At 62.8% G+C, this 922746-nt stretch carries 881 protein-coding genes, 11 tRNA genes, 1 other RNA gene, 5 pseudogenes and 2 riboswitches (2 of these 900 running past the window's edge); of the genes and pseudogenes, 520 read left to right on the forward strand and 378 right to left on the reverse strand.

Annotation, left to right across the window (positions count from 1 at the left end; all coding sequences use genetic code 11):
• The 9 genes from eccCa to GJB56_RS02430 all read left to right on the forward strand — a co-directional run.
• Positions 1 to 127 carry the 3' portion of a type VII secretion protein EccCa gene (eccCa, locus tag GJB56_RS02390; protein WP_230091203.1) on the forward strand. It extends 3893 nt beyond the left edge of the window, so the window shows 127 of its 4020 coding nt (coding positions 3894-4020); its start codon lies beyond the left edge, outside the window; it ends in the stop codon at positions 125 to 127.
• Entirely contained in the window at positions 124 to 1626 is a 1503-nt protein-coding gene (locus GJB56_RS02395) for a type VII secretion-associated protein (RefSeq protein ID WP_113683118.1), read from the forward strand. The genes eccCa and GJB56_RS02395 overlap by 4 nt, the downstream gene beginning before the upstream one ends.
• Positions 1627 to 1808: 182 nt before the next feature.
• Positions 1809 to 2114 (forward strand): WXG100 family type VII secretion target, encoded by a 306-nt coding sequence (locus tag GJB56_RS02400; protein WP_003940986.1) that lies wholly within the window; start codon positions 1809 to 1811, stop codon positions 2112 to 2114.
• A gap of 87 nt (positions 2115 to 2201) precedes the next feature.
• Positions 2202 to 2495: a WXG100 family type VII secretion target gene (locus tag GJB56_RS02405; protein ID WP_003940975.1), complete on the forward strand. Its 294-nt coding sequence runs from the start codon at positions 2202 to 2204 to the stop codon at positions 2493 to 2495.
• 289 nt (positions 2496 to 2784) lie between these two features.
• Entirely contained in the window at positions 2785 to 3228 is a 444-nt protein-coding gene (gene rplM, locus GJB56_RS02410; RefSeq protein ID WP_019747566.1) for a 50S ribosomal protein L13, read from the forward strand.
• Positions 3225 to 3737, forward strand: coding sequence for a 30S ribosomal protein S9 (gene rpsI, locus GJB56_RS02415; RefSeq protein ID WP_019747567.1), 513 nt, complete (start codon positions 3225 to 3227; stop codon positions 3735 to 3737). Before rplM ends, rpsI begins: the two co-directional genes overlap by 4 nt.
• Positions 3738 to 3891: 154 nt before the next feature.
• Positions 3892 to 5229 carry a phosphoglucosamine mutase gene (gene glmM / locus GJB56_RS02420; protein ID WP_113683083.1) on the forward strand — a complete coding sequence of 446 codons (1338 nt, stop codon included), beginning with the start codon at positions 3892 to 3894 and terminating at the stop codon, positions 5227 to 5229.
• 111 nt (positions 5230 to 5340) lie between these two features.
• A complete protein-coding gene (locus GJB56_RS02425; protein ID WP_019747569.1) occupies positions 5341 to 5646 on the forward strand; it encodes a hypothetical protein in 306 nt (101 codons plus the stop codon).
• A 176-nt stretch (positions 5647 to 5822) separates the two neighbouring features.
• Complete coding sequence (locus GJB56_RS02430) at positions 5823 to 6791, forward strand: hypothetical protein (protein WP_230091119.1); 969 nt, start codon at positions 5823 to 5825, stop codon at positions 6789 to 6791.
• 46 nt (positions 6792 to 6837) lie between these two features.
• On the opposite strand, the gene GJB56_RS02435 is transcribed toward GJB56_RS02430, so the two are convergent.
• Entirely contained in the window at positions 6838 to 7032 is a 195-nt protein-coding gene (locus GJB56_RS02435; RefSeq protein WP_154606640.1) for a hypothetical protein, read from the reverse strand.
• 6 nt (positions 7033 to 7038) lie between these two features.
• Positions 7039 to 7878, reverse strand: coding sequence for a poly(ethylene terephthalate) hydrolase family protein (locus tag GJB56_RS02440; protein WP_113683080.1), 840 nt, complete (start codon positions 7876 to 7878; stop codon positions 7039 to 7041).
• 122 nt (positions 7879 to 8000) lie between these two features.
• On the opposite strand from GJB56_RS02440, the gene glmS reads away from it, so the two are divergent.
• On the forward strand, positions 8001 to 9863 hold the full coding sequence (glmS, locus tag GJB56_RS02445) for a glutamine--fructose-6-phosphate transaminase (isomerizing) (RefSeq protein ID WP_003940837.1): 1863 nt from the start codon (positions 8001 to 8003) through the stop codon (positions 9861 to 9863).
• A 54-nt stretch (positions 9864 to 9917) separates the two neighbouring features.
• On the opposite strand, the gene GJB56_RS02450 is transcribed toward glmS, so the two are convergent.
• Entirely contained in the window at positions 9918 to 10289 is a 372-nt protein-coding gene (locus GJB56_RS02450) for a cupredoxin domain-containing protein (protein WP_019747573.1), read from the reverse strand.
• 38 nt (positions 10290 to 10327) lie between these two features.
• Between GJB56_RS02450 and GJB56_RS02455 the strand changes: the two genes are divergently transcribed.
• The 7 genes from GJB56_RS02455 to tsaD all read left to right on the forward strand — a co-directional run bounded on the left by GJB56_RS02455 (position 10328) and on the right by tsaD (position 16952).
• Complete coding sequence (locus tag GJB56_RS02455; protein WP_113683079.1) at positions 10328 to 11761, forward strand: NAD(P)H-hydrate dehydratase; 1434 nt, start codon at positions 10328 to 10330, stop codon at positions 11759 to 11761.
• A gap of 55 nt (positions 11762 to 11816) precedes the next feature.
• A complete protein-coding gene (gene alr / locus GJB56_RS02460) occupies positions 11817 to 13019 on the forward strand; it encodes an alanine racemase (protein WP_060938805.1) in 1203 nt (400 codons plus the stop codon).
• Positions 13016 to 14068 carry an alpha/beta fold hydrolase gene (locus GJB56_RS02465; protein ID WP_003940782.1) on the forward strand — a complete coding sequence of 351 codons (1053 nt, stop codon included), beginning with the start codon at positions 13016 to 13018 and terminating at the stop codon, positions 14066 to 14068. The genes alr and GJB56_RS02465 overlap by 4 nt, the downstream gene beginning before the upstream one ends.
• Positions 14058 to 14549: a tRNA (adenosine(37)-N6)-threonylcarbamoyltransferase complex ATPase subunit type 1 TsaE gene (gene tsaE / locus GJB56_RS02470; protein WP_019747576.1), complete on the forward strand. Its 492-nt coding sequence runs from the start codon at positions 14058 to 14060 to the stop codon at positions 14547 to 14549. The genes GJB56_RS02465 and tsaE overlap by 11 nt, the downstream gene beginning before the upstream one ends.
• Before the next feature lie 165 nt (positions 14550 to 14714).
• Positions 14715 to 15413, forward strand: coding sequence for a tRNA (adenosine(37)-N6)-threonylcarbamoyltransferase complex dimerization subunit type 1 TsaB (tsaB, locus tag GJB56_RS02475; RefSeq protein ID WP_020906926.1), 699 nt, complete (start codon positions 14715 to 14717; stop codon positions 15411 to 15413).
• A 10-nt stretch (positions 15414 to 15423) separates the two neighbouring features.
• A complete protein-coding gene (gene rimI, locus GJB56_RS02480) occupies positions 15424 to 15918 on the forward strand; it encodes a ribosomal protein S18-alanine N-acetyltransferase (protein ID WP_020906927.1) in 495 nt (164 codons plus the stop codon).
• Entirely contained in the window at positions 15915 to 16952 is a 1038-nt protein-coding gene (tsaD, locus tag GJB56_RS02485; protein ID WP_029254929.1) for a tRNA (adenosine(37)-N6)-threonylcarbamoyltransferase complex transferase subunit TsaD, read from the forward strand. The genes rimI and tsaD overlap by 4 nt, the downstream gene beginning before the upstream one ends.
• Before the next feature lie 18 nt (positions 16953 to 16970).
• Here the strand turns inward: tsaD and GJB56_RS02490 are convergent, their stop codons facing one another.
• Positions 16971 to 18557 (reverse strand): Hsp70 family protein, encoded by a 1587-nt coding sequence (locus GJB56_RS02490; protein ID WP_113683078.1) that lies wholly within the window; start codon positions 18555 to 18557, stop codon positions 16971 to 16973.
• Between the two features lie 161 nt (positions 18558 to 18718).
• Between GJB56_RS02490 and GJB56_RS02495 the strand changes: the two genes are divergently transcribed.
• Entirely contained in the window at positions 18719 to 19279 is a 561-nt protein-coding gene (locus tag GJB56_RS02495; protein ID WP_020906930.1) for a potassium channel family protein, read from the forward strand.
• Positions 19280 to 19298: 19 nt separating this feature from the next.
• Here GJB56_RS02495 and GJB56_RS02500 read toward each other — a convergent pair whose 3' ends face one another.
• A complete protein-coding gene (locus tag GJB56_RS02500; RefSeq protein WP_019747582.1) occupies positions 19299 to 21014 on the reverse strand; it encodes a TIGR03767 family metallophosphoesterase in 1716 nt (571 codons plus the stop codon).
• 233 nt (positions 21015 to 21247) lie between these two features.
• Between GJB56_RS02500 and groES the strand changes: the two genes are divergently transcribed.
• Both groES and groL read left to right on the forward strand, forming a co-directional pair.
• Positions 21248 to 21547, forward strand: a complete 300-nt coding sequence (gene groES, locus GJB56_RS02505) for a co-chaperone GroES (protein WP_003940763.1) — start codon at positions 21248 to 21250, stop codon at positions 21545 to 21547.
• 86 nt (positions 21548 to 21633) lie between these two features.
• On the forward strand, positions 21634 to 23244 hold the full coding sequence (gene groL / locus GJB56_RS02510) for a chaperonin GroEL (RefSeq protein ID WP_019747583.1): 1611 nt from the start codon (positions 21634 to 21636) through the stop codon (positions 23242 to 23244).
• A 76-nt stretch (positions 23245 to 23320) separates the two neighbouring features.
• Here the strand turns inward: groL and GJB56_RS02515 are convergent, their stop codons facing one another.
• From GJB56_RS02515 to GJB56_RS02530, 4 genes are all read right to left on the reverse strand, one after another.
• Positions 23321 to 24058: an anti-sigma factor gene (locus GJB56_RS02515; RefSeq protein WP_019747584.1), complete on the reverse strand. Its 738-nt coding sequence runs from the start codon at positions 24056 to 24058 to the stop codon at positions 23321 to 23323.
• Between the two features lies 1 nt (position 24059).
• Complete coding sequence (locus GJB56_RS02520) at positions 24060 to 24728, reverse strand: sigma-70 family RNA polymerase sigma factor (RefSeq protein WP_019747585.1); 669 nt, start codon at positions 24726 to 24728, stop codon at positions 24060 to 24062.
• Positions 24729 to 24816: 88 nt separating this feature from the next.
• Positions 24817 to 25482: a fasciclin domain-containing protein gene (locus tag GJB56_RS02525; RefSeq protein WP_007728616.1), complete on the reverse strand. Its 666-nt coding sequence runs from the start codon at positions 25480 to 25482 to the stop codon at positions 24817 to 24819.
• Between the two features lie 165 nt (positions 25483 to 25647).
• On the reverse strand, positions 25648 to 25944 hold the full coding sequence (locus tag GJB56_RS02530; protein WP_003940939.1) for a WhiB family transcriptional regulator: 297 nt from the start codon (positions 25942 to 25944) through the stop codon (positions 25648 to 25650).
• A gap of 755 nt (positions 25945 to 26699) precedes the next feature.
• Between GJB56_RS02530 and GJB56_RS02535 the strand changes: the two genes are divergently transcribed.
• The 3 genes from GJB56_RS02535 to GJB56_RS02545 all read left to right on the forward strand — a co-directional run bounded on the left by GJB56_RS02535 (position 26700) and on the right by GJB56_RS02545 (position 29072).
• Complete coding sequence (locus tag GJB56_RS02535) at positions 26700 to 27398, forward strand: hypothetical protein (protein ID WP_113683117.1); 699 nt, start codon at positions 26700 to 26702, stop codon at positions 27396 to 27398.
• 176 nt (positions 27399 to 27574) lie between these two features.
• Positions 27575 to 28153 carry a sigma-70 family RNA polymerase sigma factor gene (locus tag GJB56_RS02540; protein ID WP_003940953.1) on the forward strand — a complete coding sequence of 193 codons (579 nt, stop codon included), beginning with the start codon at positions 27575 to 27577 and terminating at the stop codon, positions 28151 to 28153.
• Entirely contained in the window at positions 28137 to 29072 is a 936-nt protein-coding gene (locus GJB56_RS02545) for an anti-sigma-D factor RsdA (RefSeq protein ID WP_230091121.1), read from the forward strand. The genes GJB56_RS02540 and GJB56_RS02545 overlap by 17 nt, the downstream gene beginning before the upstream one ends.
• Before the next feature lie 102 nt (positions 29073 to 29174).
• Here the strand turns inward: GJB56_RS02545 and GJB56_RS02550 are convergent, their stop codons facing one another.
• Positions 29175 to 29579, reverse strand: coding sequence for a DUF5319 domain-containing protein (locus GJB56_RS02550; protein WP_003940777.1), 405 nt, complete (start codon positions 29577 to 29579; stop codon positions 29175 to 29177).
• Positions 29580 to 29822: 243 nt separating this feature from the next.
• Here GJB56_RS02550 and guaB point away from each other — a divergent pair, with 243 nt between their 5' ends.
• The 3 genes from guaB (at position 29823) to GJB56_RS02565 (ending at position 34441) form a co-directional block, all read left to right on the forward strand.
• Positions 29823 to 31346 (forward strand): IMP dehydrogenase, encoded by a 1524-nt coding sequence (guaB, locus tag GJB56_RS02555; RefSeq protein WP_020723641.1) that lies wholly within the window; start codon positions 29823 to 29825, stop codon positions 31344 to 31346.
• Positions 31347 to 31373: 27 nt separating this feature from the next.
• Positions 31374 to 32513: a GuaB3 family IMP dehydrogenase-related protein gene (locus GJB56_RS02560; RefSeq protein WP_003940976.1), complete on the forward strand. Its 1140-nt coding sequence runs from the start codon at positions 31374 to 31376 to the stop codon at positions 32511 to 32513.
• 173 nt (positions 32514 to 32686) lie between these two features.
• Complete coding sequence (locus tag GJB56_RS02565) at positions 32687 to 34441, forward strand: GMC oxidoreductase (RefSeq protein WP_020906934.1); 1755 nt, start codon at positions 32687 to 32689, stop codon at positions 34439 to 34441.
• An 83-nt stretch (positions 34442 to 34524) separates the two neighbouring features.
• Here the strand turns inward: GJB56_RS02565 and GJB56_RS02570 are convergent, their stop codons facing one another.
• Together GJB56_RS02570 and GJB56_RS02575 are read right to left on the reverse strand one after the other, a co-directional pair.
• Complete coding sequence (locus tag GJB56_RS02570) at positions 34525 to 36282, reverse strand: Ig-like domain-containing protein (protein WP_113683076.1); 1758 nt, start codon at positions 36280 to 36282, stop codon at positions 34525 to 34527.
• 51 nt (positions 36283 to 36333) lie between these two features.
• A complete protein-coding gene (locus GJB56_RS02575; RefSeq protein WP_113683075.1) occupies positions 36334 to 38103 on the reverse strand; it encodes an Ig-like domain-containing protein in 1770 nt (589 codons plus the stop codon).
• Positions 38104 to 38470: 367 nt separating this feature from the next.
• Here GJB56_RS02575 and guaA point away from each other — a divergent pair, with 367 nt between their 5' ends.
• Entirely contained in the window at positions 38471 to 40042 is a 1572-nt protein-coding gene (guaA, locus tag GJB56_RS02580) for a glutamine-hydrolyzing GMP synthase (RefSeq protein ID WP_020969072.1), read from the forward strand.
• A 56-nt stretch (positions 40043 to 40098) separates the two neighbouring features.
• On the opposite strand, the gene GJB56_RS02585 is transcribed toward guaA, so the two are convergent.
• Both GJB56_RS02585 and GJB56_RS02590 read right to left on the reverse strand, forming a co-directional pair.
• Complete coding sequence (locus tag GJB56_RS02585; RefSeq protein ID WP_020906937.1) at positions 40099 to 40332, reverse strand: hypothetical protein; 234 nt, start codon at positions 40330 to 40332, stop codon at positions 40099 to 40101.
• Entirely contained in the window at positions 40329 to 41723 is a 1395-nt protein-coding gene (locus GJB56_RS02590) for a PspC domain-containing protein (RefSeq protein ID WP_113683074.1), read from the reverse strand. Before GJB56_RS02590 ends, GJB56_RS02585 begins: the two co-directional genes overlap by 4 nt.
• A 236-nt stretch (positions 41724 to 41959) precedes the next feature.
• Here GJB56_RS02590 and GJB56_RS02595 point away from each other — a divergent pair, with 236 nt between their 5' ends.
• Genes GJB56_RS02595 through GJB56_RS02605 form a run of 3 tightly spaced genes read left to right on the forward strand, consistent with a single transcriptional unit; the run spans position 41960 to position 45400 of the window.
• Positions 41960 to 43240, forward strand: coding sequence for an ATP-binding protein (locus tag GJB56_RS02595; RefSeq protein ID WP_037136870.1), 1281 nt, complete (start codon positions 41960 to 41962; stop codon positions 43238 to 43240).
• Entirely contained in the window at positions 43237 to 43896 is a 660-nt protein-coding gene (locus GJB56_RS02600; protein WP_020969075.1) for a response regulator, read from the forward strand. The genes GJB56_RS02595 and GJB56_RS02600 overlap by 4 nt, the downstream gene beginning before the upstream one ends.
• A 49-nt stretch (positions 43897 to 43945) precedes the next feature.
• Positions 43946 to 45400 carry an MFS transporter gene (locus GJB56_RS02605; RefSeq protein ID WP_029254936.1) on the forward strand — a complete coding sequence of 485 codons (1455 nt, stop codon included), beginning with the start codon at positions 43946 to 43948 and terminating at the stop codon, positions 45398 to 45400.
• Here the strand turns inward: GJB56_RS02605 and GJB56_RS02610 are convergent.
• The 6 genes from GJB56_RS02610 to GJB56_RS02635 form a co-directional block, all read right to left on the reverse strand.
• Positions 45397 to 46605 (reverse strand): MFS transporter, encoded by a 1209-nt coding sequence (locus tag GJB56_RS02610; RefSeq protein ID WP_029254937.1) that lies wholly within the window; start codon positions 46603 to 46605, stop codon positions 45397 to 45399. The two genes, GJB56_RS02605 and GJB56_RS02610, sit on opposite strands and share 4 nt — an antisense overlap.
• Before the next feature lie 188 nt (positions 46606 to 46793).
• Positions 46794 to 48137 carry a sensor histidine kinase gene (locus tag GJB56_RS02615; protein ID WP_230091122.1) on the reverse strand — a complete coding sequence of 448 codons (1344 nt, stop codon included), beginning with the start codon at positions 48135 to 48137 and terminating at the stop codon, positions 46794 to 46796.
• A gap of 47 nt (positions 48138 to 48184) precedes the next feature.
• Positions 48185 to 48883, reverse strand: coding sequence for a response regulator transcription factor (locus GJB56_RS02620; protein ID WP_020906944.1), 699 nt, complete (start codon positions 48881 to 48883; stop codon positions 48185 to 48187).
• Positions 48884 to 48958: 75 nt separating this feature from the next.
• On the reverse strand, positions 48959 to 49600 hold the full coding sequence (locus GJB56_RS02625) for a phosphatase PAP2 family protein (RefSeq protein ID WP_019747602.1): 642 nt from the start codon (positions 49598 to 49600) through the stop codon (positions 48959 to 48961).
• 2 nt (positions 49601 to 49602) lie between these two features.
• A complete protein-coding gene (locus GJB56_RS02630) occupies positions 49603 to 50187 on the reverse strand; it encodes a M15 family metallopeptidase (protein ID WP_019747603.1) in 585 nt (194 codons plus the stop codon).
• 110 nt (positions 50188 to 50297) lie between these two features.
• Entirely contained in the window at positions 50298 to 50975 is a 678-nt protein-coding gene (locus GJB56_RS02635) for a winged helix-turn-helix transcriptional regulator (RefSeq protein ID WP_070796127.1), read from the reverse strand.
• Positions 50976 to 51126: 151 nt separating this feature from the next.
• Here GJB56_RS02635 and GJB56_RS02640 point away from each other — a divergent pair, with 151 nt between their 5' ends.
• Entirely contained in the window at positions 51127 to 51963 is an 837-nt protein-coding gene (locus tag GJB56_RS02640; protein ID WP_113683072.1) for a class I SAM-dependent methyltransferase, read from the forward strand.
• Positions 51963 to 53351, forward strand: coding sequence for an FAD-binding oxidoreductase (locus GJB56_RS02645; protein WP_195849576.1), 1389 nt, complete (start codon positions 51963 to 51965; stop codon positions 53349 to 53351). The genes GJB56_RS02640 and GJB56_RS02645 overlap by 1 nt, the downstream gene beginning before the upstream one ends.
• Positions 53352 to 53378: 27 nt before the next feature.
• Here the strand turns inward: GJB56_RS02645 and GJB56_RS02650 are convergent, their stop codons facing one another.
• Positions 53379 to 54578 carry a serine/threonine-protein kinase gene (locus GJB56_RS02650; RefSeq protein WP_020906948.1) on the reverse strand — a complete coding sequence of 400 codons (1200 nt, stop codon included), beginning with the start codon at positions 54576 to 54578 and terminating at the stop codon, positions 53379 to 53381.
• A 227-nt stretch (positions 54579 to 54805) separates the two neighbouring features.
• On the opposite strand from GJB56_RS02650, the gene GJB56_RS02655 reads away from it, so the two are divergent.
• The 7 genes from GJB56_RS02655 to GJB56_RS02685 all read left to right on the forward strand — a co-directional run bounded on the left by GJB56_RS02655 (position 54806) and on the right by GJB56_RS02685 (position 62119).
• On the forward strand, positions 54806 to 55681 hold the full coding sequence (locus tag GJB56_RS02655) for a hypothetical protein (RefSeq protein ID WP_070796128.1): 876 nt from the start codon (positions 54806 to 54808) through the stop codon (positions 55679 to 55681).
• Positions 55678 to 57231, forward strand: coding sequence for a DNA polymerase Y family protein (locus GJB56_RS02660; protein ID WP_029254945.1), 1554 nt, complete (start codon positions 55678 to 55680; stop codon positions 57229 to 57231). Before GJB56_RS02655 ends, GJB56_RS02660 begins: the two co-directional genes overlap by 4 nt.
• Before the next feature lie 164 nt (positions 57232 to 57395).
• A complete protein-coding gene (locus tag GJB56_RS02665) occupies positions 57396 to 58241 on the forward strand; it encodes an alpha/beta hydrolase (protein ID WP_070386830.1) in 846 nt (281 codons plus the stop codon).
• Positions 58228 to 58983, forward strand: a complete 756-nt coding sequence (locus tag GJB56_RS02670) for an alpha/beta fold hydrolase (protein ID WP_019747611.1) — start codon at positions 58228 to 58230, stop codon at positions 58981 to 58983. Before GJB56_RS02665 ends, GJB56_RS02670 begins: the two co-directional genes overlap by 14 nt.
• A 67-nt stretch (positions 58984 to 59050) precedes the next feature.
• Positions 59051 to 59392 (forward strand): DUF6292 family protein, encoded by a 342-nt coding sequence (locus tag GJB56_RS02675; protein ID WP_020906953.1) that lies wholly within the window; start codon positions 59051 to 59053, stop codon positions 59390 to 59392.
• Positions 59393 to 59437: 45 nt separating this feature from the next.
• Positions 59438 to 61075 (forward strand): sulfatase-like hydrolase/transferase, encoded by a 1638-nt coding sequence (locus GJB56_RS02680; RefSeq protein WP_113683070.1) that lies wholly within the window; start codon positions 59438 to 59440, stop codon positions 61073 to 61075.
• 87 nt (positions 61076 to 61162) lie between these two features.
• Positions 61163 to 62119, forward strand: coding sequence for a R2-like ligand-binding oxidase (locus GJB56_RS02685; protein ID WP_019747614.1), 957 nt, complete (start codon positions 61163 to 61165; stop codon positions 62117 to 62119).
• Between the two features lie 9 nt (positions 62120 to 62128).
• Here the strand turns inward: GJB56_RS02685 and GJB56_RS02690 are convergent, their stop codons facing one another.
• Entirely contained in the window at positions 62129 to 62767 is a 639-nt protein-coding gene (locus GJB56_RS02690) for an HD domain-containing protein (protein ID WP_113683069.1), read from the reverse strand.
• Between the two features lie 125 nt (positions 62768 to 62892).
• On the opposite strand from GJB56_RS02690, the gene GJB56_RS02695 reads away from it, so the two are divergent.
• Complete coding sequence (locus tag GJB56_RS02695) at positions 62893 to 63849, forward strand: GlxA family transcriptional regulator (protein ID WP_029254948.1); 957 nt, start codon at positions 62893 to 62895, stop codon at positions 63847 to 63849.
• Here the strand turns inward: GJB56_RS02695 and GJB56_RS02700 are convergent.
• Complete coding sequence (locus tag GJB56_RS02700; RefSeq protein ID WP_019747617.1) at positions 63846 to 64679, reverse strand: alpha/beta hydrolase; 834 nt, start codon at positions 64677 to 64679, stop codon at positions 63846 to 63848. The genes GJB56_RS02695 and GJB56_RS02700 overlap by 4 nt on opposite strands.
• Before the next feature lie 127 nt (positions 64680 to 64806).
• Between GJB56_RS02700 and GJB56_RS02705 the strand changes: the two genes are divergently transcribed.
• The 4 genes from GJB56_RS02705 (at position 64807) to GJB56_RS02720 (ending at position 67591) form a co-directional block, all read left to right on the forward strand.
• Positions 64807 to 65310, forward strand: coding sequence for a hypothetical protein (locus GJB56_RS02705; protein WP_019747618.1), 504 nt, complete (start codon positions 64807 to 64809; stop codon positions 65308 to 65310).
• 9 nt (positions 65311 to 65319) lie between these two features.
• Complete coding sequence (locus tag GJB56_RS02710; RefSeq protein WP_113683068.1) at positions 65320 to 65892, forward strand: YdeI/OmpD-associated family protein; 573 nt, start codon at positions 65320 to 65322, stop codon at positions 65890 to 65892.
• Positions 65893 to 65922: 30 nt separating this feature from the next.
• Complete coding sequence (locus GJB56_RS02715) at positions 65923 to 66825, forward strand: sucrase ferredoxin (RefSeq protein WP_442792703.1); 903 nt, start codon at positions 65923 to 65925, stop codon at positions 66823 to 66825.
• A gap of 184 nt (positions 66826 to 67009) precedes the next feature.
• Positions 67010 to 67591, forward strand: coding sequence for a GNAT family N-acetyltransferase (locus GJB56_RS02720; protein WP_070386833.1), 582 nt, complete (start codon positions 67010 to 67012; stop codon positions 67589 to 67591).
• A 14-nt stretch (positions 67592 to 67605) separates the two neighbouring features.
• Here GJB56_RS02720 and GJB56_RS02725 read toward each other — a convergent pair whose 3' ends face one another.
• Complete coding sequence (locus GJB56_RS02725; RefSeq protein ID WP_020906960.1) at positions 67606 to 68220, reverse strand: NAD(P)H-dependent oxidoreductase; 615 nt, start codon at positions 68218 to 68220, stop codon at positions 67606 to 67608.
• A 77-nt stretch (positions 68221 to 68297) separates the two neighbouring features.
• On the opposite strand from GJB56_RS02725, the gene GJB56_RS02730 reads away from it, so the two are divergent.
• A complete protein-coding gene (locus GJB56_RS02730) occupies positions 68298 to 68882 on the forward strand; it encodes a TetR/AcrR family transcriptional regulator (protein WP_020969094.1) in 585 nt (194 codons plus the stop codon).
• A 25-nt stretch (positions 68883 to 68907) separates the two neighbouring features.
• On the opposite strand, the gene GJB56_RS02735 is transcribed toward GJB56_RS02730, so the two are convergent.
• A complete protein-coding gene (locus GJB56_RS02735; RefSeq protein ID WP_230091123.1) occupies positions 68908 to 69768 on the reverse strand; it encodes a LysR family transcriptional regulator in 861 nt (286 codons plus the stop codon).
• Between the two features lie 135 nt (positions 69769 to 69903).
• Between GJB56_RS02735 and GJB56_RS02740 the strand changes: the two genes are divergently transcribed.
• Together GJB56_RS02740 and GJB56_RS02745 are read left to right on the forward strand one after the other, a co-directional pair.
• On the forward strand, positions 69904 to 70893 hold the full coding sequence (locus GJB56_RS02740; protein WP_195849577.1) for a threonine ammonia-lyase: 990 nt from the start codon (positions 69904 to 69906) through the stop codon (positions 70891 to 70893).
• A gap of 156 nt (positions 70894 to 71049) precedes the next feature.
• The gene (locus GJB56_RS02745) at positions 71050 to 72168 is read left to right on the forward strand and encodes a transposase (RefSeq protein WP_113683066.1); all 1119 of its coding nucleotides are present in this window, start codon (positions 71050 to 71052) and stop codon (positions 72166 to 72168) included.
• Positions 72169 to 72345: 177 nt separating this feature from the next.
• Here GJB56_RS02745 and GJB56_RS02750 read toward each other — a convergent pair whose 3' ends face one another.
• The 4 genes from GJB56_RS02750 to GJB56_RS02760 form a co-directional block, all read right to left on the reverse strand.
• Positions 72346 to 72795, reverse strand: coding sequence for a hypothetical protein (locus GJB56_RS02750; RefSeq protein ID WP_230091124.1), 450 nt, complete (start codon positions 72793 to 72795; stop codon positions 72346 to 72348).
• A 52-nt stretch (positions 72796 to 72847) separates the two neighbouring features.
• A complete protein-coding gene (locus GJB56_RS02755) occupies positions 72848 to 74842 on the reverse strand; it encodes an SDR family oxidoreductase (protein WP_113683064.1) in 1995 nt (664 codons plus the stop codon).
• Between the two features lie 50 nt (positions 74843 to 74892).
• Positions 74893 to 75015 (reverse strand): hypothetical protein, encoded by a 123-nt coding sequence (locus GJB56_RS31895; protein WP_019747629.1) that lies wholly within the window; start codon positions 75013 to 75015, stop codon positions 74893 to 74895.
• 129 nt (positions 75016 to 75144) lie between these two features.
• Entirely contained in the window at positions 75145 to 77265 is a 2121-nt protein-coding gene (locus GJB56_RS02760) for an MMPL family transporter (RefSeq protein WP_113683063.1), read from the reverse strand.
• Between the two features lie 69 nt (positions 77266 to 77334).
• Positions 77335 to 77482, forward strand: a riboswitch (cobalamin riboswitch).
• Positions 77483 to 77598: 116 nt separating this feature from the next.
• On the opposite strand from GJB56_RS02760, the gene GJB56_RS02765 reads away from it, so the two are divergent.
• Genes GJB56_RS02765 through GJB56_RS02780 form a run of 4 tightly spaced genes read left to right on the forward strand, consistent with a single transcriptional unit; the run spans position 77599 to position 81228 of the window.
• Positions 77599 to 78594: an ABC transporter substrate-binding protein gene (locus GJB56_RS02765; protein WP_113683114.1), complete on the forward strand. Its 996-nt coding sequence runs from the start codon at positions 77599 to 77601 to the stop codon at positions 78592 to 78594.
• Entirely contained in the window at positions 78591 to 79631 is a 1041-nt protein-coding gene (locus GJB56_RS02770; RefSeq protein ID WP_113683062.1) for a FecCD family ABC transporter permease, read from the forward strand. Before GJB56_RS02765 ends, GJB56_RS02770 begins: the two co-directional genes overlap by 4 nt.
• A complete protein-coding gene (locus GJB56_RS02775; RefSeq protein ID WP_113683061.1) occupies positions 79628 to 80461 on the forward strand; it encodes an ABC transporter ATP-binding protein in 834 nt (277 codons plus the stop codon). The genes GJB56_RS02770 and GJB56_RS02775 overlap by 4 nt, the downstream gene beginning before the upstream one ends.
• Positions 80458 to 81228, forward strand: a complete 771-nt coding sequence (locus GJB56_RS02780; RefSeq protein WP_113683060.1) for a (2Fe-2S)-binding protein — start codon at positions 80458 to 80460, stop codon at positions 81226 to 81228. The genes GJB56_RS02775 and GJB56_RS02780 overlap by 4 nt, the downstream gene beginning before the upstream one ends.
• A gap of 37 nt (positions 81229 to 81265) precedes the next feature.
• Here the strand turns inward: GJB56_RS02780 and phoA are convergent, their stop codons facing one another.
• The gene (phoA, locus tag GJB56_RS02785) at positions 81266 to 82798 is read right to left on the reverse strand and encodes an alkaline phosphatase (protein ID WP_113683059.1); all 1533 of its coding nucleotides are present in this window, start codon (positions 82796 to 82798) and stop codon (positions 81266 to 81268) included.
• 269 nt (positions 82799 to 83067) lie between these two features.
• Here phoA and GJB56_RS02790 point away from each other — a divergent pair, with 269 nt between their 5' ends.
• The 4 genes from GJB56_RS02790 (at position 83068) to GJB56_RS02805 (ending at position 88770) form a co-directional block, all read left to right on the forward strand.
• Positions 83068 to 86355: an error-prone DNA polymerase gene (locus tag GJB56_RS02790; RefSeq protein ID WP_070386977.1), complete on the forward strand. Its 3288-nt coding sequence runs from the start codon at positions 83068 to 83070 to the stop codon at positions 86353 to 86355.
• 216 nt (positions 86356 to 86571) lie between these two features.
• Positions 86572 to 86919, forward strand: coding sequence for a hypothetical protein (locus GJB56_RS02795; RefSeq protein WP_113683058.1), 348 nt, complete (start codon positions 86572 to 86574; stop codon positions 86917 to 86919).
• Positions 86920 to 86933: 14 nt separating this feature from the next.
• Positions 86934 to 87704: an SDR family oxidoreductase gene (locus GJB56_RS02800; RefSeq protein ID WP_113683057.1), complete on the forward strand. Its 771-nt coding sequence runs from the start codon at positions 86934 to 86936 to the stop codon at positions 87702 to 87704.
• A gap of 58 nt (positions 87705 to 87762) precedes the next feature.
• Entirely contained in the window at positions 87763 to 88770 is a 1008-nt protein-coding gene (locus GJB56_RS02805) for a zinc-dependent alcohol dehydrogenase family protein (RefSeq protein ID WP_029254964.1), read from the forward strand.
• On the opposite strand, the gene GJB56_RS02810 is transcribed toward GJB56_RS02805, so the two are convergent.
• Together GJB56_RS02810 and GJB56_RS02815 are read right to left on the reverse strand one after the other, a co-directional pair.
• A complete protein-coding gene (locus GJB56_RS02810; protein ID WP_060938826.1) occupies positions 88757 to 89647 on the reverse strand; it encodes a poly(ethylene terephthalate) hydrolase family protein in 891 nt (296 codons plus the stop codon). The genes GJB56_RS02805 and GJB56_RS02810 overlap by 14 nt on opposite strands.
• A gap of 33 nt (positions 89648 to 89680) precedes the next feature.
• The gene (locus tag GJB56_RS02815; RefSeq protein WP_031330946.1) at positions 89681 to 90520 is read right to left on the reverse strand and encodes a CPBP family intramembrane glutamic endopeptidase; all 840 of its coding nucleotides are present in this window, start codon (positions 90518 to 90520) and stop codon (positions 89681 to 89683) included.
• An 84-nt stretch (positions 90521 to 90604) separates the two neighbouring features.
• On the opposite strand from GJB56_RS02815, the gene GJB56_RS02820 reads away from it, so the two are divergent.
• Positions 90605 to 90913: a rhodanese-like domain-containing protein gene (locus GJB56_RS02820; RefSeq protein ID WP_019747641.1), complete on the forward strand. Its 309-nt coding sequence runs from the start codon at positions 90605 to 90607 to the stop codon at positions 90911 to 90913.
• A gap of 48 nt (positions 90914 to 90961) precedes the next feature.
• Here GJB56_RS02820 and GJB56_RS02825 read toward each other — a convergent pair whose 3' ends face one another.
• Entirely contained in the window at positions 90962 to 91603 is a 642-nt protein-coding gene (locus GJB56_RS02825; protein WP_029537878.1) for a dihydrofolate reductase family protein, read from the reverse strand.
• A gap of 74 nt (positions 91604 to 91677) precedes the next feature.
• Entirely contained in the window at positions 91678 to 92763 is a 1086-nt protein-coding gene (locus tag GJB56_RS02830; protein ID WP_044480105.1) for a TDT family transporter, read from the reverse strand.
• Positions 92764 to 92853: 90 nt separating this feature from the next.
• Between GJB56_RS02830 and GJB56_RS02835 the strand changes: the two genes are divergently transcribed.
• A complete protein-coding gene (locus GJB56_RS02835; RefSeq protein WP_113683056.1) occupies positions 92854 to 93765 on the forward strand; it encodes a LysR family transcriptional regulator in 912 nt (303 codons plus the stop codon).
• A gap of 25 nt (positions 93766 to 93790) precedes the next feature.
• Here the strand turns inward: GJB56_RS02835 and GJB56_RS02840 are convergent, their stop codons facing one another.
• The gene (locus tag GJB56_RS02840) at positions 93791 to 94471 is read right to left on the reverse strand and encodes a TetR/AcrR family transcriptional regulator (RefSeq protein WP_020906975.1); all 681 of its coding nucleotides are present in this window, start codon (positions 94469 to 94471) and stop codon (positions 93791 to 93793) included.
• 75 nt (positions 94472 to 94546) lie between these two features.
• Between GJB56_RS02840 and GJB56_RS02845 the strand changes: the two genes are divergently transcribed.
• Complete coding sequence (locus tag GJB56_RS02845) at positions 94547 to 95710, forward strand: FAD-dependent oxidoreductase (protein WP_113683055.1); 1164 nt, start codon at positions 94547 to 94549, stop codon at positions 95708 to 95710.
• On the opposite strand, the gene GJB56_RS02850 is transcribed toward GJB56_RS02845, so the two are convergent.
• Complete coding sequence (locus tag GJB56_RS02850) at positions 95666 to 96031, reverse strand: hypothetical protein (RefSeq protein WP_154606641.1); 366 nt, start codon at positions 96029 to 96031, stop codon at positions 95666 to 95668. The genes GJB56_RS02845 and GJB56_RS02850 overlap by 45 nt on opposite strands.
• 78 nt (positions 96032 to 96109) lie before the next feature.
• Between GJB56_RS02850 and GJB56_RS02855 the strand changes: the two genes are divergently transcribed.
• Positions 96110 to 100294, forward strand: a complete 4185-nt coding sequence (locus GJB56_RS02855; protein ID WP_113683054.1) for a bifunctional nitrate reductase/sulfite reductase flavoprotein subunit alpha — start codon at positions 96110 to 96112, stop codon at positions 100292 to 100294.
• Between the two features lie 6 nt (positions 100295 to 100300).
• Here GJB56_RS02855 and GJB56_RS02860 read toward each other — a convergent pair whose 3' ends face one another.
• Complete coding sequence (locus tag GJB56_RS02860; RefSeq protein ID WP_113683113.1) at positions 100301 to 100765, reverse strand: tRNA (cytidine(34)-2'-O)-methyltransferase; 465 nt, start codon at positions 100763 to 100765, stop codon at positions 100301 to 100303.
• A 136-nt stretch (positions 100766 to 100901) separates the two neighbouring features.
• On the opposite strand from GJB56_RS02860, the gene GJB56_RS02865 reads away from it, so the two are divergent.
• Positions 100902 to 101582, forward strand: coding sequence for an excalibur calcium-binding domain-containing protein (locus GJB56_RS02865; protein ID WP_113683053.1), 681 nt, complete (start codon positions 100902 to 100904; stop codon positions 101580 to 101582).
• A 33-nt stretch (positions 101583 to 101615) separates the two neighbouring features.
• Positions 101616 to 102236 (forward strand): pentapeptide repeat-containing protein, encoded by a 621-nt coding sequence (locus tag GJB56_RS02870; RefSeq protein ID WP_113683052.1) that lies wholly within the window; start codon positions 101616 to 101618, stop codon positions 102234 to 102236.
• Between the two features lie 6 nt (positions 102237 to 102242).
• Here the strand turns inward: GJB56_RS02870 and GJB56_RS02875 are convergent, their stop codons facing one another.
• Positions 102243 to 102518: a DUF1905 domain-containing protein gene (locus GJB56_RS02875; protein WP_113683051.1), complete on the reverse strand. Its 276-nt coding sequence runs from the start codon at positions 102516 to 102518 to the stop codon at positions 102243 to 102245.
• A 31-nt stretch (positions 102519 to 102549) separates the two neighbouring features.
• Positions 102550 to 103029, reverse strand: coding sequence for a GNAT family N-acetyltransferase (locus GJB56_RS02880; RefSeq protein ID WP_019747653.1), 480 nt, complete (start codon positions 103027 to 103029; stop codon positions 102550 to 102552).
• 64 nt (positions 103030 to 103093) lie between these two features.
• Between GJB56_RS02880 and GJB56_RS02885 the strand changes: the two genes are divergently transcribed.
• Positions 103094 to 103951 carry a bifunctional methylenetetrahydrofolate dehydrogenase/methenyltetrahydrofolate cyclohydrolase gene (locus GJB56_RS02885; RefSeq protein WP_007727401.1) on the forward strand — a complete coding sequence of 286 codons (858 nt, stop codon included), beginning with the start codon at positions 103094 to 103096 and terminating at the stop codon, positions 103949 to 103951.
• A 5-nt stretch (positions 103952 to 103956) separates the two neighbouring features.
• Positions 103957 to 104241: a DUF3017 domain-containing protein gene (locus GJB56_RS02890; protein ID WP_003940740.1), complete on the forward strand. Its 285-nt coding sequence runs from the start codon at positions 103957 to 103959 to the stop codon at positions 104239 to 104241.
• Positions 104242 to 104246: 5 nt separating this feature from the next.
• Here GJB56_RS02890 and GJB56_RS02895 read toward each other — a convergent pair whose 3' ends face one another.
• The 4 genes from GJB56_RS02895 to GJB56_RS02910 form a co-directional block, all read right to left on the reverse strand.
• Positions 104247 to 104822, reverse strand: coding sequence for an SWIM zinc finger family protein (locus GJB56_RS02895; RefSeq protein WP_113683050.1), 576 nt, complete (start codon positions 104820 to 104822; stop codon positions 104247 to 104249).
• Entirely contained in the window at positions 104822 to 106651 is a 1830-nt protein-coding gene (locus tag GJB56_RS02900) for a DEAD/DEAH box helicase (protein ID WP_230091125.1), read from the reverse strand. The genes GJB56_RS02895 and GJB56_RS02900 overlap by 1 nt, the downstream gene beginning before the upstream one ends.
• Before the next feature lie 118 nt (positions 106652 to 106769).
• Positions 106770 to 107906 (reverse strand): homoserine O-acetyltransferase MetX, encoded by a 1137-nt coding sequence (gene metX / locus GJB56_RS02905; protein ID WP_113683048.1) that lies wholly within the window; start codon positions 107904 to 107906, stop codon positions 106770 to 106772.
• Positions 107903 to 109228, reverse strand: a complete 1326-nt coding sequence (locus GJB56_RS02910; RefSeq protein WP_113683047.1) for a bifunctional o-acetylhomoserine/o-acetylserine sulfhydrylase — start codon at positions 109226 to 109228, stop codon at positions 107903 to 107905. The genes metX and GJB56_RS02910 overlap by 4 nt, the downstream gene beginning before the upstream one ends.
• Positions 109229 to 109371: 143 nt before the next feature.
• Positions 109372 to 109512, reverse strand: a riboswitch (SAM riboswitch).
• Between the two features lie 305 nt (positions 109513 to 109817).
• On the opposite strand from GJB56_RS02910, the gene GJB56_RS02915 reads away from it, so the two are divergent.
• The 7 genes from GJB56_RS02915 (at position 109818) to yhjD (ending at position 116447) form a co-directional block, all read left to right on the forward strand.
• Positions 109818 to 111041, forward strand: coding sequence for an NADP-dependent isocitrate dehydrogenase (locus GJB56_RS02915; RefSeq protein ID WP_019747659.1), 1224 nt, complete (start codon positions 109818 to 109820; stop codon positions 111039 to 111041).
• A gap of 129 nt (positions 111042 to 111170) precedes the next feature.
• Positions 111171 to 112379, forward strand: a complete 1209-nt coding sequence (locus GJB56_RS02920; RefSeq protein WP_021332495.1) for an MFS transporter — start codon at positions 111171 to 111173, stop codon at positions 112377 to 112379.
• Positions 112380 to 112514: 135 nt separating this feature from the next.
• Entirely contained in the window at positions 112515 to 113261 is a 747-nt protein-coding gene (locus tag GJB56_RS02925) for an exodeoxyribonuclease III (RefSeq protein ID WP_037120255.1), read from the forward strand.
• Between the two features lie 26 nt (positions 113262 to 113287).
• A complete protein-coding gene (locus GJB56_RS02930; RefSeq protein ID WP_029254978.1) occupies positions 113288 to 113806 on the forward strand; it encodes a ribonuclease domain-containing protein in 519 nt (172 codons plus the stop codon).
• Positions 113806 to 114300, forward strand: coding sequence for a barstar family protein (locus tag GJB56_RS02935; RefSeq protein ID WP_029254979.1), 495 nt, complete (start codon positions 113806 to 113808; stop codon positions 114298 to 114300). The genes GJB56_RS02930 and GJB56_RS02935 overlap by 1 nt, the downstream gene beginning before the upstream one ends.
• Before the next feature lie 26 nt (positions 114301 to 114326).
• Positions 114327 to 115361 (forward strand): tryptophan--tRNA ligase, encoded by a 1035-nt coding sequence (gene trpS, locus GJB56_RS02940; RefSeq protein ID WP_003941025.1) that lies wholly within the window; start codon positions 114327 to 114329, stop codon positions 115359 to 115361.
• Between the two features lie 51 nt (positions 115362 to 115412).
• Positions 115413 to 116447, forward strand: a complete 1035-nt coding sequence (gene yhjD / locus GJB56_RS02945; RefSeq protein WP_020969131.1) for an inner membrane protein YhjD — start codon at positions 115413 to 115415, stop codon at positions 116445 to 116447.
• Here the strand turns inward: yhjD and GJB56_RS02950 are convergent.
• Positions 116444 to 117754, reverse strand: a complete 1311-nt coding sequence (locus tag GJB56_RS02950; protein WP_230091126.1) for a D-alanyl-D-alanine carboxypeptidase family protein — start codon at positions 117752 to 117754, stop codon at positions 116444 to 116446. The genes yhjD and GJB56_RS02950 overlap by 4 nt on opposite strands.
• A 198-nt stretch (positions 117755 to 117952) precedes the next feature.
• On the opposite strand from GJB56_RS02950, the gene GJB56_RS02955 reads away from it, so the two are divergent.
• Positions 117953 to 118525: a dihydrofolate reductase family protein gene (locus GJB56_RS02955; RefSeq protein ID WP_019747666.1), complete on the forward strand. Its 573-nt coding sequence runs from the start codon at positions 117953 to 117955 to the stop codon at positions 118523 to 118525.
• A 61-nt stretch (positions 118526 to 118586) separates the two neighbouring features.
• Here the strand turns inward: GJB56_RS02955 and GJB56_RS02960 are convergent, their stop codons facing one another.
• Genes GJB56_RS02960 through iolC form a run of 8 tightly spaced genes read right to left on the reverse strand, consistent with a single transcriptional unit; the run spans position 118587 to position 127789 of the window.
• Complete coding sequence (locus GJB56_RS02960) at positions 118587 to 120092, reverse strand: CoA-acylating methylmalonate-semialdehyde dehydrogenase (protein WP_019747667.1); 1506 nt, start codon at positions 120090 to 120092, stop codon at positions 118587 to 118589.
• A 24-nt stretch (positions 120093 to 120116) separates the two neighbouring features.
• A complete protein-coding gene (locus tag GJB56_RS02965; RefSeq protein WP_113683046.1) occupies positions 120117 to 121001 on the reverse strand; it encodes a sugar phosphate isomerase/epimerase family protein in 885 nt (294 codons plus the stop codon).
• A gap of 2 nt (positions 121002 to 121003) precedes the next feature.
• A complete protein-coding gene (locus tag GJB56_RS02970; protein WP_019747669.1) occupies positions 121004 to 122044 on the reverse strand; it encodes a Gfo/Idh/MocA family protein in 1041 nt (346 codons plus the stop codon).
• A 26-nt stretch (positions 122045 to 122070) separates the two neighbouring features.
• A complete protein-coding gene (locus GJB56_RS02975; protein WP_019747670.1) occupies positions 122071 to 122976 on the reverse strand; it encodes a sugar phosphate isomerase/epimerase family protein in 906 nt (301 codons plus the stop codon).
• Positions 122977 to 123028: 52 nt separating this feature from the next.
• On the reverse strand, positions 123029 to 124984 hold the full coding sequence (gene iolD, locus GJB56_RS02980) for a 3D-(3,5/4)-trihydroxycyclohexane-1,2-dione acylhydrolase (decyclizing) (protein WP_113683111.1): 1956 nt from the start codon (positions 124982 to 124984) through the stop codon (positions 123029 to 123031).
• 14 nt (positions 124985 to 124998) lie between these two features.
• The gene (iolB, locus tag GJB56_RS02985) at positions 124999 to 125871 is read right to left on the reverse strand and encodes a 5-deoxy-glucuronate isomerase (protein WP_084325076.1); all 873 of its coding nucleotides are present in this window, start codon (positions 125869 to 125871) and stop codon (positions 124999 to 125001) included.
• A gap of 21 nt (positions 125872 to 125892) precedes the next feature.
• The gene (locus tag GJB56_RS02990; RefSeq protein WP_046378298.1) at positions 125893 to 126792 is read right to left on the reverse strand and encodes a Cgl0159 family (beta/alpha)8-fold protein; all 900 of its coding nucleotides are present in this window, start codon (positions 126790 to 126792) and stop codon (positions 125893 to 125895) included.
• Positions 126785 to 127789 carry a 5-dehydro-2-deoxygluconokinase gene (gene iolC, locus GJB56_RS02995; RefSeq protein ID WP_195849578.1) on the reverse strand — a complete coding sequence of 335 codons (1005 nt, stop codon included), beginning with the start codon at positions 127787 to 127789 and terminating at the stop codon, positions 126785 to 126787. The genes GJB56_RS02990 and iolC overlap by 8 nt, the downstream gene beginning before the upstream one ends.
• Positions 127790 to 127988: 199 nt before the next feature.
• Between iolC and GJB56_RS03000 the strand changes: the two genes are divergently transcribed.
• The 4 genes from GJB56_RS03000 (at position 127989) to iri (ending at position 132946) form a co-directional block, all read left to right on the forward strand.
• Positions 127989 to 128726: a GntR family transcriptional regulator gene (locus tag GJB56_RS03000; protein ID WP_003941006.1), complete on the forward strand. Its 738-nt coding sequence runs from the start codon at positions 127989 to 127991 to the stop codon at positions 128724 to 128726.
• Between the two features lie 106 nt (positions 128727 to 128832).
• Positions 128833 to 129981, forward strand: a complete 1149-nt coding sequence (locus GJB56_RS03005; protein ID WP_113683045.1) for a Gfo/Idh/MocA family protein — start codon at positions 128833 to 128835, stop codon at positions 129979 to 129981.
• A 30-nt stretch (positions 129982 to 130011) separates the two neighbouring features.
• Positions 130012 to 131397, forward strand: a complete 1386-nt coding sequence (locus tag GJB56_RS03010) for an MFS transporter (RefSeq protein WP_113683044.1) — start codon at positions 130012 to 130014, stop codon at positions 131395 to 131397.
• Positions 131398 to 131518: 121 nt separating this feature from the next.
• A complete protein-coding gene (iri, locus tag GJB56_RS03015; protein ID WP_113683043.1) occupies positions 131519 to 132946 on the forward strand; it encodes a rifampin monooxygenase Iri in 1428 nt (475 codons plus the stop codon).
• Between the two features lie 35 nt (positions 132947 to 132981).
• Here iri and GJB56_RS03020 read toward each other — a convergent pair whose 3' ends face one another.
• The 4 genes and pseudogenes from GJB56_RS03020 to GJB56_RS03035 all read right to left on the reverse strand — a co-directional run bounded on the left by GJB56_RS03020 (position 132982) and on the right by GJB56_RS03035 (position 136344).
• Positions 132982 to 133461: a peptide deformylase gene (locus tag GJB56_RS03020; RefSeq protein ID WP_230091127.1), complete on the reverse strand. Its 480-nt coding sequence runs from the start codon at positions 133459 to 133461 to the stop codon at positions 132982 to 132984.
• A gap of 229 nt (positions 133462 to 133690) precedes the next feature.
• Complete coding sequence (locus tag GJB56_RS03025; RefSeq protein WP_230091128.1) at positions 133691 to 134008, reverse strand: hypothetical protein; 318 nt, start codon at positions 134006 to 134008, stop codon at positions 133691 to 133693.
• A 61-nt stretch (positions 134009 to 134069) separates the two neighbouring features.
• A complete protein-coding gene (locus tag GJB56_RS03030) occupies positions 134070 to 135254 on the reverse strand; it encodes a phytanoyl-CoA dioxygenase family protein (protein WP_113683041.1) in 1185 nt (394 codons plus the stop codon).
• A gap of 95 nt (positions 135255 to 135349) precedes the next feature.
• A pseudogene (locus tag GJB56_RS03035) lies at positions 135350 to 136344 on the reverse strand (Gfo/Idh/MocA family oxidoreductase).
• An 80-nt stretch (positions 136345 to 136424) separates the two neighbouring features.
• Here GJB56_RS03035 and GJB56_RS03040 point away from each other — a divergent pair.
• A complete protein-coding gene (locus tag GJB56_RS03040) occupies positions 136425 to 137465 on the forward strand; it encodes a Gfo/Idh/MocA family protein (protein ID WP_113683040.1) in 1041 nt (346 codons plus the stop codon).
• Here GJB56_RS03040 and GJB56_RS03045 read toward each other — a convergent pair.
• Positions 137462 to 138238 carry a TIM barrel protein gene (locus GJB56_RS03045; protein ID WP_080945650.1) on the reverse strand — a complete coding sequence of 259 codons (777 nt, stop codon included), beginning with the start codon at positions 138236 to 138238 and terminating at the stop codon, positions 137462 to 137464. The two genes, GJB56_RS03040 and GJB56_RS03045, sit on opposite strands and share 4 nt — an antisense overlap.
• A complete protein-coding gene (locus tag GJB56_RS03050; RefSeq protein WP_113683039.1) occupies positions 138235 to 139260 on the reverse strand; it encodes a Gfo/Idh/MocA family oxidoreductase in 1026 nt (341 codons plus the stop codon). The genes GJB56_RS03045 and GJB56_RS03050 overlap by 4 nt, the downstream gene beginning before the upstream one ends.
• Before the next feature lie 116 nt (positions 139261 to 139376).
• Here GJB56_RS03050 and GJB56_RS03055 point away from each other — a divergent pair, with 116 nt between their 5' ends.
• The 4 genes from GJB56_RS03055 to GJB56_RS03070 all read left to right on the forward strand — a co-directional run bounded on the left by GJB56_RS03055 (position 139377) and on the right by GJB56_RS03070 (position 143478).
• A complete protein-coding gene (locus GJB56_RS03055) occupies positions 139377 to 140378 on the forward strand; it encodes a LacI family DNA-binding transcriptional regulator (protein ID WP_113683038.1) in 1002 nt (333 codons plus the stop codon).
• 160 nt (positions 140379 to 140538) lie between these two features.
• Entirely contained in the window at positions 140539 to 141540 is a 1002-nt protein-coding gene (locus GJB56_RS03060; RefSeq protein ID WP_007727338.1) for a substrate-binding domain-containing protein, read from the forward strand.
• Positions 141541 to 141603: 63 nt separating this feature from the next.
• Positions 141604 to 142662 (forward strand): ABC transporter permease, encoded by a 1059-nt coding sequence (locus GJB56_RS03065; RefSeq protein ID WP_003940759.1) that lies wholly within the window; start codon positions 141604 to 141606, stop codon positions 142660 to 142662.
• Positions 142663 to 142665: 3 nt separating this feature from the next.
• Entirely contained in the window at positions 142666 to 143478 is an 813-nt protein-coding gene (locus GJB56_RS03070; RefSeq protein WP_007727336.1) for an ATP-binding cassette domain-containing protein, read from the forward strand.
• A gap of 58 nt (positions 143479 to 143536) precedes the next feature.
• Here GJB56_RS03070 and GJB56_RS03075 read toward each other — a convergent pair whose 3' ends face one another.
• Genes GJB56_RS03075 through GJB56_RS03090 form a run of 4 tightly spaced genes read right to left on the reverse strand, consistent with a single transcriptional unit; the run spans position 143537 to position 147229 of the window.
• Positions 143537 to 144538, reverse strand: a complete 1002-nt coding sequence (locus tag GJB56_RS03075; RefSeq protein WP_113683037.1) for a Gfo/Idh/MocA family protein — start codon at positions 144536 to 144538, stop codon at positions 143537 to 143539.
• Positions 144535 to 145401, reverse strand: coding sequence for a TIM barrel protein (locus tag GJB56_RS03080; protein WP_070796152.1), 867 nt, complete (start codon positions 145399 to 145401; stop codon positions 144535 to 144537). The genes GJB56_RS03075 and GJB56_RS03080 overlap by 4 nt, the downstream gene beginning before the upstream one ends.
• Positions 145398 to 146438 carry a Gfo/Idh/MocA family protein gene (locus tag GJB56_RS03085; protein ID WP_113683036.1) on the reverse strand — a complete coding sequence of 347 codons (1041 nt, stop codon included), beginning with the start codon at positions 146436 to 146438 and terminating at the stop codon, positions 145398 to 145400. The genes GJB56_RS03080 and GJB56_RS03085 overlap by 4 nt, the downstream gene beginning before the upstream one ends.
• Positions 146438 to 147229, reverse strand: a complete 792-nt coding sequence (locus GJB56_RS03090) for an SDR family oxidoreductase (protein WP_047890271.1) — start codon at positions 147227 to 147229, stop codon at positions 146438 to 146440. Before GJB56_RS03090 ends, GJB56_RS03085 begins: the two co-directional genes overlap by 1 nt.
• A gap of 75 nt (positions 147230 to 147304) precedes the next feature.
• Between GJB56_RS03090 and GJB56_RS03095 the strand changes: the two genes are divergently transcribed.
• Positions 147305 to 148327, forward strand: a complete 1023-nt coding sequence (locus tag GJB56_RS03095; protein WP_113683035.1) for a LacI family DNA-binding transcriptional regulator — start codon at positions 147305 to 147307, stop codon at positions 148325 to 148327.
• 58 nt (positions 148328 to 148385) lie between these two features.
• Here the strand turns inward: GJB56_RS03095 and GJB56_RS03100 are convergent, their stop codons facing one another.
• Genes GJB56_RS03100 through sdhC form a run of 4 tightly spaced genes read right to left on the reverse strand, consistent with a single transcriptional unit; the run spans position 148386 to position 151712 of the window.
• A complete protein-coding gene (locus GJB56_RS03100; protein WP_003940925.1) occupies positions 148386 to 149153 on the reverse strand; it encodes a succinate dehydrogenase iron-sulfur subunit in 768 nt (255 codons plus the stop codon).
• Positions 149153 to 150904: a succinate dehydrogenase flavoprotein subunit gene (gene sdhA, locus GJB56_RS03105; protein ID WP_019747692.1), complete on the reverse strand. Its 1752-nt coding sequence runs from the start codon at positions 150902 to 150904 to the stop codon at positions 149153 to 149155. Before sdhA ends, GJB56_RS03100 begins: the two co-directional genes overlap by 1 nt.
• A gap of 15 nt (positions 150905 to 150919) precedes the next feature.
• A complete protein-coding gene (locus GJB56_RS03110; RefSeq protein ID WP_003940699.1) occupies positions 150920 to 151375 on the reverse strand; it encodes a succinate dehydrogenase hydrophobic membrane anchor subunit in 456 nt (151 codons plus the stop codon).
• Between the two features lies 1 nt (position 151376).
• Positions 151377 to 151712 (reverse strand): succinate dehydrogenase, cytochrome b556 subunit, encoded by a 336-nt coding sequence (gene sdhC, locus GJB56_RS03115; protein ID WP_007727327.1) that lies wholly within the window; start codon positions 151710 to 151712, stop codon positions 151377 to 151379.
• A 322-nt stretch (positions 151713 to 152034) separates the two neighbouring features.
• Between sdhC and GJB56_RS03120 the strand changes: the two genes are divergently transcribed.
• The 3 genes from GJB56_RS03120 to GJB56_RS03130 are packed head-to-tail and all read left to right on the forward strand — an operon-like array spanning position 152035 to position 154822.
• Positions 152035 to 152439: a cytidine deaminase gene (locus GJB56_RS03120; RefSeq protein WP_019747693.1), complete on the forward strand. Its 405-nt coding sequence runs from the start codon at positions 152035 to 152037 to the stop codon at positions 152437 to 152439.
• Positions 152432 to 153727 (forward strand): thymidine phosphorylase, encoded by a 1296-nt coding sequence (locus GJB56_RS03125; protein ID WP_113683034.1) that lies wholly within the window; start codon positions 152432 to 152434, stop codon positions 153725 to 153727. Before GJB56_RS03120 ends, GJB56_RS03125 begins: the two co-directional genes overlap by 8 nt.
• Positions 153728 to 153736: 9 nt before the next feature.
• Complete coding sequence (locus tag GJB56_RS03130) at positions 153737 to 154822, forward strand: adenosine deaminase (protein WP_113683033.1); 1086 nt, start codon at positions 153737 to 153739, stop codon at positions 154820 to 154822.
• A gap of 15 nt (positions 154823 to 154837) precedes the next feature.
• Here the strand turns inward: GJB56_RS03130 and GJB56_RS03135 are convergent, their stop codons facing one another.
• From GJB56_RS03135 to GJB56_RS03155, 5 genes are read right to left on the reverse strand one after another with little or no spacing between them, the layout of a single operon-like run.
• Positions 154838 to 156076 (reverse strand): hypothetical protein, encoded by a 1239-nt coding sequence (locus GJB56_RS03135; protein WP_020969158.1) that lies wholly within the window; start codon positions 156074 to 156076, stop codon positions 154838 to 154840.
• 47 nt (positions 156077 to 156123) lie between these two features.
• Positions 156124 to 156423, reverse strand: coding sequence for a YbaB/EbfC family nucleoid-associated protein (locus GJB56_RS03140; RefSeq protein ID WP_113683032.1), 300 nt, complete (start codon positions 156421 to 156423; stop codon positions 156124 to 156126).
• The gene (locus tag GJB56_RS03145) at positions 156420 to 156761 is read right to left on the reverse strand and encodes a hypothetical protein (RefSeq protein WP_024487457.1); all 342 of its coding nucleotides are present in this window, start codon (positions 156759 to 156761) and stop codon (positions 156420 to 156422) included. The genes GJB56_RS03140 and GJB56_RS03145 overlap by 4 nt, the downstream gene beginning before the upstream one ends.
• An 8-nt stretch (positions 156762 to 156769) precedes the next feature.
• The gene (locus GJB56_RS03150; RefSeq protein ID WP_113683031.1) at positions 156770 to 157762 is read right to left on the reverse strand and encodes a C40 family peptidase; all 993 of its coding nucleotides are present in this window, start codon (positions 157760 to 157762) and stop codon (positions 156770 to 156772) included.
• A complete protein-coding gene (locus GJB56_RS03155) occupies positions 157759 to 158073 on the reverse strand; it encodes a type VII secretion target (protein ID WP_021332526.1) in 315 nt (104 codons plus the stop codon). The genes GJB56_RS03150 and GJB56_RS03155 overlap by 4 nt, the downstream gene beginning before the upstream one ends.
• An 81-nt stretch (positions 158074 to 158154) precedes the next feature.
• On the opposite strand from GJB56_RS03155, the gene upp reads away from it, so the two are divergent.
• Positions 158155 to 158778 carry a uracil phosphoribosyltransferase gene (upp, locus tag GJB56_RS03160; RefSeq protein ID WP_007727319.1) on the forward strand — a complete coding sequence of 208 codons (624 nt, stop codon included), beginning with the start codon at positions 158155 to 158157 and terminating at the stop codon, positions 158776 to 158778.
• Here upp and GJB56_RS03165 read toward each other — a convergent pair.
• Both GJB56_RS03165 and GJB56_RS03170 read right to left on the reverse strand, forming a co-directional pair.
• Complete coding sequence (locus GJB56_RS03165) at positions 158775 to 160367, reverse strand: phospho-sugar mutase (RefSeq protein ID WP_113683030.1); 1593 nt, start codon at positions 160365 to 160367, stop codon at positions 158775 to 158777. The genes upp and GJB56_RS03165 overlap by 4 nt on opposite strands.
• A complete protein-coding gene (locus GJB56_RS03170) occupies positions 160364 to 161161 on the reverse strand; it encodes a purine-nucleoside phosphorylase (RefSeq protein WP_007727315.1) in 798 nt (265 codons plus the stop codon). Before GJB56_RS03170 ends, GJB56_RS03165 begins: the two co-directional genes overlap by 4 nt.
• A 67-nt stretch (positions 161162 to 161228) precedes the next feature.
• On the opposite strand from GJB56_RS03170, the gene GJB56_RS03175 reads away from it, so the two are divergent.
• The 4 genes from GJB56_RS03175 to GJB56_RS03190 are packed head-to-tail and all read left to right on the forward strand — an operon-like array spanning position 161229 to position 165377.
• Positions 161229 to 161927, forward strand: coding sequence for an enoyl-CoA hydratase-related protein (locus GJB56_RS03175; protein WP_019747702.1), 699 nt, complete (start codon positions 161229 to 161231; stop codon positions 161925 to 161927).
• Between the two features lie 12 nt (positions 161928 to 161939).
• Positions 161940 to 163100: a M20 family metallopeptidase gene (locus GJB56_RS03180; protein ID WP_020969164.1), complete on the forward strand. Its 1161-nt coding sequence runs from the start codon at positions 161940 to 161942 to the stop codon at positions 163098 to 163100.
• Entirely contained in the window at positions 163097 to 164245 is a 1149-nt protein-coding gene (locus GJB56_RS03185) for a M20 family metallopeptidase (protein ID WP_003940741.1), read from the forward strand. Before GJB56_RS03180 ends, GJB56_RS03185 begins: the two co-directional genes overlap by 4 nt.
• A 55-nt stretch (positions 164246 to 164300) precedes the next feature.
• Positions 164301 to 165377, forward strand: a complete 1077-nt coding sequence (locus GJB56_RS03190) for a hypothetical protein (protein WP_195849579.1) — start codon at positions 164301 to 164303, stop codon at positions 165375 to 165377.
• 13 nt (positions 165378 to 165390) lie between these two features.
• On the opposite strand, the gene GJB56_RS03195 is transcribed toward GJB56_RS03190, so the two are convergent.
• Positions 165391 to 165861, reverse strand: coding sequence for a gamma-glutamylcyclotransferase (locus tag GJB56_RS03195; RefSeq protein WP_003940753.1), 471 nt, complete (start codon positions 165859 to 165861; stop codon positions 165391 to 165393).
• Positions 165862 to 166015: 154 nt separating this feature from the next.
• On the opposite strand from GJB56_RS03195, the gene GJB56_RS03200 reads away from it, so the two are divergent.
• Both GJB56_RS03200 and GJB56_RS03205 read left to right on the forward strand, forming a co-directional pair.
• Entirely contained in the window at positions 166016 to 167419 is a 1404-nt protein-coding gene (locus GJB56_RS03200) for an NAD(P)H-quinone dehydrogenase (protein WP_020969166.1), read from the forward strand.
• Between the two features lie 180 nt (positions 167420 to 167599).
• Positions 167600 to 168781, forward strand: a complete 1182-nt coding sequence (locus GJB56_RS03205) for an aminotransferase-like domain-containing protein (RefSeq protein WP_019747706.1) — start codon at positions 167600 to 167602, stop codon at positions 168779 to 168781.
• Here the strand turns inward: GJB56_RS03205 and GJB56_RS03210 are convergent.
• A complete protein-coding gene (locus GJB56_RS03210) occupies positions 168762 to 169547 on the reverse strand; it encodes a CoA-transferase subunit beta (RefSeq protein ID WP_113683029.1) in 786 nt (261 codons plus the stop codon). The two genes, GJB56_RS03205 and GJB56_RS03210, sit on opposite strands and share 20 nt — an antisense overlap.
• On the reverse strand, positions 169544 to 170458 hold the full coding sequence (locus GJB56_RS03215) for a CoA transferase subunit A (protein ID WP_020907046.1): 915 nt from the start codon (positions 170456 to 170458) through the stop codon (positions 169544 to 169546). Before GJB56_RS03215 ends, GJB56_RS03210 begins: the two co-directional genes overlap by 4 nt.
• Before the next feature lie 84 nt (positions 170459 to 170542).
• On the opposite strand from GJB56_RS03215, the gene GJB56_RS03220 reads away from it, so the two are divergent.
• Positions 170543 to 171439 (forward strand): LysR substrate-binding domain-containing protein, encoded by an 897-nt coding sequence (locus tag GJB56_RS03220; RefSeq protein WP_020907047.1) that lies wholly within the window; start codon positions 170543 to 170545, stop codon positions 171437 to 171439.
• Here GJB56_RS03220 and GJB56_RS03225 read toward each other — a convergent pair.
• Positions 171436 to 172851 carry an MFS transporter gene (locus GJB56_RS03225; protein WP_080909723.1) on the reverse strand — a complete coding sequence of 472 codons (1416 nt, stop codon included), beginning with the start codon at positions 172849 to 172851 and terminating at the stop codon, positions 171436 to 171438. The two genes, GJB56_RS03220 and GJB56_RS03225, sit on opposite strands and share 4 nt — an antisense overlap.
• A 171-nt stretch (positions 172852 to 173022) precedes the next feature.
• Positions 173023 to 174513: a glycerol kinase GlpK gene (glpK, locus tag GJB56_RS03230; RefSeq protein ID WP_113683028.1), complete on the reverse strand. Its 1491-nt coding sequence runs from the start codon at positions 174511 to 174513 to the stop codon at positions 173023 to 173025.
• Between the two features lie 108 nt (positions 174514 to 174621).
• On the opposite strand from glpK, the gene GJB56_RS03235 reads away from it, so the two are divergent.
• From GJB56_RS03235 to GJB56_RS03245, 3 genes are all read left to right on the forward strand, one after another.
• On the forward strand, positions 174622 to 176364 hold the full coding sequence (locus GJB56_RS03235; RefSeq protein WP_047890264.1) for a glycerol-3-phosphate dehydrogenase/oxidase: 1743 nt from the start codon (positions 174622 to 174624) through the stop codon (positions 176362 to 176364).
• 99 nt (positions 176365 to 176463) lie between these two features.
• Positions 176464 to 177006: a hypothetical protein gene (locus GJB56_RS03240; RefSeq protein ID WP_041814839.1), complete on the forward strand. Its 543-nt coding sequence runs from the start codon at positions 176464 to 176466 to the stop codon at positions 177004 to 177006.
• A 50-nt stretch (positions 177007 to 177056) separates the two neighbouring features.
• A complete protein-coding gene (locus tag GJB56_RS03245; protein WP_019747714.1) occupies positions 177057 to 177773 on the forward strand; it encodes a GAF and ANTAR domain-containing protein in 717 nt (238 codons plus the stop codon).
• Here the strand turns inward: GJB56_RS03245 and GJB56_RS03250 are convergent.
• Positions 177742 to 178689, reverse strand: coding sequence for a LysR family transcriptional regulator (locus tag GJB56_RS03250; RefSeq protein ID WP_113683027.1), 948 nt, complete (start codon positions 178687 to 178689; stop codon positions 177742 to 177744). The two genes, GJB56_RS03245 and GJB56_RS03250, sit on opposite strands and share 32 nt — an antisense overlap.
• 153 nt (positions 178690 to 178842) lie before the next feature.
• Between GJB56_RS03250 and GJB56_RS03255 the strand changes: the two genes are divergently transcribed.
• Together GJB56_RS03255 and GJB56_RS03260 are read left to right on the forward strand one after the other, a co-directional pair.
• A complete protein-coding gene (locus GJB56_RS03255; protein WP_020969173.1) occupies positions 178843 to 180219 on the forward strand; it encodes an MFS transporter in 1377 nt (458 codons plus the stop codon).
• Positions 180216 to 180959 carry a 3-hydroxybutyrate dehydrogenase gene (locus GJB56_RS03260; protein WP_029255017.1) on the forward strand — a complete coding sequence of 248 codons (744 nt, stop codon included), beginning with the start codon at positions 180216 to 180218 and terminating at the stop codon, positions 180957 to 180959. Before GJB56_RS03255 ends, GJB56_RS03260 begins: the two co-directional genes overlap by 4 nt.
• Before the next feature lie 22 nt (positions 180960 to 180981).
• Here GJB56_RS03260 and GJB56_RS03265 read toward each other — a convergent pair whose 3' ends face one another.
• The 5 genes from GJB56_RS03265 to GJB56_RS03285 form a co-directional block, all read right to left on the reverse strand.
• Positions 180982 to 181866 carry an aldo/keto reductase gene (locus tag GJB56_RS03265; protein WP_113683107.1) on the reverse strand — a complete coding sequence of 295 codons (885 nt, stop codon included), beginning with the start codon at positions 181864 to 181866 and terminating at the stop codon, positions 180982 to 180984.
• Positions 181867 to 181952: 86 nt separating this feature from the next.
• Positions 181953 to 182876, reverse strand: coding sequence for a hypothetical protein (locus GJB56_RS03270; RefSeq protein ID WP_097387552.1), 924 nt, complete (start codon positions 182874 to 182876; stop codon positions 181953 to 181955).
• Positions 182866 to 183339: a serine/threonine protein kinase gene (locus GJB56_RS03275; RefSeq protein WP_113683026.1), complete on the reverse strand. Its 474-nt coding sequence runs from the start codon at positions 183337 to 183339 to the stop codon at positions 182866 to 182868. The genes GJB56_RS03270 and GJB56_RS03275 overlap by 11 nt, the downstream gene beginning before the upstream one ends.
• Before the next feature lie 323 nt (positions 183340 to 183662).
• Positions 183663 to 184199: a hypothetical protein gene (locus GJB56_RS03280; protein ID WP_019747719.1), complete on the reverse strand. Its 537-nt coding sequence runs from the start codon at positions 184197 to 184199 to the stop codon at positions 183663 to 183665.
• A 17-nt stretch (positions 184200 to 184216) separates the two neighbouring features.
• The gene (locus GJB56_RS03285) at positions 184217 to 185158 is read right to left on the reverse strand and encodes an oxygenase MpaB family protein (protein WP_113683025.1); all 942 of its coding nucleotides are present in this window, start codon (positions 185156 to 185158) and stop codon (positions 184217 to 184219) included.
• An 87-nt stretch (positions 185159 to 185245) separates the two neighbouring features.
• Between GJB56_RS03285 and GJB56_RS03290 the strand changes: the two genes are divergently transcribed.
• Complete coding sequence (locus GJB56_RS03290) at positions 185246 to 185815, forward strand: TetR/AcrR family transcriptional regulator (RefSeq protein WP_019747721.1); 570 nt, start codon at positions 185246 to 185248, stop codon at positions 185813 to 185815.
• On the opposite strand, the gene GJB56_RS03295 is transcribed toward GJB56_RS03290, so the two are convergent.
• Positions 185802 to 186593 (reverse strand): DNA-formamidopyrimidine glycosylase family protein, encoded by a 792-nt coding sequence (locus GJB56_RS03295; protein WP_019747722.1) that lies wholly within the window; start codon positions 186591 to 186593, stop codon positions 185802 to 185804. The two genes, GJB56_RS03290 and GJB56_RS03295, sit on opposite strands and share 14 nt — an antisense overlap.
• Before the next feature lie 48 nt (positions 186594 to 186641).
• Positions 186642 to 191189 (reverse strand): ATP-dependent helicase, encoded by a 4548-nt coding sequence (locus GJB56_RS03300; protein ID WP_113683106.1) that lies wholly within the window; start codon positions 191187 to 191189, stop codon positions 186642 to 186644.
• A 106-nt stretch (positions 191190 to 191295) separates the two neighbouring features.
• Here GJB56_RS03300 and GJB56_RS03305 point away from each other — a divergent pair, with 106 nt between their 5' ends.
• Entirely contained in the window at positions 191296 to 192627 is a 1332-nt protein-coding gene (locus tag GJB56_RS03305; protein ID WP_019747724.1) for an anaerobic C4-dicarboxylate transporter family protein, read from the forward strand.
• Between the two features lie 24 nt (positions 192628 to 192651).
• On the opposite strand, the gene GJB56_RS03310 is transcribed toward GJB56_RS03305, so the two are convergent.
• Genes GJB56_RS03310 through GJB56_RS03320 form a run of 3 tightly spaced genes read right to left on the reverse strand, consistent with a single transcriptional unit; the run spans position 192652 to position 195403 of the window.
• Positions 192652 to 193743, reverse strand: coding sequence for an N-formylglutamate amidohydrolase (locus GJB56_RS03310; protein ID WP_113683024.1), 1092 nt, complete (start codon positions 193741 to 193743; stop codon positions 192652 to 192654).
• Between the two features lie 34 nt (positions 193744 to 193777).
• Complete coding sequence (locus GJB56_RS03315) at positions 193778 to 194782, reverse strand: acyl-CoA dehydrogenase family protein (protein WP_113683023.1); 1005 nt, start codon at positions 194780 to 194782, stop codon at positions 193778 to 193780.
• A gap of 57 nt (positions 194783 to 194839) precedes the next feature.
• Entirely contained in the window at positions 194840 to 195403 is a 564-nt protein-coding gene (locus GJB56_RS03320) for a helix-turn-helix domain-containing protein (RefSeq protein WP_003940980.1), read from the reverse strand.
• Between the two features lie 134 nt (positions 195404 to 195537).
• On the opposite strand from GJB56_RS03320, the gene GJB56_RS03325 reads away from it, so the two are divergent.
• From GJB56_RS03325 to GJB56_RS03335, 3 genes are read left to right on the forward strand one after another with little or no spacing between them, the layout of a single operon-like run.
• Positions 195538 to 196914 carry a uracil-xanthine permease family protein gene (locus GJB56_RS03325; protein ID WP_084325059.1) on the forward strand — a complete coding sequence of 459 codons (1377 nt, stop codon included), beginning with the start codon at positions 195538 to 195540 and terminating at the stop codon, positions 196912 to 196914.
• Positions 196895 to 197959 (forward strand): isopenicillin N synthase family dioxygenase, encoded by a 1065-nt coding sequence (locus tag GJB56_RS03330; RefSeq protein WP_113683022.1) that lies wholly within the window; start codon positions 196895 to 196897, stop codon positions 197957 to 197959. Before GJB56_RS03325 ends, GJB56_RS03330 begins: the two co-directional genes overlap by 20 nt.
• Positions 197956 to 198741 carry an alpha/beta fold hydrolase gene (locus GJB56_RS03335; protein WP_113683021.1) on the forward strand — a complete coding sequence of 262 codons (786 nt, stop codon included), beginning with the start codon at positions 197956 to 197958 and terminating at the stop codon, positions 198739 to 198741. Before GJB56_RS03330 ends, GJB56_RS03335 begins: the two co-directional genes overlap by 4 nt.
• On the opposite strand, the gene amaB is transcribed toward GJB56_RS03335, so the two are convergent.
• Together amaB and hglS are read right to left on the reverse strand one after the other, a co-directional pair.
• Positions 198692 to 200197: an L-piperidine-6-carboxylate dehydrogenase gene (gene amaB, locus GJB56_RS03340; protein ID WP_113683020.1), complete on the reverse strand. Its 1506-nt coding sequence runs from the start codon at positions 200195 to 200197 to the stop codon at positions 198692 to 198694. The two genes, GJB56_RS03335 and amaB, sit on opposite strands and share 50 nt — an antisense overlap.
• Positions 200184 to 201542, reverse strand: coding sequence for a 2-oxoadipate dioxygenase/decarboxylase (gene hglS / locus GJB56_RS03345; RefSeq protein ID WP_442792704.1), 1359 nt, complete (start codon positions 201540 to 201542; stop codon positions 200184 to 200186). Before hglS ends, amaB begins: the two co-directional genes overlap by 14 nt.
• Before the next feature lie 30 nt (positions 201543 to 201572).
• On the opposite strand from hglS, the gene GJB56_RS03350 reads away from it, so the two are divergent.
• Both GJB56_RS03350 and lat read left to right on the forward strand, forming a co-directional pair.
• Positions 201573 to 202037, forward strand: a complete 465-nt coding sequence (locus GJB56_RS03350) for an Lrp/AsnC family transcriptional regulator (protein ID WP_019747732.1) — start codon at positions 201573 to 201575, stop codon at positions 202035 to 202037.
• A 66-nt stretch (positions 202038 to 202103) separates the two neighbouring features.
• On the forward strand, positions 202104 to 203432 hold the full coding sequence (gene lat / locus GJB56_RS03355; RefSeq protein ID WP_070796163.1) for an L-lysine 6-transaminase: 1329 nt from the start codon (positions 202104 to 202106) through the stop codon (positions 203430 to 203432).
• Here lat and GJB56_RS03360 read toward each other — a convergent pair.
• The 6 genes from GJB56_RS03360 to uraD form a co-directional block, all read right to left on the reverse strand.
• On the reverse strand, positions 203429 to 206140 hold the full coding sequence (locus GJB56_RS03360) for a molybdopterin-dependent oxidoreductase (protein ID WP_113683019.1): 2712 nt from the start codon (positions 206138 to 206140) through the stop codon (positions 203429 to 203431). The two genes, lat and GJB56_RS03360, sit on opposite strands and share 4 nt — an antisense overlap.
• Positions 206137 to 206946, reverse strand: a complete 810-nt coding sequence (locus tag GJB56_RS03365) for an FAD binding domain-containing protein (RefSeq protein WP_060938629.1) — start codon at positions 206944 to 206946, stop codon at positions 206137 to 206139. Before GJB56_RS03365 ends, GJB56_RS03360 begins: the two co-directional genes overlap by 4 nt.
• Positions 206947 to 206953: 7 nt before the next feature.
• Positions 206954 to 208267, reverse strand: coding sequence for an 8-oxoguanine deaminase (locus GJB56_RS03370; protein ID WP_230091204.1), 1314 nt, complete (start codon positions 208265 to 208267; stop codon positions 206954 to 206956).
• A gap of 53 nt (positions 208268 to 208320) precedes the next feature.
• Complete coding sequence (gene pucL / locus GJB56_RS03375; RefSeq protein ID WP_195849612.1) at positions 208321 to 209238, reverse strand: factor-independent urate hydroxylase; 918 nt, start codon at positions 209236 to 209238, stop codon at positions 208321 to 208323.
• 64 nt (positions 209239 to 209302) lie between these two features.
• Complete coding sequence (gene uraH, locus GJB56_RS03380; protein WP_113683017.1) at positions 209303 to 209632, reverse strand: hydroxyisourate hydrolase; 330 nt, start codon at positions 209630 to 209632, stop codon at positions 209303 to 209305.
• The gene (gene uraD / locus GJB56_RS03385) at positions 209629 to 210147 is read right to left on the reverse strand and encodes a 2-oxo-4-hydroxy-4-carboxy-5-ureidoimidazoline decarboxylase (RefSeq protein WP_113683016.1); all 519 of its coding nucleotides are present in this window, start codon (positions 210145 to 210147) and stop codon (positions 209629 to 209631) included. The genes uraH and uraD overlap by 4 nt, the downstream gene beginning before the upstream one ends.
• 116 nt (positions 210148 to 210263) lie before the next feature.
• Here uraD and GJB56_RS03390 point away from each other — a divergent pair, with 116 nt between their 5' ends.
• Complete coding sequence (locus tag GJB56_RS03390; protein ID WP_029255030.1) at positions 210264 to 211064, forward strand: tyrosine-protein phosphatase; 801 nt, start codon at positions 210264 to 210266, stop codon at positions 211062 to 211064.
• Here GJB56_RS03390 and GJB56_RS03395 read toward each other — a convergent pair whose 3' ends face one another.
• From GJB56_RS03395 to GJB56_RS03435, 9 genes are all read right to left on the reverse strand, one after another.
• On the reverse strand, positions 211065 to 211427 hold the full coding sequence (locus GJB56_RS03395) for a VanZ family protein (protein ID WP_113683015.1): 363 nt from the start codon (positions 211425 to 211427) through the stop codon (positions 211065 to 211067).
• The gene (locus GJB56_RS03400; RefSeq protein ID WP_003940792.1) at positions 211424 to 211774 is read right to left on the reverse strand and encodes a hypothetical protein; all 351 of its coding nucleotides are present in this window, start codon (positions 211772 to 211774) and stop codon (positions 211424 to 211426) included. The genes GJB56_RS03395 and GJB56_RS03400 overlap by 4 nt, the downstream gene beginning before the upstream one ends.
• Positions 211774 to 212199: a DUF1707 SHOCT-like domain-containing protein gene (locus GJB56_RS03405; RefSeq protein ID WP_020907074.1), complete on the reverse strand. Its 426-nt coding sequence runs from the start codon at positions 212197 to 212199 to the stop codon at positions 211774 to 211776. The genes GJB56_RS03400 and GJB56_RS03405 overlap by 1 nt, the downstream gene beginning before the upstream one ends.
• A gap of 76 nt (positions 212200 to 212275) precedes the next feature.
• Positions 212276 to 214072 carry an acetyl/propionyl/methylcrotonyl-CoA carboxylase subunit alpha gene (locus GJB56_RS03410; protein WP_019747743.1) on the reverse strand — a complete coding sequence of 599 codons (1797 nt, stop codon included), beginning with the start codon at positions 214070 to 214072 and terminating at the stop codon, positions 212276 to 212278.
• Between the two features lie 138 nt (positions 214073 to 214210).
• Positions 214211 to 215611, reverse strand: a complete 1401-nt coding sequence (locus tag GJB56_RS03415) for a condensation domain-containing protein (protein ID WP_113683014.1) — start codon at positions 215609 to 215611, stop codon at positions 214211 to 214213.
• A 6-nt stretch (positions 215612 to 215617) separates the two neighbouring features.
• A complete protein-coding gene (locus GJB56_RS03420) occupies positions 215618 to 216034 on the reverse strand; it encodes a SufE family protein (protein WP_019747745.1) in 417 nt (138 codons plus the stop codon).
• A complete protein-coding gene (locus GJB56_RS03425; protein WP_019747746.1) occupies positions 216031 to 216936 on the reverse strand; it encodes a sulfurtransferase in 906 nt (301 codons plus the stop codon). The genes GJB56_RS03420 and GJB56_RS03425 overlap by 4 nt, the downstream gene beginning before the upstream one ends.
• 118 nt (positions 216937 to 217054) lie before the next feature.
• Positions 217055 to 218518 carry a condensation domain-containing protein gene (locus tag GJB56_RS03430; protein WP_060938607.1) on the reverse strand — a complete coding sequence of 488 codons (1464 nt, stop codon included), beginning with the start codon at positions 218516 to 218518 and terminating at the stop codon, positions 217055 to 217057.
• On the reverse strand, positions 218518 to 220011 hold the full coding sequence (locus tag GJB56_RS03435; protein ID WP_113683013.1) for a condensation domain-containing protein: 1494 nt from the start codon (positions 220009 to 220011) through the stop codon (positions 218518 to 218520). The genes GJB56_RS03430 and GJB56_RS03435 overlap by 1 nt, the downstream gene beginning before the upstream one ends.
• Before the next feature lie 150 nt (positions 220012 to 220161).
• Here GJB56_RS03435 and GJB56_RS03440 point away from each other — a divergent pair, with 150 nt between their 5' ends.
• Both GJB56_RS03440 and GJB56_RS03445 read left to right on the forward strand, forming a co-directional pair.
• Entirely contained in the window at positions 220162 to 221859 is a 1698-nt protein-coding gene (locus GJB56_RS03440) for an MFS transporter (RefSeq protein WP_113683012.1), read from the forward strand.
• 62 nt (positions 221860 to 221921) lie between these two features.
• A complete protein-coding gene (locus GJB56_RS03445; RefSeq protein ID WP_113683011.1) occupies positions 221922 to 223226 on the forward strand; it encodes an HNH endonuclease signature motif containing protein in 1305 nt (434 codons plus the stop codon).
• A 124-nt stretch (positions 223227 to 223350) separates the two neighbouring features.
• On the opposite strand, the gene GJB56_RS03450 is transcribed toward GJB56_RS03445, so the two are convergent.
• Genes GJB56_RS03450 through GJB56_RS03460 form a run of 3 tightly spaced genes read right to left on the reverse strand, consistent with a single transcriptional unit; the run spans position 223351 to position 225986 of the window.
• Positions 223351 to 223992, reverse strand: a complete 642-nt coding sequence (locus GJB56_RS03450; RefSeq protein WP_007731146.1) for a Maf family protein — start codon at positions 223990 to 223992, stop codon at positions 223351 to 223353.
• Between the two features lie 15 nt (positions 223993 to 224007).
• Positions 224008 to 224349, reverse strand: coding sequence for an acyl-CoA carboxylase subunit epsilon (locus GJB56_RS03455; RefSeq protein WP_019747751.1), 342 nt, complete (start codon positions 224347 to 224349; stop codon positions 224008 to 224010).
• On the reverse strand, positions 224346 to 225986 hold the full coding sequence (locus GJB56_RS03460; protein ID WP_003940853.1) for an acyl-CoA carboxylase subunit beta: 1641 nt from the start codon (positions 225984 to 225986) through the stop codon (positions 224346 to 224348). The genes GJB56_RS03455 and GJB56_RS03460 overlap by 4 nt, the downstream gene beginning before the upstream one ends.
• A gap of 115 nt (positions 225987 to 226101) precedes the next feature.
• On the opposite strand from GJB56_RS03460, the gene GJB56_RS03465 reads away from it, so the two are divergent.
• From GJB56_RS03465 to GJB56_RS03485, 5 genes are all read left to right on the forward strand, one after another.
• Positions 226102 to 226956, forward strand: coding sequence for a biotin--[acetyl-CoA-carboxylase] ligase (locus GJB56_RS03465; RefSeq protein ID WP_020907080.1), 855 nt, complete (start codon positions 226102 to 226104; stop codon positions 226954 to 226956).
• A gap of 118 nt (positions 226957 to 227074) precedes the next feature.
• Positions 227075 to 227650, forward strand: coding sequence for an HdeD family acid-resistance protein (locus GJB56_RS03470; protein ID WP_113683010.1), 576 nt, complete (start codon positions 227075 to 227077; stop codon positions 227648 to 227650).
• A 62-nt stretch (positions 227651 to 227712) separates the two neighbouring features.
• Entirely contained in the window at positions 227713 to 228279 is a 567-nt protein-coding gene (locus GJB56_RS03475) for a PH domain-containing protein (protein WP_021343702.1), read from the forward strand.
• Between the two features lie 37 nt (positions 228280 to 228316).
• Positions 228317 to 228997: a response regulator transcription factor gene (locus GJB56_RS03480; RefSeq protein WP_003940916.1), complete on the forward strand. Its 681-nt coding sequence runs from the start codon at positions 228317 to 228319 to the stop codon at positions 228995 to 228997.
• Positions 228998 to 229023: 26 nt separating this feature from the next.
• Entirely contained in the window at positions 229024 to 230346 is a 1323-nt protein-coding gene (locus tag GJB56_RS03485; protein ID WP_019747754.1) for a sensor histidine kinase, read from the forward strand.
• Between the two features lie 26 nt (positions 230347 to 230372).
• Here the strand turns inward: GJB56_RS03485 and GJB56_RS03490 are convergent, their stop codons facing one another.
• On the reverse strand, positions 230373 to 230990 hold the full coding sequence (locus GJB56_RS03490) for a GtrA family protein (protein ID WP_021332550.1): 618 nt from the start codon (positions 230988 to 230990) through the stop codon (positions 230373 to 230375).
• A 191-nt stretch (positions 230991 to 231181) separates the two neighbouring features.
• Between GJB56_RS03490 and GJB56_RS03495 the strand changes: the two genes are divergently transcribed.
• From GJB56_RS03495 to GJB56_RS03525, 7 genes are all read left to right on the forward strand, one after another.
• A complete protein-coding gene (locus tag GJB56_RS03495) occupies positions 231182 to 232381 on the forward strand; it encodes a 5-(carboxyamino)imidazole ribonucleotide synthase (RefSeq protein WP_279393701.1) in 1200 nt (399 codons plus the stop codon).
• On the forward strand, positions 232365 to 232877 hold the full coding sequence (purE, locus tag GJB56_RS03500; RefSeq protein WP_047890252.1) for a 5-(carboxyamino)imidazole ribonucleotide mutase: 513 nt from the start codon (positions 232365 to 232367) through the stop codon (positions 232875 to 232877). The genes GJB56_RS03495 and purE overlap by 17 nt, the downstream gene beginning before the upstream one ends.
• A 7-nt stretch (positions 232878 to 232884) precedes the next feature.
• Positions 232885 to 233262 (forward strand): hypothetical protein, encoded by a 378-nt coding sequence (locus GJB56_RS03505; RefSeq protein WP_020907086.1) that lies wholly within the window; start codon positions 232885 to 232887, stop codon positions 233260 to 233262.
• 35 nt (positions 233263 to 233297) lie between these two features.
• Entirely contained in the window at positions 233298 to 234485 is a 1188-nt protein-coding gene (locus GJB56_RS03510; RefSeq protein WP_019747758.1) for a sensor histidine kinase, read from the forward strand.
• A 35-nt stretch (positions 234486 to 234520) separates the two neighbouring features.
• Positions 234521 to 235213, forward strand: coding sequence for a response regulator (locus tag GJB56_RS03515; RefSeq protein WP_019747759.1), 693 nt, complete (start codon positions 234521 to 234523; stop codon positions 235211 to 235213).
• 134 nt (positions 235214 to 235347) lie between these two features.
• Positions 235348 to 236145, forward strand: coding sequence for an ABC transporter ATP-binding protein (locus GJB56_RS03520; RefSeq protein ID WP_021343705.1), 798 nt, complete (start codon positions 235348 to 235350; stop codon positions 236143 to 236145).
• Entirely contained in the window at positions 236142 to 238592 is a 2451-nt protein-coding gene (locus GJB56_RS03525) for an ABC transporter permease (RefSeq protein ID WP_031333156.1), read from the forward strand. Before GJB56_RS03520 ends, GJB56_RS03525 begins: the two co-directional genes overlap by 4 nt.
• Positions 238593 to 238595: 3 nt before the next feature.
• On the opposite strand, the gene GJB56_RS03530 is transcribed toward GJB56_RS03525, so the two are convergent.
• Positions 238596 to 239309, reverse strand: a complete 714-nt coding sequence (locus GJB56_RS03530) for a TIGR03089 family protein (RefSeq protein ID WP_019747762.1) — start codon at positions 239307 to 239309, stop codon at positions 238596 to 238598.
• Between the two features lie 53 nt (positions 239310 to 239362).
• Positions 239363 to 240895 (reverse strand): LCP family protein, encoded by a 1533-nt coding sequence (locus GJB56_RS03535; RefSeq protein ID WP_275887735.1) that lies wholly within the window; start codon positions 240893 to 240895, stop codon positions 239363 to 239365.
• A 66-nt stretch (positions 240896 to 240961) separates the two neighbouring features.
• Here GJB56_RS03535 and rfbD point away from each other — a divergent pair, with 66 nt between their 5' ends.
• Genes rfbD through GJB56_RS03555 form a run of 4 tightly spaced genes read left to right on the forward strand, consistent with a single transcriptional unit; the run spans position 240962 to position 244641 of the window.
• On the forward strand, positions 240962 to 241801 hold the full coding sequence (gene rfbD / locus GJB56_RS03540) for a dTDP-4-dehydrorhamnose reductase (protein ID WP_021332554.1): 840 nt from the start codon (positions 240962 to 240964) through the stop codon (positions 241799 to 241801).
• Between the two features lie 43 nt (positions 241802 to 241844).
• Positions 241845 to 242759, forward strand: coding sequence for a glycosyltransferase family 2 protein (locus tag GJB56_RS03545; protein WP_021332555.1), 915 nt, complete (start codon positions 241845 to 241847; stop codon positions 242757 to 242759).
• Complete coding sequence (locus GJB56_RS03550) at positions 242756 to 243838, forward strand: sugar phosphate nucleotidyltransferase (RefSeq protein ID WP_019747766.1); 1083 nt, start codon at positions 242756 to 242758, stop codon at positions 243836 to 243838. The genes GJB56_RS03545 and GJB56_RS03550 overlap by 4 nt, the downstream gene beginning before the upstream one ends.
• A 32-nt stretch (positions 243839 to 243870) precedes the next feature.
• Positions 243871 to 244641 (forward strand): SGNH/GDSL hydrolase family protein, encoded by a 771-nt coding sequence (locus GJB56_RS03555; RefSeq protein WP_113683008.1) that lies wholly within the window; start codon positions 243871 to 243873, stop codon positions 244639 to 244641.
• Here the strand turns inward: GJB56_RS03555 and GJB56_RS03560 are convergent.
• Genes GJB56_RS03560 through cofD form a run of 3 tightly spaced genes read right to left on the reverse strand, consistent with a single transcriptional unit; the run spans position 244632 to position 247570 of the window.
• Positions 244632 to 245192: an NUDIX hydrolase gene (locus GJB56_RS03560; protein WP_019747768.1), complete on the reverse strand. Its 561-nt coding sequence runs from the start codon at positions 245190 to 245192 to the stop codon at positions 244632 to 244634. The two genes, GJB56_RS03555 and GJB56_RS03560, sit on opposite strands and share 10 nt — an antisense overlap.
• A gap of 3 nt (positions 245193 to 245195) precedes the next feature.
• Complete coding sequence (locus tag GJB56_RS03565) at positions 245196 to 246581, reverse strand: coenzyme F420-0:L-glutamate ligase (RefSeq protein ID WP_070386883.1); 1386 nt, start codon at positions 246579 to 246581, stop codon at positions 245196 to 245198.
• Positions 246578 to 247570: a 2-phospho-L-lactate transferase gene (cofD, locus tag GJB56_RS03570; protein ID WP_003940958.1), complete on the reverse strand. Its 993-nt coding sequence runs from the start codon at positions 247568 to 247570 to the stop codon at positions 246578 to 246580. The genes GJB56_RS03565 and cofD overlap by 4 nt, the downstream gene beginning before the upstream one ends.
• A gap of 380 nt (positions 247571 to 247950) precedes the next feature.
• Between cofD and GJB56_RS03575 the strand changes: the two genes are divergently transcribed.
• Positions 247951 to 248229, forward strand: coding sequence for a WhiB family transcriptional regulator (locus GJB56_RS03575; RefSeq protein WP_020907098.1), 279 nt, complete (start codon positions 247951 to 247953; stop codon positions 248227 to 248229).
• A 195-nt stretch (positions 248230 to 248424) separates the two neighbouring features.
• Here GJB56_RS03575 and GJB56_RS03580 read toward each other — a convergent pair whose 3' ends face one another.
• Entirely contained in the window at positions 248425 to 248913 is a 489-nt protein-coding gene (locus GJB56_RS03580) for a metallopeptidase family protein (RefSeq protein WP_003940797.1), read from the reverse strand.
• Between the two features lie 80 nt (positions 248914 to 248993).
• Here GJB56_RS03580 and GJB56_RS03585 point away from each other — a divergent pair, with 80 nt between their 5' ends.
• The 18 genes from GJB56_RS03585 to secA all read left to right on the forward strand — a co-directional run bounded on the left by GJB56_RS03585 (position 248994) and on the right by secA (position 269514).
• Positions 248994 to 249380, forward strand: a complete 387-nt coding sequence (locus GJB56_RS03585; protein ID WP_020969213.1) for a DUF3499 domain-containing protein — start codon at positions 248994 to 248996, stop codon at positions 249378 to 249380.
• A 127-nt stretch (positions 249381 to 249507) separates the two neighbouring features.
• Positions 249508 to 250881 carry a phosphomannomutase/phosphoglucomutase gene (locus GJB56_RS03590; RefSeq protein ID WP_019747772.1) on the forward strand — a complete coding sequence of 458 codons (1374 nt, stop codon included), beginning with the start codon at positions 249508 to 249510 and terminating at the stop codon, positions 250879 to 250881.
• Between the two features lie 163 nt (positions 250882 to 251044).
• Complete coding sequence (locus tag GJB56_RS03595; protein ID WP_113683007.1) at positions 251045 to 252139, forward strand: tobH protein; 1095 nt, start codon at positions 251045 to 251047, stop codon at positions 252137 to 252139.
• Positions 252140 to 253372: a mannose-6-phosphate isomerase, class I gene (gene manA, locus GJB56_RS03600; RefSeq protein WP_113683006.1), complete on the forward strand. Its 1233-nt coding sequence runs from the start codon at positions 252140 to 252142 to the stop codon at positions 253370 to 253372.
• Between the two features lie 28 nt (positions 253373 to 253400).
• Entirely contained in the window at positions 253401 to 254360 is a 960-nt protein-coding gene (locus tag GJB56_RS03605; protein ID WP_019747775.1) for a cation diffusion facilitator family transporter, read from the forward strand.
• Positions 254361 to 254446: 86 nt separating this feature from the next.
• Positions 254447 to 255943 (forward strand): amino acid permease, encoded by a 1497-nt coding sequence (locus GJB56_RS03610; RefSeq protein WP_019747776.1) that lies wholly within the window; start codon positions 254447 to 254449, stop codon positions 255941 to 255943.
• 111 nt (positions 255944 to 256054) lie between these two features.
• Positions 256055 to 257281 (forward strand): alkane 1-monooxygenase, encoded by a 1227-nt coding sequence (locus tag GJB56_RS03615; RefSeq protein WP_020907102.1) that lies wholly within the window; start codon positions 256055 to 256057, stop codon positions 257279 to 257281.
• On the forward strand, positions 257281 to 257466 hold the full coding sequence (locus tag GJB56_RS03620; protein WP_003940827.1) for a rubredoxin: 186 nt from the start codon (positions 257281 to 257283) through the stop codon (positions 257464 to 257466). The genes GJB56_RS03615 and GJB56_RS03620 overlap by 1 nt, the downstream gene beginning before the upstream one ends.
• Positions 257463 to 257645 (forward strand): rubredoxin, encoded by a 183-nt coding sequence (locus GJB56_RS03625; RefSeq protein WP_003940894.1) that lies wholly within the window; start codon positions 257463 to 257465, stop codon positions 257643 to 257645. The genes GJB56_RS03620 and GJB56_RS03625 overlap by 4 nt, the downstream gene beginning before the upstream one ends.
• Positions 257646 to 257693: 48 nt before the next feature.
• Positions 257694 to 258335 (forward strand): TetR family transcriptional regulator, encoded by a 642-nt coding sequence (locus GJB56_RS03630; protein WP_020907103.1) that lies wholly within the window; start codon positions 257694 to 257696, stop codon positions 258333 to 258335.
• Positions 258336 to 258395: 60 nt separating this feature from the next.
• Positions 258396 to 259874, forward strand: coding sequence for an adenosylhomocysteinase (ahcY, locus tag GJB56_RS03635; RefSeq protein ID WP_021332564.1), 1479 nt, complete (start codon positions 258396 to 258398; stop codon positions 259872 to 259874).
• Between the two features lie 80 nt (positions 259875 to 259954).
• Positions 259955 to 260596 carry a dTMP kinase gene (locus tag GJB56_RS03640; RefSeq protein ID WP_020907105.1) on the forward strand — a complete coding sequence of 214 codons (642 nt, stop codon included), beginning with the start codon at positions 259955 to 259957 and terminating at the stop codon, positions 260594 to 260596.
• A gap of 116 nt (positions 260597 to 260712) precedes the next feature.
• Positions 260713 to 261390, forward strand: a complete 678-nt coding sequence (mtrA, locus tag GJB56_RS03645; RefSeq protein ID WP_003941013.1) for an MtrAB system response regulator MtrA — start codon at positions 260713 to 260715, stop codon at positions 261388 to 261390.
• Positions 261387 to 263126, forward strand: a complete 1740-nt coding sequence (mtrB, locus tag GJB56_RS03650; RefSeq protein ID WP_019747781.1) for an MtrAB system histidine kinase MtrB — start codon at positions 261387 to 261389, stop codon at positions 263124 to 263126. Before mtrA ends, mtrB begins: the two co-directional genes overlap by 4 nt.
• Entirely contained in the window at positions 263123 to 264901 is a 1779-nt protein-coding gene (gene lpqB / locus GJB56_RS03655) for an MtrAB system accessory lipoprotein LpqB (protein WP_020907106.1), read from the forward strand. Before mtrB ends, lpqB begins: the two co-directional genes overlap by 4 nt.
• Positions 264902 to 264985: 84 nt before the next feature.
• Positions 264986 to 265684 carry a ComF family protein gene (locus GJB56_RS03660; protein WP_020969219.1) on the forward strand — a complete coding sequence of 233 codons (699 nt, stop codon included), beginning with the start codon at positions 264986 to 264988 and terminating at the stop codon, positions 265682 to 265684.
• A gap of 175 nt (positions 265685 to 265859) precedes the next feature.
• Positions 265860 to 266540, forward strand: coding sequence for a ribosome hibernation-promoting factor, HPF/YfiA family (gene hpf, locus GJB56_RS03665; protein ID WP_003940893.1), 681 nt, complete (start codon positions 265860 to 265862; stop codon positions 266538 to 266540).
• A 130-nt stretch (positions 266541 to 266670) separates the two neighbouring features.
• Positions 266671 to 269514: a preprotein translocase subunit SecA gene (gene secA / locus GJB56_RS03670; protein ID WP_113683005.1), complete on the forward strand. Its 2844-nt coding sequence runs from the start codon at positions 266671 to 266673 to the stop codon at positions 269512 to 269514.
• A gap of 52 nt (positions 269515 to 269566) precedes the next feature.
• On the opposite strand, the gene GJB56_RS03675 is transcribed toward secA, so the two are convergent.
• Positions 269567 to 270160, reverse strand: coding sequence for an Rv3235 family protein (locus tag GJB56_RS03675; RefSeq protein ID WP_020723642.1), 594 nt, complete (start codon positions 270158 to 270160; stop codon positions 269567 to 269569).
• Between the two features lie 55 nt (positions 270161 to 270215).
• Between GJB56_RS03675 and GJB56_RS03680 the strand changes: the two genes are divergently transcribed.
• From GJB56_RS03680 to GJB56_RS03705, 6 genes are all read left to right on the forward strand, one after another.
• A complete protein-coding gene (locus tag GJB56_RS03680) occupies positions 270216 to 270641 on the forward strand; it encodes an HAD-IA family hydrolase (RefSeq protein ID WP_020969221.1) in 426 nt (141 codons plus the stop codon).
• Complete coding sequence (locus GJB56_RS03685) at positions 270635 to 272044, forward strand: WS/DGAT/MGAT family O-acyltransferase (protein ID WP_003940935.1); 1410 nt, start codon at positions 270635 to 270637, stop codon at positions 272042 to 272044. Before GJB56_RS03680 ends, GJB56_RS03685 begins: the two co-directional genes overlap by 7 nt.
• A 23-nt stretch (positions 272045 to 272067) precedes the next feature.
• Positions 272068 to 272568, forward strand: a complete 501-nt coding sequence (locus GJB56_RS03690; protein WP_020969223.1) for a DUF6912 family protein — start codon at positions 272068 to 272070, stop codon at positions 272566 to 272568.
• A gap of 92 nt (positions 272569 to 272660) precedes the next feature.
• Entirely contained in the window at positions 272661 to 273779 is a 1119-nt protein-coding gene (locus GJB56_RS03695; protein WP_003940928.1) for a ferredoxin reductase, read from the forward strand.
• Between the two features lie 24 nt (positions 273780 to 273803).
• Positions 273804 to 275066, forward strand: a complete 1263-nt coding sequence (locus GJB56_RS03700; protein ID WP_020907111.1) for a fatty acid desaturase family protein — start codon at positions 273804 to 273806, stop codon at positions 275064 to 275066.
• 138 nt (positions 275067 to 275204) lie between these two features.
• The gene (locus tag GJB56_RS03705) at positions 275205 to 276446 is read left to right on the forward strand and encodes a fatty acid desaturase family protein (RefSeq protein ID WP_019747790.1); all 1242 of its coding nucleotides are present in this window, start codon (positions 275205 to 275207) and stop codon (positions 276444 to 276446) included.
• Positions 276447 to 276551: 105 nt separating this feature from the next.
• Here the strand turns inward: GJB56_RS03705 and rsgA are convergent, their stop codons facing one another.
• Positions 276552 to 277589, reverse strand: coding sequence for a ribosome small subunit-dependent GTPase A (gene rsgA / locus GJB56_RS03710; RefSeq protein WP_084326448.1), 1038 nt, complete (start codon positions 277587 to 277589; stop codon positions 276552 to 276554).
• A complete protein-coding gene (gene aroA, locus GJB56_RS03715) occupies positions 277538 to 278851 on the reverse strand; it encodes a 3-phosphoshikimate 1-carboxyvinyltransferase (protein WP_070796173.1) in 1314 nt (437 codons plus the stop codon). Before aroA ends, rsgA begins: the two co-directional genes overlap by 52 nt.
• Positions 278852 to 278900: 49 nt before the next feature.
• Between aroA and GJB56_RS03720 the strand changes: the two genes are divergently transcribed.
• Positions 278901 to 279653 carry an SOS response-associated peptidase gene (locus GJB56_RS03720; RefSeq protein ID WP_020969226.1) on the forward strand — a complete coding sequence of 251 codons (753 nt, stop codon included), beginning with the start codon at positions 278901 to 278903 and terminating at the stop codon, positions 279651 to 279653.
• 3 nt (positions 279654 to 279656) lie between these two features.
• Here the strand turns inward: GJB56_RS03720 and GJB56_RS03725 are convergent, their stop codons facing one another.
• Both GJB56_RS03725 and ybaK read right to left on the reverse strand, forming a co-directional pair.
• On the reverse strand, positions 279657 to 280370 hold the full coding sequence (locus tag GJB56_RS03725; RefSeq protein WP_019747793.1) for an SIMPL domain-containing protein: 714 nt from the start codon (positions 280368 to 280370) through the stop codon (positions 279657 to 279659).
• 24 nt (positions 280371 to 280394) lie between these two features.
• A complete protein-coding gene (ybaK, locus tag GJB56_RS03730) occupies positions 280395 to 280889 on the reverse strand; it encodes a Cys-tRNA(Pro) deacylase (protein ID WP_070796272.1) in 495 nt (164 codons plus the stop codon).
• Between the two features lie 207 nt (positions 280890 to 281096).
• Here ybaK and GJB56_RS03735 point away from each other — a divergent pair, with 207 nt between their 5' ends.
• Both GJB56_RS03735 and rsrA read left to right on the forward strand, forming a co-directional pair.
• Positions 281097 to 281795, forward strand: coding sequence for a sigma-70 family RNA polymerase sigma factor (locus GJB56_RS03735; RefSeq protein WP_442792705.1), 699 nt, complete (start codon positions 281097 to 281099; stop codon positions 281793 to 281795).
• Positions 281792 to 282073 carry a mycothiol system anti-sigma-R factor gene (rsrA, locus tag GJB56_RS03740; protein WP_003940722.1) on the forward strand — a complete coding sequence of 94 codons (282 nt, stop codon included), beginning with the start codon at positions 281792 to 281794 and terminating at the stop codon, positions 282071 to 282073. Before GJB56_RS03735 ends, rsrA begins: the two co-directional genes overlap by 4 nt.
• A 102-nt stretch (positions 282074 to 282175) precedes the next feature.
• On the opposite strand, the gene GJB56_RS32035 is transcribed toward rsrA, so the two are convergent.
• On the reverse strand, positions 282176 to 282250 hold the full coding sequence (locus GJB56_RS32035; protein ID WP_022597109.1) for a 50S ribosomal protein bL37: 75 nt from the start codon (positions 282248 to 282250) through the stop codon (positions 282176 to 282178).
• 136 nt (positions 282251 to 282386) lie between these two features.
• Here GJB56_RS32035 and GJB56_RS03745 point away from each other — a divergent pair, with 136 nt between their 5' ends.
• Positions 282387 to 282602, forward strand: a complete 216-nt coding sequence (locus tag GJB56_RS03745; protein ID WP_007731208.1) for a biotin/lipoyl-binding carrier protein — start codon at positions 282387 to 282389, stop codon at positions 282600 to 282602.
• 8 nt (positions 282603 to 282610) lie between these two features.
• A complete protein-coding gene (locus GJB56_RS03750; protein WP_019747797.1) occupies positions 282611 to 284113 on the forward strand; it encodes a sensor histidine kinase in 1503 nt (500 codons plus the stop codon).
• A 119-nt stretch (positions 284114 to 284232) separates the two neighbouring features.
• Here the strand turns inward: GJB56_RS03750 and GJB56_RS03755 are convergent, their stop codons facing one another.
• Together GJB56_RS03755 and GJB56_RS03760 are read right to left on the reverse strand one after the other, a co-directional pair.
• Complete coding sequence (locus GJB56_RS03755) at positions 284233 to 284487, reverse strand: WhiB family transcriptional regulator (RefSeq protein ID WP_003940950.1); 255 nt, start codon at positions 284485 to 284487, stop codon at positions 284233 to 284235.
• Between the two features lie 255 nt (positions 284488 to 284742).
• A complete protein-coding gene (locus tag GJB56_RS03760; RefSeq protein ID WP_019747798.1) occupies positions 284743 to 285699 on the reverse strand; it encodes a diacylglycerol/lipid kinase family protein in 957 nt (318 codons plus the stop codon).
• A 41-nt stretch (positions 285700 to 285740) separates the two neighbouring features.
• Here GJB56_RS03760 and GJB56_RS03765 point away from each other — a divergent pair, with 41 nt between their 5' ends.
• Positions 285741 to 286211: a membrane protein gene (locus tag GJB56_RS03765; RefSeq protein ID WP_019747799.1), complete on the forward strand. Its 471-nt coding sequence runs from the start codon at positions 285741 to 285743 to the stop codon at positions 286209 to 286211.
• A gap of 26 nt (positions 286212 to 286237) precedes the next feature.
• On the opposite strand, the gene GJB56_RS03770 is transcribed toward GJB56_RS03765, so the two are convergent.
• Both GJB56_RS03770 and GJB56_RS03775 read right to left on the reverse strand, forming a co-directional pair.
• Positions 286238 to 286717, reverse strand: coding sequence for a GNAT family N-acetyltransferase (locus tag GJB56_RS03770; RefSeq protein ID WP_003940724.1), 480 nt, complete (start codon positions 286715 to 286717; stop codon positions 286238 to 286240).
• A 17-nt stretch (positions 286718 to 286734) separates the two neighbouring features.
• On the reverse strand, positions 286735 to 287358 hold the full coding sequence (locus GJB56_RS03775) for an acid phosphatase (protein ID WP_019747801.1): 624 nt from the start codon (positions 287356 to 287358) through the stop codon (positions 286735 to 286737).
• Positions 287359 to 287429: 71 nt separating this feature from the next.
• On the opposite strand from GJB56_RS03775, the gene GJB56_RS03780 reads away from it, so the two are divergent.
• Complete coding sequence (locus GJB56_RS03780) at positions 287430 to 288227, forward strand: ParA family protein (RefSeq protein WP_003940948.1); 798 nt, start codon at positions 287430 to 287432, stop codon at positions 288225 to 288227.
• A gap of 15 nt (positions 288228 to 288242) precedes the next feature.
• Here GJB56_RS03780 and GJB56_RS03785 read toward each other — a convergent pair whose 3' ends face one another.
• Positions 288243 to 289445 (reverse strand): Rv3212 family protein, encoded by a 1203-nt coding sequence (locus GJB56_RS03785; RefSeq protein ID WP_195849580.1) that lies wholly within the window; start codon positions 289443 to 289445, stop codon positions 288243 to 288245.
• 9 nt (positions 289446 to 289454) lie between these two features.
• Entirely contained in the window at positions 289455 to 291059 is a 1605-nt protein-coding gene (locus GJB56_RS03790; RefSeq protein WP_113683003.1) for a DEAD/DEAH box helicase, read from the reverse strand.
• Positions 291060 to 291459: 400 nt separating this feature from the next.
• Here GJB56_RS03790 and GJB56_RS03795 point away from each other — a divergent pair, with 400 nt between their 5' ends.
• The gene (locus tag GJB56_RS03795) at positions 291460 to 292155 is read left to right on the forward strand and encodes a ferritin-like fold-containing protein (protein WP_029255047.1); all 696 of its coding nucleotides are present in this window, start codon (positions 291460 to 291462) and stop codon (positions 292153 to 292155) included.
• Positions 292156 to 292262: 107 nt separating this feature from the next.
• Positions 292263 to 292493, forward strand: coding sequence for a DUF3107 domain-containing protein (locus GJB56_RS03800; RefSeq protein ID WP_113683001.1), 231 nt, complete (start codon positions 292263 to 292265; stop codon positions 292491 to 292493).
• A gap of 69 nt (positions 292494 to 292562) precedes the next feature.
• Here the strand turns inward: GJB56_RS03800 and GJB56_RS03805 are convergent, their stop codons facing one another.
• Entirely contained in the window at positions 292563 to 293234 is a 672-nt protein-coding gene (locus GJB56_RS03805) for a TetR/AcrR family transcriptional regulator (protein WP_003942309.1), read from the reverse strand.
• A gap of 329 nt (positions 293235 to 293563) precedes the next feature.
• On the opposite strand from GJB56_RS03805, the gene GJB56_RS03810 reads away from it, so the two are divergent.
• The 3 genes from GJB56_RS03810 to GJB56_RS03820 are packed head-to-tail and all read left to right on the forward strand — an operon-like array spanning position 293564 to position 296745.
• Positions 293564 to 294610 (forward strand): DUF3152 domain-containing protein, encoded by a 1047-nt coding sequence (locus GJB56_RS03810; RefSeq protein ID WP_153212496.1) that lies wholly within the window; start codon positions 293564 to 293566, stop codon positions 294608 to 294610.
• 47 nt (positions 294611 to 294657) lie between these two features.
• Entirely contained in the window at positions 294658 to 295845 is a 1188-nt protein-coding gene (gene moeZ / locus GJB56_RS03815) for an adenylyltransferase/sulfurtransferase MoeZ (RefSeq protein WP_019747808.1), read from the forward strand.
• A gap of 45 nt (positions 295846 to 295890) precedes the next feature.
• Positions 295891 to 296745: a TIGR02569 family protein gene (locus GJB56_RS03820; protein WP_007731227.1), complete on the forward strand. Its 855-nt coding sequence runs from the start codon at positions 295891 to 295893 to the stop codon at positions 296743 to 296745.
• Here the strand turns inward: GJB56_RS03820 and GJB56_RS03825 are convergent.
• A complete protein-coding gene (locus tag GJB56_RS03825) occupies positions 296742 to 297422 on the reverse strand; it encodes a FadR/GntR family transcriptional regulator (protein ID WP_020907120.1) in 681 nt (226 codons plus the stop codon). The two genes, GJB56_RS03820 and GJB56_RS03825, sit on opposite strands and share 4 nt — an antisense overlap.
• Positions 297423 to 297515: 93 nt before the next feature.
• Between GJB56_RS03825 and GJB56_RS03830 the strand changes: the two genes are divergently transcribed.
• From GJB56_RS03830 to GJB56_RS03860, 7 genes are all read left to right on the forward strand, one after another.
• Complete coding sequence (locus GJB56_RS03830; RefSeq protein WP_019747810.1) at positions 297516 to 298778, forward strand: MFS transporter; 1263 nt, start codon at positions 297516 to 297518, stop codon at positions 298776 to 298778.
• Between the two features lie 113 nt (positions 298779 to 298891).
• Positions 298892 to 300292, forward strand: coding sequence for an MFS transporter (locus GJB56_RS03835; RefSeq protein ID WP_085989607.1), 1401 nt, complete (start codon positions 298892 to 298894; stop codon positions 300290 to 300292).
• A gap of 49 nt (positions 300293 to 300341) precedes the next feature.
• Positions 300342 to 302843 (forward strand): nitrite reductase large subunit NirB, encoded by a 2502-nt coding sequence (gene nirB / locus GJB56_RS03840; RefSeq protein ID WP_069145898.1) that lies wholly within the window; start codon positions 300342 to 300344, stop codon positions 302841 to 302843.
• 90 nt (positions 302844 to 302933) lie between these two features.
• The gene (gene nirD / locus GJB56_RS03845) at positions 302934 to 303347 is read left to right on the forward strand and encodes a nitrite reductase small subunit NirD (RefSeq protein ID WP_021343732.1); all 414 of its coding nucleotides are present in this window, start codon (positions 302934 to 302936) and stop codon (positions 303345 to 303347) included.
• Entirely contained in the window at positions 303344 to 304504 is a 1161-nt protein-coding gene (locus GJB56_RS03850) for a uroporphyrinogen-III synthase (RefSeq protein WP_019747814.1), read from the forward strand. The genes nirD and GJB56_RS03850 overlap by 4 nt, the downstream gene beginning before the upstream one ends.
• Complete coding sequence (locus GJB56_RS03855; RefSeq protein WP_113683000.1) at positions 304491 to 305240, forward strand: sirohydrochlorin chelatase; 750 nt, start codon at positions 304491 to 304493, stop codon at positions 305238 to 305240. Before GJB56_RS03850 ends, GJB56_RS03855 begins: the two co-directional genes overlap by 14 nt.
• Positions 305185 to 305832 (forward strand): maleylpyruvate isomerase family mycothiol-dependent enzyme, encoded by a 648-nt coding sequence (locus GJB56_RS03860; protein ID WP_020907123.1) that lies wholly within the window; start codon positions 305185 to 305187, stop codon positions 305830 to 305832. Before GJB56_RS03855 ends, GJB56_RS03860 begins: the two co-directional genes overlap by 56 nt.
• Before the next feature lie 35 nt (positions 305833 to 305867).
• Here GJB56_RS03860 and GJB56_RS03865 read toward each other — a convergent pair whose 3' ends face one another.
• A complete protein-coding gene (locus GJB56_RS03865) occupies positions 305868 to 306635 on the reverse strand; it encodes an 8-oxoguanine DNA glycosylase OGG fold protein (protein ID WP_113682999.1) in 768 nt (255 codons plus the stop codon).
• An 89-nt stretch (positions 306636 to 306724) separates the two neighbouring features.
• On the opposite strand from GJB56_RS03865, the gene GJB56_RS03870 reads away from it, so the two are divergent.
• Together GJB56_RS03870 and GJB56_RS03875 are read left to right on the forward strand one after the other, a co-directional pair.
• Positions 306725 to 307303 (forward strand): hypothetical protein, encoded by a 579-nt coding sequence (locus GJB56_RS03870; protein ID WP_113682998.1) that lies wholly within the window; start codon positions 306725 to 306727, stop codon positions 307301 to 307303.
• Positions 307300 to 307653 carry a hypothetical protein gene (locus GJB56_RS03875; protein WP_042951430.1) on the forward strand — a complete coding sequence of 118 codons (354 nt, stop codon included), beginning with the start codon at positions 307300 to 307302 and terminating at the stop codon, positions 307651 to 307653. The genes GJB56_RS03870 and GJB56_RS03875 overlap by 4 nt, the downstream gene beginning before the upstream one ends.
• Before the next feature lie 5 nt (positions 307654 to 307658).
• On the opposite strand, the gene GJB56_RS03880 is transcribed toward GJB56_RS03875, so the two are convergent.
• The 3 genes from GJB56_RS03880 to GJB56_RS03890 are packed head-to-tail and all read right to left on the reverse strand — an operon-like array spanning position 307659 to position 310555.
• On the reverse strand, positions 307659 to 309410 hold the full coding sequence (locus GJB56_RS03880; protein ID WP_113683103.1) for an NTP transferase domain-containing protein: 1752 nt from the start codon (positions 309408 to 309410) through the stop codon (positions 307659 to 307661).
• Positions 309411 to 309459: 49 nt separating this feature from the next.
• Positions 309460 to 309756 carry an MGMT family protein gene (locus GJB56_RS03885; protein WP_019747820.1) on the reverse strand — a complete coding sequence of 99 codons (297 nt, stop codon included), beginning with the start codon at positions 309754 to 309756 and terminating at the stop codon, positions 309460 to 309462.
• A gap of 10 nt (positions 309757 to 309766) precedes the next feature.
• Positions 309767 to 310555 (reverse strand): alpha/beta hydrolase, encoded by a 789-nt coding sequence (locus GJB56_RS03890; RefSeq protein ID WP_195849581.1) that lies wholly within the window; start codon positions 310553 to 310555, stop codon positions 309767 to 309769.
• A gap of 52 nt (positions 310556 to 310607) precedes the next feature.
• On the opposite strand from GJB56_RS03890, the gene GJB56_RS03895 reads away from it, so the two are divergent.
• The gene (locus GJB56_RS03895; protein ID WP_113682997.1) at positions 310608 to 313970 is read left to right on the forward strand and encodes an ATP-dependent helicase; all 3363 of its coding nucleotides are present in this window, start codon (positions 310608 to 310610) and stop codon (positions 313968 to 313970) included.
• On the forward strand, positions 313971 to 317363 hold the full coding sequence (locus GJB56_RS03900) for an ATP-dependent helicase (RefSeq protein WP_060938626.1): 3393 nt from the start codon (positions 313971 to 313973) through the stop codon (positions 317361 to 317363).
• On the opposite strand, the gene GJB56_RS03905 is transcribed toward GJB56_RS03900, so the two are convergent.
• Positions 317360 to 317761 (reverse strand): DoxX family protein, encoded by a 402-nt coding sequence (locus tag GJB56_RS03905; RefSeq protein ID WP_003942341.1) that lies wholly within the window; start codon positions 317759 to 317761, stop codon positions 317360 to 317362. The two genes, GJB56_RS03900 and GJB56_RS03905, sit on opposite strands and share 4 nt — an antisense overlap.
• A gap of 156 nt (positions 317762 to 317917) precedes the next feature.
• Between GJB56_RS03905 and GJB56_RS03910 the strand changes: the two genes are divergently transcribed.
• Both GJB56_RS03910 and nudC read left to right on the forward strand, forming a co-directional pair.
• On the forward strand, positions 317918 to 318985 hold the full coding sequence (locus GJB56_RS03910; RefSeq protein ID WP_003942296.1) for a potassium channel family protein: 1068 nt from the start codon (positions 317918 to 317920) through the stop codon (positions 318983 to 318985).
• Positions 318986 to 319023: 38 nt separating this feature from the next.
• A complete protein-coding gene (gene nudC / locus GJB56_RS03915; RefSeq protein WP_113683101.1) occupies positions 319024 to 319923 on the forward strand; it encodes an NAD(+) diphosphatase in 900 nt (299 codons plus the stop codon).
• A 30-nt stretch (positions 319924 to 319953) separates the two neighbouring features.
• Here the strand turns inward: nudC and GJB56_RS03920 are convergent, their stop codons facing one another.
• A complete protein-coding gene (locus tag GJB56_RS03920; RefSeq protein WP_003942350.1) occupies positions 319954 to 320211 on the reverse strand; it encodes a mycoredoxin in 258 nt (85 codons plus the stop codon).
• Positions 320212 to 320314: 103 nt separating this feature from the next.
• Here GJB56_RS03920 and GJB56_RS03925 point away from each other — a divergent pair, with 103 nt between their 5' ends.
• Both GJB56_RS03925 and GJB56_RS03930 read left to right on the forward strand, forming a co-directional pair.
• A complete protein-coding gene (locus tag GJB56_RS03925; RefSeq protein WP_029537946.1) occupies positions 320315 to 322453 on the forward strand; it encodes an ATP-dependent DNA helicase UvrD2 in 2139 nt (712 codons plus the stop codon).
• A 512-nt stretch (positions 322454 to 322965) separates the two neighbouring features.
• The gene (locus GJB56_RS03930; RefSeq protein WP_003942321.1) at positions 322966 to 323289 is read left to right on the forward strand and encodes a WhiB family transcriptional regulator; all 324 of its coding nucleotides are present in this window, start codon (positions 322966 to 322968) and stop codon (positions 323287 to 323289) included.
• Positions 323290 to 323336: 47 nt separating this feature from the next.
• On the opposite strand, the gene GJB56_RS03935 is transcribed toward GJB56_RS03930, so the two are convergent.
• From GJB56_RS03935 to GJB56_RS03945, 3 genes are all read right to left on the reverse strand, one after another.
• Positions 323337 to 324680: an ABC1 kinase family protein gene (locus GJB56_RS03935; RefSeq protein ID WP_195849582.1), complete on the reverse strand. Its 1344-nt coding sequence runs from the start codon at positions 324678 to 324680 to the stop codon at positions 323337 to 323339.
• A gap of 4 nt (positions 324681 to 324684) precedes the next feature.
• A complete protein-coding gene (locus GJB56_RS03940; RefSeq protein WP_113682996.1) occupies positions 324685 to 325596 on the reverse strand; it encodes a hypothetical protein in 912 nt (303 codons plus the stop codon).
• Positions 325597 to 325697: 101 nt separating this feature from the next.
• Positions 325698 to 327098 (reverse strand): zinc-dependent metalloprotease, encoded by a 1401-nt coding sequence (locus tag GJB56_RS03945; RefSeq protein ID WP_024487215.1) that lies wholly within the window; start codon positions 327096 to 327098, stop codon positions 325698 to 325700.
• 123 nt (positions 327099 to 327221) lie between these two features.
• Between GJB56_RS03945 and GJB56_RS03950 the strand changes: the two genes are divergently transcribed.
• Positions 327222 to 328244: a YlbL family protein gene (locus GJB56_RS03950; protein ID WP_020907134.1), complete on the forward strand. Its 1023-nt coding sequence runs from the start codon at positions 327222 to 327224 to the stop codon at positions 328242 to 328244.
• A 41-nt stretch (positions 328245 to 328285) separates the two neighbouring features.
• Here the strand turns inward: GJB56_RS03950 and GJB56_RS03955 are convergent, their stop codons facing one another.
• On the reverse strand, positions 328286 to 328888 hold the full coding sequence (locus GJB56_RS03955; protein WP_019747831.1) for a PPA1309 family protein: 603 nt from the start codon (positions 328886 to 328888) through the stop codon (positions 328286 to 328288).
• 174 nt (positions 328889 to 329062) lie between these two features.
• Here GJB56_RS03955 and GJB56_RS03960 point away from each other — a divergent pair, with 174 nt between their 5' ends.
• Complete coding sequence (locus tag GJB56_RS03960; protein WP_020907135.1) at positions 329063 to 331978, forward strand: UPF0182 family protein; 2916 nt, start codon at positions 329063 to 329065, stop codon at positions 331976 to 331978.
• Positions 331979 to 332066: 88 nt separating this feature from the next.
• Here GJB56_RS03960 and GJB56_RS03965 read toward each other — a convergent pair whose 3' ends face one another.
• The gene (locus GJB56_RS03965; RefSeq protein ID WP_019747833.1) at positions 332067 to 332621 is read right to left on the reverse strand and encodes a transglycosylase family protein; all 555 of its coding nucleotides are present in this window, start codon (positions 332619 to 332621) and stop codon (positions 332067 to 332069) included.
• Positions 332622 to 333071: 450 nt separating this feature from the next.
• Between GJB56_RS03965 and GJB56_RS03970 the strand changes: the two genes are divergently transcribed.
• Positions 333072 to 333145: transfer RNA gene (locus GJB56_RS03970), tRNA-Met, on the forward strand.
• A gap of 73 nt (positions 333146 to 333218) precedes the next feature.
• Entirely contained in the window at positions 333219 to 333995 is a 777-nt protein-coding gene (locus GJB56_RS03975; protein ID WP_069145909.1) for an esterase/lipase family protein, read from the forward strand.
• Positions 333996 to 333999: 4 nt separating this feature from the next.
• On the opposite strand, the gene GJB56_RS03980 is transcribed toward GJB56_RS03975, so the two are convergent.
• From GJB56_RS03980 to GJB56_RS03995, 4 genes are read right to left on the reverse strand one after another with little or no spacing between them, the layout of a single operon-like run.
• The gene (locus GJB56_RS03980) at positions 334000 to 334644 is read right to left on the reverse strand and encodes a GntR family transcriptional regulator (RefSeq protein WP_113683099.1); all 645 of its coding nucleotides are present in this window, start codon (positions 334642 to 334644) and stop codon (positions 334000 to 334002) included.
• A gap of 47 nt (positions 334645 to 334691) precedes the next feature.
• Positions 334692 to 335762 (reverse strand): isopenicillin N synthase family dioxygenase, encoded by a 1071-nt coding sequence (locus tag GJB56_RS03985; RefSeq protein WP_099697348.1) that lies wholly within the window; start codon positions 335760 to 335762, stop codon positions 334692 to 334694.
• A complete protein-coding gene (locus GJB56_RS03990; protein WP_020969249.1) occupies positions 335759 to 336664 on the reverse strand; it encodes an ABC transporter permease in 906 nt (301 codons plus the stop codon). The genes GJB56_RS03985 and GJB56_RS03990 overlap by 4 nt, the downstream gene beginning before the upstream one ends.
• Positions 336661 to 337443, reverse strand: coding sequence for an ABC transporter ATP-binding protein (locus GJB56_RS03995; protein ID WP_019747838.1), 783 nt, complete (start codon positions 337441 to 337443; stop codon positions 336661 to 336663). Before GJB56_RS03995 ends, GJB56_RS03990 begins: the two co-directional genes overlap by 4 nt.
• 250 nt (positions 337444 to 337693) lie before the next feature.
• Here GJB56_RS03995 and GJB56_RS04000 point away from each other — a divergent pair, with 250 nt between their 5' ends.
• From GJB56_RS04000 to GJB56_RS04010, 3 genes are read left to right on the forward strand one after another with little or no spacing between them, the layout of a single operon-like run.
• Positions 337694 to 338884, forward strand: coding sequence for a nitrate ABC transporter substrate-binding protein (locus tag GJB56_RS04000; protein WP_230091129.1), 1191 nt, complete (start codon positions 337694 to 337696; stop codon positions 338882 to 338884).
• A gap of 15 nt (positions 338885 to 338899) precedes the next feature.
• Positions 338900 to 339877 (forward strand): isopenicillin N synthase family dioxygenase, encoded by a 978-nt coding sequence (locus GJB56_RS04005; RefSeq protein WP_113682995.1) that lies wholly within the window; start codon positions 338900 to 338902, stop codon positions 339875 to 339877.
• Positions 339878 to 339917: 40 nt separating this feature from the next.
• Positions 339918 to 341246: an amidohydrolase family protein gene (locus tag GJB56_RS04010; RefSeq protein WP_113682994.1), complete on the forward strand. Its 1329-nt coding sequence runs from the start codon at positions 339918 to 339920 to the stop codon at positions 341244 to 341246.
• A gap of 6 nt (positions 341247 to 341252) precedes the next feature.
• Here GJB56_RS04010 and GJB56_RS04015 read toward each other — a convergent pair whose 3' ends face one another.
• From GJB56_RS04015 to GJB56_RS04025, 3 genes are all read right to left on the reverse strand, one after another.
• Positions 341253 to 342887, reverse strand: a complete 1635-nt coding sequence (locus tag GJB56_RS04015; protein ID WP_019747842.1) for an acyl-CoA synthetase — start codon at positions 342885 to 342887, stop codon at positions 341253 to 341255.
• A 173-nt stretch (positions 342888 to 343060) separates the two neighbouring features.
• Positions 343061 to 344266: an acyl-CoA dehydrogenase family protein gene (locus GJB56_RS04020; protein WP_003942363.1), complete on the reverse strand. Its 1206-nt coding sequence runs from the start codon at positions 344264 to 344266 to the stop codon at positions 343061 to 343063.
• A 27-nt stretch (positions 344267 to 344293) separates the two neighbouring features.
• Positions 344294 to 345742, reverse strand: a complete 1449-nt coding sequence (locus tag GJB56_RS04025; RefSeq protein WP_024487214.1) for an acyl-CoA dehydrogenase family protein — start codon at positions 345740 to 345742, stop codon at positions 344294 to 344296.
• Positions 345743 to 345884: 142 nt separating this feature from the next.
• Between GJB56_RS04025 and GJB56_RS04030 the strand changes: the two genes are divergently transcribed.
• Positions 345885 to 346991 (forward strand): sensor histidine kinase, encoded by a 1107-nt coding sequence (locus GJB56_RS04030; protein WP_020969253.1) that lies wholly within the window; start codon positions 345885 to 345887, stop codon positions 346989 to 346991.
• On the forward strand, positions 346988 to 347626 hold the full coding sequence (locus GJB56_RS04035) for a response regulator (protein ID WP_020969254.1): 639 nt from the start codon (positions 346988 to 346990) through the stop codon (positions 347624 to 347626). The genes GJB56_RS04030 and GJB56_RS04035 overlap by 4 nt, the downstream gene beginning before the upstream one ends.
• Here the strand turns inward: GJB56_RS04035 and GJB56_RS04040 are convergent.
• The 3 genes from GJB56_RS04040 to GJB56_RS04050 all read right to left on the reverse strand — a co-directional run bounded on the left by GJB56_RS04040 (position 347620) and on the right by GJB56_RS04050 (position 350573).
• Positions 347620 to 349140: a multicopper oxidase family protein gene (locus GJB56_RS04040; RefSeq protein WP_113682993.1), complete on the reverse strand. Its 1521-nt coding sequence runs from the start codon at positions 349138 to 349140 to the stop codon at positions 347620 to 347622. The genes GJB56_RS04035 and GJB56_RS04040 overlap by 7 nt on opposite strands.
• Positions 349141 to 349276: 136 nt before the next feature.
• The gene (gene hisN, locus GJB56_RS04045) at positions 349277 to 350059 is read right to left on the reverse strand and encodes a histidinol-phosphatase (protein ID WP_019747847.1); all 783 of its coding nucleotides are present in this window, start codon (positions 350057 to 350059) and stop codon (positions 349277 to 349279) included.
• Positions 350060 to 350078: 19 nt separating this feature from the next.
• Complete coding sequence (locus GJB56_RS04050; protein WP_019747848.1) at positions 350079 to 350573, reverse strand: beta-class carbonic anhydrase; 495 nt, start codon at positions 350571 to 350573, stop codon at positions 350079 to 350081.
• A gap of 133 nt (positions 350574 to 350706) precedes the next feature.
• Between GJB56_RS04050 and prfB the strand changes: the two genes are divergently transcribed.
• The 7 genes from prfB (at position 350707) to GJB56_RS04085 (ending at position 356357) form a co-directional block, all read left to right on the forward strand.
• On the forward strand, positions 350707 to 351813 hold the full coding sequence (gene prfB, locus GJB56_RS04055) for a peptide chain release factor 2 (RefSeq protein ID WP_003942364.1): 1107 nt from the start codon (positions 350707 to 350709) through the stop codon (positions 351811 to 351813).
• Between the two features lie 22 nt (positions 351814 to 351835).
• Entirely contained in the window at positions 351836 to 352720 is an 885-nt protein-coding gene (locus GJB56_RS04060) for a mechanosensitive ion channel family protein (RefSeq protein WP_019747849.1), read from the forward strand.
• Positions 352717 to 353202 carry a hypothetical protein gene (locus GJB56_RS04065; protein WP_020907206.1) on the forward strand — a complete coding sequence of 162 codons (486 nt, stop codon included), beginning with the start codon at positions 352717 to 352719 and terminating at the stop codon, positions 353200 to 353202. The genes GJB56_RS04060 and GJB56_RS04065 overlap by 4 nt, the downstream gene beginning before the upstream one ends.
• 71 nt (positions 353203 to 353273) lie before the next feature.
• Entirely contained in the window at positions 353274 to 353954 is a 681-nt protein-coding gene (gene ftsE, locus GJB56_RS04070; RefSeq protein ID WP_020969258.1) for a cell division ATP-binding protein FtsE, read from the forward strand.
• Positions 353955 to 354035: 81 nt separating this feature from the next.
• On the forward strand, positions 354036 to 354941 hold the full coding sequence (gene ftsX, locus GJB56_RS04075; protein WP_003942367.1) for a permease-like cell division protein FtsX: 906 nt from the start codon (positions 354036 to 354038) through the stop codon (positions 354939 to 354941).
• Positions 354942 to 355017: 76 nt separating this feature from the next.
• Positions 355018 to 355491 (forward strand): SsrA-binding protein SmpB, encoded by a 474-nt coding sequence (smpB, locus tag GJB56_RS04080; protein WP_003942330.1) that lies wholly within the window; start codon positions 355018 to 355020, stop codon positions 355489 to 355491.
• A 20-nt stretch (positions 355492 to 355511) separates the two neighbouring features.
• A complete protein-coding gene (locus GJB56_RS04085) occupies positions 355512 to 356357 on the forward strand; it encodes a DMT family transporter (RefSeq protein WP_230091130.1) in 846 nt (281 codons plus the stop codon).
• 36 nt (positions 356358 to 356393) lie between these two features.
• On the opposite strand, the gene GJB56_RS04090 is transcribed toward GJB56_RS04085, so the two are convergent.
• A complete protein-coding gene (locus tag GJB56_RS04090; RefSeq protein ID WP_007731290.1) occupies positions 356394 to 356978 on the reverse strand; it encodes a helix-turn-helix domain-containing protein in 585 nt (194 codons plus the stop codon).
• 65 nt (positions 356979 to 357043) lie between these two features.
• On the opposite strand from GJB56_RS04090, the gene GJB56_RS04095 reads away from it, so the two are divergent.
• From GJB56_RS04095 to ssrA, 3 genes are all read left to right on the forward strand, one after another.
• The gene (locus GJB56_RS04095) at positions 357044 to 357991 is read left to right on the forward strand and encodes an NAD(P)/FAD-dependent oxidoreductase (RefSeq protein WP_070796273.1); all 948 of its coding nucleotides are present in this window, start codon (positions 357044 to 357046) and stop codon (positions 357989 to 357991) included.
• 20 nt (positions 357992 to 358011) lie between these two features.
• On the forward strand, positions 358012 to 359550 hold the full coding sequence (locus tag GJB56_RS04100) for an SDR family oxidoreductase (protein WP_113682991.1): 1539 nt from the start codon (positions 358012 to 358014) through the stop codon (positions 359548 to 359550).
• 66 nt (positions 359551 to 359616) lie between these two features.
• Positions 359617 to 359987, forward strand: a transfer-messenger RNA (tmRNA) gene (ssrA, locus tag GJB56_RS04105).
• 89 nt (positions 359988 to 360076) lie between these two features.
• Here the strand turns inward: ssrA and GJB56_RS04110 are convergent.
• The 3 genes from GJB56_RS04110 to GJB56_RS04120 form a co-directional block, all read right to left on the reverse strand.
• On the reverse strand, positions 360077 to 361057 hold the full coding sequence (locus GJB56_RS04110) for an alkaline phosphatase family protein (protein WP_092763671.1): 981 nt from the start codon (positions 361055 to 361057) through the stop codon (positions 360077 to 360079).
• Positions 361058 to 361158: 101 nt separating this feature from the next.
• Positions 361159 to 362442 (reverse strand): HNH endonuclease signature motif containing protein, encoded by a 1284-nt coding sequence (locus GJB56_RS04115; protein ID WP_092763669.1) that lies wholly within the window; start codon positions 362440 to 362442, stop codon positions 361159 to 361161.
• A gap of 108 nt (positions 362443 to 362550) precedes the next feature.
• A complete protein-coding gene (locus GJB56_RS04120) occupies positions 362551 to 363366 on the reverse strand; it encodes a GNAT family N-acetyltransferase (RefSeq protein WP_205318838.1) in 816 nt (271 codons plus the stop codon).
• Between the two features lie 53 nt (positions 363367 to 363419).
• On the opposite strand from GJB56_RS04120, the gene GJB56_RS04125 reads away from it, so the two are divergent.
• The 14 genes from GJB56_RS04125 to GJB56_RS04190 all read left to right on the forward strand — a co-directional run bounded on the left by GJB56_RS04125 (position 363420) and on the right by GJB56_RS04190 (position 376112).
• Complete coding sequence (locus GJB56_RS04125) at positions 363420 to 364052, forward strand: alpha/beta hydrolase (RefSeq protein WP_020969265.1); 633 nt, start codon at positions 363420 to 363422, stop codon at positions 364050 to 364052.
• The gene (locus GJB56_RS04130; RefSeq protein ID WP_113682990.1) at positions 364049 to 365329 is read left to right on the forward strand and encodes an NAD(P)/FAD-dependent oxidoreductase; all 1281 of its coding nucleotides are present in this window, start codon (positions 364049 to 364051) and stop codon (positions 365327 to 365329) included. The genes GJB56_RS04125 and GJB56_RS04130 overlap by 4 nt, the downstream gene beginning before the upstream one ends.
• Before the next feature lie 8 nt (positions 365330 to 365337).
• A complete protein-coding gene (locus GJB56_RS04135) occupies positions 365338 to 366081 on the forward strand; it encodes a DUF1365 domain-containing protein (protein ID WP_092763872.1) in 744 nt (247 codons plus the stop codon).
• A complete protein-coding gene (locus tag GJB56_RS04140; RefSeq protein WP_092763666.1) occupies positions 366078 to 367367 on the forward strand; it encodes an SAM-dependent methyltransferase in 1290 nt (429 codons plus the stop codon). The genes GJB56_RS04135 and GJB56_RS04140 overlap by 4 nt, the downstream gene beginning before the upstream one ends.
• Complete coding sequence (locus GJB56_RS04145; protein ID WP_092763664.1) at positions 367364 to 368680, forward strand: SAM-dependent methyltransferase; 1317 nt, start codon at positions 367364 to 367366, stop codon at positions 368678 to 368680. Before GJB56_RS04140 ends, GJB56_RS04145 begins: the two co-directional genes overlap by 4 nt.
• Positions 368677 to 369480 (forward strand): DUF1295 domain-containing protein, encoded by an 804-nt coding sequence (locus tag GJB56_RS04150; RefSeq protein ID WP_047889506.1) that lies wholly within the window; start codon positions 368677 to 368679, stop codon positions 369478 to 369480. The genes GJB56_RS04145 and GJB56_RS04150 overlap by 4 nt, the downstream gene beginning before the upstream one ends.
• Positions 369481 to 369503: 23 nt before the next feature.
• Positions 369504 to 369881: a fluoride efflux transporter FluC gene (locus tag GJB56_RS04155; RefSeq protein ID WP_021334356.1), complete on the forward strand. Its 378-nt coding sequence runs from the start codon at positions 369504 to 369506 to the stop codon at positions 369879 to 369881.
• A complete protein-coding gene (gene crcB / locus GJB56_RS04160; protein ID WP_019747865.1) occupies positions 369878 to 370222 on the forward strand; it encodes a fluoride efflux transporter CrcB in 345 nt (114 codons plus the stop codon). The genes GJB56_RS04155 and crcB overlap by 4 nt, the downstream gene beginning before the upstream one ends.
• 97 nt (positions 370223 to 370319) lie before the next feature.
• Entirely contained in the window at positions 370320 to 371957 is a 1638-nt protein-coding gene (gene pgm / locus GJB56_RS04165; RefSeq protein WP_021334357.1) for a phosphoglucomutase (alpha-D-glucose-1,6-bisphosphate-dependent), read from the forward strand.
• Between the two features lie 42 nt (positions 371958 to 371999).
• Positions 372000 to 373253 carry an MFS transporter gene (locus GJB56_RS04170; protein WP_113682989.1) on the forward strand — a complete coding sequence of 418 codons (1254 nt, stop codon included), beginning with the start codon at positions 372000 to 372002 and terminating at the stop codon, positions 373251 to 373253.
• 25 nt (positions 373254 to 373278) lie between these two features.
• Positions 373279 to 373767 (forward strand): MauE/DoxX family redox-associated membrane protein, encoded by a 489-nt coding sequence (locus GJB56_RS04175; RefSeq protein WP_019747868.1) that lies wholly within the window; start codon positions 373279 to 373281, stop codon positions 373765 to 373767.
• A gap of 42 nt (positions 373768 to 373809) precedes the next feature.
• A complete protein-coding gene (locus GJB56_RS04180; RefSeq protein ID WP_113682988.1) occupies positions 373810 to 374553 on the forward strand; it encodes a DsbA family protein in 744 nt (247 codons plus the stop codon).
• A 145-nt stretch (positions 374554 to 374698) separates the two neighbouring features.
• Positions 374699 to 374771, forward strand: a tRNA-Ala gene (locus tag GJB56_RS04185).
• 225 nt (positions 374772 to 374996) lie between these two features.
• Positions 374997 to 376112, forward strand: coding sequence for an NAD(P)/FAD-dependent oxidoreductase (locus GJB56_RS04190; RefSeq protein ID WP_113682987.1), 1116 nt, complete (start codon positions 374997 to 374999; stop codon positions 376110 to 376112).
• 10 nt (positions 376113 to 376122) lie between these two features.
• On the opposite strand, the gene GJB56_RS04195 is transcribed toward GJB56_RS04190, so the two are convergent.
• The gene (locus GJB56_RS04195) at positions 376123 to 378654 is read right to left on the reverse strand and encodes an alpha/beta fold hydrolase (RefSeq protein ID WP_113682986.1); all 2532 of its coding nucleotides are present in this window, start codon (positions 378652 to 378654) and stop codon (positions 376123 to 376125) included.
• Between the two features lie 178 nt (positions 378655 to 378832).
• Between GJB56_RS04195 and GJB56_RS04200 the strand changes: the two genes are divergently transcribed.
• The 3 genes from GJB56_RS04200 (at position 378833) to bluB (ending at position 381195) form a co-directional block, all read left to right on the forward strand.
• Entirely contained in the window at positions 378833 to 379435 is a 603-nt protein-coding gene (locus tag GJB56_RS04200) for a lipocalin family protein (protein ID WP_021334361.1), read from the forward strand.
• Between the two features lie 81 nt (positions 379436 to 379516).
• Positions 379517 to 380569: a CobW family GTP-binding protein gene (locus GJB56_RS04205; RefSeq protein ID WP_029255081.1), complete on the forward strand. Its 1053-nt coding sequence runs from the start codon at positions 379517 to 379519 to the stop codon at positions 380567 to 380569.
• On the forward strand, positions 380566 to 381195 hold the full coding sequence (gene bluB, locus GJB56_RS04210) for a 5,6-dimethylbenzimidazole synthase (RefSeq protein WP_019747874.1): 630 nt from the start codon (positions 380566 to 380568) through the stop codon (positions 381193 to 381195). Before GJB56_RS04205 ends, bluB begins: the two co-directional genes overlap by 4 nt.
• Positions 381196 to 381210: 15 nt before the next feature.
• Here bluB and GJB56_RS04215 read toward each other — a convergent pair whose 3' ends face one another.
• The 4 genes from GJB56_RS04215 to GJB56_RS04230 form a co-directional block, all read right to left on the reverse strand.
• Positions 381211 to 382650 (reverse strand): DEAD/DEAH box helicase, encoded by a 1440-nt coding sequence (locus GJB56_RS04215; protein WP_019747875.1) that lies wholly within the window; start codon positions 382648 to 382650, stop codon positions 381211 to 381213.
• A 228-nt stretch (positions 382651 to 382878) separates the two neighbouring features.
• A complete protein-coding gene (locus GJB56_RS04220) occupies positions 382879 to 383292 on the reverse strand; it encodes a molybdenum cofactor biosynthesis protein MoaE (protein WP_003944730.1) in 414 nt (137 codons plus the stop codon).
• Complete coding sequence (gene moaCB, locus GJB56_RS04225; protein WP_047889494.1) at positions 383285 to 384271, reverse strand: bifunctional molybdenum cofactor biosynthesis protein MoaC/MoaB; 987 nt, start codon at positions 384269 to 384271, stop codon at positions 383285 to 383287. The genes GJB56_RS04220 and moaCB overlap by 8 nt, the downstream gene beginning before the upstream one ends.
• 28 nt (positions 384272 to 384299) lie before the next feature.
• Complete coding sequence (locus GJB56_RS04230) at positions 384300 to 385502, reverse strand: molybdopterin molybdotransferase MoeA (protein WP_113682985.1); 1203 nt, start codon at positions 385500 to 385502, stop codon at positions 384300 to 384302.
• Positions 385503 to 385613: 111 nt separating this feature from the next.
• On the opposite strand from GJB56_RS04230, the gene moaA reads away from it, so the two are divergent.
• The 3 genes from moaA to GJB56_RS04245 all read left to right on the forward strand — a co-directional run bounded on the left by moaA (position 385614) and on the right by GJB56_RS04245 (position 387992).
• On the forward strand, positions 385614 to 386672 hold the full coding sequence (gene moaA, locus GJB56_RS04235; protein ID WP_020969279.1) for a GTP 3',8-cyclase MoaA: 1059 nt from the start codon (positions 385614 to 385616) through the stop codon (positions 386670 to 386672).
• Positions 386665 to 386922, forward strand: coding sequence for a MoaD/ThiS family protein (locus tag GJB56_RS04240; protein ID WP_042951469.1), 258 nt, complete (start codon positions 386665 to 386667; stop codon positions 386920 to 386922). Before moaA ends, GJB56_RS04240 begins: the two co-directional genes overlap by 8 nt.
• 314 nt (positions 386923 to 387236) lie before the next feature.
• Complete coding sequence (locus tag GJB56_RS04245) at positions 387237 to 387992, forward strand: hypothetical protein (RefSeq protein WP_020969281.1); 756 nt, start codon at positions 387237 to 387239, stop codon at positions 387990 to 387992.
• A 13-nt stretch (positions 387993 to 388005) separates the two neighbouring features.
• Here the strand turns inward: GJB56_RS04245 and nadE are convergent, their stop codons facing one another.
• Positions 388006 to 388830: an ammonia-dependent NAD(+) synthetase gene (nadE, locus tag GJB56_RS04250; protein ID WP_042951470.1), complete on the reverse strand. Its 825-nt coding sequence runs from the start codon at positions 388828 to 388830 to the stop codon at positions 388006 to 388008.
• Positions 388831 to 388898: 68 nt separating this feature from the next.
• Between nadE and GJB56_RS04255 the strand changes: the two genes are divergently transcribed.
• The gene (locus GJB56_RS04255; protein ID WP_019747881.1) at positions 388899 to 389453 is read left to right on the forward strand and encodes a nucleosidase; all 555 of its coding nucleotides are present in this window, start codon (positions 388899 to 388901) and stop codon (positions 389451 to 389453) included.
• 19 nt (positions 389454 to 389472) lie between these two features.
• Here the strand turns inward: GJB56_RS04255 and GJB56_RS04260 are convergent, their stop codons facing one another.
• Both GJB56_RS04260 and GJB56_RS04265 read right to left on the reverse strand, forming a co-directional pair.
• A complete protein-coding gene (locus GJB56_RS04260; protein ID WP_113682984.1) occupies positions 389473 to 390252 on the reverse strand; it encodes an META domain-containing protein in 780 nt (259 codons plus the stop codon).
• 35 nt (positions 390253 to 390287) lie between these two features.
• Entirely contained in the window at positions 390288 to 390887 is a 600-nt protein-coding gene (locus GJB56_RS04265) for a TetR/AcrR family transcriptional regulator (protein WP_113682983.1), read from the reverse strand.
• A 106-nt stretch (positions 390888 to 390993) separates the two neighbouring features.
• Here GJB56_RS04265 and GJB56_RS04270 point away from each other — a divergent pair, with 106 nt between their 5' ends.
• Complete coding sequence (locus GJB56_RS04270; RefSeq protein ID WP_019747884.1) at positions 390994 to 391560, forward strand: NAD(P)H-dependent oxidoreductase; 567 nt, start codon at positions 390994 to 390996, stop codon at positions 391558 to 391560.
• Between the two features lie 72 nt (positions 391561 to 391632).
• On the opposite strand, the gene GJB56_RS04275 is transcribed toward GJB56_RS04270, so the two are convergent.
• The gene (locus GJB56_RS04275) at positions 391633 to 392460 is read right to left on the reverse strand and encodes a siderophore-interacting protein (RefSeq protein WP_113682982.1); all 828 of its coding nucleotides are present in this window, start codon (positions 392458 to 392460) and stop codon (positions 391633 to 391635) included.
• Between the two features lie 291 nt (positions 392461 to 392751).
• Here GJB56_RS04275 and nrdH point away from each other — a divergent pair, with 291 nt between their 5' ends.
• The 3 genes from nrdH (at position 392752) to nrdE (ending at position 395685) form a co-directional block, all read left to right on the forward strand.
• Positions 392752 to 392982: a glutaredoxin-like protein NrdH gene (gene nrdH / locus GJB56_RS04280; protein ID WP_019747886.1), complete on the forward strand. Its 231-nt coding sequence runs from the start codon at positions 392752 to 392754 to the stop codon at positions 392980 to 392982.
• 82 nt (positions 392983 to 393064) lie between these two features.
• A complete protein-coding gene (gene nrdI / locus GJB56_RS04285) occupies positions 393065 to 393544 on the forward strand; it encodes a class Ib ribonucleoside-diphosphate reductase assembly flavoprotein NrdI (protein WP_003944767.1) in 480 nt (159 codons plus the stop codon).
• Positions 393502 to 395685 (forward strand): class 1b ribonucleoside-diphosphate reductase subunit alpha, encoded by a 2184-nt coding sequence (gene nrdE, locus GJB56_RS04290; RefSeq protein WP_003944756.1) that lies wholly within the window; start codon positions 393502 to 393504, stop codon positions 395683 to 395685. Before nrdI ends, nrdE begins: the two co-directional genes overlap by 43 nt.
• A 60-nt stretch (positions 395686 to 395745) precedes the next feature.
• On the opposite strand, the gene GJB56_RS04295 is transcribed toward nrdE, so the two are convergent.
• Positions 395746 to 395958, reverse strand: a complete 213-nt coding sequence (locus GJB56_RS04295; protein ID WP_003944723.1) for a hypothetical protein — start codon at positions 395956 to 395958, stop codon at positions 395746 to 395748.
• A gap of 12 nt (positions 395959 to 395970) precedes the next feature.
• A complete protein-coding gene (locus tag GJB56_RS04300; protein ID WP_195849583.1) occupies positions 395971 to 396888 on the reverse strand; it encodes an SPFH domain-containing protein in 918 nt (305 codons plus the stop codon).
• Positions 396889 to 397058: 170 nt separating this feature from the next.
• Between GJB56_RS04300 and nrdF the strand changes: the two genes are divergently transcribed.
• A complete protein-coding gene (gene nrdF, locus GJB56_RS04305; RefSeq protein WP_003944744.1) occupies positions 397059 to 398024 on the forward strand; it encodes a class 1b ribonucleoside-diphosphate reductase subunit beta in 966 nt (321 codons plus the stop codon).
• 74 nt (positions 398025 to 398098) lie between these two features.
• Here the strand turns inward: nrdF and GJB56_RS04310 are convergent, their stop codons facing one another.
• From GJB56_RS04310 to GJB56_RS04320, 3 genes are all read right to left on the reverse strand, one after another.
• The gene (locus tag GJB56_RS04310) at positions 398099 to 398572 is read right to left on the reverse strand and encodes an NUDIX hydrolase (RefSeq protein ID WP_029255089.1); all 474 of its coding nucleotides are present in this window, start codon (positions 398570 to 398572) and stop codon (positions 398099 to 398101) included.
• 66 nt (positions 398573 to 398638) lie between these two features.
• Positions 398639 to 399733, reverse strand: coding sequence for an iron-siderophore ABC transporter substrate-binding protein (locus GJB56_RS04315; protein WP_113682981.1), 1095 nt, complete (start codon positions 399731 to 399733; stop codon positions 398639 to 398641).
• 49 nt (positions 399734 to 399782) lie between these two features.
• Positions 399783 to 400778 carry an ABC transporter substrate-binding protein gene (locus tag GJB56_RS04320; RefSeq protein WP_113682980.1) on the reverse strand — a complete coding sequence of 332 codons (996 nt, stop codon included), beginning with the start codon at positions 400776 to 400778 and terminating at the stop codon, positions 399783 to 399785.
• A 349-nt stretch (positions 400779 to 401127) separates the two neighbouring features.
• Between GJB56_RS04320 and ctaD the strand changes: the two genes are divergently transcribed.
• The 4 genes from ctaD (at position 401128) to yczE (ending at position 405851) form a co-directional block, all read left to right on the forward strand.
• Positions 401128 to 402918 (forward strand): aa3-type cytochrome oxidase subunit I, encoded by a 1791-nt coding sequence (ctaD, locus tag GJB56_RS04325; RefSeq protein ID WP_020907234.1) that lies wholly within the window; start codon positions 401128 to 401130, stop codon positions 402916 to 402918.
• A 116-nt stretch (positions 402919 to 403034) separates the two neighbouring features.
• Positions 403035 to 404255 carry a phosphoserine phosphatase SerB gene (gene serB / locus GJB56_RS04330; RefSeq protein ID WP_020969288.1) on the forward strand — a complete coding sequence of 407 codons (1221 nt, stop codon included), beginning with the start codon at positions 403035 to 403037 and terminating at the stop codon, positions 404253 to 404255.
• Positions 404252 to 405019, forward strand: coding sequence for an aminoacyl-tRNA hydrolase (locus GJB56_RS04335; protein ID WP_021333089.1), 768 nt, complete (start codon positions 404252 to 404254; stop codon positions 405017 to 405019). The genes serB and GJB56_RS04335 overlap by 4 nt, the downstream gene beginning before the upstream one ends.
• 37 nt (positions 405020 to 405056) lie before the next feature.
• The gene (gene yczE / locus GJB56_RS31315; RefSeq protein ID WP_326839307.1) at positions 405057 to 405851 is read left to right on the forward strand and encodes a membrane protein YczE; all 795 of its coding nucleotides are present in this window, start codon (positions 405057 to 405059) and stop codon (positions 405849 to 405851) included.
• Here yczE and glgX read toward each other — a convergent pair.
• Positions 405764 to 407806: pseudogene (glgX, locus tag GJB56_RS04340) on the reverse strand (glycogen debranching protein GlgX); the annotation flags it as partial. The gene yczE and the pseudogene glgX sit on opposite strands and share 88 nt — an antisense overlap.
• Positions 407807 to 407857: 51 nt before the next feature.
• Between glgX and GJB56_RS04345 the strand changes: the two are divergent.
• From GJB56_RS04345 to GJB56_RS04365, 5 genes are read left to right on the forward strand one after another with little or no spacing between them, the layout of a single operon-like run.
• Complete coding sequence (locus GJB56_RS04345; RefSeq protein ID WP_003944728.1) at positions 407858 to 408679, forward strand: ABC transporter ATP-binding protein; 822 nt, start codon at positions 407858 to 407860, stop codon at positions 408677 to 408679.
• Positions 408680 to 408735: 56 nt separating this feature from the next.
• Positions 408736 to 409554: an NUDIX hydrolase gene (locus GJB56_RS04350; protein ID WP_003944751.1), complete on the forward strand. Its 819-nt coding sequence runs from the start codon at positions 408736 to 408738 to the stop codon at positions 409552 to 409554.
• Positions 409555 to 409564: 10 nt separating this feature from the next.
• Positions 409565 to 410344 (forward strand): enoyl-CoA hydratase/isomerase family protein, encoded by a 780-nt coding sequence (locus GJB56_RS04355; RefSeq protein WP_003944701.1) that lies wholly within the window; start codon positions 409565 to 409567, stop codon positions 410342 to 410344.
• A gap of 53 nt (positions 410345 to 410397) precedes the next feature.
• Positions 410398 to 411414 carry a class I SAM-dependent methyltransferase gene (locus GJB56_RS04360; RefSeq protein WP_003944733.1) on the forward strand — a complete coding sequence of 339 codons (1017 nt, stop codon included), beginning with the start codon at positions 410398 to 410400 and terminating at the stop codon, positions 411412 to 411414.
• 1 nt (position 411415) lies between these two features.
• Positions 411416 to 412573 (forward strand): THUMP-like domain-containing protein, encoded by a 1158-nt coding sequence (locus GJB56_RS04365; protein WP_029255096.1) that lies wholly within the window; start codon positions 411416 to 411418, stop codon positions 412571 to 412573.
• 1 nt (position 412574) lies between these two features.
• Here GJB56_RS04365 and GJB56_RS04370 read toward each other — a convergent pair whose 3' ends face one another.
• Entirely contained in the window at positions 412575 to 413882 is a 1308-nt protein-coding gene (locus GJB56_RS04370; RefSeq protein WP_113682978.1) for an outer membrane protein assembly factor BamB family protein, read from the reverse strand.
• Between the two features lie 137 nt (positions 413883 to 414019).
• Here GJB56_RS04370 and GJB56_RS04375 point away from each other — a divergent pair, with 137 nt between their 5' ends.
• Positions 414020 to 414775, forward strand: a complete 756-nt coding sequence (locus GJB56_RS04375; RefSeq protein ID WP_113682977.1) for an acyltransferase — start codon at positions 414020 to 414022, stop codon at positions 414773 to 414775.
• 97 nt (positions 414776 to 414872) lie between these two features.
• Positions 414873 to 415508 carry a maleylpyruvate isomerase family mycothiol-dependent enzyme gene (locus GJB56_RS04380; RefSeq protein WP_113682976.1) on the forward strand — a complete coding sequence of 212 codons (636 nt, stop codon included), beginning with the start codon at positions 414873 to 414875 and terminating at the stop codon, positions 415506 to 415508.
• A 10-nt stretch (positions 415509 to 415518) separates the two neighbouring features.
• Here the strand turns inward: GJB56_RS04380 and GJB56_RS04385 are convergent, their stop codons facing one another.
• Genes GJB56_RS04385 through GJB56_RS04395 form a run of 3 tightly spaced genes read right to left on the reverse strand, consistent with a single transcriptional unit; the run spans position 415519 to position 419119 of the window.
• Entirely contained in the window at positions 415519 to 416763 is a 1245-nt protein-coding gene (locus GJB56_RS04385) for a glycosyltransferase family 4 protein (RefSeq protein ID WP_020907242.1), read from the reverse strand.
• Positions 416760 to 418295, reverse strand: coding sequence for a 1,4-alpha-glucan branching protein domain-containing protein (locus tag GJB56_RS04390; protein WP_113682975.1), 1536 nt, complete (start codon positions 418293 to 418295; stop codon positions 416760 to 416762). The genes GJB56_RS04385 and GJB56_RS04390 overlap by 4 nt, the downstream gene beginning before the upstream one ends.
• A gap of 29 nt (positions 418296 to 418324) precedes the next feature.
• Positions 418325 to 419119 carry a class I SAM-dependent methyltransferase gene (locus GJB56_RS04395; protein ID WP_044479608.1) on the reverse strand — a complete coding sequence of 265 codons (795 nt, stop codon included), beginning with the start codon at positions 419117 to 419119 and terminating at the stop codon, positions 418325 to 418327.
• A 271-nt stretch (positions 419120 to 419390) separates the two neighbouring features.
• Here GJB56_RS04395 and GJB56_RS04400 point away from each other — a divergent pair, with 271 nt between their 5' ends.
• The 9 genes from GJB56_RS04400 to GJB56_RS04440 all read left to right on the forward strand — a co-directional run bounded on the left by GJB56_RS04400 (position 419391) and on the right by GJB56_RS04440 (position 429180).
• Entirely contained in the window at positions 419391 to 420191 is an 801-nt protein-coding gene (locus tag GJB56_RS04400; RefSeq protein ID WP_019747906.1) for an electron transfer flavoprotein subunit beta/FixA family protein, read from the forward strand.
• Between the two features lie 48 nt (positions 420192 to 420239).
• Positions 420240 to 421196: an electron transfer flavoprotein subunit alpha/FixB family protein gene (locus GJB56_RS04405; protein WP_003944698.1), complete on the forward strand. Its 957-nt coding sequence runs from the start codon at positions 420240 to 420242 to the stop codon at positions 421194 to 421196.
• Between the two features lie 135 nt (positions 421197 to 421331).
• The gene (locus GJB56_RS04410) at positions 421332 to 422168 is read left to right on the forward strand and encodes a GNAT family N-acetyltransferase (protein ID WP_020907245.1); all 837 of its coding nucleotides are present in this window, start codon (positions 421332 to 421334) and stop codon (positions 422166 to 422168) included.
• Positions 422168 to 423067, forward strand: a complete 900-nt coding sequence (locus GJB56_RS04415; protein WP_113682974.1) for a lysophospholipid acyltransferase family protein — start codon at positions 422168 to 422170, stop codon at positions 423065 to 423067. Before GJB56_RS04410 ends, GJB56_RS04415 begins: the two co-directional genes overlap by 1 nt.
• A 52-nt stretch (positions 423068 to 423119) precedes the next feature.
• Entirely contained in the window at positions 423120 to 424349 is a 1230-nt protein-coding gene (locus GJB56_RS04420) for a cysteine desulfurase family protein (RefSeq protein WP_113682973.1), read from the forward strand.
• The gene (mnmA, locus tag GJB56_RS04425) at positions 424349 to 425461 is read left to right on the forward strand and encodes a tRNA 2-thiouridine(34) synthase MnmA (RefSeq protein ID WP_092763647.1); all 1113 of its coding nucleotides are present in this window, start codon (positions 424349 to 424351) and stop codon (positions 425459 to 425461) included. The genes GJB56_RS04420 and mnmA overlap by 1 nt, the downstream gene beginning before the upstream one ends.
• Complete coding sequence (locus GJB56_RS04430; protein WP_113682972.1) at positions 425458 to 426480, forward strand: methionine synthase; 1023 nt, start codon at positions 425458 to 425460, stop codon at positions 426478 to 426480. Before mnmA ends, GJB56_RS04430 begins: the two co-directional genes overlap by 4 nt.
• Positions 426481 to 426562: 82 nt before the next feature.
• The gene (gene ligA / locus GJB56_RS04435; RefSeq protein WP_232252717.1) at positions 426563 to 428644 is read left to right on the forward strand and encodes an NAD-dependent DNA ligase LigA; all 2082 of its coding nucleotides are present in this window, start codon (positions 426563 to 426565) and stop codon (positions 428642 to 428644) included.
• 47 nt (positions 428645 to 428691) lie between these two features.
• Complete coding sequence (locus tag GJB56_RS04440; protein WP_019747912.1) at positions 428692 to 429180, forward strand: GNAT family N-acetyltransferase; 489 nt, start codon at positions 428692 to 428694, stop codon at positions 429178 to 429180.
• A 13-nt stretch (positions 429181 to 429193) separates the two neighbouring features.
• Here GJB56_RS04440 and GJB56_RS04445 read toward each other — a convergent pair whose 3' ends face one another.
• The gene (locus tag GJB56_RS04445) at positions 429194 to 429844 is read right to left on the reverse strand and encodes a hypothetical protein (protein WP_020969299.1); all 651 of its coding nucleotides are present in this window, start codon (positions 429842 to 429844) and stop codon (positions 429194 to 429196) included.
• Between the two features lie 278 nt (positions 429845 to 430122).
• Here GJB56_RS04445 and gatC point away from each other — a divergent pair, with 278 nt between their 5' ends.
• Together gatC and gatA are read left to right on the forward strand one after the other, a co-directional pair.
• On the forward strand, positions 430123 to 430422 hold the full coding sequence (gatC, locus tag GJB56_RS04450) for an Asp-tRNA(Asn)/Glu-tRNA(Gln) amidotransferase subunit GatC (RefSeq protein WP_003944747.1): 300 nt from the start codon (positions 430123 to 430125) through the stop codon (positions 430420 to 430422).
• On the forward strand, positions 430419 to 431897 hold the full coding sequence (gatA, locus tag GJB56_RS04455; RefSeq protein ID WP_020907250.1) for an Asp-tRNA(Asn)/Glu-tRNA(Gln) amidotransferase subunit GatA: 1479 nt from the start codon (positions 430419 to 430421) through the stop codon (positions 431895 to 431897). Before gatC ends, gatA begins: the two co-directional genes overlap by 4 nt.
• Before the next feature lie 57 nt (positions 431898 to 431954).
• Here the strand turns inward: gatA and GJB56_RS04460 are convergent, their stop codons facing one another.
• A complete protein-coding gene (locus GJB56_RS04460) occupies positions 431955 to 433355 on the reverse strand; it encodes an alpha/beta-hydrolase family protein (protein WP_113682971.1) in 1401 nt (466 codons plus the stop codon).
• Positions 433352 to 434026, reverse strand: a complete 675-nt coding sequence (locus GJB56_RS04465) for a hypothetical protein (RefSeq protein ID WP_029255103.1) — start codon at positions 434024 to 434026, stop codon at positions 433352 to 433354. Before GJB56_RS04465 ends, GJB56_RS04460 begins: the two co-directional genes overlap by 4 nt.
• Positions 434027 to 434190: 164 nt before the next feature.
• Between GJB56_RS04465 and GJB56_RS04470 the strand changes: the two genes are divergently transcribed.
• The 4 genes from GJB56_RS04470 (at position 434191) to gatB (ending at position 438821) form a co-directional block, all read left to right on the forward strand.
• Positions 434191 to 435465 carry a sensor histidine kinase gene (locus tag GJB56_RS04470; protein WP_047890156.1) on the forward strand — a complete coding sequence of 425 codons (1275 nt, stop codon included), beginning with the start codon at positions 434191 to 434193 and terminating at the stop codon, positions 435463 to 435465.
• A 9-nt stretch (positions 435466 to 435474) separates the two neighbouring features.
• A complete protein-coding gene (locus GJB56_RS04475; RefSeq protein WP_007729374.1) occupies positions 435475 to 436137 on the forward strand; it encodes a response regulator in 663 nt (220 codons plus the stop codon).
• Positions 436138 to 436252: 115 nt separating this feature from the next.
• Complete coding sequence (locus GJB56_RS04480; RefSeq protein ID WP_019747919.1) at positions 436253 to 437284, forward strand: ATP-dependent 6-phosphofructokinase; 1032 nt, start codon at positions 436253 to 436255, stop codon at positions 437282 to 437284.
• Positions 437285 to 437309: 25 nt separating this feature from the next.
• Positions 437310 to 438821, forward strand: coding sequence for an Asp-tRNA(Asn)/Glu-tRNA(Gln) amidotransferase subunit GatB (gatB, locus tag GJB56_RS04485; RefSeq protein WP_019747920.1), 1512 nt, complete (start codon positions 437310 to 437312; stop codon positions 438819 to 438821).
• 88 nt (positions 438822 to 438909) lie between these two features.
• Here the strand turns inward: gatB and GJB56_RS04490 are convergent, their stop codons facing one another.
• Entirely contained in the window at positions 438910 to 439956 is a 1047-nt protein-coding gene (locus tag GJB56_RS04490; protein WP_019747921.1) for an NAD(P)-dependent alcohol dehydrogenase, read from the reverse strand.
• A gap of 140 nt (positions 439957 to 440096) precedes the next feature.
• Entirely contained in the window at positions 440097 to 441227 is a 1131-nt protein-coding gene (locus GJB56_RS04495) for a PQQ-dependent sugar dehydrogenase (RefSeq protein WP_020907254.1), read from the reverse strand.
• 90 nt (positions 441228 to 441317) lie between these two features.
• Here GJB56_RS04495 and GJB56_RS04500 point away from each other — a divergent pair, with 90 nt between their 5' ends.
• Positions 441318 to 442145, forward strand: a complete 828-nt coding sequence (locus tag GJB56_RS04500; protein WP_020907255.1) for a DoxX family protein — start codon at positions 441318 to 441320, stop codon at positions 442143 to 442145.
• Positions 442146 to 442213: 68 nt separating this feature from the next.
• On the opposite strand, the gene GJB56_RS04505 is transcribed toward GJB56_RS04500, so the two are convergent.
• The 3 genes from GJB56_RS04505 to GJB56_RS04515 form a co-directional block, all read right to left on the reverse strand.
• Complete coding sequence (locus GJB56_RS04505) at positions 442214 to 443749, reverse strand: amino acid permease (RefSeq protein WP_020907256.1); 1536 nt, start codon at positions 443747 to 443749, stop codon at positions 442214 to 442216.
• A gap of 807 nt (positions 443750 to 444556) precedes the next feature.
• Entirely contained in the window at positions 444557 to 446398 is a 1842-nt protein-coding gene (gene ilvD / locus GJB56_RS04510) for a dihydroxy-acid dehydratase (protein WP_029255106.1), read from the reverse strand.
• 72 nt (positions 446399 to 446470) lie between these two features.
• Positions 446471 to 446992: a PH domain-containing protein gene (locus GJB56_RS04515; RefSeq protein WP_030535410.1), complete on the reverse strand. Its 522-nt coding sequence runs from the start codon at positions 446990 to 446992 to the stop codon at positions 446471 to 446473.
• 266 nt (positions 446993 to 447258) lie between these two features.
• Between GJB56_RS04515 and GJB56_RS04520 the strand changes: the two genes are divergently transcribed.
• From GJB56_RS04520 to GJB56_RS04565, 10 genes are all read left to right on the forward strand, one after another.
• Positions 447259 to 449199: an acetolactate synthase large subunit gene (locus GJB56_RS04520; RefSeq protein ID WP_019747929.1), complete on the forward strand. Its 1941-nt coding sequence runs from the start codon at positions 447259 to 447261 to the stop codon at positions 449197 to 449199.
• Positions 449196 to 449699, forward strand: coding sequence for an acetolactate synthase small subunit (gene ilvN / locus GJB56_RS04525; protein ID WP_003944718.1), 504 nt, complete (start codon positions 449196 to 449198; stop codon positions 449697 to 449699). The genes GJB56_RS04520 and ilvN overlap by 4 nt, the downstream gene beginning before the upstream one ends.
• Before the next feature lie 53 nt (positions 449700 to 449752).
• Positions 449753 to 450754, forward strand: a complete 1002-nt coding sequence (gene ilvC / locus GJB56_RS04530; protein ID WP_172436500.1) for a ketol-acid reductoisomerase — start codon at positions 449753 to 449755, stop codon at positions 450752 to 450754.
• A gap of 250 nt (positions 450755 to 451004) precedes the next feature.
• Positions 451005 to 452597, forward strand: coding sequence for a phosphoglycerate dehydrogenase (gene serA, locus GJB56_RS04535; RefSeq protein WP_003944758.1), 1593 nt, complete (start codon positions 451005 to 451007; stop codon positions 452595 to 452597).
• A gap of 74 nt (positions 452598 to 452671) precedes the next feature.
• Positions 452672 to 453685 (forward strand): 3-isopropylmalate dehydrogenase, encoded by a 1014-nt coding sequence (locus tag GJB56_RS04540; RefSeq protein ID WP_019747931.1) that lies wholly within the window; start codon positions 452672 to 452674, stop codon positions 453683 to 453685.
• Between the two features lie 84 nt (positions 453686 to 453769).
• Complete coding sequence (locus tag GJB56_RS04545) at positions 453770 to 454543, forward strand: fumarylacetoacetate hydrolase family protein (protein ID WP_020969311.1); 774 nt, start codon at positions 453770 to 453772, stop codon at positions 454541 to 454543.
• Positions 454544 to 454933: 390 nt separating this feature from the next.
• Positions 454934 to 456094, forward strand: a complete 1161-nt coding sequence (locus GJB56_RS04550) for an alkane 1-monooxygenase (protein ID WP_021333072.1) — start codon at positions 454934 to 454936, stop codon at positions 456092 to 456094.
• 73 nt (positions 456095 to 456167) lie between these two features.
• Positions 456168 to 457643, forward strand: a complete 1476-nt coding sequence (gltX, locus tag GJB56_RS04555; protein WP_019747934.1) for a glutamate--tRNA ligase — start codon at positions 456168 to 456170, stop codon at positions 457641 to 457643.
• Between the two features lie 156 nt (positions 457644 to 457799).
• Positions 457800 to 457871: transfer RNA gene (locus GJB56_RS04560), tRNA-Gln, on the forward strand.
• Positions 457872 to 457966: 95 nt separating this feature from the next.
• A tRNA-Glu gene (locus GJB56_RS04565) sits at positions 457967 to 458039 on the forward strand.
• A gap of 139 nt (positions 458040 to 458178) precedes the next feature.
• Here GJB56_RS04565 and GJB56_RS04570 read toward each other — a convergent pair.
• The 3 genes from GJB56_RS04570 to GJB56_RS04580 form a co-directional block, all read right to left on the reverse strand.
• On the reverse strand, positions 458179 to 458376 hold the full coding sequence (locus GJB56_RS04570) for a DUF5302 domain-containing protein (RefSeq protein WP_007729345.1): 198 nt from the start codon (positions 458374 to 458376) through the stop codon (positions 458179 to 458181).
• 89 nt (positions 458377 to 458465) lie between these two features.
• Entirely contained in the window at positions 458466 to 458963 is a 498-nt protein-coding gene (locus GJB56_RS04575) for a pyridoxamine 5'-phosphate oxidase family protein (RefSeq protein ID WP_021333071.1), read from the reverse strand.
• Positions 458964 to 459018: 55 nt separating this feature from the next.
• Entirely contained in the window at positions 459019 to 459720 is a 702-nt protein-coding gene (locus tag GJB56_RS04580) for an IclR family transcriptional regulator (protein WP_007729342.1), read from the reverse strand.
• A 178-nt stretch (positions 459721 to 459898) separates the two neighbouring features.
• Between GJB56_RS04580 and leuC the strand changes: the two genes are divergently transcribed.
• The 3 genes from leuC (at position 459899) to GJB56_RS32040 (ending at position 462801) form a co-directional block, all read left to right on the forward strand.
• Positions 459899 to 461320, forward strand: a complete 1422-nt coding sequence (gene leuC, locus GJB56_RS04585) for a 3-isopropylmalate dehydratase large subunit (RefSeq protein ID WP_019747936.1) — start codon at positions 459899 to 459901, stop codon at positions 461318 to 461320.
• Positions 461321 to 461348: 28 nt separating this feature from the next.
• Positions 461349 to 461957 carry a 3-isopropylmalate dehydratase small subunit gene (gene leuD, locus GJB56_RS04590; RefSeq protein WP_019747937.1) on the forward strand — a complete coding sequence of 203 codons (609 nt, stop codon included), beginning with the start codon at positions 461349 to 461351 and terminating at the stop codon, positions 461955 to 461957.
• Positions 461958 to 462114: 157 nt separating this feature from the next.
• Positions 462115 to 462801: an HU family DNA-binding protein gene (locus GJB56_RS32040; protein WP_020907264.1), complete on the forward strand. Its 687-nt coding sequence runs from the start codon at positions 462115 to 462117 to the stop codon at positions 462799 to 462801.
• 165 nt (positions 462802 to 462966) lie between these two features.
• Here the strand turns inward: GJB56_RS32040 and GJB56_RS04600 are convergent, their stop codons facing one another.
• From GJB56_RS04600 to cofC, 3 genes are all read right to left on the reverse strand, one after another.
• Positions 462967 to 463893 carry a bifunctional NUDIX hydrolase/histidine phosphatase family protein gene (locus GJB56_RS04600; protein WP_019747939.1) on the reverse strand — a complete coding sequence of 309 codons (927 nt, stop codon included), beginning with the start codon at positions 463891 to 463893 and terminating at the stop codon, positions 462967 to 462969.
• Between the two features lie 17 nt (positions 463894 to 463910).
• Complete coding sequence (locus GJB56_RS04605; protein ID WP_235867855.1) at positions 463911 to 466025, reverse strand: RNA degradosome polyphosphate kinase; 2115 nt, start codon at positions 466023 to 466025, stop codon at positions 463911 to 463913.
• A gap of 180 nt (positions 466026 to 466205) precedes the next feature.
• Entirely contained in the window at positions 466206 to 466955 is a 750-nt protein-coding gene (gene cofC, locus GJB56_RS04610) for a 2-phospho-L-lactate guanylyltransferase (RefSeq protein ID WP_113682970.1), read from the reverse strand.
• Positions 466956 to 467081: 126 nt separating this feature from the next.
• On the opposite strand from cofC, the gene GJB56_RS04615 reads away from it, so the two are divergent.
• The 3 genes from GJB56_RS04615 (at position 467082) to GJB56_RS04625 (ending at position 470407) form a co-directional block, all read left to right on the forward strand.
• On the forward strand, positions 467082 to 468080 hold the full coding sequence (locus tag GJB56_RS04615) for an NAD(P)H-dependent glycerol-3-phosphate dehydrogenase (protein WP_019747941.1): 999 nt from the start codon (positions 467082 to 467084) through the stop codon (positions 468078 to 468080).
• Entirely contained in the window at positions 468077 to 469228 is a 1152-nt protein-coding gene (locus GJB56_RS04620) for a cystathionine gamma-lyase (RefSeq protein ID WP_113682969.1), read from the forward strand. Before GJB56_RS04615 ends, GJB56_RS04620 begins: the two co-directional genes overlap by 4 nt.
• Positions 469229 to 469300: 72 nt before the next feature.
• Entirely contained in the window at positions 469301 to 470407 is a 1107-nt protein-coding gene (locus tag GJB56_RS04625; RefSeq protein WP_019747943.1) for a D-alanine--D-alanine ligase family protein, read from the forward strand.
• Here the strand turns inward: GJB56_RS04625 and GJB56_RS04630 are convergent, their stop codons facing one another.
• Positions 470408 to 471100: a DUF3515 domain-containing protein gene (locus tag GJB56_RS04630; protein WP_113682968.1), complete on the reverse strand. Its 693-nt coding sequence runs from the start codon at positions 471098 to 471100 to the stop codon at positions 470408 to 470410. It lies immediately after the preceding gene.
• A 182-nt stretch (positions 471101 to 471282) separates the two neighbouring features.
• On the opposite strand from GJB56_RS04630, the gene GJB56_RS04635 reads away from it, so the two are divergent.
• Genes GJB56_RS04635 through GJB56_RS04645 form a run of 3 tightly spaced genes read left to right on the forward strand, consistent with a single transcriptional unit; the run spans position 471283 to position 473429 of the window.
• The gene (locus GJB56_RS04635) at positions 471283 to 472227 is read left to right on the forward strand and encodes a thiamine-phosphate kinase (protein WP_230091131.1); all 945 of its coding nucleotides are present in this window, start codon (positions 471283 to 471285) and stop codon (positions 472225 to 472227) included.
• 9 nt (positions 472228 to 472236) lie between these two features.
• The gene (locus GJB56_RS04640; protein WP_113682967.1) at positions 472237 to 472758 is read left to right on the forward strand and encodes a gamma carbonic anhydrase family protein; all 522 of its coding nucleotides are present in this window, start codon (positions 472237 to 472239) and stop codon (positions 472756 to 472758) included.
• Positions 472758 to 473429, forward strand: coding sequence for a uracil-DNA glycosylase (locus tag GJB56_RS04645; protein WP_020907272.1), 672 nt, complete (start codon positions 472758 to 472760; stop codon positions 473427 to 473429). The genes GJB56_RS04640 and GJB56_RS04645 overlap by 1 nt, the downstream gene beginning before the upstream one ends.
• A 66-nt stretch (positions 473430 to 473495) precedes the next feature.
• On the opposite strand, the gene GJB56_RS04650 is transcribed toward GJB56_RS04645, so the two are convergent.
• Together GJB56_RS04650 and rpmB are read right to left on the reverse strand one after the other, a co-directional pair.
• On the reverse strand, positions 473496 to 474290 hold the full coding sequence (locus GJB56_RS04650) for an enoyl-CoA hydratase-related protein (protein WP_019747947.1): 795 nt from the start codon (positions 474288 to 474290) through the stop codon (positions 473496 to 473498).
• 131 nt (positions 474291 to 474421) lie between these two features.
• On the reverse strand, positions 474422 to 474613 hold the full coding sequence (gene rpmB / locus GJB56_RS04655) for a 50S ribosomal protein L28 (RefSeq protein WP_003942669.1): 192 nt from the start codon (positions 474611 to 474613) through the stop codon (positions 474422 to 474424).
• A 348-nt stretch (positions 474614 to 474961) separates the two neighbouring features.
• Here rpmB and GJB56_RS04660 point away from each other — a divergent pair, with 348 nt between their 5' ends.
• The 24 genes from GJB56_RS04660 (at position 474962) to trmD (ending at position 503309) form a co-directional block, all read left to right on the forward strand.
• Complete coding sequence (locus GJB56_RS04660; RefSeq protein WP_020969321.1) at positions 474962 to 476671, forward strand: DAK2 domain-containing protein; 1710 nt, start codon at positions 474962 to 474964, stop codon at positions 476669 to 476671.
• Positions 476672 to 476744: 73 nt separating this feature from the next.
• Positions 476745 to 479006, forward strand: coding sequence for an ATP-dependent DNA helicase RecG (recG, locus tag GJB56_RS04665; protein ID WP_113683097.1), 2262 nt, complete (start codon positions 476745 to 476747; stop codon positions 479004 to 479006).
• Positions 479007 to 479126: 120 nt separating this feature from the next.
• Positions 479127 to 482531: a pyruvate carboxylase gene (locus GJB56_RS04670; protein WP_020969323.1), complete on the forward strand. Its 3405-nt coding sequence runs from the start codon at positions 479127 to 479129 to the stop codon at positions 482529 to 482531.
• On the forward strand, positions 482528 to 483094 hold the full coding sequence (gene rsmD / locus GJB56_RS04675; protein WP_003942746.1) for a 16S rRNA (guanine(966)-N(2))-methyltransferase RsmD: 567 nt from the start codon (positions 482528 to 482530) through the stop codon (positions 483092 to 483094). Before GJB56_RS04670 ends, rsmD begins: the two co-directional genes overlap by 4 nt.
• Positions 483091 to 483585 (forward strand): pantetheine-phosphate adenylyltransferase, encoded by a 495-nt coding sequence (gene coaD / locus GJB56_RS04680; protein WP_113682966.1) that lies wholly within the window; start codon positions 483091 to 483093, stop codon positions 483583 to 483585. Before rsmD ends, coaD begins: the two co-directional genes overlap by 4 nt.
• Before the next feature lie 131 nt (positions 483586 to 483716).
• Positions 483717 to 484478: a DivIVA domain-containing protein gene (locus tag GJB56_RS04685; protein WP_003942696.1), complete on the forward strand. Its 762-nt coding sequence runs from the start codon at positions 483717 to 483719 to the stop codon at positions 484476 to 484478.
• Between the two features lie 189 nt (positions 484479 to 484667).
• The gene (locus tag GJB56_RS04690) at positions 484668 to 485228 is read left to right on the forward strand and encodes a YceD family protein (protein WP_041814904.1); all 561 of its coding nucleotides are present in this window, start codon (positions 484668 to 484670) and stop codon (positions 485226 to 485228) included.
• Positions 485229 to 485230: 2 nt separating this feature from the next.
• A complete protein-coding gene (gene rpmF, locus GJB56_RS04695; protein WP_007729318.1) occupies positions 485231 to 485413 on the forward strand; it encodes a 50S ribosomal protein L32 in 183 nt (60 codons plus the stop codon).
• 19 nt (positions 485414 to 485432) lie between these two features.
• Positions 485433 to 486206: a ribonuclease III gene (gene rnc, locus GJB56_RS04700; RefSeq protein WP_019747952.1), complete on the forward strand. Its 774-nt coding sequence runs from the start codon at positions 485433 to 485435 to the stop codon at positions 486204 to 486206.
• 8 nt (positions 486207 to 486214) lie between these two features.
• On the forward strand, positions 486215 to 487084 hold the full coding sequence (mutM, locus tag GJB56_RS04705) for a bifunctional DNA-formamidopyrimidine glycosylase/DNA-(apurinic or apyrimidinic site) lyase (protein ID WP_019747953.1): 870 nt from the start codon (positions 486215 to 486217) through the stop codon (positions 487082 to 487084).
• A 41-nt stretch (positions 487085 to 487125) separates the two neighbouring features.
• Entirely contained in the window at positions 487126 to 487578 is a 453-nt protein-coding gene (locus GJB56_RS04710; protein ID WP_020907278.1) for an OsmC family protein, read from the forward strand.
• Positions 487578 to 488501: an SMP-30/gluconolactonase/LRE family protein gene (locus GJB56_RS04715; RefSeq protein ID WP_113682965.1), complete on the forward strand. Its 924-nt coding sequence runs from the start codon at positions 487578 to 487580 to the stop codon at positions 488499 to 488501. Before GJB56_RS04710 ends, GJB56_RS04715 begins: the two co-directional genes overlap by 1 nt.
• Positions 488502 to 488506: 5 nt before the next feature.
• Positions 488507 to 488791, forward strand: coding sequence for an acylphosphatase (locus GJB56_RS04720; protein WP_019747956.1), 285 nt, complete (start codon positions 488507 to 488509; stop codon positions 488789 to 488791).
• 26 nt (positions 488792 to 488817) lie between these two features.
• Positions 488818 to 492405, forward strand: a complete 3588-nt coding sequence (gene smc / locus GJB56_RS04725; RefSeq protein WP_113682964.1) for a chromosome segregation protein SMC — start codon at positions 488818 to 488820, stop codon at positions 492403 to 492405.
• A gap of 42 nt (positions 492406 to 492447) precedes the next feature.
• A complete protein-coding gene (gene ftsY / locus GJB56_RS04730) occupies positions 492448 to 493911 on the forward strand; it encodes a signal recognition particle-docking protein FtsY (RefSeq protein WP_113682963.1) in 1464 nt (487 codons plus the stop codon).
• 247 nt (positions 493912 to 494158) lie between these two features.
• Positions 494159 to 495418 (forward strand): ammonium transporter, encoded by a 1260-nt coding sequence (locus GJB56_RS04735; protein ID WP_042450902.1) that lies wholly within the window; start codon positions 494159 to 494161, stop codon positions 495416 to 495418.
• A gap of 56 nt (positions 495419 to 495474) precedes the next feature.
• Positions 495475 to 495813, forward strand: coding sequence for a P-II family nitrogen regulator (locus GJB56_RS04740; RefSeq protein WP_003942772.1), 339 nt, complete (start codon positions 495475 to 495477; stop codon positions 495811 to 495813).
• The gene (locus GJB56_RS04745; RefSeq protein ID WP_020907284.1) at positions 495803 to 498310 is read left to right on the forward strand and encodes a [protein-PII] uridylyltransferase; all 2508 of its coding nucleotides are present in this window, start codon (positions 495803 to 495805) and stop codon (positions 498308 to 498310) included. The genes GJB56_RS04740 and GJB56_RS04745 overlap by 11 nt, the downstream gene beginning before the upstream one ends.
• A gap of 115 nt (positions 498311 to 498425) precedes the next feature.
• A complete protein-coding gene (gene ffh, locus GJB56_RS04750; RefSeq protein ID WP_003942713.1) occupies positions 498426 to 500003 on the forward strand; it encodes a signal recognition particle protein in 1578 nt (525 codons plus the stop codon).
• 3 nt (positions 500004 to 500006) lie between these two features.
• Positions 500007 to 501089, forward strand: a complete 1083-nt coding sequence (locus GJB56_RS04755; protein ID WP_113682962.1) for an amidohydrolase family protein — start codon at positions 500007 to 500009, stop codon at positions 501087 to 501089.
• A gap of 209 nt (positions 501090 to 501298) precedes the next feature.
• Complete coding sequence (gene rpsP / locus GJB56_RS04760; protein ID WP_003942818.1) at positions 501299 to 501769, forward strand: 30S ribosomal protein S16; 471 nt, start codon at positions 501299 to 501301, stop codon at positions 501767 to 501769.
• Positions 501766 to 502008 carry an RNA-binding protein gene (locus tag GJB56_RS04765; RefSeq protein ID WP_003939023.1) on the forward strand — a complete coding sequence of 81 codons (243 nt, stop codon included), beginning with the start codon at positions 501766 to 501768 and terminating at the stop codon, positions 502006 to 502008. Before rpsP ends, GJB56_RS04765 begins: the two co-directional genes overlap by 4 nt.
• 14 nt (positions 502009 to 502022) lie before the next feature.
• On the forward strand, positions 502023 to 502595 hold the full coding sequence (gene rimM, locus GJB56_RS04770; protein WP_021343908.1) for a ribosome maturation factor RimM: 573 nt from the start codon (positions 502023 to 502025) through the stop codon (positions 502593 to 502595).
• A gap of 9 nt (positions 502596 to 502604) precedes the next feature.
• Positions 502605 to 503309, forward strand: coding sequence for a tRNA (guanosine(37)-N1)-methyltransferase TrmD (trmD, locus tag GJB56_RS04775; protein WP_113682961.1), 705 nt, complete (start codon positions 502605 to 502607; stop codon positions 503307 to 503309).
• On the opposite strand, the gene GJB56_RS04780 is transcribed toward trmD, so the two are convergent.
• Positions 503306 to 503881 carry a dihydrofolate reductase family protein gene (locus tag GJB56_RS04780; RefSeq protein ID WP_113682960.1) on the reverse strand — a complete coding sequence of 192 codons (576 nt, stop codon included), beginning with the start codon at positions 503879 to 503881 and terminating at the stop codon, positions 503306 to 503308. The genes trmD and GJB56_RS04780 overlap by 4 nt on opposite strands.
• A 68-nt stretch (positions 503882 to 503949) precedes the next feature.
• Between GJB56_RS04780 and GJB56_RS04785 the strand changes: the two genes are divergently transcribed.
• Positions 503950 to 504528 (forward strand): TetR/AcrR family transcriptional regulator, encoded by a 579-nt coding sequence (locus GJB56_RS04785; protein WP_020969331.1) that lies wholly within the window; start codon positions 503950 to 503952, stop codon positions 504526 to 504528.
• 5 nt (positions 504529 to 504533) lie between these two features.
• On the opposite strand, the gene GJB56_RS04790 is transcribed toward GJB56_RS04785, so the two are convergent.
• On the reverse strand, positions 504534 to 504980 hold the full coding sequence (locus GJB56_RS04790) for a GtrA family protein (protein ID WP_113682959.1): 447 nt from the start codon (positions 504978 to 504980) through the stop codon (positions 504534 to 504536).
• On the reverse strand, positions 504977 to 507175 hold the full coding sequence (locus tag GJB56_RS04795) for a hypothetical protein (protein WP_113682958.1): 2199 nt from the start codon (positions 507173 to 507175) through the stop codon (positions 504977 to 504979). The genes GJB56_RS04790 and GJB56_RS04795 overlap by 4 nt, the downstream gene beginning before the upstream one ends.
• 172 nt (positions 507176 to 507347) lie before the next feature.
• Here GJB56_RS04795 and GJB56_RS04800 point away from each other — a divergent pair, with 172 nt between their 5' ends.
• The gene (locus tag GJB56_RS04800) at positions 507348 to 508334 is read left to right on the forward strand and encodes a glycosyltransferase (protein ID WP_021333052.1); all 987 of its coding nucleotides are present in this window, start codon (positions 507348 to 507350) and stop codon (positions 508332 to 508334) included.
• Positions 508324 to 509466 (forward strand): dTDP-4-amino-4,6-dideoxygalactose transaminase, encoded by a 1143-nt coding sequence (gene rffA, locus GJB56_RS04805; protein ID WP_113682957.1) that lies wholly within the window; start codon positions 508324 to 508326, stop codon positions 509464 to 509466. The genes GJB56_RS04800 and rffA overlap by 11 nt, the downstream gene beginning before the upstream one ends.
• A gap of 26 nt (positions 509467 to 509492) precedes the next feature.
• Here the strand turns inward: rffA and GJB56_RS04810 are convergent, their stop codons facing one another.
• Positions 509493 to 510479 (reverse strand): serine hydrolase, encoded by a 987-nt coding sequence (locus GJB56_RS04810; RefSeq protein ID WP_029255127.1) that lies wholly within the window; start codon positions 510477 to 510479, stop codon positions 509493 to 509495.
• 75 nt (positions 510480 to 510554) lie between these two features.
• On the opposite strand from GJB56_RS04810, the gene GJB56_RS04815 reads away from it, so the two are divergent.
• The 6 genes from GJB56_RS04815 to GJB56_RS04840 all read left to right on the forward strand — a co-directional run bounded on the left by GJB56_RS04815 (position 510555) and on the right by GJB56_RS04840 (position 516245).
• Positions 510555 to 512888 carry a Tex family protein gene (locus GJB56_RS04815; RefSeq protein WP_021333050.1) on the forward strand — a complete coding sequence of 778 codons (2334 nt, stop codon included), beginning with the start codon at positions 510555 to 510557 and terminating at the stop codon, positions 512886 to 512888.
• A 105-nt stretch (positions 512889 to 512993) separates the two neighbouring features.
• Complete coding sequence (locus GJB56_RS04820; RefSeq protein WP_003942742.1) at positions 512994 to 513881, forward strand: hypothetical protein; 888 nt, start codon at positions 512994 to 512996, stop codon at positions 513879 to 513881.
• Between the two features lie 89 nt (positions 513882 to 513970).
• Positions 513971 to 514312 (forward strand): 50S ribosomal protein L19, encoded by a 342-nt coding sequence (rplS, locus tag GJB56_RS04825; protein ID WP_003942791.1) that lies wholly within the window; start codon positions 513971 to 513973, stop codon positions 514310 to 514312.
• Between the two features lie 55 nt (positions 514313 to 514367).
• The gene (gene lepB / locus GJB56_RS04830; RefSeq protein ID WP_003942787.1) at positions 514368 to 515171 is read left to right on the forward strand and encodes a signal peptidase I; all 804 of its coding nucleotides are present in this window, start codon (positions 514368 to 514370) and stop codon (positions 515169 to 515171) included.
• 50 nt (positions 515172 to 515221) lie between these two features.
• The gene (locus GJB56_RS04835; RefSeq protein WP_019747972.1) at positions 515222 to 515902 is read left to right on the forward strand and encodes a ribonuclease HII; all 681 of its coding nucleotides are present in this window, start codon (positions 515222 to 515224) and stop codon (positions 515900 to 515902) included.
• A gap of 37 nt (positions 515903 to 515939) precedes the next feature.
• A complete protein-coding gene (locus GJB56_RS04840; RefSeq protein ID WP_003942715.1) occupies positions 515940 to 516245 on the forward strand; it encodes a DUF2469 domain-containing protein in 306 nt (101 codons plus the stop codon).
• A gap of 65 nt (positions 516246 to 516310) precedes the next feature.
• Here GJB56_RS04840 and GJB56_RS04845 read toward each other — a convergent pair whose 3' ends face one another.
• The 3 genes from GJB56_RS04845 to GJB56_RS04855 form a co-directional block, all read right to left on the reverse strand.
• Complete coding sequence (locus tag GJB56_RS04845; RefSeq protein WP_070796225.1) at positions 516311 to 517492, reverse strand: RtcB family protein; 1182 nt, start codon at positions 517490 to 517492, stop codon at positions 516311 to 516313.
• Positions 517493 to 517589: 97 nt separating this feature from the next.
• Complete coding sequence (locus GJB56_RS04850; RefSeq protein ID WP_019747974.1) at positions 517590 to 517823, reverse strand: hypothetical protein; 234 nt, start codon at positions 517821 to 517823, stop codon at positions 517590 to 517592.
• Between the two features lie 82 nt (positions 517824 to 517905).
• Positions 517906 to 518913: an iron-siderophore ABC transporter substrate-binding protein gene (locus GJB56_RS04855; protein ID WP_230091132.1), complete on the reverse strand. Its 1008-nt coding sequence runs from the start codon at positions 518911 to 518913 to the stop codon at positions 517906 to 517908.
• A gap of 299 nt (positions 518914 to 519212) precedes the next feature.
• Between GJB56_RS04855 and GJB56_RS04860 the strand changes: the two genes are divergently transcribed.
• Positions 519213 to 519863: a helix-turn-helix transcriptional regulator gene (locus GJB56_RS04860; RefSeq protein ID WP_230091133.1), complete on the forward strand. Its 651-nt coding sequence runs from the start codon at positions 519213 to 519215 to the stop codon at positions 519861 to 519863.
• A gap of 115 nt (positions 519864 to 519978) precedes the next feature.
• Here the strand turns inward: GJB56_RS04860 and GJB56_RS04865 are convergent, their stop codons facing one another.
• The gene (locus tag GJB56_RS04865; RefSeq protein ID WP_003942731.1) at positions 519979 to 520713 is read right to left on the reverse strand and encodes a hypothetical protein; all 735 of its coding nucleotides are present in this window, start codon (positions 520711 to 520713) and stop codon (positions 519979 to 519981) included.
• Between the two features lie 265 nt (positions 520714 to 520978).
• Between GJB56_RS04865 and GJB56_RS04870 the strand changes: the two genes are divergently transcribed.
• The 5 genes from GJB56_RS04870 to GJB56_RS04890 all read left to right on the forward strand — a co-directional run bounded on the left by GJB56_RS04870 (position 520979) and on the right by GJB56_RS04890 (position 525796).
• Positions 520979 to 521335: a YraN family protein gene (locus GJB56_RS04870; protein ID WP_029255132.1), complete on the forward strand. Its 357-nt coding sequence runs from the start codon at positions 520979 to 520981 to the stop codon at positions 521333 to 521335.
• Positions 521335 to 522843, forward strand: coding sequence for a YifB family Mg chelatase-like AAA ATPase (locus GJB56_RS04875; protein WP_021333044.1), 1509 nt, complete (start codon positions 521335 to 521337; stop codon positions 522841 to 522843). Before GJB56_RS04870 ends, GJB56_RS04875 begins: the two co-directional genes overlap by 1 nt.
• On the forward strand, positions 522840 to 523967 hold the full coding sequence (gene dprA, locus GJB56_RS04880; RefSeq protein WP_113682955.1) for a DNA-processing protein DprA: 1128 nt from the start codon (positions 522840 to 522842) through the stop codon (positions 523965 to 523967). Before GJB56_RS04875 ends, dprA begins: the two co-directional genes overlap by 4 nt.
• Positions 523968 to 524370: 403 nt before the next feature.
• Positions 524371 to 524730 carry a histone-like nucleoid-structuring protein Lsr2 gene (locus GJB56_RS04885; RefSeq protein WP_003942721.1) on the forward strand — a complete coding sequence of 120 codons (360 nt, stop codon included), beginning with the start codon at positions 524371 to 524373 and terminating at the stop codon, positions 524728 to 524730.
• A 295-nt stretch (positions 524731 to 525025) separates the two neighbouring features.
• A complete protein-coding gene (locus tag GJB56_RS04890; RefSeq protein WP_019747982.1) occupies positions 525026 to 525796 on the forward strand; it encodes a siderophore-interacting protein in 771 nt (256 codons plus the stop codon).
• Here the strand turns inward: GJB56_RS04890 and GJB56_RS04895 are convergent.
• A complete protein-coding gene (locus tag GJB56_RS04895; RefSeq protein ID WP_060939594.1) occupies positions 525793 to 526965 on the reverse strand; it encodes a multidrug effflux MFS transporter in 1173 nt (390 codons plus the stop codon). The two genes, GJB56_RS04890 and GJB56_RS04895, sit on opposite strands and share 4 nt — an antisense overlap.
• 84 nt (positions 526966 to 527049) lie before the next feature.
• On the opposite strand from GJB56_RS04895, the gene GJB56_RS04900 reads away from it, so the two are divergent.
• Together GJB56_RS04900 and GJB56_RS04905 are read left to right on the forward strand one after the other, a co-directional pair.
• Entirely contained in the window at positions 527050 to 527976 is a 927-nt protein-coding gene (locus GJB56_RS04900; RefSeq protein ID WP_070796282.1) for a tyrosine recombinase XerC, read from the forward strand.
• Positions 527977 to 528098: 122 nt separating this feature from the next.
• The gene (locus GJB56_RS04905; protein ID WP_019747985.1) at positions 528099 to 529208 is read left to right on the forward strand and encodes a MinD/ParA family ATP-binding protein; all 1110 of its coding nucleotides are present in this window, start codon (positions 528099 to 528101) and stop codon (positions 529206 to 529208) included.
• Between the two features lie 25 nt (positions 529209 to 529233).
• On the opposite strand, the gene GJB56_RS04910 is transcribed toward GJB56_RS04905, so the two are convergent.
• The gene (locus GJB56_RS04910) at positions 529234 to 529728 is read right to left on the reverse strand and encodes a M23 family metallopeptidase (RefSeq protein ID WP_166655215.1); all 495 of its coding nucleotides are present in this window, start codon (positions 529726 to 529728) and stop codon (positions 529234 to 529236) included.
• A 313-nt stretch (positions 529729 to 530041) separates the two neighbouring features.
• Between GJB56_RS04910 and rpsB the strand changes: the two genes are divergently transcribed.
• From rpsB to GJB56_RS04940, 6 genes are all read left to right on the forward strand, one after another.
• Positions 530042 to 530923, forward strand: coding sequence for a 30S ribosomal protein S2 (gene rpsB, locus GJB56_RS04915; RefSeq protein ID WP_113682954.1), 882 nt, complete (start codon positions 530042 to 530044; stop codon positions 530921 to 530923).
• A 152-nt stretch (positions 530924 to 531075) separates the two neighbouring features.
• Complete coding sequence (tsf, locus tag GJB56_RS04920; RefSeq protein WP_019747987.1) at positions 531076 to 531903, forward strand: translation elongation factor Ts; 828 nt, start codon at positions 531076 to 531078, stop codon at positions 531901 to 531903.
• 200 nt (positions 531904 to 532103) lie between these two features.
• Complete coding sequence (gene pyrH, locus GJB56_RS04925) at positions 532104 to 532832, forward strand: UMP kinase (protein ID WP_019747988.1); 729 nt, start codon at positions 532104 to 532106, stop codon at positions 532830 to 532832.
• 43 nt (positions 532833 to 532875) lie between these two features.
• Positions 532876 to 533433 (forward strand): ribosome recycling factor, encoded by a 558-nt coding sequence (gene frr / locus GJB56_RS04930; protein ID WP_003942777.1) that lies wholly within the window; start codon positions 532876 to 532878, stop codon positions 533431 to 533433.
• Between the two features lie 48 nt (positions 533434 to 533481).
• On the forward strand, positions 533482 to 534378 hold the full coding sequence (locus GJB56_RS04935) for a phosphatidate cytidylyltransferase (RefSeq protein ID WP_003942673.1): 897 nt from the start codon (positions 533482 to 533484) through the stop codon (positions 534376 to 534378).
• A gap of 6 nt (positions 534379 to 534384) precedes the next feature.
• Positions 534385 to 535113 carry a class I SAM-dependent methyltransferase gene (locus tag GJB56_RS04940; protein ID WP_029255139.1) on the forward strand — a complete coding sequence of 243 codons (729 nt, stop codon included), beginning with the start codon at positions 534385 to 534387 and terminating at the stop codon, positions 535111 to 535113.
• Between the two features lie 79 nt (positions 535114 to 535192).
• Here the strand turns inward: GJB56_RS04940 and GJB56_RS04945 are convergent, their stop codons facing one another.
• A complete protein-coding gene (locus GJB56_RS04945; protein WP_029255140.1) occupies positions 535193 to 536035 on the reverse strand; it encodes an HpcH/HpaI aldolase/citrate lyase family protein in 843 nt (280 codons plus the stop codon).
• A 95-nt stretch (positions 536036 to 536130) separates the two neighbouring features.
• Complete coding sequence (locus GJB56_RS04950) at positions 536131 to 536541, reverse strand: LapA family protein (protein ID WP_020969349.1); 411 nt, start codon at positions 536539 to 536541, stop codon at positions 536131 to 536133.
• 102 nt (positions 536542 to 536643) lie between these two features.
• Between GJB56_RS04950 and rlmN the strand changes: the two genes are divergently transcribed.
• The gene (rlmN, locus tag GJB56_RS04955) at positions 536644 to 537753 is read left to right on the forward strand and encodes a 23S rRNA (adenine(2503)-C(2))-methyltransferase RlmN (protein WP_019747992.1); all 1110 of its coding nucleotides are present in this window, start codon (positions 536644 to 536646) and stop codon (positions 537751 to 537753) included.
• An 80-nt stretch (positions 537754 to 537833) separates the two neighbouring features.
• Here rlmN and GJB56_RS04960 read toward each other — a convergent pair whose 3' ends face one another.
• Positions 537834 to 538103 (reverse strand): DUF2631 domain-containing protein, encoded by a 270-nt coding sequence (locus GJB56_RS04960; RefSeq protein ID WP_019747993.1) that lies wholly within the window; start codon positions 538101 to 538103, stop codon positions 537834 to 537836.
• Positions 538104 to 538223: 120 nt separating this feature from the next.
• On the opposite strand from GJB56_RS04960, the gene dxr reads away from it, so the two are divergent.
• From dxr to GJB56_RS04985, 5 genes are all read left to right on the forward strand, one after another.
• Positions 538224 to 539381, forward strand: a complete 1158-nt coding sequence (gene dxr, locus GJB56_RS04965; RefSeq protein WP_060939589.1) for a 1-deoxy-D-xylulose-5-phosphate reductoisomerase — start codon at positions 538224 to 538226, stop codon at positions 539379 to 539381.
• A 7-nt stretch (positions 539382 to 539388) separates the two neighbouring features.
• Positions 539389 to 540606: a M50 family metallopeptidase gene (locus GJB56_RS04970; protein WP_113682953.1), complete on the forward strand. Its 1218-nt coding sequence runs from the start codon at positions 539389 to 539391 to the stop codon at positions 540604 to 540606.
• 87 nt (positions 540607 to 540693) lie between these two features.
• Entirely contained in the window at positions 540694 to 541851 is a 1158-nt protein-coding gene (ispG, locus tag GJB56_RS04975) for a flavodoxin-dependent (E)-4-hydroxy-3-methylbut-2-enyl-diphosphate synthase (protein WP_007734888.1), read from the forward strand.
• Positions 541852 to 541962: 111 nt separating this feature from the next.
• Complete coding sequence (locus GJB56_RS04980) at positions 541963 to 542799, forward strand: GNAT family N-acetyltransferase (protein ID WP_003942692.1); 837 nt, start codon at positions 541963 to 541965, stop codon at positions 542797 to 542799.
• A 69-nt stretch (positions 542800 to 542868) separates the two neighbouring features.
• Complete coding sequence (locus GJB56_RS04985; RefSeq protein ID WP_195849585.1) at positions 542869 to 544683, forward strand: penicillin-binding transpeptidase domain-containing protein; 1815 nt, start codon at positions 542869 to 542871, stop codon at positions 544681 to 544683.
• Between the two features lie 4 nt (positions 544684 to 544687).
• On the opposite strand, the gene GJB56_RS04990 is transcribed toward GJB56_RS04985, so the two are convergent.
• Positions 544688 to 545497, reverse strand: a complete 810-nt coding sequence (locus GJB56_RS04990) for a LuxR C-terminal-related transcriptional regulator (RefSeq protein WP_021343935.1) — start codon at positions 545495 to 545497, stop codon at positions 544688 to 544690.
• A 178-nt stretch (positions 545498 to 545675) separates the two neighbouring features.
• Between GJB56_RS04990 and GJB56_RS04995 the strand changes: the two genes are divergently transcribed.
• The gene (locus tag GJB56_RS04995; protein ID WP_019747998.1) at positions 545676 to 547298 is read left to right on the forward strand and encodes an AMP-binding protein; all 1623 of its coding nucleotides are present in this window, start codon (positions 545676 to 545678) and stop codon (positions 547296 to 547298) included.
• 57 nt (positions 547299 to 547355) lie between these two features.
• Here the strand turns inward: GJB56_RS04995 and GJB56_RS05000 are convergent, their stop codons facing one another.
• The 6 genes from GJB56_RS05000 to GJB56_RS05025 are packed head-to-tail and all read right to left on the reverse strand — an operon-like array spanning position 547356 to position 553098.
• Positions 547356 to 548141, reverse strand: a complete 786-nt coding sequence (locus GJB56_RS05000) for an ABC transporter permease (protein WP_019747999.1) — start codon at positions 548139 to 548141, stop codon at positions 547356 to 547358.
• Positions 548116 to 549018: a 2-aminoethylphosphonate ABC transporter permease subunit gene (locus GJB56_RS05005; protein WP_020907381.1), complete on the reverse strand. Its 903-nt coding sequence runs from the start codon at positions 549016 to 549018 to the stop codon at positions 548116 to 548118. Before GJB56_RS05005 ends, GJB56_RS05000 begins: the two co-directional genes overlap by 26 nt.
• Positions 549015 to 550190: an ABC transporter ATP-binding protein gene (locus tag GJB56_RS05010; RefSeq protein ID WP_113682952.1), complete on the reverse strand. Its 1176-nt coding sequence runs from the start codon at positions 550188 to 550190 to the stop codon at positions 549015 to 549017. The genes GJB56_RS05005 and GJB56_RS05010 overlap by 4 nt, the downstream gene beginning before the upstream one ends.
• Positions 550191 to 550192: 2 nt before the next feature.
• Positions 550193 to 551242, reverse strand: coding sequence for a 2-aminoethylphosphonate ABC transporter substrate-binding protein (locus GJB56_RS05015; RefSeq protein WP_020969356.1), 1050 nt, complete (start codon positions 551240 to 551242; stop codon positions 550193 to 550195).
• A 25-nt stretch (positions 551243 to 551267) separates the two neighbouring features.
• Positions 551268 to 551945, reverse strand: a complete 678-nt coding sequence (locus GJB56_RS05020) for a phosphonatase-like hydrolase (RefSeq protein WP_020907384.1) — start codon at positions 551943 to 551945, stop codon at positions 551268 to 551270.
• Positions 551946 to 551970: 25 nt separating this feature from the next.
• Complete coding sequence (locus GJB56_RS05025; RefSeq protein WP_060939585.1) at positions 551971 to 553098, reverse strand: TIGR03364 family FAD-dependent oxidoreductase; 1128 nt, start codon at positions 553096 to 553098, stop codon at positions 551971 to 551973.
• A 96-nt stretch (positions 553099 to 553194) separates the two neighbouring features.
• Here GJB56_RS05025 and GJB56_RS05030 point away from each other — a divergent pair, with 96 nt between their 5' ends.
• Together GJB56_RS05030 and GJB56_RS05035 are read left to right on the forward strand one after the other, a co-directional pair.
• Positions 553195 to 553938: a GntR family transcriptional regulator gene (locus GJB56_RS05030; RefSeq protein WP_051720809.1), complete on the forward strand. Its 744-nt coding sequence runs from the start codon at positions 553195 to 553197 to the stop codon at positions 553936 to 553938.
• Between the two features lie 102 nt (positions 553939 to 554040).
• Entirely contained in the window at positions 554041 to 554883 is an 843-nt protein-coding gene (locus tag GJB56_RS05035) for an SDR family NAD(P)-dependent oxidoreductase (protein WP_042951642.1), read from the forward strand.
• Positions 554884 to 554906: 23 nt separating this feature from the next.
• Here GJB56_RS05035 and GJB56_RS05040 read toward each other — a convergent pair whose 3' ends face one another.
• The 7 genes from GJB56_RS05040 to GJB56_RS05070 all read right to left on the reverse strand — a co-directional run bounded on the left by GJB56_RS05040 (position 554907) and on the right by GJB56_RS05070 (position 563342).
• The gene (locus GJB56_RS05040) at positions 554907 to 556034 is read right to left on the reverse strand and encodes an FAD-dependent oxidoreductase (RefSeq protein ID WP_060939584.1); all 1128 of its coding nucleotides are present in this window, start codon (positions 556032 to 556034) and stop codon (positions 554907 to 554909) included.
• Positions 556035 to 556043: 9 nt separating this feature from the next.
• Entirely contained in the window at positions 556044 to 556730 is a 687-nt protein-coding gene (locus tag GJB56_RS05045; RefSeq protein ID WP_020969360.1) for a TetR/AcrR family transcriptional regulator C-terminal domain-containing protein, read from the reverse strand.
• Between the two features lie 296 nt (positions 556731 to 557026).
• Positions 557027 to 558187, reverse strand: coding sequence for a serine hydrolase domain-containing protein (locus GJB56_RS05050; protein WP_113682951.1), 1161 nt, complete (start codon positions 558185 to 558187; stop codon positions 557027 to 557029).
• Between the two features lie 126 nt (positions 558188 to 558313).
• Positions 558314 to 559219, reverse strand: a complete 906-nt coding sequence (locus tag GJB56_RS05055) for a hypothetical protein (RefSeq protein ID WP_230091134.1) — start codon at positions 559217 to 559219, stop codon at positions 558314 to 558316.
• Between the two features lie 125 nt (positions 559220 to 559344).
• Complete coding sequence (locus GJB56_RS05060) at positions 559345 to 560703, reverse strand: L-serine ammonia-lyase (protein WP_113682949.1); 1359 nt, start codon at positions 560701 to 560703, stop codon at positions 559345 to 559347.
• Positions 560700 to 561914, reverse strand: a complete 1215-nt coding sequence (locus GJB56_RS05065; RefSeq protein ID WP_020907392.1) for an amidohydrolase — start codon at positions 561912 to 561914, stop codon at positions 560700 to 560702. Before GJB56_RS05065 ends, GJB56_RS05060 begins: the two co-directional genes overlap by 4 nt.
• Before the next feature lie 84 nt (positions 561915 to 561998).
• Positions 561999 to 563342: a DUF3100 domain-containing protein gene (locus GJB56_RS05070; RefSeq protein ID WP_113683094.1), complete on the reverse strand. Its 1344-nt coding sequence runs from the start codon at positions 563340 to 563342 to the stop codon at positions 561999 to 562001.
• Between the two features lie 136 nt (positions 563343 to 563478).
• On the opposite strand from GJB56_RS05070, the gene GJB56_RS05075 reads away from it, so the two are divergent.
• On the forward strand, positions 563479 to 564477 hold the full coding sequence (locus tag GJB56_RS05075) for an Lrp/AsnC family transcriptional regulator (RefSeq protein ID WP_230091135.1): 999 nt from the start codon (positions 563479 to 563481) through the stop codon (positions 564475 to 564477).
• A 36-nt stretch (positions 564478 to 564513) separates the two neighbouring features.
• Here GJB56_RS05075 and GJB56_RS05080 read toward each other — a convergent pair whose 3' ends face one another.
• Genes GJB56_RS05080 through ppk2 form a run of 4 tightly spaced genes read right to left on the reverse strand, consistent with a single transcriptional unit; the run spans position 564514 to position 570775 of the window.
• Entirely contained in the window at positions 564514 to 565479 is a 966-nt protein-coding gene (locus tag GJB56_RS05080; protein WP_019748016.1) for an endonuclease/exonuclease/phosphatase family protein, read from the reverse strand.
• Positions 565480 to 565526: 47 nt separating this feature from the next.
• Entirely contained in the window at positions 565527 to 567221 is a 1695-nt protein-coding gene (locus GJB56_RS05085) for a SulP family inorganic anion transporter (protein WP_019748017.1), read from the reverse strand.
• Complete coding sequence (locus tag GJB56_RS05090; RefSeq protein WP_113682948.1) at positions 567218 to 569980, reverse strand: cation-translocating P-type ATPase; 2763 nt, start codon at positions 569978 to 569980, stop codon at positions 567218 to 567220. Before GJB56_RS05090 ends, GJB56_RS05085 begins: the two co-directional genes overlap by 4 nt.
• Before the next feature lie 27 nt (positions 569981 to 570007).
• Entirely contained in the window at positions 570008 to 570775 is a 768-nt protein-coding gene (gene ppk2, locus GJB56_RS05095) for a polyphosphate kinase 2 (RefSeq protein WP_442792724.1), read from the reverse strand.
• Positions 570776 to 570994: 219 nt separating this feature from the next.
• Here ppk2 and GJB56_RS31595 point away from each other — a divergent pair, with 219 nt between their 5' ends.
• A complete protein-coding gene (locus GJB56_RS31595; RefSeq protein ID WP_019748020.1) occupies positions 570995 to 571246 on the forward strand; it encodes a three-helix bundle dimerization domain-containing protein in 252 nt (83 codons plus the stop codon).
• 131 nt (positions 571247 to 571377) lie between these two features.
• A complete protein-coding gene (locus GJB56_RS05105; RefSeq protein WP_020969370.1) occupies positions 571378 to 571755 on the forward strand; it encodes an SHOCT domain-containing protein in 378 nt (125 codons plus the stop codon).
• On the opposite strand, the gene GJB56_RS05110 is transcribed toward GJB56_RS05105, so the two are convergent.
• Together GJB56_RS05110 and GJB56_RS05115 are read right to left on the reverse strand one after the other, a co-directional pair.
• The gene (locus GJB56_RS05110) at positions 571733 to 573178 is read right to left on the reverse strand and encodes an ABC transporter ATP-binding protein (RefSeq protein WP_113682947.1); all 1446 of its coding nucleotides are present in this window, start codon (positions 573176 to 573178) and stop codon (positions 571733 to 571735) included. The two genes, GJB56_RS05105 and GJB56_RS05110, sit on opposite strands and share 23 nt — an antisense overlap.
• 78 nt (positions 573179 to 573256) lie before the next feature.
• On the reverse strand, positions 573257 to 573655 hold the full coding sequence (locus tag GJB56_RS05115; protein ID WP_019748023.1) for a DUF7144 family membrane protein: 399 nt from the start codon (positions 573653 to 573655) through the stop codon (positions 573257 to 573259).
• 162 nt (positions 573656 to 573817) lie between these two features.
• Between GJB56_RS05115 and GJB56_RS05120 the strand changes: the two genes are divergently transcribed.
• Entirely contained in the window at positions 573818 to 574411 is a 594-nt protein-coding gene (locus GJB56_RS05120; RefSeq protein WP_021333024.1) for a GNAT family N-acetyltransferase, read from the forward strand.
• Positions 574412 to 574428: 17 nt separating this feature from the next.
• Here GJB56_RS05120 and GJB56_RS05125 read toward each other — a convergent pair whose 3' ends face one another.
• From GJB56_RS05125 to GJB56_RS05140, 4 genes are all read right to left on the reverse strand, one after another.
• Positions 574429 to 575505: an ABC transporter substrate-binding protein gene (locus GJB56_RS05125; protein WP_020907401.1), complete on the reverse strand. Its 1077-nt coding sequence runs from the start codon at positions 575503 to 575505 to the stop codon at positions 574429 to 574431.
• 142 nt (positions 575506 to 575647) lie between these two features.
• Entirely contained in the window at positions 575648 to 576466 is an 819-nt protein-coding gene (locus GJB56_RS05130; RefSeq protein WP_020907402.1) for a helix-turn-helix transcriptional regulator, read from the reverse strand.
• Positions 576467 to 576520: 54 nt separating this feature from the next.
• Complete coding sequence (locus tag GJB56_RS05135) at positions 576521 to 576847, reverse strand: DMT family transporter (protein WP_019748027.1); 327 nt, start codon at positions 576845 to 576847, stop codon at positions 576521 to 576523.
• Positions 576844 to 577194, reverse strand: a complete 351-nt coding sequence (locus tag GJB56_RS05140; RefSeq protein WP_019748028.1) for a DMT family transporter — start codon at positions 577192 to 577194, stop codon at positions 576844 to 576846. Before GJB56_RS05140 ends, GJB56_RS05135 begins: the two co-directional genes overlap by 4 nt.
• 53 nt (positions 577195 to 577247) lie before the next feature.
• Between GJB56_RS05140 and GJB56_RS05145 the strand changes: the two genes are divergently transcribed.
• From GJB56_RS05145 to GJB56_RS05165, 5 genes are all read left to right on the forward strand, one after another.
• On the forward strand, positions 577248 to 577967 hold the full coding sequence (locus GJB56_RS05145; RefSeq protein WP_042951657.1) for a transglutaminase domain-containing protein: 720 nt from the start codon (positions 577248 to 577250) through the stop codon (positions 577965 to 577967).
• 29 nt (positions 577968 to 577996) lie between these two features.
• Positions 577997 to 578854, forward strand: coding sequence for a type I methionyl aminopeptidase (gene map, locus GJB56_RS05150; RefSeq protein ID WP_007734970.1), 858 nt, complete (start codon positions 577997 to 577999; stop codon positions 578852 to 578854).
• A gap of 8 nt (positions 578855 to 578862) precedes the next feature.
• Entirely contained in the window at positions 578863 to 580374 is a 1512-nt protein-coding gene (locus GJB56_RS05155; protein WP_113682946.1) for a cobyric acid synthase, read from the forward strand.
• Between the two features lie 84 nt (positions 580375 to 580458).
• Entirely contained in the window at positions 580459 to 581028 is a 570-nt protein-coding gene (locus GJB56_RS05160) for an RNA polymerase sigma factor (protein WP_020969378.1), read from the forward strand.
• Between the two features lie 76 nt (positions 581029 to 581104).
• Positions 581105 to 581938: a GAF and ANTAR domain-containing protein gene (locus GJB56_RS05165; RefSeq protein WP_019748033.1), complete on the forward strand. Its 834-nt coding sequence runs from the start codon at positions 581105 to 581107 to the stop codon at positions 581936 to 581938.
• Here the strand turns inward: GJB56_RS05165 and GJB56_RS05170 are convergent.
• Both GJB56_RS05170 and GJB56_RS05175 read right to left on the reverse strand, forming a co-directional pair.
• Positions 581935 to 582360: a DUF6069 family protein gene (locus tag GJB56_RS05170; RefSeq protein ID WP_113682945.1), complete on the reverse strand. Its 426-nt coding sequence runs from the start codon at positions 582358 to 582360 to the stop codon at positions 581935 to 581937. The genes GJB56_RS05165 and GJB56_RS05170 overlap by 4 nt on opposite strands.
• Positions 582361 to 582448: 88 nt before the next feature.
• Complete coding sequence (locus GJB56_RS05175) at positions 582449 to 583318, reverse strand: PhzF family phenazine biosynthesis protein (protein WP_230091136.1); 870 nt, start codon at positions 583316 to 583318, stop codon at positions 582449 to 582451.
• A 121-nt stretch (positions 583319 to 583439) separates the two neighbouring features.
• On the opposite strand from GJB56_RS05175, the gene GJB56_RS05180 reads away from it, so the two are divergent.
• Genes GJB56_RS05180 through GJB56_RS05190 form a run of 3 tightly spaced genes read left to right on the forward strand, consistent with a single transcriptional unit; the run spans position 583440 to position 585371 of the window.
• On the forward strand, positions 583440 to 583901 hold the full coding sequence (locus tag GJB56_RS05180) for a PPOX class F420-dependent oxidoreductase (protein WP_113682944.1): 462 nt from the start codon (positions 583440 to 583442) through the stop codon (positions 583899 to 583901).
• A 49-nt stretch (positions 583902 to 583950) separates the two neighbouring features.
• On the forward strand, positions 583951 to 584568 hold the full coding sequence (locus tag GJB56_RS05185) for a TetR/AcrR family transcriptional regulator (RefSeq protein WP_230091137.1): 618 nt from the start codon (positions 583951 to 583953) through the stop codon (positions 584566 to 584568).
• Entirely contained in the window at positions 584565 to 585371 is an 807-nt protein-coding gene (locus GJB56_RS05190; protein WP_113682942.1) for an enoyl-CoA hydratase/isomerase family protein, read from the forward strand. The genes GJB56_RS05185 and GJB56_RS05190 overlap by 4 nt, the downstream gene beginning before the upstream one ends.
• 34 nt (positions 585372 to 585405) lie before the next feature.
• Here GJB56_RS05190 and GJB56_RS05195 read toward each other — a convergent pair whose 3' ends face one another.
• On the reverse strand, positions 585406 to 586437 hold the full coding sequence (locus GJB56_RS05195) for a phosphotransferase family protein (protein WP_047271349.1): 1032 nt from the start codon (positions 586435 to 586437) through the stop codon (positions 585406 to 585408).
• Positions 586430 to 587575, reverse strand: a complete 1146-nt coding sequence (locus GJB56_RS05200) for a hypothetical protein (protein WP_113682941.1) — start codon at positions 587573 to 587575, stop codon at positions 586430 to 586432. Before GJB56_RS05200 ends, GJB56_RS05195 begins: the two co-directional genes overlap by 8 nt.
• Positions 587576 to 587677: 102 nt before the next feature.
• On the opposite strand from GJB56_RS05200, the gene GJB56_RS05205 reads away from it, so the two are divergent.
• Together GJB56_RS05205 and GJB56_RS05210 are read left to right on the forward strand one after the other, a co-directional pair.
• Complete coding sequence (locus GJB56_RS05205) at positions 587678 to 588307, forward strand: TetR/AcrR family transcriptional regulator (protein WP_230091138.1); 630 nt, start codon at positions 587678 to 587680, stop codon at positions 588305 to 588307.
• A 165-nt stretch (positions 588308 to 588472) separates the two neighbouring features.
• Positions 588473 to 589018, forward strand: coding sequence for an alpha/beta fold hydrolase (locus tag GJB56_RS05210; RefSeq protein WP_003942671.1), 546 nt, complete (start codon positions 588473 to 588475; stop codon positions 589016 to 589018).
• A 77-nt stretch (positions 589019 to 589095) separates the two neighbouring features.
• Here GJB56_RS05210 and mtr read toward each other — a convergent pair whose 3' ends face one another.
• On the reverse strand, positions 589096 to 590472 hold the full coding sequence (gene mtr / locus GJB56_RS05215; RefSeq protein ID WP_113682939.1) for a mycothione reductase: 1377 nt from the start codon (positions 590470 to 590472) through the stop codon (positions 589096 to 589098).
• Positions 590469 to 591518 (reverse strand): alpha/beta hydrolase, encoded by a 1050-nt coding sequence (locus tag GJB56_RS05220; protein ID WP_113682938.1) that lies wholly within the window; start codon positions 591516 to 591518, stop codon positions 590469 to 590471. Before GJB56_RS05220 ends, mtr begins: the two co-directional genes overlap by 4 nt.
• Positions 591519 to 591664: 146 nt before the next feature.
• On the opposite strand from GJB56_RS05220, the gene mqo reads away from it, so the two are divergent.
• The 10 genes from mqo (at position 591665) to GJB56_RS05270 (ending at position 603067) form a co-directional block, all read left to right on the forward strand.
• On the forward strand, positions 591665 to 593203 hold the full coding sequence (mqo, locus tag GJB56_RS05225) for a malate dehydrogenase (quinone) (protein ID WP_113682937.1): 1539 nt from the start codon (positions 591665 to 591667) through the stop codon (positions 593201 to 593203).
• An 11-nt stretch (positions 593204 to 593214) separates the two neighbouring features.
• Positions 593215 to 593691: a GNAT family N-acetyltransferase gene (locus GJB56_RS05230; RefSeq protein WP_113683092.1), complete on the forward strand. Its 477-nt coding sequence runs from the start codon at positions 593215 to 593217 to the stop codon at positions 593689 to 593691.
• 224 nt (positions 593692 to 593915) lie between these two features.
• Positions 593916 to 595880, forward strand: a complete 1965-nt coding sequence (locus GJB56_RS05235) for a magnesium chelatase subunit D family protein (protein WP_020969386.1) — start codon at positions 593916 to 593918, stop codon at positions 595878 to 595880.
• Positions 595881 to 595901: 21 nt separating this feature from the next.
• Complete coding sequence (cobO, locus tag GJB56_RS05240) at positions 595902 to 596516, forward strand: cob(I)yrinic acid a,c-diamide adenosyltransferase (RefSeq protein WP_019748043.1); 615 nt, start codon at positions 595902 to 595904, stop codon at positions 596514 to 596516.
• Entirely contained in the window at positions 596510 to 597886 is a 1377-nt protein-coding gene (locus GJB56_RS05245; protein WP_113682936.1) for a cobyrinate a,c-diamide synthase, read from the forward strand. The genes cobO and GJB56_RS05245 overlap by 7 nt, the downstream gene beginning before the upstream one ends.
• Positions 597887 to 597899: 13 nt before the next feature.
• Positions 597900 to 598283 carry a cobalamin biosynthesis protein gene (locus tag GJB56_RS05250; protein ID WP_021343981.1) on the forward strand — a complete coding sequence of 128 codons (384 nt, stop codon included), beginning with the start codon at positions 597900 to 597902 and terminating at the stop codon, positions 598281 to 598283.
• On the forward strand, positions 598280 to 599506 hold the full coding sequence (cobA, locus tag GJB56_RS05255; protein ID WP_019748046.1) for a uroporphyrinogen-III C-methyltransferase: 1227 nt from the start codon (positions 598280 to 598282) through the stop codon (positions 599504 to 599506). The genes GJB56_RS05250 and cobA overlap by 4 nt, the downstream gene beginning before the upstream one ends.
• A gap of 11 nt (positions 599507 to 599517) precedes the next feature.
• The gene (locus tag GJB56_RS05260; RefSeq protein WP_020907421.1) at positions 599518 to 601014 is read left to right on the forward strand and encodes an MFS transporter; all 1497 of its coding nucleotides are present in this window, start codon (positions 599518 to 599520) and stop codon (positions 601012 to 601014) included.
• Between the two features lie 80 nt (positions 601015 to 601094).
• Positions 601095 to 601523 carry a CBS domain-containing protein gene (locus GJB56_RS05265; protein WP_007735005.1) on the forward strand — a complete coding sequence of 143 codons (429 nt, stop codon included), beginning with the start codon at positions 601095 to 601097 and terminating at the stop codon, positions 601521 to 601523.
• A 35-nt stretch (positions 601524 to 601558) separates the two neighbouring features.
• A complete protein-coding gene (locus GJB56_RS05270; protein WP_195849586.1) occupies positions 601559 to 603067 on the forward strand; it encodes a protein adenylyltransferase SelO in 1509 nt (502 codons plus the stop codon).
• A 12-nt stretch (positions 603068 to 603079) separates the two neighbouring features.
• Here GJB56_RS05270 and yaaA read toward each other — a convergent pair whose 3' ends face one another.
• Positions 603080 to 603823 carry a peroxide stress protein YaaA gene (gene yaaA / locus GJB56_RS05275; RefSeq protein WP_113682934.1) on the reverse strand — a complete coding sequence of 248 codons (744 nt, stop codon included), beginning with the start codon at positions 603821 to 603823 and terminating at the stop codon, positions 603080 to 603082.
• A 55-nt stretch (positions 603824 to 603878) separates the two neighbouring features.
• Here yaaA and GJB56_RS05280 point away from each other — a divergent pair, with 55 nt between their 5' ends.
• The 5 genes from GJB56_RS05280 (at position 603879) to GJB56_RS05300 (ending at position 609621) form a co-directional block, all read left to right on the forward strand.
• Positions 603879 to 605624: a proline--tRNA ligase gene (locus tag GJB56_RS05280; RefSeq protein ID WP_020969391.1), complete on the forward strand. Its 1746-nt coding sequence runs from the start codon at positions 603879 to 603881 to the stop codon at positions 605622 to 605624.
• 78 nt (positions 605625 to 605702) lie between these two features.
• Entirely contained in the window at positions 605703 to 606374 is a 672-nt protein-coding gene (locus GJB56_RS05285) for an O-methyltransferase (protein WP_113682933.1), read from the forward strand.
• 22 nt (positions 606375 to 606396) lie between these two features.
• Complete coding sequence (locus tag GJB56_RS05290; RefSeq protein ID WP_113682932.1) at positions 606397 to 607056, forward strand: rhomboid-like protein; 660 nt, start codon at positions 606397 to 606399, stop codon at positions 607054 to 607056.
• 58 nt (positions 607057 to 607114) lie between these two features.
• A complete protein-coding gene (locus GJB56_RS05295; RefSeq protein WP_042951684.1) occupies positions 607115 to 608845 on the forward strand; it encodes an acyl-CoA dehydrogenase family protein in 1731 nt (576 codons plus the stop codon).
• Positions 608842 to 609621, forward strand: coding sequence for a nuclear transport factor 2 family protein (locus GJB56_RS05300; RefSeq protein WP_021343990.1), 780 nt, complete (start codon positions 608842 to 608844; stop codon positions 609619 to 609621). The genes GJB56_RS05295 and GJB56_RS05300 overlap by 4 nt, the downstream gene beginning before the upstream one ends.
• Before the next feature lie 76 nt (positions 609622 to 609697).
• On the opposite strand, the gene GJB56_RS05305 is transcribed toward GJB56_RS05300, so the two are convergent.
• Positions 609698 to 610123, reverse strand: coding sequence for a pyridoxamine 5'-phosphate oxidase family protein (locus GJB56_RS05305; RefSeq protein ID WP_020907428.1), 426 nt, complete (start codon positions 610121 to 610123; stop codon positions 609698 to 609700).
• A 159-nt stretch (positions 610124 to 610282) separates the two neighbouring features.
• Here GJB56_RS05305 and GJB56_RS05310 point away from each other — a divergent pair, with 159 nt between their 5' ends.
• Positions 610283 to 611578, forward strand: coding sequence for an MFS transporter (locus GJB56_RS05310; RefSeq protein WP_020907429.1), 1296 nt, complete (start codon positions 610283 to 610285; stop codon positions 611576 to 611578).
• Positions 611579 to 611669: 91 nt separating this feature from the next.
• Positions 611670 to 612626 (forward strand): DMT family transporter, encoded by a 957-nt coding sequence (locus tag GJB56_RS05315; RefSeq protein ID WP_021333002.1) that lies wholly within the window; start codon positions 611670 to 611672, stop codon positions 612624 to 612626.
• On the opposite strand, the gene GJB56_RS05320 is transcribed toward GJB56_RS05315, so the two are convergent.
• The 3 genes from GJB56_RS05320 to GJB56_RS05330 all read right to left on the reverse strand — a co-directional run bounded on the left by GJB56_RS05320 (position 612588) and on the right by GJB56_RS05330 (position 614650).
• A complete protein-coding gene (locus GJB56_RS05320) occupies positions 612588 to 613427 on the reverse strand; it encodes an SDR family NAD(P)-dependent oxidoreductase (protein WP_020969395.1) in 840 nt (279 codons plus the stop codon). The genes GJB56_RS05315 and GJB56_RS05320 overlap by 39 nt on opposite strands.
• The gene (locus tag GJB56_RS05325) at positions 613424 to 613921 is read right to left on the reverse strand and encodes a nuclear transport factor 2 family protein (RefSeq protein ID WP_113682931.1); all 498 of its coding nucleotides are present in this window, start codon (positions 613919 to 613921) and stop codon (positions 613424 to 613426) included. The genes GJB56_RS05320 and GJB56_RS05325 overlap by 4 nt, the downstream gene beginning before the upstream one ends.
• 93 nt (positions 613922 to 614014) lie before the next feature.
• Positions 614015 to 614650 (reverse strand): TetR/AcrR family transcriptional regulator, encoded by a 636-nt coding sequence (locus GJB56_RS05330; RefSeq protein WP_021333000.1) that lies wholly within the window; start codon positions 614648 to 614650, stop codon positions 614015 to 614017.
• 84 nt (positions 614651 to 614734) lie between these two features.
• On the opposite strand from GJB56_RS05330, the gene GJB56_RS05335 reads away from it, so the two are divergent.
• A complete protein-coding gene (locus tag GJB56_RS05335; RefSeq protein ID WP_113682930.1) occupies positions 614735 to 616159 on the forward strand; it encodes an MFS transporter in 1425 nt (474 codons plus the stop codon).
• Positions 616160 to 616214: 55 nt separating this feature from the next.
• Here the strand turns inward: GJB56_RS05335 and GJB56_RS05340 are convergent, their stop codons facing one another.
• On the reverse strand, positions 616215 to 616670 hold the full coding sequence (locus GJB56_RS05340; protein ID WP_113682929.1) for a ferritin-like domain-containing protein: 456 nt from the start codon (positions 616668 to 616670) through the stop codon (positions 616215 to 616217).
• Positions 616667 to 617116, reverse strand: a complete 450-nt coding sequence (locus tag GJB56_RS05345) for a hypothetical protein (RefSeq protein ID WP_019748061.1) — start codon at positions 617114 to 617116, stop codon at positions 616667 to 616669. Before GJB56_RS05345 ends, GJB56_RS05340 begins: the two co-directional genes overlap by 4 nt.
• A 271-nt stretch (positions 617117 to 617387) precedes the next feature.
• Between GJB56_RS05345 and rimP the strand changes: the two genes are divergently transcribed.
• From rimP to GJB56_RS05405, 12 genes are all read left to right on the forward strand, one after another.
• On the forward strand, positions 617388 to 618008 hold the full coding sequence (rimP, locus tag GJB56_RS05350; protein ID WP_020907437.1) for a ribosome maturation factor RimP: 621 nt from the start codon (positions 617388 to 617390) through the stop codon (positions 618006 to 618008).
• Positions 618005 to 619036 (forward strand): transcription termination factor NusA, encoded by a 1032-nt coding sequence (gene nusA, locus GJB56_RS05355; RefSeq protein ID WP_003942738.1) that lies wholly within the window; start codon positions 618005 to 618007, stop codon positions 619034 to 619036. Before rimP ends, nusA begins: the two co-directional genes overlap by 4 nt.
• Positions 619037 to 619080: 44 nt before the next feature.
• Entirely contained in the window at positions 619081 to 619431 is a 351-nt protein-coding gene (locus GJB56_RS05360) for a YlxR family protein (RefSeq protein WP_019748063.1), read from the forward strand.
• 108 nt (positions 619432 to 619539) lie between these two features.
• Positions 619540 to 622482 carry a translation initiation factor IF-2 gene (infB, locus tag GJB56_RS05365; RefSeq protein ID WP_046378423.1) on the forward strand — a complete coding sequence of 981 codons (2943 nt, stop codon included), beginning with the start codon at positions 619540 to 619542 and terminating at the stop codon, positions 622480 to 622482.
• A 113-nt stretch (positions 622483 to 622595) separates the two neighbouring features.
• Positions 622596 to 622886 carry a DUF503 domain-containing protein gene (locus GJB56_RS05370; protein ID WP_003942205.1) on the forward strand — a complete coding sequence of 97 codons (291 nt, stop codon included), beginning with the start codon at positions 622596 to 622598 and terminating at the stop codon, positions 622884 to 622886.
• 276 nt (positions 622887 to 623162) lie between these two features.
• Entirely contained in the window at positions 623163 to 623642 is a 480-nt protein-coding gene (gene rbfA / locus GJB56_RS05375) for a 30S ribosome-binding factor RbfA (RefSeq protein WP_003942248.1), read from the forward strand.
• A 12-nt stretch (positions 623643 to 623654) separates the two neighbouring features.
• Positions 623655 to 624647 carry a DHH family phosphoesterase gene (locus GJB56_RS05380; RefSeq protein ID WP_020969402.1) on the forward strand — a complete coding sequence of 331 codons (993 nt, stop codon included), beginning with the start codon at positions 623655 to 623657 and terminating at the stop codon, positions 624645 to 624647.
• A gap of 10 nt (positions 624648 to 624657) precedes the next feature.
• Positions 624658 to 626061 carry an MATE family efflux transporter gene (locus tag GJB56_RS05385; RefSeq protein ID WP_020969403.1) on the forward strand — a complete coding sequence of 468 codons (1404 nt, stop codon included), beginning with the start codon at positions 624658 to 624660 and terminating at the stop codon, positions 626059 to 626061.
• The gene (locus tag GJB56_RS05390; protein ID WP_003942180.1) at positions 626046 to 626969 is read left to right on the forward strand and encodes a metallophosphoesterase family protein; all 924 of its coding nucleotides are present in this window, start codon (positions 626046 to 626048) and stop codon (positions 626967 to 626969) included. Before GJB56_RS05385 ends, GJB56_RS05390 begins: the two co-directional genes overlap by 16 nt.
• 13 nt (positions 626970 to 626982) lie before the next feature.
• The gene (locus tag GJB56_RS05395; protein ID WP_003942126.1) at positions 626983 to 627642 is read left to right on the forward strand and encodes a 4'-phosphopantetheinyl transferase family protein; all 660 of its coding nucleotides are present in this window, start codon (positions 626983 to 626985) and stop codon (positions 627640 to 627642) included.
• Between the two features lie 24 nt (positions 627643 to 627666).
• Positions 627667 to 628587, forward strand: coding sequence for a tRNA pseudouridine(55) synthase TruB (gene truB / locus GJB56_RS05400; protein WP_020907442.1), 921 nt, complete (start codon positions 627667 to 627669; stop codon positions 628585 to 628587).
• Entirely contained in the window at positions 628584 to 629060 is a 477-nt protein-coding gene (locus tag GJB56_RS05405; RefSeq protein ID WP_047889313.1) for a GNAT family N-acetyltransferase, read from the forward strand. Before truB ends, GJB56_RS05405 begins: the two co-directional genes overlap by 4 nt.
• A 10-nt stretch (positions 629061 to 629070) precedes the next feature.
• Here the strand turns inward: GJB56_RS05405 and GJB56_RS05410 are convergent, their stop codons facing one another.
• Positions 629071 to 629817: a metal-dependent transcriptional regulator gene (locus tag GJB56_RS05410; RefSeq protein WP_019748070.1), complete on the reverse strand. Its 747-nt coding sequence runs from the start codon at positions 629815 to 629817 to the stop codon at positions 629071 to 629073.
• 117 nt (positions 629818 to 629934) lie between these two features.
• Here GJB56_RS05410 and GJB56_RS05415 point away from each other — a divergent pair, with 117 nt between their 5' ends.
• From GJB56_RS05415 to GJB56_RS05515, 22 genes are all read left to right on the forward strand, one after another.
• Positions 629935 to 630915, forward strand: coding sequence for a bifunctional riboflavin kinase/FAD synthetase (locus tag GJB56_RS05415; RefSeq protein WP_019748071.1), 981 nt, complete (start codon positions 629935 to 629937; stop codon positions 630913 to 630915).
• Between the two features lie 196 nt (positions 630916 to 631111).
• Positions 631112 to 631381 (forward strand): 30S ribosomal protein S15, encoded by a 270-nt coding sequence (gene rpsO, locus GJB56_RS05420; protein WP_003942254.1) that lies wholly within the window; start codon positions 631112 to 631114, stop codon positions 631379 to 631381.
• 438 nt (positions 631382 to 631819) lie between these two features.
• Positions 631820 to 634090, forward strand: coding sequence for a polyribonucleotide nucleotidyltransferase (locus tag GJB56_RS05425; RefSeq protein WP_020907444.1), 2271 nt, complete (start codon positions 631820 to 631822; stop codon positions 634088 to 634090).
• Between the two features lie 125 nt (positions 634091 to 634215).
• Positions 634216 to 635574 carry a M16 family metallopeptidase gene (locus GJB56_RS05430; RefSeq protein ID WP_019748074.1) on the forward strand — a complete coding sequence of 453 codons (1359 nt, stop codon included), beginning with the start codon at positions 634216 to 634218 and terminating at the stop codon, positions 635572 to 635574.
• A 28-nt stretch (positions 635575 to 635602) separates the two neighbouring features.
• On the forward strand, positions 635603 to 636709 hold the full coding sequence (locus GJB56_RS05435; protein WP_175470332.1) for an alcohol dehydrogenase catalytic domain-containing protein: 1107 nt from the start codon (positions 635603 to 635605) through the stop codon (positions 636707 to 636709).
• A 111-nt stretch (positions 636710 to 636820) separates the two neighbouring features.
• On the forward strand, positions 636821 to 638452 hold the full coding sequence (locus GJB56_RS05440) for a cutinase family protein (protein ID WP_113682928.1): 1632 nt from the start codon (positions 636821 to 636823) through the stop codon (positions 638450 to 638452).
• Between the two features lie 155 nt (positions 638453 to 638607).
• Positions 638608 to 638937, forward strand: coding sequence for a hydrogenase maturation nickel metallochaperone HypA/HybF (locus tag GJB56_RS05445; RefSeq protein WP_020907448.1), 330 nt, complete (start codon positions 638608 to 638610; stop codon positions 638935 to 638937).
• Between the two features lie 2 nt (positions 638938 to 638939).
• A complete protein-coding gene (hypB, locus tag GJB56_RS05450) occupies positions 638940 to 639800 on the forward strand; it encodes a hydrogenase nickel incorporation protein HypB (protein WP_113682927.1) in 861 nt (286 codons plus the stop codon).
• Positions 639801 to 639963: 163 nt separating this feature from the next.
• On the forward strand, positions 639964 to 641079 hold the full coding sequence (locus GJB56_RS05455; RefSeq protein ID WP_020969412.1) for a NiFe hydrogenase small subunit: 1116 nt from the start codon (positions 639964 to 639966) through the stop codon (positions 641077 to 641079).
• A gap of 54 nt (positions 641080 to 641133) precedes the next feature.
• The gene (locus GJB56_RS05460; RefSeq protein ID WP_113682926.1) at positions 641134 to 642927 is read left to right on the forward strand and encodes a nickel-dependent hydrogenase large subunit; all 1794 of its coding nucleotides are present in this window, start codon (positions 641134 to 641136) and stop codon (positions 642925 to 642927) included.
• 3 nt (positions 642928 to 642930) lie between these two features.
• Positions 642931 to 643833 (forward strand): NifU family protein, encoded by a 903-nt coding sequence (locus tag GJB56_RS05465; RefSeq protein WP_113682925.1) that lies wholly within the window; start codon positions 642931 to 642933, stop codon positions 643831 to 643833.
• Between the two features lie 19 nt (positions 643834 to 643852).
• Positions 643853 to 644473, forward strand: a complete 621-nt coding sequence (locus tag GJB56_RS05470) for a DUF5947 family protein (RefSeq protein WP_166655195.1) — start codon at positions 643853 to 643855, stop codon at positions 644471 to 644473.
• The gene (locus GJB56_RS05475; protein ID WP_021344000.1) at positions 644470 to 645108 is read left to right on the forward strand and encodes a DUF6084 family protein; all 639 of its coding nucleotides are present in this window, start codon (positions 644470 to 644472) and stop codon (positions 645106 to 645108) included. Before GJB56_RS05470 ends, GJB56_RS05475 begins: the two co-directional genes overlap by 4 nt.
• On the forward strand, positions 645105 to 646469 hold the full coding sequence (locus tag GJB56_RS05480; protein ID WP_113682924.1) for a hypothetical protein: 1365 nt from the start codon (positions 645105 to 645107) through the stop codon (positions 646467 to 646469). The genes GJB56_RS05475 and GJB56_RS05480 overlap by 4 nt, the downstream gene beginning before the upstream one ends.
• A gap of 79 nt (positions 646470 to 646548) precedes the next feature.
• Entirely contained in the window at positions 646549 to 646668 is a 120-nt protein-coding gene (locus GJB56_RS32045) for a DUF6893 family small protein (RefSeq protein ID WP_003942178.1), read from the forward strand.
• Between the two features lie 6 nt (positions 646669 to 646674).
• A complete protein-coding gene (locus tag GJB56_RS05485) occupies positions 646675 to 647169 on the forward strand; it encodes a hydrogenase maturation protease (protein WP_113682923.1) in 495 nt (164 codons plus the stop codon).
• A 3-nt stretch (positions 647170 to 647172) separates the two neighbouring features.
• Positions 647173 to 647457, forward strand: a complete 285-nt coding sequence (locus GJB56_RS05490; RefSeq protein WP_020907457.1) for a HypC/HybG/HupF family hydrogenase formation chaperone — start codon at positions 647173 to 647175, stop codon at positions 647455 to 647457.
• On the forward strand, positions 647454 to 649742 hold the full coding sequence (gene hypF / locus GJB56_RS05495; protein ID WP_113682922.1) for a carbamoyltransferase HypF: 2289 nt from the start codon (positions 647454 to 647456) through the stop codon (positions 649740 to 649742). The genes GJB56_RS05490 and hypF overlap by 4 nt, the downstream gene beginning before the upstream one ends.
• Before the next feature lie 16 nt (positions 649743 to 649758).
• Positions 649759 to 650058, forward strand: a complete 300-nt coding sequence (locus GJB56_RS05500) for a HypC/HybG/HupF family hydrogenase formation chaperone (RefSeq protein WP_020907459.1) — start codon at positions 649759 to 649761, stop codon at positions 650056 to 650058.
• Complete coding sequence (gene hypD, locus GJB56_RS05505) at positions 650055 to 651167, forward strand: hydrogenase formation protein HypD (RefSeq protein WP_020969419.1); 1113 nt, start codon at positions 650055 to 650057, stop codon at positions 651165 to 651167. The genes GJB56_RS05500 and hypD overlap by 4 nt, the downstream gene beginning before the upstream one ends.
• Complete coding sequence (hypE, locus tag GJB56_RS05510) at positions 651157 to 652227, forward strand: hydrogenase expression/formation protein HypE (RefSeq protein ID WP_020969420.1); 1071 nt, start codon at positions 651157 to 651159, stop codon at positions 652225 to 652227. Before hypD ends, hypE begins: the two co-directional genes overlap by 11 nt.
• Entirely contained in the window at positions 652227 to 652970 is a 744-nt protein-coding gene (locus GJB56_RS05515) for a DUF6390 family protein (protein WP_020969421.1), read from the forward strand. The genes hypE and GJB56_RS05515 overlap by 1 nt, the downstream gene beginning before the upstream one ends.
• Positions 652971 to 653016: 46 nt before the next feature.
• Here the strand turns inward: GJB56_RS05515 and GJB56_RS05520 are convergent, their stop codons facing one another.
• Positions 653017 to 653424 carry a hypothetical protein gene (locus GJB56_RS05520; protein WP_113682921.1) on the reverse strand — a complete coding sequence of 136 codons (408 nt, stop codon included), beginning with the start codon at positions 653422 to 653424 and terminating at the stop codon, positions 653017 to 653019.
• A 66-nt stretch (positions 653425 to 653490) separates the two neighbouring features.
• Here GJB56_RS05520 and GJB56_RS05525 point away from each other — a divergent pair.
• Positions 653491 to 653844, forward strand: a pseudogene (locus tag GJB56_RS05525) (VOC family protein); the annotation flags it as partial.
• Positions 653845 to 654085: 241 nt separating this feature from the next.
• Here GJB56_RS05525 and GJB56_RS05530 read toward each other — a convergent pair.
• Both GJB56_RS05530 and GJB56_RS05535 read right to left on the reverse strand, forming a co-directional pair.
• On the reverse strand, positions 654086 to 654724 hold the full coding sequence (locus GJB56_RS05530) for a PadR family transcriptional regulator (RefSeq protein WP_020969422.1): 639 nt from the start codon (positions 654722 to 654724) through the stop codon (positions 654086 to 654088).
• Positions 654725 to 654766: 42 nt separating this feature from the next.
• Positions 654767 to 656092, reverse strand: coding sequence for a serine hydrolase domain-containing protein (locus GJB56_RS05535; protein WP_031333274.1), 1326 nt, complete (start codon positions 656090 to 656092; stop codon positions 654767 to 654769).
• An 86-nt stretch (positions 656093 to 656178) separates the two neighbouring features.
• On the opposite strand from GJB56_RS05535, the gene GJB56_RS05540 reads away from it, so the two are divergent.
• Positions 656179 to 657771 (forward strand): D-alanyl-D-alanine carboxypeptidase/D-alanyl-D-alanine-endopeptidase, encoded by a 1593-nt coding sequence (locus tag GJB56_RS05540; protein WP_113682919.1) that lies wholly within the window; start codon positions 656179 to 656181, stop codon positions 657769 to 657771.
• Positions 657772 to 657903: 132 nt separating this feature from the next.
• Positions 657904 to 658566, forward strand: coding sequence for a GAP family protein (locus GJB56_RS05545; RefSeq protein WP_113682918.1), 663 nt, complete (start codon positions 657904 to 657906; stop codon positions 658564 to 658566).
• A 51-nt stretch (positions 658567 to 658617) separates the two neighbouring features.
• On the opposite strand, the gene GJB56_RS05550 is transcribed toward GJB56_RS05545, so the two are convergent.
• Positions 658618 to 660081 (reverse strand): glycoside hydrolase family 5 protein, encoded by a 1464-nt coding sequence (locus GJB56_RS05550; RefSeq protein WP_113682917.1) that lies wholly within the window; start codon positions 660079 to 660081, stop codon positions 658618 to 658620.
• Positions 660082 to 660255: 174 nt separating this feature from the next.
• Here GJB56_RS05550 and GJB56_RS05555 point away from each other — a divergent pair, with 174 nt between their 5' ends.
• Complete coding sequence (locus GJB56_RS05555; protein WP_047889324.1) at positions 660256 to 661176, forward strand: alpha/beta hydrolase; 921 nt, start codon at positions 660256 to 660258, stop codon at positions 661174 to 661176.
• A gap of 51 nt (positions 661177 to 661227) precedes the next feature.
• On the opposite strand, the gene GJB56_RS05560 is transcribed toward GJB56_RS05555, so the two are convergent.
• Positions 661228 to 662394: a PucR family transcriptional regulator gene (locus tag GJB56_RS05560; RefSeq protein WP_029538023.1), complete on the reverse strand. Its 1167-nt coding sequence runs from the start codon at positions 662392 to 662394 to the stop codon at positions 661228 to 661230.
• A 196-nt stretch (positions 662395 to 662590) separates the two neighbouring features.
• Between GJB56_RS05560 and GJB56_RS05565 the strand changes: the two genes are divergently transcribed.
• From GJB56_RS05565 to GJB56_RS05585, 5 genes are all read left to right on the forward strand, one after another.
• Positions 662591 to 662848 carry a DUF3311 domain-containing protein gene (locus tag GJB56_RS05565; RefSeq protein ID WP_113682916.1) on the forward strand — a complete coding sequence of 86 codons (258 nt, stop codon included), beginning with the start codon at positions 662591 to 662593 and terminating at the stop codon, positions 662846 to 662848.
• The gene (locus tag GJB56_RS05570) at positions 662845 to 664338 is read left to right on the forward strand and encodes a sodium:solute symporter family protein (RefSeq protein ID WP_021333546.1); all 1494 of its coding nucleotides are present in this window, start codon (positions 662845 to 662847) and stop codon (positions 664336 to 664338) included. Before GJB56_RS05565 ends, GJB56_RS05570 begins: the two co-directional genes overlap by 4 nt.
• Positions 664338 to 665927 (forward strand): amidohydrolase, encoded by a 1590-nt coding sequence (locus GJB56_RS05575; protein ID WP_021333547.1) that lies wholly within the window; start codon positions 664338 to 664340, stop codon positions 665925 to 665927. Before GJB56_RS05570 ends, GJB56_RS05575 begins: the two co-directional genes overlap by 1 nt.
• 38 nt (positions 665928 to 665965) lie before the next feature.
• Positions 665966 to 666133 (forward strand): hypothetical protein, encoded by a 168-nt coding sequence (locus GJB56_RS05580; RefSeq protein ID WP_154606642.1) that lies wholly within the window; start codon positions 665966 to 665968, stop codon positions 666131 to 666133.
• 116 nt (positions 666134 to 666249) lie between these two features.
• Entirely contained in the window at positions 666250 to 666834 is a 585-nt protein-coding gene (locus tag GJB56_RS05585; protein WP_230091139.1) for a tyrosine-protein phosphatase, read from the forward strand.
• 2 nt (positions 666835 to 666836) lie between these two features.
• On the opposite strand, the gene GJB56_RS05590 is transcribed toward GJB56_RS05585, so the two are convergent.
• A complete protein-coding gene (locus tag GJB56_RS05590) occupies positions 666837 to 667109 on the reverse strand; it encodes a hypothetical protein (RefSeq protein ID WP_113682915.1) in 273 nt (90 codons plus the stop codon).
• A 100-nt stretch (positions 667110 to 667209) separates the two neighbouring features.
• Between GJB56_RS05590 and GJB56_RS05595 the strand changes: the two genes are divergently transcribed.
• Complete coding sequence (locus GJB56_RS05595; RefSeq protein WP_154606643.1) at positions 667210 to 667347, forward strand: hypothetical protein; 138 nt, start codon at positions 667210 to 667212, stop codon at positions 667345 to 667347.
• 73 nt (positions 667348 to 667420) lie between these two features.
• A complete protein-coding gene (locus tag GJB56_RS05600) occupies positions 667421 to 667612 on the forward strand; it encodes a hypothetical protein (RefSeq protein WP_070161839.1) in 192 nt (63 codons plus the stop codon).
• Between the two features lie 10 nt (positions 667613 to 667622).
• On the opposite strand, the gene GJB56_RS05605 is transcribed toward GJB56_RS05600, so the two are convergent.
• Positions 667623 to 668822 (reverse strand): hypothetical protein, encoded by a 1200-nt coding sequence (locus tag GJB56_RS05605; protein ID WP_162793417.1) that lies wholly within the window; start codon positions 668820 to 668822, stop codon positions 667623 to 667625.
• Positions 668823 to 669259: 437 nt separating this feature from the next.
• Positions 669260 to 669520: a hypothetical protein gene (locus tag GJB56_RS05610; RefSeq protein ID WP_019748110.1), complete on the reverse strand. Its 261-nt coding sequence runs from the start codon at positions 669518 to 669520 to the stop codon at positions 669260 to 669262.
• Between the two features lie 504 nt (positions 669521 to 670024).
• Here GJB56_RS05610 and GJB56_RS05615 point away from each other — a divergent pair.
• The 5 genes from GJB56_RS05615 to GJB56_RS05635 all read left to right on the forward strand — a co-directional run bounded on the left by GJB56_RS05615 (position 670025) and on the right by GJB56_RS05635 (position 674307).
• Positions 670025 to 670630, forward strand: a complete 606-nt coding sequence (locus GJB56_RS05615) for an MspA family porin (protein ID WP_021333552.1) — start codon at positions 670025 to 670027, stop codon at positions 670628 to 670630.
• Positions 670631 to 670711: 81 nt separating this feature from the next.
• Positions 670712 to 671107: a hypothetical protein gene (locus tag GJB56_RS05620; RefSeq protein ID WP_230091140.1), complete on the forward strand. Its 396-nt coding sequence runs from the start codon at positions 670712 to 670714 to the stop codon at positions 671105 to 671107.
• Positions 671104 to 673596: a hypothetical protein gene (locus GJB56_RS05625; protein WP_021333553.1), complete on the forward strand. Its 2493-nt coding sequence runs from the start codon at positions 671104 to 671106 to the stop codon at positions 673594 to 673596. Before GJB56_RS05620 ends, GJB56_RS05625 begins: the two co-directional genes overlap by 4 nt.
• A gap of 23 nt (positions 673597 to 673619) precedes the next feature.
• The gene (locus tag GJB56_RS05630; RefSeq protein ID WP_019748114.1) at positions 673620 to 673844 is read left to right on the forward strand and encodes a hypothetical protein; all 225 of its coding nucleotides are present in this window, start codon (positions 673620 to 673622) and stop codon (positions 673842 to 673844) included.
• A gap of 121 nt (positions 673845 to 673965) precedes the next feature.
• Positions 673966 to 674307, forward strand: a complete 342-nt coding sequence (locus tag GJB56_RS05635) for a hypothetical protein (protein ID WP_070161833.1) — start codon at positions 673966 to 673968, stop codon at positions 674305 to 674307.
• Between the two features lie 117 nt (positions 674308 to 674424).
• Here the strand turns inward: GJB56_RS05635 and GJB56_RS05640 are convergent, their stop codons facing one another.
• Positions 674425 to 674694, reverse strand: coding sequence for a hypothetical protein (locus GJB56_RS05640; protein ID WP_021333554.1), 270 nt, complete (start codon positions 674692 to 674694; stop codon positions 674425 to 674427).
• Positions 674695 to 675065: 371 nt separating this feature from the next.
• Between GJB56_RS05640 and GJB56_RS05645 the strand changes: the two genes are divergently transcribed.
• The gene (locus tag GJB56_RS05645; RefSeq protein WP_020723646.1) at positions 675066 to 675470 is read left to right on the forward strand and encodes a hypothetical protein; all 405 of its coding nucleotides are present in this window, start codon (positions 675066 to 675068) and stop codon (positions 675468 to 675470) included.
• A 346-nt stretch (positions 675471 to 675816) separates the two neighbouring features.
• Here the strand turns inward: GJB56_RS05645 and GJB56_RS05650 are convergent, their stop codons facing one another.
• From GJB56_RS05650 to GJB56_RS05680, 7 genes are all read right to left on the reverse strand, one after another.
• The gene (locus GJB56_RS05650) at positions 675817 to 676338 is read right to left on the reverse strand and encodes a flavin reductase family protein (RefSeq protein ID WP_021333555.1); all 522 of its coding nucleotides are present in this window, start codon (positions 676336 to 676338) and stop codon (positions 675817 to 675819) included.
• Positions 676339 to 676346: 8 nt separating this feature from the next.
• Entirely contained in the window at positions 676347 to 676694 is a 348-nt protein-coding gene (locus GJB56_RS05655) for a cupin domain-containing protein (RefSeq protein WP_019748119.1), read from the reverse strand.
• An 11-nt stretch (positions 676695 to 676705) separates the two neighbouring features.
• Positions 676706 to 678160 carry a 4-hydroxyphenylacetate 3-hydroxylase family protein gene (locus GJB56_RS05660; protein ID WP_070161828.1) on the reverse strand — a complete coding sequence of 485 codons (1455 nt, stop codon included), beginning with the start codon at positions 678158 to 678160 and terminating at the stop codon, positions 676706 to 676708.
• A 1-nt stretch (position 678161) separates the two neighbouring features.
• Positions 678162 to 678845 (reverse strand): DUF2848 family protein, encoded by a 684-nt coding sequence (locus tag GJB56_RS05665; RefSeq protein WP_113682913.1) that lies wholly within the window; start codon positions 678843 to 678845, stop codon positions 678162 to 678164.
• Positions 678842 to 679657, reverse strand: a complete 816-nt coding sequence (locus GJB56_RS05670) for a carbon-nitrogen family hydrolase (RefSeq protein WP_029538028.1) — start codon at positions 679655 to 679657, stop codon at positions 678842 to 678844. The genes GJB56_RS05665 and GJB56_RS05670 overlap by 4 nt, the downstream gene beginning before the upstream one ends.
• Before the next feature lie 110 nt (positions 679658 to 679767).
• A complete protein-coding gene (locus GJB56_RS05675) occupies positions 679768 to 681084 on the reverse strand; it encodes an MFS transporter (protein ID WP_230091141.1) in 1317 nt (438 codons plus the stop codon).
• Positions 681081 to 682334 carry a M20 metallopeptidase family protein gene (locus GJB56_RS05680; protein ID WP_037137175.1) on the reverse strand — a complete coding sequence of 418 codons (1254 nt, stop codon included), beginning with the start codon at positions 682332 to 682334 and terminating at the stop codon, positions 681081 to 681083. The genes GJB56_RS05675 and GJB56_RS05680 overlap by 4 nt, the downstream gene beginning before the upstream one ends.
• A gap of 109 nt (positions 682335 to 682443) precedes the next feature.
• On the opposite strand from GJB56_RS05680, the gene GJB56_RS05685 reads away from it, so the two are divergent.
• Positions 682444 to 683460: an Lrp/AsnC family transcriptional regulator gene (locus tag GJB56_RS05685; protein WP_113682911.1), complete on the forward strand. Its 1017-nt coding sequence runs from the start codon at positions 682444 to 682446 to the stop codon at positions 683458 to 683460.
• 464 nt (positions 683461 to 683924) lie between these two features.
• Here the strand turns inward: GJB56_RS05685 and GJB56_RS05690 are convergent, their stop codons facing one another.
• The 11 genes from GJB56_RS05690 to GJB56_RS05740 all read right to left on the reverse strand — a co-directional run bounded on the left by GJB56_RS05690 (position 683925) and on the right by GJB56_RS05740 (position 692241).
• A complete protein-coding gene (locus tag GJB56_RS05690) occupies positions 683925 to 684515 on the reverse strand; it encodes a hypothetical protein (protein ID WP_113682910.1) in 591 nt (196 codons plus the stop codon).
• A 292-nt stretch (positions 684516 to 684807) separates the two neighbouring features.
• Entirely contained in the window at positions 684808 to 685245 is a 438-nt protein-coding gene (locus tag GJB56_RS05695) for a hypothetical protein (RefSeq protein WP_037134388.1), read from the reverse strand.
• 65 nt (positions 685246 to 685310) lie between these two features.
• Positions 685311 to 685661 carry a hypothetical protein gene (locus GJB56_RS05700; RefSeq protein WP_019748128.1) on the reverse strand — a complete coding sequence of 117 codons (351 nt, stop codon included), beginning with the start codon at positions 685659 to 685661 and terminating at the stop codon, positions 685311 to 685313.
• Positions 685662 to 685777: 116 nt separating this feature from the next.
• Entirely contained in the window at positions 685778 to 686158 is a 381-nt protein-coding gene (locus tag GJB56_RS05705) for a DUF6188 family protein (protein WP_230091206.1), read from the reverse strand.
• A 147-nt stretch (positions 686159 to 686305) separates the two neighbouring features.
• Positions 686306 to 686863 (reverse strand): hypothetical protein, encoded by a 558-nt coding sequence (locus GJB56_RS05710; RefSeq protein ID WP_019748130.1) that lies wholly within the window; start codon positions 686861 to 686863, stop codon positions 686306 to 686308.
• A gap of 54 nt (positions 686864 to 686917) precedes the next feature.
• Positions 686918 to 687415 carry a hypothetical protein gene (locus GJB56_RS05715; RefSeq protein WP_113682909.1) on the reverse strand — a complete coding sequence of 166 codons (498 nt, stop codon included), beginning with the start codon at positions 687413 to 687415 and terminating at the stop codon, positions 686918 to 686920.
• Between the two features lie 185 nt (positions 687416 to 687600).
• Positions 687601 to 688716, reverse strand: coding sequence for an alpha/beta hydrolase (locus GJB56_RS05720; protein WP_083291642.1), 1116 nt, complete (start codon positions 688714 to 688716; stop codon positions 687601 to 687603).
• Positions 688717 to 688783: 67 nt separating this feature from the next.
• On the reverse strand, positions 688784 to 690409 hold the full coding sequence (locus GJB56_RS05725) for an ABC transporter permease (RefSeq protein ID WP_154606645.1): 1626 nt from the start codon (positions 690407 to 690409) through the stop codon (positions 688784 to 688786).
• A complete protein-coding gene (locus GJB56_RS05730; RefSeq protein ID WP_154606646.1) occupies positions 690406 to 691197 on the reverse strand; it encodes an ABC transporter ATP-binding protein in 792 nt (263 codons plus the stop codon). The genes GJB56_RS05725 and GJB56_RS05730 overlap by 4 nt, the downstream gene beginning before the upstream one ends.
• Before the next feature lie 491 nt (positions 691198 to 691688).
• Positions 691689 to 691865, reverse strand: a complete 177-nt coding sequence (locus tag GJB56_RS05735; RefSeq protein WP_154606647.1) for a hypothetical protein — start codon at positions 691863 to 691865, stop codon at positions 691689 to 691691.
• A gap of 160 nt (positions 691866 to 692025) precedes the next feature.
• Positions 692026 to 692241 (reverse strand): hypothetical protein, encoded by a 216-nt coding sequence (locus GJB56_RS05740; protein ID WP_113684458.1) that lies wholly within the window; start codon positions 692239 to 692241, stop codon positions 692026 to 692028.
• A gap of 287 nt (positions 692242 to 692528) precedes the next feature.
• Here GJB56_RS05740 and GJB56_RS05745 point away from each other — a divergent pair.
• Positions 692529 to 692843, forward strand: a pseudogene (locus tag GJB56_RS05745) (IS30 family transposase); the annotation flags it as partial.
• On the opposite strand, the gene GJB56_RS05750 reads toward GJB56_RS05745, so the two are convergent.
• On the reverse strand, positions 692830 to 693294 hold the full coding sequence (locus GJB56_RS05750) for a GNAT family N-acetyltransferase (RefSeq protein WP_205318870.1): 465 nt from the start codon (positions 693292 to 693294) through the stop codon (positions 692830 to 692832). The pseudogene GJB56_RS05745 and the gene GJB56_RS05750 sit on opposite strands and share 14 nt — an antisense overlap.
• Positions 693295 to 693513: 219 nt before the next feature.
• Here GJB56_RS05750 and GJB56_RS31320 point away from each other — a divergent pair, with 219 nt between their 5' ends.
• The 9 genes from GJB56_RS31320 (at position 693514) to GJB56_RS05795 (ending at position 701651) form a co-directional block, all read left to right on the forward strand.
• Positions 693514 to 694947, forward strand: coding sequence for a hypothetical protein (locus GJB56_RS31320; RefSeq protein WP_195849587.1), 1434 nt, complete (start codon positions 693514 to 693516; stop codon positions 694945 to 694947).
• Positions 694902 to 695255, forward strand: a complete 354-nt coding sequence (locus GJB56_RS31325) for an LppP/LprE family lipoprotein (RefSeq protein ID WP_195849588.1) — start codon at positions 694902 to 694904, stop codon at positions 695253 to 695255. Before GJB56_RS31320 ends, GJB56_RS31325 begins: the two co-directional genes overlap by 46 nt.
• Positions 695256 to 695359: 104 nt before the next feature.
• Positions 695360 to 695707, forward strand: coding sequence for a hypothetical protein (locus tag GJB56_RS05765; RefSeq protein WP_133729329.1), 348 nt, complete (start codon positions 695360 to 695362; stop codon positions 695705 to 695707).
• A gap of 257 nt (positions 695708 to 695964) precedes the next feature.
• Complete coding sequence (locus GJB56_RS05770; RefSeq protein WP_133729330.1) at positions 695965 to 696210, forward strand: hypothetical protein; 246 nt, start codon at positions 695965 to 695967, stop codon at positions 696208 to 696210.
• Between the two features lie 171 nt (positions 696211 to 696381).
• Positions 696382 to 697932 (forward strand): hypothetical protein, encoded by a 1551-nt coding sequence (locus GJB56_RS05775; RefSeq protein WP_154606649.1) that lies wholly within the window; start codon positions 696382 to 696384, stop codon positions 697930 to 697932.
• 160 nt (positions 697933 to 698092) lie between these two features.
• A complete protein-coding gene (locus tag GJB56_RS05780) occupies positions 698093 to 698398 on the forward strand; it encodes a hypothetical protein (protein WP_113684461.1) in 306 nt (101 codons plus the stop codon).
• A 146-nt stretch (positions 698399 to 698544) separates the two neighbouring features.
• Positions 698545 to 699084, forward strand: coding sequence for a hypothetical protein (locus tag GJB56_RS05785; RefSeq protein ID WP_070161175.1), 540 nt, complete (start codon positions 698545 to 698547; stop codon positions 699082 to 699084).
• Between the two features lie 1002 nt (positions 699085 to 700086).
• Positions 700087 to 700959 (forward strand): hypothetical protein, encoded by an 873-nt coding sequence (locus tag GJB56_RS05790; protein ID WP_070161179.1) that lies wholly within the window; start codon positions 700087 to 700089, stop codon positions 700957 to 700959.
• Between the two features lie 71 nt (positions 700960 to 701030).
• On the forward strand, positions 701031 to 701651 hold the full coding sequence (locus GJB56_RS05795) for a hypothetical protein (RefSeq protein ID WP_230091142.1): 621 nt from the start codon (positions 701031 to 701033) through the stop codon (positions 701649 to 701651).
• Between the two features lie 155 nt (positions 701652 to 701806).
• On the opposite strand, the gene GJB56_RS05800 is transcribed toward GJB56_RS05795, so the two are convergent.
• From GJB56_RS05800 to GJB56_RS05815, 5 genes and pseudogenes are all read right to left on the reverse strand, one after another.
• Positions 701807 to 702457, reverse strand: coding sequence for a hypothetical protein (locus tag GJB56_RS05800; RefSeq protein ID WP_113684463.1), 651 nt, complete (start codon positions 702455 to 702457; stop codon positions 701807 to 701809).
• A gap of 7 nt (positions 702458 to 702464) precedes the next feature.
• Entirely contained in the window at positions 702465 to 703235 is a 771-nt protein-coding gene (locus GJB56_RS05805; protein ID WP_070161185.1) for a protein kinase domain-containing protein, read from the reverse strand.
• Between the two features lie 130 nt (positions 703236 to 703365).
• Positions 703366 to 704385 carry a hypothetical protein gene (locus GJB56_RS31330; RefSeq protein WP_195849589.1) on the reverse strand — a complete coding sequence of 340 codons (1020 nt, stop codon included), beginning with the start codon at positions 704383 to 704385 and terminating at the stop codon, positions 703366 to 703368.
• A 328-nt stretch (positions 704386 to 704713) separates the two neighbouring features.
• Positions 704714 to 705253, reverse strand: a complete 540-nt coding sequence (locus GJB56_RS32050; protein ID WP_070161189.1) for a TY-Chap domain-containing protein — start codon at positions 705251 to 705253, stop codon at positions 704714 to 704716.
• A 30-nt stretch (positions 705254 to 705283) separates the two neighbouring features.
• Positions 705284 to 705704, reverse strand: a pseudogene (locus GJB56_RS05815) (transposase); the annotation flags it as partial.
• A gap of 309 nt (positions 705705 to 706013) precedes the next feature.
• On the opposite strand from GJB56_RS05815, the gene GJB56_RS05820 reads away from it, so the two are divergent.
• Positions 706014 to 706376 (forward strand): tyrosine-protein phosphatase, encoded by a 363-nt coding sequence (locus GJB56_RS05820; RefSeq protein WP_230091143.1) that lies wholly within the window; start codon positions 706014 to 706016, stop codon positions 706374 to 706376.
• Positions 706377 to 706563: 187 nt separating this feature from the next.
• Here GJB56_RS05820 and GJB56_RS05825 read toward each other — a convergent pair whose 3' ends face one another.
• On the reverse strand, positions 706564 to 707139 hold the full coding sequence (locus GJB56_RS05825) for a TetR/AcrR family transcriptional regulator (protein WP_070797186.1): 576 nt from the start codon (positions 707137 to 707139) through the stop codon (positions 706564 to 706566).
• Positions 707140 to 707245: 106 nt separating this feature from the next.
• Between GJB56_RS05825 and GJB56_RS05830 the strand changes: the two genes are divergently transcribed.
• On the forward strand, positions 707246 to 708427 hold the full coding sequence (locus GJB56_RS05830) for a GDSL-type esterase/lipase family protein (protein WP_113684465.1): 1182 nt from the start codon (positions 707246 to 707248) through the stop codon (positions 708425 to 708427).
• 31 nt (positions 708428 to 708458) lie between these two features.
• Here GJB56_RS05830 and GJB56_RS05835 read toward each other — a convergent pair whose 3' ends face one another.
• Entirely contained in the window at positions 708459 to 708947 is a 489-nt protein-coding gene (locus tag GJB56_RS05835; RefSeq protein WP_019748134.1) for a nitroreductase family deazaflavin-dependent oxidoreductase, read from the reverse strand.
• Between the two features lie 169 nt (positions 708948 to 709116).
• Here GJB56_RS05835 and GJB56_RS05840 point away from each other — a divergent pair, with 169 nt between their 5' ends.
• Together GJB56_RS05840 and GJB56_RS05845 are read left to right on the forward strand one after the other, a co-directional pair.
• A complete protein-coding gene (locus GJB56_RS05840) occupies positions 709117 to 709623 on the forward strand; it encodes a glyoxalase/bleomycin resistance/dioxygenase family protein (RefSeq protein WP_019748135.1) in 507 nt (168 codons plus the stop codon).
• 52 nt (positions 709624 to 709675) lie between these two features.
• Entirely contained in the window at positions 709676 to 710506 is an 831-nt protein-coding gene (locus GJB56_RS05845) for a MerR family transcriptional regulator (protein ID WP_182261626.1), read from the forward strand.
• 19 nt (positions 710507 to 710525) lie between these two features.
• Here GJB56_RS05845 and GJB56_RS05850 read toward each other — a convergent pair whose 3' ends face one another.
• Complete coding sequence (locus GJB56_RS05850; protein WP_153211278.1) at positions 710526 to 710699, reverse strand: hypothetical protein; 174 nt, start codon at positions 710697 to 710699, stop codon at positions 710526 to 710528.
• Between the two features lie 245 nt (positions 710700 to 710944).
• Here GJB56_RS05850 and GJB56_RS05855 point away from each other — a divergent pair, with 245 nt between their 5' ends.
• Positions 710945 to 711994: a lipoate--protein ligase family protein gene (locus tag GJB56_RS05855; RefSeq protein WP_097387438.1), complete on the forward strand. Its 1050-nt coding sequence runs from the start codon at positions 710945 to 710947 to the stop codon at positions 711992 to 711994.
• 62 nt (positions 711995 to 712056) lie between these two features.
• Here the strand turns inward: GJB56_RS05855 and GJB56_RS05860 are convergent, their stop codons facing one another.
• Together GJB56_RS05860 and GJB56_RS05865 are read right to left on the reverse strand one after the other, a co-directional pair.
• Positions 712057 to 713220: a DUF7802 domain-containing protein gene (locus GJB56_RS05860; RefSeq protein ID WP_113684467.1), complete on the reverse strand. Its 1164-nt coding sequence runs from the start codon at positions 713218 to 713220 to the stop codon at positions 712057 to 712059.
• Positions 713220 to 714164 (reverse strand): metal-dependent hydrolase, encoded by a 945-nt coding sequence (locus GJB56_RS05865; protein ID WP_029255210.1) that lies wholly within the window; start codon positions 714162 to 714164, stop codon positions 713220 to 713222. The genes GJB56_RS05860 and GJB56_RS05865 overlap by 1 nt, the downstream gene beginning before the upstream one ends.
• 225 nt (positions 714165 to 714389) lie before the next feature.
• Between GJB56_RS05865 and GJB56_RS05870 the strand changes: the two genes are divergently transcribed.
• Positions 714390 to 715046 carry a TetR/AcrR family transcriptional regulator gene (locus GJB56_RS05870; RefSeq protein ID WP_092764471.1) on the forward strand — a complete coding sequence of 219 codons (657 nt, stop codon included), beginning with the start codon at positions 714390 to 714392 and terminating at the stop codon, positions 715044 to 715046.
• Here the strand turns inward: GJB56_RS05870 and GJB56_RS05875 are convergent.
• Both GJB56_RS05875 and GJB56_RS05880 read right to left on the reverse strand, forming a co-directional pair.
• The gene (locus GJB56_RS05875) at positions 715012 to 715746 is read right to left on the reverse strand and encodes an energy-coupling factor transporter transmembrane component T family protein (protein WP_020907480.1); all 735 of its coding nucleotides are present in this window, start codon (positions 715744 to 715746) and stop codon (positions 715012 to 715014) included. The two genes, GJB56_RS05870 and GJB56_RS05875, sit on opposite strands and share 35 nt — an antisense overlap.
• A complete protein-coding gene (locus tag GJB56_RS05880; RefSeq protein ID WP_081328972.1) occupies positions 715743 to 717782 on the reverse strand; it encodes an ATP-binding cassette domain-containing protein in 2040 nt (679 codons plus the stop codon). Before GJB56_RS05880 ends, GJB56_RS05875 begins: the two co-directional genes overlap by 4 nt.
• Before the next feature lie 102 nt (positions 717783 to 717884).
• Between GJB56_RS05880 and dapB the strand changes: the two genes are divergently transcribed.
• Both dapB and GJB56_RS05890 read left to right on the forward strand, forming a co-directional pair.
• Positions 717885 to 718649, forward strand: coding sequence for a 4-hydroxy-tetrahydrodipicolinate reductase (dapB, locus tag GJB56_RS05885; RefSeq protein ID WP_019748144.1), 765 nt, complete (start codon positions 717885 to 717887; stop codon positions 718647 to 718649).
• Positions 718646 to 719110, forward strand: a complete 465-nt coding sequence (locus tag GJB56_RS05890) for a hypothetical protein (protein WP_042951715.1) — start codon at positions 718646 to 718648, stop codon at positions 719108 to 719110. Before dapB ends, GJB56_RS05890 begins: the two co-directional genes overlap by 4 nt.
• A gap of 34 nt (positions 719111 to 719144) precedes the next feature.
• Here GJB56_RS05890 and GJB56_RS05895 read toward each other — a convergent pair whose 3' ends face one another.
• Together GJB56_RS05895 and GJB56_RS05900 are read right to left on the reverse strand one after the other, a co-directional pair.
• The gene (locus tag GJB56_RS05895) at positions 719145 to 719801 is read right to left on the reverse strand and encodes a DUF3105 domain-containing protein (RefSeq protein ID WP_019748146.1); all 657 of its coding nucleotides are present in this window, start codon (positions 719799 to 719801) and stop codon (positions 719145 to 719147) included.
• Positions 719802 to 719848: 47 nt separating this feature from the next.
• Positions 719849 to 720796: a hypothetical protein gene (locus GJB56_RS05900; protein WP_230091207.1), complete on the reverse strand. Its 948-nt coding sequence runs from the start codon at positions 720794 to 720796 to the stop codon at positions 719849 to 719851.
• Between the two features lie 202 nt (positions 720797 to 720998).
• On the opposite strand from GJB56_RS05900, the gene GJB56_RS05905 reads away from it, so the two are divergent.
• Positions 720999 to 721397, forward strand: coding sequence for a DUF1801 domain-containing protein (locus GJB56_RS05905; RefSeq protein ID WP_019748148.1), 399 nt, complete (start codon positions 720999 to 721001; stop codon positions 721395 to 721397).
• Positions 721398 to 721404: 7 nt separating this feature from the next.
• Here the strand turns inward: GJB56_RS05905 and GJB56_RS05910 are convergent, their stop codons facing one another.
• Entirely contained in the window at positions 721405 to 722562 is a 1158-nt protein-coding gene (locus GJB56_RS05910) for an isochorismate synthase (protein WP_092764467.1), read from the reverse strand.
• A gap of 201 nt (positions 722563 to 722763) precedes the next feature.
• Here GJB56_RS05910 and GJB56_RS05915 point away from each other — a divergent pair, with 201 nt between their 5' ends.
• The 9 genes from GJB56_RS05915 (at position 722764) to GJB56_RS05955 (ending at position 742536) form a co-directional block, all read left to right on the forward strand.
• Positions 722764 to 722994, forward strand: coding sequence for a phosphopantetheine-binding protein (locus GJB56_RS05915; protein ID WP_084326602.1), 231 nt, complete (start codon positions 722764 to 722766; stop codon positions 722992 to 722994).
• Complete coding sequence (locus GJB56_RS05920; RefSeq protein WP_019748150.1) at positions 722982 to 723782, forward strand: 2,3-dihydro-2,3-dihydroxybenzoate dehydrogenase; 801 nt, start codon at positions 722982 to 722984, stop codon at positions 723780 to 723782. The genes GJB56_RS05915 and GJB56_RS05920 overlap by 13 nt, the downstream gene beginning before the upstream one ends.
• 41 nt (positions 723783 to 723823) lie before the next feature.
• Positions 723824 to 725488, forward strand: a complete 1665-nt coding sequence (locus tag GJB56_RS05925) for a (2,3-dihydroxybenzoyl)adenylate synthase (RefSeq protein ID WP_092764466.1) — start codon at positions 723824 to 723826, stop codon at positions 725486 to 725488.
• 36 nt (positions 725489 to 725524) lie between these two features.
• Entirely contained in the window at positions 725525 to 726172 is a 648-nt protein-coding gene (locus tag GJB56_RS05930) for an isochorismatase family protein (RefSeq protein WP_092764464.1), read from the forward strand.
• A 47-nt stretch (positions 726173 to 726219) separates the two neighbouring features.
• On the forward strand, positions 726220 to 726672 hold the full coding sequence (locus tag GJB56_RS05935; RefSeq protein WP_019748153.1) for a flavodoxin family protein: 453 nt from the start codon (positions 726220 to 726222) through the stop codon (positions 726670 to 726672).
• A 184-nt stretch (positions 726673 to 726856) separates the two neighbouring features.
• The gene (locus GJB56_RS05940) at positions 726857 to 739342 is read left to right on the forward strand and encodes an amino acid adenylation domain-containing protein (protein WP_113684468.1); all 12486 of its coding nucleotides are present in this window, start codon (positions 726857 to 726859) and stop codon (positions 739340 to 739342) included.
• 40 nt (positions 739343 to 739382) lie between these two features.
• Positions 739383 to 740396: a Fe2+-enterobactin ABC transporter substrate-binding protein gene (locus GJB56_RS05945; RefSeq protein ID WP_029538034.1), complete on the forward strand. Its 1014-nt coding sequence runs from the start codon at positions 739383 to 739385 to the stop codon at positions 740394 to 740396.
• Positions 740393 to 741694: an enterobactin transporter EntS gene (gene entS, locus GJB56_RS05950; protein WP_070385278.1), complete on the forward strand. Its 1302-nt coding sequence runs from the start codon at positions 740393 to 740395 to the stop codon at positions 741692 to 741694. Before GJB56_RS05945 ends, entS begins: the two co-directional genes overlap by 4 nt.
• Positions 741691 to 742536 (forward strand): siderophore-interacting protein, encoded by an 846-nt coding sequence (locus GJB56_RS05955; RefSeq protein ID WP_113684469.1) that lies wholly within the window; start codon positions 741691 to 741693, stop codon positions 742534 to 742536. Before entS ends, GJB56_RS05955 begins: the two co-directional genes overlap by 4 nt.
• Here the strand turns inward: GJB56_RS05955 and GJB56_RS05960 are convergent.
• Complete coding sequence (locus tag GJB56_RS05960; RefSeq protein WP_069146036.1) at positions 742485 to 743933, reverse strand: MFS transporter; 1449 nt, start codon at positions 743931 to 743933, stop codon at positions 742485 to 742487. The two genes, GJB56_RS05955 and GJB56_RS05960, sit on opposite strands and share 52 nt — an antisense overlap.
• Before the next feature lie 522 nt (positions 743934 to 744455).
• Between GJB56_RS05960 and GJB56_RS05965 the strand changes: the two genes are divergently transcribed.
• Positions 744456 to 744875, forward strand: coding sequence for a hypothetical protein (locus tag GJB56_RS05965; RefSeq protein ID WP_047889297.1), 420 nt, complete (start codon positions 744456 to 744458; stop codon positions 744873 to 744875).
• Positions 744876 to 744963: 88 nt separating this feature from the next.
• On the opposite strand, the gene GJB56_RS05970 is transcribed toward GJB56_RS05965, so the two are convergent.
• From GJB56_RS05970 to GJB56_RS06085, 24 genes are all read right to left on the reverse strand, one after another.
• Entirely contained in the window at positions 744964 to 746589 is a 1626-nt protein-coding gene (locus tag GJB56_RS05970) for a hypothetical protein (protein ID WP_047889318.1), read from the reverse strand.
• Positions 746586 to 747377 carry an ABC transporter ATP-binding protein gene (locus GJB56_RS05975; RefSeq protein WP_154606650.1) on the reverse strand — a complete coding sequence of 264 codons (792 nt, stop codon included), beginning with the start codon at positions 747375 to 747377 and terminating at the stop codon, positions 746586 to 746588. The genes GJB56_RS05970 and GJB56_RS05975 overlap by 4 nt, the downstream gene beginning before the upstream one ends.
• Positions 747378 to 747498: 121 nt before the next feature.
• Positions 747499 to 747569: transfer RNA gene (locus GJB56_RS05980), tRNA-Cys, on the reverse strand.
• Positions 747570 to 747672: 103 nt separating this feature from the next.
• Positions 747673 to 748299, reverse strand: coding sequence for a class I SAM-dependent methyltransferase (locus tag GJB56_RS05985; RefSeq protein WP_029255223.1), 627 nt, complete (start codon positions 748297 to 748299; stop codon positions 747673 to 747675).
• A 20-nt stretch (positions 748300 to 748319) separates the two neighbouring features.
• Entirely contained in the window at positions 748320 to 749039 is a 720-nt protein-coding gene (locus GJB56_RS05990) for a hypothetical protein (protein WP_080910511.1), read from the reverse strand.
• On the reverse strand, positions 749036 to 749620 hold the full coding sequence (locus GJB56_RS05995) for an RNA polymerase sigma factor (RefSeq protein WP_080910512.1): 585 nt from the start codon (positions 749618 to 749620) through the stop codon (positions 749036 to 749038). Before GJB56_RS05995 ends, GJB56_RS05990 begins: the two co-directional genes overlap by 4 nt.
• Before the next feature lie 30 nt (positions 749621 to 749650).
• Complete coding sequence (locus GJB56_RS06000) at positions 749651 to 750334, reverse strand: lysoplasmalogenase (RefSeq protein WP_031333292.1); 684 nt, start codon at positions 750332 to 750334, stop codon at positions 749651 to 749653.
• A gap of 4 nt (positions 750335 to 750338) precedes the next feature.
• Positions 750339 to 751934, reverse strand: a complete 1596-nt coding sequence (nuoN, locus tag GJB56_RS06005; protein WP_113684402.1) for an NADH-quinone oxidoreductase subunit NuoN — start codon at positions 751932 to 751934, stop codon at positions 750339 to 750341.
• Entirely contained in the window at positions 751931 to 753535 is a 1605-nt protein-coding gene (locus GJB56_RS06010; RefSeq protein ID WP_113684401.1) for an NADH-quinone oxidoreductase subunit M, read from the reverse strand. The genes nuoN and GJB56_RS06010 overlap by 4 nt, the downstream gene beginning before the upstream one ends.
• The gene (gene nuoL, locus GJB56_RS06015; RefSeq protein ID WP_021333588.1) at positions 753529 to 755421 is read right to left on the reverse strand and encodes an NADH-quinone oxidoreductase subunit L; all 1893 of its coding nucleotides are present in this window, start codon (positions 755419 to 755421) and stop codon (positions 753529 to 753531) included. Before nuoL ends, GJB56_RS06010 begins: the two co-directional genes overlap by 7 nt.
• Before the next feature lies 1 nt (position 755422).
• A complete protein-coding gene (gene nuoK, locus GJB56_RS06020) occupies positions 755423 to 755722 on the reverse strand; it encodes an NADH-quinone oxidoreductase subunit NuoK (protein ID WP_003942238.1) in 300 nt (99 codons plus the stop codon).
• Positions 755719 to 756516 carry an NADH-quinone oxidoreductase subunit J gene (locus GJB56_RS06025; RefSeq protein ID WP_019748167.1) on the reverse strand — a complete coding sequence of 266 codons (798 nt, stop codon included), beginning with the start codon at positions 756514 to 756516 and terminating at the stop codon, positions 755719 to 755721. The genes nuoK and GJB56_RS06025 overlap by 4 nt, the downstream gene beginning before the upstream one ends.
• Positions 756513 to 757085, reverse strand: a complete 573-nt coding sequence (gene nuoI / locus GJB56_RS06030) for an NADH-quinone oxidoreductase subunit NuoI (protein ID WP_021333589.1) — start codon at positions 757083 to 757085, stop codon at positions 756513 to 756515. Before nuoI ends, GJB56_RS06025 begins: the two co-directional genes overlap by 4 nt.
• Positions 757078 to 758418 (reverse strand): NADH-quinone oxidoreductase subunit NuoH, encoded by a 1341-nt coding sequence (nuoH, locus tag GJB56_RS06035; RefSeq protein WP_113684400.1) that lies wholly within the window; start codon positions 758416 to 758418, stop codon positions 757078 to 757080. Before nuoH ends, nuoI begins: the two co-directional genes overlap by 8 nt.
• A complete protein-coding gene (locus GJB56_RS06040; protein ID WP_113684399.1) occupies positions 758415 to 760832 on the reverse strand; it encodes an NADH-quinone oxidoreductase subunit G in 2418 nt (805 codons plus the stop codon). The genes nuoH and GJB56_RS06040 overlap by 4 nt, the downstream gene beginning before the upstream one ends.
• Positions 760829 to 762148 (reverse strand): NADH-quinone oxidoreductase subunit NuoF, encoded by a 1320-nt coding sequence (nuoF, locus tag GJB56_RS06045; RefSeq protein WP_019748171.1) that lies wholly within the window; start codon positions 762146 to 762148, stop codon positions 760829 to 760831. The genes GJB56_RS06040 and nuoF overlap by 4 nt, the downstream gene beginning before the upstream one ends.
• A 1-nt stretch (position 762149) precedes the next feature.
• Positions 762150 to 762974 (reverse strand): NADH-quinone oxidoreductase subunit NuoE, encoded by an 825-nt coding sequence (nuoE, locus tag GJB56_RS06050; RefSeq protein ID WP_020969458.1) that lies wholly within the window; start codon positions 762972 to 762974, stop codon positions 762150 to 762152.
• Entirely contained in the window at positions 762971 to 764302 is a 1332-nt protein-coding gene (gene nuoD, locus GJB56_RS06055; protein WP_113684398.1) for an NADH dehydrogenase (quinone) subunit D, read from the reverse strand. Before nuoD ends, nuoE begins: the two co-directional genes overlap by 4 nt.
• Positions 764302 to 764964 carry an NADH-quinone oxidoreductase subunit C gene (locus GJB56_RS06060; RefSeq protein WP_019748174.1) on the reverse strand — a complete coding sequence of 221 codons (663 nt, stop codon included), beginning with the start codon at positions 764962 to 764964 and terminating at the stop codon, positions 764302 to 764304. Before GJB56_RS06060 ends, nuoD begins: the two co-directional genes overlap by 1 nt.
• Positions 764961 to 765515 (reverse strand): NuoB/complex I 20 kDa subunit family protein, encoded by a 555-nt coding sequence (locus GJB56_RS06065; RefSeq protein ID WP_003942234.1) that lies wholly within the window; start codon positions 765513 to 765515, stop codon positions 764961 to 764963. The genes GJB56_RS06060 and GJB56_RS06065 overlap by 4 nt, the downstream gene beginning before the upstream one ends.
• Before the next feature lie 80 nt (positions 765516 to 765595).
• On the reverse strand, positions 765596 to 765955 hold the full coding sequence (locus tag GJB56_RS06070) for an NADH-quinone oxidoreductase subunit A (protein ID WP_003942165.1): 360 nt from the start codon (positions 765953 to 765955) through the stop codon (positions 765596 to 765598).
• A 228-nt stretch (positions 765956 to 766183) separates the two neighbouring features.
• Complete coding sequence (locus GJB56_RS06075) at positions 766184 to 766576, reverse strand: Rv3143 family two-component system response regulator (RefSeq protein WP_044480360.1); 393 nt, start codon at positions 766574 to 766576, stop codon at positions 766184 to 766186.
• Between the two features lie 180 nt (positions 766577 to 766756).
• Positions 766757 to 767191, reverse strand: a complete 435-nt coding sequence (locus GJB56_RS06080; RefSeq protein WP_019748176.1) for an SRPBCC family protein — start codon at positions 767189 to 767191, stop codon at positions 766757 to 766759.
• 86 nt (positions 767192 to 767277) lie between these two features.
• Positions 767278 to 767757, reverse strand: a complete 480-nt coding sequence (locus tag GJB56_RS06085) for a toxin-antitoxin system HicB family antitoxin (RefSeq protein WP_113684397.1) — start codon at positions 767755 to 767757, stop codon at positions 767278 to 767280.
• A gap of 154 nt (positions 767758 to 767911) precedes the next feature.
• On the opposite strand from GJB56_RS06085, the gene thyX reads away from it, so the two are divergent.
• The 6 genes from thyX (at position 767912) to GJB56_RS06115 (ending at position 776228) form a co-directional block, all read left to right on the forward strand.
• The gene (gene thyX / locus GJB56_RS06090; protein WP_029538044.1) at positions 767912 to 768664 is read left to right on the forward strand and encodes an FAD-dependent thymidylate synthase; all 753 of its coding nucleotides are present in this window, start codon (positions 767912 to 767914) and stop codon (positions 768662 to 768664) included.
• Between the two features lie 43 nt (positions 768665 to 768707).
• Positions 768708 to 769613: a 4-hydroxy-tetrahydrodipicolinate synthase gene (dapA, locus tag GJB56_RS06095; protein ID WP_003942142.1), complete on the forward strand. Its 906-nt coding sequence runs from the start codon at positions 768708 to 768710 to the stop codon at positions 769611 to 769613.
• Complete coding sequence (locus tag GJB56_RS06100) at positions 769614 to 771623, forward strand: ribonuclease J (RefSeq protein WP_019748179.1); 2010 nt, start codon at positions 769614 to 769616, stop codon at positions 771621 to 771623.
• Positions 771624 to 771682: 59 nt separating this feature from the next.
• On the forward strand, positions 771683 to 772306 hold the full coding sequence (locus GJB56_RS06105) for a TIGR03085 family metal-binding protein (protein ID WP_003942175.1): 624 nt from the start codon (positions 771683 to 771685) through the stop codon (positions 772304 to 772306).
• Positions 772307 to 772430: 124 nt separating this feature from the next.
• Positions 772431 to 775202, forward strand: a complete 2772-nt coding sequence (locus GJB56_RS06110; RefSeq protein WP_019748180.1) for a DNA translocase FtsK — start codon at positions 772431 to 772433, stop codon at positions 775200 to 775202.
• Positions 775203 to 775247: 45 nt separating this feature from the next.
• Complete coding sequence (locus GJB56_RS06115) at positions 775248 to 776228, forward strand: TerC family protein (protein WP_019748181.1); 981 nt, start codon at positions 775248 to 775250, stop codon at positions 776226 to 776228.
• Positions 776229 to 776238: 10 nt separating this feature from the next.
• On the opposite strand, the gene GJB56_RS06120 is transcribed toward GJB56_RS06115, so the two are convergent.
• Complete coding sequence (locus tag GJB56_RS06120) at positions 776239 to 776523, reverse strand: YciI family protein (RefSeq protein WP_019748182.1); 285 nt, start codon at positions 776521 to 776523, stop codon at positions 776239 to 776241.
• A 59-nt stretch (positions 776524 to 776582) separates the two neighbouring features.
• Positions 776583 to 777107 carry an amino-acid N-acetyltransferase gene (locus GJB56_RS06125; RefSeq protein ID WP_019748183.1) on the reverse strand — a complete coding sequence of 175 codons (525 nt, stop codon included), beginning with the start codon at positions 777105 to 777107 and terminating at the stop codon, positions 776583 to 776585.
• A 120-nt stretch (positions 777108 to 777227) separates the two neighbouring features.
• Here GJB56_RS06125 and pgsA (GJB56_RS06130) point away from each other — a divergent pair, with 120 nt between their 5' ends.
• The 5 genes from pgsA (GJB56_RS06130) (at position 777228) to pspM (ending at position 780680) form a co-directional block, all read left to right on the forward strand.
• Complete coding sequence (gene pgsA, locus GJB56_RS06130) at positions 777228 to 777869, forward strand: CDP-diacylglycerol--glycerol-3-phosphate 3-phosphatidyltransferase (RefSeq protein WP_019748184.1); 642 nt, start codon at positions 777228 to 777230, stop codon at positions 777867 to 777869.
• Positions 777866 to 778363 carry a CinA family protein gene (locus GJB56_RS06135; RefSeq protein ID WP_019748185.1) on the forward strand — a complete coding sequence of 166 codons (498 nt, stop codon included), beginning with the start codon at positions 777866 to 777868 and terminating at the stop codon, positions 778361 to 778363. The genes pgsA (GJB56_RS06130) and GJB56_RS06135 overlap by 4 nt, the downstream gene beginning before the upstream one ends.
• A 90-nt stretch (positions 778364 to 778453) precedes the next feature.
• On the forward strand, positions 778454 to 778834 hold the full coding sequence (locus tag GJB56_RS06140) for a helix-turn-helix domain-containing protein (protein WP_003942191.1): 381 nt from the start codon (positions 778454 to 778456) through the stop codon (positions 778832 to 778834).
• Between the two features lie 156 nt (positions 778835 to 778990).
• On the forward strand, positions 778991 to 779803 hold the full coding sequence (gene pspA / locus GJB56_RS06145) for a phage shock protein PspA (protein ID WP_003942098.1): 813 nt from the start codon (positions 778991 to 778993) through the stop codon (positions 779801 to 779803).
• A 31-nt stretch (positions 779804 to 779834) separates the two neighbouring features.
• Positions 779835 to 780680: a phage shock envelope stress response protein PspM gene (pspM, locus tag GJB56_RS06150; RefSeq protein ID WP_020907518.1), complete on the forward strand. Its 846-nt coding sequence runs from the start codon at positions 779835 to 779837 to the stop codon at positions 780678 to 780680.
• 39 nt (positions 780681 to 780719) lie between these two features.
• Here the strand turns inward: pspM and GJB56_RS06155 are convergent, their stop codons facing one another.
• Genes GJB56_RS06155 through GJB56_RS06165 form a run of 3 tightly spaced genes read right to left on the reverse strand, consistent with a single transcriptional unit; the run spans position 780720 to position 782605 of the window.
• The gene (locus GJB56_RS06155; RefSeq protein ID WP_019748187.1) at positions 780720 to 781325 is read right to left on the reverse strand and encodes an energy-coupling factor transporter transmembrane component T family protein; all 606 of its coding nucleotides are present in this window, start codon (positions 781323 to 781325) and stop codon (positions 780720 to 780722) included.
• Positions 781322 to 782002 (reverse strand): energy-coupling factor ABC transporter ATP-binding protein, encoded by a 681-nt coding sequence (locus GJB56_RS06160; RefSeq protein WP_021333596.1) that lies wholly within the window; start codon positions 782000 to 782002, stop codon positions 781322 to 781324. Before GJB56_RS06160 ends, GJB56_RS06155 begins: the two co-directional genes overlap by 4 nt.
• A gap of 6 nt (positions 782003 to 782008) precedes the next feature.
• Positions 782009 to 782605, reverse strand: a complete 597-nt coding sequence (locus GJB56_RS06165) for a biotin transporter BioY (protein WP_019748189.1) — start codon at positions 782603 to 782605, stop codon at positions 782009 to 782011.
• Positions 782606 to 782830: 225 nt separating this feature from the next.
• Here GJB56_RS06165 and GJB56_RS31335 point away from each other — a divergent pair, with 225 nt between their 5' ends.
• The 8 genes from GJB56_RS31335 (at position 782831) to recX (ending at position 789352) form a co-directional block, all read left to right on the forward strand.
• The gene (locus GJB56_RS31335) at positions 782831 to 783019 is read left to right on the forward strand and encodes a hypothetical protein (RefSeq protein WP_020907519.1); all 189 of its coding nucleotides are present in this window, start codon (positions 782831 to 782833) and stop codon (positions 783017 to 783019) included.
• Positions 783020 to 783036: 17 nt separating this feature from the next.
• A complete protein-coding gene (locus GJB56_RS06170; protein WP_019748191.1) occupies positions 783037 to 783750 on the forward strand; it encodes a PIG-L deacetylase family protein in 714 nt (237 codons plus the stop codon).
• Between the two features lie 73 nt (positions 783751 to 783823).
• The gene (locus GJB56_RS06175; protein WP_019748192.1) at positions 783824 to 784462 is read left to right on the forward strand and encodes a TetR/AcrR family transcriptional regulator; all 639 of its coding nucleotides are present in this window, start codon (positions 783824 to 783826) and stop codon (positions 784460 to 784462) included.
• 2 nt (positions 784463 to 784464) lie between these two features.
• On the forward strand, positions 784465 to 786015 hold the full coding sequence (locus GJB56_RS06180) for a glycerol-3-phosphate dehydrogenase/oxidase (RefSeq protein ID WP_060938478.1): 1551 nt from the start codon (positions 784465 to 784467) through the stop codon (positions 786013 to 786015).
• Between the two features lie 12 nt (positions 786016 to 786027).
• The gene (locus tag GJB56_RS06185) at positions 786028 to 787191 is read left to right on the forward strand and encodes a glycosyltransferase (RefSeq protein WP_070797202.1); all 1164 of its coding nucleotides are present in this window, start codon (positions 786028 to 786030) and stop codon (positions 787189 to 787191) included.
• A gap of 52 nt (positions 787192 to 787243) precedes the next feature.
• Complete coding sequence (locus tag GJB56_RS06190) at positions 787244 to 787438, forward strand: DUF3046 domain-containing protein (RefSeq protein WP_003942185.1); 195 nt, start codon at positions 787244 to 787246, stop codon at positions 787436 to 787438.
• 289 nt (positions 787439 to 787727) lie between these two features.
• Positions 787728 to 788765 (forward strand): recombinase RecA, encoded by a 1038-nt coding sequence (gene recA, locus GJB56_RS06195; protein ID WP_007735170.1) that lies wholly within the window; start codon positions 787728 to 787730, stop codon positions 788763 to 788765.
• Positions 788766 to 788773: 8 nt separating this feature from the next.
• Positions 788774 to 789352 carry a recombination regulator RecX gene (gene recX / locus GJB56_RS06200; protein WP_099697704.1) on the forward strand — a complete coding sequence of 193 codons (579 nt, stop codon included), beginning with the start codon at positions 788774 to 788776 and terminating at the stop codon, positions 789350 to 789352.
• Between the two features lie 115 nt (positions 789353 to 789467).
• On the opposite strand, the gene GJB56_RS06205 is transcribed toward recX, so the two are convergent.
• The 4 genes from GJB56_RS06205 to gluA form a co-directional block, all read right to left on the reverse strand.
• The gene (locus GJB56_RS06205) at positions 789468 to 790364 is read right to left on the reverse strand and encodes an amino acid ABC transporter permease (protein WP_007735172.1); all 897 of its coding nucleotides are present in this window, start codon (positions 790362 to 790364) and stop codon (positions 789468 to 789470) included.
• Entirely contained in the window at positions 790361 to 791041 is a 681-nt protein-coding gene (locus GJB56_RS06210; protein ID WP_019748198.1) for an amino acid ABC transporter permease, read from the reverse strand. Before GJB56_RS06210 ends, GJB56_RS06205 begins: the two co-directional genes overlap by 4 nt.
• Before the next feature lie 99 nt (positions 791042 to 791140).
• On the reverse strand, positions 791141 to 791977 hold the full coding sequence (locus GJB56_RS06215) for a glutamate ABC transporter substrate-binding protein (RefSeq protein WP_020907523.1): 837 nt from the start codon (positions 791975 to 791977) through the stop codon (positions 791141 to 791143).
• Positions 791978 to 792103: 126 nt separating this feature from the next.
• Complete coding sequence (gluA, locus tag GJB56_RS06220) at positions 792104 to 792832, reverse strand: glutamate ABC transporter ATP-binding protein GluA (protein ID WP_007735175.1); 729 nt, start codon at positions 792830 to 792832, stop codon at positions 792104 to 792106.
• A 231-nt stretch (positions 792833 to 793063) separates the two neighbouring features.
• Here gluA and miaB point away from each other — a divergent pair, with 231 nt between their 5' ends.
• Together miaB and GJB56_RS06230 are read left to right on the forward strand one after the other, a co-directional pair.
• Positions 793064 to 794611 carry a tRNA (N6-isopentenyl adenosine(37)-C2)-methylthiotransferase MiaB gene (gene miaB, locus GJB56_RS06225; RefSeq protein WP_020907524.1) on the forward strand — a complete coding sequence of 516 codons (1548 nt, stop codon included), beginning with the start codon at positions 793064 to 793066 and terminating at the stop codon, positions 794609 to 794611.
• Positions 794608 to 795198, forward strand: a complete 591-nt coding sequence (locus GJB56_RS06230) for an Rv2732c family membrane protein (RefSeq protein ID WP_020907525.1) — start codon at positions 794608 to 794610, stop codon at positions 795196 to 795198. Before miaB ends, GJB56_RS06230 begins: the two co-directional genes overlap by 4 nt.
• A gap of 92 nt (positions 795199 to 795290) precedes the next feature.
• On the opposite strand, the gene GJB56_RS06235 is transcribed toward GJB56_RS06230, so the two are convergent.
• On the reverse strand, positions 795291 to 796676 hold the full coding sequence (locus GJB56_RS06235; protein ID WP_019748202.1) for a DUF349 domain-containing protein: 1386 nt from the start codon (positions 796674 to 796676) through the stop codon (positions 795291 to 795293).
• Between the two features lie 139 nt (positions 796677 to 796815).
• On the opposite strand from GJB56_RS06235, the gene GJB56_RS06240 reads away from it, so the two are divergent.
• The 7 genes from GJB56_RS06240 to GJB56_RS06270 all read left to right on the forward strand — a co-directional run bounded on the left by GJB56_RS06240 (position 796816) and on the right by GJB56_RS06270 (position 804087).
• Positions 796816 to 797574: a class III extradiol dioxygenase subunit B-like domain-containing protein gene (locus GJB56_RS06240; RefSeq protein ID WP_020907527.1), complete on the forward strand. Its 759-nt coding sequence runs from the start codon at positions 796816 to 796818 to the stop codon at positions 797572 to 797574.
• Complete coding sequence (gene miaA / locus GJB56_RS06245) at positions 797562 to 798497, forward strand: tRNA (adenosine(37)-N6)-dimethylallyltransferase MiaA (protein ID WP_070385260.1); 936 nt, start codon at positions 797562 to 797564, stop codon at positions 798495 to 798497. The genes GJB56_RS06240 and miaA overlap by 13 nt, the downstream gene beginning before the upstream one ends.
• A gap of 84 nt (positions 798498 to 798581) precedes the next feature.
• Positions 798582 to 799253 (forward strand): class F sortase, encoded by a 672-nt coding sequence (locus tag GJB56_RS06250; protein ID WP_020907529.1) that lies wholly within the window; start codon positions 798582 to 798584, stop codon positions 799251 to 799253.
• A gap of 32 nt (positions 799254 to 799285) precedes the next feature.
• Complete coding sequence (gene dapF, locus GJB56_RS06255; protein ID WP_097388192.1) at positions 799286 to 800155, forward strand: diaminopimelate epimerase; 870 nt, start codon at positions 799286 to 799288, stop codon at positions 800153 to 800155.
• Between the two features lie 75 nt (positions 800156 to 800230).
• Positions 800231 to 801706 (forward strand): GTPase HflX, encoded by a 1476-nt coding sequence (hflX, locus tag GJB56_RS06260; RefSeq protein WP_003942213.1) that lies wholly within the window; start codon positions 800231 to 800233, stop codon positions 801704 to 801706.
• Positions 801699 to 802706 carry a hypothetical protein gene (locus GJB56_RS06265; protein WP_113684396.1) on the forward strand — a complete coding sequence of 336 codons (1008 nt, stop codon included), beginning with the start codon at positions 801699 to 801701 and terminating at the stop codon, positions 802704 to 802706. Before hflX ends, GJB56_RS06265 begins: the two co-directional genes overlap by 8 nt.
• A 55-nt stretch (positions 802707 to 802761) precedes the next feature.
• The gene (locus GJB56_RS06270) at positions 802762 to 804087 is read left to right on the forward strand and encodes an alpha/beta hydrolase (protein WP_230091145.1); all 1326 of its coding nucleotides are present in this window, start codon (positions 802762 to 802764) and stop codon (positions 804085 to 804087) included.
• A 39-nt stretch (positions 804088 to 804126) separates the two neighbouring features.
• Here the strand turns inward: GJB56_RS06270 and GJB56_RS06275 are convergent, their stop codons facing one another.
• The 4 genes from GJB56_RS06275 to GJB56_RS06290 all read right to left on the reverse strand — a co-directional run bounded on the left by GJB56_RS06275 (position 804127) and on the right by GJB56_RS06290 (position 808329).
• On the reverse strand, positions 804127 to 804384 hold the full coding sequence (locus GJB56_RS06275) for an HPr family phosphocarrier protein (protein WP_003942144.1): 258 nt from the start codon (positions 804382 to 804384) through the stop codon (positions 804127 to 804129).
• A 97-nt stretch (positions 804385 to 804481) separates the two neighbouring features.
• Entirely contained in the window at positions 804482 to 806551 is a 2070-nt protein-coding gene (locus GJB56_RS06280) for a PTS fructose transporter subunit IIABC (protein ID WP_113684394.1), read from the reverse strand.
• Between the two features lie 18 nt (positions 806552 to 806569).
• A complete protein-coding gene (locus GJB56_RS06285) occupies positions 806570 to 807565 on the reverse strand; it encodes a 1-phosphofructokinase family hexose kinase (RefSeq protein ID WP_099697703.1) in 996 nt (331 codons plus the stop codon).
• The gene (locus tag GJB56_RS06290; RefSeq protein WP_020969481.1) at positions 807562 to 808329 is read right to left on the reverse strand and encodes a DeoR/GlpR family DNA-binding transcription regulator; all 768 of its coding nucleotides are present in this window, start codon (positions 808327 to 808329) and stop codon (positions 807562 to 807564) included. The genes GJB56_RS06285 and GJB56_RS06290 overlap by 4 nt, the downstream gene beginning before the upstream one ends.
• 191 nt (positions 808330 to 808520) lie before the next feature.
• Between GJB56_RS06290 and GJB56_RS06295 the strand changes: the two genes are divergently transcribed.
• From GJB56_RS06295 to GJB56_RS06305, 3 genes are all read left to right on the forward strand, one after another.
• The gene (locus GJB56_RS06295; RefSeq protein WP_113684393.1) at positions 808521 to 810194 is read left to right on the forward strand and encodes a putative PEP-binding protein; all 1674 of its coding nucleotides are present in this window, start codon (positions 808521 to 808523) and stop codon (positions 810192 to 810194) included.
• A gap of 75 nt (positions 810195 to 810269) precedes the next feature.
• A complete protein-coding gene (locus GJB56_RS06300; RefSeq protein WP_113684403.1) occupies positions 810270 to 811550 on the forward strand; it encodes a uracil-xanthine permease family protein in 1281 nt (426 codons plus the stop codon).
• A 185-nt stretch (positions 811551 to 811735) separates the two neighbouring features.
• Positions 811736 to 812878, forward strand: a complete 1143-nt coding sequence (locus tag GJB56_RS06305; RefSeq protein ID WP_113684392.1) for an acyl-CoA dehydrogenase family protein — start codon at positions 811736 to 811738, stop codon at positions 812876 to 812878.
• A 91-nt stretch (positions 812879 to 812969) separates the two neighbouring features.
• Here the strand turns inward: GJB56_RS06305 and lexA are convergent, their stop codons facing one another.
• Positions 812970 to 813698: a transcriptional repressor LexA gene (gene lexA / locus GJB56_RS06310; RefSeq protein WP_020723648.1), complete on the reverse strand. Its 729-nt coding sequence runs from the start codon at positions 813696 to 813698 to the stop codon at positions 812970 to 812972.
• 286 nt (positions 813699 to 813984) lie between these two features.
• Here lexA and GJB56_RS06315 point away from each other — a divergent pair, with 286 nt between their 5' ends.
• Positions 813985 to 814710 (forward strand): LysM peptidoglycan-binding domain-containing protein, encoded by a 726-nt coding sequence (locus GJB56_RS06315; RefSeq protein ID WP_069147428.1) that lies wholly within the window; start codon positions 813985 to 813987, stop codon positions 814708 to 814710.
• A 195-nt stretch (positions 814711 to 814905) separates the two neighbouring features.
• Positions 814906 to 815403 (forward strand): transcriptional regulator NrdR, encoded by a 498-nt coding sequence (nrdR, locus tag GJB56_RS06320; RefSeq protein ID WP_020907539.1) that lies wholly within the window; start codon positions 814906 to 814908, stop codon positions 815401 to 815403.
• Positions 815404 to 815689: 286 nt separating this feature from the next.
• On the opposite strand, the gene hrpA is transcribed toward nrdR, so the two are convergent.
• Positions 815690 to 819595: an ATP-dependent RNA helicase HrpA gene (hrpA, locus tag GJB56_RS06325; protein WP_113684391.1), complete on the reverse strand. Its 3906-nt coding sequence runs from the start codon at positions 819593 to 819595 to the stop codon at positions 815690 to 815692.
• Positions 819596 to 819648: 53 nt separating this feature from the next.
• Between hrpA and GJB56_RS06330 the strand changes: the two genes are divergently transcribed.
• Entirely contained in the window at positions 819649 to 820326 is a 678-nt protein-coding gene (locus GJB56_RS06330; protein WP_113684390.1) for a Pr6Pr family membrane protein, read from the forward strand.
• On the opposite strand, the gene GJB56_RS06335 is transcribed toward GJB56_RS06330, so the two are convergent.
• Positions 820297 to 820614, reverse strand: a complete 318-nt coding sequence (locus tag GJB56_RS06335; protein ID WP_020907542.1) for a DUF2322 family protein — start codon at positions 820612 to 820614, stop codon at positions 820297 to 820299. The genes GJB56_RS06330 and GJB56_RS06335 overlap by 30 nt on opposite strands.
• Positions 820615 to 820746: 132 nt before the next feature.
• Between GJB56_RS06335 and GJB56_RS06340 the strand changes: the two genes are divergently transcribed.
• The gene (locus GJB56_RS06340; protein WP_195849590.1) at positions 820747 to 821970 is read left to right on the forward strand and encodes an aminotransferase family protein; all 1224 of its coding nucleotides are present in this window, start codon (positions 820747 to 820749) and stop codon (positions 821968 to 821970) included.
• A 2-nt stretch (positions 821971 to 821972) separates the two neighbouring features.
• Here the strand turns inward: GJB56_RS06340 and GJB56_RS06345 are convergent, their stop codons facing one another.
• Positions 821973 to 822239 (reverse strand): hypothetical protein, encoded by a 267-nt coding sequence (locus tag GJB56_RS06345; protein WP_007732799.1) that lies wholly within the window; start codon positions 822237 to 822239, stop codon positions 821973 to 821975.
• Positions 822240 to 822256: 17 nt separating this feature from the next.
• On the opposite strand from GJB56_RS06345, the gene GJB56_RS06350 reads away from it, so the two are divergent.
• On the forward strand, positions 822257 to 822955 hold the full coding sequence (locus GJB56_RS06350; protein WP_113683567.1) for a hypothetical protein: 699 nt from the start codon (positions 822257 to 822259) through the stop codon (positions 822953 to 822955).
• Here GJB56_RS06350 and GJB56_RS06355 read toward each other — a convergent pair.
• From GJB56_RS06355 to GJB56_RS06365, 3 genes are all read right to left on the reverse strand, one after another.
• Entirely contained in the window at positions 822941 to 823621 is a 681-nt protein-coding gene (locus tag GJB56_RS06355; RefSeq protein WP_113683568.1) for a PhzF family phenazine biosynthesis protein, read from the reverse strand. The genes GJB56_RS06350 and GJB56_RS06355 overlap by 15 nt on opposite strands.
• Before the next feature lie 80 nt (positions 823622 to 823701).
• Positions 823702 to 824241 carry a carboxymuconolactone decarboxylase family protein gene (locus GJB56_RS06360; protein WP_003942122.1) on the reverse strand — a complete coding sequence of 180 codons (540 nt, stop codon included), beginning with the start codon at positions 824239 to 824241 and terminating at the stop codon, positions 823702 to 823704.
• Between the two features lie 2 nt (positions 824242 to 824243).
• A complete protein-coding gene (locus tag GJB56_RS06365; protein WP_003942119.1) occupies positions 824244 to 824831 on the reverse strand; it encodes a peroxiredoxin in 588 nt (195 codons plus the stop codon).
• A gap of 229 nt (positions 824832 to 825060) precedes the next feature.
• Here GJB56_RS06365 and GJB56_RS06370 point away from each other — a divergent pair, with 229 nt between their 5' ends.
• On the forward strand, positions 825061 to 825981 hold the full coding sequence (locus tag GJB56_RS06370; protein ID WP_020907545.1) for a hydrogen peroxide-inducible genes activator: 921 nt from the start codon (positions 825061 to 825063) through the stop codon (positions 825979 to 825981).
• Between the two features lie 28 nt (positions 825982 to 826009).
• Here the strand turns inward: GJB56_RS06370 and GJB56_RS06375 are convergent, their stop codons facing one another.
• The 5 genes from GJB56_RS06375 to GJB56_RS06395 all read right to left on the reverse strand — a co-directional run bounded on the left by GJB56_RS06375 (position 826010) and on the right by GJB56_RS06395 (position 831921).
• Entirely contained in the window at positions 826010 to 827410 is a 1401-nt protein-coding gene (locus GJB56_RS06375) for an FAD-binding oxidoreductase (protein WP_060938488.1), read from the reverse strand.
• 77 nt (positions 827411 to 827487) lie between these two features.
• On the reverse strand, positions 827488 to 828132 hold the full coding sequence (locus GJB56_RS06380; protein WP_113683569.1) for a hypothetical protein: 645 nt from the start codon (positions 828130 to 828132) through the stop codon (positions 827488 to 827490).
• A 163-nt stretch (positions 828133 to 828295) separates the two neighbouring features.
• On the reverse strand, positions 828296 to 830647 hold the full coding sequence (locus tag GJB56_RS06385) for a TPR repeat region-containing protein (protein ID WP_113683570.1): 2352 nt from the start codon (positions 830645 to 830647) through the stop codon (positions 828296 to 828298).
• A complete protein-coding gene (locus GJB56_RS06390; protein ID WP_021334291.1) occupies positions 830644 to 830952 on the reverse strand; it encodes a type VII secretion target in 309 nt (102 codons plus the stop codon). The genes GJB56_RS06385 and GJB56_RS06390 overlap by 4 nt, the downstream gene beginning before the upstream one ends.
• Positions 830953 to 831072: 120 nt before the next feature.
• Positions 831073 to 831921, reverse strand: a complete 849-nt coding sequence (locus GJB56_RS06395; RefSeq protein ID WP_003942255.1) for a LysR substrate-binding domain-containing protein — start codon at positions 831919 to 831921, stop codon at positions 831073 to 831075.
• Between the two features lie 56 nt (positions 831922 to 831977).
• Between GJB56_RS06395 and GJB56_RS06400 the strand changes: the two genes are divergently transcribed.
• Positions 831978 to 832385, forward strand: coding sequence for a DUF5997 family protein (locus GJB56_RS06400; protein WP_019748228.1), 408 nt, complete (start codon positions 831978 to 831980; stop codon positions 832383 to 832385).
• 53 nt (positions 832386 to 832438) lie between these two features.
• Here the strand turns inward: GJB56_RS06400 and GJB56_RS06405 are convergent, their stop codons facing one another.
• From GJB56_RS06405 to GJB56_RS06415, 3 genes are all read right to left on the reverse strand, one after another.
• The gene (locus GJB56_RS06405) at positions 832439 to 834943 is read right to left on the reverse strand and encodes a DEAD/DEAH box helicase (RefSeq protein ID WP_113683571.1); all 2505 of its coding nucleotides are present in this window, start codon (positions 834941 to 834943) and stop codon (positions 832439 to 832441) included.
• Positions 834944 to 834969: 26 nt separating this feature from the next.
• A complete protein-coding gene (locus GJB56_RS06410) occupies positions 834970 to 836007 on the reverse strand; it encodes an alpha/beta fold hydrolase (RefSeq protein ID WP_113683572.1) in 1038 nt (345 codons plus the stop codon).
• A 181-nt stretch (positions 836008 to 836188) separates the two neighbouring features.
• Positions 836189 to 837148 carry a proteasome assembly chaperone family protein gene (locus GJB56_RS06415; protein ID WP_003942198.1) on the reverse strand — a complete coding sequence of 320 codons (960 nt, stop codon included), beginning with the start codon at positions 837146 to 837148 and terminating at the stop codon, positions 836189 to 836191.
• Between the two features lie 361 nt (positions 837149 to 837509).
• On the opposite strand from GJB56_RS06415, the gene GJB56_RS06420 reads away from it, so the two are divergent.
• Together GJB56_RS06420 and GJB56_RS06425 are read left to right on the forward strand one after the other, a co-directional pair.
• Complete coding sequence (locus tag GJB56_RS06420; RefSeq protein ID WP_029255254.1) at positions 837510 to 838265, forward strand: sensor domain-containing protein; 756 nt, start codon at positions 837510 to 837512, stop codon at positions 838263 to 838265.
• A gap of 155 nt (positions 838266 to 838420) precedes the next feature.
• Entirely contained in the window at positions 838421 to 839551 is a 1131-nt protein-coding gene (locus GJB56_RS06425; RefSeq protein ID WP_113683573.1) for a DUF4192 domain-containing protein, read from the forward strand.
• On the opposite strand, the gene galE is transcribed toward GJB56_RS06425, so the two are convergent.
• Both galE and GJB56_RS06435 read right to left on the reverse strand, forming a co-directional pair.
• Complete coding sequence (gene galE, locus GJB56_RS06430; protein ID WP_113683574.1) at positions 839548 to 840537, reverse strand: UDP-glucose 4-epimerase GalE; 990 nt, start codon at positions 840535 to 840537, stop codon at positions 839548 to 839550. The genes GJB56_RS06425 and galE overlap by 4 nt on opposite strands.
• Positions 840538 to 840545: 8 nt before the next feature.
• Positions 840546 to 841232 carry a metal-dependent transcriptional regulator gene (locus GJB56_RS06435; RefSeq protein ID WP_003942150.1) on the reverse strand — a complete coding sequence of 229 codons (687 nt, stop codon included), beginning with the start codon at positions 841230 to 841232 and terminating at the stop codon, positions 840546 to 840548.
• 176 nt (positions 841233 to 841408) lie between these two features.
• Here GJB56_RS06435 and GJB56_RS06440 point away from each other — a divergent pair, with 176 nt between their 5' ends.
• Both GJB56_RS06440 and GJB56_RS06445 read left to right on the forward strand, forming a co-directional pair.
• Positions 841409 to 842680 (forward strand): acetoin utilization protein AcuC, encoded by a 1272-nt coding sequence (locus GJB56_RS06440; protein WP_019748234.1) that lies wholly within the window; start codon positions 841409 to 841411, stop codon positions 842678 to 842680.
• Positions 842673 to 845378, forward strand: coding sequence for a bifunctional acetate--CoA ligase family protein/GNAT family N-acetyltransferase (locus GJB56_RS06445; RefSeq protein ID WP_020969494.1), 2706 nt, complete (start codon positions 842673 to 842675; stop codon positions 845376 to 845378). The genes GJB56_RS06440 and GJB56_RS06445 overlap by 8 nt, the downstream gene beginning before the upstream one ends.
• Before the next feature lie 160 nt (positions 845379 to 845538).
• On the opposite strand, the gene GJB56_RS06450 is transcribed toward GJB56_RS06445, so the two are convergent.
• The 3 genes from GJB56_RS06450 to GJB56_RS06460 all read right to left on the reverse strand — a co-directional run bounded on the left by GJB56_RS06450 (position 845539) and on the right by GJB56_RS06460 (position 848555).
• Positions 845539 to 846510, reverse strand: a complete 972-nt coding sequence (locus GJB56_RS06450) for a sigma-70 family RNA polymerase sigma factor (RefSeq protein ID WP_003942639.1) — start codon at positions 846508 to 846510, stop codon at positions 845539 to 845541.
• Positions 846511 to 846669: 159 nt separating this feature from the next.
• Complete coding sequence (locus tag GJB56_RS06455) at positions 846670 to 848169, reverse strand: DUF7782 domain-containing protein (RefSeq protein WP_019748236.1); 1500 nt, start codon at positions 848167 to 848169, stop codon at positions 846670 to 846672.
• Between the two features lie 26 nt (positions 848170 to 848195).
• The gene (locus GJB56_RS06460; protein ID WP_019748237.1) at positions 848196 to 848555 is read right to left on the reverse strand and encodes a DUF3099 domain-containing protein; all 360 of its coding nucleotides are present in this window, start codon (positions 848553 to 848555) and stop codon (positions 848196 to 848198) included.
• Between the two features lie 83 nt (positions 848556 to 848638).
• Here GJB56_RS06460 and GJB56_RS06465 point away from each other — a divergent pair, with 83 nt between their 5' ends.
• Positions 848639 to 848875 carry a DUF3039 domain-containing protein gene (locus tag GJB56_RS06465; protein ID WP_003942602.1) on the forward strand — a complete coding sequence of 79 codons (237 nt, stop codon included), beginning with the start codon at positions 848639 to 848641 and terminating at the stop codon, positions 848873 to 848875.
• On the opposite strand, the gene GJB56_RS06470 is transcribed toward GJB56_RS06465, so the two are convergent.
• Entirely contained in the window at positions 848848 to 850095 is a 1248-nt protein-coding gene (locus GJB56_RS06470) for a YihY/virulence factor BrkB family protein (RefSeq protein WP_021344113.1), read from the reverse strand. The genes GJB56_RS06465 and GJB56_RS06470 overlap by 28 nt on opposite strands.
• A 256-nt stretch (positions 850096 to 850351) precedes the next feature.
• On the opposite strand from GJB56_RS06470, the gene GJB56_RS06475 reads away from it, so the two are divergent.
• On the forward strand, positions 850352 to 852130 hold the full coding sequence (locus tag GJB56_RS06475) for a DEAD/DEAH box helicase (protein ID WP_020907558.1): 1779 nt from the start codon (positions 850352 to 850354) through the stop codon (positions 852128 to 852130).
• A gap of 133 nt (positions 852131 to 852263) precedes the next feature.
• Here GJB56_RS06475 and GJB56_RS06480 read toward each other — a convergent pair whose 3' ends face one another.
• Positions 852264 to 852455 (reverse strand): DUF7455 domain-containing protein, encoded by a 192-nt coding sequence (locus GJB56_RS06480; RefSeq protein ID WP_003942643.1) that lies wholly within the window; start codon positions 852453 to 852455, stop codon positions 852264 to 852266.
• 234 nt (positions 852456 to 852689) lie between these two features.
• Between GJB56_RS06480 and GJB56_RS06485 the strand changes: the two genes are divergently transcribed.
• From GJB56_RS06485 to GJB56_RS06500, 4 genes are all read left to right on the forward strand, one after another.
• The gene (locus tag GJB56_RS06485; RefSeq protein WP_019748242.1) at positions 852690 to 853067 is read left to right on the forward strand and encodes a DUF952 domain-containing protein; all 378 of its coding nucleotides are present in this window, start codon (positions 852690 to 852692) and stop codon (positions 853065 to 853067) included.
• 86 nt (positions 853068 to 853153) lie between these two features.
• Complete coding sequence (locus GJB56_RS06490) at positions 853154 to 853636, forward strand: cation:proton antiporter regulatory subunit (RefSeq protein ID WP_021344116.1); 483 nt, start codon at positions 853154 to 853156, stop codon at positions 853634 to 853636.
• Between the two features lie 7 nt (positions 853637 to 853643).
• On the forward strand, positions 853644 to 854816 hold the full coding sequence (locus GJB56_RS06495) for a cation:proton antiporter (RefSeq protein ID WP_003943778.1): 1173 nt from the start codon (positions 853644 to 853646) through the stop codon (positions 854814 to 854816).
• A 21-nt stretch (positions 854817 to 854837) separates the two neighbouring features.
• Positions 854838 to 855647 (forward strand): tyrosine-protein phosphatase, encoded by an 810-nt coding sequence (locus GJB56_RS06500; RefSeq protein WP_047888402.1) that lies wholly within the window; start codon positions 854838 to 854840, stop codon positions 855645 to 855647.
• Between the two features lie 69 nt (positions 855648 to 855716).
• On the opposite strand, the gene GJB56_RS06505 is transcribed toward GJB56_RS06500, so the two are convergent.
• A complete protein-coding gene (locus GJB56_RS06505; RefSeq protein WP_019748245.1) occupies positions 855717 to 857075 on the reverse strand; it encodes an RNA polymerase sigma factor in 1359 nt (452 codons plus the stop codon).
• Between the two features lie 178 nt (positions 857076 to 857253).
• Positions 857254 to 858021 (reverse strand): polyphosphate--glucose phosphotransferase, encoded by a 768-nt coding sequence (ppgK, locus tag GJB56_RS06510; protein WP_007732834.1) that lies wholly within the window; start codon positions 858019 to 858021, stop codon positions 857254 to 857256.
• Positions 858022 to 858177: 156 nt separating this feature from the next.
• Between ppgK and GJB56_RS06515 the strand changes: the two genes are divergently transcribed.
• On the forward strand, positions 858178 to 859056 hold the full coding sequence (locus tag GJB56_RS06515; protein ID WP_021344118.1) for an inositol monophosphatase family protein: 879 nt from the start codon (positions 858178 to 858180) through the stop codon (positions 859054 to 859056).
• A gap of 16 nt (positions 859057 to 859072) precedes the next feature.
• On the opposite strand, the gene cei is transcribed toward GJB56_RS06515, so the two are convergent.
• Positions 859073 to 859756 carry an envelope integrity protein Cei gene (gene cei / locus GJB56_RS06520; RefSeq protein WP_003942618.1) on the reverse strand — a complete coding sequence of 228 codons (684 nt, stop codon included), beginning with the start codon at positions 859754 to 859756 and terminating at the stop codon, positions 859073 to 859075.
• A gap of 533 nt (positions 859757 to 860289) precedes the next feature.
• Here cei and GJB56_RS06525 point away from each other — a divergent pair.
• On the forward strand, positions 860290 to 860592 hold the full coding sequence (locus GJB56_RS06525; RefSeq protein WP_003942593.1) for a DUF4193 domain-containing protein: 303 nt from the start codon (positions 860290 to 860292) through the stop codon (positions 860590 to 860592).
• Positions 860593 to 860672: 80 nt separating this feature from the next.
• On the opposite strand, the gene GJB56_RS06530 is transcribed toward GJB56_RS06525, so the two are convergent.
• Complete coding sequence (locus GJB56_RS06530) at positions 860673 to 861170, reverse strand: DUF3093 domain-containing protein (RefSeq protein ID WP_019748248.1); 498 nt, start codon at positions 861168 to 861170, stop codon at positions 860673 to 860675.
• Between the two features lie 41 nt (positions 861171 to 861211).
• Between GJB56_RS06530 and dut the strand changes: the two genes are divergently transcribed.
• A complete protein-coding gene (dut, locus tag GJB56_RS06535) occupies positions 861212 to 861706 on the forward strand; it encodes a dUTP diphosphatase (protein WP_003942635.1) in 495 nt (164 codons plus the stop codon).
• 3 nt (positions 861707 to 861709) lie between these two features.
• Entirely contained in the window at positions 861710 to 862549 is an 840-nt protein-coding gene (locus GJB56_RS06540) for a DUF3710 domain-containing protein (RefSeq protein ID WP_080910837.1), read from the forward strand.
• A gap of 11 nt (positions 862550 to 862560) precedes the next feature.
• Here the strand turns inward: GJB56_RS06540 and GJB56_RS06545 are convergent, their stop codons facing one another.
• Positions 862561 to 863286: an alpha/beta fold hydrolase gene (locus tag GJB56_RS06545; RefSeq protein ID WP_046378492.1), complete on the reverse strand. Its 726-nt coding sequence runs from the start codon at positions 863284 to 863286 to the stop codon at positions 862561 to 862563.
• 138 nt (positions 863287 to 863424) lie between these two features.
• On the opposite strand from GJB56_RS06545, the gene GJB56_RS06550 reads away from it, so the two are divergent.
• Positions 863425 to 863799, forward strand: a complete 375-nt coding sequence (locus GJB56_RS06550) for an OB-fold nucleic acid binding domain-containing protein (RefSeq protein ID WP_003942613.1) — start codon at positions 863425 to 863427, stop codon at positions 863797 to 863799.
• Between the two features lie 52 nt (positions 863800 to 863851).
• Complete coding sequence (locus tag GJB56_RS06555) at positions 863852 to 864565, forward strand: DUF3159 domain-containing protein (protein WP_019748252.1); 714 nt, start codon at positions 863852 to 863854, stop codon at positions 864563 to 864565.
• On the opposite strand, the gene GJB56_RS06560 is transcribed toward GJB56_RS06555, so the two are convergent.
• The 3 genes from GJB56_RS06560 to GJB56_RS06570 all read right to left on the reverse strand — a co-directional run bounded on the left by GJB56_RS06560 (position 864558) and on the right by GJB56_RS06570 (position 866299).
• Positions 864558 to 864851 carry a GNAT family N-acetyltransferase gene (locus tag GJB56_RS06560; protein WP_019748253.1) on the reverse strand — a complete coding sequence of 98 codons (294 nt, stop codon included), beginning with the start codon at positions 864849 to 864851 and terminating at the stop codon, positions 864558 to 864560. The two genes, GJB56_RS06555 and GJB56_RS06560, sit on opposite strands and share 8 nt — an antisense overlap.
• Positions 864852 to 864884: 33 nt before the next feature.
• A complete protein-coding gene (locus GJB56_RS06565) occupies positions 864885 to 865547 on the reverse strand; it encodes a potassium channel family protein (protein ID WP_003942632.1) in 663 nt (220 codons plus the stop codon).
• Between the two features lie 86 nt (positions 865548 to 865633).
• Positions 865634 to 866299: a potassium channel family protein gene (locus GJB56_RS06570; RefSeq protein WP_019748254.1), complete on the reverse strand. Its 666-nt coding sequence runs from the start codon at positions 866297 to 866299 to the stop codon at positions 865634 to 865636.
• Positions 866300 to 866470: 171 nt separating this feature from the next.
• Between GJB56_RS06570 and GJB56_RS06575 the strand changes: the two genes are divergently transcribed.
• From GJB56_RS06575 to GJB56_RS06590, 4 genes are all read left to right on the forward strand, one after another.
• Positions 866471 to 868465 (forward strand): APC family permease, encoded by a 1995-nt coding sequence (locus GJB56_RS06575; protein WP_007732857.1) that lies wholly within the window; start codon positions 866471 to 866473, stop codon positions 868463 to 868465.
• Positions 868466 to 868513: 48 nt separating this feature from the next.
• Entirely contained in the window at positions 868514 to 869782 is a 1269-nt protein-coding gene (locus GJB56_RS06580) for a class I SAM-dependent RNA methyltransferase (protein WP_113683575.1), read from the forward strand.
• Positions 869783 to 869985: 203 nt separating this feature from the next.
• Positions 869986 to 870426 (forward strand): MarR family winged helix-turn-helix transcriptional regulator, encoded by a 441-nt coding sequence (locus GJB56_RS06585; protein WP_113683576.1) that lies wholly within the window; start codon positions 869986 to 869988, stop codon positions 870424 to 870426.
• A gap of 5 nt (positions 870427 to 870431) precedes the next feature.
• The gene (locus GJB56_RS06590) at positions 870432 to 872066 is read left to right on the forward strand and encodes an MDR family MFS transporter (RefSeq protein ID WP_021334295.1); all 1635 of its coding nucleotides are present in this window, start codon (positions 870432 to 870434) and stop codon (positions 872064 to 872066) included.
• A 50-nt stretch (positions 872067 to 872116) separates the two neighbouring features.
• Here GJB56_RS06590 and GJB56_RS06595 read toward each other — a convergent pair whose 3' ends face one another.
• Both GJB56_RS06595 and glsA read right to left on the reverse strand, forming a co-directional pair.
• Positions 872117 to 872782: an SIMPL domain-containing protein gene (locus GJB56_RS06595; RefSeq protein WP_019748257.1), complete on the reverse strand. Its 666-nt coding sequence runs from the start codon at positions 872780 to 872782 to the stop codon at positions 872117 to 872119.
• 9 nt (positions 872783 to 872791) lie between these two features.
• The gene (gene glsA, locus GJB56_RS06600) at positions 872792 to 874618 is read right to left on the reverse strand and encodes a glutaminase A (RefSeq protein ID WP_019748258.1); all 1827 of its coding nucleotides are present in this window, start codon (positions 874616 to 874618) and stop codon (positions 872792 to 872794) included.
• Between the two features lie 252 nt (positions 874619 to 874870).
• On the opposite strand from glsA, the gene dxs reads away from it, so the two are divergent.
• Positions 874871 to 876817 carry a 1-deoxy-D-xylulose-5-phosphate synthase gene (dxs, locus tag GJB56_RS06605; RefSeq protein ID WP_097387405.1) on the forward strand — a complete coding sequence of 649 codons (1947 nt, stop codon included), beginning with the start codon at positions 874871 to 874873 and terminating at the stop codon, positions 876815 to 876817.
• Between the two features lie 88 nt (positions 876818 to 876905).
• Here dxs and GJB56_RS06610 read toward each other — a convergent pair whose 3' ends face one another.
• Both GJB56_RS06610 and GJB56_RS06615 read right to left on the reverse strand, forming a co-directional pair.
• Complete coding sequence (locus tag GJB56_RS06610) at positions 876906 to 878348, reverse strand: sugar porter family MFS transporter (RefSeq protein WP_020907569.1); 1443 nt, start codon at positions 878346 to 878348, stop codon at positions 876906 to 876908.
• A 464-nt stretch (positions 878349 to 878812) separates the two neighbouring features.
• Positions 878813 to 879829, reverse strand: a complete 1017-nt coding sequence (locus GJB56_RS06615) for an iron-siderophore ABC transporter substrate-binding protein (RefSeq protein WP_020969505.1) — start codon at positions 879827 to 879829, stop codon at positions 878813 to 878815.
• A 124-nt stretch (positions 879830 to 879953) separates the two neighbouring features.
• Here GJB56_RS06615 and GJB56_RS06620 point away from each other — a divergent pair, with 124 nt between their 5' ends.
• On the forward strand, positions 879954 to 880505 hold the full coding sequence (locus GJB56_RS06620; protein WP_029255269.1) for a TetR/AcrR family transcriptional regulator: 552 nt from the start codon (positions 879954 to 879956) through the stop codon (positions 880503 to 880505).
• Between the two features lie 102 nt (positions 880506 to 880607).
• A complete protein-coding gene (locus tag GJB56_RS06625) occupies positions 880608 to 882179 on the forward strand; it encodes a GMC oxidoreductase (RefSeq protein ID WP_113683577.1) in 1572 nt (523 codons plus the stop codon).
• A gap of 66 nt (positions 882180 to 882245) precedes the next feature.
• On the opposite strand, the gene GJB56_RS06630 is transcribed toward GJB56_RS06625, so the two are convergent.
• From GJB56_RS06630 to GJB56_RS06650, 5 genes are all read right to left on the reverse strand, one after another.
• A complete protein-coding gene (locus GJB56_RS06630) occupies positions 882246 to 884351 on the reverse strand; it encodes a 3-hydroxyacyl-CoA dehydrogenase NAD-binding domain-containing protein (protein WP_047888396.1) in 2106 nt (701 codons plus the stop codon).
• A complete protein-coding gene (locus GJB56_RS06635; protein ID WP_003942598.1) occupies positions 884352 to 885572 on the reverse strand; it encodes a thiolase family protein in 1221 nt (406 codons plus the stop codon).
• Positions 885573 to 885733: 161 nt separating this feature from the next.
• Positions 885734 to 887023: an HRDC domain-containing protein gene (locus tag GJB56_RS06640; protein WP_020907574.1), complete on the reverse strand. Its 1290-nt coding sequence runs from the start codon at positions 887021 to 887023 to the stop codon at positions 885734 to 885736.
• 11 nt (positions 887024 to 887034) lie between these two features.
• Positions 887035 to 888441 carry a WS/DGAT/MGAT family O-acyltransferase gene (locus GJB56_RS06645; RefSeq protein ID WP_113683578.1) on the reverse strand — a complete coding sequence of 469 codons (1407 nt, stop codon included), beginning with the start codon at positions 888439 to 888441 and terminating at the stop codon, positions 887035 to 887037.
• A gap of 60 nt (positions 888442 to 888501) precedes the next feature.
• A complete protein-coding gene (locus GJB56_RS06650; RefSeq protein WP_019748266.1) occupies positions 888502 to 889092 on the reverse strand; it encodes a DUF3000 domain-containing protein in 591 nt (196 codons plus the stop codon).
• Positions 889093 to 889260: 168 nt separating this feature from the next.
• Between GJB56_RS06650 and hemE the strand changes: the two genes are divergently transcribed.
• The 7 genes from hemE (at position 889261) to GJB56_RS06685 (ending at position 896527) form a co-directional block, all read left to right on the forward strand.
• A complete protein-coding gene (gene hemE / locus GJB56_RS06655) occupies positions 889261 to 890358 on the forward strand; it encodes a uroporphyrinogen decarboxylase (protein ID WP_021334677.1) in 1098 nt (365 codons plus the stop codon).
• Entirely contained in the window at positions 890355 to 891716 is a 1362-nt protein-coding gene (locus tag GJB56_RS06660) for a protoporphyrinogen oxidase (protein ID WP_019748268.1), read from the forward strand. The genes hemE and GJB56_RS06660 overlap by 4 nt, the downstream gene beginning before the upstream one ends.
• Positions 891717 to 891720: 4 nt before the next feature.
• Positions 891721 to 892416, forward strand: coding sequence for a hydrogen peroxide-dependent heme synthase (gene hemQ, locus GJB56_RS06665; RefSeq protein WP_019748269.1), 696 nt, complete (start codon positions 891721 to 891723; stop codon positions 892414 to 892416).
• Between the two features lie 54 nt (positions 892417 to 892470).
• Positions 892471 to 894747, forward strand: a complete 2277-nt coding sequence (locus tag GJB56_RS06670) for a molybdopterin guanine dinucleotide-containing S/N-oxide reductase (RefSeq protein ID WP_113683579.1) — start codon at positions 892471 to 892473, stop codon at positions 894745 to 894747.
• An 82-nt stretch (positions 894748 to 894829) separates the two neighbouring features.
• Positions 894830 to 895303 carry a YbaB/EbfC family nucleoid-associated protein gene (locus GJB56_RS06675; RefSeq protein ID WP_020969512.1) on the forward strand — a complete coding sequence of 158 codons (474 nt, stop codon included), beginning with the start codon at positions 894830 to 894832 and terminating at the stop codon, positions 895301 to 895303.
• Positions 895296 to 895607, forward strand: a complete 312-nt coding sequence (locus GJB56_RS06680; RefSeq protein WP_019748272.1) for a hypothetical protein — start codon at positions 895296 to 895298, stop codon at positions 895605 to 895607. Before GJB56_RS06675 ends, GJB56_RS06680 begins: the two co-directional genes overlap by 8 nt.
• The gene (locus GJB56_RS06685; protein ID WP_046378502.1) at positions 895607 to 896527 is read left to right on the forward strand and encodes a WXG100-like domain-containing protein; all 921 of its coding nucleotides are present in this window, start codon (positions 895607 to 895609) and stop codon (positions 896525 to 896527) included. The genes GJB56_RS06680 and GJB56_RS06685 overlap by 1 nt, the downstream gene beginning before the upstream one ends.
• Positions 896528 to 896580: 53 nt before the next feature.
• Here the strand turns inward: GJB56_RS06685 and msrB are convergent, their stop codons facing one another.
• Genes msrB through GJB56_RS06705 form a run of 4 tightly spaced genes read right to left on the reverse strand, consistent with a single transcriptional unit; the run spans position 896581 to position 900688 of the window.
• On the reverse strand, positions 896581 to 897012 hold the full coding sequence (msrB, locus tag GJB56_RS06690) for a peptide-methionine (R)-S-oxide reductase MsrB (protein ID WP_060938503.1): 432 nt from the start codon (positions 897010 to 897012) through the stop codon (positions 896581 to 896583).
• A 9-nt stretch (positions 897013 to 897021) separates the two neighbouring features.
• A complete protein-coding gene (locus GJB56_RS06695; protein WP_019748274.1) occupies positions 897022 to 898305 on the reverse strand; it encodes a glycosyltransferase family 87 protein in 1284 nt (427 codons plus the stop codon).
• A gap of 60 nt (positions 898306 to 898365) precedes the next feature.
• Complete coding sequence (locus tag GJB56_RS06700; protein WP_069147232.1) at positions 898366 to 899919, reverse strand: alpha/beta hydrolase; 1554 nt, start codon at positions 899917 to 899919, stop codon at positions 898366 to 898368.
• A gap of 19 nt (positions 899920 to 899938) precedes the next feature.
• A complete protein-coding gene (locus GJB56_RS06705; protein WP_069147255.1) occupies positions 899939 to 900688 on the reverse strand; it encodes a pyrimidine reductase family protein in 750 nt (249 codons plus the stop codon).
• A 43-nt stretch (positions 900689 to 900731) separates the two neighbouring features.
• On the opposite strand from GJB56_RS06705, the gene zapE reads away from it, so the two are divergent.
• Positions 900732 to 901748, forward strand: coding sequence for a cell division protein ZapE (gene zapE, locus GJB56_RS06710; protein ID WP_019748277.1), 1017 nt, complete (start codon positions 900732 to 900734; stop codon positions 901746 to 901748).
• 12 nt (positions 901749 to 901760) lie between these two features.
• On the opposite strand, the gene GJB56_RS06715 is transcribed toward zapE, so the two are convergent.
• The gene (locus GJB56_RS06715) at positions 901761 to 902294 is read right to left on the reverse strand and encodes a GNAT family N-acetyltransferase (protein ID WP_003942603.1); all 534 of its coding nucleotides are present in this window, start codon (positions 902292 to 902294) and stop codon (positions 901761 to 901763) included.
• Positions 902295 to 902361: 67 nt separating this feature from the next.
• Positions 902362 to 903558, reverse strand: a complete 1197-nt coding sequence (locus tag GJB56_RS06720) for an MFS transporter (RefSeq protein ID WP_113683580.1) — start codon at positions 903556 to 903558, stop codon at positions 902362 to 902364.
• Between the two features lie 116 nt (positions 903559 to 903674).
• On the opposite strand from GJB56_RS06720, the gene GJB56_RS06725 reads away from it, so the two are divergent.
• Positions 903675 to 905060 carry a GH1 family beta-glucosidase gene (locus tag GJB56_RS06725; protein WP_113683581.1) on the forward strand — a complete coding sequence of 462 codons (1386 nt, stop codon included), beginning with the start codon at positions 903675 to 903677 and terminating at the stop codon, positions 905058 to 905060.
• Between the two features lie 174 nt (positions 905061 to 905234).
• On the forward strand, positions 905235 to 905732 hold the full coding sequence (locus tag GJB56_RS06730) for an alpha-isopropylmalate synthase regulatory domain-containing protein (RefSeq protein WP_020907588.1): 498 nt from the start codon (positions 905235 to 905237) through the stop codon (positions 905730 to 905732).
• Between the two features lie 146 nt (positions 905733 to 905878).
• Here the strand turns inward: GJB56_RS06730 and GJB56_RS06735 are convergent.
• From GJB56_RS06735 to GJB56_RS06755, 5 genes are all read right to left on the reverse strand, one after another.
• A tRNA-Val gene (locus GJB56_RS06735) sits at positions 905879 to 905953 on the reverse strand.
• A 16-nt stretch (positions 905954 to 905969) separates the two neighbouring features.
• Positions 905970 to 906045 (reverse strand) — tRNA-Gly (locus tag GJB56_RS06740).
• Positions 906046 to 906137: 92 nt separating this feature from the next.
• A tRNA-Val gene (locus tag GJB56_RS06745) sits at positions 906138 to 906212 on the reverse strand.
• Between the two features lies 1 nt (position 906213).
• Positions 906214 to 906284: transfer RNA gene (locus tag GJB56_RS06750), tRNA-Cys, on the reverse strand.
• 25 nt (positions 906285 to 906309) lie between these two features.
• A tRNA-Gly gene (locus GJB56_RS06755) sits at positions 906310 to 906382 on the reverse strand.
• A 293-nt stretch (positions 906383 to 906675) separates the two neighbouring features.
• Here GJB56_RS06755 and GJB56_RS06760 point away from each other — a divergent pair.
• The 9 genes from GJB56_RS06760 (at position 906676) to pdxS (ending at position 915027) form a co-directional block, all read left to right on the forward strand.
• Positions 906676 to 906747, forward strand: a tRNA-Val gene (locus tag GJB56_RS06760).
• Between the two features lie 187 nt (positions 906748 to 906934).
• Complete coding sequence (locus tag GJB56_RS06765) at positions 906935 to 907387, forward strand: TIGR02611 family protein (protein ID WP_029255280.1); 453 nt, start codon at positions 906935 to 906937, stop codon at positions 907385 to 907387.
• Positions 907388 to 907520: 133 nt separating this feature from the next.
• Positions 907521 to 909578, forward strand: coding sequence for a threonine--tRNA ligase (thrS, locus tag GJB56_RS06770; protein ID WP_007732914.1), 2058 nt, complete (start codon positions 907521 to 907523; stop codon positions 909576 to 909578).
• On the forward strand, positions 909575 to 910129 hold the full coding sequence (locus GJB56_RS06775; protein WP_019748284.1) for an HIT family protein: 555 nt from the start codon (positions 909575 to 909577) through the stop codon (positions 910127 to 910129). Before thrS ends, GJB56_RS06775 begins: the two co-directional genes overlap by 4 nt.
• Before the next feature lie 81 nt (positions 910130 to 910210).
• Complete coding sequence (gene pgsA, locus GJB56_RS06780) at positions 910211 to 910906, forward strand: phosphatidylinositol phosphate synthase (protein ID WP_042951804.1); 696 nt, start codon at positions 910211 to 910213, stop codon at positions 910904 to 910906.
• Positions 910903 to 911805: a phosphatidylinositol mannoside acyltransferase gene (locus tag GJB56_RS06785; protein ID WP_113683582.1), complete on the forward strand. Its 903-nt coding sequence runs from the start codon at positions 910903 to 910905 to the stop codon at positions 911803 to 911805. The genes pgsA (GJB56_RS06780) and GJB56_RS06785 overlap by 4 nt, the downstream gene beginning before the upstream one ends.
• On the forward strand, positions 911802 to 912929 hold the full coding sequence (locus tag GJB56_RS06790) for a glycosyltransferase family 4 protein (RefSeq protein ID WP_003943332.1): 1128 nt from the start codon (positions 911802 to 911804) through the stop codon (positions 912927 to 912929). The genes GJB56_RS06785 and GJB56_RS06790 overlap by 4 nt, the downstream gene beginning before the upstream one ends.
• The gene (locus tag GJB56_RS06795; RefSeq protein WP_042951805.1) at positions 912926 to 913948 is read left to right on the forward strand and encodes an NUDIX hydrolase; all 1023 of its coding nucleotides are present in this window, start codon (positions 912926 to 912928) and stop codon (positions 913946 to 913948) included. The genes GJB56_RS06790 and GJB56_RS06795 overlap by 4 nt, the downstream gene beginning before the upstream one ends.
• Before the next feature lie 170 nt (positions 913949 to 914118).
• Positions 914119 to 915027 carry a pyridoxal 5'-phosphate synthase lyase subunit PdxS gene (pdxS, locus tag GJB56_RS06800; protein WP_003943338.1) on the forward strand — a complete coding sequence of 303 codons (909 nt, stop codon included), beginning with the start codon at positions 914119 to 914121 and terminating at the stop codon, positions 915025 to 915027.
• Between the two features lie 99 nt (positions 915028 to 915126).
• On the opposite strand, the gene GJB56_RS06805 is transcribed toward pdxS, so the two are convergent.
• Positions 915127 to 915603, reverse strand: a complete 477-nt coding sequence (locus GJB56_RS06805; RefSeq protein ID WP_020969521.1) for a RidA family protein — start codon at positions 915601 to 915603, stop codon at positions 915127 to 915129.
• Positions 915604 to 915764: 161 nt separating this feature from the next.
• On the opposite strand from GJB56_RS06805, the gene GJB56_RS06810 reads away from it, so the two are divergent.
• From GJB56_RS06810 to GJB56_RS06820, 3 genes are all read left to right on the forward strand, one after another.
• A complete protein-coding gene (locus tag GJB56_RS06810; protein WP_113683583.1) occupies positions 915765 to 916187 on the forward strand; it encodes an NUDIX domain-containing protein in 423 nt (140 codons plus the stop codon).
• Positions 916188 to 916315: 128 nt separating this feature from the next.
• Positions 916316 to 917824 (forward strand): HNH endonuclease signature motif containing protein, encoded by a 1509-nt coding sequence (locus GJB56_RS06815; protein WP_113683584.1) that lies wholly within the window; start codon positions 916316 to 916318, stop codon positions 917822 to 917824.
• 114 nt (positions 917825 to 917938) lie between these two features.
• Positions 917939 to 918760 carry an acyl-CoA thioesterase gene (locus tag GJB56_RS06820; RefSeq protein ID WP_019748291.1) on the forward strand — a complete coding sequence of 274 codons (822 nt, stop codon included), beginning with the start codon at positions 917939 to 917941 and terminating at the stop codon, positions 918758 to 918760.
• A gap of 50 nt (positions 918761 to 918810) precedes the next feature.
• Here the strand turns inward: GJB56_RS06820 and GJB56_RS06825 are convergent, their stop codons facing one another.
• Positions 918811 to 919476: a hypothetical protein gene (locus GJB56_RS06825; RefSeq protein WP_230091146.1), complete on the reverse strand. Its 666-nt coding sequence runs from the start codon at positions 919474 to 919476 to the stop codon at positions 918811 to 918813.
• Between the two features lie 35 nt (positions 919477 to 919511).
• Between GJB56_RS06825 and tesB the strand changes: the two genes are divergently transcribed.
• Together tesB and pdxT are read left to right on the forward strand one after the other, a co-directional pair.
• Positions 919512 to 920363 (forward strand): acyl-CoA thioesterase II, encoded by an 852-nt coding sequence (tesB, locus tag GJB56_RS06830; protein ID WP_113683585.1) that lies wholly within the window; start codon positions 919512 to 919514, stop codon positions 920361 to 920363.
• Positions 920363 to 920968: a pyridoxal 5'-phosphate synthase glutaminase subunit PdxT gene (pdxT, locus tag GJB56_RS06835; RefSeq protein ID WP_003943308.1), complete on the forward strand. Its 606-nt coding sequence runs from the start codon at positions 920363 to 920365 to the stop codon at positions 920966 to 920968. The genes tesB and pdxT overlap by 1 nt, the downstream gene beginning before the upstream one ends.
• Positions 920969 to 920993: 25 nt before the next feature.
• Here the strand turns inward: pdxT and GJB56_RS06840 are convergent, their stop codons facing one another.
• Both GJB56_RS06840 and GJB56_RS06845 read right to left on the reverse strand, forming a co-directional pair.
• Positions 920994 to 921671, reverse strand: a complete 678-nt coding sequence (locus tag GJB56_RS06840; protein ID WP_060938512.1) for a response regulator — start codon at positions 921669 to 921671, stop codon at positions 920994 to 920996.
• Positions 921626 to 922746, reverse strand: the 3' portion of a protein-coding gene (locus tag GJB56_RS06845; RefSeq protein WP_230091147.1) for a sensor histidine kinase. It continues 94 nt past the right edge of the window; the window shows 1121 of its 1215 coding nt (coding positions 95-1215); its start codon lies off the right edge, out of view; it ends in the stop codon at positions 921626 to 921628. The genes GJB56_RS06840 and GJB56_RS06845 overlap by 46 nt, the downstream gene beginning before the upstream one ends.

The raw sequence follows: 922746 nt of genomic DNA on the forward strand, positions 1-922746 counted from the left end.
CGGAAGTCGCGACGAGGGAAATCTCGTCGGCACCGTCCGCGCGTCGGCATTGCCGGAAGGTCGTGGGGTCTACGTTTCTCGATCGCAAACCCAACTTGTCCAAGTTCCGTGGATGCCACCGCTGTGACCGTTCCGTCCTTGGTGTCGGTCTCGCTACATTGGGGTGCATCCAATATCTGGGTCGTCTCGGGTCAACGCGAATTCTGTTGCAGTGCAGACATCAGACGCGAACCGGCGTCGGGTCCCGGTACGACCGGTGAAAATGCGATCGATTACGTCGACGACGATTATGTCGACGTAGATGGTCGGATTGTCCCCACCGTCCTGGAGCTGGCCAGGCTGATCTCCAGTGCGATGGACGGGTGCGGAATCGTCGATGCAGACATCCTCTATCTCAGTCATCCCTCGGACTGGGGTGCCCCACGCAGGCGGCGATTGCTCGATGCCGCACGGCGAGTGGCGCACGACGTCGTCCTCGTTACGACGTCGGTCGCGGCGGCGAGGTCGGCTCGTACAGCCTGGCGATCACGGTGTGTCGTCCTCGAACTGCGTGGCGGAATGGTGGTCGCTTCTGTTGTCGTTGAGGTCGACGGTGAACTCCGAATCGACGGGGCACAAAGCTCGGCGATCGCAGACGTTGCGGGGTTGTTTTCCGGAATCGGGGACTTGTCGGTTCGGGACGCTGTGGTGTTGGTCGGGCCGCGCTCCCATGCCGTTGCGGCTTCGCTCGAACGTCGGTCGACGAATGCCCACGGCCATGCGAGCATTCGAATTCTGGACGAGAGTCGGGTGGCGTCGTCTCTGGTGGATCCTCGGACGCTCGTTCGCCAGACAACTGCGCGGGACAGTTCCGGTCGAATCGTCGACAATTCAGCTTTTGGTGCCGGGTGGGTAGGCGATCCGGATGGCGCGATGTCGATTCCTTCCGTGGACTCGACTGCCTCCTCGCCCCGTCGAGTCGGCGGGTGGCACGGAGGCCGTCGATGGTTCGCGGCGGCGCTTGCGGTGCTCGCCGTCGTCGCTGCGGTCGCGGCAACGGTCGTGGTGTCCACTCGCGATCGAGGCGATTCTCGGTTGGCGGACTCGGTCGCAGCTGCAACGGAAGACAAAGTCGAGATCGTGGAGGCGTCGAAAGAGCAGGAAAAGCCTGCGCCGAAGACTTCGATTCCGTCGATCGAGTCCGGTGTCACGCCGGAGCTCACGCGTGTGGAGGTGGGGAGCGTTGCAGCAGAGCTGCCTTCCGATTGGAAGCTTCTGTCACGAGGGACCTCGAGCGGGCGCACCGATTTGATACCCAGTTCCGGCGCTGATCGCAAGATCGTGGTCATCGAGAAACGTCTTGCGGAAGGTGCTGGATTCGATTCCGTCGAAGCCGCTTTGCGTCAGCAGTTTTCGGCGTTCGAGGACCCATTGCGGTTCGGAGAGTTTTCTGTGATCGACGATGCCGCAGGAAAACAGGCAGTGGTGTACGTCGAGTTTCCGGACGATTTCTCCGAGGTGCGTTGGCGCGTGTACGTCGACAACGGTCGGCAAGTGAGTATCGGCTGCCAGTATCTGGTCGGTGAGTGGGACAGTCTCGAAGCGGACTGCCTGCGGATGTGGCAGTCACTCGAATTCACGCCCTGACCGGATCGGTCGGTTCTGCAAACATTCTTCGATCGGGCCGGAACCGTTGGCACGGAGGTCGCGTCAAAGTATGTGTAGCGCACATCAGGGAGTTCCGCTCGACCCCGGTGCACATCCGACGGACAAGCCGTCGTGGGTGGTCGCCGATACCGAACGGTACTCACCGAATCCAGGGGGACGACATGGGCTTTACCGCAACTACCGCTGAATTGATCGATTCGGCGGGGACCATCGACGGACATCTCGGTGACATCAGGGGACTGGTCAACGCTGTTCGGTCGGAGGCCGACGCTTCGCACAATTCGTGGAACGGTGCGGCGCAGGTCGAATACGCAGGAATCATGGAGCGATACAACAGCGCGGCCCTGAAGTTGGACACTGCTCTGACCGACATCTGCGAGCAGATCAAACAGGCTGCGGGAACCTTCGACTCGACCGAAGACGACAACGTCAGCTCGCTTCGCGGCGCGACGGTGAACATGTCCTGACCGTCAGTTCTTCGCCGTTCGATCAAGCAGTCCTCAGCCAGTAGTTCTCACAAAGTTCTCTCCAGTCACACCGAACCGGGAGCAGTTATGTCCGACAGGATCAAGTACGACTTCGGCGGCCTCGCAATGCTGTCCGATCAGATGAAACAGCAGGCAAAAGCGATCAACGACAAGCAGGGCGACATCAAGGTTGTCGTCGACAAGCTGCAAGCAGGCTGGGAAGGGGCAGGTTCCGAAGCCTGGAACGACGCACAGCGCCGCTGGGCCCAGGCGTCCGAAGAACTGAACATGGTTCTCGCGCAGATCGCCGGAGCGACGGCGAGCGGCTCGGAGAAGATGCAGGAAGCTGACCGGATCGCCGCAAACGGGTTCGGTCGCTGACAACATTCATGTCGTGACGACACCCCGACTGCCCCGGTACCGTCAGGTTGCCGGGGCAGTCGCATGTTGATCGCTTACCTGCTGGTTCCGGACGAGGGCATTGTCGGCGGAGATGGCTGCGCTTTGACCTGGCAGCGGGTAGACCGGTATCGTCTATCGGTGGCGTGCCGTAGGGCTCCGGCAGAAATGCGTGGAGACCGGCGGTTCTCGGGTCTCAACTGGCCGCCGAGGATCGTTTACGCGATACGCACATGGTCAGCAGTGGAATGAATTAAGACGAGGAAGATCTGTGTCTACGTACACCCCGAAGGCCGGAGATGTGACCCACTCGTGGCACGTCATCGACGCCACTGACGTGGTGCTCGGCCGTCTTGCCGTTCAGGCAGCGAACTTGCTGCGTGGCAAGCACAAGCCCACCTACGCGCCGCACATCGACGGTGGTGACTTCGTTGTCATCATCAACGCTGAGAAGGTTGCCATCAGCGGCAACAAGCTGCAGGGCAAGAACGTTTACCACCACTCCGGATTCCCGGGTGGCCTGAAGTCCCGCACTGTCGGTGAGGTCCTCGACAGGACTCCCGATCGTCTCGTCGAGAAGGCCATTGTCGGCATGCTCCCCAAGACGAAGCTCGGCCGCGCAATGAGCAGCAAGCTCAAGGTCTACGCGGGCCCGAATCACCCCCACACCGCGCAGCAGCCGGTGCCGTTCGAGATCAAGCAGGTCGCACAGTGACATCGCCGGAAGAGCAGAACGTGTCCGAAGAGAACATCGAAGCAGTGGAAGAGCTTGTCGCCGCTGACGCAGTCGAGGTCGTCGAAGAGGTTGCTGCAGCTACGCTCGCACCGATCGTCCTCGATCGCCCGGTCCAGACCGTCGGTCGCCGCAAGGAGGCTGTCGTTCGCGTCCGGATGACTCCCGGTACCGGTCAGTTCAAGCTCAACGGCCGTACGTTGGAGGATTACTTCCCCAACAAGGTTCACCAGCAGCTGATCAAGGCTCCGCTGGTGCTCGTCGAGCGTCCCGAGTCTTTCGACATCATTGCACTGCTGCACGGTGGCGGCCCGTCCGGTCAGGCAGGCGCACTGCGTCTGGCTATCGCGCGCGCACTCATCGAGGTAACCCCTGATGATCGTCCGGCCCTCAAGCGTGCAGGCTTCCTGACGCGTGACGCCCGCGCGGTCGAGCGTAAGAAGTACGGCCTGAAGAAGGCCCGTAAGGCATCGCAGTACTCCAAGCGCTGATGCTTTGCCGAGGTTGACCCGACGGGTCTGCTTCGGCACCTGTTCACCACAAGAGCGGGCGTCCATCGTTACCGGACGCTCGCTCTTGTGTTTCTCGGAGAAATTCCATTCTCGAGTTTCATTCTCGAGGTTCACAGGATTCAGGAGTCGTTCTATGGGTCGGTTGTTCGGTACTGACGGTGTTCGTGGACTTGCCAATTCGGATCTGACTGCAGATCTTGCATTGAGATTGGCAGTTGCCGCGGCGAGCGTACTGACAGCCGGCACTTCGGATGCCCGTCCGACCGCCGTGATCGGCCGCGATCCTCGCGCCAGCGGTGAGATGCTTCAAGCCGCGGTGACGGCCGGGTTGAGTTCCGCAGGCGTCGACGTGCTCGACGTGGGTATCCTTCCGACTCCGGCAGTTGCATACTTGACGGCAAAGCTCGAAGCCAGTCTCGGTGTCATGATTTCTGCATCGCATAATCCCATGCCGGACAACGGAATCAAGATTTTCGCGGCCGGTGGGCACAAGTTGGATGACGCTGTCGAGGTGGCGATCGAGGACGCACTCGACGGCACTGCGCCGCCGGTCCTTCCGACAGGTGCCGGGATAGGCCGAGTCCGTGCGGTCGACGACGCCGCGCAGCTGTACCTTGGACATCTGGCGAGCGCGGCGAGCGAGCCGCTCGCTGGACTTACCGTTGTCGTCGACTGCGCCAACGGCGCTGCTTCCGCGCTCGCACCGGTTGCCTACGCAGCAGCGGGCGCTCGCGTCATCGCGATCAGCGCAGATCCCGACGGCCTCAACATCAACGACGGCTGCGGATCGACGCACCTGGAGAATCTTCAGAAAGCCGTAGTCGATCACGGGGCGGACCTAGGCCTCGCGCACGACGGCGACGCCGACCGTTGCTTGGCCGTCGACGAGACCGGCGCGGTGGTCGACGGTGACGCGATCATGGCTGTTCTGGCGATCGCGATGAACGAGGCCGGGGAGTTGGTCGAGAACACTCTCGTCGCGACTGTCATGAGCAATCTCGGTTTGCACATCGCGATGCGCGAGGCAGGCATCAACATCGTGACTGCTGCGGTAGGCGACCGCTACGTCTTGGAGGAATTGCGCGCGGGCGGGTACAGCCTCGGTGGCGAGCAGTCAGGCCATGTTGTGTTGCCGGCGTTCGGCACCACGGGCGACGGAATTCTCACCGGTCTCAGGCTGCTCGGACGCATGGCTCGTACGCGTAAGTCGGCATCCGTACTGGCTGCAACGATGACCACCCTCCCGCAAGTGCTGATCAACGTGAAGGTCGGGGACAAGGCGGCAGTCGCAGCGTCGCCGTCGGTACTTGCAGCAGTCGCGGACGCCGAGCGCGTTCTCGGTGACGGTGGTCGAGTGCTCCTGCGCCCGTCCGGGACAGAGCAACTGGTCCGCGTCATGGTCGAGGCCACTGAACTTCCGCTCGCGCAGAAGCTGGCTGACGAGTTGGCCGAGATCGTCGGTTCGGTGTAGCCCCCTCATTACGCGTTCGCGTTTAGAGGGAACGCAATTGCGCCCCGCTGCGTCCAAGGAGTCAAAGGCCGCTCGACGTGCGAGTGGTTCCGTTGAAACTTGGGGGCGCTCGTGGATGTCGACCGCGCTGGAACAGATGAATTGGCACGTCATGCGGTGTCGGTGGCCCAGGGTCTGCGCGATTCTGCCGAGCCGATCAAGCGTTTGCGATGGGGCGGTGCCGCTTCGGGCCGTGACTACGCCGAGCACGGAGCCGCGTTGGCGTCGGCATTGGCGGTCCTGAATTCTCGCTTGACTGGCCGTGCGGATCTTCTCGATACGTTGGCGCGCCGGCTTTCCTCTTCGGCTGAGGCAATCACTGAGGCGGATCGCGAGGGTGCGCGGCGGGTGCGGGACTCCGGCGGGTCGGCCTCGTGATACCGAACAGCCTTACAGCCCAGGCAGTACCGAACGGCCCGTGTTCTTTCGAAGATATTCTTGCACTGCGTGATTCACATGCTCATCCCGACGAAATTCTGGAAGCGGGCGCTAGCGGACTGCAGTTCTTCGGCCGATTTCACGACCTGGCCACTCGGTTGGGTTTCGAAGAACGGATGCTTACCTCCTATGAGGATGCATATCGCGCAGAGGCGGGCATCGATATCGCGGCACTGACGCGAGACATGTCGGACATGGCTGCGGCGGTGGACGGTTCGGTCGCGGAGATCGCGATGCTGACGGTCCTGGCCGAGAATCTTCCCGCAGTGTGGAATGTTTCCGGCGTGGATGCGGTCGTCGATCAGGTCTTCGCCGCGCGGCGCGAAGCTCGGTCCGATGCGGATTCGGCGCCACTGTTGATCACGCTAGCCGACGAACTTGCGCGGACTGTTCGAACGGCTTTGGCAGACAAAGCTTTCAAGGTGGCCAGCCTCGACCGGGCGACCATCGGCGGTCTGGGTGCGGGGGAGATCGATCAGCTGGCTCACGTCGCTTCCAGCGGTCGTGGCGCGGCGCCATGGCTGGACACCGTTTTTCGCTCGGCGTATCTGGATGCCCGCGACGAATTCGACAGGGCGTGCGCGCAGTGTGCGAGCGCGGTAGGCGATGCTTTTGATGCCGCGACTCAGTGGGTGACAGACGCCTTCCCGTCGACCTTGCCGGTCGCCGAGACGATCGAATCCGGTGCCGCGGCTGCGCCGATCTCTTTCTCGATCGGCGGCAACACATGGGGCTTCTCGATTGCGCCCGACGGTCGTGGGGTGAGTCTCGATGTCGCCGGTGCTGACGGGAACTCTGTGTCGGTCGCCGTGGAGTTGGACGAAAACGGTTGGCCGAGAATAGTTTTTGATGCCGGTCAGGAGGCGGTCATGCAGGAGACATACCCGCAAGAAGCGTCCCAGCCCGCGACACTTCAACCCGAAATTCCCCAGCCCGATATTCCCCAGCCCGAGATACCGGTTGAAACCACCGCCGAAGTCTCGCCCGCGCCGGACCCGGAGCCGCCTGTCACAGTCCCGGACGAGTCGATCGCCGGCCCCGACGGAGAGACGGGCGCTGAGCTGGCCGGAGCTGGTCCGCTGTGAAGTCCGTTCACGCGCCCTTCGAAGAGATCCGTCGAACTCTCGATTCTCAACTCGACGACTTCCGTGAGCGCAGAGCGGCAGTGGCGAGCGAGGAATCGCGCCAGGAGCCGCCGTCCGAAACGACGTCTGCCGATAACGAGACGGAAGGGTCGGTCAGATCCGGCCCGTATCTGCGATCCGCGTCAGAGCCGACGACGACGCCGACGAAGCCGTGCTCGCCGCCGGAGTCGGGGGCGGGCACGGACTCCTACTTACGCAACAGCTGGCTGGCCCGCGCGTCGGAGTGAGGTTCAACCGGGAGCAACGGCGCCGTGTGTGGAATCTCGACATCAGGATCAGCAAAGTCCTGGTACTTCTTGTCGCCGGTCAGATGGAACAACAGGAAGCCCGTGAGCAGGCACCGTGTGGCGGACTGTGTCTTGCGCTCGGATCCACCGAGGCCCAGGGCTCCGAGGAGTCGGCGGCCTTCGATCAGTCCGGCGTCTTGGCCGTCGTTCACGGTGCGTGCGACGACGGGACCGCCCCACTCCACGCTCAGCGGGCGCGCATTGCTGGTCAAGGAATCGACGTCGTCTTGGCCGGCAAGGATCAATCCGGGCGCTGTGATCTTCGACGCGTAGTTCTCCGCCTTGGGTGCTGTCGGGGCCGGGAACAGCGCGGCTACCGCACCGACATCCCCGCGCTGCGCTGCGGCCAGCACCGCCGCGCCCGCGCCCATGCCGTGACCGGCAAAGGCGACCCGATCGGGTTGGACGCTGATCTGGCCGGGGCCGAGTCGTACGCCGACGCAGATGTCGAGCGTCGCTCGAAGATCTGCAGCCAAGCCGAGATGGGACGGGACCGGACCGCGTTCGCTGTCGGGCGCCGCTGCGACAATTCCCCAGGAAGCGAGGTGCTGGAGTGTCTGCTCGTACTTGTGGGACCCGACCATCCACCCGTGCGCGAAGGCAACGGCGGGGAGATTGAAACCGGTTTCCGGCGTGTACACGACACCCGGCTGTCCGGCCAGGGCGAGGTTGCCGCGGAGAACTCGGTGCGGGCCGCGCTTGGACAGCTCACGGGTCAGTGTCTTCAGTTTCGGTGCCACGGTTGAAGACGTTATCCGATGAGCCGTCTCGTGTATGCGGAGCCGACGCTGCAACCGGCTGGGGGATGTCTGTGGAACCGCAAAATGCGCCCACCGCCGATGTCCAAGTACCCTGAGTCACCATGTGCGGAATCGTGGGATACGTCGGCCACCGCCCAGCTCTGGGCGTTGTGGTGGAGGCTTTACGGCGAATGGAGTATCGCGGGTACGACTCGTCGGGAATCGCGATTCTCGACGGAACCGGTGGGGTCGAGATCGAGCGTAAGGCCGGTAAGTTGGCCAACCTCGAGGCGGAGCTCGGCGAGTACGGCGCGGATCACTTTGTCGGTACGTCGGGTATGGGTCATACCCGGTGGGCGACGCATGGGCGTCCGACCGACCGTAATGCGCATCCGCATCGTGATGCGTCGGGCAAGCTGGCTGTCGTTCACAACGGAATCATCGAGAATTTCGCCCCGCTGCGTGCGGAGCTCGAGGCTGCAGGCGTCGAGCTTCAGAGCGACACGGATTCCGAGGTGGCAGTTCACCTGGTAGCCCGGGCGTACGCCCAGGGGCCGACGGCAGGTGATTTCATCGAGAGTGCGCTGTCGGTGGTTCGTCGGTTGGAAGGTGCGTTCACGCTCGTCTTCACGCACGCCGACCACGCGGACACGATTGTCGCCGCCCGCCGCTCGACGCCGCTCGTCGTCGGTGTCGGTGAGGGCGAGATGTTCCTCGGCTCCGACGTCGCTGCGTTCATCGAGCACACACGCGATGCGGTTGAACTCGGACAGGATCAGGCAGTGGTGATCACTGCGGACAGCTATCGGATCTCCGACTTCGCGGGTAACGAGGCAGAGGGGCGCCCGTTCCGCATCGACTGGGATCTCGCGGCCGCCGAAAAGGGTGGTCACGACTACTTCATGCTCAAGGAGATCGAAGAGCAGCCGACCGCTGTCGCCGACACGCTCCTCGGCCACTTCGAGAACGGGAAGATCGTCCTCGACGAGCAGCGGTTGTCCGATCAGGAATTGCGCGACGTCGACAAGGTGTTTGTCGTCGCCTGCGGTAGTGCCTACCACTCCGGACTGTTGGCGAAGTACGCGATCGAGCATTGGACGCGTCTACCTGTCGAGGTCGAACTAGCAAGCGAATTCCGTTACCGCGACCCGGTTCTGGATCGCTCGACGCTTGTTGTCGCGATCTCGCAGTCGGGGGAGACGGCGGACACACTCGAAGCTGTCAAGCACGCCAAGGATCAGAAGGCACGCGTCCTGGCGATCTGCAACACCAACGGTGCACAGATCCCGCGCGAAGCCGACGCCGTTCTCTACACGCGGGCAGGACCGGAAATCGCGGTTGCGTCGACCAAGGCCTTCCTGGCGCAGGTGACCGCGAACTACCTCGTCGGTTTGGCTTTGGCGCAGGCTCGCGGCACCAAGTATCCGGACGAGGTCGCGCGCGAGTACGCCGACCTCGAAGCTATGCCCGCATTGGTCAGCAAGGTGCTCGAGACGGCAGAACCGGTGCGCGCGTTGGCACGCCAGTTCGCGCACGCGTCGACCGTGCTGTTCCTGGGGCGCCACGTCGGCTACCCGGTGGCGCTCGAGGGTGCGCTCAAGCTCAAGGAGCTTGCATACATGCACGCCGAGGGCTTTGCCGCCGGTGAGCTCAAGCACGGCCCGATCGCGCTGATCGAGGAGGACCTTCCGGTCATCATCGTCATGCCGTCGCCGCAGGGTCGCGCTGTGCTGCACTCGAAGTTGGTGTCCAACATTCAGGAGATCAAGGCGCGCGGGGCAACGACTATCGTCATCGCGGAGGAAGGCGATACCGTCGCCGCGGCGCACGCGGATCACCTGATCGAGATTCCCGCGTCACCGACTCTGCTGCAGCCGTTGCTGTCCACGGTTCCGTTGCAGATCTTTGCGGCCGAGGTTGCCGCGGCACGCGGATACGACGTCGACAAGCCGCGTAACCTGGCGAAATCGGTTACGGTCGAATAGTTTTCGTAGGGAATTTCGGGCCCCGCAGTCGAAAGACTGTGGGGCCCGAGTGCGTTACGGCGTCTCGACGACGACGGTTCCGCGCATCTCGGGATGCGGTGTACAGGTGTAGTCGTAGGTTCCGGGTTCGGTGAACGTGTAGGTGTAAGTTCCCGATTTCTTGAGTGGGCTACGGAGTTTGCCCTTGGCGTCTCCGAGGCCGTTGACGTCGTGGGCCATTCCGTTGTCGTCGAATACCCACGTGACGGTGTCGCCGACGTTCACGGTGATGGAAGCGGGGGAGTACGCCATCCCGGAGATGGTCACCACGGGTCCGCTCGCCGTCGTTTCGGCCGCAGATGGTGTGGAGTCGGTGCCGGAACTGCACCCGACCAGACCGAGAGCGAGGACGAGTCCCGCGATTGCCGGGCGAAGACGTGATTTCATGGTTTCGAGGGTAGCGACGGCAACTGAAGGGTTCCGACATGCGTGGGTACTACACAGCCGATCAGGTGCGAGCAGCGGAGGTGCCGCTGCTCGACAAGCTGCCCGACGGAGTGCTGATGCGTCGAGCGGCGTACGGTCTCGCGCGAGTGGTCGCCGACGAATTACGTTCCCGTACAGGATCGGTCGCGCATCGGTCGGTGACGCTTCTGGTCGGTACCGGCGACAACGGCGGTGATGCCCTGTGGGCGGGTGCGTTGCTCCGCAAACGAGGTGTGAGTGTTCGGGCCGTGTTGCTCGATCCGGCGCGCGCTCATCGGTCGGGCCTCGACGCTCTCCTGAAGGCCGGTGGCCGAGTCGCTGCCGAAGTCGGGTCGCCGGATCTGGTGATCGACGGCATCGTCGGGATTTCCGGGCACGGCGGTCTGAGGCCTGACGCAGCTGAGCTCGTCGGCCAGGTGGAGGCACCGATCGTGGCGGTCGATCTTCCGAGTGGCGTCGACGCGAACACCGGCGCAGTGGACGGCCCGTCGGTTACCGCTGATGTGACGGTCACATTCGGTGCGCTCAAGCCGGTACACGTACTCGCGGCTCCGCTGTGTGGTCGTGTCGAACTCGTGGATATCGGATTGAGCGTCGGCGAACCGGCGTTCGGTTCGCTCGATCCGGCCGAGGTCGGTGCGCTGTGGCCGGTGCCAGGCGCGGAGGACGACAAGTACTCGCAGGGTGTGGTGGGCATCGTTGCGGGAAGTGAGCAGTATCCCGGCGCGGGCGTGCTCTGCACCGGCGCCGCGGTGACCGCGACCTCCGGACTGGTTCGCTACGCCGGGCACGGCGCCGCCGAGGTGCTCGCCCGGTTCCCGGAGGTGATTGCGAGTGAGACGTTCCAAGCCGCCGGGCGGGTTCAGGCCTGGGTGGTCGGACCCGGTATGGGTACCGACGACGACGCCGCGCGGCTTCTGGCGTCGGTACTGGCTACCGATGTACCCGTTGTCGTCGATGCGGACGGACTTACCCTCCTCGCTCAACGTCCCGAACTTGTCGCAGCCCGGACCGCGCCGACTCTTCTGACGCCCCACGCCGGCGAGTTCGCACGATTCACACCACTCGGCGACGACAGAATCGCGGCCACGCGTGCTCTCGCCGAACGCCTCGGAGTCACGATTCTGCTGAAAGGCCATACGACGGTGATCTCGGATCCCGGCGGTGAGGTCCTGGTCAACGACGCCGGCGGCTCCTGGGCGTCGACCGCAGGCTCGGGTGACATCCTCTCCGGTGTGATCGGCGCGTTGCTGGCGGCGGGTCTGAGCCCTCTCGAAGCCGGGGCCGTCGGGGCGCGGGCTCACGCGTTGGCTGCGAACATCGCCGCTGCCGGCGGTCAGAGCGATGTCGCCGGAGCACCGATTTCGGCTTCGCCGCTGCTGGGAGGTCTGCGCGAGTCGGTGCGTGTGCTTCGCTCTTTTGCCCTTGATTGAGGGTGTTCAAACCCGAACACGTGTCCGATTCTGCGCGGGTGGCAGGATTGTCGCCATGACGCTTGCCCAGGGAAGAGCACCGAAGGAGCCTGCGGAGGGGAAGGCGAGCCGACTCGACGACGCAGTAGGGCCGCAGACGGAGGCAGTCGTCGATCTGGACGCGATCGCGCACAACGTGCGTGTCCTGCGTGAATTTGCCGGGGATGCAGCGCTGATGGCGGTCATCAAGGCGGATGGATACAACCACGGCGCAGTTGCGGTGGCGCGGACGGCACTGTCGGCCGGAGCGCGGGAACTCGGCGTCACCACCATCGCGGAGGCACTGGTCCTTCGCGAGGCAGGCATCACCGCTCCCGTCCTGGCCTGGCTGCACGGCCTCGACGCCGATTTCTCCTCGGCGATCCGATCCGACGTCGAGATCGGCGTGTCCTCGCCGCGGCACCTGGCTGCTGTCGTCGACGCGGCACGGGTTCTGGGACAACAGGCGACTTTGACGCTCAAGGTGGACACCGGTCTCAATCGCAACGGCGTCTCGAGAACCGAGTGGCCGCAGATGCTCGACGACCTCGCCACTGCCCGGGACGAGGGCACGATAAGGCTGCGCGGAGTGTTCTCCCATCTTGCGCACTCGGACGAACCGCATCACGACGTCATCGACATGCAGAAGCAGCGTTTGATCGAAGCGGTTGCCGACGTCCGCGCTCGCGGATTCGACCCCGAAGTCGTTCATCTTTCCAACTCCGCCGCTACAGTCACCCGTCCTGACCTGCAATTTGACATGGTTCGACCCGGGATTGCGATATATGGATTGTCTCCGGTGCCCGAACTCGGAGATTTCGGTTTACGACCGGCGATGACGCTGCGAGCGAAGGTGATTCTGGTGAAGAAGGTGGCCGCCGGAGAGGGCGTCTCCTACGGGCATCAGTGGGTCGCACCGCACGACACCACTCTTGCGCTGCTTCCCGTCGGCTACGCCGACGGTCTGACTCGTTCACTGAGCGGCAAGTTCGAAGTGCAGTTGGGCGGCAAGCGTCGCCAGGCCGTCGGGCGGATCTGCATGGACCAGGTGTTGGTGGACCTGGGGCCGGACGGCGACGGAGTTCGCGAAGGCGACACCGCGATCTTCTTCGGCAACGGCGATCACGGCGAACCCAACGCGCAGGCCTGGGCCGACGTACTCGACACCATTCACTACGAGGTCGTGACCGGAATACGTGGACGCACTGTGCGTACGTACATCGGGGGAGAGACGTCATGAAGACTGCAGGAAAGATGAGCATTCTCGGTGGCCTGCTCAGCGCTGTGGCGCTCGGCTCGATGGCCGGCGTGAATGCATTCAAGACCGCGACGCGTCCGGGCCGGGAAATCTACGCGGACGAGGACTTCGACCTCATGACGCGCGACCGCAAGAGCACGGTGCGCACCGAGGACGGCGTCGAGCTGGCAGTTCGCGAAGTGGGACCGGATGACGCTCCGCTGACAGTCGTTTTCGTGCACGGGTACTGCCTGAGTGCGCTGTCCTGGCATTTCCAGCGCCGCCAGCTCGAAGAGCGATGGGGCAACAAGGTTCGCATGGTGTTCTACGACCAGCGCGGACACGGAGATTCGGGCATGCCGCGTTCGAAGAGTTGTACGGTCTCGCAGCTTGGCCGCGACCTCGCGACTGTCGTCGAGGCCAAAGTGCCCAAGGGACCGATAGTTCTCGTCGGCCACTCGATGGGCGGCATGACGGTGCTCGCGCTTGCCGGTCAGCGACCCGAATGGTTCGAGGGCCGAGTCATCGGCGTCGGGCTGGTCGCGACGACGGCGGCAGGGCTGGCCGAGACCGGTCTGACCCGCAATCTGCAGAATCCGATCATCGACGGGTTCCGGTTGGCAGTGCGCACCTCGCCAGGAGTGGTTCAGCACGCCCGGGGCGCTGCGCGAGTACTGATCACGCCGATCCTGCGTGCAGCGTCTTACGGCACCGATGTCAGCCCACGACTGCATGAGCTGTCGGACGGCATGCTCGACCGGACCTCGGTCGTGACCATCGTCAATTTCTTGCGGACGTTGGAACTGCACGACGAGTCCGCGTCCCTCGAGGTCCTCGCGCACACACCGGCAGTCGTGATCTGCGGCGATCAAGACATGATGATTCCGTTCATCAGCTCCAAGCGTCTCGCTGCCGATCTCCCCGAGTCTGAACTCGTGAGAGTTCACGGGGCCGGCCATCTGGTGCAGCTCGAGTTCCCGGCGATCGTGACGGACGCAATCGACAAGCTGGTGCAGCGTGCACAGGTAGAAGAGCGGTCCGATGTCGGCTGAGAACGCCACGGGACTTCCCGAATCCGGACAGATCACGTTGGAAACGGCCGAGGACACCGAGGCTTTCGGCCGACGGTTGGCGGCGGGACTTGTTGCCGGCGACCTGGTGGTGCTGGACGGGCCACTCGGGGCGGGCAAGACCGCGTTGACGCGCGGAATCGGCGCAGGGCTCGGAGTGCAGGGCCGGGTGACGTCCCCGACGTTTGTCATCGCTCGTGAGCATCGTCCGGGCACCCGCCCCGGCGGCGGAGTTCCCGTCGGCATGATCCACGTCGACGCATACCGGCTGGGAGACAGCGGACCGCATGCGCTCGACGAACTCGATGCCCTCGACCTCGACACCGACCTCACCGATGCAGTGGTGGTGGTCGAATGGGGTGGTGACGTCGTGGAAAGGCTCGTCGAACGACACTTGCGAGTGCAGCTTCATCGGGAACCTGAATCGGATGTGCGGACTGCGAGTTGGTCCTGGACGTCGTGAAACGGCGTTTTGTGTCGCAGACGTCGTGAAACGGCGTTTCGTGTCGCAGACGTCGTGAAACGGCGTTTGGTGTCGCAGACGTCGTGAAACGGCGTTTGGTGTTACGGACGTAGTGACCCTCCCGGGCCGGAAGTAGTTCTTCACGTGCGGGTACCCTGAGAAATCGTGCTTGTTCTCGCAATTGACACCTCCACTCCGGCAGTCACTGCCGGAGTCGTCTCCCTGTCTGCTCCGTCACCGGACGCAGAGTCACCGGGCACCGAGTCGCCTGGCACCGAGTCACCGGGCACAGTGGAGACGCTTGCCGTGCGTGTCACGGTCAATCCTCGTGCGCACGCCGAGGTCTTGACCCCTCACGTCCTCGAATGCCTCGCCGAGGCCGGGCTCACGCCGGCAGAGTTGAACGCCGTCGTCGTGGGTGTCGGGCCGGGGCCGTACACCGGACTGCGTGTCGGCATGGCGACAGGCGCTGCCTTCGGTGATGCACTCGGTGTTCCCGTGTACGGCGTGTGCAGCCTCGACGCCATCGCGGCTGCGGTACCGACCACACAGAGCCTGCTCGTCGTGACTGACGCGAGGCGTCGCGAGATCTATTGGGCGCGCTACGACGGCGGAGTGCGCGTCGAAGGACCGGCTGTGAATTCCGCCGGCGACGTTGATCCTTCGCCTTCGACGCTGATTGCCGGATCTGCTTCGCACGTGGACTTCTTCGATCTGCCCGTCGACCCGGCGGAGACACCCTCACCGGCCGGCTTGGTCACAGTCGCTGCTCGCGAGATTCTGGCCGGATCGGTTCCGGCCCCGCTCGAGCCGTTGTACCTCCGACGCCCGGACGCGAAGACCCTCGCAGAACGTGGCAAGTGAGACCGAGCAGATGAAGTACAGCATCGAGCCGATGAACGTCGATGACGCCGAACGGTGCGGGGAGTTGGAGCGCGCGTTGTTCGCGGGCGACGGACCCTGGAGCGCGCAAGCGTTTGTCTCGGAACTTGCGGGCGCACATAATCATTACTTCGTTGCCAGGGAACCCGACGGTCACGTCCTCGGCTACGCCGGAGTCGCGTTGTTGGGCGCGTCGCCGAACATGGAGGCCGAGGTTCACACCATCGGTACCGATCCCTCGGCTCAGCGACTGGGAATCGGCGGCGCGTTGCTCGATGCGCTTCTGACCCTGGCGGATTCACGGCAGTGTCCGGTGTTCCTGGAAGTGCGCACCGACAACGACCCTGCCATCGCGCTGTACCGGCGCGAAGGATTCGAGATCGTCGGAACACGAAAGAAGTACTACCAGCCCAGTGGGGCAGATGCGTACACGATGAGACGGCCCGCCGTGCTCGGTGTCCGCGAAATTGAGGAGCAGCAAGCATGATCGTCATGGGTGTCGAAAGCTCTTGCGACGAAACAGGTGTCGGTATCGTTCGCTGGAACGGTGACGGAACCTGCGACCTGTTGGCCGACGAGGTGGCATCGAGCGTGGATCAGCACGCCAGGTACGGGGGAGTGGTTCCCGAAGTAGCCTCGCGGGCTCACCTCGAGGCGATAGTGCCGACGATGCGCCGTGCCCTTGCTGCCGCCGGTATCGAGAAGCCCGACGCACTTGCCGTCACCATCGGACCCGGCCTGGCCGGTGCGCTACTGGTCGGTGTCGCCGCCGCGAAAGCCTATGCCGCAGCCTGGAACATCCCGTTCTATGCGGTCAATCATCTCGGCGGTCACGTCTCGGTTGACACTCTCGAGCACGGTCCGTTGCCCTCGTGCGTCGCATTGCTGGTCTCCGGCGGTCACACGCACCTGCTTCACGTCGAAGATCTGGGCAAGCCCATTGTCGAACTGGGCACGACTGTCGACGACGCCGCCGGTGAGGCCTTCGACAAGGTGGCCAGACTGCTCGGGCTCGGCTTTCCCGGCGGACCGGCACTCGATGCTGCTGCGCAAGAGGGAGATCGGAACGCAATCGCCTTCCCTCGCGGCATGACCGGTCCGCGCGATTCGCGGCACGACTTCTCGTTCTCGGGACTCAAGACGTCCGTCGCCCGCTATGTCGAATCGAAAGAGCGCGCAGGCGAGGCCTTTTCGATCCCGGACATCGCTGCCTCGTTCCAGGAAGCGGTTGCCGACGTCCTGACGATGAAGGCAGTGCGTGCAGCCAAGGACGTCGGGGTCGACACGTTGGTTCTCGGCGGCGGCGCCACGGCCAATTCACGTATCCGCTCACTCGCCGAGCAGCGCTGCGCCGAAGCCGGCATCACGTTGCGCATTCCGAAACCTCGACTGTGCACGGACAACGGCGTGATGATCGCTTCGTTGGCTGCCCACCTGATCGGAAACGGTGCAGGCCCTTCGGAATTGAGTGTTGCCACGGACCCGGGGCTGTCGGTCTCGGTCAGCCAGTTGATGCGCTGAGAATCAACCGACTGAGAATCAACCGACTGGGACCGGTTCCCGATCCGGTGTGGTCGCGGGGCCGGGTTCGGGCGTCGAGGTATTCGGTTCACCGGGTTCTGTCGTCGGATCACCACCGGGGGTGGTGAGTTCGGTTTCGGTGGAACCGGATCCAGGATTTTCCGGCGTCGTCGGGTTTTCGCCGCCGCTCTCACCCGGGCCGAGACCGCCGCCGGGGTTTGCCTCGGTCGGATCGACCGGGGGAGTCGCCTCGGTGTCCGGAAGCGTCGGCCACCACGCCGGTGGATCGGGCAGCGTGATTCCGGGGATGGTCGGCCAATTCGGAGTGGTCGTTGTCGTCGTCGGCGGTGTGGTTGTCGTCGACGTGTCCGGTATCGGCGCCGGCGGAAGCGTGTACTGATGCGTTGTGTACGAGTGAGTGTCGAACGGCTGTGAGTCGAACGGCGTTGTGGGATAGCCGTACTGCGGGAACGTGCTGCCCACTACCGAAGGCAGAGGATCATGCGAGGGGATGATCGTCGATCCGGTGCTCGGCGTCGCTTCGGGGCTCACCGTCGTCGTGGTCGAACCGGTTCCGACAGGAGAGACCGCGGTGTCGTCGGTCGGCACCAATTCCTTTGCGCCGTAGCCGAGTACCAGTCCGCCGACCACGAGCGCACCGATCAAAGCTCCCGAGACCTTGGCGGTGGATCCCGAGCGCTGGTCACTTCCGGAGCCCAGCAAGGGGAAACGAATTGCGGTGATCGAATCTGCCAGGAGTGCAGCACCTTTGGTTGCCGCAGTCTCGGGCTCGACGATCTCGACCAAGGGGAGGTCGACGGCAGCGGCGACGGCGGACCGCACGGCCGGAATGTGTGCGCCACCGCCGATGAGCACAACGGCACCGACCGGCCGCGGTGAGCCGTTCACGACTTCACGGATGAAGGTGACGGCGCGCTCGATATCCGGGGCGATGATGGCTTCGAACTCGTCGCGCGTGATCGCCATTGCGTCGACGGGAAGGTCGATGGTCACCTTGGCGGCCGTGGACAGTTGCTCCTTCGCGACGTGGCACCGGGCAGCAAGAAGCTCCGCGTCGGTGTACCGGCGCAGGTGCCCTGGCGCCTTCTCCGTCACGAAGTCGACCAATGCCCGGTCGATTCCGGCCCCCGCGAGGGCGTCGATACGGTCGGAATGCAGAACCTCACCGGTGTGATCGACGACGGACACCGTCAGACCCTGATCGCCGACGTCCACCTGAGCTGTCGTGTCGTACCGCTCGGTTTTCCCGGTCTCGGCGAGATACGCGTGTACTGCGGCAGGTTCGGGGATGGCACGGACCTGCTTCGGCGAGCGCGAGAGAGATGACCTGATGCTCGCGAGCTGGTCGTCCGTGCGATAGCTGACACCGATCGAGCGCGGCGCTTCAGATCCGTCCGTTACCTGCGTCGTCATCAGCTTGATGGACGCCCGGACGAGGTCACCGACGTTGGAATTGGCCTGATCCGCCGAGACGAAGCGAGTCTCGGCAGGCACCGCTCCTGGCGCGTTTGTGCTGGTATCGGTGTCGACGAGTGCTGAATAGACACCGGAAGATCCAGTGGAAATTCCCAGTGAACAACTCATCGCGCACCTCCTCACAGTCAATACCGGTCAATGTTCAATCGACCGCCGTTATATGAACGTTACAGAAGGTTCGTGAGGATTGCTCAGTGCTTTTTGTCTCCATGACACCCTTTTCGGACCGAAAGGGTGGTTTTACCTGCGAAATTGTCGATCATTGATTCATGCGGAAAAAAGGCGATTCTCCCCACATCGACCGGGATCGACGACGCGCGCTGATCCGGGGTGCGGTGCTTCGACCCACGCTGACGATGATCGCCTTCGGATGTGCGTACTTCTTCCTGCCGTGGATCGATGTCCACACAGTGGGTGCGATTTTCCTCTTGATCGGTGGAGGGGCAGCGGTGCTTGCCGTGACGACCTGGCAGGTGCGTCGAATTCTGCGTTCCGATGTGCCTTCTCTACAGGCGGTCGAAGCAGTGGCGGTCGTGATGCCGACCTACTTGCTGTTGGTGTCCATCACCTATTTTTCGGTCGAGCATGCGAGTGCCGGCAGTTTCACCGAACCGCTGTCGCGTATGGCGGCCCTGTACTTTTCGCTGTCGGTGTTCTCGACCGTCGGCTTCGGCGACATCGCTGCACAGACGGACCTTGCCAGGGGACTCGTGAGCCTTCAGATCGTCTGCAATCTGGTGTTGATCGGATTCGGCGTTCGATTCGTGGTTGCCGCAGTGTCGTGGGCGAAAGCGCACCGCTCGCCTTCGAGCGGACCTGAAATCACCTAGGACACTGCGGCAATCGGAGTCATCGTCCGGTGTGGACCAACAATTCGACGTTCTGGTCGACGCCGGTACCCGTCAACTTCGGGTCGCGGTGGATGTCGTTGAACGACAGTTCGCGGTACAGCGAGGCGAGCCCGGCCGCCGACTTGTCGCTGTACTCGACTGAATTGGGACTTTCCGCTTCGAAGAGCGTCGCAAGCAACGACACCGTTCCGTCGTGATTGTCCGCGATCTCGATGATGCGCCCGAGCTGCGGGTAGTCGATGTGAGAGGCGGTGTTGATCTCCCAGAAGCCCTGCTCGGGGGTCGCGCCGGGCCACGGGGTGATCTTGTTCTCGTGGGTGTGTCCGTTCACCCAGGCAAGTACGTTCGGGAAACGATGCAGCAAGTCCAGAAGCTGTGAACCGCGCAGGCGCGGCTCGAGGACGTTCTCGGGGTCGGGAATGAGATTGTCCATCGTGTCGCTCGTGTGGTGACTGAACAGCACGAAATACGTGTCACTGCGCGACTCGGTGACGCGAGAGCCCGCGGCGTCGTAGTAGGTGCTGCTGCCGGCGCGCAGGGTGTTCTCGATCCACTGGAACTGAGCGGCGCCCAGCGAACCGTCGACAAGGCCTGCGCGGTTGGTGGAGTCCATGCTGATGCCGACGACGCCCGGTGCGATCTGGAACGAGTAGTAGCCGATACCGGTTTCGCCGGCGTCGGGGGCGAAACCGTGCCCGACAGGGCCGGGGCCGGTGTGCGCGGGATCAAGGTGTGCGGCGATGAACTGCCGGGGTGTGAACGGTGCGCGCGACGGGTCGGGGGTGACCTGGCGCGGCGGCGTCGTGAAGGCGGACAGGATTCCGGGAATCGCACTGGGATCGAACTTGGTGGCGATGTCGATCTGCTTGGCCTGCTCCGGTGAACCGGGCACCTCGAATTTGAGAGATCCCGTGTACATCGCTTCGAGCGGTGGGATGCCGCTTGGCACCGTGCCGGACACCGAATCGTCGTGGTTGCCGAACACGCAGTACCAAGGGGTGTTCAGGCCGGGGCTCGACACGGGAGTGAACGCGGCCCCGAAGAAGTCCGGAATCTCCGGGAAGCCGGCCTTCTTGTACATGTCGAGCATCGGCGATTCAGGGTTCCAGTACAGATCGGCACCCGAGTTCTGCACACCCTCGTAGCGGTCCTTGGCGCCGGTGTTGGCGACGACGGTTCCGCCGTTGAGTGAGGTGAGGAACCAGTCGAGTTCGGCGAATTCCTTGTTGTCCGTGTTGTCGCCGGTGGTGACAACGGCATCGAAGGGGCGCGAGGTGTGCGGGCCGCTCCCGATCGAATTGACGCGTCGGACAAGCGAAATCAACCCGTGCGCCGTCAAGGTCTCCTGGGGGCGGAACGCCGAGCCGGTGATCTGATGGACGTATTCGAAGCGCATGGGGGACTGGGCGTCGACGATGTGGACGTCGGTCAACTGCACGAGTGAGGCGAGCGCGGTGCGTCGGTCCTCGCGTCCTGACTTCGGCTCGGCCAACTCGCTGCGCACGATGTTCGCCCAACCGGGACCGGCGGTGAGCCTGGTGTAGCCGCTGCTGCTGACGGGCGTGGACACGGACTCGAGAGTGGTGCCGGGACCTGACGTCGGAATGGTCGACGCGCCTGCGTATTGCAGGCCCCACGGCTTGCCAAGGCTGACCGCGCCGACGGCGCCGAGTCCGGCGAAGGTCAGAAAACTACGGCGATTGATGTTCGTCACGAAGTGAACAATAGGTGAACGTGGTGGACGGCTGTCCTGTTTCGCTCTGGACGAAGAGAAAAATGCGCCCAGTCCTTGAGGGTTGGCACTCTCACGTATAGAGTGCCAATTGGCGCTGATCGAGTTCCGGCACCCGCGACGACGGGACTGCAGTGACGCGCCGTAAACGGCATACCCAAACAGCCGTCCGAGGATCGCCTCGGACGCACATACCCCAAAGTGGAGGGCTCATCGTGGCGAGCGTCAACATCAAGCCGCTCGAGGACAAGATCCTCGTCCAGGCCAACGAGGCTGAAACGACGACGGCTTCCGGCCTGGTCATTCCTGACACAGCCAAGGAAAAGCCCCAGGAGGGCACCGTCGTTGCAGTCGGCGAAGGCCGCGTCAACGAGCAGGGCAACCGCATCCCGGTCGACGTCAAGGAGGGTGACACGGTCATCTACTCCAAGTACGGCGGAACCGAGATCAAGTACGCCGGCCAGGAATACCTGATCCTGTCGGCACGCGACGTGCTGGCTGTCGTCTCCAAGTAAGACACACGTGATCCGCCCCGGAGTCCACACAGGATCCCGGGGCGGAATGCGTTCACGCCCCGAAGATTCAGGAGCTGACAGAACAGATGTCCAAGCAAATTGCGTTCAACGAGACCGCACGCCGCGCTCTCGAAGCCGGAGTCGACAAGCTTGCCGACGCCGTCAAGGTGACCTTGGGCCCGCGTGGACGCCACGTCGTGCTCGCCAAGGCATTCGGCGGCCCCACCGTCACCAACGACGGTGTGAGCATCGCCCGTGAGATCGAGCTCGAAGATCCCTTCGAGAACCTCGGCGCACAGCTCGTCAAGAGCGTCGCCACCAAGACCAACGATGTTGCCGGCGACGGCACCACCACCGCGACCGTTCTGGCCCAGGCCATCGTCCGCGGCGGACTCAAGAACATCGCAGCGGGCGCGAACCCGATGGCGCTCGGCGTCGGCATCAACGCCGCAGCCGACAAGGTCGTCGAGGAACTGCTCGCCGCGGCCACCCCGGTCGAGGGCGAGAAGTCGATCGCCCAGGTCGCCACCGTCTCCTCGCGTGACGAAGAGATCGGCAAGCTCGTCGGCGAGGCACTCACCCGTGTCGGAACCGACGGCGTCGTGACGGTCGAGGAATCCTCCACCGTTGCAACCGAACTCGTTGTCACCGAAGGCGTTCAGTTCGACAAGGGCTACCTCTCGCCCTACTTCGTCACCGACATCGATGCGCAGAAGGCCGTCTACGAAGATGCGTTGATCCTGCTCTTCCGCGAGAAGATCAGCTCACTTCCCGACTTCCTGCCGCTGCTCGAGAAGGTTGCCGAATCCGGCAAGCCGCTCTTGATCATCGCCGAGGACGTCGAGGGTGAAGTTCTCTCCACCCTGGTGGTCAACTCCATCCGCAAGACCATCAAGGCCGTCGCCGTCAAGGCGCCGTTCTTCGGTGATCGTCGCAAGGCATTCCTCGACGACCTCGCAGTCGTCACGGCAGGCACCGTCATCAACACCGACGTCGGCCTCTCCCTGAAGGAAGCCGGCCTCGACCTGCTCGGCAGCGCTCGCCGCGTTGTCGTCACCAAGGACGAGACGGTCATCGTCGACGGTGCCGGCACCGCTGACGACATCGCGACCCGCGTCGCGCAGTTGCGTCGCGAGATCGAGAACACCGATTCGGATTGGGACCGCGAGAAGCTCGAAGAGCGTCTGGCGAAGCTGTCCGGCGGCGTGGCCGTCATCAAGGTCGGCGCAGCCACCGAAACCGATCTCAAGGAACGCAAGTTCCGCGTCGAGGACGCGGTCAACGCAGCCAAGGCAGCAGTTGCCGAGGGCATCGTCCCCGGTGGCGGATCGGCTCTCGTTCAGGCCGGTACGGCTCTGATCGGGAACCTCGGCCTGTCGGGTGACGAGGCCACCGGCGTTGCCGTGGTCCGTGAAGCACTCAACGCTCCGTTGTTCTGGATCTCCAGCAACGCAGGCATCGACGGATCCGTCGTTGTCAGCAAGGTCGCCGAGATGACCAAGGGCGAAGGCTTCAACGCTGCCACCCTCACCTACGGCAACCTGCTTGCCGACGGCGTCGTCGACCCGGTCAAGGTCACTCGCTCGGCAGTGGTCAACGCCGCTTCCGTCGCGCGCATGATCCTCACGACCGAGAGCGCTGTCGTCGAGAAGCCGACCGAGGCAGTTGCCGACACCGGACACGGTCACAGCCACTAGCTCGCTGCTCGTAGTTTCGACAAAGAAGAGATCCCCCACCGGATTCCGGTGGGGGATCTCTTCTTTCGTCTGGCGATCAGATGAGCGGGATCGTTGCGAACGGCTCGCTGGTGGGCTGCTGCGATCCGCCGGGCGGTTCGACCGTGAACGCCAACTTCGTGTTCGGGCCGATGCCGTCGAGCACCACCTGGGTAGTGGGTTTGACGTCGCTCGGAGCCATCGTCCCCATCGGGATCATCGTGGTGTCGTCGGTGTCGCCCGGCACCAGCCACATCTGGTAGACGGTATCCGGACTCGGGGGAGTCACATCGTTCATCACGAGGACTGCGGCGTCTTCGGAGGGCGAGAACAGCGTCGTGGCACTACCGCCGCCCGGGATGTCACGCGTCGTGGCATGAACGTCGGGTGCTGCCATGATTTCGGATGCGGGGTTCTGCGGCGGCGTGTTGTCGGACAGCGTGCGTCCGATTCCGATGCCGCCGACCAGGATTGCGACTGCGGCGGCCGCCGCAAGTGCCATGGTCCACGGGCGTCGACGGTTACGACGCTCGGCCAGCGAAACCGGGGCGTTGGGAGCCGCGGTCTGTTCTGCGATCGAGGCGAGGACGCTGCTGCGCAGTGACGGCGGGGGCTCGACGGCGTCGACGACGGTCATCGCGGCCATGGTTTCGGAGGTGAGTCGGACCTGGGCGTCGAATTCGGCGCGGGTCGCGGAGTCCGAAGCGGCAAGTCGTCTGTCGACCTCACGGCGCTCGTCGAGGTCCAACGCATCGATCGCGTAGGCGTACGCGTAGTCGATCAGCTCTTCGTCCATCTCACATCACCCCCAAACATCCACGTAGGCGCAGTAGTCCGTCGCGAATTCGCGACTTGATCGTGGGAATCGCCACGCCGAGATCTTCGGCCACCTCGCGGTACGTTCGGCCGCCGTAATAGGCGAGAGTCACCGATTGGCGCTGAGTGTCCGTCAGCGTTTCGAGACAGTCGGTGACAGCACGATGCTCGTCTCTTCGTGTCACTTCGTCGCTGACGACGTCGAACTCGGGAGTGGCATTGGTGGTGTCGTAGAGAGCCTGTCGATCCGAACTCGACTGTTCGGAGCGCACGCGATCCACCGCGCGGCGGTGGGCAAGTGTCAGAAGCCAGGAGAGTGCGGACCCCTTGGCAGGATCGAAGCTGTCGGCCGATTTCCAGGCTTGGAGGTAGACCTCTTGGACCGCTTCCTCGGAGAAGCCTGGATCACGGAGTACACGGAGAACCATGCCGTAGACACGGGAGCTGGTTCGGTCGTAGAACTCGGCAAAGGCGCTCTGGTCGCCACCGGCCACGTTCGCGAGGATCACTGCCAGCTCGCGTGATTCCACGATTCGCGCGGTGCGGGCCGCAGAATTGTCCGTCGGGCATGCGTCGGCCGCATCCGACGCATGGTCTGGCTCGCTCACGAAGAGTTGTCTCGCTTCATCGCGTACAACCGTAGCGTGCATGTCCGGTTCTTTTCTCTCGGCCCGCCGTTGGCCGCTGTGCGCCTTTATTAACCGCGGGGGGTTAATAAAGGCGCACAGCAGGTGGGGACTACTGCGGCATCAGCACCGAATCGATGAGGTAGACGGTGGCGTTTGCGGTCTTGACTCCACCGCAGACGACAGTTGCGTCGTTGACCTTGATGTTGTCACCGGATCCGGTGACTGTGACCGTTCCGCCCTCGGCGGTGGGGTGCGTTCCGTCGATCGCGTCAGGAGCGATCTGGCCGGGAACCACGTGGTAGGTGAGGATCTTGGTGAGCGTGGCGCTGTCCGTCTTGAGGCTGTCGATCGTCGCGGGGTCGATCTTGGCGAATGCCGAGTCGATCGGCGCGAAGACGGTGAACTCGCCGCCGTTGAGAGTGTCGACCAGGTTGACGTCCGGGTTGAGCTGTCCGGAGACTGCCGCGGTCAAGGTGGTGAGCAAAGGATTGTTGGATGCCGCTGTGGCAACCGGATCCTGGGCCATTCCGCTGACCGATCCGGCGCCGCTCGGCACTGCGGCTGCATAGTCGGCACAACCGGCACCGACCAGATCAGAAGCAGGCTCCGCCATCGCGCTGCTGGGAGACATGCTCGATCCCATGGCAGAAGACGTCATGGCGGCGCTGGACGTGTCGGTCGACGAATCGTTGTCGTCGGAGGAGCAACCGACGACGCCGAAGACGGCGAAAGAGGCTGCTGCGGTGACTGCCAGAACTCGAGTAGAGGTGTTCATGGGTCTGCCTTCCTGAAGGGATGTGCTGAGGTGCACTGTCAGAAGGCATTCGGAGTCGGTTGTCGACAGGATGGGTCGGAGTCGGAAATTCTTTTCAGGAGCTGGCGTACACAAGCAAAAGCCCCCGAAAACTCTCGGGGGCCTTGTGCACTCGACCTACGTGTATCAGGAAGCTATGCGGGTGGTGCGACGGTGGCGCGCATGTAGTTCACGTTCGGTTTCCGACATTCCTCCCCAGATGCCGTACGGCTCGGCGACGGTCAGCGCGTGGCTGCGGCACTGCATCAGTACCGGGCACTGACGGCACATCTCTTTTGCGCGGGTTTCGCGCTGGGCACGTGCTCTACCGCGTTCGCCATCGGGATGGAAGAACATGGAGGAGTCGACTCCGCGGCACAGACCGTGCATCTGCCAGTCCCAGATGTCTGCGTTGGGGCCTGGAAGGTGATTCGGTGCAGGCATGTTGACTCCTTACTGCAAGCTCGCGTTGATCAACGAGCGGACCAAGTTGCCCGGAGGTTATCCGGGCCTTCTGAATCGTTCACGCTTGCTAACCGTAAGGGTGCTGAGTAAATCGCGTCAATAGGCTCGTTCAGTGGCGATCGGCATATATCGAAATGCGAGAGTTAACGAAGTATATATTTACATTTCGGGTCTCTCATGCGTTGCGCTGCGTCGATGTTGAAATCGGGTCGATCGAGGTGGTGGCAGGCAAGCCTGGCTGCTCGAGATGCGAAACCCACAGATCAGGGATATGTTTGCTGCTGATCGCCCGGCGAAAACACTCAGCCCGCCGGCTCGGTTTGCGTCATTTGTCCGATATTGCGCGGGCAGGGTCGTACTCCATTTCGGGACTTAGTGCCCAAGTTTCAACTAGGACATCCGTCCAATAAGTAATGCGCAGTTAACGTCACGGATATATGCCCGTTAAATATCATTACGAGTACATTCGGCAAATCTCAGTTGAATATCTGATTAACTCCGACAAACTTGCCTTTTCGTCTTCCCGTGCGGCAAACGGCATCGGTCAGGCGCTTGTCTGTTGGCGCTGCTGCGATGATCTACCTGTGTCGACACCTGAGCCCCCTGAATCGCCTTCGTTCACTGAGTCACCTGGCCGTCCCGGGACTCTCGAATCCGCCGCATTCGGTGCGGATCCGGACCTTGACCGTCTCCCTGCGCCTTGCTCTACCCGGGATTGGTGGACAACGGCAGTAATTCTGGGTGGCCAGGGGCACTACGCCAGGGCGCGGGCAGCATTGGATGTCCTCGATCGGCTCACGACGGGGTCCTCGACGCACTCGGATCGAGTTCTTGCCTCTCTGTCTGCCAGCACGAGGGCGTCGTTTCTTCGCCAGAGTGGACGTCATGCACTCGCGTCGACCTGGGACGGGCGCGCACTGGCGATCGTCGGCGGTCTGCCAGTCGATCCAGAGGCTGCCTGTGACGCTCTGACCGGTCTGGCCGCGGACGCCCTCGGTTGTGGCCGGCTCCCGCTCGGCTGGCGCCTGCTGGGGGAGTGTCGGACCCGTCTGGGCGGCGAGGGCGGGCTGTGGCGGCAGGAAATTCGGATCGAATGGGTCTCGGCGGAACTGGCGCTGGCGGGAGGTGACTTCGCGCGCGCCCGCAGACACGCAGAACGCGCCGTCGAATTGTCGGGGAAATCGGAGTCCGTCCGGCACCGCGTGAAGTCGGATCTACTGCGCAGCGCCGCGCTGACCGGAACGGATCCAAGCGCTGCCGTGAAGTTGGCAACGGATGTGCTGGCGCGGTGTCAGCAATACGGCCTGCTGCCCCTGGCCTGGGCGTCGTCGCTGCTGATCGAGGGCGTGAGCGGCGGGAGGACCTCGCCGAGTGCCCGTGAGATCGGCGATCTGATTGCGATGCGCGGTGGATCACTCCTACCTTTGTCGTAATCGATCCACCCGAAGTCTCTCGCGAACGATTCCCACAGGGCTGTTTCGATATCGCGACTGCTGGGCGGGCATGCGGAGACCAGCCGGTCCGGATGGTTACTCTTAGAGGGTTCCGCTGAGAGCGGGAGCACACCCGCTCGGGAGGTGCCACTGTAACGCCAGGATTTTCGCTGACGATGACAAATACGAGCGATGAGTTGGACACCGCGGTCGCCGCTGCTGCGCAGGGCGACCGTACAGCTCTAGCTTTGGTTCTGGAGAACATCCGACCGATGGTGGTGCGCTACTGCCGCGGTCGAGTGGGTGCGGCCGAGCGTGGACACCTGTCCGCTGACGACGTCGCCCAGGAAGTGTGTCTGGCCGTGATGACCGCGCTGCCGCGTTATCAAGACCAGGGACGCCCGTTCATGGCCTTTGTGTACGGAATTGCCGCGCACAAGGTTGCGGACGCACATAGAAGTTCCGCCCGTAACAAGTCGGAGCCCGTTTCCGAAGTACCGGATGTAATAGCACTGGATGATGGTCCCGAACAGCGAGCACTCGATTCGGAGTCCAGCAGACAGATGCATGAACTTCTCGGCACACTTCCGGAGAAGCATCGAGAAATCTTGATACTTCGCCTGGTGGTCGGGATGTCGGCCGAGGAAACGGCCGTCGCCGTCGGTAGTACCGCCGGAGCTGTACGAGTCGCTCAGCACAGGGCGATCGCGAAACTGAAAAAAGAAGTAACGAAAGCAGGTGAGAGCTTTGGCTAGAGACGAGGGGCGTGACGCTTCGAATCTCGGTGATCTCGCCGATGACGGTACGCCAGTGGACTTGGCTGCGGTTCGGCGTGACGATGCGCTGATCGAGTCCATTTCGAGTGGCGGGCCGGTAGCAACCGATAGCACCGAACAGTACGAACTTGCGTTGATTCTCTCGCAATGGCGTGACGATGTCGTTGCGACTCCGATGCCCGAGGGTCCTTTGTTGGACGAAGTCATCGCTGCAATCACAGCGACGCCGTCCGGCTTCTCCGATCGTCAGCGTTCACGTTCCCGTTCCCGATTGCGTGTGGTCCGCCCGATCGCCGCCGCAGCAGCTGTTGCAGCAGTGGTCTTCGGTGGTGCCACAGCGATGGCGTACGACGCCCAGCCCGGCGATGCCCTCTGGGGCGTCAAGCAGGTCGTCTTCGCCGACGAGGCCAACTCGACGGTCGCGAAGATCGACACGACATCCGAGCTGGAAAAGGCCGAGCGTCTGTTGGCCGCCGGGGACATTCCCGCGGCAAAGATGGTGCTGGACAACGCAGCTCACCGTGCCGATGCGGTCAAGGACTCGCAGGACAAGACGGATCTCGTCGAGCGTTGGGGCAAGTTGATGACGCAGGTCCAGGAGACCACGTCACCCGCAGTACCGCCGTTGACGTCCGATCAGCAATCCTCGCTTGCCACCTCTCCCACGGCGATTCCGGGGACTTCAGTCAATCCGGCCAACCCTCAGTTGTCTGGCGGCGTGACCACAACGACAACGCCCGACCCTGGAATCATGCAAGCGCCTGGTCCAAGCGCGGCGTCGTCTACACCGTCATCGTCGCCCACGACGACTACCACGACCACGACGACCACCACGACAACGACGTCACTGGCCCCGGCCTCGTCGCCGTCGGGTGATTCTTCTTCACCCCCACCCTGAGGTTCCCGCTCTGATCGCATCGTTGCGGTCCAAGTTCATACGAAAGTGGCCGACAAGCAATTGCTTGTCGGCCACTTTCGTATGAACCTGGTGGGGTTTCGCTCAGCTGTCGAAACCGTCGCCGTGCATCGCCTCGTTCATCGACGCGTCGGCGTATCCACGGCAGTAGTCCCACGTGACATATGCCTCAGGCATCGGGTCGTAGGCAGGCTCGTGGGGGCGGACGGTTCCGTCCACGAGGAGCTGCAGCAGGTTTGCGCGCAGCATGTCCCAGTCGTGGTAGTGATCTTGTTGGCAGTCTTCGCAGCACACTACGAGACCGCGGATGCCGCGGTGAGCGAGGAGTGCCTCGTAGACGGCGAGGTCAGCGAGATCCTCCTCGACCGCTTGGCGTTCGTGGGGGTCGAGTGGTTGACCCGGCTCGATGGCATCGAGAGCCGCGGAGGGGTCAGCTGGGTCGCCGGCGAAGGGATCTGGCGGCAGACCGGGGGGCAGTTGATCACGCACAGCACCACGGTACGCAGGTCAGGGGGGTCAGCGCCACTTGTTACGCGTACCCGCAGCGTGGGTGGGATGGTTCGGACCTTTGAGTGAGCCGATACCATGGTGTGCAACGCCGGGAAAAGGTGCCAGGAATTTCTTTCCGTGCAGGCGCCTTCTATCCGATATCCAGCTTTCGTAATCCGTTTCGAGGCGGCTGCTACAGCGGTCGCCCTGGGCGAATCTAGGTCCATGGAGGGTCCTGACCGCATGAGTAGTTCTGCAGGACATGTACACACCGGAGGAGACGACCCCAACAAGGTCGCGATGCTGGGACTGACTTACGACGACGTGCTGCTGTTGCCTGCTGCGTCCGACGTCATCCCGAGCCAGGTCGACACGTCCAGTCAACTGACCCGCGACATCCGTCTGCGGATTCCGTTGGTCAGTTCTGCGATGGACACCGTCACCGAGTCGCGCATGGCAATTGCGATGGCACGCGCCGGCGGCATGGGTGTTCTGCACCGTAACTCGTCCGTCGAGGTTCAGGCAGGACAGGTCGAGACCGTCAAGCGCTCCGAGGCCGGCATGGTGACCGATCCCGTCACGTGTAAGCCGACCGACACGATGGGTGAGGTCGACGCGAAGTGCGCTCGCTTCCGCATCTCGGGTCTGCCGGTCACCGACGACGCCGGCCAGCTGGTCGGCATCGTCACGAACCGTGACATGCGTTTCGAGGTCGACCAGAATCGTCCGGTCGTCGAGATCATGACCAAGATGCCGCTGATCACCGCTCAGGAAGGCGTCACCGCAGACGTGGCACTGGGCCTTCTGCGTCGGCACAAGATCGAGAAGCTGCCGATCGTCGACGGCAACGGCAAGCTCACCGGTCTGATCACGGTCAAGGACTTCGTGAAGACCGAGCAGCATCCGGACGCTACCAAGGACCGTGACGGTCGACTGCTCGTCGGCGCTGCAGTCGGTGCAGGCGACGACGCCTTCCAGCGTGCGATGGCGCTCACCGATGCCGGTGTGGACGTACTCGTGGTGGACAGTGCGCACGGTCATTCGTCCAACGTTCTCGACATGATCGCCAAGCTCAAGCGTGAACTGGGTGAGCGGGTTCAGATCATCGGTGGCAACGTCGCTACGCGCGCGGGTGCTCTGGCACTGGTCGAAGCCGGCGTCGATGCCGTCAAGGTCGGAGTCGGCCCTGGTTCCATCTGCACCACCCGCGTCATCGCCGGTGTCGGTGCCCCTCAGGTCACGGCCATCCTGGAAGCGGTTGCCGCGTGCAAGCCTCTGGGTGTGCCCGTCATCGCTGACGGTGGACTCCAGTTCTCCGGTGACATCGCGAAGGCTCTTGCCGCGGGTGCCTCGACGGCCATGCTGGGTTCGCTCCTGGCCGGTACCGCTGAATCGCCCGGCGAACTGATCCTGGTCGGCGGCAAGCAGTTCAAGAGCTACCGCGGAATGGGTTCGCTCGGCGCGATGCAATCGCGTGGCGAGGCCAAGTCGTACTCCAAGGACCGGTACTTCCAGGACGACGTACTTTCCGAGGACAAGTTGGTTCCGGAAGGCATCGAAGGACGTGTTCCGTTCCGTGGCCCGCTTTCCCAGGTGACGCACCAGCTCACCGGTGGTCTGCGCGCTGCCATGGGTTACACGGGGTCGGCGACGATCGAGCACCTGCAGAACGCTCAGTTCGTCCAGATCACGGCGGCCGGTTTGAAGGAAAGCCATCCGCACGACATCACGATGACTGTCGAAGCACCCAACTACACCGCTCGTTAGCAACCAGTACACGAGAAAGGGGCGCGCGTGCGCGACCTCGTTGAGATCGGCATGGGTCGAACGGCCCGACGTACCTACGAGTTGGACGATGTGAACATCGTTCCCTCCCGGCGAACCCGTTCGTCGAAGGAGGTGTCGACTGCTTGGCAGCTCGACGCTTACAGGTTCGACATCCCAGTCCTCGCCCATCCCACCGACGCGTTGGTCTCGCCGACCTTCGCGATCGAGCTGGGTAAGCGCGGCGGCCTCGGTGTCATCAACGGTGAAGGCCTGTGGGGCCGTCACCCCGATGTCGAGGAGAAGCTCCGGCGTCTCGTCGAGATCGCCGAGAAGGACGGTGGCGTCGACGCAGCCATCCGCTACTTGCAGGAGCTGCACGCGGCACCGCTGCAGGCGGGTCTTCTGGCTGCTGCGGTGGCGCAGGTCCGTGATTCGGGGGTCACCACTGCCGTTCGCGTCAGTCCGCAGAATGCGCGCGCACTGACGCCCGAGCTGATCAAGGCCGGAATCGACCTGCTGGTCGTCCACGGCACCATCATCTCGGCCGAGCACGTCGTGCACACCGAGCAGGAACCGCTGAACCTCAAGACGTTCATCTCGGAACTCGACGTTCCGGTTGTCGCTGGTGGGGTCAGTGACCACCGCACCGCGCTGCACCTGATGCGTACCGGCGCTGCCGGTGTCATCGTCGGGTACGGCTCCACCGAGGGTGCAACCACCACCGGTGAGGTCCTGGGTATCGGCGTTCCGATGGCCACGGCCATTGCCGACGCTGCAGCAGCCAGGCGCGACTACCTCGACGAGACGGGTGGACGCTACGTCCACGTCATCGCCGACGGTGACATCGCAACTTCGGGTGATCTGGCGAAGGCCATCGCCTGCGGTGCCGACGCTGCCGTTCTGGGCACGCCGCTGGCCGTGTCCGCCGAGGCGCCGGGTGGCGGCTGGTACTGGCCGTCCGCTGCGGCTCATCCTTCGGTTCCGCGTGGAGCGCTTCTTCCGGTTTCCTACGGCGAGCGTCCGAGCCTGGATCAGGTCCTGAGCGGTCCTTCGGATGATCCGTACGGTTCTCTGAACTTCGTCGGCGGTCTTCGTCGGTCGATGGCCAAGGCGGGCTACTCCGACCTCAAGGAGTTCCAGAAGGTCGGGCTGACGGTCCGCGCGTAGTTTGTACCTTTCTGTGGCCCCGGTTCTTCGTGAACCGGGGCCACAGTTCGTTGTGCAGGACTTTCTTCCGTTCCTGATACTTGCGGTTACGCTTATGGGGCCCCTTGTGGTGGTAGTCACAAGGGATAGGTGCATACTGGCGGGTAACTACGGTTCACGGTGGAGGTGTCCTGATGGGCAAGCAACGGGCAACGGACTACGACGTACTGATCGTCGGATCCGGGTTCGGCGGAAGCGTGAGCGCGCTTCGTCTCGTGGAGAAGGGCTACAAGGTCGGCGTCATCGAAGCCGGCCGACGGTATGCCGACGAAGATTTCGCGAAGACCAGCTGGGATCTCAAGAAGTTCCTCTGGGCTCCGAAGCTGGGTTGCTTCGGCATTCAGCGCGTGCATCTGCTGCGCGACTGCCTCATCCTCGCGGGCGCAGGCGTCGGCGGCGGGTCGTTGAACTACGCCAATACGCTGTACCAGCCACCGGAGCCGTTCTTCCAGGACAAGCAGTGGGCGCACATCACCGACTGGCGAAGTGAGCTCACCCCGTACTACGAGCAGGCTCAGAAGATGCTCGGCGTCGTGCAGAATCCGCACATGACGCCCGCTGACGAGATCATGAAGTCGGTCGCCGACGACATGGGCGTCGGCGACACGTTCATCCAGACCCCTGTCGGCGTCTACTTCGGTGAGCCGGGCAAGAAGGCGAAGGACCCGTACTTCGGCGGCGTCGGACCCGAGCGCACCGGTTGCATCGAGTGCGGCGAGTGCATGACGGGCTGCCGTCACGGCGCGAAGAACACTCTCCTCAAGAACTACCTGGGCCTTGCCGAGACAGCCGGCGCCGAGATCATTCCGATGACCACTGTGTCCGGACTTCGTGAGGCTCGCGACGGTTCGTGGGATGTGTTCACCGAGCGAACCGGTGCATTCGGACGAAAGAACCGCCGCACCTACACGGCTGCGAACGTGATTCTCGCGGCCGGAACGTGGGGCACTCAGCATCTGCTCTTCGACATGAAGGACACCGGAGCGCTGCCCAAGCTCTCCGACAAGCTCGGCGAGCTGACTCGAACGAACTCCGAATCCATCGTCGGCGCAGGCAAGTACAAGGTCGATCCTGCACTCGACCTGACCCGCGGAGTGGCGATCACGTCGTCGTTCCACCCGAGTAGTGACACCCACATCGAGCCGGTCCGCTACGGCAAGGGTTCCAACGCGATGGGACTGCTGCAGACCTTGATGACGGATGGCGGTGGCTCGACACCGCGGTGGATCAAGTTCCTCGGTGTGGTCGCGAAGAACCCGTACCAGATGCTGCGCATGCTGACTGTCAAGGACTGGAGCGAGCGCACGATCATTGCGTTGGTCATGCAGAACCTCGACAACTCGATCACCACGTACACGAAGAAGGGCCTGTTCGGTCGACGCAAGGTCACCAGCAAGCAGGGCCACGGTCAGCCGAACCCGACGTGGATTCCCGAGGGCAACGAGGCGACGCGTCGAGTTGCCGCGAAGATCGACGGCGTCGCAGGCGGCACGTGGGGCGAGATCTTCAACGTTCCTTTGACCGCGCACTTCCTGGGTGGTTGCGCAATCGCGTCGGATTCCGATCACGGCGTCATCGATCCGTACCACCGCGTGTACGGCTACCCGACGCTCAGCGTCGTCGACGGCGCAGCGGTCTCGGCCAATCTCGGCGTGAATCCGTCGCTGACCATCGCCGCTCAGGCCGAGCGCTCGGCCTCGCTGTGGCCGAACAAGGGAGAGACCGACCTGCGTCCCGCCCAGGGCAGCGGCTACGAACGCTTGGCTCCGATTGCACCCAAGTCGCCCGTGGTGCCGGCGTCGGCTCCGGCCGCGCTGGTTCTGCCGATCGTGAAGATCACCGGCGGCAAGACGGCTACCGCTGTTCCGGCGGAGCCTGCAGCCGGATAGTTCACCGCGAACCGAAAAGGGGCGTGTCGTCGAGGATTCGACGGCACGCCCCTTTTGCAGTTTCAGATCGTCAGCCCACCTTGTCAGCCGCCCAGCGACCCGAAGAGGGTGCCGAGGTCGAGGCTGCCGGTTCCGCCACCGGGTCCGCCGTCGGTATCACCGGGGACGGTCAGGGTCTGCGGCGTAGAGGCCGAGGACGTGTAGCCCGAAGCACCCACGAATTCGGCAGTGACACTGTAGGTCCCGGAGTTGTAGAACGTGGCCGGTACCGTTGCGACACCGTTGACCACGTCGACCGGTCCACCGATGAGGGTGTCACCGACCTTGAACTGGACCTTGCCCGTGGCGCCGGCCGGATCGACCGTTGCCTTGAGTGTCACCGGGGTGTTCTTCTGGACAGTTCCGACCGCGTCGAGAACCGTGGACGTCTCGACGTCAGCGGGAGCCGGAGTCGTGACACTGACCGGGAATGCCGGGGCAGCGGACGGCGCGAATCCTGGTGAACCCGTGAACTTCGCGACAACCTTGTGCGTTCCTGTCGAGGTGAAGGTGTACGGAGCGATGGCAACTCCGTCTGTTCCGACCGTGGCAGTCAGCGTTTCGGTGCCGTCGACGATGAAGTCGACGGTGCCGCCGGTGCCCTGCGGATCGACCTTGGCGGTGAGGTTGACGTCCTGACCGACCTTCGCGGTAGACGGCGAAACCGTTGCGGTAGTGGTCACGGAGTCAGGCGGCGCATCGGTCGTGACGGTCACGATCTTGGCCGACGCCGACGTCGACGCCAGGAATCCGGGTGCACCGCTGTAGCTCGCGGTGATGGAGTGCGGTCCGTCCTCGGTGAAGGTCGGGGAGATGCTTGCCGACCCTCCGGTTACCGGCACCGCGTCCCCGAGGGGGTTGTCGCCGTCGAAGAACTGGACGGTTCCACCGTTTGCGCCGCCGCTCACGTTGGCCGACAGAGTGACAGGAGTTCCGTTCTTGGCGTTGGCAGGTCCGACGACAGTGGTGGTGGTTGCCTTGTCCGCTTCGATGATCCGTGTCGTGGCGAGGGGGCCTGCGCCGCTGTTGAGAGGACCGTTCTCAGCGTCACGAGGGGTGCACCGAGTAGGCGCCCAGGCGGTGATGACCAGGGTGGCCTTGGGGAGGAACGTGAGGAAGTTGCGATCGTTGTTCCATGCTCCTGCGCTGCCGCCGGTGCGTACCTTCATCGCGACGTCCCCTGAATCGCCGGCCTTGAGAACTGCCTTGACCTGGGGGAGTTGGAACTGGGTGTAGCCGTCGGCATTGTTGGAGCCGTCGACGTTCTTGCCGGTCGCCTTGACGACGATGCCGCCCTCGGAGTTGATGCTCGAGCTGGGGCTGTTTCCGATGACCTGGTTGTTTCCGGAGAGGCGCAGAATCGTTCCGTTGGGATCGACGTTGCCGTTCTCGTTGACGCGCAGGATGTTCGGCGCGACACCGCTGAGCCCAGCCGAGGTGCCTGGGACGATGGTGGCTTCCACCAGGGTGGCGTTCGCGGGAACGTCGACGTCGACCTTGATGCGGGAGACGTTCTGGACGGTCGCCCCCGAAGCCGATCCGGGGAAGGCGATGGGACCGGGTTGGATGGTGACCTCGAAGGTCTCACCCGCTCCGACGCTCTCCGGTGCGTCGACGATAACCGAACCGGACTGGGACTGCGTGGTCGGACCGGCGACGGCGGACGGGGTTGCGAGGCAACTCGTTCCGAAAGTTGTTGTCACCGGGGCCGCTGACGCGGGGATTCCCGCGAGGATGACGCCACTGGCGAGTGCCGTGACGGCTATCGGCGCCGCGATGCGGCGTCTGGAATGCACGAACATGGATTCTCCTGAGCTTGGTACGGGAGTGGTGTCCAAAGCTGATGTGGGGGACTAGCTTCCGAAGAGCGGGATGAGGCCGCTGAGTGAACCGGTGTCCACGCTTCCGGTGCCGCCGCCGTCTGTCGGTGCGGTGCCGACCTGCACGACCGTCGGGCCGGAGACGGAGTTCTTCCAGCCGGCGTCGCCGACGAAGTTGGCAGTGAGGCCGAACGTTCCCTCGTCGTCGAAGGTGTGCGTGAGCGTCGCGACGCCGTTGACGACGGCAACGGGTGCGCCGATGGGCGTCGTGCCGGACTTGAACTGGATCATTCCGTTTGCTGTTCCGGGTGCAACAGTGGCCTTGAGTTGCAATGCCTTTCCGACCTGAGCGGAGCCGCTGACAGTCAGGACTGTCGTGGTGTCCGCGCGGGCGGGCTCGGGATCGGTGACGTTCACCGTGAACGATGTGGACGTGGAGCCGATGAATCCGGTTCCGCCGGAGAACTCGGCAACCACGGCTGCGGCACCGGCTGATGCGAAGGTGTGCGGGAGGATCGCGACGCCGTCACCCGTGCCGACGGGTGCGGTACCGACCTCGGCGCCGTCGACCTTGAACGTCACGGTTCCGCTGCTCGGGATGGGGGAGACGGTGGCCGAGAGGTTGGTCGGTTCACCGACGACTGCTGTGAGCGGTTCGACAACTGTGGTGGTGGTTCCCCAGTCGGGATCGCTGACGTCGAGTTGGGTTGCGGTGGACACTGAATCGCCGTAGCCGGCCTCGCCGGTGAACACTGCGGTGAAGCTGTGCGTGCCGGAAGCGTCGTAGCTGCGGGTCAGGGAAGCCGTTCCGTCGACCACGGCCACCGGTGCGCCGAGGTTGGTGTCGCCGTCCTTGAACTGCACCGTGCCCACGGCGTTGGCCGGTGTGACGACGGCGCTCACGGTGATGCTGTCACCGACCAATGCGGCGTTCGGAGCCGAGATCGTGGTGGTGGTGTCCGCGGAGACGTCGACGGTCTGGACTCCGGAGGTCGAGCTGTGGAATCCCGGACCGGCGTTGTACGCGGCGGTGATGTCGTGGGCGCCGACGCTGTCGAAGGTGTGGGAGAGGGTGGCGCTACCGCCCGAGACCGGGACGGGTGAGCCGATGTTGTTGCCGCCGTCCTTGAACTGGACGGTGCCGCTCGCGTCGGACGGCGCAATCGTCGCGGTCAGTTCGACCGGCGTGCCGACCTTCGCCGTTGCCGGTGCAACCAGAGTGGTACCGGTGGCGACAGACGGGTCGACGACCTGGACGTTGACGTTGATCGGGTTGAGGCCCTGCTGCGTGCTGAAGGCGTTGACGTCGAAGAGCATGCCGCTGTCGTACGTCCCGAACGCTGTGCCGACAGGGACCGTGTAGGTCGCTTCGAGCGTGACGGGTTGGTTCTTCTTGACGACGAATCCACCGACGAGGAAGGTGCAGCCGCTCGAGCACTTCGCTGAGACTCCGCCATCTGATTCGTTGCTGATCGTCGCCCGGTTGGTCACACCCAGGTAGGTGGCCTTGGCGCTGCCCGGCACGAGGACGAATCCTGCGGGCGGGATGTCACGGATCTTTGCGATCGACCGTTCGATGCCGCTTTCGTTGTGCTTGATCTCGGTCTTGTACGTGACGGTGTCACCCGGGTGAACTGCCGCGTTCCCGATGACACTCTTCGTGAAGATCAGATTGTCGGTCGTGCCGGTGAAGGTGGTCGGCGGGGCTTCGTCAGCAGTGGCCGGCGTGCCGAGGACTAGAAGTCCGGCGGCAGCCGTCACAGCCGCGACAGGTATGGCGAGTCGTCGTATGAATCGACGCACAGGTCCTCCTCGAGGTGAGCGCCGTTCGGCGGCGCCGGCCGTTTGCGATCGTGATCCTGATCACTTGACGGGCGAGATTACCTTTACTGGACGTTTGGTTCAGGCGAATCGGTCAAACGTCCAGAAAATTCACCCTCCGTCCATTTCGGGCTCTGGCCTGCGATGATGTCGCCGTTTTGATTGCCGAAGCTAAGGTGCTGGCGATTGGGGCATCGTTGACCTGGACGGTGGTCTAGTTCGCCCCGAGGTCGCCGCGCAGTCCGGAGGGTCGGCCTTTGTAGTGACGTACCTCGCGCTCACTCGGCCGAGGAGCGGGCTGAGTCCATGCATGCGCAGAAGCGCTGGCTGCGGCGATTAGACTGCACCTGTGGCAGATATCGAGCAGCAGAGACCAGTTCTTGTCGTCGACTTCGGAGCGCAGTACGCGCAGTTGATCGCACGGCGAGTTCGCGAAGCCAAGGTCTACTCGGAGGTGATTCCGCACACCACGACCGTCGAGGAGATCGTGGCCAAGAACCCCTTGGCTGTTGTGCTCTCGGGTGGGCCCTCGAGTGTCTACGCAGACGGTGCTCCCAAGCTCGATCCCGCACTTTTTGATCACGACATCCCGGTTTTCGGAATCTGCTACGGATTCCAGGCAATGGCGGGCGCCCTCGGCGGCACCGTTGCCGAGACCGGTACCCGCGAATACGGCCGTACCGACATCGCGGTATCCGGTGGGTTGCTGCACGACGGACTTCCCGCGACGCAGCCGGTGTGGATGAGCCACGGTGACGCCGTCACCGAAGCGCCGTCCGGCTTCGAGGTGACTGCGACCAGCGATGGCGCTCCCGTCGCAGCGTTCGAAGATCGCGCCCGCAAGCTCGCCGGCGTGCAGTACCACCCCGAGGTTCTGCATTCCCCACACGGTCAGCAGGTCCTGAGCCGCTTCCTGCACGAGATCGCCGGTATTCCGGCAGCGTGGACGGCGTCCAACATCGCCGATGCGCTGATCGAGCAGGTTCGCGAGCAGGTCGGCGACGGACACGCCATCTGCGGTCTGTCCGGTGGTGTCGACTCGGCTGTCGCTGCGGCTTTGGTTCAGCGGGCAATCGGCGACCGGTTGACGTGTGTCTTCGTCGATCACGGTTTGATGCGAGCCGGTGAGCGCACGCAGGTCGAGCAGGACTTCGTCGCGGCAACCGGTGCGCGTCTGATCACCGTGGATGCTGCGGACACCTTCATCGGTGAGCTGGCTGGGGTCACCGATCCCGAGACCAAGCGCAAGATCATCGGCCGCGAGTTCATCCGCAGCTTCGAAGGCGCAGTCAGTGATGTTCTGGGCGAGAACGCATCTCACGGTGCGACCGTCGACTTCCTCGTGCAGGGCACCCTGTACCCGGATGTCGTGGAGTCCGGCGGCGGCACGGGAACTGCAAACATCAAGAGCCATCACAATGTCGGCGGGCTGCCGGAAGACCTGCAGTTCAAGTTGGTCGAACCGCTGCGTCTGCTGTTCAAGGACGAGGTCCGTGCAGTGGGCCGCGAACTCGGCCTGCCGGAAGAGATCGTCGGACGCCAGCCGTTCCCCGGTCCCGGACTCGGTATCCGCATCATCGGTGAGGTCACCCGTGATCGCCTCGAGATCCTGCGTCAGGCAGATTCCATTGCGCGCGAAGAGCTTACGTCTGCAGGTTTGGACGGAACGATTTGGCAGTGCCCGGTGGTTCTCCTTGCCGACGTCCGCAGCGTGGGCGTACAGGGTGACGGCCGGACGTACGGTCATCCGATCGTGCTGCGTCCGGTCTCGAGTGAAGACGCGATGACCGCAGACTGGACGCGTCTGCCGTACGAGACCCTTGAGCGCATCTCGACTCGAATCACCAACGAGGTTGCGGACGTGAACCGCGTAGTCCTCGACGTGACGAGCAAGCCGCCGGGAACTATCGAGTGGGAGTAAAAAACAACTGTGCGCCTTTATTAACCCCCCGCGGTTAATAAAGGCGCACAGTAGTTTTACTTGCGGTTGCGCCGATTCGGCAGAATCACCAGCAGTAGTCCTGCCACGACGGCGGCACCGACGAACAGCCAACGGAATTGAATGTTCGCTGCCGGCGCCAGGGAGAACGGCCCGACCAACGCCCACACGCTGACCAGTAGTGCGGCCAGTCCGGCGATCAGCAGAAGTGCCGAGGGGCGCTTGGATTCTCGGGTCTCGTCCTGGTCTGTCGTCTCGTCGTACTCGCTCATGATTGCGTCACCTTCAGACTGCCGAACGTGGCTTTGGCGTTGATGGTCAGTGTGGGCGAATCCGGTGTCACATCACGGCCCGGGTGTATTCCGCCGTCGAGGCAACCCGATCCGTCACCCATGACGACGGTGCAGCTGTTCTTGACGTTGACGGTTGGTGGCACCATGACGGTGAACTCGCCGAACGACGCCGCGACGTCGATGGTCTTGTCCTCGGTGAACTTGACCCCGTTGAGGTCGAGAGTGAAGCTTCCGAAGGCTCCTGAATGCGACGGCTCCAGCTCGGAAGCTGTTGCCGGAGTCCATCTTTGCTCACCCGAGGCGTCGAACTCGATCGGGTAGACCAACGAGGCGAGAAGCACGAAACCCACGAGTGGTCCGGTGACGACCAGCAGGCCGTACCCCTTGCGGAAGAATGCCCCGAGGATCAGGCCGAGTGCGATGACGGCGAGTCCGACAGCACCGACTCGGCCGGGAGTGAACCACTCGTTGCCGGTTGCGGCGCCCGCTGCCCCGGTGACTGCGGCGACGATGATTGCGAGTCCGAGGACCGTCAGCGTCCAACGCGAGCGACGCTTACGTGGCGGCAACGGGAGCAGCGGTGTGGCCTTGGCTGCCGGATCCGGAAGATCCCAGGCGAACGGAGCGACACCGAGCGGATCCCAGGACGGCGGCGTGATGGCGGCCTCACCGATCACCTCGGTCGGATTGGTGCTGACCGAAGCGCTCGGGTCCTTCGACAGGTTTATCGTCGGATGAGCGGCCTGAGATTGTGGTGACTGCTGCGGCTGGTCGGCCGGTCGTTCCTCGGGCACATAGCTGTCGGGGAGTTTGGTGTACGGCGTGTACACGGGAGGCTGATTGGGCGCGAAGTATCCGGGGGTGAACGGCCCAGGCGTGAATCCGGTGCCTGGATACGCGGTACCTGCGCCGACATAAGGCGACGTGTTCTGCGGCAGTGCGGGCGGGATGGGCGCTCGTTGGTAGAGCAGCCACAGGCCACCGACCATCAGGATCAGCCCGATCAGTCCGGAACCACCCAGACCGACGCCGATGGGGCCGACAGTCGTAGCCGCGATGGCGAGGGCCACCAGCAAGACGATGGTCTTGGTACTGGAATCGGAACTGTGTCCGCGGCCCATCAACGACTGCGCGGGGGACGATCCGTCACCGGCACGAGCAAGTACCAACCAGCCGGCGAGGTAGAGAAGGATGCCTGAGCCACCGAAAATGGTGGACGCGACAAACGCCACGCGTACGAGAACGGGGTCGATGCCGTACCGGTATCCGATTCCGGCGCATACCCCAGCCACGTGACCTTGTGCCGGCAGACGCACGGGGCGGGTCCGCCACAGATCCTGGATCTGTTCTTGGAAAGTCGGATTGTTCATGAATCAATCCTGGCTTCCGAGGCAGCCTCCGCGCATCAGGGCCAACCCTGATCTTTGTGGTGATCGCGGGTGAGGGTGGCGGACTGATTCAGGGTTGGACCCTGATGTGTGTCCGCGTGGTTCGTGCCAGTATCGACTATGTGCAATATCTGTCAGATCCGCCGTTCGTGAGCGGTCCCGCTCCCGGGTTTGCGGGAGGCCCGCCCGTCAACGGGGTACCGGTGCATCCCGTACCCATGAAGAAGGGCGTGCCCATTCCGGGTGCCGTGCCACTGCGAAAGCTGGAGCGGCGCTCCGGCGGTCGCATCGTCGCCGGAGTTGCGGGCGGGATCGCCGATCATCTCGGTATCGATGTCCTGAAAGTGCGCGTCGCCTTCACGATTCTTGCGGCGATGGCCGGATCCGGCATCGTCATTTACGGCGCCTTGTGGATCTTCACCTCCGCCGGCACGGACACGCAGAAGCCGTCCGCGGCCGAGCGGCAGCGGGCGTACGGCTTGATCGCACTCGGATTGGGCGGCGCAGCCGCGTTGTCCTGGTTGTTCAGCGGCACGGCGGGTTCGGTGCTCGCGCCGTTCTTCGTCGTCGCGATCGGTGCCGCCTTGGTGTGGCGCGAGTTCGACTCCGACGGTCCCCGTACTGTCATCGGCTTGCCGCAGCGGCCTACCGTTCTGACGTGGGCGCGGGTGGTCGGGGGAGCCACCTTGATCATCTTGGGGCTTGGCGTTGTCGTCCTTGCTCAGGTCGACCTCGAAGCACTGCGCTCGTCTCTCTTGGCGGTGGTCGTGACGCTGATCGGTGTCGGTTTGTTGACGGTGCCCCTGTGGCTGCGGATGTGGCGTGCTCTCGGCGCCGAGCGTGCGGCCCGAATTCGCAACGACGAACGTGAAGAGATTGCGTCGCACCTACACGACTCCGTCCTTCAGACGTTGGCTCTGATTCAGAAGCAGTCCGACAACCCACAAGAGGTGGCGCGCCTGGCTCGCGGTCAGGAACGCGAGCTGCGCAAGTGGTTGTTCAGCGGCGGCGACATCGACCACACGAGCCTGACGGAAGGCCTGAAGATCATCGCCGGTGAAGTGGAAGACCAGCACGGTGTCACGGTCCGTCCCGTCACTGTCGGCGACGTACAACTCGAAGGCGAAGGCGTAGAGAACGGCCTGCCCAAGGAAGCGTTCACCGCGCTCCTCGGTGCGACGCGTGAAGCTCTCGTGAACTCGGCAAAGCACTCGGGGGAGAAGGAAATCAATCTGTTCGCCGAGGTCGAGGGTGATCAGGTCAGTGTGTTCGTTCGTGATCGCGGCGTCGGATTCGACGTCGACGCGGTGCCGGAGGATCGCCAGGGGCTGGCCAAGTCGATTCGTGGTCGAATCGAGCGGCGCGGTGGCCGCGTCGTGGTTCGATCCGACATCGGAAAGGGCACCGAGATCCGCGTGCACATGCCGCTCGGTGACTCTGCTCTAAGGTGGGACCAGACTGCTGACCGTGTCGACAACCCCGAGGAACAGCCCCAGTGACTTCGCTTGCGCCGCCCCCGTACCGCGTATTTCTTGTCGACGATCATGCAGTGTTCCGCTCCGGGGTGAGGGCCGAGCTCTCGCGCGAGACGGATATGGATGTCGTCGGTGAGGCAGGCGGCGTCGCGGAGGCAATCGCCGGTATCAACTCGACGAAGCCGCACGTCGTTCTGCTCGATGTCCACATGCCCGACGGTGGTGGAGTGGCAGTTCTGCGCGGAATCGATTCCGGCCCGGTGTGCCTGGCGCTCAGCGTTTCCGATGCCGCCGAAGACGTGATCGCGGTGATCCGCGGCGGTGCGCGCGGGTATGTGACGAAGACGATCTCGGGATCCGAACTTGCCGAGGGCGTACGACGCGTTGCCGGTGGTGACGCGGTGTTCGGGCCGCGCCTGGCAGGTTTCGTGTTGGACTCCTTCACCGGACGCTCCAATGCACCCGAGCCACAACTCGATCCGGAACTCGATTCTCTTACTCCGCGGGAACTCGAAGTGCTCAGATTGCTGGCACGTGGGTACACCTACCGTGAAATTGCCGAGGACCTGGTGATTTCCGTGAAGACGGTCGAGACTCACGCATCGAACGTTCTGCGAAAGACTCAGCAGTCCAATCGCAATGCGCTGACACGTTGGGCACATCGCCGACAGATCGACTGAATTTCCGCGCACCCTTTCGCGATTGCGAGTGAAGGCGCACCATGGACCGATGACGGAACCACTGGCGCTCGCGTCGAGACGTGGGCGTTGGGTTGTCGCCGCCACCGTTCTCGGCTCGAGCATGGCTCTCCTCGACGGCACCGTCGTCAACATTGCTCTGCCGCACATCGGCGAGGACTTGAATTCCGGTGTCGCCGGGCTGCAGTGGACTCTCAGCGGATACACCTTGGCATTGGCGTCGCTGATACTGCTCGGCGGAGCCCTCGGCGATCGTTGGGGTCGGCGGCGGGTATTCGTGTGGGGGACGGTCTGGTTCGCGGTCGCGTCGTTGCTGTGCGGAATTGCACCTGACATCACATTTCTGGTGATTGCGCGGATCCTGCAGGGAGTGGGAGCTGCGCTCTTGACGCCTGGCAGCCTTGCCATCATTTCCGCGTCACTTCGCGAGGAGGACCGCGGTGCGGCCATCGGCTTGTGGTCGGGCTTGGGTGGTGTCGCCGGCGCTATCGGTCCGCTGTTCGGTGGTTGGCTGGTGGAAGTGGCGGGATGGCGATCGGTGTTCCTGCTCAACATTCCGTTGGCGATCGTCGTGGTGTGGGCAGCGGTGCGCCACGTGCCCGAGAGCCGCGATCCGCATCCGCCCGAGCACCTGGACGTGGTCGGATCTGCCTGCGCAGTAGTCGGTCTCGGGGCGCTTACGTACGGGCTGATCGAAGTCAACCCGATAGTCGGGCTGGTCGGGGTGCTCGCGCTGTGCCTGTTCGTTGTGGTGGAACGTCGATCGCCGAGTGCGTTGGTGCCGCCGTCCCTGTTTCGTTCGCGGATGTTCGTCGCGGCCAATCTGGTGACTCTCGCGGTCTATGCGGCTCTTGGCGGTGTGTTCTTCCTGCTCGTGCTGCAATTGCAGTTGGTCGCGGGGTACTCACCGGTGGCTGCCGGCGTCGCAACGGTACCGATCACCTTGGCATTGTTGCTGTTGTCTTCGCGCGCGGGCAGTTACGCGCAGACGCACGGACCGCGATTGCCGATGACGGTCGGGCCCGCCGTGGCCGCGGTGGGGTTGGTGTTGATGACGCGGATCGGCCCGGATGCGTCGTACCTGACCGTCGTGCTGCCGGGAGTTCTGGTCTTCGGCCTCGGCCTGGCGGTGATGGTGGCGCCGTTGACCGCCGCCGTGCTCGGCTCGGTGCCGGTGGAGCAGTCCGGAATCGCGTCGGGTGTGAACAATGCCGTTGCTCGCACGAGCCAGCTTCTTGCGGTTGCGGCCTTGCCCGCTCTCGTGGGTATCGATGCCGAGAGCCTGGTCGATCCGTCGAGTTTCTCCGACGGTTTCCGGTACGCGATGTACATCTGTGTGGCGCTGCTGTTGATCGGTGCGGCGATCGCCGCGACGCTGATTCGTACTCCGGCAGTCGAGCCTGTTCAGGAAGCGGATTCGGTTGCCTGCAAGCCGCATTGTGATCTGACGGGACCTGCAGTGCAACCGAATCCGATGAGGGACTAGACGCTGATGTCGCGATCTCGGCTGGGCACCAAGGGGATTGCCGCGGCTGGAAATGCCGCGACTATCGCGAAAGCGAGCGGGTAGCCGACCGCGCCGATCAGCGCACCGACCACCGGGCCCACTGCTGACGCGGCAATGAACTGGCCGGTGTTCTGTGCGCCCAACGCTTTTCCTTGCCATTTCGGCCCGGCAGCTTCGGCGACGGATGTGAACGCCAAACCGTTGTCGGCGACGCTGACGGTTGTTGCCAGCAGCAGGATCAGGGCCGGAACGCCCCAAGGCGCTGCGCCGGCTGCTGCCATTGCCAACATGACCGCGGATGCGGAGACGGCAACCAACCTCAGCGGGCCTACTCTGCTTCCGGCGCGATCACTCCAGATGCCGACGACGATGCGACCGAGCGCACCCACGAACTGGGAGATCCCGATCAGGAGTCCAGCGGGCGCCGCGTCCCAGCCTTGCTCGCTGATCAGCCAGACCAGACCGAACGTCGAGAGGGTGAACTGCGGAAACACCAACAGTGCCGAGACGACGTGAATGCGCCAGAGGAACCAGTTCGAGCGATAAGGGTTGATCGTCTCGACCGGGATATCTGTGGACCGTGCCGCCGGGCGCGGGGGATTGACCAATGCGACGGCACAGATCAGGGCGAGGACGCCGTTGAGCGCCACCGACAGTCCGACGGCCGAACCGATTCCTACGTTCGCGGCGAGAGTCGGGATGGTCAACGACGCAATGGTCACGCCCAGTGGCTGTGACATCTGCCTGATGCCCATCGCAAGGCCGCGCCGATCCTTGGGAAACCAGCCGACCACAACACGCCCACTGGCGGCGTTGGTGCTCGCCGCAGCCATTCCACCCAGTAGAAATGCGATCCCGAGGAGGGCGTAGTTGTCGGTGGTGGTCGCGGCGAGCGCGGCGATCGCCGTCAGCGCGAGCCCGATGGAGATGACCCATTTCTCACCGAATCTGTCGGCCATCGCTCCCCACGCCACCAAGGTGAGAACCATGCCGAAAGTGGGTGCAGCGGCCAGGGTTCCGGCTTGTGTCAACGAGAGACCGTGCTCGGAATGCAGCAGCGGGATCAAAAAGGCGGGGGTGCTGACGAAGACGGTGCCTGCGGCCTGGGCTGCGACGCCGATTCCGAGCATCGTCCACGCCTTCGGGGAGACGGCCGTCTTTTCCAACCGCGACGCCTGCGTCATGGTGCCCTCCGATTTCTACGCTGTTCGACGATGCCGACGCTACTCGTGTGGTTTCACATGTTGAAACCAGAATCCCACTATTCGGTCAAACGTGGGGGGCCCAGGGTGCGAAGTGTCCACCCCTTTTCGAGCGAACGGTACGACGATCGCCTTGGGTGCGCCGAAAGGTACGTTCGCTCGGGAAGGGGTCAGCGATGGGGCAGGCGAACCGTGAAGATCGTGCGCCCGTCCACCTGGTCGACGCCGATGGTGCCGCCGTGCAAGTGCACGTTTTCGACGGCGAGGGAGAGCCCGAGTCCGCTGCCCTCGCTGCGTCCGCGCGCGGTGTCGACCTTGTAGAACCGCCGAAAAATCGCCTGCCGGTCTTCGGGTGAGATGCCGGGGCCGTGGTCGACGACGGTGATGACGGAGAAACCGGGTTCTGCGCTCAACTCGACGCGAACCGGAGGCGCTCCGTGGCGCAGTGCGTTGCCGACGAGGTTGGCGACGACTATGTCGATTCGACGTGAATCCACTCTGGCGCTGATGCTTTCGGGTGCACGGCGTTCGACGGTTTCTGTCCAACCTCGGCTCTCGAGTGTGCGCTCGGTCAATTCGACGAGGTCGACGTCGTCGAGGACGAGACGCGCCTGTTGTGAGTCGTGGCGCGACATTTCGATCAGATCTTCGACAAGTCGAGTGAGCTTGCCGATCTCACTGCTCACGATGCGCGCTGCAGCGGCAGCGTCCGGCGGAAGATTGGGGATCTCTTCGCGGAGGATTTCGCTGACCGGAACCAATGCCGCCAGCGGCGTTCGAAGCTCGTGGGAGACGTCGGCGACAAATCTTCTCGACTGCTCTTCCGATTCTTCCAGGCCTCGGATGACCGCTTCGTTGCGAGCGACCATGTTGTTGAAAGTTGTTGTGACCTGGGCAAGTTCGGCTACTCCGTCTTCGGGGAGCCGGACGCTCAGGTCGCCGTCGGCGGCGCGGGCGGCGGCCTCGTCCAGGCGTTTGAGCGGACGGACCAGCGTCGACGCAATCCAGAGTCCGAGCAGACCGCTCACCAGCACACCCGCCGCGAGGGTGAGACCGACTGCTCGAAGCAGGTCGTCGAACTTGTCCTGCACCCCTACCAGCGGCCGGATGGTGACGGCTTTGACCAGTGTCTCGTTGTCGTAGCCGTCGTCTGCAGTCATGTCCACGACATTGACCGACATTCCCAACATGATGCGCTGGGAGTCGAGTCTCTCGAAGCGGATCAGTTTGGGACTGTCCAAACCCTCTTCGAAGCTGGGTGGGATCGTTGCCGCATCCACTGATCCTTGACGAATGACTTCGCCGTCGACGATCAGAGTCATGTCGGACTGGAAGATCTGTCCGAGGGTGTCAGGTGTCAGCCCGTCTACCGGCGGTCCGTTGCTGTACTGCAGTTCGTCGCGAAATTGTGCCGTTGCCACGTCCTGAGCGTTGGAATAGATCCACGACCGCGCCATGAACGAGACGACGCCTGCGGTTGCCCCGGCGATGATCACGACGATTGCGATGAACACGAGCACGAGCCTGGTCCGAAGACCGTCGACCCGAAGCCAGGTCGGTCTCATCGGGCCGGGCTGGTGTTGAAGCGATACCCGAACCCGCGCACCGTTTCGATCACGGTCGGTGCGGCTGGGTCGTCCTCGATCTTTCCGCGCAGCCGCTGCACTGCTGCATCGACGATTCGTGAGTCGCCCAGGTATTCCTGGTCCCAGGCTGCGGACAACAATTGCCTGCGGCTGAGAACCTGTCCGGGGTTTTCGGTCAGCGCCAGTATCAGTCGGAGTTCGGTCGGAGTCAGGGTCAGCAGCGTCCCGGCCTTGCGTACCTGCAATGACGACCGATCCAATTCCAGGTCGCCGAACTTCTCTGCGCCCGGCGCCACATCTGAACGCGTCGTTGCGGGCGCCGAGCGCCGCACGACGGCTTTGATCCGAGCATCAAGTACACGCGGACTGGCCGGTTTGACGACGTAGTCGTCGGCACCGGCCTCGAGGCCCGCAACAGTGTCGATGTCGTCGGATCTGGCGGTCAAGATGATGATCGGGATCGAACTGCGCGTACGGATGCGTCGACAGATCTCGTAACCGTCGGCTCCTGGCAGTCCGAGGTCGAGTAGGACGAGGTCGGTGGAGCCGAGGACGTCGTCGAAATCGCCGTTACCGTCGGGCCGATGGCTGACGTTGTGCCCGAGTCGGTTCAGTCCCAACGTGATTGCCTCGGCTACCGCTGGATCGTCTTCTATGAAAAGAATGCTCACCATGCGCTCACCTTGGACTCGCCATGATCAGGGGCCTTCTGCGGTCGGAGGAATCTCGGTCAGCCAAGGGTACAGGGGTCACACTTTCGAGAGCCGTTCGTTGCCTGAGTCTGCCAGTACCGCGTGCCGTGCGACGCTGGTGTTCAACGGAAATGCCGACACGGCGAGGGTGTAGCAGCCGACGAGCAGTAGCGCACCGATCACGTCACTCGGCCGGTGCCATTGCAACACGACTACCGAGATCGCGGTCCCGATGGTGATCAGCGCGCCGTTGACTGCAACGACTGCCCGCCACCTCGAGGGTGTGACGAGCACGATCGCGCAGACCAGAGCAGCGATGGCCGTCAGTGTGCCGCTGGGGAAGGAATTGTGCATCACCAGACCGTTCAGGTCCGGTCGATCCAACGATTGTTTGAGAACCCAGGCCGTCGTGATGGGACCGAGGGTCACGACGACGACGCGTAGGGCCAGCGCAATCGGGTTGTTGCGCAATGTGATCATGAGTGCCACGAGCACTCCTCCCACTATCAGTATCGGAGTGACGAGGCCGATGAACTCGGTGGAGAACACACTGAGTCCTTCGGAAGTGGCCGCGCCCACCATGAGTTGTTGGTCGACGATCTGACCACCAGTAGTGTTGACTGCCAGTTCGAATTCGACGACTCCGAGGATCAGGAGTGCCAGTGCGGCAATCAGTCTCGCGGGTTTGACTCGAGTCATGATCAGCCTTCCGCTCTCTCGTCCGAAGGGTTGCTCAGTTGGGGCGGGCATTCCCCGCCGGGAGTGGTTGCCAATTCGAAATGCCACATCTCGTTGGCATAGGTCTGACAGAGGCCGTAATCATTGCCGTGCTGGATGAGCCAGTCGTCGGCGTCGGTCGGTCCGATGTCGACGGCTTGTCCGCTGACATGCTTCGACAGGCTCGGGGAGTGCACCCATTTGGACGCTTCGTTCATGCTGCCGTACTTGACGACGGCTTCGTCGAACAGTCGCTGTTGGTATGCGGCGGACCGCCAACCCGAGGTGACGTGCATGTTCACTCCGGAGGCCTGTGCGTCGGCCGCTGCCGACTGCAGCGCCGCGAGCAGTGCGGAATCGAGACGGGCCAGTGCAGGTACATGGGTATCCTGCACGCTGATGCCGTCCTCGATCTCGCCGCCTGCAGGTCCTGAATCAGGCTGAGTGGCAAGGTAATTACCACTCTTGGGCTTTGCTTCTTCTGTGTACGAGCATGCGCTGAGCGTGAGCGCACCGAGTACGACTGCACCGAGTGCGGCGAGGCGGATTATTCCGCGGTGGCTGGGCATACAACAGAGACTGCTCGGTCAGTGTCACCGTCAGGTGGTCGCCGTTCGTCGACGGTGTCACGGTCTGAAACAGCTCTGTAACAGGACGGAACGGGGCTGGTGAGCGCGCTTTACGCGGGGCGCGGGATCGATGCGAAAGTCGACAGTTCGAACCACGAAGGCAAGCTACGACGCAACGCCGTAGGCCCCGAAATGGTGACGTCACCTGACCGTATGGCGTCCGACCAGGTCAGGTTACCGCGCCAGATCTCGGTCATCGATCGCAAGCCGGCAGAGACCGACACCGCAACGTCGAAACCCGGATCGATATCGCACATGTCCACCTCCCCGGAATTGATGACGAGCCACCAGTTTCGCGAATGTTCACGCACGCCGGAGAAAACGAAGTGCACCACGGTCTTTCCGTCGGGAACCACGGAGTGATCCACGCGTCGATGCATGTCCCACAGCAGCAGTTTCGGATCCAGGTCTTCATCGCCCAGCTCGCCGATCCACCTGGTACCCCAGATTCCGAGAGCTTCGACCACAGGGCGCAGTTCTCGGCCCGCGTCGGTCAATCGGTAACTGACGACGCAGTCGGTTTCTTCTCGCTCCACGATGCCGGCGATCGCGAGTTGGTGCAGCCGCGTGGAGAGCAGAGTCGGTGACATTCGCGGAAGTCCGCGTCGGAGATCGTTGAAATGGTCGCTTCCCATCATCAGTTCGCGGAGGAGAAGCAGCGTCCACCGCTCGTCGAGTAGCTCCATCGCCTTGGCGACGGGGCAGAACTGGTGGTACGAGGACCCCATCATTCGATCGTAGGCCTCTGGAGTGCTCCGGTACAGATTTCGTACTGGAGCGGAGTGAGCCGTCGTCGTAGCGTCGAAGTAACGGCATGAATGTTGTCGGGCTCCGAGGTTGTTGGGCTCCGAGTACCAAAAATATTGAAGGAGAACGGTAATGAGTGAATCGACGGAAACGCTCGGGCTGGATCGTGAGCTGAAGGCCAAGCATCGGGCCATGTGGGGTCTCGGTAACTATCCGGCGGTGGCCACGCAGGTCATTGCGGAACTCGGGCCGGTACTGGTCGGCGAGTGCGGTGTGCAGAAGGGTGACCGCGTGCTGGACGTCGCGGCGGGGTCCGGCAATGCCGCCATTCCGGCGGCCGCGCTGGGTGCGCAGGTGATTGCCACTGACCTGGCTCCCGAATTGTTCGTAGCGGGTAAGGAGGCCGCTTCCCTCGCCGGAGTCGAATTGGACTGGCAGGAGGCCGATGCCGAGGCTCTTCCTTTCAGTGACAACGAGTTCGACGTGGTGCTTTCGTGCGTCGGTGTGATGTTCGCACCGCATCATCAGCGCGCCGCGGACGAACTTGTGCGAGTGTGCCGACCCGGCGGAAAGATCGGAGTGCTGAGTTGGACTCCGACGGGATTCATCGGCGAGATGTTCAAAACGATGAAGCCGTACGCACCGCCGCCGCCTCCTGGTTCGCAGCCGGCGCCTTTGTGGGGCGATGAGAACCATGTTCGTGATCTGCTCGGCGATGTGGCCTCGAGGAAAGACGTACTTCGTGTGGACACATTCAGCGGGCCGGAAGAGTTCCGTGATTTTTTCAAGAAGAATTACGGGCCGACCATCGCGGTGTACCGGAACATCGCCGGCGATCCTGACCGAACGCAGGCGCTGGACCGCGATCTGCTCGAATTGGCGGAAAGGTACGGCAGCGGAAGCGAACCGTTCACGATGGAGTGGGAGTACCTGCTGGTCACCGCGACGCCCGATGGGGGAGGTGCGTGATGACGACGGTCGAGTTCGCGCCACTGAAATCGACGATCACAGGTTCTGTGTTCGGCCCCCGAGATCCGGAGTACGACGACGCCAGATCGATCTGGAACGGGCAGATCGATCATCGTCCGGCGGTGATCGCCAGGTGCCGGTCGGCGTCGGATGTGGCTGTGGCACTTGCATTTGCCAGAGCCCATTCGTTGGAGGTTTCGGTCAGAGGTGGCGGGCATTCCTACCGAGGCACATCGGTGTGTGAAGGCGGCGTGATGATCGATCTCAGTGCGATCAACGTAGTCAGCGTCGCCCCGTCAGCAAAGCGAGCCAGGGTCGGTGGTGGTGCGACGATCGCCGACCTCGACAAGGCGACGCAGGAACACGGGTTGGCGGTGACCGGCGGAGTGATCAGTGATACCGGCGTCGGTGGCCTGACACTCGGTGGTGGCATGGGGTGGTTGACCCGCACGCTCGGCCTGTCGATCGACAATCTGGTGTCGGCGGAGGTGGTGCTCGCCGACGGTTCGATCGTTCGAGCCTCCGAGAACGATCACAGCGACTTGTTCTGGGCACTGCGCGGTGGCGGCGGAAATTTCGGAGTGGTCACCGAGTTCGAGTACCGTCTGAGCGAGATCGGTCCGGAAGTGCATCTGGGACTGTTCTTCTGGGGGATGGAGGACGGACCCGCGGCGCTTCGTCTGTGCCGCGAGGTAGTGCCTGCCCTGCCGAGAAATGCGGGCGCGATGGTTGCCGTCAGTTTGTCCGCGCCGCCGGCGCCGTTTGTCCCGGATCAATTTCACCTACTGCCCGGATACGCGTTGCTGGTAGCCGGTTTCGGATCGGAAGTAGAACACTCGAACGCGATTGCGCCGATTCGAGAGGGCTTGCCGACGCTTTTCGAGTTCGTCACTCCGATCCCGTACGTCGGCTTGCAGTCGATGCTCGACGAATCGGAACCGTGGGGTGCGTACGCCTATGAGAAGGCTTTGGACCTGGTGGATTTCTCCGACGACGTGATCGATGTTCTGACCGAACAAGCGGGCAAGAAATCGTCGCCGATGTCCTTCATGCCGATCTTTCCGCTGCAGGGAGCTTTCACTTCCGTCGGCGAGGACGACACAGCGTTCGGTGGTTCTCGCACACCGCATTACGTGTGCAATATGACGGCGACGGCCACCGATGCCGGGACGCTGGAATTGGATCGATCGTGGGTGCGTGAGACCTGGGAAGCCTTGCGTCCGTTCTCGTCCAACCAAGGCGGGTACGTCAACTTCATGACCGACGTCGACGAGGACCGAGTGCGAGCTTCCTACGGCGCGGGGAAGTACGCGCGGTTGTCCGCAGTCAAAGCGAAGTACGACCCGGACAACGTGTTTCACCTCAATGCAAACATTCTGCCTGTGTGAAGCTTGTGCTCAGACCGTGAACACCAGTCAGGCGGTGAACACCAGGATGACGACGATCAGTGCGGCCAAGACGATGACGGCGACCATGCCGGTCATGGCGAGGGGAGCCCATGCGACTACCTTGTCGCGGGTGCTGGCATCGGCGGGTCCGGTCGGCATCCGCGGCGGCCAGGAGAACATGTCCATCGGACTGGGAACATTTCGCAGTGGCGTGTTCTGTTGCACTGCAGGAAGTCCGGTGACCGTGGAGCCGGTCAGGCGATTGCGGCGGTGTGGGTCGGCGAGTTGTGTGGTGCGGTGAGCCCAGGCCGGCACGGCGCCCTCGGACGAGTAGACGGGAGCGTCGATCAACTGATCGATCGTGCCGCCGCCGGTCGCGGCTGCGGCGAGCGCGTCGCGTGCCTGAGCCATCGTCGGCCGACGGGTCGGGTCCGGCTCGAGGAGCTGAAGGAGAACATCGGTGAGCGGTCCAGACTTGGTGGGTCGGTAGATCTCGGCCTTGGCGACACGATGCAGTAGGGCGATGGCGTCCGAGTCGATGCCGAAGGGCGGTTGGCCCTCGATCACCGTGTAGAGCGTCGACCCGAGTGAGAAGACGTCGCTGGCCTCGGTGGGGTCGTCGCCGCGGGCAACTTCGGGTGCGAAGTACGCGGGAGTGCCGGTGATGACCTCGTCCTGGGTGTCGGACACGTCGCTCTTTGCGCGGGCGATGCCGAAGTCGCTGATCTTGACGGTGCCGAGGGACTTGCCTCGGTCGGCGATCAGGATGTTGCCGGGTTTGATGTCGCGGTGGACGATGCCGGCGGCGTGCGCTTCGGTGAGTGCCGCAGCGATCTGTGCGCCGATCTGCGCGACTTCGAGTGGTGGCAACGTGTCGGCCAGGTTCATGGCCTGGGCGAGGCTGCGGGCCGGGAAGTATTCCATGACCAGCCAGGGTTCGCCGGACTCGATCGCGACGTCGTACATGGCGATGGAGTGGGGATGGGTGAGCTTTGCGGCGTTCCTGCCCTCGCGCAATGTACGTTCGCGGACCTCTTCGGCCGTTTCGGTGTCGAGGCCTTCCGTGCTTGTGACCTGTTTCACCGCGACGTCGCGGCTGAGGAGGGTGTCGCGGGCCAGCCAGACGGCGCCCATCCCTCCGTCGCCGATCTTGGAGCGGAGTCGGTACCGCCCCGCCAGCAGGTATTCGGGCCCGATGCCCCTCCCGGTCTGCTCTTGAGCTGTCACATCTCAAGGTTAATGGATTGATGCCACTGTGACGCTCGAGGCTCCTGTGAACTGGGTTTTTGGCTCTGCTTGACGTGTCGGGGGTGACACGGTTTACTGAAAACAGTTCGAAAATATGTTCGAAATTGCTGTTCGTTGGATGCATGTCAGACCCGACTTCCCCGCGGTTTGCCGGCTGGTTATGGATTGCTGCCGAGTGAGTTTTTCCGGTGTTCCGGAGGATGGGGATGACCGAGGTGACCGAGTTGGTAGAGCTGTCGGCAGATGCGGCGGGGTTGTCCCGTCAGGATCGGCTGGCACAGCTCCGCCGACAGATCGCGTCCATTCCCTCGCGAGGCGATACGTCGTTTTCGGGACCGAGTGTTTCCGGACCTGGTGTTTCTGTGGCTGGTGTTTCCGGGACAAGTGCAGCGGCCTCCGAGAGTGTTGCCGACCGGGACAGGCCGGTCGTGGACCGTGCGCACAAAGCCGGTGTCCTCCCGGTGCCGGAGGGTATCGCCGCATTGTTACCGCAGGGCGGTTTGGTGCGCGGAACCGTGGTGTCCGTCGAGGGTGCAGCGTCCTTGCTTTTGGGATTGGTCGCGTCGGTGACGGCGTCCGGAGGACATGTTGCAGTCATCGGGCAGCCTCGACTGGGATTGCTGGCGGCGTACGAGATGGGTGCGCAACTGGAACGTCTGGCACTCATTCCGGCGCCTGGGCCGGATCCGGTCGAGATCGCCGCCGTGCTGCTCGACGGTATGGATCTGGTGATTCTGGGATTGGCGGGTGCGTCGGTATCCCCGTCGCGTGCTCGGGCGGTGGTCGCACGTGCTCGGAGCAAGGGCTCGACTCTTGTTGTCACCGAAGGTCACTGGGACGGAGCCGAGGTTCGGTTGGACGCTCGGGTTCATGGCTATGGTGGGTTCGGTCAGGGCCGGGAGTTGGGGCGTGGACGGCTCAGTTCCCTGAGCCTCGCGGTTCGTGCTCGGGGGCGCTCGTTCCAGCCCCGGACCACGCGTCTGGACATCTGCAGTGCAGCCGGGCGGGTCGAGTGGGTACCTTCTCGGCCGGTCGAGGATGTGTCGTCGCAGGTGGTGTCGGAGCAGGTGGTGTCACTGTGAGCAGAGTTCTGGCGTTGTGGTGCCCGGACTGGCCGGCGGTGGCAGCGGCAGCGCTTGCCGATCTTCCGGCCACACATCCCGTCGCGGTCACTTCGGGTAATCGGGTGATCGCATGTTCGGCGACGGCTCGTGCGGAGGGAGTGCGACGAGGCCTGCGCCGACGCGAGTCGCAGGCTCGCTGCCCGGAACTGTATGTGGCGATGGCAGATCCGGAACGCGATGCAAGATTGTTCGAGCCGGTGGCCGCGGCCATCGACGCGGTGGCACCGGGCGTCGAGGTACTCCGTCCTGGTTTGTTGGTGCTCAGCGCGCGTGGTGTCAGTCGGTACTTCGGTTCTGAGGAAGCTGCGGCGGAACGATTGGTGGATCAGGCATCTGCTGCGGGTGTCGAGAGTCAGGTGGGGGTGGCAGATCAGCTGTCCACGGCGGTCATTGCCGCGCGCCGGGCAGCGCTGGTGCCGCCGGGGGAGGGGGCACGGTTTCTGGCGCCGCTACCCATGCCGGAGTTGGCGGCCGAACCCAGCCTGTCTGCACCGCATCGCGGGGAGTTGGTGGATCTGCTGCGCAGGCTCGGGATCAGAACCATCGGTGCTTTTGCGGATCTGCCGGCAGTGGACGTCGCTTCGCGTTTCGGTGCCGATGCGGTGCTCGCGCATCGTGCGGCGCGAGGTGAACCCGAACGGCCACCGTCGGCGCGGACACTTCCGCCGGACCTGGAGGTGGAGCAGCATTACGATCCGTCGATCGAGCGGGTGGATGCCGCAGCGTTTGCCGGGCGCGCCTTGGCGAGTCTCCTGCACGACAAGTTGTCTGCTGCCGCGGTGGCGTGCACCCGTCTGTCGATTTCGGCCAGTACGGGTAACGGTGAAAATCTTTCTCGGACTTGGCGTTGCGCCGAACCTCTGACGCCGGAGGGAACGGCCGATCGAGTGCGATGGCAACTGGATGGCTGGCTCACCGGGCGCAGTGAGACCCGGCCAACCGCAGGCATAGCCGTGTTGCGTCTGGAACCGGTGGAGGTGGTCAGTGCCGGCGCTTTGCAGTTGGGGCTGTGGGGCGGTGTCGGCGACGAGGAGGAACGAGCCAGGCGAGCATTGGTGCGCGTGCAGGGTCTTCTGGGTGGCGAATCGGTTCAGGTCGGTGTCCTGAGCGGAGGTCGAGGGCCCTTGGAGCGAATTACCTTGTTGCCCTTGGGTGACGAGCGGGTAGCTACCCATGATCCGACAGCCCCGTGGCCGGGCCGTCTGCCGCAACCGTCTCCGGGGTCGATCTTCGTCGACAATCCCAAGGTGTGGCTGGGGGATGTGGCCGGCAACGCCGTGTACGTCACTGAGCGCGGTGTCTTCAGTTCGCAGCCGGGAAGGCTGAAGTGGGGGAGCAAGGAATGGGCAGTGCAGGGGTGGGCCGGGCCCTGGCCGGTTGACGAGCGATGGTGGGACGCTGCCTCGGCACGCACGGCGGCACGGGCTCAGGTTCTGTTGGAGGAATCGCGTGCGCTGCTGATGATCTGTGAAGGCGGTGGATGGTCGGTGGAGGGTGTGTACGAATGAGCTCGCGGGTATAGCTAGCTGTACCCGCCTGGTCGAGTCGACTGTACGAACAGTAGGGGCGTTGGCACCATCGTCATGCCGTCGCTCGGCTCCTAGCGTTGATGACATTCAAAAAGTAACCGTTGCAATGATTCTCACCGTTGCAACTCTTTACGAGGAGTGTCATGGCAACGGCGGGTCGACCTGAAGTTTCCGGAACCGATCGACTTCACTACGAGCAGACGGAGCTGCACGACGCACAACTTCTGGCGTACGACGAGTCTGGCGAAGGCCGGATCGTGGAGGTGTTCGGCGATGTCGCCACAGCCGAGCACATCGTCATCTTCGTGCCGGGCAACGACAACGGATTGGGAAACTACTTCGACGAGAACCGTCCGACAGGACCACGCGCCAGCGGATGGACACTGGGAAGAATGCTCCGAACGCTCGGACCGAACGATCACGTCGCGGTGATCGTGTGGGTCGGTTATCGGACGCCGTGGGGATTTCTCGAGTCGTTCTCGCGGACACTCGCAGAACGCGGTGCGATCGATCTGGCGCGATTGACACGCATCCTGCCGCATTCGGCGCATGTGACGCTCGTCGGACACAGCTACGGGGCCGTGGTGTGCGGACTCGCCCTCCCGTCGGCGCGAGTAGACGATTGTGTGGTGCTCGGTAGCCCGGGGATGGGGACCAGTTCTCGCGAAGACCTGTGCTTTGCCGGAAATCTCTGGGCCGCGCTGGGGCCGTCGGACTGGATTCGGTATTTCCCACGCGTGAAGATCGGTCGCCTCGGGCACGGCCCGTCTCCAGTTCGGGCGCAGCACGGAGCTGTTGTTTTCGACACCGGTGCCATTCGAGGGCATTGTGGATACTTCGCCGATGCAAGCGAGTCGCTGCGCAACATCGCGAGGATCGGGCTCGGTCGCTACGACGAGGTCACGCGGCCAGGGCAGTTGCCGCCTCGGCTGACAGCTTCAGCAATCCACGAGGACAGGTCTATCCTGGGAACTCGTGAGTGTCGCTAACGTACGAAGTGCCGGCGGGGTCCAGATCAGCTACCGCGATTCCGGCTCGCATCCCAGTGTTGCCGATCTGCCTCCGGTAGTCCTCGTGCACGGGATGGGTGGCGACAGCGGTACCTGGGACAAGTTCGCGCGGACCTTGCGATCACGCAACCGGCGAGTTGTCTCGGTCGATCTTCGCGGCCACGGCCGGAGCGCTCGGGCGTCGTCGTATCTGTTCGACGAGTTCGCCGACGACGTCATGGACGTGTGTGATCATCTCGAACTCGATCAGGTGGATCTCGTCGGCCATTCGCTCGGCGGGCACGCGGCGTCGTTGATCGCGCAGAAACGACCCACCGTGGTGCGGAAGTTGGTCATCGAGGAAGCGCCGTTGCCGCTACGCGCAGGTGACGCAGAACAGGTATTCGCGAGGAAATTGCCGAGTGTGCCAGAACTGTGGCATGCAACAACAAGTCTGGTGCGGCATCCGCGAGCTGCGCTGACGTTCGATCGCTCGATGACGCGGTCCGCGCTCGAGCAGTTCCGCCGACCGGATCCGCAGTGGTGGGATCGGTTGCCGCTCATCGAGGCTGACATGTTGTTCCTGCGTGGAGGTCTGGGCGGGATGGTGGATCCCGATCGCCTCGACGCTGTTGCCGCCACCGTCGCGCGCTGCGAATTGGTCTCGTTCCGTACCGGCCACAGTGTCCATCGCGACGGCCATCGCCAATTCGAATCCGTTGTGTTGCCGTTCATTTCCTGAAAGCGCAATACTCGATCAGTTCCGGCAGGAACCCATCCGCTACGCGTGCGGCACCGAATGTACTTCCATGCATACCAACGGCAACGACTGGTCCGCACACGAATACGTCGACGCGGTAGCACGATCCGTTCACGGTGAGACCGTCCGATGGCCGCAGGGACCGAGTATGGATGCGGTGATCGTTCTGCCAGTTCATGCCCGAAACCATCCGGGGAAGAATGCGGTTCTGCTCTGGAATCACGACTTCGGTTGGTCGTGGGGTGTCGAGGAGGCTGACGTGCGAAGGACGATTTCGATTGTCGACCCTCTCGGTATCGGCCGGACACCGGATCCGCTGCGCTGCGCGGATCGAGTCATCGAACTGATCAGCGCCGAGGCAGTTTGCTCGCGCATGTGTAGCGAACACTGATTCGGTCAACTCTGGGGCCACAACGCCTCCGAGAGGACGACGCCCGTGAACCCAGAGAACGTTCCTGCCTCGCACTGTCATTCATTGCCGCGCCGGACGTTCCTCGGTGGCGTCGGTGCTCTTGTCCTCGCCGGAGTGGCAGACGTGGCAACCGGCGCGGCGAGCGCGGCGCCGGCGAAAGCATCGCCCGCCGATCGGTTTCCGCAGAAACCCAACATCGTTGTCATCATCACCGATCAGGAGCGCCGGCCGATGTATTGGCCGCAGGGCTGGGCTGATCAGAATCTGCCCAACCGCAAGAGGATTGCCGATCACGGGCTGACGTTCGACCAGGCAGTGTGCAATACCGCGATGTGCTCGCCCAGTCGTAGTACGTTCTTCACCGGCCTCTTTCCCGCGCAGCACGGGGTCACCAGAACCCTCACCGAAGGCGGCACTGTCTCACCCACCGAGCCACAGTTACAAGTCTCCGAGCAGAACATGGCAAAGCTGCTGGCGTCGGCCGGCTACAACGTTCAGTACCGGGGGAAGTGGCATCTGAGCAAAGGCGTCGAGGGTGGTGATCCGACAAGTGACGATGTAGCGGGATTCGGCTTCGAAGGGTGGATTCCCCCCGACGCGGGTCAGGACACCAATCCGGACCACTTCGGTGGCGGGTGCGCCGACCATGATCGCGGTGTTGCCGAGGAGGCAGTCGATTTCCTCTCCGGATCTGCGGTCGCATCCGGGCAGCCTTGGGCGCTCATCGTCTCGTTCGTGAACCCACACGACGTCCTCGCGTACCCCCAGACCTGGAATGCGATGAACGGAACGTGCGACAACTATGGATCGGACGCGCCAGGCGCCTTCGAGCTGGGGATCGACTTGCCGCCCACTTTCGACGAGATCCTGGCACTCAATCACAAACCGACAGCGCAGGTTCAGTCGGAATTGCTACTCGCAGCCGGGCTCGGGCCGCTGCTCGGGCCTGATCAGGCACGCAACTACATCAACTTCTACGCCTACATGCACAAGGTGGTCGACGAACACATCGGCAGCGTGCTCGACGCGATCGAAGCCACCCCGCAGATGCTCGACGACACCGTGATCGTACGGATGTCCGATCACGGAGAGATGGGGATGAGCCACGGAGGTTTGCGGCAGAAGGTGTTCAACGCCTACGAGGAAACGCTGCGCGTTCCACTGGTCATCAGCAACCCCTTGCTGTTTCCCGAACCCGTTCGCACAGACGCCTTGGCGTCGTTGATCGACGTGATGCCCACTCTCGCCACTCTCGCCCAAGCGCCAGCGCGTGAATCGTGGAACTTCTCGGGTACCGATCTGACACCGGTCATCGTCGACGCTGCCGCCTACCCCCACGGTCCCAGCGCGCAGGTTCAGGACACGATTCTGTTCACCTACGACGATCAGAATTGTGCGACGCCCGACGGTCAGAACATCGTCACCCAGCCCAATCACATCCGCTGCATCCGGGAGAACCGATGGAAGTACACGATGTACTTCGATCCTGCGGGAGTTGCTGCGCCGCAATACGAACTCTACGACTTACAAGCCGACCCCTTGGAACTGAACAATCTCGCCAATCCGCTCAATATCGGCTCGTATCGGCCGGATCTGGCGGCTCAGATGAACGCCAAGCTCTTCGCAGTGATGGAGACCAAGGGCGTTTCTCTGAAGGAATAGATCGAATTTCGCCAAAACTGATTCACGTTTCAGTTCTGCGGGCATGCTGATGGGGCATCTGTCTTCGGTTCGGGAAGAAGGAATGTCATGACTGTCACCTCGCCGGGGCGAGAAGGTTTCAGTACTCTTCGGTCGGGAGGGTTGAACTGGGATTCGTTCCCACTCCGATTGTTCACCAAGGGAAATGCCAAATTCTGGAACCCAACCGACCTCGATTTTTCCCAGGACGCTCGTGACTGGCAGGAGCTGACCAGCGAGCAGCAGCGCAGCGCCACCTTCCTGTGCGCGCAGTTCATTGCCGGTGAAGAAGCCGTCACCGAAGACATTCAACCGTTCATGAAAGCGATGTCGACCGAGGGGCGATTCGGCGACGAGATGTACTTGACGCAGTTCTGTTTCGAGGAAGCCAAGCACACCCAGGTCTTTCGGCTGTGGATGGACGAAGTGGGATTGACCAGCGATCTGCATTCCTACGTCGCTGACAATCCGTACTACCGGCAACTGTTCTACGAGGAGTTGCCTTCGTCGCTACGCATTCTCGAGACGGATCCGAGTCCGGTCAACCAGGTGCGTGCCAGCGTCACGTACAACCACGTCATCGAGGGCAGTCTGGCGTTGACGGGCTACTACGCCTGGCAGAAAGTCTGTGCGACGCGCGGAATCCTGCCTGGCATGCAGCAATTGGTGCGAAAGATCGGTGACGACGAGCGACGGCACATGGCTTGGGGGACGTTCACCTGCCGAAGGCACGTAGCTGCCGACGATCACAACTGGGACGTCGTCCAGCAGCGGATGGGTGAACTCATGCCCATGGCACTCGGAATGATCAACTGGGTCAACGATCAATTCGAGGTGCAGCCGTTCGGTTTGGACAATCAGGAGTTCCTCGAGTACGCCGCAGACCGTGCGCAGCGCCGACTTTCGGCGATCGAGTCCGCGCGCGGGCGCGACGTCGCCGAGATCGACCTCGACTATTCGCCGGAGACCCTCGAGGAAAAGTTCGGGGCGGAAGATGCCGCTGCGATGAGTGAGGCGGCCAAATGACAGCGAATTCTACTGGGGCCAAGCCGAGTTCTGGATGACCTCGACAAAATCGATGTGCCGAAATCCCGGCACAAAATGTTCGAGTACGTCAGCGTTGACCGTCCCGAATGTACTTTCGGGACGGTGCTTGAAGCCTTCGGTGAAAGCCTTCAAGATCTGATTCTTGAAATCCGGGCGCGGGTGAGCCTCGGTGACGGCGTCAATGTCGGCCTGGTCGAGTTCGCTGTATCCGATTCCGAGTACATCGGTCTCCACACCCGCTGTCACCAAGGCGATTTCGGGTTCCAATCGGGAGGGGATCTCGGGCGTCGTGTGCAGAGCGATGCCTTCCCACACTGTGCGGATGTCGGTTTCGTCGACTCCGTAGCCGGTGAGGAATCGCCGCGCTTCGTCGGCGCTGTCCAATTCGAAACGTGACGTACTGTCCCGGAATTTCTCGGTGAGCCCCAGGTCGTGGAACATGGCGCCGACGTAGAGCAATTCGGGGTCGGCCTGCAGGCCCAGACGCGCTCCTTGAAGCGATCCGAAGAGGAAGACACGTCGCGAGTGGTGAAACAGTAACTCGGACGCCGTATCTCGTACCAGCTCGGTGGCGTCGGCAGCCATCTTCGAATCGGGGATTTTCACACCGGCAATGATCGTGGTCATCGGTACCTGCTTGCTCGTCGTTGCTGCGAATTTCTCGGTCTATCCCAGTGTCGGTCGAGCACGCCCGCGGGCGCACCCTGATCTCGGCCATACTGTCCACAGATCAGGACGAAGGAGAGCGCATCGTGACCGCAGTGCATCGAGTTGCCGTCCTGGTGTTCGACGGCGTCAAACTGCTCGACGTCGCAGGTCCGAGTGAGGTGTTCGCGGAAGCCAATCGCGGCGGGGCGAACTACGAGTTGGTGATCTGCTCGGTAGGTGGACACGATGTCGACTCCTCGACCGGGATGCGCATTCCGGTCGACCGTGACGTTGTAGATTCCGGTTCTTTCGACACGTTGCTGGTCATGGGTGGAGACGTGTTCCCGTCGACGCCGGTGAGTCCGGAACTGCGCGAGGCAGCGAGCGATCTGGCGGGGCGTTCGGGCCGGGTTGCCTCGATCTGTACCGGGACATTCATTCTTGCGGCGAGTGGATTGCTCGACGGACGCCGCGCAACGACACATTGGCAACACACGGCAACGCTGGCGCGCGCCTATCCACAGATCACGGTGGTTCCTGACGCCATCTTCATTCAGGATGGCGCGGTGTTCTCGTCTGCGGGTGTGACCGCGGGCATCGACCTCGCGCTCGCATTGCTCGAGCGTGATCATGGTGCAGAAATGGCTCGACGCGTCGCACAACTTCTGGTGGTATTTCTCCAGCGTCCAGGCGGACAGTCACAGTTTTCGCCCTCGCTCAGTGGGCCGCGGCCTCGGGTCCCTGCGCTCCGAGAAGTGGTCGACGCCGTCGCGGCCGATCCGGCGGGGGAGTATTCGGTCGAGCAACTGGCTGCCCTGGCGCACCTGAGCCCGCGTCATCTGACGAGGCTCTTTCGCGAAGAATTAGGGACGACGCCGGCCAAATACGTCGAGTTGATCCGTTTCGACGCTGCGAAGGCGCTCCTCGATGCCGGCCACTCGGTGACCGAAGCCGCGCAGTTGGCGGGATTCGGCAGTTCGGAATCCCTACGACGAGCATTTTCGACTCATCTCGGAATCTCGCCCCAGGTGTACCGTCGTCGGTTTCAAGCGTTCGGCTAGGACTGACTTTCGTGCTTGCCTTGTGGCGGGCTCATGCCCTGCTTGTCGAGCCAGGCAAGGCTGTAATCGGCGATCTCACGCCAACCGTGGTCGATGGTCAGCGAGTGACCTCGGTCGCCGAATACCTTGTATTCGTTGATCGTCGGGGCCTTGGCGTACTTCTTGAACGAGCTGTCCGAACTGGCCTTCGGTACTGTGCGATCCTTACCGCCGCCGATCATCAGGAGGGGGCCGCGGCGGGCGTTGAAATCCACTGCAGCGGGGCTGTGGGGCGCGAAGTTGGCGAGTGCTGCCTCGAACAACGGCCGTCCGGGGGCGGGAATTGCATACTGCTCGAACAGGGCGTCGGACTCGTCCTGGGACACGGCGCTGGCGAAGGACTTGTGGAACGATTTTCTGTTGTGTGAGTAGGCCTTCCGGTAGTTGCCAGGGTTGGACAGGACAGGGAACACGCTTCCAAGCTGAACGAGAGGAAGTTTCAACACACCTTTGGGCTGAGCGGGGTCGATGGCAATTGCCGCGGTCGCCAACTTCTGGCCCAGCAGTTTCTGCGCGATCAAACCTCCGAACGAATGCCCGACCACGATCGGTGGTTCGTCGAGATCAGCGATCACCTTGGCGTAGTGGTCCGTCACGTCGTCGATGCCGTGTCCCGCGATGTCCTCCGGGTGTTCGCGCGTCTCACCCACCGTGGACGCATCCCCTGGCCATCCGGGTGCCATCGTGGAGTACCCCTGCGCGTTGAAAACCTGCGCCCAGGGATCCCACGTGGTCGGGTGCATCCAGAGTCCGTGGATGAACAGAACAGTCGGGTTGGACTTGGGCGACATGCGCGCTCCCCGCTATCGGACCGATGATCGATACGGGATGCCCGCTTTTTACAACCTCACGCATATTTTGTGGAGCTTTTCCGTCGGGTCATCCCGTTCTGTTGTTCGAAGATGGCACGATCGTGGCATGGCACCAACCGGCTCCGCGAAGGCGATGGCACTGTGGACCACCGCTTTTGTTGTCTCACAAGCAAACATTGCGCGTTTACTCGGGCCGGTGGCTCCTAAGGTATTGGAAGTGCAGACGGCGTTTTCCGCTCGTCGGTACCTCGAGATCTTGGACTCCATGGATGCGGAGGCCACGGCGCGATTTCGTAGTCACTACTACCCGGACTTCGTACATCCCGCGATCTACGCGATGGCTTTGCGGTCCGCAGGCAAGCGGCTCGGAGAGCGGGTTCCCCTTTCGGCCGCAACTCGGCGTGCGCTTGCCGTAGCGCCGGTGCTGTCGGCGGCGGGCGATTATGTCGAGAACGTGGTCGGCCTCCATTTCCTCGATCATCGCGACAGCATCACCGACTCGAGGGTTCGCGCCGCCTCGACGGTCAGTATTGCCAAATGGGTACTCGCACTCGGAACTTTCGGATATTTGTCGCAGGGTTTTGTCAGAGTATGGGTATCGCGAAAATGAGGAGCACTGATGGCAGTCGAACTCGGTACCGAATACTTCGCTGACGGAGAAGAGTTCCGTCGATGGCTGTGCGAGAACCACGAGGCGGTCCCCGGGCTTTGGCTGAGAATGGCCAAGAAGACCTCGTCACACAGTTCGATCGACTACGACCAAGCGTTGGACGTTGCCCTGTGCTTCGGCTGGATCGACAGCCTCTCCCGGCGAATCGACGACGATTTTTTCGTGCAGAAGTTTTCGCGTCGCACTGCGCGGAGTCCGTGGTCCAAACGCAACGTCGAGATAGTCGCCCGCCTTGACGCTGCGGGACTTCTCGAGCCATCCGGCATCGCTGAGATAGAGAAGGCCAAGGCCGACGGTCGCTGGGATCGCGCGTACGAGGGAGCAGCCAAGGCCGAGGTCCCGAAGGACTTTCTCGATGCGCTTGCGGAAAACCCGAAGGCTCGCGAGTTCTACGCGACGCTCAATTCCACGAATCGATTCACCATCGCGTACCGACTGCAGGAGGCAAAGCGTCCGGAGACACGCGCCAGGCGGATCGAGAAGTTCGTGAACCAACTCGCGGAGGGCAAGAAATTCTACTGAGCTGACTGGGATGGCTGATCGACTTTCAACGTGGCTGACACAATAGGGCTCGTGATCGAAGCCGAGACCTGTTCCGCGCTGTCTGCTGTTGACGAACCGTTGGCAGGCAGCGCTGCCGTCGTGCGGGGTTGGGTATGCCTCGAATTCAATGCCGCTTGGGGCCGTGACGTGCTGGACGGTACGGCCTTGGGGGAGGAGCTTGCCGCCGAGCTGAGTCGGCGAGCTGATGCTGCCGACGTACGAATCATGTTCATTCGGCGACCAGGCCGCACCGATCCGCTGACTGATGGGCACACGGTCTTGCTCGCGCGCTCCGATCCGAGCGACTCGTGGTGCGAACGGTTGCGCATCGATTCACCGGCTGATCTGCTCGACATCGATTTCGCGCTACTCGACGGCCCTCCACCAGGATTGGGCGACTCGGTGGACGAGCCAGTCGTCTTGGTTTGTGCGCACGGTAAGCGTGACCAATGCTGCGCTGTGTTCGGCAGGCCGATTGCCGCAGCGCTGATGTCGTCCTTCGGACCCCAGGTGTGGGAGTGTTCGCATACTGGCGGGCACCGATTTGCGCCGTCGATGATCCTGCTGCCGAGCGGCAATACGTACGGCCGTCTGTCCGCTGGTGAGAGTGTCACGGCCGTGGAGGTGGCTTCCCGAGATCAGGTCCATTTGCCAGGCCTGCGTGGACGGAGTTGCTGGTCTCCTGCGGGGCAGGCTTCGGAAATTGCCGTACGACAACAAATAAGCTGCGGAATCGACGACTTGGCTGTCATCGAGCAGGCCAGTGACGGGACATCCGTCGTCGCACATGTGGACGGCCGGCGATGGGCCGTGGAGACGGCAGTCTCCGAACTCGCGCCGCGTCCACCGAGTTGCGGCGCGGCACCCAAACCGGTCAGGCCAGTTGTCGTCACGTCGATTCGAGAACTGTGATTCCCTCGTCGGTTCCATACGATCAGTCTCGATGAATGCGATCACATGGGCCGGCAGGTGGCGCAGAGGATACGGACTCCATCAGATCCACAGTCTGCTGGCGTGACAAGCGGATTCGGGACTTAGGCAGCGGCGGTTCGGGGGAATAGCGGCACCGTTGCAGGTGCGAAGTAGCATCGCAGCTATGACTGTCGATCTGGTTGCACCTGACGAGGCCTTGTGGGTGTCCTGGTTGGAGTCGCGTGACGAGTGGGGCGGACCGCAGGCGGATCAGCCCGGCTCGGCACTGGGAGTTGCGCAACGTCTAGATCTCGATCTTGCCTCCCGGGATGGATTCGGGCAGTGGGTGCAGGAGTTGTTGGCGCAGCCAGAGGCAGTGCCGGGGCCCGACATTGTCCCGGCAACCAACTGGTGGATCGTTCGAGACGGCAGGTACCTCGGCGCTATCCAGTTGCGGCACAGCTTGAATGAGTTCTTGGCCGATGTCGGTGGTCACATCGGCTATGGGGTCAGGCCGTCGGAACGCCGGAAAGGTTTAGCGTCGGCTGCTCTGCGGGAGGTGCTCACGTATGCAGGCGACCCGGTGGGGCTCAGTCGCGTCCTGATTACCTGCGACGAAACGAACGCGGGTTCACGTAAGGCAATCGAAGGGTGTGGTGGTCTACTCGACAGCGTGCGCCCAGCTGATCAGTTGTCGCGCAACCTCGGTCACACGGGGGATACGCTTCGCTACTGGGCAGTCACGGGCCGGTCGAGCGTCAGTTGACCGATGTCTGACCGTCAACGGGAAGCCACGGTCGCAGGGTAGGCGACACGGGCAGCGATGCTTTCGCTGAGGTCTTGGATTTCTGCGGCGAGGGTATCGCGGCGCTTCGTGTCCGACTCGTGAACGAATGTTGTCGATCCCAGTGTGGCACCGCAGTATTCGATGATGCCGCGCTCGATCTGTGTCTGGAAGGCCTCGTACACACCGTGGCGTTCGAAACTTTCCGCGTCGTCACCCGCGACAGGGATCAGGTGGACCGTGAGTCGGTCCAGTTTCTTCACGAATTCGCTTCCCGGGGTGAACTCGTACGCCCATCCGCTGACGAAGACTCGATCGATCCAACCTTTGAGTAGTGCGGGCATCGACCACCAGTACATCGGAAACACGAGAATCAGATCGTCTGCTCGATCGATTCGGTCCTGCTCGGCTACAACGTCGGCCGGGGGAGTCCCCTTGCCGCGGAACAGGTTCACATCGGCTTTGGAGAATCGGGGATCGAAATTCTCGGCATGTAGGTCCGCGATGTCGACATCGCCGCCCAGGTCGCGGATCGCGTCGGCGGTAGAACGGGCGACATGCTGGGTAAGTGACTGTGGATCGGAGTGGGAGACTACGACGAGTGTGGTCATGAGCGTTCCTTCGGTAGATGGTGCGCTTATGTACTAAGAGTAGGTTACTATTGGTATATAGCGCAAGGAGGTGTCCGATGGCACGAACGAGACTGTCGCGAGCCGACAGGTACGAACAACTCGTGGAGGTGTCGTGGGCACTGGTGCGAGAGGAGGGCGCGGATGCGCTGACCCTCGGCCGGTTGGCTGAACGTGCCGGCGTTGCAAAGCCGGTCGTCTACAGCCATTTCGCCTCCCGCGCTGCGCTGTTGGCGGCCCTCTTCAAGGAATTCGACGATCGTCAGACGGTGATGCTCGGGGAATACCTCGAAGCTGCGGAGGAGTCTGTGAACGGGCGGGCGAATGCCATCGCCGACTCCTATGTCGGATGTTCACTGGCACAGGGGCGTGAACTGACGGGAGTGCTTGCAGCGCTGGAGGGCTCGCCCGAGCTGGAGCAGGTCAAGCGCGAGTCGGAACGCGCCTATTCAGAGCGTTGTCGCGAGGTGCTGGCTCCTTTCAGTGCCGACGGGCTTGGACAATCATCGATGACTGCGATATTCGGTGCTGCAGAGGCCCTCTCGCACGCGGCGGTAGTCGGAGTGCTCTCGCCCGAGGACGCCAAAGGTGAACTTGCCGCGCTGATCGTCGCGGTTGTCGGCAGGCCATCACTGACTGGGTAGTGCGGTGCAGCCGTGATCTCATCGCCTACAGGTGCCCATCCAATTCGAACCGCTCACGCACGGAGTCGGATGTCGCCGCCAGGGTGCTGACGAACGCGTCAATGGCAGGAGCGAGCGGAGGTTTCCCGAAGGTTGCGACGGAGACAGTGCGTCGCTCGCCGCGAATGCGGTGTGCGCGGATACCCGGGTTCTGATGTGCATGGAGAGCGAGGGCGGGAAGGGTGCTGACTCCGCTTCCGGAGGCGACCAGCGCTTGGACCGCGACGTAGTCGTCGGTCTCGAACTCGATCCGTGGAACGAACCCAGCTCGATTGCAGGCGGTGAGAAGGTGGGCGCGGCAGCTCGGACAGCCTGCAATCCAGGTCTCACTGGCGTAGTCCGTGATCTCGTTGGCGGCATCTGCATTCCGCGCAGAGGTGATCAGGTACAACGGATCGTCCAGCAACGTCGTTAGGGTGACGTGCTTCAGCCCCACATCCGGGGTATCCGCGTGTGCGAAAACGACAGCTACGTCGACGTCGTTGTTACGAAGCATTGCAAGTGCTTTGGGTGGTTCTGCATCAACGAGGCTGATGGACACGTCGGGGTACTGGGATGTGAACGCTGCCATCGCCTGCGGAATCAAACTCGCCAGGGCTGACGGGAATGCGGCAAGTCGTACCCGCCCCGCCCTCAGTCCCGCGTACGTTTCGACTTCGGCTACGGCAGCGTCGACGTGACCGAGAATTTCCGTGGCGCGCCGAACCAGTACCGCACCGGCATCCGTCAGACGAAGCCCACGACCGGCTCGCTGGAACAGCGGAACTCCGACTTCCGATTCGAGCTGTCGAAGGTGGTGACTGATGGAGGGCTGCGCGTAACCGAGCGAATCGGCGGCGGCTGTCACCGATCCTTCCTGCGCGACAGCGACCAAGACCCTAAGCCGAATTAGATCGAGCATGACGAAATCATAGAGGATTTCGATGCTTTCGACGAAAACATGTATTGGACCTATGAATCAGTGTTTGACAGGGTGATCCACATGGCACAGGCACCTGATCTCGCGGCAACAACCGGGCTACAACCACCCACTTGGGCGGACATTCAGCGTGCAAGTCAGGTTGTCCGACGCCACCTACCGGTCACGCCCCTGATATCGCACCCGACCTTGGGAGCGGGCTCGTGCAGCCAGTTGTTCGTCAAACATGAGAACGTGCAACCCACAGGTGCGTTCAAGGTTCGCGGTGGACTGAACCTGGTGGCTGGACTCGATGAGCCGACGCGGGCCCGAGGCATCATCGGCTACTCGACGGGAAATCATGCTCAGTCCCTGGCGTATGCCGCAGCGGATGCGGGCGTGCGGTGCGTAATTGTGATGCCGGCTGGGGCGAATCCGGTCAAGGCTCACGCTGTCCGCATGCTTGGGGCCGAGCTCATCGAGCACGGCGCAAACTTCGACGAGGCACGCGCTCACGCAGACTGCATCAGCGAACGTGACGGCCTGCGTCTCGTCAGCGCCGCCAATGAGCCGGCAATCCTCGCCGGTGTTGCCACGGCGTACGTCGAACTCGTCGAGCAGCAGCCAGATCTGGACGCCGTGGTCGTCCCAGTCGGTGGTGGCAGTGGTGCGGCGGCCGCTTGCCTCGTCGCCAGTGCGCTTGCACCGCACCTGGAGGTGTTCGCGGTGCAGTCGGAGGCCGCACGAGCGGCGCACGACTCGTGGACTTCCGGCACCTGTGTCGAGCGCCCGAACGCCACTCGTGTCGAAGGGCTCGCGACCGGGGCCGGATTCGCATTGACTCAACGCGTCATGCGAGAACGGCTAGGTGGTTTCTTGCTCGTCACGGACGATGACATCACCCTCGCGCAGCGGGCTCTCCTTTTCGACGCACACACTTTGAGTGAGGGCGCCGGTGCGGCCGCACTTGCTGCGGTCTACGCACATCCGAACACCTTCGCGGACAAGCGCGTTGCTGTTGTCTGCACGGGCGCCAATGCCTCCGAGAGCGAGATCCGCAGGGTCGTCAGCTAATCGATAACACGATCGGAAGAATGTGTAGTGGCAGGGAACTGACGCGCGAAGCTGTTCTCGCGTCAAACTCGTCCGGATATCGCATCACGCCGGTCTTCAAGGTGCACGGCACTGCGCACAAATCGCGTCGCGAACTTTTGCGATAGGTTCCCAGATATGAAACAGTCCGGGGTTGCTGTTGTCGATCACCATCAGTTCGTTGTCGGATCGAGGGACGCCGAAACCTACGAACCGTTGGAAACGGGCAGTGCAATGGAAGTAGGCCCAAATTTTGTCACGATCCTGACCGGTATCGCGTATGGGCCGGTCGCGTTAACCGTCGAGGTATTGGACTACGTACCAAGAGAACTCGATCCATCTGCGGTGTGGGAGGTAATAGAGGAAGCGACGATCAAAATCAGCAAACCTGTCCGGGTTGTCACCATGGATGGAGAGCTCTCGTCGGACTTCACGCGAGTGTCAATCGGCAAGGGACTGCACACATTCCGTGTTTCTGGCCTTGGCCGCGACAGCAACTGGGATCTCACAGTGACAGAACCCGTGGAGTCCTACTTGCTGCAGGTGTGGAAGGCTACCTATCCCGCTGCCATGCGAAGACTTCACAAAACCGATGCCGCTTGGGACCAGGAGATTGTCACTCACAAGGTTCGCAACTTCTGGGATCCTGATCCGGCAGGAGATGCGACCCTCTACCTGAAGTACGGCTACGAGCAGATGGCGACGTGGGCCAAAGAGGAGGCAATCCGATGGGGAGGACGCCCACCCACCGACAAACTGCGAGGCCAGCCATATGCCAAAGAGTTTGCGGGCCACGACAGGATGCTTGTTGATGCGATGGTTCGTTGCCGAGGGCCAAAGCTGCGGCGAATCGCGGCATGGTCAGCGCGCCGGGCGTACACGATCGCCGGAATCGTCGAGATCGAATGGATCCGGGCCGGTCTCGACGCGTTGGACAACGGCGATCCACTGCCGTACCCGTTCGACAGTAGGACCGGTGCGAATGTTTGGGACACTTTTCTGGCGGAATCGCGCATCGAAATGTGGACCACAGACGACACCGGAGAGAAACACGCGACGATTGCTCTCGTCGCCCACCGCGCGTTGGTCGATGCCAACATGGAAGAACCATTGTCGGCCGCTTTCAACGGACTGCGGACTGCGGCAATTGCCGATGGGCACAACTATGTGCAACTCATTGCCGACCTGCGCCGTGAGTTCTTTCCGAAGCTGGCACCAGCCGACGAGTACGAGCGCTGGATAGGGCACAGCGTTTGATCGTCTGACCATCGCCGTACACCCGCACGGAATGTGGCGGCCCACCTGGATCCGACCCACTCGACATCGCCGTAGCCAAGGGTATTTCGGCCAGAAGCATTGTGCGACCAGGTGCTGTCCGCGGCTGACCTACTGCACTTGGCTCCGGGCTGCGTCTGGTTGCTCATGCAGCGCCAACTATTCCGGACCCTTGGGGTGCAGGAGTTCAGTGATGCTTATATGCCCGGCCTTGGGTTCGTTCGGAAGGCTGACCGGCACAAGCCCCATGCTTTCCCGACGCTCGTTGACCGAAAAGACGTACTGGGCAAATTCAGGTTTGACGTGCACGTCCGGAAACCGTGCGCGAAGTTCGCCCACGATCCGATAGCCCTCGTCGTACCAGTCGAAAACGTTGATCCCTGGACGCCACCTCGGTCGCATCGCGAAGCCGTCGATCTCGGTCACAAAGAACTTTTGGAAGCGATCAGTCCACGCCAGTATCTTCTCTCCGAGTTCGTCGTCGATCCCCATTTGGCTCGGGAGAACGTATGCCTGCGGGAACCGTTGCGGCGGGACGACAATCAATTCCTTCGACGGCCATAGTGAACTGGGATGGCCATGGTCAGGATAGATTCTGATGACTAGCACTGCAGATCCCTTGCGGTGGCCAACACGCTACGAGGCGAAGTCACACCACCGGTCACCAGTGCGTTCCGGGCACGAGTCGGGCGGCGCGTCGGCCGAGTTTGCGGATGCGCGAGCGTGAATGGCGCTGACGCGACGGTGTTGCCGAAACGTCTGACGGAGTTTCTTTGTCTACCTGCCCCTTTGCCGCCGGGGAGTCAGGGAAGGCCTGGTACATCTGGTTGAGAATCCGGTCCTTGGTGTGCGGTGCGAACAAGGTTCCCAGATCACCCAGAGTGCCCAGTGGCACGTCGATGCGCTTGGGGCGTTCGATCAGCGCGCGGATCACCATTGCCGCAGCCTTTTCCGGGCTGGTGATCGGGCCGTTGTTGTATTCGCCGGTCGGAGCGATCATCGGCGTTTCGACCAGCGGCATGTGGATGGTCGTGAAAGTGATTCCGTCCGCCAGGGTTTCGGAGGCAGCTACGTCGGAGAAACCGTCGAGGGCGGCCTTGCTCGCCACGTAGGCCGAGAATCTAGGGGTTGCCGCCTGGACTCCCGCGCTGCTGATGTTCACGATGTGACCGAAGCGGCGAGAACGCATGGTGGGCAACAATGCGAGCACCAATCGCACAGCGCCGAAGTAGTTCACGGCCATCGTTCGTTCGTAGTCGTGGAAACGATCCGTGGAATGGTAAATGCCGCGCCGAATGGATCGGCCGGCGTTGTTCACCAACATGTCCACGTGATCATGTTCTGTCAGAATGCTTTTGATCGTGTGCTGGACCGACTCGTCGTCGGTGATGTCGCAGGGATAACCGAACGCTTTGCCTCCGGTTGATCGAATCTCCTGTACCGCGGCATCGAGTTCGTCGGTGCGGCGTGCGATCAGGAGAACTGTGGCGCCTTTCTGGGCGGCGGCGATGGCAGAGGCCTTGCCGATTCCGGACGAGCCACCGGTGATCAGGACTATCCGACCGACCAGTGGTCCTTCGGGATGGTTGCGACGTGCGCGATTGGGATCGAGGTTTGCGCGCCAGTACTTCCACAAGACCGTCGAGTAGGAGCCGAACTCGGGGACCGTCAGGCCTGATCCGGCGAGGGCGGCAACGGTTCTCTCGGAGGTGAAGGTCGGCGCCATCGTCATGTTGTCGAGCAACGCCGCAGGCATGCCGATGCGATCGAGGAAGACTTTTCGTGCCGATTCTGCCGAGTCCATCGGCAATGGCGAGACAAAGGGTTTGGCGATCACGCCCGGCAGGCTGAGCGCGGGCCGCGGTGCTCCGGCGGCCTTGGCGAGGCCGGCATAGATTTCGCGTACCGGTTGAGGTTTCGGATTGACGAGATGGAATGCTTCGCCGTCACGGCCGGGCACATGCATCAACTCGACGAGGGCAGCGGCCACATAATCGACCGGCACCACGTTGGTTGCCCCGAGGTTGGGGATCGGGACAGGTAGTGCTGCAGGTAGTTTCGCGAGTAGCGCCAGACCTGGGAACAAGTAATACGGTCCGTCGATCTTGTCCATCTCTCCGGTGACGGAGTTGCCGACCACGGCAGACGGCCGATAAACACGCCAGGTGAGGTCTTCTCGTTCTCGAACGAGCTTCTCGGCCTCGAACTTGGTTCGGTGGTACGGCGTCGGAAAGCCTTGGCCGCAATCGAAATCGGTCTCGCTGAACGTGCCCGGATAGTCGCCTGCGACTGCGACCGATGACACGTGATGAAGGGTGGCTCCCAGTTTCGCAGCAAGTTCGACCACGGAGCGTGTGCCCTCGACATTCGTCGAAGCCTGCTCGTCTCCGGCCGTGATGTCGTAGATCGCGCCGAGGTGAAGGACGTGGTCGGCCGGCGGGGGAGAGTCGATGCCCAGCTCGGGCTCGGTCAGATCGCCAACGAGCGGATGCACTCGATCGCCGCCGGGAATTGCCGACACCTGTGCTTCGAGTTTTGCGACAGAACCCGCTCTGACCAGCACGTGGATCTGAGCAGTTTCATCATGCTCGAGCAGGAGCGGTAGTACAGCTCGTCCGAGGAACCCGGTGCCGCCAGTGACGATGTATGTGGCCATGGTCGGTAACTTACTCCAAAGTAAGATCGACGGCTAGAGGGAACCGGACATCAATGCGTCATGACGCCATCCTCGGTGTCGAAGTCGATGCCCGCAGTGATGATTCCGGAAAACAGGAACGCGACGGCAAGTGCAAGAGCGGGGATTGCAAGGATCCATTCGAAAATTGTCATGCTCCAAGTCTGACGAAATCAGCTTCGGAGAACATCGCCCTGCGGAGCGATTTAGGCGATCGGGCAGTCATCCTCGAGGACGACTGCCCGATCAGGGAAATCCACTAGTGCGTGATCAGTGGCCCGAAATCAGTGGCCGATGCCGACCTTCGCGTGAACTTTTTTCATCCAGGCCGGAGCCCACCAGTTCGCTTCGCCCATCAACTTCACGAGCGAGGGCACGAGCAACATGCGGATGATGGTCGCGTCGACGATCAGCGCGACGATCATGCCGACGCCCAGGAACTTCATCACCGACAACCCGGACATCGCGAATGCCCCCGTCACCACGATCAGGAGTAGGGCGGCGGCCGTCACGATTCGGCCGGTGCGTTCGGTTCCGAACTTGACTGCTTCCTCCGTCGTCGCTCCCGCGTTCTTGGCCTCGACCATCCGGGACATCAGGAAAACCTCGTAGTCCGTGGACAATCCGAACACCACCGCCAGGATGAGCACGACGAACGTCGCCTCCAGCGGAGTTTGACTGACCCCGAGGAGTTCGACGCCGTGACCGTCCTGGAAGACGAAGGTGAGGACACCGAAGGTGGTCGCGAGGCTAAGCGCGGCCATCAGTACCGCCTTGATGGGCAGGACCACCGAACCGAACGCGAGGAACAACAGGATCAAGGTGGATCCGACCATGATGAGGATCATCACCGGCAACCAGTGCAGGACGGCGTTGTTGCCGTCGTCGACCATGGCTTGACCGCCACCGACAAGCAGCACTGTTCCGTCAGGAGCGGAGATCGCACGCAGATCTGTCACTGCGGTGCTCTGTGATTGGGATGTAGAGCCCTCGCTGTAGAGAGCCTGAACCGCGATGAGTTGATTGGTGCTCGCGACGACGGTCGCCTGACCGATGCCCTCGACCTGACCGGCGGACTCGGCGATCGCTGCACCTTCGGCCGGGGTGAGAGTGTTCCCGTCCTCGGCCTGAAGGATCATCGTCGCGCCGTTGCCGGTCTGCGGGAAGTCGTTGACCAACGTGTCCATTGCGACGCGAGCGGGGTCGTTGTCCGGGAGTGCGGTGTACGAGAGTTCTCCCAAACGGGCACCGAGCAGCGGCGAGGCCATCACGAGCAGCACGGCCACGATCGTCACCGAGACCGCGACCGGACGCTTCATCACCCACGTGACGACGCGGCCCCAGAACTTGCGCGAGCGTTCCTCGCCGCGTTGCGCCGCATCCTTGCGCCACGTCAGGGCGTTGATGCGATGCCCCAGAATGGCAAGCAGCGCAGGCACAGCGGTCAGCGACAGAACTGCCGCGCTCAGTACTGCTGCGATCGCACCGAAACCCAAAGACCGGATGACGGCCTGCGGGAAAACGAGCATGCCGCTGAACGCGCAGATCAGCAGCAGACCCGAGAACATGACGGTGCGACCCGCGGTCAGAACTGTCCGCTGCGCAGCCGCTCCCGGGTCCGAGCCCGAATTCAGTTCTTCACGGAACCGACCGACCACGAACAGTCCGTAGTCGATTGCAAGTCCCAACCCGAGAAGAGAAGCGACGTTGATCGAGAACGAGGACACATCGGTGATCAACGTGAGGATTCGCAGAACCGCCAAGGCGCTCAAGACACTGAGTACACCCACGAATACCGGAACCGCCGCAGCGACGATGCCGCCGAAGATGAAGACCAACAGCACCAGAGTGATCGGAATGGCGATGGCTTCGGCGACCACCAGATCCTTCTCGAGCTTGGTGTTGAAGGCAACACCGACGACGGTATTGCCCGCGAATTGTGCCTCGGCACCTTCAACTTCGAGCTTCGGCAAGAGATCGGCGAAAGTGGCCGGTGTGACGCCCGAGTCCGGTGCCAACGTGATCGCAACGGCCGCCATGGATCCGTCGTTCGAGAGCAGGCTGGCCTTGGCCGCGGCGTCTGTTCCCCAATACGACTTCACCGACGCGGTCGGCACTTCCGTTTTGAACTGGTCGACGGCGGCCGTCACTGCCGGCCCGATGTCGTCGAGGGTCTTACCGTCTGTGGGTGAGTAGATCGCGATGATGTCCGGGGTCTGCGGTCCGAGATTGTCTTCGATGATGTCCGCAACCTTCGCGGAGTCGCTGCCCGGATCGATGAAGCCGCCCTGGCTGAGCTTGCCGAACACTCCGAGTCCCCACACCCCACTGATGAGAACTATCAGAACCGCGAGGCTCAGTACCCACCATTTCCGGGCGACGACGGTTTGGGCCCAGCGTGTCATGTATCAACTCCGGTGTGTGGGGGCGTCTGGCCAGATCGACTGTAGTGGGCGTTTGGTCTTGAATCGGAAACGTCATGCATACTGCTCGAAGCACTTGCAAGCCACGCGTGTGGGGGAAGCCGGTCCGAATCCGGCGCTGACCCGCAACGGTAGGTCGATTCTCGGTAGTCACCGAGCGTCGGCAAGCCCGATTACCCACCGCGCGGTGTGCGACATCCATTCGTCGTGGTCTACGAAAAGGAAGTCCAGCAGGAGCTCTGGCCGAGTATCAGTGTGCGGGCGGAGTTGTCTGTCGGATTCTCATTCGTGGCTCAGAGCCCTTACGAGGTCCCCGTGTCACTTCAGTTCTCCCCGTCCCGCGCCGCCGCCGTTCTCATCGCGGTCGCCTTGGTTTCGGCAGGTTGTTCCAAAGGCCAGGAATCAGAGTCCGCGTCTGCTGCGGAATCCTTCGCACAGCCTGTGTCCGTGACCAACTGCGATCGAGAGATGACCTTCGACTCGCCGCCGCAGCGCATCGTGTCCTTGAACGGGCATGTCACCGAGGCGCTCATCGAAATCGGTGCGGGTGACCGGATCGTCGGTCGGGCGTACAGCGACAACCCGCCAACTGCGGAGACCGCCGATCAATTCAACAAGATTCCCAGCCTCTCCGATACGTTCCCCAGCATGGAGCAGGTCCTCGACGTCGATCCGGACTTCGTGGTCGGAGGAATGACCAGTGCCTTCAACGAGAAGCAAGGCCGTTCCCGAGACGCTTTCGGCGAGCGCGGAATCAACACCTTCTTGTTCTCCGAATACTGTGGCACCGGTTTCCCTGACATCGGATTGCTCGAGAACGACTACACGCAACTCGGTCGAGTCCTGGGCGTTGAAGATTCCGCCCGCGAGGTCGCAGAGGAGATCAGCGATGGTCTCGATTCCGTCCGCGCTTCGGTCGGGGACGCGGCGCCGGTACCGACCTTCTTCTACGGCAGTGGTGACCAGGTTCCGACGACTATCGGCGGAGTCGGCGTCGGTCAATTGGTCGCGGAATACTCCGGCGTGTCGAACATCTTCGCCGAAGGGACAAAGCCCTACATCGACGCATCGTGGGAAGCTGTTGCCGAGCGTGCACCCCAGGCGATCGTGGTCATCGACTACGGCGACAAGACGGCCGACCAGAAGATCGACTTCCTCCGTGCCCAGCCGTTGATGGCGACCACCCCTGCTGTGCAGCAGAACCGGTTCGTCGTGGTTCCTCTCGCAGACCTGTTCGAGAGTTCACGGTTGGTGCGTTCGGCACAGACCATCGCAACAGCCTTCCATCCGGGCGCTGACGCGGCAAAGTGACCCGCACGCGTTACGGGTACGGCGCCCTGCTTGTCGCCTTGTTGGTCGCCTTGGCGATCGTACTGGGGTTGGCTGTCTCCTTCGGATCGGTTCGCATCCCTGTCGGTGACGTCTGGGCGATAGTCGGAGCCCGTTTGGCACCAGGGACTTTCGAGACGTGGTGGACCGCGGCGCGGGAGTCGATCGTGATCGATTCTCGCCTACCGCGCGCCCTGACGGCTGCGGTGGTGGGTGCGTCCTTGGCGATGTCGGGTGCTGTTGCTCAGGCTGTCACACGGAATCCTCTTGCCGACCCGTATCTGCTCGGAGTTTCGTCGGGTGCGGGATTCATGGTCGTGCTCGTGTCGGTGCTGGGTTTCGGCGCCGGCCTCCTCGGGGTTTTCACGATTCCGGTCGCAGCATTCGTCGGGGCGATGATCCCGTTGTTTCTCGCACTGCTGATCGGCGGCCGGTATCCGCAGCCGACCGCGATCATTTTGGTGGGTGTCGCGCTCGCCCAGATATTCTCGGCACTCATCACCTTTTGCATCCTGGTGTTGGCCGATGATCGGCACGTGACGTCGGTGATGCACTGGATTGCCGGCGGATTCGGTGATGCGCGATGGTCGACGCTGATCTTCCCGTCGATCACGCTGGTCGTCGTCGGTACCGCCCTTCTGTTCAGTTCGCGGTGGATGGACGTCTTGCAGACCGGTGACGACGGGGCTGCTGCCCTCGGTATGAACGTCCGACGGTTCCGTGTGTTGTCCTTGCTTGCGGTCTCCGTACTGGCGGGCGCGGCAGTCAGCGTTGCCGGTGGAATCGGATTCATCGGCCTCCTGATCCCACATCTGGCCGGTTTCATCGTCGGCACCAGAGCAATTCGACTGCTCCCTGCTGCAGCCCTTCTGGGCGCCGTCGCGATGGTTGCCGCGGATACCGCTGCGCGCTCGGTGGCACAATCCACCGAAGTTCCGGTCGGAGTGATCACCGCCCTCGTGGGTGCACCGATCTTCGTCTGGATGCTCTACCGGCAGTATCGGAGGCTCGAACAGTGACACAGGCCAGAACAGTGACACAGGCCAGAACAGAGACACTCCCGAAGGACGCCGAAGCTGCGCCTCTGCTCGAACTCGTCGAGACCCGGGCGCGGCTTGGCAACCGCGAAGTCCTGCGCGGCATCACTTTCGCGGTGACGTCCGGTGAAATATTGGGCTTGGTCGGACCCAACGGCAGTGGCAAGACGACGGCGCTGCGCTGCTGCTACAACGCTTTGACTCCGACAGGTGGCGCAGTTCTGATCGATCAAGCCGACTCGACGACGCTCTCGCGTAAGGACATCGCCAAAACCATCTCGGCGAGCGTCCAGGAACCTACTGTCTCGGCAGGACTTTCGGTTCGTGAATCGATCGCGCTCGGACGAACTCCGCACCGTAGCTGGTTGGACCGAAGCACTGAGCGAGATACCGCCATCGTGGACCGGTGCATCGAGCAGGTTGGTTTGGTCGAGCTTGCCGGACGCGACGTGTCCACCCTGTCGGGTGGTGAGCGGCAACGTGTCTCGATAGCGCGCGCATTGGCTCAGGAGCCCAAGGTTCTGTTGTTGGACGAGCCGACCAATCATCTCGATCTTCGTCACCAGTTGATCGTGATGGAATTGCTCGCCGAACTTGCGTCGGCGGGGCTCGCGGTTGTGGTCACGATGCACGATCTACGGTTGGCAGTCGAGTACTGCGACAACCTTGCCGTGCTCACCGAAGGTGAACTCCGCGCGTGTGGGTCTACGGTCGAGGTGTTGGACGAGCCGTTGTTGGCCGAGGTTTTCGGCATCAAGGCGCGAGTCGAACGCGGAGTACGTCCGTGGATGGAGATATTGGGGCTGGCATGACGGAATCGGTAGCCGGGGTCTACGCCCGTATGGCATTAGCTGTGCCGTTCTTCGACAACCTGAGCGCGTATCCGGATACGGTGCCCGCGGTGTTGATGACCGACCCCCAGTGGTTGGCAGCACGTGTCGCCGATACGGCCGAGCGATGGGGGAGTTCGGACAGCCGAGTGAACGGCACGTTGTGGTGGTACTCGGCCAGTTCTACGCTGACTGGCATTCCGATCGGAACCGGAATGGTCACCGGGTTCGCGGCCGATCCATCGTTGAACGGTGGGCGGATCTTCTTGCGTGACAACGGCTATCTGGGCGGGTTTGCTGCCGGATCGGTCATTCCGATCGCGCGGAGTGTGGCGGAGTTGGGCCACGCGATGCTCCGCTCACTCAGTCCCGTGATCGAGGTACTCGCCGAGGTGTCCGGCGTTCGGCAGCAGGCGCTGTGGGCGATCGCGACGGACTCCATCGCCAATCGCAGCCTCGACGCCGCCGGTAGCGCGAGGGAGCGCGGAAGTGCATTTGCTGCCGGCCTGATCGATGGTCTCCGCGGTGAGAACCCGGGCATTCCCGTCCCGCGTTTCGTCGATGTCGGCCGCAATGAAAGTGTTGTGCGCGTTTCTAATCCGTTGACACCGGTGGCATCCGGGCGACGCAGATTCACGCAGCGGGCATCGTGCTGCCTGATCTACGAGGTGCCCGGTGAAGGCAAGTGCACCAGTTGCCCGAAGCGCGCACCCGAAGATCGGGTGCGCGCCTTGGCTGCTCTGGTGTGACTGGACCCAAGCTTTTACCGGGTCGGGTTTGGTCAGGTCAGTGAGCTGCGACCTTGGAACGGTCGAGTCCCAGCGCGTCGGTCATCGTGAAGAACAGATCGGTCTGGTCCGTGAGGCCGCTGACATTGGCCGCGTGCGGGCCGAAAGCTGCTACGCGCAACTGAGTTCCGGTATGCCCTTCGGATTCGACGGCCGGATCTTCGGACGTTCCGTAGCTGATCGTCATCTCCGAGCCGTCCTTCGTGGTCAGCTTGCGGGTCAGACCGGGGTAGACGATTTCCTGGGCGCGCTCGACCGGGATGTTCTGGTCCTTGGCGATGGTGGCGATGTCGTCTGCGCTGACGTTGGTGACGATCTGGCTGGTGTGAGCGTGGTCGGCTGTGACGATGACCAGGGTTTCTCCGTCGGTCTTCGCAAATTCGAGTGCCTTCTGCACAGCTTCGTCGAGGTCGACGGTTTCACCGATCTGACCGCACGCGTTGGCTGCGTGATCTTGCTTGTCGATCGAGGCACCTTCGACCTGGAGGAAGAATCCGTTGTCGTTGACCTTCAGTAGGTCGATTGCCTTCTGCGTCATGTCCGCGAGCTTCGGTACGTCGGAGGTTCGCTTGGGGTTGTCGATGCAGGTCTCGGCGGGCTGCAGGTAACCGTCGCGGGTGGCGACAGAGCCTTCCCAGCGGACGGGCATGTTGCCGTCGGCGAACAGCCCGAGCACGGGTGCGTCCTGATCGGCCTTGCCGACCTCGTTCATCTCGGCGGCATTCTTCACCAGCTGGTAGCCACGAGCGGCAGCTTGCTCGTTGAGGGTCTTGCCCTGCCAGTCACCGGCTTTCGCGGTTTCAGCGAAGGACTTGGCGCCGCCGGCAAAGGTGACGTCGGCGCGGGTGTCGAGGAGCTGTTCGCTGATCGATCCCTTGCCGCCGTTCTCGATGGCGTTCTCCGGGCAGGACTTGGACGTCGCCTCGGGTCCGTAGCACTTGCGGCCGCTCACGTGCGCGACCTGCACTGCGGGGGTGGCGTCCTGCACCTCGGCGGTGGAGACGTTGCCGGTGGCCTTGCCGTTCGCCTTGGCGATCTCGAGGACGGTCGACTGGGCCTGCCCCTTGATGTCGACGGAAATCGCGCCGTTGTAGGTCTTGGTGCCGGTGGACCATGCCGATCCACTGGCAGCGGAGTCGGTGACGTAGTCGGGCTTGCCGTCCTTGGTCAGTGCGTAGTGCGTGTACTGGCCGGTGATCGGCAGGGCGTCGAGGCCGGCGAAGCTGCCAGCAGCACCCTCGGCGTAGTTGCGCGCGGCGGTGATCTCCGAGTCGCCCATGCCGTCCCCGATCAGGAGGATGACGTTCTTCGCGCCGGACGCGTTGACGGCGTCACGCACTGCGGCCGACTGATCACCGTCGATGCGGCGAGCACCACCGTTCGAGGACAGTTCGCCGGTCGCGGCGCGATCGACGGTCGTGCCGTTCGAACCTGTTGCCTCGTCGGCACTGTTGCTGCAGCCGGCGGCGGCCAGAACGGCGACGGCGCCGGCGACGGCCGTCAACCTACGTGTGTTGCGCGAGAACGACATACGAGTAGTACTCCTGGAAACAGTATGGATGGAGATTATGAACGCCGCTAATGATCTGGGGCCAAAGTGAACGGAGTGCAGACATGCGTACATCTGAATGTGACGAGACGGTGAGGGTTGAGATTCGCTCTGTTGACTGCGGGTGAGTGACCTGTCAGACTGAATCTGTATCGAACATCAGTTCGATGCATGTGGTGCGTCTTCCCTTTCGGCATCCTCGAGCAGTCGGTCGTCCCGTGACGGCCGGCTCGATCAGGTGCGAGGTCAGTGTGGGTTGGGGAAATGGGCCGCCGACGTGGTCCGAGATGGAACGGGTGCTGTCCGGACGGCCAGGCCGCGTGGAACACGAGGATTTGTTCCCGGGCGACGGAAGTGACAGTCCCGCCTGGTCACGAAAGCGCGGCGAGTATCACGCAGGCGAACTCACTCGTGGCACCGGCGTGGTTCCTTACGCAGAACTGCACGCTCACTCGGCCTTCAGCTTCCTCGACGGCGCATCACCGCCGGAAGAACTGGTCGAGGAAGCTGTGCGTCTCGGGCTCGAGGCGATTGCCGTCACCGATCACGACGGGTTCTACGGCGTGGTGAGGTTTGCGGAGGCTGCGCGTGAATGGGGAATGCGGACCGTGTTCGGGGCCGAGTTGTCGCTCGATTCGGTACCCAGAACTGGGACGGCAGATCCCGGTGGAACGCATCTTCTGGTACTTGCCCGTGGGCAGGAAGGATATCGCCGTCTTTCGCGGGAGATAGCCGCCGCACATCTGGCGGGCGGTGAGAAGGGCAAACTGCAGTACAACTACGACGCGCTGACCGAAGCCGCCGGTGGGCACTGGCAGATCCTGACCGGGTGCCGCAAAGGTCATGTGCGGCAAGCCTTGACGTCGGGTGGTCGCGAAGCCGCGGCGGAGGCCTTGCAGGATCTGGTCGAGCGTTTCGGGGCGGAGCGAGTGTCGGTGGAGCTCACTCATCATGGGTTGGCGGAGGACGACGAGCGCAATGCCGTTCTTGCAGAACTGGCGAGAGAACGTGGACTACGTACGGTGGCGACCACCGCCGCACACTTCGCCGCTCCTCCGCGTCGACGCCTCGCCATGGCAATGGCAGCTGTGCGGGCGCGTCAAAGCTTGGATGAGGCAGCTGGATGGTTGGCTCCGACCGGCGGAGCACACCTGCGGTCCGGCGCGGAGATGGCGACGCTGTTCTCGCTCTATCCCGAGGCTGTCAGTGGTGCCGCCGATCTTGGTCGTGAGTGCGCTTTCGATCTCAAGCTCATCGCGCCCAAATTGCCACCGTTCGACGTTCCTGCCGGGCATACCGAGGCGTCGTGGTTGCGTGAGCTGACCATGGTCGGGGCGCTGGAACGCTACGGACCCCCGGAAGGTGCACCGAAGGCATACAAACAGCTCGAACATGAACTTGCCATCATCGAGGGATTGAACTTTCCCGGATACTTCCTGGTCGTGCATGACATCGTGTCGTTCTGCAAGAACAACGACATCCTCTGTCAGGGAAGGGGTTCCGCTGCGAACTCTGCGGTGTGTTACGCGATCGGCATCACCAACGTCGATCCGGTTCGCAACAAATTGCTGTTCGAGCGGTTTCTTGCGCCCGAGCGCGACGGCCCACCGGATATCGACGTGGACATCGAGTCGGATCGCCGGGAAGAGGCGATCCAGCACGTGTACGCGAAATACGGGCGTACGTATGCCGCGCAGGTAGCCAATGTCATCACCTATCGAGGAAAGTCGTCGGTGCGGGACATGGCCCGCGCGCTTGGCTTTTCGCAGGGCCAGCAAGATGCGTGGAGTAAGCAGGTCGGCCGGTGGGGTGGTATCGACAAGAATGCGGATACCGATATTCCGCGTCCGGTACTCGAACTGGCGGCGCAGATCGAAGGCTATCCACGGCACCTCGGTATCCACTCCGGCGGAATGGTCATCTGTGATCGTCCCATCGCCGACGTTTGCCCGGTGGAGTGGGCGCGGATGGCCAATCGCAGTGTCCTGCAGTGGGACAAGGACGATTGTGCTGCCGCTGGGTTGGTCAAGTTCGATCTACTCGGGCTCGGCATGCTCTCGGCTTTGCATTACATGATGGATCTGGTGGCCGAACACAAAGGCATCACAGTCGATTTGGCGCAACTCGATCTGTCGGAAACAGCGGTGTACGAGATGTTGCAGCGGGCAGATTCGGTAGGGGTGTTCCAAGTGGAATCACGTGCGCAGATGGCGACACTGCCGCGTCTGAAGCCTCGAAATTTCTACGACCTGGTGGTCGAAGTCGCGCTCATCCGTCCCGGGCCGATTCAAGGCGGATCAGTCCATCCGTACATCCGCCGGCGCAACAAACTCGAACCTGTGTCCTATGACCATCCGTCGCTCGAGAAGGCACTCGAACGCACATTGGGGGTTCCGTTGTTTCAGGAACAGTTGATGCAGATGGCCGTCGACGTTGCGGGTTTCACGCCGTCCGAGGCCGATCAATTGCGTCGGGCAATGGGATCGAAACGTTCCACCGAGAAGATGGAGCAACTGCGAGCGAGGCTGTACCAGGGCATGCGAGACCTACATGGCATCGGCGACGAGGTTGCCGACCGAATCTACGAAAAGCTGTACGCATTCGCTAATTTCGGTTTTCCGGAAAGTCATTCACAGAGTTTTGCCGCACTGGTCTTCTACTCCTCGTGGTTCAAGCTTCATCACCCCGCCGCGTTCTGTGCCGGGCTTCTGCGAGCGCAGCCGATGGGTTTCTACTCACCACAGTCCCTGGTCGCCGATGCGCGCCGGCACGGAGTGCAGGTACACGGTGCAGACATCAATGTCAGCCTCGCGCATGCCACCGTCGAGGCAGGTGGATTCGAGGTTCGGCTGGGACTGGGGGAAGTGCGCAACATCGGCGATGCGCTCGCCGAGAAAATTGTCGAACAGCGCGACCTCGGTGGACCGTTCACGTCGTTTCTCGATCTGACCGGTCGGGTGGAACTGACTACCGCGCAAGCTGAATCGTTGGCGACTGCCGGCGCGCTTGCCAGCTTCGGCATCTCGCGTAGAGAAGCGCTGTGGGCTGCGGGCGCTGCGGCAGGGGAGCGTCCGGACCGCTTGCCCGGTATCGGTGCGTCGGTCACAGCTCCCACCCTTCCCGGCATGAGCGACGTCGAATTGGCGGCAGCGGATGTCTGGGCGACAGGAGTATCTCCCGACACGTATCCGACACAGTTTCTTCGCCCACAGCTCGACGCGCTCGGCGTGGTGCCGGCTTCGAGGCTGCTCGACATCCCGGACGGCGACCGTGTGCTGGTAGGGGGAGCGGTCACACACCGGCAGCGTCCGGCCACAGCTGCGGGCGTCACGTTCATCAACCTCGAAGACGAAACCGGCATGGTCAATGTCGTGTGTTCGGTGGGGTTGTGGGCAAAGTACCGAAAACTGGCAAATACGGCGCCGGCGCTGCTTATTCGAGGAAAGGTGCAAAATGCGGAAGGCGCTGTCACTGTCGTGGCAGACCGGATGCAGCTGATGGATCTGCGAGTCACAGCCAAGTCGCGAGACTTTCGCTAATGCCCGATTCTGCTCGGAGTTTTGTGCCGAGAGGACAAATGTGGAGCTCAACTCTGACCTCCGAGCATATGGCGCGGGTCACAATCCCTACCTAGGGTTGTCGCTTGAGCGGCCATCGAATCGCCTGGCACGGCCACGACCAGTGGCCTCGCTGGTGAATATTGTCGCCTTCCAAACATGCTGAATCCAAAGCACTTCGAGTTGAAGAGGAACTCCATGAGCACAGCGATTCTCGTCGCACACGTATATCCTGCCGATCCGTCTTCGGAGGACGCGTTCAACCGCTGGTACGACGACGTGCATATTCCGCAGGTCGTCGAACGAGTGCCTGGAGTTGTCTCCGCCTCCCGATTCTTCCTGGCGGATGTGCAGTTGCTGCCCGAGGATGCATTGCCCGCGCGCCGCTACCTGAGCATCTATCAACTCGACACGGAAGATCTCGCGGGCACGGCGCAGGCGTTGGGAAGTGCTTTGGGCGACGGGACTCTCGACATGTCCGAAGCCATCGCGACTACCGGCGACACCGGACCCGAATTGCTTTTCTACGTCCCGACCGAGAACTGAAGGGGAACGCTGACATGTCCGATCTTCTCGCGAACAAAGTTGCAATTGTCACCGGCGCAGGTGCCGGAATCGGCGCCGCCATTGCCCGGGCATTCGGGGCGGAGGGCGCGAGCGTCGTAGTCTCCGACATCAACGGTGACGCAGCACAGGCAGTGGCGGACTCGATCGACGGAGCTATCGCTGTCACCACTGATGTCACCGACGAACAGCAGGTCAAGGATCTCGTCGCCAGGGCGGTCGAAGAGTTCGGCGGACTGAACGTCGTAGTACCCAACGCCGGCATCGCCACCACGACTCCGCTGATCGAGACCTCGTTCGAGGACTGGCGGAAAGTCATGTCGGTCAACCTCGATGGAGTGTTCTTGACCGTCCGTCATTCGCTACCCGCGCTCGTCGCATCCGGAGGCGGTTCGATCGTGAACATCTCGTCGATCTCGTCGACCGCCGGGTCGCCCTTGATCGGTAGCTATGCCGCCGCCAAAGCAGCAGTTCGCAATCTCACCGAAACCCTGTCAGCCGAACTTCGCTTCCACGGAATCCGAGCCAATGCCCTGCTACCCGGATTCATCGACACAGACCTGGTCAAGAGTCACCAACAGGATTTCGAGAACGCACTCGGCCTCGAGTCCGGCGGCTTCGACGACCTGATGGTCACGAAGCAAACCCGCTACGGCCGGACCGAGGAAGTCGCCGCCGCCGCAGTGTTCTTTGCGAGCGACCAGTCGTCGTGGTGCAACGGCAGCAGCCTGGTTCTCGACGGAGGGTTCACCGCTTCTCTCCTCTGAGCAGCGGAACCCTTTCCGAACGTCACCCGAAATCGTCAATCGTGCGAGGATCCACACCATGACCAACCGCGCTGTATACGTACTTCCGCCTGGAGGGTTGAACAACCTCGAATCGAGGACGATCGAGACGCCAGGGCCAGGTGCGGGTGAGGTGACGATCGCGATCCGCGCGAATTCGCTCAACCACCACGACTACCTCGTGGCGACCGGCGAGATACCGACCGACGGCCCTCGCATTCTCTTGTCCGACGCAGCGGGCGAGGTAGTTGCCGTCGGCGACGGCGTCACACAGTTCGGGGTCGGGGACCGTGTGATGAGCACCTATCTGCCGCATTGGCGCAGCGGTGCACCGGATTTCGACGGATTCGGAAATTCACCCGGTGACGGCGTCGACGGGTTCGCCCGTGACACCGTCACCGTGCCGGTATCGGCAGTGACGTCGATGCCGCGAAACTACACGTACGAAGAAGCCGCTACCTTGCCCACTGCGGGCTTGTCCGCGTGGCGTGCATTGTTTGCCGGCGTCCCGATCATCCCAGGTTCGTCGGTGTTGATTCCCGGGACCAGCACGGTAGCGCTGTTTGCCGTCCAGCTTGCCAAAGCTGCTGGAGCTCAGGTGATCGCAACCTCGTCGGCTCCCGACAAGATGGCTCGATTGACCGAGCTAGGTGCCGATCACGTGGTCAACTACCGTGAGCGCCCGGACTGGGGATCGGAAGCGATGCGGCTCAGCGGCGGGATCGACCTTGTGCTCGACGTGGGCGGGCCGTCCACTCTCGGTCAATCTCTGGCGGCAGTCCGACCAGGCGGCCGGATCTGCGCGCTGGGCATCATGAACGGCCCGTCGTCGTCGATCGACCTGACTTCGCTACTGACCAAACAGGTCACCATCGAAGGTGTTCTGGTGGGCAGTCGTGCACATCAGGAGGAGATGGTTGCAGGGCTGGAGAGCCTCGCGCTTCGTCCCGTCATCGATTCGTCGTACCGTCTGGACAATCTTGCCGAGGCGTTCGAGCAGCAGAAATCCGGGCAGGCCTACGGCAAGATCGTCATCACAAACCCTTGATCGCTTGCCGGTCCCAGTGGGGATCGGTGAGGATTTCCGCCGAGTCGCCGACAAACGCACGTCCGGCAGTCTGGTCGCCGCTGAGGGCGAACCTCAGCCACGCGGTCAGGTAACCCCGGAATCCTTCGCCGTCGGCGGCCCAATTGTGGCCGACGCCAAGTAGTCTGCCCCGGACCGCCGGTGCTGCGGTTTTGTCGAAGTACTCAGCTTGTGGATCGGCGGTGGAGACCGGATCGTCGGCGCCGGTCATGAAGAACGTCGGCCCGGTCAACTTCGCCACGTCGACGACATCGACAGGTCGCGAAGCCCACCACGGGTCCGGCAGGTCGAGCACCGCAGTGGCGGTGATCAGATTCGCCGACTGCGTTGCAGCGTTGATCGCGCCACCTGCCCCCTGGGAGTGTCCGACTGAGGCGATGTTGTCGGTATCGATCCTCTGGTGAAAAATGCTCTCAGCGTTGGTGTTCTGATCGACGAGGTACTGAGCGGCACCCAAGATTTCAGTACCGTCGCCGGTCACACTGCTGTCGGCCACCACAACAACAAAACCCCACGACGCAAAGTGTCGGAGGAGGGCCTCGTACTCTTCGAACGTCGCGTAGCTGCCGTTGCCGAACGTGATGACGGGATGCCGCTTGCCATCAGCGGACAAGTCGGCTGGGTAGAACAATTGGTATCCGGGAACCGAGTCGGCCGCCACCTCGTGCGCACCCTGGGCTGCGTACAGATCGCTGATCGACTCCGATGCGATGGATTCGGTAGTCGCGGCTTCGGGAGCGGCCGGAACCCCCGCACTGGCGTGTGTGACGGCGCCCGATAGTGCCAGAACAAAAGATGCGGTCACGACGGTGATCGAATGTGTGGTCCGAGAAGGCATGGGTACAAGTATGTCTTGTACCCATGCGATCAGTCAGGCCGAGACGCGCGTGGGCTGCTCTTCGCCGACCCGGCCGCGGATGAAGAAGATGGCAACTACGCCGAAGGCGACCAGCACGACAGTGAGCAGTGTGGCGATCGTGGTGGCTCCGCTGGCACCCGTCGTCACCGAGGTGTCGAGCCCGCCGGTCGAGAGAATGGTGGTGGGGTCGGTGAGGCCGTGCAACACGATTGCGGCCCAGATCGTGCCCGTCACGCGCATGGTCAAGTACATGCACATTCCGAATCCGAAGGTGTAGACGACGGTGGCAAGGACTGTTGCCAGTTCCATTCCCGCGATGAAGTTCACCGTGTGCATGAGTGCGAACAGTAGGGACGACACAACAGCGACGAAGCGTTCTCGGTGGCCGGCATCACGAAGCATCTTCACTGCAATACCTCGGGTGACCAATTCCTCTGCGAGACCGACACATACACCGAGGGCGATCAACGAGACGATTTCGCCGGCCGACCACGCGCTCCAGTCGGTTCCGGCCAGGTGGGCAGCGATGGCGGCAACGACGATAATCGGCCCGATCCACATCCAGCCGCGTCCGCGTACCGGTTGAGGACCGAAGATACTGCTGAGCCAGCCGACCTTGACCGTGAAGATCAGCAACGCAACTGCACCGATCGCGATGGGCAACATGACGCCGAAGATGATGCTCGAGGCACTCGAGACCACGTTGTCCGTGTCGATCTGGTCGGCGAAAACACGCGAGATCACCTGCCCGGCGGCAAGGTAGAAGACCAAATAGGCAACGATGAGAAGGAGCAACTTCCACAAAGTGGGTCGACTCCAAAAACCCGACTTTTCGGGAACAGTATTGGTCATTGTCAGATCGTAAAGGCTACACACGAAATCACGCGGTACCGTCTATTCGGACAGCAGCGAACACGAAGGCAGGACGCAGAAGACATGTTGGAAGTCGACTTGAATGCACTGGACACGGCATTGGCGGCAGGTGAGCCGCTGATCGACGTCCGTGAGCCCGACGAGTTCGCTCAGGTCCGAGTTCCCGGTGCGGCGCTCATTCCGCTCAGCGAATTCGTCTCTCGCGTCGGTGAAATTCCGGACGCGGAAACGGTGTACATCATCTGCGCCGTCGGTGGCCGTAGCCTGCAGGCCGCGGAGTATCTGCAGGCCCGTGGCATCAACGCCGTTTCGGTGGCCGGTGGAACAATGGCGTGGTACCAGTCGGGGCGCCAGGTCGAGACCGGAGCCTAAGACACAACTGATGGGGGCAGTTCCCGTTTCGGGAGCCGCCCCCACCGGTCACTTTCGCCAGAACAGGTGATGCGTCACGCCGCTCGGGCTCGGCACGATTTCGAGGTTGAAGCGGTCGCGCAACTCATCAGGTGTCTCCCAGAGGCGTAGACCGGATCCGAATTCGATCGGGCAGACAGCGATGTGCATCGTGTCGACCAGATCGGCGTCGAGGAATTCACGGATAGTGCTGACCCCGCCGCCGAGTCGAACGTCCTTGCCCTGCGCCGCCTCACGTGCCTGCTCGAGGGCCGTCGCAGGGTCAGCGTCGACGAAGTGGAATGTCGTGTCCGATAGCGTGAACGACGGCCGCACGTGGTGCGTCAAGACAAAAACCGGGGTGTGGAACGGTGGCTCGTCGCCCCACCACCCCTGCCACTCGAGATTCTCCCAAGGGCCGCGGTATGGTGCGAATTTGTTGCGGCCCATGATTTCGGCACCGATGTTGTTGGAGAAGTCCCGCGTGAAGTAGTCGTCGATGCCTCGGCTGCCGCCGGGATCGGTGCGATTGGGCCAGCTGGCCGTAGCTCCCGCCCACGCAAACATTTCACCGTGGTCCAGGCCGAACGGGCTCTCGAAGCTTTGGTCCGGACCGCAGGCTATTCCGTCACTGGAAACGCTGAAATTCTGTACTCGTAATAACTGACTCACCGTGTACTCCCGCTCTCGACAATGGTCTACGTGAGTACAGACCGTACGGCGAGGCAAAACTCATCGGTGCGAATTCATGCAGCCGCGGGGAGAGCTCCACTGCGGATCGATCGGACGGTCCGCACCGCGACGGTTGCCCAGATGGGGATCAGCACGGTCAGCAGGGCAAGTGCGATTCCCAGAATCAGTGTCGAACCGGTGGCGACTCCGAAGGCATTCGCTCCGACTGCACATGCTCCGATGGGGAAGGTGAAGCTCCACCAACCGAGCGAAAAGTCCAAGCCGCGGCGCAGTGCGTGGATGGTCACGGTGGTGACGGTGACAAATGCGATGACGCCGATGATTCCGACGACGGTTCCGTATGCGATTCCGAATTCGTGCAGGGTGTCGGCGTGCTCGGTACTGAGTGCATGCCGTGAGGCGGCGGCCAACAGGTTGGATGCTGCGATCGACTGTCCGATCACGCCCAACGGAATCCACAGCGAGGGAATGGCATTGAACGGGATCACGTCGACGCCGGCCGAGCGGTTGCGTGCGAACTGCCTCGCGACGGCTATCAGAATGCCGATAGCGGCGGTCAGTGCCAGAGCGAACAGGATGTAGCAGAAGATCAGTACCGCGATGCGCGGCGCGCCTTCGGGCATGTGGGTGCTGACCGCTGCGCCGGTGGTGGCCGAGACCATCGGTGGTACGACGGGCATCAGCCAGAACGGCATTGCCGTCGCCATCCCAGCATCTCGAACGAGACGAATCATCATCACGACGTAGGTGACCAGGCCGAGTGCCGTGCCGAGTATCCACAGAGTCAGCGAGACGGTGATCGCCACGTCGTGGCCGAGGAAGTCCGGCCCGGTGATGCCGGTTGCCGATCCCACGGTCAGTAGGGCCATGGCGACGGCTCCGTAGAACGGGAACATCGCGGGACTGTGCAGGTAGGCGAGGGCCTGACATCGATGTTGTGACCAATGGGTGGCAAATGCGCCGATCAAGGCGCACAGTACGAGAACCGCCAGAACCCAGAAGATTTCCGAGACCAGCTTCAAGCCTTCGATCTCCGGTTCGAGCGAAGCTGCGGCCACCGAGACGATTCCCGTTCCCATCGCTGCCGCGAACCAGTTCGGGGTGATGTGGGCGAAGGTGGGACTCGTTGTGGTGGTCATTTATTTCACTGTCGTCTCATCCGGTTCGTACCGGTAGACCGGTTGTCCTTGAATGCCCACAAACTCGCCTTGTGGGTCTAATCTTGGTCTATGTCGTTGTCTCCTCGGGTGCCGGAACTCAGTGCCCTCGACGTCCTGCTTTCCGTAGGGCGTCTAGGCAGCATGGGTGCTGCCGGCCGGGAGCACGGACTCAGTCAGCAAGCGGTCAGCGCCCGGGTGCGTTCGGTCGAACGGCAGCTCGGAATCAAGGTTTTCGATCGAGCGGCGACCGGTGTTCGTCCCACCGCCGAGGGCGGTCTGATTCTCGAGTGGGCAAGTCACATCCTCGTCAGTGCCGAGGAAATGGCATCGGGAGTTGCCGCACTTCGCGGTGAACGCGACGCTGCCGTCGCAGTTGCCGCCAGCATGACCATCGCCGAGTATCTGGTTCCCGGATGGACGGTCGCGATGCGGCACAAGTTCCCCAACGTCGTGGCGTCGGTGAGCTTGCACAATTCCTCGGATGTCTCTGCTCAAGTGCAGGCAGGCCAGGCCGATATCGGATTCGTCGAAGGTCCGGATGTGCCGTCGGCGCTCGCGTCGTGCGAGGTAGCGCGTGATCACCTCGTCGTGGTTGTGCCGCCGGGACACGACTGGGCCAATGGTGTGCCCGTTCCGGTTGCGGACCTCGCACGCACGCCGCTGATTCAGCGCGAGTCAGGGTCAGGGACGCGTCTGACGCTCGAGAATGCTGTTCCCGATTGTGTGCCGCCGTTGCTCGAGCTCACCTCGTGCACCGCAGTCAAGGCTGCGGTGGTGGCAGGCAACGCGCCCGCCGTTCTGTCGTCGTTGGCCGTTGCTGCCGACCTGACGGACGGCCGACTGGTCGCGGTCAACGTCGACGGCTTGCGGATGCCGAGGCGACTCCAAGCCGTCTGGGATCCCGATCGCGGATTGCGCGGTGCGGCAAGAGATTTCCTCGACATAGCGCTCGGCTCCAACACCGCTGTTCATTCGCGTTGACGGCTGCGGTTGACGGGAACGGCTGCTATCGGACGGTGTCGATCCCCGCGAGGATGAGGTCGATGCCTGCCAGAAACTGTTCTCGGTCGTCGTGGTCGCGCAATTGCGCCGTCACCTGATTGAGGAACGGGTACTTCGCGGAATCGAGTTCTTCCCACCGCTGCGCGACGGTGGCGAGGAAGGCGGACCGATCTGTCTCGCGGGGGAGGAGGCGGGCCCCCGCGGCATACTGTCCGGCGAGGCCGAGCACGTAGTTCAGGAGTGCGGACGCACAATCGAACTGTGCCGGTTGGGGAACGCCGAGTGCTTGGAGTTGCCCTCCCAGACTCTCGAAGATCTGCATCACCGCTGATTGCCACGGCTCGCGAGAGAGTTGGGTGCCGACCCACGGGTGCGCGTCGATCGCGTCGAACACACCGAGAGTGATGATCCGGATCGCCTCCCGTGGGGTTGCGCTTTCGGTTCCTTCGGTGGTCACGCGGGCGATGACGTCGTCGGTCGCCGCGGCGAGCAGTTCGCTCTTGTTGGCAACGTGCCAGTAAATCGCCCCGCTACCTGTTGCCAGGCGTGCGGAGAGTGCGCGAAATGTCAGCGCAGCTTCGCCCTCGTCGTCGAGGATCTCGATCGCAGCCTCGACGATTCGCTCCTTCGAGAGCGCGTCCGTACGTCGTTCGGTCCGCTGATTCCTGGTCGCCATGCGCACCATCTTGACATATCTGGAACGCCGTTCCAAGATGGTCACTGGAACGACGTTCCAATAGAAGGCTGAAAGGAAACAAACATGAGCAACTCGATAACGATCATCGGGGCGGGCCTCGGCGGTCTGACCCTCGCGCGCGTCCTCCACGTTCACGGAATTCCGTCGAAGATCTACGAGGCGGAACCGTCGGCAGAAGCTCGCACGCAGGGCGGCCAACTCGACATCCATGAACACAACGGTCAGGCGGCGCTCGACGCTGCCGGCCTCATCGACGAGTTCCGCGCGATCATCCACGAGGGCGGTGCCGCGTCGCGCGTACTCGATCAACACGCCGCTGTACTCCTCGACGAACCCGATGACGGCACGGGAGTCCGTCCTGAAGTGCTGCGCGGAGACCTCCGACGGATCCTGCTCGAATCCCTTCCGGACGGCACGATCGAATGGGGACGCAAGGTCGACAGTGTCCGCTCGCTCGGCTCACGGAACACCGCCGACGAGCGCGCCGACGGCCGACACGAACTGACCTTTGCCGACGGTTCGACGGTGACTACCGACCTCCTCGTCGGCGCCGACGGTGCCTGGTCGAAGATCCGCCCCTTGCTCTCCGATGCGAAGCCCGAATACGTCGGCACCACGTTCGTCGAGACGTATCTGTACGACGTCGACGAGAAGCATTCGGCTGCAGCCGAGGCAGTCGGTGACGGGGCGATGTACGCGCCCGCACCCGGAAAAGCGATCGCCGCGCATCGAGAGGCGGGGGACATCGTGCACACCTACGTCCAGCTGAACCGTACGGCGGAGTGGTTTGCCGGTATCGATTTCACCGACGCCGCTGCTGCGACAGCGCGGGTCGCGGCCGAGTTCGACGGTTGGGCAACGGAACTCACTGCGCTGATCACAGACGGCGAAACCGCTCCGATTCCGCGCGCGATCCATGCACTTCCCGACGAGCACCGATGGGATCGCGTGCCTGGGGTCACGCTCCTCGGTGACGCGGCACATCTGATGGCTCCGTCCGGTGAGGGTGCGAACTTGGCCATGTTCGACGGCGCCGAACTGGGAAGGGCGATCGCCGCGCACCCGGACGACATCGAAGCGGCACTGAGCGGCTACGAGGAAGCGATGTTCGTGCGCAGTGCATCCGAGGCCGCTGACTCGCACGTGATCCTTGATCTCTGCCTCGGTGAAGGCGCACCGTATTCACTGGTCGACTTCTTCACCGGCGCTGCTTCCGTATCCGGATAATGGGCAGTTCTGTGGCACGACGGTTACGCGGTCGATGTCGAAGAGATAGCCGAACATCCCGAATGCCGGGGAGCGACCGTCGTCGACCTTGCCCGAGAAATTGCCCGCGGCAGGCGACTGACGCCTGCCGTACTGGGGCTCGCACGGAGCGCGTCCTTCGATCCGCAGGACGTCAAAAAGGTCTGGCACTACATCGCTCGATTCGGCGGCAGGGCGTAGAACTGGGCATTCGCGTATCGCTGCCCGTCGACGACCGCCGGTTCCGGGACCGCACATCGGTCCGAAGGGCGCGGTGAGGAAAGAGTGATTGATACGCAACATCGAGCATGAACTCCCGAAACAACTGCATCCGAAGATAGAAGTCGACCTTGATCCTCGGTCGAAGGGATGCATGAATCGATGGGCGCTCAACTCACCACCACCAGTGTCGACACACTCTGCGCGTACTGCGGGGTCGGCTGTGGTCTTGTCCTCGACATCATCACCGATCCGGAGACGGGACGCCGGAAGGCTGCGAAGTCTTCCGGTCTGAAGACACATCCCACCAACTTCGGGCGTCTGTGCACCAAAGGGACCACGACCGCAGACATGCTCGCAGGTCCGGGGCGAATGGACTCTGCATATCGCCGTCCGCGCCGAGGGGATGCGATCGAAGCCGCGGACATGGACGCCGTCATCACGGACACCGCCCAGCGTCTACGGGCAATCATCGACGAGCACGGCCCCGACGCATTTGCGTTGTACGTGTCCGGGCAGATGTCTCTCGAAGCCCAGTACTTGTCGAACAAGCTGGCCAAGGGATTCATCGGGACCAATCAGATCGAATCGAACTCCCGGTTGTGCATGGCGAGTGCCGGCACCGGCTACAAACAGTCTCTCGGGGCCGACGGACCGCCCGGTTCCTATCAGGACTTCGAACACGCCGACGTGTTCTTCGTGACCGGCGCGAACATGGCGGACTGCCATCCGATCCTCTTTCTGCGGATGCAGGAGCGGATCAAGGCAGGCGCGAAGTTGATCGTCGTCGACCCTCGACGCAGTGCCACCGCCGACAAGGCGAACTTGTTCCTGCAGATCGCTCCCGGCACCGATCTCGCGCTACTCAACGGACTACTCCACCTGCTCGTGGTGAACGGCCACACCGACCCTGACTTCATCGCCGACTTCACCGAAGGCTGGGAGGTGATGCCCAGTTTCCTCGCGGAGTACACCCCGGAGAAGGTCAGTGAGATCACCGGTATCCCCGAGGCCGACATCCGCACTGCAGCGCAGTGGATCGGTGAGGCTGCAAACTGGATGAGCTGTTGGACAATGGGTTTGAACCAGAGCACCCACGGCACGTGGAACACCAACGCCATCTGCAACCTTCACCTTGCGACCGGTGCGATCTGCAAGCCCGGCAGCGGTCCGTTCTCGCTGACCGGGCAGCCGAACGCCATGGGTGGGCGTGAAATGGGCTACATGGGTCCAGGTTTGCCCGGCCAGCGCGCCGTGATGGTCGACGCCGATCGCGAATTCGTCGAGGAGAGGTGGGGGATCCCGCAAGGCTCGCTGCGCACCGACATCGGCGGTGGCACCATCGACATGTTCTCCCGCATGGCGGCGGGTGACATCAAGGCATGCTGGATCATCTGCACCAATCCCGTTGCAACGGTAGCCAACCGAAAGACCGTCATCGACGGCTTGGAGAAGGCTGACCTCGTCATCACCCAGGATGCGTTCCTGGGCACCGAGACCAACGAATACGCCGATGTTCTGCTGCCCGCGTCACTGTGGACAGAGTCCGACGGAGTGATGATCAATTCCGAACGCAACCTGACGCTCTTTCAGCAGGCACTGGATCCGGTCGGGCAGGCGCTGCCTGATTGGCAGATCATCGCCCGGATCGCCTGCGAGATGGGGTATGTCGAGGCGTTCACCTACACCTGTGCCGAAGAGGTGTTCGAAGAGATCAAGCAGTTCTGGAATCCGAAGACCGGCTACGACTTACGCGGCGTCACCTACGAGCGCCTCCGCAAGACATCAATCCAGTGGCCGTGCCCGCCAGACAGTGATCAGGACCGTCATCCCATCCGATACGTCAATAACGGTGTCAGTCAAAGGCTCTTGATCCGCGAGGACGGCAGCACTCCGCGGCTCGCATTTCCCACCGCCACTGGCCGTGCGATGTTCTTCGCACGGCCGCACATGCTTCCCGCCGAAATGCCCGACGACGACTATCCATTCCTGCTCAACACCGGTCGTCTCGCGCACCAGTGGCACACCATGACCAAGACGGGCAAGGTCGCCAAGCTGAACAAACTCAACCCAGGTCCCTTCGTCGAGATCCATCCCGACGACGCCGCCAGGCTCGGCGTCGTCGACCAGGATGCGATCGAGGTTGCCTCACGCCGCGGTCGCGCTGTGCTTCCGGCCGTCATCACCGACCGAGTGCGTCCGGGGAACTGCTTTGCCCCATTTCACTGGAACGACGCCTTCGGCGAATATCTGTCCATCAACGCTGTCACCAACGACGCCATCGATCCAGCCTCGCAGCAACCGGAGTTCAAAGCCTGTGCTGTCACTATGACGAAGGTCGCCGTGAACACACCTGAAACAGTGCTCGCCGAGGCGCCGCTGGTGGCTTCCGCGCCAGCTGATCGGGCTTTGTCGCGAACCGATGTCCTCGCGGATGTCATCGGTCAAACAGGAACACCTGCAGTGGTATTCGATGCGCTCCAGCAGAGCTACCTGGCCGGTCTTCTCGCCGCGTTGCGTGCGGACGCCGATCGCACTGCCGGGGTCCCGACGTTGCCGTCGACGGCGCCGTTCGATGCCGAAAAGCGGATGTGGGTCGACGGGGTATTGGCCGGCCTGTACTCGCGAACCTCGCTCCCTGACACCGACGGGCCCGCGTTGTCCTCGGCTCCGGGCATTGCGACAGAACGCGCGCCGATCGTGGTGCTCTGGGCATCGCAGACCGGAAACGCGGAAGAATTTGCCGCCGCCTGCGCTGCTCGCCTTGGGGAAGTTGGCTTGCCCGTGGTGATGCATGCAATGGACGAGTTCCCGGCCGCCGACCTGGTGGCCACCCGAGAGGTCCTGTTGATCACCAGTACCTCCGGTGACGGCGAATCCCCGGACAACGGCAGCGGTTTCTGGGATGCGTTGGCTGCTGACACGGCGCCCCGCATAGCCGAGACACGGTATGCAGTCATCGCTTTCGGTGACTCGAACTATGACGACTTCTGTGGGCATGGACGAAAGCTTGACGCCCGCCTTGCTGAACTGGGGGCCAGTCGTATCGTCGATCGCGCCGACTGCGAGCCCGATTTCGAGGACACCGCTGCTGGTTGGCTGGACTCTGTCACGGCTGAACTTCAGCGCTCGGCGGCTGGTGAGACGGCCGACGTCGTCGTTGCAAAGAAGAATTCTGGGACAACCGTTGCGGCCACGCCGATTTCACCGGCGATGTCGGCGCCGCTGCAGTACAACAAGAAGGCGCCGCTGACCACAGCCTTGACGCGCAATGTCGTGCTCAACCGGCCAGGCTCTTCCAAAGACGTGCGGCAGTTGGGCTTTCACCTTCCGGACGACACGGTCAGTTACGAAGCCGGCGACGCTCTCGGAGTCTGGCCCCGAAACAGCTCTCCGTTTGTCGACGAGTGGCTCACCCTCACCGGCCTCGACGGTGAGGAGGTCGTCGAACTGGGGCAGTACGGCGATATGACCCTGCGTACCGCGCTCACCGAACGCCTGGAGATCACTCGAATCTCGAGCGAGATGATTCGGTTCGTGCATCAACGAACTCGCGACGCAGACCTCGCCGAGTTGATGAAGCCGGAGAACATCTCCACGCTCAAAGACTGGTCGTGGGGACGACAGTCCGTCGACGTACTTGCGCAGTCGCCCGTTCGTGCCTCGACGGACGAATGGCTCTCCCTCCTCAAACCGCTTCAGCCGCGGCTGTATTCGATATCTTCCAGTCCGAAGGAGAACCCACGCGAAGTGCAGCTGACGGTGTCCGCGGTGCGCTACAACGTCGCGGGTGTCCCACGGCGTGGGGTGTGCTCGACCTACCTCGCAGACCACGCCCACGATGATGACATCGGCATCTTCGTGCAGAAGTCGACCCATTTCCGGCCACCGTCCGATCCCGAAACCCCGATGATCATGGTCGGTCCGGGAACCGGCATCGCGCCGTTCCGTGCCTTCCTGCATGAGCGTCGGGCATTGGGGCACACGGGCCCGAACTGGCTGTTCTTCGGGGAACAGCACGCCGCGACCGACTTCTACTACCGCGAAGAAATCGAAGAATTGCGGAAAGACGGATTCCTCACCGAACTCGACCTCGCATTTTCCCGGGATCAAGCCGACAAGGTCTACGTGCAGGACCGGATGCGTGAGCGCGGTGCGCTGCTGTGGGAGTGGTTGCAGAAGGGCGCCCACTTCTACGTCTGCGGCGATGCCAACCGGATGGCCAAGGACGTCGACAGTGCCCTCAACGGGGTGGTCGCTCAACACGGAAAACTGGCACCTCGTAGTGCGGAGGCGTACGTGAAGGCTCTCTCGGCCGAGAAGCGGTACGTCCGAGACGTCTACTGACGTCGATCAGACGGCGCCCTTGAACCCGTGCTGACGCCACGCCTCGTACGTCACGAGGGCGGCGGCGTTGGACAGGTTGAGGGACCGGCGTCCGGGAAGCATCGGGATACGCAGGCGCTCGGTGATGTGTTCGTCCGCCAATACTTCTTCGGACAGTCCGGTGGGTTCTGGCCCGAACAGCAGGACGTCGCCGGGTAGGTAGGCGATATCGGCATAGGACGTGGTCGCGTGCGCGGTGAAGGCGAACACACGCGCGGGGGTGACGGCTTCCCACGCCGCAGCAAGGTTCTCGTGGACCGTGACAGTCGCCAGATCGTGGTAATCCAAGCCTGCGCGCTTGAGTTTCGGCTCCGACAAGTCGAACCCGAGAGGGCCGACCAGGTGGAGTTCGCAACCGGTGCCCGCGACCATGCGAATCGCGTTTCCGGTGTTGGGTGGGATGCGGGGCTCGTGGAACATCACTCGGAACACTCGAGGAACTGTACCGGGCGTCGTATCGGTGCCCGCGTCCGTGAGAAGACCGGTCGGGAAGTGTGGGCGAATTGGTAACAAACCGGCCAGTTCGTGCGAATCTATTTCCGGCACTCTTCGCAGAACGGACATTTTGATGAACCCTCCCGCCGGTTGGAACCCCGACCCCTTCGACCCCACGATCGACCGTTACTGGGACGGTCAGCAGTGGACTGCACAGACACGGCCCAAGGGCGGCGACGCACCCACTCAAGCCTTCGGCACTCCCACCCAGGTCTTCGGTGCTCCCGGTTCGCCGGTGCCGGACGCAAACGCCGAGGAAGGCAAGACGCGGCGTAAGTGGCCGTGGATCGCCGGCGCAGCAGTCGTGGGGCTGGTTGCCATCGCCGCGGCGACGGGCGCGGGCAAGTCGGAAGAATCAACGACGCCTGCTGTGACCTCTTCCACGACAGCGGCGGCGGCGACAACCAAAAGCACGGTCCCGTCGACGACGAAGACCACGACGTCGTCCCTCTTGCCGACGACGACAACGATCGTGCCGCCACCAACGACGACAACCGTGGCAATCGTGCCGCTGGTTCCGCAGGTTCCGGTAACCACGACTACGCCGTACGTTCCGCCCGCCCCGGCGTACACGCCGCCGAAGACAACGGAACCCGCGTACGTTCCGCCGCCGGCAAAGGTGCCTGATGCAGGGGTGTATTACGCCAACTGCTCAGCGGTGCGAGCGGCTGGTGCTGCCCCGATCTACCGCGGCGATCCCGGCTATTCGTCCAAGCTTGATCGTGACGGTGACGGCGTGGCCTGCGAGACCTAGGCGATCGAAGCGGTGTCGGTGCGGCGGGGCAGTATGGACGGCATGCTCCCCGAAGAATCCGACGACGTCGTCGGCGAAGACTATTCAGACGCGCGGCTGGCCGGGCAGAAGTGGCGTCAGCGCACTTTCACCAATTGCAATTTCCGAGATGCCGACCTCACCGGACTCGCGACGGAGTCGGTGGTGTTCACGGATTGTGACTTCACCGGCACCGATCTGGGGGAGTCCGTGCACACGGGAACGGCGTTTCGCTCCTGCAATTTTGCTCGGACTAGCCTGTGGCACAGCACGTTCCGAAACTGCAGTCTGCTCGGGTCGACGTTCGACGGTTGCCGTATCCGGCCGTTGACGCTCGACGAAGTCGACTTCTCGTTGACCTCACTCGGTGGAGCGGACCTGAGGAAGATCGACTTCACCTCATGCCGATTCCGTGAAGCGAACCTGGTTCGGGCCGACATGCGAGGCGCGGTCCTGGCGTCGGCGGATCTGTCCGGTGCTCGTACGGGTGGACTCAAACTCGAAGGTGCAGATCTGCGCGGCGCGCGGATCGATCCGAGCCTGTGGACGTCCGCATCCGTCGGAAACGCGCAGATCGAGTTGATGCAGGCGGTGGCTTATGCGTCGGCGCACGGTCTTGTCGTAGACATGAAGTAGAGGCGCCTAGCTCTCCACGCGCTCCTCGAGGCGCACTGTCACCATCTCGCCGGTCTCCTTGCCGATGGCTTTGCGAAGCTCGGCTTTGACCGGCAGCTTGTGGTTGCCGTCTCCCAGCGCCATGAACGAACTCTGGAACGGATGTCCGTCGATCGTCCCGCGTACCTTGACCAGGCCGCGGGTGCCGAAGAACTCGGCGGACTCCGGCCAGATCACGTAGGTCCACCCACCCTTGGCGTCACTCTTCTGCAAGGTGGCCGTGAATTCCTTGTCCAGCAACATGATGACTGTCCCTTCGGGTCGTACCTTGTGATCAGCGGATGAATTCCCGTGCGAGCAGATCCATCAGCAGTCCGTCCTTCCACACACCATGGCGATCTCGCGAGTACTCGCGCATCACCCCGACGTCTTTGAACCCCACCGATCGGTAGCAAGCGATGGCGACGGAGTTGTCGACTTCCGGGTCGATGACCAGACGGTGGAATGCGAGGTCGTCGATCAGGTGGGCACACAGCACCCGAATCGATTCGCGACCGAACCCTTGGCTGTGAAAGTCGGGATCGAGGAACAAGTCGAGCCCGGCGTGGCGGAAGTCGGGATTGTCCTCCGCCTCATACCACTGGATGAAGCCGATCAGGTGGTCGCCGTAGAAGATGCTGTAGCGCGTGGTGCCGGCCTCCGGCGCTGCAGGCCAGTCGTCGTCGGGATTTTGCCACCACTGCACGACGTCCGGGTGCAGGTGAATTGCCCGCAGACGGGCGTGATGATCGGGCGCGACGGGGGAGAGGAGCACCCTCGGGCCGCGTAGTTCCGGAGCCGTTGTCACTCATCGACCCTAACCTGGAACAATGGTCGCCGTGACTGCAACGATCCTCGACGGCAAAGCTACCCGCGACGAAATCTTCGAAGACCTGAAGGTGCGGGTGAGCGCTCTGAAGGCAGAGGGCATCACACCCGGCTTGGGCACCATCCTGGTGGGCGACGACCCGGGATCCGCGGCTTACGTGCGCGGCAAGCACAACGACTGCGCCAAGGTCGGTATCAATTCTTTGCGACGCGACCTGCCTGCCGACATCACGCAGGAACAGCTCAACGCGACGATCGACGAGCTCAATGCCAATCCCGAGTGCACCGGCTACATCGTGCAGTTGCCGCTCCCCAAGCACCTCGACGAGAACGCGGCCCTCGAGCGTATCGACCCCGACAAGGATGCCGACGGCTTGCATCCGGTCAACCTCGGTCGACTGGTGTTGGGCAAGGAAGCCCCGCTGCCGTGCACCCCACGTGGAATCCTCCACCTTCTGCGTCGCTACGAGGTCCCGATTGCCGGTGCACACGTGGTGGTTGTCGGACGCGGCGTCACGGTCGGTCGTCCGATCGGATTGCTGCTGACGCGTCGTAGCGAGAACGCGACGGTCACGCTCTGCCACACCGGTACCCGCGATCTCGCGGCCGAGGTTCGCCGCGCCGACATCATCGTCGCTGCCGCCGGCGTTCCCGGCCTCATCACCGCAGACATGGTCAAGCCCGGAGCAGCGGTCCTCGACGTCGGCGTCAGTCGCACCGACGACGGCCTGCGCGGCGACGTGGCAGCCGACGTGAACGAGGTCGCCGGCTTCGTCTCACCCAATCCCGGTGGTGTCGGACCGCTGACCCGCGCGTTCCTGATCACCAACGTGGTCGAGCGCGCCGAGCGGGTTCTGGCCGGAGTCTGAGTCCGATGTCCTCACTGGTCGGCCTCGCGAAGAAGAATCTGCCCATGCTCGCGGTCCTCGCCGTGATCGCGGCGGCCGTGGTTCTCGTGCTGGCCGACCGGTGGCGTCGCGGCGCCCTCGTCTTCGGTGTTGCCGTCATCATCGGAGCTGCCGCTCGGTGGTTCGTTCCCGAGAATCGTGTGGGGTTGCTCGCGGTGCGCGGAAGGGTCTTCGACACTGCGGCGATGGGTGTGATGGGTGTGTTGATCGCGACGCTCGCCCTGACCATCGATCCGCTCGGCACCGACTGAGAAGATCAGTCCCCGTAGAACGAGCGAATGTCGATATCACTCAAGGGGATCCACTCCGGTGAATCTGTGGATGTCGACTTCTTTCCAGCCTTGACCGGTGCACTTCGCAGCGTCACCGCAAGTGCAGGTTCCTCGTCGATTCGCCCGGCCAGGGCGTAGATCGCGGCGAGATGGTGAACGCACGGCGAGCGTCGACCTGAGCAGTCGCAGCTGGCAGTGCACTCCGAAAGATCAACGGCTACTGCGATATTTCGAGCCTGCAGTTCCGTGACGATGCTGTCCGGCAGTTCGCCGGTGGAGACGGATCTGTTGGCCTTTCCCGCCGAACGGAGAAGGCTCTTCACTGCGGCGATTTCGGATTTGGTCCAGAGCGGGACACCAATTGTCACCGACGAGGTTTTTGCTTTGGTGCTCACCTCCGCGACGACGGTCCCCGATGAGACCACGGTGAACTCCACGGAACCGTTGCGTGCGAGGGTACGAGCCGTCGGCAGGGACGGGTTCGGACCGGATGCCGCGGTCCGCTCCACCGTGCGCAGCCATGCTCGACCCCAAGCGGTGACACCGAATTCGTTGGCCATCAGATGATCACCGCGCCGTCGAGTTCGAGGAGTTCACGCAGTTCGGTGTCAGGGAGATCGGCCAGGGCGGCCTCGACGTTCCCGGAAACAGCATCGGCCACAGCTCGTTTGGACTCGTGCATCGCTGCGATGTGATCCTCGACGGTACCGCCCGTCACCAAGGTGTGGACGTTGACGGTGCGCTTCTGGCCGATGCGGTGTGCCCGGTCGGTTGCTTGGTCCTCGACGGCTGGGTTCCACCACCGGTCGTAGTGCACGACGTGACTTGCGCGCGTGAGGTTGAGGCCGAAGCCGGCGGCGCGCAAGCTCAGAATCAGAACCGGTGGTGAATCCGTGTCGTTCTGGAACGCGTCGACCATTGCGTCGCGCTTGTCGGTGTTCAGGCCGCCGTGAAGGAACGGGATTGCGCCGATTCCCAACTCGGAGCCCAGGTGCCGCGAGAGCATCTCGCCCATCGTCCGGTATTGCGTGAATATCAGCGCGCGATCGCCGTCGTCGACGATCTCGGCGATCATTTCCGTTGCGCGGTCGAGCTTTCCGGATCTTCCGTAGAGGTCGTCCGTATCGCCGGTGACCTGCGCCGGATGATTGCATACCTGCTTGAGGGTGGTCAGCAGCGCGAGGATGTTGCCGCGCCGGGCAATTCCCGTACCCAAACCGGTGTCGAAAGCATCTGCAACTGCCGACCGATAGATGCGCGCCTGTTCCGACGTCAGAGTGCACGAGACGGTGGAAAATTGCTTGGGCGGAAGATCCTTGGCCACTGTGTCTTTGGTTCTGCGCAGAATGAACGGATCGATGACCGCGGCAAGCCTGGTCGCCGCGGTGGCCGATCGACCGGATTCGATCGGTACGGCAAAGCGTTGACGAAACCGTGCGCGAGTTCCGAGGACTTCGGGATTGGCGACGCGAAAGAGTGACCACAATTCTTCGAGACGGTTCTCCACCGGCGTGCCGGTCATCGCTACCTTGACGTCGGCCGACAACTGCATTGCTGCTTTGGCTGCCAGCGAAGAGGGGTTCTTGATCTGTTGTGCCTCGTCGAAGACCACTGAACTCCAATGGATCGGGGCCAATTGGTCTGCGTCGGAACGCAAGACGCTGTAGCTGGTCAGCACCGTGGTGCCGGCAGGGACACGAGTGGGAAGTGCGCGAGCGGTCCCGTGATGAACGTGCAGTGGCAGATGCGGAGCGAATCGCTCGATCTCGCGGCGCCAGTTTCCGATGACCGAGGTGGGACACACAACCAGGTGTGGACCGTCGTCGGCGCGGATCGCGATCATCGAAATCGCTTGCAGTGTCTTGCCCAAACCCATCTCGTCGGCGAGGATTCCACCGCCCGAACCCGACAGTGCAGTCAGCCAGGCAACTCCGTGCACTTGATACGGGCGCAATGTCGCCTGAATCTTTGCTCGGCGAAGACTCTCGATGGCTGCGCGCGCTTCCGTGAACAACCGCACCGTGGACCGGGCGCTTCTGATTTTCGTGTCGTCGCGCTCGATCGCGGCATGTGCTGCAGTCGGAATGTCATGTGCGCCGGTGTCGATGACGCGCTTCCATGCGAGCAACGACGGTCCGAGGTCGTCGCGACGTGCATCGAGGGTGTGCATGGCGTCGATCGCGGTGGCGAGGTCGAGCTGTTGCGCTTCGACGTCGGTCGCTGTGATCGACTCGTCGACCGGGATCGCCAGCCGGCAGATGCCCGGCGATCCCGTCGGCATCCCCAGCGCCGACAAGCGCGCTGCCGGATCTGGGTCACCCCAGAACGCGAAGGACATGTGCTCGGGAATGTACGTAGCCTGCAGGCGCGTCGAGCATGGCTGATTCACGTTCGCCGATGCTAGCCGCGCCGGCTCAGGGACGCCAATGAAAATGTCGGGAAAACCTGCAGATCAGCTGTGGTTTTCCCGACATTGACGGATCCTGAAATTGTGCCTCTGTGCCGGATCAGCGGGCCGTGCGTGCGAACTCCATCGTTCGGCGAAGCAGTCCGGCGACAGCGTCCGCCTCCGTCAGGAAGCCGTCATGGCCGTCTCTGGACTTGAGAATCTCGAGGCCAGTGCACGTCGAAATGCCGTCCGCGATCTCCTCCTGCAAACGAAGGGGATACAGCCGATCCGAGTCCACGCCGCCCACGACGACCTGCGCCGTGATCGATGCCAGCGCCGCTGCAACGCCGCCGCGTCCACGACCGATGTCGTGCCGGTTCATGGCCTCGGTCAGGAGGACGTACGTGCTCGGGTCGAAGCGGTCGACCAGCTTGTCTGCCTGATGTTCCAGGTAACTCTGGACGGCGTATCGTCCACCGTTCCAAGGATTTTCGTCGTTCTGGGCGGAGTTCTCGAAGCGCGCATCGAGTTCGGACTCGGTGCGGTACGTCAGGTGCGCGATGCGACGGGCGATGCCGAGTCCGGCGCGAGGTACCCGCCCCGTTCCGTGGTAGTCACCGCCCTGCCAATCCGGATCGGAGACGATGGCAGCGATCTGCGTCGTCTGGGTGCCGATCTGATCTGCAGTGGCTCGTGAACCGGTTGCGAGAACCAACGCGGAGCGAATGCTGTCCGGGTAGGTAACTGCCCATTCGAGGGTGCGCATGCCGCCCATGGATCCGCCGACTACCGAGGCCAACTGGTCTATCCCGAGGAGATCGACGAGCTTCTTCTCCGCCGCGATCTGATCCCGGATGGAGATCTCGGGGAACCTGCTGCCCCACGGCTTGCCGTCGTCGGCCAGTGAACTGGGACCGGTCGTGCCGCGACAACCGCCGAGGACATTGGTTGCGATGACGCACCATTCGCCGGTGTCGATCGGTTCGCCGGCGCCGACCATCCCGTTCCACCAACCGGGGGAGGGCTGATTTGCGGAGATCGGTCCGGTGACGTGTGAGTCTCCGGTCAGTGCGTGCTCGACGAGTACGACGTTGTCGCGGTTCGGGGACAGCTCACCCCACCGCTGAACGGCGAGCGAAACCGAGGGGAGTACCGCGCCGCTCTCGAGTTCCAGGGCGCCGATGTCGACGAACCCCACCTGGCCGTCGGGCGGGGGAAGGAGGTCGATCCTGGGCTCCAATTCGTTCACGGTCACGAGTTTGCCACCGCAGCCAGGCCGACGGTGATATCGGCGAGGATGTCGTCGATTCCTTCGATACCGACCGCGAGGCGGACGAGTCCGGGCGTGACACCGGAGGCGAGCTGCTCTTCGGGGGTGAGCTGCGAGTGTGTCGTCGAGGCGGGGTGGATGACGAGTGAGCGAACGTCACCGATGTTGGCGACGTGGCTGTGCAGCGTCAGGGCGTTGACGAACGTCTTGCCCGCATCGATACCTCCGGGCAGCTCGAAGGTGACGATGGCGCCGGTTCCCTTGGGCGTCAGCTGCTTTCCGCGTTCGAACCATGGCGAGGAGGGGAGTCCCGCGTAGGAAACGGAGGCCACCTCGCCGTGGCCGTCGAGGAATTCGGCGACCTTCTGGGCATTGGACACGTGGCGCTCGATGCGCAGGCTCAAGGTTTCGATGCCCTGCGCGATGAGGAACGCGTTGAACGGCGCCACGGCGGAGCCGAGATCGCGCAGCAGTTGGACGCGCGCCTTGAGTGCGAATGCCGGCGCGCCGAGGTCTGCGAAGGTGACGCCGTGATAGCTGGGGTCAGGCGTCGTGAAGTTCGAGTGGCGACCCTGCGTCCAATCGAAGGTGCCACCGTCGACGATCACGCCGGCGATCGCGGTGCCGTGTCCGCCAAGGTATTTGGTGGCGGAGTGAACGACGATGTCGGCGCCGTGTTCGAGTGGGCGGAGCAGGTACGGCGTCGCGACAGTGTTGTCCACGATCAACGGAAGACCGTTCTCGTGGGCCAACGACGAGATACCGGGGAGGTCGAGAATGTGGTTCTTGGGATTGGCGATCGTCTCGCCGTAGAACGCCTTCGTGTTCGGGCGAATGGCTTCGCGCCACTGCTCGAGATCGTCGGGATCCTCGACGAAGGTGACTTCGATGCCCAGCTTGCGAAGGGTGTAATGCAAGAGGTTGTACGTGCCGCCGTACAGGTACGGGCTCGAGACGATGTGGTCGCCGGCCTCGGCGATGTTGAGGATCGCGATGGTTTCGGCAGCCTGACCCGAGGAGAGGAGGAGTGCGGCGACTCCGCCTTCGAGGGCAGCGATGCGCTGCTCGACGGCGTCCTGTGTGGGATTCATGATCCGCGTGTAGATGTTGCCAGGCTCGGCGAGGCCGAACAGTGCCGCAGCGTGATCGGTGCTGTCGAAAACGTAGCTGGTGGTCTGGTAGATCGGCAGAGCGCGCGCATTGGTGGCGGTGTCCGCTGTCTGCCCGGCGTGCACCTGCTTGGTCTCGAACGACCAGTTCGCGGTCGGATCAGAAGTTGCTGCGGCGTCGGCTGTGTTGTCGGTCATGATTTGTTCACTCCAGTGGTCTGACGGATAGATGTCGGACGGGGGCGAAGGATCGCCGCCCCGTGCTGGGGTCTATCTACAAGTGCGACACATACTGAGTTACCTCCGTGGGGCTCGGCCCGGTCTGGGGTCCGTCCCTGTCGGACCCGCGCTTGTCACCCGAATTGCGGTGGAACTGCGTGAGCAGATCCACGTCGGGAAACCTGGTCATCACCCGGGGCACCCCACCGCGGTTGGAGGGTTGCCGTCCAGCGAGCCGGGGCTTGACGCTGGCACTCATGACCAAGTCGGATTCTACCGGGAAGTGAGCGCAGTCCTGACGCGGGGCGAATTGTGAGCCGCAACCGCACGCGAGACAGAGCGACGCAGCCCACTAGCAGGCAAAAGTTACTCGCGAGTAGAGACCGATGGGTGGACCTGCCGGTTGCGGCCTCACGGGTTAGCAGTACGCTTGTCTTGTTTGGGACTCATCTCCCGAGATCAGTCCACACCGTCTAGGTTTGATAATCGAACCGTTCGCGGACCCACTCACAAAGTGTGACCGCAACCGTGTAACCAGGGAAACTTCCTAGGAGGACGCGAAGCACCCATGTCCAAAATCAAGGTTGAGGGCACCGTCGTCGAACTCGACGGCGATGAGATGACGCGCATTATCTGGCAGTTCATCAAAGACAAGTTGATCCATCCGTATCTCGATGTGAACCTCGAGTACTACGACCTCGGTATCGAGTACCGCGACGAGACCGACGACCAGGTCACCATCGACGCAGCGCACGCGATCCAGAAGCACGGCGTCGGCGTCAAATGCGCCACGATCACGCCGGACGAGGCACGTGTCGAGGAATTCGGTCTCAAGAAGATGTGGCGTTCCCCGAACGGAACGATCCGCAACATTCTCGGCGGCACGATCTTCCGCGCACCGATCATCATCTCCAACGTTCCGCGACTCGTTCCGGGCTGGACCAAGCCGATCATCATCGGCCGTCACGCATTCGGCGACCAGTACCGCGCCACAGACTTCAAGGTCCCCGGCCCCGGCAAGGTGATGATCACCTACACGCCTGAGGACGGCAGCGCACCGATCGAGCACGAACTGGTCAACTTCCCCGAAGAGGGCGGCGTCGTCCAGGGGCAGTACAACTTCACCACGTCCATCCGTGACTTCGCTCGCGCGTCGCTCACCTACGGACTGCAGCAGAACTACCCGGTGTACCTGTCCACCAAGAACACCATTCTCAAGGCGTACGACGGTGCCTTCAAGGACATCTTCCAGCACGTCTACGAGACCGAGTTCAAGGCTGAGTTCGATGCCGCAGGTCTGACCTACGAGCACCGCCTCATCGACGACATGGTCGCTTCCGCACTCAAGTGGGAGGGTGGATACGTCTGGGCATGCAAGAACTACGACGGCGACGTCCAGTCCGACACCGTGGCCCAGGGCTTCGGCTCGCTCGGCCTCATGACGTCGGTTCTGCTGACACCGGACGGAAGGACCTGTGAGGCAGAGGCTGCTCACGGCACCGTGACGCGTCACTACCGTCAGCACCAGCAGGGCAAGCCCACCTCGACCAACCCGATCGCGTCCATCTTCGCGTGGACCCGCGGACTCGAGCATCGTGGCAAGCTCGACAGCACCCCTGAGGTCATCGGCTTCGCGCAGGCGCTCGAAGACGTTGTCATCAAGACCGTCGAAAGCGGCCAGATGACCAAGGACCTCTCGATGCTGGTCGGCGGCGATCAGGGCTACCTGACCACCGAGGAGTTCCTCGGCGCACTCGACGTGAACCTGCAGAAGGCCATGGCCGCGAAGTAGATTCACTGTTTCACCTTCTGATGGGACGTCCGGGAAACCGGGCGTCCCATTTGTGTTCGCGGTCTCACGTGAGTGAACTCACCCGCTCTCACTTGGAAGTTCAACCAGGTGTGAGACCACAATTGATCAGTGACTTCGTCTACCCTCTCCCGTTCTGACACCTCGACACCCGGGGTTCGTTCCGCCAGAGGTCCAGCGATGCTCGCTCTTGCCCTCGGCGGTTTCGGTATCGGCACAACCGAGTTCGTCGCCATGGGATTGCTCCCGGAAATGGCATCCGGGCTCGGCGTCTCGGAACCCATCGCTGGTCACGTGATCTCGGCGTACGCGCTCGGGGTTGTCGTCGGTGCTCCGCTGATCGCTGCTCTCACCGCACGGGTACCGCGCCGCACCCTGTTGATCGCACTCATGGTCGCATTCACCGTCGGCAATGCCGCTTCGGTCTTTGCGCCCTCGTACACGACGCTGATGATGGCTCGATTCGTCGCCGGATTGCCGCACGGCGCGTACTTCGGAGTCGCCGCACTGGTCGCCGCTCATTTGGCCGAACCAGGTAAACGCGCGAAGGCCGTGGCGATGGTGATGATGGGTCTGTCCGTGGCCAATGTGATCGGGGTGCCGGTCGCGGCCTGGATCGGCCAGGCACTCGGCTGGCGCAGCGCCTTCGCCTTGGTCGCCGTGATCGGGGTGGCAACCGTTGCTTCGCTGTTCGTCTGGATTCCGCGGTTGGACGGTATGCCGGTGACGAATCCGATCACCGAACTCGGGGCGCTGGGCCGCGTTCAGGTGTGGATGACCCTGATCGTGGGAATGGTCGGATTCGGCGGGATGTTTGCCGTCTACACCTACATCAGTACGACGCTCACCGACGTGTCCGGTCTCGGTGCTTCGTTCATTCCTCTGGCGCTCATGCTGTACGGACTTGGCATGGTGGCCGGCAACTTCGTCGGTGGATACCTCGCGGATCGCGCACTGATGAAGGGTTTGTTCCTGTCGATGGGATCCCTCGTGGTGATCCTCGCGGTCTTCGTGATCGCTGTGCGAAATCCGTACACGGCGCTTGTCTTCGTCTTCCTCATCGGGCTTGCCGGGTCCTCGATGGTTCCTGGCCTTCAAACACGGTTGATGGATGTCGCCGAGGACGCTCAGACCTTGGCTGCGTCTCTCAATCACGCCGCGCTGAACATCGCCAATGCCTTCGGAGCGTGGATCGGCGGCGTCGTCATCGCGGCCGGTTACGGGTATACCGCACCGGCAGCGGTTGGGTCGTTGCTGGCCGTCGCGGGTCTCGTCGTGCTGGCGGTTGCGGTGATTCTGCAGCGTAGGGCCGTGCGCTGACCTGGGCGCCCATCCGCGTCGGTGGAATCGGCTACGGTGCTTGCCGTGCCACAAACTGCTGACTCCCACATTCTTGCGCCCCACACCATCACGTCCGTGAACGTCAACGGCGTTCGAGCAGCTGCCCGCAAGGGCATGCTCGATTGGCTGGAGAAGACGTCGGCGGATTTCATCTGCCTTCAGGAAACGCGTGCGTCGGACGATCAGCTTCGCGAGACTCTCGAACCAGCGCTCGGCAACGGATGGTTCCTCGTCTCCGCCGAGCCGTCCGCGAAGGGACGCAACGGAGTCGCTGTGCTTTCACGCACGGAACCTGACGCGGTGCGGATCGGTCACGGCGACGACGAGTTTCTCGACGCCGGTCGATACATCGAAGCCGACTTCGCGGATCTGACCGTCGCGAGCCTGTACCTGCCCTCCGGTGAGGCGCTCACGCCGAAGCAGGAGGAGAAGGAGCGGTTCATGGCGTCCTTCGCAGTTCACCTCGCCTCCACCGCTGCGGCGGCCGTGGCTGCCGATCGTCACGTGGTGGTCAGCGGCGATTGGAACATCGCGCACACCGAACTCGACCTCAAGAACTGGAAGACCAACAAGAAGTCTTCGGGATTCCTCCCCGAGGAGCGCGCCTGGATGGATCTGCTGTTCGCCGAAGATTCCGCGTGGGTCGATGTCTTCCGCACCCTCCATCCGGGTGTCGACGGTCCGTACTCGTGGTGGTCGTACCGCGGCAAGGCATTCGACAACGATTCGGGTTGGCGTATCGACTACCAGGTTGCCACCCGCGGATACGCCGAGCGGGCCAAGGTTGCGCTCGTGGAACGCGCTGAGTCCTACGACCTCCGTTGGTCGGATCACGCACCTGTCACTGTCTCGTACCGGTAGGGACGCGCATGTCTGAAGGTCTGAAAATGCCGAGCGCAAAGACGCGCAACGCCATCATCACCGTCGTGGTGGCGGTGGTGGCGCTCGTACTGGCGGTAACCCTTTCTTCACGTGACTCCGACAGTTCGGCGTCGTCGGTTGCGAAGTCCTCGAGTGCCCAGTCCTCGACTGTTCAAGCCAAGCCGGGTGCTACCACCAAGGCCGCGCCGTCGAGTTCCGTGCCCTCGAGCTCCGCTGTCAAGACAACGCAGCAGACGAACAGCGATGCGCCGGCGCGGGTTCTCGCCACGCTGGTGGAGATCGACGCCGGGCGGTGGCCCGATTCCGCCAATGCGCCGGGCACCAAGGGCGGCATCACCTTCCGCAACAGCGAAGGGCGTCTGCCCGCTGTCGGTGCCGGTGGCGGACGTGTCGTCTATCAGGAATGGGACGTCAACGCGAAGAAAAACGGCCAAGGTCGTGATGCCGAGCGAATCGTCACCGGTAACGACGGTTCGGCGTGGTACACCCTCGATCACTACGACACGTTTGTGAGGATTCGCTGATGTCCGACTCGTCTACGGTCAGCGTGGCGCAGTGGCTGGATCCGTCTTCGGATGTGGCTTCGGTGGCCCTGCGGAGCGACCCGGCCGTTGCGGATGATCTTGCACGTGAACTCCGTGGCGAGAATTTTGTCGTTCGGGTGGTTCGCGGCGAGAACATGCGAACAACGGCGCAGGTCTTCGACGAGTTCGCGGCAGCCTTCCAGTTTCCGTCCCACTTCGGGCGCAACAAAGACGCTTTCGACGATGTCATGCGCGATCTCGACGGCGTACTCGGACTTGGCGCCGGATATGTAGTTGTGATCCGAGGTGCGGGTTCTCTACTGTCCGAGCAACAGGATCAGTTGGAGTGGTTCCGCGAAACGATGGACTTCTACACCGAAGAATGGGAACCCGTCGTTTTCCGGACCGTCTACCAGTTCGGTGCGGAGGACCTCACCGCCCACGGTGAAGACCTCGTCGAACTCGACTACCCGGGCACCACGCCACTGCACTGATTTCCACTCGTGAAAAGATCGGAACCATGTCGACCCCTGCAGAACAGAAGCCCACCGCAAAGCCTCGCGTGCTTTCCGGAATCCAGCCGACGTCGGATTCTTTCCACCTCGGCAACTACCTGGGTGCGCTGCAGCAGTGGGTTCCGTTGCAGGACGATTTCGACGCTTTCTACTTCATTCCGGATCTTCACGCCATCACGGTGACGCAGGACCCGAAGGAATTGCGTCGTCGCACCAAGGTTGCGGTGGCTCAGCTCCTTGCGGTGGGTATCGATCCGGATCGGGCGACGCTGTTCGTACAGAGTCAGGTTCCCGAGCACGCACAGTTGGCGTGGGTCCTGAACTGCATCACCGGTTTCGGTGAAGCCAGCCGTATGACGCAGTTCAAGGACAAGTCCGCCAAGCAAGGCAGCGACAACGCCAGTGTCGGTTTGTTCACGTATCCGGTTCTGATGGCCGCGGACATCCTTCTGTACCGCCCGCAGCGAGTTCCGGTGGGTGAGGATCAGCGTCAGCACCTCGAACTCGCACGCGATCTGGCCGGCCGGTTCAACACCCGCTACGGCAAGGCGTTCGTTGTTCCCGAGCCGCAGATCATCAAGGGCACGGCAAAGATCTACGACCTGCAGGATCCGACCGCCAAGATGAGCAAGTCCGCCGCCAGTGCGGCCGGACTGATCAATCTGCTCGACGATCCGAAGGTGTCGGCGAAGAAGATCAAGTCGGCCGTCACCGACAACGAGCGCGAGATTCGTTTCGACCCGCAGGCCAAGCCGGGCGTCAGCAACCTGCTCACCATTCAGTCGGCTCTCTCGGGAGTACCGATCGAGACTCTGGTGGCCGGTTACGAGGGCAAGGGGTACGGCGACCTCAAGACCGATACCGCTGATGTGCTGACCGAGTTCGTCACCCCACTCAAGGCGAAGGTCGACGGTTACCTTGCCGACGAGGCAGAGCTGGATCGCATCATCGCGGCTGGAGCGCACCGCGCCCGTGAGGTGTCTTCACGCACTCTCGCCGCTGTCTATGACAAGGTCGGATTCCTGGCACCGAAGGGCTGACTTACGCGAATTCGGACTCACGACGCCTGACCGAACATGAGGGGGACGGCAATGGCTGACACGGACGACGACGCACCGAGCTTTCTCGAGAAGCAACGAGCAGCGCGACCCTGGCTCGATCATCTGGTTCGCGCCGCAGGACGTTTCCAAGAGCAAAAGGGCGATTACTACGCTGCGGGAATCACGTACTTCAGTGTTCTCGCATTGATTCCGATCATGATGGTCGCGTTTGCAGTGGCCGGTTTCGTATTGGCCGGGCATCCCGAGTACCTCGAGTCGATTCAGGAGCAGATCACCAAGAGCATTCCGGGCAGCTTGGGTGACACCATCAACACGCTGATCGATTCGGCTATCGACTCGCGCGCGAGCGTCGGAATCTTCGGTCTCCTGGGTGCCGCGTACGCGGGTCTCGGTTGGATGGCAAATGTTCGCGACGCGCTGACGGCGATGTGGGAGAGCAAGCGCGAGCCGAAGGGTTTCGTTCGTACCAAACTCGGTGACGCAGGGGCCCTCATCGGTCTGGCTCTCGCCATGGTCGTCTCACTGGGAATGTCGGCGCTGAGCAGCGGGCCGGTTGCGACTCAGATCGTGAAATGGCTCAACCTCGAGAACATCACCGGTGTCGGCGTGGGGCTCAGAGTCGTTTCACTGTTGCTTTCACTCCTGGCGACGTGGGCGGTGTTCCTGTGGGTGATTGCCCGGCTGCCGCGCGAGCCTGTCACGCTGCGCAGCGCCGCGCAGGCAGCGCTTATCGCCGCGGTCGTGTTCGAAATCTTCAAGCAGGTCGGTGCGATCTACCTCGCGGCCGTCACCAGTGGCCCGGCGGGCGTGGCATTCGGCCCGATCATCGGTTTGCTCGTGTTCGTGTTCACTGCGTCGAGGATGCTGCTGTTCTGCACGGCGTGGGCGGCGACGACAAAGGAAAGTATGGCTCTCGCCTTCGTTCCGCCGCCGGATCCGGCCGTGATCTCGCCGCGAATCGTTGTCAGTGACGGAGCTTCACCGTCTCGCGTGGCTGCGTTGATCGCCACGGGTGCGGTTGCCGGCCTGGGTCTTTCGGGCTTCATGCGCCGTCGGCCGCGCTAGCGCCTTCGACGGTTCAGGGCAACGGCTCCCGCCACCAGCGCGATCACCACAACTCCGCCGACAGCACCGATGAGGATGCGGTCAGTGGTGTCCGACTCGGTGTCGGTAGCGGTGGGTGCTGCCGACACCGAGCCTGGTGCAGCGGCAGACGGTGTGCGAGTGACATCGGGCGTGGCATCGTCGGTCGATCGGTCCGTCAACGAGCCGACGGTTGTGCTGGCGGGGAGTGCATATCCGTAGTCGAGTAGACGGGCAGCCTGCTCCCACGGACGGATCGGCTTGGCTTCGCCGCCCATCAATGTCACCAGTAGTTTCCGGCCGTTGCGCTCCGCAGCACCGACGTACGTGTGGCGGGCGTCGTCGGTGAAGCCGGTCTTGCCGCCCAATGCGCCGTCGTAGTTGTAGAGCAACTGATTGTCGTTCGCGAGAGTGAATCCGGGGCGGTCCTGATCGTCAGGAATCGTCGGATCTTTGGGGAAGCCGGGAAACTCGACGGTTTCGGTATGGATCAGTCCGGCAAACGTCGGATTCTGGAGGGCTGTATGGAAGATTACGGCCAGGTCGTACGGTGAGCTGCTCATCCCTGGGCCGTCGAGTCCGGATGGAGTTGCCGTGCGGGTGTCGAGGGCGCCGAGTTCGGCCGCGAGCGCGTTCATTTTCGACACGGCTGCAGCGTCACCGCCGAGTTGGCGGGCAAGAGCGTGCGCGGCATCGTTTCCCGATGCCATGACCAGACCCTGCATCAGTTGCCGGTTGGTGTACTTGCCGCCCTTGCCGATGCCGACAGCGCTACCTTCAGCGTCCGCATCTTCGGCAGTTGCGGTGATTTCGGTGTCGAGATCGAGTTCGTCGAGAGCGACGAGAGCCAACAGCATCTTGATGGTGCTGGCCGGTCGGTAGCGACCGTGCGGATCTTTCGCGGCGAGGACCTCACCGGTTTCGGCGTCCGCGAGTACCCATCCGGATGCCGCGATGTCGGCCGGGAGCGGGGGAGCGCCGTCAGGAAGTACGACGCCACACTCGCCGAGCTTGTCTCCACCGACGGGGCTTTCCGGAATCGGGACAGCAGTCGGGGCCGTGGATCCGGGCGCAGGTGCTTCGGAGAGATCGATCGCCGGCGCCGGGCTACTCGTGAACGGGCAGCTGTCGGTGTTGGGTGTTGTGAACGGTGCCTCGGTGGTGGTGGGCGGCGGCGGGGCCGGTTGGGCGCCGGCCACTCCCGAGGTCCCTACGACACCGGTAAACGCAATGCTCCCTGAGAGCACTGTTCCGGCCACTGCCACTGCACACTTTCGACGCCACATCATCGATATACGAGGGTATGCGAACGTGAGGGAACGTCCGAATCGCCACGCAAGCAGGGGGAGCGAAAACAGGCGATTCGGTTTGTACATCGGTCATAGTGGACGATCGCCGCCGATGAGTTCCACCACCACGCAGAGTCTGTAACAGTGGGGTAGTCGACTACTCGAATGGCGCACACGCACTGACGACAGGGGATCGGTATGGGCAAGATCGTGGTGACAGAATTCGTGTCTTTGGACATGGTCATGGAAGCGCCCGGTGGCGAACCGGGCTATGCGCACACTGGATGGGTCTTTCCGTACCAGGAGGGCGATCAGATGAAGTTCAAACTCGACGAAACCCTCGCCGCGGACGTGCTTCTACTCGGTCGACGGACCTACGAGAGCTTCGCCGGTGCCTGGCCTGAGCGCGAAGACGACCAAGGCTTTGCGGACAAGATGAACGAGATGCCCAAGTACGTCGTCACGAGTTCGACGGAGCCGCTCGAATGGAACAACTCGACGGCGCTCGACGGTCCCATCGAGGAATCCGTTCCGAAGCTGAAGGAACAGATCGACGGCGAAATCCTGGTCGCGGGAAGTCGGACGCTCGTCCACGCGTTGTTGCTGGCCGGTCTGGTCGACGAGCTGCGACTGATGGTCTTCCCGGTCATTCTCGGGTCCGGCGGGAGAGTGTTCCCCGAATCGGCCGACAAGATCGACCTCGAGTTGAAGGACGATCGTCGGTACGAATCCGGAGTTCAGGTGCTGACGTACCACCCCACGGTCGCGTAGACCTCTCGAAACATCTGTGGCCGAGCCTCTTCGAGAGTCTCGGCCACAGATGTCTTGCCGGCTAACTGTTTTCGGGGAAGCCGAGGTTGATGCCGCCGTGGCTGGGGTCGAGCCAGCGACTGGTGACGGCTTTACCTCGCGTGAAGAAATGAACACCTTCTGTCCCGTGAGCGTGGGTGTCACCGAAGAGGCTGTTCTTCCAGCCGCCGAAGCTGTAGTAGGCCATGGGAACCGGGATGGGGACGTTGATGCCGATCATGCCGACCTCCACCTCGTTCTGGAAGCGTCGGGCAGCGCCGCCGTCGTTGGTGAAGATGGCGGTGCCGTTTCCGTACGGGTTGTTGTTGATCAGTTCGAGGGCTTGGTCGTAGGTATCGACGCGCACGACGGAGAGAACAGGCCCGAAGATTTCGTCGGTGTAGATCGACATGTCGGTGGTGACGTGGTCGATGAGGGTGGGTCCAAGCCAGAAGCCGTCCGGTCCACCATCGGCCTGGACTGTACGTCCGTCGACCACGATGGTGGCGCCGTCCTTCTCGCCTGCATCGACGTATGAGGCGACCTTGTCGCGGTGGGCCTTGGTGACGAGCGGACCCATGTCGGAGTTCTTGGTGCCGTCACCGGTGACGAGGGGAGTGGTGCGCTCGACGATCTTGGCGACCAGTTCGTCGGCGATGTCGCCGACTGCGACCAGGGCGGAGATCGCCATGCATCGTTCGCCCGCGGAGCCGAATCCCGCGTTGACCATTGCGTCGGCGGCGAGGTCGAGGTCGGCGTCCGGCAGAACGATGGCGTGGTTCTTGGCGCCGCCGAGTGCTTGCACGCGTTTGCCGTTGGCGGTGCCCGTGGCATAGACGTACTGGGCGATGGGGGTGGATCCGACAAACGAAATCGCTTTGACTGCTTTGTTTTCCAGAAGTTCGTCGACGGCGAGCTTGTCACCTTGGAGGACGTTGAAGACGCCGGGGGGCAGACCAGCTTCGGCCCAGAGTTCGGCGAGCCAGATCGCCGCGGTGGGGTCCTTCTCCGAGGGTTTGAGAATCACGGTGTTCCCGGCGGCGATGGCAACCGGGAAGAACCACATCGGGACCATCGCGGGAAAATTGAAGGGGGAGATGATGCCTACGGGGCCGAGGGGTTGGCGGATGGAGTAGACGTCGACCTTGGTCGATGCATTCTCGGTGTATCCACCCTTGAGGAGATGCGGTATTCCGCAGGCGAATTCGACTACTTCTTGTCCGCGGCTGATTTCGCCGAGGGCGTCGGAGAGAACCTTGCCGTGCTCGGCTGTGATGATCTCGGCGAGTTCACCTTTGCGAGCGTTGAGGAGTTCGCGGAAGCTGAACAGTATCTGTGTGCGACGGGCCAGGGAGGTGTCACGCCAGGCGGGGAAGGCCGCCGCAGCAGCGTCGATGACGGTGCGAGCGTCCTCGAGGTTCGCCAGGGCGAGTCGGCCGGTGATCTGTCCGGTGGCGGGGTTGGTGACGGGGGCGGTGTTCTCGGATGTTCCGGCGAACGACTTGCCGTCCAACCAGTGCGCGATGACACGAGTATCAGTGCTGGTCATGGTATTTCCTAGTGGTCTGGTGGCTCAGGAGTTCGGGGAGGTGTACTTGGCGACATAGTCGTTCATCGTCTCGCGCTGGTACCGGGAAACCTCGTGTGCGTTTTCGTTCTCGGCGAAGACGCTCGACACCATCACGGTGTTGTCACGATCGTAGAAGCCGAGTTTGCCGAGGCCGCCGAAGAATTCGTCCCAGTTGACGTCTCCGTCCCCGATTTTGAGGTGTTGATGCACTCGAACGGCATTGCCTGGCGGATTGGTGATGTAGCGAAGTCCGTGGGAACGGTGATGATCCATGGTGTCTGCCACATGTACGAGACGGACCATGTCGCCGGCGGCCTCCATGATGGCGGGAAGGTCCCCACCCATGTGGAATTGGTGGCACGCCACGATCACCATGCCGAGGTTCTTGGAGTTCACGCCACGGATCGTGCGGATCGCGGCAAGTCCGTCTTCGACAAAATCGTCCGGGTGCGGGTCGATCAGGACGTCGATCCCCTCGCGTTCGATGATCGGAAGCAGTTCCTCCATCGAACGATAGAACGCACGCTCGGACTCTTCGGCTTTCTCGGGGCCGCCGGAGAATTCGGTGTTCATGACGTTGACACCGAGATCGACCGTGATCTGGATGGCCCGCTTCCAGTAACGCACTGCTGCTTCGCGAGCGTCCTCGTCCGGGCCGGACCACCGAAGGACCGGGAGCACCGACGCGATGCCGACTCCCGCACTCGCGCAGGCCTTCCGGAACTCGGTGACGAGCGCGTCGTCGGCTTTCGGGTGATTGAAGAACGGGATCATGTCGACGTGCGGTGTGAGCTGCAGGTACTCGTACCCGAGATCGGCAACAACTCGGGGAAGCTCCAGCAGCGAGTAGTCGTGATGGAACGGTGTGGGATCGAGAGCGACCTTCATCGCTACGCCCCGGCCACAGAGTCGCGCGCAACCATGTCCACGACGACGCGTTGACCCGTCTCCAGAGACTTCACGCCAGCGGCGCAGACAGCGGCCGCGGCGTACCCGTCCCAGGCACCAGGTCCGTCGATGTAGTTGCCGGTGCCGGCGCCCGTCTTCACCGCCTTGATCCACCGGGCGAACTCGGTGTCGTATGCCTGCCCGAAGCGTTCGCGGAATCCTGGGGTGATCTGCCCACCCCAGTTGCCGGGCTTGGTCTTTCGGATCAGCCCCACGTCGAGTCCGATCATCGCGCTTCCGAGTTCGCCGACAACTTCGGTGCGCACCTCGTAGGCAACTCCGGTGGTGACAAACACCTCGGCGTCGACGTGTCTACCGGACTCGGTCTCGAATATCGCGATCTGTGGGTCTTGAATGCCCTCGGGAGCAAGCGAATTCGCAGACGGCCGAATTATCTGCACCGAGGTGATCTCTTCGTCGAGCAGGAATCGCGTCACGTCGACCTCGTGGACGAGTGAGTCCTTGACGATCATCGCGCTGTCGAAGCCGTTCGGAACCGCAGGATTGCGGTGCGCGCAGTGCACAACGAGAGGGCGACCGAGATCGCCGCTGTCGATCAAATCCTTGAGCTGGGTGTATTCGTGGTCGAACCGGCGCATGAACCCGACCTGGATCAGTTTCTTTCCCAGCGCTGCTTCGGCTTTGACGATCGCCAGCGAACTGTCCGCGTCGGTGGTCAGCGGCTTCTCGCAGAGAACCGGCTTGCCTGCTTCGAGGCAGGCAAGTACCTGCTTCTCATGGGTCGGGCCCGGGGTTGCGAGCACAACGGCGTCGACGTCCTCGGCTGCGATGGCATCGAACGGATCGACGACGACGCGTGACCCCGGCGTCAATGCTGCGATTTCCTCGGCGCGGGCAAGAGAGTAGTCGTTGACGACGGTGACTCGGGCACCGCCGATTTTGTTGGTGATGCGGTCGACGTGATCGGCCCCCATGATGCCGACGCCGAGCACTGCGATCCGGAGATCCTGGTTGTCAGACATGCGGTGGTACTCCTCGATTGTGTTGCTCAGCTGAAACGGACGGCGGGGACGCCACAGGTGGACAGGTATTTCTGAGTGCGCTGTGCGATGGGCAGCGGTGTGTCGGGATGGCAGGGATACATGTCCTGCTCGACGATCGCGAACACGTCGATGCCGAGCTTCTCGATGGCCTCCAGAAGCGGCGGCATGTCCGGGATTCCACGCGGTGGTTCGATCATCGCGCCGAGTTTGACGGCTTCGCCGAACGGCAGGTCCTCCGCCTCCACCTTGGCGACGATCGCCGGATCCACCTGCTTGAGGTGCAGGTACCCGATGCGCTCCGGATGCTTGTTGATGATGGCCAGGTTGTCGCCGCCGCAGTAGCTGATGTGGCCGGTATCGAGGCACAGGTTCACGAAACGCTCGTCTGTACCTTCGAGGAACTTGTAGACGTTGTCCTCGATATCGACATGGCTGTCGGCATGAGGGTGGTACTGCGCCATGACGCCGTACTCCTCGAGCATCGCCTTGCCGAGAGCGTTCATGCCGTCGGTCTTCTTGCGCCACTGCTCGGGAGTCAGATTTCGATCCTCGAGTACCACTCCGGTGGAAGGATCGCGCCACATCTCGGGTATGACCACTACGTGCTTGCCGCCGACGGCTGCGGTCAACTTGGCGACGTCCTTGATCTGATTCCAGACGGCATCCCAGGAATCGTCCTGGTGCAGGTGTTCGAAAACGGTACCGGCCGAAAGTTTGAGGCCGCGTGCTCCGAGTTCGTCAGTCAGCTTGGCTGGATCGGTCGGAAGGTATCCGAACGGACCGAGTTCGATCCATTCATATCCCGACGCGGACACCTCGTCGAGGAATCGCGTGTACGGGGTCTGCTGAGGGTCGTCCGGAAACCACACACCCCAGGAGTCGGGGGCTGATCCGACGCGAATCGCGCTCATGTCTAGATTCCTTTCGCGGGCAAGCTTTTTGGGGTGTGGTTGTGCGGAAATTTCATTCGGATGGACGGAGGTACGGTCGCTGGATCTTCTTCCAGGACTCGTAGGTTGTCCGGGCGTTCTTGGTCGATTCCAGTTCGGAGGTGGCCGATACCGGTACATCCCACCAGGATTCGCTGTCCGGGGCGCCGATCAGCGGATCGGTTTCGACGTGGATGACCGTGCTGGTGTCGCTTGCTTTGGCGACTTTGATCGCATCGGCGAACTCTACGGCGGTGTTGGCGCGGATGACGTCGACACCGAGGCTGGCGGCGTTCGCGGCCAGATCGACCGGGAGAACACCTCCGTCGAGACGTCCGGCATTCGAGCGGTAGCGGTACTGCGTGCCGAAGCGCTGGGAACCCAACGACTCGGATAGCGAACCGATGGAGGCAAATCCGTGATTCTGCACCAGGACGACGATGACCTTGAGGCGTTCCTGTACGGCGGTGACCAATTCGGTGGCCATCATCAGATAGGAACCGTCGCCGACCATCACGAACACGTCGCGATCGGGGCACGCCATGCGGACGCCTAGACCGCCGGCAACTTCGTATCCCATGCACGAGTACCCGTATTCGACGTGATACCCCTTGGGATCACGGGTTCGCCACAGCTTGTGGAGGTCACCCGGCATGGACCCGGCAGCGCACACCACGACGTCACGTGGATCGGACAGAGTGTTGACCAGGCCGATCACCTGATTCTGATTCAGTGACCCGTCGGCAGCGGGTTCGGCTGGGTTGTAGACGGATTCGACGATCGCATCCCAATCGCGAGCGAGTTCACCGATCCTGGACGCGTATTCGTCGTCCACCCGGTAGTCGTTCAGTGCGATCGCCAGCGCGTCGAGTGCCTCACGTGCGTCGGCGACAACACTGACTCCGCCCTGCTTCACGGAGTCCAGTGAAGCGACGTTGATGTTGACGAAGCGAACGTCGGGATTGGTGAATGCGGTGCGGGACGCGCTCGTGAAATCGCTGTACCGCGTGCCGATTCCGATGACGACGTCCGCCTCGGTAGCCAGTGCGTTTGCAGCCGTAGTGCCGGTGGACCCCACCGCCCCGACGGATTGTGGATGGTCGTAGACCAATGAACCCTTGCCGGCCTGGCTCTGCCCCACGGGGATTCCGGTCTGCGCGCAGAACGCTGCCAGAGAGTCGGTGGCCTGGCTGTAGATCACGCCGCCGCCGGCGACGATCAGTGGCTTGCGAGCCGAGCGGATGATCGCGGCGGCGCGTTCGATCACCGATCGCTCGGGGAGCGGGCGGGCCACGTGCCACACCCGTTCGGCGAAGAAGGACTCGGGCCAGTCGAAAGCCTCGGCCTGCACGTCCTGCGGGATGGCGATGGTGACTGCGCCGGTCTCGACGGGATCAGTGAGAACGCGCATCCCGGCGAGCAGAGCGCTCGGCAACTGCTCCGGGCGCCATACCCGATCGAAGTATCGTGAGACCGGCTTGAAAGCGTCGTTGACCGTGACGTCGCCGCTCGACGGGAGTTCGAGTTCCTGTAAGACGGGGGCACTGGCGCGGGTCGCGAAAGTGTCTGCGGGAAGGAGTAATACAGGTAGACGGTTGATGGTGGCCAGTGCCGCGCCGGTGATCATATTGGTGGCACCGGGGCCGACGCTGGACGAGACTGCCCACGTCTGCAGGCGGTCCTTCATGCGGGCGTGCGCGACAGCCGAGTGCACCATCGCCTGTTCATTGCGGCCGAGCACGTAGGGGAGTGTCGGCTCACGGCCGGCATCGAGATCCTGGATCTCGGCCTGCAAGAGTGCCTGCCCCAGTCCGGCGACGTTGCCGTGCCCGAAGATTCCGAAGCAGCCGGCAAACAGCGTGGTGCGCTGGCCGTCGCGTTCGGTGTACTGGTTGGCGAGGAAGCGGACGACAGCTTGAGAAACGGTGAGGTGTACGGTCGGCTCGTCGCGAGGTAGACGATTGCCGGTTGCGTTGTTGGTGGGTGCCACAGCTTTCACTTCCGTCAGTTGTGGGACTGCAACGGCAGTCGAGGGTCGATGTCCTGGTGATCCCAGCTTCCACGTAGCCAGGTGTGTTGCGGATCGTCACAGATGTTCCACGCCCGGATCTCGTCCGAACCTGCCATGACATTGAGGTAGTACATGTGGTGGCCCGGCGCTGCGATGGACGGGCCGTGATAGCCGTGCGGCACGAGGACGACGTCGCCCGAGCGGACTTCCTCGAGCACCTCGATAGGTCTCTCGGCGGTTCCGTACACGCGGTGGTAGCCGAAACCTTCGGTCCCGGTGGGGCTTCGGTCGATCTCGAAGTAGTAGATCTCTTCCAGAGCCGATTCGACGTCGCTGTTCTCGTCGTGCTTGTGGCTGGGATACGACGACCAGTTCCCGCCGGGGGTGATGACTTCACACGCGATGATGGAGTCGGCCTCGAAGGTGTCTGCGGTGGCGAAGTTGTGAACCTGTCGGCTGCAGTTACCGGCACCTCGGAGTTCGACGGCAACTCCCGACACCGGGCCGTAGCGATGGGGCAGCTTGGCTCCGGCGCGCGCTCCGCACAGGGCGAAGCGGCCTCCACCTGCGCTGGCCACTGTGTAGTCGGAATCGCGTCCTACGTAGGCGAAGTCGCTCGGTCCGTCGAAGACCGACGCGCGGCCGGTCAGGGCGATCTCCGTCCCCTCGGCAACTATCACGGCCGAACCCGACAGTGGAACGACGACTATCTCGTTCTCGCCGGACTGCAGGTGGACGCTCGCGCCAGGGGCGAGTTCGAGTGTCCACAAGCTGGATTCGGTCCAACCCGCGGACTCCGGCGTGACCACTGTCGTGAAATCACCGTCGGCGGACGATCCGGCGGGGACGTAGTACTTGCTGAACATCTTGCTCCTGCCAGGTCGGTTCTAGTGGACGAGTTTGACTGCGGTGTCGACGGCCGCGGTCACGTCGCCGTCCGGTGGGTAGAGCAGCGCGCGCCCGACGATCAGTCCGCGCACGGACGGCAGCTGAAGGGCAGCGTCCCACTTTGCGTACGTTTCTTCCGGCGCGATCTGCGGATCGCCGCCCAGGAGGAGCGTCGGGAGGGTGGTCGCATCCATGACGCGTTCCATCTCGTCGACGACCGGTAGTTTCATCCACGTGTACGCCGAGGTGGAGCCGAGACCTTGGGAGATGTGGATGGACTTGATGACGGCGTCGGGGCTGAGATCGTTGACGACCTTGCCGTTGACGCGGCTGGAGAGAAACGGCTCGAGCATCGCGATCAGTCCGGCCGCGGCCAGTTCGTCAACGGCTTCGGCACATGCCGTCATGGTGGGCAGGGTGCCCGCGTCGTCGAGGGCGATGCGCAGCAGCATCTTTCCGCCATTCATTCCGAACTTCGCGGTGCCCGCCGCGGTATATCCGGTCATGCGGTCGTCGAGTTCGAAGCTCGCGCCCGCCAGGCCGCCGCGGTTCATCGACGAGAAGACGACCTTGTCCTCGAGGGCCCCGAGGAGGAGCAGATCGTCGAGAATGTCCGCGGTACCGAGAACGCCGTCGACTCCGGGATTGTCGAGCGCCGTGCGTAATCTGTCGAGCAGATCGGTACGACTGTTCATCGCTGTCGGCTTGCCGCCGACAGACAATGCCCCACGCGCTGGATGATCGGCAGCGACGATCATCAGTCGTCCGTTGCCTCGAACGGTGGCACGAGGAGTTCTTGCTGCCCAGGACTTTTCGATGATCTGCGGATCGCTCGCACGCAGTTCCGTCACGTCGGCGTAGGTGGTGGCGAGGGGGCGGGCGGCGAGCTTGTCAGACATTGACTGCCTCCGTGGCTGTGGCTTCGGCGAGATCGTGGACTTCTTCAGCGGTTGGCATCGCAGTAGAGCATTCGAGCCGAGATGCGACTATGGCACCGGCCGCGTTGGCGTAGCGCAGTACCTTCTCCAGTGGCCACCCGGCCAACAGTCCGTGGCACAGTGACCCGCCGAAGCTGTCGCCGGCACCCAGCCCGTTGACCACGTCGACGGCGTTGGGCGGCACGGTGATCGATTGCTTTCGTGTTTTGCCGAGGACACCCTTCGGGCCCTGCTTCACGATGGCCAGTTCGACTCCGAGGTCGAGAAGCGCGTCGGCGGCCTTGTTCGGATTGGTCTCACCGACCGCGATCTCGCACTCTTCGCGGTTTCCGACGGCTACCGTCACGTGCGCGAGAGCGCGCTGCACCTGAGTGGTCGCTTCTTGGGGTGTCGACCAGAACATCGGGCGGTAGTCCAGATCGAGGACCGTCAGCGGGCGTCGTTCGCGGGCTTCCCAAGCAGCGAAGTGTGCACTGCGACTCGGTTCTTCGGACAGCCCTGTCACAGTCGACCAGTAGAGGGACGCTGTTCGAACGGCGTCGAGGTCGATATCGTCCGGGGTGATCCGAAGATCGGGCGCATGCGGCTTGCGGTAGAAGTACAGCGGGAAGTCGTCAGGGGGGAAGATCTCGCAGAACGTCACCGGTGTCGGGTACTCGGAATTGGTGACGACAAACCTGTTGTCGACGCCCAGACGTGCCAACTCGCGTGTGACGAACTTTCCGAAGGGATCGCTGCCTACGCCGGAGATCAGTGCTGCTCGCCGGCCGAGGCGTGCAGCCGCCACCGAGACGTTTGCTGCGCTGCCGCCGAGAAACTTGCCGAAGGTCTCGACGTCTGCGAGTCCGACACCGGTTTGAAGTGGGTAGATGTCCACCCCCGATCGGCCGATGGCAAGCACGTCGAATGGTGCGTCAGGGATGTGTGACCCGCTCTGGTGAGTGTTGATGCTTGTCAAGACTGACTCCCGAGAGTTCGTGGTGGGCTGCCCGCGCAGGGCACCGTTGTATGACTGAAACTGTGCGCCGCGACACAGCGATTGTCAATAGTTTGTCTGGACATTATGACTTGCGGTCAAGTGAATGTTAGTGTTCGCATACACTGCCGAGAGAAGTAGCGTCGATACGGCGCCTTCCCAAGACAGATCGGAGTTGACCGTGGTCGCAGCACTCGCCGTCGAGTTGGACCGCTCGAGCCCGGTGCCGCTGTATTTTCAGCTGGCCCAGGCAATCGAGGGCGCTATTCTCGGTGGCGAACTTGCCCCAGGTGATCGCTTCGAGAACGAACTGGCGTTGGCCAAACGGCTCAATCTCTCACGTCCGACCACTCGACGTGCGATCCAGGAACTGGTGGACAAGGGCCTACTTGTTCGTAAGCGGGGAGTCGGAACTCAGGTGGTGCAAAGTCCGGTACACCGCCCGGTCGAGCTCACCAGCCTGTTCGACGACCTTGCGAGGGCCGGCCAAGCGCCGACGACCAAGCTGCTCGAGTTCACGGTGGGAGTTCCCGCCGAGGACGTTGCCGCGGAACTCAACCTCGAACCTGACGCCGAAGTGGCCACCATCAGGCGTCTGCGAAGCACCAACGGCGAACCGCTTGCAGTGATGACCAACTACATTCCGGTGGACATCGCACCCGATCCCGAGGAGTTGGAGACGCAAGGGCTGTACCAAACCTTGCGAACTCGCGGCGTTCACATCCGTGTGGCGCGGCAGCGAATCGGCGCTCGGGCGGCGACTCGCGAAGAAGCAGGATTGCTCGACGAGAAAGTGGGTGCTGCCCTCTTGACCATGAGCCGCACTGCATTTGACGATTCAGGTAGTGCCGTCGAGTACGGCAGCCACTGCTACCGAGCGTCGCGTTACTACTTCGACACCACCGTGGTCGACCGCTAGACCTCGATCCCGGTGACACGAGTACCCGCCTGACCGAGTCAGTGGGGGTGATTTGTGATCCCAGCATTTCTGCGATCCTTCGATCATTTGACCCGAACGGAGCCTTATGACAGGCATTTCAGTAGCAGTTGCCGGATTCGGATGGATGGGCCGCGTACACACGCAGGCGTATCTGCGTCTGCGGCAACACTATCCCCAGCTTCCCGTGATCCGCCTGGCCGCCGTCGCCGACGAGGTGCCTGGCCGAGGGGAGGAAGCAGCGGACCAATTCGGTTTCGAAGCTTTCACCCAGGACTGGCGCGATATCGCAGCCGATCCGGCCATCGACGCGGTGAGCATTACGGCCCCGAACTTCTTGCACCGTGAAATCGGCGTCGCAATGGCAGAAGCCGGCAAACACATCTGGATCGAGAAGCCCGTCGGGTTGTCCACGGAAGACGCCAAAGCTGTTGCCGCAGCGGTCTCGAAGGCCGGTGTGCAGTCGACCGTCGGCTTCAACTACCGAAACGCGCCGGCTGTAGCCCTGGCAAAAAGCCTGATCGACTCAGGGGAGTTGGGCACGATCACGCACTCGAGGTTTCGTTTCCTCAGCGACTATGCGGCCCACCCTGAAGGCGCTTTGAGTTGGCGATACGAGCGTGAGCGCGGCGGCGCCGGCGTCCTGGGCGACTTGGCTTCGCACGGCATCGATCTGATTCGTCATCTTCTCGGTGACGTCGACGCTCTCATTGCTGATACTGCGATCTTCATCCCGGAGCGTGCGCGTCCGTCCGCCGCTACCAGTGGACATGCCCGAGCCAGCGGCGGGGAGATGGGAGCTGTCGAGAACGAAGACTTCGTCAGCGCACTGCTGCGGCTCGGCTCGGGCGGCCGCTGCACCCTCGAAGCGTGCCGAGTCGCCGTGGGAGAGCAGAACAACTACGGATTCGAGATTCACGGTACGAAGGGTGCCGTGTTCTGGGATTACCGCCGGATGGGTGAACTGGGCACCAGCCTCGGCTCGAAGTACCAGGACCAATCCGTCACGACGGTTTTGGTCGGCCCCGAGTCAGGTGAGTTCGGACGCTTCCAACCCGGCGCGGCCAACGCCATGGGTTATGACGACCTGAAGGTCATCGAGGCTCGCAATTTCGTCTCCTCGATCGTGGACGGAGCGCCGCAGGGCGCGACCATCGCTGATGCTGTCGCGTCGGCGCAGGCTCTGGACGCGATGGTTGCCTCGGTCTCCTCCGGTGGCTGGATTTGTCTCGGCTGATCGAGAATCGCTCCGAAAGGCTCTGGTGCAGTGACATTTCCCCGCGGACTGGCGTTGCTCGTGGCAGCAGCACTGTTCATGGAGATGCTCGACGCGACGATTCTCGCAACCGCACTGCCGTCGATCGCCCAATCCTTCGGAGTTGACGCCGTCGACGTCAATGTCGCCGTTTCGTCGTATCTCCTGGTGTTGGCAGTCCTGATCCCGGCGAGCGGATGGATGGCCGACAGGTTCGGAACGCGACGTGTCTTCATCTCTGCCATAGCCGTTTTCACGGTGGCGTCGGTGGGATGTGCACTGAGCACCTCCCTCCCGATGCTGGTGGGAATGCGCGCACTACAAGGGGTAGGCGGCGCGATGATGGTGCCGGTAGGGCGGCTCGCAGTATTGCGGGTGACGTCGAAGGCGGAACTCGTACGGGCTATCGCTTACTTGACGTGGCCGGCGCTCACAGCGCCGGTTCTTGCGCCCGCTGTGGGTGGAGCCATCGTGTCGATCGCTTCGTGGCGCTGGATCTTTCTGATCAACGTTCCGATCGGGATCGTCGGGTTTCTGCTGGCATTGCGCATGGTGCCCGACATTCGGCAAACACAGAAACGGAGCCTCGACTGGCTGGGATTGGTGGTGATCGGAGCAGGCGTCGCAGTGCTTGTCGTGGCGCTCGACAGCGTGCACAGTGCCGGAACCGACTGGCTACGAGTGGGCCTCGGGATCATTGCGGCTCTGATCTTGTTGAGCTTGGCCGTCATTCACCTCATCCGGTCGGATCACCCGCTCATCGCGCTCCGCGTCCTCCGACTTCGATCGTTTCGGCTCGTCGCGTCGAGCGGCTCGCTGTACCGGCTCGTGATCATGGGCGTGCCGTTTGTGCTGCCGTTGTTGTTCCAAGTGGGATTCGGAATGTCGGCGTTCAAGGCCGGTCTGCTGGTGATGGCTCTGTTCGCGGGGAATATCGCGATCAAACCGCTCACCACTCCGCTCATGCGTAGATTCGGGATCAGACGAGTTCTGGTGGGAAACGGAGTTCTGTCGGTGGTGTGCTTCGGTGCGCTGGTACTGATCTCGTCGACGACACCGGACGTCGTTATCGCTGTTGCACTGTTTGTCAGCGGCGCGTTGCGATCCATCGGGTTCACCGCGTACAACAGCTTGGCGTTCGCCGACGTCGACTCGGGTGAGCTGACCGATGCAAATACTCTGCATGCAACGCTGCAAGAGTTGGCATCCGGTCTGGGTATTGCACTGTCCGCGTTGGTGATCACGCTCTGCACACCGTTGGCGGAGTCGGAGGATCTGAGCGGCGGAGTGCCGTTTTCTCTGACGCTGGGTGTTCTCGGGGCCATGCTGGTGCCGACGGTGATCGAGAGTTGGCGGCTCCCACGCGATACAGGTGCTGTGGTGTTGGTGCGCCGATAATGAAGCGTCTTCCAAGACTTTCATCATAACGCGGGACCCGGGGCTTGCGGCAAGGCCCCGGTGATGGTGCACACTCGTCTGCTGCGAGCAAGCAAAAGCCTTGCCCGAAGGAGGGGATCGCATGAGTGACGTCATCATTGTCGGTGCTGGACCAACTGGATTGATGCTGGCAGGTGAGCTCCGGCTACAGGGCGTCGATGTCGTCGTCGTGGACAAGGACGAGGAGCCGACTCAGTTCGTCCGTGCGCTCGGCATCCATGTGCGCAGCATCGAAATCATGGAGCAGCGCGGGTTGCTGGACAAGTTCCTCGCGCACGGCCGCAAGTATCCGCTCGGTGGATTCTTCGCGGGGATCAGCAAGCCGGCACCTGCGCACCTTGATACTGCGCACGGGTACGTACTGGGAATACCTCAGCCCGAGATCGACAGGATTCTTGCCGAACATGCCACCGAAGTCGGCGCGGAAATTCAGCGAGGGAAGCGTGTCGTCGCAATCCGTCAAGACGCCGACAAGGTCACAGCGGAATTATCCGACGGCACAACACTTCACGCGCGTTACCTCGTGGGCTGCGACGGCGGCCGCAGCACTGTTCGGAAGCTGATCGACGTCGGGTTTCCCGGCGAGCCGTCGAGCGCCGACACGTTGATCGGCGAAATGGACGTGACCATGCCGGCTGATGAACTGGCCGCCGTTGTCGCCGAAATCCGGGAAACGCACAAACGATTCGGAGTCGGTCCCGCCGGCAATGGTGCTTTTCGTGTCGTGGTCCCTGCAGCCGAAGTTGCCGACGGTCGCGCAACACCGACCACCCTCGACGACATCAAACAACAGCTACTGGCCATTGCCGGTACCGACTTCGGTGTGCACTCGCCGCGGTGGCTCTCGCGCTTCGGCGACGCCACCCGTCTGGCGGAGCACTACCGGCGCGACCGGGTGTTTCTCGCCGGCGACGCCGCACACATCCACCCACCGATGGGCGGTCAAGGTCTCAATCTCGGTGTGCAGGACGCCTTCAACCTCGGCTGGAAGCTCGCCGCCGAGATCAACGGCTGGGCACCGGAGGGCCTGCTCGACACGTACGAATCGGAACGGCGTCCGGTGGCTGCCGACGTGCTGGACAACACGCGCGCCCAGGCCGAGTTGATCTCCACCGCTGCCGGACCACAAGCGGTGCGGCGCTTGATCTCCGAGCTGATGGAATTCGAAGACGTCAAGCGCTATCTGACCGAGAAGATCACTGCGATCTCGATTCGCTACGATTTCGGCGAAGGCGACGACCTACTCGGTCGGAGGCTGCGGAACATCGCGTTGACCCGCGGCAACCTGTACGACCTGATGCGATCCGGCCGCGGACTTCTTCTCGACCAGTGTGGCCAACTGTCCGTCGATGGTTGGAGCGATCGCGTCGACCATATCGTTGACACAGGCACTGAATTGGACGCTCCGGCTGTCCTGCTTCGGCCGGACGGTCATGTGGCATGGGTCGGGGATACACAGGCGGAGTTGGATACTCAGCTGTTTAAGTGGTTCGGCCGGCCAACGGCGTAGGGCTATCTGGTTCCACCTCTAAGCCGACTGGCCGCTTAACACGCCGGCCAATGGGCTGTGTATTGATCCGATACTTCGTCGTGGTCGCGATAGAGCTGTTTGCGTTTGCGCGTTGGAAGTCGGTCGCCGAAGACAATGCCGTTGATGTGGTCGGTCTCGTGTTGGAAGCAGCGCCCGAGGGTGCCACCTGCAGTGATTTCGATCGGGTTGCCGTATTGATCGTTTCCGCGACAGGTCGAGAAGTCGGGTCGCGCGAGGTCTGTGTAGGCGCCGGGTAGGGACAGACAGCCTTCGCAGTAGTCGACTAGCTGCCGGTCGACTCCTTCAGGAAGGTCAACGACCGGATTGCAGACGACGCCGGTGCGTTGCGTCCCTACCTCGTCGGTGCAGTCGTAGATGAACACCGCGAGGTCGACGCCGATCTGTTGAGCTGCGAGTCCTGCGCCGTTTGCGGCGGTGTTGGTAGCGAACATGTCTGCCAGCAGATCTTGGAGATCGCTGCCGAATTCAGTCACTGGCCGAGCTGGCGTATGAAGGACAGGGGTGCCCCAGCGAATGATCGGTTGCGCGGTACCTAGGCGGAGAAGTTCGGAGACAGGCATGAGGTTCATGTTCCGCTCTGCTCCTGCCCAACGCAACGAGAGTGTTCGCGTTCGACCGCTACGTTCCTCACCGCCGTGCAGCGCCGGTTTACTCTCCCGCGTCGCGCGGACCGCTGTCTGAACATTGGATCTGGTGCAACTTTCAGTCAGCGTGCTCGACGGTCCCTTCGCCTCCACGCTGTCGAGCCCTACCGGGATTGATGTGGAGCCGAACACCCTCATAGGTGACTGTGTACGGCACATCGTCATCGTTGTCCGGGTCGCCGGAGTCCGCAGGATCCGGCAGTTCCGCGATCTGTTCGATGACCGTCTGTGCTCGCGCCGCACCAGGATCGAACATTTCCTGAAACGGCCCCACGAACGAGCCACCGAGTCCGCGGCGCTTCGCCCGAACAGCCGCCCACCCGAACGTCGCCAACGGGCCGATCATGGCGAACAGCACTAACAAGTCCCACCCCATGCTTCGAGCGTACCGACCGATCGGCATCAAGCGGCACAAGTCTCTTCAGTGCTGCCGTCCCTCAGCTCATTCGTCTCTCGGACTGTGCCTTCAGTAGATCGGCCAGTCGACCAGGTGAGATCCGCTCGCGAACCGCCTCCGTCACGAGTTCGGCCTGCGTCTGAGGCGCGAGGCCGTCGATCGGTTGGTCTCGGTCCAGATTGGTCGGGAAGGCGTAGCCCTCGGCCGAGGCGGCGACGGCACACCGAACTGCCTCGTCTGACCCCGCCTCGCTGAGAGCGAGCAGTGCCGGATAGATCGCGTTGACGAGTGCCTCCCGGTCGATGGTTCCGAGGGCTCGACCGAAGGCCGACGACACCTGGAGAAGATTTGCCATACGCAGGACGTCGGCGGACTTGTTGTGGCCTGCCGCGTGGAACAGGGCTGGGTTGAAGAAGACGGCATCTCCCTTCTTCAAAGGTAATTGGACGTAGTTGGCTTCGAAGAACTCCTTGAACTCGGGACGCTCGAACGCGAGGTATCCGGATTCGAATTGCTGCGAGTACGGCAGATACTTCGTCGGCCCCGTCTCGGCCGGCATATCCACGTGGGCGACTGCACCTTGCAAGGTGAGGGCAGGGGTCAAGCGGTGAACATGCGCCCGAAACTTCGCGGCTACGTCGCTCGACATGAAACCGAGGTGGTAGTCGCGATGTGGATTCTGTGCGGCGCCACCGGGATTGACGACGTTGACGTCCGACGTCACCTGATACATGGGGCCGAGCCACGCTTCCGAAGCCAAAGCGACAATGCTGTTTGCGTAGTAGTCGACGTAAGCCTTGGGATCTTCGAGCGCCAACTTCAGTTGTGCGCCCCAGATTCGGTCATTGGCACCAGGTTTGGCGAAGTGATCTCCGGACGCTGCACCGGATTCGTGTTGGCGTGCAATGAGTTCACGGAAGACCGCGCTGGCGCGATCCAGTATCTCCGCGTCGAACGCGCCTTGAAAGACTGTGATGCCGGGGCCGGTGAGTAACGCCCGGGCGATCTCGTCTTGGATCTCGGCCCGGGTTTCAGGATTCGACGATTGCTCTACCAATGCTTCGGAGCGGTACAGAAGAACCCCGTCGGCCACTGAATCGGCGTACGGGTAATCGGCAAGGTCGGTGTCGTGCGCGACCAAAGCGGCGAAGTCGTCGATGTTGCAGTCTTCTCGGTGCAACCTACCTGCGGACGGCACGGTCTGGTTGGTCAGTGATGGAGTCATTCGGGGCCTTTCCTGCGGTGTTCAAGATGCGCTGTACCTCAAAGACTGCCAAGGAGAACCCATCGAAACTACCCCTGAAATCCATCAAAAAGACCTCAGAAACTTTCCCCCACGGGCTCGACCGAGACAGTTGTCCCCGCGGAGTGCATCGACTTGATCACGGCAGCTGCCACGAGATTTGCCCGCAGGCCGTCCGCGGCTGTGGCCAAGGTCGACGGTCTTCCGGTGCTCAATGCGTCGATCCACTCTTGAAATTGGCGCCGATACGACTCGGCAAAACGCGGAATCCAATCCGCCGCATAGCCGTACGAGTGGGATCGATCCGCGTCGGTGTGGATGACCACCGGTTCGGCGAGACGAGCGGCGCCGATTTCGCCCACGACCTCGCACCGAGTGTCGTAGCCGTACCGCGCGTTGAGAAAGACCTCGACCGTGGTGAGAACGCCGTCGGCGGTGCGCAGCATGATTATCTGCGGATCCTGGCGATCGGTCACCAGCGAACTCGAGCGCCCGCAGTGCCAGCTGGCTGCGACGACGGGGGAGTTCAAGATCCACGGCACGATGTCGAGTTCGTGAATCGCGGAGTTGGTCACCGTGGATTCCGAGCTGCCACCGGGTAGGCGCTGACAGTGCGACTCGAGCAGTGCACGATCAGTGGGTCACCGATACGGCCGGAATGTGTTTCGGCCTTCAGCGCCACGTATCCCGGATCGAAGCGGCGCATGAATCCGACGCTCACAAGGGGGCTTTCGGGGTTCTCGGCCGCAGCGACGCGTCGGCAGTCCTCTGCTGTCACTGCGAGGGGCTTTTCACACAGAACCGGTATTCCGGCTTCGACAGCAGCAAGCGTGAGGTCGGCATGCGTTGAATCATGGGAAGCGATGACTACGGCGTCCACACCGGCGTCGTTGATCAGTTTCAACGGATCGGTCACCCACCGTGCGCCGACTGCGGACGCTACGGACTTTGCTCGCTCTTGATCGAGGTCTGCAACCACAGAGACCGTTGCCCCGGAGACCGTGGAGTGGAGATTGCGGACGTGGTCGGCGCCCATGACGCCGGTTCCGATCACACCGACACGAATCGACATGAGGTTCCTACTTCCAGAGGATTGAAACGGACAACCTAATGTCCTTACATATTTCGAGATTCGACTCTACAGTTCGAGGCATGACTTCTTCTACAGTTCTGGAACTCCCTCGCACCCGGGTCCCCGATCCGGTCGACGCTCCGACTTTGCGCTGGGGGATCCTCGGGCCTGGCTGGATTGCACAACGCTTCGTGGAGTCACTGCAGAGAAATACAGCGCAGGAAGTCACGGCCGTCGCTTCGCGCGGACTCACCCGCGCTCAGGCCTTCGCGGACAATTGGGGGATCCGACGCGCTCACGGTAGCTACGACGCTTTGCTTGCCTCCGAGGATGTGGACGTCGTCTATGTCGCAACACCGCACACTGCTCATTTCGATTGCGCGATGGCGGCATTGGATCACGGCAAGCATGTCGTGATCGAAAAGCCGCTGGCTTTGAACGCAGCGCAGGGACGGGCGATTCAGGAGCGGGCGACTGCGCTCGGACTGTTTTGCATGGAGGCGATGTGGACGTCGTTTCTGCCCAAGTTCGACGTGATCGACCAGATCCTCGAGGCGGGGCTGCTGGGAACCATACGTACGGTTCTGGCCGATCACGGCGAACGGTTCGAGACCGATCATCGTATCTACGATCCAGCGCTTGCGGGTGGGCCACTTCTCGACCTCGGGACCTATCCGGTCAGTCTCGCGTATCGGGTATTGGGTGTTCCTACTGCGGTTGCTGCCCTGGGCGAGCCGGCGAATGACATGGTGAACGGCCAGATCTCAGCGGTTCTGTCCTGGGCAGGCATTGCTCAGGCCAGTCTGAACACCACGATCCTTGCTGACACGCCCAACACGGCCTCGATCTGCGGCGACAAGGGGATGATCGTTCTGGACTCGACGTTCTACCGGCCCGGGGCCTTCACTGTCCGGCTAGGTGACGGAAGATCTGTGCGCTACGACGATCCGGTCGACGGATACGTCGGAGGTCTCGCGTTCGAGGCGGCCGAGGCGGCGCGGCGGATCACCGCCGGGGATATCGAGTCGCCGGTCCATCCGCTCGACGCGGCCATTGCGACGCTCGACATCCTCGACGAGGTCCGCCGTCAGGTGGGGATCATGTTCCCGGGTGAGGGCTAGAGCGTAAAGGCCTTCCGGAAAGCAGTGAGTGCGGTGTCACTGTCTCCCGATGCCCAGCCCTCCAAACCGATCGTGCCGGTGTAACCCTGGTCGGCGAGCACGCGTGCGATGGCGGGGTAGTTGATCTCGCCGGTTCCGGGTTCGCATCGGCCGGGTACGTCGGCCACCTGAATCTCGCCGATGTTGTCACCACAACGCCGCACGAGTTCGATGAGGTTTCCTTCGCCGATCTGTGCGTGGTAGAGGTCGAGCATCATCTTGAGGTTGGGGTGTGAGACGGATTCCACCAGTGCCAGGGTGTCTTTGGCGCGGGCCATCGGTACGCCGGGGTGATCGACGATCGTATTGAGATTCTCGAGGCAGAAGACGACTCCGGCTTCTTCGCCCAGTCTCGCGATCTTCTCGAGAGCGCGTTGGGCCGTCAGCCACATCGTTCCCGTAGTTCGATACTGCGGGCGCGCAGCCTGTCCGTCGATCAGCTCGCCGGTATGGAAGTTCAGCCGGGGAACGCCGAGTTTCGCTGCCGGAGCGAGGCATAGCGCCGCTGTACGTACCAGTTCGGCGCTGCCGGCGTCATCGAACAAATCGCCGTGGAGGTAGCCGGTCATCGAGGAGAAGCGAGCCCCGGTGGCGACCAGAGCATCGAGGTCCTTGTCTTGCCAACTCCAGATCTCGGCTGCGAACCCCGCCTCCGAGATCCGCCGAACACGCTCGACGACAGGGAGTTCGGTGAACGTCATCTCGGCGGAGACCGCCAAATCGAAGGGGCTCACTGCGGCACCGACAACAATGATACGGGCAGTCCGGTTTCCACGGATTCCTTTGCGGCCAATGCAATTTCCAGCGCATTGCGGGCATCCAGACCGTCGGCCGACGGCGCGCTGCCGGAGCGGATGCAGTCTGCGAAGTGCGCCAACTGGGCGACATAGGCGTCGTGAAACAGTTCGATGTTCACCCGAGGTGTGTCGGCCAGAACGCCCGGTGAGCTGTAATGACGCATCGCGGTCCGCGTGACCTCGCCTGCACTCACCATTCCACCGGAACCGAAAACTTCGCCGCGAACGTCGTAACCGTAGGTGGCTTGGAAGTTGGCCTCGGCCGACGCGAGGGCGCCGTTGTCGAAGCGCAACTGAACCATCGAGGTGTCGAGGTACCCCTGCTCCTTGTACTGCGGATGGATGAGAGCATCGGCCTGCGCGAACACCTCGACGACGCGTGCCCCGGGGTTGAGCCAGAGCAGAGCGTCGAAGTCGTGAATCAGCGTCTCGTTGAAGATGGTCCACGGCTTGACTCGGGAGGCGACGTCGGCGGTGATTCCTGGGTCGCGGGTCAGAGAACGAAGTAGCTGTGGGGTTCCGATCTCGCCGGCGGTGATCACGTCGTGGGCCGCGGTGAAGTCGGCGGCGAAGCGCCGGTTGAAACCGACTTGCAGCGCAACGTTGTTCGCGGCACACGCGCCGATCGCGCGATCGGCGTCCTCGAGTGTCAAGGCCATCGGCTTTTCGCAAAAGACATGTTTGCCGGCCTCCGCGGCGGCCACCACGAGATCGGTGTGAGTTGATGCGGGCGTACTGATGAGCACCGCTTCGACGGTCGGATCGGCAATCAGCTCAAGGGCGTCGGTGTACGCGCGGGCGTCGGGACTGACACGTTCGATCAACGACGCCGCAGCGCCGGGCGCAGGATCGGCGACGGCGACGAGACGGGTGCCGGGGATACGCAGCGCGACGGACTCGCCGTGGAAGCGGCCGATCCATCCGGCGCCGATGAGACCGACTGCAACAGAGGCAGACATGGGGGCTCCGTTCGGAGTGAGAATGAGGAACTAGATCGTTCTAGTCCATGCCAGTAAAGCGCCGGATGCGGCGCGCGTCAATGCTTCGGTGCTTATTCGCTGGAACGATCTAGTCTGTGGAGGTGAACAGTCGACGCCCCACCTTGCAAGACGTAGCAGACCTGGCCGGTGTGTCACGCGCTCTGGTGTCCATCGTCATTCGTGATGTCCCAGGTGCCAGCGATGCGACGCGGGTACGGGTCAAGGCGGCCGCGGACGAACTCGGCTATCGACCCGACAACGCGGCGCGACTGCTGCGCCAACATCGCAGCCGCCTGATCGGTGTCAGTTACGTTGCGGCGCAAACGTTTCACGCGGAGCTGCTCGACGAAATCTATGTGGCCGCCGAATGGTCGCGCTACGACGTCGTCCTCAGTGCGGTCTCGGAGCGACGGCCGGATTCTCGTGCAACGCGGACCCTGCTCGACGACCGGTGTGAGGCGATCTTGCTGTTGGGTTCACAGGCGCCGGAAGCAGAGATCGTCGACCTGGCCGACAAGGTTCCCGTTGTCGTAATCGCGCGGAAGATGTCGTCAGTGCACGTGGATGTTGTCCGAACAGATGACGAGGCGGGCGCGGTGATGGCTGTGAATCACCTTGTCGAACTCGGGCACCGCTCGATCGCCCACGTCGACGGCGGGCGAGGCCCGGGCGCCCAGGAACGGCGTCAGGGCTACCGCAAGGCCATGCGAGCGGCAGGTCTGGAGCCGAGAATTCTTCCCGGCGGTCTCACGGAGGAGTTCGGCGCAGCTGCCGCCAGGTCGATGGTCGAGGGTGGGTTACCCGGGGCGGTCTTCGCTTTCAACGATCGCTGCGCGCTCGGAGTTCTCGACGTCTTCCTGCGTGCCGGGATCTCGGTGCCTGGCGACGTTTCCGTGATCGGATTCGACAACAGTGCATTGGCAGGTTTGGCGCACATCGATCTGACCAGTGTCGGGCAGGACACGGCGTTTCTGGGCGGCGCCGCGGTGGAGCGGATCTCCGAACGCCTCGACGGCGGAAGTGGGCCATTGGGCAAGGACATTGTCGCGCAGCCACAACTGGTGGTTCGAGGTTCAACTGGACCCGCAGGGCATTGACCTGCAGTTTCGACTTCAATCAGTTTGTTCGGTCTTTGATAAGCAGTCCTAATGTCAGAACAAACTATTGACATTCGACTGTGACGGGTATTACATCTTTCACATACAACCGAGCACCATCCGTTCGCGGGCCGTTGGTTGATGTCGAGAGGGAGTTCACATGTCGTTTCTCACGGGACGCAAGAGCGTTGCCGTACTGGCCGGAGCCTCAGTCGTGGTCTTGGGTCTGGCCGCCTGTTCAAGCACCGGCGGAAAGCCGGATTCTTCCGGATCCGGAATGGGCGCGGGTACGGCGGACACGCCCCGCGCCACCATTGCGATGATCACTCACGAAGTTCCCGGTGACACGTTCTGGGATCTGGTGCGCAAGGGAGCCGAAACCGCAGCGGCCAAGGACAACATCGAGCTCCGGTACTCCGCCGATCCCGAGGCGCCGAATCAGGCCAACTTGGTTCAGAGTGCGATCGACAGCAAGGTCGACGGGATTGCCGTGACGCTCGCGAAGCCTGACGCCATGGTTGCCGCGGTCCAAAGTGCCACCGCTGCGGGCATTCCGGTGGTCGCCCTCAACTCGGGCCTCGAAACCTGGAAGGACATGGGTGTCAAGGAGTACTTCGGTCAGGACGAGTCGATTGCCGGTGAAGCTGCCGGCGAGCGACTCAACACCGAAGGTGCCACCAAGGTGTTGTGCGTCATTCAGGAGCAGGGCAACGTGAGCCTCGAATCACGTTGTGCCGGAGTGAAGAAGTCGTTCAAGGGAACGACGGAGATTCTCAACGTCAACGGCAAGGACATGCCGTCGGTGGAATCGACCATCACCGCGAAACTTCAACAGGACCCGGCAATCGATCGAGTTCTCGCACTCGGTGCTCCATTTGCTTTGACGTCCGTGACGTCGGTCGGCAATGCGGGCAGCAAGGCGAAGGTCGTCACTTTCGACACCAACGCGGCGCTCGTCGACGCCATCAAATCCGGTGACGTGCAGTGGGCAGTGGACCAGCAACCCTTCCTGCAGGGCTACCTCGCCATCGATTCGCTGTGGCTCTACCTCAACAACGGCAACGTGATCGGTGGCGGCTTGCCGACCCTGACCGGACCCGCGTTCATCGACAACACCAACATCGACTCGGTCGCCGAGTACGCCAAGAACGGAACTCGCTGATCCAGGCGCACGGAGGGCTGAGAGTCCGCCCTCCGTGCGCCTGTCCAGCACGGAAGGGAAATCATGTCCACTCAGGCAGATCTCGACCTTGCCGCCCACAAAGTCGTGACCGATGAACGGGTGAAGGAGCAAAAGCGCATTCAGCGCCTACTGCTCCGCCCGGAGATGGGTTCACTTGTCGGCGCCATCGCCATCTTCATCTTCTTCTGTATCGTCGCGGCACCGTTCCGTACGCCGGAAGCGCTTGCGACAGTGCTCTACTCCAGCTCCACGATCGGCATCATGGCTTGCGCGGTCGCCCTGCTCATGATCGGCGGCGAGTTCGACCTATCCGCCGGCGTTGCAGTCACCACGTCCTCGCTCGCCGCGTCGATGATCGCCTACAACCTGCACCTCAATCTGTGGGTGGGTGCGATTCTGGCGCTGGTCGTCTCGCTCGCAGTCGGATTCTTCAACGGCTACCTCGTCATGAAGACGAAGATTCCCAGCTTCCTCATCACCCTGAGCTCGTTCCTGATGTTGACCGGAATCAACCTGGCCGTCACCAAGCTCGTGAGTGGTCAGGTTGCCACACCCAGCGTCTCCGACATGGCCGGATTCGATTCCGCGAAAAAGGTATTCGCGTCGTCGTTCTCGGTCTTCGGGGTGTCCGTCAAGATCACGGTCGTGTGGTGGCTGCTGTTCACCGCGATTGCAACATTTGTTTTGTTCAAGACCAAGATCGGCAACTGGATCTTCGCGGTCGGCGGCAATCAGGATAGTGCCCGCGCGATCGGTGTGCCGGTGACCGCAGTCAAGATCGGTCTGTTCATGACCGTCGGCTTTGCTGCCTGGTTCGTGGGCATGCATCTGCTGTTCTCGTTCAACACCGTTCAGTCCGGTCAGGGTGTCGGTAACGAGTTCCTGTACATCATCGCCGCAGTCATCGGCGGTTGCCTGCTCACCGGTGGTTACGGAACCGCGATCGGTGCTGCGATCGGCGCATTCATCTTCGGTATGACCAACCAGGGCATCGTCTACGCAGGCTGGAACCCGGACTGGTTCAAGTTCTTCCTCGGCGCCATGCTGCTGTTCGCGGTCATCGCCAACAACGCATTCCGCAACTACGCTGCGAAAAGGTGACACATGAGTACCACAGCTGAAGTTCCCGCTCTCTCGAACTCGGGCGGCAACGTGCCACTGATCGAGCTCAAGGACGTCGGTAAGCAATACGGAAACATCATCGCGCTCAAGGGAATCAACCTGCGCGTCGGTGCGGGTGAAGTGACCGGTGTGCTCGGTGACAACGGTGCAGGCAAGTCCACGCTGATCAAGATCATCGCCGGTCTGCACCAGCAGAGCGAAGGTGAACTACTCGTCGACGGCGAACCGACAACGTTCCACTCGCCGAAAGAGGCGCTTGGCAAAGGCATTGCCACGGTCTATCAGGACCTCGCCGTTGTTGCGTTGATGCCGGTGTGGCGCAACTTCTTCCTTGGGCAGGAACTGCGCAAGGGTGGTCTGATCAAGTCGCTCGACGCCAACGCCATGCGCGCGACGACTCTTTCGGAACTGTCGAAGATGGGCATCGAACTGCCTGACGTCGACGCACCGATCGGTAGTCTCTCGGGCGGTCAGCGTCAGTGCGTTGCCATCGCCCGCGCCATCTTCTTCGGTGCCCGCGTGCTGATTCTCGACGAGCCGACAGCAGCGCTCGGCGTCAAGCAGTCGGGAATGGTGTTGCGCTACATCACCGCTGCCAAGGAACAGGGATTCGGCGTCATCTTCATCACGCACAATCCGCACCACGCGTACATGGTCGGCGATCACTTCGTGCTCCTCAACCGAGGCAGGCAGAAGCTCGACGCCAAGTACGACGACATCTCACTCGAAGAACTGACCAAGGAGATGGCGGGCGGTGACGAGCTCGAGACACTGACCCACGAGCTTCGCCGCTAGATCAAAACCCCGCGACTACAGCCTCGGTTCGAATCGAACCGAGGCTGTAGTCGTTTCGTCAGAGGATGGTCGTCGGCCGAACCCCGAGGCCGGATTGCATGTACGCCTCGTCGATCATCGTCATGTTGGCTACCGCGTCGCCCGGTCCGATCGGCAGCGCCGAGACCCCGGACAGATGATCGGCGAACGCTTCGAGTTGCCAGGTGTACGACGACTTCGTGCCCAGCTGCTCGATACTCGTGCGCCCATGGACAGTGACGGAGACACGGTCGTCGACGTCCGGCTGGAGGAAGTTGTGCACCAGGACGTCTCCGTTGGATCCGAAGACCCGGAAGGTGAAGTGGTACTGCTCGTCCAACATCGTTGTCACAACGGATGCCCGCGCTCCGCCGGGATACTCGAGTTCGATGTCGAACCACGAATCGACCCCCGGAGCGTATTCCTCGTGGCGGGTCTCGGTCACCACTGGCGCACCACCACAGACGTCACTCAGCATCCGGGAAGCGTGTAACCCGTAGCAGCCCAGGTCCATCAGTGACCCGCCTGCCAAGGCGAGCTCCCACCGCGGGTCGTTCTCGGATGGTTTGGGCATCCGCAGTACGGTTTCCACCCGAGTGACCGCGCCGACTGTGCCGCTCCGAACCACATCCAGCAGGCGCCGGTTCACCGGATGAAAGAGGTAGTGGAACCCCTCGAGCAGCGTCACTCCGCTCACGCGCGCTGCCTCGGCTACAGCACGCGCTTCCACCGCGTTGCTCGAAAACGGTTTCTCCGTCAGCACGTGCTTGCCGGCCTGAACGGCGGCGAGATTCCACGGTCCGTGCAGGCTGTTGGGCAGCGCGTTGTAGACGACGTCCACCTCCGGATCCGAGATCAGCTCGGCGTACGAACCGACCATCCGTTCGATCCCATGCTGGGCCGCATAGGCTCTGGCCCGCTCGGGGCTGCGTGCGGCAACGGCCACCAGGCGGTGCCCGGTGGCCGTTGCAGGTTTGATCATCGCGTTCGCGGCGATGCGTGAGGCTCCCAGAATGCCTATCCGCAGCGGGGCAGGTGTCACAGAACCGACCGCAGATACTCGACGCTCGCTCGCACATCGCGCACCGGTCCCTCGTCGGACGGAGCCTCGGTCAGAATGGTGTCCTGCTCGAGCACGTACCATCCGTCGAAACCGTGGCGCTGCAATATGGCTGTGACACCGGCGATGTCGACGTCGCCGCCACCGAGCGGACGGTACATTCCCGCCTTCACGCCGTCGGTGTAGGTGAGCTCACCACTGCGAACGCGTGATGCGAGGGCATCGTCGACGTCCTTGAGATGCACGTGGGTGATGCGCTCGGGAGCTTGACGCGCCAGGTCGACCGGATCGGTGCCGCCGATCAACAGGTGGCCGGTGTCCAGGCACAGTGGGATGGCCGAGCCGTCGAGCACTCGCAGGACCTCGTCGCGCTGCTCGATCATCGTTCCGACATGAGGGTGGACAACTGCCCTGATTCCACGCTCGGCCGCGGCCTCGGTGAGGCGATCGAGATTGTGCAGCAAGGTTTTCCAACTCTGCTCGTCCAGTTCAGGGCGTGAATCGTAGCCGTCGGAACCCGTCGCGGCGGCCAGAACCAAAACCTCGGCACCCGAGGCGACAAACCCCTCGAGGATGGGGGAGATGCCGGGCACCGGATCATGATCGTCATCGTGCAGCAGTACTGGTGCAAACCCGCCCACTGCGCTCAGATCGTGATCCGCGAGCACCTTGGCCATTTCGGCGGGTGCTGTCGGCAGAAAGCCCTCCGGTCCGATTTCCGTTGCCGCCAGACCGACTTCGCGCATTTCCCGGAGGACTTGCGCAGGGTCGAGTTGGTAGCCCCAGCCCGGGACTTCGCACACGCCCCAGGAGATCGGTGCGCCGGCGATGCGAGGAGTGCTCATGTGTGTGCCTCATTCTTGTCGTGAAGGAACAGATCTTTGACTTCGGTGATCGTGACGGGCCGACCCTCGCGCAGAGAGTGCGTTGCGGCTTCGGAGATCCAGGCCGACTCGACCGCATCTGTGGGCGTACACGGTGATTCCCGACGCCCGGAGACAACGCCGAGGAATGCTTCGAGTTCCGCACGGTAGGCGGACGTGAAGCGGTCCATGAAGAATGTGTACGGCTCCTTCGAGGGGAACGATGTTCCGGGGTCGAGAGAGCGGAGTGGCAAGCGGTCGTCCAACCCGGCAACGACGGAGTCCGCCGAGCCGAGTACCTCGAGTCGGCAGTCGTAGCCGCGGCCGTTGTAGCGGGTATTTGACACGACCGCGATGGTTCCGCCTTCGAAAGTGAGAACCGTTGCGGCGGTGTCGACGTCACCGGCATCGGCGATCCCGCGATCACCCTGATTCGAGCCGGTGGCAAAAACCGTGGTGACTTCGCGGCCGCTGACCCACCTGACGATGTCGAAATCGTGGATCGAGCAGTCGCGGAAGATGCCGCCGGAGTGTTCGATGTACGAGATCGGCGGGGGAGCGGGGTCGAGGGTGGTCGATCGGAGAGTGTGGATCCAACCGAGTTCTCCAGATCGAACTGCGTCGTACGCCGCCACAAATGACGGGTCGAATCGGCGCTGAAATCCGATCTGGACTGGTACCGACGTCTGCTCGGCAGTCGCGAGGACACGAACCGAGGATTCGATCGAGTCGGCTACCGGCTTTTCGCAGAACGTCGGGATGTCTCGGCGGACAGCGGCTTCGATCAGGTCGGCGTGCGAACTCGACGACGCGGCGATCAGAACGCCGTCGATGCCTGACGCTAAAAGCGCGTCGGGATCGGCAGCGGACTCCACGTCGAGTTCGCTTGCCACGTCCGAGGTTCGACGTGCGTCGACGTCGGTGACAACCAGTGCGTCGACGCCGTCCGTCGTCAGCAGGTTTCGGGCGTGGTAGCTGCCGATTCGTCCGAGGCCGATGACTCCGATACGAGCGCCCATCAGTCCAGCCCTCCGAAGACGTTCTGGTCCCAGTCGATAATCGAACCTGTCACGACTCCGCTGCGATCGGAGAGCAGGAAGACGACGAAGTCGGCGATTTCGTCGACCTGTCCGAGCTTGCCCATGGGGAGGGTGCTGCCCGCACGTTCCTGCCAGTCGTCACCGGCGTCGTGAAAAGCTCTCTGCGTGAGGTCTTCTCCCTCGGTCTGTGTCCACCCGATGTCGAGACCGTTGATCCGGATGCGATCCCAGCGATGCGCATGGGCGGCGTTGCGGGTCAGCCCCGCCAGCCCGGCCTTCGCTGCCACGTACGGCGCGAGATACGGTTGCCCGCCGAGTTCGGACGTGGAGATGATGTTGACGATGGACCCGGGGACCGCACGCTCGCGCATGTCCTTGACGGCTGCCTGCATCGTGAAGAACGGACCGCGGAGGTTCACCGCGATGTGCTGGTCGAAGAGTTCCTCGGTGGTGTCGAGCAGCGTGCCGCGCGAGGTGAGTCCGGCAGAATTGACGAGGGCATCCACGCGGCCGAAGTGTGAGATCGTCTCGGCCACGCTGGCGAGCGCGGAATCGGTCTGCGCCACATCGGCTTCGATGAAGTGGGTTCCCGGAAGTTCTGCCTCGAGAGCCTTTCCGACGTCCGGGCGTCGGCCGGTGAAAGCCACCTGAGCGCCCTCACGGACTGCGGCGCGAACGACGCCGGCGCCGACGCCTTGCGAGCCGCCACTGACCAGTACGACGGTGTCGGCTAGGAGTGCGGGCCTGGTTACGCCCGGCGGAGAAGTCATGGGTTTAGTCTGGCTGTGACGAAGACCTCGAGCAACAGCGAAAAACCATCAAATATCCATCATCGTGAGGTAGTTGTGGCGCATCGATTCAAAGTACGGGAGATCGCTCAGCAGTCGGGCCTGAGTGAGGCCACCGTCGACCGGGTGCTCAACGACCGTCCTGGAGTTCGGGAGGGCACACGATCGGAGGTTCGCCAGGCGATCACGGACCTGGAACGTCAACGCTCACAACTGAAACTGGTCGGGCGCACGTTCATCGTCGACGTCGTGTTGCAAACCCCCGCAAGGTTTTCCGACGCCGTCCGTGACGCGCTCGAGGCTGAACTGCCGACCCTTGCGCCTGCTGTCGTTCGTTCCCGGTTCCACTTTCGTGAAACCGGTTCGGTCGAAGCGATGACGTCGACGCTCGACAAGATTCGCCGACGCGGATCCCACGGAATCATCGTCAAGGCTCCCGACACTCCGGAAGTCGTGGCGGCGATCGATCGGTTGGTGGCGGCAAAGATTCCGGTCGTCACGTTGGTGACCGATGTTCCCGGTAGCAGGCGAGCCGCCTACATCGGCATCGACAACCGAGCCGCCGGAGCCACCGCCGCGTACTTGATCGATCAGTGGCTGGGGGATCGGGACGGCAACGTGCTGGTCAGCATGAGTAGCGGATTCTTCCGCGGGGAGGAAGAACGGGAGATGGGATTTCGCTCCGCTATGCGCGTCTCGGCTCCGCATCGCCGTTTGATCGACATTCCGAACAGCGACGGTCTGGATCAGACGAGTAGGAAATTGGTGCGAGCGGCACTCGAATCCGATCCGCAGATCCGTGCCGTGTATTCGATCGGTGGTGGCAACCTGGCCACGGTCGACGCGTTCGAAGAACTGAACCGGGAGTGCAGTGTCTTCATCGCTCACGATCTCGACGGTGACAATCGAAAGTTGCTGGGGGAGAGGCGAATATCAGCGGTGCTCCACCACGATCTGCGGGCGGATGTTCGCACTGCTTGTCAGGTGGTCATGAAAGAACACGGCGCCATGGGCGCTCACTTCGGCTTTACGACGTCACCGGTTCAAGTCGTGACACCGCTCAACATGCCCCCGACATAGCTGTGCGCGGTTAGGGAGTCCGGAGACTCCCTAACCGCGCACAGGGCCGAAGGCCTGACTATCGAGCGAAGAGCAGCGCTCGCTTGACTTCCTGAATAGCCTTTGTCACCTGGATGCCGCGGGGGCATGCGTCGGTGCAGTTGAACGTGGTGCGGCAACGCCACACGCCGTCCTTGTCGTTCAGGATGTCGAGACGCTCGGAAGCGGCCTCGTCACGGCTGTCGAAGATGAACCGGTGTGCGTTGACGATGGCAGCGGGACCGAAGTAGCTGCCGTCGCTCCAGTACACGGGGCACGACGTGGTGCAGCATGCGCACAGGATGCACTTCGTCGTGTCGTCGAAACGAGCACGGTCGTGCTGGCTCTGGATGCGCTCACGAGTGGGCTCGTTGCCACTGGTGATGAGGAACGGCTTCACGGCGCGGAATGCGTCGAAGAAGGGTTCCATGTCGACAACCAGGTCCTTCTCGACGGGCAGGCCCTTGATGGGCTCGACCGTGATGGTGACCGGCTTGCCGTCCTTGGGCAGCATGTCCTTCATCAGCAGCTTGCAGGCCAGACGGTTCACACCATTGATCCGCATGGCGTCCGATCCACAGACACCGTGTGCGCAGCTGCGACGGAACGTGAGGGTGCCGTCGAGGTAACCCTTCACGTACAGCAGCAGGTTGAGCAGACGGTCGGTGGGCAGTGCCGGGACCTGGAAACTGTCCCAGTGCTGGCCCTCGCCCGATTCGGGGTTCATCCGCGCGATCTTGAGAGTGACCATGACGGCCCCCTCGGGAACAGCGGGGAGTTTGGGTGCATCTACAGCAGGCGCAGACATCAGTACTTACGCTCCATCGGCTCGTAGCGGGTCTGGATCACCGGCTTGTAGTCCAGACGGATGTCGGAGAGCAGGCCGTCACCCTCCTTGTACGCCATCGTGTGCTTCATGTACTCGGCGTCGTTGCGATCCGGGAAGTCCTCACGAGCGTGGCCGCCGCGCGATTCCTTGCGGTTGAGGGCGCCGACGACGGTGACCTCTGCCATTTCGAGGAGGAAGCCCAGCTCGATGGCCTCGAGCAGGTCGCTGTTGTAGCGCTTGCCCTTGTCCTGGACCGTGATGTGGTTGTAGCGCTCCTTGAGAGCACGCACATCCTTGAGTGCCTGGGTGAGGCGCTCTTCGGTGCGGAAGACGGAGGCGTTGTTGTCCATCGACTGCTGCAGCTCGGTGCGGATGTCCGCAACGCGCTCGTGGCCGTGATCGGACAGGATGACGCCGACCCAGTCTTCGACCATCGCAGCCGGGGTTTCCGGCAGGTCGACGAACTCGGTGGAGTTCGCGTACTCGGCGGCAGCGATGCCGGCGCGGCGGCCGAACACGTTGATGTCGAGGAGCGAGTTGGTGCCGAGGCGGTTTGCACCGTGCACGGAAACGCAGGCACATTCGCCGGCGGCGTACAGGCCCTTGACGACCTCGTCGTTGTTGCGCAGAACCTCACCGTTGATCTTGGTGGGGATACCGCCCATGACGTAGTGGCAAGTCGGGTAGACGGGCACGGGCTCCTTGACGGGGTCCACGCCGAGGTAGGTGCGCGAGAACTCCATGATGTCGGGGAGCTTCTCGTCGAGAACTTCCTCGGGGATGTGCGTCACGTCGATGTAGACGTAGTCCTTGTTCGGGCCGGCGCCGCGGCCTTCCAGAACCTCGAGGACCATCGAACGGGCCACGATGTCACGCGGAGCGAGGTCCTTGATGGTGGGGGCGTAGCGCTCCATGAAGCGCTCGCCGTCGGCATTACGGAGAATGCCACCTTCACCACGGACGGCTTCCGAGATCAGGATGCCGAGACCGGCGAGTCCTGTCGGGTGGAACTGGTGGAACTCCATGTCCTCGAGGGGCAGGCCCTTGCGGAAGATGATGCCCATGCCGTCACCGGTGAGGGTGTGCGCGTTGGACGTCGTCTTGTACATACGTCCCGAGCCGCCGGTCGCGAAGATGATCGACTTGGCGTGGAAGATGTGCAGCTCGCCGGTCGAGAGCTCGTAGCAGATGACACCGGTGGCAACCGGGCCGTCCTCGGTCTCGGTGATGGCGATGTCGAGCGCGTAGAACTCGTTGAAGAACTCGACGTCGTGCTTGACGCAGTTCTGGTACAGCGTCTGCAGGATCATGTGACCGGTGCGGTCGGCTGCGTAACACGCACGGCGGACGGGTGCCTTGCCGTGGTCACGTGTGTGGCCACCGAATCGACGCTGGTCGATCTTGCCTTCGGGCGTGCGGTTGAACGGCAGACCCATCTTCTCGAGGTCGAGCACCGCGTCGATGGCCTCTTTGGCCATGATCTCGACGGCGTCCTGGTCGGCGAGGTAGTCGCCGCCCTTGACGGTGTCGAAGGTGTGCCACTCCCAGTTGTCTTCCTCCACGTTCGCCAGTGCGGCACACATGCCGCCCTGGGCCGCGCCGGTGTGGCTGCGGGTGGGGTAGAGCTTGGTCAGTACGGCCGTGCGGGCACGGGGGCCAGCTTCGATTGCCGCACGCATGCCTGCGCCGCCGGCGCCGACGATGACCACGTCATAACGATGTTCCTGCATGAAGTCTGTGCTCCCCTAGCTCGCCGAGATATTGGGGTCGAAGGTGAAGATGACGTACGTGCCCAGGCCCATGATCAGGATCATCGAGAGAACGAGGATCGTGGTCAGCCAGAAGCGCGTGGAGTCCTTGCGGGAATAGTCCGCGATGACCGTGCGCAGGCCGTTACCGCCGTGCAGCTGTGCCAGCCACAACATCGTCAGATCCCAGAACTGCCAGAACGGGCTGGACCAGCGACCTGCGACGAATGCGAAGTTCAGACGGTGAACGCCACCGTCGAGCATCAACATGATGAACATGTGGCCCAGGACCAGAACGATCAGGGCGACGCCGGAGAAGCGCATGAACAGCCATGCGTACAACTCGAAGTTGTTCCGAGCCTTCGCGCGCGGGGACCGCGGGTTGTCCAGGCTTGCGGGACGGTCGTATGAGGTGCCCAGGCTCTTGGCTTCGGGTCCGTGAGTAGTCGCCATGTCAGTGCTCCGCAAACATGTTGATGAGGATGCGTCCGGCGCCTGGGATCATCACCAGGAACCAGATCGTCAGAATGGTCCAGAGCATGACGCGCTGGTACTTCGGGCCCTTCGACCAGAAGTCCACCAACATCACGCGCACGCCGTTGAGGGCGTGGTAGAGGACTACGCCGACGAGGCCGATCTCCATGAGGCCGACGAGGGGGTTCTTGTACGTGTCGATGACGGCGTCGTACGTATCGGGATTGACCCGAACGAGTGCCGTATCGAGAACGTGTACGAATAGGAAGAAGAAAGTAGCGACGCCTGTGATCCGGTGTAGAACCCAGGACCACATTCCGGGGTCGCCCCGGTAAAGCGACCTCGTGCGCTCCTTCTGAGGAGCGGCTTCAGTCGTAGTACTCATCGAGTGCTGTGCCTCCAACGTCATTGGTGGACGCGTCGAGCCTGCAGAGAGCTTCGATGTACCTCAGCCCGGGCTCGACGGGATCCTGAACCGACTTGACTCAGACTCTAAACCTATGTGAAACCGGGAACTAATCAGATGCGGGATTCGTACGCGTACCAAACTCTTTGTAAGGTTTGCCTTTCCAATCTCGCCTAGCCGGTTTCGGCGTGGTTTCTGCATCCATTCAGTCGGCGTGATTGGATAACGAACCATGGGTGACATCGACTGGAAGTTGTTGCGGCACAACGCGCAAGTGGTCATGCGGCAGGCTTATGCACCGTACTCGGGCTATGCAGTGGGTGCAGCTGCCCTGGTAGACGATGGTCGGATCGTCTCAGGATGCAATGTGGAAAATGTCTCATACGGTTTGAGCCTGTGTGCCGAATGTGGACTCGTCGGTAACTTAGCCGCCACCGGGGGCGGGCGGCTGGTTGCCTTCACGTGCTGCGACGCGAAGGGCTCGATTCTGATGCCATGCGGCAGGTGCAGACAGCTTCTTCTCGAGCACGGCGGGGGTGAGATGCTTGTCGACACGAGCAGTGGGTTCAAGCCGCTGAGCGAGCTGTTGCCTGATGCTTTCGGGCCGGAACAAGCAGAGGGGCTCCGCCATGTTTGACGCAGTTTCCATCATCGGCGCCAAGCGTGACGGCCGCGAGTTGTCGGGAACCGAGATCGACTGGATAGTTCAGGCGTTCACTGAGGGGGTCGTCGGCGACGAGCAGATGTCGGCGCTCGCGATGGCGATCTATTTCCGAGGAATGTCACGAGCAGAGACCGGCCGATGGACCGAGGCAATGATCGAATCCGGCGGGAGGATGGACTTTTCGGACTTGCCGCTGCCCACCGTCGACAAGCATTCCACCGGTGGCGTGGGGGACAAGATCACCCTTCCGCTCGCGCCCCTCGTCGCGGCATGTGGTCTTGCAGTCCCGCAGTTGTCGGGACGCGGACTCGGCCACACCGGTGGAACTCTCGACAAGCTCGAGGCCATTCCAGGTTGGCGAGCCGAGCTCACGGCGACGGAGATGGTCGACATACTCGCGGACCCGAAAATCGGCGCGGTGATCTGCGCTGCCGGAGCGAACCTGGCCCCCGCCGACAAGAAGCTCTACGCGCTGCGCGACGTGACGGGAACGGTGGAATCCATTCCGCTGATCGCAAGTTCGATCATGAGCAAGAAGATTGCCGAGGGAACCGGCGCCCTGGTGCTCGACGTCAAAGTCGGTTCCGGAGCGTTCATGAAGGACCTCGGCGACGCGCGAGAGTTGGCACGCACGATGGTCGAGTTGGGCAACGACGCCGGCGTGCGTACAAGTGCTCTCATCACCGGGATGGACACCCCGCTGGGATTGACGGCTGGCAACGCTCTCGAGGTGCGTGAATCCGTCGAGGTACTGGCAGGCGGCGGGCCGTCCGACGTCGTCGAGCTGACCCTGGTCCTGGCTCGGGAGATGCTGTCCGCGGCTGGGATCGACGGTATCGACCCCGCAGACAAACTGGCCGACGGCACAGCCCTGGACCGGTGGCGCGCGATGATCGCCGCACAAGGTGGGGACCCACACGCGACGCTGCCGGTGGCCCGGCACAGCGACGTCGTCACCGCGGACCGAGACGGCGTACTGACCCGACTCGACGCCATGGCGGTGGGCGTCGCGGCCTGGAAGCTCGGAGCCGGACGCGAACGACAGGGCGAAGCCGTTCAGGCCGGTGCCGGCATCGAGATGCACGCGAAGCCCGGCGACGTGGTCCGCGCCGGCCAGAAGCTGATGACACTGCACACCGACACTCCCGAGAGATTTGATGCTGCGCGGCGGAGCCTCGGCGGAGGCTGGTCGATCGGGGCCGATTCCGACACCGTTTCGCGACCGTTGCTCATCGAGCGAATTGTGGGTGATTCGCGTTAGCGTTGGCGAATGAACGCACCGGAGTTGACCACGATCCGCAGCGCACCCAAAGTTCTTCTCCACGATCATCTCGACGGAGGACTCAGGCCCGAGACCGTCCTCGACCTCGCCGAGCAGTGTGGCTACACCGAGCTGCCGGCGAATACGGCATCCGAACTGGCGCAATGGTTCCGAACTGCCGCTGACAGTGGATCGCTCGAGCTCTACCTTGAAACGTTCGCGCACACGGTCGCCGTGATGCAGACTCCCGAAGGGCTCGCGCGGGTCGCGCGCGAGTGCGCCGAGGATCTGGCCGACGACAACGTCGTCTATGCCGAAATCCGTTTTGCGCCCGAGCAGCACCTGGAACAAGGCCTGACTTTGGACGAGGTCGTCGAGCACGTTCTCGAAGGTTTCCGGGCCGGCGAATCCGCTGCCAGGGTCGCGGGACGGGAGATCCGAATCGGGTGTCTTCTCACGGCGATGAGGCATGCCGCCCGGTCACGGGAGATCGCCGAACTGGCTGTGCGATTCCGGGACCGCGGCGTCGTCGGTTTCGACATCGCCGGTGCCGAGGCCGGTAACCCGCCGAGCCGGCACCTCGACGCCTTCGAATACATGCGTGATGCGAACGCCCACTTCACGATTCACGCGGGTGAGGCGTTCGGGTTGCCGTCGATCCACGAAGCCATCGCCTTCTGCGGAGCGGATCGGTTGGGCCACGGCGTGCGGATCGTGGACGACATCGACGTAGCCGGCCAAGGTGGGGCAGAGCTGGGTCGACTCGCGAACTACGTCCGTGACATGCGCATTCCCCTGGAACTGTGCCCGAGTTCGAACGTGCAGACCGGAGCGGTAGCCGCCCTGGCGGACCATCCGTTCGGACTGTTGGCGGACTTGCGCTTCCGCGTGACCGTCAACACTGACAACAGACTGATGAGCGACACCAGCATGAGCCGGGAAATGGCCGCGTTGGTCGAGACCTTCGGTTACGGCTGGACCGATCTGGAACGCTTCACCATCAACGCGATGAAGTCGGCCTTCATCCCGTTCGACGAGCGCCTCGCGTTGATCGACGACGTCATCAAGCCGGGTTACGCCGTGCTCATCGGCTAGCTGACGTGCACCCGACTACTCAGATCGCAGCCGGGCCTCGAACTCACGCTCGAGTTCGCGCCAGGCCTCGGATTCCTTGGTGAACGGCGCACTCGGAGCCATCCGCGACGGATCGGGGTTGAGGAGGTACGAGACGTACCAGCCCAGCTCGTTCGACGCGGACAGAGCCTCCTCGGTGGAGTCGTCGTCGGCGAAATCTGCTGCATCGGTGAACAATTCGACGGCAAGTTCCAGTTGCTCGGCGTCGACGACGTCCGGGCCCTGGGCGAGGTCGTCGGCGATGCCGGGCAGAACGTAGACGTTCTCGTCCGTGACCTCGATTTCGAGTGAACCGTCGACGGCCGCATTCTGAATTTCGCCGTACGTGCTGACCTGCGAGAGATCGTGTTCGTGGTTGTCGGCGAGGTAGCGAGCGAGTGCGCGCTCGCTACGGAAGACGGTGATCAGTCCGTCCTTGCCGAGAAAGATCGCCTGATCGCCCATGTAGCAGCGCAGAGTGTAGAACGTCTCGGCTGATGTGATGATGCGGATCGGGTCGACACCGACCTCGCCCCAGAAGGTCTCGACTTCGTCTTCCTCCTCGTCGAGGTCGTCTTCGTCGAATTCCTCGTCCTCGCCCTCCTCGGCGACATCGTCGGCGTCGACGGTGTTCTCGGCGGCAGCGAGCAGTTCAGCTTCGGCGACCGCGACGGCAGCTGCGTCGACCTTCGGGGAGGTGACCACCTTGTCGATGGCGTCGAGAACGGCGTCCCAGTCCTTGACGATCGCAGCGCCGACCTGGTCCCACAGCTCCAGGCCTTCGCGACCTTCGAAGGTGCCGGCGCCGGTCGCAAGCGCGCCGAGAACCGGATGGCCGCTGAAGAAGCGGATGACCGCGTCCAGTTCGCACACCTCGCCGATGTTGCGAGCCATGTTCAAGGTGTCTTCGAGTTCCGAGACCGCCAGTGCCTCAGGGTCACCTGCGGCCAGTTCCGGCACGCCGACGAAGTCGAACGTGAAGTTCTCCTCCGGTTCGAGCTCGGCTGCCGACAGTCCGGAGACGACGGCCCACGCCGGATGCTCGACCAGGTCGTTGTCGGAGTCCGTTCGGATGAAGGCCGCGAGTTCTGCGACGGAGGAGAACCCGTACAGGTCTTCCTCGTGGCCGAGGAACGCTTCCCACTCGTCGTCGCCCTCGCGCCAGCGGGGTGCCCACAAAGTGACGAGGTCTCCGTCGGTGAGTCCGATTTCGATAGGGACGATGTCTCCAGCCATGGGCGGAAGCCTATCCACCGCAGAGCGAAAGGCATAGCGGGGGTTCGTCACGTTTGTTTCAGTGCCACTCGGAGCTCACTGACCAGTCGCTCTCGTTCGTCGTTGGACTGTCGAACTGCCTGGTGAATTGTTGCCACCGTCAATGCAGCCACAGAGCGAGAATTCATCGCGGTGATTGAGTCGGTAATCCGTAGGTCGACCAGAGCGCCCAGCCCGTCGACAGTCGCCGTGACTATCCCACCCTCGCTCGAGACGACTGCCCGCAGAGCGCCGACCCCGTCGACGGCGTCCTCCAAGAGTCCGGTCCGGTGTTTCGCCAGCTCCATGATTCGATCAATCTCGCTCATATCGAACGCATCCAGCTCGACGGAAGGTTCTGGCCCTCGGCGGCGTCGACATCGGCCAGTTCGTCTCGGGTCGCGAGACCGAGCCGATCGAGGATCGCTGCCGGGACTCCGGTCTCTTCGAGCTCCACACGATGGCGGGCGCCGGCCTCGATTGCTGCTTTCGAGCACAGCGTGAGTATCTGTTGCGCCAACCGTTCCCCGCCGTACCGCAGTTCCTCCTGGCTGATCCGCAGGTCCACGGGAATGGCGTGTTCCGTGGCGCGGACCGCGATGGTTTCGGCGCGGTTGACGGCGACGGCTGTGATGATCGGCGGTGATTCCCGCATGTTCTCGTTCATGTTTCCTGTCATTCTGTCGGACGGTAGAAACCGTGAAAGCCCATGCCGCTGTTCGTGGTTCGGATGGCGCTGATTTCGACTGGGTCGCCGGCTTCGATCATCTGGCCGCTGCCGATCACCATCGCGACGTGGCCGTCCCAGACCGCGAGGTCGCCCGGCATCAGATTGTTCTGATCGACCTGGTTCCCGATTCCCTGTTCCTGAGCCAACCTCGGAATATCGACTCCGGCCTGGCCGTACGCCCATTGCGTCAGACCACTGCAGTCCAGACCGACTCCGGGTGTCGTGCCTCCCCAGGCGTACGGGACACCCTGTTGAGTAAGCGCGTTGCGTACGGCAGCAGCGGCCTCGGCGTTCGGTGCGGTGGCAATCGAGCCGTCGGGAAGTTCGACCTCTACTCCACCGACGGAACCAGAACCACCGACGGAACCGGAACCACCGACGGAACCGGAACCACCCACCGAACCGGAGACTCCAGGTGCGGGATCGGGTATCGGGACGGACGGAACGAGTGCGGACATCTTGTCGGTCGACCCCGCCAGCTCACCGCGTACCCGCTCGATAACCGATACCGCGCGTCCGAGGTGCTCCAACGCGGCCGACAACAACATCAATTGGCCCGTCGGTGTCATGAGCGTCGGCCCGGCCTTGATCGCGAGTGTCAGAAACGACTGGAGAATCTCACCGAGTTCGGTCATTCCCGCGTACACGGACGTTGTTGCTTCGTCCACGACGCCGGCGATGTCGGTCCCACGATCGGCGAGGTTTCGCGTCGACGTCTGCGTCTGCTCGGTTTTGGTCACCGCAGCGGTGAGTGCCGTGGACGAGCTCTGAGAGGACGCCAATTCGCTCAGAGCAGCGCTTCCCAATTGGTATGCGATCTCGAGGGCGTCCGTAGCGATTCGGATGCCGACGTCGGGTCCACTTGCGCTGGGGACGCCAGTCCCGACAATGTCGACCAGATCGATGATCGGTCGTGCGAGTGCGTCGACGTCGATCATGAGCGTGCGGCTTCAGCGAGAGTCGTTCGTACCGATTCCTCGGAGTCGAGATAGATGGCGTGAGCGTCGCGGGTGGCTGACTGGACGCTGGAGATCACAGCGGACAGTCGATCGATGTCGTCGATGTGCGCTTGCTGTGCTCGGCTCGCGACATCGACGAAGTCGCCGCCGATCAGCCCCAGCACAGCGGACAGAGCCAAGTGATCGCCACCCGCCGCGTCCTGTCGAGCTTGCGCGACGTTGTCGGCAACAGTGCCCAACCGCGTGGCGAACTCCGCGATGCTTTCAGTGTCCAGATCCAGATTTGTCAACTTGTCTTCCCCCCGTTGCGCTTACTCCTTCTTGGACGCCGCGCGGGGTGCTCCGGTTCCCGAGGAACTATTCTGATGGTCATGCAAACGCACGTAGTCGACCATCCGCTCGCGGCGGCCCTCTTGACGACAATGCGTGATGCACGCAGTGAGAACGCAACTTTTCGTTCCGCACTTCGCAGGCTCACGCACATGCTGGTCTACGAGGCCATGCGTGACGCGGAGGTCGAGGAGTTTCCGGTCGACACCCCGGTAGCAGCGACGACGGGCATCCGGCTCGCGAAGCCGCCGTTGTTGGTACCCGTGCTGCGGGCCGGTCTGGGCATGGTCGAACAGGCGAGTGCGCTGATTCCGTCGGCCGGCGTCGGCTTTGTCGGAATGGCACGTGACGAAGAGACTCATCAGCCGGTTCCGTACCTCGAATCCCTGCCTGCGGATCTGTCCGGTATCCCGGTGTTCGTGCTCGATCCGATGCTCGCCACCGGTGGCTCGATGGTGCACACCATCGACTTGCTGGTTGCGCGTGGCGCGACGGATGTCACGGCAGTGTGCGTCGTGGCCGCTCCGGCCGGCGTCGACGCGCTGGCAGCGTCCGGCCACCCGGTTCGTCTGGTCATCGCGAGCATCGACGACGGACTCGACGAGAACGCTTTCATCGTCCCCGGTCTCGGTGACGCCGGCGATCGGCAGTTCGGACCCCGCTAGAGCGAAAGGGCGAAGGTTCGGAGTTCCGCCAGCCGGGTCTTCGCCTGCTCTAGTGCCTTCGCGAGGTCGTCGCGGTTCGCCACCGGGACGACAACTTCGAGATAACACTTGAGCTTGGGCTCGGTTCCGGACGGTCGAACAACCACGCGGATCGACGGCCCGTCGAATATCACTGCGTCGGTGCGCATACCACCGCGAACCAGGGACAAGTCCTCGGTCGTGACCGGCTCACCCGCGAGTTGGCCAGGAGGATCGGCGCGTAGTCGTTTCATCATTTCGGCGATGTCGCTCAAATCCTCGACGCGGCGGGATACTTGGTCCCCGCGATGCAGTCCGAATTCGACGGCATAGTCGCCTAGAACGTCCAACAGGGTTCTGTTGCTGCCCGCGAGGGTGGCAGCCAAGTCGGCCACAAGGACGGCAGCTGAGATTCCGTCCTTGTCCCGCACCACATCCGGATCGACGCAGTGCCCGATCGCTTCCTCGTAGGCGTAGACGAGTCCGTCGCCGGCGCGCGTGAGCCACTTGAATCCGGTGAGTGTCTGCGCAAACCTGGCTCCGCGAGCTTTCGCCAACTTCGAGAGCAGAGTCGAGGAGACGATCGTCGTCGCCACCAACGAATCTTCGGGCGCCGTGTGCAGTACGTGGTCGGCCAAGAGCACCCCGGTTTCGTCGCCGCGCAACATGCGCCACTGATCACCGTCGCGAACTCCGACGGCGCAGCGGTCGGCATCCGGGTCGAGTGCGATCGCCAGATCCGCGTCGACACTTCGGGCAAGGGCGAGCAGGCGGTCTGCGGCACCGGGCTCTTCGGGATTGGGGAACTCGACGGTCGGAAACGTGGGGTCGGGATCGAACTGCTCCGCCACGACGTGCAGGTCGTCGAATCCTGCTGCTCGCAGAGCCGCTGTCGCAGTCTCGCCGCCGACGCCGTGCATTGCCGTGAGCGCAATCCGGATCGAGCGGGCGTCGCCGTGCGGGAGGGTCGCGATGCGGGCGATGTACTCCTCGACCAGAGAATCGTCGGCCGGAATCACCGATGCTCGCGCGACGTCGGCGGCACTACCGATGCGGGCGATCTCGCTCTCGATTTCACGATCGGCGGGGGAGACGAGTTGCGCTCCGCCCGAGAGATACACCTTGTAACCGTTGTCGGCGGCAGGATTGTGGGAGGCAGTGATCTGGATACCTGTCGCTGCCCCGAGCCTGCGCACCGCGAACGCCACCAGCGGTGTCGGCAGTGGGCGGGGGAGCAGGGTCACCTCGAACCCGGCCGCTGCCATGACCTCGGCGGCCGCGAGAGCAAATGCCTCTGAACCGAGCCGGGCGTCGCGGCCGACCACAACGCGGGACCCGCCCTGGCAGCGAGCTGTCAGCCAGGCCGCCAGACCGGCCGTGGTCCGGATGACGACCGCGAGGTTCATGCCGTTGGGTCCGCCGCGCACCGGCCCGCGAAGCCCAGCAGTGCCGAACGTCAATGGTGCGGAAAAGCGTTCGGTCAGTTCATGTTCGGGAAGGGCTGCTAATTCTGCGCGGGTAACTGGGTCCGGATCGGCGTCGATCCACTCGGTGACGTTCAGTGGTGTCACAGCTGCTCGACCAGTTGACGCAGCAGCACTCCCATCCGGGCCGCCGATGCTTTGCCTGCCGCCAGCACTTCCTGATGGTCGAGCGGGGCGCCCGTGATTCCGGCGGCCAGATTGGTGACCATGGAGATGCCGAGAACGCGGGCGCCGAGCGCGCGAGCCGCGATGGTCTCGTGAACCGTCGACATGCCGACCAGATCGGCGCCGAGTGTACGAAGCATTCGAATCTCGGCCGGAGTCTCGTAGTGAGGACCGGGAAGCCCGGCGTAAACACCCTCGGCAAGGTCCGGGTCGATCGAGCGAGCCAGCGCACGCAGTTCCGGCGAGTATGCGTCGACCAGGTCGACGAACTCTGCGCCGACGAGGGGAGAGCGGGCCGTCAGGTTCAGGTGGTCACTGATCAGCACCGGTTGCCCCACTGCGTAGTCCTCGCGGATACCGCCGGCCGCATTGGTGAGGATGACCGTGTCGGCGCCGGCAGCAATGGCTGTCCGGACCGGGTGGACGACGGTACCGAGATCGTGGCCCTCGTATGCGTGCGCGCGCCCGAGCAGCAGCAGAACTTCGGTGTTTCCGACGCGCACCGAACGAATGGTGCCCGCGTGACCGAGCGCGGACGGTGGGGCGAAGCCAGGAAGATCCGCCATCGAGACTTCGGCTGTCACGTCCGCACCGGCGTCGCCGAACACGTCTGCGGCATCGGTCCACCCCGACCCGAGCACGATGGCGACTGACGGTGACGAAGAGCCAGTCATGGCGGACAGAGCAGCGGCGGCGGCCTCGGCGATCGTTCCCATGTGAGCAACCCTACTGAGGAGTCGGGTCGGTTCGCCGGGTGAGTTGGCGGGCGTTACTCTCCCATCCATGCCTTATCTCGAACGCGACGGCGACGTATTCATCCTGTACCTCGGCAACGAGGGCGAAACGGACAACGAGAACCGCTTCGGCCCTGAGTGGATCGACGCTGTTCACAGCAAGTTGGACGAGGTCGAAGCGCACGAGGGGCCCGCAGCCCTGGTGACCACCGCGACGGGCAAGTTCTACACGAACGGCCTGGACACGACGTGGATCTTCGGCAATCTCGACGGTCTGCCCGGCTACCTGGACAAGGTCCACACCATCTACAGCCGTTTGTTGACCTTCCCGATGGCCACGGTCGCGGCCGTGCAGGGGCACGCGTTCGGCGCCGGCGCCATGCTCGCGTCCTCACACGATTTCCAGATCATGCGCGCGGACCGCGGCTTCTACTGCCTCCCCGAGGTCGGACTGAACATGCCGTTCACTGTCGGCATGTCAGCACTGTTGAACAGTCGTCTGCCCAAGCAGACGGCAGTCGACGCGATGACGACGGGGCGTCGATTCGGCGGCGCCGACGCGCTTGCTGCCGGCATCGTGCAGGAAACGGTCGACGGCGACGGAGTACTCGCCGCAGCAGTGACCAAGGCGTCGGCACTGACGTCGACTCACGGCAAGAACTTGGCGGGAATCAAGGCAGGCATCCACCGCGATGCTCTTGCGGACCTCGCTCAGGTGACTGACAAGAGCAACTTCTCCTTCGGGTGAGACAATGATCGCGTGAACCAGAATGTCGACAGCGCAGTCAGGTCCGTAGAGGCCGATCTGATTGCGCTGTCGCATTCGATTCACAGCGATCCGGAACTTGCCTTCGAGGAGTTCCGCAGCGCTGCCAAAGTGTCGGACCTGCTGGCGCAGCACGGTTTCGCGGTCACTCACGGGATCGTCGATCTGCCGACGGCATTCGATGCCACCTACGGCAGCGGAGAGTTGGTCATCGCGATCTGCGCCGAGTACGACGCGCTGCCCGAGATCGGTCATGCCTGTGGGCACAACATCATTGCCGCCGCCGCGGTCGGGGCCGGCATCGCGTTGGCTACCGTGGCCGACGAACTGGGGATCACCGTCCGAGTGATCGGTACTCCCGCGGAGGAAACCGGTGGCGGCAAAGTTCTGATGCTCGAGCGTGGTGCATTCGACGGCGTCGGCGCGGCCATGATGGTTCATCCAGGACCGATCGACATCATCGGTGCCACCTCGCTGGCCCTGGCGGACATCGCCGTCAGCTATCACGGTCGCGAAGCGCACGCCTCTGCTGCGCCGGAATTCGGTCGTAATGCCGCCGATGCCGCGACGCTCGCGCAGGTGGCGGTCGGACTGTTGCGCCAGCACCTCCAGCCAGGGCAACAGATTCACGGCATCGTCAGTGATGGCGGCACTGCTCCCAACATCGTTCCGGCTCGGTCAGAACTGCTGTACTACCTGCGTGCCGAGACGGCCGCGTCGTTGGCCAATCTGTCCGAGCGTGCCGACGCCTGCTTCGCCTCGGGCGCACTCGGCACCGGATGCACCCACGAAATCCGCACGGTATCGCCCACTTACACCGAGTTGACCCCCGATCCGTGGCTGGCGGCGGCGTACCGTGAACAGATCGTCGACCTCGGGCGGGTGCCACTGGCAGCGGAATGGGAGCGCTCCCGTCCACTGGGTAGTACGGATATGGGTAATGTGACCAATGTGATTCCGGGAATTCACCCGGTCATAGGCTTGGATTCATCGGGGGCAGTGACACATCAGCCGGAGTTCGCGGCCGCGTGTATCACCACCTCCGCAGATCGAGCGGTAGTCGACGGTGCAATTGCGTTGGCCCGCACTGCTGTCCGGGTAGCGTCCGATCCAGAACAACGCACCCGTCTGTTGGAAGGGGTAGATCGCCGGTGAACGCGGCAATCGACACGTGGATTCACGCGCACACCGACGACCTCGTCGCGTGGCGTCGACACATCCATGCCAACCCGGAGTTGGCTCGCCGCGAATACGCGACCACCGAATTCGTCGCGACCCGCCTCACCGCCGCTGGGCTGTCGCCGAAGATCCTTCCCGGTGGCACCGGGCTCACGTGCGACATCGGACCTGAGGGGCCGCGAATCGCACTTCGCGCCGACATGGACGCTTTGCCGATGCAGGAGGCGACCGGGGCGACGTACTCGTCCACGGTCCCCGGTGTGTCTCATGCATGCGGGCACGACGCCCACACCACCATCCTGCTCGGCGCCGGATTGGCTCTGGCCACGCTGCCCGAACTTCCCGTCGGGGTTCGGCTGATCTTCCAGCCCGCCGAGGAAGTCATGCCTGGTGGTGCACTCGACGTCATCGCTGCCGGCGCGCTCGATGGTGTGTCCAGAATCTTTGCTCTGCACTGCGATCCGCGACTCGAGGCAGGCCAGGTCGGAATGCGTCTGGGCGCGATCACCTCTGCTGCAGACACGATCGAGGTCGTTCTCGACTCTCCGGGTGGGCACACGTCGAGGCCGCACCTGACCACGGACCTCATCTACGCACTCGGCACAGTCGTGACCGGGCTGCCGGGAATGCTCAGCCGTCGTATCGATCCGCGTACCGGCACCGTGATGGTGTGGGGTGCGGTCAGTGCAGGTCAGGCGCCCAACGCGATTCCGCAGACCGGCATGATGACGGGCACGGTACGTACCGGCGATCACGACACGTGGGAGTTGCTCGAACCGCTCGTGGAAGAAATCGTCCACGGACTGCTCGCGCCCACCGGAGTTCGCTACCAACTCAACTATCGTCGCGGAGTGCCACCGGTCGTCAACGACGAGGTGTCCACTCGGATGTTCGAGGACGCCATCGCGACCGTCGGACAAGATGCTTTGGCGGACACCCCGCAATCCGGTGGTGGCGAAGACTTTTCGTGGTACCTCGAAACCGTGCCGGGTGCCATGGCGCGGCTCGGCGTGTGGTCGGGTGAAGGCGATCAGCTCGACATCCACCAACCCACTTTCGATCTCGACGAGCGTGCACTCGGCGTCGGTGTGAAGGTTCTGACGAGCCTGGTTCTGGGATAGTTCCGGTTCCCGTCGGGGGTACCGTTTTTCGTGTCGTTCGAGTGAAGGTACGGGCATGTCCATAGGTGTGGGAGTGCGAATCGGCACATTGGTGTCGACGGCTGTAGTTGCGTCCAACGATCCGGGTTCGGCCGATCCGGTGGTGTTGGTCAGGGACACGATTTTCAATCAACGCAAGGACGGAACGACCGTGCTCGGCGGTACCGAGCAATTGGGTGCCGGCCGTGAATTCTCGGAATCATGGTCAGGTTTTGTCGGCCGTGTGGGGGACCCGAGTGGCGTCTCCGGAACGGCCGATACCCGTTACCGCGCCGAGGATTTGGTGGCGACGTCGATTCGCTGCCTATTGCAGGAATGCGAGCCGCTGCCCGATCGTGGTGGTCGAAGTGGGGGAGCGCCCGACATCGTCGCGACCTACCCGTCGCGCTGGGACTCGTCCACAGCGGCCCTCATGCAGGATTCACTGGTCTATGCAGGCCTCGAGCGGGTCACTCTCGTCTCGGACGCCGAGGCGGTCTCGGCGTGGTTCGAGTCGGAAATCGCGGCACTCGCCGGCACGCTCATCGGCATCTATCACGTCGACGACACCGGGGCAGCGGTCACGCTGGTGCGTTCGGGCGTCGCCGCCGGCCGCGCATTCGGCTTCGCCGGCGACGGGAGTTCACCGAGTTCACGCCTCGCGACGGCACTGGGTGCGTTCGGTTGGATGCCGGAGAACCTGGACGCCGTAGTCGTCACCGGTGACGGAGAACCGGCGACAGACAAAGCAGCCATGATGTCCATAGCGGCCGGAATCGCCGAAAAGCTCGGTGTCAGATGTGAACTCGGGCCCGGACCGGAGCAGTCGGCCGCGCTGGGAGCCGCAATTCTGGCTGCCGGTTTCACCTCGACGTCGCACACGATCGTTCCGATCGGTTTGCCGCCTTCACACGACGTGACGGAGGTGTTCGACACTCTCGGACGTGAGAAGGTGGCGGCTGAAACTGCAACCGGGGTGGCAACAGTCGAGCCGGAAACTGCAGTTGTCGCAGGCGAATCGGAGTCACGCGGTTCCAAGCGTGTGCTCATCGGCCTGACGATTGTGGTGGTACTCGCAGCACTGGCAGTGCTCGCGTATTTCCTGCTGCTTTGAGCAGGACAGCTATCTAATCGGTAACACCGTTACCCGGACCCACGTTGCGGCTGTTTCTCGTCCGCAACTCTCGCACGTACTCGGCCGGCGCTCCGGCAATCTCGGCGGCGTCGGCCATCACGCCGATGTAGCGGGCCGACGGCAGTCCGCCTTCGTACGCATCCATGACGTAGAGCCAAGCGAGCACCGCATCGCCTGCGGTGTCGACCCGCACGCGGATCTTGCGGTGCAGACCGAGTTCGGCACCTTCCCAGCGGTCCAGACTCACTTCGTCCTCTTCCGGGACGTCGTAGAGGACCACGAAAACACTGGAATCGGGGTCTTCGACCACGGTGGCGAGAGCCCCCTCCCAGCCGAGGTCCTCGCCGCTGAAGGTCAGGCGCCAGCCTCGCAGCCACCCTGTCCCGGACATGGGCGAGTGTGGGCAGCGCAACAACATCTGCTCGGGATGCATGTTGGAACCGTAGGCGGCATAAATCGACACGGGCGCAAGCCTAAACCGTGGTCCGAGGGTGTGGCGAAGCGGACCACCGGACGCAAGTAATCTGGTACAAGCACTGCGCGACACGTGGTGCTCGAATAGCGTGACACTGGTCGACGGGAGACCCCTGCCGGCCACGCGAGGACTTGGAGGACACATGACCCGGATCGTGATCATCGGTGGCGGACCCGCCGGCTACGAGGCGGCACTGGTAGCCGCGCAGCACGGGGCTACGGTCACCCTGGTCGATTCGGACGGCGTCGGCGGCGCGTGTGTGCTGTTCGACTGTGTCCCGTCGAAGACGTTCATCGCGTCCACCGGAATCCGCACCGACATGCGTCGTGCATCCGACCTCGGCATCACTCTGGATCCGGAGCAGGCTTCGGTGTCACTGCCGAAGATCCACTCCCGAGTCAAGAGTCTCGCGTTGTCCCAGTCCTCGGACATTCGCGCACGGTTGCAGACGGTTGGCGTCGAGGTTCTCTCCGGCACCGCCGAACTGACCGATCCGCTCCTCGGTATGGCAGCACACCAGGTTCGCGCGACGCTCGGAAGCGGCGAGCAGAAGACCATCGACGCAGACGTCGTGTTGATCGCCACCGGCGCCAGCCCCCGCATCATCCCGGGAGCCGAGCCCGACGGTGAGCGAATCATGACGTGGCGTCAGCTCTACGACTTGGACGAGCTGCCCGAGCACCTGGTCGTGGTCGGTTCCGGTGTCACCGGTGCCGAGTTCGTCTCCGCCTACACCGAGATGGGCGTCAAGGTCACACTCGTGTCCAGTCGTGACCGTGTTCTGCCCGGCGAGGATGCCGATGCGGCGCTCGTGCTCGAGGACGCCCTCGCCGAGCGCGGTGTCACCCTCGTCAAGCACGCCCGCGCAGACGCCGTCGAGCGCACCGAGAAGGGCATCATCGTCAAGCTCTCCGACGGCCGCACGGTCGAAGGAAGTCACGCTTTGATGACCGTCGGTTCCGTCCCCAACACCAACGGTCTCGGCCTGGAGCGGGTCGGCATCGAGTTGGACAAGGGTGGATACCTGCGTGTCGACCGGGTCTCGCGCACCACGGTTTCCGGTATCTACGCCGCCGGTGACTGCACCGGACTGCTCCCGCTCGCGTCGGTGGCTGCGATGCAGGGACGTATCGCGATGTACCACGCACTCGGTGAAGGCGTCAGCCCGATCAAGTTGAAGACCGTCGCATCGGCCGTCTTCACGCGCCCCGAAATTGCAACGGTGGGTGTTTCGCAGGCCGCGATCGACAACGGAGAGGTGCCTGCTCGCACCGTCATGTTGCCGCTCAACACCAACCCGCGCGCCAAGATGTCCGGTTTGCGCCGCGGCTTCGTGAAAATCTTCTGCCGCCCGGCTACCGGCGTGGTCATCGGCGGTGTTGTGGTCGCGCCCACCGCTTCGGAACTCATCCTGCCGATCGCGATCGCCGTGCAGAACAACCTGACGGTCAACGACCTGGCTCAGACGTTCTCGGTGTACCCGTCGCTGACCGGATCGATCACCGAGGCAGCTCGTCAGCTCATGCGTCACGACGACCTGGACTGAGAACGGACCAGAGTCTTCTTACAATGTGAGAAGTCTGTTTCACATACTGAAGTATTGGTGAGATAGTCGAGATACCGACCGAATCAAGGGTCGGTATCTCGGCGCTCTCCCGCCCCGTTGACCCAGGACGGCTCAGGGTGTTTTCCTCTGACCTTCATTCTGCGTGCCTGGGAGCTTCACATGACACACGCCGCGCTGTCCGCTCGTATGGACGGACTCCGTAGTTCTGCAATTCGCGATCTGCTCACCTTGACTGCCCGACCCGACGTCATCAGTTTGGCCGGCGGACTACCCGATCCTGATTTCATTCCGCGGGAACGAATCTCGAAGGCAGCCCACGACGCACTCGGCGACCCCTCGTCCGTTCAATACGGCGAGACGTCAGGCCTGCGGCGCCTCCGTGAGGTGATCGCCGAGCGCGAATCCTCCAAGATCGGGCGGGCACTCGACGTGTCCGAAGTTGTGATCACACACGGTTCTCAGCAAGGTCTGAGCCTGCTCGCGCAGGTCCTCCTCGACGCCGGTGACGTTGTGGTCGTGGAGGAACCGGCATATACCGGTGCGCTGCAGGTCTTTCGGACGGCGCAGGCTCGTCTCGTTCCCGTCCAGTTGGACGAGGACGGAATGGACACCGACGCGCTCGAGGCGAAACTCGCCGCCGGTCTTCGGCCCAAAGTTGTGCACACCGTGAGCAATTTCCACAACCCGCGGGGCGCGGTGCTTTCGGCGCAGCGGCGAGCGCACTTGGCGGCGCTGGCGGACCGATACGGGTTCTGGGTTCTCGAGGACGACCCGTACGGCGAACTGTACTTCGGCGAGAAACCGCCCGCACCGCTGGCGGCGTTGTCGGACAGGGTGATTCGGCTGTCCAGTGCTTCCAAAGTGTTGGCACCGGCGCTGCGCGTCGGCTGGCTGCACGGCGACCGAAAGGTCTGCGAGGCGGTCGAACTGATCAAGCAAGGCGCTGACCTGTGCGGGTCTTCGCTCACCCAGCAGATCGCCGCAGACCTCTTCTCCGACGTCGAATGGTTCGAAACGCACCTCGACAAGCTCCGGGAGGGTTACGGCGCCAGAGCGAAGGCGTTGGTCACGGCCGCCGAGACGGAATTGAGTGGGCGTGCACGCTTTTCCGAGGTCCGCGGCGGGATGTTCTGTTGGATGGATTTCGTCGACGACGTCGACACCACCGAACTCCTGGGTGCCGCGCTCGAGCACGGCGTGGCATTTGTCCCAGGTTCGGCCTTCGCGGTCGAAGCTGACCTCGGTCGAAGCGCTCGACTTTGTTTCGCGACGTATCCCGAAGCCGTGCTGGTCGATGCCGTCGGCAGGCTCCGGAAGAGTGTTACCGCAGGTACAGCCTGACCTTGTCGATAGTGTTGCGGAGCAGATCGATCTCCGTGCTCGATGGTGGGGTGGTGATGGTGACGTGCTCGGCGACGGCGAGGTCCCATCCCGTCGACTCTCGGACTTGATCGACCGAGATTCCCTCGTGGACGCTGGTCAACTCCAATTCGCCGCCGGGGCCCTGGCGTGTCAGGACGCCGAGGTTGGTGAATACCTTGGTCACTCCTGCACCTGCCGGCATGATGCCCTTACCGCTGGCGTGGGCGCGGGCGGGGCTGGGTGAGGTGCAGAAGTCGAGCTCGGCCGGAAAGGAACTGAGATCGTGGCGACGCATCACGACGAAGATCTCGGCGGCGTTCGCGATGATCTCGACGGCCCCGCCCGCTCCGGGCAGTCTGACCGTCGGGTTCTTCCAGTCACCGATGAAACTTGTGTTCAGACTGCCCGTTCGATCGATTTGAGCGGCCCCGAGAAATCCGACGTCGACGTTGCCACCTTGCAGGACGTAACCGAAGAGCGCGGCCATGCTCAGCACGGATTCGGCACCGGAGACAACCACGGAGTCCGCGATACCCTCGGCCATTGCCGACGGATGTGCACCGCACACTCCGGATTCGTAGATCAGCTCGACGTCCGGATTCGACGTGTGCCGCGCGAGATCGACTGCGAGCGTGGGTAGCCCAACTCCGGCGAAGACCCGGCGCTTACCCGCCAATTCGCGTGCCGCGACGGCGACGATCGTTTCGGTGGATGTGGTGTTACCGGTCCCGATCGTGGTGGTCATAGTCTGCTCCCGTAGTCGACTGGTGTGGAGAGTTTTGGTCCGACCTCGAGATCCGACCAGTAGTCGGCTCCGAGTTTGGCGAGATACTCGCCGTGACTGTCGAGTGCGTACACCCATTCGTCGAGCCAATTTCTCAGCCGTGAAGGGTCTTTGGAGATTTCGGTCCAGCGTCGGTAGAAGCCGCAATCGCGGTCGTAGTATCCCTGCGCGTACGACGGGTGTGCGCCGCGCGGGCAGACGACAACCGCGTCGACTGCATGCGAGGGAATCAGAGTTCGGCTCGGGTCTGACCTGATGACCTCGTCGTCGACCAGTTCTTCGACAACGACGATTGCCTTCTTCGCGGCGTACACGGCCTCTTGCTGCACCCCGGCGATGCCCCAGATCTGCGCGTTCCCGGACGTGTCCGCTCGCTGTGCGCCGATGATCGTGACATCCGGATTCAATGGCGGCACAACGTAGACGCTCCCGCCGCCGTACGGGTCCTCGACGAGTCTCAGTTGTGGGTTGAGTGCGGGTAGATCACTACCGGCGTACGACCGTAGCGGGAAGAAGGGAAGCCTGGCGGCTCCCGCCTGATACCGGCACACCATGCCGTAATGGCTGTATTCCTCGACTTCGAGGGGGAGCGGGTCCTGGTTCTCGATGCGTCTGCGTAACTCGTACAGAGAACCTGCGGAGCCGCTGGCGAAGAACGAAGCGACCAGCTTTCGGACGCAGCCGGCGGCGACGAGTTGATCGGAAACGATGTCCGGCGTCATCCGGCACAGCGTGAGGTCCTTCCTGCCCTGCCGGATGATCTCGTGTGCCGCGGCAAATGGAATGAGATGCGAAAAGCCCTCCAACGCAACAGTCATTCCGTCGCCGACGTATCGACCGATGGCCTCTTTCATCGAGAGCGTCTTGTCCACGTGTGTACCTCTTCTTACGTTCTCGCGCACTTGGTCGGTTTCGGAAACTTGACATGGTCGGCCGGTGTGGCGCAACAATGTCGGGTGGAAATTCATCAGATCAACGCATTTCTCGCGGTGGCTGAGGAGCTACATTTCGGCCGTGCGGCTCAGCGCCTTCGGATTGCGCAACCGCCGCTGAGTCGAACGATCAGGCAATTCGAGAAACAGCTCGGTTCGCCGTTGTTCGATCGAAGTACTCGAACTGTGCGGTTGACTGCTGCCGGTGAAGCACTGCTGCTTCCGGCGCGCGAAATTCTGGACGCGTGCCGGATGGCCGAGATCGCGGTATCCGCGGCAGGCCAGGGAACGACAGGTCGCGTTCGCCTGGGCTTCGCGGGAACCTCGTCGCACCTACTCGTCGGGCGGTGGGCGAAATTGGTGAGAAAGACGAATCCCGGTATCGAATTCGTGCTCGACAGTTCCGCTTTCGCGAACGAGGCGTTGTTGATGTTGCTCGATCGACGCCTCGACATCGGGATGGTCCGGTGGACCGTCCCGCCGCTCGGGATCACGTCGAGATTGATCGCCGAGGAGAACTTTCTGGTTGCCATGTCGAAAGACCACCCGTTGGCGTCGAGGGAATCGGTTCGGTTGATCGAATTGGAGTCCGAGAATTGGGTGACGCTTCCGGCAGAGCCGGGTTCGATTCTGCGGGAGTCTCTGCTCACTGCGTCGAAGAACGCAGGGTTCCTGGCTCGAATCGTGCAGACGGCACCGGATTCGATGTCGTTGATCGCGCTGGTGTCCGCGGAAATCGGATGCTCGTTGACTATTTCGTCGGTGGCCCAAAGCATCGTGAACCCTGATGTTGTCTTTGTTCCCGTCATGGATCCACCTCCTCCCCTTCAACTGCGTATCGCCTGGCGAGATGGAGACGACAGACCTGCGCTTCTCGAAGTGTTGAAATTGTCCGAGCAGGCGCTGCCGTCCCTGGCTTAGACGGTTGCCCGACCGGTAGGAATTTCACCCGCTTCGGACGTCGGCGAGTTTGCAGTATCGGCAAGAGCGTTCTCGAGTTCGAGCTCGTCGTAATCCGCTTGCTCGGCCGTCGAGAGTTCGCTTGCGTTGTAGCCGGTACGTCGGAGCAGGAGAAGGGTGCAGATCAGCGAGACAAGTGCGTACAGTCCGGACACGATCGCGACCCCGACGATGTTGCCTGACGTGTTGAGCATCCACTGCGCCAGTACCGGAGTTCCGCCGCCGACGACAAGGGAACACAGTTGATACGCCGTCGACAGACCCGTGTAACGGATGTTCGCAGGGAAGGCGCGAGCGAGAACGCCGGCGATGGCGCCGTAGAACATCGAGTGCGGGATCGTAGCGAGACACATCGCAACGACTGCGATGGTGAAGTTCCCGGTTCTGATGGCAAAGAACATCGCGGGCATGAGAACGAACTCCGGTATCACCATCAGGCACATGGCCTTCCGCATGTCTATCTTGGAAACCAGAACGGCCCCGAACGGTTGGACGATGAACTGCACGACAAGTGCGATCGCGATAGCGGCGAGGAATGTGCCGCGGTCGTATCCGAGTTCTTTTGTAGCCCAGGACAATGCGAAGGTGTTCTTGAAATAGGTGACCTGGGCGAGGGGGAGTGCGCCGGCGCCGAGGAGAACCAGCACCCAATGCTTGCGCAATACTTCGGCGAGCGGAAGTTTGACGACCTTCTTGCGGGCGAGAACGGCCTTCATCTCGTCGGACTCTTCGAGTTTCAGGCGAATGATCATGCCGAGGATGACCAGGCCTGCCGAAACGAGAAAAGGGATTCGCCAGCCGTAGAGAAGGAATGACGGCGTCGGCATCGAGGACAGCAGGAAGAATGCGATGGTTGCCAACAGATTTCCCGCGGGGGAGCCCTGCTGAGCGAACGCGGAGTAGAGGATGCTCTTGCCCTTCGGTGCGTTCTCGCTGGCGATGAGTACCGCGCCACCCCACTCACCACCGACCGCAATTCCTTGGATCACGCGAAGGGTGACCAGACCGATCGGGGCCCACATGCCGACCTGCGCGTAGGTGGGGAGGAGTCCGATCCCGACAGTGGCGACGCCCATCATCATCAAGGTGATGACCAGAGTGTTCTTGCGCCCGATCCGGTCTCCGAGATGGCCGAAGATGATCCCGCCGATCGGCCTGGCGAGGAACCCTGCCCACAGGGTGATGAAGGCGAGGAGCGTGCCGACTCCGTTCGGCAGCGTGTCGGAGAAGAAGATCTCGCCGAATACCAGGGCAGCCGCGGTGCCGTAGATATAGAAGTCGTACCACTCGATGGTGGTTCCGATGAATGAAGCGATACCGGCTCTTCGTGCCTTGGCGTTGATCTCCTCGGAACTGCGAGTGGGTGAACTCATGCGTGGCGACCTTTCTCTGCAACATTCGCGGCGCCGAAACGTGGCGCGCCTGAATGAGATTCGCAGAGTGGTGTAGGTCACGTCCAATACCAACTTGGTCGCCTATTGATACCTCAGGAGTATCAATAGGCGACCATGATCAGCTCTTCCGGTATGGAAGGATCGGGGTGATTACTCGGACCAGTTGTACGTCCGCTCGACGGCCTTGTTCCACTCCGCGTACAGCCGTGACCTTTCGGACTCGTCCATCGCCGGTTCCCAGGTTTGGCCGACGGCCCAGTTGTTGCGGATGTCTTCGGTGTCGGCCCAGTAACCGATGGCGAGGCCCGCTGCATACGCAGCGCCGAGTGCTGTCGTTTCGTTGACCACCGGGCGGATGACGGGAACTCCGAGGATGTCCGACTGGAACTGCATCAGGGTTTCGTTGACCACCATGCCGCCGTCGACCTTCAGCGCGGACAGTTCGACTCCCGAATCCGCACGCATGGCGTCGATGACCTCACGGGTTTGGTATGCCGTCGCCTCGAGGGCCGCGCGAGCCAGGTGTCCCTTGTTGACGAACCGCGTCAGGCCGACGATCACGCCGCGTGCATCCGGTCGCCACCGGGGTGCGAACAGTCCGGAGAACGCGGGTACGAAGTAGGCGCCGCCGTTGTCGTCGACACTCGCGGCGAGCGGCTCGATGTCCTTGGCGTTCTGAATGATTCCGAGATTGTCCCGAAGCCACTGGACCAAGGAGCCGGTCACCGCGACGGAACCTTCGAGTGCGTAGACGGCAGGGGCTTCGCCGAGTTTGTAGCAGACGGTCGTCAGCAGTCCGTGCTTGCTGTGCACCGGCTTCGTTCCGGTGTTGAGAAGCATGAAATTGCCGGTGCCGTAGGTGTTCTTGGCTTCACCCTCGGAGAGGCAGGCCTGGCCGAATGTGGCTGCCTGCTGGTCACCGAGGATTCCGGCGACCGGCACATCGGCGAGATTGCCGCGAGGACGGCCGGTGCCGTAGACCTCGGACGAACTACGGATTTCAGGGAGCATCGACATCGGGATTCCGAAGTCCGCGCAGATCGATTCGTCCCACTGAAGGGTCTCGAGATCCATCAGCATCGTGCGTGACGCATTGGTGACATCTGTCACGTGAACACCGTCGGTCAGGTTCCATACGATCCACGTGTCGACGGTGCCGAAGCACAATTCTCCGGCCTCCGCTTTGGCTCTCGCGCCGTCCACGTTGTCGAGAATCCACCGGATCTTCGGCCCGGCGAAGTAGGTCGAGAGCGGCAGCCCGGTCTTGTCTCGGTACTTGTCCGGACCCTCGTCGCCGCCCAGTTCGACACACAGTTGATCCGTGCGCGTGTCCTGCCACACGATCGCGTTGTAGATCGGCTTGCCCGTCGAACGCTCCCAAACGACGGTCGTCTCACGCTGATTCGTGATTCCGACGGCCGCGATGTCGGCCCGCGTGAGGTCGACCTTCGCGAGAGCGCCGGCCACCACCTCCCGGGTGTTGATCCACAGCGCAACCGGGTCGTGCTCGACCCAACCGGCACGCGGGAAAATCTGCTCGTGTTCTTTCTGCGCAACGCTCACCACGGCGCCGTCGTGATCGAAGATCATGCAGCGGCTCGACGTCGTGCCTTGGTCGATGGCGGCGATGTATTGATTCACTGTGCTCCTATGTTCGGGCGCGTTCGCAGTTATCTGTGCGCTGTCGCAGTATGTGGATCAAGCTACTAGCCTGTAAACGGATTCGTCGTCGACTTACAGGAGACCGGGTTGAGTAAGCAGCAAGGTGCGCAGTTTCTCGGCCCGCAGCAGCGTGAAGCTGCTTGGGAACAGCTTCAGACCGAGCAATTCGACGTCGTCGTTGTCGGCGGCGGTGTTGTCGGTGTCGGAGCTGCGCTCGATGCGGCCACCCGCGGACTCAAGGTTGCGTTGGTCGAGGCCCGTGACTACGCATCCGGCACGTCCAGTCGCTCGTCGAAGATGTTCCACGGCGGTCTCCGCTATCTAGAGCAACTCGAATTCGGCCTCGTTCGTGAAGCATTGCGTGAGCGCGAACTCTCGCTGACCACGCTCGCTCCGCACCTGGTCAAGCCGCTGAAGTTCCTGTTCCCTCTGGCTCACCGAGTGTGGGAGCGCCCGTACATGGCGGCGGGAATCTTCCTCTACGACCGAATGGGCGGCGCAAAGTCGGTCCCCTCCCAGAAGCACTTGACGCGGGCGGGCGCGCTACGCATGTCGCCGAGCCTCAAGCGCAGTTCGCTGACCGGTGGCATCCAGTACTACGACACCGTCGTCGACGACGCTCGGCACACCATGACCGTCGCACGGACCGCTGCACACTACGGCGCGGTCGTCCGAACGTCGACGCAGGTCGTCGGCTTTCTGCGGGAAGCGGATCGGGTCTCGGGAGTTCGTGTTCGGGACTGCGAAGACGGCCGTACCGCCGAGGTCAAGGGTCACGTCGTCATCAATGCGACCGGTGTCTGGACGGACGAGATCCAAGCGCTCTCACGTCAGCGCGGACGGTTCCGGGTGCGAGCGTCGAAGGGCGTACACATCGTCGTCCCGCGCGATCGCATCGTCAGTGAAGCCGCCATCATCCTGCGTACCGAGAAGTCGGTGCTGTTCGTCATTCCGTGGGGCAGTCACTGGATCATCGGCACCACTGATACCGACTGGAACCTGGATCTCGCACATCCGGCGGCAACCAAAGCAGATATCGACTACATCCTCGGCCACGTGAACTCCGTCCTGGTCACGCCGTTGACGCACGCCGACATCGACGGTGTGTACGCCGGCCTGCGCCCGCTGCTTGCCGGTGAAAGCGACGAGACGTCGAAGCTCTCGCGCGAGCACGCCGTTGCCCGTGTGGCTCCAGGTCTGGTCGCCATCGCCGGCGGAAAGTACACGACGTATCGGGTCATGGCGGAAGACGCCGTCGACGTCGCAGCAGAAGACATTCCGGCGCGGGTTGCGTCGTCGATCACGGAGAAGGTACCGCTCGTCGGCGCCGACGGATACTTCGCGTTGATCAACCAGACCGTGCAACTGGGCGAGCAGTACGGCTTGCATCCGTATCGCGTCAAGCACCTGCTCGACCGCTACGGTTCGCTCATCACCGAGGTCCTCGAACTCGGCCGGCAGACACCGGAGTTGTTGCAGCCCATCACGGACGCGCCCGATTACCTTCAGGTCGAAGCTGTGTACGCCGCCGCGGCCGAGGGGGCACTGCACCTCGACGACATTCTGGCCCGCCGTACGCGTATCGCAATCGAATATCCGCATCGTGGTGTCAACTGCGCACAGCAGGTCGCCGGATTGGTTGCCCCGATTCTCGGTTGGGATGCCGCCACCGTCGAACGCGAAGTCGACACGTACCGAGCGCGTGTCGAAGCCGAAATCGAGTCTCAGACCCAGCCGGACGACGAGTCGGCGGACGCATTGCGCGCCGCAGCGCCGGAGTCGCGGGCCGAGATCCTCGAGCCCGTCGTCGTGGTGCCGGATCGGGTCTGAGTCGCCTGTCGTTTGTTCTCGGTCTGTCGCGGGTAGGCGGATGGCGAATCACCACCCGTGTCAGCACAGACCGGTCGAGCGTCACCCAGGAGGATCTCAATGTTCGGTAATCGGTCGCGATCTGCTGAGGAACACATAGCTACCGGCTATCTGGTCACTCACCTGTGCGGGGCGATGGTGGGGCTGCAACTCTCGCGGTCACTCTCGGACTCGTACGGCGCCTGGGCCGACGGTGAGCTGGATTCGTTGCCGGGCGAGCTCGAGTACGAGATCGAGCAGCTGCTGCAACTTATCGAGGACACCCAGGGCATATCCCTGCCGCGGTACTCCAAGATCGACGCGACGGTCAATCGGATCAGACGTCTCGTCCATGTCGACGCCATCTGGCGTAATCGCCTCGTGAAGTTGGCAACGCTCGAGATCATGCGGACCGCGCTGTGCGGCAAGAGTGCGATGTGGGAGGTCCTGCGAGACATTCCGGCAGGGGAGACCGAGGAGCAGTATCGCGAACTCAACGACCTGGTGTCCAAGCAGATCACCACGGTCACGGCGCTGCATCACCGCGCAGCTACGGAGGCTTTCCAGGGGACGGACGGGCGGGAATCGGCGAGCGGCGGCGACCCCATCAGGTCGAGTAAGTAAGGTTTGTACCGTTCGATGAAGAATTCGATGAACGGTAGACCCCGAGGTGTATGGAGATGGCTGAGCGCGACCAAGCACTGACAGAACCCAAGGCAGTGTTCGCGGCGTTGGCGGAGATCCTCTACTCCGCGGCAGACAGCGCCGAGGTGTACTCCGCGATCTGTTCGGCGGCTGTCGAGTTGATTCCCGGTTGCGACCACGCAAGTCTGATGCTGCGACGTGGAAACACCAACGTCACCGTAGCGGCGAGCGACGAGATCGCCGATTATGCAGACGATCTCGAGCGTGCCACCGGTGAGGGGCCGTGCATCGACGCCCTCGATACGGAGGCTCCGCAACTCGAGTCGGACCTTCGCACCCCGAATCAGTGGCCCGAGTTCGCTCGGAAAGTCGTGGCAGAGACACCCATTCGAGGGTCGATGGGGTTCCGGCTGATGGTAGATCGTCAGAAGTTCGGTGCCCTCAACCTCTTCTCGGACACTCCGGGGGCTTTCACCGAAACCGTTGCCGACCACGCGATCATGTTGGCGTCATTTGCATCCGTGGCCGTCACTGCGCTGACGCGAGGCGAGGATGCCGACTCGCTGCGACGTGGTCTGGCAAGCAGCCGCGAAATCGGTCAGGCCGTCGGTCTGCTGATGGCACTGCATCGTGTGTCCGACGACGAGGCCTTCGACATTCTGGTGCGAACCTCACAAAACATGAACGTCAAGATCGCCGAATTGGCGCGCAAGGTCATCGTCCAGCATCGTTCGACTCTGGACTGAGCGCTTCGTTCGTCCCGGGAGAACCGAGGAGTTGAGATCGCTTGCGATCCACCGTCTCTCGAAGAGCTGTCACCACCGCTGCGACCTCCGGGCGTCGCAAGGATTCCGAACGGGCCACCAACCAATAGGAAAGTCTCACCTCGATGTGAGCCGGTAGAACGCGAATCAAATCGTCGTGCTGCTCGGCCATGAAACAGGGGAGAAGGCCGATGCCGGCACCCGCGCGCGTTGCCTCGATGTGGACGAACACGTTGGTGGACGTGACGGCCTCGCGCATGGAAACCGTGAGCTTGCGAGCCAGATCGAGTTCGTCGACCTGCAGCATCGAGTCGATGAAATACACGAGCGAGTGTTCGGCCAGATCTTCGGCATTTTCGGGAACAGCATTCTGACGTAGATACTCTCGGGAGGCGTACAAACCCAGCGCGTAGTCGGCCAGATGGACTGCTTCGGCGCGGTGAACCTGAGGCTTGCCGACCACAACCTCGATGTCGAGGCCCGAGCGTATCTGCGACGCCTTTCTGGTTGCGACAACAATCTCGACGCTGACGCGGGGATGGCGTCTGCGAACCGCGGCGCCGGCGGGCGCCGCGATGTATGCGCTGAATCCGTCGGTCGCCGAGACTCGCACGACGCCGTCGAGTTGCTGCTGACCGGTGGAGTCGAGCGCCAGTTCGTTCACCGCAGCCTCGATGCGCTCGGCCGCACTGAGGGCTTGTCTGCCCAGGTCGGTCAGCTCCCAGCCGCCGGACGAGCGAACCAGGACACGGCCGCCGAGACACTTCTCGAGCGAGGAAATGCGGCGCGAGATGGTGGTGTGATTGAGGCCGAGGTCGTCGGCGGCGGTGTTGAAGCGACCGGTGCGACCGACCGCGAGAAGCACCAGTAGGTCGTCCGGGCTCGGTCCGAGAGTCATATCTGCATTTTTGCACCTATATGGTGCGAGATTTGTCATTGTCGTGCCATCAATCTGCACTGATACTCATCGAGTCACAAAAAATGTGCGAGCGGTCACATTCCTGATCGTGAAGAGCAGGCGAATCGCGAACTGAAGACGAGGGAGTCCACGATGAGCGTCGACAACATGCCGAAACCCGAGAGCCAAGCCCCACCATCGGGGCTGAAGAAGGTGGTCGGCGCCTCGATGGCGGGCACCGTGGTCGAGTGGTACGAGTTCTTTCTGTACGGCACGGCGGCCACGCTGGTCTTCAGCAAGGTCTTCTTCCCCGGCGGCGGCAACGAGCTGGATGCGATCATCGCGGCTTTCATCACCTACGCCGTCGGATTCGCCGCCCGGCCACTCGGCGGAATCGTCTTCGGATACTTCGGAGACAAATTCGGCCGAAAGCAGTTGCTGCAGTTCAGTTTGCTGTTGGTCGGCGCCGCAACGTTCTTGATGGGCTGCCTGCCTACCTACGGTCAGATCGGCTACTGGGCGCCGGCAATGCTGGTCACGCTGCGCTTCATCCAAGGATTCGCGGTCGGCGGCGAATGGGGTGGGGCGGTACTCCTGGTCGCCGAGCACAGCCCGAATCGATCGCGCGGATTCTGGTCGTCGTGGCCTCAGGCCGGCGTGCCGATGGGCAACCTGGTGGCGACGGTCGTGCTGTTGATCCTGACGTCGACGCTCTCGGACGAATCCTTCATGAGTTGGGGCTGGCGCGTTGCCTTCTGGCTCTCCGCGGTGATCGTTCTGGTCGGGTACTACGTTCGGACCAAGGTCACCGATGCTCCCATTTTCATTGCGGCGCAGAAGGAAGCAGAACTGGTCAAGGCAACCTCGTACAGCGTTTTCGAGGTCGTCAAGCGTTACCCGCGCGGAGTGTTGACCGCGATGGGGCTGCGTTTCGCCGAAAACGTCATGTACTACCTCGTGGTGACCTTCTCGATCACTTACCTCAAGGTCGTCGTTCATGCGGACACGGCGCACATCCTCTGGTGGATGCTGATGGCACATGCCGTGCACTTCGCAGTGATTCCGTTGGTAGGCAAACTGTCCGACACGATCGGTCGACGCCCGGTGTACATGATCGGCGCCGTCACCGCCGGAACGTGGGGATTCTTCGCCTTCCCGATGATGAACAGCGGGCACAATGCAGTCATCTTGTCGGCAATCATCATCGGGCTCGTGTTCCACGCGTTCATGTACGCCGGCCAACCCGCGATCATGGCCGAGATGTTCCCGACTCGGATGCGCTACTCCGGTGTCTCCCTGGGTTATCAGGTCACGTCCATCGTGGCGGGTTCACTGGCTCCGATCATCGCGACCGGATTGCTCAGCAAGTTCGACTCCTCGGTCCCCATCGCGATCTATCTCCTGCTGGCATCCCTGGTCACCATCGTTGCAGTCATTTTCGCGCGGGAGACCAAGGGAATCTCGCTCGAGTCCGTCGACGCCGCTGACGCCCGTGTTCTCGCCGACGAGCGGGCCGGTGTGTCTGTATGACGCTGACCGGAAAGTCTGCTCTGGTCACCGGTGGTGCCAGCGGGATCGGCGAGGCGTGCGCTCGACTCCTTGCCGCCCGCGGCGCGCACGTGACCGTCGCCGATCTCGACGACGTCGCCGCGAAGTCGCTGGCCGACGAGATTGACGGCACGGCGTGGGCCGTCGATCTCCTCGACACCGACCAACTCGTGGATCTGTCACTCGAGACGGACATACTCGTCAACAACGCCGGCATTCAACGGGTCAGTCCTATCGAGGATTTCGACGTCGAGGACTTCCGGAAGATTCAGCGCCTCATGGTCGAAGCGCCATTCCTCCTCGCTCGGGCCGCCCTGCCGTACATGTACCGCAACAGTTTCGGTCGCATCGTGAACATTTCCTCGGTCCACGGGCTCCGCGCTTCGGCATTCAAGAGTGCATACGTCACGGCTAAGCACGGACTCGAAGGACTGTCGAAAGTTGTTGCGCTCGAAGGCGCCCCACACGGTGTCACCAGCAACTGCGTCAATCCGGGCTACGTCCTGACGCCACTGGTGCGATCCCAGATCTCCGACCAGGCAAAGGTTCACGGAATCAGTGAATCCGAGGTTGTCGAAAAGGTGATGCTCACCGAGAGCGCAATCAAACGGATGGTCGAGCCTGCGGAGGTGGCATCGCTGGTGGGCTGGTTGGCATCGACCGAGGCGTCGATGGTGACGGGGGCGTCGTACACCATCGACGGAGGGTGGAGCGCCAGCTAGACCACCCGAGCTGCTGGGTTTTTCACGCTTCGGGGATCTCGATTCCGAACTTCTCGCGAGTGATGACCTCGGGTTCGGGACCGCCGCGAACTCCGGTGTCGAGTGCGTCGATTGCGGAGAGTTCTTCGGCGGTGAGTTCGAAGTCGAACACGTCGAAGTTCTCCGCGATGCGCGAGGGAGTCACCGACTTGGGGATCACCTGGCGGCCCTGCTGGAGGTGCCAGCGGAGCATCACCTGTGCGGGAGACTTGCCGTGAGAGGAAGCGATAGCGCCGATGGCGGCGTCCTCGAGGGTTGAGCCGTGAGAGCCGTCGCGATAGAACGTGATTCCGCCGATCGGTGACCATGCCTGAGACAGAATGCCGTGATCGGCGTCGGCCTCGAGCAAGGTCGACTGCCTGAAGTATGGATGGACCTCGATCTGGTTGACCGCCGGCACTACGGACGTTGCGTCCAATAGTCGGGTGAGGTGATCCGGCATGAAGTTACTGACTCCGATGGCACGAACCATGCCGTCTGTCAGAAGTGTTTCCAGCGCCCTGTATGCGTCGATGGTGCGCTCGAACTCGCTCGGCAACGCCTGGTGAAGGATGAGGAGGTCAAGTTGCTCGACTCCGAGTTTGCCTGCGCTCTTGTCGAAGGCGTGCAAGGTCTCGTCGTATCCGTAGTCGGTGATCCAGACTTTCGTTTCGACGAAGATCTCACCGCGATCGAGACCGGATCGCCGGATCGCCTCGCCGACGCCCTTCTCGTTGCCGTAGGCCGCAGCCGTATCGATATGGCGATAACCCACCGAAAGCGCGGACTCGACTGCGGCGAGAGTTTCGTCCGGCGGGGTCTGGTAGACGCCGAAGCCCAGCGCGGGGATGTCGACGCCGTTGTTCAGTTTCAGGCTCGGGATGCTCATGTCGTCCACGGTAGCGGCGGCCACTGGTTCGGTGGGAGTGACTGCTCAGCCGGGTAACGGCAGTACCTCCCTCAACCGGCAGTACTTCAGCTCGGTTGGCAGGTGCCGCCGATGGGTAAAGCCTGCGCTCGTTCGCCTACCCAGCGGCCGATGTCGCTGAGCATCGCAGTACCGTCGGCGAAAGTGCCCGAGTCCGGCTTGGCTGCGATGGCGACAGCGAGTTGTCCGGTGCCGCTGCTGATGATCCCGAATTGGCGGACCAGATAGCCGCCGTCGTCGTCCGGCCCCCACCCACCCTTGAATCGAGCGGTTGGGATCACTCCCAGGCCCCAATGTTGGTCGGGGCTGATGCTGCCCATGAGCCCGAAGACTTCGATGGCGTCGCTCCGGCATGGCAGAGTGGCGGCGAATTGCGCTTGGACGGCAAGTGGCCATTGTGTTTGACCGAACGAGCTGAATTCTGGTCGTAGCGTGCGTGATTCCACGGTGGTGGACATGTCGCCGGAGGCCACGAGGACTGACTCGACCTTCGCTGCGGCAGTGGTCGGATCGCCGAGGCCTCGCCACAGTTCTTCGGCTGACTCGTTGTCGGAGGTGGTGATCGCCTGCTCGACCGTGGTGAGTTGTGTGTTGTCGGTTTCGTGGAGGGCTGCGATGGACAGTGGGACTTTGATGGTGGACCAGGCGACTCCGTTCTGCCACTCGCCGGCAACGAGTGACTGACCGCCGCCGACGGGCACGAGTGCGATACCCACGGCGCCGCCGAGGGTGTTGCCCAGGGCCTCGAATCCGGCGAGCGGGCCGACACCGTTGCCCGGGGCGGCAGGAGTCTCTGTCGGCTCCGGTGGAACGACGACGATCTCGGTGATCGTCTCGACCTTCTCCGACGACTCGTCTCGCGTCGGAATCGTGCAGCCCGCGAGGGCTGCTGCAGAAGCAGTGGCGAGTGCAACCGCCAGGAGTCGTCGGCGCGTCCCGCTACGAGCCTCGACGCACTGCTCAATAGACATAGACCACCGCGTTGTTTCCGCCGGTACACGTGACGACTTTGTTGCCGGCGCAGTTCATCGAGTACCGAGTTCCCGTGACCGGACTGACCGCGCTGATGGAGACCGGGCCGCCGCGTCGGCCCTGGCTCACGTACTGGTAGCGCACTTCTTCGGCGAACTCACAAGACGTCACGCTGGTGCCGACGGCGGACGTTGTGAATTCGTTGTTCGAGAACACCGATCCACAACGCGCTGCGCTGGCAGGGACCGACTCGTTGGGCGCGGGTGTGACGACGCCGTTTTGCGGCGAGGCCGCGGGTGAGGTGATCACCACGGTTTCCGTGCGTGCGGTGTTCTCGTCGGAATTGTCGTTCAAGACAAGAGGGAGAACCCATACGTAGACCACGACGGCGACGAGTGCGACTGTGACAACTCCCAGTAAGACCCACAGCCATGCATACGATTTCGGCGGGCGGGGAGGCATCGGCGAATATCCAGTGCCTTGACCGTATGGGGCCGGGGCGGGGTGTAAGCAGGCTGATGTCCCGAGTACGGCGCCTGACCGGGTGTGATGCCCGGCGGCGGAGGAGGGGGCGGAGGGAGAGGCGTCGTGTGGTTGGGGTCGTTGTTCCAGGGATACGGCGGCTGTGGTGTTGTCATTTCGGGCTGCTCCTCTGCCTACTTGATAGAAGTGGGCCGAGTTAGTCGTCGATCACCGCACATCGAAATTACCGATTGTTAGGTTTCTGCGAATTGCCCGTCTTAGTTATATACGACCGGTCTGACTTCTTTTGCACTTGTGGCTCGTCAATGAGTGAGCACTATCTTCAAGCCGACTATGAGGGTGGCGACGGCAGCGAGGCCGAAGGCTGCCAGATGTGTGTTCGTGCTGACTTTCTCGCCGTGAAGACGGCTGATCACGTAACTGGTGGATCCGATGCGCAGGATCAAGACGATTTCCGCGATCAACTGCGCCGTCCGTGGTTCCAGGAAGTTGAACCACGCCGTCGCGAGAATGGCGACAGGCACAACCGCGGAGGTGAGGATCGGGACAGAATCGCGCAGCGAGTCGATTCTCTCCGCGGTGGTGAGACGGCGGTCGTTGCGAATGCTCTCGCCGACGCTCTCGGCAAATGTGTGGGCGATGTACGTCGACAATGCCGTGCCGACCACAATCGCGGCACCCAGTGATTCCTGAGATTTTGTCACCGGGACGAGTGCGGCGAGGACAAGAATGTTGCCGTAGATGTACGCGGTGGTTCTCGCCGCCACACGTTCTTGTCCCAGCGGCGCACCGTGAGACGTGATCGGCCGGTTCAGCAGTGTTCGCAGGTCCCACTCCATGTTCAGAGCATGGCAGATCAGACCCTCGGGCTGTAGTGCATCGGATTATCTCGCTGCTCGAGCGGCGGTAGATTGCGCGCCGGTGTGTGGACCAGTGGTGCCCCGTCGGGAATTCTGCCGCTGGCTCGGTCCCACCCCGCGCGAGCGCGCGGTTGATACCGGTATCGCCACGGCACCAGGCGGAAGACGGCGTTGACGGTGCGGCCGACAGCGTTGTGAATTTTCTGATCGCGACTGGTCCACGAGTAGCCGAGAAGGTCGCGAACCGGTTGGTCGTACATGCCCACTGTCAGCCACACGAATCCGCGGGCGAGGGGAATCCGCGTGAGCCGCCACAAGGGATCGGGTAGCCACGTCATGTACGGGGGCTTTCCCAGCCCCGACAAATCCAAGACGTCGCGGGTCGCTTTGTTGTCTTCGAGTACGTTGCGGCACATGTGGTCCCAATACTCCTGAAATGCCTCCCAGGTTTCGGGAACCGGGCGCATGCTCATCCCGTACAGGCGGTACCACTGAATGTGCTCGGTGAAGAGTTGTCGTTTCTGGGCCTCGGTCAGGCCACCGGAGAAGTTCTCGGCGGTGACGATGGTGCCCATGAAGAATGTCGCGTGCGCCCAGTAGAAGGTGTCGGGATCAAGTGCGTGGTACCGGCGTCCCAGCTTGTCGATGCCCTTGATCCGTGTGTGATAGCCACGGACTTCTTCGGCTGTCTGCTGCGCGCGATCGCCGTCGAAGACGACGCCGGCAATGGGATACAGCGAGCGGTACAGCCGTTCCCAGCGCTCGTCGAAGAACTGCGAGTGCTCCTCGACCCCGGCGCCGAGACCAGGGTGCATGTTTTGCATCGAACCTGCCCAGACACCTTGGAGCATCCCGCGCCAGTCGCCGAAATACTTCCAGGTCAGGGAATCCGGACCGAGGGGAACCGGGGTGCTGCTGTCGCCAAGTTGACTACGCATGTTGTCAGATTAGGATCGACAACAGCGGTAGTCAAGGATCGAATACCGGGTGCATTGAAGGACAAGTGTCGGCGAAGTGGGGAAGTTGTGAGCATCGAAGAACGCAGGGCCACTCGAAAGGCGACGTTGTTCGACGTCGGAGTGACACTGCTCGGTGCGGTCGACGGTCCGGCCGTCAACGTGCGAGCGGTCTGCAAGGCCGCTGGTCTGACCGAGCGGTACTTTTACGAGAGCTTCACCGATCGCGATCAGTACGTTGTCGCGGTCCACACGTTTGTCGCCGAGCGCGCGCAGTCGGCGCTCGCCACGGCAGTGGAGTCCGAGACGACATCCGAGGCAGTCGCCACCGCTGCGGTCGACGCTTTCGTCAAGCTGATGGTCGACGACCCGGCAATGGGGCGAGTGCTTCTGATCGCTCCGCTCTCGGAGCCGGTGCTGAGCGGACGCGGTATCGAATCGATGCCGGCGTTCGTGGACCTGGTGTACGACCAGTTGTCCGAGATTGCTGATCCGGTGGACAAGCAGCTGGTGGCAGTCGGGCTGGTCGGGGCGTTGTTCACACTGTTCATCGGTTATCTGGACGGCTCGATCGTCGTCGAGCGCGAGCGATTTGTGCGCCATTGCGTCCGGCTGCTGATCAACGCTAACCAGGCGTGAACGGCTGGCACACGGGGCAGAAGAAGATATTTCGCTCGGTGAGCTGATCCGGTCCGAGGGTGTCTTCTCTGATGCGGGTTCCGCATCGGCGGCAAGGTTTTCCGCGTCTGCCGTACACCCACGTTTGCCTACCTGGGCGGGTGTCGCCGGTGGTGACCCGGATGCGACGCGACTTGTTGACGTTGATGGTGCGGAATGACAGATCCACAATCGCGTCGAGGTTCCCGGCGCGGTGTGTCGGCGTCTTCGGGTGAATGCCTCGTAGGAAGCAGATCTCGTTGCGGTACACGTTGCCCAGTCCGGCCATCACGCGCTGATCCAGGAGCGCGATTCCGATCGGTACGGAGTCTGCAGCGCGAAGATTCTCGACGGCCACGGAACTGTCCCAATCGGTCCCGAGCAGGTCCGGTCCGAGGTGCCCGACGGCCTCCTGTTCCTGCCCCAGTTCGAGGATCTCGGTGATTCCCAGTGAAAAGCCCACTGCTACAGAGTCTTCGGTGGCCAAGATTATGCGCGCTTGGTGGGCGGGTCTGCGCCAGCGCTCGCCGGGGCGATAAATCTGCCACTGACCCTCCATCTTCAGATGCGTGTGAATGGACGCTTCGCCCACGCGGATCAGCAGATGCTTTCCGCGGCTGGCGACGGAATCCACACGATGACCCGACAGATCCACGGTGGCATAGCGAGGAACGCGGACATCGCAAGTGGTGAGTACCTTCTCGGCCAGGGCAGCGCGCAGATCGTTGGCGGCCCGCCACACGGTATCGCCCTCAGGCATGGTCGCCGCTCCAGCACTTCACGATCGCAACCATCATGACCTCAATCCTCATGATCTCAACCGGAATCCGCGAGGAGTGGCGGCGAAGCCGGCTTCGACCAGGACGGGAGCAAAATCGTTGCCGTGGATGGTCTCTCCGTCGACCTTCTCCACTACCAACTTGTCGACAGCGCGAGAAGTCACCTTCTGGGCAAGCGACAGCGCTGCCAGGCGCAAAGTTCCGCCGTCGTCGGTGAATGTCAGGATGGTGCGACCGCCGCGCTCGACGAACAGAACCAACTCGCCCTCCACCAGAACGACCAGTGCTCCCGCCTTACGTCCGGGTCGGTGTCCGGGTGACTCTTCGCCCCCCGACGCCGGCCACGGCAGTGCTGCGCCGTATGGATTGGCCGGGTCGCACGCCGCGAGAGTGACTGCAGCCGAGGAGGTGTGGCGCCCCTCGATGGAATCACCGAACGTGCGCAAGCGGTCGACCACGGGAGGCGTCGAGAATTGAGCGCCGCCCAGGGTGTCCACGAAGTATCCGCGTCGAGCGCGCCCGTTGTCCTCGAATGTGCTCAGTACCTTGTAGATCAACGCGAAACCGCCCGGCACGTTCTCGCTCATCACCGATCCGCGGGTGACGACGCCGTACCGTTCGAGCAACAGATCGGCCGTGGCGTGCGCCCGGATGGTCGGGTCCGGTTCGATGGCCGGCAGCTGGAACCACCGACCGGAGGCGGTTGCCGGTCCCGTGCGAGCCGGGGTTGAAGCGCGCGCCATTCCGCGGTACGGACGGGCACGAGGAACACGTCGAGGCGATCGGTGACTTGTGGTGGTTCTGGTGGTGTCCGAGAGAAGTGCGCGCAGCGGTGCGACGGTGTCGTTACCGATGTGTCCGAGCCACACCAACTCCCACAGTGCCGTCGTCACCGCACTGTCGACCGTGTCTGCAGCCGACTCCGTAGTTTGCAACGCGTCGACCAACTGGCGGAAGAAGTAGGCACCGCCGCCGGACAGCAGGTCGAGGATGCGCTTCTGCAACTCCGAGACATCGGTGTCGGCGGGCGAATTGAGCGTGATCGGTGCCAGGTCGGCGGGGTGCAGAACTACCCACCCGTCTTTGCCGGAGATTGCTCCGGATCCGGACCACAGGACTTCACCCGTCGAGGTGAGTTCGTCCAACATCGCGGGGGAGTAGTCGGCGACTCGGCTCGGCAGGATCAACGATTCGAGAGCGGACGCCGGAATCGGAACGCCGGCAAGTTGATCGACTACCGTTGCAACACCGTCGATTCCGCGCAGCGTGCCGCCCACATGCTGCCAACCGGGAAGGAAACGTCCGAGCGTTGCGGTACTGACCGGCTCGACCTCTTGCCGTGCCGCGGCGAGCGAGCGACGCCTCAAGCGGCGCAGGACTTCGGCGTCGCACCATTCGCTCCCAGTTGCAGACGGGCGGAATTCTCCTTCGAGAACACGCTTTTCGAGCGCGAGCCGACCGAGAACGTCACGCGCGACGGATACTCCGATACCGAAGCGTGCAGCCGCATCCGTGAGAGTGAATGGTCCGTGAGTGCGTGCGTATCGGCTCAGGAGGTCGTCGAGTGGCTGATCGACCGGCTCGATGAACGCGGCCGGAACCCCGATGGGTAGGGGAACGCCGAGTCCATCGCGAAGGCGCGCTGCATCTTCGACGACGGTCCACCAACTCTCGCCCGCATAGGAGACGTGGAGGGCACGTTTGTCTGCGACCAACTTGTCGAGCCACGAGACCGGATCCTCGAGACAGCGTTCCGTGACTTCTTCGGTGGTCAGCGGGCCGAGCATGCGGAGGAGGTCGGCAACGCCCTCGAGGTCCTTGGCCTTGCGGTCCGGAGCGAGACGTTGCAGTTCACGTTCTGCCTGCTCGATCACTCCGGCGTCGAGCAGCTCGCGCAGTTCGACGCGGCCGAGGAGTTCGGCCAACAGCGTGGAGTCCAACGACAGTGCGGCGGCGCGTCGCTCGGCCAGGGGGCTGTCGCCCTCGTACATGAACGCGCCGACGTAGTTGAACAGGAGCGCACTCGCGAATGGTGAAGGCGAGGGCGTCTCCACTTCGACTATTCGAATCTGGCGCCGTTCGATCTTGCCGAACAATTCCTTCAGTGCCGGCAGGTCGTAGACGTCCTGCAAGCACTCACGCACGGTCTCGAGCAGGATCGGGAATGTCGGGAACTTGCGGGCGACGTCCAGCAGTTGCGCCGACCGCTGACGTTGCTGCCACAGTGGGGCACGCTTGCCGGGATTGCGGCGTGGGAGAAGCAGTGCGCGGGCGGCACATTCGCGGAATCGGGAGGCGAACAATGCCGAGCCACCCACCTCCTGGGTGACCAGATCTTCGATGTCCTCGACGTCGAAGGTGAACAGTTCGGCGCCGGGAGGTTCGTTCTCGGTGTCGGGGAGACGGATGATGATGCCGTCGTCGGAGGCCGTCGGACTGGAATCGACGCCGTATCGTTCCTGCAAGCGGGCCCCGATGGCGAGGGCCCACGGTGCGTGAACCCGTTGGCCGTACGGGGAATGCAGCACCAGACGCCAATCGCCGAGTTCGTCGCGGAAGCGCTCGACAACCAGCGTTCGATCCGACGGGACCTGCCCGGTGGCATTCTTCTGCTCACCGACGAGTTGGATCAGATTGGTTGTGGCGTTGTGATCGAGCCCGCCCACGCGACAACGCTCGACGACGTCGGCTTCGTTACCCAGCGCGGTCTCTCGAACGAATTGTCCCAACGCCTGTCCGAGTTCGGCAGGGCGACCGAGTCCGTCGCCATGCCAGAAGGGCAAACGACCGGGCATGCCGTAGGCGGGGCTGACCAGAACCCGATCGAAGGTGATCTCCTCGATCCGCCAACTGGTGGCGCCGAGCGCAAAGACGTCGCCTACCCGGGATTCGTAGACCATTTCTTCGTCGAGTTCGCCGACTCTTGATGCTTTCTCACCGACCATGTAGACCGTGAAGAGGCCGCGGTCGGGGATGGCGCCGCCGGAAGTGACTGCCAAGCGCTGCGAACCCGGGCGGCCCGTCAGAGTGTTGGACTCGCGATCCCAGACCAGGCGCGGACGTAATTCGGCGAACTCGTCCGAGGGGTACCGCCCGGCGAGCAGATCCAGAGTCGACTCGTAGGCCGAACGGGGAAGCGTTGCAAAGGAACCGCTTCGGCGCACCGTCTCGAACCAGTCGTCGACGTCGATCGGTTCCAGAGCGGTGGCCGCAACAGTTTGCTGGGCAAGGATGTCGAGGGGATTGGCGGGAACGGCCATCGCCTCGATCTTGCCTTCGACCATGCGCTCGACGGTCACCGCGCAGTGAATCAGGTCGGTGCGATGTTTGGGGAAGACGACGCCTCGTGAGATCTCGCCGACCTGGTGGCCGGCGCGACCGACACGTTGCAGGCCGCTGGCAACCGAAGGCGGCGCCTCCACCTGGATGACCAAGTCGACGGCGCCCATGTCGATTCCGAGTTCGAGACTGCTGGTGGCGACGACGCATCGCAATCGACCCGATTTGAGATCGTCTTCGATGAGGGCTCGCTGGTCTTTGCTGACCGATCCGTGGTGGGCGCGAGCAAGGAGGGGTTCTGCGCCGTAGTTGACCTCGGTGGGAGCTCCGATCTGCGCGGGCGGGCGAGGTGTTTTCTCGACGGCCAGACCGATGCGTTCTGCATGAATCTCGTTGAGCCTGGCTGTCAATCGTTCGGCGAGGCGCCGAGAGTTGGCGAACACGATGGACGATCGGTGATCGAGCACGAGGTCGACGATCTGTTCCTCGACGTGGGGCCAGATCGAACCGGCTTGCGGGGTGGGGGATTCGGAACCGTCGGCGGGCGTCGCGATACCCAATTCGGTCATGTCCTCGACGGGGACACGGACCGTGAGATCGAAGGTCTTGGCGGCAGGCGGTGCCACGATTCGGATCGGTGCCGAACCGGCGAGGAACCGCCCGATCTCCTCGTGGGGACGGACAGTGGCCGACAATCCGATGCGTTGCGCCGGACGCTCGAGCAAGCCGTCCAGACGTTCCAGAGAGAGCGCAAGGTGCGAGCCGCGCTTGGTACCCGCCACCGCGTGAACCTCGTCGACGATCACGGTGTCGACGCCGACCAGTGTTTCCCGGGCAGCGGAGGTGAGCATGAGGAACAACGACTCCGGCGTCGTGATCAGGATGTCCGGAGGACGCTTGATCAACGAGCGCCGATCGGCCTGGGACGTATCGCCGGAACGGACACCGACGGTGATCTCTGGCGGGGTGAGGCCCAGACGTTTCGCAGTTTGTGTGATGCCGACCAGCGGCGCGCGAAGGTTCCGTTCGACGTCCACTCCCAGCGCTTTGAGTGGCGAAATGTAGAGGACTTTGGTGGCGCGTTCGCCTTCGTCCTTCGCGGCGAGTTGATCGAGGGCCCACAGGAACGCCGACAATGTCTTGCCGGAGCCGGTGGGTGCGACGACAAGTGTGTGAGAGCCACTCGCGATGGATTCCCAGGCACCGAGCTGCGCAGCAGTCGGAGCGCTGAAAGCGCCGCCGAACCACTCGCGTGTGGCGGGCGAGAACCTACTGAGGACGTTGGTCACGACCACCATATTGCCCCTTCCCACCGACAGCGTGTTCGTGCCCGCAGCCGAAGTGCAGAGCATACTATTTGCCCTGTTATAGCGATTCTCTTGTCATCGAGAAGGCGAGTGCCTGATGGAAGCAGTCAAGATTGTCCTCGAGCTGGCGGTAGTGCTCGGGGCGATTGTCATGGGTACCAGATCGAGCGGTGTCGCTCTCGGTCTGTGGGGCGGCGCAGGTGTTGCCGTCCTCGTGTTCGTCTTCGGAGAGGACGTCGGCAGTCCGCCGGTCGACGCTCTCCTCATCGTCCTGTCCGTTGTCCTCGCGTCGTCGATGATGCAGGCGGCCGGTGGTATCGACTGGATGGTCACCATCGCGGCCAAGTTGATCGAATCTCGCCCGAAACAGATCACGCTGATCGCGCCGTTGGTGTCATTCCTGTTCTCGGTCGGTGCCGGTACGTCCAACATCCTCTACCCGCTGCTCCCTGTCATCTACGACGTCTCGTACAAGAACGGTGTGCGGCCGTCACGGCCGCTGTCGCTGTCGGTTGTCTCGACCGGTGTGGCGCTGGCGTGTAGTCCGGTGTCCGCGGCGATGGCGGCGATGGTCACGCTGACCGACGTGCCGCCTTACGATTTCGAACTCATCGACATCATCAAGATCACCTTCCCGGCCGCTGTTGTCGGCATCGTCCTCTCCTCCATCGCGGTCAACAGGCTCGGTAAGGATCTCGACGACGACCCGGACATACAGGCGAAGATGAAGTCGGGCGAATTGGCCGGACCTGGTGCAGCGTCCAAGACCGAACTCGTCTCGACGAAGACCGGACGAAACGCGGCACTGATCTTCCTGGCCGGCGTTCTGGCCATCGTGATCTTCGGCCTGTTCAAGGGAATTCGCCCCGAAGCCGCCGACGGTACCCCGATGGGGATGACACCGATCATCGAAATGCTGATGTTCGTCGTGGGTACGTTGATCCTGCTGGTGTGCCGCCCGAACGTTGCCGACGTGCCCTCGTCGACGGTGTTCCGTGCCGGCATGGTCTCGGCCATCGCGCTGTTCGGTCTGGCATGGCTGACGGACACGTTCATCAGCGCACATTCGGAGCTGATCACGAGCACCGTCGGCGACTGGGTCAACGCCGCGCCATGGATCTTCGCGCTCGGTGTCTTCCTGGTCTGTGTCCTGACAACCAGCCAGTCGACCGCGACGAGGACCATCGTGCCGATCGGTCTCGCTGCCGGGATTGCACCCGGCCTGGTGAGCGGCATGTGGGCCGGAGCGTTTGCCGGTGTCTATCTGTTGCCGACAAACGGTTCGCAGATCGCAGCTGCGAACTTCGACCTCTCGGGCAGCACGAAGCTCGGCTCCAAGCTCGTCGACCACTCGTTCTTCCTGCCGACCATCATCTTGGCCGTCACGACGATTGCGGCCGGCGCGGTGTTCGGAGTGGTGCTCGGCTGAGTCAGCCTGAGTGATATTGCTGAGTCAGCTGTTGCGGTAGTGGTCCCAGCTCGCCTTGCACGCGTGGGCGAGCTGGTCCACCCGTTCGGCGTCGGGTGTAGGCCAATCGAGGCCGGGTTTCATGATGTATGCGGCCAGTTCGTCTCCCAGTAGGAATTCTCGTTTGAATTCGGCCTGAACCGCGCTCAACGTGATCCCGGCTTCGGCAGCGCGGGCGCTCAATTCGGCGAATCGCGCTCCGGCTCGGATGATTTCGAAACTGCCGAGGTACGGCTGATTGAGAGCGACGGCATCTGGATCGTCGACCTGAAATCCCTTGCGATGTGAGACCGCAAGTGTGCGAATGAGCTCCGGATCCATCGTCACGGGATTGTCGCCGCGTCGATTGCCGTGGTGGTCGCCACGATTGGAGAGTGCGACGACGTCGGGGAGTCGATCTGCTTCCGGCCGTTCGACATTGACGGCGCCGTCCCGCCGGGTGGTGTGGTTCATCGTGTCGTGGAACGACAACGTCGTGAACGATCGACCGAGTTCGAAGCTCTTCTCCACCATGGCTTCGATCAGTGCGTCGCGAGTTCTTTCGTAGACACCCAAACCGTGTTCGGCTGTCTCGGTGAAGGTCTCGGCGAGGTTCTTCCAGCCCGCGTCGTCGGTCGGCTCGAGCAACAGGGGGTAGAACGAGAAGGTGACAGGGCGAACTGCGTCGACGCCGGTGAGGTCTGCTTTGTTGCCTGCACCGGCCTTGTGGACGCGGGCGAAGGCTTCGCGCAGTGACGCTTCCAGGTTTTCGGGCTTCGCACGGTTGGGATCGCGAATCATGCGAGGGTGCGGATTCTCCACGTACACGATGCGCGAATCTATTTCGGACCAACGGCGCACGATGGGACTGGTGGACATGTCGGTGAAGTCGAATTGCAGCCGCTGTGTGAACTCGGGTGCGAGAAAACGTGAGAGTTCTGCTGGAATCGCGGAACCCGAGTGTGGGCAACTGACAAGAAGGTCGGCTTCGGCGATGGCGTCGTCGAGACTGCGGGAGTCGCGATCGGCATAGAACGTCAGGTCCTCCGGCGTGAACACGGTTCCGGCCGGGATGAGTACTGGTTCTCCACTGGTCATGAGCCCCAGCGTAATCGAGTGCAACCGTGCAGACTCAGTATCCGCTGAGTCGTTCCACGAGAGCTGTCTTGATCTCCGGTCGACCAGCCGCGACAAGAGTGAAGGTGGCTTCTCGCATGAGCCGCTCGGGGGTGTTGCTGCCGACGAGGGCGCGGCTTCCGGTCGCAGTGACGAGCGCGGCCGATGCTCGTATCGCAAGTTCCGATGCGCGGGCGCGTGCGGCCGACATGTCGCCGCCGCCGCGCAGTGCTGCATCGAGATCGGCGCGCGCCCGGGCGGCTTGTTCTTCGAACGCGTCGGCGTCGACTCCCAGATCCGCGAGTTCGGTCACGGCGCGGCGGGTGATGCCCATGGCCATCGCGCCGTTGAGCCACAAGCCGGGGAGTTGGGTGCTCTGGAACTGTTCGTCGCTGACGACAGCACAGACGTCGGTATCGGGAATTTCGAAAGCGTCGAACACGATTCGGACGGTGTTGCTCCCGCGCGCCGCGATCAGTGGAAGCTCCTCGATCGTCAGACCCGGGGCCTCGCCCACCGGTACGACGGAATGAACGATGGAATTGTCGAACTCGTCGCGCGCCGACACCAAGAGAACATCGACGATGCCCCAACCGGTGACGAAGGGTGCGATCCCGTCGAGGACGTAGCCGTCGTTCACCCGCTTGGCCCACAGGGGCGGTGGGCGGGGGATGGCGCCGGCATAGGCAACCCCACCGCGAATCGTGCCGGAAACCAGACCGTCCCAGTATTGTTCGCGCAGAGACGTATTGGTACTCGCTGCCAGGGCCCCGACGACGCCGTGATGCTGCATCCAGGTGAACGTCGTCGCGAGGCAACCGCCGCACAAGGTTTCGAGGACCTCGACCAGTTCTTCGCTGCTGGGGCCACCGTCACCGAGGGCGGCGATGCCGTAGAAGCCGTCGGCGGCGAGCGCGTCGAAATGGCTGCTGGGGATTTCTCCGTCGGCGTCGACGCTGTCGGCGACGGGAAACAGAACGGTATCGGCGATCTCACGCGCAAGTTCCGGCCACTTGGTCACGCTGTCAGGGTAAGCCGCGAGCCGGGGTTGTGGTGTGGAACTGCAGCGGTGGCGTATCTAGAAGGACGGCGGTGAACTCACGATGAGGAATCTCGCAACTGCAGCGGTGCGATTGAACCACCGATGCGGGATGGTCGAGGTGTAGAGGAGGGTATCGCCGACATGAAGAACGTGATGCTCGTCCAGCCCGACCTCGACCTCGACAGATCCTTCGAGAACATGAATGAATTCTTCGCCGGCATGCTCGGTGTGCTCACCTGCCTCGGAGTGAGGTGCTGCCGTGATCTCGTTGGGTTCCATGGTCCGTGAACCGGTCGAGCAGAATCGGATCACCGAATCGTGTGCCAGTTCGAAGGTTCGCCCCTCGCCGGCGCGGACGAGGCTGGACGGAGTTCGCTCGCCCTGTGCCAAGAGTGAGTGCGCCGTGGTGCCGAGCGATTGCGCGAGGCGATGAAGGTTCATGACGCTGGGTACTGCGTGCCCGTTTTCGGTTTGGCTCAGGAATGGCTGCGACAACCCTGACTTCACGGCAACCTCACGCAACGTCAAACCGGCTTCTTTTCTCGCTGTCCGCACGGCTGCCCCGATTGCGGTCGCTATCGCTCTCTGGTCGTCGTCCATGTGCCGAAGATAGCAGTGCTCTGGTGAAAGTTTTGATTACACAGACGAAACAAATTCGACCACGGTAAGAAATTATCGACGTGCTGAATAGTCCCGTACACGAAACACTTCCAGCTTCGGACGGAGATCGGCGCATGGCCATCCATCCAGTCGACCAGCGGCTCCCCATTGCCCGCCAGTCTGCTTTTGCTCTTCAGCACGTCCTCATCATGTACACCGGTTGCATCACGGTTCCGCTGGTTTTCGGTGCCGCAGTCGGGCTGGACCGCAGCACGGTCGCGATGCTGATCAGTGCGGACTTGCTCGTTGCAGGCATCATCACGATCATTCAGAGCCTGGGCGTCGGCAAGGTTGCCGGTGTCCGCCTGCCGATCGTCTGCGGTGCGACGTTCGCCGGGCTGACGCCGATGATTCTGATCGCCAAGGAGTACGGCCTGCAGGCCGTGTACGGGTCCATGCTGGTCGGTGGCGTGGTCGGCATAGCGTTGGCCGTCCCGTTCGCCAAAATCGTCCGATACTTCCCACCCCTGGTCACCGGCGTCGTCCTCACAGTCATCGGCATCTCGTTGATCGGTGTCGCGGGAGGACTGATCGTCGGAAACGACCCGACCTCCCCGTCGTTCGCCGATCCGAAGAACCTGGCGCTGGCTGCCGCAGTCGTTGTGGTCGCGGTGGCGTTCATCTGCCTCGGTCGCGGGATGTGGACGCAACTCGGTGTACTGATGGCACTGGTGATCGGTACCGTGATCGCCATCCCGATGGGTCTGATCGATCTGAGTGGCGTCGGCGGCTCGGCCTGGGTGGGCTTCCCGATGCCGTTCCACTTCGGCGCTCCGGAGTTTCCCGTCACCGCCGTGGTGGCGATGAGTATCGTCATGGCAGTCGTCTTCGCAGAATCGACGGCGAGCATGCTGGCGGTCAGCGAGATCACCGGAAAGCCTTTGAAAAAAGCAGATCTCGCACGCGGGCTGGTGGCCGACGGCATGTCGGGAGTTCTGGGCGGAATCTTCAATGCCTTTGTCGACACCGTTTTCTCGCAGAATGTCGGCGCCGTTGCCACGACCCGGGTGTACAGCCGGTACGTGACCGCTACCAGCGGTGCCATTCTGATCGTTCTCGGCCTCATCCCGCGAATGGGTGAAGTGGTTGCAGCCCTGCCGGATCCGGTGGTCGGCGGCGTCGGAATCATCTTGTTCTCCACTGTCGCCGTGGTCGGAATCAACACACTGCGCAAGGTCGATCTCAGTGACCCGATCAACACCACGATCGCCGCCGTATCGGTGGGGATCGGTATTCTGCCGGAATTTGCGGAGGGGATGTTCGAGCGATTCCCCTCCTCGGCTCAGATCCTCCTCGGTAGCGGCATCACGTTGGCTGCGGCCTCTGCCTTTTCACTCAATCTGCTGTTCAATCACACCCGACTCGGTGAACTCGCGAGGCGATCGCGAGAGAGCCTTCCTGAACCCGCTACCAGCTCTGCAGGAGACGCCAGTGTCACAGTCCCAGTCTGATCCCTTCGAAGTTCCCGTCATCGACATCTCGCCCTACGCGCTCGGTGGTGCCGACCAGGACAAGGCGCGAGTGGCCGCCGAAGTCGACCATGCCTGTCGGACTGTCGGTTTCATCCAGATTCGGGGCCACGGTGTTCCGACCGATGTTTCTTCCGGCCTCGCCGAAGCCATGGACGACTTCTTCGGACTGCCGATGGAGACGAAGTCGGGCTACCGAATCGAGGGCGCGAATCGTGGGTACAGCCCGCCCAAGAGCGAGTCGCTGAGCTTGAGCCTCGGCGTCGAATCCGCGACTCGGATGAATGACTTCTTCGAGGCCTTCAACGTCGGAACCGAAGCCAGATCATTCACCGAACTCGAACTGTCGGAGGATGATTACGGAATCAATCTGTGGCCCGCAGTGCCAGGTTTCACGGAACGAGTGGAGAATTACTATGCCCATGGCGAGCGGGTGGCACGCACACTGACCACCATTTTCGAAGATGCGCTCGGTCTGACCCCAGGATTCTTCGAGTCGATCACCGATCATTCCATCGACGTACTGCGGATGAACAACTACGCATTACCCGAAGGGACGGTGACATTGGACGGTGAGTTGAAGGGTATGGGCGAACATACCGATTTCGGGCTGGTCACCGTGCTGTGGGCGGATCAGGTCGAAGGTTTGCAAGTACTCGGGAGCGACCGACGCTGGCACGATGTCTGGCCGGTCGACGGCGCGCTACTGGTCAATCTCGGGGATCTCACCGCGCGACTGACCAACGACAGGTGGATGTCCACGCTGCACCGAGTTGCGCCTCCGGTGGTGAACGGCACCATCAAGCGTCGGCGATCGGCGGCCTTCTTCCACGACGGAAACGTCGACGCGGTGATTGCGACTCTGCCGAGTTTTCAGGACGACTCCGGCTTGGAGTACGAATCCATTACCGTTCGCGATCACATCAAGGCCAAATTGGCCGGGTCGAGGCAGGGAAAGTCCAACGCCGCCGCAGGTCGTGAGGCGGCTCGGGTACTTTCGGCTGCAGAGCTCGAGATCAAGCAGTGAGTGCACGGAACATCGTCCTCATCCACGGAGCGTGGGCCGGCGGTTGGGTCTGGGATCGTGTGTGTGGCCCACTGACATCGGCCGGCTTCAATCCCGTTGTGGTGGAGCTTCCAGGCTCGGGAAGTTGGAACCCCGACGACGTGATCGATCTCGACGTAGTTGCCGAACATGTTGTGGCAGTCGTCGAGTCCCTGGACGGGCAGTGCACCCTCGTCGGTCACTCCGGCGGAGGCATCGTGGCCTCGCAGGTGGCTGAGTTACTGCCTTCGCGGGTAGCGGGTCTTGTTTACGTCGCGGGGATGATGCTTCCATCGCAGATGGACTTCGGGATGCTCTGCATCGAAGTCGGTCTGGCAAGTCCGGTCGGGATCTCACGTTGGTTGGTCCCCGTGGACGACGGGAATGCGACGGTGGTTCCGCCCGAAGCCGGTGCCGCTGTGTTCTTCCACGAAGCGCCGGTGGCTGATGCGATCTTCGCCGCCCGCATGCTCGTTCCACAACTGGAGTCGGCCCGCCTGATGGCACCCGTCTGGACGGAAGAACGATTCGGAACCGTCCCGCGTTTGTATGTCGAATGCACGCTCGATCGAACCGTGCCGATCGAAGCTCAACGTGCCATGCAAAAACTTGTTCCCGGTGCCCAGGTGGTCAGCCTGGACACCGACCACGCCCCGCAGTTGTCGGCGCTCCCGGAGTTGATCGAAGCGATCGCCGATTTTGCCCAGAACGCGTTCAGCCGAACTCGACGCCTTGAGCCAGCGGCAACTGGTCCGAGTAGTTGACGGTATTGGTGGCTCGGCGCATGTAGGCCTTCCATGAATCCGAACCCGATTCGCGTCCGCCGCCCGTCTCCTTCTCGCCGCCGAATGCGCCGCCGATCTCCGCACCGGACGTTCCGATGTTCACGTTCGCGATGCCGCAATCGGAGCCGTCGGCGGCGAGGAAGCGCTCTGCTTCTCGCTGATCGAGTGTGAAGATCGAGGATGAAAGTCCTTGAGGTACACCGTTGTGCAGCGCAATAGCGTCGTCGAAGTCGGTGTAGGTCAAGACATAGAGGATGGGTGCAAATGTTTCCGCCCGTACCACCTCGGTCTGTGCGGGCATGCGAACGAGAGCAGGTGTCACGTAGAACCCGGATTCGCCGACGCGATCACCGCCACACACCACGGTTCCGCCGTCGCCGCGCGCGGCCGAGAGGGACTTCTGCATTGCCTCGTACGCGGCTTCGTTGATCAGCGGTCCGACCAGAACACCGGAATCGAAGGGACTACCGACCTGGAGTTGCGCGTACGCGGACGCAATGCGGTCGACGACGTTGTCGGCGATCGACTCGTGAACGATGAGTCGGCGCAGTGAGGTGCAGCGCTGCCCGGCAGTTCCCGCGGCGGAGAAGACAATTCCGCGCACGGCAAGCTCGAGATCCGCCGACGGCGTGACGACCGCGGCGTTGTTCCCACCCAACTCCAGAAGACTTCGTCCGAAGCGCGCGGCGACCCGCGGAGCCACGGCGCGGCCCATCCGCACGGAACCCGTGGCGCTGACCAAGGCCACGAGTGGGTTGTCCACCAGCGCCTCACCGACGTCACGTCCGCCGATGACCAACTGGTGCACGTCGATCGGTGCTTCACAATCCGCGAGCGCACGCCGCATGAGCGCATGACATGCCAGAGCGGTCAACGGAGTGGTTTCCGAAGGCTTCCAGACGACGGAGTCGCCGCAGACCAGAGCAATGGCGGTATTCCACGACCACACCGCTACCGGAAAGTTGAACGCAGAGATGACCCCGACAACGCCGAGCGGGTGCCACGTTTCCGACAACCGGTGGCCGGGACGTTCGGACGGCATGGTGCGCCCGTAGAGCTGCCTGGAGAGACCGACCGCGAACTCACAGATGTCGATCATCTCCTGTACCTCGCCGAGAGCTTCCGAGGTGACCTTGCCTGCCTCCAGCGTCACGATCTCCGCGAGATCCTCCTTGTGCTCGGTAAGTAGGCTGCCCAGCCGCCGCACGACCGCGCCGCGCGCCGGAGCGGGGACGGTGCGCCAGGTGAGGAACGCTCGATGAGCCGCCTCGACGGCGTCGTCGACCTCTCGGCCGGAGTGCTGCCGGACCGTACGCAGCTGTGTGCCGGTGATCGGCGTGTGTGCGCTCAGATCACCGGCGGGCCACTCGACACCGCAGGCAGCGAGGGCTCTCTCGGCGCGATCGGCGAGGCTCGAAGGATCAGGCAGGTTCACGGGGAGTCCTCTGTGTTTGAAGGCGGGAGTGTTTGTAGGCGGGAGTGTTTGTAGGCGGGAGTGGTTGTTGGCGGGAGTGGTTGTTGGCGGGAGAAAGCAGGGCACGTGATGCCTCTTGTTGTGCGCGGTACAGCTCGAACGGATCTTCGATGGTGCGGTCGATGGCGCCCTCCAATCGATCCTGCCCGTATTCGGCGCCGGGCGCATCGGAAACGAATCCGGTCACGGAATCGAGATTGGACGCGAAGATCCCGGCCGCGGATGCCGGTAGGAAGTCCTCGTAGACGATCGGGTCGCGGACGACAACAGTTCCTTCGTTTCGGTACGTGAAGTACGCCAACCCCGCGTCGTCGAGTCCGTCCTCGGTGTGCGGAAATTCGCTGTCCCAGTCGGCGTCCGCGGGCCTTGCGATCAGTCGGTCGTAGATTGCACGCCCGCTGCGGGTCAACGCGATTCCGCGTGCCTCGACCTCGCCGAATCTGACGCGGACAGGTTCTGTGGTGACCGATCCGTCCGGCCGGCGAAAACGTCTGTCTTCGGCGAGTGCGCGAAACGACGTCTGCCGCAGAAGCAGTGGCGGTCCATTCCATCTCGGCGGGCCTTGGATGCGGTCGATCATGGTGATGCCGCGCTCGGTCATTCGGCGGTACAACTCGTCGATGTCGAGCACTCGCGGGGTGAGGTGGTTGACATGTGTCGAGCTCTGGCCGGCGATGTCTGCGGCGACAGGTGAGATCGCGGCAAGTTCGCGATACCAACCGGCGTCGATGGGATCGGTGCCGAGCCGAAACGCCGAGGTCGCCGCTTCGACGAATTGTGTCGCCTCGGGCTCCGGTAGGCCGCACTCGCGGTTCGCTTGCCGTGCCCACTGCAGAAGTTCTGGAGAGAACAGGGTGCGGCGACGCAGGAACCCGGTGATCCGACGCTCGAGGTCGGTGTCGAAGAACCTGGAATCGGAGCCGGTCAGTACCGAAGTGAAAACACGGAACGGGTTCCGGGCGAGTTGGGCAGGGTCGGTGGGGCGAAAGGCCGTCGAGACAACGGGAATGGGGGAGTCGGTGAGCCGGAGGTCGTAGTAGCCGACCGGAAACATACCGAATCCGCCGAAGACGGTGGCTACGTCACGTAGTTCGTCGAGAGTCCCCAGTCTGATGGCGCCGTGACGCTCGGCGCTGACTCTCGCCAGGCTGCCCAGGCGCTCCGCCGAATCCGGATGCTCGGCGGCAAAATCACGGTTCACCTGCATCGTTACATCTACCAAGGTGTTGTAAGCGGGGACCTCGTCCCCATACATCTTGGCGAGGGCCGCTGCGAACCGTGCACGTAGCTCCCAGGTTTCAACCATACGAATGTCCGATTGCGTTAGCCTGCGCAGGTGCGAGAAACAGAAACCAGTGACGCTGCCGGGGTTCCGGTCGACGAAACCGATCGACTTTTGATGCGTGAATTGGTCTTGGACGGCCGTGCCACTCTCGCGAGTCTTGCTGAGAAGGCCGGACTCTCGATCTCTGCAGTCCAGTCGAGAGTGCGTCGATTGGAGTCTCGCAAGGTGATCCGTGGCTACTCGGCGAAGATCGATCCGGAGGCACTCGGTCATAATCTGTCCGCATTTGTCGCGATCACTCCTCTCGATCCTTCGCAGCCCGACGATGCGCCTGCTCGCTTGCGTCATCTACCGGCCGTCGTCTCGTGTCACTCCGTGGCCGGGAGCGAAAGCTACGTCCTCCTGGTCCGGGTGGCGTCACCTCGCGCGTTGGAACGATTGCTGCAGGAGATCCGTACGGCAGCCAACGTCAACACGCGAAGCACCATCATCCTACAAACTTTTTACGACGAATGACGGGTGTTCCGTAACTTTTACGGCTTCCTATCGACACTTTCGTAAAATTGACATAATCTTCGCAGTATGAGTACTGCGATGCGAGACTTCGGTGACAGTGCGCTCTTTCCGGTCTACGAGGTGCTGAAGGCCAGCATTCTCGTCGACGGATTCGATCTGATTCTCGATGTGCAAAGGTCGCAAGGTTCGTATCTCCGCGACCTGCGAGACGGCACCGAGTTTCTGGACATGTTCGGTTTCTTCGGCTCTTCCGCCCTGGGGATGAATCACCCGGCGATCGCCGACGACGAGGAATTCCAGCAGGAATTGGCCGTTGTCGCTTCCAACAAGCCGAGTAATTCCGACATCTACACCGAGCCTATGGCGCGCTTCGTTGCGGCTTTCGCTCGGGTCCTGGGGGATTCGGCGCTCCCACACTTGTTCTTCGTGGACGGCGGGGCACTTGCGGTGGAAAATGCGCTCAAGGTTGCCTTCGACTGGAAGAGTCGGTTGAACGAAAGCCGTGGATTGTCAAGCGATCTGGGGACGAAGGTCCTGCATTTGACCGAGGCCTTCCACGGTCGGAGCGGATACACGATGTCGCTCACCAATACCGAACCGGGCAAGGTCGCGAGATTCCCCAAGTTCGACTGGCCACGGATCGACTCGCCGTATCTCGCAGACGGTCGCGATGTCGAAGCTGCGGAGAGGAAAGCTCTCGACCAAGCGCGCCGAGCGTTTTCCGACAACCCCGACGATATAGCCTGTTTCATCGCCGAGCCGATCCAAGGCGAAGGCGGTGACCATCACCTCAGGCCGGAATTCCTGCAGGCGATGCAAGAGCTGTGTCGTGAGAATGACGCCCTCTTCATTCTCGACGAGGTGCAAACGGGATGCGGAATCACCGGAACCGCTTGGGCCTATCAGCAATTGGGATTGCATCCGGATGTGGTTGCCTTCGGTAAGAAAACGCAGGTCTGCGGCATCATGGCCGGCGGTCGAGTGGATGAAGTGCGCGACAATGTGTTTCACGTCAGTTCCCGGATCAATTCGACGTGGGGTGGCAACCTCACCGACATGGTGCGCGCCCGGCGGATACTCGAAGTCATCGAGCAGGACCGGCTGATCGACCGCGCGCGATTCACGGGTGCGCATCTCCTTGCCCGGTTGACCGAAGTCTGCGGGCGCTACGCGGCGGCGACCGAGCCGCGCGGTCGTGGTCTGATGTGCGCGATTACGTTGGCGGACAGTGACCTTCGTGATCGCGTCGTCCAGCGACTGCGAGAAGACGAGCAAGTGATGATACTGCCAACCGGGAAGAGAGGAATCAGATTCCGTCCCGCGCTGACGGTGACCACCGGTGAGTTGGACGACGCGGTCGACGCAGTCGAGCGAGTGCTCGAGCGCGAAGTCTAGGCTCTGGCCTGGAGTTCGCTCCACACTCGATCCGGTGTCATCGGTGTGGAGTACATACGCACTCCACACGCGTTGGCTATCGCGTTTGCCAACGCCGGTGCTACCGGATTGAAGGGGGCCTCACTCATCGATTTTGCGCCGAAAGGCCCGAGTTTGTCGTACGTGTCGGCAAACAGTACTTCGGTGATCGGCAAATCTCCGATCTGTGGAACGTGGTAATTGCGTAGCTGAGGATTGATCACTCGACCTTCTTCGATGACGATTTCCTCCGACAGTGCAGCGCCGAGGGCCTGTCCGACACCGCCTTCCACCTGCCCTCGCAGTTGTGCCGGGTTCATGACGGTGCCGGCATCGGCGGCCTGAACCGACTGCAGGATCTTCACCCGGCCGGTATCCGTGTCGACGGCAACGCGAAAACCGTGAACGTTGAACGAGACCGAGCGCGGTGTTCCGTCGTGGCGACCGTCAGCGGCGAGCGGGCCACCTTCGAGTAGCGTCGCGAAATCGAGGCAACCGTGGGACGTTTCGACCCCGTCCGGCGAAAGATCGTCGATCTGCGCGCCGCGGCCACTCAATCGCACTGCACGGGTCAGTATCCGCTCGCGAAGGCGCTCGCAGGCGATCAGGAGCGCCTTGCCGGCGACCACCGTTCCCGTCGACCCGAATGCTCCGGTGTCGTATCCGCCTGCATCGGTGTCGGATTGAACAATCGTGATGCGATCGACTGTCGTCCGCAATTCGGTGGCCGCGATCTGTTGGTGAATCGTGGTGGTTCCGTTGCCGAACTCAGCGGTCCCGATGTTCACGACGTACCGACCGTCTGCCTCGAGTGCGACGGTGGTGTCGGAGAAGTGACCACGCGGCGGGATCGTCGCGATCATGGCAATTGCCATGCCCCGGCCGATCTGCCAACGCGACCCTGCCGGTGCAGCCTCGCCGCGTCCGCTCGACAGTGCACTGTCGACGAGGTCGATGCACTGGTCCAGTCCGTAGCTGCCGAATTCGAGATCACCGTCCTCGACGTGCCAGTCGACAAAATCGTCTCCGGGTACGACGACGTTTCGCCGCCGAAACTCGAAGGGGTCCATGCCGAGACGATCAGCGAGCTGATCCATGGCCGCCTCGACGGCGAAGATGATCTGGCCGAGCCCGTAACCACGGAAGGCGCCGGACGGAACGTTGTTCGTGTAGACCGCTTCGGCGTCGACGCGTTTGGTTGCAGCGCGATAGACCGCCATGGATTCGGCGCAACCGTGGAACATGACTCCGATCGAATGGTTCCCGTACGCCCCGGCGTCGGAAAGGACGTCGATGGCCAGTGCAGTGAGAGTTCCGTCGGCATCGGCGCCGGCGCGAACCGAAACTCGCATCGGGTGCCGTGACGGTGCGATGGTGAACTGATCGCTGCGGCTGAACTCGTAAGCAACGGGCCTACCCGTTCGCAGGACGGCGAGTGCGACCAGATCTTCGGTGAGTAGTTCCTGCTTCCCGCCGAAGCCTCCACCGACCCGCTTGGCGAACACCCGGATTCGGCTGCGATCGAGATCGAAGATGTGCGCCAATTCGTCCCGAACCAGAAACGGCACCTGTGTGCTGCTTCTGATGACGAGACGGCCGTCCTCGTCGAGCCACCCCACTGCGCCGTGAGTTTCCAAGGCCACGTGCTGGACTCGCGCAGTTTTCCACGTACCTTCGACGACTGCAGTGGCATCCGCAAGCGCACGGTCCAGATCGCCGACACCATCGTGAAGCGCGGCAACCACGTTGCGAGGGACTTCTGCGATCCGCGAGCTCTCGTCTTTGTCGCCGTGCAGAAGCGGAGCGCCGGGGGAACGCGCCAGATCTGGTTCGAATACCGCGTCGAGTACCTCGTAGTCGACTTCGATCAGCGAGAGTGCACGTTCCGCCTGCGTCGGGGTTTCGGCGATGACCGCGGCGACTCGCTGGCCGCGGAAACGGACGGTCCTGTCGAACACCCGCGTGTCGTCCGGATCGTCGTTGCGGTCCTCGTGCCGGGCGGTCGAGAACAGCACGTCCGGACTGTCCTGAAAGGTGAGGACCGCGGCGACGCCCGGCGCCGCTTCCGCTGCTGCCGTGTCTATCCGGGTTATGTGTGCGTGTGCGTGCGGACTGCCGAGTACTGCGACGTGAAGCAGGCCGATCGGCTTCTCACCCGGGGAGAAGTCCATGGTGTACTGCTCGGTCCCCGTGACGATGCGTGCGGACGCCGGGGCTGCGATGGAACGCCCTTGTGCCCCGCCTGTTTTGGCGGTCTCGGTATTGGATGTACCCGCGAGGGCGTCACGAATGGACCGATAACCGGTGCAACGGCACAGGTTACCTTTCATCGAGCACGCGAGATCGGATTTTTGTTCGACCGACAGCGCTGATGCGGTGACTACCATTCCCGCTGTACAGAAACCACATTGGAATCCACCGGCGTCCACGAATGCCTGTTGAATGGGGTGAAGTTTCTCCGGTGTTCCGAGGCCGGCGGCGGTGACGACGTCGCGGCCGCCGAGGCGGTGGGCGGGAAATATGCACGAATGGGTGGGGTGTCCGTCGACCAGAACCGAGCAGGCGCCGCAGTCTCCGGCATCGCACCCCTTCTTGACGGAGTTCGCTCCGTGCTCGCGGAGGAAGGTTCGCAGGCACTGTCCGGGGCGGGGCTGGTCGTCGCGGGGAACTCCGTCCACCGAGTACTTCATTCCAGTTCACCTCGGATTTCTTCGGCGAGAAGGTCAGTCATCGCCTTCCGCCACGGCGCAGTTCCATGGACATCGGTGAAGTAAGCGTCTTCCGGAATCCTGCTGTGCAACGCATCCGCAAGTGCAGCGGCGTCGGGGAGTTCGTCGAATTTCAGAGCGTACGGACGGCGGGTCGCGGCGGTGATCGCCAGTGTGAAACCGTCGGCACCGCAGCGTCCGGCAACGGCTACGGCCGATCGCCCGAGTGACGTCTGTGCCAGTTTTCGCATCGCGGTACGTGCGGTCAGTGCATGCACGGGAATCCGGATACTGCGGATGATCTCGCCGGGGCCGAGCACGTTGCGAGAATCGTCGATGACGAAATCGACTACGGGGACTGAGTATTCGGTACCGTCCGGACGCCAGATCGTCAGTTCGGCATCGAGAGCGGTGCACAGAGTCGTCATCGCTCCGGCCGGGAAGGAGAGCGCGATGTTGCCGCCGACGGTCGCGTATCGCAACACCTTCCACGATGCGAGCAGTGCGTCAGCGCAGTGTTGGAACAGCGCTGCGGCGGACCATGAGGTGGGAAGACCGGCGCGGCACAGTTCCTCGATGGTGCAGGTGGCCGCGATTTCGAGACCGAGATCGCCGACCACGACAGCTTTCCAGTCGAAGCCCGCAAGGTCGACAAGAGTGGTCAGGTGCGGCTGCGGTTCCGAGTACAGCCAGGTGCCGCCGCCGATGAACCCGATACCGGGTGAGGCACAGGGGAGCTCGGAGCGGGTCCGCGGCACCAGAACTTCGTCGACGCTGTGCAGATCCATCGCTGCCTCAAGCCTTTCCGAGTAGGTCGCGGTGTGCGCGTGCGACATCCGAGGCCACGACGTCCTCGTCGACGGTGGTGACTCGTCCGTCGGCAACTACGATTTGCCCGTTGACGAGTAGTAACTTCAGCGGGGGCGTCGAGCCGAGTACGAGCGCCGCCACCGGATCGGTGATGCCGGCGTGCGCGACGGTGTCGAGTTTCCACACCGCCAGGTCGGCAAGTTTTCCGACCTCGATCGATCCGATTTCGCCCTCGCGGCCCAGAACTCGTGCGCCGCCGATCGTTCCCAATTCCAAGGCTTTTCGCACCGTCATCGTCTGCGGTCCGCCCTTGGCGCGAGCAAACAGAAGCGCATGACGAGACTCCTCGATCAGACTGCATGCTTCGTTGCTCGCCGCGCCGTCCACACCGAGCCCCACGGTGACCCCGCCCTTCACCAGATCGGCGGCACGGGCGATACCGGCCCCCAGTCGCGCATTGGAGGTCGGACAGTGTGCCGCGGCAGTTCCGGTTCGCGCCATCGTCTCGATACCGGCGTCGTCGAGATGGACTGCGTGTGCGTACCAGACGTCCGGACCCACCCAACCGACGCGTTCCATGTATTCGACCGGCGTGCAACCGAAAAGCTCTCGGCAGAAGCTTTCCTCGTCCAGGGTCTCGGCGAGATGCGTGTGCATTCGCACGCCGTTTTCGCGGGCCAGCGTCGCGGACTCTCGGAGCAGTGACTCCGTCACCGAGAAGGGTGAGCAGGGAGCTACCGCGATCTGCAGCATCGACCCCGCATTCGGATCGTGCCAGCGGTCGATCACCGACTGCGTGCCGGTCAGGATGTCGTCGAGTTTTTCCACGACGTGATCCGGTGGCAGGCCGCCGGAACTCTGACCGAGGTCCATCGACCCACGACACGGGTGGAATCGAAGGCCAACCTGCGCAGCGGCGGTGATCTCGGCTTCGAAAACGTCGCCGGCGTCGCGGGGAACGACGTAGTGGTGGTCGGTGGTGGTCGTACATCCGGTTTTTGCCAACCAGGTGAGTCCGCCGGTGGCCGCCACGTGAACGGCGTCGGCGTCGATACCCGCCCAGACGGGGTACAGCGTGGTCAGCCACTCGAAGAGCGTCGAGTCTGCTGCCAGGCCACGGGTGATCCATTGGTAGAGATGATGATGTGTGTTCACCAGACCGGGCGTGATCAGGCAACCGTTGCCGTCGATCACGTGCGCATTGGGGTACACGGGAGCCTTTCCGGCCCCCACGTCGACAATCTTGTTGCCCGAGATCACGACGTAGCCGTCGGGGTGCTCGGAAAGCTCGCTGTCCATCGTGACCACATGGGCATTGGCGACGACGAGAGTGGTCCCGAGGGCCGGGTCGGTCACGACAACCAGCCTGAATAGGGTGTCCACGACGGCCCCGCGTCTGGTGCGTCGGATCGGCTGACCGCAGCTTGGATCAGCCCGTACGGACGATCGGCGGCGTGGAACACCTCGTTGTCGTTCTCGACTCCGAAGAGGCCGAGTGCATATTCGAAATGATGCTTGTTGGGTGCCGACAGTCGAACCTCGGCAATGATCGGAAACTCTTCGAGAATTGCCTTGCCGATGTGGAAGAGCGTCTGCTGCAAGGCAAGTGAATGCACCTGCGCGAACTGTTTGACGATTTGTGCCTTGATACCCACGTAGACCGATTCCCAGTCGACGTCGGTGGTGACGAATCGCCACTGGGCGACCAACGTCGTCGCCATGACGCGGTCGTCTGTCGGCTCGAGGATCGTGTACGGATCTTCGAGGAAACCCGAGAACTCACTTCCGGTCGATTTGAGGATCACCAGGTCCTTCAAACCGCCGATCACCCACGTCCCGGCATCGGCTGTCCCAGTATCGGAGATCGTGATCGACGCCGTCCGAACTTCCTGACCCTTCCGAATCCAGGTGTAGTCGTGCTCGCTGCCGTCGACAATCGCACGCTCCCAAGCGTATTCCTCGATCTCGATCCGCGCGCCACTGACCGGTTCGATGTCGTCGACGAAATGACGGGCGAGTTCGAGTCCGTACGTCTCGATCGAGATCAGACCCTTTTCCTTGGCGTAGGAATAGGCCGTTTGTTTCTGCGTGTCGGTCGGCAGAACCTTCGACTGATCGCCGGTGAGGTACGCGTCGGCGAAATCTCCACGCAGGCAGGTGGAGACGTTGATGTCGTGGATCTCGTGACGAGGAGTGTCGCGGTAGATTCGGACTACCCTGTTCTCAGCTTTGCCGTACTGGTGACCGGTAAGTTCGATGGATCCGCTCAACCGGTCGGTGCTTGTAACACCGGTCGTGATGTTGCCGGTTGTGATGTTTTCGGTAGTCACGTGTTCAGCTCCCGCGATAGGTGGAATAAGCAAAGGGCGACAGCAACAGTGGGACGTGATAGCCCCGCGTCGTGTCGTCCACCCGGAAGGTCACTGTCACTTCCGGGTAGAAGTTCTCTTGTCCGTTGGTCTCGAAATACGTTCCCGTGTCGAAAGTCAGGGTGTAGTGACCGGTGACCAGACCACCGGGAGCAAGTTCGGGGATGCGGCCGTCGGAGTCGGTCTCGGCACTGGTGATCGTGACGCCGTCTCGATCACGAAGTTCGACGCGAATCCCCGCCGCGGGAATGCCCGTCGTCGCGTCGAGAACGTGCGTGCTCAGGGTCTTGCTCATGCTGCGCCTCCGGCGAGTGAATCGATCAGACGGGCAAGCCTGATTCGATTGATGGCGGCCAATTCGGTTCGAAGCACGGAACGCTCGGTCGCCGGGTCGTTTCGGAGACGGCCTCGAAGGATGTCGAGGAGCTCCGTTCCAGATTTCCCCGACGCGCAGACCAGGTAAACATGGCCGAATGTCTCTTCGTACTCGGCGTTCTTCTGTCGAAGTTCCGCGAGGACGTCTTCTGTCGCGGACGAGACTTCCGACTGTTCACGGGTCGAGGCCGCGCTTTCGCTTCGCTCACCGATTCGTGGGTGGCCGGACAGAGCGTCGTCGATCTCGGACTCGGGAAGCTCGGCCAGCACCGCATCTGCTTTGTCGAACAGAGCTTCCAGATCGGTGAACGGGCGAGACGCGGCGATTTCCTGTGCCCACACGGCGGAATGGCAACACTCGAGCAGCGCCGCGACTGCCTGGTGGTCACCGAGCGCATCGAAGGCTCCGAGACCACTGGAATTCGTTGTAGGCATGTCCACAGGATTACTTGAGCATGTTACGGATCTGTAGCGCAGCAATTACGGGAGATGATGTGTCTCGATCTTATTTCTCCGGCCGCCCTTTTCCGGTGACAGATACATTCTTAGGTATGACCGATACTCCGAAGCTGTCTTCCGTCGTACCGTCCCTGGCGAACCTCCGAGACATCGGTGGACCCGAATCGAGCTTCGGTGGCACCGTCCGCACCGGGAGTGTGTTTCGTTCCACCGATCTGGCATCGCTCAGTGCGGAGGGCGCACAGACCCTCGCCGATCTGGGCATCGTCACGATCTACGACCTGCGCACCGAGTCCGAACGCGAGACGGCGCCGGATCTGACGCCGGACGGAATACGAGAACTCGGCCTGGACGTATTGGCGGACAAGCAGTATCGCGCCATTCCGGCTCAGATGCAGCAGATGATCGCCGACCCGGCGTTTGCTGCCGAAGCGTTGGGCGGCGGCCAGGCGCTCGAGTACTTTCAGGGAAGTTACCGCGATTTCGTGACCTTGCCGAGTGCGGTCGCGTCGTACCGGCAACTGTTCGTCGACTTGGCGCAGCCGCCCAGCTCGCCGGCACTCATTCACTGCACCACGGGCAAGGACCGCACGGGCTGGGCCGCAGCCGCGCTACTGCTGTTCCTGGGTGCCTCCGAGGACGCGGTCTTCGCGGACTACCTCGAAACCAACAAGGTTCTGTTGCCGATGTTCGCGCCGCTCCTCGAGCGATTCGAGGCCAAGGGTATCGATCCGACCCTGCTCGAAGGTGTCCTCGGTGTCAGGCGCGAGTACCTGGAGGCGTCGATGGCAGAGCTCGCGCAGGTCCACGGATCGATCGAGGCCTACTTCACCGACGGCCTGAAGATCGACGCGTCGACCCAGGAACAATTGCGGAGCAACCTGCTCAGCTGATCAGGACCTGCTCGGCTCGTCGTCGCGGGCCCTTCGACGCCGCATCACGAGGCTGACGATACCGATCCCGATGGCGATGCCGAGCAGGTCGGCGGTGCCGTCCCAGATCGAACCGGAACGCGAAATGGGCAGCGCTGCTTGAAGAACCTCGGAAGTCGCAGCAAAAATCACGAGCCACACCGCGGTGATCCACGCCGGGATCCGGGCGTGCAACGAGGTGATCGCCAGCACCGCGAACATCAACGTGTGAGTGATCTTGTCGGTGTTCTCCGGGCTCGACGGGACGGTGGAGCCCGGGGAGAAGAGCATGATCAGGGCAATGACCACGGCGATCGCCAGCGGCCAGTATCGGTTGTTCTTCAATTCGTCTGCCCCTCGACGACGACGAGTCCGAGTGCACCTTCGGCGAACCTGGTGACGGCGTCGGCGGCTGTCGTGAGCGCCTCGGTGTGCCCGTCGCGGGCCCAGCCGGTCAGCAGGGCGGTGGAGTCGAGAGGCGTCAGAACGACCTCGGCGAGAAGCTCACCGGTGTTGGGCTGGCACACGGCCCAGGAGTAGACGCTGTTTTCGTGCCACTGAGCGCTCCGCTGACTCACGTAATCGGGGTCGGTGATACCGCCGTCGGCAAGGGCAGGGCGGTCGTCCACACGCTCGTCTGCGCGCAGTGCTCGCAGATACCATCCGCCTGCGTTGATCTCGATCGGCTCCATCAGTCGGAGTCCCGCTCGCGGCGACGCTTGGCTTTGCGTTCCCTGTCGGTACCGAACAGCAGTGCGCCGGCGAGGGGAATCGCGAGGAACCACAACCAGGTACCGGTGACGAAGAACAGGATCACCGCGAGAATCGGGATGACGGCCATGACGCGTCCGGACCAGTCGGGGTTGAATCGTCGCTCCGCCGGTGCGGCGGGAGGTGTCACCATCGACAGGGGAGCGGTGCCTGGAGCTTGATAGTTGCCCGGTAGATCGGCGAACACCGGAACGAGTTCACTGCGAGTTGTTGCGGCACTGACGATTCCGCTTCTCTCGTCGAACTCTGTGACGGTGAGGCGGCCTGCGGCGAAGTGCTCGCTCAGGAGATCGAGTGCCTGCTCGCGTTCTGCAGTGCCGATGCGAATGTCGGGGACGTCAGCCATCGTTACAGCCTACTCAAACGACTGTGCGCCTTTCCGGTAGTGGGGACTACCGGAAAGGCGCACGGGGCCGGAGGCCTTACTTCAGTTCTGCGAGAACCGTTCCCTGCGTGATTGCTGCACCCGGCTCGACGGACAGTCCGGTGACGACACCGGCCTTGTGCGCGTTGACGGGGTTTTCCATCTTCATGGCTTCGAGAACCGCGATCAGGTCGCCTTCTGCGACTTCCTGGCCTTCGGTCACTGCGACCTTGACGACGGTGCCCTGCATCGGAGCGGTGACGGCGTCACCGGATGCTGCGCCGCCGCCGGCGCCGCCGCGCTTGCGTGCCTTCGGCTTCTTGCGGATGGCACCGGATGCTGCGCCGCCGCCGTTGCCGAGCGAGAACTGGCCCGGGAGGGAAACCTCGACGCGACGTCCACCGACCTCGACGACGACGTTCTGACGCGGCAGAGCCTCGTCCTCGTCGTCGACCGGTGCACCGGAACCGGCGTACGGCTCGATGGTGTTTTCCCAGTCGGTTTCGATCCACTTGGTGTAGATGTCGAACTTCTCGCCGTCACCGACGAATGCCGGGTTCTCGACGATGTGGCGGTGGAACGGGAGGACGGTCGCGAGGCCGTCGATCTCGAACTCGGCCAGAGCACGCGATGCCCGCTGGAGGGCTTCTTCGCGGGTGGCGCCGGTGACGATGAGCTTGGCGAGCATGGAGTCGAACTGTCCGCCGATGACGTCGCCGGCGACGACACCGGAATCGACGCGGACGCCGGGGCCCGTGGGCTCACGGTAGACGGAGACCGGGCCGGGGGCGGGCATGAAGCCGCGGCCGGCGTCTTCACCGTTGATGCGGAACTCGAAGGAGTGTCCACGCGGGGTGGGATCTTCCTTGATGGAGAGTTCTTCGCCGTTGGCGATGAGGAACTGCTGACGCACCAGGTCGATGCCCGCGGTCTCTTCCGTGACGGGGTGCTCGACCTGCAGGCGGGTGTTGACCTCGAGGAAGGAGATGGTGTCGCCCTGAACCAGGTACTCGACCGTTCCGGCGCCGTAGTAGCCGGCTTCCTTGCAGATGGCCTTGGCGGACGCGTGGATGCGTGCGCGCTGGTCGTCCGTCAGGAACGGAGCCGGAGCCTCTTCGACGAGCTTCTGGAAGCGACGCTGCAGTGAGCAGTCGCGGGTACCGGCGACGACGACGTTGCCGTGCTGGTCGGCGATGACCTGAGCCTCGACGTGGCGGGCCTTGTCCAGGTACTGCTCGACGAAGCACTCGCCGCGACCGAAGGCTGCGATGGCCTCACGGGTGGCAGACTCGAACAGCTCGGGGATTTCCTCGATGGTCTGGGCGACCTTCATGCCGCGTCCACCGCCGCCGAAGGCAGCCTTGATCGCAACCGGTACGCCGTATTCCTTGGCGAATGCGACGACCTCGTCTGCGCCCTTGACGGGGTCCTTGGTGCCGGCAGCCATCGGAGCCTTCGCGCGTTCTGCGATGTGGCGAGCGGTGACCTTGTCGCCGAGGTCGCGGATGGACTGCGGTGACGGACCGATCCAGATGAGGTTCGCGTCGATGACGGCCTGGGCGAAGTCGGCGTTCTCGGAGAGGAAGCCGTAGCCGGGGTGGATGGCGTCGGCGCCGGACTTCTTGGCGGCATCGAGGATCTTGTCGAACACGAGGTAGGACTCGGCGGACGTCTGTCCGCCGAGGGCAAATGCCTCGTCTGCGAGCTTCACGAACTGCGCTTCTGCGTCGGGCTCGGCGTAAACGGCAACGCTGCCGTAGCCGGCATCCTTGGCCGCCCGGATGACCCGTACCGCGATTTCACCGCGGTTCGCGACAAGCACCTTCGTAATGTGCGCGCTGGCATGACTGGGCACTGAGCCTCCTGTGGTTCGCATAGTCTGTCTCCGCGGTGTATTCCTCTGGGATTTCACCATCGGGGGATTGGCATCACTTCGGAGTGTATGCATCGCTTCGGCGCTGGCTGTAACCGGATCGCTAAAGCCCACTCCGGCTTAGGAAACGGTTTCGAAAACTACCGATGAGTAGCTGCCGGAGGTGCCGGTGTCCGGTTCGGCGACGATTTCTTCGACGGTCCGGCGCAGTGTGGCCACGTAGGCGTGAACCGCGGCGTTCGCCGTCTCGTTGCCTGGATACCTGACTGCGAGATTGAGGCCTTGGGGTGTGCGGTTGATCCAGATGTAGACGTCGTGCGTGTATGCCTTGCTTCGAAGTGCTCTGGCGTTCCATTCGGGCCACTGTGCGGCCTCGGGTACAAAGCGAACGTCCATGTAGGACACCACGAATCGCGGTCGAATCGGGGTTTCGAGGTGCTCACCGATCCGATCGAACGGGACCGCGGCGGCAGGCTTGACCGAAGCGATCGATTCGGCGGCGCGTGTCGCGAGGTCGACGAACGAACAGTCCGATCCAACGGCGAACTCGACCGGGCACAGTCCGACGAACCAGCCGAGCGCACCCGCCCACTCCTGAGCGCTGCGGGTGTGAACCGGCGTCACGACCTCGAATTGATCGGATCCCGCGACTTCGCGACCTACGGCCGCAAGTCCGCCGAGTAGTCCGGCGAAATAACCCACGCCGGCTGCTGCACACGTCGAACTGAAGGCCTTGGACTGCTCGGCGTCGAGTAGCCAGGTCGACAGGCCGTTCTGAGAATCGGTTCCGCGTTCACCGATCGGTAGCGGGAACTGGGGTAACCCGTCCGTTCCGAGAGCCTTACGCCAGATCTCCACCGCAGCCTTCTCGGCTTCCATGTCGGCCATCTGCTCGCGTTCGACGGCACCGAAATCGACGTAGCTGCCCACCGGGAACAGATTTGCAGCGCTGCCGGTCGAGGCCTCGCGGTACAGCGCTGCGATCTCGTGAGCGACCAGCACGATCGAGAAACCGTCGATGATCGAGTGGTCCGCCGCGAAGAACACGGTGAACGGACCGTCGCCACCGCGGGGCGTCAACGTCGCGAAGACGTACGACGGCCAACTGTGCGGGGACGCGTAATCGTCGAACAGGCGGTGAAGGTGGTCGAAGTTGTCCTGGCTGGACGCATCGTAGCCGTGGCTGACGACCCCGATGTCGATTCCGCCGATCGGGACGGTGTGCCGGGTGATCTCGCCACTCGAGGGCTCGAGGACGGTATGCGAGCGCAGAACTTCATGACGGTCGATCCAGCGGCCGAGGGCGACTCGGAACGCATCGACGTCGAGCGGGCCGGAAATCTCGAAAGCTGTTCCCAGCCAAGACTTGTCGCCCGCACCTGCAGCGGAACGGTTGAGATGTGCCTCGTGAATGTAGGAGACGGGCCGCGGATCCGGAACCCATGGCCCGGTTGCGCACGGCAACCATTCGACGAGTGCGCCGGCCGGAATCGCATAGTCGGCCAGTTCGGTGAACTCCATGTTTTTTCAGCCCCGCAAGTGCCGCTTGATGCGCGCGAGCATGGCCGACATTCCGCGCAGACGGAGCGGGCTCACAGCTTCTGCGAGACCGAGCGCCGAATAGAAGTCGTCGGGTACACCGAGGATCTCGTCCGCGCTGTGACCGTCGAGCCCCTGCGCGAGGATCGATGCGAAACCACGCGTAGTGGGAGCCTCGGGGGGCGCGCTGAAGTACAGGCGGACGTTGTCGCGATCCGAATCGTCGACCGAGAGGAACAGCGGCGACTGACATTCGGGGACCGGCTCCATCGCGCTCTGCTCGAGCTCCGCCGGCAACGGCGGTAGCTCTCGGCTGAACTCGAGAAGAAGGGTGAGCTTGTCCGAGGCGCCGACGGCTGCGAAGTCGTCGACGATCTCGGCCAGAGCCGAAGGAAGAGTGCTCATGACGCCGATACGGAGGAAGGAACTGCGCCGGGCTCTTCGCCCTGGACGATCGGGACGCGCACTGCATTGCCCCACTCTGTCCAGGAACCGTCGTAGTTACGAACGTTCGGGTAGCCGAGAAGATGGGTCAACACGAACCAGGTGTGGCTGGAACGCTCACCGATGCGGCAGTACGCGACGATGTTGTCGTCGGCCGACAGACCGCCGTAGATCTCGCCGAGTTCGGTGCGGGTGCGGAAGCGGCTGTCCGGTGCCGCTGCCTTCGCCCACGGGATGCTGAGAGCGCTGGGAATGTGTCCACCGCGCAACGCACCCTCTTCGGGGTAGTCGGGCATGTGGGTGCGCTCGCCGGTGTACTCCTGCGGAGATCGCACGTCGATGAGCGGCCCGTCGCCCAAGTGTGCGAGTACGTCGTCCTTGAATGCGCGGATGGGAGCGTCGTTGCGCTTGACGACCGGGTAATCCGTTGACGTGATGTCGGGAACGTCGAATGCGGTGTCACGGTTCTCGGCGATCCACGCATCGCGGCCACCGTCGAGAAGACGGACGTCCTCGTGGCCGAACAGAGTGAAGACCCAGAGTGCGTAGGCGGCCCACCAGTTGCTCTTGTCGCCGTAGATGACGACGGTGTCGTCGCGGCTGATGCCCTTGCGGTTCATCAACTCTGCGAACTTCGCACCGTCGATGTAATCGCGGGTGACCGGATCGTTGAGGTCGAGATGCCAGTCGATCTTCACTGCGCCGGGAATGTGGCCGACGTCGTACAACAACACGTCTTCATCGGATTCGACGACCTTGAGGCCCGGCGTACCGAGATTCGCCGAGAGCCATTCCGTCGAGACCAACCGGTCGGGATGCGCGAACTCGGCAAACGCGGTTGAGGGATCGGGGGCAACGGGCACGGGCGTACTCCTGAAGACGAATCGTTCGGTTCGAACACGGACTTGATCGATTCTATGCGCTGCGCGCAAGGGGAGACGCCCGGAAGCAGGTTCTGCCTGCTCGTACCCGTTGCCGACACTAAATCCTCGGTGTTCCTGCCCCGACGCTCGAATCTCTCAATTGTTCGGTGACACTTCCGATCGGCGTCACGCCCCGGGCGCAGACTTCCCTCAGGATCCGGTCGAGATCGGTGAGGAAATTCACCATGGTTTCGTTTGCCGTGTCGGTGTCCGGGAAGCGCGAACGCAGCGAGAGACCACGGTTCGTTCGCGAAATCCAGAACTGGGCATCGTCGGCGACAGTCACATTGCTGATGTGATGAGCGTTGAGGAGATCATGATCGTCGGTGCCGGGTAGTTTGCGGTAATCGATGTACGACACCATGAAGACGTCGGTGCGCGTGCGTCGAATCTTGTCGCCCAAAGCATCTCGAACCTGGGCCATGGTGACGCCCTCGAGCGTCAACGCAACTCGGAACGACGCGTGCGTATGTGCAAGGGATGCACCGAAATCCGCGTCGGGAGTGATCTGGACCGTGATCGGCGCGCTCGTGGTGAGCCAGCCGATGGCGTCGGCCCAGCGTGGATCTTTGCGGATGTGCAGCGGGAATTGCAGTGGAAGCGTCGCCTGTCCGGTGAACGAGTGGACGGAAAGTCCCATCGCAGTGAGGATTCCGGTGAACACGCTACCGCCGGCGGATAGGCAGATCTCGTCGAACGTCGCGGTCAGTTCCTCGTCGAGCAGCACGCGCACATCGGCGCCCTGAGGCGCGGGCTTTCCTGCCTCGACGCCGAGATCCAAGGGGAAACTCGGCGATGTGCCACCACAAATCTCGTAGAACCTTGCCCACTCTCGGATTCGAGGGTCGTTGTCGACGGGAAGCAGAGCGTCGGCCTCCAGTTCGCAGTACCGCACGAAACTTCCCGGGTCACCCAGTCGGCTCATCACTGCGTCGACGGCCTCGTGGTCGGTCAGTTCGGGTATTGCGATCAGTCCCTCGTAGATCTGTCGCAGTTCCCCGAGAGCGATGACCAACGAGTAGCCGTCGACGAGGGTGTGATCGAAGGCGCTCAGGACCGTGTAGTGCTCTTCGCGTTCGACCGTGGCAAACGTGTAGGCGGGGAAGGTCAGTGGATCGCATACCGTCGTGAATCGCTTCTTGAGGTGCGCTCGGAGGACTTCGGTCGAATCGAACTTCACAGGTTCCGAAGTCTCGATGTGTGTGCCGTCGGGATCGAGTCCCATTCGGGTGGTGGTGAACTCGCCCACCTCGAATCCTGTGTGCAGAGTGTCATGGCGACTGATGAACAGGCGCAGCGCGAGATCGAGTGCGGGCCGATTCAGTTCTCCGGGAAGGTCGAATGCGGCTGCCATCCACACACTCCGGCCCATGCCGTGTGTTCGCGCAGTCTCGAGATGGAAATGTTGGTTGTACGACGGTGGTACTTCCGACTCGGTGACGGCGCCGTCCGCGGGCTGGAGCGACCATTCGGTGACGATTCCGGGCTCGAGTCCGTATCGATCGATCGAGGTGACATGCATCAGGACGCTCCCTCTGGTGCCGAGAACGAGTAGTCGCCCTGAGCTGCAACAGTTTTGATGATCTTGGAGACGTGCTCGGCGAAGCGGGTGGCCGATTCGTGGGCAATAGGGGTGTCAGGGTGGGACACGGCGATCCAGGTGCCGGTGTGCATCCGGTTGATCCACATCGACGCGATCTGCGTCTCTTTGCCGCCGACGATTCCCGTTGCCTTCGTCTCGGCGTAACTGTATGGATCCGGCATGCGGCGGCCGTCGATGTACGAGACGATCGGGGGTGGGGTGAGCGTCTTCGACAATCCGCCGGGTGCGGAATCCGACTCGGCCAAGCTCGACAGAACCAGATCGATGACTTGCTGCACAGAGACATCGAGGAGTGCCTTGCCGTCGTGGTACCCCTGCTGCCCGAGCTTTGCCAACTCGGTGAAGCGTCGCTTGTCGTCGACGTCGATGCCGACCGGGATCAGGTTGATGTACCAGCCCTGTGCAAACGAGTCGGCCTCGGTTCGTGTGCTGACCGGCGAGAGGGCGATGTACTTGTCGCGTCCGGCCAGTTCGAATTCCGCAATCGCGAGGGCGGTGAATATTCCACCGATGAAGTTGGCGCCGTTGGCTTTACAGACCGCACCGAACCTTTCGCACTCATTGTCGTCGGCCAGGTCGAAGCGTGAACCGATAGCCGGTTTGGGCGCGTCTTCCGCCCCGAGCGGGAGCGGAAATCCGGGGAACGAGCCGCCGCTGCGCATGAGGTAACCGAGCCACTGGTGCACTTCGGGGGACTGCATAGTCAGTTCGGTTGTTCGCTCGCGTTCGACGCGACCGAACTGTGCGTAACTTCCCGCGGGGCCTAGTTCGGGATGTGACCCGGTCATTTCCGCGGCGTAGAGCTGACGCAATTCCGCGTACATCAGCACCATCGAGTTCATGTCCGAATGGGCGTGGTCGACTGCGTGGAACAGGGTGAAGCTCGGATCGGCTTCGAGGTCGGCATGGTGGTGCTCGACGGCGCCGAACACGAAGGCCGGCCACTGAAGGGCACTGGTTTCCGTTGCGAACTTGGTTGCGACGAGTGCGCGGATCGCCTCGGATTCGGAGACGTCGTCGCCGACGCGGTACTCGAGTTCGATGCTCTCGACCGGCACCACGTGTCGACGGACCTCGAACGCGGTGTCCGCAGCGTCGGTGGTTGCTTCGTCGAAGGAGAACCAGCTGTGCAGCGTGTCGTGGCGACGGACGTAGCGCTGCAGGGCTCGCGTCATGGCGTCGCGGTCGAGTGTTCCTGCGAAATCGAAGGCGATACCGATCCACGGAGACTGCGGATCGCCTTTCTCTGCGGTGACGCGGGCGCGTCGCAGGTGGCGATCCTGCATCGTGGTCGGGGGTAGTTCTCGGTCGATCTCGGCTTCGGCGGCTCGTTGAGCGGAAGCATGCGTGACGCCCCATTCGATTACCCGTCCAGGAAGCGGGTGCCAATGGGTGATCAAGTTCAGATCCATCGAGTAGAACTCCTGCGTGTGTCGTCGAGAAGCCTGCTCTGAAAATGGGCAGACGACGAACTATCCCATCTGGGGGACTGAATTGTCCGAAATACTACAATCTAAACAAGAACAGGTTCTAGAAGCGTCCTGTTCGATTAGGATCATTCGGTGCTTCCGGACCCTTTAGGTGACGCTGTCGGCGCCGACCACAAGGGCGGACGGCGAGCTGGTTCTCTGACGCCCTGGCTCGGGTTGGCGACGAGTCTGGCGGCGGCGTTCATGCAGTTGCTCGACGCGACGATCGTCAACGTCGCGCTTCCGAGTATCGCCGTCGATCTTCAAGCAGGCGTATCGGCGCAGTTGCTCATGGTCAGCGTGTACATCCTGGCTTTTGCGTGTTCGTTGATCACCGCGGCCAGGTTGGGGGACCTGTTCGGTCGTAGGGTTGTTTTTCTGACCGCCCTGTTCGTATTCGTCGCGGCCTCGTTGCTGTGCGGGCTCGCTCAGAGCGCGACGATGTTGATCGTCTTCCGGGGTTTGCAAGGGTTGGCGGCCGGTTCGATGTCCGCCCAGACGTTTGCCATCATCTCGGGTCTGTTTCCGAAGGCCAGGCATCCGCGAGTGTTCGGGATCTACGGTGCGACCATCGGGCTCGCAACGGTCAGTGGGCCTCTGATCGGCGGGCTGCTGATCGAGTGGAATCTCTTCGACTGGGGCTGGCGCCTGATCTTCTTGGTCAACATTCCGATCGGCATCGCCGCCTTGATTCTCGGGTATTTCCATCTCGTCGATGCTCGCGCTGAGCATGTGCGCTCACTGGACCTCATCGGCGCCGCACTGTCATCGCTGGCGCTGTTCCTGCTGATCCTTCCCCTGGCCGAGGGAAGGCCGCGTGGATGGCCCACAGGTCTTGTTGTCATGCTCGCGATGTCGGTGCCGGTGGCATTGGCGTTTGTGCTCTACGAATCGCGTCTGGCGAAACGAGGCGGCGATCCGGTCCTTCGTCTGGAGCTTTTCCGCGACCGAGCCTTCGCGATCGGCGCGGTTCTTGCGTTCGTATTCTTCGGAACCCTGACTTCGTTGATCTTCACCATCAGTCTCACGCTTCAGTTCGGGTTCGGGTTCTCCGCATTGCGAGCGGGCGTGATGACGCTCCCGTGGGCCGTCGGCATGGGCGTGGCTGCGGTTCTCTCATCCGCGGTGTACCGGATGCTTGGAAACCGCGTCCTGATCTTGGGGATGGTCGTCTTTGCCGGCTCGCTGATCGCGTTGTCGGTCATCCTCGAACACGAAGGAACTGATCCACGCTGGCTCGCGCTCGCCGGTCCTCTCCTCCTCGGGGGCGCAGGGCTCGGACTGTTCGTGGCGCCACTGCAAACCGCGATCCTCGCGACGGTCGAACCCGCGCACGCGGGTTCGGTGTCGGGACTGCTACCGACCGTTCAGCAGGTTGGCAGCTCGATCGGACTGGCCTTGATCGGAGTGGTGTTCTTCTCGCTCGTCGCGGGGCAAGCTCCGCAAGCAGTGCAGGGGGAGCGGCCCGAGTACGTTGCGAATCTTGAAGCTGCCGGCGTGAATCCTGGCCTGGTCGACATCGCCGAAAAGGCATTTGTCGATTGCGCGACAAGTCAATTGGCATCCGGATCGCCGATGGAGGTGGCGCCGGAATGTCGCCGCGAAGGAACTGCCGGCGCCGGGGGCCAATCCGTTCAAGTGGCAGTCGATGCCGCGTACGCATCTACTCGCGCGGCGGCCGGCGAAGCGTTTCTCGAAGCCCAACGCCGCGTGCTCGCGATCATCGCCGCAATTGCGCTCGGCATCGGATTGGCCTCGACTGCCCTGCCGCGGGTCAATTCCCCAGTCTGAAAAAATGCCCTTGACTCGAACGGGTGTTCGAGTATTCTCTGAGTAGGGGATCGGGGGATTCAATGAGTGTCTTGTTGTCGGATGTGGTGTCCGGTTCTGCGGTGGGGTTGCGCGGACGCCTGTGGCGGTTGACGGCTGCGGAGTTGCGGGCCGCTGCGGTGTCGGCGAGCGCGGAGATTCTGCGCCTCGAGGCCGTGCGAGTGGCCGTGGTGGACGAGTTGTCGTTGCGGCCGGATGATCAGGTGATTGCCAGCCGCGGGGTGGGGTCGTGGTTGGCGGCAAACACGATGCTGCAAATCCGGGACGGGAAGAAGATCGCCGCCCTGGGGGCTGCGCTTCGACCGTTTCCCGCGGTGGCGGCCCGGTTCGATGTCGGGGATTGTTCGTTCGAGCATGCCGTGTTGATCGTGGCGTTCTGCGAGTCACCACCGAAGGGCATGCCGGAGGAGGCGCTCCCTCGCTGTATCGATTTGTTGTTGGCTGCCGCGTCCGGGGTGGAGGCGACGACCACGAAGGTGCGGAACGTCATCGCGACCTTGGAGCGAGTGTTCGAATCCGATGAGATTCCGCCCGCCGAAGATGTGGATCGGAACGAGCTCCGGATCGCGTCGACATTGAATGGTCGGGTGGTGGTGCGCGGCGATTTCGACGCCATCACCGGCGAAATGCTGCTCTCCGCCCTGTCGAATCTGACGATGCCCACCCCGGCACCCGATGGAACCCCCGATGCCCGGTCGGCAGCGAAGCGGACCGCGGACGGGTTCACCGAACTGATCCGCCGCTACCTCGACTGCGCCAAAACCGGCACCGACGGTGGTCAGCGTCCGCACGTGAACGTGCACATCAACGCCCGCGATCTGGCTGAGCATCGGGACTGCGCCGCCGCACCCTCGCCCGATGGTGGTGGAGTGGCTGTGTCGGATCTCGATGTCGGGCACATGCCGTGGCTCGGACCGCTGTCGGTATCGCAGACCAGACTCCTCGGGTGTGACTGTTTCCTGTCGACTGTTCTGCTCGACGACCACGGGGCGCCGTTGGATGCGAAACCCGGGAAACGGTTGGTGTCCGCCGAACAGCGAGTGGCGTTGATCGCCCGCGACAAAGGCTGCGCGTTCCCCGGCTGCACGTGTGTACCGGCCTGGACGGATGCGCACCATATTCGGCACTGGGCCAACGGCGGGCCGACGGTGATGAGCAACCTTGTCCTGCTGTGCCGTTCGCATCACCGGCTGATGCACCGCAAATCCAGGTTCGTCGGGAAATGGGAAATCCGGATCGGAGTCGACAACAAACCGTGGTTCATCCCGCCGCCCTCGATCGATCCGCGGCAGCACCCGCGGCCCGCGAACACCACATTCAAAACCTGAGGGATCAAGCCTCTTCGGCGACAACAAAAACGACCAGCTTCGCATCGGCATGAACCCGATGCGAGGCTGGTCAGTGGTGCTTGGAGAAAACGTGCGTGGAGAAAACGTGCTTGGAGAAATCGTGTCAGAAGATGCTCTGCGTGCGCCAGAGATCCGAGACGGAAACCCCGACACGCTCGAGAAGTGTTCGTACCAAAGGTAATCCGATACCGATGACACTCGAGGGATCACCCTCGATCCTCTCCACGAACCAGCCGCCGAGACTGTCGAGCGTGAATGCTCCGGCGACTTGGAGCGGTTCGCCCGTTGCCAGGTATGCCTCGAGATCTTCGGTGGACGGTTGCGCGAAATGAACCACTGTTGCGCTGTGATCCGAGGCCATGCGAACGATGCGGCCGTCGGCGACGCGTAGGACACAGTGCCCGGTCAAGAGAGTGGCGCTGCGTCCGGCCATTGCGGCCCATCGCTTTCGGGCGATGTCTACGCTGCCTGGCTTGCCTTGAAGTTGCCCGTCGATCAGGAGCATCGAATCGCACCCGACAACGACTACGTCGGTGAGATTGTCGGCGGCGAGGCCGGGAACGATCTCGGCGGCCTTGGCCTCCGCCAGCACCGTCACGACTTTTTCGGGAGCGGCGTCGGGGCCGAGGTTGTCGGCAATCTTGTCCTCGTCGACGCCGGAGACACGCACAAGCGGCGAAACCCCGGCCGCCCGCAGAACTGCGAGGCGAGCCGGGGACGCTGAAGCTAGAACCAGTTGAGTCACGTCAGCAAGTGATCGTCAGCTGCGACGGATCGCGGGGTTCAGGTACGCGTACGGCGAGAACGGCGCACGCGTGCGGTGGAACTGAGTCGGATCGCCCCAGGTCTCCGCGGGAACATTCGACTCGGGAGCCTGACCGCTGCCGGCAGCCGCGGCAAGCACGCTGACCAGTGCCGCGATCTCGACGTCGGTGGGCGAACCCTTGACGATCTTGATGACCGACGCGTCGGAGGTCGACGTCTCGGTCAGCTCCGTGAGCGAAGCGTCCGTCGCGCTTCCCTCGACGACCGCACCGTTGGTCGGTGCAGTCTCCGCCAGTGCGACATCTTCGCTGAGAATGTCCTCGGTGGTTGCGGTCATAGGGGAATGTTCCCATGCTTCTTGGGCGGAAGGGAAACGGCCTTGCGCTCGAGCAGTCGCAATGCGGAAACGATTTGTCCGCGGGTGTGCGACGGAGGAATGACAGCGTCGACGTATCCGCGCTCAGCGGCGACGTACGGGTTGACGAGGGTGTCCTCGTACTCGTTCTGCAGCTTGAGGCGCAATGCATCGACGTCTTCGCCGTTCTTCGCGGCTTCGAGAAGCTGCTTGCGGTAGACGAATCCGACAGCTCCGGATGCACCCATGACGGCGATCTGAGCGGTCGGCCATGCCAGGTTCACGTCGGCGCCCATGTGCTTGGAGCCCATGACGTCGTACGCTCCGCCGTAAGCCTTGCGGGTGATGACCGTGATCTTGCCGACCGTTGCTTCGCCGTACGCGTAGAGGAGCTTCGCGCCGCGACGGATGATGCCGTTGTATTCCTGCTCGGTTCCGGGAAGGAAACCGGGAACGTCGACGAGGGTGATGATCGGGACGTTGAACGCGTCGCAGGTACGCACGAAGCGTGCGGCCTTCTCCGAGGCGTCGATGTCGAGGCAGCCCGCGAACTGGGTGGGCTGGTTGGCGACGATGCCGACCGAGCGGCCGTCGACGCGACCGAAACCGACGATGATGTTCATCGCGCGCTCGGCCTGGACCTCGAGGAACTCGTCGTCGTCGAGGATGCGACGGATGACCTCGTGCATGTCGTACGGCTGGTTGGCCGAATCCGGGATGAGGGTGTCGAGTTCGATGTCCTCAGCGGTCAGGCTGTCTTCGATCGAACCGACGATCGGGTCGGTGATCTCGCCGCGGGGAGCTGCTGCCTGGTTGTTGGACGGCAGGTAGCTGAGCAGGTCCTTGACGTAGTCGAGGGCATCCTGCTCGCCGGAAGCGACGTAGTGGGCGACTCCGGACTTGACCATGTGGGTGCGAGCACCACCGAGGTCTTCCATCGTGACGTCTTCGCCGGTGACTGTCTTGATGACGTCGGGGCCGGTGACGAACATCTGGGAAGTCTCGTCGACCATCACGACGAAGTCGGTCAGTGCGGGGGAGTAGACGTGGCCGCCGGCGGCGGGTCCCATGATCAGTGAGATCTGGGGGATGACACCCGAGGCCTGGACGTTGCGGTGGAAGATCTCGCCGTAAAGGCCGAGCGAGACGACGCCTTCCTGAATGCGCGCGCCTGCACCTTCGTTGATGCCGACGAGGGGGCGACCGGTGCGGATCGCGAGGTCCATGACCTTGACGATCTTCTCACCGTAGATTTCGCCGAGCGATCCGCCGAAAACGGTGGCGTCCTGTGAGAAGACACAGACGTCGCGGCCGTCGATGGTGCCGTAACCGGTGACGACGCCGTCGCCGACCGGGCGGTTGTCAGCGAGACCGAAGTTCACACTTCGGTGCCGTGCCAGTGCGTCGAGTTCGACGAAGGAGCCCTCGTCGAGGAGGGCGGTGATGCGCTCGCGGGCGGTCAGCTTGCCTTTGGCGTGCACCTTGTCGATGGCGGCTTCGCCGCTCGGTGCCTGCGCCTGGGCTTGGCGATTCCGCAGGTCCGCGAGCTTTCCCGCGGTCGTGTGGATATCGGGTGCGGCCGCCGCCTCCGGCGCGTTCGGCTCTTGGACAGTGGTCATGGACGTGAGCTTAACGAGAGTGCGTGGGGGGCTTCGAAGGCAGGTCCGATTGTCGCTGTCTTGCAGGCTCAAGCTACTGACCAGTACATTCTCGCTGTCGTCATAGGCTGGGGCTATGTGGACCGACTTGAACCGCCCGCCCCTCGACGGCAATGCCCTACGACGCGCACTCGTGCGCAGTGACAACGACGACGCGCGCGTTTTCTGGAACCGCCTCGACGTTGTCGAGGAGACCGGTTCGACGAACGCGGATCTCCTTGCGCGAGCGGCAGATCCGGATGCCGACCGTCACGTTCTGATCGCCGAGTATCAGGCGAGTGCCCGCGGCCGTCATTCGCGCACTTGGGTGAGTCCGCCGCAAGCGCAGATCTCGATGTCGGTTCTGCTGTCGATGCCCGGAATGAATCTCACGGACATGGGTTGGCTCCCGCTACTGTCGGGAATCGCGGTCGTCGACGCGCTGCGGAACGTGGCCGAAGTGCCCGCAGAACTCAAGTGGCCGAACGACGTTCTCATCGGTGACAAGAAGGTCGCCGGAATTCTGGCCGAGGTGGCAAGGACAGCGCCCGATCCCGCGGTGGTGGTGGGCATCGGGTTGAACGTGAGCCTGGGTGTCGAGGAGCTGCCCGTCCCGACCGCTACATCACTCCTCATCGAAGAAGCATCGACTGTCGACCGCGACACCCTCGTTCGAGCAATTGCCCGTGAGTTGGCGACGCAATTCCGTGCTTGGGAATCATCGAAATGGGATACATCTGTGTTGGCTGCCGAATACCGGCAGCGTTGCGGGACGCTGGGCAAACGAGTCCGCGCGGTCTTGCCGGGCGACAAGGAGGTGTTCGGTATCGCGACCGACATCGACACTTCCGGCCGCGTTGTCATCGAAATCGAGGGAACAGATGGGGAGACCTTTGCGGTCGCTGCGGGTGATATCACGCACCTTCGGGCCGCCCCGGTAGCCGAATCGTGAGCCTTGCCGGATTTTCTGGCACCAAAGTGCTAATTTTTGGCCCTGGCCGGTTTTCGAACCAACCGTCCGTCCTTCATTTCATTTAACTGCGGGATTTACTGAGCTGCCTAGGGGCGTCATGACCACACCGATCGTTGTTCCGACCGAAGCCGAGACGGCCGAGAGCGCTCGCCGCGTGCTCACCGGTGTGACGGTGCTGCTCGGTGTCCTCACATTGGGCCTGGGTATCGCCGTACTCGCATGGCCGGACGCCACCCTTTTCGTGGTCGCGGTGGTAATTGCGATTCAGTTGTTCGGATTCGGAATCGTCCAGATCATCCGTTCGTTCGCGGACGTGACGGCTTCGGGTGGAACTCGGACGCTTGTCGCGATCTCCGGCTCGTTGGCAGTGCTCCTCGGATTCCTGGTTCTCCGTAGCCCTTTGCAGACGGTGGTTCTGATCGCATTGGTGATCGGTGCCTGGTGGGTATTCCGTGGCGTTCTCGATCTGGTCGACGCGGCGTCCGGGCACACCGTCGATCGCGGTCTGTCGATCGTGCTCGGAGTCATCAGCATCGTCGCGGGTGCAATCGTCCTTCTGCAGCCCGAACTCTCGCTCGACGTCTTCCGCATCGTGGTCGGCGTGTGGATGGTGCTGTACGGCATCATCATCGTCGTGACCCCGTTGGTGCTGCGAAAGATCGCGCAGCCCTGAACGTGGGTGTGCCTGAACGTGGGTCTGCCTGAAAGTCGGTGCGGGATGGCAGACTTCCCGTCATGGGATATCCCGAAGACGCCCTCGCTCAGGACGAGGAACTGATACTGCATCGCCATCCTCATTGGAAGATGTTGGTGCTTCCGGCGCTGACGTTCGTGCTTGCGACGGCCGTCGCCGGGTTCTTGTTGGGCCTCGCACAGACGAGATTGGACGGCACGGCTCGCACCGTGTCGTCCATCGCCATCGGAATCATCTGGCTCGGTGTCGTGGCCTGGCGATCGGTTGCGCCGTTCACGGTCTGGAAGTTCACGCATTTCATCGTCACCGATCGGCGAGTGCTCATACGCCACGGAGTGCTCACGCATACCGGTATCGACATCCCCATGGGGCGGATCAGCAATGTTCAGTTCCGCCACGGCTTGATCGATCGAATGCTCAAGACCGGAACTCTGGTCATCGCCTCTGCCAGTGACGATCCGCTCGAGTTCGACGACATTCCTGACGTCGAGCACGTTCACGCCCTGCTGTATCACCAGGTTTTCGATTCCATGCAGCAGCCACCATCGCAGCCACCGCAGCGGCCGGCGGGTGAAAACGACGACCCGAACGATCGAAATGGCTGGTAATCAACGTGCAAAGGCGTGTTGTCCGTAGTCTGTTCGTGTGACTGCCGTATTGCTAGCCGAAGACGACGAGGCCATTGCCGCACCCCTCTCCCGCGCACTTGGGCGTGAAGGGTATTCGGTGACGGTCGAACCGACCGGACCCGCTGCGTTGCAGCAGGCGCTCGAAGGTGATTTCGATCTGTTGATTCTCGATCTCGGCCTTCCGGGCATGGACGGCCTCGAGGTCTGTCGACAGATTCGTGCGCATCGCACCTCGCTCGCCGTGCTGATGTTGACCGCCAGAACCGACGAAGTCGACTTCGTGGTCGGGTTGGACGCCGGCGCAGACGACTACGTCAGCAAGCCGTTTCGTCTCGCCGAGTTGATGGCACGTGTGCGAGCACTCCTGCGTCGCCACGGTGGCCGCGAGGACACGATCGTCGAGGTCGGTGGCATCAGGCTCGAGCCCGCGGCACGACGCGTACTCGTCAACGGCTCCGAAATCGCCTTGGCCAACAAGGAATACGAACTTCTGCGGGTCCTCCTCGAACATGCCGGGGAAGTAGTATCGCGCGATACGATCCTTCGTGAGGTGTGGGGCGACGTCGAGCTTCGTGGATCGAAGACGCTCGACATGCACATGTCGTGGCTGCGCCGCAAGATCGGTGACGAGGGCCCCGCTGTGGAACGCAGAATTGCCACCGTCCGCGGTGTCGGTTTCCGAATCAACACCGACTAACTTCTCGAGAATCAGGAACTGCCGGCATGCGGCGTCGCATATTGCAGTCGATTCTCGCTGTCGTGATCATGACGGCGTTGCTGCTGGGAGTTCCGCTGATCTACACGGCGTGGCTCTGGGTGGAGGACGTGACGCGAAGTGATCTCCGGGTGCGCCTCGACCGGATGGCCGCTGAGGTCATCGCGCAAGAGGGGACGAACGGGCTCGTCGAAGGTGCGTTGAACACCGATTCGCTCAAGGTTCTCACCCCGAACGACGGGCGCCTCGTCGTCGTGTATCCGACCGTCGTCGACGGCGCTGCACGCGTCGACGTCGGTGAGGCGACGGTCAAGAACGCACTCGTCGAATCGCTCGCGATGGGAACGTCCGGCTCGTTGCGTCTCGAGGTGCCGTCGGAGAACTTGCGCACCCAGCAGAAGCAAGCGGTGATGGCCGTCGGTGTGCTCGTGCTTCTGTCCATCACGGCAGGCACCGTGGTCGCTGTGGTCACTGCACGTCGGCTTGCCGATCCGCTGCAGGATGTGGCCGACCGGGCGGCGCGCCTCGCCGAAGGTGACTTCCGGCCGGATCCTCGTCGGCACGACATCCCCGAACTCGACCGCGTGTCCGACGTCCTCGACGCGGCAACTGTGGAGATTTCGGTGCGGCTGCAACGAGAACGCGCGCTGGTCGCGGATGTCTCGCATCAACTGCGCAGTCGACTGACTGCAGTGCGGCTGCGCTTGGACGAGTTGTCCGTTCACGAAGATCCTGACGTCGTGAACGAGGCCGAGGAAGCCATGGCGCAAGTGGACAGGCTCACCGACGGAATCGACGACCTGATTCGCTCGTCGCGCACCAGTGGGTCATCGGCGAGTCTGGTGTCGGTAGTCGGCGAGCTGGAACAGGTGACCCGCGACTGGCAGGCTCAGTTCGACGGAGAGGGACGCAGGCTCCGCCTACGCGGCGATCGCGCGGTGATGGCCGCGACCACAGGTTCGCGTCTGCGTGAAGCTGTTTCCGTTCTGGTCGACAATTCGTTCGAACACGGTGAAGGTACGTGCACGGTGTCTGTCCGATTGATCGACGGTACCGGGCGCAGTTCGTCTCGTCGTGACTCGATGGTGTGCGTCGAGGTCACCGACGAAGGCTCCGGCGTGGAGAACGACCTTGCACCGCACATTTTCGACAGAGGATTTTCAGGGGCCGGGTCCACCGGCGTCGGGTTGGCGCTCGCACGTGCACTGATCGAAGCCGACGGGGGCCGACTGGAACTGCAGAGGCGTAAGCCTGCCTTGTTCGCGGTCTTCCTGCCGGTGGCCAACACTGCGCCGACCGCGGACGTCGTTCCGCACCGCGAACCGCGCTGACCGAAAGGCTCGCGCAGACGGAAAACTCAGGAGTGCCCGAGCTCCTCTTCGGCATCAGGAATGACCGGGTCAGGCGCCGTGGTTTCGGATAACGCCGTGGTTTCGGATAACGCTGTGGTTTCGGACAATCCTGTGGTGTCGGACAGTTCGAGCGGTTCCGGATTCTCGTCGGGAAACACGAACTTGCGGAAGGCCCAGAATCGGAACGCCATCTGCAGCAGGTTGCCGATGACGTACGCACTGATGAAGTCGGCGATGTTCTCCGTCGCCAAGCTGACTTCGGGTACGCGCAGGTTGAAGACGTAACTGGAGATGTAGAGCGGTATGAAGCTGATGACGACGCCGATGGCGCTGATGATGAAGAACAGCGCAGCTTCGTGCGCTGGCTCACGGCCACCACGGTTCTTGAACGACCACTCGCGGTTGAGAATGTACGACGCGATCACCGCGACGACGCCGGCGATGATCTTGGCCGTGATCGGCTTGGATTCGAGGATCGACAGCTTGAGCGTGTAGAAGATGCCTGAGTCGATCAGGAAGGTAGTTCCGCCGACGATCGCGAATTTGATCAGCTCGCTGTGACGCAGAGCGATGTCACGAAACGGTTGGGGTATGCGGGCAATGACCCCGTCGACAAATGGCACAACAGATGAGTTTACGAAACGAAACCGCGTTACCACCAATTTGCCGCGGATTCATCAGCAGAATCACAGATTGGGAACGCTGAATGAACGGGCGAACGCGGCACATGACAACATAGAGAGCCGTGACCGGCAACAACGATCCCGCGCAGATCCCCGCCCGCCCGACCACCCCTCGACCGGCAAAAGCATCCATGCCCGTCGTCACCATGATCGGTGGCGGACAGTTGGCCAGGATGACTCACCAGGCGGCGGTGGCCCTGGGCCAGACGCTCCGAGTGCTCTCCGGGACTGCGGACGAGCCGGCAGCTCAGGTCAGCCCCGATGTCGTGCTCGGTAGCCACACCGACCTCGACGCTCTTCGCCGCGCAGCGGTCGGTTCCAACGCGTTGACGTTCGACCACGAGCACGTGCCGACCGAACATCTCGAGGTTCTTGTTGCCGAAGGCGTGAACGTTCAGCCTCCGCCGCAGGCTCTGATCTTCGCTCAGGACAAATTGCTGATGCGTCGCAAACTTGCCGAACTGGGCGCACCTGTACCCGCGTACGCCGAAGTGACGTGGGCGGAAGACGTCGTGCGTTTCGGTGCCGAACACGGTTGGCCGCTTGTCATCAAGGCAACCCGCGGAGGCTACGACGGCCGGGGCGTCTGGATCACCGATGATCAGGACGAAGCAGAAGCCATTGTCACCGAGCAGTTGGACAGGGGTGTTCCGCTGATCGTCGAGGAAATGGTCTCGATGCGTCGGGAACTGTCTGCCATGGTTGCGCGGTCGCCGTTCGGACAGGGCGCTACGTGGCCGGTCGTAGAGACCGTTCAGCGCAACGGCCAGTGCGCCGTCGTGATCGCACCTGCCCCCGCCCTTTCGAGTGCCGTTGCCGAGGAAGCCGAACAATTGGCGCTGCGCATCGCTTCCGAGTTGGGTGTCGTCGGCTCGATGGCCGTCGAACTCTTCGAGACGGCTGACGGCACTCTCGTGGTCAACGAGCTGGCAATGCGCCCGCACAACTCCGGTCACTGGACGATGGACGGCGCACGCACCTCTCAGTTCGAACAGCATCTGCGTGCCGTTCTCGACTACCCGCTCGGCGACACCTCGCCGATCGCGCCGGTCACGGTGATGGCAAACGTTCTGGGTGCACCGGAAGCGCCCGAGATGACGATGGACGAGCGTGTCCATCACCTCTTCGCGCGGATGCCCGATGCGAAGATCCACCTGTACGGCAAGGGTGAGCGCAAGGATCGCAAGATCGGCCACGTCAACATCGTCGGCGGCGCCGGATCCATCGACGATCCGAATTACGTTGCCGCAGTTCGCGAACGCGCCGAGCGCGCAGCACATTGGCTTTCGTATGCAGTTTGGACCGACGGATGGGATGTACACGGTGAGTGAGAGCGCGCAGGTCGGCCTGATCATGGGCAGCGATTCGGATTGGCCGATCATGGAAGCTGCAGCCGAAGCTCTGGCCGAGTTCGGTATCCGCTTCGAGGTCGGTGTCGTCTCGGCGCATCGCACGCCTCAGCGGATGCTCGACTACGCCAAGGAAGCCGCGGGCCGCGGAATCAAGGTCATCATCGCCGGTGCCGGTGGCGCCGCGCATCTTCCGGGCATGGTTGCCTCGGCTACACCGTTGCCGGTCATCGGTGTTCCGGTGCCGCTCAAGTACCTCGACGGTATGGATTCACTCCTCTCGATCGTGCAGATGCCGGCCGGCGTCCCGGTGGCGACGGTCTCGATCGGCGGCGCTCGCAACGCCGGTCTGTTGGCCGCTCGGATCCTCGGCGCTTCGGATCCCGCACTGCAGCAGCGGATGGTGGCTTTCCAGGAGAGCCTCGAGGCGATGGTGCTCGACAAGGACAAGGCGCTCCGCGAGAAACTGCTGGGCTGATCTTCTCGTGTGTGCACGGCGTGGGCTGCCGCTGATCCGAGCGAGTCGGGGCAGCGCGCAGTCCGCATTCGTCACTCGCGTCGCCCTGTTCTACGCCGGGATTCTCGGCGCGGACATCCGCTTCGACGACGAGTCCGGGATCTTTGTCGCTTCCGGGCTGCGCGGCGGGTTCGCCAGAGGCGGAACGACTCTCGGTGGTGTGTACCTCACCCGGCGAAACACGACTCGATCCGTCCTTCGCCACGAGGCCGTTCACGCGGACCAATGGGCCAGGTACGGAATCGTATTCGGGCTGCTGTACCTGCGTGAGGAGTTGCGTCATCGCGGTCCGCGGAACCGATTCGAAATCGAGGCCGGTCTCGAAGACGGCGGTTACCGCACCTGAGTGAAAGCTCGTCAGTAAAAGCTACTCTTGGCGGCATGGCTCGTTTTCCGACTAGTGAACGCTTCGTCCGCTGGAGCGCGGAACATGCTCGCGGTGTGGACATCTGCATTGCGACGGTTGCCGCACTGTTCAGCGTTGTCGTTGCGGTCGAGGCGAGTCCGCTGGCGGTGTTCGTCTCGCTGGGTATGACCGTTCCGTTGGCATGGCGACGCTCGCGCCCCGAACTCTCCGGCATGGTGATCGCAGGGTTCGCAGTTCTACACGTGATCTTCATCGGCAACACACTGCTCGCATCGGCCGTTGTCGTGCCCATCTCCCTGTACGCGCTGGCCGCCTATGGCGCTCGGTGGAGTTCGCTCACCGGCCTGGTGCTCGCGTTGCTCGGCTCGATTGCCGGAACTGTTCGATACTTCGGCTACGACGGAATCCCGGTGTCTTCGCAGGTCATGCAGTCCGTGGCCGTCATGATCTTCATGCTCGCGGTCTGGGCGTTCGGTGATTTGCGTCGAGTTCGCACCAAACAATTGGAAGGTCTGACCGAGCGCGCACGGTTGCTCGAACTCGAGCGTGCGCAGGAAGCGGAAATCGCGACGATCAGCGAACGCTCGAGGATTGCGCGCGAGATGCACGACATCGTCGCGCATTCGTTGACCGTTGTCATCGCTCAGGCTGACGGCGGACGCTACAGCGCGGCCAAGGATCCTCAGGCTGCAATCCAGGCGCTCGAAACCATTGCCTCCACCGGTCGCCAAGCGTTGACCGACATGCGATCGCTTCTGTCCGTCCTGCGTGAGGACACGCCCCGGGATTTCTCGGTGATCCCGGGCGCCGGTGATATCGACAGTCTCTTCCACGAGTTACGCAGCAGCGGACTCGACATCGCCGTCAGTGTGACCGGTGAACCACGCGAACTCTCTGCGGGTGCGGGGTTGACGGCCTATCGCATCGTCCAGGAATCGCTGACGAACGTTCTCAAACATGCGGGGCCAGGAGCACAGGCGAGCGTCGAGATGACTTGGGCTGAAACCGAACTCGTTCTCGGCATCACCGACGACGGACGAGGCGGCAGCGCCGCGCTGGTCGAATCGTCACCAGGCGGGCAGGGCCTGATCGGAATGGCCGAGCGCGCCAAACTGCACGGAGGCAAAGTAACCGCCGGGCCGAAATCAGGCGGCGGATACAGTGTCCGGGCCGTCCTGCCGTATGAACGAACGTCTGGGTAGGTCTTGAAACGTCTGAAGGTCTTAAGGTGAGTGGCATGGACGAACACGTGGCTCCGATCGCAGTGGCACTTATCGACGATCAGCAGCTGGTCCGCGCAGGTTTTCGAATGGTCATCGACTCGCAGCCGGATTTGTCCGTGGTGGTCGAGGCTTCGGACGGTCAGCAGGCCTTGACCGAGTTGGCGGCCCGACATGTCGACGTCGTCCTGATGGATGTCCAGATGCCGAAGATGGACGGCATCGAGGCGACCCGTCGGCTCCTGGCCGACCCCGATGCGCCGAAGGTCGTGGTGCTCACCACCTTCGACAACGACGAGTACGTGATGTCGGCAATCAGGGCGGGCGCCAGCGGCTTCCTGCTCAAGGACGTGCCACCGGAACAGTTGCTCGACGCCATCCGCACCGTGCATCGCGGGGACGCGGTGATCGAAGCTCGGGCCACTCGGCGACTGCTTCAGCACGTCGGACCTCTCCTGGAAGGTTCGGCGCCCGAATCGCAGTTGCCCGAAGAGCTGACACCGCGCGAGGTCGAGGTGCTCGAGGCCATGGCGTACGGGCTGTCGAATTCGGAGATCGCCGCAAAATTCCACGTCTCCGAAACGACAGTGAAAACCCATGTCGGACGGGTTCTTTCGAAGACTCATTCACGTGATCGTGTGCAGGCCGTCGTCTTTGCCTTCCAGATCGGACTTGTCCGGCGCGCAGATCTCCTGGGAACCGAGGGCTGACGCGCAGCCCTGTTCAGTCCTACCCCGGGATGACACCGGGCTCTCCAAGATCGCCCCGCGCTCCGACGCGGAGACCACTTGCGCTGCAATAACGTCGATTCCGTCATAGCGAGAAGCTTTACGGAGGGCAAAAAATGCATGCGCACACCACGACGGAACCAGCCGCAGTGCCGGCGATCACTGCCCGCGGTGTCACCAAGGTGTACGGCACCGGTGAGACCACGGTTCACGCGCTCGGCGGGGTCGACGTGGACTTCGGTCGTGAGCGGTTCACCGCGATCATGGGCCCGTCCGGCTCCGGAAAGTCGACGCTCATGCACTGTCTGGCCGGGCTCGACACGGTTTCGGGCGGACAGGTCTTCCTGGGCGACACCGAAGTCACGAAACTCGGCGACACGGAACTCACCGAACTTCGACGCGAGCGAATCGGATTCGTCTTCCAAGCGTTCAACCTGCTGCCGGTGCTCACTGCTCGGGAGAACATGCTGCTGCCGATGAAGCTGGCGGGTAGTGAACCCTCGCCCGAGTGGATGGACGAGGTGATCGGGAAACTGGGCCTGTCGAAGCGCCTCGACCACCTGCCGCACGAGTTGTCCGGTGGTCAGCAGCAGCGTGTAGCTGTCGCCCGCGCACTACTGCCGCAGCCCGACGTGATTTTTGCCGACGAGCCCACGGGAAATTTGGATTCCCGTTCCGGGACCGAGGTTCTGGGCCTCTTGCGCACCAGTGTTCGGGAGACCGGTCAGACGGTTGTCATGGTGACACACGATCCGGTGGCGGCGTCGTATGCGGACCGAGTCGTGTTGATCGCGGACGGGTGTATTGCCGGAGAGATCGACCGTCCCACCGTCGACTCGGTGATCGGTGCCATGCGAGCACTCGGTGCCGACGACCTGGCTGATGTTCCTGCAGTTTCGGGTGCACTGCGATGAGGGGTCTGGCCTTTGCCCAGGCGCGGGCACATGCCGGGCGCTATGTGGCTTCGATACTCGCCGTGGTGATCGCAGTCGGATACATCGTCGCGACTTTGACATTGAGCTCGACGGTCGATGCGAGTGTGAGTAAATCACTTGCGACGCAATACGAAACCACGGATGTCGTCGCCTCCGGTCCAGGCGTGACGGAAGCACTGTTGAGTGCGGTGCCGGGCGTCTCGGCAGTCGCCGACGACGTGTCGACGTATGTTCGCGTCGACTCCGAGGCAAAGGGCGCGTCCTACGGGGATGCTCTCTCGATCGCCGACAATCCCGAATTGCGTTGGGAGAACTTGTCGGAGGGTTCGCTTCCGGCCGGTCTGGGGCAGGTGTTGGTGAGCGCGGACTCCGGGATACCGACGGGTGCCCGAATCGCTGTCACGGCAAGGGATTCGACGGTCGGTGCCGCTGCGCCCACCGCGCAGGTGGTCGGGCTGGTCGATCTCTCCGGTTCGGCGCAACGACTGGGCGGGATCAAGATATTCACCACCGCCGAGCAGGTGAGCGCGTGGGCCGGGGACAGCGCCAAACGTGAGTTCCGTGTCGCCGGTGACGGTTCGCGCTCTCAGCAACAACTCGTGGATTCGATCGCGAGCGCGTTGCCCGCGGACTCCACCGTGTTGACGGGAGAAGAAGCCACCGACAACGCGGCAGCGGAATACATGGGTGGCACCAAGATCCTCAGCACGGTGTTGCTCGCCTTCGGTGCCATTGCCGTTGTTGTTGCCGCGCTGGTGATCGCCAATACGTTTGCCGTTCTGCTCGCCGCGCGCACTCAGGAACTCGCGTTGCTGCGATGCGTCGGCGCCACAGCCAAACAGGTTCGCCGGAGCATTCGCAGCGAAGCCGCTGCGGTCGGCGTGATCGCCTCGGTGATCGGCGTCGGACTCGGTGTCGGACTTGCCTGGGCGATCGGTCGCGTAGCAACGGCCGCAGATGTGCCGGTGCCTCTTTCGTCACTGAGCGTCACCCCGGTGACCGTGCTGGTCGGTCTTGCCGTTGGCATCGTGATGACGATGCTCGCTGCATCTGCGCCCGGGCGGGCGGCAACGAGGCTCTCCCCGCTCGCGGCACTGCAGCCGATGGAGTCCAAGCCCGAGAGCGTTCAGGTATCGGTCGTGCGCCGGGTTCTGGGCGTCGTGATACTGCTCGCGGGCATCGCGATGACCGTCCTGGGAGTGACGAATCAGCAGGTGCCGGCGGCGACTGCCGGTGGACTCTTTTCGTTCCTGGGGATCGCAGCACTGTCCGGGCGAATCGTGCCCGCGCTGATCAATGCCGCCGGCGGAGTGCTGGCGAGACTGATCGGTCCGGTGGGAAGCCTGGCAGCAGGCAACGCCGGTCGGAACCCACGCCGGACCTCGGCGACAGCCACGGCCCTGTTGATCGGTGTGGCCTTGACGAGCACGCTCGTCGTGGGAATCGCGACGGTCAAGGAAGCCGCACCTGCGGCGATGGACAGTCAATTCCCCGTCGACGTCATGGTGAGCAGTTCCGGTTCGGCACCGCTTCCCGCAGGGTTGGGCACAGACATCGCCGCGGTCAACGGCGTCGGCGCGGTGAGCGGTCTGGACAAGGCCGAACTGACGATCGACGGGCGCGGTTCGTTGACCGGGTTCGGTGTCGACGCTGCCCAGGTGAAAGATGTTCTGCGTACCGAGATCTCGGTACCCGCGGCCGGTCAGTTGGTGCTCTCGCCCGCTGACCTGACCGAATACAAACTCTCGGTGGGCGAGACGGCGACGGTGCGCGGAGATCGCGGTGCCGTCAACGTCAGCGTGGTCGAGGGTGTGAAAGGTCAACCAGCGCTGTTGGATCGAGGCGATCTGGGTGCAGCGGCCACTGCTCCGACCACCGATTCCTACTGGGTCAGGTTGGGGACGGACACCGACGAAGAGGCGCTCGCTGCCACCGACCGCATCACCGAACTGGCACGCCAGGAAGCTCCGGGCAGCGATGTTCAAGGAATGACCGAAATGCGCTCGGCTCTCGATTCGATCCTCGACACCATGCTCATGGTGGTTGCCGGGTTGCTGTCGGTAGCGGTGTTGATCGCTCTGATCGGGGTGGGAAACACCATGGCACTGTCGGTTCTCGAACGGCGCCGCGAATCCGGACTGCTTCGCGCACTCGGACTGACCAAGAAGGGAATTCGAGCCATGTTGATCTGGGAAGCACTGCTGGTGGCAGGAGTTGCATCGGTGATCGGAGTGCTGTTCGGGATGGTGTTCGGTGTAGCCGGTACCGCCTCGGTGTTCGGGATCGAGGACGTCGCCCTCAGCGCAGTGCCGTGGGCGCAATTGGTAGCCATCGTGTTGATCGGCGGAATCTGCGGTGTGATCGCGTCACTGCTCCCCGCTAGGAGGGCGGGGCTGGTGTCACCGGTGACAGCTCTCGCGAGCTAGCGTTCAGAACTGCTTCGTGACCTTCTCGGTGCCCACTCGGCGCGCGGTAGCTTCCGCGTCCGGGTGGGCTACCTGCACGAGTGAGGCGCCCGCGGCGAGAACGGCCAGAAGCCCGTCGATCAATTCGTCTGCCGTGTCCCACGTGCGGCTGGAGAGGACACGATCCGTCGACGCCAATTCGACGTTCTTCGACGATGCCCGTGCGGCGTCGATCGTGTCCGCTACGGACCGGCCTTCCAGCGCCGAACCGGCTCCGGCGCTACGGAACTGGTCGCCGTGGACACGAATGGAGGTTGCGTAGTCGGCGACGCCGAGCGGAAGATCGCTCAAACCTTTGCCGAACGCGTCGAGTGAGAGTGCGGCTACTTCCGGTACGTCCGCAACATCGTCCAGACGGTCGGCAGTGACAAAAGCCAGTTCGGCGTCGGCGTCGGGGGAGAGGACGACCTCACCGCCTGCCCACCACACACCCAGCAAGACGGCGACGCTCTGCCAGTGCGCGGGAAGCAGCACGGCAACTTTGCCGCCGGGCTCGAGGGCGAACTCGTCCCGAACCATGTTCGCTGTCTTTGCCGCCCAGTTGGCCAGAGTGCTCGCAGACAATTCGATGCGCTCGCCGGTGGCGTCGTCGTAGTAGGTCACGCGAGGGCCGGCCGGGTCGGCAGCCAGGATCGGTCCGAGGAGGGCGTCGGTCAGGTTGTCTACAGGCGAAGGCACGTAATCAGCTTACGCAGCCGTCCAGTTCACACCGCTTTCAGTTCACACAGTTTTCAGTTGACACAGCGCGGGCCGTTGGAGGCTGCGTCGATCGGCGGACCGGGAGGGGCAGGGGTGGGACTGGTCTCGGTGGTGCTCGCCGATTCAGTCGTGCTTGTCGCGCCTTCGGACGGGGATACCGCGTCCGCGGACTGCGGTCCGCTGTAGTCCTCGGCAATGACAACCCGAACCTTGCCCGAGGACAATGACGAATCCGCCTTGACCGTCAGACCGCCGAGTGCCTCGGCCACCGCGAGTGCAGCGTCGTCGTCCGCGGACTTTGCGAACACCGTCGATTCGGAGACGTCGGAGCCGGTGTTGTTGCCGACCTGTCCCTGCTTGTACCCGAGGGCACTCAATGCCTCGGAAACCCCGCTGGCCAACCCCGCGACGTCACTGGCATTAGCGACGTCGACCGTGATCGAGGATGCATTCACGGTGGTCGGTGCCTCGGAGGTCTCCTCCGAGTCCTCGCTGTCGGCGCCGACCAATCCGGCGATGTACTTCTTGACGGCCTTGGGATCGACCTTGACGATGGACTCGCCGTAATCGGTCATGCCGTTGATGTCGAGAACGGGAATGGTCTCGAATTGCACCTTTCCGCCGGCCAGATTCTGCAACTGCTTGGCGAATTCGATGATGTCCCAGTCGTCGTCGATGACGACGGAACGCTGAACGGCCGAGGTCAACTGACTGAGCTTGCCCGGGTCACTGAGGGTTTTTGCGCTCAGTACCTTACTGACGAGGGACGCCATGAACACCTGCTGGCGCACGATCCGGTCCAGGTCGCCGCGAGGAAGGTCGTGTCGTTGTCGCACGAAGCTCAGCGCGTCGGCGCCGTCGAGTGTCTGTTTCCCGGCTGCGAAGTTGGCTCCGGACATCGGTTCGTCGACTGGCGCGTTGAGGCAGACGTCGACTCCGCCCACTGCGTTGGTCAGCAGGACGAATCCGAGTAGACCGACTTCGGCGTAGTGATCGACGGTGATGCCGGTCAGATTTCCTACCGCTCCGATGAGCGCGGTCCGGCCGGCTTCCGTCGACTTCTTGTCTGCGTCGCTGTCGGACGACCCGTTGTTGACCAACTTCAGTCGCTCGGTTTCCTTGGTGGCACCGAACGCGGCGTTGATCTTCGACATACCGATACCGGGGACGTTGACGTACGCGTCTCGGGGAATCGAGATCGCGGTTGCCGAACTTCCGTCGTTGGGGACGCGGATCAAGATGATGGTGTCGGTGTTGGACGCAACTTCCTCACCAGCGCGCAACGAGTCGAGCTCGCTTTGTGAAAGCGGGTTGCCGTGTGCGTCGGTGCGACTGTCGGTTCCCACCATCAGAATGTCGATGGCTCCGTCCTTGCCCCCACCGAGGCCGAGTCCGCTTGCAGTGGCAAGGCTGTTTCTCAACGAGTCCACACCTCGCCATGCGAACCCGGTGACCAGCAGTACGAGCACGGAGAGCACCGCGACCGCTATGCGAGCCGGGCTCGTCTTGGTCCGAATCGGCGCAGGTCGTGGACGCGCGCGGCGCTGCGGTTGCTGGTGGGACACCCCTTCAGGTTACTGGTCCGATGCTCGGCCGCGGGTACCTCGACGCGGCGTGCCAGACTCAACCATGTGACGAATATCCTGCTCACCGGCGCCCGAGGGCAGCTCGGGACACGTATCGATGCTCTCGCAACGTCGGCGGGTCACACTGTGACGGCCGTCGGTTCCCGCGAGCTCGACATCACAGACAGCCGCGCGGTCGACGACTTCGTCTCGCCCGATGCGGTGCTGATCAACTGCGCTGCGTACACGGCGGTCGACGCCGCCGAGACCGACCAGGAGGCAGCGAGGGCGGTCAACGAGATCGGACCGCTGAATCTCGCGCGAGCGTGTGCGCGGGCCGGTTCGCGGTTGATCCACGTTTCGACGGACTACGTTTTTCCGGGTGACGCGAGCACTCCATACGACGTCGATGCACCGACCGGTCCCGCGACGGTCTACGGCCGAACCAAGCTGGACGGCGAGATCGCAGTACGAGAGTCGGGCGCCGACGTGGCCGTTGTCCGTACCGCGTGGGTGTATTCGGGTGTCGGTACGGATTTTGTCGCCACGATGCGCAGGCTCGAAGCCGAACGAGAATTCGTGAACGTCGTGGACGACCAGATCGGGTCACCCACGTACAGCGTCGATCTGGCCGGCGGCATCGTCGAACTCGCGCTGCGGGACTTCACGGGTGCGTCGACGTTCCACCTGACCAACGGCGGGCAAGCCAGTTGGTACGAGTTGGCGCGAGCGGTGTTCGAGGAGATCGGAGCAGACCCGGTGCGGGTGCGCCCGTGCAGCAGCGCGGACTTCGTGCGCCCTGCGCCCCGCCCGGCATATTCGGTTTTGTCCGAGCGCGCGTGGGTTACCGCGGGAATGACGCCGCTGCGTCCGTGGCGAGAGGCTCTGCACGCCGCTCTGGCGTGAGCATTGTTCGGGGCAGTGCCCGTGGGCGGCTAGGCTGACCGGCGTGAGTCCCAAGCTGGCCGTGGTAACGGTGACGTACTCCCCAGGCGAGCATCTTGAGAATTTCTTGAGCACGCTCGCCGCGGCGACGACAGAAAAACCCCAGGTCATCATGGCCGACAACGGGTCGACCGATGGTGCGCCGGAGGCGGCGGATGCCAAGTACGAGCATGTTCGTCTGCTTCGTACAGGGGGAAACATCGGCTACGGCGGAGCGATAAATCGGGCTGTGGCGGAGATCGATTCGTCGATCGAATTTGTCGTGATTTCCAATCCTGACGTCCAATGGGCACCCGGTTCACTCGACGAATTGGTCGCTGCGGCAAATCGGTGGCCAAGGGCCGGTGCACTGGGGCCGAAGGTCCTCGAACCGGACGGAAGTGTCTATCCGTCGGCACGAACGGTGCCCGACATCACCTCGGGCGTCGGGCACGCATTGCTCGGCACCGTGTGGCCGAAGAACCCGTGGACTGCTCGTTACCGTCAGGAGAACGAGGCAGTCACCGAGCGCTCCGTCGGTTGGCTTTCCGGGTCGTGCCTGTTGGTACGACGTGGTGCCTTCGACGCCATCTCCGGGTTCGACTCGCGATACTTCATGTACATGGAGGACGTCGATTTCGGTGATCGCCTCGGAAAAGCCGGGTGGCTCAACGTCTTTGTTCCCTCCGCTGTCGTGACCCATGCCAAAGGCCATGCGGCAGGCCGGCATCCGGAACTGATGCTGCCCGCTCATCATCGCAGCGCATACCAGTTCCAAGCTGATCGTCATCCGCACTGGTGGCAGGCTCCGCTGCGACTTGCCTTGCGCGGTGGCCTGGCCGTGCGGTCCAAGATCGCCGTAGCTTCTGCTGTTCGCGAGCGCGCTCGCACCGACGACTCGACCGACAACCCATCAGTTTCGAACCACGGGGGAAAATGATGTCCGATCCGAATCCGACCGACGCCGTAATCCTGGTAGGCGGCAAGGGCACTCGGCTGCGTCCGTTGACGCTGTCGGCGCCCAAGCCGATGCTTCCGACCGCCGGCCTTCCGTTCCTGACGCATCTGCTTGCCAGGATCGAGGCTGCCGGTATCAAGCACGTGGTGCTCGGAACATCTTTCAAGGCAGAGGTATTCGAGGACTACTTCGGCGACGGCTCCAAGATGGGGCTCGAGATCGACTACGTCTTCGAGACCGAGCCGCTGGGCACCGGTGGCGGAATCCGCAACGTACTCCCGAAGTTGCGTGGCGACAACGTCATGGTGTTCAACGGTGACGTGCTCGGTGGCACCGACCTGAACGCCATTCTCGAGACCCACGAGAAGACGGACGCCGACGTGACCCTTCACCTGGTTCGTGTGGGAGACCCGCGTGCATTCGGTTGTGTTCCGACCGACGAGGACGGGCGAGTCTCGGCATTCCTGGAGAAGACCCAGGATCCGCCGACGGATCAGATCAACGCCGGCTGCTACGTCTTCAAGCGCGAGATCATCGAGCAGATCCCGGAGGGACGACCGGTATCGGTCGAGCGCGAGGTGTTCCCGAATCTCCTGGCCGAGGGCAAGCGGGTGTTCGGCCACGTCGACTCGTCGTACTGGCGTGACATGGGAACCCCCGAGGACTTCGTTCGCGGTTCCGCCGACCTGGTGCGAGGCATCGCGCCTTCGCCGGCTCTCGAAGGTCCGCGCGGCGAGTCGCTCGTTCACCCCGGGGCGGGAATTGCGCCTGGCGCCGTCCTGATCGGCGGCACGGTTGTCGGCCGTGGCGCAGAAGTCGGCGCAGGTGCGCGCCTCGACGGTGCGATTCTCTTCGACGGCGCCGTTGTGGAAGCCGGTGCGGTAGTCGAACGATCGATCCTCGGATTCGGCGTCCGTATCGGACCACGAGCACTGGTCCGCGACGCCGTCATCGGAGACGGCGCGGACATCGGTGCGCGGTGCGAATTGTTGCGCGGCGCACGTGTGTGGCCGGGGGTGACGCTGCCGGACGGTGGCGTGCGCTTCAGCACAGATGTGTGATCGTTAGCTGACCTACTGGAATACTGGCGGGTATGACTTCTCTTCCGAGCCGTTACGTTGCCCTCGGTGACTCGTTCACCGAGGGCGTCGGCGACGCCGACGAACGATTCCCCAACGGTCTGCGCGGGTGGGCAGACCGAGTGGCCGAGCAGCTGGCGGTGAACAACCCCGAGTTCCGCTACGCCAACCTGGCGATTCGTGGTCGCCTACTCGGACCGATCATCGACGAGCAGTTGGAACCCGCTCTGGCGTTGAAGCCCGATCTGGTGACCATCTACGCCGGCGGAAACGACATGATGCGTCCGAAGCTCGACATCGACGCGATGGTCGCCCGCTACGATTCGGCAATCGGCCAGCTCACTGCTTCCGGTGCGCAGGTTCTCATGTTCACCGCATACGACACCGGATGGTCCGCCTTCTTCGGCAAGATCCGCGGACGCCTGGCGATTTACAACGAGCTTGTTCGCGAGGTAGCGGACCGCCACGGCGCGACCCTCGTCGACTTCTGGCGATTCTCCGAATATCAGGACCTACGGATGTGGGACTGGGATCGCCTCCACATGTCGCCCGCCGGGCACGAGAACATGGCGACGCGGGTGCTCGACGTACTGGGCGTCGAACACGGATTGATCGCGCCCGACCTCGGGCCTGCGCCGGTTCTCACGAAAGCGGAAACTCGTCGCGAGGATCGTCAATGGGCGCGAGAGTTCTTGGTGCCGTGGGTAGCTCGGCGCGTGAAGGGAACATCTTCGGGCGACGGCGTGAGCGCCAAGCAACCCGAGCTGTCTCCGATTCAGTCCTGATTCTTGCGCTGATGGGCGAGCGCTACCAGGTGGTCGATGGTCTCGCGTTCGGCAGTCGGCGGTAGCGCGTCCACCGGCCACCACCGGAGGTCGGTGGACTCTGCGCTGCGGACGATATGTGAATTGTCCGGCGCCACAACAAGAAACCGTAGATCGAGATGTCTGGTCGGGACCCCGAGTGAGCACGTGATCGGATGTGTGTGGGCGGAGAGTAGGTCCGCGTCTATCCGAACGTCGTGAATTCCGGACTCCTCACGAGCCTCCCGCAATGCCGCATCGACTACCGTCTCGTCGTCGGGCTCGCAGTGACCTCCGAGCTGAATCCACCTGCCCACCTTGGGATGCAGGGTCAGTAAGACGTGGCAGCCACTCTCGTCGAGAACCAGAGACGACGCGGTGATGTGTCCTGGGGCATGGCGACGAAGGCAGCCGTCCGGAGCCGAATCGAGGAACGCGAGCATCGTGTGCCGCAGTGACTCGTCCGCTTCGGAGGACGTCGACCAGCCCTCCAGGACGCCCTTGGCGGAGGCGTGCAGCGATTCGGCTGACATGACCTACAGCTCCACCAACGCGTCCCCGGGGGCGGAGACCGTGCGCGGAGTCAGTGGTTCGAGGGGGTACCCGATTGCGACTGCGCCGAGTGGCTGCCAATCGGCCGGGAGATCGAGTTGTTCGCGTACGAGGTCGGCGGCGAAGATCGTCGATCCGATCCAGCAGCTTCCCACGCCGCGTGTGGCCAGCGAGACCAGCAGTCCCTGCACTGCCGCGCCGGCAGCGACGGTGAACATCGTGGACTCCGCCGCGGTACGTCGGGCATCCGGATAACTGTGTGCGCCGTCGGGCACGCAGAAGGGAATGACGACCTCGGGGGCATCGAACAGGATGTTTCCGCGGGCAACCCGCGCGTCGACGGATTCGTCGCTACGACCGTCCGCACGCAGATCGGCGGCCCACTTCTCACGCATCTGCTCGAGGAGCGACGTGCGGACCGACGCGGTCCGCAGCCACACGAATCGAACAGGCCTCGTGTGGTGGGGTGCTGGAGCGGTGAGTGCCTCGGCGATCGAGCTGCGAATGATCTCCGCGTCGACGGGATCACCTGCGAACTGCCGAACCGACCGACGCAACAGCAGCGCCTGGCCGCGGCCCATCGCCGTAGCCTCCTCGGTTCCCAGCCAGAACAGATCGTCCGGGCCGCGACGGATCAGATCCTGGCCACTCGAACCGTCGTCCTCGAATCGGAGTCCTCGCACGACGGCGACGGGAACGCCGCCGAGCTTGCCCTTGACCAGATCGCCCGCAGCGGCGATCTCGTCCGCGATCGCGATCTCGGTGACGATCAGATCGTTGCCCTGACTGTCCTGTGCCCCGAGGTAGCCGTGCAGGACCGGAATGCCGGAGGAACCGATCGCGGCATCGGTCTGCCCGTTGCGCCACGCACGACCCATCGTGTCGGTCACGACGACGGCGACGGACTTGCCCGTGCTCTCGAGAATTCGGGCACGCAGCCCCGCTGCGCTCGCATCGGGATCCACGGGGAGCAGGGCCAGTTCGGCACCGTCGACGTTGGAGCCGTCGATGCCCGATGCGGCCTGCACGATGCCGAGTTTGTTCTCGGTGATCAGAGTGCGGCCCTTGCGGGCCACGACGCGGACGGCTTCCTGATCCACCAGGAGGCGTCGTGCTGCGTCGCGCTCTTCCGGATCGGTCGGCGAGGAAACGATGCGACCCTCGACTTTTGAGAACACCTTGCTCGTGACGACAACGACGTCGCCGTTCTCGAGCCACGGTGTCGCGTCGACGACAGCGGCGGCCAAGTCGTCTCCGGGCCGGAACTCGGGAAGGCCGAGCACGGGAATGACTTCGATTGCGGCGCCGGGGGAGTGATCGCCGGGAGAGTGATTTCTGTCGCGGCTTGCTTCGGTTCCGGGCTCGGTCACAGTTCGACTCCGGCGATCTCGAAAGCCGTTCGAACCATTTTTGCGGTCTCTTCGGGGGACGTCATCAAAAGTGGGATGCTTCGCACGTCCACCCCGTCGATGTCGGCCGTGTCACCTTCGTCGACGAGCCAGCCGTCGAGAATGCCGTTGATCGAGCGAGCTCCGTAGTGGCGACCGATCGCCTCGGAAGTCGTCTCGACCCCGATCACTTCGAGGCACTCGTCAGCCATGCCGCGCAACGGTTTTCCACCGATGACGGGGGAGAGGCCGACAACCTTGGCCGCGGTGGTCCGCAGGGCTCCGCGAATGCCGGGCACCGCGAGGATCGCGCCGACGCTCACGACGGGATTGGACGGTGCGATCAGCACGATGTCGGCACCGTCGATCGCCTCGACCACCCCCGGCGCGGGCTTGGCCTGCTCGGCGCCGACGTGAGCGAAGCTGTGAGTTTCCACCTGTGCTCGATGGCGTACCCACCACTCCTGGAAATGAATCGCCTTCTGTTCACCGTCTTCCGGATCGGTGATCACAACGTGTGTTTCGCTGCGGTCGTCGCTCACGGGAAGCAGTGCGACACCCGGATTCCAGCGATTGCACAACGCTTCGGTGATCGCGGACAACGGATATCCCGTGCGGAGCATCTGGCTGCGAATCAAATGCGTTGCGATATCGCGATCTCCGAGGCCGAACCAGTCCGGCTTCGCTCCGTATGCCGCGAGTTCTTCTTTCGCATTCCAGGTTTCGCCGGCGTGCCCCCACCCGCGTTCGGTGTCGATACCGCCGCCGAGTGTGTACATACAAGTGTCCAGATCGGGGCAGATGCGCAGACCGTGCATCCAGACGTCGTCTCCGACGTTGACGACGGCCGTGATGCGATGTGGGCCTTCGTATTTCTCGAGGGATTCACCACCGGCGATTCCGAGCGCATTTTGCACACCTTGAAGGAAACGGGCCCCGCCGACGCCGCCAACCAATACAGTCACGTTCACGACATCAGAGCCTAGGCGGTCGGCGCGTCGTCGTGTCTGGCGGGCAGAAGGTCCCGTCAATTGGGGGCCGGAATACTAATGGATTCATCTCGTTTAGCTTGACCGCGACACGCTGGACGTGTGTAATCTCAAATGTGTCATTCCAACCGCTACTTGTGAGTTCACTTGCAGCGGGGCCGGTTTCGAACACAGTTTCGAACGGTCGACGGGGTGGGGTTGAAGATGGAGTGAAAATTCTGCGCTATTACAGGTGAGGAGGCGGAACGATGCCCAATGAAAATGTCGAGATCAGTTCTCTCGCAATGACAGTAAGCGACGAACCGCAGACCGATTCCCGAGCAGGCGCAGCAGAAGGTGCCTGCAGCAGTGAGTTCGACGGTATGAGTACTCGGCCAGTGCTGAGTCTCGTCACCGGCTTCGAAGAATTGTTCGACACCATCGAGGATCAGTGGCAGGAGCGTGCTCTCTGCGCGCAGACCGATCCCGAAGCGTTCTTCCCTGAAAAGGGTGGATCGACGAGGGAAGCAAAACGGATCTGCCTCGGTTGTGAAGTTCGTGACGAGTGCCTCGAGTACGCGCTCGCGAACGACGAACGGTTCGGAATCTGGGGAGGGTTGTCCGAGCGCGAGCGTCGGCGACTCAAGCGGGGGATCATCTGATCTGCTGCTGAATCGGTTCTGTCAGCGTCGGGGCTGACGGGCGGTCTTCGAAAGTCTGACCTGCAACGGGGAATTGCAGGTCAAGCAACGACTGTTTTGTTCTTCGTGTGGATTTACTTCTTCGTGTGACATCAGTTTTTTCGTCTGACGGTGCGTCAGTCCTCGTCGGGCAGTATCAGTGCTCGTCCGGCAGTATCAGTCCTCGTCGGGCAGTGTGGGGTCGATGACCTGTGGGTCGACGCCCAGATACGTGCCGACTTGATGGACCAACACGTCGTGCACCAGATCCGTGAGTTCTTCCGGATCCTTCGCGCGCTGCTCCAACGGGCGGCGAAACAGCACAATTCTTGCGCGAGTCGTATTTCCGTGACGGTCGATTCCGGCCGGAATCAGTCGTGACAGTGGAACCGGGCCGTCTGCGATGACCTCCGGCGGCCATGTGACGGACTCCGGATCGTGCGCGTGAATCTTCGGAACTTCGTCCACCGCGATGTCGAGTTTCGTCAACCGGTCGTGCCACGCGAGGTCGACGGGCGAGAAGGCGTCGAGCACCAGGAGATCGAACTTCTCGGCCCGGGTACGCCTGGCCGGCACCTCCGGGGGAAGTAGTGGTCCGCGCAGGCCACGGCCGTGTCGCTCGATGGAACGAGTGGTGACCGAGCGTCGGCGGCGGGCTTGTGGCATGGCGCCCAGATTACGACAGAAGAAACTGCTCGGTGTGTCCGAGTAGGTTCCGGACGTGGGGAGGGCTAGGCTCCGTACCTGTGAGATCTCTGCGTCGCTGCTGCCGCCCCGGGTGCAAGAACCCCGCCGTCGCGACGCTTACGTATGTCTACTCGGACTCCACTGCGGTTGTCGGGCCGCTGGCAACCGTCGCCGAGCCCCATTCATGGGATTTGTGTGACACTCACGGCTCTCGAATCACCGCCCCCAAGGGCTGGGAACTCGTCCGCCACGAAGGCGGATTCGCGTCGAGCACTCCCGACGAAGACGATCTGACCGCTTTGGCCGAAGCTGTACGTGAAGCCGGTCTCGGAGATCGCAACAAGTCCAACGTCGACGCAGATGAGGACATACGTCCCGCGGCTCCGAGTACTGCCCGTACAGGGCGTCGTGGACACCTCCGCGTACTGCCCGACCCATCCAACTGACGCGAGATTCGTCGCCGCAGACGCTAGGCTCGACCGAGTACTTCCACACCCGAGTACTGCGAATCTCCGGACGCCATGCGCCCGGACGTTCCCGTCTGTGAGGGTGCATGCACAAGGAGAGTTTTCAGTGGGGCGAACAGCCGAGTCGGTTGCTGCAATCATCAAGGCGTACGACGTGCGCGGCGTGGTCGGTGAGCAGATCGACGAAGATTTTGTCCGCGACGTGGGAGCGTCGTTCGCCCGTCTGGTCCGTGACGAGGCCGGCGCTGCCACGACGGTTGTGATCGGCTACGACATGCGTGCATCGTCGCCCACACTGTCTTCTGCTTTCGGTGACGGCGTGCTCGCTCAAGGACTCGATGTCGTCTACATCGGATTGGCGTCGACCGACGAGCTCTACTTTGCATCCGGTTTGCTGAACTGCCCGGGCGCGATGTTCACGGCGAGCCACAATCCGGCCAAGTACAACGGCATCAAGATGTGCCGGGCCGGCGCCAAGCCCGTCGGTCAGGACACCGGCCTGGCAGTCATCTCCGCCGAGGTCGTCTCGGGTGTTCCCGCGTACGACGGACCGGCAGGTACCGCCAGCACGAAGGACGTCCTCGAGGAATATGCGAGCTACCTCCGCGGATTGGTCGACCTGGCTGCGTTGCGCCCGATGAAGGTCGCAGTCGATGCAGGAAACGGCATGGGCGGCCATACCGCGCCGGCCGTATTCGGGCCGATGCCTCTCGAAGTCCTCCCGCTCTACTTCGAGCTCGACGGCACGTTCCCCAACCACGAAGCCAATCCGCTCGATCCGGCCAACCTCGTCGATCTGCAGGCCTACGTGCGTGAAACCGGAGCAGACATCGGCTTGGCTTTCGACGGTGACGCGGACCGTTGCTTCGTCGTCGACGAGAAGGGCGACCCCGTCTCTCCGTCCGCGGTGACGGCACTTGTCGCCAAGCGCGAACTCGCGAAGGAACCGGGCGCGTCGATCATCCACAATCTGATCACGTCGCGGGCAGTGCCCGAACTGGTCGAAGAACTCGGCGGCGTCGCGATCCGTACCCGAGTCGGCCACTCGTTCATCAAGCAGGAGATGGCCGAGACCGGTGCCGTCTTCGGCGGCGAGCACTCAGCTCACTACTACTTCCGCGATTTCTGGGGCGCCGACTCCGGCATGCTCGCGGCGTTGCACGTACTCGCCGCACTGGGCGAGCAGGACCGTCCGCTCTCCGAGTTGATGGCGGAGTACACCCGCTACGCGGCCTCGGGTGAGATCAACTCCACGGTGGCTGACGCGGCCGATCGCACTGCCGCTGTGCTGGCAGCATTCGCGGACCGCACCGAGTCGGTTGATCGCCTCGACGGTGTCACAGTCAGTCTCGAGGGAAATGCCTGGTTCAACTTGCGCGCGTCCAATACCGAGCCTTTGCTGCGACTCAACGTCGAAGCACCCACGTCCGCCGATGTCGACGCATTGGTGAACGAAATTCTGGCGATCGTCCGGGCTTGAATCCGAGTCTGATCGGTTTGTCGGTGAGCCGAAGCCCTGGGATAGTTGGGGGACTATCTCGGGAACGACTGCCTCGGGAACGAGGGCTCTGCCACCACGGACCGCGTAGAGCTGGAATGCTGGATGGTGCGGGAACTGCTAACGGAGAAGGGGGTGCGGTGAGATGACAGCGCCGATGCCGCTTCTCGACCTCGACGACAGCGAGGGTTTGTCGGCTGCCGATTCGGAAGGGCTACTGCGGTCTGTGGCCATGGGGGGCGCACAGATTCGGGCCACCGCATCGGCCGTCGGCGAGGGTGTGATCTCTCGGCTGGCCGGCCTGCGCCCGCGCAGCGTCGTGCTGATTGCCGGTGCCGGTGGCGCTCGGCACGGAGCCAGGATCGCGCTTGCCCTCGTCGGAGATTCGGTCGGTTGTCCGCTCCTCGTACTCGACCGGACGCCGTCGTGGGCCGGACCGTTGGACGTGATCGTCGTTGCCGGCGACGATGCCGGTGATCCGCGCCTGGTCGAATCCGTCGACAGTGCAGTTCGCCGTGGCGCCGAAGTTGTTGTCGCCGTTCCGGACGAGGGGCCCATGCGGGCTGTGGCGGCCGGGCGCACCACGTCGTTGCCGCCGCGGCTCTACGCCTCTCCGAGGCACACGATGACGCGGTTCCTCGCCGTCTTCCTCGCGGTTGCCGCCGAAATCGAGGGCAAGGGATCGATCGAGGACCGTTCGGCGGTGCTCGGTCGAATCGCCGACGCCGTTGATGCGGAGGCGCTGCGGGACGGGCCGGCCAACGAGGTATTCCACAACCCGGCCAAGTCGTTGGCCACCAGAATGAGCGGCCGGCGGGTCGTTCTGTGTGGGAGTGGTTCCGTGACAACAGCACTCGCAGAGTTCTCGAGCGTTTCGCTGATGAGCTCTGGCCTGAATGCCGCTGCCGCCGAGATGTCGGAGGTGATTCGTTCGGCACGAGCTCTGTTCGCGCCGGACGCAGCTTCGCGTGATTCGGTGTTCCACGACCCGTTCTTTCACGATCCGCAACTGGACGGCGCACTGCCGACCCCGCCGGCGCGGGCGTTCGTCTTCGCGACCGAATCCACGCGCGGGGAGGCGAGACGCCGGATGGACGCACTGGCCGACGCCGATCTGGTAGTGGCGGCAGACGAAGACCAGACCAACGTGGTGATATCGGAGATGGAGCAGGTATTCGTGTTGGCGTCTCGAGTAGACATGGCCGCGGCGTACGTGCAGTTGACGGGTGGTGCGAAGTAAGTGCGTGAACTCGAAGGTGCACTTCGTTCTTACGCGTGGGGCTCGCGAACGGCAATTGCCGAACTACGCGGTCTTGCGACCCCGTCGAATCATCCCGAAGCGGAGTTGTGGTTGGGCGCCCACCCGGGGGACCCGGCGCGCGTGATCACCGAATCCGGAAGCGAGTCGTTGCTCGAGGTCCTGCACCGCGAACCCGAGCGTGAACTCGGCCGTGAGAACCTCGATGCATTCGGTGAGCGACTCCCATTCCTGCTCAAGTTGCTTGCGGCGGAAGAACCGCTGTCGCTTCAGGCGCATCCCAGTGCCGTTCAAGCCGACGAGGGTTTTCGTCGTGAGAACGCACTCGGCGTTCCCATGGAATCGCCGATTCGCAACTACAAGGACGGCAGCCACAAGCCCGAACTTGTTGTCGCGCTGAGCAGATTCGAAGCGCTTGCCGGATTCCGCGAGCCGACGCGGACTGTCAAACTGCTGCGCGCTCTGGCCGTCGACGAGTTGGAGCCGTACATCGGTCTGCTCGAAGGCCAACCCGATTCCGACGGACTCCGGGCGTTGTTCACGACATGGATCACGCTGCCGTCCACGGTGCTCGGGACGTTGCTCCCTGCCGTGCTTGCCGGGTGCATCACCTACGTCGCGCACCACGACGCCGAATTCGTGACCGAGATCCGCACCGCGCTGGAATTGAGCGAGGCGTACCCCGGCGACGCCGGCGTTCTGGCGGCACTACTGCTCAACCGCGTCACACTCGAGCCCGGCCAAGGGCTGTTTCTCGCTGCGGGAAATCTCCACGCGTATCTCCATGGACTCGCGGTCGAGATCATGGCCAACTCCGACAACGTGCTGCGCGGCGGGCTGACGCCCAAACACGTCGACGTGCCCGAACTGTTGAGGGTTCTGGACTTCGTCGGGGCCGATATCGAAGTGCTCGATCCGGCCCCGTCGCCAGGATCAGGTCAGTCAGGGTCAGGCAGATACGAGTACGTCACGCCCGCACCTGAATTTCGTTTGACGCGTCTGGAGTTCGACTCGAATGCCACCGACCTCGTTGTCGAAGCCGGCGGCCCGCGGATTCTGATCTGCACCGACGGCGCGGTCACTGCGACGTGCGGTGCCGACACTCTCGACCTCGATCGGGGCCGAGCCGCGTGGATTGCTGCCGACGAGCCCGTAGTACACCTGACCACACGAACCCCGACTGCGCAGGTTTTCAGTGCAGTGGTCGGTCGATAGGAATCTCGGTCGATAGCGAGGAGACATTGTGTCGGCTCATGGTGGCAAGAAGGCGATTCTGGCGGCCCTCGGAGCCAATGCCGGAATTGCCGTAGCCAAGTTCGCCGGATTCTTGATCACCGGATCGTCGTCGATGCTCGCCGAATCGGTGCACTCGGTGGCCGACACGTCCAATCAGGGTTTGCTGCTCTTGGGACAGAAGAAGGCAGAACGTGAGGCAGATCAACTGCACCCGTTCGGTTACGGGCGCAACCGGTACTTCTATTCGTTCGTCGTTGCACTGGTGCTCTTCACCCTCGGTTCGCTGTTCGCGATCTACGAAGGTATTCACAAGATTCAGCATCCGGAAGAACTCAATTCGGCTTTCGTGGCAATCGCGATCCTGTTCATCGCGATCTGCCTGGAGGGCTACAGCTTCCGGACCGCAGCGAAGGAATCACGACCGCTCAAGGGAAATGCGTCGTGGTGGAACTTCATCCGAACCTCTCGTAGCCCGGAACTCCCGGTTGTGCTGCTCGAGGACACCGGCGCATTGATCGGTCTCGTCCTTGCACTCGGCGGCGTCGGCCTCACGATGGTGACCGGAAATCCGGTCTTCGACGGCATCGGAACTCTGTGCATCGGTGTCCTGCTCGGCATCATCGCGGTCATTCTGATCATCGAAATGCAGTCGCTGCTGATCGGTGAGGGCGCAACGGCGGTGGAGACCGAACTGATCCTCAACGCACTGGTCGACGGAACTCGTATCGAACGCGTCATTCATTGCAAGACGCAGTACCTCGGTCCCGAGGAGATCCTTGTTGCTGCCAAGGTTGCGGTGCCGGTCGGATCGACGATCTCGGATGTGGCGACGGCGATCGACGAGGCCGAGTCTCGCGTGCGCGCTGCAGTGCCTGCGGCGCGGGTGATCTACCTCGAGCCGGACCTGGATCGTCTCAGCGCAGGCGATCGCCCTGAAACAGATCTACAGGCTCCCGACAAACCCTGAACAAAGCCGCGCCTGCGGGCTTAGGCTGATGCCATCTCTCTACTTGCCCATGGTGGGACCTGCTGGTCCCCAGCAAGGAGGCGGCAATGGCTGTCAAGGACGAGCAGGCCGGATCTGGACGGTCGAAGCTGTTTCGAACCAAATCGATCGAGCAGTCCATCAAGGACACCGACGAGCCGGAGACCAAACTCCGGAAAGAGCTGAACTCGTGGGATCTCACGGTGTTCGGTGTCGCAGTGGTCATCGGTGCGGGCATCTTCACACTCACGGCTCGGACGGCGGGAAACGTCGCCGGGCCGTCGGTTTCGCTGGCTTTTGTCATCGCGGCAATCGCCTGCGGACTGGCAGCGCTGTGTTACGCCGAGTTCGCGTCGACGGTCCCGGTCGCCGGTAGCGCGTACACGTTCTCGTACGCGACGTTCGGTGAATTCGTCGCCTGGATCATCGGCTGGGATCTCATCCTCGAATTCGCTTTGGCGTCTTCGGTGGTGGCAAAAGGCTGGTCGCTATACCTCGGCGAAGTGATGGGTTCACGCAGCCCGATCGTCGAGTTGGGGCCGATCTCGTTCGACTGGGGTGCGGTGCTGGTGATCGCCGTCATCACGATCCTGCTCGCGACCGGCACAAAACTCTCTTCGAGGGTGTCACTGGTGATCACGGCGATCAAGGTCGCGGTGGTGTTGCTGGTGATCATCGTCGGTCTGTTCTACATCGACACCGACAACTACTCGCCGTACATTCCGCCGTCGGAGCCGGGCTCGACGGGAGAGGGCATCCACCAGTCGTTGTTCTCGTACGTGACCGGGGCCGGTGGCAGCACATTCGGGTGGTACGGATTGCTCGCGGCAGCCAGTCTGGTGTTCTTCGCGTTCATCGGCTTCGACGTCGTCGCCACGACTGCGGAGGAGGCGAAGGAGCCGCAGAAGGCGTTGCCACGCGGCATCCTGGGCTCGCTCTTGATCGTCACGGTTCTGTACGTGGCAGTGACACTCGTGTTGACCGGGATGGTGAAGTACACCGAACTCGAGGGCGATACTTCCAACCTGGCAACGGCATTCGCCTTCCACGACATCACGTGGGCGAAAAACGTCATCTCGTTCGGCGCGTTGGCCGGTCTCACGACCGTGGTGATGGTGCTGATGCTCGGGCAGACCAGGGTGCTCTTCGCGATGGCACGCGACGGTCTGATGCCGCGACGCCTGGCGCCGACCGGCAAGCACGGAACTCCCGTGCGGATCACGATCTTGGTCGGCGTTGTGGTCGCGGTGCTCGCCGGAGTGTTCCCGATCGGCACCCTCGAGGAAATGGTCAATATCGGCACGTTGTTCGCGTTTGTTCTCGTGTCGTTGGGGGTTCTCGTGCTTCGTCGGACGCGGCCGGACCTACCCCGCGGGTTCAGGGTGCCGCTGGTCCCGCTGATCCCGATCCTGGCTGTCCTCGCGTGTCTCTGGTTGATGTTCAACCTGTCGGTGGAGACCTGGATGAGGTTCGTGGTCTGGATGGCCCTCGGTGTTGTCATCTACTTCGCCTACAGCAGGCAGCATTCGTTGATCGGGAAGCGTGAACGCGGCGAAATCGAGTAAATGTACAAAGATTATGATTTGTCTATCACTTGTACAAATAGCGTAGTACTGTCTATCTCAGGGTGAACTGACTCACAGTTGTCGAGTCGGTCCGAATCGAGGAGGTAGACCGTGTCGACGCACGTGAACTCGCAGTCCGGGCAGACACTCCCGCCCGAGCAGTGGCGTGACAAGAAGAGATATCTTTGGCTGCTCGGCCTGGTGCCGCCGACGGCGGTCTTCATTGCCGTCGGATTGGTCGCGTTGTTCAACAGTCTCGGGTGGAACGCGGTCTCGCCGGTGTGGTGGTGGATCGGGCCGTTGCTCGTCTACATCCTGCTCCCGATCCTCGACATCTTCTTCGGTCCGGACGGCGAGAATCCGCCGGACGAGGTGATGGAGCGCCTCGAGAACGACAAGTACTACCGGTACTGCACCTACATCTACATACCGTTCCAATTGGCCAGCCTGGTCCTGGCCTGCTATCTCTGGTCGGCGACCGACCTGTCCTGGCTCGGAATCGACGGGGGACTGGGGCTGATCTCCAAGATCGGTCTGGCGATCAGTATCGGTTGCGTCGCAGGAATCGGGATCAACACCGCACACGAACTAGGTCACAAGAAGGACGATCTCGAGCGCTGGTTGTCGAAGATCACTCTGGCGCAGTCGTTTTACGGCCACTTCTACATCGAGCACAATCGTGGACACCACGTGCGGGTCGCCACGCCCGAGGATCCGGCGTCGTCTCGCTTCGGCGAGAGCTTCTGGACCTTCCTGCCGCGCAGTGTGTGGGGATCTCTGCGCTCGTCGTGGTCCCTGGAGAAAGCCAGGCTCGATCGACTGGGTAAGAAGCCGTGGACAATTCGCAACGACGTCCTGCATTCGTGGTTGATGTCCGTCGTACTCTTCGGTGTCCTCGTCGCCGTTTTCGGGCTCTCGGTGCTGCCGTTCCTGGTGCTGCAGGCCGTCTTCGGATTCTGCCTGCTCGAAACCGTCAACTACCTCGAACATTACGGACTGAAGCGTCGCCGTCTGGACAGTGGGCGGTACGAGCGCGCCGCACCGGAGCACAGTTGGAACAGCGATCACATCTGCACCAACATCTTCCTGTATCACCTCCAGCGTCACAGTGACCATCATGCGAACCCGACACGTCGTTATCAGACGCTTCGAAGCATGGACGGTGCACCCAACCTGCCCAGTGGATACGCGAGCATGATCATGCTCGCCTACGTTCCGCCGCTGTGGCGAAAAGTAATGGATCCCAAGGTCCTTGCGCACTACGGCGGCGACATCACCCGCGTCAACGTTCAGCCGTCCAAGCGTGATCGCATCCTTGCTCGGTACGGAGCAGCGTGATGAGCAGCTATCGATGCCCGGTGTGTGAATACGTCTACGACGAATCGAAGGGTGCACCACGAGAAGGGTTTCCGGCGGGCACGCCGTGGGATGCCGTGCCGGACGACTGGTGCTGTCCGGACTGCGGCGTGAGGGAAAAGCTGGACTTCGAGCCGATGCCGGCAACGGCAGGGAGTGAATCATGAACGACTACAAGCTGTATCAGTGCGCGCAATGCGGCTTCGAGTACGACGAGGCAGTCGGCTGGCCGGAGGACGGTATCGAACCGGGAACTCGCTGGGACGACATTCCCGAAGACTGGAGTTGCCCGGACTGCGGCGCGGCGAAGAGCGACTTCTTCATGGTGGAGGTCGAGCGGCGGTGAGTTGCGTCGGCGTCGAACGGACCTGAGCGCGGCGGTAGTGTCGTCACCATGACTTCGACGCCAACTCGTCTGCCGCAGAAAGAAGCGTCGCGCCTGCTGCTGCGTACGTCGGTGCTCGATTCGATGCGTGAGTTGTTGACCGAGCGTGACTGGTCCGAGGTGACGCTGACAGTTCTGGCCAAGCATGCCGGTGTGAGTCGTCAGACGCTCTACAACGAGTTCGGTTCGAGGCAAGGGCTTGCCGAGGCATACGCGCTTCGCCTTGCCGACGGATTCGTCGATGCGGTGGACGAGGCCATGGTGGCGAACGACGGACGTGCAGTCGAGGCATTGACGGCGGGCTTCGGATCGTTTTTCGCCTCCAGCGCAACCGACCCGTTGGTGATCTCTCTGCTCACCGGTGAGGCCAAGCCGGACCTTCTTCGCCTGATCACCACTGACAGCGCGGTCATCATCGAACGCGCCTCGTCGCGGCTTGCGGAGAGCTTCCAGCGAGGGTGGATTCAGGCGTCACCCACCGATGCCGGGATTCTGGCCAGGGCGATTGCGCGTCTCGGGCTCAGCTACATTTCGATGCCGCCGGAGTCCGAGGTTTCGGTGGCGGAGGATCTGGGCACATTGCTCGGGCCATTCATCGACGTGGCGCGAGAGGGGCGCGCAGTAGAGGGGCGGGCGGGAGAGGGCGTCTAACCGATAGCCTGGTACACCGATAGGCTTGTGCATAGTTTGCACGTCAACCAGGAGAGGCAGATGACGACCTCAGTTTCAACAACGCCCGTGGCCGAGAGCCGTAACGGCATCGACTTCAAAGTTGCAGATCTTTCGCTCGCGGAGTTCGGTCGCAAGGAAATCCGTCTGGCAGAGCACGAGATGCCCGGCCTCATGGCGCTTCGTCGCGAATACGCAGAGGTGTTGCCGCTCAAGGGCGCTCGCGTTTCCGGCTCGCTGCACATGACCATTCAGACCGCGGTTCTGATCGAGACGCTGACGGCGCTCGGCGCCGAGGTCCGCTGGGCTTCGTGCAACATCTTCTCCACGCAGGATCATGCTGCCGCCGCCATCGTCGTCGGTCCGCACGGCACCCCGGAAGAGCCCAAGGGCGTTCCGGTTTTCGCCTGGAAGGGTGAAACCCTCGAAGAGTACTGGTGGGCAGCGGAGCAGATGCTGACCTGGCCGGGCGAGCCCGCCAACATGATTCTCGACGATGGCGGCGACGCCACCATGCTGGTGCTCAAGGGCGCACAGTTCGAGAAGGCCGGCGTCGTGCCGCCGACGGACGACGACCAGGATTCCGACGAGTACAAGGTCTTCCTTGCGCTTCTGCGTCAGTCGCTCGCAGCTGACAAGGGCAAGTGGACTGCGATCGCCGAGTCCGTCCAGGGCGTCACCGAGGAGACCACCACGGGCGTTCTGCGTCTGTACCAGGTTGCGGCTGCCGGCGAACTCACGTTCCCCGCGATCAACGTCAACGACTCGGTCACCAAGAGCAAGTTCGACAACAAGTACGGCACACGCCACTCGCTGCTCGACGGCATCAACCGCGGCACCGACGTTCTGATCGGCGGCAAGGCTGCGCTGGTCTGTGGTTACGGAGACGTCGGCAAGGGTTGTGCCGAGGCACTTCGTGGCCAGGGCGCTCGCGTCGCGGTCACCGAGGTCGACCCCATCAACGCCCTTCAGGCGCTCATGGACGGCTTCGAGGTCAAGACAGTCGAGCAGGCCATCGGCTGGGCCGACATCGTGATCACGTCCACCGGTAACAAGGACATCATCACGTTCGAGCACATGAAGGCCATGAAGCACCAGGCCATCCTGGGCAACATCGGTCACTTCGACAACGAGATCGACATGGCAGGCCTCGAGAAGTCCGGCGACGTCACGCGGATCAACATCAAGCCGCAGGTCGACGAGTTCACCTTCGCCGACGGCCACTCGATCATCGTGCTGTCCGAAGGCCGCCTGCTCAACCTCGGCAACGCGACGGGCCACCCGTCGTTCGTGATGAGCAACAGCTTCTCCAACCAGGTCATCGCACAGATCGAACTGTGGACGAAGCCGGACGAGTACGACAACGAGGTCTACCGCCTCCCGAAGCACCTCGACGAGAAGGTCGCCAAGATCCACGTCGAGGCGCTCGGTGGCACGCTGACCAAGCTCACGAAAGATCAGGCTGAGTACATCGGCGTCGACGTCGAAGGCCCGTACAAGCCGGAGCACTACCGCTACTGACCCGGCGATTCGTCGCTGAGAATGTAGTGCCCGCCGTCCCCCGGTCTGCGCAAGCAGGCCGGGGGATAGGCTTGTCCGCCGTGGGAACACTGGTGGCATTGGAAGGCCTCGACGGAGCTGGAAAGCGAACGTTGATCGGCAAAGTGGAGACCGAACTCCGCCGCGGCGGCACGTCGATCGCGACTCTGGATTTTCCGCGGTACGGAAAGTCGATCCACGCGGATCTTGCTGCCGAGGCGCTCAAAGGATCACACGGAGACCTGGCTGAATCCGTGAACGCGATGGCAGTCCTGTTCGCCTTGGACCGCGCCGGTGCTGCGGATCGGATCTCGGAACTGTTGTCCGCCAACGACATTGTTCTCCTCGACCGCTACGTTGCCTCCAACGCTGCCTACAACGCGGCGCGCGTGCATCAGGGCGTGGACGGCGAGATGGTCGCCTGGATCCGTGAATTGGAGTTGGGTCGACTCGCTCTCCCCGCTCCCGATCTGCAGCTGTACCTCGACGTGCCGGTAGCTCTGGCCGAGCAGCGCGCCCGCTCCCGTGAGGCCCAGGACGCGTCGCGTCAGCTCGACGCCTACGAGCGCGACGGCGGTCTGCAGGCCAGAACCGGTGAGCTCTACAAGCAGTTGGCAGCGACGAACTGGGCCTCACCCTGGTGGATCGTGGGGCCGGAGACGGACCCGGCAGATCTGGCACGCAGGCTCGCGGATTTCGCGTGATCGGTCACCCTGGCAGCCGGGATTCGAACTTTCCGGCACAGTAGAGGGAAAGACGCGGCACGCCGCACGGCCTCGTAACGGTCTGATTCATCGCTCCGAGATGCAACGATAGGGATATGAAACCAAGGATTCTGGTTGTCGACGACGACACGGCACTCGCCGAGATGCTCACGATCGTGCTGCGTGGTGAGGGTTTCGATCCCTACGTGGTGGGCGACGGAACCCTGGCGCTCGCGGCAGTGCGTGAGACGCGCCCTGATCTCGTCCTGCTCGATCTCATGCTTCCCGGAATGAACGGGATCGACGTATGCCGGGTTCTGCGTGCGGATTCCGGTGTGCCCATCGTGATGTTGACGGCCAAGACCGACACAGTCGACGTCGTGCTCGGCCTCGAATCCGGTGCGGACGACTACATCATGAAGCCGTTCAAGCCGAAGGAGTTGGTGGCGCGAGTTCGCGCTCGCCTGCGCCGCACCGAAGAGGAACCGGCCGAGCTGCTGAGCATCGCCGACATCGTGATCGACGTGCCGGCGCACAAGGTCAGCCGCGGCAGCGAGCAGATCTCGCTCACACCACTCGAATTCGACCTGCTGGTCGCATTGGCGCGCAAGCCGCGCCAGGTGTTCACCCGTGAAGTCCTCCTCGAGCAGGTGTGGGGATACCGCCACGCCGCCGACACCCGTCTGGTGAACGTGCACGTTCAGCGTTTGCGCGCCAAGGTCGAAACTGATCCCGAGAATCCCGAAGTGGTTCTGACGGTCAGGGGGGTCGGCTACAAGGCCGGACCGCCGTGAGCGGAGTTTCCAGGTGGCGTCGTCGTCTCAATCGACGGCTGACGCCATTTCTGCGGTGGTGTCACTCGATGAGCAACACCCTCGCGCACACGTGGCGACGCTCGCTCCAGTTGCGAGTGGTCGTCTCGACTTTGACGTTGTCCTTGATCGTCATCGTCATTCTCGGTGTCGTGCTGACCAGTCAGATCACCGATCGACTGTTGGAAACGAAGATCACCGCGGCAACCGAGGAAATGGACCGTGCCCGCGGCATCGTCGAAGACCAACTCGCGGGCGTCGACGATTCGACGGCGCTCAACGTTCAATTGGAAAGCGCTGCATCCGGACTGACAAGCCGTCGCAACCAGACCTCGGGCCAGGCCTCCGGGTCGGCCGGCACCTTCGACCCGGTGCTCATCGTGCCAGGGGACGGGCCGCGCCAGCCGACGAGTTCGGGACCGGTCGATCAAATCCCAGACAACCTGCGCGAGTTCGTCAAACGCGGCCAGATCAGCTACCAATTCGCGACGGTGTCCAACCCGAACGGTTACTCCGGTCCCGCGCTGATCATCGGTAGCCCCACCGCGTCGTCGATATCGGGACTCGAGCTGTACCTGATCTTCCCGCTCGCAAGCGAAGACCGGAGTCTGTCGCTTGTTCGAAGCACCCTGCTGATCGGTGGAGCCGTGTTGCTGGTGCTCCTGGCTGCGATTTCACTGTTGGTTGCCAGGCAGGTCGTGCTTCCCATCCGATCGGCCTCACGAATCGCGGTGCGTTTCGCAGACGGCCGACTCAAGGAACGAATGCCGGTCCGCGGCGAGGACGACATGGCGCGCTTGGCCATGTCCTTCAACGAGATGGCCGAGAGTCTGTCCAAACAGATCACCCAGTTGGAGGAGTTCGGCAGTCTCCAGAAACGCTTCACCTCCGATGTCAGCCATGAACTCCGCACACCACTGACCACGGTCCGCATGGCAGCCGACCTGATCTACGACGGCAGCGAGAACCTCGACCCGATGCTGCGTCGGTCGTCGGAACTGCTTGTCGCCGAGCTGGACAGGTTCGAGGGGCTTCTGGCGGACCTCCTCGAGATCTCCCGCCACGACGCCGGTGTCGCGGAACTCGCATCCGAACAACTCGACGTGCGTATGTGTGCGCGAGCGGCCGTTTCCACGGTTCGCCATCTCGCCCGCGAATCCGGCACCGAACTGATCGTGGACATGCCGGACGAGCCCGTCATGGCGGATGTCGATCCGCGCCGCGTCGAACGCATCCTGCGAAATCTCCTGGCCAACGCCATCGACCACGGTGAGGGGAAGCCGATTCTGCTTCGCCTTCGCGCCGACGACAATGCCCTCGCCTTCATCGTCCGCGACAGTGGCGTCGGGTTGCGTCCGGGCGAGGAGAAGTTGGTCTTCAACCGGTTCTGGCGATCGGACCCGTCCCGCGTGCGCCGCAGTGGCGGCACCGGACTCGGCCTCGCGATCAGCGTCGAAGACGCGAATCTGCACGACGGCAAGCTCGAGGCCTGGGGCGAACCGGGAGTCGGCGCCTGCTTCCGGCTGACGCTCTCGCGCACCCGTGGCAAGAAAGTCGTGTCGAGCCCACTACCTCTCAAGCCGACGACCACAAAGTTCGTCCGCACGCCGAGCGAAGCCGACATCGTCGCCGATACCGTCGGCGAGGTCACGTCGTCCCTGCCGACTCCGCGCGAATCGGACTCGCGGAACGAGTCCAACGGTGGGGATCGATCATGATCGGAACCCGCCGCCGTCTGGCACTTCTCGCAACAACGCTCAGCGTGCTGTTGCTGACCGGCGCGTGCGCGAGTTTGCCGGAATCCTCCTCGCCGCAGGCAATCGGAACTCTGGCAACAGCTGTGCCCGGAACCTCCGTCGAATCACCGGCATCGGGGCGAGAGCCGGACTTGCTGGTACGTGACTTCGTCAAGGCGAGTACCGATCCGTCCAACCGGCATGCCGCAGCCCGTCAGTACCTCACCAAAGACGCGTCGGCGCGCTGGGACGACGCGGCCAGTGCCGTCATCGTCGACAAGATCGACACCCTGTCGGCGTCGCGAACCAGTTCCGAAGCGGTGTACACGATTCGTGTGAACAAGGTCGGTCGCCTCGACCCCGGCGGGCTGTACGTCCCCGAAGAGGGCAGCTTCGAAGCGAAGATGACGCTGACGTTGACCGATGGCGAATGGCGTATCAGCGATCTGCCACCCGGTGTGATCATGGAGCGCCCGCAGTTCCTCGGCGCATATCAGCGGAAGTCGTTGTTCTTCCTCGACCCGACGAGCCAGACAGTCGTCCCCGATCTTCGCTGGATCTCCGGCGGACAGGACCAGGTGGCAGCTCAGCTGATCGGCCTGATGATCGACGGACCGAAGGCAGCGTTGGCGCCGGCTGTACGAAACGAACTCGGCAATGGCGTGTCGGTGATCGGTCCGATCACCAAGGCCGACGGCAAGCCGGGACAGGTCGGAGTCGGTCTCGGCGGTGTGCGCATCAACTTCCGTCTGGACAACCCGATGGATGCTGCGACGCGCGGTTTGTTTGCAGCGCAAGTCATCTGGACGCTCGCCAATGCCGATGTCGCGGGGCCGTACGTTCTGGAGATCGACGGCGAACCGCTGGACGCGGCTCATGCGGAAGGCTGGACCACCGCCGACGTCGCGTCCACCAACCCGCTGGCCACCACGAGTGCGACCGTCGGACTGCACGCACTGCGCAACGGTTCACTGGTGAGCGTCAGCGAGCAGGAGGCGACTCCGGTGCCCGGATTCGCGGGCAATGCGGGCAACCTCACGGCGGCTGCTCTCTCGCGGGACGGCAAGTTGGTCGCAGCCGTCGCAGACACGGCTCGGCCGGATCCAGCCACCCGGTTCGACTTGTCGCTCGGTACATACGGCGATGGTTCCGCTCCGGTGCTCGAAGGCAGCGCCATCACCCGACCTTCGTGGGAGCTGGACAACAACGCGGTCTGGGCGGCGGTGAACGGCAATACCGTCGTTCGGGTCGTCCGCGAACCAGGAACCGGTCGGGTGTCGGTCACCAACGTCGATGTCGGGGCGTTGACGTCGGTCGGTTCCACGATCTCGGAATTACGTTTATCCCGCGACGGCGTGCGAGCCGCGATGATCATCGACGGCAAGGTCTACCTGGCCGTGGTCGTGCGCACACCCAGCGGGGTCTACGCCCTGACGAGTCCGCGTGCGGTGGCGTCCGGCTTGGGAAGTACCGCGCTCTCACTCGACTGGAGCAACAGCGACACGATCGTGATCGCGCGCAGTGGAGCCGATATACCGGTCGTCCAGGTCGCGATAGACGGTTCACGAATGGACGCGCTGCCGAGTGGAAACCTGACCGCTCCCGTCACCTCCGTGGATGCGTCGCCGACCACCGAGTACGTCGCCGACGCGCGTGCGGTGTTCCAACTGAACAACAACGACCCCGCCGGGGATCGACGCTGGCGTGAAGTGACTGTGCTGACCGGACAGAAGGCGATTCCGGTTCTACCTGGCTGACGTCTCTGTGTTCTGGTGCATGTCGGTGCTCTGGTGCATGTCGGTGCTCTGGTGCATGTCGGTGCTCTGATTCATGATTCGGCCATGGGGGACAAGAAATTCGGTGCCGGATTGCTCGATCTGCTGTTGCCACGCGAGTGTGGTGGGTGTGGCCGCACGGGGACGCTGTGGTGCGGTGAGTGCGCGGAACTGCTGCGTGACCATCCGGTTCAATTGAGTCCGCGCGTAGACCCGGGCGTGCCGGTCTGGGCACTCGGCCGCTACGACGGCCCCAGGCGGCGCAGTGTGATCGAGATGAAGGAACGGGGTCGTCGGGACCTCGCGACGCCTCTGGGGATCGCTGTGGCCGGTGCATTGGGCACTCTGGAACGGTGGGGCGAGGTCGGCGGCGGGGGTCGTACGCCGATCATGCTGGTGCCTGCTCCCACACGCGCCCGAGCGGCGCGTTCTCGCGGGGGTGATCCGGTTCGCCGGATAGCCGAGAGTGTGCGCGAAAAGCGAGAAGTTGGTTCTGTCGAGGGGCGTCCGGTACGTGTCTGTCCGATTCTCCGGATGACGCGAGGCGTACGTGACTCGGTCGGACTGTCCGCGGCCGACCGGGTGACCAATGTGAACGGTCATGTGTCTCTCGACACCACTGCAGTCTCTTCGATTGTCGGGGACGGCGACATCGTCCTGCTCGACGACGTCCTGACCACGGGAGCAACTGCGGCAGAGTCGGTTCGGGCTCTCGCGCTCAGTGGGATTCGGACAACTCTCGTGCTTGTTCTTGCAGGGGCTTAGATGAATTTCGTTGGAACAGTGGCACTCGCGCGCGTTACGTACTAGCGTCGGCGGCACACCCGAAAATACTGGTAGGAGGTGGTACTTCGATACTGGTGCCGGGCGGATCCCCTCTCGGTACTTGCAGAATTTGCCGCCGCCCACCGTGGGGCGGGGCCGTAATTGGGAGGTACGAGTGACGACCCCTTCGCAAGCCTCGTTTTTCATCGAGGACGCCACCATCGAGCGTTCCGAGAATGCCGCAGCTCCGAGATCCGACGTCGTAGTCAAGGGACGAAATGTCGAGATCCCCGATCACTTCCGAATCTACGTTTCGGAAAAGCTGGCGCGACTCGAACACTTCGACCCCTCCATATTCCACTTCGACGTGGAACTCCAACATGAACGCAACCGACGACAGGCCAAGAGTTGCCAGCGCGTCGAGATCACCGCTCGAGGTAAAGGCCCGGTGGCCCGAGCCGAAGCGTCCGCAGACAGCTTCTACGCCGCCTTCGAATCGGTGATCGACAAGCTCGAGAGTCGCCTCCGTCGAACCAAGGACCGCAAGAAGGTCCATTACGGCGACAAGCGACCGGTGTCCGTCGCGGAGGCAACCGCCTCCCTCGTCGACGCAGACTCGCTCGGAGTCACACCGGACATTTCGCTGAACGGCCAAGAGCCGGACGAGTACGACGGCCCGGGACGCGTGGTCCGCACGAAGGATCACCCGGCCGAGCCGATGACCATCGACGACGCTCTGTACGAGATGGAACTGGTCGGACACGACTTCTTTCTCTTCCATGACAAGGAGTCGGACAAGCCGTCCGTCGTCTACCGTCGTCACGCTTTCGACTACGGATTGATCCGCCTGACATGACCCAATCGGTGGTGGGTTTGCTCGCTCGCCGCCGGTAGCGCCTACCATGGAATCCGGCCGGAGTTTTCGGACCCCGGCCGGATTTTCAGTGTGTGACCCCTGTCGCCGAAGATTGAGGACGAAGAAGACTGTGCCGTCGCTGTCGCTATCGAAGCTGCTCCGTGTTGGTGAAGGTCGCATGGTCAAGCGGCTCAAGCACATCGCCGAGCATGTGGAATCTCTGTCGCCCGATGTCGAAGGCCTGACAGACGAGCAACTCAAAGCCAAGACCACCGAGTTCCGTGAGCGCTATGCCGCCGGGGAAACTCTCGACGAGTTGCTGCCCGAGGCATTCTCCGTGGCCCGTGAGACGTCGTGGCGCGTGATCAACCAGAAGCACTTCCACGTGCAGATCATGGGTGGCGCGGCCCTGCACTTCGGCAACGTCGCCGAGATGAAGACCGGTGAGGGCAAGACTCTGACGTCGGTTCTTCCGGCTTATCTCAACGCGATCGCCGGTGACGGCGTCCATGTGGTCACGACCAACGACTACCTCGCCAAGCGTGACTCCGAGTGGATGGGTCGCGTTCACCGCGCCCTCGGCCTCGAGACCAGTGTGATTCTCTCGGGCATGACCCCGGCTGAGCGCCGCGTCGCCTACGCAGCCGACATCACGTACGGCACCAACAACGAGTTCGGCTTCGACTACCTGCGCGACAACATGACGCATTCGCTGGACGACCTGGTCCAGCGTGGCCACGCGTTTGCCATCGTGGACGAGGTCGACTCGATCCTCATCGACGAAGCCCGAACCCCGCTCATCATCTCGGGCCCGGCCGACGGCTCCAGCAAGTGGTACAGCGAGTTCGCTCGCATCGCGCCGCTGCTGAAGAAGGACGTCCACTACGAGGTCGACATCCGCAAGCGCACCATCGGTGTGCACGAGGCGGGCGTCGAACTGGTCGAGGACCAGCTCGGTATCGACAACCTGTACGAAGCCGCGAATTCTCCGCTGGTGAGCTACTTGAACAACGCGATCAAGGCCAAGGAGCTCTACACCAAGGACAAGGACTACATCGTCCGCGACGGTGAGGTCATCATCGTCGACGAGTTCACCGGCCGCGTGCTGGTCGGCCGCCGCTACAACGAGGGCATGCACCAGGCGATCGAGGCCAAGGAGAAGGTGGAGATCAAGGCGGAGAATCAGACTCTCGCCACCATCACCCTGCAGAACTACTTCCGTCTGTACGACAAGTTGTCCGGCATGACGGGTACCGCCGAGACGGAAGCTGCCGAGCTTCACCAGACCTACACCCTCGGTGTGATCCCGATCCCGACCAACCGCCCGATGGTCCGAGTCGACAACGGCGACCTCATCTACAAGACCGAGGAAGCCAAGTTCGACGCGGTGGTCGACGACGTCGTCGAGCGCCACGAGAACGGCCAGCCCGTCCTGATCGGTACCACCAGCGTCGAGCGCTCGGAGTACCTGTCCAAGCAGTTCACCAAGCGCGGCGTTGCACACAACGTCCTCAACGCGAAGTTCCACGAGAAGGAAGCGACCATCATCGCCGAGGCCGGTCGCTCCGGTGCGGTCACCGTCGCGACCAACATGGCCGGCCGCGGTACCGACGTCGTTCTCGGTGGTAACCCGGACATCATCGCGGACATCGCGCTGCGCAAGAAGGGCCTCGATCCGGTCACGACGCCGGACGAGTACGAAGCAGCCTGGGACGCAGTCCTGGACGAGGTCAAGGCTGAGGTCAAGGCAGACGCGGAGAAGGTCCGCGACGCCGGCGGCCTGTACGTTCTGGGCACCGAGCGTCACGAATCGCGTCGTATCGACAACCAGTTGCGCGGTCGTTCCGGACGTCAGGGTGATCCTGGCGAATCGCGGTTCTACCTTTCGCTCGGTGACGAGCTCATGCGCCGCTTCAACGGTTCGGCACTCGAGTCGATCATGACGCGCCTCAACCTTCCCGACGACGTCCCGATCGAAGCCAAGATGGTCTCGAAGGCCATCAAGAGCGCTCAGACTCAGGTCGAGCAGCAGAACTTCGAAATTCGCAAGAATGTCCTCAAGTACGACGAGGTCATGAACCAGCAGCGAACGGTCATCTACAAGGAGCGCCGCCAGATCCTCGAGGGTGAGGACATGGAGGGCCAGGTCGAGCAGATGATCACTGACGTGGTCACCGCCTACGTCGACGGTGCCACCGCCGAGGGATACGTCGAGGACTGGGATCTCGAGCAGCTGTGGACCGCGCTCAAGACGCTCTACCCGGTCGGCATCGATCACAAGACGTTGGCAGGGGAGGACGGCGCAGGCATCAACAGTGACCTGAGCCGTGACGACCTGCGAACCGCTTTGCTCGAAGACGCCCACGCGGCGTACAAGAAGCGCGAAGCCGAGATCGATGCGATCGCCGGCGAAAACGGTATGCGTGAACTCGAGCGTCGTGTCTTCCTCTCGGTCCTGGACCGCAAGTGGCGAGAGCATCTCTACGAGATGGATTACCTCAAGGAGGGAATCGGTCTGCGTGCGATGGCCCAGCGCGATCCGCTGGTCGAGTACCAGCGCGAGGGTTACGACATGTTCATCGGCATGCTCGACGGATTGAAGGAAGAGTCCGTCGGATTCCTCTTCAACCTGCAGGTCGAGGCAGCTCCGGCGCAGCCCGCGAGCGGAATCTCCGTCACGGCCGGCTCGGCCGCTGCGGCGTCCGCCACGGCGCCCAAGCCGCTCCCGACGCAGGAAGCCGCAGCCAGGACAACCGGAACTGCTGCCCCGACGGCGTTGCGCGCCAAGGGACTTGACGATGAAGGTCCGTCGCGATTGACGTACACCGGCCCGGACGAGGACGGCAAGGCGAAGGCAACGCGTGACTCGGCCGCCGACTCCGGTGACGGGGCCGCCTCGCGCCGCGAACGTCGTGAAGCAGCACGGACGCAGTCGAGGAGCAATCGAGCGCCGAAGTCCAAGCGCAAGCGCTGAGGTTCAGTACAGCTGAGCTACCAGCGCAGTTAGTACTCAGCAGGCTGGACGGTCACACCACGTGTAGTGCGGTGACCGTCCAGCCTGTTCCGTCTGTATGGTCGATCCGACCCGCGACGGCAAATGTCTGCGTGCCTCGTGTGTACGTCGCACAGACTTCGGCGGTACTCTTCGACACTGCTTGAACGTGGGTGCGGTGAACGGCCGCGCCGCCCAGCTTCCGGGCCGAAAATTCCGAAGTATAAAGTCGCGCAACAACTTCCAGGACGGACGGCGTCAATACGCCCTTGAGTTGCCGCGGATTTCGTCGCCGGTCGACGGTTTCGAGAACCAGGCGAAGTGATCGGTTCCAGAAGATGTCGGCACCCGCCAACTGCGGTTCCAGCACGTGAGTGAAACCGGCACTGGACGACGTCCCGTTGTGTGGTGTCTTTCGTGGGCGACGCAGCATTCGGTCGGTTCGGCACTGCGCTCGGTCGGGTCGGCACTGCGGCCGCGTAAGCGCGACGGTATGCGCGTGAGGCTCGAATTGTGGTGCCGGCTCGAGAATGATTGTGCAGTCCTGCTCCATGACATCCCCCCGGATGATCGTGCGTCCGAGATGGTCGTCTCGGACTTCGCTCCCCCGAGCGATGGTGAGAAGCATGACACGAAACGCTCGAGATGTCGCCGTGATCACCATCGCGACTTAGGGTGATGGCGTGCGGGGACTTCTGTTGGATGTCGGTGGCGTGCTGTTCGGTCCGGGATCGGATCTCGACGGCTTGAGCGCGGTCGTGCGCGCGGTGAAGGCCCGCGGAATCGTGACGGGAATCGTCAGCAACGATCCCGGCGGTGCCAATGCTCAGTGGTTGCGGGATCTCGGAGACGGGGTCTTGGTCGACGACGTGATCTTGTCCGGTGATGTCGAGATGGCGAAGCCCGACGCCGAGATCTATCTGTTGGCGGCGAGTCGTTTGGGCGTCGAGCCGGAGGACTTCGTTTTCGTGGATGATCTCGAAATCAACGTCCGGGCGGCGGTGGCGGTCGGGATGGTCGGGGTCCACCACGTCGGCTCGGAATCGACCATCGAGGAGTTGTCGATTCTGTTCGATCTCGGCGAAGGAGGGGACACGAAGCCATGGTGAACAGACTGACGACTCAGGATGCTGCTTTCTACTTCCTCGAAGCCGGGACGACGCCGATGCATGTCGGCTCGTTGGGGATCTTCCGGCAACTGCGAAACGGGATCGATCACGAGGAATTGCTTCGTCTGGTCGAAGAGCGGCTCGGATCGGTTCCGCGTTACCGCCAGCGAGTGCGTGAGGTGGCGTTCGGCCTGGCCCGCCCCGTCTGGGTGGACGACTCGGATTTCGACATCACCTATCACGTACGCCGATCGGCTCTGCCCAAACCAGGTTCCGACGAACAGCTGATGGATCTGATCGCGCGGCTGACGTCGAGACCACTCGACAGCACGAGGCCGTTGTGGGAGATGTACCTGGTCGAGGGGCTGACCAGAAACAGATTTGCCATCTTCACGAAGTCTCATTCGTCGTTGGTGGACGGCGAGGCGGCTCCAGAGATCAGTCAGGTGATCTTCGATCCGGAGAAGAATCGAGCGCCAGGCCCCGAAGAATTGTGGATGCCCGCCAGACCGCCGAGCGATACCAGCTTGTTGGTCAGTGCAATGGCAGATCTCGTGACGAGCCCGGGGGAGGGGATCGCACGGGCGCGTGCAGCGTTCAACGACGTGACCACATCCGTCACCGAGGCTGTGAGTGCACTCGGGAAACTCGCAGAAGTGGTTCGAACGGCGACCCAGGTGGCCCCGTCGAGCCCGCTCAACGCCACCATCTCGCGCAATCGACGCCTTGCGGTGGCCAAGACGTCTCTCGAGGACTATCGACGTATTCGCGCGCGGTACGGGTGCGAGATCAATGACGTGATTCTCACCGTCATCGCAGGTGCGATGCGGAACTGGCTGCTCTCGCGTGGTGAGCCGGTGACCGAGGCGACCATCGTGCGGGCGATGGTGCCCATGTCGGTGTACACGGATGGCCCCGAGAGTCCCGACGTCGACGATCCGCAGGCGCCGGGGCATGTTTCCTCGTTCCTCATCGACCTGCCTGTCGGTGAACCCAACGCGGTTGTTCGGCTCTCTCACGTTGCGCATGCGACGGAGGCATTCGCGCGTCAGGGTCGGCGGGTCACCGCGCAGACGATGGTGCGAATGTCTGGGTTTGCGCCGGCGACGCTGCATGCGATGAGCTCCCGTGCGGCCAGTAGTCTGTCGCAGCGAATGTTCAACTTGATGATCACCAATGCGCCAGGGCCACAGTTCCCGCTCTACCTCGGTGGGGCTCGGATGCTGGAGATGTATCCGGTGTCGCCACTGCTCAAGAATCAGACACTCAGCATCGCCCTGACGTCGTACGACGGAAATGTCTACTACGGTTTGAATGCCGACCGTGACGCGATGTCGGACGTCGACGTCGTTCGTTCGCTGATCTTCGAGTCACTCGAGGAATTGACGGATGCGAGTCGGTGACGAACGAGCATGAAGGTGGTCTCATGAGGGTGTACGTACCGGCGACGGTCGAGATTTTGCAGAAGTTGGTCGCAGATCAGGAGTTCGACCCGATGAGCCGGACGGCTTTTGCGGTCACCCCGACTCTGCGTGAGTCGTACGCGGCGGGCGATGACGACGAGTTGGCCGAGGTCGCCATGGGGGAGGCTGCGCGTGCGTCGCTGCGGCTGATCGCCGGAACCGAGGGTGACGTCACCTTCCGGCGTGCTGTCGTTGCCGCCGACGTCGACGATGCCGATGTGAAGTTGCGGCCCGATCTCGACGATTCTGTAGTTCGATTGGCGGGTCCTGTGACGATGGCTCAGGTTGCATCTGTGCATGTCGACCTCGAACAGGCAGAATCGGACATCGAGCGCGCTGCTGGCATAGTCGACGCGGCGGATCTCGGTGACGCCGATGCCGAGTTCACGCTCGGCGACGCGGAGGACCACGAGTTGGCGTGGTACGCCGCGCAGGAGTTGCCGTTCTTGCTCGACCTGCTGTGAATGTGCTTACCGTGAAGTAACCTACGGTACCGTAACCTGATAACCTACGGTACCGTAGGCAGTGGGTTCGGAAGGTGAGAGGTGGAGGTCTGATGGGTCTGAAGGACTGGATCGAGGCACCGGCAGCGTCGGTAGTTCCGGCAGCGCGGTCGAAGCTCAATCTGCTTCGTGGTGCGGCGGCTCGGCTGACCACACCATTGCTTCCCGACGACTATCTGCACCTCGCAAATCCGTTGTGGTCTGCCCGCGAGCTGCGTGGTCAGATCGTCGAAGTCCGGCCCGAGACCACGGATTCGGCGACCATCGTCATCAAGCCGGGGTGGGGATTCGACTTCAATTACCAGCCGGGGCAGTACATCGGCATCGGTCTGCATATCGACGGCCGCTGGCATTGGCGGTCGTACTCACTTACTTCGCCTCCCAACTGGGAGAACAAGCGCATTTCCATCGCGGTCAAGGCCATGCCCGAGGGCTTTCTCTCGAGCCACCTCGTCAGCGGGGCCGTGCCGTCGGGAACCATCGTTCGACTGGCCACGCCTTCGGGTAACTTCGCGTTGCCGGATCCGCCGCCGGAGAAGATCCTGTTCATCACCGCCGGCAGTGGCATCACTCCGGTCATGGGCATGCTGCGGACGATGAACCGGCGCGGTCAATTGCCCGACGTCATGCACATCCACTCGGCTCCGACGGAATCCGACGTGATGTTCGCCGACGAACTCACGGCACTGCACGCCGAGCACGAGGACTTCGTGAGTCACGTTCAGCTCACGCGCCGCGACGGAAAATTCAAACTCAGTTCCCTCGACACGGTCTGCCCCGACTGGCGTGAGCGCCACACCTGGGCGTGCGGACCCCTTCCGTTGCTCGACGAGCTCGAAGACGTCTGGAAGGCGGAAGGCATCGAGGATCGACTCCACATGGAGCGATTCGCGGTTTCGCGCATCGACGCCTCGGCGGACGGCGGCACGGTCACGTTCGAGAAGTCGGGTAAGACGATCACCGTCGACGGCGCGACGACGCTTCTGGAAGCCGGCGAGCAGTCCGGCGCCTTGATGCCCTTCGGTTGCCGCATGGGCATCTGCCAGACGTGTGTCGTGCCTCTCGTCGCCGGCCACGCAATCGACCTACGCTCGGGAAAACAGCACGCGGAGGGCGAGCGGATTCAGACGTGCATCTCCGCTGCCGCCGGCGACTGTACGCTGGACGCATAGCTTCTAGGCACACGGAGGACCACGGTGGCCATCACCGATATCAAAGAGTTTTCGCACCTCACCGAGGCCGATGTCGAAGCTCTCGGACGTGAACTCGATCAGATTCGACTCGACATCGAAGACTCTCGTGGAATCCGGGACGCCCGCTACATTCGTCGCGTCATTCGCGTCCAGCGGGCGTTGGAACTCGGTGGGCGTATCGCGCTGTTCGGCAGTCGGTACCGACCGGCATGGCTGGTCGGCACGACCCTGCTGAGCCTGTCGAAGATCATCGAGAACATGGAGCTCGGGCATAACGTCATGCACGGGCAATGGGACTGGATGAACGATCCCGAGATTCACTCCGTTTCGTGGGAGTGGGATCAGACCGGTCCTTCCGAGCACTGGAAGCGTGCCCACAACTACCAGCACCACACGTACACCAACGTCGTCGGGATGGACGAGGACCTCGGTTTCGGGATCCTGCGTATGACGCGTGACGAGCCGTGGAAGCCGATCAACCTCTTCCAGCCGATCGCCAACGTGATCTTGGCGGCCACGTTCGAGTGGGGCATCGCGCTGCACGACCTCACGGCGGCAGCCGAGTTGGAGGGCGCGGAAAAGGGGCAACTGAACTCGCAGGCGAACAAAGACTTCGCGCGCAAGATCTTTCGTCAGGTGGGCAAGGACTTCATCTTGTTCCCCGCGCTGACGGGGCCGGCGTGGAAGTCGACCATGACGGCCAATGCCACCGCGAATCTCGTGCGCAACCTGTGGGCGTACGTCGTCATCTTCTGTGGTCACTTCCCGGACGGCGCCGAGAAGTTCACCGTTGCCGAATTCGAGCAGGAGACTCGTCACGAGTGGTACCTGCGCCAAATGCTCGGTAGCGCGAACTTCAATTCGGGCAAGCTCATGGGACTCATGAGTGGCAACTTGAGCTACCAGATCGAGCACCACGTCTTCCCTGATCTGCCGAGCAACCGCTACCCCGAAATTGCCGTGAAGATGCGTGCATTGTGCGAGAAGTTCGATCTCCCGTACACCACCGGTTCGCTCTTCAAGCAGTATCTCCTGGCGCTGCGCACGATCCACAAGCTGGCCTTGCCGGACAAGTGGCTGACTGCGACCTCGGACAATGCTCCGGAAACGTCCTCGGAACTACGGTTCCGTGACTCAGGGTTCCGGGACGCAGCCATGGCGATGGTCGAGGACCTGCGTACCGATCCGGTCACCGGCAAGCGCCTCGGATTGTTGACCGCACTCAAGTCGCAGGCGCGTTCTCGCATGCCGAAGCGCCGGAAGTGATATAGGTTACATCGGGAAAAACCTAACCTACGGTGCCGTAAGTTACGCTACAGTAGGTGCAGTTGATCTGAACGATTCGAAGTCATGATCGTTCTGCACTTACTACTTTGCGCCTAACTCACTGCTAGGAGGCTTTCCATGGCGATTGCAGATGTCAAGGAATATGCACATCTCACGGACGCCGACATCGAGGCGCTCGGCCGCGAACTCGACGCGATTCGTCGCGACATCGAGGAGTCGCGCGGCGAGAAGGACGCGCGCTACGTGCGCAACGTCATTCGCCTGCAGCGTTCACTCGAAATCGGCGGCCGCGCAGTGCTTTTCGCCAGCCGTCGCCGTCCGGCGTGGCTCGCCGGAGTTGGCCTGCTGACGCTCTCGAAGATCATCGAGAACATGGAACTCGGGCACAACGTGATGCACGGTCAGTGGGACTGGATGAACGACCCGGAGATCCACTCCACCTCGTGGGAGTGGGACGTCACCGGCCCGTCTGCGCACTGGAAGCAGACCCACAACTACCTGCATCACAAGTACACCAACGTCCTCGGAATGGACGACGACGTCGGATACGGACTCCTGCGCGTCACCCGCGATCAGCGATGGAAGCCCTTCAACGCCGGCAATCTGGTCTACAACACGCTGCTCGCGCTGTTCTTCGAGTACGGCATCGCCGCACAGCACCTCGAGCTCGGCAAGGTGGCCAAGGGCCGCGCCGACAAGGAAGAGACCCAGCGCAAGCTCCGCGAGGTCGGCGAGAAGATCGGCAAGCAGGTCCTGCGCGACTACGTCATCTACCCGGCCATCACCGGCCCGGCGTGGAAGAGCACGTTGTCGGCCAACTTCACCGCCAACACCCTGCGGAACGTGTGGACCAACGCGGTCATCTTCTGCGGTCACTTCCCGGACGGTGCCGAGAAGTTCACCAAGGAAGACATCGACAAGGAAACGCAGGCCCAGTGGTACCTGCGTCAGATGCTCGGTAGCGCCAACATCGAGGGCAGCGCGCTCATGGACTTCATGACGGGCAACCTGAGCTACCAGATCGAGCATCACTTGTTCCCCGATCTGCCCAGCAACCGCTACAAGGACATCGCGGTCACGGTGCGTCAGCTCGCGGACAAGTACGACCTGCCGTACACGACGGGCCCACTTGCCGTGCAGTACGCCAAGTCCTGGCGCACCATCGCCAAGCTGTCGCTGCCCAACAAGTACCTCAAGGACACCGTCGACAATGCGCCCGAGACGGCGTCGGAGCGGATGTTCGACGGCGAACTGACGTCGACTGTCGATCCCGTGACCGGGCGTCGTAACGGTCTCAAGAGCGCCATCGCACGTAAGCGCAAGAGTGGAAAGCTGCGCAGCCTCCTCGGCCTGCGCTGATTTCCCGCCTGCGCTGACCAGACACAACAAGCGGCCCGACACCATTCGATATGGTGTCGGGCCGCTTTGCTGTTCTCGCGCTGGGGCGTCGTGCAGGGGTGTCGCTCAGTACTGATCGTTGGACTTGATCGCTTCCAGCAGTTGTCGCACAGCGACGACGCGTCGAGCGGATTTGCCCTCCAGTAGGTCGAGCTTGCATTCGGGGTCTGCCGGCGGCCCGAGGTGCGTGCATCCGCGCGGGCAATCCTCGATCGCCGCAGCGAGATCCGAGAATGCTGCCACCACGTTCTCGGGCGAGATGTGCGCCAGACCGAACGAACGGATGCCAGGGGTGTCGATCACCCAACCGCCACCGGCGAGGGGGAGTGCCACCGATTGCGTCGATGTGTGCCGGCCCTTGCCGACGCCGGATACGATGCCAACCGCTCGATTGGCATCGGGGACAAGGCGATTGACCAATGTCGATTTTCCGACGCCGGAATGTCCGATCAGGGCGGTCAACTTGTGCTCGAGGATCTGCGTCAGTTCGTCCAGGGGATCGTCGCGACCGGCGACGACCACTTGGATGTCGAGGTCGGCGAAAGTGCTCGCGAATTCCTCGGGTGGTTCGAGGTCGCTCTTGGTCAGGCAGACGATCGGTGTCAGGCCACCCACGTAGGCGGCGACCAGTGCGCGCTCGACAAAACCGGTGCGCGGTGGGGGATCGGCGAGTGCCACGACGATGAGCAACTGCTCCGCGTTCGCGACGACGATGCGTTCGAAGGGATCGGTGTCGTCGGCCGTCCGTCGCAGAACCGTAGAACGCTCGGAGACCCGGACAATGCGGGCGAGGGTATCGGTTTTGCCGGACAGATCGCCGACGATGTCCACCTGATCGCCGACGACGATGGGGGTTCGGCCAAGTTCGCGGGCGCGCATCGTGACGATCAGCCGGTCGGGATCGCCGCCGAGGACGCAACCCCAACGGCCACGATCCTTCGACACCACCATCCCCGATTCGGCCGATAGATGTTCGGGCCGAGTCTTCGTACGGGGGCGGGATCCGCGGCCGGGGCGTACCCGGACGTCGGACTCGTCGTACTGCCGCGGACTCAGAAGCTTGCCTTCGGTGTCGCCGGCGAGCTCTCGAGCATGTCGATCCACATGTTCTCGAAGCCGGGCAGTGTCTTGGCGGTGGTTCCAACGTCGTCGACGTCGACGCCGTCGACGACCAGGCCGATGATGGCGCCGGCTGTTGCCATCCGGTGGTCGGCATACGAGAGCCATTGTCCGCCATGGAGTTCCGCGGGAACGATCGTCAGGCCGTCGTCGGTTTCGGTGACGGAGCCGCCGAGCTTGTTGATCTCGTCGGCGAGGGCGGCCAGACGGTCGGTCTCGTGCCCGCGCAGGTGTGCAATACCGCGTAGATGCGAGGTGCCCTCGGCGAGAGCAGCCAGGGCCGCGACGGTGGGGGTCAGCTCTCCCACGTCGTGGAGGTCGATGTCGATGCCGCGCAGTTTCTCCGGGCCGCGAACGGTCAGCAAGCCGTCGGCAAGAGTGACGTCGGCGCCCATCGAGGCGAGGATCCCGCGGATCGCGTCGCCGGGCTGCGTCGTCGACGACGGCCACATCGGGACGCTGACGGTTCCGCCGGTAACAGCGGCTGCGGCCAGGAACGGTGTGGCGTTGGAGAGATCGGGTTCGATCGCCCAGTCCACGGCGCGCACCGGCCCCGGTGCCACTCGCCACGTGTCTGCGTCTCCGCCCGTGGCCGGTGTCGTCACGGAAACTCCGGCTTGGCGGAGCATCTCGACGGTCATGTCGATGTGTGGCATGGACGGGACGGGCTTGCCGTCGTGGTGAACGGTGACACCCTCTTCGAAGGCAGCAGCCGAGAGCAGGAGACCGGAGACGAACTGCGACGAGCCGGATGCGTCGATGGTGACCGTTCCTCCGCGTAGGGATCCGGTTCCGGTGACGGTGAACGGGAGTGCGTCACCCTCGATCCGAGCGCCGAGACCGCGCAGTGCCTCCAAGATGGTGCCGAGGGGGCGTGTGCGTGCTTGCTCGTCGCCGTCGAAGCGGACGATGCCGTCGGCCATCGCGGCGAGTGGCGGCAGGAAGCGCATCACGGTGCCGGCCAGGCCGCAGTCGACCTCGCCGCCGCGCAGGGGCCCAGGGGTGATGCGAAGCGTGGTCGGATCGCCGGCTTCCTCGACGCCGATGCCGAGGTCACGCAGAGCTGCGATCATCAGGTCGGCGTCACGGCTGCGAAGTGCACCGGTGATCGTGGACGGGCCATCCGCAAGTGCGGCAAGAATCAGAGCTCGATTGGTGATGGACTTGGATCCGGGCAGCGTCACCACTGCATCGACGGGTGCTTGGGCCCTCGGGGCGCTCCACAGACTCAGACTCACATGGTCCATCTTCTCTCATCGGTGGGGGAATGGTCGAAACCGTGCCACCCTGGGTGTCATGTGCGGAAGGTATGCGACCACAGCGGACCCGGCCACCCTGGCGGTGGAACTCGATGCGCTCGACGAGACGGACCACTCGGCGCCCGTCGAAGCCGACTACAACGTGGCCCCCACGACCGAGGTGTTGACCGTCGTCGAACGCCACGATCGGGAAAATCCCGACAGCGATCCGACCAAGAGGATTCGGCGGATGCGATGGGGATTGGTGCCGTCGTGGACCAAGGAACTGGGCAAAGGCCCGGTCCTGTTCAACGCCCGGGCCGACTCGCTGGCGGAGAAGCCGGCGTTTCGGACCGCCTTCAAGTTCAAACGTTGCCTGGTCCCCATGGACGGGTGGTACGAGTGGCAGACCGAGGCCACCGGCGGGAAAAAGGCAGCGAAGATTCCCTACTACATGCACCCCGACGACGGATCACGGCTGTTCATGGCGGGCGTGTGGTCTGCCTGGCGGGACCCGAGGGTCGAGAACGCGAGCCCCGTCCTGAGCTGCTCGATCGTCACAGTCGACTCTCTCGGTCACCTCGAGCAGGTTCACGACCGCATGCCCCTCGCCCTGCCTCGTGACCGCTGGGAGGCGTGGCTCGATCCCGACAACACCGTCGATTCGGCTCTGCTCGAACCGGTACCGGACCTCTTCGAGCGGATCGACGTCGATCGAGTCCGGCCGCTGGTCAACAGTGTCAAGAACAACGGGCACGAGTTGATCGAGCCGGACGTCGACCGTGCCGGCGAGCAGATCAGCCTGCTCTAGTGGTCAGCCGAGAGCCCAGGTAACGGTCACCTCGAACGAGACCTGCTGGGTTCCCGGGGCGAGAACCATGTCGGACATCGAGGCGTCGGGAGCGCGCATGGTCTGACCGCCACTCGTGTCGTGTGCCTCGGTGATGGTCACGACGTTCTCGAGCGACGTACCGGACAGATCCGCGTACTGCTCGGCACGGTTCTTGGCGTCTTCGAAGGCCCGGGTGCGAGCGTCGGCCAGAAGCTGAGAGTCGTCGTCGATGGCGAAGGCGACGTTGCCGAGCCGTGCCGCGTTTCCGCCCGCCGCGATGCCGGCGTCCAGGACAGAAGAGGCCTTGTCGAGATCGCGTACGACGATTCGTACCGAGTTGGTTGCCCGGTAGCCGGTCACGTTGCCGCCGACAAACGGTCCGCCGCTGGCGTCGTACTGCGGCTGGACGGACAGATCGCTTGTCTGTACGTCCTCGGGGGCCACACCGGCGGCGACTATCGCGTCGATCATCTGACGGGCCTTGTCATTCGACTCCGAGACCGCTCCCGATACATCCGGGGCAACCACCTCGATGCCGATGTCGGCATTGAGGATGTCCGGAGCCCCGCGGACCTGCCCTGATCCGACTACCGTGACTTCCTTGGCGGCATTGTCCGAACTCCCGCAGGCCGTCAGAGAGACGGTGAGGGCTGCCGCTGCAGCGGTCAGTGCAAGAGTTTTCAGGTGTGGTCGCATGGTGAGACCGTAGCGACCGGATACTCAGCCCGCCGTGATTTGCGCCGTGACCGCGCCACTCAGCTGCACGAGGTGCGTCGGAGCCAGCTCGATCTCGAGCCCGCGTCGACCGGCGCTGCAGAGAATGCGGTCCCAGTCGAGCGCCGACGCATCGATCACGGTCGGCAGTTTCTTGCGTTGGCCGAGCGGTGAGATACCGCCGAAGACGTAGCCGCTCGAGCGCTCGGCTTCGGCGCGATCGGCCATGACGGCTTTGCTCGCACCGAGGGCAGCGGCTGCGGCTTTGAGCGAGAGCTTGTTCGGGACCGGCAGGACCGCGACGGCGAGCTTGCCGGTGTCGAGTTTGACGACCAAGGTCTTGAAGATCTGTGCGGCCTCGACTCCTGCCAACTCGGCCAGTGCAGTGACCGCCTCGTCGCCGAACGATTCGGCGCGAGGATCGTGGTCGTAGCTGTGAACGCGGTGCGGTGTCTTCGACTTGTCGAGAAGTACGGTCGCAGGGGTCGCTGTTCCGGCCATGAGGAACACCCTATGTGGATCGCCGACAGGTGCATCCGACCAGGCCGGGAACAGAGTCGCAGACTCCCGTGTTGGTACCAGTTGATGAAACTTGTCCCGAGAAGCGAAGGAGCGACCGTGCTGGCTGTGTGTGAGCCACCACCGGCCCGTGGGTCGGATCTTCAGTTGGCGGTAACCTTGATCCCTACGGCTAGTGAAGGGATCAGAGTGCTGGAACACGACCGGCCCAAGGACGAACCGTCAGGGGTAACTGAACCTATCGACGGCGCTGTGTCCGAAACGCCCGAAACTGCGGATGAGTTGATTGCCCGGTTCGAGCGCGACGCGCTCCCGCTGCTCGACCAGTTGTACGGCGCTGCCCTGCGCATGACGCGGAATCCGGCTGATGCCGAGGATCTCGTGCAGGAGACGTACGTCAAGGCGTACACCGCTTTCCGTTCGTTCCGTGCCGGTACCAACCTGAAAGCCTGGCTGTACCGGATTCTCACGAACACCTACATCAACTCGTACCGAAAGAAGCAGCGCCAACCCGCGCAGTATCCGACGGACGAGATCACCGACTGGCAGTTGGCTGCCACCGCCGAGCACACCTCGACGGGGCTGCGATCGGCCGAGGTGGAGGCGCTCGACGCGTTGCCTGACGACGACATCAAGGCGGCGCTGCAGTCGCTTCCCGAGGAATTCCGTATGGCCGTGTACTACGCCGATGTCGAAGGATTCCCGTACAAGGAGATCGCGGAGATCATGGGCACACCCATCGGAACGGTGATGTCGCGACTGCACCGTGGTCGCAAGCAATTGCGTGGTCTCTTGGCCGATGTCGCAAAAGACCGGGGATTCAATCGGGACGGCGCGGTCGACTCAGCCACAGTCGCAGCCACCGAGACGGAAGGTGTCACACGATGAGTGAGCAGGACGAATTCGAAAGGCTCGACTGCTCGGCAGTCATCGCCGACGTCTGGTTGATGCTCGACGGTGAATGCGACGATTCGAGTCGTGCTCGCCTGCAGCGTCATATCGACGATTGTGGATCGTGCCTCGAGGCCTACGGGATCGAGGAGAAGGTCAAGAGCCTGATCAACCGTAAGTGCGGTGGAGACCACGCGCCGGAAAGCCTGCGTCAGCGGCTCACCGTCGAGTTGCGTCGGACCATCGTCATAACGACTACCGAAACCGACAGCTAGCCCGTCAGCGAAGATCTGAGCGGCAGCAGTCGGAAGGCAGTAACGCCGAGGGGCGGGGAAGCAATGCTTCCCCGCCCCTCGGACGTTTTGTTGCGCTACATGTCAGGCGTTTGGACGCTTGCCATGGTTAGCGGCGTTGCCCTTACGGCTGCGCTTCTTACGACCACGCTTACCCATGATTGGTCTCCCTTCTGTTTCTTTCGCGTCATTGTTTCACGCCGATGCCGGTGTGGTTCCATTGGCAGGTCGATCGAGTGATCCGTCGACGTATTTTCGTGGTCAGAGTGCAGTTCCGACAGAAGTGAGGTTCACGATGGCAGAAGACGTGCGCGCCGAGATGGTTTCGACGGTCTACCAGGTCGTCGTGAGCGAGGGAGACGTCGTTGCGGACGGCGACACCCTGGTCATCCTCGAATCCATGAAGATGGAGATTCCCGTCCTGGCCGAGGTTCCGGGAACGGTGACGACGGTGGGCGTCAAGGTCGGCGACGTGATTCAGCAAGGCGATCTGATCGCCGTGATCTCCTAAGCCGGACGATGTCCACTCTCAGTGACCTCCTCGCCGAACACACCGATCTTCCCGGTGCGGCGGTCGACCATCTCCAGCGCGTCGTGGGGGAGTGGCAACTGCTCGCCGACCTCTCCTTTGCCGACGTTCTCCTGTGGGTGGGCACCGAATCGGAGAAGAACCGATCCGAGGGGACGGTCATCTGCGTCGCGCATTGCCGGCCGACAACGGCATCGACGGCTTTTCCGGAGGACGCAGTCGGAACGGTCGTTTCCGAGTCCGAGCACCCGCAGGTTCTTCGCGCTCTCGTCGAGGGCCGCGTCGTGCGCGGGGAAGACGAGACGTGGCGTGAAGGAATGCCGCCGCGTCGGGAAGCCGTTCCGGTGCGTCTGGACGGGCGAGTCATCGCGGTTCTGAGCCGCGACACCAACCTGTCGCACCAGCGAGCGCAGAGTCCGCTCGAGCTCGCGTATCTCGATTGCGCCGAAGACCTGTGTCAGATGATCAGCGACGGAACCTTCCCGATCCGAGAATCGCGCTCCGACACGAACTCGAGCCCACGTGCGGGCGACGGCTTCATCCGTCTCGATACCGAAGGCACCGTCGTCTATGCCAGCCCGAACGCGCTCTCGGCCTATCACCGGATGGGTCTGAGTTCGGATTTGGTGGGCCAAGACCTCGCGGCGTTGACCCGTTCGTTGGTCACCGACCCGTTCGAGTCTCAGGAAGCTGCGGGATACATCCGAGATACGTTGGCGGACAAGCCCGGTCGCCGTATGGAGATCGAGGCGCGCGGGGCGACCGTTCTGCTGCGAGCCCTGGTTCTCAAGCCGGGCGGCCGGCATGTCGGTGCGGCGGTCGTCGTCCGCGACGTCACCGAGGTCAAGCGTCGTGATCGCGCTCTCCTGAGCAAGGACGCAACCATCCGCGAGATTCACCATCGAGTGAAGAACAACCTGCAAACCGTCGCGGCGCTTCTGCGTCTACAGGCCAGGCGAACCGGCAACGACGAAGCGCGACAGGCGTTGACAGAGTCGGTGAGGCGCGTGACGTCCATCGCCCTCGTTCACGACACCTTGTCGATGTCGGTGGACGAAGAGGTGGATCTCGACGAGGTGATCGACCGGTTGGTTCCCATGCTCTCCGATGTCGCGGGAGTGGGTGTGCCGGTGGCGATTCGGCGTGAGGGCAGTTTCGGAGTGTTCTCCGCCGAGCGCGCCACCCCGCTGGTCATGGTGCTGACGGAGTTGGTGCAGAACGCGATCGAGCACGCTTTCGATCCGGGAGTGACCGGCACGGTCACACTCAGCGCCGAGCGTTCTGCGCGCTGGTTGGACGTGATCATCCACGACAACGGGCGCGGCCTGCCGGAGAACTTCGACCTCGAGAAGTCCGATCGGCTCGGACTCCAGATCGTGCGGACTTTGCTGGGCGCCGAACTCGGTGGCTCGCTCGGACTGCACCCGGGAAGCGGTGGCGGCACCGACGCGGTTCTGCGTGTGCCGCTCGGTAGACGCACTGCGCGTTACTGATTCGAGCAGCGTTAGCGATTCGAGCAGACAAAAAGCCCGACACCATGTGGTGTCGGGCTGTCGTCTTCGACTGTGCGGAGGGGCTGTTCTCCGCCGCGAGTCGAACGTCTCGGTTCTACCTAGACGGAAGTGCGTGCACGGGTACGTGCGTTACGACGCTTGAGTGCGCGACGCTCGTCTTCGCTCATTCCGCCCCAGACGCCTGCATCCTGACCGGACTCGAGAGCCCAGGACAGGCACTCGGCGGTGACGGGGCAGCGGTTGCAGACAACCTTGGCATCAGCGATCTGAGCGAGGGCCGGTCCACTGTTTCCCACCGGGAAGAACAGTTCGGGATCCTCGTCGCGACAGATTGCGTTGTGGCGCCAGTCCATCTTTTTTCGCTCCTTAATTGGGTGTGTATTCACACCATTTGGTACCAATGAGTTTGTGTGTGCGTCATCAATGTTTCCGCACTGTTACTTGTGAATGCTTTCACGAACTCGCGGTATGTCAATAGGTTTGAACGGGTTCGTGGGCCAACTCACTAATTTGTGACACACCTGACGGCCACCTGGGCGTCACCGGCATTTTACCCGATTTCGACTATTCGGCACCAGAGTTTTTGCAGGTCAAACGTGTTGCCTGACTCACGTCGGAATCGGTGCGAACACTTCCAGTGCATCCGGGACCGAGGTGAATTCGACTTTTTCGCGAAGTCCGATGTAGTCGCCGTCCATCTGCAGTCCGATCGGTCGCGACGATTCGATGGTGATTGTCGGGACGTCGTCGGTGCGTAGAAGGACCTTCGATTTCGGTTCTGCGCCGCGTGCGAGGAGCTGTCGCACAACCCGCAGAGACGGTAGGACTTTGGTGCTCGTCATGGCGAAGATGCCGAGTCCACTGTCGAAGGTCGTTCCCGGATTGGTGTGTACGGGACGCTCTTCCAGATATGTCCACGGGCTCGAGTTCGACACGAACGCGTAGTGGACTCCGGAGACGGGATCCTGATCGGGGAGGTGGACTGTCAGGGCGGGCTCGGCTCGCTTGGCACGGAAGAACGCCGCGATCGCGGTTCGGACATACCGGGCGGGTGTGGCGGCGTCACCGTTCTTACGGCTGGCGTCGACGGCCTCGCATACATCGGCGTCGAGGCCCATTCCGGCGTTGAACGTGAACCAACGGTTGTCGCAGTGTGCGAGGCCGATTCGGCGTCTCGTTCGTTCCGAGAGTAGATCGACGAGTTGGTTTGTGGCGTCGATCGGGTCGGCGGCAATACCGAGTGAGCGCGCGAAAACGTTTGCCGAGCCTCCCGGGACGACAGCGATCGTCGGGATCGGACCGACCGGAACCGATTTCATCGACGCGGGATGCGGTGACCCGAGCAGTCCGTTGACCACTTCGTTGACCGTTCCGTCGCCGCCGTGGACGATCACCGAGCCGAAGCCGTCTTCGTGGGCTTCGCGCGCCAGTTCGGCAGCGTGTCCCCGATGTGTGGTGTGCGCCACAGTAAGTCGCACCCGACTCTCGAGGGCGTGTGCCAACAGGTCACGACCGGCAGCGGTGGTGGAGGTGGCATTGGGGTTGACGATCAGCAGTGCGCGCACGGGGCATGAGCCTATCCGGTGTCGTGTTCTAGGCTGGCCTCGTGCCGAATACCGCCAGTCCGAACGCCCTGCCCAAGACAGTCACATGGGCAGGTGCCCTCGTGACGCTGCAAGGGCTGGTTGCCGCCGGGTTCGCGATCGTCGCAGTGATTCGCGGCGCGACCGGCCACGATCAGAGCGTCACCAACGGATACGGATTTGCCGCCTGGGTCGCGATCCTCGGCGGCGCGGTGTTGGCAGCCGGTATCGCTTTGCTGACGGGCCGCCGGTGGGGCCGGGCAATCGCCGTCGTCGCGCAGTTGCTGCTCCTGCCGGTCGCCTGGTCGCTCCTGACCGATTCGCATCAGGTGCCGCTCGGCATCGTTCTGGGTGTCGTCGTTCTCGGCGCTCTGGGCTGCCTGTTCTCGGCTCCGACGTCTCGATGGATGGCAGCGGAGTACGGAGCGTACGCAGACGAGGTGTCGCCGGAAGAGGGACGCCCGGACGAGACCGAAGAGCCGCGGGACAAGTAGGACGGAACGCCTACCCTGCTTCAGTCCTACTCAGCTTCGGCGGCAAGAGCTCCGAGGTGGGTGCCGGTCAGGCGATACGTGGTCCACTCCGTCTTCGCGTCGGCACCGAGTGACTCGTAGAACTTGATCGAGGGCGTGTTCCAGTTGAGCACCGACCAGGACAGCCGGGTGTAGTCGTTGTCGGTGCACTCCTTGGCGAGCGCGGCCAGAAGAGCCTTTCCGTGGCCTGATCCGCGCTGGCTGGGCTTGACGTACAGGTCTTCGAGGTAGATGCCGTGGGCGCCGTCCCACGTGGAGAAATTGCGGAACCACAGCGCCATGCCGACGACGTCGTCAGCCGAATTCACAGCGACGTGCGCGAAGGCCGTCGCGGCCGGCCCGAACAATGCCTCGCCGATCTGTTCCGCCTTCACGGTGCACTCGTCGAGGGCCTTCTGGTAGTCCGCCAACTCGTAGATCATGTCGGTGATCGGCTGGACGTCTGCGGGCGTGGCGCGTCGGATCATGGGGAGAATCTTAAGCCTCAAGCCTCCACTAGCGGCGGCACGTTGTGATGGACGAGGTGGCTGGCGCCGTGCTCGTAACCGAGAACCGTGTAAGCGCCCGGGAACAAGGCGAAACGCTTTCCTTCGGTGACCGGGAGCTCGAGCCAGCGGGCGATGAGCGCGCGTGAGAAGTGGCCGTGCCCGATCAGGATCACGTCCCGCTCGGGTAGCTGCGAACGCACCATCGACAGCACCATGTCGGTGCGGGCATGGATCTGATCGGTCTGCTCGCCGCCGGGGCACGGGTGTGTCCAGACGGTCCAATCGGGCACCGTTGCGCGGATCTCGGGCGTCGTGAGGCCTTCGTAGTCGCCGTAGTCCCATTCGGAAAGTGCATCCCAGGTTCGCTCTTCCGGCAGGCCGGCGAGATCACCCGTCAACTGTGCGCGCAGCCGCGGACTCGTCAGAATCATGGGGTTCCGGAGGTCGAGGGTTCGCAAGCGATTTCCGGTCGCGGTTGCCTGCATCTCGCCGAGCGGAGTCAGCGGAACCTCGGTCCGGCCCGTGTGTTTCCCGGTGCGTGCCCACTCGGTTTCACCGTGGCGCATGAGTACGACGCGAGCACCGAGGGGGATCGACGAGGGGGCGGACTGGGAGGTCATGTCGACCATCATTGCAGGCTGCCTCGCGTGTGTAGCTCGCCTCCTGGCGCGAAGTGCGCAAGGATCTACGTGTGACGACGGTTCTCGCAGTGGCGAATCAAAAGGGCGGCGTGGCTAAAACCACTACCGTCGCTTCTCTCGGTGCGGCTTTGTCCGCGCTCGGACAACGAGTTCTGGTGGTGGATCTCGACCCGCAGGGCTGCCTGACGTTCTCGCTCGGACACAACCCGGATCGCCTCGAGCGTTCGGTCAACGAGGTCCTGGCGGGTGATCTCGACGCGGTCGACGCCGTGCTGAAAACGGACGACGGTATGGATCTCCTGCCGGCCACCATCGATCTCGCGGGCGCCGAAGCGCTGCTCCTGATGCGACCCGGTCGAGAGTTCGCGCTCAAGCGGGCGCTGTCTCCGCTCCTGGGTTCTTACGACGTCATCATCATCGACTGCCCACCGTCGTTGGGTGTGCTCACACTCAACGGATTGACTGCGGCGCAGTCGGTTCTGGTTCCACTGCAATGCGAAACCCTCGCACACCGCGGCGTCGGACAGCTGCTGCGTACGGTTCGCGAAGTCCAAGCCATCACCAACCCGGATCTTGTTCTGCTCGGCGCACTTCCGACTCTGTACGACGCTCGAACCACGCACAGTCGCGACGTACTCGCTGACGTCAGTGACCGCTACTCCCTCGCCGTTCTGGCGCCGCCGATTCCACGGACCGTCAAGTTCGCCGAGGCCTCTGCTTCCGGCGCGACGGTCCTTGCCGGGCGAAAGAACAAGGGCGCGGATGCCTATCGAGAACTCGCCGACAATCTCGTAAAGCATTGGGCTGGAAATGAAGTCGTGACTTTCGCGCCGGAACTGGCGCTCTGAGGAAGGCGAGAGCTTCTAGCGCAGCGCGAACAAGGTATCGCCGCGCTGTTCCAGAATCGTCTCGCCCGCACTGGCGAGCACGATCGGCGTCGTCGTCTCACCGCGGTCGACTGCGATCATGCGCTGCACCGCTCCGTCCGACGGGCTGACGGCTGCAATCCCGCCCGGAACAGGGATGAGCATCTGACCGGCGACCATGCTTCCGGGCCCGGACGTTCCGTTGACTATCCACGTCGGAGCCAGGTCGCTCAGGCGGAGGTTGACCGTCTGAGAGCCGGTCCACCACGTGATCGAAGCCTTGTCGGCGTGGGTGCGGGCCCCTTCGGTCACCGCTCCCTCGATCGGATAGTCGACGATCGGATTGCCGGTTCCGTCGAAAATGGTGATGCGAGAAGCGGTTCCGTTGGCGGCAGGGAGGTAGACGGCCGTCTTCTCGCCGGCCACGGCCAGCAGGCGGGCGCCTTCGGAGTCGAGGAGAATCGAGGATCCGTACTCTTCGGGTTCCTGGGCGTCCTTCGGTGCGGGGTTCATCACCGTCAACCTGTTGGAGGCTTCACCCGGGCAGCGTTCGAGTACCGAGACTCGGTTGGCGCTCGACGCAGCGTCGAGCAGCGTGCATCCGGTGCGGGGTTGCTTGTTCGGATTGACCTTCGCGTCGACCCTGCCGTACTCGAGAGTTCGGACGAGGTCCGAGCGCCACAGTTCCATTCGCTCACTGCCGCGTGAGATCAGATAGGTGCCGTCCGCCGACAAGGTGACCGCGGAATCGGCGTCGCTGTTGCGCTGGTCCTTTCGGGCGCCGGTGTCGGCGACCAGTGACGTGACCTGAGAGCAACCGCGATCGTCCTGATAGACGCTGACGACGCGATCCCACGAACCGATCGCACCGCACAGGGGAATGTTGCGCGCGTATCGCCATACTTCTTCGCCTGTTGCCGGGTCGCGGCCGATCACTTCGGAACCGTCGGCGGTGACGACGGCATTTCCGACGGTGATCGGTGCCGTCGAGTCGGCACTGGGAGATTCCCACGTCTGCTTCAGGATGTCGGGTAACAACACCGACGTCGACAGAGGTGGGAGTGGAGATTCGGCGGTGACCGAGGTGGTTCCGCGCGCATCACTGCGCAACCACACCACGGTCACCGCCACGATTACTGCCAGCGCGATTGCCAGCGCACCGATCACATCTGAGCGAGTACGCCTTTCGGGAGCCAGCACATCGGCAGCTTACTCTGCGGCGCCTGCCGTCGCGGAAGCCGCGGGGCGACGACGCCGACGGCGACGCGGCTTGGCCGCTCCGTCTTCGTCCGAGTTCTCGGTAGCGGTTGCCGCCGGTGCCGAAGGGGGAGCTGTGGTGGCGCCGGCGGTGGTGGACGTCGTGGCGTCGGTCGAAGCACCAGCGCGGGTACGGCGGCGAGTCCGGTTGCGACGAGGCGCGGCCTTCTCTTCGTTGCCGTCGGCGTCAGCCGACTTCGACGCGTCCGCTTTGTCCGTTGCCGCCTTGTCGGTTGCAGCCTTCTCAGGGGCGGGCTTGGCCTTGCGAACAGTGCCCTTGGCGTCGGCCGGAATCGACAGCTCTTCGTAGAGGTGCGGCGAGCTCGAGTACGTCTCGACCGGATCGGGGATTCCGAGGCTCAGTGCCTTGTCGATGAGCTGCCAGCGAGGAATGTCGTCCCAGTCGACCAGCGTGACGGCGATACCGGTGCGTCCGGCGCGGCCGGTGCGACCGATGCGGTGGACGTAGGTCTTCTCGTCCTCGGGGCACTGGTAGTTGATGACGTGGGTGACATCGTCGATGTCGATGCCGCGTGCGGCGACGTCGGTGGCGACCAGCACGTCGACCTTGCCGTTGCGGAAGCCCTTCAGGGCCTTCTCGCGGGCAATCTGTCCGAGGTCACCGTGGACGGCACCGACGGAGAAACCGCGCTCGGCGAGATCGTCGGCGACTTTCTGGGCTGTGCGCTTGGTGCGGGTGAAGATCATCGTCGCGCCGCGGCCTTCGGCCTGCAGAACGCGGGCGACCATCTCGGCCTTGTCGAGAGCGTGCGCACGGTAGATGTGCTGGCTCGTGCGGTCGTGCACTGCGGAGGATTCGGCTTCCTCGGCGCGGATGTGCGTCGGCTGCGTCAGGAAGGTGCGAGCCAGGGTGATGATCGGGCCGGGCATCGTGGCGGAGAAGAGCATCGTCTGACGCTTGTCGGGGACCATGCCCATGAGGCGTTCGATGTCGGGGAGGAATCCGAGGTCGAGCATTTCGTCGGCCTCGTCGAGGACGAGAACGCCCACTTTGCCCAGGATCAGGTGCGACTGGTTGGCGAGGTCGAGCAGGCGACCCGGGGTGCCGACGACAACGTCGACGCCCTTCTGCAGTGCCGAGATCTGCGCCTCGTACGGCCGACCGCCGTAGATGGGCAGAACCTGGAGGCCTCGGTCGCCGACTCGGAGGTACTTGCTGGCGTTCTCGAGGTCGCGAGCGACCTGGATGCACAGCTCGCGGGTGGGAACGATGATCAGAGCGCGTGGCGTGCCGTCGAGGACAGCCGTGCCGTTCTCGGCGGTGACGATGCGATGCAGGAGCGGGACGCCGAAACCGAAGGTCTTGCCCATTCCGGTGCGGGCCTGACCGATGAGGTCGTCACCGGCGAGAGCCAACGGAAGGGTGAGTTCCTGGATGGCGAAGGTGCGCTCGATGCCGATCTCGTTCAGTGCGCGGACGATTTCGTCGCGTACACCGAGTTCGGCGAAGCTCGGGGGTACATGGGTGTCGTCGAGCTGGACGGAAACGGTGTTCTCGGTTGCTTCGTCTTCGTGGTCGACAGTGATCTTGCTCAGGGGACTAGCCTTTCCTCGTGGCGGTACGCACGCACAAGGTAAGGGGCCAGGCCGTAAATCGGCCGATGTCGATGCCCTCTTTTTCTTCGGTCATGCCTACGCCTCAGCACTGAATTCCACTCGGACGAATTCGAACCGTCCGGAGATCTCGGCGAAGCGGGCAACAACCGTCGATGCAGGTGCGCGCACATTATCGGTGGGGTCCGCGTGAGCACAGTCGTGTCAGCTGACCTAAAGCAGCCGTCCCGGCTAATCACAAGAGCCGGGGGAACTGGCGAACTCCCAAGACCATTGTAGCTGCACGTTGTCCGCCCCTCGCGATGACATGTCGAAGATCACCGAATCGGACATGCGGTCCTTGGCGGTCGCGTCGGTCGTCGAAGCACTACAGTTCGTAGTCATGGGCGCACACGATCTTGATGCTTCGACGGACGCTGGAACCGGAGGCCGAGTCGCTTCCGATCACCCCGGCGTGATCGATTTGTTTGCCGTTCTCGCCTACGGCGAGATTTCGGCGTTCTACCGGTTGGCGGAGGACGCACAAATGGCACCGGACCTGCGAGGCAAGGTGGCGTTCGCCAGCATGGCCGCCGCCGAGATGGACCACTTCGAGACTCTGGAAACGGCGCTGACGGAACGTGGCCACGAGATCTTTGCCGTCATGGACCCGTTCGTTCGTGCTCTCGACAACTATCACGCGTCGACGACACCGTCGACGTGGCTGGAATCGCTCGTGAAGGCGTACGTCGGCGACGGAATCGCTGCCGATTTCTACCGCGAGATCGGGCACTCCCTCCCGGCGGATGTCGCCGAGATCGTCGAGGACGTGCTGTCCCAGACGGGCCACTCGGAGTTCGTGGTGCTCGAGGTGAAGGCAGCAGTGGAGGCCAGCACCCGCGCCAAGGACCGGCTGATGTTGTGGGGACGCCGTCTTCTGGGTGAAGCAATCACGCAGGCGCAGTTCGTGCTGGCGCAGCGTGAGGACCTCACGGATCTGGTGATCTCGGCCTCGGGTGACCTCAACGGAGTTGTCGCGTTGTTCGACGGTATGCAGGCAAAGCACGCCGAGCGGATGGCGATTCTCGGACTCGTCTAGGTGCCTGTTCGCTCTGGGCACAGCGTGCAGAGGAGCGTGGGCGGTCGCTGCTGCATTAGCCTTGCGTCGACAACGGATGTAATTCACGAACAGTTCGGAGGTTGACCGTGGAGGTCAAGATCGGTGTAATCGACAGCCCGCGTGAGCTCATCGTCAACAGCGAACAGACCCCTGACGAGGTCGAGACACTGGTCGCGGCTGTCCTCGGTGGCCGCGAGCCGGTTCTGGCTCTCGTCGACGACAAGGGCCGCAAGTTCCTGGTGCAGGCTTCTCGTGTGGCGTACGTGGAGATCGGTCCGTCCGATATCCGCAAGGTCGGATTCGCGCCTAACGTCTGACGCGTAGCTGTAACAGCAGAATGGGCGGGCAGTCGTGAGACTGCCCGCCCATTCTCGTTCGGGTTCCGGTTACTTGGTTTCGGCCTGCAGCGGCACGTGTGAGAGACCGCCCCACGCCAGTGTCACGGTGATTTCCACGGCCTCTTCCTTGGGGATCGGCCGCGCGGCTTCGAGCCAGTACCGCGCAGTGAACTGGCTGGCACCGACCAGACCGACCGCAAGAATGCGCGCGCGGTACGGATCGAGTCCGGAATCCTGACTGACCAGGTCGAACACGGCGTCGACGCAGGCTTCGGTGGCTTGTTCGACGCGTGTCTGGACCTGAGGTTCGCCCATGATGTCGGACTCGAACACCAGGCGGAAGCCCTGCGAGTCGTTGTCGACGAAGTCGAAGAACGCCTGGACTGCGGCGCGGACACGCTGTTTGTTGTCCGTCGTCGATCGCAGGGCCTGGCGTACACCCGAGATGAGGCTGTCGACATAACTCTGCAGGACTGCGACATACAGTTCGAGCTTGCCTGGAAAGTGTTGGTACAGGACTGGCTTGCTGACACCGGCACACTCGGCGATCTCGTCCATGCCGGCCGAGTGGTACCCGTTCGCGACGAATACCTCACTTGCAGCTGCGAGGAGCTGGAGGCGGCGCGCATCGCGGGGGAGTCGGGTGCTGCGACGTGTTCCGGCAGGCTTGCCAGCCGTTGTACCGCGATCGGAGTCTGTCCGATCCGCGAGTTCTGTCATGTCGCTTCCAATCTGAGCAAAAGTAAATTCGGTCGGCGCGCGGATCCGCGAGTCGCGTGTGCGTACCCGCCAGTATCCTCCGTCACACCGGTCGTAGCCGAATGAACGATACCGTGTGTCGCCCGGGCGAGTCGCGCGTGCCTCGGTGAGCGAGACCAGCGGTCTTTCTCGTTACAGGACGGGTTGCCATGACACGCCAGGACCAGCATGTTTCGGTCAGCCCGGGCGAGTGACTTGCCGTGTGTGAGATTCTGGACGACGTGACTGACCCAGGGGGACCGCGCATGCGTGGACGAACTACGCAGAACCCTGAACGTGAGGAACGTCGAATGCGTAGCGGAACTGGAGCGCCCCGCGACGAACGTCGGCCAGAGGTGCCGGATGATCGTGCCTACGGCGAACGCGACTATCGCGGCATTTCCTCCCATCAGCCCTTGCGTGCCCAGTGGGATCCGACCAAACGAGAAGTGGGCCGAACCCCGCGTAATCCGCGGCCCGACCGGGCAGCGCGAAAGCAGAGCAAGCTCGGGCGCTTCGTCTCGACCTACGGTTGGCGGGCCTACGCGATTCCGGTTCTCGTGGTGCTCACCATCCTTGTGATCGTCGACGCAGTACGTCCGGACGCCACAGACACCGCGAGCAAGACGTCGGCTACTGCCGACCTCGCACACAGCACCGACGGAACCGACGTCATCGGTGCGCCGCCGGCCGGAGACGGAACCTTTGCGTCGTCGATACCGTCCGGCGCTCTCCCCGACGGTGGTCCGTTCACCGTCGCGGGCGGCGGAACGTGGCACGTCGTACCGGGTACGACGGGCAAGGTCGGACAGGGAACCGAACGCGAGTTCACGTACACGGTCGAGATCGAGGACGGCGTCGACACGACCGGTTTCGGCGGTGACGAATCGTACGGACGCATGGTCGATCAGACGCTGGCAAATCCGAAGAGTTGGACCAATGATCCCAAGGTCGCGTTCCGGCGCGTCGACGCGGGCGAGCCGGACTTCCGGATCTCCTTGACCTCGCAGATGACTATCCGTGAAGGCTGCGGATACGAGATCGAACTCGAAGGATCCTGCTACAACCCGAGCATGGACCGAGTCCTGCTCAACGAACCGCGATGGGTGCGAGGCGCCATTTCGTTCCAGGGTGACATTGGTTCGTATCGGCAGTATCAGATCAATCACGAGGTCGGCCATGCCATCGGATACGCCGCTCATCAGCCGTGCGAGACCGAAGGCGGACTCGCACCGATCATGATGCAGCAGACCTTCGGAACCGCGAACAACGACATCGCTAGGCTTGATCCCGAGGGCGTCGTTCCGATGAACGGACTCACGTGCCGCTTCAATCCGTGGCCGTACCCCCGAGCGTGACCGGATCGAGAATCCCTGATCTCGTCTTGAACTAGGAGTGTTTCGCGGTGTCTGCAACACCCGTCGTATTGCCACCACTGGTGGAGCCGGCAGCCGAGTTGAGCCGGGAGGAAGTTGCCAGATACAGCCGGCACCTGATCATCCCGAACGTGGGCATGACCGGCCAGAAGCGGCTCAAGAATGCGCGAGTCCTGTTCATCGGCGCCGGTGGATTGGGTTCGCCTGCACTGCTCTATCTCGCGGCCGCAGGAGTGGGCACCATCGGGATCGTCGAGTTCGACGAGGTCGACATGTCGAACCTGCAGCGTCAGGTGATTCACGGACGCTCCGACGTCGGACGCCCGAAGGCGGTCAGCGCGAAGGAGTCGATTCTCGAGATAAACGAGCACGTCGACGTCCGGTTGCACGAATTCCGCCTGGACAACTCCAACGCGGTCGAACTGTTCTCGGAGTACGACCTGATCCTGGACGGTACGGACAACTTCGCGACGCGGTACCTCGTCAACGATGCCGCCGTCATCGCCGGAAAGCCGTACGTGTGGGGCTCGATCTACCGCTTCGAAGGGCAGGTCTCGGTCTTCTGGGAAGACGCCCCGGACGGCGCGGGACTGAATTATCGCGATCTTTACCCGGAGGCGCCGCCGCCCGGAATGGTCCCCTCGTGCGCCGAGGGCGGTGTTCTCGGAGTCCTGCCTGCGACCGTCGGTTCGATCATGGCGACCGAGGCGGTCAAGCTCATCACGGGGATCGGCGAACCGCTTCTCGGGCGCCTGATGATCTACGACGCTCTTGCGATGACGTTCCGGACGATCCGCCTTCAGCGTGATCCGACCCGCGTGCCGGTCACCGCCTTGATCGACTACGACGCGTTCTGCGGCGTCGTGTCCGAAGAGGCGAGCGCTGCTGCTGTCGGTTCTACGATCACGGCGCCGGAGCTGGAGGCCATGATCGGCGAGGGACGATCGATCGAGCTGGTAGACGTACGAGAACCAGTTGAATGGGACATCATGCATCTGCCGGGGGCGGTGCTGATCCCGAAGGACCGCATCCTTTCCGGTGAAGCTCTGGCGACGTTGCCGCAGAACAAGCAGATAGTTCTGTACTGCAAAACCGGCATTCGTTCGGCCGAGGCACTGGCCTTTCTCAAGAACGCCGGTTTCTCCGACGCAGTTCATGTTCAAGGCGGCGCGATCGCCTGGGCGAACCAGGTGGATGCGAGTCTGCCGGTCTACTAGGCGCGCCTCGCGGGAGGCGGCGCCGCGCACCGGTAGCGTTGGGGTGTGAGCACAGGCCAACCTCCCCAGCACGTGTGCTCCACCTTCGGCCTCCGTGAAGTCGATCCCATCCCACTCGGTGCGGATTGGGACGGCGGGTGGCTGTGTGGAGACGTCGTCCTTTCAGCAGTCGCGGATCATGCCCGCGCAGCGTGGTCGGCGAAGGTGCGAGAGAACCTCGAAGTCGACGGCGTTCGGCTGGCTCGACCGGTGCGTTCGACTGACGGTCGTTACGTCGTCTCGGGCTGGCGTGCCGACACATTCATCGTCGGATCGCCGGAACCACGTCACGACGAAGTGGTCTCGATGTCCTGCCGACTGCATGCGGCGACGGCCTCGCTCGAGCGCCCGCGCTTCCTTGCACAACCGCCGGTGCCGCCGTGGGCCGAGGTCGACGTATTCGTCGCCGCTGATCGCGCGGCATGGGAAACGGTTCCGCTGAGGATCGCGAAGGGCGTCGAGCAACTCGAGACGCCCACTCCTGACGGTCGCAAAAGTCTGGAACTGATTGCCGGGCTCGCTACTTTGCGGAAGCCGGTGCAGAGCCCGGACCAGCTCGTGCACGGCGATCTGTTCGGGACGGTGCTGTTCTCGGGCAGTATGGCCCCCGGAATCACCGACATCACGCCGTATTGGCGACCGGCTGCGTGGGCCGCTGCCGTCGCTGTGGTCGACGCGATCTCGTGGGGCGGTGCCGACGAGGCACTGGTCGGCCGGTGGGAAGATCTCCCCGAGTGGCCGCAGATGCTTCTACGTGCGGTGATGTTCCGCCTGGCAGTTCATGTTCTGCATCCCCGCTCGACGGCGGACGCGTTCCCGGGGTTGGCCCGTACTTCCGACATCGTGCGCTTGCTGCTCTAGATAGGGGCGCCGGTACCGAAGTCCGAGACCAGGCCCTCGAACAGCTCGCGTGCGGCGTTCGAGGCGGCCACGGTGTTCCCGTCGACGACAGCGTTGACGAGGTTCGCGTGCTGCGAGTGGAATCCTTCGCCGGTTGCATCGATGTGCTGTTGGATCGTGGTCTCGATGACGGGGAGCAGGGAGTCGTAGAACTCCAGGTAGACCTCGTTGTGGCTGGCCGCGACGATTGCTCGGTGCAGGGCGACGTCCGCGGTGGTGGCAGCGTCGATGTCCTGACCCTCCCATGACGCGGTGCGAAGCTCGAGTAGTCGCGTCAGTTCGGCGATGTCGTCTTCGGTTCGCCGTGCGGCGGCGAGGGTGGCCGCAGTGATGTCGAGTGCGCGCCGAAGTTCGAGTACATCCCGCTGGTGGGCGCCGGCAAAGTAGTTGCCGAGAGTGCCACCGAGGTCGGAGACAGCAACGACGTAGGTGCCCGATCCCTGACGACGTTCCAGCATTCCGGCGTGAACGAGCGCCTGGACCGCCTCGCGCACGGTATTGCGACCGGTCCCGGTCAGCTCCGACAGTTCCGGTTCGGTGGGGATTTTGGAACCGATCGGCCAGGTTCCGCTCCGGATCTCGTTGCGGAGTTGTTCGGTGACCTGCGAGATGAGACTTGCGCGTCGAACGGGTTGCACGTGGTTGTTTCCTCGGGTCCGGGTAAGTGGTGTGAATGTGACGTTAGATTACCGCGCTTGTGCGAGTTCGTCCGGTCATCCTATGATTTGCCGGTGACTGCTCAACTGGAGAGAACCGAAACCCGCTCGTTGATACAAGGCCGTGTGCTCGTCTTCGCAGCGATTGCGATGTCTGCGCTCGTACTTCGACTTGCGGTGACCTCGTTCTCGCCGTTGGCGGCCGAGATTCGCGACGAGATCGGCTTCTCCGCCTCGATCGTCGGTGTCTTCGGCATGGTTCCGACCGCAATGTTCGCCATCTTCGGTCTCATCACTCCCGCCATCGCGAAACGTATCGGGCTCGAGCGAACGGCCCTCGTCGCGATGCTCATGGCCGGCGTCGGAATGCTGTTGCGCGCCATGATGTCTCAGACATGGTCGTTGCTGGCCCTCTCGGCTTTGGCACTGGCAGGCATGGGAATCGGCAATGTCGTGATCCCACCGTTGGTCAAGCGGTACTTCTCGGATCGCCTCGCCACCATGAGTTCGGTCTACATCGTGGCCGTGCAGATCGGCACCATCGTTCCGGCGTTCGTCGCAGTCCCGGTCGCCGACGCCTTCGGGTGGCGGTTCTCGATCGGCTGGTGGTCCGCCTTCGGCTTCGCCGCAGCAGTGCCGTGGTTGATCACCCTCGCTCGCTCGCGCAAAGCTCGCGCGAACGAAGCCGGGTCCGTCGAGAATGCATCGGATTCGGTTGCGGCAGTGGCAGAACAGCCACGCGGTCAGGTCTGGCGTTCTCCCGTGGCCTGGGGGATGGCCGGCATGTTCGGCATGACCTCACTGATCACGTATTCGATGTTCACGTGGATTCCCTCGATCCTTCGTGACGCCGGAGCCAGTGATGCGTTCGGCGGAACGATGGTCGGAATGTTCTCGGTGATCGGGCTCGTCGCAGCGTTCGGTGCGCCGACCCTGTGCGCCCGCATGGCCAATCCCTTCCCTGTCGTGATCGCGTGTGCCGTCTGCTACCTGGTCGGCATGGGCGGGCTGTACTTTGCCCCGATGGCGGCGCCGGTCGTGTGGGTTGTCGTCCTGGGCCTCGGTCCGAGCACGTTCCCGATGTCGCTCACGCTGATCAACCTGCGTACTCGTTCGCACATCGGTTCCTCGGCACTGTCCGGCTTCACCCAGGGCATCGGCTACTCCGTTGCCTGCCTCGGTCCGCTCCTGTTCGGCGTTTTCCACGACGTGTCCGGTGGATACGCTGCGCCGTTCGGCCTGCTCGTCGTCGCTGTGATCGTGGTGCTCCTGGGCGCCTACCAGGCATGCAAGCCTCGGATGCTCGAGGATTCCTGGCACGCACCTGCGAAAAACTAGCTCACACCCGGTCTCGTTACCGGGTGAGGATCAATTGACTTCGCGGTCATCGCACGCAGCACCGGCGCAATAACCGTTTTCTACCTTTGGGTCTCCAACATATTCAGGAGGCCCTGGTGAGTCATTACATCGAGCATTGGGATGCAGAGGACGTCGACGCCTGGGAATCCGGCGGCAAGGACATCGCGAAGCGGAACCTGATCTGGTCAGTGGTAGCCGAACACGTCGGCTTCTCGATCTGGTCGATCTGGTCCGTGATGGTGTTGTTCATGCCGACGGATATCTACGGCATCGACGCGGCCGGAAAGTTCTTCCTCGTCGCAGTGCCCACACTTGTCGGGTCGGTCCTCCGCATTCCATACACGGTTGCCACCGCACGGTTCGGTGGTCGCAACTGGACCGTCATGAGTGCGCTGTTCCTCTTCGTACCAACACTTCTCACGCTCTACCTGATGATGAATCCGGGTGCGTCGTACACCACGTTCATGTTGGTAGCGGCCACTGCAGGTATCGGCGGCGGCAACTTCGCGTCGTCGATGACCAACATCAATGCCTTCTACCCGCAACGCCTCAAGGGGTGGGCGCTCGGTCTCAATGCCGGCGGCGGCAACATCGGTGTGCCGATGATCCAGCTGATCGGTCTGCTGGTGATCGCCACCGTCGGTAACCGTGCTCCGTGGATCGTGTGCGCTGTCTATCTCGTGTTCATTGCCGCTGCTGCCGTCGGTGCCGCGCTGTTCATGGACAACCTGGGCAACCAGAAGTCGGACCTGCGCTCGATGGCCAAGGCACTCAAGTTCTCCGAGTCGTGGGTGATCAGCTTCCTGTACATCGGTACGTTCGGTTCCTTCATCGGATTCAGCTTCGCCTTCGGTCAGGTTCTGCAGATCAACTTCCTCGCCGGCGGTGCCACTCCTGCCGCGGCCGCGCTGCATGCAGCACAGATCGCCTTCATCGGTCCTCTCCTCGGTTCGATCGCTCGCCCCCTCGGCGGCAAACTGGCCGACCGGATCGGCGGCGGCAAGATCACCATGTGGACGTTTGTCGCCATGGCATTCGCTGCATCGATCCTCGTGACGGCCGGAACGATGGACGACAACACCGCGGGCGTCGCCAGCGCCGGAATCATGGTGACATTCGTTCTCGGATTCATCGCCCTGTTCCTGCTCTCCGGCATCGGAAACGGATCCGTTTACAAGATGATCCCGGCGATCTTCGAGGCGAAGGCTCAGAGCTTCGACCACATGGATCGAAGCGAGAAGGCAACGTGGTCGCGCAGTATCTCCGGTGCTCTCATCGGATTTGCCGGTGCGGTAGGCGGTTTGGGCGGCGTAGGCATCAACCTGGTGCTGCGCGCGTCGTACAGCAGCCCCGCCAAGTCGGCGACCATGGCCTTCTGGGTGTTCCTGGCCTTCTACATCGCCTGCATCGCAGTCACCTGGTTCGTCTTCCTGCGCAAGCCGTCGACGCTGACCACAGACGTCGACGAGGCGAAGGTCGCAGTCACGGCGTGAGCGGTCCGCAGAATCTCAGAACTATCTCGTACCTCAGGAAGTAGGCGTCATGAGCAAGTCGGTTGTTGTCATCGGACACGGAATGGTCGGACACCGATTCGTCGAGGCACTGCGTTCGCGCGACGAAGCGAACAACTGGTCGGTGACCGTACTCTGCGACGAGCAGTACGCAGCGTACGACCGAGTCGGGCTGTCCTCGTACGTCGGAGCGTGGGACCCCAAGGAATTGGCACTGGCCGGCAACGATTACGTCGGCGACAGCCTGGTCGACCTCCGAGTGGGGGAAGGCGCGCTCTCGATCGACAAAGATGCACGCACGGTCGCGACGACAACCGGCGAGACGATCTCCTACGACGCTCTGGTGATGGCGACCGGTTCGTATCCGTTCGTGCCTCCCGTACCGGGGCACGACGGCGACGGATGTTTTGTCTACCGCACCCTCGACGACCTCGACGGTATCCGGGCCGCCGCCGAGAAGGCGGGTCCTGGCGCTGTCGGCGTCGTGGTGGGCGGCGGTCTTCTCGGACTCGAGGCGGCAAATGCTCTCTCGCTCATGGGAATGACGGCACATGTCGTCGAACACAATGCGCGATTGATGCCGATGCAGGTCGACGAGGGCGGCGGTGCACTGCTCGCTCGCCTCGTCACCGAACTCGGTCTCACCGTTCACACCGGAGTCGGGACGGCGGGAATCTCGCAGGCCGACAACGGAATTGTGGTCGAACTCTCCGACGGCTCCACCATCGACGCGTCGCTGCTCGTCTTCTCCGCCGGAGTTCGTCCGCGAGATCAGCTGGCCCGCGACGCCGGCATCGCAGTGGGGGAGCGCGGCGGCATCCTGACCGACCTCGGCTGCGTGACTTCGGACGAGAACATCTATGCCGTCGGAGAATGTGCTGCGGTGGAAGGCCGTTGCTACGGTCTGGTTGCTCCCGGCTACACGACGGCCGAGATCGTGGCCGATCGTCTGCTCGGCGGCGCCGCGGATTTCCCGGGCGCCGACATGTCCACCAAGCTCAAGCTCATGGGCGTCGACGTCGCCAGTTTCGGTGACGCGATGGCGACCTCACCGGGAGCTCTCGAAGTTGTCCTCAGCGACGCGTCCAAGGGGACGTACGCGAAGCTCGTGGTCTCCGATGATGCGAAGATCCTGCTCGGCGGCATTCTTGTTGGTGACGCATCGGCCTACGCGTCACTGCGCCCGCTGGTCGGTCGCGAACTACCCGGTGACCCGGCGACATTGATCTCGCCTGCGGGGGAGAAGCCGGGTGCAGGCTCGCTGCCCGACGATGCCGAGGTGTGCTCGTGCAACGCGGTGACCAAGGGAGCCATCTGCGGCGCAATCGCGGCCGGCGCATGCGACATTGCTTCGGTGAAGGCGTGCACCAGCGCCGGAACCACTTGTGGCGGTTGCCTTCCCACTGTGAAGCAGCTGCTGGCCGATTCCGGCGTCGTGATGTCGAAGGCACTGTGCGAGCATTTTGCGCAATCGCGGGCCGAGTTGTTCCAGATCGTCCAGTCGACGCAGACCAGAACCTTCTCGGCGCTGATCGCCAAGTACGGCAAGGGCGCCGGTTGCGACATCTGCAAGCCCGTAGTCGCTTCGATTCTGGCATCGACGGACTCCGATCACATCCTGCACCGCCAGCAGGCGTCGTTGCAGGACACCAACGATCACTTCCTCGCGAACATCCAGAAGAACGGTACGTACTCCGTGGTACCTCGTATGCCTGGCGGCGAGGTCACGGGTGAGCAGCTCATCGTCATCGGTGAGGTGGCGCGTGACTTCGGCTTGTACACGAAGGTGACCGGCGGTCAGCGCATCGACTTGTTCGGGGCTCGTGTCGAACAGTTGCCCGCGATCTGGAAGCGTCTCGTCGACGCCGGGATGGAATCGGGTCAGGCGTACGGCAAGTCCCTGCGGACGGTCAAGAGCTGCGTCGGTTCGAGCTGGTGCCGCTACGGCGTTCAGGACTCGGTGGGAATGGCCGTCGACCTCGAGAACCGCTACCGCGGCCTGCGTTCGCCGCACAAGATCAAGTTCGGCGTCTCGGGATGTGCTCGTGAATGCGCCGAAGCGCGTGGCAAGGACGTCGGCGTCATCGCGACGGAGAACGGTTGGAATCTGTATGTGGGCGGCAACGGCGGACAGTCGCCCAAACACGCTCAACTGCTTGCCGGAGGCCTCGACGACGCAACCTTGGTCAAGTACATCGACCGCTACCTCATGTTCTACATCCGCACCGCCGATCGCCTCCAGCGCACGGCGCCGTGGGTCGAATCACTCGAAGGCGGACTCGATCACCTCAAGGCCGTTATTTGTGAAGACAGCCTGGGAATCGGCGAAGAACTCGAGGCTCTGATGGCCAAGCACGTCGAGGGCTACCAGGACGAATGGGCTGGTGTGCTGGGTGATCCGGAGAAGCTGTCGAGGTTCGTCTCATTTGTGAATGCACCGGAAGAAGCCGACCCGACGGTTGTGTTCGACGAGACCGGAGTGCGCAAGGTTCCAGTCCTGATGGGTATGCCGAGCATCCCTACGCGCCGGTAATAGTCGCGTAACCCGTGGGAAACACGGGGTCCGTAGAAACGTAGACAAGAACCCGCGCGACGTTGTCGCCGGATCGACAGGAGGACTTCGATGAGTGTCATCGATGCGCAGATCGCCAAGCTGGATTCGGATCGACTCGAATGGACGTCGGCCTGCCCGCTGAGCCATCTGATCCCTGGACGCGGGGTCGCCGTGCTTCTTCGCGGCGGCGAGCAGGTGGCGCTGTTCCTGCTAGAGGACGGCACACTGCGGGCTGTCAGCAACTTCGATCCGTACGGCCGCGCCGCGGTGATGTCACGCGGACTCGTCGGCGACCGGGACGGTGAACCGATCGTGGTCTCGCCGCTGCTCAAGCAGGCGTTCTCGCTGGTCGACGGCCGAGCGCTGGACGACTCCACGGTCGCGCTGCCGGTATACGGAGTTCGCGTGTGGGCAGGCGTCGTTCAGGTACACAGCCTTCAGATGCAGGGCGTTCGCTCGACTGTCGCCGATGCAGTCTCGTGAGTGACGACATGCCGTTGGCTGGATTCACGGTAGGTATCACCGCTTCGCGCCGCGCCGAGGAATTCGCGACGTTGCTGACTCGTCGGGGAGCGGACGTCGTTCACGCTCCGGCGATTCGGATCATCCCTCTCGCCGACGACCGCGAGCTCGAAAGGGTGACACAGCAGATCATCTCGGATCCTCCCGAGGTGGTTGTCGCCACCACCGGGATCGGATTCCGGGGTTGGCTGGAAGCAGCCGACGGGTGGGGTGAGGCGGAAAATCTCGGATCCGCGTTGGGCTCGGCTCGTCTGCTCGCGCGCGGACCCAAGGCCAAAGGGGCAATCCGCGCGGCCGACCTTCGTGAAGAATGGTCTCCGGCATCCGAGTCTTCCGCCGAAGTGCTCGAACATCTTCTTGCAGAAGGTGTCTCGGGAAAACGAATCGCCGTTCAACTGCACGGCGCCACTACCGAATGGGAGCCGATTCCCGATTTCTGTCAGGTGCTGCGCGACGCGGGCGCCGAGGTCATCGCGGTCCCTGTCTATCGATGGGAACCGCCGGAGGATCCGACGCTGCTCGACCGGATGATCGACGCCATCGCTTCAGCTGGAATCGACGCCGTCAGCTTCACCAGTGCACCGGCCGTTGCGTCGATGTTGATGCGCGCCGACAAGACCGGGGATCTCGGCGACATTCTCGACGCGATGCGGGGTCCGGTGGCGGCAATGTGCGTCGGCCCGGTCACCTCGGCGCCGCTCGAAGCCTTGAATGTACCGACCACAGCCCCGGCGCGGGCACGTCTCGGGGCGCTCGCGCGACACATCGTCGACGAACTCCCGCAGCGAGCCAACAAGATTCAAGCCGGTGAACACGAAATCAGCATCCGCGGCGGTTGCGTCGTCGTGGACGGTGAAGTGAAGCAATTGCCGCCGGCTGCGATGTCGTTGATCCGCACTCTCGGTGCCAGCCCCGGCCGAGTCGTCTCCCGCGATGAACTTCTGGCATCTCTTCCCGGAGGCGGCGGCGACACCCATGCCGTCGAGACCGCCGTCGCCCGATTGCGCGCGTGCCTCGGTGCGCCCAAAGCCGTTCAGACCGTGGTCAAGCGGGGCTATCGACTTGCCCTCGACCCCGGCGACTACGTACAGAATCCAGGTGACTATGCAACGCGATGACGATGTACTCGTACTGGTAGCTCACGGCACGCGTAGCCCACGTGGCGTGGAAATGGTTGCTGCCCTTGCCGAAGCCGTCGGCACGCGCGTCGGACGCACGCGCGTTGCCTTCGTCGATGTGCTCGGTCCGTCACCTTCTGAAGTCCTCCGGGACACTCCGGGGCGAGCGATTCTCGTACCGGCCTTCCTGGCGTCCGGCTACCACGTTCACACCGATGTTCGACGCGAAGTGGCGATCAGTGAGCACTCGGCTGTGACTGTGACGCCCGCACTCGGACCCGATCCGGCGCTTGCGCGCGTGCTGCTCCGACGCTTGGCCGAAGCGGGGTGGAGTCCAGGCGACGCGATAGTGCTTGCTGCCGCCGGGTCCTCCGATGCGCGGGCGCTGCGAGACGTCGAGCGTGCCGCGCTGATGCTCGCCGAAGCGGCGGGGATCCGGGTGGACATCGGATACATCGCGACCGGGCAACCGAAGGTAGCCGATGTCGTTGCAGCAGCACGCGTTCGCGGCGCGAAGCGAGTGTTCGTTGCCTCGTACCTCCTCGCACACGGACTGTTTCACGAAAGATTGCACGCTGCAGGAGCCGATGGCGTGACCGAACCGCTCGGCGTCGATCCGGGAGTGGTGGACCTTGTCGTGAATCGGTATGAGAGTGCGCGAAGGGAACTAGTATCGCTGCATGACGTCTCACTCCGTAACGCCGACGTATGCCGACCTGGTCGCCGCAGTTCGTGAATCCGACGTCAAGGCACAGGCTCTCATCGGCGGACTGACCGAAGAGCAGGCGCGGGAGCCCTCCGGGCTCCCCGGGTGGAGCCGGGGACACGTCGTGACGCACATGTCGCGCAACGCCGACGCGCTGGGCAGATTTGTCGCCGGAGTGCAGGGCGGCGAATCGGGGGAGATGTATCCCGGGGGACCGGACGCGCGCAATGCTGCAATCGAGGAAGGTGCAGATCGCCCGGCTGAGTTGTTGGCTCTCGACTACCGCTTCTCGGGAACGAGACTGGTCGACGCGTTGTGCGAGATCCAGGCAGATCGACTGGACACGCCGGTGCCGTGGCGCAAACCTGTGACGGCATTCGATCTGCCGATTCTGCGCTGGAACGAGATCGAGATTCACCTGATGGACCTCGACATCGGCTACACCTGCCACGACTGGCCTGCCGAGTTCGTGGAATTCACTCTCGCCCGTCAGTTGGGCGCACTCGAGACAGCGGTCCCGGGTGTACGTGTTCCTTCGCTGTCGGATGCGGAGACCTTGGCCTGGTTGGTCGGGAGGCCGACGAGGGTGGGGCTGCCGACCCTCCCGGCCTGGCCTTTCTGAGACACGGCCTTTCTGAGATGCAGCCTTTCTGAGAGTTAGAACAGGGTGGGGGCGCTGACGTCGTTGCGTGCTTGGGCCAACCGCGCACTCCACCGTTTCACCAACCACATCTCGACGATCTCGGGTTGGGTGCCGGCGGCATAGGCCCAACTGTCGAGCAGTTCGCAGTACCGGCGGTAGCGACGCGTCGTGAAGCCCGTGACGGAAGGATCCTCGAGCCAGCCCTCGTGGATGAGTGTCGAGACGCCGTACTGATCGATCATCTGAGCGCGTCGGCCTTCGTCCTGTACGCCCACCGCCCACATGAAAGCGGCCATGAGTGATACCCCCACGCCGGGCGTGAGTGGCCACCCGGACCAGGTGTCGCGCCGCACGACCGGCATCGACTTGTTTTTCGAACAGTGATCGAGAATGGCTGTGATCTGGGTCAGCGGATCCTCGTCTTCGCGGTGATGCGGATTGAAGACGTTGGGGAACCGCCGCATGAACCGTCTGCTTTCGTGCGAGCCCTGCCAGGCCGCGCAGAGAAAGAGCAGTCCGAGGCCGTCGTGCTGGGCGACAACGAGGTCGCTCGACGGGCGAAGGTCGTTGCGTTGAACGATGGCTCGGCCTTCGGTGATCACTTTGCCGTCGAGGTCACGCCCGCGCAGGCTGATGGTGTGGCCGGCGTCCTTCAGGTGCGCGTTCCACCAATCCAGGTCGACGGTCGCTTCGTCGTCGAGGACGTGCAGTGGAAAGGTGCGGGAGCGGCACCACTCGACCAATGCGTCCGGCGGTTCGAATCCTTCGTCGACACGATTCATGGCGCGATGATCCCACGAGTCGCCGACAGGAATTCGTCCGACGCGCAGGTCACCGAGATGGAACCGGACACTCGCGGTACGCTCCGCTCATGAATTTGGCGTCCTCGCAGGTGCGGCCGGCGCTGTGGACGGTAGCCATCGCCTTGACGGCCACGGGTCTGAGCGGATGCATCGGTGCCGTCGATCGGATGGATTTCGACAACCAGATGCGCGAACGTGGCGGTGGGATGACGTCGGAGTTGGTGCGAGGCGGGTTCGACAGCCTCGCACATAGATACGGCGTCGACGCGATATCGGTGACCAGCATCGACATCAGCCCGATCGAGACGCTCGGGGTCACCGTTCGTGACCCCGGGAAGCCGTCACAGCTCGACAGATTCTCTTTCGACGGCGTCATTCTCGGCGAGCCCATCCCCGTGCAAGTCAGTGTCACCGACGATCTCGATGCGCGATCGTTCACGCTGGATCAAGTGCCGGCATTGGCGAATGTCGAGAAGTTGGTCGACGACGCGCTGGCTAGCAGCGGAGTCGACGACGGCGAAGTCACCGGGATCTCGGTCAGTCGAACCGAGTCGATACACGCCTCCGTGATGGTGGAATCCCCACGCTCGCGAGTACTTGTGGTCTTCGAGCCTGACGGAACTCCCTTTCTGGTGCAGCCGCTGTGAGCCGCCGAATCGCTCCGTTACTGATCTCGGTAGCGGTGATCGTGGTCGTGGGAATCTTTGCCGCACTGCTGTCTTCGGTGATCTGGCCCGGCCAGGTCGCGCACTTGGCGCCGATCTTCTGTGAAGAACCGACATCGAGCGCGATGGTCGTCTCGGATTCCTTTACCGACGGCGACGGTACGTCCACCAATTTCACGCTGTACTGCGTCGGACCGCGCGGTCAGACCGTTGATGCCGGCTGGCTGCTGCCGTTCTTGGTGCTGTGGGGCGTGTATTCGCTGGTGCTCGCGATCGTGGTCGGCGTGATCGTGCTGGCGGACGTCGGCCGGCGCAGGTGCCGAAACCGCTGACCCGATCAGCGTGGGATGACGACCAATTCGGCGACGGCGCCGTCGCCGGAGTGTGCCGGTACGAGTGCAAACGCCGAGCGTTCGATCAACCCCGCAAGGTGCGCGGTACGTACAGACGGATCGGCGCGCCAGCGACCGTCTTCGGATTGTGTCACCGGCAACAGGCGTACCGCATCGGAACTCACCGCAGCGGCGTTCTCGATGATGCCTAGCAGTGGCGGTGGCGTGTCGCTTCCGGTCAAGGCGGCCATGACGGTGGGCAGCATCGTCAACAGGGTGGTCACGGCGGCATACGGATTGCCGGGCAGGCCGAGAACCACCAGACCACTGGGCAGGACTGCCGTTATCTGAGATCCGCCGGGGCGCGAGGCGACTCGCCCGACAATCGTGCGAGCGCCGAGTCGATCGAGCGCGCTGCGCATTTCGTCGGCAGCGCCGCCGCCCGTCGCACCGATGACGACGAGTAGATCGGCTTCCTGGTCGACTCCGTCTGCGAGCACCCGCTCGAAACTGTCCGCAGTGTCTCTCAGGTGCGAATTCGCCACGCACCGTACGCCGTTGCTTTCCAGTATGTAGGGGAGAATCCCGCCGACGGAGTCGCGAGTCTGACCTTCACGCAGTGGACCGGTCCGCCGGATCTCGTCGCCGGTGACTATCAGGCGTGCCCGTACCGGACCACGGACGAGGGCGTCGAACACTTCACCGCTGGCAGCTGCGGAGATCACCGCCGGAGTGACCGCGGTACCTGTCGGGGCGATCGTGAATCCGGTGGTCCAATCTTCCCCTCGTGGTCGAGCGTCGTTGCGGTGCGGCGCATCCGGCATTCTCCGTACCATCCGAGATGGCTCGTCGACGGACAGATACTCGTCACGAATTACCGAGGTGGCGCCGAGGGGCAGGTGTGCTCCCGTGGCAATGCGAATCGCTTCACCTTCGCCGAGTTCGAGTTGCCCGTCGGCGCCCGCGATGCGGATCTCGGTGCGGATTCGCCAGGGGCCCTCGCCGGAGACCGCGTACCCGTCCATCGCCGAAACGTCTGACCTGGGAAGATCACCCAGGGCGACCAGAGGCTGCGCGAGCGTTGCTCCGAGGCTGTCGGCGAGATCGGCACGGTGCGGCGGCAATGCTGTCAGCGAGTTCCTGACGGCGGCGCGGGCTTGATCGACCGTCAGCCGCGGATGGCTTCGCGCGCGATCGATGTCTTCCGGTGTGTCGCAGTCGGTCGTACCAGCGACACTCAGCGTCGAGAACGGCTCGGTGACAATCGCTTTCATAGGTTGGTTCTCCAGCCCCGAACTCTCCCGCAATGTGGACAGGCGTTGCCGGAGTTCGCGAAATGTCCATGCGGAGAACAGGAATTGGGTTCGGTTGTTCTCGTCCACGGCACACGTCACCGGATTGTCCGTCGACGTGGCAGCGATCAAGGCGTCGACTGATTCGGCCTCGATGTGCGGCAGGTCGGACGCCAGCACCACCACCACGGCGTTATCGGGTAACCGGGTCGCAGACAACCCGGCCCAGATCGCCTCGACAGGGCCGGCTCCGGCCGGAGATTCCTGAGTTTGGGTGATTCCAGGATCAAGTTCAGGTCGATGCGGGCCGACCACGACGACGGCGTCGAGATGCGACGCTGCTGAAAGCGCGATGTCGAGGAGCCTGCGACCGTGTACGAGAAGGCCAGGTTTGTCGACACCACCCATTCTGGTCCCGCGACCACCCGCCAGAATGACGGCGGCAGTCGGCGGCATGGTGGTCATGCCTCCATGCTGCCCCATCGCCGGGGTGAGGACGACCGGTGACACGGGATCAGAAGTGAAACCGTGCCTTCTTCAGGTCGATCCGACCCTCCTTGATCGGTACCCCTTCGAGTTCGAGCTTGGCGATCTGACGATGAGCCAGGTGCGCCGACGGTTTGCCGGAGGCGCCGAGAACCCGATGCCACGGCAGGTCGGCAGAGTCCGTCCGCATGATCCAACCGACCGTGCGAGCACTGGAAAGTCCTGCAGCATCAGCGATATCGCCGTACGTCGCCACGAAACCGGCCGGAATCGACGCGATGAGTCGCCGTACCTCTTCGATCTGCTCTTCGGTGGTGGCTGCCATGTCGGTTCCTTCAGAGCACGCTGCGAACGAGGGCGGCGACTTCGTCGGCCCGCACGTGCGGGACCATGTGGTCACAGTCGAATTCGACGCTGGTCAGATTTTCACCGAGGTGCTCGGTGAGCGCTGCCCGGAACTCGTCGGTGACGTACGGAGGCTGGACTTTCATTGCTTGAACCAGCACGGTCGGCATCGAAGGCGGTGGCAGCACGATCGGGCGAGCGAGTTCGCCCCACCCGGTCACGATCGCGGGCGTGGACAGGCGCCAGTTGACGCGCCCGTTGCCCAGTTGAATCAGGTGCTCGGCCATCTCGACGTCGAGGTCCTGGGTGGAAACCTCACCCCACGAGCCGTGAATCTTCTCGGAGTACGCCTCGGCCGCATCGGTGTAATCCGGTGAGCCGATTGTGAGTTCGGCCACTTCCTGCATGAAAGTCGGATCCAAGCCGATCGCTGGATCGAGCAGAACGAGCCCACGAACGCGTTCCGGCGCGGTGGCCGCGAGGTGAAGCGCCAGCATTCCGCCGAACGAATGCGCGACGATCACCACCGGTCCGTTTGCATGTTCGTCCAGTGTCTCGAGCAGGCTCTCCACGTGGGATTCGATGTTCCACGGGGGAGCCCAGGTCGAGCGTCCGTGACCACGCAGATCGGGCGAGATCCAGCGCGCTTGGGGCAGTTGGTTCTCTGCCATCGACTGCCAACGGCGGCCGTGACCGGTCAGACCGTGCAGCGAAAGGATCTCCGGCGCCCCGACGGGTCCGTAGAGATACGTATGGAGTGCAGACACGAGGTCAATCATGCCGGAAGCAGGCGATGTGTGAGTTGTCGGTGCGCTCTGGTGGAATGCCTGGGTGAGTGAGACGGCAACACGCAGCAAGGTCACCATTCCGCGGGCGCGGTTGGTGCACCGAACTGCGCCGTCTCCGATACCCCGAACGTGGGATGAAGGGACGACGCGGCTCTTCGCGCCGCCGTCCGAGGATCCGTTCCAGCTCGCGTTCGGCCCTGTTTCATTCGGTTCGGCAGCGGCTTGGAATCCCTGGCAGGTACTCGGCAGTCCCGGAACCGGCAAGACGTCCCTTCTCGTGGATCTGGCAGTGCAGAAGATCTCGGGTGGCGAAGATCCTGAATCGGTCCTGGTGCTCACCCAGTCACGCCGAGCCGCGACGCAGGTCCGCGAGCAGATCACCGCTGGGTTGCTCGGGTACCAACAGGAACGCGGACCGCAGGCAACCCGTGAGCCGCTGGTACGCACCGTTCACTCTTACGCCTTTGCCGTTCTCCGGCTTCAAGCCGCAGCACACGGCAACGCGCCGCCACGCCTGATCACCGGCGCCGAGCAGGACTCGGTGCTCCGCGAGATGTTGCGCGGCGACATCGAAGACGGTGCGCTCCGGTGGCCGGAGCGCCTGCGACCCGCATTGGGTTTGAACGGCTTTGCCGTCGAACTTCGAGATCTGATGCTGCGAGCCAACGAGCGCGGGCTCGGCCCCGAAGATCTGGTCAAGCTCGGCAAGAAGCGTGGCCGTCCGGAGTGGGTGGCGGCCGGGCGGTTCGCCGAGGCCTACGAGCAAGGCGTGCTGCTGCGCGGCAGTGTCGGTGTCGAGGCTCCGGAGGCGACGGCGCCGGCGCTCGACGCGGCCGAGTTGATCGGTGCGGCCTTGACCGCGTTCGCCACCGATCCCGAATTGCTTCGCTCCGAGCGCGCTCGGATCCGGCACCTCCTTGTCGACGACGCACAACATCTGGATCCGCAGGCGGCGCAACTGGTTCGGTTGATCGGAACCGGAACTGCGGGCACGGTCATCGCCGGTGATCCCGATCAGTCCGTCTTCGGATTCCGCGGTGCGGATTCGGCGTTCCTGCTCGGACTGGCCGAGCGCGGAGACGAGCGCCAGATCGTTCTGCCCGTCACGTATCGCAACAACGCCGACGTCGCGTCGATCGCGGCCAAGATCGCTGCGCGGCTGCCTGGCAACTTGGCTCATCGCATCGCGGTTCCATCCGATCTCACCGATGAGAATCCGGGACGGGCGTCGGTGCGGGTTCTCGGTACGACGGCCAAAGAGGCGGCAGTCGTCGCAGATACCTTGCGCCGGGCGCATCTGCTGGACGGGATTGCGTGGTCCGACATGGCCGTCATCGTGCGGTCGGTCCCGCGCACTCTCGCCCCTCTCCGGCGAGCCCTGCTCGCGGCGGGGGTGCCCGTCACGACCGCAGCCACCGAATTGCCGCTCGCGCGGCAACACGGAGTGTCCGGCCTGCTGCTGGTCCTCCGGGCGCTCGGCGGCGATCAGTTCACCGGCGACGACGCGCTTGCCCTGATGGCCGGTCCCATCGGCGGCGCCGAACCGGTCACCCTGCGCCGGTTGCGTCGTGGCCTGCGCCGAGTCGAGTTGGCATCGGGAAGTGATCGGGACTCTTCGGAGTTGTTGCGGCTCATTCTGATCGACGAGGATCATGCGCAGTCCAAGCGCCTGATGGGCAAGCTGACAGACGTCGAAGCTGCGGCCCTCAATCGCGTGCTGTCGGTCCTTCGCAAGGCCCGAGTGCCTCTCGAGCGTGGTCTCGGGGTCGAAGAAGTTCTGTGGGCGGCCTGGCAGGCGACGGGGCTGGAACGGCGCTGGGCGGCTGCGTCGGCGCGCGGCGGACCGATCGGCTCACAAGCCGATCGAGACCTCGATGCCGTAGTCGCACTCTTCGACGCGGCTGCCAACTACGTCGACCGGCTGCCGCGTTCGCAACTCTCCGGTTTTGTCGACTACTTGACCAGCCAGGAGATACCGACCGACTCGCGGAGCCGATCGGTCATCGCTCCCGACGCCGTCACCGTGGTCAGCGCTCACGCCGCGGCGGGGCGCGAATGGGCGGTGGTGGCGGTGACGGGTGTGCAGGAGGGGCTCTGGCCGAGTTTGCGGGCACGCGGCTCGCTACTGCGTACCGAAGCACTTATCGACCTGGTCAACGGAGTCTCCGACGGCAGTGACTCGGCTGCCGAACGACTCTCGCGAACCGCGCCGCTTCTGGCCGAAGAACGCAGGTTGTTCCTGGTCGCCTGTAGCCGTGCTCGTCGCCGTCTGCTGATCACCGCAGTCGAATCGGCTTCGGGGGACACCGACTTGGTGCCTTCGCGGTTCGTGGACGAATTGATCCGTGGTGACGCGTACTCGGACGACCCGTCGTCCGATCTCGACGTCGTTGCACCCGAGACCGGGGATACCCGGGTTCTGTCGCTGCCTGCACTGGTCGCACAGCTTCGCAGCGTGGTGTGTGATCCCGACATCGCGCATTTCGACCCCGAGAAGCATTCTCGGGCTGCTCGCCAGTTGGCCCGTCTGGCTGCGGCCGGAGTACGAGGCGCGCATCCGGATCAGTGGTACGGCACAGCCGAGCCGAGTACCGCTGCTCCCATGTGGCAACCCGAGGACGGACCGGTTTCACTGTCCCCGTCCACCATCGAGCTTCTCGAAACATGTCCTCTCCGATGGGTGTTCGAGCGCCACGGTGGCAGCGACGGAGACAACACTCATGCGATCGCCGGTACGCTGGTCCATACCTTGGTGCAGGCACTGGCCGGCCGGATTCCACCGGATCAGGTCGAGAAGGCACTCGAAAATGCCTGGGAATCCATCGATCTGGGATCGCAGTGGTACTCGCGCCGTGAACTCAATCGAACTCGGGAGATGCTGGCGACGTTCACGGCCTGGATGAACGCAACTCGCGGTGAGCTGACCGAAGTCGGCGTCGAGGTGGCGGTCGAGGGGGTCCTCGAACCGCGCGAAGAAGGAGCGCCTGCGGTCAAGCTACGTGGCCGGATCGACCGGCTCGAGCGCGACACCGAAGGTCGTCCAGTGGTTGTCGACGTCAAGACTGCGCGAAACCCCGTCAGCAACGAGGCCGCGCAATCTCATGCGCAGTTGGCGGCGTACCAGGTCGCAGCGGCCGAAGGTGCGATTGCCGGCGAACCGGCCACACAACCCGGCGGTGCACGCCTGGTATTCGTGGCCAAGTCCAACAAGAAGGACGGTGCGGCGCAGCGAGTTCAGCCGCCGCTGACGGCCGAAGCCGTCGAGATGTGGCGAGACGTCATTCACAACGCTGCGGCAGCGACCCAAGGACCGCAGTACCTGGCCAGGGTCAACGATGGATGTAGACATTGCCCGGTGCGTTCGAGTTGCCCGGCACACGACGAGGGACGACAGGTGAGTAACTAAGTGGCTGCCGCGACGCAGAAGGCACGCCGACCGAAGATCGACCCTGTCGACCTGGCGGTCGCGCTCGGTCAGCACCCTCCGACGCCCGAGCAGGCAGCAGTGATCGCCGCACCGCTCGGTCCGACATTGGTGGTCGCCGGCGCCGGTGCCGGAAAGACCGAGACGATGGCTGCTCGCGTCGTGTGGCTGGTGGCCAACGGCTTCGTCGACCCCGAGGCGGTTCTCGGCCTGACCTTCACGCGCAAAGCGGCGCAACAGCTCACGTCGCGAATCCGCAAGCGGTTGGCGCGGCTGGCGGGTTCGGACGTTCTGCGGGCACTCGACCCGACCGGCGGAGTGCGTTCCCGGATTCTGGCCGGCGAACCCGAAGTCAGTACCTACCATGCTTACGCGGGACGGTTGCTCTCCGAACACGGACTGCTGTTGCCCATCGAACCCTCGGCGACGTTATTGTCCGAGACCGAACTGTGGCAGGTTGCGCACCGCGTCGTGAGCGGCTGGGACAGTGATCTGGACACCGACAAGAATCCGGGTTCGATCACCGAAACCGTTCTGGCCCTTGCCGGTCAGTTGGCGGAGCACCTGGTCGATCCCGAGCAGTTGCTCGAGGCACACACCGAGCTGGACAAGCTGATTCACACTCTGCCCGCCGGCCCGAAACAGCGGGGTGGACCGAGCAAGGAGCTGTTGAATTACCTTGATGTGCAACATAAGCGCATCGAACTGTTGCCTCTCGTCGCCCGGCTGGGTGAGACGCTGCGGCGTGAAGGCGCATTGGATTTCGGCAGCCAGATGTCGCTGTCTGCCCGGGTCGCCGCCGAGCATCCCGAGGTCGGGCAGACCGAGCGTGAGCGCTTTCGGGTGGTTCTTCTCGACGAGTACCAGGACACCGGTCACGCTCAGCGAGTGTTGTTGTCCTCGTTGTTCGGTGGGGGAGCCGACGGCCGTTTGGCGCTGACGGCCGTCGGCGACCCGATGCAGTCGATCTACGGTTGGCGCGGCGCGTCGGCGGCCAACCTGCCCCGGTTTGCAACCGATTTCCCGCTTGCCAACGGAAAACCGGCTCCGACGCTCGAACTGCTCACGAGTTGGCGTAACCCGCCGGAGGCTCTCGAGCTGGCAAACCTGTCGTCGGCACCGTTGCGTCGACGCGGCGTGGCCGTCAGTACCCTGCGTGCGCGGCCCGGAGCCGTCGCCGGAGACGTTCGACTGGCGTTGCTGGGAGACGTCGAACAGGAACGTCAGTGGGTGGCGGAGAAGATCGCCGGAGAATACGAGGCGGCACGTGCCGAAGACCGCCCGACGCCCACGGCAGCGGTGTTGATCCGCCGGAACGCCGATGCCGCTCCGCTGGCCGAGGCCTTGCGGTCCAAAGGTCTGCCGGTCGAAGTTGTCGGGCTCGGTGGGCTCCTGCACACACCCGAGGTTGCTGACGTGATCGCCATGCTCCGGGTGGTCGCCGATCCACTTGCAGGAAGCGCAGCTGTTCGGCTGCTCACCGGCGCGCGATGGCAGATCGGCGCGAAGGATCTCGCCGCACTCTCTCAACGCTCCCGCGAACTTGCCATCTCCGCGGGATACGGAACGGCGGGTGCGGTCACCGACGCCGAGGCGCTTACCTCGGCGGTCCACGATGCTCTGCCCGGGGAGAACGCCGAGCAAGCAGGATTGGTCGACTCGATCTCCGATCCAGGCCCGGCAGAACGCTATTCGGCTCTCGGGTACACACGCATCAACGCGATAGCGGCAGAGTTGGCGTCGTTGCGCGAACGTATCGGCCAGCCGCTCACCGAATTGGTGGCGGAGGTCGAGCGGGTGCTCGGGATCGGAATCGAGGCGGGCGCACGGACCCGAGTCGGCGTCGTCGGGACCGCGGGCCGCGAGCACCTCGACGCATTCGCCGACGTTGTCGCCAACTACGCGACGCGTCCAACTGCCAATCTGACCGGGATGCTGGCTTTCTTCGCGGCAGCCGAACAGATCGAAAAGGGCCTCACGCCAGGCGAAGTGGAGGTGGCGCCGGATCGGGTCCAGATCCTGACCGTGCACTCGGCGAAGGGGCTCGAATGGGAAGTAGTGGCGATCCCGCATGTCAGCGACGGGGTGTTCCCCTCGTCCACCGCGTCCGGATCGTGGCTCGGGGCGCTCGCCGAACTGCCACCGTCGTTGCGTGGTGACCGGGCGGTCGACGCGGATTCGGCCGACGGAGTTCCGGTGCTCGACCTCGAGGAGCTCTACAACCGCAAGGACCTCGAGAACGCGATAACGGCGCACAAGAAGGCCTTGTCCAACCGTCGCCTGGACGAGGACCGGCGGTTGTTCTACGTCGCGCTGACCAGAACCGAACGGGCGCTGTTCATCTCGGCGCATCACTGGGCGGAATCCGGTGCGGAACCGAAGGGGCCTTCGGAGTTCCTGGACGAGCTGCATCAGATGGTCACGGCCGACAACGATGCCGATGAGGAAGACTCACGCGGTGCGATCGGCGTCGTGGAGGAATGGGCGCCGGCCCCGGAACCCGATACCGAGAACCCGTTGGCCGCCACTCCCCGTACGGCGCAGTGGCCGCCGGATCCGCTGGGTGCGCGGCGCGGCGCCGTCGAGGCCGGAGCCGCGAGCGTCCTGTCCGCACTCGCTTCGCTGCCGCAAGACAGCGAAGAGGCGGAAGAACCGGAGGACGATCCGGAGAACTGGGCCTCGGACGTCGACGTTCTCCTGGCCGAGCGCGAGGCCCGCGCAAACGCGCGGGCCGAAGTGATTCTCCCGGCGCAGCTTTCGGTGACTCAGCTCGTCGACCTCAAGGCAGATCCGGACGAACTGGCGGCTCGCCTACGTCGTCCGCTGCCGTATCCGCCCAACCCGTTGGCTCGTCGCGGAACCGCTTTTCACGCCTGGATCGAGCGAAGGTTCGGTGCGACTCGGCTGTTGGATCTCGACGAGCTACCCGGCGCCGCGGATACCGGCGCGGGTCCCGAGACCGACCTGGTGAAACTTCAGGATGCGTTCTTGCGGTCCCCGTGGGCCAATCGCAGCCCGATCGAAGTGGAAGTTCCTTTCGAAACATCCATTGCCGGAACGGTTTTGCGAGGTCGGATCGACGCTGTGTTCGCCGATCCCGACGGCGGATGGACGGTGATCGACTGGAAGACCGGTGCCGAACCGTCGGCCGCCAACGAGGACGCTGTTGTGATGCAGTTGGCCGCGTATCGGGTGGCCTGGGCCGAATTGATGTCAGCCAGAGCTCGTTCGGCGGGGCGCAACGAACAGTTTCCGGCCGACAAGGTGCGGGCGGCGTTTCACTACGTTCGATCGGGTCGCACCATCGCACCCGAGAACCTGCCGGACGGTGAGGCTCTCGCTCGCCTCATCCGAACGGCAGGCGCGCAAGATTAGCTTGCGTTTCGGCGAGCCTTGAGTGCTTCGGTCACCAGCGGAACCTGCAGGGGGAGACGTGCGATCGAACCGATCTTCTGCGGGGTGGACGTCTTCGGGCTTCGGCACCAGTCGATCGCCATCTGGATGTTGGCGGGGAACACGGCAACAAAGAGCGCGGCGGCAAGGCCCGCGCCGAGCTTGCGGGTCTTCGGCACGGCCAAGGCAGCGCCGATCGCCAGTTCCGCGACGCCGGACACCTGGGTGTAGGTGCGGGCCTGTCCGGGAAGCTGGCGGGGAACGGTGCTGTCGAAGAACGAGGGCGCTACAAAATGCATGGTGCCGGCGCCGAGAAGGAGGGCCGACAAACGAAGAGCGGCTGCTTGGCTGGGAGTGGACGTCGAACCGGTGAAAGGCATTTGCCCAGCCTGCCTCACGGTGGACCTTCTTGCCACTACCGGCGCCACGACCCGCACGCTATTCGGCGCCCGAGTTCCGAAGTCGATCTTCGAGGGTTACGCTGCCTGCCGATGTCCGTGTAGGTATTTCGTAAGTTCGAGTGAGAGAGTCGATGTATGGCCGGTAAGCTCCGGGCGCGTTTGACCAGGTCGGAAGCATTGACCGATCAGCCTGACTTCGCCCTTGTCGGGGTGCTGCGCATTCCCCAGCTACAGACAAGTCCGGCGCGGGCCATCTACAAGCGAGTTCTCATCGCGTTGGGTGCCCTCGGTGCCGCCGTGTTGATCGTGTACATCGATCGCGCCGGATACCGAGACGCACAGGACAACGAGCTTTCGCTGCTCGACTGCATCTACTATGCGACGGTTTCGCTCTCGACCACCGGCTACGGCGATATCACTCCGTTCACTCCGTCGGCGCGCCTGGTCAACGTCCTGTTGATCACGCCACTTCGAATCTTCTTCTTGATCGTGTTGGTCGGAACCACACTTTCAGCTCTGACCGAGAGTTCGCGTCAGGCGTTCAAAATTCAGCGTTGGAGGCAGCACGTGCGTAATCACACCGTCGTCGTCGGATACGGGACCAAGGGGCGGACGGCAATCGAAGCAATGCTCGGTGACGGTGTACCGGCGTCGGAGATCGTGGTCGTCGATACCGATCAGACAGTCCTCGACTCCGCGGCGAGCAAGGGCCTGGTGACGGTGTTCGGTTCGGCGACGAAATCGGACGTACTTCGATTGGCAGGTGCGCAGAATGCGTCGTCGATCATCGTGGCCACGAATCGTGACGACACCGCAGTGCTCGTGACGCTCACAGCCCGCGAAATCGCGCCGAAAGCCAAGATCGCCGCAGCCATCCGTGAAGCCGACAACGCGCATCTTCTGCGTCAGTCCGGCGCAGACTCGGTGGTCGTGTCCTCGGAGACGGCAGGTCGACTCCTCGGCATCGCGACCACAACGCCGACTGTCGTGGAGATGATCGAAGACCTTCTGACCCCGGAAGCCGGATTCGCGATCGCCGAGCGCGCAGTCGAACGTGACGAGGTCGGCGGCTCTCCGCGTCATCTCTCCGACATCGTGCTCGGGGTAGTTCGCGACGGCCGTCTGGTTCGCGTCGGTTCGCCCGAGGTGGACGCCGTCGAGGAGAACGATCGCCTGCTCTACATCCGCCGCGTCACGAACTGAGTGCTGCCGAGCTTCGTGCGCGCAGTAATGTCGTGAGCGTGAACGACTTCCAGCTGACCGAAACACCGCTGCTCTCACGCTCGAGCGTCGGCCGCGCCGAGGAATTGCGGTCGGATGCCGCCGCACTGACCACGGGTTGGGCGGACGCGCTGCTCCTCCGTGTGAATTCACGGGGTCAGGTCAAAGTCTCGCCGGAAGGTCAGTTGGTCTTCGCCGAGGCAACCGAACTGGGTCCGGAACCGGTGCGCGGTGCAGTGTTCCTGGGAATTCGGGAGAATCGCCACGTCTGGGCGGTGCGGGTGTCGCTGCTGGCGGGCACGTTGTCCGAATTGCGCATGCTCGGCGGAACACTCGACGACGCCGACGCCGGTTTGTTGACCGGTGCCGTCGCAATTCTCAACTGGCACGACAGTGCCGGATTCAGCGCTATCGACGGCGCGCCGAGTGAACCCACCATGTCCGGCTGGTCACGCATTTCCACGTCCACCGGCCACGAGGAGTTTCCCCGAACGGATCCGGCGGTCATCTGCCTGGTGCACGACGGCGGCGATCGAGTTCTACTCGCTCGTCAGCCGACCTGGCCGCAGCGACGTTTCTCGATTCTCGCGGGATTCGTCGAGGCCGGGGAGTCGCTCGAAACGTGCGTTGTGCGCGAGATCAAGGAAGAAGTCGGCATCGACGTGCACAGCGTTCGATACCTCGGGAGCCAGCCTTGGCCGTTCCCTCGCTCGGTGATGTTGGGCTTCGCCGCAATCGGCGACCCCGCCGCTCCGCTTCTGTTCGCGGACGGCGAGATCGCCGAGGGCGCCTGGTTCACGAAGGACGAGGTGCGTGCCGCTCTCGAACTCGGCGACTGGGGTTCGGAAGCGGACGCGCCACTGCTGCTGCCCGGCTCGATCTCCATCGCTCGCGGAATGCTCGAGAGCTGGGTCAAATAAGAGCTGGGTCAGACAGCAGCCTGAAAGGCTCTACAGACCCAGTGCCTGCTTGACCTGGTTGAGCGACGGGTTGGTCGCGACGCTGCCGTCGCCGTACTTCACGGTCGGAACGACGTGATTTCCACCGTTGACGCTGCCGACGAAATCGGCTGCTGCCGGATCGTTCTCGATGTCGATCTCGGTGTACTCGATCCCCGACGCGTTGAGCTGCGTCTTGAGGCGGCGGCAGTAGCCACACCACGTGGTCGAGTAGATGGTCAGGGCAGGCGCATTTTCGGTAGAAGTCACGGCCGATATAACACCACGACCGAGAGCGTTGTTCCGTATCGGCCCGTGTTCTCTTGCCCACATACCGTCGGGCGCGGCGAATGGCGTGTCGGAACGTCCTGCCATGATGGTCCCCATGCCTGCGGACACCGGACTGGATCCAGAACAATCGGCCGCCGTGCTCGCGCCACGCGGCCCGGTATGTGTCCTCGCGGGCGCTGGAACAGGCAAAACCCGCACCATTACCCGCCGGATCGCGCATCTGGTTGCCGACGGTCATGTCTCCGCCGGCCAGGTGCTTGCCGTGACATTCACAGCGCGAGCGGCCGGCGAAATGCGTGGACGGCTTCGTGAGCTGGGGGTTGGTGGAAGTGGGCCGCAGGTACAGGCTCGTACCTTCCACGCCGCCGCTCTTCGTCAACTCAAGTACTTCTGGCCGCAGGTGATCGGTGACACCCCGTGGCGTCTGCTCGATCGGAAGTTCGCGGTTGTCAGCAGTGCCGCCGCTCGTGTCGGGTTGTCCACCAGTACGGAAAGCGTGCGCGACCTCGCCAGCGAAATCGAGTGGTCCAAGGCCTCACTGATCGCGCCCGAGGACTACCCACGCGCGATAGCCAAGATTCGTCGCGAGGCGCCGGTCGATGCCACCAAGGTTGCGCAGGTCTACGCGGCATACGAAGAGCTGAAGGCACGTGGCCAGGACGGCATGCTCCTCGATTTCGACGATCTCCTACTTCACACCGCGGCTGCGCTCGAAGAGCATTCGACGGTTGCCGACGAGTTCCGCGAGCGGTACCGCTGCTTCGTGGTCGACGAGTATCAGGACGTCACCCCGCTGCAACAGCGGGTGCTCGACGCCTGGCTCGGCGACCGCGACGACCTGACCGTGGTGGGCGATGCGAATCAGACCATCTACTCCTTCACCGGCGCCACCCCGAACTATCTGTTGGACTTCTCGCGGAAATTCCCCGAAGCGACCGTCGTCCGGCTCGAACGGGACTACCGCTCCACCCCTGAGGTCGTGTCGCTGGCGAACCGCGTGATCGGTGCAGCGCGCGGACGGATCGCCGGGACGCGTCTTCAGTTGATCGGGCAACGCGCTCCGGGGCCTGAGCCGGAGTTCATGGAGTTCGACGACGAGCCTGCCGAAGCGCTCGGCGTTGCGCGGGCGATCAAACGGCTGATCGCGGCAGGCACTCCAGCGGCCGAGATCGCTGTTCTGTATCGGATCAATGCTCAGTCGGAGGCGCACGAGCAGGCACTCACCAAGCTCGGCATTCCGTTCCAGGTGCGTGGTGGAGAGGGCTTCTTCACCCGCACCGAGGTCCGTCAGGCAGTGGCGGCGCTGCGTCAGGCCGCCGGACGAGACGACCTCCCCGAAGGCGCAGACAACGGCGAAGCGCTGGTTTCACTGGTTCGCGCTGTACTCGCGCCACTCGGTCTGACCAACGAAGAACCTTCGGGCACGCAAGCCCGCGAGCGCTGGGCGTCGCTCTCGGCTCTGGTGGCGCTGACCGAAGAACAACTCGTCCACGAACCCGAACTGTCGCTCACCGGGCTTCTACAGGAGCTAACAGCCCGAGCCGAGGCGCGGCACCCACCGACCGTGCAGGGCGTGACGCTGGCTTCGCTTCACGCGGCCAAGGGGCTCGAATGGGATGCGGTGTTCCTGGTCGGCCTCAACGACGGCACCCTGCCGATCCAACACGTTCTCGGCGACGCCAATTCGGGCGCCGACGACGTCGCGGTGGAGGAGGAGCGTCGGCTTCTGTACGTGGGGGTTACCCGCGCCCGCGAGCATCTGCAGCTGTCTTGGGCATTGGCTCGCAATGAGGGTGGACGCAAGTCCCGTCGCCGGTCGAGGTTCCTCAACGGGCTCATCCCCGAGGACTCACCGGCTTCGCGCGTTGCCGCGCCGTCGTCGGGGAACAAGAAGCGTCCGCGCTGCCGCGTCTGCGGCAAACCGTTGATCGGGACGTCGGCGACAATGCTCGGGCGCTGCGAAAAATGCCCGTCCAATGTCGACCTGGAATTGCTCGAGCACCTCAAGGCCTGGCGTCTGGACAAGTCCCGAGAACTCAAAGTTCCGGCCTACGTCGTCTTCAGTGACAACACACTGATGGCTATTGCCGAACAACGACCACAAGACAATCGTGGACTGGTTTCGATCCCTGGAATCGGGCCGAAGAAACTCGACAACTTCGGAGAAGACGTACTAGCTGTCATTCGCGGCGAACTGCGTGCGGCAACACTCGATATCTGAAATGCATCCGAATCGACAACGGTGAGTTACATAACCGCAGGTCAAAAATAGGTTGTGCAGATTCGACGAATTCTCTACTCTGGTTTTCAGTGTTACGGGGCAACCTGTGCGCAGAAACTATCCGGACCGACACGAAATGGAGGTGGCAAAAAAATGACGAACTTGATCTCGTATGAAGCGTGCGCAAGCGCAAAGTTCGCTGTTGCCGCCCCCATGCTGCCGCGTGCAGCGGGATGGGCGCAGCATGCGTTCCGCCTGCGCCCTCAAGCAGCAGCAAAGAAAGCAGCTGTCGAGTCCGTGTTCTTAAGCCATCGAGGTATTTCTCGGTAGGACACATCCGTTCACTTACGGCCACGGACCCGCAGCCCCTGCGGACCGTGGCCTTTGTGTTGGATACCCCTCTTTATCCGGTTTCCGACTCGGCTCAGGTTCGCACCCATCGAACCCATATCGTGCGACACAGTTTCGCATCCGAGCACTAGGAGACCGAGTTGTCTGCCCAGACAATCCGCGTGGAATCCGAAAACTCCACCACTGCAGTAACTTCCACCGACGTCACTTCGGCTGCAGTCACGTTCATCGAGGTCGCGTCCACCCGCCGCGACCTGCCGTGCCGGGCATCCAACCCCGATCTCTGGTTCGCCGAAGCTCCGGCCGAACTCGAGCAGGCGAAGGCACTGTGCGCGCAGTGCCCCATCCGTTCCCGTTGTCTCAGTGCGGCTCTCGACCGCGCCGAGCCGTGGGGGGTGTGGGGAGGCGAGATCCTCGATCAGGGGGCCGTCATAGCGCGCAAGAGACCGAGGGGGCGCCCACGCAAGCAACTCGTGTGCGCGTGAGAGCCCTATTCGGCGGAGCCGGTGCCTTAGTCGGCGGAGCCGGCGTCTTATTCGGCGGAGCCGGTGTCATCCAGAACCGGCTCCGCGAACCCTGGCAACCAACGAGTCAGGATTTCCATGTACGGGGCATATGCGTCCAACTGGGCGCATATGCCGACCGAACCGAGAAGAACTCGGAAGATCATCAAATACTCGGCCGGAAGGTTGAGTGCACGGGCCGTTCGGAACTGCGCACTGTTGAAGTCAGTGGCGGTTCCGGCGGCCTTTTGCAGCCACGACCGAGTGAAGTGAAATGACTCGGTCTGGATCGGGTCGGTGAAGGGTCGCAGGTAATCCGCGATCTCCTTGTCGGTTACCGTGCGTCCGGGAATCACGAAACCGTTGGCGCGCAACAACTCCGTCAATTCGTCGAATTGTTCCTCGACAGCCAAGCGCACCATCGTGCCGAGAACCCGTGGCAGTCCGTTCGGGAACGGCGCAGCCGCACCGAAGTCGATGACGCCGAGTCGGCCGTCCTCGAGAAGCATGAAATTGCCGGGGTGCGGGTCGCAGTGGAGCAAGCCGACACGGGCCGGAGACGCGAAGTGGAATTCGGCGAGTAGTGCACCGGCAGCATTGCGCTGCTCCGGCGTTCCACTTTCGATGATTCTGGTCAACGGGGTTGCCGTCATCCATTCGGTCACGACCACTTTCGGCGCGCTCGCCACGACGTGCGGGATCACGAATTGGGGATCGCCGTCGAATTCTTTTGCAAAAGCTCGCTGATTGTTCGCCTCGATCCGATAGTCGAGTTCTTCCTCGGTGCGCGCGGTGAACTCCTCGATCACGGGGCGCACATCGACACCGGGCATGACCGAACCGAAGAGACCGGCAAATCTGCCCAAGGTCTTGAGGTCGGCGCGTAGAGCTTCGTCGGCGCCGGGGTACTGAACTTTCACGGCCACGTCGCGGCCGTCCGCCCAGACCGCACGGTGAACCTGCCCAATGCTTGCCGACGCGGTCGGTTCGTCGTCGAACGACAGGAATCGGTCGCGCCATTTGGTTCCGAGTTGCTGATCGAGCATCTTGTGTACTTGCTTGGTCGGCAGCGGCGGGGCGGCGGCCTGGAGCTTGTTCAGCGACTCGCGGTACGGCTCCGCGAATTCCTCCGGAATCGCCGCCTCCATGACGCTGAGCGCTTGGCCCAGCTTCATCGCGCCGCCCTTGAGTTCGCCTAGCACCGCGAACAGTTGCTCGGCGGCCTTCGCGCTCAACTGCGCGTCGATCTCGCCTTTGTCGCCGCCGGCGAGCTTGCGTCCGAAGCCCATGGCGGCGCGACCGGCCATCCCCAGGGGGATGCTCGCGAGTTTGGCAGTACGGGCAGAACTCTTGCGTGGGATCTCGGACACCACACCATCATGTCTGACTGGGGCGTCCTTTGCCCGAAACAGGTGCCAGGTATTGGCAACTGCAAGATATTTGCCGAGGCCAGCGCCTGGTTGTGATCCGATACGGACGGAGCGCGATCTCGAGCGTCGACGACAGACTCGCCGCATACGTCGCCGCTGTTTCGGATAATGCGGAGTCGATCTCGGCCAGGGCCAGCGCGACACTTGCATGGATCATCGCCGATTCCGCGTGGCCGGCGCTGCCGAGTAGCTGCGCGGACAGATGAAGCCAATGAGGGTCGAGTTCGGATCGGATGATGTCGGCGCATCGCAGGCAACTCGACTGGCCCGGCACGACAAGAGGACCGATCACGCCGTTGCCGTCGCGGATCCGGACGGAAAGGTGGGGGAGTCCGCAGCGAACGAGATCGCTGACCAGGCGAGGATCAGTGACAACGTCGTCGGCCAGGACCACCAGTTGTTCGTTCCACGTGCGCACGACGTCGGTGTTGCGATACCCGCGCGAGCGACGCGTGCTTACCCCGCCGGTGACCAGGGCGCGCTCGACGGCGTCCGAGAGCGGACCGACACCGTGGATCCGGACGGACACGGTCCTCCTGGCGGCAGTGTGGACGAATCCGGAATCGGTGAGTTGCTCGAGCAACTTCTCCGTCACCGACGTCGAAATCCCGCGCGTCGACGCTTCCCACAGGATGGTCGCGCGGGATCTGGAGCCGTCCATTTTGCGGAGGATCGACTTCACCGCGCGCGCATCGACCCCGACAGGCAGCGTCAGCAGGACGGCACGTCCGGGTGTCCATCCCAGCTGCAGCCGACCGTCCGGGCGCGACAGAACAGCGATCCGCGGGTCCCATCGGGGTCCCGCGGATCGCTGTGAAGTGCTGTTCTGAGTGGTGTCGTCTTGCGGGTCACCGGTCATCGTTCGATGCTGGCACGGAGGGCCGCCGGCGAGTCCGCGTCAGTGATGGTTATCCACAGGACGTCAGCATGGCTGAACTGCGAAAATGTGTCGAGAAGGAATTACTTCTCTTCGTCGTCCTCGCGGGTCTTGTCCATCGCTGCCTCGGCCGCACGCTCTTTTGCCTCGACGGCTTCGAGCTGGGCGATCGGGTCGTCGAAATTGCCGGCTTCGCCGCCGCCGAGGACCCGGGCGACAAATCCGTCCGGTGCGTCGAGATCGCTCGAATCGGGCATGAGGTCGGGATGTGACCAGACGCCGTCACGAGTGTCCATACCGGCTTCCGCGGTGAGCTTCTGCCACAAACCGGCCGCTTCACGGACCTTGCGAGGACGAAGTTCGAGTCCGACCAGCGTCGCAAAGGTCTGTTCGGCGGGGCCGCCGGTGGCACGGCGACGCCGCAACGTCTCGCTCATCGCGGCAACACCAGGCAGTCGCTCGCCGAGTGCGGCGGTGACGACCGTCTCCACCCAACCCTCGACCAGCGCGAGCAGAGTCTCGAGCCGTTCGAGAGCGGCTTTCTGCTCCGGGGTGTTCTGCGGCTCGAACGTGCCCTGCTGCATCAGTGCTTCGAGCTTGCTCGGATCGGTGAGAGCGGACGGGTCGAGGTCCTTGGCAAATTCTTCCATCGCCGAGAAGTCCATCGTGATCCCGCGGGCGTATTCCTCGACTGTGGCGAGAACACGCTGTCGCAGCCACGGAACGTGACTGTAAAGGCGCTGATGAGCTGCTTCCCGCGCGGCGAGGAACACCAGAACTTCCTGATGCGGCTGTTCGAGACCCTCGCTGAACGCCTGAACCGCAGCGGGGAGAAGGGCCGCGGTGCCCTCTGGTCCGAGGGGCAAGCCGATGTCGGTGGAGGAGAGCACCTCGGTGGACAGTTGGCCGAGTGCCTGGCCCAATTGCGAGCCGAACGCGAGTCCACCCATCTGGCCGAGCATGCCCAGCATCGGGCCCGCCATCTGCTGTGCTTCGGCGGGAAGTCCCTGGACCCACATGCCCGCCACCTTCTCGGCCACCGGATCACAGAGTCGCTTCCACGTGTCGATCGTGTTGTCGAGCCAGTCGTTCGGAGTCCAGGCGAGAGTGCGGCTCGCTCCGGCAGGAAGCGTCGTTGCGGCGTCCAGCCACATCTCGGCCAGATGTGCGGCGTCGGCGATCGCCTTGACATTGCCCTCGGTGATCGGTGTAACCGATCCGATCTGTTGGCGTGCCAGCTTCTTGGCGATGTCGTAGTTCACCGGGCCGGAAGTACCGCCCTGGCCCATCGACGAGCCCATCCCGCTCAGCATCTGACCGAACTGAGTGAGCATCTGGCCGAGCTGAGCCGGATCGAATCCCTCACCGCCCGCGCCGAACCCGAACGGCGTGTCACCACCCCCGAACGGATTGCCACCCGCCGCGTTCTTGTCGCGATCGGGATCGTCGTCGGAGTTGGAGAAGCCGAACGGCATATTGCTCATACCTCAACGGTACAAGGCTCGAGCGGTCGGAGTCGCCCTCCGAGTCACGCTGACGGCGAACACGCACGGCGCTCAGGCGGTGCGATCGGTGCTCCGGCGCCTTCGCGCTTTACTCTGGATCAGGTGAATCGACGGATAGTGACGCTCTTGGCCGCACTCGCACCCATCGTCGTGTTGGGAGTCGTCGGAACAATGGTCACTGTTCCTTATGTCGCACTCGGTCCTGGCCCCACCTTCAACACCCTCGGCGACGTCGACGGTAAGCCTGTCGTCGACATCCAGGGGACCGAAGTCGATCCCACCGACGGCAACCTCAACATGACAACGGTGTCGGTTCGCGACGGCCTCAACATTTTCGAAGCGTTCGGACTGTGGGCGAGTGGCAGCAACGGACTCGTCCCACGCTCGGAGATCTATCCGCCCGAGAAGTCGAAGGAAGAGATTCAGCAGGCCAACACCGCCGACTTCCAGCAGTCCGAGGACAGTGCCGAGTTGGCTGCACTGCACTTTCTCGGCAAGCCGGTGGCACTCACTGTTTCGAAGGTGACCCCGGACGGCCCCGCCGCGGGTGCCCTGCAAGAAGGCGACGTCCTGGTCAAGATCGGCGACACTCCGGTAACCACCATCACCGGCGTTCAGGACACGGTCGGTGCGATCGCACCCGGCACCGCGATCGACGTCACCGTCCTTCGCGAGGGCGTGGAGACCGTTGTGCCGGTCACCGTCGGGGCGCGGCCCAACAAGCCCGAATCGGGTTACCTCGGCGTCACGCCCAACGAGGTCCCGGACGTTCCCTTCACCGTGCAGTTCAACCTTGCCGACATCGGCGGTCCTTCTGCCGGACTGATGTTCACACTGGCGTTGGTGGACAAGCTGACTCCAGGGGAGCTCAACGGCGGAAAGTTCGTGGCCGGAACGGGCACCATCGACTCCGACGGCGAGGTCGGTCCGATCGGCGGTATCAGGTACAAGTTGATCGCCGCCTCCGAAGCCGGTGCTGAGACCTTCCTCGTGCCGGCCCAGAACTGTGACGAGGCGAAACAGAATGCGCCGGACGGGCTTCGACTCGTCAAGGTCGACAACCTGCCCGGCGCAGTGGACTCACTCGAAAGCCTCAACACGGGCGGTGACGCACCCCGCTGCTGAAACCTGCCTTGCCGAAGACAGGCTCGGTCAGTCTTCTTCTTTCAGTCTTCTTCGACCTCGTCGAGCGTCGCGTACAACGCGTGAACCAGGTGAGGTGCAAGACCGTCGTAGGTAAGCAGTTCCAGGTCACCGTACGGATCCGCATCTTCGTCGGGACGCATCTGCAGAAGCGACAGCGAAGGACCGTCACGGAGCACGCCGACGAACAGTCGAGCCTCGCGTCGATCTGGATGCGCGTTGGCCGTCAGTCGCGCGACCTCGTCGGCAGCATGCTGATCGGTCAATACCGGCGCCGTGGCGTGATCGAGATCCGATTCCGCCTCAGGCGGCAGGACGACAATCTCCTGAACCAGGATGCAACCCTGCACCGACTCGGGCCAATGCGTCGTTGCCAGGAACTCGTCGAGTGCCCGTGAACCGCCGATGATGTCCTCGGGAAGCGATTCCTGTTCGATCGGTGTGTATTCGGCGCCCTCGGCGAGTTGGTCGAGCAGTCCGGGTTCGGCCGCGGCGAGCATTTCGGTAGGCACCAACGCGTACAGCTTCGGCGGTTGATCCCAGCCTTCGGCGTCGATGTGGTCGACAACTTCATGAACGCACCGGGCGAGGGCACTCGGTGATCTGCTCATATTCTCTTCACTCACACGTTCATCCTCCCACCTTCTGTCCGGCTCCCTGCTCTCCGTGTTGTCAACCCGTGACCGTTGTTACGTAGAGTGGTCGGAAACGGCCAAGTCCACTCGGGCGTGGCCGCAGTGATCGATGCAATCGGTTGCGACGCCACGGCGTCGCCAAATCTTGGAGCGTGGCACGTGGGCATGCGGCCCCCCGCAGGTTTACCCTCTCTGTCCAGACGCAGTCGAATCTTGTTGGTGGTGGCTGTCGTAGTGGCGGCCTTGCTGCTCGTGGGGCCGCGACTGATCGGCATGTACACGGACTGGTTGTGGTTCGGAGAAGTCGGCTACCGCGGTGTCTTCACCAAGGTTCTGCTGACGCGATTCGTGCTCTTCCTCGTGGTCGGAATTGTCGTCGGAGCCATCGTGTGGCTCGCGATGCTTCTCGCGTACCGCGCACGTCCGGTGTTCGTTCCGGTCTCGGGACCCAACGATCCGATCGCGCGCTACCGCACGACCGTCATGTCGCGACTTCGTCTGTTCGGCGTGATCATTCCGGTCGCGATCGGCATTCTCTCCGGTCTCATCGCGCAGGCCAACTGGGTCACCATCCAGTTGTTCCTCAACGGTCAGCCGTTCGGCATCACCGATCCTCAGTTCAACTTGGACGTCGGCTTCTACACGTTCGATCTGCCGTTCTACCGCTTCGTTCTGAACTGGTTGTTCGTCTCGATTCTGCTTGCCTTCGTGGCAAACCTGGTCACCCACTACGTTTTCGGTGGGATCAAGTTGGCCGGGCGCGCTGGGACATTCACGACTGCCGCACGTGTTCAACTGGCTGTCATCGCCGGCACCTTCGTGCTCCTCAAGGCGGTGGCGTACTGGTTCGATCGGTACTCGTTGATGTCGAGTAGTCGTAAGGAACCGACGTTCACCGGTCCGGGCTTCACCGACATCAATGCGGTTCTGCCGGCGAAGCTGATTCTGTTGTCCATTGCGGTCATCTGCGCCTTGGCGTTCTTCGCCTCGATCTTCACGCGGGATCTTCGGATACCGGCCATGGCAGTCGCTCTACTGGTTCTTTCGTCGGTGCTCGTCGGTGCGGTCTACCCGATGATCGTCGAGCAGTTTTCCGTCAAGCCCAATGCGGCGCAGAAGGAGAGCACGTACATCGAACGAAACATCGAAGCGACCCGTCAGGCGTACGGGATCACGGAAGAAAACGTCGACTACGTCGACTATCCGGGAGTTGGCACCAAGCAGCCCCAGGACGTTCCGGCCGACCGGACCACGATCGCGAATACCCGACTGTTGGATCCGACGATCCTCTCGCCGACGTTCACCGCTCAGCGTCAGCTCAAGAACTTCTACGGGTTCCCGCAGACGCTCAACGTCGACCGCTACGAACAGGACGGCCAGCTGCGCGACTTCGTTGTCGCAGCGCGTGAGCTGTCGCCGAACAATCTTTCCGGCAACCAGACGGACTGGATCAACAAGCACACGGTCTACACGCACGGCAACGGCTTCGTCGCAGCCCAGGCAAACGAAGTCACGGCCGTGCAGGGCGACAGTCAGAACAACACCGGTGGTTACCCGATCTACTCGGTCAGCGACCTGACGACCACGCCCGAGAACGAGAACCTCAAGGTAGACAATCCTCGGTCGTACTACGGCGAGGTGATCAGCCAGTCGGACGCCGATTACTCGATCGTCGGTTCCGTCGACGGCGAGGGACCTCGTGAGTACGACACCGACACCTCGAAGTACACCTACACCGGTTCGGGTGGTGTCTCGATCGGCAACTGGTTCAACCGTCTTGCATTCGCGGCGAAGTACACCGAGCGCAACATCTTGTTCTCGAGTGCAATCGGCTCGAACTCCAAGATCATCTTCAAGCGTGATCCGAAGGAAAGGGTCGAGGAGGTCGCGCCTTGGCTGACGACCGACGGCGCTGCCTACCCCGCAGTGGTCGACGGCAAGATGCAGTGGATCATCGACGGCTACACCACCGCCCAGGACTACCCGTACGCGCAGCGCAGTTCGCTCGACGGGTTGGTCGAGGACAGTATCGACCAGACGACCGGGCGCCTCATTCCGCGTCAGGAGTTCTCCTACATCCGCAACTCCGTGAAGGCCACGGTCGACGCGTACGACGGCACGGTCACGCTCTACCAGGTCGACGAGCAGGATCCGGTTCTGAAGGCGTGGATGGGAGTCTTCCCGAACACGGTGAAGCCGAAGAGCGAAATCTCGGACGACCTGCAGGCGCACTTCCGCTACCCGGAAGACATGTTCAAGGTTCAGCGAGAGATGCTGGCGAAGTACCACGTCGACGATCCGAGTGAGTTCTTCACCAACAACGCGTTCTGGTCGGTTCCGAGTGATCCGACGATCGACACGTCGGCCAACCAGCCGCCGTACTACGTGCTGGTGGGCGACAAGGACACCGCGAAGGCGGATTTCCGTCTGACCAGTCCGATGGTCGGGTTCAGTCGTGAGTTGCTGTCGGCCTACATCTCGGTGGCGAACGACAAGGAGAACTACGGCAAGTTCACAGTGCTGCAGCTGCCGACCGATACGCAGACTCAGGGTCCACAGCAGGCTCAGTCTGCGATGACGTCGGATTCGCGTGTTGCTTCGGAAGTGTCACTGCTCAAGCAGTCGAACAAGATTCAGTACGGAAACCTGCTGACTCTGCCGATTGCCGAGGGCGGAATCCTCTACGTCGAACCTTTGTACTCGCAGCGAAACTCGCAGAACGCGTTCCCTCAGTTGGCGCGTGTGCTGGTGAGCTTCAGCGACACCAACGGCATTCGGATCGGTTATGCACCGACCGTCTCCGAGGCGATCAGTCAGATTTGGCCGGGCGCAGGTTCGGCAGCGACTGTCACCCAGCCGGCACCCGATCCGGATACCGGAGCGCAACCGGAAACGCCGACTACTCCGACGGCACCGGCCCCGCCGGCTTCTTCGGATGACGTCACGAAGGCGCTGGCCGAGGTCAATTCGGCAATGGCGGCATTGAAGTCGGCGCAACAGAGCGGTGACTTCACCAGCTACGGTGCTGCGCTCGACCGCCTGCAGAAGGCTGTTGACGCGTACCAGGCGCTGCCGAGGTAAGCGGCGTCAGTTCATGAACAGCAGAAGGCCCACCATCCGATCGGATGGTGGGCCTTCTTGTGTGCTCAGTGAAGCTGTATGAGCTGAATCAGCGCAGTGCTGCAACGATCGGTGCGTTGGCATCGGAGAGCTGCTGGAACTGTGCGGCGAATCCGTACTGGCCGGCGAGGTCACGAGCGGTGTCGTAAGCCTGCTGTGCGGCGGGCTTGAGCTCGGCCGGGATTTCGACGGCGGGAGCAACTGCGGGTGCCTCGGCGACGGGAGCCGGTGCTGCGGCGGGAGCCTCTTCGACTGCCGGCTCGCTTGCGACGGTCAGACGCTGGCCGCAGACGGGCCATGCGCCGGGGCCCTGGCTCTGCAGGGTGTTCTCGGCGACGCGGATCTGCTCTTCCTTGGAAGCGTTGGCGGGCGAGCCGGTGCCACCGTTGGCGGTCCAGGTGCTCTGCGAGAACTGCAGGCCGCCGTAGTAGCCGTTTCCGGTGTTGATGTTCCAGTCGCCACCGCTCTCGCACTGTGCGACGCCGTCCCAGTTGTGGGTGGCTGCGGAAGCGGTGCCGGTGCTCATGGTGAGGGGCACTGCGACAAGTGCGCCGGCTACTGCCAATGTGCCGAATGCACGCTTGCTGATGCTGGTGTACGTCATGTCGGGGTAAATCCTCTCCGCGCTTGCTGACATCGGCGGGCCTGCGGGTCGGCGATGATGCTGACTTTCCCGGGCGCTTGTCTCTCCGTGTCTCTGCCCCTCGAAGGTTTCGGGGGTTCCGATCCCGCGGGGCAGAGTGGAGCAGCGGCGGGTCGGCGTTCGCCCGGTTGATTCGGGCCGGGACCGACCGTACGGGAGCGCTGAACGAGGGTCGATTCGCGATTTTCCGGACCACCTGGTCTTCTCCCATCCAGGATCTTCGGCGTTTGTGCTGGTAGAGCCTTTCCGATGCCGTTTCGAGGTACGTTCGTTACATGCTTGTTATGTGTTGATGCTCACGGGCATTTTGTGAACCCAGTCACCCGATTCTTCGACTTTCAGGCGTGTATTTCGCTCCAGCGCAGGCGATTTGCGTTCCGTTCATCTGCTCGTGTAACTTTGTCAATGCATCGCGGGGTGGAGCAGCTCGGTAGCTCGCTGGGCTCATAACCCAGAGGTCGCAGGTTCAAATCCTGTCCCCGCTACTAGAAAAGGACCGCCGCACTGGATTCCAGTGCGGCGGTCCTTTTTTGTGCGCAGCCGTCGTAGGGTGGCGACGTGCGACTCTCGAAGATTCTTTTGGCGATGGCGGTGACTACTTCGCTGGTGGCCACCGCTCTGGCGTTCTCGGCAGGAAGCGCTGCCGCCGGTGGGCGGATCACCGATGCGAAGCGCGTGGTCTTCATCGTTCCAGGGCAGCAGCTCTACAACTCGGGAGAAACGCACCAGGCGACCTACCGCGCCCTCGACGAGGCACTGAGCGCTGCGGGCTACGAGACACACTTCGTCGACGCACCCGGCAAGATGATTGCGGCCGACGCCGAGCTGATTGCCGATTCGATTCGCTCCTACGCTGCCGGCGCTGACTCCGTCGGGGTGATCGCGCACAGTGCGGGTGGACTGAGCTCCCGGTACTACGCGAAGTTCCTCGGTGGCTCCGAAGTAGTGGATTCATTCGTCGCCATCGGCGCTCCGCAGTACGGTAGCCCCGGTGGCTGCGTACAAGGCCCTGCCGACGGTTACGACACCTGCATGTTCTCCGAAGTTCTCACCAAGCTCAATGCCGGTGAGGACACTCCTGGATCTGCCTACTATTCGGTGGTGCAGAGCTCAGGCGAGTGGGCGGACGGTCGGTTGGACGGGGGCCAGTGCCGGGTGTACGTCGATGGCGTTCCCGGGGCCGGAACCGGAGCAGACCATCTCACCGAGCTCGAGCATCCAGAGGTCATCTCGGGAGCGATCAGCGCTTTGGGGCGCGACTGTGTCGGTACGTTCGTGGACGAGAACGACGGCGACATCACCTGGCCTGACACGTTGTTCCCGTCATTTCGGTAAAGCTTCAGCTCCGGGTTGTTCGGACGAGTAGCCCGGCTACGTGTGCGCTCGCGGCAGTTCTGGCCCCCAAGGCGTCACCCGATTCGATGGCCGCGACTATACGAGCGTGCTCGGTGACGGCGATCCGCCGATTGAGCTCGAGGCTCCACATGTCCGAACGGTAGAGATGTGACTGTCCGTCGAGACGATGTAGGGCTTCACTGAGCGGGTGATTGCATGCAGTCTCACGAATCAAGGTGTGGAACTCGAGGTCCAGCGTCGAATCGCGACGCTGATCCGGCGGGCTCTCGAGAAGTTCGCGTTGCACCTGCACCATCTTGTTCAGCTGTGACACGGTTTCATGCGTGGCATTGGCCGTCGCGTTGAACGCCGCGAGACCGTCGAGTACCTCACGCACCTCGAAGACCGCGCGCAGAGACTCTGCGTCCAGCGAATCGACTTTTGCACCCGCATTTCGGGTGTGGACCGCGATGCCCTCGTAGATCAACTGCTGCACGGCCTCGCGGACCGGCGTTCGACTGACATTGAGCTTGCTCGCCAGCGCGGGAACACTCAGTGGTGTCCCCGGCGCCAGCTCTCCCGAAAAGATCAGTTCGCGAAGCGTCTCGTGCACGGACTCGGTGAGCAAAGCTCGTTCGGTGGTGGTCATCTTGTCCTCACTTCGATCCTGCACGATATCGACGGTACCCGGGAGCGCTATCCGGCGGCGCGCACCCGGTCAGCGCTGCGACTGTCGACGTCGGGCGCCGTCGCGCCTTTCAGTCCGGCCACTTTGGCCGCGATGTTCTCGGCGATCGTGATCGGCGGGTATCCCACCTCGCCCGGTTCGAGAGTCCCTGGCAGTGCTTCGATGACGGCGTCGTAGTTTCCGTCGAAAAAGAATGCGGCAGAGCGACGTCGGATGATCTGACCATCGACGATAGGTGGGTCGACTCGGTGCACTGTTGAGCGCCATCGGTCGTTCGTCCAGCGTGCCATTGCGTCGCCGAGGTTGATCAAGAGTGCGCCGTCGGCAGGTTGGACGTCGTGCCATACGCCATCGGCACTCAGAACTTGAAGGCCCGGAACTTGATCTGCCCACAGGATGGTCAAGATTCCGAAGTCGGTGTGAGCGCCCATTCCCGTCATGTCGCCGGAGATGCGGATCTCGCCCTCAGGCAGTGCGTAGTTGTTCATCTTCATCGCGTCGATCGAATGGTCGAGCATCGAATCGAAGTACTCGGGCTGCAATCCGAGGGCGTCGGTAAAGGCGCACATCAGGATTCGTGCCAAGCCCTGGGCATGACGGAAATACTCTTCGATTGCCGGTCGGAATCCGGGCGCGGCCTCAGGCCAAGTGTTGGCGGCGTAGCTGGACTCGGGTAGGTCGACGCCCGGATAGTCGCTCACCTCTGTGCCCACGACTATTGCTTCGTAGAAATCGTTCATCTGGTTCGCAGCGGCGACGCCCAGGCTCATGCTGAGTGATTCCGACTTCGGTGGCGAGTAGCCACGGTTCTCGGACGAGGGACGGCGATAGTTGTTCTTCACCGTCAGTGGGAGAGCAAAGAACTCGTCGAGAGCGTCGGCCAGTCCGTCGGTCGCCGATCGTGGAATGCTGTGTCCGACAATCTGTATGAATCCGACCTCCCGGCACGCGCGATCGAGTTGAGCTGCCACTTCCGCACAGGCAGTGCTGTTGGTGGCGTTTGCAGCCGATGCCTCGCCGGTGAGGTACGGGCTGATATCGATCGTAGGGATTTCGAAGGCGGGAATTTCGTGGGTCATTTAAAGTCCTTGCGGCCGGACGTGTGCCACTTACCGACGAGCACACGTGAGAGGAATCCAAAGGCAGAGAAGACGAGGACGCCGAACACCGACGCGATCACGATCGCGGCGATCAGATCCTCGGACTGAAGGCGGCTTCGGTAGACGTCGAGCAGGGTCCCGATCCCGGGTTGTCCTTTGGCGAAGAACATGTCGCCGATGATGGCACCGACGACAACAAGGCCGGAGGCGGTGCGGATGCCGGTGAGAATGGCCGGCATTGCCGCTCGCAGTTCGAGTTTCACCAGTCGATCCCAACGCGAGGCGCGGCCGAGGGTGAAGAGTTCGTGCAGTCCGCGATCGACCGATTGCAACCCGAAGTGTGTGTTGGTGATGATCGGGAAGGCCGCGATGAGAACGCAAACCAGGGTGCGCGCGGTCATGCCGTAGCCGAACCAGAGCCCGATGAGGGGGACGATGGCGAGGATGGGAATGACCTGCAGCACAACGGCATATGGATAGACGATCCGCTCGATCCACTTGGCCTGGCTCATCAGCACGCCGGTTCCGACGCCGACTGCCACCGCGACGACGAAGCCGACCAGCGCAACCTGTGCCGTCACTGCGAGGGCTTCGAGCATGGGAGAGAGGTGTTTCCAGTCGAGTAGCGACTTCGTCAGTACTTGACTCGGCGGCGGAAGGAGAAATCGACGTTCCGGGGAGAGAACGAGGTAGCTGACGATCGACCACGCTGCGACCGCGCCGGCAAGTGAGAGCAGCGGATAGAGCAGGAAGGTGCCGAGCGCTCTCATTCGAGAGGGCCGTCCGGACTGTGCCTGTGCTTGCGCCGTGGTCGCAGAATCAGTACGAACGGCGGTATTGCGTACGGTGGTGCCCTGTTGTACTGCAAGGACTTCGGTCATCGTGAGCTCCCATGGAGGCTGGCCGAGATCTCGGCGACGTGTTCGGTGTATCGGGCGTCGTAGCGCAGTTCCGGGCTACGCGGGTACGGGAAATCGATGTCCACGACCGAATGTATTCGTCCAGGCCTGGCGGTCATGACGACCACCTTGTTTGCGAGGTACACGGCCTCGGATACCGAGTGCGTGATGAACATCGAGGTGAACCCTTTGTCGGTGTAGAGCCTTTGGAGCTCTACCTGCATCTCCAGTCGTGTCATCTCGTCGAGCGCACCAAAAGGTTCGTCGAGCAGCATCACAGCGGGTGCGAGGGTGAGCGCACGCGCCAACGAGACACGCATCTTCATTCCGCCTGACAACGCATTGGGCAGTTGTTTCGCAAAGTCCGCAAGGCCGACTGCGCGGATTGCCTCGTCGGCGCGCAACTTTCGCGCTGCTTTGTCGCCGCCACCGAGTTCAGCCGATAATTCGACGTTGGCCTGCACGGTTCGCCAGGGGAGGAGAGTCGGCTCCTGGAAGATGAAGCCAACTGATTCGGTGTCGAGGGCAACCGCACCACTGGTCGGTCGCTCGAGGCCGGCCGCCATGCGCAACAAAGTCGACTTGCCACAGCCTGAGGGTCCGACCACGGCGACGAAGTCTCCTCGCTCCACGTCCAGATCGATGCCGTCCAGCGCGACAGTGCCGGTATCGAACTTCTTGACGACATCGGAAAAGACCATCTGCATCGGCGCGGTGAGCTTGCGAGCGTCGGCATCCTGCATCGTGTTCGCGAGTTCCATCTGAGCCTCCGGTCGGTAATGCATGCAAAAGTTCTTCAATATGTAGGAACTATCTTGAATTGCATGTATGTCGCCTAGATTTCTGAATGTAAATGTGAGGTGACATTGCAGGTGAAGCGAGAATACTGGCGCGCGTTACCTGATGGAAACAACGAGGCGATTGCATGTAATCCACGTGCTGCAGAGTGTGCTCATCGGATCACCTTTCTTGGTTCGCCCACATCCCAATTGTTTTCACGAAGGAGACGCTGTGTATTCAAATCGCAAGGTGCATTCCAATCGCAGAAGTGTGGGAGCGGCGGGTGCGGCACTGGCCATGTGTGCAGCCATCGGATTGACTGCGTGCAGCTCCAGTGAGGCTGAGACGGCGAAAGCGGAATCTCTCGAACCAGCTGCCGAGGCGCAGAACCTTGCGGGTCTCTGTCCGGAAAACGTTGTGGTTCAACTCCAATGGCAGCCACAGTCGGATATGGGAGCGCTCTTCGAGATGCTCGGTCCCGGCTATTCGGTCGACACCGACGACAAGTCCGTCAGTGGGACTCTTGTCGCCGGAGGGAAGGACACCGGAGTCGACCTGACCTTGCGGGCCGGGGGACCGGCAATCGGGTTCCAATCCGTCAGCTCCCAGATGTACGTCGACGATTCCATCACTCTCGGCTTGGTGCACGGGGATCAGGTGATCGCGGCAGCGGCAAGTCAGCCCGTTGTGGCCGTCACGCCATTGCTCAAATACAGCCCGGCAATCCTCATGTGGGACAAAGAGTCTCATCCGGACTGGACGAGTGTTGCCGATATCGGCAAGTCCGACGCGAGTGTCGTCGTTTCCAAGGAGCAACTCTTTCCGCAGTGGCTCGTGGCGAAAGGACTACTGAAGCAGTCTCAGCTCGACACGAGCTACGACGGAGCTCCCTCGCGATTTGTCGGTGACCCGACCATCGCTCAGCAAGGATTCGCGAATTCGGAACCGTACACGTACGAGAAGGAGACGCCGGCGTGGGACAAGCCGGTTTCCTATGACCTGCTGAAAGATTCGGGTTTCGACATCTACGCGTCCAATGTTTCCGTTCGTGCCGACAAGGTCGAGACACTCTCGCCGTGTTTGAGCAAGCTGGTTCCGATCATTCAGCAGGCCACCGCGGACTACATCACTGCGCCGGATACGGCGAATGCTGCCATTGTCGACGTCGTCTCGCAGGACGTGTCGTTCTCTCCCTACACCGAGGGTGAAGCAGCGTTCAGTGCCCAGCTCCTGAAAGAGAAAGGCCTGATCGCGAACGAGGCAGACGGATCCGTCGGCACGTTCGACATGACGCGAGTCGCTCACACCGTCGAAGAACTGAAGCCCATTCTGAACGCCGGGGGTGCGGCGATACCGCAGTCATTGACTGCAGAAGAGATCTACACCGACAAATTCACCGATCGGTCCATCGGAATCCGCTGAAGGAGCTCACAGCAAATGACGTACGACATGACAGAACTCAACCGCGAGACCCGCATGGGTGGCCTGGGCACGGAGACCACCGACCGCGAGGTCCGAAGAATCGATCTCTCGGATTTCGAGAACCGGCGCAGCGAGATCGCCGAGGAGTTGTGGTCGGCAGCGACCGACATCGGATTCTTCCAAATCGTCAATCACGGAATCGATCTGGACCAGGTCCGCGAGGCTTTCGCGGCGGCCGAGCGATTCTTTGCACTGCCCAATGAGGTCAAAGCGCAGTATCCGCTCAAGAAGGGTTTCAACTCCGGCTGGGAGAGCATGACGCAGGTGCGTCCGTCCATCGGAACGCCTGATCAGAAAGAGTCCTACCAGGTGACCCGCCCGCATATGGGTGATCTGTGGCCCACTGCAGACGAATTGGGTGGATTCCGCGAAACGATCCTGGACTTCGAAGCCAAGTGCTGGGGCATTGCGATGGACCTGTTGTCGTGCTTCGCCGAGAAGCTGGGATTCGAACGAGACTTCTTCACCAGGGCACATGACCCGTCGGTGGCCACCTACCAGAGCACACTGCGACTACTCCACTACTTCCCCCTTGCCGCCGACGCAGATGTCGAAGGGATGTGGCGTGCCGGAGCGCACACCGATTTCGATTGCCTGACATTGCTTTTCCAGCGTGACGGTCAGGGCGGGTTGCAACTGTGCCCGGGCAAGGAGATGGACACCCAGGAATGGACGTCGGTGGTGCCGGCCGAGGAAGCGATCACCTGCAACATCGGCGACATGCTGATGAGATGGAGTGATGATGTCCTGCCGTCGAACTTCCACCGGGTCAAGAGTCCCGGAGTCACCGACTATCGGGGAGCCCGCTACAGCCTCGCGTTCTTCGCTCAGGCGAACCGCGACGTGACCATCGAGGGGCCGGCGGGCAAGTACCCGCCGATCACTGCCGAGGACTACATCGACCAGCGAGTACGCGCGAACTTCGCGCGTTGATCCGTATCCGTTCCGTCACACACTTTCAGGAGAACTGGCGATGACTACCGCGCCCAAGAACATGACCGACGCGATCATCCGGGACGTGACGTTGTACAGCGGCGGGCAATGGCTGGCCGGCCGCGACGTCGTCGTCTCGAATGGGGTGGTCGAATCGATCGAGAAGTCGACCGGCACCGCCACACCTGGAAGTGTGGACGGATCGGGGGCGTATCTGATCCCTGGGTTCGTCAACACCCATACGCACCTTCAGCAGTCACTGATGCGGGGGATCGCCGAAGGGACACCGCTTCTCGAATGGCTACTCGCGGTCGCAGAAGAGTCGGTTCAGATCACTCCCGAGCGCGCATACACGGCCACTGTCGCAGCCTCGCTGGAGGCATTGCGCAGCGGTACGACGACCCTGGTCGAACACATGTGGCCGCACCCGTCCAGCGAGGTTCACGACGCTGTGATCCGGGCGTTGCACGACACCGGGATTCGTGCGGTGCTGGGACGCGGAACCGCAGACCGGGCGGACAAGACGAGGAAGTGGGGCTTCGATCCGCGGCTCATGCAACCACTCGGAGATGTTCTCGCACATACGGATCAGATGATGCGCGACGTCGCCGGTTCCCGCATTGACGTGGCAGTCGCGGTACCGAACCCACGTTCGCTGACCCCGGACGGGATGTCGGAAGTGCGTGAGTTCGCGCAGGCTCGCGACCTGACGGTCTCGATTCACCTGCTCGAGACGCAGACCGACAACACGATGTGTACCGAACACGCGGGCATGAACGCGGTCGACTACCTCGATTCCCATGGGTTCTTGTGGGACCGGGTGCTGGCGGTCCACTGCGTCGAACTCGACGACCGTGGTCAGAAGGTGCTGGCGGAGCGCGGCGTCGGAGTGTCGTACAACCCCGTCAGCAACATGCGCCTCGGTAGCGGAATCGCGCCCGTCCCGAGTTTCCTCGACGCGGGGATCGCGGTGGGGTTGGGTGTGGACGGCGCAGCCAGCAACGACACTCAGGACATGCTCGAGACTCTGCGCACCGGCGCCTACGTGCAGCGAGCCGCGCGCGGCCGCGCCGACCTGTTCGGCTTCGAAGCCATGATCGACATCGCATCCGGCGGTGCGAACGCAGCACTCGGTCTGCCGGCCAGGTCTGGCGGGATCTCCGTGGGCGATCCCGCCGACCTCACCATGATTCGGTTCGAACGCGACTTCGGTTGCCTCCCGGTGCGAGATCCGGGCGCGTCCATTCTCACGACGGGCAGTCGTCAGATCGTGGACACGGTGTTGGTTGCGGGCGAGGTCGTGCTCCGCGACGGGCACTCCACTCGCGTCGACGAGGCGGAATTGATCCGGACGCTCAGCGCTTTGTGACTGTGCTCAGTCTTCGCTGATCTCCATCTCGATCAGGACGCGGCGCAACAGCTTTCCGGTGGCGTTGCGGGGAAGTTCGTCGATGAAGACGATCTCGCGGGGAACCTTGTAGCGCGCGAGATTCGACCGGACGTGATCCTTCAGCTCGTCGGAGTTCTGGTCGGCGCCGTGGGCGACGACGACAAACGCTCGCAGGCGGTGCCCGAAGTCGGCGTCCTCGACTCCGATGACTGCCGCTTCCAAGACGTCCTCTCGATCGGCGAGCAGGTTCTCGACTTCGAGCGGGTAGACGTTCTCGCCACCGGAGACGATCATGTCGTCGTCGCGGCCGTCGACGAAGAGGAGGCCGTTGGCGTCGAAGTGTCCGACGTCGCCGGTCGAGAGAAGTCCGTCGATACGTTCCTTGTCACGCCCGTCGGTGTATCCCTCGAAGCTCAGCCCGCTGGCGACGAAGATTCTGCCGATCGTGTGTGGGGTGGTGATCTTCTTGTTGTTCTCGTCGAACAGTTCGACGTGACAGGTCACCGGCGCGCGGCCCGCGGTTCCCGGCGCAATGGTCAGATCCTCGGGAGTCGCGACTGTCGCCACCGCGACCTCGGTGGATCCGTACAGGTTGTAGAGGACGTAGCCGAACGAGGCCGTGACTCGCTTGCACAGATCGGGTGAGAGTGACGAACCTGCCGAGAAGATGATCTTCAGGTTCGACGTGTCGTACTTGGACAGCACGTCGGGACCGAGGTCGATGATCCGAGTGAGCATCGTCGGGACCACGACCAGACTGTCGCACTTGTATTGTGCGACAAGTTTGATCGTGTTCTCCGGGTCGAACTTTCGATGCATGACGACGGTCTGGCCGAGCGCCAACGCGAGAGCGAACTGCGAGACGCCGGTTCCGTGGAAGGCGGGGGCCGCCATCATCATGGTCTGTCCGCGGCGCAACGGCACGCGGTCGAGGAACTGTGCCGACGCGAGAGGGGAGGTGTGGCCACGCGGCGCGCCTTTGGGAGTTCCCGTTGTGCCGCTGGTGAGGAGGACGAAGCCACCGTTCTTCTCGGGTGCCGGCACCGACGACGTGGTGCGTCCGGCGATGGCCTCGTCGAGAGTAGTTGCCGTGGAACCGTCCGCGGCCGTGCCCTCTGGCCAGGAACGATAGACGACGACGTCTTCCGGCAAGGCATCGGCGATGTCCGCGAACTCGTCGTCGTAGACAAAGGCGACCACCTTCTCACGCGCGGCGACGTCCACGAGTTGGGGCCGTGCGAAGCCCGTGTTCATGAGAACGAGCTTTGTTCCGTTCTTCGCTGCCGCCAGCATGGTCAGGACCAAGCCTCGATGGTTACGGCACATCGCACCCATGACCGAGTCGGACGTGATGCCGTCGGCCTGCCACGCCCGGACCAACGCGTTGCTCTGACGCTCTAGCTCGGCATAGGTGATGGGTCCGCGCTCGTCGATGATCGCCACCGCGTCGTAGCCGTTCTCGGCGTGTGCATGGACCGGACCGGCAAAGGGTCCGTACTTGTCCACGGCTGCAATGGATTTGAGCCCGCGATCGAGGCGAGGGAACGGGACGAGTCCGGCTCGGAACATGACCCCCGCCGCGCCGATGGTGTCAGTGACCTTGGTGACCAATCCGGGCATACGTGAACCTCTTCCGAGCGTCGTTGTAGGACTGATTACACACTAATGGGCAATCAGGTTTCGGTGGTGAAGTTTCACGATGGCGACCGAGCAGTCCGCCCCGCCACCTCGAAAGGTGGCGGGGCGGAGTGTTTCGGGATCGGGTCTGTGCGACCGTCACTTCAGTTCGACCGTCACTTCAGTTCGGCGGAAGACTTTCCGAGCAGGCGGCGTGCGACGATCAGCTGCTGGATCTGCTGGGTGCCCTCGAAGATGTCGAGAATCTTCGAGTCGCGGCCCCACTTCTCGAGCAACGGGCGCTGCGAGTAGCCGTAAGTGCCGGCCAACTCGACTGCCTTGAGCGTCACGTCGGTGCCGGTGCGGCCGGCCTTCGCCTTGGACATGGACGCTTCGAGCGAGTTCGGCTTCTTGTTGTCCGCCATCCACGCCGCGCGCAGAGACAGCAGGTACGCGGCCTCCCAGTCGGCTTCCAAACGGATGAACTCGGCTGCAGCTGCATGCTGGTTGTAGACCGGTGTGTCGTAGGAGATCTCGACACCGGCTTCGGTCAGGATGCCGCGCAGTTCTTCGAGAGCCGCGCGTCCGACGCCGACGGCCATGGCTGCAACGAGGGGCCGGGTGTTGTCGAACGTCTGCATGACGCCGGCAAAGCCCTGCTCGACGTTGACCTCAGGGCTGCCGAGGATGTTGTCCGCGGGAATGCGGCAATCCTGGAGCAGGAGTACTGCGGTGTCGGAGGCCTTGATGCCCAGCTTGTGCTCGAGGCGAGCAACGCTCAGGCCCGGTGCGTCACGCGGAACGACGAACGACTTGATGGCCGCTCGGCCCTTCGACTTGTCGACCGACGCCCACACGACGATGTGCGTCGAACGCTCACCGGCGGTGACGAAGATCTTCTCGCCGTTGAGAACCCACTCGTCGCCGTCGAGAACGGCGGTGGTGGTCACTGCGGCGGAGTCGGAACCGAAGCTCGGTTCGGTGATGGCCATCGAGGCCCACACCTTGCCGAAACGTTCGAGCTGTTCGTCGGTGGACACTGCGGCGATCGCGGCGTTGCCGAGCCCCTGGTAGGGGATCGAGAGCATGAGTCCGACGTCGCCCCAAGATGTTTCGAGCGAGTTGAGGAGCGCAGACATGTTGCCGCCGTTGGCGTTGCCACCCTTGGCGCTCGCGTCGGATCGTCCGCCGCTGGCACCGCCGATGTCTCCACCGGAATCGGAGAGGCCTTCGACCATGGCGGCCATGGTGTCGAGCTCGACGGGATACTCGTGCTCAGCGAGATCGTACTTACGTGAAATGGGTCGGAAGATCTGCGCCGCGACCTGATGTGCCTGGTTCGCTGATGCTTTGAGCTTCTTGGGAAGTTCGAGGTTGATCATCGTGGTTCTCCTGGAAGTTCAGCGGCGTCAGATGAGGACGATGCCCTCGGCAACGCCGATGGCACGGAGGTCGCGGTACCAGCGCTCGACCGGGTGTTCCTTGGTGAACCCGTGTCCACCGAGGAGTTGCACACCGTCGAGGCCGATCTGCATGCCCTTCTCGGAAGCCAGCTTCCGGGCCAGAGCGGATTCGCGAGCGAAGGACAAGCCCTGCTCGGCGCGTGAAGCGCCGCGAAGCGTGACCAGACGCAGTCCGTCGAGTTCGATGCCGATGTTGGCGACCATGAAGGCAACCGCCTGGCGGTGGCTGATCGGCTCGCCGAACGCTTCGCGCTCGTTGACGTACGGAATCACGTAGTCGAGAACTGCCTGGCTGGTGCCGACGGCCATGGACGCCCAACCGAGGCGAGCCAGGCGAATCGCGTCGGCGTATTCGGCCTTGCGCTGCTCGGCGTCACCGTCGCCGAGCAGCGCGGACTCCGACACAGCGACGTCGGTGAGGATCAGGCGACCCAGGCCGGCGGCGCGCAGACCCATGCTGGGATCTGCTTCGACGACGAGTCCCTTGGTGTCGGATTCGACGATGAAGAAGGACGGCTTGCCGTCGAGTTCCGCGGCGATGACGAATAGTTCGGACGTAGCCGCGGCGGGCACCAAGCTCTTGACGCCGTTGAGCTTGTAGCCGCTGGGGGAGCGCACTGCCTTGGTCTGCAGGGCAAACGGATCGAACAGTGCGCGTGGTTCGTTGACCACCACTGCTGCGCCGGGGACCTGCTCGCCGGTGAAGGCCGGAAGGTAGGTCTTCTGCTGCGCGTCGGTGCCCCACTGCGTCAGTGCAACTGCAACACCGCTCGGTGCGAGGATCGGAAGTGCAAGTCCCATGTCTCCGTGCGCAAGTGCCTCGGCAACAAGAGAATTGGTGACTGCGCCGCGATCGGCGGCTGCTCCGTCGAGTTCTTCGGGAACGTTGATCAGCGTGATACCGAGCTCGGCCGCGCGCTTGGAGAGATCGGCGGGGGCCTGAGCTGCGCCGTCGGCGTCGTAGGCCGCGGGACGCAGGATTTCGGCCGCGAACTCACGCACCGTCTCGACGATCATCCTCTGGTCGTCGTCCGGGGTGAGATCGAAGTAGTCGGCGTTCTTGCTCGGGTTGTCGGGCAGGCGCTTGGGTGCGCCGTTGCCCGAGACCTTCTGGAATCCTCGAGTGGCGGCACCCAGGGTTTTGAAGCCCGTCTTGGTGCCCTCGTAGGTCACGCGATCGATGGTCTGACGCAGATTGAACTTCTCGGCCAGTTCCGAACCGGTGATCTTGGTAAGCACACGCATGGCTGCGCCCATGGCGTCGCGTTTGATCGGGTTCAGGCCGACGGCGGACGTGTCGCGGGGCGCACCCTTGGCGCCGCCGCGCTGCGCGCCCGATTCGCTGCGCTGAGCGCTCTTGTCGGGGGCAACACTGTCTTGCTTGGTCATGATCACCAGCTGTTTCTCGGTGTTGGGGCGTTGGACGATTTTTATCTTACTCATCAGTAAGGTCTGTTGTCGAGAAACCGCGAAATGATGCGCGTCATAGGCTCGAGGGGTGAGCCGGACAGAGGTGCCAGATCGGATACAGCGATATATGCGCTACGCGCCGTTGGTGGTGGTCCCGTGCCTGTTGATCGCCAGCACGTATCCGGGGGAGTATCGAGTTCCCGTCACCTACTGGATGCTGTCGATGCTGTCGGCGCTCGCCTTCGTCGCCGGCCGTCGATGGCCGGTCTTCGCGTCCCTGGCCATCTCGGCGCTCGCCGTTCCGATGTTCGTCGCCGACGCCTGGGGGCTGTCCGAACTTGTTCCGTATCTCGGGGCTGTCGCCGTCGTCGACGTCACGATGCGGGCCGAGCGCAGAGAAATGGTTGCCGTATCGGCAGCAGGATGGTGCGGTTCGGTGCTCGCGGGGATCTGGTTCGAATCTCACGAAGCATTCTTCTCGGTCACCACGGCTGTGAAAGTGCTTGCGTACGTGGGGTTGCCACTGCTGCTCGGACTGTATCTGCGCTCGCAGCGTGAATTGGCCGCGAACAATCTTGCGCAGACCCGCGCTGCGGAGCGCAGTGCGCTCGCCCGCGAACTGCACGACCTGGTTGCACACCACATGGCATCGATCGTCCTGAGAATCGGCGTGGCTCAACATGTCTTGGCGCCCCAGGACGAGGCCGTGCGTGAGGTCCTCGCGGATGTGCGTGCGACGGCGTCGGATGCGTTGGCCGATATCCGTCGGCTTCTGGTCGCACTTCGTGATCCTTCGCTCGGTGAGGTCGCTCTGGTCGAGCCGGATGCCGTAGACGCGGAAATCGGTGCGGCGATAGATCGTGTGCGTGCGGCAGGTTTCGAGGTGCAGTCGGTCTTCGATACCCAGGAGAATGTCGAGTCAGGCGCAGCCGATCTCGACGCGATCGGGAGGCTGACGTTGTTGCGGGTGATTCAGGAATCACTGACCAACGTCATGAAGCATGGCGACAAGAAGGGGCTGGTATCGGTCTCGGTCGGTCGCGATGACAACCGGGTGCATGTCAGGGTTGTCAACGACGTCGAGGGATCGCCCCGGAATGCAGGTCATGGCCTGGTGGGAATGCAGGAGCGCGCGGAGTTGGTCGGCGGCGAGATGACCGCCGGCACGAACAGTGACGGGAAATGGGAAGTGCACGTGAGTATTCCACTGGTTGTCTCGGGCGGTGTCTCGTGATCAGCGTGCTGATCGTCGACGACCAGCGACTGGTGCGCGCCGGTTTGCGGATGCTGTGCGCGGCAGCCGAGGACATGACCGTGGCCGGTGAGGCGTCGAACGGCGTCGAGGCGGTGGCACTCGCTGCCGAATTGGATCCCGACGTGATTCTGATGGACTTGAGAATGCCCGGGCTGGACGGGATCGGTGCCACGCAGCAGATCGTCAAGGCCGGTCGTCGAGCGCGCATTCTCGTGTTGACCACCTTCGACGACGACGATCATCTGTATCCCGCACTCGCCGCGGGGGCTTCGGGGTTCTTCGTCAAGGACACCGAACCCGCCGAGCTGCTCGGCGCCATTCGGCGGGTCGCCGAGGGCGAGATGGTGTTCACTCCGGAACTTCTCCGCCGCGTTGTGGATCGAGCGGTGATCGGTGGTATCGCAGACACTGCGGTGACAGACAAGGTTCCGCTGACCGATCGCGAATCGCAGGTCCTCGCACTGGTGGCAGAAGGGAAAAGCAATCAGGAGATCGCGGACACGCTGCATCTGGGTGTGACCACGGTGAAGACACACGTGGCGAACCTGATGTCGAAGACCGGTTGCGACAATCGGGTTCGCCTCGCTGTGTACCACTGGCAGAACTTTCAGTGACCGGAGTGTGAACCAGGCATCGGCATGTCCATCTGCATCGGAGCCGCCTTCTGTCCCGGTTCGAGGACGAGGAATTGGCCCATCATCCCTTGATCCTCGTGCATCAGCAGGTGGCAGTGGAACATGTACGGGAACGTGGGATCGGTGTACTCGGACCACTGCAGTGCGACGCGAACCCTGCTGCCCGGCGGTGTGTAGACGGTGTCCTTGAGTCCGCGCAAGTGCGGCGGGGGAGTGCGACCGTCGACGTCGAGGATCTGGAACTGTACGTCGTGGACATGGAAATTGTGTGGCCAGTTGTCCTTGTTGGTGATCGTCCACACCTCGGTCGCGCCGACCTCCGCCTCGAAGTCGATGCGGTTCATGTCCATTCGTTGCCCGTTGATCATGTACCACTGCAGATCGAAGGTTCGGGAAACGCTTGCCTTCGACGGATCGAGACGCGGCAGTGCGGCCAACTGCGCCGGGAGAGTCGACCGTGACGCGCGGCTGGCAACCCCCCGCAGCTCGATGATGTCGAAGCGGTCGTTCATGCCGAAGTTCTCGGCGTCGGAGGAACTCACGCCACCGCCGTCCTCGATCGGGAACGACACCAGTGTGGTCGTCGCACCGGGGTCGACGCGAACCACGATCTCGGCTCGTTCACCGGGGCTGAGCTGAATCCGCTTGATCGCAATCGGTGATTCGAGCAGTCCACCGTCGGTGGCAATCAGATCGAACGTGCGGTCGTCGGGGAACCCCAGGTTGTAGAGACGGCCGGAAGAGCCGTTCAGGATGCGCAACCGGACGACCCCGGTGGTGACGTCGAGGTAGGCGTCGGAGATGCCGTTGGTGACGATCGTGTCGCCGAGCAGGCCGATGTCGGTCGGATCTGATTCGTCGAAGCTGCCGTCGGCGAGGAATCGACGATCCTGGATTATCAGCGGAACATCGTCGACACCATAGGTTTTGGGGATGTCCAACGCCCGCGTGTCGGCATCGTCGATCAGGAACAGTCCGGCAAGACCGCGCTGCACGTGCCGTTCGGTGGATCCGTGCGGGTGTGGGTGATACCACAGCGTCGACGCCGGCTGACCGATCGTCCACGCCGGTTCCCAGCGTCCGCCGGCTTCGATGGTCTGGTGCGGCCCACCGTCGTATCTGGCGGGCAGATGCATGCCGTGCCAATGGACGGTCGTGGGCTCTGCCAGTGTGTTGTCGATCGTGAATGCGACAGATTCTCCGCGCTCGGCGCGGACGGTGGGCCCCAGAATGGATCCGTTGAAACCCCAAGTGTCGGTGAGTTTTCCCGCGACGATCTCGGTGGTCCCGGCACCGGCACGAAGTGTGAAGTGGCGGACACCTGCGTCGTCGACGGTGGATTCGGCAAGCGGCGGAATCGGTAGCGGACGCGAAGTTCCGGCCACCGCCAACGTGGCGCTCTTCGCTGCCGGGTCGGCGCCGCAGCCCACCGCGAGCCCGAGGGGCGCTGCGGCCAGACCGAACAGAATCGTGCGCCTGGAAATCCGGTTCATCGTTCTCCTGGAAGTAGTGCGTGATCAACTACTTCCAGTCAACGGGCCGAGATGTCGTGCCGAATCCTGCCGACGGGCCTGTCGGAACTCCTCCCTCGGACCCTTGCGGCGGGTGGGATGTTCTGGTATCGGGGTGTTACCGCAGGCGGGCCAGAACGTCTTCGTGCAGCAGTCCGTTGGTGGCGACCGCGCTGCCGCCGTGCGGACCTGCGCCGCCGTCCAGATCGGTGAACGCGCCGCCGGCCTCACGGACCAATACGTCGAGCGCTGCCAGATCCCACAGGGAAACCTCGGGTTCGGCAGCAATGTCGACGGCGCCTTCGGCCACGAGGCAGTAGGAGAAGAAGTCCCCGTAACCGCGCACGCGCCAGACGTGGTCGGTGAGTTCGACGAACTGATCGCGAATTCCGCGGTCCTTCCACCCCGAGAGGCTCGAGAAGCTCAAGCTCGCTGACTCGCTGCGATCGACGGCGGATACCTGGATCGCCCGCGCATCACTGTCCCCGAAGGACGTATGTGCGCCCAAACCTGTTGCAGCCCACCATCGCCGATTCAGGGCGGGTGCACTCACGACGCCGATAACGGGGACGCCGTCCTCGAGCAAGCTGATCAGCGTGGCCCACACCGGTACGTTGCGGACGAAGTTCTTGGTCCCGTCGATGGGGTCGACCACCCACTGCCTGCCCTCGAAGACTGCGTCGCCGCCGAATTCTTCGCCCAGTACGGAATCCTCCGGTCGGTGCTCACCGAGTGTCGCGCGCACTGCACGCTCGACAGCGAGGTCAGCGTCGGAGACAGGGGTGAGGTCCGGCTTGTCGTCGACTCGAAGATCGAGCGCACCGAAGCGGGCGCGAGTGATCGCGTCAGCCTCGTCGGCGATACGGAGGGCGAGTGCGAGGTCGGATGCGCGATCGGTCACGGGTACACAACCTACCGGCTCAAACGGGGAGGACTTCGTTCAGCTTTCCGGTGGCGACGTCGAAGACGAATCCGCGTAGGGAGGTCGTCGCGGTGACGAACGGACTGTTCTCGATGCGCTTCAACGACTGACGGACGTCCTCGTCGATGTCGGGGAACGATTCGGCAGCCCAGTTGGGTTTGATGCCGATCTCGTCCTGGATGGATCGCTTGAAGTCGTCGTCGGTGAACGTCAGCATTCCGCAGTCGGTGTGGTGGATGAGGATGATCTCGGTAGTTCCCAGCAGACGCTGGCTGATGGCGAGGGATCGGATCTCGTCGTCGGTGACGACTCCACCCGCATTGCGGATGACGTGCGATTCACCTTCCTGGATCCCCAGCACCCGATAGACGTCGATGCGGGCGTCCATGCAGGCGAGAACGGCAACGTGCTTGCTGGGTGGGAGGGGGAGCGGACCGGTGAACTGCTCGGCGTAGGCGGCGTTGTTCTGCAGGTATTCGTCGGTGACAGTCATCACTCCAGTAGGTTCCCTCGGACCCTGGTTGGCAAGGCTTCCAGTCGCGGTGATCCCAATAGGTGACGCACGGGGGAGCGGACAGGGTGACGCACAGCAGAGCCCAGGTCGGCACCCGGTAGCCTTGAGAACCGTGCATCCCGACGTAATTGCAGACCTGAACGCCCTCGACACCACCCTTCGCACCTGCGAATCGGTTGTGGACGTCGAGGAGCTGCGCCGACGCATCGACGAGCTCGAGCACCAGGCGGCCGACCCCGGTCTGTGGAACGACCAGGAACACGCCCAGCAGGTCACCAGCCAGCTCTCCCACGCCCAGGCGGAGCTTCGCCGCATCGTTGCACTGCGCGAGCGGCTCGACGAGATGCCGATCCTCTACGAACTGGCAGAAGACGAAGGCCCCGACGCGGTGGCCGATGCCGACGCCGAGCGGGCGAGCCTGCGTGACGACATCGCGGCGATGGAAGTCAAGACCATGCTGTCGGGCGAGTACGACGAGCGCGACGCACTCATCAACATCCGCTCCGGCGCCGGCGGAATCGACGCCGCAGACTGGGCCGAGATGCTGATGCGTATGTACATCCGCTGGGCAGAGAAGCACGACTACGGCGTCGAGGTCTACGACACGTCGTACGCCGAAGAAGCCGGACTCAAGAGCGCGACGTTCGCGATCAAGGGCCCGTACACCTACGGAACGCTGTCCGTCGAGATGGGCACCCACCGGCTCGTCCGAATCAGCCCGTTCGACAACCAGGGGCGTCGCCAGACGTCGTTCGCCGAGGTCGAGGTCCTGCCGGTCGTCGAGACGACCGACCACATCGAGATCAACGAGAACGACATCCGCGTCGACGTCTACCGCTCGTCCGGTCCGGGTGGTCAGTCCGTGAACACCACTGACTCCGCCGTTCGACTCACACACATCCCGACGGGAATCGTCGTCACCTGTCAGAACGAGAAGTCGCAGCTCCAGAACAAGGTGTCGGCGATGCGCGTCCTGCAGGCCAAGCTGCTCGCGGTCAAGCGTCAGGAAGAGCGCGCCGAGATGGATGCGCTCAAGGGCGACAGCGGCAGCTCGTGGGGCAACCAGATGCGTTCCTACGTTCTGCATCCGTACCAGATGGTCAAGGACCTGCGTACCGAGTACGAGGTCAACAACCCGTCGGCAGTGCTCGACGGCGACATCGACGGGTTCCTCGAGGCCGGCATCCGCTGGCGCATGAGCGAGAACCAGTCCGCATAGCGTTCGGATACCGAAAGGCACGATGACTTTACTTCGACCTGGGCAGAACCTGCTCGATTGGCTTCAAACCACCGGTTTGTCCGTCCTCATGACCGTGCTCGGCGCGATGATTCTCGCCCGGTTGGTCAGTTGGGGCGGCAACAAGGTCACCGACCAGATCGACTCCAACTATCAGTTGGGCGATGCGCTGGTTCGCTCCGAGGCGACCAAGCATCGCCACTCGGTCGCGCAGGTCATCACCTGGGTGGTCATCACGTTCATCTACGTGATCGCGACGCTGAAGGTTCTCGACCAACTGAACTTGCCGATCGGAAGTCTGGTGGCGCCGGCGACTGTGCTCGGTGCGGCGCTCGGTTTCGGTGCACAGCGCGTCGTGCAGGACATTCTTGCCGGTTTCTTCATCATCACCGAACGCCAGTACGGCTTCGGTGACACCGTCCGGCTTGCGATCACCGGCTCCTCCGACGACGCCGAAGGTGTCATCGAGGACGTGACCCTGCGCGTGACGCGGATGAGAAACTCCGACGGCGAGGTCATCACCGTTCCCAACGGCCAGATCGTGAAAGCGACCAACCTGTCCAAGGACTGGGCACGCGCCGTCATCGACGTTCCGGTTCCGGCGACTGCCGACCTCACCCGGGTCAACGAGGTACTTCGTCAGGTCGGAGTCGACGCGATGGCTGACCGTGGACTCAAGAAACTGCTGCTCGACGAGCCCACTGTCATGGGCGTCGAAAGCCTCGAGGTCGATCAGGTCAACGTGCGGATGGTTGCGCGCACGCTGCCTGGCAAACAATTCCAGGTCGGGCGAGCACTTCGTGTCCGCGTCGCCGCAGCACTGCGACGTCAGGGGATCACGGTGTCACCGGATCTGCACACCGCACGGACCGAGGAGGCGAGCGAATGACCGATCAGGAACCGCGCCGCGGACTCGACCGCCTGATTCACCTGGACTGGCTTCCGTCACGGATCTTCGGTGGCCGGATGCGCACCTCGACGTTCATTCTCGTGGTCGCCTGGATCCTCACGTATCTGCTGCACACGTACCTCAATCCGGAAGAAACGGCAGCAAACCCGCCGCCGAGCGTCGACACGTCGCAGACCGAGCCGTACGTCGCGCCTTCGGTCAAACAACCGTCGACGACGACCCCCGTGCCGTCCTCGACCGAGCAGACGACCACCTCCGAGGCTCCGTCCTCGGAATCGAGTACGGGCAGCTCCGGTTCTCCGACGCCGACTTCTGGTCCAGCGCCTGCTCCGGGAAACGCCGAACAGTCTGCGACCACAGTGCCGACGACTCCTGCGACGACGACCGTCCCGCAACCTGGCGCGGCAATGCAGGCACCGACGTCGGTGCCACAGTCACCTGCGACCACCGGTACCGGATAAGGACGAGGGTGCTCGCGCGTGGCGCCAAGGTCACCGTTAGATAACGGCTAGACTGGCTAGTTGTGATCAGCATGAAGAATGTGTCGAAGTCCTACAAGGCCTCCACCAGGCCGGCGCTCGACAAAGTCAGCGTGGAGGTGGAGAAGGGGGAGTTCGTCTTCCTCATCGGCCCCTCCGGCTCTGGCAAGTCGACGTTCATGCGGTTGCTGCTCAAGATGGAGTCGCCCACGTCCGGTGACATCGAGGTCGCGGATTTCCACGTCAACAAGTTGGCGGCCCGCCGCGTGCCGAAGCTTCGCCAAAGCATGGGTTGTGTTTTCCAGGACTTCCGCCTGCTTCAGCAGAAGACGGTGTCCGAGAACGTCGCCTTTGCGTTGGAAGTCATCGGCAAACCCCGCAACGTCATCGCGCGCACTGTGCCCGAGGTTCTCGACATGGTCGGTCTGGCCGGCAAAGCCGATCGACTGCCCACCGAACTCTCCGGCGGTGAGCAGCAGCGCGTCGCCATCGCCCGCGCATTCGTGAACCGCCCGCTCGTGCTGCTCGCCGACGAGCCCACCGGCAACCTGGACCCCGAAACGAGCCAGGACATCATGTTGCTGCTCGAGCGGATCAACCGCACAGGCACCACCGTCGTGATGGCGACCCACGATCACCACATCGTCGACTCCATGCGTCGACGCGTCATCGAACTCGATCTCGGCAAGGTGACCAGAGACGAAGCGCGGGGTGTGTACGGCGTCGGCAGGTAGCGCCGACTACGACCACACGTCCCGTACGCCCACCGGTTGTCGTGAAACAACCGGCCTCTCGAAAAGGAATCGGATTCCCCGATGCGCGCCAGCTTTATTTTCAGCGAAGTCCTGACCGGCCTACGCCGCAACATCACGATGACCATCGCCATGATCTTGACGACGGCGATCTCCCTCGGTCTCTTCGGCGGTGGTCTGCTGGTCGTGCAGATGGCAGGCAAGACCCAGCAGATCTTCCTCGAACGCGTCGAGGTGCAGATCTTCCTGACCGACGACATCTCTTCGGCTGATCCCGGTTGCGAGCAGGAGATCTGCAGTTCGTTGCGCAAGGAACTCGAGCAGACTCCGTCCGTCGTCGCGGTTCAGTACCTCAACCGCGAAGACGCCGTGAAGGACGCCACCGAGCGCGTGTTCAAGGACCAGCCCGAGCTGGCAGCGCTGGTGAGCCCGGACAGCTTCCCGGCGTCGTTCAAGGTCAAGCTCAGTGACCCGGAGCGTTTCGGCGTCATCAACGACACCTTCGGTTCGAGGCCCGGCGTCGAGAGTGTGCTCAATCAGCGCGAGTTGGTGGACCGACTGTTCAGCGTGCTCGGTGGAGTGCGCAACGCAGCGTTCGCGATCGCGATCGTCCAGGCGATCGCGGCCATCCTGCTGATCGCCAACATGGTCCAGATCGCCGCGTTCACGCGTCGTACCGAGGTCAACATCATGCGGTTGGTCGGCGCGACGCGGTGGTACACCCAGCTTCCGTTCCTCCTCGAAGCCGTCGTGGCGGCCTTGATCGGTGCGGTGCTCGCCATTGCCGGACTGTTCACGGCGAAGAACGTCTTCATCGACGGGGTCCTGTCCGATGTCTACGAAGCCAACATCGTGGCGCGGATCTCCAACAGTGACGTGCTGTTCGTCTCGCCGATCCTCGTGCTTGCCGGCGTTGGAATGGCCGCGGTGACGGCGTACGTGACACTGCGTCTGTACGTCCGCGAATAATCGGTTTGCACGAGCTTCTATGCTGGAACAGCAAGAACCATTCGACAGCAAGACAGCGGACTGAGAGGCCCGGACAGTGAAGGAAAAGGGCCGCAAGGTCATTGCGACCAATCGCAAAGCACGCCACAACTACACGATCATCGACACCTACGAGGCCGGTATCGCGCTCGTCGGGACCGAGGTCAAGAGTCTGCGTGAAGGCAAGGCGTCGCTCGTCGATGCGTTCGCCACCGTGGACAACGGCGAAGTGTGGTTGCGCTCGTTGCACATTCCGGAGTACACGCAAGGCACGTGGAACAACCACTCTCCGCGCCGCACCCGAAAGCTCCTGCTGCACAAGCGTGAGATCGAGCACCTCGTCGGCAAGACCCGCGAGGGAAACCAGACACTGGTTCCGCTGTCGATGTACTTCAACGACGGCAAGGTCAAGGTCGAACTCGCGCTGGCAAAGGGTAAGCAGGACTACGACAAGCGCCAGGACATGGCCAAGCGGACCGCCGAGCGCGAGGTGACCCGCGAGCTCGGTCGTCGTATCAAGGGCATGCGCTGACCTCCATCCTGCTTGCCCTCGTGGCGGCAGTTGCCTACGGAGTCAGCGACTTCGTCGGGGGAGTTGCATCACGACGAGTTGCCGCACTGCGTGTGGTGATCGTCTCGTATCCGCTCTCGCTCGTCATCGTTCTGATCGCAGCACCTTTCGTTTCCGGGACGCTGACGCTGAACGGTTTGATCTGGGGCGCGATCGCGGGCGTCACGAGTGGTCTGGCGGTGTGGTGGTTCTATCTCGCGCTGGCAACTGGTCCCATGTCGGTGGTCTCGCCGCTGACAGCTGTTCTGGTGGCGGGTATTCCGGTCCTCGTCGGATTCGCATTCGGTGAGCGGCCGGGGTTGATCGCGTACCTGGGTATTGCCGTCGCGCTGGTCGCCGTCGTCCTGGTCAGCCGCGAGTCGCCTGACGACACCGCGGGTGAGGTCGCCGGCGGAATCACTCTCCGCTTCACCAGGCAAGTGGCGCTTCTGACCGTCGGAAGCGGTGGCGCATTTGCTCTCTCGTTCATCGCACTTCACCAGATCGGCGAGGGCAGCGGGCTGTGGGCGTTGGCCGTATCTCGCGGCGCCGCGACCGTCGTGGTGTGGTTGGTCGCGCTGGCGGCCGGTCACTTCGTTCTCCCACGAGGCGAGCCACTCAAACTCGCGGTGTACGTCAGCGTCCTCGACGTCGTCGCGAACGGGACGATGATCTACGCCTTCCAAGGCGGAATGCTCTCACTGGTCAGCGTGATCGGTTCGCTGAATCCGGCTGCGACGGTTCTGCTCGCCATGGTGATGCTGGGCGAGCGAGTAAGCCGCGTGCAACAAGCGGGAATGCTGTTGGCGCTGGCGGCAGTCGGCATGATTGCCGTCGCGGGCGCCTAGATTCTTTCGAGTTCCAGCGTTTTCAGTCCTAGTGTTTCAGCCGCGTCTGTCGGCCGGCGCTGCGCGTAGGTGAACACGCTCGCCCTGTTTCCCGAAGAGACTGATCGCCTCCGCAGGTCGGCCGTCGGCAGCGCTGATGCGGTGCGGAATGTGGGTGTCGAACTCGGCGGCCTCACCTGCCCCCATGATGAAATCTCGGTCGCCGAGTTGGAGTCGGATGCGCCCGGACAGAACGTAGACCCACTCGTAGCCCTCGTGGGATCCCGGTTCGCGATCGTCGTCGGTGGGGGAGATGATCATCTTGTAGGCCTGGAGGTTGCCGGGCTGACTGGTCAGCGGAATGACCGTCATGCATCCGACCGTTCGCGGTTCTTCTCGAACGCGGGGGTCCTTGATCTTGCTGTTCACCAGGTCGTCCAACGGGACGCCGTGTGCCTTGGCGATCGGCAGCAGCAACTCCAAGTTGGCTCGGCGAGTACCGGATTCGAGTCTCGAGAGTGTGCTTACGCTGATGTCGGTGGTCTCCGACAGGTCGGCCAGGGTCATGTCGGACTGCTGGCGCAACGCACGTAGGCGAGGGCCGATGCCGGCTAGAACGGCTTCGAACGATGTTTCGGTCATGGATCTATTTTGCCAAAGTGGCAACAGTGTTTGTCAAGAACGCGATCTCTTGTCATTCTGGATTCATGACGCAGAACTCATTCGACGTAGCAGTAATCGGAGCCGGCGCGGCGGGGCTGAACGCCGCACTCATCCTTGGTCAGGCACGCAGGTCCGTGATCGTCTTCGACAACGGATCACCACGGAACGCGGCCGCCGATCACATGAACGGATTCCTCTCCCGCGACGGCATGAACCCCGCCGAATTGTTGACCATCGGCCGAGGTGAGGTCCGCAAATTCGGCGGCGAGTTCCATGACGGCACCGTTGTCTCCGTGACACGGGACGGCGAGAAATTCTCGGTAGAACTGGCTGACGGCAGCAAGATTCAGGTGCGCAAGGTCCTCGTTGCAACGGGTCTGACGGACCGCCTGCCGGACGAACTCGAAGTCTTCGGCGAGCGTTGGGGCCGCGACGTGTTGCACTGCCCGTACTGCCACGGGTACAGCGTGCGCGATCAGCCGCTTGGCGTGATGGCCAAGAGCGCGGAATTTGCGATGCACCAGGCCCTCATGGTTCGCCAGTGGTCCGACGACGTAGTTCTCTTCCTCCATCGAATCACCGAACTGAGTTCCGAAGATCGGGAAAAGCTTGCAGCTCGCGATATTTCGATCGTCGAGGGTGAGATCGCTGGTCCCGTCGTCGAGGATGATCGGTTGGTGGGCGTGCGGTTGGCCGACGGCACTGTGGTCGCGCGTTCGGCGGTCTTTGTCGGTGGCGCTCTCACGATGGACCCCAACGATGCGATCTTGCGCGCGTTCGGCGCGCAGCGCGCTGAGACGATGATGGGCGATTTCGTCACAGTCGACATGATGGGGGCGACGAGCGTGCCCGGCGTGTTCGCTGCGGGCAACGTCGTCGACCCGGGTGCCCAGGTCATCATGGCCGCAGCCGCCGGGGCGAAGGCTGGAGCGGGGATCAACATGATGTTGACCAACGACGACCTCGAGGTTGCACTCGCGCTTCGCAGTTGAATTGTGCGTAGCGTGGGGTGATGGACGCAGTGAGAGTGTTGATCACGGGTGCGACCGGATACATCGGCGGACGTCTTGCCCCTCGTCTGGTCGAAGAGGGCCATCGCGTTCGAGTGGTGGTGCGCAGCCCGGAGAAACTACGCGATGTTCCCTGGCATGATTCCGTGGAGATCAAGCGTGGGGATCTGACCGACAGTGCCTCCCTCTCAGGTGTTTTCGACGATATCGACGTGGTCTACTACCTCGTTCACGCCATGGGCGGTGGAGGGTCGTTCTCGGATATCGACAAGCGAAGCGCGGAGAACGTCGTCGCCGCTGCCCGCGATGCGGGGGTGCGCCGGATCGTCTACCTGGGCGGGCTTCATCCGTCCGACCGAGAGTTGTCGACTCACTTGCAGTCTCGGCTCGAAGTCGGTCGGATCCTCCTCGACTCCGAGGTTCCGACCGTTGTATTTCAAGCTGGGGTGGTGATCGGATCGGGTTCGGCGTCCTTCGAAATGGTGCGCCACTTGACCAATCGACTTCCGGTGATGACCACACCCAAGTGGGTGCACAACAACATTCAGCCGATCGCGGTGCGTGACGTACTCCACTATTTGATCGCAGCCGCGGCGACAACACCGGAGGTCAACCGCGCCTTCGACATCGGTGGGCCAGATGTCATGCAGTACGGCGAGATGATGAACACCTACGCCGACGTCGCAGGATTGGTACGCCGACGCATCCTCGTCTTGCCCGTCCTCACCCCGCGTCTGGCAGGTCACTGGGTGGGATTGGTCACGCCGATCCCGCGGGGCTTGGCGATGCCACTGATCGAATCACTGCAGAACGACGCGGTGATGCACAACCACGACATCGACGACTTCATCCCGCCTCCGGCCGGTGGCCTCACACCGTACCGGGAAGCTGTGCGTTTGGCGCTTCGCAAGATCGAGACCGGTGAGGTGGAGACGGCGTGGTCCGGTGCGACGATCGCGGGAGCGCCGTCCGATCCTCTTCCGTCCGACCCGGACTGGGCAGGGGAGGCAGTTTACGTAGACCACCGCGAACGTGACTGTGCTGCGGATCCGAAAACCCTCTGGTCGGTCGTCGAGTCGATCGGCGGCGAGAATGGTTGGTATTCATTCCCTTTGGCGTGGGCCATCCGGGGGTGGATGGACCGCGCGGTCGGCGGGGTCGGACTGCGCCGGGGTAGGCGGGATCCACGTCGGCTCAACACCGGTGAAGCCCTGGACTTCTGGCGGGTCGAAGAAATCGATCGAGGCAAGTTGCTCCGATTGCGCGCCGAGATGAAGGTCCCGGGCGGAGCATGGTTGGAGTTGCGAGTGTCGGAAGGTCCGGCGGGTGCGGATGGACGGCCGGTGGGTTCGCATCTCGATCAGCGTGCGGTCTTCTTCCCGCGCGGGCTCGCCGGCCGGGCGTACTGGTACTCGATCCTGCCTTTCCACGGAGTTGTCTTCCAGGGGATGATCACCAACATCACCGGTGCTGCAGAGCGTGAGACCGCAGCTATCAGGGAATCAGCTGCGGCGAAGGACACGGAAAGTGCCGCCGATTAATTGGTATGACTTCCGAACTTCGGCGCGTTATAGTGAATAGCCCCACGAAAGACGCGGGGCACACACGGGGCTGAACGGTTTCGACTGCGTGTGTTGAGTTAGGGGAAGCGTGTCGGTGCAGGCAAGAGACCACCGTAAGCGTCGCTGCAAACCTATAAGCGCCGATTCCAATCAGCGCGACTACGCTCTCGCTGCCTAAGTAGCGAAGCGTGTCTGTCAGCCCGGGGTTGCCCTCGACCCGGTTCCTGGCATCAGCTAGAGGGCTTTACTGTTCGGCTCGGTCACGGAGTCGAATGGGACATCAAACAGTGACTGGGATCGTCATCCTGGCTTGTTCGCGAGACTGGGAGATCCAAGTAGAGACTTAGCGAACTGCACACGGAGAAGCCCTAGCGATTCAACGTAGGACCCGGGTTCAATTCCCGGCAGCTCCACAACAGGTCGGGCCGGAGAGCACACGCTCTCCGGCCCGACCTTTTTGCGGTCTTGCTGCGGCACTCTGCTGAGCGCCCGGGTCTTCTTGCGATCAGGAGCCGAAGAATCCCAGGTCGACCGAGCCGACGAAGCCGGGAGCTTCCTTGGCCAGCGGCTTTCCGTCCAGATCGGCAGGCAATGCAACGCCCAGGCTTTGGAGGATGGTCGGCGTGATGTCGGCGATCGTGTACGCGTCGGTGGTCTTGCCGGCCGCGTATCCCGCACCGCGTGCAATGACGAATGTCGTTGCTTCCGCCGGCGTCTGGCCACCGTGCCCTCCAGCAGGCTTGTGGCCGTGATCCGCAGTGACCAGAACCGTCCACTTCTCACCGGTCTTCGCGGCGCGTTGATCAACGGCATCGACAATCTTGCCCACCTGAGCGTCGACCGAGGCAATGGACTCTTCGTACGCAGCGCCGTCGGTGCCGCCGCTGTGCCCCGCGCCGTCCACCTGATCGAGTTGGGTGAAGATCAGGTCAGGTCCCTTGTCGGTGATGTCGCGGGCGACGGCGTCAGCGGTCGCAGCATCGGTGGCCGCTCCGGAACCTGCATCGGCAGTGGTGACGACAACGTCGGCTTTCGGCGTGCCGCTGGATGCGATGTTGTCGATGCCGCCCCAGGTGGAGATCGACTCGGTGAGCAGAGAGGGCTGTGCTGTTTCCAACCGTGTGAACACGCTCGGGTAGAGGTCGAAGCGGGCGCCTGCGTACGTGTTGTCCTTGACACCGTGCTTGGTGTCCCAGACGCCGGTCAGGATGGTCGACCACGACGGTCCGGAGATGGTGGTGTGGCCGAGGATGGAAGATTCTCCGCTGGTTCCTTCGGCGATCAGCTTCTGGAGACGGGGAGCGTCTGCGGTCTTGATGTGGCTGAGCATGGTGCCGTCAAGGCCGATGACAACTGTCTTCTCGGCGGCCGACGGATTGAGGTCGGACGATCCGGGAATTGCTGCAGCAGTTGCAGTTCCGGCAGCAACAGCGCCGGCGAGGAGGAGTGTGATAGCGGCTGAGGTGCGTGCGATTTTCTTGGTCACGCTAAAGATATTGCGATAGGACTAGACCAATTGCACTACCTGAATGCGAGGGTTGTCCGATTGTTCACGACGGATTCAGATTGGACTAGACCAATGTTTGCTCACGCAGCCCAGCCGTCAAGGGTGACGCTGACCGCGTGATCGAGGTGGAGGGGCTCTCCGCTCCACGCCGGTACGATCGCGTCGTCGGGTACGTCTCCGCGCAATAGGTCATCGGCGAACCCCTCTGTTGGCGGTGCTGGGTCGATGACGTCTCCATTGGCGTAGTGGAACTCGAACTTCTGCTCGCCGAGTGCAGAGATCGTGAACTTGCCGTCGTGCAGCGCGCGGTGGCAGGTACCGCAAAGCATGATCAAATTGTCCAAGTCCGTATTGCCGCCGCGTCCCCAGAATTTCACGTGATGTGCGTGCAGGAAGCGGGTCCGTCCGCATCCTGGTGTGCGGCAGCATCCGTCGCGGTAGTTCAATGCCAACATTTGTTTAGCGCTGACGACGCGAGTCCGCCGACCTAGATTCAGAACGCATCCTTCCTTGGTCGTTCCCAGGCGAAGCTTGGCGTTGCAGAGCACTTCCTCAGCGGCATTTTGAGGCAATGCGGGTCCGCTCGGCACTCGGACGGTGTTCGCTTCGTGGAAGAACACAACTTCGTTCGCGGCGGCCTTGGGCGTGCGGTCCGTGACTGCGGCGGTGGCGAGCTCTGCCATCGCGACGAGACCTGGCCCGATATTTCCGACCGGGTTCTTTGCGGCCTTCTCGTCGACGGGGCGGATGGCGGCGATTCGGGTGCGTTCACGTTCCGCCACAGATAACGCTGCGAGGATTCGGGCGCCGTCCTGCGCAGGCAGGCGTCCTTTGATGACAAATTCGCCCGTATCCGGGTCCCAATGCCAGCGGACCTGAAGATGTTCGACCGCTTTGGTTTTGCCGGATTCGTTGTCGGTTGCTTTACGCAGACCTGCGGCGAGACGATCGATCTGGGCTGCGGGCGCCTCACATCCGAACCGAACCATCTGCTTTTCGTTGGAGGGCGTGGTGACCCGGGTGAGGGCGCGAACCTTCGAGTAGGACAGGCGGCCTTGCTCGAAGGCCTTCCGCATCTCGGGCAAAGGTCGGAGCGCTTTGGCGACGCGAACGTATTCACGGCCGGTGTGCAGGCTCATTCCGCACTTCCACGACAACCAGTGGGCGCACGAGTGAAGTCCCGGACCGGTCCATCCGCGGTCTTCGTCGAATTTCGACAGGAGGGTAAGGAATCGAGCCGTGGCCGCGGCGATCTGGCCGGCGAGGGCGCAGATTTCCGAGCCGAGCTGATCCACGTCGTCTCGGGCGGAACCCTGCGTTTCTTCATCGATCAGTGGTGCGTTCTCGGTTAATGCTGCGTTCATGGTTGCCCCCCGGCTCGCGTCCGACATCATTTCGAATGTACGTTCGATGGTAGATGTGGGTGCCGACACCTTCACGGATACGGGGTGAAAGCGTCCCCGCGGGGACGTCTAACTGCTTCCGATCGAGTACTCGGTGTAGGTGCCGACATCGTCGAAGCCGAGGTTTCGATAGAGCTGTGCGCCGTCGCTGGACGCCTGAAGAACTGCTGTTCGGGCACCTCGCTCGCGGGCGATGTCGAGTGCGGCAAGGGTGACCGCCGAGCCGAATCCGCGTCGGCGAGCCGTTTCGAGTGTGACGACGCCATACAGTCCGGCGACGCCGGCGGCAAAGTGGACCTCGGCTCCGGCGACAGGCTGGGAGTTCGCGTACCCCACGACAAACGAACTCCGCGAACGCTCATCGAGGGCGGCATCAGCGGTGTCTTCGAAGAATCCAATTACTGCGGCTGAGGGCGGCGACCAGTTGGCGGCCATCACGGCGGCATAGTCGGCGAGCTGGGTACGAGTAGTCACCCGATGAACGGAGAGTTCTGGGACAGGCGTCGGATGAGGGACGACGTCAAGGTCCGCCGTCATCGCTCGTTCTTCCTCGGAGCGCACGCAGCCGAGGGCGGACAGGCGAGCCCCGAGGTCAGAGGGATTATCGCGGGGTCCGGTCCACCAGGAGAACGGACGTCCGGTTGCTCGAATCGAGGCGAGGATGTCGATCAGTCGCCGATCTTCGGGCCCGTCGGCAGGTACGGCGAAGCGAGCACCAGCGATGATGTTGAAAGTGTCGTCGGCGAGGCCGCTGTCTGCGACGACAACGTCCGCAGTGACCGTGACCGATGCAGTCGGCAAGTGTTCATGCAGGTGGCAGGCATGGGAAACCAAGTTGGCGTCCATGGCGTCGAGGACGTCACCGACGAGTGCTTCACGATTCACAAAAGAAATTCTACGAACCCCATCCAAATGGTTTTCGGCTCCGAATGCCATGCATGACGCCCAACCGACGGCAACAGCAGGACGGTGACCAGCACCTGGTGGTGCTCGTGCTGCCTGGAGGAAAGGTCTCGAGCCATCGCCCGGCTCGCGCCTGGCATCTGTCCAACCTTCGGATGCGCCCGTTCACCGCTCAGCTTCGCCGCTCCGGTGTGAGAGCGGTGCAGGCTCGCTATCGGGTGCGTGGTTGGAACGGTGCCGAGCGCAGTCCGGTCGCTGACGCTCGAGCCGCACTCGACGCGATAACGAAACGTAATGCACAAGCTCGGGTGATTTTGCTGGGCCACTCGATGGGCGGACGGGTCGCCGCCGAACTGTGTGGCGATCCGGCGGTGGTCGGTGTGGTTGCGCTGGCGCCGTGGTGGCCCGATGGAACGTCGGTGAATCTGCGTTCGGACACACCACTGGTTGTGCTCCACGGCACGGCCGACTCGTGGACCGACCCGGCAGCGTCTCGTCGGAAAGTTGACGAACTGCAGAAGTCGGGTAAGAGCGCTGAATGGATCGGCATCGGCGGCGCAGGCCACTTCATGCTCCGTCGGGCGGCGACCTGGCATCGCCTCGTCGCGGATGCAATCGCACGAATGAGTCGCGGGGTAGCCGCAACAAAGATGGGAGAACGACGATGAGTTCCGACAAGCGCAAGGTGGCCGTCGTCGGTAGTGGTGTCGCAGGTCTGACAGCGGCGTGGGTGCTCAGTAAGGACAGTGACGTCACCCTCTACGAAGCGGATTCACGGCTCGGCGGGCACGCGGACACCCATTCGGTCACCGACCCGGAAGGGCGAAGCCTCGCCATCGACACGGGGTTCATCGTTCACAACGAACGCACCTATCCGACATTGTTGCGATTGTTCGCAGAACTCGATGTGCCTACGCAGGAATCCGACATGAGTATGTCGGTCAGGTGTGGGGGTTGCGGTCTCGAGTACTCGGGAGGCCAAGGGTTGCGCGGCGTTCTCCCGACGCCGGGGCTCCTTGTCAACGGCAGCTTTCTGTCGATGTTGATGGAGGTCAAGCGCTTCCATCGCCGTGCCCGCGCTCTGCTCGACAACACGGATCCGTCGGCACCCGACCAGACACTGGGAGTGTTTCTGCGCAGCGGCCGGTTCTCCGACTACTTCACCGCTCACTTCATGACTCCGCTCGTGTCGGCAGTCTGGTCGTGTGATCCCGGCTCGGCGCTGAAGTATCCCGCGCGGTACCTGTTCTCGTTCCTCGATCACCACGGAATGCTGAGCGTCACTGGATCGCCGACCTGGCGAACAGTCACCGGTGGATCGGGCGAATACGTTCGTCTCGTCGCCAAAAGTATCGGGGATATCCGCCTGAACACGCCAGTTCGCGCCGTCCACCGGTTCGACGATCGCGTCGACATTCGTGACGGCGACGACCAGATCCAGACCTTCGACGCAGTTGTGGTCGCAACGCATCCGCAGCAAGCACTGAAGATTTTGGCGGATCCGACGCCTGCCGAATCCCAGGTCCTCGGCGCAATGCCGTACTCCGTCAACCACACCCAACTTCACACGGACGAAAATGTGCTGCCCGGCAACACCAATGCGCGCGCGTCGTGGAACTACTACATCCCTGAATGCAACGCGAAGCCGGATCACGTTCTGGTCAGCTACGACATGACGAGGTTGCAGCGGCTGCCGGAGACCGGTCGGCGCTACCTGGTGACGTTGGGGGGAGACGAAATGGTGTCCCCGGACTCGGTGATCGATCAGATGACCTACGAGCATCCGCAGTACACACCCACCTCCGTCGCCGCTCAAGCGCGGCTTTCCGAGTTGGACTCGGACGTGCTCGCGTTTGCCGGTGCATACCACGGATGGGGTTTCCACGAGGACGGTGCACTGTCTGGCCTGCGCGCCGCCGAACGCGTCGGAGGTCGGTGGCCGTGACCGCACGCATGACGCCGTCCGCACCCATCACGCCGTCCATCGTTCATACGAGCATCCGACACGTACGAACGGAGCCGTTGCACAACGAGTTCGAGTACCGAAGCTACAGCTGGCTCGTCGACGTCGACGATCTGCCCGAGCTCCCGAAGGCACTGCGATCCTTGGCGAAGTTCGACGCCGGAGATCACCTCGGCGACCCCACCCGATCGATTCGTGCCAACGTCGAGTCTTTTCTGGCAACTAACGGATTGGAGTTCGCCGGCGGCCGCATCCTCATGCTTGCGAACGCACGTGTTCTCGGGCATGTGTTCAACCCACTGAGTGTGTTCTGGTGTCTGAACGACGACGGCAGTCAGCGGTGCGTCGTTGCCGAGGTTCACAACACCTACGGCGAGCGGCATTGCTACCTGCTCGAAACCGACGAACGCGGCGGGGCTCGCACGTCCAAAGAGTTCTACGTGTCTCCATTCAACGATCTGGACGGCGAGTACCGGATGCGACTTCCGCTACCCGACACCGCGCTCGCGCTCTCGATAGTTCTGGCCCGTGACGGCAAGGCGCCATTCGTAGCCACGGTGTCCGGTCGTTGTGTGCCGGCGACGACGCGCGAGATCGTCCGCAGTGCGCTCTCCATCCCGCTGGCTCCGCTGCGAGTCGCCGCGCAGATCAGATTTCAAGGAATCCGGCTGTGGGCCAGGCGCTTACCTATCGTTCCCCGACCGCAACATCACCCGCAGGAGGCAGTGCAATGACCACGACCACTCTCGGCACCGAACCTTCCGCTCACACGATCGAATCCGAGCGGTGGCCGGGCGTTGCCACGGTGCCCAGCGGTTTCAAAGTGAGGGTTGCGTCGCCGGTTGCCCGCGCTCTGTTCCACAAGGCGGTCGCGCGCTTGCCGCTGCGCGTTCAGATGCCCAACGGTGAGTTCTCCGGTGGAGGTAGTCCGGATTCGCCGTTGATGGTCATCCACCGTCCAGACGACTTCGCTGCTCGTGTGGGCGACAGTGGGTTGATCGGATTCGGCGAGTCGTACATGGCGGGCGATTGGGAAGCCTCCGACCTCACCGCGGTCCTGGAAGTCTTCGCCTCCCGGGTGGCGACGCTGATTCCCGACTTCCTGCAGCGGCTACGAGGCCTCTACATTCCGAAGCAGCCTCGCAGTGAGCGGAATTCGACGCAGAACACGCGCTCGAACATCTCCCGGCACTACGACCTCTCGAACGAGATGTTCGAACTGTTCCTCGACGACACCATGACGTATTCCAGTGCTCTCTTCGAGGATCTGTCGATGGGAGCTACCCCGTCGTGGGACGCGTTCGCAGCGGCTCAGCATCGGAAGATCGATCGCCTGCTGGACGGTGCGGGTGTCGGTCCCGGTTCGCGAGTGCTCGAAATCGGCACAGGCTGGGGAGAATTGGCGATCCGAGCAGCCGAGCGCGGAGCAACGGTGCGTTCAGTGACACTGTCGGTCGAACAGCAGGAATTGGCGGCGAAGCGGATAAGCGCTGCGGGACTGGCAGATCGCGTTCAGGTCGACCTTCTCGACTATCGGCAAGTACAGGGGGAGTACGACGCCGTCGTGTCGGTCGAGATGATCGAGGCTGTCGGCCACCAGTACTGGGGAAGCTACTTCCAGACGATCGACGCCCTGCTGGCGCCGGGTGGGCGCGCGGCGATCCAAGCCATCACGATGCCGCACGATCGGATGCTCGCGACCCGCAACACCTACACCTGGGTGCACAAGTACATCTTCCCCGGCGGATTTCTCCCGTCGGTGCGGGCGATAGAGGACGTCACCGAACGCATGACAACCCTTCGGGTGCGTGAGCGGATGTCGATGGGCGATCACTACGCGCAGACGTTGCGGCTGTGGGACGAGCGTTTCAGTGCTCGCACCGACGAAGCGTCCGCGCTCGGGTTCGACGCAGTGTTCGCGCGCATGTGGCATTTCTATCTCTGCTACTCCGAGGCAGGGTTTCGCTCGGGATATCTCGACGTCCAGCAAATTGTTCTCGATCGGAGGAACCAGCGATGACCGCCACGATGGATCGAACGGCGCAAGATGCCGGCGTTGCGGGCCGTCTCTCGGACATCCTCAGTCCACTTGTCGGCGGCGAACTTCCGGTGAGATTGACTGCTTGGGACGGCAGCACAGCAGGTCCGGAAGATGCTCCGAAAGTGACGCTCTACAGCCCGAATGTGCTGCGACGCTTGCTCTGGAATCCCGGCGAGTTGGGAGCGGCGCAGGCATATGTTCTCGGTGAACTCGACGTCGAAGGCGATCTCGGTGATGCGCTCACACACGTGTGGAAGGTCTCTGCCGAGCGGGGGCTCGGGTCGATCACCCCGACCCCGTCTCTCGTCCTGGCCGCGGTCAAGGCTGCGCGATCCTTCGGTGCTTTCGGGAGACCTTTGGCTCCACCGTCGTCGCAGGCTCAGGTGAAGGGCCGCTTGCACAGTCTCGCGCGCGACCGCGAGGCGATCGGGCACCACTACGATTTGTCGAACGATTTCTACCAACTGATCCTCGATGAGAACATGGCGTACTCCTCGGGCTATTGGACTTCCGATGCGCCGGAATACACGCTCGAAGACTCACAGACAGACAAGCTGGATCTGGTGTGCCGCAAGGTCGGTCTCGATCGGGCGCGAGGCCTACGGTTCCTCGATGTCGGCTGTGGTTGGGGCTCGCTGAGCCTGCATGCAGCGCGTGAGTACGGCGCTCGGGTGGTCGGCATCACGATCTCAGCGGAGCAGAAGGCTTTTGTCGACGCGAAGATCCGCGAACTCGGTTTGGAAGACTGGGTCGAGATCCGGCTCCAAGATTATCGTGAGATTCCGGACGGGCCCTTCGATGCGGTCGCGTCGATCGAGATGGGTGAGCATGTCGGTGAGGACAACTATCCGACATACGTGAAAGCGCTCCACGACAACGTTATTGCCGGTGGCCGTGTGCTGATTCAGCAGATGTCACGCACCGGTGCGCACCCCGGGGGAGGTCCGTTCATCGAGTCGTTCATCGCGCCGGACATGTACATGCGGCCGGTCGGTCGCACTGTTGCGATGATCGAGGAAGGTGGACTCGAAGTCCGGGACGTGCACGCCCTGCGTGAGCACTACGTGCGGACCGTCGACGCGTGGATCGCGACCTTCGAATCGAACTGGGATCGCGTCGTGGATCTCGTGGGTGTCGAAGTCGCTCGGGTGTGGCGTCTCTACCTCGTCGGCGGAGGAATGGCATTTCGGGACGGCAGGATGGGCGTCGATCAGATTCTGTCGGTCCGGCCGCACGGTGATGGTCGATCCGATATGGAATCGGTCCGGCCGCAGTGGGTGTCGCGGCGATGAACGGATTCGACTGGGGCGCATTCGGAGTGGTCACGCTCACGAGCCTGTTGGCGATCGCCGTCGGAATGGCAGTGACAGCCACCATCGGTGTACGGATCGGGCGGCACAATGTTGTCGACGTGTCGTGGGGCGCCGGCTTCGTTCTGATCGCGCTCGTTTCCGCGGTAGTTGGAACCGGCGACCTCTGGCGCCGGTTGCTGATGCTTGCGCTGGTGGCGATCTGGGGTCTGCGGTTGGCGACGCACATGGCGATCAGATCCCGCGGCAAGGGTGAAGACCCGCGGTACGAAGAAATGCTCGGACGAGCGACGGGTAATCGAACGCTGTATGCGCTCCGCAAGATTTATCTCACGCAGGGGATTTCGTTGTGGTTCGTCTCCCTGCCTATCCAGGTCGCAGCAGTATCGAACGGTAGCTTCGGGCTTCTTGTTGTGCTCGGAATCGTGCTGTGGATTGTCGGCGTCACGTTCGAGACGGTCGGCGACCGGCAGATGGAGGAATTCAAATCCGATCCGGGTAGCCGTGGCCACATCATGGATCAAGGCTTGTGGGCGTGGACGCGGCATCCCAACTATTTCGGCGACGCATGCGTCTGGTGGGGGATCTTCCTCGTCTCGGCGTCCGTGTGGCCGGGAGTGTTGACTGTCCTCTCGCCGATCGCCATGACGTACTTCCTGGTCTTCGCCACCGGTGCGCGGTTGCTCGAGCGACATATGGAACAGCGTCCGGGTTATCGCGAGTATCAGCAGCGGACAAGTTACTTCATTCCGCGCCCGCCGAAAGCCCGATCCGGGACGTAGGCTCTTTCGGGTGAGGCGAGAGCATGGGTGATCTGAAGCTGCCAGGTGCGGTGGGAGCGGTCGCCGTCGGCGGAGCATTGGGGGCACTGAGTCGATACGGGCTGGGGGAGCTCTTTCCCCACATCTGGACGACACTGGTCATCAACGTCGTCGGCTCGTTCGTTCTGGGTGTTCTCGCGGCCCTCCTCGTCCACAACAAGGTTGGGTACCTCTTTCTCGGCACCGGGTTCTGTGGCGGCTTCACCACTTTCTCGTCCTTCGCGGTTCACGCCGTGACGGAGAGTCCGTGGCGATCGATTCTCTATGTTCTCGGGACGCTGATTCCCGCGATCCTCGCCGCTGCACTGGGCAAAGGGCTCGGTGAACGCTGGATCCGCGCGCGGGACGGCGCGCCGGCATGACAGTTCTCCTGGTGGCACTCGGCGGCGGCGCTGGTGCGAGCGGCCGGTACCTGTTGGCGCGGTATGTACCCGCGTACAAGGGATTCCCGGCTGCGACGTTCGCCGCCAACGTGATCGGCTGCTTCCTCCTTGGATTGTTCACCGGGGCAGCTCTTTCCACCGAGATGGCCGCACTTCTGGCGACCGGATTCTGCGGTGGCTTGTCCACCTACTCGACCTTTGCGAACGAGAATGTCGGGATGGTCGAGAGGCGCCAGACGGCCCTCTCGCTGATCTACATCGTCGTCAGTTTGATCGTCGGACTGTCCGCTGCGTGGTTGGGAATCCAGATCACGGATTGACCGATCCGGCGTCGAGCGTGCACGCCACGCGGCCAGGGTAGACAATTGTCCACAGTCGCGTCGACACAGTGGTCGACCACCGGGCCGAGGGGGATTCGTGGCGCACGAACGAGCAGGACAAGTGGCTCTGCCAGAGGATCTGATCGACGTTCCTCATCTGGTCACCGCGTATTACACGCGCACCCCGGATCCCGAGAACCCGATGCAGCAGGTACTTTTCGGCACTTCAGGACATCGCGGTTCCAGTCTCGACGCGGCGTTCAACGAAGCTCACATCCTGGCGACAACCCAGGCGATCGTCGAGTACCGCGCTTCGCAGGGCATCGACGGACCACTGTTCATCGGCCGCGATACACATGCGCTCTCGGAGCCTGCCTGGCTGTCGGCCTTGGAGGTTCTGGTCGCCAACGACGTCGTCGTCCTCGTCGATTCACGTGATGCCTACACGCCCACCCCGGCGGTCAGTCACGCGATCTTGCGGTACAACTCGACGGGACCGGAGGCAAAGGCCGACGGCATCGTCGTGACGCCTTCACACAATCCGCCGCGTGACGGCGGCTTCAAATACAACCCGCCACACGGCGGACCCGCGGATACGGATGCGACGTCGGTTATCGCCGATCGAGCGAACGAGCTACTACGCAAGGGGCTTTCCGGGGTACGGCGTGTCACGGCGGCGCAGGCGCTGGACCGCGTCGAACGCTACGACTTCCTCCGGTACTACGTCGAAGACCTCCCCTCCGTCCTCAACCTCGATGCAATCCGCGATGCCGGAATCAGGATCGGTGCAGATCCCCTCGGCGGGGCAAGCGTCGACTACTGGGGCGCGATTGCCGAAACTCATCGACTCGACCTCGAAGTGGTGAATCCGCTCGTCGATCCGACCTGGCGATTCATGACGCTCGACACTGACGGCAAGATCCGCATGGACTGCTCGTCGCCCGACGCGATGGCGTCGCTGATCGGAATTCGGGATCGCTACGACATCGCGACCGGAAACGATGCAGACTCCGACCGCCATGGCATCGTCACACCCGACGGCGGTTTGATGAACCCGAATCACTATCTCGCCGTTGCCATCGAGTATCTCTTCGCGAACCGGCCAGGGTGGCGCGCAGACACCAAGGTGGGCAAGACACTCGTGAGTTCCTCGATGATCGACCGCGTGGTCAGCAGTGTGGGCCGCGAATTGCTCGAGGTTCCAGTCGGTTTCAAGTGGTTCGTTCCCGGTCTGCTCGACGGGTCGGTGGGATTCGGCGGCGAGGAAAGCGCCGGTGCATCCTTCCTCCGCCACGACGGTTCCGTCTGGACGACGGACAAGGACGGCATCATCCTTGCGTTGCTCGCGTCGGAAATCACCGCGGTGACGGGAAAGTCTCCGTCAGCGCATTACGACGCGTTGGCCGAGAAGTTCGGGAGCCCGGCGTACGCGCGGATCGATGCGCCCGCGACACGCGCACAGAAGGCAGTCTTGGCGAAACTGTCTCCCGATCAGGTGAGTGCGACCGAACTGGCGGGTGAACCGATCACGGCGACACTGACCGCGGCGCCCGGAAACGGCGCGGCGATCGGTGGTCTCAAGGTGACGACAGAGAACGCGTGGTTTGCAGCGAGGCCGTCCGGCACGGAGGACGTGTACAAGATTTATGCCGAGTCGATGAAGGGCGCCGATCATCTGGCTCAGGTTCAGGCAGCGGCCAAGGACTTGGTGTCCGGCGTCTTGAAGGCGAACTAGCTCGCGGACCGCTCGTGTCGCCCGGCTAGAATTCCGGGCGACATGAAAACTCGTGCAGCCAAGCTGCCACAGGAAATTTGGGTACTGGTCGCCGCCAGCTTCGTCATCGCCCTCGGGTTCGGGTTGGTCGCTCCGGCTCTACCGCAGTTCGCGCGCAGCTTCGACGTATCGGTCACCGCCGCCACGATCGTGATCTCGTCTTTCGCATTCATGCGATTGGTGTTCGCGCCGATGAGCGGCACTTTGGTACAGAAGCTCGGTGAGCGTCCGGTCTACATCGTCGGCCTTTTGATCGTCGCGGTCTCGACCGGTGCGTGCGCTTTCGCGGGGGAGTACTGGCAACTTCTGCTGTTCCGGTCGTTGGGCGGTATCGGGTCGACCATGTTTACGGTGTCGGCTCTCGGGCTGATCATTCGCATGTCACCGCCGGACAGTCGCGGCCGCGTCTCGGGGCTGTACGCGACAAGCTTTCTCATGGGATCGATCGGCGGCCCGCTGGTCGGCGGTGCGCTGTTGCAGTTCGGTCTGCGGATGCCGTTCATCATCTACGCAGTTGCGCTGGTGATCGCCGCGCTCGTTGTCTTCGTGAGCCTGCGTGGATCTCACCTGGCGTCACCGGACAAGGCTGTCGATGTGAAGTCGATGACTCTCACAGAAGGGCTCCAGTCGCCGGTGTACCGGGCAGCGCTCGGATCGAACCTCGCCTTCGGCGGGGTGATCTTCGGAGTTCGCGTTGCCATGGTCCCTCTGTTCGTCGTGGAGTTCCTCGACCGAGACCCGTCGATAGCGGCCTACGCTCTCACGATCTTTGCCGTCGGAAACGCGTTGGTGTTGATCGTGTCCGGACGGCTCTCGGACCGCTTCGGACGCAAGCCCTTTGTCGTGAGCGGTCTGCTCATCTGCGGTCTGGGAACCATCGCAATGGGATTCACCGACAACCTTGTGGTGTTCTTCGCCATCGCCGCAGTGACTGGTGTCGGCTCCGGGCTCATGAGTCCGGCCCAGCAGGCCGCGGTTGCCGATGTTGTCGGATCGACGGCCCGAGGCGGACCCGTTCTGGCGGTATTCCAGATGATGTCCGACATCGGTGGGGTAGTGGCGCCGATTTGTGCCGGGCTGATCGCCCAGCATGTGTCGTACTCGGCGGCCTTCGCGGTGATGGGAGCCGTAGTCGTCGTGTCGGCGACGGGTTGGTTGTTCGTCCCGCCACGAACGGAGCCCGTCGAATCCGTCGTCGAAGATCTGACTGATGTGACAGTGCTAACGGATACTCCTGCGCGGACAAACCTGGACTGACCGGGCATTCTGTACTCTCGATCGGGTGGCAATTCGCATCGTGAGTCTTGTGGCCCGATTGGGTTTGGCGGCCGTTTGGCTGATTTCCGGGGGACTCAAGTTCTTTGATCCCGTGCAGACGAAGATCGCGGTGCGCGCCTATCAACTGTTGCCCGAGTCGCTGGTAGGTCCGGTGGCGACGGCTCTTCCCCTGGTCGAAATAGTGCTGGGCCTGCTGATCCTCGTCGGGCTGGCGGTGCGAGTATCCGCTGCGGTCTCGGTGGTCATCCTCACGGTTCTCATTGCGGTGATCATTTCGGTGTGGGCCAGGGGATTGTCCATCGACTGCGGATGTTTCGGCGGCGGAGGTGCAGCCGACGTCGGCGCTTGGGACTATTTGAAGGAGATTCTCCGGGACCTCGGCTTCTTGGCACTTGCCGTCTGGCTGCTCGTGTTCCCGCGTTCGCCGCTCGCATTGGGGCCCGGATCACGCGCGGCGTTCTCAGTGGATACTCAGTCTTCAGTGGCAAGGTAAGCAATCGGTAAATCGTTTCGACGCACGAAGGACTGCATCAGCGTGAGCACCAAGAGCAGCAAGAACAAATACTCGCCGGAACCGGTCTCGAGCCGCTCCACCTACATCATCGGTGGCCTCGCGGTGCTCGTGATCGCGGCCCTCGTCATCGGCGGTGTCTTGTGGACGAACAGCAAGAACAAGCCCCAGAACGACGGCTACGGCTCCGTGCAGAGTTCCGAAGTTGCCGTCACGGTGCAGGACAACGGAGTGGTGCTGCTCGGCAAGCCCTCCGCCGCGACGACCATTGATCTCTTCGAGGATCCGCTGTGCCCGGCCTGCGCTGCTCTCGAGCACCTCAGTGGCCAGGCTCTCGCGGCCGCCGTCGACAACGGTGACGTCGCCGTGCGGTACCACATGCTGAACTTCCTCAACCGGGCGTCGGGCAGCGGTGACTACTCCACACGGGCCGGCGCCGCTCTGCTCTGCGTCGCTCAGGGTGGTGACGCGATCGCGTACTCCGCATTCCACAACAAGCTTTTCGCGACCGACACGCAGCCTGCCGAGGGCGGCAGCAGCGATCACACCAACGACGACCTCGCCCAGATCGCTCGTGATGCGGGCGCATCCGAGGACGTGGCAACCTGCATCTCTTCCAGCACCAACGTCGAAGCCGCCGCGGCTAATGCCGCAGCCGCCAGCCAGGCGCTCAAGGATGTCGGGTCGAACGGGACGCCCACGGTAGTGGCGAACGGCAAGATCGTTGACACGGGCAGCAGCGACTGGGTTTCCAAGCTCTCCTCCTGAGCTGAAGCGGCCGCTCGGACGAGGAGCGGCCGCTTCGCTCTGACCAGGCGATTTGTTGCCCAGGAGTCAAGTGGTGTAACTTTCTTCCAGCAAGCGGAAAGCAGAAAAGCCGCTGCGAGTTCGACTGTTAGAGTTAATTGAATACGGGGCTATGGCGCAGCTGGTAGCGCACCACACTGGCAGTGTGGGGGTCAGGGGTTCGAGTCCCCTTAGCTCCACCCGAACAAATGCTCTGCACCAATCGGTGCAGAGCATTTGTTGTTTTCGAGCCAGTGTTGTGTTGTCGACCCTGTGTTTTTCGAGCCTCTATTGCATGCAGCACAGTTCTGCCTAGATGTGTCGACCGCCATAACGCCAGGGCGTCAATGTTCAATAACGTCCGCGATGAGGCCTGATCATCCCGTGCATTCTCAGCATGGGGACCGTTGGTGGAACGGAGAACCATGAGTGCACACGTGGTGATAATCGGGGCAGGATATGCGGGCGTCATGGCAGCGAAGCGACTGCTGCGAACTCGGTCGGACATCACGGTGTCCGTCGTGAATCCGCGCCTACACTTCGTGCAAAGAATCAGGCTCCATCAGATGATCGCGGCTGGCTACGACGCGACGGTCTCGTTCGACAGGGCGCTACCGCGTGCGGCACACCGAGTCTCCGGAGAGGTGACGACGATCGAGGCGGCGCTCGGCAGGCTCACCCTCGACGACGGCAGCGTGCTCGACTACGACTACTTGGTCTACGCAGTCGGAAGTAGGCAGTTACCCAGCACGATCGCCGGGGCGGACGAGCACGGGTTCGGCGTCGCCGAATTCGAGGACGCGGTCCGCCTCTCGTCCAGGCTGGCGACTCTCGACGAGAAGGCTGCGGTCTGCGTTGTCGGCGGCGGTCTCACCGGAATCGAGACTGCCGCAGAATTGGCTGAGCAGCGAAGCAGCCGAATCACTTTGGTGACCGGAGGAATCTTGGCCCCGGATCTGTCAGAGCGTGCTCGATCGGCAATTCTCAGAACATTGACCGACCTTGGGGTTGATATTGTCACCGAATCCCGGGTGACTCGGATCGACGGTTCGTCCTGCGAGCTAGCGGGAGGTGTACGGGTTGAGGCCGATTGCACGATTCTCGCGACCGAATTCGGGGTCCCCGAGCTGGCGCGCCGAAGTGGCCTCCCGGTCGACGATCTCGGTCGTCTGAAGGTCGACGATCGACTGGAATGCTCGTCCCACCCCAACATCTTTGGTGCGGGCGATGGCGTCGCAGTCGGTGATCTCTCACTGAGGATGAGTTGTCAGGCCGCGATCCCCTTGGGAGTCCATGCGGCCGAAACGATCCTGCATCGACTCGAAGGTTCCGCGCCGCGCCCGGTGACTCCGAAGTTCGCAGGCCGGTGCATCAGTCTCGGGAGGCGGCGAGGTGTGTTCCAGCGGACCACTCGTGTCGACGAGTCAACGGGAGTGGTCATTGCGGGCAGGGCGGGTGCATTCGTCAAGGAAAGGGTCTGTTCGTCGACGACCGAATGGGCTGTCACTCCGCGCCGCTCCCTCTTCTACAGCTGGACGTGAGCATCGTTGGTCATGTTCGGTCACAGATTCGGTCGAAGGCCGATGCAGTTTGCCGAACATACGGTGGACGAATCAGGTCTTCGTGACCGGCGTCGATGTCGTCGAATTCGAGTGAGCCCGTGGCAATGAGCGACCAAACTTCGGAACCCCGATTGTTGTAGGCGCCACGGATTACTGTGACTGGGGCAGCACAGGGACGAATGCGATGTCTCGCTATCGCCTGGTTTGCGATGTAGAGGAAAATGATCCACTGCATCGCAGGTGGATACTGCATGATCCCGGCGAACAGCGAGCGCACCCACAGTGCCGCGACTGCGGGCTTGGTCGGCTGCCACCGGACGTTCGACTGGGGTTGAGGCGCCAACTCGATGGCGGACGCATCCAGAGGGACGCCCGCGCGGGCCGCCAACCGCTGGACGACAGTACTCGGAATCCTGCTGTCGAGAACGATGACCCGCTGGATGTCATCGCCGGCCTGTTCGAGCTGAGCGGCTATCTCCAAAGCTACGTATCCACCGTAGGAGTATCCGGCGAGCAGGTACGGGCCCGTCGGCTGAATCTTCTTGATCTCGACTATCAGTCGCCGTGCCGCACCTTTCACCGAGCGGTCGGGTAGGCCACGAGATTCGAATCCGCGGGCCTGCGCCGCGAAAACCGGGCGATCTGTGGTGAGAGAATTCGACAAGTTCGACAATGCAGTCGGTGGTGCTCCGGCACCGTTCACGATGAAGAGGGGAGTGCCACTACCGTCGGATTTGAGTGGCACAACCGTCGGCTGCGGCGCGCTTTGCTTGACGACCGCACTTCGATCGATAACTCCTGCAAGGTCTTTGATTGTGCTGGCGGAGACGAATTGTGCGCTGGAGATTCGAACCCGGAACTTCTCCTGAATTCTGCTGAGAACTTCGATGGAAGCGAGTGAGTCGCCGCCGAGTTCGAAGAAGTCGTCCTCGCGGTCGACGGAGTCGGTGCAGAGAATCGACTTCCAGATACCAGCCAACATCAGCTCGGTGGGGCCGGCAAGAGTTGGCAGATCGCTCCTCACCGCGACAGTCGGCAGCGTCGGGCGATCGACCTTTCCGCGTTCGTTGCGGGGCAACTCGGCCAGGAGGACAAAATGTCGGGGAAGCATCCAGGTCGGTAGAAATTTGGCCAATTCGCGGCGCATTTCGGCGCCCGACCGTGCCATCACGGCTTTGGTCAGGACCACGTAGGCGACAATCGCCGGTCGATCGTTCTCGAGGACGACAGCCACGAAAACATCGGAGACGCCGGGAATTCGACGAATATGCGCCTCGACTTCCATCGGCTCTACCAAATAGCCCCGAATCTTGACGGCGTCGTCGACGCGTCCCCGCAGTTGTAGTTCGCCGCGTTCGTCGATACGGCCCCGGTCACCGGTCCGGTAGATGCTCACTCCGTCGCCGAGGCGCGTGAATCGTGCCGCAGTGCGATCCGGGTCACCGTGGTATCCATCGGCAAGATCGCTCGAGACAACCTGTATCTCGCCGATCTCTCCGTCGGGGAGAGGCACGCCGTTCACATCGACGATCTGTACGTCCTTGCCGTCGCGAGCACGTCCGGCCGGAACCACTCCGACGGGTAGTTCGGAATGTGGTGGGAACGCGTTGTACGCGACGACACCGGTCTCGGTGGTGGCCAGCCAGTTGACGTAAGTGACGCGAGCGAAGCCGTGACTGCGATGGCGCGCGTAATCCTCGCCGTGCACTGCTTCCCCGTACGTCACGACGACCCGCAGCGATCCGAGCGAATTATCCGGTGCTTCATCGGATTCGAGGCTTGACCACGCGCGCAGGAATGACGGCGCGCAGTGCGCGGTCGTGATCGAATTCTCGATCAGCCAGTCGTCGATTCCCGAAACTCCGTCGACGCGTGGATCCCAGCAGAAGACCGTGACGCCGTTCATCAGTCCCATGATCAGGGCCGTGATTCCGGCTCCGAAACTGACGGGCAACAGGTTTCCGATGTGATCGTCGGGGCGCAGGTCGATTGCTGCGGCAAGTTCGTCGGCTTTGTTCAGGCACATGGAGTGGCTCAACACGACTCCCTTGGGCGCTCCACTGGTCCCTGATGTGAACGCGATCATGGCAGGGTCGGAACTCGATGGTTCCAGCGCGTTGTCGAAACGGAAGCCGGTTGCGGCCGATTCGTCGAGGATCGACTGCAGCGCGACGGCGCCCGAGGCGCTCATGATGTGCGCTCGCCGGGCCTCGGGGAGTTGTGGGTCGATCATGACCAAAGGTCGACCGGAAATCAGAGTAGCGAGGATGGCGGGCACCGACTCGGCGGTTGGTTCGAGATCGACCGCAACCGGGCGAGCCCCGTGTGACCCACGTAGGCGAAGTTCGCGGACCAATGCATCGGTCCGGAGTTCGAGTTCGGCGAAAGTGATCCGGTCGCGCGGAGTCACGACGGCAACGGTGTCGTGCTGCATCGAGGTGACTCGGCGCCACCTCGACTCGATCGTCTCGTCGATGACTGCATAGCGAGTGCGCTCGAGACCTAAGTCGACAACCTTCATCACAGTAGCTCCGTCCGACTTTCAGCTATCTTTGAGCAAAGACTACATAAGGTTTGTGAATTAGGTCCAGAACAAACCGAAAGTAGTTTTACATACGTCCCCATCCTCCAGTCCGTCAGCTCCGAATACCTTGAGGAACCAATGCCGATCGAGCGTTGTACAGACGAGGAGCAATGACATGAAGTGGTCGGGGCGAAGTGCGATTGCGATTGCGGGAGTGTGCGCCGCAGCGACGCTGTTTTCGGGAACCGCGCAGGCGAGCCCACTCTGGGAACCTCTGCAGCCGGTGGCGAACCTGGACGCCGCGCGCTACGTAGGGGAATGGAACCAGGTGGCGGCGATTCCTCAGCCCTTCAACCTCGCGTGCGCGAAGGACACCCGGGCGAGTTACGGGATCGTCGATTCGTCGAACGTGAGCGTGAAGAACACGTGTACGACGTGGACCGGCCAAGCCAACGAGATCGTCGGGAATGCCCGAGTTACCGATCCAGCAACGGGTGCCCAGTTGCATGTGAGCTTCCCCGGGGTGCCCTCGCAGGAGAGTTTGGACGGTCCGCCCAACTACATCGTCACGTATATCGCCGACGATTATTCGTGGGCACTGGTGGGCGATCCACTCAGGCTTTCCGGGTTCGTGCTCTCACGGTCCCCGATTGTCGACGCGGCCGGCTGGAGTGAGATCCGTCGGGTCGCCGAATCCCGTGGATACAACGCGTGCACGATCTTGACGTCACCGACCACCGAGGGCACGTCGGACATCCGTCCGCTCTGCACGGTGTGAGTCTGCTGTCAGCGTGAACCTTCCGGAGCCACACTCCACTACGATCACTGATCGGTACGTGTGGTTTCGGAAGGTTGCGTGGTGGCGAAGAAGCAGATTCCCGTAATAGTCGTCGCAGGCTTTCTCGGTTCGGGAAAGACGACGCTGCTCAACCATCTTCTGCGCAACAACGACGGTGTACGCATCGGCGTGATCGTCAACGACTTCGGCTCCGTCAACATCGACTCGATGATGGTCGCCGGTCAGGTCGATTCGATGGTCTCTCTCAGTAACGGCTGTTTGTGCTGCGCTGTCGACGTCTCGGACATGGACGAGATGCTGAACAAGTTGGCGCACCGGCAATCCGGGATCGACGTCATCGTCATCGAGGCGAGCGGGCTTGCTGAGCCGCGGAACATGATTCGACTCGTCCTCGGAAGTGAGAACCCGTCTGTCGTCTACGGCGGCCTGGTGGTCCTGGTCGACGGAGCCAATTTCTCCACCGTTCGCCGCGAACATCCCGAGCTCGATCAACATGTCCGCCTGGCAGACCTGGTGGTAGTCAACAAGATCGACAGCGTTCCGGTCTCCGAGCGCGAGAGATTCACGGCCGGAATTCGCGAGTTGAATCCGCGAGCGCCGATAGTGGAGACGGCGCATTCACGGATAGACCCTGCTCTGCTGTTCGATTCCGGTGAGGTGACCCCTCCCGCTCCGGGCGATCAACTGAGCCTCGACGAGCTCCTGCGCGAGGGGCACGACGACGATCACGAGGACGGCTCGTGTCACCACGATCACCTGCACCACCGCTACGAATCGGTTGATTTCACGTCGGAGATGCCACTCGATGCCAGGGCTCTGACGCATTTCCTCGAGAATCAACCGCCTGGGGTGTACCGCATCAAAGGATTCGTGAACTTCGAGATTCCGGGTTACACAGGAAAATTCGAGATCCAATCGGTGGGTGATCATGTTCGGATCACGCCGCTGCGGTGGAAGTCGGGCGAACCTCGAACCACGCAACTGGTTGTGATCGGTACCGGGATGGATTCGGGAGTGGTCGGCAGCGCACTCCGCGCCTGCGTGCGCGAGGAAACGGTCGAACCGCACCCCGACGCCATGCTGGGATTGCACCGCTATACCGTCGGGGCGTGAGTGAATCAGATGTATCCGTGTACGAAGCGATTCGGCGACGGCGAGACGTTCGCGCCGAGTTCTCGGGAGAGGTCATCCCCGACGAAACTCTGATGCGCATTCTCGACGCCGCCCATCGCGCGCCGAGCGTGGGAAACACGCAACCGTGGGATTTTGTCGTCGTTCGTAATCCGGAGACGCTCAATACCTTCGCGGCACATGTCGCCGATGCCCGGCTGAAGTTCGCGCAGTCTTTGCCCGAGGATCGCCGATCGACGTTCGACCCTATCAAGATCGAGGGAATCGCCGAGAGCGGTACCGGCATCGTCGTCACTTACGACCCGTCACGCGGTGGCCCGAACATCCTCGGCCGTCATACCGTCGACGACACCGGACTGTTCTCGGCGGTACTCGCAATTCAGAATTTGTGGCTCGCCGCAGTGGCCGAGGAGATCGGCATCGGCTGGGTTTCGTTCTACGACGAGAAGTACCTCACCGAACTCATGGGCATTCCGTCGCCGGTACGCCCCATTGCGTGGCTGTGCGTCGGGAAGGTGACTGAGTTTCAACAGGTTCCGGATCTCGAGCGCTTCGGATGGCGACAGCGCCGGCCATTGGCCGACGCTGTCCACTACGAAACCTATTGAGTTGTACCGGGTGGCCTAGCGCGCGGGACGGCCCCCGGTGGAGCCTGCGGTGCGAGCGCCGCCGCCGGTGCGGGGACGGCGAGCGCCGCCGCCTGCATGTTCCTGACGAGCAACTCCGCCGGTGCGAGCACCGCGTGACTGACCGCCTTGTCCGGAGCGCGCCTGACCCGAACGTGCTGCGCCGCCGCGTCCACCCTGGCCGGCGGGACGCTGTCCGCGTCCACCGTTCGGCTGGGCCGGAGCCTTCGGAGCCGGCGTGACGTGCGGTGCGATGTCGCCGACCAACTTGACGACGTGCTCGGAGTTGGCAGTCGAACGAACCGGGGTCACCTTGATGGCTGCCTTACGCATGAGGATCGCGAGATCCTTACGCTGCTCGGGCAGAACCACGGTGACCACGTCGCCGGCGCTGCCTGCTCGAGCGGTGCGACCACTGCGGTGCAGGTACGCCTTGTGCTCGGCCGGCGGATCGACGTGGACGACCAACTCGACGTCGTCGACGTGGACGCCGCGCGCTGCGACGTCGGTGGCGACGAGGACGCGCGCTTCACCGGCGGAGAATGCCGCCAGGTTACGGTCGCGAGCAGCCTGAGAGAGGTTGCCGTGCAGGTCCACTGACGGGATGCCCGACTCGGTGAGCTGGCGAGCCAACTTGCGTGCCTGGTGCTTGGTGCGCATGAACAGGATGCGACGACCGGTACCGGAAGCGAGCTTCTCGACCAGAGCCTTCTTGGCTTCGACGCCGTCGACGTCGAACACGTGGTGCGTCATCGCTGCGACGGGGGAGTTGGCCTCGTCCACCGAATGCATGACCTCGTTCTTGAGGAAACGCTTGACGAGCTTGTCGACGCCGTTGTCCAGCGTTGCCGAGAAGAGAAGGCGCTGCCCGTCCTGCGGGGTGGACGAGAGGATGCGGGTGACGACGGGCAGGAAGCCGAGGTCGGCCATGTGGTCGGCCTCGTCGAGCACGGTGATCTCGACGGCGTCGAGGCTGACGAACTTCTGCTTCATGAGGTCTTCGAGGCGACCGGGGCAGGCGACGACGATGTCGACTCCGGCCTTGAGGGCCTGAACCTGGCGGTGCTGCGAGACGCCGCCGAAGATGGTGGTCACGCGCAAGTCGTATGCGGCGGCCAACGGTTCGAGGGTTGCGGTGATCTGGGTGGCGAGCTCACGCGTCGGTGCGAGGACCAGGCCGAGCGGTCGACCCGGACGACGCTTGCCTCCGGACAGTTCGCCGGCGAGGCGGGAGACCATGGGGATGGAGAACGCGAGGGTCTTGCCGCTTCCGGTCTTTCCGCGGCCCAGTACGTCGCGCCCCGAAAGAGTGTCGGGGAGGGTGTCGATCTGGATCGGGAACGGAGAAGTGATTCCGCCGTCTTCGAGAGCTTTCACCAGCGGTGCGCGCACACCGAGGGCTGCGAAGGTGGTAGCGGGCGTAGAGATGTCAGACAAGTGTGTTCAGAGCCTTTCGGGCACGTGTTCGTGCCCGGATGCCGACACGGGAATTAACCGGTCGAACAATCAAGCACAGTGGTGGCGGCGCTGCCGGTCGGCAGGCTTCTTCGCCGTAAGAAGAGCGGGTGCATTGAGCACTCAGCAAGAAAATTTGCGTTCTACGACGCTGGATGCCCGATTTCAGGCACCTAGTGGTCGCAACTCTACCTTCTCGGAGCGTTCGACCTACAACCCGACCCATTCGGAGACGCCGTTTGCGAAGTGTTGCCGCTTCCAGATCGGTACCTCGTGCTTGATGCGCTCCACCAGTTCGGCGCACGCGGCGAACGCCTCCGCTCGATGCGGGGCGGCGACGGCGGCGACCAGTGCGAGGTCACCGATCTCGAGGTGGCCGACGCGATGGATCGCGGCAACCGGCAGGCCGGTCGAGGCTGCAACCTCTTGGCAGCACGTCTCGAGAAAGCGTTCCGCGTCCGGGTGTGCCTGGTACTCCAACGCTGAAACTGCTTGACCTCCATCGTGATTGCGCACCGTTCCCGTGAACACCACAACAGCGCCGTTCTTCGGACCGGCAACGGCGGCGTCGACGGTGTCTGCGTGAATCGGTTGCTCGGAGATCCGAGCCAGTAGCTCACTCATCGTGTGCTCCTCCGCCTGCGACCTGCGCGAGCAGGTGATCGATGATGGGTTCGAGGACGGCGAGACCGTCCTTCACTCCACCGGGAGAACCCGGAAGATTGACGATGACCGTCGTACCTGTGAGACCTGCCACACCACGGCTCAGTGACGCGTGCGGGGTCTTCTCGAGGCCCTTGGTTCGGATCGCTTCTGCGACCCCGGGCAACTCACGGGTCAAGACTGCCCGGGTAGCTTCCGGCGTTGCATCCGTGGGGGAAGCACCGGTGCCGCCGGTGCTGATGACAAGCGACGGGGAGCCCTCCTTGGCGTCAGCGATGCCTGCCGCGATGTCTGCGTCGGCGTACACAAGCGGTCCACGCACCTCGAAGTCCCGCTCGCGTAGCCAGGCTGCGATCGTCGGTCCGGTGGTGTCGGGTCTGGTTCCGTTGGCACCGCCGGTGGAAGCGACGAGGACGGTTGCGGACCGTGGCGAGGCGAAGGCGTGCGCCGGAGATGTCTGTGAGTTCTGAGTGTCGCGGGTCCAATGTCCGTGTTTACCACCGTCTTTGGTGAGCAGGCGAACACCGTTCATAGTGGCTCCGGGATCGACCGCTTTGACCATGTCGTGCAAGGTCAGGCCGGCTACCGCGACGGCGGTGAGTGCTTCCATCTCGACGCCGGTCTGTCCGCGAGTCTTTGCCGTCGCTTCGACGGTGATCGAGGTTTCGGTGAACCCGAATTCCACCTTGACCGACGAAAGCGCGAGCTGATGACACAACGGGATCAGCTCTGACGTCTTTTTTGCACCGGCGATTCCGGCAATGCGCGCGGTGGTGAGGACATCGGCCTTGGGCATGCCGTCGGCGCGGACGAGGCGAACTACCTCGGCGGTCGTGACGAGTTCACCGGCAGCGACGGCGATGCGCGTCGTCTCGGCCTTGGCGCTGACGTCGACCATGCGCGCTCGGCCTTCGCTGTCGACGTGTGTCAATTCGGTCATGAGTGTCCTTTGAATCAGATCGAGTGAATCAAAACGAGGAAGTCGAGAGCGGGAGGACATCGACGAGATCGCCCGCTCCGAGTTCGGTCACGGCAGCGGGGACGTCGATCAGGACGTCGGCCCACGCCATTGCTGCAACGAGGTGCGAGCCGGGTCCGGCCACGAGTTCGATACCGTCCGCAGTTCTACGCGCGCGCAGGAACTGGCGCTTGCCATCCACCGAACGCAGCGGTGCAGTCAGTGGCAGCCGTTCGCGCGGGATCTCGGGCAGACCCGCGGCCCGGCGCAGTTCGCCGCGGGCGAAGACCTCGAACGAGACCATCGTGCTGACCGGGTTGCCCGGGAAACTCAGTACCGGCACTTCGTTCACCACTGCAGTGCCTTGCGGACCGCCAGGTTGCATTGCGACGTGGCCGAAGTGTGCACCCAGAGGGGTGAGAGTTTCCTTCACCACCTCGAAATCGCCCATGGACACCCCACCGGAGGTGAAAACCAGATCGGCGACCGAGGTTGCGTACGAGAGTAATTCGCGGAACTCGGCGGGGTCGTCGCTGCTTCGGGCGACGGAGACGACATCGGCGCCGTTGGCTTCGGCCAATGTTGCCAAAGCTGGGCCGTTGGAATCGTAGATCTCGCCGGGTTCGAGAGTTGTTCCGGCACTTTTCAGTTCGGCGCCCGTCGTAATTATCGCGACCCGTGGCTTCGTGTACGTGTCGAGCGAGGCCAGGCCCACAGCACTCAGCGCGGCGATATGGCGAGGTTCCAAGTGTGTTCCGGCCGTGACCAGTAGCATTCCGGCAGTGATGTCGCTGCCACGTTCGCGAACGAATTCGCCTACAGACCTGCCCCGTTCGATGGTGACCACGTGTTCGGTGACGCCCGTGGTGTCCTCGACGGGAACGACGGCGTCGGCACCCTCGGGGAGCGGCGCACCGGTCATGATGCGAAATGCCGATCCTGGAAGGTGTTTCGGTGGTTTTCCGCTTCCCGCGGCGATCACGCCTCGAACCGTCAGTGTCGTGGGAACCGAGGCAACGGATGCGGCGTCGACCGCATATCCGTCCATCTGTGAGTTGCGGAAGAGGGGCAGGTCCACCGGCGATGCGATATCCGAGCAAGTTATGCGCCCCAACGCTTCTGCCGTCGGAACCGCCGACGGAGAGAGGGTGTGCAGGCCGGTGAGCAATCCGGAGATGTGCGCAGCGTGTTCCTCGACCGAACGCGCGCTCATGACAGTAACCTCGACAACCTCGACATGTTTTGATCCTAGGCGGTGTGGTCCGTCCGACACACGGAGTACGGCTTTCGGTCATACTGGAGCAATACGGAAGTTGGTGAAGTGATGACAGTGGTCTCGATGGGAATTCCCACCGTGCGGTTTGACGCTGCCTCCCTCGCCGGTCGTCCCGAGACGGATCTCCTGGTCGACAGGTTCGGGCGTGTTGCCAGAGATCTGCGAGTCTCGATCACCGAGAAGTGTTCACTTCGTTGCACGTATTGCATGCCGGAGGAAGGCTTGCCGGCCATCGCTGCGGAAGACCTTCTGAGTGCCGACGAGATCGTTCGAGTAGTCGGAATCGGTGTCGAACGAGTCGGTATTCGCGAGGTGAGGTTCACCGGCGGCGAACCGCTGATGCGTAGTGACCTCGAAAAGATCATCGCGGGGTGCGCCGCGCGCGTGCCAGGAATTCCACTTGCCATGACCACCAACGCCGTTGGGCTCGAACATCGTGCCGCAAAGCTGGCTGCAGCTGGTTTGACCCGCGTCAATGTTTCCCTGGATTCGGTTGATCGCGCGCACTTCGCGGAATTGACGCGTCGAGACAGGTTGCCTTCGGTTCTCGCGGGAATCCGAGCGGCCGCGGTGGCTGGCCTTGCGCCGCTCAAGGTAAATGCCGTTCTCATGCGCGAAACGCTCCACGGCGCGGCGGACCTTTTACAGTGGTGCCTCGACGCCGGAGTCGAATTGCGGTTCATCGAACAAATGCCTCTCGATGCAGACCATGCTTGGGCGCGCGAGAACATGGTGACTGCGGCTGAATTGCTGTCGGTATTGAGTGACCGTTTCGAATTGGCCGCAATCGGACGCGAAGACCCGTCGGCTCCTGCGGAAGAATGGCGTGTCAACGGAACTGAAATGACGGTGGGGATCATCGCTTCGGTGACGCGCTCGTTCTGCAGTGATTGCGATCGGACGCGAATGACTGCAGAGGGGACAATTCGGTCATGTTTGTTCAGTGACCGTGAAGTTGATCTGCGTGCCGCGCTCAGGGCCGGAGCAAGTGACGACGAACTTGCGGATTTGTGGCGCGGTGCGATGTGGAACAAGTGGGCAGGGCACGGCATCGACGCCGCGGACTTCGTTCCGCCGGAAAGAAGTATGGGAGCGATCGGTGGCTGATCCGCATTCGATCTCGGTTCGTTACTTTGCTGCTGCAGCGGATGTATCCGGTTGCCGTAGCGAGGTAGTCGCCATTTCGCCCGACAACACACTTGCCGAGTTGGTGGCGGTCTTGGTCGGGCGATACGGACCGGAGATGGAGCGAGTGCTGTCGGTCTCGGCTTTCCTCGTCGATGACGAGTTGACCCGCGACGTCTCTCGAGCCTCCGGTAGCGCTGTCGATATTCTTCCGCCTTTCGCTGGAGGCTAGTCCGAGAATTGCCGGCGTAGCTATTTGTGGGCTGCCGTCGTATTGTCCTTTTTCGGTTTCCCGGTCCAAATATTTATATCTTGATCACTCCAGCTCAAGTGGCATCTATCTCCGTTTTCTCCATTGTTGGTCAATTGTCCAGCATTGGTCGTTTTGTTTAGTTTCTCCTACTTTTGGGGGAGTAAATGCACTTCTAATTGCCCAGGTGAATTGTCATCTGTTTGGATGACAAAAGAAATACCTTCGCTGTTGGTAATTGTCGACATGTGTTAATTTTGGCGCAATTCCACTCGGGATATGTGAAAGGTATTTCAATGTCGATTAATTCCACGCGCCGTGTCGGAGTCGTCGTAGCGCTCCTCGGGGCAGCTGCACTCACCGCTCCGGCAATTGCTACTGCGCTTCCGTCCACCGGTTCTCTCGGCTCTTCTGCGCCGGAAGCCTCGTGCTCGACCCTGTCCACCGAAGCGACGCCGAACGGGTGGGGCATCCCGTTCACCGACGAGAAGGATCAGACCGCGTCGTACTCGGCCGACAACGTTCTCGACAAGGACGGTTCACTGAAGCTGGCTGTCGACGGTACCGGCGATCGTTCGGTTTCCTACCATTCGGCCGGCGGTATCAAGCTGTCCGACGCAGTCAGCAAGGCGATCGGTTTCGCCGAGCGCGCCGCCACGCCGACTGCGGCGTTCCAGCTCCGCCTCACCGGAACCACCGGCGGAAAGTTCGAGAACGGATTCACCACCTTGGTGTGGGTCCCGGGACCGGACGCGACGCCGACGGCTGACGGCGGCGTTCACGCGGATCTCCAGAAGGGCGTGTGGTGGAGCACTCAGAACATCGACGGTGCCAAGGACCGCGTGTCAGTGCCTTTGGCTGACATCGTCGCCGCGAACCCGAAAGCGGTAGTCGACCACTACGGCGTCAGTGTCGGGACCGGTTCCGCTGCCACCTCGACGCTGGTCGATGCGGTGCAGTTCAACGGATGCACCACCAACTTCGCGAAGAAGGATCCGGCTTCGGGAACGGGTTCGCTGGGCGACGTCTTCGGCAGCCTGTTCGGTAGCTAGTCGCTGGTAAGAGTTACTTCCACCAGTCATCCAGGGGTGTGACCGGCACCGTGCGCTTGTGACGAGTGTTGGCGAACATCTTCTCGAGCTTTTCGGCTACCTCGGAGGAAACGTCCTTTCCTTCGAGGTAGTCGTCTATCTGTGAGTACGTGACGCCGAGGGCAACTTCGTCTGGCAGCGCGGGTCGGTCGTCCTCGAGGTCGGCGGTCGGCACCTTGCGCCACGTGCTCTCGGGTGCGCCCAATTCCTGCAGTAGCGCAGCGCCCTGACGTTTGCTCAGGCCGGTGAGCGGCGTGATGTCGACGCCGCCGTCACCGAATTTCGTGAAGAAGCCGGTAATCGCTTCTGCGGCGTGGTCGGTACCGATTACCAAGTAGCCGAGCTGACCGGCAATCGCATACTGAATGACCATTCGTTCGCGCGCCTTGATGTTGCCACGGACGAAGTCGCGTAGTTCGCCGTTCCCCAACGCCTCGGAGGCCTCACGGGCTGTGGCGTCGGCGCCAGGCTTGACGTTGACCGTGAGAGAGCGGTCCGGCTTGATGAAGCCGAGTGCGATCTGAGCATCGGATTCGTCGGCCTGCGCGCCATAGGGGAGTCGAACGGCGACGAACTCGGCCTCGTGGCCTTCTTCACGAAGTTCAGTGACCGCGCGTTGGGCGAGGGCTCCGGCGAGCGTGCTGTCCTGACCGCCGCTGATTCCCAGAACGAACCCTTTGGCGGGGGTCGAGCGCACGTAGTCCTTCAGGAACTGGACTCGCGCGCGAACCTCCGCTGCGGCGTCGATTGTCGGCTTTGTGCCGAGTTCTTCGATGATGCTTTCACGCAGTGTGGCCATGAATGGACTCTAGCGATGTGAGCAGGCGCGTGCAGTGCCACCGTATCCGGGGCGGTACGGTCGCGCACATGAGTGCGAACAACGTTCTGGTGGTCAGTGCGACGAAGTCGGAAGCGGCATACGTGCCGCAAGGATACGAACTGCTGATCACGGGGATTGGAAAGGTCAGTGCTGCAACAGCAGTCGCCTCTGCTCTCGCGCGGTACGAGCGGGAGAATCTGCCGCTGGTCGTCAACATCGGGACCGCCGGTGCGCTGCACGCGCACCACGGTGGCCTCTATGTTCCCGGGGTCGTCATCAATCACGACATCAGCAGCACCGCGATCCGAGCGCTGGGGCACGACGTCGCGGACCGATTAGTACTCGCCGGCGGTGACGACTCGGTGTTGGCGACCGGCGACGCATTTATCGCCGACACTGCGACCCGGGACGCTCTCGCTCAGCGAGCCGATCTGGTCGACATGGAGGGGTTTGCCATCGCATTCGCCGCGCAGGCTGCGGGTGCTACCTGCCGCCTCGTCAAACATGTCAGCGATCACGCGGACGACTCGGCCTTGGACTGGCCCGCGATGATCGATGCCAGCGCCCGCGAATTGGGGCGCTGGCTGCTCGACAACGTCTGATCGAGCCTGCAGCGTCTGGTCAAGCCTGCGCAGTCAGTATCAATCCGGTGTTGTCGGGCTTGCGCAGGGTCAGCGTGTCGGCGTCGACGGTGTAGCTCACTTCACCGTCGAGTACCGCCAGCATCTGACGCTCGATGTCCATGTTCTCCTCGGGGCAGGCCATTCGCGTGGTTGCCATCGGCGTGAATGTGACTGTGGTGTCGGATACCTGGGCGCTTCCGGTCATGCGATTGCATCCGGTGGTTCCGCTGACCGAACCGTCTGCGGCAATCGTGAGTTCGGGAGCTGACGTCTCCAGAGCCAGGCTCGTACTGATCGCATCGTGACTGATGAGTGACGTGACGGTCCACGTCGTGCCCTGCAGAGGTCGATCCGGCGTGACGATCTTCTTGTCCTGCAGAGTCACTGTGGCGTCGTCCGATGTCAGGGTGAGGGTGTCGCCGTCGAGGCTCCACGTCGGCGCGGAGGTCAGCAATGTTGTTGTCCAGGCGTCGGATTCGGCGATGCCGGGAGGGCAGCCCATCATGGTCGACGCCATGGTGCCGGTGGTCAGCTTGCCTTCGGTGAATTCGACCGAGCCGTTCGCCGTGTTGCATCCGGCGCTCGCGGACACTCGACCGGCTTGGCTGAAATCGAGAGTCAGCGGGCCGCCGCCGGGAATTTGTGTTCCGTCGACGGACGTCGAGATGAAGACGCGGCCGGAGGGATCCGTCTTGTCCTCGGGGGAGTCGGACGAAGCGGAGCAACCGCTTACCGCGGCGATGGTCAGGAGGCCGATGACGGCAGCTGCGATGCGCATGGGCTCACATTAAGTGGTGGGACGGATCTGGGGAGTCAACATCGAGTAACGCGCCGGGCAAGGTCTTCCCAGCCGGCGGCCAGGCGCTCGGTGGTCGTCCCGAGATCGCGCACCTGATGAAGGACAAGCGACGCTTCGAGTGGTGCCAACAGTGCTGAAGCGAGCAGATCGAGGTCGCCCTCGACGCCGGCTCCTCGAAGAAGTCCGATGACGTGAGCGATGCCGAGTGCTCGTGCCGGACCGCCGAAGCGGTATTCAGGAGCGTTTTCCGCCGCTCGGAGGACTTCGCCCTGTACTTCCACCATGGCGATCCGGGCTCGTCCGAACGCGATGAGGCGCTCGATCGGCGGCGCGCCCGGCCCCAACGGTGGGGGGCCGAATATGAATGCCTGCTGCAGTTCTCGCTCGGTGTGATCGAGCAGTGCCTGCATCAGTCCCGATCGATTGCCGAAGCGCCGAAAAACTGTGCCCTTGCCCACACCGGCCCGGCACGCGACGGCATCCATCGTGACCGCGTCGACACCTCGCTCGGCGACGAGGAGGGCTGCGGCGTCGAGCAGAAGTACGCGGTTACGTGCTGCGTCACCGCGCTCGACGGGTACGGCGCCGATCTGGGGGAGGGGGATTGCGCTCACGGGATCAGGTTACAGGGCCGGGGAATGTAAGTGGACCGCGGTCCGTTTAGTTGATATAACTTTCAACCGGAGCCACCAACCGCACCACTCTCGAAGGAATCTCGTTATGTCACAGACCAATGTTCTCGTTCTCGTCGGCAGCCTGCGCGCCGGATCCGTCAATCGCCAGCTTGCCGAGACGGCTGTGTCCGCCGCACCCGAGGGTGCAACGCTGACGGTCTTCGAAGGCCTCGCCGACGTCCCCTTCTACAACGAAGACATCGACGTCGAGGGTGCTTCCATTCCCGCTGTCGACGCACTGCGCGCCGCTGCGAGCGACGCTGACGCGTTCCTGCTCGTCACCCCCGAATACAACGGCACCATCCCCGCAGTTCTGAAGAACGCCATCGACTGGATCTCGCGTCCGTACGGTGTCGGTGCCGTCAAGGACAAGGCTGTCGCAGTCATCAGCGCGTCGCCCAGTGGCAACGGCGCCAAGTGGGCACACGAAGACACCACCAAGGCAGTCCGCATCGCCGGCGGCAAGGTCGTCGAGGACACCGCACTGAGCATCGGTGGAACCGGCGCACTGTTCGGTGAGCTGCACCCGCGTGAGAACGCAGAGGTGCTCGCGCAGGTCTCCAAGGTCGTCTCCGACCTCGTCGACGCCAGCAAGCAGCTCGTCAACGCGTAATCCGTTTCACGAGCGAGGGCCATGCCGGAAGGTATGGCCCTCACTCGTATGCGAGTCGCGCCCATATGTGCCCTAGAGCCCTTCGCGTTCCATCGCATCGTCGACGGCGTCGCGAACCGCTTCGAAATCCTTGCCGGCCATCATCGCTTCGCCCATCGCGGCGTCGATACGGTCGGCGACGACGGCGTACCGACGCTCCCAGTTCTCCTTGTCCTCCCGCCAGTAACCCATCACGTGCATGCGGGGTGCCGGGATTTCCGATGTTCGACGCAGATGGGCGCGGATGCGTCTGGCGGTCGCTGCCTCGACTGCGCACCAGATGTAGCCCTCGCCGGGAGGCAGGGGAATGGCGGCCAATTCGGCGAACAATGAGTCTGCTTCGTCGATCCATCGGTAGTGAGCGTCGGCGCGCGTCGTGAACGTCTGCTGTTCGCTCGACGCGGGCACCTGTGCAATGACGTGGATAGGTAGACCGTCGGGTGCTTCTTCCAAGATCCGCCCGATCGCAGGCAGTGCGGCGTGATCGGCGACGAGTAGCAGCCAGTCGCACTCTGCCGGCGGCTTGAACCACCCGCTCGCAGTCGAAAGGTGGACGGTCTCGCCCGGTTGCGCATTCTCGGCCCAGAGCGCAGCTCCGCCGTGGCCGTGGAGAACGAAGTCGATCTCCAGTTCGTTCTTCGAGGGTTGCCAGCGCCGGACCGTGTAACTACGGGCGTGAGGGGGATCGAGGGGGAATCTGACGAGCACCCGTTCGTCGGGGCTCCCGCTCGTCTCGAAGTCGCTCAGGCCCGCACCGCCGAAGGTGATTCTGCGCATCTTAGGTGTCACCTGCTGCGTTCTCGTCACGGTGGCCTGGTGGCGCGGAGCCTCGTCCTTCGGGGGTGTTTCCACGACGCTCATGGTAGGTCCGAGTAGTGGTTTTCAGATGCTGTCGGGCCTGCGACCGAAATGTGACGGGCGACACGCCGACGCGCCGGAAGATGTATGCGCTGAACTGGGGCTACCTGGGAATTTCAACGATGTGACTCACAACATCTCGCGTTATGTGTTTCTGTCGGCCACTAGGTGTAGTGTCTTGAGCACTGAGAGACCACAACGCGGAACGCCTCGAGCGAGACTCCGGCAATCGGTCGAATCGGTGCTGAACATCACTACATCGGCCTTTGTTGGCTAAGCGAAAGAGGGACTCTCATGAGCATCACCGTCTACACCAAGCCCGCTTGCGTTCAGTGCAATGCCACCTACCGCGCCCTCGACAAGGCCGGTCTCGAATACAACATCATCGACATCACCGAGGATGCCGAAGCCCGCGACTACGTCATGGCTCTCGGGTACCTCCAGGCGCCCATCGTGGTTGCCGGTGAAGATCACTGGTCGGGTTTCCGTCCCGATCGCATCAAGACCCTGACCGTCGCTGCTTGAAGCGCCGCAGTGTCGGCGGTGGACACCTCCGCCGACACATCTGAGTAGTTCCGGGCACCGTACAAGAAAATGGTGACAACCGATGACTTCGCTGGTCTATTTTTCCAGCGTGTCGGAGAACACCCACCGATTCGTTCAACGTCTCGGCCTGCCTGCGACACGTATACCTATCCATGACCGTGACGGCTCATTTCGTGTAGACGAGCCCTATGTGCTGATTCTGCCCACCTATGGTGGCGGGGTCACCGTGACAGGGCGCGACACCAGTTATGTGCCGAAGCCGGTCATTCGTTTTTTGAACAATCCACACAACAGGTCGTTGATCAGAGCAGTGATCGCGGCGGGAAACACCAATTTCGGTGAGTCCTTTTGCTATGCAGGAAACATCATTTCCCAGAAATGCCACGTTCCTTTTCTGTACCGGTTCGAACTCATGGGCACTGCCGAAGATGTCGACCGAGTACGAGAAGGCTTGGGGGAGTTCTGGAATCATCTCGAAACAGAGAAGGAGCACGGGCAGTGGCGCCAACCATCACTGACACGATCGCGGCAGGAAGCGTAGAGCGTGATGCACGCGGCGGCGATTCCACCAACGGTCTCGACTACCACGCACTCAATGCCATGCTCAACCTGTACGGCGCCAACGGTGAGATCCAGTTCGAGATGGATGTCGCTGCAGCCCGTCAGTACTTCTTGCAGCACGTCAACCAGAACACCGTGTTCTTCCACAATCTGGACGAGAAGCTGGACTACCTCGTCGAGGAAAACTATTACGAGCCCGAGGTTCTCGATCAGTACTCACGTACTTTCGTGAAGTTCCTGATCGATCACGCGTACGCCAAGAAGTTCCGCTTCCCGACGTTCCTGGGTGCATTCAAGTACTACACCTCCTACACGCTCAAGACCTTCGACGGTAAGCGCTACCTCGAGCGTTTCGAAGATCGTGTCTGCATGGTTGCGCTCACCCTGGCCGCAGGCAACGAAGACCTGGCCGTCGAACTCGTCGACGAGATCATCGCCGGACGCTTCCAGCCCGCCACCCCGACGTTCCTGAACTCGGGCAAGAAGCAGCGCGGTGAGCCCGTGTCCTGCTTCCTGCTTCGTATCGAAGACAACATGGAGTCCATCGGTCGCTCCATCAACTCGGCACTGCAGCTGTCCAAGCGTGGTGGCGGAGTTGCCTTGCTGCTCACCAACGTTCGTGAGCACGGCGCACCGATCAAGAAGATCGAGAACCAGAGTTCGGGTGTCATCCCGATCATGAAGCTTCTCGAGGACTCGTTCTCCTACGCCAACCAGTTGGGTGCGCGTCAGGGCGCCGGCGCCGTGTACCTGCATGCGCACCACCCCGACATCTACCGCTTCCTCGACACCAAGCGTGAGAACGCCGACGAGAAGATCCGCATCAAGACGCTCTCTCTCGGCGTCGTGATCCCGGACATCACTTTCGAACTGGCGAAGAAGAACGAGGACATGTACCTGTTCTCGCCGTACGACGTCGAGCGCATCTACGGAGTTCCGTTCTCCGACATCAACGTCTCCGAGAAGTACTACGAGATGGTCGACGACAAGCGAATTCGCAAGTCCAAGATCAAGGCTCGCGAGTTCTTCCAGACCGTCGCCGAATTGCAGTTCGAATCGGGCTACCCCTACATCATGTTCGAGGACACGGTGAACCGGGCAAACCCGATCGAAGGCAAGATCACTCACTCGAACCTGTGCTCGGAGATCCTGCAGGTTTCGACGCCTTCACTGTTCAACGACGACCTGTCCTACTCGAAGGTCGGCAAGGACATCTCCTGCAACCTGGGTTCGCTGAACATCGCGAAGACCATGGACTCGCCCGACTTCGCCAAGACCATCGAAGTGTCGATCCGCGGATTGACGGCAGTGTCCGACCAGACACACATCTACTCGGTGCCGTCGATCGAGCAGGGCAACAACGACTCTCACGCCATCGGCCTCGGTCAGATGAACCTGCACGGATACCTCGCTCGTGAGCGGATCTTCTACGGCAGCGAAGAAGGCATCGACTTCACGAACATCTACTTCTACACCGTGCTGTTCCACGCACTGCGTGCGTCGAACAAGATCGCCATCGAGCGCGGCTCGTACTTCAAGGGTTTCCCGGAGTCGAAGTACGCCTCGGGTGAATTCTTCGACAAGTACACCGACCAGGCCTGGGAGCCGGCAACCGACAAGGTTCGCGGACTCTTCGCCGATGCGAAGCTGCACATCCCCACCCAGGACGACTGGCGTGAGCTGAAGGCTTCGGTTCAGAAGCACGGTATCTACAACCAGAACCTTCAGGCCGTCCCGCCGACCGGCTCGATCTCGTACATCAACTACTCCACCAGCTCCATCCACCCGGTGGCGTCGAAGATCGAGATCCGCAAGGAAGGCAAGATCGGTCGCGTCTACTACCCGGCGCCCTACCTGACCAACGACAACCTGGAGTACTACCAGGATGCCTACGAAATCGGGTACGAGAAGATCGTCGACACCTATGCTGCGGCAACGCAACACGTCGACCAGGGCCTGTCGCTGACGCTGTTCTTCAAGGACACCGCCACCACCCGCGACATCAACAAGGCGCAGATCTACGCGTGGCGTAAGGGCATCAAGACGCTGTACTACATCCGTCTGCGTCAGATGGCACTCGAAGGCACCGAGGTCGAGGGCTGCGTTTCCTGCATGCTGTAAAGGGCTCCGCCCCGTGCGCCTTTTCGGTAGTGGTTACTACCGAAAAGGCGCACAGGGGTATCAGGCCGGCGGACGGCCTGGACCGTGCATCTTGCCGGCATTCTTCGGCATTCGACCGTGCTCGGTGAGTGCGCGCCGAAGAAGAAACTCGATCTGGGCGTTGGTACTTCGGAGATCGTCGGCGGCCCAGCGGGCAAGCGCGTCGTGCACCGCTGGGTCCAACCGAAGCAGGATCTTCTTACGCTCCGATCTCGGAGCTGGATCCGTGGCCATGTGGCCTTTCCTTTACTGGTAGAGCGAACCGGTGTTCAGCACCGGTTGTGCGTCGCGGTCGCCGCACAGCACGACCAGAAGGTTACTGATCATCGTGGCCTTGCGTTCCTCGTCGAGTTCGACGACGTGCTTTTCCTCGAGTTGCTTGAGTGCCATGTCGACCATGGACACCGCACCTTCGACGATTTGCTTGCGGGCGGCGATCACTGCACCCGCTTGCTGGCGCCGAAGCATTGCGCTGGCGATCTCGGGTGCATACGAGAGCCTGTTGATGCGTGTCTCGATAACTTCGACACCCGCCGCACGCACGCGGGCGTGAACCTCCTCCGACAAGGTGGTGGTGATGATATCGGCGTTCTCGCGCAACGAGACTCGGCCTTCGGCGTCGTACGGGTAGCTGCCGGCGATATGGCGGACTGCCGCCTCGGTCTGCACCGAGACGAACTCCTCGTAGTCGTCCACCTGGAATGAGGCGAGCGCTGTGTCGGCAACTTGCCAGACGACCACCGCCGAGATCTCGATGGGATTTCCGTCGGCGTCGTTCACTTTCGCCTGACCGGTCTCGTGGTTTCGGATGCGCGTCGAGATCGATCGACGGACCGTCAGCGGATTTGTCCATCGCAGGCCCGGCGTGCGCAGGGTGCCGCTGTACGAGCTTCCCAGGAGTTGAAGGACTCGGGCTTGATTCGGTTGCACCAAGGTCAGGCCCATCAGCAGGGGGAGTGACGCGATGAACAGCACCACACCGACCGGAATCAGGGCGAAGAGTCCCAGAACTCCGCCAACGACGGACAGCGCGATTCCGGCCAGGAAGAGAAGTACGCCGCCGAGGAGCATCCAGCTGCCGGACAGGTCCCAGCCTGGGCGTTCGGCGATCGTTGCGGTGGCGACTCCGGTCGGTTTCTCGGCCACGGTGGGTGTGCTGGTCATGCGGGACTCGCTTTCCATCGGTAAGTGATATTTAATTGATATCACATTTTTTGTACTCGTGGAGGGGCGCGTGCGACACATGTTGTTGTGTTGGCATCGCGGACCCGACACAACGGGTAGTGTTCAGGCAAGCCAACATTCGGCAGTATCTCTCTCGCTAGGTAGGAATTATGGTCAAGCTGGTCAGTCGCGTTTCCGCCATCAACTGGAATCGCGTCCAGGACGAGAAGGACGCCGAGGTATGGGATCGCCTCGTCAGCAACTTCTGGCTGCCCGAAAAGGTGCCGGTCTCCAACGACATCCCGTCCTGGGGAACGCTGACCGCGCAGGAGCAGCAGCTCACCATGCGCGTCTTCACGGGCCTGACGCTGCTCGACACCATCCAGGGAACGGTCGGCGCCGTCAGCCTCATCCCGGATGCGATCACTCCCCACGAAGAAGCGGTGTACACCAACATCGCCTTCATGGAATCGGTGCACGCGAAGAGTTACAGCTCGATCTTCTCGACGCTGTGCTCCACCCCGGACATCGACGACGCGTTCCGCTGGTCGGAGGAGAACCCCAACCTGCAGCGCAAGGCGCAGATCGTTCTCGACTACTACAACGGCGAGTCGCCGCTCAAGCGCAAGGTCGCCTCGACGCTCCTCGAGAGCTTCCTCTTCTACTCCGGCTTCTACCTGCCGATGTACTGGTCCTCGCGAGCCAAGCTCACCAACACCGCAGACCTCATCCGCCTCATCATCCGCGACGAGGCCGTGCACGGGTACTACATCGGCTACAAGTACCAGAAGGGCCTCGAACAGCTCACCGAGGCCGAGCGTGAAGAGCTCAAGAACTACACGTTCGAGCTGCTCTTCGAGCTCTACGAGAACGAGGTCGACTACACGCAGGACCTCTACGACGGCGTCGGCCTGACCGAGGATGTCAAGAAGTTCCTGCGCTACAACGCCAACAAGGCGCTCAACAATCTCGGCTACGAAGGCCTCTTCCCGAAGGACGAGACGGACGTCAATCCGGCTATCCTGTCGGCACTTTCACCGAATGCGGACGAGAATCACGACTTCTTCTCCGGCTCGGGAAGCTCCTACGTCATCGGCAAAGCCGTCAACACCGAAGACGACGACTGGGATTTCTAGAGCGACCTGCACCCAACGAAGCCCGACTCCTGCACACGCGGGAATCGGGCTTCGGTCGTCGATGGGGGAGTGGGTCAGCGCAGAAACCACGCTTCCGGCTTGTCCAGCAATGCTTTTGCGAGGCGCAGACGCGAGGTTTCCGTCATGTCCGAAGGCAATCCGCTCGGCGCGAACCACGCGACCTCGAGGTTTTCGTCGTCCGCCACGTGTGCATCTCCGCCGGTCCACCTGGCCAGGAAGCAGACGTCGAGGTACTGAGTCACGTCACCATTGGGGTACGTAATGGGTTCTGTGACATCGACACTCGTGATCCGAATCAATTCGGCGTCGACGCCGGTTTCTTCCTTCGCCTCCCGCACCGCCGCCGCCGACGGTTCCTCTCCGGGCTCGAGAACGCCGGACACGACGGCCCACTGACCGTTGTCGGCGCGGCGGGTGAGCAGGACCCGGCCGTCGTCGTCGCGGATCACGACGCTCACGCCGGACAGCCAGAGCGGCGCATGACCGACCTTCTCGCGCAAAGCGACAATGAATTCCGGGATCGGCATGATCAGAACCCGACCGTCACAGTTGTGGCGAGCCGCCTCGAATGTGGGAGTAGTGGTTCGTTCCAGTCAGCTCGCATATCCGTTCAAGGTTCCCTTCAAGTCCGCCAATACGGCACGGGCGGCAGTCATCCCGTTTCCGTTCCAGATTTCGTCTTCAGCGACGAACACACGCCGGTCGGTGGCGGCGGCGAGGTCCTGCCACTGGTCGCTCTTCATGATCTCGGTGCCGTAGGTACGGCCGTTCGGCCCGCCGAAGAGTACGTAGATCAAGTCACCTTCGGCGGCGCTGAGATCGTCGGCCGGAATCGGTGCTGTGGTCGCATCGGTCAATCGCTGCGCCGGTGGGCGCCGGACGCCGACGTCGCTGAGGATCTGTCCGGCGAAGGATGCGGGACCCTCGATCTGCAGGTCCTTCGAACCGAACCGAACCACTGATGCCTGCGTCTGTGATGCATTCAATGCGTCGCCGAGCTGCACGACGTCCTGCTGGTAGCGGTCCAGCTCCGTCGCAGCCGCGGACGAACGGCCAAGTGCCTGGCCGGCGAGGGCGAACTGCGCTTTCCAGTACACGGGATCCGAGCCGGCGAACACGGTGGGGGCAATGGCGTCGAGTTGCCCGTACAAACCGTCGGACGCCGGACTGGACCCGAGGATCAAGTCCGGCGCGGCGGCCTTCACGGCGTTGACGTCGGGTGCGCTCACGGGGCCGACGCTCGGAATCTCCGAGATGCCGAAACCGAGGTACGACGGTTGAGGCGAGTCGACACCGGTCGCGGCGCCCACTACCCGCTCCCACAGACCGAGGGCGCACACGGCGTCCATCGAGACGCTGTCGAGGACCACGATCCGTTGGGGATCGGAAGGAACCTCGGTTTCGCCCGCAGTGTGTACGACTCGACGCTTCACCCCGGGGCCCGCTCCCGGGTCGGCTTGCGTCGGCGTCGGGCACGCGGTGGCGGTGTCGCGTTCGATACCCATCACGCCGGCACCGGCGATCGACGTAGTGGTCCGGACGATGGTGCTCGCGGGATCGTCCGACGAGTCGGACGAGCAACCACCGAGGACGAGCATCGTGGCGGCGATCCCCAGGATCGAGACACGACGAATGGACGTGCGGGCGGTCGTGCGTGAGAGAACAGACGTGCGTGAGAGAACAGACAAGTCGACGGCTTCCTGTGTGAGCGGGCGCCGTTCAGGTTAGCTGTTCGACTCAGCTGTTCTGCTTGTCCACCTCGAACGTGTCCGAGAGGTCGTCGAGGATCATGTGGGCGCCCTGGATGCTGACCGGCGACATCCAACGTGAATCGTCCACGTCGACCTTGCGTCCTCGAAGGGTCTGCCACAGCGGGCTCTCGAGGAACGGCTTCGCAGCTGCGGCGCTCTTGCCCTCGGCGTCTTGCCAGGTGCTGATGAAGATGACGTCCGCGTCGGCTTCGTTGATCAGCTCGGGGCTGATCTTCATCATGATGTTTCCGGCATCGGCGGGGTCAGGTCCCTGGTTGTCCGGGCGCTTCAATCCGGCGTCCTGAAGGACGATGCCGCTGAACGAGGTGGTGCGGTAGAGGCGTGCCGTCGGTTCACCGGCGAATCGGACTACCGAGATGACCGGGTTGTTCGCCTTCTCGTTGATTTCCTTGCCGACGGTGGCTGCGCGGGTTTCGTACTCGGTGATCTTCGCCTCGGCCAGTGACTCCTTGCCCAGCGCTTGACCGACCAGGCGGATGTTGTCCTTCCACGTCGGGCCGGTCGTCTGAGTGAAGACGGTGGGTGCGATCGCGGACAGTTGTTCGTAGTTCTTCCCGTCGCGGACCTCGGCGGAGATGATGAGGTCTGGCTGCAGTGCGGCGATCTTCTCGAGGCTTGCACTGCTGACCGTGCCGACCGAGACGGCGTCCGCGGCGAATTCCTCCCGCGAGGATCCGAGGTAGTCGGGAAGACCGGGCTCGCGGTAGTCGACGTAGCCGACGAGCGGGGATTCGAGGAGAAGGACGGCGTCGGTGAAGCTGTTGTCGAGCGCGACGATCCGCTGGGGTGCTGCCGGGATTTCGGTGCTTCCACGGAAGTGTTCGATCGTGCGGGGGAATGCGCCCGACTCGGTCGAGGTGGTGGTTGCAGCGGGCTCGTCGTTACTCGAGCAGGCTGGAACGACCAAGGCGATCGAGGCTGCGACGGCTACCAGCGCGGCGCGGCGGGGAAAGAATTTCACTGAATACTCCTGAGGTGAGTTAGGCGAGGGTGACCTTATCAGTCGAGGAGATGGCCGAAAACGGACACCGGCCGAATTCTTCGACGGGTACGACACGCCGATTCGGATGTGGGTTCGGACTCCCGAGGGAACATAAACCGCAGGTCGTTCGTTTGGTGCCCCCAAAAACGGATGCTCGAGTACGACGCAGAGTAGGACCGGGTCGCGGTGCCTCGGAGTCACGGTCTACGATTCGATGAGCGCAAGCCAGAAGCCGTTGTCCGCAGCCCGGGCGACGGACCCTGCGGGCGCAACCAAGGGCTCTTTGACGGAGTCTGCGGAGCGACCAAAGGCACATTCAGGAGGATCAGTGACTGCCGTAGCGCCCCAGCCAGTCCCCACGATAGCGCCGGCCAGGCCTTACCCGCCGCGGCAGGGACCCAAGGGCTCATTCATTTTCAAGATGATCACGACCACCGATCCCAAGGTGCTCGGAATCATGTACCTGGCGACTTCCATCGCCTTCTTCCTCATCGGTGGCCTCATGGCACTGATGATGCGTGCCGAACTTGCTGTACCCGGCATGCAGTTCCTTTCCAACGAACAGTTCAACCAGCTGTTCACCATGCACGGCACGATCATGCTGCTGCTGTACGCGACCCCGATCGTCTTCGGCTTCGCGAACTACATTCTTCCGCTCCAGATCGGTGCACCTGACGTCGCGTTCCCGCGTCTGAACGCGTTCAGCTACTGGCTGTACCTGTTCGGCGCGATCATCACGACGGCCGGATTCGTCACGCCCGGTGGCGCAGCAGACTTCGGTTGGACGGCATACACGCCGCTGACCAGCGCGCTGCACAGCCCCGGCGTCGGCGCCGACCTGTGGGTCTTGGGTCTGGCTGTCGCCGGCCTCGGCACCATCCTCGGTGGCGTCAACATGGTCACCACCGTGATTTGCCTGCGCGCACCCGGTATGACCATGTTCCGCATGCCGATCTTCACCTGGAACATCTTCATCACCAGCATCCTGATCCTGCTGGCGTTCCCGCTGCTGACCGCTGCATTCATGGGCCTGTTCGTCGACCGCCATCTCGGTGGGCACATCTTCGACCCGGCAACGGGCGGTGTGCTCCTGTGGCAGCACCTGTTCTGGTTCTTCGGGCACCCCGAGGTGTACATCATCGCGCTGCCGTTCTTCGGCATCGTCTCGGAGATCTTCCCGGTCTTCAGCCGTAAGCCGATCTTCGGCTACAGCGGCCTGGTGTATGCAACGTTGGCCATCGCCGCTCTGTCGATCGCTGTGTGGGCTCACCACATGTACGCGACCGGCGCTGTTCTCCTGCCGTACTTCTCGTTCATGACGTTCCTGATCGCAGTGCCGACAGGTGTGAAGATCTTCAACTGGATCGGCACGATGTGGAAGGGGCAATTGACCTTCGAATCGCCGATGCTGTTCTCGATCGGCTTCCTGATCACCTTCCTCTTCGGTGGTCTGTCGGGCGTCATCCTCGCGAGCCCGCCGCTCGACTTCCACGTCACGGACAGCTACTTCGTCGTCGCCCACTTCCACTACGTGGTCTTCGGTACGGTCGTGTTCGCCACGTACGCCGGTATCTACTTCTGGTTCCCGAAGATGACTGGCCGCATGATGGACGAGCGCCTCGGCAAGTGGCACTTCTGGACCACGTTCGTCGGCTTCCACGGCACGTTCCTCGTCCAGCACTGGCTCGGTGCCGAAGGTATGCCGCGTCGTTACGCCGACTACCTGCCCTCGGACGGGTTCACGGTTCTGAACTCGGTGTCCACGATCTTCGCGTTCGTACTCGGTGCCTCGACGCTCCCGTTCATCTGGAACGTCTTCAAGAGTTACCGCTACGGCGAAGTGGTCACCGTCGACGATCCGTGGGGCTACGGAAACTCGCTCGAGTGGGCGACAACTTGCCCGCCGCCGCGTCACAACTTCACCGAGTTGCCGCGCATCCGCAGCGAGCGTCCGGCCTTCGAGCTGCACTACCCGCACATGGTGGAGCGGATGCGCGCAGAAGCGCACGTCGGCCCCGGTCACGGTGGGAAGAACGCCAGCACCGTGCTCGAAGATGCTCGTCACGAGCCGCTCACAGTCGGGGACGAAGGCGACCCCGGCACCGACAGCCGCTCCTGAGCGAAGTAACACACTGAAGTAATCAGCGAAGGCCCCGCCCGAGTAACGGGTGGGGCCTTTCGCTTGGCACAATAGTGACGATCAAGACGCGAACGAAGAAACGATCGGAGTTTTCGGTGGGTGCCTCTGACACCACTGTTCTGGTGACTGTGACCGGGCCGGACCGCCCTGGCGTCACCTCGGTACTGTTCGCGGCGCTGTCGCGGCACGATGTGCGTCTGCTCGACGTGGAGCAGGTGGTGATTCGAGGTCGACTGACACTCGGCGTCATGGTGGCCTGCCCGAACGATCCCGAAGCCCTTCAGGAAGAGCTCGAACAGGCGATGGCGACGGTCGGAATGAACGTCGACATCGAAATCGGTGCCGATCCAGGTCGACCTGCAGTGTCCACTCACGCGGTCGTTGTTCTCGGCAGCCCCGTCAATGCCCGCGCAATGCGCTCGGTAGCACGCGAACTCGCGAAGCAGGGCGCCAACATCGACTCCATCCGTGGTGTCGCCGACTATCCGGTCACCGGCCTCGAACTCAGCGTCAGCGCAGCCGATACTGTCGACGGCGACGCGAAGCTGCGTACCGGACTCGCCGAGGTCGCCGCTCTCGAAAACGTCGACATCGCAGTCGAGCGCGCAGGACTGGCTCGCCGGGCCAAGCGTCTGATCGTGTTCGACGTGGACTCGACGCTCGTACAGGGCGAGGTCATCGAGATGCTCGCCGCGAAGGCCGGCGTCGAGGACGAGGTCCGCGCCGTCACCGAAGCTGCGATGCGCGGCGAGATCGACTTCACCGAATCACTGCACCAGCGTGTGGCGACACTCGCCGGTCTCGACGCGTCCGTCATCGACGAGGTGGCAGAGAGCATCGAACTGACGCCGGGGGCGCGCACCACGATTCGCACCCTGCGTCGCCTCGGATTCCACTGCGGCGTGGTGTCCGGCGGTTTCCGCCAGGTCATCGAAGGCCTCGCACACGAACTCGAACTGGACTTCGTGCACGCCAACACCCTCGAGATCGTCGACGGCAAGCTGACCGGACGTGTGATCGGTGAAATCGTCGACCGCGCCGCGAAGGCCGTTGCGCTGCGCAAGTTCGCCGATCAGGTCGGTGTGCCGATGGAACAGACTGTCGCCGTCGGTGACGGTGCCAACGACATCGACATGCTCAACGCCGCGGGACTGGGTGTGGCGTTCAACGCCAAGCCCGCGTTGCGGGAGGTCGCGGACGCGGCTTTGTCGCATCCCTTCCTCGATGCTGTGCTGTTCATTCTCGGTGTGACCCGCGACGAGGTCGAGGCTGCGGACGCCGTCGACGGTGGCGTACGACGCGTACCGATTCCATGAGTTCCGATCCAGCAGTCAGTTCCGATCCCGATTCTCGCTGGCGCGAGCGCCACGCGGTGTTGGCCGCTGGGTACGGTGGGCGAGACGATCCCGCGGATCCGGCACTGGTGTTGGCGATGCCGATCATTCTCCACATCCCGAAGGCAGACCCGCCGAAGCGCACTGCACTGCTCGAGGCTGCCGCAACGGCGGCAGTGGCGCTGTGCCTGGACGAACGCGTCGGGTTCACCGAAGACGGGGAGCCCGGCCCGTGGCACGAGGACTATTCGGCGTGGGTGGGTGCCCGGATCCGGAAAGTGTCTCGCCGAGCGCGTGGAGCCCAGTGGCTCGCCGCGCAAGAGGTACCGGGAATCACCGTCGACGTGGATGGTGCCCAGGCGCGGGCTCTGGTTCCCGGGCCGGTCGGAGAACTGGACCCGCGAATCAAGAAGTTGCAGATCGGTGGCACCGACCTGGAGCACGACGAGCCTGGCCAGCCCGAGCCCGGTCTTCCGGTGCTGTGGATCGACTCGGAGCTCGAGATGACGGTAGGCAAGGCGTCGGCACAGGTAGGGCATGCCTCGATGTTGTTGGCAGCGGCCATGTCCGAGAAACAGTGCTGGGCATGGGCGCAGAACGACTTTCGTTGCTCGGTACGCGACGCAAGTTCGAAACAGTGGGCCGAGGCAGTAGATCGATTGAAGCGGTCGGAGGCTGTCGCGGTTCGCGACGCAGGGTTCACGGAAGTGGCACCAGGCTCCATGACAGTCATCGCGGTTCCGTAGAGACCTAACCGACCAGTCCAGTATCGACAACTTGGCTATGGATGAACAGTCCAGTGGCCTTCAAGATAGTCGAGTGTTGATACGGAGATTCGCCTCGCTGTTCGTTGGTCTGTGGTTGTACGGCTTCTCGATGGCCATGATGATCACAGCCGGCCTCGGACTGGACCCCTGGGATGTGTTCCATCAGGGCGTGGCCGAGCATGTTTCGCTGAGTTTCGGCGTGATCACTGCGATTACCGGTGCGGTGGTACTGCTGCTCTGGATTCCGATCCGTCAGCGGCCAGGGTTCGGCACGGTCGCCAATGTCGTGGTCATTGCAATCTCGGTGGATACTTCACTGGCCTTCTTGCCGGTCTTTGATTCCGTGCCAGTTCGCGCCGCGATCATGGTCGCGGGAATCCTCCTCAACGGACTGGCCAGCGTTCTCTACATCGGGGCAGGCATGGGGCCGGGTCCCCGCGACGGGTTGATGACAGGACTGGTGGCGCGCACCGGCTTGTCGGTCAGGCTCGTGCGTACCAGCATCGAAATCGCGGTCCTCGCTACCGGATGGCTCCTCGGTGGAACGGTTGGCGTCGGAACAGTGTTGTACGCCTTCGGGATCGGGCCGACCATTCAATTACTGATCAAGGTGCTGCCGGATTCCATGACAGCAGCGGTTACCGGCGGACGTGTCACGGAACGTAAGGCCAAGACCGTGGGTCCGGTCAATGAGATCTCCGTGCCGACGGGAACTTCGGCCGTGGAGGCAGGTTCGCCGGTCGGTGACGCCGAATCGAACGATGCAGTCAATGTGCCGTCGAACCATTCCGGAGTGCCGACGGTGACCTGAACCGGTCCACCGGAATGCAGGATCAGGAGCCAACTGTCGTCACCGAGTGGGCGCCCGGTCCGAGTGTGAGACCGAACGTCGGCTCCGTCGATCCAGGCCTGCAGCGTTCGGTGACTCTCGTCGTACCATGCGGTGTCGTCGAACTCGACGCCGGCAGCGTCGAACCAGACGAGGTCCGGGTGCTCCAGTCTTCTTCTGCCTTCGAAGAATTCGGGCTGACGCAACGCCGGTGCCGCTCGGCGTAATCCGAACGCTCGGGAGACGAACTGCACCAACGACTGATCGGCCGCCGTCCAGTCCAGGGCCCACGAATCGGCTGGGGAGGCAAGTGTGGGAACACAATACGCGTTGTTGTTTCCGCCGAGACTGTGGCCGAACTCGTCTCCGGCGGTGAGCATCGGTGTGCCTGTCGACAGCACGAGCGTGGCCAGTAGCGCCCGTACATGACGTGCCCTGGCGTCCTGAATCTCGGGATCGGTGCTCGGGCCTTCGATTCCGTGGTTGAACGAATCGTTGTGATCGGCGCCGTCACGATTGTCTTCACCGTTGGCTTCGTTGTGCTTGTGGTTGTACGCGACCAGATCGGCGGCGGTGAACCCGTCGTGCGCTGTGACGAAGTTGATCGACGCCCATGGGCGACGGCCGCTGCCGGCAAAGATGTCCTCGGACCCGGCGAGGCGCGACGCGACCTTCCGGACGCTGGAGCCGCCGTTCCAGAACTGGCGAATAGTGCTGCGGTACTTGTCGTTCCATTCCGACCATTGGAGTCCGAAGTTTCCGACCTGGTAACCGTCGGCAGTGGCATCCCACGGTTCGGCGATGAGCTTGCACCGGGTCAGTACCGGATCGGAGGAGATGGCCGACAAGATGGACGCCCGCTGGTCGAAGCCGCCGCCGCGCGGCCTACCCAACGCGCTCGCGAGATCGAATCGGAAGCCGTCGACACCCATTTCGGTGGCCCAGTAGCGGAGGCTGTCGGTGATCATGCGGACGGCGATGGGGGAGCAGGCGTCGACCGTGTTGCCGCACCCGGTCAGGTCGATGTCGCGGCCGTCGCCGTCGAGAAGGTAGTAGCCGGGGCCGTCCAAACCTCGCCAGCTGACGCTGATTCCGTCGACACTCTGCTCGCAGGTGTGGTTGTAGACGACGTCGAGGATGACCTCGATGCCTGCCGCGTGTAGTGCGTCGACCATGATCCGGAACTCGGTGACTTCGCCGCCCGGAGTTGCCGCGTATCCGGGATGCGGGGCGAAGTACGACGCCGTCGAGTATCCCCAGTGGTTGCGCATCCCTCGCTCGCGGACGCTCTGTTCGGTCAGAAACGCCTGTACGGGAAGCAGTTCCACGGCGGTGACGCCGAGTGAGACGAGGTGATCGATCACGGCCGGTGCCGTCAGGCCGAGGTACGTTCCGCGGTGGGCGGCGGGTACTCCTGGATGACTGGCGGTGTACGCGCCCACATGCAGTTCGTAGATCACGCTTTCCTCCCACGGCGTCTCGAGGCGGGCTCCGGCGGGCACGAGGCCGGGAGTCACCACGGACAGCGGCACGTGGCCGAGCGAGTCGAGGGTAGACGGGTCGCCGAAAGGATCGTCGGCGTACGACAGGAGGGCACGGTGGTCACCGAGTTCCCCCTCGATGCGGCACGCCCACGGATCGATGAGCAGCTTGTGTGGGTTCAGTCTCAGTCCGGCGCGCGGATTCCACGGGCCGCTTGCCCGAATTCCGTATCGCTGCCCCGCACCGATCCCGGCGATGATCCCGTGCCAGATTCCGTACGTGTGTTGCCGGAGTTCGACGCGATCTTCGTTTCCGTCCTGGTCGATCAGGCAGATCTGGACGCTCGACGCAGCTGGTGCGTGGACCGCGAACTGGGTTCCGGAGTCCACGATGTTGGCGCCGAGTGGGAACGGAGACCCGGGCGTCGGGGTGCGAGTTTCGATGAGAGGCGACACGCAAGATGATCCTGCCGTGAACGGCCGGAGAATGTGCGGGAAGATGTTCGGGTGCCGCTACCTGATCCAGATCTGCTCATCGATTTCGACAACGTACTCATCCGTCGGGGAGGGTCCACTCTGGTGGGGCCCGTCACCTGGAAAGTGGAGCTGGACGAGCGATGGGTGGTGCTCGGACCCAACGGTGCCGGCAAGACCTCGCTGCTGCGCATCGCGGCCGGTGAGACTTTCCCGACCAGTGGTTCTGCCCACCTCCTTGGCGAAGTTCTCGGCAAGGTCGACGTCAACGAGTTGCGCCCGCGAATCGGTTTGTCCTCGTCGTCGTTGGCGAACCGCGTGCCCGGCGACGAGAAGGTCAGCGACCTCGTCGTGTCGGCGGGCTACGCCGTTCTCGGTCGGTGGCGCGAGGAGTACGAATCCATGGACACCTCGCGCGCTGTGGAGATGCTCGAAAGCCTCGGCGCCGAGCACCTGGCGGATCGCACGTACGGGACGCTTTCCGAAGGCGAGCGCAAGCGCGTCCTCATCGCGCGAGCCTTGATGACCGATCCCGAACTTCTTCTCCTGGACGAGCCCGCCGCCGGGCTCGATCTCGGTGGCCGTGAGGAACTCGTGGCCAGACTCGCCGAACTGGCTGCCGATCCGGACGCCCCGGCTACCGTTCTGATCACCCATCACGTCGAGGAGATCCCGCCGGGATTCACTCACGCACTCCTTCTCAAGGAAGGTGAGGTCGTCTCTCAGGGCCTTCTGGACGACGTCATCACCGCCGAAAATCTGAGCGCGGCATTCAGCCAGTCCATCAGCCTCGACAAGGCGGACGGCCGATACTTCGCGCGCCGCGCGAGGCCGTCCGGAGCTCATCGCGCGTGAGCTTCAGTGGGACCTGAAATGCGTCCCAGATCACAGATCGCGTAGGTTCGCGAAGCATGGCTAACGAGAATGCAAATGCTGTCCCCGAGCCCAAGGATGCGTCGACCGTCATCTTGGTGCGCGATGCCGAATCCGGGATCGAGATCTTCCTGCTTCAACGAGTACAGGGGATGGCGTTTGCCGGGGGCATGACGGTCTTCCCCGGCGGAGGCGTCGACAAGTCCGATGCGACGGCAGAGGTCGAGTGGGCCGGACCGTCGGTCGAGTGGTGGGCCGAGCGGTTCAGCACGGATGTGGCTCGGGCGAAGGCTCTCGTCTTGGCTGCGGTGCGGGAAACGTTCGAGGAGTGCGGCGTCCTACTCGCCGGACCGACCGCGGACACCGTCGTCGCGGACACGGCCGGCTACGCCCAGGACCGAGTAGCTCTCGAAAAGCACGAGCTGTCGTTCAGCGATTTCCTGAAGAAGGAGAACCTGGTCCTGCGAACGGATCTGCTGCGGCCGTGGGCGAACTGGATCACGCCGGTGGGCGAGACCCGCCGCTACGACACGCGCTTCTTCGTCGCAGCGTCACCGACCGGACAGATCGCGGACGGGGTCACCTCCGAGGCCGCCGAGGTGCGTTGGCAGAGCCCGCAGGACGCGCTGGCGCATTGGCGGGAGGGTGGCAGCATCCTGTTGCCGCCGACGTGGAGTCAGCTGACCGAATTGGCCAAGTTCAGTTCGGTGGCGGAGATACTCGCAGCCGAGCCGGAGATTCCCGTCATCCTGCCTACGTTGATCACCGACGAGGAGACTCTGCGCGTCGAGTTCCCGAATCAGGACGGTTACTACGTCGCCGGGCCGCATCCGTGGTCGGTCAAGGCGGCAAAGTAACCTCTCGATCATGGCTGAATTTGTGACTCTCGAGGTTTCCGAAGGCATCGGCACCATCCGTCTGGCGCGCCCGCCCATGAACGCTCTGAACCGTCAGGTCCAGGACGAGTTGGCTGCTGCCGCACACGCTGCGACCGTCGACAAGGCAGTCAAGGCCGTCATCGTCTACGGCGGCGAGAAAGTCTTCGCAGCCGGTGCCGACGTCAAGGAAATGGCCGAGATGGACTACGGCCAGATCCGTGACGCGATCGGCGGCATGCAGGCCGGGCTCGGCGCCGTGGCGTCGATCCCGAAGCCGACCGTTGCCGCGATCACCGGATACGCACTCGGTGGCGGACTCGAAGTTGCACTCTCGGCCGATCGCCGGATCGTCGGAGACAACGCCAAGCTCGGAGTTCCGGAGATTCTGCTCGGAATCATTCCCGGTGGCGGCGGAACGCAGCGCCTGGCTCGTCTGATCGGACCGGCCAAGGCCAAGGATCTGGTCTTCACCGGCCGTTTCGTCGGGGCTGACGAGGCGTTGGCCATCGGTTTGGTCGACGAGGTCGTCGCTCCCGACGACGTGTACACCGCCGCTCGCACGTGGGCCTCGCAGTTCGTCGGGGGAGCGTCACGTGCGTTGGCTGCTGCCAAGGCAGCCATCGACGAGGGTCTGAACACCGACCTGGAATCCGGGCTCAAGATCGAGCAGCATCTGTTCGCCGGATTGTTCGCGACCAAGGATCAGGCGATCGGCATGGAGTCGTTCATCGCCAACGGTCCGGGCAAGGCCGAGTTCACGGGCGAGTAGGCTCCCCTAAACTAGAACTTGTTCATCTCTTACCAGCGAGTAGGATAGCCGCCATGACAGCCAGCCCGAATGACGACGCAACCGTCACGCCGCCCGCCGCTACCGACACCTCGGTAGTCGACCCCGCGCCGCGGCCGCACGCCACGGCCGAAGAGGTCGAGGCCGCTCGTAAGGACACCAAGCTCGCCCAGGTGCTCTACCACGACTGGGAAGCCGAAACCTACGACGACAAGTGGTCCATCTCGTACGACGAGCGCTGCATCGACTACGCACGTGGTCGTTTCGACGCCGTCGCGGGCGATCAGCCGCTCCCGTACGAGCGCGCCCTCGAACTGGGTTGCGGCACCGGATTCTTCCTCCTGAACCTGATGCAGGGTGGAGTCGCCAAGACCGGTTCGGTCACCGACCTCTCGCCCGGCATGGTCAAGGTCGCACTGCGCAATGCAGAAAGCCTCGGCCTTCCGGTCGACGGCCGTGTTGCCGATGCCGAGACCATTCCGTACGAGGACAACACCTTCGACCTGGTCGTCGGCCACGCCGTGCTGCACCACATTCCCGACGTCGAGAAGTCGCTGCGCGAGGTCCTTCGTGTCCTCAAGCCCGGCGGCCGTTTCGTCTTCGCCGGTGAGCCCACGACTGTCGGTAACTTCTACGCCCGCTGGCTCGGCCGCGCGACGTGGGAAGCAACCACACGCGTGACCAAGCTGCCGTTCCTGGCAGATTGGCGTCGCCCGCAGGAAGAGCTCGACGAGTCCTCTCGCGCAGCAGCGCTCGAAGCAGTCGTCGACATCCACACGTTCGACCCCACCGACCTCGAGAACATGGCGAAGTCCGCGGGAGCCGATCAGGTCCACGCTGCCACCGAGGAATTCGCCGCGGCGCTTCTCGGATGGCCGGTCCGTACCTTCGAAGCAGCTGTTCCGCCGGAGAAGCTCGGTTGGGGCTGGGGACGTTTCGCTTTCGGTGGTTGGAAGACGCTCAGCTGGGTCGACGAGAAGGTGCTCCGCCACGTCGTTCCTCGCGGATTCTTCTACAACGTCATGATCACCGGCGTGAAGCCCGGCAACTGAATTGGGTTATGACTTCACCCTCGGCGACGTCGACTATCTCGGAAGTGATTCCGGCGTAGCTGCCTTGGCCGAGGTGGATCAGCTCGAACTGTCCACGCGTACGCGTCTGGCCGACATCGGCCGGGCGCGTACGCGTTTCGGTGATCACATGCCTGCGCTCGTGGACACCGTCCTGCTTCGACGCAAGGCCGTTACGAAACTGCCCGGCAGTGATCAGTGGTTGTTCACGGACGACGCGATGCAGCAGGCCACTCCCGGTGTTGTGGCGGCGCACCGCGCGCAGCGTCTGATCGGGCGCGACGTCCACGACGTGACGTGCTCAATCGGCGCCGAACTGCATGCCTTGACCGGAGTTGCGCATCGCGTGATCGGCAGCGACATCGATTCCGTTCGCCTGGCGATGGCACAGCGCAATGTGCCGAGCGCAGCGTTGTTGCGGGCCGACGCGCTCCGCCCGACGACACGCGACACCGTCGTACTGGCGGACCCCGCCCGGCGATCGGGCGGTCGCCGCACTCACGATCCGGCAGCGTTGATGCCACCTCTACCGGACCTCATCGAGGCGTACTCCGGCCGTGATCTCGCGGTGAAGTGTGCTCCCGGACTCGATTTCGACAATCTGGGCTGGGACGGGGAAGTCGAGGTCGTCTCGCTCGACGGCGGCGTCAAGGAAGCCTGCCTGTGGTCGACGGGACTGGCCGAGTCCGGCGTCACGCGTCGAGCTTCGGTGCTTCGCTCCGACGGGAGCGGGTGGGCGATCACCGACGCCGAGGACGACGTGATTCCGGAGCAAGCTCCGGGGGAGTGGATCATCGACCCGGACGGAGCGGTAGTGCGCGCAGGCCTCGTGCGCCACTACGCGGCCAGACACGGCCTCTGGCAGCTCGATCCACGCATCGCTTATCTGACCGGTGACAGCGTCCCTGAGGGAGTTCGCGGATTCCGGATCCTCGAGCAGATCAAGTACTCGGAGAAACTGCTCAAACAGACACTGTCCAAGCGGGACTGCGGTGTGGCCGAAATTTTGGTGCGAGGAGTCGACGTGGACCCGGCAGTCCTGCGTCCACGGCTCAAGCTCAAGGGCTCGCTTGCACTGAGCGTCGTGATCGTGCGGATCGGACGATCGGCGTCGGCCTTCATCTGTGAGGCTTCCCGCTAGCTCACTTGAAGACGAACAGCTCACCGATTGCGCTGGGCGTCAACACTTCGCCCTTGGGGCCGATCGAGGTGCCGACGGTGAAGCCGACTGCTCCCGGCAACGTGTCCTGATCCACCGTCTCACCGGTTTCGGTGTCGAAGGTGATCAGGCTCAGTCCGTTCTCACCCTCGCGGACGACGGTGTATCCGGTGTTGCCGGCGGTCTGCGCCGGAACGCCCAGTTGCAGAAGGTCTTTACGTTCCCAGGCCAGTTCGGCGTGATCTCCCTCGTCGCGCACGGCAAGGAGGTGGCCCTTGTCGCCGCCGGCGGGAATGATCAAACCGTCGTCGGACGTCGAGGCACTACCGGCCGAGTTGAAGCCGATGTCGTAACTCCACCTGGTGTCACCGGTTTCGGCGTTCACTGCCCAGAGAGATCCGTTGTTGTCGGTGGCGTAGACGGTCTTGCCGTCCTTCGACAGGTCCGGGCTCGTCGCCGTTCCACCGGGAAGCGCGTCGGTGGACCACTCGCGGGTGATGGACGGATTGTCGCCGCCCGTGTACTTCATGGCGACCAGATCGGCTGCCTGAGAACTGGGTCCGTAGAAGGTGAAGTAGAACTTGCCGGTGCCCAGGTCCACTGCCGGGGTATTGGCCACCGGGCAGCCGGACGTGCCGAGGAAGCACTCGTTCAAACCCTTGTTGTCGGGAATGAGTTCTGCATTCGCGCCCTGGTCGATCGACGGCGGCGGGATCAGGTCGAACGACGGAACCACTTTTGCGCCGGTCTGCGGGTCGAGCACGTTGATCTGACCCAATTGGGTGATGAACAACAGGTTTCCGTCGCCGGTGAACTGTGACGAGAGAGGAGTGCCCACAACGAGCGTGCGCCAACGCAATTGACCAGTCTCGGTGAAGGACATCATCGCGCCGCTCTCGCCGACGTAGACATTGGTGGCCGTGTCGACGATGGGTGTGGACGCGACTACTCCGTCGTTGAGTCGAGCGCACCACTTCTTGCGACCCGTATCCATCTGGAACGAGAAGAGATTGCAGCCGTTCTCGGTGCGGGCGGTGACGAAGCTCTGGCCGTTCGCGGCCACCGAGGCGTACGCGGCAACCGGACCGCCGAGAGGGCGTGACCATGCGAACTCGACATCGCGTGATCCGGTGACCGGGCTCGTGTCGCTGTTGCGGGCGTCGGCATGCATGGCCGGCCAACCCGCCGACGCGTACCGGTCCACCCGTCCGTCGTCGCTGCCGCAACCGGCGATCAGGGCCGCAGCGATCGCCGTCGACACCATCACGGACGACCGTAGGACCCGCCGCATCACAATCTCCCTGCCTTCACTTGATCAAGAGCCCTCGGTAACTGCACAAGCCCGGACCAGAGACTATCCCGACCGTGGCAACGTGACGGGGCACACCCCGAGGGTCGGTGAGTCGGCCCCACGTAGGCTGAACACTCATGACGAGCATGTGGGGCGCACCGTTGCGCACTCGATGGCGGGGATCACGCCGAGGCGACAGCGATCAGGCCAAGTTCTTGACGGTCGATTCCCTCAAATGGGTTCTGGCGAACAAGGCGTACACACCCTGGTATCTGGTGCGGTACTACCGTCTCGCCAAGTTCAAGATGGCCAACCCGCACGTGATCCTGCGTGGCATGGTGTTCCTCGGCAAGAACGTCGAAATCCATTCGACCCCCGACCTGTCCCGCCTCGAGATCGGGCGCTGGGTACACATCGGCGACGGCAACGCGATCCGTTGCCACGAAGGTTCGCTGCGCATCGGCGACAAGGTCGTCTTCGGCAAGGACAACGTCGTCAACACCTACCTCGACATCGAAATCGGTGCGTCGACGCTCGTAGCCGACTGGTGCTACATCTGCGACTTCGACCACCGCATGGACGACATCAACACACCGATCAAGGACCAGGGCATCGTCAAGGGCCCCGTCCGTATCGGCCCGGACACCTGGGTGGCAGCGAAGGTCACCGTGCTGCGAAATACCCGCGTCGGACGCGGTTGTGTGCTCGGTGCGCACGCCGTCGTCAAGGGAGACATCCCGGATTTCAGCATCGCGGTCGGCTCGCCTGCGAAGGCGGTCAAGAACCGCAAGTCCGATTGGGAAGCCGGCGCTGCCGATCGTGCGAAGTACATCGCGGCGCTCGAGGACATCGCACGCAAGAAGGCTGCTGCGGACGCTGCCGACGCGTCGTAGCTCACTTTTTGGCAGAACCAGCGATTACTTTCGACGCCGCCACCGGTCTGTATCGGTATCGGCGCCGAAAGTCTGCGCCGGTGAAAGGAGTGCCGACATGAGCGAACAGACACCCGAATGGGTCGTGGCGCAGCGCCGCGAACTGGCGGGGTTTCTCGAAGGCCTGAGCGCGGAGCAGTGGAACGCGCCGACCCTGTGCGACGGGTGGCGGGTCCGCGAAGTGATCGCGCACATCACCATGCCCTACCGATACTCGGCGCCGCGATTCGTCGTGGAAATGGTCAAGTCACGCGGAAACTTCAACAAGATGTCGAATCGGCGAGCGCTCGCCGACGCGTCGGAAGTCGGTGAGCAACAACTGCTTGCCTCGCTTCGCGACAACGTCGCACACCCGTGGAAGCCGCCGGGCGGTGGCTTCGAGGGCGCACTCTCACACGACGTGATTCACGGTCAGGACATTCGCGTGGCACTCGGCGACGACTACGTGGTGCCCGAAGACCGGCTCACTCGTGTGCTCAGCGGACTCTCGCCCAAAACCGTGAAGTATTTCGGCACTGACCTCGACGGCGCTCGGTTGCGCGCCGACGACCGAGACTGGACGTACGGCGCCGGCGCCGAGGTTCACGGAGCGGCGCAGGACTTGTTGCTGGTGTTGTGTGGCCGGATGTTGCCACCAGGCCATCTGCTCGGGGATGCGAGTTCTCGCTTCACCGCGCCCCTCCCGACCCGCTGAGGTCAGCGCTTCAGCGACCAGGGAGCGGCCGCTCGGGAATCTGCGGCCGCGCCAACGGCTGCCGTACCCGACGCTTTGCGCCCGCGTAGACGTGAGCAGTCTCCTCGGCGACCTGATGCCAGTCGAAGTCCGACGTCAGGCGTGCCCGGGCGGCCACTGCCCGTTCCTGCGCCCCGGCGGGATCGTCGAGAACTTCGCGGACCGCCGAGGTGAGCCCGGCGATGTCACCCGGTTGGAACGACATCCCGGTCACCCCGTCGACTACCGCTTCGCCCAGTCCGCCTGCGGTGGACGTGATCAGCGGAGTGCCGGCTGCCGCCGCTTCGAGGGCGATGATCCCGAACGGCTCGTAGCGCGACGGCAGGACGATGGCGTCCGCTCCGTGCAGCCAGCTGAGCAGTTCCGTGTGATCGAGGTTGCCGAGAAAGTCCACTGCCCGCGCCACGCGATGTGTGCGCGCCTGTTGGTAGAGCCAGGTGAACTGGGTGCCTTCGCCCGCGATCGCGAGGGTCGTGCCGGGGTGGCTACGACGAATTCGGGGGAGTGCCGCGATAGCGTCCTGCACACCCTTCTCGTATTCCAGGCGGCCGACGAAGAGGAGTTTCGGCGGCCCTGACCGCGGTCCACGTTCGCGAAAGTTCCACGTGGTCACGTCGATTCCGTTGCGGATGACAGTGATCGGCGGCAGCGTCGGACCGTAGAGTTCGGTCACTTCTTCCTGCATGGACGCCGAACAGGTTATGAGAGAGTCGGATTCGTTTGCCAGCCACCACTCGACCGAGTGGACCTGGCGGTTGATGCGTCCGGAGATCCAACCGCTGTGGCGACCCGCCTCGGTGGCGTGAAGCGTGGAAACCAGTGGGACGTCATAGAATTCAGCCAAGGCGATCGCAGGATGTGCGACCAGCCAGTCGTGTGCGTGCACGACGTCCGGTTGCCAGCCCTCGCCCACTCCTGGCTTGTGCAGCGCCATCCCGGCACGGACCATCGCGTGACCCATCGCGAGGGTCCACGCGAGCATGTCCTCGCCGAAGACGAAGTGTGCCGGGTCCTCGGCCACTGCGACGACAAGGACGCCTTCGGAGATGTGCGTGACCGTCGGGTGCGTCGACGCATCGGTGCCGGAGGGGCGGCGCGAGAGAACCACGACCTCGTGGCCTGCAGCCGCAAGCTCGGTGGCGAGATGGTGGACGTGTCGGCCGAGGCCGCCGACAACGACCGGTGGGTACTCCCACGAGACGATGAGAATCTTCACGACGCGCTCCCGTTCACCAGTTCTGTGTCAGGCAGACGGCGAGCATCCAGCCCCGGGAACAATCCGTCGGCGTGATTCCAGCCTTCGGCCAGCCGCTCGGCCACGGCATCGCGGCCGGAAACGAGCGCTTCGGAGATTTCCCTGGTCGCGTGGGCGTGCTTGTGTGCGCGTTCGCGGGCGTACCCCGCGGCCGAATCCTTGCTCACCATGAATGCCCAATCGCTCGAAACTGTCATCAGTGTCTCGCGAAGGACCTGATCGTTGACCCGGTTTCGCAGTTCCGGTCGGCCGGGTGCGTTGTCGCGGCCGCGAGACTTGTCCACGGTGGTGAGGGCGGTATCGACCACCTCGGAGTTCAGTTGCACGAGGTCGGACACCTGATCGCCGGCCCATACGCGCCAGTCCTTGCCCGATCCCCAGGACGAATCCTCGAGCTGAACGGGTTCGCCCACGTATCCCGATGCCTTGGCGTCGGCGAGGGTGCCGACGCGAATTCCGGCTTCCGGAAGCGCGCGCAGGAGCTTCTCGAGCCACTGCGGGCCTTCGTGCCACCAGTGCCCGAACAGTTCGGTGTCGAATGCTGCGACCACGAGGGCGTCGCGGCCGATGCGGGTGGATTCACTGCGCAGACGCGCCCGAACGGTTTCGACGAAGTCGGCGACATGCTTGTCGACGGCGGCGGCGGCGAGTTCGGGGTCGTACGGCAACTTGTCGGCGGAGTCGACGGTCCGTCCGGTGACCCGCGACGGCTTGAGGCCCGTCTCGTGGTCGTAGGTGTGGAAGTCGCGGTAAGCAGCGTGACCCGGATATCCGGATTTCGGGGACCAGACGCGGTAGCTGACCTGCAGGTCGCGGCCGAAGGCAACCACGTCGGATTCTCGAACCGGGCGACCGAGGGACGTGTCGCCGCGCAAGGCGGGACCGTCGACCATGAAGTGGGTGACGCCCGCTTCGGCGTACCCGCGCTCCATGCCCGGGGTGTACCCGCACTCGGGCCCCCAGATCCCGGTCGGAGTGTGGTTCCACCGGGCATGCGCGTCGGCGAGGCCTTCGCGGAGGGAGAACGCACGCAAGCGAGGGTCGAGCAGCGGTTGGAACGGGTGGGCCAGCGGCCCGCCGAGAAGCTCGAAGGCCTCGCGGTCGATGAGGTCGCGGAACACGGGTGAGGCGCCGTGCTGCCAATGAGTCTCGAAATCTTCGAGAGCCGCTGCGGACGCTCGGTGTTCGCGCGCTCCGAGTTCGCGGTGCGCTGCGTCCGGCATGCCGGCGGCCTCGTGTGCACGGATCTGCCAGTTGCCGAGCCAGTGATGCATACCGGCGAGGCAGTGGGGATCGTCCAACTGGGCCGCGAGCACCGGCGTGATTCCCAGCGTCAGCAGGTGCGATCGGCCCTCGTCGGCCAGGCGTCGTAGCGCGGCGGCGAGCGGAATGTACGACGCAGCCCAGGACTGGTAGATCCATTCCTCGCCGACGGGCCATCTGCCGTGGTTGGCGAGCCACGGCAGATGGGAGTGCAGAACCAGGGCGAACATCCCCGGTTCGGTGACGGGTGTTGCGTTACTCACTCGCCGGATTCCTTCACGGCAGTTTCTTTCACGGCGATAGCGACGAGGTCGAGGCTGTCGTCGATGTCGGGTTCGCTGATGCTGAAGTCGTCGACGGTGATGCCCTCGACGTCGCGGGTGAGATCTTCGGGCCAGGGCTCACCGGCCAACGCGCGGTCGATCTGCGCGTTGATGAACGATCCGCCGTGCTTGGCGTCGAGTTCCTTCAGGCGTGAACCGTGGTGGACGCCGGTCATCAACTGAACGCGGAATCCGGCGTCTTCGAGCAATTCGGTCATTTCGGCGGCGTTGAGCTCACGAGTGTGGAAAGGGTTGAGCGGCGTGTCGCGGCCGGGGGAGAACGTGATCCGGTTGGGGGTACTGATCAGAAGTTCACCGCCGGGAGCGAGAACTCGGAAGCACTCGCGCAGGAACTGACCCTGATCCCACAGGTGCTCGATCACCTGGAAATTGACGACGACGTCAACCGAGTTGTCGGCCAGTGGAAGCTCGGCGAGGTTGCCGTGAAGCATCTCGACGCGGGGGTAGCGCGCACGAACGTGTTCGACCGCGGAGACGTCGTAGTCGAGGCCGGTAACCTTCGTTGCGACGTCCGCAATCATGTTGGCGCCGTAGCCTTCTCCGGATCCGGCCTCGAGGACTCGGCGGTCCGTGCAGCGCTCCAGAAGTGCGCGGTACACCACTTCGTGGCGTCGGAACCAGTAGTTCTCCTCGGGGATTCCTGGCACGGTTCGTTCGCCCGTCAAGGGCAGGGGTGCGTCCTCGTGGTTGCTGACACTCGTTTCACTCACCCGTGCGAGATTAGTGCCATCCGAGTAGAACGTGTTCGCCGTGGTCCAGATCACTGCTGTCAATTCCTGTTCGTGCCGTTATGGTGGACGAGGTTCCACGTTAAGTTACCCACCGGTAACTTAACGTGGGGTAATCTGACGCACAGCCGACGTGAACCGAGAAATTCGCCCGTGGGGAGACCTGTCGGACTCTCTTTTCGGACGCTCGGACTGCGCGAGCACCACAGACGATTTATCAGGTGAATTACACACAGGAGGTCGACGAAGACCCATGACGAATATCGTTGTTTTGATCAAGCAGGTCCCCGACACATGGTCCGAGCGCAAGCTGACCGACGGCGACTACACGCTTGACCGTGAAGCCGCCGACGCAGTCCTCGACGAGATCAACGAGCGCTCCGTCGAAGAAGCACTCCTCATCAAGGAAGCTCAGGGCGGTGAGGTAACGGTGCTGTCCGCAGGTCCCGACCGCGCCACCGACGCTATCCGCAAGGCTCTGTCGATGGGCGCCGACAAGGCCGTCCACATCAACGACCCGGCACTGCACGGCTCCGACGCGATCCAGACCGCATGGACGCTCGCTGCTGCTCTCGGACAGATCACCTTCGAGAACGACGAGCCTGCCGACCTGATCATCGCCGGCAACGAGGCCACCGACGGCCGCGTCGGCGCTGTTCCGGCCATCATCGCCGAGTACCTGGGCATCCCGCAGCTCACGCAGCTGCGCAAGGTCGTCGTCGCCGACGGCAAGATCACCGGTGAGCGCGAGACCGACGAGGGCGTCTTCGGCCTCGAGGCTTCGCTGCCCGCGATCGTCTCGGTCACCGAGAAGATCAACGAGCCGCGCTTCCCGTCCTTCAAGGGCATCATGGCCGCGAAGAAGAAGGAAGTTCTCGTTTACACGCTGGCCGACCTCGGAGTCGACCCGGAGACCGTCGGAGTTGCCAACGCAGGCACCACCGTGACGTCCTCCACCCCGAAGCCCCCCCGTACCGCTGGTGAGCGCATCGCCGACGAGGGAGACGGTGGCACCAAGATTGCCGCTTACCTCGTCAGCAACAAGGTCATCTGATCGCGCCCTTCTAGACATCCAGCAGAAGAACTCAGGGAGAGTTAAGTCATGGCAGAAGTACTTGTGCTCGTAGAGCACGCAGAGGGTGCGCTGAAGAAGGTCAGCACCGAACTCATCACCGCTGCACGCGCACTCGGTGAGCCGTCGGCAGTTGTCGCCGGCCCCGCGGGCACCGCAGCAAAGCTCGCCGACGCTCTGGCAGCAGCCGGAGCCGAGAAGATCTACGTCGCCGAGTCCGACGACATCGACGGCTACCTCGTCACCCCCAAGGTCGACGTTCTCGCCGCTCTGGTCGAGTCCACCAGCCCGGCAGCAGTCATCACCGCAGCCGGCACCGAGGGCAAAGAGGTTGCCGGTCGTCTGGCCGCACGTCTGGGCTCCGGACTGCTGACCGACGTCATCGAGATCAAGGCTGACGGCACCGGCGTCCACTCCATCTTCGGTGGCGCGTTCACCGTCGAAGCCAAGGCCAACGGCGACGTTCCCGTCTACTCGGTTCGTCCGGGTGCAGTCGAGGCTGCTCCGCAGGCCGGCGCAGGCGAGCAGATCACCGTCGAGGTTCCGGCTCAGGACGAGAGTGCCGTCAAGGTCACCTCGCGTGAGCCCATCGTCGGCGGCGACCGCCCCGAGCTCACCGAGGCGTCGGTTGTCGTCTCCGGTGGACGTGGCGTCGGCAGCGCGGACAAGTTCTCCGTCGTCGAAGAGCTGGCCGATTCCCTCGGTGCTGCAGTCGGTGCTTCGCGTGCCGCTGTGGACTCGGGTTACTACCCCGGACAGTTCCAGGTCGGTCAGACCGGTAAGACGGTCTCCCCGCAGCTGTACATCGCGCTCGGCATTTCCGGTGCCATCCAGCACCGCGCCGGCATGCAGACGTCCAAGACCATCGTCGCGGTCAACAAGGACGAAGAGGCACCCATCTTCGAGATCGCCGACTTCGGCATCGTGGGCGACCTGTTCAACGTCGCACCGCAGCTCACCGAAGCTGTGAAGTCCCACAAGGGCTAAAAAGCACAAACTGCTGTGCGCCTTTATCAACCCCCCGCGGTTGATAAAGGCGCACAGTGCTTTATTCACCCGGCCTGCATCGGCATGTCACTTCGTCGATACCGAGACGCCGTTCGCGCTCGATAAACCTTGCGCATGACAATTACGTCAGTCCTTCGCTCCGCGAGTGACAATCTCGGCCGTGAGGTCGCCCAGCCGAGATATTCCCTGATCGTCTCCTCCGACCGCGAGCATCGTGTCGCAGCGCAGCGCCTTCGATACCGAGTGTTCGCCTCCGAGCCAGGCTTCTCCCTCCCGGCCTCGGCCGGGGTGTTCGAACTCGACGCCGACGGCTTCGACGAATTCTGTGATCATCTACTCGTTCGCGACAACATCACCGAGGAGTACGTCGGCTGCTACCGAATGCTGCCGCCGGATTCCGCGGCGGCGGCGGGTGGGTATTACACCGCAACCGAATTCGACATCTCCGCGCTCGATCCGGTGGCGAACAGGATCGTCGAAATGGGTCGCGCTTGCGTCGATCCCGCGCACCGCACCGGATCCGTCCTGAGCCTGATGTGGTCGGGCATTCTGCACTACCTCGAACTGACCGGATACGAATGGGTGATGGGCTGCGTCTCCGTGCCCATCCTCCCGAACCCCGATTCAATTGCCGGCGCCGATGTCCGCGGCGTCCGTGACTTCGTGATGAACAAACACGCCAGTCCGGGGTCGCGGCGGGTGACGCCACGAAACCCGGTGGTCCTCGGCGGTCTGACGCTCGACGAGATTGCCGCACCGGAACGCGTGACGATGCCGCCGTTGCTCCGTGGCTACTTGCGGATGGGCGCGATGATCTGCGGGGAACCTGCTCACGATCCCGAGTTCGGTGTGGCCGATTTTGTTGCGCTGCAAGGCCTTCACTCCGCCAACAAGCGCTATCTGGAACGGCTGCGATCGGCGGCCGCCGCACACGAATCGGGGATCGGCTGATGACCGCGACGGTGCCGTATTGGGTGCCGACGAGCCCCTGCGGCGACGGGTGCCTACCTACGGACGCACCCGGTGTGTCGAGTATCACCGTGATGGCCCGCGGGGTCATGGTCGGCGCCGCACTGGTGACTGCGCCGGTGCTCTCGGCCGGCTGGCTGCTCCCGCGCACCTGGCGTACGGAGATGCAACGCGGATACTCGCGCGCGTTGCTGCGTTGTCTGGGAATGAAGCTCACGGTCGACGATCAGCGGTTGGGGCGCGCCGAACCGGCGGGCGTGATGGTTGTCGCCGGTCACGTGTCGTGGACCGACGTCCTCGTCGCGAGTGCCGTTGCCCCGGCCAACTTCGTCGCCCGTGCAGACCTGCTCGACTGGGCAGTGCTCGGTGGTCTCGCGCGCCGGATGCGCGTAGTGCCCATCGATCGCGCCCGACTGCGTGAACTTCCCGGAACCGTCGACGTCGTTCGCGAACGACTTCAGCGTGGTGTCCGCGTAATGGTGTTTCCCGAGGGAACGACCTGGTGCGGGCGGGCGTACGGAGGTTTTCGCCCGGCGATGTTCCAAGCTGCCGTCGACGCCGAATGCCCGGTTCAGCCGATGGCGATCCGCTACGAGAACGCCGACGGTTCCCTGTGCACCGGGCCGTGCTTTGTCGGCACCGAAACTATCGGTCAGTCCATCCGTCGGATCCTGCGTCAGAAGAACGTCGAGGTGAAGGTCAGGCTGGCTCCGCTCGAGGAGGCAGGGGAGTGTCGAGTCGACCTCGCGCAGCGATGCGAGAGAGCCGTACGTGGCGTCGAAACCATCGATTTGGCAGCTCACGACATCTTCGACCCCGCACTGGAACTCGTGACACAAGCCGTGGGACAAATCGATACCTCCCCGGCAATGACCGCTTAGCCTGCTGAGCGAGGCTGGGCGAACTCTCGTGCTGGGCTATCCTTGTCAAGCCATGACTCTGCCTGCACACAGTGCCCACGCCGGATTTCCGGTGTACCTCGATCATGCCGCCACGACTCCGATGTCGGCAGCCGCTATCGAGGCGATGACCGATACCTTCAAAACCGTGGGCAACGCGTCCTCGCTGCACGGTTCCGGCCGTGCGGCCCGGCGCCGCGTCGAGGAGTCGCGGGAATCGATCGCTGCCAGCCTGGGTGCGCGGCCTTCGGAGGTCATCTTCACCTCCGGCGGAACCGAGAGCGACAATCTCGCGGTCAAGGGCATCTACTGGGCTCGCCGTGACGCCGATCCGCGACGCACTCGCATCCTGGCCAGTTCCGTCGAGCATCATGCGGTGCTCGACACCGTCGAGTGGCTCGAGCAGCACGAGGGCGCGCGCGTGACGTGGTTGCCGGTCGACGAGAACGGTGTCGTTGACCCGCAGACCTTGCGCGACGAGCTTTCCGTCCACGCCGACGAGGTAGCACTCGTTACGGTGATGTGGGCCAACAACGAGGTCGGCTCCATCATGCCGATCGTGGAGTTGGCGGAGATTTCGGCTGAGTTCGAGATTCCGATGCACAGCGACGCGGTTCAGGCCGTTGCGCAATTGCCGGTCGATTTCGCGGCGAGCAAGTTGTCCGCGCTGAGCATCGCGGCGCACAAGTTCGGTGGTCCGCACGGCGTCGGCGCACTGCTGCTCGGACGCCAGGTTCCGTGTGTGCCGCTCCTTCACGGCGGCGGACACGAACGTGATCTGCGTTCGGGCACTCCGGATACTGCGGGCGTTGTCGGGATGGCTGCGGCGCTGCGCGCAAACGTCGAGAACTTCGATTCCAGCACAAGGGAATTGGCGCAGTTGCGTGACCGTTTGATCGACGGAGTCCTGGAGATTCTTCCCGAGTCGGTGCTCAACGGCCCGACCGGATCCGATCGGCTTCCCGGTAACGCGCACTTCACCTTCCCCGGCTGCGAGGGCGATTCGTTGCTGATGCTGCTCGACGCCGCCGGTATCGAATGTTCCACCGGTTCGGCCTGCACCGCCGGTGTGGCCAGAGCCAGCCATGTCTTGATCGCGATGGGCGTCGAATCGCCCGTCGCGCGTGGCTCACTGAGATTTTCGCTCGGACATACGTCGAGTGTCACCGATGTGGACGCGCTGATCGCTGCGCTTCCACAAGTAGTAGAGCGCGCTCGGGCCGCCGGTCTTGCCGGTGCCGGTTCGCGTGGAGGGGATCGCTGATGCGAGTACTCGCAGCCATGAGCGGAGGTGTCGACTCCGCTGTCGCCGCCGCCCGCGCTGTTGCCGCCGGACATGACGTCGTCGGCGTTCATCTTGCGCTGTCCACGGCGCCGGGTGCATTGCGGACGGGTTCGCGTGGATGCTGCTCGAAGGAAGATGCCGGCGACGCCAGGCGCGCTGCCGACGTCCTCGGAATACCCTTCTACGTCTGGGATTTCGCCGATCGCTTCAAGGAAGACGTGATCGACGACTTCGTGGCGTCGTACGCAGCGGGTGAGACCCCCAATCCGTGCCTGCGGTGCAACGAGAAGATCAAGTTCACCGCACTGGCCGACCGTGCGGTCGCTCTCGGCTTCGATGCCGTGGCGACCGGTCACTACGCGCGCCTCGAAGACGGCGTCCTACGCCGGGCGGTCGACGCGGACAAGGACCAGTCGTATGTCCTCGGTGTGCTGACGGCCGATCAGCTTTCGCGAGCGATGTTCCCGATCGGTGACACACCGAAAGAACAGATCCGCGAGGAAGCCGCCGAGCGCGGTCTGGCTGTGGCGAACAAGCCTGACAGCCATGACATCTGCTTCATCCCGACCGGCGATACCCGAGCATTCCTGGGTGCGCGCATCGGCGTTCGTCCGGGAAGCGTCGTCGATGCCGATTCGGGTGAGGTCCTCGCTGCACACGACGGCGTACACGGCTTCACGATCGGACAGCGCAAGGGGCTCGGCGTCGAAGGTCCCGCAGGTGACGGCCGTCCGCGGTACGTGACCGCGATCGAGCCCGAAACCGGAACGGTGCGAGTCGGTTCGGCCAAGAATCTCGACGTCTGGGCCATCTCGGCCCAGCGCGCGATCTGGACCTCGGGCCAGGCGCCGGAGGGCCCCGTCGAGTGCATGGTGCAGGTCCGTGCGCACGGCGGACTTGCGCAGGCCGTTGCGGACGCCGTCGACGACGGTACTTCGGGCGGCGGCATCTCCATTTCGTTGCGCGAACCACTGACCGGCGTCGCGAAGGGCCAGGCCGTCGTGCTGTATCGCCCCGACAGCGAACTGGGCGACCAGGTTCTCGGCAGTGGCACCATCTCCGGCACCGAATCCGAGCCGAACACACTGTGACACAGCAGGTTTCCATCGGTGGCCTCGTCACCGGAATCGGATCCTGGCCGGGCACGGACGCCCGCGAAAGCGCCGCAACCATCCTTGGCGAACTGGGCGGTTTCCCACACCTGGTGGAGTTGCCGAGCCGCGGTCTCGGCGCTGACATGGTCGGCCGAGCAGGCGCCATTCTGGTCGACATCAACCTCGATGCCTCAACCCGCGCCTATCGCGTCGTGCCTCGGCGGGGCAACGTCGCGAAGCGAGCCGAGGACTTCCTGAATCAGGATCTCGACGCACTCGAGGAAGCCTGGGAATCGGCCCGTCTGGTCGGCGGAGACCACGTGATAAAGCTCCAAGCTGCCGGCCCGCTGACACTCGGCGCCGAGATCGAGGTTGCAAACGGTTCGCGAGTTCTCGTCGACCGTGGGGCACTCCGGGACATCGCCGAATCACTTGGTGAGGGGCTCGCGCGCCACGCCGCCGAGGTCACTCGTCGTACCGGTGCCCGAGTGGTGATCCAATTGGACGAGCCGCAGCTCGCGGCAGTGCTGGCCGGTTCACTACCCGGGCGCACCAAGATGGAGAGCGTTCCGGCTCTCCCGGAACCCGAGGCGCTCGCCGTTCTCGACTCGACGATCAGCGGTTGCGGACTGCCCACAATCGTCCACAGTTGCGGCGCCGACATGCCGTGGGATCTGCTGAGGCGAAGCCAGGCGTTCGGCGTGAGCTTCGACATGTCGCTCATCGGCTCACGTGATCTGGACGGCATCGGCCAGTTGTTCGACGCCGGCAAGGAATTGGCGCTCGGTCTGGTTCCTTCCGCCCCGCCGGAAAAGCCGGTGACGTGGAAAGAGTGCGCGATGCCGGCCGTCACCCTGATCGATCGTCTCGGCTTCTCGCGTGAACTCCTGCAGAACCAGGTCGCGGTAACCCCAAGCTGTGGTCTTGCGAGTGCGAGCCTCGAGTGGAGTCGAGCCGCCCTTCGGCTGTGCACAGACGTCGGCAAGGCATTGGTGGACGATCCGTCGGCGTTCTGATGTGTTGCGTTCTGACGTGGAGTCGTGTGGTGTGTCGGTGTGAACCGATAATCTTCTAGCTGTGACTGAAACCGCGGATGCAATGCAGCCAGCGCCCAACGAGGCGCGCGAGCAGTGGACGGAGCTGGCCGAAGAGGTACGCCAGCATCAGTTCCGCTACTACGTTCGTGACGCGCCCGTCATTTCGGACGGTGCATTCGACACATTGCTCGGGCAGCTCAATGCTCTCGAAGAGCAGTACCCGGATCTGCGAACTCCCGACTCTCCGACGCAACTCGTAGGCGGCGGATTCGCGACGGACTTCACGTCCGTCGATCACCTCGAGCGGATGCTCAGCCTCGACAACGTCTTCGACGAGTCCGAACTCCGCGGATGGATCGCCAAGGTAGAGCAGGAAACCGGGCCGGAACTGCACTATCTCTGCGAAGTGAAAATCGACGGTGTCGCGCTCAATCTCGTCTACGAGAACGGCAAACTCGTGCGTGCCGCAACCCGCGGTGACGGTCGTACGGGCGAGCTGGTCACTCTCAATGCCCTGACGATCAACGACATCCCGGAGCGGCTCACCGCCACGGACGAATACCCGATTCCAAGCTTGCTCGAGGTGCGAGGAGAGGTGTTCTTCCGCCTCGAGGACTTCGCGGCACTCAATGCCTCCCTCGTGGAGGAGGGTAAGGCGCCGTTCGCCAATCCGCGCAACTCTGCGGCGGGCTCCCTGCGTCAGAAGAATCCTGCCGTCACCGCGCGTCGTCGCCTCGGCATGATCTGCCACGGGTTCGGGCGCATGGAAGGTTTCGAGCCGGCTTCGCAGTACGACGCTTACGTGGCCCTCGCCGCCTGGGGGCTGCCGGTGTCCACGCACACCTCGCGGGTGGTTGGCGCCGACGCCGTGGTCGAGAAGATGAAGTACTGGGGAGAACATCGCCACGACGTCGAGCACGAGATCGACGGGTTGGTGGTCAAGGTCGACGAGATGTCGTTGCATCGACGTCTGGGCACCACGTCTCGCGCACCGCGGTGGGCGATCGCGTACAAGTACCCGCCGGAAGAGGTCACGACCAAGCTCCTCGACATCCGGGTCAGTGTCGGCCGTACGGGTCGCGTGACGCCGTTTGCGTACATGGAACCCGTCACGGTGGCGGGTTCCACTGTGTCCTTGGCCACGCTGCACAACGGATCCGAGGTCAAACGCAAGGGTGTGCTGATCGGCGACACCGTGGTGTTGCGTAAGGCCGGAGATGTGATTCCCGAGGTCCTCGGACCCGTGGCAGACGTGCGCGACGGTACCGAGCGCGAGTTCGTGATGCCGACGCATTGCCCCGAGTGCGGCACGTTGTTGGCACCCGCGAAAGAGGGCGACGTCGACGTGCGATGCCCTAATCAGCAGTACTGCCCGGCGCAGTTGCGCGAGCGCGTGTTCCACGTCTCGGGGCGCGGAGCATTCGACATCGAGGTGCTCGGTTACGAGGCCGCGACCGGGCTGCTGGAGGCGAAGGTCATCGGTGACGAGGGCGATCTCTTTTCACTCGACGCCGAGAAACTGATCGAGGTTCCCATCTTCCGCACCAATGCGGGAGCACTGTCTGCCAACGGAAAACGCTTGCTGGCCAACCTGGATTCGGCCAAGGACAAGCCGCTGTGGAGAGTGCTTGTGGCGCTGTCGATTCGGCACGTCGGCCCCACTGCTGCGAGGGCGTTGGCTGGCGAATTCGGTTCGCTGCAACGTATTCGGGAAGCGTCGGTCGACGAGTTGGCTGCAGTCGACGGCGTTGGATCCACGATCGCCGCCGCTGTCGTGGAGTGGTTCTCCGTCGACTGGCATCAGCAGATCGTCGACAAGTGGGCTTCGGCCGGGGTGCGCATGGAGGACGAGCGAGACGACTCGATTCCGCGCAATCTCGAGGGTCTCTCGATCGTCGTCACCGGTTCGCTCGAGACGTACTCGCGAGATCAGGCGAAGGAAGCGATTCTGGTGCGCGGCGGTAAGGCGGCTGGGTCGGTCTCGAAGAAGACTGCGTTTGTCGTCGTCGGTGAAGCGCCCGGTTCCAAGCATGACAAGGCAGTCGAATTGGGTGTGCCGGTGCTCGACGAAGACGGCTTCCGGCGGTTGCTCGAAGATGGCCCGGATGCGGTCGCTCCCACCGATTTGGACGAATCAGAGTGACTTTGTCCGATTTCTGAGATTGGTGTGCTGGGTGCGATAGTGACGCCATGATCGAGATTCGTGAAGTTCTACCGGCTGAGTTCGAGACCGTCGGGGAACTGACTGTGCAGTCGTACGTGGGTGGCGGATTTGTCGCCGGCGGATCGCCGTACGCGGAGCGCCTGCGAGACACCGCAACTCGCGTGGAGCAGGGGCGGGTGCTGGTTGCCGTTCTCGGCGAAGAGGTCGTGGGTTCTTTGACGATCGCCGAACCCGGCACGCCCTTCGCGGATGTTGCGCAGAAGGGCGAACTCGAGTTCCGCATGCTCGCGGTCTCGCCGCAGGCTCGGGGATCGGGCGCCGGAACCGCATTGGTTCGCGCAGTGATCGCCGAAGCCTACGACCGAGGCGATCACTCGGTGGTCATCTCGACGCAGCCCGAGATGGTCGATGCTCGTCGCATCTACGACCGCAACGGGTTCGTCCCCGATCCCGAGCGCGCGTGGGAGCCGATTCGCGGTATGGAGTTGACGGTCATGGTTCGCGGTCTGGCCTGATTACCCAGCCTGGTCAGCCCAACACTGTCGCGACGATTCCGGCGAGATAGCCGAGGCGGGCTATCTCCGAAGGGCGAAATTCGGGTCCTCCGGGACGACCGAGCATGAGGACTCGATTGCCGGAGCCGAGCGGTGCGGCAGCGAGGCTGGTGTTCATCTCTCGCCAGACGTCCGGAACCCAGTCGGCCTCGCCGTCGAGGGCGGTTGGCTTGTCCAGTGGCATCCACGGAATGTCGGTGGCATGGGTTTCCGGCGCGCCGGCGCTACCGACGACGCGGTACGCACCGTGCTTGCCGATGTCCGCGACGACGCACCAGCCGACTCGCAGTACACGCGGCGCGCCGTCGACGAGGACCTGTAGTCGATCGTTTCGGGCTGTCGCAACGGAATCGATGAGTTCGAGCTCGCGATGGGTGTCGAGAATCCCGGCGTAGGGGCGGATCGAATCGACCAGCACGTCGGGCAGATGCTCGGCAGCGGTGATCAAGGTGTCGGGCAGTGCGCCGGGTTCGACGTCGACCACGAGGTCGTCGATGGCAAAACCGTCGCCTCGCTCCACGACGTCGAGGGAGAGGATGTCTGCGCCCACGGATCCGAGAGCTACGGCGAGCGCGCCGAGGCTGCCGGGTCGGTCGGGCAGTTGGACGCGAAGCAGGTACGACACGTGCGTGCCTTTCGCTGATCGGTTCTCGCCCGGATCACGTCGACCCGGGCCACACCCATCTTTGCACTTGCTCAGCACGCGTTGGTGGGCGCCGCGGCGGGGTCACACCGGGTGCACATGCTTGTCACACGAGCGAAACACGAGGTGGATTCGACGTGGCGGTGGACACAGTAGGCGTGCGTACCGGTCGACACAGCAGGCGTGCTTACAGGTCTGTCGCGGCGAGGAACTAGGCTGGACCGGCAATGTTCACGTCCTCTTCCGAAAGGGGCCCCGCGGTGCCTGCCATCTCCCGTGACGAGGTCGCGCACCTCGCGCGGCTGTCCAGACTCGCCCTGTCCGATGCCGAACTCGACGAGTTCGCCGGTCAGTTGGATTCGATTCTCAACCACGTCAAGGTGGTCACCGAGGTTGCGGCCGACGACGTCCCGCCCATGGCGAACCCCAATGCCGTCACCAACGTGACGCGCCCCGACGTGATCGTGCCCGGGTTGACCCCCGAGCAGGCATTGTCCGGAGCACCCGCAGTCGAACAGGATCGCTTTGCGGTTCCGCAGATCCTTGGAGAGGGCGAATGACCGATCTGACCACGCTGGACGCCGCTGAGCTGGCCGGCAAGATCCACTCGCGTGAGGTGTCCTCGGTAGAGGTCACGCAGGCGCATCTCGACCGCATCGCTGCCGTCGACACCGAGTACCACGCCTTCCTGCACGTTGCCGGTGAACAGGCTCTCGAAGCCGCCGCAGCAGTGGACAACTCGCTCGCAGGCGGAAACGAACCCGCTTCGGCACTCGCCGGAGTTCCGATTGCGTTGAAGGACATCTTCACCACGACGGACATGCCGACCACCTGTGCGTCGAAGATTCTCGAAGGCTGGGTTGCGCCGTACGACGCGACCCTGACGAGCAAGCTTCGCGCTGCGGGCATCCCGATCCTCGGCAAGACGAACCTCGACGAATTTGCGATGGGCTCCTCCACGGAGAACTCCGCATTCGGTCCGACGCGTAACCCGTGGGATGTCACCCGCATCCCCGGCGGATCCGGTGGTGGTAGCGCTGCAGCGCTCGCGTCCCGTCAGGCCCCGTTGGCCATCGGCACCGACACCGGCGGGTCGATCCGTCAGCCCGCTGCGGTCACCGCGACGGTCGGAACCAAGCCGACGTACGGAACTGTCTCGCGCTTCGGGCTCGTCGCGTGCGCCTCCTCGCTCGATCAGGGTGGCCCCTGTGGTCGCACCGTGCTCGACACCGCTCTGCTGCACGAGGTCATCGCCGGGCACGATCCGCGTGACTCCACGTCCATCGACGCCCCCGTGCGTCCGGTGGTCGCTGCGGCACGTGAGGGTGCAGCCGGGGACCTGCGCGGCGTCAAGGTCGGTGTGGTCAAGGAACTTCACTCCGACAGCTACCAGCCCGGCGTCATCGCTTCCTTCGACGCTGCTGTCGAGCAACTCAAGGCTTTGGGCGCCGAAGTTGTCGAGGTTTCGTGCCCGAGCTTCGAGCACGCGCTCGCGTCGTACTACCTGGTGCTGCCCAGTGAGGTCTCGTCCAACCTGGCCCGCTTCGACGCCATGCGCTACGGACTGCGCGTCGACGAAGGCAACATGAGTGCCGACCAGGTCATGGCGGCAACCCGCGCCGCCGGTTTCGGCCCGGAGGTCAAGCGCCGCATCATGATCGGTACCTACGCACTGTCCTCGGGCTACTACGACGCCTACTACGGTTCGGCGCTCAAGGTTCGTACCCTCATCGCACGCGATTTCGACAAGGCCTACGAGAAGGTAGACGTACTGGTCTCGCCGACCAGCCCGTTCACGCCGTGGAAGTTGGGGGAGAAGGTCGGCGATCCGTTGGCCATGTACCTCTCCGACCTGTGCACGCTGCCGACCAACCTGGCCGGACACTGCGCGATGTCGGTGCCATCGGGTCTGTCCGCGGACGACAACCTGCCGGTGGGCTTGCAGATCATGGCGCCCGCCATGGCTGACGAGCGCCTCTACCGTGTCGGTGCCGCCTACGAAGCTGCTCGCGGCCCGATTGCAACTGCAGTCTGACCTGTTTGCTGTGCGCCTTTATTAACCCCCCGCGGTTAATAAAGGCGCACAGCAGTTTCAGGAGCAAGTCCCCAAAGCTGTTCCCTGATCGGTTCCGTAGCGGTGGCCGTGACCGGCGGGTACACCGAGCGAACCGAGCATGTCGACGGTGGTCTGCAAGAACGTGACGCCTGGGATCCACTGCGGGATCGGGCCGTCCTGCACGGCACGGCTCAGATCCGGCTTCTGCGTCGCGAGGGCGGGGGACCACCACACCACCGGGTCGGACGTGTTCGCGAGGACGGTTGCGCCGTCCGTTCGTGTGGCGCCGGCCGGGGGACCGGCCCACAACACGTCGCACGGGACGATGGGACTGCCCTCGGACAGAGCCTCGGTCAGTGCGGCGCTGCCGCCGACGGCGCCGAGGCTCTGTCCGTAGAGGAACAGGTCCGGTCGATCCTCGGCCGGCATCGCGGCAATGTGGCTACCGACAGCCGTGAACAGGGCGGTGGCTGATTCTTCGGCGTCGTCGCGGCTGAACAGGAATGTCGCCCAACTGGGTGCGTCGGAGTATTGCTGCCCGACTATCGCGACGTCTCCGCCGAACCGTTGCTCGATACCGTCGACTGCGTGGGTGTCGATCCACCCCGAGCCGGTCGGAACGGCCACCACGACGCTGTTGCGGGCGAAGCCGCCGACGCGATCGAGCTCACTCACGGCGAGAGCGGCACGCGATGCGGTATCGGGTGCGGAATCCACACCGGCGTAGACGCGCACCGAGTCTTCACCTGCAGCGATGAATTTGCGTCCCTCCGCGCCCATCGAGGTCCACGAGATGAGCGATTCGGAGCTGCCTGTCGCAGAGGCCGAAAGTGGCTGTGTCAGAGCGGTGTCGATGTACGCGTTGGACTTGTCGAACGAATCGGCGAGGCCGTTCCAGACGGCGGGACCGACGACCAACTGCACGCCGAGGACTCCCATGACCAGTGCGCCCACGCTCCGCGCGAAACCCATCCACCGCAGCGCCTTCGAAAGTCCGACCCCGAGGCCCCAGAGTGCAAGGGCGGTCAGCGAGGCAATGCACCCCGCCTCCACCCAGTGGATCAGCCCGGCAGGCGGTGCGCCCATCGCTGCTCGCAGCGAGTTCTGCCAACCGGCGGCGGCGAACATCGCAACTGCGGTGCCGGCAGTCGACAACCCGAACGCGGTGATGCGCCAATGACGTTCGTCGAATCGGGCCTTGACCCGGTCGGGGACGAGCCGACGGGCTACCGCGGAGAACGCCCACATCGCCAGTAGCCCGACCGCGACGAGCAGACCGCTGAATACCCCTTGGAGTACGGCTGATCTCGGCAGGAGTCCGGGAGCTAGCGAGATGGCGGACGTCGCTGCCACGGCGACGCTCGTGGACACCCGGGGGAGTTCGAGCGCCCCGACTCGGGCGAGGACGGGGGTCCGTGACGCATTCAGAACGCTCATGCTGCAATCGCTTTCGGGGAGAAGGAGAACTCGTTCGACGGATCGAGGCGCCGCGATCGCATCAGGGTGAAGCCGAGGGCGGAAACTGCCAGAACTCCGGCCGTGCCGTAACCGAACCCCGATTCCGCGACCGGTGTCAGATAGCTTTGGCGCCAAGAGTTTCCGTTCACCGCTGTGACGGCGACATCGGCCATCGCGAAGCAATACCCACGTGAGAGAAAGGACGTGCGGTCTTCACAGGCCGCATGCATTCGCTCGTCGAGCTGACCGTCGAGGACCTGGCGGGCCCACGGCCCCAGTTCCGTTCCGTGCGAATGCGCGTAGCGGAGTAGGTCGTACCCGAGATCGTGTGCTTTGCAGGCCGAGTCGAATTCGTCGGGAAGCGGAATCGGTGACGAGCAGTCGCCGTGGGGGTTGGCGAGGTATCCGTCGACGACGGTAGGCGTGTAGCCGGCAAATGCGGCGAAATCCGACGGGATGGTGGTCGCAGCATCAGAGGCATCCGCGGTAGTCACAGTGGCGATCGCCCTGGATGCGTTCGAATTCTCGGTGCGCGGCGGCTCGGCTCCGCTCGCTCCGGCAGTGACGGTGATCGCTGCCGTTGCCGCCAGCGCCAGGGCAGCCCAGGTGCCGGCGCTTCGAGAGAGGTCTTTCACTCGTGTGATCCGCATGCCGTTCACGCTATGAACGGACAATCCTGGCGGTCATCGCTCTGGAGAGGGGTTCTCCGACGTGCGATCGGGTGAGAATTCCCTCCCCTGTGATACCTCGGAGGTAGGGGGATCTCACTCTGCAGTATGAGGACTTTCGGGGTTCGCCTTCATAGGCTTGACGGGTGATCAAGGTCCGAAGGAAGAACAGAGGCGCACCGGGTGTGCCCGCGCCGACATACACCACTGCCGGGTCGGTGCTGTCCGGCCTCGACGGGGCGGTCGTACATTCGGAGAAGGTGCGCCGGGCAACCAGTTTCGTGGCCCGCGGTCAGTTCTGGAACATCGTCATCGTAGTGATCACTCTGATCCTCTATTCGATTGCCTGGCCGACACTGCAACTGACGCATCATGTTTCGCCGCCGATCATGCCCTTCGTCGCCGCGTTGGCCGCCTTTCCGTTTGTCCTGATCCGGATCAACGCTCCGTTGGGATGGGCGGTGTCGGCGGTGTCGGCACTGATCATCCCGTTGGTGTTCGACAACACGACTGGTTACGACTACCCGTGGCAGGTCGTCCACATCATCGTGCTGATGTCGTTGCTGGCCGCGGTGAGTCTGCGAGCACCCATTCAGGTTGTCGGTGTCGCCTGGATCGCCACGGTGCTGCTTTTCCTCGGCAACGCTCCGGGAAGCGACGGAGCCGGTTGGGCCGTCGGGCTGAGCGCCCTGGTGGTCTTCTGCCTGCTGATCCGCTGGTTGGTTCTCTCGCGCCGTCAGTTGGCCAAGCAGGAGGAAGTCAGCGAACTCGAACGCACACGGCGCACGATCCTCGAGGAGAAGGCGCGTATCGCCCGCGACTTGCACGACATCGTGGCCCACCACATGTCGATGGTGGTCGTGCAAGCGCAGAGTGCGCCGTACCGACTCGATGCGGTCACTCCCGAGATCCGGACCGAATTCGAATCGATAAGTGAGACAGGGCGAGCAGCGCTCAACGAGATTCGTGGTCTCCTCGGAGTGCTGCGCAGCGACGGTGACTCCGTGGTGACGGCCCCGCAACCGGGCGTCGACCAGTTGGACGAACTGCTGCTCGGCAGTACCCGTGCGGGACTTCCGGTGTCGTGGCGAGTCGACGGAGATCGAGCGTCGGTCTCGGAATCCACGGGCCTTGCGCTCTACCGGATCATTCAGGAGTCGATTACCAATGCGGCCAGGCATTCACCAGGCGGACCCATCGAGGTCGCCGTGGCGTTCGGCCCGCAATCGGTGAGCGCGCTCGTGAACAACGGGCCTTCGCCATTGGGTGGCAATCAGCACTCGGCGTCGGAAACCACTGGTGGCAACGGAATACGCGGAATGCGTGAGCGGGCTTCGGCGGTGGGCGGCATGCTGTTGGCAAACCGGCGCGAGGACGGAGGGTTCGAGGTCCGGGCCGAGTTGCCGTCGATGCCCGCCTAGGCTGTCCGAGTGCCCATCACAGTATTCATCGCAGACGACCAGGCGATGGTTCGACAAGGGTTCGGAGCCCTACTCTCCGCTCAGCCAGACATCAGCGTGATCGGCGATGCGCCGGACGGCAAGATCGCCGTCGCCGAGGTCGCGCGATTGCGTCCGGACGTGGTGTTGATGGATGTTCGTATGCCCGAGATGAACGGACTCGACGCTGCCCGCCAGATTCTGTCCGCCGGATGGGAACCGCCGGTGCGAGTCCTCATGCTCACCACTTTCGACATCGACGATTACGTCTACGAGGCATTGAGCGTCGGAGCGAGCGGGTTCATGCTCAAGGACGCACCGGCTGAGGAACTGATTCGGGCGGTGCGCGTCGTCGCCGAAGGGCAGGCCTTGCTGGCGCCGACGGTGACGCGTCGCCTGATTGCCGATGTAACCAGCCGGCGGGCCGCACCGCGCGCACGGCCCGCAGCGCTCGATGCGCTGACCCCGCGTGAGCGCGAGGTCCTCGAACTGATCGCCCGCGGATTGTCCAACGTCGAGATCGCCGAGCGGCTGTTCGTCGCCGAGCAGACCGTCAAGACCCATGTCGGGAAGGTGCTGTCCAAGCTCGATCTGCGCGATCGCGCCCAGGCAGTCGTGTTGGCGTACGAAAGCGGGCTCGTCACGCCGGGTTAGTGGCCCAGTGCGGCGCGGCGTTGCGGCTCGGCAACGCCGCTATCCTGCGGCAATACGGTGACTGGGGGAAGATGGACACCAAGATCCACAATCCGGTCACGAGAGGTGCTGCACTATGCGAATCGGAATCCTCACGGGCGGCGGCGACTGCCCGGGCTTGAACGCGGTCATCCGCGCCGTCGTACGTACGTCGGCCGGTCGCTACGGCAGTACCGTGGTCGGATTCCGGGACGGCTGGCGGGGATTGCTCGAGGACCGCAAGGTCCCGCTCGACTCCGATGACCGCATCAACCGCATCCTCACCCGCGGCGGCACGATCCTCGGCACCGCTCGCGTGAACCCCGACAAACTCCGTGCGGGCCTCGATCAGATCAAGCAGACCCTCGACGACAACGGGATCGACGTCCTGATCCCGATCGGCGGCGAAGGCACACTCACCGCGGCCAGTTGGCTTTCCGAGAGCGGCGTACCCGTGATCGGTGTGCCCAAGACGATCGACAACGACATCGATTGCACTGACGTGACTTTCGGTTTCGACACCGCCTTGGCTGTCGCCACCGACGCCATTGACAGACTCCACACCACGGCTGAATCGCATCAGCGCGTCATGCTCGTCGAGGTGATGGGCCGGCACGCGGGCTGGATCGCGCTGCAAGCCGGACTGGCGTCGGGGGCACACCTGACTCTGGTTCCGGAACAGCCGTTCGACGTCGACGAGGTGTGCGCGATGGTCAAGAAGCGCTTCCAGCGTGGCGACTCCCACTTCATCTGCGTCGTGGCTGAAGGCGCGATGCCCGATCCCGCGTCGATGACTCTGCGCGAAGGTGGCATAGACGAGTTCGGCCACAAGATCTTCACCGGTGTCGCGCAGCAGCTCGGAAACGAGATCGAGCGCCGGATCGGCAAGGAAGTTCGCACCACCGTCCTCGGGCACATTCAGCGCGGTGGCACCCCGACGCCGCACGACCGCATCCTCGCCACTCGCTTCGGCGTTCATGCCACCGACGCAGCTCACCGCGGAGATTTCGGTCAGATGGTCGCGTTGCACGGAACGTCCATCGACCTCGTTCCGCTCGCCGAGGCGACCCGCAAACTCAAGACGGTGCCCAAGGAGCGCTACGAGGAGGCAGCCGCATTCTTCGGCTGAGCCGCAGACGCATAAACTGATCACCATGACTGCTGTCGATGCGCCCGACATCCTCGATTACGACGAAGTACTGACCAAGTACGAGCCTGTGATGGGTATGGAGGTGCACGTAGAACTCGGCACCGCGACCAAGATGTTCTGCCCGTGCCCCACCGAGTTCGGTGCCGAACCCAATACCCAGGTGTGCCCGGTCTGTCTGGGCATGCCCGGTTCGTTGCCAGTGGTGAACGCAGCCGCTGTCGAGTCCGCGATCCGGATCGGCCTTGCGCTCAACTGCTCCATCACGCCTTGGGGCCGATTCGCACGCAAGAACTACTTCTACCCGGATCAGCCGAAGAACTACCAGATTTCCCAGTACGACGAGCCGATCGCAACCGAGGGCTACCTCGATGTGATCCTCGACGACGGGACGACGTGGCGTGTCGACATCGAGCGCGCACACATGGAGGAGGACACCGGTAAGTCCCTCCACGTCGGTGGCGCTACCGGCCGTATCCACGGTGCGAGCCACTCACTGCTCGACTACAACCGTGCGGGTGTGCCGCTGGTGGAGATCGTCACCAAGACCATCCACGGTGCCGGTGAGCGCGCTCCCGAGGTTGCCCGCGCTTACGTGACGGCGCTTCGTGATCTGCTCAAGTCTCTCGACGTCTCGGACGTGCGGATGGATCAGGGATCGATGCGCTGCGACGCCAACATCTCGCTGATGCCGATCGGCGCCAAGGAACTCGGAACGCGTACCGAGACCAAGAACGTCAACTCCCTCAAGAGCGTCGAGGTCGCAGTTCGCTACGAAATGCGCCGTCAGGCAGCAGTTCTCGACGCCGGCGGCGAGGTCATCCAGGAGACCCGCCACTTCCAGGAAGCCGACGGCACCACGGCCGCCGGACGCCGCAAGGAAACGGCCGAGGACTACCGCTACTTCCCGGAACCGGATCTCGAGCCTGTTGCTCCGAGCGCCGAGTGGGTCGAAGAACTGCGCGGCACCTTGCCGGAGCTTCCCTGGATTCGCCGCGCGCGGATCCAGAAGGACTGGGGAATCTCCGACGAGGTCATGCGTGACCTCGTCAACGCCGGCGCCATCGATCTGGTGATTGCGACCACCGAGGCCGGTGCTTCGCCCGAGGCAGCGCGCTCCTGGTGGCTGTCCTACCTGTCGCAGCAGGCCAACACCCGCGGCGTCGAACTCGGCGCTCTGCCGATCACCCCGGCGCAGGTTGCGCAGGTCGTAGCTCTCATCGACAGCGGCAAGCTCAACAACAAGGTCGCTCGCCAGGTCGTCGATCACGTCCTCGACGGCGAGGGTGACCCGGAGCAGGTTGTCGCGGCCCACCCGGAGTTGGTCGTCGAACGTGACGAAACCAAGCTCAAGGCAGCCGTCGACGAGGCACTCGCAGCCAACCCCGACATCGCGGACAAGATCCGCAGCGGCAAGGTCCAGGCCGCCGGAAAGATCGTCGGCGACGTCATGAAGGCCACCCGAGGACAGGCAGACGCGGCTCGTGTGAAGGAACTTGTCATCGAGGCGTGCAGCTAGCGCACACTGAATCTCTGACACTGATGCCCGGCCGAATCTAATTCGGCCGGGCATCAGTATTTACCGCTGTCGTTTTGCCGCTGTCGGTCTACAGACCAGGGACCACAACCGCACGGCCGCTGAGCGTTCCGGCAGCCAGTCGTCGATACGCTTCGGCACCGTTGTCGAGACTGAAGGTCTCCACCGCGATGTCGAAGATGCCGGCGTGGGCGAGGTCGATCAATTCGATCAACTCGTTGCGGGCACCCCAATACGGAACTGTCACCGAAGCCTCGTAAGGACTTTGGAAGAACCCGACTTTGGCGTGGGCCTGGCCGTCCCCGATCCCGACGATCGTGACGTCTGATCCGACGCCGGCGACAGCCATCGCGGTGTCGATGGTGGGCTGGTAGCCGACGAAGTCGAGAACCAGTGCGGCGCCTTGACTTCCAGTGATCTTGCGGACGTTCTCGGCCGCGTCCTTGTCGGACAGAACCACTTCGTGAGCGCCTACCTTGGTTGCCAGTTCGAGCTTGTCCGCGCTCACGTCCAAAGCGATGACCGTTGCCGCCGAGAGGTGACGGAGGAGCTGAATAGCGACGTGGCCGAGACCGCCGGTACCAATGACAACCGCGAACGAGCCTCCGCGAAGTTTCGGCAGAGAACGCTTGATCGCGTGATACGGCGTCAGACCGGCGTCGGTCAGCGGCACCGTCTTGACCGGGTCGAGGTCACCGATCGGGACAAGGTGGCGAGGAGAATCGACGATCATGAACTCGGCCAACGCGCCGGGTGCACCGAGACCGGGAGGATTGATTCCGAGTTCTTGGGCGCGAGAGCAATAGTTCTCGAGTCCTTGTGAGCAGTGCCAACAGTTGCCGCAACCCCAAGGCCCGTAGACGACGACATTGGTTCCGATGTCGAGACCTTCGACACCCTCGCCGACGGCGGCGACCTTGCCTGCGCCTTCGTGGCCGAGCGTGAGCGGAAGGCCGTAGGTGTACTGCTCTTCGGGCAGGCTCATGATGAAGTCGTCCGAGTGGCAGACGCCGGCAGCGGTGACTTCCAGGAGCACTTCACCTGGACCGGGCTCGGGTTTGGGAATCTCCGTGAGTTCGGGTTCCGCGCCGATTCTCGTGTACTGGATTGCCTTCATACCGACTCCTTTGTCGTGGTTGGCCAACCGCTCCTGGCACATGCGGAGTGATTAGCCCCGCTAATAAAAGAGTACGCATCTGTGCATGTTCGGTCACGGGATCCGTGACCGAACAGACATGGCGCTTCGGCGATCGCGGCTCAGTCGATCCCGCCGCTGCCACTCGGCATCGGGATCTTGACCACCTTGTCGTCGTTCGGCCCCGGCTCGCCCGCGGTCTTGTTGATCGTGCTCGCCCACATCAAACCGTCGGATCCGAGCGCCAAACCGCCCAGTTGGCCGTACGTGTCTTTCGCCACTGCCGACGGCGCGGTGGTGATCGCTCCCGTTCCGGGGTCAGCGGCCAATGCGGAGATCGCTTTGCCGGCCCCCAACGCGACAGCTACCACTCCCTGCGCCGCAATGCACCCCCCGACGCCGGGCCGGTCGGGCCAGGTCCAAGCGGGCGACGTCACTGTGCCGTCGGAGCCGACGCGTTGGAGGCGATCTTCGAGAGTGGTTCGGTCGGTGACCCAGGTCGCGATGCCGGGATCGACACACACGCCGCCGCCGTTACCGATTCCGGACAGAACAACTTCCGGGCGAGGCGGCGAAGCGTTTGGCGTCAACGATCGGACTCGCAACAGTTTCCCCGCCAACGAGCCGGGATCCTGAGCAACCGCAGGGTTGCCGGTATCGCCTGTCAGGACCATGAGCTGGTCCGGGGCCGCGAACTCGAGTGATCCGCCGTTGCCGCTTGCACCGCGCGGGATTCCGCCGAGGACCTCCTTGGCGGTGTCACCGGGAGCAATGCGGACCACCCGGTTGTCGGTTCCGGTGGTGACGTAGGCATAGATCAGGTTGTCTTCGACAAATGTGGGGGAGAGGGCGATGTCGAGCAGTCCGCCGTCGCCGCTGCCGTCGACATCGATCTTGGCAACCTCGACCGGTGTCGTGTTGGGGGCTACCTGCATGATTCGGCCGGTTCGCCGTTCGGCCACCAGCCCGGAGTTCCCGTCCGGGAGTGTGACGAGGCCGCCGGTGGTGTCGAGACAGGTTGCGATCACGGCGGTGTCGGCGTCCTGACACGGCCCGAGGGGGCCGGTCCGCGGCGCCGGCGGCGTGGTCGACGGCGGCGGGTTCTCCGGCTGCACTTCGGCGCTTGCCTGGTTGGTCGGTTCGGGTGTGAACGGCGAGGCAGTCGATTCGTCGAAGTCCGCGCAACCTGCGAGCAACGATGTCCCGAGCACCAGAGCCAGTGCGCCCAGCGCTGCATGCCTACCCGTAGTCATGCCCAAGACGTTACGTAACCCACGGCAGATGCCGCCACGCCGGACCAAGGTTCCCCGTCGAGTTCGTGAATCGGTCATAGGCTCACCTACGTGACTGACGAGCGAAAAGATCCCAGCGAGTTGTCGGATGCGGACAAGCCGACGGGCAACGTGTCCAGTCCGTATGACTCGCCCACCGAACAATTTCCGACGGTGAGCGCCAAGAATCCGTTGCCGCGGACCGACGACGATCTCGATTTCGGTTCCACGAACGCCAACTCGCTGACCGAACAGATACCGACATACCGAGCGCCGGGCGCGGATCAGCCGACAGTGGCTCTCGAGCGAGAGACGGCGTACGACGCTCCGATCGCCGCCGTCCCCACCGCCGAAGCCGTGGCAGGGACCACCGAGACTCCGCGGGGCCGAGGCACTCTCGACCTCGGTTTGCTTGCACTGCGATTGGCCGTCGGCGGAACGGCACTGGTGCACGGTCTGCAGAAGTTGACCGGTATCTGGAACGGGCCGGGTCTGGGCGGTTTCGAGACGATGCTGGCGGACGCCGGGTTCCAGCAGGCGAAGTGGATGGCGATCCTCGGCGCCGTCGGTGAGGTCGCAGGTGGCGCCCTCCTGATCCTGGGGTTGCTGACTCCCGTTGCGGCAGCATCGGTTCTGGCCGTGATGATCAATGCGTGGGCGCTGCGTCAGGCGAGCGCACCTGGACTGGAGTACTTCGCCCCGGCCGGTACCGAGTACGAGATGCTGCTCGGAATCTGTGCGGGCGTCATCATTTTGACGGGTCCCGGCCGTATTTCGCTCGACGGTCGTCGTGGCTGGGCAACCCGCCCGTTCGTCGGATCGCTCGTGGTCTTGATCCTCGGCATCGCTGCGGGCGTCTGCACTTGGATCTTCCTGAACGGTGCCAATCCGCTCATCTGAAACTCGCGCCGTCGAACAAACGAACCGCCGCTCTCCGAATCGGAGAGCGGCGGTTCGTCTGTGAAGGATCAGTCCTTGACGAGTACCGGGTCGGCGTTCGCGGACGGGATGGCTGTTCCGTCCTTGAGCTTGCGACCGAGGACCGACTTGCGGTGACCGTAGGCGAAGTACACGACAACACCGATGGCCATCCAGACGAGGAACCGGATCCAGGTCTCGACCGAGAGGTTGAGCATCAGCCAACCGCAGGCGAGCACGGCGACGATCGGCACGAAGGGCACCAGTGGGACGCGGAATCCGCGCGGCAGGTCGGGGCGGGTGCGGCGTAGGACGATGACACCGACACAAACCAGGACGAATGCGAACAGCGTTCCGATGTTGACCATCTCTTCGAGCGTGCCCATCGGGAAGAAGGCTGCCAGGACGGCGACGATGCCACCGACGATCAACGTGATGCGCATCGGGATGCCCTTGGCGTTGGTCTTGGCCAGGCTGCGCGGCATGAGGCCGTCACGGGACATTGCGAAGAGGACGCGGGTCTGGCCGAGCATCATGACCATGACAACTGTCGTGAGGCCGGCCAGGCCACCGAAGTTGATGGCGGTTTGTGCCCAACCGATTCCGTTGGCCTCGAATGCGGTTGCGAGGGTGGCGCTGGAATCGCCGACCAGAGGACTGCCGTCCTTGAGTTCGGTGTACTTGACCATGCCGGTCAGGACGAGTGTGACGGCAACGTAGAGAACGGTGACGATGGCGAGCGAGCCGAAGATTCCGCGTGGCAACGACTTCTGCGGGTTCTTGGTTTCCTCGGCCGTGGTGGCGACGACATCGAAGCCGATGAAGGCAAAGAACACGAGGCTGGCCGCGGCGAGCAATCCGTAGGCGCCGTAGCTACTTCCGCCTGCACCGGTCAGCCAGGAGAACAAGGTCTGATGGATTCCGCTGGCAGAGCTCTCGGATCCTTCGGACGGCGGGATGAAGGGAGAGTAGTTCTCCTTCTTGATGTAGAACGCGCCCACGACGATGACGAGCAGGACTACTGCGATCTTGATCGCGGTAATGATCGCGGAGACTCGCGAGGAAACCTTGGTGCCGATCGCGAGAATCAGGGTGATCGCGCCGATGATGAGCAGTGCGCCCCAGTCGAAGCTGATCGACCCGATGTGGGCGGTGGTGCTGCCGCTCGCCCCGATGACGTTGCCGAGGTACAGCGACCAACCCTTGCCGACGACGGCGGAGGCGAGAGCAAACTCGAGGATGAGGTCCCAGCCGATGATCCAGGCTGCGAACTCACCGAACGTCGCGTAGGAGAACGTGTATGCGCTGCCTGCGACTGGAACGGTGGAGGCGAACTCCGCGTAACACAGCGCGGCAAGGCCACAGGCGATCGCAGCGAGAACGAATGCCAGTGAAATCGAGGGTCCTGCGACATTGCCTGCGGTTCGAGCAGTCAGCGTGAAGATGCCTGCGCCGATGACGACGGCGACTCCGAATACCGTGAGGTCCTTCGCGGTCAGTTCCTTCTTGAGCTTTGTCTCAGGCTCGTCGGTGTCCGCGATCGATTGCTCGACGGATTTGGTGCGCCATATGCCGACTCCGGGCATGTATTGCTCCTTGGTTGTTTCCCGTCGACCTTGTGGGTGGCGGGCGGTGGCTGACTGTCGTCGTTGTGATGTGCGTCTCAGCGACCTGATGAGGGAACCACTGGTGAGCGCCGTGTGCAAGTCAGCTCGCTCGAACTGACCGAAATGATCACCTGACTGAAAGTCATCCCCCCTCATGTATCTGAATTGATCAGCTGGTGTCTGGAACCCTACGTCCAAGTGAATTCGCTCACGAGCCGGACGCGCGATTCAGTCTGAAATGTCTGATAGCTCATATCGTTCCGTTCGTGTTCCGCGTGTCGGCCGACTATTCGGTACCTGTCGGTCGGTCTTGCGGTCAATGAGTCTCATAGTTGCGGTACGTCCGTACCAGAATTATGTATATGTGTATCCGCGCAAGACGGCTTACGGGCCACTGAACCCACTACGGCGCAGTGGCGTTCGGTGGTGGTACTCCGACGTCTCTCGACGCCTCCGGACTCGACCGGATGTGCGATGTCGCGGAATTCCGTATGGGCGCTGACCTTTCATCCGTTCTCGTGTGAAAGAAGTCCCTGGACGCTGCGCCGGCTCAGGTCGCCATGCGCAAGTTCCTACGTGTCGGCGTGGTTGTCGAAGGTGCTGCCGACGATGCGTACCAAACCGACGGGATGATCGGATTGGTTTGTGGTGCATGCTCGTACAACACCGGAGGAAGATTTTCCGGAGGAACTGGCGCGAATCTGATCCCGATTCATCTCGCACGCTGACAGAAAAGATCCCCGGCCGAAAAGCGGCCGGGGATCTTTTGTCCGTTCGTGGCAGAACTTACGGAACGTAGCGAACCGCGCCCTTGTCGGCGGACGTTGCCAGAGCGGCGTAGGCGCGTAGGGCTGTCGTCACGGTGCGCTGACGATCGACCGGCTGCCACGGGCGCTCGGAGGCCTCCATCTTCGCGCGTCGCTCGGCGAGGACGTCCTCGTCGACCAGGATCTCGAGCGTGCGCGAGGCGACGTCGATGCGGACCTGATCGCCGTTCTGGACGAGTCCGATGACTCCGCCTGCGGCAGCCTCGGGGGAGATGTGACCGATGGACAGTCCGGAGGTTCCGCCCGAGAAACGACCGTCAGTGATCAGTGCGCATTCCTTGCCGAGGCCTGCGCCCTTGAGGAAGGCGGTGGGGTGCAGCATTTCCTGCATGCCGGGGCCACCCTTGGGGCCTTCGTAACGCACGACGAGAACGTCGCCGGCCTTGATCTTCTTCTGCAAGATGACCGAGACGGCTTCTTCCTGAGATTCGACGACCAGCGCCGGGCCCTGGAAGGAGAACAGTTCCTCGTCGATGCCGGCAGTCTTGAGGATTGCGCCGTCGAGTGCGATGTTGCCGCGCAGGACAACCAAGCCGCCTTCGACGGTGTAGGCGTTCTCGACGTCGCGGATGCAGCCGCCGGCCGCATCGGTGTCGAGAGCAGACCAACGGTTGTCCGTGGAGAACGGTTCGATGGTGCGCACGCCGCCGGGAGCCGCGTGGAAAAGCTCGATTGCCTCGTCGGTTGCCTTGCCGGAGCGGATGTCCCAGTCGTCGAGCCACTGGTCGAAGCTCTTGGTGTGCACGGTGGACACGTCGGTTTCGAGGAGTCCGCCGCGGCGAAGCTCACCGAGCAGCGCGGGGATTCCGCCGGCGCGGTGGACGTCCTCCATGTGGTAGTCCGAGTTGGGGGAGACCTTGGACAGGCACGGCACCTTGCGGCTGATCGCGTCGATGGTGTCGAGGTCGAAGTCGACCTCGCCTTCCTGCGCCGCAGCCAGAGTGTGCAGGACGGTGTTGGTGGAACCGCCCATGGCGACGTCGAGAGCCATCGCGTTGCGGAACGCTGCCGGGGTCGCGATGTTGCGCGGCAGCACCGACTCGTCGCCGTCGCGGTAGTACTTGAGGGCAGCCTCGACCACGGTGGTGCCCGCACGAGAGAAGAGTGCGTGACGAGCCTTGTGAGTTGCCAGCGTGGAGCCGTTGCCCGGCAACGCGAGGCCGAGGGCTTCGGTCAGGCAGTTCATGGAGTTGGCGGTGAACATGCCCGAGCACGACCCGCACGTCGGGCACGCGCTGCGCTCGACCTCGTCGAGGCCTTCGTCGGACACGGCATCGTTGGCAGAGGCGGAGATCGCGGTGATGAGGTCGGTGGGGGCTTGGGCCACGCCGCCGACGACCACTGCCTTACCGGCCTCCATCGGACCGCCGGAGACGAACACCGTCGGGATGTTCAGACGCATCGCGGCGTTGAGCATGCCGGGAGTGATCTTGTCGCAGTTGGAGATACACACCAGTGCGTCGGCCGTGTGGGCGTTTGCCATGTACTCGACCGAATCGGCGATGATCTCGCGGCTCGGGAGCGAGTAGAGCATGCCGCCGTGGCCCATTGCGATGCCGTCGTCGACTGCGATGGTGTGGAACTCACGAGCGACGCCGCCGGCCGCACTGATGGCCTCGGCAACGATCTCGCCTACGTTCTTGAGATGCACGTGTCCGGGTACGAACTGGGTGTACGAGTTCGCTACGGCGACGATCGGCTTTCCGAAGTCGGAATCCGTCATTCCTGTGGCGCGCCACAGGGATCGGGCTCCGGCAGCATTACGTCCGATGGTGGTGGTGCGTGACCTCAACGGGGGCATGGGCGTGTTCCTTATGTGATCGTTGCTGGTCCACTCAAATAGAAGCGAGGGCCTTTCAACGCTACTCGCGTGCTACGGGCGCTTCTCTTCGGGCTGGTCCTGTGTGTTCTCGGCGACCTCGGATTCTGCTTCCGCTTCTGCAGCTGCTTCTTCCTCTTCGGCTTCCTTGGCGGCGAAGGCTTCTGCCGCCGATGCATAGGGATCAGTGATGCGGCCGCCGCTGGCGATCGCGATCTCGGGAAGCCTGACGAAGCTGACCGCAGGCAGGGTCACCTCGGTTCCGTCGGTGAGTTCTGCGCGCGCCCAGCTGCGCTTCGGGAAGCGGAAACCCTTGACGTCGTCCCAGGCGAGGGTGCGCTTGGAGAACGTCGAGCGGACCTCGAGGCCGTCAGGGCTGACGGTGGTGCGCAGTCGCGCGACGAGATAGACGGCGATGATCGGAAGGATCAGCAACCAGCTGAAGGCGACGGGCCACCCGAAGATCGGGAAGCTGACCGCGAACAGAAGGAACGCGCACGCCATGTAAGCGAGCTGCGAAATGCGGATGACGTGCCGAAGTGGTTTCGGCGTGTGGGATGATTGAGCCGGTGGCACGGGCTGCTGCGAAGTTGACACCTCTACATCTTCGCATTGCAGCCGATGTATCTCAGATTCTGGGACGGTCGACTCACCAAGTTTGCCGTTCGCGACTAGCGCCTCTACTGTCGAGTGCGTGAAACAGAATGAGTTGCTCGTAATCGGCCGGCGCGTCGTCGCCTGAGTCGATTTTTCAACTCACCAGATAACGACGCGCCACCCTCGCTCAGCAGATGCTGACGGGGGTTTTTTGTTGCCCGGAGCCAGAATCAGAGGATTTCCCAGTGAGCGCACCAACAGCACGGCCTCAACCCACGCCGCGCAAGTCAGGGACACCGAGCCCGACAACCGCGGCTGCCGCAACCCAGACGGCCAACCGTCGCCAGCTCCCGCCTGAGCGGGTAACCGGCGCGCAGTCTGTGGTTCGAGCCCTCGAGGAGCTCGAGGTCGACACGGTATTCGGCATTCCCGGCGGTGCCGTGCTCCCGGTTTACGATCCACTCTTCGATTCGGTCAAGGTCCGCCACGTGCTCGTGCGCCACGAGCAGGGTGCAGGCCACGCTGCCACCGGTTACGCCCAGGCGACCGGCAAGGTCGGCGTCTGCATGGCTACCTCGGGTCCCGGTGCGACCAACCTGGTCACGCCACTGGCCGACGCGCAGATGGACTCCGTTCCGATCGTCGCGATCACCGGACAGGTGGCGCGCTCGCTGATCGGTACCGATGGCTTCCAGGAAGCCGACATCTCAGGCATCACGATGCCGGTCACCAAGCACAACTTCCTGATCACCGACGCGATCGACATCCCGCGCATCATGGCCGAGGCCTTCTACCTCGCGGCCAGCGGTCGCCCCGGCGCCGTCCTGGTCGATATCCCCAAGGACATCCTGCAGTCGCAGACCACGTTCTCGTGGCCGCCGGAGATGCGTCTGCCGGGCTACCGCCCGGTCACCAAGCCGCACGGCAAGCAGGTTCGTGAAGCTGCACGTCTGATCGCCGACGCCAAGTCGCCGGTTCTGTACGTCGGTGGCGGCGTCATCAAGTCGGACTCCTCGCCGGAGCTGCTCGAATTGGCAGAGCTGACCGGTATCCCCGTCGTCACCACGCTGATGGCCCGCGGCGCGTTCCCGGACAGTCACGACCTCAACTGCGGTATGCCGGGAATGCACGGCACCGTTGCCGCAGTCGCCGCTCTGCAGCGCAGCGATCTGCTGATCACCCTCGGCGCGCGTTTCGACGACCGCGTTACCGGCCAGCTGAATTCCTTCGCGCCCGATGCCAAGGTCATCCACGCCGACATCGATCCGGCCGAGATCGGCAAGAACCGCTACGCCGACGTCCCGATCGTGGGCGACTGCAAAGAGGTCATCACCGAACTCATCGAGGCTATCCGTGCCGACATGGCCACGGGCACCACGTTCGAACTCTCGGAATGGTGGGCGTACCTGAACGACATCCGTCGTACCTACCCGCTGAGCTACGACCGTCCCACCGACGGTCAGCTGAGCCCGGAGTACGTCATCCAGACCGTCGGCAAGCTCGCCGGACCGGATGCCATCTACTGTGCCGGCGTCGGCCAGCACCAGATGTGGGCCGCGCAGTTCGTCGGTTACGAGAAGCCGCGCACGTGGCTCAACTCGGGCGGGCTCGGCACCATGGGGTACGCGGTTCCCGCAGCCATGGGTGCCAAGATGGGCATGCCCGACACCGAGGTGTGGGCGATCGACGGCGACGGCTGCTTCCAGATGACCAATCAGGAACTCGCAACCTGTGCACTCGAAGGTATCCCGATCAAGGTTGCCCTCATCAACAACGGCAACCTCGGCATGGTGCGTCAGTGGCAGACACTCTTCTACGAAGAGCGCTACTCCAACACCAACCTCGGAACGCACGGTGCCATCCGCATCCCGGACTTCGTCAAGCTCGCAGAAGCATTGGGCTGCCACGGAATTCGTGTCGAGCGCGAAGAAGATGTCGAAGCTGCGATCCGTGAGGCGCAGTCCATCAACGACAAGCCTGTCGTGATCGACTTCATCGTCACCGCCGACGCACAGGTGTGGCCGATGGTCGCTGCCGGAACGAGCAACGACGAAATCATGGCGGCCCGGGGCATCCGGCCGCTGTTCGACGACGACGAGGCAGTTGCCGAGCCCGCCGTCATCCACGAAGCCATGTCACGCGAGCAAGCCGGACCCGCCGCGGGCACAGGGGAGGATCAGAAGTGAGCACCAGTCACACCCTCAGTGTTCTCGTCGAGGACAAGCCAGGCGTGCTGGCCCGCGTCTCCGCACTTTTCTCCCGCCGCGGATTCAACATCGAATCCCTTGCGGTGGGCGGAACCGAGATCCCCGAGATCTCACGTATGACCATCGTCGTCACGGTCGACGAGTTCCCTCTCGAGCAGGTGACGAAGCAGCTCAACAAGCTGATCAACGTCATCAAGATCGTCGAGCAGGACGGTGAAGCATCCGTCGCTCGCGAGCTCGTGCTCATCAAGGTGCGCGCAGATGCAAGCGTGCGCACGCAGGTCATCGAAACGGTGAACCTGTTCCGCGCCAAGGTGATCGACGTCTCCCCGGAGTCCGTCACCATCGAGGCGACCGGTACTCGGTCCAAGCTGGATGCACTGCTGCGGATGCTTGATCCGTACGGTATCCGGGAGATCGTTCAGTCCGGGGTCGTGGCAGTCGGTCGAGGGCCGAAGTCGATCACGGCCACCCGCTAGTACTTTTAGACACGTAAAAATCCAAGGAGAGGTTGAGAACTGTGGCAGTCGAGATGTTCTACGACGACGATGCCGATCTGTCGATCATTCAGGGCCGCAAGGTTGCTGTGATCGGCTACGGAAGCCAGGGCCACGCCCATTCGCTGAGCCTGCGTGACTCGGGCGTCGATGTGCGCATCGGCCTCAAGGAGGGCTCCAAGTCCCGTGAAAAGGCGCAGGAGCAGGGCCTGACAGTCGGTACGCCGGCCGAGGTTTCCGAGTGGGCCGACGTCATCATGGTGCTCGCACCTGACACCGCTCAGGCCAGCATTTTCACCAACGACATCGAGCCGAACCTCAAGGACGGCGACGCGCTGTTCTTCGGTCACGGCCTGAACATTCACTTCGACCTGATCAAGGCTCCGGAGTTCGTCACCGTCGGCATGGTTGCCCCCAAGGGACCGGGCCACCTGGTGCGTCGTCAGTTCGTCGACGGCAAGGGCGTTCCCGCGCTCATCGCCATCGACCAGGATCCCAAGGGTGAAGGCCAGGCTCTCGCTCTGTCCTACGCCAAGGGTATCGGCGGAACCCGCGCAGGCGTCATCAAGACCACGTTCAAGGAAGAGACCGAGACGGACCTCTTCGGCGAGCAGGCTGTGCTCTGCGGCGGCACCGAGGAACTGGTCAAGACCGGTTTCGAGGTCATGGTCGAGGCCGGCTACGCACCCGAGATGGCGTACTTCGAGGTTCTGCACGAGCTCAAGCTCATCGTCGACCTCATGTACGAGGGTGGCATCGCCCGCATGAACTACTCGGTGTCCGACACCGCTGAGTTCGGTGGATACCTCTCCGGTCCGCGCGTCATCGACGCCGACACCAAGGAGCGCATGAAGGCGATCCTGGCCGACATCCAGTCCGGCGAGTTCACCCGTCGTCTGGTTGCCAACGTCGAGAACGGCAACACCGAGCTCGAAGGCCTGCGCAAGGCCAACGCCGAGCACCCCATCGAGGTCACCGGCAAGAAGCTGCGCGACCTGATGAGCTGGGTCGATCGCCCGATCACCGAAACCGCGTAATTCGCAGTTTCACGCTCCACGTCTCCACTGGCCTGATGTCGCGCCGGTTCAATTACGTTGAACCAGCGCGGCATTGGGCCGGAGTCGTTTCCCGGGCCGGCTGAGTCCGGATTCATATTCCATCGAGAATTCGCCCGCGAAAGTGTCCACTATGTGGTATCGCCTACCGCGTTGTGGATTCGAAGTGAGCGCGCACTAAACTATCGGTGGTTAAACCACCTTCACACCCACCTAATCAGGGAGTTTGCACGTGAGCCAGCCTGGCCGTCCCGTTGTTCTGATCGCCGACAAGCTCGCGCCGTCCACAGTCGAGGCGCTCGGTGACGGTGTGGAGGTGCGTTGGGTCGACGGACCCGACCGCCCGGCGCTGCTCGCCGCGGTACCCGAGGCCGACGCGATTCTCGTCCGTTCCGCCACCACCGTCGACGCCGAGGTTCTGGCCGCAGGCACCAAGCTGAAGATCATCGGTCGCGCCGGTGTCGGCCTGGACAACGTCGAGATCCCCGCAGCCACCGAGCGCGGCGTGATGGTCGTCAATGCACCGACCTCCAACATCCACTCGGCAGCCGAGCACGCAGTTGCTCTGCTCATGTCGACCGCTCGCCAGATTCCCGCAGCAGACAAGACCCTGCGTGAGAACACCTGGAAGCGAAGCAAGTTCAACGGCGTCGAGATCCTCGGCAAGACCGTCGGCGTTGTCGGACTCGGCCGCATCGGCCAGCTGTTCGCGCAGCGTCTCGCCGCGTTCGAAACCACCATCATCGCGTACGACCCCTACTTGCCCGCAGCTCGCGCCGCGCAGCTCGGCATCGAACTGGTCACCATCGACGAGCTCGTCGAGCGCGCCGACTTCATCTCCGTGCACCTGCCCAAGACCAAGGAAACGGCCGGCCTGATCAACGCCGAGCGTCTCGCCAAGGCCAAGGACGGCGTCATCATCGTCAACGCCGCCCGCGGTGGTCTGATCGACGAAGACGCGCTCTACGACGCACTGGTCTCCGGCAAGGTCCGCGGCGCCGGTCTCGACGTGTTCAGCACCGAGCCGTGCACCGATTCCAAGCTCTTCGAGCTCGACAACGTCGTCGTCACCCCGCACCTCGGAGCATCGACGTCCGAGGCTCAGGACCGCGCAGGCATCGACGTGGCGAAGAGTGTTCTCCTAGCTCTGGCGGGCGAATTCGTTCCCGAGGCTGTCAACGTCTCCGGCGGCCCGGTCGGAGAAGAAGTTGCTCCGTGGCTCGAGCTGGTCCGCAAGCTCGGTCTCCTCGCTGCGACGTTGTCGCCCGAAGCCGTGCAGACCGTGCAGGTTGTCGCCACCGGCGAGCTGTCTGCCGAAACCGTCGACATCCTCGGCCTGGCTGCACTGCGCGGCGTGTTCTCCGCCAGCAGCGACGAGGCCGTCACGTTCGTCAACGCTCCGGCACTGGCCGAGCAGCGCGGCGTGACCGTATCGGTCGAGAAGCACTCCGAGGCTCTTGCTCACCGCAGCGCGGTCGAGGTTCGCGCAGTTGCCGCGGACGGCACGGTCACGTCGGTCACGGGCGCACTCACCGGTCTGCAGCAGGTCGAGAAGATCGTCAACATCAACGGACGCAGCTTCGACCTGCGCGCCGAGGGTCACAACATCGTCGTTCACTACAGCGATCGCCCGGGCGTTCTCGGTGTCCTCGGCACCGTTCTCGGCAACGCGGGCGTGGACATCCTCGCCGCAGCACTGAGCCAGGATGCCGAAGGCGAAGGCGCAACGGTCATCTTGCGCGTCGATCGCGTCGTCGGAGACGCCGAGGTCGAGGCAATCGTCTCGCAGCTCGACGCTCGCGTCGCCCAGGTCGACCTTTCCTGATTGTTTTTGCTGTGCGCCTTTATTAACCGCCCGCGGTTAATAAAGGCGCACAGTTCTACTGAGATGAGGACTCCATGAAGCTTGCGGTCATTCCGGGCGACGGAATCGGTGTCGAGGTCACAGCCGAAGCACTCAAGGTGCTCGGCAAGTTGGTTCCGGATCTGGAAACCACCGAATACGATCTCGGTGCCCGTCGCTACAACGCCACCGGCGAGTTGCTCCCGGCGGAAGAGCTGGACCAGATCCGTCAGCACGACGCAATCCTGTTGGGCGCCATCGGTGATCCGCGGATCGTCGCACCCGGCATCCTCGAGCGTGGTCTGCTGCTGAACATGCGTTTCCAGCTCGATCATCACGTGAATCTTCGCCCCGCACAGCTGTACCCGGGTGCGCTGTCGCCGTTGGCGGCCCAGCCGGAGATCGACTTCGTCGTGGTTCGTGAAGGCACCGAGGGCCCGTACACCGGTAACGGTGGCGCCATTCGCGTCGGCACCGATCACGAGATCGCGACCGAAGTGTCGATCAACACCTGGTTCGGCGCCGAGCGTGTTGTTCGTTACGCATTTGCGTTGGCGCAGACACGTTCCAAGCACCTCACACTGATCCACAAGACCAATGTGCTCTCCAATGCGGGAGCAATCTGGACGCGTGCGATCGAGACAGTCGGGGCCGAGTACCCGGACGTCGAGACCGCGTACTGCCACATCGACGCTGCCACCATCTACATGGTGACCGACCCGTCGCGGTTCGACGTCATCGTCACGGACAACCTGTTCGGTGACATCATCACCGACCTGGCCGGTGCCGTGACCGGTGGAATCGGTTTGGCCGCAAGCGGAAACATCGACGCGTCCGGTACCAACCCGTCGATGTTCGAGCCCGTGCACGGCAGTGCTCCGGACATCGCCGGCAAGGGAATCGCAGATCCCACCGCCGCGATCCTCTCGGCCGCACTGCTTCTTCGCCATCTCGGACGCGAGGACGACGCCGCTCGCGTCGAGGCTGTGGTCGCTGCCGACCTGGCAACGCGCGGCGAAGGCCCCATCTCCACGACCGAGATCGGCGACCGGATCACCGCAGCGCTGTAAGGATTTCTTTCACGAGACTGACGCGCGTAAGCCTTACGGCTTGCGCGCGTCAGTCGTTTCCGACACCCCGATAGACTGGCCAGTATGCGTCTTGGTCGAATTGCCAGTCCCGATGGTGTTGCGTTCGTCAGTATCGAAGGTGAAGAGGATGCCCTCGTCGCCAAGGAAATTGCGGAGCACCCGTTCGGGAACCCCACCTTTACCGGCCGTAGTTGGCCGCTTGCCGATGTTCGTCTGCTGGCTCCGATTCTCGCCAGCAAGGTGATCTGTATCGGCAAGAATTATGCAGATCACATCGCGGAGATGGGCGGCGAGGCGCCGGCTGATCCGGTGATCTTCCTCAAGCCCAATACGTCCATCGTCGGCCCGGGCGCCCCGATCGTCTTGCCTCCGACGTCCAACGAGGTGCATTTCGAGGGTGAACTCGCGGTGGTCATCGGTCAGCCTTGCAAAGACGTACCCGCGGCGAAGGCGTTGAGCGTGGTCCTGGGCTACACGATCGCCAACGACGTATCGGCGCGAGATCATCAGCGTCACGACGGGCAATGGACGCGCGCGAAGGGCCACGACACCTTCTGCCCGCTCGGTCCGTGGATCGAAACCAGCCTCGATGCGTCCGACGTCGACATCAAGACCGAGGTGAACGGTCAGGTCAAGCAGGACAGCAGCACCGCCTTCCTGCTTCACGACATTCCGAAGATCATCGAGTGGATCTCGGCGGTGATGACCCTCCTGCCCGGCGACGTCATCCTCACCGGCACCCCCGCCGGAGTCGGCCCGATCGTCGACGGCGATTCCGTGTCGGTCACGGTCTCGGGGATCGGCACGCTCACGAACCCGGTGACCGCCAAGAATTGATCTGACCCGGTTCGTTCCGTCATGTGACTACGGAGGCCCCATCCCCACCGGATGGGGCCTCCGTCGTGGTGTGAGTCGAGAGGTGTCTGTCAAAGAAAAGTTGCAAGATGGTAACTAACGCCGGATGGTCGATTGGGATTGCCTTCCGGTTCGAGGTAATCAGGCCCTGGGACTGACCTGCGGGTTTCATGAGCCAGGCGAAGCTTCACCCATGATCCTCCTGGCGTTATGTCTGATTTGGTGAGGTTGGGAGGGTTCGCCCCGCGGTTTGCTGCCGCGGCTCGTAACAGACCAAATTCCCTGAAATGTAACGCTGAGCAGTAGGGTGGCCGATAACTGGATAGAAGCCGATGGGGCAATCGAGTGGATTGCGCAGAAACGTGGTGATACATGACGACCTTCGCGGAAGCATCCCGGACAGCGGCAGCGCACGCGCGGAACGGGCAGCGGCCGGTGTGGCGAGACAAGAAGCGCTACCTGTGGCCACTGGGTTTGCTGGTTCCTCTCAGTCCGTTCGCTGCGTGGTTCCTGGTCGACAAATTCAGTCTCGGGCTCTTCTGGGCCATCGGGGCCTGGCTCATCGTGATCGTCATTCCCCTGATCGATCTACTGGCGGGCGAGGACGGTAACAGCCCGCCGGACGAAGCGATCCCTGAATTGCAAGAGGATCGTTTCTACCGCTGGTGCACGTATCTGTTCCTGCCCCTCCAATACGTCGGTCTCGTGTTCGTCGCCTGGTGCTGGGTTAACGCGCCGATGGCGGCGGGGGAGAAGTTCGCGCTCGCGATGACTGCCGGCGTGGTTGCCGGTGTTGGGATCAACGCGGCGCATGAATTGGGGCACAAGAGCGAAAAGCTCGAGAAGTGGCTCGCGAAAGTAGCGCTGGCACAGTCCTTTTACGGCCATTTCTACGTCGAGCACAACCATGGTCACCACGTCCGTGTCGCGACGCCGGAGGATCCGGCCAGTTCGCGATACAAGGAAAACTTCTGGTTCTTCTTGCCGCGCAGTGTCATCGGCGGCTTGCGCTCGGGATGGCGGATCGAAAGCGCTCGCCTTCAGCGTCAAGGCAGACGGACGTGGAGCTATCGGAACAACATCCTGAACGCGTGGGCGATGAGTGTTGTCCTGTTCGGCAGCCTGATCGCGGTGTTCGGGTGGGAAATCGCACCGTGGCTGGCCGTTCAGGCGATTGCCGGATTCACGTTCCTCGAGACCGCCAACTATCTCGAGCACTACGGCTTGCTACGTGCGAAGCGGCCTGACGGCTCGTACGTTCGCTGCTCGCCCGAGGACAGCTGGAACAGCGACCACGTCGTCAGCAATCTGTTCCTCTATCAACTTCAGCGTCACAGTGACCATCACGCGAATCCGCGTCTGCGGTACCAGAGCCTGCGCAGTGCGGCCGAAGCGCCGCAACTTCCAGCGGGTTACGCGGTCATGATCGTGTGCGCGTGGGTGCCGCCGCTGTGGCGAAAGGTCATGGACAAGCGACTACTCGCCTACTACGACGGTGACATGACACGTATCAACGTCTTGCCGGGTAAGTGATCGGCGGGATGGAGGAAGCGCTGCGGGACTAACCTGTAGTACGACCATCCATCATCGCCGAGCCAAGTGAGCCATGACCAACAGCGAAGTACGCGTCCGTTTCTGTCCGTCACCCACCGGAACCCCGCACGTAGGTTTGGTGCGCACCGCCTTGTTCAACTGGGCATTCGCACGACACCACGGCGGCACGTTCGTGTTCCGTATCGAAGACACCGATGCGCAGCGCGACAGTGAAGAGTCCTACCAGGCCATCCTCGACGCCCTCCGCTGGTTGGGGCTCAATTGGGACGAGGGCCCGGAGGTCGGTGGGCCGCACGCACCGTATCGCCAGTCCGAGCGTCGCGACCTGCATCTCGACGTCGTTGCCAAGTTGCTGGCCGCGGGCGAGGCCTACGAGTCCTACTCGACCAACGAAGAAGTGGAAGCCCGACACAAGGCGGCCGGACGCGACCCGAAGCTCGGATACGACAACTTCGATCGCGACCTCAGTGACGAGCAGCGCGCTGCCTACGTCGCCGAGGGGCGCAAGCCGGTCGTCCGCCTCCGGATGCCCGATCACGACCTGACGTGGAACGACCTGGTTCGCGGCGAGACCACGTTCAAGGCAGGCACCGTTCCGGACTTCGCGTTGACTCGCGGGAACGGTATTCCGCTGTACACGCTGGTCAATCCCGTCGACGACGCGTTGATGAAGATCACTCACGTACTGCGCGGTGAGGACCTGCTTTCCTCGACCCCGCGTCAGCTCGCGTTGTACGAGGCTTTGATCCGCATCGGTGTCGCCGATTTCACACCGTCGTTCGGGCACCTGCCGTTCGTGATGGGTCAGGGCAACAAGAAGCTTTCCAAGCGCGATCCCGAGTCCAACCTCTTCATTCACCGCGATCGGGGCTTCATTCCCGAGGGACTGCTGAACTACTTGGCTCTGCTCGGGTGGAGCATTGCCGACGATCACGATGTCTTCTCACTCGACGAGATGGTTGCGGCCTTCGACGTTTCGAAGGTCAACTCCAACCCTGCCCGCTTCGACCAGAAAAAGGCCGACGCGATCAATGCCGAGCACATTCGCTTGCTCCAGCCGGCCGACTTCGCGGCCCGCCTGAAGTCGTTCCTGGTGGAGCACGGCCACATCAGCGCCGACGTCGATGAAGCCACGTTCACTGTTGCGGCGGACCTCGTGCAGACGCGCATCGTCGTCCTGTCCGACGCGTGGGATCTGCTGAAGTTCCTGTTCGTCGACGAGGCGTCGTTTGCTCTCGATCCGGCCGCGGCGGCAAAGAACCTGAAGGAAGACGCTGGTCCGGTTCTGGATGCGTCTCTTGCGGCACTCGAGGCAACCTCGGAGTGGACTGCGGCCAGTATCGAGGAAGCACTCAAGAAGGCCCTCATCGAGGATCTGGAGCTCAAACCGCGTAAGGCCTTCGCTCCGGTTCGGGTCGCGATCACCGGCTCTCACATCAGCCCTCCGCTGTACGAGTCGATGGAATTGCTCGGTCGTGAGGTCTCGATTGCTCGGTTGCGCGCCGGTAGGGCAGCGGTAACCGCCTAGATCGGACGGTCTTCCGGCCGAAAATGAAGCAAAAACCTCCCGTGACCATACGATTTGGTATTTGGGGCAGGGGTACTGGTAATCTTCTTTTCGGCCGGAGACGAGCCGCCGAGCACAACAGCGAAGCGGATCGGGCAAGGCTGGTGAGCAAGACCTTGGGGTATGGTGTAATTGGCAACACAGCGGTTTCTGGTACCGCCATTCTAGGTTCGAGTCCTGGTACCCCAGCGGAAATCCGGTCGATTTTGTGGCCGGACTCAGACAAGCTAAGCTTGCTGAGCATCCAAGAGCAAGACTGAATACCACGTTTAAAAGCGTGTCCTGGCCCCGTCGTCTAGCGGCCTAGGACGCCGCCCTCTCAAGGCGGTAGCGCGGGTTCGAATCCCGTCGGGGCTACAAAGGAAAGACCCTGCGATCATTGATCGGAGGGTCTTTTCGTATGTGCCGGAAATGTCTCCGGCGATGCGAAAAACGATCACCCCCAGTCGAATTCGACTGGGGGTGATCGTCATCTCACTCTGTTGTCCGCGATCGGCTATCCGCTCTTGCGGCGGAACTCTCGCTTGTGATCGGCCGGGCCATGCGTGTTGTGGACCTTGGACTGTCCGTCGCGATGGTCGGTCGATTTGGCGTTCTGATGATTCTTCCGTTCGAGGGCTTCACGGAACTTTCGTTTGGTTTCCTCCGATTGGGATTCGGGTTCCGACGGGGTGTTGCTGTCGAGATCGCTCATATGCTCACTCCTTGTTGTTGGGCCTGTTGGTGAAACTACGCCGGCCCGAATTCGAAAGCTCGTGAATTTCGCTTCACGAATCTCGGGGTCTACGGCGATGGTGCAGTAGAACCGGAAAGAGGCATCGCCGGCATCCCGAGCTTGCGGTGATCCCACGAACGAGTTCGATCGGGAACGAACCGTACCGCGACGCGCTTGTGGAGCATCGCGTCGACGGCCGGGCGGAGATCTTCCGTGTACGGGCCCGTGTATCGCTCCCAGACACTGATTCCCACGGCAAAGAGAGCTTCCGGATCCTCGACGATCACTCCGGTGCCCTCCATCGAGACTCCTCGCAGCGTGTCGTACGTCAGACCGTCTTCGATCAGGACGGACATACGGGTGTCCCGGCGAAGATTGACCGCCTTCTGCGACTTGGCTTTGGTTTCGAACCAGATTTCGCCGTCGACTATCGCGAACCACATCGCGATCAGGTGAGGCATTCCGTCGGCGCTCAACGTCGCCATCGTTGCCGTACGGCTCTTTTCGACGAAGCTCGAAATTTCGGCCTCGGTCATCGTGATCTGACTACGCTGCTTTCCTGCCATGGTCGCGTCGTACTCCTACGTGCTCGAGGATCTGAAGGCCTTACTGTGTCACGAATTACAGACGCTTGTGGAGCGCTTCGGCAGCTGCGAGAAGGTCCGCCGCCCAGCGGGCTCCCGGTCGTCTACCCATCCGATCGATGGGGCCGGAGACCGAAATCGCGGCAATGACAGCGCCTGCCGAGTCTCGGACAGGAGCCGCGACGCTGGCGACACCCGGCTCACGTTCGGCTGCACTCTGTGCCCAGCCGCGCCGGCGAACCTCGAGGAGCACTCGTTCGCCGAACGACGCATCGGCGAGAACGGTCCGTTGGGTTTGTGGATCTGCCCATGCGAGAAGGACCTTGGCGCCGGAACCGGCATTCATCGGCAGCCTGGCCCCGACGAGAACTGTGTCGCGAAGGCCCGTGGGCGGTTCCATCGACGCAACGCAGATGCGTTGGGTGCCTTCCCGGCGGTACAGCTGGACGCTTTCGCCGGTGATTTCGCGAAGGCGGGGGAGGATGAGTCCGGCCGCAGCAATGAGTGGATCATTAGCGGTGGCAGCGAGTTCGGCGAGTCCGGGCCCTGGGCACCACTGACCATCCGAGTCGCGTGTGAGGAGTCGATGGACTTCGAGACCGACGGCGAGTCTATGGGCGGTCGCGCGCGGCAAACCGGTTCGTGCACAGAGTTCGGTGAGGCTGCACGGTTCCTCAGCTACTGCATGAAGAACGCCCATTGCTTTGTCCAGGACGCCGATGCCGCTATGCTGTCTCATAGGTCGATACCAGTTTCTCGCATAGTGGGATGATAGCGCATTTCCTGGTGGACTAGCGCATTTACAGAAGGGCTAGTGCATTTTCTAGGGGCAGCCTGCATCTGCTGCGAGGGCTGGGGACCTACTTCACGCGCGGCGGGCCAGCCCGTAGTCCGCCGACGCGAGGCTACGTACAGAGGTGGAAGACATGGCACAGAAAGCACGCACTCTCGCCGAGAAGGTGTGGGACGACCACGTTGTCGTGAAAGGGGAGGGGCAGGATCCCGACCTCATCTACATCGATCTCCACCTCGTTCACGAAGTGACGAGCCCGCAGGCATTCGACGGACTTCGCTTGGCCGGACGCCCGTTGCGCCGTCCCGACCTGACGATCGCCACCGAGGACCACAACGTTCCGACGATCGACATCGACAAGCCGATCGCCGATCCCGTGTCCAAGACTCAGGTCGACACCTTGCGCCGAAATTGCGAGGAGTTCGGAGTTCGCTTGCACCGCATGGGCGATCTCGATCAGGGCATCGTGCATGTGGTCGGACCGCAGCTCGGCCTGACTCAGCCGGGAACCACCGTGGTGTGCGGCGACAGTCATACGTCGACGCACGGCGCATTCGGTGCGCTCGCAATGGGAATCGGCACCAGCGAGGTCGAGCACGTGATGGCGACGCAGACATTGTCGTTGCGCCCCTTCAAGACCATGGCGATCACGGTCGACGGCGAGCTGCCTCCTGGCGTCACGAGCAAGGACTTGATCCTGGCAGTCATCGCCAAGATCGGCACCGGCGGCGGCCAGGGCTACGTCCTGGAGTACCGCGGCGAGGCCATTCGCAAACTGTCGATGGAAGCTCGTATGACCATCTGCAACATGTCGATCGAGGCCGGAGCCCGTGCTGGCATGATCGCACCGGACGAGACCACTTACGAGTTCATCAAGGGCCGTCCGCATGCACCGTCGGGCGCAGAGTGGGACGAAGCCGTCGCCGCGTGGGAGTTGCTCAAGACCGACGAGGGCGCCGAATTCGACAACGAGGTCCACATCGACGCAAGCGCATTGACGCCCTTTGTCACGTGGGGAACCAATCCGGGACAGGGTGCACCGCTCGGTGACCGTGTTCCCGATCCGGAACTGATCGTCGACGAGAGCGAGCGTCAGGCTGCCGAGAAGGCGCTCACCTACATGGGTCTCGACGCCGGCATGGCGCTTCGGGATGTTGCTGTCGACACCGTCTTCGTCGGTTCGTGCACCAACGGGCGCATCGAAGATCTGCGCGCGGTGGCCGAGGTGCTCGAGGGTCGCCATGTGGCAGAGGGTGTTCGGATGCTCATCGTTCCCGGCTCGATGCGGGTGCGTGCTCAAGCCGAAAGTGAAGGTCTCGGTGAAATCTTCACGGCGGCAGGGGCCGAATGGCGCCAGGCCGGTTGCTCGATGTGCTTGGGAATGAACCCTGACCAGCTTGCTCCCGGCGAGCGTTCGGCATCGACGTCCAACCGGAATTTCGAAGGCCGACAGGGTAAAGGCGGTCGGACCCATCTGGTTTCCCCGCTCGTCGCGGCTGCCACTGCGGTCCGCGGAACGCTCTCGGCACCGGCCGATCTGGTCTGACCCACTTACCATCTCGAGGAGAATTTCGATGGAATCCTTTACCACGCACAAGGGTATCGGCGTCCCGCTGCGACGCTCGAATGTCGATACCGATCAGATCATCCCTGCCGTGTACCTGAAACGGGTGACGCGCACGGGATTCGAGGACGGGCTGTTTGCAGGCTGGCGCACCGACCCCAACTTCATTCTCAATCTGGCTCCGTACGACAAGGGAAGTGTCCTCGTAGCCGGTCCCGATTTCGGCACGGGCTCTTCGCGTGAGCATGCCGTGTGGGCTCTCTCCGACTTCGGATTTCGGGTCGTCATCGCTTCCCGGTTCGCCGACATCTTCCGTGGGAACGCCGGAAAAGCCGGTCTCGTAGCGGCACAGGTCGAGCAGAGCGACGTCGAATTGCTCTGGAAGTTGCTCGAAGAGCAGCCCGGACTGGAATTGACAGTAGATCTCGAGAATCGGACCGTGAGCGCCGGAACTACGGTGGTGCCGTTCAATATTGACGACTACACACGGTGGCGTCTGCTGGAGGGTCTCGACGACATCGGACTGACATTGCGGCAGGTAGAAGCGATTTCCGAGTTCGAAAAGTCAAGGCCTTCATGGAAACCGACTACCCTTCCAGCCCGAATTTCGCAGGGCTGAACCGAAATCCGCAACTCCGCACGGGAAGAGAAATAGGTCACCATTTCGCAGTCACGTTGAATGAGAATTGGCGTGGCACATAGACTCTTGCCGTTATCAGGTTTACCGTGGTTCTCAGTCGGTCCGACGGTGGACCACAATTAGCGGAGGAATTTCAATGAACAAGGCAGAGCTCATCGATGTTCTGACTGAAAAGCTGGGTTCGGACAGGCGCACAGCGACCGACGCAGTGGAGCACGTCGTGGACACCATCGTCCGCGCCGTCCACCGTGGCGAGAGCGTGACCATCACCGGCTTCGGAGTCTTCGAGCAGCGTCGTCGTGCAGCACGTGTTGCACGCAACCCGCGTACGGGCGAGACCGTCAAGGTCAAGCCGACGTCGGTTCCGGCTTTCCGTCCGGGTGCGCAGTTCAAGGCTGTTATCGCTGGTGGACAGAAGCTTCCGGCCACCGGCCCGGCAGTCAAGCGTGGCGTAGCAGCACCGGCCACCAAGGCTGCAGCCAAGAAGGCTGCTGCCAAGAAGACCGCAGCCAAGAAGGCTCCGGCAAAGAAGGCTCCGGCCAAGACCGCAGCCAAGAAGACGGTTGCCGCGAAGGCTCCGGCCAAGAAGGCTCCGGCCAAGACCGCAGCCAAGAAGACGGTTGCCACCAAGGCTCCCGCCAAGAAGGCTCCGGCCAAGACCGCAGCCAAGAAGACGGTTGCCACCAAGGCTCCCGCCAAGAAGGCTCCGGCCAAGACCGCAGCCAAGGCTCCGGCCAAGAAGGCTCCGGCCAAGAAGGCTCCGGCCAAGACCGCAGCCAAGAAGGCTCCGGCCAAGAAGGCTCCGGCCAAGCGCGGAAAGTAGTCGCGTTCGGGTGAAAAACCCGATGCCGTAAGACAAAGAGGTGCAGCCGCGGATCTGATCCGCGGCTGCACCTCTTTTTGCTGTCTGGGAGAAGTGTGAATTCTCCTGTGTTTCAGTGCTTTGCAAAACTACCGAATCGAACTGGGGCCGGTTGGTCCAAATCCCTCAGGAGTTGGCGACTTTGGGGAGCGGGCTGTCGAGGTGATCGGCGGCGACGAGGCGGCCGTCGAGGAACGAGAGCACCCAAGTGCTCGCCTTACGGTTGCGTGCAGAGGGCAGTGTTACACCGGCCGTATCAGCCCACCAGCGCATCAAATCGGGGATGACGCCTCCTTGGCTGCAGATCACGGGAGTGCCCTCCAGTGCGGCGATCTGCAGCGCACGTGCCCGAGCGGCGTCGGGATCGGCCTCGTAACCTTCTTCGGTCAGAAGAGGTTCCGTCGAAATCTCGACACCCAATGCCTCCGCCAACGGCATTACGGTGTCGATGCAGCGCGTACGGTCAGCCGCGAAAACCGAATCGGCTCCGAAGATTTTCAGCTGTTCGACCAAGGCGGCGGATTGCTCTTTGCCCTTGGCGTCGAGTGGACGCAAATTGTCGTCGCCCTTGTACCGCTTACGGCTTCCAGCCTTTGCGTGGCGGACGAGTAATACCGTTTTCGTATCAGGCCGAATGGAAACGAAGCGGCGAAGAATCATTCGATCCATCGGGTAGGAAAGATGATCGGCGACCTCGGCGACCGGAAGCCAATAGAGAACATCTACTTCGTTATTCGGCCCGAAATCTCCGTCTACTGCTTCGGCCGACCAGTATTCGACTCGTTTGAGTTTGCGATGTCCCGGGATCGGGTACGTCACGCCACCGAGGTGCCTTCCGAAACGTCCGGTGATCGAGGTCTCTTCGCGGACCTCGCGAACTGCTGCGGTCAAGAAGGTCTCGCCTGGATCGAGCTTTCCTTTGGGGAATGACCAGTCGTCGTACTTCGGTCGATGTACGACGGCGATCTCGATGGCGGAAGGATCCTGGGGAGCCTTCCGCCACAGAACCGCGCCTGCGGCAAAGATGTTGGCTTTGACCGGCTTGTCGCTCATGGTGTGATCCGAGCCCGTCAAGACCCGCTGGCGGTGCGGCTGCGCATCAACGACTGTTGATGCTCACGTACGTCCTCACCGCGTTCGGGTGCAGCGACCCAACTGCCGTCCGGATGCAGTACCCAGCAGCGAGTTCGCGGATCGAGCGCGGAATCGAAGATGTCACCCAGTTGCTTCGACAGTTTCGGATCCTTGACCTGCACCATGACCTCGACGCGGCGATCGAGGTTGCGGTGCATCATGTCTGCGCTGCCGATCCAGAATTCGTCGGCCGAGCGGAAATGAAACATTCGCGAGTGTTCGAGGAACCGCCCGAGAATGGAACGTACTTCGATGTTTTCGCTGAGGCCCGGAACACCCGGCTTGAGCGCGCAGATTCCGCGGACCACGATCTCGACGGGGATACCGGCCTTGGACGCGCGGTACAACGCGTCGATGACCTGCTCGTCGACCAATGCGTTGGCTTTCAAGCGGATACCGGCATCGCGGCCTGCAAGCTTGTGAGCGATCTCGTTGTCGATCCGCTCGATGATCCCGCGGCGAACCCCGTACGGCGCAACGAGAAGGTTGCGGTAGCTCGTCTTTCGGGAGTATCCGGTCAGCGAGTTGAAGAGGTCGGTGAGGTCAGCACCGATCTCCGGTGCTGCGGTGAGCAATCCGACGTCCTCGTACATGCGCGCGGTCTTCGGGTTGTAGTTGCCGGTGCCGATGTGGCAGTAGCGACGAATTGTCGAACCTTCGCGCCTGACGACGAGGCAGGTCTTGCAGTGAGTCTTGAGACCGACGAGACCGTAGACGACGTGAACGCCGGCCTGCTCGAGTTTGCGTGCCCACTTGATGTTGGCTTGCTCGTCGAAGCGCGCCTTGATCTCGACGAGGGCAACAACTTGCTTGCCGGCCTCGGCGGCGTCGATCAGTGCGTTGACGATGGGGGAGTCGCCCGAAGTTCGGTACAGGGTCTGCTTGATCGCGAGCACCTGCGGGTCGGCCGCGGCCTGTTCGATGAAGCGTTGAACGCTGGTGGAAAACGAGTCGTAAGGGTGGTGGACGAGCACGTCGCCCTCGCGCAGGGTCGAGAACACACTCTTCGGTGTCTCACGCTCGCCGAACGCCGGATGCGTCGCCGGGACGAACGGAGCGTCCTTGAGCGCCGGGCGATCGACGGCGTAAACCTGCCAGAGGCAGGACAAGTCGAGGAGTCCGGAAACCTCGATCACGTCAGCCGGATCGACGTCGAGTTCACGCAGAAGCAGTTCGAGCATGTGCTCGGTCATGTCGTCGGCAACTTCGAGGCGAACGGGCGAACCGAAACGACGACGCGCCAATTCACGTTCGAGTGCCTGCAGCAGATCCTCGTCCCGATCCTCTTCGACCTCGAAATCGGCGTTGCGTGTGATTCGGAAGGCGTGATGTTCGACGATTTCCATTCCGGGGAACAGCACGTCGAGATGAGCCGAAATCAGTTCTTCCATCGGGAGGAACGAATCGATGGTGGACGAAGACGTCGTGCTCTTGACTCGCACGAACCGGCCGACGTTGTCGGGAACCTTGACGCGAGCGAAGTGTTCGCCGCGGGTGACGGAGTCCTTCACTGTTACGGCGAGGTTGAGGCTCAGTCCGCTGATGTAGGGGAACGGGTGGGCGTGATCGACTGCCAACGGCGTCAGTACCGGGAAGACCTGCTCGTGGAAATGCGCCGATAGCCGGCCGTGATCGTCGGCGCTGAGGTCGGCCCATCTAACAATTGAAATGCCTTCTGCCGCCAGGGCAGGGCGGACCGAGTCGAGAAACACGTGTGCGTGCTTGTCGGCGAGTTCCTGGGTGCGACGCGCAATGAGCGCCAATTGTTCGCGTGGGGAGAGGCCGTCGGCGGACCTGACCGACAGTCCCGTCTCGTCGCGGCGCTTGAGTCCGGCGACCCGGACCATGAAAAATTCGTCGAGATTGGAAGCGAAGATGGCGAGGAACTTTGCGCGTTCGAGCAACGGCAGTGACTCGTCGGCAGCCAATGCGAGAACACGGGCATTGAAATCGAGCCAGCTGAGTTCGCGGTTTAGGTAACGATCCTCGGGAAGTCCGACGAGCAATTCGGGTAGCTCTGCCTTGGTAGCTGCAGGGGGAGCGCCCGGGATATTGGTGGCGACCGCGACGGCCTGAGATCGCGGCGAGGTGGCCGCGCCGTTCTCGTGCCGGCCGGAGCTGTGGTCTCCGTCCGACTGGTCTTCGGAAATACGGTTTTCGAGTGCTTCGCCATTGCTCACTCGTCGATCATCCCCCACAATCGCGCGGTCCGACAATCGATGAAAGAAAATTCATCGACTGTTCGACGGCGTGGCCTTGAGTCTGGTCAACGAAGCCAATGTCGCGGGGCCTACTCCCAGTGCGCGCACGGTGTCGAGATCGGCGTGGGTGTCGACGTCGGTGCGCAGTCCCGGCCATTGGCCGTTGAGTGGACGAGCACCTGAATTAGCATGTCCCCGTGCGGATTCCGGACCGAATCGGGGGTCGAGCGCACTCTCGCCACACGCAAACAATGCGGAAGTGCCGGTGCCGTGGTGATCGACGACGACTGAACGTCCACCGCTTCGGGCGGCGGCCACGGCCTCCGTCAGTTCGCTCGGTTGCATCGCGGGCAAGTCGGCTTGCAGCACAACGAGGTCGACCACTCCGCGTTTGGCTCGGATATCGGCGGCCGCTGCACTCAACGCTGCGTTGAGGGTTTCCTCCCCGCGCGGTGAGGCGCCGTTGGTCAGCGAGATGTGGGGAGCTGGATCGGCGTAGACCGTCACGCCGACGGAATACGCAAGAGCGGCAACGGTCGGGTCTGGGGTGACCACCGTGACGGTGTCGATGGCAGAGACGGCGGCAACGGTCGCGAGGGTGTCGTGAAGCATGGCCAACACGAGGTCTGCACGCGCGTCCGCGTCGAGTTCGCCCGCGAGCCGGGACTTGGCCGATCTCAAGGACTTGACGGCCACTATCGCATGCATGGGGCGTTCGATCTCCGTGCGCGCATGCGGTGTCTCCACGACGTGTGGGTACGGGGGTTCCGCGCTGTCCATCCCTCGATCTTGCCAGTCATCACGCTCGGTGTCCGCGGCTGCCCACCGCAGTGCACCACAGGCGATACTCTGTGCAGACGATTTTTCTGGCGGCGACCCGCTTCGCCGGGTAGACGGGGTGAGCGTGTGAGTAAGGCAGCTGTATTGGGCGCAGGTTCGTGGGGAACAGCGTTGGCCAAGGTGATGGCCGAGGCCGGAACCGACGTGACGATGTGGGCCAGGCGTGAAGAGGTCGCGAAGCGCATCGACACCACACACGAGAACAGCGACTATCTGCCAGGCATTGCTTTGCCTTCGTCGATTCGCGCGACCCACCACCACGAGGAGGCAATGGCAGGCGCTGACTTCATCGTGCTGGCGGTTCCCTCGCAGTCGCTACGGGGAAACCTGGAGCAGTGGAAAGGCTCGATCGGACCCGATGCGACTCTGCTGAGTCTGGCCAAGGGAATCGAGACCGGGACGCTCATGCGCATGAGCCAGGTCATCGTGTCGGTGACCGGCGTGGAACCGGGGCGCGTCGCGGTGCTCTCGGGCCCGAATCTTGCACACGAGATCGCCAGCGGGCAGCCCGCGGCCACGGTGATCGCCTGCTCGGATTCCTCGCGTGCCCTCGCTCTCCAGGACGCTTGCGCTACCGGCTATTTCAGGCCGTACACCAACTCCGACGTCATCGGTTGCGAGATCGGTGGCGCGTGCAAGAACGTGATCGCGCTGGCCTGCGGCATGGCCGCCGGTAGTGGATTCGGCGACAACACGGTTGCCAGCATCATCACCCGTGGTCTCGCCGAGACGATTCGGCTCGGTGTCGCGCTCGGCGCCAAGGCGTCGACGCTTGCAGGCTTGGCGGGCGTCGGTGACCTGGTCGCGACCTGCACGTCCGAGTTGTCGCGAAACCGGACGTTCGGAGAGCGACTCGGACGGGGCGGGTCGATGGAATCGGCACAGAAGGCAACCAACGGTCAGGTCGCCGAGGGTGTGAAGTCGTGCACGTCGGTACGCGCACTCGCTGCCGGCTACGACGTGGAGATGCCGTTGACCGACGCGGTCCATCGGGTGTGCCACGAAGGCATGGCCGTCAGCGATGCGATCGGTCAGTTGCTCGGACGCCGGACGAAGCCGGAATGAGTGAAATTAATGTGAGTGATTTCGAGGGTTACGGGGATTCGACGCGCAGTGTGAGCGCCGTTGCGCGCGAACACGCTGCGGGTCAGCCCATGCAGCTGGGTCCGATATTTGCTGCGCCGTACCAACTTTCGGTGGACGAAGGCTCCGAATCCGATACCTATGCTCGAGCGTCGAACCCGGGTTGGCGCGGACTCGAATCGGCGCTCGCGGCGCTCGAAGGAGCGGACCACGCACTCGTCATGGGGTCGGGGATGTCTGCGATCACCGCGACCTTGCGCAGCGTGCTCGTCGCCGGGGATACCGTCGTCGTGCCCTCGGACGGGTACTACCAGGTGCGGTTGTACGCGAACGAACGGTTGGCTCCGTTGGGAATCACCGTTCGCGAAGTCTCGACCCTGCAGATGGGCGACGCGAGTTTCGGGGAACTGCTCGACGCGTCACCGGGTCGCGTGGTCGTCGTCGCCGAGACGCCGTCCAACCCGGTGCTGGACGTGGTCGACCTTCGCGTGCTCGCCGACGTGTGCCACCGAGCGGGTGCGCTGCTGATCGTCGACAACACGACTGCAACACCGCTGGGGCAGCGCCCGCTCGAATTGGGTGCCGACGTCGTGGTGGCCAGCGGTACCAAGGCACTCAGCGGGCACAGTGACCTCCTGATGGGTTACGTCGCTACTTCCGATGCGGCGGTGAGTCAGCGGATCGAGCGTGAGCGACTTCTTTCGGGAACAGTGCTCGGCCCCTTCGAGACGTGGCTTGCGCACCGGAGTCTCGGCACGGCAGGCCTGCGATTCGGGCGTCAGTGCGACAACGCGCTGGCCCTGGCCGAGATGTTGGCTGGACACACAGCGGTCCGGTCCGTTCGTTATCCCGGCCTTCGCGGTGACCCGTCCTACACAACGGCATCCGGTCAGATGAAACGATTCGGCGGATTGGTGAGCGTCGAGTTGGGTTCGGCTCAAGCATTCCACTCGTTCGTCGAAGCGAGCAATCTCGTCACGGCCGCCACCAGCTTCGGTGGGATCCACACGACGGCGGATCGCCGTGCGCGCTGGGGCGATCCGGTCAGTGCGGGTTTTGTCCGAATCGCTTGTGGCATCGAGGACACCGCCGATCTCCTGGCCGACATCGAGCGCGCGCTCGACGCGTGAGCGGACCACGTCGATGATTTCCGGCCCGGCCCGATCGCGTGCCGAAGTCGATTCGGCGGTACGGTTTGACGCGTGAACAGCAGCCGTACCCGCGTGGCCGTGATCTTCGGTGGCCGGAGCAATGAGCATTCAGTGTCCTGTGTTTCCGCCGGAAGCGTCCTGAGCAACCTCGACCCGGATCGGTACGACGTCGTACCGATCGGCATCACCGTCGACGGTTCCTGGGTCCTCGGGTCGAGCGACCCCAGCTCCCTCGCGATCAGCGGGCGCGCGTTGCCGTCGGTCGACAAAGACGGAACGTCGGTGGTCCTCAGCGCGGACCCCACCCGCGAGGGCGAGGTCATCTCCTTCGACGGCTCCGACGCCGGTGCTGTGCTCGCGTCGGTCGACGTCGTTTTCCCCGTTCTGCATGGGGCTTACGGCGAAGACGGCACCATTCAGGGATTGCTCGAACTTGCCGGGGTTCCGTATGTCGGACCCGGAGTCCTGGCCAGCGCCGCCGGCATGGACAAAGAGTTCACGAAGAAGCTTCTTGCCGCTGAAGGACTTCCCGTCGGAGTGCAGGTCGTGCTTCGACCGGGAATCGCAACGCTGACCGAAGAGCAGAAGGCGGAGTTGGGCCTTCCCGTGTTCGTGAAGCCCGCTCGTGGTGGTTCGTCCATCGGCATCACCCGGGTGAGCAATTGGGACGGTCTGGACGGGGCGATCGCTCATGCGCGCCTGCACGATCCCAAGGTGATCGTCGAAGGCGCGATCATCGGCCGTGAGGTGGAATGCGGCGTCCTCGAATTCGCGAACGGTGACGTCAAGGCGAGTGTGGTCGCTGAGATCCGGATGCCGGATTCCGACACCGATTCGGACGCGTTCTACGACTTCGACACCAAGTACCTCGACGACGTCTGCGAATTCGACATCCCCGCGAAACTCGACGAGTCGGTGAGCGACCAGATCAGGGAGCTTGCAGTCCGCGCGTTCAAGGCACTCGATTGCCAGGGACTCTCGCGAGTCGATTTCTTCGTCACGGCTGACGGCCCGGTGATCAACGAGATCAACACGATGCCCGGGTTCACTTCCATCTCGATGTATCCGAAGATGTGGAACGCCACCGGAATCGATTACCGCACTTTGATTTCGACACTGGTCGACACCGCCATCGCTCGCGGTACCGGACTTCGCTGATCAGGGAACCGCGACCGGCGCCGGGTCGAGGGGCTTCTGTTCGAGAGTCGCCGTGATGGTGTCGGAGATCTCCTGAATCGGCGTCGGGCCGGTCCCGTCGGGGATCGTGATACCGATGTACTCACCGCGGTCTACGGCAAACCAAGTGCTCGCAGCCAGACCGACGTCGGTTCCCGAGACCTGGAACCATTGGACACCGTTCACAACCTGAAGTGCTGCAGCCTGGTCGAACTCGGTCGGACGGTCGAGCCCGCAGCGCAACACGATCGGCTCACCTTCGCTGCGCTGCCAAGCTGCCGCTCCAGCCGGAGCGGGGTCAACCAACTCGGCTTTCGTGAAGTCGTCGATCTTGTCGGGGAGCGCACCGAGGAGGGAAACGCAGGCCTCCGACTCCGCTGCCGGTGCCGGTACGGGTCCCAGCGCTACCGGCGAGAGTTCAGGGTTGTTTCCCGCTACGACGGCCGCGATCACCACTCCGACGATCAGGGCTACCGGGAGCGCGATGGCGGTGGCGATCAGCGCCGGACTGCGGCGCTCGGTCGGATCGTCGTCGCTATCGGGGTCGATGTCGGCGTTGTCTGCGGTGGAGGTGTTTTCTGCCATGCTCAGTTCTTCGCTCGGGTCCTGGTCCAGTCGATCAGCGGTCTCGTCACTTCTGAGGACACGTCGGTGAATCGGTAGGATTGCCGACACACGCGTGAGCTTGCAGAAGCATTCACGACCACAGCTAGAAGGTACCGCAGGCCGCTTACGGGCGAATTGCGTCGGCATTGGAGACACTCATCGCATCATCTGAGTTCGCTGCATCATCGGAGTTCACAGCATCATCGGAGTTCGGGTCAGAGCACACTGTTGAACAGGTGGGGGAGTTCGACGTGATCGCGCGATCTCTGGTCGGCCGAATCCAACCGGTCACCACCGAATTGGGGCCGGGTGACGATGCCGCGATCGTGACGTCCGGAGACGGCCGTGTGGTTGTCTCGTCCGACATGCTGGTCGAAGGTCGGCATTTCCGAATGGATTGGTCTTCGCCACGCGACATCGGCCGAAAGGCAGTGGCACAGAACGCTGCGGATGTCGTCTCGATGGGAGCGCGGCCGACGGCATTCACCGTGTCTCTGGGATGCCCGCCTTCGACTCCGGTCGACGTGATCGACGCAATCTCCGCGGGAATCTGGGACGCGGCAACCGATCTGGGGGCCGGTGTGGTCGGCGGTGACCTGGTCCAGTCGCCGGTGGTCGTGGTGTCGGTGACCGTGCTCGGCGATCTCGGTGGCCGTCCGGCAGTTCTGCGTTCGGGAGCAAAGATCGGTGACAAGATCGCGGTCGCCGGGTTGTTCGGTTGCTCGGCAGCAGGGTTGGCTCTACTGCTCGACGAAGCCGTATTGCTCGACGAAGCCGAAAGCTTTCCAGACTTGCTTGCCGCTCATCGTGTTCCGAATCCGCCGTATCAATCGGCATGGGACGCCGCAGAATCAGCACATTCCATGACGGACGTATCCGACGGATTGATCGCGGACCTTCGACATCTCGCAGAGGCCTCGCACGTGCGGTTCGACATCATCTCGGCCGCGGTTCCCACCTCACTCGATGTCGCATCGGCGGCCGAGGCGCTCGACGTCGATCCGCTGGACTGGATCCTCTCCGGTGGTGAAGATCACGGATTTGCAGCAACTTTCGGGCCTGAGGTCGAGATTCCGTCGGGTTGGACTGTGATCGGTGAGGTTGTGGCCGGTTCCGGCGTGAGCGTCGACGGTTCGCTTCGCGAGAGCGGTGGGGGCTGGCACAGCTTTTCGACCACCGGCACCACCGCGGTATAGGTTGCTTTCATGGCTGTATATGCACTTGGAGACAGAGTTCCGGACATTCATCCGGACGCATACGTTCACCCGGACGCGGTGGTGATCGGCGCCGTGACTCTCGCGGCGGGCACCTCGATCTGGCCGCAGGCGGTATTGCGTGGTGACTACGGAACCATTTCGGTGGGAATCGGATCCAACATCCAGGACGGAACTGTCATCCATTGCACCGCCATCGATGCGACCGTCATCGGTTCCGGTTGCGTCGTGGGCCACAACGCGCACATCGAGGGGTCGACCATCGAGGACCAGTGCCTGATCGCATCGGGATCCGTGGTTCTCAACGGAACGGTGATCGGGACGGGGTCGATCGTCGCCGCGGGTGCGGTGGTGGCCAACAAGATGCAAGTTCCCCCGCGCAGCATGGCACTCGGTGTGCCCGCCAAGGTCCGTGCGGGATACGAAGTTCCGCTCGGCCACCTCGACGGAAACGTCAAGATGTACGCAGCCAATGCGGCGTACTACCGCGACGCGTTGCGCAGGCTCGACTGATGGCGCCGCTTGCAGAGATCGTCGATCCAGGGTGGGCGCGGGCACTCGAACCGGTCTCGGAGCAGATCTCCGCGATGGGTAAGTTCTTGCGCGAAGAGATCGCTGCGGGACGGGAGTATCTGCCTGCGGGAGAGAACGTCTTGCGTGCATTCACGAATCCGTTCGACGACGTTCGGGTGCTCATCGTCGGTCAAGACCCCTATCCGACGCCCGGTCATGCTGTCGGGTTGAGCTTTTCGGTTGCCCCGGACGTGCGGCCGGTTCCACGAAGTCTCGGTAATATCTACAAGGAGTATCACCAGGATCTCGGGTTGCCGATACCGCCGAACGGCGATCTGACGCCGTGGTCGAAACAAGGTGTGCTGCTTCTCAATCGCGTACTCACCGTGCAGCCGGGTCAAGCCGCTTCTCATCGTAAGAAGGGCTGGGAGCCGGTGACCGAGCAGGCTATCCGCGCTCTGGTCGCGCGGTCGTCACCGATGGTGGCGATCTTGTGGGGTCGTGACGCGGCCACTCTCGCGCCGATGCTGGGCGACACACCGATCATCGAATCAGCGCACCCGTCACCGCTTTCGGCTTCGCGCGGCTTCTTCGGTTCGCGCCCGTTCAGTCGTGCGAACGAACTCTTGACCGGACTCGGGGCCGACCCGGTCGACTGGAATCTGGGCTGATCGAACTGCGCCTGCACTCACCCGGCATGCCGAACGTCGTGACACGACATTCGGCATGCCAGCTGACTAGGCCTGCTTTGCGGAAGTGAAATCGGGGCGACGCTTGTCGACGAATGCGTCGACACCCTCGCGCCCGATCGGGCTGTTCGCCGCGAGGGCGATGGACGCAGCCTCGGCGTCGAGTTGCTCGGCGAGCGAGTTCGTCCGTGACGAACGCAGCAGCGCTTTGATTCCCGAGTACGACGTGCTCGGCCCGTTGGCCAAGGCGCGTGCGAGGCGAGCTGCCTCTTCCTGGACCTCGTCGTCGCCGACGAGTCGGGTGAGGATCCCCAGCCGGACGGCTTCGTCGCCACCGATCACCGAATCGTTGAGAAGAATCTCGCGAGCGCGTGCCACGCCGACGATGCGGGGGAGTGTCCACGACATTCCGCCGTCCGGGGTGAAACCGATGGAGGGGTACGCGGGGCGGAGCTTGGTGCCGGTGCCGCCGATTGCGACGTCGGCGAGGCAGACCAGGCTCATTCCGGCGCCGGCAGCCCATCCGTGGACCCCGGCCACCACTGGAGCGGTCGCGGCGTCGAGCGCGCGAACGAACACGTGGAAGACACGGGCAACCTCGGCGACATACTCGCCGCGGTCAGGGGCTGCGGCGAACGCACGGACGTTGCCGCCGGCACAGAAGTTTGCGCCTTCGCCGACCAGAAGGATGCTCCCGATGTCGTTTCCGACTGTCTCGAGCGCCTGCGCGCCCTGAACCAGTCCTTCGTCGTCGAGGGAGGTGCCGTTGGCGGCGGTGGAAATGGTGATGCGGAGTACGCCCTCGTCGAGGGTCACTTTGCTCAGGTCATCGATGGAAGTCACTCAACGCACATTACGGGTGTCGGACAGCCATACGAAACACGGGGACACATAGATACAGACACTTAGAAACAGCTCTGCCCCCGTCACCGAAGTGACGGGGGCAGAGCCTGCAATAGTTTGTGCTCGGGCAATCAGCCCCGAGCGACCTTGCCTGCCTTCAGGCAGGAGGTGCACACGTTGACCTTACGGGTGTTACCCGGGGCAACCTCGGTACGAACAGACTGAATGTTCGGGTTCCAGCGACGATTGGTACGCCGGTGCGAGTGCGAGACCGACTTACCGAAGCCGGGCCCCTTGGCGCATACGTCGCAGACGGCAGCCATAGTCGCGAACTCCTTGTTAGAAATGAATATTGAAGTGGTTACCCTACACGGTAGGGCAGCCAGAATTACAATCCGAATATACTCGACTTCGAACCGATCCTTGACCGCTCACTGTGCAGCCGAACGTGAAAACAGTCAATCAGCAACAAACAAAGTGCAGCATTATTTCGTGTAGCCCGTTCGAGGCAACCGTGTAAGAGTAACCGCTTCCGGCCCGAATGGCCAAACCGCCCGGTAATGACGGTTGCGGAGAAGCGTCGGACTACCCTCGACTGCACCGATCACCGATCTCTTTTTCATCGTCAGTCTTTCCATCGTCTGTCTGTCCATCGTGGAGGGGAACCGTCAGTGGGGGAAGTGCAACGCGTCGCCGAAGAAGCGGAATCCGTCGCGGACGGACATCTGCTGCGGCGCTGGGCCCGCCGGGCGGTCGACAGCCTCCAGAAACGTCGCGGTGAGATCAACAGCCTCAACGTCTTTCCCATCCCTGATTCGGATACCGGCACCAACCTGTTGTTCACGATGCGGGCCGCGCTCGATTCCGCCGAGACGATCGAGGACGACGTCCGCAGTGCCGGCCGCGTCGCCAACGCGCTGGCTCGGGGCGCGGTGTCCGGTGCACGCGGTAATTCCGGAGTGATCCTCTCCCAGGTGATCCGGGGTATCGCGGAGAGCGTTCAAGGCGAGCACATCGACGGCCGGAGCTTTGCGAACTCACTGACCACGGCGACGGGACTGGCTTCTCGGGCTGTCTCCGATCTGGTGGAAGGCACCATCGTCACGGTTCTGCGCGCGTCGGGTGAGGCAGCGCAGGAGTGCGTCGACACCAAGACGCCGAGCGGCGAGGACCTTGCTTCCGTGGTTGCCGCCGCTGCCGATGCGGCTGCGATCGCGCTGAACAAGACCCCGGAGCAACTGGACGTTCTGGCGTCGGCCGGGGTGGTCGATGCCGGGGGATTCGGTCTGGTTCTGATCCTCGACGCTTTTGTCGAGGTGGTGACCGGGAAGTCGCAGGTTCGCGAGGATCTGGGGACGCCGGACCCGAGGTCGAGCGCAGTTGTCGACGTCAGCGCATTCGATCACGATTGGGCTCACAAGAGCCCGATCGAATGTGGTGATCACTCGGAACAGGATTTCGAGGTCATGTACCTCGTCGACGACTCGGACGACGATCGCATGACGGCGCTGCGCACGCGGCTGTCCGTCCTCGGAGATTCGACGGTCATCGTCAGCGACGGCTTCGGTGGCTGGTCGGTGCACGTGCATTGCTGCGATGCCGGTGCAGCCGTCGAAGCCGGCCTCGAAGCCGGGAAGGTCCACGGTATTCGCATCAGCAGTTTTCTCGTCGACGAACGCGACCAGTTGGTGGCACGGGCGGAGAGGCGATTCCCGGGTGCCGGTGCCCGCGGCGTTCTGGCCGTCGTTGCCGGTGAGAGTGCGGCGGCGTTGTTCGAGAGTGAGGGCGCGACGGTTCTTCGGTGCGACGACGCGCCGGTGACACGTGCGCAACTGCTCGGCCGCATTCGTCAGATGGAGCGAAGCGAAGTTCTGGTGCTGCCGAACGGCGCCTTGACGGCTCAGGAACTGGTCGCAGTCAGTGCCGCTGCGCGCGATCCGCTTCACCAGGTTCTGCTGCTGTCGACATCGTCGATGGTTCAGGGCTTGGCCGCACTTGCCGTCCACGACGCCCAACGCAACGTCGCCGACGACGGCTTCACGATGTCCGAGGCGGCGGCTGCGACGCGCTGGGGATCATTGCGAATTGCGGTCGAGCGTTCGCTGACGTACGTCGGGACGTGTGATCCGGGTGACGCGATCGGTCTGATGGGGCACGAGGTGGTGCTCATCGGTCCCGACGTCGCGGAGTCGAGTGCGCGACTGGTCGACCTCGCGCTCGGATCCGGTGGCGAACTCGTGACCCTACTCATGGGCGCCGACGCGCCGGACGCCCTGGCCGGGCAGCTCGAGGCGCACGTCATCGCGCACCATCCGGGCGTCGACGTGCTCGTCTATCAGGGTGATCAGCCGGGTGACCTGTTCCAGTTGGGTGTGGAGTGATCGAACCGGGTCTGTCGGTGACTACTGATATACGAACACATGTGCTTACCGCGACACTGTGCTGGAGGAACTGATGGCGACGCTCGCCGACCCACTCGATCGGCTGCTGGGAAAGAAGACCGCGGACGCGCTCGACGAGGCATTCGAGATTCGGACGGTCGAGGACCTGCTGCGTCACTACCCACACCGGTACGCGTCGGCAGGCAAGGAACTTGCCGAGAAGGAGCCGCCCGAAGGTGAGCACATCACCATCATCGCGCGGGTGGCGTCGGCCGCCGTCGTGAAGATGAAGAACCGTCCGGGGCAGATGTTGCGAGTATCGCTCGCGACTGATTCGCAGACCGTCGACGTCACCTTCTTCAACCCGCAGAAGGTGCGGCACGTCATCAAGCCCGGCGTGCGCGCGATGTTCTCCGGGACGGTGAAGTACTTCCGCGGCAAGTGGTCTCTCACCCACCCGAGCTACCTGATTCTCCCGGAACCTCGTGTCGGCGAGGAGGATTCGGTAGTTCCGCTTGCATCCATCAAGGGGGCCGGTGACCTTGCCGGTCTGGCTCGCGCAAACCAGGATCCCGGCGCCGAACTCGACCTGTCCGTCTTCGACCGCGCATTGATCCCGCTGTACCCGGCAACCCGCGAGGTCGAGAGCTGGACCATCATGCGGTGCGTGCGGCAAGTGCTCGATCAACTCGATCCGATCGAGGAGCCGTTGCCTGACGAGACCAGGGCCGAGCACGGATTCATCGGTTTGGACGAGGCACTGCGCACCGTTCACCTCCCGGATACCAAGGATGACATCGAACGATCTCAGGATCGTCTGCGTTTCGACGAGGCGCTGTCTCTGCAGTTGGTCCTCGCGATGCGTCGTCACGACAATTCCGAGCGGGTGGCGCCGGCCTGCGCTCCGGTTGCCGGCGGGATCGCGGACCAGTTCGAGGAGATGCTCCCGTTCACTCTGACGGAGGGACAGCAAGCAGTCGCGGAGGAGATCTCCAGCGATCTCGCTCGCCCACACCCGATGAGCCGGCTTCTTCAGGGCGAGGTCGGGTCAGGCAAGACCATCGTGGCTCTGCGCGCGATGCTGCAGGTCGTCGACGCCGGTTATCAGTGCGCGTTGCTCGCACCGACCGAGGTCCTGGCAAATCAGCACGCGCGATCACTGCGCAAGATGATGGGCCCGCTGGCCGCAGGCGGTGAACTCGGTTCGGCCGAACATTCCACCCGTATCGCCCTTCTGACCGGCTCGCTGCCTGTCGCTGCGAAGCGCGCAGCGCTGCTCGAAGCCGTGACCGGCGATGCCGGGATCGTCATCGGTACCCATGCGCTCATCCAGGACAACGTGGAGTTCTTCAACCTCGGCATGGTTGTCGTCGACGAGCAGCACCGCTTCGGCGTCGAGCAACGTGATCAGTTGCGATCACGTGCCCGTGAAGGTCTGAGTCCGCATCTGCTGGTGATGACGGCAACGCCGATTCCGCGAACCATCGCCATGACGGTGCTCGGCGACCTCGAGGTCTCGACTCTGCGGGAACTACCGCGTGGGCGAACCCCGATCAAGAGCAGCGTCGTGCCCGCGAAGCAGAAGCCGCAGTGGGTGGATCGCGCATGGGAACGAATCCGTGAGGACGTTGCCGCTGGCCGTCAGGCGTATGTCGTGTGCTCACGCATCGGCGACGGTGAGCAGGGTGCCGGTGAGGACCAGTTCACCGAGGAGAAACAGCCCGAGACCAAGTCGGCAGTCGACGTCTTCGAAGAGCTGTCGAGTGGCCCGCTGGCTGATCTGCGAGTCGGGTTGCTGCACGGTCGACTGCCTTCCGACGAAAAAGACGTCGTGATGAGCGCGTTCAACGTCGGTGACATCGACGTCCTCGTCTGTACGACTGTCGTCGAAGTCGGTGTGGACGTTCCGAATGCGACGGTGATGGTGATCGTCGACGCCGAGCGGTTCGGCGTCAGTCAGCTCCATCAGCTGCGCGGACGAGTCGGTCGAGGCAAGCACCAGGGGCTGTGCATCCTCGTCACCGGAAGCAATCCCGGCGGACCGGCGTACGAGCGGCTCTCGGCGGTGGCAGCGACCAACGACGGGTTCGAACTGGCGCAACTCGACCTCGCGACCAGACGTGAAGGAGACATTCTCGGTGCGGCGCAGTCGGGCACAACCTCGAATCTGAGACTGCTTTCCCTCATGGCCCACGGAGACATCCTCGAGTCCGCCAGGGAGTTCGCTCAGGGAATCGTCGACTCCGATCCGTCGCTCGAGGATCATCCCGCCCTCGCTTCCATGGTGACCGCTGCCCTGGACTCCGACCGGATCGAGTACCTCGAGAAGTCGTGACGGGTATGACGACAAGCTGAAATCGAATAGCACGAGGACCACCGGGTTGGTTTCTCGATTCAGTCCGAAATATGAGACTCCGCATGTAGACGCAAGATGAAATCGGGGTAGTTTTCTCGAATGTTCTCCAAAGTGCTCGTCGCGAACCGCGGCGAAATTGCGATCCGTGCCTTCCGCGCCGCCTACGAACTAGGTGCCGGAACCGTCGCGGTGTTCCCGTACGAGGATCGGAACTCGATCCACCGTCTCAAGGCAGACGAGAGCTACCAGATCGGGGAGAAGGGTCACCCCGTTCGGGCGTATCTCTCAGTCGAGGAAATCGTCGCCGCCGCCAAGAGTGCCGGAGCCGACGCCATCTACCCCGGTTACGGCTTCCTTTCCGAGAACCCGGATCTGTCGGCGGCGTGCGCCGAGGCAGGCATCAAGTTCGTCGGCCCGTCCGCCGAGATCCTCGAGTTGACCGGTAACAAGGCTCGGGCCATCGCAGCGGCAAAGGCCGCCGGTCTCCCCGTGCTCGCGTCCTCGGAGCCGTCAGCGGACATCGACGAGTTGCTCGCGGCCGCCGAGGACATGACCTTCCCGATCTTCGTCAAGGCCGTTGCAGGCGGCGGTGGACGCGGAATGCGCCGCGTTGCGGAGCGCTCACAGCTCAAGGAATCGATCGAAGCCGCAGCGCGCGAAGCGGAATCGGCCTTCGGCGATTCGACGGTCTTCCTCGAGCAGGCCGTCATCGACCCCCGGCACATCGAAGTGCAGATCCTCGCCGACGAGCAGGGCAACGTCATCCACCTCTTCGAGCGTGACTGCTCGCTGCAGCGTCGCCACCAGAAGGTGATCGAGCTTGCTCCGGCGCCCAATCTCTCGGAAGAGTTGCGCGCCAAGATCTGTGCCGACGCCGTCGCGTTCGCGAAGGAGATCGGGTACACGTGCGCAGGCACCGTCGAGTTCCTCCTCGACAAGCGCGGCAATCACGTCTTCATCGAGATGAACCCGCGAATTCAGGTGGAGCACACCGTCACCGAAGAAGTGACGGACGTGGATCTGGTCCAGTCGCAGCTCAAGATCGCGTCCGGTTCGACGCTTGAAGAACTTGGTCTGTCACAGGACACGATCAAGCTTCGCGGCGCGGCGCTGCAGTGCCGCATCACGACCGAGGATCCGGCCAACGGATTCCGCCCGGACACGGGCCGCATCACCGCGTACCGCACCCCGGGCGGAGCCGGTATCCGCCTGGACGGCGGCGCCACGCTCGGAGCCGAGGTCGGCGCGTACTTCGACTCGATGCTGGTCAAGCTCACCTGCCGTGGTCGTGACCTCGAAGCCGCTGTCGCGAGGGCTCGCCGCGCGGTCACCGAGTTCCGCATTCGTGGCGTCTCGACCAACATTCCTTTCCTGCAGGCGGTTCTCGACGACCCGGACTTCCGTGCCGGACGCGTGACGACCTCCTTCATCGAGGAACGTCCTCAGCTGCTGACTCTGCGTTCTTCGGCAGACCGCGGCACGAAGATCCTGACCTACCTCGCGGATGTGACGGTCAACAAGCCTCACGGTGAGCGGCCCTCGGCGGTGTACCCGCAGGACAAGCTGCCCAAGATCGATCTCTCGACGCCTCCTCCTGCCGGTAGCCGTCAGCGACTGCTCGAACTCGGACCCGAAGGTTTCGCGAAGGCACTGCGTGAGCAGAAGGCCGTCGGCGTCACCGACACCACCTTCCGTGACGCGCACCAGTCGTTGTTGGCCACGCGAGTTCGAACCAGCGGACTGCTCGGAGTAGCCGGGCACGTTGCGCGGTTGACGCCGGAACTGCTCTCGATCGAAGCCTGGGGCGGCGCGACCTATGATGTGGGACTTCGCTTCCTGCACGAGGATCCGTGGTACCGGCTCGCCGCACTCCGCGAGGCGATCCCGAACATCTGCCTTCAGATGCTTCTTCGCGGCCGAAACACCGTGGGCTACACGCCGTATCCCGAAAAGGTCACGCGCGCATTCGTTCAGGAAGCCACCGACACCGGTATCGACATCTTCCGAATCTTCGACGCGCTCAACAACGTCGACCAGATGCGGCCCGCCATCGACGCGGTGCGTGAAACCGGAACGGCCCTCGCGGAGGTTGCGCTGAGCTACACCGGTGATCTGTCGGATCCGAACGAAACTCTGTACACGCTCGACTACTACCTGAAGTTGGCCGAAGAGATCGTCGATGCCGGCGCTCACGTGCTCGCGATCAAGGACATGGCAGGCCTGCTGCGCGCTCCGGCAGCTACCAAGCTGGTGACGGCGCTACGCAGCAACTTCGATCTGCCGGTTCACGTTCACACGCACGACACTCCCGGTGGACAGCTGGCCACGTACTTCGCAGCGTGGCAGGCGGGCGCCGACGCAGTCGACGGTGCTTCCGCGGCACTGGCCGGAACCACCAGCCAGCCTGCGCTCTCGGCCATCGTCGCCGCTGCCGCGCACTCCGAGTTCGACACCGGACTGAACCTGCAGAACGTGTGCGACCTCGAGCCGTACTGGGAGGCGCTGCGAAAGGTGTACGCGCCGTTCGAATCCGGACTGCCGGCGCCGACGGGTCGCGTGTACACGCACGAGATTCCGGGCGGCCAGCTCTCCAACCTCCGGACGCAGGCCGTTGCTCTCGGTCTCGGCGACCGGTTCGAAGAGGTCGAAGCCAAGTACGCCGACGCAGACCGCATGCTCGGGCATCTCGTGAAGGTGACGCCGTCGTCGAAGGTCGTCGGCGACCTCGCGCTCCATCTTGTCGGTGCCGGCGTGCCTTCGGAGGAGTTCGCCGCAGATCCGGCGAAGTTCGACATTCCCGACTCCGTGGTGGGCTTCCTGCGCGGTGAACTCGGTACGCCTCCCGGTGGTTGGCCGGAACCGTTCCGCAGCAAGGCACTCGAAGGACGTGGCCAGGCCAAGCCGGAAGCGACGTTGTCCGCTGAGGACGAGGTGCTGCTAGAGGGCTCGTCGAAGGACCGTCAGGCGACGCTGAACCGTCTGCTGTTCCCCGGCCCGACAAAGGAATTCCTCGAACACCGCGAGAAGTACGGTGACACGTCGCGGCTTTCGGCAAACCAGTTCTTCTACGGTTTGCGGCGCGGCGACGAGCACCGGGTCGAGTTGGCTCCCGGCGTGGAACTGATCATCGGTCTCGAGGCGATCTCCGAGCCCGACGAGCGCGGCTACCGCACTGTCATGTGCATCCTGAACGGCCAGCTTCGCCCGGTCTCGATCCGCGATCGCTCCATTGCCAGTGACGTACCGGTGGCGGAGAAGGCCGACAAGAACAACCCGGGCCACGTGGCTGCACCGTTCGCGGGCGTCGTGACGCTCGCGGTCAAGGAAGGCCAGAAGATCGAGGCCGGCGACACCGTGGCCACGATCGAAGCGATGAAGATGGAAGCGGCGATCACCTCGCCGCGCGCCGGCGTCGTCTCGCGGATCGCGATCAGCGCCGTCCAACAGGTCGAGGGCGGAGACCTGCTGGTAGTCGTCTCGACGGGGGAGAGCGCCGCAGAGTGACACGCATCATCTCGGGACTCGCGGGCGGTCGACGCCTGCGAGTCCCGCCGAGCGGCACCCGTCCGACGTCGGATCGGGTTCGTGAGGCGTTGTTCAGTGCTCTCGAAGCGCGCATCGATCTCGAAGGGTGCGCGGTTCTCGACCTCTTTGCGGGTTCGGGTGCTCTCGGCCTCGAGGCGCTCTCGCGGGGAGCCGAGCACGTTGTTCTCGTGGAATCCGATGCCAAGGCTGCTGCCGTCATCAAGGCGAACATCGGCACTGTCGCGTTGCCGGGGGCGACGGTTCGCGCCGCTCCGGTTGCGGCCGTGGTCTCGGGTCCGAGCGCGCGTGAATACGACATCGTGATCGCGGACCCGCCGTATGCGGTAACCGACGAGGCCGTCGTGTCCATGCTCGCTGATCTGCAGGCCAACAAATGGGTGGGGGAGGGCACGATCGTCGTACTCGAACGTTCGTCGCGCTCGCCGGAGACTGTGTGGCCTCAGGGCTACGAGCCGATCAAGGCCAAGAACTACGGTGAAGCCCGCATCGAGCTGGCCACCTGCTACGGTCTGGACTCATGACTGGCGCCGTCTGCCCCGGATCCTTCGACCCTGTGACCAACGGTCACCTCGACGTAATCGGAAGAGTTGCTGCGCAATTCGACGAGGTCGTGGTCACCGTGCTGATCAACAAGAGCAAGCGTGGCATGTTCACGATCGACGAGCGGATCGAGATGCTCGAAGACGCGACGAGCCACCTGCCCAACATTCGCGTCACGTCGTGGCACGGATTGTTGGTCGACTACGCGAAACAAGAAGGACTCAGCGCGATCGTCAAGGGTCTGCGCGGCGCGAACGACTTCGATTACGAGCTGCAGATGGCCCAGATGAATCAGAAGCTCACGGGCGTCGACACGCTCTTCGTTGCCACGAACCCGACCTACAGCTACCTGTCGAGTTCTCTGGTGAAGGAAGTTGCGACCTTCGGCGGCGACGTCTCCGACATGCTCCCGGCCAAGGTGCATTCTCGGCTACTCGCGCGTATCGCCGAACGAGCATCCGAAAACAGCTGATCCCCGACACACCGACCACGACGACACCCCGTTGGCCGTTCTTCCGGCAAACTTGGACAGGAACGGGCACAGGTCCGAGTGGACCGGTGACGATGTGGGCCGATTTCGGCCGGTAGAGATTGGGGTTGCTTGTGTACCGCGTATTCGAGGCACTGGACGAACTGGTCGCAATTGTCGAAGAGGCGCGCGGTGTTCCCATGACCGCAGGGTGTGTTGTGCCTCGCGGTGACGTACTCGAGCTACTCGACGACGTCCGGGACGCAATTCCGAGCGAGCTGGACGACGCTCAGGACGTCCTCGATCATCGCGACAAATTGGTCGGTGACGCGCGAGCAAACGCCGAGAAGACGGTCAGCAGCGCCAATGCCGAGGCAACCTCGACTGTCGAGAACGCACGCGACGACGCCGACCGGATTCTGTCCGATGCCAAGGCTCAGGCCGATCGCATGGTTGCCGAAGCACGCGCACACGCCGATCAGTTGGTCGAGGACGCCGAAGCAGAAGCGGAACGGACCGTCACCGACGGCCGTCGTGAGTACGAGGCCGTCACCGGACGGGCGCGTGCCGAGGCCGATCGGATGATCGAGTCCGGCCAGGCCTCGTACGAACATTCAGTGGCGGAGGGAACGGCGGAGCAGGCTCGTCTGGTGTCGCAGACCGAGGTTGTCCAGTCAGCTCACGCGGAATCCGCGCGAGTGATCGACGCCGCTCATGCCGAGTCCGACAGGATGCGTTCGGAGTGTGACCTGTACGTGGACACCAAGTTGGCCGAGTTCGAAGAGTTCCTCACCGGAACGGTTCGATCGGTCGGGCGTGGTCGTCAACAGCTTCGAACGGGTTCGGGAGTCCCCGACTACCAGGACGACGATCGTCGTTCGGAGCGTCGTCGCTAGAGCGAACGAGACAGTCGAGGGTGGGTCGTCCGATATGGGGCGGCCCACTTTTTCGTGCACGGAATTGGGATTTGCGTTGTAGCTGCCGTATTGTGGAGTGGTTGCCCATACCAGTTTCAACAGTTAGGTGAGTTCTCTTTGTCAACGCATCGTCGTAGTTCGTCGCATCAGTCAAGTGATGCGGGATTTTTGCTGGACACGGTCAAGCTCGGTCGTCGTCCAGGGTCGATGCGTACCGTCGAGAGAACAATTCAGTCCCCGAACCGTATCGGTCTCGATCTGATCGCGATCGAAGCGGGCGCGGACATAGATCTCGATCTTCGTCTCGAAGCAGTGTCCGAAGGCGTTCTCGTCACCGGAAACGTGCATGCACCCACCAAGGGTGAATGCTCGCGGTGCCTTGAACCTTTCGCTGACACCGTGGACATCTATCTCACGGAGTTGTTCGCTTACCCGGACAGCACCACCGAGGAGACGACGGAAGAGGGAGAGGTCTACGCGGTCGAAGACGACGAAATCGACCTCGAACCGGTCATCGTCGATGCAGTCGGTCTGGCGCTTCCGCTCCAGCCTCTGTGCAGTGACGATTGCCTGGGATTGTGCTCAGAATGTGGCATTCGCCTGGCGATTGCGGAATCTGGGCATGGGCATGACATACTTGATCCTCGCTGGGCTGGTCTCGCGGCCAAATTTGGCGTGGAATCAAACACCAGCGAAAATCTTGTGATCACCGAAGCCGAGGAGAAGTAGAAGTGGCTGTCCCCAAGCGCAAAATGTCGCGATCCAACACGCGGTCGCGTCGTAGCCAGTGGAAGACCACTGTGCCCACCCTCGTTACCTGCCCCAACCGTGGCTGTGGCGAGCAGACCCTTCCCCACATCGCATGCCCGTCATGCGGTACTTACAAGGGCCGCCAGGTAACCGCTGCTGTCTAGTTCTCCCCGGAGAAAGACTATGACGAGCGAAAATACAGTTTCAGCCGCCGGCGGCGAGGGCAATCACGACAAGCTCCTCGCCGCTGTCGGCGTAGATATAGAGCCCGGTCTTCTGACCCTGGCTCTCACGCACCGCTCGTACGCGTACGAGAACGGCGGTCTGCCCACGAACGAGCGCCTCGAATTTCTCGGGGATTCCGTTCTCGGCGTCACGGTGACCGAAAATCTTTATCTGTCCCACCCGGACAAATCCGAAGGTGATCTGGCGAAGATTCGTGCCAGCGTGGTCAACATGCATGCACTCGCCGAGGTTGCCAGGACTCTGGGTGAAGGTGGACTCGGAGCGCACCTGCTGCTGGGTAAGGGTGAGGAAATGACGGGCGGCCGTGACAAGCCGTCCATCCTCGCCGACGGTATGGAGTCGATTCTCGGCGCCATACACCTGCAGCACGGCATCGATACTGCGAGACGTGTTGTTCTCGATCTGTTCGACGATCTACTCACTCGCGCACCGCTTCTCGGCGCGGGTCTGGATTGGAAGACGAGTCTGCAGGAACTGACCGCAGAACACGGTGCCGGAGTTCCCGTCTACGAGATCACCGCTACCGGACCCGATCACGACAAGGAATTCACGGCCACGGTTCTCATCAGTGGCAAGCCCTTGGGCGTCGGTGTCGGTCGTTCCAAGAAGGAAGCCGAGCAGAAGGCAGCAAGTTCGGCATGGAAGACGATGTCGGAGAATGCCGCTGCTAGCGCAGTCGCTGCTGACAACCCGTCTGATCTCGCCGGCTGAGTTCACTCTTGCCTGAGCTTCCCGAAGTCGAAGTCGTTCGCCGCGGCCTACAGTCTCATGCTGTAGGTGCGGCGATCGAGGCCGTCGAGGTCCTCCATCCCCGCGCGATCAGGCGCCACATTCTCGGTTCCGAGGACTTGATCGGCCAACTCACCGGGCAGACCATCGCTTCGGCAGAGCGTCGCGGCAAGTATCTGTGGCTGGTTCTCGAGCCTGCCGGTGTCGGACTGGTGGTTCATCTCGGGATGAGCGGACAGATGTTGGTCCAACCCCCGACAGTCGACTGGGAAAAGCACCTACGCATTCGATTGGCCCTCGATTCCGGGGCTGATCTTCGATTCGTCGACCAGCGGACCTTCGGTGGCTGGTCGATTTCACCCCTCGTCGAGGTCGACGGAACGATGCTGCCCGAGTCGGTGGCGCACATCGCTCGCGATCCCATGGATGCTGCGTTCGATCTCGAATCCGTCGTGAAAGTCCTGCGGGGCAAGCACACCGAGATCAAGCGGGCGATTCTCGACCAGACAGTGGTCTCCGGAATCGGAAACATCTACGCCGACGAATCATTGTGGCGTGCAAAGATTCACGGCAACCGAATCGCCGAATCGCTCACCAGGCCCAAACTTCGAGAACTGTTGACCGCGGCGCACTCGGTGATGGGCGAGGCGCTCGATCAGGGCGGTACGTCCTTCGACGCGCTGTACGTGAACGTCAACGGGGAATCGGGCTACTTCGACCGGTCGCTGTCGGCGTACGGGCAGGAGAATCTTCCGTGCCCGCGATGCGGCGCGCCGATCAAGCGTGAGAAGTTCATGAATCGATCGTCGTTCAGTTGCCCGCGGTGTCAGCCGACCCCGAGGGCACGGCGAATCGCCTAGGTCTCCGCCCCTTCGGTTCGGCGGAGTGGCAAGATTGCGTCATGGCTGAACAGACTCCAGACAACACTGCAACCGCCCCAGCTCACACGGAGCTTTGGGTGGAACGCACAGGAACCCGCCTCTACACCGGCAAGAGTTCGCGCGGCGCAGAGGTTCTCATCGGCTCCGAATCGGTGCCAGGAGTCTTCACGCCCGGCGAACTCCTCAAAATTGCACTGGCTGCATGCACCGGGATGAGCTCAGACTTCCCGATCTCTCGCCGCCTCGGTGACAACTACGACGCGACGGTCCGAGTGTCCGGTGCCGCCGATCGTGAAAACGAGGTCTACCCGCAGCTCGACGAGGTTCTCGAACTCGACCTCAGTGAGTTGGATGCCGAAGCGCAGCAGCGCCTCATCACTCTCGTCGAGCGTTCCGTCGACAAGGTGTGCACGGTCGGGCGCACTCTCAAGGCCGGAACCAAGGTCACGCTGTCGTTCGACACGGAAGCCTGATGTCCCGCGCCGGCAGTGTTGTCGCTGCGATCGCACTGGGTTCCGTTGTGGCGGTGAGTGCTCCGGCACAGGCCTCGGTCCCGGCCGACGGCTCGGACGGTGGTTGCGGCAAATGGACGTCGAGCGTCGTGACGACTGGTGCCGGAATGCTCGAGAATCTCGAATTCGACGGCAGCGGATCGATGGTGTTGTCGCAGTCGGCTCTGATCGGGCCGGGTGCACTGCTGAAAGTGGCGCCGGACGGAACACGGACAACTTTGGTCGGTGACGTCACCGGACCTGGCGGGCTGGTCGCGCGTGACGGTTCCGTGTACTTCACCACGGGCAACTCGACTGTCTCGGGTCTGTTCGGAATCGCCGACGGCAGCCTTCGTAAGGTCGACGTCGCAGACGGATCGGTGACAACGATTGCCGACGGTCTGGTGATGCCGAACGGGCTTGTGCCGCTGGACGGTAACCGTTTCCTCACAGCTCGCACCCTGACCCGGCCGGGGCTCACGGTCATCGACAGTGACGGAACCAGTTCGATCGTTCGTGAGGATCTCGGCACCGTCGACGGCCTCGCACGCTCCGGTTCGACGATCTACGTAACGACCACTTTCGACATGGTGACCGCGGTCCACGTCCTCGACGCACACGATCTGGGCGGGCCGGTGCGAACGATCACGCTCCCCGGGTTCGGTCCGGCAAACATGGCGGACGATCTGACCGTCGGACCGGACGGCGCGTTGTACGCCGCATTCAATGCCGGCGGCAAAGTTGTTCGCGTCGATCCGGATTCGGGATCTTCGTGTGAGATCGCCTCGGGTCTGCCGTTCACATCCGCGGTGAAGTTCGGTGCCGGCCCGGGCTGGGACCCCAACTCGATCTACACCGCCGGTTTCCTCGGCGACGTCCACCGTCTCGAACGTGTGGCGGGCTGAACGTCATGACTGAGACACCGCCTGTGCGGTTGACGGCGTGGGTTCACGGATATGTTCAGGGCGTCGGGTTCCGGTGGTGGACCAGGGCCCGCGCCCTCGAACTCGGGTTGATCGGATATGCGTCGAATCAGCGTGACGGTCGAGTGCTCGTCGTGGCGGAAGGCGAACGCACGCAGCTCGAGAGATTGTTGGAGTTGCTTCGCTCGGGAACAACACCGGGCACGGTGGATCTCGTGGTCGACAGCTGGGACCCCGCCAGGGGCGACCTGACAGGGTTCGTCGAACGCTGACCGGTTTGGCGGTAAAGTTTCCCCCCATGCACCTCAAGAGTCTGACACTCAAGGGATTCAAATCCTTTGCGTCGGCAACGACTCTTCGGTTCGAGCCGGGGATCACCTGTGTCGTCGGGCCGAACGGCTCGGGTAAATCCAACGTCGTCGATGCGTTGACCTGGGTGATGGGCGAGCAGGGCGCCAAGGCTCTGCGCGGCGGCAAGATGGAAGACGTCATCTTTGCCGGCACCTCCGGCCGCGCGCCGCTGGGCCGCGCCGAGGTGACCTTGACCATCGACAACGCCGACGGCGCGCTCCCGATCGAGTACTCCGAGGTGTCGATCACGCGCCGGATGTTCCGCGACGGCGCGGGGGAGTACGAGATCAACGGCTCGTCCTGCCGTCTGATGGACGTCCAGGAACTGCTCAGCGACTCCGGTATCGGCCGCGAAATGCATGTCATCGTCGGGCAGGGACGGCTCGCCGCGATCCTCGAATCCCGCCCCGAGGATCGACGCGCCTTCATCGAAGAAGCCGCGGGAGTCCTCAAACATCGCCGCCGCAAGGAAAAAGCGGTACGCAAGCTCGATTCCATGCAGGCCAATCTCGCTCGACTCAGTGACCTCACCGCGGAACTGCGTCGGCAACTCAAACCGCTGGGACGCCAGGCCGAGGTTGCTCGGCGAGCACAGACGGTCCAGGCTGACCTGCGTGATGCCAAGATGCGGCTGGCCGCTGACGACCTGGTGACCCGTCGAACCCAACTGAACGACCAGGCGCAGGACGAGAAAGCGGCCCGCGAACAGCACAACGAGGTGGCGTCCGCGCTCGACGAGGCCAACCTCGAACTCGGGCGCCAGGAGCAAACTCTCGCTCGTCTGACTCCGGGATCGGAAGCGGCAGCGCAGAGTTGGTTCCAGCTCTCCGCGCTTGCCGAACGAGTCAACGCCACCGTGCGCATCGCCCGCGAGCGTGCACGACATCTCGACTCCGAACCCGTCGGCAACCGCGGCCAGGACCCGGACGAGATGGAAGCGCGCGCCGAACGTCTTGCGGCCGAGGAGGCCGAACTCCTCGAAGGCGTCGAAATCGCGCGAGCGGCGTCGGAAGCTGCTCGGGACCAGCTGGCAGCCACCGAAGATGCTGCAGCAGAAGCGGAACGGGCGCACATGGCGGAAGTTCGTGCCGTCGCCGACCGCCGTGAAGGTCTTGCTCGACTCTCCGGTCAGGTCGACACTTTGCGTACCCGCGTCGAATCCGTCGACGCGGAAGTTTCGCGACTGACCGAGGCCATCGACGAGGCTCGTCTGCGTGGGGATGCCGCACAAGCCGAGTTCGACACGGTGCAGGAAAGCATCGGGGACCTCGACGCCGGTGAAGTAGGCCTCGACACCAATCATGAACGCGCCATCGAAGCTCTCGAGATGATCGACGCACGTGTCGAAGAACTTCGTGAGGAAGAAAAGACGAGCGGGCAACGCATAGCTTCGCTCCGTGCGCGCGTCGAGGCACTGTCGATGGGCTTGCAGCGCAAGGACGGTGGCGGCTGGCTGCTCGAACATCGGCGCGACGACGGCATCACCTCGCTGGTCGGATTGATTCACGTCGAGCCCGGCTACGAAGCTGCCATCGCTGCCGCGATGGGGCCGGCGGCGGACGCCGTCGTGGCGCAGTCGCTGGACTCGGCTCGCTCCGCTGTTGCAGCGCTGGCCGATCAGGACGGTGGGCGTGCGTCGCTGATCGTGAGCGGTGAACCGGTGATCAAACGCGAGGCCGAGATCGCACCGGGCAGTCGTCCTGCCGTCGACGTCATCGACTGCCCTGATGAGTTGCGTGCGGGGTTGACCGCAATACTCGATGGCGTTGTCCTGGTCGAGACTCTCGAGGACGCGATTCGAGTTGTTGCTGACCACAAGGGAATTCGTGCAGTGACGCGTTCCGGCGATCTGCACGGTTCGGGGTGGATGATCGGTGGCTCGGATCGGCAACCCAGCACGCTGGAGGTACAGGCGGCGATCGACGCGTCAGCAGCGGAACTGGCGGCAACGGAGAGCCGATCCGAGGAACTCGACGCGGCGCTGTCCGGCGCTATGGCCGAACAGGCCGCTCGACGCGAGACCGCGGAGCAGACTTTGGCCGCGCTCAACGAGTCGGACGCTGCCATGTCCGCCATTTACGAGCAGTTGGGCAGATTGGGGCAAGCAGCACGAGTCGCCCACGCGGAATCCGAGCGGTTGACCGCCCAGAGAGTGCGTGCCGAGGAGGGCCGCGGTGAGTCGCTGACAAAGCTGGCGGACCTGGAAGAACGTCTGCGTGTGGCCGAAACCGACGGCAGTGCACCGGGACACGGTGCGGAATCGACCGCTGCCGATCGCGAAATGGCCGCAGCAGCGCTGGCCGAAGTGCGCATAGTCGAAATGGATGCTCGCCTTGCCGTGCGCACCGCCGAAGAGCGTGCGGAATCCGTACGCGGAAAGGCTGATTCGCTTCGCCGCGCCGCTGCTGCCGAACGAGAGGCGCGAATTCGCGCCGAGCGGGCTCTGCGCGCCAGGGCGCACGCTGCGGAGGTTGCAGCTGCCGTCGCCGAGTCGGGACAGCGCGTGGCGGCCGAACTCGAGGCCGTCGTCGCCGCAGCTCTTGCTCATCGCGACGAGTTGGCTCGGGCCCGCTCCGAGTGCACGGCCAAACTGGATCAGGTCCGCGAGATCGTCCGGGCACTGACCGGACAGCTCGCTTCACTCACCGACGCCGTCCATCGCGACGAGGTTGCGAAGGCTCAGGCAGCGCTGCGTATCGAACAACTCGAGGAGTCGATCCTCGATCAGTACGGTATCGGCCTCGATGATCTGATCGCCGAGTACGGACCCGACGTCGAACTGCCGCCGACCACTCTCGAAATCGAGGAGTACGAGCAGGCCAAGGAGCGTGGGGAGCAGGTAACCGCCCCCGCTCCGCTTCCGTACGATCGTGCGACTCAGGAACGGCGCGCCAAGCGGGCGGAGAAAGACCTCGCCACCCTCGGCAAGGTCAATCCGCTGGCGCTCGAGGAATTCGCAGCTCTCGAGGAGCGGTACACCTTCCTCTCCACTCAGCTCGAAGACGTCAAGACCGCACGCAAGGACCTTCTTGCTGTGGTCGCAGACGTGGACGCACGAATTCTGCAGGTGTTCACCGAGGCCTATGCCGACGTCGAGCGGGAGTTCGTGGGCGTGTTCGAGAAATTGTTCCCCGGGGGAGAAGGACGACTGGTTCTCACCGACCCGTCGGACATGCTGACCACAGGCATCGAGGTCGAGGCGCGTCCGCCCGGTAAGAAGGTCAAGCGGTTGTCGTTGCTGTCAGGCGGCGAGAAGTCCTTGACCGCGGTGGCCATGCTGGTCGCGATCTTCCGGGCTCGTCCCTCCCCGTTCTACGTGATGGACGAGGTCGAGGCGGCGTTGGACGACACCAACCTGCGTCGGCTGATCGGACTGTTCGAACAATTGCGGGAGAAGTCGCAGTTGATCGTGATCACTCACCAGAAACCGACGATGGAAATCGCCGACGCGTTGTACGGAGTCAGCATGCGCGGCGACGGCATCACCACCGTGATTTCGCAGCGACTTCGCGGTCAAGACATGGCCTCGACGTAAGCCCTGCTCACTTTCCGGGTCGGAGCCTGAAACAATGGGCCGGTGACTACCCAGGCTTGGATCATCATCGCGGCTGTAGCGGCCGTACTACTCGTCGTTCTCGTTGCCGGATTCCTGCGCTACCGCAAGGGGCAGGTGTCGCTGAAGGCGCCCGAGACGAAGCCGGAGCTCGGCACCCCCGAGAAGGACAAGTCAGGCGGCTACAAGGCCGGCGGCGGGTTCAACTTCAGTCAAGGCTCGACGGCAACGGCGCCACCTCCGGTGGTTCCGACGCCGCCGGTCGCGGAGAAGCCGCCTGTCGTCGAAGAACCTGTCGTCGAAAAACCGATCATCGAAGAACCTGTTGCTGAGAAGCCGGCCGTCGTCGAGGAGCCGGTTGTCGAAGAACCCGCTGTTGTCGAGGAACCGGTTGTCGAAGAGCCGGTAATCGAAAAGCCGGTCGTAGAAGAACCACCGGTAGCAGAACCTGTTGTCGAAGAACCTGTCGTTCCCGAACCTGTTGTCGTTCCCGAACCTGCAGTCGTACCCGAGCCCGTCGTAGTTCCTGAACCCGTCGAGCCTGCACCGCTCGTGTTGGACGAGATCGACCCGACCGAAGGCCGGCTGGACCGACTGCGCGGGCGCCTCTCCCGCTCGCAGTCAGCAGTCGGCAAGAGCTTGCTCGGCCTACTCGGTGGCGGCGATCTCGACGAGGACTCGTGGGAAGAAGTCGAGGACACCCTTCTCATCGCAGACCTCGGCTCCGCGACCACGGAAAAGGTCGTCACGAAGCTTCGTGAGCAGATGGCGGCCCGCAGCGTCCGGACCGAGGCTGCCGCCCGCGCGCTCCTGCGTGAGGTGTTGATCGCCGAGTTGCGTCCCGAACTGGACCGCTCCATCCGCGCGTTGCCGCACGATGATCACCCGGCTGTTCTGCTCGTCGTCGGCGTTAACGGAACCGGCAAGACCACCACCACCGGCAAGCTGGCTCGCGTGCTCGTCGCCGACGGTCGTCGCGTCGTGCTCGGCGCCGCGGATACGTTCCGCGCGGCCGCTGCTGATCAGCTCCAGACGTGGGCCGAGCGTGTCGGCGCTGAAGTTGTTCGTGGCAAGGAGGGTGGCGATCCCGCTGCGATTGCCTTCGACGCGGTCTCACGGGGCATCGCGGACGGCGTCGACGTGGTCCTCATCGACACCGCCGGCCGTTTGCACACCAAGACCGGTCTGATGGACGAGCTCGGCAAGGTCAAGCGGGTCATCGAGAAGAAGGCGTCGGTCGACGACGTTCTGCTGGTTCTCGATGCGACGGTCGGCCAGAACGGACTGGCGCAGGCTCGAGTGTTCGCGGAGGTCGTGGACATCACCGGCGTCGTACTGACCAAGCTGGACGGAACCGCCAAGGGCGGAATCGTCTTCCAGGTTCAGCATGAACTGGGTGTGCCGGTGAAGTTGGTCGGTCTCGGTGAAGGTGCCGACGACCTGGCGCCCTTCGAGCCGGGTGCGTTCGTCGACGCCCTGCTGGGCTGACGCCCCCGTGCGCCTTTTTGGTAGCGCGAACTACCGAAAAGGCGCACAGGGTCGGTAGAACCCCCTGGCGAAACCTGTTTGCAACAAAGTTGGGCAATTGGTTCACGTCTGCGAAACGCGACAGCGCCATGGACGAAACACCAGCCCAGCACTCTTCTCCTTAACGACGTGCTGCCCGGCACGTGCGACTAGGAGGTAGTAAGTGAGTACCGACGATTTGTTGGCGAACTCCGGTAACGCCGCATGGATGCTGATGGCTGCATCTCTGGTCTTGCTGATGACACCCGGCCTCGCTTTCTTCTACGGCGGGATGTCTCGGTCCAAGTCCGTCCTGAACATGATGATGATGTCCTTCGGGGCCATGGCCGTCATCGGCGTCATCTACGTTCTGTGGGGATGGTCGATGTCCTACGGCACCGAGAACATCGGGGGCATTTTTGCCAACCCGTTCGAGTTCTTCGGCCTCAAGAACAGCATCACCGATGCTGACGGCAACTTCATCGCCGGCGCGTGGGGCTACCCCAACGTCATCGACATCGCGTTCCAGGTGACATTCGCGATCATCACCACCGCCCTTATCAGTGGTGCCCTGGCCGAGCGGGTCAAGTTCGGCACCTGGCTGCTGTTCTCGGGTATCTGGGTCACCGTCGTCTACTTCCCCCTCGCACACATGGTGTGGGGCGGCGGACTCCTCTCGGGCTCCGAGGACGGCATCGCGGCAAAGCTCTTCGGCACCACGGTCAACGACGACGGAGTCACCGTCGCCAACGTCGCTCCGATCGACTTCGCCGGTGGCACAGTCGTTCACATCAACGCGGGTATGGCCGGTCTGGTCCTCGCCCTCATCGTCGGCAAGCGTCTCGGCTTCGGCAAGACCGCCTTCCGTCCGCACAACCTGCCCTTCGTGATGCTCGGCGCAGCACTTCTCTGGTTCGGTTGGTTCGGCTTCAACGCCGGCTCGGCATTCGCCGCCGACGGTAACGCAGGTCTCGCCTGGGTCAACACGACCACCGCGACGTGTGCCGCAGTCCTGGCCTGGCTCGCCACCGAGCGTATTCGTGACGGTCACGCCACCAGCCTCGGCGCAGCTTCCGGTGCGGTCGCCGGTCTGGTCGCCATCACCCCTGCTGCCGGTGCGCTCAACCCCGTCGGTTCCATCTTCCTCGGCGCCGTAGCCGGCATCCTGTCCGCTCTCGCAGTCGGCCTGAAGTTCCGCTTCGGCTTCGACGACTCGCTCGACGTCGTCGGTGTTCACCTTGTCTCCGGCCTGTGGGGCACGATCGGTATCGGATTCTTCGGCACCGCAACCGGCCTCTTCTACGGCGGCGACTACAAGCAACTGGTGGTTCAGATCGTGATCGCACTCGCAGCACTCGTCTTCACCGGCGTTCTGACGACGATCATCGGCTTCGCACTCAAGCCCCTGGGCTGGCGAATCTCGGCCGAGGACGAGGCACGCGGCATCGATGAGACCGAACACGCAGAGACCGCATACGACCTCGCGTGATCAGCACGTGATTAAAGTGAATTCAGGCACTTCAGAGTTTGGAAAGGGATGAGCACATGAAGCTGATCACAGCAATCGTCAAGCCGTTCACGCTCGAGGACGTCAAGACCGGACTCGAGCAGGCCGGAGTGCTGGGTATGACAGTCAGCGAAGTTCAGGGCTACGGCCGACAGAAGGGTCACACCGAGGTGTACCGAGGCGCGGAGTACTCCGTGGACTTCGTACCCAAGGTCCGGGTCGAGGTCGTCGTCGACGACGCGGCCGTGGACAAGGTGGTCGAGGTGATCGTCGAGGCCGCTCGCACCGGCAAGATCGGTGACGGCAAGGTGTGGGTCTCGCCAGTCGAGTCGGTCATCCGGGTTCGCACCGGGGAACGCGGTGGCGATGCACTCTGACCCGAAAGGGTCCGAGAACCTCGGCCCTGGTTCCGTCGCGAAAGCGACGGGGCCAGGGCCGGTCTCGTCAGGGGGATCCGACGAAGCTGCGGACCTGGCCCGCGCACGCAAGGCCCTACTCACCGGAGGCGTCAAGAACAGGAGGCTCGACGCCCCTTCTCTGCGACATGCACTGGTCGATCTGCACGAATTCTGGTTGACCACCAAGGGGACCGAACTGGGCATCAAACCGGATTGTGGGTTTGCCATCGTCGCCGTGGGTGGTCTTGGCCGACGCGAACTGTTGCCGTATTCCGATCTCGATCTGATTCTGCTGCACGACGACATGGACCCAGCAGTCGTGGCCCAGGTTGCGGACAGCCTGTGGTACCCGCTGTGGGACGCGCACATCAAACTCGACCACAGCGTGCGGACGCTTCCGCAGGCGCTTCAGGTTGCGGCCACCGACATGACGGCGGCACTCGGAATGCTCGAAGCACGCCACATTGCCGGCGATGTGGAGCTGAGCAACCTGTTGATCAGTGGTGTCCGTCGACAGTGGCGCATGGACATCCGCAGCCGATTCGACGAATTGATCACCCAGACCCGTACGAGGTGGGAGCGCAGCGGCGAGATCGCCCATCGCGCCGAACCGGATCTCAAGAGCGGCCGTGGCGGGCTGCGTGACGTCCAACTGCTCAACGCCCTGTCCATCGCGCAATTGACCGACGGGATGCCAGGGCTGGGACCCAACTCGCCCGGCGGCGGTCTGGCACTCGCGCACAGGCGGTTGCTCGACGTGCGCACCGAACTTCACCGCGTTGCCGGTCGCGCCCGCGATCAACTGCGAGCGCAGGACGCCGACGAAATCGGTGCGGCGCTGCGGATCGGTGATCGATTCGATCTGGCCCGCCTTCTCAGTGAATCGGCGCGCACCATCAGCTATTCGGTGGACGTCGGTATCCGTACCGCCGGAAACTCCTTGCCCCGGCGTGGTTTGTCGCGGCTGCGTCGCGCGCCGGTGCGGCGACCACTGGACGAGGGCGTCGTCGAGCATGCCGGCGAAGTTGTCCTGGCGCGCGATGCGAGGCCGAAGAAGGATCCCGGTCTGGTGATGCGGGTCGCGGCAGCGGCGGCCACCAACGGCATGCCGATCTCCGCGTCGACGCTCAATCGACTGGCCGACAATGCCCCGGAACTGCGTGAGCCGTGGCCGAAAAATGCGGTCAACGATCTCTTGGTCGTGCTCGGTTCGGGATCGCGTGCCGTTCCGGTGATCGAGGCGATGGACCGGACCGGGCTCTGGGGTCGCCTCCTGCCGGAGTGGGGGACCATTCGCGATCTTCCGCCGCGCGACGCCGTCCATACGTGGACGGTGGATCGCCACCTGGTCGAAACCGCCGCGTATGCAAGCGGATTCACCACTCGCGTCGCTAGGCCGGATCTGCTCATGCTCGGTGCGTTGATCCACGACATCGGGAAGGGGCGAGGGGGAGACCACAGCGTCGTCGGTGCCGAATTGGCCACCGCGATCGGAAATCGCTTGGGACTCTGGCCTTCCGACGTCGCGACGTTGACGGCGATGGTGCGCTATCACTTGCTGCTGCCGGAAACGGCGACCCGTCGCGACCTCGACGATCCGGCAACGGTGCAGCGAGTGGTCGACGCACTCGAAGGGGACGGGACGCTTCTCGATCTCCTGCATTCGTTGGCGGAGGCGGATTCGCTGGCCACCGGGCCTGGCGTCTGGGGCGACTGGAAGTCGTCTCTGATCGGTGAGCTCGTGCGTCGTTGCCGTTTGCTGATGGCGGGGGAGGAACTCCCACAACCCGATCCACTCGCTCCCGAGCAGTTGGCCATTGCCGAGGATGGCGGGGTTCACGTCTCGCTCGTTCCGGCCGAGAATCCGCACACCTACGTCGTGACCGTCATCGCGCCCGACGCGCCCGGGCTGCTGTCTCGGGCCGCCGGCGTTCTGGCGCTGCAGTCGTTGCGGGTGCATTCCGCTTCGCTGGGGTCGCATGCGGGTTCGGCGGTCAATTCGTTTGTCGTCACACCGAGGTTCGGCACACCGCCGCAGGCGGTGCTGCTCAGGCAGGAATTGATCCGCGCTTCGGCCGGTGAACTGAATCTGCTCGAACTTCTCGACGCCAAGGACGAGGAGGCACGGGCGGAACAGTGGGACGACCCGATCCAGACAAACAAGGACTCGGCGGTTCCGGTGCTCTATTCGCAGGCGCCGCCGCGGGTCATCTGGTTCGACGCGCCCGGTGACGGTCACGCGATCCTCGAATTGCGTACCGAGGACCGCGTCGGCCTGCTTTGCCGACTGGCCGCAGCACTCGAACACAGTGGTGCCGACATCCGGTGGGCGAAGGTCGCCACGTTGGGTTCCTCGGTGGTCGACGCGTTCTGCCTCGACTTCGGTGAGGCCGATACCCGCGCGGCGCGAGAGCGCGTCGAGGAGGCGGTGCTGGCGGTGGTTCCGGTGCCACAACCGAAGAAGAAAGAGGATTGACGGACCGGTTTCGGCAGTTACGCCCGCATCGGCTGGGATCGGTGCGGGCGTAGCGGCTAGGCTGGTGCCCGAGAATATCCACGGCTAACTCGCACGACCTTCAGGAGCGCACTCGGTGTTCGAATCCCTTTCCGACAGATTGACCGGATCTCTCAAGGATCTGCGTGGCAAGGGTCGTCTGTCCGGCGCCGACATCGACGCTACGGCCCGCGAGATCCGCCTTGCCCTGCTCGAGGCCGACGTCGCGCTTCCCGTAGTGCGCAGCTTCATCGCCAAGATCAAGGAACGCGCCAAGGGCGCCGAGGTCTCGGGTGCACTGAACCCGGCTCAGCAGGTCGTCAAGATCGTCAACGAAGAGCTGGTCGAGGTTCTCGGCGGCGAAACTCGTCGACTCCAGTTCGCCAAGACTCCGCCGACGGTCATCATGTTGGCCGGTCTGCAGGGTTCCGGTAAGACCACGCTGGCCGGAAAGTTGGCCAAGTGGCTCAAGGACCAGGGGCACACGCCCCTCCTCGTTGCCTGCGACCTTCAGCGTCCCGGCGCCGTCACTCAGCTTCAGATCGTCGGTGAGCGTGCGGGCGCGGCAGTCTTCGCGCCGCACCCCGGTACCTCCATCGGCGGTGGCGAAAACGCACTGGGCGTGTCCGCAGCCGACCCCGTCGAGGTCGCCCGCGCCGGCGTCGAAGAAGCACGCAACAAGCATTACGACGTCGTGATCGTCGACACCGCCGGTCGCCTCGGTATCGACTCGGAGCTGATGGCTCAGGCCGCCGGTATCCGTGACGCCGTCAACCCGGACGAGACCATCTTCGTCCTCGACGCCATGATCGGTCAGGACGCGGTCAGTACCGCCGACGCGTTCCGTGAGGGAGTCGGCATCACCGGTGTCGTCCTCACCAAGCTCGACGGCGACGCCCGCGGTGGTGCCGCACTGAGCGTCCGCGAGGTCACCGGCCAGCCGATCCTCTTCGCGTCCACCGGCGAGAAGCTCGAAGATTTCGACGTCTTCCACCCCGATCGCATGGCCAGCCGGATCCTCGGTATGGGCGATGTCCTGAGCCTCATCGAGCAGGCCGAGCAGGTTTTCGACGCCGATCAGGCCGAAGCGACCGCAGCGAAGATCGGTTCCGGTCAGCTCACCCTCGAAGACTTCCTCGATCAGATGATGGCCGTCCGCAAGATGGGCCCGATCGGCAACCTCCTCGGCATGCTGCCGGGTGCCGGCGGCATGAAGGACGCGCTGGCCAACGTCGACGAGAAGCAACTCGATCGCATTCAGGCCATCATCCGCGGTATGACGCCGGCCGAGCGCGACGATCCGAAGATCATCAACGCCTCACGCCGACTGCGCATCGCGAACGGTTCGGGCGTCAAGGTTTCCGACGTCAACCAGTTGGTGGATCGCTTCTTCGAAGCCCGCAAGATGATGGCTGCCATGGCCGGCCGTATGGGCATGCCCGGCGCGCGTAAGCAGGTTCGCAGCAAGAAGGGCAAGAAGGGCAAGAAGGGCGGCAAGGGCCCGACGCAGCCCAAGATGCGCGGAGGATTCCCCGGCATGGGCGGATTCCCGGGTATGCCCGGCGGAATGCCGGCCGGTATGCCCGACCTGTCGAACATGCCCAAGGGTCTCGATCAGTTGCCGCCCGGACTGGAAGGCATCGATCTTTCCCAGCTCAAGCTGCCCAAGAAGTAGTCGGTGGCTGCGCTTCATCTGCGGGGTATCGGTCTGCCCGATGCCGAGCCGATCGAATTGTGGATCGTCGACGGGCTGATTTCCTTCGAGCCGGTGTCCGGTGCGGAGACGATCGTCGAATCGGGTTGGATCACACCGGGTCTCGTGGATGCGCATTGTCACGTCGGTATCCGCTACGGCGGTGGCGGGGGCGAAACCGTCGACGGCTTGCTGGAGCAGGCGAAGACCGAACGTGATGCGGGCGTGCTGTTGCTCCGCGACGCCGGATCACCGGTCGACACCAGGTTCATCGACGAGCGCCTCGATTTGCCGCGAATCATTCGCGCAGGTCAGCACATCGCGGCACCCAAGCGGTACATCCCGGGCTTGCCGGTCGACCTGGACGACGAATCTCAGTTGCCGGCCGAGGTAGTGCGTCAGGCACGCGCTGGTGACGGCTGGGTCAAGCTCGTCGGCGACTGGATCGATCGTTCCGTCGGCGATCTGGCTCCCTTGTGGAGCGACGAGATCCTGGTCGAGGCCATCGCTGCCGCCCACGCCGAAGGCGCAAAGGTCACCGCTCACGTTTTTGCCGAAGACGCTTTGCCCGGCCTGATCAACGCCGGTATCGACTGCATCGAGCACGGCACCGGATTGACGGACGCGACCATCGAGTCGATGGTCGCGCACGGCACGGCCCTGGTTCCGACGCTGATCAACATCGCTACTTTCCCCGAGATCGCGGACTCCGCCACGCGGTATCCGATCTACGCGGCGCACATGCGCGATTTGCACGCTCGTCGGCACCAGACAATCGGTGCCGCTCACGAGGCCGGGATTCCGATCTATGCCGGAACGGATGCCGGCGGTTCGATCAGGCACGGGCGGATCGCCGACGAGATCGCCGAACTCGAAGTTGCCGGATTGACAGCTCACCAGGCGTTGGGCGCAGCCAGCTGGGATGCGCGGAGTTGGTTGGGTGCCCAGGGCATCGAAGAGGGAGCGCCCGCCGACCTGGTGGTTTATTCCGAAGATCCGCGCGGAAACCCCGATGTGCTCGCGAAGCCGGCGCGTGTGATCCTCTGCGGCACCCCCGTGAGTGGTTAGGGAGTCCCTGCACTCTCGAAGCGCGCACAGGGTGGTTTCCGAACGAGCCCACCCATCTGGCACAATGGACCATTGTTCGTCGCAACCGGTTACGTACCGCTGCGACGGTCACAGGATAGAGGCAAAACCGGGCTCACAAATCGTGTGGGTCGCTGAATTGCACGTGACATGCGCAGCACTGTTGTGCGCGCTGAAGGAGAACTGCAGCTGTGGCTGTCAAAATCAAGCTCACCCGCCTCGGCAAGATCCGCAACGCTCAGTACCGCGTTGTCATCGCCGACTCGCGCACCCGTCGTGACGGCCGTGCGATCGAGACCATCGGCAAGTACCACCCCAAGGAAGAGCCCTCGCTGATCGACATCGATTCCGAGCGCGCTCAGTACTGGCTGTCCGTGGGCGCACAGCCCACCGAGCCCGTCGAGGCACTCCTCAAGATCACCGGTGACTGGCAGAAGTTCAAGGGCCTGCCGGGCACCGAAGGCACCCTTCGCGTCAAGGAAGCCAAGCCCACCAAGCTCGAGCTCTTCCAGGCTGCACTCGCGCAGGCCGAGAACGAGCCGGTTGCAGAAGCAATCACCCCCAAGAAGAAGAAGGCTGCAAAGGCTGACGAGGCCAAGGCAGAAGACACCGCGGCTGACGCCGAGGCTCCCGCTGCAGACGCCGAGGCTGCTGACAAGTGAGTGCCGTCGTCGCTGATGCGGTAGAGCATCTCGTGCGTGGCATCGTCGCCAATCCCGACGATGTGCGTGTCGAGCTGATCACCGGACGTCGGGGACGGACCGTCGAGGTGCACGTGCACCCCGACGATCTCGGCAAGGTCATCGGTCGGGGTGGTCGCACGGCGACCGCTCTGCGGACCTTGGTCTCCGGCATCGGTGGCCGCGGTATCCGTGTTGATGTCGTCGACACCGATCAGTAGACGGCAGTAAACAGGTGGAACTCGTAGTCGGTCGTGTCGCGAAGTCGCATGGCATCAAAGGTGAATTGGTAGTCGAGGTTCGTACAGACGAGCCCGAAGATCGTTTTGCCGTAGGTTCTGTGCTGCGTGGGCGCAAGCCGCGCGAGTCCACACTGAAGTCGTACACAGTGGAAGCCGCCCGGGATCATTCCGGGCGGCTTCTGCTGCGCCTCGAAGGCGTCAGTGACCGTGGCGACGCAGATGCGTTGCGCGGCACACTGTTTGTCATCGACAGTTCCGAACTCGAGCCTTCGGATGATCCGGACGAGTTCTACGATCACGAACTCGAAGGACTGAAGGTCGTCCTCACGGACGGTACCGAGGTCGGTTCGGTCATCGAGGTATTGCATTCCGCCGCAGGCGAATTGCTTTCGATTCGTCGTACCGGCGAGACGTCCGGTGAATTGCTGATCCCGTTTGTCGCCGCCATCGTCACCTCGGTGTCGATTGCCGACGGCGTCGTGGTGATCGAGCCTCCCGAGGGACTGCTCGACCCGGATTTCGGCGACAAGTCGAACAGCGACAATTCGAACTCAGACAACGACTGATCGTTTGTCATGCGTCTCGACGTCGTCACCATCTTTCCCGAGTATCTCGAACCGCTTCGTGCTGCCTTGCTGGGCAAGGCAATCGAACGTGGCTTGATCTCGGTCGACGTCCACGATCTTCGGTCGTGGACCCATGACGTACACAAAGCGGTCGACGATTCCCCGTACGGCGGCGGACCCGGCATGGTCATGAAACCCACCGTCTGGGGTCCGGCGCTGGACGACGTGATCGGTCGCTCCGATTCTTCCGGCCCGGATGATGCCGAGACGATCCTGGTGGTGCCGACTCCCGCCGGCGTCCCGTTCACTCAGGCGACCGCACATCGCTGGGCCACCGCCAAGCACCTTGTCTTCGCCTGCGGCCGATACGAAGGTATCGACCAACGCGTCTTCGACGACGCCGCCAAGCGGGTTCGCGTCGAAGAAATCAGTATCGGCGATTACGTTCTGATCGGCGGCGAAGCAGCCGTGCTGGTGATGGTCGAGGCTGTTGTGCGACTGATGCCCGGCGTTCTCGGCAATCAGCTGTCACACCAAGAGGATTCGTTCTCCGACGGGCTCCTCGAAGGGCCCAGTTACACTCGCCCCGCCGTGTGGCGTGATCTCGAGGTTCCGCCTGTTCTGCTTTCCGGAGATCACGCGAAGATCAAAGCCTGGCGCCATGAGCAGTCGCTGCAGCGCACGGCCGAGCGTCGACCGGATCTACTTCCTTAGGTATTTCTCTTCAACCAGGTGATGCTTGCGCCGTCGTCGAGCGATTCGGTTGCAGTCGGTGTGAACAGTGTCGGCGCGTAGTTACCTCTGATCATCGGTATGCCCGCACCGGCGACAACCGGATACCTTTTGACGATCAACTCGTCGATCTCCGGTAGTAGTTCGCCGGCGAGAGTTCCGCCGCCGCACAGCCAGATATCTTGTCCTTCTTCCTCTTTGATGGATCTGACGACCGCACGTGGATCGGTGCGAACGATGGTGACGGGGGGATCCTCGGCGTCAGGGAGGGTGCTGGAGACGACGAACTGGCGCAGGTGCGCAAAAGGGCTGGTCACGCCGAGGCTCAGCCCGGGCTCGTAAGAGCCGCGGCCCATGACGACCGTGTCGAAGGTTCTGTTGGGTGCGTCCTCGATTCCGAGAGCGGGCCGCACATGCGTTGGCACGGTCTCGGGATATCGATCGCATATCCAGGCCGTGATCTGTTCGGAAACCGGGAAGAAATCGAATTCGCCGTCTGGTCCCGCGATGTAGCCGTCGAGGGAAGCTCCCACGTAGTACACAAGCTTTCGCATCAAACGCTCCGTTCGTAGTACTATGTTCGTAGTGGTTTAACTTAGGGTCGTGTCAGGAGTGATGTCAAGTGCGAAAGAACCCGGAACGACGGCTTGCCCTGATCGACGCGGCAATCGAGGTGTTGGCCCGAGAGGGTGCTCGAGGCTTGACTTTTCGAGCCGTCGACACCCAGGCAGCCGTGCCGAACGGGACAGCGTCGAACTACTTCTCCAATCGCGACGACCTACTCACGCAGGCCGGTGGCCGGATCTACGAGCGACTGATTCCGGACGACCTCGAGGGATTGATCGATCCCGTCAACGGCACCGATCGTGAGCGACTGGTGACGCTCATGCTCGACGTGGTCGAGCGGGTCACCTCGTTTGGAACGGGTTTCCTCGCGCTCATGGAGTTGCGGCTGGAGGCGATACGTCGTCCGGACCTGCGAGCGGTCCTGACCGTCCGCATCCGAGAAGACTTCGATCTGAACGTAGCCAATCATCTGGCGTCGGGCGTGCCGGGTGATGCGATGACCGTTCGCCTGCTCTATTTGTCGTTGAACTGGCTCGTACTGGATCGACTGACATTGCCGAACCTGTTCGGGGAGGAAGATATTCGTACGATCGTCGAGGCCGCGGTGGATCGAGCGCTACCCCGCGAATCGTAGAAGTGTCAGTGCCGCTCGGCAGGTTTACGGCGGAACGAGAAGTATCGATGACCGAAGAAACTCATACCGGCAACGATCAACATGACAACCGCCTGGGCGGGAAGCGGCGGGGCATGCAGAATCGACACCGCGATTGTTCCGAGTATGAGATTCAGCACGAGGCCACCGGAATTGACGACGATGAACGCGACCAGGTCGCGTGCCACATGTCCGCGGACGCGGAAAACCAACGTCCGATGCAGAACGAAAGCGATGAGCACGCTGATGGAGTACGCACCGATCACAGCCACTTGATACAGATCCTTGTTGTCGAGGATCAGTGACCAGATCACGAAGAGCCCGTATCCGATCGCCGTATTGGCCACTCCGACAATGGCAAACGCGATGGGTTGATGCTTGACCACCCGCAGTAGTGGGCCGGGGTTCTCGGGTGATGCGATGTCTTCGGTCATGAAGACTCGGTTTTCACGATGTTGATCCGGTCCTTGCGTCGTGTCCGCAGATACATCCACTCGAGCACGCAGAGTCCGAGGATTCCGGCGACCATCGAAGCGCCGCCGACCTTCCATCCCGGGGGTCGCCACGTGAGGACAAGTTCAGCGTCCTTCGTCCCGGCTGGGATGTCCACGGTGACAAAGGACTTCGCGACGACGTCGATCGGGACAGGCTGACCGTCGAGGCTAGCTCGATACCCGGGCCAGCCGAGCCGTGCGAACACAACCTTGCCGCCGGTCTCCGAACTGACACGAAGGGTGCTCGACATGTTCGACTCGGCGGTCGAAACAGCTTCGACGCCATGGGTATCGGCGATGCGGCCGTTTCGTGTCGAGACGGGCCCGTCGACGCGTTCGAGTACGGAGATGTAGTTCTCGTGACCGGGGTAGTCCACCCATGTCCACCCGTCGGGGGCCGGGCTCTTACGTGCGTCGGGGTAGAGGGCGTTCTGCAGTACGACGCGGTCCACGTTCATCAGGTCGACGATGGTGCGGCCGGTGGTGGGTTCGACGGTGAATGCCCGTCGGAAGGCGTCGGGGCAGACGCTCATGTCCCAGCGCATGCAGAGCAGATCACCGAAGTAGAAGTGCCCGTTGGGGGTGTAGCCGCTGGTGTAGGTCAGTTCGAGGTCTTTGGGGTAGTTGCCGAAAGCCAGGGAACCGTACGCTCCGTCGAGGGTTTTGTCCCCGGGTGCGATGAGTGCACGGTCGCCCAGTTGCAGTGTCGTGCCTTCGAAGTCGGGGAAGGCCTCTTTCATCTCCGAGCGGGATTCGGGCAGATCCCAGCTCATCGGGGTTGGTTGCGCGGCCCGAACCTGGGCGTAGGCGATGGGGGAGACCGCGGCGATTGCCAACAGGCATGCGAGCGCGGTGCCCTTGGTACGGCCCAGCCACACCATCGCAGCGCCGAGTGCGGCAACGACCAGGGCTGAGATCACATGCCATTTCGCGAGCCCGGGAGCTGCCGAGGCGGACCTGATCAAAAGCAGGCCCACGAGGATTCCCGCTGCAACGCAGCGTCCGCGCAACTTGTCGGTCGTGGCGTAACGCCCGAGCAGGATGCACACCAGAAGCAGGAGTCCGATGGCCACCATCGGAAGCACGCGCGCGGGCCACCGCAGTGGGCCGATCGTGCTCGGCCCGGCAGTCCACATGAGGACGGCGACCGTGAAGATCCCGACGGCGGTCAATTCGCGTGCCGCGGCGCGTGCCTTGCCCCAGTCGATGAACGCCAGAGCCGGAATGAGGAACCACGCGACGTAGACCATGGGCATGGTCTGGATGTATCCCCACCACGAGGAGAATGCGGGCATCGTGCTCGGCAGGCTCGCGTTCAGCGATTCCGACCAGGGAACGGCAAGGAATGCGTCGTTCTTGACTTCGGATGCACCGCGCCAGGTGACGTCAGCGGTGAGCAGGCTCGGCAGATACGTCGCGAGACCTGCGAGGGCGGCACAGGCAGACACCGCCAATAGCCGCAGCGACGGCAGCCAACGCCGCTGATAGACAACTTCGCCGATCGCGACTGCGACGATCATCAAGCCGGATTCGACTGCGGGGAAAACATATTGCACCGACATCGCGAGATACAAGAACACGAAGGTCGGGATCGGACCGCTCTTGCCTCTGGCGTAGCGGATTGCCGAGGCCCACGCCTGAACCATCCAGGCAGTGCCGGTGAAGGCTGTCATCCAACTGGCCGAGTCGAAGAACAGGAGGAAACCGGTGAACGGAATCGAGACTCCGGCGACCGCAGCCCACGTGGGCTGCGAGCCGTACTCCAGGCAGATCCGATAGACGCCCAGCGCAAGGATGATCGCGAAGATCAATTTCACGATCGTCGCGTAAAGCGCCAGGTTGTCGAAGGACGGTGCGATCAGGTCGATCAGAAGTTGTGGCGGATTGAGAAGGCCCGCTTCCTCGATCGCGTAGTTGCCCGCCATCCAGTTCTCGGGGACGAGTACCGGCAGGTGTCCTTCTCGCAGGCTACGGCCGAGCATGACCCACAGCGGCGCGTACTGGGACTCGGTGTCGTCGGTGTAGAAGTGACGAGCGTTCGCGAGCACCACGGCCAGGTAGCCGGCGATGACACCGACCGCCGTGACGGCGCCCCACTTGTACACGTCTGCCCGGGCGAGAGTGCGAGTTTCCACCACGAGTTCCAGACCTTAACAGGGCAGGTGGGGCGCGCGGAGACGCGAGCGCATCACGCGCCGTCGGCATCCGAAGTCCAGACATCTCTGCGTGTTAAAGTTCGCGACGGTGTGGGCCCGATCGTGCCTGTCTCTCGGCGCCAGTCGAGCCCCCTGAAGGGAGTGGAAGCGAGTGCACTCGATTTCCGTCGTAGTGCCCGTTTATCAGGGCGAAAAGACGATCACGGCGCTCGTCGAGGAGTTGGACGGCCTGTGCGCACCGAGTTCGACGCCCGGTGGAGCGCAGTTCACCGTCGACGAGATCGTGCTGGTTCACGACAACGGTCCGGACCGTTCCGACGTCGTGTTACTCGAATTGGAGCGCCGTTTCGATCAGGTGCGTGTCGTGTGGCTCAGTCGCAACTACGGCCAGGACGCGGCGACTATCGCCGGTATGGCCGTTGCACGTGGCCAGTGGATCGTGACGATGGACGAAGACGGCCAGCACGACCCGGTGCACATCGGGGCTTTCCTCGACACCGCGCTGACGGAGCGATCCGATCTCGTGTATTCCAAACCCACGAACACCCGCCCGCATGGATTCTTGCGGAACCTGACCTCGCGCGGTGCAAAGATCGTCTTGGCGACGGTATTCGCGTTCCCTGATTCGACGAGATTCGAAAGTTACCGCCTGATCCGAGGTGACATCGGCCGACAGTTGGCCGGCGTCGCCGCCAACGGCGTGTATCTGGACGTCGCGCTGACGTGGGTCGTCGGCAATACCGCCTCTGCGCCGGTGACACTTCGAGCGGAAGGCCGCGAGGAATCGGGGTACAACTATCGCCGTTTGTTCTCGTTGTTCTGGAAGATGGTGTTGTGTAGCGGAACACGCGGTCTGCGACTGGTGAGTCTGCTCGGGGTCACCCTGGCGTCGGCCGGTGTGATCATGGCTGCGGTGATCTTCGTCCAAGCCATGACCGGTGACAACAACGACCCGGAAGGATGGGCGTCGATCATCATGGCGCTGCTGGTCTGTTCGGGTGCGATCCTGTTCTCGCTCGGTCTCATCGCCGAATACCTTGGCGTGGCACTGCACGTCCTTGTCGGAAAGCCTCTGTATCTGACTGTCGATTCACCGCGGCCCGGAACCTCGATCGATCGGCGTAGTCGTGAGCACTGATCGCATCATCTTCTCCCGCCCCTATCGGGCATCGAACGAATTGTCGAATCTGGCAACGGTTCTGGAGTCCGATCACATTCACGGTGACGGACGTTTCACCAAGTCCGCGACTGCAGCACTCAAAGCGATCACCGGATCCACGCATGCTCTGCTGACGACCTCGTGCACGCACGCACTCGAATTGGGTGCGCTGCTACTCGAATTGGGCCCAGGTGACGAGGTGATCGTCCCGAGCTTCGCGTTCAGTTCGGCGGCAACCGCCGTCGCGTTGCGCGGTGCCACTGTTGTTTTCGTCGACATCGATCCGAGTACCGGCAATATCGATCCCGACTGCGTCGCAGCGGCAATCACGGAACGAACAAAAGCAGTACTGATCATGCATTACGGCGGAGTCGCCGCCGACATGGAACCTCTCCTCGACCTCGCAGAACTCCACGGCGTCGCGTTGATCGAAGACAACGCTCACGGGCTCGGCGGAAAGTGGCGCGGGCGGGCGCTCGGCACCATCGGAACTATCGGTACGCAGAGTTTTCACGACACCAAGAACGTTCACTGCGGCGAGGGTGGTGCGCTGCTGCTCTCCGACGATCAGCTGATGACCCGCGCCGAAATCATCCGTGAGAAGGGGACCGACCGTGCCCGTTTCCTGCGCGGCCAGGTCGACAAGTATTCGTGGCAGGACATCGGGTCGAGTTATCTGCCCAGTGAACTCAATGCCGCTGTCCTCGACGCACAACTCTCGGAGTTCGACGCGATTCAGGCGGCCAGGCATCGCGTCTGGGATGCCTACAGCGTGAGTCTGGGCGAGTGGGCGTCCGAGAACGGTGTCGTTCCCATGGCGGTTCCCGATGATCGCGAGCACACCGCGCACCTGTTCTATCTCAAGATGCCTACCGAAGAGAGCCGCGACGGCTTGATTCGGCATCTTGCCGCCGACGGAATCGTGGCGCCGTTCCACTACATTCCGCTCGATACGAGCGCGGCCGGTGTGCGCTACGGACGAACACCGGAGCCGTGTGTGCGTAGCGCCGAGTTCTCCGCGTCGATCCTTCGACTGCCACTGTGGCCCATGCTCACGTCCGAACAACAGGAACGGGTCATCGGTTCGGTCCTCGAGTACAAGCAGGCTTGAGGACGAACACGACCGCGTGGATCGAATCAGGGCCCGGAAGCTTCGGGCATCACCGAATCCGCGGTCGTGGATGCCGCCGCCCAGTCGTCGATGCTTCCGCTCGGGAAGAGAATCTGTGTGACGCCGGTGACCGTGTCACGTGCGTGCAGTGCGCTTTCGTCGTCGACGGCGTCGGTGAACGAGGTGTCGGGATAGAAGCTGTCCTCGTCCGTGTACTGGACGTCTTCTCGCGAACCGATTGCGATGATGTATCGGTTGTCGTCACCGACGATGCCGGTGGACAGATGGATCCACTTGTCCTCGACACAGCACATCCAGCCTTGCTTGACTCCGATGACCGACTCGCCGAACAAGGCCTCGGGCAATCCGAACCTCTGGTCGTAGCCGTCGGTTCCTTCGGGAGTGGATTGCCGCAGGTACTCGACGAATTGCTCGACCCGCTCAGGTCCGAGCTGGTCGGAGTCGTCGAGGACGCCGTTGTAGAAAGTGACCAGGTCGTGCGTCGTGGTCTCGGTGTTCCACCACATTCCGTCCCACGGCGGCGTCGTCGCGGTCAGTGCGTAACGCTCGGCAACCCGGGTGATCACCTCCTGACCGCCGACCTCGTCCCACAGAAGGTTGGCTGCGGTGTCGTCGGAGGATTCGAGCATCGCCGCCATGAGGGTGCGATCGTCGTCCGTGATGGGCCGCTCGCCGCGAGCGTCCTGATGGAGTAGATCCTCGGCGATGAAAAGTTTTGCCACCGAGGCAGTTTCGATTTGCTGGTCGCCGGCAACATCGAGGTACTTGTCCGAGGACCGATCGAGGACGGCGATGGAGACGTCCGCACCACGCCCGAGCGCCGCCACCTGAGCTTGAGCCAGTCGGCCGTCGAGAGTCTCCGCGACCGGAACATTGGTGTCGGGGAAGGCGGGGGTCTGCATCGAATCATCCGGGTTCTGTCCACCGCTGCACGAAGCCGCAAAAGTAACTGCGGCCGCCATTGCGGCAATCCGGACGTACCGCGTACTCATCTGTTTCCCCCGGTAGCCCTGACACGGCACTGTTGCCGATCTTCTTGTCTCAGGATAGCGGTAGGGTCGGATCTCGTGATTCTCAAGACCGTGAACCAGCGCATTGCCGAGGAACTCGACGTCCGCGAAGGCCAGGTTGCAGCAGCAGTCGACCTTCTCGACGGCGGAGCCACGGTGCCCTTCATCGCCCGGTACCGCAAGGAAGTCACCGGCACGCTCGACGACGCCCAGTTGCGACTCCTGGACGAGCGGCTGCGGTATCTCCGCGAGCTCGACGACCGTCGTGACGCCGTGCTCACGGAGATCGACTCTCAGGGCAAACTCGACGATCAACTGCGCGGTCAGATCATGCTGGCCGAGACAAAAGCGCGGCTGGAGGACATCTACCTCCCCTTCAAGCCGAAGCGGCGCACCAAGGCGCAGATCGCCCGCGAGGCCGGCCACGAGCCCGTCGCGGACGCTCTCATCGGAGATCCCACCACCGATCCCGCGCAGTATTCGGACGAGCAACTCGACGGTGCCCGGTCGATCCTCGTGGAGCGCTTCGCCGAGGACGCCGATCTGGTCGGTGAATTGCGCGAGCTGATGTGGAGTCGCGGCCAGGTCGTCTCATCGGTCCGCAAGGGCAAGGAAACCGATGGCTCGAAGTTTGCTGACTACTTCGAGTTCTCGGAACCGTTCTCCAAATTGCCCTCGCACCGCATCCTCGCCGTCCTGCGCGGAGAGAAGGAAGAAGTGCTGTCGCTCAACATGGCGGCCGACACCGAAGAACTCGCGCCGGGGGAGCGCACGGTCTACGAAGGCCGCATCGCGTCGCGGTTCGAGATCGCCGACCGTGGTCGGGCCGCCGACGGGTGGCTTCTCGACACCGTCAAGTGGGCGTGGAAGACGAAGTTCGCCGTCACGCTCGGTATCGACACTCGAATGCGTCTGCGGCAGTCGGCCGAAAAGGACGCCGTCGACGTCTTCGCCACCAACCTCAAGGATCTACTCCTCGCGGCCCCCGCCGGCGCCCGACCCACCATGGGACTCGACCCCGGATTTCGCACCGGAACTAAGGTTGCCATCGTCGACGGAACCGGCAAAGTTGTTGCATACGAGACGATTTACCCGCACCAGCCGCAGAACAAGTGGGACGCGGCGCTTGCGACGCTTGCCGGGCTGGTCGCCAAGCACGGCGTCGAACTGATCGCCATCGGCAACGGCACGGCCTCACGCGAGACCGACACGCTCGCTACCGAACTGATCAAGAAGACCGGCGCGCCCAACCTGACCAAGATCGTCGTCTCCGAGGCAGGCGCATCGGTGTACTCGGCTTCGGCCTACGCGTCGCAGGAACTTCCCGACCTCGACGTCTCGATTCGCGGTGCGGTGTCCATTGCGCGTCGCCTGCAGGATCCGTTGGCGGAGTTGGTCAAGATCGATCCCAAGTCCATCGGTGTCGGTCAGTACCAGCACGACATCACCGAATCGCTGCTCTCACGTTCCCTCGACGCCGTCGTCGAGGATGCCGTCAACTCGGTCGGCGTCGACGTCAACACCGCGTCCGTGCCGCTGCTCGCTCGGGTGTCCGGAATCGCAGGTTCCCTAGCGGAGAGCATCGTCGCCCATCGGGACCAGAACGGTCCGTTCAAGTCCCGCAAGGGACTCAAGGACGTCTCCCGACTGGGACCCAAGGCTTTCGAGCAGTGCGCAGGCTTCTTGCGGATCACCGACGGCGACGACCCGCTCGACGCGTCGAGCGTCCACCCGGAGGCATATCCGGTGGTTCGCAAGATCGTTGCCAGTGCCGGCGGGGACGTGCGCACCGTGATCGGAAACTCGCAGGCACTTCGATCGGTCAAGGCGTCCGACTACGTCGACGAGCGATTCGGTCTACCGACCGTCACCGACATCATCTCCGAGTTGGAGAAGCCGGGGCGAGATCCACGACCCGAATTCAAGACCGCGACCTTTGCCGCAGGCATCGAGAAAGTCGCGCATCTCAAGCCCGGTATGACTCTCGAAGGTGTGGTCACCAACGTCGCAGCCTTCGGTGCCTTCGTCGACATCGGAGTTCATCAGGACGGTCTGGTTCACGTCTCGGCGATGTCACACAACTTCGTCAAGGACCCACGCGAGGTCGTCAAGTCAGGTGACGTCGTCAAGGTGAAGGTCCTCGAAGTGGACGAGGCACGCCAACGCATCGGGCTGACGCTTCGTCTCGACGACGAGGTGGGCGCACCCCGCAAGTCCGAAGGCCCGCGAGGTGGGCAACCACAGCGTCAGGGCCAGCCACAGGGTCAGCGTCAGGGGCAGCAACGAGGTAGTGGCGGACGTCAGGGTGGACGCGAGTCGCGTCCGGACAACCGCGCGCCCGCTGCCGGGTCGATGGCTGAGGCTCTGCGCAAGGCGGGCTTCGGCAAGTAATTCCGTCCGCCGGGTTTTCGGAGTCCGTATCGTCTCATTCGAGTCGGTTGGCGGTATCAATCGGAAGAATGATCGGATCTGAAATTCGGTGAAGGGAGGACAGTGATGCGGGAGTGGCTCGAGCGCGAGATCATCGCCCATGGCCGATTGCCATTGCTGTTCTTCCTGCTCGGATTCCTCTCTGCCTTCCTCTTCATCCGTCTCAGCGTCCGGATGATCCGTGCGCAGGTGAAATGGTGGCCGGGCAACATCGCGCCCGGAGGTCAGCACGTGCATCACGTCGTGTTCGGTGTGATCGCCATGATGATCTCCGGTGGTGCGCTGATCGCGGTCTACGTCGATGGTTCGCAGACCACCGGTGCCGTCCTGGCGGCGATCTTCGGTATGGGTGCGGCATTGGTGCTCGACGAGTTCGCACTGATCTTCTATCTGAAGGATGTGTACTGGTCCGAGCAAGGTCGGACCTCGGTGGATGCGGTTTTCGTCGCAATCGCCGTGACCGGTCTGGTGCTGTTGGGTTTCCGCCCGCTCGAACTTCTCGACGTCGCCGGGTTCCGTGAAGAACGGGATCCGTGGATCAAGTTGGTGTTCGTTTTTGTCGCGTTGATCAACTTCGCCTTGGCAGCCATCGTGATTCTCAAGGGGAAGATCTGGACGGGGCTCGTCGGCCTGTTCGTTTTCCCGTTGCTGGTAATCGGTGCGGTTCGCCTGAGCCGGCCGGGTGCGCCGTGGGCGCGTTGGCGGTACACGCGTAAGCCGAAACGGATGAACCGCGCGCTCGAGCGTGAGCGGAAGTGGCGGCGACCGGTCATCAGGGCCAAGATCTACGTCCAGGATCTGATTGCCGGATCACCGAGCGTCGAGCATGCGATGACCGCGGCCGAGCAGGAATTGGACCACACCATTCACGCGGCTCCGCCGCCACCGATTTCCCCGCTGGTGTCCGCGTCTGGCACAATGGACGGGTTGCCTGGACCAGGCAGCAGCACTTGATCTGGGCACGAACCAGACGAGCGCCGTTTCGGGAGACCGAAACGTGTGCCGCTCGGTTCCTCTGCTCCTGCGAAATACAAGGATGACATATGAACACCCTGGACTTCCTGGACAAAAAGTCGCTCCGCGACGACATCCCCGAGTTCCGTCCCGGCGACACGCTCAACGTGAACGTCAAGGTTATCGAAGGCTCCAAGGAGCGCGTGCAGGTCTTCAAGGGCGTCGTTATTCGTCGCCAGGGCGGCGGCGTTCGCGAGACCTTCACCGTCCGTAAGGTCTCCTTCGGCGTCGGCGTCGAGCGCACCTTCCCGGTTCACAGCCCCACGCTGGCCTCCATCGAGGTTCTGACCCGCGGTGACGTCCGTCGCGCCAAGCTGTACTACCTCCGTGAGCTTCGTGGCAAGAAGGCGAAGATCAAGGAAAAGCGCTGATCTTTCCGATGAGCCCGGCACCGCGTACGCGCGGTGTCGGGCTAATCTGGTTTCTGTGGCAGATTCTTCGAAGGAGCAGGCATTGTCGTCCGGACCCGAGAATCACGAGGGATCAAGCGGTTCCGCGGAACCGACCTCACATCGGCCGCAGAAGAAACAGCGATCTTTCCTGCGAGAACTCCCTGTTCTGATCGGCGTAGCGCTGGTACTCAGCATCGTCCTTCAGGCATTTGTCTTCAGAGTTTTTCTCATCCCATCCGAGTCGATGGAACCGACACTTCACGGCTGTGCGGGATGTACCGGTGACCGCATCGTGGTGGAGAAGATCGGATACCGCTTCGGCGATCCGGAACCCGGCGACGTCGTCGTCTTCAAGGGACCCGATTCGTGGAACACGAAATATGTGTCCAATCGGTCCGACAACGTTGTGGTTCGCGGCATTCAAGAGGTCGGTTCGTGGGTCGGCCTCGTTCCGCCGGACGAGAACGACTTGGTCAAGCGAGTGATCGCTACCGGCGGCCAGACCGTCGAATGCTGCGACGATCAGGGCCGAGTCCTGGTCGACGGCAAACCGCTCGACGAGCCGTACATCAAGATGGATTTCCCGTTCACTCCGGGAACGCAAACGTGTGACACCGAATTGAAGTCGGGCCGCTGCTTCGGACCGATCACCGTTCCCGAGGGCCACGTGTGGGTCATGGGTGACAACCGCAGCAATTCCGCCGACTCGCGCTACCACGTGGACGACGAGTTCCAGGGAACCGTCCCGATCGACAACATCATCGGTCAAGCTCGATTCATCGTTCTTCCCCCGTCGCGAATGGGCGGCATCGATGCGCCTGATATTCAGGGCAATTGAGTTGTCGTACCGCACACATGGATTCGCGTAGTTTCGAGTAGGCAGAGACAGTGAGTAGTTGGCCCCCTCGCGTTGTCATTCGCAGATCGGCAGGTCTGCGGACGATGGAGTCTGCGTTGGCGCGAACCGGACTCGGTCCGGTCGCCGGCGTCGACGAAGCCGGGCGCGGAGCGTGCGCTGGTCCACTCGTCATTGCAGCGTGTGTCCTGGCGCCGAAACCGCAAGCGGCACTGGCGCGGCTCGACGATTCGAAGAAGCTGACCGAACGTGCGCGCGAGGAGCTTTTCCCGGCGATCAAGCGCTTGGCGTTGGCGTGGAGTGTCGTTTCGGTACCCGCTGCGGAAGTTGATCAGATCGGTATCCACGTCGCCAACATCGAGGGGATGCGTCGAGCAGTCGCGGGCCTCGATCTCGAACCGGGCTACGTCCTCACCGACGGGTTCCGGGTTCCGGGTCTGACGGCTCCGTCGCTACCAGTTATCGGCGGTGACGGCGCCGCTGCATGCATCGCCGCGGCGAGCGTTCTCGCGAAGGTGACCCGAGATCGTGTGATGACCGAGATGGACGACACTCATCCCGGATACGGCTTCGCGATTCACAAGGGATACAGCACGCCACTGCACATGGACGCTCTCGACGAGCTGGGGCCGTGCCCCGAGCATCGCATGACGTACGCAAACGTGGTGGCTGCGGGAGTCCGGTTGGAACAACGCGCGGGCCGTACGGGATGATGGACGTTCAGACGAACTGGGAGGACTGGCTAAACCGATGAGTGCCGAGGATCTCGAGAAGTACGAAACCGAGATGGAGCTGTCGCTCTACCGTGAATACCGGGACATCGTCGGACAGTTCTCCTACGTCGTGGAGACCGAACGACGTTTCTACCTGGCCAACACGGTCGAGTTGCTGCCCCACAATTCAGACGGGGAGATCTACTTCGAACTGCGGATGTCCGACGCCTGGGTGTGGGACATGTACCGCCCGGCGCGATTCGTGAAGTACGTGCGCGTCGTGACGTTCAAGGACGTCAACATCGAAGAGCTGGACAAGCCGGATCTGCGCCTTCCTGACTGATCTTGACAACGAAGTGCCCCGCCGATATCGGCGGGGCACTTTGCATTTCGCGGAGTTGCGCGGGGTCAGTTGCCCTTGACATTCACGATCTGACGCAGCGTGTGTCGAATCTCGACCAAGTCCTTCGCGTCGTCCATCACGACGTCGATGTCCTTGTACGCACCCGGGATCTCGTCGAGGAACGCCGCGGAACGCTTGTATTCGATGCCGACCATCGCCTTGTCGAGATCTTCGATCGTAAAGGTCTTGCGTGCCTGGTTACGTCCGTACACCCGACCCGCGCCGTGGGGGCTGGACTTGAACGACGGCACGTTTCCCTTCCCGACGACGACGTAACTCGCCGTCCCCATCGAACCGGGGATGAGCCCGGGCGTGCCCTCGTCTGCCTTGATCGCACCCTTACGGCTCAGCCACACACCCCGGCCCATATGGAACTCCTTCTGGGTGAAGTTGTGGTGGCAGTTGATCCGCTCGACCTCGTCGATGATCGCGGGCTTGCCGTCACCCATGAAGTGCGCGAAGTCCTTCACCACGCGGTCCATCATCTCTTCGCGGTTGAGCAGAGCGAAGTGCTGAGCCCAGTTGAGATCGGTGATGTACGAGTCGAATTCGGGCGTCTTCTCGACCAGGTAGGCAAGATCCGGATCGGGAAGGTTGATGTACCACCGCTCGCACAAGTCCTTGGCGATCTTGATGTGATGCTGTGCGAGCTTGTTTCCGATACCGCGGCTGCCCGAGTGCAGGAACAGCCAGACGCCGTCGCTCTCGTCGAGCGTCACCTCGATGAAGTGGTTGCCAGAACCCAGCGTTCCGAGCTGAAACCTCCAGTTGTTCTTGAACTTGTCGTAGAAGGCCAGGCGATCGCCCGCAATTGCCTCGAGTTCTGCGATGCGGATTTGCGCCGTGTCGCTCAGCGTCTTGTTGTAGACACCTGCCGAGAGCGGAACGGAGCGTTCGATGCTGTGGCGAAGAACGCTCAGGTCGCGGCCTTGAAGGTCGCGTGCACTGAACTGGGTTTTGACCGCGATCATTCCGCAGCCGATATCGACTCCGACGGCGGCGGGCATGATTGCGCCTTCCGTCGGAATGACCGAACCCACCGTCGCTCCCGCACCGAGGTGCGCATCCGGCATAAGTGCCAGATGTGGACGGACAAAAGGCATCTGGGACGTACGCAGCGCTTGCTCGCGAGTGTTCTCGTCGAGTATCGATGCCCAGTTCCACAGCCTCTTGGTGATCTTCTCCATCAGATTTCTCCCACATAGTTCACAGCCGAACCGATCGGTCCGGTGTGTCGTGCAGGAATGACCATGCGCTCCGTCAGTGGTTGTGTGCAACCTCTTTTCAGGTGCGCAGACCGTCTGCGAGTTCGTAGATTCGTCCGACGTACTTCTCCTGGAAGGCTTTTCGGGCAGCATCTGCTTGTTGCCGTGCGCCCATCCTGGCGTAGAGGTACTCGAGTTGAACCAAGCTCTCGCCGATGTCGACGCGTCGCTGGTCGAGAACCGTCAACTCGTCGACCAGCCGAGCCAGATCGAGTCGTGCAAGATCTAGCGCTGTCTCCGGTACCTCGTCCATGGTGATCCTCGATGTCCGTGAGTGCTTCCTGGGTTTGAGGCTAGCATCATTCGAACATATTTTCGATACCTGGAATTGTTGGTTACTTCGACAATGTGGCGGACAGTTGGTCTATGGCGTACGGAATGCTCAGGACGGTATTGCCGGACATCGCCGCGCCGACGGGTGGATCTGCGGTGTATCGCACGACTATCGCATTTCCGTTTTTCACAGCGGGTAGCCGCTGGTAGAGAGTGTTGCCGGGGAGGGCCTTCTCTCCCTCCGGATCGGCCATCACGATCAAACGATCAACGGGTTCGAGGATGTCGTATCGCTCGTTCGGCAGCCAGTCACCGAACTGGTCGCCGACAAATGCGTCGACCGTCGGGGGGAGGGTGAATCCGAGTGACGAGAGGAAGATGCCGCGTGGGTCGTGCGACGAGAACACGTATCCCTCGGGAGTGTCGAGGTTGACGATCGTTGCGGTTTGCCCGGAAAACTCCGGGTGTGCAGCGCGAGCGGTGGCAAACGCGTTTTCGGTATCCGCGATCAGTTGCTGAGCTTGTGGTTCTTTGCCGAGGGCGCGCCCGGCGGTGAGTGTCATGTCGGTCCACGGCGTTGTGTATGCGTCGTAGTCCTTGCTCTGCGCGACAGTCGGCGCAATCGAGGTCAGCTTCTTGTAGGTCTCCGCGTCGATGTCGGCGTACAGCGCTAGGATCAGATCTGGTGCGAGGGAGGCGATTTGCTCGAAGTTGAATTCTCCGCCACTGTTGATGTAGGTCGGAGTTTTCCCCTTCCAGTAGTCCTTCGTCCACGGCCAGCTTTCATCCATGCCGGACCCCCACCATTCGGCCATGCCGACGGGTTCGACTCCCAAGGCGAGCAGTGATTCGTGATCGGTGTATCCGAGTGTCACTACCCGCCGCGGTTCGGCATCGATGGTCGTCGAACCCTGTGCGTGCTCGATCGTCACGGGGAATGCGTCGTTGCTCTGGGTCGCTGATGCGGTGTCGACGCCTTGCGAGGTTCCACAGGCGGTCGAGAACCCGATGATCGCGGCCGTCGTGAATAAGGCGGCGAGGATTCGGGTGCTACGTGAGGGCACGTGCATGCTCCTTCGAAGTGGTGGGCGAAGTGATCTGAGTTCCGCGTGAAGTGCTGAACTGGTCGCGTCAGCAATAAAGTGAGGCTAACCTTTGCAGCATCGTCGGTCCATCCTTCAGAATGGACTCGGATACGCCCAGAAAGACGAAAAATTCCACTATTGGTTACTCGACTCGTCCAAAGTCCTTGCTAGCGCTACCCGATAGTCGCGGACGGACATTCAAAGATTTTCAGGTCTACACCAACGTCGTCGACGGAGTGACTGCGTACGGAGCTCATCGACACCCCGAGCATCAGATCGCCTGGATGAGTGAAGGGACGATGCAGATCGCTGCCGGAGACAATGTGTGGCACCTGCACAGCGCGCACTTGGTCTGGTTGCCGGGCACCGTTCTCCACGACATGACACTTCTGACGGAGGGGTGCATGATTGCGGCCTATGCGCGTCCGGATCTACGCCCTACCGGGCTGCGGTGGGCTCAGCCACTTGTTCTCGAAGTCGATGCTCTGTCCGCTCAATTGCTGCGCCATCTCGCAGATCGGACCATCGACGATGCTCGGCGGTTGATGAGTCAGGAGTTGCTCTACGACATTCTTGCTGCCGCGCCCGAACGGCACGACGTCCTCGCGGTTCCTCGCAATGCTGCGGCGAGTTCGGTTTCTGCCCGCATCCTTGCCGATCCGGCAGACTCACGGACGCTGGGGGAGTGGGCGGGCGAACTCGGGGTCAGTTCCAAGACCTTGATGCGTGCCTTTGTCGCCGATACCGGGATTACCTTCGGGCAGTGGAGAACTCGAGCACGCATGTACGCATCACTCGAGATGCTCGCGCGGGGTGAGGGTGTCAATGACGTTGCCCCGCAGGTTGGTTACCGCACCAGCAGTGGGTTCATCGCCGCATTTCGGGAAACCTTCGGTACGACGCCGGCCCGGTACGGCGGAAAGCTGATGCGGTGATTTGCTGATGATTTCTTGAACTCGGTTGACGGCAAAGCTTTGTTCGGCAAAGTAGAAATGGGCCGAGCTACCAGCATCTGCTGGTAGCTCGGCCGATTTACTAATCTGAACTGAGTCAGCTCATGTTGCCGAGCACATTGCCCAAGACGCCGCTGATGACATTGGTCATCGACCCCTGCGGGTCGGTCAGGGAGCCGAATACCTGGCCTGATCCGGAGTTGAGTGAGCCGAAGCCCATGTCCTCGAGGCTTCCGGCGCCCGCCTCGACGGGGTTCGGCTGCCGGATGGTGACGCAGACGCCCATCGGATTGATGTTCCAGTCGCCCGCCGCCAGCACAATGTTGGTGCCGGCGCCGCTGTCGAGCTGCGTGCCTACAACTGCGTTATCGGGAACTTTGTAGGTGGTTTCCAAAGCGATGACGCCGCCGCCCGCAGTGGTCCATCCGCCGCCCTTTGCCACCACGGAGTTGTTGCCGACAACGACGGTCTTGGTGACGTCGTCCCACTTCTGGTCGCCGATAAGCCATTTGACGTTCAGGCGAGCCTTGACCAGCTGGAATCCTGCCGGGTGGAAATCGCGGATCTGATTGACGAGGGCTCCGGAACCGGAAACCTTGGTGATGTAGGTGACCGTCTGACCCGCGGCGACCTTGCCATCGCCGACAACCTCCTTGCTGACGGTGTACGGCGTCCCGAGGGAACCGGCCCAACTGTCGGTGACCGACTGGTTGAGCGCGCATGCCGGTGCTGCTTGCGCCACCGAGGCTCCAAGTCCAACAGTGACGCCGGCGGCGATGAGAACGAGGGATGTAGTGGTTGCTACTGCGTGGCGAAGTGAGCGGCGGGCCATGTAGAACTCCATTCAGCGGGGTGCGTGACGGTTTGAGCAAAACTGCAACTAGTTCTACTGGACTTTCGTCCAAATTGTGGGGATTTCAGAAAATTGTCACGGTTCGGGTCGCCGTTGGTGTGTTGCGCTGCCGAATTCCACAGGTTCTGAGTTGTCAACAGGTTGTTTTCGGATGGCTTGGTTTTGTGGTGGCGGGTCGAGGGTGGTGGTTGGGACGCGGTTCGTATAGGGCGGGCGCGGGGTCGTGTGAGTGGTGGGGGCTGCGATGGCGAGGAATATGGCGTTGGGTGCTCGGGGCGAGGATGTGGCTGTCGAGTTCCTGATCGATTCTGGTTTGGAGATTGTCGAGCGTAATTGGCGTTGTCGGTACGGCGAGTTGGATGTTGTTGCGACGTCCGGTGATCGGATTGTGTTCGTGGAGGTGAAGACTCGGTCGGGTGTCGGGTACGGGAGTCCGGCGGAGTCGGTGACGTTCGCGAAGCAGCGTCGGATTCGGGTGTTGGCGATGCAGTGGCTCACTGATTCGGGTCGGTCGTGGTCGAGGGTGCGTTTCGATGTGGTGGCGGTGTTGATCGGCCGCGACGGTGTGCCTTCGGTCGAGCATTTTGTGGATGCGTTCTGATGGCGTTGGGGCGGGCGCATTCTGTTGCGGTCAGTGGCGTGGACGGGCAGATCGTGGAGATCGAGGCGGATATCGGGCGCGGGTTGCCTGCGGTGCATTTGGTGGGGCTGCCTGATACGGCGTTGCACGAGTCGCGTGATCGGATTCGCGCCGCGGTGACCAATTCTGGTGAGGAGTGGCCGGACAGCAAGGTGATTTTGGCGTTGTCGCCGGCGACGTTGCCGAAGGTGGGCAGCGTTTACGATTTGGCTCTGTCGTTGTCGGTTCTCGATGCGGCGAAGAAGTTGCCGCGGAAGTTGTTGCGGGAGACTGTGTTTTTGGGGGAGTTGGCACTCGACGGGCGTTTGCGGACGGTGCGTGGTGTGTTGCCTGCGGTGCTTGCGGCGAAGCGGGCGGGGTGGGGGACTGTGGTGGTTCCAGCTCGGGCGTTGGCTGAGGCGGGCCTGGTGAAGGGGATCGAAGTGCTGGGAGCTGACGATCTGTCTGCGGTGATCGGGTGGTTGCGTGGTGAGTTGGCGCTGGCTGTTCCTGATGTTTTCGAGCGTGCGGATGTGGTGACGGTGCGTGATTTGAGTGAGGTTGTCGGGCAGACGGATGCTCGGTGGGCGATCGAGGTTGCTGCGGCGGGTGCGCATCATTTGATGTTGACGGGTCCGCCGGGGATCGGGAAAACGATGTTGGCGCAGAGGCTTCCGGGGATTCTTCCGCCGTTGACGGAGGGGGAGTCGTTGGAGGTGACGGCGATTCATTCGGTGGCGGGGGTGTTGCCGGAGGATCGGCCGTTGATAGATATGCCGCCTTTCATTGCGCCGCATCACAGTTCGTCGGTCAGTTCGCTGGTGGGTGGTGGTAGTGGGATGGCTCGTCCTGGTGCGGTCAGCCGGGCTCATCGCGGCGTGCTGTTTCTCGACGAATGTGCCGAGATCGGGGTGAAGGTGCTCGAAGCGCTACGCACGCCACTCGAAGACGGGGAAGTGCGAATCGCCCGGCGGGACGGAGTTGCGCGGTACCCGGCGCGGTTCCAGCTGATCCTGGCCGCCAATCCCTGCCCATGCGCGCCGCCGCGAGACGCGGACTGCGTCTGCGCACCTGCGGCGCGTCGCCGTTACCTGGGGAAATTGTCCGGTCCACTCTTGGACCGAGTCGACATCAGGGTTCGGATGCAGGCCGTTGCAACCGGAGCGCTGATCGACGAAGTAGGGGAAAGTACCGGCGATGTCCGTGCGCGCGTGGCGGCGGCTCGAGACACTGCAGCCCAGCGGTGGAGTGAGTACGGGTGGCGGACCAACGCGGAAGTACCAGGGCCGGCGTTGAGACAGAAGTTCAGACTCTCGCGTGCGGCGCTGGCGCCGGTGGAACGGGCGCTGCGCAAAGGTGTCATCACTGCTCGTGGGGCGGACCGAGCGTTGCGGGTTGCCTGGAGTGTCGCCGATCTGGCAGGTGAGGCGATGCCCGGACCAGACCAAGTTGTCACCGCACTCGACTTCCGAGACAGGGGATTCCAATGACTGCACACGATCCGCGACTACTCGCTTGGGCATATCTGTCCCGCGTCGTGCAGGGCCCAAGCGCGTATATGTCCATGTTGATCGACGAGCTCGGGGTCGAAGAAACTGCGAGGGCGGTCCGCAACGGCGATCTGCCACCCGCGATCGAGGAGAAGACACGAGCCCGCGCTCACATCGACACAGCCCAACGAGACCTCGACCTGATGGAGGCGATGTGTGGCAGGCTCGTAACACCGAACTGCGCCGATTGGCCGGCGTGGCGAATGCTTTCCTTCGACGGACTCGATGCCTCCGGGGGTGAGACGGCGCCATTTGTGTTGTGGGTGTTGGGGTCCGGGGATTTGGTTGATCTGACCGAGAGATCGGTTGGGATTGTCGGCACGCGAGCATCTACTGCGTACGGCGAACACGTGACGGCAGAGATTGCCGGTGACCTCGCTGTCGACGGATGGACCGTGATTTCCGGGGCGGCCTTCGGTATCGACGGGGCCGCGCACCGCGCTGCATTGGGCGTAGGTGGAAACACACTGGCTGTCTTGGCCTGTGGGGTCGATCGAGCGTATCCGTCAGGGCATGCGCGACTACTCAAACAGATAGCGAGTTCGGGTGCAGTGATAAGTGAATATCCACCGGGCACAACACCTGCAAAGTTCCGGTTTCTGGCAAGGAATCGACTGGTAGCTGCGTTGTCGGACGGAGTAGTGGTGGTCGAGGCGGGTTGGCGCAGTGGTGCACGCAATACCGCCAATTGGGCCCGGAAATTGGGCCGCCCGGTAATGGCGGTGCCCGGGCCGGTTACTTCGGCATCGTCGACCGGATGTCACCGGATGATCCGCGAAGGTGAAGCGCAACTCGTTTCCAATGCCGTGGATGTAGTCGAAGCGTCAGGTCCATTTGGTGTCGGGGATTCCGCGGAGGATGCGGCCGCTACACGTGACATCGACGCATTGCGGGGCAATTCTCGATTGGTATACGAAGCATTGCCGGGAACAGGTTCACGTAGTACGCGTGAGCTGTCCGAGGAATCGGGATTGCTCATAACGCAGGTTCGTGCAACTCTTCCTCTGCTCGAACTCGAGGGGTTTGCGAGTTCGGATTCGAGTGGATGGTTTCGGACGCGGTAGCGCGTGAACTTGATTGTGCTCGTCCGGTGGGCGGGTGGCGATGCCCACTAACCGTTCCGGCGAGAACGAAACTCGAATACCCTCGCGATGCTGGTAATTGCACGTCAGGACTGCTTTTCGTGAACTCGATCGGCCTGTGTGCAGCGTTATTCTCGACCCAGCTTTGCAGACTTGGCCGTGAATTTAACGGGCCTCAGGAAAGTCTCAGGTCAATGTGCTTTGAAGTCTGATTAGTCTGGATCCCCTGAGTGCGGGTATTGATTGGTTCGTCGTTAACCCGCTGCTAATTCGGACCATTGAGTCTGTTCGGAAATGGCACAGGTTTCCGGACTTCTTTTGTTCATCAACGCTCTATCTGTGTATTGTGAAGGAGAATTGAATCGATCATTGAAAGAGGAGTGCAATGGCTGAGAAGCTGATTCGGCAACTCATCGACGACCTTGACGGTAAGCCGATTGACGATGGATTCGGTGATCGAATTGAGTTCTCTTACCAGGGAACGGATTACGTGATCGATCTGCGCGCCACCAATGCAGAGAAGTTCGACGCTGCGGTGAAGCCGTTCGTCGAGGCGGCGGCGAAGGTGAGCGGGAAGCGTGGCAAGAAGGCGCAGGCTGCATCTCCGCAGGCCACGTCGGGTTCTGGCCGCTCCAAGGAGACGCTCCAGGCCATTCGTGATTGGGCGGGTAAGAACGGTTACGAAGTTGCTCCGCGCGGGCGTATCAAAGCGGAAATCATCGACGCTTTCGACGCTGCACACTAGGTTGAATTAATACCTCCTCTGGCCCCTGGCGAACCTCGCCGGGGGCCAGAGGCGTATTTTACTATTGCTTTGCTGAATTTCTCCGATAGCGATGTGCTGCCTGATCATGCACGAGTCCTGATTCGGAAATTTGGCTGCCACCGACAAATTTACCCGGCAGAGTGGTCGGTTTATTTCGTTGAGCACCGTGGTCTGTCGCGCGCGGGGCGGATGTACCGGGGGAGGCATTTTGTCCATGCGCTGCAATTGTCGTGTACCTTAGTTAGGTAACACTAACTTTTGGAAGGATCTTTCTGTGGCCAAGCCGACAACTGCATTGACGGTTCTGCGGACCGAACAATTGACTCCCCATATGGTGCGAGTGTTTCTCGGGGGACCGGGCTTCGAGTCCTTCACTCCCAGCGAATACAGCGATTCCTATGTAAAGATCGAATTCGGTACTCCTGATCAGCCGATACTGCGCACCTACACGATTCGTTCGTACGATCTTGATGCCAAAGAGATTGCAATCGATTTTGTCGTCCACGGCGACATGGGAGTTGCAGGTCCGTGGGCCGCGTCCGTTCAGCCGGGCGCTGAGATTACCCTGCGTGGACCGGGTGGCGCGTTTTCGCCGTCACCATCCGCTGACTGGTATCTCTTCGTCGGAGACGAGACCGCAATACCTGCTATTACTGCTTCGATAGCGAGATTGGCGCCGGATGCGGTCGGCTACGCCGTCGTCGAAGTCGGGGGGCCGGAAGACGAAATCGCGCTCGATGCCCCGGAAGGTATTGCCGTGACCTGGCTGCATCGCGGAGCATCGTCCGATGCGGTCGGCGAAGAATTAGCTGGCGACAACGCTCCGGTTGTCGCCGCGGTCAAGGCACTCGAATGGTTACCGGGCGAACCGCACGTGTTCATTCACGGTGAAGCACAAGCCGTCATGCACAACCTCCGGCCGTACATTCGCAAGGAACGAAATGTCCCGGCGGCGGCTGCTTCTATTTCCGGCTATTGGCGTCGTGGTCGCACCGAAGAAGGCTTCCGGGTCTGGAAGTCCGAACTCGCCGCGGCCGAAAACTAACTCGCGGCGGCCTTGCCGCGAGTCAGCAACACGAGCGCAACGGCCGCAAGAACTCCGAAGGTGGGAATTGCGATTGCCATCGGCACGGCAGTGTCTTCTCCCGCAATTCCCACCAACGGCGAAACCAGCGCTGCCAAGCCGAACTGGCCCGCTCCCATCAGGGCTGAACCAGTTCCGGCCGCGTTGGTGACCTCTCCTTGGGCGAGAGCGGTTGCATTGCCCATGATGAACCCGATGCTCGAAATCGCCACGAACAGCGGGACCAAGATCAGCCATGTATTCGTGGAACTGAAAACCACGCTGGTACAGAACAATACGGCGCCGCCAATGAGGAGCAGGCACACCCCGAAACGCAGCAGCGTGCGAGCTCCGACGCGACCGAGCAGGCGAGTGGTGATCATCGCTGCCGTGACCATTCCGGTGGCGTTCACTGCGAACACGATCGAGAATTGTGACGGACTCAGCCCGAGAACATTCTGAACGACGAACGGTGACGCGGAGATGTACGCGAACAAGGCGCCGAATCCGAAGACGAATGCGAGCGCATATCCGAGGTAGTGCCGGTTTCGGACCACGTACTGCAGATTCGAGATCAGGGCCTTCAAACCACCGCCATGGCGTCGCTCGGGTGGAAGTGTCTCGGGAACGAGCAAAACGACACCAGCCACCATCACGGCGCCCGCGACAGCCAGGACCCAGAAGATTCCGCGCCATCCGACGGGGCCGAGAAGTGCGCCGCCGATCAGTGGCGCGACCACGGGAGCGATACCGCCGATGATCATCATGATGCTGAAGAGCTTCGCTGCGTCGTCGCCACGCGCTCGGTCGGCAATACAAGCGCGGGCGAGAACGATGGCAGCGCCTCCACTCAAGCCTTGGACGAGTCGTGCACCGATGAGAAACTCGATGTTCGGCGCCACAGCGCATGCCGCGCCGCTCAGTGCCGTGACGATTGTCGCGGCCAGCAGTATTCGTCGCCTGCCAAGTCCGTCGGAGATGGGACCGATGATCAGCTGGCCGATTCCGAGGCCTGCCATGAAGGTGGTCAGCGTGAGTTGAACGCTGGCCGCAGTAGTGTCGAGTGCATCCGCCATCAAAGGTAGGCCGGGCAGGTACATGTCGATGGACAGTGGAGCGATTGCGGAAATCAGTGCCAGTACACACAACATCTTCAGAGGAATTGCTCGATTCACCGATCAACCCTATCGGCGAGGCAGCTTGCAGTTTCAATCGCGGCGAGCGAGCGTGTGTTCATGACTGACGCATTGCCGCCGAGCTTGAGCGTTCACCTCGATGCGTATGCCGAGCACCTCCGACTGAGCCGAGGCCGGTCGGAACACACGATCCGCGCCTACGTCGGTGACGCGCGGGCATTGCTGACCCATTTCTCCGCGGGTTCGGAGAATGCAGATCTCGACCGCCTCGACCTAAGTGTCATGCGCTCGTGGTTGGCCGCCCAGAATGCCGTAGGAACAGCCCGTACGACGGTAGCTCGACGGGCTTCTTCGGCGCGTGGTTTCACTGCGTGGCTCGCGCAGACCGGACGTATTTCCGTCGACCCGGGCACGCGCCTGGCGGCTCCACCTGCTCGTCGCACGCTGCCGACGGTGCTGCGTCAGAGCCAGGCACTCGACGCAATGGATGCAGCGGAAAGCGGTGCGCAGCAACAAGAGCCGCTCGCCCTGCGAGACCGACTCATCGTGGAATTGTTGTACTCCACCGGAATTCGCGTCGGCGAGTTGTGTGGACTGGACGTCGAGTCCGTCGATGCTGATCGACGTTTGCTTCGTGTCCTCGGCAAGGGGAACAAGGAGCGATCAGTGCCATACGGCCTGCCTGCAGAATCGGCACTGAACGGGTGGCTGGAGCACGGACGACCCGCGCTGAGTTCGGATAGGTCCGGGCGAGCATTGCTCCTCGGAGTTCGAGGCGGCCGGCTCGATCAGCGTCAGGCGCGTTCGGTGGTCCACGAAACCATGGCTGCAATTCCAGGGGCTCCCGACATGGGTCCGCACGGGCTTCGGCACTCGGCTGCGACACATTTGCTGGAGGGTGGTGCAGACCTTCGTGTGGTCCAAGAACTCCTCGGGCATGCGAGTTTGGCGACCACTCAGCTGTACACGCACGTGTCGGTCGAACGCCTTCGATCGGTCCACGATCAGGCCCATCCACGCGCCTAGATTGTGAAGCGACGCGAGTTCTCGGCCGGTATTTGGTAGCGTCGCAGCTCAGAAGAGTGAACAATCGGCAAGTTCGATCGTCGTGTCGAGACACTCGATGACATGCGAAATCCGGGGGATTCGTGAACCGCCAAGATGTGAAGCACCTGCCGAACAGCGGCCAACCGGCCTGGCTGTCCGAAGCGCCGCAACCGGCTCCCGAGCCGGCGCCGACGCCGGAGCCTGTGGCACGACTGCAAGAGGTCTGGACCACGCCACCGCCACCGTCGAGCCAACAGCAGGTGACAAACCAGGATCTGGTTGCCGAAGCTTTACTGAAACGCCCTAAACGGACGCCGCGTGGCGGATGGCGTAGGGGATTGCATCGTGCGACCGGAGGTGTGGTCAATCTGGGGGATTCGACCAACGAACAGCGCAACCGTGCACTGGCCGCCCGAATCGAGCAGCCGATCCGTAACGACTACCGAGTCGCTTTGCTCTCGCTCAAAGGGGGCGTGGGCAAGACGACGGTCACGGTCGGACTCGGTGCGACATTTGCTTCGCTTCGTGGTGACTGCGTCGTGGCGGTTGACGCCAATCCCGATTTCGGAACTTTGGCGCAACGTGTTCCGCTGCAGACCAATTCGACGGTGCGCGATCTGATTGCTGCTAGACCGGACATAAAGAGCTATTCGGACGTTCGAGTGCACACATCCCAGTCGTCGAGTCGTCTCGAGGTCCTGGCGAGTGAGCAGGATCCGGCGATTTCGGAGGCATTCAGCGAGGCGGACTATCGCCAGGTCATCGACATCTTGCAGGTCTACTACAACATCATCCTCACTGATTGCGGTACCGGGATCATGCACTCGGCGATGAACGGCGTTCTCGATCTTGCCAATTCGTTGGTTCTCGTCAGTTCGCCGGCAATCGACGGAGCGCGCAGCGCAGCGGCAACGCTCGATTGGCTTCAGTTGCACGGATACGGCCATCTGGTCGAACGGACCGTCGTCGTCATCAGCGCCGCCCGACCAGGGTCGAGCGTGATCGACATGGACGCTTTGGTGGACTATTTCATGCGTCGATGCCGCGCCGTCGAGGTCATTCCTTTCGACGAGCATCTCGCGGAGGGGTCGGTGATGGACCTCGAGTTGATGCGACCGGCCACCAGACGAGCGTTCATGGAACTGGCAGCGATGGTGGCCGACGACTTCGCGGACGCTGTGGGTCGGCACGCCGTTTCCGAGTGGCACTGATTCTGCGACCGATTTCTGCGACCGGTCAGCCTCCTTTCAATGGCTTGAGCCTGAGCGGTTGCGTCCGAACGAGTCCGAGTGGATCGAGATACTCGCGTCCACGGCGCAAGCCCCAGTGCAGACATGCTTCGACAGCACACCCTTCGTGCCCGGTTTCGAGGGTTCCGATCACGGCCCTGGCAGCGACGCGTTGACCTGCGCGAACGACTGCCACGACGGGTTCGTAGGTCGTGCGTAGGCCGCCGGAATGATCTATCGACACCGTCGGCTTTCCGGCGACCACTCCCGCGAACACCACAATGCCGTCGCCGGCCGCGAGGACGGATTGGCCGGCACTGCCGCCGAGATCGACCCCGCGATGACCCGGCAGCCAATTCTTGGCCGGTTTGTCGAAAGCGCGTTCCACGTGCGGCCGGGGAGCGAGCGGCCAGTCGAAACGCGTGTCTGCCGACGCCGTGCCTACGGCGACACAGCAGGAGATCACGGCAACGACCACTCCTCGTCGAGCTCCGAGCAACATCGTCATTCCTTGATCTTGCGTGGAGTCGCACGCACTTCAATGCAGATCAGACGGGTAATCCACAAGATGATCGCCGATCCACAACCGCCGGTTCGGTCTGTTGCTTACAGGGTGGTTATGGCATCGGCGGACGAGGACGTACACTTGTCGAGCGGTCTGTGCTCGCACAGTCCGACTTCGCGCGCCCGCGCACGTTTTCCGGCCTCGGCTGGTCCTGGTTCTCACGAAACAGGTCCGACGGCCGTGCGGGTGCCAGGGCAGGGATCACCCGATCGCCTGCATCAACCGGATTGAAAGTTTGAGGTACACAGCCATGGCTGTCGTAACCATGAAGCAGATGCTCGATAGTGGAACCCACTTCGGACATCAGACCCGTCGCTGGAACCCGAAGATGAAGCGATTCATCTTGACCGACCGCAACGGCATCTACATCATCGACCTCCAGCAGACGCTGACGTACATCGACAAGGCGTACGAGTTCGTCAAGGAGACCGTTGCCCACGGCGGCACCGTCCTCTTCGTCGGCACCAAGAAGCAGGCGCAGGAGTCCATCGCTTCCGAAGCGACTCGCGTTGGAATGCCCTACGTCAACCAGCGTTGGCTCGGCGGCATGCTCACCAACTTCACCACTGTTCACAAGCGTCTGCTTCGCCTCAAGGAGCTCGAGGCAATGGAGCAGACCGGTGGATTCGAAGGTCGCACCAAGAAGGAAATCCTCATGCTCACGCGTGAGATGACCAAGCTGGATCGCACCCTCGGTGGTATCCGCGACATGGCCAAGGTTCCTTCCGCGGTGTGGATCGTCGACACCAACAAGGAGCACCTGGCAGTTGCCGAGGCTCGCAAGCTGAACATCCCGGTCATCGCGATCCTGGACACCAACTGCGACCCCGACCTCGTCGACTACCCGATCCCGGGCAACGACGACGCCATCCGTTCCGCAGCACTGCTGACCAAGGTTGTCGCTTCCGCGGTTGCCGAAGGTGTGCAGGCACGTGCAGGACTGAGCGCCGACAAGGACGCGAAGCCCGAAGCCGGCGCAGGCGAGCCCCTCGCCGAGTGGGAGCAGGAACTGCTCTCGCAGGCAGCTCCGGCTGCAGAGGCTGAGGCAGCTCCGGCTGCAGAGGCTGAGGCAGCTCCGGCTGCAGAGGCTGAGGCAGCCCCCGCCGCAGAGGCACCGGCCACCGAGGCCTGATTCGTTGAAACCGGCCCTGACCAAGAGTTCTTTTGGTCAGGGCCGTTTCACCGTTAGGCCCGAGCACCACCGTCAGGCCGTGCTTCACCGCTAGGCCGTGCTTCACCGTTAGTCCTAGGTCCGAAACAGACACATGAGGAGGCTCGCTAATCATGGCGAACTACACCGCCGCTGACGTCAAGCGGCTCCGTGAGCTCACCGGCTCCGGAATGATGGCATGTAAGAACGCACTCGCAGATGCAGACGGCGATTTCGACAAGGCCGTCGAGCAGCTGCGCATCAAGGGCGCGAAGGATGTCGGAAAGCGCGCAGAGCGCACCACCGCTGAGGGTCTCGTCGTCGCCAAGGACGGCGTCATGATCGAGATCAACTGCGAGACCGACTTCGTCGCCAAGAACGACGAGTTCATCAAGCTGGCCGACGAGATCGTGACCGTCGCTGCTGCTGGCAAGCCTGCGGACCTCGACGCTCTCAAGGCGCTCGAGCTCGACGGCAAGACCATCGACACCGTCATTGCGGAGCAGTCCGCGAAGATCGGCGAGAAGCTCGAACTGAGCCGCGTCGCTTCCTTCGACGGCCCCGTTGCCGTTTACCTGCACAAGCGCAGCTCCGACTTGCCGCCCGCTGTCGGCGTTCTCATCGAGTACACCGGCGAAGGCGATGCTGCTGCTGAGGCCGCTCGCGGCGCTGCAATGCAGGTCGCAGCACTCAAGGCAAAGTACGTCACGCGTGACGAGGTTCCCGCTGAAATCGTCGCTTCCGAGCGTCACATCGCCGAGGAGACCGCCCGCGCAGAAGGCAAGCCCGAGCAGGCTCTGCCGAAGATCATCGAAGGCCGCGTCAACGGTTTCTTCAAGGACGTCGTTCTGACCGAGCAGTCTTCGGTCACGGACTCCAAGAAGACCGTCAAGGCGATCCTCGACGAGGCAGGCGTGACCATCAAGCGCTTCGTGCGTTTCGAGGTCGGCGCCTCCGCTTAATTCGGAGCCCGTACACATGGACCCCGCCTGAAGAGCATTTGCTCTACCGGCGGGGTCTACGTGTACCTGGGGCCTCCGATGAGGCAGGATAAGAGTGCTTCGGGACGAGTCCCGGGGGCTTTCCTATGTCGCGGTGTCCGATTCGGCGGCAGAAGAAGAATGAAGGACCTACAAGGTCTTGTATCGAACTGAGGAGAACAATGTCCGAACCAGCCAACGAACGTCCAGGATTCAAGCGGGTCCTGCTCAAACTCGGCGGCGAAATGTTCGGAGGCGGCAAAGTCGGTCTCGATCCCGACGTGGTCACCAAGGTGGCTGAGCAGATCGCAGAGGTCGTTCGATCGGGCGTACAGGTTGCAGTGGTCATCGGCGGCGGAAACTTCTTCCGCGGAGCGGAACTGCAGCAGCGTGGCCTCGATCGCGCGCGCTCCGACTACATGGGCATGCTCGGCACCGTCATGAACTGCCTCGCACTGCAGGATTTCCTGGAGAAGGCCGGCGTCGATTCTCGAGTGCAGACGGCAATCACCATGGGACAGGTCGCCGAGCCGTACCTTCCGCTTCGCGCACGTAGGCACCTCGAGAAGGGGCGCGTAGTCATCTTCGGTGCCGGGATGGGTATGCCCTACTTCTCCACCGACACCACTGCTGCGCAGCGCGCGCTGGAGATCGGTGCCGAGGTAGTGCTGATGGCCAAGGCCGTCGACGGCGTCTACTCGGCCGACCCGCGTATCGACCCGGACGCGACGATGTACGAGCAGATCACGCACCGCGAGGTCATCGAACGTGAGCTCAAGGTCGCGGACGCGACGGCGTTCAGCCTGTGCATGGACAACTCGATGCCGATGATGGTGTTCAACCTCCTCACCGAAGGAAACATCGCTCGCGCGGTGTCCGGTGAGAAGATCGGCACCCTGATCAAGTCGTGAGTGACACCCAAAAAATGATGCAGAACAACATGGAGGAACAGCCGTGATCGATGAAGCGCTCTTCGAGGCAGAAGAGAAGATGGAAAAGGCTGTCACGGTAGCCAAGGACGATCTCGGCTCGGTTCGCACCGGACGCGCGAACCCCGGTATGTTCTCGCGCATCGTGATCGACTACTACGGTTCGATCACGCCGATCACGCAGCTCGCGAGCATCAACGTCCCCGAGGCCCGCATGGTCATCGTCAAGCCGTACGAGGCTTCGCAGCTCAACGCGATCGAGACGGCGATCCGCAACTCGGATCTCGGTGTGAACCCGTCCAACGACGGCAGCATCATCCGCATCTCGGTTCCGCAGCTCACTGAAGAGCGTCGTCGTGAACTGGTGAAGCAGGCCAAGTCCAAGGGCGAGGATTCGAAGGTCACGCTGCGCAACATCCGCCGCAAGGCGATGGACGAACTCGGCCGGATCCAGAAGGACGGTGAAGCCGGCGAGGACGAGGTCGGTCGCGCAGAGAAAGAACTCGACAAGACCACGGCGAAGTACGTGCACACGGTCGAGGAACTCGTCAAGCACAAGGAAGCAGAGTTGATGGAGGTATAGCCTCCTCATTTGCAGTGTTTGTCGTCGGGAGTAGATCAGGGAGTTTGGGTGCACGCACAAGAGGGAACCGCCGGTGGTCCCGTCACGGACGGGCCTACGGGCGGCGCTGAGGGCGCGCAACCGCCGAAGTCGAAGGCGGGCAGGAACCTACCTGCCGCCATCGGCGTCGGAGCTGGTCTCGGAGCCTTGGTCATCGGCACTTTGATCTTCCTGCCCCCGGGATGGATCGCTGTCGTCGCGATCGCGATGTTCATCGCGACGTGGGAGGTCACAACGCGGCTTCGTGAAGCCGACATCGAGGTGCCGCGAATTCCCCTTCTCGTCGGAGGGCAAGCCACGATCTGGCTCGGCTGGCCGTGGGGACCGGTCGGGGTGCTCAGCGGATTCACCGCAACCGTCCTGGTGTGCATGGTGTGGCGGTTGTTCGACCACGGGCTCAAGGCGACCCCGAAGAACTTCCTAAGAGACACCTCCATCACGGTGTTCGTTCTGGCGTGGATCCCGCTGTTGGCGTCATTCGGTGCGTTGATGGTGCTCGAAGACGACGGCCCGGGTCGCGTTTTCGTCCTGATGATCGGTGTCGTGTGCTCCGACATCGGCGGTTACGCGGCCGGAGTGCTGTTCGGGAAGCACCCGATGGTGCCGGCTGTGAGTCCGAAGAAGTCCTGGGAAGGATTCGTCGGCTCCCTCATTTTCTGCGTCATCGGCAGTCTGCTTTCGGTGACGTTGATCCTCGACGCGAACTCGATGATCGGCGTCCTGCTCGGTGTCGTCCTGGTGGTAGTCGCGACGGTCGGCGACCTGATCGAATCGCAGATCAAGCGTGAACTCGGCATCAAGGACATGGGAACCCTGCTTCCCGGCCACGGCGGAATCATGGATCGCCTGGATTCACTCCTGCCGTCGGCATTTGTCACCTGGCTGATTCTGTACGCACTCGTCTGATTTCGCGTGCGTGATTTCTTCTCCGGCCGTTCCAAGCCGATCCCCAGCCCGAACATCTGGCATTGGCCGGACGTGTACGAAATCGAGAACCGCGCGCAGGACGTCGACGGTTCCATTTGGGCCGCGATGCGAGCCCAGGTCGACTGGTCTGGACGCGACGTCGTCGATGTCGGCTGTGGGGCGGCGTTCCATCTACCGGAGTTCGCTCGTACTGCCCGTCGTGTTGTCGGAGTGGAGCCGCACGCACCGCTCGTGAAGGCCGCGCGGGAACGAACCCGCGATTCGGCGTCGATCGACGTAGTCCAGGGTTCAGCAGAGTCCACGGGTCTGGTGGATGCTTCAGTCGATCTCGTTCATGCCCGTACGGCGTACTTTTTCGGCAAAGGCTGCGGCCCGGGAATTCGTGAAGCCATGCGCATCCTGAGGCCCGGGGGAGCCCTGCTGATCGTGGATCTCGATGTGAGCGCCGGCCCGTACGGAGAGTGGATGAGGGCGGATCTGCCCAAATACGATCCCGCGGCGGTCGAAGGATTCTTCGAGGCTCAAGGGTTCTCGCTCACGCGTGTCGACGCCCGGTGGGAGTTCGAGAATCGAGACGACTTGCGGCGGGTACTCGGAATCGAGTTCACCGAGAAGACTGCCGAGCGTGCGTTCTCGCAAGTAACGGGATTGGGCTTCACGGTGCGATACCGGATCCATGTTCGGTCCAAACCACGATCACTCGAACTTGCGTGAAAGCGGGCTCGAAAGACGAACGTCAGGCGCTCCGACTTGAGCGCCTGACGTTTTCTGCACCGATTCAGTAGTAAAAAAATCAGTGATCGGTGGGGATGTGGAACAGGGTGGCGAGCTTGTGAATCTTCTTCGCCTTGGCGAGCTTGGGCAGGTCGCTGCCGTCGCGCACGCGTGAGCCGTCTTCGCCGAGATCGTCGATGACATTCTGAGCCCAGATCGCGTCGGCCACGGATGGACTCAGTCCCGCGTTGACGGGGGCAGTCTGCGCGGTGGTCATGCAGAGTTTGCCGGCCATACCGAGTGACAAGGTGATCGCACAGTCTCGGGCGAGCAGATCCAGATCGGGGCCGAGCGTGGGACCGTCGATCGGCGGAGCGATGCGTGCCGCGCGGCTGGCGATGGTGAGCCGCGAACGCGGGTACGACATCGACGTGGGGGAGTCGTCCATCCCAGTGTCGCGCCGGAAGTCGCCGCTGCCGAATGCGAGACGGAAGATGCCGTCAGTGCGTGCGATCTCGGGCGCAGCCTCGAGTCCCACCGCGGATTCGACGAGAGCAAGAATCTTGGTGCCTTCGGGAAGTCGCTCGGCCGTGGCGTCGGCCTGCTGACCGCTTTCGGTCTTTGCGAGCATGACACCCTCGAGTCCGGGGAGGCCCGCGAGTGCGGCCAGATCCTCTTCCCAGAACGGTGTCGTGGCATCGTTGATCCGAACCCAGGCGCGATTGTGTTCGCTCAGGAATGCGGCGACATCGCGGCGGGCCGCCGGTTTGTTGGGTGCGGTGACGGCATCCTCGAGGTCGAGAATGACGGCGTCGGCCGCACTCGCGAGTGCGGCGTCGAAGGTGTCCGGTTTGGACGCGGGGACGAGGAGCCAGGATCTTGCCTGCTGTGGGGCAATTCGCGAGGTCACAGGTCTCTCCATGTGAGTAGTCACATCAGGGCCTTTCCGGTGATTTCCACGACATCAATGATGCCTGCTGGCCCATCGATCGACCCAATTGCGTAACTAGATTTCAGTCACATCTGCCGCTTCGCTGCGCGCCGGATCTGAATGATGCGAACCCCGCCTGCCAACGCCATGATCAATGCGCCCGCGATCGCGGAGAGCAGGATCGTGATTCCGAGCGGAAAGTCGATCTGCCAGGCGAGGATCTTGACGGAGACGCTCTCGAGGTTCTGCAGGATGAACACCAGAAGTAAGATCAGCACAATTGCGCCTATGACCAGGCCAACCCAGGTCGTCGCAGCCCTGGTTCGGTCGGTGACCGACGTTCCGGTCGGCACCGGTTCAGGCGTCGGTGTCGGTTCCGGATCGTGTTTTTCCACTGCCTTGTCCTCGCCCACCTTCGGAAGTTCCGGATCGGGACCGAAACCGTCGGCGGGGCCGTACACGGGGGAGTTCGACGGATCCTCTGGTGTGGTTGACATGACATGATCATCACGCAACCTGCGCAAAGTTGCACGGGTAATCCGGCCACAATCGGGTGGCAGTGGGGTAGCACCCCAAAACAATGGGACAATGGTGTAACTATGGCTGCCTCTCTTCCCCTCGTTTTCACTGCACCCAAGCGCGGAATGCCTCCACGGCACCTCGCCGATCTCGATTCCGCCGAGCGCAAAGAAGCGGTGAAAGAGCTCGGCCTTCCGGCTTTCCGGGCCGATCAGCTCGCGCGTCAGTACTACGCGCGGCTCGAAGCCGATCCCGAGAAGATGACCGATCTCCCCGCATCGGTACGCGAGAAGGTGGGGGAGTCGCTGTTCCCGACCTTGTTGACCCCGATCAAGCACCTCGCGTGCGATTCGGGCGACACTCGCAAGACCCTGTGGAAGGCGCATGACGGAACGCTGCTCGAAAGCGTCCTGATGCGCTATCCCGATCGGGCGACGCTCTGTATCTCGAGTCAGGCAGGCTGCGGAATGGCCTGCCCGTTCTGTGCGACGGGTCAGGGCGGCCTCGACCGCAACCTTTCGACCGCCGAGATCGTCGATCAGGTTCGCGAGGCAGCGGCCGCAATGCGCGACGGTGATGTTGCCGGCGGACCCGGACGCCTCTCGAACGTCGTGTTCATGGGTATGGGCGAGCCTTTGGCGAACTACAAGCGCGTGGTGGCAGCGGTACGACGCATCACTTCGCCCGCACCCGACGGGCTCGGCCTGTCTCAGCGGTCCGTGACGGTCTCGACCGTCGGCCTCGCTCCCGCTATCCGCAAGCTCGCTGACGAAGGCCTGAGCGTCACGCTGGCGGTATCGCTGCACACACCGGACGACGAACTGCGCGACACACTTGTGCCGGTCAACAATCGCTGGTCGGTGTCGGAGGTACTTCAGGCCGCCCGGTACTACGCAGACAAGACCGGTCGGCGTGTGTCCATCGAGTACGCGATGATCAAGAACGTCAACGATCAGCCGTGGCGCGCGGACATGCTGGGCAAGAAGCTGAAGAAAGCACTCGGCGGGTTGGTGCACGTCAACCTGATTCCGCTCAACCCGACTCCGGGTAGCGAGTGGGACGCGAGCCCCAAGGACGTCGAGCGTGAGTTCGTGCGTCGGGTCATCGCCCAGGGCGTCTCGTGCACCGTGCGCGATACGCGCGGTCAGGAAATCGCCGCAGCCTGTGGCCAGCTGGCAGCCGAGAACTGAAACCCTCCAGGCCTGAAAAACACATAAAGCGAAGGCCTCCACGAACTTTCGTTCGTGGAGGCCTTCGCTTTGTCAGGTCTCTAGCGCGGGCGGCGACGGATGACGATGTCGCGGACCAGAACGAAGATCATCAATCCGGCGGTGCCGATGAGCCACAGATCCTCGACCTTGCCGTGATGGTTTCCGATCATCATCAGAAGCAGGAATATCGCGAAGAACCATCCGAGGAAACGGAAAAACTTGAGTCCTTCACCACTCCACCCCCATGCGGCAGAGGGGACCTCGGCCTCATCGACGTGCGAGACCACGACGGGGGCGCTGGACTTGACGTCCAACTGGGTATCGGCCACGGTCGATCCTCCTGCTCATTCGGTTGCACTACTGCCCAATATGGTGACATACGACTGCCTGTCGTACGTAGTTGGGCGTCGATAAGGTTGTTCTCAGGTGTTATCAGGAACAATGGGCGAGTGCAGGAAACCACACGTACCCGCGTCCTCCTCCTCGGCAGTACCGGTTCGATCGGTACCCAAGCGCTGGAGGTCATCGCAGCCAACCCCGATCGTTTCGAAGTAGTCGGTCTCGCAGCGGGCGGCAACAACGTCGAGTTGTTGGGCGAACAGATTCGTGCAACCGGCGTCACGGACGTCGCCGTCGCCGATCCTGCAGCGGCATCGGCGCTGGAATCGGTAACCGCCCGTTCGGGACCGAGCGCCGTGACGGAACTGGTTCGGGACAGCGGTGCCGATGTTGTCCTCAATGCACTCGTCGGTTCGTTGGGACTCGAACCGACTCTGGCGGCGCTGAACTCGGGAGCGCGCCTGGCGCTGGCGAACAAGGAATCGCTTGTCGCCGGCGGAGCGCTGGTGACCAAAGCCGCCGCACCCGGTCAGATCGTGCCGGTCGACTCGGAGCATTCGGCGCTTGCCCAGTGTCTACGTGGTGGAACAGGCGACGAAGTGGCTCGGTTGGTTCTCACCGCTTCGGGTGGACCGTTCCGTGGCTGGAGCGCCGAGGATCTCGAAAGTGTGAATCCAGCTCAGGCAAAAGCGCACCCCACCTGGTCGATGGGGCCCATGAACACACTCAATTCGGCAACTCTGGTCAACAAGGGCCTCGAGCTGATCGAGACGAACCTGCTGTTCGGGATCGACTACGACCGCATCGACGTCACCGTGCACCCGCAGTCGATCGTGCATTCCATGGTCACCTTCTTCGACGGGTCGACGCTGGCGCAGGCAAGCCCGCCGGACATGAAGCTCCCGATCGCTCTCGCTCTAGGCTGGCCGGACCGCATCGAAGGTGCTGCGTCGGCATGCGACTTCACCACCGCCTCCACCTGGGAATTCGAGCCGCTCGATTCGTCGGTGTTCCCCGCCGTCGATCTGGCGCGAAGCGCGGGCAAATCCGGCGGTTGCTTCACCGCGATCTACAACGCGGCCAACGAAGTGGCGGCTCAGGCATTCCTCGACGGTGTCATTTCCTTCCCGGCGATCGTCCGCACGGTGGCCGCTGTTCTCGACGATGCAGGTCAATGGTCCGCGGAACCGGCTACCGTGGACGACGTTCTGGCCGCGGACGGCTGGGCACGCACACGAGCGCGTCAGCTCGTGAAGCAGGAGGGCTAGAGCTTTCATGGTTTTTGCACTGGGCGTAGTGCTGTTTGCCCTCGGCATCGGCGTGTCCATCGCCCTGCACGAAGCCGGCCACATGTGGACGGCCAAGGCTTTGGGAATGAAGGTTCGCCGCTACTACATCGGCTTCGGACCGAAGATCTTCTCGTTCCGTCGAGGTGAGACCGAGTACGGCCTCAAGGCGCTGCCGCTCGGTGGATTCTGCGACATCGCCGGTATGACGGCTCTCGACGAGATGACGCCCGAAGAAGAGCCGCATGCGATGTACAAGAAGGCGGCGTGGAAGCGTGTCGTCGTCATGTCCGGCGGTATCGCGATGAACTTCATTCTCGGGTTCCTCCTGATTTACGCATTGCTCCTCGGTTGGGGTCGAACTAGTTCGGAGCCGGCACCGCCTGTTGTCAAGGGCGTGACGTGTGTTGCTCCGACGCAACTCGGTCAGGATCAGGGGTGGAAACTCGCGGATTGCACCGGTACCGGCCCGGCGGAGGCAGCCGGAATTGCTGCCGGCGATCGGATCGTCGCGGTGGACGGTCAACCGACGGACACTTTCGCCAAGGTTTCCGCGGCGATCCGCGACAAGTCCGGGACAGTCACGCTCACAGTCGAGCGCGGCGACGAGACTGTTCAAGTTCCGGTCGACGTATCGCCGGTGGAGCGTTACGTAGCCAAAGAGGGCAGCACAACGCCGGAACTGGCAAAGGTAGGCGCTGTCGGAATCGAGGGTGTAAGCAATCTGATCGAGTACAACGCGCTCTCTGCTGTTCCGGCAGCCTTCGACTACACCGGACAGATCTTGGTCGACTCGGTGAAGGCGTTGGCTGACATTCCGTCGAAGGTGGGGGCTCTGTGGGAGTCGATCACGGGCGGCGAGCGGGCGCTGGACACACCTATCAGCGTGGTCGGCGCCAGCGTGATCGGTGGCGAGGCCGCTGATCGAGCCGAGTGGCCGATGTTCGTCGGACTGCTCGCGTCGATCAACTTCTTCCTCGGCGTGTTCAACATCCTGCCGCTGTTGCCGCTCGACGGCGGTCACATCGCGGTGGTCTTCTACGAGAAGATCCGCGATTGGTTCCGCGCTCGCCGCGGCTTGATTCCCGGCGGCCCGGTCGACTACACGAGACTCCTTCCGATTACTTACGTATTCATCGTGATCGGTGGCGCGTTCATGTTGCTGACACTCACGGCTGACATCGTCAATCCGATCAAGATCTTCTGACCGTGTGAGCATGGCGACGGTTGCCGCGCGGTAGTGCGGCGATCGCCCGGCTAAACTTGCAGTGAAGCTATGAAAGAAGGCACAGACGTGACCATCCCTATCGGACTGGGAATGCCCTCGGCACCCGCAGCGATTCTTGCTCCTCGACGCAAGACACGGCAGCTGCAGGTCGGCACGGTAGGTGTGGGCAGCGATTTCCCCATCTCGGTGCAGTCCATGTGCACCACGAAGACGCACGATGTCAATGCAACGCTCCAGCAGATCGCGGAACTGACCGCGTCCGGTTGCGACATCGTCCGTGTCGCCTGCCCACGTCAGGAAGACGCGGACGCGTTGTCGATCATTGCGAAGAAGAGCCAGATCCCGGTTATCGCCGACATCCACTTCCAGCCGCGCTACATCTTCGCGGCAATCGATGCGGGATGCGCTGCGGTGCGCGTCAATCCGGGCAACATCAAGGAATTCGACGGCCGTGTCAAAGAGGTAGCCAAGGCTGCCGGTGATGCAGGCATTCCGATCCGTATCGGTGTCAACGCGGGATCGCTCGATCCTCGGTTGATGGAGAAGTACGGCAAGGCGACGCCCGAAGCGTTGGTCGAGTCCGCGCTGTGGGAGGCCGGGTTGTTCGAAGAGCACGGCTTCGGTGACATCAAGATCTCCGTCAAGCACAACGATCCGGTGATCATGGTCGAGGCTTACCGCCAACTCGCCGCCAAATGCGATTACCCGTTGCACCTCGGCGTCACGGAGGCAGGGCCGGCGTTTCAGGGCACGATCAAGTCCGCGGTCGCCTTCGGTGCGCTGCTCGCGGAGGGTATCGGCGACACGATCCGGGTTTCGCTCTCGGCCCCGCCGGCCGAGGAAATCAAGGTCGGTAACCAGATTCTGCAGTCTCTGAACCTGCGTCCCCGCAAGCTCGAGATCGTCTCTTGCCCCTCGTGTGGCCGTGCACAGGTCGATGTCTACACACTTGCCGACGAGGTCTCTGCCGGCCTCGAAGGGATGGAGATCCCGCTGCGCGTGGCAGTCATGGGTTGCGTCGTGAACGGACCGGGTGAAGCACGTGAGGCTGACCTCGGTGTGGCGTCCGGCAACGGCAAGGGCCAGATCTTCGTCAAGGGCAAGGTCATCAAGACGGTGCCCGAGGCGCAGATCGTCGAGACTTTGATCGAAGAAGCGATGAAAATTGCCGAAAGCATGGAGGGTGATGCTTCGGAGGGTGCGCCGGTCGTCACCGTGAGTTGAGTGATTGCCGGATGAATCTTCCCCGTCGGTGTCAGGTTCGTGGCAATCTGAGTGCATCATGATCGGGTAGTGATATTCGTGGACGCGCAGTCGAGTCGAGGGGGTTGACGGATGCTCAAACTCCTCGGAGCCAAGCAGGTCGGAAGTCGAGATCTCGAAGACGTCCGACGGGTACTCGACGCCGATCCGGTGGCCGCCTGCATGATTGCCGCGCGCGTCGAAGAATGCGGCGTCGACCCACGAATGATTCACGGCGAGCTGTGGAGTCGAGGCGGGCCGTTGTCCTCGCTGTGCTTTGCCGGGGCAAATCTGGTTCCACTTCGAGGCGATCCGGATGACATTAGGGCATTCGCTGACCGCGCCTGTCGGATTCCGCGCATGTGCTCGTCGGTGGTCGGCCGCGCCGAATTGGCGTTGCCGCTGTGGGAGATGCTCGAGCTCGATTGGGGAACTGCGCGTGAGGTTCGCCCCGAACAGCCGTTGCTCGCGGTATCCGAGCCGCTGGCGTGCCCGTCGGATCCACTGGTCCGGCAGGTTCGCTCGGACGAACTCGAGATCTATCTGCCTGCCGCGATCGCGATGTTCATCGAAGAGGTTGGCGTCGATCCGCGTGCAAACGACGGTGGGCGCGGATATCGACATCGTGTGGCAAGCCTGATCGCCGCTGGTCGAGCGTGGGCGCATATCGAGGACGGCCAGGTCGTTTTCAAGGCGGAGGTCGGTTCGATGTCTGCTCGCTGTGGCCAGATTCAGGGCGTGTGGGTCAACCCGGAATTTCGTGGGCAGGGCTTCGGCGTGACCGGTACAGCGGCTGTAGCGGAGTCGATCATGGCGACCGGTCGCATTGCGAGCCTGTACGTCAACAGCTTCAATACGATTGCGCGGTCGACCTATTCGCGGGTGGGGTTCCGGCAGGTCGCGACCTTCTCGACGGTGCTGCTCGACTGAGAGTCCAAGCTGCGTGCAATGGTCGCGCCTACGCTGGGTGGAGCATTTGTCGCCCTACTATGGGGCTCGATGAACACTCGGCATTTCTCTCGTAGTCGCTCGGCTCAACTATTGGCCTCCTGCACCGTGATTTTTTTGGCGGTGGGGATCAGTTCGTGTACTCCGAAACCCGCCGGCCCCGAGCCCGTCGCGCAGCAGTTCCTGAGTGCGTTCGGTGACAGGGACATCGACGAGGCAGCAAAAATGACGGACCGGCCTGATTCCGCGGGTCCTGTATTGAGTGACACCTGGGATGCGCTTCAGGCGGAGTCGATGACTGCCGAGACCACGTCGGTGAAGATGAACGGTGACACTGCGACGGTCGGCTACACCTACGAGTGGCACCTGCCGAAAGACCGCGTCTGGACGTACGACGGCGAGCTGCAGATGGGACGCAAGGACGGCGACTGGTCCGTCCGTTGGAGTTCGACGGACGTTCATCCGCGCCTCGGTGACAAGCAGACGATGTCGTTGCGGGCAACCGCGGCGCCGCGAGCGCGGGTCAACGAGCATTCGGGGACCGACGTCCTGGTGCCGGGAATCGTCTACCGAGTGAAGTTCGATCGCTCCAAGAGCATCGACATCATCGGTTCCGCGAACAGTCTCGCAAGTGTTCTCGGGCGGTTCGATGCGTCGCTGACCGGTCAGTCGATCGCCGAATCCTCGACGGCCGTCAAGGGTGACTATCTGGTGACGCGGCTGCGCAGTGATGACTACGACCAAGTTTCGGCGCAGTTGGGTGCGATATCGGGAGTATCGGTATCGGACGAATCGGATCTTGTGTCGACCGACCCGGAGTTCGCGCCTGACCTTCTCGGGCAGATCAAGAAGACGATCATCGACGAGGTCGACGGCAAAGCCGGCTGGAGTGTCGTCACGGTCAACCAGAACGGCGTCGACACCGACGTGTTGACCGAGACTGCGCCACAACCGGTTCCGTCGTTCAGTATCAGTCTGGACCGCAACATCCAGATCGCTGCTCAGCGCGCGGTGAACGTGAACAAGGATCAGGCGATGATGGTGGTGATCGAACCGTCGAGTGGCGCGATCCTGGCCGTCGCGCAGAACAAGGCAGCTGACCGCGACGGGCCGGTCGCGACGATGGGTCGGTACCCGCCTGGTTCGACCTTCAAGATCATCACGGCAGGTGCGGCAATTTCGACCGGTCAGGCGACCCCCGACACGATGGTGCCATGCCCGGGCCGAATCGAGATCGGCGAGCGCAGCGTCCCCAACTACAACGAGTTCGCACTCGGCACGGTGCCGATGGCAACGGCCTTCGCGCGTTCGTGCAACACGTCCTTCGCCAAGTTGGCCAGCGAGATGCAGGCAGACACGTTGACCACTGCCGCAGCGCAGTTCGGCATCGGCCAGGACTACAACGTGGTGGGATTGCCGATCGATTCCGGTTCGGTGCCGCCGGCGTCGGACCTCGTCCAGCGGACCGAAGACGGGTTCGGTCAGGGCAAGGTCGTGGTCAGTCCGTTCGGAATGGCGATGGCAGCTGCGACGGTCGCGAACGGTTCGACTCCGGTGCCGCAACTGATTTCGGGGCGCGAAACCACCATCGACGGTGAGCGCCCGGCGATCACGCCGGCCATGGTCGACGGTCTGCGCGGCATGATGCGACTCGTGGTCACGAGCGGTACTGCAGAACGCGTCGAAGATCAGGGTGAGGTGTACGGCAAGACCGGTGAAGCCGAGGTCGACGGGGGATCGCATGCGTGGTTCGTCGGCTATCGCGGCAACCTGGCCTTCGCCACTCTGGTTGTGCGGGGCGGAAGTTCGGACAACGCCGTCGCAGTCACCCGCGACATGCTCACCGCCCTGCCGGAAGGCTACTGACCCGTCAGGGGAGCAGTCCCAACCTGCGGGCGGTCACCACGGCTTCGTGGCGTGAGCTCGCGTCCAGCTTTCCCATCGCGCTTCGCAGATAGCTCTTGACTGTTTCAGGTCGAAGGGAAAGCCTTTGGCCGGCTTCGATGTTGGTGCAGCCGAGTGCGACTTGCGAGAGAACGTCCACTTCACGCGGGGTGAGCGCGACGTCGGATTCGGCGTCGGCGGTAGGCCGCAGCAGGTTGGCCAAACGCTGGGAAAGTCCGCGGAGCTTGGTCTGCAAGTCGGTGTCGGTCACGGTCTGGGCGACACTGCGTAGTTCGGCGTGGACTCCGCGGATCTCTTCCGAAGACATACCGTCGGCGGTGGTCGCGGCGGCGGCCTGAAGTAGTTGCAGGCGACGATCGACCTCGTCGCGGATGGCGAACTCCATCCCGAGACGCCGGGATGCGCTGACCATGACGTCTGCTGTGCGATCGCCGAGAGGCGCGGAATCACGGATCGCGGCGTAGAGGACAGCGCGCGATTTGCCGGACACGATGACCGGAACGGCGATGATCGAATGCAGGCCCTCGCTGAGAACAGGCCGGTCGAAGTGATGAGTGATGGACTGCGAATTGCCGTAATCGTTGACGGTGATCGGTGAACCCTGGGCGACGACGCGTCCGCCCATACCCGAGCGCGGCGGGATGGCCAAGCCCTTGAGATTGTTGGTGCGGGTGCCGACGAATTCGCTCAGGTGCAGGGTTCCGTCCTGGACCTCGCCTCCGAACAGCACGGGAACAACGCCCTGAGCTGCAATCGTTCGGAGTTCACCTCGCATAGCGTCCCCGTCGCGGGGACGCAGAAGTGACGAAGCATGTCGATTCACGCAGGTACCCCTTTCTGGGGGTAGTGAAGTTCTCTTGTGAGCTAGATCATAGGGGGTGAACAGTACGTATGACGAGCCGCCAACTTAACCGGTCGGGCCAACCATACGACGATCGATAAGGAGCAAGTTGATGAGCACCGATCCCACCGCACGGGTGCGCGAGCTGCTGGACCAGTACGACACCCCGCATGCCAGCGCCGCAGAATTGCTCTGCGATCGGCATCCCGCGGATGGCGTTGCATTCACCGTCGTCGAGGCAGACCTTAGCTCGGTGGACCTCACATACGGTCATCTACGTGAGCAGTCCGCGCGTTTCGCGGCAGCTCTGGCGGACCTCGGAGTCGAGCCGGGTGACAACGTCGCGACCTTGATGGGCAAGTCTGCGGACCTCGTGGTCGCGCTCCTCGGAATCTGGCGCCGCGGCGCGGTCCACGTGCCCTTGTTCACGGCGTTCGCTTCGCCGGCCATCGCTTTCCGCTTGACGGCCAGTGGCGCGAAGGTGGTCGTTTCCGACGCCAATCAGCTCGACAAGCTCGCGCCGGGCGAGGACATCCCCGCCGACGCAGCGTGGCAGGTCATCGTCGCGGGCGGCGCGGCCGGTGACGAGTTGGACTTCGATGCACTTGTCGCAGCTCAGGATGCAGAAGACCCGAAGGGCGCTGCTCAGGCAGTCGGCGGCAACGCACCGATGGTGCAGTTGTTCACCAGTGGCACCACGGGGACACCCAAGGGCGTGCCGGTTCCGGTGCGCGCGCTCGCGTCGTTCCACGCCTACCAGGAGTTCGGCCTCGACGTCCGTCAGGACGACGTGTTCTGGAACGCCGCAGACCCGGGCTGGGCGTACGGGCTGTACTACGCGTTGCTCGGTCCGCTTGCCGCGGGAACGCGAAGCATTCTGCTGCACGCCGGATTCTCCGCGCCGCTGACGTGGCAGATCATCGAGAAGTTCGGTGTCACCAATTTTGCCGCTGCTCCGACCGTGTACCGCAGTCTGCGTGCCGACAAGGCACCCGTTCCGGAAGGCATCTCGCTTCGCCGCGCGTCCTCGGCCGGTGAGCCCTTGACTCCGGATGTTGTTGCGTGGTCGAAGAACTCGTTGGGCGTCGAGGTTCGTGATCACTACGGCCAGACCGAGCACGGCATGTTCATCGTCAACGCCTGGGCCGACGGACTCCGCGAGGACGTCCGTCCAGGATCCATGGGTCGTCCGTTGCCGGGCTGGTCTGCCGCTGTGCTGGAGGACAATTCGGATGACATCGCACCGGCTCGCACTCAGGGACGCGTGGCGATCGATACTCACAACAGCCCGTTGATGTGGTTCACCGGATACGTCGATGCGCCGGAGAAGACGAAGCAGCGATTCAGCGAAGACGGTCGCTGGTACATCACCGGTGACGCCGGAATGACGGACGAGGACGGATTCTTCTTCTTCTCCTCGCGCGACGACGACGTCATCATCATGGCGGGCTACCGCATCGGTCCCTTCGACGTCGAGAGCGTGCTGGTCATGCACGAGCACGTCATCGAGGCGGCAGTGGTGGGCATGCCCGACGAGTTGCGCGGTGAGGTCCTCGAAGCGTTCGTCGTACTTCGCGAAGGTGTCGACGGTGACGACGAACTCGAGAAGGAACTGCAAACCCTGGTGAAGAAGAAGTTTGCAGCGCACGCGTACCCACGCACGGTGCACTTTGTTCCGAACCTGCCCAAGACCCCGAGCGGCAAGGTTCAGCGGTACATCTTGCGGAAGGGATAAACCCCTTGCTGTGCGCCTTTATTAACCCCCGGCGGTTAATAAAGGCGCACAGCAAGGTCAGCGCCGACGGATTCTGCCAACCACCATGAGGGCGATCAGGGTAACTGCAAGCAGCAGTGTCGTATTTGCTGCGGCAAGAAATACCTGGCCGCGGTCGGTGAGTCCGAAGATACTGACCGGCAAGGTCTTCCATGTCGCCGGGTAGACCATGACCGTTGCGCCCAGCTCACCCATCGACAGTGCGATGGAAAGCCCGGCGGCCGCACCCAACGCTGGGAGCAGCAGCGGTAGCGTCACCCGCGTCAGCACCCGCACTGGGCCGGCGCCGAGTGATTCGGCAGCTTGACGGTAGGCGGGATCGAGCCGTTCGAGCGCGGCCGATACGGAACTGAAGGCAAAGGCAAGCACCAAAACCGTGTGAGCGAGAATCACGATCCATTTGGTGCCGCCGAGCAGTAATGGGCGCTCGTTGAAAGTGATGAGCAGACCCAAGCCGATCGCGACCGACGGAACCGCAATCGGTAAATGGAATACGGCATCGGTGATGCGCCGCAGCCACATCGGTGCCTCACGAGAGGCCAGCGCGGCCCACGTTCCGACGATCAATGCCAGTGCTCCCGAGATGAATGCAGTCTGCAAACTGACGATCAGGCTGGCGAAGTTCTCGTCGGACAGCGCCGTGGAGAAGTTCTTGCCGCCGAGATTCGACGGAAGTGGACCGGTCCACGATCCGGCCAAGGCAGCCGCGACGACGGTGGCGATGGGCGCGACAAAAACCACCGCGACGACCAGGGTGAAGAATCCGAGTACGAGAGCCCTAGAGCTTCGTGTCCACAGCAGCACGGCTGCCTCCCATCAATCTGTTGAAGGTGAATCGGTAGAGGCAGTACAGGCCGAGTGAGAGTGCGACCTGGACCGTCGCGATCACTGCCGCGCCGGGCAAGTCGAAGGTGACAATGCCGCGGGTGTAGATGAGGACCGGAAGAGTTACGACGTCTTTTGCTCCGGTGAAGAGCACAATGCCGAATTCATTCAGTGTCATCAGAAGTACGAGTGATCCACCGGCCAGGAGGGCTGGCCACGCTTCCGGCATCACCACCTGCCGCAGAACTCGGACGGGTGACGCGCCGAGACTGGCTGCAACGTCGAGCTGTTCACGCGGAATCTGGGTGAACGCGGCCAACAGCGGACGCACGACAAAGGGTGTGAAGAAGGTGATTTCGGCCGCGATGACTCCGAACGGAGTGTTCAGGAAGTTCAGCGGGCCGCTCGCGTCGCCGGTGATGCGGATGATCAAGGCGTTGACGGCGCCGGCCGTGCCGTACAGAAACGTGAACGCCAGCGTGATCAGGAATGACGGCAGGGCGAGCACCGTGTCGATCAATCGCCCCACCACCTTGGATCCGGCGAATGGAACGAAGGCAAGCACCAAGGCGAGGAAGGTTCCCAGGATCAGGCACCCCAGGGTCGACGCCACGGCGATCTGGATGGTCCGCCACAGTGCGGTCCTGAACAGTTCCGAACCGAGCACGGAGGACCACGTGGACAACCCGGTGCCGCTTCCGGTGCTCAGCGATTCCGTGAGGACACGCGCAGTGGGATAGACAGCAAACACGAGGACAAGAAGCAGTGGCGGTAGCGTCCACCCGATCCGGCGCCACGGGATGGGGTCTTTGTGCTGGGGCACAGCGGTTTCAGGGCGTTCCAAGGTTGTCGTCATGGGTGGCGATCCGCCGGCACCAGGACACTGCCGTCCGTGGGCAAGACGACGCCCACTTCGGTGTCGACCGGTCGTTCGTCGTGCCCTGGAACATCCACGTCGACGCGGACGTCGTCGAGGCCACGGACAGCCAGCGTCAGTCGCGTCGTGGAACCGCGCCAGACGCTCGAGACGATGCGCGCCGGGAATGATCCTCGTGCGCCGACGCCGGTTACGCCTACCGCGTGTGGACGAACACACAGGTAGGCGTCCATGTCGGACTCCCATTCGATGTGCCCGATCTCGGGCTGCGGGGCGTGAGCGGTGAACGGCGTGCCACCGATCGAGACCAGTGCGGAGGTGCCGATGACGCGTGTGACGGTGCAGGGCAGCAGGTTGGCACCCCCGAGGAAGGCCGCGGTGAAGCTGGACGGCGGGCGTTTCCACAAGGCCTCGGCGGTGTCGATGTCCGCGAGTCTGGCGTTGCGCATCACTGCGATTCGGTCTGCGAGCGCCAGGGCTTCACTCTGATCGTGCGTCACATAGAGCATGGCTGTGTCAGGTAGTGCGGCGCGCAGTCTCGCCAGTTCGCCGAGCATGCTCTCGCGAAGTTGCGCATCCAGGGCGGCCAGTGGTTCGTCGAGGAGGAGTACTCCAGGGCGAATTGCCAAGGCTCGGGCGATTGCGATTCGCTGCTGTTGACCGCCGGAAAGCTCACGGGGAAGGCGCTTTCCGTACGCCGACATCCCGACCATGTCGAGGGCTTCGGCTACGCGATGGCCGATCTCCGAGCGCGGCACGCGATGGGCTCGGAGTCCGAAGGCTACGTTCTCGGAAACTCGCATGTGCGGGAAAAGAGCGTACGACTGAACGACGACGCCGATACCGCGTTGTGCGGGAGGCAGATTGGTGACGTCTCGGGTGCCGAGCTTGACGGAACCGGACGTGGGGCGGACAAATCCCGCGAGGGCCTTCAGGGCGGTCGACTTGCCGGATCCACTGGGCCCCAGCAGTGCCACAGTTTCACCCGGTGCCACTCGCAGATTGAAATCGACGAGTGCATGGGTTGCGGTCTTCCCGCGGCCGTAGGCGACGTTGACGCGATCGAAGGTGATGGCCGGAGCGGAATGTTCGATCGCTCCGTGAACACCGACGGTCTCGGGGAGCGTCCGCCCTAGTCTGGTTCTTGCCATGATCAGCTCCCGGTGGCTTTCTGGTAAGCGGCGATGTCGGCGTCGAGCGAGCTGAGGACGTCGTTCCAGTTCGGGGTCCACACGTTGACGCCCTGCAGAACTCCCGAAGGCGTGTTCTTGTCGGTCGATTCACCGGCACTGCTTCGGACGTCCTCGCGGACCGATACGCCGAGTGCATCGGTGGCGACGGTCTTCTGGGATTCTTCGGAGAGCAGGAACTCCATCAACTTCTTGGCTTGTTCGCTGCTCGGTGCGCTCTTGGCGAGGCCCATCACGTAGGGCAGTGCAATGGTGGTGCGAGTGCCGTCGGCTCCCGCGGGGAAGAAGATGTCGAACTTCGAGCCGTCGTCGGCGATGGAGGCGAGGTTCATCTGGACGTCACCGTTGGCGACCAGGAGTTCCCCGTTGCTGACCTTGGGCTGGAGCTTTCCGGTGGAGGACGAGGGACCGACGTTGTTGGCCTGGAGCTTTCCGAGGTAGTCGAGTGCGCCCTCCTTGCCCATCAGATGCTGGAGCAGCAACAACACCGCGGTACCGTCGCCGGCCTGGCCGGGCGTGGAGTACTGCAACTTGCCCTTGAACTGATCAGTGAGCAGGTCGTCCCAAGATTGTGGGGCGGGTGATGCAGTCGGATTGGCGATGAACGAGAGGTAATTCTCGACGACGGGTACGTATTTGCCGGCGTCGTCCTTCTCGTCTGCAGGAACGGCGGAGGTGTCGATTCCGCTGGGCTCGAGCAGACCTTGGGCGTCGGCCTTCTGGATGAATGGCGGCAGCGTGATGATCACGTCTGCCTGTGGGTTGGACTGTTCCTTCTCGACCCGCGAGACGACCTCGCCGGATCCGGCTTCCACGAGGTTGACGGCGATACCGGTCTGCGCGGTGAAGGCGTCAAATCTTCCCTTGTACCAACCGGACAGACCGTCGGCGCTGTAGACGGTGACGGTTTCGGTGTCTGATCCGGCAGCAGTGCCGGTGCCACCGCAGGCAGTGGTGAACGAAAGGACGGACACGGCGAGAGCGGCCGCAGCGATGCTCGGGCGTAGACGCATGACGATTCCTTTTTCGGAGGTGAGATCAGGAGTGGGTGAGGAGTTCGGCGAACTCCGTCACGGACGGGACGATGTGGGTGGCTCCGGCGTCGCGAAGCTGTTGCTCGTCGTGTGCGCCGGTCAGAGTTCCGGCGACGATGGATGCGCCGGAACGAATGCCGCTGAGCACGTCGTTGGACGTGTCGCCGAGTACGGCGATCTGGTGGACGTCGTCGATCGAAAGTTTGAGCAGGGCAGTCAGAATCAGGTCCGGGTACGGTCGACCGCGACCGGCCTCGGCGGGGGAGAGGGTGAGATCGGCGAGGGTTTCCCAGCCGAGCGCGACGAGGAGTTTGTCCTGTGTCGATCGGCTGAATCCGGTGGTCAAGGCAACTTTGATGCCGGCCTCGCGCAGTGTGGTGATCGCCTTCTCCGCGCCAGGGATCGGCTCGGCCAGGCCCTGGTCGATGAGGGAATCGTAAGTGGTTTCGAAGGCGGCGTTCGCGGCCTGGGCACGGTCTTCGTCACCGAAGATCGCCCGGAACACGACGATCTTCGACTGGCCCATGGTGTCGAGGACGTACTGGCGAGCGGCGTCGGCTTCCGGGCCTTCGGCAGGCAGTCCGCCGGCTTCGGCAGCGGCGGCGAACGCGCGAAGAACCAGTCCGTCGTCGGCGACGGTGGTGCCGGCCATGTCGAGAACGGCAAGGGTGATGGGAGACATGAGAAGTCTTTCTTGTCGGAAGGATTCAGAGACCGAGCTGGTCGGCGGTTTGTTCCGCCAGTGCCGGGCCGAGCGTCATGCCGCGGCCACCGGGACCGGCAACCACCCAGACGTTGTCGGCGGCTTGTGCGCGGTGAACAAGTTGTGAGGGGTCGAGGCACTGGCTGTAGACGCCCGCCCATCGCTTGACGATGGGCGGAAGATCGCGCCCCAGAAGTGTTTCCACCACTCCGGACAGATGGCGATAGGGCGCCTCGTCGACGTCGAAGTCGAAGGGCTCCTCGTATTCGTGGGTGTCACCGATGGTCAGACCGCCGTGCAAGCGCTGCACGCACAGGAGTTGCATGCGGTGCTCCTCGGCAGTCGGTTCCTGTGGCTGCACCGTGCGAAGGTGATCGAGGGCAGATCCGGCGAAACCGGGGTAGTAGCGGAAGCTGTCACCGTCAGCGATTGCGGTGGTGAGCTTTTCGCCGAGTGGGGCGGTCTGCATCATCTGCAGGCGCACACGTCGCAACGGGAGATCGCCGGCGAGATCGCGGGCCAATCCGCCGAGTGTTGCTCCGGGGCAGACGATCACGAGATCGGCGTCGAAGTTGCGACCGTGATCGTCGCGGATGTGTACGCCGGGGGTGTTCGTCGTGAGCTCGCGGGCTTCCGTTCCGGCGTGGAAGGTGTAACGGCCGGTGGATTCGAGGTAAGAACGGATGGCGGGGAGCGCTTGCCGTGACTCGACAGCGGCGTCCAGGGTGCAGTGCAGTCCGCCGAGAAACTTGCCCCGGAGCGCGGGGTTGACGACGCGAACGGCGTCGGGATCGAGAAGTGCGAACCCTCGGTTGTCGGCGTCCGGCCGAGCGAATGCTTCCTGCGCGACCGCGACCTCCTCCTCGGTGCGCATGAGGGTGATGGAGCCGGCCGGGCGGTATCCGACGCCGGGGACACGGGCGGCAAGGTCCGCCCACAGCTCGCGCGAACGCAGCGCGGCTTCGAGTTCGTGCGGAGCACGCCCGGATACCCAGACCAATCCGAAGTTCCGTACCGTTGCACCGCGGGCTTCGGGCTCGCGTTCGAGATGGATGACGTCGTGTCCCCGGCGGATTGCCTCGTCGGCGTGCGCCGTTCCGAGGATTCCTCCGCCAACAATCAAAATTCGCATGTAGAGATAGTGACGTTTGGTCTAGACCAATAGGGGGAATCGAGACGAACTCCAGGTTAACAATTGGTATAGACCGAATTCTTGTACGCTTGCGCCATGAATCAGCAGACGTCCACCGGGCCGGGGACCTCGAGCGTCGTGATCGAACCGGAGCTGAAGTACTACCGGGTGCGCACCGAGATCGAGACCATTCTCAGTGGGCTCGAGGAGGGCGACGCAGTCCCGTCCGAGCGGGAATTGGCGGCACGGTTCACTGTCGCTCGCGAGACGGTCCGTCAAGCGCTTCGTGATCTCCTTGTCGAAGGACGGATCGAGCGGCGGGGGCGGGGCACTGTCGTCGCGAGTCCGAAGTTGGTTCAGCCGCTCTCGATTCGTTCTTATACCGAAGGCGCACTGAGTGCTGGGCGAGTGCCCAGTCGTAAGGTTGTGACGTTCGAACGAATGTCGGCCGACGACGGTCTCGCCACGGAGTTGGGTATCGAGGTGGGCGACAGCGTCGTTCATCTCGAGCGTGTCCTCTTCGCCGACGGTGAGAAGATCGGACTCGAATCAACCTTCCTGCCGGACAGCAGGTTCGGTGAAATGCTCGACGCTTTCGATGCCACGACGTCGCTGTACGCGGCCATCCGTTCCATCGGCGTGGTCTTCGCCTCCGCAACCGAACGGATCGAGACGGTGCTCGCGTCACCGCGTGAGGCAACGCTCGTCGAGTCCACGACCTCGATGCCGATGCTTCTGCTGCACCGGACCTCCGTCGATCCGGAGGGTGTGCCGATCGAGCGCGTTCGTTCGCTCTACCGTGGTGACCGTATTGCCTTCTTGACGACTCTTCGCGAGTAGGAGGGGCGTCGAGGGGGTCTGCTGTTACCGGGAACGATAGGCACTCCCAGGCCCGTGGAATCTGTTCTGTACTGGACTCCATCAAACGGGAGGACAGTGAACATGGGTGACAAGAAGGTCTGGTTCGTAACCGGCGCAGGCCGGGGCATGGGAGTCGACATTGCGCAGGCGGCTCTTGCCGGCGGGCACGCGGTGGTGGCAACGGGGCGTGATGCGGACCGTGTTTCTGCAGCGATCGGTGAGCATGACGACCTGTTGGTGATTGCCTTGGACATCACCGACGAACAAGCCGCATATGCTGCGGTGGACACGGCAGTTGCACGATTCGGTGGAATCGATGTGCTGGTGAACAACGCCGGAAACTTCTACGCCGGGTTCTTCGAGGTTGTCAGTCCGGCGCAACTTCGCGCTCAGATGGAGACCAACTTTTTCGGGCCGATCAATGTGACACGGGCGGTGTTGCCGGTGATGCGTAGGCAACGGGGTGGACATGTCGTGACTGTCAGTTCGCTTGCGGGCCTGGTTGGTCAGGAGTTTTGCGCAGCCTACGCCGCGTCGAAATTTGCGCTGGAGGGCTGGATGGAATCATTGCGATTCGACGTCGAACCGTACGGAATCGGGACGACGATCGTGGAGCCGGGATTCTTCCGGACCGAACTGCTTGTCGAGGGTGCGTCGTCGATCTGGCCTGAATTGTCGATAGACGATTACGACGCCCGGACTGGCAAGACCGTCGAAGCGTGGAAGAGCATGAACGGTGCCCAGGGTGGGGATCCGGTGAAACTTGCCGCGGCACTTGTGGCACTTGTCGATTCGCCGCTACCCCCGCGTCGGTGGGTCGCCGGCGCCGATGCACTGTCCGTGGTCGAGCAGAAAGCCCACCAACTGCTCGATGAAGTCGAAGCCCACCGTGGTTTGTCTTCGTCGCTTGCCCTCGAGGCATGACGACCTGATCCGAATTCGTCAGGTCACGGTTGTGAGTTGAACATGTCCAGGAGCCCCTGGGGTGCGTTCTCGCCGAAGCACATGTCCAGACCGTCAGCCGACTGTTGTGCCGATGCGGCGCTGCGTGGGAAGAGTCGTTCTTCGTAGGCAGCAAGTCCTTCCTCCGTGCCGCTATGTGACGCGATCGCCTGGCCGAGTTCGGCGCCGTCGAGCATTGCCAGGTTCGCGCCCTCTCCGGCAAACGGCGACATGACATGCGCTGCGTCCCCGAGCAGAGTGACCCCGGGAGTACGGCTCCAACTGTGCCCGATGGGAAGAGCATGGATGGGGCGAGGGGTCAGCGAGCTGTCCGCTTCGACGATCAGTGACCGCAGCGACTCGTCCCAGTCCGAGAAGTGTTCCAGCAGAATCTTCTTCGCAATATGATCGTCGGAGAAGTCGACACTCGCTGACCAGTTCTCGGGAACTCGCAGGGCGGCATAGATGTGCAGACTGTTGTCGGTCTCACGGTGGGCAAGGAAGCCCTTGTCGGCACTGAGCGCGAACATCATTCCGCCGCCGACTGTTTCAGCGGCCTTCGCGTGCTGGTTGTCGGCGTCGTGAAGGTCGAACTCCACGAAAGATACTCCGGTATAGGCAGGAGTGGCGTTTGAAACCAGTGGGCGAATTTTCGACCACGCGCCGTCGGCGCCGACCAGGAGATCGGTGGTGAAGTGGGTGCCATCCACGAGGTGGACTTCATGCCGACCGTCCGGCAACGGATGGGCACTGCGGACCTTTGCTCCCCAGCGGATTGTTTCTTTCGGAATTGAGCTGAGCAGTAGGTCACGCAGCTGGCCGCGGTCGATTTCCGGGCGGTCGCCGTCTCCGGTGTCCTGCTCGCTCAGGTGCACGACGGCATTTCGATCGAGGACGCGTGTCTCTTCGCCGCCTTGATGAACGAGTGCGCGGAACTCGTCGTAGAGGCCTGCGGCACGAAGCGCGATCTGGCCCGAGTCTTCGTGGATGTCGAGCATCCCGCCTTGGGTCCGAGCTGTTGGTCCGGATTCGAAATCGAATACCGCCGAATCGATTCCGCGGAGATGGAGGACTCGGGCGAGGGTGAGGCCGCCGAGGCCGGCGCCGATGATTGCGATGGGGTAGTGGTTCATGGTGGGTTCCTAAGAAGTGAGTGGGGTGTTCTCGATGCCCGTGATGAGCGTGCGGAATCCCCAGGAGAGGCGCGCGGTGGGTTCACCGGCAAGTAGAGCTGTTGCATGGCCTGCGACGAGTGGGTGCGTCTGCGGGTTTGCGTTCCGGATTGCGTCGGTCAACGCGCTCCATTGGGCATCCGAGTCGGCGGAATTGTTCGGCGCCGAGTGTTCGGCAGCAGTGGACGTCGCGTACTGCAGCAGCAAGTCCACGCCCCACGCGGCTTGACCCGAAGGGACTTCGCCTTCGTCGAGCAATGCCAGCAGGCGCTCGAGCAGGCGTACGTAGTGAACTCCGCTGGGCCGGGAAACGAGAGCCGACTGGGCAAGGCCGGGATGATCGAACAGTATGGCCGTGTAGGACGTCAGCACCCGTTCGAGGCGCGCTTGCCAAGTGCCGGAGGAATTTTCGGCGAGGTCCACGACTCCGAGCAGTTCGTCCAGAACGGCGGCGTGCAATTCGGCGGTATTTTGAACGTACACGTACAGCGACGCCGGCCCGGTGTCGAGTTCGAGGGCGAGTCGACGCATGGTCAACTTCTGCAACCCCTCCGACCGCAAGATTTCCACCGCAGTGCTGACGATGCCCTCGCGTGTCAGAGCGGGTTTGGCCGGACGATTGCGTCGGCTCGATGGACTTGCTGGCTGATTGGGCATATTTTCACGGTACACGAACATGTTCGTAACGAACATGTTCGTTGAGTCACGTGAAGATGTCACGAATCACATGCTGATGTGAATGGGCTACATGCCCGTACCGCCGGAGAGCATTGCGATCGTCAGCAGGATGCCGCCGACTATGCCCACGAGCGGGCTGTCGCTGTTGAGTAGCCAGTCGTTCAACGATCCCATGAGCGCCTCTTTCGGGTTTCGATCTGCCGACGGTCGAGCTTATCGACAGATCGAACCCGGTATGTCACTTTTGTCCGAATTGTGGATCGGACCTGAGGTGATCAGCCGTAGACGTTGTCGGGGCTGATCAACTTGGTGATCGGTGCCATCAATGCGCTGGTCAGATCAGTCTCGCCGTCGATGTCGGTGTTGATGAAGACGACCAGGGTGGTGTCCTTCTCGGGCAAGTAGACCGAGACTGTCTTGTAGCCGGGCAGGCTTCCGTTGTGACCGATCCAGCCACCGCTGTTGAACAATCCGAGTCCGTAGCCGGAGCTGTCGTCCCCTTCGCTCAAGTTCACGGTCTGCAGGCGCTGCTTCTGAGTGTCGTCGGTGAGGAGATCGCCCTTGGCCAGCGCCGGAACCCAGATGCGCATGTCGTCCAACGACGAGATCATTGCACCCGCGGCGCCGCCCCACGACGGATTCCAGTCCGTCGCCGCGGTCACGGTTTCGTCGAGCGTTTGGTTGGTGTAACCCTGTGCGTGTGGTGTCGGGAACGCGTTGGTCGTGGGAAAGCTGGTGTGCTCCATGCCGAGTGGTGTCGTGATCTTGGTGTCGATGACGTCCGACAGTTTGGAGCCGGAGACCCTTTCGATCACCATTCCCAGCAGAATAGTGTTGGTGTTCGAGTAGTCGACGGTGGTCCCTGGTCGAAGTTGGAGTGGGAGGTCCTTGACGTATCCGACGAGTTCCTCCGGTGTGAAAGTTCGGCGAGGATCCGAAAGATATTCCATCACAAACTGTTCAGACGTCGTGTAGTCCACGAGACCGCTGCGCATCCCTGCCAGATGACGCAAGCTGATCGCATCACCTTCCATGACCCCGTCGACGTACTGGGAGATCGGATCGTCGAGACCGATCTTTCCCTCGTCGACCAATTGCAGCAGGGCGGTGACGGTAAATGTCTTGGTGACGCTACCGATCCGGTGGTAGAAGTCGGTCTCCATCGGTGCCTTGGTTGCAGTGTCGGCGACTCCTGCAACCTTCACATAGTTGCCGTCGGGTCCCCAAATGCCCACCATCGCACCGGGAATCCCCGTCGAATTCACCGCAGCGTCGATGATCGAATCGAGCTGGCCGGTGATGGCAGAGTCCATGACCTTGTCAGTGGTGGATGTGGGATTGTCTGCGGATTTGTCCGTGCTGCAGCTGATTACAGCGCCGGCAACCACGGCGCTGCACAGGCCGACAAGCATGATGCGTCTTGCTCCGGTTTTCATGAGTCGAACTCTGCCTGTCCGAGGGCACTCACACATCGACCCCGGGTACGGCAGACGCAGTCCCCAGGTACCTCCTCAACCGGTACCGGGGGACTATGGAACCCTGGCCTGAACCCTTGACTTGGGTCAGAGCCCGCCGTCGAAGAACGCCGCCAGCGCCGGTGCGGGGTCTGCCGCGGTGCCCATATTTGCTACGCCGACAACGATCAATCCCAGCGTGAACAGTGCAGTGAGAAGGCCTATCGACCCCGACATGAATCTCGTCCGCCTGTCGGATCGTGCCGTTCTCGCGAAGCGTGCCCACACGACCACAGTCACGGCCAGTGATATTGCTGCCGCGATCAGCGCGATCACCGCCATGGCCAAGTGATACCGCGCGAAGTCGCTGATCATCAGTTCGAGGGCGGGACTTTGCTGATTTCCGGTGGCCGTCGACTGAGCGAGCTGTTGTCGGACCTGCCCGACAGTTTCGGAGAGTGCCCCATCCGTCTGGGCCACGGGCGACATCGAGATCAGCGAAGAGAAGGGTGCGACAACACCTTGGACATTTGCCATCACGAGTACCGAAGAGAACAGCGCGAGGAGCGTGACCAGGCCTCCCGCCGAGACGAATGCGAGTTTCTTTACAACCGTCAGAGAGCCGGCGTTCACGAACGACGCCTTGACCATGCGGCCGAGTGCGAGCAGAACCGTCAGCAGCATTACCGCGATCACAGCCTTGGCCACGTGGTAACGCAGCCAGTAGTCGACAGCGGACTCCAAGCTCGGAGAGAAGGCTTGGACACCGGAACTCCAGTATTCGACGAACGCGGCGCGGACCGTCTCGACGAGTTCCCCCTCGCCTGCGTACCCATCGCCCGGCCTACTCGTCAGCATGCCCGGGGCCAGAACGAAGGCAGCGGAGAAACCGGCGACCAACGCGATCAACGCGGCGATCTTGCGACCGGAGGACTGCGTCGAGCGCGTCGGCCCCGCAGTGTTGTGCAGTGGAGAGTTGTGCAGTGGGATTCCTCCAGCGTGATGAGCGATCATCTGGTCACCGTCCACAAGGTCATGTCAACGAGTGTAGAAATCGGTACACCGGACTTCATCGTTCGAGAGGATGATATTTCCGGTGATGGCGTCCGCCCGCCGTCGCCGCTGCCGTCGACATCCCCTCAGCACTCGACGACATTGACGGCGAGTCCGCCTTCACTGGTTTCCTTGTAACGCACGGACATGTCGTTTCCGGTTTGGCGCATGGTTTCGATGACGGTATCGAGGCTCACCACATGCGTCCCGTCACCCAGGTATGCGAGCTGAGCTGCGGTGACTGCAGTCGAGGCGGCTACGGCATTTCGTTCGATGCAGGGGATTTGGACCAGGCCACCAACCGGATCGCAGGTCAGCCCCAGATGGTGTTCCATGGCAATCTCAGCTGCATTCTCGATTTGTCGTGGTGATCCGCCCATGACAGCGCACAAGCCGGCTGCCGCCATCGCGCAGGCAGCTCCGACTTCGCCTTGGCACCCCGCCTCCGCGCCCGAGATCGAGGCATTCGCCTTGATGATCGATCCGATTGCGGCAGCGGTGAGGAGAAAGGTTCGAACGTCGTGAGCGCCGGCGCCCGTCGCACGTATGTGGTGGTAGAGCACCGCCGGCACGATGCCTGCGGCACCGTTCGTCGGAGCCGTTACCACGCGGCCACCCGCTGCATTTTCTTCGTTGACCGCCATGGCATAGACGGTCAGCCACTCGCGTGAGGATGGTGCGCAGTTACGTTGTTCCAGTTGAATGTTCGCAGACCGTGCTCGTCGGCGAACTCCGAGACGCCCGGGCAATACACCTTCGGTCTGGGTGCCGCGTTCGATGCATGCGCGCATCGCGGACCAGATCGCGTCGATGCCGGTGAATGCTCGATCCTGGCCATGCATCGCGATTTCGTCCGACAGTGCCAGCTCGGCGATGGTTCCGGAGCCGCATTCCGCCAGTAGCTCTTTCGCGGTTCGATAGTGTGAGTTGATCGAATGCGTGCTTGCTTGCGTCTCCGTTCCGGCGCGCAGTACGAATCCGCCACCGATCGACAGATATGTACTCGTACAGACGATTTCGTTACCCTTGAAGGCTGTCAGTGTCATCGAGTTGGGGTGCCCGTGACGGCGAACGAGTGGCTCGAACACCATGTCCTCGCGAGTGAACACTACGTGTTCGAGTGAGCCACCGACGAGCATCACCGATCCGCCGTCCGACAGTTCGGCCCAGCGCCCGTGAACGTCGGTCGGCTCGCACGTTTCAGGATCCAACCCACGAAGTCCCGCAATCACCGCGTCGGGAGTGCAGTGACCTATTCCGGTGGCGGCGAGAGAGCCGTGCAGGTAGCAGCGAATTCGGTCGACCGACGCGGTCAAGCCGGCGGCGGAGAGCTCGCCGCCGAAAGTGTGGGCGGCGCGCATCGGACCGACCGTGTGTGAACTGGAGGGTCCGATGCCGATGGAGAAGAATTCGAGAGCGGAAACATAGACGCCGGTGGTGCTCATTCGGCGCTCGTGACGGTGGTCGCTCCTGACTCGCGCTGGGCCGCAATCGTCAGGAGGTTGGAGCGCGAGTCCCCGGTTGCGGCTCGGATCACTGTGCGCGCCATTGCGATTGCTCCGTGCAGAACAGCTTCGTCGCCCGCTGCGGAGCGGGCATCAGCGGCAAACTCGATAGTGTGAGGAACTCCGGTGACGCCGCGCAACGCGATCATCGGGTGGATCGAGGGGACCACCTTCGACACGTTGCCCATGTCCGTCGAGCCGCCGGTCAGGGGAGTTCGGGCGGCCGCGGTGCGGCCCAGGCTCGCGATCTCCTCGTCCCAGATCGTCGCCAGCACGCGATGTTGAACAAGCTCCTCGTAGCGCGGTTCGGCGCGTTCGGTCGACCAGGAGCAGTCGCTGGCCACAGCTGCGCCCTCGAAGCAGGAGAGCATGCGACGCTTGGCGTCCAACAGCACGTCGAGTTCTGCGGCCCGAACTTCCGCTCGCACCAACGTCGAGGCCGGAATGATGTTTGTTGCTTCGCCGCCGTGCTCGACATAGGCGTTGAGCCTGACGTCGGACGGAAGTTGTTGACGGAGAAGTCCGATGGCGACCAAGGCGATCGTGGCGGCGTCACCTGCGTTGATGCCCTTGTGTGGCGCAGCGGCCGCGTGTGCGGCTCGTCCGGTGTAGGTCACGTCGAACCGGTCGACTGCCTGCGTTCCGGTGACCGTGCAACTGACGTCTTCACCTGCAGCGCCGTGGACCATGATCGACATCGCCGCGCCCTCCCATGCGCCACGTTCGAGCAGCAAGACTTTCCCGCCGCCATGTTCTTCGGCCGGCGTACCGAGAAGGACGACGGTCAGGCCGTGTTCCTCCGCGACCTCTCCGAGCGCGATCGCTGCTCCCAGTCCGGCAGCGGCGATGACATTGTGTCCACACGCATGACCGATGTCGGGAAGGGCGTCGTACTCAGCGCAGACTACGACGCGGAAGGGGCCACAGCCTCGCACAGCTTCGAATGCCGTCTCGAGGCCGTAGGCGGCGCGAGTAACCGTGAAGCCGGCTTCCTGTGCGGCGTCCGCCAAGAGGGCGGACGCCCGATGCTCTTCGAATGCCAGCTCTGGGTGAGCATGGATCGTGTGGCTGACATCGATGAGGCGTGATGCCCACTTCTCGATCGTGCTCGAAACCGAGTCTGTGTGGGTGAGGGTGTCAGCGATGGACATGGGTATTGCTTCCTTTCAACATCTTTGGTTCTCTGTGTCTTCGGATCGCGGTGTCTTCGGTTCTCAGCGTCTTCGGGTGCAGTTCTAGTGCCAGAGGCCCAGCGCGAACTCCGCGACGACCACGGAAAGTAGGTAAGAGGCGAGGATCGCGACGATTCCGACGGGCACGATCTTCCAGCCGATCGTCTTGAGCAAGGGAAGGTCCTTGCCGAGGCTGAGACCTGCGACAGTCAAGGTGAGGGTGCAGATCGAGAGAAAGTCGACAGTCCCGACGGTGCTCGAGACGAAATCACCGATGGGGGACCACGGTGTTGTCGCCAAGGCGCCGATGGTGATGATTGCGATCATCGCCGCGATCTTGCCGCGCGTCAGGCGGGCCACGCCGACGCCCAGGAGCAACAATCCGGTGAGGATCAGGTAACCGACGATGATCGATCGAGATACGCCACCCGCTGCGATCGAGGAGACGATGACCCCACCGACGAACAGAATCGGAACGATGGTGGTCAGCGGCACGGTGACGCTCGGCGCAACCGCTCGTGGGGCAGTGTCGGCTTTCCGTTCGCTGGTCGTCTTCGAGTGCTTGGTGAGTGCGCCGTAGATTCGATCGGCAAGGGGGAGTGCGACATACATGCCGACATACACGCCGAGGAGGCCGGTGATGATGTTGGATGTTGCCGCTACGGCGAGTACCTGGTCGGCCATCTCGGGGTGCGCCGAAACGACGCTGGCGGCAGCGGCAGCCATCATCGAGCCGGATCCGACCCCAGCACCCATCGCCAATGCAAGGGGGTCGAAGATGTTGAAGGATGTCGCCAGCGACGCAATCAGGCTGATCAGCACGGCACCGAACAGAGTGCCGAAGACGTACATCGACAGGACACCACGGTACTGGTCGGAATCGGGACCGTAGCGTTCACTGACCATCGCGAAGGACCCCTCGCGGTCGATGGAGAAGGTGGCTCCGACGGTGGCCGGTCCCATCCGAAGGAGTACCGCCAACGGGAGTGCGAGAGCGATAGTGCCGAACAAGTGCCCCAGTTCCTGCAGTAGCAGGGCGGGGCCCGCCTCGAACAACAGTTGGATGTTCGGGCCGATGGTGAAAGACAGTCTCGCGCAAAGCAAGAGAACAGCCAGCCCCATGATTGCCGAGGCTGCGGCCTGAAGATCGAGGCCGAGAGGTTTCCACTTCTGACTCGAGACGGCACCGCCGGCAATCAGTCCCCACACCATGGGCAAGATCGTGATGGCGGCAGCGCCGACAGGAATCACTGCGGGGCCGATCAGTTGGGCGCCTGCCGCAAGCGCGAGGAGCAGAATCGCCACGATCCACAGCCGTGGCGACCTCAAGGCGAAAACGATCTTTTGCGTCGGGGTTTGATCGCTGACCGGAGAATCGTCATGCGAGACAGGGAATGCTTCGGTCATGTCGGTGTCTTTCTCGAGGGGGCGAACGAACGCAAGAAGCAAGCGTTCTCGAGGTTCAGGATTTGGTGGACTATTGATGTGATGAAGTTAGGATCGATGCGTTTCGATCCTGTTTCGGTGCAGCATTCTTTTGAAAGTGAGGTCCCCGGTGCAGGATCAGGTGCTCAAGGACGAAGATCTTCGGCTGTTGAACGCACTGCAGATCAGGCCGCGAGCCTCGTGGTCCGAGCTTTCACGCGCGATCGGTTCCGACCCGGTCACCCTGACCAGGCGTTGGGAGCGTCTGCACTCGCAAGGGATAGCGTGGATCGCTGCGTACCGTGGGGGTCCCATCGTGTCGGCGACCGCACTGCTCGAGATCGAATGCGCACCGGCACAGACCTTGAGCGTGGCCGAACAGATCGCGCACGATCCCGAAGTTCTCACAGTCGATCTCACAACCGGCAATCGGGATCTACTCGTCACGCTCACCTGCACTGACCTCGATCAATTGTCCAGGTATGTCTTGGAACGAACACGATCGCTGCCGATGGTCACTGCGATGCGAACTCAGATCGTGTCCTCGGCGAATTCCGACGCACGAAACTGGCGTCTACGTGCTCTCGATGCGGAAGAAATTGCCGCGCTCGAGTCGGCCCCGGCGGCGAAGAGTCGTGGGGTACGCGCCAGCGAAGAGGAACAGTCGAAGCTGTTCGACATCCTTTCTCGCGAACCACGAATTACCGTCTCGGCCCTCGCTGCAGCCCTCGGCGTCACGTCGGCTCGCGCCGGGGCGCTCCTTTCTCACGAGCTGTCGACGGGGCGCCTGGTCGTCCGCACGGAGATTGCTCGGCCCTACTCCGGCTGGCCGGTCTACGCCTGGTATTTCTTACGTCTCGAGGGGCGAAAGGAAGCCATTGCTCAGCGCCTTTCCCTCCTGCGTGAGGCGAGGCTTGTTGCTTCGACGATCGGCAGCTACGACATCGCATTGGCGGTGTGGCTGCGCTCGATCGACGACGTGCAGCGTTTGGAAGGTTATCTCGCCGAGCAGTTTCCGGGCGTATCCGTGGTGGACCGGTCGATCGTCCTGCGTACGCCGCATCATCTACATCGAACAATCGATGTGTCGGGTCGAAGCATGCCGAAGCACGGGTGATCCGTAACGCGTTCGCGCGGATCGGGTGCTCTCCGACTACTGGGGGATCGCCACGTCGACGATCAAGCCGTAGTGATCGGAACCTTCGATCTCGATGCGCTCGAGAGACTTCGCCTGTGCACCCCGCAGAAGTACATGGTCGATGCCGACGATCGCGGGAAATTTTTTGTCCGCCGGGTAGGTGCGAACGATGCCGACTCCCAATTGGTCTGCGGTATCGGAGTAGCCGACGTCGAGAAGGTCACGGAATTGCTTGTGCGTGAAGGTCGTGTTGAAATCGCCACTGACGACGACGGTTCCCTCCGCGGCAGCGGCGTCGAGCGCGTTTCGCAAAGTGCTCAGCTCGGCAGTCCACACGTCGGGCGGGGTCACGTACGCCGGTCCGGGGTGAACCGCCAGAAGGGTGAACGGGGTTGAGAATCCCACTTCGGCAACAAGATTGGTAGGTCCGAAGCCGTTCAATTCCCGAGTTTCCGTCAGCGGATAACGACTGTAAATACCTGCGCCACCCCCGCCGGCCTCGTCCGGTACCAAGTAGTGATGCGGCAGCAGTTGCTCGAGCCCTTGATCTCTCAGAGAGCCTTCGAGTGATGTGGTCAGTTCCTGAACCGTCAGGACATCGACTGCCTTCTCACGCACCGTCGCAGTCAAACTGACGGGGTCTGCCTGCCCGAAGAGAAGGTTCGCTTGCATTACACGCAGAGACGGCCCGTCGATTTCGGAACTGTTTGCTACATACAATGGACTGATCACCGACGCGCCCACCGCTATCAGTACCACCGAAATCGCCAGCAGGATCCAGCGGCGAAAAACCAGGCATATCAGGGACGCTGCGAGTGTGACTGCAAGCAGCATCGGGACAAAGGAGGCCACGGCGATCAACGGGTTGATCGGCTTGGTGGAGTACAACGAGATCAGCGCAATGACACCGACGGCAATCCCACCCACCCCGGCGACCTGAGCGATACGGCGAGCCGGAACGTTGTCCGTCGTGAATCCCATACCAAACGGTACCTAATGCAGCTTAGGCTCCCGATTGCCTGGCGTTGTCAGTCGCCGGTTCGGGTGCGGAATGCGTTCACGGCCGCTTCGATGGTCGGGTAGAAGTGCGTCGAATCGAACCTGTCGCCGACCCCGAATCGGATGAGTCGATCCTTGATCGGACCTTTCATCTCCGCGAATGCCAATCGAATTCCTTTGCCCTCCAAAAATGTATCCAGATCGACGAGTTCGTCGACGGCGGTCGTGTCGAGCCCGGTGATCGGCTCGGCGGCAATGACCACCCATTCGACCGGGTCGGGTGCCTTGGCGACGACGGAGCGAACGTACTCGTCGAAGATCTCGCCGTTCGCGAAAAACAGTGGTGCGTCAAATCTCACCAACACGAGGCCGGGGATGCGATGTCCGTCCGGGTGGCGTTCGACGTCGTGGAATCCCGCGGGTTCGCCCGTCTCGACGAGTTCGGTTCGATGTGGCTGCCATACCTGCGCGATGACCGCTACGAAGGAGAGTCCGATCGCAACAAGGATGCCTTGAAGCACCCCGACCAGGGCAACGCCCAGAAACGCCGCGACGGCGAGGCCGAATTCCACGGTGCTCATGCGCCACATGCGGACCATGCCGCCCACGTCGATCAGTGCACACGCGGCGACGATGACGACGGCGGCCAGTGTTGCATCGGGCAGATATGCAGTGAGTCCGGGAGCGACGAGGACAAACACCAGGACGGCGAGTGCTCCGACGACACCGGCCAATTGTGTATGCGCCCCACTCTGTTCGGCTACCGGCGTCCGTGATCCGCTCGCCGATATCGGAAATCCGCCGAACAGTCCGCCGGCCACGTTCGCGACACCGATCGCCTTCATCTCGGTACTGCCGTTCACGTCTTCGCCGTGGCGGGCGGCGAAGGTACGCGAGAGAACGCCGGTGTCGGCGAAGGCAATCAGCGCGATACCGGCCGCCGGTCCGATCAGGTGCCCGACGTCCTGCCAGGTGACTCCACCGAGAGAGGGGAGGGGAAGTCCTTCCGGCAGTGCGCCGACCATGCCGATGTCATCGGTGAGACCGGCGGCGGCGGACAAGACTATTGCCGCGACGACGGCGACCAGCACACCGGGTACAACAGGCACCCAGAGCCGGAAGACCACAATGACAATGAGTGAACCCACGCCGATGACGGCAGCGAGGGGATCGACATCTCCACCGGCCAGAGCCTTTCCGATCTCACCGATTTCACCGAGGAGGCCGGACGCGTCGACGGAGAAACCGAGCAGCTTGGGAATCTGACCGATTACGACGACGAGCGCGATGGCGTTGAGGTAGCCGAGGCGGATCGGTTTCGAGAGGAGTTCGGTCACGAAACCCAGACGCAGAAATCCGCCGATCACCAGGATGAGCCCGACAAGAACGGCGAGAACTCCGGCTAGTGCAAGCGCGTTCTCCGAATCGCCGACCACCGCCAGCGGTATGACTGCGGCGGCGATGAGCGGTGCCAGCGACGAATCAGGTCCGAGTACAAGAATCTTCGATGGTCCGACTACCGCATACGCGAGCAACGGCACGATGGTTGCGTACAGACCGGCGTACGCGGGCAATCCGGCGGCCTCGGCGTAGCCCATCCCCGCCGGGATCAGCAGGGCCGTCAAGACGAGCCCGGCTGTGATGTCGGTTCGCAGCCATTCGCGGCGGTACCCGCGGGCAGTCGCGATCCCCGGTAGCCGACCTAGACCCTCCGTCCACGTCATCGTGTGATTGTCCCTCCCTCTGCGGAGTGACGGGCGCGCTCGGGGGCAACTGCAGTGGTCGCGGTGATGGCGACAGGTGTCGGTGAGAGGCGGCGGCGTCGGATCGCCTTTTCCAACTCGACGACAACCGGGATGATCAGCGACCAGCCTAGGCAGACGAGCCACTGGGCGCCGGTCAGTGAGGTTGTCATGAGGAGATCCTGGAGAACACCCGCCTCGACGGCAAATACGGTCACGACCGTGGGGATGGTCAAGATCTTGATGGCACCGAGAACCGGCGGAACAAGTCCGGACTCGGGATCACGCCGCATGGTCAACCCAGCGAATATCGAACCGAGAGAGAGCACTACGAATGCGGTGGTCATGGGGACATTCGCCTCAGTAGTGCTCATTTCGCCGGGTGCGAGAAGCATCGCTGCGAGTGTCACGGCAAATTGCAAAACGCCGTACGCGAGCCACTGAGCGACTGCGCTTCGATGTGCGATCGGCATCTTGGGATCGCGTGGCGGCTTGTTCATCAGATCCGGTGGCGGCGGGTCGAGCATGATCACGGCGACGGGGAACAGTGTGATGAAGAAGTGCTGGAACAGCACCATCAGCGGTGTCAGTGCCACACCCTCGTTGATGTTGAAGATGCTCGCGGCGAGGAAGAGGAGAACCAACGAGAAGAGTTTCGACATCTGGTAGCGGATGTACGAGACGATCTTCCCGTAGATGTTGCGGCCCAGGGTGATCGCGGTGATGAGGGTTCCGAAGTTGTCGTCGGTGAGCACCATCTTGCCCGCCTGTTTGGTTACCTCACTGCCCGAGCCCATGGCGACGCCGATATCGGCCTTCTTCAACGCGGCGGCGTCGTTGACAGCATCTCCGGTCATCGCGACCACGGCGCCACCGCTCTGCATGACATCGACCAAGCGAAGTTTGTCCTGCGGAGTGACTCGGCCGAACACGTGCAGGTTCGGCAACGCGGCCGAGAGTTCGTCATCGGTCATCGCTTGCAATGCGGCTCCGCCGACCGCGCCCGGGCCGAGTCCGAGTTCGGCACCGATCGCGGCGGCGGTGATGGCATGGTCGCCGGTGATCATGCGGACCTCGATACCGGCCCGGTGTGCGGTTCGCACCGAATCGACCGCCTCCGGACGCAGCGGGTCGATGATGCCTGCCATACCGACAAACGTCAGGTCCTCGACAAAGGACATAGGGTCCGCCACGACAGCGTCTTCCCGTCCGTCGAGTCGTCTGACAGCGAATGCAAGCACCCGAAGACCCTTCTCGGACATGGACTGATTTGCTGCCGTGAGTTCGTCTCGGACTTCCTCGATCGGTACCTGCCGGCGGCCGGGGAGAAAGGCCGAAGAACAACGAGCGAGGACGACATCGGGTCCGCCCTTGACCAATCCGACGAACTGACTTACGCCGTCGACTTCGAGATGGTGGTACGTGGCCATGAACTTGTACGCGGAATCGAACGGAACCGTCGCCACCCGCGGGTAGGTCCGTCTGGTGAGTGGTGCGTCGGCACCGATCTTTGCCGCGAGCACCACGAGTGCGGCCTCGGTCGGGTCGCCGACAACTTCCCCGGAATCGGAAACCGTTGCATCGCTGTCGAGACACAGTCCGTATGCGAGAAGGGTGAAGTCGGGCGGTGCCTCGCCGGCAACCTGCGTGATCCTTCCCGCTTTGGCGTAGCCTTCGCCGTCGACTGTGTACCAACGGCCGTGGACGTACAGCGATCGGACGGTCATCTGGTTCATGGTCAGCGTGCCGGTCTTGTCCGAGTTGATTGCACTGGTCGCGCCGAGAGTTTCGACGTCGGTCAGGTTCTTCACGACGGCCTTGGCGTCGGCCAGTTGACGGGCCCCGTAGGCCAGCATTGCCTGGACGAAGGTTGGCAGGCCGGTCGGAATCGCGGACACTCCCATCGCGATACCAAGGAGCAGAAGCGTTGTCAGGTCCTGACCACGAATGAGTCCGATGACGACGATGACGATCACGGCCGTCCACGCGATGATGCCGAGAAGTTTGGTGAGAGAGTCCAATTCTCGTTGCAGTGGCGACTTGCCAGGGGCGACGGCCGACAACATCGACGCGATCTGGCCGATCTGCGTCTGCATTCCGGTCTCGGTGACCACCATGGTCGCTGTGCCGCGGGTGACCGAGGTGTTCTGGAACACCAGATTGCTGCGGTCTCCGAGTGGAATATCCTCATTGCTCAGCGTTTTCGGGTCCTTCGGGATCGGCGCGCTTTCCCCGGTCAATGCGGCTTCCTGTGTCTCCAGGGTCGTCGAGGCGAGCAACCGTCCGTCGGCAGCGATGATGTCTCCTGCCTCGACTTGGACGACGTCACCCGGCACCAGTTCGGTAGCGTCGAGCTGAATCAGGTTCCCGTCACGAATGACCCGCGCTTGGGGTGTCTGCATCTTGGCGAGCGCGTCGACGCTGGCCCGTGCCTTCAACTCCTGTCGAGTTCCGAGGACGATGTTGAGCACGACGAGCACCGCCACCACGATCGCTGTCGGCACTTCACCGATGGCGATGCTGACCGCGGCCACGGCGACGAGCATCAAGTTCATCGGATCTTTCAGTTGCAACAGTGCGATCGACCACGTCGACGGCGGTGGCGTCGAGGTGATTTCGTTCGACCCGTAGCGTTGTCGACGTTGGTCGGCCTCACTCGATTGCAGTCCGCGCTGCTGGTCCGACTGCAGTACGGACACGACTGATTCGCCACTCTGCGCATGCCACGGCGTGGGGCTCATGACCGCACGTCCTTTCCTTGGCGATCGTCAATACCGGGTCGGAATCCAGTGAAGCGGTTGTTTGGGCGTCTGGTAGCCGTGGGCCTTCTGCCGTTTCGGCAGGGTGATGTCAGTGGATTGCACGGGCTCGTAGGGGATCTGACTCAAAATGTGACTGATGATGTTGAGTCGTCCGCGTTTCTTGTCGTCGTTGTTCGCGACATACCAGGGCGCCCAGCCGGTGTCGGTGAAGCGAAACATCTCGTCGCGAGCACGCGAGTAGTCGTACCAATGACTGAACGACTTCAGATCGAGATTCGACAGCTTCCAGATCTTTCGAGGATCGTCGATCCGGCTTTGCAGACGTAAGAGCTGCTGTTCTTCGCTGACCTCGAGCCAGTACTTGAGCAGGATGACTCCCGATTCCACGATCGCGCGCTCGACGGTCGGAATGAGCTGGAGAAATTGATGAGCCTGTTCTTCGGTGCAAAAGCCCATCACTCGTTCGACTCCGGCACGGTTGTACCAACTTCGGTCGAAGATGACGATCTCGCCCGCCGCCGGGAGATGTGGGACGTAGCGCTGGACATACATCTGCGAATGCTCTCGCTCGGTCGGCGCCGGTAGAGCAACCACCCGGAACACTCGTGGACTCACGCGTTCGGTGATGGCTTTGATTACTCCGCCCTTCCCCGCGGTATCTCGGCCTTCGAACACGATGCAGACCTTGGCGCCAGACGATTTGACCCACTCCTGCAAAGCCACGAGCTCACCGTGCATCGGCTTGAGTTCGTGGCGGTATGCCTTGTTCTTCATCGGTTTTTCTGCGACGAGTGCCGCGTCGTCGTGAAGAATCCGAGCGTTCTTTCCCACTTCCACTCCTTGGAGACGTGAGCGCGCGGGGCATCGTCCGCTCGTATGTGTATGCCCCGTATTCGGTCAACCTATTCTCTCCGGGATCGCGACTCGAATCGTGTTGTTTTCGAGCCCGTTTCGAGTCTTGACGGTGTCAGCGATCGGCGCGAGTATTAATTGATGACTGGCGACGAAGAGTTGCTCCACGTCGAGCGGGTGATCACTCGCCTGATTTCCCGGTATCCGAATGTTCCTCCACCGGAGATCGAAAACAGAGTGCGAACAATTCACCAACGTTTTGCGGGGTGTCGGATACGTGATTTCGTGCCTCTCCTTGTCGAAAAGGCGGCCAGACACGAGATCTCGAACCGGATGATCGTGATTCCGATAATGGATGAACGGTCCGCAGTGCTGAACCCTCTCGAACTGTAGCCGGAACGGACGTCGTCGGCGCATACTGAAATGACCTTGGACCAGGGAGTTTTGGCCGACTGCAGATTTCAGGCGCGGAATGTCAGCCTCCCGAACTCCTTATGTGTAAACCGAGTACAGGGAGCGTTGACATGGAAGGTTTCTGGGAATTCTTCTGGTTCATCTTCGTCTGCTTTGCCTTTGTGGCGTATTTGAGCGTGTTGTTCTCGATCATCACCGACTTGTTCCGTGATCACGAGACTTCGGGTTGGGCCAAGGCGTTGTGGATGATTTTCCTCTTCGTCATTCCATTCTTGTCCGCGATGATCTACGTGGTTGTCAAGAATGACGGAATGACTCGGCGGTCGATGGAGGCCGCTCAACAGCACATACACGCGCAGAGTGACTACATTCGAACCGTCGCCGGCAGGTCTCCGACTCAGCAGATCGCCGACGCCAGAGAGCTTCTCGACTCCGGCGCGATCAACGAAGAGGAATTCCAGGCAATCAAGGCAAAGGCGCTGGCGTAGTTTTTGTATCTTCTGCCCCAGGCCTGGCGTCGTCGGTTCCGGCGTCGTCAGGCCGGGCGTCCTGCGCGGCGGCGCGTGCGGGACGAACCAGCACTTCGAGAGCTACGAGTGCAACCAGCGCAATGACGACGATCCAACCCACGACCAAACCGGTGGGGTAGCGCCAGAAGAGCAGCAACAGTGCGGCGATGCCGATGATGGCGCAGCGCAGCGGAACACGAAGCTGATTGGCCCACCGCTCCACCTGATTCGGCGTACGGCCGCTTGAAGAATGCCGGACGAAGTCCAATGCCTGCCCGTAGCCTCGTCGAACGGCGATCGCCGACGACGACCCACCGACCAGGTAGGCCCCGAGCCCTATCACCACGCCGAGGACCGCGACCGCTCGCAGGCTCGTGCGCAGTGGTACCAGAACTGTGTCGATGACGGCAGTCGCGGCGTCTGGCGAGAGGATATCGGTGGGCACACTGTCGAGGTAGATTGCGCGTCCGATGAGAATTCCGATCGCGAGAACCAGCATTCCCAACGCAATCGACAAGCCGACCAGGGACAGTGCGCGGAGCCTGCGACCGGTTGGCGCAACGGCGACAGCGGCTGCCGCGCAAGCGATTCCCAACCACGGCAGCACCGCTGAGACCTTGTCGAGTGCCGAGACGGCTCGCTGAGCCTTCACCAGCTCGGGGGACTGGAAGAGAACAAATTCCTTGTCCACGGAGGGGATTTTGTCTGCGAAGGCGAAGCCGCGGTCGATCAAAGCTGTTTTGACCCTGTCGATGATCGTACTGAGCGAAATGCTGACGGTTCCGCTCTGATCGACTTCGACGGAATTGGGGCCGTAATCTCCGGTCATGACCGAGACCAGTGCGTTGTGCGCCGATCGGTTCGCTTGAATCCACAAGTCCTCGAACTGTTGTGACCGAACGAGCGAGCCCACCGTGTCGTGAACAAAGCTCTTTGCCTGGCCGGCGATCACCGGTGCCAACCCCACTACGGCTTGATCCAGACGCGGCGCGTTGGCCGCAAGATTCGACACGTCGGTCAGTGCGGTGAGTGCGTCGGTGGTGAGCCCCTCGACGTCGACACGATCGAAGATCTCGTCAGTGATCTGATTCGTGATCTCGGCCTGAACGGCGGGATTCTCGCCCAGTGGCGCGACCGTACTGACGTAGCGGTCCGTGTCGAGTATCTGACTACGGGTGAAGCGGGTGGTCACGGACAAGACGGCAAGGAGCGCGACCAACACCAGCAGTATCGCCACGGCAGTCCACCGCAGTCCGTGTCGAGGTGGCCGGGAGACTTGCTCGACGGTCGTTTCGCGGGCGCTGGGAGTCTGCTCGCGAAGCGTTGCAACCTCTTGCCGCAACCTGGATAGTTCGGCACGTTCGTCCTCCTGGAGTGGGCCGTCGTTCGTGCCGTTTGCCATCATGTTCCTCTCCGGAGGGAAACTGCTGCCGCACAGATGAAAACGCTGAATTCGATGGGTGGATCCGGAGTCGAGACCTCAGATCACGTCGGGATTCCATGTCGCGACAGCCCAGATGACGAATACGTCGAGCGCGATGATGGTGATCGACCACCACGGAGAGTGGGGTAGCCACAGGAAATTCGCGAGGATCGACAGCGAACAGAAGATTATCGCGCCTACCCGTGCCCACGTCGCGCCGGTGAAGAGCATGATTCCGACAGCGGTGACGAGCACGCCGAGTACGAGGTGAATCCATCCCCAGGAGGTGAGGTCGAATTGGTACGCGTATTCAGGGCCGACGACGGTCACATCGTCTTTGGATATCGCCGAGATGCCTTGGAGAATTTCGAGCACGCCGACGGTGACGAGAAGAACGGCTCCGCCCAGCGCGCTTCCTTTTGCCACACCTTGCTTGACCAGTGATTCCTCGGCCATGACCGCCCCTTGGTATCAAGTGCGAAATTGCCTGGCGTAACTCCGTATTGCGACTATTTACGGTGGTGAAGTATCCCGCCACGGGGCAAATCAAACATTGAGCGCTGGATATCCTCGCGATATTCGCTCGCCCACGAATCCGAGAGGATCTACCGTGACGGCATGGATGTGGAGGACGCAGGCATGACGCCGACGACTGCGCCGGTAACAATTCGGACGGATCGACTGGTGCTTCGTACCTACCGTCCCGGCGATCATCAGGACCTTCTCACCTTCTACGGGCGTAGCGACGTGTGCCGGTATTTGTTCAACGAACCCTGGAGCCCGGACGATGCGCGAGAGGCAGTGCAGACCAGAATGTCTCGCCGCGACCTGGCAGCGGGCGCGGTGGCTCTTGTTGTCGGATACGAGGGCCGGGTTGTCGGAAGCGTGAGTGCATGGCTAGTCGACGAATCAGGGGACGCTGTCGACACCGAGCGCACCGCCGAAGTCGGGTGGGCATTCTCGCCCGACTTCGGCGGCCGAGGATTCGCGACGGAAGCTGTGACCGCTCTGATCGACCTGGTCTTCGCGACACCCCGATTGCGCCGCGTGGTCGCGCAGATGGATGCGAGAAACGAATCCTCGGCGCGACTCGCGCGGCGAATCGGGTTGCGGCGAGAGGCGCATTTTCGGCAGAACGCGTGGATCAAGAACGAGTGGACCGACACTGTGGTTTTTGCAACGCTGCGCAGTGAGTGGCCTACAAGTCTCTGATCAGGAGGGCCGAGCTGCTACTTCGCAACCAGTTCGGTCAACTGGGGGACCAGCTCGTCAGTTGCCCATGGAACGCTCAAAACGCTGACGTACATGGTGGCGGCTGTCAGGCGATTGTCGGTGATCCACAAGTCCTTCCCGTTGGCGATAACCGGCCACCGTGCGAACAGGGTGTTGGCCAACGTGCTGTCGACTTCCGACTGATCGCTTGCCCATCCGAGATATACGTCGGTGTTTATCGTGTCGAGCTTTTCCATGCTGATGCCGAACAGGAACGAGTCGCCTGCAAAGTTCTTGGCACCGTTGACCACGTCGGGAGCAACTGTGAGCCCGAGGTTTTCGACGAACTTCACGCGCGGATCGTCCGGGCCGTAGATGGCGGTCTCGGTTTCGCCTTCGCGGATGTAGGACCCGAAGGCGAACGTGACTCCATTGAATTCAGGATGGCTGGTCTTCGACTCTTCCACCGTCTTTTCGACGGACTTGATCAAATCCGCGGTCTGGGCCGGGCGCCCCAAGGCCTTGCCGACATCGGTGGCGAGGTTTTGCCACGAACTCGGCTGGTACGGCTTGGTGTCGTAGGGGAGTGTCGGGGCGATCGAGCTCAGGCGCTGATAGTCCTGCTCGGAGAAACCGGAGTACGGGGCCAGAATCAGGTCGGGTGCGGCATTGAGGATTTGCTCGAACAGAAGCTCACCGCTGTCGGAGTAGTACGGCGCCGGTGTGGGCAGCGGCTGGCCCGACTTCTCGAGTTCCGCGCGCGTCCACGGGAGGAAGCCGTCGGCGTCGCCGGCCCACGAGTCCTTCTGCATTGCAATCGGAGTGACGCCAAGGGCGATGACAGTGTCGGCCGCTGCGGAATCGAGGGTGAGGATCCTGGTCGGTTCCTTGTCGATGGTGGTGCCGCCGAATGCGTGCTCGATCGTGACGGGGTATGCGCCGTCCTCGACAGCAGATGCCGACGAACTATTTTCCTGGGCGTCCGATGACGACTGCGTGCAGGCGGTCAGAGGCAGTGCGGCCGCCACCATCAGCGCAACGACAATTCGCCTCTTCCGTTGGGGACGAATTCTCTGACGGGCAGATCTGAACACGCGAAACTCCTCGGGATTGATCGGGGAAGTGCTTGCACGACTCAGTGCGGTACGCACATGAGAGCAGGCTTACCTAAGTGAATGTAGGGCGCGTGCGTGTAGCGAAGGGGCCAGCAGATGTCGACAACAGGTCAGGCTCGAGTCAGTTGACAGCGGCGAGCGCATTGCCAGGGGTGTAGCCGACCGTCTTACGAAAAGCAGCGATGAACGAGCTCGACGTCCCGTAGCCGACTCGACGGCTGACGGCGTTCACACTCATCCCGGTCCCGAGCATGCCCAGTGCTGTGCTCATGCGAACCAGAGTGCGCCATTGCGCAAAACTGAGCGCAAGTTCCGCGGCAAAAATCCGGGTGACCGTGCGTCGGCTGAGGTTGAGAACGTGCGCCCACTGGTCGAGTGACCGATCGTCGGCGGGATCCGACAACACTTTGTCGACGAGTTGTCGAAGCCGGGGATCGCGGGGGATCGGTACGTCGAAGTGAGGTGCCGATGCCGGGGTGAGGAGATCGACACAGACCTGCTGTGCCCGAAGGCGTTGTTCTGCAGGCATTCCGGTATGGGCGAGGTGTATCAGCAGTACCCGGGCTGCCTCACTCAAGGTCACGATGCACGGTTCGTTCCAGGTGGGAGTCCACAACTCGGGGGTGAAGAGAGTGGCGCGGAATGCGACGTGGGGATTGGCCTGACCTTCGTGGAGGACCCCGCGAGGGATCCACAGGCCGACGCCGGGCGTGACGGTCCAGAGTTGATTGTCGATGATCATGTTGACGACGCCGCGGTCGGACCAGATGAGTTCGTGCTCGGCATGAGCGTGCTGTGGCCACTGGGTGATGTGGTCGGTCTCGACGATGTACGTCGTCAGTTGGAACGGCGCCGGGACGGCGCGCGCCATCGGAGTGTGGCGGTCGGAATCCGACAGGTGGAGGCCACCGTCGATTTCACGAAGGGCAGGGATCGGCACTGCGGACTACCTCCAAAGCAAAGTTAGGTAAACCTTACACCCTGTTTGCTGGGTTCAGTGGCCCGCACCGAGTTCGATGAGAAGCACGCCTGCCGCGATAAGGCCGATCCCCACGATCATGAGCTTGGTCAGCGGTTCGCGAAAGAGAATGCGGGATGCGATTGCTGTCAGCGCCACCCCGCAAGCAGTCCAGATGCCGTACGCAACGCCGATCGTCAGGCCCGCGTCGAGTGCGAGCGTGAGGAAAGCGAAAGCGGCGAGGTACCCCACGGTGACAACCGCGAGCCATCGTTTGTCGCTGCCGTCCTGCGACGCCATCCGTAGTGACAACGTCGCGGTGACCTCGGAAATAATTGCAGCGATCAGAAATACGAAAGTCATGCCGGGTCCGCCGGCCCGCTGTCGGCAGCAACCTGGGAACCGAGTTCAACGCAGAGGACTCCGCCGATGACCAGGGCAATGCCGACGCCCATCGTGGCTGTCAGGGGGTCGCCGAAAAGGAAAGTCGCGAACACCGCGGTCAGGACAACTCCGGTTGCGCCCCAGATTCCGTATGCAACACCGAGTCCCATGCCCTCCCGCAGGACGAACGACAACGCGGTGAATGCTGCGAGATATCCGCCGACGACCACGACGTACCAGGCGGGGTGATCGAGGGCCGCGCGCAGAGACAGAGTCGCAGACACCTCGGTCAGGATCGCGGTGATCAACAGGAGCCATTTCTTCACGGTTCGGATTCTGTCAGGCTCCACCGATTCCGGTCGCGCACTACGGTTGAGACATGACGTGCGTGCTGCTCGGCGGAATCCGCCAAGGTGACATCCGCCACGATGTGTCCGGTGGCGATATAACCGCGACGCCGATTCTCGACTGGGGCCACGATGACGTGGCTCGCCTCTACGAGGACATTGCAGAAGGTGCGATCCAGTCGGCGCAGGAGTTCCTGGTGTCGGCGCATCGCAGCGTCGCTGCAAATATTCGGCCGGTGTACGGCCTCGACGACCGGCAACCCGTCTCGGTGACATTGAGCCGAGGACGCGGATCATGCAGTCAGAGACTGGCTATCGTCGAAGCGTTGTCTCGCCGCCGAGGTATCGCCACCCGAGTTCGCGGTCTCGTACTTCGTGGGGAGTTCTGGTACCCGAGATTTCGGCGTCTACATGCGGTGATTCCGAAGTCAGTGCTGCTGGCGTGGCCGGAATTTCTGGTCGACGGGCGCTGGCAGGACATCTCCGAGATCGTTTCACCTGCGGTGGTCTCAGCGCTCGAACCGTTCACGAACACCGGCGAGGAGACACTGTTCGACGCGATCGGACGCGCTCCGATCAGTTGGGGCAAATCAATTTCGTGCGATTGCTTGGACTTCTCCGAATTCGTCGACCGTGATCTGGGCACCTTCGAATCTCGCGACAAGCTCTTCGAGGAATTCGGACAGACGATGTCGACCCCCATCAGAATTCTCGTCGATCCGGTTTTCCGGAACTGGAGTGCATCCGGCTGACGCGCGACGCGAGGTCTAGGCTGTTCTGCATGTCTGTGCGTACCCCATTGGTCCCTGGAACCGTCTCTCCCGTCCTCGCTGTGCCCTCGAAGATCGAGCGGCCCGAGTACGCATGGAAGCCGACCGCCAAAGAGGGCAACGAGCCCTGGGTTCAGACGCCGGAGACGATCGAGGCGATGCGCATCGCCAGCAAGATCGCTGCCGGCGCGCTGCAGGAAGCCGGCAAGGCTGTCGCTCCCGGTGTCACGACCGACGAGCTCGACCGCATCGCACACGAGTTCATGCTCGACCACGGCGCATACCCGTCGACGTTGGGCTACAAGAGCTTTCCCAAGTCGTGCTGCACGTCTCTCAACGAGGTGATCTGCCACGGAATCCCCGACTCGACCGTGATCCAGGACGGAGACATAGTCAATATCGACGTCACCGCGTACATCAACGGAGTGCACGGGGACACCAATGCGACGTTCCTCGCCGGTGACGTGTCCGAAGAGAACCGCTTGCTCGTCGAGCGCACACACGAGGCAACGATGCGGGCCATCAAAGCCGTCAAGCCCGGCCGCGCGCTCAACGTGATCGGACGCGTCATCGAGTCCTACGCCCATCGGTTCGGGTACGGCGTCGTCCGGGACTTCACCGGACACGGAATCGGCGAGACCTTCCACAACGGCCTCGTGATCCTGCACTACGACGAGCCCGCAGTCGAGACGATCATCGAACCGGGCATGGTCTTCACGATCGAACCGATGATCAACCTCGGTGGTATCGACTACGAGATCTGGGAGGACGGCTGGACCGTCGTCACCAAGGACCGTAAGTGGACGGCGCAGTTCGAGCACACCTTGGTGGTCACCGAGACCGGTGCAGAGATTCTCACCCTGCCTTGAGTTCGGCGATGCGCGGCGCTCTGCTGGTAGCCGGCACTACTTCCGACGCAGGCAAGAGCGTTCTGGTAGCCGGATTGTGTCGCATGTTGGCGCGTCGAGGCGTCCGAGTGGCGCCGTTCAAGGCGCAGAACATGTCGAACAACTCCGTGGTCACGCTGGACGGCGGAGAGATCGGCCGTGCGCAGGCACTTCAGGCGCGGGCATGCGGTCTGGAGCCGAGTGTTCGATTCAATCCCGTGCTGCTCAAGCCGGGGAGTGATCGCACTTCGCAACTGGTCGTTCGGGGCAAGGCGATGACCACGGTGGGTGCTCGCGATTACATGCAGCATCGGCAGTGGCTTCGCGCCGTCGTGGCCGAAGATCTCGAATCGCTTCGATCCGAGTTCGACGTCGTGATCTGTGAAGGCGCCGGTTCACCGGCCGAAATCAACTTGCGCGCAACGGATCTTGCCAACATGGGATTGGCTGAGGCTGCGCAGATTCCGGTCGTCGTCGTCGGTGACATCGATCGCGGCGGCGTCCTGGCCCATCTGTTCGGGACCGTTGCTGTGCTCTCGCCGAGCGACCAGGCATTGATCGCGGGATTTGTGATCAACAAATTCCGCGGTGACGTTGCACTGTTGGAACCCGGACTGGATCAACTGCGCAGCCTCACCGGTCGACCCACTCTCGGAGTGATCCCGTTTGCCGACGATCTTTGGCTCGACGCCGAGGATTCGCTTGGCGTCACCGGCAACGCCCCGGTAGGGCGCCCTGGCCCACCCATCGGTTCGGCCTGGCTCACCGTTGCTGCGGTTCGGCTCCCCCGCATCTCCAACTCGACGGATGTCGAGGCGCTGGCATGTGAACCGGGCGTGGCAGTTTCGTGGGTGACCGATCCGTCGCGGATCCGCGACGCAGACCTCGTGGTGATCCCCGGTAGTAAGTCCACCGTGAGTGACCTCGAGTGGTTGCGGAGTACCGGCCTGGCTGACGAGATCATCGCCCGAGCGGGCCGCGGGCAGGCGGTGCTGGGAGTCTGCGGCGGATACCAGATGCTGGGTAATTCGATCGTCGACGAGGTCGAATCAGGATCAGGGACCACCGCAGGACTCGGTCTGCTGGACCTCGACATCGAATTCGCTTCGGACAAAGTGCTGGCGCAGGTAACCGGTTCCGCCGACGGTATCTCGGTGTCGGGGTACGAGATTCATCACGGACGCGTCGTGCACAACGGGGACCGTCCATTGCTGGCGGACTCGGGCGGTGTGCCGGAAGGCAGTGTGCGAGGGTCTGTTCGAGGGACACACTGGCATGGTCTCCTGGAAAGTGACGACTTTCGGCGCAGCCTTCTGCGTGAGATCGCGGTTCCCGGTTTTGTTGCTGCACCCGACACCTCGGTTGCCGCGGTGCGAGAACAACAACTCGACCTTCTCGCTGATCTCGTCGAGCAGCACCTCGATCAGGATCTACTCGAGAAACTGATCAACGGTGGGGCGCCGATCGGGCTTCCCGTCATTGCCTCCGCACTCGAAGCCTGAGAGCGCTCCCGCGGGCGTCGACGTGGACGCGGTAGAATAGCCAGGCCTCACTCCCGCGACGGCTCCCTAGTAGGAGTGTGCGCGGTGACAGATCAATTCGACGGCTTGCTTACCGACTTCAGTGACGAGGTGCTGGTCGACTCGGCAATGCTCGGCGATCATGCGGCCTTCGACGTCATCGTTCGCCGATACGGCCCGCACTTGTATCGATTTGCCCGTCGACTCGTCACCAGTGAGAGTGACGTCGACGACATCGTCCAGGAAACCTGCGTTGCCGCCTGGCGCCAACTTCCGGGGTTTCAGCGGCGCTCGAGCATCAAGACCTGGTTGTTCGCGATCTGCTCTCGCAAGATCGCGGATGTCCATCGAAAAGTCGGCTCCTGCGCCGCCGATGTGGACGGACTTCGGGACGAAGTCGATACTCGATTGCGCGATCCGAGCGAGGAAGTATGCGGCACAGCATTTCTCGACGCCCTTGAAGCCGAACTCGATCGTCTACCGCTGCGTCAGCGCGCCGCCTGGGTCTTGCGGGAAGTGGAGGGCATGACGTATCCACAGATCGCAGTTGTCCTGGAACTGAGTCCGGACGCGGTTCGTGGCCAACACACTCGGGCGAGGCGGAATCTGGGTCTCGCGCTCGACCGATGGCGATGACGACTCGGCGGTTTGCCGGGTTCTGTCACCGAACTCACTCTCCTGACGGCCCGGGTAGCTGGAAGAATGCTTCGTCGTGGATACCGCTTTCGACCCCAGAGGCTTCGACCCGAGAACCGAGGATTCGGTGCCGTCGGTAATGCCGGACGATGCGACGGCAACGGGTGCTGACGTCGCCGTCGAGGCTGCGGAAACTCGGCTGACTGCAAGCGCGGTCCGGGAGTTGCTGGCAGCGCTCGGAGGAAGTATCGGCGACGAGGACGAACTCGTGGTTTTGCTCCAGCGCGCCGTCGAAATCGCGAACGACGCCATTGAGGGCGCCGACAGCATCGGCGTCACCATCGATCTGGCCGGGCAGACCTACACCGCCGTTCATACCGATTCGCGGACTCTGCGTGTCGACATCGAGCAGTACGACGCCGGCGACGGACCATGTCTGCACGCCGCTCGAACCGGTGAAACCGTTGTCGTCGATGCCGAGACCAGCGCGGAACGCTGGCCGCGGTTCGCGGCGGCGGCGAAGGACGAAGGGATCAAGTCCTTTCTCGCGGCGCCGCTCTTCACGCCGGATCAGCGACTGGGTTCGTTCAACCTGTACGGACGCGCCTCAGCGGCATTCGACCGGGTCGACGCGGATGTCATGGAGATTCTCACGACAACGGTCTCACGCGCGATCGGCGACTTCTCTCGTTTCAAGTCCGCCAAGGCGGTGGCTGATGCCTTGCAACGTGCGCTCGAGACCCGGGCGCCGATCGAACAGGCCAAAGGCATGCTGATGGCCATCCATCGGATCGACGCCGACACCGCATTTCACATGCTGCGCAAGCAGTCTCAGACGACGAATACCCGGTTGCGCGACGTGGCAGCCGAGATCGTCGAGACGTATTCGGCGCCGCCTACCGCTGTCTAGTTCGAGGGGGACCGACGTACAGCCTCGAGCGCGACGACGACGCCCGCGGCGACAACCACGTGCATCAGCGCGAGCATGACCGTGCTGGCGGCGTCGAAGTCCGCGGCAATGGTCAAAGCGATGGTGCCGAGCGCCACGACTGCACCCACGATCTGGGCGATGCGGATGATCGGCTCCCACTTCAGTGTGATCAACATTGCGACCGACAAACCGACCAGCAGTGGCACCACCGTCAATGTGATGACCCCACCAGGCGCGACGCTCGCCGGCTTTCCCTGATCTGTCATCTCGAAGGATCCGCCCAATGCGAGGCCGATCAACCACAGGATCAGATTGACGACGAGAGCAATTATCGTGGCGCCGAGTACGGCACGTGGCTTGGTGACGTGGAGGTTGTGTGCGGTTGACGTGATTGCAGACATGGTGTTCTCCCGGCTCGATGCGATGGTCTTGTGACGTCGCTCTGGTGAATAGACCCGCCGGCGGGCAGAAACTCATCGCTGAGGTTGACTATTGCCCGTCGACGACGGGCACTGCGGTGCCGGTGACCGAGATACCGCCGTCGACTGGGATGTCGACCTCGAGCACACTGGGACGCCCGACGTGTCGGCCCTGGTGGATGGTGATCCGCCGCGGAGTGGCCGCGGGTTCGAGTTTGCGCAGGTAACCGCCGGTCGACGCCGCTGCGGACCCGGTTGCGGGATCCTCGACGATGTTTCCCACCGGAAACAGATTTCGGGCTTCGAAGGTGTTGTCGTCGAGGGGGTGCAGGATTGTCACAGTGCCGGCCCACCCCTGCGCGTCCATCAGAATTCGCATTGCGGATGGATCGAAGGTGAACTCGTCGAATGTCGACTGATCACGAAGTACGACGATCGGGTGAGTGTTGCCGGCGTACGAAAGCATTGCGGGATACCGCGCGTCGAGCGCAGACGAATCGACGCCGATGAGCCCGAGCAGCGCTGTCAGCACGGCGTGATCGATCGGCGAGACCGACGGTTCGACGCTGGTGAAGGTCGCGGTCGACCTTCCGTCCTCGTCGGTCGCCGTGTCGATGGATACCGGTCCGATCGGTGTTTCGAATGTGAAGGTTCCGTCGCCGTCTCGCTCGGTGAGAGCGATGGCCGTCGCAATAGTGGCATGACCGCAGAACGGTACTTCGGCGATAGGGGAGAAGTACCGGATCCGGCTGTGGCGCGGGTTGCCTCCGAGTTCCGGTTCGATGAGGAACGCCGTCTCGGCATACCCGACTTCGGCTGCAACGGATTGTAATTCGGGGTCGTCGAGCCCGCGGGCGTCGAGCAGCACGCCGGCGGGATTACCGCCGGCCGGATCCGAACTGAACGCAGTCAGTCGGAGGATGTCGTGAGAAGTTGCCATGTCGACCATCTTTGTCCGCTGTCGTCCATCGGGGGAAGAGACATCGCGCGATTGCGGTCCGCGATCTTCGAACTGGACTGCCTCCGGAACAAACCGGCCGCATGGCGTCGTTGGTGCAGATATGAGCAATGACACAGACACCGCCGAAGCGTTGTTCGCACTCGTGGCCCAGGGAAAACAAGGCGTGCTGGCAACCGTCAAGCGTGACGGCCGCCCACAGTTGTCCAACATCATTTACCGCTGGGACGGCGAGTCGAAGACGGCTTCAGTGTCCATCACAGCCGATCGCGCCAAGAGTAAAAATGCGATCCGCGATCCGCGGGTTTCCCTTCACGTCAGCGCGCCCGACTTCTGGAGCTACGCCGTGATCGAAGGACTTGCCATGGTGACACCCGTCGCGGCCGATCCTCACGACGAAGTGTCTGACGCACTGGTCGAGCTGTACCGGGACATCAGCGGTCAGGATCATCCCGATTGGGAGGAGTACCGCGAAGCGATGGTTGCGGAGCGTCGACAGATCCTCACGGTGCGCGCTGATCACGTCTACGGAATGACGAGGCTCCCCAAGCCGTCCGGTACCTGAACTGCGTTCGTTCAGGTAGGGAGATAACGTTACGAGTTAATATGTAATGGTGAAAACCGAGTCTCCCGCCCGTATCGGACGACCACGCGACCCAGGCAAGGACGAGGCTGTGCTGCTTGCAGCTCGCACACTGCTGGCCGAAGTCGGGTACCAGCAGACGACCATTTCGGCGATTGCCAGGACTGCCGGTGTCAATACGCCGGCCATCTACCGTCGCTGGCCGTCACGGGAAGCCCTGATCGAAGAAGCAGTGCATGGACCAGGCGGACATCCGTTGCCTCGGTCGACCGGTGATTTGCGGGTGGATCTGACGACGTGGGTGCACATCTTCCTGGTTCGCGCTGCCCGACCCGCGGCGCGGGCCGGAGTTCCTGGCCTGCTTGCTGATTCGCGGACGGTGGAGGCGCGACAACGTCTGTTGGCTATCGGTGCACCGGTTCGTGCAGCGTTTCAGGATCTGCTGGACGACGCGGTGAGGCGTGGTGAGATCCCGGCAGGTGCGGATGCGATGTTCTTGTTCGACCTGCTGGCCGGGACGACGACAATGCAGGGGTTGACCCGTGGGCTCGAGGGTCAGGACGGCTTTGTAGATGCCCTCGCACGATCTCTGTACGTCCTGGCTGCGCATCCGGCCGATGCCGTCGGGACGGAAGCGGTGGGGCAATGATCTCGGTTTCGGTGGACGGCGGCGTTGCCGTCGTGACCCTCGACAGGCCTGACAAACGGAATGCCTTCAACAAGCACATGGGTCGAGACTTGGGGCAGGCGTACCGAAAGCTCGACGAAGACGATTCCGTTCGCGTGATCGTGCTGACCGGTGCGCCACCAGCATTCTGCGCGGGTGCAGATCTGGGCGACGGCGCCGGCACCTTCGATTCACCTGACGGCGAGCAGTTTTCGTCATCACCGGTGGATCCGCCGGCGTTCGAGTTGCGAAAGCCGGTCATCGCAGCGGTGAACGGACATGCGATCGGAATCGGCCTCACCATCGCGATGCAGGCCGATATCAGAATCTTTGCAGCTGACGCCAAGTATGCAATTCCGCAGGTTCGCCTCGGTGTGTTGCCGGATGCGATGGCGCATTGGACGGTTCCGCGCGTCGCCGGAATGGCTGTGGCTGCCGACATCCTTTTGACTGGAAGGACGTTCGACGGAGCCGAGGCAATCGCGCTCGGGTTGGGTAGCCGTTGCCTGCCCGCTGACGAAGTGCTTTCGGCGGCGTTGGTGATCGCCCGAGACATTGCGACGAACACTGCACCGATGTCGGTGGCACTCTCGAAGCGACTGCTCTGGCAGAGCCAGAGCAGCAGCTGTCGACCAGAGACGGTGGCGGCCATCGAAACGGACCTGCATCTACGCGTCATGGGGAAGCCGGACGCGGTGGAAGGTGTTCGTGCATTCATGGAACGGCGCACGCCTGTGTGGGTTTCGCGCTTGTCCGCCGAGTGGCAGGAAATCCCGTCGGAATGATTCGGGAGCCTTGCGGAAAATCACACGCGGACGACTACGCGTCTAGCAGCAACTGTTCGAGACGATGTTTGCAGAACGCGGTGATATCCGTATGTTCGCCGAGTTGGAGATGCGTGGACAGGCGCAGGAGCGGAACAGCGAGCAGAACTGCAGCGAGTACCTCGTTGAACAAAAGGTTCTCGACCCTCCAGCCGGTCAGTTCCTCGTAGCGGGCAATGGTCTCTTCTCGGCTGGGAGTGCCTGGCAAAGGTGTGTGCCCCTCGAATTCGCTACACGCCCAATCGAGAAACAACAGCCAGGCGAGGTCGGCCTCGTGATCGCCGAGGTAGGCCATCTCCCAATCGAGAACCCCGGCGATCGACTGGTCCGGGCCGTAGAGGATGTTCGACATCCGGGCATCGCCCCAGCACAGTGTCACATGTTCGGGTTGGTAGATGTTCTCCCTCAGCCAGGCCAGTGCTTTGTCGAATATCGGCGGTAGGTCCGGCGATGCCCAACGAACGGCCCAGTCGAGGTAGTTCACCGCCTGTTCGACCGGATGGGTGCCGAACTTGGGGTAGGAGAGGAATCCGAGCTCGAGCTTGTCCAGGTCCAAGCGATGAATCTGCGCAATCGTCTCGACGCATCCCCACCACATCTTCGCTCGGCCTGCCTCATCGGCTTCGAAGTAGGTTCCGGCACTGTGATACGACGGAAAGTCGCTGGGCGCCTCGGCATTACCGATGCGGTCCATGACGTAATAGGGGCTGCCGAGTGGGTTGTCGCCGCTGTCGATCCACCGAACGTGGGGGACTGCGAGGTCGGACTTCGCGAGCCTTTGTGTCACGAGGAACTGGCGGCGGAGATCGTAATCGGGGAACAGCGAAACCTCCGGTGGACGCCGGAAAACAAAACCACTCGACTCGCCAGTGGCGCCATCGAGGTCGAACAGGTATGTCTCCGTCGAGAATCCGCGTTCGGTGCGCTTGAAATTGACGATCTTGGCGCCTCGAGTACCCGGAATATGCTCCCGGACAAGTGGTTCAAGGGCGGGTGCGATGTCTTCTGCGGCTGTTCGGTCAGTCATTGTTCGTACCTGTCCGGGTGTTGCTCCAATCGGTGTACCCGTAGCGGGGATTCACGCCCATGAAGACCATTTCCACGAGCCCGTATCCGACTTTGTCTCCCATGCGGACCTCGCACAGTGTCTCGCTGAGCATGCTCACCTGCCGGATTTCATCGAGGTTCGTGATGTCGACGGTGAAGCTGTCGCTGAAGTCCTTGCCGCGGTACATGCCGGAGGCGTACCCCCGGTACTCGTCGTAACCGGCCAGTCCGGGCCAGAAATCGCACACTGGATTCACCTCGATCACGTCGGTGGTCCGGTCCGCTCGGTGCACGGTGAAAGTGCCGGATTCGACCACCCGCATGTCGTCACGGAATTTCAGATCGTGCTCGACGTCGATGATCGGTAGCGCGTCCTTGCCGGAACCGATCGGGAAGAGCACCTCGCCCTCGAACTGCCAGCGCGCGCCGGTACTGGTTTCGCGCTGCGCGAAATGCACTACCTCGTCGTCGAATTGGAATATCCCCATGTAATAGAGGACTCCGTCCGGAATCTCGGACGGCTGCAGGTTCGCGCCCTCGGACAGACTGCCGCCGCCACCGCCGTGTCGTACGCCCCACGAGTGATCGCGGCCGAACCACCAGTTGTCCGGATCGATGTCGATGCGGGTGCCGTCGATTTCGATCCAACCCGTGATGGTGCCGTTCTGGTAGAAGCGTCGGGCGTCTTCGCGAACGCGGCCGCGCGTGCGATGGAACGCTGCCGTCTGCTCGTACACCGGGAAGTCGCCGTGGAAGTCGAGTTGCAGGCTCAATCCGTGTTCGTTTGCGTCGACCGTGGAACGTACCTGGCGGAGTGGTTCGACGACTTCATAGGTGTACGGCCCCACACTCCACGCTGCCAGTCCTCCGGTCTGAGGGTTCAACTCGGTGGACAGGCGCACCACGCGGGCTTCCTCACCCCTGCGCGTCACCATCGCGTAGGCGTCGAGGACGTTGCGGTTCGGGTATTTGGCCAGTCCCGTCATGATGCTGATCTCGCCCGTTTTGTCGAAGCCGTACATCACGATGCGTTCGGTCCAGCGCAGGTCACTTTGGGAGACGTGGTCGAGTGTCGTCGAGAGTTGATGAATGAGTAGTTCGTCGTGCGGTGTGATCACAGTCGGTCCTTCTGTCGACGAAGTGGGGTATCCACAATCTATTACGGAGCGCTACGCAACGTAATGGTTTTCGGCGAAACAGGTCGGGTACTGTCCGCAGTTGTGGACGAACGCAGAGATCGACGTATCGGCACCGTCGGAGTGGGGCGCCCTCGAGATCCGCAGGTGGACGACGCCATTCTCACCGCCGCCCGCGAGTTGCTGGCGGAGCAGGGTTACCAGAAGGCCACGATCACAGCCATCGCGCGACGGGCTCAACTGGGCACTGCCGCAATTTATCGGCGCTGGGCGACCAAGGAATCCATCATCGAGGATGCGGTCTTCGGAATGCAGGATGCTGCGCTACCGGTGACCACGTCGAATTTGCGTGACGACATGCAGGCCTGGACGAGATGGTTCCTCGCGAGAGTTGCCGAACCGGCAACGCGCGCAGCGATTCCCGGCCTGCTGTCGGCCTACCATCAGGAAGACGGCGCCTACGAACAACTGGTTCGGAGATCGGAAGACCCGGCCCGGCTCGCACTCGCCGAGCGAGTGCGTGTCGAATTTCCCGAGCGGTCCGACGCGGAAATCGTGTCGACCGCCGATGTGGCCTTCGACATTCTCGTTGCAACCACCATCGTGCGGGGCCTCACGAGTGGCCTCGCCGACGGTGACGCGTTCTGCGCGCGCACTGCGGACGCACTGGTTCTGCTGGTTACGTCGACGGGAACCGAGATCAGCCGGCAATGAGGGGCTGACCGAGGCGCTTCCTCCGATCAGGCGCTCGGTGCTTCGCCCACCCCCCACCTCGAGCGAACAAATCGGACTCGCCGGCGGTGGTGAGAATGTATGAGTGGTCATACTTCTGTCGACTCCAGGGTCCTCCACAGTGTGGATCGCGTACCGTTTCCAGACATGGAATTGACTCGAGTAGCGGTGGGCAGTGGTTCGTGCACCGTTCGGATCGACGGGCCGGTCAGCAAGCATGCGGTACTCCTGCTCCCCGGCAAGGGCGACCCCGTCGACTTGTACGACGATGTGTGTGAGCGACTGCACCATTCGGATCTGCGGACCGTCGCGGTGGAATCGATCGAGAATCTCGACGAGACCTCGGCAGTGGTACTTCTGGACGAGTTGAACATCGCCTGGGTGAATCTGGTCGGTCACCGGGAGGGCGCCGATCTCGCGTGGCTGTTGGCTGCACGTCAGTTCGGCCGCTTCGCGAGTTTGATCGCCGTGGACCGTGGACATCCGTCGGCCAGCGATATTGCCGGCGTACCGCCGGTCGAGGTTCCGACCACCGTAGTCGTGGGCAGTGGAGGTCGGGCCATCGCCGACGCCAGCGGTCGTTTCGTGTACTCCGACTTCCGCGTGACGGAACTTCCGGGTGTCGACGACGTCGTCAAGTCGGCACCGGCCGAACTCGCAACCGAGATCGTGCTGCGTACCAGCCCCTGGTGAAACTCTGACCTACGAAAAGGCGGGCACTCCCACTGTGCGGAGTGCCCGCCTTTTCGGCGTCATTAGGGCTGCGGGGCTCAGATGTCGAGGCCGAGCAGCGCGTTCTCGACCACTTCGGCCAGGGCCGGGTGGATCCAGTACTGGCCACGCGCCATGTCCTGAGCTGACAAACCGAAGCTCATCGCCTGGATGAGGGGCTGGATGACGGTCGGAGCCTGAGTGCCCATGACGTGGGCACCGAGGATGCGTCCGGTGCCGCGCTCGGCGATCACCTTGCAGATGCCCTCCTGATCCTCCATCGCCCAGCCGTACGCGACGTCGCCGTATGCCTGCACCTTGACGGTGATGTCGAGTCCGGCGTCGCGAGCCTGCTTCTCCGTCATTCCGACGTCGGCGATCTGCGGGTCGGTGAACACGGCTGCCGGCACGAAGCGGTGATCGGTGCTGCGAAGCTCGGACGTGTCCTTCCAAGCGTCCTGAAGCAGGTTGTGCTGAACAACGCGCGCTTCATGGTTGGCGACGTGCTTGAGCTGGTACGGCGACGAGACGTCACCGAGTGCGAAGACGCCCTCGGCGGTGGTGCGTTGGTATTCGTCGACCACGATCGAGCCCTTGTCGTCGAGTTCGACGCCGGCCTTGTCGAGACCGAGTAGATCGCCGTTGGGCTGGCGGCCCACTGCTACGAGAAGGACGTCACCGGAAACGACTGTGCCGTTTGCCAGTTCGACGGCAATTTTGTCGCCGTCGCCGCGTACCGACGTGAGGGGGGAGCCCAGATGGACGTCCCACTTCTGTTCGGCCAACTCGGTGAAACGCTCGGAGATCTCGTCGTCGAGGTGCCGCAGCAGTCTCTGGCTGCGACCGATGATCGAGACACGAGAACCCAACGCGGAGAACACGTGTGCGAACTCGGTGGCGATGAATCCGGAGCCGACGATCACCAGGTGCTCGGGAAGTTCGGGCAGTCGCATGATGTCTTCGTTGGTGTAGTACGTCACACCGCTCGACGCGATCTCTTCCGGGATGATCGGACGCGAACCGGCAGCGATGACCACCTGGTCGGCGGTGATCGTCTCGCCGGTTCCGGTGTCGATCGTCTTGTCGCCGGTGAACGTGGCGTGGCCGCGGTAGACGGTGGTGTTGGGACTGTCTTCGCTGCGGTACCGCTCACCACCTGCGGAAATGGGATCGATGCGGCCGAAGACGCGCTTGACGATGTCGGACCAACGGACGCCGTCGAGCGTGGCGTCGACGCCGTACTTCTCGGCAGTGGTGATGGTGCGTGCCACCTCGGCGGCGTAGACGAACATCTTGGTCGGGATACACCCGACATTGAGACACGTTCCGCCGAAGGTGCCCTCTTCGAGGATTGCGATCTTCTTGCCGTCGAACCGCTCGTCGGGCAGCGAGTTTCCGGATCCGCTGCCGATGATTGCAAGGTCGTAGTGCGTCACTGCGCGATCTCCTGTGTGTTGCTTGCTGTGCTTGCCGAACTTTCTGCGGCCGGAGTGAGGTGGCCGTCGAGCCACTCCAGCCACAGGTCGAGTTCGGAAAAGGCTGTGGCCAAGGGCTTCTCGGTCGAAAGAAACACGTCGTGACGGGCGCCGTCGATCGGGACGATGGTGGTGCGATCGCCGAGGCAACCCGCCCAGCGTGCGATCTGCTTGACGTCGAGAACGGAATCGGCGAGGTCGACGCTCGGGTTGTACGCCTTGGTGAACTGCGACTTCTTCGAGCGCAGAATCAGCGCAGGCACTCCGATGTCGAGGCCGCGGTGAAGTTTCGCGTGACCCGCTCGGACGGCCCGCATCCAGCCGAAGGTGACGGGGCAGCCGGCCAGCGGCTTCCAGTCGAGGTTGTAGTCCCACACTCCGTTTGCCGAAACATGAAGGCTGGAACCGTAAGTCGGTAGTCCGGTTCCCGGGATCACCGTCTTCGCCGATACCCGACCGAGGGCGTCGATCGCGGAGGTTCCCACGTTACGAACCACCGAGGGGCCCTGAAGATCGAACCAGGGGCTGTTGAGCACCAGCCCGCAGATTCCGGCGCCGTCGCTGCCACCGGGCTTGCGCTGCAAACGGTTCAGCCACAGCGGAACGATCAGACCTCCGGTCGAGTGCGCCATGAGCAGCACCTCGCTCCCGTCGGTCTCGCTGCGGACGATGCGCAGCGCCTCGTTCAGTTCGGCGTCGTAGAGCGCAAGGTCGGAGACGTAGTGCGCCGTGTGTCCCGGCTTGAGGGATCGCCCGCACTTGCGCAGGTCGAGTGCGAAGAATGCGTAGCCCTGCTCGGCAAAATGCTCGGCCAGGTGCTTCTGGAAGAAGTAATCGGTGAATCCGTGCACGTACAAGACGGCACGACGTGTCTTCACCGCCTCCTTCCGCGGTTGGTAGCGGACCAGTGTTGCGTCCACCTCGCCTTCGCCGTCCGGATCCGTTCCGAGCGGGATCGTCAGCTGCTGATATCCGTCACCGAGGACGTCTGGAACCCAAGTAGTCACAAATCACAATCTAATCGTCGTTTCGGGTGCGCGTTGTAGAGCACAATTGGGGGTGGTGAACCGCGCGAGTACGCACGGGTAACCTATTCGGCGTAACACAGCAGGCGGATGCGCGCACGGCTAATGACAAGGAAGTCGATTCTCCAGTGTCGAATCAGAACGCGGTAGAGACGAAGACGGATGTAGTGCTCGTGGGCGCAGGCATCATGAGCGCCACGCTGGGTGCATTGCTGCGCCAGCTGCAGCCCGATTGGTCGATCTCGACCTTCGAGCGGCTCGATGCCGTCGCAGCCGAGAGCAGCGACCCCTGGAACAACGCGGGAACCGGTCACTCCGCCCTGTGTGAGCTCAATTACACCCCGGAGAACTCCGACGGCACGGTCGACATCAAGAAGGCCGTCAACGTCAACGAGCAATTCCAGGTGTCCCGCCAGTTCTGGGCACACGCGGTCGAGCAGGGCGTCCTGACTCAGCCCAAGGAATTCATCAACCCCATCCCACACGTGAGCTTCGTTCACGGTGAGGCCAACGCCAAGTACCTGCGTGCTCGCTACGACGCACTTGCCGGCCACACGCTCTTCCGCGGCATGGAGTACATCGAAGATCCGGCCGAGTTCAGCGAGCGTTTGCCGCTCATGGCCAAGGGACGCGACTTCTCCGATCCCATCGCCCTGAACTGGAGCCAGGACGGCACCGACGTCGATTTCGGAGCGCTCACCAAGCAGCTCATCGGCTACATCGGTAAGACCGGCGGCAAGATGTACTTCGGCCACGAGGTCACCAACCTGACCCAGAACTCGGACAAGTCCTGGACCGTCAAGGTCACCAACCGTCGCACCGGCGAAAAGCGCACCGTTCGCTCGCGCTTCGTGTTCGTCGGTGCCGGTGGCGGCGCCCTGCACCTGCTGCAGAAGTCCGGCATCAAGGAAGCCAAGGGCTTCGGTGGCTTCCCGGTCAGCGGTGCTTTCCTGCGGTGCACCAACCCCGAACTCATCGACCAGCACAGCGCCAAGGTCTACGGCAAGGCTGCCGTCGGCGCCCCGCCCATGTCGGTGCCGCACCTCGACACCCGTGTCATCGGCAACAAGCCGGGTCTGCTGTTCGGCCCATACGCCGGATGGTCGCCGAAGTTCCTCAAGCAGGGTCGCGTCACGGACCTGCCCGGCTCGGTCAAGCCGAACAACATCCTCTCGATGCTCGGCGTCGGCGTCAGCGAGCTCGGCCTGGTCAAGTACCTGGTCAGCGAACTCGCCAAGAACGAAGCCGGTCGCATCTGGGATCTGCGTGAATTCGCGCCCAAGGCGCAGGCTCAGGACTGGGAGCTCATCACCGCGGGCCAGCGCGTCCAGGTGATCCGCCGTGCCAAGGGCAAGGGCGGCGTCCTCGAATTCGGTACCGCTGTGGTCGCCGCTGAGGACGGCTCCATCGCCGGCCTGCTCGGCGCTTCGCCCGGTGCGTCCACGGCCGTCCCGGCGATGCTGGACGTCCTCGAGCGCTGCTTCCCGACCGAGTTCCAGGGTTGGAAGGGCAAGCTTCGTGAGATGGTTCCGTCCATCGGCGTCAAACTCACTGACAACGAAGGCCTGTTCAACCAGGTCTGGGATTGGTCCTCGAAGGTTCTCGAGCTCGATTCCGCTGGTGCTTCCGAATCGGCTCCGGTCGCGGATACCGTCGCGACTGTGTGATAGTCCAACCCATGACGGCAACAGCAGCTTTGAAGCGTTCATGGGCACTCGACCTCGACAACAAGACGTTCTACGAGTTGTTGAAGCTTCGAGTGGAGGTCTTTGTCGTCGAGCAGGCCTGCCCGTATCCCGAGTTGGACGGGCGGGACCTGCTGACGGAAACACGCCACTTCTGGCTCGAGCAGGACGGCCAGGTGGTGTGCACACTCCGTCTGCTCGAAGAGCACGACGACGGAAACAAGAGCTTCCGAATCGGACGCCTCTGCACGTCGCGTCAGGCTCGCGGCCAGGGCCACACGACCCGCCTCCTGCAGGCCGCACTGGCCGAGGTCGGCGAAGCGCGGTGTCGGATCAACGCCCAGACCTACCTGGTCGAGATGTACGCCAAGCACGGATTCAAGGCTGACGGCGAAGAGTTCATCGAAGACGGCATCCCGCACACCCCGATGCGCCGTGGCGGGGGAGAGCCTTTCGTGGCTGTCAGCTAGTTTGTCGGAGATTTGACCCTGGTCGGCTCGTGGAAAAGCGAGCCGACTAGGGTTTTTTCGATACCGAATGTTCGCGGGGAAGTCCTGTTCGATCCAGGCGCGGTCCCGCCACTGTGAAAGATCTCTCCTCTACCGACTGACCGGGAGATCTCAGCCAGGTTGCCGCGACATTCGAGTGCAGCCAAATTCTCGGCGAGGAAACCGAGAGGTGGAGGGATATCGACGTGCGAAGTGAAGAAGATCGACCAGTGGCGGGCTTCCCGTTCAGTGCTGTGGTCGGCCAGGATCAATTGCGGTTGGCGCTGATTCTGTGTGCTGTGCATCCGGGGATCGGTGGAGTCCTGGTCCGCGGTGAGAAGGGAACTGCCAAGTCGACGGTCGTGCGCGCGCTGACTGCGCTGCTGCCCGCGGTCGACGACGCCGGAACGACACGACCGGCCCGCTTGGTGGAACTGCCCGTCGGCGCCACCGAGGACCGAGTGATCGGGTCCATCGACCTCGAGAAGGTTCTCCGCGACGGTGAGCGCGCTTTCCAACCTGGACTGCTCGCCGCCGCTCACCAGGGAGTTCTGTACGTCGACGAGGTGAATCTGCTTCACGACCACCTGGTCGACGTGCTTCTCGACGCCGCGGCGATGGGTCGCGTTCACATCGAGCGTGACGGAATCTCCCATTCGCACCCGGCTAAATTCGTACTCGTCGGCACGATGAATCCCGAAGAGGGAGAACTGCGTCCGCAGCTGTTGGACCGTTTCGGACTGGCGGTCGATGTCGCAGCTTCCCGCGACGTCGACGTACGCATGGAAGTGGTGCGTCGCCGGCTCGACTACGAGCGCGACCCCGAGGCGTTTGTCGCTCGGTACGAATCCGCCGATGAGGAGCTCGCGGCCGAAATCCTCACGGCGCGTGAGAAACTGGACTCGGTCGAGCTGAGCAACCGCGAGCTGCGTCGTATCGCCTCACTGTGTGCGTCGTTCGACGTCGACGGTATGCGCGCGGACTTGGTGCTGGCGCGCACCGCGACCGCCCACGCTGCCTGGCGAGGCGACAGTGAGGTCACTGCGGAGGATGTGCGAGTGGCTGCGGAACTGACGCTGCCGCATCGCCGCCGCCGCGATCCGTTCGACGAGCCCGGCTTGGATCAGCAGCAGTTGGACGATGCACTCGAGCAGGCCGATCAGGACGCCCAGTCGCAGGTCGAGGACGACGCGCGCGACGGAGAGCCCGAACCTCCCGAGAATCCCGAAGACCGTGGCCCTGACGAAGACCGTGGCCCGGAAGATGGTGGCCCCGAAGAGGGCGGTCCTGACGACGAGGGTCCGGACGACGACGGCCCGGAAGACCCTGACGGACCTGGTGGGGGAGTATGCGCTACCGATCGCCCCTCGGCGCCACCGGCCGGCGAATTCAAGGCCAAGCTCCTCGAGGTTCCTGGTGTCGGCGAAGGTGCACCGGGACGCCGCTCGCGGTCCATGTCGTCCCGTGGACGAGTCGTGCGGTCCACGCGGGAACGTGGCCACGGATTGCATCTGACGAGCACGGTCTTCGCCGCAGCCGAGTCTCAAGTTGCCCGTGGTCGCACTGCTGGACGGCTGCGGCTGGCACCTGCTGATCTCCGCGGCGCGATTCGTGAAGGGCGAGAAGGCAATCTGATCGTCTTCGTTGTCGACGCGTCGGGGTCGATGGCAGCACGCGACCGCCTCTCCGCGGTCACCGGTGCGGTTGTCTCGTTGCTCCGCGACGCCTATCAGCGCCGCGACAAGGTCGCGGTCATCACTGTCCGTGGTCGTGAAGCAGAGCTCGTACTGCCGCCGACCTCTTCGGTGGACATCGCCGTCCGTCGCCTGCAGTCGATGCGTACCGGCGGCAAATCCCCACTCGCAGAGGGATTCCTGCGTGCTCGCGAAGTGGTTCTGCGGGAACGGCTTCGTGACCCGCAGCGCCGCGCCCTCGTCGTCACGCTCACCGACGGCCGGGCTACCGGAGGCAAGGACGCGCTGCATCGCGCCCGCGTAGCCGCGCATCTTCTTGCCGATGCCTCCGTCGCGTCCATCGTCGTCGATTGCGAGACCGGCCTCGTGCGTCTGGGGCTCGCAGCCGAGTTGGCCCGAGAACTACGTGGCGGTTACGTCCGCCTTGCCGAATTGTCAGCGCAGCAGGTCGCGGGTGTCGTCCGCGCCGCAGCCTAGATCCCAGCTCAGGAGTTCACGATGCCCAAGGGTGTTCCCGAGACAGTTCCCGACGACGGTCTGACCACGCGTCAGCGTCGTAACGCGCCGGTACTTGCCGTGCACACCGGCCCTGGAAAGGGTAAGTCCACCGCCGCTTTCGGCATGGCGCTGCGTGCCTGGAATCAGGGTTTCGACATCGGCGTGTTCCAGTTCGTGAAGAGTGCCAAGTGGAAGGTCGGCGAGGAAGCCGCGTTCCGCGCGCTCGGAAACCTGCATGACGAAACCGGCGTCGGTGGGCCGGTGCAGTGGCACAAGATGGGCGAAGGTTGGTCATGGACACGCAAGGCCGGTAGCGAGGAAGATCATGCTGCTGCCGCTGCGGAAGGTTGGCAGGAGATCGCGAGAAGGCTTGCAGGCGAGGAGCATCGATTCTATGTCCTCGACGAGTTCACGTACCCGCTCAAGTGGGGTTGGGTGGACGTGGACGAGGTGGTGCAGACACTGCGCGATCGCCCAGGCAACCAGCATGTTGTCATCACGGGGCGTGATGCCCCGCAGGCACTGATCGACGCCGCCGACCTCGTGACCGAGATGACGAAGATCAAGCACCCGATGGATGCCGGCCGAAAGGGTCAACGGGGCATCGAATGGTAAGTCCTTCCACTCCGGCCGTGGTGATCGCCGCTCCTGCCTCGGGTAGCGGAAAGACCACGGTGGCAACGGGATTGATCGGCGCGCTGCGACGGTCCGGTAGCAGCGTTGCACCCTTCAAAGTGGGTCCGGACTACATCGACCCGGGTTATCACGGACTCGCGGCAGGGCGGCCCGGACGCAACCTCGACACTGTTCTGGTCGGCCCGGATCGCATCGGACCGCTCTACCGGCATGGAACCGCCGGCTGTGACATCGCCGTGGTCGAAGGCGTCATGGGTCTGTTCGACGGAAAGATCGACGAGGCCAACTCGCAGCCGTCGGCGGAGGGATCGACGGCGCAGGTAGCGTCGATCCTCGGTTCGCCGGTAATCCTCGTGATCGACGCCCGTGGGCACAGTCAGAGTCTGGCCGCCGTACTCCACGGCTTCGCGACCTACGACGCAGGTGTGCGCATCGGCGGCGTCATTCTCAATCGCGTCGGGAGCGCTCGTCACGAGCAGGTGTTGCGTCATGCGTGCGACAAGGTCGGCGTCGCAGTGCTCGGAGTTGTGCCACGGTTGACGGAACTCGAAGTTCCCTCCCGGCACCTCGGTCTGATTCCGGCGGCCGAGCACGGCGCCGCCGCTGTGGCCGCAGTGGACGCGATGTCCGACTTGATTGCCTCGCACGTCGAACTGGACGCTGTTCGTGCACTGGCCGCCTCGAACGTGGGTGCAGCTGCATGGGATCCGGTTGCCGAGGTCGGCGCACATGCCGAGTCTCGTCCCGTGGTTGCCATGGCGGGCGGCCCTGCCTTCACCTTCGGCTATGCCGAGCACCGTGAACTCCTGACTGCTGCCGGCGCGGACGTGCAGGTGTTCGACCCGTTGCGGGACGAGCTTCCCGCGGGAACTGCTGCTCTTGTCCTTCCTGGCGGGTTCCCGGAAGAGCATGCGGTGGACCTCGCGGCCAATACCGTTCTGCTGCAGCAGGTTCGTGACCTGGCGGACGGCGGCGCACCGATCCACGCCGAGTGTGCCGGTCTGCTCTACCTCGCTCGCAGCTTGGACGGTCACTGCATGGCCGGTGTTGTCGGGGTGGATGCCACATTCGGGAAACGCCTGACCCTCGGGTACCGCGAAGCAGTGGCGATCAGCGATTCCACCCTCTTCGACGCAGGCTCCCGCGTCACCGGTCACGAGTTCCACCGAACGTCTCTCGTCTCGGCGGACGCGGACGGTTGCGGAAGTGCGTGGGGATGGCGGCCCTGGGACGGCGGCAGTGTCCGCGAAGGATTTGTTCGCGGCGGCGTCCACGCGTCGTATCTCCACACTCATCCGGTGGGGCAGCCCGAATCGATCGCGAAGTTCGTCGATGCCGCACGGGGATGACCTCTGTATAGGCGTGGGATTCACGTCGAGCGCCACCGCGAAGGACATCGTCGCTGCGGTGAACGCGGTGCTGCAGGAGCGAGCGAGGATCGTGGTCCTCGCCACTGCGACCGGCAAGGCGGCGTCTGCAGCTCTGCTCGCTGCCGCCGATGAACTGAACGTCCCGATTGTGAGTTTCGACCCGGACGTACTTGGGCGAGTTCAGGTTCCGTCACCGTCGACTCGCGTCGAGCACGCGATCGGGACGGCAAGCGTCGCGGAAGCGGCGGCGATCCTCGCCTCCGGGGGCGGCCCGCTCCTAGTGGCCAAGACTGCCAGGGATGGAGTGACCGTGGCGGCGGCCCGTAAAGTTCCCTCCAGCTTGACCAATTCTGACGACGAAACGGAGTGCGAGTGAGCGAGTCCACCGCAGACGAGACCAACTACTTGGTCGGCCTCAACCTGACCGATCGACGCGTGGTCGTGTTCGGTGGCGGCACTGTGGCTCAGCGCAGACTCGGACTGCTGGTCGCCTCTGGTGCCCGTGTTCACGTCATCAGTCGCGCGTTCACTCCAGCCGTCGAAGGTATGGCCACGGCCGGGCAGATCACCGTCGAAGAGCGCCCGTACGCCGACGGCGACCTCGAAGGTGCGTGGTATGCCATCGCCTCGACCGACGAGCCGGAAACCAATGCGGCGATCGTCGCCGAGGCGGAGCGTCGCCACATCTTCTGCGTGCGCGCCGACAACGCGAAGCACGGCACCGCGGTAACTCCCGCCAGCGCCGAGTACGACGGTATGAGTATCGGAATTCTTGCCGGCGGCGATCACCGTCGTTCGGCAGCAGTCCGCACCGCGGTCGTCGAAGGTCTTCAGTCGGGCGTGCTCGCCGATACGGCCGAGCCGGCCGCTGCGGGCGTAGCTCTCGTCGGTGGTGGCCCCGGTGACCCCGACCTGATCACCGTGCGTGGACGCCGTTTGCTCGCACGCGCTGACGTCGTCGTGGCCGACCGATTGGCTCCGCCGGAGTTGCTCGCCGAACTGGGTCCGGACGTCGAGGTGATCGACGCCGCGAAGATCCCGTACGGCCGTGCCATGGCTCAGGAGGCCATCAACGCCGCGCTGATCGACAACGCGAAGGCAGGCAAGTTCGTGGTCCGCCTCAAGGGCGGGGACCCGTACGTCTTCGGGCGGGGATACGAAGAACTCGAAGCGTGTGCCGCTGCCGGCGTTCCGGTGACCGTAGTGCCCGGAATCACGAGCGCGATCTCGGTCCCGTCGGCCGCAGGCATCCCGGTGACCCACCGCGGCGTCACCCACGAGTTCGTCGTCGTCAGTGGTCACGTGGCTCCGGATCATCCGGATTCGCTGGTCGACTGGTCGGCACTGGCCAAGTTGCGCGGCACGATCGTGCTGCTCATGGCGGTCGAGCGCATCGATCAGTTCGCGAGGGCGCTCGTCGACGGTGGACGCCCGTCAACAACGCCGGTCACCGTGATCCAAGAGGGCACTCTGCGCACCCAGCGTGAACTTCGGGCCGATCTGGCGACCGTTGCTCAGCGCGTCAAAGACGAGGAGATCAAGCCTCCGGCGATCATCGTGATCGGGCCGGTCGCGGGCTTTTCCGTCGACGCTGGGTAACGTGAAGTCTTGTGTCTGATTCCCCAACATCTGAAACCGCTTCGGCGAATGCCCCGGTAGCCACTCGAGTCATCGGGCTCGCCATCATCGTCCTGAGTGGTTTGCAGATGATGGTGGTGCTCGACGGCACCGTCGCGAACCTCGCGCTGGCGCCACTGCAGGCAGACCTCGGGCTGAGCGACAGTGGTCGTAATTGGGTGTTGACCTCGTACGCGCTTGCGTTCGGTGGGCTCATGCTCCTCGGTGGTCGCCTCGGTGACGCGTACGGGCGCAAGAAGATGTTCATCGCGGGAGTCTCGCTGTTCACGGTGGCGTCGTTGCTCTGTGGTCTCGCCCTGAACGAGGGCATGTTGATCGCAGCGCGGGCGCTTCAAGGTGTCGGCGCAGCCGTGGCGTCGCCCACCGCCTTCGCACTTGTTGCCACGACTTTCGCCGCGGGTCCGGCTCGTAATCAGGCCATCGCGATTTTTGCCGCCATGACGGGCGTCGGATCGATCGCCGGTCTGATCATCGGCGGCGCATTGACCGAGGTGTCGTGGCGTCTGATCTTCCTCATCAACGTCCCGATCGGCATCGCGCTCGTCGGCATGGCGTTCCGCGCCCTTCGCGAGACGAATCAGACGCGTCTGGCTTTGGATGTCCCCGGCGCGATCCTCGCGACCCTCGGTTGTACCGGTGTTGTTTTTGCTCTCACCGAAGGCCCGGAAATGGGATGGGGGAGTATCGCCGTCATCGGTGCATTGGCGGCCGGATTGGTCGCCCTCGCCGCCTTCCTCTTCGTCGAGCGAACTGCGGACAACCCGCTCTTGCCCTTCTCGTTGTTCGCCGATCGCAACCGTGTCGCGACGTTCCTCGCCATCTTCTTCGTCGGTGGCGCGATGTTCAGCATGACGGCCTTCGTCGCACTGTTCGTGCAGGACATCATGCAGTATTCGCCGTTGCGTGCCGGTATCGCGTTCATTCCGTTCGCGTTCGGATTGGGCGCTGCCGCGTCGGTTGCTTCCAAGCTCGCCGTAAAGGTTCAACCCCGTTGGCTGGTCCTCACCGGCGTCGTGATCATGATCGTCGGACTCCTCTACGGATCTACTCTCGATTCCGATTCCACCTACCTGGCCAACTTGTTCGTGCCCGTGATCGGGATCGGATTCGGTATCGGCCTCGCGATGGTGCCCTTGCCACTGTGCGCGATCGCCGGTGTGCCGGAGACCGAGATCGGCCCGCTGACGGCCATCGCTCAGGTTGCCCAGACGCTCGGTGGACCACTGGCGCTGTCGGTGATCGGTGCGATGGCGACGTCGAAGACGCTCTCGCTCGGCGGCACTTCGGGCAAGGCAGCGGACATGAATCCGGCGCAATTGATCGCACTCGGAGAGGGATACACCTTCGCACTTGTGGGCTGCGCGGTCTGCGCGGTGTTCGCCGGTATCGCGGCGCTGTGCATCAGGTTCACACCTTCTCAGGTAGCCCAGGCTCAGGCTGCGGAGAAGGCAGCTCAGGGAATCGCCTGATCAGTCCTGTTTTTCCGCTTCGCTAGCCGATACGATCGTTGCAGGACGTGCAGAGAGTCTCGACGAATCGGGGTGCCGTGATGCGGATCGCGGACATATTGCGAAACAAGGGCAACAGCATCGTCACGATCGACGCCCACACGACGGTCAACGGGTTGCTGTGCGATCTTGCCCGCCACAACATCGGAGCCATGGTGGTGGTCGACGACGACGCGGTGGTCGGCATCATCTCTGAACGCGATGTCGTTCGACGCCTGCACGAGCGTGGCCCGGACCTTCTCGGGATCCAGGTGTCCGAGGTCATGACCGCTCTGATGTACACGTGCGTTCCGGCAGACGCAGTGGACAGCATTGCCGCGATCATGACCGAGCGTCGAATCCGGCATCTGCCGGTGATCGAGGACGGCAACCTCCTCGGCATCGTCAGTATCGGTGACGTGGTGAAGAGCCGCATCGACGAGCTCAAGAGCGAACGCGATCAGCTCGAGTCGTACATCGATCAGGGCTGATCGATAGGTTGTCGCACGGTGACTACTCTCGTGTGATGGCCGCATTCCAGGAATCCACAGCAGAGACGGTCACCATCGTGGCCGGCCTCGAGAGCACCTTCGCCGACGAACTCGGCGCTCTGACGGTGCCGTGGCAAGGTGCTGCCGCGCCCGACCCGCAGTTGCTCGTGCTGAACGAGCAGCTGGCTGCGTCGTTGAGATTGGACGTAGAAGCGCTGCGAAGTGTGGACGGGATCGGCGTCCTGTCCGGTTCGACGGTGCCGGTCGGGGCCACACCGGTGGCGATGGCATATGCGGGTCATCAGTTCGGTGGGTACGCGCCAATTCTCGGGGACGGTCGGGCGTTGTTACTCGGCGAACTCGTCAGCAGTGACGGGCAGCGTGTGGACTTGCATCTGAAGGGCTCTGGGCGCACCCCGTTCTCTCGGGGCGGCGACGGGTATGCGGTCGTAGGGCCGATGCTGCGCGAATATCTCGTCAGCGAGGCGATGAATGCCCTCGGTGTCCCCACTACGCGCGCGCTGTCGGTGGTGGCGACGGGCCGAGACGTTCGCCGCAACGGCGCAGAACCCGGTGCCGTGCTTGCACGGATCGCGTCGAGTCACCTACGCGTTGGGACCTTCGAGTTCGCGGCCCGGCAGGGCGAGGTATTGCAGCCGCTCACCGATTACGCGATTGCCCGGCACTACCCGGAGCTGACCGAACTTCCGGCAACGGGTACACACAATCGCTACCTGAAGTTCCTCGAGGCGGTAGTTGAGGCGCAGGCATCACTGGTGGCGAGGTGGATGCTCATCGGTTTCGTGCACGGGGTCATGAACACCGACAACACGACAATTTCGGGGGAGACCATCGATTACGGTCCGTGCGCCTTCCTCGACGCGTTCGATCCGGCGGCAGTGTTCAGCTCGATCGACCACGGGGGCCGCTATGCATTCGGCAATCAGCCCGCTGTACTGAAGTGGAACCTGGCGCGCTTGGCAGAAACACTGTTGCCACTGATCGATTCCACACCCGACGAAGCAATTTCCGCGGCGTCAGCAGTTCTCGAGACCTTCGACGAGCGTTACGAGGGTCACTACGCGGCCGGCCTCGCGGCAAAGCTCGGTCTGGCCCAGCCGTTTGTCGATCGGGCGCTCGTCGACGATCTGCTGACGTTGTTGGCGGAACACGGTGCTGATTGGACGGGCAGTTTCCGCGCTCTCGCCGACGTATTGCGCGGAAATTCGGTGCCTCTCGACAACCTCGTGCCACGGGAGCACATCGCGCCCTGGTTGCAGCGGTGGCAGGGAGCCCTGACCGAAAACGGATACGGGGCCGCGGAGACCGCGAGCGCGATGGATCGCGTCAACCCGCTGTACATTCCGCGTAATCATCGGCTCGACGCTGCCCTGCGCGCCGCGACCGACGGCGACCTCGCTCCATTCGAGAAGCTGCTGGAGGTTGTCACGCACCCGTTCGGCCGACGCGACGAGTGGGCTGACTACACCGAGGCGGCTCCGCAGTCTTTCAGCGAAACATTCCAAACCTTCTGTGGCACTTGACAGACGAAGCCATCAATCCGTCAGGATGATCAATTCGCGCTCCGACGCGATTTCGACGCGCAGGCCTGCTTTGGACGCGACGCGGGCAACTCCCTTGATGTCACTGGGTTCGGCGCGCGAGACCACAAGGGCGCGCGCGAGCAGACCCTTGTGGTGCTTGTTGAAGTGACTGACGACAGTGCGGGTGCCGTCCGGCTTCTCGGTGAGGACCGTTGCGATCAGTGCGTCCGGAACCGGTCCGAGGTCTTGGTAGGTGCCGGACCGTAGATCGATGACAAGGCCGTCGGCTTCGACCGCCAAGGCCTTCGGCAACTCCGGCTTCCACAGTGAGCGGAGCGTGCCCATCCCGGGCAGCTTGGACCCGCCGGAAAGGCGGTAGGCGGGGATCAGATCTCCCGCACGGACTGCACCGAACAGAGCGGAGCCGATCGCGATCCGATCGAGAGCCTTGGCCTTCTGGGCGCGGGTGAACGACTTGGCGTCGAGGGCGTCGAAGAGCACCCCGGTGTAGCGCTGCAGCGCGGGCCGCGTCGCGGACACCCACAGCTTGGCGTTGCGTTCCACTTCGTCTGCTTGCGTCGGACCGAGCCCGAGCGCTTCGCACGACGCCTCGACGTCAGCGGCCAGATCGACCAGCGTCTGAACCAGCAATTCGCGCGTTTCGGTCAACTGTGGCATCGACAGTTCGGCCAGATCGAGGGGCGCATCCTTGCCGCCGTCGGACTTGGTTTCTGAGGGAGGCAGCAGTACAAGCACGCTGTAACCGTACCGAGGCCCGCTCGGCCGACTGCGGCGACTATCCTTACACCTCGTGATTACCCGTCTGTCCCACCTGTTCCTGCGTACCCTGCGTGACGATCCCTCGGACGCCGAAGTTGCCAGCCACAAATTGCTGGTTCGTGCCGGCTACGTGCGTCGTATCGCTCCAGGCGTCTACTCGTGGTTGCCGCTGGGATTGCGGGTGCTGCGCGAGGTAGAGCGTGTTGTCCGCGAAGAAATGAATGCCATTGGTGGGCAGGAAATTCTGCTGCCTGCTCTGCTCCCGCGCGATCCCTACGAGGCGTCGAACCGCTGGACCGAGTACGGCCCCAACCTGTTCCGCCTCAAGGACCGCAAGGGCAACGACTACATGCTCGGCCCGACCCACGAGGAGCTCTTTGCTCTGACGGTCAAGGGTGAGTACAACTCGTACAAGGACTTCCCGGTCACCCTGTACCAGGTGCAGACCAAGTACCGCGACGAAGAGCGTCCGCGTGCGGGCATTCTGCGTGGTCGCGAGTTCCTCATGAAGGATTCGTACTCCTTCGACCTCAGCGACGAAGGTCTGACGGAGTCGTACCAGGCGCACCGCGGCGCCTACGAGAAGATCTTCACGCGTCTGGGCGTCAAGTACGTCATCGTCTCGGCGACCTCCGGTGCGATGGGCGGCAGCGCGTCCGAGGAGTTCCTTGCCGAGAGCGAGATCGGCGAAGACACCTACGTGCGCTGCCTCGAATCCGGCTACGCCGCCAACGTCGAGGCCGTCAAGACTGTTGTTCCCGACTCGATTCCGTTCGACGGGCTGCCCGAAGCCAAGGTGTACGACACCGCGAACACACCTACCATCGACACGCTCGTGGACTGGGCGAACGGTGCCGACCTCGGCCGCACCATCACCGCCGCCGACACTCTCAAGAACATCATGGTCAAGACCCGCCTGCCCGGCGGCGAGTGGGAACTGCTCGGCATCGGCATCCCCGGCGACCGTGAGGTCGACGAAAAGCGCCTCGAAGCTTCGCTGGAGCCGGCCGAGTTCGTGATGATCACCGAGACCGACTTCAAGAACAACCCGTTCCTGGCCAAGGGTTACATCGGTCCGAAGGCACTGCAGGCCAACGGCGTTCGCTACCTTGTCGACCCGCGCGTCGTCGACGGCACCAGCTGGATCACCGGCGCCGACGAAGACGGCAAGCACGTGGTCGGCCTCGTTGCCGGTCGCGACTTCACGCCTGACGGAACCATCGAAGCCGCCGAGGTTCGTGACGGCGACGCCTCTCCCGACGGAGCCGGCACGCTGGTCTCGGCTCGCGGTATCGAGATCGGGCACGTCTTCCAGCTCGGCCGTAAGTACACCGACGTCTTCACCGTCGACGTCCTCGCCGAGAACGGCAAGCCCGTCCGCCCGACCATGGGTTCGTACGGCGTCGGCGTCTCGCGTTTGGTGGCCGTCATTGCCGAGCAGCATCACGACGAAAAGGGCCTGCGCTGGCCTGCCGAGGTTTCACCGGCCGACGTCTACCTCGTCATCGCGAACAAGGACGAGACTGCACGCGAAGGCGCCGAAGGCCTCGCCGCGCAACTCGACCGTGCCGGACTCGAAGTGATTCTCGACGACCGTAAGGCGTCGCCGGGCGTGAAGTTCAAGGACTCCGAGCTGATCGGTGTTCCGCTGATCGTTGTCGTCGGCCGTGGTTGGGCCGACGGCAAGGTCGAGATTCGCGACCGCTTCACCGGCGAGAGCCGTGAGATCGACGCCGACTCGGCGATCGAGGAGATCATCAGCGCAGTTCGCGGCTGATTCGAATAGTCGTCTGGCCGCCGCAGCCACCTTCCGAGGTGTCTGCGGCGGCCCTTCTTTTCTGCCACAATCGTGGCTATGGAACGCGAACCGGATTGGGCAGAAGTCGACGGTTACCTTGTCTCCACGTTGGTAGGTGAAGATCCGGTTCTCGACGCGGCACTCACCGCCAACTCCGAGGCCGGTCTCCCGCCCATCGACGTGGCGCCGAACCAGGGCAAGCTCCTCAATCTTCTGGCGCGAATGTGCTTGGCGCGCAATGTTCTCGAGATCGGAACGCTCGGCGGATACAGCACGATCTGGCTCGCTCGCGCGGTCGGCCCCTCGGGCCAGGTCATCACGCTGGAATTCGATCCCACCCATGCGGATGTCGCTCGGGCGAATATCGAGGGCGCCGGCTTGGCTGACCGTGTCGACATCCGCGTCGGGGCCGCGCTCGACAGCCTCCCGTCGATCGCGAAGGAAGAGTTGGGACCTTTCGACTTGGTCTTCATCGACGCCGACAAGGAGAACAACACCGAGTACGTGCGGTGGGCGTTGGCCCTTTCGCATCCCGGAACCGTCATCATCGTGGACAACGTGGTGCGTGGGGGACATGTGTCCAACCCGGATATCGACGACGAGCGCGTCAAAGCGAGTCGAGCGGTGTTGGAGATGATCGCGGCCGAGCCGAAACTCGACGGCACCGCCATTCAAACCGTGGGTTCGAAGGGGTGGGACGGGTTTGCCGTTGCAGTAGTGAACGAGTGAGCGCAGACTCGAAGCGGTGAGGATGCTGGGGGCAGCAAAGGCCGCATGGCGATGGGTGCGCAGTGCTCCCGGTACCTATGTCTGGTTGCTTGCCCTGCTGTTCACCACGCTGTTCCTGCGGCATCTGCCTGACAATGTCGAGGAGCGTTTTCTCGGCAAGCGCTCGACCAATCTGCATCACCTGGCCGAAGACCCGCTACGAGTCCTGTTCTCGAGTGCCTTCTGGCTCGAAGGTGGCGGTTGGTTGGGATACCTGGTTCTCTTCACCATCTTTCATGCAACGGCTGAGCGTTGGCTCGGGACGTGGCGGTGGCTGTGTGTTGTCGTCATGGCCCACGTCGGAGCCACGTACATCAGCGAAGGTGTTCTGTACGAAGGTATTCGGCACGGATACGTGGCGGAGTCGGCGGTCAACACTCTCGACGTGGGTGTGAGCTACGGTCTGGCCGGCATCATGGGGATTCTGGTGTACCGCATCGTCGATCCGTGGCGATACGTCTATCTCGCGGGGCTGTTGCTCTTCTACGGTGTACCTCTGATTTTCGCCACCAATTTCACCGCCATCGGCCACATGTCTGCGTTGTTGCTGGGATTGGCGTGCTACCCGATCACGCGTGCTCGGGCGGGCACGTGGAATCCGATGGACCTGTGGCATTCGCGAAGAATCGCAGGTCTTCCATGAATCGCACCGCGGAAAGTTACCCGCTGGTAGTTTAGCGTCATCGACGAAAGGTAATGACGTGTCTGGCACCGATGGATTGCTCTTCAACCCCCATACTTACGACCCCGCTCAGTTCGATCCGGAGACCCGCCGTTTGCTGCGAGCCACCATCGAATGGTTCGAGAGCCGCGGTAAGAAGCAACTGCTTCAGGACGACCTCGACGCCGTGTGGGTCTCCGACTTTCTCGAGTTCGTCGGCAAGGAGAAGTTGTTCGCGACGTTCCAGACTCCGGCGGCATTCGCCGACGGTGACGAGAACCGTCGTTGGGACGGTGCCCGCAACGCGGCCTTGAGTGAGATCTTCGGTTTCTACGGACTCGCTTACTGGTACGCCTGGCAGGTCACGATCCTCGGACTCGGACCGATCTGGATGAGTGACAACGACGCAGCGAAGAAGCGTGCAGCGCAGGAACTTGCCGACGGTGGCGTCATGGCGTTCGGCCTCTCCGAGCGCGACCACGGCGCCGACGTGTACTCCACCGACATGCTTCTCACTTCCACCGACGGCGACGTCGCCTTCCGCGCGAGCGGCGAGAAGTACTACATCGGAAACGGCAACGTAGCCGGAATGGTGTCTGTGTTCGGGCGTCGTACCGACGTCGAGGGTCCCGAAGGCTACGTGTTCTTCGTCGCCGACAGTGCACATCCGAACTATCAGCTTGTGGACAATGTCCTGCGCGGGCAAATGTACGTCAGCAATTTCCGCCTCGACGACTACCCGGTGCGCGAGGAAGACATTCTGCACACCGGCGTCGCCGCATTCGAGGCCGCGCTCAACACGGTCAACGTCGGAAAGTTCAACCTGTGCACCGGCTCCATCGGGATCACCGAACATGCGTTCTTCGAAGCAATCACTCACGCGCAGAATCGAATTCTCTACGGTAATCCGGTCACGGACTTCGCCCATGTACGCGCCGCCTTCGTCGACGCGTACTCACGTCTGATCGCGATGAAACAGTTCAGCGCGCGGGCGGTCGACTACTTCCGCAGCGCCAGCCTCGAAGACCGTCGCTACCTGCTGTTCAATCCCATGACCAAGGCCAAGGTCACCTCGGAAGGTGAAAAGGTCGTCGGGTTGCTGCACGACGTGATCGCGGCAAAGGGGTACGAGAAGTCCACGTACTTCCGTGAAGCAGCGCAGATGATCGGCACGCTGCCCAAGCTCGAGGGCACCGTCCACGTCAACGTCGGCCTGATCCTCAAGTTCTTGCCGAACTACCTGTTCAACCCCGCGGAGTTCCCGGAGATCGTCACGCGCGACGACGCAGCCGACGACGAGTTCTTCTGGAATCAGGGACCGACCCGCGGCGCTGCGAAGATCCAGTTCCACGAGTGGAAGCCCGTCTACGAGAAGCACTCTTCGATCCCGAACGTCGCTCGTTTCTACGAGCAGGCGATCGCACTCACCGAATTGCTCACTGCCGCAGCGCCGGACGCGCAGCAGCAGAAGGATCTCGATTTCATGCTCAATGTCGGGCACCTGTTCTCCCTCGTCGTCTACGGTCATCTGATTCTCGAGCAGGCCGAGATCAGCGGACTCGACGCCGACGTTGTCGATCAGATCTTCGACTTCCAGATTCGCGACTTCTCGGGATACGCGATCGCACTGCACGGAAAGCCGTCGTCGACGCCGGAGCAGCAGAAGTGGGCCTTGGCCGCAGTGCGGAAGCCTGTTGTGGACAGTGAACGCTTCGACCGGGTGTGGCAGCAGGTCAAGGCGTACGACGGTGCATACGAGATGCGCGCATGACCGCGCCGGTGGTACGTGAGCAGTTGATGGCCGTCGTGGAGGGATCCCCGAAAGCCGTCGGCGCGCATGATCGCTCGACCTGGGTTGCGCTGTTTGCCGAAGAGGGCCAGATCAACGACCCTGTAGGTTCACGTCCGCATAACGGGCAGGCGGCGATCGAGAGTTTTTACGACACGTTCATCGCCCCCAATTCGATCACCTTCCACGTCGAGCGCGATATCGTGTGCGGCCGCACAGTGTGGCGCGATCTGAGCCTCGCTACCGAGATGTCGACCGGAGTCGTCCTCGACGTGCCGATGCATTTGCGCTACGACTTGGTGGGGGAGCCCGATTCCTTGCGGATCGGAACCCTCTATGCGCATTGGGAATTGGCAACGATGCTGAGCCAGCTCGCTACCGCCGGCGTTGCCGGGGTGAAGGCTGCCGCGAAATTGACCCCGCAGCTGCTCTCGAACCAGGGGATCGGCGGAGCGCTCGGATTCTCGCGCGGCATCTTCGGAGTCGGAGACAAAGGCAAGAAGGCGGCTTCGCGGTTCCTCGATGCGGCCGCTGTCGGTCGAACGCCGCCGGTACCCGTCGAGCTTCCGGCGGGGACGCAGTTGTCCAATGCCGACGTCAACGCTCTGCTCACCGGCGTGACGAAGAGCAAGATGCTGGTTGCCGGTCGAACTGTGACGGCGAGCGTAATCGTGTGCGGGGAACCGGCCATCGCCCTGTTCGGCTTCGAGGCGAGCGGTCATCGCCTCAATCGGGTGCGCTTCTTCACCGAGAGCTGATACCGAGAACACTCGAATGCAGGTCAGGCTCGGCGCGCCACTCCGGCGCGCCGAGCCTTCGCTTTTCGGTGAAGTGTCAGATCGCCCCGAGATCCGCAGACAGCCAGTGCTGCGGATTCATGTAGATCGCTACCTGCTCGCCCAACTGCGATCGCGCGAATTCGAGATATCCGTCGACCTTGTCCGGGGTCAGGTATCGCCGCGAGACTTCGACCAGCATCTCGTCGGTGCCCGGAACGATCTTGTCGACGGATCCGCTGACGCTGACGTAACGGATTGTCGGATCGAGCCTTTCGGCCATCAACGAGAAATGCCCGGCCGACTCGATGAGTCGAGCCTTTCGTGAATCCTTGCCCGTGAGGATCCATGGTTTGCCACCGGGTGAATACAGGTACCAGATCGGGACGGTCAACGGACCGCGTTCGGTGCCGTCCGCTACGGACAGCGCCCCGATGTGGGGTTCGGCCAGAAACTGTTCACGCTCATTTTCGGAGAGTGCCATTCCTCGAGATTACCGCGACGTTTGACATGGCGTTGTGACTCCGTACACAATCGATGTGCTCATTATGAACATGCGTTCGCAATGCGAACAGATTTCGATCTGAACTACTGGATCTGAACCGGTAGCGAACGCCCACAAGCAGTGAATGTCGAGGATCCGATGACCGCACCGCATACGCAATCGAGTTCAATCACCGGTTCGCCTGGGGCGCGTGCCGCAATGTGGGTAGCACCGTTGTGTTGGATAGCTGTGCTTCTGGACGGATTCGATCTGGTCGTACTCGGTGCGGTCATTCCTTCACTTCTCGACTACGACGCGTGGGGATTGAGTACCGGCACGATCACGATGATCTCGACCTTCGGGCTCATCGGCATGACCATCGGCGCCCTCGTCATCGGCACTCTCACTGACGTCATCGGTCGACGCCGCGCGCTGCTGTACGCCGTTGCCGCATTCTCGATTCTGACTCTGTTGTGCGCAATTGCGCCCAATCCGTTCATCTTCGGTCTGCTGCGCTTCCTCGCCGGTGTGGGACTGGGTGGCGCCCTTCCGACGGCATTGGCTCTGGTCAACGAATTCTCGAAGAAACAAGGCGGTGGATCTGCGTCGACCATGCTGATGACCGGCTATCACGTCGGCGCCGTTGCCACCGCCGCGCTGGCGCTCGTCGTGATCGAACCTTTCGGTTGGCGAGCGATGTTCGTTGTCGGCGCACTTCCTGCCGTCGTCCTGATCCCACTCATGTTGCGGTATCTGCCGGAATCCCCGTCGTACCTTCTCGCTCACGGAAAGCGTGCCGAGGCCGAGGAAATCGCTGCCCGCTACGGTGTCGAGCTCGAGGCTGCGCCCACGTCCGAAGCTGGGCGCGCCGAAGCCGCCAATCCCGTTCGCGCACTGTTCTCTTCGAAGTTCCTGCGTAACAGCATCGCCATCTGGATCACCAGTTTCATGGGCTTGCTGCTCGTCTACGGATTGAACACGTGGCTTCCGACGATCATGCGCGAGGCCGGTTACAACCTCGGAGCCTCGTTGACGTTCCTTCTGATCCTCAATGCCGGAGCCGTCGTCGGGCTGTTGATCGCCGGGGGCGTCGCGAACAAGATCGGCCCGCGTACCGCAGCAATCGTGTGGTTCACGGGAGCAGCGTTGTTCCTGGCGCTTCTGAGTGTGAAGGTGTCGTTCGGAATCTACGTGATGGTCTTCCTCGCCGGATGCTTCGTGTTCAGTGCGCAGGTACTGGTCTACGCCTTCACGAGCGCCAATCACCCACCGCAGATTCGCGCGACAGCGCTCGGATGGTCGGCGGGTGTCGGCCGGGTCGGTGCGATCTGTGGCCCGATTCTGGGCGGAGTTCTCCTGGGTGCGGGTTACGCCGTGCCGTGGGGCTTCTACGCTTTCGCGCTCGTCGGACTGCTCGGTGCAATTTCGATCTCCTGCACACGGGTTCGCACCTGAAATACCAGTTTCGCAGGTTGGTGCGCTACTGCTATCGTTGAATATGAGTATGAAGAGTAGCGCTATCGTCACGTCACGGGCACCGCTACCGATGCCATCGTCTCGATCCGGTTTGTGGTGGGGCTTGCTCGGTGTTCTGGCGTTCTCGTTCACCGTTCCGCTCACGAGGGTCGCCGTCGCGGATCTCGACCCCCTGTTCGTCGGCGCGGGCCGCGCCGTCGTTGCCGGGGCCCTTGCGATTGTGATGCTGTCGGTTACTCGCGCGACGCTTCCGACGCTTCGGCAGTGGTTTCGCATCGCACTCGTGACCGTTGGCGCGGTACTGGGGTTTTCACTGTTCACCACGTTTGCGTTGCAGACATCGCCGGCGAGTCACGCGGCAGTCGTGATCGGACTACTTCCCGCTGCGACCGCGGTATTTGCCGTCGTCCGAGGAAAAGAGCGTCCCAGTAAGGGATTCTGGTGGGCAAGCGCCGCCGGCGCGGTATCGGTCGTAGGGTTCGTGGCCGTCGCAAACGGCGGACTCGGCTCGTTTCATCTCGCTGATCTTCTTCTGTTCGCCGCGGTTGTGTGTGCAGCGCTGGCATATTCGGAAGGTGCGTTGCTGGCCCGCGAGATCGGGTCGTGGCAGACGATTGCCTGGGCATTGATTCTCGGACTGCCGGTCACGATTGCGTTGACGGTGGCGTCCATGGCCCAGGCTCCGGTTTCTGCCGATGTGAATTCGTGGCTTTCGTTTGCCTACCTGGGATGCGTGAGTATGTTTCTCGGGTTCTTTCCCTGGTACCGGGGTCTGGCGATCGGTCCCATTTCCACTGTGAGCCAAACACAGTTGGTTCAACCGGTGCTCAGCATTGCCTGGTCGGCGCTGATACTCGGTGAGGCGTTGTCACCCTCGATCGTGGCCGGCGGCGTCGTCGTCATCGGGTGTGCCTGGCTTGCCCTGAAGGCGCGAGTGGCAGCGCCGCGTGCTGTGCCGGCACGCGACGCGACCACTGCCACCGATGATTCAGAAAAGCGGGCCGCCACCGAAGGCACTGCGGTGTGACGCAGGTTGTTTCCCGTTGGCGTCGGTGATTCCGTACTCGACGGCCGTCTCGGCGGTGATCAGTGTGTGACCGCTGCGCGCGTTCACTTCTGGATCGTTGGCCAATGCAGTGATGACCTGGCCGACGAATTCCGGGGTTTCGGCCTCGGCCAGTGAGAAGCCTTCGAAGCTCTCGATCCCACTCGCCTCCATCCGCTCGTTGCGGATCAACCCGAGCCAGAAGGAAAGTGCGGTGACGCCGGTTCCCTTCAATTCGACAGCCATGTCGGCGGCCATCTTGTCCAAACCTGCCTTTGACATCCCGTACAGGACAGAGTGCAGGTACCCGCGGGTGCCGAATGACGAGATATTGCCGATCACTCCACTGCCCCGGGGGACCATCAACTTCGCCGCTTCTACCGAAGCAACGTAGTGGGCGCGCAGTCCGATTCCGATCAGCGAATCCCAATCGTCGATCGGCCTCTTCCAGAACGGATCGGCGAAGCCGGCATAGCCCGCCGGGTTGGCCCAGACGTTGTTGACCAGAAGATCGAGGCGGCCTGACTGTTCCTCGGCGATGCGTGCAAACAGGTCGACGATCTTTTGATCGTCGGCGTGATCGCACTGCACGGCAATGCCGTGACCGCCGCGCTCGGTGATCTCCGCCGCGGTGCGATCGAGCGGGCCGTCGGCGCCGACGGTTCCTCGCGCCGTCACGTACACCGTCCAGCCGTCGCTTCCCAGTGCGAGTGCAATGCCTTTACCGACGCTCCTACTCGCGCCGGTCACGAGCGCTACCTTGCCGATTGTCGACGTGGTCATCGGGGGCCTCCCAACGAACCCTCGGCGATTTCACTGTCGGGGGACAGGGGAGTGGTGATCGACCACGTCTCCGTGAAGTGGCATTGACTCATTTTCCACACACCGTCCTCGATTACGTATTTGTCGTCGTATTCGCCGGTCATCAACTTCTCGGTGCGTCCGACAGTGTCGACCTGGCGGAACTGCAGAGTCCATCGCCCCACCGCCGACGTCTCCGAGGTCAGTGTGATGTCGGGATGCAATCCGTGATGCATGTCGAGTACCGCGTACCGGCCGTCGACCTTGCGAAGAGCGATCTTCTCGAAGATGTCCGCCATCGGCCCGGCGTCGTCGAACGCGCCGAGACGGCCGTAGTCGATCGACGCTCCTGAACGGATGAAGCTGCTGCGGAACCGAACCGGATCCTTGCCGTCACATGCTCGCCAGTAGCCATGTTTGAGCTTCTTGATTTCCTCGATCTGTTCGAGCGCGTCGAGGCGTTGTGCGAGATCCACCGTCGGTCCTTTTCGTCTGGGTTTCCCGGAGACATGTCGGATCGACTGTAGGGTGTCCTCAGTCACATGTGTGTAGTTTTTCCCAGTGACCGGTCAGGAAACGGTGTCGGTTTCGCTCGAGGATTCGTCGCCGGTGAGAGTGATCGCAGTCGAGTCGCTGAAGACGCTGCCCCAGAGTTCGCCGAGGGCCGGATCTTCTTCGGCGTGTTCGGGTGCCATCATTGCGAGCAGATTGTTGATCAGCATGCCGTTCGCGATGAACAAGCGTGCTTGCTCGGGCGTGCAACCGGTGCGCTCACGCAGCAAGGTGTAGATGCCGGACATGGCGTTCCGGGAGACGGCGGCGACGTCGTCTGTGCTGGTTGCGAAGCCGTGCAACATGACAAGCAGCAGATCCCGGTCGAGAACCAGCTCGCCGTAGGCGGATCCGAGTTCGGCCCAGAACTGCGGATTGCTCGGATCGATTGTGACGGTGTCCAATTTGTCGTTGAAGGTGCGGACGATTTCGTCGAGCGCTCGCGTGAACACCGCGTGGAACAAATCTGCCTTGGTTCCGAACATGCGCACAACGTAGGGCTGCGAGACGCCGGCTTCCTTGGCGACGGCGTCCGTGCTGGTGCCGGAGTACCCGCCCTTTGCAAATGCCCGCGTTGCCGCGGCAAGGACCAGTGCGCGACGTTCCGGTGCGCTCATCCTGCGGGTACGTGGTTCAGCTGCACCGATCGACATATTGACACGTTATCACCGGATAGCTTAGTTTCGACTTAAGTAATCAATTGATGCCTTAAGGCACCTTCACATCGAGGAATCACGATGACCGTTTTGACGAAGTCCGGATCGGACGCCGCATCCGGGTCGGAAAACAGTGGAGGACGTAAGGTTCCGATCGCGATAGCGATGGTTGCTGCTTCTCTGCCCATGTTCATGGCTACCCTCGACAACCTCGTGATGACGAGCGCGCTGCCGGTGATCGAGAAGGAACTGAACGCGTCCGTCGGGCAGCTCCAATGGTTCATGAATGCGTACACGCTCTGCTTTGCGACGCTGATGCTTTCGGCGACGACGCTCGGCGATCGGTGGGGACGCCGCCGGATGTTCGTGTTCGGAATCGGGCTGTTCACGGCTGCATCGATCGCTTCTGCGCTGTCGACAACTCCCGCCCTGCTGATTGCGGCCCGGGCATTTCAAGGCGCGGGCGCAGCCGCGATCATGCCGCTCTCGCTGACCCTCCTCGTCGCAGCCGTACCGGAAGCCAAGCGCGCCATGGCAATCGGTGTCTGGGGTGGCGTCTCCGGACTGGGAATCGCGATGGGTCCCGTGGTCGGTGGAGCGGTAGTCGACGGGTTCTCGTGGCAGGGGATCTTCTGGATCAACGTGCCGGTTGCGATCGTTGCCGTTCCTCTCGCGTTGTATGCGTTGCGTGAATCGACCGGTCGCACACAACCTCTCGACCTTCCCGGTGTCGCACTCGCCGGACTCGGTGTGTTTCTGGCGGTGTGGGGGATCGTTCACGGCAACGACGACGGCTGGGGATCGCTTGGAGTGGTTGCGTCGTTGGTCGGTTCCGCAGTCGCGTTGGCGCTGTTCGTTCTTCGCGAGATGAAGACGTCACATCCGGTCATGCCACTACGTCTGTTCCGTTCACGCAGCTTCTCGATGGCGAACGTCATCTGCTTGACCTTCTCGATCGGGATCTTCGGAGCGGTGTTCCTGCTGTCGCAGTACCTCCAGATCGTGATGGGCTACAGCCCGTTCCAAGCAGGCCTGCGGACGCTTCCGTGGACGGCGGCGCCGATGATCTTCGCTCCTCTCGCCGGTTTTCTGGCGCCGAAGGTCGGGCTCCGTTCACTTCTGCTGACCGGTCTGCTGCTCCAGGCCGGAGCATTGTTCTGGTTGGCCGCGTTGATCGGTCCCGACGTGACGTACGGTTCGCTGGTTCCGGCGCTACTGATGGCGGGCATCGGCATGGGCCTGACCTTCGCGCCGAGTTCGACGGCTGTCCTCGTCGACATGGACGAGCCTGATCACGGAACGGCCAGTTCGACCAACTCGACGCTTCGCGAGATCGGTGTTGCGCTGGGAATCGCGGTTCTCACCGCAGTCTTCCTTGCCGCTGGTGGCGCGCTCACGCCGCTGGGCTACGGAGATGCGCTGACACCTGCACTGCGCGTCGGCGGTTGCTTCGTGTTGGTGGCCGTGGTTGCGGCTTGGTTCGTGCCCTCGCATCGCAAGGCCTGAGCCACTGCTGTGCGCCTTTATTAACCGCCGGCGGTTAATAAAGGCGCACAGCAGTTTACGAAGCCGGTTCCCCTGGGAACGCTGAGGTGGCCGGAGCGGTTCCCAGCGCGGACCGCCATCCGGCGCCGCGGATTGCCGCATCGGTCAGGCCGTCGATTCCGAACGTGCGGAGTTGGTCGGTATCGACCTGTTCGACGAATGCCCGGTAGGTCACGGCGGTGTCGGATTCGATCTGTGCTGCCAGTTGTGCCGCGGTAACGGCGTCCGTCACCGGGAACGGGATCTCGTAGGCTGCCGCGGCTGTCGGCGGGGTCTCGCCTGCGTCGGTCGACAGGGCAACCAGCGCATCACGTCGCGCGCGGTGCGCGGCTGTATGTGTGGCAACTTCGTTGACACGGGCAGGATTCGAAAACGCGGCAACCACTCCGTAAGCGAAGATCGCGGCATTCTCTGATTCGATTGCGGTCAGCAAGGCAGAACTCTCGGTTCGACGGGTGCGCGAAGTGATCATGGAAGCAACACCGCAACCTGGGTCGAGCACGACGCGCTGATCGAACCGAGCAAGCCCGCGCGATAGCCGGACATCGTGCGAGCGAGATCCGCGGCACTGCGCGCCGAATCGTTAAGCGAGGTCCTCAAGGTGTCAACGCCCGTCGGAGCGTTTGCGACCGAGGTCGACGGCGGCGCAGTGGTCGTAGCGCCGCCGCCCGCTGCTCGCGCAATCTCGGCGTCGAGTTCGAGTGCATGCGCTGTGCGTTCGGCGCTGATCGTGGTCAGTGATGCCGACTTGTCCGGCGCAAGAGCGATGGCGGCGGTTGCGGCTGCCGCGTCGGAGCGAGCTCGCTCGGCCTGGGCCGTCAACTGGTCGACTTCTGCAGCCGCCTCCGCTGTGCCGTTGTCGGTGCAGGCGGACAACGAGAAGGCTGCAGCGCCCAACGCTGCTGCGGTTCCCGTCATCTTGAGCGCACTCCGCCGGGAGAGTGGGGTAGTAGTCATGGGCGTCAGCACCAGTCCATCGTGCCAGGTGGTCGGCCGATCGTTCGAATCCGCGGCACGTGTTCAAGTGTGACGTGCGTCGGGCACTCTGGTCACGGAGACGCGTAATGAGCGGTACTCTTGGATGCTTGCAGCATGAGGCACCTGGTGTCTTTTCATGCTCGCAGCCGCCCACGTCGACAGTCGACACAAGTCGGACAATCGACGACAACTGAAATGAGGAGTTCGCGAGATGCCGGTGCCATCCAGGGAGAGGGTGATCGAGCTGATCTCCGAACTCGTGCACGCCCAGGGTTACGACGTCGAAGACGTTGTCGTGACCAGTGCGGGCAAGCACAGCGCGGTGCGCATCATGGTCGACAGCGATGCCGGGATCGAACTCGATGCCGCCGCAGAGATCAGCAGACTCGTTTCGGAACTTTTCGACAGCCTCGAGGAAATCGGTGAAACGCCGTACACCCTCGAGGTGACCTCCCCGGGAATCGATCGTCCACTGACACTCGAGCGTCACTGGCGTCGAGCTCGTGGACGCAAAGCGCGTATCGATCTGGCCGGCGAGACAGTGGTCGGCCGTATCGGAACGTTGAACGACGATTCCGTGGCGGTTGTCATCGGTGGCCGTGGCGGACTGACCGTGCGCGAGATTGCACTGGGCGACGTTCAGAAGGCCGTAGTTCAGGTGGAGTTCTCGAAGCCCAGTGAGGCGGAGTTGGAACTCGCGGGCGGCATCCCGGAGGGGCGCGCAGTTCCCTCGGATGCGGTTGACCTCACCGATGACTCGGGCGTGGACAGTGTCGAAGACGACGAAGCAGAATTAGAAGACGTAGAAAACGAAGAAGGGTTCGACAAGTGAATATCGACATTGCAGCGTTGCGAGCGATCGAAGCCGAAAAGGGCGTTTCGATCGAAACTGTGATCGCCACGATCCAGACCGCGCTGCTGACGGCGTACCGCCACACCGAGGGGCACAAGCAGAACGCTCGGATCGATGTCAACATCAAGACCGGTTCGGTGCGAGTGATGGCACACGACACCGATGCCGACGGCAACATGATCGGCGAGGAGTGGGACGACACTCCCGAAGGATTCGGTCGAATCGCGGCGACCACCGCACGCCAGGTCATCCTGCAGCGTTTGCGCGACGCCGAGCACGAGCGCAGTTTCGGTGAGTTCTCCACCCATGAGGGCGAAATCGTCGGCGGTGTCATTCAGCGCGACACGCGTGCAAACTCTCGCGGGATGGTCGTCGTTCGAATCGGCAGCGAATCCAATGGCGCCGAAGGATTGTTGCCGCCCGCAGAACAGGTTCCCGGCGAGAACTACGAACACGGCGAGCGCATCAAGTGCTACGTCGTCGGGGTTGCTCGCGGCGCCCGTGGCCCCCAGATCACCCTCTCGCGGACCCATCCGAACCTGGTTCGCAAGTTGTTCGCACTCGAGGTTCCGGAGATCGCGGACGGCAGCGTCGAGATCATCAACGTCGCGCGCGAAGCGGGACACCGTTCCAAGATCGCCGTTGCCTCACGCGTGCAGGGGCTGAACGCAAAGGGTGCATGCATCGGCCCGATGGGTCAGCGCGTACGCAACGTCATGAGCGAACTTGCGGGGGAGAAGATCGACATCATCGACTTCGACGAAGATCCCGCAACGTTTGTGGGCAACGCACTTTCCCCGTCGAAAGTGGTCTCCGTCACTGTCGTCGATCCCGAGGCTCGTGCGGCCCGTGTCATCGTGCCCGATTTCCAGCTTTCGTTGGCCATCGGAAAAGAGGGTCAAAATGCCCGCCTGGCTGCACGGTTGACGGGTTGGCGTATCGACATTCGGAGCGATGCGGCACCCGTTGGCGATGCGTCCGACCGGCCCGCCACGTCCAACGGATAACGGTGGAATGCAGTGATCGAGACGGTTCGGCGGTAGAGTGGACAATGGTTCGACGTGAGTCCTCGGATTCTGCGCGCGTGAAACCCGGTTCGCCGGTCAGAACGTGTGTGGGGTGCAGGGAACAAGGGTCGGCTGTCGATCTGTTGAGGGTCGTGGTTGGTGAGCAGGGGCCGGAGGGTTCCCCGCTCGTCCCCGACGTATCGCGAAGACTCCCCGGTCGAGGTGCATGGCTGCACCTGGATCCGAGTTGTCTGAGCCTGGCAGAGCGGCGCCGAGCATTCAGCAGAGCACTGCGAGTGTCCGGAAATCTGGACACGTCCGCTGTCGACCAGCTGGTCGACGCAGTTCACACAAAAGCAGTACCTCTCGAGAAGAACAGGCACAAGCACTCATGAGCACACCGTGAAGCACCAACGATGAACGTCCATCGGCGATAACCCGAGGTCGTGCGGGACCCACATCTGTGGGATGCCTCCTGCTCGACCTCATCAGTGAGGAGAGCAGTGGCAGGCAAGGCCCGCGTGCACGAGTTGGCTAAAGAACTCGGTGTCACCAGCAAGGAACTACTCGCAACGCTCAAGGAGCAAGGCGAGTTCGTGAAGTCTGCGTCATCCACAGTGGAGGCGCCCGTCGCCCGTCGTCTGCGGGAGTCATTCCCGTCGGCAGGCGGAGCAGAAACCAAGTCCGAGACCGGCGCAGCCGCTCCGGCGGCTCGCCCCGCGGCAAAGCCCGGCGCACCGTCGCCGTCAGCTGCAAAGCCCGGTGGCCCGCGTCCCGGCCCCAAGCCGGCCGCACCCGCACCGGCTGCTCCCGCAGCTCCGGCACCGGCAGCCCCCGCGGCTCCCGCAGCCGCTGCTCCGGCAGCACCGTCGGCGCCGGTCCCCACCCCGACGTTCAACGCTCCGAAGCCGGCACAGCCGGCACGCCCGGCTCCGGCTGCTCCCGCAGCATCGGCACCGGCAGCCCCCGCGGCTCCGGCGGCACCGTCTACCGGCGCAAAGCCCGGCGGACCGCGTCCGGGACCGAAGGCACCTCGCGTCGGTAACAACCCGTACTCCTCGGCACCCGCCGAGCGTCCGGCACCCCGTCCGGCTCCCGGCGCACCGCGTCCGGGTGCAGGCCAGGGCGGTTCTCGTCCGGCTCCGGGTCAGGGCGGTCCCCGTCCGGCTCCCGGCCAGGGTGGACCTCGTCCGGCTCCGGGTCAGGGCGGTCCCCGTCCGGCTCCCGGCCAGGGTGGACCTCGTCCGCCTGCAGGTCAGGGCGGACCCCGTCCCAGCCCCGGCTCCATGCCTCCTCGCCCGAACCCGGGTGCAATGCCTGCTCGTTCCGCTCGTCCCGCGCCCGGTGGCGGCGGACGTCCGGGTCGTCCCGGTGGCGCTCCCGGTGGTCGTCCGGGCGGCGGCGGTGGATACCGCGGCGGCGGCGCTCCCGGCGCCGGTGCTGGTGCAGGTGCTCCCGGTGGAGCAGCTCCGGCCGGTGGATTCCGCGGTCGTCCCGGCGGCGGTGGCCGTCCCGGTCAGCGCGGCGCAGCGGCAGGTGCATTCGGTCGTCCCGGCGGAGCAGTTCGCCGTGGACGTAAGTCGAAGCGGGCGAAGCGCGCCGAGTACGAAAGCATGCAGGCTCCCGCAGTCGGCGGCGTCAGGCTGCCACGCGGCAACGGTGAGACCATCCGTCTCGCTCGCGGCGCATCGCTGTCGGACTTCGCGGACAAGATCGATGCGAACCCCGCAGCACTCGTGCAGGCGTTGTTCAACCTCGGTGAGATGGTCACGGCAACTCAGTCGGTCAACGACGAGACGCTGGAGCTGCTCGGCGGCGAAATGAACTACGTCGTGCAGGTCGTCAGCCCGGAGGACGAGGACCGCGAGCTGCTCGACAGCTTCGACCTCACCTACGGCGAGGACGCCGGCGGAGAAGAGGACCTCGAGTCCCGTCCGCCTGTGGTCACCGTCATGGGCCACGTCGACCACGGTAAGACCCGTCTGCTCGACGTGATCCGTAAGGCGAATGTCCGTGAGGGCGAAGCCGGCGGCATCACGCAGCACATCGGTGCCTACCAGGTGCTGACCGAGCTCGAGGGCAACGAGCGTCTCGTGACGTTCATCGACACCCCGGGTCACGAGGCCTTCACGGCCATGCGTGCTCGTGGTGCCAAGGCCACCGACCTCGCGATCCTTGTTGTCGCAGCCGACGACGGCGTCATGCCGCAGACGGTGGAAGCGATCAACCACGCCCAGGCGGCCGACGTGCCGATCGTGGTCGCGGTGAACAAGATCGACAAGGAAGGCGCGAACCCGGACAAGATCCGGCAGCAGCTCACCGAGTACGGACTGGTGGCCGAGGAATACGGTGGAGACACCATGTTCGTCGACATCTCGGCGAAGCAGGGTCTCAACATCGACGCACTGCTCGAAGCAGTGCTGTTGACGGCGGACGCTTCCCTGGATCTGCGCGCCAACCCGGACATGGACGCTCAGGGTGTTGCCATCGAGGCGCACCTCGACCGTGGCCGCGGCCCCGTCGCTACCGTGCTCATCCAGCGCGGAACGCTGCGGGTCGGCGACTCGATCGTTGCCGGCGATGCTTACGGCCGCGTCCGCCGCATGGTGGACGAGCACGGTCAGGACGTCCACGAGGCACTGCCTTCACGTCCGGTCCAGGTCATCGGCTTCACGTCGGTCCCCGGTGCAGGCGACAACCTGCTCGTGGTCGACGAGGACCGTATCGCTCGTCAGATCGCGGACCGTCGCAACGCACGTAAGCGCAACGCGCTTGCAGCGAAGAGTCGTAAGCGCATCAGCCTCGACGATCTCGATGCAGCTCTGAAGGAACATTCACAGCTGAACTTGATCCTCAAGGGTGACAACTCGGGAACCGTGGAGGCCCTCGAAGAGGCTCTCCTCGGAATTCCGATCGACGACGAGGTGCAGTTGCGCGTCATCGACCGCGGTGTCGGTGGCATCACGGAGACCAACGTCAACCTGGCTGCTGCGTCCAACGCGATCATCATCGGCTTCAACGTCCGCGCCGAAGGCAAGGCAACGGAGCTGGCGAACCGCGAGGGCGTCGACATTCGCTACTACTCGGTGATCTACCAGGCCATCGACGAGGTCGAAAAGGCACTCAAGGGTCTGCTCAAGCCGGTGTACGAAGAGGTCGAGCTGGGCAAGGCAGAGATCCGCGCCATGTTCCGTTCGTCCAAGATCGGCAACATTGCCGGTTGCTTGGTCACGTCGGGCAGCATCCGTCGCAACGCCAAGGCACGTCTCATCCGCGACAGCAAGGTCATCGCCGAGACGGTCACCATCTCCTCGCTCAAGCGGGAGAAGGAAGACGCTACCGAGGTTCGCGAAGGCTACGAATGTGGTTTGACCGTCACCTATTCCGATATCAAGATCGGTGACGTTCTCGAGTGCTACGAGCTTCGCGAGAAGCCGCGCGACTGATTATGTCGACACGGGCGTTGGGGCGGACGCACGTGAGTACTAGCTGACATGGACTCTTCCGGACTTGAACATACAAGTCCGGAAGAGTCCATTCGGCTCTGTCTAGGGGGAAAATGTTTGTAGGGGCACTGGAGTTCGACATTCTTTTCGGCGATGTCCACTCACTCAAGGAAAAGCGTTCGATGCTGTCGCCGATCCTGACGGAACTCCGTCGATTCGGCGTGAGTGCAGCGGAGGCGGGGGAGCAGGGACGCCTGCGTCGTGCGCTCGTGGGCGTCGGTGTGGTCAGTTCGTCCGTCGATCACCTGCACGATGTTCTCGATCATTGTGAGCGAGCGGTCGCCGAGCGTCCGGAGATTCAGTTGCTGGCTGTGCGAAGGCGAATCTTCGGCCCGGAAGACTGAGTGTCACCGATCTGTGTCGCTGAGCCACTCTTCCGGACGGCGTACCGAATCGAGTTGGTCGGCAAGGGATTCGGCGTCCAGGGGACCAAGTGTGACGGTGTCTGTACTCACGCTCGATGTGCACGGTGGCTTGTGGCCGAAGACCTCTACCGATGGTGATTTGGTTGCCGGGTAGCCGATGGACGAGACTGTTGTCGGTAATAATTCTTGTTAACCAGAACTTTGATCGATCGAGTCACCTCGATTCGAGTGGCCAGGTAGAGGAGACTGACAGTCATGGTAGATCCAGCCCGGGCACGCAAGTTGGCAAAGCGTATCGGAACCATCGTCGCGACCGCGATCGATCACGAGATCAAGGATCCGCGACTCGCATTCGTGACCATCACGGACACCAAGGTCACCAACGATCTGCACGACGCGACGGTGTACTACACAGTCATGGGCGAGAAGGTCGATTCCGCACCCGATGTGGAAGCCGCCGCCGCAGGACTCGAGAAGGCCAAGGGTGTTCTCCGCTCGAAGGTCGGTGCCGGAACTGGCGTTCGCTTCACACCGACTCTGACGTTTGTCGCCGATACCGTTCCCGACACCGCGCGTCATATGGAAGAACTGCTGGCCCGTGCCAAGGCCGCCGACGACGAGGTCGCCAAGGCGCGTGAGAATGCACAGCCGGCCGGAGATGCAGATCCGTACAAGGAGCCGCGAGTGGCTTCGGACGAAGACGAGGCGTCGCCAGATGTTCGTGAAGCCGACTGACGCGCACCGAGAATGACGATCACCGCACTTTCGGACGTCGACCCCTGCGAGGCGAAGTTCGCTCAGGTGGCCGAGGTTCTCGAATCGGCACACACGGTGACAATTCTCTGCCATGTGCAGCCGGATGCGGACACGATCGGCAGCGGACTTGCGCTCGGTCTCGTTCTCGAGCGTCGGGGCATTTCGGTGCAGGTCGCGTTCAGTCGGCCGTTGGCGCTGCCCGAGTCGATGTCTGATTTCCCTGGTGTTCACTTGCTCGTGGCGCCCGCCGATGTTCGGGAAAGCGTCGATGTTCTGGTGACCGTGGATGTCGGCAGCGAGGGCCGCCTCGGTGAGTTGGCGAGTCGACTCGCCGGCGCGAATCGCACGATCGTCCTTGATCACCATCGCTCCAATTCCGAATTCGGAAGCATCAACGTCGTCGACGAAACCGCGGCTTCGACGACGGCGCTCATCGCACGATTCTTCGATGCGTGGGGAGTCGCGATCGATCGCGATATCGCGCACTGTCTCTATGCCGGACTGGTCACCGACACCGGCTCCTTCCGGTGGGGAGGTCCGCTTCCGCACGTGCTCGCGGCGCGTTTGCTGGCGACAGGCATCGACGGCGACGCGATTGCGCGAAAGCTGCTCGACACCCATCCGTTCGGGTGGTTGCCGATGCTGGCTTCGGTACTCGGGTCCGCGGTGCTGGTCCCGGAAGCCGCGGACGGCCGTGGGCTGGTGTACGCGGTGATCCGACGCAGTGACATCGGCGATCTTCGCTCCGAGGAGATCGAGAGCGTCGTCGATATCGTGCGAACTACTTCGGAAGCCGAAGTTGCCGCAGTACTCAAAGAGTCGGTTTCCGGAAGCTGGTCGATCTCGTTGCGTGCAAAGTCGGCGATCGACGTGTCGGCGGTCGCTGAAAGTCTTGGTGGCGGCGGGCACCGGCTGTCGGCCGGATATACGTCGACCACTTCCAGCGACGAGATTGTTGCCGCGCTCGTCGCGGCACTCGGCTGAATCCGCGGCATTGAGCGAATCTGACGCCACCTCGGCGGGATCTTCGGCAGCTGATTTCGACGTCACTGGGCGTCGAATCTTTTCCCTGGCGTTTCCGGCGCTCGGGGTACTGGCGGCCGAACCCCTCTATCTGTTGTTCGACATCGCCGTGGTCGGCCGACTCGGGGCGCTTCCGCTGGCCGGATTGGCAGTCGGTGGTCTGATCCTGTCGTTGGTGAGTACGCAGCTGACCTTCTTGTCGTACGGCACGACGGCGCGCGCCGCACGGCTGCACGGGGCGGGCCGCGAGCGCGACGCGGTGGGCGAGGGTGTTCAGGCGACCTGGCTGGCGGCCGCGATCGGCTTGGCCTTGGTAGTGATCGTGCAGGTGATCGCGGGCCCGCTGACTTCGGCGGTGGCCGGGACTCCCGACATTGCGGCGGCTGCGGAAAGTTGGCTTCGGATAGCGGTATTGGGTGTTCCACTCATCCTGGTGGCTCTGGCCGGCAACGGCTGGATGCGCGGGGTTCAGAACACGGTGCGACCGCTTCGGTTCGTCCTTGTCGGCCTGGGTATTTCGGCGGTGTTGTGCCCGATTCTCGTGCACGGTTTGCTCGGTGCTCCCCGGATGGAACTCGAAGGATCAGCTGTCGCGAATCTGGTCGGCCAGAGCGTTTCGGGTGTCCTGTTCGCCTGGGCACTCTTTCGTGAACCGGTCTCGGCTCGACCGCATCTTGCAATCATGCGGGCGCAGATGCTGATGGGCCGTGACCTGATCCTGCGCAGCCTCGCATTCCAAGCGTGTTTCGTCTCGGCGGCCGCGGTGGCGTCGAGGTTCGGCGCAGCCGTAGTCGGTGCACACCAAGTTGTCCTCCAACTGTGGAACCTGGTTTCGCTCCTTCTCGATTCCTTGGCGATCGCCGCCCAAACGCTCATCGGAGCTGCCCTCGGCGGTGGATTCGCAGCCGCGGCGAAGAGGATGACCTGGCGGATCACTGCCTGGTCGACGGTATTTGCCGTGGTACTCGCGATCTTCTTCGCCGCGGGCCACTCCGTGATCCCCGGACTTTTCACGTCCGACGCCGAGGTCCTCGGTCAAATGTCGATCGCCTGGTGGTTCTTCGTCGCGATCATGCCGGTAGCGGGAATCGTGTTTGCACTCGACGGTGTTCTGCTCGGCGCCGGGGACGTGGTGTTTCTGCGCAACGCGACCATGCTCTGCGCAGTTCTCGGATTTCTGCCCGCGATCTGGCTCTCCCTCGCCTACGACTGGGGGCTGGCCGGAATTTGGGCAGGGCTTACCGTGTTCGTAGTACTTCGGATGGTCGCGGTGTCGTGGCGAGCGTTTTCCGGCAAGTGGGCAGTGACAGGTCCGGCGACGGCGAAGCGCGGAAGTTCAACTGAGGAAGCAGAGGGATCGTGGCAGCAAAGCTGATGGCGGTGAGCGACATTCATGTCGGTCACAACGGCAACAAGCCGATGACGGAGGAACTGTTCCCGGATTCGCCTGACGACTGGCTCATTCTCGCCGGAGATGTTTCCGAGAAAACTGACGACATTCGGTGGGCGTTGAAGCTCCTTCGCAGCCGATTCGCAAAGGTCATCTGGATTCCGGGCAACCACGAACTGTGGACGACCGCCAAGGATCCGGTTCAGATTCACGGAGCGCCGCGGTACGAGTACCTGGTCAACATGTGCCGCGAACTTGACGTCATCACGCCCGAGGACCCGTTCCCGGTGTGGGAGGGAGACGAGGGCCCGGTCACGGTCGTCCCGATGTTCCTTCTCTACGACTACTCCTTCCTGCCGGAAGGCGCGCGAGACAAGGAACACGGGCTCGAGATCGCGCGGGACAAGAACGTCGTCGCCACCGACGAGTTCCTGCTCTCGCCGCAGCCGTATGCAACGCGCGACGCGTGGTGCCGGGCGAGAATCGAATACACCCAGGCACGGCTGGACGCGCTCCCCGAAGGCACAAAAACCGTTCTGGTGAACCATTTCCCGATGGTCCGGCAGCCGACGGACGTGCTCATGTATCCGGAGTTCGCGTTGTGGTGCGGAACCACCGCGACCGCCGACTGGCATGTGAAGTACAACGCGGTGTGCTCGGTGTACGGGCACCTGCACATTCCTCGAACCACGTACTACGACGGCGTCCGCTTCGAGGAAGTATCACTCGGGTACCCGCGCGAATGGCGTCGGCGTGGACTGCCGGAGAAGTTGTTGCGTCAGATTCTTCCCGTTCCGGAGTACCCGCCGGGAACGCTCAACAAGTGGGGTGGCCACTTCAAGGTCACGCCGGAGCAGGAAGCCGAAGTCGAGCGCATGCGCGCCGGACGCTGAGAGGTATCGCTACGTGATCGAACAGATTCTTCCCGGTGGAGTTGCGACGGCCGAGGCCTTCGTGGATCCGCCCGGTCTGGTTCCGCACCCCAGTGAGGAGGCGTTGATCGGCCGCGCGGTCGAGAAGCGCCGTCGCGAGTTCGTGACTACCCGGCACCTCGCGCGTCAGGCGATGGGCAAGCTCGGTGTTCCGTCTGCCGCTGTCATGCGCGGCGAGCGTGGTGCCCCACTCTGGCCGCAGGGAGTAGTCGGAAGCCTCGCCCATTGCGACGGCTACCGCGGCGCTGTCCTGGCGTACTCCATGCAGGTCCGCTCACTCGGTATCGACGCCGAGCCGCACGGCCCGCTGCCGGACGGGGTATTGCCCGCGGTCAGCATCGAAGCGGAACGAACGTGGCTGGACACTCAGGAAACCGGCGGTCCGGTGCACTGGGATCGAGTGCTCTTCTGCGCGAAGGAAGCCACGTACAAGGCGTGGTTTCCGCTAACTGGGCGCTGGTTGGGTTTCGAGGACGCCCACATCACATTCGAGGCGGAGTCGGAAACTTCCGGAACTTTCAACTCGCGTCTGCTGGTCCCCGGTGAGGCGACGTCTGGTCCGCCGCTCACCTCTTTCGACGGCAGGTGGTTGGTGTCGGACGGGCTCATTCTGACGGCAATTTCGGTGCAGTGAGCGCGACTGGCAGAATCGGCACACGTGTCAGCTCGTGAAAAGCCTTCCTCCGGTCTTGTCGGCGCCGGAATCCTGATTGTCGACAAAGAGGCGGGCATCACCAGCCACGACGTGGTCGCTCGGTGCCGCAAATTGTTGAACACCCGCAAGGTGGGACATGCCGGGACTCTTGATCCCATGGCGACCGGCGTCCTCGTTCTCGGCGTCGAGCGTGCGACCAAGTTGCTCGGACTCCTGGCACTGACAACCAAGGCGTACTCGGCGACCATTCGCCTCGGTGCAGCGACGGACACGGACGATGCCGAAGGGGAGGTCCTGACTTCCGCAGACGCTTCGCAGGTGACGGACGCGGAGATCGCTGCCATCGTGGCAACGCTGACCGGAGACATCAAGCAGATCCCGGCAAGCGTGAGCGCTATCAAGGTCGACGGTCAACGCGCACATGCCCTGGTGCGTGCGGGAGAAACCGTCGAGCTGGCGCCGCGCCCGGTAACGGTGTCGACTTTCGAAGTTCTGGCTCGGCGAGATGTCCCTGGTGGCTTCGTCGATCTGGATGTAGACGTTGAGTGCTCTTCCGGAACATACATCCGCTCGCTTGCACGCGACCTCGGTCGTGAATTGGGCGTCGGTGGTCATCTGACGGCATTGCGCCGCACCCGCGTCGGGCCGTTCACTCTCGAACATGCGCGCACGCTCGAAGATCTCGCGGATCAGCCGGGTGTGAGCCTCGACATCGATCAGGCCGCGCAGACGGCTTTTCCGCATCGGCAGATCACGGCGGAGGAAGCCGAGGCGATCAGCCAGGGGCGCTGGCTCGAGCCGATCGGGATGAAGGGGATCTGTGCGGCGATCGATCCCACCGGTCACACGATTGCGCTTCTGCAGGAGAAGGGTCGACGCGCCAGTTCGGTGATGGTCGTGCGACCGGCGACGCTTCGCGGGTGATCGTCCGCGAGCGTGTCGACGGCGACCTCGACGGTTGCGTCGATGCGCTGGCACAGGTCCACGAGTGCGACGGATATCCGAACACGTGGCCACAGAACCCGCACCGCTGGCTCAGTTCGCCCACGGTGGTGAAGGCGTGGGTCGGTGAGAGCGACGGCCGTGTTGTCGGTCATGTGGCCGTCGACCGCGAGGTTGCAGGCGCGCCCACCACCGCGGGATCGATTGCCGTGTCGCGATTGTTCGTTCATCCCCATGCCCGCGGAAACGGCCTCAGCGGTGCGCTACTCGACGCTGTCACGGATTTCGCAGCAGAAAGTCAGTTGGAACTGGTGCTCGACGTCGTCGAGGACGCTTTGCCGGCGATCGCGCTGTACGAGCGTCGAGGTTGGGTGTACGTCGACGAGAGGCTCGCCGACTGGACCCGGACCGACGGCGTCCGGCCTGTAGAACGGCGATATCGTCTGCCGCTCTGAGCGGCCTCGACTACACGAGCCAAATTGCTTGAGCGACTGGGCTTCCCAGGTCGATGGTGTCGGGGCTGTCGCCGAGTCGAACGGACACTGTTCCGGCGAAATCACGGCGTTCTTCGACAGTGATGTCGACATCGAGACTGACGCCGACGGAATCGAAGTACCGAAGCATTTCGGGATCGGAATCGGAGATCCGGGCAACGCGGCCCCGCTCGCCGTTGGCGAAGTCGCTGAGCTGACGGGCCGGGGGAGTCGGCACCGAACCATCGGTGGCGGGAATGGGATCGCCGTGCGGGTCACGTTCGGGGAAGCCCAGTTTGGCGTCCATCCGCGAGATCATCAGATCGGAAACGGCGTGTTCGAGGACTTCGGCTTCGTCGTGGACTTCGTCCCAGCCGTAGCCGAGTTCCTGAACCAGATAGGTCTCGATCAACCGGTGGCGCCGGACCATGGACACAGCAGCCGCGCGGCCACTGTCCGTCAGAGCGATGGAACCGTAGCGGGCGTGATCGACGAGGCCCTGGTCCGAGAGTTTGCGGATCGCCTCGGACACCGTCGAAGCCGAGACGTTCATCTTCTCGGACAGGAGCTTGGTGGACACCCGCTCGTGGGACCACTCCTGGATCGTCCAGATGACCTTGAGGTAGTCCTGAGCCACCGACGAGAGTGCGAGCGTGTCGATTGCCGCGCCGTGCGCCGAAGTGCTGTCGCCATCCGACGTCGATGATGCTTCCGAGGTTCCGGTCTTGTGAGCTGCCACAACGCTTAGCTTAGGCTACGAAATCCGGAACTTCCGTACGTGAGCGGCAGCACAGCGGTGATTCGCTGGGCGGGTCCGAACGTGACCCGCCGCCGGTGGACCCGTAGGCTGCCAATCGTGCTGAGATGGCGTGGTCTCGACGAAGTTCCGGCCGATTGGGGTCGTTGTGTGCTCACTATCGGTGTGTTCGACGGTGTGCATCGTGGGCATGCCCAATTGATAGCGAGAGCGGTTACCGCTGCGCGCAAACGTGGTGTTCCGAGCGTGTTGATGACGTTCGACCCGCATCCCATGGAGGTTGTGCGGCCGGGTAGTCATCCAGCCCAGTTGACGACGCTGCAACGGCGTGCGGAATTGGCTCAGGATCTGGGCATCGACGTGTTCTGCGTGATGCCGTTCACCGCTGATTTCATGAAGCTGACGCCGGAGCGCTACGTCCACGAAATTCTCGTCGAACGTCTGCATGTTGCCGAGGTGGTGGTGGGGGACAACTTCACCTTCGGCAAGAAGGCGCTCGGCAATGTCGACCTTCTTCGTGAGATGGGCGCTCGCTTCGGCTTTGCCGTCGACGGCGTCCAGCTGCTGGCCGAGCATGCGGTGACGTTCTCGTCGACCTACATCCGCTCGTGCGTCGACGCGGGCGACATGGAAGCGGCTACCGAAGCTCTCGGCCGTCCACATCGTGTCGAAGGTGTGGTCGTCCACGGTGACAAGCGTGGACGCGAGTTGGGATTCCCGACGGCCAATGTTGCACCGCCGATGTTTTCGGCGATTCCGGCCGACGGCGTCTACGCAGCGTGGTTCACGGTGCTCGGCGCCGGCGAGGAACTCGGAACTGTCGTTCCCGGTCGTCGATACCAAGCCGCAGTGTCTGTGGGGACCAACCCGACCTTCTCCGGCCGGACCCGAACCGTCGAGGCGTACGTTCTCGACACCGAAGCAGACCTGTACGGACAACACGTCGCTGTCGACCTGGTTTCGCGGATTCGGGGCATGGAGAAGTTCGACTCGATCGAGTCGCTCATCACGGCGATGAACCGAGACGTCGAACGCGCACGCCAAATCCTGAGTGAGGATGCAGAGCGCAGCGTGGGTTGAGCGCAGAGCGCAGCGTGGGTTGAGCGCAGAGTGGGTTGAACTCGTCCCGCACTAGTGGCGGCGGCCACATTCGCTCCAGGTGGGCGAAAGCGCCTCATTGCTGCTGGTAGGATCTTCTCTCGGTGCGTGCTGCGGTTTGCGGTGGCCGCACCGATCTAGTTCCTTTCACGCAAACGTCATCACAGGAGTGAATCAAGTGGCATTGACCACGGAAGAAAAGAAGGTCGTTCTCGGCGAGTACGGCTTGCACGAGACCGACACGGGATCGCCTGAAGCTCAGGTGGCAATGCTCACCAAGCGCATCACCGATCTCACCGAGCACCTCAAGACCCACAAGCATGACCACCACTCGCGTCGTGGACTGCTCTTGATGGTCGGTCGCCGTCGTCGTCTGCTGAAGTACGTGGCAAAGACTGACGTCGCTCGCTACCGCACGCTCATCGAGCGTCTCGGCCTGCGTCGCTAGATTTTTCTCACGACGCTGATCGAAAGCAACACGGCACGCTTCGGTTTGCCGAACACTCCGTTAGCCGGCGAAGCCACGCATATACTGGGCTTCGCTGGCTTTCGGCGTTAGCTGCCGCAAGGCAGTTTCCGCTGTCGGCGCTATGCACAGTTGTCTACGCACAGTTGTGCAGTGCGCAGCCAGCACACCGTATGCACCAGAGAACGTGGTGTCGGTTGTCGGTAGTGGTTCTCCGGACCGGGCAAGTGCCCGAAAGCTCCGGCGGACTTCGATCGACGGCCGCCCGAACGTCGTGACGTCCCGAAGCAGAAATCGCTCGCATCGCAAGGAGCGTCTGCAATTCAAGAGGGGGACGTCCCTCGGTGCGCAGTTTCCACCAGGAGGGTGGAAACGCCCGCGCGGGTACGGCGAAGACGAGAGGGAAGTGAAGAGAAAAGAATGACAGAGAATTCCGTAGTAGAGGTCGACGAAGGCGTGTTCGAATCCACCGCCGTGATCGACAACGGGTCCTTCGGTACCCGTACCATCCGTTTCGAGACCGGACGCCTTGCTCAGCAGGCCGCCGGCGCCGTCGTTGCTTACCTGGACGACGAGACCATGCTGCTGTCCGCCACGAGCGCCAGCAAGCACCCCAAGGAGCACTTCGACTTCTTCCCCCTGACGGTGGACGTCGAAGAGCGTATGTACGCAGCGGGCCGCATCCCCGGTTCGTTCTTCCGTCGTGAGGGACGCCCCTCCACCGACGCGATCCTGACCTGCCGCCTCATCGACCGGCCGCTGCGCCCGTCCTTCGTCGACGGTCTCCGTAACGAGATCCAGGTCGTCGTCACGGTCATGAGCCTCAACCCGCAGGATCTGTACGACGTAGTGGCCATCAACGCCGCTTCCGCGTCGACGCAGATCGCGGGCCTGCCGTTCTCCGGACCCGTCGGTGGCGTGCGTGTTGCACTCATCGTCTCCGAGGACAACAAGGCCGGCCAGTGGGTTGCATTCCCGACGGTCGATCAGCTCGAGAACGCCGTCTTCGACATGGTCGTAGCCGGCCGCGTCGTGTCCGGCAGCGGCGACAATGCCGACGTAGCGATCATGATGGTCGAGGCCGAGGCCACCGACAACGTCATCGCGAAGATCGCCGACGGCGCTCAGGCACCGACCGAGGCCATCGTCGCCGAAGGCCTCGAGGCCGCCAAGCCGTTCATCGCACGCCTGTGCGCTGCGCAGGCAGCACTGGCATCCAAGGCTGCAAAGCCCACGGGTGACTACCCGGTCTTCCCGGCGTACCAGGACGACGTTTTTGCTGCCGTCGAGGCTGCTGCGTCCGAAAAGCTCAATGCCGCACTGACAATCGCCGGCAAGCAGGAACGCGACGACAAGACTGACGAGGTCAAGGTCGAGGTTCTCGAGCAGGTTGCACCCAACTTCGAAGGCCGCGAGAAGGAACTGGGAGCAGCGTTCCGCTCGCTCACCAAGAAGCTGGTTCGCCAGCGCATCCTGCGCGATCAGTTCCGCATCGACGGCCGCGGCGTCACGGACATCCGTTCGCTGTCCGCCGAGGTCGCGATCATCCCGCGCGCACACGGCTCCGCACTGTTCGAGCGCGGCGAGACCCAGATCCTGGGTGTCACCACTCTCGACATGGTCAAGATGGCTCAGCAGGTCGACTCGCTCGGTCCCGAGACCACCAAGCGCTACATGCATCATTACAACTTCCCGCCGTACTCCACCGGTGAGACGGGTCGCGTCGGTTCGCCGAAGCGTCGCGAAATCGGTCACGGTGCACTCGCCGAGCGCGCTCTCATGCCGGTTCTGCCCAGCGTCGAAGAGTTCCCTTACGCGATTCGCCAGGTCTCCGAGGCTCTGAGCTCCAACGGTTCCACCTCGATGGGCTCGGTGTGTGCGTCCACGCTCGCACTGCTCAACGCCGGTGTGCCGCTTCGCGCTCCGGTTGCCGGTATCGCCATGGGTCTGGTCTCCGACCAGGTCGACGGTGAAACCCGCTACGTCGCTCTGACCGACATCCTCGGCGCCGAAGACGCCTTCGGCGACATGGACTTCAAGGTCGCAGGCACCAAGGACTTCGTCACGGCCCTGCAGTTGGACACGAAGCTCGACGGCATCCCGTCGCAGGTTCTTGCCGGTGCACTCTCGCAGGCGAAGGATGCGCGGACCACGATCCTCGAGGTCATGGCGGAAGCCATCGACACCCCGGACGAGATGAGCCCGTTCGCTCCCCGCGTGACGGCCATCAAGGTCCCCGTCGACAAGATCGGTGAGGTCATCGGCCCCAAGGGCAAGATGATCAACTCCATCACCGAGCAGACCGGTGCCAACATCTCCATCGAAGACGACGGCACCGTGTTCGTCGGCGCCACCGATGGACCGTCTGCACAGGCCGCGATCGACATGATCAACGCCATTGCCAACCCGCAGCTCCCCAAGGTCGGCGAACGGTTCCTGGGCACGGTCGTCAAGACCACCGCCTTCGGTGCCTTCGTTTCGCTCCTGCCGGGACGCGACGGACTGGTGCACATCTCGAAGCTGGGCAGCGGTAAGCGCATTGCCAAGGTCGAAGACGTGGTCAACGTCGGATCCAAGATCCGCGTCGAGATCGCCGACATCGATGCACGTGGCAAGATCTCGCTGATCCCGGTCGAAGAGGGCAACGACGAGGCTGCCGCTCCGGCCGCCGACGAGGCTGCTTCCGAGTAGATCTCACTCGTACTCTGATGCGGCCCCGCGCGGATTTCCGTGCGGGGCCGCATCTGTACTGTCTGTAGACACGAGCCTGTAGATACCTGATTCAACACTTGCACCGAGGACTGCTGAACCTTTTCATGGCAAAGACCACTCCCAACACCACGCGCAGCCGCAGCGCTGTGCTGAAATCGCCGATCGATGCGACTCCTGAATCGGGAGTGCAGCGCACGGTCCTTCCCGGCGGCCTGCGCGTCGTCACCGAATTCATCCCCGGTGTGCGTTCCGCCTCCGTCGGCGTGTGGGTCGGAGTCGGTTCCCGCGACGAGCAGCCGAGTGTGGCCGGTGCCGCGCATTTTCTCGAGCATCTGTTGTTCAAGTCGACGCCGTCACGGACCGCGTTGGACATCGCGCAGGTCATGGATGGTGTGGGCGGCGAACTCAATGCATTCACGTCGAAGGAACACACCTGTTTCTACGCGCACGTGATCGACGAGGACCTCCCGATGGCGGTGGACCTTGTTGCCGACGTCGTACTGCGTGGGCGCTGCAGAACTGCGGATGTCGACGTCGAGCGGCAAGTAGTGCTCGAAGAGATCGCGATGCGAGACGACGATCCGGAAGACCTGCTCGGCGACGCCTTCCTGACCGCGTTGTTCGGAGATCATCCTGTCGGTCGTCCCATCATCGGTAGCGTCGAATCGATCGAGTCGATGTCGCGCAATCAGTTGCATTCCTTCCATGTTCGGCGTTACACGCCGCAGCGGATGGTGCTGGCAGTAGCGGGGAACGTCGACCACAAGCAGGTTGTGACGCTGGCTCGCCGTGCATTCGCCGGGCATCTCGAGCGTGGAGTCAAGCCGGCGCCGCGGCGCGAAGGCACTCTGCGTTTGCGAACGATGCCTGAACTGAGCTTGACCCACCGCGACAGCGAGCAGGTCCACCTTGCGCTCGGAGTACGCGCGTTCGGTCGGCACGAGGGTCATCGCTGGGCCCTGTCTGTTCTCAACGCCGCAGTGGGCGGCGGGCTGAGTTCTCGTCTGTTCCAAGAGATTCGCGAGAAGCGGGGGCTTGCGTACTCCGTCTATTCCGGCGTAGACACCTTCGCGGACACCGGAGCGTTCTCCGTGTACGCGGGTTGCCAGCCGGAGAACCTCGGGGAGGTTGCCACAGTGATCCGCGAGGTACTTGCGAACGTGGCGACGGACGGAATCACCGATGCCGAGATCGCCCGCGCCAAGGGATCGCTGCGCGGCGGATTGGTTCTGGCACTGGAAGATTCAGGTTCACGCATGAACCGTATCGGTCGCAGTGAACTCAATTACGGCAACCATCGCAGTGTTGCGCAGACGCTCGCGACCATCGACGCGGTTACCTCCGAAGAGGTGCTCGAGGTGGCGCAGGTGCTCTTGACCAGGCCGTTTGCGGCCGCCGTCGTCGGCCCGTACAAGCGGGTTCGTGACCTTCCCGCGTCGGTACGCGGGATCGTGGGCAAGTAGTTCGAACTATCGAAATCGGGGTGTGCAGTTGAAGATCCGTGGTGCAGTGCTCGAAGAGATCGGCCGGGAGCGTCCCTTTGCGGAGTCGACTCCGATTTCGATTTCGGAACTCGACCTCGAATCCCCGGGCCCGGGTGAGATCCTCGTCAAGATCGAAGCTGCCGGGCTTTGTCACTCCGACCTCTCCGTGGTCGACGGGAATCGCGTTCGCCCCGTGCCGATGTTGCTGGGCCACGAGGCAGCTGGTCGAATCGTCGAACTCGGCGACGGCGTTGATTCGTTGTCGGTGGGCACCCGCGTCGTGATGACTTTTCTTCCGCGGTGTGGCGAGTGCGCGGGATGCGCCACTGACGGCCGGATGCCGTGCACGGTGGGTAGCGCCGCCAACAACGACGGCAGTTTGCTCGGTGGCGCGCAACGACTGCGGCGCTCCGGCGAGAGCGTCAAACATCATCTCGGCGTTTCGGGTTTCGCGACGCATGCGGTGGTCAACGCCAAGTCCGTAGTTGCCGTCGAAGACGATATTCCGGCCGAGATTGCAGCCGTACTCGGCTGCGCGGTGTTGACCGGCGGGGGAGCGCTACTCAACGCGGCCAAGCCTCGCCCGGCGGACACTGTGATGGTGGTCGGCTTGGGCGGCGTCGGGATGGCCGCAATCCTGACGGCGCGGGCACTCGGGGTCGAGAACGTCATCGGCGTCGACGCACTGGAGTCCAAGCTGGCTCAGGCGCTGGAACTGGGCGCGACCGAGGTCTTCACACCGTCCGGCCTGTCCGAGAGTGGCGTTCGCGCAGACATCGTCGTCGAAGCTGCGGGAAATGCTCGGGCGTTCGAGACAGCCGTGGCCGCGACGGCAGCGGGTGGCACGACCGTCACGGTCGGGTTGCCTGCGCCTGATGCGCGCTCGTCGATCTCGCCGCTCGGGCTGGTGGCCGAAGCGCGGACCATCATCGGCAGTTACCTCGGATCCGCGGTCCCCGCCCGCGACATCCCGATCTACGCGCAATTGTGGCGGGACGGGAAGCTGCCGGTCGAGAAGCTCATCTCCTCGCGAATCGAGTTGGACGACATCAATTCCGGCATGGACGAACTTGCGGACGGAAAAGCAATCCGACAGGTCATTATTTTCGACTGAAATCGTTACCTCCTGTAACGCTTCTCTCATACTGGACGACTACTCGAATGACGTTGCGTGACGCCCCGGGGGTCGGTCGTACGTTTTCCAAAAGTTGATTGGGGAGAAGATATGCCGGTTCGTGGGTTCTTTTCGCGACATCGAATACTGGCGGGTGCAGTAGCGCCCGCAGCGCTCGGCGTGGCCGCGTTGGTGGCGGTCGCAGTTGCCGTGGATTCTCCGCAATCGCAGACGATCGAGACCGAGTTGACCGCGTCTGTCACCGAGTGCCACGACACGGTCGGGATCGGTGTTGCCGGTCGCGGAGACACGCCGGTCGAGGGCACAACGAAGATGCTCGTCGGTGCGGATGGAACGACACTCCTCCCGGCGGCGCTCACAGACGACTACAGCAGTTACTGGGTCGACCCGGTACTCAAGGCGCCCGCCGGTTCGGTCAAGGACGGCTCGTACGCCTCCGTCTACATCGCGTATCCCGCAAACATGGACAGTTACGAAGAGGCCGTGACGACGGGCGCGGACAACACCCGCGCTGTGATGAAGGCAATCAGCGCGGCCTGCCCGAACACGAAGTTCTCGATTGTCGGATACAGCGAAGGCGCTGACGTAGTGCGCCGCGTCGCGATGGACATCGGGTCGGAGTCGAGCACCTCCGGCATCAACCCGGACAACGTCGTCGGTGTGGTGATCTTCGCCGACGCTGGTCGACTCGCGGGCGAGGGCCCGTTCCCCGGCGCCGAGAACCCGTACGCGAACCCTGACGGTTTCAACGAGCAATATCAGAACGGCAAGAACACGGCTTCCGGATCCGGGGCACTGCCGGGAACCAGCGGAGATTTCGGGGCCCTGAACGGCAAGATTGCGTCGTTCTGCTCTGACGGCGACCTCACCTGCGCAGCTCCCGAGAACATTTCACTCCTGATTCTGGCGGCAAACGTCGGTCGGCAGCTCAACGTCGACCAGTTGCAAGCGCAGAATCTGACGCCCGCCACCGGCATGGACATCGCGGTCGTGATGGGGCGAGTGATGTTCGACGCCTTCAACGACATCTCGAGCAATCCCACCTGGATGCAGAGCGACGAAACCTTCCTCGACGTCTTGCTGAAGGTGTCCGATCCGGCGTACAAGCCGAGCGAGGCCACCACGACGCCGGTCGCAAAGGACTCGGTTTCCACTGAGGAAGTGTCGCCGTTGGCGTACCTGCCGCAGAAGCTGTTCAAGGAAATCGTCGGCCTCATCGCCACGAACCAGAACACCATCCCCGTAGTCATGAACGATCCGTACGGCCTGACCTTGGGCCCGGATGTCGGTCACCACTTCGACTACTGGCGCGATTCGGATGCTGCAAACGGCAAGCCCCTGACATCAGCGGAGTACGCAGCGGCGTGGCTGACCTATCTGGCCAAGCAGGCGCAGGACGGCAAGCCGGTCGATTCGTCGGCGAAGCCGACCGCCGAAGAGATGGCGGATGCCATCGACGCCTTGGCTGCTTCGCCTTCGGTTACCGACTCGGCCAAGCCCACCACAACCACGGGCGAAGCGGTACAACCCGCACCCGCAGGTTCGGAATCTGCAGCACCGGCACCCGCGGCTCCGACGACGACATCCGTTGCGCCGGCCGCGACGCCGAGTGTGACTTCAACCGTGGCGCCGTCGACTTTAGTCGAGTCGAGTGAACCGCCCGCCGCGACCACGACAACGACAACATCAACAACAACAACGACACAGGCTGCGGCCGGCTAGCCGAGACGTTTCCGTTCGTCAAAAACGCTGTCACAGGCTGCGATCCGCAAGTAGTTGCGGATCGCAGCCTGTTTTGTATGTACGGGTTACGTACAGCGGCGGTTGGTGCTTATCGTGGAAGGGAGGTTTCCGGATCACGAATCGTGGGTTTCACCGTGCACGAGCTGTCTATTGCGCAGAGTGTGGTCGAAGCTGTGTGCGAGCGTGCCGGCGAGCGACGAGTATCGAGTGTGCGGCTGGAAGTAGGGCAACTCTGCGCAGTGGTTCCACACTCTCTGCTGTTCTGCTTCGACGTTGTCACGGCGGGTACTCACGCCGAGGGTGCCAGCTTGCACATCGATCAGATTGCAACCAGCGCGCGATGCAATAGCTGTGGCGTGACTTTCTCGCCGCCCGACATGTTCTTGTTGTGTGGGTGCGGCAGTGCTGATGTCGAGGTGCTTGCCGGCCGCGAGTTGCGGATCCTGTCGATGGAAGTGAGCTGAGCATGTGCGCGACGTGTGGGTGCGGGGACACTACGGGACCTCGGGTGTCGGTCGTCGCCGGCGGAGAACACGAGCAGGACGACAGCCATGGGCACGGTCACCACCACCACCACCACGACCACGACCACGACCACGACCACGACCACGACCACGACCACGACCACGACCATGACCATGGGCACGGTCACTCCGACCACACGGTAATTCTCGAGCAGCAGGTGCTTGCCAAGAACGACGGCATTGCGGTTCACAATCGTGAGTGGATGCGGGGCCGCGGAATCACGGCGCTCAACATCATGAGTTCGCCCGGCGCGGGTAAGACGACATTGCTGGCGCGAACGATCCGGGAACTAGGAGGACAACGACCGATTGCCGTGATCGAAGGTGACCAGGAAACCCGGCTCGACGCCGAGCGGATTCGTGAGGCCGGCGCGTCAGTGGTCCAGGTCAACACGGGGGCGGGCTGTCACCTCGATGCCGAGATGATCGATCGCGCGCTGCGCGCCTTGGACCCCGCGGACGAGTCGCTGCTTCTGATCGAAAACGTAGGAAACCTGGTGTGCCCCGCGCTCTTCGACCTGGGTGAGGAAGGCAAGGTTGTCCTAATATCGACGCCGGAGGGGGGCGACAAGCCGAAAAAGTACCCGCACATCTTTGCCGTCGCGGACCTCGTGGTGATCAACAAGATCGACTTGCTCCCGTACGTCGAGTTCGACGTCGATGCCTGTGTCGCGCAAGCGAAAATCCTCAATCCTGCTGTGCGCGTTGTTGTTCTATCGGCCACGACAGGTGAGGGCATGGACGAGTGGTACGAGTGGATCGGTAGTCGTTCGGCGATTTCTCCGGTGGCCGTTGACAACTGATCTGCTCGGGTAGTTAATGAAATGAGTGGGTGCCACGCAAGTGGGCCGAGGTTCGACTCCGGTGGCGTCAGCGTTTCGGTGCCGCAGCAATTTGAGGCCATAGCGTGTCAGGCAGTAGCGGTGCCGAGAATCAGGCGCAAGTGCACCCGTGAAAGCGGCTGACATGGACACACAAAAATCGACTGCTGGCACCACGGCGGAACCTGCCTCCGAAAGCGCAGCTACCCCGGAAAGCGCAGCGGCCAAAGCGGAAGAAACTCTGATCCACGTGCTGTGGATCAATGCCGGTCTCAGTTGCGACGGTGATTCGGTGGCGCTCACCGCGGCCACGCAACCCAGTATCGAGGAGATCGCGCTCGGTGCGTTGCCCGGCCTGCCTCAGGTGGCGGTTCATTGGCCGCTCATCGACTTCGAATGTGGACCGCAGGGTGGCGCTGACGATTTCCTGGAATGGTTCTGGAAAGCCGACCGGGGAGAATTGGAACCCTTTGTTCTTGTTGTCGAAGGATCTATACCGAACGAGAAACTTCACGACGAAGGGTACTGGTGTGGTTTCGGGAACAATCGCGAAACCGGCCAACCGGTCACCACGAGCGAATGGCTCGACAAGCTGGCACCGAAAGCCACTGCGGTAGTTGCGGTCGGCACGTGCGCAACCTATGGCGGCATACATGCGATGGCCGGCAATCCGACCGGTGCGATGGGCGTGCCGGACTATCTCGGGTGGACCTGGAAATCGAAGGCGGGCATCCCGATCGTGTGCGTTCCCGGGTGTCCCATTCAGCCGGACAACCTCTCCGAGACCCTGACCTATCTTCTGTACATGGCCACTGATCAGGCGCCGATGATTCCCTTGGACGAATCCCTCCGCCCGCAGTGGCTTTTCGGTGCCACCGTTCACGAGGGCTGTGACCGTGGCGGGTACTACGAGCAGGGCGAGTTCGCGACGGAGTACGGGTCGCCGAAGTGCATCGTCAAGCTGGGATGTTGGGGACCGGTCGTGAAATGCAATGTCCCCAAACGCGGTTGGATCAACGGAGTCGGCGGGTGCCCTAATGTCGGCGGGATCTGCATCGGCTGCACGATGCCGGGATTCCCGGACAAATTCATGCCGTTCATGGATGAACCACCTGGCGGCAAACTCTCCACCAATGCGGTGGGAATGTACGGGTCCGTGATCCACAGTCTGCGCCGGATCACCGGTCACACGTTGGACAAGGAACCGCACTGGCGCGAGCGCGGGTCGAAGTTGCTCACCGGTGCGACGCGTACGTGGTGACCGACCGGATACCTTCAAATCAGTTCGTGAGCAACGTCTCTGGGAGGCACTGCAATGACGGCCATCGTTCCCGAACCCACCTCGACTGCGGACCGCGACGGTCTTGTCGAGATGGCGTGGGACCCCATCACCCGAATCGTCGGCAGTCTGGGTATCTACACCAAGATCGACTTCGCCAACCGCGAAGTGGTGGAGTGCCACAGCACGTCGTCGATCTTTCGTGGGTATTCCCTGTTCATGAAGGGGAAGGACCCGCGCGACGCGCATTTCATCACCAGTCGTATCTGCGGCATCTGCGGTGACAATCACGCCACGTGCTCGTGCTACGCACAAAACATGGCGTACGGCGTCAAGCCGCCGCATCTAGGCGAGTGGATCGTCAATCTCGGCGAGGCCGCCGAGTACATGTTCGACCACAACATTTTTCAAGAGAATCTGGTCGCAGTCGACTACTGCGAGAAGATGGTCTCCGAGACGAATCCCGGTGTGCTGGCGCAGGCAGAGAACACGCGCTGCCCGCACGAGGAGCAGCACGGTTATCGCACGATCGCGGACATCATGCGGACTCTCAATCCGTTCACGGGTGAGTTCTATCGCGAAGCGTTGCAAGTCTCGCGTTCGACTCGCGAAATGTTCTGCTTGATGGAGGGTAGGCACGTCCACCCGTCGACGCTCTATCCCGGCGGCGTCGGAACCGTCGCGACGATCGAACTGATGACGGACTACATGTCGCGGCTGATGCGGTACGTCGAATTCATGAAGAAGGTCGTGCCGATGCACGACGACCTGTTCGACTTCTTCTACCAGGCGCTGCCTGGTTACGAGAAGGTTGGCCTGCGGCGGACCCTGCTGGGTTGTTGGGGATCGTTCCAAGACCCCGAGTACTGCAATTTCTCGTACAAGGACATGACCGACTGGGGCCGGAAGATGTTTGTCACTCCCGGTGTGGTTGTCGACGGAAAGTTGGTCACCACGGATCTGGTGGACATCAACCTCGGTATCCGAATCATGCTGGGGTCCTCGTATTACGAGGACTGGAGTGATCAGGAGATGTTCGTCAAGACCGATCCGCTGGGTAACCCGGTCGATCGCCGGCACCCGTGGAATCAACACACCAACCCTCACCCGCAGAAGCGGAACCTCGAGGACAAGTACAGCTGGGTCATGTCACCGCGATGGTTCGACGGAAATGACAACCTCGCTCTGGATACCGGCGGGGGAGCATTGGCTCGTCTGTGGAGCACCGCTCTTGCCGGCCTGGTCGACATCGGATACCTGGAGTCGACCGGACACAGTGTGAAGATCAATCTTCCGAAAACAGCACTGAAGGGTCCTGTCTCGCTCGAGTGGAAGATTCCAGAACATGGCAGCAATACTCTCGAAAGAAACCGTGCGCGAACGTATTTCCAGGCATACGCAGCAGCGGCTGCCCTTCACTTCGCAGAGAAGGCGCTTGTCGAGATCCGGGCAGGCCGCACCAAGACGTGGGAGTCGTTCGAGGTTCCGGACGAGGGAATCGGTTGCGGATTCACCGAAGCCGTCCGCGGAGTTCTCTCACATCACATGGTGATTCGTGACGGCAAGATCGCGAACTATCACCCGTACCCACCGACCCCGTGGAATGCGAGCCCGCGCGACAGCTACGGAACCCCCGGTCCGTACGAGGATGCCGTGCAGGGTCAGCCGATCTTCGAGGAGAACGATCGAGACCACTTCAAGGGCATCGACATCATGCGGACCGTGCGTAGTTTCGATCCCTGTCTGCCGTGTGGTGTTCACATGTATCTCGGCGGCGGTAAGACCCTGGAGAAGTTGCACTCTCCGACGCAGTCCGTGACCGGGGAGTGATCGATGGAGCAATCGGCCGACTACTGGCGTGGAGCAGGTGAACGCATCGAGACGTTGTTGCAGGCCAATGCCGGTGCAGGCCCGGTGGCCAGGGATCGCGCCGAGCAACTGGTGCGCGAGGTCGTGCAGTTGTACGGCGCCGCACTCGAACGCACCGTCGCGCTGGCGGATCCGGCCATGATGGATGCGATGGTTCGCGACGATCTGGTGTCGAGCCTCCTACTGGTGCACGGACTTCACCCGCACGACGTCGAGACCCGCGTACGCACTGCGCTCGACAGCGTGCGTCCGTACCTCGGCTCGCACGGCGGGGACGTCGAACTGATCGAGGTGGCGGACGGCGTGGTGCGGCTACGGCTTCTCGGAAGCTGTAACAGTTGCCCTTCGTCGTCGGTGACCCTCGAAACCGCGGTCCAGGACGCGGTGCAGGCGGCGGCACCCGAGACCACCGGAATCGACGTCGAAACACCGGATTCGCACGAGCTGAAGTCGGGTGTGATCTCGGTCGAGTCCCTGTTCTCGCACGTACACGCCGACGGGGGAGGCGCGCACTGGGTGGAGGTCCCCGAATTTGCCGAAGTCGACGCGGGTGAGGTCGCGGGCTTCCGGGTATCGGATACCGATCTGTTGGTCTGCCGCTCCGGTGACGATCTGTACGCGTATCGCGACCATTGCCCCGTATGTGAGCATTCGATGGCGGGGGCTGTGCTCGAACGCATGATGGGCCTTCCTGTCCGAGACGCCGCCGTCCTTACCTGTCCGACGTGCTCTGCCCACTTCAGCGTGTACGGAGCGGGAGCGCGGGTCGGCACCGGCTCCGAGCACCTGGCGCCTCTGCCGGTGCTTATTCGCGACGGTGTGCTCTCGGTCGCGCTTGCCGACGATTCCGTGTTGCCGGTGACCTAGCCGTGGACGAAGCCTGGTCATGAAAACCACTGTGGGAGAGGTACTCACGCGAATCGCCTCGACGCGCGCCGTTCCGACCGGGCCGCTGTGTGAGATGTGCGCGGCGGGCATAGGTGACGAACACCAACACGTCGTGGACGTACAGGTCCGGAGCCTGATGTGCGTGTGCCGTCCCTGCTATCTGCTCTTTGCGCCGGTCGACGCGGATCTCCGATACAAAGCGGTTCCCGATCGGTATCTCGAATTTCCGGGCTTCGAACTCGCCCCTGGCCGGTGGGAGTCCCTGGAAATTCCCGTCGGCCTGGCATTCTTCTTTCGGAACTCACTCCTCGACAAGTACATAGTCTTCTATCCGGGACCTGCCGGAGCTACCGAATCCGAGCTGCCCATCGACTCGTTCGAGACTGTGCTCGCGGAGAATCCGGGGCTCTCGCAGATGCGGGCCGACGTCGAGGCGTTGATTGTCTCGGTGCCCGCGTCAGGACAATCGCCGAGATGCTTCGTTGTTCCGATCGACGCCTGCTACGAGCTGGTGGGCAGGCTGCGCACAGTGTGGCGCGGATTCGACGGGGGCCAGGATGCCGCGCGCGCGGTGGACGAGTTCTTCGGGCGCGTCGAGGCGCGAAGCAGGTCGGCATGACCGTCCTCGACTTCTCGGTCGACAACGTGGAGGTGGAACCGTATGCGGTTACACCAAATCTGACGGTGAGATTGAGGATGTCGGAGACTACCGGCGCGACCGTCCGAGCAGTCGCTCTACGCGCACAGGTTCGAATCGAACCGCACCGCCGGCCGTACTCCGACGAGGAAGGCGACGCCCTGCGCGATTTGTTCGGTCCGCGGGAGCGTTGGTCGAGTACGCTGCGAACCTTCTTGTGGATGGAGTGTTCCGCGGTCGTTCAGGGATTCACGGAAACAACGGTCGCGGCCTTACCCATGGCGTGTACGTACGACTTCTCGGTGACGGCGTCGAAGTACATGCACGCACTCCGTGACGGAACGATTCCGATCGTGGTTCTACTGAGCGGAACCGTATTCACCGACGGGCAGCGCGGTTTCTCGGTACAGCAGATCCCGTGGGACAGATCTGCTGCCTACGAATTGCCGGTCGACGTGTGGAAACAGCTGATGGCCACGCATTATCCGGCCTCTGGTTGGGTACGCCTCGACCATGAGACGATTGCCGATCTCGTGCGATTCAAGGCAGCGCACGGCTTCACGGACCTCGAATCAGCCGTGCGGCAGTTGCTCACGGCGAGCGAGGTGCCCCGATGACCCGAACTGAGATGGATCACGACGTTCGGGCCGTGGCCGACGCTGTCCTGTACGAGGGATATCTTCTCTATCCTTACCGGGCCGGCTCGGCGAAGAATCAATCCCGTTGGCAGTTCGGGGTTCTCGGACCGCCCGGCGCCGCCGGTGACGGAGTCGGCGAGGAACCGTCGATGTCCGCCCAATGTCTGCTCGGCGAACTCGAGCGGAACGGCGCCGAAGTAACGGCGACGGTGAGATTTTTGCACCACCAGTCGCGGACGGTTGAACGACTCGGCGCCGGCGGCGCGTGGATTCCGGTGGATCGGTTGGTAGTCGACGGGCACGAGGCGATCTCGTGGGACGAAGCCACCGAATCCGAGATCGTCTTGGGTCCGTGGGGTCTGGACGAACTCGAGGCCGGCGTCGAAGAATCCTTCTGTGCGGCGGGAGTTGTCGACGGAGAGACTCTGGCGGATTCTCGGGGCCGGGTAGTCGGACGGGTCGTTCGGACACGCCTTCCGGTGACCGGCTGCTTGGAATTGAACGCCTCCGCCGGGGACAGACGCAGGGTGATCTCCGTGAGCATCATGAACGACACGAGCGTCGACATGAGGGACAAGGGCACGGCCACGGCGCAGTCGATGCTCGGCACTCACGTCATTTTGACCTGCGCAGGCTCGAAGTTCGTGTCGTTGTTCGATGAACCAGATCACTCGGAGCCGCTGCGCCAAAATCGCTGTTATCCAGTGCTTGCGGGGACCGAGGATCCGACTCACCCCGGTACATCGCCCACCGTTCTGGTGTCACCGATCATCTTGTACGACTTTCCCGAGATTGCGCCGCAGAGCGAAGGATCCCTGTTCGACTCGACGGAGATCGACGAAATTCTCACCCTGAGAATTCTCGCCATGACCGAAGAGGAAAAGGCGCGGGCGCGGGCTACCGACTCGAAAGCTGCCGACATCATCGATCGATGTGAGAGCTTGACGGCCGACGATCTAGCCGGCCTGCACGGCGTGCTGCGAGATTCGATTGCCGGTTCTGATCTGATACCCGAGGTGCCTGACGGCGTGGACTGGTGGACGCCGGAAGCCGACACCAGTGTTCAACCACGCACCGACGCAGTTTTGATCAACGGCGTCCGCGTCTGTGGTGGAAGTACGGTTCGGCTTCACCCCTCACGTCGCGCTGATGCTCAGGACCTGTTCTTCGACGGCCGGATCGCCCACGTCGCCACCATTCATGAAGACGTGGACGGCGACATTCATGTTGGGGTGACGCTCTTGGACGACCCGGCCGCCGATCTGCACAACTGGTACGGCCGCTACCTGTACTTCGCGCCGGACGAGATAGAGCCGGTGCCGCGAGACGGCGCGAGTTGACGTACTTCACGCTGTCGGACTTCACGCTGTCGGACTTCATAGCTTTCGGACTTCACTGCTATCGAGAGGAGAACCCGCCATGAGGAGCATGGGATTGCTGTCGACGGCACTTCTCGGCGCCACCGCGATCGCAGCCGCGATCGTTCTGGTGGTGTCGATGCCGGACATCCAGCGCTATCTGCGAATGCGAAAGATGTAAAGCACTGTGCGCGTGCTGATTGCAGGCGTCGGAAACATATTTCTCGAAGACGACGGATTCGGCCCCGAAGTTGTTCGAGCGTTGCAGCATGAGAATCTCCCGACGGGGGTTCGCCTGGTCGACTACGGGATTCGTGGTGTGCATCTGGCATACGACTTGTTGGAGTCGTGGGACGCGCTGGTGCTGATCGACGCATTACCGGTGACCGGAGTGCCGGGGAAGCTTGCGATCATCGAAGTGGATCCCGAAAGTGAAGGTCCGCAAGGAGGTTTCGACGCACATTCCATGCATCCGAGTTCGGTGTTTGCCAGCCTGCAGGCCCTCGGCGGAGCACTCCCGCGGACGTTCGTGGTGGGGGCACACGCGAAATCGGTCGGCGACGGAATCGGATTGAGCACAGAGATGCGTGATTCGGTCGGGCAAGCCGCCTCTGCGGTGATGGCACTCGTCCGGTCGATCGACGTGGATTGTGATGCCACCACTTTGGGGCCGGAGGTGTGAGTCATGTGTCTGGGGATTCCGGGACGGGTACGCGAACTACTGGACGGATACGGCGGTCAACTCGCCCTCGTCGACGTGGAAGGTGCACCGCGCAAGGTCAACATCGGGATGCTCGACGAAGGCACCGTCACGGCAGGTGACTGGGTGGTGATCCACATGGGCTTTGCAGTCGAGAAGGTCGACGAACAGGGAGCACAGCGCGCTCGGGCCGGCCTCGAACTGATGGGCCTTGGTCAAGACGGTGAGATCGACGAGTCCGATACTCGTACCGGCGAGGTCGGGACATGATGATCGCCAGTCGTGTCATCGTTCGTGGCGTAGTCCAGGGTGTGGGATTCCGGCCGTTCGTTCACGCGACTGCGACCGAACTGGGACTGTCGGGTTCGGTGGGAAATTCTGCTCTCGGGGTCGTGATCGACATCGAAGGCGACGGAGAGGCAATCGATGCGTTTGTCGCTCGGGTGCGAAACCGCCCCCCACCGCTGGCGCGAGTGGAGTCGATAGAGCGCGAGGACTCGCCGCCGCTAGGTCGTCAGGGGTTTTGCATCATCGAGACGGATGCGGGGGCGGTCGGGCGAACCTTGGCGCCGGCCGATGTCGGGATCTGCGACGACTGCCTGCGGGAGCTGACTGATCCGAGCGATCGGCGATTTCGTCATCCCTTCATCACCTGCACCAATTGTGGTCCACGATTCACGATCATCGAGTCGATGCCCTACGACCGGGCCGCTACGACGATGAAGCGGTTCCCGTTGTGCGCGAATTGTGCGGCAGAGTACGTGGATCCCTCCGACCGCCGGTTTCACGCGCAACCGATTGCCTGCCCGGAGTGCGGTCCAACGCTTTCGTTCGTGGAAGGCGACGCGCCCGCGGTGACCGGCGAGGGTGCACTGCTACGAGCCCGATCGCTGCTACGAGACGGGAAGATTCTTGCTGTCAAGGGAATTGGAGGATTCCACTTGGCCTGCGATGCGCGTGATGATCGCGTGGTTCACGATTTGCGTGAACGCAAGCATCGACCGAGCAAGCCGTTGGCGGTGATGGTGCGCGATGTGAGAGAAGCCAGAGCGCTGGGTGTGGTCGGGGATGCCGAGGCTGATGCCATGTCCTCGCGCGAGCGTCCCATAGTGCTGGTTGCCAAAGCGTCTGGATACACGCTGTCTCCCTCGATTGCCCCAGGCATTCCGGACATCGGAATCATGTTGGCCTACAACCCGATTCAGCATCTTCTTCTCGGGTTGGCGGGAGACGCTGCGGGCCCCGCGGCGTTGGTGATGACGTCGGCGAACATCGGTGGCGAGCCAATTCTGTACTCCGACGACGATCTCGAACGGGTGGGTGACCTGGCCGACGGGGTGTTGACCCACAACCGTCCGATCTTGATGCCGTGTGACGACTCGGTGATGCGAATATTCGGCAGTGGACGACAGTTGCTTCGTCGCTCGCGCGGATATGCACCGCTGCCCGTTGCGGCGCCGTTCGATCTACCGCCCACCTTGGCGGTCGGGGCGGATCTGAAGAACACCTTCTGTCTTGCCGAGGGTGCGTATGTCTGGCCGAGTCAGCACATCGGAGACATGGGCGACCTCGCTGTCATCGACAGTTTTGCTGCCTCGGAGAGTCACTTCGAGTCGATCACCGGAGTAGTGCCGCACCAGATTGCCTGTGACGAGCATCCTCGGTATCGCTCGTCCTCGTGGGCTCGCAGTCGTAGTGGCGACCGACCGGTGCGCGTCGTCGGGCATCACCACGCACATGTGGCTTCCGTGATGGGGGAGAACGGCCGGGACGGGAGCGAACCGGTTCTCGGAATAGCGTTCGACGGCACCGGTTACGGGGCGGACGGCGCAGTGTGGGGAGGGGAATTGCTGCTGGCGACGTACAAGGGTTATCGCCGTCTCGCGCATCTGGGATACGTACCGCTGCCAGGGGGCGATGCCGGAGTGGAACGACCGTACCGAATGGCGCTCGCCCACCTCTGGCATGCCGGGTTGGACTGGGAATCCGACCTGGCGCCGGTGGCAGCCTGTCCGCCACGAGAGCAGTCGGTCCTACTTCACCAGTTGGCAACCGGTTTCGGGTGTGTGGACACCTCGAGCATGGGGCGGTTGTTCGATGCAGTCTCCTCGCTGACCGGGGTTCGTCAGAGCGTCGACTACGAAGCGCAGGCCGCCATCGAACTGGAGGGCATTTCGAGGGGAGTCGACTGCGCCCCGTCGCGGTACACCTTCGACTGGGTGCAGTCGGACGACGATTCATGGACAGCTGATCCACGGTCGGTCATTCGGGCCGTTGTCCGTGATCTCCGGGCGAAGGTGCCCGCCGACGTGATCGGCGCGCGCTTCCACGAATCCGTCGCGCACCTCGTACTCGAGTGGGCAATCCGTGGCCGGGAACTGGCGGGAGTGGACGAGGTAGTTCTCACCGGAGGCGTGTTTCAGAACCCTCTCCTGCTCGTCCGGGCGTGTGCCCTGCTCGGAGAAGCCGGATTCACGCCGTTGACAGGACTGCAGTTACCACCGAACGACGGTGGTCTCGCCTACGGCCAAGTGCTGGTCGGGAGTTCGTCATGAGGTCAGGAGTTGTGCCATGTGCCTAGCCGTACCAGGACGTATCGAGTCCTTGGAGGAACGCGACGGAACGACGATGTCGGTGGTGAACTTCGGTGGCGTCCGAAAAGAAGTGTGCCTCGAATACATTCCGGGCGCCCGAGTCGGCGAGTACGTCGTGGTGCACGTCGGATTCGCGATCCAACGACTCGACGAGGAATCCGCACGCAGCACGCTGGCGGAATTCGAACACCTCGGCGTACTCGAAGAGGAATTCGGTGACGGGTTCGCCAGGGCTGCCCGGGCCGCCGGGATCGAACCGAAGGAGACGGAATCATGAAGTATCTGGACGAGTTCTCCGATCCGGAACTGGCCGGCAAACTGCTGGATCAGATCCGCGCGCTGGCCACGCGCCGATGGGCGATCATGGAAGTGTGTGGTGGTCAGACACATTCGATCATCAGGCACGGCATCGATCAACTACTCCCAGAGCAGATCGAGATGATTCACGGACCTGGTTGCCCGGTCTGCGTCACGCCGCTCGAGATCATCGACAAAGCTCTCGAAATCGCGGCAAAGCCCGATGTCATTTTCTGTTCATTCGGGGACATGTTGCGAGTTCCGGGGAGTTCGTCGGATCTGTTCCGGATCAAGAGCGCCGGCGGCGACGTTCGCGTGGTGTACTCACCGTTGGATGCACTGACTATTGCCAAGGAGAATCCGGACCGGCAAGTGGTGTTCTTCGGGATCGGATTCGAGACCACAGCGCCGGCCAACGCCATGACCGTCTATCAGGCCAATCGCCTGGGTATCAAGAACTTCTCGCTGCTCGTCTCGCACGTTCTGGTCCCGCCGGCAATGGCCGCGATAATGGACTCGCCAGAGTGCCGCGTGCAGGCATTTCTGGCGGCCGGGCATGTGTGCAGTGTGATGGGAACGTCGGAGTACCCGGCCCTCGCCGAGAAGTACAAGGTCCCGATCGTCGTCACCGGATTCGAGCCGCTGGATCTCCTGGAGGGCATCAGAAAGACTGTGCTGCAGTTGGAATCGGGTCGACACGAGGTCGAAAATGCCTACGCCCGTGCTGTCACGGCGGAGGGCAACACCGCAGCGAAAGCGATGCTCGAGGATGTGTTCGCGGTGTCGGACCGGACGTGGCGCGGCATCGGATCGATCCCGGACAGTGGTTGGCAGCTGGCGCCGAAGTATGCGTATTTTGATGCGGAAGAACGTTTTTCGGTGACCGATATCCACACCGACGAGTCGAGTGTCTGCCGGTCCGGTGAAGTATTGCAAGGCTTGATCAAGCCACACGAGTGCAGTGCCTTCGGGAAGGAATGCACTCCGCGGAATCCACTCGGTGCCACGATGGTGTCGTCCGAGGGGGCGTGCGCTGCGTACTACCTGTACCGACGCCTGGAACTGCAGGAGGCGGGTCATGCCGGCTGAGGAGACCGCTGTCGTGGACCTGTCGGCATGGGTGTGCCCACTGCCGCTGCGTGATTCGCCGAACATCGTCATGGGACACGGCGGTGGGGGAGCGATGTCCGCCGAGCTCATCGAGCATCTGTTCCTGCCCTCGTTCGGAAGCGCTGCCGATGCCGAGCTCGGCGACTCGGCTGTATTCGACATCGGCGGGGTGCGGCTCGCCTTCTCAACGGACTCGTACGTCGTGAAACCCATGGTGTTTCCCGGCGGAACGATCGGCGATCTTGCGGTCAACGGAACGGTGAACGACCTGGCGATGGCGGGAGCACAACCTTTGGTGATGTCGACGGCATTCATCCTCGAAGAAGGGACCGCGTTGACCGACATCGCGGGGATCGCGAAGGCGCTCGGGCGGGCTGCGCACGTTGCCGGCGTTCGACTGGTGACGGGTGACACCAAAGTTGTCGATGCCGGTCACGGCGACGGAGTCTTCATCAACACCGCGGGAATCGGGATTGTCGCCGACGGGGTGGACATCAACCCCACTCGCGCACAAGTGGGTGACGTCGTGATCGTCAGCGGCGACATCGGTGTTCACGGGGTGGCCGTGATGAGTTGTCGCGAAGGTCTCGAATTCGGGACCGAGGTGCGCAGTGATTGCGCGTCGCTCAACGGCGTGGTCGCCGACATGATTGCCACCGGCGTCGACATCCATGTCTTGCGCGACCCTACCCGGGGCGGAGTTGCCGCCACCCTCAACGAGATCGCTCAAGCGTCGAACATCGGTGTTGCGCTGGTGGAACGAGATCTGCCGATTCCCGCTGACGTGCGCGACGCCTGTGGGCTACTCGGTTTGGATCCTTTGTACGTCGCCAACGAGGGTAAGTTGATCGCCTTCGTTCCGCGAGAAGACTCCGACCGAATTCTGGAAGCGATGCGCGGTAATCCGCTGAGTGCGGGAGCTGCCGTGATCGGGGAGTGCGTGGCCGAACATCGCGGAATGGTGGTGGCGCGTACGGCATTGGGAGGCAATCGGGTAGTGGATTTGCCGGCAGGTGAACAACTTCCGCGGATCTGCTGATGACTGCCGTCGGTATGAACGGGCCGGCATTGTTTGCCCGCTACGCGTATCCGCCGAACGAGTTGGGTTACTGCGGACCCGACGATCCTTCAGTGCTGCTTCGTCTGGCCAGCGGCAACTCGGGCAGCGGCGACCGTGATCGCGCTCGTCAATTCGACGGTGCGTGGCCGTACCTCGAGGCATTGGCCGCAAGTGCGGGCATCGACGATCCTCTCGATCCACGAGTGATCGAAGCCTATTGGGTAGGAGGTGATCTCCTCGACTCGCTTGATTCGGGGGCGTTGTTGCAGCACTTGAGAGCAGCATTCGGTGAACGCGAGAACACCGGGTTTCTCCCTGCCCTCGGGGATCGGGACCGCGCGCTCGCGCACCACAGTTTTCACGTATTTCTGGTGTATCCGTGGGTCAAGCTTCTTCGGAAGCGCGGTGCGGTCCCACTGTCCGTCCTCCAGAACTGCCGGATCAGATGGGGAGTGGTCGAGGACGTGAGTGAGGAGCACGCGTTGGTGGTTTCGTCCCCGCTCGAGTTCGACGGTGAGCAACTCGTACGCGGCACGCCGGTGACGCAGCGAGTGCGATGGAGCGTTGACGGCCGCTCACTCGCACCGACGCCCGTCCAGGGCGCCTTGGTGACGATGCACTGGGATTGGCTGTGTGACAACATCACGTCAGAGCAATCACGGGCATTGGATGCCGCGGAAGACTCGGCATTGCGGATCGCGACCCGGATGCTGTCGACGTGACAGGCCCTGTCAGAGCAGGGACCACGGTCTGGAGGATACGCAGGTGTCAGGGCACGAAAAAGGTTCCGAGGCCCGGTGTTCCGATCGCCTGGGGATCGACGTATGCGACGACCTGACCCGAGCCCGGACGAATGGTGACGGGTTGTGCATCCAGTGTCGGAAATGATGCGGATCCGTACGCTCCGGTGCCGAGACTGAGCCAGTGGACGACCGCGGAGTGGGGGTTTCCGTCTCCGGGTGCGCGTTGCACGTGCAGCACGGCGACGCCCGGTTCTTCGCCGACGATCGCTGCAAGGTGGGGAGTGGGCAAGTCGACGAGCGGGACGTAAGGGTCGACCTGGAACGGAACCGTGCTCGGCGCCGCTGCCGCGGTACCCGGCATCATCACGCCGGAGATCGCAAGGGCCGCAAAGACCGCGGCACCGGTACGTGTAAAAGCGTTGAGTGCAGTCATACGATTCGACGCTAGTCGCTTGACCGGCGATTCGGTGCCGTTTCGCGTTTCAATCGGTGGCGGGGTGACGTCGACGCCACCGCCCAGTGGTACGCGAAGGTACTCGGAATGACGATCGAGATAATCGGCCCCACGGCACCCACTGCACTGAAGTTCGGAGATCAGAAGATCAATCCGAGGCCTCTCGGATCGGCGGAGCAAGACCCGGCCTGGACCACCGGCGTCGTCGAGACGGCAGGTTCCGAGGATTTGTGCTTCATCACTCTTGCGTCACCCGGAACTGTCCGTGAGCACTTGGAGAACTGTGGGGTCGAGGTGCTCGACGGGCCCGTGACCAAACTGGGTGCCCTCGGCGAGATGGTCTCGCACTATTGTCGCGAACCCGACGGAAGCCTCATCGAGATCGCCGTCTACCCGTGAACCAACCACTCCGAGGAGAAATTACTCCAGATTCAATGTCGTTCAGTGCTGCCTCCGCCGGCTGTCGACATCTTTCCCGGCCGTGCACTTGGAATCCTCGTTCGTCACCGGACTTTGCGGGTCCCGCTTCTCTGATCGTTCGTCCGCGGTCCGCGTCCGTCGGACTGTTCTCTTCCAGATCGCTGATCGAACTGGTTTCGAGAAGGTGTCGGACCGGCGTCCGATGGCTTTCGAGGGGGATCTAGCTACTTCCATCGTCTATCGAGTGAGCGAGGGTGGAGACGGTGCGCTTTCGGTGGGTTGTTGCCGGTTGCACTGTGTCGGGCCAGTCAGCAGTTTCTTCCAGCGCCCAGTCGGCCCATTCTGCGATGTGGTTGAAGTGGCCGATCATGAACCGGTTGGCCAGTGCCATCAGATGATTCTGCTGGGGGAGTGTGCCGGCTTCGGGGGCCGAAATCCGTTGTGCGTGTGAGACGAACAGACTTCGGGACCGAGTTGCCTGTTCGCGCATGGTGGTCAGGTTGGTCCGCAGGTCGGCAATCGTGCCTTGGTTGGCGAAGATCACGCGGATCATGCCTTCGAACTGCAAGGCGGGGGGTGTGGCCTGGGTGGCGAGCCAGTCACTCAGCGCTGTGCGACCTTCGTCGGTGATGGAGTAGACCGTGCGCGAGCGCTGAGTGCCTTTCGTTACCGTGCTCGCCGTGACCAGACCGCGTTCAAGCAGTATTTTGGGGGCGTTGTATCGCTGTCGGTCTGCGCTGGGCCACAACTCGGCGACCCCGCGTCCGACCTGTTCGGCGATCTCGTATGCCGACCAGTCCTTGACCGTCAGCAGTCCCAGGATCATGTACGAGGTAGGTGTGAGATCACGCTGAGCCACATGGCTCCCTTCGTTCCGCGGTTACATCCGAGCCTACAAGTGCTACTTCCCTTCACCGTTTGCATCCTCGGTGTCGGCGATGTCGTCGGATGTGTCCTGAGCGGGCTTGCCGTAGATGAAGGGGACGAGCGCTGCAGCGACGGCAGAGGCCGGGGCGAAACCATCGGCCGTGGGTGCCAGATTTCCCCACACCACCAAGGTTACGTCGTTGACCGGGTCGTACCCCATGAACGAGTTGTAGCCGGGCAGTTCGCCGATGTGGCCGTACATCGGACCCATTTGAGCGATACCGTATCCGTATCCTGCGGATCCTTCGCCATCTGTGGGTTGCACACTGTTCAAACGCAACTCTTGTGTGGCGGGACTCAGGAGCGAACCGGTTCCCAGAGCTTTGACCCATGTCGCCATGTCGTTTGCAGTCGAAATTCCCTGACCTGCAGACCATGTCCACGAGGGATTGTGCCTAGTGGTGTTGGTCGGTTTTTCGGTGCCTGCGGCGATCGCGTCGAGGCGAGATTGTGGGAGAGCCTCTTTGCCTTCGCCGAGCGTTTCGACGTTGCCACTGTAGGTGTAGCCGTCTGCAAACGGAGTCGGGATGCTGGTGTCGGTGTTCGCAGGAAACGACGTCCCTGCGAGTGCGAGTGGCCCGAAGAATCGGTCCGCGAAGATCTGCTGAATCGGCTTGCCGTCCAGCTGCTCGGCGATCAAGCCGAGGAGAACGGTATTGGTGTTGGAGTAGTGATAACCGGTGTCGGGCGCGAAATACGGCGGCTGGCTCAGCCCCATTGCCAGCAGTTCCTCGGGTGTCCACACTCGCTCCGGTTGCTCGTCGAGCGCCCGGTTGAGTTCGAGGGTTTCGGTGTAGTTGTACAGGCCGCTACGCATGTCGAGTAGGTCGCCGATGGTGATGTTGTCGCCGTTGGGGACATCTGGGCGGAACTTGCTGACCGGATCGGTTACCGCAACCTTGCCTTCGTCGACCAACTGCAGGATGGCCGTACCGGTCCAGGTCTTGGTGTTCGAGCCCACGCGAACCTTGGTGTCCAGAGTGGGAGGCTCGTTCACGCCTTCCCTGACCGAACCCCATGTATTGACGTACTTCTGCGTCGGCGTCGTGATCATGACCACCATTGCGATCTCACGGAACTCTTCTGCCTTCTCGGAGACGACGGAATCCATTGCGGCGCTGTCGAAAGACAAGACGGCGCCGTCCGCAGACCCGGCGGAGGTCGGCGGGGACGACGAGGGGGACTCGGAATCGGTTGCGGACGAACAGGCTGAGAGCAGCAATGCCGTAGCGATGCAGGCCACAGCCACTTTGCTGGTCTTGACGTTGTGAAAGGACGTCGACTTCCCAAAAGGGTTCATAGAGGGACTTTAAGCGATACTGCACTCTGCATGCTGCACTTTGCAGTAAATTACGACAAATCAGTCATGCATCCTCAGGAGCGTCCATGCCGCACACCACATCAGTTCGCGCCGTCGCTGCGTTGATCAGCGTCGGAGTAGTCCTCACCGCATGTTCGGCGAAGCCGTCGAATTCCGATTCCGCATCGGCTCCAGCGCAACAGGTTCCCGAGGAGGCAGCCCGCATCATGGCCACCGATCCGTACGCCATGGCTCGGTGGTCCTATCTCTTGGTCGACCCCGCCACCGACGAGGTGATTTACAGCAACAATGCTGATAGCTCTATGTTTTTGGCTTCCCAGACCAAACATTTCACCGTCGGCACCGCCTACGACACCCTTGGTGTAGACCACACTGTCACCACCCCCGTTTATGCCACTTCTCTCCCTGTCGAGGGCACCCTTACCGGGGATCTGGTGCTGGTCGGCTCCGGTGACCTCGCGCTCGGTGGGCGCAACGCCGCACAAGGCCGATTCGATTTCGCCACCGACGGCATCGACCACGTCTACGCCGATGCCCTGCCAGGAGCCGTTCTCGCGCCCGGTGATCCGCTGGCAGGTCTGAACGATCTCGCACGACAAGTAGCCGACGCCGGCATCACTCGGGTAAACGGCGACGTTCTGGTGGACCCTCGTCTGTGGGACACATACTCGACAGTCGAAGGCCTGGTCCCGTCGATTTTCGTCAACGACAACCTCGTCGATATCCAGGCGAGTCCGGGTGCGGTAGGTGAGCCCGCCACCATCGACATGCTTCCCGGCAACGGCCTGTTCCGCGTCGATGCTCAGGTCACCACGGGTGAGGAAGGTAGCGACTCGACTCTGAAGGTTGCGGCCGATCCGTCCGATCCCACCCGGATCAACGTGACCGGGTCGGTGCCGGCTGGAAAGACATCGCTGACTGTCTATCGCATTACCGACGCGCCGACGTGGGCGCGTCAGCTATTCGTAGAAGCACTGCGACGCAATGGAATCGAGGTTGCATCGGCATCTCGTACGAACAGCACGGCTGCCCTGCCTGTCGATCGGACATATTCAGGAAGTCGACAAGTTGCGAGCCTGCAATCGGCACCAATTTCGGAGTCGGGAGGGATGATTCTCGCGACAAGCTACAACACGGGCGCGAATACTTTCTTGTGTCTGTTGGCAGTAGCGACAGGATCGTCGTCGTGCAGCGACGGTCTGCCCACCGTGCGGGCACTCGCCGAGAAGGCAGGTATTGCAGCATCCGACCTGGTGGTCATGGACGGTCAGGGCGGAGACCCGTCACAATCGACGCCCGCAGCCGTCCTCCAGTGGCTCGACTGGGTGGACCAGCAGCCATGGGCCGATACGTTCTGGGCAGGTCAACCCGTACTCGGTGAGCGAGGTTCGTTGTCGGGCGTGGGAACCGACAGTCCGGCAAAGGGGAAGGTCATCGGTAAGACGGGAACATCCGCCGACGTCGAATCTGACACCGGCAGGTTGATAGTCACTCTTCAAGCGTTGTCGGGTTACATGATCACCCCCGACGATCGCCGACTTCTGTTTGTCGTCGCCGTCAGTGATGCAGTGTTTCCCGACCTGCCTAGGGGAGTGTTCCAAGTCGGGGGAGACGTCGGTGGTGTTGCCGCTGCATTCCAACAAGCACAGACGAATTGACGGGGCGAGTCAGTGGTCCGGCGTTCGGGCGCTCATCCCTTTCGAATGAGGCACGAACGATGTAGGCGCACAGAGTGTCAGCATTGGCGCGCAGCGGTATCGACTGCGTCCCGATGAGAAACGAGTTTTGACATGGGTTCCGTTATCGGAGATCTCCTCCCCATAGCTGTCGGTGTCGCCGTGTCTCCGGTATCCGTCATCGCCACGATCTTGATGTTGCTCTCCAAGCGTGCGGGTAGCACCAGCATCGGGTTCGCGTTGGGTTGGCTGCTCGGAATCTTCATTGCCACAGTTCTTTTTGTCACCCTGTCCAGTGCCCTCAGCACCTCGGACAATGGACCGTCTGCCACGGTATCGTGGATCAAACTCGCTCTCGGTGTCCTCCTGTTGGCCTTCGGGGTCAAGCAGTGGCGGGGGCGCAGCGGCGAGCACGAAACACCGAAGTGGATGCAAGCCGTCGACGAGATGACCGCGGTCAAGGGGTTGGGCCTAGGATTCGCGCTCGCCGCGATCAACCCGAAGAATCTGCTGATGTGCATCGCGGCCGGAGTCTCGATCGGGTCGGCGTCGCTGGCGACCGGTGGAGTGATCGCCTCTGTCCTTGTCTTCACGATCATCGCCAGTTCAACGGTCGCGATCCCGGTCATCGGATACCTGGTGGCTGCTGATCGTCTGCGCGAGCCGTTGGCCAAGCTCAAAGTCTGGCTCCAGGACAACAACACCACGGTGATGAGTGTGTTGATCTTGGTCGTCGGAGTTGTTCTGATCGGCAAGGGAATTGGCGGAATCTTCTGATAAACCCTCTTTCAGGTGGTGTGAACGCGGACCGCCGAGGTGGGTGTCCTATCAGGCCAAGTTCACCGCGTAGTCGCCATCGGCGTGGCCGATCAGTTGCCAGCCGCCTTCTATCGGGGACAGTCGGACGTCAGCGAGATTCGTAATCTCGAGCTGTGGCCGGTCGGTGCCGGGGTACCAGGCTTCGACCTGTCCTGTACCGGTCCCGGTAAACCCGTTGCGCGACAACCCCGTCAGTGTGCCGGGCGCTGCTCGCGGATAAGCACGCGAGAGAGGCCCGGCAAATCCCTCTACGAGCCCGAGTGATTCGCCGGAAGGGCAGTCGATGCGATTCAAATTTCCTTGCGGCTGGTGGGTATTGCCGTCCCGAACCGGGTGGGGGTCACCGCACGCTTGTGTCCACGACCACCACGCGCCGCCCATCCGGTACTTGTCGGTGGCGTCGACGAAGCGGTCGACGTCTGCTCCCTGCTCGCCGGCATCCCCGAACCAACCCCATTCACCCGTCCACAACGGGGCGTCGTACCAGGCGGCAGCGCGGTCGGCGATCTTGAACCCGTCTTCGATTCCGGGGAATTCGCTACTGACTGTTATCGATTCGCTGTAGAGATGTGGCGAGAAGACCACCAGAGGATCGGTCAGGTACTGGCGTGGGGGCAGCGCGTCGAAGCCGAATGCCGACCAGATCGCGCTGGGCTCGAAGAACACGAGGTGCGGAAATCCGCCTGATTCGGCCTGTCTGATGGCGTCGGTGGCCCGCTTGTAGAACTGCCCGATCTGATCAGCGGCGGTGAATGGATCGCGCAGGCCGGGATTCGGTTCGTTCAACAGGTCGTATCCGGCCACCGCCGGTTCGTCTTTGAACTCGGCGGCCAACCGCGCCCACGTAGCCACGAGGCGACTCTGGATTCCTTGCTCGTCGTCGTAAAACGCCTGGAAGGCATGGGCGATCGCCGGTGCGGCTTCCCGGAGTCCAGCGATATTGCAGGTCGTCCATCCGCCGGTCAGGGTTGCCCACTCCGGTGCGCCGTCCCAGCCGACTCCCGGCTCCATGAAAGACGGGCACGACTGGTCGCTCGGGGTGCCGACGTACGGGCCCCATGCGTCCTGATGCATGTCGAGAACGGTGTAGATGCCGTGGTCTTTCGCGTTCTGGACTGCGCCTCGAATCCGGTCGACATACGCAGCGTCGAATGCACCGCGGGTCGGTTCGAGGAGGGACCACGCGACGTTGAGTCGGACAACGTTGAAGCCCAGCGCGGCCATCTGCGCGAAGTCCGTTATTCCCAGCGGCGTAACGGTGGGTAGACCGGTGCCGTTGGTTGCGTAGTCATTGAGACCGTTGGCGTTCACGCCGCGGAGCAACACCGTTCGTCCGTCGACGTCCTTGATCGTTCGATCTGCGACGGTCAGTTGGGGGAGAGTCCAGCCCGGATCCGGAGGTGAAGCGTTTGCCGCCGGGGCTGCAATCTGGATAGCCAGGATTGCAAGGGTGGCAAGCAACAGCGCACGCATCCGTCGACCTTTCTAGACAAACGTCCAATTCAGAGATGAGGGTAGCGTGAGAACGCCTTATTGCGGCGCGATTCGCACATACCCGTCACGTCTTCACTGCCTGGAATGCCCCGGCTCGAGGCTGCTGTACGGGGTGCGAGAATTGTCGACAAGTCGCGACCCGAGGGAGCATTTGTGAAGCTTGCACTGACTGATCTGGTCGAACAACTACCCGGCGACGATGTGGCGATCACCCGAGCGTTCTATGCGCCGCGGCTTGCCGGTGTCGGTCCGAGTTCGCTGCAGGAACTGCTTGTGGCGCGAGCATCCAGGGTGGTTGAGCCCACGGCGACCCGGGCTGTTGAACACACACTCGACATCGAGGGTCGATCCGTTTCAGTGCGCGTAGTCACGCCGAAAGACGGCGTTGTCAACGGGGTCTATCTGTATCTTCCGGGTGGTGGTTTCTACATGAGTTCAGCGGCCAGCGCTGACGCCCGAAGCACGAGACTTGCCGACGCGGTCGGGGTGGCAGTGGTTACCGTCGATTACCGGCTTGCGCCGGAATTCCCTTGGCCGGCAGCGCCGGACGATTGTGAGGCAGTCGCTTTGTGGCTACTTGATGTCGCTGCCGAACGGTTCGGGACGACCAGGCTCGCCATCGGTGGCATGTCGGCGGGAGCAACCTTGGTGACGACGACATTGCTGCGCCTTCGTGATCGAGGTCTGGCCAAGTCGTTTTCGGGTGCCGTGCTGGAAGCGGGCACGTACGACGTCAGTGCGCAGACTCCCGCGGGCCGCACCATCAGCGACGAATACTTCATCGAAGCCTATGTCGGGCATGTCGATGATCGCACTCTCCCGGATATTTCTCCGACATTCGGCGACCTCAGCGGCCTGCCGCCTACCCTCGTGGTGGTCGGATCAGAAGACGTGGTTCTGGCTGAGAACCTTGCCATGGTGGCGCGGCTGTCGGCGGCCGGTAACGACGTCGACTTGCGTCTCTATCCTGTTGTCCCGCATGGATTTACAAACCATCCAACGCCTGTTGCCCGGCGTGCTGCGCTCGATATGGGTGCTTGGCTTCGGAATCGACTCGACTCCAACCCCGCGTGACAAGCGCGGGTGAGGTTCAGCGTGCCGAGGAAAAGCGGACTGTGTTCGGTGTCAGATCTTGGCGAGCGTTTTACGATGAAACAATTCGAGGCTCACCATGGATTTCATCAGGCCGTCGAGGGTTCGCGCATCCCATCCAGTCAGATGCTGCCAGCGGTCGAGTCGATAGGTGACAGAGTTCGCATGTAGGTGGATGTCACGGGCGGCGGCGCTGACAGAGAACCCGCTTCGCGCGAAGGCGCGGACGGCGTCCATCAGATGTGAGTGCTCTTCGGCCACAGATGCCCCGGCCTGTAGAAGCGGCAGCAGCTCGTCCTGGTGGGTGGCAAGAGTGGCGATGAGCCATTCGTCGGCAAAACTGACCGTCGTGCCCGGCGCTGTCGCCAACTGCAATGTGCGCTCGGCGTCGGTGATGCTTTGAGCTGCGCCGACGAGCCCGACCCGGGGCATCCCGATACCTAGTGACGTTCGTGGATGATCTCGCATGATTGCGTGGATGACTTCGGTTGGTTCGCCCTGACACATCACGATTACTCGGGAGCCATGTCGACTGCAATGCGCGACAACATGCACGGAATCCAGGGTTCGTTGCAGGTGTTCTACTTGTGCTTCTGACCATTCGTCCTCGACGGCCGACAGTGCTTGGAACGATTTCTGTGTATCGAATCCGAGGGTTTGTGCCAGCTCTCGGGCGTTGCTCAGTTCCATATCCGTTGCACTGTGCAGTGTTTCGAAGAATCGGTATCGAACGCCGGCGCGGATGGCCTGCTCGCTGCGCGTTGCCTCGGAGTGTCCGACTGCGACTGCGCTCGTCGCGGCGTGAACGAGGTCCCAGAGTTTGCCGCCTGCTTGCAGCAGCTCGTGTGTTGGTTTCGTGGACCGCTGGACCATCGTGTCCCAGAGCTCACGAGATGCAATGTGATAGGTCTCGATGACATCGGAGAGGGGGAGCCCTTGCATCGCGCGACGGCGCCCGAGTTCGCGGTTTCGGTCGGTGTCTTCTGTGGTGATCGTTTCGTTCTCGGCGACGGCACACAGCATTGCGGACAACTGTTTGCGGATGTAGTTGCCTTGCTCGGCCACTGGTACCGCGGAGTAGGCCGGGAGTTCGCTGCGAATCTGTTGTACCGCGCGCTCGGTGAGCGCTTCGAGTTCGTCGGAAACCTCGCGACACAACCGTCGGATCGTGTCTTCTTCTTCGACGTCGATTACGTCCACGGGGTTACTCCTTTGTGCGTGCTTGGTCTTGCGTCCCGTGAATTTCACGAACGAGCGTCGTGGATTCCGGGGTTCACCCATGGTCCCGCCATAGTGACGGGAGGCACACTCAACGCTAGACCGGACGACGATTCGACGGCAAAACGCCCCTCGCCTCATCTGCTCCGGATCGATCAACGGCTAAGGAGCCACAATCATGTCCAACGAGGCGAAGAGTGCCTTGCTCGCAATCGGAGTTCCGTTCGTCGGGGTGCTGGGCGGGATAGTTGCGCTCTCCGGATCCGAACTGACTGTTCTCGGATTTCCCATTTTGTTCGCGTGGCTTTTCCTGTGGATGCCGCTGACCTCGTTGTGTCTCCACTTGGCATGGAAGTTCCTTGACCGCAAGGACTTCGAGGAAGCGGAACGAAACGAACTGGCTCAGGCCAAGACCGAGATCGGGGATCCGACATGATCGCTGCAACATTTACGCTCGTGCTACTCCTCGCGCTCGGCGCCGGAGTGCTTTCACGCCGTGGAAGCAAAAAAGAGATCTCCGACTACCTCGTGGGCGGGCGATCTTTCGGTCCCGTGCTGGTTTTCATCCTGGGAGCAGGTGAGGCCTACAGCATCGGCACGCTCATCGGATTTCCCGGGGGTGTGTACGCCCACGGGGCAAGCTACGGCGTCTGGTTCATCGGATACATCTTGCTTGCCTACCCGATCGGATACTTCTTTGCGCCCTATCTCTGGCGGGCAGGCAAGCGGTATAACGCGATGACGCTGCCCGATGTGGCAGGGCGGCACTTTCGGTCGCGCGGGTTGGAACTGACAATCGCGATTGCCTCGGTAGTCTTCCTCATTCCCTGGGGGCAGTTGCAGCTTGCCGGCCTCCAGGTCGCACTGAGCGGACTTGGCATCACCATCAACCCGACGGTGGCGGTTTTTGTCGGCGCTGCGCTTGCTCTGCTCTTCCTCCTGCTTTCGGGTGTGCGTGCACCGGCGTTCGTGTCTTACGTCAAGGACGCAGCTCTGCTGTTGGGAGCGATCCTGATCGGACTGGCCGCCACGGCCAAATCGGGCGGTATCACGAAGCTCTTTGCCGATGCGGCATCCCATGGGGCCGGGCAGGCCTCGCAATCCACCGTCACCGGTTCGTCGCTGACCTTCGTTCTCACCACAATTGTGTTCCAGTCACTCGGTTTTTTCGTTTTCCCCTTCATCGTGCAAGCGGTGCTATCGGCGAAGTCCGAGGCAACCCTCAAGCGAGTCGCCCGATTCAACCCGCTGTACATGCTCATGTATCCCTTCCTCGTCGCTGCTGCCTTCGGCGCAATTTCATTGCTGCCCAACAAGCTCGAGGGCGCAGAGTCCAATGAGGTGCTCCTGCAACTGTCCCGTCTCGTGCTCCCGGACTGGCTGACCGGAGTGGTGGCGGGTGGTGCGGCACTGTGCGCGATCGTTGTTCTGTGTGGTTCGGCGCTGGGAATCGGCTCGATCGTCTCGCGAAACATCGTTCCGGGAATACCCGAATCACGTCAGAGAGTGTGGGTGCGCGGGGTCATCGTCGCCTACCTCGGCCTCTCGCTGATCCTCACCCTCGCCGCACCCCAATTGCTGCTGACGCTGGTGAATACCGCGTATTACGGGGTGACCCAGGCCGTGGTGGTATTCGCGACGATGATCTTCGGATGGAAGCTGCGACCGGCAGCGCTCGCGATGGGCGTGGTGCTCGGCGACGTGGTGGTGCTCTGGCTTTACCTCGACACACACGGCACGGTATCGATGTGGTTGGCGGATCAAGGCATAAACATCGGTGCTGCAGCCCTCGTTCTGAACGTGGTGTTCGTGTCCGCTACACGGGTGATGTGGCCTCCTGTCGAAGCGGTTTCGGGCCTCCGTGCAGAAAATCGATCGGCACCAGTGCCTTACCCCGCAGCCCCGACCGCGAAGGCGGATATCTGATGACCCGGACACTACTCACCGCAGATGCAATCCTCACCCAAGACATGGCGTCACCCCAGGTAGAGGCGCTCGTCCTTGACGGAGGCCTGGTTGTCGCCACCGGAAGCCGAAAGGACATGGCGGAGCACGCCGGACCGGAAACTCGTCGGCTCGATCTGGCTGGCGCAACTGTGATCCCGGGGCTGATCGAGTCGCACATTCACCCGACCTACGCCGGCTTGACTGACGGATGGGCTGATTGCCGGACGCCACCGTGCGCCTCGATCACGGATATCCAAGGGGCTCTGCGGAACTCCACTCCCACTCACGGCTGGATACGCGGATGGGGGTATGACGACACACAACTTCGAGAAGGGCGCCATCTCACACGCGATGACCTCGACGCAGTCTGTACTGACCGCCCGATCATCGTTCTGCACATCTCGGGGCACTTTGCGGTGGCAAACACTGCTGCGCTTGCAACTGCAGGCATCGACGAATCGACGGTGGATCCCGGGGACTCGCAGTTTCCGCGCGGGGCGGACGGGAGGCTCACAGGGATGGCCTGGGAAATCGATGCCGTAGCGCGGTTGAGTGCCGCGATACCAGACCTGACACAGGTAGAGGTGCAGACCGCGTTGCTGCGTAGCTTGACACTGGCGCGTTCGCGAGGAATCACGACTGTGCACGATCTAGGGGTCGGCCTGTCGGCAGGTATGCAGGAGCTGGCCGCCTATCGTGCCCTGGATATTACGGGCGAGATACCCGTTCACACGGTTGGCTTCCTTCGGGGTGATCTCGCGATCGCAGAACTGGAGGAAGGGAACATTGCTTTCACGGCTGTACCGGCCCCAGGGTCACGCTTCCGCTTGGCCGGCGCCAAATTCTGGGCGGATGGGTCCATTCAAGGGTTGTCAGCAGCCTTGCGGACCCCGTATACCTGCAGCCCGAACCATCACGGTGATTTGCTCTATCCGCAGGAGCAACTCGACGACATGGTTCTCCAGGTGCACCGCGAGGGAGGTCAGGTCGCGGTGCACGCCAACGGCGACGCGGCCGTAGCCGCCGCCATCGCGGCGCTGCGCAAGGCGCATCGCAGTGACGGACGTCGAGCGCGGCACCGTATCGAGCATTGCCAGGTGAGTGGGCCTGCGGATCTCGAGGCGATACGTGATGCGGAGATCGGGGTGAGCTTTTTCGTCAACCATGTCTTTCATTGGGGCGATCGTCACCGTGACCGTTTCCTCGGTCCTGAGAGAGCCGGCAACCTGGACCCGCTGGCGTGCGCCGATGACATCGGATTGAAGTTCGGGCTGCACTCGGATTGCCCGATAACGCCGATGGATCCCCTCCAGACGATTCGGACTGCTGTGAATCGGCTGACCATGGGCGGTGCCGTGCTTGGCTCCCACCAACGGATCGGAGTGCAGCGTGCAGTGCAGGCCATGACTGTGGACAGTGCGTACTTGGTCCATGACGAAGGGAGGGTGGGGATATTGGCGCCGGGTCGTCGTGCGGACCTTGTCGCGCTCGATGGCACTCTTGCTGCTCTCGCAGATGCTTCGTCCGAAATTCCCCAGCCTGCACTGGTCATGATCGACGGCCGGTAGCTCGTGAGATTGATTTCGTCCCAACGGATACCAGCTCGATGTCGAGATTTGTGCAGTTGCTCGACAGTGAAGTGGTTCAGTGGTGGGCAATTGCGGGTGGCGCCGCGGCCGCGGTCTGGCGTTCGACCGGGTCCGGCGTGGTCGATGGCACTGGAGTGACGGGCAAGAGTTTCTTCCCGCATGACGGCGGCAATTCGGACACCTGAACAAATGTCCGGTTTCTGGGGCAAAGTCGGGACGAGGAGCGCGCCACCCTTGTAATCTCGCACGTGAGTTTGCGGGGGCGCGGGGTCGTCCAGCACAGCGAGTGAAGAGGACGACGATGACGACTGCTTGCACGCGCCGCCGAGGGGCGCATTCTTTCGGAATCGCCCTCACTGCGCTGTTTACCGTGGTGGCGGCCTTGACTGGCCCCGCACTTGCCTCCGCCTCGAGCGGCGACCCGCAATCGGGTTCGAGCCAGTTCGGATCGTCCGGGGAGCAACCGCCGCTGCCGGAGATCCCACCGCCGTCCGCGGCCGAGATCAGGCTCGACGAGGCGCGGAACTTCCGCGACATCGGCGGCTATCGGACTACCGACGGCAGGACCGTCCGGACAGGCCTGGTGTTCCGTTCCAACAAGCTCAGCTCGCTCAATGAGACTGATCTGGCCAAACTCACCGCCGCGAACCTGACCCTCGACGTCGATCTGCGTAACACCTCCGAACGAGCGGAGGATCCCGATCGGATCCCCGCCGGGGTCACCTACCAGGTCGCCGACGTCGTCAGTATCGAACACGGCGTCGCGTTCCACGAGTTCGTTCCCCTGACTCTCGGTCGCGCGTTGATCGACGGCGCAGTCAAGGGAACCTCGAACATCGGCCAGAGCATCGGCTACCCGTTCACTTCGACCGGACGTCCTCGGTAGCGCTAAGGGTGCCGAACGGCCGGAGCCCAGGAAATCCTGCGATACGCCGATTCGATGGACTCGACGGTCAGGCACGACGCACTCTGCGCGGCCGTGGATCCGGCCTCGACGGCTCCGGATCTGGCGTCGACACCTGTGACCCCGCTGCATCCGCACCCGCCCACGTCGATCGACTTTTGGTTGGGCGCCGAGCGGATCGCAATTCGGCCAACAGGGTGTTGACCAAATGCGGCGATCTGGCAGACGTTGCGTCGAAAGTGGACGGCGGCGGTCATGCCGGAACGCGGCGGGTAGGACCTGGGCCACGATGGCATCCGGCCGTGCGAATCGAGCGAAAACCTCACCAACAGCAGCGAATGTGAGCACACTCGAAAGATGAGTGTCCGCAAGCCGGTGAAACCGATGCTCGCGACCCTCGGCCCGCCACCAGAGAAGGAGGGCTGGGCGTTCGAACAAAACTGGGATGGATTGAGAGCCATCGCCGCCACCGGCGAACCCGCGCCAGTCCTGTGATCACGCAACGGAAACGTCATCACCCGGTTGTTTCCGGAGATTGTCGACCTCTCCACAGCATGGACCCGAGCGAATGGATCGCCGCGATGACGATGGACTGAGGACTTCCGGCGCCGACGCGACGGAACTCTCACAGCCCTCGAAAACCGCCGACGCGACGGAACTCTCACAGCCCTCGAAAACCGCAGCGGACAAACGAAAGTCCCCCGCCGTCCAGACGGACCGCGGGGGACTTTCGCATGCACACCAACTGCGGTGGTGCTGAACCAGTTGAGCTACCTGGGTTCGACGACGACATCGAACTTCCACGACGCCGACGATCCGACGGTGGCTTCGCAGCTCATGATGCGGCCGGTCCGTTCGTTCTCTCCCGCCGTCGGCGACGAGCAATGCCACTCGCCGTTTTCCTTGTGGGCGGCGTTCCCGCCAGCCGGGAGGTCGCTGGTCTTGTACTCGCGGGCAATGCGCTGGGCGTCAGCGCAGCCGAGGTCCCCCGAGACAACCGAAATGGTGGTCGCCCTGCCGTCCTTGGCGGGATCGAACGTACATGGCGCTGCAACGGTCGACGTCTGGGACACGGATGCGCCCGGCGTTGCGACAGTTGACGTTGCGGTCTCAGGCGTGAACGGAGTGTTCTTGTCCTTGGGAGTGCGATCGGTACGAGTGGCAAGGTCGGTGCAGTCGAATGCCCGGAACGGCTCCGTCGAGACACCCATCTGCATCGTCACCGGTTCCTGCGCGACCTGAGTCCACGCGCCGGACTTGTGATCGTGGAGATAGTCGACGCGGGTGCCGCGGCCGTCATCGTTGACGTTGATGCTCTGCAGGGGATTCGTGGCGACACCAGGCTGCCCCGGCTTCGGGCAACGGAAGAAGCCGATGTCCGGGTCAGTGGTGTTGTATGTCGTCCACACGTCGTTACCGGTCGTCCACTTGTTGTACGTCGGGGCGTTCACCACAGCCAACGTCCCGTCCGAACCCAAACGGAGAACCTGGTACTCGGCGTGATCGGGGAACTGTCCAGTCTGGACGATGATTTCAGGAACTCCGTCCCCGGTCACGTCGCTGACAGAGGTGAGGAAATGATCCTGTTTGACGGGAAAGTCGCCCGTAGGCCCGAGGCCACCGCCGCCCGACGTCGAGGTCGGATACACCTGATGTTTGGCCACTGCTCCCGACTGCGTCGCGACCCGAACTTCGATCGTCGGCGACGTGTTAATCGACACCGCAATCGGATTCGCGAAGTCCGCCCGCTCAATTGATGCCGATGCTACGGTGCGGCACATCTGACCCGCGACCGTCGAGACCGAACACGGATCCACCGTGCTGGACTCGGTGCTCGCGGCTTCGGTACTGGTGATGGACGTCCCGTCGCCAGTGTTCGGTTCGCTGATATTTGCGTCATTGCTGCACCCAGCAGCAGCTAAAAGGGCTGCCGCGCAGAGCAATGTGCCCATTCGGTGGGTTCGATTCACAGAATCCTCTTTCTTGATGGCGAGGGTCGGATATGCCAAGTCTGAAATCGGGAGAAGATTCAAAGGCTCGCATGTGTTCCCCCCGTTGGTCACACGGAAATACTAACCATTCGCCATCGCCCGTGGTTCGAAGCGATACGCCGAGCAATGCCGTAGTGATATCCCTCCGAAGTTCACACCCGACGGCTCGCGCATTCTGTACAACAGGGCAACGACACAGTCAGGGAGGCGGTTGTCGACATCTCTACAGGGACTCAACTTGCGTCGATGAATCCAGATGGCTCCGGCCAAAAACGACTCATACCCAGTCGATTACAGGGAGTCGGGGAGTATCAGTGAAGGGCGGTATTGCCGAGAACCCGTGACGGTGAAGACGGCACGTATGGTCTTCGGTGTTGTGGGCACGTTGCGGCCAGCGCCCGATCTGAGCTGTGCATCTAACCTGTCCAGAAATCGCGCGGATCGCGATAGGTGCCCGCGGCCTGTTGTTGTGCAGACTGCGCTGGAGGTGGGCTGCGGCGTGCGCGGTAGATACGAGCTGCCTGGGCGTCGAGTTCCTTGCGTCGAACGGCATTTTCGATGTATCGCTGCTCGGCGCGGCGACGATTCATCCGGGTCTTGATTGATTTCGGGTGTGCACGTCGCTTGCGCCGTCGGCCACCGGCCAGTGCACCGACGAACATGTAGAAGAGTCCCATGGCTGAACCCCGATCATCTGGGTTGGCCCGACCGTTTCAGTATTCGACGATCGAGGGTTCGGCACAAGGGCCGGGCCTTCTGGTGAAAGTGGACCGGTACGGCGTCCCGGGAGGCGGATGTCTCCATCTGGGTGCGGCCTCTGGCCTTCGCGGCATTGCGCGGAATCGAACGTGCTGTCATCGGATCGTGATTATGACGCCTGTCACGTGCGGGGGCGAGGAAATTCGCTGGTCCGGAGGGTTCCGAAATCTTTGTGTAACTCCGAGTGATGGCAAAACGGGGTTGGCCTCATCAGTCGGGATGGTCGCCTGGCTGGTGGTGTTGTACCGTCCGAACCGTCCTTATGGTTACATTCTGGCAATCGGTTGGGTGTGGTTGTCGACGATCACAAATGAGGTTCGCGCGTGAGTTCGAAAATGGTTGAAGAAGGAACAATCGGTGCTACCGGCGGTACTCGGCGAAGCCGACGAATAGCTCGCCTATCTGCCGCAACCCTCGTTGCAGTGACGGGGAGCATCCTGTTCACCGGAACCGCGTCGGCAACCCCGACAGCGCTGGCTGACAAATTCGCCAATACCGTCACCGACGACGGATGGGCACTTGAACTTGCCGCCACCAAACTTTCAGCCAACCCGGTACCGAACCTCGCGACAACCGCGTTCACGCGAGAAGGATTCGTCTCAGCGAAGGTCACAGGCACCATCGGCGGCAATGGCGATTCAGCGGTGAGAACGGGATACATCGAACAGGGGCTGCAGATCGGTTGCCAGATCGACGTCTCTTCCGGCCTCGGACTTGGACTCGGATTCTCACTCGGACCGTCAGTCGGAGTGTCGATCTCCGGGACCGGACCGAGCGCCAATATCGGAGCGAACGCATCGGTGAACCCGAGCGTGCAAACCACGATCGCGCCGGGCACCATCACCACGATCCCTTTGGGTAAGAAGGACTTAGAAGCTGCCCGAGCATCCATCACAGCAGAGAACGTGCACGTCAAGATCGACGCGTGCATGGGTCCCGTCACGATCCGCTCCTACGCCCAGCTCGCCGTCTCCACCGCGACTTCGGACAACAGTCTGTTCGTGTACTCGGACCCCACCTGGCTCTGATCATCTGCGCCTCCGCCACTGCAGCGACGCCCTTTACGCCAACGAACCCGCACCTCCCGGCGGGGAAAGGAATTCGTCACCATGACTTCTTCCCCGACCAGGGGTGCGCTGACCACATCGCCGACCCCTCGAGGTTTTGACTCGGAACTGCCCTACCTTCCACCAGGAAACACATCCGCAGGCAGCGACCGCCCTGCCGAGAGCAGCGATCGTGGCTGGGACCCCGCGAGCGAATTGAGTTCAACCTCGAAAGGCGTGATCACCGCCGCCATCGGGCTGGCCCTGCTGATCGCAGCCTTCGCTGTGATCGGCAAGCTCGGCGCGTGGGCGGGTGACTACGGCACCATCCTGGTGTACTTGGCATTCTTCCTGTGGATGTCTATCGCCGGACGGTTATTTTGGTGGGGCGCAGACACACTCATCACGGCCTTCTCCGCCCCGAAGTCCCACGGCAAGTCCAGCGGTGGTCGCCAGTGACTCCTCAACACCGCTTCAACCGAGTCTCCTCGACCACGATCGTGTCGACCGTGGCAGTGCTGGCGAGCCTGATCATTGCGATGTTGATGATGCTCACGTTCGCACCCACCTCCTCTGCCACCCCAGAAGAAGACTGTGCTGCAGTGCGAGCCCGTGATCACCAGATCTACCTGAACCTCGTTGCGTCGCTGCCGCCCGGTTCACCGATCCCGCCCGAAGTCATCAACCCGTGCCTCACCGCACCCTCCACGACGGCGAGCCCGACCCCGACGACGACAATCGGACTCCCAGGAGCACAAGCCCCTGGAGGTGGGCCGAACGTAGGCGCAAACGCCCCCACCAATTTCCCCACCTACAACGGCACCCCCATCGTCCCTGTTCCGACGATAGGAGTCCCCCCTCTGTCTTCCGAGTCCCCGACCTCGGAAGCGGGCACCGGCGCGTCCCCTAACGCGTCGACGCCAGCGGTTCCCTCGCCGACACTCACCCCCACCCCCGGCGAGGGAACCGCCACCACCGAACGCACTCCCATGCCTGCAGCGACGACATCGGGATCCGCCCCCACGCAGGTAGATCCGGCACCGGTAGTCGCAAACTCAGGACTCGACGAGGAGGACGGACGCAACCGCTACCTCGAGCTGGTTCTCGTCGGCGCCGCAGCGTTCACCGTCGGCGGGATCGGTGTGCGGGGCCGTCGCTCACCGTTCGGTTCCCGGACACCGGAATCGGTGCTCGCCCGCGTCGTCGGTACCGTCGCGCAACCCGTGTTGCGATACGCCCCCGGCGGATACGAACAGATCACCATCCCCAACGGCTCCGGCGGCGAACGCACCCTGGTCCTGATCAACGATCCCACTTCTCCGCGGACCTACCGTTTCCCGCAGCAGGTCCCACCGGGCGGCCAGATGATCAAGAACGCCGACGGCTCGGTGTCGATCCTCGACGCCGACGGCCGCGAACAGTCCCACGTGAACCCGCCCTGGGCCTACGACGCCCTCGGCCGACCGGTCCGCACCGAATACGAAGTCGACGGCGACACCATCGTCCAAACGATCTATCCCACTGGCGATTCGATCTACCCGATCCTTGCCGATCCGGACAAGTGCACGATCGACGACCCCAATGCCGACGGATCCATCCCGTCCCTGCGCAACGCCTCCACCGAAAACCCCGACGGATCGGTGACCACCGACACCTACGACCGCGTCGGCAACCACACCCAGGCCCAATCGACGGTCGTACCCGACAGCGGCGGCACCGTCGACACCACCATCGCCAACGCCGACGGCACCCAAACCGAAACCCGGTCAGTGCCCGACGGAAACGGCGGAGTAACGACATGGTCATCGAACCCGGACGGATCGAACACCGTCCTCTACCCAGACGGTAGCTACTACGAAGAACCAGCCGCCGGATCCGACAAGGGCTACACCCAAGGCCAAGTCACCGACACCGGGACGGAATCGACCTACACCGATCGCTCCGGAAACCAATACACCTCCCAATCGACCTACACCCCCGACGGCGTCCACACCGAGACCGACACCCCACAAGGCCACGTCACCGGCGACTCGGAAGTGACCCCAGGCAGCTCCATCATCACCAAAGCCGTCGACCCACAGGGCAATCCAGTTGTCACCCGATCCGTAGCCAACGGCGACGGAACCGTCGACACACACCAGATCGTCGCCCAAACAGTCGACGATCAAGGCAACGTCGTCTACCTCCAAGAGGACGGCACACTATTCACCCCCGACATCGGCAACGGAACCTCGTCGGTAACCACTACCGATGACGACGGCACCATCACCGTCGACGGATCGGACCACTCTCGATTGATCTTCCTTCCCGGCGGCGGAGTCATCGCCTGGGACGCAAACGGACTCGACATCACCGACACCCTCAACAAACAAATCGAACGCTGGCCGCAACGGCTCGCACAAGGCGGCGCTGCAGGAGCGAAGTTCGTCGTCAACAGAAACCTCGCGAGCACCCTCAGCGCCATGGGCAACCTCACCGCGCAATTACAACGGGGACAAGCGGTCCTGGACGCCAGCACCGACTTCGATGCCGCATGGCTGGCGGCGCAGCGCACCGTCACCCAGAACGGAACCAAACTCGTCCCGCTCGACGCCGCAGCAGCCAAACTGGGATTGGCGTCCAAGGTGCTCGGACGAAGCGCCATCATCCTCGCCCCCGTCGGCATGTACTTCGACATCAAACAAGGCGTTCGCCCCGGGCAAGCGATCACATCCGGCACAGCCGGAGTGGTGGGAGGCATCGCCGGAGCAGCCGCCATAGCAGCCGGGGCAACCGCGCTCGGCGTAGCCGCACCAGCCCTCGCGGTCGCAGGTGGGGCAGCCCTGATCGGCGTCGGCGCCTACATGGGCACCAAATGGGCGTACGGCAAACTGCCCGACAGCTGGCAGGATGGTGTGGACAGCGGACTGCGGAGCACATGGAGCGGAATCAAAGGCCTGTTCCAGTGAGCGACCTGAACGGGAGAAAGCACGTGGCACAGGAATCAACAGGTCGGCGCATCTGGGTCGCTGCCCGAAAGCCGCTCGCGGTGTTGGCGAAGATCGGTGTGTGGCTGACGTGGTTCACCTCTCCCGCTCCAGGCCCCAGCCCATCCGACGCCGTCGACATCGGTAAGCGAACGCAAGAACGGCTGGAGCGGAAGAAGGCGAAAGCAGCCAAGACGAAGGGAGCTGCGCCCGCCCGTCGCTACCGCTAGCAACTGCGCCTCCCGCCCCGCGAGACGCCTCCGGCAGGGTATCGGCGATCTGCACGAGTCCCACTTTCCGGCGGCTGTTCGCTCCGGCCTGCGGACGCACGAACTATGTAGTGTTTCCGATATGTCGACCGACCACGTGCGGATAACGCCCGCTGTTCAGCAAATTCTCACGGTGCTCGTCACTGATCCGCACAACGAAATTTACGGCTACCGAATCATGGACGCGCTGGGATTTTCGCCTGGAAAGACGCATCGCCTACTCGCCAGGCTGGTCAACGCGAATTGGCTTATCCGAAACGATCCAGGCGTGGACAGGGTTGCGGGACAACCGCGCGTTACGTACTCGGTAGCGAGGGGCGCGCAGAATACGATCGCCGAAGCGTTGGCCGAGGCGCGCGAGCGGGAGAGCCACGGCAGTCGGTTCAGGGCGCGCGGCCCTCGTCTGCCACCCACGATCGAATAGTGTTGAAGGAATAGAGGTTCAGGTCTTCAGTGCTGCGGCGTTGGTCGCGTCGTGATGACTTCCGGACGTCTCTGCGTCTCGTCTTCTACCGGTATCGGCACCGGCGCATAAAGCCGCTCACGCCACAGTGTCTGGCTCTCCCAGTAGTTCGGTTGCCATGTCCGCTATCTCGTCGACTTGTTCCTCCGCCGCGCCGTTCCAGAAGGTGTGCACCTGATCCCGGGCGATCAGGAATTGGCCTTTGCCGGGCTGAGTCCATGCCGTGGTTACAGCGTGCGGAGCTCCGATCAGCGTGGTGGCCTTCTCGAGTATCTTCTCTGCTGCGCTATCGGATACGTCGCCCCATCGAGCTCCGAAGTCGTCGGATTCCAACCAAAACATCGCCATTGCATACCCTTTCGACGAAACAGTTCGCGATCTGCGGAGGCTACGAGTCTATCTATCCTCCCGATTGTCATGGTGGAAGTGCCACAACGGATTCCCGCATCAACCCGAGTCCGGAAGTCGTGCACGCATCACCAGACGCATGGTCTTCACTGCAGTCCGAAAGCTGGCAGGATGGGTGGACAGCGAACTACCAGGCGCATGGAACGGAATCAAACGTCTTTTCCAGTGACCGGTCCGAATGGGAGAGTACGCGTGGCACAGAAATCGACAGGGCGGCACGTTGGAACCGGTGCCCGACAACTGCTCGCGGTGTCGGCGAAATGTTCAGGCGGCGACGGCCCGGTGGAGTTCGCCACAAAGAATCCATCGTTGTGCTGATCTTGATGGTTCTCGCAGGCTGGTCGACTGATCGAGTCATCCGGACCAGTGTGGCACTTGTGTTGTGCGGAAGTCTTTTTGCGTTCTGTGTGCTGTGGGCGGCGGACTACCAGTGGTCGAATGCCGGTGGGTGCCGCGAGATGTTCCCCGCGCAATTCGGCTACCGCGCACCGGACTGGGAACGCGCCAGCGGAACCGTCGACGATGTGGCCATGTGGTGGCCCGTCGGGCATGAGTGCCGTGGCCGCGACGTCGACTCCGGTGTTTACGCGGTCCGAGGGCCCGCGTGGGGTCTATCGATCGCGGTGTACTCGGCACTGGCTGTTGTGGCTGGATCCCTTGCCATGATCGCCGCGCGGATCGTCGGTCTCATGCGTACGGATGCGGCGTCCCGGTGACCACGTCGAGAGTTGGTCAGGTCTCGGCGAAGGCGCACACTGAGAGGCGTCAGTGCGCCTGATGAGTTGATCTCCAGAGTGATTCGCCGACCGATTCATCTCCGCGCGCTGCGCTGTGCACGGAGTGGTATGTGCCGACCTCCGTCTGGGATGAGTTCTGAACGTCTCTGCGTCATGTCATTCGAGACCGTCCGCCCGCCGCTACCGCTAATGGCGGGCGGCGCCCCGTCCGTGCCGGGACACTCGGACAAGGCGCCGCGGGGGATCTGGCCTCTGCCGAAAGATTGAGCAGGAAGAGTCAGCCAGTACGACAAGCCTGGCGTCTTCGTGTGCGATGCACGGCGGTTCAGTATGTCCAGGGCATTTCGTGGTGCCCGAAGTCGTGGAAATCTCCGAACTTGCCGGAATAGAAAACGAGGCTGGAGCCTTCCCGTGATCGAAGGTTCTGAACGTTCCCGTAGACGACCCTGTGGTCACCCACGTTATGTGCGCTGTGGACGTCGCATTCAGCCTGCACCAGAGCGTCTTTGATCATGGGTAGGTTGAAATGCCCGTACTCGCAGTCGAGTCCCGCGAACCGTTCTCCACCGCGAGTTGCGAATCGGCGGGCAACAGCTTCCTGTCGTGAACCGAGAATGGACACGGCGAAGCGGCCGGTTTTGTCGACCATGTCGGTGGTTCGCGAGCCTTGGGTGAGCGAGACCATCAAGATGGCGGGGTCGAGGCTGATCGAGGTCAGCGAGCTGATCGTCATGCCGCACGCTGCATCTCCTTCCCCGCTGGTCACGACCGCGACTCCTGTGGTGAAGCGCCCCATGCTGCGCCGCATGTCGAGGGCGGAGGCAATCTGAAATTCCGGAAGAGTCATGCGGTGGCCTAGTTACTGCGATATCGCGCTTCGAAGGTGACCACACCTTCGTCTGTTCGCCACGGGCCGTGGGGCATTCCCGGTGGGCGGCAGGCGTACATCCCTGCGGTGAAGGTTTGGTTCAGGGAGAGATCTGTGAACGATCCTTCCAGGATGTAGACCTCCTCCCAGAAGTCGTGTTTCTGGACCCCCATCGGGCTGGAATCAGCGCCTGGTTCGTATCGCAGGATTCGCGTGGCGACGTTCCCCTCCGGGTCGTGAGCGAGGATTCGTTCGGTGATTTTCGGATCGCCGCCGGGGCAGATCGTGAAGTCGACGTCGGTGACCGGGAAGAACTCGTACTCGGGCTTTGCCATGTTGTTGCCTTTCAGGCCGTTTCGATCTTGTAGGTGCTCAAGAACTGTTCGACGTCGTGGAGGGGTTCCTCGTATCCGTAGTTCCTGTACGCGTACACGCCCTTGACGACGAAAGGAGCCCCTGCGTAGAACATTTCGTACTGTTGGTGTCTTCCGGCGAACTCGGATCCGATGATGTCCCACGCTAGTTTGAACAGTTTGATGCGGTCCTCTGATGAAACCCCAGGTGACTGTACGTAGTGAGCGATATCGTGTGCAGTCACGTCGCTGGTCAGATCGTGAATGCTCGATGGCAGTTGAAGCACACCACCTCCCACGAGATCGCGGACGATTGCCAGAACTCGCGGGTAGATCTCCGATTGCATCCCCATGGAGCCGTAGAGTGCCCGTCTACCAGGAAGCCACTGACCGGCGTCGTCGGGCGCCGCCGTGTACTCGGCGGCGAGTACTGCGGATTCCACTCCTGCTACCAGTGCGGCCAGCTCGCCGAGCTTCTCCTGAACGCTGGGGATCTTGTCCACCCCGTTGACCTGGGTGACTCGTCGAGCGACACCTGCGATGAACTGAAGTTTGGTGGCGAAGCGGATCTGGGCCTGCCAGTTGCCCAGAATATGTGCGCCGGTGTCGAAGAATTGTCTGCGCACACCGACTGTGTTCCGGTTGACGAACACCCGGTCCCACGGGATCAGGACGTCGTCGAAGACGACCAATGCATCTGGTTCATCGTATCGACTGGTGAGCGGGTAGTCGAAAGTGCTTGTCGCAGAAGTTGCGTAGGGTCGGCGGCAGTACAGTTTGAGGCCGGGAGCGGCGGCAGGGACCACGAAACTGATGGCGAAATCCTCATCGTCGGGGCCCAGGGGCTTGATGCAGGAGACCAAGATTTCGTCAGCGATGGCTGCGCCGGTCGCGAGCATTTGTGAGCCTCGGACGATGAGACCGTCGTCGGTTTCTCGGACTACCCCGACCTGAAGGTATTCGCCTTCCCATCCGGATGCGGTGGTGGCGCGGGAGACCTGCGGGGGAATGATCGCGTACGACACGTACAGGTTTTCTGAGAGCACGCGTTGGTGGAAGGCTGTGACGTTCGCTGAGAAGTCGCGATCGCCATCGGCGAATATCTCGGGGTGCGCGGCGAACGATGCCACGAAGGTACCCACATGGTCGGGACTGCGGCCGACCCAGCCGTGAGTGTGTCGTGCCCATGTCTGGATGGCTTCGCGGCGTAGCCGCAGTTCCTCTGCGTTGCGAGGAATTCCAAATGTTCGATTGGCGGTAGCGCGGGTTTCCGGCGAGATGTACTGCATGCCGTTGGCCGGATCTGCGGCGATGTCGAAGAGTTCTGCGATCGTGTGGGCCACGGGTGCGAATGCAGGGTGGGTGGTGACGTCGTCGATGCGTTGTCCGTCGACGAGTACAACTCGGCCGTCGTCGAGAGATGCGAGATAGTCAGCTCCAGTACGCATGTCAGTGTCCTTCAGAGGTTGTGTATGTGTGGCTGAGGGTGCGGCCGTCGGGAATTGTCAATTCGAGGGCCCAGCGATGTCCAGGTGTGAATTCCCCGTCGAGGAGTGGCAACGTGCCCGCGAAGCAGATCAGGTCGTTGCCATCGTCGCTGTGGCGTTCTGCGAGGATGCCGAGCAGGTCGGTCGGGGTGCGGAGGTTGGCCAGAGTGCCTTCTTGGTAGAGCTTGCCGTCGACCCAGCTTCGCATCGTGCAGCTGTCCCATTCGAAACTCTCCCAGTCGGGAATTTCGATGACGTTGGAGCAGAGCGGCTTCGGGCAGGCGCGTTTGGAGTCTGCGATGTCGATGGTTTCGAGATCGCGATCGGTGTGATCGGAGCCGACACCCAGAAAGTACTTTCCGCTGTGGCGCAGAATGACGGGTTCCACTTCACCGGACGTGTTGTGGCCGTCGATTTCTACGTTCTCCGCGACGCTTGTGGTGTCGGAATTCATCGTGTACAGCATCGGGACCTGCGCTGGGGGAGCCACTCCGATAGCCGCGAGCTCGTCGATGTGGTGCCGCACTGCGGCTTCGTCGCGACCGGTGTATCCGGCCACAATTGTCGTGAAGTTTTCGAACTGGAGTGTGTTTTCTGTTCCGAGGACGCGAAAGCGAAGGGCGCGGACAGTTTTGGTTTCGGTCACGAGTCGACCTTTCTGCTGTGGAGGTGGCTGTAGTCGCCGCGACGGTCGGAGAGCACTGGAAACTCTTTCCGGGTGAGCCCGACGGCGGACGGATCGATGTCGGCGATCGTGATGCCTTCGGATGCAGTAGCTTCGATGACCACACCGCCCCAGGGGTCGACGATTCTGCTGTGCCCTGCAAGTTCGATACCGCCGTGGGTCCCTGATGCGTTGCAGGCGATGACGAAGACTTGATTGTCGACTGCGCGTGCTGTCGTCAGTAGTCGCCAGTGTTCGAGTCGTGAAGTGGGCCAGGCGGCTGGGACGATGACCAATTCGGCACCGGCATCGACCAATTCAGTCCAAAGTCCAGTAAACCGCAGATCGTAGCAAGTCGTGGCGGCGACTTCTCCAAATGATGTTGGCGAGGTGTGTATCTGAGTTCCGGGTTCGAGAAGTTGGGCTTCGCTGGAGTTGTATCCGAAGACGTGGATTTTGCTGTAATGGTGGATCACCCTGCCGTTCGGTGCGATGAGGACCGCGGTGTTTCGGAGTCTGTCGGTGTCGAGATGCTCGACGAGAGTTCCGACGTGTACGTAACATGCTTTTGCCACGGCAAGAGTGCGCATAGATTGCACTGTTGGCCCGTCGAGATATTCTGCGGCGCTGGTGTAGTCATCGAAATGGTTGTATCCGACACGCCAAAGTTCAGGAAGGACGATCAAGTCCACGTCGTCGGTTATGTGCTCGTCGAGCAGCGAGCGCACTCGTTCGAGTCTGTGCGCGGGACTTTCGGAGTCGGGACTCGCTACCTGTACCAATGCGATTCTCATGAAAACTTCTTTCGTGCTGATAAAGCAGCTGTGGCGTCGAGGACTGGGTTGGAGACCGCGTCGCACAATGGGTTGAACCAAGCTGTGGTGCATGAAGTGTGGTGTCGAGGTCATCCAAGGTCGTGGAGATTCTTCTGATTCGTCTCGGGCAACGTCGCACAGGTGATGGCGCTGATAACCAGGAAGATCACTACGTATCCGGTATAGATGCTGGAGTCGAGGTGGATCGACATCCACGTCTGAAGGTACGGCGCAGTGCCGCCGAAGATCGCAGTTGTGAAGGCCATCGGTAGGCCTACTCCAATGGTCCGGATGCCGGTGGGGAACATTTCGGCGGTGGCTGCTGGGATGATCGACAGGGCCGCCGCGAGGAGGAATACCACCATCCCCATGGCGACGGCGAGTTGCCAGGCTTCTCCCTGCATGATCGAGGATGCCGGATACAAGGCCGCGGCCGATCCGATCGTGCTGATCAGTAGGACAGGCTTGCGCCCGATCTTGTCCGAGAGTTTGCCCCAGAAGGGTAGCGCGACTATCAGCACGACGGTTGCTACTACTCCGGCCCACAAGGCCGCGTTCGGATCTGTACCCAGGACAGCTATCGAGTACCCGGGGGCAGATATTGCCCAGGTGTACACGGCGACAGTCATTCCCGCTGTCATGCCGATGATCTGAAGCACCTGCTTCCGGTGTTTCATCAACTCGGGCCAGACACGTGGCTTCACCCGACTCGGCTTGGACTCGAACACGTCTGATTCCTTCATGCGGTATCGCATGACCAGCGCGAGAATGCCGAGTATCCCGCCGACCGCGAACGGAATGCGCCACCCGAACTCCGACATCTGTGAAGACGTCAGAGCAGCAGTGAGTGCGACCCCTAAAAGAATTCCGAGCATATTGCCGAACATTCCCGATGCATAGATCAAGCTCGACCAAAATCCTCGGCGTTCGCGTGGGGCGATTTCCGACAAGTAGGTCTGCGCCGACGGCACCTCACCACCGTGCCCGAGGCCCTGAATCAATCGGGCGACCACCAGAATCAAAGAGGCGCCCACGCCGATCGATGCGTAGTTCGGAGACACCGCGATCAACATCCCGCCGAAGGCGGAGGTCGCGACAGTGGCAGCCATGGCGTTCTTGCGCCCTGTGCGGTCCGAGATCCACCCGAAGAGAATGCTGCCGATGGGTCGCGCAGCAAATCCGACCGCGAAGACCGCGAGGGTCGACAAGAATGCCGACGCGCGATCGTTCTTGTCGAAGAACTGCGTAGCGAAGAAGGGTGCGAATACCGCGAATATGCACCAGTCGAACCATTCGAGCGCGTTGCCCATCGCGGTTCCCAGCAGGTTCGTCCGTTGCGAAGGCGCCGACGAGGCACCCGTTGTGTCGGGCGTAGATGCCGGGGCGCGTTTGCTTGATCTGGTCATGATGGTGCCGCTACTGCCGTGAGTTGATGGGCACTACTCAAGTCCGCAAGTCGACGAGCGGCGAGATCGGACAGCAGTGCGGCGCCGTCGGCGAGCACTCCGTCGTCGAATTCGGCTTGGGCGCAATGATTGTCGGGTGCTCGTTCTGGGTCGAGCCCGCGCGGGACTGCACCCAAGCCGATGAAAGCCCCAGGAGTCAGATCGAGGATCCGAGAGAAGTCTTCGGATGCGCCTATCGGATGAGGCATCGGGATGGCTCGGTCGTCGCCGAACAGTTCTCCGATCGTCTGCATCGTGAACGCGGTTTCGTCGACGTCGTTGACCGTGAGGGGGCACAACGGTGTGTAGTCGACATCCACGTCCAGTCCGTGGGCGGAGGCGATGCCCCTGAGAAGGCGAGGGATCTGGGCCATCAACCGAGTGCGACTGTCAGGAGAGTACGAACGGATCGTGGCGGTGAAAGTCGCGGTATCTGGGATGACATTGTGTGCAGATCCGGCTTCAACGTGGCCGACGCTGATCACGACAGGGTCGAACGGGTCGAAGGTGCGCGTGACCATTGTTTGAAGGGCGAGAATCATTTCCGCGCTCGCGACGATCGGGTCCTTGGCAAGATAGGGCGAGGACCCATGACCGCCCAGACCGTGTACCTGCACCTTCAGAATGTCGGCTGCAGACAGTACAGTCCCGGGTTTGGTGACGAAGCCTCCATTCGGTATCCGCCCGGAGAAGACGTGCAGCGCGAACGCTGCGTCCGCGCGGCGACCGGCCGCGTCGAGAACACCTTCCTCGATCATGATGCGAGCACCGTCGGCGCACTCCTCACCAGGCTGGAACATGAAAACGACGTCGCCGCTGAGCTGATCACGATGCTGGGCGAGTACGTGCGCTGAACCCACCAACATGGCCGTGTGCAGATCGTGCCCACACGCATGCATGACTCCATCGAATGTCGATGCGAAATCGAGCCCGGTCTGTTCCTGAATAGGCAGGGCGTCCATGTCCCCCCGCAACAGCACCACCGGCGACGAACCAATTGGCGCCCGGTCGGCCGCATTTCCGCGCAGGACGGCGACGACGGATGTCGTGTTCTCTCCGAGGGTGATCTCCAGGGGGAGACCGGCGAGCGACGCGAGGACCTTCTCCTGGGTCCGGGGGAGTTGCAATCCGATCTCGGGTTCGGCGTGTATTCGGCGGCGGAGGTCGACGAGATCATCGGCGAGCGCATACGCATCCGCACGGATATCCATCATGGTGTCCCTTCTTGAGCTGAGTGGCTCGCATAGTGTGAGATGTGAGACACATAGATTGGATAATCGATGTGAAACGTGCACAAATACGCCACTGAAGGAAAGATTCGTGAACATAGCCCTCGACGAGGACGACATTGCGCTCATTAACGCCTTACAGATCGCGCCACGCATTCCGTGGGCCGAAGCGGCCCCCATCCTTGGCGCGACACCGAACACTCTCACTCGGCGATGGCAGCGATTACGTGATGAGGGCCTTGCCTGGGTGGCCGCGCATCCGTCCGCCGTCAATCCGGACTTCTCCACAGCAATCGTCGAAGTCGACTGCCAACCCGGCGCACAGACGCGCGCAATCGATCAGCTCAAGCGCGACCCCCGTGTCGTGTCCATCGAACAAGCCTCGCGCGGGCGTGACTTGATGCTCACCGTGATGACACGAAGCCTGGACGAGCTCTCGTCCTACGTGCTCGACGAACTGGTGAACAGTCCGGACGTGAGAAACCAACGATGTCGGCTCATGACGCACTTTCACCACGGAGCAGGCGATTGGCGTCTGGACGCGTTGAACAAGACGCAGGTTGCTGCGCTCGAACGATTCGGCGTTCACACCCATCCTCTGACCGTTCGTCTACCTGCCCAAGGGAGTTGGCCGCTGATCGAAGCGCTGATGGAAGACGGCCGCGCGACAGCCGCCGAACTTGCACGCAGAACGGGCCGCAATCCAGCGACTGTGCGCCGACAGCTCACCAACCTCATGGCCTCTGGCGTCCTGCGCTTCAGATGCGAAGTGGCGCAGAAGCTGACGTCCCGTCCGATCATGTGCCACTGGTTCGGGCGTGTTCCTGCGTCCGAGTACGACCGCACAGTTGCCGCGATCAAGACATTGCCCGAACTTCGAATACTGCTCACCACTACTGGAGATGCAAACCTCATGTTCAGTGCTTCGGTGCGCTCGCAGGCAGACTTGCTGCGTATCGAACGCGTGATCAGCGAGATGCTCCCATCGCTCAGCATTACGGAGAGCGTGATCAATCTGCGCACAGCCAAACGGATGGGGTGGATCATCGGTCCCGATGACCGATCGACAGGTGAGGTCGTCGTCCCCGATGCGATCAAACCTCGATAGTTCCTCACGCGAATCTGCCAATCCTCCATACCCGAGAGCTGGACGATTTTCGCTTGCCGGGCGAGTTGACCGAACGACCGGGGCCGAAGACCGCGAGTGCTTCGTGCCGGATGCCAATGCCTGCGAGGCATCCGCCGCTAGGCCCGAGGGGGAGCGGGAGGTCAATCAGAATCGACCCCGGATCGTGCTGGGCGGCATCTACATCGTGACGAAAGCGGGTGGGGTGCTGCGGCATACACGATGGATCTCGCTGGTGTAGGCCAGAGCAATGGCTCCGTCGTGGCACATGCGAGCGTTGCCGGTACCGTCGACGGAGAGTGCAAGAGGAAGGAAACTCGCTCACCGGAATGGTGCATCTCGGTCTGAGATCCATTCAGCTGTGGCAAGTCTCAGTAACCCAGCGAATGGGGAACAATGCCCTGTTGGTGCCACGCGTTGCGTGGAACTAGCGTGAAAGCCCGAGGCTAGTCGGTGGTTTGGCCCGGCCACGCGGCGATGCTGGAGCCGTTCAGCCACCACCTGAAGTCCTCCATTTCTTCCGTTGGAGCAGCGAACGTCACCCGGCATTCAGTCGTGTCTCCGACCGCGATACGAGGTTGCGCACACGTCGTGCGGGTCTTCAGCCCGTAGCTTTCGTCGTGCTTCTCCCCGTGGACATTGCCGGGGGTGAAGCCGAAACGAAGGTCATCAAGGATCGAGTCGTAGTACCCGCGATCCTGGTGACGTTCGACGTGAAATGTGCCGGTGGCCTCGACTTTCGCGTCAATGAGCGGACCGAACTCCGGCAGGCCGACAGTGGTCACTCGATAGTCGGAAAGCCTGCCTTCCCAGGTGTTTCCGTAGCCGACATCGCCATAGTCCCATGAGCCGTCGCTCGGCCCCACCCACGGCTCAGGTCCAATGGTCGGCTCGGCTTGAGACGCCGCTGCGTCGGCTTCGATGGCAGGCGGGGGTGCTTGGTCGGCATCGCCGGGTGTCGACGCCGAACACGCGGTGAGTACGACGATGGGAAGCAGTAAGGCAACGATGGCAGGCAGGCGCATGTTTCTGACCATAGCGGCACCTGGTGTGCAGGACATAGACTCGCCAACTGGGACGGCGGTCCGTGAGGCTTCCGTCTGCGATCGCCGTCCGGGTTGGTACAGCTGATACCGTGGAGCGCTGGAGAATTCGAAGCATTGCGCTCTTTCTGTCCAGCATCGTCGGAGGACGTGACGATCGCCCGTGAAGCCAGCTGAGGCGGATGCCCACGTCTGTACGTCGACGGGGACGCCGTCCGAGGGGTGGTGTGGTCGTCAGACGAGGCCCCGTACCTCGTCGACTATTCCACCTACCTCGACATCTGGACTAACGTCGGGCTCGGAGCGTAGTCCCCGCGGCAGCCCTGTCCCTCAGGGCAATCACCTGATGCGTCGCGGCGAGAACCAACGCAAGCAAGGCCGCCGGAACACTCCCCACCATCGCTATCAGAGACGGGGTTGTGGAGCTGAACGCGACGGCGAAGCCCCACACCGCAGTGGAGAGCATCGCACCGGCAACGAGCCAAGACACCACAGGCCGCGGGATCACCGCCGGAACGATGCACAGCGCCACGGGAATAGCCAACACCAGGAACAGTTGGCGACCGAAGTACTCGTGAACAGTGCCGAGGCATACCACCGAACTCAACGAATCGAAACCGATTTCGCAACTGGTGATTTCGTACACCGGCCACTGAGCGCTCGCAGATCCCAATACCCCCACCGCGATTGCCAACGCAAGCCACGCGATCCGAATGCCAGTCATGGGCATGATCATGGCATGTGCCGCCGAGTTGCGGCGCTGTCGTCAGCGCTACCCTCACCGAGCGATCAAACTTGCTGATTGCCAGCATCATCGGTGACGGCTGAAGCGGAATAGAGCGACCGGAATGTGGTCACGAACTCATCGATGGTTTCGCGCACCCTTTTCTCGTCTTGCGGTGCACGGCTCGGATCGTCGTGCCGTAGCGCATTCATGATTTCGATCTGCAGCCACGCCCAGCGTAGGACTTCATGCCGGTCGCGCTGTTCTTCCTCGTATTTGTCGACGATCGATTCGTAGAAGGTCACCAAGGAGTGCAGAGATCTTCGGCCGTGAACATAGTCGTCGGCTACCTCGAGGACCAGAGGATAGTGATCTGGCGATTCGGCTGAAGAATCCTGCGGGGGATCGGAAGTCATCGCGAAGTCTCCTCATACTTGGCGTTCAGGACGGTTCGACACGGGCTAATCATGCGGCCGACGTGTCGCCGTGCGCGTGACCCCGGGCGGTGATGCTGGTCTCGCGGATGGTCACCTCAGTCGCGGTCTGGCCAGTTCCACGCTGCGACCGTGCCACCAGGTGTCGAAACGACGAGCACGTTCCCGGGTGCGGAGACGTTCCAGCTTTCGAAGTCCGGCGACGGTGGCACCGACAGCACGGCACCAGTGTCGAACAGTACGACGAGTGATCCGTCTGCAGGGCAGGTGCTGAGTTCGATTGTCGCGCCGACCAGTTCTGCCGCAATGTCTACCCCGGATGCACGTGCCGGAAGGCTGATGGCGATCTCGGTGTCGTCGGGGCGGGTGAGCACGGGATTCTCCTCGACAAAGTAGCGAACGCGCTCGTCAGTCTCGAACTGCACCGCGTGCCCGACCTCGGCGCGGGCGACCCGCTGTCCGGCACCAGGAAGAATCATCGCGTTCACGTCAGAAGACTATGACGGCCCCACCCGCAACGCCCGGCATGGGCTGGGGCCACACCGCGGGGTGCACTGCCCTGTGACGGCGGGGCGACCAGACTGGCTGGAGTTCGAGACCGTCGACCAGGCCCTCGACGCCAACTGTCACGGCTGAGTGGAGGTACTACATTTTGCGGTGGGAGCGTCGGTGGTGTCGACGACGTCGATGTCGAGGGCGCCGTCGGGACGGCGGCGAATAAGATCGACGGCAACGGAGGCGACGTCGTAGTCCACCAGCGTCCCGTTCTCGGTGCGGCATTGCAGCGAGAAGTACACGATCCCGTCCACCACACGGTGTGTCTGTGCTTGGACGCGGAAGTCGCCGCCCAACACCAGCCCAGCGCGATACAACGTCATCGGCCCGTCCGGAAGCCCCGGCAGGAGCGGGATTTCCTCGATACCGCCGTCGGGGAGCATCCCGTCGACGCCATAGACGATCGGATGCCCGTCCGATTCCTTCGACACCACTGCCAACGGCATCGACGCAACGCTGTACAGAATTCCGGGTGTGCCTTTCAGAAGCACATTGAGCAGAAGGGAATCGTCCTTCGAGCTGAAGGAAATTCCGATGACACGAATCTCCTGCCCCGTGACCAACCGCGGCGCCCACACCATGACCTCGCCCCATGGCATGCTCGGCCAGGGCTTGCTTTCGACCAACATCACATCACTCCTTCAAAACGCGCGTCCCAGACAGGGTGGTCGGCAGGCGCCGGTTCAGTGTTCGACGCGCCACACACCGTCGGAGGCTTTGATCTCGCGGATCATCGACGGGCTGCCAGCGGGCCAAGTCTGGATGAGATAGTCCTCGGTGGCGGAGTCGACGTCCATGTCCCAGTGCTCGGCACGTCCTCGCGTGGCGATACGGAAGCAACGCGCGCCGATGGGGGAGGTGAGTTCCCCGAACTCCTCGACGATTTCGTTCGACAAGGTGATGAAGAGCATCGGTTGGCGGCACACCACGTGGACCTCTTCGACGTTGTCCCAGGCGTCGAGGTCGATCGCGGGGCCACCGTTGAGAAACATGTCGTCGTCGCCGGAGAGCTGTTCGAGGATGACGTTCACCGGTCCGTAGGCGATGCCGGTGTGAACCGAGATCAGGTTGTTGCCTGCGTCGAACACCTGCCCCTCGGAATAGGTTTCCGTGGGATCGGTGTCGGCCGCGGAGATGAGGAACGTGTGGTGCTCGGCATCGACCAAGCCTCGTGTGATCATGCCCCGATTAGATCAGCACAGACTGGAGCCCTTGGTCGAGGATGAGGCGTGTTGCCTTCGGTCGTTGCGATAGCGGCTCTGGGGCGAGTGGCGCCGAGCCACAAGGGGGCAGTCCGAACGCACGGGTCGCTAGAGGTGCGCAACGTGCCGCCCACCGGAACGAGGTGTTCTAAGGCGTTGACCGGCTAGCGCTGCGCGACCGACGTCATCCACTCGCTCAGTGCCTGCGTGAACTGGCCTGAGAGGGGCACCGGCGCAATCGCGTCCCATTGCCCGGGTGCAAGTACACCGATGTCGCCGAGTCCGTGGTTCGCGGTCGTCAGCTGCAGGAAGGTAGTCGCCTCGGGTGAGGCTGCCGAGTGCAAACGGCGCACCTGGTCGCAGCTGACGTTGAGATCCTTCTCGGAGCACGTGATCAGGACGGGCGTGGAAGGCGACAGGGCTGCGGCGAGCTCGGCTGGATCGTAGCGGTCGGCCTCGGAGAGGAAGCGGGCGTTGGCGGGGACGAATCCGACAGTTTCGAGTAACGGATCCTGGTCGGCGGGGATGGTGCCGCTCTCTCGTAGGGACTGCACTGTGCGAGCGAGACTGTCGCGTGCGGCGTCAGCGTCGGTCTCCGAGAGTTGCCCTCCCTGCACAGTCCGGTCGAGGCTGGCGCTTATCTGGTGCGAGAGCAGATCAAGGTATCGCTGCGAGAGAGGTTGCAGCAGGCCGAGTCCCGCGAGCGGCAGTGCAGTGCGCTGTTGCAGGGCGAGCGCGGTCAGGGCGCCTTCGCTGTGCCCGAGTACGACCGTGCGCGTGGCAGGTGTGGAGGTCAGGTCGCCGAGCAAGTCGAGCGCACTGTGCGCGTCTTCGACTTGCATGTCGAAGCCGTAGTCGAAAGCGTCCGGCGACGTACCTGCAAGGCCGGTGCGCCCGGATCCGAACTTGTCGAACCGAAGACTCGGAATCCCCTGTGCCGCAAGTGCGTCTGCCACATGCGCGAGAGTATTCGGGAAGACCATCGCGTTCTCCTGATTGCCGTTGCGGTCGGTCGGACCGCTTCCCGGCAGAAGCAGCACAGCGAGATCAGCATGCTCGACGCCCGAGGGTGACCTCAGGCTCCCGTAAAACGTGATCCCGCGAGATTCGAAGGTCACCTCGCTGTCGATACCCGCAGGCGTCTCGATCGATCCCGTCGCCGACGAACCCGTAGGTAGCGCCGGAAGTGCCTGTGTTGCAGGAGCACCCATGATGGAAAAACTGGTCAGAAGGGCGAGAGAGGAGATGGCGATCGAGACGCGGCGGCAAACGGTGAACATGCTTTGTAACCGTACCGGTCGGCTTGGAATTGCTGCCAACGTGGCCCCTACGGGTTGTTCCTGGCGGCTATGTTGTCGTGACGGCGACCAGGATCCGGTCCGGCTCGCGTTGCATACGGGTGATCGCGACGCGGCCCCCGATCCAAGCACCAAGTGCACCAATCGCAACAGCGACAGGGATGGCGAAATAGTTGACCGGGTTCGGTAGCAGCGCCCCGAGTAGAACGCCGGGCGCCGTTGTCGCGGCGAAGATGACGATGGCGAGGATGATCAGTCCGAAGGACGAGCCGTTGAAGGACCCGCGGGTGTTGAAGGAGAACGTCTTCTTCATCTCCGGAACCGGGTAGGGCGCTTTGGCGGATATCGCCACTACCAATCCTGCACCGACTCCCATCATCGAAATGCCGACGGCGATCGGCACGGCCAGTCGGTCGGTCCCGAGGTCCCCGAAGATCCGTACAGCAGCTGTTGCGACGACCACGAAGGGTGTCATCACGATTGCCCACGCGATTTGTCGGCCCCGGACGTCAGCGGCAGCGGCTTCGGGGATCATCACCAGATGCCAGATCGATGCGCCGTCGAATCCGTACAGATTCGATCCGGCTGCCATTGCCAGGTAGATCAGGAACCAGGCACCCCATGCGGCGGAGAAGGGGATCGATGACGAGATCAGCGGTCCGAAGCCGGAGACCAAGGTCATGATGGCAACGGAGAGCAGTTGTGTTCGTCGGCGCATGTCTCCGTGCCAGAGCGAAAGCTCGCGAGAGATGACGGTGCCCAGTCGGGATGCGCGCCAACCGGTTCGAATGTCGCGGCCCTGGTTCTTCAATTGCACGGAAGTGGCGCCCGCTGATTCTGCGACCTTCCCGTTGAAGTAGCGAACGACCAGGCGTTGCCATGACCACAGCAGTGCGAGATCGACCAGCACCAGGGCGAGGACTGCTCCGGCGGCGAGGAGCCAGGCGCCTCCTGCTGCTGCGTCGACACTGGTGATTCCCCACGCGAACGGTATCGAATGCGCGACCGTGAGCGGCCACGTGACGTCGCCGTCCACGACCGTGCCGAGGCGACTCTGCAGCGGAAATTGCAGCAGATACAATCCGCCGAAGAACGTGCCGAATACCAACAGTCCCAGTTCGCGGCTGCGACGACTCCGCAGGAGCTGCGACATCGCCAGCATCGCGACCCGTGAGGTGCCGACAATGAGCAGGACCGTTGCGGGCCAAGCGATAATGGCCAATGGCAGTGCGGCAGGGTGGTGTGTAGCGGCATAAATTGGAATCGCTGCTGCAGCCAACGCGGTAATCGGCACGGTCATACCGACCAGCGACGTCGAGAACAGTGCTCTGGCGAGTCGGACGGGTTCCAGGGGGAGTAGTTGGAACTGTCTGGGGTGAAGATTGTCATCTGACAGACCAGACATGATCGGCATCAAGATCCACATCACGCCGATAGCCGACAGTGCGAGACTGGTTGTGCCGCTGACGAGTTCGGAAGAGCCCGCGCTCGTCCCCGAGGCTTGCAGGCACAGCAGAGCCGCCCCCAGAACCCCGAAGAGTGCTGCCACGACTTTGATGACGGCTCTGCCGCCGGTGAATTGACGTTTGTAGAGGGTCATGCGCATTCGAAGGACCGTGCGCCACACAGAGTCCGACGTGTTCCAGTGTGTCGGTGAAAAGCTGGTGGTGGTCATGCGCGCATCCATGACAGTCCGTCGGGATTGGGACTGCGGCTGCCGACAAGACGAACGAATGCCTCGTCGAGTGTGTTGCCTGCGCGCACCTCGTCGACCGTTCCTGAAGCCACGACGCGCCCGTCTGCGATGACTCCGATGTGAGTACACAGTTGTTCGACAAGGGCCATCACGTGACTGGAAAGAATGACCGAGCCACCTGAGTGGACGAACGAGAGCAGAATGCTCCGAATTCCGGCCGAAGAAATGGGGTCGACAGCTTCGAACGGCTCATCCAGTACCAGTAAGCGAGGGCCGTGCAACAAGGCCGAGGCCAACCCGATTTTCTTCGTCATACCCGCTGAATAGTCGGCGATGACCGTTCCACCTGCATCGGCGAGATCGAGCGCGGCCAACAGTTCGTCGCGTCGTGACGCGATGACGTCCTCTGGCATGCCGCGCAGTCGCCCGAAATAGGTGAGTAGTTCATGGCCGGTGAACTGGGCGGGTAGCGCCAGACCGTCGGGTAGAACGCCGAGCAGACTCTTCGCTTCGACAGGGTCGTTCCACACGTCGTAGCCGTACACCAGGCTGCGACCGTAGTGCGGGCGAAGCAATCCGACAGCCATCGACAGTGTGGTCGTTTTTCCCGCACCGTTAGGGCCCACCAGGCCGAACAACGAACCTGAGGGCACCGCGAGGGAAAGGTCGTTCACAGCAACTTTCGCGCCGAACGCCATGCAGAGGTGTTCCACCTGTAAGGCCATCGGCCCGGGAGGCAACTGTCCAGGGTGGGGGAGAGGGTGCATCGATCGAGGGTAACTGGATGGAGGCGCAGGCGCGGAGGCCTGGTTCTAGAGCGGGCGGCGCACTGCCGGTGTCGGTCTGAGCCGGGATGCGCATGCGCATGTTGGGCGGCAATAGAGTTCGCAGAGAGAGTGCCGAATGTGGTTCACGTCCAGCGACTTAGGCTCTCCTCTCCGGCGACAGTGGGGAGCGCTCACCGCGGCCACAAGCTGGCATGGCTGCGACGAGGTGGCCAACACCCACCTTTGTCCGGAGCGGGGGAGTGCATTCGCAGATATTGAAACAGCGGTGCAACCGCGGGTTCGGTGTCCGAGCTGGGCTTCGGAATTGAGCCGGTTCGAAGCCCGAGCGGGGGTCTTCCGCTGTACACCGGGAGCATGCTTCGTCCTGCGGGGTGGGGGGTAGAAATGTGCTTCTGTATGTCGCTGGCGCTGTTGGGTGCGGACTCGTTCGTTGCGATGAACTTGCGGTCTGGTGTGGTCTGGGAATCTGGCTAGGTGTCGAGTGGTTCCCAATAGTCCAGACCGACGATTACGCCCTGGCCGAATCCATTTCGAGTGAGTGCATCGCGGGCGTCGGTGCCCTTGTGATCTGTGCTCGGGTGGCCGTCCTTCCATTGGAACCGGAAGGTCTTCAGCGGGGAATCCGACTCAGCGGCGGTTGAACTCATGGGGAGAGAATATGCGATTGGGAAGTGCCGTATTCAAGGAAGGCACTGCAGCGGAGGTATTCGAAATGTTGCCCGGCCGTTCGTGTGGATGGAATCCACCAACGAGAACGGCTCCCGACCCCTGGCAGGGTGGGAGCCGCTGAAAGCGTACGCGTAAGTGCTAGAACATTTTACGCAGCAGATCGGTGTGAAACTTGCCTGGCGTGGCGATATCGTGCGCTTCACCGTTCACGTCGAACCATCGACCGTCCTCGAGGCTCGCGTAACTGCCCTCGACGGCGACGACGCGTGCGGTGAAGCGGTCCTGGTTCGTGTCGACACCGTCGTCGACGATCTTCTGAACGGTGTCCCCGGGACTGATGCGTGCGGCACTCATGTGGTGGCCCTCTCTGCTGAGTGGATTGCGGTGTGGAATCGACTGGAGGAGTGCAACTTTGCTCCGAGCTCTCAGTATGGCGTAACAAGTGAGTTGGTAGGCGGACGGGGTTGAGGCCGAGGCCCGGGGGCGAAACCGGTCACCGGTGCGCCTCGTGATCGCGACGGTGGGAGGGAGAGCGCTCTGTGGGAAGTAGAACAGGCCGCCGACCACAACCCCCAGCGGAGGTGCCGGGAACGCACCATCCAGTCGCCAGCACTGCTGCGGGAGGCGTCGCAGCGCGCGGCTCGCTGACCTGGGATCAAGGAAGCGAGATGTGAGGCCACAAGGCCTTCACGATGGCGACCGAGATGCCGGTCTACTTCTGTGATCCCGCCTCGCCCTGGCAACGAGCGTCGAATAAATATACCAATGGTTTACTGCGCCAGTATTTTCCAAAGAGCACAGATCTGTCGATCCATGGCCCCGACGAACTTGAACGAGTCGCCCACGAACTCAACACCAGACCCCGAAAGACGCTCGACTGGGATACCCCAGCCGAGCGCCTCACTCGACTCGTGACACATCCGCTTGTCAAAAATGAATTCCTCAGCACGCCTTGATCAAACGCACCTGCCCATCGGCCTGGATGCCGTCATCTCGCCAGCCCAAGTGGCGGTAGAACCCGTTTGCGCGAACCGTAAGATCCTTGTCCGTCACAAGCCATATCTCACGGAGCCCCTGCTCAACGAGCCATGCTTCGGCCACCTCGAGCAGGATCTTCCCTAGGCCTTGCCCCTCGAACTCGGGCCGGACAAACAGTGCGAAGACGGTCGCCTCGTCAGCGTCCACCATCGCGAAGGCAACGACGCGCCCATCGACCTCGGCCACCCAGCCGCGCCCAGACCCGTCCAGCATCCCGGGCAGGGCATCGGGTGTGATTCCTTCTTCCGCAAGCTCTTCGATCGTCATGTGGTTGTCGCGCACGCTGGTGCGAACATCGAAGATGTCTGGCACATCAGCTGCGTCGGCTAGCCTGATCATGGACTTGATCGCAGAAGAAGAATTCGTCATGGCACAAGCCTTTCACGGCCCAGCCTTGTCACTCAATCCAATTTGCACCAGGCTGATGACGCAGAGACTCACAATCGCCGATACTTACCGACAGACATGACCACATGTTGCGACAACCCTTGGAATCCAAGATTGGTCGGCGGGGGCTTTTCGTATGTCCAAGCGCAACATGGAAGTGCCTTCTTCAGACGGCAGAATCCGGCAGCCGGTAGTGGCAGGATGGTCGCGACGATGCTGTCTATTGGAACGGAACTGATGATGATCAGTGTGTTCAGTGTTATCGGCCCAACGAACGACAGCAATGAGCCGCTGGCCGAGAACTTTGGGCTCGCCTACCGCCCGTCAATCGACTATCCCGTTCCAGGGCATACAGCTTCCGAGCGAGATTCGCTGCGGGAGCAGGTCGAGGCTGTGTCGATCGGCGAAATACATTCCGCTACCGGGGAATTCTTGATTGAGCAGGCGATCAGCAGTTATTACACGTACTACTATCTGGCGGTTGCGCTCAGCAATGAGATCGTGCTGGCGAACCGTTCAGTGCGAGCGGCGTTGCTCGGGTTGTTGCGCGCACAAGGCAGAACCGCGATCATCGATGTGGCAGGTGTATTTGACAACGACAGACGCTCGACATCATTGGTGCGAGTTGTCGGGCGTGTCAAGAAACAGGTGGAGTCCGGCGACCGAGCTCGTGCTGATCGTGACACTATCGCTCATATCGGCCGTCTCATTGACGGCGATAACCTGGTTGTGGGCCACTACGAGCAATCTCGGCTCAGGATCAGTGCCGACTTCGTGGTTCAGACAAAGAACGAAATTCGGTACGCCAAGGCGCTCCGAAATGCTTTTGCTGCCCACCCTTCCTACACGGTGAAGATCGATCCCGCTGACAAACTGGGCGTCACCGTCCAGTGGGACATTCTTGAGAGAGTGCTCGTCCTTGCAGTCAACGTCTACGACTATCTCGCTGCGGAGTTCTCCGACGATGTGGGTGGACGGCCGAGTATCGGTGAAGGTGAGCAATTCCGAATAGCACTGAATTCAACCACCGCGGAGATCGTTCGGGATAATGCGAGGAGGGAAGTGGATGCTCTGATCGACGGGCTCACGTCCGTCCCGGGGTACGTCGCGCCCGAGGAGGACGCGCGCAAGGTCTGGGGCGGTGCGTCAGGTCGGCGTCGGAAGGTGATCAACCATTTCGGTCGGTGCGCTGAACAACTGTTGCCAGGTGCTGGCGGAGTTGACGACGTCGAGAGTGATGATGTCGCCGTCGCTGGAATCAACGCGGCCGTAACACGTTTGATGCACGAGAGACCTGTCCAAACTTCTGCCGGTGGTGACGAGTCGGAATGGCTGCTGAATGCGTACACCGTCGCGGCCCTGCTGGGATCCACGGACGCAGCGGTTTCACGGAGCCGCCGAGCAAAGAAGTTGGCGGCGTTCAAGGACGGGGATGTCTGGGTGTTCCCCACTTTCCAGTTCGTTCGTACGGCTCCCGTGCACCACCCCGTCGTGCGCGAGGGTCACCCGTGCGATCTGCCGTTCCCGCACTCCGCGCCGAATCAGCGCCCGAATGCGGGGAATCAGCCACGGCGGCAATATCATCGGCCTTGGCTCAATTGCCCGCCGAACCCATCACCGGCCGCGAATGGTTAACCACACCCATCGCAAGCAACTACGACCCATGCGCAGACCTGTCCACCATCCTCGTCACAGTCCAAGGCGCAACAGGTAGCTCACCGGTCCAGGCACTGATGTTCCACCGCGGCGAATACCTCGGAACCGGAACATCGAAGGCATACGGATTCACCGACCTCGATATCGGATCCTCGACGAACGACACCGTCGTCCTCACCTACAAAACAGGCCAAACCTGCAACGCCTGCAACGACGGAACACGAACACCAGTCGAATTCCATTGGGATGGAACGTCTGTACGCATGCTCGGCGCCCCGCCGAACTGAAATTGCTCAGTGGTTTCTCGCACGCTCACGATTGGAGTCGCGCAGGGCTGAAGGTATTGATTGAATGGCTCAACTACGGAATATCTCAGAGGGAAGGAGCTCCCATGGCAGTATGGACGACATTGTCGAGATGGGTAGGCGACGTAGGTCCGCTCGCTCCTTACGAGGGTGCAATGTCGCCGCAGGCGCACGCGGTTGCAGAGGCGTCGGCGATTGCATCATTGCGAGAATGCGTGGCGTGGTTGGGAATCGGATGGGATCAGTTCTTGGACGCTCAGGAACTGGGCGATGAGCTCCAGGGTAACCCGCTGGTTGGTGCAGTATTCGATTCGCTTGCCGCGTGCGGAGCTGAGCGCGGATTCAAGCGTGAGGGAGTCGTCCCCGGTCTGTCAACGGCTCAAGAAATCTTGGACCGATACGGAATGACCCGCGCGATCGATCCGCTGCGGTAAAGGCATTTCTGGATCGTACTTCCGGCAGCTGAGACGGCTGCCCCACCGGCGACTGTACGTGCATTGTTCGGAGGCGGTGTGTGCTGAGCAGACGACCGAAACGGCGTGCATCGCATTCGCTTTTGATCCACGTGAGTGGATATGGCCGAGAATGGCCACACCCCCGTCCGATGACCGCGACAACATGGTGACCTGTGGCTGAACCTCAAATCGACGCGACCTATTTTCGGCTGCCTGCAGAGCGGATCGAGGAGGGCATGAGCACTGCTGACGGACAAGCTGTCCTGGGTGTGATCGATACCGGAGTGCATGTGTTCGTCCGAGTCTGCGATCCATCACAGGTGACCGAGGTTCACTCCGCCAAGCACTGCGACAGTAAGACCAGAATGTTCAGAGTGGGGGAGCTTGTCGACATGGCGACCTTCGCTGACACTGCCGTCGATGGAGCCACCCATCACCTCGCCCGCCGCTGCGATGAAAGTGGCCAGGCGGGGGACCGCTGACAGTCCCGCGCGCGATCACCCATTTCGATGCACCGTCTCCGTCGAAGATGGCCGCGCACATCCGACAGCGCCAACAGGCAGCCGAGACTTGCGCAGAACCGTCGAGGACTGTGGGCGAGTGCCGGAACATTTTGTGGCGAAGTGTGGTTTGGCAGGTTCTATGCTGTTCGGATGCAGTCGATGAGACCTTCAGCGGAACTCGAGTTGCCCTCGGAACTCCATGGCGGCGACTTAAAAGGGCTGTTCGGAAGTCTTGGTTTGAGTGCAAGTCGAATCGCTGGCAACAGATGGAGCATTCACGCAGCGACTCCAGCTGGTCGGCATTATGAATTGATAACGTCCCGAACCCTGAGCGGTGCCAGGCTTCGAGTGCCGCAATTCGACATTCTAACAAAGTTTTTGGATGTACTGCCGCACTATCGGCGGAGCCCGACTGTTGAGGCGCAGATGCAACAACTCCGTTCTGCCGCGGGAAACCCTGACGCTGATTTGGTCACGCGGCTGAGGCACTTTCAGGCTGAGCTGATGCTGGTCGATGTCGGTGACAGCGCGGCCCTTGCGGAGCGGTGCTTCGACCTTCTCGGGCTGGCTGTTCGAGAGAACACGGAAATTCCATTGTTTCCCGATCGCAGCGCGCATCTCATCTCGACGTCGGAGGTGCTGCGCCTGCGGGTGAAACTTCCCTCGATTCTCCTCAGGCTGGCCCAAGACCCGCAGCTGATCAACGAACTCCGCACGGGCACAGTCAATGTCGAGCAGGACGGGCTGACATTTCAGTCCGCGGAGGAACAAATTCGCTCACTCGTGCTCAGCGGCTCGTTTCTCGGGCCGCTGATGGGTTCGCTTCTGCCGTGCATGTGGGGATTCCCGATCTCGCGCCCTCAGTCCGCCATTGTTTTCGGATTTGGACGGGCGGTACCGTCGGTCACTTCCATGAGTAGGGGCATGCTGCAGTTGCTCCCGGAGACAGGCCAGTCGGTTGATCCCGGCAGACCGCAATTTGCGCCCGTCGCGACCCGGGAGGCCGTCGACTGGTGGGTACTGCGCTTGAATCAACTATTCACCTATCTGACAGATCCTGCGACCTTTGTCGACTCCGGTGGCCTGTATGCCCCGCATGAGCAACAGCATTGGATGCTGACCGTCGACCAGATTCTTCGCCTCACGACCTCGCTCCAGATGTCGGTCCGCGATCCTGTCGGACAACGTGCGACAGCATTCACACTTCTCGGTTCGTTCTCCGATCGCCTACTCGGATCGAAGGTCAACCTCAAGAAGCTCTTCACGTTGGCCTATGCGCGTGAGCAATTCGAGTTCGTGAAGAGATCGATGCCAGCTCCAGCATCGGAAATTCTGCTCCCTGCAGCGCAGCGCGCATTGGACGCGCTCGAAGAGGTGCAAGCGGGGTTCTTCATCGCCCACCAGCGCAATGCGCGCACGGTCACCATCCATCAAGCAGATGGTCAAGCCAAGACGATTAACCTCCAGGACGCCGCGGCGAGGCTAATGGTGCTGCACCGCAACGCCACTCATGGATACGGTGGACTGCGTACGAGTGAGGACAAGCGAATCGCGGCCGAACTCGAGGAGCGACTGCTCGCTCAGCACAACGGGAAGATCCCTAACGACATCGCTCTGTTGCCCTACTTGTACCTGCTGGTCGCCATGAGTGACCCTGACACTGTCCGAGGCCGGATTGCCGATCACGTAGGTAGCCTGTAATCAAAGGCCGGGAGGGATCATTTGATGGCGATCAGATGCGGCAAGTAGGGGAACGAACTCTTGGTCCGCACGTCGGCTAGTCAGTGGGTAGAAGTCGCCTCGTTTGAGGTTGAGTAGTTGTACTGATCCGCGGGCCTCACCGCGCGTACAGGCTGAGAACGTGACCATCTGGAAGAAAATCGGCGTGTCGCTCTTTGTGTTGGTCTGGACACTGTCGGCTGCAGCCTTGGTGCTGTTCGGTCTGTGGGGATCGATAGACACGAGTTGTGATGGCCCTGCAGAGCGGGACATGGCTGGCGGTGGATGGCTGGTGATAGCGACGTTGGCCGTATGGTCGGGGGTCTTCGTCGTCTGCGCACTTCGTCTCCGCACCGTGACTGCGTCCGTGCTCGCGGCGCTGTCGGTCGTGTTGTCGACGTTTGTCGTGGTGATCTTGCTTGCCACTGCCCCTAGTCTCTGCTGGTGAGCGCTTGATCGGACGATGTCGGGGCGGTTGAGTCTTGCGTCGGGGCGGGCATGTTCAGCTCGGCGCGTCGATCAACTGTGGTGGCAGCGTTCGGGCGAAGGTCGCCATGGCGTCCGCACTCCAATCTTCGGACACGGCGCGCTTACATGGATACCCTCACCGCTATGGCGAAATGGTTCGAGCTGCAGCCGTGTACCGAGTCTTTCCTGACCACCGCACCGATGATCAAACGTTTTTCGGTGGAACTTCCTGTGTCCTCGAAGACTGCGTGGCTGGAGATGACTCAGGCTGGGGCGCTGTCATGGTGCACGTTCATCACAGGGTCTCGCTACCTCACACCGCAGCCGCTTGGCGTCGGTGCCGTGCGCGAGTTGTCGATGAAGCCGTCCTCGATCAAAGCGAAGGAACACTACTTCTTGTGGGACGAAACGCCGAATATACGCTATCGCAACACTTTCTATGCCCCCGCATTCACAGTGCCAGGGCTACACCGATTCGCTGAGGACGTACTGATCGAGCAACGTGCGGCAGGGTGCAGACTCACGTGGACGTTTGCGATCGAAGCGAAGCCCCGGCTTCATGCGCCCCTGCGGTTAGGTTCCGCGATCGTCACGAATGCCCTGCGCCGGACTGTGAATGACACAAAGACGTACTTTGACAGGCTGCCGACGAGATCCACGAGCTAATGTCCTGCGTTCAACCACCTAATGCTGAGAATGTCTCGACAATGGTCGGCGATGCGTGGAGTTGTCGATCCGGCGATGGTATCGAGAATCGCGGGGTCGGGCGCGGCCTGACCGGCGGCTGCGATGGGCACGTGAGGCAGGATAGCGGTGTGACCTATCTGCGTGTCTGGATTTCCGATGCCCTCACCGGCGATGTCGTCCTCGGTACTCAAGGCACTGGGACGGAGTGGATCGAGGTGGGAACAATCGATACCTCCCAGGAGACCGAACTGCGAGACTGCTTGCGAAAGCTCAAGGAGGGGAGAGCTTCACGCCCCGGCGACGGCTTTTACCTCCACGCTGACCCAGGAAGTTCGTGGCTTCGTCGAGCGCAGACTGTTCCGAATGGCGAGTTAACATTTTGGCTTGCAATCGATCTGAGTGGCAACGGCGAGAGGTATGCGGTGACCGCGCATCGCGCCCGAGTCGGTGGGCCATCTCGCCGCCGACCAACACGTTCGCATCCGGGATTGGTGCAGCAGGCCACCACAATCGGCATCAGCGTGATTCGTCGCAAGAACGCTGTCTTCAAGTACATTCGGCCGTAACGCTCTTCGGTGTAGGACCTGGACGATGGGTGGTTTGCGAGGCGTGCTGACGCGTTTCATCGCGTAGGCGCGCCAGGCGTGCGGGTATACCTGCCGAGCAGGTGGCGTAGGCGCGTCTCATCTCCGATGAACCCTGGATAAGTTTCGGAGATCTCGCAGTCGCTGCATCATCCGTCCACGCGGCGTTGGTGTTCCGTCGAATCTTGACCAATGGGAAGGGTAGAAGGTCCCGGGCGATTTAAGGGAAACTCCGTCGAAAGTTTGGGATGCATCCCCGGAAAGTCGGAACTTTTCGCATATGTGTGACTTTGAGTACTACCGGTCGGTAGCCTTCGCTGCGGGTCGCATAGATGTGACTCACGGCACATCGAGCGAGTGACATTTCGATGCGTCGATTCCATGCCTGAGGAGTCCAATGTCCAAGAACGCCTTGAGAACCCGAGTCGCCCCCACGCTGGCCATCGCCGCAGCCCTCGCGCTGATAGGAGGCGGAGTTGCTAGCGCGGAACAAACTTCCTCCCTCGGTTCGTCCGGCACACCCACCGCCACTCCCTTGACGTTCGACGGGTGGGGTACATGCCCCGTCGAAGACCTCGACGTCGCGACCTGCGCCACCGTCGTGGTGCGCGGCGGCTCGATGAAAATCGGGGGACTGACCGTGCCCGTGCCCGACGGCGGACTCAAGATCGCCGGTGGAGTCAAGTACGCCACCCAGCCTGACGGCAGCTTCGTCGAAACCTTCGTCCCCAAGCCGGATGGCCGCAACGGTGTGTACTCGAACCCGATCTCCGTGCCGGGCGGGGCTATCGGAATCGACACCCCGCTGAATCTGACCCAGATCACCGCAACGGTCGAAGCTGTTGGGCTGCCGAACATCAAGGTGCTCGATCAAGAACTGACGATGCCCGTGCGGCTGAAGCTGTCGAACTCATTGCTGGGCAACAACTGCTACCTGGGCTCCACGGCGAACCCGATCAACCTGCACCTCACGACTACCGGAAACCCGCCCTCGGAGCCGATCGGTGAGTACCCCGGAGCTGTGTTCCCCGCCGTACAGCACACCGACAATCTCTTCGCAGCTCCCGCCGCCAGCGGATGTGGCGTGTTCGGTGCACTCAACTGGGCGGTGAACCTGCGAGCAGGAACCCCCTCCGCCAGCGGAAAGAACTCTCTGACCACCTCCAGCGACGTCTACACCGTCGCCGCACGCAAGGTCCGACCGCCGACAGCATCCGCTGCACAGGCAGCCGAACCCGCCGCTGTGGCACAGATGGGAGCCGCCGGGTAGAGATCACACCCGCCTGAATTTCTTTCGACTCACGGTTCACCCCAAAGGTATTCGACAGAAAGGCACATCACATGTCATCACGCACAATGCTCGGCAAGGCCTCCGCGATCGTCGGGGCAGCAGCCGCATTGACCATCGCCGCATCCGGAATCGCAGCAGCGTCCACCACGATCAGCCCCGCCACAGCCACTCCAGTGACGGCCACCAGCAGTGGACTCAGCTTCGTGACAACCGGCGGACTCGAGTTGTACTGCACCAGCGTCAGCGGAACCGGAACCACCCCTGCTGCGCCCGGCAACGTGAACTCGGGAACGGGCGGCATCAATATCAACATCGCCAGCGTGGCACTGTCCGGATGTGACCTCGAAGGTGTGCCTGCAACAATCACTACGTCGGGTTCCTGGGCTCTGAATGTGAACGCCGACAGCGGATCACCGATGGGAAGTATCAAAATTCCCAACGGTGGAGCCCACGTAGTCGCCGGTAGCTGCGTCATCGACGTCACCACCAGCACCGCCGGTCCCGTGCCCTACAACAACACAACACACACCGTCACCGCCAACAACACTGGAACGGTGAACTTCACTTCCAACGGTGGAAGCGCGTCCTGCCCCGCAGCAGGGGCCGGAACGGCGAAGATGACCGGGGCACTCAAGTTCAACTCCACGCCAGGTATCACCGTCACGCCGTGACAGGAAAAACAGGGCGCTATCACGACCGTCCGCTTGATGAGGACGGCCTGAGGTGAGTGTGGTGCGCACCGAGGCCCGTAGCCTGGATCGGCTACGGGCCTCATTTCTCAGCTTTTTCGCTAGTACGGTCGGCGGGTCGCCGAGTGGCAGTTCGATCAGAGGATGCGCGATCCTGCCCAGCTGCGGGCAGGGCCTTCGGCGACAACTGTTGCGGAGGTGGGGTCAGTCGCCGCTTCCAACGCCTCGGCGATGCCACTCCGGATCCTTTTGCCGGTGGTGAGGCGGGCAATAGGCAGATCAGGAACATCCATGGCGGACTTGAGTTCCCATGCGCCATTGACACGCTCTTGATATTCGATCAGCAAATCCACTCGCGCCTTGTAGCTTATAAATCCGCCGACGACGAGGCGCCTGAGACCAGCAGGGTGCTGCAGCGCCAAAACGAGTGCGTCGTCCCACTCATCGTCTTCACTTCTCCCATGTGCCGCCATGATAGGGAGGTGACGCGGATTTTCATCCGAGTCCTTTACCTTGCGAGCGTCGTAGGCTACGGAAACAGATTCGTCCCAGTCGATCGCCCCTAGTATTTCTCGGCACTCCTTGCGGGTCGCGTCCAGGAACATTCTTTGGTTCTCCTGGATTTGAGCAAGTACCCGTCGCAGCCCCGTGAAACCCTGCGGGAGGTTCGCAGTGAACTTCGGTCGCGGATGATGGCCCGGGTACCTCTCCAGCCACTCGGTGAGTTCATCACGGAACTCGACAGCCGTTGGGCGGTTGGTCGGGTAGAAGTCCGTGGCCTGATCCATCAATGCATCAAGCGCTGCAGCATGAGCCCCGCCGAAACGTGCTAGTGAAAACTGGTACTGAGACGGCAAGATCGGGCCGGGTGGGGGAGCCGTGACGGTCGACTTGCCCTTTTTTCGAGACATCCCTCGGTGCCGCGATCGACCAGAAGGTCATTGCGAGGGAATAGATGTCGGCGAATTCCCATTTGATCCCCTCGCGGTTGTAGCGTGCCTCGGGGGCGAGATAGTACATCGGCCCCACTTTGTCGCCTTCCTCAGTCATCTTCCACTGAGATTTGGGCCACGTCGCGATGCCAAAGTCCGCAAGGACCGGTCCACCCTCGAACCAAAAGAGATTGTCCGGCTTAATATCACGGTGGCTGATCGGATCGGACTCCATTCTGAGCGAGGCCAAGGTGTCGGCGAGAACTACGAATGCTCTTGCGGTGTCGTCGAAGCTGCAATCCATCAGGTAGTCCGCCAACGGTTGCGCCTTGGGCATGACATACCAGAGTTCGGTAGCCGTCGACTTGGAATCGATCAGCGGAAGTACCCCCGGCGTGCGACGGTTGGTCAACCGCTTCATGCCACTGATTTCTTTCCGAAAGCGCTTGATGCTCTTCGGTCTAGCGTACTGGGTGCCTTTGATGACGAATTCGTCCCCAGACTCCGACTCGAGATCGTGTGCCTCCAGTACGTGGTGCTTGTACTTAGTCAGGGGCTCGCCGGTGCGCCATCGTCGTCCGTTCGCGTAGGTAGCGCCGCGGCGAAGGGCAAATTTGTTCGTTTTCTCGCTCATCAGTGGACAATAGCTGGACGGTTCACCGTCTACCCTTGTTGCTGACACACATCGATTGTTGGGCGGGTTCTGAGGATGCATCGAAGTGGGACTGCCGTGTCGTCACACGTCGGGGTTTCTCTGAGTCCCTTCAGCGAAAGTCATCTTCAGGGTCGTGCTCGACGAGATATTTGCCGAGAGCGTGAGCAATTTCGCGTTCGATGTCTTCCGGGGGGCGGTTGGTCGGGGAGATTGTCTGATGCTGATCCCAGCTCACGTGGAGTGTGTCCAGTGCGAAGTCTCTGAGGATGTTTTCGCGCCGCTGGCCGCGGTGGGGGCCTGTGGCAGGGGTTGTTTCGATGAGGTTGACGCGTTGATCTCCGAAGTTGAAGAGTTTGATATCGCGGGCGAGGATCCGTGGGTCTAAGGAGTCGTCGGCGAGTGTGGGGCGTAGGCGCCCATAGTTCTTCAGTTCGTCCGCTTCACGGGCTTCACGGGCCTCGAAGAGGGCCTGCTCCCACGGGTGGCCTTGGTCTGCTCTGATTCGACCGTGTGCGGCTGTGTAGATGTGGTTGGGGATTTCCGGTACGAGTGGTGTGTCGATCAGGTCGAGGATGGAGGTTTCGGCATCTCGGAGGTCGTTCTCGGTTGCGCCGAGTACGCCGCACCGCAGGGCGGCGATGCGTTTGTCGTGCACGTCCGAGATCCGCGGCGTGTGTGGATGCACTGATTGGCAACGTGCATAGGCGCATTGGTAGGCGCCAAGTTCCTCCTCAAGGGTGTTGATTCCATACTCGGCTGCGTGCTGACGAGCCGGCGCGATGTCGTCGAGGTGCTCGATGTCCCATTCGAGTGCGTGGTTGACGGCGCGTGTGAATGTTTCCGTTCCGCCCCACAGCTGGCCTCCAAGTTTCCACGGGTCCACCGCTACCGATTGCGCGAACGGTGAGGCGTGGAAGGGGGTCCGAGCGATGATTCCGACCTGTTGTTTGCGGAGCTGAACCGTTCGCGCGACGCGGGCGTGGGTGAGTCCTGCTGCGAGCAGCTGTTTGACTGTGGGGTTCACGGTCAGCATGTCCGTCAGTGCAGCGAAGCTGGTGTCGAGTTCTCTAGCGGTCTTCCGCGCGGCTTCTGCGAAAGCCAGAGTTCTGTCATCGAGATCAAAGGCCATGGCGACACCCTACAGGAGCGGGTTCCGAAACAGTTACATCTCGGTTCCCGATCGGAACCAGCGGTGCTCGATGTGGCGCCTGGACCGCCCCCGGTACGGCGCAAGAACGTCCGCCACCTGCTGATTCCCGTACAGGCCGATGCAGACGAGCATACGTTTTGCATGCAAACGTCGAGAAGGGATCTGCACCAGTACATTCTGGTGGGGTGCTGGTAGCTCTGGAAAGCTCCTGACGGAACTTCCGCGCCGCCTTGGCGGTTCGAAGCGGCGACAGCGCTTACTGCTCGTAGGCCTGGATCGGGATTCCCAATTCGCGGCCGATGTAGGCCTAATTACCGGATACAACGGTATCTCGGCGACCGTTCACGGCGAGTTCTTGTGGGCTGTTGATGCCGTGCACAGTGCGGAAGGTGTCGACCGTGAGCTGTGGGATTCGGTCGAGGCGGAGGTCGACGAAACCGGCGGATGAACTGAACGGGCCATACAGCCATTCCACGTCGGGGGCTCCCGGTCCTTCTGTTACCTGCCAGCCGAGTGCACGCAGCCGAAGGTCCAGATCACCGGAACCGGGAACGGTGTCCGCCGTGATCATGCTCGCCTCCAATCTCCCGTTGACCTGCTGGAATTGGATCGAGCCGAGGTCTTTCACTCCAGGGGCCATGAGGGTCACGATGTCGTAGCCGGGCATAGTGCACAGCACCCATTCCAGTCGCTCGGCGAAATCCGTCCAGTCGGTGCATCGGTCGGGTGCGCCGCGTTGGGTGGGCTGTTCAGCGATCAACAGGTCACCCCGGTACCTGTCGAATCCGGTTTCGTCACCGGCGGTGTAGCGGATGCGCTCGAGTTCCATTCCGAGCCCGTCGCGCATGACCGCGACGACCGAAGCCGATACCTCCCGATGTGCATCGTCCCAATCCCTTTGTGTCACAGGATCTTGAGGCCATTTGTAGAACGCTTGAGCGGAGAATCCGAGTACCTGGCAGTCACCGCGACAGGAATTCCGTCTGCGGCGAGGTTGCGGACCAGCGGGTACATCATTTTGGGTTGACGTCCCGAGACAGGTAGGCGACCGCTCGACGCATCACTTCCGCTTCCTGCTCGAGCAGCCGAATTCGTTTCTTCGCTTCGCGGAGCTCGGCGGAATCGTCCTTGGTCAATCCAGGCCGGTTGCCGTCTTCGATGTCGGCTTTCCTGAGCCAGTTGTGCAACGTGGGTTCGGAGATCCCGAAATCTTTCGCGATCTGATTCAGCGGTGCTTCGCGTTTGCGGGCAACCGCGACCACGTCGCGGCGGAACTCCTCGGGGAACGGCTTCGGCATGACGTACATCCTTTCACCGTGAAGACTGATCTTCACCGGTCAGATGTCAACCAAACCGGGGGCAGTCCCCAGCTTCCGGGTTGCCGTGTCCGGCGCCGCCCGTTCTGGTGGTACTCCGTGGTTTTTACCGAATGCTGTCTAGCCTCACGCCTCGGCAGCGAGAATGAAGTCTTTCGGTTGATCCTCTGACCTGTAGCGATGACATGTCCCCTTGGTTTGGGTCGGAGCACTCGAGCCGGGGCTAACTGGAAGGATGATGGCTATGAGTCGTCGAATCATCTTGAGTACCGAACGGTTGACGGTGACGCAGTGGTTGCCAGACGACTGGTCAACTACCGTGATTCCGATGTCGCCTTCCATGATCTGCTGACGGCGATCGCGAACAACTCCGACGGCGCAACCGTCTACCACTGCAGCGCAGGGAAGGACCGCACCGGTTGGGGTACCGCGATCCTGCTGACCATCCTCGGTGTCCCGCGTGAGGTCATCAGTGCCGACTTCATGGCGTCGAACACGTACCTGGGCCGGGACGACGCGGTGGACCTGTCGTGGCTCGATGCGGCGTACGCCCAGGTGGACCGACTCTACGGTGGTATGGATACTTTAGTACGGGAGGGCCTCGGCGTCGACCAGGACACTATCGACTCTCTGCGTGCCAAGCTTCTCCTCTAGGCGCGGCCCCAGACCTCGACTTCCTGCCCACTCGGACGCTCTGCTGTCCCAGTGCGACCAATGATTACGGGAACGCGCAATTGTGTGGCGCTGCTCCTGCGGTGGGCTCGAGGTTGCGGTCTCCATCATCAGGCCGCATGCCAACACAAAGTGGCGCAGGAACTTTGCTCACAAGAAGCACGCCTGATCATGCACTCGACGCTGGCCAATTGGTCAGCATCGAATCGAGAGCCTCGAGGATCCTTGACCAGCTTTCGGCGCTGTCCGGTGCACTGTGGCTGAACGATCCACCTAACTCCAGGCTGGCATATCCATGGAAAACGCTGCCTAGCAACCGAACTGCGTGAGTCTGGTCGAGGTCGGTGAGGTTGTATCCGCGCAGAATCGATCGCATCATCTGCGAGTGTCTGAAGCCCGCGCTCGCTGCTGCGTCCTCCGGGGTGAGGCGCATCTGTGACGCGGCGTACCGGCCGGGGTGTGCCTTCGCGTAGTCGCGATAGACGTTCGCGAAGGCGGTCAAAGCGTCGCGGCCGGACCGACCGGCCACGGCGTCGGCAGCCTGGTCGGCCATCTCCTCCAAAGCGAGCAACGCGATTCTGGTTTTGAGGTCGTTCGAACTCTTCACGTGGGAGTACAGGCTTGCGACTTTGACGTCGAACTGCCTGGCGACTGCCGATACGGTCACGTGCTCGAAGCCGACCTCGTCGGCCAATTCCGCGCCCGCCATCGCGAGGCGGTCGGCTGTGAGTCCTGCGCGAGGCATGTCAATCGGTCCTGTTCGTTGGGAGGGTAAACCACTTGCCTAAAGAGTATAGGCAAATTACTATCAGCAGTAGCAAACTTCCGTAAACGATTTTCAGGTGAATGAAATGCACAGCCAGAGCAGCTGGATTACTACCGAAATTTCCGAGGACATCGTGCGCGGAGCCCTCGAAATCGAACGGACCGAACGCGGTGTGCTGACGCACCGCCTACCTGCCAAGGCTCGCACGCAATTCGCTGACGGGCAGATGGCAATGGCGCAATCACAACCGTCCGGAGTGCGGCTTGTATTCCGAACCAGCGCCACGAGCATCGAACTCGATACTCTGCCCACGAAAATGATCTACACCGGCGCTCCGCCGAGGCCGCAAGGGGTGTACGACCTGCTCGTCGACGACGAACTGGCCGGGCAAGCAAGCGCTACGGGCGGCAATACGGTGACGATCGACATGGCTACCGGTACCGCTCAGAGGCAGTCCGGACCTGTCAGTATCATCCGTTTCGCGGAGCTGCCCGCGCGATCCAAGACCGTCGAGATCTGGTTGCCACACAACGAGACCACCGAACTTGTCGCATTGCGAACCGACGCGCCACTCGAACTCGCGGTTGATACGAAGCGCCGCGTGTGGCTCCATCACGGAAGCTCGATCAGTCAAGGATCCGGCGCTGAAAGTCCCTCCGGCACTTGGCCTGCTCTTGCAGCCTCCGTCGGCGGCGTGGATCTGATCAACCTCGGGTTCAGTGGCAGTGCTCTGCTGGACCAGTACACCGCCCGCGCGATGCGCGACACTTCTGCTGACCTGATCAGCATCAAGATGGGCATCAATCTGGTCAACGCAGACGTGATGCGCCTACGGGCCTTCACATCTGCAATGCACGGCTTCCTCGACACGGTTCGCGACGGTCATCCAGTGGCTCCGCTGTTGGTCGTTTCGCCCGTCTATTGCCCGATCCACGAGGACACACCGGGGCCTGGTGCCTTCGACTTCGACGCTCTTGCCAGAGGCGAAATGCGATTCGTTGCCACCGGAGATCCCGCCGACCGGGCATCCGGGAAGCTGACGCTGCGCTCGATTCGGGAAGAGTTGGCGCGCATCGTAACCCAGCGGTCAGTCGATGATCCTAATCTGCATTACATCGACGGGTGTGATCTCTACGGTGCCGCGGAGAACGAAGAGTTGCCGCTTCCCGATCAGCTCCATCCGGACGCTGCAACGCATCGTCTCATCGGCGAACGCTTTGCCCAACGTGTATTCGCAGACGGCGGTGTATTCGCCGGCGAGGTGTAATCGCGCAATCTGATTCGGCTCACACCACCACTCACATCACGGTGAGCCGAATCAGCGGGTACTTGCGATCGGACTTGCTCTGATACTTGGCGATTCGGGGCTGGGCGGTGGCCACTTGGTGCCACGCTTGCTCGCGATCGTCGCCTTCGAGTTCGTGAGCTGTGACTGGTACGGGATTTCGGCCGGGCATCTCGATAGACACTCGATCGGGATGCGCCACCACATTCGAGTGCCAGTCCGGGTTTCGACCGCCGCCGCCCGAAGCCACGATCAACAGACCGCCCCTGCCGTCGGACAGGTGCATCAGCGGAGTCTCTCGGGGTTGCCCGCTGCGTCGGCCTACCGTGTGCAGGATGAGGACGTCCATTCCCATGAACGTGCCTTTCCCGCGCCGAATCTTGCGATTCGTGCGGGCGTTCGCGTTCCGCTGCATCCACCGTGACAGTGCGCCGGGACCGCCGGACTTCGGTTCGCTGTGATTCCCGATGGGATCTCTCGGTGTTGGATCCGTCTGTGCCATGGTCGGCTACCTCCAGTTTGTCGGCGTGAGCGTCGTTTCGACAAACCTATGAGGCTTGCGGGCTCGGTGCTTCTCGATTTCTGATCACTGTGTTTTCCGGTCACTGTGTTTTGTGATCGGAGTTCACAAGATTTGACCCTGACGTAGCGTGAGGGCTCACGATGACTTCATGACCGACACCTACCCTGCATTCGACGTCAGCCCCGTCCCTGTCCCTACGACAGATGCCGTGCCTCCGGAACAGTTCCGAGGTCTCTACGGTATGCCGATGTTCGTGTCTGTTCCGACTTCGGATCTGGCCGAATCGGCAGACTTCTGGATCCGCGGGCTCGGTTTCTTCGACCTCTTTTCGGTGCCTGATCGACTGACGCATCTGCGGCGCTGGGCATTTCAAGACGTTCTGCTCGTGCCCGGCGAGCGAGCAGATTCACCACCGTCCATCAGCGTGAGCTTTGCGTGTGTGCTGAGTCAGATCGACCAGATAGCAAAGGCGTGTGAGGAATTGCGGCCCGGATGCACCAGCGGTCCAGACCTGAAGCCGTGGAATTCACTGGAGTTGGAGATCGTGACACCGGAGAACGCGCGTGTGATCATGACGGCCGCTCGTCCGTACGACCCGAACAGTGCCGAGGCCGAGCATCTGCGAGGTATGGGAATTGACGGACCCGACGACTGAACAGAAGTCTGACGCGGTGGTCTCGCGCACCGCGTCTGTCAAACTGGATGCCGTGACGGACCAACTCTTCGGAGACGAGGCAGACAGTGCTCTTACCGTCGGTGCTGCCGCATCTCGGCTGGGCATAACTGTACGTACCCTTCATCATTGGGACGCAATCGGTTTGGTGTGCCCGTCCGGGCGCAGTGACGGTGGCTACCGGCTGTACACCGACGCCGACCTCGGCCGAATTGGTCGCGTACTTGTCTACCGCGACGTGGGCTTGTCGCTCGACGAGATCGGGATATTGCTCGAATCGCCGGCAGCCCACGTGGATGAAACACTGCGCGGGCAGCGCGCCGAGTTGCGACAACGGATTGCCGACTTGGAGCAACGGGGCGAGTCCTTGGATCGCATCATCGATGCCAGGAAGTCCGGTGTGCTGTTGCCGGCAGACGAGCAGGTGTCGATCTTCGGCCGACACTGGCAGCCGTCATGGGGGCCGGAGGCGCACGAGCGTTGGGGTGACAGTGCGCAGTGGGCGCAGCACGCGGAACGGTCGGCGGGTAGGACCGCTGAGGATTGGCAGAAGATCACCGACTGCGTCGAGACGCTCAACGAAGATCTGGCGTTGGCGTGCCGCGCGGGTGTCGAACCGGGAAGCGCCGAGGCGAATTCGCTGGCAGAACGCCACCGAGCGTCGATCGGGGTCTACTTCGACTGCACACATTCGATGCAGGTGTGTCTGGGGCGGATGTACGTGGCCGATCCGGGATTCTCCGAGTTCTACGACGCGCTGTTCTACGAGACGGTCGAGGCCGGTCTGACCGCGTGGCTCCGCGCTGTCATCGATGCGAACGCTCTGGCCCATGGAGTTGTCCCCGAATCGGCGACATGGGTGTGAGTGAGCTGGTGGTCGCTCGTCAGTCCAAAGACGCGCAGGCAGTGCACCACGGTCGGCCGTCGACCCCGGGGGCACGATGGGGTACTGCGATGCGCGCGGCCAAAATGCAGCTTTCGTTGTCGTGATAGACGTCGAGATCCGAAGGAACCGTCGAGTGGAACGCCGGGACCTTCATGTCTACCTCCGTTGTCACTCGCCAGAGAGTTGGCTCGTTGCGGTAATCCTCCCACCCCAGCGATCATCTCGCCTGTCGGAAGAAGCACGTGTCAAGGCGGGGGCCGACACCTGCTGTCCTCGCCGCGCGATCATGGAGCCGCACAGCGGTTTACAGGTGTGAGAGCCTGATCACCCTTCCGGCCGAACCGATGCGCACTGCGCGCGCGGTGTGATCTTCGACGGCGCTCACCGCAGAGAATCGCACAGGGATAGGCTGGACGAATGCGTGGAGAGTACAAGGTTCCTGGTGGAAAACTGGTCGCGGTCGACGTCGAGGTGGCGGACGGTCGGCTGGCCGAAGTCGCAGTCTCGGGGGACTTCTTCCTCGAGCCCGACAGTGCGCTCGACGACATCAACGCGGCGTTGCGCGGAATGCCAGCCGACTCGGATGCAGAACAGTTGGCACAAGCTATCTCCAGTGCGCTCGACGAGTCCGTCTCGATGATCGGCTTCACGCCGCAGTCGGTCGGTATTGCGATCCGGCGCGCACTCGGTCACGCCACGAGTTGGGCGGATCACACGTTCGACCTCATCCCACCGGTGGTTCTGGACCCAGCGATGCACGTCGCGCTGGACGAGGTCATCGCGCGTGAGGTGGCATCGGGTGAGCGTCCGCCGACACTGCGATTCTGGGACTGGGACTCGCCCTTGGTCGTGATCGGATCGTTCCAATCCGTGCGTAACGAGGTCGACTCCGAGGCTGCTGAGCGGCACGGCATCGGCGTGGTGCGCCGAATCTCCGGTGGCGGCGCGATGTTCATGGAACCTGGCAACTGCATCACGTACTCGTTGGCAGTACCGGCGTCGTTGGTCGAAGGTTTGAGTTTCGAGCAGTCCTACGCGTTTCTCGATCAGTGGGTGATGGGAGCGCTGGCCGAGGTGGGTATCAACGCTCGGTACGTGCCGCTCAACGACATCGCCTCGGACAAGGGCAAGATAGCCGGCGCCGCTCAGAAGCGATTCGCGTCCGGCACCGTGCTCCATCACGTGACCATGGCCTACGACATCGATGCGGAGAAGATGACGCAGGTGCTGCGAATCGGGCGAGAGAAGATGTCGGACAAGGGAACCAAGAGCGCAGCCAAGCGGGTCGATCCGCTGCGTTCTCAAACCGGAATGACGCGTGCAGCGATCCTGGAGTCGTTTGCGCAGCACTTCCGCGGCCAGTACGACACCCGTGACAGCGACTACACGGACTCGGAGTTGGAGCAGGCGCGCAAGCTGGTGGACACGAAGTTCAGCACCGAAGCGTGGACTCACCGCGTCCCGTGACGCCGTTGTCTCGGGATACCGACAAACCGGGACGAGACCCGAGAGGTCTCGTCCCGGTCGACCTAGCTGGCCGGAGTCGTTGAGTTTGCCCCGAGAAGTTCAGCGTCGTCGTCGACGACGGAGTTCCTCTTCGGAATGGTGAAAGTTGCGCTCACACACAGGATTGCGATGACGAAGCACGCCAGTGTGTACCACAGGTTCCCGATGGGATCTCCAGCGCTGGTGGAACCTTCGACTGCGTCGAAGAAGTCCGGAAGCGCACTCGCCCACAGTACGGCCATGACAACCAGGTACACCACGCTGTACATCTGGACGAACCTGTTGGTGTGTGCAGGAGCGTTCGATTCTGCCGAGCGCAGGTTTCTCCACTGGCGGACGAGAACCACGATCGCGACCACTGTGAGGACGGCGAGTTCTGCCGCATAGAGGAACCCACGAACGGTGTCACTGCCCATCCCGAAGACCGTCGCCGGGAGCGGGAGAATGAACGTGCCCAGCGATGCCAGCAGGCCGATCACGATGGTGCGCCAAACCAACTGAAGCCCGGAGAAGTGCTTGCCGGCATCGACATGCCGTCCGACGAAGTACTGGACGCAGAATGCCAACGACATCGGCCACAGAGCGGCGAAGACGACCACGCTGGGGAGTGGAACCGCGTCGAACATGGGTTGGTTGATCGGGTTCGACGTCGACCACTCCCACCACCGCAACTGGGGTCCGAGGTGATCGAAGATTTCGTAGAACGCATGGTGGACGAAGCCGACGCAGACTGCGCCCAGCAGTGGACCGTATTTGCGGAAAACGCCGAGCATTCTGACTATTTCGAAGGCCAACGTCGCCATGAGCGGGTAGATGGCAATGATGTACAGCGGCAGTCGACCCCACATGAAGTCGACGGTGAACACGTTGTGCGCGAACATCGTGTCCACTTGTTCTTCGATGCCGAAGGCTGCCGGGAAGTACAGCGGAGGCTCGATGATGAACAGGTAGGCGGTGGCGCCGAACCAAAGGACCAGGTTGGTGGGGTCGCCGTTGCGGCGCAGTCGCACGATCGCCAAGACCAGTGCGAGTACCGAGCCGACGATGATCGTCCATTCGAGTACGGGCAGGGTCCAGTTCTCGAGGGCCGCCGGGTTACGGAACTCGACGAGTCCACCTGCTTCCTGACAGGAGAAACCGAGTTCTGTTGCCAGTTGGGCAAACGTGGGGGAGCAGTGCTCTGCCATCAGTTGGCCCCTGACGTGATCGACTCTTGTGCCTGAGATTCAGCGGTGTACCAGCGTGTGCAGTCGTAGCCGTCGTCGTAACGCTTGAACCACTGGTCGGCCAGTGCGGGGAGCTTCTCGTGGTCCGGGTTGTGATTGGGCATCTGGCTGCGGAAGACACCGCCGAGCGCGACGAGTTGTTCGCCGAGTTGTAGGTGATCGAAGGCGCGGGGCATGGTGCCCTTGGTCAGGTAGGGCGCAAACGACGTCAGAATCTTCTGCTTGGTGCGGTGCATGGCGAACATCGACAGTGAGTCGACTTGCCGTTCGGAGAGTGGAACGTGCTGGTTGAACCCTGCACAGGCGATGCGAATCACCTTCATGACGTGCGCGAAGATCGACGGCGCCATTCGCATCCGGTAAAGCTCGCTTCCGACAACGGAATTGAAGATGATCAGTGCCGAGCTGCGATGCTCGACCTCCTCGACGAAGTGCCAGATGAACAGTGACGCGACGCGGTCGTCTCCCGGACGGAACAAGGTCGCCTCGTTGTCGAGCATCAGTTTGAACACCGGTGTGAAGGTCGCCTCCAGATCTGCGGTGTACGCGAGCCGGTAGTTCAACGAGGTCGCCTCGGTGAGCAGATCGAATTCACCGATCACGGCGTCGAGTGTGTTCTGCAGTCCGGGGTATCGCCTGATCAGAGCTTTCACATGTTGGCGGTGGGCGGTCGAGTGGTGGCCTTCTTGACGCATGAATGCCACGGCTTCCTCGGCGACCTCCGGATCGCTGATCCGCGACTTGGTTTGCATGATCATCTTCACGATCATTTTCTCGAAACCGATGGCCAGGAACGAGACCGCGTTGGACATGCTCGACCAGGCCGGATTCTCCGGGTTCCACAGGAAGGGAACGTCATGATCCTCGAATCCGAAATCCATCTTTCGGGGCTGAAGGTTGGTCACTTGTCGAACCTCGTCTTTCGGAGGGGCTGGTCAGGTGGCCGCTCTGGCACTCGAAGCCACTTGTGGCAGTAATCATACATATTGGTGTGCAGTTGTATGTTCACTTTCGATGACGAACGTGAATTCGAGGGACGCAGATGCAAAACCTGCCTGTGTTAGCCTGTGGCTCTTGGACTTCGAGCGCAAAGACATGGTTCGAGCCTCGTTCGAGCGAGGAAGTGGGCAGTGGCACGAAGGCGTGGGTGGGGCGGCAATCCACCGGACAACGACGAAGATGCGTCACGTCGAATTGTCGAGGCCGCAGTCGAGCTGATCGGACGGACGAGTTCGGAAATCAGCATCGGCGACGTCGCGGAGTCACTGGGCGTGATCCGGCAGACCGTGTATCGATACTTCCCCAGCGCCGACGCTCTGATGCGGGCAGCGGCGATCGCGTCGGTCGACGGCTACCTCGATCGACTCACCACACACGTGAGCGGCATCGAAGATCCCGTCGAGGCGATGACCGAGGGTGTTCTCTACACACTGACTCAGGTCCACCGAACACCGCATCTCGGCATCCTTCTCACAAGCACGAATACGAGTCTGCACCCGGAGGGTCTGACCTCGCAGGAGGCGCAAGCCTTCGGAATGGCGATGATCAACCGCTTCGACGTGGACTGGGTGCATTACGGCTACGACGACGCGTCACTTCAGGAACTGGTCGAATACGTCCTGCGGACGATGCAGTCGTTTTTCCTCGCGCCTGGCGACCCACCGCGGAGCGATGAGGAACTGCGGCGATACCTACGGCGCTGGATGGGTTCTGCGATCATCGCCCAGGCAAATTCTGTCAGCGATGACCCGATCAGCGCAGAACTATCGTCAAAGCAACGGCACTGACGCACGCGGCGATGACGACGGTCAGTGCGAACAGGTCGGCGAGCTGAGGGCGCTTGGGATACGCCGCAATCAGTCCAGTGCCCCCGCGAGCGGAGATTGCTTCGCCCATTTCGGCAGACCGCCGAATTGCCACGGACATGGTTGTGGTGATCAGGTCGACTATCGAATTGTCGGCCGCGCTGTTCACCACAGCTTTCGGGCGCAGTCGTCGCGCCGCTACCAGGGTGAGCATCTCGTCGATCAACAGCGGAAGTGAACGAATGCAGAGGGCGGTCGCGATGGCCCACTCGTCGACCGGGATCTTGAATATTCGCAGCGGTCTACCGAGCGTTGCCAGTGCCGGCGCCACGTCGCTCATCGACGTGGTCCACGCCAACATCAGTGAGACGCAGAGCAATACAAGACCGAACGTCACAGCTTGCAGGTAGATGAACACCGCGTCGATGCCGATCGGAAGGTTGATCAACGCGCCGAGCAGGATCAGCGCCCACAACCACCACGGAGGTCGGGGAACTGCAGTCGGGGGGATACGTCCGATCACCGCGGTCAGCAACAACAATCCGAGTACGACGCCGATCGCCGGCCAGGACGGCGCGGCCACGACCACGATGCTGACGAGAACGACGGCAACGATCTTCGTTCCGGCCCACAATCGGTGGATCGGCGATGAAGTCGGGACTTCGCGCAGAAGTGTTGTCACGTCGTCGATCCTTCCAAGGCGCTGCTGGCGGCAGGGTCGAGGATGCGACCCTGCGACAGTCGAATTGTTCTGCTGCAGACGGCGTCCATGCCGTCGACATCGTGGGAGATGACGACTACTGCGGTTCCGTTCCGACGAATCCACCTGAGTACGTTCAGGATTTCGTGTCGGCCGGGTGGATCGAGACCGGCCAATGGTTCGTCGAGGATGAGTACGCGGGGTTGGCGGACGAGGAGACCGGCCAGTACGACGCGTCGCATCTGTCCGCCGCTCAACTCGTCGATACTGCGGCCGGCGATGTGACGGTCGAGTCCGACGGCGTCGAGCGCCCAGGAGACTTGCACCGATCCGATCTCCGGACCACCGGCGGCCTCGATGTCTTCGGCGACGGTTCGGCGTTGCAGCTGCAGCCTCGAGTGTTGGAACGTCAGACCGACAGTGCCGAGCTGACGCGAGACGGGTTTGCCGTCGAAGACCGCGGTTCCCCGGCTCGGTGCGATCAAGCCCGCCATGATCCAGGCCAGGGTCGATTTACCGGAACCGTTGCCGCCCAGGACCAGTAGTCCGTCCCCGTCTCCGATGGTCAGATTCACGTCCGAGAGTGCGCGCCGCGACCACGGAGTCCGGTCGTTGTAGGTGTGGGTGACATCGGTGAGTTGGAGGACCGTTCGAGTGCCGGCCGGCCACGGCGCAGACGGCGGACCCGCGAACGTCGACGTCATCCAACCGGGTTGGTGATCGATCTGCCGTCCGCGTTGTAGTTGAATCACCCGATCTGAGTTGCGGGTGTCGGCGTGGTGATGGGTGACCAGAACCACGGCCATCGGATGGCGCCGGGGCAGTTCGGCGAGGAGCGAGACCAATTCCTCCCGGCCGGCCTGATCGACCATCGCGGTGGCTTCGTCCGCGATCAGCAGAGCGGGGCGACGAGCCAGAGCGGCAGCAACCGCCAGACGTTGCATCTCGCCGCCGGACAGCCCTGAGGTCTCGCGCATGCCCATGCCCGCGAGTCCCACCTCGGCCAGCAGTGCATCGACGTCGGGATGCGACTCGGGCGGAAGCCCCCAGACGACGTCATCGGCGACGCGGGTTCCGAGGATCTGGCTCTCGGGACGTTGGAGGACGACGGCGGTTCCTCCGTGTCGACCGAGACCGGCGGACCCGGGCCTCGTCAGGGTCCCGACGGTCGGTGCGCGACCGGCGAGCAACCGGGTGAGTGTGGACTTGCCCGAGCCGTTGTGGCCGACGACGGTGACGAACTCTCCTCGTCGGACCGTGAAGTTGACGTCGACGAGCGCCGGCGTCGATGCACCCGGATAGGTGAAGCCCACGTGATCGAAAGTGACCGGTAACGGATCGATCGGACGGTCGTCGGGTGCTGTCTGGAGCGGGTCGGCCGAGGGGAGTGCAGCCAATCGATCGAGGACGGCGCCGAGGACAAAATAGGAGACGACGGTGCTGAGGACGATTCCGGAGATGATCGACACGCCGATCCACAACCACCAGTAGTCGATGATCGAGCCGATGCTGTTCTCGATCCATTCGGCTGCGCCGACCAGCGTGGGGGCACGCTTCAAGATTGCGGCCACGCCAAGCGCGGTGTTCTCCAGCGAGGTCAACAACAAGGTGCGCAGGGGCGCGAGAACAAGCAAAAGGACTATGGAGAACAACGCCAGCGCGGGTCCGATGACAAGCGACGACAGCAACGCGGAGACGAAGCCGAGACCGCGCCGCTTGACCGTACCGATGATTCCGCCGAGGAGAGCGCTCAGCGCGACCGCCGCCGCAGATCCCGAACCCGCTGCGACGAAAGCGACCGCAGTAGCCGAGACGCCGGCCGTCATCACGGCGCGGACTCGAAAGCGCTGGGCAACAATTCCCATCGGAACGGCGGCCACGAGGTTGAGGGCGCTGGCCATGGGGATGACCGTGGCAATGACGGACAACGCGACCGTGAATCCGGCCATGACGGCACCCGTTGCCAACTCGAGTGGTCGAAGGTTGCCGGTTTCGCGGACTTGCGGACGGTTGCTCACTACGTCCAGTGTGCCAGTGGTGACATAACTCCTGCCCGACTGATGGTGAGCGCATCGGCACGATTGCGTAGGCTTCACCTCAAACAATGCATCGGACGGAGCGTGGAAGACGTGAGTGCAGCACCCATCAGGGTCGGGGTTCTGGGAGCCAAGGGCAAGGTCGGTCGAGCAATCTGCGAGGCAGTGGAAGCTGCTCCCGATCTGGAACTTGTCGCTCAGGTCGATACCGGTGATCGCATCGAGACGTTCGTCGACACCCGCACTCAGGTAGTCGTCGATTTCACGCACCCCGACGTCGTCATGGGAAATCTGGAATTCCTCGTGGCCAACGGAATTCACGCCGTGATCGGCACCACCGGTTTCGACGAGTCCAGGCTTGCGACTGTGCAGTCCTGGCTCGACGAGCAGCCTGCAACGGGTGTTCTGATCGCCCCGAACTTCGCTATCGGTGCTGTGTTGTTGATGCGCTTCTCGGCTGCCGCGGCGCGCTTCTTCGATTCCGTCGAGGTCATCGAACTTCACCACCCCAACAAGGCAGATGCTCCCTCGGGCACCGCATACCGAACGGCCGCCATGATCGCCGAAGCTCGCGCGGAAGCAGGCGTCGGACGCAGCCCTGACGCCACCACGACCGAGCTCGAGGGTGCGCGCGGCGCCGACGTCGACGGCGTCCGGGTTCACTCCGTGCGGATGGCCGGACTGGTCGCGCATCAGGAAGTGATTCTCGGAACTCAGGGCGAGACGCTGACCATTCGCCACGACTCGATCGACCGGAATTCGTTCGCGCCGGGCGTTCTGCTCGGTGTCCGCCAGATCGGCTCGCGTCCGGGCCTGACGGTCGGTATCGATTCCTTCCTCGATCTATGAACAAGACCACCCGCACCCTCGCGCTGATCGTTGCGATCTGTATCGCGCTCGCGGTGTACTTCGTGCTGCTCGGCCAACGCGGAATCCAGCTCATCCAAGACGGCGGCGGCGCTGCGATCGGTCTCGGGATCGGCGTGCTGATCCTGCCGTTCCTGGGGCTGTGGCTCGTCATCGCCACTCTTCGCGCCGGCTTCACACACCAACGCCTCGCACAGCAGATTTACGACGAGGGCCTCGCTGTCGATGCGTCTTCACTTCCGAAATTGCCTTCGGGCCGGATCGAGCGGGCGGCTGCCGACGAGTTGTTCGCTCAGATCAAGGTCGACTGGGAAGCAGACCCGGACAACTGGAAGCAGAACTTCCGACTCGCTCGCGCCTACGACTATGCCGGTGACCGAAGCCGGGCGCGGGAAACCATGCGCCGCGCAGTGGAACTGGAACGTCGGTCGCGAGGCAAGTAGTTTCTCCCTGCTAGGAACAGGGTCTGCTGGGATGCTACCGCTCCGGAACTGTTGCGGGAGAAGACGGATCCGGAGTGGTGGGGTCGAATGGCGGCGGGTTGTTCGGGTCGAAGCTAGTCATCGGCACCGAACACGTCGCGCCCACTTCGGGATACGTGTTCGGGTTGACTCGTAGCGCCGAGACGAATTGATCGATGCGAGCGTCCTCAGCGTTGTCGAGTTTGAGTTGACGGCCCCAGGACTGCAGCGAAATCGGCGAATCCAGGGTCGGATACGGCGACATCAAGGTGTAGCTCATGCCTTCGACTCGCTGTGCCAAGCGCGCCTGATCCTCACTCGAGACCAGGTCGGGGTTGTACGTGATCCACACTGCCCCGTGCTCGAGGGAATGGACCGCATTCTCGGTTCGAATGGCTTGCGGGTAGACAACTCCGGTGCAGTTTGCCCAGACCGAATCATGGCGACCACCGAAGGGCGGTGAATGTGTGTACGCCACACGTTCGTTCGGCCGTACGTGTTGAGCTGCCGGGTAGTCGACCGTGACAACTCCGTCGATGGATTCGGACGGATCCGGATTGTCGACGCTCGGAACAAACGCATCCGGTCGAGGTGTTCCTTCGAGAGAATTCGCGCACGAAGCCAGCGCGAGAACTGTCGAGATCGCCACTGTTGCTCGAAGTTGTTTGTTCACTCGGCCATGATAGCGGCGCCTGTCCGCTTTCCCGAGACGTGAATCGACTACGACCCGAGAGAGCTTGTGGTTCCGCCCGAGCGCGCGATGTCACTGGCGCCTCGAAGAATTCGGAGCGGAGGCAGCGGCCCTTGGTATGCCTCGGAGCCACTGATCAGATCACCGGCCGCGTCGAACGCGATCGCTTCACCTTGTGGCTCGTCGGGAAGGGGCACACGAATAGGCGTGGTGGTCAAGGCTTTCGCGACATCGCCGTCGGGAGCTGTGTAGAGGTAGACATCGGTGTAGGTGCGCAGCGCTACCACCGTGCCGTCTTTGCTCACGGCGCCTCCGGTGACAGCCATCGTTCCGGCGTGGGGGACCGGCCCACCGGAAGTGAGGGTGGGAGAAAATCTGAGCTGACCTACCTTGGCCAACATGGTCGGCGACGCCGCACTCAGATCCTGAACCTGCTGTCGCTCAGCGGTTGTGTAGACCACGCTTGCGCCCAGGTAATCCTTGGTGACGATGACGGGAAGCCCGTTGCTCTGGATCAGCAGTGTCTCGGCATCGTGCGCCCCGTCCGGATAAACCAGGGGGTAGGAGGTCGCGGCACCTGAAGTCGGATCGAGTTCGATCAGCCCGATCGACGTTCGTACCGCGTTGTTGTCGCCGATGTCTGCCAGCCACAGGTGGCCGTCGGGAGTCGACGAGAGATCCTCGACATCGACACGAGGGGTGCCCACGCTGATCCAGCGCTGAACGTGGCAGTTCGAATCGAGTTCGGCGACTCGATCATCGGAGCCGCTGTCGCCGATTGCGTATATCCCGGCCGCGGTGACGGTGAGTCCGGACAGCTCGGAAAGGCCTTTATCGGTGGGTGTGCACAGTACGTCGAAGACGCGCGGGGCCTGTTGCGCCGCCGCCGGAACAGTGTGAACGCCGACGACTGCGGCGGCGAGAAGAACCGATCCGGCAGCCGCAGCGACTGAATGGGCGAGCGGGCGATTCCACATCACGATGCAGTCCTCCGGGCCGAAGAATCGGGACTTAGTACCCAGAGAATACTGGACGTCCGTCTAACTTTGTCCGAATTCCAAGAAATCGCGCTTGCCGAGACGTCGTGATGCGTTAGTGATTCGCTGAGTGAATGTTGGTGCAGGAGGGGATACTCGACTCACCGGAGATCGGCGGCAACGAGCAGGAAGTGACGAAGCGATGGCGAAGCGTGATTCCGAAAAGCAAGGCGCAGATTCCCCGTCTCAGTTGATCGACCAGCGAATCGAGGAACTCGGAGACTGGCGGGGCGAGATGCTCTCCCGGATACGAACTCTGATCAAAGAGGTGGATCCGGATGTGTTGGAGGAATGGAAGTGGCGAGGAGTTCCCGTGTGGTACCACGCCGGAATGATCTGTACCGGTGAGACTTACAAAAGTGCAGTGAAGGTGACTTTTGCCAAAGGTGCATCACTCGACGACGCCTCAGGTCTCTTCAACTCCAGCCTCGAGGGCAATACGAGACGGGCGATCGATTTTCACGAAGGTGAAGCCGTCGACGAAAAGGCGTTCAAGGCACTCGTTCACGCCGCGATTGCCCTGAACACCTCGAAGAAGTGATGCCTGGTCAGAGCTGATGTTCAGCGAGGTCGAACGCACTGAGTAACGTGCGGAATTTCGTACTGGTCTCTCTCAGCTCGATTTCCGGATCGGAGGAAGCGACGATTCCGCCGCCTGCGTACGCCCGCGCTGAGAGGCCGTCTGCTGCAATCTCGGCGCAACGAATAGCCACCATCCACTCGCCGTCTCCGGTTCGGTCGCACCAGCCCACGGCACCGGCGTAGAACCCGCGGTCCCCTTCGGTCGCGGTGATGTGCTCGCGTGCGGCGCCCGTCGGTGTTCCGCAGACGGCGGGGGTCGGGTGCAGCGCCATTGCCAGCTCGAGCGAGGTCAGGCTCGGATCGGCCAGGACACCTTCGATCTTGGTCCCGAGGTGCCACAGTTGCGGTGTCCGAAGGAGTTCCGGTGCGCTGGGTGCATTGAATGATGTGCACAGTGGTCCGAGTATCGCGCTGATGGAGTCGACGACAAACGCGTGTTCGGCGAGATCTTTGGTCGACGCGCGGAGTTGCTCGGCATTCGCCTCGTCCTGATCCGAATTCGGGTGCCGTGCAATCGAGCCCGCCAACGGGTGGCAGGTGACGATGTCGCCTCGCCGTTCGATCAGAACCTCGGGCGTCGAGCCGACCAGCGAACGCCCGCGGTACTTTCCTCCGGCGGGGGACAAGTCGACGCAGAAACCGTTGTGCGCGTGATCGAGTGCAATCAGTTTCTCGGCCAGAGCGGCGGGCAAGATCGTGGACTCGGCCTCGATGGTCAGGGAGCGTGCGAGGACAACTTTGTCGAGTTCGCCTGCTCGAAGACGTTCGATGGCGCCGCGGACTCTGTCGGTGTGGATCTGCGCGCTGGGTTCGAATCCGGCTACCCGCGAAGTGGGTAGCGGCGGTACGTTCGAGTGATATAGATCACCGCGAACTCGTGTGAAACTCAGTGGCGCGGTGAGGGCGGACGCCGTCTCCGGTGAGAACGGCAGGGCTCCGACGACCGAGTCGATGCGCCCCGTTTTGAGGGCTTCAGCGGCGTCGAAGGCCGAGTCGAATTCTTCGACTACTCCCGAAGTACGGATCGACGTTTGCCTACGTGAGAGCAGGAAAACGGAGTCCGTTTCATCGTCAGTCCGGTTGTTGCGCAACGGGAATTCGGAGACTTCGGCGAGTGCTGACATGGACACCCTTCCAGTTCGACAGGATTACTTGCTATGTTGAGGCTAGCCTTAGTTTGGGTGAATTTGTGTCCTGAGCATCCGGGTTGTGTACTTCCGTACCGTTATGGTTAGGCTGGCCTAAAGTAAAGGCGTGCGGACGGGGTCGACACGAGGGGTGGGTTGGCTCGATCTGAGCGCGTCGACCACTACTCGAGGAGACCGATGAGCAACACCGTGGACCGTAACCAGATCGTGCGCGACGTCGCCGAGGTTCTGTCGATGAGGGCAGAACAACTCGGCGACGACGCGGACCTGGGTGACGAAGGCCTGGACTCGGTTCGCTTGATGACGCTCGTCGAACGTTGGCGAGGAGCGGGCGCGGATGCCGACTTCGCGGAGTTGGCAGAAGAACCGACGATCAATGCCTGGGTTCAGGTGCTGTGCCCGCAGTGAGCGATCGCCGAATTGCCGTGGTCACCGGTGCTGCGGCGGGGATCGGCGCCGCAGTTGCCCGGACTCTTGCGCGCGACGGGTATTCGCTGGCGCTTCTCGATCGCGACGACGTCGAACTGAAGCGGGCAACTGCGGAATTGGCAGAAACAATCGTCGAAGGCGCCGATATCGAGAGTCACGTCGTGGACGTGACCGATCGGCAGGCAGTCGACGCTGCAGTGGCCTCCACGATGGACACGTTCGGCCGGATCGACGCGCTCGCGCACGTCGCCGGAATTCTCGACACCGGATCGGTGCTGGACTCCGATCCAGACCAGTGGCGGAAGATATTCGGCGTCAACGTATTCGGATTGCTCAATGTTCTGCAAAGTGTGGGACTGGAAATGCGTCGCCGTCGGGCCGGGTCGATCGTGGTGGTCTCGTCCAACGCGGCCGGTGTCCCACGTATCGGGATGGGTGCTTACGGTTCGTCCAAAGCTGCTGCCACCATGTTGGTTCGAACCGCGGGCCTGGAGTTGGCTGTCGACGGGATTCGTGTCAACGTTGTCGCTCCGGGTTCCACAGACACCGCGATGCAGCGGTCATTGTGGTCGGACCCTTCCGACGATTCGGGTGCCGACGCGGTCATCGAAGGCAATCTGGCGGGCTATCGCCTGGGCATTCCGCTCGGAAAACTTGCCACCGCAGACGATATCGCGGACTCGGTGCACTTCCTGCTGTCCGACCGGGCGGCCCACATCACCATGCAGGCGCTGTACGTCGACGGCGGAGCGACGCTCAAAGCGTGAGATGTATTTGCTGACAGTACTTTCGAAGAGGAGTCACTTGCATGACATCGAGGATCGCTCGCGAGCCGTTGGCGCCCGTCGCACAGTATCCACCCGAATTGGTGACGCTTTATCGGGAACGAGGCTATTGGACTGACGAGACGCTGGCCGGATTCATCACGGCCGCGGCCGCACGGCATCCCGACAACGAAGCGGTGGTAGGCAGCGATGCCACTGGGGCACAAACACGGCTGACGTATTTCGACCTCGATCGTCGCAGCTCGGCAGTGGCCGGAGGCCTGTCCGGGTTGGGTGTTCGCGCCGGTGACCGTGTGCTTCTGCAGCTACCGAACATCGTGGAATACGTCGAAGCATTGTTCGGTGTGTTGAAGCTCGGCGCCCTGCCGGTATTCGGGTTGCCGGCGCATCGCCGAACCGAAATCGGATACTTCTGCCAGTTCGCTGATGTCGCTGCCTATATCGTCGCCGACCGTCATGGCGGGTTCGACTACCGCGCACTGGCGCGTGAGGTGAACGAAGGCCTCGAGACTCCGCCTGTTGTGATCGTGGCCGGCGAGCCCGAAGAGTTTGTCGGTTTCGATTCGCTACGCGGATACGAGATTCCCGTTCTTGCCGACGTCGATCCGTTGTCGGTCGCCTTTCTTCAGCTTTCCGGTGGCACGACCGGTGTTCCGAAGCTGATTCCGCGAACGCACGCCGACTATCTCTACTCGGTGCGGGCATCCAACCCGATCTGCGGCGTCGACGATTCGACGCGCATGTTGGTGGTTCTCCCTGCTGCGCACAATTTTCCGATGAGTTCGCCGGGCATTCTCGGTGTCTTCCACGCGGGCGGCACCGTGGTTCTGGCGCCGGACACCATGCCGTCCACAGCTTTCCGTCTGATCGAATCAGAGCGAGTCACGCACGCGTCGTTGGTTCCACCGATCGCATTGGCCTGGATGGCCGCCCCCAGCAAGGCAGATCACGACCTGTCGAGCTTGCGGGTTCTCGGCGTCGGCGGAGCGAAGTTCAGCGCCGAAGCTGCCGCACGCGTACCCACGGAGCTGGGCTGCACCCTTCAGCAGGTGTTCGGCATGGCTGAGGGTTTGGTCAACTACACCCGCCTCGACGACACGCAAGAATTGATCGTCAGCACGCAGGGCAGGCCCATTTCACCGGACGACGAGGTTCGTGTAGTCGATGACGATGGCGCGCTCGTCGAGCCCGGAACCACGGGGCACTTACTGACTCGGGGGCCGTACACGATCCGTGGCTATTACCGGGCGGATGCGCACAATGCCGAGGTCTTCGACGCCGAAGGTTTCTATCGCACCGGCGATCTGGTCAGCGTCACCGATACGGGACACCTGATTGTCGAGGGCCGCGCAAAGGACCAGATCAACCGCGGCGGCGAGAAGGTGGCCGCCGAGGAGATCGAGAACCACCTGCTCTCGCATCCTGCTGTCCACGATGCGGCCGTCATCGCTGTTCCCGACGAGTACCTGGGCGAGCGAACCTGCGCCGTTCTGGTGATTTCCGGAGATGCACCGACCGTCGGCGAGATCAAGCGATACATACGAGGCCGAGGCGTTGCGGCGTACAAGGTTCCGGATCGAGTGGAGTTCGTGACCGAGTTCCCCGTCACCGGCGTCGGAAAGACCAGCAAGGCGGCCTTGCGCCGTGTTCTCAGCGAATCGATTGCCGCACAGACTCTGTCGAGTTGATCGGTTCCCACCCCCACATTTTCGAGGAGATTCATCATGGCGCTACCCACAGCAGTGCGATACGAGATGCCCACCGAGTTTCCGCAGAATCGGGTCGACTGGACTCTCGATCCTTCCCGAGCGGTGCTGCTTCTGCACGACATGCAGGAATATTTCGTGAACGCGTACGACCGAAGCGTCGACCCGCTCCAAACCGTGGTTCCGAACATCGACCGGCTTCGTTCGTCGGCGCGAGCTGCCGGAATCCCGATCGTCTACACCGCGCAACCCGGAGATCAGGATCCCGAGGAGCGTGCGTTGCTGTCGGATTTCTGGGGACCGGGTCTGAAGGCAGATCCCGCTCACACCGACGTGATCGCCGAGTTGGCTCCGCATCCGGACGACGTGATGCTCACAAAATGGCGCTACAGCGCCTTCATCAAAACGGATCTGCGTGAGCGGCTGCGCGAGAGTGGGCGTGACCAGCTGATCATCACCGGAATTTATGCCCACATCGGTTGCCTGACTACCGCTTTGGACGGTTTCATGCAAGACGTGCAGATCTTCTTCGTGGGCGACGCGGTGGCCGACTTCTCCCTAGGCGAGCATGTCGGCGCCCTCGAGTACGCGGCCGGGCGCTGCGCCTCGGTCACCCGAACCGATGACCTGGTCAAGGCGATGAGCTCGGAAACGGTGTCGGCGTAGGCGTGAACGGCGACGGGTGCGCCACCCGTCGCCGTATTGTCAGGTGTGTGAAGACTTTGTTGGTGGTTCACCACTCGCCCTCGCCGACAACCCACGAATTGTTGGATGCAGTCCTTGCCGGTGCTCGCGATCCGGAGATCGAGGGTGTGGAGGTGAAGGTGGTGCCGGCGTTGGCGGCGACGGTGCCCGACGTCCTCGCTGCTGACGGCTATCTTTTCGGTACCACCGCCAATTTCGGTTACATGTCGGGCGCGCTCAAGTACTTCTTCGACACCACGTACTACCAATGTCTCGGTGCGGTGTCGGATCGGCCGTACGGCCTGTGGGTTCACGGCAACAACGACACTGCTGGTGCCGTGTCGTCGGTGCGCAAACTCGCGACAGGGCTCGGGTTGGTCGCGGTGGCGGATCCGCTCGAAGTGACTGTGAGCGTGGACAAATCTGTCCGCGATGGTTGTTATGAACTGGGCGGAACCGTCGCAGCAACGCTGATGGACTAGCCTTCCACTTTCTCGTTTCGGTTCACGAAAGAGACTGTCCCGCAAGTGGTTGTAGAAGCGCGTGTCCTCTGGTGAACGCGTCGGGAGCCGTCGGTTCTCGGGTCACCGGCGAGGCGGATTCCCCGTTTCATCGACATTTAGTTTAGGCTACCCAAAACGACGTTAGGTCACCCTTGGGTGACGTGTGTCCACAGACGAGGGGATCAGTGTGAGCGTTCTTCCAGGTTCGAACTCCGGAGCGGCAAACGAAGCTACGTTTGCTCTCACAGGAGCTCAACTCGGGATTTGGAACGCACAGAGGCTTGATCCCGAATCTCGGAGCTATCTCGTCGGTGAGGTGCTCGAAATCTCGGGCGACGAACCGATCGACACCGAACTTCTGACGGCCGCCATCAGGGCGACGATCGGCGAAGCAGAAACCATGCGGCTGCGGATGATCGAGACGGCGGATGGTCCGCGTCAGTACATCTCCGACGAGCCGGTTGGCGTCATCCCGATCACCGACGTCCGTGACGAGCGCGATCCCGTAGCCGTGGCGCACGCACTGGTCGACGCCGAGCGCAGCCGGGCGTCCGAGTACTGCCGCTTGATGGTGGAGCGCCCGCTTTACACGTACTCGCTGATCAGGCTCTCCGATCGCGAGATCTGGTGCATTCAGCTCTATCACCACCTGATCGTCGACGGATACAGCGCAGCAATGATTTCGCGTCGTGTCGCCGCGCACTACACGGCCGCGAAGAAGGGAACCGAGGTCGCGCCAACGCGATTCGGTTCGATGAGTGCGTTGGTCGCCGAGGACGAGGCGTACCGGGCGGGCAACCAGTTCGTCGAAGATCGTGACTACTGGCGTGATGTCCTGACGCCTTTGCCCGCGTTGGACGGACGGGGCCAGCAGGTCACCGGTCCAGCGGAACGAACGATCCAGGTTCGCGAGGTCATCAGTGCCGACGCCCTCGGCCGCCTCAAAGAGGTGGCAGACGCGACGGGAACAACGTGGGCCGAGGCACTGATCGCCTGCTACGGCGCGTTTCTCCACCGGTTGCTCGGTGAGACGGATGTTGTCATCGCGATGCCACTCATGGCGCGCGTGGGGCGCACGGCACTCAAGACCCCGGCCATGGCAGTCAACGTTCTGCCTCTCCGGTTGACGATTCGCAGCCACGATCGACTCGGTGACCTGAGCAAGCAGGTGGCCGCCACGATGAAAAGCCTGCGCGCACACCAGCGCTACCGCGGTGAGAATCTTGCTCGGGACCTGGGCGTCGCCGGCACGGGCGCACTGCTTCACGGGATCGGAATCAATCTCAAGGCTTTCGACTTCGCCCTCGATTTCGCCGGCGCTGTGGGTGTACTACGTAACGTCGCCGGAGGTCCGCCCGAGGACCTGGGTTTGACGGTCACCCCCATCGCGGACGGCGAAGTTCTCCTCGGGTTCGAAGTGGACGCGCGCACCAACACTCGGGATTCGGTTCAGCGTCGCCTCGCTGGTTTCGTGAGCATCGTCAACGCGATGGTGGGGGAGGGAGACCCTGCCGTCGGACAGGTGCAGATGATGCCGGCACCCGAAGCTGCGCGGATCCTTGCCGGCCGTGAAATTGAACCTGTGCCTGGCTCCGTCGCCCTCGTCCCGGACGTCTTCGACCGCATCGTCGCCGATCATGCGGATGACACGGTCCTGGTGTGCGGTGAGGAACGTCTGACAGGCGCAGAACTCGGTGGCCGCGTCCACAAACTCGCCCGGTTGCTTCGGGCTCGCAATGTCGGCCCGGACGACATTGTCGGACTTGCGCTTCCGCGTACCTCCGAGATGGTGGTGGCTCTGCTCGCGACACTGAACGCTGGCGCAGCGTACGTGGCACTGGATCCGCAGCACCCGGCCGAGCGGTTGCGGGATCTGATCGACGACGCGCAACCGAAGGTGGTGCTCACCACTTCCACACTGGCTGAGCAACTCGTCGGAGATTCTCGACCCGACCCGCTCGTACTCGATTCCGCCGCAGTGCGCGAAGAACTCCGTGCCCATTCCGAGTTTCCACTCGAACTCGGTGAACTGGCGACGGCGCGGCATGTCGATCACCTGGCGTACGTCATCTACACCTCGGGATCGACAGGCAAGCCCAAGGGAGTGCTGGTCAGAAGCGGTGGATTGGCGCACCTGCTTCACCATCACCGCGCCACCATCTACCGGGACACGGCCGCGCGCGTCGGAAACCGGCAACTGCACACCGCGCATACGGCGTCGTTCGCCTTCGACGCGTCTCTCGATCAACTGCTGTGGCTGCTGTGTGGTCATCGGGTGCACGTATACGACGAAGAACTGCAGAAGGACGCCGTTGCCCTGGTCGCGGCGTTCGAGCGAGATTGCGTCGACGTGGTCGACACGACGCCGTCGATGGCGGCAGCGATGGTGGACAACGGATTGCTGCGCACGCAGCGGCTGCACCTGCTTGTCGTGGGCGGCGAGGCGGCACCGCCCGCACTGTGGGACGCGATCATCGAATCCGGCGTTCCCGCTCGAAACCTGTACGGCCCCACCGAAACGACGGTCGACGCGATCGCGACCACGGTCGAAGGTGCCGGACCGCGTATCGGGTACCCGCTCGCGGGAACCCGTGCGTACCTGCTCGACAGCGCGCTCGCGCCGGTCGCCGACGGCGAACGAGGTGAGCTCTATCTGGCCGGACCGCAATTGGCCAGGGGATACCTCGGTCGCGCCGGCGCGACCTCCGAGCGTTTTGTCGCAGATCCCTTCGGGGCTCCGGGAGATTTGATGTACCGCGCCGGGGACGTCGCGCGCTGGGTACCCGGGCGGGGATACGACTTCATCGGTCGTAGCGACAAGCAGGTGAAGATCCGCGGACATCGCGTCGAGTTGAGCGAGGTCGAGGCTGTTCTCGGATCGGTGCCCGGAATCGGCGCGGCCGCCGCGCTGATCCGTACGGATGGAGGACGGCCCAGCCTGGTCGGCTACGTTGTAGCCGCCGCCGGTACGACGCTTCCGCCGCAGGAAGAATTGCGCCGAGACCTCGCCGGTCGCGTACCGGATCATCTGGTTCCCGCCGCAATCGTCGTTCTGGACGAACTACCCGTCACGGTGAACGGAAAGCTCGATCGTGCGGCACTACCTGCGCCGGCTACCGAATCGGAAGGTCGCGCTGCATCCACACCACACGAGGAAATCCTCTGTGACGTGGTGGCCGAGGTGCTAGGCCGCGAGCGCGTCGGTGTGGACGAGGATTTCTTCGGCCTCGGTGGTGACAGCATCACGGCAATCAGTGTCAGCAGTCGCCTGCGGGTGCGCGGACTGGTCGTCGCTCCGAAAGAGCTACTGGCACAGCGAGATCTGGGAACCATCGCCGCTGCGGCGCGTGAGATTGCCGATGACGCCGACGCCGTAGCCTCGGTTGCGGACGTGGCGACCGGCACCGTGATCGCTCCGCCGATCGTTCGGGCACTGATCGACAAGAATCCGACAGACGAGGCAATCGCGGGCTACACGCAGTGGACCGCAGTGCGCATCGACGACGGCCTCTCGCTTGGCGACCTGCAGTCCGGCGTGCAGACGATCCTCGATCACCATGACGCTCTACGTCTGCTCCTGCGCCGTGACAATGACAGCGGCACTACCGAATTGATCGTCCGAGACGTCGGCGCGGTGCGCAGCGAGGGGCTCGTTCACGAGGTGTCCGACACCTCCGAGCCGTCCCGGATCAGAGAGCTCGCGGAGGCGTCGGCGGCGAGTCTCGACCCACGCGCCGGTGAACTCCTGCGAGTCGTACTGGTCAATACCGAGGCCGGTCGACCCGACCAATTGATCGTCGTGGCTCACCATTTGATCGTCGACGGTGTGTCCTGGCGAATTCTGCTTCCAGACCTCCACGAAGCTACCGATGCAGCGCGCGAGCGTAGGTCGGCCCGGCTGGGTGCTGGCGGAAGTTCGTGGCGCCGATACGCGGGGTTGCTCGCAGAATTCGGGACCTCGGGCAGCATGGCATCGGAGCTCGAGTACTGGAAGTCCGCGTCGGTACAGGCGGACGACGAGCCGATCGGCAGTCGTCGTCTCGACCCGAAAGTCGACCTCACCGCAACCGCCTCTCGCACGACAACTGTTGCACCCCCGGCTGTCACCGACGCGCTGTTGACCAGGCTTCCGGCGGCGTATCGAGCCAAGGCCGACGAAGTGCTTCTCGCGGGTTTGATGCTTGCCTTGCGCTCATGGCAGCACGGCCGCGGCCTCATCGGCCTGCCCGCGCAGACAGTCACCGTCGAAGGCCATGGCCGCGACGCGCTCACCAGCGACACCGACTTCGCCGGAACCATCGGGTGGTTCACCAGTGAGTTCCCCGTCCGGGTTCCCACCGATGCACTGCTCACCGCAGACGATCTTGCCGACGCACTGAGCGGCGGAGCAGCTGCCGGGCATCTGCTTCGTGCGGTGAAGGAAGCAAAACGCGCCGTACCCGGAGGTGGAGTCGGCTACGGAGTTCTGCGGCATCTGGATCGCGACACCGCACCTGACCTTTCCGCGTGCGCTACACCTGAACTGTTGCTCAACTATCTCGGCCGCTTCCCGTCCCTACCCGGAACCGGATGGCGATTGCCGGAGCAGGATCCATTCGCGGTCATCGAACCGGCGAGCAAGGCAATGTCGGAAGTGCTGGCGCTCAACGCATTTGTCCGAGAGGACGACTCGACGACGCTGGCAGTGGAATGGACTGCGGCGGGTTCAGTGCTCGACGCCGCGACGATCGTCGAGCTGCAAGAGCATTGGGAACGTGCGCTCGCTGCACTGACCGCGCATGCCGCGCTCTTCGAGGGTGGTTTGACGCCTTCCGATTGCTCGGCGACGATCTTCGGCCAGGGCGCGGTGGTCGATCAAGCCGGGATCAACGAACTCGAAGCCGTCCACGGACCGCTTGCCGATGTACTTCCGCTGTCGCCGCTACAAGAAGGCCTCCTGTTCCACGCGGTCCGTGACGGCGAAGCAGACGTCTACACACTTACTGCACGCTTCGACCTCTCCGGCCCGTTGGACGAGGTGAAGTTGGCCGACGCGTTCGAGACCGTGATCGACAGGCACCCGAACCTACGCGCAGCTTTCCACTACGAGCAGTTCGAACGGCCCGTTCAGATCATTCCGCGCGGTGCAAAAGTCGAGTGGCGTTCGGTCGACCTGACCTCCGTTCCAGCTGACACTGCATTCCGCTCTGCAGATCAGCTCGAGGACGAGGCCGCCGATTACGTCTTCGATGTCAGTACACCGCCTCTGCTGCGTGCGCTGCTGATTCGGCTGCCCGGCGGGGTGCACCGTTTGGTCCTCAATGCGCATCACCTGCTCACCGACGGGTGGTCGACTCCGATCGTCCTGCGCGAGCTGATGAACGTCTACCACGACGGCGATGCGCACCTTCCTGCGCCGACGCCGTATCGCGACTACTTGGCATGGATCGCCGGCCGTGATCAGGACTCTGCCCGCGCAGTGTGGAGTGAGCGTCTGCGTGGGCTCACCGCGCCGACTCTCGTTGCCGACGCAGGGGCGCCGCGAAGTGTGCCCGTCGCGCTCGAGGTTCCTCTCGCGACATCGGACGCCGAAGCGCTGATCGAACTCGGTCGTGCGCGAGCGCTGACGGTCAACACCCTGGTTCAGGGTGCGTGGGCGGCGGCGCTCGCCGAAGCGACGGGACAGTGGGACGTCGTGTTCGGGGCCACGGTGTCCGGCCGACCTGCCGAACTCTCCGGGGTGGAGGGAATGGTCGGGTTGTTCAGCAACACGATTCCGGCCCGCCTCGACATCGTCGCGGATCAGCCCTTGCTGGATCAGTTCGTCGGTCTGCAGAACGCGCAGTTCGACATCGTGGACGTCGAGCACACCAGTTTGGCCGAGATCGAACGCATCGCCGGGATCGGTCAACTGTTCGACACGCTCCTGGTGTTCGAGAACTTCCCGAACTCCGGTGCGGGACAGCCTGCATCGCACACACTTCGAGTCGAGGGATTCACCAACCGCGGAGTCACGCACTATCCGATGACGTTGATGGCGCCGCCGAGCACCGGTCTGGATCTGGTCCTGTACCACGATCCGGCAGTTGTCTCCGAAGCCACGGCGCAGCGAATGGTCACACGGCTCGCGGAGATCCTGCGTGGGTTGCTGACCGAGCCGACAGCTCCCGCATCCGCGGTGCTCTCGGTTGTCCGACAGACCCGCCGCGTTGCCGATGCGGTGGCTGTCACAAAAATGGTGGCTGTCACGAAAAAGGCGGCCGCGTCTGATCAAGCGATCGATGTCGATCCAGCGGTCGTCGATGCAGTGTGCGCCTGTGTCGCAACGGTGTTGGAGATTCCCGACGTCGATCCGGGTGACAATTTCTTCACTCTCGGCGGTCACTCGCTCACAGCGATGCGGTTGGTGGGAAGTCTGCGGAAGCTGGGAATACGCGTCGTCGTCTCCGATGTCTTCGACACCCCGACCCCCCTCGGTCTTGCAATGGCCGCACGCGTCGATCAGAAGAAGTTCTCGCCGGATTCGGTTGCTGTCGTCGATCGACCCGCCGTGACCGTGGCGACGTTCCGCGCCCCGGCAGTGGCGGGAAATCCTGATCACGAGCGGTATTGGGTTCGCACGCTCGCGGGCTTGCCCCTCGAAACGGACCTTCCCTACGATCGCCCGCGCGGCGAAGAGTGCCGCCCGCACACCTACGTTCGTCAGCTACGCGATGCTCGGTTCGGTGACGGATCAGGATTCGACGCGGTGCTGTTGGCCGCAGTGGCGGCGACGCTGAACGGCTTCGGTGGCGGTCGGGACCTTGCGGTCGGACTGTTCTCGGAAGGGACTGACAGCCTGATTCGGGTCGATCTGTCCGGTCGGCCGAGAATTGCCGATGTCGTTCGACGAGTCGAAAACGCTGTCTCTGAGGCACTTGCGCATTCCGATGTCAGCCTGGACCGAATCGCCGATCTACTCGGGCGTCCCACCAGCAGTCTGTTCGCTGCCCGTGTCGGTCACTCGCCCGGAAATAGCGTCGACCTCGAATTCGTCCGAACCGCAACAGAACTTCGATTGACGGTTGATGCCGGGCTGTTCGACGCCGCGACTGCGGACGCATTGCTCGACGGTGTGATCGCGGTCCTCGGTCACGAAAACAGCACTGTCGTCGCGGATCTGCGATTGTCGGAAAGCAAGTGGGATCGCGATCCGGGCCGACGCGCGACGCCGCCGTCGGGGATCTCGCAGTTGTTCGCTCGACACGTCAGCCGTCACCCCGACGACGTCGCGGTGATCTCCGGCGAGGTCGGAATTACCTATGGGGAACTGTCGGCGCGCGTCGACGAGCTGGCCCGCGAACTTCTCGCGACCGGCGCCGGACCCGAGAAGGTAGTCGCCGTCGCGCTCGATCGAGATGCGGATCTGGTGGCCGGACTGCTCGCGGTACTGCGTATTGGTGCGGCGTACCTGCCACTCGACGTCGACTACCCGAGTGAGCGGCTCGAGTTCATGATCGAGGACGCGGCCCCGGTGTGTGTCCTGACCAGTATCGACAGCGCCGGGCAACTTCCGTCGACGGTCGCCACGAGTGTCTTCGTGGACGGTGAGTTCACCAACTCGGGCGTTGTGCTTCCTTCACCGCCCGCGGCGGGTGATCACCTCGCCTACATGATCCACACCTCCGGTTCGACGGGTCGCCCCAAGGGAGTGATGGTCTCGACGGGCAACCTCGCGGCCTTCGCGGACACGGTACTCGAGGATTGCTGGATCAGGCCCGGCGATCGCATCGTCGCGGTGACAACGGTGTCGTTCGACATCGCCGCACTCGAGTTGCTGTGCCCGCTCGCAGCGGGCGCGACTGTCGTGATCGCAGACCGCAGGACGGTTCGCGATCCGGATGCGTTGTCGGCGTTGATCATCGCAAGCGATGCGACAGTGATGCAGGCAACGCCGGCTCTGTGGCGAGTGGTCACCGAACACGAGAACGCAGTCGGGCTCGCCATGGTGCGAGCCCTGGTGGGAGGGGAAGCCCTCCCGCAGGATCTGGCTGACGATCTGGTGGCCAACGCTGCTTCGGTCCGGAATGTCTACGGACCCACCGAGGCCACGGTGTGGGCGACATCTTCGGTCATCACGACCGGCGACCGAGTCACGATCGGTCAGCCCTGGACCGACGTGCACGTGCGAATCCTCGACGACGACCTGCGTGAGGTTCCGGAAGGCGTTGCGGGCGAGCTGTATCTGGGCGGTGCGCAGGTGGTCCGCGGATACCTGAATCGCCCCGATCTGACCGTAGCTCGGTTCGTTGCCGATCCTTCTCTGCCGGGGGCACGCCTCTACCGCACCGGTGATCTGGTCCGACGCAGGCGAGGGGTTTTGCAGTTCCTTCGTCGTGCGGACGATCAGGTGAAGGTTCGCGGTTTCCGCATCGAGCTCGGCGAGGTCGAAGGCGCGCTCGGATCGGTGGCCGGTGTGTTCCGCGCGGCAGCCACCGTCCGTGTCGATGCGGCGGGCACCGGAAGTCTGCACGGATATGTGGTTCCCGAAGGTGGAACCACGCTCGATTCGGTATTGGTGCGCAAGGAGATCGCGCGGCTGCTCCCCGAGCACATGGTGCCGCAGAGCATCACGGTGCTCGAGGCACTACCACTCACCCTCAACGGGAAGGTGGACCGGAAGGCATTGCCCGACACCGCGCCGGATCGCGTGCAGAGTCCGCTCGTGGCCGTCGATGCGGATCGTCGGGCACGGCTCGAGTCGCTGAGCCCGGGCTGGCAGGACGTGTTGCCACTCGGTCCCTTGCAGGAAGGCATGTACTTCCAATCGGTTCTCGACGGCGCCGGCGGTACGGATGTCTATCACATGCAGCCGCGATTCGAGTTCTCCGCCGATGCTGCCGTCGACGTTCGCTCACTCCGAGCAGCGGGGGATGCGCTCTTGCGGCGCTATCCGAACCTGCGGGCCGGCTTCACACATGCCGGTTTCGACGCTCCGGTGCAGTTCGTGCCCAGGGCAGCCGAAATGCCTTTCCGCGAGATCGATCTGAGCGCAGTTGCGACCGAGGACATCGATCGCGAGGTTCGCGCCGTCGACGAGGCCGAATTCGGCACGCTCTTCGACTTGAGTGCACCACCACTCATTCGAATGGTGCTGGTCTGGTTACCGGGCGGGGGAGCGCATCTCGTCTTCACTCAGCACCACCTGCTGACCGACGGTTGGTCGCAGACCTTGATGTACGCGGAGTTGTTTGCGCTCTACGAGTTTGCTCGCACTCACGGCACGGACCCGGTTGGACTCGACGGCGCGCTCGACAAGCCTGCGGACTTCCGTGATCACCTGCGATGGATCGCCGAAGCGGATCGCACGGACGCCCTCTCGTCCTGGAAGGGCTACCTCGCGGATCTCGGGCAACCCACACTCGTGGGTGGTACGGGATCAGGCGGGCGTGCCCCGTTGCCGGTGTTCACCCGGGTTCAGCTCGAACAGAGCATCACCGAGCACGTTCGCGAGCTGGCCAGACGTAGCGGAGTGACGCTGTCCACCGTCGTCTCTGCGGCGTGGGGCCTGGCATTGCGCGCCGTGACGGGGCGTGACGACGTGGTCTTCGGATCGACGGTTTCGGGACGTTCACCCGAGGTCGAGGGCGCCGACCGCATGGTGGGCTTGGCGCTCAACACCATTCCCGTGCGTGTCCGGGTCCGGCCAGGCGAGGAGATCTCGGCGTTGCTCGGACGCCTGTTCCGTGAACAGGGTTCGCTGCTTGGGCATCACCATCTCGGGCTCGGCGACGTGCAGCGAAGCGCTGGGTTCGCAACACTGTTCGACACGCTCTACGTCTTCCGCAACACGCCTCGTGACGAACAGGCACGTCGAGACACGTTCGGGCGCAGTGGAATCGTCGGGTTCGACGCAGTGGACGGCACCCACTATGCGCTCACGCTCGACGTGGATCCGGGTGTCGGGGATGCGCCGATGGCGCTCACTCTCGAAAATCGTCCCGACCTGATTCCCCACGACGTGGCTCGGGACGTTCTTTCACGCACCATCACGATCCTCGAAGTGATGGCTAATTCCGATACCGCCACGGTGGCGGACACGGCGGTTCCGCTTTCGCGCACCCCCGCGGAATTCGCTTCGGAGCACATTGTGATGCCGCGGCCGGACCAGGCCGGCGGTAGCGTGGACGCCTTGCTCCGCGAAAGGGCAGCGGCAACTCCGGACGAGACGGCGCTGGTCTTCGGAGACGTCACACTGACCGCAGCCGAGATGAACACTCGAGTGGACAGGCTGGCACGGATACTCGCTTCGGCGCTGGGGCAGTCGGTGCCAGGCGCGGGATCGACCCGTGTTGTGGCGCTCGCACTTCCGCGTACCGCCGATCACGTCGTAGCGATCTTCGCGGTCATGAGAACCGGAGCGGCATACCTTCCCTTGGATCTGGCTCACCCGCCGGCACGCCTGCGCGAACTGATCCTCGACAGCGATGCGGCGCTGGTGATCACCACGACTCAGACGCGTGACCTTGTTGTTCCGGACGGACAGGTATGTCTGGTCCTCGACGACCCGGACGTAACCGGGGTACTCGACGGGCAGTCCCCGGCACCTGTAGTCGACGAGGCCGCGGTGTGCGGGCCGACCTCACCGGACCAGCCTGCCTACGTCATCTACACCTCGGGCAGTACCGGAAAACCCAAGGGCGTCGTGGTGGGTCACCGCGGGTTGACGACGATGTATCACAATCACAAGGCCGAGATCTTCACTCCGACCGAAAACAGTGTGGGTGGCCGACGTTTGCGCATCGCGCACACAGTCTCGTTCTCGTTCGACATGTCGTGGGAGGAACTGTTCTGGTTGCTCGCGGGGCATGAAGTTCACGTGATCGACGAGCAGGCGCGACTGGACCCCGCGTCTCTGGTGAAGCATTACCGCGAAGTCGGTATCGACGTCGTGAATGTAACCCCCTCGTATGCACGGGAACTGATGGCCGCCGGTCTCCTCGACGGGGAGCGGACGCCTGTGTTGGTGATGCTCGGAGGAGAAGCTGTACCTGCCGAACTGTGGTCGCGATTGCGCGATCAGGACGGTGTCGACGGGTACGACCTTTACGGGCCGACGGAGTTCACGATCAACGCGATGGGATCCCCGGTTCAGGGGAGCGAGACACCGTGCTTGGGTCGTCCGATTCTGAACGCGTCCGCGCGGGTACTCGATTCGGGGCTGCGGGAGGTTCCGATCGGAGCGGCGGGCGAGCTGTACATGTCCGGTGACGGAACGGCGATGGGTTACCTTCACCGGACCGCGCTGACATCTTCCGTATTCGTCGCTGATCCCTACTCGGTCGGTCACCGCATGTACCGCACGGGTGACGTCGTTCTGCGTCGCCGCGACGGCGAACTCGAATATCTGGGTCGCGCAGACCATCAGGTCAAGATCCGAGGCATTCGGATCGAATTGGGTGAAGTGGAATCCGCGCTGGCGTCGTTGCCGGGAGTGTTGAGAGCGGCAGCGTCAGTCCGTAGCGAAGGCGGTGGGCCGCCGCGACTGGTCGGGTACGTCATCGAAGAACCCGGCGCTGATTCAACCGATCTGCGAGCTGCGTTGCGGGAACGCGTACCGGCACACCTGGTTCCGTCGGACATCGTCGTCGTGGATTCGATTCCGCTGACGCCCAACGGAAAACTGGACCGCGGTGCGTTGCCGGCACCCCCCGCCCGAGCAGCGGCCCGAGCACCGCGAACCGAGATGGAAAGGCAACTGTGCCAGGTCTTTGCGCGGGTACTCGGCGTCGAGGCCGTCGATCCCGACGAGAGCTTCTTCGATCTCGGCGGCGACTCGCTTCGAGCCATGCGACTGGTGGGGGAGATGGAGCATGACCTGTCGGTGAGCGTCGGTGTGGGAACGCTGATGGCCCGTCCGACAGTTGCAGAACTTGCAGCACACCTTGGCGAGTCGGCGTCCGAAATCGATTTAAGTCGCGATCGCCTTCTGACACTCCGAGCCGAAGGCAGCGAAGAACCACTGTTCTGCGTGCATCCGGCCGGTGGATTCGCTTGGCCCTTTGCACCTTTGATCGGTGTCCTCGAGGCTGACCGTCCACTGTTCGGCCTGCAACTTCCCACAGTTGCCGGTGAGCCACTCGAACCGACGAACGTGGACCAACTGGCAGCGATGTACGTCGACACGATTCGGGGCGTTCAGCCGAGCGGGCCGTACCACCTGCTCGGCTACTCGTTCGGTGGCAACGTCGTTGCCGCGATGGCGGCTCAGCTGGTCGGTATCGGCGAGACGGTGGAGTTCGCCGGTCTGATCGATACTCATCCACTGGGAGATCGTGACGATCGCGGTCGCGACGATGCCGACGACCGAGATCTGGCCGCCGCCCTGCCACCCGAGATCCTCACTCAGGCACCGGGACTGGTCGAGGATGTTCGGGCGGGTTTTGATGCCACTCGTTTGCTCGTGGCCCGCTCGACTGACACAACCTACGACGGACCGGTTACTCTGATCACCGCCGACGCCGAGGCGTCCGGACAGCTGCTGGCCGATCGCTGGCGCAGAGTCCGCGGGGACCGGGACATGGCAGTACACCATCTGCCGTACGACCACGCCGGATTGGTGACCCCAGCCGGGTGGGCGGCAATTGCCCCGCTGCTCGACAGCCATTTGTCGAAACGCACGGCCACATAGTTTGAAAACCACACAGTTGAAACACAATGGGAGCTCAATGATGAAGTCCACACCGCCCCTCGCGATACGGAGTTGGCGACGATTCGTCGCCATCGCAGGGTTGCTGATCGTCGCACTCGTGGCGATGATCGGTTGCAGTAGCGATTCGAACGACGAACCGACCAAGGCTGCAGAGCCCACGACGCGCGTGATCGAAACCGAAAAGGGCTCGGTCACCGTGCCCGCGTCGGCGGAGCGCATCGTGGTTCTGAGCGGCGGTCTCGCCGGATACCTGTACGCCCTGGACGCACCGGTGGTTGCCACCGATACCCGCGTCCTCGGTGTCACGAACCTCGACGGTGGATTCCCGCCGGCATGGTCGGATGCCGCAAAGGCGCAGGGCACCAAGGAATTGCCGGCCGGCGAGCAGCTCAACATCGAAGCCGTCGCGGCGGCTGAACCCGACCTGATCATCGGCGGTGGACAGGGCATCACCTCGGTTCAGGCCGAGGAACTCTACGACCAGCTGACTGCTATCGCACCCACCGTGTTGGTCCCCAAGACGGTTGCCAACTGGGACAAGCAGCTCGAGATCGTCGCCGATGCCGCAGGTCGTTCGGACAAGGTTCCGGCACTGATCAGCGCGTACGACGACAAGGTCAAAGAGGTCAAGGGCAAGATCAAGGTTCCCGAGGGCAACGTCGTCTACATTCTCTCGCTCGCCAACAACAAGCCGTACCTCGTGCCGCCGACGGCAGCGCTCCCCGCAATGCTCGCCGAGCTCGGTTTCAAGGCCGACGACGTCATGGCCAAGGCCGGCAACCCGCAGCTCTTCGGCTCGGGTGACTCGTTCGAGGTCAGCCCGGAACTGCTCTCGCAGGTCGCCGATGCTCCTGTCGCCTTTGTGATTCCGGTGTCCGGTCGCCCGATGGCCGAACTTGCCACCGATCCGCTCTACTCGCAGCTGCCGTCCTTCAAGGCAGGCACGACGTTCGAGCTCCCCGCCACCAGCTACCGTCCTGACTACGACGGCGCAATGGCTACGCTCGACCTGATCGGCCAGACCTTCGCATGACTCGATTCGGTGGGCTGGTGATCGATGTTTCACCGTTGCGGACCAGCCGTCCATTCAGGTACGCGTTTTCCGCGCGATTGATCTCGCTGCTCGGGATCGGACTGCTCGTCGTAGCCGTTCCCGCACAGACGTACCAGCTCACCGGCTCGACCTTGCAGGTTGCCGGAGTGTCCACGGCGATGGCCATCGCCATGTTCTTCGGCAGCCTGTTCGGCGGTGTGCTCGCTGATCGTTACGACCGGCGACGCACCATCCAGTTGGCCCGCAGTGCTGCGGGTCTCGGCTTTGTCATTCTCGGGTGCAATGCGCTCTTGCCACACCCGTCGATGTGGGTCATCTACGTCGCGGCAGCCGTCGACGGCTTGGCCGGCGGTGTCAGCAGCTCGGCCTTGATGGCTTTGATGCCGACGTTGTTGCCGCGCAACAAGATGGCTGCGGCCGGCGCTTTGGTAGCGCTGACCACCGACATCGGGACGATGATCTCGCCGGCAATCGCCGGCGTGATCATCGCCTCCGGCGGCATCCCCGCGACATACTTTGTTGCTGCGGTGGCCACCGCAGCAACTGTCACGTTGTTCCAAGCCATCGGCCCTTCCCCTGCACCGGGCACGAATCACGAAAGCCCGATGCGCGCGCTTGTGACCGGCGTGAAATTCGCCGGCACGCACACAGTCATTCGCGGCATCCTGATCAGCGGACTGTTGGTCATGTTCGTCAGCGGGCCTATGGTGTTGCTGCCTGCCTTCGTCGACCAGGTTCTCGGCGGCGGACCCACCATGCTCGGTCTGCTCTACGGCGCCCCCGCTGTCGGCGCTGTGATCGGTTCACTCACCAGCGGTTGGACGGGACGAGTCCACCGCAACGGCGCCGCGATGTTGATCTCTGTTGCGCTGATGCCTCTCGGCCTGGTGGTACTGGGTGCGTCGGGAGCAGCGATTGTCGCGTTCCTGGGCCTGGCCGGATTCGGCCTCGGCCGCGCACTCAACGACATTCTGAGATTTGCAGTCCTTCAACAGAACACGCCGGACGAATTGCGCGGACGCGTGTCCAGTCTGTGGATGGTGCAAGCCGTCACGGGTACGGCGATCGGTTCGATGGCAGCCGGGTTCCTCGGGCAGTGGCTCGAGCCTGGCGCCGCGCTACTGGTCTTGGGGCTCGCCGGTGTGACACTGGGCCTGGTGCTCCTGGCAGCATTGGGTTCGGTGCGCCGGGTAACTTCGGAGATCAACGAAGTCGATCTCTCCGAAAACACTGTGCCGGTGGGGAATGCTCCGCCGGAAAAGGAAGGTAGTTCATGAACCGAGGAGACCACCTCGCGACCATCGCCGAAGTTCTGGCGGGAACCACCGGCGCAAAAGTGCCGTACCCCATCGGCATTCGCGAACTCGAAGTTGTTCGCAGCGAAATGGTCGGGACCGGACTGTTGCGTCTGACCTTGGGTGGACCGGAGTTGGAGGGCTTCGAATCGCACGCTCCCGACGAGCATGTCCGCCTGGTGTACCCGGATGCAGACGGAACTTTGCGTCTACCCGAACGCGACGGATTCAGCCTGAAGTGGCCTCGTCCATTGCCGATCTCGCGTGAGTACACCGTCCGTCGATACGACGCCGAGGCGGGGGAGCTGGACCTCGACTTCGCGCTCCACGAAGGTGGGTACGCCTCTGATTGGGCTCAGGCGGCCACCGTCGGCACTCGGGTGCACGTGGCAGGTCCGCCCGGCGGCGTCGTAGTTCCATGGACGTACGACCGCTATCTGCTGGCCGGTGACATCACCGCCCTTCCTGCCATTGCTCGTTGGCTCGAGATGATGCCCGCTGCTGCCGCCGGGTGGGTGTTCGTCGAGATCACCGACCCTTCACAGGAAATCGAACTCACTGTTCCGGAAAGAGTCGAGGTGCGATGGCTGCACCGCGGTGACGTCCCAGCCGGTCACTCGGATCTGCTCGAGCAGGCAGTCCGGACGGTCACCGTGCCCGAAGGTGAGCGCGTCTACGCCTGGATCTCCGGTGAGGCCACCAGTCTCAAGCCGATTCGCAGATTCGTGCGCGACGAACTCGGCCTGAGTTCGGGCGACCACCTGATCACGGGCTACTGGAAGCGCGGAGTCGCAGACTTCGACGAGGACGACGACGACCACTGAACATCGGTTGACGCCGGTTTCGGCATCGTCACCGCGACAACGAGTCCGACAATCGCAACGATTGCCGCCACTCCGAAAGCCGTGGCGAATGCCGAGTGCTGGGGAAGGCCGCCGGATGAAGTCGCGCTCGCGATGATCCCGGCGGCAATTTGGGTTCCCACAGCAGAACCCAGCGATCTGGCGATCGTGACTATTGCCGTCGTGACACCTACGCGGTCTGCCGGTGCGCTGTCGGCGGAGATGACGAACACTGCCGTCGACGCGGCGGCAACGCCGGTACCCGCAAGGATCAGCACCACAACGATCTGCCACATCGTGGTTGCAAAGACCCCGGCGGCGCCGCTGAGGCCGAGAAAGGCAACTCCCGCTACCGCAATGGCTTTCGTGCCGACCCGTTGCGCGAGCTTTCCGGAGATCACCGACGCGATGACCGCTGCGCCGTAGCCGACGCACAGCAGGAAGCCGATGGCGCTGGTCGACGCACCGCGGCCGAATCCGCTCTCTGCCGGCACGGCGAGTTGCTGCGGAAGTAGATAGACAACAGCGCCGTAGGTGAACCCGAAAACCACGCCGACGACCACGGCGCTCCACATCGAACGATGCCGCATCATCGTCAGGTCGACCATCGGCTCGGTTGTCCGGCTCTGATACCTGGCCCAGATCGTGAACACGGCAGCGGAAGCGAGAAGCAGCAGCATCGACGTCGGTGCGCCCCACCCGTTGCTCGATGCGCTCGCCAGCCACGCCGTCAGCGTCAACAAGCCCAGAGCCAATCCGGCAGCTCCCGGCCAATCGAGTCGGCCGCCGACGTTCGACATATGATCTCGTGGTGTGCTCACGGCAAAAGCAATTGCGCCGAGCAAAACGAACGCGGTCGGAACTGCATACATCGCGGTGCGTGAGACGTTTTCCGCGACGGGTCCCGCCAGCACGACTCCCAGAGCGCCGCCGGCCACGACGACAGCCCCGAGCAAACCCGTGGCCGTCTTGAGTCGGTCCGAGGACAAAGTGCGTCGTAGGACCACGAAGCTCACGGGCAACAACCCGAGCCCGAATCCCTGGAGAAACTGGCCGAGGACGAACAGCGGGAAGATCGTTGCAAGAGCGGACACGCTGCCGCCCAGGACGACGATTGTCGTGATCGCGAGCAAGGTGGGGCGGGCGCCGTACACGTCGGCTATTCGCCCGGCCATCGGCGTGACGAGAACAGTGCTCAACGTCAGAGCGACGGATGCGAGCGCTCCGACGTCGGCCGTCACTCCGAAGTCTCTCTGTATCAGGGGGAGTGCGGGGACGATGATGCTTTCGAGCGCGGCGACGGCAGCGATCAGCAGGGTCAGGCTTGCGATAGTTGCTACCGGTCGCGGCTGATTTCCGGAGATGCTCTCTGTGGTCATCGTGCTCTCTTTCGATCGGGGAGTGAGGGGCTTCTGGACACGACGAAGCGCCGCCCCAGCAAGAGTCCGGAAGGGTTGTGGCACTGGGTATATAGGTCAGTGCGGTAGAGCGTCTTGTTATTTCGTTACGCGTACCGTTATTGTGGAGAAATGTAATCGGATTCAGCGCACAAAGCAAGAGCCGGATGGGGCGGAATTGGCGCGAAGTATCGCGAGACCACAACCGGCAGACTTTCGCTGTTGTGGTCGGTCAGGGTCAGGTGATGTGACGATGAGGCGTATTTCTCGTCGAACATGACGCTGGTCACCAAAAGGGCTCTGCCAGCAGGGAGTTCATCTGCCGGACACATCCAAGGTCCCCGTTTGAATGCCGGGTTTGTTAGCTTTCTGCCTGTGACGCGACGTCACGGAAAGTTCACGAATCACGGAGGATCATCATGGGTTCTATTTCAACGATCATCGGCATCTTCGAGCTCTACAAGCTGCTCGAGCCGCTGCTGAGTTCGCTGAGCTGATTCAGGTGTGATTTCGCTGTCGAGCCGGGGCGCCGAGGGACTCGGCTCGGCAGCGGATCTCGAGGATCCGGCGCGATCAGGACCCGTGGAACGGATGTCGGCACCGGCAGAATTCCATCGCTCCGGTGTAGTGGTCCATCACCAGGATTTCTGCGCACCGAGCGGGCTGCGGTGCGAACCTGAGGCAGCGCTCGATCCAGCCGCGCTCGAGCGAAGGGGCCGGGTGCGCGCAGTTCCCGCATCGGCCGGGACGTTCGGCGACACGTACGGAACCGTGGTGCTCCGGGGGCATGCCAAACATCTTGGTGGTGCGATGTTTCCAGGGCAATGGTTCGGCTCGAGCGGAAGCTATGTCACGAAAGCGCGACGGCGATATGCGAGGACCGAACCCGATGAGGCTGCCCTACCTGGCTACCTGGCTACCTGATAGATCCGATTGTCCAGACTGAGTTTTTTGGTGCAAGCTGCGGCTACTGCGCTGACGCCCAGAAATTCTCGGACTATCTGGGCAACGATCATGTGGTGGTAACCGCGAACAGAATCCGATCCGGCTCGCGTTGCATACGGGTGATCGCGACGCGGCCCCCGATCCAAGCACCAAGTGCACCAATCGCAACAGCGACAGGGATGGCGAAATAGTTGACCGGGTTCGGTAGCAGCGCCCCGAGTAGAACGCCGGGCGCCGTTGTCGCGGCGAAGATGACGATGGCGAGGATGATCAGTCCGAAGGACGAGCCGTTGAAGGACCCGCGGGTGTTGAAGGAGAACGTCTTCTTCATCTCCGGAACCGGGTAGGGCGCTTTGGCGGATATCGCCACTACCAATCCTGCACCGACTCCCATCATCGAAATGCCGACGGCGATCGGCACGGCCAGTCGGTCGGTCCCGAGGTCCCCGAAGATCCGTACAGCAGCTGTTGCGACGACCACGAAGGGTGTCATCACGATTGCCCACGCGATTTGTCGGCCCCGGACGTCAGCGGCAGCGGCTTCGGGGATCATCACCAGATGCCAGATCGATGCGCCGTCGAATCCGTACAGATTCGATCCGGCTGCCATTGCCAGGTAGATCAGGAACCAGGCACCCCATGCGGCGGAGAAGGGGATCGATGACGAGATCAGCGGTCCGAAGCCGGAGACCAAGGTCATGATGGCAACGGAGAGCAGTTGTGTTCGTCGGCGCATGTCTCCGTGCCAGAGCGAAAGCTCGCGAGAGATGACGGTGCCCAGTCGGGATGCGCGCCAACCGGTTCGAATGTCGCGGCCCTGGTTCTTCAATTGCACGGAAGTGGCGCCCGCTGATTCTGCGACCTTCCCGTTGAAGTAGCGAACGACCAGGCGTTGCCATGACCACAGCAGTGCGAGATCGACCAGCACCAGGGCGAGGACTGCTCCGGCGGCGAGGAGCCAGGCGCCTCCTGCTGCTGCGTCGACACTGGTGATTCCCCACGCGAACGGTATCGAATGCGCGACCGTGAGCGGCCACGTGACGTCGCCGTCCACGACCGTGCCGAGGCGACTCTGCAGCGGAAATTGCAGCAGATACAGTCCGCCGAAGAACGTGCCGAATACCAACAGTCCCAGTTCGCGGCTGCGACGACTCCGCAGGAGCTGCGACATCGCCAGCATCGCGACCCGTGAGGTGCCGACAATGAGCAGGACCGTTGCGGGCCAAGCGATAATGGCCAATGGCAGTGCGGCAGGGTGGTGTGTAGCGGCATAAATTGGAATCGCTGCTGCAGCCAACGCGGTAATCGGCACGGTCATACCGACCAGCGACGTCGAGAACAGTGCTCTGGCGAGTCGGACGGGTTCCAGGGGGAGTAGTTGGAACTGTCTGGGGTGAAGATTGTCATCTGACAGACCAGACATGATCGGCATCAAGATCCACATCACGCCGATAGCCGACAGTGCGAGACTGGTTGTGCCGCTGACGAGTTCGGAAGAGCCCGCGCTCGTCCCCGAGGCTTGCAGGCACAGCAGAGCCGCCCCCAGAACCCCGAAGAGTGCTGCCACGACTTTGATGACGGCTCTGCCGCCGGTGAATTGACGTTTGTAGAGGGTCATGCGCATTCGAAGGACCGTGCGCCACACAGAGTCCGACGTGTTCCAGTGTGTCGGTGAAAAGCTGGTGGTGGTCATGCGCGCATCCATGACAGTCCGTCGGGATTGGGACTGCGGCTGCCGACAAGACGAACGAATGCCTCGTCGAGTGTGTTGCCTGCGCGCACCTCGTCGACCGTTCCTGAAGCCACGACGCGCCCGTCTGCGATGACTCCGATGTGAGTACACAGTTGTTCGACAAGGGCCATCACGTGACTGGAAAGAATGACCGAGCCACCTGAGTGGACGAACGAGAGCAGAATGCTCCGAATTCCGGCCGAAGAAATGGGGTCGACAGCTTCGAACGGCTCATCCAGTACCAGTAAGCGAGGGCCGTGCAACAAGGCCGAGGCCAACCCGATTTTCTTCGTCATACCCGCTGAATAGTCGGCGATGACCGTTCCACCTGCATCGGCGAGATCGAGCGCGGCCAACAGTTCGTCGCGTCGTGACGCGATGACGTCCTCTGGCATGCCGCGCAGTCGCCCGAAATAGGTGAGTAGTTCATGGCCGGTGAACTGGGCGGGTAGCGCCAGACCGTCGGGTAGAACGCCGAGCAGACTCTTCGCTTCGACAGGGTCGTTCCACACGTCGTAGCCGTACACCAGGCTGCGACCGTAGTGCGGGCGAAGCAATCCGACAGCCATCGACAGTGTGGTCGTTTTTCCCGCACCGTTAGGGCCCACCAGGCCGAACAACGAACCTGAGGGCACCGCGAGGGAAAGGTCGTTCACAGCAACTTTCGCGCCGAACGCCATGCAGAGGTGTTCCACCTGTAAGGCCATCGGCCCGGGAGGCAACTGGCCTGTCTCGGGGAGAGGGTGCATCGATCGAGGGTAACTGTCCGGAGCCCTGTGCGCGGAGACAGAGCGGAGCGATGCAGGCTGCGTGCACCGAATGTCATTGGTAGGTGGTTGGTCGCGGCATGAGTCGCTGGTTCGCAAGCTGAGCGGATGGCAGGAGTCGAACCTGCGTGGACGGTTTTGCAGACCGCTGCCTTGCCGCTCGGCCACACCCGCATTGATCCAATTATGTTCGTAGTGAACAACAGTCGCCAGGATTGTGATCAGGGTGAATTGATCGCCATGTGACGGATTGTGGGGAAGGCGGTGAACTGGCGGGCTAGGCGCGGGAGAACACCGCGACCAGGAATTCGGAATTGTCCTTGAACGGGCGCAGGTCCCACGTGGACAGCAGCAGATCAGCCTCGAGGCCACTCGCGGCCGCGTCGGCGAGAAACTCGGGGAACTCGTAGCCACGGCCGGCACCGAATCCGATGACCACTCGGCCGCTCGGAGCGAGATGACCAGCAAATCCTGACAATACTGCGTGCCTGGTTGACGGAGCGAGAAACGCCATCACGTTGCCTGCCGACACGATGACGTCGAAATTCGCCTCGACACCGCGGGCCGGTAGATCGAGCTCGGAGAGATCGCCGACAAGCCACGTCGGGCCGGGGTGGTCCTCCTCCGCGGCAGCGATGAGAACCGGGTCAACGTCGACTCCGACAACCACATGCCCGACGTCGTGCAGATAACCGCCGAGTCGGCCCGGCCCGCACCCTGCATCGAGAACCCGGCCACCGCGTCCGAGCATCGCGTCGATCAAACGTGCTTCCCCGACAATGTCCTTGCCGTCCGCTCTCATGGAACGGAAACGCTCGACATATCGTGTGGAATGCGTCGAGTCGGCTGCAGTGATCTCTTCCCACTGGCTGGGGATGCGCTCGTTCGGGGCCTGTGCAGTCATCTTTCGAGGGTACCGACAGCTCACCGGGTGCCGACGACCGTCCCGTCTGCGGCATATCCGACGAGAGTTGGACGCGGGAAGGTGAGCGAGAGGGGAATCCATCCGTAGAAGCGGTCTTCGGCAAGAATTGTCGGATAGATTTGGCCGTCTGCGGTGTGAAGTTCGGCCCGAACGGCACCTCCCGCCCCTGCGTCGTAGGTCGCCTCGTGCGAACCGGCCTCGTACCCGGCGCCGCCCCCGAATGAATCTGCGCCGTACAAGTCGTCGTTCGATCTGCAGCCGTGTCCGAGGCTGATGAATTTCGACGGACCAACCTTGTCGGTCTCGGATGACGTCTCGAAAACCGGGGCGACGCACCTCCAGCCATCAGCGCCGTGGGCAACGAAGACGCTGAACACGGTTCCGTCAGGTCCGGGGATGGACCCGACCCGCTCGGCGGTGGACGGATCTATTCCGCCGTTGGTTCCCGGCATGGTCTGCCAACCCGAGTACATATCCGTAAACGGTTTAGGCATCATCGCCGTGGCAGCAGCGCAGCCCACCATTCCCGCTGCACAGAGCATCGCGACGAGAGCTACGGCGCCTACCCGGCGGCGTGGAACTCTGGGTGTTCCAATGTTGTTTTCGTCAGCGATGATTCGGATGCGAGCGGCAACCTGGACGTTCTCGGGCCAGAGTTCGGCGGAAAGAGAATCGGTCGGCCGCAGCTTCTCGAGGGTGGTCAGCAAATCTTTGCTCATGGAGTACTCCCGTGTTCGGCGGCAGCGCAAGGTCGGGCGGTGTTCATCGGGATCGCGGTGTCAGGTTCTGAAGCCAACCCGGTGCTCAATCGACGCCGAGCGCGAAAGAGTCGAACATGCATGGCTGGAACCGAACACCCGGCGACCCGCGCTGCTTCGGTGGCGGTCAATCCGTCCCAGGCAGTCAGGAGTAGGGCTTCACGCTCGGTGACGGTGAGTGTTGCCAGTGCTTCGAGCAGTTCCGTGCGGTCGGTGACAGTAACGTCGGCGCCCGGCGTCGATGCCGCGATCTGCTCGATTCGTCGCATCTTCTCGGTCAACGCATCGTGGCGCCGAACACTTCGACGGTTGTTGTTCAGGGTGTTTCGAGCCACCACCAACAGCCATGGAAGTGCCTGTTCGGGCACCTCGTCCAAGCGTCGCCAGACAACGAGGAACGTCTCGGAGACAACTTCCTGTGCGCTGTGATGATCAACGTGGCGGCAGGTGTACGCGAACACCCGACCGGCGTAGGCGTCCCACAGGACGGTGAAACGCTCTTCGTCGCTCGGTGGTGGCCCGTCCTCGGATTTCGGCGTCATAAGAAGAGATGTCCGGCTGGTTGCTGATCCTTACAGCGTGGGCGCCAATGGACGGTATGCCGTGTTACTCCGGCCGAGGATTCCGACGGTCAGGAGCAACAACGCAAGGATGTACAGCGTCATGATCCAGATGCCGGCAGCGGCAGGCTGCCACTTGTTCGCCTGACCGAGCAGGATCAGGGCGTCAGAGGTGAGGAACAGTGCGCCGCCGATACCGGTGATCGTGTTGTAGGCCAGTGCGGTGGACGCGGTTCCCACCAGGATTGCGGCGTACACAGGGACGGCAATCCGAAGTGCCGGTTCGAGACCGGTCCAGGCGTACGACACAAGGGCAATTCCGGCAACGGCGTACGCGCACAAAAACCATGGCCGCCTTCGTATCTCCCGAAGAGCGCCGTGCGAGAGAAAGAATCGGATGAAACAGACGTGACCGATCGCGAAGGCGGCCATCCCGATGACAAACGTGGAGTCCCAGATCAGGAACAGGTCTCCGAAAGCGCAGGCAATCAGCGCAGCAGCAACAATCCTCGGTCCGCCTTGGTCGACAACCCAGGCAGCCAGAATCGGCGCGAGCATGACCTTGGTGATCCCGTCCCAGGGCACAGCATCAGCGGCATTCAGGATCAGATGAAGAATCGCCACCGCGGAAAACCCGACAAACCATGGCGACCGGAAGGTACTCGGCAGTCCGGCGTCGCGAACAGATTCACGCATCGGCTCAGTGCACGAAGTCCGCTGCACGCTCGGCGAGATCGAGCGCCGGCTGGGGGAGTATGCCGAGGATGAGCGTTACACCGGCGCCGAGGCCGATCACACTGCTGGTCAGTGCACTCGGCACCCCGACGGTCGGTGCGTCTTCCGCCGATTCGGTGAAGAACATCAACACGATCACTCGCACGTAGAAGTAGGCGGCGATCGCGCTGCACAGGACGCCGACGATCACGAGAGGCGCGGCCCCACCCTCGGCGGCCGCGCTGAACACCGCGAACTTTCCGATGAACCCACTGGTCAACGGAATCCCGGCGAAAGCCAACAGGAACAGTGCAAACACAACGCCGACCAATGGTGAGCGTCTGCCCAATCCGGCCCAGCGCGACAGCGCAGCGACCTCACCGTCAGCGTCCCGGACCACACTGACGACGGCGAACGCACCCACGGTGCTGAATCCGTAAGCCAGAAGATAGAACATCGCCGAGGCGAGGCCGGCATCCGAGTCCGCCACCACGGCGGTCAGAATGAATCCGGTGTGCGCGATCGCCGAATAGGCCAGCATTCGCTTCATATCGGTCTGCGTCACGGCAACGATCGATCCGACAACCATCGTGAGAATCGCGACCGCCCACATCAGTGGGCGCCAGTTCACGTATTCATTGGGCAGGGCCACGTAGAAGACGCGAAGGATGGCGCCGAACGCGGCAATCTTGGTCGCAGTTGCCATGAAACTGGTGATCGGCGTCGGCGCCCCTTGATAGACGTCGGGAATCCACGAATGAAACGGCACTGCACCGACTTTGAACAGCAACCCCACTGCCACCAGGGCCGTTCCGAGCCAGAGGAAGGCGTCGGTGCCCGACCCGATGCGTGCTGCGTCGGCGATACCGGAGAGCGTGACCGTCCCGGCATAGCCGTACAGCAACGCAATTCCGAAAACGAAGAACGCCGACGAAAATGCCCCGAGCAGAAAGTACTTGAGCGCAGCTTCCTGGGAGAGCAGGCGACGTATGCGTGCCAGACCACACAGGAGATACAGAGGCAGTGAGAACACTTCGAGCGCAACGAACATCGTCAGTAGATCGTTCGAAGCCGGAAACAGCAACATACCGCCGACCGCAAAGAGCGTGAGCGGAAAGACTTCGGTCTGGGCGATACCGACCTTCACTGCTTCTTGCTCCGCAACACTTCCCGGGACGCTCGACGCTTGAGGTGTGAAACTGCCGAGCGCGTCATGTTGCGCAATCACTTCGGCAGTGTTGCCCGAGCCTCGCTCGGCAATCAGCAGTACCGCGGGGATCGACACAAGAAGGATCGTGGCCTGCAAGAACAGCGTCGGTCCGTCGACCGCAACAGAACCCATCATCGCCGTCGACCGCGTGCCGGCGAGCAGAAGCACTGCCACGAACGCAGCCGCCAAACCTCCGACACCGAGAACGAGTTGCACTGGGTACCGAATACGCCGGGGTGCAAAGGCTTCGATGAGTACCCCGACCACCGCAACACCGAACACGATCAACATCGGCGCGAGCAGGCTGTATTCGATACTGGGTGATGCCGCGTCGGCCGAGCCGAGGATGGTCACGTCGTTGAAGGAACTCATTTGTGGACACCTCCTTCGTGGTCGACGACGAGCGGCGTTGGTGCCTCGTAGACGACCGTGTGGCTCACTGCAGGAGTGATGACGTCCAAGGCAGGCTTGGGGTAGATGCCGAGGAGCAGGAGGAGTGCGATCAGAGGGGCGACCACCACGAGTTCGCGTCGCGCGAGGTCGCGGATCGTTCCCTGCCCTTCCTTCACCGGTCCGCCCATCATGCGCTGATAGAGCCAGAGTATGTAGATCGCGGACAGTACAAGCGCGACAGTCGCCGCGATAGCGGCCACGTGGTAGCGCGAGTACGTTCCGATCAGCACCAGGAACTCACTGACGAACGGCGCGAGACCCGGCAGAGACAGTGTTGCCAACCCCGCAACGAGGAATGTGCCGGCCAGGACGGGTGCGACTTTCTGGACGCCGCCGTACGCCGAGATAGATCGTGTACCTCGCTGCGAGACCAGGAAGCCCGCAATCAAGAACAGCGCGGCGGTGGAGATTCCGTGATTGACCATGTACAGCGCGGAACCTGCCTGGCTCTGGCTGGTCATCGCGAAGATTCCGAGAATGATGAAGCCGAAGTGTGAAATCGACGTGTAGGCGATCAGTCGCATGACGTCTGTCTGCGCGATCGCCAGTATTGCGCCGTAGACGATCCCGATCACGGCGAGCGTGATGATCCACGGTGCAAAAGTCGACGACGACTCCGGGAACAGTTGCAGGCAGTAGCGAATCATCGCGAAGGTGCCTACCTTGTCCACGACCGCCATCATCAACACTGCTGTCGACGGAGTCGATTCCACTGCGGAGTCCGGCAACCAACTGTGTAGCGGCCAGAGCGGTGCCTTGACCGCGAACGCGAACATGAATCCGAGGAACAAGGCATTGAGCACCCCGGGTCCGACGCCGAGTTCACCGCTGCTCGCCGCGGACGCGATCGCTCGGAAGTCGAAAGTGCCGCTGGTGAAGGGACTCTCGTCGCGCGTGGTGACCACGTACAGGCCGATGACCGCAGCGAGCATAACCAGGCCGCCGAGGAGGTTGTAGAGCAGAAACTTCACGGCGGCCCGCGATCGGCCAACTCCACCGAACCCGCCGATGAGGAAATACATCGGTATCAGCATTGCCTCGAAGAAAATATAGAACAGGAGAATATCCAAGGCGCTGAACGAAATCATCACCATGGACTCGACAACAAGGATCAGCGCGAAATAGGTGTGCGGCATCCGCTTGGGTGATGCCGGGTCCGCGGGGACGTCGTTCCAGCCCGCGATCAGTAGTAATGGCACCAGCACTGCGGTGAGAAGAACCAGAACGAGTGCGATGCCGTCAAGTCCGAGTGTGTAGCTGGTACCGAAAGCCGGTATCCAGCTGTGGCTTTCGACGAACTGAAACTGCTCGCCGCCGCGGTCGAACGCAATTCCGAGACCGCCAGCGATCACCAGGACTGCCACGGACACTGCCAGTGCGAGAGATTTGGCAAATTGGTACGACCGTGCAGGCAGAGCGAGGACAACACCCGCTCCGATGAGCGGAAGCAGCCAGAGCGCCGTCAGCGCAGGGAAGCCGGCATTGGTCACAGAGTCGCTCACCGCCGCTTCGATCACCACAGTGTCACCGCCATCATTGTCGCGACCACGAGTGTTGCTCCGACAAACATCACCAGCGCGTACGAACGAACGAACCCGGTCTGCAGCTTCCGCGTGAGCGTGGACAACCCGGTGACGACCACCGCAAAGCTACCCACGACGCCGCCTATTCCCTTGGTGTCGACCACTTCCAGCGACTTGGTGAGTTGTTGTCCCGGCTTCATGAACACCGCCTCGTTGAAGGCGTCACCGTACAGATCACGGCGAGCCGCAACGGTCAACGGAGAAACCGGAGTCGGTGCCACCACGGGAATCTCCCGTGTGGCGTACTCGCGATAAGCAATCGCGACGCCGGCGGCGACTGCGAGCAGCGCCAGCGCGGTGATCGACCATGCGGGTATCGGCGGTTCGACGTGATGGGAGCCGACTACCGGTTCCAGCCAGTTCTGCAAGCTGGACCCGATGGTCAGGAGCATGCCGGCCCCGACGGATCCCACCGCCAGAATGATCATCGGAGACGTCATCACCGCCGGAGATTCGTGAGGTTTCTGGTTCTCCCAGCGGGCCTTCCCGAAGAAGGTCATCAGCATCACGCGGCTCATGTAGAAGGCAGTGAGCGCCGCACCCAAGAGCGTGACGATGCCAAGCACAACGCCCTTGACGCCGCCCTCGCCGATTGCAACCTCGATGATCTTGTCCTTGGAGAAGAACCCGGCAAACGGCGGAACACCGATGATGGCAAGATATCCGAGCCCGAACGTGACAAAAGTCAGTGGCATGAACGCTCGGAGTCCGCCGTAGCGCCGCATGTCGGTTTCGTCGTTCATCGCGTGCATCACGGAGCCGGCGCCGAGGAACAGGCCCGCCTTGAAGAATCCGTGGGTGATCAGATGAAGGATTGCGAAGGCGTATCCGGCTGGTCCGAGACCCGCGGCCAGGACCATGTATCCGATCTGACTCATGGTCGATGCGGCGAGCGCTTTCTTGATGTCGTCCTTCGCACAGCCGATGATCGCACCGAACAGGAGCGTCACGGCACCGACGATGACAACCACGAGTTGAGCGTCGGGCGCGAGATCGAAGATCGGATTGGAGCGCACGATCAGGTAGACGCCGGCGGTGACCATCGTGGCCGCGTGAATCAGAGCCGAAACGGGGGTGGGGCCCTCCATCGCGTCGCCGAGCCACGACTGCAGCGGCACTTGCGCCGACTTCGCGCACGCAGCGAGGAGGAGCATCAGACCGATCGCCGTCAGGACACCTTCGCTTGCGCCGGACGCGTCGCCGAAGACATTGCTGAACGAGAGCGAGCCGAATGTGCTGAACATCAACATCATTGCGATCATCAATCCGATGTCGCCCACCCGATTGACGACAAAAGCCTTCTTGGCAGCAGTCGCCGCCGACGGCTTGTGCTGCCAGAAGCCGATCAGCAGGTATGACGCCAACCCGACGCCTTCCCAGCCGACGTAGAGTCCGAGGAAGTTGTCGGCGAGCACCAGAAGCAGCATTGCAGCGAGGAAAAGATTGAGGTACGCGAAGAACTTACGACGCTCGGGGTCGTGCGCCATGTATCCGACCGAGTAGATGTGGATCAGCGAACCTACACCGGTGATGAGCAGAACGAAACACATCGACAGTTGGTCCAGTTGCAGTCCGAACTCGACCTGAAGACTGTCGACCGGGACCCAACTGAACAGGTGCTCGGTGACGGTGCGGTCGGCGGTGTCACGGCCGAGCATGGCGATGAAAAACACCACTGCGACGACAAACGACGCGATAGCCATGACGCAGGCAAGCAGGTGACCCCACGCGTTCGTGCGACGACCGGCCAGCAAAAGGACAGCGGCGCCGCACAGCGGCAGGGCGGGGAGCAACCAGATGGCGGACGTGATTCCTCCTGACATATCAGTACTTCAGCAGGTCTGCGTCGTCGACGGATACAGAACGCCGAGATCGGAAGATGATCATGATGATTGCCAGGCCGACGACTACTTCGGCCGCAGCGACCACCATCGTGAAGAAGGCGAAGATCTGGCCGTCCAGATTGCCGTGCATGCGCGCGAAGGTCACGAACGCCAAGTTGGCGGCGTTGAGCATCAATTCGATACACATGAACACCACGATGGCGTTGCGGCGCAGGAGGACCCCCGCAGCTCCGATCGTGAACAACAGGACGGACAGATACAGATAGTTCTCGGGATTCATCGCTGAGTCTCCTCACCGGTGCTCGGATCCGGGGAACGTGGAGTGAGCGCGCTGCTGACCGAGAGCGTCGAGAACGTTCCGTCCGGCAACAAGGCCGGCATGTCCACTGCGTTGTGACGTGCGTACACGCCGGGACTGGGGAGTGGAGTGGCCGAGCCCTTTTCGGGATTGTCTTCATCGCTGCCCAGGTACGCGAATCGTTGCTTGGAGAGTTCGCGTTGGCTGAGTGTGGCTCCGATCTTCTCCCGGTGTGCGAGCATCATTGCGCCGAGTGTCGCCGTGATCAGCAGTGCGCCGGTCAGTTCGAAGGCCCAGACGTAGCGGATGAAGATTAGATCGGCGAGTGCGTCGATGTTGCCCTGGTCGAGTCCGGTGAATCCGGTGAAGCCCGAGATCGACGCATTTCCGAGGCCGCCGATAAGGAGTAGCCCGAATCCGACGCCGATCACGATCGCGCTGACTCGTTGTCCGCGTAGCGTTTCGACCAGGGAGTCCGAAGAATCCACGCCCACCAGCATCAGGACGAACAAGAACAACATCATCACCGCGCCGGTATAGACGACGATCTGGACGACACCCAGGAACAGTGCGCCCTGGACGATGTAGAACACGGCCAGGATGATCATCGTCATCGCAAGGAAGAGTGCAGAGTAGACGGCCTTGGGCGCGGCGACGACACCCAAAGCGCTGATCACCGCAAGGGTTCCGAGGATCCAGAACTGCACCGCCTCGCCGGTGGAGGTCGATGTCATCGTTCCCTCCGCCAGGATCGTGGTCGTGACCGCCGCGATCATTTCTCGGTCTCCGGGTTCGGCTCTCGCTCGGATACTGCTTGTTCGGGTGCTGCTTGTTCGGGTACTGCTGTGATGTCGCCGCGGTAGTAGTCGTCCTGAGTTGTGCCGGGACGCAGCGCGTGTGGTGGCGCTGTCATGTCGGGTTTCAGGGGCGCGAGCAGTCGGTCCTTCTCGTAGATCAATCCAGCTCGATTGTCGTCGACCATCTCGTACTCGTTGGTCATCGTGAGGGCCCGAGTGGGGCAGGCCTCGACGCAGAGGCCGCAGCCGATGCACCGCAGGTAGTTGATCTGATATACCTGCCCGTAGCGCTCACCGGGGGAGAACCGTTCTTCTTCGGTGTTGTCAGCACCCTCGACATAGATCGCGTCGGCGGGGCAGGCCCAGGCACACAGTTCGCAACCGATGCACTTCTCGAGTCCGTCCGCATACCGGTTGAGTTGATGGCGACCGTGGTATCCGGGCGCGGTGGGGCGCTTCTCCTCCGGATAGAACTCGGTCTCGGGTTTCTTGAACATGGTCGAGAGCGTCACTCCGAAACCCGCGATAGGTCCGAGGAATTCAGGCATGGGAGTCCTCCGATGTGTCGGAAACATCTGTGCGTCGCGGCGGTGGCACGTTCTGACCAGGCAGTTTTTGACCAGGCAGTTTTTGACCAGGCAGCGGTGGAACCGGGAAGCCGCCCGACATTGCATCGAAAGGCAAGGTCCCCGAAGCGGTGACCAACGCGGCAGTTCGGCGTCGGCCGCGGTAGATCCCGGCCAACACGATCAGGAGCGCAGCTCCGAGAACCAGTGCGACGCAGAGAAGTACGACCCAGGTGTTGTAGCCCTCGTTGCGGAACGCACGAACGGTCGCGATCACCATCACCCATACCAAAGCTGCTGGGATCAAAACCTTCCAGCCGAGATTCATGAACTGGTCGTAGCGCAATCGAGGAAGCGTGCTGCGCAACCAGATGAAGACGAAGAGGAAGCCCCACACTTTCGCGACAAACCACAACACCGGCCACCAACCGGAATTGGCGCCGTCCCAAAGATTGAACGGGAACGGTGCGTGCCACCCGCCCAGAAACAGCGTGGTGGCCAGAGCGGACACCGTCACCATGTTCACGTACTCGGCCAGCATGAACATCGCGAACTTGAGGGAGGAGTACTCGGTGTGGAACCCACCTACCAGCTCACCCTCGGCCTCGGGAAGGTCGAAGGGAGCCCTGTTGGTTTCGCCGACCATGGCTGTCACGTAGATCAGGAAGGACGGCAGGAGGAGAAAGACGTACCAGGCTCCCTGTTGGGCGTCGACGATGCCGGACGTGGACATCGTGCCGGCGTAGAGGAAAACGGCAGCGAAAGACAGGCCCATCGCTACCTCGTACGAGATGACCTGAGCGGTCGATCGAAGTGCGCCCAGTAGGGGATACGTCGATCCCGAAGACCAGCCGGCAAGGACGATCCCGTACACACCGATAGAAGTGACGGCCAGGATGTACAGAACGCCGACCGGTAGATCGGTCAGTTGCAGGGGTGACCGGGTTCCGAAAATCGACACCTGTGGACCGAACGGGATGACAGCAAACGCCATGAAGGCGGGCACGACCGCGATGACGGGCGCGAGGAGGTAAATCGGTTTGTCGGCGCCGGTCGGTGTGATGCCCTCCTTGAGGGCGAGCTTGATTCCGTCAGCGAGGCTCTGGAGCATTCCACGGGGGCCGACGCGGTTCGGTCCGACACGCATCTGCATGCGTGCCATGACCTTTCGTTCCGCGTAGATCGCCACCAGCGGGGTGAGTACGAGGAACACGAAGATTGCGAGAGCCTTGCCGATCACCAACCACCACGGGTCGTGCCCGAACGCCGACAGGTCGACCGGAGCTGCGACCGTCCCGTACTCGTGGGTGTTCATTGCGCTCCCGCCTTCGCAATCTTCACCACGGACCCCGCGGTGACGCAGAGCGTTTCGTAGATCGTGCTACCCGGTGAATTGAGCGGGAGCCAGACTGTTCGAGGCGGGAGGTCGGTGATCTCCAACGGTAATGTGATGGAACCGGATTCAGTCGACACCGCAACGTGATCGCCGTTGTCGGCGCCGATCTCGGCAGCGGTCTCGGCCGACAAACGCACGAGCGACGGCCGTGCCGTACCCGCCAGGTTGGGCTCGCCGTCTTGCAATCGGCCGTTGTCGAGCAACATTCGCCAACTCGACAACACTGCCTCGCCCAGTGCCGGTGTGGGCATGGTGCCTGACGGGACCTGAGGCGAGGTGGGGCGCGATCCGGACCAAGCGCCGAGGCGGTGTATCTCCGAGCGTGCGGAATCTGCGTCGGGTAGGCCCAGATCGATGCCCATCTCGGCTGCGATCGCGTGGAGAACGCGCTGATCCGGCATTATTCCTGTCGTTCTCAACGCGGTGTCGAACACGCGCTCGCGGCCTTCCCAGTCGAGGAAGGTTCCGGGCTTCTCGGCGACCGGTGCCACCGGGAAGACGACGTCGGCGAGTTCGGTGACTCCGCTGTGACGGATCTCCAAACTCACAACGAACCCTGCGGCTTCGATCGCGGCCCTTGCCCTCGCCGGGTTCGGGAGATCACTCAACTCGACGCCGCCGACAAGAAGCGCAGCAGTCGTCTGCCCCGGATCCAGCAGACTCGCGGCGTCGCGACCGTCGGATGCCGGGATGGAGGCCCCCCACACTGATTCCACCTCCTGACGTGCTGCCGGGTCCGCAACGGGGCGTCCGCCGGGAAGCAATCCCGGTAGCGCGCCGGCCTCGACGGCGCCGCGATCACCAGCGCGGCGTGGTACCCAGGCCAAAGAAGCTCCCGTCGATTCGGCGAGTCGCAGCGCCGCGGCGAAGCCGCCTGCTACCGCACTCAGTCGCTCACCCAGCAGGATCACAGCACCGGGCTGCCGGAGGAGCTGACCCTCCTCACTGCCGGGGTGGGACAACGAATCCATCAGAGCTGCTTCACTTCCGGGAACGGTCCGAAGTAGACCACCGCCCATCTTCTGCAGGCCGCGCGTAGCGAATGGCGCGCTGGAGAGCACCGTCGTCTTGCCGAAACGTGCGGCCTTGCGCAGTCGCAGGAAGATGATCGGTGACTCCTCCTCGGGCTCGAGAGCTACCAGCAACGCGGTCGGGGCAGATTCGAGGTCCTGGTACGTCACCGACCCTTCAAGTGTGCGGCCCGCGACGTGAGCTGAGAGGAAATCTTCCTCTTCGGCTGAGTGAGCGCGGATTCGGAAATCGATGTTGTTGGTAGCGAGAGCAACTCGCGCGAACTTACCGTAGGCGTAGGCGTCCTCCAAGGTAGAGCGTCCGCCGACGAGTACGCCTGCGTCACCGCGGGCGTGCGCGAAGGATCGCGCAACGAGGTCGAGTGCCATGGGCCACGACGCCGGAATCAATTCGCCGTCAGCGTTGCGGATCAGGGGAGTGGTGATCCGATCACCTTGGGTTGTGTACGTGAAAGCGAAGCGCCCCTTGTCGCAGTTCCATTCCTCGTTGACGTCGGGGTCGTCCCCGGCGAGACGACGGAGAACCTTTCCGCGACGGTGGTCGGTGCGCTGAGCACATCCGTCGGCGCAGTGTTCACACACGCTGGGGCTGGACACCAGATCGAACGGTCGCGCCCGGAATCGGTATGCCGTACTGGTGAGCGCGCCGACCGGGCAAACCTGGATCGTGTTGCCCGAGAAGTAGGACTCGAAGGGCTCGTTGGCGTAGATCCCGACCTGTTGAAGCGCGCCGCGCTCGAGGAGATCGATGAACGGGTCGCCGGCGATCTGACTCGAGAATCGCGTGCACCTGGCGCAGAGGACACAACGCTCGCGGTCGAGGAGGATCTCGGACGAGAGGGGGATGGGCTTGGGGTAGGTCCTTTTCTCCTCACCGAACCGGGATTCGGTGCGACCGGTCGACATCGCCTGGTTCTGGAGCGGACACTCGCCGCCCTTGTCGCACACGGGGCAGTCCAGAGGGTGGTTGATGAGCAGGAGTTCCATCACCCCGCGTTGCGCCTTCTCGGCCACAGGCGACGTGAGCTGTGTGGTGACGACCATTCCGTCCGCAACCGGTGTCGTGCAGGACGCCACCGGCTTGCGTTGACCTTCGACTTCCACGATGCACTGGCGGCAAGCACCGACCGGGTCCAGTAGAGGATGATCGCAGAACCGCGGAATCTGGGTGCCGATCATCTCCGCAGCGCGAATGATCAACGTGCCCTGGGGGACCTGGAGTTCCCGGCCGTCGATGGTGAGGGTGACGAGATCATTCGGCGGTGCCGCATCGGTTCCAGTGGTGGCGTCGGCTGCAGTCATGAGACGAACGCTCCTGTCGCGAGAACGGACCGGTGAGGATCGAACGGGCATCCGTTCCCGTCGAAATGCGCTACGTATTCCTCGCGGAAGTACTTCAAGGAAGACATGATCGGGCTGGTCGCTCCATCACCCAACGCGCAGAAGGACTTTCCGAGGATCGTGTCCGAGATATCGAGAAGTTTGGTGAGATCGGCCTCGGTTCCTGTTCCACCTTCGAGCCGACGCAGGATCTGCACCAGCCAGTACGTGCCCTCGCGGCACGGCGTGCATTTACCGCAGGATTCGTGAGCGTAGAACTCGGTCCATCGCAACACCGCGCGCACGATGCAGGTTGTCTCGTCGAATATCTGCAAGGCCTTGGTACCGAGCATGGATCCCGCGGCGCCGACGCCCTCGTAGTCGAGTGGGACATCGAGATGTTCGTCGGTGAAGATCGGTGTCGAGGATCCGCCGGGAGTCCAGAATTTGAGGGTGTGTCCAGCGCGGACCCCGCCTGCGTATTCGAGCAGCTCGCGCAAGGTGATCCCGAGTTCAGCCTCGTACTGGCCGGGGGTGGTGACATGACCCGAGAGCGAATACAGCGTGAATCCCGGTGACTTCTCACTTCCCATCGACCGGAACCACTCCGGGCCGCCCAGGACGATCGACGGAACACTCGCGATGGACTCGACGTTGTTGACGACGGTCGGGCAGGCATAGAGACCGGCGACAGCGGGGAACGGCGGCCGCAGTCGAGGCTGACCGCGTCGTCCCTCCAACGAATCGAGGAGGGCCGTCTCTTCCCCACAGATATAGGCGCCGGCTCCGGCATGGACGACGAGATCCAGATCGAAACCCGAACCGAGGACGTTGCGGCCCAGATATCCGGCCGCGTAAGCCTCGGCGACAGCGGTCTGCAGGCGTCGCAGAACCGGGACAACCTCACCTCTGACGTAGATGAACGCCTTCGCTGCTCGAATTGCGTACGCCGCGATGATCACTCCCTCCACCAACGTGTGTGGGGTCGCCATCATCAACGGCATGTCCTTGCATGTGCCCGGTTCGGACTCGTCGGCATTGACGACGAGGTAGTGAGGCTTGCCGTCTCCTGGCTTGTCTTCGGAGACCTGGGGGATGAAGCTCCACTTGAGGCCTGTCGGGAAGCCCGCGCCGCCACGTCCGCGCAGGCCCGCGTCCTTGACGGTTTCGATCACGGCGTCGGGGGGCGTGGCCAGCGCTTTGCGCAGCGCCTGGTAGCCGTCGCGGCGAAGGTAGCTGTCGAGGGTCCATGAATTCGGTTGATCCCAGTATCGACTCAGGACGGGGGCGAGTGTCATGTCACTTCCCTTCGCCGGGAGCGTCGGCCGCGGAAGCCGAGCCGGGTGGATTGTCGTCGAGAGATCGGCTGATACGTAGTCCGGCAAGAGTTGCATCGCCGACGGTCTGAGCTTCGGCTGCCTCGATTCGCGTATCCGGAAAACCAGCCAGAGTGCGCGCAGTCTGCCGGAACGAGCACAGCGTGGCACCGCGATCGGGTGTCACGCGCTCTCCGGCGCGGAGCGCATCGACGAGTGAGCGCGCCGATTCCGGGGTCTGATTGTCGAAGAACTCCCAGTTGATCATCATGACGGGGGCGTAGTCGCACGCCGCATTGCACTCGATGTGTTCGAGGGTGATCTTACCGTCGGACGTCGAGATGGAGTGTCCACCTTCATCTCTGGAGCCTGTCGAGCCCAGGTGCTCTTCGAGTGCCGCGAGGATGTCGTCGCCGCCCATGATCGCGCACAGCGTGTTGGTGCAGACTCCGACCAGATACTCACCCGTCGGCCCCCGGCGATACATGGAGTAGAAGGTGGAAACTGCGGCGACCTCGGCGCCCGTCAAACCCAGCTTGGCACTGCAGAAATCGATCCCGGCCGGGGTGATGTACCCGTCCTCGGATTGCACGAGATGAAGGAGCGGCAAGAGGGCGGATCGACTGGTGGTCGCGGCGGCGTCAGGCTCACGGTAGCGAGCGATGACGGTTTCGGCGTCGGCGTCGAGTCGGGCCAGTACGTCGGGTGGATAGCTCGATCGTGCGCCAGGGCGTACCAATTGCGTGGGCTCCTCCGGGCGCGGCCCGAGTTCGATGAACACGCGTGACGAGCCGTTCGGGCCGGTCATCGGTCCACTCCGCCCATGACGGGATCGATACTGGCAACCGAAGCGATCACGTCGGACACCATGCCTCCCTCACACATCGCGGCTACTGCCTGAAGGTTGGTGAACGACGGGTCCCGGAAATGGACGCGGTACGGCCGGGTTCCCCCGTCGCTGACCATGTGCACCCCCAGTTCGCCACGCGGAGACTCGACGGCGACGTACACCTGACCTGGCGGCACGCGGATACCCTCGGTGACCAGTTTGAAATGGTGAATCAGACCTTCCATGGAGGACTCCATGATCTTGGCGATGTGCTTCTGCGAGTTGCCGAGGCCATCCGGTCCCACAGCGAGATCGGCAGGCCAGGCGATCTTCTTGTCGTCCACCATGACCGGGCCCGGTTGTAGCTTGTCGAGGCACTGCTCCACGATCTTGAGGGACTCCTTCATCTCCTCGACGCGGATGACGTACCTTCCGTAGCAATCGGATCCGTCGTGTGTCACTACGTCGAACTCGTAGTTCTCGTAGCCGCAGTACGGCTGCGCTCGACGCTGATCGTGGGGGAGACCTGTGGCGCGAAGGACCGGCCCCGTCACCCCGAGCGCCATACAGCCGGTGAGATCGAGATATCCGATTCCCTGGGTACGTGCTTTCCAGATGGAGTTGTCGCTGAGCATCAGTTCGACGTCACGTAACCGTTTCGGTAGGACCTTCAACAATTCCCGAACCTTCGCGACCGACCCGTCGGGTAGATCCTGAGCGAGACCACCAGGCCTGATGTAGGCGTGATTCATCCGCAGTCCGGTGATCGTCTCGAACACGTCCAGAATCAATTCGCGTTCGCGGAATCCGAACAGCATCGCCGTTACGGCGCCGAGTTCCATTCCGCCGGTCGCCAGGGCCACGAGATGTGAGGAGATCCGATTGAGTTCCATCATCATGACGCGAATGACGGTGGCTCGCTCGGGAATGTCGTCGGTGATGTCGAGAAGTTTCTCGACTCCGAGGCAGTACGCGGTTTCGTTGAAGAACGGTGACAGGTAGTCCATTCGAGTAACGAAAGTGACGCCCTGCGTCCAGTTCCGGAATTCGAGATTCTTCTCGATTCCGGTGTGCAGGTAGCCGATTCCACATCGAGCTTCCATGACCGTCTCACCCTCGATCTCGAGAATGAGGCGCAAGACCCCGTGAGTGGACGGATGCTGTGGGCCCATGTTGACCACGATCCGTTCCGCCTCGCCGGTTCGCTGGCGGGCGGCCGCGGTGACGATGTCGTCCCAGTCCTGACCCGATGCCGTGACGACGGTTTCCGTCGTGGCACCGGAGTTGCTTCCTGTCGTCTCGTTCATCAGTTGTACGACCTACGCTCGTCGGGAGGCGGAGTCTGGGCGCCCTTGTACTCGACCGGGATACCGCCGAGCGGATAGTCCTTCCGCTGGGGGTGGCCTTTCCAGTCGTCGGGCATCTCGATGCGGGTCAGGGCCGGATGACCGTCGAAGACGATCCCGAAGAAGTCGTACGTCTCGCGTTCATGCCAGTCATTGGTCGGGTAGATCCCGACGATCGACGGAATATGCGGATCGGAATCCGGCACAGATACTTCCAGCCTGATTCGGCGGTTGTGCGTAATCGAGGCAAGTGGATACACGGCGTGCAGTTCACGACCGGTGTCCTGCGGGTAGTGCACTCCGTCGACACCCAGGCAGAGCTCGAAGCGAAGGTCCGGTTCGTCGCGCAGTCTTCGCGCAACCTGCGGCAAGTGGGAGCGTTCGACGTGCAGCGTCATCTCGTCTCGAAAGATCACCACACGCTCGACTGCAGCGGTGAAAGTGCCACCCGCGCTGCTCAATGCCGCGTCCAACGAATCCGCGACTGCATCGAAATAACCGCCGAAGGGTCGAGAAGCCTTGTCCTCTAGAGAGATCGGAGGGGCAAGCCTGCTGTAGCCCGAGGTGTCGCCAGTGCCGCGGACCCCGAACATCCCTCTCGCGCCGGTGTTACCCGAGGTCATCGCAGCAGCCCCTTCATGTCGATGGTGGGGGTGGATGCCAGTGCGGCGCGCTCGGCTGCCGCGCGTGCCTCTTCGCGGTTCACGCCGAGGGGCATTTCCTGGATCTTTCGGTGCAGTTCGATGATCGCGTTCAGGAGCATCTCCGGCCGCGGCGGACAGCCGGGCAAGTAGATGTCGACCGGCACGATGTGGTCGACGCCCTGAACCACTGCGTAGTTGTTGAACATTCCGCCGGACGACGCGCATACACCCATGGCCAGAACCCATTTCGGCTCGGCCATCTGGTCGTAGACCTGACGAAGTACCGGGCCCATCTTTTGACTGACCCGCCCGGCCACGATCAGAAGGTCTGCCTGTCGCGGCGACGCGCGGAATGCCTCCATACCGAACCGCGCCAGGTCGAAGCGACCCGACGTGGTTGCCATCATCTCGATGGCGCAGCACGCGAGCCCGAAGGTGGCAGGCCACAGTGATCCTTTGCGGGCATAACCTGCCAGGCCCTCGACCGTGGTCAGTAGAAATCCGCTGGGGAGCTTTTCTTCGAGACCCATATCCGACTCTTTTCAGTCGTAACAGCTGCGGTGTGACCGGTTTTGTCTGACTCGTGTGTGCTGTTCCTGTGTTCGCTGAGCTAGTCCCAACCGAGACCGCCTCGTCGCCATTCGTATGCGTATGCCACCGAGACGTTGACTATGAAAAGGCCCATCGCCGCGAGGCCGAACAAACCGAGCGAATCGAAATGCACCGCCCACGGATAGAGGAAAACGATCTCGATGTCGAAGATGATGAACAGCATTGCCGTCAGATAGAACTTGACGGGAAACCGTCCGCCACCAGCGGTACGGGGTGCCGGTTCGATTCCGCATTCGTAGGCTTCGAGTTTCGCCCTGTTGTACCGCTTCGGGCCGACCACGGACGCGAGAACAACCGACACCACAGCGAAGGCCATCGCGATGACCCCGAGAACGAGAATGGGGATGTAAGCGTTCATCTCACCCGAACTCCTCTCCGCTGTGCGGATGTCCGCCTAGCCCGAAGGTGCCGTTAACCCGAAGGTGCCGTTCGATTTCGATACTGCCAGCAATTCGACACTTATGTGACCTGCGACACCCACACTAGGGGAGGCCTCCGACATTGGGTTGATTTTCGAGGTGCCGAGTTTCGCTCTCGAAAGTCCGAAGTAGTCGGCGCCGCAACGAATCACCGCTGCAACGGGTGCTCACCGGCTCAGTTGCCGACGCAGAAGCGCGATGACGGTGGAAGAGAGTTCCATCGGATCTATCGGCTGCGGCACTGAGGCTTCCGCTCGCGACCACGACGCCAGCCACGCATCGTCGGGTCGACCGGTCAGTACGAGGATCGGCGGACAGTCGACGATCTCGTCCTTGAGTTGTTTCGCGACGCCCATGCCGCCCGCCGGACTCGCCTCGCCGTCGAGGATGGCGAGATCGATTCCGCCGGCATCGAGCTTGTCGACGACGATCGGCGCGGTCGCGACCTCGACGTAGTCGATGGTGGGCATCGAAGGATGTGGGCGCTCTCCGAGAGCGAGCCGAACTTGCTCGCGGGTGTGTGCGTCGTCGCTGTAGACGAGGATGCGCACGGGTGCCATGGAGTTGGGCTCTGCGGTCTCGGCGGACACGCGGCCGACGTTACTCCGGGCGGTCCACGGCTACCGGCGAATGTTCAACATCGGCAAGAACTTCCGAGAAATCGCAGCTGGGCTTCACAGCAAACGGCCCCTACCCGGCGATGAACGCCGAAGTAAGGGCCGCCTGAATTGCGTGTGCGCTCAGAAGTTTTCGACGAACTTCGTCAGGCCCTTGCTTGCAGTTTCCAGGGCCGTCTTCTGCGCCTTCTTCACCAGGAAGCCCGGCAGCGGGATCTTGGGATCGATGGTCAGTTCGAAGGTGACCTTGGTTCCACCGTCGGTGGGAGTCAAGACGTACGAGCCGTCCTGCTGGTTCTGCTGGCCGCTCTCGACGAGTGTCCAGGTCACCTTGTCGTCGCCCTCGAAGGTGTAGTCGACTACCTGCTCGTCGTTGATTCCCAGAATGGACACGGCCATGCGAACGCGATGGGGTCGACCGTCGTCGTGGGTGCTCTCGATGGTGATCTTCTTGTGCGCAGACGACCACTCCGGCAGCCGATCGACTGCAGCTACGGCCTTCATCACCGTCGCCGGATCAGCCTTGATCTCGAATTCCTTGACGCCCGAAACGGCCATGAACGTGCTCCTTCTCGCCTTGCGGCAACGGTTCGTGATTACTGCAGTTGCGCAATTAGATCATCGGCGATCAGGGTGGCGTCGAACTAGTCCATGCCGTTCTTGCGCATCTGGTCCCGCAATGCGCCCTGAACGGCTTGTGAAACCCACGAGTTGAGGGAGACTCCGTTCTGATTGGCTGCCTCCTCGGCGCGGGCTTTGATCTGCTCCATCATCCTCAACGTCACTCGGCTGGTATCGCCGCTGACGTCGTCGAACGAGTAAGTGGAGTCCTTCTTCTCGTCGTCTGCCTTCTCGTTTCCGCCCTCGCCGCCGGTCGAATTCGTCGGGCGGACGACGTCGGTCACGATCTCGTTGCCGTCGAGATTGACCCTGACCTCGCGGCCGTCGAGTTTGGTCCCGATCTCCTTGGCCAACTCCGTCGCCGCGGCCAACAAGACCAGGCGGACCGAGGGTTCGATGGCGGCGGACAACGACGCCGCAATCCGGCGCGTGTGATCGTCGCCGAGTTCGGCTGCGGTGACGAGGTCATTCTGCAGCTTCGCGGTGTACTCCGAAATGTCCATGACACCAGAGTGGCGTCAAAAGTGACGTCAGTCAAGGGTGTGGTGACGTCACTCGATCTCGGGGGAGCGCAACCGCTATAGAGTTGCCCAGCACCTGAGGCGAACGGCGCCCGGGTTTCGTGCTGGTCGTTTCGTGCTTGTCGAGGAGTGGGTTGTGCCGAACACGGTGTCGCTGAAAGTGCAGTTGGTGGCGAAGTCCGAGTTCTTCCCGCCCGAGGACATTCCGTGGGAGACGGACGCGGACGGCGGCGAAGCGCTCGTCGAGTTCTCCGGCCGAGCCTGCTACCAGAGTTGGTCCAAGCCGAATCCGCGAACCGCAACCAACGCCGGCTACCTCAGACATCTGCTCGAGGTCGGACACGTTTCGGTGCTAGAGCACGCGACGGTGAGCTTCTACATCACTGGTATCTCGCGCTCGTGCACTCACGAATTGATTCGTCACCGGCACTTCTCGTACTCGCAACTCTCGCAGCGATTCGTTCGCGAGAATGATGCGAACGTTGTCGTGCCTCCCGCGGTCGAAGGTGATCCCGAGCTCGAATCACTGTTTCTGTCTGCCACCGACGAGAGCCGTCGCGCTTACGGCGAACTGCTGACCGCCCTCGAGGGGAAATTGCAATCAGTGCCCGGTGCCCCGATGCGTGGGAAGCAAGCCAGGCAAGCTGCGCGCTCGGTGCTGCCCAACGCAACCGAGACGCGCTTGGTCGTGACCGGGAACTATCGGGCCTGGCGGCACTTCGTCGAGATGCGCGCCACCGAACATGCCGACGTCGAGATCCGGCGAGTCGCGATCGAGTGCCTACGTCAGCTTCGTGACGTCGCCCCAAATGTGTTCGGGGACTACGAGATTCTCCGCGGAAGCGACGGATCGGAAATCGCCGTCAGTGCATTTGCGGCCGAGTCGTGACTCGTGTGCAGAAGTAAGAGCTGAACCGGGTAACCTTCTGACCATGACCTACGGTGATTCCGCTTCTCTTGTCGAGCGTCCGTTCGGCACCATTTCCGTTGCGATGGTGACCCCGTTCACTGCCGACGGGAAGTTGGACGTCGACGCGGGAGTGCGCCTCGCAGCCCATCTCGTCGACAACGGCTGCGACGGCCTCGTTCTTGCCGGCACGACCGGTGAGTCTCCCACCACCACCGAGTCCGAGAAGCTCGACCTGCTCCGCGCAGTGATCGACGCCGTCGGCAACCGCGCGAAGATCGTTGCAGGCGCCGGGAGCAACGACACCGCCCACAGTGTCGAACTCGCCCGTGACGCGGCTCGCGCCGGTGCGCACGGTCTGCTCGTCGTCACCCCGTACTACTCGCGTCCGCCCCAGGCCGGACTCTTTGCACACTTCACCGCCGTCGCCAACGCGACCGACCTGCCCGTCATGTTGTACGACATTCCGCCCCGCTCCGTCGTCCCCATCGAGACCGAAACGATCCGCCGACTCGCCGAGCACCCGCGGATCAAGGCCGTCAAGGATGCCAAGGGTGACCTCAACGCCGGCGCAGAGTTGATCGGCACCACCGAGCTTCAGTTCTTCTCCGGTGACGACCCGCTGAACCTGCCGTGGCTCGCTGTCGGTGCTACCGGCTTCGTCAGCGTCATCGGCCATCTCGTTCCGGGTCGCCTCCGCGACCTCCACACCGCGTTCGTGTCCGGCGACATCGCCCGCGCACGCGAGATAAACCTCAGTTTGATCCCTGTGATTCGTTCCGTTGCCCGCCTCGGCGGTGTCAGCGCTTCGAAGGCGGGTCTGCGACTCATCGGAATCGATGTCGGAGAACCACGCCTTCCGCAGGTTGCACCCACTAAAGAGCAGATCGACGGTCTTGCCGCCGATCTGCATGCGGCAGGAGTTTTGTAAATGACCCGTCCCCCCCGACGTCGTAGTGCCAGTCGTCAAGCCGGTCCGCCTTCGCCTCCGGCTCCCGAGACGGCCGCGAAGGCCGCACCGGTAGAGGCACCAGCTGCGCCGGCGGCAGAAGCGGCCCCCGCCGCAGCCGCCCCGCCCAAGAAGGCCGCAGCAGCCAAATCTGCAGCGACCAAGTCCGCCGCCACCAAATCTGCTGCACCCAAGAAATCGACCGAAGACAGGTCGCCACGCAAATCTGCCGGCGGCAACCGTCCGGCAGCGTCGAAGGCGGGCAACGGGCGCGGAAACAAGCGCCCCGAGAACCGTCCGGCCGTCGATCCCACCGGTCGCCTCGGAACACCCCCGAAGGCGCCGGCATCAGGTCTGCGCATCGTCGCTCTCGGTGGCATCGGCGAAATCGGTCGCAACATGACGGTGTTCGAGCACCGCGGCAAGTTGCTGATCGTCGACTGCGGTGTGCTGTTCCCCGAGGACCAGCAGCCCGGCGTCGACCTGATCCTCCCGGACTTCCGCTACATCGAAGACCGTATGGACGACGTCGAAGCCGTCATCTTGACTCACGGCCACGAGGATCACATCGGTGCTCTGCCGTTCTTGCTGCGCCTGCGCGCGGACATTCCGGTCATCGGCGCGAAGTTCACTCTCGCCCTCGTTGCCGCCAAGTGCCGCGAGCATCGCCTGCGACCGAACCTCGTCGAGGTCGTCGAAGGAAACACCACCACTCACGGCCCGTTCGACTGCGAGTACTTCGCCGTCAACCACTCGATTCCCGACGCGCTCGCGATCGCGATTCGCACCGACGCCGGAGTTGTACTGCACACCGGTGACATCAAGCTCGATCAGCTGCCTCTCGACGGCCGCTTGACCGACCTCGCCGGTTTCTCCCGCCTGGGCGACGAGGGTGTCGACCTGTTCCTCGTGGACTCGACCAACGCCGAGGTCCCGGGATTCGTCACGCCCGAGCGTGAAATCGGGGGAGTGCTCGACAACGTCATCGGCAAGGCGAAGCAGCGCGTCATCGTGGCATCGTTCGCCAGCCACGTGCACCGCATCCAGCAGGTCGTCGACGTTGCCGCTCGGTACAACCGTCGCATCGTCTTCGTCGGCCGCTCGATGGTCCGCAACATGCAGATCGCCCAGGATCTCGGCTACCTCACGGTGCCAGACGGACTGGTCGTCGACATCGACACCGCCGCCACCCTTCCCGACGATCGCCTGGTGCTCATTTCGACGGGTTCGCAGGGTGAGCCGTTGGCAGCGCTCTCGCGGATGGCACGCGGCGAACACCGCCAGATCAACATCCGTGCCAACGACCTGGTCGTTCTCGCATCCTCGCTGATTCCGGGTAACGAGAACTCCGTTTTTGCCGTGGTCAACGGCTTGGCCAAGCGCGGTGCCACCGTCGTGACGCAGCAGAGCGCCAAGGTTCACGTCTCGGGCCACGCGTCCGCCGGTGAGTTGCTCTACCTGTACAACGCGGTTCGGCCCACCAACGCCATGCCCGTCCACGGTGAATGGCGGCACCTGCGTGCCAACGCCGCCCTTGCCAAGGCCACCGGCGTTCCGGAAGAGCGCATCGTGCTGGCCGAGGACGGCGTCGTGGTCGACATGGTCGACGGCCTCGCCGAGATCGTCGGACGCGTACCGGTCGGACACGTCTACGTCGACGGTCTTTCAGTCGGTGACGTCGGCGAGCCGACGCTCTCCGATCGACTCGTACTCGGTGAAGGCGGCTTCATCGCCATCACCATCGTCATCAACGAGTCGACAGGACGCGCAGTCAGCACTCCCGAGGTGTCCGGCCGCGGTTTCTCCGACGATCCGACGGCACTCAAGGCCGCCGCGGATCTCGTGGAATCGGACCTGGCCCGATTGGCGAGCGAAGGCGTCATCGACGCTCATCGCATCGCGCAGTCCGTGCGCCGCGTCGTCGGACGCTGGGTCGCGGACAAGTACCGCCGCCGTCCGATGATCATTCCGACGGTCATCGCGGTTCCGTAGATTCGGCACAGCAGGTCGCTTCCGCTCGAACCCGGTCCGGTTCGAGTACTTTGGCGAAGGTGACCTTCGCTCATGACGAACGACTCGCCCTGGTGGACAGCATGGTCGAGTTCGGCCCCGATGCTCCGACACTGTGTGGGGAGTGGACCAATCGTGACCTGGCAGCACATCTGATTGTCCGGGAGCGGCGTCTCGACGCCGCTCCCGGAATCATGTTGAGCCCTCTTGCCGGTCACACCGAGAGCGTTCGAAAGGCCGCAGCGGCGCGTCCGTGGGAGGAGATCCTCGACGACGTTCGGAGCGGGCCGCCGCGATGGTCGCCGATGTACTGGCTCGACGCGCAGGTCAACACCACCGAGATGTTCGTTCACCACGAAGATGTACGCCGCGCACATCTGAACTGGGCGCCGCGTCCGTTGTCGGAGGGTCGGCAGGCTCAGCTGTGGAAGTACGCACGCCAGATCGGCAAGATGGGCTACCGCAAGGCTGCTGTCGAGGTAATTTTCGAACTTCCCTCCGGCGAGAGTGCGGTCGTCCATAAATCCGGCTCTCGCAGTGTTGTCTTGCAGGGCGAACCCGCCGAGTTGCTGCTGCACGCATTCGGTCGCAACGAAGTGAAGATCGAAGCCAAAGGTGAACTGGCCGACGTCCAATCCGTGATGGCGCTCGATCGCAGTTTCTGATTGCCTTTTTCTACCTGAGTGGCGCTCGAACGACGGGTTGCGAAGATCACGTTTCGCACTCGCGACCAGTGTTGCTGGTGTTGCGGATGGTCCAGATGGGGTCGCACAGACTAGCCTGAACTCCATGGCAGGTAAGTCGAGCGCCCGGGGATCCAGTACAAGCACGTCCACGTCCAGGGCATCGACCAGGTCGTCAGCCTCCACTCCGAGTGCGCGCACGACCGCAAAACCTCGCACCTCGCGCACCACACGGACCGTGTCGACTCCTCGGAACGTCACGACTTCGGCCAGGGCTGGTGGGCGCCCGGCCTCGGGCAAAGGCTCCAAGCCAGCGCCCAAGAAGGCCTCCGGTACGTCGTCGGCCGCGCGCCGCCCGGTATCGAAAACGTCTCAGCGGGCCAGCCCGTTGGCGGCTGTCGGCAAGGGAATCGGAGCCGGGTGGTCCCTGGCTGCCCGCGGCGTCGGCGCCACCACACGCACCGTCAGTAAGGTCGGCGAGATCGAAGCCGGCCACCGCCGCGACGGAATAGCGCTCGGCCTGATCGCATTCAGCGTCGTCATCGCCGGCGGCGTCTGGTTCAAGGCCGGTGGTCCGATCGGCGGCGGCATCGACACCCTTGTGCGCGCTATCTTCGGCGCGGCCTCGGCCGTGCTCCCCATCGTCGGCGTCGGCCTCGCGATCCTGTTGATGCGCACAGAACCGAAACCTGAGATCCGCCCCCGACTGATCATGGGATCGTTGCTGGTCGGTCTGCCGGCGCTCGGCCTCTGGCACATCATCTCGGGTTCACCGACAGACTCCACCGGTCGCTCCAACGGAGCAGGGTTCGTCGGGTACGTCGTGGGGGGCCCGCTCACCAACGGGCTCACCGTCTGGCTGTCTGCGCCGCTGCTGGTCATCGCCGCCGGATTCGGAATCCTCCTTCTGACCGGAACCACGCTGCGTGAGGTGCCGAGCAAGTTCCAGTCCTTCTTCGGTGCCTCGTATCGCTCGGACGAATACGGCGACTACGGATCCGAATTCGACGAGGATGGCGAGCACCACTACGGCGAATCTGCTTACGATCCTTCACTGTTCGACGCCGACGGCTACCCGGTCGACACCTACGCCGAGCCACCGCTCAAGCCCGCCAAGCGGACCAGCCGACGCGCACCGATCGACAACTACCCGACGGACGAGTTCGAATCCGGCGACAAGAAGACCGAAGTACTCGGTCTGTGGAACGCCGACGACACCGCAGTACCCGACGAGCCCGTCGTGGCTGCTGCCGCGCCCGTCGTGGAGACTCCGGCGCCGCGCCCCAAGGTGCCGGCCCGTTCCGTCCCTATCGCCAAGCCTGTGCCGAAACCCGAACCGGAGCCGGAGGAGAAGGAACACTTCGTCACCGATCGGGTCACCGACGGCGACTACAACCTCCCTCCGACGACGTTGCTGATCGAAGGGGACCCGCCCAAGCTCCGCAGTTCTGCGAACGACGCGATGATCGAAGCGATCAGCGAGGTCCTCGAACAGTTCAAGATCGACGCCGCCGTTACCGGATTCACCCGAGGCCCGACAGTGACGCGGTACGAGGTCGAACTCGGCCCAGGCGTGAAGGTCGAGAAGATCACCGCGCTCGCCCGCAACATCGCCTATGCAGTGGCTACCGACAACGTCCGTCTCCTGGCCCCCATTCCGGGTAAGTCCGCGGTGGGCATCGAGGTACCGAACTCCGACCGCGAAATGGTTCGCCTCGCCGACGTGCTGAACGCGCCGAGCACCCGACGCGATCACCATCCACTGGTGATCGGTCTGGGCAAGGACATCGAAGGTGACTTCGTCAGTGCCAACCTCGCGAAGATGCCCCACCTTCTGGTGGCAGGTTCGACCGGCTCGGGTAAGTCGAGCTTCGTGAACTCGATGCTCGTCTCGTTGCTCACCCGAGCAACGCCGGAAGAAGTACGGATGATCCTCATCGACCCGAAGATGGTCGAGCTCACGCCGTACGAAGGTATCCCGCACCTGATCACGCCGATCATCACTCAGCCGAAGAAGGCCGCGGCAGCGCTGGCCTGGTTGGTCGAGGAGATGGAACAGCGTTACCAGGACATGCAGGCCAACCGGGTGCGTCATATCGACGACTTCAACTCCAAGGTCAAGTCCGGCGAAATCACCGCCCCGCTGGGCAGCGAGCGCGTCTACCGTCCGTACCCGTACATCCTGGCAATTGTGGACGAGCTGGCCGACCTCATGATGACCGCTCCCCGCGACGTCGAAGAAGCGATCGTCCGCATCACGCAGAAAGCCCGTGCTGCCGGTATCCACCTGGTGCTGGCAACGCAGCGCCCCTCCGTCGACGTCGTCACCGGCCTGATCAAGACCAACGTGCCGTCTCGTCTGGCGTTCGCGACGTCTTCACTGACGGACTCGCGAGTCATCCTCGATCAGCCAGGCGCCGAGAAGCTCATCGGTATGGGTGACGGCCTCTTCCTGCCCATGGGTGCGGGTAAGCCGACCCGTATGCAGGGCGCGTTCATCACCGACGAAGAAATCTCGGCGGTCGTCGACTTCGCGAAGAACCAGGCGGAGCCCGAGTACACCGAAGGTGTCACCGCGCAGAAGGCCGGGGAGAAGAAAGACGTCGACCCCGACATCGGCGACGACATGGATGTCCTCTTGCAGGCCGTGGAATTGGTGATCACCAGCCAGTTCGGTTCGACGTCGATGCTTCAGCGCAAGCTGCGAGTCGGGTTCGCCAAGGCCGGCCGACTGATGGACCTCATGGAAAATCGTGGCGTCGTCGGACCCAGCGAGGGCTCGAAGGCCCGCGAGGTACTCATGAAGCCTGAGGAACTCGACGGTCTGCTGTGGTCGATTCGCGGCGGCGACCCGGATGAGGCACCCGCAGACGAGTAGGGACACCTCGGCGGACAAGCCGTCGACAGACGACCGGAGGAACCCGTGCATGTGACGCCGTTGGCTTGGGGAATCACGATCGTGGTGATCCTCGGCCTGTTCGTCTTCGACTTCTTCGCCCACGTCCGCACGCCGCATGCGCCGACCTTCCGGGAGTCCGCGTTCTGGTCGACGGTCTACATCTCGATCGCCATCGTCTTCGGCCTCGTCGTGATGTGGATCTGGGGCACCACGTACGGCGGTGAGTACTTCGCCGGCTATGTCACGGAAAAGGCGCTCTCGGTCGACAATCTGTTCGTCTTCGTGATCATCATGTCGACCTTCGCGGTACCACGAGAGTTCCAGCAGAAGGTATTGCTGATCGGCATCGTCCTCGCGTTGGTGATGCGCGGAATCTTCATCGGTGTCGGTGCCGCCGCCATCAACGCATACAGCTGGGTGTTCTACCTCTTCGGTGCGTTCCTGATCTACACCGCGTACACCCTGATCCGCGATCACGGGCATGAGAAGGAAGCCGAGGAGAAGCGCGACAGTCGCATCATCTCGCTCGTGAAACGGGTGCTGCCGACTACCGAGGAATACGACGGCGACAAACTGATCACCCGGATCGACGGCAAGCGCGTCGTGACTCCGTTGTTGTTGGCGCTCATCGCAATCGGCTTTGCCGACGTGCTCTTCGCGCTCGATTCGATTCCGGCGATCTACGGTCTGACTCAGGAACCGTATCTGGTGTTCACCGCCAACGCCTTCGCACTGATGGGCCTACGGCAGCTGTACTTCCTGATCGGCGGGTTGCTCGAACGGCTGGTCTATCTCTCGTACGGGCTCTCGATAATCTTGGCGTTCATCGGTGTGAAACTGGTACTTCACGCGTTGCACGAGAACACCCTCTCGTTCGTCAACGGAGGTGAACACGTCTCCGTGCCGGAAATCTCCACGGCACTCTCACTCGGAGTGATCATCGGAGTATTGGCGGTGACGACGGTCGCGAGCCTGTTGAAGACTCGCGACCGGGCCGGGGAGTAGGCCGACGCTCTCAGGCGCTGAACTGACCCAACACCGGAACCCACTCGGTGATCCGGACCTTCTCGATCAAATCGGCGATCGCGAACGGGTCGTGGGTGAAGAGGAGTGAAACGGTGTCGGCGTCAGCGGCGTCGACGATGATCAGCGCGCCGTTTCCATCTGCAAACGGGCCAGATGACAGAACGATCGAGCGGGAAACCAGATCCGCGAGCCAGGCGCGGTGATCGCTGCGGACTTCGTCGCGCTGAGGGGTCTTCTCGGGTGCGTAGGTGTATTCGACGAGGAACAACGACATCGTGAACCGCTTTCGGAGGCTGGTGATCGAGACAGGTGTGTTTGAAGAGTCTGAACGGTTCAGAGAGTCAGGAGCATGCGAGTATTGCCGAGTGTGTTGGGTTTCACATAGCTCAGATCGAGGAACTCGGCGACGCCGGCGTCGTAGGACCGACACATTTCCGCATAGACCTCGGCGGTGACGGGAGTGCCGTCGATCTCCGCGAATCCGTGACGGTGGAAGAACTCGGTCTCGAACGTCAAAACGAACAACCGTTCCAACTCCAATTCCTTGGCGACCTCGATGAGTTTGTCGACGACGTGGAAACCTGCGCCCTGCCCTTTCGCAGTCGGATCGACTGCTACGGTGCGGATCTCACCCAGGTCCGCCCACAGCACATGCAGTGCGCCGCAGGCGATTACCTGGTCACCCCGCTCGGCGACCCAGAACTCCTGGACTGCCTCGTACAGCGTCACGAGATTCTTCTCGAGGAGGATCTTGCCGGCGTAGATGTCGATCAGACGCTTGATTTCGGGGATGTCCGACGTTCGCGCGCGACGCACGATCAACTGGCTCTCGGTATAGGTCGGCGCGGTCGAAGTCATGTGGTGCACATTAGTCAATGGCCCTACCGATATTCTAAGTCGCGTGCCTGTCCGCCCCACGCAATTCCCGCGCCGCTCGGCTGTATCCCGGGTTCGGCTCACCGCCTGTGCGGTGATCCGATGAGTACCCCGCGCGATCAGACCGACGCCCATCGCGCCGCCGTCGGCCCGTCCGACGGCACACCTGTCGCGGACAACCCGGTTCCGTTGCTGAACATCGCGAACATTCTCACGATGATCCGAATGGTTCTTGTTCCGGTGTTTCTCGTTGTTCTGTTCGTCGACGGCGGACACTCGACGTGGTGGCGTCTCGGGGCGATGGGCGTGTTCATCGTCGCCGCGATCACGGATCGGATCGACGGCCAATTGGCTCGGAAGTACGGTCTGGTCACCGATTTCGGGAAACTCATGGACCCGATCGCGGACAAGGCGCTGATCGGAGCCGCGCTGATCGGGCTCTCGGTTCTCGGTGATCTGTCGTGGTGGGTGACCGGAGTGATCATCGCCAGGGAACTCGGAATCACGCTGCTGCGGTTCGCGGTTCTGCGGCACGCGGTCATCCCGGCGGGCAAGGGCGGCAAGCTCAAGACCCTCGTGCAGGCCGTTGCGATCGGGTTCTACCTCTGCCCGCTGCCGAGCAGTTGGGACATCGTCAGCGGGCTGCTGATGGCCGCTGCCGTCGTGCTGACGGTGGCGACGGGAATCGAATACATCGTGCAGGCGATCAGGCTTCGCGCCGGAGTTCGCGCAGTCGAGTCATGACCGACCCGCTGCTCGGACTCGGAGTGGTCGAACTTGTCGAGGCCCTCGGCGCCGCGAAGCAGACTGTCGCCGCCGCCGAATCTCTGACAGCAGGGCTGTTCACGGCTGCAGTCGCGTCGGTGCCGGGGTCGAGCGCGGTGCTGCGTGGGGGTCTGGTCGTGTACGCGACCGATCTGAAAGCAACACTGGCTGGTGTGGATCCAGGCCGCCTGGCAACGGACGGCCCCGTGTCCGAGAGCACGGCGGTGGCATTGGCGCTCGGCGCCCGGACGAAGTGCGGTGCGGACTGGGGTATCGGTCTGACCGGAGTCGCCGGTCCGAGTGAGCAGGACGGACACCCGGTCGGAACAGTGTTTCTCGGTATCGCCGGCCCTGACGGAACCGAATGCGAACCGCTCGCGCTCGGCGGCGAACGGTGGGAGATTCGGACAACCGCGGTCGCGACTGCCGTGTCGCGGTTGCGTGATCGTGTCGTAGAGCGTGCGGCACGATAGGCTCGGGAACCAATCGGATGTGTTCGGACGTTGACGATTGTGAAGACGTACGACCATGCACGATGAGGTCACGGATGAAGGAGGAGCGAGATGGCGCTGCTATTGCGTGAGGCAATCGGTGACAGTCTCCGGCGTACGCGCGTTTCGCAGAGCCGCACGCTACGTGAGGTCTCGAACAGCGCGCGTGTGAGCTTGGGCTATCTGTCCGAAGTGGAACGTGGACGTAAGGAAGCATCGAGCGAATTGTTGGCGGCGATCTGTGATGCGCTCGCAGTCCCACTGTCCGACGTGCTGGTCGACGTGAGCGAGACCCTGGCCACGAAGAAGAGCGCTCCGGTAGCTGGTCGGCAGGTTGCCGAACCTGCCGTGTCGGCTTCCGGCTCTGTCTCGGCTTCCGGTTCGCCGACTATCGCACGCGATACCCGCGTCGTGATTCCGGCACCGAACGCTCGAAGGTTGGCGGCGGCGTAGCCACTACCGGCCGTAACCGATAGATTTTGTACGTAACCGCCGGTTTCCAGCAGGTGGGGTCAGAGCAGATAGGGCGCAGCCCTTGTTTCGGTGCGCGACGGTCGCGCTCCGGGTCGCGTTCGGCGCGGCGCATCAGATGGAGGCAGGATCAAACCAATGGCTAATCCTTTCGTCAAGGGCTGGAAGTACCTGATGGCGCTCTTCAATTCGAAGATCGATGAGAAGGCAGATCCAAAGGTTCAGATTCAGCAGGCGATCGAGGACGCACAGCGCCAGCATCAGGCGTTGTCCCAGCAGGCTGCGTCGGTGATCGGTAATCAGCGTCAACTCGAGATGAAGCTCAGCCGTCAACTCGACGAGGTCGAAAAGCTCAACGCCAACGCGCGCCAGGCAGTCAACCTCGCCGATCAGGCCGCTGCTGCCGGCGACAACGACAAGGCGATTCAGTACACCAACGCTGCAGAAGCTTTTGCGGCCCAGTTGGTGACGGCCGAGCAGGGCGTCGAGGATCTGAAAGCACTGCACGACCAGTCCTTGCAGGCAGCCGCTCAGGCCAAGAAGGCCGTCGAGCAGAACGCGATGACACTGCAGGCAAAGGTTGCCGAGCGCACCAAGCTGCTCAGCCAGCTCGAGCAGGCCAAGATGCAGGAGCGCGTGAGCGAGTCCCTTCGTTCCATGGACAGCACGCTGTCGGCTCCGGGCAACACACCCAGCCTCGATGCTGTGCGCGACAAGATCGAACGTCGCTACGCTGACGCACTCGGCTCTGCCGAGCTCGCCCAGAACTCCGTTCAGGGCCGCATGATGGAGGTCCAGCAGGCCTCGGTCCAGATGGCAGGGCACAGTCGTCTCGAGCAGATTCGTGCATCCATGAAGGGCGAGGCGCTGCCGTCCGGCGGCGCAGCAGCCACTCCCGCGACTCCGTCCGTCGAAAAGCAGCCCCCGGCTGCCGGTCAGACCGGGCAGTAGCCGAATCCTCGATGTCGGCAGTGATGCTCTGATGTTTTCTTCACGAGACGGTCGATCTGGGCGTGAGCCCCGGTCGGCCGTTCCCGTTTCCGTATCCGGCGCTTTCGGAGCCTTGGGACGCACCGCGGATACATTGCGCGAGGTCGGGCTTTCGGCGGCGGATGCCGCTCGGCGGTGGCAGGACCCGCGGGCCAAGTTCGAGCGCAAGCGTGCCCGTGCGCGCCGACGCGCTCAGCGTTGGGGTTTCATGTCCGGCGGATCCGTGGTCGGCACGGCCGGCCTCGCTGTCGCGTCGGCTCCAGAGTGGTCGGTGGTCGTGGCAGGCGGGGGAGCGGCACTGTTCGCGGTTCCCGCCGTGATCGCGGTCGGCCGCTACCGTTCGATGAGTTCCGGCCCGCCGCCGTCAGCGCCGATTCGCCGGCGGCTGCCACCGTCGTCGTCTCGCGCGTTCATCCCGATGTCGCGCCTCATCGGCGCCGAGACTTCGCTGTTCGAGATCTTGAGTGTGCTCAGACGCGCCGACACCATCGACCCCGGTGAGTTGGACGAAATCACTGTTACCGCCGATTCGGCACTGAGAGCGATGTTCGCGGTGTCTTCGGATGTCGTCGCGATGGAACGCGCTGTGGCCGCGACGCCGAAGGTAACCGAACCTCTTGATCCCACCATCGACGGCGCAGTCCGTGAGTTGCAGTCGGGGTTGGATCAGTACGAGGATCTGGTGACTTCGGCAGCTGCTCTGACAGCGCCTCACAGCCCGTCGGCGCTCGTGGGATTCAACCGAGAGCTTTCGGCGCTGCACGCGGCCGCCGAGCGGCTCTCGGCGCTTGCCGACGCCATCGGCGAGGTGGACGACATCACCCGCAAGTACAACTGATCGGCTCTCGCGCCTGATCAATGCTCCCTGTTCGACATCTCAGTCGTCGGCGCCGCGGGCCGCCAATGCTTCGCCCATTGCGTCCGCGGTCATCAGGGTGCCGACGATGACCGGCACTGCGAAGGATCGCAGCGAGAATCCGAGCCCTCGCGCCTTGCGTGCCTCGGACACCTGTGTGATGACCTCGAACATCAGCGGGATACACCGGATCGTCATTGCGAGGAGCAAGGCGATCCGTTCGGGATTGACGCCGAAGCGTCGCAAGGGTGTCAGAAATCTGGTGATCGCGTCGAGCATCTCGGAGATCCGTGTGGTCAGACCCATGATCGCCGCGAAGGCGATCGAAATGATCAGAACCCCGCAAACGACGGCCGCTCGCTGCCATCCCGCGACTACCAGCTGGAACGCCCCGATGAAGAGCAACATCCACAGCGCCGGACGCAGCTGCCGGATTGCAGTCATCGGAGGAATGCGCGCAATCGCGTACAGGGCCACAACTACGATCGTGGGAGCTGCCAGTTGCCACGGCTCACGCACGAAGATCGAGACGGCGAGAATGGCCACGACCAAGGCGAAGAGCTTGATTCCCGTCGGCATCCGGTGCAGGAGTGAGCAGCCCGGTCGGTAGACGCCGAGAGTGGTCACGAGACCAACGACCGGTAGTGATCGATGGAGTCGGCGGGGGAGCCGTCAGCGACGACGCGGCCTTGGTCGACGACCAACACCCGTTCGAAGGATTCGAGGAGATCGAGTTGGTGGGTCACGACGATCAGTTGCTGATCGAGTGACGCGAATACCGAGCTGATCAGCCGAGAGTTGCGAAGGTCGAGGAGCGTGGTGGGTTCGTCGGCGACGAGTACGTTCGGTTCCGTCACCATGATGGCCGCGAGCGCGAGGAGCTGTTTCTGCCCGCCCGAAAGCTGGTGGGTGGGATGGTCGGCGTGCCCGGCGAGGCCGTAGCGTTCGAGCACCGAGGCCACCTTTGCGGCGCGCTCGGCTTTGCCCAATCCGCTACGGCGGAGCGAGAATTCGATGTCCTCGGCAACCGTCGGCATCACGATCTGGTGGTTGGGATCGGTGAAGACGAATCCGACCTGCTTGCGTACGTCGCGGCCCTTCTTCGCCGTGTCCAAGCCGTTGACGTGGACGTGTCCTTCCGTTGGAACGACCAGTCCGTTGATCATGCGAGCGAGGGTCGACTTGCCGCTTCCGTTCGCACCCACGATTCCGATTCGCTGCTCGCTCAGTCGCAGATTTATCTGCTGCAGGACCGTTCGTTCACCGAAGCTGTGTCCGACGTTCTCGAAGACGATCTCACTCATCGGAGATTAATTCGCCACCACGGTCTTGTTCGACGAGATCACCGAGTCGCGCAGCAGTGCTGGGTATGCCCGATGAACCTGGGACGCGACCAACGCGGTGACGACCGCTTTTGCGGCGTCGAGAGGAATGAAGGCGGCGTTGGCCGACCATGCGGCAACGAAGCTCATGTGTCCGCGGACCATCATTCCGACGATGCCGAACGCGTAGAGAATGACCACGCCGCCGAGAAGGTTGATGCCGATGCCCGCGATGATCCGGTACTTGGGCAGCATCTTGGCAGTCAGCCATCCGATGACAAACGCCGTCGGGATCCAACCGATGAGGAATCCGGCTGTCGGGCTGGAGAGAGACACGAGTGCGGTGCGACCGCCGGCAAGGACCGGTAGACCGACTAATCCCAGGGCAATGACCGTCAGGACGGCGAGAACACCCTTGCGCGGTCCGAGTAGAGCGCCGGCCATCATGACGCCCATGGACTGAAGTGTGATCGGCACGCCGGAAATGCCGATGTTGATCGACCCGGGGAGGCCCAGCGCGATGATGAGTGCGGCGAAGACGGCTACATGCGCGAGATCGCGAGCGGGGAAACGGGTCGTAGACACTGCGGACGTGCTCCTTCGGCATACGGGATCGAACTTCGCGAGTTTACGCCAGGAGCAAGCTCCGATGGGTTGGACACCTGACCTGCGTGAGGGCCGGTCTCGGGGTGAACCCTGATCTTTACCTGAACTTGCCGCTGAGCTGCTGCTTTGTCACGCCAGACCTGTCAGGCTGGTTCTACGGATGAAGCAGCACCTGTCCGATTCGACTGATTATTCAACGGCACGTTGGAGGTAAGCATGTTTTGGAAGATCGTTTTGGCCGTCGTCCTGGTGTGGGTCGCACTCGCGGTGGTCGGTGCCCTGATCAAGGGGCTTTTCTGGGTTTTGGTTGTCGGCGCCGTCGGCTTCGGAATCTATTTCCTGGTGAAGGCGATGTCGGGAAGTGACGACAATTCGCCCGCTTCGCGGTTCTGACGGGCAAGATCTGCCCTATGGAAAACTTCCCCGAGGACTGGCAGCGCGCGATTGTCATCGTGGCGCATCCCGATGACATCGAATACGGCGCAGCCGCAGCAGTGGCGCAGTGGACCGATCGCGGCAAAGACGTGCGATATGTCCTGGCCACGCGCGGCGAGGCCGGAATCGCCGGTCTGTCGCCCGAGGAGTCCGGCCCGGTCCGCGAGGAAGAAGAGCGTCGCTCGGCCGCGATCGTCGGTGTCAGTGAGGTGGAGTTCCTCGGCCTGCCCGACGGTCGTCTCGTGGAAGGCTTGGAGTTGCGCTCGACTCTCGCCGCAGCAATTCGTCGTCACCGCCCGGAATTAGTGGTGACGATGAACTTCTCCCATACCTGGGGACCTGGCTACCTCAACAGCGCGGATCACCGAGCGCTCGGGATCAGCGTCCTGGACGCGACCGCTGATGCGGCGAACGAATGGATCTTTCCGTCATTGACGGCGCAGGGACTGGCGCCGTGGTCCGGCGTTCGGTGGGTTGCGGTCAACACGATGACTCCTACACACTGCGTCGACGTGACGTCGACGGTCGATCGCGCCGTGGATTCGCTCGCGGAACATGCGCGATATCTGGCGGCGTTGAGTTCCACGCCGATCCGGGAACAGGCGCGCGCACAGATCGACATGGTCAGCGGACCGAAGCCTGGATTCGACGCCGAGCGCGCAGTTGGTTTCGAGTTGTACTATTTCTGATGATCTCTGAGCGAGAGAACTCGCAAGTCCCGACGGGATTACCGGTGACTTGTCCGGTATTGTGTTACATACGATGGTAATCCGTAACGCAGATGGCCCAATTGTCCCTCGCAAGGCAGACGGTCAGCGCATCCCCAGCCGCGAGATCGACGACGTGATTCTCGACGCAGCAAGGTCGTGTGTCCTCGATTTCGGAATGCAGCGAACCACACTGGCGGAGATCTCGCGTCGCGCCGGCGTGAGCCGGCCGACCGTCTACCGGCGATGGCCGGACACGCGAGCCGTCGTCGCGGATCTGCTCACCCGGGAGATTCGATCGGTGCTGCCCGAGGTGACCTTCACCGGGTCTGCGGCCACATTGCTCGTGGAAGCGATCGGGGACGTCGTCGGCCAGATTCGCGACCATCCGCTCTTCGTGAAGATTCGGCACGCTGATCAAGAGTTGCTCACCACCTACATCGTGGACCGACTCGGCGCGAGCCAGAAGTCGATTCTCGAACTGATCACTTCCGTCGTCGCTGCCGGTCAACAAGACGGTTCGATTCGCGAGGGAAGCGTCAACGAGATTGCGGCGATGGTTCTACTGATGGCTCAGTCCGTCGTCATCTCCGCACCGACTCTCGAGCCGGAACTTTCCGCCGACGCGTCGGTCGAGCAACTCAGACATGCGGTCGCTGCGTATCTGGCACCTGCAAAGAATTCGGGAGAATAGCTGTGGACCCTCGAGATTCAGCAGGCAGTGATTCAGCAGGCGGCGATTCAGCTCTCAATGCACACCGGCGTACTCGTGAGCTCGAGCAGTTGGCGAACGGCGATTCGGTTGACGTCCTGGTCATCGGCGGCGGAATCACCGGTGTCGGTGTCGCTCTCGACGCCGTGACTCGTGGGCTCAGTGTTGCGCTGGTCGAAAAGCACGACCTCGCGTTCGGCACCAGCCGCTGGAGTTCGAAACTGGCACACGGCGGCCTTCGGTACCTGGCTTCCGGCAATGTCGGTATAGCGCGTGAAAGTGCGGTCGAGCGCGGCATTCTCATGACGCGCACCGCGCCGCACCTCGTTCGCGCCATGCCTCAACTCGTACCGCTGTTGCCCGAAACGTCGTTCTTCGGGAAGGCCCTGGTGCGTACCGGTTTCCTGGCCGGTGACGCTCTGCGCATGTCGGCGCGAACCCCGGCTTCGGTTTTACCCAGATCACGGACGGTCAGCGCTGCGCGGGCGCGCGAATTGGCTCCCGCGGTCAAGCAGGAGAACCTACGAGGCGCCTTGACCGCGTTCGACGGGCAGCTCATCGACGACGCCCGGCTCGTCGTCGGCATCGCCCGAACCGCAGCGTCCTACGGCGCGCGAATCCTGACCCGCGTCGGTGCATACGACGTATCCGGAACGTCGGCCACCTTGCGCGACGAGTTGACCGGGTCCGAGTTCTTGATGCGTGCCCGCGTCGTGGTCAATGCGACCGGTGTCTGGGCTGATCAGGTCGACTCCAGCATCACCCTGCGCCCCAGCCGCGGGACGCACCTGGTGCTCGATGCAGCGCGATTGGGGAACCCCACGGCAGCACTGACCGTGCCGATTCCCGGCGAGACCAACCGTTTCGTCTTCGCGCTGCCCGCGCAGCTCGGCCGGATCTACCTCGGGTTGACCGACGAAGCAGCGCCGGGACCGGTGCCCGACGTACCGACGGCGTCCGAGGACGAGATCGACTTCCTGCTCGACACCGTGAACACGGCGTTGGAAGTTCCGCTGACCCGTGAGGACGTCTTGGGGACCTTCGCGGGTCTGCGTCCGCTGCTGGACACCGGTGAAGGCTCGACGGCCGACCTCTCGCGCAATCACGCTGTAGTCCGTTCGGACTCGGGCTTGGTCACGGTGGTGGGCGGAAAACTCACGACGTACCGCAAGATGGCCGAAGACGCCGTCGACGCCGCGGTCGAGGTCGGATCGCTGAGCGCCGGGGCGTGTCGGACACGCGCGTTGCCGCTGGTAGGCGCTGCATCACCGGTGGAATTGAAAAAGATCAAGGCACCGGCGTCGTTGGTGGCGCGATACGGCGCAGAGGCCGAGGTCGTGGCCGCGGCGAGCAGCGATCGACTCCGATCGGTTGCGGACTTGGAGATCTGCGGCGCCGAGTTCGATTTCGCGGTATCGCATGAAGGCGCACTCGACGTCGACGACGTCCTTGATCGCAGGACGAGAATCGGATTGGTGGCTTCGGATCGCGAACGCGCACTGGGTGCGGCGGAACAGGCCTTTCACTCGGTGTGACACTCTGATCCGGTGCGTGTAGCCGTTGTTGCCGGGCCGGACCCGGGTCATGCTTTTCCCGCAATAGCGTTGTCGCTGGCGTTGATCCAGGCCGGCGACGACCCGATTCTGTACACGGGGACCCGGTGGGTCGAGGCAGCGCGAGCGGCCGGCGTGGAATCCGAGCCTCTCAAGGGCTTGGCCCCGCGGCCGGGAGACGACGATCTTGATGCAGGCGCTCGGATTCATTCGCGCGCCGCCTATATTTCCACCGAACTGCTTCCCGACCTGAAATCCGTCTCCCCGGATCTCGTCGTCTCCGACATCCTCACTGCCGGAGGCGGATTGGCCGCCGAACGACTCGGCATCCCCTGGGTGGAACTTTCGCCTCACCCGCTGTACTCACCGTCGCGGGGGTTACCGCCGATCGGCAGTGGGCTCGCGCCCGGCATCGGAATTCGTGGTCGACTTCGCGACACCCTGATGCGCGCCGCAACAGGACGTTCGATCAAGCAAGGGTTGGCGCAGCGCTCGCAGGCCCGTGTCGGCATCGGGCTACCCGCCCTGGATCCAGGCCCGCATGCTCGCCTGATCGCAACACTTCCGGCACTGGAAGTGCCGCGTCCCGACTGGCCGGAGCACGCTCACGTCGTCGGCCCGCTTCTCTGGGAGCCGACCGAGGTGATTCTGGATCCACCGCCAGGTGACGAACCGCTGGTTATGGTGGCGCCCTCCACGGCGCACACCGGCGCAGTGGGAATGTTCGAGGGCACGGTCGAAGGACTCGGCGGCGCCGGTGTGCGGCTGATCGCGTCGATGCTCGACGGAGCCGAAGGCGAGCATCCCGATTGGGTTCGTGCAGGTCTCGGACGCCAGGACGCGATGCTGCGTGACGCGTCGGTGTTGGTGTGCGGCGGCGGGCACGGCATGTTGGCGAAGGCCTTGCTGGCCGGCGTGCCGACGGTCGTCGTTCCCGGGGGTGGGGACCAGTGGGAGTTGGCCAATCGCGCTGCGCGGGCAGGGACGTCGGTGATCGTGCGGCCCGCAGATGCCCGCTCGATTCGCGATGCCGTACTGCAGGTGCTCTCCGACAAACGATTCGCGGAAGCTGCGATGTCCGCTGCCGCGACTGCGTCGCAGGTCACCGATCCGGTGGCGGTGTGCCGACAGGTGGTCAACGGCGGTGTGACGGCGTGAGCATGTTGCGCCTGAATGCAGGTGCACCGCTCTGTGGACTACGGTGGCGGCTGTGCGGTTGACCGAATTTCATGAAATGGTGCGCGAAGAGTTCGGGCAGGTACGAGGCGACTCGATGCTGATCGACCATGTACTCCAGAGTCTCGACGGAATGACTGCTGCGGAGGCCGTCGAAGCAGGTTGGGAGCCTCGCGAAGTGTGGCGTGCGCTCTGTGTGGAGTTCGACGTACCGCCCGCCCGCCGCTGATTTTTTCGGCGTGTCGAACGCCTCCCATCTTCTGTTCGAACACGTGTTCGTCTATGCTGAAGCTGTTCGGTGGTGACGCTCCTTTCGTAACTGCGAACTTTCGGTTATCGACAAGCACAGTGATCGACAAGCACAGTGATCGACAAGCGCGAAAGCAAGATCGAAAAGTCTGTCGGTGGCCGGATCTAATCTGATCGCAACACACCAACAGGGTCGGCTCAGGCAGGCGCTGAAGAGACGGAGTCTGCTCAGGCAGGCACTGAAGACTGAAACAAGGATGGGGATCACGATGGCACCACAGGCACCTGATCGGGACAAGGCACTCGACCTCGCGTTGGCGCAGATCGACAAGAACTTCGGCAAGGGTTCGGTGATGCGCCTGGGCGAGGGTGTTCGTCAGCCCATCGCCGTCATTCCCACCGGTTCCATCGCGCTCGACGTCGCGCTGGGTATCGGCGGACTGCCGCGTGGCCGCGTCATCGAGATCTACGGCCCGGAATCTTCGGGTAAGACCACCGTGGCACTGCACGCAGTTGCCAATGCTCAGGCCAACGGCGGCATCGCGGCGTTCATCGACGCGGAGCACGCACTCGATCCCGACTATGCAGCCAAGCTGGGCGTCGACACCGATGCACTCCTGGTTTCGCAGCCCGATACGGGTGAGCAGGCCCTCGAAATCACCGACATGCTGATCCGTTCGGGCGCCCTCGACATCGTCGTGATCGACTCCGTGGCCGCTCTTGTTCCTCGCGCCGAGATCGAAGGCGAGATGGGTGACAGCCACGTCGGTTTGCAGGCTCGACTGATGAGCCAGGCACTGCGCAAGATCACCGGTGCCATGAACAACTCGGGCACCACCGTCATCTTCATCAACCAGCTTCGCGAGAAGATCGGCGTGATGTTCGGTTCTCCCGAAACCACCACCGGTGGTAAGGCACTGAAGTTCTACGCTTCGGTCCGCCTCGACATCCGTCGTATCGAAACTCTCAAGGACGGTACCGACGCAGTCGGTAACCGCACTCGAGTCAAGGTCGTCAAGAACAAGGTCGCGCCGCCGTTCAAGCAGGCCGAGTTCGATATTCTCTACGGCCAGGGCATCAGCAAGGAAGGCTCGCTCATCGATATGGGTGTCGAGCACGGGTTCATCCGCAAGTCCGGCTCCTGGTACACCTACGAAGGTGACCAGTTGGGTCAGGGCAAGGAAAATGCTCGTAAGTTCTTGCTGGAGAACACCGATATCCGTGACGAGATCGAGAAGAAGATCAAGGAAAAGCTCGGTATCGGTGCTGACGTCACTGCAACCGACGAAGCTCCCGCCGACTTCTGAGTTCAGTCATGAGCTTCGACGACGGTGACAACGGCGAGAATGCTCGTGAAGAGTACGGCGCTACTCGGCGTCGATCCCGTCAACGATCCGAGAAGCCGTCGCAACGCGCAGAAGGCGGGACAGAGGCGCAGGCCAAAGATGCTTGCCTGCGCCTCCTGACCGACCGGGCGCGCAGCCGCTCCGAACTGGAAACCAAGCTGAGCGGACGCGGCTTCGAACCCGAGATCATTACCAAGGTCCTCGATCGACTCCAGGAAATCGGGTTGATCGACGACGCGGACTTCGCGAACCAATGGGTTCATTCGCGGCATACGTACTCGGGCAAGGGAAAGCGTGCGCTTGCAGTCGAGTTGCGGCTCAAAGGAATCGACCAGGACGTCGCTTCCGAAGCGTTGTCGCAGATCGATCCGGAAGATGAGCGCGAGCGAGCAGCGGAGCTGGTTCGGCGGAAGCTGAAGAACAAGCCCGTCGATGATCGTGACAAGGTCACGCGTCGACTGGTCTCGATGCTGGCACGCAAGGGATATTCAGCTGGGATGTCGTACGAGGTGGTCAAAGCCGAGATGGCGGCGGTCACCGACTCCTAACGAAGTGCAGCATTCAGAACAACAGGGCGGGGGTACCACCGAAATTCGGTGGTACCCCCGCCCTGTTGTGTATTCGCGCTAACGCGGCCGGATTCGACTCACGGCTCCATCTGATTCACGGCTTGGTCAGGTCCATGCCCGGAACCGAAACGGCTGGGTCGGCGGACGGAGCCGCGATGGGGCCCTTGCCCTTTCGCTTTCCGGAACGCAGGCGCTTCTCCACCTTGGTTGCCAGGAAGGTCAGAGCCGAGTTGAGAGCGATCATAATCGCGGCGACCACGATGAGCGCCGGCAGGAAGTTTCCGTAGAAGGTGCCGAGCTGTTGGGCCTGACGCACCAGCTCGACATACCCGATCAGGTAACCGAGGGCGGAGTCCTTCAACGCCACGACCATCTGTGAAATCAGTGCCGGGAGCATGGCGGTAACCGCCTGGGGGAGCAGGATCGTCACCATGATCTGCGTCTTGCGCATGCCCAGTGCCTTGGCGGCCTCACTTTGCCCTCGTGGGAGTGAGTTGATTCCGGCACGGACGATCTCGGCGATCACTGACCCGTTGTACAGAGTCAGACCCACGACGACTGCCGCGAGTGCGAGGTACTTGGACTTGAAGACCTCGTATTCGGCGAACACCTGATACGAGAAGATCATCAGAATCAGAACCGGTACTGCTCGGAACAATTCGACGATGACGCCGCAAATCTTCCGAATGATGTTGTGCTCGGAGAGTCGGCCGATACCCAGGGCAGAACCGAGGATGAGCGCGAAGACGATGGACATCGCAGCCGCGATCAGCGTTCCCCGGATGCCGGGTATCAGATACGTTGTCCACGACGTGGATTCGAGGAACGGATCCCACTTCGCTGCTGTCAGCTGGCCCTTTTCGTCGAGTGCGCGGTAGATGACGTAACCGATTGCGACCATGAGTGCAGCGACGACAAGGGATGCGAATCGGTAGAGATTTCGCGCTCTGGGGCCGGGCGCGTCGTAGAGGACTGTTGCGCGGTTGCTCATCGTGAAACCTCGAATCGCTTGCTCAGCTTGCCGAAGATCAAGCCCATGGGAAGTGTCAGGATCACGAAACCGACAGCGAAGATTCCACCGACGACGAAGATCGCCGCTTCGTTTTCGATCATCTTCTTCATCAGCGCTGACGCTTCGGATACGCCGATCACCGCGGCGATGGTCGAGTTCTTGGTCAGTGCGATCAGCACGCTACCCAGCGGTGCTGTGACCGCGCGAAATGCCTGAGGCAGGACGATCAGCCGAAGATTTTGTGCGAACGACAGACCGAGTGATCGGCCCGCTTCGGCCTGGCCGACCGGAACGGTATTGATTCCCGATCGAAGTGACTCACACACGAACGCGGCGGTATAGACACTGAGGCCGAGTACTGCGAGTCGGAAGTTGTTGTCTGTCAAGAACGTCGGTGAGTCCGACTTGGCGAGATTGACTCCGAGCGTCTGCGACAGACCGAACAGACAGAACAGCAGAATCAGTGTCAGGGGGGTGTTGCGGAACACGGTCACGTACGCGGTACCCAGGAATCGGGCGACCGGAACCGGTGACACGCGCATGGCCGCGATCAGGACACCGATGATGACGGCGCCGATCGCGGAGAAGAACGTCAGCTGGATCGTGGTCCAGAAGGCTTCCAGAATCTGGTCGCCGTACTTGCTCAGAAGGTTCACTTGCCGTCTCCCCAGATCACGGGATCTCCGTTGGTGGCGTCACGCGCTGCGGCTCCCGAAGTGGGGAGCCGCAGCGCGATTGACGGTGAAAAAAGCAGGTCAGTAACGATCAACGGTGGGCGGGGCCGGGATGGGGTAGCCCGAAGCACCAACGGTGTTGTTGAAGGCTTCTTCCCACGCGCCGGTGGAGATCATCTTCTCGATGGCATCGTTGATCTTGCCGCGACCCTCGGAATCGTCCTTGGCCAGGCCGACACCGTACTTTTCGGTCGTGAACGGTTCTCCGACGACCTTCAGCTCGCCCGGGTACTGGGCGGCGTAGCCGGCGAGGATGATGTCGTCGGTGGTGACAGCGTCGACAGCGCCGTTGCGCAGAGCCTCGACACAAGCGGAGTAGGTGTCGAGCGGCTGGAGCTGGACGTCCTTTGCGTAGTTGTCCTGGATGTTCTGCGCCGGAGTCGAACCCGACACCGAGCAGAGCTTCTTGCCGCCGGTCAGGGAATCGGGGCCGGTGATGTCGGTGTTGTCGGAGCGAACGAGCAGCGACTGGCCTGCGATGAAGTACGGGCCGCCGAAGCTGACCTTTTCCTTGCGCGTGTCGGTGATCGAGTATGTCGCGACGATGTAGTCGACCTCGCCGTTCTGGATCAGGGTCTCGCGCTGGGCTGACGGAGATTCCTTGAAGGTGATGCCTTCGGGCTTCACGCCGAGTTCGTTTGCGATGTAACGGGCTACCTCGACGTCGAAGCCGGAGAAGGTGCCGTCAGGGTTGCGCTGACCGAGGCCGGGCTGATCGAACTTGATGCCGACGGTGAGAGTGCCGTCGGAAGCGCTCTCGGTGATCGACTTGTTCTCCTCGCCGCCGCCACAGGCCGTGGCAGCGAACGCAATGGCCATGATTCCGATTCCGAAACGGACGGAACGATTGATCTTCATGAAGATCCTCTCAGTTGTCGACACACGAACAGTGCAGTCGAGATGAACGGTGCAGCCGAGGTGAACGGTGCAGTCGAGCAAGTTGTCTTGTGGACGAGGACAGGACTGTCGGAGGGGAGACTGTAATCAGTGCGTGAGGATCTTGCCGAGGAAGTCCTTGGCCCGATCCGACTTGGGATGGGTGAAGAACTCTTCGGGCGTGGTGTCTTCGACGACCTGGCCGTCAGCCATGAACAGCACACGATCGCCGGCTTTGCGCGCGAAGCCCATCTCGTGCGTGACCACGAGCATGGTCATGCCTTCCTTCGCGAGGGAGGTCATGACGTCGAGGACTTCGTTGACCATCTCGGGGTCGAGAGCGGAGGTGGGCTCGTCGAACAACATCACCTTCGGCTGCATCGCAAGAGCGCGAGCAATGGCGACACGCTGTTGCTGACCGCCGGAAAGCTGCGCCGGGTACTTGTCGGCCTGATTGGCGATACCGACACGTTCGAGCAACGCCTGCGCGGTCTTCTTGGCTTCGTCCTTTTTTGCCTTGCGGACCTTCATCGGTGCGAGCATGACGTTCTCGAGGATCGTCTTGTGCGCGAACAGGTTGAAAGACTGAAAGACCATCCCGACGTCGGCACGAAGTGCGGCAAGTGCTTTGCCCTCTTCGGGGAGCGTCTTTCCGTCGACGGCGATGGTGCCGGAGTCGATGGGTTCGAGGCGATTGATGGTGCGGCACAGAGTCGACTTACCGGAGCCCGACGGACCGAGGACGATCACCACTTGGCCCTTGGGTACCTCGAGATTGACCTCTTGCAGGACGTGAAGTTCCCCGAAGTGTTTGTTCACCGAGGTCATCGAAATCATGGATGTGGAATCGCCGGAGGTGGTCGGCGTCGTCGCATCGTCGGCTTGGGTCATAAACGAGAACCTTAGGCGTAGTTTGCGTCGACGCCCGTGATTTCGCCATGGTTCTTGCCATATGTAATGGAAATTTTACTGTGACGACGTTTATGTCGCGTTTCGGCTGTTTATCAGGGCGTTATTACACGTCGTAGTGGACGTGAGCTAGGCTGAAGCGTGTCACTGATCGACGAAATGTCCCCTGCACTTCCGGAGCCGACTGCAGTTCCGGAGGCAACTGCTACGCCTGTTCGCACCTACGAGGTGCGGACGTACGGCTGTCAGATGAACGTCCACGATTCCGAGCGACTGTCCGGTCTGCTCGAGGACGCCGGGTATTCGAAGGCGGAGACCGGAACCGATCCTGATCTTGTCGTCTTCAATACGTGTGCGGTCCGCGAGAACGCGGACAACAAGTTGTACGGCAACCTCAGCCAGCTCGCCCCGAACAAGGAGGCGAACCCCGACATGCAGATCGCGGTCGGTGGGTGCCTGGCGCAGAAGGATCGTGACACCGTCGTCAAGAAGGCGCCGTTCGTCGATGTCGTCTTCGGCACTCACAACATCGGCTCGCTTCCCGCGCTGCTCGACCGTGCGCGCCACAATCAGCGCGCCGAAGTCGAAATCCTCGACGCGCTGGAGGCATTTCCGTCGACACTGCCCGCCAAGCGCGAATCCGCCTACGCGGGTTGGGTTTCCATCTCGGTGGGCTGTAACAACACGTGCACGTTCTGCATCGTTCCAGCTTTGCGTGGCAAGGAAGTGGATCGACGTCCCGGCGACATTCTGGCCGAGGTGCAGGCACTCGTCGACGAGGGTGTCTCGGAAGTGACCCTGCTCGGACAGAACGTCAACGCCTACGGCGTGTCGTTCGCCGATCCGGAACAACCGCGCGATCGCGGAGCCTTCGCTTCCCTCTTGAAGGCATGTGGACACATCGACGGCCTCGAACGGGTCAGGTTCACATCGCCGCACCCGGCAGAGTTCACCGATGACGTCATCGAAGCTATGGCAACCACTCCCAACGTCTGCCCGCAACTGCACATGCCGTTGCAGTCCGGTTCGGACAAGGTTCTCAAGGCGATGAAGCGCTCATACCGCAAGTCGAAGTACCTCGGGATCATCGAGAAGGTGCGCGCCGCAATGCCGCACGCCGCCATCACCACGGACATCATCGTCGGGTTCCCGGGGGAGACGGAAGAGGATTTCCAGGAGACGCTGGACGTCGTGCGTAAGGCGCGATTCTCCAACGCCTACACCTTCCAGTACTCCAAGCGCCCGGGCACGCCGGCGGCGGAGATGGCCGATCAACTCCCCAAAGAGGTTGTCCAGGAACGCTACATGCGATTGCTCGCGGTTCAGGAAGAAGTGAACATCGAGGAAAATCGCAAACTCGTCGGCACCGAGGTAGAACTGCTGGTGGCTGCGGGTGAGGGCCGCAAGAACGCAGCGACTCACCGTCTCAGCGGTCGCGCGCGAGACGGCCGCCTGGTGCATTTCCGACCCGAGGGAAACCTCGACGGCACAATCCGACCCGGCGACGTGGTGACGGTCGTCGTCACCCACGGAGCCCCCCATCACCTCGTGGCAGATGACGGAGTGCTCACGCACCGTCGGACCCGCGCCGGTGATTCGTTCGAAAAGGGCATCACACCCAAGACCCCGCCCATCGGCGTAGGTCTCGGACTACCGAAGATCGGTGCCCCAGCCCCACAACCCGTCCAGATGGGATGCAACGCATGACCTCGCAACACGAGAACAAGACACCTCAGCCGGGCGACGACGCCTTCGAGGGCTACCGCAAGGACCTCGACGACGCGGAACGCAAGGTCGCGGGAGAAATCGATCCGGGTGCGCGCGCCATGGTTGTCGCGGTTGCGGTGCTCGTGCTGGTCGGCACCCTTGCACTGCCCCATGCGGGAGTGGCGAACGGCTGGGATGTGCTCGCGTACAACCAGGACGCCGAAAGTGAACGGATTGCACTGTTCTCACGCTTGTTCGTGTGGTTCGTTGTCATCTTCGGCATCGGATTCTCGATGCTCGCACTCGTGACGCGGCGCTGGAGTCTGGCGTGGGTCGCGCTGGCCGGTAGTGCCGTAGCGAGTGCGCTGGGAATGATGGCCGTCTGGTCACGTCAGACCATTCCCGCCGGATTCAACGTGGCAGGACCGTCGATCGGGCTGGTCATCGGATGGTTTGCCGTCGTGTTCTTGACGTTCCATTGGCTCAAGGTGGTCTGGACGCGAACCAACATTCAGCTCGCCGCCGAGGAGCAACGCCGGATCGCTGCGGCTGAAGCCGAGAAGCATCAGGAATGGAACGTCGGCTGACACGGAAGTTCTCTTAGCCAATAGCGCACTACAACGCCGGCTGACTCCTTTCGGAGTCAGCCGGCGTTGTAGTCGTACTCGTTTGTCGTCTGCTACTCGCTGACAGCGCTCTCGGCTGCTTCGGCCCACTCACGCCACTGCTTTGCCTGAGCGAGAGCCTTCTCGGCGTCCTTCGTCTTGCCGGCAGCCTGAGCCTTGGCGGCCTGCTCCTCGAACTGGCTGACCCGCTCCTTGAACTGCGCGACCCGGGCAAGTGCTTCCGGATCGGTACGACGCCACTCGGCGTCGACGGCGTCGCGCACCTTGGTTTCGATGGCCCGGAGCTTCGCTTCGAGTTCCTGCATCCGGTCGCGCGGCACCTTGCCGATCGCGTCCCACTTCTCCTGCAGGTCGCGCAGCGCTGCACGAGCGTTCTCGAGTCCGTGTGCCGGATCGATGTTCGCGTTCGCAGCGAGCAGCTCTTCCTTCGCGACTGCGTTCTGCTCGAATTCGGCGTCGCGCTCGGATGCAGCAGCGTTGCGTGCGGCGAAGAACACGTCCTGAGCGCCCTTGAAGCGCTTCCACAGGTTGTCGTCGGCCTCGCGCGGTGCGCGGCCGGCAGCCTTCCACTCGCTGAGCAGATCGCGGAATTCTCCAGCGGTCTGTCCCCATTCAGTGGAGGTCGACAGCTTCTCGGCGCGCTCGACCAGTTCTTCCTTCGTCGAACGGGCGCTCGCACGATCACGATCGAGTTCGGCGAAATGCGCTCCACGCCGTCGGTTGAAGGACTCGCGAGCCTTGGAGTACCGCTTCCACAGTGCGTCGTCGACCTTGCGGTCGATTCCGCGAATCGTCTTCCACTCGTCGAGAATCTCGCGCAGTCGATCACCCGCGGTCTTCCACTGGGTCGACTCCGAACCGATCTGTTCGGCCTCGACTGCGAGGGCCTCCTTGCGGGCGGTGCTCGCGGCGCGAGACTGTTCCTTCTCTTCCTTCGCGTGCGCTGCGGCCTCGTCGGACCCGGCAACGATCACGTCGAGTCGGCGGGCCAGAGCGTCGAGGTCACCGATCACGGCAGCGGTGGAGAGGGATTCGGACAGAGCGATGGCGGCAGCCTTGGTCTTCTTGGCGTCTCCGGCGCCCGACGTCAGACGAGCCTCGAGTAGCGAGACCTCGGTCGCGAGGTCGTCGTAGCGACGACCGAAATGGGCGAGGCCCTCGGTGGCGTCCCCGGCCTGCCACGAACCGATCTGGCGTTCACCGTCAGCGGTCTTCACCCAGGCGGTTCCGTCTTCCTCGACGCGGCCGAACTTGCTCGGGTCGCTGGCCGGCGCGGCGGTGACGGCATGCGAGGCTGCCGGGCCGGGGCGAGGTGCTCCGGGGCGGGGCGCACCGGGGCGTGGTCCACCAGGTTTGGGAGCACCGGGTTTGGGTGCTGCCGGGCTCGGGCTGGCCGAACTGCTGTCGGCGCCGGTGGTGGGTTCACTGTTCTCGGTCATCGGTCCTCGTCTCTGCCGCGCGTCACGGCTGCCTGATCGCATTCCTGGTTCCATTGAACCCGGTACTCACGTTCTCCGACTATTGAATCAGGTAAGAGGGTGTGAGGTCGCCACCTCGGGGTCGACTAGCGTGGCAACTGTGTTGACTTCCGCTGTTCTCGTCCCCTCGGCGCCGTTACTCGTGCCGGAATTGTCCGGTGATTCGGCCGAGTCTGCTCAGGTGCGCGCCGCGGCGACGGCCGCCGTGCGCCGGCTCTCTCACGAGGCGGTTCACTGGGTGGGCGTCGGTGTCGGCCCCGAGAATGCAGAACCCGAGAATGCAGGCGAACTCTGGCGATCGGGCGTCGGACGTGGGCAGATCGGTACTTTCGCGGGATTCGGTGCCGATGTCCGGACGTCCCTGGACGCGGATGCGGCAGGTGAACCGCTGCCATCTCTCGAACTGTGCGCCCTTGTTGCCGGCTGGCTGCGTGCCCGAGCGGACGTGGAGATCACCGTCGACATGCACGTCGTCAGTGCAAAGGCGTCGGTGAATGAATGTCGTGAATTCGGGCAGCAGCTGCGCAAGCAACTCGACAGCGACAACCGACCGCAAGGGCTTCTGATCGTGGCTGACGGTGCGTCCACGCTGACGGCAAAGGCGCCCGGAAGCTTCGACGAGCGCGCCGCTGGCGTGCAATCAGCCATCGACGATGCCCTGACCGCCGGTGACCCGGAGGCGCTTCTTGCTCTCGATCCGCAGCTCTGCCGGAGTGTCGGAGCCCAGGGGCGTGCGGCGTGGCAGGTCCTGGCCGGTGTCTTCATGGACTCGTCTCGGTCAACCACGACACGTTCGGTGGTCGACTACAGCGACGCGCCGTTCGGCGTCGCTTACCACGTCGGGACGTGGCGGCCGTGAACGTCCCTGAAGAACTTCGCCCGATCGCAGTTGTCGGTCCGACCGCGTCGGGAAAGTCCGATCTCGCGTTGGCACTGGCCGAAGAATTCGGCGGTGAGATCATCAACATCGACGCGATGCAGCTCTATCGCGGCATGGATATCGGGACCGCCAAACTGACGCCGGCCGAGCGTCGCGGGATTCCGCATCACCTGCTCGACGTTCTCGACGTGAAGGAGACCGCCACCGTCGCGCGTTATCAAAGCGACGCGATCGCGATCGCCGAGAATCTGATCGCGGAGGGCAAGGTTCCGGTGATCGTCGGCGGATCCATGATGTACGTCCAGTCCCTACTCGACGAATGGTCCTTTCCGGCAACGGATCCCGAAGTTCGCGCGAAGTGGGAGGCAGTGCTGGCCGACGGTGGGGTCGGTGCGGTGCATACGGCGCTTGTTGCTGCTGATCCGGTAGCGGCGGCGTCGATACTGCCGACGGACGGCCGGCGGATGGTTCGGGCGCTCGAGGTCGTCGAGCTGACAGGTCTGCCGTTCGCGGCCTCAGCTCCGCAGATCGGTGACCCTCGTTGGGGAACCCGCATTCTCGGCGTGGATCGGGATACGGAAGAACTCGACACACGGATTCGGTTGCGAACCGAACTGATGTTTTCAGGCGGACTTGTCGACGAAGTTGCCGAGCTCGTCGAGCAAGGATTGCGTGAGGGCGTCACAGCGCCGCGAGCCATCGGCTACGCACAGGTGCTCGCACATTTCGACGGTGAATACGATCTGGCCGAAGCACTCGAACGGACGTTCATCGGGACGCGGCGCTACGTTCGCCGCCAACGATCATGGTTCCGTCGTGACGCACGCGTGCACTGGCTCGACGGTGCCGATCCGGAGCTGGCTCGCTCGGCCTTCGCTGCCCTCGCATATCGCGGCCTGTAACACGATCGCCCCGATCAGCTATCTTACAGTTAGCTCTTTCGTGATCCATTCGTTTCGCGATCGACGGACTGGAGGACAACGAACATGGCGCAGACCGGGACACACGCGCGACCGAGAGGCCGACGCGCGGGTCGGCTGCCGCTTCTCCTACTGCTCGTCACATTTCTCGCGGTCGGCGGGGTGCTCGTCTATTTTGCGGTGAGTGCGGCCGGGAAGCCCATCAGCGCACCTGTTCCCGAAGCACCCTTCGACGTGGGAGCCCCAACCGATCCAGGGGCGAGTTGGGCGCCTGCGCCAACGGATCTGCCGCCGAATACGCTCGCGATTCCTGATCTGGATGTGCGAGCCGACATCGTGACCAGTGGGTTCGGCGCCAACCGCGGAATGATCCTTCCGCATCCTGACAAGGTTTCGCATTTCACCAACGGCGTGCAGTTCGGATCTTCGGAGGGCACCAATCTTGTTGCCGGCCACGTCGACGACGGTGATCGCACGCACGGCGCCTTGTGGGCGCTGCACCAGATGAAGCCCGGAACACCGATCTACGTGAGCGACGACACCGGAACGATGTTCACCTATCACGCAGCGAGCCTGAAGCTGTACGAAAAGGTGGCTTTGCCGGCCGAGTTCTTTTCCGAAACGGGTGCGCCCAGGCTGGTCCTCGTGACCTGCGGCGGCGCAACCGTGCCCGACCCCTCGTTGCCGTCCGGCTTCACGTACGAACAGAACGTCGTGGTCACCGCGTCACCTGCGTGAGTCGGTCGGTAGGTCCGGATAGGATGGCGACCATGGATTTCAGTAAGGGCCACGGCACGCAGAACGACTTCGTTGTTCTCCCTGACCTCGACGTTCGGGTCGATCTCGAGCCGGCGCGAGTTTCAGCGTTGTGTGATCGTCAGCGTGGCCTCGGCGCCGACGGCATCCTTCGTGTCGCCCGGGCAGGCGCACTTGCGGACGCGGGCGTGCTCGGTGCGCTGCCCGACGGCGTCGCTGCCGAAGACTGGTTCATGGACTACCGCAACAGCGACGGCTCCATCGCGGAGATGTGCGGAAACGGAGTTCGCGTATTCGCCCACTATCTCAAGGCCTCGGGCTTGGAGAGCAAGGACGAGTTCGTGGTCGGCAGCCGTGCCGGAGCGCGTCCGGTCGTGGTGCACGGCTACGACGCCACACATGGTGACGTGACCGTGGCGATGGGCCCGATCAAGGACCTCGGCACCAGTTCGGCAACAATCGACGGCCGCGTCTTCGCCGGCGTCGGCATCGACGTCGGTAATCCGCATTTGGCGTGTGTCGACGAGCACGTGACGGCAGAAGTTTTGAGTGCGCTCGATTTGAGTGTTTCTCCGGGCTTCGATCCCGGGTTCTTCCCGCACGGGGTCAACATCGAGATCGTGACGCCGATCCACGACGGTGGGGTCCACATGCGCGTACACGAGCGTGGTGTGGGCGAGACTCGTTCCTGCGGAACCGGAACGGTCGCAGCTGCGGCCGCGGCGCTGAAGTTCGACGGCCGCGACGAAGGCTCGGTGCTGGTGCGCGTGCTCGGCGGCGAAGTGCAGGTCACCGTCGAAGGCGGCGAAGGGTCGTTGCGGGGGCCCTCGGTTCTGGTGGCGAACGGGACGATCAGCGATGTCTGGTGGCAATCGCTCGTGTGATATCGCCCGCGGGAAATACGCCTGCAGGAAATACGGATGCACCGTGGCCAGGTTTCGTGGGACCATGGATCTTGTATGACGAACACACATGAAAACGAAGAGTCCACCGCTCACGAGCAGTCCGAGTACGCGCAAGCCGAATACACGGCAGCGTCCGCATCGGGCAACCCGTCGACCGGTGAGATGCAACTCGCAGATCGCGGCGCCCTGCGCCGCGTGGCCGGTCTGTCGACCGAGCTCGAGGACGTCACCGAAGTCGAGTACCGCCAGCTTCGACTCGAAAGAGTTGTCCTGGTCGGCGTCTGGACGCAGGGAACTGCCGAGCAGGCCGAGGCGAGTATGACCGAGCTGGCCGCACTGGCCGAGACGGCCGGCTCCGAGGTCCTCGAAGGACTGGTTCAGCGCCGCGACAAACCCGACGCTGCCACCTACATCGGTTCCGGCAAGGCTCAGGAACTGCGCGAAGTAGTCCTGGCGACCGGCGCCGACACCGTCGTCTGCGACGGTGAGCTGACGCCGGCGCAGCTCACGGCGCTGGAGAAGATCGTCAAGGTCAAGGTCATCGACCGGACGGCTCTGATTCTCGACATCTTTGCTCAGCACGCCACGTCTCGTGAGGGTAAAGCCCAGGTGGCTTTCGCTCAGATGGAGTACATGCTCCCGCGTCTGCGTGGTTGGGGCGAGTCGATGTCGCGCCAGGCCGGTGGCCGCGCCGGCAGTAACGGAGGTGTGGGCCTGCGTGGTCCCGGTGAGACGAAAATCGAGACGGACCGTCGCCGTATTCGTGAGCGCATGGCAAAACTGCGCCGCGAGATCAAGGGCATGAAGGCCGCCCGCGACACCAAGCGGACCCGTCGACTGCAGAGTGACATCCCGTCAATCGCCATCGTCGGATACACGAACGCGGGCAAATCGAGTCTGCTCAATTCGCTCACCGGATCCGGTGTGCTCGTGGAGAACGCGTTGTTCGCCACCTTGGACCCGACAACTCGCCGCGCAGCACTCGACGACGGCCGCGAGTACGTACTCACCGACACGGTCGGCTTCGTGCGACACCTTCCGACTCAGTTGGTCGAGGCATTCCGTTCGACTCTCGAGGAAGTGACCGACGCGGATCTGCTTCTGCACGTCGTCGACGGTTCGGATCCGTTGCCGACAGAACAGATCAAGGCTGTGCGGGAAGTCGTCACCGATGTTCTGCGCGAGACGGATTCGAAGGCTCCGCCGGAGTTGATCGTGGTCAACAAGATCGACGCGGCAGATCCGGTTACCTTGACGCAACTACGTGGTCTGTTGCCTGGTGCCGTGTTCGTCTCGGCGCGGACCGGTGAAGGAATCGCTGAACTACGAGCACATCTCAGCGAGGTGCTGGTTCGGCCGGAGGTCGAGGTCGACGTGCTGGTGCCGTACACGCGCGGTGATCTTATGGCTCGAATCCACTCGGACGGAACGATTTTGGAATCGACTCACGAAGAGGCGGGAACGCGGGTGCACGCACGCGTTCCACAGATGTTGGCCTCGGCATTGGTGGAGTACGCACCTAGTGCGTAGTTTCGGGGCCGTGGTCGCGGTGCTTGCTGCGACTACGGCAACCGCACTGCTTCCCGGAGCGCTCGCACAGGCGTCGTCGTTCGAACCGAGCGAGTTCGCCCCACTCTGTACACCTACCGATCCTGCGCTCCAGGAGTTGTCGGGGATGGTCGTCGTCGACGATCGGATCTACGCGATGGGTGACGGCGGCAGTGACGACTTCGTATTCGAAATGGACCTGAACTGTGTTGTCCAGAAACAGATTCCGGTTCCGATCGATCCATACGACGTCGAAGATCTTGCGGTGAGTGGTCGAACGCTCGTTCTGTCGGATACCGGCGACAACCTCCGAACCCGCGACACGGTGGCGTTCATCACGATGGACCTCGATTCCGGTGACGGTACGTTGCACCGCCTCACGTACCCGGACGGCGCGCACGACACCGAATCGATTCTGCTCGACCCTGATGGCCATGTGTTTGTCGTGACCAAGGAATTGTTCGGCTCCAGCAGTGTCTACACACCCGTCGGGGATCAGAAACTGAGTGACTTGGCGCAACCCGGCCCGACGCCGCTCGAGCGCGTCGGAGCCGTATCTCTCGGACCGGAGAAGCCCGTGTCGGTGATGTTCACCGGGGGAGCGGTGTCGTCGGACGGTTCGGCGATCGCGCTTCGGAGTTACTCCGATCTGTACCTGTACGAGGTCGTGGACGGCGGAATCGGCGCGACGCTCACCGATACCGAACCGTTGCGGATCCCGCTCCCGACGGAGCCTCAGGGCGAGGCTGTGGCGTTCAACGACGCGGGCGATGTTCTGATCGGATCGGAATCTGCGGGTGGAGCTTTGCCGCCGGTTCACGTGATGCGCGCGCTCGTGGAAGCGACCGAATCGACGGCAGTCTCTTCTGGCGATTCGGTCGGCGTCGGGGTCGATCCATGGACATTCGTGTGGGCCGGATTGGTCGCGGCAGGATGCGCGCTCGGAGGTGTGGCGTTCGTGAGATCTCGACGACGCCGCTGATTCCCACCAATTCCACGAATTCGCAGACTGCCGGTAGATGTGGATACTGGAACGAATGCACGGGCATCAACTCCTGACGCGGCTCTCGCGTATGTCACTCGAGCACGGACACATCACCGCAGCGCTGCTCGTTGGTTCCGTCCTCGTCGGCGTCGGCGCGCTGCTTTTGCTTCGTTGGTTGCCGCGTCGGGCCGTGCTTGTCGCACTGGGCTTGTCAGTGGTCGGGTCCGCCGGCGGCGCGATGTTCGTGTGGCTCAGTTATCGACCGTTGCCCGCGCAGCTACCCCTGTCGAGTTTTGTGTGGATAGCGTTGGCGATATTCGGAGTCATCGGCGCGGCGCTTGTTCTCCTTCGGCGTCCAGGACTGGCCCGCGGCCTTTCCGTGACGGTGTTGGCCGGTCTGGCCGCGATCGTCGCGGTGGGTCAGGTCAATGCCCAGACCGGCACTTACCCCACGCTCGGATCACTGGTCGGGCACTGGCCGGTCGGCTCGGTCGAGCACGTTGCTTTCGATTCGCTCCCCGGGGCCGAACCTCGGCTACAGCGGGGACTTCCCACCGAAACTCATTGGGAGGTTCCGGTGCGGATGCCGAGCAACGGCGTCGTGACGGAAGCGTCGATTCCGGGAAACATCTCGGGTTTCGACGCGAGGCCGGCGACGTTGTATCTCCCGCCGGCCTATCTTGCCGATCCACGTGCGGAGTTGCCCGTCCTGGTGTTGGTGGCGGGTGAGCCCGGCAGCCCCAGTGACTGGCTGGACAGTGGCCGTCTCGCGACCACCGTCGACGCCTATGCATCGAGGCATTCCGGGCTTGCTCCCGTGGTGGTGGTGCCCGACGCGTTGGGGGACTACGACGCCAACCCCGGCTGCATGGATTCGGCGCTCGGCAACGTCGCGACGTATCTGGACCAGGACGTCCCGAACTGGATCGAATCGAACCTTCAAGTGAATCCGGACGCTGCGCAATGGGCTATCGGTGGGTTTTCGTACGGCGGGACATGCGCGATCGAAATGGCCGTGAACTTCCCGGACCGATACCCGTCGTTCCTGGACTTCTCCGGCCAGGACGAACCGTCGACCGGTGACCACGAGGACACTGTGGCTGCGATGTTCGACGGCGACGAAGACGCTTTCGACGCGGTCAACGCCCGAGACCTGATGGCGCAGAATCGGTATCCGCAGTTGTCTGGTGTATTTGTCGCGGGTGAAGACGACGACATCTACCGCCCTCAGCAGGAGATCATGTTCGAGGCTGCGCGCGCCGCCGACATGAACGTGGACTACTACACCCTTCCCGGCGGGCACTCGGGTGATGTGTGGGGCACTGCTCTGGAACTCGAAATGGACTGGCTGGGCCGGACACTCGCACTGACTCCGTGAGAGTGTCCGGCCCGCTACACAGCACCGACTGACATCAGGTCAGGCGTCGAGATCAGCGGCTACCAGTTCGGCGACCTTGGCGAGTGCGTCGGCGTCGTCGGACTCGATGGTGACTTCGGTGTCCTTGGCGGCTCCGAGCGTCATGATCATCAGTGCCGAACCTGCATCCACCGGTTCGCCGTCGGCGACTGCGAGGGTGACCGTGGCGCCGGAGGCTCCGACTGCTTCGGCGATGAGAGCGGCGGGGCGGGCGTGGAGGCCGACTGCGGAACCGACGGCAACTGTCTTGCTGGGCATGGGATCTCCTCGTTGTGAATCTATCGGTGCGGACGTTGTGGGGTCTTTGGGCGGATTTGGTGACAACAGTGGTGACTGCAGCGTTGCTTGCTGTCGATCATGCCGCAGCGGGCACGATTTCGGGGTCGAGTTCGGCATCGGACGGCCCCTTGCGGAAGAACTCCTTGGCTCCGACGACGGCGAGCGCAGCTACCACGGTTCCCGCGGCGAGCGAGACCAGGAACCAGCCGATTCCGCCGACTGCGAAGAAGACGAAGATCCCGCCGTGCGGGGCGCTGAGAGTGACGTCGAAAGCCATGATCAGCGCACCGGTGACGGCGCCGCCCGCCATCATCGAGGGGATCACGCGAAGCGGGTCGGCAGCGGCGAAAGGAATCGCGCCCTCAGAGATGAATGCCGAACCCAGCAACCAGGCAGCCTTTCCGTTCTCACGTTCGGCTTCGCTGAAGAGCTTGGGACGCAGCACCGTCGAGGCAAGTGCCATGGCCAGCGGCGGAACCATACCGGCAGCCATGACTGCCGCCATGATGCGCAAAGTGGCCGGGTCGTTGACGTTGAGTCCGGCTACAGCGAAGGCGTAAGCCGCCTTGTTGACCGGTCCGCCGAGGTCGAAGCACATCATCAGGCCGAGAATGATGCCGAGGAAGATGGCCGAGCTGCCGGACAGTCCGTTGAGCCAGTCGGTGAGACCGGAGGTGATCGCGGCGAGCGGACGACCGAGGACGATGAACATCAGTGCTCCGACAACCAGCGTCGCGAACAGCGGAATGATCACCACCGGCATCAGGCCCCGCAGCCACTGCGGGACGGCGATCCGGCCGATGTAGAGCGCGACGACACCGGCGATGAGACCACCGACCAGGCCGCCGATGAATCCGGCACCGACAAACACGGCGACCGCGCCGGCTGTGAAGCCGGGAGCGATGCCAGGCCGGTCGGCGATAGCGAAGGCGATGTAGCCCGCCAACGCGGGCACCAGGAAGCTGAATGCCAACGAACCGATCTGGAACAGCACTGCGCCGAGATAGGTGGCCAGACCACCGTCGGGAAGGTTGGTGATCGAGTTGTTGAGAACGATGTCCTTGGCAGGACCGGAGATCTCGTATCCGCCGAGCAGGAAGCCGAGTGCGATCAGCAGACCGCCGGCCGCGACGAACGGGATCATGTAGCTGACACCGGTCAGGAGGACCTGACGGAGGTGGGTGCCGAACCCTACGGAACCGGCATCGGAATCCGCGGCCGCGGCGGCGGTGCCGTCCACGGTGGCGGCGGCGGGATTCTCGGAGGCGCGCAACGCTTCTGCAAGCATCTTGTCCGGCTCGTTGATCGCCCGCTTCACACCGGAAGCGACAACGGGTTTGCCGGCGAATCGTTCGCGGCCCTTCACTCCGACGTCGGTGGCGAAGATGACCGCGGCGGCTCCGGCGATGACCGAAGGGTCAAGGGGGGTGCTTCCGCTCGAGCCCTGCGTTTCGACGTGAACCTTGACCCCGGCGCGTTCACCCGCGGCGACGAGTGAGTCCGCAGCCATGTAGGTATGAGCGATTCCGGTCGGGCACGCGGTGACCGCGACGATGTGACGCTCCGCGGGCGTTGGAGCCGGGGCCTCCTCGGTGGAGTGTTTCCCAGTGGAAACAGGAGGAGTGGGTGTCACTGCCGCAGCCTTTGCTGGAGCATCCTTCGGCGCGGGATTGAGTACCTCGTCGACCAGTCGCACGATCTCGTCCGGCGTCGACGCCTCACGAAGCGACGTGACAAACGCGGGTCGGACGAGCGCTCGGGCCAAGGACGAGAGCAGCTTCATGTGCTCGGCTCCGGCGCCTTCGGGTGCCGCGATCAGGAACACCAGATCGGCGGGGCCGTCGGGTGCACCGAAATCGACCTTCGGATCGAGTCGAGCAAACCCCAGGGACGCGGACGAGACGGCCTCGGCGCGGCAGTGGGGAATGGCGATTCCGCCCGGCAGTCCGGTCGCGGACTGCGCTTCGCGAGCGAGTGCGGCATCGACCAGCCCCGCGGCGTCGCTCGCCCGTCCCGCTGCAGTCAATCGCGCTGCGAGAGAACGAATGACATCTTCCTTGGTCGTACCCAGGTCGGTGTCGAGTGAGATCAGTTCGGGACTGATGATCTCGGGGCCGGAACCGCCGGCTGCGTTGGTATCGGACATGTCAGGTTCCTTAAGGCGTCAGGCGAGTTCGGTGGGGACGGGGATGGGAGAGGAGGCATCGGCTGCAGATACCGAAACCGCTGCCAGATCGATCTGTTCGGGCGTGGGAAGAGTTGTGCCGGGAAGGGAGGCAGCGGCGCTTCCGTAGGCGACCGCGTGACGTAACCGCTCGGATTCCGAGCCGCCTCCCGCTTCGGCGAGGATGTAGCCGGCCAGCGAAGAATCGCCTGCGCCGACGGTACTGACTGCGACAATCGGGGGAGCGGTGGCGATCCATGCGCCGCCGGCGGTGACGAGGACAGCACCTGCTGCGCCGAGCGTGGCGAGCACACTGCCGACGCCGCGGTCGACCAATCGCTGCGCCGCCGTGATTGCAGGCCCGGGATCACCGTTCTCGGCAGCACGTTCGAGGACGTGGCCGTCGACGCCGGTCAGTTGTGCGAGTTCCTCGCCGTTGGGTTTGAGCAGGTCGGGTGCCGAGCCGGGGAACGCTTCGGCGAGTGCCGTCAGCGGGGCGTCCGAGGTGTCGACCGCCACCTTGCACGGGTGATCGCGCAGCGCCGCGACAAGTTCGCCGTACCACCCGAGCGGAACGCCGGGGGGCAGTGAGCCGGACAGCGCGAACCACAGTGCGGTATCGGCGCGGACAATCAACTCCTGTGCCAGGGCGTCGAGCGTCGAACCGGACAGCGTTGCGCCGGGTTCGTTGATCTTCGTCGTTGTCCCGTCCGGTTCCGCAATGGTGATGTTGGTGCGAGCCAGACCCGTTGTGGCGACACCGATGTGGGGAATCCCACCGGCTGCCAGCGCCGAGAGCAGAGGGTCCCCACCGTTTCCCGGCAGAACCGCGAGAACGTCGAGGTCGGCGGCGGCGAGAACACGCGCGACGTTGACCCCCTTGCCGCCGGGGTCGCTGCGAGTGGAGTGGGCGCGTAGGACGGAGCCTCGTTCGAGCCGTTGCTCGAGCTGCACGGTCCGATCGATACTCGGGTTGGCTGTCAGTGTGACGATCATGCGATCACCACCTCGATTCCGTGGTCGTGGAACTCGGATGTGTCTGTGGGACTGATCTCTTCGTCGGTGATGAGGACGTCGATGCTGTCGAGTGGGGCGAAGCTGATCAAGTGCTCGCGGCCGACTTTGGTGGAATCGGCCACCACCACAACGTGATTGGCGGCTTTGACCATTGCTCGTTTGACGGCGGCCTCTTCGCTGTCCGGAGTGGAGAGTCCGTGCCCGACGCTGATCGCGTTCGTTCCGATGAAGGCGACGTCGACTCGCAACGTGCTCAGCAGGCGTAGGGCGTCCTCGCCGACCACGGCTTGAGTCACCCCGCGTACTCGACCGCCGAGCAGTATCAGGGAAATCGAGTTCATCGATGCCAGGCGTGCGCCGATCGGGACGGAATTGGTGACGGCTGTGAAGTCGTTCTCGGTCGGCAGTTCGGGGATCATGCGGCCCGTGGTCGTGCCCGCGTCGAAGATCACGCTGCCGCCGGTGGGAGGGAGGTAGGTGACCGCGCAGCGGGCGATCCGGTCCTTCTGTTGCGCGCGGGTCTGATCGCGTTCCGCCATGCCCGGTTCGGTGACGTGGAGGGATCCGGTCGGAACGGCGCCGCCGTGTACACGCCTGATCTGTCCGATCCGCTCGAGGAAGGCCAGATCGCGACGCACGGTCTCGGTGGTCACACCGAAGGTCTCCGACAGAGCCGCCACGGACATGCGTCCGCGCTGCGACACCATGGTGCCGATCGCTTGTTGGCGTTCTTCCGCGTACACGTGCTCTCCGATTCCGAAGTGTCATCCGACGGTGCGTTGTGGATCACAGTGAATGTTGCTTTATGTTGTTTTACGCCCGAGTGTGTTGACATGTCAAGACTTGGGAGTAATCTTCGTCACAACGAAGGTGAGGGCTTTACGCGCTCGAGGTGATCCGGTGAGACACCGGGCCCATCGCTCAAGGAGGACAGATGACCGAACAGCTCAACCGAATCACCGTGCACGGCACCCCCGTGGTGCCTGGAATCGCCTACGGCCCGGCGATCTGGCCGTCCAGCCGACCAGAACTCGTCACCGATGCGCCGGCACTCGACGAGGCCGATCGAGAGGCCGCCGTGGACGCCTTCGTCGCAGCGGCGAAGGCTGTCGAGAACCGCCTTCTCGGACGGGCCGCCGAAGCTACCGGCGCGGCCGCAGAGGTCTTGCAGGCCAACGCGGCGATGGCAGCTGATCGTGGCTGGATCGGGGCGGCCAAGAAGTCGATCGCCGGCGGAGTGCCCCCGGTGCAGGCTGCGATCGCGGCGACGGAGCAGTTCGTGGTGCTGTTCACCAAGGTCGGCGGTTTGATGGCCGAGCGCGTCACCGACCTCGAGGACATCCGGGACCGCGTGATCGCCGAACTCTCCGGATTACCCGAACCTGGAGTTCCGATGCCCGAGACACCGTCGGTGCTGTGCGCGGACGATCTGGCTCCTGCAGACACCGCGGGCCTCGATGCATCCAAGATCATCGGACTCGTGACCATCTACGGCGGCCCGACCAGCCACACGGCAATCATCGCGCGGCAGTTGGGCATCCCGTGCATCGTCGCCGCGAAGGAATTGGAATCTATCTCGGCAGGAATACCGATTCTGATCGACGGAACAACCGGCGACGTGATCGCGGAGCCGGATCCCGGGCACGCGCGTGAACTGGTCGAACAATCCCGGATCGATCGCGAACGCGTCAGCACCTGGACCGGACCGGGCCAGACGGCGGACGGCCGGCCGGTAGACGTTCTCGCCAATGTTCAAGACGGCGCGGGCGCTCGCGCCGCGGCGTCGACTGCTGCGGGGGGCATCGGGCTCTTCCGGACCGAACTCTGCTTCCTCGGCCGTGAGACCGAACCGACCGTAGACGAGCAGGCGGCGATCTACGCCGAGGTTCTCGAGGCCTTCGCAGGAAAGAAGGTCATCATTCGCACGTTGGACGCGGGTTCGGACAAGCCGCTCAAATTCGCCAACCATCAAGAGGAAGCGAATCCGGCACTCGGCGTTCGTGGGGTCCGAATCGCCTGGCAGGACATGGGAATTCTCGACCGCCAGCTAGACGCGATCGCATCAGCTGCGGCGTCGACCAACTCGTCGCCGTGGGTGATGGCACCGATGATCGCCACCCCGGCCGAGGCGAAACGTTTTGCCGATGCGGTGCGGGCACGCGATCTTGTTCCCGGTGTGATGGTGGAGATCCCGGCGGCGGCGCTGTTGGCCGACCAGATTCTCGAACACGTCGAATTCCTCTCGATCGGTACCAACGACCTCGCTCAGTACACGATGGCCGCTGATCGGATGTCCTCCGAACTCGCCGACCTGACCGATCCGTGGCAGCCCGCGGTGCTCGCCCTTGTCGCACGTACGGCCCAGGCCGGTCAGGCGGCAGGCAAGCGCGTCGGCGTCTGCGGTGAGGCGGCCGCCGATCCACTGATGGCGTGTGTTCTGGCCGGACTCGGAGTTTCCTCGCTGTCGTGCGCTGCGGCGTCGGTCGCGGGTGTGGGCGCGAAGGTCGGATCCGTCACCATGGCGCAATGTGAGGCGGCTGCGGCGGCGGTGCTGGCAACCGGTGATCCGGTGGCAGCGCGCAAAGCGGCGGCCGACGCAGTCAGCTGAGCTGGTTTCGTTGGTCTCGGTCGGAGACCGAGCGCCTGACCTCTAGTATTTCGACCTGTGATCGAACGAGAAACAATGACCGGGGCCGGCGGAATCGGCTGGACTGTCCACGGAGACGGCAAGCGGATCGCCGACGGAGCCGTCGTGGCGCCGGACGAACGACTGAGTTGGCCGCGCACCATCGGAATCGGGATGCAACACGTCATCGCGATGTTCGGAGCGACACTGCTCGTTCCGACCATCACCGGCTTCCCCGTCACGACGACGCTGCTGTTCTCGGGTATCGGCACCGCGCTGTTCCTGCTCATCACCCGGGGCCGGATCCCCAGCTATCTCGGTTCGTCCTTCGCGTTCATCGCCCCGCTGACAGCGTCGGCAGGATCGGGCCCGGCCGCGCAACTCGGTGCCGTCATGGCCGTAGGCATCGTGTTGATGTTGATCGGCGTCGCCGTACGTCTGATCGGCAGCCGGTTCATCGACGCCGTCATGCCGCCGGTGGTGACGGGCGCTGTCGTCGCGCTGATCGGTCTCAACCTCGCTCCGACGGCGGTCGGCTCCTTCGAATCGCAGCCGCTGATCGCCACGGTGACGCTCGTTTCGATCCTGCTGGTCACGGTCGTCGGTCCCGGGCTGCTCGGCCGGCTGGGCATTCTGGTCGGCGTCGTGATCGGCTGGGTCTTCGCCGCGGTCATCGGCGGACTCGACAGTGAACGAGTGTCCGCTCTGCGCGAAGCAGACTGGTTCGGGCTGCCGAGTCTGCACGGACCGTCGTTCGACTGGTCGGTGATCGTGCTCGCGCTCCCCGTGGTGATCGTTCTGGTCGCCGAAAACGTCGGACATGTCAAAGCGGTGTCCGCTATGACGGGTAAGTCCCTCGACGATCTGGCCGGCAATGCACTGTTTGCCGACGGTCTCGCCACTACCTTGGCGGGCGCCGGTGGCGGATCCGGAACCACCACGTATGCCGAGAACATCGGTGTCATGGCAGCGACGCGTGTGTACTCGACCGCCGCGTACTGGGTAGCCGCCGCTACCGCTGTGATCCTGGCATTTTCGCCCAAATTCGGCGCACTGGTCTTCACGGTGCCGAACGGCGTCATCGGCGGCGCAACGATGGTTCTCTACGGCCTCATCGGCATTCTCGGTGTGCGCATCTGGATGGAAGCGAAGGTCGACTTCACCGATCCGGTCAACCTGACGGTCGCTGCGGCGGCGTTGGTCGCCGGCATCGGGAACTTGACGCTGACCATCGGTTCAGTCGAGTTGGGCGGCATCGCCTGGGGATCGATCGGCATCCTCGTCGCGTACCCGATCATGCGATATCTCGCCAAATTCCGTACTTCGAGTAACAGATAACCGCTACAGTCACGAATCGTGATCGTTCGGGTCATCGACGGGTATCGCAACAGGTTCTACCGTCGGAGGCAGTGACGTGGGCCCGCGCACTTCGGCGTGCCCAGTCTCAGCGAATACACCCCAGCGGGTATATCCCCAGCGGGTACATCACTGAAGTGCCATATATCGAATTGCAAGGAGTCGGCGTGGAGCGCACCCTGTTCGAACCGGAACATGAACTCTTCCGGGAGTCGTACCAGAAGTTCTTGGCACAGCACGTGGCACCGAACCACGAGAAGTGGGAAGAGCAGAACATCGTCGATCGTGACGTCTGGGTCGAGGCCGGAAAGCAGGGCTTCCTGGGAACTGCGGTCCCTGAGGAATTCGGCGGCGGCGGTGTCAAGGATTTCCGCTACAACGCGATCATCACCGAGGAAACCACCAAGGGTGGGTTCAGCGGTATCGGCTTCACGCTGCACAACGACGTCGTGGCACCGTACCTCCTGGAGTTGAGCAACGAGGAGCAGAAGCAGCGTTGGCTACCCGGATTCGCGTCGGGTGAGCTGATCTCGGCGATCGCGATGACCGAACCGGGTACCGGTAGCGACCTGCAGGGCATCAAGACGAAAGCGGTTCGCGACGGGGATCACTGGGTCCTCAACGGTTCGAAGACCTTCATCACCAACGGAATCAACGCCGACATCATCATCGTTGTCGCGTGCACCGACCCGGACAAGGGTGCTCAGGGCTTCAGCCTTTTCGTGGTCGAGCGGGACATGCCTGGCTTCGAGCGTGGACGCAACCTCGACAAGATCGGCATGAAGGCTCAGGACACCGCCGAACTCAGCTTCACCGACGTACGCGTTCCCGCTGCCAACCTGCTGGGCGAAGAGGGAATGGGCTTCTTCTACTTGATGAAGAACCTTCCCCAGGAACGACTCTCGATCGCCGTCGTTGCCGCTGCCGCAATGGAATCGGTTCTCGAGAGCACGATCCAGTACTGCCGCGACCGCAAGGCATTCGGCAAGTCGATCGGCAGCTTCCAGAACACCCGATTCGTACTGGCCGAATTGGCAACGGAGACCACGGCAGTGCGCATCCTGGTGGACAAGTTCATCGAGCAGCTCAATGCCGAGAAGCTGACCGTGCAGGAAGCTGCGATGGCGAAGTGGTGGACCACCGAAGCTCAGGTCAAGCTCATCGACCGCTGCCTCCAGCTGCACGGAGGCTACGGCTACATGAAGGAATACCCGGTTGCAAAGGCGTACATGGACTCTCGTGTGCAGACCATCTACGGTGGCACAACCGAGATCATGAAGGAGATCATCGGACGTTCGCTGAATCTCTGATTCGGGTGATGGACCGCTGATCGTCACGAAAAGACTCTGGGCCCCAGCTGATGCCGGGGCCCAGAGTTTTGTGATCGAGGTGCGAGCGAACTCAGATCTTCCGCATGACGGTGACAACCTTGCCCAGGATGACGGCGTTGTTGCCGGGAATCGGCTCGAAGAGTTCGTTGTGCGGCATCAGCCACACCTCCTTCTTCGTACGCTTGAACGTCTTCACGGTGGCTTCGCCGTCGATCATGGCGGCCACGATGTCACCGTTCTCCGCGACGTTCTGCTGACGGACGACAACCCAGTCGCCATCGCAGATCGCTGCATCGATCATCGACTCGCCGACAACCTTGAGCATGAAGAGCGAACCCTGGCCGACGAGTTCGCGGGGGAGTGGGAACACGTCCTCTACCGCTTCCTCGGCAAGGATCGGTCCGCCGGCAGCGATGCGACCCAGGATGGGGACGAACGCCGGCTCCGGTAGCGGGTCGGCACTGTTGTACTCGCCGGAATGCTTTGACACCGACGCGATGGCGGTATCGGCCGCAACCTCGTCGAGACCTCGAACATCGACTGCGCGAGGGCGATTGGGATCGCGTCGAAGGAAGCCCTTGCGCTCCAACGTTCGCAGTTGATGTGCGACCGACGACGTGGAGGTGAGCCCCACCGCATCACCGATCTCGCGAATGCTCGGCGGATACCCGCGCTCCGTCACCGAATCGCGGATGACTTCGAGAACGCGCCGCTGACGCTCGGTGAGCGTCTCGCTCGACGGAGACGGAACTGCAGAAGCTCCTGCCTCCGCGGCTGTGCTGGAGCGATCGTCCTTCATGGCCTGTTGCCTCCGTGTCTGAAGAAGTCGTGTCTGAAGAAGTCGTGTCTGAAAAAGCTGTGTCTGAAAAAGTCGTGTCTGAAAAAGTGCCTGGTGCAAATCGCGCAGAAACCTGTCGGTGCCTCCTGCCAACATTCGAGCTGTCGACAAACACGGAGGCTTTCGCAATTCCCGCTGTGTGGTCTGACACGAATCTAGCCGGATTTGCTCGCGGTTTCAAACATCTGTTCGATTCGTGTCGCTTGAAGTAGAGACATTGTCGGCCAGGCGTGGTAGAAATTCGAACATGCGTTCCATCGAACGCATGATCGAACACATCGATCGGTGTCGACCAGCGGAGGTCACGATGGGTAACGCAGCACTGAGAAGCAACAGGGTTTTCGACGGCGCGATTGGTGATGACGCGATTGGTTTCGACGGCACGTCGGCGTTGAAGTACCACCCCTCGTTCTATGGGCCCGATGGTGGATCCGACGCTGACGGTGTGTCGTTCGAACGGCGCGGCACGGCCGAAATGCGGGGCGTGGCCAGGTATGTCGACAACGAACCGCAGGCGGCCGTCGTTCGTCGTGTTCCGGCGGTGGGCGCGGTTTCAGGTTCGCGTTCATTGCGTGAATCTCCTCGCCGGTGGGACGGCGAGCACGATTCGTCACGCCCGTACGGAGGAAGTTTCGCGCACCGAAACAGAGTCGGTGTCTCACGGGTCGAACATGAAGTGGCTGCCGAGGACGTCAGTTGGAAGACAGTGTTCCTTGGCGCCGTATTCACTGCACTGGCAGTGTTGGCGTTGGTGGGGATCGGCGCTTTGTCGAGTGGTGATGTCGCTGCGACAAACGGTGCGACCGAAGTGGTTCGTGTTGCTGCGGGTGAATCCCTCAGTGATATTGCTGCCAAGGTTGCGCCTGGCCAGGCTGTCGGCTCGGTGATCGAGCAGATCATGGATCTCAATGCGATGTCGAGTTCCGGACTGTCCGTTGGGCAAACGCTGATCGTGCCGGCCTCGGGCCGCTGACCGTACCCCGTGCCAGGCGGGGGCGTACCGAGCGTGAGAGCAGTCGGTTCACAGCGAGTAAGCTGTCCACTTGACAGTCCCACCACCTCGGGTGGTCGCGTTGAGTACGTGGATCTGCTCTGTAAATCGTCGGAGGATTTGCAGTCGGTAGCGAATCTGAGTTGCGGCCATTTCGGCGACAACGAAGGAACCCCGATGCATTGCCCGTTCTGCCGGCACCCTGATTCCCGAGTGGTCGATTCGCGCGAGGCCGACGAGGGCCAGGCGATCAGGCGGCGCCGTTCGTGCCCCGAGTGTGGCCGCCGATTCACCACGGTTGAGACGGCAGTTCTCTCGGTTGTGAAGCGCAGCGGCGTGACGGAGCCGTTCAGCCGAGAAAAGGTGGTCAAAGGAGTGCGTCGCGCATGCCAGGGCCGGCAAGTGGACAACGATTCGCTGAATTTGCTGGCCCAACAGGTCGAAGATGCCGTACGTGCTTCGGGTTCTGCCGAAATTCCCAGCAACGAGGTAGGGCTCGCGATTCTCGATCCGCTTCGAAATCTCGACGAGGTTGCATACCTGCGATTCGCATCGGTGTACAAGTCCTTCAGTTCTGCCGCGGATTTCGAACGTGAGATCACCGACATGCGCGAACATGCCGAGACCCGTGCTGCCGACAAGGCTTCCGGCGCCGAGACCGTTTCCGTCGACTGAGGCCTTTGCCTTAGATAACGCTGAGAGCACAAAGCGGCCGTAGGTAACGCTGAGAACACAAAGCGAACAATCGAACAAATCGGGCAAGTTATTCGCTTAGTGTCGACCAAGTACGTTCGTCCGCATCTCGGATCTTCACGGAGGCGTTATGAACTTAGTTGCAGTTCTCGGAGTCGTGAACAGCCTGGTAACCCTCGGGTTCGCCAACACTGTTGCCACCTTTGGTGGTTTCCTCACCAACGTCAACATTCAGACAATCTACTGATCGCGCAATTCTCACCGAACGTCAACGCTTGATCGCTTCGATAGCTTTCAGGACTCGCTTTTCGGAAATCGGTGTGGGTGTACCGAGGGACTGCGCAAACAGGCTCACGCGCAGTTCTTCGATCATCCAGCTGATCGAGTCGACATCTCGCGCAGTGCGACGCTCTTCGGGAAGTGAACTCAACAACCGGTCGTACGCTGCGTACACCCGGTCGAGGACGTCCATCGCCTGCTGATCTCGTTGTGCACTTGCGGGTAGAGCTTCGAGACGGAATTTTGCTGCGGCAAGATACCGCGGCAAATCGCGTAGGCGGGCCGAGCCCAATTCGGCGACAAATCCCGGAAACAGCAGTGAGGTCAACTGTTCTCGGACGTCGTCTGCTGCTTCGCCGCGGGAGCGGTCCAGAACGACGCTCAGTTGGTGTGCTTGTTCGAGGATCGGAACAATCATGCGCAGGATCGCGGAGACGCGTCCGGCCAGTTCGGAGCGTGCGATCTTCACCAGGGCGTCGAACGCCTCAGGCGTGCGTACCGGTCCGCCGTGGGCAGCTATCACTTCGTTGGCAGCTGCCACCCGGCAATCTTCGACGAGTGCCTCCAAGCCGCCGTCCGGATTCTGGCCGAGAGCCAGACGCTGAGTGTTCGACAAGCCGGCGGTCACGGCCTTGAGCTGGGTGGGAACGGCCGCGAGAAGAAGCGCCCGAGTGCCTTCCCGCATCGCCTGCGCCTGCGCAGCCGGCGTACTCAGGACACGAACGGCAACTCCGCCGTTTTCCGGCACCAGTGCTGGGTAGCCGGTTACCTGCTGTCCGCCGATGGAGCGAGAGATGGTCGGTTCCAGTGCGCCGAGCGTTTCGGATGTCCAGACGGTTGCCGCTGCCCGTTCGGTACCGGTTGCCGCCTTGGCCACTTCCTTCTGTACGCGCGGGGCGAGCGTGCGTCGTAGCTGCGCCAGATCCTTACCCTTCGCGAGAACCGTGCCCGATTCGTCCTCGACGACAAATGTCATCCGAAGATGGTCGGGCAGCGCGGCGGGATCGAAGTCCTTGGCGTCGATCTGGATCCCGCCCAAGTGCGAGAGTTCGCGGGCCATTGCGGTCATCAACGGCTCGGATCGAGGTTTGACTGCTGCCAATGCTGCGGCGGCGTAGTCAGGTGCGGGTACGACAGCGCGTCGGATGTTCTTGGGCAACGTCTTGATCAGAGCAGTAACCAGATCGACGCGCATACCGGGGACCAACCAGTCGAAGCCGACCGGCTGAAGTTGCGCGAGCAGGCCGACCGGGATGTGCGCGCTGACGCCGTCGTCGTCCTTTCCGGGCTCGAATTGGTAAGTGAGCGGAAACTGCATGTCGCCCTGGCGCCAGGCGTCCGGGTACTCGCCGCCCAGTACTGCAGCCGCGTCGGAGTTGACCACCGTTTCCGGCGTGAAAGTCAGCAGACTCGGATTCTTGCGCCGCTCGGTCTTCCACCACTGGTCGAAATGCTTGGCGGATACGGCTTCCTGGCCGATACGTTCGTCGTAGAACTCGTAGAGAGTTTCGTCGTCGACGAGGATGTCGCGGCGGCGCGCGCGGTTCTCGAGTTCCTCGACGTTGTCGAGCAGTGCACGGTTCTCGTGGAAGAACTTGTGGTTCGTCTGCCATTCGCCCTGCACGAGCGCATGGCGGATGAAGAGATCGCGAGAGGCCTCGGGATCGATTCGTGAGTACGTCACTGCGCGGCCCGTCACCAGGGGAACTCCGTAGAGAGTGACCCGCTCGTATGCCATCGCCGAGCCGCGCTTGGAGGACCAGTGAGGTTCGGAATAGGTCCGTTTCACCAGGTGCGGGGCGAGCTTTTCAGCCCACTCGGGTTCGATGCGCGCGGACATGCGAGCCCACAGCCTCGACGTTTCCACGAGTTCGGCGGCCATGACCCAGCGTGGTGGCTTCTTGAACAGTCCTGATCCGGGGAAGATCGCGAAGTGGCTGCCCCTGGCGCCCAGGTAGTCCCGCTTCTCGCCCTCGCGTAGCCCGATGTGTGAGAGCAAACCGGCGAGGAGTGACTGATGGATCGCGTTCTCGCTTGCGGGTGTCTCACCCACCGTCCAGCCGAGGCCGCGGGTGATCTGCCGGAGTTGCCCGTGCAAATCCTGCCATTCGCGGATGCGGAGCCAGTGCAGGAACTCGTTCCGGCACATCTTGCGAAACTGGTTGGAGGACAGATCGTTACGTTGTTCGCGTAAGTAGTCCCACAGTTTCAGGTATGCCAGGAAGTCGGAATTCTCGACATTGAACCTGGCGTGCTTTTCGTCGGCGGCCTGCTGGAACTCGGCGGGCCGCTCGCGAACGTCCTGGATGGACAACGCCGCGACGATGACAAGGGTTTCGTGAAGGCAACCGTTGTTCTTGGCTTCCACCAGCATTCGTGCCATCCGCGGATCCACCGGAATCTGGGCCAGCTCGCGGCCGACCGGCGTCAGTTCGGGGTGGCTTGCCTCGGAACCTCGCGCGATGGCGCCGAGTTCTTCGAGCAGTCCGATTCCGTCCTTGACGGCGCGCTGGTCCGGCGGTTCGACGAAGGGGAAGGCAGCGATGTCGCCCAGACCGAGGGCCGTCATCTGCAAGATGACGGATGCGAGATTGGTCCGCAGGATTTCCGGCTCGGTGAACGCCGGCCGTGACTCGAAGTCCTCCTCGGAATACAGGCGGATGCAGATTCCTTCGGCGACGCGGCCGCAACGCCCGGAACGTTGACGAGCCGACGCCTGCGAAATGGGCTCGATCGGCAATCGTTGAACCTTGGTGCGCACCGAATATCGCGAAATGCGCGCGGTTCCCGGATCGACGACGTACCTAATGCCGGGAACGGTCAGCGAGGTCTCGGCCACGTTGGTGGCAAGGACGACGCGTCGGCCGGTGTGCGGCGAGAACACTTTGTGTTGCTCGGCAGCAGACAGCCGCGCGTACAGCGGGACGATTTCGGTGTTGCGAAGACGCCGATCGCGTAAAGCGTCTGCGGTGTCGCGAATTTCGCGTTCGCCGGAGAGGAAGACCAAGATGTCGCCTTCGCCCTCCGCGCTCAGCTCGTCGACCGCCTCGCAGACCGCGTCGACGGGATCGCGGTCGAAGGTGATGTCACCGGACTCGACGGTCAGTGGCCGGTAACGCATTTCGACGGGGAATGTTCGCCCGGATACCTCGACGATCGGCGCGGGCTTACCGTCGACAGCGAAGTGCTTGGCGAAGCGTTCGGGATCGATGGTCGCCGACGTGATGATGACCTTGAGGTCGGGTCGGCGGGGGAGCAGCTGAGCCAGGTAACCGAGGATGAAGTCGATGTTGAGGCTGCGTTCGTGCGCTTCGTCGATGATCAGCGTGTCGTAGCGTCGGAGCATACGGTCGCGCTGAATTTCGGCGAGGAGAATGCCGTCGGTCATGAGCTTGACGTAGCTGCGGTCCGAGACCTGGTCGGTGAACCGCACGGTGTATCCGACGGCGTCGCCGAGTTCGGTGTCGAGTTCTTCGGCGATACGTTCGGCAACGGTGCGTGCTGCCAGTCGGCGAGGCTGTGTATGTCCGATCAGGCCGCGGACGCCACGTCCGAGTTCGAGACAGATCTTCGGGATCTGAGTTGTCTTACCCGAGCCGGTCTCGCCGGCGACGATGACAACCTGATTCTCCGAGATCGCGGTCGCGATGTCGTCCTTGCGCTGACTGACGGGCAGAGCTTCCGGATACGAGACTGCGGGAACATTGGCGGAGCGTGCCGCCAACCGTGCGCGCGCCGTTTCAATTTCCTCGGCCAGCGCCACCAAAGCGTCTGGTGTGCGGGCACGGTCGAGTTTGCGACGGAGTCGACTCTCGTCGCGGAGTGAGACCTGCGCCAGCGCGCTCTTCAGGTCACTCCGCTTGGGGGAGAGTGGGGCCGGTGGTGTTGTAGACATGCTGATGACAGCCTATCGAACGCGTTCACAACTACCGCTCGCAGATCGTTTTGATGTGCAAATATCGACCAGTGACGACAAATACCGCAAATGAGGCAGCTACACCGGTCGCGTCGACGCCTGTTGCCGTGCGAGTACTTCGCTTGTTGTTCGCGATCTACGGACTCACGGCGCTGCTGTGGATTCCGATTCGAAACGCCGACGGATTCTCGTTGTCGAACTATCTGAGCTACTTCACCATCGAGAGCAACATCCTTGCGGTGATCGTATTGCTGGTCGGCGCCCTTCGCGATCCGCAGTCTCGGACATGGCAGTCGGTTCGCGGTGCGGTGACGCTCTACATGGTGATCACCGGAATCATCTACGCCGTTCTACTGGCGAACATCGACGTCAATTTGAACGACGCGTGGATCAACTCGGCGCTCCACCGCATTCTTCCGCTGGTGATGCTCCTCGACTGGGTGTTCTTCGCTTCGAGGCACAGGATCTCCGAAATCCGCTCGCTGCAGTGGCTGCTGTTTCCAGTGATCTACGCGGTGTACACGTTGATTCGAGGGCCGATCGTCGACTGGTATCCGTATCCGTTCATGGATCCTTGCCACCAGGGCTACCTGGCCCTGTTCATCGGATTTGTCGTACTGGGCATCGCGATGGCCCTGATGGCGTTGGCGGTCAATGCCGTCGGACGGCTGGGAGCCGGGCTACGCGGACGGAACGCTGCGAAGTCCTAGTGGATTGCCGGAGGCGAGCACCTGCTCGAGGCGGTCCACGTTCGGGTGCTTGCCGGGGTTCGCCCGCGCGTCCTCGGTGTGTTCGGCAAAGATCGTCAGTCCTGCCGAGGCGGCTTCGGGTGTGAGCGCGCCGTAGACCTGAGCGAGATGGTTGTACACCTTGACCGAGCCGGACTTTCCGGGCTTGTTCTCGACGGTGTCGATGACGGTTCCGTCGGCGTCGAGTACCTCGATGGCGGCCAGATGATCGATGGTGGGCAGTGCGGCGAGATTGTCGGCAAAAGTCATGGTCGACAGATTACGTGTGTACCCGGAAATGCCGGTGCCCGGCGAGCGCCGTCGTGCGCCGATTCCCGGTGTCGATATAGTCGCAGCACATCGTTTGCACACCAGCATCGTTTGTATTCGAAGGGGACAATGATGGCTTCGGCATTGTGGCACGGGTTCGCGGACATGGGCGCTGTGGAGAAGAACGGCGCGTTTGTCGTCTCTCGCGGTGAGGGCGCGTACATCTGGGATTCCGAGGGCACTCGGTATTTGGATGCGACGGCGGGCTTGTGGTTCACCAATGTCGGGCACGGGCGCACGGAGATCGCGGATGCGGTGGCGGCTCAGTTGTCGAAGATCGCTCATTTCTCCAACTTCGGTGATTTTGTTCCCGAGACCACGCAGGTGTTGGCGGAGCGGTTGGCGACGATCGCGCCGGTTGCCGGGAGCAAGATCTTCTTCACTTCGGGTGGTTCGGATTCGGTGGACACTGCGGCGAAGCTCGCTCGCCGGTACTGGCACGAGGTGGGGCAGCCGGAGAAGGCGATCATCGTCGGTCGTCAGAAGGCGTACCACGGAATGCATGTTGCGGGAACAGCTCTGGCGGGTATTCCGGTGAACCGTGAGGGGTACGGCGAGCTGATGGCGGATGCGGCCACGGTCGGCTGGGATGATGCGAAGAGTCTGCTCGAGTTGATCGAGAGGATCGGTGCGAACAAGATCGCCGCGTTCTTCGCGGAGCCGATCATCGGTGCCGGTGGGGTGTATCTTCCGCCGGAGGGGTACCTGGCCGAGGTGCGCGACATCTGCCGCGAGCACGACATTCTGTTTGTCGTCGACGAGGTGGTGACCGGTTTCGGTCGTATCGGCGGCGAGTGGTTCGCGTCTACTCGTTTCGATTTGCAGCCCGACATGATGACCACGGCAAAGGGTTTGACGTCCGGTTACGTTCCGATGGGTGCGGTGTTCATCGCGCCGCGGGTGGCGGAGCCGTTCTATGCGGGTTCGTGGTGGCGTCATGGTTACACGTACGGCGGGCATGCCGGTGCTGCTGCGGCGGCGATGGCGAACCTCGACATTCTCGAGCGTGAGAATTTGCTTGGGGAGTCGAAGCGTCTGGAGGCGTCGTTGCATACGCATCTGCAGCCGTTGGCCGAGCATCCGCGGGTGGCGGAGGTTCGTAGTGGACTGGGTGCGGTCGCTGCGGTGCAGTTAGCTGATCCGGCGGAGGCTTTGCCATTCGTGAAGACGTTGCGTCAGCACGGTATTTCGGGTCGCGCGGCGGGTCAGGGTGCAATGCAGATTTCGCCGACGTTCGTCATGACCGACGATCAGGTCGCGGAGATGGCAGCAGGGATCCTCGCAGCTCTCGGATGAGTTCAGTTGCGGCGCCGGAAGAGTTTCTCGATTCGGCGCCGCACAGCGTTGGGTGCAGGTTCGAGTTCCAGAACCTCTTGTTCCGACTGCTTGGCGTAGGCCTGGGTGTACCGCTCGTGCAGTACCGAGCGAATTTCGTCCGGAGAGTAGGCCCGACGCTGGCGTTCGCCGCGCGCAACGAGAACCCCGGTGGCGGCAACGCCCATTGCACCGGCGAGGCCGACCAGTTTCCAAACGTGCGAGGCGCGCAGAGGAGTAGGGAGTTTCATCCCTCTACGCTAGAGGCATGGACCGACGATTGCTTTCGCAGGTGAGTCTCGAGGAGGCCGCCGCGGCGACCCGCACGGGCGACATCTGGATCTTCCGCGGAGAGTCGACGGCGGACCGGGCCATCCAGACGCTGACCAACAGCCCGGTCAACCACGTCGGAATGTCGGTCGTGATCGACGACCTTCCGCCGCTGATGTGGCATGCGGAACTCGGTCACTCGCTGCAGGACATGTGGACCGGACGCTTCCAGCGTGGTGTCCAACTGCACGATCTGCGATCGGCGGTTCAGGTCTGGGGCGCCAAGTACGGGCAGCGTGGATGGTTGCGCCAGCTCGACCACGAGATCACCCGGGAGCAGGAAGACGCTCTGCTCAAGACGATCGCACGGCTGGACGGTACGCCGTTCCCGTCGACGGCCAAGCTTGCCTCACGCTGGTTCGGAGGCCGAATCCCGAAGCTGCGCAAGAAGTCCGACGTGTCCGCAGTGGCCGTCGAGAGCGCCTACTGCGCCGAAGTGGTTGCCAAGACCTATGAGGCGATGGGTCTGCTTGTCGGTAATCGTCGTATCAACTGGTTCGATCCGGGCAAGTTCTGGAGTGGAGATCAGTTGCCCCTCGCGCCGGGAGTTGCGCTCGGTGACGAGATCTCGGTGTCACTCAGCGCACGTGACCTCGAGGCCGGACGCAATCCCGCCGGGTACTCACAAGGTTCGTGACGGCTCGGCGACGACGCGGCCGCCGACTTCGAGCCACCCTTCCGGAGAGAAGGTGGTGTGAAGCACCGATCCGCGTCCCTGGGTGATGAGCAGTGATTTCCTCAATCGGTCCGTGATGCGCAGCGCTGCAGATCCGGTCGCCTCGTCCTCGGCGATTCCCATCACCGGTGCGAACATGCGTGCGCGGATGGCAGCTTCGAGCTTGTCCTGCCATGCCCACAGATACGAATGATCCGCCTCGTAGTCGGACGGATCTGCGTCGATGACGTCGTCGACCGTGTCCATCGGATAGATCGCGAATTCCGGTGCCCATTCGGCACGCGCGCGTACCCACGTCAAAGCGCCGGATTGGCGGACGTCGACACTGCCGGCAGGAACGTCGAGGGAGCTCACGCGACGGCCCTGTTCGCCCAGCCACCACGTGGCACCGACGGTCGGGTGTCCGGCGAAGGGGAGTTCTGCTGCCGGAGTGAAGATCTGGACCCGCGCACGCGAGGCGCCGTCATCCGGAACGTCGATGAAGATGGTCTCGCTGTAGTCGAGTTCCTTCGCGACGGCTTGTCGATCCGATTCTGCAACCGTGGACGCGTCGACGATTCCCAACGGATTCCCGTGCTTGCCGTTTTCGTCCGTGAAGACCCGGACCACACTCACCTCGATACCCATCGGTCCACCCTAGCGCGCGAAAAGCCCTCCCCACCTTCACAGTGGGGAGGGCTCGTCGAACTGCACTCAGGTCCGAGTGATCAGACCTGTGCGGCAGAGAGGATCTCGTTGGCTTCGACAGCCTGTGCGACGCCCGCGACGATGGAACCGGCGCGGATCGCTTCGAAGATGACCTCGCGGTCGACACCTTCCTGGCGGAGGGTGTTCTCGTGAGCTTCGAGGCAGTGGTTGCAGCCGTTGATCGCGGACACTGCAAGCGACCACAATTCGAAGTCGGCCTTGTCGACGCCCGGGTTGCCGATGATGTTCATCCGCAGGCCGGCACGAAGGTCGTCGTACTTACCGTCGAGGTAGCCCTTGGTGCGGTAGAAGACGTTATTCATGCCCATGATCGACGCTGCGCCGAGAGCGGCGTTGTACGCCTCTGCCGACAGGTTGTCGGCCGCCTCGGAAGCAATCTCCTTGAGCGTGGACGCAGACTTGGTGGCTGCGGCCGTTGCGAGGAGCGTTCCCCACAACTGCTGCTCGTTCAGGACCGTCGTGCGCGCAATGGAACTCAGGTTGAGCTTGAGGTCCTTCGCGTACTCGGGAAGCGAGTTCTTGAGGTTCTCGACGCTCATACTCAGACGCTCGCAGTCAGGAGCTCGCCGGCGTTGATGGTCGGGTCGCCCTTCTTCCAGTTGCATGCGCACAGCTCGTCGCTCTGGAGAGCGTCGAGGACGCGGAGAACCTCGTCGACGTTACGGCCGACGGAACCGGCTGTGACGGAGACGAACTGGATCTCGTTGTTGGGGTCGACGATGAACGTCGCGCGGTCTGCAACGCCGTCGGCGTTGAGGACGCCGGTGGCCTCGGCAAGCTCGCGCTTGAGGTCCGAGAGCATCGGGAAGGGGAGGGTCTTGAGCTCTTCGTGCTGTGCACGCCACTGGAAGTGCACGAACTCGTTGTCGACGGAAGCGCCGAGAACCTGAGCGTCACGGTCTGCGAACTCTTCGTTGAGCTTGCCGAATGCAGCAATCTCGGTGGGGCACACGAAGGTGAAGTCCTTGGGCCAGAAGAAGACGATGCGCCACTTGCCTGCGTAGTCGTCACTGGTGACGGTGGTGAAGTAGTCATCGGGCTGCTGGGCATCGACCTTGGACAGGTCGCCGCCGATGACAGCCGTGAGGTTGTAAGCGGGGAACTGGTCGCCGATTGTGAGCAGAGCCATGTGTCTCATTCTCCTACGTGTCTCGTGAACAGGAATTTCTTGCGCACACGATCCGGCTGTTCGGACTGTGACGGCCGAACGTGCTGGATCGAGAGGGTTTGTCACCGTCAGCGGGTCGGACGGTTTCGACTGGAGTGTCGAGGTTCTGACCGGCGCTTTTTGGTATGAGTCCATTCTGCATCAAACCGTTCAAAAGGTAAAGGTGATGGGTGGCACTACACTGATAGGCATGTCTGATCAGACTTATCAACCTTCCTTGTCACAGCTGCGTGCCTTTGTGTCGGTGGCCGAGTACCGGCACTTCGGTACTGCCGCAGCACGTTCCGGTGTGAGCCAACCCACACTGTCGCAGGCGCTGGCGGCTCTCGAGGCGGGACTAGGGGTCAAACTGATCGAACGTAGTACGCGGCGCGTGCTCGTGACCGCGGACGGACAGCGCTTGCTCGGTCAGGCGAAGCAAATCCTCGAGGCTGCCGACGGTTTCGTCGCGAGCGCGGCCGGCTCCGGCGACTCTCTGACCGGACCGCTACGCATCGGGTTGATCCCGACCGTTGCGCCGTACATTCTTCCGGGGTTGTTGCCGGAGCTGCGCGAGAAGCTACCGTCGTTGGCGCCGCAAATAGTCGAGGATCAAACGGCGCGCTTGCTTGATGCCCTGCGATCGGGAGCGCTCGACGTCGCGGTGTTGGCGCTTCCTGCCGGAACACCTGGCCTGGTGGAAGTTCCTGTGTACGAAGAGGATTTCGTGATGGTCGTGCCGAACGATCATTCCTTGGCCGGACGTGTCGATCTCACGGCGGACGTGCTCGACGCGCTGCCGTTGCTCTTGCTCGACGACGGCCACTGCCTGCGTGACCAGACGTTGGATCTGTGCCGTTCGGTAGACGCCCATCCGCTTGCCGGCGACACGCGGGCTACCTCTCTCGCGACAGTCGTGCAATGTGTGGCCGGGGGACTCGGGGTGACTTTGGTCCCGGAATCGGCTGTTGCAGTGGAGGTTCGACGCGGGGACTTGTCGACGGCGCATTTCGCCTCGCCGGCTCCAGGTCGCACGATCGGCGTCGTGTTCCGCTCGTCGAGTGGCCGAGCAGAAGGATTCCGTCAGCTGGCCGAGCTGGTCCGTTCGGTCAGCCCGACGGTTCCTCGATGACGTAACTCGTTCGACGTCGACGTGAAAGCTAGTCGAGAGAGGCTTCTTTCACGGCAATGACGGCTCCGGGATTGAGAATTCCCAGCGGGTCGAGCGCATCCTTGACCTTGCGATTGAGGGCCATGACGTCTTCGCCCAACTGTGACGGCAGCCAGTCGCGCTTGAGTCGACCGACCCCGTGTTCGCCGGTGATCGTGCCGCCGAGCGCGATGGCGAGATCCATCACCCGTCCGAATGCGATCTGTGCGCGTTCGGACATGTCCGGGTCTGCGGGGTCGAAGACGATGAGCGGGTGTGTGTTTCCGTCTCCGGCGTGCGCCACCGTGCAGATCAGGACGTCGAGGTCGTCTGCGATGGCTTCGACCCCGGTTACCAGCTGCGGGAGTGCGCGCATGGGAACGCCCACGTCTTCGAGAAGCAGACTTCCCATCGCGAGCACTGCCGGGAACACTGCCCGCCGTGCCGCCGCAAAAGCGTCACCTTCGGCCTGGTCGTCGGTCGCGAATACCTCGGTGGCTCCGTTGTTTTCGCACGCCTGAACAATCGTCTCGATTTCCAGCACGCCGGCCGCGCCGGGTGCGTCGGACTGCGCGAGCAGCAGTGCGTGAGCCTTGCGGTTCAGACCCATGCGTACCGAATCCTCGACGGCATTGATGCTGGCATGATCCATGAACTCGAGCATCGCCGGACGCATGTTGCTGGTGATCGCCAAGACCGCGTCGGCAGCTTCTTGTACCGAGTCGAACGACGCGACGACGGTTGATGCGGGCGGCTGCGCGGGAATCAAACGCAACGTGATTTCCGTGATGATGCCGAGAGTTCCCTCACTGCCCACGAACAGTTTGGTGAGGGAGAGTCCGGCGACGTCCTTGAGAAGGGGACCTCCGAGGCTGACCGCTGTCCCGTCTGCCAGCACGACCCGGAGTCCGAGAACGTAGTCGGTGGTAACTCCGTATTTGACGCAGCAGAGTCCGCCGGCGTTGGTGGCTGCATTGCCGCCGATGGAACAGATCTCGAAGGACGACGGGTCAGGTGGGTACCAGAGTCCGTGCTCTGCGGCGGCTTTCTTGACCTCCGCATTCATCAAGCCGGGCTGAGTAACCGCCACACGGGCGACCGGGTCGATCGTGATCTGTCGCATTCGCTCGGTGCTGACCACTATGCAACCGTCGACGGCGCTGGATCCACCGGAAAGGCCCGAGCCGGCACCTCTGGGAACCACCGGTACGCGGTTGGCGGTTGCCCAGCGCATCACTGTTTGGATGTCTTCGGTGCACGTTGCGCGAACCACGGCAGCGGGATGGCCGGCGGTCGGGTCGGCGGCCCAATCCTGGCGGTAGCCCGCGGTCACATCCGGATCCAGCAGGACGGCTCCCTCGGGGAGTGCCGCTACCAGTTCGTCCAGGGCGTGCGAATTTTCGACCGTCATCACTCCATCATGCGTCCGGCAGCGCCGCTGAGGTCCTGACTTGGTCAGATTTGGGCGCGGCACCGTTGCCCTGGCCCCTACCGGGCCGCATCTTCTGGCCAGCCGGGGTAATTGGGGAGGACGAGGGGTGGGGCGAAGTCGGTGCTCATCCGGAGTCGATTCCCGTCGTGACGCGATTTGAACCAGTCAGAGCAAGTCTCCTGTTGCACACGGTCGCTGGTGGAGCTGGTGAATTTGTCGACGATCCAGCCGCCGAAGACGTCCCCTTCCGGTGCATTGCGGGGCCCTTCGAATCGAGGGTAGGGGGTAGCCGTAGAAGCGGTGTTGTGCATCCAGATCTCGTAACTACTGCTCGGGAGTTGCGACGAATCCGGTTTGCGGCCGTCGTAATCGGTATCGTAGGCGTCGGAGCAGGCGTAAGCGACGACGGTCGAATCGCCAGGGTATCCGGCGGGAATTGTTTGAATACTCAAGATCCGGTTGATGCTGGTACCTCGGTAGACGCGTGGTGGTGTGTCTGCGGGTTCTCCGTAGCGGCGATCGCTCGAGACCGTTCCACGAGTGTTCGCAGTGATTCTCGAGAACCCGTGGTAGGCGTCGCTGCGATCGCCACCACTGTCAACGATGTAGTCGGATTCTATGAATGCTCGGATTATGGTGGCCTCTTCGCTGAAGAGGTCGATGCCGGGGTCTGCGAGCCATTGGTTGTGATAGTCGGTCATGTAGCTCGGTAGTACATAGACGTTTGACGCGGCGGGCGTGGTTGTGGCGCTGAAGTTTTCGGTTGAGTTGGGTGCCGCGCAACCCGCGATACATGATCCCATGCTGAATGCCAGTGCAAGAGCGGTTGCGGCGCGGTGGTTTCGCCTTGTAAACGCAGGAAATCTATCCGACATCGTCGAGTCCGTCTCTCATGTTGGTCATGAACGTATCGCGATTGAATCCCCGAAACGTCAAATAGTCCTGCAGCGTGCTGTCGAATTTGCCGTTTAGACCCAGGGTCTCCAGATCGACTGGTCTGAGGGATTCGCTCGGATCGCCATTGACTCGAAAACCGTTCAGTTGCTCGAAGTCTTTTCTTCCGTAGGCGTTGTCGAGTGCCTGAACCAATCGGTAATCGAGAAGGGTCGTCGAAGCCGAACTCTGGTCTGTGAAGTTGAGTTGTGCCGGAGGAACTTCGACCGGGGAGCCCAGGACGTGATCTTTGAGTTCGACTCCCAGCATGCTGACTGCAACGCTGGTCGGTGGTCCGAAGCCTGGGATCATGGCGGCACCGCCGGAAATCAGCCAACCGAGTTCGTCGTATGTTTTCCCACGTCTGCTGATGATGTCCTCTTGCGCCGCCGCAGCGTCACCGGTTCGGTTGAAGGCTTCTTCCTCCAGAGCGCCGTCCATCAGTGCCTGGACGCGTCCCGCATATATTGCATATTGCGAAGAACCCGCGGCGATGTCTCCGCTCATGCTGGTTTCGACGAAGGTCCCTTGGAGTTGGCCCGCGGCTCCGAGCATGTTCGCATTGAAACTTGCGGCTGCGTGGGGGTCGCTGTCGATGATCGCGATCACCGATTTTGCATTGGCGAATCTGTCGTCGTATGCATCGAGATTTTCGAAACCGAGGGTACCGGTTTGATCGGGTTCCAATCCGACGAGATTCCCGATGTACGGGGTCACCGCGGAACCAATGGATTGCGTCAACGCGGGATTCACTTCTCCGATGGATCTGTTGTCCAGGCCGGCGATGTCGAGGTAGGCACCTTTGTTGTCGGCGAGATTGTGGGCGAGTGCAAGGGCAGAGGCGCCGGCCCGTTCGGCAACAGCTGGGTTGGAGTTGGTGGCGTCGGGTCCGATCCAATCGGTGAGGCCGCTGACGGCTCGTCCGTCATCGTTCCATTCGCGGGTGAACAGATTCACCACGTCGTCCTGATGAGCAGGGGTGGTGAGGAAGTCGGCGTTCGAAGGTATGTCCCGAGTGGCAACGTCGAGGGCTTTGGTGAGGCTGGAGTCGAGCTCATCGTTGCTGACGGGCTGGCCGTCGTCGTCGAAGACCAATCGCATCGGGGCGCTCGATGAAGTTTGCGATTGGAGAGGGGCGAGATCTGCGCTGCGATCGAGCAGTGCAGAACTCAAAGCGCTGCCGGATTGTGTTGCCGGGTCTGCATTTCGAAGTATGTCCGTGAGTGCATTCGAATCGTCGAAATGGTTGACGTTCACGGTGGTGGAGTACCCACCGGGTTGGAGTTGCGAGCTGTACGCGGGGTCGCTGAAGATTCTGCGGACGTCTGGCGGAAGGTTGTCGAGGCTGCCCGCGTTGCCGTTGCCGTCGGTGACGTTGGGATTGGAGACGGTGAACATGCCCGAGGCGAGGGCGCTGGGGATTCGCGCGTCGGCGGGGACATTCGCATCGGGGAAGTTGACCGTGCGGAATCCTTCGGCGCCTGCACCGATATTCTTCAGCTCGTCGAGGTTGGTATCGGCGTAGAACTCACGTAGGTAGGCGAGTTGTTCCGGGTCGACGACCACGGGCCCGCCGGCAGCAAGTTGCGCTTGTTGTTCCGGAGTGAAAGTCGTCGCGGCGATCAACCGTTGCTTGGCCGCCTCGCTCTCGGGTGTTGCGCCCGGGGACTGCGCGAGAATGTCGGAGTCGTGGGCTCCCTGACCATCGAACCGAACGTGATGTGAAGGGGTGGTCGACGCTGCATCGGGGATCCCGAAATCGGCCTTGCGGTCGATGAGCGAGGTGCCTGCGGCGGTGATCTCCGTGAGGATTCTGGCGGCGCTCGCGTCAGTCTCGTCGACGTCCGTGAGTGCCGTGCCGATGCGCCACGAGTGATATTCGAGGCGGGCTTCTACCCCGCGCGGATCTGTGCTCGCCAGAGTTGCGGGCGTCGCGGTGACGGAACCGTCGTCAGAGACGGTGAAACCGTCGGCGCTCGCGTCGTCGACGCGGCTGACCAGTGTTTCGCGGGTGTACCGGAGGTTTGCCGATTGCGCTGCGACACAGCGCCCGGCGTCTCCGACTATCGCGACGGCGTCTCGCCCGAAGGCATGCTGCTGGGTTGCCGAATCCCATGCTGCGGTCGCCGCGCTGCCGCTCCAATCGCTGGTTGCGGTGTCCATGATGCGGTGCGCGATGTCGACGTTGCTGTCGAATACGTCATGTCCGCGGCCCAGGGAGCCGGCATAGTTGTCGAGGGCGTCCAGATTCCAGGATCGGATCTGCGAGATCGACAGTGTCATCGCACGTCTCCCGAATCCTCGATCCGTGCGCCGTTGGCGATGTCGACCCGGGCGAACACTCGTGCGGAGTTTTCCAGTTTCGTGCGGGTAGCAGTGATGCCCGCACCGATCGCGCGGCCGAGTTCGTCGACGGTGACGACGTTGTCGGCTATGGCTGCAGCGAACGCCGACCCGGCGGCTCCGGCCGATGCGGCGGTAGCGGCCTCCGAAGCCGAGAATCCACCGAGTTCCTCGGCAGATGCCGTCAGCCCCTCCGCAGCACTTGCCAATTCGGCTGGATCAGCTGAAAAAGTATCCACACCCATGAACGAATCCCCCCGAATTCATCTGCGAGATCACAGTGAATCGAGGATAGAGCATGCCAGATGACCCGACCTCGAGGGGCGCGTCATCGTCCTCGCGGTCGAGGGGGTTGTGTGAAAGCCCTAGCGGCCCTTCTGCTTTCCGGAGAACCGGCCACCCGAACTCTTGGTCCCACCGGACTTGCCGCTGCCTGATTTGCCGCCCGCCTTGGCCTTACCGGAACCGGCGTTGCGTCCGGATATGTTCTTTGCGGTGCCGGCGCCCTTAGCTTTCTGCCCGTTCTTGGCAGCTTCTGCGCGACGCTCGCGGGCCGCGATCTTGGCCTTGACGGAGCCCTTGATCTTCTCCGCCGGCTCACCGTTTCGGCCGCGGGAACTCTGCGCCGTTCGGCCCCGCACGATGCCGATAAGTTCCTCGACCAGATCTGTGGTCTTGGACTCCATCCATGCCAAAGCCACAGGAGCCTCGGGCGCACCGTCCACCGGACGGAAGGTCAGGTCCTTGCGATGGTGGAACCGCGCCAGCGAATGGGGAACCACGACAACTCCGACGCCGGCGGCCACCAACTCGATGGCGTCGGCGATGGTCGCGGGTCGCTCGGCGGCGGTCTTTCCGGGACGGGTCGGCCAGTCGAGTCTGTCGTCGAGAGGATCGAGCACTATCTCGTCGGCCAGATCGTCGACGGAAATCTGATCGACAGTAGTGAACACGTGATCTTTCGGTACCACCACCACCGGGGTTTCCGCATACAGCGAGATGGCGCTGATGCCGGTCCGGTCGATCGGCAGGCGAACCAAACCTGCATCTGCTTCACCTGCGCGAAGTGCAGCTTCGAGTTCGAGTACCGGGAACTGAACAAGTTCCAGACGCACCTCGGGGAGCCGCTCGTGCCACACCCGGACCCACTTGGTGGGCGTCACCCCCGGGGCGTACGCGAGTCGAAAAATTGCCTGACTATCCGCGTCTGTCACCAGGCAAGGCTACCGCCTTGGTAAAAGCACCCGTATCGGCTGGTTACTCTTGTTGCATGACGTCGAACAAAACTCCCCAGACGATGAAGCCGACGACGGCTGCCAAGAAGCTGGGTGTGTACCTGGAAGCAACACCTGCGCAGTTCCAGGAAGGCGACGTGACTCGTGACGAGCTGACCGCTCTGCAGACCGATCCGCCGGAGTGGCTGCTGGAGCTGCGACGCACCGGACCGCACCCTCGCCCGGTCATCGCCGCCAAGCTGGGCGTATCGATCGCCGGCCTGGCCCGCGGCGGCGTCGAAGAAGCACTCACCACGGATCAGATCGCCGCACTCCTCGAAGAGAAGCCTGATTGGCTCGAAAAGGAACGCGCTGTTCAGGCCGACGTGCGGGCCGAAAACGTTCGCATCAAGGAAAAGCGCGCTGCGCGTCGTAACCAGCCGCGGAAGGCTCGAAGGGGCTGACGCCCCCTGTGCGCCTTTCCGGTAGCGATGACTACCAGAAAGGCGCACAGGCGCTAGCCTTCTACGACGCTCAGTTCGTCGAACACGATTTCACCCGCGGCATCCGATTCCGGGATGTCGACGACGGCAAGCAGCGCCCATCCGTGATCGCCCTCCGGATCCTCGAGCACCTGCCGCACCCGCCAGAACTCTCCGTCCTCAGTGACCTGGAAGAGCGCCGGACCGCGCGCCGACGGCCCGGTTCCGATGGTTGCGTACTCCTCGAAGTACGGCAGTAGTTGCTCTTCCCACTCGGCGGCCTCGATACCGTCCTCGAGGTTTTCCAGCTCGTTCCACTGTCGACGCGACGCGAGATCGATGCGTCGGAACATCGCATTGCGCACCATGACGCGGAATGCGCGCGGGTTCGCCGAGATGGGACGGGGAATGTCGGCGCCGAACGCAACCTCTTCCGTGTCTGCCTCGGCTCCGGGGTCGGTGAGTGACTCCCACTCGTCGAGCAGGCTCGAGTCGACCTGACGGATCAGCTCGCCCAACCACTCGATGATGTCTTCGAGTTCCTCGGTGCGCGCTTCGGTCGGGACGGTTTGCCTCAGCGCGCGGTAGGCGTCGGCGAGGTAGCGCAGGACGAGGCCCTCGGACCGGGTAAGTCCGTAATGGCTGATCAATTCGGCAAACGTCATGGCGCGTTCGATCATGTCGCGCACCACGGACTTGGGGGAGAGGGCGAACTCGGTGATCCACGGGTGGCCACCCCGGTACATTTCGAAAGCCGGGAACAGCAAGTCCGACAACGGTTTCGGCCAGGTGACCTCTTCGAGAAGCTCCATGCGCTCCTCGTACTCGATGCCGTCCGCCTTCATCTGCGCCACCGCTTCGCCGCGTGCGAAGTGCTGCTGCGCCATCAGAACCTGACGCGGATCGTCGAGCGTCGACTCGATGATCGAGACGACATCGAGTGCGTAACTGTCGGATTCGACGTCGAGAAGTTCGAATGCCGCCAAGGCGAACGGTGAGAGTGGCTGGTTCAAGGCGAAGTCGCGTTGCAGGTCCATCGTCAACCGAGCCATGCGGCCGTACTCGTCGGGTTCGTCGAGGCGTTCCACGATGCCGGCGCTGAGCAATCCGCGATACAGCGAGATCGCTTTGAGGATGTGCTTGCGTCGCGCCGGACGCGATTCGTGGTTGTCCTCCAACAGATGCCGCATCGCGTCGAAGCAGTTGCCCGGGCGGGCAATGACATTGAGCAGCATCGAGTTGCTGACCGAGAATCGCGACACCAACGGTTCGGGCGATGCCGCGACCAAGCGGTCGAACGTCGCTTCGCTCCAGGACACAAACCCCTCGGGAGCCTTCTTGCGTTGAATCTTCTTGATCTTCTTCGGATCGTCGCCGGCCTTGGCGACTGCCCGCAGATTCTCCACTTCGTGTTCCGGTGCCTGGACGACAACGGTGCCCATCGTGTCGTAGCCTGCACGACCCGCGCGGCCGGCGATCTGATGGAACTCGCGGGCCTTCAGATGCCGTGTGCGGACGCCGTCGTACTTGGCGAGACCGGTCAGCAGCACTGTGCGGATCGGGACGTTGATTCCGACGCCCAGAGTGTCGGTACCGCAAATCACCTTGAGAAGCCCGTCCTGCGCGAGAACTTCGATGAGCCGTCGGTACTTGGGCAACATGCCCGCATGGTGAACGCCGATGCCGTGCCGGACCAGGCGCGAGAGTGTCTTTCCGAACCCCGTGGTGAAGCGGAAACCGCCCAGCGCTTCGGCGATCGCTTCCTTCTCGGCCTTGGAACAGAAGTTGACGCTCGTCAGTGCCTGGGCGCGCTCGAGCGCGGCCGCCTGCGTGAAATGCACGATGTAGACGGGGGACTGGTTGGTGGTCACCAGATCTTCGATGGTTTCGCCGACCGGCGTGGTCGCGTACGAGAACATCAAAGGCACAGGGCGTTCCGTGCCGGAGACGACGGTGGTGGGCTTCCCGGTGCGACGCGTCAGATCCTCGGAGAAGAAGTCGACCTCACCGAGAGTTGCCGACATCAAGAGGAACTGCGCGTGCGGCAACTCTATGAGCGGAACCTGCCACGCCCAACCTCGATCGGGTTCGGAGTAGAAATGGAACTCGTCCATCACGACTTGGCCGATATCGGAGTTCGGGCCCTCTCGCAGTGCGAGATTCGCGACGATCTCTGCCGTCGCACAAATGATCGGCGCCGACGAGTTCACGGCGGCGTCGCCGGTCATCATGCCGACGTTCTCGGCTCCGAAGACTTCACACAGCGCAAAGAACTTCTCGCTCACCAAGGCCTTGATCGGCGCTGTGTAATAGGTGCGCTTGCCGAGCGACATCGCATAGAAATGCGCGCCGATCGCTACCATCGATTTGCCGGACCCGGTCGGCGTCGCAAGGATCACGTTTGCACCCGAGACCAACTCCATGACGGCCTCTTCCTGGGCAGGATAGAGCGTCAAACCTCGTTCGAGGGTCCACGAAGAGAAGGCGTCGAAAACGGAATCAGGATCCGCGTTGTCGGGGAGAAGTTCCGTCAGCAGCACTCGTACAGGCTAGCCGCAACCGCGGATCAGGTTGCGCTTCGCTCGTCCGAGCCCATGGCGTCGAGCACTGCCATGCGGGTGGACGACGTTCCGGTGATGGTGTTCTCGCCGACGCCGGAGATCAGCATGTGACGCCAGCGGGCCTCGTCGAAGACGAGTGGTGCGGTGCTGGAAAGAAAATCTTCGACGATCTGCAGGAAACGCATCGGATCGTCGCGGAACGGGAAGTGGCCCGAGCCGGGGAAGATTTCGAGACGTGAGTTCGGCATCGCCGCATGCGCGAGGTGAGCGTGGGAGACGGGAATGACGGAGTCGTCGTCGCCCCAGATCAGTTGAACCGGCAGATTCTCGGTCAGATAACAGCGGTCGAGCATCGTGACGACCTGCCCGCGCCAGTCCACGACTGCCCGCAGCGTACGAAGGTAAGCCTCGTAGGCAGTGGGGTCGGGGAGATCAGCGAGCACTCGAATCAGGTCTGGCGTGTCGTGCAGCATGGTGCCGGGGCGCAGATTCGAACCGTGGACGACACCGGCAAGGTTTCCGGCCATCCGGACGAGCGGCATCGCGCCAGGTATCCGGAGCAGTTTGACGACCTCGTTGACCACCGGAACGGACATGAGCCGCAGCAGCGGGTGGACGTCCTTGGTGACGCCACCGGCCGAGACCAGCACGAGGCGATCCACCATGTGTGGGAATTGGTAGGAGAACTGCATCGCGACGCCGCCGCCGAGCGAATGCCCGATGACGGTGACGTGCTCGATACCGAGTGTCGACAGGAGATCACGCATGCCGTTGGCGTACGCGGCTACCGAGTAATCTGCGCGCGGCTTGTCGGAGCGGCCGTGACCCAACAGGTCAGGTGCGATGACCGTGTACTTCTTGGCGAGGTGGGGAATGATCTCGGTCCACGTCGACGAGTTGTCGCCGATTCCGTGCAGGAGCAGTACTGCCGGACCCTCGCCGGCTATCCGAAATGCGCGTCGGTAGCCGTGAATCGTCCGGAACATCATCCGCGGTTCCTCGTCGGGGACCGGTCGGAGCTGACGGTTCCGTGGTCTGCTCATGTCGCCTCCTGGCTCGGCGTGTGACCACGTTGACTGTCTGCTCCAGTTGTTGAGCCGTCAACGAAAATCACACAGAGTTTGAGGCTATCCGACGGATGTGTCCTGAACAACAGCCCAGGTAACGGAGGGGTTGCGGAATGCGCACAATGTCGAATTATGCGCCCCGCCCGTCACATTTTCGTCAGTTGTCGCCTCGATCGAGGTCTCCAGCTGAGCCGAAGTCGTCATTTCCTGCCTGTTCGGCCAGGAACTTTTCGAACTCTGCGCCGATCTCGTCACCGCTGGGAAGGTCGGCCTCGCCGGCCAGAAGGGACGACTGTTGTTCCTGAGCGGCGACAAAAGTGTCGTATTGACGCTCCAAAGCGTGGACTACAGTCTGAACTTCTTCGTTCCCGGCTATGTGCTCGTTAACCTGTTCCCGAACGCGCGCCGCGGCCTCACCCAGTGCAACCAAGGGCAATTCCAGATCCGAAACCTCGGAAACGTTTTCGAGCAAAGTCTCTGCGGCGCCCGGGTAGTCCGTTTGCGCGAGGTAGTGGGGGACATGCACCGAAAAGCCCATCGCCTCGTGCCCGTGCTGAGACATACGAAGCTCGAGGAGTGACGATGCGCTGCCGGGAACCTGCAGTTCACCTGACCAACGCTGATGGTCCTGGATCAGGTCCTTGTTGGTCGAATGTGCTGTCACACCCAGCGGTCGGGTGTGCGGGATTGCCATCGGAATCGCGTTGAGCCCGATGGTTCGACGCACTCCCAGCTGTTCGGACAACAGACGAACGGCTGTGGTGAACCGCTCCCACTTGAGGTCCGGTTCCATCCCTGCGAGCAGCAGGAACGGCGTGCCGGCCGTATCGCGCAGTGCGTACAGATTGAGCGCCGGAGCGTCGTAATCGGAGAAATGATCGGCCTTGAACGTCATCGTTGGTCGACGTGAGCGGTAGTCGATCAGCTCGTCGACAGCAAACGACGCGACAAGCTCGGTTTCCAGGCTTTCCCGCAGATGCGTCGTCGCCAACTTCACGGCGTGACCGGCGTCGGAGTAACCCTCGAGTCCGTGAATCAGGATCGGTCCCTGGCCGTCGGCAGCCGCCAACTGGGGCGCCGGAAATTCCAGCTCGTACATCCTCGACTGTTCGTCCATCGCAGTCCCCTTCGCTCTTCGGTCTTGATCTCAAGTGTCCACTATCGGCGCACGCTCGACAGCATCGGAGTCAGGTGCCCGACAGCACTGGATCAGACGTTCATCGGTAAGAACACCGAGTCGGTGACCGATCATTCCCGATCCGACGAGACGGACGTTCGCCGAGAGCGAAGCCGAGCGGTATCTTTCGACACTTGGCCTGGGCGTTCGCTAGATGTCGGGTGCGCGGCTTCGGACATGGCAGAGTGGAAGACAAGGTCGGCACGGCCGATTTGTCCGAAATGCATTGGTCGATTGTCGGGATCGGTCGAGGTCGAGTGCGGAGGCTTACATGCGGGTGTGTCCACGATCGTCCAGGCGAGTGGCCGCATGCTCCCTTGCTGCGGTGGCCGCCGTTGCACTACTCGCGGGCTGCTCCGGGTCGGTCCAAGGTGCACCCGTTCCGGACTCCGCGCCGGCGACTGCCGGTGCGACCGACAGCGGCTCGGCGGCGCCGAGTACGACGACTGCACCCAAATCCTCGACGCCGAAATCCACCTCTCCGAAAACGGCGGCACCGTTGTCCGAACTGCTGCTGACTCCCGAGGAATTTCCCGAGCCCTTCGGCGCTGTTGTGCTGCCCCCGCAGGCCGTTCCGATGGCAGCGCCGGATCTAGTCGGCGTCCCACGCGGTGCCACCGTCGATCCATCCGAATGTGAGCCACCGGAACAGGATTACGGTCCGAACGGGACCGTGATGGCGGTCGGGACCGACAATGCGACGAGGGCAACGATTTCGGTCGAACTCACGAAGGTCGATGCACCACTGGACGAGTTGGAAGCGCAAACGCGCCAGTGCCCGTCCATGACGGTCACTGCGAACGGCGTCACCACTACAGTGACGACGGAAATTCTTCCGCCGTCGCCGATCGATGCCGACAAGACGATGTCACTTCGCCGCACCGTCGTGTCCCCCAAAGCCGCAGCCGGCGATCAGACGATGCTGACATTGATCGCGCAGGTCGGCGACGTACGGGTAGCAACAACACTGATGACGTTCGGTTCTGCGACGCCCTCGACGGCACCTCTGGATCAAGCGTTCACCGCAGCCGTACAGAAGGTCAAAGCAGGCAAGTGATTTCGCAGCACACGGGTCCGACACAGAGCGGACCTTTTCGGTGCGGCGCGATAGTTCGTCCCCAAATGACTCGATAATCCACAGACGAATTCGACGTCGCTGTTTTCCCTGGTCGAGCGGATGGCGGCATCGGGGCGATCGGCGAGGGTCTGTGCATGACCACATCACCTCTTCCCGGAGAATTCGAATTCTCCGACGACGACCTGGCCCTTTTCGGACGCGTTGAACGTGTTTCCGATCCAGGCGAATTGATCGCGGCAATACCCGCCCTCCTGGGATTCCATCCGTCCAACTCCGTCGTTGCGCTGTCTCTGATGGGCGCCTCCGCCTCGACGCTCGGCCCGGTAATGCGACACGACTACTTTCCCAGCGTCAAGGGAAAGCCTGCGAGGCAGATGAGCGCGGCGCTGCGCCAGTTCGCCGCCGTGTGTGACGGGGAAGGAGCGCGTGCGGTCGTTCTCGTGGTGATCACCGATTGCTCGACAGCTGAAACTCTCATTGACGAAACGATCGAGCTGGCCGAGGTATTCGAAGACATGCTCGGCGGAACCTGCGTCGATCTGGCTGACGTATTGTGCACGGCCGCAATAGAATCCGGCCAGCCGTGGACGAGCGTCACGCGTTCGATTCACCGCGGCACCCTGCCAGACCCGGCATCTTCGTCGGTCGCGGCGGCGCAAGTGTTGGGCGGGAGGGTCATTCGCCGTTCGCGCGAGGAACTGGTCCGGTGGGTACACGGTGCCGCTCGCAATCACGACGCGATTGCCCGACTGATCGCGAGCCGCCGAGAATCGAGTGAGTGCAGCGGAGGATCAGGCCGTGATGCAGCAGTTCAGCGCCGGGTCGATCTGGTGTTGGAACATGTCCGCCGTGTGGAGGCGGGCACTTACTACCCTGACCCGCAGGAATGCGCCGATCTGGTGGTCGCTTTGACGGACGTTCACGTGCGCGACGTGGTGTTGGGTCTGGCGATCACGTCGGTTGCCGCACATGCCGAACACTTGTGGCTCGTACTTACCCATGAAGTACCGTCTCCCGAACGAGCTTGGCCGGCAACACTTCTCGGGTTCTTTGCATACGTGCGCGGCGACGGGCCCCTGGCAGGTGTTGCGCTGTCGGCCGCTCTGTCGGCCGATTCGGAACATACCTTGGCCGGATTGCTGGATTTATCGCTCCAATCCGGTGTGCACCCCGATGGGATCCGTGACCTTGCGGCCGTCGGATTGTCCATCGGCGAATCGCTCGGAATTGCCGGCTTGCCGCCGGCGCTGCCGAGTGGAAGCTAGCGAGCAGCGTGTGAGCGGTCGCCCAGATCCTGGAAGAACTGCCATGCATCGGCGACTATGACGTCGAGATCGGTACGCGTGGGCGTCCAACCCAACTCGGCAATCGCCTTGTCGCTCGATGCGATCAGTACGGCCGGATCACCCAGCCGTCGTGACGCGTCTTCGACGTTGATCGGCAGGCCGGTGACCCGCGCACAGGCAGCGATCACCTCGCGCACGCTGAAGCCGGCACCACTTCCGAGGTTGTAGATGCGGTGCTCGCCGGGAACCGAGGATTCGAGCGCCAGCAGATGCGCTTCGGCGAGGTCAAGCACGTGTATGTAGTCGCGTACCGCGGTGCCGTCCGGCGTGGGCCAGTCGGTTCCGAATACCGAGATCTTGTCTCGCTGCTCGAGTGCGACCTGAAGGACGAGCGGAATCAGGTGCGTTTCGATCACCCGGTTCTCGCCGGCGGACTTGTACGCACCCGCGACGTTGAAGTAGCGCAAGCTGGTAGCGCCGAGGCCGTGGGCGATCGAGTACGAGGTGATCGCATGATCGATCGCGAGCTTGGTCGCGCCGTACGGATTCGTAGGGCGGGTCGGAGCGGTTTCCACGATGGGGGACTGCTCCGGCTCGCCGTACGTTGCGGCGGTGGAAGAGAACACGAGCCGGGGAGTGCCGGAGACACGAATCGCCTCGAGCAATTCGATGGTCGTGACGACGTTTCCGCGCCAGTACTTTTCGGGGTGCAGCACGGATTCGCCGACCAGCGACTGCGCAGCGAAGTGAAGTACGCCGTCGAAAACCGGTGAACCCGCATTGCCGAGGATGTCGGCGGCCAGCGCCCCCACATCCCCTTCGATGAACTCGGCACCGGCAGGCACCGCGTCGGCATTTCCGGTGGAGAGGTCGTCGATGACGACAACTTCGTGTCCACGCTCGAGCAACACAGTGCTGCACACACTGCCGACGTAACCGGCGCCGCCGGTGACCAGGAGTTTCATCTAGTTCCTCAGACCTGCTTGACCTGAACGGCGTGAGCCATTTCCTCGGACAGGTCGAACCCGCTGTGACCCGGCACGATGATGGTCACCGAGCCCGGACGGGTTTCGACCGTCACCCTGGCGTCGGGAACGACGCCGGCGTCACGCAGCTGCGCGATCACCTCGGGATCGGACTGCACGTGCTCGGCGAGTCGCCGAACGACCACAGCTGTCTGTGCGCCGTGCGGAATATCGGTCAGGCGCACCAACGTTTCGGTGGTGGCAACCGGGCCGTCGAGTCCCAACTGGTCCAAGCCCGGAATCGGGTTGCCGTATGGCGACGTCGTGGGGTTGTTCAGAACGACGACGAGCCGACGCTCGACCTCCTCGCTCATCACGTGCTCCCAACGGCATGCCTCGGCATGTACGTCTTCCCATTTGAGACCGATGACGTCCACCAGTAGGCGCTCTGCCAACCGGTGCTTACGCATGACAGAGATCGCGAGATCGCGACCCTTGTCGGTGAGTTCCAGATGTCGATCGCCGGCGACCATCAGCAAGCCGTCGCGCTCCATACGCGCAACTGTCTGGCTGACGGTGGGTCCGCTCTGTTCGAGCCGTTCGGCGATCCGCGCCCGGAGTGGGACTACGCCCTCTTCTTCCAAGTCGTAGATCGTCCGGAGATACATCTCCGTGGTGTCGACTAGATCCTTCACACTCAACCCCTTCGTCAGTTGATCATTCTACCGTTCAGTTCGTGGTTCCGGTGCCGCCTCCACTGCGGCGAGTCCAGCGCGTGTCCGAATTGGATTCGTGTCACTCGATCTCGGTCTCCGAAGCGGGCCACGAGTGTGGTGTGCGGCACGAAACGAGAAGGAAGTAGCGTGATCCCATGACCGCGTCGATCAGATCTGACGGGGACCCCGCGGCGTCTCGAGCGAATCGAGTCGTGGTGTGGAGTCCGGAGTACCTGAGCTATCGGTGGAGCGCCGATCACCCGATGAATCCCACTCGCCTCGATCTCACGATGGCACTCTCGCGAAGCCTCGGACTTCTCGAGGGCATCGAATTTCTCGAACCGAGCGCCGCGTCCGATGCCGACCTCCTCAGAATCCACACACCGGCATATCTTGCAGCGGTCAAAGACGCGGGTAACTCTGCGAACAACGGTGTGAGCGGCCAGGATGTTCCCCACGGGCTCGGTACCGAGGACAACCCGGTCTTCCCGCACATGCACGAGGCAAGTGCGATCCTCGCCGGCGGCTCGCTGGCCGCAGCGCAGGAAATCGCTTCGGGACGTACGCGACGCGCGGTCAGCATCGGCGGCGGCATGCACCACGCGATGGCGGATTGGGCTTCGGGATTCTGCGTCTACAACGATGCGGCTGTGGCGATTTCGTGGCTGCTCGACAACGGCTACGACCGCATCGCCTACATCGACGTCGACGCTCATCACGGCGACGGTGTGCAACATGCGTTCCTCGGGGACCCTCGGGTGCTCACCGTCTCGCTGCATCAGCATCCGGCGACGTTGTGGCCCAACACCGGATGGTCGAGCGAGGTCGGTGACGGCGCGGCCGAAGGTACAGCGGTGAACATCCCGGTGCTTCCCGGAACCGTCGACGCGTTGTGGCTGCGCGCATTTCACGCCGTCGTTCCGGGAGCCATCGCAGCCTTCCGCCCGCAGATCATCATCAGTCAGTGCGGAGTCGACTCGCACCGCGAGGACCCGCTCGCGGACCTCGCTCTGACCGTCGACGGCCAGCGAGCAGCGTTCCTGGCAATGCGCGATCTTGCCGACCGCTACTCCGAGGGCCGGTGGCTGGCAGTCGGCGGCGGCGGATACGGACTGGTTCGCGTCGTGCCGAGGGCATGGACTCACCTGATCGCTGCCGCGCTCGATCGCGAGGTCGACGTCGACACAGCTGTGCCTGACGAGTGGAAGGAATCGACGAAGCTGCGAGCGCCGAGCGTCGACCTCCCGCCGACCATGGGCGACGGCGGAGATGTCGCATACACCCCGTGGGACGGCCCGGGTGGTACACCGGAGACAGGTGTCGCGTCGGTGGACCGTGCACTCACCCGAATCGACTCGGCGATCATCGCCACACGCCGTGCTTCGTTCCCGCTACTCGGACTCGACCCGGAGGATCCCCGTGACTGAACAGTCCGATACCGATGCCGGTGGCGCGAGCGACCAGGCGCCGAAGACCGACCCGGCTCACACCTATCCCCATTCGTGGGTAGTCGACGTTCTCGCCTCCGACGGCGGCGCGGTGGCGTTGCGACCCATCGTTCCCGAGGACGCGGACAAGCTCGTCGAATTCCACGGCAAACTCTCCGAGCGCACTCGGTACCTGCGCTACTTCGGCCCGTACCCCACGATGTCGGCGCGCGACGTGAAGAATTTCACGACGGTCGACCACCACAACCGCGTCGCCTTCGTGATGATGCTCGGCGACGAGATCATCGCGGTGGGTCGCTACGAGCGACTCCTCGACGTCGGTGACGGAAAGTCTGCCGAGGTCGCCTTCGTCGTCGCCGACGCACACCAGGGGCGCGGCCTCGGCCCGATCCTGCTCGAATACCTGGCAGCAGCAGCGGCCGAGAACGGCCTGACGATGTTCGTCGCCGAGGTCCTGTCCGAGAACCGCAACATGGTGACGGTGTTCCGTGAGGCGGGGTATCAGGTGAGCCGCTCGTTCGACGGTGGCGTGCTGCGCCTCGAATTCGCGATCGACCCGACGGAAGCGCTTGTTTCAGTACGTAATTCGCGTGAGCGGGCAGCTGAGGCCCGCAGCATGGGAAACGTGCTGAGTCCACGATCGGTGGCAGTGATCGGCGCATCAGCGGACCCCGCCAAGGTGGGTAACGCGGTGTTGACCAACCTGCTGCGCGGCGGATTCACCGGACCGGTCTACCCCGTCAACGCGGAGCATCGTTCGGTTCACGGGGTGCGGGCGTACCCAACTGTTCGCGACATTCCTGACGACGTCGATCTCGCCGTCGTGGCTGTACCTGCAGAATCGATCAATTCGGTACTCGACGACTGCCTCGACAAGGGCGTCAAAGCGCTGGTGGTGGTCTCGTCGGGCTTCAGCGAGAGCGGTCCGGACGGACGCTCGTCCGAACGCAAACTGGTCCATGCAGCACGCGCTCACGGAATGCGCCTCATCGGTCCGAATGCACTGGGAGTGGCGAACAACGACCCCGCGATCTCGTTGAATGCGACTCTCGCGCCGGTCTTGCCGGTGGCAGGCAACGTGGGCTTCTTCTGTCAGTCCGGCGCGCTCGGTATCGCCATTCTCGACGAAGCTGCGCGCAGCCGAATCGGGTTGTCCGCCTTCGTTTCTGCCGGCAACCGTGCGGACGTCTCGGGCAACGACCTTCTGCAGTACTGGGATTCCGACCAGTCCACCGAAGTGGTCCTTCTCTACCTCGAAAGCTTCGGCAACCCACGAAAGTTCTCCCGGATCGCCCGCCGAGTTGCGCGGAAGAAGCCGATCGTCGCGGTCAAGAGCGGTCGGCACGCGGTTCCGCCGGTTCTCGCCGCCACCGGAGTCGAGATCGACGATTCCATCGTCCGCGCCCTCTTCGAACAGGCGGGCGTCATCCAGGTCGGCTCCATTTCACAATTGTTCGACTGTGCCTTGCTCTTCGGATACCAGCCGTTGCCGGCCGGTCCACGGCTTGCTGTCATCGGCAACTCGACCGCGCTCGGTGTCCTTGCCGCGGACGCCGCCCGCAGTGAAGGTTTGCAGGTCAGCGACCCGGTCGACCTTGGCGCCCAGGCGAGTCCGGAACTGTTCGCCGCTGCCGTGCGCGACGCGTTGGCGTCGTTCGACGTCGATGCCGTCATCGCCGTCTTCGTTCCTCCGGTTGCCATTCCGGTCGAGCCGTTCGCGAAAGCACTCAAAGACGCCGTCGCCGGCTCGGACAAGCCGATTCTCACGACGTTCCTCGCAGCCGAGGGTGTGCCGGACGTCCTGGCGGTCCGCGACGAAGTCGGAAACCCGACCCGCGGTTCGGTGCCGTCCTACCCGGGGCCGGAGCGCGCCGCACTGGCGTTGGCGAGGGCCTGGCGTTACGCGGAGTGGCGCAGCAAGCCTGCGTCGAAGGTTGTTCGCCCCGCGGGAATCGACTCCGAACGAGCCCAGAAGATGGTGGCCGCCTGGCTTGAAAACTCGCCTGGCCGTTGGCTTTCGGACGTCGAAGCAGCAGCTCTTCTCGAGTGCTACGGGGTTGCAGTCGTCGAATTCCGTTCGGTCCTGAGCGAAGACGAAGCTGTAGAGGCAGCGGATGCTGTCGGCTACCCGGTCGCGGTCAAGGCAACCGGCGAAATGTGGCGCCACCGACCGGATCTGGGCGGCGTCAGGCTGGATCTGAGTGGACCTGAATCGGTGCGCCTCGCTTACCGAGATCTCGCGGCCGCGTCGGGTGAACCGCTGCTGCACGTGCAGAAAATGGCAACCAAGGGCATCGGGTGTGTGGTTGGTGTCCAAGACGACCCGTCGTTCGGTTCGCTGATCTCATTCGGTCTCGCCGGTGTGATCTCAGATCTCCTCGGGGACCGTGCCTATCGCGTACTGCCGCTCACGGAAGACGCTGCTACGGAGTTGATCGACGCACCCAAGGCAGCGCCGCTGCTCTCCGGATATCGAAATGCCGTTCCGGTCAACAAGGGTGCCTTGGTCGATCTGGTCCAGCGGATCTCGGCGCTGGCCGACGACATTCCGGAAGTCCGCGAACTGGCCTGTGAGCCGGTACTTGCTTCGGCTACCGGCGCGGAGATCACCGATTCGCGAGTACGCATCGGGCCCGAGCCGAGCGCAATCGACCTGGGCCCCAGGCGTCTGCGGTAGATACAGCGTCTGCGGTAGGCGCTGCGGTTGCGGTAGACACAGCGAACAACACCGGCCACCGCACATTCCCGAGGGGGAGGGAATAAGCGGTGGCCGGTGCTTTGTGCGGTGCGTCAGCGCGAGTGGTGTGGCGCGCTGACGCACGTGCTGTGTTGTTTGATCAGCTCGCGTAGGAACGCAGTTTCTCGGCGCGATCGCCGACGCGGAGCTTGCCCATGACCTCACGCTCGATCTGACGAACCCGCTCACGCGAGAGGCCGAAGAGCTTGCCGATCTGATCGAGGGTGCGAGGCTGGCCGTCGTCGAGACCGTAGCGAAGTCGGATGACCTGCTGCTCGCGCTCGTCGAGCGTCCCGAGCACGCTGCGCACATCGCTGTGCAGCAGACCGGCGATGACGGCGTTCTCCGCCGAAGTTGCCTCGGAATCTTCGATGAAGTCGCCCAAAGGTGCTTCTTCGTCGTTACCGACGGGCATGTCCAGGCTTACCGGGTCGCGACTGTGGTCGAGCAGGTCCGCGATCTTGTGCGCCGGGATGCCCGACTCTTCGGCCAACTCGTCGTCCGTCGCTTCGCGCCCGAGCTGCTGGTGCAGTTCACGCTTGATGCGGGCGAGCTTGTTGACCTGCTCCACAAGGTGGACTGGGAGCCGGATGGTGCGGCTCTGATCAGCCATTCCGCGGGTGATCGCCTGACGGATCCACCAGGTGGCGTACGTCGAGAACTTGAAGCCCTTGGCGTAGTCGAACTTCTCCATGGCACGGATGAGTCCGAGGTTGCCTTCTTGAATGAGATCGAGGAGCGGCATTCCGCGGCCGGTGTAGCGCTTGGCCAGCGACACGACGAGTCGCAGGTTCGCTTCCAGGAGGTGGCTACGCGCCGACTGTCCCTCGCGAACGATCGTTGCGAGATCCCTCTTCTTGGCGACTGTCAGGCGCTTTCCCGTGGCAAGGACGTGGCTGGCGTACAGCCCCGCTTCGATTCGCTTCGCCAGTTCGACCTCGTCTGCTGCTGTCAGCAGTGCAGTACGACCGATCCCGTTCAGGTAGACGCGGACCAGGTCTGCGGCCGGGCTCTGGGCGTCCAGATCTGCGGCGCTCGGACGAATGCGAGTAGTGGTACTGGGGCTTGTCATGACTTGCCTCCCTATCGGCGGTCTCTCACACAGTTCAACGTGTGAGAGTTCCGGGAAAGTTCCCGCGCCGATTTCCGCTAAAACGCCGTGACCTGCAGTTATTTCCCAGTCGTCCTGAGAAGTTGCTGAGAACACAAAAATCTGCAACTCACCGGGAACTCAGTTCGTGACGGGAAGCACCAACCCGTGCCGGACAAGCGAGACCAGCAATGTGACGACGGCCTCACGTAGCTGGTCCGGGTCTTCGCCGTTCGCCGCGGCAAGAAGTTCGACCAGTTCGTCGACCACCAGTCCGTCCGCTCGGAGCCCGGCCAGCAGCGCAGCACCGAGCTCGTCGATCTCGTGCTGCCAGTGCGGTCCGTTGCCGCGGTGCACACGCGTGACCACTTGCTGCCATCCCTCGTCGCCGGGGAGGTAGACGCGTTCGAGAGCCGTGTCCGGATCGAGGACGAATCGCTCCTCGAGGACGTCGTGTTCACGCAACCAGGCAAGACGGTCGAAGTAAGCGAGCGCCTCGGCCCCGAGCGGGTCCGAGAAGCCGTGCATGAGGTCCTCGGCCATCAGGTCGGTGGGGGAGTCGGTGCGGCGAAGGAACACGAAACCGAAGCCGACGCCCTCGACATCGGCTTCTTCGAGGTGATCCAGCCAGGCGTTTGCTCTCGATGCCGATTCCGGATCTCGCGGATCCTGCCCGCCGTCCTTGAGCCACGTGCCGACGTACAGAGCTGGGTCCGCCACGTCGCGCTGCACCACCCAGGCGTCGACGCCGTGCGCCGGCAGCCACGACGCGATCCGCGAACGCCAGTCCTGTCCTTCGATGTGCACCCATGAGGCCAACAGTGCTGCCGTGCCGCCGGGGTTCAGATAGTCGATCGAGCGCGAGATCATCAATTCGCTCGCACCGTCGAGATCGAGGCCGGAATCGCGGTACGTGTGATGGACGCGTGCCTCGCCGACGACAAACGGGGGATTGGCGACCACCTGGTCGAAGGTTCGACCCTCGACGGGTTCGAACCAGGAGCCTTGAAGCAGTTCGACGTCCAGTCCGTTGAGCGCCATGGTTGCGGCCGTGAGGTCGACGGCGCGTTGGTTGATGTCGGTTGCGGTGACCGAATCGGCGTACGTGTTTGCGTGCAGGGCTTGGATGCCGCATCCCGTACCGAGGTCGAGCACGCTGCCGACCTTCGCGGTGGGCGTGGCCTGCAGCAAGGACAGTGACGCATGTCCGACGCCCAGCACGTGATCGGCCGTGGCCTTCTTGGGACGGATTCCGCCGTCGAGATCCGAGATCACCCAACGGTCGCCGTCGCCGACGTCGATGGGGCGAAGATCGACCGCGGCCCGCACGAGCGGATTCTCACTGTCGAAGTTTTCACCTTCGAGCAGGCCGGCGTCGACGCACTGCGCAATTGTCAGCGGAGTCAACGCCGCGGCGACGTCGCCTGCTGGGCAATCATCGGCGAGAAGGAACAGTCTGATGAGAACGCCCAGGTCCCCGAGTTCTCGGGTGGCGCGGCGCACGGGTACCGGCTCACTTCGGCCGAGAGCGGCGTGAACTTCGGGACCCAATGCCTCGAGCATGGTTCCCGTGTCGAATCGATTGCGAAGCAGGGCCTCACGCAGCGCAGGGGTGATGGACAGGAGCGTTTCGCTTCTCACCCCGTCATTCTCGCAGGCGGAACTTGTCAGCCTTCGATGGTGTGGTGCGTCGCGGATTCGATCTCGCCTGCGGTCTTCTTTCGTCCGTCGTATCGGCTCGGTTCGTCCTTGGTGCGCGGTGGTCGGTCGTTGGCGATCAGGACGGCGATCCAGGGAAGCGGAATGGATGCACCGATGATGAGCATCGAGATCCAGGCGTTGGCCCAGATGCCGTACGCGATCGCCGCGAGGATCAACGCCGGGAACCGGAAGGACATGATGATCATGTACTTGCGCACTCGGGCTTTGTGCTGTTCTTCGACGGACTTTTGCGCTTCGGTGATCAGTACGGGATTATCGGGAGTCCCGGCCTCGTCGGACCTGCCGAACGCGCCATTTCGTGCCATGACTCCACTGTTCCACTCTCGGCCGACAATTGCACACGACCCGTGGGTCGCACCGCTGTGACGGAGACGGCATTATTGGAGGGGTGAGCACTCAAACCAAGGAACGTCCCGACGTCTCCACCGACGAAACGACCGACGACGACACCCCGAAGTTCTTCCACTACGTGAAGAAGAACAAGATCGCCGAGAGCGCCGTCATGGGAACCCATGTCGTCGCGCTGTGCGGCGAGGTGTTTCCCGTGACGAAGTCCGCCAAGCCGGGATCACCGGTGTGCCCGGACTGCAAGAAGATTTACGAAGGGCTCCGCAAGGGCGACTGACCTCGGGTCACGCGCGCGGGAGTACTTCCGGAGCTCGGCGGATCGACAGCCTCGACGCAGTCGGCCGCCGGGCTCTTCGCGTCTGCCTGCGGTTCATCGCAGGGATCTTGGTCGACGCACGAGTTCTGGCGCGACTCTGTTTGTCTGCTGCGGGGCCGCCCGTACGAGGGGACCGTGGCCGGATCCGCTTTGTCGCCCGAGATGCGGATCGGGCTGGTGGCCAGGTGCCAGGTCAGGTTGGTGACCGGACCGGTCTCGTCGTCGGTGTTCTGAGCCGCAAGCCACTCTCGCATCTGCTCCATCCGAGTGGCACGAGCCGGCCAGAACTCCTGAACCGTCGCGTTGAACTCGGCGCCGAGGACGACGGCAAAACCGAGGAAGAACGTGAAGAGCAGAAATGCGATCGGCGTTGCCAGTGCGCCGTACGTGTAGCCGGTGCTGGTGACAAATCCCAGGTACCAGCGCAATCCGGTACTGGCGGCCATGAAGAACACACCGGCGACCAGCGCGCCCGCGAGCAGCCGATGCCACGGCAGCGACTTCGGTAGAGCGACTTTGTAGAGCGTCGTGAGGCCGATGATCACCAGCAGACCGACAGCGGGGTAGTAGAACGTGTCGACCAGATTCGAGCCGACCACGTACCAGGAGGCCGGCAGTGCTCGCCCGACGAGCGTCGGCCCGAGAGCTACCAGCGGCAGGATGAACACCGCCATCACCAGGAACATCACGTAGAGCAGCAGGGCGAAGATGCGCTGCCAGATGGGATTGCGCGCATCCTGCTGACCGTGTGCTTCCACGATCGAGTCGACGAACGTACTGATCGCCGACGATCCCGCCCACAGGGAGAGCAGGAAGCCCACCGAGATGATCTCCGGTCGTCCGCGCTGAAGGACGTCCGTCACCGTCGGGCGGATGATCTGGTCGACGACGCTTTCGCTGAAGATCGTTCCGCTGAACGTGACGATCTTGGATTCGATGATCTCGACGGTGTTGGGTCCGAACCACCCACCGATGTAGCCGATCATTCCGAGAAGGCCCAGCAGCAGGGGAGCCAGTGACAGCGTTTGCCAGAACGCGGCCGTAGCCGCCTTTCCGAAGATGGAATCGTCCCAGGCCTTGCTCAGTGTGCGACCGATCAACTGCCCGGTGCGGCGTAGCGGATGCCATCTGCGGTGGTGCAGATCACTTCCGCTCGACTTCTCGCCTCGCGCTTCACTCATGATGTCTCCAGCATCCCTGACGACACACCCGGTTGCCCAACCATGGCGCCGACGTGTCGCACATTTCTGAGACAATTCGCGTGCAGGTCGGCAGGATGCGAGAGCAGCGAAACCTCGCCGGCCGGAGTGAGAACGGCCATGAGTACGCGCTTCGAGTGCGGCTTTCGTCGGTGGCGGCGGCTAGGCTCGTCGCCGGACATTGATGAAAATTCGAGGAGCGCGAGACAACAGTGCGATTCCAGTGGAGGCGCGGCCTATGACGTCTGAGACCGTGGCAGCCGAGTTCGGCAATTCGCCCGAACCCGCCGGAGCTCAATCCGCGGGAACCCAACCTGGCGCCCCTACCGGTTCCCTTCGTGCATGGCAGCGCCGTGCACTGACCAAGTACCTTTCCAGCAGTCCGCGTGACTTCCTGGCGGTCGCAACGCCGGGAGCAGGTAAGACCACCTTCGCTCTGCGGGTAGCTTCGGAATTGCTCCGTGACCGGACGGTCGACCAGATAACCGTCGTGGCGCCGACCGAGCACCTCAAGCACCAGTGGGCGGAGTCCGCTCAGCGATCCGGCCTGGCATTGGACTCGCGGTTCTCCAACTCGACCGGCCAGACCTCGAGTGACTATCACGGCGTCGTGCTGACCTACGCCCAGGTTGCCTCGCACCCGTCGAAGCACCGTGTGCGCACCGAGGGCCGCAAGACGCTGGTCATCCTCGACGAGATCCACCACGGCGGCGACGCCAAGAGCTGGGGCGACGCCATTCGTGAGGCGTTCGGCGACGCGACCAGGCGTCTCGCACTGACCGGAACTCCGTTCCGCAGTGACGACAGTGCCATTCCTTTTGTCGAGTACGAGCCGGACAAGGAAGGTCTGCTCCGCTCGAAAGCCGATCACTCCTACGGATATTCGGATGCCCTCAAGGACGGCGTGGTTCGCCCCGTCGTGTTTCTCGCCTACTCGGGCGAGGCACGGTGGCGAAACAACGCCGGCGAGGAATTCACCGCTCGGCTCGGCGAGCCGCTGAGCGCCGAGCAGACGACTCGGGCATGGCGTACGGCCTTGGACCCTGCCGGCGACTGGATTCCTGCCGTGCTGCAAGCAGCAGACACCCGTTTGGCGCAGCTGCGCAGTACGGGTATGCCCGATGCCGGTGGACTTGTCATCGCGACGGACCAGACGGTGGCCCGCGAGTACGCGAAGGCGTTGACAGCGATCACCGGCGAACAGCCGGCCGTCGTGCTGTCCGACGACCCCACCGCGTCCAAGCGAATCGCCGAATTCGGTGCGAGCGACCAGAAATGGATGGTCGCGGTGCGCATGGTGTCCGAGGGCGTCGACGTTCCCCGTCTGGCGGTCGGTGTGTACGCGACCAGCGCGTCGACCCCGCTGTACTTCGCTCAGGCGATCGGGCGCTTCGTGCGTTCGCGTCGTAAGGGCGAAACTGCCAGCGTCTTCCTGCCGTCGGTGCCGGTGCTTCTCGACCTTGCTGCACAGCTCGAGGCTCAGCGTGACCACGTACTCGGCAAGCCGCATCGTGAGAAGGACGGCCTCGAAGACGACCTGCTCGCCGATGCGAACAAGCAGAAGGACGAGCTGGGCGAGGAGGAGAAGGCGTTCACGTCCCTGGGCGCCGATGCCGAACTCGACCAGGTGATCTACGACGGATCGTCCTTCGGTACCGCGACATTCGCCGGAAGTGACGAGGAAGCCGACTACCTCGGTCTGCCAGGCCTACTCGACGCCGATCAGATGCGGGCATTGCTGCGTCAACGCCAGCAGACACAGGTCGAGGCCAACTCGGCCAAGGCCGCCGCACCGCAACCCACGGCGGCAGTGGTATCCGATCGAGCGGCCACGGCAGATCAGCTCGGAGCGCTCCGCAAGGAGCTGAACGGGTTGGTGGCGATGAACGTTCACCGCACCGGCAAACCACACGGCATCATTCACGCGGAACTTCGCCGAGTGTGCGGAGGCCCGCCGACGGCCATCGCGACTGTCGATCAGCTGACCGAGCGCATCGCGATCCTACGCAGCTGGTAGCAGCCGATACCGGTCCCGCACGCTTCGCGTGCTTGCGGCCCCGGAACGGCAGAACGGGCGATCACAGTGAATGTGATCGCCCGTTCTGGCGTTCATGGCGCGCCTCGTGAAGAGGCCACCCCCGGCTGACAGGTCAGATTGCGGGTTCGCTTTCGGAGACGACGGCATTCATCTCGCGAAGTCGATCCGCGTGTTCGGTTGCGTGGTGTCCGCAGAAGAGAAGCTCGCCGCCGGTGGGAAGCACGGCGCGTACGCGTGCTCCGGCACCGCACCGGTCGCACCGGTCGGCAGCGGTCAACTGTGGGCTGGTCAGTGTTCCGGGCATGACTCCTCCGTACTGGCTTTGCGGCATTCGGGCCGCGTGCCTGGGGCCTGGTCCGCCGCGTCGGAATGGCGCGGTAGATCCACTCTTACAGACGTTTGGGGTTTACGGGTTGTTCCCGAAGGCGTTTCTTAGTGTTGTGTCTCACTGGAAATGCGCTGGGCAGGCATTCTCGGGTGAAGATTGTTCGCTGACAGCTGATTCGAATCGCCGACCTCAGCCCGATATTCTGGGCGGATGAACCCGGGACGCGAACCACTTGTCGACGAGAGCGTCGAGTTGCTCCACATGTGCACGCGCGAGGAATGGGCGCGGGCACAACAGCACGGCGAACGTATCCCCGACGGATTCGAGGCGGAGGGATTTGTTCACATGTCGACTCCGGCGCAAGTTCATCTCCCGGCGAATCGGATCTTCGCCGGCCGCGAAGACATAGTCCTTCTCGCCATCGATCCGGCCCTGCTCGGTGGTCAGGTCAAGTACGAACCGGGTGTCCCTTCTGACCCGGAATCGATGCGATTCCCGCATCTGTACGCCCCGATTCCGGTCGCAGCCGTCACCGCTGTCGTCGAGTATCTTCCGGACGAGAACGGCGTGTTTTCGCCGGTTCGGTAGGGCGCCGGTTCGCTCGCCGCGAAGTGCTCCCGGCGGATTGTGGCCCTCACGCGATGCAGGTCGCCGATCGGCGCTACCGTTGGTATATGAACGTAGAAGTCACCCCACTACCGGGGATCGGGACGCGCAAGGATTTTGTTCTGTCTTCCGGTCGTCGCGTGGGTGTCGTCACCCATCGGGACGGTCATACCGACCTCATCGTGTCCAAGGCAGACGACCCTGACGCGTGTGCTGCCTCGCTGCCTCTGACCACAGAGGAAGCGGCAGCGCTCAGCAATCTCCTGGGTGCCCCACAGCTCGTTGCGCAGCTCGAAGAAGAGCACCGTGACCTTCCGGGCATTCGAACCAAACAGCTCTACATCAAGGACGGTTCGCGCTACGACGGGCAGACCCTCGGGGACACCGGCATGCGCACGCGTACCGGAGTCTCCATCGTCGCCGTCATGCGTGCCGGACAGGTCAGCCCGTCCCCGAACCCCGACTTCACCTTCACCGGGGGAGATCTTCTCGTAGCAGTCGGAACGCCGGACGGTTTGGCCGCAGCGGCAAAAATCTTGGCCAACGGCTGACTGGCGCGTGGACACAACCACCCTCGCACTGATCGAACTCGGCGCGGTCTTCTTCGCGCTCGGACTGCTCGGACGGCTCGCTGCTCGCGTGGGGATGTCGCCGATCCCGTTCTACCTGATCGGCGGCCTGTGCTTCGGACAGGGCGGTTTCATCCAACTCGGAGACATCGGCGAGTTCTCCCATCTGGCAAGTGAGATCGGGATCGTCCTGCTCTTGTTGCTGTTGGGGCTCGAATACACCGCGGCCGAGCTCGTGACCGGTCTCAAACGCTCACGCGTAGCGGGCATCGTCGACATCGTCCTCAACGCGACTCCCGGCGCGGTGGTCGGCTTGATTCTCGGCTGGGGCGTCGTGGGGGCGACGGTCATGGCCGGCGTCACCTACATCTCGTCTTCGGGAATCATCGCCAAGGTGCTCAGCGACCTGGGGCGCCTCGGTAACCGCGAAACACCGGTCGTGCTGTCGATTCTGGTGTTCGAAGACCTGGCGATGGCGCTGTATCTGCCGATTCTGACCGCGATGCTTGCGGGCGTCAGCTTCATGGGCGGGCTCGAAGCGGTCGGGATCTCGTTGTTGGTCATCACCGTGGTTCTTGTTGTGGCCCTGCGATACGGGCGGTACGTCTCCGCGCTCCTGGACAGTCCCGACAGCGAGACGCTCCTGCTCAAGCTGCTCGGTGCCGCACTGTTGGTTGCCGGCATCAGTTCGGCGATGCAGGTGTCGGCGGCTGTGGGCGCGTTCCTCCTCGGGATCGCGATCTCGGGGTCGACGGCGCACAATGCCAGTCGCGTGCTCGAGCCCCTTCGAGATCTGTTCGCTGCAATGTTCTTCGTGGTCTTCGGTCTCAACACCGATCCCAGTTCCATTCCGCCCGTCCTCGGGTGGGCTGCGATCCTGGCCGTCGTCACCGCGATCACGAAGCTGATCACCGGCGCCTGGGCGGCCAGACGTCAGGGTGTCGCGCGAATGGGTCAAGCGCGCGCCGGTGCCGCCCTGATCGCCCGCGGTGAGTTCTCCATCATCATCGCCGGGCTGGCGGTGTCCGCGGGTGCGGTCGACGCCGAACTGGCGGCATTGGCAACGGCTTACGTGCTCCTGATGGCGGTCATCGGTCCAGTGGCGGCAAGAGTTATCGAACCGGTTGCCTCGTTGTACATCAAGGTTCGTACGAAGTCCTGATTGCGGCCCTATTCTGTCCGGATGTCGAACAGAATCGCCCGTCCCGCCGCGACAGTCCTGTGCGCGGTGATCCTCTCGTGCGGTCCGGTGCCGGCGCTCGCCGGGGGAATACCCGCGCTCGAACAAGCCGGACCTGCAGCTGCGCAGGTTGCCGCAGACCGATCGCTGCATCTCGAGGGTGCGTCGAACGCGCGTGACATCGGCGGCTACGTCACCGAGGAGGGGCGGACCGTTCGGTGGGGGAAGGTGTTTCGCTCGAATGCCCTCGACAAGCTGACGCCGTCGGATCTCGCGTCGTTGAGCGAACGCGGAGTGGAATCGGTGGACGACTTCCGCACGGTCGTCGAACGGACGCTCTCGCAAGACCGCATTCCGAACGGGGCACGAACCAACTGGTTCGACGTCATCGGAACCAACCCCGCCAACCTCCCGGCCCTGGTGGACATGCCCACGATGTACGCGTTGATGGCGACCGATCCGGGGGCGAGCCGCGCATTCCACGATGCTCTGGTGAACGTCGCGAACACCGAGGGTGCAGTCCTCTACCACTGCTCGGCGGGCAAGGACCGTACCGGCTGGATGACTGCGGTTCTTCTGACCCTCCTCGGCGTGAGCCGCGCCGACGTGAACGCCGACTACATGCTCAGCAACCAGTACCTCACCGGACCTCGCACCGGGAGTGCGTTCATCGACGGCGTCGAACAGTCGTGGCTGGACACGTCTTTCGCCACGGTGGATCGGGTGTACGGCAACTTCGACAACTACGTCCGGGACGGCCTGCAGTTGAGCGACGGGGACATCGCACAACTCCGGGACACACTCTTGGCCTGAGGCGGCAAACGAAGAAGAGCCGCTCTCCGGAAATCCGGAGAGCGGCTCTTCTGCGTATAGCTGGTGTGACTAGTCGAGGTAGTCGCGCAGAACCTGCGAACGCGACGGGTGGCGCAGCTTCGACATCGTCTTCGATTCGATCTGACGGATACGCTCACGCGTGACGCCGTAGACCTGTCCGATTTCGTCTAAAGTCCTCGGCTGGCCGTCGGTGAGGCCGAAGCGCAGGCGAACCACGCCGGCTTCGCGCTCGGACAGCGTCTCGAGTACCGACTGCAGCTGATCCTGCAGCAAGGTGAACGAGACGGCGTCGACTGCGACAACAGCTTCGGAGTCCTCGATGAAGTCACCGAGCTGGCTGTCGCCCTCGTCGCCGATGGTCTGGTCGAGAGAGATCGGCTCACGCGCGTACTGCTGGATTTCCAGCACCTTCTCCGGCGTGATGTCCATTTCCTTGGCAAGCTCTTCCGGCGTGGGCTCACGGCCCAGGTCCTGGAGCAGCTCACGCTGGATACGGCCGAGCTTGTTGATGACCTCGACCATGTGCACCGGGATGCGGATGGTGCGAGCCTGGTCGGCCATCGCACGGGTGATGGCCTGTCGGATCCACCACGTGGCGTAGGTCGAGAACTTGTAACCCTTGGTGTAGTCGAACTTCTCGACTGCACGGATCAGACCGAGGTTGCCTTCCTGAATGAGGTCCAGGAACGCCATGCCGCGGCCCGTGTAGCGCTTGGCCAGCGAGACGACCAGGCGGAGGTTGGCCTCGAGGAGGTGGTTCTTGGCGCGGTTGCCGTCGCGGCAGATCCAGCTCATGTCGCGTCGCTGAGCCGCAGGCAACTTCTCGCCCTTGTCAGCAAGATCCTGCATGATCTGCACGGCGTAGAGGCCGGCTTCGATGCGCTTGGCCAGTTCGACTTCCTCTTCGGCGTTGAGGAGTGCGACCTTGCCGATCTGCTTGAGGTAAGCGCGAACCGAGTCGGCGGACGCCGTCAGTTCGGCGTCCTTGCGTGCCTGGCGGAGAGCCTCGGACTCTTCCTCGTCCCAGACGAAGTCGCCGGAAGCCTTGTCCTTCTCGGACGGCTCTGCAGCGGTCTCTTCGTCTTCGCCGACTGCTACGACCTCGACGACATCGGACTCGACCTCGGCAAGGTCGCCGTCCGTGATGTCGATGTCTTCCAACTCGACATCGCCGTCTTCGGCATCAGGATCGCCGGCCTTCTTGGGGCTGGCCTTCTTAGCTGCTGCCTTCTTGGCCGGAGCTTTCTTGGCCGGAGCTTTCTTTGCTGCTGCCTTCTTGGCGGGAGCCTTTTTCGCCGGAGCCTTCTTGGCTGCCGGAGCGGTGACGGTGGCCGCCTCCACGGCTGGAGATTGTGGCTCTGACTCTGATGGAGAATCAGCAGTCTGACGTGTATCGGTGGCTGCCACGTACGCCCTTTCGTGACGGTGTCGTGCGGCGTCACGCCAGAGTGGTGATCCGGCGGAGAGGTCAATGGTTGTTGGCCGGCGCGCAGCCGGACTTCACCATTGTAACGACTCTCAGGAAACTCTTACGTCACGGCGGGCCGTAACAGGTAGATTTTCCGCTTTTCACGTGCAGGTTTTCTCATCCGGCGACGGGGGCCGGCCTGGTCAGTCCGACCGACGCGAGCGCAGCTCCGGCGATTCCCGCGGTGTTGAGGAGGGTGGCGGGGACGACCTTCGTGCGGTTGGTCAGGTGCGGAATCCACTTCTCGTGCTTGCGGCTGATTCCGCCTCCGGCGATGAAGAGATCAGGCCACAGCAGGTTCTCGAAGGTGGTCAGAACTCGGGAGACCTCGACCGCCCACTCCTTGTAGCTCCAGTCCTTTTTTTCCTTCACCGACGACGCCGCTCGATGCTCGGCTTCCTTGCCGTCGACCTCGAGGTGGCCGAACTCGGTGTTGGGCAACAGAACTCCGTTGTGCAACACGGCAGATCCGATTCCGGTGCCGAAGGTCAAGAGGATCACGACGCCGGAGGTGTCCTTGCCCGCTCCGAACGAGTCCTCGGCAATTCCGGCGGCGTCGGCGTCGTTGAGGACGGTGACTTCGCGCCCGCCCAGGGCCTTGCCGAAGAGCGCGGCCGCGTCGGTGTCGATCCAGGACTTGTCGATGTTCGCGGCGCTGCGCGCGACGCCGCCGGTCACGACAGCGGGCAAAGTGATGCCGACCGGCCCGGTCCACTTTGCCTGCTCGACGATCTCGGCCACAGTGCCCGCGATCGCATCGGGAGTGGACGGCTGCGGGGTCAGGATCTTGATGCGGTCACCGATCATTTCCCCGGTGCTCAGGTCGATCGTGCCGCCCTTGACGCCGCTGCCGCCGACGTCGATCCCGAAACCTGTGGTTGTCATCGTCCTGCGCTCCTGAGTGTCGAATTCGAGGTCACGATCTACCGTTGCAAACACTAACCCGAACAAGGACTCGGGCGCGTGCGACTCCAGGCGTTCGAGTGGTGCCCCTCGGTAGAGATGTGTTGCGATGGTCCGGTGCGCCCTTCAGAAAGAACGTTGCCCGACTTTTCCGCCGATTCTCTGGACCCCGCACAATTGCGGGCAGTTGCCGTAGCCGTCGCCGAACGCGCAGCCGAACACGTCCGCGTGCGTCGGCCCGAGGTATTCGGCCTGGTGGGTTCCGGTGCCTCCGAGGGTGGTTCGGTTGCTGCGAAGAGCACGCCGACCGATCCCGTCACGGTGGTCGATACCGAAACCGAACAGGTGATTCGCGACCTTCTGGCGCAATTGCGCCCTGCAGATTCGATCTTGGGTGAGGAAGGTGGCGGAGACACCGACGATTCCGCGGGAGTTCGATGGGTTGTCGATCCCATCGACGGCACGGTGAATTTTCTCTACGGAATCCCCGCGTTCGCCATTTCGGTGGCCGTACAGATCGACGGGATCTCAGTGGCCGGGGCTGTCGTCGACGTGTCGCTGGAAACAACGTATTCCGCGCACCGGGGCGGCGGCGCAACCATGGCCACGGCCGACGGCGTCGTCAGCGAACTGCACGCCAATGAGGTGACCGAACTGTCAATGGCTCTGTTGGCCACCGGTTTCGGCTACGGAGCGGATCGCCGAAAGGTGCAGGGCACCTTGATCGGGCAGATCCTGCCGCAGGTTCGCGACATCCGACGCATAGGTTCGGCAGCTTTGGATCTGTGCATGGTTGCCACCGGCCGGGTCGACGCTCACTTCGAGCACGGGCTGAGTCCGTGGGACTGGGCCGCGGGCTCCCTGATCGCTTCCGAAGCGGGCGCCGTGATCAACGTCCCGGCGCCCAATTCCACTTCGGCCGACGGCGATGTCGTCTATGCGGTGGCTCCGGCGATCGCCGAGCAGTTCGCGCACATGCTCAGTTCGATCGGCGCAGATCAGCCGATTCCGAGCTGAGGCCGAACCGGGTTTGTCAGCAGCGCGCCGTGCGCGCTGCTTTGAGCAGTGCGATGTCCATCGGAGCGACTTCGGCGTTTGCGGGCTGCTCGGCCAGAGCATGCAGGATCGCGGTGGCGTCGGTGTTGGGGGTCAGGGCGCCCTTGTTGTAGGTGCCGAGAGCCAGGTCGACGGTGTCGTCGCCGCGGCCGTCCTGGACCAGTTCGGCGCAGGGGGCGACCAGCCAGACGGAACTGGCGGCGGCGAGGCCGTTCGCTCCGAAGCGGATCTGACCCTGGCACTCCATGTTCTGGTCGACGTAGACGGGGTCGTTTCCGACCTGGACGTCCGGCGCGCTGGAGAAGCCGAACTCGCTCAGTTGCGCTGCCACCTGGGCGGCCTGACCGTGTTCGCCGTTGGCGTTGAACACACGAACCTTGGTGGCCGCCAGGGGAGCGGGATCCACGTCGAGCAGCTTCGAGCGGTCGACGACGGTTCCCAGCGGTAGTGGCGCCGCTGCCGAGGGATCGGAGGAAGGCTGCGGGAGGTTGCAGGCGACGGTGTCACTGACTTCTGCCTCGGCGCTCAGGATGCGGACCCACAAGACACTGCCGATCAATGCGAGTACCGCGAACACGGCGATCACCGGCCACGCGCGCCGACGGCGGAACGGACGTCCCTGGTCATCGGTAGAGCTGCCTTCGGTGATCAGAGAAACCACGGTATCCCTCGACTTTCTTGACGAAACTTCTACTTCGCCATCGGGCCGAGCGGCGCCGGCATGACGTTCGGTGCCTACCTTAGAGGGCTTGTGTGACGACACAGCCGAAGCGCGGCTCGACGCGTCGACACGTTGTCGATCGCCCAACGGTAGTTGGGCAACTAGCGGGCAGTTTCTACCCGGATCCGGTCTGAAAATGTCGCCGAAAGGTCACAGCTTGCTCTTGCCTTGGTGACAATTCGCAGTCATTTTTCGGAAATTTCCGATTCGGTTACTACTTTCGTGCTCACGTCGGCTACTGTCTGGCGGCCCAGGTCGTTCAACTGGGCATCGGCCGGACGCCGAAATGACAACCAAATGAGGCGCAGATCACGTTCTCGGAAGGAACTTCCGGGCACTAATTCCAGTCCTGCAGCGTTATGCAGCGACAGGGAATGATCTGGATGCCACGGCGGTTTCCATGCGCATCAAGGATCTACCGGATTCTCGGCGCACACGGGACCGGGATACACGAAGAGGATGGGGTAGACGAGATGGCAACTGACTACGACGCACCGAGGCGTACAGAGTCCGACGAGGTTTCGGAGGACTCTCTCGAGGAGCTGAAGGCGCGACGCAACGAAGCGCAGTCAGCCGTCGTCGACATCGACGAGACGGACACCGCGGAGTCCTTCGAGCTGCCGGGTGCCGACCTTTCCGGCGAGGAACTCTCGGTTCGAGTTGTTCCGAAGCAGGCAGACGAGTTCACGTGTTCGAGCTGCTTCCTGGTTCATCACCGCAGCCGCCTGGCCAGTGATGCCAACGGACAGCTCGTATGCATGGACTGCGCTGCCTGATCTCCCTTCCCGGTGGTCGACCCGTCAGCTCGCGGGTCGACCAAGGGTCGGGAAGTACTGCTTTGCTGTGACCGCGCTGGTCAGCGATCCAGCGCAGCCAGCAGATCAGCGGGACGACGTGTGCTCACCAGCCAGTACGGCGTGGGATCCTCCGGGTCGTCGAGCACGATCAACACCATTGTCTTGACCCATGGGCGATGTTGGACGAACGCCGACGGATCGAGTTGGCGCCCCATCGCCGCACTCTTTGCGGAAGCCGGCACTGCTGCCGCCCGCGAAATCAGTTCGACCGGCAGGTGGGCTCGACCCACGTGCAGTTCTTTCACCCCTGCTGTCTCCACCACCTCGACGCGCATCCGGCTGAGCCAGAATGCCGCCCAGATCGGGATGGGGAGCAGCACGACGTACGCCAGGTACGAGAGAAGCCCCGGGCGGCCCATGTGGACCTCGGCCGCGAGGAGTCCGGCTACGGCCAGCCCGGCGATCCACCACCAGATCGGCACCCACAGGCGCTCGGAGAACAGCGTCGTGGACGGGGGCGTTGTGGTGGCGACGTCAGGTCGAGATGTTTCGGGCACCTGTCAAGGATAGTCCGTCGCTACGAGTAGTCTTGGCCCACGTGAGCGACCATCTCTCCATCGCCTTGAAGCGACTGGATCCAGACCTGCCCGTTCCACAGCGTGCGCATCCCGGAGATGCGGGTGTGGATCTGTGCTCCACCAGCGATGTCACCATCGAACCCGGCCACCGAACACTGGTCGGAACGGGGATCGCGATCGCTTTGCCGGTGGGCACCGTCGGGTTGATCCATCCGCGTTCCGGACTTGCCGCAAAATCGGGACTGTCGATCGTGAACGCGCCCGGAACCGTGGACGCGGGATACCGGGGCGAACTCAAGGTCTGCTTGATCAATCTCGATCCGGCCACAGCCATCGACATCCGCCGCGGTGACCGAATCGCTCAGCTCGTGGTTCAACGAGTCGAACTTCCGGTTTTCGAGGAAGTCGAGTCGCTGGACGACACGACCAGAGGAACCGGAGGCTACGGTTCCAGCGGCGGTCACGCGATACTCGATACCGATGCGCCTGGCGCGGTCGTCGGAGAGGGAGTCTGAATCATGTTCGGACGCAAGAAGAAGACAGACGTCGACGAGGAACCCACCAGCTTCTTCGGTGACGAGAACGACGAGTCGGTGGAGATCGACGAGGTCGAAGACGATCTCGACGTCGCCGGCGACGAGTTCGGTGACGAATCGGAAGGCCCCTACGACATCACGGAGATCGATTCCGACGATCCGACGGCAGGCCGTGACGGTCAGCGCCTGGATCTCGGTTCCGTTCTGGTGCCGATGCCGACCGGCGGACAGTTGCAGGTCGAGATGGCACCCAACGGTTCGCCGCAGGCCGTGCACCTGGTCACCGAACATGGCCGCATCACGGTTGCTGCATACGCCGCCCCGAAATCACCCGGTCAGTGGCGTGAGGTCGTTGCCGAGCTCGCGCAGTCGCTTCGCGACGACAATTCTGCGGTGAGCGTCGAGAACGGCCCTTGGGGCCGGGAACTGGCTGCCGTGACGGCCAACATGGACCTGCGGTTCATCGGCGTCGACGGTCCGCGGTGGATGGTGCGCTGCGTGGTAGCGGGTCCGAGCGGATCCACCGCCGCGAACACCCCTTTGGTGGCAATCGCACGCGACATCCTGCGCGACACCGTCGTCAACCGAGGATCAGAGCCGCATCCGGTGCGGACACCGCTGCCCGTCGTGCTCCCGCAGGTACTCGCCGAGCAGCTGGCGGCCGCACACGAGCAGCAGTTGGCAACAGCGCAGCAGCAACAAGTCGCCGCCCAGCAGCAACAGCAGTCAGCTCCGCCCGCTCCGCCGTCACCTCCAGCGCGACCGACCCCGCCGCCGCGTAGCGGCGAATCCGGTTCTGCCATGCAGCAATTGGGTCAGTAGCAGGTCTTCTTTCAGGCGCTCGCGGTGGTATCGGATTCGATCGCCGCGAGCGCTTTGATGCAGGTGGATCCGAGAACCGTGGGGTCGCGCCCGATCATGTCGAGCGTCGTCGTGGCGACTGCGCCGCGGGGGAGTGCATTCGCCCAGGCCTGCGCCACTGCCGCGGGATGAACCGGATCGTCCACCGCCGAAGCGATGCCGACCGGAATGCCCACCGCCTGTAACGCGCTCTCGCTGAGCGAGTGGTACGACGCCGCCTCGTCGAGCGCGGCCGGGAGATCGGGCCATTGAGAGCGCCAGGAGCGCTCGAGTTCGGCTCCGAGCCACGCCGGACTCGACGCGAGCATCGCTGCGATCACCGCCTCCAATCCTTCGGAGCGCAGTTGTGCTGCGGTGAACCTCGCGCTCGCTGCAGCGGGTGCGCCGTCCGCCGACCCGATCCAGGCCGGAAGCGCTGCCAACACACTAACGGTTCTATCGGGGTTCTCGGCGGCCCACTGGAGCGCCACGGCGGCCCCGATCGAGACGCCTCCGACGATGATTCGGCCGTGCGTGTCCGCGGCTCTGTCCATCGCGTCCAGATAGCCGTCCACGACACGCCGAGGGTCCGGTTCAATTGCGACGATGCGCACACCCAGAGCCGCTAGCGGCGCCCGGAATGCGCGGTCTGCGAAGTGGGCGTCAGAGCCTGTACCTGGGAGAACGACGGCAACGGTCGCCGATTCTGAGTTCTGCATCTTTTGATCTTGCCCGGTGCCCCCGAGACGCGGACTGACCGGTGTGGTTACACGCTCGTAATGGGTCTACAGTGGCGATCACACAGCCCTTCACGTGACGCGAAACCCTTGCGTCACACATGTTCGCAGGAGCGCGCAATGGCACCCGCCGCCGCAGGATATTTTCGTCGACTGACCCAGCGTCTGACCGAGGACGTCGACCAGTTGGACGCCCAGGAGATGGCCGAGTCCAACAAGGCTTCCGGAGGTCAGAAGGCCTGCGATTGTCGTCGCGGTGAAGAAGTCACGATGGTGGGCCGACTCCGCAGCGTCGACGCGTGTCCCAAGTCGGGAAATGCCAGCATCGAGGCCGAGTTCTTCGACGGCACCGAGGTGATCAATCTCGTCTGGATCGGGCGTCGCCGGATCCCGGGAATCGAGACCGGTAAGACCCTGCTGATCCGCGGTCGTGTGGGCGAGCGTGACGGTCGCAAGGCGATCTTCAACCCTTACTACGAACTGCGCGGCGAATAGGCGCGTTTCCCGCATTTACCGTGCAACTCGGTGACTGTGGCACCCTCGACAGGTGACTGAAACACAACAGCGATCGGTAATCGACCAACTCGGCGGGCTGAGTGGTCTGATCTATTCGTCTTTGCCGATTCTGATTTTTGTCCCGGTCAACAGCATCTGGAACCTCACCGCGGCAATCTGGGCCGCATTGGGCGTCGCTGTCGCTATCGCGGCCTGGCGCCTCTTCCGCAAGGATTCCCTCCAACCCGCAATTTCCGGGTTTCTCGGAGTCGGAGTTTCCGCGTTCATCGCCTATCGCACCGGCGATGCCAAAGGATATTTCCTCTTCGGTATCTACACGAGCCTCGCCTACGGTGCGGTCTTCCTGATTTCCATCCTCGTGCGCTGGCCCCTCGTCGGAATCATCTGGGGTTATCTCAACGGGCACGGCAATCTCTGGCGCAAGCACAGCTCCGCCGTCCGGCTCTACGACATCGCGACGGCGGCGTGGGCGCTGGTCTTCGGTGCACGGTATCTCGTTCAGTCACAGCTCTACGACACCGACCACACCGGATGGCTCGCAGTCGCGCGTATCGGCATGGGTTGGCCGTTGACCGGTTTGGTGCTGCTCGTGACGGTCTGGGCTGTGCGCAAGGCCGATCGCATCGTCGAGCCGGAACCGGTTGTCGAGCCCGAAAGCAGCGAGCCCACCGCAACGGACGCAGGGTCCGAAGAGGTGGGCTCGGTGAATCTGACGAAGCCGCGCGAAGACCGCGATCTCAGCTGATCAGGTCCTGGTACTCGGGGTGCTTGTCGAGAAACTTCACGACGTACGGGCAGACCGGGTGAACCTTGAGGCCACGGGCGCGTAGGTCGTCCAGAGCCTGGCGGACCAGAATCGCGGCCAGCCCGAAACCTTCGAAGGCCGGGTAGATCTCGGTGTGGTTGAACGAGACGACGTCACCGGACGTGGTGTAGTCCTCGATGCCGGCGAGGTCGCCGTCTGCATGGATCTCGTACCGGCTCTGGGCTGGATTGTCGGTGACTACGGTGTTTTCGGGTGCTTGTGCCATGTGATTCCCTTTCGTCGTCAGTGTGTTCGTCGGTCAGTTCTCCAGGCGGAGTGCAACGCGCAACTGATCCTCGGCGTCGACGGCCGCGACGAACAGGAGTTCGTCTCCACCTTCGATGGGATCGTCCATCTGCGGGACGATCACACGCCCGCCCCGCAGAATGGTGACCAGTGCGCAGTCCCGCGGAAGTTCGAGTTTCTTGACGGCTTTTCCGGCAAGAGGTGTGTTGTCGGGCAACGTGATCTCGACGAGATTGGCCTGCCCCTGCCGCAGTGTCATCAGTTTGACCAGGTCACCGACGGAGACGGCTTCTTCGACGAGCGAAGCGAGCATCCGCGGTGTCGAGACGGCGACGTCGACGCCCCACGACTCGTCGAAGAGCCATTCGTTGCGGGGATCATTGACGCGGGCGACAACTCGGCGAACGCCGAACTCGGTTTTCGCGAGCAGACTGAGGACCAGGTTGGCCTTGTCGTCTCCGGTTGCGGCGATCACGACCTCGTAGGACTCCATCGACGCGTCCTCGAGGCGGCTGAGTTCGCACGCGTCCGCGTGTACCCACTTCGCCTCGGGCACCGACTCCGGTTCGATGTGATCGAGTTTGCGCTCGATCAGCATGACGTCGTGTGAGCTTCGAATCAGCTCTCGCGCAATGGAGCGGCCTACTGCGCCGGCTCCGGCGATGGCGACCTTCATCGAGAACTTCCAATCACGTTGTAGTGCAACACAGTCGCAGGCTTGTTGTGAGGGGCGGCGTTCGGATCAGTCATCTGCGGCCTCCGTCAGTCGTCACTCGGCGGCGGGTTGCCGGCCAGTGCGATCGCTTCGGCGACAGTTCCCGATACCGCGGCGATGTAGACCTGGTCGTCGGCCTGGATGACGGTCTTGCGATCGGGGAGCACGCCGGTTCCGAATCGGATGATGAAGGCGACTCTCGAACTGGTCGCGCTCTCGAGTAGTGCGATCGGCTTGCCGGCCCAATCCTCGTGCAGGGCAAGTTCGGTAATCGCAACAGTGCCCGAAGGATCGCGCCACTTCGCGGTCTGACTTTCCTTGGTCAGCGTGTGAAGGAAGCGATCCGTCGACCACGGCACGGTCGCGACGGTGGGGATGCCGAGGCGCTCGTAAACAGCGGCACGCTTGGCGTCGTAAATACGCGCGACGACGCGTTCGACGCCGAAAGTCTCGCGTGCGACTCGCGCTGCGATGATGTTGGAGTTGTCTCCCGAGGACACCGCAGCGAAGGCGTCGGCCCGCTCGATGCCCGCCCGGACCAGCACGTCACGGTCGAACCCCATTCCCAGAACCTTGGTTCCCGGGAAGTCGAGATCGAGACGCAGAAACGCACTCTGATCGCGGTCGATGACGGCGACCTCATGTCCGATCCTGGTCAGAGACGCGGCGAGGGAAGAACCCACTCGACCGCACCCCATGATGACGACATACACGCCCTACTCCGTTCATGGACCCTCATGGCGCGATTGCACGCCGAATCGAACGGTACAGCCCCTCACGGGAAGAGCAAGTACAACGGTCGCCTGCGTGCCGGGTGTCACGACAAAAGGTGAAGTTGGGGCTCTGATGACTCCGAATCGGGCGAGACGGCTTACGCTTTGCACGTGTCTAAGCTCTCGACCGCTACCAAGCGGCTCCTGCTCGGTCGGCCGTTCCGAAGCGACAAACTCGGGCACACGCTGCTACCCAAGCGAATTGCACTACCGGTCTTCGCGTCCGACGCGATGTCGTCCGTCGCGTATGCCCCCGAAGAAATCTTCCTGGTTCTCTCCGTCGCTGGTATTTCCGCGTATGCGTACACACCCTGGATCGGATTGTCCGTCGCCATCGTCATGGCTGTGGTGGTGGCGAGTTACCGCCAGAACGTCCATGCATACCCGTCCGGTGGCGGCGACTACGAGGTCGCGACGGTCAACCTCGGCCCGACCGCCGGTCTGACCGTCGGTAGTGCGCTGATGGTCGACTACGTGCTGACGGTCGCTGTGTCGATCTCGTCGGCGGCGTCGAACATCGGCTCGGCTCTGCCGTTCGTCGCGCAGCACAAGGTGTTGTTCGCGGTTGCGGCGATCGTGTTGCTGACCGCGGTCAACCTTCGCGGTATCCGTGAATCCGGTACCGCGTTCGCAATTCCGACCTACGCATTCATCGTCGGCATGTTCCTGATGCTCGGGTGGGGATTCTTCCGGATCTACGTTCTTGGTGAAGACGTGCACGCGGAATCGTCGTCGTTCACACTCAACGCCGAGGATTCGCATCTGTACGGAATTGCCTTCGCGTTCCTGATCGCGCGTGCCTTCTCCTCGGGCTGTGCTGCATTGACCGGCGTCGAGGCCATCAGTAACGGCGTACCGGCGTTCCAGAAGCCGAAATCGCGCAACGCGGCCACGACCTTGCTGCTGCTCGGGTCGATCGCCATCGTCCTGTTGATGGGCATCATCATCCTGGCTCAGAAGATTGGCATCGTCTACGCACACAATCCGCAGGAACAGCTGGTCGGTGCGCCGGAGGGTTACCACCAGAAGACCTTGATCGCGCAGATCGCCGAAGCCGTGTTCAGTGGTTTCCCGATCGGATTCTTCTTCATGGCGATCGTCACGGCACTGATCTTGGTTCTGGCCGCGAACACCGCGTTCAACGGATTCCCGGTACTCGGATCGATCCTGGCGCAGGACCGGTACCTACCGCGTCAGCTGCACACGCGCGGCGACCGACTGGCATTCAGCAACGGAATCCTCTTCCTCTCCGGTGCTGCGATCGCATTCGTCGTGGTGTTCGGCGCCGAGGTCACCAAGCTCATCCAGCTGTACATCGTCGGCGTCTTCGTCTCGTTCGTGCTCAGCCAGACGGGCATGATCAAGCACTGGACTCGGCATCTGAAGTCCGAGACCGACAAGGCACAGCGGGCCCGGATGCAGCGCTCGCGAGTGATCAATTCGATCGGTCTCGCAATGACCGCCACCGTCCTGATCATCGTTCTGATCACCAAGTTCGCTGCCGGCGCCTGGATCGCCATCGTCGCGATGGTCGCGATCTTCATCGTGATGAAGATGATCCGCAAGCACTACGACAGCGTCGCAGCCGAGCTCGAGGAGCAGGAGTGGGACGGCGTACTTCCCAGCCGCACGCACTCGATCGTGCTCGTCTCGAAGTTGCACATGCCGACGATGCGAGCTCTCGCCTACGCGCGAGCCACGCGACCGGACACCCTCGAAGCCATCACGGTCAACGTCGACGAGCCCGACACCCGTGCACTCGTGCGTGAGTGGGAGAAGAGCGACGTGACGGTTCCGCTCAAGGTGATCGAGTCGCCGTACCGCGAAATCACCAAGCCGGTTCTCGATTACGTCAAGCGTGTACGACGCGATGCTCCGCGTGATGTCGTCACCGTCTTCATTCCCGAGTACGTCGTCGGACACTGGTGGGAGCAGATCCTGCACAATCAGAGCGCGCTTCGTCTGAAGAGTCGTCTGCTCTTCCAGCCCGGCGTGATGGTGACCAGCGTTCCGTGGCAGCTGAGTTCGTCGGCAAAGGCAAAGCCGCTGGACATCGAGAAGACCGCAGGCGCCACGCGTCGCGGTTACGACACCGGCGAGAAATGATCACCGGCGAAAAATGATCGGCAACATCGAAATGGCAGGCGTAGTTCGTTGAGTGAGAATTGGACCGGGCAGACCTTCGAGGTCGATCTGGGCAACCCCGGTCACGGCGGGTTCGTCGTCGCCCGGCACGAGGGACGGGTCGTGTTCGTCCGTCACGGTTTGCCGGGGGAGCGGGCGCTGGTCCGGGTGACGGAGGACAAGGGTGGATCGTTCTGCCGCGCCGACGCGATCACAGTTCTCGACGCATCTCCGCATCGCATCGATCCGACATGCCCGATCTCCGGCCCGGGCGGGGCGGGCTGCTGCGACTACTCGCATGCGGATCTGAGTGTCCAACGTGAGATGAAGACCTCGGTCGTGCGTGAGCAGCTTCTGCGACTCGCTCGTGTCGAATCGGACGTCGCGGTAGAGGAACTACCTGGAACCGGAGACGGAACGGGTTGGCGCACGCGAGTCCGGTTGGCGGTGGACGGGCACGGGGTCGCGGGATACCACGCGTACCGGAGCAACCGGATCGTCACGGACTTGCGCTGCACCCAGATCGATCAGAGCGCGTACGACGGTCTCGGCGGTGCGCAATGGGCGCCAGGGAGCGAGCTGCAGGTCGTTCTCGACGCTGCCGGTCAGCGGCACGTCGTGGAAGTTGCCGCACCCGCGGTGTCCAAGACGGGACGGCGGACGCCGGGGCGTCGCGGCGCGATGGCACGCCGAGCGGCGAGCGGCGGCCCGCGAAAGACCCGAGTGGCCATCGGATCGGACACAGTGATCGAGCGCGTCGGCAATCGAGAATGGGAGCTGGCCGCGACCGGTTTCTGGCAGGCCCATCGCGGCGCTGCGAACGCGTACTCACAGGTGGTCGGGGAGTGGGCCGGCGCCGCTACCGCGGACACGGCGTGGGATCTCTACGGCGGAGTCGGGGTTTTCGCATCCGTGCTCGCCGACCTTGTCGGGCCGTCCGGCGTGGTGGAGTCAGTCGAATCTTCGGCGCGCGCAGTCGCGGACGGGCGGGCAGCTCTGTCCGATCTCGGTCACGTGCGCTTCCACAGCGCCCGCGTCGAGAACGTCATCGCGGAGCTGGAGCGTTCGCCTGCCGTCGTCGTGCTAGACCCGCCACGTGCGGGAGCCGGCCGTCCGGTCGTGGAAGCTCTCGCCGCAACGGGCGCTGAACGGATCGTGCACATCGGGTGCGACCCGGCGTCGTTCGGCCGCGATATCGGTCTCTACCTGGAGCAGGGCTTCAGAATCGGCGGCCTCCGGGCGTTCGACGCCTTCCCTCAGACACACCACATGGAGTGCATCGCGCTCCTAGAACGCTGACGCGTCCCGAAATCTTTCCCTGAAACGGTGTGACGCTTCTCGCGTTCAGAACAGTTGCTTGCATTACGCAACTAATCGTATAGTTTCGTTCTGCAAGTAGTTTTCCGTTTTCAAGTCACGGCTCGTTCGAGCCACTCGAATTCAGGGGTAGGCAATGTCGGTACAGGCCGGAGACGGCCCAAGCGCTCGTCGACACGATCTTCATGTTCGGCAGATCGCTGCGAGCCGCGGTCACCACCGGTGCAGACAGCCTGCTGCCGCCTGCGCTGGTCAGTGTGTTGTTCATGCTGGCAGCGCGTGGGGAGTGCCGACAGAACGAATTGGCCGTCGATCTGTGTGTCAGTCAGTCGTCGCTCAGCCGGCAAATGTCGGATCTGGTCGACGCTGGGTATGTCGAGAGAAATCCCGATCCGGCTGACAAGCGGGCGTTCCGCATCCGAGTATCGGAAGAGGGACACGACGTTTTACGGAGAACCACGCAGCGGCGTGCGGCGCGTTTGCGCAACATGCTCGAAGACTGGAGCCAGGAAGAGGCCATGGCCGCAGTGACATCGCTGCAACGTCTCAACGAGACGTTCGGCGCATCGAATCGGCAGGCCTCACCGGCAGTTCCGCACACGGGCGTAGAAAGTATTGGGAGATAAGGCACATGGCAGCAACAGTAGGAGAAACCCGGGCAAGTACCGGAGGTGACGGATCGGCTCGCGAAGCGGGCGCGATGACTCACCGCGAAATTCTCGAAGCACTCACCGGACTCATCGCAGCGCTGTTCACCGCGCTGCTCAGCAGCACCATCGTTTCGACAGCGCTTCCCACGATCATCGGTGAACTGCACGGAACTCAGACGCAGTACGCCTGGATCATCACCACGGCACTGCTCGCCACTGCGGCATCGACGCCGATCTGGGGCAAACTGGCCGACCTTTACAACAAGAAGGTCCTGGTCCAGACCGCGATCGTCATCTTCGTGATCGGCTCGGTCATCGCCGGCGCGGCGCACAATGTTCCGTTGCTGCTGGGTGCACGTGTCATCCAGGGCATCGGCATGGGCGGCCTGACTGCTCTCGTCGTAGCCATCATCGGCACGATCATCCCGCCGCGAGATCGTGGTCGCTACTCCGGATACATGGGTGCGGCAATGGCCGTCTCGATGTCCGGTGGACCGATCCTCGGCGGCGTCCTCGTGGACACTGCCGGCTGGCGCTGGTGCTTCTACGTGTGTGTTCCGTTGGCAGTCATCGCACTGTTCCTGCTTCAGCGCACACTGCACGTCGAGACCGTGAAGAAGGACAACGTCTCCATCGACTGGATGGGCGCCACCTTGCTCACCGCCGGTGTCAGCGTCCTGCTGATCTGGGTTTCGTTTGCCGGTCAGGACGACTACTACGCCTGGTTCTCGAAGGAGTCGGCCTTCTTCGTCATCGGTGGTCTGGCCCTGCTCGGCCTGACGATGTTCGTCGAATCCAAGGTCAAGGATCCGATCCTGCCGATCAAGATCATCACCGAGCGCACAACTGCTCTCGCGATCATCGCCTCGATCGCAGTCGGTGTCGGCCTCTTCGGTGCGACGACCTTCCTGACGCAGTACTTCCAGACCGCACGCGGATTCGATCCCACCGAAGCCGGATTGCTCACCATTCCGATGGTCGCAGGCATGCTCGTCGCCTCCGTCGGCTCGGGACAGCTGATCACCAAGTTCGGTCAGTGGAAGCCCTTCATCGTCGCCGGCGCAGTTCTGCTGCTGGTCGGTTTCGGGCTGCTGTCGACGATCGACCACGCCACCAGCCTCTGGACCATCGGAATCTTCATCGCCATCGTCGGTCTGGGTACCGGCATGTTGATGCAGAACATCGTGCTCGCGGTGCAGAACACGGTCAGCGTCGAGAACATCGGTGCGGCCAGCAGTATCGTGGCGTTCTTCCGCACGTTCGGCGGCGCGATCGGCGTGTCGGTGCTCGGTTCGATTCTTGCGACCCGCGTCAAGACACTGACAGTCGATTCGGTCTCCACCTTGCCGCCCGAGCAGCAGGCAGTAGCTGGAAAGAGCCTCCAGGACGGCCTCGACCTGAGCAATATGCCTGACTTCGTCTCGCAGATCGTTCGGTTCGCCTACGGCGACGCAACAGGACGGATCTTCCTGGTCGCAGCCGTCGTCGCTGTGGTCACGCTCGTGTCGGTCATCTTCATCCCGAACCGTCCGCTGCGCACCACGATCGACATCGCGACTCCTGACGCCGAGCAGAAGTACGAAGAAGAGCGCGAAGAGAAGAACCTCACTCGCTGATCCGCATGCCCGGCTGGTCTACCGCCGGCCGCGTCTTCTGAACAGTTCTGTCACGCCATAGCCCATCGAACGCGGACAGAGATCGATTCTTCGATCTCTCCGCGTTCGACGGCTATCGGGGCCGAATCCGCTTTCATCGCCGCGACACGTCCGCGCATCGGCACGATCTGGTCGAAGTCCTCGAGCACCTCGAGAACTTCGACCAGATCTTTGTCTGCCAGGTCCGCGAACTGTCTGGCTTTCGATTCGGCTGCCGTCCATGCCAATTCGCGTGCTTTTGTCGCCAGATCGCTGCGGTCGTCGAGGTCGAACTCGAGCCCGTCGAGCCGAATCGCGTCGCCGCCCACCGATACACACGCCGCGATGACGGCGGCGGGGGAGTTCGCCGCTTCCGGCTCCAGCTCTCGCAGTACGACTCGGAAAGTTGTCGATGCGGTGAATCCTGTTGTCTCCTGGCGGCCTCCGTCACTCCAGTGAGTCTGCGGATGGACGCTCAGCCCGGCGGTGGTGAGGTCCGCTCCGCGCACACCGCGCGCGTGCAGGGTCTCGGTCAGAGCAGTGGACAGACGCGCGACGGCGTCGAATGCGTCGGAAACGGCCGTCTGTGTCACCGATACTCCGATCGTCAGCCGCACGATGTCGGGAACAGCTGTTGCAGTGGCAGTTCCGGTCACCGTGACAGTGGACGGTTCCGAGGTGAGGGCGGTGGTCGGCATGTGTACTTCCTATCCGATTCGTCCGGCGGATATGACACTCCGCAACATCAGGTCCAATTGCTCGTAGGCGCCCGCAGCCAGTCGTTCGAGAAGCGCAAGTTTCAACTCGGGTGCCTGTGCGGTCAGTTCTGCATATCGCTCCGGAGTCAGCACGGCCACGGTGACCGTGGAATCGGCGCGGATGTCGTTGAGGAACGGAGTGTCGAGGAACATCGTCATCTCGCCGAACGTCATTCCGGCGGAGAGCGTCGTGATGCGGTGCTCGACCCCGTGCGCGTCGGTGAACATGGTGCTGACCTGGCCACTGAGAATCAGGTAGAAGCCAGACGCCGATTCACCTCGGCGGGCGATCTTCTCGCCGCGGGCATAGGTACGAGTCTCCAACTCTGCCGAGAATCCCTCGATCTGTGCCGCGGACAGAGCATCGAGAACTGGGTGGTCCTCGATCGAGATCGTCGACGCCTGCCGTTCGGCCTCACAATGCACCGCAAGCAACGTGTCTTCGCACCACTGCATGGCGGAATCGAGATCCGCAAAAACCCGACCACTTCTTCTGGCGGGGTCGATGCTCGAACTTCGTTGTCCCAGCAGTCCTTGCGGATCGACGACGGCCACCGCACAAGCCTGCTCGGCCAGTTGAACCTGCAGCGCAGTGATCATGCGTACTGCGACGTCGCTGGCGTCGTCGACACGGCGGACGTCGATGACGACAACTTCGAGGCCCTCGTCCACCGAGCCGATTTCGCGGACCGCCGATTCGGCACCGGTGAAGAGGAGATCGCCGTGCAGTTCGTAGACCCGGCTGCGCTTGCCGACGTCGTCGAGCACAGCCTGTTCGGTCGGGGTGCGTCGTACTCGCGACGGTGCTTCGATGACGCTGTATCTGGCCCGGATCGACGAGCGTGACGCCCGCGTCACGTGGAGGAAGTGCAGTTCGAGTTCCTTCGACAGTGCCCGGGCAGACGCAACTCCGCGAACGCTGTTTCCGTGAACGTCGAGCCTGGGGGAGTACACCGCGATGCCGATCTGGCCGGGCAGAACCGCCAGGACTCCGCCGCCGACGCCGCTCTTGGCCGGCAATCCGACCTCCACCAGCCACTTTCCGGCGCCGTCGTACATGCCGCACGTCGCCATGACGCTGAGGACCTGTTCGACGCCCGCGGGGGCCAGCGCGCGCTCGTGGGTGAGCGGATTGACACCGTTGTTCGCCATCGTCGCAGCCATCAGACTCAGGTCGCGGCAGGTCACGTCGATCGAGCATTGACGGAAATACAGGTCGACGGCCTCGTCGGGATTGCCGGTGATGACGTCGAAGGATCGCAGCATGTGTCCGATCGCGCGGTTGCGGTGACCGGTGCGCGCCTCGGAGGTGTAGACCGACTCGTTGAATGCCAGTTCGCGGCCCGCGTACCTCGAGTACGCCGAGCGGATGCGCTCGAAGCGGGCCTCGGGATTCGGGCCGGCGACCAGTGATGCAGCGGTGATCGCCCCGGCATTGATCATGGGGTTTCGTGGCCGTTCGGTGAGCGGGTCGAGGCTGATTTCGTTGAACGGCTCGCCGGATGGTTCGACATCGATTTTCGCGGCAACCGCCTCGCTTCCCCGATCGGCGAGAGCCAAGGCGTAGGTGAAGGGTTTCGAGATCGACTGAATGGTGAACGGGATTCGCGAGTCACCGATCTCGTAGACGTAACCGTCGACGGTGGCGATGCAGATTCCGAACGAATCGGGGGCGACCGCCGCGAGTTCGGGGATGTAGTCGGCCAACTCGCCCTCGTCGAGTGATCGGACTTCGTCGAACACTCGCGTTATCAGGTCTTCGACCACAGTTCCCATATGTCGACCTTAAGCCGACATGGCGGTCGTTTTGTGGAACAAGAGTTGTCGAGTCGATTGCGACGGATCCCATTTGTCTGTGATTGCGATCACGAGCGATCCGTGGGATTTCGCTGTTACGCGAAGTCACACCGGATTCGGGCCGAGTCCGCGTGTCGGTTCGCCGGAACGCTCCGTAGACTGGCAGCACTGTCGCGAAGACAGCCGCGGCGCGCACCGGTGCAGCTGTGAAGCACGGAGGGAGCGATCTCGTTGGGTGTTCTTGCCCGCATTCAGGGTCCTGACGATCTACGTCAGTTGAGCCACGCCGAGATGACGGAGTTGGCCGACGAGATTCGTGAGTTCCTCGTGCTGAAGGTCGCTGCGACCGGTGGTCACCTCGGGCCCAACTTGGGCGTCGTGGAGTTGACCCTCGCACTGCACCGAATTTTCGACTCGCCGCAGGACGCGATCATCTTCGACACGGGCCATCAGGCCTATGTGCACAAGATCCTCACCGGTCGTCAGGATCAGTTCGACACTCTGCGTAAGCAGGGCGGACTGTCCGGGTATCCGTGCCGCGCCGAGAGCGAACACGACTGGGTCGAGTCCTCTCACGCTTCCGCCGCGTTGTCCTATGCCGACGGCCTCGCGAAGGCCTTCGCGCTCACGGGCCAGAATCGCCACGTTGTCGCCGTCGTCGGTGACGGCGCCCTGACCGGCGGAATGTGTTGGGAAGCCCTCAACAACATCGCAGCCGGAAAAGACCGTTCGGTGGTGATCGTCGTCAACGACAACGGTCGCTCGTACGCGCCGACCATCGGCGGCCTCGCCGACCATCTTTCGGCACTGCGCACCGCGCCGAGTTACGAGCGCGCCCTCGACAGTGGCCGACGCTTGGTCAAGAGACTGCCCTGGGTGGGGCGCACCGCGTACTCCGTCCTGCACGGAATGAAGGCGGGTCTCAAGGACGCGGTCAGCCCTCAGGTCATGTTCACCGATCTGGGTATCAAGTACCTCGGACCGGTCGACGGACACGACGAAGCCGCCATGGAATCGGCGTTGCGCCGGGCGAAGGCCTACGGCGGACCGGTCATCGTGCATGCCGTCACTCGTAAGGGCAACGGTTACGCACACGCCGAGAACGACGTGGCCGACCAGATGCATGCCACCGGCGTCATCGATCCCGTCACCGGTCGCGGCACCAAGTCGTCCGCGCCGGACTGGACGTCGGTCTTCTCGGCCGCATTGATCGAGCAGGCTTCACGTCGTGAGGACATCGTCGCCATCACCGCGGCGATGGCCGGGCCCACCGGCCTCGCGGCATTCGGTGAGAAGTTCCCCGATCGGATTTTCGACGTCGGTATCGCCGAGCAGCATGCGATGACCTCGGCCGCCGGTCTTGCACTTGGCGGACTTCACCCCGTCGTTGCTATCTACTCGACCTTCCTCAATCGGGCTTTCGACCAGTTGTTGATGGACGTCGCACTGCTCAAACAACCGGTGACAGTCGTGCTCGACCGCGCCGGGGTCACCGGAGTCGACGGCGCCAGCCACAACGGCGTCTGGGATCTTTCGCTGCTCGGAATCATCCCGGGGATTCGCGTCGCGGCACCGCGTGATGCAGACACACTGCGGGAAGAACTGGACGAGGCGCTTCTCGTCGACGACGGCCCAACGGTCGTACGGTTCCCGAAGGGTGCTGTACCCGAAGCGATTCCGGCAGTGAAGCGACTCGACGGAATGGTCGACGTTCTCAAGGCCAGCGAGGGTGAGCGCGGCGACGTGCTCCTCGTCGCGGTGGGCCCGTTTGCATCCTTGGCGCTCGAGATTGCCGAGCGGCTCGACAAGCAGGGCATCTCGGTTGCCGTCGTTGATCCGCGATGGGTTCTGCCGGTCGCGGATTCGCTGGTGAAGATGGCGGACAAGTACGCCCTCGTGGTCACCATCGAAGACGGCGGTCTGCACGGCGGCATCGGTTCGACGGTCTCGGCCGCGATGCGTGCCGCCGGAGTGCACACGTCGTGCCGCGACATGGGCGTTCCCCAGCAGTTCCTCGATCACGCCAGCCGCGAAGCCATTCACAAGGAACTCGGACTCACGGCTCAGGACCTCTCCCGCAAGATCACCGGCTGGGTGGCGGGGATGGGCAGCGTCGGCGTCCACGTCCAGGAAGACGCGTCCTCGGCTTCGGCTCAGGGCGAAGTCGCGCAAGGCTGACGACTCGTCTCACGATAATCTCGAAAAGCGGTGGCCCTCGGATCAATCCGAGGGCCACCGCTTTTCGGTGTGAAACCGCGAGATCTCGCTACTGGACGGATTCGAGTGTGCTGCCTCGCGTTTCCTTCACGAATCGCAGGACGACGAACAGTGACAACGCTGCCATGACGGCGTAGCCGGCATAGGTGTACGACAGATTCCAATCGGCAAGTGCCGGGAACGTCCAGGAGACCAGGAAGTTCGCGACCCAGTTGGTGGCGGTCGCAATTCCGACTGCTGCAGCACGCACGCGGTTGGGGAACATCTCGGAGATCAACACCCAGACCACCGGGCCCCAGGACAGAGCGAAGAAGAATACGAATGCGTTCGCACCGATAAGTGCGATAGTCGCGTTGGCTCCGGTCAGCGTGGCCACAGATTCGCCGATCTCGTTCTTGGTCACCGTTGCCGAATGGAAACAGAACGCCGCGGTGCCCAGTGAGATGGCCATACCGGCGGAACCGACCAACAACAGCGGCTTTCGACCGACTCGGTCGATGACGGCGATGGCGACAAACGTACCGACGATGTTGACCAAGGCGCTCACGACGCTGATCAGAAGGGAGCGGTCGGCACCGAATCCCACTGCCTGCCACAGGGTGCTGGAATAGTAGAAGATCACATTGATACCGACCAGCTGCTGCAGTGCGGCGAGTGCGATGCCGACCCACACCAGGTGGGAGACGCCGAGCCGCTTCGAGAAGAGTTGGCGGACCGTTGTTTTGGCTTGCTTCTCGCTGAGCGAGTCGCGGATCTCGTTCATCCGCTCGGTGACGGCGTCGTGATCGCCGCCTTCCAGGTCGGAGATGATCTTGCGAGCGCGATCGTCCTTGCCCTGCGCTACGAGGAATCGCGGCGACTCGGGAATCGTGGTCGTCATGATCAGATACAGAACTGCGGGAACGGCTTCGAGCATCAACATCCACTGCCAGGCCTCGAGGCCCGCGATCTGATTGCGATCGCCACCGGCCGCGGCCTGGAGTGCGTAGTTGACCAACTGCGACACAGCGATTCCGAGAACGATCGCCAATTGGTACATCGAACCGAGGCGGCCGCGAATCGCAGCGGGAGAGATCTCCGCGATGTACGCCGGAGCGATGACCGATGCGAAACCGACGGCCAGGCCGCCGACCACGCGCCAGAACGTGAGGTCGTAGACGCTGAACGGAACTGCGGAACCGACGGCGCCGATTATGAACAACACCGCGGCTATTTGCATGACGCGGATGCGGCCGAGGCGATCTGCGAGTGTGCCTGCGATCCAGGCGCCGAGTGCTGCGCCGAGCAGAGTCAGTGAGACCGTGAGCCCGGTGCCCGAGGCGCCGATGTCGTACTTGTCTCGGATCGCACCGACTGCCCCGTTGATGACGGCGGTGTCGTATCCGAACAGAAAACCGCCGAGCGCGGCGGCGCCGGCGAAGAGCACTGCATGTCCGACGTCGGCGCGAGTAGCGCCGGATCCACCGCCGGAGGCGGTTCCGCTGAATGCCATTCCTGCCCCCTCAAAGGCCCTACGGTCGACACCCCGATGCGTCGATCCATCCGCGAGCACTCTGCACGCTACGCCCACCGGACGAGATTTGGCGGGGACTCACGCGCCGTTATCCAGCTGAGTCCAATCCCAGGTCGAAACAAGCGGACGCAGAGACAAGGCATTGATTGCAGTCATTATGCACACAATAATGTCAGTGCAGGTGAGGGCGGTCTACTTACCCGCGAGACTCTCGGCTTTTGCTGCGATGTCCTCGAGGTCCTTTGCCATGAATTTCCGGTCACCCGCGCGCCCAATCGACCGAATACCGCTGTGAAGATCTTCGAGATACGTGAAGTGGATTCGGATTCCCCGGAGAAGTACATCTCGAGGATCGTGCCTGTGGCGTCAGGCTTCAGAGTGAACCCGCTCGTGTAGTTCATGCCGTGGGAGTTGGCTTTGAGGGTGTCGTGAAAATCCCGTTTCTAGGCGGTCGCGCGCTTGGCGGCTTCACTCAACGTCGGTGTGATCTGGCCGAGGACCCAAGGCGTGCTCAGGACGTTGACGTTGCTCAGTCCGCCGATGACGCGGGTGTCGCTGAGGAATGCGGTGGATCCGCGTTTGACCGCGTCGAGTCCACCGACTGCGGGTATGCCGGACGGATCACCGGAGCCGTCGGTGAAGCCGACGATCACGTCGGCGTCGATGTCGGCGATGTTCTCGTAGGAGATCGTCTTGAAGAACGATCCACCTGCATTGTCCGCGGCGAGCTTCTCGACGCCCGGCGCGTTGACGAATCCGAGTTCCGTCAGCACCTGGACCCGCGGGTCGGTGGGCAGATAGACGTTGATGTTGCTCGAATCGGTGTCGAAGTTGACCACTGCCAATGTCTTTCCGGCGAACTCCGGGTGGGCTGCGGCGGTATCGGCGAGAGTCGCGTCGAGGCCGTCGACGAGCTTCTCGGCCTCTTCGCTCTTGCCGACTGCCTTGCCGACGATGCGGGTCTGGTCCTGCCAGGACGTCTGCCACGCTGCGCCGGGATAAGCGGCAGTCGGTGCGATCTTGCTCAGTTGGTTGTAGACGGATTCCTCGAAGCCCTCGTACGGCGCCAGGATGACGTCGGGGGTCAACGACGCGATGGACTCGATCGGCGGTTCTCCGCTGGCCGGCATGTCGAAGAGCGTTGTCTTGTCCGCGTCGAAGTAGTCCTGGGCCCAGGGCATGACGCCGTTGTCGTCCGCACCGTAGGTGTACTTGGGCTGTCCGACCGGAGTCAGATCGAGTGCGTACAGGATGTCCTGCGCGTTCCATCCGAGGGTGACGAGGCGCTCGGGCTTCGAGTCGATGGTCGTGGTGCCGAAGGTGTTCTCGATGCTGACGGGGAATCCGTCCGTACCTTGGGATGTCGTGGATGTGCCTGAATCCGAGGAGCACGAGACAAGTGCGGTGACCGCGATTGCAGCCGCACCGAGGGCAGTGAAGCCCCGAACAGAAGTTTTCATGAAGGGCAGCCTAACCTACTGAATTTCGGCAGCCAAACGAAACCGATTGTGCCGTTTATGCAGGTGGGAGTCGGATCTGGACCGCGTTTCTCAGGGCGCCGTTTCGGTGGGCGATACTTTCCTCGTGCGATCTCAGCAGAAGATTCTCGGCGCCGCCCTCGGACTGATCGAAGGTGGCGGATTCGAGGCTGTGAACATTGCCGCAGTTGCCACCGCGGCCGGTGTCTCGCGCCAGACGGTGTACTCGATTTTCGGTACACGTGAAGAGGTCGTCTCCCAGGCGATGGGCGGTCTCGCTGTCGAGGTTCTCGGGGAGATCACGGCACAGGTGGAGTCGGTCGACACGGCGTGCGACTACGTCGTCGAATTCATCGTTGCCGCGCGAACTGCCGTGCGTGCTCACCCGGTGCTCGCGACTCTGCTCCTCGCCGAGCGGGGAAACCCTGTCTTCGATCTCGAAATGATGAGTCGAGCAATACCTTTCGCTGGTCAGATGCTCGCCCCTATGGTCGAACGTGGCCTCGCCACGGAGGCGGAGTTGGATGAGATAGTGGAAATTGCCGTGCGACTGGGGCTTTCGGTTGTTGCATTCGACAGTGACCTCGTCCATTCCGATGACTCCTTGCGGGCCTTTCTCTCGAGGTGGCTCGGGCCCGCAATCCGGTCGACCTCGTAGTTCCTCGCCTGCTCCGCCAAAACCTTGACACTCGAGCGCCAGAGTGTCTAGTTTTGGCGTGCCCGGAATTCTCTGGCGACATTCTTCGAGGGAGCACCAGTCATGTCCGGAGTGAAACGTAGATCGTTCTTGGCCGGTGCGGCCGCCGTGGGAGTCGCGATGATGGCGCCACGCACTGCCAAGGCTGCAACAGGGATTCCGCTGACACGTGAAGTGCACCGTGTCGTGGTTATCGGTTCGGGGTTCGGCGGAGGGGTGACGGCACTTCGCTTGGCCGAGGCCGGGGTTCCGGTCACCCTGCTGGAGAGAGGGATTCGGTGGCAGACCGGGCCGAATGCCGAAACTTTTCCGCATCCCGCCAGTCCGGACAAGCGTATCCTCTGGCATCAGTCCAACCCGACTCTGTTCGGCAGGCCGGCGATCTTCGAGCCATACGCGGGTTTGTTGGAGACGGTGACCGGTGAGAACATGACCGCGATCTGCGCAGCCGGGGTGGGCGGCGGATCGCTTGTGTACCAAGGGATGACGCTGCAACCGGAAGAAGCGGTCTTCAACACGCACTTTCCGGAGGAGCTCGACTACGCACGAATGGACCGCGTCCATTACCCGCGGGTGGCGCGGATGTTGCAAGTGGAAACTGCACCCGACGAACTGATTTCCAGCCCGAACTACGAGGCGGCACGTGTATTCGCGCGTAACGCAACGCGTTCCGGTCTACCGGTGTCGAAGATTCCGATGCCGATCGACTGGAACTACGCGTTGGCCGAACTGCGGGGTGAGATGAAGCCGTCGTACACCAACGGTGACGGCGCGCTCGGTGTCAACAACGGGGGCAAGCATTCGGTGGATGTCACCTACATTGCGGCTGCGGAAGCGACCGGATTGGTGAATATGGAGACTCTGCACCAGGTCACCGATGTCGAGCGGGCGGCCGACGGACGGTGGCGTGTGTACGTGGACCGGACCGACATTTCCGGCAACATTCTCGAGAACAAGATTTTGACGACGGATGCGCTCGTGATGGCTGCCGGCAGCATGAACACCACCAAACTCCTGGTCCGCGCCGCGGCAACGGGGCGGATCACGGATCTGCCCGACGAACTCGGCGCGGGGTGGGGGACCAATGCCGACCGGATCTACATCTGGTCGGATCTCGCGGAGAATTTCGGTGCGACGCAGGGCGGTCCGGTCGTCTACGGCAGCCGGAACTGGGACGACCCGCATAACGCGTTCACCGTCATTCAGGCGTCGTTCCCGCCGGTGGCGTTCGACGCTCACAGCACGGTGATGGTCGGATTCGGGGTCAGCAGCGACCGAGGTCGGTTCGTGTACGACTCAGCGCGAGGCGAGGCGGTGCTCCGTTGGCCGAGGGATGGCGACTCTGCGATCCAGCAAGGCCACATCGGACCTGCGGCCCAGCAGATCGCGGCAGGAGGACTGCTCACCGACACCAACGCGTTACTGCCGTCCACCTGGCATCCCCTCGGCGGTGCCTGCATGAACTCGGTGTGCGATCTTGATGGTCGGGTTCTGGGCCAGCGGGGGTTGTACGTGCTCGACGGCGCTCTGCTGCCGGGCAACTCCGCTGCGTGCAATCCGTCGATGACTATCGCCGCCGTCGCGGAGCGTGCGCTCGAGAACATCGTGAAAGACGATGTGGGAAAACTATTCTGAACCTGCGCAAACGCCACGGACGGCGTACCCGAAGGCACGCCGTCCGTGACGGGTCGATCGACTGACTCAGACGCTGGCAACACCAGGCGCGAGGAAGCGCTTGCCGTTGACAGCCTCGGAGGTACCGGTCCGGTCCAGGTACGGCGTGATGCCGCCGTTCCAGAATCCGAACCCGCCGCCGAGCAGCAGGCAGAGGTCGATGTCCTCGGCTGCCGCTACGACGCCCTCGTCGAGCATGATCTGAATTTCCTCGGCAAACGCACGACGTGTGCGCTCGAGGACCTCTTCCGAAGTGGACACCTTGTCACCCTGCGGCCACAGTGCGGCGACCTCGGGATCGACGGCCTGACCGTTCTCGCCCCAGGTCCACACGCCGGGCTTGCGAGCCTCGACGAGTGCTTCGAGTCCAGGTGAGCTCTTGAACCGGTCCGGGTAGGACTCCTGCAGGGTCTCACCGGTGTGCAGAGCCACTGCGGGTCCGACGAGGGCCAGCAAGGTGAACGGCGACATGGGCATGCCGAGTTCGGCGATGGCGTTGTCCGCGACGTCGAAGGGGGTGCCTTCGTCGACGGCGGACATGACCTCACCCAAGGTGCGGGTGACGAGGCGGTTGAAGACGAAGCCGGCCTTGTCGCCGCACAGGACAGCAGACTTCTTCAGTGACTTCGCGGTGGCGAAAGCCGTTGCGAGCGTAGCGTCGTCGGTCTTGCTGCCCTTGATGATCTCGAGGAGTGGGAGAACGGCAACCGGGTTGAAGAAGTGGAAGCCCACCACGCGCTCGGGATGCTTCAGCTCGGACGCCATCTCCGTGATGGAGAGCGACGAGGTGTTGGTCGCGAGGATGGTTTCGGGAGCGATGAACTGCTCGAGTTCCGCGAAGACCTTCTTCTTGACGTCCATGTTCTCGAAGACGGCTTCGATGACGAAGTCGGTCTTGGCAAACGCGGCCTTGTCGAGTGAGCCGGAGACGAGGGCCTTGAGACGGTTCGCGGCGTCGGGGGACAGGCGTCCCTTGCCCTGGAGCTTCTCGATCTCGGTGTGGACGTAGCCGACACCCTTGTCGATGCGCTCCTGGTCGATGTCGGTCAGGATGACCGGCACCTTGAGCTGGCGGACGAAGAGCAGCGCGAGCTGGCTGGCCATGAGACCGGCACCGACGATGCCGACGCCGCTGACCTTGCGGGCGAGCGAGCGGTCGGGTGCTCCGGCGGGGCGCTTGGCGCGCTTGTTCACCAGATCGAAGGCGTACAGACCTGCACGGAGTTCGTCGGTCAGGAGGAGATCGGCAAGAGCCTCGTCCTCGGCCGCGAAGCCCTTGTCGAGCGAAGCGGCATCGGTGATGTCGGTACTGCGAGCCAGTTCGAGCAGCTCGACGGCCTTGACGGCGCCGGGAGCGTTGCCCTTGGTCTTGCCGTCGACGATCGCCTTCGCACGAGCGATCGCGTCGTCCCAGCCCTGGCCACGGTCGATCTCGGGGCGAGCGGGGGTCACTGTGCCGGCGAGGACCTGCGACGCCCAGGCGAGGGACTGCTCGATGAAGTCGGCAGAATCGAGAACGACGTCGACGACGCCGAGTTCGAGTGCCTTCTTGGGGGAGAGCACCTTGTTCTGGTTCAGCGAGTTCTCGATCACCACGGTGACGGCGTTCGACGGGCCGACGAGGTTGGGGAGCAACTGCGTTCCGCCCCAACCGGGGACCAGGCCAAGGAATGCTTCCGGAAGACCCAGTGCGCCCGCATTGGCGGCAACCGTGCGGTAGTGGCTGTGCAGGCCGACCTCGAGGCCGCCGCCCAGAGCGACACCGTTGATGAAGGCGAACGTGGGAACGGACGACTCACGCAGGCGTCGGAACACCTTGTGACCCAAGCGGCCCAGCTCGAGTCCCTGCTCGCGAGAGGTGATCGCGGGAACACCCTTGAGGTCCGCGCCGGCGGCGAAGATGAACGGCTTGCCGGTGACGGCGATGGCAACCGGGTTGGCTGCGAAGGCTTCGTCGAGGGCGGCGTCGAATGCTGCGAGTCCGCCGGGACCGAATGACGACGGCTTGGTGTGGTCGAAGCCGTTGTCGAGGGTGATCAGTGCAAACGGGCCCTCGATGCCGGGGACCGAGATGATCTTCGTGTAGGCGTTCGTCACGACCTCGTCGGCGAATGCTGTTGCAATATCAGACATTTAGTTAACCCCTGCCTGGTAGTCAGCGTGGTTCGGGTTCTCCCAGATGACGGTGCCGCCCATGCCGAGTCCGATGCACATGGTGGTCAAGCCGTAGCGCACGTCGGGCCGCGTCGCGAACTGGCGGGAGAGCTGCGTCATCAGGCGAACGCCCGAGGAAGCGAGGGGGTGGCCACACGCGATGGCGCCGCCCCACTGGTTGACGCGCGGGTCGTCGTCGGCGATTCCGTAGTGCTCGAGGAACGCGAGGACCTGAACGGCGAACGCCTCGTTGATCTCGAAGAGTCCGATGTCCTCGATCTTCAGGCCGGTGCGTGCCAGGAGCTTCTCGGTGGCGGGAACCGGGCCGATGCCCATGACGGCGGGGTCGACGCCCTGGTAGGCGAAGCCCACCATGCGCATGCCGACCGGCAGGCCGAGCTCGGCTGCGGTGTCCTCACCGGCGAGCAGTGCTGCGGTGGCACCGTCGTTGAGTCCGGCGGCGTTACCGGCGGTGATGCGTCCGGCCGGGCGGAACGGCGTCTTGAGCTTCGCGAGATCTTCGACGGTGGTTCCGGGGCGCGGCGGCTCGTCTTCGGTGGCCAGACCCCAGCCCGCGGAACTGCGGGTGGCGACGGGGACCAGGGTGTCGGCGATGAAGCCGGCCTTCTTGGCAGCGTCGTACTTGTTCTGGCTGTTGACGGCGTAGGCGTCCGTGCGGTCCTTGGTGATGGTCGGGAACCGGTCGTGCAGGTTCTCGGCGGTGTTACCCATCACGAGGGCGCTCGGGTCGACCAGGCGGTCGGCGAGGAAGCGCGGGTTGGGGTCTGCGCCCTCACCCATCGGGTGGTGGCCCATGTGCTCGACGCCACCGGCGATCACGACGTCGTACTGGCCGAAGCCGATGCCCGACGCGGTGGTGGTGACGGCGGTCATCGCGCCGGCGCACATGCGGTCGATGGCGAATCCGGGAACGGTTTCGGGGAGACCGGCGAGGATCGCAGCGGTGCGGCCGATGGTCAGGCCCTGGTCACCGGTCTGCGTGGTGGCTGCGACAGCCACTTCGTCGATCCGTGCGGGATCGAGCTGCGGGTTACGGCGAAGCAGCTCACGAATCGCCTTGACGACGAGATCGTCTGCGCGCGTGTCGGCGTACATGCCTTTCGGGCCGGCCTTGCCGAACGGGGTGCGAATGCCGTCGACGAAGACGACGTTGCGTTGGTTGTTTGTGGATGGAGCCACGCGAATTCCTCCTGATGGAGCTGCCCACCACTCCGAAGTGCGGTGAGACGTTGGTTCGGCGATCACGGCCAGGCGTCCGGCCTCGTATCGAGCGTACTACTGCCCATTACTGACCGGTAACTTAACGTGCCGAATTGCTCCAACCTCACACCGGGGTCAGGTCAGGATTCAGGCTCTTCCGCTTCGGGCTCGGCCGGGACCACGGAGTTCAGTGCCTCGGCGAGGACGGGAACCGTCAAAGTGCGTTGCCAGCCACGTGCGCCACCGGAAGTGAGCTTGGTCTCGATTGCACTCTCGACTTCGGTGATGTCGGAGTCGGGTTCCAACTTCCAGTCCCAGCACAGGCGCCTGACCAGGTCGGGTTGGAGCAGATTCTCCACGGGCACCGACACTTCCTTGCTCAGGTCCGACAGTGCTGCCCGAGCCGCCGTCAGTCGATCGGCCGCCGCCGGGTCCTGGCGAGCCCACCGACCGGCGGCAGGGGGTCCGACGATCGGCGGGGTCTTCGGCGGAAGCTCGCTGTCCGGGAGCCTGCGCGCAGCTTCCAGCGCGTCCATCCACACACGCGAATACCGGCGTTGACGTGGTCCGCCGAACACGGGAAGCGAACGGAGCGCATCCAGCGACTGAGGATCTTTGAGAGCGGCATCGATGATGGCGGAGTCAGGGAGAACCCGGCTCGGCGACACGTCGCGCTTGCGCGCGAGATCCTCACGCGCCTGCCACAGCGCCCGTACTGCCGCCAACTGCCGAGTGGTCTTGAGCGAGGTGATGTGCGATGTACGACGCCAACGGTCGGGCTTGGGCTTGGGCGGGCCGGCCAGACGGATGTACTCGAACTCCTCCTTCGCCCACTCGAGCTTGCCCTGGGATTCGAGTTCGGCTTCCATGGCGTCGCGCAGTTCGAGAAGCACTTCGACGTCGAGGGCGGCGTAGTTCAACCAGGCGTCCGGGAGCGGACGTGTCGACCAGTCCGCGGCCCCGTGACCTTTGCGAAGTTCCACCCGCAGGGTTCGTTCCACTATCGCGGCGAGTCCGACTCGTTCGAACCCGGCCAGTCGACCGGCCAGTTCGGTGTCGAACAGCTCGGCCGGTGTCAGGCCCAGTTCGGCGAGGCCGGGGAGATCCTGATCGGCCGAGTGCAGCACCCATTGCAACGGGTTGATCGCCTCGGCCAACGGCTGCAGGTCCTGCGCTGTCGGGATCGGGTCGAGCAGGAACGATCCCGCTCCTTCGCGTCGGAGCTGGATCAGGTACGCCCGTGCCGAATAACGGAATCCGGATGCTCGCTCGGCGTCCACGGCGAGCGGGCCGTGGCCGGAGGCCAGCGCGGCCGCGGCGTCGGCGACACCGGCGGCAGTGGTGATGACGTCCGGAACTCCGTCACGCGGAACGAGCAGCGGAACTACGTCGGAGGTGGGCTCGGTTGCATCATCGGTGACTTCGGACATGGTCACTGACTCTACGTCGCAGTCGGGGCCGGGGTTGTCACCTCAGCGTCGAACAGTTCGTCGAGTGCGGCTCCGAAACCTTGCGCGAGCTGGTCCAATTCGGGTGCCAGATCGGAGCAACTGACGATGCCGACGTCGAGTTTTCCGTCGAGTGACATCACCGTCACGTTGAGTCCTGCCCCGTGAAAGATCGGGCCGAGCGGGAACATTCCCTTGATCTGGGCGCCGAGGAAGTAGAGCGGGACCGGCGGCCCGGGCACGTTCGAGACGACCAGGTTGGACACGACCGGGTGACGCTCGGCGAGTTTGAGCGACGAGTACACCCGCATGGCGGCGCCGAACACCGCTGGTGATGCGAACTGGGACCAGTCCTGGAGCATGTTCGCACCCAGAGCCTCGTTGTGGTTCTTCGAGGTGGCGTTGTAATCGCTGATCGCGTGCAGACGCTCGACCGGATCGCCGATCTGGGTGCCCAGCTGCGTGAACATGCCCGAGATCTGGTTTGTGCCCGGCCGATCGGATTTACCGTGGACCGATACGGGGACCATCGCGACGAGTGAGTCCTCCGGCAGTTCGTCGCGGTCCTCGAGGTAGGTCCGCAAAGCACCCGCGCACAGCGCGAGAACCACATCGTTGACCTTCACGCCGTGACGGTCTTTGACGGCTTTGACCTTCGCGAGATCGAGCTGGCTGAAGGCGACGTTGCGGTGACCGGTGATAGCGCCGTTGAACGAGGTCCGCGGCGCGGTGAACGGAGCAGGCATCGCTTCACCCTTGCGTGCACGCGTCACCCAGTTGGGGAGCATCGCGATTCCGCCGGGGACCAGACGGGCAATTCTTGCGGGCCGGGCGATGACGGCCATGAGTCCGCCGATCGCGATGTCCAGCGTTCCCGCGTCGCCCGCACCCTGTGCGGTGGGATCCACGAGCGCCGGTGAATCCGGTTCGAGACTGCACAGCTGAGCGAGGATGTTCGCGCCGGTGACGCCGTCGGCAGCGCTGTGATGAATCTTCGACATGACGGCGATCTGTCCGTCGGCAAGTCCCTCGATGACCCACATCTCCCACAGTGGGCGGGAACGATCCAGCGGTTGGCTCGCGATGTGTCCGGCGAGTTCTGCCAGTTCCGCGTGTGTGCCCGGAGCAGGTACCGCGGTCCGGTGGCAGTGCCGCTCGATGTCGAAATCGTGATCGTCGACCCATACCGGGTAGTCGAGATTGAGGCGGGAATCTTTGAGTTTGCGCCGGAAGGTCGGCATCGTGGCCATCCGCGAGTCCAACTCGCGAAGCAGCTTCCGGTAGTCGTAACCGCCCGGAATGGTCGAGGGGTCGAGCAGTACGAGTCCACAAACGTGCAATAGCTGGGTCGGTGTTTCCAAGTAGAGGAAGGTCGCGTCGAGTCCGCTGAGACGTTGCATGACTCATTTTAGAACAGGTTCTAGTATTTTTCCGGGGGAATGCGTAAACGAGTAGTGGAGTTAGTCGCCCTGCCGCGACAGCGTGGTTATCCCGGCAGGCGGAAGTCCTGCCGCGTACGCGAGAACTTCACAGAAAGCCTCGACGTGGTGAGCCAATTCCGATGACGTTGCAGTCCAGGATGCTCGTAACTCGAGTTGGTGGGCTCGTGGCGGGCCCGCGATGTCGCCGTATCGCACGGAAGTTGTGGCTGTGACCGTACCGCCCAGGGCCACAAAAGGTTCCGGTCCGGCTTCGAGTGCGTCCACCAGCCAACTCCAGGCTACTTCGGGAAGTAGTGGATCCGCGGCGACGGCTTCGTCGAGGTCGGCCTGTATGTAGGCCACCAACCGCATGGTGCCGTTCCACGCCTCGTCGCCGTCCGGATCGAACAACAGGATCAGGCGGCCGAAAGCGTCGCCTTCGGACTGCTCGGCCACGACGTCGGAGTCCGGGTGCAGAACCTCGGCTCCCACTGCGTGGCTGTACGGAGCGAGACGCTGCGGCGGACGGATGGGACCGACCTCTATCTCGGGCCGAACCCGCGCAGCGGTCATCGCCTCCACGGCGGCACGGAACTCGGCCGGGTCGGCTGTCGATCCGGATGTCGTCACAGGTCAGGACGTTAGTCGGGGATAAGGGCGGGTAGGTGGAGGCGCGCCGACCGAGTGTGGTTCGGGTGTGTGGCCGCTCACGAACCGCTCGGGTGTCCGATCCCGAGTGTGGGACATGGCAGCATTGAGTCGATCGAAGACACACGTTGGCGGAGAGCGCGAGGACTGATGAGCGGGTTGGACAACATGAATTCAGGCATGACCGGGTCGGCGGAATACAGCGCTCGGCGAGTTTTGCCCGACGCACCGTTGCTCGCCGCGGCGACCGGACGCACTCCGAGTCGACGGCCGGTGTGGTTCATGCGCCAGGCCGGACGTTCGTTGCCGGAGTATCGCGAGATCCGCGCGGGGATCGGCATGTTGGAGTCGTGTTTCGATCCGGCGCTGGTCTGTGAGATCACGATGCAGCCGGTGCGCCGTCACGACGTGGACGCGGCAATCCTGTTCTCGGACATCGTTGTTCCGCTCAAGGCGGCGGGAATCGATCTCGACATCGTTGCCGGCGTCGGACCGGTGGTTGCCAATCCGATTCGCTCCATCGCCGACGTCGCAGCCCTCCCTCGATTGGTTCCCGAAGAGGTCGGGGCGATCGCGCAGGCCGTTCGACTTCTCACCACCGAGTTGGGCTCGACTCCGCTGATCGGCTTTGCCGGAGCGCCGTTCACCTTGGCGTCGTATCTGGTCGAGGGTGGTCCGAGCCGGAACCACGAGAAGACCAAGGCGCTCATGCACTCCGATCCGAAGACCTGGCACGCGTTGCTCGGAAGCCTGGCAGACACCACGATCTGCTTCCTGCAGACGCAGCTCAAGGCGGGTGTCGACGCGGTTCAGCTGTTCGACTCGTGGGCCGGCGCGCTCTCGCTGGCCGATTACCGGGAATTTGTTCTCCCACATTCCGAACGGGTGTTTGCCGAGGTTGCCGCTGCCGGCGTTCCGCGTATCCACTTCGGTGTCGGAACCGGTGAACTTCTCGGCGCGATGGGGGAGGCAGGTGCCGACGTCGTGGGTGTCGACTGGCGGATTCCGCTCGACGTCGCGGCCGGTCGTGTCGGTCCGGGCAAGGCGCTGCAAGGCAATCTCGATCCCGCTGTACTGTTCGCGGGCCCCGAGGTGATCGATCGTGAGGTGCGCCGGATCGCCGCTGAAGGTGACCGCGCGATCGAAGCCGGTGCCATCGGCCACATCTTCAACCTCGGCCATGGAGTTCTTCCCGACACCGATCCCACGGCGATCACCTCGGCGGTGGAGCTGGTGCACTCGCTGTGACAACCACTCGGCCGTCGGTCGCGGTGATCGGAGGCGGAATCTCCGGTCTGGTTGCCGCGTACCGGCTTCGGCGCAGTCTGGGCTCCGTTGCCGACATCACGGTCGTCGACGACTCTCCGCGACTGGGCGGGAAGCTGCGAACGATTGATCTTGGCGGTGGCCCGATCGACATCGGCGCCGAGGCGTTCATCGCCCGTCGGCCCGAAGTCCCTGCGCTTCTGGCCGAGCTGGGACTGACCGATCAGATCGTCTACCCAGCGGGGTTGAGCCCGTTGATCTGGTCCCAGGGCTCACTGAATCGACTTCCTGCCGGAACCCTGATGGGAATCCCGGCATCGTCCGAGTCGGTGAGAGATCTAGTCGACGAGCAGACACTGTCGCGCATAGCTGCCGAACCAGGCGCTCCGTTCGAGTGGACCCGCGGTTCCGATTGCAGTGTTGCCGAACTGGTTTCACAGCGATTCGGTGATCAGGTGGTCAGCCGATCGGTGGATCCGCTTCTCGGCGGGGTGTACTCGGGCCTGGCAGAGACCATCGGAGTGCGTGCAGCTTTGCCGACACTCGCTGCGGCGCTCGATGCGGGCGCTCAGAGCCTCACGGATGCAGTTGCAGCCGCAGTGCCGACACCTACACCCGGACCAGTGTTCGGAGCGCTCAGGGACGGTTACGGCATCTTGCTCGATGCGCTGCGGCAGGCCGCCGACGCGACGTTCGTCCGCGGCGAGGCTTCCGGGTTACGCAGGGACGGGAAAGGTTGGAACGTCGATCCGCTCGGCAGCGTCGACGCGGTGATTCTGGCTGTTCCGGCGCCGCGCGCAGCGGTGCTGTTGGCCGGCGTCGATGCGGATATTGCGCGTATCGCGTCGCGGATCGAACTGGCGTCGTCCGCGGTGGTGGCGCTCCGCCTGCCCGGTCAGGTCGACCTTCCGCAGAATTCGGGGATCCTGGTTGCCACCGACGCCGACCTGACCGCCAAGGCGTTCACGCTGTCGAGCCGAAAGTGGACGCACCTCGCTGATCGCGGCGAGCATCTCGTTCGGGTGTCGTTCGGTCGATTCGGCGCATCGGAGATCGTCGACCGGCCGGATGGTGAACTGATCGAACTTGCGCGCGCCGATCTCGAGACCGTGACCGGAATCACCGAGGAGCCAGGAGCGAGCTTCGTACAGCGGTGGCACGGCGGTCTTCCCCAGTACTCCCCAGGTCACACGGAAATCGTGGCTGAAATCGAGTCCGGGATGACGCAGTTCGACGGCCTCGAAGTAGCCGGGTCGTGGCTGCACGGCGTCGGGGTTCCGGCGTGTGTCGCAGTCGGCACGACGGCGGCTACACGGATATTCGAGCGAGTGGCACGATAGACCCATGGCACGCCTTGATTTCGACAAACTGAACTCTGAAATCCGTTACCTCATGTTCTCCGTGTTCCAGGTGGAACCCGGTGTGCTGGGCGATGATCGGGAAGCTGCGGTCAAGGACGCCCGCTTGTTCTTCGAGGGTCTCGAAGACAAGGGCGTCGTGGTTCGCGGCATCTACGACGTCGCCGGCTTGCGCGCCGACGCGGACTTCATGATCTGGACCCACGCGGCCAGCATCGAGGAACTTCAGGCCGCGTACGCGGATTTCCGCCGCACCACCGTCCTCGGACAGGCCAGTGCTCCCATCTGGAGCAACTCGGCGGTGCACCGCCCCGCGGAGTTCAACAAGAGCCACGTGCCCTCGTTCATCGCGGGTGAGGATCCGGGCGACTACATCTGCGTTTACCCGTTCGTCCGCTCGTACGAGTGGTACCTGCTCCCCGACGAGGAGCGTCGCAAGATGCTCGCCGATCACGGTATGGCTGCTCGTTCGTACAAGGACGTTCGCGCCAACACGGTCCCGGCCTTCGCTCTGGGGGACTACGAGTGGATTCTCGCGTTCGAAGCGCCTGAGCTCATCCGTATCGTCGATCTGATGCGCGATCTGCGTGCCACCGAAGCTCGCTTGCACGTTCGCGAAGAGGTGCCGTTCTTCACCGGGCCGCGCGTGGACATCGAGAAGCTGGTCCTTTCCCTACCCTGATCTACTTCGAAAGTAGTTTCTGTGACAACTGCACCGAACCGGCGTCGTCAACACATGTCCCATTGGGGAATGTTCACCGCCGAATCGGTCGCCGGCGAGGTGACCGCCGTGCATCCCTACGAGGGTGATTCGAATCCCTCGCCGATGCTCGGGAACCTCGCCGGTTCGGTGCGCAGTCGGGCTCGCGTTTCGGGCCCGGCGGTGCGCCGCGGTTGGCTCGAGACCGGACCTGGTCCCAGTGACCGACGTGGCGCGGACGAGTTCGTCTCGGTCTCGTGGGACGAACTGACCGAACTCCTCTCCCGCGAGTTGCGTCGCGTGGTCGACACGCACGGGAACAACGCGATCTTCGGCGGCTCGTACGGCTGGGCCAGCGCCGGTCGATTCCATCACGCGCAGAGCCAAGTTCACCGATTTCTGAATCAGCTGGGTGGATACACCAAGTCGGTCCACAGCTACTCGCTCGGTGCCACCGGTGTCATCATGCCGCGTGTGGTCGGAACTCACTGGAAGTTGTTCGCGCGCTCCACGTCGTGGGACGTCATCGCCAAGCACTCCGATCTTCTCGTCTCGTTCGGGGGAGTGCCGATCAAGAACACCGGCGTCAATGCCGGTGGTACGAGCGATCATCCGACGCGCGGGGCGCTCGACGCATTTCGTACCCGCGGCGGAAAGATCGTCTCCTTCAGTCCGTTGCGCGACGACGTCGATGGTGACTGCGAGTGGATCGCACCCGTTCCGGGAACCGACGTGGCAATCATGCTTGCCCTGGCGTTTGTCCTGGCGTCGGAGGACCTGCACGATCGCGATTTCCTGAACCGCTTCTGCGTCGGCTACGAACGCTTCGAGGATTACCTGCTCGGACGTGCCGACGGTGTACCGAAGGATCCGCGCTGGGCGCAGAAGATCTCCGGGGTGCCGGCGGAGTTCATCACCGACCTGGCTCGGAGAATGGCGTCCGGCCGGACGCTGGTGACCGTCACGTGGTCGTTGCAACGCATCAAACACGGTGAGCAGGCACCGTGGATGGGCGTGACACTCGCCGCGATGCTCGGCCAATTCGGGCTTGCGGGTGGCGGTTTCGGCCACGGCTACGGTTCGATGAACGAGCCGGGTCTGGCTCCGGTGCCGTATCCGTTGCCGACCTTCTCACAAGGTGTGAATCCGGTGCCCGATTTCATTCCGGTGGCCGCGATCTCCGATCTCTTGCTCTCGCCCGGCGAGGAGTTCGACTACGACGGCAGGCGCCTGACCTATCCGGATATTCGGTTGGTCTACTGGGCCGGTGGCAATCCGTTTCACCACCACCAGGATCTCCCGAGGCTGCGACGGGCATTTGCGCGTCCGGACACGATCGTCGTTCACGATCCCTACTGGACGCCGATGGCCCGCAATGCCGACATCGTTGTCCCGTCGACAACGTCGCTCGAACGAAATGACCTGAGCTGCACACGAAATGATCCACTTCTGGTCGCGATGCAGCAAGTAGTTCCACCTTTCGCGAACTCGCGAGACGACTACGACACGTTTGCCGCTCTGGCTTCTGCGCTCGGATTCGGGGAGCAGTTCACCGAGGGGAGATCCTCACAGGAGTGGATCGAGCATCTCTACGGTCAATGGCGGCCGTTCGTCGATGCAGACGGCGGCAACACACCGACGTTCGAGGATTTCTGGTCGGACGGGCACTACCGGATGCGAACCGAAGACAACCTCGTGCTCTTCGGTGACTTCCGCGAGGACCCCGAGAAGTATCCGCTCTCGACTCCGAGTGGGAAGATCGAGATCTTCTCCGAGACCATCGAGTCTTTCGGCTACGACGACTGCGCCGGCCATCCGCGCTGGTACGAGCCCGACGAGTGGCTGGGTGGACCACGGGCCACGCAATTCCCGCTTCACTTGATCGCCAACCAGCCCAAGACGCGGCTGCACAGCCAACTCGATCACGGCGCTGCGAGCCAGGCATCGAAGATTCAGGGACGCGAGCCGATTCGTATGCACCCCGATGCAGCGGCCCAGCGCGGCGTGTCGGCTGGGGACGTGGTGCGCGTATTCAACGATCGCGGGGCGTGCCTGGCTGGTGTGATCGTCGATTCGGATTTGCGGAGCGACGTCGTCCAGTTGTCGACCGGGGCGTGGTACGACCCGCTCGATCCTGCCGATCCCGATTCGCTGTGTGTTCACGGAAATCCCAACGTTCTTACGCCGGACGTCGGCACGTCTTCGCTTTCGCACGGGTGCACCGGCCAGCACGTTCTGGTGCAGATCGAGAAATTCGAAGGGGTTCTGCCGCCGGTCAAGGCGTTCGATCCGCCCGTGCTTCGTTCGCGCTGACGGAACCGATCGGCCACCTCCCGCGTCGAACCTCGTGAGCGCCTGAATCAGGTGTCACGATCTATCGAAGGTGGGGGCCATCGTGAGTGGGGCGGATGTTGGTTCGATGAGGGGACAGGTCGAAGTTCTTCGGGCTCAGATCGATTCGATGCAGGTTGATCTGTTGGAGCGAACGCGATCGCTGGCGGATATGCAGGAGAAGATCGCACGAGCGACGGCGAGCGCGCGCTCGAGTGATGGCAGTGTGGAAGTCGTCGTAGACGCTTCGGGGGCGACCGTGGGAGTCGCCCTCTCCGGGAGCGCTTACGGCAAGCATTCGCCGGTAGCGTTGGGAAATCTGATCCTGGCCACGGCCACATCTGCGGCGGAGGACATGCGCCGACAGATTGCCGAGATGTCGAGGCCGTTCACCGAAGCGGCCAGGATCGATTTGCCCGACCTCGTTCCCGGTGTGCTCGGATTGCGTGAGATTCTCGCGCCTCGTCCGGCGTCGGTGCCGGTCGGCGGCGACGAGCACTGGGACCGCACCGTTCTGAGGAGCTCCGGCAATGTCTGAACTGGACGTGGACGTGGCCGCGATGGGAAGTGCTGCACCAGCATTCGAGGTGGTCGCTGCCGATCTCGACGAGGCACGGAGTGCTCTGGAAACAGTGGCCGGCGCCGAAGAGGGGTGCTGGGGCGCTGACCAGTTCGGAACCGCATTCTCGGACGCGTATGTTCCCGGTGCGGAGTCAGCAGTCGGTGGGATGACACTGGTCGCGGGCGCGCTCCGCGAATTGACCGCCACGCTGATCGAGATCACCGATCGTTTCGAATCGATCGACACCTCGCTTGCCGACGACATGGCGGGTGGGCTCTGATGGGACTCGAGATTCCAGGCTGGTTACAGGCGGTTGCGTCGGTCGCGGTGGGCAGTGACTGGCCGCAAGGAGACGAAACGGCACTGTGGAGGTTGGGTGATGCCTGGTCAGGCGCGGCTGATCGGATCGAGGCTTCGGCCGCTGCCGGTGGTTACGGATTGCAAACAGTACTGGCATCGATCGACGGTCGAGCCGGCGACTCGTTGTCTCGGTATTGGTCGGAGGCCGGGGGAGTTGCGGATGTCTTCGAGCGGTTGTCCTCTGCCGCGGCCGAACTGGGTCAGTCATGCACCGATACCGGCACGGACATCGAGTACACCAAACTGTCGATCCTCGCGGCGCTGGGCGCACTGGCGCTCGAGATTGCCGCCATGGTGGCGGCCGCTGTCCCGACACTGGGTGCGAGTACCGCCGGAATCGTGGCGGCTGAGGTGGCAACAACACTCACGGTCCGAATGCTGTTGCAGCAATTGTTGATACGAGTGATCGAGGCTGCAGCAGTGGAAGCTGCCGCTGCCGTCTTCTCCGGCCTCGCCATTCAACTCGGGCAGATGACGATGGATCATCGCCAGTCGATCGACGGTGGCAAGGTCGTGACCGAGGGCCGCGACGGTTTCATCAAGGGACTTGCGAACGGAGGGTTGAAGACGACGCCGGATCGTGTCGGCCCTGACCCGAACCCGCTCCCGACCGGTTCGAGATTGCAGCAGATCGCGCGGGGGGCTTTCGACGATGCGGTATCGGGAGCGTCCGCTGCGATCGTGACGAAGGAAGTCACGGGCGGCGATGCCTCGTTGACGGACATCACTTCCGGCGCGATCGGTGGTGGGATCGGGTCAGTCAAGGACGGTCTTGTCGCTCGAAACGAGGACCTGAACGCGGCTGGTCTGAGCCCGACTGCGCTGAACTGGGACTTCTGAGTTGAAGTCTCGAATCGTGGGCTACCAGTGACACGGGGTAGCCCACGACCTGGCTACTGAGCGGGCTTGAGAACCAGCGAGATCGAGTTGATGCAGTACCGCTGATCGGTCGGCGTCGGGTATCCCTCGCCCTCGAAGACGTGACCGAGGTGGCTGTGGCACTTCTTGCAGATGACCTCGACACGGCGCATCCCGAGTGAGCTGTCTTCCTTCAGGATCACGGCATCCGAATCCGCCGGATCGAAGAAGGACGGCCACCCGCAGTGCGATTCGAACTTTTCGGTGCTGCGGAACAGTTCGGCTCCGCACGCACGGCAGGAGTAAACGCCTTCCGTGGTGGTGTCGGTGTACTCGCCGACGAAGGGGCGTTCGGTGCCGGCTTGGCGCAGGACGGCGAACTCCTCCGGAGTCAGCTTTTCGCGCCACTCGCTCTCGGTGTACGTGACCTCAGGTGTGCTTTCGATGCCATCGTGTGAAGAACTCATGCCTCCACGCTAATGCTTTGTCGCCGTTTCGGCTTCGTCGGCAGGTGAGACGGTATCGAGCGGGGGATCGAGGAGGTAGGCGGGATCGATTCCGCGATCCAAGCGGCCCTCGCGACGCGCGACCAGATACCGGTATCCGAGGACACAGAAGATCACGATCAGCAGAAGGCTCCAGCCGAGGGTGCTCTTGGTGTATTCGGCTGCCCGGCCGAAGGTCGGCCAGCGGTTCGACCACCAGCTGTCGAACGTCATGAAGCCGTAGACGGCGAGCCACGCCGGCCAGTTCCTCATGACCGAGTTCTTGAGCACCACGGACATCAACAGCGGCAACAGCATCATCGAGTAGTACATCTGGCCGAGCGATGGCAGCAGGAACGACGCGGTCATGATCACACCGGTCGCGGTGGTGAGGAAGAAGAGTTCGTCGTTGCGGTAATAGCGGTACAGAAGCCACAGAGAGACGACGACCATGGCGGCCAACACGACGCGCAACAGCAGGATCAACCATTCGGGCAGACCGAAGTAAGCGCCGTTTCCGACAATCGAACTGTTGAAGTAGTCACGAGATTCGAGCAGGTACGGCACGGTGCGGCGGACGAAGTCCATCGGATCCGACGCAAGCGGCCATGCCACGACCGTGAGAATGAACGGGATGCCCAGGGCGGTGACGAGCACCTTCCACTGACCGCGAACGAGCGGCAGCAGGAGCAGTGGCGCGAGAGTGGGTTTCACTGCGATGGTGAGACCGATCGCGGCGCCGGCCCACAGATCCTTCTTGCGCATCAGCAGCAGGAGGAAGGCAACTTCGCCGAGCAGTACGAGGCCGTTGATGTTGGTGAACACCAACGTGTTGGTGACCGTCTCCGACATGAAAGCGCCGAGCACCAGAATCGGCGCCGCGATGGAACTGATCGTCAGGTCGAACAAGCGCAACAGCAGGTAGAGAGCCACGAGAATGGCGACGGCATTGACACCGATGAACAGCCACCGCGAGCGCTCGGGATCGAGGATCGCCAGGGGTGCCATCAACAAGGAACCCGATGGCGGGTACAGGTAATGGGGGTCTACGGAGTTGAAATCTGCGGTGTAGACGTCGCGCCCGTTCCAGAACGCCAGCGCGGCGTTGTAGACCGGTCGGAAGTCATCGGTGATGGCGCCGTTGACTGCTGTGACGATGACACGATTGAGCACGGTCATCACGGCGATCGGCCACAAAACGAAGTTGACGACTTGTTGGGTTGTCCGCCCGGTACGCGGCTCGAGCTGTCGAAGGAACACTTCGGCACGGTACACCGGAGCAGGGTGTGATCGGGGGATGCACCCCTTTTCGGTCGTGGTGGACAAGCGCCCGAGTCAGGCCGGGCACACGCTTCCGTTGCTGGGCAGGGAGGCGTCGGTGAGGTATGCCCTCATCGCCTGCTGCGCGCAGGTGGATTGTGCCGCGGGGTGACCTGCACCCTGCCAGTCCAGGGTTGCGAAGCGCGACCCCGCGTTGGTCACGACGCCGGTGACGGTCGAGAGTCCGGAGTTCCCGACGGCCGGGTCGCCCTGACCGCTCAGCACGAGGACGGCGGGCTTCAACTGATTCGGCAGGGGAGAGTTGGCGGTCGACGGCCAGCTGGCGCATGCGAGCAAACCGAGCGCGGCTTCTCGACCGAATACCGGATAGTTGGTGCCCCAGGTGTCCGCCAGTTCGCGGACGCGCCCGATCCCCGGCCACTGCATGCCGTCGGTGCATCGTCCGATGAACTGGCCGTCACCGTCCACCTCGTTCTCTGCCCGGGCGGCGCGCTCTCGAATCGGCGAAGCGTTGCCGGTACCGAGCGCGGACAGAGCGTCTGAGAGCGAGCGGGTCTCTTGCTCACGGTTGGTTCCGGCAGTCCACAGGCTCGCCGAAATCGCGTTCGACACCGCAGCGGCGGACAGCGGCTGGAATTCATCGGCCCGAGCGCGCTCCATCAGGTCCGTGACCGCTTTCTTCGGATCAGGTCCGAGCGAGCACCCCAGCGCCACACATCGCTGAGCGAATGCGGTCAACGCCGCTTCCTCACCCTGCACGCGGCTCTCTGCCTCGGTGGCAGCGTCCGTGGCCACCGGAGCGGGAGAATCGAGGATCAACCTCGCGAGGTTCTCGGGGTGGGCTGCCGCGTAGCTCAGCGCGATGTCCGAGCCGGACCCTGCCGACCACAGAGCGATGGTCTCGACGCCCCACCGCGTACGTAGAGCGTCGATGTCCTCGGCAGCGGAGTCCGCGCCGAACTTCAGTTCTTGAGGATCGAGATAGTCGGTACAGGCGATGGTTGCATCGTGACCGAGAGCGGCGACCGCGTCGGCGGCGTCGCCGGTGGAGTCCGCGTCGAACTGGCCCAGATCGTGAAGGCCGCGCCGAATCTCCGGCGTCATGCAGTCGATTGCGGTGGACCTGTCGATTCCGCGTCGATCCAGGGCAACGACGGGGTGATCCGCGAGTACCGTCGTCAAGCCGGATGTAGCGAGCATGGCCAGAGAGTTTCCCGACGAACGGTCGGTGCCGGACGTGAACACGATCGGATACGCGTTGGCAGGCGTCGAGGATGTTCGAGCGCGGGTCAAGCCGGCAGTGAAGTTGCCGTCGATGGCGCCGGTCACGTCGATGGGGGCACTGAATTCCGCGCATTCGAGGATGACGCCGGCGCTCGACGCTGCGAGAGCCTGGTCGGCGAGTGACGTGCCGGTGCAGTCTCGCCACGGTATGTCGTCGGTCGGGACGCCGGGGTCAACCGGCGGCGCATCGGGTGACGGTACCTCGCTCTGGGCAGGGCTGCCGTCGGTGCGGCCTTCGACCGCGACGGCGGGCCGAAGCGACGGACCGGCTCCGCACGCACAACACGTCGCGAGGACGACGGCCATCAAAGCAACTCTGCGCATGCCGACCAGAGTGCCAGGTTCACCGACGTGGCTGCTGACGAACCCATCGAGTGAGGATCGTGCCGTCCGAATCGCCGAGAATGTGAGCGGGACGCATCGACGTTGGCATTGCATTGGGGGAGAGCGAGATTCGGCCGACTTTGCTCCCCACCAGTTGAGGTGAAGTGGTGATGCAGAGTTCGTCGACGGCATTGTCCTCGATCAACTGCCCGAAAAGTGACGGCCCGCCCTCACACAGCACGCGACGGAGCTTGCGAGCCGACAAGGCCCTGTCGATGTCGCCGCTGCTGACATTCGGTGAGTCCGTCACCTCCACCTGCGCTCCGGCCGACCTCAGCGCTGAAATCGCTGCGCTGTCCGCGGCGCTACCGACAACAAGAATCGGCGGAATTTCGGTATCTCGTAGGAGCCGGCTTTCAGGGTCGATCGACGCGTGCGCCGAGACGACGAGGATCGGTGGGACCGGAGCGAGGCCGCCCGCCTTTCGTCGCGCCTGGGCTGCGTCCGAGATCTGCACACCCCCGTAGTTCTCGGCTCGCGCTGTGCCTGCGCCGACCACGACGACGTCACAAAGTTCGCGCAAGATCTCGAATACCGACTTGTCTGCAGGGGTGCCCAGTCCATGGCTCACTCCGTCGACGGAGACGCACCCGTCGATGCTGGAAACGAAGTTCACGCGCATCCAGGGTTGGGAGAGGTTCGCCGGATAGGCGTACAAGCCGCGGAGTTCGTCTTCGTGGCCTGGTGTGAAGTAGGTCGCAATATCCATACGGTGCACATGAGAGATCACATCACGTAGATACCCTTGACGGATGCATGAACGTCTTGTCGATCGCAGCCCGGTGGTACCCGCCGATCAACTGGTAGCTCAAATGGTGCCTCCCGCAATGTTCGACGAGGTGAGTTTTGCGTCCTACATTCCTGATCCGAAGGAACCGAGCCAGGCAGCTGCTGTCGCCAAGGCCGAGGAATTCTCCAAGCGCGTAACCAAGATCCGTAGTGGTGGACGCCGCGGACTGTTCGGCAAGAAGACCCAGGCGACCGGCGCCGGCCTGTACCTCGACGGCGGGTTCGGTGTCGGTAAGACTCACTTGCTGGCGTCGATCTTCCACAGCGTCCCTTCGCCGAAGGCTTTCGGAACCTTCGTCGAGCTGACACACGTCGTCGGCGCTCTCGGCTTCAACAAAGCGGTCGAAGCGCTCGCCGACCACAGCGTTCTCTGCATCGACGAGTTCGAGCTCGACGATCCGGGCGACACCATGCTCGTCTCTCGCCTCCTTTCGGAGCTTTCCGCGCGCGGCGTGTCCATCGTCGCGACGTCGAACACGCTTCCCGGCCAGCTCGGTGAGGGTCGCTTCGCGGCTCAGGACTTCCTGCGTGAGATCAAGAAGCTCGGCTCGATCTTCGAGACGATTCGCGTCGATGGCCCCGACTACCGTCACCGCGATCTCCCGCCCGCACCGGAGCCCATCTCCTCGGAGGAATTGGTCTCTCGGGCCGAGGCGATCGACGGCGCCACGCTCGACAACTTCGACGAGCTCTGCAAGCACCTCAGCACACTGCACCCGTCGCGCTACAACAAGTTGGTCGAGGGGGTGAAGGCGGTCTTCATCGACGGCGTTCACCCGGCAACGGATCAGTCTGTTGCACTGCGCATCGTGGTTCTCGCCGACCGCTTGTACGACGCGAGCATCCCGGTCACCGTTTCCGGCGCACGCCTCGACGAGATCTTCACCCCCGAGATGCTTGCCGGTGGGTACAAGAAGAAGTACCTGCGCGCGACCTCGCGTCTGCTCGCACTTTCTCGTTTCGAGGTCGCGGCCGGCTGATCAGCAGGCTTGTCAGCTGACGGGGCGCTCCATCACGAAATCGTGGTGGAGTTGTGCCCCCACGAGAAACGTCTTCGTGCCGACCTGGGTGAAGCCGTGTTTGGCGTAGAACTTCTGGGCGCGCAGATTTTCCTGATTGACACCCAGCCAGATCCCGGCACTTCCGCTGCGTCGTGCATGGTCGACAACCGCGTCCATCAAGGATGCTGCCGCGCCGGTTCCGTGGTTACCAGGAAGCACGTACAACTTGCTCAGTTCCGTCGTCGGGCGAAGTGTCACAGCAGCTTTGACGTCCGGGTCGGCGGGCTCGTCGTCGACGAGCATCGCGTAGCCGACGATCGAGCCGTCGCGAATGACCTTGAGAACGGTTCGTGTCGGGTCCGTCAGATACTCGGAGAACTTGTCGACGGATAGGACGTTGTCGATGAAGGCACTGATGTCGTCGTCGGATGCGTCCGGCGGACAAGCCAGCGGAAACGTCACCGCTGCCACGTCGGCGATTGCTTCGGAATCCCAGATTCCGGCCCGGTCAACGGTGATCGTCACGTCAGTTTCTACCTCTCGCGCACATGATTCGGTTGATCAAGTACACCACCTTCGTCGAGCGTGATGCTCAAGCGGCGTTCTCGGCGACCGGCGTCGTGGCTCGCTTCGGTGCGAACGCGGGAGCAAGAACTATCAAGATCGCGCAGAATGCCAGCGGAATCAGGAACCCGATTCGAAGGTCACTGAAGGCAGCGACCGCGCCGACGATGCCGCCGCCGACCACTGTGCCGACGTAGTTGAAGAGGTTGATTCGTGCGATCACCGCGTCGACCTGATCCGGGGGAGCCATCCGTCCGGCGGCGCTGAAGCAGATCGGGGCGATCACCGGTACGCCGAGGCCGACGATCAGGAAGCCGGCGATGGCAACGGCGGGAGATTGCGCGAGGACAACGATCGTCATGCCGACCACGCCGATGAGAGAGCCGATCCGCACGACGGTGGTCTCACCGAACTTGCCGACCCAGTAGTCGCCGGTCAGTCGTGCGACCAGTGCCGCGATTTGGTACGCCGCCACGGAAAGGGCGGCCGTCCCGGCGTCGGCGAGCAGTTCGTCCTTGACGTACAGCGTCGACCAGTTTCCGACGCTGAAGTCGACCGCATAGAACAATGCCATCGCGACGCCGAGGAGGACGAACGCGCGGGTGGGTACGGTGAATTTCGCGGTGCTCGTGATGTTTGCATCGGCAACCGGAGACTCGGAGCGATCGAGCAGTTGCGGGCCGAAGGCCAGAAGTATCAGTCCGACAACAACTCCCGCGATCACCTGTGTGATGCGGATCGAGATGTCGAGGCTTGCGGTAGCAGAGATGAACAGAGCGCCGACAATCGCTCCGACGCTCCAGGAAGCATGGAACGAGGAGAGGATGAAGCGGCCCTTGGCGTGTTGGATCGAGACTGCCTGCATGTTGGCGGCCGCGTCGACCATGCCGAGTCCGATGCCGTAGATCGCCAGGAAGACGAAGAACATCGCCGCGTTGGGCGCGATTCCGGTTGCCCCGCCAAAGACTGCGATGACGGCGAGTCCGGTTCGCAGAGTCATCTTGCTCGACGTTCTCACGGCTAGAATCTCGGCGAGCACGCTGCCGAGCCCGGCGATGACGGACACGGTGACAACCGCAACCACAACCAGTGTCTCGCTCAGCTCGAACAAATCCTTGTACTGCGGCAGCTGCGTCAGAATGGCGGCGAGCAGAAATCCTTGAAGTCCGAAGGCCACCGAAGTGGCGATCCGAGCCCTCGTCAGGGTGCGGGTGTTATCCGTCATCAAGCAGGGCCTTTGTCTCGTTCGTTCGGTTAGGCCGAACGGTACTGGATCTTGATACTGGTCGAGTGTCCAACAAAGCTGCGTGTTTTGCACGGTTCTTTGATTAACTGACCGACATGACTCGGCAGCCGACACCAGAATTTCCGTCTTCCTTCGTCTGGGGAACCGCCACCGCGGCCTACCAAATCGAAGGAGCTGTGGCCGAAGACGGTCGCGGACCGTCGATTTGGGACGAGTTCTGTGACCGCCCCGGTGTAGTCGTCGGGGGCGACACCGGAGCGGTTGCTGCCGATCATTATCACCGCTGGGAATCGGATATCGAGTTGATGAAAGACCTCGGGCTCGACGCTTATCGGCTGTCCCTGTCGTGGTCGCGAATTCTGCCCACCGGATCGGGGGCCGTGAATGCGAAAGGGCTCGACTTCTACGACCGCCTGATCGATCGACTGTGTTCGGTGGGAATTACTCCTGCCGTCACTCTCTTTCACTGGGATCTGCCCCTCGCACTGCAAGAGCAGGGCGGCTGGATGAACCGAGACACCTCGTACCGGCTGGGGGAGTACGCCCAGGTCGTCGGCGAACGGTTGTCCGATCGCGTCGGAATGTGGATGCCGCTCAACGAACCGGTAGTGCACACGCTCTACGGTCATGCCCTGGGAGTTCATGCCCCCGGCCTGGCCTTGGGGTTCGAGGCTTTCCAAGCCGCACATCACCAGCTGCTCGGGCACGGCCTCGCTGTCGAAGCGCTTCGGGCAACCGGATGCACGAACATCGGAATCGCCTCGAACCATGCACCGGTGCGTGCCGCCTCGGATTCCCCGGAAGACGTGATGGCTGCCGACATCTACGACCACGTCGTCAATTGGATGTTCGCCGACCCGATATTGGTCGGTAAGTACCCCGCCGACGAATTCGCTCAGCTGCTCAGCGGTCCCGTCGACGAGGACTTGAAAATCATCGGGGCGCCGCTGGACTGGTACGGGATCAACTACTACGAGCCGACGATGATTGCCGCTCCGGTGGAAGGCCAGGGGACCGAAGGTGTGCTCGAGGTCGACCTACCGCCGGGCCTGCCCTTTGCGCCTGTCGCGATTACCGGTTATCCCACAACCGATTTCGGATGGCCGATCGTTCCCGAAGGGCTGGGTGAGATCCTGCGGACGTTCCGAGCTCGGTTCGGTGACGCACTGCCGCCGATCTACATCACGGAAAGCGGATGTTCATTCCACGACGCTCCGGATGCCGCAGGCGTCGTCGAGGACGAAGCACGAATCGACTACCACGACGCGCACCTTCGCGCCCTCCGATCGGCCATGGACGACGGTGTCGACGTCCGTGGCTATTTTGTGTGGTCACTCCTCGACAACTTCGAATGGGCTGCGGGATACAAAGAGCGATTCGGCCTGGTACACGTCGATTTCGACACCCAGAAGCGCACACCGAAGACCTCGTTCGAGTGGTATCGCGCCCTGATCGCCGAGCATAAATCGGCTCAGGTCTGACCTGTGCGGAGGCGGTCTGGGTTGCATTCTCGAACCGGGCCGCCTAGCCTCGTCTCTCATGAAGCGAATTCTCGTAGTAAGCCGCCGTAGCGGGGTCTGAATCGGACCGACCCCTCGCTGCGGGTCGTCTTGCTACCAGTTGGTCCTCCACTTCATTCCAGGAAGACCACGATCATGACTTACAACTTCGCCTTCGCTTCTGATTCCGCCTTCGCTTCTGATTCTTCTTCTACCGCTGCTGATCCTTTCGCGGCGCGTCACGGAAAATCTCTGCCAGCCGGCCTGCGTGCCGAATGCTCAGCGATGTCTTGGACCGAGTTCGAGTCCACGTATGCGGCAATGAGCGGCCCGATCCGTTTGGGCGCGTGGTCCTCCGAGAAGATTGCGCCGGGTCGTTGGACTTTCGAAGCGACTCTCGGTCTGGGGGAGCGCATCCAGAAGGCTTCCGCCACCTCGACTGGCGCGATCTCGGCCATGACGTCGATGCTGCACGACGCGGGAATCTCGCTCGAGATCCTGTCTTTCCATCAGCACCAGATCGGCCACCGCACGGCGACGTTCATCTTCACCGAGTGCGACGGCCGTCGGAGCTGGGCGATGGGGATTGCGGAGTCGTCGACTGAGTCCTCGCTGCGCGCGATGACTTCGGCAGCGAACCGCTTCTCTCACTGATCAGTTACAACAATCTGATCAGCTACATCAACCGCAGTACTGACGTGGATTCCCGAGAGGGCTTGCGTCTGTACTGCGGTTGATGTGTTCGGCGCTCGAACGCAAAAAGCCGGAACCCTGAGGTTCCGGCTTCTTGCAATTTCAAATGGTGCGCGATACTGGGATTGAACCAGTGACCTCTTCCGTGTCAGGGAAGCGCTCTCCCGCTGAGCTAATCGCGCGGGTTCTGGAGAAAAATGGAGCGGACGACGGGATTCGAACCCGCGACCCCAACCTTGGCAAGGTTGTGCGCTACCAGCTGCGCCACGTCCGCATGAGCAATGAACTCCGTTACCGGAACTCAGTACTTTTCTAACTTATCAGACCTGCAAGCAGGCCTTGACCATCAGGCCCGAGGGCCTGACGTGGTGCGCGATACTGGGATTGAACCAGTGACCTCTTCCGTGTCAGGGAAGCGCTCTCCCGCTGAGCTAATCGCGCGAGGTGGAGACGGGAATCGAACCCGTGTGCACGGCTTTGCAGGCCGTTGCCTCACCACTCGGCCACTCCACCGTAAAAGGTTGAGTCACACCTCTCGAGCGGACGACGGGATTCGAACCCGCGACCCCAACCTTGGCAAGGTTGTGCGCTACCAGCTGCGCCACGTCCGCATCGCACCGTGTTGCTTGGGGAGCTGCTCGCTCTCCTCGGTGCGTTGGAAACATTAGCCGACCGTGTCGGATACACACAAATCACCAGCTCAGTGGCGTGTTCGGAGTCGAATCGGCCCGTCGCGCGCGTTGCAACTGTCCGTCTTGGCGATGAATACGGTCTGAAATCAGCTCGAATTCGTAGATTTCGGGGTCGCCTGGAGCAAAACGAATGCCAACCTGGTGATTCGTATTCATCGCGCAGCCGTGTTAATGTTCCAACTCGTTCGAGCGCATGCGTTCGGATGACTTACGGTCCCGTGGCTCAGTGGGAGAGCGTCCGCTTCACACGCGGAAGGTCGCTGGTTCGATCCCAGCCGGGACCACAGAAAAACACTGAAGGCGTTCCCGATCATCGGGGACGCCTTCAGTCGTTTGAGAGCACAGCTGTTTGAGAGCACAGCTGTTCGAGGGCACGGTTGTTTCGGCATGCAGACCGTCGTCGCAGGTCGCCGGCCGATGATTTCGGTAGCCTGGTCGAAGAGACATTTCGCGACCGAAAAGGTGACCGACTTGAGTACCGAAAAGGTCGATTCTCCCGTCGACGATTCAGACCTGTCCGTCTTCCAAGACGCAGAGTCCCGCTGGGAGCGGTGGCGCGCTGGAATCGCCGCGCGGCCCACCCTCAATCTTGCGTACCGCATCGGTGTGGGAGTCGTGGGCACGATCGTGTTCGCAGCAGGCATCGTGGCTATTCCGTACCCCGGGCCCGGTTGGCTCATCGTCTTCGCCGGCCTCGGCATACTGGCGTCGGAGTTCGCGTGGGCACATCGACTCCTTCATTTCGCGAAGGCTCGATACGACAGGTTCATGGAATGGTTCGGCAAGCAGTCGCTGTTCGTCAAGGGGTTGGGCGTTCTGTTCACCACAGTGATCGTCCTGGCGACTTTGTGGGTGCTCGGCACCTTCGGCCTGATCGGGACATGGGTGGGCCTGGACTACTCGTGGCTCGAGTCGCCACTGTGAGCTGAACGCGGCCCGGTTTCCTTCACTCGGTTGTCTCACCATGTCGGTAGGGCCGATAACATGATCGTGCGCGTGCTCGCAGTGGGTACGACGCCTGTCTAACTTGTCGCAATACCTTTAGGAGCACATCGCCGTGACCAGTCCCGCGCCAGAGCACTCAGCCGCCCCACTTCGGGTGCCCGCGGGGACGACCGCCGGGACTGCAGTGCGCGAAGCCGGATACCCCACGAAGGGGCCCGACGTGATCGTCGTTGTCCGCGATGGCGAGGGAACGCTCAAGGATCTGTCGTGGACACCTGAGGTCGATGTCGACGTCGAGCCGGTGGCAGCATCCACCGAGGACGGCCGCAGCGTCATCCGGCACTCCGCGGCTCACGTCCTCGCGCAGGCGGTCCAGAAGGAATTCCCCGACGCGAAGCTCGGGATCGGTCCGCCGATCAAGGATGGCTTCTACTACGACTTCGCAGTGGATCGTCCGTTCACTCCGGAGGATCTGGCCAAGCTCGAAAAGCGTATGAAGCAGATCATCAAGGGATCGCAGCGTTTCTCGCGTCGAGTGGTCGATTCGATCGAGGACGCTCGGGTCGAGTTGGCCGACGAGCCCTTCAAGCTCGAATTGATCGACGACAAGTCCGGTATCGACGATCCCGAGATCATGGAGGTTGGCGGCAACGAGCTGACCATCTACGACAATCTCGATCCGCGCACTGGCGACAAGATCTGGTCCGATCTGTGCCGCGGCCCGCATATTCCGACCACGAAGCACATTCCGGCCTTCAAGTTGACCCGAAGCTCCGCCGCCTACTGGCGTGGCAACCAGGACAACGCCGATCTTCAGCGTGTCTACGGCACCGCGTGGGAGTCCACCGAGGCTCAGGACGAGTACCTCGAACTGCTCGCCGAGGCCGAGCGTCGTGATCACCGCAAGCTCGGTACCGAACTGGACCTCTTCAGCTTCCCCGACGAGCTCGGTTCGGGTCTGCCGGTGTTCCACCCCAAGGGCGGCATCATCCGCACCGAGATGGAGAACTACTCGCGCAGCCGCCACATCGAGGCGGGCTACGAGTTCGTCAACACTCCGCACATCACCAAGGGACATCTGTACGAGGTTTCCGGTCACCTCGACTGGTACCGCGACGGAATGTTCCCGGCGATGCACGTCGACGAGGAACTGAACGAGGACGGCACCGTGCGCAAGCCGGGCCAGGACTACTACCTCAAGCCGATGAACTGCCCGATGCACAACCTGATCTTCCGTGCTCGCGGACGCTCGTACCGTGAATTGCCGTTGCGGCTCTTCGAATTCGGCTCGGTCTACCGCTACGAGAAGTCCGGCGTCATCCACGGCCTGACCCGCGTGCGCGGCATGACCCAGGACGACGCTCACATCTACTGCACCCGTGAGCAGATGCGCGACGAGCTGACCACCACCCTGCAGTTCGTTCTGAACCTGCTCAAGGACTACGGCCTCGACGACTTCTACCTCGAACTGTCCACCAAGAACCCGGACAAGTTCGTCGGTAGCGACGATGTCTGGGAAGAGGCGACCGCAACGCTCGCCGAGGTCGGCGAAGCTTCTGGCCTGACTCTGGTGCCGGATCCGGGTGGAGCCGCGTTCTACGGTCCCAAGATCTCCGTTCAGGTCAAGGACGCACTCGGCCGCACCTGGCAGATGTCGACCATCCAGCTCGACTTCAACCTGCCCGAGCGGTTCGAACTCGAATACACCGGCAACGACGGCGTCAAGACTCGTCCGGTCATGATCCACCGCGCGCTGTTCGGCTCGATCGAGCGGTTCTTCGGTGTCCTGACCGAGCACTACGCGGGCGCGTTCCCGGCGTGGCTGGCGCCGGTACAGGTCGTCGGAATTCCGGTGGCCGAGGCCTTCGCCGATCACCTGTTCGACGTCACGAAGAAGCTCAAGGCAGCCGGTGTTCGCGCCGAGGTCGATTTCAGTGATGACCGGATGCAGAAGAAGATCCGTAACCACACCACGCAAAAGGTTCCGTTCATGCTCCTCGCGGGCGAGCGTGACGTGGAAGCCGGCGCGGTCAGCTTCCGTTTCCGTGACGGCACCCAGATCAACGGAATTCCCGTCGACGACGCCGTCCGGATCATCACCGAGTGGATCGGCCGCCGCGAGAATGCCTCGCCGACAGCCGAACTGGTGCAGCCAAGCGTGGCGCAGTGAGCGCCCCCGGTGACGATGGTCCGGGTTCGCTGATCGACCACGGCGTCGGCGATCCTGATCATTTGCAGCGTATTTGGTCGCCACATCGGATGTCGTACATCACCGAGGCGCCCAACACCCCGGGTACGACGGGTGAACCGTTCATCGACATTCCGAAAATGTCGGACGAGGAAGGGTTGATCGTCGCCCGCGGTGAACACGTCTACGCGGTCTTGAACCTGTACCCGTACAACCCGGGTCACCTGATGGTGGTGCCGTACCGCAAGGTCGCGGCCCTCGAAGACCTCACGCCGGAGGAGAGCGCCGAGTTGATGGCGTTCACCCAGCGTGCGTTGCGGGTGATCAAGAGCGTGTCGAATCCGCACGGATTCAACGTCGGTCTGAATCTCGGTGCTGCCGCGGGCGGTTCGCTGTCCGAGCACCTTCACCAACACGTAGTGCCACGTTGGGGCGGCGACGCCAACTTCATCACCGTGCTCGGTGGGGTCAAGGTGATGCCGCAATTGCTGCGGGAGACCAGGGGACTACTCGCCGGTGCCTGGCAACAATAGGTTGATGCATCCGGCTTCATGGCAGGATGCATTGCTGCAACGAGTTCCGAACCGGAACTCACGACGGGGAGGGTTCCTGCGGTGTTGAGCTTCTTCGGGCGCGCATCGGTGTCCAAGGTGACGGCACCTATGGGGAAGGCGCTGGTCAAGACCGGTCTGACGCCGGACTCGGTGACGGTGATCGGCACGGTGGCAAGCGTCGCCGGTGCGGTGACGCTGTTTCCGTCCGGACATCTGTTCTGGGGAACCTTGTTCATCTGGTTCTTCGTCATGTTCGACATGCTCGACGGCGCAATGGCTCGTGCTCGCGGCGGCGGAACGCGGTACGGGGCGGTACTGGACGCGACCTGCGACCGCGTGGCCGACGGCGCGATTTTTGCCGGCCTGGCCTGGTGGGCGGTCTACCACGAGAACAGCAAGTGGCTGCTCGTCGCGACGCTCATCTGCCTCGTCACCTCGCAGGTCATCTCGTACGCGAAGGCGCGCGCAGAGGCGAGCGGGCTGACTGCGGACGGCGGGTGGATCGAGCGCCCGGACCGACTGATCATCGTGTTGGTCGGATCTGGCCTGACAGGTATGGGTCTACCGTGGGCGATTCACATCGCGATGTGGGTACTTGCCGCCGGAAGTATCGTGACGGTCTTCCAACGAGTGCTCGCGGTGCGCAATTCGCCTGGCGCCCGGGAACTTCTGCCGATCGCCCCGGCGGCATCGACGGTCGAAGGCGCGCCGAACACCGACGGCGAGCCTAAAACGGACGGCGAGGCAGAGAAATGAGCTTTGCCGAGCGTGCAACCGATCTGGGATACGCCGCGGGTTGGCGTCTGGTACGAAGCCTGCCGGAATCGGTGGCGGTCAAGCTGTTCGACGCCGGAGCGGATTTCGCGGTACGCAAGGGCGGACCCGAACAACTCAGGAAGAACCTCGCGAGAGTTCTGGGCACGACGCCGGAGGAAGTTCCGGATCAGTTGATCAAGGATTCAATGCGCTCGTACGCCCGGTACTGGCGTGAGGCGTTCCGTCTACCGTCGATGGACCTGGTTGCGACAGGTAAGGCGTTGCATGCGCTGGTCGAGGGCCAGGAACATCTGGAAAAAGCAATGGCAGCAGGTCATGGCGCGGTATTGGCGCTGCCGCACAGTGGCAACTGGGACATGGCCGGCGTGTGGTGTGTTCAGCAATGGGGTGGGTTGACCTCCGTTGCCGAGCGGCTCAAGCCCGAATCCCTGTACGAACGGTTCGTCGACTATCGCGAGAGTCTCGGCTTCGAGATCTTCCCGCTCAGCGGCGGGGAGCATCCACCGTTCGTCGAACTGTCCAAGCATCTGCGTGAGAACAAGATCGTGTGCCTGTTGGGGGAGCGCGATCTGGCGAAGAAGGGTGTGCCCGTCACCTTCTTCGGAGAACCCACTCGCATGCCCGCCGGCCCGGCGAAGCTCGCGATCGATACCGGCGCGCCGCTACTTCCGGTCCACTGCTGGTTCGCTCCCGACGGTTGGGGTTTCAAGATCGACCCGCCGATCGACGTATCCGGCGGAGTCGGCCCGGCCACGCAGGCACTTGCCGACCGTTTCGCGGTCAACATCGCAGCGCACCCCGCTGACTGGCACATGCTTCAGCCGCTGTGGCGCTCCGACCTCTCCGAATCGCGGCTCGCCCGCATGGAGGGTGAATGAAGATCGGCATGATCTGCCCGTACTCCTTCGACGTCCCCGGTGGCGTGCAGGCGCACGTGGTGGATCTGGCCGAGGTGCTGATCGAACGTGGTCACAAAGTGAGTGTGCTTGCGCCGTCGTCCGATGACGACGAGTTGCCGGATTTTGTGGTTTCCGCAGGTAAAGCCGTCGCGATTCCCTACAACGGTTCTGTTGCGCGGTTGTCTTTCGGCCCGACGGCGAACAACCGCCTCCGCAAGTTCATCGCGGAAGGTGACTTCGACGTTCTACATATCCACGAACCCAATGCGCCGAGTCTGTCCATGCTCGCGTTGCGTATCGCGGAAGGCCCGATCGTCGCCACCTTCCACACGTCGACTACGAAGTCGTTGGTGCTGAGCACTTTTCAGGGTGTCTTGGCTCCGTATCTCGAGAAGATCAGTGGCCGGATCGCAGTCTCGGAGTTGGCGCGTCGGTGGCAGGTCGAGTCCCTCGGATCCGACGCGGTCGAAATTCCCAACGGCGTCGATGTCGCAGCGTTTGCCGAGGCCGATCTGTTGCCCGGCTACCCGCGCGAAGGTGGAACCATTCTGTTCCTCGGTCGCTACGACGAACCGCGCAAGGGGATGGCCGTCCTCCTCGGCGCACTGCCGGAGTTGGTCGAGCGTCACCCGGATCTCGAAGTGATCGTGGTCGGACGCGGCGACGAGGAGAAACTCCGCAAAGAGGCGGGCAAGTACTTCAAGCATCTCCGCCTGCTCGGGCAGGTCAGCGATGAGGAGAAAGCGTCGGCGCTTCGCAGTGCGGACGTCTACTGTGCGCCCAATCTCGGCGGTGAGAGCTTCGGGATCGTGCTGGTCGAGGCCATGGCGGCTGGCACTGCCGTCGTGGCCAGTGAGTTGGACGCTTTCCGCCGTGTTCTTCGCGACGGTCAGGCCGGCTTGCTGGTCCCCATCGGGAACTCCGATGCCTTGGCCGAGGCAATCGATTCCGTTCTCGGTGACCCGGATCGACGACGCGCGCTGGTCAACACCGCGACAAGTGTTGTTGCCGAATACGACTGGCCGGTGGTGGCCGAACAGATCCTGCGTGTCTACGAGACCGTCACGGTTGGCGGCACCGGCGTACGCGTGGTGGGGTCATGACCTTCTCCGCTCTGACGATCTTCATTCTCGGGCTCGTCGCTGCCGTCGTCCTGGTCGTCGGACTGTGGGCGTACGGGACGGCGAACCGACTCGATCGACTGCATGTGCGTTCGGATCAGTCGTGGTTGGCGCTCGATGCGGCTCTGTCCCGTCGTGCCGCGGTTGTCCGCGCGGCGGCTGTGGACATGAGCGCCGACGACGCCCGCAGATTCGTCACCTTGGCGGACGCCGCCGAACGGGCGGATCGTCAGGATCGCGAGCTTGCCGAGAACCGGCTGTCCAATGCTCTCGCTGCCTACGGCACGACGTCGCTGCGACCTCAACTGGTGGCCGAGTTGGCCGATGCCGAGGCGCGCGTGCTGATCGCCCGGCGGTTCCACAACGACGCGGTGCGAGACACTCTCGCGTTGCGTACCCGACGACTTGTTCGATGGCTACATCTCGGCGGAACGGCGCCACTGCCTCAATACTTCGAGATCTCTGAGCGCACGACCGCGGCGGCGGTGCCCGAGGGAATCACCGTGGATACGTCACGGACCTCTGCCCGCGTGGTGATGCTGGACGAGGAAGATCGGGTGCTGCTGTTGCGCGGGCACGATCCCAAGATCCCGAACACTTACTTCTGGTTCACCGTCGGCGGCGGGCTCGAACGCGGCGAACATCTGCGAGCGGCCGCGGTTCGTGAGATCGAGGAGGAAACGGGGTTCAAGGTAGCGCCGGAGAATCTGCGAGGTCCGCTTTGGCGTCGGGTGGCGATCTTCCCGTTCGACGGTGAGCTGATCCGTTCGGAAGAGCTGTTCTTCGCTACGCGCACTCACGGCTTCGAGCCGGTCTTCCAAGGCCACACGGAATTGGAACAGCGTGCCATCACCGGCCATCGCTGGTGCAGCGCCGACGAGATCCGCCGACTGGCCAAGTCCGGTGAGCCCGTCTACCCGTTGGATCTGGCAAACCTCCTGGTGGAGGCCGCGACGATTGCGGACGGTTCCGAGGATCCGGAAGTGCGTTCCATCCGCTGATCGTTCGGTCGTTCAGTGCTCGCGGCCGTTTAAGGCCAGCAATGGCAAATTGGATACGGAATCGAAGGCCGGTTCGTCCTAGAGTTCTGGCCAGAGGCCTCCGAGCGAATGAACTCGTGTGTTCGCCGTGCCTTGTTTCTTTCGTCACGCCACTACTGCAGGAGTTTGCTGTGAGCACCCCCGACTCTGCCCCCACCACCGCCATCGGCACCGCCCGCGTCAAGCGCGGCATGGCTGAAATGCTCAAGGGCGGTGTGATCATGGACGTGGTCACCGCTGAGCAGGCCAAGATCGCCGAAGACGCCGGCGCCGTCGCCGTCATGGCACTCGAGCGGGTCCCCGCAGACATTCGCGCACAGGGCGGCGTCTCGCGCATGAGCGACCCGGACATGATCGACAGCATCATCTCCACCGTCAGCATCCCCGTCATGGCGAAGGCACGCATCGGTCACTTCGTCGAAGCTCAGATCCTGCAGAGCCTCGGCGTCGACTACATCGACGAGTCCGAGGTCCTGACCCCGGCCGATTACGCCAACCACATCGACAAGTGGAAGTTCACCGCTCCCTTCGTGTGTGGCGCCACCAACCTCGGTGAAGCGCTCCGTCGCATCAACGAAGGCGCGGCCATGATCCGCTCGAAGGGCGAAGCCGGCACCGGAGACGTCTCCAACGCCACCACACACATGCGCACCATCCGCGGCGAGATCCGCCGGTTGACCTCGCTGAGCGAGGACGAACTGTACGTAGCCGCCAAGGAACTGCAGGCCCCGTACGAACTGGTCGTCGAGGTCGCCAAGGCAGGCAAGCTGCCTGTCACCATGTTCACCGCCGGCGGCATCGCCACCCCGGCAGACGCTGCGATGATGATGCAGCTCGGCGCCGAGGGCGTGTTCGTCGGATCGGGCATCTTCAAGTCCGGCAACCCGAAGCAGCGCGCCGAGGCAATCGTCAAGGCGACCACGTTCTACGACGACCCGGACGTGCTCGCCAAGGTCTCGCGCGGACTCGGCGAGGCAATGGTCGGCATCAACGTCGACGACCTGCCCGTCGGACACCGCCTCGCAGAGCGCGGTTGGTGACAGCAGGTCCGACGACCGGGCTCAGTGCCTGAAAGTCTTTACACAAGAGGGGCGGCGGTTGCATTGGCAACCGCCGCCCCTTCGGGGTGTGGCGGACCGTCAGATGCTGTCCGATACCTCGAACACGAACTCGACCTCGACGGCACTGTTTCGGGGGAGTTCGGCCACGCCGATCGCAGAGCGGGCGTGCTGTCCAGCGGTACCGAAGATCTCGGCCAGCAGGTCGGACGCACCGTTGATCACCTGGGGTTGCTGCGAGAATCCGGATCCCGAAGCAACAAATCCAACGACCTTGACGACCCGAACGATGCGGTCGAGACCGACCAAGGCATCAACGGCCGCGAGTCCGTTGAGAGTGCACAACCGCGCCGCCTGGGCGGCGTCTTCGACGGAGACGCCCTCGCCCAACTTGCCGATGCACGTCGTAGTGCCGTCGACGAGCGGCAATTGCCCCGACGTGTAGACGTATGACCCCGTCTGAACGGCGGGAAGGTATGAGCCTGCGGGGGTGGCAACAGGCGGGAGGGTCAGGTCGAGTGCGGCGAGTCGTGCGGTCCAGGTACTTGCGTCGTTCATCGGTTCCTCAATGGGTTCTTTTGTCCGGGAATGGTGTTCGAGTCTGTCATCGGGAGTCTCGGCAAGTCCAAGTCGTATTTGCGCCCACCCCATCACTTTTGGTGATATTCGCCGTCGTCGGATTCAAATGGTGTTCGAGTTGGCCACCTAAACTGTGTCGTATGTCGTCAATTCGTAACATCTCACTGGGGATACCTGTCCGTTCCGGTCATGTACTCATGCTCGACGGCACGGACTCTGTCACGGGGGAGAACTTTCATCGCTTGATCGGTGGCGGTATCGAGTTCGGTGAGACGGCTGAGGCAGCGCTGCGACGCGAGTTCGCGGAGGAACTCGGTGTCAGGTTGGGAAGCGTCGAGTTGCTCGAGGTCGTCGAGAACATCTTCGAGTTCGAGGGGCGACCTGGGCATGAGATTGTCCATGTCTTTGCAGTCGACTCAACTGACATCGATGCGTTTCCGCTCGACGTGCAACTCCGAGTCCTAGACGAAGGTAGTCCAGTCCACTGGGTATTGAGTGGTGGGTCCGACCGCCCTATCTACCCGGCCGAAGCTGCCCGCATTATCAACGCCCTGGTTCAGTAGGGGAATCCGTTGCCGGAACACGAGTGGCCGCAAAGGTTGCTCCGCAACAATTTTCGGTCAATCGGGATTGTTCGGACTGATTCCTGGAAATCATGGATATCGAACGTATATTCGAATAATGTTGAGGAATGTTCGATGACGGAGTAGGAAGTTCGGGTACCGCAGCGCAGCTGCCTGGTGCCGAATCCGACTGCGCCCTCATCGATCTCATCGCCGATCTGCATGCGCGCGAATCGATGCTCGTGGAACGGAAACTGGCTGCCATTGCCGAGTTTTTCGAGCGTCGCAGCGCTGACCACACCGATAATGGTGCTTGGTCGTCTACCGCTCACGAACTGGCTGAGGCCGAGCTCGGCGCGGCATTGACCATGGGCCGTGCCTCAGCGGGAAAGTTGATCGGTCTCGGCTTTTCTCTCAAGTCTCGGCTCCATCGCACGCGTGCCGCCATGGCGCGCGGAGAACTGGATCTGTATCGAGTCGGATTGATCGACTCCGCTACGGCCAACGTCGCTGACGATTTGATCGACGAGGTGGAACGGCAACTCCTCGAAAAGATCTCGGCGCCACCGATGCCTGGCGGTACCGGCTTGACCGGTCGCCGATTGACAGCGGCTATCGACCGGATCGTCGCAGTGGTGGATCCCGAGGGGATGCGCGAACGTCGACGCCGCGCCTTGGCTGATCGGTTCGTGGGTGTGAGCGCTGCCGAGGATGGAATGGCGCGGATATTGGGGAGTATTCCGGCGGAGGAAGCACGGGCTTTCGACCGTCGGTTGCGGGAGTTGGCAATGTCGGTGTGTCGACACGATTCCCGTAAGTACGAGCAACGACGAGCTGACGCATTGGGAGCGTTGGTATCCGGGTCGACGATTCTGCCGTGCGATTGCGGCCTGGACGATTGCCCACAAGATCGAAGCGGGATTGTCGTGGTGCGTCGGCCGTTGGTTCACGTGGTCATGCTGGAATCAACGCTTCAGGGCGGTGACGCACCAGGTGCAGACGAACCCGCTCACCTTGACGGTTATGGAGTGATCAGTGCAGAGCATGCGCGTGACATCGCCGCGGGTGCGCTGATTCGGAAGGTGAAAGTACCAGTCGATGCCGCGCTCGAGTCTTCCGGTGAGGGCGAGCCAGTACCTCCGCCCGTTGTTCCTTCGGCGTCGGTCTACCGCCCAGGCACTGTCCTCGACACCTGGGTGCGGGTGATCGCAGGAAGCTGCCAGTGGTTGCACTGCGATGTCGCTGCATGGAATTCAGATCTTGATCACACTGAGCCCTTTGATCATCGCAATCCCGCTCGTGGTGGAAAGACCGTGGCGTCGAATCTGAGTGCGTATTGTCGAAACCATCACCGCCTCAAGCATTCCGGTCAGTGGCTGCACATCTCGAACCCGGACCGGAGTGTCATGCTGACCTCGCCGACCGGACATTGCTACCGAACCAGGCCGTCAGGTCTGCTGGCGGGAATGCTCGAGCCTGTACTGCCCGAGGGTGGTCGGCGTCGGCGCACACGTCTGGAAAACAAGGCCTCTCGTGTGCGGGGTGAACGCCGGCGTCAGCAGATACGGATGCACCGGCGGATGAAGAAGGCACAGAGGAGGACCTTCGACGGCGGAGACGATCCACCGCCATTCTGAGTCGATGCGCCCCGTCGCTCAGTGTTTTCGGATGCCCACTTTGGTGGCCGGGGGTGCGTCAGGCATTGTGTGAAGGTCGGTAGACGTCGGTACACGGGAAGATGTGGAGCATCGATGGCGAGGATCGAAGAAATTCTGGAGTTGGAACGCCTCGAGCGTGACATCTTTCGAGGAATCATCGCGGAGACCACCCTGACCCGCACTTTCGGCGGCCAGGTCGCCGGCCAGGCATTGGTGTCGGCGGTACGCACGGTCGATCCGGCCTATTCAGTTCATTCGTTGCACGGATACTTCCTGCGTCCGGGCAATCCGATGGAGCCGACCGTTTTTCTGGTTGATCGTGTTCGGGACGGTCGATCGTTCGCGACTCGCTTGGTCACCGGAATTCAAGACGGGCAAGCCATTTTCACGATGTCGGCATCCTTCCACGTCCAAGACGAAGGCATCGAGCACCAGGACGAGATGCCACCGGTCCCTGACCCCGAGACCTTGGCGATCGCCCAGGATTCGGAAGACCCCGAGACTGCGTGGTTGGCTCGCGAGTGGTCCGATTGGGACCTCCGGATGGTGCCGAAGGCCGACATCAACAAACGTCCAGGCGCTGCCGCACAGCAGCAAGTATGGTTCCGTTCCCGCGAGGCTCTCCCGGACGACCCGGTATTTCACGTGTGCACGCTTGCGTACATGAGCGACATGACGCTGCTCGGATCTTCCCGAGGCCCTCACATGGACGTCGCCATGCAAAGCGCCTCGCTCGATCACGCCATGTGGTTCCTGCGGCCGTTCCGGGCCGACGAGTGGCTGTTGTACGACCAGACGTCGCCGTCAGCGGGCTTCGGTCGCGCATTGACGCAGGGACGGATCTTCGACAGCCGAGGAAACATGGTTGCTGCAGTCGTCCAGGAAGGCCTGACCAGGCTGTATCGCCCGAAGTGAGGTCGGCCGAATTGAGGTCGCCTGAAGTGAGATCAATCGCAGTGAGACCTTCACTGGCGAGACCGCACCGCAGGCCGGGCCGGATGGTCGTACCTGACCTCGAAATCGACCTCCTCGGACACCTCTGATCGGTGTTCGAGGAGTGCGTCGACGGTCCACAGATCCGCCTCCGGTGTGTGCCGCCGCATGGCAGGTTCGCTCATGTCCAGGCGGACGCTGACGTCGAACTCCAGCCCACGCCCGAGCAACATCGGACCGGCGATCACGATGACCGCGCGCTCATGGACGGGGACGCGGGTCGAGCGAGCCGATCGATCGGTGGGTTCGTCCCAGAGTTTCGGCAAGAACGCTCGTTTGGTGCGGGCGGCGGTGATCACTTCACGATCGAGTGCCGGATAGTCGAACCAGATGGTGCGGTAACTCAGCGCATCCTCGTGACCGAACTCGTATCGCAGCGAAGCCGGCCGCACGTAGTCGTGCAGTGACACAACAGCACTCGGCCTGCTGTGCGACTCGACGGCGGCCCGGACGAGTTCTGCGAGCCGAGACGGCTGCGCACAATCAGGTCCGTCGATCGCTACTACCGCCACCGACGGAAATGATCCGGTCAGCGTTGCGATCTGCTCGGCCAGGGCGAGGGGAGTGGACGGGATGAATGTGCTCACGCCCACCATGGTGCCGTGCCCGCTCGCCGAGGCGATATTGTGAACCGTCATCGCGCCCACTGCGGCGGTCTATTTCCGGAGGACTCATGGTTGGTATCGAGGAGATCCTCGCGCTCGAACACCTGGAGAAGGACATCTTCCGTGGTGCGGTCCATCCCACTGCACTTCAGCGGACGTTCGGCGGGCAGGTTGCCGGGCAGTCTCTGGTTTCTGCCGTGAGCACCGTCGACGAGAGCTACCACGTGCACTCGTTGCACGGATACTTCCTGCGCCCGGGCAACCCGAAGATTCCGACGGTCTACCTGGTGGACCGCATCCGCGACGGGCGCTCGTTCTGCACCCGCCGGGTGAACGCAGTCCAGGACGGCAAGACGATCTTCACGATGTCGGCCTCGTTCCACGTCGAGGACGAAGGTATCGAGCATCAGGATCGGATGCCTTTCGTTCCGGCGCCAGAGGACTTGCAGGACGCGCAGACCGTTCCCAAGTTGGCGGAATCGCAGTTCTACCAAGAGTGGAAGAACTGGGACATCAGAATTGTGCCGGCCGAGCAGAGTGCGTCAGCGCCGGATCTCGCCGCACAACAGCGCGTGTGGATGCGCTACCGCGAGCCTCTGCCGGATCGTCCGCTGCTGCACATCTGCACGCTTGCGTACCTCAGTGACATGACCCTGCTCGGAACTTCGAAAGTCCCGCACCGGGGCGTGAAGACGCAGACTGCTTCGCTCGATCACGCGATGTGGTTCCTGCGTCCGTTCCGGGCCGACGAGTGGTTGCTCTACGACCAGACATCGCCGTCGGCAGGTTTCGGTCGCGCGCTCACTCAGGGGCGTATCTACGATCGCGATGGCAACATGGTGGCAGCGGTGGTTCAGGAGGGTTTGACGCGTCTGGAACGCGAACCCGACAGCCGTGAGAACAAGACAGGAACTGTGTGATGACGCGTCCGTTGATCGGTGTACTCGCCCTCCAGGGTGATGTTCGCGAGCACCTTGCTGCACTTGATGATTCGGGTGCGGATGCCGTGGGTGTCCGACGGCCGGAGGAGCTGGACAAGGTAGACGGAATCGTGATTCCGGGTGGCGAATCCACCACCATGAGCCGGCTTCTGCAGGTGTTCGAACTGTTGGATCCGCTGCGTGAGCGTCTTCGCGGCGGTCTGCCGGCCTACGGTTCGTGTGCCGGCATGATTCTGCTGGCGAGCGAGGTACTCGACACCCGGCCGGACGCCGAGCATCTCGGCGCCATCGACATGACGGTGCGCCGCAACGCTTTCGGCAGACAGGTCGATTCTTTCGAGTCCGACCTGGAGTTCGAGGGCATCATCGGAGATCCCATCCGCGCCGTCTTCATCCGCGCGCCGTGGGTGGAGCGAGTTGGACCGGGCGTTGAGGTCCTTGCGCAGGTTCCCGCCGCCGCGGGGGAGGCCGCGGGCCGGATCGTTGCGGTTCGGCAGGGCTCGGTGATCGCCACTTCTTTCCATCCCGAGGTAACCGGTGACCGTCGAGTACACGAGATGTTCGTCGATCTGGTTCGCGGATAACTGGAGTAGTCAGCCTCGGCCGAACCTACAGCTCCAGTTCGCGGGCAAGGATCGCCGCCTGGACGCGTGAGGTGAGGTGCAACTTCGACAGAACTCGCGACACATGCGACTTCACCGTCGGAGCACCGACACCGAGTTCACGCGACAGTTCGGCATTGGACATACCCGTCCCCAACAGCGCGAGCACCTCGCGTTCACGATCGGTGAGCTCGCTCAATCCCAGCGGTTCGGTGGGTTTGGGTGCACGCTGCACGAACTCGCCGATCAGTGCACGCGCCGCGCGAGGAGCGAGCACTGCATCTCCGGCAGCGACGTTGCGGATAGCGTTGGTCAGTTCGTCCGCGGTCGCAGTCTTGAGCAGGAATCCCGACGCGCCGGCGCGCAGGGCCGCGAAGACGTATTCGTCGAGGTCGAAGGTGGTCAACACTAGAACCCGGCTGCGGGTCGTCCCGATGATCTGACGCGTCGCCTCGATGCCGTCGGTGCCTGGCATCCGGACATCCATGAGTACGACGTCGGGTTGATGCGTGCGGGTGACGGTGATCGCCGACGCTCCGTCACCGGCTTCTGCAACGACATCGATGTCGTCGTGCTGCCGCAGGATCATCGCCAGGCCGGAGCGGATCGCGGCGTGGTCGTCGACCAGGGCGACGGTGATCACCGATCCGTTCCGTTCGGTGCGGGGACCGGTAGCTGCGCGCATACCGTCCATTGTCCGTCGACCGGAAGTGCGTCGAGTGAACCGCCCAGCAGCTCGGCGCGGTGACGCATGTTTGCAAGTCCGCGCGTTCCTGCCCGCGGATGGGATGTGTCGGGACCGACCGGGTTTCGGATCTCGATCTGTAATGCATTGTGCTGGAGAGAGATCGACATCGAGATCGGCGCACCAGGTGCATGCTTGAGCGCATTGGTCAACGCTTCCTGGGTGATCCGATACGCCGTGTGATCGACCACGCTCGGCAGGTCGGCAGCATCGATGTCGATCGCAACGTGAACGGTGCCACCGGCTGCCCGAACTGCGTCCAGGACGACGGGCAACTCGGTCAGCCGCGGGGGAGAGGAACGCGGGTCCGGGGTCTCGTCGTCCCCGGCGTGGAGCAGTTCGATCATCGACCGCATCTCGGAAAGGCCCGCGAGACTGCTCGATCTGATCGCCCCGATCATCTCCCGCAAGCCGTCGTCTGGTTCGCCCCGTTCACCGGAGAGAGCTGTGGTGGACAGTGCCGCCTCCGAATGGATTGCGATGGCGGAGAGGTGGCTTGCGATGACGTCGTGCAGATCGCGCGCCATGGTTGCTCGTTCGTGAGCGACTGCGGCCTCGCGGTCTAGAGCGGCGAGTGCTTCGTGGACTCTGGAACGCTCGCGTTCGGCCTCGGTCAGTTCGACTTGTCGACGGATGACCAGTGCCCACCACACCGGCGTACCGAAGAACAGTGCCGTCACCACGCCTGCCCCAGCCGCAGCGCGGACGTCCTGGGTGGACAGGTAGACGAGTGCGGTGAGCGCGGCAACCGTCACCGCGGTCAGAGAACACACCACTCGGCCCAGCCGCGCCGTCCCGTACAGAACTGCGGCGTAGGTGAGATCCGAGAGGACCAGCCACATCGGCAGAGTGGGTCCCAGGGCAGCGTCGACCGCGACGATGACGGCCCCCGCCGCCAAAGCTGTTGCCGGACGCACCCGCCGGAACGAGTCGATCGCACACAGCAGAGCCAGCATCCCGATCCGAACCCCGGCGGGAACGTCGGCGACACCTCCGACATCGGTCCACATTTGGT

Origin of the sequence: Rhodococcus sp. AQ5-07 (genome assembly GCF_009707305.1) — a bacterium.
Classification (GTDB): domain Bacteria; phylum Actinomycetota; class Actinomycetes; order Mycobacteriales; family Mycobacteriaceae; genus Rhodococcus_F; species Rhodococcus_F erythropolis.

Excerpts from the sequence above, each read along its gene's own strand:
- hypD (WP_020969419.1), top strand. The coding sequence starts at position 650,055 with ATGAAGTATCTGGACGAGTTCTCCGATCCGGAACTGGCCGGCAAACTG.
- GJB56_RS02455 (WP_113683079.1), top strand. The coding sequence starts at position 10,328 with ATGCGTGGGTACTACACAGCCGATCAGGTGCGAGCAGCGGAGGTGCCG.
- GJB56_RS05195 (WP_047271349.1), bottom strand. The coding sequence starts at position 586,437 with ATGACTGACCGAACAGCCGCAGAAGACATCGCACCCGCCCTTGAACCA.
- GJB56_RS04360 (WP_003944733.1), top strand. The coding sequence starts at position 410,398 with ATGACAGCCAGCCCGAATGACGACGCAACCGTCACGCCGCCCGCCGCT.
- GJB56_RS02810 (WP_060938826.1), bottom strand. The coding sequence starts at position 89,647 with ATGCCTTCTCGGACCACACATTCGATCACCGTCGTGACCGCATCTTTT.
- GJB56_RS03755 (WP_003940950.1), bottom strand. The coding sequence starts at position 284,487 with ATGGACTGGCGCCACAACGCAATCTGTCGCGACGAGGATCCCGAACTG.
- uraD (WP_113683016.1), bottom strand. The coding sequence starts at position 210,147 with ATGCCTACAACGAATTCCAGTGGTCTCGGAGCCTTCGATGCGCTCGGT.
- GJB56_RS04790 (WP_113682959.1), bottom strand. The coding sequence starts at position 504,980 with ATGACCGAAGACATCGCATCACCCGAGAACCCCGGCCCACTACTGCGG.
- GJB56_RS05020 (WP_020907384.1), bottom strand. The coding sequence starts at position 551,945 with ATGTCTCCCATCACCCTTGCCGTTCTCGACATGGCCGGCACCACCGTC.
- GJB56_RS05640 (WP_021333554.1), bottom strand. The coding sequence starts at position 674,694 with ATGGCGATGTTTTGGTTGGAATCCGACGACTTCGGAGCTCGATGGGGC.
- GJB56_RS04845 (WP_070796225.1), bottom strand. The coding sequence starts at position 517,492 with ATGGAGAAGATCACCAAGAGGCTGTGGAACTGGGCATCGATACTCGAC.
- GJB56_RS03050 (WP_113683039.1), bottom strand. The coding sequence starts at position 139,260 with ATGTCTGCCTCTGTTGCAGTCGGTCTCATCGGCGCCGGATGGATCGGC.
- GJB56_RS02760 (WP_113683063.1), bottom strand. The coding sequence starts at position 77,265 with ATGACACGCTGGGCCCAAACCGTCGTCGCCCGGAAATGGTGGGTACTG.
- GJB56_RS04010 (WP_113682994.1), top strand. The coding sequence starts at position 339,918 with ATGACTACCGCGCCCAAGAACATGACCGACGCGATCATCCGGGACGTG.
- gatA (WP_020907250.1), top strand. The coding sequence starts at position 430,419 with ATGACCGATCTGACCACGCTGGACGCCGCTGAGCTGGCCGGCAAGATC.
- GJB56_RS05310 (WP_020907429.1), top strand. The coding sequence starts at position 610,283 with ATGACCGCACCGCATACGCAATCGAGTTCAATCACCGGTTCGCCTGGG.
- GJB56_RS04370 (WP_113682978.1), bottom strand. The coding sequence starts at position 413,882 with ATGCGGCGGGTCCTACGGTCGTCCGTGATGGTGTCGACGGCGATCGCT.
- GJB56_RS04550 (WP_021333072.1), top strand. The coding sequence starts at position 454,934 with ATGACGACCTTCGCGGAAGCATCCCGGACAGCGGCAGCGCACGCGCGG.
- GJB56_RS06300 (WP_113684403.1), top strand. The coding sequence starts at position 810,270 with ATGACCGGGGCCGGCGGAATCGGCTGGACTGTCCACGGAGACGGCAAG.
- GJB56_RS05135 (WP_019748027.1), bottom strand. The coding sequence starts at position 576,847 with ATGACTTTCGTATTTCTGATCGCTGCAATTATTTCCGAGGTCACCGCG.
- GJB56_RS02635 (WP_070796127.1), bottom strand. The coding sequence starts at position 50,975 with ATGGGGTCCTCGTACCACCAGTTCTGCCCCGTCGCCAAGGCGATGGAG.
- GJB56_RS06075 (WP_044480360.1), bottom strand. The coding sequence starts at position 766,576 with ATGGCACCCGTGCGCATCCTCGTCTACAGCGACGACGCACACACCCGC.
- tsf (WP_019747987.1), top strand. The coding sequence starts at position 531,076 with ATGGCGAACTACACCGCCGCTGACGTCAAGCGGCTCCGTGAGCTCACC.
- GJB56_RS05270 (WP_195849586.1), top strand. The coding sequence starts at position 601,559 with ATGGCCGCATTCCAGGAATCCACAGCAGAGACGGTCACCATCGTGGCC.
- moaCB (WP_047889494.1), bottom strand. The coding sequence starts at position 384,271 with ATGACCGAATTGACACACGTCGACAGCGAAGGCCGAGCGCGCATGGTC.
- GJB56_RS32040 (WP_020907264.1), top strand. The coding sequence starts at position 462,115 with ATGAACAAGGCAGAGCTCATCGATGTTCTGACTGAAAAGCTGGGTTCG.
- GJB56_RS03225 (WP_080909723.1), bottom strand. The coding sequence starts at position 172,851 with ATGAGTTCACCCACTCGCAGTTCCGAGGAGATCAACGCCAAGGCACGA.
- GJB56_RS06140 (WP_003942191.1), top strand. The coding sequence starts at position 778,454 with ATGGCGCTGCTATTGCGTGAGGCAATCGGTGACAGTCTCCGGCGTACG.
- GJB56_RS05480 (WP_113682924.1), top strand. The coding sequence starts at position 645,105 with ATGACCCGAACTGAGATGGATCACGACGTTCGGGCCGTGGCCGACGCT.
- GJB56_RS05675 (WP_230091141.1), bottom strand. The coding sequence starts at position 681,084 with ATGACCAGATCAAGCAAACGCGCCCCGGCATCTACGCCCGACACAACG.
- GJB56_RS05380 (WP_020969402.1), top strand. The coding sequence starts at position 623,655 with ATGACGATCACCGCACTTTCGGACGTCGACCCCTGCGAGGCGAAGTTC.
- GJB56_RS05030 (WP_051720809.1), top strand. The coding sequence starts at position 553,195 with ATGAATCAGCAGACGTCCACCGGGCCGGGGACCTCGAGCGTCGTGATC.
- GJB56_RS02955 (WP_019747666.1), top strand. The coding sequence starts at position 117,953 with ATGGGCAAGATCGTGGTGACAGAATTCGTGTCTTTGGACATGGTCATG.
- glmS (WP_003940837.1), top strand. The coding sequence starts at position 8,001 with ATGTGCGGAATCGTGGGATACGTCGGCCACCGCCCAGCTCTGGGCGTT.
- GJB56_RS02835 (WP_113683056.1), top strand. The coding sequence starts at position 92,854 with ATGTCGTTGTCTCCTCGGGTGCCGGAACTCAGTGCCCTCGACGTCCTG.
- GJB56_RS03085 (WP_113683036.1), bottom strand. The coding sequence starts at position 146,438 with ATGGGCGCTCGTATCGGAGTCATCGGCCTCGGACGAATCGGCAGCTAC.
- recG (WP_113683097.1), top strand. The coding sequence starts at position 476,745 with ATGGCGACGCTCGCCGACCCACTCGATCGGCTGCTGGGAAAGAAGACC.
- GJB56_RS04095 (WP_070796273.1), top strand. The coding sequence starts at position 357,044 with ATGACGCAGAACTCATTCGACGTAGCAGTAATCGGAGCCGGCGCGGCG.
- GJB56_RS05015 (WP_020969356.1), bottom strand. The coding sequence starts at position 551,242 with ATGCGTCTACGCCCGAGCATCGCTGCGGCCGCTCTCGCCGTGTCCGTC.
- nuoI (WP_021333589.1), bottom strand. The coding sequence starts at position 757,085 with ATGCCTGAATTCCTCGGACCTATCGCGGGTTTCGGAGTGACGCTCTCG.
- ilvD (WP_029255106.1), bottom strand. The coding sequence starts at position 446,398 with ATGCCCCCGTTGAGGTCACGCACCACCACCATCGGACGTAATGCTGCC.
- GJB56_RS03460 (WP_003940853.1), bottom strand. The coding sequence starts at position 225,986 with ATGACCACTGTCCAAGAGCCGAACGCGCCGGAGGCGGCGGCCGCACCC.
- GJB56_RS06525 (WP_003942593.1), top strand. The coding sequence starts at position 860,290 with ATGGCAACTGACTACGACGCACCGAGGCGTACAGAGTCCGACGAGGTT.
- msrB (WP_060938503.1), bottom strand. The coding sequence starts at position 897,012 with ATGAGTTCTTCACACGATGGCATCGAAAGCACACCTGAGGTCACGTAC.
- GJB56_RS05060 (WP_113682949.1), bottom strand. The coding sequence starts at position 560,703 with ATGAGCACCACCGGCGTCTATGTTTCCGCTCTCGAATTCTTCTCCATC.
- GJB56_RS06475 (WP_020907558.1), top strand. The coding sequence starts at position 850,352 with ATGACGTCTGAGACCGTGGCAGCCGAGTTCGGCAATTCGCCCGAACCC.
- tsaD (WP_029254929.1), top strand. The coding sequence starts at position 15,915 with ATGATCGTCATGGGTGTCGAAAGCTCTTGCGACGAAACAGGTGTCGGT.
- GJB56_RS06400 (WP_019748228.1), top strand. The coding sequence starts at position 831,978 with ATGACGTCGAACAAAACTCCCCAGACGATGAAGCCGACGACGGCTGCC.
- GJB56_RS06215 (WP_020907523.1), bottom strand. The coding sequence starts at position 791,977 with ATGAAGATCAATCGTTCCGTCCGTTTCGGAATCGGAATCATGGCCATT.
- GJB56_RS06060 (WP_019748174.1), bottom strand. The coding sequence starts at position 764,964 with ATGACCTCGGGTAACACCGGCGCGAGAGGGATGTTCGGGGTCCGCGGC.
- rbfA (WP_003942248.1), top strand. The coding sequence starts at position 623,163 with ATGGTAGATCCAGCCCGGGCACGCAAGTTGGCAAAGCGTATCGGAACC.
- GJB56_RS03465 (WP_020907080.1), top strand. The coding sequence starts at position 226,102 with ATGTGGACCGACTTGAACCGCCCGCCCCTCGACGGCAATGCCCTACGA.
- GJB56_RS04405 (WP_003944698.1), top strand. The coding sequence starts at position 420,240 with ATGGCAGAAGTACTTGTGCTCGTAGAGCACGCAGAGGGTGCGCTGAAG.
- GJB56_RS04710 (WP_020907278.1), top strand. The coding sequence starts at position 487,126 with ATGGCTGAACAGACTCCAGACAACACTGCAACCGCCCCAGCTCACACG.
- GJB56_RS02740 (WP_195849577.1), top strand. The coding sequence starts at position 69,904 with ATGGCACAGGCACCTGATCTCGCGGCAACAACCGGGCTACAACCACCC.
- GJB56_RS02865 (WP_113683053.1), top strand. The coding sequence starts at position 100,902 with ATGAACCCTCCCGCCGGTTGGAACCCCGACCCCTTCGACCCCACGATC.
- nuoL (WP_021333588.1), bottom strand. The coding sequence starts at position 755,421 with ATGTCAGGAGGAATCACGTCCGCCATCTGGTTGCTCCCCGCCCTGCCG.
- GJB56_RS02895 (WP_113683050.1), bottom strand. The coding sequence starts at position 104,822 with ATGGCCAACGAATTCGGTGTCACCGCTTGGGGTCGAGCATGGCTGCGC.
- nuoF (WP_019748171.1), bottom strand. The coding sequence starts at position 762,148 with ATGACACTCGCCCCCGTCCTGAGTCGATACTGGGATCAACCGAATTCA.
- GJB56_RS05230 (WP_113683092.1), top strand. The coding sequence starts at position 593,215 with ATGACGGCAACAGCAGCTTTGAAGCGTTCATGGGCACTCGACCTCGAC.
- GJB56_RS02675 (WP_020906953.1), top strand. The coding sequence starts at position 59,051 with ATGCATACCAACGGCAACGACTGGTCCGCACACGAATACGTCGACGCG.
- GJB56_RS02870 (WP_113683052.1), top strand. The coding sequence starts at position 101,616 with ATGGACGGCATGCTCCCCGAAGAATCCGACGACGTCGTCGGCGAAGAC.
- uraH (WP_113683017.1), bottom strand. The coding sequence starts at position 209,632 with ATGAGCAAGACCCTGAGCACGCACGTTCTCGACGCGACGACGGGCATT.
- GJB56_RS03580 (WP_003940797.1), bottom strand. The coding sequence starts at position 248,913 with ATGCCACAAGCCCGCCGCCGACGCTCGGTCACCACTCGTTCCATCGAG.
- GJB56_RS03150 (WP_113683031.1), bottom strand. The coding sequence starts at position 157,762 with ATGATCGACGTCGACGCACTCGCACGACCGATCATCGATCTGGTCGAC.
- GJB56_RS05915 (WP_084326602.1), top strand. The coding sequence starts at position 722,764 with ATGAGCAACACCGTGGACCGTAACCAGATCGTGCGCGACGTCGCCGAG.
- GJB56_RS03750 (WP_019747797.1), top strand. The coding sequence starts at position 282,611 with ATGTCCACTCTCAGTGACCTCCTCGCCGAACACACCGATCTTCCCGGT.
- GJB56_RS03255 (WP_020969173.1), top strand. The coding sequence starts at position 178,843 with ATGAGCGTCGACAACATGCCGAAACCCGAGAGCCAAGCCCCACCATCG.
- GJB56_RS04335 (WP_021333089.1), top strand. The coding sequence starts at position 404,252 with ATGAGTTCCGATCCAGCAGTCAGTTCCGATCCCGATTCTCGCTGGCGC.
- nrdF (WP_003944744.1), top strand. The coding sequence starts at position 397,059 with ATGGTCAAGCTGGTCAGTCGCGTTTCCGCCATCAACTGGAATCGCGTC.
- GJB56_RS03705 (WP_019747790.1), top strand. The coding sequence starts at position 275,205 with ATGGCGATTGCAGATGTCAAGGAATATGCACATCTCACGGACGCCGAC.
- GJB56_RS05710 (WP_019748130.1), bottom strand. The coding sequence starts at position 686,863 with ATGTTGGTCGAAAGCAAGCCCTGGCCGAGCATGCCATGGGGCGAGGTC.
- GJB56_RS04275 (WP_113682982.1), bottom strand. The coding sequence starts at position 392,460 with ATGAGCGTCGTGGAAACACCCCCGAAGGACGAGGCTCCGCGCCACCAG.
- GJB56_RS03030 (WP_113683041.1), bottom strand. The coding sequence starts at position 135,254 with ATGACTCCATCACTGACCAACCAGACCGTGCCGTCCGCAGGTAGGTTG.
- GJB56_RS02640 (WP_113683072.1), top strand. The coding sequence starts at position 51,127 with ATGAGTGAATCGACGGAAACGCTCGGGCTGGATCGTGAGCTGAAGGCC.
- lat (WP_070796163.1), top strand. The coding sequence starts at position 202,104 with ATGAGTACTGCGATGCGAGACTTCGGTGACAGTGCGCTCTTTCCGGTC.
- GJB56_RS06425 (WP_113683573.1), top strand. The coding sequence starts at position 838,421 with ATGACCACATCACCTCTTCCCGGAGAATTCGAATTCTCCGACGACGAC.
- GJB56_RS05070 (WP_113683094.1), bottom strand. The coding sequence starts at position 563,342 with ATGACCGAAGCATTCCCTGTCTCGCATGACGATTCTCCGGTCAGCGAT.
- GJB56_RS02850 (WP_154606641.1), bottom strand. The coding sequence starts at position 96,031 with ATGTTGCGTATCAATCACTCTTTCCTCACCGCGCCCTTCGGACCGATG.
- GJB56_RS05315 (WP_021333002.1), top strand. The coding sequence starts at position 611,670 with ATGCCATCGTCTCGATCCGGTTTGTGGTGGGGCTTGCTCGGTGTTCTG.
- GJB56_RS03210 (WP_113683029.1), bottom strand. The coding sequence starts at position 169,547 with ATGACCACCACGATCGGGACCGGTAACACCACATCCACCGAAACGATC.
- GJB56_RS06595 (WP_019748257.1), bottom strand. The coding sequence starts at position 872,782 with ATGCCGACCACCGCCCTCACCTCGGAACCGTCCACTGTCACGGTGACC.
- GJB56_RS05475 (WP_021344000.1), top strand. The coding sequence starts at position 644,470 with ATGACCGTCCTCGACTTCTCGGTCGACAACGTGGAGGTGGAACCGTAT.
- GJB56_RS03455 (WP_019747751.1), bottom strand. The coding sequence starts at position 224,349 with ATGACCGCAACCACCGAGGACATTCTCAGCGAAGATGTCGCACTGGCG.
- GJB56_RS02970 (WP_019747669.1), bottom strand. The coding sequence starts at position 122,044 with ATGTCTGACAACCAGGATCTCCGGATCGCAGTGCTCGGCGTCGGCATC.
- GJB56_RS04065 (WP_020907206.1), top strand. The coding sequence starts at position 352,717 with ATGACCGATCAGGAACCGCGCCGCGGACTCGACCGCCTGATTCACCTG.
- ftsX (WP_003942367.1), top strand. The coding sequence starts at position 354,036 with ATGCGCGCCAGCTTTATTTTCAGCGAAGTCCTGACCGGCCTACGCCGC.
- GJB56_RS04780 (WP_113682960.1), bottom strand. The coding sequence starts at position 503,881 with ATGCGAAAGCTTGTGTACTACGTGGGAGCTTCCCTCGACGGCTACATC.
- GJB56_RS02465 (WP_003940782.1), top strand. The coding sequence starts at position 13,016 with ATGAAGACTGCAGGAAAGATGAGCATTCTCGGTGGCCTGCTCAGCGCT.
- GJB56_RS02950 (WP_230091126.1), bottom strand. The coding sequence starts at position 117,754 with ATGATGTGGCGTCGAAAGTGTGCAGTGGCAGTGGCCGGAACAGTGCTC.
- GJB56_RS03860 (WP_020907123.1), top strand. The coding sequence starts at position 305,185 with ATGACGTCTCACTCCGTAACGCCGACGTATGCCGACCTGGTCGCCGCA.
- GJB56_RS05345 (WP_019748061.1), bottom strand. The coding sequence starts at position 617,116 with ATGACGGGAACCGCAGCAGCGTTGGGCGCTGCAGCCTTCTCGTTGTCC.
- GJB56_RS05975 (WP_154606650.1), bottom strand. The coding sequence starts at position 747,377 with ATGCACCCTCTCCCCGAGACAGGCCAGTTGCCTCCCGGGCCGATGGCC.
- GJB56_RS06585 (WP_113683576.1), top strand. The coding sequence starts at position 869,986 with ATGTTCGGCAGATCGCTGCGAGCCGCGGTCACCACCGGTGCAGACAGC.
- GJB56_RS04740 (WP_003942772.1), top strand. The coding sequence starts at position 495,475 with ATGAAGCTGATCACAGCAATCGTCAAGCCGTTCACGCTCGAGGACGTC.
- GJB56_RS03170 (WP_007727315.1), bottom strand. The coding sequence starts at position 161,161 with ATGGGAACGATCGCCGAGGCCGCCGCCGCTGCTCTGTCCGCCATGACT.
- nrdI (WP_003944767.1), top strand. The coding sequence starts at position 393,065 with ATGACTTCGCTGGTCTATTTTTCCAGCGTGTCGGAGAACACCCACCGA.
- GJB56_RS03250 (WP_113683027.1), bottom strand. The coding sequence starts at position 178,689 with ATGACTCTCGGACCGAGCCCGGACGACCTACTGGTGCTTCTCGCGGTC.
- GJB56_RS06375 (WP_060938488.1), bottom strand. The coding sequence starts at position 827,410 with ATGACGGTCGAAAATTCGCACGCCCTGGACGAACTGGTAGCGGCACTC.
- GJB56_RS06645 (WP_113683578.1), bottom strand. The coding sequence starts at position 888,441 with ATGCAACGTCTCAGCGGACTCGACGCGACCTTCCTCTACTTGGAAACA.
- GJB56_RS06040 (WP_113684399.1), bottom strand. The coding sequence starts at position 760,832 with ATGACTGCAGCCGACGCCACCACTGGAACCGATGCGGCACCGCCGAAT.
- GJB56_RS05110 (WP_113682947.1), bottom strand. The coding sequence starts at position 573,178 with ATGGCAAACGGCACGAACGACGGCCCACTCCAGGAGGACGAACGTGCC.
- alr (WP_060938805.1), top strand. The coding sequence starts at position 11,817 with ATGACGCTTGCCCAGGGAAGAGCACCGAAGGAGCCTGCGGAGGGGAAG.
- aroA (WP_070796173.1), bottom strand. The coding sequence starts at position 278,851 with ATGGACCATGTGAGTCTGAGTCTGTGGAGCGCCCCGAGGGCCCAAGCA.
- ppk2 (WP_442792724.1), bottom strand. The coding sequence starts at position 570,775 with ATGAAGAACAAGGCATACCGCCACGAACTCAAGCCGATGCACGGTGAG.
- GJB56_RS05005 (WP_020907381.1), bottom strand. The coding sequence starts at position 549,018 with ATGACGACAACCTTGGAACGCCCTGAAACCGCTGTGCCCCAGCACAAA.
- GJB56_RS05735 (WP_154606647.1), bottom strand. The coding sequence starts at position 691,865 with ATGAGTTCAACCGCCGCTGAGTCGGATTCCCCGCTGAAGACCTTCCGG.
- hemQ (WP_019748269.1), top strand. The coding sequence starts at position 891,721 with ATGGCACGCCTTGATTTCGACAAACTGAACTCTGAAATCCGTTACCTC.
- GJB56_RS03520 (WP_021343705.1), top strand. The coding sequence starts at position 235,348 with ATGCATGCGCACACCACGACGGAACCAGCCGCAGTGCCGGCGATCACT.
- dapA (WP_003942142.1), top strand. The coding sequence starts at position 768,708 with ATGACCTACGGTGATTCCGCTTCTCTTGTCGAGCGTCCGTTCGGCACC.
- GJB56_RS31330 (WP_195849589.1), bottom strand. The coding sequence starts at position 704,385 with ATGGCCTTTGATCTCGATGACAGAACTCTGGCTTTCGCAGAAGCCGCG.
- GJB56_RS04990 (WP_021343935.1), bottom strand. The coding sequence starts at position 545,497 with ATGCGAGGTGAACTCCGAACGATTGCAGCTCAGGGCGTTGTTCCCGTG.
- GJB56_RS04720 (WP_019747956.1), top strand. The coding sequence starts at position 488,507 with ATGACTGAGACACCGCCTGTGCGGTTGACGGCGTGGGTTCACGGATAT.
- GJB56_RS05905 (WP_019748148.1), top strand. The coding sequence starts at position 720,999 with ATGGCGAAGCGTGATTCCGAAAAGCAAGGCGCAGATTCCCCGTCTCAG.
- GJB56_RS02960 (WP_019747667.1), bottom strand. The coding sequence starts at position 120,092 with ATGACCAGCACTGATACTCGTGTCATCGCGCACTGGTTGGACGGCAAG.
- GJB56_RS06795 (WP_042951805.1), top strand. The coding sequence starts at position 912,926 with ATGACCTTCTCCGCTCTGACGATCTTCATTCTCGGGCTCGTCGCTGCC.
- ligA (WP_232252717.1), top strand. The coding sequence starts at position 426,563 with ATGCAGCCAGCGCCCAACGAGGCGCGCGAGCAGTGGACGGAGCTGGCC.
- GJB56_RS03005 (WP_113683045.1), top strand. The coding sequence starts at position 128,833 with ATGACAGGCATTTCAGTAGCAGTTGCCGGATTCGGATGGATGGGCCGC.
- GJB56_RS04135 (WP_092763872.1), top strand. The coding sequence starts at position 365,338 with ATGACGCCGTCCGCACCCATCACGCCGTCCATCGTTCATACGAGCATC.
- GJB56_RS02830 (WP_044480105.1), bottom strand. The coding sequence starts at position 92,763 with ATGACCACCACAACGAGTCCCACCTTCGCCCACATCACCCCGAACTGG.
- GJB56_RS04380 (WP_113682976.1), top strand. The coding sequence starts at position 414,873 with ATGAGCGAACAGACACCCGAATGGGTCGTGGCGCAGCGCCGCGAACTG.
- GJB56_RS06700 (WP_069147232.1), bottom strand. The coding sequence starts at position 899,919 with ATGCGCAGAGTTGCTTTGATGGCCGTCGTCCTCGCGACGTGTTGTGCG.
- entS (WP_070385278.1), top strand. The coding sequence starts at position 740,393 with ATGACTCGATTCGGTGGGCTGGTGATCGATGTTTCACCGTTGCGGACC.
- GJB56_RS04155 (WP_021334356.1), top strand. The coding sequence starts at position 369,504 with ATGGGTGATCTGAAGCTGCCAGGTGCGGTGGGAGCGGTCGCCGTCGGC.
- GJB56_RS04900 (WP_070796282.1), top strand. The coding sequence starts at position 527,050 with ATGACTGACGCATTGCCGCCGAGCTTGAGCGTTCACCTCGATGCGTAT.
- nadE (WP_042951470.1), bottom strand. The coding sequence starts at position 388,830 with ATGGCCACACTGCGTGAAAGCATCATCGAAGAACTCGGCACAAAGCCG.
- GJB56_RS02800 (WP_113683057.1), top strand. The coding sequence starts at position 86,934 with ATGTCCGATCTTCTCGCGAACAAAGTTGCAATTGTCACCGGCGCAGGT.
- GJB56_RS02590 (WP_113683074.1), bottom strand. The coding sequence starts at position 41,723 with ATGAACAATCCGACTTTCCAAGAACAGATCCAGGATCTGTGGCGGACC.
- GJB56_RS03415 (WP_113683014.1), bottom strand. The coding sequence starts at position 215,611 with ATGGAGTTCACCGAACTGGCCGACTATGCGATTCCGGCCGGCGCACTC.
- GJB56_RS03070 (WP_007727336.1), top strand. The coding sequence starts at position 142,666 with ATGAGTACCACAGCTGAAGTTCCCGCTCTCTCGAACTCGGGCGGCAAC.
- hemE (WP_021334677.1), top strand. The coding sequence starts at position 889,261 with ATGAGCGGGTTGGACAACATGAATTCAGGCATGACCGGGTCGGCGGAA.
- GJB56_RS05925 (WP_092764466.1), top strand. The coding sequence starts at position 723,824 with ATGACATCGAGGATCGCTCGCGAGCCGTTGGCGCCCGTCGCACAGTAT.
- GJB56_RS02840 (WP_020906975.1), bottom strand. The coding sequence starts at position 94,471 with ATGGTGCGCATGGCGACCAGGAATCAGCGGACCGAACGACGTACGGAC.
- GJB56_RS04570 (WP_007729345.1), bottom strand. The coding sequence starts at position 458,376 with ATGAGCGATCTCGACAGCAACACCCCGTCGGAACCCGAATCCCAATCG.
- GJB56_RS05720 (WP_083291642.1), bottom strand. The coding sequence starts at position 688,716 with ATGTTCACCGTTTGCCGCCGCGTCTCGATCGCCATCTCCTCTCTCGCC.
- GJB56_RS02665 (WP_070386830.1), top strand. The coding sequence starts at position 57,396 with ATGGCAACGGCGGGTCGACCTGAAGTTTCCGGAACCGATCGACTTCAC.
- GJB56_RS04350 (WP_003944751.1), top strand. The coding sequence starts at position 408,736 with ATGGCTAACGAGAATGCAAATGCTGTCCCCGAGCCCAAGGATGCGTCG.
- GJB56_RS02645 (WP_195849576.1), top strand. The coding sequence starts at position 51,963 with ATGACGACGGTCGAGTTCGCGCCACTGAAATCGACGATCACAGGTTCT.
- GJB56_RS03855 (WP_113683000.1), top strand. The coding sequence starts at position 304,491 with ATGCAACGCGATGACGATGTACTCGTACTGGTAGCTCACGGCACGCGT.
- GJB56_RS03175 (WP_019747702.1), top strand. The coding sequence starts at position 161,229 with ATGCCTTATCTCGAACGCGACGGCGACGTATTCATCCTGTACCTCGGC.
- smc (WP_113682964.1), top strand. The coding sequence starts at position 488,818 with ATGCACCTCAAGAGTCTGACACTCAAGGGATTCAAATCCTTTGCGTCG.
- GJB56_RS03090 (WP_047890271.1), bottom strand. The coding sequence starts at position 147,229 with ATGACTTCTCCGCCGGGCGTAACCAGGCCCGCACTCCTAGCCGACACC.
- GJB56_RS02975 (WP_019747670.1), bottom strand. The coding sequence starts at position 122,976 with ATGAGCGCGATTCGCGTCGGATCAGCCCCCGACTCCTGGGGTGTGTGG.
- GJB56_RS06450 (WP_003942639.1), bottom strand. The coding sequence starts at position 846,510 with ATGACAAGCCCCAGTACCACTACTCGCATTCGTCCGAGCGCCGCAGAT.
- GJB56_RS06815 (WP_113683584.1), top strand. The coding sequence starts at position 916,316 with ATGTTCGATGACGGAGTAGGAAGTTCGGGTACCGCAGCGCAGCTGCCT.
- GJB56_RS05265 (WP_007735005.1), top strand. The coding sequence starts at position 601,095 with ATGCGGATCGCGGACATATTGCGAAACAAGGGCAACAGCATCGTCACG.
- GJB56_RS04575 (WP_021333071.1), bottom strand. The coding sequence starts at position 458,963 with ATGGCAGGAAAGCAGCGTAGTCAGATCACGATGACCGAGGCCGAAATT.
- GJB56_RS05425 (WP_020907444.1), top strand. The coding sequence starts at position 631,820 with ATGACAGAGAATTCCGTAGTAGAGGTCGACGAAGGCGTGTTCGAATCC.
- GJB56_RS06085 (WP_113684397.1), bottom strand. The coding sequence starts at position 767,757 with ATGGACATTTCGGAGTACACCGCGAAGCTGCAGAATGACCTCGTCACC.
- GJB56_RS04270 (WP_019747884.1), top strand. The coding sequence starts at position 390,994 with ATGTCACAGACCAATGTTCTCGTTCTCGTCGGCAGCCTGCGCGCCGGA.
- phoA (WP_113683059.1), bottom strand. The coding sequence starts at position 82,798 with ATGTCGTTCTCGCGCAACACACGTAGGTTGACGGCCGTCGCCGGCGCC.
- GJB56_RS06315 (WP_069147428.1), top strand. The coding sequence starts at position 813,985 with ATGCGTTCCATCGAACGCATGATCGAACACATCGATCGGTGTCGACCA.
- GJB56_RS03360 (WP_113683019.1), bottom strand. The coding sequence starts at position 206,140 with ATGAAGTACTCGGTGGACGGAGTTCCCCGCGACGACCAGCCCCGCCCC.
- GJB56_RS04040 (WP_113682993.1), bottom strand. The coding sequence starts at position 349,140 with ATGAACCGGATTTCCAGGCGCACGATTCTGTTCGGTCTGGCCGCAGCG.
- GJB56_RS02700 (WP_019747617.1), bottom strand. The coding sequence starts at position 64,679 with ATGTCGCCCAAGTCCAACCCGACTGTTCTGTTCATCCACGGACTCTGG.
- hrpA (WP_113684391.1), bottom strand. The coding sequence starts at position 819,595 with ATGTCTACAACACCACCGGCCCCACTCTCCCCCAAGCGGAGTGACCTG.
- GJB56_RS06285 (WP_099697703.1), bottom strand. The coding sequence starts at position 807,565 with ATGATCGTCACACTGACAGCCAACCCGAGTATCGATCGGACCGTGCAG.
- GJB56_RS04130 (WP_113682990.1), top strand. The coding sequence starts at position 364,049 with ATGAGTTCCGACAAGCGCAAGGTGGCCGTCGTCGGTAGTGGTGTCGCA.
- GJB56_RS04400 (WP_019747906.1), top strand. The coding sequence starts at position 419,391 with ATGACGAATATCGTTGTTTTGATCAAGCAGGTCCCCGACACATGGTCC.
- GJB56_RS05245 (WP_113682936.1), top strand. The coding sequence starts at position 596,510 with ATGGTAAGTCCTTCCACTCCGGCCGTGGTGATCGCCGCTCCTGCCTCG.
- GJB56_RS05680 (WP_037137175.1), bottom strand. The coding sequence starts at position 682,334 with ATGGATATCCGTGCGGATGCGTATGCGCTCGCCGATGATCTCGTCGAC.
- GJB56_RS03025 (WP_230091128.1), bottom strand. The coding sequence starts at position 134,008 with ATGGGGTGGGACTTGTTAGTGCTGTTCGCCATGATCGGCCCGTTGGCG.
- rpsB (WP_113682954.1), top strand. The coding sequence starts at position 530,042 with ATGGCTGTCGTAACCATGAAGCAGATGCTCGATAGTGGAACCCACTTC.
- GJB56_RS02430 (WP_230091119.1), top strand. The coding sequence starts at position 5,823 with ATGCTTACCTCCTATGAGGATGCATATCGCGCAGAGGCGGGCATCGAT.
- GJB56_RS03320 (WP_003940980.1), bottom strand. The coding sequence starts at position 195,403 with ATGGACGACGACCAGAGAGCGATAGCGACCGCAATCGGGGCAGCCGTG.
- GJB56_RS02720 (WP_070386833.1), top strand. The coding sequence starts at position 67,010 with ATGACTGTCGATCTGGTTGCACCTGACGAGGCCTTGTGGGTGTCCTGG.
- GJB56_RS05620 (WP_230091140.1), top strand. The coding sequence starts at position 670,712 with ATGACTTCTTCCCCGACCAGGGGTGCGCTGACCACATCGCCGACCCCT.
- rplS (WP_003942791.1), top strand. The coding sequence starts at position 513,971 with ATGAACACCCTGGACTTCCTGGACAAAAAGTCGCTCCGCGACGACATC.
- upp (WP_007727319.1), top strand. The coding sequence starts at position 158,155 with ATGCAAACGCACGTAGTCGACCATCCGCTCGCGGCGGCCCTCTTGACG.
- GJB56_RS05190 (WP_113682942.1), top strand. The coding sequence starts at position 584,565 with ATGATCTCGGTTTCGGTGGACGGCGGCGTTGCCGTCGTGACCCTCGAC.
- GJB56_RS06560 (WP_019748253.1), bottom strand. The coding sequence starts at position 864,851 with ATGGCACAAGCACCCGAAAACACCGTAGTCACCGACAATCCAGCCCAG.
- GJB56_RS05955 (WP_113684469.1), top strand. The coding sequence starts at position 741,691 with ATGAACCGAGGAGACCACCTCGCGACCATCGCCGAAGTTCTGGCGGGA.
- GJB56_RS04150 (WP_047889506.1), top strand. The coding sequence starts at position 368,677 with ATGAACGGATTCGACTGGGGCGCATTCGGAGTGGTCACGCTCACGAGC.
- GJB56_RS02625 (WP_019747602.1), bottom strand. The coding sequence starts at position 49,600 with ATGACTCGAGTCAAACCCGCGAGACTGATTGCCGCACTGGCACTCCTG.
- GJB56_RS04375 (WP_113682977.1), top strand. The coding sequence starts at position 414,020 with ATGACGAGCATGTGGGGCGCACCGTTGCGCACTCGATGGCGGGGATCA.
- GJB56_RS04995 (WP_019747998.1), top strand. The coding sequence starts at position 545,676 with ATGAGCACCGATCCCACCGCACGGGTGCGCGAGCTGCTGGACCAGTAC.
- GJB56_RS02875 (WP_113683051.1), bottom strand. The coding sequence starts at position 102,518 with ATGTTGCTGGACAAGGAATTCACGGCCACCTTGCAGAAGAGTGACGCC.
- GJB56_RS03275 (WP_113683026.1), bottom strand. The coding sequence starts at position 183,339 with ATGCCTCCCCGCCCGCCGAAATCGTATGCATGGCTGTGGGTCTTACTG.
- GJB56_RS03885 (WP_019747820.1), bottom strand. The coding sequence starts at position 309,756 with ATGGCAGCCACCACCGAAGAGCAGATCGAAGAGGTACGGCGACTCATC.
- GJB56_RS04540 (WP_019747931.1), top strand. The coding sequence starts at position 452,672 with ATGAAGCTTGCGGTCATTCCGGGCGACGGAATCGGTGTCGAGGTCACA.
- recX (WP_099697704.1), top strand. The coding sequence starts at position 788,774 with ATGAGCTTCGACGACGGTGACAACGGCGAGAATGCTCGTGAAGAGTAC.
- GJB56_RS05705 (WP_230091206.1), bottom strand. The coding sequence starts at position 686,158 with ATGATTCTTCCTGGTGCCGGACAGCGGGTCGCCCGCGCCGAGGTCGGG.
- GJB56_RS04245 (WP_020969281.1), top strand. The coding sequence starts at position 387,237 with ATGTCGATTAATTCCACGCGCCGTGTCGGAGTCGTCGTAGCGCTCCTC.
- GJB56_RS04005 (WP_113682995.1), top strand. The coding sequence starts at position 338,900 with ATGACGTACGACATGACAGAACTCAACCGCGAGACCCGCATGGGTGGC.
- pspA (WP_003942098.1), top strand. The coding sequence starts at position 778,991 with ATGGCTAATCCTTTCGTCAAGGGCTGGAAGTACCTGATGGCGCTCTTC.
- GJB56_RS04850 (WP_019747974.1), bottom strand. The coding sequence starts at position 517,823 with ATGGACGAGGTACCGGAGACAGCGCTAGATCTTGCACGACTCGATCTG.
- GJB56_RS05930 (WP_092764464.1), top strand. The coding sequence starts at position 725,525 with ATGGCGCTACCCACAGCAGTGCGATACGAGATGCCCACCGAGTTTCCG.
- GJB56_RS03365 (WP_060938629.1), bottom strand. The coding sequence starts at position 206,946 with ATGGATCTGCACAGCGTCGACGAAGTTCTGGTGCCGCGGACCCGCTCC.
- hypF (WP_113682922.1), top strand. The coding sequence starts at position 647,454 with ATGATGATCGCCAGTCGTGTCATCGTTCGTGGCGTAGTCCAGGGTGTG.
- GJB56_RS04945 (WP_029255140.1), bottom strand. The coding sequence starts at position 536,035 with ATGGAGAGACCTGTGACCTCGCGAATTGCCCCACAGCAGGCAAGATCC.
- GJB56_RS02915 (WP_019747659.1), top strand. The coding sequence starts at position 109,818 with ATGTCCAAAATCAAGGTTGAGGGCACCGTCGTCGAACTCGACGGCGAT.
- GJB56_RS05045 (WP_020969360.1), bottom strand. The coding sequence starts at position 556,730 with ATGCCCAATCAGCCAGCAAGTCCATCGAGCCGACGCAATCGTCCGGCC.
- GJB56_RS02935 (WP_029254979.1), top strand. The coding sequence starts at position 113,806 with ATGTCCGACTCGTCTACGGTCAGCGTGGCGCAGTGGCTGGATCCGTCT.
- GJB56_RS02780 (WP_113683060.1), top strand. The coding sequence starts at position 80,458 with ATGACGGAATCGGTAGCCGGGGTCTACGCCCGTATGGCATTAGCTGTG.
- GJB56_RS05700 (WP_019748128.1), bottom strand. The coding sequence starts at position 685,661 with ATGACTTCCGATCCCCCGCAGGATTCTTCAGCCGAATCGCCAGATCAC.
- GJB56_RS06680 (WP_019748272.1), top strand. The coding sequence starts at position 895,296 with ATGTCTGAACTGGACGTGGACGTGGCCGCGATGGGAAGTGCTGCACCA.
- GJB56_RS06610 (WP_020907569.1), bottom strand. The coding sequence starts at position 878,348 with ATGGCATTCAGCGGAACCGCCTCCGGCGGTGGATCCGGCGCTACTCGC.
- GJB56_RS06230 (WP_020907525.1), top strand. The coding sequence starts at position 794,608 with ATGACCTCGCAACACGAGAACAAGACACCTCAGCCGGGCGACGACGCC.
- GJB56_RS05655 (WP_019748119.1), bottom strand. The coding sequence starts at position 676,694 with ATGGCAAAGCCCGAGTACGAGTTCTTCCCGGTCACCGACGTCGACTTC.
- GJB56_RS02990 (WP_046378298.1), bottom strand. The coding sequence starts at position 126,792 with ATGTCTGACAAGCTCGCCGCCCGCCCCCTCGCCACCACCTACGCCGAC.
- GJB56_RS06615 (WP_020969505.1), bottom strand. The coding sequence starts at position 879,829 with ATGAAAACTTCTGTTCGGGGCTTCACTGCCCTCGGTGCGGCTGCAATC.
- GJB56_RS06415 (WP_003942198.1), bottom strand. The coding sequence starts at position 837,148 with ATGGACGAACAGTCGAGGATGTACGAGCTGGAATTTCCGGCGCCCCAG.
- GJB56_RS05080 (WP_019748016.1), bottom strand. The coding sequence starts at position 565,479 with ATGGGATTCACGACGGACAACGTTCCGGCTCGCCGTATCGCTCAGGTC.
- GJB56_RS06025 (WP_019748167.1), bottom strand. The coding sequence starts at position 756,516 with ATGATCGCGGCGGTCACGACCACGATCCTGGCGGAGGGAACGATGACA.
- yczE (WP_326839307.1), top strand. The coding sequence starts at position 405,057 with ATGGATGAACAGTCCAGTGGCCTTCAAGATAGTCGAGTGTTGATACGG.
- GJB56_RS04745 (WP_020907284.1), top strand. The coding sequence starts at position 495,803 with ATGCACTCTGACCCGAAAGGGTCCGAGAACCTCGGCCCTGGTTCCGTC.
- GJB56_RS03245 (WP_019747714.1), top strand. The coding sequence starts at position 177,057 with ATGGAGATGGCTGAGCGCGACCAAGCACTGACAGAACCCAAGGCAGTG.
- GJB56_RS06640 (WP_020907574.1), bottom strand. The coding sequence starts at position 887,023 with ATGTCCGAAGTCACCGATGATGCAACCGAGCCCACCTCCGACGTAGTT.
- GJB56_RS03695 (WP_003940928.1), top strand. The coding sequence starts at position 272,661 with ATGGGTCTGAAGGACTGGATCGAGGCACCGGCAGCGTCGGTAGTTCCG.
- GJB56_RS03285 (WP_113683025.1), bottom strand. The coding sequence starts at position 185,158 with ATGCGTAGTCAACTTGGCGACAGCAGCACCCCGGTTCCCCTCGGTCCG.
- GJB56_RS05995 (WP_080910512.1), bottom strand. The coding sequence starts at position 749,620 with ATGACGCCGAAATCCGAGGACGGGCCACCACCGAGCGACGAAGAGCGT.
- GJB56_RS06250 (WP_020907529.1), top strand. The coding sequence starts at position 798,582 with ATGGCGCAGACCGGGACACACGCGCGACCGAGAGGCCGACGCGCGGGT.
- GJB56_RS03510 (WP_019747758.1), top strand. The coding sequence starts at position 233,298 with ATGGCTCGTTTTCCGACTAGTGAACGCTTCGTCCGCTGGAGCGCGGAA.
- mtrA (WP_003941013.1), top strand. The coding sequence starts at position 260,713 with ATGAAACCAAGGATTCTGGTTGTCGACGACGACACGGCACTCGCCGAG.
- GJB56_RS02890 (WP_003940740.1), top strand. The coding sequence starts at position 103,957 with ATGTCCTCACTGGTCGGCCTCGCGAAGAAGAATCTGCCCATGCTCGCG.
- GJB56_RS05830 (WP_113684465.1), top strand. The coding sequence starts at position 707,246 with ATGCACAGCCAGAGCAGCTGGATTACTACCGAAATTTCCGAGGACATC.
- GJB56_RS05740 (WP_113684458.1), bottom strand. The coding sequence starts at position 692,241 with ATGAGTGCCGCACGCATCAGTCCCGGGGACACCGTTCAGAAGATCGTC.
- GJB56_RS02655 (WP_070796128.1), top strand. The coding sequence starts at position 54,806 with ATGACCGAGGTGACCGAGTTGGTAGAGCTGTCGGCAGATGCGGCGGGG.
- GJB56_RS06175 (WP_019748192.1), top strand. The coding sequence starts at position 783,824 with ATGGTAATCCGTAACGCAGATGGCCCAATTGTCCCTCGCAAGGCAGAC.
- GJB56_RS03610 (WP_019747776.1), top strand. The coding sequence starts at position 254,447 with ATGGCTGTCAAGGACGAGCAGGCCGGATCTGGACGGTCGAAGCTGTTT.
- GJB56_RS02805 (WP_029254964.1), top strand. The coding sequence starts at position 87,763 with ATGACCAACCGCGCTGTATACGTACTTCCGCCTGGAGGGTTGAACAAC.
- GJB56_RS06490 (WP_021344116.1), top strand. The coding sequence starts at position 853,154 with ATGAACGTAGAAGTCACCCCACTACCGGGGATCGGGACGCGCAAGGAT.
- GJB56_RS06070 (WP_003942165.1), bottom strand. The coding sequence starts at position 765,955 with ATGAACGCTTACATCCCCATTCTCGTTCTCGGGGTCATCGCGATGGCC.
- GJB56_RS04985 (WP_195849585.1), top strand. The coding sequence starts at position 542,869 with ATGAACACTCGGCATTTCTCTCGTAGTCGCTCGGCTCAACTATTGGCC.
- GJB56_RS06160 (WP_021333596.1), bottom strand. The coding sequence starts at position 782,002 with ATGAGTGAGATCGTCTTCGAGAACGTCGGACACAGCTTCGGTGAACGA.
- GJB56_RS05775 (WP_154606649.1), top strand. The coding sequence starts at position 696,382 with ATGCAGTCGATGAGACCTTCAGCGGAACTCGAGTTGCCCTCGGAACTC.
- GJB56_RS04440 (WP_019747912.1), top strand. The coding sequence starts at position 428,692 with ATGATCGAGATTCGTGAAGTTCTACCGGCTGAGTTCGAGACCGTCGGG.
- leuD (WP_019747937.1), top strand. The coding sequence starts at position 461,349 with ATGGAATCCTTTACCACGCACAAGGGTATCGGCGTCCCGCTGCGACGC.
- GJB56_RS06335 (WP_020907542.1), bottom strand. The coding sequence starts at position 820,614 with ATGACTTTTGCCGACAATCTCGCCGCACTGCCCACCATCGATCATCTG.
- GJB56_RS03295 (WP_019747722.1), bottom strand. The coding sequence starts at position 186,593 with ATGCCTGAGGGCGATACCGTGTGGCGGGCCGCCAACGATCTGCGCGCT.
- GJB56_RS03550 (WP_019747766.1), top strand. The coding sequence starts at position 242,756 with ATGATGTCCGATCCGAATCCGACCGACGCCGTAATCCTGGTAGGCGGC.
- GJB56_RS02725 (WP_020906960.1), bottom strand. The coding sequence starts at position 68,220 with ATGACCACACTCGTCGTAGTCTCCCACTCCGATCCACAGTCACTTACC.
- GJB56_RS02930 (WP_029254978.1), top strand. The coding sequence starts at position 113,288 with ATGCCGAGCGCAAAGACGCGCAACGCCATCATCACCGTCGTGGTGGCG.
- GJB56_RS05180 (WP_113682944.1), top strand. The coding sequence starts at position 583,440 with ATGAGCAATGACACAGACACCGCCGAAGCGTTGTTCGCACTCGTGGCC.
- GJB56_RS02710 (WP_113683068.1), top strand. The coding sequence starts at position 65,320 with ATGGCAGTCGAACTCGGTACCGAATACTTCGCTGACGGAGAAGAGTTC.
- zapE (WP_019748277.1), top strand. The coding sequence starts at position 900,732 with ATGCATGAACGTCTTGTCGATCGCAGCCCGGTGGTACCCGCCGATCAA.
- GJB56_RS02605 (WP_029254936.1), top strand. The coding sequence starts at position 43,946 with ATGACGGAACCACTGGCGCTCGCGTCGAGACGTGGGCGTTGGGTTGTC.
- GJB56_RS03270 (WP_097387552.1), bottom strand. The coding sequence starts at position 182,876 with ATGTCTATTGAGCAGTGCGTCGAGGCTCGTAGCGGGACGCGCCGACGA.
- GJB56_RS06730 (WP_020907588.1), top strand. The coding sequence starts at position 905,235 with ATGACTTACAACTTCGCCTTCGCTTCTGATTCCGCCTTCGCTTCTGAT.
- GJB56_RS06550 (WP_003942613.1), top strand. The coding sequence starts at position 863,425 with ATGGCACCCGCCGCCGCAGGATATTTTCGTCGACTGACCCAGCGTCTG.
- GJB56_RS03470 (WP_113683010.1), top strand. The coding sequence starts at position 227,075 with ATGACCACACCGATCGTTGTTCCGACCGAAGCCGAGACGGCCGAGAGC.
- groL (WP_019747583.1), top strand. The coding sequence starts at position 21,634 with ATGTCCAAGCAAATTGCGTTCAACGAGACCGCACGCCGCGCTCTCGAA.
- GJB56_RS03190 (WP_195849579.1), top strand. The coding sequence starts at position 164,301 with ATGTCCATAGGTGTGGGAGTGCGAATCGGCACATTGGTGTCGACGGCT.
- nrdR (WP_020907539.1), top strand. The coding sequence starts at position 814,906 with ATGCATTGCCCGTTCTGCCGGCACCCTGATTCCCGAGTGGTCGATTCG.
- GJB56_RS03775 (WP_019747801.1), bottom strand. The coding sequence starts at position 287,358 with ATGACCTCCCAGTCCGCCCCCTCGTCGATCCCCCTCGGTGCTCGCGTC.
- GJB56_RS04840 (WP_003942715.1), top strand. The coding sequence starts at position 515,940 with ATGAGTGCCGAGGATCTCGAGAAGTACGAAACCGAGATGGAGCTGTCG.
- GJB56_RS05305 (WP_020907428.1), bottom strand. The coding sequence starts at position 610,123 with ATGGCACTCTCCGAAAATGAGCGTGAACAGTTTCTGGCCGAACCCCAC.
- GJB56_RS05945 (WP_029538034.1), top strand. The coding sequence starts at position 739,383 with ATGAAGTCCACACCGCCCCTCGCGATACGGAGTTGGCGACGATTCGTC.
- GJB56_RS02965 (WP_113683046.1), bottom strand. The coding sequence starts at position 121,001 with ATGAAGGTCGCTCTCGATCCCACACCGTTCCATCACGACTACTCGCTG.
- GJB56_RS04620 (WP_113682969.1), top strand. The coding sequence starts at position 468,077 with ATGAGTGAAATTAATGTGAGTGATTTCGAGGGTTACGGGGATTCGACG.
- nirB (WP_069145898.1), top strand. The coding sequence starts at position 300,342 with ATGAGCAAGTCGGTTGTTGTCATCGGACACGGAATGGTCGGACACCGA.
- GJB56_RS03110 (WP_003940699.1), bottom strand. The coding sequence starts at position 151,375 with ATGGCGACTACTCACGGACCCGAAGCCAAGAGCCTGGGCACCTCATAC.
- GJB56_RS03280 (WP_019747719.1), bottom strand. The coding sequence starts at position 184,199 with ATGGAGTGGGACCTGCGAACACTGCTGAACCGGCCGATCACGTCTCAC.
- GJB56_RS05290 (WP_113682932.1), top strand. The coding sequence starts at position 606,397 with ATGCTGGGGGCAGCAAAGGCCGCATGGCGATGGGTGCGCAGTGCTCCC.
- GJB56_RS05340 (WP_113682929.1), bottom strand. The coding sequence starts at position 616,670 with ATGATCACTTCGCGCACCCGTCGAACCGAGAGTTCTGCCTTGCTGACC.
- GJB56_RS32050 (WP_070161189.1), bottom strand. The coding sequence starts at position 705,253 with ATGCGCGACGGGCTCGGAATGGAACTCGAGCGCATCCGCTACACCGCC.
- GJB56_RS04220 (WP_003944730.1), bottom strand. The coding sequence starts at position 383,292 with ATGAGTGAGCTACTGGCTCGGATCTCCGAGCAACCGATTCACGCAGAC.
- GJB56_RS04480 (WP_019747919.1), top strand. The coding sequence starts at position 436,253 with ATGCGAATCGGAATCCTCACGGGCGGCGGCGACTGCCCGGGCTTGAAC.
- GJB56_RS06670 (WP_113683579.1), top strand. The coding sequence starts at position 892,471 with ATGTCCCATTGGGGAATGTTCACCGCCGAATCGGTCGCCGGCGAGGTG.
- GJB56_RS04495 (WP_020907254.1), bottom strand. The coding sequence starts at position 441,227 with ATGACTACGGGTAGGCATGCAGCGCTGGGCGCACTGGCTCTGGTGCTC.
- GJB56_RS03100 (WP_003940925.1), bottom strand. The coding sequence starts at position 149,153 with ATGTCTGCGCCTGCTGTAGATGCACCCAAACTCCCCGCTGTTCCCGAG.
- GJB56_RS03965 (WP_019747833.1), bottom strand. The coding sequence starts at position 332,621 with ATGACGTACACCAGCATCAGCAAGCGTGCATTCGGCACATTGGCAGTA.
- GJB56_RS05285 (WP_113682933.1), top strand. The coding sequence starts at position 605,703 with ATGGAACGCGAACCGGATTGGGCAGAAGTCGACGGTTACCTTGTCTCC.
- GJB56_RS02540 (WP_003940953.1), top strand. The coding sequence starts at position 27,575 with ATGACAAATACGAGCGATGAGTTGGACACCGCGGTCGCCGCTGCTGCG.
- GJB56_RS05750 (WP_205318870.1), bottom strand. The coding sequence starts at position 693,294 with ATGACGAATTCTTCTTCTGCGATCAAGTCCATGATCAGGCTAGCCGAC.
- GJB56_RS05715 (WP_113682909.1), bottom strand. The coding sequence starts at position 687,415 with ATGATCACACGAGGCTTGGTCGATGCCGAGCACCACACGTTCCTCATC.
- nrdH (WP_019747886.1), top strand. The coding sequence starts at position 392,752 with ATGAGCATCACCGTCTACACCAAGCCCGCTTGCGTTCAGTGCAATGCC.
- nirD (WP_021343732.1), top strand. The coding sequence starts at position 302,934 with ATGAGTGTCATCGATGCGCAGATCGCCAAGCTGGATTCGGATCGACTC.
- GJB56_RS02910 (WP_113683047.1), bottom strand. The coding sequence starts at position 109,228 with ATGACCGACAACACAGCCGACGCCGCAGCAACTTCTGATCCGACCGCG.
- GJB56_RS04050 (WP_019747848.1), bottom strand. The coding sequence starts at position 350,573 with ATGACTGTCACCGACGAATACCTGCAGAACAACGCCGCCTACGCCGAG.
- GJB56_RS05320 (WP_020969395.1), bottom strand. The coding sequence starts at position 613,427 with ATGACCACGTCGACAATCGGCAAGGTAGCGCTCGTGACCGGCGCGAGT.
- GJB56_RS06460 (WP_019748237.1), bottom strand. The coding sequence starts at position 848,555 with ATGGCACGAAATGGCGCGTTCGGCAGGTCCGACGAGGCCGGGACTCCC.
- GJB56_RS03080 (WP_070796152.1), bottom strand. The coding sequence starts at position 145,401 with ATGAGCACTCCTCGCATCGCCGGCGCACCGATCTCCTGGGGCGTGTGC.
- GJB56_RS05050 (WP_113682951.1), bottom strand. The coding sequence starts at position 558,187 with ATGAAAACCGGAGCAAGACGCATCATGCTTGTCGGCCTGTGCAGCGCC.
- GJB56_RS03405 (WP_020907074.1), bottom strand. The coding sequence starts at position 212,199 with ATGGCTGACGTCCCCGACATTCGCATCGGCACTGCAGAACGCGAGCAG.
- GJB56_RS06810 (WP_113683583.1), top strand. The coding sequence starts at position 915,765 with ATGTCGTCAATTCGTAACATCTCACTGGGGATACCTGTCCGTTCCGGT.
- GJB56_RS02565 (WP_020906934.1), top strand. The coding sequence starts at position 32,687 with ATGGGCAAGCAACGGGCAACGGACTACGACGTACTGATCGTCGGATCC.
- GJB56_RS06625 (WP_113683577.1), top strand. The coding sequence starts at position 880,608 with ATGTCCGGAGTGAAACGTAGATCGTTCTTGGCCGGTGCGGCCGCCGTG.
- tesB (WP_113683585.1), top strand. The coding sequence starts at position 919,512 with ATGGTTGGTATCGAGGAGATCCTCGCGCTCGAACACCTGGAGAAGGAC.
- GJB56_RS03145 (WP_024487457.1), bottom strand. The coding sequence starts at position 156,761 with ATGAACGAGAACATGCGGGAATCACCGCCGATCATCACAGCCGTCGCC.
- GJB56_RS04200 (WP_021334361.1), top strand. The coding sequence starts at position 378,833 with ATGAAGTGGTCGGGGCGAAGTGCGATTGCGATTGCGGGAGTGTGCGCC.
- GJB56_RS04855 (WP_230091132.1), bottom strand. The coding sequence starts at position 518,913 with ATGCACGTGCCCTCACGTAGCACCCGAATCCTCGCCGCCTTATTCACG.
- GJB56_RS05175 (WP_230091136.1), bottom strand. The coding sequence starts at position 583,318 with ATGGCAACTTCTCACGACATCCTCCGACTGACTGCGTTCAGTTCGGAT.
- GJB56_RS03420 (WP_019747745.1), bottom strand. The coding sequence starts at position 216,034 with ATGAGCACTCTTCCTTCGGCTCTGGCCGAGATCGTCGACGACTTCGCA.
- GJB56_RS05055 (WP_230091134.1), bottom strand. The coding sequence starts at position 559,219 with ATGATCGCTCATCACGCTGGAGGAATCCCACTGCACAACTCTCCACTG.
- GJB56_RS03725 (WP_019747793.1), bottom strand. The coding sequence starts at position 280,370 with ATGCGACCACACCTGAAAACTCTTGCACTGACCGCTGCAGCGGCAGCC.
- GJB56_RS03945 (WP_024487215.1), bottom strand. The coding sequence starts at position 327,098 with ATGAGCAATATGCCGTTCGGCTTCTCCAACTCCGACGACGATCCCGAT.
- GJB56_RS05440 (WP_113682928.1), top strand. The coding sequence starts at position 636,821 with ATGCCGGTTCGTGGGTTCTTTTCGCGACATCGAATACTGGCGGGTGCA.
- trpS (WP_003941025.1), top strand. The coding sequence starts at position 114,327 with ATGTCGACCCCTGCAGAACAGAAGCCCACCGCAAAGCCTCGCGTGCTT.
- GJB56_RS06820 (WP_019748291.1), top strand. The coding sequence starts at position 917,939 with ATGGCGAGGATCGAAGAAATTCTGGAGTTGGAACGCCTCGAGCGTGAC.
- GJB56_RS05550 (WP_113682917.1), bottom strand. The coding sequence starts at position 660,081 with ATGCGTGCGCTGTTGCTTGCCACCCTTGCAATCCTGGCTATCCAGATT.
- GJB56_RS05695 (WP_037134388.1), bottom strand. The coding sequence starts at position 685,245 with ATGACTGGCATTCGGATCGCGTGGCTTGCGTTGGCAATCGCGGTGGGG.
- GJB56_RS05430 (WP_019748074.1), top strand. The coding sequence starts at position 634,216 with ATGGCAAAGACCACTCCCAACACCACGCGCAGCCGCAGCGCTGTGCTG.
- GJB56_RS05360 (WP_019748063.1), top strand. The coding sequence starts at position 619,081 with ATGGTTCGACGTGAGTCCTCGGATTCTGCGCGCGTGAAACCCGGTTCG.
- GJB56_RS03445 (WP_113683011.1), top strand. The coding sequence starts at position 221,922 with ATGAGTGTCTTGTTGTCGGATGTGGTGTCCGGTTCTGCGGTGGGGTTG.
- GJB56_RS06355 (WP_113683568.1), bottom strand. The coding sequence starts at position 823,621 with ATGGGTATCGAGGTGAGTGTGGTCCGGGTCTTCACGGACGAAAACGGC.
- nuoD (WP_113684398.1), bottom strand. The coding sequence starts at position 764,302 with ATGAACGAGACGACAGGAAGCAACTCCGGTGCCACGACGGAAACCGTC.
- GJB56_RS03200 (WP_020969166.1), top strand. The coding sequence starts at position 166,016 with ATGACCCGGATCGTGATCATCGGTGGCGGACCCGCCGGCTACGAGGCG.
- GJB56_RS03525 (WP_031333156.1), top strand. The coding sequence starts at position 236,142 with ATGAGGGGTCTGGCCTTTGCCCAGGCGCGGGCACATGCCGGGCGCTAT.
- GJB56_RS31320 (WP_195849587.1), top strand. The coding sequence starts at position 693,514 with ATGGTCGCGACGATGCTGTCTATTGGAACGGAACTGATGATGATCAGT.
- GJB56_RS03485 (WP_019747754.1), top strand. The coding sequence starts at position 229,024 with ATGCGGCGTCGCATATTGCAGTCGATTCTCGCTGTCGTGATCATGACG.
- GJB56_RS03040 (WP_113683040.1), top strand. The coding sequence starts at position 136,425 with ATGACTTCTTCTACAGTTCTGGAACTCCCTCGCACCCGGGTCCCCGAT.
- hglS (WP_442792704.1), bottom strand. The coding sequence starts at position 201,542 with ATGGTTGAAACCTGGGAGCTACGTGCACGGTTCGCAGCGGCCCTCGCC.
- GJB56_RS05785 (WP_070161175.1), top strand. The coding sequence starts at position 698,545 with ATGGATACCCTCACCGCTATGGCGAAATGGTTCGAGCTGCAGCCGTGT.
- rimP (WP_020907437.1), top strand. The coding sequence starts at position 617,388 with ATGCCGGTGCCATCCAGGGAGAGGGTGATCGAGCTGATCTCCGAACTC.
- GJB56_RS04195 (WP_113682986.1), bottom strand. The coding sequence starts at position 378,654 with ATGAAGGTTGTCGACTTAGGTCTCGAGCGCACTCGCTATGCAGTCATC.
- GJB56_RS05660 (WP_070161828.1), bottom strand. The coding sequence starts at position 678,160 with ATGCGTACTGGAGCTGACTATCTCGCATCTCTCGACGACGGCCGAGTT.
- GJB56_RS02690 (WP_113683069.1), bottom strand. The coding sequence starts at position 62,767 with ATGACCACGATCATTGCCGGTGTGAAAATCCCCGATTCGAAGATGGCT.
- rlmN (WP_019747992.1), top strand. The coding sequence starts at position 536,644 with ATGGCTGCCTCTCTTCCCCTCGTTTTCACTGCACCCAAGCGCGGAATG.
- GJB56_RS05590 (WP_113682915.1), bottom strand. The coding sequence starts at position 667,109 with ATGACCGCCGCCGTCCACTTTCGACGCAACGTCTGCCAGATCGCCGCA.
- GJB56_RS03240 (WP_041814839.1), top strand. The coding sequence starts at position 176,464 with ATGTTCGGTAATCGGTCGCGATCTGCTGAGGAACACATAGCTACCGGC.
- GJB56_RS31595 (WP_019748020.1), top strand. The coding sequence starts at position 570,995 with ATGACTGGCGACGAAGAGTTGCTCCACGTCGAGCGGGTGATCACTCGC.
- GJB56_RS06000 (WP_031333292.1), bottom strand. The coding sequence starts at position 750,334 with ATGCGTGAATCTGTTCGCGACGCCGGACTGCCGAGTACCTTCCGGTCG.
- GJB56_RS04715 (WP_113682965.1), top strand. The coding sequence starts at position 487,578 with ATGTCCCGCGCCGGCAGTGTTGTCGCTGCGATCGCACTGGGTTCCGTT.
- gatB (WP_019747920.1), top strand. The coding sequence starts at position 437,310 with ATGACTGCTGTCGATGCGCCCGACATCCTCGATTACGACGAAGTACTG.
- GJB56_RS06790 (WP_003943332.1), top strand. The coding sequence starts at position 911,802 with ATGAAGATCGGCATGATCTGCCCGTACTCCTTCGACGTCCCCGGTGGC.
- GJB56_RS05840 (WP_019748135.1), top strand. The coding sequence starts at position 709,117 with ATGACCGACACCTACCCTGCATTCGACGTCAGCCCCGTCCCTGTCCCT.
- ftsE (WP_020969258.1), top strand. The coding sequence starts at position 353,274 with ATGAAGAATGTGTCGAAGTCCTACAAGGCCTCCACCAGGCCGGCGCTC.
- GJB56_RS05330 (WP_021333000.1), bottom strand. The coding sequence starts at position 614,650 with ATGTCGATCGGTGCAGCTGAACCACGTACCCGCAGGATGAGCGCACCG.
- GJB56_RS04300 (WP_195849583.1), bottom strand. The coding sequence starts at position 396,888 with ATGACCAGCACACCCACCGTGGCCGAGAAACCGACCGGAGTCGCCACC.
- GJB56_RS06170 (WP_019748191.1), top strand. The coding sequence starts at position 783,037 with ATGGAAAACTTCCCCGAGGACTGGCAGCGCGCGATTGTCATCGTGGCG.
- GJB56_RS04860 (WP_230091133.1), top strand. The coding sequence starts at position 519,213 with ATGAGTGAAGGGACGATGCAGATCGCTGCCGGAGACAATGTGTGGCAC.
- GJB56_RS02490 (WP_113683078.1), bottom strand. The coding sequence starts at position 18,557 with ATGAGTTGTTCACTGGGAATTTCCACTGGATCTTCCGGTGTCTATTCA.
- nuoE (WP_020969458.1), bottom strand. The coding sequence starts at position 762,974 with ATGACCGGCCCGAACGGCTCGTCACGCGTGTTCATCGAACTCGGGCCG.
- GJB56_RS04465 (WP_029255103.1), bottom strand. The coding sequence starts at position 434,026 with ATGCGGATCACACGAGTGAAAGACCTCTCTCGAAGCGCCGGCACCTGG.
- pspM (WP_020907518.1), top strand. The coding sequence starts at position 779,835 with ATGTTTTCTTCACGAGACGGTCGATCTGGGCGTGAGCCCCGGTCGGCC.
- GJB56_RS05765 (WP_133729329.1), top strand. The coding sequence starts at position 695,360 with ATGGCAGTATGGACGACATTGTCGAGATGGGTAGGCGACGTAGGTCCG.
- GJB56_RS05570 (WP_021333546.1), top strand. The coding sequence starts at position 662,845 with ATGATCGCTGCAACATTTACGCTCGTGCTACTCCTCGCGCTCGGCGCC.
- GJB56_RS06785 (WP_113683582.1), top strand. The coding sequence starts at position 910,903 with ATGAGCTTTGCCGAGCGTGCAACCGATCTGGGATACGCCGCGGGTTGG.
- GJB56_RS06590 (WP_021334295.1), top strand. The coding sequence starts at position 870,432 with ATGGCAGCAACAGTAGGAGAAACCCGGGCAAGTACCGGAGGTGACGGA.
- GJB56_RS06825 (WP_230091146.1), bottom strand. The coding sequence starts at position 919,476 with ATGACGGTTCACAATATCGCCTCGGCGAGCGGGCACGGCACCATGGTG.
- GJB56_RS02705 (WP_019747618.1), top strand. The coding sequence starts at position 64,807 with ATGGCACCAACCGGCTCCGCGAAGGCGATGGCACTGTGGACCACCGCT.
- GJB56_RS03660 (WP_020969219.1), top strand. The coding sequence starts at position 264,986 with ATGGGGGACAAGAAATTCGGTGCCGGATTGCTCGATCTGCTGTTGCCA.
- GJB56_RS03300 (WP_113683106.1), bottom strand. The coding sequence starts at position 191,189 with ATGGTGGTCGTGACCAACGTCCTCAGTAGGTTCTCGCCCGCCACACGC.
- hypB (WP_113682927.1), top strand. The coding sequence starts at position 638,940 with ATGTGCGCGACGTGTGGGTGCGGGGACACTACGGGACCTCGGGTGTCG.
- GJB56_RS03495 (WP_279393701.1), top strand. The coding sequence starts at position 231,182 with ATGCCCGTCGTCACCATGATCGGTGGCGGACAGTTGGCCAGGATGACT.
- GJB56_RS03390 (WP_029255030.1), top strand. The coding sequence starts at position 210,264 with ATGACCGATACTCCGAAGCTGTCTTCCGTCGTACCGTCCCTGGCGAAC.
- GJB56_RS03720 (WP_020969226.1), top strand. The coding sequence starts at position 278,901 with ATGTGCGGAAGGTATGCGACCACAGCGGACCCGGCCACCCTGGCGGTG.
- coaD (WP_113682966.1), top strand. The coding sequence starts at position 483,091 with ATGACTGGCGCCGTCTGCCCCGGATCCTTCGACCCTGTGACCAACGGT.
- GJB56_RS02530 (WP_003940939.1), bottom strand. The coding sequence starts at position 25,944 with ATGCCTGCACCGAATCACCTTCCAGGCCCCAACGCAGACATCTGGGAC.
- GJB56_RS05910 (WP_092764467.1), bottom strand. The coding sequence starts at position 722,562 with ATGTCAGCACTCGCCGAAGTCTCCGAATTCCCGTTGCGCAACAACCGG.
- GJB56_RS05890 (WP_042951715.1), top strand. The coding sequence starts at position 718,646 with ATGAACAAGACCACCCGCACCCTCGCGCTGATCGTTGCGATCTGTATC.
- GJB56_RS06275 (WP_003942144.1), bottom strand. The coding sequence starts at position 804,384 with ATGCCCAGCAAGACAGTTGCCGTCGGTTCCGCAGTCGGCCTCCACGCC.
- GJB56_RS06120 (WP_019748182.1), bottom strand. The coding sequence starts at position 776,523 with ATGTCGTTGTTCCTCGTCGAATACACCTACGCACCCGAGAAGACCCCT.
- GJB56_RS03260 (WP_029255017.1), top strand. The coding sequence starts at position 180,216 with ATGACGCTGACCGGAAAGTCTGCTCTGGTCACCGGTGGTGCCAGCGGG.
- GJB56_RS03685 (WP_003940935.1), top strand. The coding sequence starts at position 270,635 with ATGGTGAACAGACTGACGACTCAGGATGCTGCTTTCTACTTCCTCGAA.
- GJB56_RS05105 (WP_020969370.1), top strand. The coding sequence starts at position 571,378 with ATGGAAGGTTTCTGGGAATTCTTCTGGTTCATCTTCGTCTGCTTTGCC.
- GJB56_RS04875 (WP_021333044.1), top strand. The coding sequence starts at position 521,335 with ATGGCGTTGGGGCGGGCGCATTCTGTTGCGGTCAGTGGCGTGGACGGG.
- GJB56_RS03430 (WP_060938607.1), bottom strand. The coding sequence starts at position 218,518 with ATGCATGTCACCTCGATCGATCGATACGGACTCGAGCCCGGAATCGTC.
- GJB56_RS06065 (WP_003942234.1), bottom strand. The coding sequence starts at position 765,515 with ATGGGTCTCGAAGAAAAGCTCCCCAGCGGATTTCTACTGACCACGGTC.
- recA (WP_007735170.1), top strand. The coding sequence starts at position 787,728 with ATGGCACCACAGGCACCTGATCGGGACAAGGCACTCGACCTCGCGTTG.
- GJB56_RS04970 (WP_113682953.1), top strand. The coding sequence starts at position 539,389 with ATGGTTTTTGCACTGGGCGTAGTGCTGTTTGCCCTCGGCATCGGCGTG.
- GJB56_RS06500 (WP_047888402.1), top strand. The coding sequence starts at position 854,838 with ATGTCGAACAGAATCGCCCGTCCCGCCGCGACAGTCCTGTGCGCGGTG.
- GJB56_RS04505 (WP_020907256.1), bottom strand. The coding sequence starts at position 443,749 with ATGCCCGGAGTCGGCATATGGCGCACCAAATCCGTCGAGCAATCGATC.
- ppgK (WP_007732834.1), bottom strand. The coding sequence starts at position 858,021 with ATGACAACCACAGGTTTCGGGATCGACGTCGGCGGCAGCGGCGTCAAG.
- GJB56_RS05335 (WP_113682930.1), top strand. The coding sequence starts at position 614,735 with ATGACCGTTTTGACGAAGTCCGGATCGGACGCCGCATCCGGGTCGGAA.
- GJB56_RS03135 (WP_020969158.1), bottom strand. The coding sequence starts at position 156,076 with ATGGCTGGAGACATCGTCCCTATCGAAATCGGACTCACCGACGGAGAC.
- GJB56_RS04580 (WP_007729342.1), bottom strand. The coding sequence starts at position 459,720 with ATGAGACAGCATAGCGGCATCGGCGTCCTGGACAAAGCAATGGGCGTT.
- GJB56_RS06705 (WP_069147255.1), bottom strand. The coding sequence starts at position 900,688 with ATGGATATTGCGACCTACTTCACACCAGGCCACGAAGACGAACTCCGC.
- GJB56_RS06280 (WP_113684394.1), bottom strand. The coding sequence starts at position 806,551 with ATGTCCGATACCAACGCAGCCGGCGGTTCCGGCCCCGAGATCATCAGT.
- GJB56_RS05025 (WP_060939585.1), bottom strand. The coding sequence starts at position 553,098 with ATGCGAATTTTGATTGTTGGCGGAGGAATCCTCGGAACGGCGCACGCC.
- GJB56_RS03865 (WP_113682999.1), bottom strand. The coding sequence starts at position 306,635 with ATGAATCGTGTCGACGAAGGATTCGAACCGCCGGACGCATTGGTCGAG.
- GJB56_RS05970 (WP_047889318.1), bottom strand. The coding sequence starts at position 746,589 with ATGACCACCACCAGCTTTTCACCGACACACTGGAACACGTCGGACTCT.
- GJB56_RS03805 (WP_003942309.1), bottom strand. The coding sequence starts at position 293,234 with ATGACAGAACTCGCGGATCGGACAGACTCCGATCGCGGTACAACGGCT.
- GJB56_RS05120 (WP_021333024.1), top strand. The coding sequence starts at position 573,818 with ATGGATGTGGAGGACGCAGGCATGACGCCGACGACTGCGCCGGTAACA.
- GJB56_RS06360 (WP_003942122.1), bottom strand. The coding sequence starts at position 824,241 with ATGAGCGTCGAGAACCTCAAGAACTCGCTTCCCGAGTACGCGAAGGAC.
- GJB56_RS03620 (WP_003940827.1), top strand. The coding sequence starts at position 257,281 with ATGAGCAGCTATCGATGCCCGGTGTGTGAATACGTCTACGACGAATCG.
- GJB56_RS02400 (WP_003940986.1), top strand. The coding sequence starts at position 1,809 with ATGGGCTTTACCGCAACTACCGCTGAATTGATCGATTCGGCGGGGACC.
- GJB56_RS04640 (WP_113682967.1), top strand. The coding sequence starts at position 472,237 with ATGGCTGTATATGCACTTGGAGACAGAGTTCCGGACATTCATCCGGAC.
- GJB56_RS06295 (WP_113684393.1), top strand. The coding sequence starts at position 808,521 with ATGACCGAACAGCTCAACCGAATCACCGTGCACGGCACCCCCGTGGTG.
- GJB56_RS06080 (WP_019748176.1), bottom strand. The coding sequence starts at position 767,191 with ATGGCCGTTTCGGGCGTCAAGGAATTCGAGATCAAGGCTGATCCGGCG.
- GJB56_RS06270 (WP_230091145.1), top strand. The coding sequence starts at position 802,762 with ATGCACGGGCATCAACTCCTGACGCGGCTCTCGCGTATGTCACTCGAG.
- nuoK (WP_003942238.1), bottom strand. The coding sequence starts at position 755,722 with ATGAATCCCGAGAACTATCTGTATCTGTCCGTCCTGTTGTTCACGATC.
- glmM (WP_113683083.1), top strand. The coding sequence starts at position 3,892 with ATGGGTCGGTTGTTCGGTACTGACGGTGTTCGTGGACTTGCCAATTCG.
- GJB56_RS03555 (WP_113683008.1), top strand. The coding sequence starts at position 243,871 with ATGACTTCTCTTCCGAGCCGTTACGTTGCCCTCGGTGACTCGTTCACC.
- GJB56_RS06480 (WP_003942643.1), bottom strand. The coding sequence starts at position 852,455 with ATGCCCGGAACACTGACCAGCCCACAGTTGACCGCTGCCGACCGGTGC.
- GJB56_RS04490 (WP_019747921.1), bottom strand. The coding sequence starts at position 439,956 with ATGAAGGCAATCCAGTACACGAGAATCGGCGCGGAACCCGAACTCACG.
- GJB56_RS05370 (WP_003942205.1), top strand. The coding sequence starts at position 622,596 with ATGTTTGTAGGGGCACTGGAGTTCGACATTCTTTTCGGCGATGTCCAC.
- GJB56_RS05595 (WP_154606643.1), top strand. The coding sequence starts at position 667,210 with ATGAGTGTCCGCAAGCCGGTGAAACCGATGCTCGCGACCCTCGGCCCG.
- GJB56_RS31895 (WP_019747629.1), bottom strand. The coding sequence starts at position 75,015 with ATGACAATTTTCGAATGGATCCTTGCAATCCCCGCTCTTGCACTTGCC.
- GJB56_RS04735 (WP_042450902.1), top strand. The coding sequence starts at position 494,159 with ATGCTGATGGCTGCATCTCTGGTCTTGCTGATGACACCCGGCCTCGCT.
- GJB56_RS05690 (WP_113682910.1), bottom strand. The coding sequence starts at position 684,515 with ATGGTCAGAAACATGCGCCTGCCTGCCATCGTTGCCTTACTGCTTCCC.
- GJB56_RS04060 (WP_019747849.1), top strand. The coding sequence starts at position 351,836 with ATGACTTTACTTCGACCTGGGCAGAACCTGCTCGATTGGCTTCAAACC.
- GJB56_RS06630 (WP_047888396.1), bottom strand. The coding sequence starts at position 884,351 with ATGTCTGATATTGCAACAGCATTCGCCGACGAGGTCGTGACGAACGCC.
- GJB56_RS03305 (WP_019747724.1), top strand. The coding sequence starts at position 191,296 with ATGGAAGCAGTCAAGATTGTCCTCGAGCTGGCGGTAGTGCTCGGGGCG.
- GJB56_RS06370 (WP_020907545.1), top strand. The coding sequence starts at position 825,061 with ATGTCTGATCAGACTTATCAACCTTCCTTGTCACAGCTGCGTGCCTTT.
- GJB56_RS05490 (WP_020907457.1), top strand. The coding sequence starts at position 647,173 with ATGTGTCTGGGGATTCCGGGACGGGTACGCGAACTACTGGACGGATAC.
- GJB56_RS05985 (WP_029255223.1), bottom strand. The coding sequence starts at position 748,299 with ATGACTGCACAGGCCCCGAACGAGCGCATCCCCAGCCAGTGGGAAGAG.
- GJB56_RS03370 (WP_230091204.1), bottom strand. The coding sequence starts at position 208,267 with ATGGACAGCGAGCTTTCCGAGCACCCCGACGGCTACGTCGTGATCTCG.
- glsA (WP_019748258.1), bottom strand. The coding sequence starts at position 874,618 with ATGGGAACTGTGGTCGAAGACCTGATAACGCGAGTGTTCGACGAAGTC.
- GJB56_RS05585 (WP_230091139.1), top strand. The coding sequence starts at position 666,250 with ATGACGACTGCTTGCACGCGCCGCCGAGGGGCGCATTCTTTCGGAATC.
- GJB56_RS02610 (WP_029254937.1), bottom strand. The coding sequence starts at position 46,605 with ATGACGCAGGCGTCGCGGTTGGAAAAGACGGCCGTCTCCCCGAAGGCG.
- lpqB (WP_020907106.1), top strand. The coding sequence starts at position 263,123 with ATGATCGGAACCCGCCGCCGTCTGGCACTTCTCGCAACAACGCTCAGC.
- dapF (WP_097388192.1), top strand. The coding sequence starts at position 799,286 with ATGGATTTCAGTAAGGGCCACGGCACGCAGAACGACTTCGTTGTTCTC.
- GJB56_RS05515 (WP_020969421.1), top strand. The coding sequence starts at position 652,227 with ATGACTGCCGTCGGTATGAACGGGCCGGCATTGTTTGCCCGCTACGCG.
- GJB56_RS05535 (WP_031333274.1), bottom strand. The coding sequence starts at position 656,092 with ATGAACCCTTTTGGGAAGTCGACGTCCTTTCACAACGTCAAGACCAGC.
- GJB56_RS03980 (WP_113683099.1), bottom strand. The coding sequence starts at position 334,644 with ATGACCACCACCGAACGAGCTTTGCTCACCGAGTCCGTGCACGAGACG.
- GJB56_RS03910 (WP_003942296.1), top strand. The coding sequence starts at position 317,918 with ATGGCCGGTAAGCTCCGGGCGCGTTTGACCAGGTCGGAAGCATTGACC.
- GJB56_RS05300 (WP_021343990.1), top strand. The coding sequence starts at position 608,842 with ATGACCGCGCCGGTGGTACGTGAGCAGTTGATGGCCGTCGTGGAGGGA.
- GJB56_RS02630 (WP_019747603.1), bottom strand. The coding sequence starts at position 50,187 with ATGCCCAGCCACCGCGGAATAATCCGCCTCGCCGCACTCGGTGCAGTC.
- GJB56_RS04125 (WP_020969265.1), top strand. The coding sequence starts at position 363,420 with ATGACGCCCAACCGACGGCAACAGCAGGACGGTGACCAGCACCTGGTG.
- tsaE (WP_019747576.1), top strand. The coding sequence starts at position 14,058 with ATGTCGGCTGAGAACGCCACGGGACTTCCCGAATCCGGACAGATCACG.
- GJB56_RS04100 (WP_113682991.1), top strand. The coding sequence starts at position 358,012 with ATGGACGCAGTGAGAGTGTTGATCACGGGTGCGACCGGATACATCGGC.
- GJB56_RS05825 (WP_070797186.1), bottom strand. The coding sequence starts at position 707,139 with ATGCCTCGCGCAGGACTCACAGCCGACCGCCTCGCGATGGCGGGCGCG.
- trmD (WP_113682961.1), top strand. The coding sequence starts at position 502,605 with ATGCGTCTCGACGTCGTCACCATCTTTCCCGAGTATCTCGAACCGCTT.
- GJB56_RS02570 (WP_113683076.1), bottom strand. The coding sequence starts at position 36,282 with ATGTTCGTGCATTCCAGACGCCGCATCGCGGCGCCGATAGCCGTCACG.
- GJB56_RS02755 (WP_113683064.1), bottom strand. The coding sequence starts at position 74,842 with ATGGCCACATACATCGTCACTGGCGGCACCGGGTTCCTCGGACGAGCT.
- GJB56_RS05600 (WP_070161839.1), top strand. The coding sequence starts at position 667,421 with ATGGATCGCCGCGATGACGATGGACTGAGGACTTCCGGCGCCGACGCG.
- GJB56_RS06410 (WP_113683572.1), bottom strand. The coding sequence starts at position 836,007 with ATGAGCAGACCACGGAACCGTCAGCTCCGACCGGTCCCCGACGAGGAA.
- GJB56_RS05770 (WP_133729330.1), top strand. The coding sequence starts at position 695,965 with ATGAGCACTGCTGACGGACAAGCTGTCCTGGGTGTGATCGATACCGGA.
- GJB56_RS04030 (WP_020969253.1), top strand. The coding sequence starts at position 345,885 with ATGCGCTACGCGCCGTTGGTGGTGGTCCCGTGCCTGTTGATCGCCAGC.
- GJB56_RS03595 (WP_113683007.1), top strand. The coding sequence starts at position 251,045 with ATGACAGCGCCGATGCCGCTTCTCGACCTCGACGACAGCGAGGGTTTG.
- GJB56_RS06565 (WP_003942632.1), bottom strand. The coding sequence starts at position 865,547 with ATGAAGGTCGCCATCGCCGGAGCCGGCGCAGTAGGCCGCTCCATTGCG.
- GJB56_RS05470 (WP_166655195.1), top strand. The coding sequence starts at position 643,853 with ATGAAAACCACTGTGGGAGAGGTACTCACGCGAATCGCCTCGACGCGC.
- GJB56_RS05900 (WP_230091207.1), bottom strand. The coding sequence starts at position 720,796 with ATGTGGAATCGCCCGCTCGCCCATTCAGTCGCTGCGGCTGCCGGATCG.
- nuoN (WP_113684402.1), bottom strand. The coding sequence starts at position 751,934 with ATGAGTTCCTTCAACGACGTGACCATCCTCGGCTCGGCCGACGCGGCA.
- GJB56_RS05635 (WP_070161833.1), top strand. The coding sequence starts at position 673,966 with ATGTCGACCGACCACGTGCGGATAACGCCCGCTGTTCAGCAAATTCTC.
- GJB56_RS06385 (WP_113683570.1), bottom strand. The coding sequence starts at position 830,647 with ATGACACTGTCGATCTCGCAGATCCGATCCTGGAATCTGGACGCCCTC.
- moaA (WP_020969279.1), top strand. The coding sequence starts at position 385,614 with ATGACAGTGGTCTCGATGGGAATTCCCACCGTGCGGTTTGACGCTGCC.
- GJB56_RS05650 (WP_021333555.1), bottom strand. The coding sequence starts at position 676,338 with ATGACTCTTCCGGAATTTCAGATTGCCTCCGCCCTCGACATGCGGCGC.
- GJB56_RS05670 (WP_029538028.1), bottom strand. The coding sequence starts at position 679,657 with ATGAGAATCGCATTGGTACAGGTAGCGAGTCCCGACTCCGAAAGTCCC.
- GJB56_RS04170 (WP_113682989.1), top strand. The coding sequence starts at position 372,000 with ATGAAAACTCGTGCAGCCAAGCTGCCACAGGAAATTTGGGTACTGGTC.
- GJB56_RS06110 (WP_019748180.1), top strand. The coding sequence starts at position 772,431 with ATGGCAGGTAAGTCGAGCGCCCGGGGATCCAGTACAAGCACGTCCACG.
- GJB56_RS03140 (WP_113683032.1), bottom strand. The coding sequence starts at position 156,423 with ATGAGCGAGATTGATCGAATCATGGAGCTGGCGAAACACCGGACCGGA.
- GJB56_RS05085 (WP_019748017.1), bottom strand. The coding sequence starts at position 567,221 with ATGACGTGGACGGAGGGTCTAGGTCGGCTACCGGGGATCGCGACTGCC.
- GJB56_RS06805 (WP_020969521.1), bottom strand. The coding sequence starts at position 915,603 with ATGAACGACGCAAGTACCTGGACCGCACGACTCGCCGCACTCGACCTG.
- GJB56_RS03625 (WP_003940894.1), top strand. The coding sequence starts at position 257,463 with ATGAACGACTACAAGCTGTATCAGTGCGCGCAATGCGGCTTCGAGTAC.
- GJB56_RS05860 (WP_113684467.1), bottom strand. The coding sequence starts at position 713,220 with ATGGCAGAGCACTGCTCCCCCACGTTTGCCCAACTGGCAACAGAACTC.
- GJB56_RS04355 (WP_003944701.1), top strand. The coding sequence starts at position 409,565 with ATGGCTGAATTTGTGACTCTCGAGGTTTCCGAAGGCATCGGCACCATC.
- GJB56_RS04980 (WP_003942692.1), top strand. The coding sequence starts at position 541,963 with ATGCTCAAACTCCTCGGAGCCAAGCAGGTCGGAAGTCGAGATCTCGAA.
- GJB56_RS04015 (WP_019747842.1), bottom strand. The coding sequence starts at position 342,887 with ATGCCCGGATTGGTCACCAAGGTCACTGACACCATCGGCGCGGCGGGG.
- GJB56_RS02495 (WP_020906930.1), top strand. The coding sequence starts at position 18,719 with ATGCGGAAAAAAGGCGATTCTCCCCACATCGACCGGGATCGACGACGC.
- GJB56_RS06540 (WP_080910837.1), top strand. The coding sequence starts at position 861,710 with ATGTTCGGACGCAAGAAGAAGACAGACGTCGACGAGGAACCCACCAGC.
- GJB56_RS05565 (WP_113682916.1), top strand. The coding sequence starts at position 662,591 with ATGTCCAACGAGGCGAAGAGTGCCTTGCTCGCAATCGGAGTTCCGTTC.
- GJB56_RS05990 (WP_080910511.1), bottom strand. The coding sequence starts at position 749,039 with ATGAGCAAAGATTTGCTGACCACCCTCGAGAAGCTGCGGCCGACCGAT.
- pdxT (WP_003943308.1), top strand. The coding sequence starts at position 920,363 with ATGACGCGTCCGTTGATCGGTGTACTCGCCCTCCAGGGTGATGTTCGC.
- GJB56_RS03870 (WP_113682998.1), top strand. The coding sequence starts at position 306,725 with ATGAATTTGGCGTCCTCGCAGGTGCGGCCGGCGCTGTGGACGGTAGCC.
- GJB56_RS02525 (WP_007728616.1), bottom strand. The coding sequence starts at position 25,482 with ATGAACACCTCTACTCGAGTTCTGGCAGTCACCGCAGCAGCCTCTTTC.
- GJB56_RS05460 (WP_113682926.1), top strand. The coding sequence starts at position 641,134 with ATGACGGCCATCGTTCCCGAACCCACCTCGACTGCGGACCGCGACGGT.
- GJB56_RS03435 (WP_113683013.1), bottom strand. The coding sequence starts at position 220,011 with ATGGATCTGAACTTGATCACCCATTGGCACCCGCTTCCTGGACGGGTA.
- GJB56_RS06365 (WP_003942119.1), bottom strand. The coding sequence starts at position 824,831 with ATGGCTCTGCTCACAATCGGCGACCAGTTCCCCGCTTACAACCTCACG.
- rpmB (WP_003942669.1), bottom strand. The coding sequence starts at position 474,613 with ATGGCTGCCGTCTGCGACGTATGCGCCAAGGGGCCCGGCTTCGGTAAG.
- rimI (WP_020906927.1), top strand. The coding sequence starts at position 15,424 with ATGAAGTACAGCATCGAGCCGATGAACGTCGATGACGCCGAACGGTGC.
- galE (WP_113683574.1), bottom strand. The coding sequence starts at position 840,537 with ATGAAACTCCTGGTCACCGGCGGCGCCGGTTACGTCGGCAGTGTGTGC.
- GJB56_RS06345 (WP_007732799.1), bottom strand. The coding sequence starts at position 822,239 with ATGAAACTCCCTACTCCTCTGCGCGCCTCGCACGTTTGGAAACTGGTC.
- GJB56_RS04820 (WP_003942742.1), top strand. The coding sequence starts at position 512,994 with ATGCGGGAGTGGCTCGAGCGCGAGATCATCGCCCATGGCCGATTGCCA.
- yhjD (WP_020969131.1), top strand. The coding sequence starts at position 115,413 with ATGGCTGACACGGACGACGACGCACCGAGCTTTCTCGAGAAGCAACGA.
- GJB56_RS04255 (WP_019747881.1), top strand. The coding sequence starts at position 388,899 with ATGAGTGCGAACAACGTTCTGGTGGTCAGTGCGACGAAGTCGGAAGCG.
- GJB56_RS03890 (WP_195849581.1), bottom strand. The coding sequence starts at position 310,555 with ATGATTGACCTCGTGTCTGCACTCCATACGTATCTCTACGGACCCGTC.
- GJB56_RS04865 (WP_003942731.1), bottom strand. The coding sequence starts at position 520,713 with ATGGCCCGCCGCTCACTTCGCCACGCAGTAGCAACCACTACATCCCTC.
- iolB (WP_084325076.1), bottom strand. The coding sequence starts at position 125,871 with ATGTTCAGCAAGTACTACGTCCCCGCCGGATCGTCCGCCGACGGTGAT.
- iri (WP_113683043.1), top strand. The coding sequence starts at position 131,519 with ATGAGTGACGTCATCATTGTCGGTGCTGGACCAACTGGATTGATGCTG.
- GJB56_RS04140 (WP_092763666.1), top strand. The coding sequence starts at position 366,078 with ATGACCACGACCACTCTCGGCACCGAACCTTCCGCTCACACGATCGAA.
- GJB56_RS03310 (WP_113683024.1), bottom strand. The coding sequence starts at position 193,743 with ATGACCAGTGGAGAACCAGTACTCATCCCGGCCGGAACCGTGTTCACG.
- GJB56_RS03675 (WP_020723642.1), bottom strand. The coding sequence starts at position 270,160 with ATGCTTCTCACCATCGCTCGGGGGAGCGAAGTCCGAGACGACCATCTC.
- GJB56_RS02520 (WP_019747585.1), bottom strand. The coding sequence starts at position 24,728 with ATGCACGCTACGGTTGTACGCGATGAAGCGAGACAACTCTTCGTGAGC.
- GJB56_RS04420 (WP_113682973.1), top strand. The coding sequence starts at position 423,120 with ATGACTCTGCCTGCACACAGTGCCCACGCCGGATTTCCGGTGTACCTC.
- GJB56_RS04645 (WP_020907272.1), top strand. The coding sequence starts at position 472,758 with ATGGCGCCGCTTGCAGAGATCGTCGATCCAGGGTGGGCGCGGGCACTC.
- GJB56_RS05500 (WP_020907459.1), top strand. The coding sequence starts at position 649,759 with ATGTGCCTAGCCGTACCAGGACGTATCGAGTCCTTGGAGGAACGCGAC.
- GJB56_RS04295 (WP_003944723.1), bottom strand. The coding sequence starts at position 395,958 with ATGGCCACGGATCCAGCTCCGAGATCGGAGCGTAAGAAGATCCTGCTT.
- GJB56_RS03065 (WP_003940759.1), top strand. The coding sequence starts at position 141,604 with ATGTCCACTCAGGCAGATCTCGACCTTGCCGCCCACAAAGTCGTGACC.
- cobO (WP_019748043.1), top strand. The coding sequence starts at position 595,902 with ATGCCCAAGGGTGTTCCCGAGACAGTTCCCGACGACGGTCTGACCACG.
- GJB56_RS06720 (WP_113683580.1), bottom strand. The coding sequence starts at position 903,558 with ATGACGGATAACACCCGCACCCTGACGAGGGCTCGGATCGCCACTTCG.
- GJB56_RS05855 (WP_097387438.1), top strand. The coding sequence starts at position 710,945 with ATGCGTGGAGAGTACAAGGTTCCTGGTGGAAAACTGGTCGCGGTCGAC.
- GJB56_RS06350 (WP_113683567.1), top strand. The coding sequence starts at position 822,257 with ATGGACCGACGATTGCTTTCGCAGGTGAGTCTCGAGGAGGCCGCCGCG.
- GJB56_RS03325 (WP_084325059.1), top strand. The coding sequence starts at position 195,538 with ATGGCCATCCATCCAGTCGACCAGCGGCTCCCCATTGCCCGCCAGTCT.
- ybaK (WP_070796272.1), bottom strand. The coding sequence starts at position 280,889 with ATGGCCGGAACAGCGACCCCTGCGACCGTACTTCTCGACAAGTCGAAG.
- rsrA (WP_003940722.1), top strand. The coding sequence starts at position 281,792 with ATGAGTGAGCAGGACGAATTCGAAAGGCTCGACTGCTCGGCAGTCATC.
- GJB56_RS03795 (WP_029255047.1), top strand. The coding sequence starts at position 291,460 with ATGGGCGCACACGATCTTGATGCTTCGACGGACGCTGGAACCGGAGGC.
- GJB56_RS04390 (WP_113682975.1), bottom strand. The coding sequence starts at position 418,295 with ATGTTCGCCCTGGTTCTGCACTCCCATCTGCCGTGGCTCGCCAACCAC.
- GJB56_RS03985 (WP_099697348.1), bottom strand. The coding sequence starts at position 335,762 with ATGACCCACGAAATTCCCGCCTTCGAAATCCCTACGATCGATATCAGC.
- GJB56_RS04460 (WP_113682971.1), bottom strand. The coding sequence starts at position 433,355 with ATGAGCGTTCTGAATGCGTCACGGACCCCCGTCCTCGCCCGAGTCGGG.
- GJB56_RS05610 (WP_019748110.1), bottom strand. The coding sequence starts at position 669,520 with ATGGGACTCTTCTACATGTTCGTCGGTGCACTGGCCGGTGGCCGACGG.
- GJB56_RS02450 (WP_019747573.1), bottom strand. The coding sequence starts at position 10,289 with ATGAAATCACGTCTTCGCCCGGCAATCGCGGGACTCGTCCTCGCTCTC.
- GJB56_RS03925 (WP_029537946.1), top strand. The coding sequence starts at position 320,315 with ATGATGGTCCCCATGCCTGCGGACACCGGACTGGATCCAGAACAATCG.
- GJB56_RS06380 (WP_113683569.1), bottom strand. The coding sequence starts at position 828,132 with ATGACCGACTATCACAACCAATGGCTCGCAGACCCCGGCATCGACCTC.
- GJB56_RS05540 (WP_113682919.1), top strand. The coding sequence starts at position 656,179 with ATGCCGCACACCACATCAGTTCGCGCCGTCGCTGCGTTGATCAGCGTC.
- GJB56_RS03060 (WP_007727338.1), top strand. The coding sequence starts at position 140,539 with ATGTCGTTTCTCACGGGACGCAAGAGCGTTGCCGTACTGGCCGGAGCC.
- GJB56_RS04870 (WP_029255132.1), top strand. The coding sequence starts at position 520,979 with ATGGCGAGGAATATGGCGTTGGGTGCTCGGGGCGAGGATGTGGCTGTC.
- sdhA (WP_019747692.1), bottom strand. The coding sequence starts at position 150,904 with ATGCAGGAACATCGTTATGACGTGGTCATCGTCGGCGCCGGCGGCGCA.
- rnc (WP_019747952.1), top strand. The coding sequence starts at position 485,433 with ATGACGAGCGAAAATACAGTTTCAGCCGCCGGCGGCGAGGGCAATCAC.
- ilvC (WP_172436500.1), top strand. The coding sequence starts at position 449,753 with ATGTTCTACGACGACGATGCCGATCTGTCGATCATTCAGGGCCGCAAG.
- GJB56_RS04090 (WP_007731290.1), bottom strand. The coding sequence starts at position 356,978 with ATGACCGAAACATCGTTCGAAGCCGTTCTAGCCGGCATCGGCCCTCGC.
- GJB56_RS03995 (WP_019747838.1), bottom strand. The coding sequence starts at position 337,443 with ATGGAACTCGCGAACACGATGCAGGATGCCGACGCTCGCAAGCTCACC.
- GJB56_RS06840 (WP_060938512.1), bottom strand. The coding sequence starts at position 921,671 with ATGCGCGCAGCTACCGGTCCCCGCACCGAACGGAACGGATCGGTGATC.
- GJB56_RS03745 (WP_007731208.1), top strand. The coding sequence starts at position 282,387 with ATGGCAGAAGACGTGCGCGCCGAGATGGTTTCGACGGTCTACCAGGTC.
- GJB56_RS05805 (WP_070161185.1), bottom strand. The coding sequence starts at position 703,235 with ATGAGCGAGAAAACGAACAAATTTGCCCTTCGCCGCGGCGCTACCTAC.
- GJB56_RS06545 (WP_046378492.1), bottom strand. The coding sequence starts at position 863,286 with ATGCAGAACTCAGAATCGGCGACCGTTGCCGTCGTTCTCCCAGGTACA.
- GJB56_RS05090 (WP_113682948.1), bottom strand. The coding sequence starts at position 569,980 with ATGAGCCCCACGCCGTGGCATGCGCAGAGTGGCGAATCAGTCGTGTCC.
- GJB56_RS03940 (WP_113682996.1), bottom strand. The coding sequence starts at position 325,596 with ATGACCGGTGACCCGCAAGACGACACCACTCAGAACAGCACTTCACAG.
- sdhC (WP_007727327.1), bottom strand. The coding sequence starts at position 151,712 with ATGTGGTCCTGGGTTCTACACCGGATCACAGGCGTCGCTACTTTCTTC.
- GJB56_RS02595 (WP_037136870.1), top strand. The coding sequence starts at position 41,960 with ATGAAGAAGGGCGTGCCCATTCCGGGTGCCGTGCCACTGCGAAAGCTG.
- GJB56_RS04145 (WP_092763664.1), top strand. The coding sequence starts at position 367,364 with ATGACCGCCACGATGGATCGAACGGCGCAAGATGCCGGCGTTGCGGGC.
- GJB56_RS06340 (WP_195849590.1), top strand. The coding sequence starts at position 820,747 with ATGGCTTCGGCATTGTGGCACGGGTTCGCGGACATGGGCGCTGTGGAG.
- lexA (WP_020723648.1), bottom strand. The coding sequence starts at position 813,698 with ATGAAGGACGATCGCTCCAGCACAGCCGCGGAGGCAGGAGCTTCTGCA.
- GJB56_RS05800 (WP_113684463.1), bottom strand. The coding sequence starts at position 702,457 with ATGGATCAGGCCACGGACTTCTACCCGACCAACCGCCCAACGGCTGTC.
- GJB56_RS06135 (WP_019748185.1), top strand. The coding sequence starts at position 777,866 with ATGACCGACCCGCTGCTCGGACTCGGAGTGGTCGAACTTGTCGAGGCC.
- guaB (WP_020723641.1), top strand. The coding sequence starts at position 29,823 with ATGAGTAGTTCTGCAGGACATGTACACACCGGAGGAGACGACCCCAAC.
- GJB56_RS06330 (WP_113684390.1), top strand. The coding sequence starts at position 819,649 with ATGTGCAAATATCGACCAGTGACGACAAATACCGCAAATGAGGCAGCT.
- GJB56_RS05210 (WP_003942671.1), top strand. The coding sequence starts at position 588,473 with ATGGAATTGACTCGAGTAGCGGTGGGCAGTGGTTCGTGCACCGTTCGG.
- GJB56_RS04260 (WP_113682984.1), bottom strand. The coding sequence starts at position 390,252 with ATGCGCATCGCAGCTGCCGTCATCGGCCTCCTGACCATCGCCGCGGTA.
- GJB56_RS03770 (WP_003940724.1), bottom strand. The coding sequence starts at position 286,717 with ATGATCCGACGCGCCACGCCCGCAGACGTCCAGCCGATCACCGACATG.
- GJB56_RS02405 (WP_003940975.1), top strand. The coding sequence starts at position 2,202 with ATGTCCGACAGGATCAAGTACGACTTCGGCGGCCTCGCAATGCTGTCC.
- GJB56_RS03265 (WP_113683107.1), bottom strand. The coding sequence starts at position 181,866 with ATGAGCATCCCGAGCCTGAAACTGAACAACGGCGTCGACATCCCCGCG.
- map (WP_007734970.1), top strand. The coding sequence starts at position 577,997 with ATGTCTGTGCGTACCCCATTGGTCCCTGGAACCGTCTCTCCCGTCCTC.
- GJB56_RS02585 (WP_020906937.1), bottom strand. The coding sequence starts at position 40,332 with ATGAGCGAGTACGACGAGACGACAGACCAGGACGAGACCCGAGAATCC.
- pgsA (WP_019748184.1), top strand. The coding sequence starts at position 777,228 with ATGAGTACCCCGCGCGATCAGACCGACGCCCATCGCGCCGCCGTCGGC.
- GJB56_RS03575 (WP_020907098.1), top strand. The coding sequence starts at position 247,951 with ATGAGTACTCGGCCAGTGCTGAGTCTCGTCACCGGCTTCGAAGAATTG.
- GJB56_RS02620 (WP_020906944.1), bottom strand. The coding sequence starts at position 48,883 with ATGGTGAGCATTCTTTTCATAGAAGACGATCCAGCGGTAGCCGAGGCA.
- GJB56_RS05170 (WP_113682945.1), bottom strand. The coding sequence starts at position 582,360 with ATGTCTGCAATCACGTCAACCGCACACAACCTCCACGTCACCAAGCCA.
- GJB56_RS02845 (WP_113683055.1), top strand. The coding sequence starts at position 94,547 with ATGAGCAACTCGATAACGATCATCGGGGCGGGCCTCGGCGGTCTGACC.
- GJB56_RS02795 (WP_113683058.1), top strand. The coding sequence starts at position 86,572 with ATGAGCACAGCGATTCTCGTCGCACACGTATATCCTGCCGATCCGTCT.
- GJB56_RS05465 (WP_113682925.1), top strand. The coding sequence starts at position 642,931 with ATGGAGCAATCGGCCGACTACTGGCGTGGAGCAGGTGAACGCATCGAG.
- GJB56_RS05580 (WP_154606642.1), top strand. The coding sequence starts at position 665,966 with ATGTCGAGATTTGTGCAGTTGCTCGACAGTGAAGTGGTTCAGTGGTGG.
- GJB56_RS04910 (WP_166655215.1), bottom strand. The coding sequence starts at position 529,728 with ATGTTGCTCGGAGCTCGACGAGGAGTGGTCGTTGCCGTGATCTCCTGC.
- GJB56_RS03125 (WP_113683034.1), top strand. The coding sequence starts at position 152,432 with ATGTTTGACGCAGTTTCCATCATCGGCGCCAAGCGTGACGGCCGCGAG.
- GJB56_RS03905 (WP_003942341.1), bottom strand. The coding sequence starts at position 317,761 with ATGCCTTTCACCGGTTCGACGTCCACTCCCAGCCAAGCAGCCGCTCTT.
- GJB56_RS05575 (WP_021333547.1), top strand. The coding sequence starts at position 664,338 with ATGACCCGGACACTACTCACCGCAGATGCAATCCTCACCCAAGACATG.
- GJB56_RS05545 (WP_113682918.1), top strand. The coding sequence starts at position 657,904 with ATGGGTTCCGTTATCGGAGATCTCCTCCCCATAGCTGTCGGTGTCGCC.
- GJB56_RS04190 (WP_113682987.1), top strand. The coding sequence starts at position 374,997 with ATGAGTGCACACGTGGTGATAATCGGGGCAGGATATGCGGGCGTCATG.
- pyrH (WP_019747988.1), top strand. The coding sequence starts at position 532,104 with ATGTCCGAACCAGCCAACGAACGTCCAGGATTCAAGCGGGTCCTGCTC.
- GJB56_RS05960 (WP_069146036.1), bottom strand. The coding sequence starts at position 743,933 with ATGACCACAGAGAGCATCTCCGGAAATCAGCCGCGACCGGTAGCAACT.
- GJB56_RS06440 (WP_019748234.1), top strand. The coding sequence starts at position 841,409 with ATGACCGCGTCGATCAGATCTGACGGGGACCCCGCGGCGTCTCGAGCG.
- GJB56_RS05730 (WP_154606646.1), bottom strand. The coding sequence starts at position 691,197 with ATGCACCCTCTCCCCCACCCTGGACAGTTGCCTCCCGGGCCGATGGCC.
- crcB (WP_019747865.1), top strand. The coding sequence starts at position 369,878 with ATGACAGTTCTCCTGGTGGCACTCGGCGGCGGCGCTGGTGCGAGCGGC.
- GJB56_RS06470 (WP_021344113.1), bottom strand. The coding sequence starts at position 850,095 with ATGAGTGAAGCGCGAGGCGAGAAGTCGAGCGGAAGTGATCTGCACCAC.
- GJB56_RS04310 (WP_029255089.1), bottom strand. The coding sequence starts at position 398,572 with ATGCCGATCCCGGAATTCATTGTCGCTTTGCGCGAGAAGGTCGGTCAT.
- GJB56_RS04810 (WP_029255127.1), bottom strand. The coding sequence starts at position 510,479 with ATGAGTACGCGGTACGTCCGGATTGCCGCAATGGCGGCCGCAGTTACT.
- GJB56_RS04230 (WP_113682985.1), bottom strand. The coding sequence starts at position 385,502 with ATGAGCGCGCGTTCGGTCGAGGAACACGCTGCGCACATCTCCGGATTG.
- miaB (WP_020907524.1), top strand. The coding sequence starts at position 793,064 with ATGTCCCCTGCACTTCCGGAGCCGACTGCAGTTCCGGAGGCAACTGCT.
- GJB56_RS05145 (WP_042951657.1), top strand. The coding sequence starts at position 577,248 with ATGACGTGCGTGCTGCTCGGCGGAATCCGCCAAGGTGACATCCGCCAC.
- GJB56_RS03515 (WP_019747759.1), top strand. The coding sequence starts at position 234,521 with ATGGACGAACACGTGGCTCCGATCGCAGTGGCACTTATCGACGATCAG.
- dprA (WP_113682955.1), top strand. The coding sequence starts at position 522,840 with ATGACTGCACACGATCCGCGACTACTCGCTTGGGCATATCTGTCCCGC.
- GJB56_RS02685 (WP_019747614.1), top strand. The coding sequence starts at position 61,163 with ATGACTGTCACCTCGCCGGGGCGAGAAGGTTTCAGTACTCTTCGGTCG.
- hflX (WP_003942213.1), top strand. The coding sequence starts at position 800,231 with ATGACGAACACACATGAAAACGAAGAGTCCACCGCTCACGAGCAGTCC.
- GJB56_RS04950 (WP_020969349.1), bottom strand. The coding sequence starts at position 536,541 with ATGTCAACCACACCAGAGGATCCGTCGAACTCCCCCGTGTACGGCCCC.
- hypE (WP_020969420.1), top strand. The coding sequence starts at position 651,157 with ATGCCGGCTGAGGAGACCGCTGTCGTGGACCTGTCGGCATGGGTGTGC.
- GJB56_RS06390 (WP_021334291.1), bottom strand. The coding sequence starts at position 830,952 with ATGGGTGTGGATACTTTTTCAGCTGATCCAGCCGAATTGGCAAGTGCT.
- GJB56_RS03400 (WP_003940792.1), bottom strand. The coding sequence starts at position 211,774 with ATGGAGCCGATCGAGATCAACGCAGGCGGATGGTATCTGCGAGCACTG.
- GJB56_RS05725 (WP_154606645.1), bottom strand. The coding sequence starts at position 690,409 with ATGACCACCACCAGCTTTTCACCGACACACTGGAACACGTCGGACTCT.
- GJB56_RS06725 (WP_113683581.1), top strand. The coding sequence starts at position 903,675 with ATGACTCGGCAGCCGACACCAGAATTTCCGTCTTCCTTCGTCTGGGGA.
- GJB56_RS02820 (WP_019747641.1), top strand. The coding sequence starts at position 90,605 with ATGTTGGAAGTCGACTTGAATGCACTGGACACGGCATTGGCGGCAGGT.
- GJB56_RS04415 (WP_113682974.1), top strand. The coding sequence starts at position 422,168 with ATGACCGCGACGGTGCCGTATTGGGTGCCGACGAGCCCCTGCGGCGAC.
- GJB56_RS04670 (WP_020969323.1), top strand. The coding sequence starts at position 479,127 with ATGTTCTCCAAAGTGCTCGTCGCGAACCGCGGCGAAATTGCGATCCGT.
- GJB56_RS32045 (WP_003942178.1), top strand. The coding sequence starts at position 646,549 with ATGAGGAGCATGGGATTGCTGTCGACGGCACTTCTCGGCGCCACCGCG.
- gluA (WP_007735175.1), bottom strand. The coding sequence starts at position 792,832 with ATGATTTCGATGACCTCGGTGAACAAACACTTCGGGGAACTTCACGTC.
- GJB56_RS05795 (WP_230091142.1), top strand. The coding sequence starts at position 701,031 with ATGTCATCACGCACAATGCTCGGCAAGGCCTCCGCGATCGTCGGGGCA.
- GJB56_RS03130 (WP_113683033.1), top strand. The coding sequence starts at position 153,737 with ATGAACGCACCGGAGTTGACCACGATCCGCAGCGCACCCAAAGTTCTT.
- GJB56_RS04600 (WP_019747939.1), bottom strand. The coding sequence starts at position 463,893 with ATGAGCGACAAGCCGGTCAAAGCCAACATCTTTGCCGCAGGCGCGGTT.
- GJB56_RS03960 (WP_020907135.1), top strand. The coding sequence starts at position 329,063 with ATGCGGCCCCCCGCAGGTTTACCCTCTCTGTCCAGACGCAGTCGAATC.
- cofC (WP_113682970.1), bottom strand. The coding sequence starts at position 466,955 with ATGGACAGCGCGGAACCCCCGTACCCACACGTCGTGGAGACACCGCAT.
- GJB56_RS05065 (WP_020907392.1), bottom strand. The coding sequence starts at position 561,914 with ATGTCCATCGCTGACACCCTCACCCACACAGACTCGGTTTCGAGCACG.
- GJB56_RS03690 (WP_020969223.1), top strand. The coding sequence starts at position 272,068 with ATGAGGGTGTACGTACCGGCGACGGTCGAGATTTTGCAGAAGTTGGTC.
- GJB56_RS05455 (WP_020969412.1), top strand. The coding sequence starts at position 639,964 with ATGGACACACAAAAATCGACTGCTGGCACCACGGCGGAACCTGCCTCC.
- GJB56_RS05790 (WP_070161179.1), top strand. The coding sequence starts at position 700,087 with ATGTCCAAGAACGCCTTGAGAACCCGAGTCGCCCCCACGCTGGCCATC.
- nuoH (WP_113684400.1), bottom strand. The coding sequence starts at position 758,418 with ATGAACACCCACGAGTACGGGACGGTCGCAGCTCCGGTCGACCTGTCG.
- GJB56_RS03205 (WP_019747706.1), top strand. The coding sequence starts at position 167,600 with ATGACACACGCCGCGCTGTCCGCTCGTATGGACGGACTCCGTAGTTCT.
- GJB56_RS02730 (WP_020969094.1), top strand. The coding sequence starts at position 68,298 with ATGGCACGAACGAGACTGTCGCGAGCCGACAGGTACGAACAACTCGTG.
- gltX (WP_019747934.1), top strand. The coding sequence starts at position 456,168 with ATGACCAACAGCGAAGTACGCGTCCGTTTCTGTCCGTCACCCACCGGA.
- GJB56_RS05155 (WP_113682946.1), top strand. The coding sequence starts at position 578,863 with ATGCGCGGCGCTCTGCTGGTAGCCGGCACTACTTCCGACGCAGGCAAG.
- GJB56_RS02745 (WP_113683066.1), top strand. The coding sequence starts at position 71,050 with ATGAAACAGTCCGGGGTTGCTGTTGTCGATCACCATCAGTTCGTTGTC.
- GJB56_RS02515 (WP_019747584.1), bottom strand. The coding sequence starts at position 24,058 with ATGGACGAAGAGCTGATCGACTACGCGTACGCCTACGCGATCGATGCG.
- GJB56_RS05115 (WP_019748023.1), bottom strand. The coding sequence starts at position 573,655 with ATGGCCGAGGAATCACTGGTCAAGCAAGGTGTGGCAAAAGGAAGCGCG.
- GJB56_RS04885 (WP_003942721.1), top strand. The coding sequence starts at position 524,371 with ATGGCTGAGAAGCTGATTCGGCAACTCATCGACGACCTTGACGGTAAG.
- GJB56_RS04545 (WP_020969311.1), top strand. The coding sequence starts at position 453,770 with ATGCGTCTTGGTCGAATTGCCAGTCCCGATGGTGTTGCGTTCGTCAGT.
- ahcY (WP_021332564.1), top strand. The coding sequence starts at position 258,396 with ATGACGACCTCAGTTTCAACAACGCCCGTGGCCGAGAGCCGTAACGGC.
- GJB56_RS03810 (WP_153212496.1), top strand. The coding sequence starts at position 293,564 with ATGCGTAGCGGAACTGGAGCGCCCCGCGACGAACGTCGGCCAGAGGTG.
- GJB56_RS02855 (WP_113683054.1), top strand. The coding sequence starts at position 96,110 with ATGGGCGCTCAACTCACCACCACCAGTGTCGACACACTCTGCGCGTAC.
- GJB56_RS03560 (WP_019747768.1), bottom strand. The coding sequence starts at position 245,192 with ATGTCAGCCGAATCGCTGCACGCCTCCGCCAAGGGCGTCCTGGAGGGC.
- GJB56_RS03630 (WP_020907103.1), top strand. The coding sequence starts at position 257,694 with ATGACTTCGACGCCAACTCGTCTGCCGCAGAAAGAAGCGTCGCGCCTG.
- GJB56_RS03880 (WP_113683103.1), bottom strand. The coding sequence starts at position 309,410 with ATGACCACCATGCCGCCGACTGCCGCCGTCATTCTGGCGGGTGGTCGC.
- GJB56_RS05035 (WP_042951642.1), top strand. The coding sequence starts at position 554,041 with ATGGGTGACAAGAAGGTCTGGTTCGTAACCGGCGCAGGCCGGGGCATG.
- GJB56_RS05010 (WP_113682952.1), bottom strand. The coding sequence starts at position 550,190 with ATGGCAAGAACCAGACTAGGGCGGACGCTCCCCGAGACCGTCGGTGTT.
- GJB56_RS03990 (WP_020969249.1), bottom strand. The coding sequence starts at position 336,664 with ATGACCGAAGTCCTTGCAGTACAACAGGGCACCACCGTACGCAATACC.
- GJB56_RS03475 (WP_021343702.1), top strand. The coding sequence starts at position 227,713 with ATGGGATATCCCGAAGACGCCCTCGCTCAGGACGAGGAACTGATACTG.
- GJB56_RS02815 (WP_031330946.1), bottom strand. The coding sequence starts at position 90,520 with ATGACCAATACTGTTCCCGAAAAGTCGGGTTTTTGGAGTCGACCCACT.
- GJB56_RS06125 (WP_019748183.1), bottom strand. The coding sequence starts at position 777,107 with ATGACTTCGACCGCGCCGACCTATACCGAGAGCCAGTTGATCGTGCGT.
- GJB56_RS03120 (WP_019747693.1), top strand. The coding sequence starts at position 152,035 with ATGGGTGACATCGACTGGAAGTTGTTGCGGCACAACGCGCAAGTGGTC.
- GJB56_RS04410 (WP_020907245.1), top strand. The coding sequence starts at position 421,332 with ATGACAATTACGTCAGTCCTTCGCTCCGCGAGTGACAATCTCGGCCGT.
- GJB56_RS05835 (WP_019748134.1), bottom strand. The coding sequence starts at position 708,947 with ATGGCACAGACGGATCCAACACCGAGAGATCCCATCGGGAATCACAGC.
- purE (WP_047890252.1), top strand. The coding sequence starts at position 232,365 with ATGTACACGGTGAGTGAGAGCGCGCAGGTCGGCCTGATCATGGGCAGC.
- GJB56_RS06685 (WP_046378502.1), top strand. The coding sequence starts at position 895,607 with ATGGGACTCGAGATTCCAGGCTGGTTACAGGCGGTTGCGTCGGTCGCG.
- GJB56_RS04895 (WP_060939594.1), bottom strand. The coding sequence starts at position 526,965 with ATGTTGTGTGTACTGGCACTGATTTCCGCAATCGCTCCACTGTCCATC.
- GJB56_RS04020 (WP_003942363.1), bottom strand. The coding sequence starts at position 344,266 with ATGATCAACCTCGAACTTCCCAAGAAGCTCAAAGCATCAGCGAACCAG.
- mnmA (WP_092763647.1), top strand. The coding sequence starts at position 424,349 with ATGCGAGTACTCGCAGCCATGAGCGGAGGTGTCGACTCCGCTGTCGCC.
- GJB56_RS02925 (WP_037120255.1), top strand. The coding sequence starts at position 112,515 with ATGCTCGATTGGCTGGAGAAGACGTCGGCGGATTTCATCTGCCTTCAG.
- GJB56_RS05520 (WP_113682921.1), bottom strand. The coding sequence starts at position 653,424 with ATGACTGCACTCAACGCTTTTACACGTACCGGTGCCGCGGTCTTTGCG.
- GJB56_RS06485 (WP_019748242.1), top strand. The coding sequence starts at position 852,690 with ATGAACCCGGGACGCGAACCACTTGTCGACGAGAGCGTCGAGTTGCTC.
- GJB56_RS06205 (WP_007735172.1), bottom strand. The coding sequence starts at position 790,364 with ATGAGCAACCGCGCAACAGTCCTCTACGACGCGCCCGGCCCCAGAGCG.
- GJB56_RS06100 (WP_019748179.1), top strand. The coding sequence starts at position 769,614 with ATGACCCGTCCCCCCCGACGTCGTAGTGCCAGTCGTCAAGCCGGTCCG.
- GJB56_RS05040 (WP_060939584.1), bottom strand. The coding sequence starts at position 556,034 with ATGAACCACTACCCCATCGCAATCATCGGCGCCGGCCTCGGCGGCCTC.
- GJB56_RS06235 (WP_019748202.1), bottom strand. The coding sequence starts at position 796,676 with ATGACCGAGAACAGTGAACCCACCACCGGCGCCGACAGCAGTTCGGCC.
- GJB56_RS04115 (WP_092763669.1), bottom strand. The coding sequence starts at position 362,442 with ATGAACGCAGCATTAACCGAGAACGCACCACTGATCGATGAAGAAACG.